Origin of the sequence: Microbispora hainanensis, from assembly GCF_036186745.1 — a bacterium.
In the GTDB taxonomy this organism is placed as follows: domain Bacteria; phylum Actinomycetota; class Actinomycetes; order Streptosporangiales; family Streptosporangiaceae; genus Microbispora.
Genome location: NZ_CP108086.1, coordinates 6364949 through 7287694, shown reverse-complemented (window position 1 = coordinate 7287694; position 922746 = coordinate 6364949). Strand labels below are relative to the sequence as shown.

785 protein-coding genes, 1 tRNA gene, 13 pseudogenes, 2 riboswitches and 1 other annotated feature (2 of these 802 only partly in view) are annotated in these 922746 nt (G+C 71.6%); of the genes and pseudogenes, 416 read left to right on the top strand and 383 right to left on the bottom strand.

What is annotated here, in order from left to right; translation table 11 throughout:
- Positions 1-858, top strand: the final stretch of a protein-coding gene (locus tag OHB01_RS33345) for a CehA/McbA family metallohydrolase (protein ID WP_328854492.1). 1110 nt of this gene lie to the left of the window's left edge; only the last 858 of its 1968 coding nucleotides appear in the window; its start codon lies beyond the left edge, outside the window; it ends in the stop codon at positions 856-858.
- A 55-nt stretch (positions 859-913) separates the two neighbouring features.
- Here the strand turns inward: OHB01_RS33345 and efeB are convergent, their stop codons facing one another.
- Genes efeB through efeU form a run of 3 tightly spaced genes read right to left on the bottom strand, consistent with a single transcriptional unit; the run spans position 914 to position 4210 of the window.
- Positions 914-2218 (bottom strand): iron uptake transporter deferrochelatase/peroxidase subunit, encoded by a 1305-nt coding sequence (gene efeB, locus OHB01_RS33340; RefSeq protein WP_142648264.1) that lies wholly within the window; start codon positions 2216-2218, stop codon positions 914-916.
- On the bottom strand, positions 2215-3351 hold the full coding sequence (efeO, locus tag OHB01_RS33335; RefSeq protein WP_142648265.1) for an iron uptake system protein EfeO: 1137 nt from the start codon (positions 3349-3351) through the stop codon (positions 2215-2217). Before efeO ends, efeB begins: the two co-directional genes overlap by 4 nt.
- A 16-nt stretch (positions 3352-3367) precedes the next feature.
- Positions 3368-4210 carry an iron uptake transporter permease EfeU gene (gene efeU, locus OHB01_RS33330; protein WP_142648266.1) on the bottom strand — a complete coding sequence of 281 codons (843 nt, stop codon included), beginning with the start codon at positions 4208-4210 and terminating at the stop codon, positions 3368-3370.
- 554 nt (positions 4211-4764) lie between these two features.
- On the opposite strand from efeU, the gene OHB01_RS33325 reads away from it, so the two are divergent.
- Both OHB01_RS33325 and OHB01_RS33320 read left to right on the top strand, forming a co-directional pair.
- Positions 4765-6348 (top strand): ABC-F family ATP-binding cassette domain-containing protein, encoded by a 1584-nt coding sequence (locus tag OHB01_RS33325; RefSeq protein ID WP_328854491.1) that lies wholly within the window; start codon positions 4765-4767, stop codon positions 6346-6348.
- 73 nt (positions 6349-6421) lie between these two features.
- Positions 6422-7378: a hypothetical protein gene (locus OHB01_RS33320; RefSeq protein ID WP_142648268.1), complete on the top strand. Its 957-nt coding sequence runs from the start codon at positions 6422-6424 to the stop codon at positions 7376-7378.
- Between the two features lie 116 nt (positions 7379-7494).
- Here the strand turns inward: OHB01_RS33320 and OHB01_RS33315 are convergent, their stop codons facing one another.
- A complete protein-coding gene (locus OHB01_RS33315; protein ID WP_142648269.1) occupies positions 7495-7755 on the bottom strand; it encodes a zf-TFIIB domain-containing protein in 261 nt (86 codons plus the stop codon).
- A gap of 18 nt (positions 7756-7773) precedes the next feature.
- Entirely contained in the window at positions 7774-8619 is an 846-nt protein-coding gene (locus OHB01_RS33310; RefSeq protein WP_328854490.1) for a phosphotransferase, read from the bottom strand.
- A gap of 23 nt (positions 8620-8642) precedes the next feature.
- Between OHB01_RS33310 and OHB01_RS33305 the strand changes: the two genes are divergently transcribed.
- Positions 8643-9536 (top strand): TIGR03619 family F420-dependent LLM class oxidoreductase, encoded by an 894-nt coding sequence (locus OHB01_RS33305; RefSeq protein ID WP_142648271.1) that lies wholly within the window; start codon positions 8643-8645, stop codon positions 9534-9536.
- On the opposite strand, the gene OHB01_RS33300 is transcribed toward OHB01_RS33305, so the two are convergent.
- Both OHB01_RS33300 and OHB01_RS33295 read right to left on the bottom strand, forming a co-directional pair.
- A complete protein-coding gene (locus OHB01_RS33300; protein WP_328854489.1) occupies positions 9442-10110 on the bottom strand; it encodes a hypothetical protein in 669 nt (222 codons plus the stop codon). The genes OHB01_RS33305 and OHB01_RS33300 overlap by 95 nt on opposite strands.
- Positions 10103-10717 (bottom strand): class I SAM-dependent methyltransferase, encoded by a 615-nt coding sequence (locus OHB01_RS33295; RefSeq protein ID WP_147942791.1) that lies wholly within the window; start codon positions 10715-10717, stop codon positions 10103-10105. Before OHB01_RS33295 ends, OHB01_RS33300 begins: the two co-directional genes overlap by 8 nt.
- A gap of 241 nt (positions 10718-10958) precedes the next feature.
- Between OHB01_RS33295 and OHB01_RS33290 the strand changes: the two genes are divergently transcribed.
- From OHB01_RS33290 to OHB01_RS33280, 3 genes are all read left to right on the top strand, one after another.
- Positions 10959-12224, top strand: a complete 1266-nt coding sequence (locus OHB01_RS33290) for a sensor histidine kinase (RefSeq protein WP_328854488.1) — start codon at positions 10959-10961, stop codon at positions 12222-12224.
- Complete coding sequence (locus tag OHB01_RS33285; RefSeq protein ID WP_142648274.1) at positions 12203-12862, top strand: response regulator transcription factor; 660 nt, start codon at positions 12203-12205, stop codon at positions 12860-12862. The genes OHB01_RS33290 and OHB01_RS33285 overlap by 22 nt, the downstream gene beginning before the upstream one ends.
- A gap of 192 nt (positions 12863-13054) precedes the next feature.
- Complete coding sequence (locus tag OHB01_RS33280; RefSeq protein WP_168065992.1) at positions 13055-14323, top strand: molybdopterin-dependent oxidoreductase; 1269 nt, start codon at positions 13055-13057, stop codon at positions 14321-14323.
- Positions 14324-14330: 7 nt separating this feature from the next.
- On the opposite strand, the gene OHB01_RS33275 is transcribed toward OHB01_RS33280, so the two are convergent.
- Positions 14331-15374 (bottom strand): LLM class flavin-dependent oxidoreductase, encoded by a 1044-nt coding sequence (locus OHB01_RS33275; protein WP_142648276.1) that lies wholly within the window; start codon positions 15372-15374, stop codon positions 14331-14333.
- An 89-nt stretch (positions 15375-15463) separates the two neighbouring features.
- On the opposite strand from OHB01_RS33275, the gene OHB01_RS33270 reads away from it, so the two are divergent.
- The gene (locus tag OHB01_RS33270) at positions 15464-16243 is read left to right on the top strand and encodes an HAD-IIA family hydrolase (protein WP_142648277.1); all 780 of its coding nucleotides are present in this window, start codon (positions 15464-15466) and stop codon (positions 16241-16243) included.
- 42 nt (positions 16244-16285) lie between these two features.
- A complete protein-coding gene (locus tag OHB01_RS33265; protein WP_261985702.1) occupies positions 16286-16921 on the top strand; it encodes a hypothetical protein in 636 nt (211 codons plus the stop codon).
- 69 nt (positions 16922-16990) lie between these two features.
- Here the strand turns inward: OHB01_RS33265 and OHB01_RS33260 are convergent, their stop codons facing one another.
- Positions 16991-17740 (bottom strand): SDR family NAD(P)-dependent oxidoreductase, encoded by a 750-nt coding sequence (locus OHB01_RS33260; protein WP_142648279.1) that lies wholly within the window; start codon positions 17738-17740, stop codon positions 16991-16993.
- A 102-nt stretch (positions 17741-17842) separates the two neighbouring features.
- Here OHB01_RS33260 and OHB01_RS33255 point away from each other — a divergent pair, with 102 nt between their 5' ends.
- Positions 17843-18469, top strand: coding sequence for a TetR/AcrR family transcriptional regulator (locus tag OHB01_RS33255; RefSeq protein ID WP_142648280.1), 627 nt, complete (start codon positions 17843-17845; stop codon positions 18467-18469).
- On the opposite strand, the gene arfB is transcribed toward OHB01_RS33255, so the two are convergent.
- The gene (gene arfB, locus OHB01_RS33250) at positions 18441-18863 is read right to left on the bottom strand and encodes an alternative ribosome rescue aminoacyl-tRNA hydrolase ArfB (protein ID WP_142648281.1); all 423 of its coding nucleotides are present in this window, start codon (positions 18861-18863) and stop codon (positions 18441-18443) included. The two genes, OHB01_RS33255 and arfB, sit on opposite strands and share 29 nt — an antisense overlap.
- A 178-nt stretch (positions 18864-19041) precedes the next feature.
- Between arfB and OHB01_RS33245 the strand changes: the two genes are divergently transcribed.
- Positions 19042-19875 carry a hypothetical protein gene (locus OHB01_RS33245; protein ID WP_142648282.1) on the top strand — a complete coding sequence of 278 codons (834 nt, stop codon included), beginning with the start codon at positions 19042-19044 and terminating at the stop codon, positions 19873-19875.
- Between the two features lie 29 nt (positions 19876-19904).
- On the top strand, positions 19905-20483 hold the full coding sequence (locus tag OHB01_RS33240; protein WP_142648283.1) for an HAD family hydrolase: 579 nt from the start codon (positions 19905-19907) through the stop codon (positions 20481-20483).
- Positions 20484-20501: 18 nt separating this feature from the next.
- Here OHB01_RS33240 and OHB01_RS33235 read toward each other — a convergent pair whose 3' ends face one another.
- Positions 20502-21938, bottom strand: a complete 1437-nt coding sequence (locus tag OHB01_RS33235) for an MFS transporter (RefSeq protein ID WP_240971506.1) — start codon at positions 21936-21938, stop codon at positions 20502-20504.
- 154 nt (positions 21939-22092) lie between these two features.
- Here OHB01_RS33235 and lon point away from each other — a divergent pair, with 154 nt between their 5' ends.
- From lon to OHB01_RS33200, 7 genes are all read left to right on the top strand, one after another.
- Entirely contained in the window at positions 22093-24453 is a 2361-nt protein-coding gene (gene lon, locus OHB01_RS33230; protein ID WP_142648285.1) for an endopeptidase La, read from the top strand.
- 276 nt (positions 24454-24729) lie between these two features.
- On the top strand, positions 24730-25674 hold the full coding sequence (locus OHB01_RS33225) for a methionine ABC transporter ATP-binding protein (protein WP_328854487.1): 945 nt from the start codon (positions 24730-24732) through the stop codon (positions 25672-25674).
- Positions 25671-26327 (top strand): methionine ABC transporter permease, encoded by a 657-nt coding sequence (locus OHB01_RS33220; RefSeq protein ID WP_142648287.1) that lies wholly within the window; start codon positions 25671-25673, stop codon positions 26325-26327. The genes OHB01_RS33225 and OHB01_RS33220 overlap by 4 nt, the downstream gene beginning before the upstream one ends.
- A 21-nt stretch (positions 26328-26348) precedes the next feature.
- Positions 26349-27194, top strand: a complete 846-nt coding sequence (locus tag OHB01_RS33215; protein WP_328854486.1) for a MetQ/NlpA family ABC transporter substrate-binding protein — start codon at positions 26349-26351, stop codon at positions 27192-27194.
- 67 nt (positions 27195-27261) lie between these two features.
- Positions 27262-28401, top strand: a complete 1140-nt coding sequence (locus OHB01_RS33210; protein ID WP_147942779.1) for a Fic family protein — start codon at positions 27262-27264, stop codon at positions 28399-28401.
- A 61-nt stretch (positions 28402-28462) separates the two neighbouring features.
- Positions 28463-29998, top strand: coding sequence for an acyl-CoA synthetase (locus OHB01_RS33205; RefSeq protein WP_328854485.1), 1536 nt, complete (start codon positions 28463-28465; stop codon positions 29996-29998).
- A gap of 134 nt (positions 29999-30132) precedes the next feature.
- Positions 30133-31431, top strand: a complete 1299-nt coding sequence (locus OHB01_RS33200; RefSeq protein ID WP_142648291.1) for a S1C family serine protease — start codon at positions 30133-30135, stop codon at positions 31429-31431.
- A 73-nt stretch (positions 31432-31504) separates the two neighbouring features.
- On the opposite strand, the gene OHB01_RS33195 is transcribed toward OHB01_RS33200, so the two are convergent.
- The 7 genes from OHB01_RS33195 to OHB01_RS33165 all read right to left on the bottom strand — a co-directional run bounded on the left by OHB01_RS33195 (position 31505) and on the right by OHB01_RS33165 (position 40167).
- Positions 31505-32335, bottom strand: a complete 831-nt coding sequence (locus OHB01_RS33195) for a carbohydrate ABC transporter permease (protein ID WP_260617303.1) — start codon at positions 32333-32335, stop codon at positions 31505-31507.
- On the bottom strand, positions 32332-33348 hold the full coding sequence (locus OHB01_RS33190; RefSeq protein ID WP_261985700.1) for a carbohydrate ABC transporter permease: 1017 nt from the start codon (positions 33346-33348) through the stop codon (positions 32332-32334). Before OHB01_RS33190 ends, OHB01_RS33195 begins: the two co-directional genes overlap by 4 nt.
- Positions 33327-34619: an extracellular solute-binding protein gene (locus tag OHB01_RS33185; RefSeq protein ID WP_328710287.1), complete on the bottom strand. Its 1293-nt coding sequence runs from the start codon at positions 34617-34619 to the stop codon at positions 33327-33329. Before OHB01_RS33185 ends, OHB01_RS33190 begins: the two co-directional genes overlap by 22 nt.
- Positions 34620-34789: 170 nt before the next feature.
- Entirely contained in the window at positions 34790-36508 is a 1719-nt protein-coding gene (gene cydC, locus OHB01_RS33180; protein ID WP_328854484.1) for a thiol reductant ABC exporter subunit CydC, read from the bottom strand.
- Complete coding sequence (gene cydD, locus OHB01_RS33175; protein ID WP_328854483.1) at positions 36505-38208, bottom strand: thiol reductant ABC exporter subunit CydD; 1704 nt, start codon at positions 38206-38208, stop codon at positions 36505-36507. The genes cydC and cydD overlap by 4 nt, the downstream gene beginning before the upstream one ends.
- A 10-nt stretch (positions 38209-38218) precedes the next feature.
- Positions 38219-38965 (bottom strand): cytochrome d ubiquinol oxidase subunit II, encoded by a 747-nt coding sequence (locus tag OHB01_RS33170; protein ID WP_328854482.1) that lies wholly within the window; start codon positions 38963-38965, stop codon positions 38219-38221.
- Positions 38944-40167 (bottom strand): cytochrome ubiquinol oxidase subunit I, encoded by a 1224-nt coding sequence (locus tag OHB01_RS33165; RefSeq protein ID WP_328854481.1) that lies wholly within the window; start codon positions 40165-40167, stop codon positions 38944-38946. Before OHB01_RS33165 ends, OHB01_RS33170 begins: the two co-directional genes overlap by 22 nt.
- A gap of 82 nt (positions 40168-40249) precedes the next feature.
- Between OHB01_RS33165 and OHB01_RS33160 the strand changes: the two genes are divergently transcribed.
- Complete coding sequence (locus tag OHB01_RS33160) at positions 40250-40573, top strand: helix-turn-helix transcriptional regulator (protein WP_142623248.1); 324 nt, start codon at positions 40250-40252, stop codon at positions 40571-40573.
- On the opposite strand, the gene OHB01_RS33155 is transcribed toward OHB01_RS33160, so the two are convergent.
- Positions 40533-41252 (bottom strand): permease prefix domain 1-containing protein, encoded by a 720-nt coding sequence (locus OHB01_RS33155; protein ID WP_205830352.1) that lies wholly within the window; start codon positions 41250-41252, stop codon positions 40533-40535. The genes OHB01_RS33160 and OHB01_RS33155 overlap by 41 nt on opposite strands.
- Before the next feature lie 398 nt (positions 41253-41650).
- Here OHB01_RS33155 and OHB01_RS33150 point away from each other — a divergent pair, with 398 nt between their 5' ends.
- The 3 genes from OHB01_RS33150 (at position 41651) to OHB01_RS33140 (ending at position 45695) form a co-directional block, all read left to right on the top strand.
- On the top strand, positions 41651-42121 hold the full coding sequence (locus OHB01_RS33150; RefSeq protein WP_142648296.1) for a universal stress protein: 471 nt from the start codon (positions 41651-41653) through the stop codon (positions 42119-42121).
- An 89-nt stretch (positions 42122-42210) separates the two neighbouring features.
- The gene (locus OHB01_RS33145; RefSeq protein WP_328854480.1) at positions 42211-43080 is read left to right on the top strand and encodes a universal stress protein; all 870 of its coding nucleotides are present in this window, start codon (positions 42211-42213) and stop codon (positions 43078-43080) included.
- A gap of 161 nt (positions 43081-43241) precedes the next feature.
- On the top strand, positions 43242-45695 hold the full coding sequence (locus tag OHB01_RS33140; RefSeq protein WP_147942775.1) for an ExeM/NucH family extracellular endonuclease: 2454 nt from the start codon (positions 43242-43244) through the stop codon (positions 45693-45695).
- A gap of 49 nt (positions 45696-45744) precedes the next feature.
- Here OHB01_RS33140 and ctaD read toward each other — a convergent pair whose 3' ends face one another.
- Positions 45745-47430, bottom strand: a complete 1686-nt coding sequence (ctaD, locus tag OHB01_RS33135) for a cytochrome c oxidase subunit I (protein WP_142648299.1) — start codon at positions 47428-47430, stop codon at positions 45745-45747.
- A gap of 122 nt (positions 47431-47552) precedes the next feature.
- Here ctaD and OHB01_RS33130 point away from each other — a divergent pair, with 122 nt between their 5' ends.
- On the top strand, positions 47553-47918 hold the full coding sequence (locus tag OHB01_RS33130) for a thioredoxin family protein (protein WP_142648300.1): 366 nt from the start codon (positions 47553-47555) through the stop codon (positions 47916-47918).
- 96 nt (positions 47919-48014) lie between these two features.
- Here the strand turns inward: OHB01_RS33130 and OHB01_RS33125 are convergent, their stop codons facing one another.
- The gene (locus OHB01_RS33125; protein WP_142648384.1) at positions 48015-49349 is read right to left on the bottom strand and encodes a class II 3-deoxy-7-phosphoheptulonate synthase; all 1335 of its coding nucleotides are present in this window, start codon (positions 49347-49349) and stop codon (positions 48015-48017) included.
- The gene (locus OHB01_RS33120) at positions 49318-50631 is read right to left on the bottom strand and encodes an FAD-dependent oxidoreductase (RefSeq protein ID WP_328854479.1); all 1314 of its coding nucleotides are present in this window, start codon (positions 50629-50631) and stop codon (positions 49318-49320) included. The genes OHB01_RS33125 and OHB01_RS33120 overlap by 32 nt, the downstream gene beginning before the upstream one ends.
- Before the next feature lie 120 nt (positions 50632-50751).
- Between OHB01_RS33120 and OHB01_RS33115 the strand changes: the two genes are divergently transcribed.
- Complete coding sequence (locus OHB01_RS33115; protein WP_168065994.1) at positions 50752-50919, top strand: hypothetical protein; 168 nt, start codon at positions 50752-50754, stop codon at positions 50917-50919.
- A gap of 2 nt (positions 50920-50921) precedes the next feature.
- Here OHB01_RS33115 and OHB01_RS33110 read toward each other — a convergent pair whose 3' ends face one another.
- The 6 genes from OHB01_RS33110 to OHB01_RS33085 form a co-directional block, all read right to left on the bottom strand.
- On the bottom strand, positions 50922-51926 hold the full coding sequence (locus OHB01_RS33110; RefSeq protein ID WP_142648302.1) for a phosphotransferase family protein: 1005 nt from the start codon (positions 51924-51926) through the stop codon (positions 50922-50924).
- On the bottom strand, positions 51927-52823 hold the full coding sequence (locus tag OHB01_RS33105; RefSeq protein ID WP_328710279.1) for an aldose 1-epimerase family protein: 897 nt from the start codon (positions 52821-52823) through the stop codon (positions 51927-51929). It lies immediately after the preceding gene.
- 701 nt (positions 52824-53524) lie between these two features.
- On the bottom strand, positions 53525-54847 hold the full coding sequence (locus OHB01_RS33100; RefSeq protein ID WP_205830355.1) for a GH1 family beta-glucosidase: 1323 nt from the start codon (positions 54845-54847) through the stop codon (positions 53525-53527).
- Positions 54848-54851: 4 nt separating this feature from the next.
- Positions 54852-56174 carry a 2-oxo acid dehydrogenase subunit E2 gene (locus OHB01_RS33095; RefSeq protein WP_147942773.1) on the bottom strand — a complete coding sequence of 441 codons (1323 nt, stop codon included), beginning with the start codon at positions 56172-56174 and terminating at the stop codon, positions 54852-54854.
- Positions 56171-57148 (bottom strand): alpha-ketoacid dehydrogenase subunit beta, encoded by a 978-nt coding sequence (locus OHB01_RS33090; protein ID WP_147942772.1) that lies wholly within the window; start codon positions 57146-57148, stop codon positions 56171-56173. The genes OHB01_RS33095 and OHB01_RS33090 overlap by 4 nt, the downstream gene beginning before the upstream one ends.
- Entirely contained in the window at positions 57145-58068 is a 924-nt protein-coding gene (locus OHB01_RS33085; RefSeq protein WP_260617307.1) for a thiamine pyrophosphate-dependent dehydrogenase E1 component subunit alpha, read from the bottom strand. Before OHB01_RS33085 ends, OHB01_RS33090 begins: the two co-directional genes overlap by 4 nt.
- 576 nt (positions 58069-58644) lie before the next feature.
- Between OHB01_RS33085 and OHB01_RS33080 the strand changes: the two genes are divergently transcribed.
- The 9 genes from OHB01_RS33080 to OHB01_RS33040 are packed head-to-tail and all read left to right on the top strand — an operon-like array spanning position 58645 to position 76522.
- Positions 58645-64266, top strand: a complete 5622-nt coding sequence (locus OHB01_RS33080; protein ID WP_328854478.1) for a non-ribosomal peptide synthetase — start codon at positions 58645-58647, stop codon at positions 64264-64266.
- Complete coding sequence (locus tag OHB01_RS33075) at positions 64263-65897, top strand: class I adenylate-forming enzyme family protein (protein WP_328854477.1); 1635 nt, start codon at positions 64263-64265, stop codon at positions 65895-65897. The genes OHB01_RS33080 and OHB01_RS33075 overlap by 4 nt, the downstream gene beginning before the upstream one ends.
- 1 nt (position 65898) lies before the next feature.
- On the top strand, positions 65899-67467 hold the full coding sequence (locus tag OHB01_RS33070; protein ID WP_328854476.1) for a condensation domain-containing protein: 1569 nt from the start codon (positions 65899-65901) through the stop codon (positions 67465-67467).
- Positions 67467-67697: a phosphopantetheine-binding protein gene (locus tag OHB01_RS33065; protein WP_142648310.1), complete on the top strand. Its 231-nt coding sequence runs from the start codon at positions 67467-67469 to the stop codon at positions 67695-67697. Before OHB01_RS33070 ends, OHB01_RS33065 begins: the two co-directional genes overlap by 1 nt.
- Positions 67694-69838: a condensation domain-containing protein gene (locus tag OHB01_RS33060; RefSeq protein ID WP_328854475.1), complete on the top strand. Its 2145-nt coding sequence runs from the start codon at positions 67694-67696 to the stop codon at positions 69836-69838. Before OHB01_RS33065 ends, OHB01_RS33060 begins: the two co-directional genes overlap by 4 nt.
- Complete coding sequence (locus OHB01_RS33055; RefSeq protein ID WP_142648312.1) at positions 69835-70065, top strand: MbtH family protein; 231 nt, start codon at positions 69835-69837, stop codon at positions 70063-70065. The genes OHB01_RS33060 and OHB01_RS33055 overlap by 4 nt, the downstream gene beginning before the upstream one ends.
- Positions 70062-71477 carry a condensation domain-containing protein gene (locus tag OHB01_RS33050; RefSeq protein ID WP_328854474.1) on the top strand — a complete coding sequence of 472 codons (1416 nt, stop codon included), beginning with the start codon at positions 70062-70064 and terminating at the stop codon, positions 71475-71477. The genes OHB01_RS33055 and OHB01_RS33050 overlap by 4 nt, the downstream gene beginning before the upstream one ends.
- Positions 71478-71489: 12 nt before the next feature.
- Entirely contained in the window at positions 71490-73412 is a 1923-nt protein-coding gene (locus tag OHB01_RS33045) for a non-ribosomal peptide synthetase (RefSeq protein ID WP_168065998.1), read from the top strand.
- Positions 73409-76522, top strand: coding sequence for a non-ribosomal peptide synthetase (locus tag OHB01_RS33040; protein WP_147942764.1), 3114 nt, complete (start codon positions 73409-73411; stop codon positions 76520-76522). The genes OHB01_RS33045 and OHB01_RS33040 overlap by 4 nt, the downstream gene beginning before the upstream one ends.
- Positions 76523-76588: 66 nt before the next feature.
- Here the strand turns inward: OHB01_RS33040 and OHB01_RS33035 are convergent, their stop codons facing one another.
- Entirely contained in the window at positions 76589-77500 is a 912-nt protein-coding gene (locus OHB01_RS33035) for an SDR family oxidoreductase (RefSeq protein WP_142648316.1), read from the bottom strand.
- 122 nt (positions 77501-77622) lie between these two features.
- Between OHB01_RS33035 and OHB01_RS33030 the strand changes: the two genes are divergently transcribed.
- Complete coding sequence (locus OHB01_RS33030; protein WP_328854473.1) at positions 77623-78243, top strand: TetR family transcriptional regulator; 621 nt, start codon at positions 77623-77625, stop codon at positions 78241-78243.
- 127 nt (positions 78244-78370) lie between these two features.
- On the opposite strand, the gene OHB01_RS33025 is transcribed toward OHB01_RS33030, so the two are convergent.
- The 7 genes from OHB01_RS33025 to OHB01_RS32995 form a co-directional block, all read right to left on the bottom strand.
- Positions 78371-79390, bottom strand: a complete 1020-nt coding sequence (locus OHB01_RS33025; protein WP_142648318.1) for a LacI family DNA-binding transcriptional regulator — start codon at positions 79388-79390, stop codon at positions 78371-78373.
- Positions 79391-79418: 28 nt separating this feature from the next.
- Positions 79419-80810 (bottom strand): GH1 family beta-glucosidase, encoded by a 1392-nt coding sequence (locus OHB01_RS33020; RefSeq protein ID WP_142648386.1) that lies wholly within the window; start codon positions 80808-80810, stop codon positions 79419-79421.
- A gap of 41 nt (positions 80811-80851) precedes the next feature.
- Entirely contained in the window at positions 80852-81745 is an 894-nt protein-coding gene (locus tag OHB01_RS33015) for a carbohydrate ABC transporter permease (RefSeq protein ID WP_142648319.1), read from the bottom strand.
- Positions 81742-82716 (bottom strand): carbohydrate ABC transporter permease, encoded by a 975-nt coding sequence (locus tag OHB01_RS33010; RefSeq protein ID WP_142648320.1) that lies wholly within the window; start codon positions 82714-82716, stop codon positions 81742-81744. The genes OHB01_RS33015 and OHB01_RS33010 overlap by 4 nt, the downstream gene beginning before the upstream one ends.
- A gap of 85 nt (positions 82717-82801) precedes the next feature.
- Positions 82802-84148, bottom strand: a complete 1347-nt coding sequence (locus OHB01_RS33005; RefSeq protein ID WP_142648321.1) for an ABC transporter substrate-binding protein — start codon at positions 84146-84148, stop codon at positions 82802-82804.
- 329 nt (positions 84149-84477) lie between these two features.
- The gene (locus tag OHB01_RS33000) at positions 84478-86007 is read right to left on the bottom strand and encodes a sulfatase (RefSeq protein ID WP_142648387.1); all 1530 of its coding nucleotides are present in this window, start codon (positions 86005-86007) and stop codon (positions 84478-84480) included.
- 105 nt (positions 86008-86112) lie between these two features.
- Positions 86113-86931, bottom strand: coding sequence for an aldo/keto reductase (locus tag OHB01_RS32995; RefSeq protein WP_328854472.1), 819 nt, complete (start codon positions 86929-86931; stop codon positions 86113-86115).
- 99 nt (positions 86932-87030) lie between these two features.
- Between OHB01_RS32995 and OHB01_RS32990 the strand changes: the two genes are divergently transcribed.
- On the top strand, positions 87031-88059 hold the full coding sequence (locus tag OHB01_RS32990; RefSeq protein ID WP_187280570.1) for a hypothetical protein: 1029 nt from the start codon (positions 87031-87033) through the stop codon (positions 88057-88059).
- The gene (locus tag OHB01_RS32985; RefSeq protein ID WP_147942761.1) at positions 88056-89282 is read left to right on the top strand and encodes a DUF6716 putative glycosyltransferase; all 1227 of its coding nucleotides are present in this window, start codon (positions 88056-88058) and stop codon (positions 89280-89282) included. The genes OHB01_RS32990 and OHB01_RS32985 overlap by 4 nt, the downstream gene beginning before the upstream one ends.
- Positions 89283-89286: 4 nt before the next feature.
- Here the strand turns inward: OHB01_RS32985 and OHB01_RS32980 are convergent, their stop codons facing one another.
- The gene (locus OHB01_RS32980) at positions 89287-90777 is read right to left on the bottom strand and encodes an aromatic amino acid ammonia-lyase (protein ID WP_142648324.1); all 1491 of its coding nucleotides are present in this window, start codon (positions 90775-90777) and stop codon (positions 89287-89289) included.
- Between the two features lie 63 nt (positions 90778-90840).
- On the opposite strand from OHB01_RS32980, the gene OHB01_RS32975 reads away from it, so the two are divergent.
- A complete protein-coding gene (locus OHB01_RS32975) occupies positions 90841-92394 on the top strand; it encodes an NAD(P)-binding domain-containing protein (protein WP_142648325.1) in 1554 nt (517 codons plus the stop codon).
- Complete coding sequence (locus tag OHB01_RS32970) at positions 92384-93874, top strand: fatty acid--CoA ligase family protein (RefSeq protein ID WP_328854471.1); 1491 nt, start codon at positions 92384-92386, stop codon at positions 93872-93874. Before OHB01_RS32975 ends, OHB01_RS32970 begins: the two co-directional genes overlap by 11 nt.
- 14 nt (positions 93875-93888) lie before the next feature.
- Here the strand turns inward: OHB01_RS32970 and OHB01_RS32965 are convergent, their stop codons facing one another.
- The gene (locus OHB01_RS32965) at positions 93889-95169 is read right to left on the bottom strand and encodes a benzoate/H(+) symporter BenE family transporter (protein WP_328854470.1); all 1281 of its coding nucleotides are present in this window, start codon (positions 95167-95169) and stop codon (positions 93889-93891) included.
- 44 nt (positions 95170-95213) lie between these two features.
- Between OHB01_RS32965 and OHB01_RS32960 the strand changes: the two genes are divergently transcribed.
- Entirely contained in the window at positions 95214-95822 is a 609-nt protein-coding gene (locus OHB01_RS32960) for a helix-turn-helix domain-containing protein (RefSeq protein WP_221889927.1), read from the top strand.
- A 136-nt stretch (positions 95823-95958) separates the two neighbouring features.
- Here the strand turns inward: OHB01_RS32960 and OHB01_RS32955 are convergent, their stop codons facing one another.
- The 5 genes from OHB01_RS32955 to pulA all read right to left on the bottom strand — a co-directional run bounded on the left by OHB01_RS32955 (position 95959) and on the right by pulA (position 107857).
- Positions 95959-97257, bottom strand: a complete 1299-nt coding sequence (locus OHB01_RS32955; RefSeq protein ID WP_328854469.1) for a polysialyltransferase family glycosyltransferase — start codon at positions 97255-97257, stop codon at positions 95959-95961.
- Positions 97250-98215 (bottom strand): glycosyltransferase family 2 protein, encoded by a 966-nt coding sequence (locus OHB01_RS32950; RefSeq protein WP_328854468.1) that lies wholly within the window; start codon positions 98213-98215, stop codon positions 97250-97252. Before OHB01_RS32950 ends, OHB01_RS32955 begins: the two co-directional genes overlap by 8 nt.
- Complete coding sequence (locus tag OHB01_RS32945) at positions 98212-100278, bottom strand: N-acetylneuraminate synthase family protein (protein ID WP_147942755.1); 2067 nt, start codon at positions 100276-100278, stop codon at positions 98212-98214. Before OHB01_RS32945 ends, OHB01_RS32950 begins: the two co-directional genes overlap by 4 nt.
- Before the next feature lie 115 nt (positions 100279-100393).
- Positions 100394-101803, bottom strand: a complete 1410-nt coding sequence (locus tag OHB01_RS32940; RefSeq protein ID WP_405396726.1) for a sensor histidine kinase — start codon at positions 101801-101803, stop codon at positions 100394-100396.
- Between the two features lie 306 nt (positions 101804-102109).
- Positions 102110-107857 carry a pullulanase-type alpha-1,6-glucosidase gene (gene pulA / locus OHB01_RS32935; RefSeq protein ID WP_328854466.1) on the bottom strand — a complete coding sequence of 1916 codons (5748 nt, stop codon included), beginning with the start codon at positions 107855-107857 and terminating at the stop codon, positions 102110-102112.
- Positions 107858-108006: 149 nt separating this feature from the next.
- On the opposite strand from pulA, the gene OHB01_RS32930 reads away from it, so the two are divergent.
- Positions 108007-108624 (top strand): amino acid-binding protein, encoded by a 618-nt coding sequence (locus OHB01_RS32930; protein ID WP_328855877.1) that lies wholly within the window; start codon positions 108007-108009, stop codon positions 108622-108624.
- A 36-nt stretch (positions 108625-108660) separates the two neighbouring features.
- Here the strand turns inward: OHB01_RS32930 and OHB01_RS32925 are convergent, their stop codons facing one another.
- Positions 108661-109932, bottom strand: coding sequence for an ABC transporter ATP-binding protein (locus OHB01_RS32925; RefSeq protein ID WP_142648331.1), 1272 nt, complete (start codon positions 109930-109932; stop codon positions 108661-108663).
- Positions 109933-110245: 313 nt separating this feature from the next.
- Here OHB01_RS32925 and OHB01_RS32920 point away from each other — a divergent pair, with 313 nt between their 5' ends.
- From OHB01_RS32920 to OHB01_RS32895, 6 genes are all read left to right on the top strand, one after another.
- On the top strand, positions 110246-111541 hold the full coding sequence (locus OHB01_RS32920; RefSeq protein WP_142648332.1) for an extracellular solute-binding protein: 1296 nt from the start codon (positions 110246-110248) through the stop codon (positions 111539-111541).
- 3 nt (positions 111542-111544) lie between these two features.
- Positions 111545-112507, top strand: coding sequence for a sugar ABC transporter permease (locus OHB01_RS32915; RefSeq protein WP_328854465.1), 963 nt, complete (start codon positions 111545-111547; stop codon positions 112505-112507).
- Positions 112501-113367: a sugar ABC transporter permease gene (locus OHB01_RS32910; RefSeq protein WP_142648334.1), complete on the top strand. Its 867-nt coding sequence runs from the start codon at positions 112501-112503 to the stop codon at positions 113365-113367. Before OHB01_RS32915 ends, OHB01_RS32910 begins: the two co-directional genes overlap by 7 nt.
- 26 nt (positions 113368-113393) lie before the next feature.
- Positions 113394-115007: a glycoside hydrolase family 13 protein gene (locus OHB01_RS32905; protein WP_328710263.1), complete on the top strand. Its 1614-nt coding sequence runs from the start codon at positions 113394-113396 to the stop codon at positions 115005-115007.
- 10 nt (positions 115008-115017) lie between these two features.
- Positions 115018-116040, top strand: coding sequence for a LacI family DNA-binding transcriptional regulator (locus OHB01_RS32900; protein ID WP_142648336.1), 1023 nt, complete (start codon positions 115018-115020; stop codon positions 116038-116040).
- 88 nt (positions 116041-116128) lie between these two features.
- Entirely contained in the window at positions 116129-117022 is an 894-nt protein-coding gene (locus tag OHB01_RS32895; protein WP_328710262.1) for a carbohydrate kinase family protein, read from the top strand.
- 332 nt (positions 117023-117354) lie between these two features.
- Here the strand turns inward: OHB01_RS32895 and eda are convergent, their stop codons facing one another.
- From eda to edd, 3 genes are read right to left on the bottom strand one after another with little or no spacing between them, the layout of a single operon-like run.
- Positions 117355-117972, bottom strand: coding sequence for a bifunctional 4-hydroxy-2-oxoglutarate aldolase/2-dehydro-3-deoxy-phosphogluconate aldolase (eda, locus tag OHB01_RS32890; RefSeq protein WP_147942750.1), 618 nt, complete (start codon positions 117970-117972; stop codon positions 117355-117357).
- Positions 117969-118928, bottom strand: a complete 960-nt coding sequence (locus OHB01_RS32885; protein ID WP_328854464.1) for a glucokinase — start codon at positions 118926-118928, stop codon at positions 117969-117971. Before OHB01_RS32885 ends, eda begins: the two co-directional genes overlap by 4 nt.
- A complete protein-coding gene (gene edd / locus OHB01_RS32880; RefSeq protein ID WP_142648340.1) occupies positions 118925-120754 on the bottom strand; it encodes a phosphogluconate dehydratase in 1830 nt (609 codons plus the stop codon). The genes OHB01_RS32885 and edd overlap by 4 nt, the downstream gene beginning before the upstream one ends.
- A gap of 241 nt (positions 120755-120995) precedes the next feature.
- Here edd and OHB01_RS32875 point away from each other — a divergent pair, with 241 nt between their 5' ends.
- Positions 120996-122147, top strand: coding sequence for an ROK family transcriptional regulator (locus tag OHB01_RS32875; RefSeq protein ID WP_142648341.1), 1152 nt, complete (start codon positions 120996-120998; stop codon positions 122145-122147).
- A gap of 506 nt (positions 122148-122653) precedes the next feature.
- On the top strand, positions 122654-123136 hold the full coding sequence (locus tag OHB01_RS32870; protein ID WP_328854463.1) for a hypothetical protein: 483 nt from the start codon (positions 122654-122656) through the stop codon (positions 123134-123136).
- Positions 123137-123258: 122 nt separating this feature from the next.
- Here OHB01_RS32870 and OHB01_RS32865 read toward each other — a convergent pair whose 3' ends face one another.
- Together OHB01_RS32865 and OHB01_RS32860 are read right to left on the bottom strand one after the other, a co-directional pair.
- A complete protein-coding gene (locus OHB01_RS32865; protein WP_328854462.1) occupies positions 123259-123609 on the bottom strand; it encodes a helix-turn-helix transcriptional regulator in 351 nt (116 codons plus the stop codon).
- A 166-nt stretch (positions 123610-123775) separates the two neighbouring features.
- Entirely contained in the window at positions 123776-124636 is an 861-nt protein-coding gene (locus tag OHB01_RS32860) for a sigma-70 family RNA polymerase sigma factor (protein WP_147942747.1), read from the bottom strand.
- Positions 124637-124710: 74 nt separating this feature from the next.
- Between OHB01_RS32860 and OHB01_RS32855 the strand changes: the two genes are divergently transcribed.
- From OHB01_RS32855 to OHB01_RS32845, 3 genes are all read left to right on the top strand, one after another.
- On the top strand, positions 124711-125127 hold the full coding sequence (locus OHB01_RS32855) for a DoxX family protein (protein ID WP_205830359.1): 417 nt from the start codon (positions 124711-124713) through the stop codon (positions 125125-125127).
- 300 nt (positions 125128-125427) lie between these two features.
- Positions 125428-126198 carry an ion transporter gene (locus OHB01_RS32850; RefSeq protein ID WP_142648344.1) on the top strand — a complete coding sequence of 257 codons (771 nt, stop codon included), beginning with the start codon at positions 125428-125430 and terminating at the stop codon, positions 126196-126198.
- 65 nt (positions 126199-126263) lie between these two features.
- A complete protein-coding gene (locus tag OHB01_RS32845; RefSeq protein WP_142648345.1) occupies positions 126264-126869 on the top strand; it encodes an HD domain-containing protein in 606 nt (201 codons plus the stop codon).
- Between the two features lie 120 nt (positions 126870-126989).
- Here the strand turns inward: OHB01_RS32845 and OHB01_RS32840 are convergent, their stop codons facing one another.
- From OHB01_RS32840 to OHB01_RS32820, 5 genes are all read right to left on the bottom strand, one after another.
- Positions 126990-127952 carry a zinc-binding dehydrogenase gene (locus OHB01_RS32840; RefSeq protein ID WP_142648346.1) on the bottom strand — a complete coding sequence of 321 codons (963 nt, stop codon included), beginning with the start codon at positions 127950-127952 and terminating at the stop codon, positions 126990-126992.
- A 353-nt stretch (positions 127953-128305) separates the two neighbouring features.
- Entirely contained in the window at positions 128306-128872 is a 567-nt protein-coding gene (locus OHB01_RS32835) for an AAA family ATPase (RefSeq protein WP_142648347.1), read from the bottom strand.
- A complete protein-coding gene (locus OHB01_RS32830) occupies positions 128869-129150 on the bottom strand; it encodes a hypothetical protein (protein ID WP_328854461.1) in 282 nt (93 codons plus the stop codon). The genes OHB01_RS32835 and OHB01_RS32830 overlap by 4 nt, the downstream gene beginning before the upstream one ends.
- 205 nt (positions 129151-129355) lie before the next feature.
- On the bottom strand, positions 129356-130717 hold the full coding sequence (locus tag OHB01_RS32825) for a S8 family serine peptidase (protein ID WP_142648348.1): 1362 nt from the start codon (positions 130715-130717) through the stop codon (positions 129356-129358).
- A 396-nt stretch (positions 130718-131113) separates the two neighbouring features.
- Positions 131114-132655 carry an LCP family protein gene (locus tag OHB01_RS32820; RefSeq protein ID WP_142648349.1) on the bottom strand — a complete coding sequence of 514 codons (1542 nt, stop codon included), beginning with the start codon at positions 132653-132655 and terminating at the stop codon, positions 131114-131116.
- A gap of 114 nt (positions 132656-132769) precedes the next feature.
- On the opposite strand from OHB01_RS32820, the gene OHB01_RS32815 reads away from it, so the two are divergent.
- Positions 132770-133180, top strand: coding sequence for a hypothetical protein (locus OHB01_RS32815; RefSeq protein ID WP_147942740.1), 411 nt, complete (start codon positions 132770-132772; stop codon positions 133178-133180).
- Here OHB01_RS32815 and OHB01_RS32810 read toward each other — a convergent pair whose 3' ends face one another.
- On the bottom strand, positions 133181-134326 hold the full coding sequence (locus OHB01_RS32810) for a neutral zinc metallopeptidase (protein WP_142648351.1): 1146 nt from the start codon (positions 134324-134326) through the stop codon (positions 133181-133183).
- 625 nt (positions 134327-134951) lie between these two features.
- On the opposite strand from OHB01_RS32810, the gene OHB01_RS32805 reads away from it, so the two are divergent.
- A complete protein-coding gene (locus OHB01_RS32805; protein ID WP_328854460.1) occupies positions 134952-136241 on the top strand; it encodes an IS256 family transposase in 1290 nt (429 codons plus the stop codon).
- Here the strand turns inward: OHB01_RS32805 and OHB01_RS32800 are convergent.
- On the bottom strand, positions 136224-137036 hold the full coding sequence (locus OHB01_RS32800; protein WP_328854459.1) for a hypothetical protein: 813 nt from the start codon (positions 137034-137036) through the stop codon (positions 136224-136226). The two genes, OHB01_RS32805 and OHB01_RS32800, sit on opposite strands and share 18 nt — an antisense overlap.
- A gap of 151 nt (positions 137037-137187) precedes the next feature.
- Here OHB01_RS32800 and OHB01_RS32795 point away from each other — a divergent pair, with 151 nt between their 5' ends.
- The 3 genes from OHB01_RS32795 to OHB01_RS32785 all read left to right on the top strand — a co-directional run bounded on the left by OHB01_RS32795 (position 137188) and on the right by OHB01_RS32785 (position 141341).
- Positions 137188-138057, top strand: a complete 870-nt coding sequence (locus OHB01_RS32795) for a LysR family transcriptional regulator (protein WP_328710255.1) — start codon at positions 137188-137190, stop codon at positions 138055-138057.
- Between the two features lie 292 nt (positions 138058-138349).
- Positions 138350-139231 carry a dihydropteroate synthase gene (gene folP / locus OHB01_RS32790; RefSeq protein WP_142648353.1) on the top strand — a complete coding sequence of 294 codons (882 nt, stop codon included), beginning with the start codon at positions 138350-138352 and terminating at the stop codon, positions 139229-139231.
- A gap of 880 nt (positions 139232-140111) precedes the next feature.
- Positions 140112-141341, top strand: coding sequence for a Cmx/CmrA family chloramphenicol efflux MFS transporter (locus OHB01_RS32785; protein WP_328710254.1), 1230 nt, complete (start codon positions 140112-140114; stop codon positions 141339-141341).
- A gap of 219 nt (positions 141342-141560) precedes the next feature.
- Here the strand turns inward: OHB01_RS32785 and OHB01_RS32780 are convergent, their stop codons facing one another.
- Positions 141561-143012: an aspartate aminotransferase family protein gene (locus tag OHB01_RS32780; RefSeq protein WP_328710253.1), complete on the bottom strand. Its 1452-nt coding sequence runs from the start codon at positions 143010-143012 to the stop codon at positions 141561-141563.
- 9 nt (positions 143013-143021) lie between these two features.
- Positions 143022-143360, bottom strand: a complete 339-nt coding sequence (locus OHB01_RS32775; RefSeq protein ID WP_328854458.1) for a sensor histidine kinase — start codon at positions 143358-143360, stop codon at positions 143022-143024.
- A gap of 20 nt (positions 143361-143380) precedes the next feature.
- On the opposite strand from OHB01_RS32775, the gene OHB01_RS32770 reads away from it, so the two are divergent.
- The 6 genes from OHB01_RS32770 to OHB01_RS32745 all read left to right on the top strand — a co-directional run bounded on the left by OHB01_RS32770 (position 143381) and on the right by OHB01_RS32745 (position 148789).
- Positions 143381-144424: an ATP-binding cassette domain-containing protein gene (locus tag OHB01_RS32770; RefSeq protein WP_328854457.1), complete on the top strand. Its 1044-nt coding sequence runs from the start codon at positions 143381-143383 to the stop codon at positions 144422-144424.
- A gap of 114 nt (positions 144425-144538) precedes the next feature.
- Positions 144539-145726 (top strand): cytochrome P450, encoded by a 1188-nt coding sequence (locus tag OHB01_RS32765; protein ID WP_142647589.1) that lies wholly within the window; start codon positions 144539-144541, stop codon positions 145724-145726.
- Positions 145723-145938: a ferredoxin gene (locus OHB01_RS32760; RefSeq protein ID WP_260617250.1), complete on the top strand. Its 216-nt coding sequence runs from the start codon at positions 145723-145725 to the stop codon at positions 145936-145938. The genes OHB01_RS32765 and OHB01_RS32760 overlap by 4 nt, the downstream gene beginning before the upstream one ends.
- A gap of 110 nt (positions 145939-146048) precedes the next feature.
- The gene (locus tag OHB01_RS32755) at positions 146049-147158 is read left to right on the top strand and encodes an acyltransferase family protein (RefSeq protein WP_240971402.1); all 1110 of its coding nucleotides are present in this window, start codon (positions 146049-146051) and stop codon (positions 147156-147158) included.
- Positions 147159-147278: 120 nt separating this feature from the next.
- Positions 147279-148517 (top strand): cytochrome P450, encoded by a 1239-nt coding sequence (locus OHB01_RS32750; protein WP_260617249.1) that lies wholly within the window; start codon positions 147279-147281, stop codon positions 148515-148517.
- 29 nt (positions 148518-148546) lie between these two features.
- Positions 148547-148789, top strand: a complete 243-nt coding sequence (locus tag OHB01_RS32745; RefSeq protein WP_142647585.1) for a ferredoxin — start codon at positions 148547-148549, stop codon at positions 148787-148789.
- 219 nt (positions 148790-149008) lie between these two features.
- Here OHB01_RS32745 and OHB01_RS32740 read toward each other — a convergent pair whose 3' ends face one another.
- From OHB01_RS32740 to OHB01_RS32725, 4 genes are all read right to left on the bottom strand, one after another.
- The gene (locus OHB01_RS32740; RefSeq protein WP_142647583.1) at positions 149009-150007 is read right to left on the bottom strand and encodes an aldo/keto reductase; all 999 of its coding nucleotides are present in this window, start codon (positions 150005-150007) and stop codon (positions 149009-149011) included.
- An 11-nt stretch (positions 150008-150018) separates the two neighbouring features.
- On the bottom strand, positions 150019-150564 hold the full coding sequence (locus OHB01_RS32735) for an allene oxide cyclase barrel-like domain-containing protein (RefSeq protein ID WP_168065913.1): 546 nt from the start codon (positions 150562-150564) through the stop codon (positions 150019-150021).
- 60 nt (positions 150565-150624) lie between these two features.
- Entirely contained in the window at positions 150625-153417 is a 2793-nt protein-coding gene (locus OHB01_RS32730; protein ID WP_142647581.1) for a helix-turn-helix transcriptional regulator, read from the bottom strand.
- A 216-nt stretch (positions 153418-153633) separates the two neighbouring features.
- Positions 153634-154218: a TetR/AcrR family transcriptional regulator gene (locus OHB01_RS32725; RefSeq protein ID WP_142647579.1), complete on the bottom strand. Its 585-nt coding sequence runs from the start codon at positions 154216-154218 to the stop codon at positions 153634-153636.
- A 142-nt stretch (positions 154219-154360) separates the two neighbouring features.
- Between OHB01_RS32725 and OHB01_RS32720 the strand changes: the two genes are divergently transcribed.
- Complete coding sequence (locus OHB01_RS32720) at positions 154361-155794, top strand: MFS transporter (protein WP_142647576.1); 1434 nt, start codon at positions 154361-154363, stop codon at positions 155792-155794.
- A 76-nt stretch (positions 155795-155870) separates the two neighbouring features.
- On the opposite strand, the gene OHB01_RS32715 is transcribed toward OHB01_RS32720, so the two are convergent.
- Positions 155871-156629 carry an AfsR/SARP family transcriptional regulator gene (locus OHB01_RS32715; protein WP_142647574.1) on the bottom strand — a complete coding sequence of 253 codons (759 nt, stop codon included), beginning with the start codon at positions 156627-156629 and terminating at the stop codon, positions 155871-155873.
- Positions 156630-156831: 202 nt separating this feature from the next.
- Positions 156832-157311: a MarR family transcriptional regulator gene (locus OHB01_RS32710; protein ID WP_328709817.1), complete on the bottom strand. Its 480-nt coding sequence runs from the start codon at positions 157309-157311 to the stop codon at positions 156832-156834.
- Positions 157312-157419: 108 nt separating this feature from the next.
- Here OHB01_RS32710 and OHB01_RS32705 point away from each other — a divergent pair, with 108 nt between their 5' ends.
- The 3 genes from OHB01_RS32705 to OHB01_RS32690 are packed head-to-tail and all read left to right on the top strand — an operon-like array spanning position 157420 to position 159928.
- On the top strand, positions 157420-158511 hold the full coding sequence (locus tag OHB01_RS32705) for an ATP-binding cassette domain-containing protein (protein ID WP_328854456.1): 1092 nt from the start codon (positions 157420-157422) through the stop codon (positions 158509-158511).
- Positions 158400-158999, top strand: coding sequence for an LLM class flavin-dependent oxidoreductase (locus OHB01_RS40015; RefSeq protein WP_419197598.1), 600 nt, complete (start codon positions 158400-158402; stop codon positions 158997-158999). The genes OHB01_RS32705 and OHB01_RS40015 overlap by 112 nt, the downstream gene beginning before the upstream one ends.
- The gene (locus tag OHB01_RS32690; RefSeq protein WP_147943174.1) at positions 158996-159928 is read left to right on the top strand and encodes an LLM class flavin-dependent oxidoreductase; all 933 of its coding nucleotides are present in this window, start codon (positions 158996-158998) and stop codon (positions 159926-159928) included. Before OHB01_RS40015 ends, OHB01_RS32690 begins: the two co-directional genes overlap by 4 nt.
- Positions 159929-160032: 104 nt before the next feature.
- On the opposite strand, the gene OHB01_RS32685 is transcribed toward OHB01_RS32690, so the two are convergent.
- Both OHB01_RS32685 and OHB01_RS32680 read right to left on the bottom strand, forming a co-directional pair.
- Entirely contained in the window at positions 160033-160386 is a 354-nt protein-coding gene (locus OHB01_RS32685; RefSeq protein ID WP_142647569.1) for a nuclear transport factor 2 family protein, read from the bottom strand.
- 21 nt (positions 160387-160407) lie between these two features.
- Entirely contained in the window at positions 160408-161265 is an 858-nt protein-coding gene (locus OHB01_RS32680) for a hypothetical protein (RefSeq protein ID WP_142647567.1), read from the bottom strand.
- A 144-nt stretch (positions 161266-161409) separates the two neighbouring features.
- On the opposite strand from OHB01_RS32680, the gene OHB01_RS32675 reads away from it, so the two are divergent.
- A complete protein-coding gene (locus OHB01_RS32675) occupies positions 161410-161757 on the top strand; it encodes a CU044_2847 family protein (protein ID WP_142647565.1) in 348 nt (115 codons plus the stop codon).
- Positions 161754-165842 carry a trypsin-like peptidase domain-containing protein gene (locus tag OHB01_RS32670; RefSeq protein ID WP_328854455.1) on the top strand — a complete coding sequence of 1363 codons (4089 nt, stop codon included), beginning with the start codon at positions 161754-161756 and terminating at the stop codon, positions 165840-165842. Before OHB01_RS32675 ends, OHB01_RS32670 begins: the two co-directional genes overlap by 4 nt.
- Positions 165843-166135: 293 nt before the next feature.
- Here the strand turns inward: OHB01_RS32670 and lysA are convergent, their stop codons facing one another.
- Positions 166136-167464: a diaminopimelate decarboxylase gene (gene lysA, locus OHB01_RS32665; protein ID WP_147943171.1), complete on the bottom strand. Its 1329-nt coding sequence runs from the start codon at positions 167462-167464 to the stop codon at positions 166136-166138.
- The gene (locus OHB01_RS32660) at positions 167461-167928 is read right to left on the bottom strand and encodes an Lrp/AsnC family transcriptional regulator (RefSeq protein WP_328854454.1); all 468 of its coding nucleotides are present in this window, start codon (positions 167926-167928) and stop codon (positions 167461-167463) included. The genes lysA and OHB01_RS32660 overlap by 4 nt, the downstream gene beginning before the upstream one ends.
- A gap of 294 nt (positions 167929-168222) precedes the next feature.
- Between OHB01_RS32660 and OHB01_RS32655 the strand changes: the two genes are divergently transcribed.
- Positions 168223-170136: an amino acid transporter gene (locus OHB01_RS32655; protein WP_396689423.1), complete on the top strand. Its 1914-nt coding sequence runs from the start codon at positions 168223-168225 to the stop codon at positions 170134-170136.
- A gap of 112 nt (positions 170137-170248) precedes the next feature.
- Here OHB01_RS32655 and OHB01_RS32650 read toward each other — a convergent pair whose 3' ends face one another.
- From OHB01_RS32650 to OHB01_RS32640, 3 genes are read right to left on the bottom strand one after another with little or no spacing between them, the layout of a single operon-like run.
- On the bottom strand, positions 170249-171277 hold the full coding sequence (locus tag OHB01_RS32650) for a DNA-processing protein DprA (RefSeq protein ID WP_328854453.1): 1029 nt from the start codon (positions 171275-171277) through the stop codon (positions 170249-170251).
- A 23-nt stretch (positions 171278-171300) separates the two neighbouring features.
- Entirely contained in the window at positions 171301-171504 is a 204-nt protein-coding gene (locus OHB01_RS32645; protein ID WP_328854452.1) for a hypothetical protein, read from the bottom strand.
- On the bottom strand, positions 171504-171764 hold the full coding sequence (locus tag OHB01_RS32640; protein ID WP_222709485.1) for an SAV_915 family protein: 261 nt from the start codon (positions 171762-171764) through the stop codon (positions 171504-171506). The genes OHB01_RS32645 and OHB01_RS32640 overlap by 1 nt, the downstream gene beginning before the upstream one ends.
- 531 nt (positions 171765-172295) lie before the next feature.
- Here OHB01_RS32640 and kdpF point away from each other — a divergent pair.
- From kdpF to OHB01_RS32610, 6 genes are all read left to right on the top strand, one after another.
- On the top strand, positions 172296-172385 hold the full coding sequence (gene kdpF, locus OHB01_RS32635; protein WP_142647549.1) for a K(+)-transporting ATPase subunit F: 90 nt from the start codon (positions 172296-172298) through the stop codon (positions 172383-172385).
- A complete protein-coding gene (gene kdpA, locus OHB01_RS32630; RefSeq protein ID WP_328709822.1) occupies positions 172385-174046 on the top strand; it encodes a potassium-transporting ATPase subunit KdpA in 1662 nt (553 codons plus the stop codon). The genes kdpF and kdpA overlap by 1 nt, the downstream gene beginning before the upstream one ends.
- Complete coding sequence (gene kdpB / locus OHB01_RS32625) at positions 174046-176187, top strand: potassium-transporting ATPase subunit KdpB (RefSeq protein ID WP_147943165.1); 2142 nt, start codon at positions 174046-174048, stop codon at positions 176185-176187. Before kdpA ends, kdpB begins: the two co-directional genes overlap by 1 nt.
- On the top strand, positions 176188-177060 hold the full coding sequence (locus tag OHB01_RS32620) for a potassium-transporting ATPase subunit C (RefSeq protein WP_142647545.1): 873 nt from the start codon (positions 176188-176190) through the stop codon (positions 177058-177060).
- Between the two features lie 290 nt (positions 177061-177350).
- Complete coding sequence (locus OHB01_RS32615) at positions 177351-178253, top strand: hypothetical protein (RefSeq protein ID WP_328854451.1); 903 nt, start codon at positions 177351-177353, stop codon at positions 178251-178253.
- Positions 178238-178558 carry a cellulose-binding domain-containing protein gene (locus OHB01_RS32610; RefSeq protein ID WP_260617247.1) on the top strand — a complete coding sequence of 107 codons (321 nt, stop codon included), beginning with the start codon at positions 178238-178240 and terminating at the stop codon, positions 178556-178558. The genes OHB01_RS32615 and OHB01_RS32610 overlap by 16 nt, the downstream gene beginning before the upstream one ends.
- A gap of 123 nt (positions 178559-178681) precedes the next feature.
- On the opposite strand, the gene OHB01_RS32605 is transcribed toward OHB01_RS32610, so the two are convergent.
- Positions 178682-179098, bottom strand: a complete 417-nt coding sequence (locus OHB01_RS32605) for a DUF6223 family protein (RefSeq protein ID WP_328854450.1) — start codon at positions 179096-179098, stop codon at positions 178682-178684.
- 248 nt (positions 179099-179346) lie between these two features.
- On the opposite strand from OHB01_RS32605, the gene OHB01_RS32600 reads away from it, so the two are divergent.
- From OHB01_RS32600 to OHB01_RS32580, 5 genes are all read left to right on the top strand, one after another.
- Positions 179347-180597: a sensor histidine kinase gene (locus OHB01_RS32600; RefSeq protein ID WP_147943163.1), complete on the top strand. Its 1251-nt coding sequence runs from the start codon at positions 179347-179349 to the stop codon at positions 180595-180597.
- Positions 180594-181277 carry a response regulator transcription factor gene (locus OHB01_RS32595; protein WP_142647539.1) on the top strand — a complete coding sequence of 228 codons (684 nt, stop codon included), beginning with the start codon at positions 180594-180596 and terminating at the stop codon, positions 181275-181277. The genes OHB01_RS32600 and OHB01_RS32595 overlap by 4 nt, the downstream gene beginning before the upstream one ends.
- 177 nt (positions 181278-181454) lie before the next feature.
- The gene (locus OHB01_RS32590; protein ID WP_142647537.1) at positions 181455-182057 is read left to right on the top strand and encodes an ArsR/SmtB family transcription factor; all 603 of its coding nucleotides are present in this window, start codon (positions 181455-181457) and stop codon (positions 182055-182057) included.
- Between the two features lie 167 nt (positions 182058-182224).
- On the top strand, positions 182225-183424 hold the full coding sequence (locus OHB01_RS32585) for an MFS transporter (protein WP_168065907.1): 1200 nt from the start codon (positions 182225-182227) through the stop codon (positions 183422-183424).
- 172 nt (positions 183425-183596) lie between these two features.
- Positions 183597-183737 carry a hypothetical protein gene (locus OHB01_RS32580; RefSeq protein ID WP_205830212.1) on the top strand — a complete coding sequence of 47 codons (141 nt, stop codon included), beginning with the start codon at positions 183597-183599 and terminating at the stop codon, positions 183735-183737.
- Positions 183738-183800: 63 nt separating this feature from the next.
- Here the strand turns inward: OHB01_RS32580 and OHB01_RS32575 are convergent, their stop codons facing one another.
- On the bottom strand, positions 183801-185531 hold the full coding sequence (locus OHB01_RS32575) for an RICIN domain-containing protein (RefSeq protein ID WP_328854449.1): 1731 nt from the start codon (positions 185529-185531) through the stop codon (positions 183801-183803).
- A gap of 867 nt (positions 185532-186398) precedes the next feature.
- Here OHB01_RS32575 and OHB01_RS32570 point away from each other — a divergent pair.
- Positions 186399-187490, top strand: a complete 1092-nt coding sequence (locus tag OHB01_RS32570; protein WP_142647532.1) for a glycoside hydrolase family 11 protein — start codon at positions 186399-186401, stop codon at positions 187488-187490.
- Between the two features lie 429 nt (positions 187491-187919).
- Here OHB01_RS32570 and OHB01_RS32565 read toward each other — a convergent pair whose 3' ends face one another.
- The 3 genes from OHB01_RS32565 to OHB01_RS32555 all read right to left on the bottom strand — a co-directional run bounded on the left by OHB01_RS32565 (position 187920) and on the right by OHB01_RS32555 (position 190319).
- Positions 187920-188636 carry an NADPH-dependent F420 reductase gene (locus tag OHB01_RS32565; protein WP_142647530.1) on the bottom strand — a complete coding sequence of 239 codons (717 nt, stop codon included), beginning with the start codon at positions 188634-188636 and terminating at the stop codon, positions 187920-187922.
- A gap of 23 nt (positions 188637-188659) precedes the next feature.
- The gene (locus OHB01_RS32560; protein WP_328854448.1) at positions 188660-189724 is read right to left on the bottom strand and encodes an LLM class flavin-dependent oxidoreductase; all 1065 of its coding nucleotides are present in this window, start codon (positions 189722-189724) and stop codon (positions 188660-188662) included.
- Positions 189725-189896: 172 nt separating this feature from the next.
- On the bottom strand, positions 189897-190319 hold the full coding sequence (locus OHB01_RS32555; RefSeq protein ID WP_142647526.1) for a winged helix-turn-helix transcriptional regulator: 423 nt from the start codon (positions 190317-190319) through the stop codon (positions 189897-189899).
- Between the two features lie 207 nt (positions 190320-190526).
- Between OHB01_RS32555 and OHB01_RS32550 the strand changes: the two genes are divergently transcribed.
- On the top strand, positions 190527-190670 hold the full coding sequence (locus OHB01_RS32550) for a hypothetical protein (protein ID WP_328854447.1): 144 nt from the start codon (positions 190527-190529) through the stop codon (positions 190668-190670).
- Positions 190667-190789: an RICIN domain-containing protein gene (locus OHB01_RS32545; RefSeq protein ID WP_205830211.1), complete on the top strand. Its 123-nt coding sequence runs from the start codon at positions 190667-190669 to the stop codon at positions 190787-190789. Before OHB01_RS32550 ends, OHB01_RS32545 begins: the two co-directional genes overlap by 4 nt.
- 12 nt (positions 190790-190801) lie before the next feature.
- Here OHB01_RS32545 and OHB01_RS32540 read toward each other — a convergent pair whose 3' ends face one another.
- Both OHB01_RS32540 and OHB01_RS32535 read right to left on the bottom strand, forming a co-directional pair.
- Positions 190802-192025, bottom strand: coding sequence for a cellulose binding domain-containing protein (locus tag OHB01_RS32540; protein WP_142647522.1), 1224 nt, complete (start codon positions 192023-192025; stop codon positions 190802-190804).
- Between the two features lie 166 nt (positions 192026-192191).
- A complete protein-coding gene (locus OHB01_RS32535) occupies positions 192192-193700 on the bottom strand; it encodes a cellulose binding domain-containing protein (RefSeq protein ID WP_205830210.1) in 1509 nt (502 codons plus the stop codon).
- A 583-nt stretch (positions 193701-194283) separates the two neighbouring features.
- On the opposite strand from OHB01_RS32535, the gene OHB01_RS32530 reads away from it, so the two are divergent.
- Positions 194284-195888, top strand: coding sequence for a glycosyl hydrolase 53 family protein (locus OHB01_RS32530; RefSeq protein ID WP_185948972.1), 1605 nt, complete (start codon positions 194284-194286; stop codon positions 195886-195888).
- A gap of 40 nt (positions 195889-195928) precedes the next feature.
- Here OHB01_RS32530 and OHB01_RS40010 read toward each other — a convergent pair.
- A pseudogene (locus OHB01_RS40010) lies at positions 195929-196042 on the bottom strand (hypothetical protein); the annotation flags it as partial.
- Positions 196043-197083: 1041 nt separating this feature from the next.
- Here OHB01_RS40010 and OHB01_RS32525 point away from each other — a divergent pair.
- Entirely contained in the window at positions 197084-199768 is a 2685-nt protein-coding gene (locus tag OHB01_RS32525; RefSeq protein WP_328854446.1) for a DUF222 domain-containing protein, read from the top strand.
- Positions 199769-199807: 39 nt separating this feature from the next.
- Here the strand turns inward: OHB01_RS32525 and OHB01_RS32520 are convergent, their stop codons facing one another.
- Positions 199808-200185: a hypothetical protein gene (locus OHB01_RS32520; RefSeq protein WP_328854445.1), complete on the bottom strand. Its 378-nt coding sequence runs from the start codon at positions 200183-200185 to the stop codon at positions 199808-199810.
- A gap of 139 nt (positions 200186-200324) precedes the next feature.
- Positions 200325-201590, bottom strand: a complete 1266-nt coding sequence (locus tag OHB01_RS32515) for an IS256 family transposase (protein ID WP_396691799.1) — start codon at positions 201588-201590, stop codon at positions 200325-200327.
- A 558-nt stretch (positions 201591-202148) separates the two neighbouring features.
- On the opposite strand from OHB01_RS32515, the pseudogene OHB01_RS40005 reads away from it, so the two are divergent.
- A pseudogene (locus tag OHB01_RS40005) lies at positions 202149-202496 on the top strand (FAD-dependent oxidoreductase); the annotation flags it as partial.
- A 298-nt stretch (positions 202497-202794) separates the two neighbouring features.
- Here OHB01_RS40005 and OHB01_RS32510 read toward each other — a convergent pair.
- From OHB01_RS32510 to OHB01_RS32480, 7 genes are all read right to left on the bottom strand, one after another.
- Positions 202795-204309, bottom strand: a complete 1515-nt coding sequence (locus tag OHB01_RS32510; protein ID WP_328854444.1) for a non-reducing end alpha-L-arabinofuranosidase family hydrolase — start codon at positions 204307-204309, stop codon at positions 202795-202797.
- 945 nt (positions 204310-205254) lie between these two features.
- Positions 205255-206640, bottom strand: coding sequence for an alpha/beta hydrolase family protein (locus OHB01_RS32505; protein WP_328854443.1), 1386 nt, complete (start codon positions 206638-206640; stop codon positions 205255-205257).
- Positions 206637-207542: a hypothetical protein gene (locus OHB01_RS32500; protein WP_142652446.1), complete on the bottom strand. Its 906-nt coding sequence runs from the start codon at positions 207540-207542 to the stop codon at positions 206637-206639. The genes OHB01_RS32505 and OHB01_RS32500 overlap by 4 nt, the downstream gene beginning before the upstream one ends.
- Before the next feature lie 334 nt (positions 207543-207876).
- The gene (locus OHB01_RS32495; protein WP_142652447.1) at positions 207877-209079 is read right to left on the bottom strand and encodes a cytochrome P450; all 1203 of its coding nucleotides are present in this window, start codon (positions 209077-209079) and stop codon (positions 207877-207879) included.
- A 38-nt stretch (positions 209080-209117) separates the two neighbouring features.
- Positions 209118-210791, bottom strand: coding sequence for a phosphonate ABC transporter, permease protein PhnE (gene phnE, locus OHB01_RS32490; protein WP_328854442.1), 1674 nt, complete (start codon positions 210789-210791; stop codon positions 209118-209120).
- A complete protein-coding gene (locus OHB01_RS32485; RefSeq protein WP_328854441.1) occupies positions 210784-211641 on the bottom strand; it encodes a phosphonate ABC transporter ATP-binding protein in 858 nt (285 codons plus the stop codon). The genes phnE and OHB01_RS32485 overlap by 8 nt, the downstream gene beginning before the upstream one ends.
- Before the next feature lie 10 nt (positions 211642-211651).
- Positions 211652-212644 carry a phosphate/phosphite/phosphonate ABC transporter substrate-binding protein gene (locus tag OHB01_RS32480; RefSeq protein ID WP_142652450.1) on the bottom strand — a complete coding sequence of 331 codons (993 nt, stop codon included), beginning with the start codon at positions 212642-212644 and terminating at the stop codon, positions 211652-211654.
- 193 nt (positions 212645-212837) lie between these two features.
- On the opposite strand from OHB01_RS32480, the gene OHB01_RS32475 reads away from it, so the two are divergent.
- The 13 genes from OHB01_RS32475 (at position 212838) to OHB01_RS32415 (ending at position 226180) form a co-directional block, all read left to right on the top strand.
- The gene (locus tag OHB01_RS32475) at positions 212838-214250 is read left to right on the top strand and encodes an alpha/beta hydrolase (RefSeq protein WP_328854440.1); all 1413 of its coding nucleotides are present in this window, start codon (positions 212838-212840) and stop codon (positions 214248-214250) included.
- A gap of 75 nt (positions 214251-214325) precedes the next feature.
- The gene (locus OHB01_RS32470) at positions 214326-215342 is read left to right on the top strand and encodes a PaaX family transcriptional regulator C-terminal domain-containing protein (protein WP_142652452.1); all 1017 of its coding nucleotides are present in this window, start codon (positions 214326-214328) and stop codon (positions 215340-215342) included.
- 94 nt (positions 215343-215436) lie between these two features.
- Positions 215437-216360 (top strand): PaaX family transcriptional regulator C-terminal domain-containing protein, encoded by a 924-nt coding sequence (locus OHB01_RS32465; RefSeq protein WP_260617555.1) that lies wholly within the window; start codon positions 215437-215439, stop codon positions 216358-216360.
- Positions 216361-216511: 151 nt separating this feature from the next.
- A complete protein-coding gene (locus OHB01_RS32460) occupies positions 216512-217405 on the top strand; it encodes a transporter substrate-binding domain-containing protein (protein WP_240972219.1) in 894 nt (297 codons plus the stop codon).
- Positions 217406-217419: 14 nt separating this feature from the next.
- On the top strand, positions 217420-218259 hold the full coding sequence (locus OHB01_RS32455; protein ID WP_205831233.1) for an amino acid ABC transporter permease: 840 nt from the start codon (positions 217420-217422) through the stop codon (positions 218257-218259).
- The gene (locus OHB01_RS32450; RefSeq protein WP_142652454.1) at positions 218256-219077 is read left to right on the top strand and encodes an amino acid ABC transporter ATP-binding protein; all 822 of its coding nucleotides are present in this window, start codon (positions 218256-218258) and stop codon (positions 219075-219077) included. The genes OHB01_RS32455 and OHB01_RS32450 overlap by 4 nt, the downstream gene beginning before the upstream one ends.
- Positions 219074-220195: a CapA family protein gene (locus OHB01_RS32445; protein WP_261986038.1), complete on the top strand. Its 1122-nt coding sequence runs from the start codon at positions 219074-219076 to the stop codon at positions 220193-220195. Before OHB01_RS32450 ends, OHB01_RS32445 begins: the two co-directional genes overlap by 4 nt.
- Positions 220188-221426 (top strand): CaiB/BaiF CoA transferase family protein, encoded by a 1239-nt coding sequence (locus tag OHB01_RS32440; RefSeq protein ID WP_147945290.1) that lies wholly within the window; start codon positions 220188-220190, stop codon positions 221424-221426. Before OHB01_RS32445 ends, OHB01_RS32440 begins: the two co-directional genes overlap by 8 nt.
- Before the next feature lies 1 nt (position 221427).
- Positions 221428-222540: a 2-hydroxyacyl-CoA dehydratase family protein gene (locus tag OHB01_RS32435; RefSeq protein ID WP_142652456.1), complete on the top strand. Its 1113-nt coding sequence runs from the start codon at positions 221428-221430 to the stop codon at positions 222538-222540.
- The gene (locus OHB01_RS32430) at positions 222528-223775 is read left to right on the top strand and encodes a 2-hydroxyacyl-CoA dehydratase family protein (RefSeq protein WP_168066603.1); all 1248 of its coding nucleotides are present in this window, start codon (positions 222528-222530) and stop codon (positions 223773-223775) included. Before OHB01_RS32435 ends, OHB01_RS32430 begins: the two co-directional genes overlap by 13 nt.
- 122 nt (positions 223776-223897) lie before the next feature.
- On the top strand, positions 223898-224824 hold the full coding sequence (locus OHB01_RS32425; RefSeq protein ID WP_328854439.1) for an SDR family oxidoreductase: 927 nt from the start codon (positions 223898-223900) through the stop codon (positions 224822-224824).
- Positions 224825-224834: 10 nt separating this feature from the next.
- Positions 224835-225725 (top strand): amidohydrolase family protein, encoded by an 891-nt coding sequence (locus tag OHB01_RS32420; protein WP_142625111.1) that lies wholly within the window; start codon positions 224835-224837, stop codon positions 225723-225725.
- Positions 225722-226180: a MaoC family dehydratase gene (locus OHB01_RS32415; protein ID WP_142652458.1), complete on the top strand. Its 459-nt coding sequence runs from the start codon at positions 225722-225724 to the stop codon at positions 226178-226180. Before OHB01_RS32420 ends, OHB01_RS32415 begins: the two co-directional genes overlap by 4 nt.
- A 147-nt stretch (positions 226181-226327) precedes the next feature.
- Here the strand turns inward: OHB01_RS32415 and OHB01_RS32410 are convergent, their stop codons facing one another.
- From OHB01_RS32410 to OHB01_RS32385, 6 genes are all read right to left on the bottom strand, one after another.
- Positions 226328-226888: a hypothetical protein gene (locus OHB01_RS32410; RefSeq protein WP_142652459.1), complete on the bottom strand. Its 561-nt coding sequence runs from the start codon at positions 226886-226888 to the stop codon at positions 226328-226330.
- On the bottom strand, positions 226885-227559 hold the full coding sequence (locus OHB01_RS32405; RefSeq protein ID WP_142652460.1) for a hypothetical protein: 675 nt from the start codon (positions 227557-227559) through the stop codon (positions 226885-226887). The genes OHB01_RS32410 and OHB01_RS32405 overlap by 4 nt, the downstream gene beginning before the upstream one ends.
- Before the next feature lie 55 nt (positions 227560-227614).
- Positions 227615-228658 carry a WxL protein peptidoglycan domain-containing protein gene (locus OHB01_RS32400; protein ID WP_328854438.1) on the bottom strand — a complete coding sequence of 348 codons (1044 nt, stop codon included), beginning with the start codon at positions 228656-228658 and terminating at the stop codon, positions 227615-227617.
- 91 nt (positions 228659-228749) lie between these two features.
- Positions 228750-229391 (bottom strand): hypothetical protein, encoded by a 642-nt coding sequence (locus tag OHB01_RS32395; protein ID WP_328854437.1) that lies wholly within the window; start codon positions 229389-229391, stop codon positions 228750-228752.
- Positions 229392-229500: 109 nt separating this feature from the next.
- Positions 229501-234447: a ThuA domain-containing protein gene (locus tag OHB01_RS32390; protein ID WP_328854436.1), complete on the bottom strand. Its 4947-nt coding sequence runs from the start codon at positions 234445-234447 to the stop codon at positions 229501-229503.
- A 212-nt stretch (positions 234448-234659) separates the two neighbouring features.
- Positions 234660-235943 carry an ROK family transcriptional regulator gene (locus tag OHB01_RS32385; RefSeq protein ID WP_142652654.1) on the bottom strand — a complete coding sequence of 428 codons (1284 nt, stop codon included), beginning with the start codon at positions 235941-235943 and terminating at the stop codon, positions 234660-234662.
- 244 nt (positions 235944-236187) lie between these two features.
- On the opposite strand from OHB01_RS32385, the gene OHB01_RS32380 reads away from it, so the two are divergent.
- The 7 genes from OHB01_RS32380 (at position 236188) to OHB01_RS32350 (ending at position 245357) form a co-directional block, all read left to right on the top strand.
- Complete coding sequence (locus OHB01_RS32380; protein ID WP_260617567.1) at positions 236188-237528, top strand: ROK family transcriptional regulator; 1341 nt, start codon at positions 236188-236190, stop codon at positions 237526-237528.
- A gap of 355 nt (positions 237529-237883) precedes the next feature.
- Positions 237884-239557 (top strand): sugar ABC transporter ATP-binding protein, encoded by a 1674-nt coding sequence (locus OHB01_RS32375; protein WP_328854435.1) that lies wholly within the window; start codon positions 237884-237886, stop codon positions 239555-239557.
- Complete coding sequence (locus tag OHB01_RS32370; protein WP_328854434.1) at positions 239505-240557, top strand: ABC transporter permease; 1053 nt, start codon at positions 239505-239507, stop codon at positions 240555-240557. The genes OHB01_RS32375 and OHB01_RS32370 overlap by 53 nt, the downstream gene beginning before the upstream one ends.
- 49 nt (positions 240558-240606) lie before the next feature.
- Positions 240607-241668 (top strand): ABC transporter substrate-binding protein, encoded by a 1062-nt coding sequence (locus OHB01_RS32365; protein ID WP_328709844.1) that lies wholly within the window; start codon positions 240607-240609, stop codon positions 241666-241668.
- Positions 241665-242837: a Gfo/Idh/MocA family protein gene (locus tag OHB01_RS32360; RefSeq protein WP_147945576.1), complete on the top strand. Its 1173-nt coding sequence runs from the start codon at positions 241665-241667 to the stop codon at positions 242835-242837. The genes OHB01_RS32365 and OHB01_RS32360 overlap by 4 nt, the downstream gene beginning before the upstream one ends.
- A complete protein-coding gene (locus OHB01_RS32355; protein ID WP_328709845.1) occupies positions 242834-243841 on the top strand; it encodes a sugar phosphate isomerase/epimerase family protein in 1008 nt (335 codons plus the stop codon). Before OHB01_RS32360 ends, OHB01_RS32355 begins: the two co-directional genes overlap by 4 nt.
- 382 nt (positions 243842-244223) lie before the next feature.
- Positions 244224-245357, top strand: coding sequence for an inositol-3-phosphate synthase (locus tag OHB01_RS32350; RefSeq protein ID WP_142652697.1), 1134 nt, complete (start codon positions 244224-244226; stop codon positions 245355-245357).
- A 69-nt stretch (positions 245358-245426) separates the two neighbouring features.
- On the opposite strand, the gene OHB01_RS32345 is transcribed toward OHB01_RS32350, so the two are convergent.
- Complete coding sequence (locus tag OHB01_RS32345) at positions 245427-247139, bottom strand: cellulose binding domain-containing protein (RefSeq protein ID WP_328709846.1); 1713 nt, start codon at positions 247137-247139, stop codon at positions 245427-245429.
- 92 nt (positions 247140-247231) lie between these two features.
- Positions 247232-248698: an endo-1,4-beta-xylanase gene (locus OHB01_RS32340; RefSeq protein WP_147945506.1), complete on the bottom strand. Its 1467-nt coding sequence runs from the start codon at positions 248696-248698 to the stop codon at positions 247232-247234.
- A 1063-nt stretch (positions 248699-249761) separates the two neighbouring features.
- On the opposite strand from OHB01_RS32340, the gene OHB01_RS32335 reads away from it, so the two are divergent.
- Entirely contained in the window at positions 249762-251915 is a 2154-nt protein-coding gene (locus OHB01_RS32335; RefSeq protein WP_328709847.1) for a family 43 glycosylhydrolase, read from the top strand.
- 151 nt (positions 251916-252066) lie between these two features.
- Here OHB01_RS32335 and OHB01_RS32330 read toward each other — a convergent pair whose 3' ends face one another.
- The 7 genes from OHB01_RS32330 to OHB01_RS32300 form a co-directional block, all read right to left on the bottom strand.
- Positions 252067-252981: an amidohydrolase family protein gene (locus tag OHB01_RS32330; protein ID WP_328854433.1), complete on the bottom strand. Its 915-nt coding sequence runs from the start codon at positions 252979-252981 to the stop codon at positions 252067-252069.
- Positions 252982-252989: 8 nt separating this feature from the next.
- Positions 252990-254105, bottom strand: coding sequence for a nickel pincer cofactor biosynthesis protein LarC (gene larC, locus OHB01_RS32325; protein WP_328854432.1), 1116 nt, complete (start codon positions 254103-254105; stop codon positions 252990-252992).
- Complete coding sequence (larB, locus tag OHB01_RS32320) at positions 254102-254770, bottom strand: nickel pincer cofactor biosynthesis protein LarB (RefSeq protein ID WP_142652720.1); 669 nt, start codon at positions 254768-254770, stop codon at positions 254102-254104. Before larB ends, larC begins: the two co-directional genes overlap by 4 nt.
- 94 nt (positions 254771-254864) lie before the next feature.
- A complete protein-coding gene (gene larA, locus OHB01_RS32315) occupies positions 254865-256121 on the bottom strand; it encodes a nickel-dependent lactate racemase (RefSeq protein ID WP_328854431.1) in 1257 nt (418 codons plus the stop codon).
- Positions 256111-257049: an aldo/keto reductase gene (locus tag OHB01_RS32310; protein WP_328854430.1), complete on the bottom strand. Its 939-nt coding sequence runs from the start codon at positions 257047-257049 to the stop codon at positions 256111-256113. The genes larA and OHB01_RS32310 overlap by 11 nt, the downstream gene beginning before the upstream one ends.
- Positions 257046-257783, bottom strand: coding sequence for an SDR family NAD(P)-dependent oxidoreductase (locus OHB01_RS32305; RefSeq protein ID WP_142652751.1), 738 nt, complete (start codon positions 257781-257783; stop codon positions 257046-257048). Before OHB01_RS32305 ends, OHB01_RS32310 begins: the two co-directional genes overlap by 4 nt.
- A 115-nt stretch (positions 257784-257898) precedes the next feature.
- Complete coding sequence (locus tag OHB01_RS32300; RefSeq protein WP_147945557.1) at positions 257899-258747, bottom strand: fumarylacetoacetate hydrolase family protein; 849 nt, start codon at positions 258745-258747, stop codon at positions 257899-257901.
- Positions 258748-258914: 167 nt separating this feature from the next.
- Between OHB01_RS32300 and OHB01_RS32295 the strand changes: the two genes are divergently transcribed.
- The 3 genes from OHB01_RS32295 to larE are packed head-to-tail and all read left to right on the top strand — an operon-like array spanning position 258915 to position 261784.
- Positions 258915-260207, top strand: a complete 1293-nt coding sequence (locus tag OHB01_RS32295; protein ID WP_328854429.1) for an L-fuconate dehydratase — start codon at positions 258915-258917, stop codon at positions 260205-260207.
- 1 nt (position 260208) lies between these two features.
- Positions 260209-260922 (top strand): FadR/GntR family transcriptional regulator, encoded by a 714-nt coding sequence (locus tag OHB01_RS32290; protein WP_142651605.1) that lies wholly within the window; start codon positions 260209-260211, stop codon positions 260920-260922.
- Positions 260915-261784: an ATP-dependent sacrificial sulfur transferase LarE gene (gene larE / locus OHB01_RS32285; protein ID WP_205831098.1), complete on the top strand. Its 870-nt coding sequence runs from the start codon at positions 260915-260917 to the stop codon at positions 261782-261784. The genes OHB01_RS32290 and larE overlap by 8 nt, the downstream gene beginning before the upstream one ends.
- 83 nt (positions 261785-261867) lie before the next feature.
- Here the strand turns inward: larE and OHB01_RS32280 are convergent, their stop codons facing one another.
- From OHB01_RS32280 to OHB01_RS32270, 3 genes are read right to left on the bottom strand one after another with little or no spacing between them, the layout of a single operon-like run.
- Positions 261868-262914, bottom strand: a complete 1047-nt coding sequence (locus OHB01_RS32280; protein WP_328709855.1) for an ABC transporter permease — start codon at positions 262912-262914, stop codon at positions 261868-261870.
- The gene (locus OHB01_RS32275) at positions 262907-264472 is read right to left on the bottom strand and encodes a sugar ABC transporter ATP-binding protein (protein WP_142651603.1); all 1566 of its coding nucleotides are present in this window, start codon (positions 264470-264472) and stop codon (positions 262907-262909) included. Before OHB01_RS32275 ends, OHB01_RS32280 begins: the two co-directional genes overlap by 8 nt.
- A 13-nt stretch (positions 264473-264485) precedes the next feature.
- A complete protein-coding gene (locus OHB01_RS32270; protein ID WP_142651602.1) occupies positions 264486-265562 on the bottom strand; it encodes a sugar ABC transporter substrate-binding protein in 1077 nt (358 codons plus the stop codon).
- Positions 265563-265903: 341 nt separating this feature from the next.
- On the opposite strand from OHB01_RS32270, the gene OHB01_RS32265 reads away from it, so the two are divergent.
- On the top strand, positions 265904-266617 hold the full coding sequence (locus OHB01_RS32265) for a FadR/GntR family transcriptional regulator (protein ID WP_147945012.1): 714 nt from the start codon (positions 265904-265906) through the stop codon (positions 266615-266617).
- A 70-nt stretch (positions 266618-266687) separates the two neighbouring features.
- Here OHB01_RS32265 and OHB01_RS32260 read toward each other — a convergent pair whose 3' ends face one another.
- Positions 266688-267392, bottom strand: a complete 705-nt coding sequence (locus tag OHB01_RS32260; protein ID WP_142651600.1) for a FadR/GntR family transcriptional regulator — start codon at positions 267390-267392, stop codon at positions 266688-266690.
- Positions 267393-267827: 435 nt separating this feature from the next.
- Between OHB01_RS32260 and OHB01_RS32255 the strand changes: the two genes are divergently transcribed.
- Complete coding sequence (locus OHB01_RS32255; RefSeq protein ID WP_240972096.1) at positions 267828-271415, top strand: glycosyl hydrolase family 95 catalytic domain-containing protein; 3588 nt, start codon at positions 267828-267830, stop codon at positions 271413-271415.
- A gap of 197 nt (positions 271416-271612) precedes the next feature.
- Here OHB01_RS32255 and OHB01_RS32250 read toward each other — a convergent pair whose 3' ends face one another.
- A complete protein-coding gene (locus OHB01_RS32250; protein ID WP_142651599.1) occupies positions 271613-271891 on the bottom strand; it encodes a hypothetical protein in 279 nt (92 codons plus the stop codon).
- Between the two features lie 670 nt (positions 271892-272561).
- Here OHB01_RS32250 and OHB01_RS32245 point away from each other — a divergent pair.
- Positions 272562-274265 (top strand): RICIN domain-containing protein, encoded by a 1704-nt coding sequence (locus OHB01_RS32245; RefSeq protein ID WP_142651598.1) that lies wholly within the window; start codon positions 272562-272564, stop codon positions 274263-274265.
- Between the two features lie 45 nt (positions 274266-274310).
- Here the strand turns inward: OHB01_RS32245 and OHB01_RS32240 are convergent, their stop codons facing one another.
- From OHB01_RS32240 to OHB01_RS32220, 5 genes are all read right to left on the bottom strand, one after another.
- Complete coding sequence (locus tag OHB01_RS32240; RefSeq protein ID WP_142651597.1) at positions 274311-276383, bottom strand: alpha-galactosidase; 2073 nt, start codon at positions 276381-276383, stop codon at positions 274311-274313.
- 186 nt (positions 276384-276569) lie between these two features.
- Positions 276570-277616: a LacI family DNA-binding transcriptional regulator gene (locus OHB01_RS32235; protein WP_205831096.1), complete on the bottom strand. Its 1047-nt coding sequence runs from the start codon at positions 277614-277616 to the stop codon at positions 276570-276572.
- 10 nt (positions 277617-277626) lie between these two features.
- Entirely contained in the window at positions 277627-278964 is a 1338-nt protein-coding gene (locus OHB01_RS32230) for an ABC transporter substrate-binding protein (protein WP_142651596.1), read from the bottom strand.
- A gap of 30 nt (positions 278965-278994) precedes the next feature.
- Positions 278995-279804: a carbohydrate ABC transporter permease gene (locus OHB01_RS32225; protein ID WP_142651595.1), complete on the bottom strand. Its 810-nt coding sequence runs from the start codon at positions 279802-279804 to the stop codon at positions 278995-278997.
- 62 nt (positions 279805-279866) lie between these two features.
- Complete coding sequence (locus tag OHB01_RS32220; RefSeq protein WP_205831095.1) at positions 279867-280808, bottom strand: carbohydrate ABC transporter permease; 942 nt, start codon at positions 280806-280808, stop codon at positions 279867-279869.
- 181 nt (positions 280809-280989) lie between these two features.
- Between OHB01_RS32220 and OHB01_RS32215 the strand changes: the two genes are divergently transcribed.
- Positions 280990-281694, top strand: coding sequence for a hypothetical protein (locus OHB01_RS32215; RefSeq protein WP_222709713.1), 705 nt, complete (start codon positions 280990-280992; stop codon positions 281692-281694).
- On the opposite strand, the gene OHB01_RS32210 is transcribed toward OHB01_RS32215, so the two are convergent.
- On the bottom strand, positions 281654-282697 hold the full coding sequence (locus tag OHB01_RS32210) for a LacI family DNA-binding transcriptional regulator (RefSeq protein WP_142651594.1): 1044 nt from the start codon (positions 282695-282697) through the stop codon (positions 281654-281656). The two genes, OHB01_RS32215 and OHB01_RS32210, sit on opposite strands and share 41 nt — an antisense overlap.
- A gap of 169 nt (positions 282698-282866) precedes the next feature.
- Between OHB01_RS32210 and OHB01_RS32205 the strand changes: the two genes are divergently transcribed.
- The 3 genes from OHB01_RS32205 to OHB01_RS32195 all read left to right on the top strand — a co-directional run bounded on the left by OHB01_RS32205 (position 282867) and on the right by OHB01_RS32195 (position 286425).
- On the top strand, positions 282867-284492 hold the full coding sequence (locus OHB01_RS32205; protein WP_142651593.1) for a GH39 family glycosyl hydrolase: 1626 nt from the start codon (positions 282867-282869) through the stop codon (positions 284490-284492).
- Between the two features lie 119 nt (positions 284493-284611).
- Positions 284612-285559: a hypothetical protein gene (locus OHB01_RS32200; protein WP_142651592.1), complete on the top strand. Its 948-nt coding sequence runs from the start codon at positions 284612-284614 to the stop codon at positions 285557-285559.
- A gap of 74 nt (positions 285560-285633) precedes the next feature.
- The gene (locus OHB01_RS32195; protein WP_205831093.1) at positions 285634-286425 is read left to right on the top strand and encodes a FadR/GntR family transcriptional regulator; all 792 of its coding nucleotides are present in this window, start codon (positions 285634-285636) and stop codon (positions 286423-286425) included.
- Positions 286426-286535: 110 nt separating this feature from the next.
- Here the strand turns inward: OHB01_RS32195 and OHB01_RS32190 are convergent, their stop codons facing one another.
- Genes OHB01_RS32190 through OHB01_RS32160 form a run of 7 tightly spaced genes read right to left on the bottom strand, consistent with a single transcriptional unit; the run spans position 286536 to position 292988 of the window.
- Positions 286536-287537: an aldo/keto reductase gene (locus OHB01_RS32190; protein ID WP_142651590.1), complete on the bottom strand. Its 1002-nt coding sequence runs from the start codon at positions 287535-287537 to the stop codon at positions 286536-286538.
- Positions 287534-288373, bottom strand: coding sequence for an amidohydrolase family protein (locus tag OHB01_RS32185; RefSeq protein WP_328854428.1), 840 nt, complete (start codon positions 288371-288373; stop codon positions 287534-287536). Before OHB01_RS32185 ends, OHB01_RS32190 begins: the two co-directional genes overlap by 4 nt.
- Positions 288370-288735, bottom strand: coding sequence for an L-rhamnose mutarotase (locus OHB01_RS32180; protein WP_328854427.1), 366 nt, complete (start codon positions 288733-288735; stop codon positions 288370-288372). Before OHB01_RS32180 ends, OHB01_RS32185 begins: the two co-directional genes overlap by 4 nt.
- Positions 288732-289916: a mandelate racemase/muconate lactonizing enzyme family protein gene (locus OHB01_RS32175; RefSeq protein ID WP_328709863.1), complete on the bottom strand. Its 1185-nt coding sequence runs from the start codon at positions 289914-289916 to the stop codon at positions 288732-288734. The genes OHB01_RS32180 and OHB01_RS32175 overlap by 4 nt, the downstream gene beginning before the upstream one ends.
- A gap of 28 nt (positions 289917-289944) precedes the next feature.
- Positions 289945-290856 (bottom strand): carbohydrate ABC transporter permease, encoded by a 912-nt coding sequence (locus OHB01_RS32170; RefSeq protein ID WP_142651586.1) that lies wholly within the window; start codon positions 290854-290856, stop codon positions 289945-289947.
- A gap of 4 nt (positions 290857-290860) precedes the next feature.
- Entirely contained in the window at positions 290861-291796 is a 936-nt protein-coding gene (locus OHB01_RS32165) for a carbohydrate ABC transporter permease (RefSeq protein WP_142651585.1), read from the bottom strand.
- Position 291797: 1 nt separating this feature from the next.
- The gene (locus OHB01_RS32160) at positions 291798-292988 is read right to left on the bottom strand and encodes an ABC transporter substrate-binding protein (protein ID WP_222709710.1); all 1191 of its coding nucleotides are present in this window, start codon (positions 292986-292988) and stop codon (positions 291798-291800) included.
- 331 nt (positions 292989-293319) lie between these two features.
- Between OHB01_RS32160 and OHB01_RS32155 the strand changes: the two genes are divergently transcribed.
- Together OHB01_RS32155 and OHB01_RS32150 are read left to right on the top strand one after the other, a co-directional pair.
- Positions 293320-294348, top strand: a complete 1029-nt coding sequence (locus OHB01_RS32155; RefSeq protein WP_142651583.1) for a zinc-dependent alcohol dehydrogenase — start codon at positions 293320-293322, stop codon at positions 294346-294348.
- Positions 294345-295130, top strand: coding sequence for an SDR family oxidoreductase (locus OHB01_RS32150; protein ID WP_142651582.1), 786 nt, complete (start codon positions 294345-294347; stop codon positions 295128-295130). The genes OHB01_RS32155 and OHB01_RS32150 overlap by 4 nt, the downstream gene beginning before the upstream one ends.
- Before the next feature lie 79 nt (positions 295131-295209).
- On the opposite strand, the gene OHB01_RS32145 is transcribed toward OHB01_RS32150, so the two are convergent.
- The gene (locus OHB01_RS32145; protein ID WP_205831090.1) at positions 295210-297186 is read right to left on the bottom strand and encodes a right-handed parallel beta-helix repeat-containing protein; all 1977 of its coding nucleotides are present in this window, start codon (positions 297184-297186) and stop codon (positions 295210-295212) included.
- Positions 297187-297294: 108 nt separating this feature from the next.
- Between OHB01_RS32145 and OHB01_RS32140 the strand changes: the two genes are divergently transcribed.
- On the top strand, positions 297295-298320 hold the full coding sequence (locus OHB01_RS32140) for a sugar kinase (protein ID WP_328854426.1): 1026 nt from the start codon (positions 297295-297297) through the stop codon (positions 298318-298320).
- 6 nt (positions 298321-298326) lie between these two features.
- Here the strand turns inward: OHB01_RS32140 and OHB01_RS32135 are convergent, their stop codons facing one another.
- The 3 genes from OHB01_RS32135 to OHB01_RS32125 all read right to left on the bottom strand — a co-directional run bounded on the left by OHB01_RS32135 (position 298327) and on the right by OHB01_RS32125 (position 305728).
- A complete protein-coding gene (locus tag OHB01_RS32135; protein WP_328854425.1) occupies positions 298327-300123 on the bottom strand; it encodes a lectin in 1797 nt (598 codons plus the stop codon).
- A gap of 115 nt (positions 300124-300238) precedes the next feature.
- On the bottom strand, positions 300239-303109 hold the full coding sequence (locus OHB01_RS32130; RefSeq protein WP_142651578.1) for a lectin: 2871 nt from the start codon (positions 303107-303109) through the stop codon (positions 300239-300241).
- A 186-nt stretch (positions 303110-303295) separates the two neighbouring features.
- Positions 303296-305728 (bottom strand): RICIN domain-containing protein, encoded by a 2433-nt coding sequence (locus tag OHB01_RS32125; protein WP_260617517.1) that lies wholly within the window; start codon positions 305726-305728, stop codon positions 303296-303298.
- Positions 305729-306160: 432 nt separating this feature from the next.
- Here OHB01_RS32125 and OHB01_RS32120 point away from each other — a divergent pair, with 432 nt between their 5' ends.
- The 4 genes from OHB01_RS32120 to OHB01_RS32105 all read left to right on the top strand — a co-directional run bounded on the left by OHB01_RS32120 (position 306161) and on the right by OHB01_RS32105 (position 313007).
- The gene (locus tag OHB01_RS32120) at positions 306161-306901 is read left to right on the top strand and encodes a FadR/GntR family transcriptional regulator (protein WP_328854424.1); all 741 of its coding nucleotides are present in this window, start codon (positions 306161-306163) and stop codon (positions 306899-306901) included.
- Between the two features lie 649 nt (positions 306902-307550).
- Positions 307551-309080: an arabinofuranosidase catalytic domain-containing protein gene (locus OHB01_RS32115; RefSeq protein WP_142651576.1), complete on the top strand. Its 1530-nt coding sequence runs from the start codon at positions 307551-307553 to the stop codon at positions 309078-309080.
- A gap of 29 nt (positions 309081-309109) precedes the next feature.
- On the top strand, positions 309110-310498 hold the full coding sequence (locus OHB01_RS32110; protein ID WP_328709865.1) for a lectin: 1389 nt from the start codon (positions 309110-309112) through the stop codon (positions 310496-310498).
- A 127-nt stretch (positions 310499-310625) separates the two neighbouring features.
- The gene (locus tag OHB01_RS32105) at positions 310626-313007 is read left to right on the top strand and encodes a ricin-type beta-trefoil lectin domain protein (protein WP_260617516.1); all 2382 of its coding nucleotides are present in this window, start codon (positions 310626-310628) and stop codon (positions 313005-313007) included.
- Positions 313008-313071: 64 nt separating this feature from the next.
- Here OHB01_RS32105 and OHB01_RS32100 read toward each other — a convergent pair whose 3' ends face one another.
- From OHB01_RS32100 to OHB01_RS32070, 7 genes are all read right to left on the bottom strand, one after another.
- Complete coding sequence (locus tag OHB01_RS32100) at positions 313072-314382, bottom strand: PHB depolymerase family esterase (RefSeq protein WP_328854423.1); 1311 nt, start codon at positions 314380-314382, stop codon at positions 313072-313074.
- A gap of 179 nt (positions 314383-314561) precedes the next feature.
- Entirely contained in the window at positions 314562-315776 is a 1215-nt protein-coding gene (locus OHB01_RS32095; RefSeq protein WP_328709867.1) for a lectin, read from the bottom strand.
- Positions 315777-316190: 414 nt separating this feature from the next.
- Positions 316191-317216, bottom strand: a complete 1026-nt coding sequence (locus OHB01_RS32090) for a LacI family DNA-binding transcriptional regulator (RefSeq protein WP_142652308.1) — start codon at positions 317214-317216, stop codon at positions 316191-316193.
- A 161-nt stretch (positions 317217-317377) separates the two neighbouring features.
- Positions 317378-319141: an RICIN domain-containing protein gene (locus tag OHB01_RS32085; protein ID WP_142652310.1), complete on the bottom strand. Its 1764-nt coding sequence runs from the start codon at positions 319139-319141 to the stop codon at positions 317378-317380.
- A 388-nt stretch (positions 319142-319529) separates the two neighbouring features.
- Positions 319530-320189, bottom strand: a complete 660-nt coding sequence (locus OHB01_RS32080; protein WP_142652312.1) for a response regulator — start codon at positions 320187-320189, stop codon at positions 319530-319532.
- Positions 320186-321340 (bottom strand): sensor histidine kinase, encoded by a 1155-nt coding sequence (locus OHB01_RS32075; RefSeq protein ID WP_147945261.1) that lies wholly within the window; start codon positions 321338-321340, stop codon positions 320186-320188. Before OHB01_RS32075 ends, OHB01_RS32080 begins: the two co-directional genes overlap by 4 nt.
- Complete coding sequence (locus OHB01_RS32070) at positions 321337-322170, bottom strand: CPBP family intramembrane glutamic endopeptidase (protein WP_328709869.1); 834 nt, start codon at positions 322168-322170, stop codon at positions 321337-321339. Before OHB01_RS32070 ends, OHB01_RS32075 begins: the two co-directional genes overlap by 4 nt.
- A 259-nt stretch (positions 322171-322429) precedes the next feature.
- Between OHB01_RS32070 and OHB01_RS32065 the strand changes: the two genes are divergently transcribed.
- Together OHB01_RS32065 and OHB01_RS32060 are read left to right on the top strand one after the other, a co-directional pair.
- Positions 322430-323023 (top strand): TetR/AcrR family transcriptional regulator, encoded by a 594-nt coding sequence (locus OHB01_RS32065; RefSeq protein ID WP_142652318.1) that lies wholly within the window; start codon positions 322430-322432, stop codon positions 323021-323023.
- Positions 323020-323886 (top strand): alpha/beta hydrolase, encoded by an 867-nt coding sequence (locus OHB01_RS32060; protein WP_328709870.1) that lies wholly within the window; start codon positions 323020-323022, stop codon positions 323884-323886. Before OHB01_RS32065 ends, OHB01_RS32060 begins: the two co-directional genes overlap by 4 nt.
- A 17-nt stretch (positions 323887-323903) precedes the next feature.
- Here the strand turns inward: OHB01_RS32060 and OHB01_RS32055 are convergent, their stop codons facing one another.
- From OHB01_RS32055 to OHB01_RS32030, 6 genes are read right to left on the bottom strand one after another with little or no spacing between them, the layout of a single operon-like run.
- A complete protein-coding gene (locus OHB01_RS32055) occupies positions 323904-325346 on the bottom strand; it encodes an aminobutyraldehyde dehydrogenase (protein ID WP_142652322.1) in 1443 nt (480 codons plus the stop codon).
- Complete coding sequence (locus OHB01_RS32050) at positions 325343-326533, bottom strand: NAD(P)/FAD-dependent oxidoreductase (protein ID WP_185949110.1); 1191 nt, start codon at positions 326531-326533, stop codon at positions 325343-325345. The genes OHB01_RS32055 and OHB01_RS32050 overlap by 4 nt, the downstream gene beginning before the upstream one ends.
- 5 nt (positions 326534-326538) lie before the next feature.
- Entirely contained in the window at positions 326539-326727 is a 189-nt protein-coding gene (locus OHB01_RS32045) for a ferredoxin (RefSeq protein ID WP_067173231.1), read from the bottom strand.
- Between the two features lie 16 nt (positions 326728-326743).
- A complete protein-coding gene (locus OHB01_RS32040; protein WP_189180335.1) occupies positions 326744-327589 on the bottom strand; it encodes a fumarylacetoacetate hydrolase family protein in 846 nt (281 codons plus the stop codon).
- A complete protein-coding gene (locus OHB01_RS32035; protein WP_142652326.1) occupies positions 327589-328530 on the bottom strand; it encodes a catechol 1,2-dioxygenase in 942 nt (313 codons plus the stop codon). Before OHB01_RS32035 ends, OHB01_RS32040 begins: the two co-directional genes overlap by 1 nt.
- Positions 328523-329977 (bottom strand): aldehyde dehydrogenase, encoded by a 1455-nt coding sequence (locus OHB01_RS32030; protein WP_142652328.1) that lies wholly within the window; start codon positions 329975-329977, stop codon positions 328523-328525. The genes OHB01_RS32035 and OHB01_RS32030 overlap by 8 nt, the downstream gene beginning before the upstream one ends.
- A 106-nt stretch (positions 329978-330083) precedes the next feature.
- Between OHB01_RS32030 and OHB01_RS32025 the strand changes: the two genes are divergently transcribed.
- The gene (locus OHB01_RS32025) at positions 330084-330779 is read left to right on the top strand and encodes a gamma-glutamyl-gamma-aminobutyrate hydrolase family protein (protein ID WP_142652330.1); all 696 of its coding nucleotides are present in this window, start codon (positions 330084-330086) and stop codon (positions 330777-330779) included.
- Positions 330780-330791: 12 nt separating this feature from the next.
- Here OHB01_RS32025 and OHB01_RS32020 read toward each other — a convergent pair whose 3' ends face one another.
- Positions 330792-331364: a MarR family winged helix-turn-helix transcriptional regulator gene (locus tag OHB01_RS32020; RefSeq protein ID WP_142652332.1), complete on the bottom strand. Its 573-nt coding sequence runs from the start codon at positions 331362-331364 to the stop codon at positions 330792-330794.
- Positions 331365-331524: 160 nt separating this feature from the next.
- Here OHB01_RS32020 and OHB01_RS32015 point away from each other — a divergent pair, with 160 nt between their 5' ends.
- Complete coding sequence (locus tag OHB01_RS32015) at positions 331525-333009, top strand: APC family permease (RefSeq protein WP_142652334.1); 1485 nt, start codon at positions 331525-331527, stop codon at positions 333007-333009.
- Positions 333010-333109: 100 nt separating this feature from the next.
- Here the strand turns inward: OHB01_RS32015 and OHB01_RS32010 are convergent, their stop codons facing one another.
- The gene (locus tag OHB01_RS32010; protein WP_142652336.1) at positions 333110-333922 is read right to left on the bottom strand and encodes an acetoacetate decarboxylase family protein; all 813 of its coding nucleotides are present in this window, start codon (positions 333920-333922) and stop codon (positions 333110-333112) included.
- 213 nt (positions 333923-334135) lie between these two features.
- On the opposite strand from OHB01_RS32010, the gene OHB01_RS32005 reads away from it, so the two are divergent.
- Positions 334136-335467: a glutamine synthetase family protein gene (locus OHB01_RS32005; protein ID WP_142652338.1), complete on the top strand. Its 1332-nt coding sequence runs from the start codon at positions 334136-334138 to the stop codon at positions 335465-335467.
- A 26-nt stretch (positions 335468-335493) separates the two neighbouring features.
- Positions 335494-336741, top strand: coding sequence for a cytochrome P450 (locus OHB01_RS32000; RefSeq protein WP_142652340.1), 1248 nt, complete (start codon positions 335494-335496; stop codon positions 336739-336741).
- 346 nt (positions 336742-337087) lie between these two features.
- Here the strand turns inward: OHB01_RS32000 and OHB01_RS31995 are convergent, their stop codons facing one another.
- Positions 337088-338110, bottom strand: coding sequence for a hypothetical protein (locus OHB01_RS31995; protein ID WP_142652342.1), 1023 nt, complete (start codon positions 338108-338110; stop codon positions 337088-337090).
- A gap of 132 nt (positions 338111-338242) precedes the next feature.
- Between OHB01_RS31995 and OHB01_RS31990 the strand changes: the two genes are divergently transcribed.
- Positions 338243-339367 carry a sensor histidine kinase gene (locus OHB01_RS31990; RefSeq protein WP_142652344.1) on the top strand — a complete coding sequence of 375 codons (1125 nt, stop codon included), beginning with the start codon at positions 338243-338245 and terminating at the stop codon, positions 339365-339367.
- On the top strand, positions 339355-340017 hold the full coding sequence (locus OHB01_RS31985) for a response regulator transcription factor (RefSeq protein ID WP_142652346.1): 663 nt from the start codon (positions 339355-339357) through the stop codon (positions 340015-340017). Before OHB01_RS31990 ends, OHB01_RS31985 begins: the two co-directional genes overlap by 13 nt.
- A 17-nt stretch (positions 340018-340034) precedes the next feature.
- Here OHB01_RS31985 and OHB01_RS31980 read toward each other — a convergent pair whose 3' ends face one another.
- On the bottom strand, positions 340035-341180 hold the full coding sequence (locus OHB01_RS31980; protein WP_142652348.1) for an FAD-dependent oxidoreductase: 1146 nt from the start codon (positions 341178-341180) through the stop codon (positions 340035-340037).
- Positions 341181-341266: 86 nt separating this feature from the next.
- Here OHB01_RS31980 and OHB01_RS31975 point away from each other — a divergent pair, with 86 nt between their 5' ends.
- A complete protein-coding gene (locus OHB01_RS31975; RefSeq protein WP_142652350.1) occupies positions 341267-341803 on the top strand; it encodes a TetR family transcriptional regulator in 537 nt (178 codons plus the stop codon).
- Positions 341804-341894: 91 nt separating this feature from the next.
- Here OHB01_RS31975 and OHB01_RS31970 read toward each other — a convergent pair whose 3' ends face one another.
- The 6 genes from OHB01_RS31970 to OHB01_RS31945 form a co-directional block, all read right to left on the bottom strand.
- Entirely contained in the window at positions 341895-343142 is a 1248-nt protein-coding gene (locus tag OHB01_RS31970; RefSeq protein WP_405393456.1) for an IS256 family transposase, read from the bottom strand.
- 990 nt (positions 343143-344132) lie between these two features.
- Positions 344133-344531, bottom strand: a complete 399-nt coding sequence (locus OHB01_RS31965; RefSeq protein ID WP_328854422.1) for an HNH endonuclease signature motif containing protein — start codon at positions 344529-344531, stop codon at positions 344133-344135.
- A 29-nt stretch (positions 344532-344560) separates the two neighbouring features.
- A protein-coding gene (locus tag OHB01_RS31960) for an IS3 family transposase (protein WP_328853951.1) occupies positions 344561-345780 on the bottom strand; the annotation gives its coding sequence in 2 pieces (ribosomal slippage) (positions 344561-345501 and positions 345501-345780; 1221 coding nt in all).
- Positions 345389-345502: a sequence feature (AL1L pseudoknot), on the bottom strand. It overlaps the preceding gene by 114 nt.
- Positions 345719-348364, bottom strand: a complete 2646-nt coding sequence (locus tag OHB01_RS31955) for a DUF222 domain-containing protein (protein WP_328854421.1) — start codon at positions 348362-348364, stop codon at positions 345719-345721. Before OHB01_RS31955 ends, OHB01_RS31960 begins: the two co-directional genes overlap by 62 nt.
- 597 nt (positions 348365-348961) lie before the next feature.
- The gene (locus OHB01_RS31950; protein WP_142652712.1) at positions 348962-349294 is read right to left on the bottom strand and encodes a YnfA family protein; all 333 of its coding nucleotides are present in this window, start codon (positions 349292-349294) and stop codon (positions 348962-348964) included.
- Between the two features lie 427 nt (positions 349295-349721).
- The gene (locus OHB01_RS31945) at positions 349722-350111 is read right to left on the bottom strand and encodes a hypothetical protein (RefSeq protein ID WP_328854420.1); all 390 of its coding nucleotides are present in this window, start codon (positions 350109-350111) and stop codon (positions 349722-349724) included.
- Positions 350112-350399: 288 nt separating this feature from the next.
- Here OHB01_RS31945 and OHB01_RS40000 point away from each other — a divergent pair.
- Positions 350400-350576: pseudogene (locus OHB01_RS40000) on the top strand (hypothetical protein); the annotation flags it as partial.
- A gap of 5 nt (positions 350577-350581) precedes the next feature.
- Here the strand turns inward: OHB01_RS40000 and OHB01_RS31935 are convergent.
- From OHB01_RS31935 to OHB01_RS31925, 3 genes are all read right to left on the bottom strand, one after another.
- Positions 350582-351367: a crotonase/enoyl-CoA hydratase family protein gene (locus OHB01_RS31935; protein WP_142652709.1), complete on the bottom strand. Its 786-nt coding sequence runs from the start codon at positions 351365-351367 to the stop codon at positions 350582-350584.
- Between the two features lie 75 nt (positions 351368-351442).
- Entirely contained in the window at positions 351443-353461 is a 2019-nt protein-coding gene (locus OHB01_RS31930) for an ISAzo13 family transposase (protein WP_419197554.1), read from the bottom strand.
- Complete coding sequence (locus OHB01_RS31925; protein WP_328854419.1) at positions 353373-354161, bottom strand: trimeric intracellular cation channel family protein; 789 nt, start codon at positions 354159-354161, stop codon at positions 353373-353375. Before OHB01_RS31925 ends, OHB01_RS31930 begins: the two co-directional genes overlap by 89 nt.
- 115 nt (positions 354162-354276) lie before the next feature.
- Here OHB01_RS31925 and OHB01_RS31920 point away from each other — a divergent pair, with 115 nt between their 5' ends.
- On the top strand, positions 354277-355533 hold the full coding sequence (locus OHB01_RS31920; RefSeq protein WP_142649730.1) for a PP2C family protein-serine/threonine phosphatase: 1257 nt from the start codon (positions 354277-354279) through the stop codon (positions 355531-355533).
- A 30-nt stretch (positions 355534-355563) separates the two neighbouring features.
- On the opposite strand, the gene gap is transcribed toward OHB01_RS31920, so the two are convergent.
- Both gap and OHB01_RS31910 read right to left on the bottom strand, forming a co-directional pair.
- Positions 355564-356562 (bottom strand): type I glyceraldehyde-3-phosphate dehydrogenase, encoded by a 999-nt coding sequence (gene gap, locus OHB01_RS31915; protein WP_328709881.1) that lies wholly within the window; start codon positions 356560-356562, stop codon positions 355564-355566.
- A gap of 137 nt (positions 356563-356699) precedes the next feature.
- On the bottom strand, positions 356700-357647 hold the full coding sequence (locus tag OHB01_RS31910; RefSeq protein ID WP_142649728.1) for a GlxA family transcriptional regulator: 948 nt from the start codon (positions 357645-357647) through the stop codon (positions 356700-356702).
- Between the two features lie 168 nt (positions 357648-357815).
- Between OHB01_RS31910 and OHB01_RS31905 the strand changes: the two genes are divergently transcribed.
- From OHB01_RS31905 to OHB01_RS31880, 6 genes are read left to right on the top strand one after another with little or no spacing between them, the layout of a single operon-like run.
- Positions 357816-358904 carry an LLM class flavin-dependent oxidoreductase gene (locus OHB01_RS31905; protein ID WP_147944205.1) on the top strand — a complete coding sequence of 363 codons (1089 nt, stop codon included), beginning with the start codon at positions 357816-357818 and terminating at the stop codon, positions 358902-358904.
- Complete coding sequence (locus OHB01_RS31900) at positions 358901-360094, top strand: LLM class flavin-dependent oxidoreductase (protein ID WP_142649726.1); 1194 nt, start codon at positions 358901-358903, stop codon at positions 360092-360094. Before OHB01_RS31905 ends, OHB01_RS31900 begins: the two co-directional genes overlap by 4 nt.
- A complete protein-coding gene (locus OHB01_RS31895) occupies positions 360091-361704 on the top strand; it encodes an ABC transporter substrate-binding protein (RefSeq protein WP_260617390.1) in 1614 nt (537 codons plus the stop codon). The genes OHB01_RS31900 and OHB01_RS31895 overlap by 4 nt, the downstream gene beginning before the upstream one ends.
- On the top strand, positions 361701-362690 hold the full coding sequence (locus tag OHB01_RS31890) for an ABC transporter permease (protein ID WP_142649724.1): 990 nt from the start codon (positions 361701-361703) through the stop codon (positions 362688-362690). The genes OHB01_RS31895 and OHB01_RS31890 overlap by 4 nt, the downstream gene beginning before the upstream one ends.
- The gene (locus OHB01_RS31885) at positions 362690-363541 is read left to right on the top strand and encodes an ABC transporter permease (protein WP_142649723.1); all 852 of its coding nucleotides are present in this window, start codon (positions 362690-362692) and stop codon (positions 363539-363541) included. Before OHB01_RS31890 ends, OHB01_RS31885 begins: the two co-directional genes overlap by 1 nt.
- A complete protein-coding gene (locus OHB01_RS31880) occupies positions 363538-365166 on the top strand; it encodes a dipeptide ABC transporter ATP-binding protein (protein WP_142649722.1) in 1629 nt (542 codons plus the stop codon). The genes OHB01_RS31885 and OHB01_RS31880 overlap by 4 nt, the downstream gene beginning before the upstream one ends.
- A 43-nt stretch (positions 365167-365209) precedes the next feature.
- Here the strand turns inward: OHB01_RS31880 and OHB01_RS31875 are convergent, their stop codons facing one another.
- Genes OHB01_RS31875 through OHB01_RS31860 form a run of 4 tightly spaced genes read right to left on the bottom strand, consistent with a single transcriptional unit; the run spans position 365210 to position 369452 of the window.
- On the bottom strand, positions 365210-366394 hold the full coding sequence (locus OHB01_RS31875; RefSeq protein ID WP_147944203.1) for an LLM class flavin-dependent oxidoreductase: 1185 nt from the start codon (positions 366392-366394) through the stop codon (positions 365210-365212).
- Complete coding sequence (locus OHB01_RS31870) at positions 366391-367743, bottom strand: NtaA/DmoA family FMN-dependent monooxygenase (protein ID WP_328854418.1); 1353 nt, start codon at positions 367741-367743, stop codon at positions 366391-366393. Before OHB01_RS31870 ends, OHB01_RS31875 begins: the two co-directional genes overlap by 4 nt.
- Positions 367744-367786: 43 nt before the next feature.
- Complete coding sequence (locus OHB01_RS31865; protein WP_328854417.1) at positions 367787-368497, bottom strand: GNAT family N-acetyltransferase; 711 nt, start codon at positions 368495-368497, stop codon at positions 367787-367789.
- Positions 368498-368534: 37 nt separating this feature from the next.
- On the bottom strand, positions 368535-369452 hold the full coding sequence (locus OHB01_RS31860; RefSeq protein WP_147944201.1) for an NADP-dependent oxidoreductase: 918 nt from the start codon (positions 369450-369452) through the stop codon (positions 368535-368537).
- 101 nt (positions 369453-369553) lie between these two features.
- On the opposite strand from OHB01_RS31860, the gene OHB01_RS31855 reads away from it, so the two are divergent.
- Genes OHB01_RS31855 through OHB01_RS31845 form a run of 3 tightly spaced genes read left to right on the top strand, consistent with a single transcriptional unit; the run spans position 369554 to position 372298 of the window.
- Positions 369554-370543 carry an amino acid ABC transporter permease gene (locus OHB01_RS31855; RefSeq protein ID WP_147944200.1) on the top strand — a complete coding sequence of 330 codons (990 nt, stop codon included), beginning with the start codon at positions 369554-369556 and terminating at the stop codon, positions 370541-370543.
- Positions 370540-371304, top strand: coding sequence for an amino acid ABC transporter ATP-binding protein (locus OHB01_RS31850; RefSeq protein WP_142649717.1), 765 nt, complete (start codon positions 370540-370542; stop codon positions 371302-371304). Before OHB01_RS31855 ends, OHB01_RS31850 begins: the two co-directional genes overlap by 4 nt.
- A gap of 16 nt (positions 371305-371320) precedes the next feature.
- A complete protein-coding gene (locus tag OHB01_RS31845) occupies positions 371321-372298 on the top strand; it encodes an ABC transporter substrate-binding protein (RefSeq protein ID WP_142649716.1) in 978 nt (325 codons plus the stop codon).
- Between the two features lie 119 nt (positions 372299-372417).
- On the opposite strand, the gene OHB01_RS31840 is transcribed toward OHB01_RS31845, so the two are convergent.
- On the bottom strand, positions 372418-373008 hold the full coding sequence (locus tag OHB01_RS31840) for a hypothetical protein (RefSeq protein ID WP_240971762.1): 591 nt from the start codon (positions 373006-373008) through the stop codon (positions 372418-372420).
- 176 nt (positions 373009-373184) lie between these two features.
- A complete protein-coding gene (locus OHB01_RS31835) occupies positions 373185-373760 on the bottom strand; it encodes a TetR/AcrR family transcriptional regulator (RefSeq protein WP_240971761.1) in 576 nt (191 codons plus the stop codon).
- 111 nt (positions 373761-373871) lie between these two features.
- On the opposite strand from OHB01_RS31835, the gene OHB01_RS31830 reads away from it, so the two are divergent.
- Together OHB01_RS31830 and OHB01_RS31825 are read left to right on the top strand one after the other, a co-directional pair.
- Complete coding sequence (locus OHB01_RS31830; protein WP_147944198.1) at positions 373872-374426, top strand: hypothetical protein; 555 nt, start codon at positions 373872-373874, stop codon at positions 374424-374426.
- A gap of 163 nt (positions 374427-374589) precedes the next feature.
- Positions 374590-375051, top strand: a complete 462-nt coding sequence (locus OHB01_RS31825) for a GNAT family N-acetyltransferase (RefSeq protein ID WP_328854416.1) — start codon at positions 374590-374592, stop codon at positions 375049-375051.
- Between the two features lie 15 nt (positions 375052-375066).
- Here OHB01_RS31825 and OHB01_RS31820 read toward each other — a convergent pair whose 3' ends face one another.
- From OHB01_RS31820 to OHB01_RS31805, 4 genes are all read right to left on the bottom strand, one after another.
- Positions 375067-375483: a hypothetical protein gene (locus OHB01_RS31820; protein ID WP_142649712.1), complete on the bottom strand. Its 417-nt coding sequence runs from the start codon at positions 375481-375483 to the stop codon at positions 375067-375069.
- The gene (locus OHB01_RS31815; RefSeq protein ID WP_328854415.1) at positions 375480-377780 is read right to left on the bottom strand and encodes a nitric-oxide reductase large subunit; all 2301 of its coding nucleotides are present in this window, start codon (positions 377778-377780) and stop codon (positions 375480-375482) included. The genes OHB01_RS31820 and OHB01_RS31815 overlap by 4 nt, the downstream gene beginning before the upstream one ends.
- 152 nt (positions 377781-377932) lie before the next feature.
- On the bottom strand, positions 377933-380653 hold the full coding sequence (locus OHB01_RS31810) for an arabinofuranosidase catalytic domain-containing protein (protein WP_142649711.1): 2721 nt from the start codon (positions 380651-380653) through the stop codon (positions 377933-377935).
- A 237-nt stretch (positions 380654-380890) separates the two neighbouring features.
- Positions 380891-381748, bottom strand: coding sequence for a haloacid dehalogenase type II (locus OHB01_RS31805; RefSeq protein WP_328854414.1), 858 nt, complete (start codon positions 381746-381748; stop codon positions 380891-380893).
- Positions 381749-382057: 309 nt separating this feature from the next.
- Here OHB01_RS31805 and OHB01_RS31800 point away from each other — a divergent pair, with 309 nt between their 5' ends.
- Positions 382058-382417 carry a hypothetical protein gene (locus OHB01_RS31800; protein WP_142649709.1) on the top strand — a complete coding sequence of 120 codons (360 nt, stop codon included), beginning with the start codon at positions 382058-382060 and terminating at the stop codon, positions 382415-382417.
- Here the strand turns inward: OHB01_RS31800 and OHB01_RS31795 are convergent.
- A complete protein-coding gene (locus OHB01_RS31795; protein ID WP_328855876.1) occupies positions 382378-383367 on the bottom strand; it encodes an aminoglycoside phosphotransferase family protein in 990 nt (329 codons plus the stop codon). The genes OHB01_RS31800 and OHB01_RS31795 overlap by 40 nt on opposite strands.
- A 355-nt stretch (positions 383368-383722) precedes the next feature.
- On the opposite strand from OHB01_RS31795, the gene OHB01_RS31790 reads away from it, so the two are divergent.
- From OHB01_RS31790 to OHB01_RS31780, 3 genes are all read left to right on the top strand, one after another.
- On the top strand, positions 383723-385075 hold the full coding sequence (locus OHB01_RS31790) for a family 43 glycosylhydrolase (protein WP_328854413.1): 1353 nt from the start codon (positions 383723-383725) through the stop codon (positions 385073-385075).
- Positions 385076-385092: 17 nt separating this feature from the next.
- Positions 385093-385326 carry a hypothetical protein gene (locus OHB01_RS31785; protein ID WP_328709890.1) on the top strand — a complete coding sequence of 78 codons (234 nt, stop codon included), beginning with the start codon at positions 385093-385095 and terminating at the stop codon, positions 385324-385326.
- 172 nt (positions 385327-385498) lie between these two features.
- Positions 385499-387157, top strand: a complete 1659-nt coding sequence (locus tag OHB01_RS31780; RefSeq protein ID WP_328854412.1) for a TIGR03767 family metallophosphoesterase — start codon at positions 385499-385501, stop codon at positions 387155-387157.
- Positions 387158-387763: 606 nt separating this feature from the next.
- On the opposite strand, the gene OHB01_RS31775 is transcribed toward OHB01_RS31780, so the two are convergent.
- The gene (locus OHB01_RS31775) at positions 387764-388501 is read right to left on the bottom strand and encodes a FadR/GntR family transcriptional regulator (RefSeq protein ID WP_261985885.1); all 738 of its coding nucleotides are present in this window, start codon (positions 388499-388501) and stop codon (positions 387764-387766) included.
- A 1106-nt stretch (positions 388502-389607) separates the two neighbouring features.
- On the opposite strand from OHB01_RS31775, the gene OHB01_RS31770 reads away from it, so the two are divergent.
- Complete coding sequence (locus tag OHB01_RS31770) at positions 389608-390336, top strand: FadR/GntR family transcriptional regulator (RefSeq protein ID WP_328854411.1); 729 nt, start codon at positions 389608-389610, stop codon at positions 390334-390336.
- A 210-nt stretch (positions 390337-390546) separates the two neighbouring features.
- Here OHB01_RS31770 and OHB01_RS31765 read toward each other — a convergent pair whose 3' ends face one another.
- On the bottom strand, positions 390547-390693 hold the full coding sequence (locus OHB01_RS31765; RefSeq protein ID WP_187280721.1) for a hypothetical protein: 147 nt from the start codon (positions 390691-390693) through the stop codon (positions 390547-390549).
- 688 nt (positions 390694-391381) lie between these two features.
- Here OHB01_RS31765 and OHB01_RS31760 point away from each other — a divergent pair.
- The gene (locus OHB01_RS31760) at positions 391382-392719 is read left to right on the top strand and encodes an FAD-dependent oxidoreductase (RefSeq protein WP_328854410.1); all 1338 of its coding nucleotides are present in this window, start codon (positions 391382-391384) and stop codon (positions 392717-392719) included.
- Positions 392720-392808: 89 nt separating this feature from the next.
- Here the strand turns inward: OHB01_RS31760 and OHB01_RS31755 are convergent, their stop codons facing one another.
- Both OHB01_RS31755 and OHB01_RS31750 read right to left on the bottom strand, forming a co-directional pair.
- A complete protein-coding gene (locus OHB01_RS31755) occupies positions 392809-394101 on the bottom strand; it encodes a CynX/NimT family MFS transporter (protein ID WP_147944189.1) in 1293 nt (430 codons plus the stop codon).
- 127 nt (positions 394102-394228) lie between these two features.
- Positions 394229-395938: an FAD-dependent oxidoreductase gene (locus OHB01_RS31750; protein ID WP_328854409.1), complete on the bottom strand. Its 1710-nt coding sequence runs from the start codon at positions 395936-395938 to the stop codon at positions 394229-394231.
- A gap of 236 nt (positions 395939-396174) precedes the next feature.
- On the opposite strand from OHB01_RS31750, the gene OHB01_RS31745 reads away from it, so the two are divergent.
- Genes OHB01_RS31745 through OHB01_RS31710 form a run of 8 tightly spaced genes read left to right on the top strand, consistent with a single transcriptional unit; the run spans position 396175 to position 402477 of the window.
- On the top strand, positions 396175-396582 hold the full coding sequence (locus OHB01_RS31745) for a nuclear transport factor 2 family protein (RefSeq protein WP_147944187.1): 408 nt from the start codon (positions 396175-396177) through the stop codon (positions 396580-396582).
- Between the two features lie 22 nt (positions 396583-396604).
- Positions 396605-398158, top strand: coding sequence for an AMP-binding protein (locus OHB01_RS31740; protein ID WP_147944186.1), 1554 nt, complete (start codon positions 396605-396607; stop codon positions 398156-398158).
- Complete coding sequence (locus tag OHB01_RS31735; protein ID WP_147944185.1) at positions 398151-398609, top strand: MaoC family dehydratase N-terminal domain-containing protein; 459 nt, start codon at positions 398151-398153, stop codon at positions 398607-398609. Before OHB01_RS31740 ends, OHB01_RS31735 begins: the two co-directional genes overlap by 8 nt.
- On the top strand, positions 398609-399037 hold the full coding sequence (locus OHB01_RS31730; protein ID WP_147944184.1) for a MaoC family dehydratase: 429 nt from the start codon (positions 398609-398611) through the stop codon (positions 399035-399037). The genes OHB01_RS31735 and OHB01_RS31730 overlap by 1 nt, the downstream gene beginning before the upstream one ends.
- Complete coding sequence (locus OHB01_RS31725) at positions 399034-399471, top strand: acyl-CoA thioesterase (protein WP_147944183.1); 438 nt, start codon at positions 399034-399036, stop codon at positions 399469-399471. Before OHB01_RS31730 ends, OHB01_RS31725 begins: the two co-directional genes overlap by 4 nt.
- Positions 399461-400084, top strand: coding sequence for a nuclear transport factor 2 family protein (locus OHB01_RS31720; RefSeq protein ID WP_147944182.1), 624 nt, complete (start codon positions 399461-399463; stop codon positions 400082-400084). The genes OHB01_RS31725 and OHB01_RS31720 overlap by 11 nt, the downstream gene beginning before the upstream one ends.
- Positions 400085-400127: 43 nt before the next feature.
- Positions 400128-401723 (top strand): AMP-binding protein, encoded by a 1596-nt coding sequence (locus tag OHB01_RS31715; protein WP_328854408.1) that lies wholly within the window; start codon positions 400128-400130, stop codon positions 401721-401723.
- Positions 401713-402477, top strand: coding sequence for an enoyl-CoA hydratase/isomerase family protein (locus OHB01_RS31710; RefSeq protein WP_328854407.1), 765 nt, complete (start codon positions 401713-401715; stop codon positions 402475-402477). The genes OHB01_RS31715 and OHB01_RS31710 overlap by 11 nt, the downstream gene beginning before the upstream one ends.
- 7 nt (positions 402478-402484) lie before the next feature.
- On the opposite strand, the gene OHB01_RS31705 is transcribed toward OHB01_RS31710, so the two are convergent.
- Positions 402485-403246, bottom strand: coding sequence for an SDR family NAD(P)-dependent oxidoreductase (locus tag OHB01_RS31705; protein WP_147944179.1), 762 nt, complete (start codon positions 403244-403246; stop codon positions 402485-402487).
- 98 nt (positions 403247-403344) lie between these two features.
- Here OHB01_RS31705 and OHB01_RS31700 point away from each other — a divergent pair, with 98 nt between their 5' ends.
- The 12 genes from OHB01_RS31700 (at position 403345) to OHB01_RS31645 (ending at position 415575) form a co-directional block, all read left to right on the top strand.
- On the top strand, positions 403345-404508 hold the full coding sequence (locus tag OHB01_RS31700) for an acyl-CoA dehydrogenase (protein WP_328854406.1): 1164 nt from the start codon (positions 403345-403347) through the stop codon (positions 404506-404508).
- Positions 404505-405302, top strand: a complete 798-nt coding sequence (locus tag OHB01_RS31695) for an amidohydrolase family protein (RefSeq protein ID WP_147944177.1) — start codon at positions 404505-404507, stop codon at positions 405300-405302. The genes OHB01_RS31700 and OHB01_RS31695 overlap by 4 nt, the downstream gene beginning before the upstream one ends.
- 1 nt (position 405303) lies before the next feature.
- Positions 405304-406488, top strand: coding sequence for an NAD(P)/FAD-dependent oxidoreductase (locus OHB01_RS31690; protein WP_147944176.1), 1185 nt, complete (start codon positions 405304-405306; stop codon positions 406486-406488).
- Between the two features lie 50 nt (positions 406489-406538).
- Entirely contained in the window at positions 406539-408380 is a 1842-nt protein-coding gene (locus tag OHB01_RS31685; protein ID WP_147944175.1) for a 2-oxoacid:acceptor oxidoreductase subunit alpha, read from the top strand.
- Positions 408373-409437, top strand: a complete 1065-nt coding sequence (locus OHB01_RS31680; protein WP_147944174.1) for a 2-oxoacid:ferredoxin oxidoreductase subunit beta — start codon at positions 408373-408375, stop codon at positions 409435-409437. The genes OHB01_RS31685 and OHB01_RS31680 overlap by 8 nt, the downstream gene beginning before the upstream one ends.
- Positions 409438-409570: 133 nt before the next feature.
- A complete protein-coding gene (locus OHB01_RS31675) occupies positions 409571-410773 on the top strand; it encodes an ABC transporter substrate-binding protein (RefSeq protein ID WP_147944173.1) in 1203 nt (400 codons plus the stop codon).
- 423 nt (positions 410774-411196) lie between these two features.
- Positions 411197-412087 (top strand): branched-chain amino acid ABC transporter permease, encoded by an 891-nt coding sequence (locus OHB01_RS31670; protein ID WP_328854405.1) that lies wholly within the window; start codon positions 411197-411199, stop codon positions 412085-412087.
- Complete coding sequence (locus OHB01_RS31665) at positions 412084-413013, top strand: branched-chain amino acid ABC transporter permease (RefSeq protein ID WP_147944171.1); 930 nt, start codon at positions 412084-412086, stop codon at positions 413011-413013. The genes OHB01_RS31670 and OHB01_RS31665 overlap by 4 nt, the downstream gene beginning before the upstream one ends.
- A gap of 11 nt (positions 413014-413024) precedes the next feature.
- Positions 413025-413771, top strand: coding sequence for an ABC transporter ATP-binding protein (locus tag OHB01_RS31660; protein WP_147944170.1), 747 nt, complete (start codon positions 413025-413027; stop codon positions 413769-413771).
- Complete coding sequence (locus OHB01_RS31655) at positions 413764-414486, top strand: ABC transporter ATP-binding protein (RefSeq protein ID WP_147944169.1); 723 nt, start codon at positions 413764-413766, stop codon at positions 414484-414486. The genes OHB01_RS31660 and OHB01_RS31655 overlap by 8 nt, the downstream gene beginning before the upstream one ends.
- 74 nt (positions 414487-414560) lie before the next feature.
- A complete protein-coding gene (locus OHB01_RS31650) occupies positions 414561-415085 on the top strand; it encodes a pyridoxamine 5'-phosphate oxidase family protein (protein ID WP_147944214.1) in 525 nt (174 codons plus the stop codon).
- 7 nt (positions 415086-415092) lie between these two features.
- On the top strand, positions 415093-415575 hold the full coding sequence (locus OHB01_RS31645) for a nuclear transport factor 2 family protein (RefSeq protein ID WP_328854404.1): 483 nt from the start codon (positions 415093-415095) through the stop codon (positions 415573-415575).
- A gap of 73 nt (positions 415576-415648) precedes the next feature.
- Here the strand turns inward: OHB01_RS31645 and OHB01_RS31640 are convergent, their stop codons facing one another.
- The 3 genes from OHB01_RS31640 to OHB01_RS31630 all read right to left on the bottom strand — a co-directional run bounded on the left by OHB01_RS31640 (position 415649) and on the right by OHB01_RS31630 (position 416374).
- Complete coding sequence (locus OHB01_RS31640) at positions 415649-415795, bottom strand: hypothetical protein (protein WP_328854403.1); 147 nt, start codon at positions 415793-415795, stop codon at positions 415649-415651.
- Positions 415792-416106 (bottom strand): FAD-binding protein, encoded by a 315-nt coding sequence (locus tag OHB01_RS31635; protein WP_222709608.1) that lies wholly within the window; start codon positions 416104-416106, stop codon positions 415792-415794. Before OHB01_RS31635 ends, OHB01_RS31640 begins: the two co-directional genes overlap by 4 nt.
- Before the next feature lie 100 nt (positions 416107-416206).
- Positions 416207-416374, bottom strand: coding sequence for an FAD-binding protein (locus tag OHB01_RS31630; protein WP_187280718.1), 168 nt, complete (start codon positions 416372-416374; stop codon positions 416207-416209).
- Between the two features lie 254 nt (positions 416375-416628).
- Between OHB01_RS31630 and OHB01_RS31625 the strand changes: the two genes are divergently transcribed.
- From OHB01_RS31625 to OHB01_RS31600, 6 genes are all read left to right on the top strand, one after another.
- Positions 416629-416784 (top strand): hypothetical protein, encoded by a 156-nt coding sequence (locus OHB01_RS31625; protein WP_222709607.1) that lies wholly within the window; start codon positions 416629-416631, stop codon positions 416782-416784.
- Between the two features lie 142 nt (positions 416785-416926).
- Complete coding sequence (locus OHB01_RS31620) at positions 416927-417802, top strand: creatininase family protein (protein ID WP_328854402.1); 876 nt, start codon at positions 416927-416929, stop codon at positions 417800-417802.
- 88 nt (positions 417803-417890) lie between these two features.
- Positions 417891-419075, top strand: coding sequence for an ABC transporter substrate-binding protein (locus OHB01_RS31615; RefSeq protein ID WP_147944166.1), 1185 nt, complete (start codon positions 417891-417893; stop codon positions 419073-419075).
- Between the two features lie 93 nt (positions 419076-419168).
- On the top strand, positions 419169-420059 hold the full coding sequence (locus OHB01_RS31610; protein ID WP_147944165.1) for a branched-chain amino acid ABC transporter permease: 891 nt from the start codon (positions 419169-419171) through the stop codon (positions 420057-420059).
- Complete coding sequence (locus OHB01_RS31605; RefSeq protein WP_147944164.1) at positions 420056-421012, top strand: branched-chain amino acid ABC transporter permease; 957 nt, start codon at positions 420056-420058, stop codon at positions 421010-421012. Before OHB01_RS31610 ends, OHB01_RS31605 begins: the two co-directional genes overlap by 4 nt.
- 1 nt (position 421013) lies before the next feature.
- The gene (locus tag OHB01_RS31600) at positions 421014-421796 is read left to right on the top strand and encodes an ABC transporter ATP-binding protein (protein WP_147944163.1); all 783 of its coding nucleotides are present in this window, start codon (positions 421014-421016) and stop codon (positions 421794-421796) included.
- Between the two features lie 56 nt (positions 421797-421852).
- Here OHB01_RS31600 and OHB01_RS31595 read toward each other — a convergent pair whose 3' ends face one another.
- Positions 421853-422617 carry an enoyl-CoA hydratase/isomerase family protein gene (locus tag OHB01_RS31595; protein ID WP_328854401.1) on the bottom strand — a complete coding sequence of 255 codons (765 nt, stop codon included), beginning with the start codon at positions 422615-422617 and terminating at the stop codon, positions 421853-421855.
- A gap of 172 nt (positions 422618-422789) precedes the next feature.
- A complete protein-coding gene (locus OHB01_RS31590; RefSeq protein ID WP_147944161.1) occupies positions 422790-422984 on the bottom strand; it encodes a ferredoxin in 195 nt (64 codons plus the stop codon).
- A 119-nt stretch (positions 422985-423103) separates the two neighbouring features.
- On the opposite strand from OHB01_RS31590, the gene OHB01_RS31585 reads away from it, so the two are divergent.
- Together OHB01_RS31585 and OHB01_RS31580 are read left to right on the top strand one after the other, a co-directional pair.
- Positions 423104-424330, top strand: coding sequence for a cytochrome P450 (locus tag OHB01_RS31585; protein ID WP_328854400.1), 1227 nt, complete (start codon positions 423104-423106; stop codon positions 424328-424330).
- 247 nt (positions 424331-424577) lie between these two features.
- Entirely contained in the window at positions 424578-425141 is a 564-nt protein-coding gene (locus tag OHB01_RS31580) for a nuclear transport factor 2 family protein (RefSeq protein ID WP_147944159.1), read from the top strand.
- A gap of 245 nt (positions 425142-425386) precedes the next feature.
- Here the strand turns inward: OHB01_RS31580 and OHB01_RS31575 are convergent, their stop codons facing one another.
- The 4 genes from OHB01_RS31575 to OHB01_RS31560 are packed head-to-tail and all read right to left on the bottom strand — an operon-like array spanning position 425387 to position 429194.
- Positions 425387-426421 carry an LLM class flavin-dependent oxidoreductase gene (locus tag OHB01_RS31575; protein WP_147944158.1) on the bottom strand — a complete coding sequence of 345 codons (1035 nt, stop codon included), beginning with the start codon at positions 426419-426421 and terminating at the stop codon, positions 425387-425389.
- Positions 426422-426461: 40 nt separating this feature from the next.
- Positions 426462-427229, bottom strand: coding sequence for a crotonase/enoyl-CoA hydratase family protein (locus OHB01_RS31570; protein ID WP_328854399.1), 768 nt, complete (start codon positions 427227-427229; stop codon positions 426462-426464).
- Positions 427226-427990, bottom strand: a complete 765-nt coding sequence (locus OHB01_RS31565; RefSeq protein ID WP_147944156.1) for an SDR family NAD(P)-dependent oxidoreductase — start codon at positions 427988-427990, stop codon at positions 427226-427228. The genes OHB01_RS31570 and OHB01_RS31565 overlap by 4 nt, the downstream gene beginning before the upstream one ends.
- Before the next feature lie 19 nt (positions 427991-428009).
- Complete coding sequence (locus OHB01_RS31560) at positions 428010-429194, bottom strand: thiolase family protein (RefSeq protein ID WP_328854398.1); 1185 nt, start codon at positions 429192-429194, stop codon at positions 428010-428012.
- 129 nt (positions 429195-429323) lie between these two features.
- On the opposite strand from OHB01_RS31560, the gene OHB01_RS31555 reads away from it, so the two are divergent.
- The 8 genes from OHB01_RS31555 to OHB01_RS31520 all read left to right on the top strand — a co-directional run bounded on the left by OHB01_RS31555 (position 429324) and on the right by OHB01_RS31520 (position 438333).
- Complete coding sequence (locus tag OHB01_RS31555) at positions 429324-430484, top strand: acyl-CoA dehydrogenase family protein (protein ID WP_147944154.1); 1161 nt, start codon at positions 429324-429326, stop codon at positions 430482-430484.
- 38 nt (positions 430485-430522) lie between these two features.
- A complete protein-coding gene (locus OHB01_RS31550) occupies positions 430523-431296 on the top strand; it encodes an SDR family NAD(P)-dependent oxidoreductase (RefSeq protein ID WP_147944153.1) in 774 nt (257 codons plus the stop codon).
- Positions 431297-431420: 124 nt separating this feature from the next.
- On the top strand, positions 431421-433064 hold the full coding sequence (locus OHB01_RS31545) for an AMP-binding protein (protein WP_328854397.1): 1644 nt from the start codon (positions 431421-431423) through the stop codon (positions 433062-433064).
- Positions 433065-433090: 26 nt separating this feature from the next.
- Positions 433091-434257 carry an acyl-CoA dehydrogenase family protein gene (locus OHB01_RS31540; RefSeq protein WP_147944151.1) on the top strand — a complete coding sequence of 389 codons (1167 nt, stop codon included), beginning with the start codon at positions 433091-433093 and terminating at the stop codon, positions 434255-434257.
- Positions 434257-435156: an HpcH/HpaI aldolase/citrate lyase family protein gene (locus OHB01_RS31535; protein ID WP_147944150.1), complete on the top strand. Its 900-nt coding sequence runs from the start codon at positions 434257-434259 to the stop codon at positions 435154-435156. Before OHB01_RS31540 ends, OHB01_RS31535 begins: the two co-directional genes overlap by 1 nt.
- A gap of 2 nt (positions 435157-435158) precedes the next feature.
- Positions 435159-435641 (top strand): MaoC family dehydratase, encoded by a 483-nt coding sequence (locus tag OHB01_RS31530; RefSeq protein WP_147944149.1) that lies wholly within the window; start codon positions 435159-435161, stop codon positions 435639-435641.
- On the top strand, positions 435638-437107 hold the full coding sequence (locus OHB01_RS31525; protein ID WP_147944148.1) for an aldehyde dehydrogenase family protein: 1470 nt from the start codon (positions 435638-435640) through the stop codon (positions 437105-437107). Before OHB01_RS31530 ends, OHB01_RS31525 begins: the two co-directional genes overlap by 4 nt.
- A gap of 23 nt (positions 437108-437130) precedes the next feature.
- On the top strand, positions 437131-438333 hold the full coding sequence (locus OHB01_RS31520) for a CaiB/BaiF CoA transferase family protein (protein ID WP_261985881.1): 1203 nt from the start codon (positions 437131-437133) through the stop codon (positions 438331-438333).
- A gap of 114 nt (positions 438334-438447) precedes the next feature.
- Here OHB01_RS31520 and OHB01_RS31515 read toward each other — a convergent pair whose 3' ends face one another.
- Positions 438448-439143: a TetR family transcriptional regulator gene (locus OHB01_RS31515; protein ID WP_147944147.1), complete on the bottom strand. Its 696-nt coding sequence runs from the start codon at positions 439141-439143 to the stop codon at positions 438448-438450.
- A gap of 93 nt (positions 439144-439236) precedes the next feature.
- Between OHB01_RS31515 and OHB01_RS31510 the strand changes: the two genes are divergently transcribed.
- From OHB01_RS31510 to OHB01_RS31475, 8 genes are all read left to right on the top strand, one after another.
- Complete coding sequence (locus OHB01_RS31510) at positions 439237-440802, top strand: acyl-CoA carboxylase subunit beta (protein WP_328854396.1); 1566 nt, start codon at positions 439237-439239, stop codon at positions 440800-440802.
- A 5-nt stretch (positions 440803-440807) separates the two neighbouring features.
- Positions 440808-441017 carry an acyl-CoA carboxylase subunit epsilon gene (locus OHB01_RS31505; RefSeq protein WP_147945614.1) on the top strand — a complete coding sequence of 70 codons (210 nt, stop codon included), beginning with the start codon at positions 440808-440810 and terminating at the stop codon, positions 441015-441017.
- A gap of 8 nt (positions 441018-441025) precedes the next feature.
- The gene (locus OHB01_RS31500) at positions 441026-442777 is read left to right on the top strand and encodes an acetyl-CoA carboxylase biotin carboxylase subunit (protein ID WP_328855875.1); all 1752 of its coding nucleotides are present in this window, start codon (positions 441026-441028) and stop codon (positions 442775-442777) included.
- The gene (locus OHB01_RS31495; RefSeq protein WP_328854395.1) at positions 442774-444528 is read left to right on the top strand and encodes a methylmalonyl-CoA mutase family protein; all 1755 of its coding nucleotides are present in this window, start codon (positions 442774-442776) and stop codon (positions 444526-444528) included. Before OHB01_RS31500 ends, OHB01_RS31495 begins: the two co-directional genes overlap by 4 nt.
- A complete protein-coding gene (gene scpA / locus OHB01_RS31490; RefSeq protein WP_328854394.1) occupies positions 444525-446681 on the top strand; it encodes a methylmalonyl-CoA mutase in 2157 nt (718 codons plus the stop codon). Before OHB01_RS31495 ends, scpA begins: the two co-directional genes overlap by 4 nt.
- Positions 446682-446745: 64 nt before the next feature.
- Complete coding sequence (locus OHB01_RS31485) at positions 446746-448884, top strand: (Fe-S)-binding protein (protein ID WP_328854393.1); 2139 nt, start codon at positions 446746-446748, stop codon at positions 448882-448884.
- Positions 448885-448988: 104 nt separating this feature from the next.
- Entirely contained in the window at positions 448989-450173 is a 1185-nt protein-coding gene (locus OHB01_RS31480) for a thiolase family protein (protein WP_328854392.1), read from the top strand.
- A gap of 111 nt (positions 450174-450284) precedes the next feature.
- Entirely contained in the window at positions 450285-450443 is a 159-nt protein-coding gene (locus OHB01_RS31475) for an RICIN domain-containing protein (protein ID WP_147944291.1), read from the top strand.
- A 54-nt stretch (positions 450444-450497) separates the two neighbouring features.
- Here OHB01_RS31475 and OHB01_RS31470 read toward each other — a convergent pair whose 3' ends face one another.
- Positions 450498-452699 carry a glycoside hydrolase family 3 protein gene (locus tag OHB01_RS31470; RefSeq protein WP_328854391.1) on the bottom strand — a complete coding sequence of 734 codons (2202 nt, stop codon included), beginning with the start codon at positions 452697-452699 and terminating at the stop codon, positions 450498-450500.
- A 110-nt stretch (positions 452700-452809) separates the two neighbouring features.
- Here OHB01_RS31470 and OHB01_RS31465 point away from each other — a divergent pair, with 110 nt between their 5' ends.
- The 8 genes from OHB01_RS31465 to OHB01_RS31430 all read left to right on the top strand — a co-directional run bounded on the left by OHB01_RS31465 (position 452810) and on the right by OHB01_RS31430 (position 460650).
- On the top strand, positions 452810-453385 hold the full coding sequence (locus OHB01_RS31465) for a TetR/AcrR family transcriptional regulator (RefSeq protein ID WP_142649704.1): 576 nt from the start codon (positions 452810-452812) through the stop codon (positions 453383-453385).
- Between the two features lie 209 nt (positions 453386-453594).
- Entirely contained in the window at positions 453595-454344 is a 750-nt protein-coding gene (locus tag OHB01_RS31460; protein WP_142620033.1) for a GntR family transcriptional regulator, read from the top strand.
- Entirely contained in the window at positions 454328-454555 is a 228-nt protein-coding gene (locus tag OHB01_RS31455) for an indolepyruvate ferredoxin oxidoreductase subunit alpha (protein WP_079312946.1), read from the top strand. The genes OHB01_RS31460 and OHB01_RS31455 overlap by 17 nt, the downstream gene beginning before the upstream one ends.
- Before the next feature lie 13 nt (positions 454556-454568).
- Positions 454569-455981, top strand: a complete 1413-nt coding sequence (locus tag OHB01_RS31450; protein WP_142649703.1) for an ABC transporter substrate-binding protein — start codon at positions 454569-454571, stop codon at positions 455979-455981.
- Positions 455978-456856 carry an ABC transporter permease gene (locus OHB01_RS31445; protein ID WP_142649702.1) on the top strand — a complete coding sequence of 293 codons (879 nt, stop codon included), beginning with the start codon at positions 455978-455980 and terminating at the stop codon, positions 456854-456856. The genes OHB01_RS31450 and OHB01_RS31445 overlap by 4 nt, the downstream gene beginning before the upstream one ends.
- On the top strand, positions 456853-457614 hold the full coding sequence (locus tag OHB01_RS31440) for an ABC transporter ATP-binding protein (RefSeq protein ID WP_142649701.1): 762 nt from the start codon (positions 456853-456855) through the stop codon (positions 457612-457614). Before OHB01_RS31445 ends, OHB01_RS31440 begins: the two co-directional genes overlap by 4 nt.
- A gap of 2 nt (positions 457615-457616) precedes the next feature.
- A complete protein-coding gene (locus OHB01_RS31435; protein ID WP_328854390.1) occupies positions 457617-460361 on the top strand; it encodes a fumarate reductase/succinate dehydrogenase flavoprotein subunit in 2745 nt (914 codons plus the stop codon).
- Positions 460362-460434: 73 nt separating this feature from the next.
- Positions 460435-460650, top strand: a complete 216-nt coding sequence (locus OHB01_RS31430) for a hypothetical protein (protein ID WP_142649699.1) — start codon at positions 460435-460437, stop codon at positions 460648-460650.
- A gap of 36 nt (positions 460651-460686) precedes the next feature.
- Here the strand turns inward: OHB01_RS31430 and OHB01_RS31425 are convergent, their stop codons facing one another.
- A complete protein-coding gene (locus OHB01_RS31425) occupies positions 460687-461793 on the bottom strand; it encodes a YeiH family protein (RefSeq protein ID WP_142649698.1) in 1107 nt (368 codons plus the stop codon).
- Positions 461793-461930: a hypothetical protein gene (locus tag OHB01_RS31420; RefSeq protein WP_167530474.1), complete on the bottom strand. Its 138-nt coding sequence runs from the start codon at positions 461928-461930 to the stop codon at positions 461793-461795. The genes OHB01_RS31425 and OHB01_RS31420 overlap by 1 nt, the downstream gene beginning before the upstream one ends.
- Positions 461931-462128: 198 nt before the next feature.
- Here OHB01_RS31420 and OHB01_RS31415 point away from each other — a divergent pair, with 198 nt between their 5' ends.
- The 5 genes from OHB01_RS31415 (at position 462129) to OHB01_RS31395 (ending at position 467183) form a co-directional block, all read left to right on the top strand.
- Positions 462129-463382 carry a lanthionine synthetase LanC family protein gene (locus OHB01_RS31415; protein ID WP_240971760.1) on the top strand — a complete coding sequence of 418 codons (1254 nt, stop codon included), beginning with the start codon at positions 462129-462131 and terminating at the stop codon, positions 463380-463382.
- A gap of 22 nt (positions 463383-463404) precedes the next feature.
- Positions 463405-464541 carry a sulfite oxidase gene (locus OHB01_RS31410; protein ID WP_142649696.1) on the top strand — a complete coding sequence of 379 codons (1137 nt, stop codon included), beginning with the start codon at positions 463405-463407 and terminating at the stop codon, positions 464539-464541.
- 399 nt (positions 464542-464940) lie between these two features.
- Complete coding sequence (locus OHB01_RS31405) at positions 464941-465474, top strand: flavin reductase family protein (RefSeq protein WP_142649695.1); 534 nt, start codon at positions 464941-464943, stop codon at positions 465472-465474.
- Positions 465475-465583: 109 nt separating this feature from the next.
- Positions 465584-466147 carry an NADPH-dependent FMN reductase gene (locus tag OHB01_RS31400; protein ID WP_142649694.1) on the top strand — a complete coding sequence of 188 codons (564 nt, stop codon included), beginning with the start codon at positions 465584-465586 and terminating at the stop codon, positions 466145-466147.
- 37 nt (positions 466148-466184) lie between these two features.
- Entirely contained in the window at positions 466185-467183 is a 999-nt protein-coding gene (locus OHB01_RS31395; RefSeq protein ID WP_142649693.1) for a glutathione S-transferase C-terminal domain-containing protein, read from the top strand.
- Positions 467184-467250: 67 nt separating this feature from the next.
- Here the strand turns inward: OHB01_RS31395 and OHB01_RS31390 are convergent, their stop codons facing one another.
- Both OHB01_RS31390 and OHB01_RS31385 read right to left on the bottom strand, forming a co-directional pair.
- The gene (locus OHB01_RS31390; RefSeq protein WP_142649692.1) at positions 467251-468015 is read right to left on the bottom strand and encodes an SDR family NAD(P)-dependent oxidoreductase; all 765 of its coding nucleotides are present in this window, start codon (positions 468013-468015) and stop codon (positions 467251-467253) included.
- A 32-nt stretch (positions 468016-468047) separates the two neighbouring features.
- Complete coding sequence (locus OHB01_RS31385; RefSeq protein WP_142649691.1) at positions 468048-468608, bottom strand: NADPH-dependent FMN reductase; 561 nt, start codon at positions 468606-468608, stop codon at positions 468048-468050.
- 85 nt (positions 468609-468693) lie between these two features.
- Here OHB01_RS31385 and OHB01_RS31380 point away from each other — a divergent pair, with 85 nt between their 5' ends.
- The 4 genes from OHB01_RS31380 (at position 468694) to OHB01_RS31365 (ending at position 470064) form a co-directional block, all read left to right on the top strand.
- Positions 468694-469161, top strand: a complete 468-nt coding sequence (locus tag OHB01_RS31380; protein WP_142649690.1) for a MarR family winged helix-turn-helix transcriptional regulator — start codon at positions 468694-468696, stop codon at positions 469159-469161.
- 164 nt (positions 469162-469325) lie between these two features.
- Positions 469326-469637, top strand: coding sequence for a DUF6247 family protein (locus tag OHB01_RS31375; protein WP_147944285.1), 312 nt, complete (start codon positions 469326-469328; stop codon positions 469635-469637).
- Complete coding sequence (locus OHB01_RS31370) at positions 469638-469880, top strand: hypothetical protein (protein ID WP_142649688.1); 243 nt, start codon at positions 469638-469640, stop codon at positions 469878-469880.
- A gap of 25 nt (positions 469881-469905) precedes the next feature.
- Positions 469906-470064 carry a hypothetical protein gene (locus OHB01_RS31365; protein WP_187280732.1) on the top strand — a complete coding sequence of 53 codons (159 nt, stop codon included), beginning with the start codon at positions 469906-469908 and terminating at the stop codon, positions 470062-470064.
- Positions 470065-470125: 61 nt separating this feature from the next.
- Here the strand turns inward: OHB01_RS31365 and OHB01_RS31360 are convergent, their stop codons facing one another.
- The 4 genes from OHB01_RS31360 to OHB01_RS31345 all read right to left on the bottom strand — a co-directional run bounded on the left by OHB01_RS31360 (position 470126) and on the right by OHB01_RS31345 (position 484329).
- The gene (locus OHB01_RS31360) at positions 470126-470650 is read right to left on the bottom strand and encodes a hypothetical protein (protein WP_142649686.1); all 525 of its coding nucleotides are present in this window, start codon (positions 470648-470650) and stop codon (positions 470126-470128) included.
- Between the two features lie 49 nt (positions 470651-470699).
- A complete protein-coding gene (locus tag OHB01_RS31355) occupies positions 470700-477206 on the bottom strand; it encodes an RHS repeat-associated core domain-containing protein (protein ID WP_328854389.1) in 6507 nt (2168 codons plus the stop codon).
- Between the two features lie 101 nt (positions 477207-477307).
- Entirely contained in the window at positions 477308-481204 is a 3897-nt protein-coding gene (locus OHB01_RS31350) for a LamG-like jellyroll fold domain-containing protein (RefSeq protein ID WP_328854388.1), read from the bottom strand.
- A gap of 479 nt (positions 481205-481683) precedes the next feature.
- Positions 481684-484329, bottom strand: a complete 2646-nt coding sequence (locus tag OHB01_RS31345; RefSeq protein WP_328854387.1) for a helix-turn-helix transcriptional regulator — start codon at positions 484327-484329, stop codon at positions 481684-481686.
- A gap of 42 nt (positions 484330-484371) precedes the next feature.
- Between OHB01_RS31345 and OHB01_RS31340 the strand changes: the two genes are divergently transcribed.
- The 4 genes and pseudogenes from OHB01_RS31340 to OHB01_RS31325 all read left to right on the top strand — a co-directional run bounded on the left by OHB01_RS31340 (position 484372) and on the right by OHB01_RS31325 (position 487373).
- A complete protein-coding gene (locus OHB01_RS31340) occupies positions 484372-484974 on the top strand; it encodes a dihydrofolate reductase family protein (protein WP_328854386.1) in 603 nt (200 codons plus the stop codon).
- Between the two features lie 197 nt (positions 484975-485171).
- Positions 485172-485369: pseudogene (locus OHB01_RS31335) on the top strand (tautomerase family protein); the annotation flags it as partial.
- Positions 485370-485702: 333 nt separating this feature from the next.
- Positions 485703-486539, top strand: coding sequence for an SDR family oxidoreductase (locus OHB01_RS31330; protein ID WP_147944281.1), 837 nt, complete (start codon positions 485703-485705; stop codon positions 486537-486539).
- 174 nt (positions 486540-486713) lie between these two features.
- Positions 486714-487373: a maltokinase N-terminal cap-like domain-containing protein gene (locus tag OHB01_RS31325; protein WP_142649681.1), complete on the top strand. Its 660-nt coding sequence runs from the start codon at positions 486714-486716 to the stop codon at positions 487371-487373.
- A gap of 111 nt (positions 487374-487484) precedes the next feature.
- Here OHB01_RS31325 and OHB01_RS31320 read toward each other — a convergent pair whose 3' ends face one another.
- The 5 genes from OHB01_RS31320 to OHB01_RS31300 all read right to left on the bottom strand — a co-directional run bounded on the left by OHB01_RS31320 (position 487485) and on the right by OHB01_RS31300 (position 493495).
- Positions 487485-489524, bottom strand: coding sequence for a beta-galactosidase (locus tag OHB01_RS31320; protein ID WP_222709619.1), 2040 nt, complete (start codon positions 489522-489524; stop codon positions 487485-487487).
- A 21-nt stretch (positions 489525-489545) separates the two neighbouring features.
- Positions 489546-489770, bottom strand: coding sequence for a hypothetical protein (locus tag OHB01_RS31315; RefSeq protein WP_328854385.1), 225 nt, complete (start codon positions 489768-489770; stop codon positions 489546-489548).
- 486 nt (positions 489771-490256) lie between these two features.
- Positions 490257-491618, bottom strand: a complete 1362-nt coding sequence (locus OHB01_RS31310) for a sugar ABC transporter substrate-binding protein (RefSeq protein ID WP_328854384.1) — start codon at positions 491616-491618, stop codon at positions 490257-490259.
- A gap of 65 nt (positions 491619-491683) precedes the next feature.
- A complete protein-coding gene (locus tag OHB01_RS31305; RefSeq protein WP_142649677.1) occupies positions 491684-492619 on the bottom strand; it encodes a carbohydrate ABC transporter permease in 936 nt (311 codons plus the stop codon).
- Positions 492620-492622: 3 nt separating this feature from the next.
- Complete coding sequence (locus tag OHB01_RS31300; RefSeq protein WP_240971772.1) at positions 492623-493495, bottom strand: carbohydrate ABC transporter permease; 873 nt, start codon at positions 493493-493495, stop codon at positions 492623-492625.
- A 314-nt stretch (positions 493496-493809) separates the two neighbouring features.
- Here OHB01_RS31300 and OHB01_RS31295 point away from each other — a divergent pair, with 314 nt between their 5' ends.
- Positions 493810-494922: a LacI family DNA-binding transcriptional regulator gene (locus OHB01_RS31295; RefSeq protein ID WP_205830648.1), complete on the top strand. Its 1113-nt coding sequence runs from the start codon at positions 493810-493812 to the stop codon at positions 494920-494922.
- A gap of 14 nt (positions 494923-494936) precedes the next feature.
- Here the strand turns inward: OHB01_RS31295 and OHB01_RS31290 are convergent, their stop codons facing one another.
- The 4 genes from OHB01_RS31290 to OHB01_RS31275 all read right to left on the bottom strand — a co-directional run bounded on the left by OHB01_RS31290 (position 494937) and on the right by OHB01_RS31275 (position 497795).
- The gene (locus tag OHB01_RS31290) at positions 494937-495356 is read right to left on the bottom strand and encodes a tRNA(His) guanylyltransferase Thg1 family protein (protein WP_142649676.1); all 420 of its coding nucleotides are present in this window, start codon (positions 495354-495356) and stop codon (positions 494937-494939) included.
- A 138-nt stretch (positions 495357-495494) separates the two neighbouring features.
- On the bottom strand, positions 495495-496151 hold the full coding sequence (locus OHB01_RS31285; protein WP_142649675.1) for a TetR/AcrR family transcriptional regulator: 657 nt from the start codon (positions 496149-496151) through the stop codon (positions 495495-495497).
- A 193-nt stretch (positions 496152-496344) separates the two neighbouring features.
- Positions 496345-496545 (bottom strand): ferredoxin, encoded by a 201-nt coding sequence (locus OHB01_RS31280; RefSeq protein ID WP_142649674.1) that lies wholly within the window; start codon positions 496543-496545, stop codon positions 496345-496347.
- Between the two features lie 38 nt (positions 496546-496583).
- On the bottom strand, positions 496584-497795 hold the full coding sequence (locus OHB01_RS31275) for a cytochrome P450 (RefSeq protein ID WP_328854383.1): 1212 nt from the start codon (positions 497793-497795) through the stop codon (positions 496584-496586).
- Positions 497796-497973: 178 nt separating this feature from the next.
- On the opposite strand from OHB01_RS31275, the gene OHB01_RS31270 reads away from it, so the two are divergent.
- Entirely contained in the window at positions 497974-498558 is a 585-nt protein-coding gene (locus OHB01_RS31270) for a pyridoxamine 5'-phosphate oxidase family protein (RefSeq protein ID WP_328854382.1), read from the top strand.
- A gap of 94 nt (positions 498559-498652) precedes the next feature.
- Complete coding sequence (locus OHB01_RS31265) at positions 498653-499117, top strand: hypothetical protein (RefSeq protein ID WP_328854381.1); 465 nt, start codon at positions 498653-498655, stop codon at positions 499115-499117.
- A 10-nt stretch (positions 499118-499127) separates the two neighbouring features.
- Here the strand turns inward: OHB01_RS31265 and OHB01_RS31260 are convergent, their stop codons facing one another.
- The 4 genes from OHB01_RS31260 to OHB01_RS31245 form a co-directional block, all read right to left on the bottom strand.
- Complete coding sequence (locus OHB01_RS31260) at positions 499128-499874, bottom strand: SDR family NAD(P)-dependent oxidoreductase (protein ID WP_142649670.1); 747 nt, start codon at positions 499872-499874, stop codon at positions 499128-499130.
- Between the two features lie 61 nt (positions 499875-499935).
- Complete coding sequence (locus tag OHB01_RS31255; protein ID WP_328854380.1) at positions 499936-500610, bottom strand: 3-oxoacid CoA-transferase subunit B; 675 nt, start codon at positions 500608-500610, stop codon at positions 499936-499938.
- Complete coding sequence (locus OHB01_RS31250) at positions 500607-501284, bottom strand: 3-oxoacid CoA-transferase subunit A (RefSeq protein ID WP_142649668.1); 678 nt, start codon at positions 501282-501284, stop codon at positions 500607-500609. The genes OHB01_RS31255 and OHB01_RS31250 overlap by 4 nt, the downstream gene beginning before the upstream one ends.
- Positions 501281-502468 carry a thiolase family protein gene (locus tag OHB01_RS31245; RefSeq protein ID WP_328854379.1) on the bottom strand — a complete coding sequence of 396 codons (1188 nt, stop codon included), beginning with the start codon at positions 502466-502468 and terminating at the stop codon, positions 501281-501283. Before OHB01_RS31245 ends, OHB01_RS31250 begins: the two co-directional genes overlap by 4 nt.
- A gap of 105 nt (positions 502469-502573) precedes the next feature.
- Between OHB01_RS31245 and OHB01_RS31240 the strand changes: the two genes are divergently transcribed.
- Positions 502574-503197 carry an O-methyltransferase gene (locus OHB01_RS31240; RefSeq protein ID WP_328854378.1) on the top strand — a complete coding sequence of 208 codons (624 nt, stop codon included), beginning with the start codon at positions 502574-502576 and terminating at the stop codon, positions 503195-503197.
- Between the two features lie 4 nt (positions 503198-503201).
- On the opposite strand, the gene OHB01_RS31235 is transcribed toward OHB01_RS31240, so the two are convergent.
- The 5 genes from OHB01_RS31235 to OHB01_RS31215 all read right to left on the bottom strand — a co-directional run bounded on the left by OHB01_RS31235 (position 503202) and on the right by OHB01_RS31215 (position 515340).
- On the bottom strand, positions 503202-504647 hold the full coding sequence (locus OHB01_RS31235) for an MFS transporter (protein ID WP_328854377.1): 1446 nt from the start codon (positions 504645-504647) through the stop codon (positions 503202-503204).
- A 171-nt stretch (positions 504648-504818) separates the two neighbouring features.
- Positions 504819-505589, bottom strand: coding sequence for a phosphotransferase (locus OHB01_RS31230; protein WP_328854376.1), 771 nt, complete (start codon positions 505587-505589; stop codon positions 504819-504821).
- A gap of 7 nt (positions 505590-505596) precedes the next feature.
- Positions 505597-510330 (bottom strand): AAA domain-containing protein, encoded by a 4734-nt coding sequence (locus OHB01_RS31225; protein ID WP_328854375.1) that lies wholly within the window; start codon positions 510328-510330, stop codon positions 505597-505599.
- Positions 510331-510799: 469 nt separating this feature from the next.
- Positions 510800-514099 carry a type ISP restriction/modification enzyme gene (locus OHB01_RS31220; RefSeq protein ID WP_328854374.1) on the bottom strand — a complete coding sequence of 1100 codons (3300 nt, stop codon included), beginning with the start codon at positions 514097-514099 and terminating at the stop codon, positions 510800-510802.
- Between the two features lie 146 nt (positions 514100-514245).
- The gene (locus OHB01_RS31215; protein WP_328854373.1) at positions 514246-515340 is read right to left on the bottom strand and encodes an ADP-ribosylglycohydrolase family protein; all 1095 of its coding nucleotides are present in this window, start codon (positions 515338-515340) and stop codon (positions 514246-514248) included.
- A gap of 127 nt (positions 515341-515467) precedes the next feature.
- Between OHB01_RS31215 and OHB01_RS31210 the strand changes: the two genes are divergently transcribed.
- The 4 genes from OHB01_RS31210 (at position 515468) to OHB01_RS31195 (ending at position 521294) form a co-directional block, all read left to right on the top strand.
- A complete protein-coding gene (locus OHB01_RS31210; RefSeq protein WP_328854372.1) occupies positions 515468-516631 on the top strand; it encodes an ROK family transcriptional regulator in 1164 nt (387 codons plus the stop codon).
- Between the two features lie 55 nt (positions 516632-516686).
- Entirely contained in the window at positions 516687-517583 is an 897-nt protein-coding gene (locus tag OHB01_RS31205; protein ID WP_142649655.1) for a polysaccharide deacetylase family protein, read from the top strand.
- A gap of 20 nt (positions 517584-517603) precedes the next feature.
- A complete protein-coding gene (locus tag OHB01_RS31200) occupies positions 517604-519007 on the top strand; it encodes an MFS transporter (protein WP_328854371.1) in 1404 nt (467 codons plus the stop codon).
- Positions 519008-519263: 256 nt separating this feature from the next.
- A complete protein-coding gene (locus OHB01_RS31195; RefSeq protein WP_328854370.1) occupies positions 519264-521294 on the top strand; it encodes a beta-galactosidase in 2031 nt (676 codons plus the stop codon).
- Here OHB01_RS31195 and OHB01_RS31190 read toward each other — a convergent pair.
- Positions 521269-522330 carry a LacI family DNA-binding transcriptional regulator gene (locus OHB01_RS31190; protein WP_328709926.1) on the bottom strand — a complete coding sequence of 354 codons (1062 nt, stop codon included), beginning with the start codon at positions 522328-522330 and terminating at the stop codon, positions 521269-521271. The genes OHB01_RS31195 and OHB01_RS31190 overlap by 26 nt on opposite strands.
- 291 nt (positions 522331-522621) lie before the next feature.
- Here OHB01_RS31190 and OHB01_RS31185 point away from each other — a divergent pair, with 291 nt between their 5' ends.
- From OHB01_RS31185 to OHB01_RS31150, 8 genes are all read left to right on the top strand, one after another.
- Entirely contained in the window at positions 522622-523614 is a 993-nt protein-coding gene (locus OHB01_RS31185) for an ABC transporter permease (protein WP_142649652.1), read from the top strand.
- Positions 523608-524483 (top strand): carbohydrate ABC transporter permease, encoded by an 876-nt coding sequence (locus OHB01_RS31180; protein ID WP_142649651.1) that lies wholly within the window; start codon positions 523608-523610, stop codon positions 524481-524483. The genes OHB01_RS31185 and OHB01_RS31180 overlap by 7 nt, the downstream gene beginning before the upstream one ends.
- Before the next feature lie 76 nt (positions 524484-524559).
- The gene (locus OHB01_RS31175) at positions 524560-526230 is read left to right on the top strand and encodes an extracellular solute-binding protein (protein WP_142649650.1); all 1671 of its coding nucleotides are present in this window, start codon (positions 524560-524562) and stop codon (positions 526228-526230) included.
- Positions 526231-526297: 67 nt separating this feature from the next.
- On the top strand, positions 526298-527863 hold the full coding sequence (locus tag OHB01_RS31170; RefSeq protein ID WP_328854369.1) for a GH39 family glycosyl hydrolase: 1566 nt from the start codon (positions 526298-526300) through the stop codon (positions 527861-527863).
- The gene (locus OHB01_RS31165) at positions 527860-528594 is read left to right on the top strand and encodes a hypothetical protein (protein ID WP_147944264.1); all 735 of its coding nucleotides are present in this window, start codon (positions 527860-527862) and stop codon (positions 528592-528594) included. The genes OHB01_RS31170 and OHB01_RS31165 overlap by 4 nt, the downstream gene beginning before the upstream one ends.
- On the top strand, positions 528581-530605 hold the full coding sequence (locus OHB01_RS31160) for an alpha-glucuronidase family glycosyl hydrolase (RefSeq protein WP_328854368.1): 2025 nt from the start codon (positions 528581-528583) through the stop codon (positions 530603-530605). The genes OHB01_RS31165 and OHB01_RS31160 overlap by 14 nt, the downstream gene beginning before the upstream one ends.
- Before the next feature lie 149 nt (positions 530606-530754).
- The gene (locus tag OHB01_RS31155; protein WP_328854367.1) at positions 530755-531957 is read left to right on the top strand and encodes an SGNH/GDSL hydrolase family protein; all 1203 of its coding nucleotides are present in this window, start codon (positions 530755-530757) and stop codon (positions 531955-531957) included.
- Positions 531958-532086: 129 nt separating this feature from the next.
- On the top strand, positions 532087-532542 hold the full coding sequence (locus tag OHB01_RS31150) for a GNAT family N-acetyltransferase (protein WP_328854366.1): 456 nt from the start codon (positions 532087-532089) through the stop codon (positions 532540-532542).
- A gap of 8 nt (positions 532543-532550) precedes the next feature.
- Here the strand turns inward: OHB01_RS31150 and OHB01_RS31145 are convergent, their stop codons facing one another.
- Positions 532551-533018, bottom strand: coding sequence for a MarR family winged helix-turn-helix transcriptional regulator (locus tag OHB01_RS31145; RefSeq protein WP_328854365.1), 468 nt, complete (start codon positions 533016-533018; stop codon positions 532551-532553).
- A gap of 257 nt (positions 533019-533275) precedes the next feature.
- Here OHB01_RS31145 and OHB01_RS31140 point away from each other — a divergent pair, with 257 nt between their 5' ends.
- Complete coding sequence (locus OHB01_RS31140) at positions 533276-534706, top strand: PHB depolymerase family esterase (protein ID WP_328854364.1); 1431 nt, start codon at positions 533276-533278, stop codon at positions 534704-534706.
- Between the two features lie 138 nt (positions 534707-534844).
- On the opposite strand, the gene OHB01_RS31135 is transcribed toward OHB01_RS31140, so the two are convergent.
- The gene (locus OHB01_RS31135) at positions 534845-535678 is read right to left on the bottom strand and encodes a PaaX family transcriptional regulator C-terminal domain-containing protein (protein WP_205830644.1); all 834 of its coding nucleotides are present in this window, start codon (positions 535676-535678) and stop codon (positions 534845-534847) included.
- 278 nt (positions 535679-535956) lie between these two features.
- Here OHB01_RS31135 and OHB01_RS31130 point away from each other — a divergent pair, with 278 nt between their 5' ends.
- Genes OHB01_RS31130 through OHB01_RS31110 form a run of 5 tightly spaced genes read left to right on the top strand, consistent with a single transcriptional unit; the run spans position 535957 to position 541182 of the window.
- The gene (locus OHB01_RS31130; RefSeq protein ID WP_142649644.1) at positions 535957-537303 is read left to right on the top strand and encodes an MFS transporter; all 1347 of its coding nucleotides are present in this window, start codon (positions 535957-535959) and stop codon (positions 537301-537303) included.
- A 16-nt stretch (positions 537304-537319) separates the two neighbouring features.
- Positions 537320-538867 (top strand): acyl-CoA synthetase, encoded by a 1548-nt coding sequence (locus tag OHB01_RS31125; RefSeq protein ID WP_142649643.1) that lies wholly within the window; start codon positions 537320-537322, stop codon positions 538865-538867.
- A gap of 3 nt (positions 538868-538870) precedes the next feature.
- On the top strand, positions 538871-539941 hold the full coding sequence (locus OHB01_RS31120) for an aromatic ring-hydroxylating dioxygenase subunit alpha (protein WP_205830643.1): 1071 nt from the start codon (positions 538871-538873) through the stop codon (positions 539939-539941).
- Entirely contained in the window at positions 539938-540159 is a 222-nt protein-coding gene (locus tag OHB01_RS31115) for a hypothetical protein (protein WP_142649642.1), read from the top strand. The genes OHB01_RS31120 and OHB01_RS31115 overlap by 4 nt, the downstream gene beginning before the upstream one ends.
- A 36-nt stretch (positions 540160-540195) precedes the next feature.
- Positions 540196-541182: a PDR/VanB family oxidoreductase gene (locus OHB01_RS31110; protein WP_142649641.1), complete on the top strand. Its 987-nt coding sequence runs from the start codon at positions 540196-540198 to the stop codon at positions 541180-541182.
- Between the two features lie 70 nt (positions 541183-541252).
- Here OHB01_RS31110 and OHB01_RS31105 read toward each other — a convergent pair whose 3' ends face one another.
- The 3 genes from OHB01_RS31105 to OHB01_RS31095 form a co-directional block, all read right to left on the bottom strand.
- Complete coding sequence (locus OHB01_RS31105) at positions 541253-541774, bottom strand: YbhB/YbcL family Raf kinase inhibitor-like protein (RefSeq protein ID WP_328854363.1); 522 nt, start codon at positions 541772-541774, stop codon at positions 541253-541255.
- Between the two features lie 121 nt (positions 541775-541895).
- Positions 541896-543236 carry a M1 family metallopeptidase gene (locus OHB01_RS31100; RefSeq protein ID WP_147945241.1) on the bottom strand — a complete coding sequence of 447 codons (1341 nt, stop codon included), beginning with the start codon at positions 543234-543236 and terminating at the stop codon, positions 541896-541898.
- A gap of 259 nt (positions 543237-543495) precedes the next feature.
- Positions 543496-544869: an IS1380 family transposase gene (locus OHB01_RS31095; RefSeq protein ID WP_147945574.1), complete on the bottom strand. Its 1374-nt coding sequence runs from the start codon at positions 544867-544869 to the stop codon at positions 543496-543498.
- Between the two features lie 490 nt (positions 544870-545359).
- On the opposite strand from OHB01_RS31095, the gene OHB01_RS31090 reads away from it, so the two are divergent.
- On the top strand, positions 545360-545845 hold the full coding sequence (locus OHB01_RS31090) for a hypothetical protein (protein WP_328854362.1): 486 nt from the start codon (positions 545360-545362) through the stop codon (positions 545843-545845).
- A 69-nt stretch (positions 545846-545914) separates the two neighbouring features.
- Here the strand turns inward: OHB01_RS31090 and OHB01_RS31085 are convergent, their stop codons facing one another.
- A complete protein-coding gene (locus tag OHB01_RS31085) occupies positions 545915-548080 on the bottom strand; it encodes a glycoside hydrolase family 44 protein (protein WP_328854361.1) in 2166 nt (721 codons plus the stop codon).
- A gap of 434 nt (positions 548081-548514) precedes the next feature.
- Here OHB01_RS31085 and OHB01_RS31080 point away from each other — a divergent pair, with 434 nt between their 5' ends.
- Positions 548515-549390 (top strand): NAD(P)-dependent oxidoreductase, encoded by an 876-nt coding sequence (locus tag OHB01_RS31080; RefSeq protein ID WP_328854360.1) that lies wholly within the window; start codon positions 548515-548517, stop codon positions 549388-549390.
- Positions 549387-550667 carry an enolase C-terminal domain-like protein gene (locus tag OHB01_RS31075; RefSeq protein WP_205831252.1) on the top strand — a complete coding sequence of 427 codons (1281 nt, stop codon included), beginning with the start codon at positions 549387-549389 and terminating at the stop codon, positions 550665-550667. The genes OHB01_RS31080 and OHB01_RS31075 overlap by 4 nt, the downstream gene beginning before the upstream one ends.
- Here the strand turns inward: OHB01_RS31075 and OHB01_RS31070 are convergent.
- From OHB01_RS31070 to OHB01_RS31060, 3 genes are all read right to left on the bottom strand, one after another.
- Positions 550600-553134 carry a glycoside hydrolase family 95 protein gene (locus tag OHB01_RS31070; protein WP_260617563.1) on the bottom strand — a complete coding sequence of 845 codons (2535 nt, stop codon included), beginning with the start codon at positions 553132-553134 and terminating at the stop codon, positions 550600-550602. The two genes, OHB01_RS31075 and OHB01_RS31070, sit on opposite strands and share 68 nt — an antisense overlap.
- A gap of 288 nt (positions 553135-553422) precedes the next feature.
- Complete coding sequence (locus tag OHB01_RS31065) at positions 553423-554094, bottom strand: FadR/GntR family transcriptional regulator (RefSeq protein ID WP_142652565.1); 672 nt, start codon at positions 554092-554094, stop codon at positions 553423-553425.
- A 133-nt stretch (positions 554095-554227) separates the two neighbouring features.
- Entirely contained in the window at positions 554228-555826 is a 1599-nt protein-coding gene (locus OHB01_RS31060) for a lectin (RefSeq protein ID WP_328709940.1), read from the bottom strand.
- 569 nt (positions 555827-556395) lie between these two features.
- Between OHB01_RS31060 and OHB01_RS31055 the strand changes: the two genes are divergently transcribed.
- Positions 556396-559140 carry a beta-L-arabinofuranosidase domain-containing protein gene (locus OHB01_RS31055; protein WP_328854359.1) on the top strand — a complete coding sequence of 915 codons (2745 nt, stop codon included), beginning with the start codon at positions 556396-556398 and terminating at the stop codon, positions 559138-559140.
- 19 nt (positions 559141-559159) lie between these two features.
- Here the strand turns inward: OHB01_RS31055 and OHB01_RS31050 are convergent.
- From OHB01_RS31050 to OHB01_RS31040, 3 genes and pseudogenes are all read right to left on the bottom strand, one after another.
- Positions 559160-560159 (bottom strand): annotated as a pseudogene (locus OHB01_RS31050) (IS5 family transposase).
- A 186-nt stretch (positions 560160-560345) separates the two neighbouring features.
- The gene (locus OHB01_RS31045) at positions 560346-560924 is read right to left on the bottom strand and encodes an NADAR family protein (protein ID WP_142652764.1); all 579 of its coding nucleotides are present in this window, start codon (positions 560922-560924) and stop codon (positions 560346-560348) included.
- Positions 560925-561118: 194 nt separating this feature from the next.
- Entirely contained in the window at positions 561119-561415 is a 297-nt protein-coding gene (locus OHB01_RS31040) for a LysR substrate-binding domain-containing protein (protein ID WP_168066696.1), read from the bottom strand.
- Here OHB01_RS31040 and OHB01_RS31035 point away from each other — a divergent pair.
- Entirely contained in the window at positions 561414-561548 is a 135-nt protein-coding gene (locus OHB01_RS31035) for a hypothetical protein (protein WP_260617574.1), read from the top strand. The two genes, OHB01_RS31040 and OHB01_RS31035, sit on opposite strands and share 2 nt — an antisense overlap.
- Before the next feature lie 70 nt (positions 561549-561618).
- Here OHB01_RS31035 and OHB01_RS31030 read toward each other — a convergent pair whose 3' ends face one another.
- From OHB01_RS31030 to OHB01_RS31020, 3 genes are all read right to left on the bottom strand, one after another.
- Entirely contained in the window at positions 561619-562659 is a 1041-nt protein-coding gene (locus OHB01_RS31030) for a WxL protein peptidoglycan domain-containing protein (RefSeq protein WP_328854358.1), read from the bottom strand.
- A 245-nt stretch (positions 562660-562904) separates the two neighbouring features.
- Positions 562905-565292, bottom strand: coding sequence for a family 43 glycosylhydrolase (locus OHB01_RS31025; RefSeq protein WP_142652577.1), 2388 nt, complete (start codon positions 565290-565292; stop codon positions 562905-562907).
- A gap of 184 nt (positions 565293-565476) precedes the next feature.
- The gene (locus tag OHB01_RS31020) at positions 565477-568410 is read right to left on the bottom strand and encodes a family 43 glycosylhydrolase (RefSeq protein WP_328854357.1); all 2934 of its coding nucleotides are present in this window, start codon (positions 568408-568410) and stop codon (positions 565477-565479) included.
- A gap of 633 nt (positions 568411-569043) precedes the next feature.
- On the opposite strand from OHB01_RS31020, the gene OHB01_RS31015 reads away from it, so the two are divergent.
- Complete coding sequence (locus OHB01_RS31015; protein ID WP_328854356.1) at positions 569044-569850, top strand: SAM-dependent methyltransferase; 807 nt, start codon at positions 569044-569046, stop codon at positions 569848-569850.
- Between the two features lie 622 nt (positions 569851-570472).
- Positions 570473-572521 carry a bifunctional aldolase/short-chain dehydrogenase gene (locus OHB01_RS31010; protein ID WP_142652573.1) on the top strand — a complete coding sequence of 683 codons (2049 nt, stop codon included), beginning with the start codon at positions 570473-570475 and terminating at the stop codon, positions 572519-572521.
- Positions 572522-572702: 181 nt separating this feature from the next.
- Here the strand turns inward: OHB01_RS31010 and OHB01_RS31005 are convergent, their stop codons facing one another.
- Complete coding sequence (locus OHB01_RS31005; RefSeq protein ID WP_328709946.1) at positions 572703-572837, bottom strand: hypothetical protein; 135 nt, start codon at positions 572835-572837, stop codon at positions 572703-572705.
- A 153-nt stretch (positions 572838-572990) separates the two neighbouring features.
- Entirely contained in the window at positions 572991-573701 is a 711-nt protein-coding gene (locus tag OHB01_RS31000; RefSeq protein WP_142652572.1) for a sulfotransferase family protein, read from the bottom strand.
- A 376-nt stretch (positions 573702-574077) separates the two neighbouring features.
- Here OHB01_RS31000 and OHB01_RS30995 point away from each other — a divergent pair, with 376 nt between their 5' ends.
- Positions 574078-576480, top strand: a complete 2403-nt coding sequence (locus OHB01_RS30995) for a PHB depolymerase family esterase (RefSeq protein ID WP_328854355.1) — start codon at positions 574078-574080, stop codon at positions 576478-576480.
- Positions 576481-576601: 121 nt separating this feature from the next.
- Here the strand turns inward: OHB01_RS30995 and OHB01_RS30990 are convergent, their stop codons facing one another.
- Positions 576602-577135 (bottom strand): XdhC family protein, encoded by a 534-nt coding sequence (locus OHB01_RS30990; RefSeq protein WP_142646762.1) that lies wholly within the window; start codon positions 577133-577135, stop codon positions 576602-576604.
- A 207-nt stretch (positions 577136-577342) separates the two neighbouring features.
- Here OHB01_RS30990 and OHB01_RS30985 point away from each other — a divergent pair, with 207 nt between their 5' ends.
- From OHB01_RS30985 to OHB01_RS30975, 3 genes are all read left to right on the top strand, one after another.
- Complete coding sequence (locus OHB01_RS30985) at positions 577343-580372, top strand: MGH1-like glycoside hydrolase domain-containing protein (protein WP_328854354.1); 3030 nt, start codon at positions 577343-577345, stop codon at positions 580370-580372.
- Between the two features lie 155 nt (positions 580373-580527).
- Positions 580528-582249, top strand: a complete 1722-nt coding sequence (locus tag OHB01_RS30980; protein ID WP_147943367.1) for a serine/threonine protein kinase — start codon at positions 580528-580530, stop codon at positions 582247-582249.
- 191 nt (positions 582250-582440) lie between these two features.
- Entirely contained in the window at positions 582441-582587 is a 147-nt protein-coding gene (locus OHB01_RS30975; protein ID WP_328854353.1) for a hypothetical protein, read from the top strand.
- A gap of 160 nt (positions 582588-582747) precedes the next feature.
- On the opposite strand, the gene OHB01_RS30970 is transcribed toward OHB01_RS30975, so the two are convergent.
- Entirely contained in the window at positions 582748-583839 is a 1092-nt protein-coding gene (locus OHB01_RS30970) for a winged helix DNA-binding domain-containing protein (RefSeq protein WP_142646867.1), read from the bottom strand.
- A gap of 64 nt (positions 583840-583903) precedes the next feature.
- Positions 583904-584746: an NAD(P)H-binding protein gene (locus tag OHB01_RS30965; RefSeq protein ID WP_328854352.1), complete on the bottom strand. Its 843-nt coding sequence runs from the start codon at positions 584744-584746 to the stop codon at positions 583904-583906.
- 182 nt (positions 584747-584928) lie between these two features.
- On the opposite strand from OHB01_RS30965, the gene OHB01_RS30960 reads away from it, so the two are divergent.
- Positions 584929-585885 carry a helix-turn-helix transcriptional regulator gene (locus OHB01_RS30960; RefSeq protein WP_328709951.1) on the top strand — a complete coding sequence of 319 codons (957 nt, stop codon included), beginning with the start codon at positions 584929-584931 and terminating at the stop codon, positions 585883-585885.
- A 167-nt stretch (positions 585886-586052) separates the two neighbouring features.
- Positions 586053-588053: an erythromycin esterase family protein gene (locus OHB01_RS30955; protein ID WP_147943364.1), complete on the top strand. Its 2001-nt coding sequence runs from the start codon at positions 586053-586055 to the stop codon at positions 588051-588053.
- Positions 588054-588130: 77 nt separating this feature from the next.
- On the opposite strand, the gene katG is transcribed toward OHB01_RS30955, so the two are convergent.
- Both katG and OHB01_RS30945 read right to left on the bottom strand, forming a co-directional pair.
- A complete protein-coding gene (gene katG / locus OHB01_RS30950) occupies positions 588131-590362 on the bottom strand; it encodes a catalase/peroxidase HPI (protein ID WP_328854351.1) in 2232 nt (743 codons plus the stop codon).
- A gap of 32 nt (positions 590363-590394) precedes the next feature.
- On the bottom strand, positions 590395-590832 hold the full coding sequence (locus tag OHB01_RS30945) for a Fur family transcriptional regulator (RefSeq protein WP_142646872.1): 438 nt from the start codon (positions 590830-590832) through the stop codon (positions 590395-590397).
- A 259-nt stretch (positions 590833-591091) separates the two neighbouring features.
- Between OHB01_RS30945 and OHB01_RS30940 the strand changes: the two genes are divergently transcribed.
- From OHB01_RS30940 to OHB01_RS30920, 5 genes are all read left to right on the top strand, one after another.
- Positions 591092-591394: a hypothetical protein gene (locus OHB01_RS30940; protein WP_328854350.1), complete on the top strand. Its 303-nt coding sequence runs from the start codon at positions 591092-591094 to the stop codon at positions 591392-591394.
- A 39-nt stretch (positions 591395-591433) separates the two neighbouring features.
- Positions 591434-592801 (top strand): cytochrome ubiquinol oxidase subunit I, encoded by a 1368-nt coding sequence (locus OHB01_RS30935; RefSeq protein WP_260617180.1) that lies wholly within the window; start codon positions 591434-591436, stop codon positions 592799-592801.
- Positions 592801-593814: a cytochrome d ubiquinol oxidase subunit II gene (locus OHB01_RS30930; protein ID WP_147943363.1), complete on the top strand. Its 1014-nt coding sequence runs from the start codon at positions 592801-592803 to the stop codon at positions 593812-593814. The genes OHB01_RS30935 and OHB01_RS30930 overlap by 1 nt, the downstream gene beginning before the upstream one ends.
- A gap of 115 nt (positions 593815-593929) precedes the next feature.
- Positions 593930-595321 (top strand): MFS transporter, encoded by a 1392-nt coding sequence (locus OHB01_RS30925; protein ID WP_328854349.1) that lies wholly within the window; start codon positions 593930-593932, stop codon positions 595319-595321.
- 291 nt (positions 595322-595612) lie between these two features.
- A complete protein-coding gene (locus tag OHB01_RS30920; RefSeq protein ID WP_147943361.1) occupies positions 595613-595978 on the top strand; it encodes an MmcQ/YjbR family DNA-binding protein in 366 nt (121 codons plus the stop codon).
- Positions 595979-596122: 144 nt separating this feature from the next.
- Here OHB01_RS30920 and OHB01_RS30915 read toward each other — a convergent pair whose 3' ends face one another.
- The 3 genes from OHB01_RS30915 to OHB01_RS30905 all read right to left on the bottom strand — a co-directional run bounded on the left by OHB01_RS30915 (position 596123) and on the right by OHB01_RS30905 (position 599864).
- Positions 596123-597448 (bottom strand): glycoside hydrolase family 6 protein, encoded by a 1326-nt coding sequence (locus OHB01_RS30915; protein WP_147943360.1) that lies wholly within the window; start codon positions 597446-597448, stop codon positions 596123-596125.
- 344 nt (positions 597449-597792) lie between these two features.
- Positions 597793-599172 (bottom strand): MFS transporter, encoded by a 1380-nt coding sequence (locus OHB01_RS30910; protein WP_328854348.1) that lies wholly within the window; start codon positions 599170-599172, stop codon positions 597793-597795.
- A 35-nt stretch (positions 599173-599207) separates the two neighbouring features.
- Entirely contained in the window at positions 599208-599864 is a 657-nt protein-coding gene (locus tag OHB01_RS30905) for a GntR family transcriptional regulator (RefSeq protein WP_147943359.1), read from the bottom strand.
- Between the two features lie 186 nt (positions 599865-600050).
- Between OHB01_RS30905 and OHB01_RS39995 the strand changes: the two genes are divergently transcribed.
- The 7 genes from OHB01_RS39995 (at position 600051) to ligA (ending at position 609717) form a co-directional block, all read left to right on the top strand.
- On the top strand, positions 600051-600134 hold the full coding sequence (locus tag OHB01_RS39995; protein WP_419197597.1) for a putative leader peptide: 84 nt from the start codon (positions 600051-600053) through the stop codon (positions 600132-600134).
- A gap of 79 nt (positions 600135-600213) precedes the next feature.
- On the top strand, positions 600214-601512 hold the full coding sequence (locus OHB01_RS30900; RefSeq protein ID WP_328854347.1) for a dicarboxylate/amino acid:cation symporter: 1299 nt from the start codon (positions 600214-600216) through the stop codon (positions 601510-601512).
- A gap of 194 nt (positions 601513-601706) precedes the next feature.
- Positions 601707-603326: a M1 family metallopeptidase gene (locus OHB01_RS30895; RefSeq protein ID WP_205830053.1), complete on the top strand. Its 1620-nt coding sequence runs from the start codon at positions 601707-601709 to the stop codon at positions 603324-603326.
- Positions 603327-603422: 96 nt separating this feature from the next.
- On the top strand, positions 603423-604310 hold the full coding sequence (locus OHB01_RS30890; RefSeq protein ID WP_277351425.1) for a response regulator transcription factor: 888 nt from the start codon (positions 603423-603425) through the stop codon (positions 604308-604310).
- A gap of 1 nt (position 604311) precedes the next feature.
- Complete coding sequence (locus OHB01_RS30885; RefSeq protein ID WP_328854346.1) at positions 604312-605955, top strand: HAMP domain-containing sensor histidine kinase; 1644 nt, start codon at positions 604312-604314, stop codon at positions 605953-605955.
- A 749-nt stretch (positions 605956-606704) separates the two neighbouring features.
- Positions 606705-607571 carry a D-alanyl-D-alanine carboxypeptidase family protein gene (locus OHB01_RS30880; RefSeq protein ID WP_221889892.1) on the top strand — a complete coding sequence of 289 codons (867 nt, stop codon included), beginning with the start codon at positions 606705-606707 and terminating at the stop codon, positions 607569-607571.
- Positions 607572-607629: 58 nt separating this feature from the next.
- Entirely contained in the window at positions 607630-609717 is a 2088-nt protein-coding gene (gene ligA, locus OHB01_RS30875) for an NAD-dependent DNA ligase LigA (RefSeq protein WP_142646880.1), read from the top strand.
- A gap of 152 nt (positions 609718-609869) precedes the next feature.
- Here ligA and OHB01_RS30870 read toward each other — a convergent pair whose 3' ends face one another.
- A complete protein-coding gene (locus OHB01_RS30870) occupies positions 609870-611099 on the bottom strand; it encodes a sensor histidine kinase (RefSeq protein WP_147943358.1) in 1230 nt (409 codons plus the stop codon).
- Between the two features lie 348 nt (positions 611100-611447).
- Here OHB01_RS30870 and OHB01_RS30865 point away from each other — a divergent pair, with 348 nt between their 5' ends.
- Positions 611448-612278 carry a helix-turn-helix transcriptional regulator gene (locus OHB01_RS30865; RefSeq protein ID WP_328854345.1) on the top strand — a complete coding sequence of 277 codons (831 nt, stop codon included), beginning with the start codon at positions 611448-611450 and terminating at the stop codon, positions 612276-612278.
- Here the strand turns inward: OHB01_RS30865 and OHB01_RS30860 are convergent.
- From OHB01_RS30860 to OHB01_RS30825, 8 genes are all read right to left on the bottom strand, one after another.
- Positions 612265-614658: a hypothetical protein gene (locus tag OHB01_RS30860; protein ID WP_328854344.1), complete on the bottom strand. Its 2394-nt coding sequence runs from the start codon at positions 614656-614658 to the stop codon at positions 612265-612267. The genes OHB01_RS30865 and OHB01_RS30860 overlap by 14 nt on opposite strands.
- Before the next feature lie 5 nt (positions 614659-614663).
- Entirely contained in the window at positions 614664-616751 is a 2088-nt protein-coding gene (locus OHB01_RS30855) for a hypothetical protein (protein WP_328854343.1), read from the bottom strand.
- A gap of 31 nt (positions 616752-616782) precedes the next feature.
- Positions 616783-618033, bottom strand: a complete 1251-nt coding sequence (locus tag OHB01_RS30850; RefSeq protein ID WP_328854342.1) for a hemopexin repeat-containing protein — start codon at positions 618031-618033, stop codon at positions 616783-616785.
- Between the two features lie 5 nt (positions 618034-618038).
- Positions 618039-618734, bottom strand: coding sequence for a hypothetical protein (locus OHB01_RS30845; protein ID WP_142646886.1), 696 nt, complete (start codon positions 618732-618734; stop codon positions 618039-618041).
- Between the two features lie 2 nt (positions 618735-618736).
- Complete coding sequence (locus tag OHB01_RS30840) at positions 618737-619513, bottom strand: hypothetical protein (protein ID WP_147943353.1); 777 nt, start codon at positions 619511-619513, stop codon at positions 618737-618739.
- A 287-nt stretch (positions 619514-619800) separates the two neighbouring features.
- Positions 619801-620301: a hypothetical protein gene (locus tag OHB01_RS30835; protein ID WP_168065786.1), complete on the bottom strand. Its 501-nt coding sequence runs from the start codon at positions 620299-620301 to the stop codon at positions 619801-619803.
- Between the two features lie 172 nt (positions 620302-620473).
- Positions 620474-621037: an RNA polymerase sigma factor gene (locus OHB01_RS30830; protein ID WP_147943351.1), complete on the bottom strand. Its 564-nt coding sequence runs from the start codon at positions 621035-621037 to the stop codon at positions 620474-620476.
- Between the two features lie 6 nt (positions 621038-621043).
- A complete protein-coding gene (locus OHB01_RS30825) occupies positions 621044-622300 on the bottom strand; it encodes a S8/S53 family peptidase (RefSeq protein WP_328854341.1) in 1257 nt (418 codons plus the stop codon).
- A 262-nt stretch (positions 622301-622562) separates the two neighbouring features.
- Here OHB01_RS30825 and OHB01_RS30820 point away from each other — a divergent pair, with 262 nt between their 5' ends.
- Positions 622563-625616, top strand: coding sequence for a CHAT domain-containing protein (locus tag OHB01_RS30820; RefSeq protein ID WP_328854340.1), 3054 nt, complete (start codon positions 622563-622565; stop codon positions 625614-625616).
- A 22-nt stretch (positions 625617-625638) separates the two neighbouring features.
- Positions 625639-626490 (top strand): siderophore-interacting protein, encoded by an 852-nt coding sequence (locus OHB01_RS30815; RefSeq protein WP_328854339.1) that lies wholly within the window; start codon positions 625639-625641, stop codon positions 626488-626490.
- Between the two features lie 109 nt (positions 626491-626599).
- Here OHB01_RS30815 and OHB01_RS30810 read toward each other — a convergent pair whose 3' ends face one another.
- Together OHB01_RS30810 and OHB01_RS30805 are read right to left on the bottom strand one after the other, a co-directional pair.
- Entirely contained in the window at positions 626600-627604 is a 1005-nt protein-coding gene (locus OHB01_RS30810) for a helix-turn-helix domain-containing protein (protein WP_328854338.1), read from the bottom strand.
- 18 nt (positions 627605-627622) lie between these two features.
- Entirely contained in the window at positions 627623-628528 is a 906-nt protein-coding gene (locus tag OHB01_RS30805; protein WP_328855874.1) for an alpha/beta hydrolase, read from the bottom strand.
- A gap of 309 nt (positions 628529-628837) precedes the next feature.
- Between OHB01_RS30805 and OHB01_RS30800 the strand changes: the two genes are divergently transcribed.
- The 3 genes from OHB01_RS30800 to OHB01_RS30790 all read left to right on the top strand — a co-directional run bounded on the left by OHB01_RS30800 (position 628838) and on the right by OHB01_RS30790 (position 630697).
- Positions 628838-629179 carry a hypothetical protein gene (locus OHB01_RS30800; protein WP_142646893.1) on the top strand — a complete coding sequence of 114 codons (342 nt, stop codon included), beginning with the start codon at positions 628838-628840 and terminating at the stop codon, positions 629177-629179.
- Positions 629180-629495: 316 nt separating this feature from the next.
- The gene (locus OHB01_RS30795; protein WP_142646894.1) at positions 629496-630104 is read left to right on the top strand and encodes a ClpP family protease; all 609 of its coding nucleotides are present in this window, start codon (positions 629496-629498) and stop codon (positions 630102-630104) included.
- Positions 630101-630697, top strand: coding sequence for a ClpP family protease (locus OHB01_RS30790; protein ID WP_142646895.1), 597 nt, complete (start codon positions 630101-630103; stop codon positions 630695-630697). The genes OHB01_RS30795 and OHB01_RS30790 overlap by 4 nt, the downstream gene beginning before the upstream one ends.
- Before the next feature lie 3 nt (positions 630698-630700).
- Here OHB01_RS30790 and OHB01_RS30785 read toward each other — a convergent pair whose 3' ends face one another.
- The 3 genes and pseudogenes from OHB01_RS30785 to OHB01_RS39990 all read right to left on the bottom strand — a co-directional run.
- Positions 630701-631078: a helix-turn-helix domain-containing protein gene (locus tag OHB01_RS30785; protein ID WP_147943349.1), complete on the bottom strand. Its 378-nt coding sequence runs from the start codon at positions 631076-631078 to the stop codon at positions 630701-630703.
- A 132-nt stretch (positions 631079-631210) separates the two neighbouring features.
- On the bottom strand, positions 631211-631945 hold the full coding sequence (locus tag OHB01_RS30780; protein WP_142646897.1) for a helix-turn-helix domain-containing protein: 735 nt from the start codon (positions 631943-631945) through the stop codon (positions 631211-631213).
- Positions 631946-631964: 19 nt separating this feature from the next.
- Positions 631965-632069, bottom strand: a pseudogene (locus tag OHB01_RS39990) (restriction endonuclease); the annotation flags it as partial.
- A 103-nt stretch (positions 632070-632172) separates the two neighbouring features.
- Between OHB01_RS39990 and OHB01_RS30775 the strand changes: the two are divergent.
- From OHB01_RS30775 to OHB01_RS30765, 3 genes are all read left to right on the top strand, one after another.
- Positions 632173-632709, top strand: a complete 537-nt coding sequence (locus tag OHB01_RS30775) for an RNA 2'-phosphotransferase (protein ID WP_142646898.1) — start codon at positions 632173-632175, stop codon at positions 632707-632709.
- Positions 632710-632838: 129 nt separating this feature from the next.
- Positions 632839-633153 carry a hypothetical protein gene (locus OHB01_RS30770; RefSeq protein ID WP_328854337.1) on the top strand — a complete coding sequence of 105 codons (315 nt, stop codon included), beginning with the start codon at positions 632839-632841 and terminating at the stop codon, positions 633151-633153.
- Positions 633150-633389, top strand: a complete 240-nt coding sequence (locus OHB01_RS30765) for a hypothetical protein (RefSeq protein ID WP_328709965.1) — start codon at positions 633150-633152, stop codon at positions 633387-633389. The genes OHB01_RS30770 and OHB01_RS30765 overlap by 4 nt, the downstream gene beginning before the upstream one ends.
- A 51-nt stretch (positions 633390-633440) precedes the next feature.
- On the opposite strand, the gene OHB01_RS30760 is transcribed toward OHB01_RS30765, so the two are convergent.
- From OHB01_RS30760 to OHB01_RS30745, 4 genes are all read right to left on the bottom strand, one after another.
- Positions 633441-634382, bottom strand: coding sequence for an HNH endonuclease (locus tag OHB01_RS30760; protein WP_328854336.1), 942 nt, complete (start codon positions 634380-634382; stop codon positions 633441-633443).
- A gap of 311 nt (positions 634383-634693) precedes the next feature.
- Positions 634694-636286: a CocE/NonD family hydrolase gene (locus tag OHB01_RS30755; protein WP_142646902.1), complete on the bottom strand. Its 1593-nt coding sequence runs from the start codon at positions 636284-636286 to the stop codon at positions 634694-634696.
- A 24-nt stretch (positions 636287-636310) separates the two neighbouring features.
- A complete protein-coding gene (locus tag OHB01_RS30750; RefSeq protein WP_142646903.1) occupies positions 636311-636760 on the bottom strand; it encodes a DUF3237 domain-containing protein in 450 nt (149 codons plus the stop codon).
- Entirely contained in the window at positions 636757-637938 is a 1182-nt protein-coding gene (locus OHB01_RS30745; RefSeq protein ID WP_147943345.1) for a flavin-dependent oxidoreductase, read from the bottom strand. The genes OHB01_RS30750 and OHB01_RS30745 overlap by 4 nt, the downstream gene beginning before the upstream one ends.
- A gap of 85 nt (positions 637939-638023) precedes the next feature.
- Between OHB01_RS30745 and OHB01_RS30740 the strand changes: the two genes are divergently transcribed.
- Together OHB01_RS30740 and OHB01_RS30735 are read left to right on the top strand one after the other, a co-directional pair.
- Positions 638024-638566: a MarR family winged helix-turn-helix transcriptional regulator gene (locus tag OHB01_RS30740; protein ID WP_205830056.1), complete on the top strand. Its 543-nt coding sequence runs from the start codon at positions 638024-638026 to the stop codon at positions 638564-638566.
- 111 nt (positions 638567-638677) lie between these two features.
- Positions 638678-638872: a hypothetical protein gene (locus OHB01_RS30735; RefSeq protein ID WP_142646905.1), complete on the top strand. Its 195-nt coding sequence runs from the start codon at positions 638678-638680 to the stop codon at positions 638870-638872.
- A 23-nt stretch (positions 638873-638895) separates the two neighbouring features.
- Here the strand turns inward: OHB01_RS30735 and OHB01_RS30730 are convergent, their stop codons facing one another.
- From OHB01_RS30730 to OHB01_RS30715, 4 genes are all read right to left on the bottom strand, one after another.
- Positions 638896-639321 carry a DoxX family membrane protein gene (locus OHB01_RS30730; protein WP_205830057.1) on the bottom strand — a complete coding sequence of 142 codons (426 nt, stop codon included), beginning with the start codon at positions 639319-639321 and terminating at the stop codon, positions 638896-638898.
- A 105-nt stretch (positions 639322-639426) separates the two neighbouring features.
- Entirely contained in the window at positions 639427-642270 is a 2844-nt protein-coding gene (locus tag OHB01_RS30725; protein ID WP_328709968.1) for an FAD-binding and (Fe-S)-binding domain-containing protein, read from the bottom strand.
- A 39-nt stretch (positions 642271-642309) separates the two neighbouring features.
- Positions 642310-643323: a zinc-dependent alcohol dehydrogenase gene (locus tag OHB01_RS30720; protein WP_222709509.1), complete on the bottom strand. Its 1014-nt coding sequence runs from the start codon at positions 643321-643323 to the stop codon at positions 642310-642312.
- Between the two features lie 82 nt (positions 643324-643405).
- Entirely contained in the window at positions 643406-644380 is a 975-nt protein-coding gene (locus tag OHB01_RS30715) for an SMP-30/gluconolactonase/LRE family protein (protein ID WP_328854335.1), read from the bottom strand.
- 288 nt (positions 644381-644668) lie between these two features.
- Between OHB01_RS30715 and OHB01_RS30710 the strand changes: the two genes are divergently transcribed.
- Entirely contained in the window at positions 644669-645112 is a 444-nt protein-coding gene (locus OHB01_RS30710) for an ester cyclase (protein WP_205830058.1), read from the top strand.
- 167 nt (positions 645113-645279) lie between these two features.
- On the top strand, positions 645280-645438 hold the full coding sequence (locus OHB01_RS30705; protein WP_222709508.1) for a hypothetical protein: 159 nt from the start codon (positions 645280-645282) through the stop codon (positions 645436-645438).
- Between the two features lie 221 nt (positions 645439-645659).
- Here OHB01_RS30705 and OHB01_RS30700 read toward each other — a convergent pair whose 3' ends face one another.
- The 3 genes from OHB01_RS30700 to OHB01_RS30690 all read right to left on the bottom strand — a co-directional run bounded on the left by OHB01_RS30700 (position 645660) and on the right by OHB01_RS30690 (position 647902).
- A complete protein-coding gene (locus OHB01_RS30700) occupies positions 645660-646307 on the bottom strand; it encodes a 4'-phosphopantetheinyl transferase family protein (RefSeq protein ID WP_142646909.1) in 648 nt (215 codons plus the stop codon).
- 151 nt (positions 646308-646458) lie between these two features.
- Positions 646459-647427, bottom strand: a complete 969-nt coding sequence (locus OHB01_RS30695; protein WP_142646910.1) for a TerC family protein — start codon at positions 647425-647427, stop codon at positions 646459-646461.
- A 166-nt stretch (positions 647428-647593) separates the two neighbouring features.
- On the bottom strand, positions 647594-647902 hold the full coding sequence (locus OHB01_RS30690) for a helix-turn-helix transcriptional regulator (RefSeq protein WP_142646911.1): 309 nt from the start codon (positions 647900-647902) through the stop codon (positions 647594-647596).
- Positions 647903-648168: 266 nt separating this feature from the next.
- Between OHB01_RS30690 and OHB01_RS30685 the strand changes: the two are divergent.
- A pseudogene (locus OHB01_RS30685) lies at positions 648169-648384 on the top strand (aminotransferase); the annotation flags it as partial.
- A 207-nt stretch (positions 648385-648591) separates the two neighbouring features.
- Here OHB01_RS30685 and OHB01_RS30680 read toward each other — a convergent pair.
- Positions 648592-649554 (bottom strand): glutathione S-transferase family protein, encoded by a 963-nt coding sequence (locus OHB01_RS30680; protein WP_328709971.1) that lies wholly within the window; start codon positions 649552-649554, stop codon positions 648592-648594.
- A 163-nt stretch (positions 649555-649717) separates the two neighbouring features.
- On the bottom strand, positions 649718-650191 hold the full coding sequence (locus tag OHB01_RS30675; protein WP_142646913.1) for an SPW repeat protein: 474 nt from the start codon (positions 650189-650191) through the stop codon (positions 649718-649720).
- A 187-nt stretch (positions 650192-650378) separates the two neighbouring features.
- Between OHB01_RS30675 and OHB01_RS30670 the strand changes: the two genes are divergently transcribed.
- Positions 650379-650573, top strand: coding sequence for a CsbD family protein (locus OHB01_RS30670; RefSeq protein ID WP_142646914.1), 195 nt, complete (start codon positions 650379-650381; stop codon positions 650571-650573).
- 551 nt (positions 650574-651124) lie between these two features.
- Here the strand turns inward: OHB01_RS30670 and OHB01_RS30665 are convergent.
- Positions 651125-651250: a hypothetical protein gene (locus OHB01_RS30665; RefSeq protein ID WP_260617182.1), complete on the bottom strand. Its 126-nt coding sequence runs from the start codon at positions 651248-651250 to the stop codon at positions 651125-651127.
- Positions 651251-651965: 715 nt separating this feature from the next.
- Positions 651966-652631, bottom strand: a complete 666-nt coding sequence (locus OHB01_RS30660) for a hypothetical protein (protein WP_142646915.1) — start codon at positions 652629-652631, stop codon at positions 651966-651968.
- A gap of 177 nt (positions 652632-652808) precedes the next feature.
- On the opposite strand from OHB01_RS30660, the gene OHB01_RS30655 reads away from it, so the two are divergent.
- Positions 652809-653393: a DJ-1/PfpI family protein gene (locus OHB01_RS30655; RefSeq protein ID WP_147943340.1), complete on the top strand. Its 585-nt coding sequence runs from the start codon at positions 652809-652811 to the stop codon at positions 653391-653393.
- 33 nt (positions 653394-653426) lie between these two features.
- Here the strand turns inward: OHB01_RS30655 and OHB01_RS30650 are convergent, their stop codons facing one another.
- Genes OHB01_RS30650 through OHB01_RS30625 form a run of 6 tightly spaced genes read right to left on the bottom strand, consistent with a single transcriptional unit; the run spans position 653427 to position 659687 of the window.
- The gene (locus tag OHB01_RS30650; protein ID WP_240971243.1) at positions 653427-654428 is read right to left on the bottom strand and encodes a M24 family metallopeptidase; all 1002 of its coding nucleotides are present in this window, start codon (positions 654426-654428) and stop codon (positions 653427-653429) included.
- Positions 654425-655360, bottom strand: a complete 936-nt coding sequence (locus OHB01_RS30645) for an ABC transporter ATP-binding protein (protein WP_142646917.1) — start codon at positions 655358-655360, stop codon at positions 654425-654427. Before OHB01_RS30645 ends, OHB01_RS30650 begins: the two co-directional genes overlap by 4 nt.
- Positions 655357-656175 carry an ABC transporter ATP-binding protein gene (locus OHB01_RS30640; RefSeq protein WP_168065791.1) on the bottom strand — a complete coding sequence of 273 codons (819 nt, stop codon included), beginning with the start codon at positions 656173-656175 and terminating at the stop codon, positions 655357-655359. The genes OHB01_RS30645 and OHB01_RS30640 overlap by 4 nt, the downstream gene beginning before the upstream one ends.
- Positions 656172-657047, bottom strand: coding sequence for an ABC transporter permease (locus OHB01_RS30635; protein WP_260617183.1), 876 nt, complete (start codon positions 657045-657047; stop codon positions 656172-656174). Before OHB01_RS30635 ends, OHB01_RS30640 begins: the two co-directional genes overlap by 4 nt.
- A complete protein-coding gene (locus OHB01_RS30630) occupies positions 657044-658069 on the bottom strand; it encodes an ABC transporter permease (RefSeq protein WP_328854334.1) in 1026 nt (341 codons plus the stop codon). The genes OHB01_RS30635 and OHB01_RS30630 overlap by 4 nt, the downstream gene beginning before the upstream one ends.
- 22 nt (positions 658070-658091) lie before the next feature.
- Positions 658092-659687, bottom strand: coding sequence for an ABC transporter substrate-binding protein (locus OHB01_RS30625; RefSeq protein ID WP_142646919.1), 1596 nt, complete (start codon positions 659685-659687; stop codon positions 658092-658094).
- A 139-nt stretch (positions 659688-659826) separates the two neighbouring features.
- Between OHB01_RS30625 and OHB01_RS30620 the strand changes: the two genes are divergently transcribed.
- Positions 659827-660504, top strand: coding sequence for an Lrp/AsnC family transcriptional regulator (locus OHB01_RS30620; protein WP_205830081.1), 678 nt, complete (start codon positions 659827-659829; stop codon positions 660502-660504).
- Positions 660505-660506: 2 nt separating this feature from the next.
- On the opposite strand, the gene OHB01_RS30615 is transcribed toward OHB01_RS30620, so the two are convergent.
- Together OHB01_RS30615 and OHB01_RS30610 are read right to left on the bottom strand one after the other, a co-directional pair.
- Positions 660507-660854, bottom strand: a complete 348-nt coding sequence (locus tag OHB01_RS30615; protein ID WP_142620331.1) for a hypothetical protein — start codon at positions 660852-660854, stop codon at positions 660507-660509.
- A gap of 127 nt (positions 660855-660981) precedes the next feature.
- Positions 660982-662010 (bottom strand): ROK family protein, encoded by a 1029-nt coding sequence (locus tag OHB01_RS30610; protein WP_142646921.1) that lies wholly within the window; start codon positions 662008-662010, stop codon positions 660982-660984.
- 469 nt (positions 662011-662479) lie between these two features.
- Between OHB01_RS30610 and OHB01_RS30605 the strand changes: the two genes are divergently transcribed.
- Together OHB01_RS30605 and OHB01_RS30600 are read left to right on the top strand one after the other, a co-directional pair.
- Positions 662480-663835, top strand: a complete 1356-nt coding sequence (locus OHB01_RS30605; RefSeq protein WP_142646922.1) for a cellulose-binding domain-containing protein — start codon at positions 662480-662482, stop codon at positions 663833-663835.
- Positions 663836-663961: 126 nt separating this feature from the next.
- Positions 663962-664543: a hemerythrin domain-containing protein gene (locus OHB01_RS30600; protein ID WP_142646923.1), complete on the top strand. Its 582-nt coding sequence runs from the start codon at positions 663962-663964 to the stop codon at positions 664541-664543.
- Positions 664544-664608: 65 nt separating this feature from the next.
- Here the strand turns inward: OHB01_RS30600 and OHB01_RS30595 are convergent, their stop codons facing one another.
- Complete coding sequence (locus OHB01_RS30595) at positions 664609-665808, bottom strand: hypothetical protein (protein ID WP_142646924.1); 1200 nt, start codon at positions 665806-665808, stop codon at positions 664609-664611.
- A 206-nt stretch (positions 665809-666014) separates the two neighbouring features.
- Between OHB01_RS30595 and OHB01_RS30590 the strand changes: the two genes are divergently transcribed.
- A complete protein-coding gene (locus OHB01_RS30590) occupies positions 666015-666215 on the top strand; it encodes a hypothetical protein (protein ID WP_328854333.1) in 201 nt (66 codons plus the stop codon).
- A 105-nt stretch (positions 666216-666320) separates the two neighbouring features.
- On the top strand, positions 666321-666677 hold the full coding sequence (locus OHB01_RS30585) for an STAS domain-containing protein (protein WP_168065793.1): 357 nt from the start codon (positions 666321-666323) through the stop codon (positions 666675-666677).
- Positions 666678-666789: 112 nt separating this feature from the next.
- On the opposite strand, the gene OHB01_RS30580 is transcribed toward OHB01_RS30585, so the two are convergent.
- Positions 666790-667908: an MBL fold metallo-hydrolase gene (locus OHB01_RS30580; RefSeq protein WP_147943336.1), complete on the bottom strand. Its 1119-nt coding sequence runs from the start codon at positions 667906-667908 to the stop codon at positions 666790-666792.
- Positions 667909-668071: 163 nt separating this feature from the next.
- Between OHB01_RS30580 and OHB01_RS30575 the strand changes: the two genes are divergently transcribed.
- The 3 genes from OHB01_RS30575 (at position 668072) to OHB01_RS30565 (ending at position 672568) form a co-directional block, all read left to right on the top strand.
- A complete protein-coding gene (locus tag OHB01_RS30575; RefSeq protein ID WP_328854332.1) occupies positions 668072-669400 on the top strand; it encodes a hypothetical protein in 1329 nt (442 codons plus the stop codon).
- A 254-nt stretch (positions 669401-669654) separates the two neighbouring features.
- Entirely contained in the window at positions 669655-671328 is a 1674-nt protein-coding gene (gene hutU, locus OHB01_RS30570; RefSeq protein ID WP_221889896.1) for a urocanate hydratase, read from the top strand.
- Positions 671321-672568, top strand: coding sequence for an allantoate amidohydrolase (locus tag OHB01_RS30565; protein WP_328854331.1), 1248 nt, complete (start codon positions 671321-671323; stop codon positions 672566-672568). The genes hutU and OHB01_RS30565 overlap by 8 nt, the downstream gene beginning before the upstream one ends.
- 381 nt (positions 672569-672949) lie before the next feature.
- On the opposite strand, the gene OHB01_RS30560 is transcribed toward OHB01_RS30565, so the two are convergent.
- The 4 genes from OHB01_RS30560 to OHB01_RS30545 all read right to left on the bottom strand — a co-directional run bounded on the left by OHB01_RS30560 (position 672950) and on the right by OHB01_RS30545 (position 679214).
- Positions 672950-673465: a hypothetical protein gene (locus OHB01_RS30560; RefSeq protein WP_328854330.1), complete on the bottom strand. Its 516-nt coding sequence runs from the start codon at positions 673463-673465 to the stop codon at positions 672950-672952.
- 470 nt (positions 673466-673935) lie between these two features.
- Positions 673936-676335 (bottom strand): Tex family protein, encoded by a 2400-nt coding sequence (locus tag OHB01_RS30555; protein ID WP_328854329.1) that lies wholly within the window; start codon positions 676333-676335, stop codon positions 673936-673938.
- Positions 676336-676957: 622 nt separating this feature from the next.
- Positions 676958-677362 (bottom strand): hypothetical protein, encoded by a 405-nt coding sequence (locus tag OHB01_RS30550; protein ID WP_142646931.1) that lies wholly within the window; start codon positions 677360-677362, stop codon positions 676958-676960.
- Positions 677363-677465: 103 nt separating this feature from the next.
- Positions 677466-679214, bottom strand: a complete 1749-nt coding sequence (locus OHB01_RS30545; RefSeq protein WP_328709980.1) for an ATP-dependent DNA helicase RecQ — start codon at positions 679212-679214, stop codon at positions 677466-677468.
- 94 nt (positions 679215-679308) lie between these two features.
- On the opposite strand from OHB01_RS30545, the gene OHB01_RS30540 reads away from it, so the two are divergent.
- The 3 genes from OHB01_RS30540 to OHB01_RS30530 all read left to right on the top strand — a co-directional run bounded on the left by OHB01_RS30540 (position 679309) and on the right by OHB01_RS30530 (position 681990).
- Positions 679309-680322 carry an NADPH:quinone reductase gene (locus OHB01_RS30540; RefSeq protein ID WP_328854328.1) on the top strand — a complete coding sequence of 338 codons (1014 nt, stop codon included), beginning with the start codon at positions 679309-679311 and terminating at the stop codon, positions 680320-680322.
- A gap of 87 nt (positions 680323-680409) precedes the next feature.
- Positions 680410-681363, top strand: a complete 954-nt coding sequence (locus tag OHB01_RS30535) for a Ppx/GppA phosphatase family protein (RefSeq protein ID WP_142646934.1) — start codon at positions 680410-680412, stop codon at positions 681361-681363.
- A gap of 126 nt (positions 681364-681489) precedes the next feature.
- Positions 681490-681990, top strand: coding sequence for a hypothetical protein (locus OHB01_RS30530; protein ID WP_328854327.1), 501 nt, complete (start codon positions 681490-681492; stop codon positions 681988-681990).
- Between the two features lie 136 nt (positions 681991-682126).
- On the opposite strand, the gene OHB01_RS30525 is transcribed toward OHB01_RS30530, so the two are convergent.
- Entirely contained in the window at positions 682127-682267 is a 141-nt protein-coding gene (locus OHB01_RS30525; RefSeq protein WP_168065798.1) for a hypothetical protein, read from the bottom strand.
- Positions 682268-682397: 130 nt separating this feature from the next.
- Between OHB01_RS30525 and OHB01_RS30520 the strand changes: the two genes are divergently transcribed.
- Together OHB01_RS30520 and OHB01_RS30515 are read left to right on the top strand one after the other, a co-directional pair.
- Positions 682398-682889 (top strand): metallophosphoesterase family protein, encoded by a 492-nt coding sequence (locus tag OHB01_RS30520; protein ID WP_142646936.1) that lies wholly within the window; start codon positions 682398-682400, stop codon positions 682887-682889.
- A 37-nt stretch (positions 682890-682926) separates the two neighbouring features.
- Complete coding sequence (locus OHB01_RS30515; RefSeq protein ID WP_142646937.1) at positions 682927-683358, top strand: DUF5709 domain-containing protein; 432 nt, start codon at positions 682927-682929, stop codon at positions 683356-683358.
- A 105-nt stretch (positions 683359-683463) separates the two neighbouring features.
- Here the strand turns inward: OHB01_RS30515 and OHB01_RS30510 are convergent, their stop codons facing one another.
- Positions 683464-684123: a dihydrofolate reductase family protein gene (locus OHB01_RS30510; protein ID WP_142646938.1), complete on the bottom strand. Its 660-nt coding sequence runs from the start codon at positions 684121-684123 to the stop codon at positions 683464-683466.
- Between the two features lie 417 nt (positions 684124-684540).
- Here OHB01_RS30510 and OHB01_RS30505 point away from each other — a divergent pair, with 417 nt between their 5' ends.
- Both OHB01_RS30505 and OHB01_RS30500 read left to right on the top strand, forming a co-directional pair.
- Positions 684541-684954 carry a PH domain-containing protein gene (locus OHB01_RS30505; protein WP_142646939.1) on the top strand — a complete coding sequence of 138 codons (414 nt, stop codon included), beginning with the start codon at positions 684541-684543 and terminating at the stop codon, positions 684952-684954.
- Between the two features lie 73 nt (positions 684955-685027).
- Positions 685028-685444: a DUF3592 domain-containing protein gene (locus OHB01_RS30500; protein WP_168065800.1), complete on the top strand. Its 417-nt coding sequence runs from the start codon at positions 685028-685030 to the stop codon at positions 685442-685444.
- Between the two features lie 111 nt (positions 685445-685555).
- Here the strand turns inward: OHB01_RS30500 and OHB01_RS30495 are convergent, their stop codons facing one another.
- Positions 685556-687877 carry a glycoside hydrolase family 3 N-terminal domain-containing protein gene (locus tag OHB01_RS30495; RefSeq protein WP_328854326.1) on the bottom strand — a complete coding sequence of 774 codons (2322 nt, stop codon included), beginning with the start codon at positions 687875-687877 and terminating at the stop codon, positions 685556-685558.
- A gap of 192 nt (positions 687878-688069) precedes the next feature.
- Here OHB01_RS30495 and OHB01_RS30490 point away from each other — a divergent pair, with 192 nt between their 5' ends.
- The 4 genes from OHB01_RS30490 (at position 688070) to OHB01_RS30475 (ending at position 696283) form a co-directional block, all read left to right on the top strand.
- A complete protein-coding gene (locus tag OHB01_RS30490; RefSeq protein WP_142646942.1) occupies positions 688070-688777 on the top strand; it encodes an MBL fold metallo-hydrolase in 708 nt (235 codons plus the stop codon).
- 123 nt (positions 688778-688900) lie between these two features.
- Positions 688901-693322: an NEW3 domain-containing protein gene (locus tag OHB01_RS30485; RefSeq protein WP_328854325.1), complete on the top strand. Its 4422-nt coding sequence runs from the start codon at positions 688901-688903 to the stop codon at positions 693320-693322.
- 59 nt (positions 693323-693381) lie between these two features.
- A complete protein-coding gene (locus OHB01_RS30480; RefSeq protein WP_328854324.1) occupies positions 693382-694347 on the top strand; it encodes a peptidylprolyl isomerase in 966 nt (321 codons plus the stop codon).
- An 88-nt stretch (positions 694348-694435) separates the two neighbouring features.
- Positions 694436-696283, top strand: a complete 1848-nt coding sequence (locus tag OHB01_RS30475; RefSeq protein ID WP_222709506.1) for a WS/DGAT/MGAT family O-acyltransferase — start codon at positions 694436-694438, stop codon at positions 696281-696283.
- 171 nt (positions 696284-696454) lie between these two features.
- Here the strand turns inward: OHB01_RS30475 and OHB01_RS30470 are convergent, their stop codons facing one another.
- Positions 696455-697963, bottom strand: coding sequence for a serine/threonine-protein kinase (locus OHB01_RS30470; RefSeq protein ID WP_328854323.1), 1509 nt, complete (start codon positions 697961-697963; stop codon positions 696455-696457).
- Positions 697964-698119: 156 nt separating this feature from the next.
- On the opposite strand from OHB01_RS30470, the gene OHB01_RS30465 reads away from it, so the two are divergent.
- Both OHB01_RS30465 and OHB01_RS30460 read left to right on the top strand, forming a co-directional pair.
- Positions 698120-698794 carry a TetR family transcriptional regulator gene (locus OHB01_RS30465; protein WP_147943325.1) on the top strand — a complete coding sequence of 225 codons (675 nt, stop codon included), beginning with the start codon at positions 698120-698122 and terminating at the stop codon, positions 698792-698794.
- Between the two features lie 211 nt (positions 698795-699005).
- The gene (locus tag OHB01_RS30460; RefSeq protein WP_328854322.1) at positions 699006-700826 is read left to right on the top strand and encodes an MFS transporter; all 1821 of its coding nucleotides are present in this window, start codon (positions 699006-699008) and stop codon (positions 700824-700826) included.
- Between the two features lie 249 nt (positions 700827-701075).
- Here OHB01_RS30460 and OHB01_RS30455 read toward each other — a convergent pair whose 3' ends face one another.
- Positions 701076-701687 carry a TetR/AcrR family transcriptional regulator gene (locus OHB01_RS30455; protein ID WP_142646946.1) on the bottom strand — a complete coding sequence of 204 codons (612 nt, stop codon included), beginning with the start codon at positions 701685-701687 and terminating at the stop codon, positions 701076-701078.
- A gap of 69 nt (positions 701688-701756) precedes the next feature.
- On the opposite strand from OHB01_RS30455, the gene OHB01_RS30450 reads away from it, so the two are divergent.
- Positions 701757-702197, top strand: coding sequence for a DoxX family protein (locus tag OHB01_RS30450; protein ID WP_142646947.1), 441 nt, complete (start codon positions 701757-701759; stop codon positions 702195-702197).
- A 155-nt stretch (positions 702198-702352) separates the two neighbouring features.
- On the opposite strand, the gene OHB01_RS30445 is transcribed toward OHB01_RS30450, so the two are convergent.
- Positions 702353-703000: a hemerythrin domain-containing protein gene (locus OHB01_RS30445; RefSeq protein WP_142646948.1), complete on the bottom strand. Its 648-nt coding sequence runs from the start codon at positions 702998-703000 to the stop codon at positions 702353-702355.
- Between the two features lie 521 nt (positions 703001-703521).
- On the opposite strand from OHB01_RS30445, the gene OHB01_RS30440 reads away from it, so the two are divergent.
- Positions 703522-707349: a CHAT domain-containing protein gene (locus OHB01_RS30440; RefSeq protein ID WP_328709988.1), complete on the top strand. Its 3828-nt coding sequence runs from the start codon at positions 703522-703524 to the stop codon at positions 707347-707349.
- Here OHB01_RS30440 and OHB01_RS30435 read toward each other — a convergent pair.
- From OHB01_RS30435 to OHB01_RS30410, 6 genes are all read right to left on the bottom strand, one after another.
- Positions 707287-707952 (bottom strand): hypothetical protein, encoded by a 666-nt coding sequence (locus OHB01_RS30435; protein ID WP_142646950.1) that lies wholly within the window; start codon positions 707950-707952, stop codon positions 707287-707289. The genes OHB01_RS30440 and OHB01_RS30435 overlap by 63 nt on opposite strands.
- On the bottom strand, positions 707949-708116 hold the full coding sequence (locus tag OHB01_RS30430; RefSeq protein WP_168065806.1) for a hypothetical protein: 168 nt from the start codon (positions 708114-708116) through the stop codon (positions 707949-707951). The genes OHB01_RS30435 and OHB01_RS30430 overlap by 4 nt, the downstream gene beginning before the upstream one ends.
- A 745-nt stretch (positions 708117-708861) precedes the next feature.
- Positions 708862-712194, bottom strand: coding sequence for a BTAD domain-containing putative transcriptional regulator (locus OHB01_RS30425; protein ID WP_328854321.1), 3333 nt, complete (start codon positions 712192-712194; stop codon positions 708862-708864).
- A gap of 274 nt (positions 712195-712468) precedes the next feature.
- Positions 712469-713788 (bottom strand): amidohydrolase family protein, encoded by a 1320-nt coding sequence (locus OHB01_RS30420; protein WP_168065817.1) that lies wholly within the window; start codon positions 713786-713788, stop codon positions 712469-712471.
- A gap of 170 nt (positions 713789-713958) precedes the next feature.
- Positions 713959-715545: a monocarboxylate uptake permease MctP gene (gene mctP / locus OHB01_RS30415; RefSeq protein WP_315985206.1), complete on the bottom strand. Its 1587-nt coding sequence runs from the start codon at positions 715543-715545 to the stop codon at positions 713959-713961.
- Positions 715542-715763 (bottom strand): DUF3311 domain-containing protein, encoded by a 222-nt coding sequence (locus OHB01_RS30410; RefSeq protein ID WP_221889894.1) that lies wholly within the window; start codon positions 715761-715763, stop codon positions 715542-715544. Before OHB01_RS30410 ends, mctP begins: the two co-directional genes overlap by 4 nt.
- Before the next feature lie 231 nt (positions 715764-715994).
- Here OHB01_RS30410 and OHB01_RS30405 point away from each other — a divergent pair, with 231 nt between their 5' ends.
- From OHB01_RS30405 to OHB01_RS30395, 3 genes are all read left to right on the top strand, one after another.
- Entirely contained in the window at positions 715995-716573 is a 579-nt protein-coding gene (locus tag OHB01_RS30405) for a hypothetical protein (RefSeq protein ID WP_142646954.1), read from the top strand.
- A 13-nt stretch (positions 716574-716586) separates the two neighbouring features.
- Positions 716587-718215 (top strand): ABC-F family ATP-binding cassette domain-containing protein, encoded by a 1629-nt coding sequence (locus OHB01_RS30400; protein WP_328854320.1) that lies wholly within the window; start codon positions 716587-716589, stop codon positions 718213-718215.
- Between the two features lie 83 nt (positions 718216-718298).
- Positions 718299-720509 carry an NACHT domain-containing protein gene (locus tag OHB01_RS30395; RefSeq protein WP_328854319.1) on the top strand — a complete coding sequence of 737 codons (2211 nt, stop codon included), beginning with the start codon at positions 718299-718301 and terminating at the stop codon, positions 720507-720509.
- On the opposite strand, the gene OHB01_RS30390 is transcribed toward OHB01_RS30395, so the two are convergent.
- Entirely contained in the window at positions 720482-720979 is a 498-nt protein-coding gene (locus OHB01_RS30390) for an NUDIX domain-containing protein (protein WP_142646957.1), read from the bottom strand. The two genes, OHB01_RS30395 and OHB01_RS30390, sit on opposite strands and share 28 nt — an antisense overlap.
- Positions 720980-721136: 157 nt before the next feature.
- Positions 721137-722768 (bottom strand): CocE/NonD family hydrolase, encoded by a 1632-nt coding sequence (locus OHB01_RS30385; RefSeq protein ID WP_168065819.1) that lies wholly within the window; start codon positions 722766-722768, stop codon positions 721137-721139.
- Between the two features lie 243 nt (positions 722769-723011).
- Here OHB01_RS30385 and OHB01_RS30380 point away from each other — a divergent pair, with 243 nt between their 5' ends.
- From OHB01_RS30380 to thyX, 5 genes are all read left to right on the top strand, one after another.
- Complete coding sequence (locus tag OHB01_RS30380; protein WP_205830063.1) at positions 723012-725186, top strand: anthranilate synthase component I; 2175 nt, start codon at positions 723012-723014, stop codon at positions 725184-725186.
- A gap of 58 nt (positions 725187-725244) precedes the next feature.
- The gene (locus OHB01_RS30375) at positions 725245-726471 is read left to right on the top strand and encodes an amidohydrolase family protein (protein WP_328709991.1); all 1227 of its coding nucleotides are present in this window, start codon (positions 725245-725247) and stop codon (positions 726469-726471) included.
- Positions 726472-726552: 81 nt separating this feature from the next.
- A complete protein-coding gene (locus OHB01_RS30370; RefSeq protein ID WP_142646959.1) occupies positions 726553-727443 on the top strand; it encodes an ABC transporter ATP-binding protein in 891 nt (296 codons plus the stop codon).
- Positions 727440-728219 carry an ABC transporter permease gene (locus tag OHB01_RS30365; RefSeq protein WP_142646960.1) on the top strand — a complete coding sequence of 260 codons (780 nt, stop codon included), beginning with the start codon at positions 727440-727442 and terminating at the stop codon, positions 728217-728219. Before OHB01_RS30370 ends, OHB01_RS30365 begins: the two co-directional genes overlap by 4 nt.
- Before the next feature lie 133 nt (positions 728220-728352).
- Complete coding sequence (thyX, locus tag OHB01_RS30360) at positions 728353-729135, top strand: FAD-dependent thymidylate synthase (RefSeq protein ID WP_328854318.1); 783 nt, start codon at positions 728353-728355, stop codon at positions 729133-729135.
- A gap of 128 nt (positions 729136-729263) precedes the next feature.
- Here the strand turns inward: thyX and OHB01_RS30355 are convergent, their stop codons facing one another.
- Both OHB01_RS30355 and OHB01_RS30350 read right to left on the bottom strand, forming a co-directional pair.
- Entirely contained in the window at positions 729264-730340 is a 1077-nt protein-coding gene (locus tag OHB01_RS30355) for an exo-alpha-sialidase (protein ID WP_328854317.1), read from the bottom strand.
- An 80-nt stretch (positions 730341-730420) separates the two neighbouring features.
- Positions 730421-731848, bottom strand: coding sequence for a globin domain-containing protein (locus OHB01_RS30350; protein WP_328854316.1), 1428 nt, complete (start codon positions 731846-731848; stop codon positions 730421-730423).
- Between the two features lie 297 nt (positions 731849-732145).
- Here OHB01_RS30350 and OHB01_RS30345 point away from each other — a divergent pair, with 297 nt between their 5' ends.
- A complete protein-coding gene (locus OHB01_RS30345; protein ID WP_142646964.1) occupies positions 732146-732844 on the top strand; it encodes a gamma-glutamyl-gamma-aminobutyrate hydrolase family protein in 699 nt (232 codons plus the stop codon).
- Positions 732845-733094: 250 nt separating this feature from the next.
- On the top strand, positions 733095-733886 hold the full coding sequence (locus OHB01_RS30340; protein WP_142646965.1) for an enoyl-CoA hydratase/isomerase family protein: 792 nt from the start codon (positions 733095-733097) through the stop codon (positions 733884-733886).
- Positions 733887-734060: 174 nt separating this feature from the next.
- Here the strand turns inward: OHB01_RS30340 and OHB01_RS30335 are convergent, their stop codons facing one another.
- From OHB01_RS30335 to OHB01_RS30325, 3 genes are all read right to left on the bottom strand, one after another.
- Positions 734061-734483, bottom strand: a complete 423-nt coding sequence (locus OHB01_RS30335; protein WP_142646966.1) for an SRPBCC family protein — start codon at positions 734481-734483, stop codon at positions 734061-734063.
- Between the two features lie 120 nt (positions 734484-734603).
- Positions 734604-735785, bottom strand: coding sequence for an acyl-CoA dehydrogenase family protein (locus OHB01_RS30330; protein WP_142646967.1), 1182 nt, complete (start codon positions 735783-735785; stop codon positions 734604-734606).
- 38 nt (positions 735786-735823) lie between these two features.
- The gene (locus OHB01_RS30325) at positions 735824-736414 is read right to left on the bottom strand and encodes a class I SAM-dependent methyltransferase (protein WP_328709994.1); all 591 of its coding nucleotides are present in this window, start codon (positions 736412-736414) and stop codon (positions 735824-735826) included.
- A 405-nt stretch (positions 736415-736819) separates the two neighbouring features.
- Between OHB01_RS30325 and OHB01_RS30320 the strand changes: the two genes are divergently transcribed.
- The 8 genes from OHB01_RS30320 (at position 736820) to OHB01_RS30285 (ending at position 744835) form a co-directional block, all read left to right on the top strand.
- On the top strand, positions 736820-738424 hold the full coding sequence (locus OHB01_RS30320; protein WP_260617187.1) for a sensor histidine kinase: 1605 nt from the start codon (positions 736820-736822) through the stop codon (positions 738422-738424).
- Positions 738421-739110, top strand: coding sequence for a response regulator (locus tag OHB01_RS30315; RefSeq protein WP_142620377.1), 690 nt, complete (start codon positions 738421-738423; stop codon positions 739108-739110). Before OHB01_RS30320 ends, OHB01_RS30315 begins: the two co-directional genes overlap by 4 nt.
- A gap of 10 nt (positions 739111-739120) precedes the next feature.
- On the top strand, positions 739121-739687 hold the full coding sequence (locus OHB01_RS30310; RefSeq protein WP_142620378.1) for a CDP-alcohol phosphatidyltransferase family protein: 567 nt from the start codon (positions 739121-739123) through the stop codon (positions 739685-739687).
- 3 nt (positions 739688-739690) lie between these two features.
- Positions 739691-742195 (top strand): mannose-1-phosphate guanyltransferase, encoded by a 2505-nt coding sequence (locus OHB01_RS30305; protein ID WP_142646969.1) that lies wholly within the window; start codon positions 739691-739693, stop codon positions 742193-742195.
- A gap of 140 nt (positions 742196-742335) precedes the next feature.
- Positions 742336-742839 carry an FHA domain-containing protein gene (locus OHB01_RS30300; protein WP_142620380.1) on the top strand — a complete coding sequence of 168 codons (504 nt, stop codon included), beginning with the start codon at positions 742336-742338 and terminating at the stop codon, positions 742837-742839.
- 19 nt (positions 742840-742858) lie between these two features.
- The gene (locus tag OHB01_RS30295) at positions 742859-743515 is read left to right on the top strand and encodes a MerR family transcriptional regulator (protein WP_142646970.1); all 657 of its coding nucleotides are present in this window, start codon (positions 742859-742861) and stop codon (positions 743513-743515) included.
- A 76-nt stretch (positions 743516-743591) separates the two neighbouring features.
- Positions 743592-744062, top strand: a complete 471-nt coding sequence (locus OHB01_RS30290; protein WP_139577972.1) for a bifunctional nuclease family protein — start codon at positions 743592-743594, stop codon at positions 744060-744062.
- A 155-nt stretch (positions 744063-744217) separates the two neighbouring features.
- Entirely contained in the window at positions 744218-744835 is a 618-nt protein-coding gene (locus OHB01_RS30285) for a MerR family transcriptional regulator (RefSeq protein WP_260617188.1), read from the top strand.
- A 15-nt stretch (positions 744836-744850) separates the two neighbouring features.
- On the opposite strand, the gene OHB01_RS30280 is transcribed toward OHB01_RS30285, so the two are convergent.
- Positions 744851-745591 (bottom strand): hypothetical protein, encoded by a 741-nt coding sequence (locus tag OHB01_RS30280; protein ID WP_142646972.1) that lies wholly within the window; start codon positions 745589-745591, stop codon positions 744851-744853.
- A gap of 164 nt (positions 745592-745755) precedes the next feature.
- On the opposite strand from OHB01_RS30280, the gene OHB01_RS30275 reads away from it, so the two are divergent.
- The 4 genes from OHB01_RS30275 to OHB01_RS30260 all read left to right on the top strand — a co-directional run bounded on the left by OHB01_RS30275 (position 745756) and on the right by OHB01_RS30260 (position 752176).
- Positions 745756-747729 (top strand): sensor histidine kinase, encoded by a 1974-nt coding sequence (locus tag OHB01_RS30275; protein WP_328709995.1) that lies wholly within the window; start codon positions 745756-745758, stop codon positions 747727-747729.
- A complete protein-coding gene (locus OHB01_RS30270; protein WP_142646974.1) occupies positions 747726-748421 on the top strand; it encodes a response regulator in 696 nt (231 codons plus the stop codon). Before OHB01_RS30275 ends, OHB01_RS30270 begins: the two co-directional genes overlap by 4 nt.
- 21 nt (positions 748422-748442) lie before the next feature.
- Positions 748443-748536, top strand: a riboswitch (glycine riboswitch).
- A gap of 180 nt (positions 748537-748716) precedes the next feature.
- Positions 748717-751542, top strand: coding sequence for an aminomethyl-transferring glycine dehydrogenase (gcvP, locus tag OHB01_RS30265; protein ID WP_328709996.1), 2826 nt, complete (start codon positions 748717-748719; stop codon positions 751540-751542).
- Positions 751543-751633: 91 nt separating this feature from the next.
- Positions 751634-752176 carry a hypothetical protein gene (locus OHB01_RS30260; protein ID WP_142646976.1) on the top strand — a complete coding sequence of 181 codons (543 nt, stop codon included), beginning with the start codon at positions 751634-751636 and terminating at the stop codon, positions 752174-752176.
- Between the two features lie 57 nt (positions 752177-752233).
- Here the strand turns inward: OHB01_RS30260 and OHB01_RS30255 are convergent, their stop codons facing one another.
- The gene (locus OHB01_RS30255; protein ID WP_147943903.1) at positions 752234-752647 is read right to left on the bottom strand and encodes a hypothetical protein; all 414 of its coding nucleotides are present in this window, start codon (positions 752645-752647) and stop codon (positions 752234-752236) included.
- A gap of 89 nt (positions 752648-752736) precedes the next feature.
- Here OHB01_RS30255 and OHB01_RS30250 point away from each other — a divergent pair, with 89 nt between their 5' ends.
- From OHB01_RS30250 to OHB01_RS30235, 4 genes are all read left to right on the top strand, one after another.
- Entirely contained in the window at positions 752737-753345 is a 609-nt protein-coding gene (locus tag OHB01_RS30250; protein WP_142646978.1) for an alpha/beta family hydrolase, read from the top strand.
- Between the two features lie 75 nt (positions 753346-753420).
- Entirely contained in the window at positions 753421-754011 is a 591-nt protein-coding gene (locus OHB01_RS30245) for a TetR/AcrR family transcriptional regulator (RefSeq protein ID WP_142646979.1), read from the top strand.
- 55 nt (positions 754012-754066) lie between these two features.
- Complete coding sequence (locus OHB01_RS30240; RefSeq protein WP_328854315.1) at positions 754067-755017, top strand: SDR family NAD(P)-dependent oxidoreductase; 951 nt, start codon at positions 754067-754069, stop codon at positions 755015-755017.
- The gene (locus OHB01_RS30235) at positions 755014-755223 is read left to right on the top strand and encodes a hypothetical protein (protein ID WP_142646981.1); all 210 of its coding nucleotides are present in this window, start codon (positions 755014-755016) and stop codon (positions 755221-755223) included. The genes OHB01_RS30240 and OHB01_RS30235 overlap by 4 nt, the downstream gene beginning before the upstream one ends.
- Here the strand turns inward: OHB01_RS30235 and OHB01_RS30230 are convergent.
- Complete coding sequence (locus tag OHB01_RS30230) at positions 755216-755365, bottom strand: hypothetical protein (protein ID WP_240971305.1); 150 nt, start codon at positions 755363-755365, stop codon at positions 755216-755218. The genes OHB01_RS30235 and OHB01_RS30230 overlap by 8 nt on opposite strands.
- A 35-nt stretch (positions 755366-755400) precedes the next feature.
- Between OHB01_RS30230 and OHB01_RS30225 the strand changes: the two genes are divergently transcribed.
- Complete coding sequence (locus tag OHB01_RS30225; RefSeq protein WP_328855893.1) at positions 755401-755535, top strand: hypothetical protein; 135 nt, start codon at positions 755401-755403, stop codon at positions 755533-755535.
- Positions 755536-755609: 74 nt separating this feature from the next.
- Here OHB01_RS30225 and OHB01_RS30220 read toward each other — a convergent pair.
- A pseudogene (locus OHB01_RS30220) lies at positions 755610-755747 on the bottom strand (sigma factor); the annotation flags it as partial.
- Between the two features lie 220 nt (positions 755748-755967).
- Here OHB01_RS30220 and OHB01_RS30215 point away from each other — a divergent pair.
- Positions 755968-756378: a hypothetical protein gene (locus tag OHB01_RS30215; protein ID WP_328854314.1), complete on the top strand. Its 411-nt coding sequence runs from the start codon at positions 755968-755970 to the stop codon at positions 756376-756378.
- 233 nt (positions 756379-756611) lie between these two features.
- Here the strand turns inward: OHB01_RS30215 and OHB01_RS30210 are convergent, their stop codons facing one another.
- Both OHB01_RS30210 and OHB01_RS30205 read right to left on the bottom strand, forming a co-directional pair.
- On the bottom strand, positions 756612-756812 hold the full coding sequence (locus OHB01_RS30210; RefSeq protein ID WP_079313908.1) for a DUF5999 family protein: 201 nt from the start codon (positions 756810-756812) through the stop codon (positions 756612-756614).
- 323 nt (positions 756813-757135) lie between these two features.
- Positions 757136-757711, bottom strand: a complete 576-nt coding sequence (locus OHB01_RS30205) for a TetR/AcrR family transcriptional regulator C-terminal domain-containing protein (RefSeq protein ID WP_142646983.1) — start codon at positions 757709-757711, stop codon at positions 757136-757138.
- A 142-nt stretch (positions 757712-757853) separates the two neighbouring features.
- On the opposite strand from OHB01_RS30205, the gene OHB01_RS30200 reads away from it, so the two are divergent.
- On the top strand, positions 757854-758306 hold the full coding sequence (locus OHB01_RS30200; RefSeq protein ID WP_205830064.1) for a hypothetical protein: 453 nt from the start codon (positions 757854-757856) through the stop codon (positions 758304-758306).
- Positions 758307-758365: 59 nt separating this feature from the next.
- On the opposite strand, the gene OHB01_RS30195 is transcribed toward OHB01_RS30200, so the two are convergent.
- From OHB01_RS30195 to OHB01_RS30185, 3 genes are all read right to left on the bottom strand, one after another.
- Complete coding sequence (locus OHB01_RS30195) at positions 758366-759709, bottom strand: RNA polymerase sigma factor (RefSeq protein ID WP_147943906.1); 1344 nt, start codon at positions 759707-759709, stop codon at positions 758366-758368.
- A 167-nt stretch (positions 759710-759876) separates the two neighbouring features.
- Positions 759877-760254: a hypothetical protein gene (locus OHB01_RS30190; protein WP_142646985.1), complete on the bottom strand. Its 378-nt coding sequence runs from the start codon at positions 760252-760254 to the stop codon at positions 759877-759879.
- Between the two features lie 40 nt (positions 760255-760294).
- On the bottom strand, positions 760295-761428 hold the full coding sequence (locus OHB01_RS30185) for an AMP-binding protein (protein ID WP_142646986.1): 1134 nt from the start codon (positions 761426-761428) through the stop codon (positions 760295-760297).
- Positions 761429-761591: 163 nt separating this feature from the next.
- Between OHB01_RS30185 and menB the strand changes: the two genes are divergently transcribed.
- The 8 genes from menB (at position 761592) to OHB01_RS30145 (ending at position 767630) form a co-directional block, all read left to right on the top strand.
- Positions 761592-762422, top strand: a complete 831-nt coding sequence (menB, locus tag OHB01_RS30180) for a 1,4-dihydroxy-2-naphthoyl-CoA synthase (protein ID WP_142646987.1) — start codon at positions 761592-761594, stop codon at positions 762420-762422.
- A 117-nt stretch (positions 762423-762539) separates the two neighbouring features.
- Complete coding sequence (gene menD, locus OHB01_RS30175; RefSeq protein ID WP_142646988.1) at positions 762540-764189, top strand: 2-succinyl-5-enolpyruvyl-6-hydroxy-3-cyclohexene-1-carboxylic-acid synthase; 1650 nt, start codon at positions 762540-762542, stop codon at positions 764187-764189.
- 127 nt (positions 764190-764316) lie between these two features.
- Complete coding sequence (locus OHB01_RS30170; protein ID WP_142646989.1) at positions 764317-764958, top strand: DedA family protein; 642 nt, start codon at positions 764317-764319, stop codon at positions 764956-764958.
- A gap of 55 nt (positions 764959-765013) precedes the next feature.
- The gene (locus tag OHB01_RS30165; protein WP_328854313.1) at positions 765014-765538 is read left to right on the top strand and encodes a DUF1203 domain-containing protein; all 525 of its coding nucleotides are present in this window, start codon (positions 765014-765016) and stop codon (positions 765536-765538) included.
- Between the two features lie 101 nt (positions 765539-765639).
- The gene (locus tag OHB01_RS30160; protein ID WP_142646991.1) at positions 765640-766101 is read left to right on the top strand and encodes an SRPBCC family protein; all 462 of its coding nucleotides are present in this window, start codon (positions 765640-765642) and stop codon (positions 766099-766101) included.
- The gene (locus tag OHB01_RS30155) at positions 766098-766448 is read left to right on the top strand and encodes an ArsR/SmtB family transcription factor (RefSeq protein ID WP_142646992.1); all 351 of its coding nucleotides are present in this window, start codon (positions 766098-766100) and stop codon (positions 766446-766448) included. Before OHB01_RS30160 ends, OHB01_RS30155 begins: the two co-directional genes overlap by 4 nt.
- A gap of 18 nt (positions 766449-766466) precedes the next feature.
- Positions 766467-766910, top strand: a complete 444-nt coding sequence (locus tag OHB01_RS30150) for an SRPBCC domain-containing protein (protein ID WP_328854312.1) — start codon at positions 766467-766469, stop codon at positions 766908-766910.
- Between the two features lie 99 nt (positions 766911-767009).
- Positions 767010-767630 (top strand): YigZ family protein, encoded by a 621-nt coding sequence (locus tag OHB01_RS30145; protein ID WP_328710001.1) that lies wholly within the window; start codon positions 767010-767012, stop codon positions 767628-767630.
- Positions 767631-767704: 74 nt separating this feature from the next.
- Here OHB01_RS30145 and OHB01_RS30140 read toward each other — a convergent pair whose 3' ends face one another.
- Both OHB01_RS30140 and OHB01_RS30135 read right to left on the bottom strand, forming a co-directional pair.
- Positions 767705-768133, bottom strand: a complete 429-nt coding sequence (locus OHB01_RS30140) for a DUF2267 domain-containing protein (protein WP_142646995.1) — start codon at positions 768131-768133, stop codon at positions 767705-767707.
- A 115-nt stretch (positions 768134-768248) separates the two neighbouring features.
- A complete protein-coding gene (locus OHB01_RS30135; protein ID WP_142646996.1) occupies positions 768249-769475 on the bottom strand; it encodes an isochorismate synthase in 1227 nt (408 codons plus the stop codon).
- Positions 769476-769646: 171 nt separating this feature from the next.
- On the opposite strand from OHB01_RS30135, the gene OHB01_RS30130 reads away from it, so the two are divergent.
- Positions 769647-770462 (top strand): GDSL-type esterase/lipase family protein, encoded by an 816-nt coding sequence (locus OHB01_RS30130; protein WP_142646997.1) that lies wholly within the window; start codon positions 769647-769649, stop codon positions 770460-770462.
- A gap of 38 nt (positions 770463-770500) precedes the next feature.
- Here the strand turns inward: OHB01_RS30130 and OHB01_RS30125 are convergent, their stop codons facing one another.
- Positions 770501-771193: a FadR/GntR family transcriptional regulator gene (locus OHB01_RS30125; protein WP_142646998.1), complete on the bottom strand. Its 693-nt coding sequence runs from the start codon at positions 771191-771193 to the stop codon at positions 770501-770503.
- 273 nt (positions 771194-771466) lie between these two features.
- On the opposite strand from OHB01_RS30125, the gene OHB01_RS30120 reads away from it, so the two are divergent.
- On the top strand, positions 771467-773128 hold the full coding sequence (locus OHB01_RS30120) for a 2-isopropylmalate synthase (RefSeq protein ID WP_405396704.1): 1662 nt from the start codon (positions 771467-771469) through the stop codon (positions 773126-773128).
- A gap of 121 nt (positions 773129-773249) precedes the next feature.
- Positions 773250-774233 carry a BtrH N-terminal domain-containing protein gene (locus OHB01_RS30115; RefSeq protein WP_328854310.1) on the top strand — a complete coding sequence of 328 codons (984 nt, stop codon included), beginning with the start codon at positions 773250-773252 and terminating at the stop codon, positions 774231-774233.
- A gap of 39 nt (positions 774234-774272) precedes the next feature.
- Here OHB01_RS30115 and OHB01_RS30110 read toward each other — a convergent pair whose 3' ends face one another.
- Positions 774273-776003, bottom strand: coding sequence for a GAF domain-containing protein (locus OHB01_RS30110; RefSeq protein WP_147943915.1), 1731 nt, complete (start codon positions 776001-776003; stop codon positions 774273-774275).
- 125 nt (positions 776004-776128) lie between these two features.
- Positions 776129-777010 carry a LysR family transcriptional regulator gene (locus tag OHB01_RS30105; protein ID WP_142647001.1) on the bottom strand — a complete coding sequence of 294 codons (882 nt, stop codon included), beginning with the start codon at positions 777008-777010 and terminating at the stop codon, positions 776129-776131.
- A gap of 72 nt (positions 777011-777082) precedes the next feature.
- Between OHB01_RS30105 and OHB01_RS30100 the strand changes: the two genes are divergently transcribed.
- Positions 777083-778324, top strand: a complete 1242-nt coding sequence (locus tag OHB01_RS30100) for a hypothetical protein (RefSeq protein WP_222709576.1) — start codon at positions 777083-777085, stop codon at positions 778322-778324.
- A 32-nt stretch (positions 778325-778356) separates the two neighbouring features.
- Here the strand turns inward: OHB01_RS30100 and OHB01_RS30095 are convergent, their stop codons facing one another.
- A complete protein-coding gene (locus OHB01_RS30095) occupies positions 778357-778929 on the bottom strand; it encodes a CGNR zinc finger domain-containing protein (RefSeq protein WP_328854309.1) in 573 nt (190 codons plus the stop codon).
- Between the two features lie 21 nt (positions 778930-778950).
- On the opposite strand from OHB01_RS30095, the gene OHB01_RS30090 reads away from it, so the two are divergent.
- Positions 778951-779394, top strand: a complete 444-nt coding sequence (locus OHB01_RS30090; protein ID WP_142647003.1) for a VOC family protein — start codon at positions 778951-778953, stop codon at positions 779392-779394.
- 4 nt (positions 779395-779398) lie between these two features.
- Here OHB01_RS30090 and OHB01_RS30085 read toward each other — a convergent pair whose 3' ends face one another.
- From OHB01_RS30085 to OHB01_RS30065, 5 genes are all read right to left on the bottom strand, one after another.
- On the bottom strand, positions 779399-780004 hold the full coding sequence (locus tag OHB01_RS30085) for a response regulator transcription factor (protein ID WP_142647004.1): 606 nt from the start codon (positions 780002-780004) through the stop codon (positions 779399-779401).
- On the bottom strand, positions 780001-781125 hold the full coding sequence (locus tag OHB01_RS30080) for a sensor histidine kinase (protein WP_142647005.1): 1125 nt from the start codon (positions 781123-781125) through the stop codon (positions 780001-780003). The genes OHB01_RS30085 and OHB01_RS30080 overlap by 4 nt, the downstream gene beginning before the upstream one ends.
- A gap of 20 nt (positions 781126-781145) precedes the next feature.
- Positions 781146-781871, bottom strand: coding sequence for an ABC transporter permease (locus OHB01_RS30075; protein ID WP_147943937.1), 726 nt, complete (start codon positions 781869-781871; stop codon positions 781146-781148).
- Complete coding sequence (locus OHB01_RS30070; protein WP_328710005.1) at positions 781871-782767, bottom strand: ABC transporter ATP-binding protein; 897 nt, start codon at positions 782765-782767, stop codon at positions 781871-781873. Before OHB01_RS30070 ends, OHB01_RS30075 begins: the two co-directional genes overlap by 1 nt.
- Positions 782768-782876: 109 nt before the next feature.
- Entirely contained in the window at positions 782877-783611 is a 735-nt protein-coding gene (locus OHB01_RS30065) for an alpha/beta hydrolase (RefSeq protein ID WP_328854308.1), read from the bottom strand.
- Between the two features lie 42 nt (positions 783612-783653).
- On the opposite strand from OHB01_RS30065, the gene OHB01_RS30060 reads away from it, so the two are divergent.
- Positions 783654-784613: a YafY family protein gene (locus tag OHB01_RS30060; RefSeq protein ID WP_328710007.1), complete on the top strand. Its 960-nt coding sequence runs from the start codon at positions 783654-783656 to the stop codon at positions 784611-784613.
- Between the two features lie 21 nt (positions 784614-784634).
- Here OHB01_RS30060 and OHB01_RS30055 read toward each other — a convergent pair whose 3' ends face one another.
- The gene (locus tag OHB01_RS30055) at positions 784635-785732 is read right to left on the bottom strand and encodes an NAD(P)/FAD-dependent oxidoreductase (protein WP_328710008.1); all 1098 of its coding nucleotides are present in this window, start codon (positions 785730-785732) and stop codon (positions 784635-784637) included.
- 145 nt (positions 785733-785877) lie between these two features.
- Between OHB01_RS30055 and OHB01_RS30050 the strand changes: the two genes are divergently transcribed.
- A complete protein-coding gene (locus tag OHB01_RS30050) occupies positions 785878-786363 on the top strand; it encodes a MarR family winged helix-turn-helix transcriptional regulator (RefSeq protein ID WP_328710009.1) in 486 nt (161 codons plus the stop codon).
- A gap of 79 nt (positions 786364-786442) precedes the next feature.
- Here the strand turns inward: OHB01_RS30050 and OHB01_RS30045 are convergent, their stop codons facing one another.
- A complete protein-coding gene (locus OHB01_RS30045; protein WP_328854307.1) occupies positions 786443-787294 on the bottom strand; it encodes a helix-turn-helix transcriptional regulator in 852 nt (283 codons plus the stop codon).
- Positions 787295-787544: 250 nt separating this feature from the next.
- On the opposite strand from OHB01_RS30045, the gene OHB01_RS30040 reads away from it, so the two are divergent.
- On the top strand, positions 787545-788306 hold the full coding sequence (locus OHB01_RS30040; RefSeq protein WP_328854306.1) for an SDR family NAD(P)-dependent oxidoreductase: 762 nt from the start codon (positions 787545-787547) through the stop codon (positions 788304-788306).
- A gap of 33 nt (positions 788307-788339) precedes the next feature.
- Here the strand turns inward: OHB01_RS30040 and OHB01_RS30035 are convergent, their stop codons facing one another.
- The 4 genes from OHB01_RS30035 to OHB01_RS30020 form a co-directional block, all read right to left on the bottom strand.
- Positions 788340-789743 (bottom strand): glycosyltransferase family 4 protein, encoded by a 1404-nt coding sequence (locus OHB01_RS30035; RefSeq protein ID WP_328854305.1) that lies wholly within the window; start codon positions 789741-789743, stop codon positions 788340-788342.
- A gap of 76 nt (positions 789744-789819) precedes the next feature.
- A complete protein-coding gene (locus OHB01_RS30030) occupies positions 789820-790527 on the bottom strand; it encodes a class I SAM-dependent methyltransferase (protein ID WP_328854304.1) in 708 nt (235 codons plus the stop codon).
- A 124-nt stretch (positions 790528-790651) separates the two neighbouring features.
- Positions 790652-791935 carry an erythromycin esterase family protein gene (locus OHB01_RS30025; RefSeq protein WP_328854303.1) on the bottom strand — a complete coding sequence of 428 codons (1284 nt, stop codon included), beginning with the start codon at positions 791933-791935 and terminating at the stop codon, positions 790652-790654.
- A gap of 44 nt (positions 791936-791979) precedes the next feature.
- Positions 791980-792630 carry a CatB-related O-acetyltransferase gene (locus OHB01_RS30020; protein ID WP_328854302.1) on the bottom strand — a complete coding sequence of 217 codons (651 nt, stop codon included), beginning with the start codon at positions 792628-792630 and terminating at the stop codon, positions 791980-791982.
- Positions 792631-792750: 120 nt separating this feature from the next.
- Here OHB01_RS30020 and OHB01_RS30015 point away from each other — a divergent pair, with 120 nt between their 5' ends.
- Complete coding sequence (locus OHB01_RS30015; RefSeq protein WP_147943928.1) at positions 792751-793401, top strand: TetR/AcrR family transcriptional regulator; 651 nt, start codon at positions 792751-792753, stop codon at positions 793399-793401.
- Positions 793402-793483: 82 nt separating this feature from the next.
- Here OHB01_RS30015 and OHB01_RS30010 read toward each other — a convergent pair whose 3' ends face one another.
- Entirely contained in the window at positions 793484-794611 is a 1128-nt protein-coding gene (locus tag OHB01_RS30010; protein WP_328854301.1) for an Rv2578c family radical SAM protein, read from the bottom strand.
- A gap of 135 nt (positions 794612-794746) precedes the next feature.
- Between OHB01_RS30010 and OHB01_RS30005 the strand changes: the two genes are divergently transcribed.
- Positions 794747-795004 (top strand): DUF3040 domain-containing protein, encoded by a 258-nt coding sequence (locus OHB01_RS30005; protein WP_142647019.1) that lies wholly within the window; start codon positions 794747-794749, stop codon positions 795002-795004.
- A 70-nt stretch (positions 795005-795074) separates the two neighbouring features.
- Here OHB01_RS30005 and OHB01_RS30000 read toward each other — a convergent pair whose 3' ends face one another.
- Together OHB01_RS30000 and OHB01_RS29995 are read right to left on the bottom strand one after the other, a co-directional pair.
- Complete coding sequence (locus OHB01_RS30000) at positions 795075-796697, bottom strand: penicillin-binding transpeptidase domain-containing protein (protein ID WP_328854300.1); 1623 nt, start codon at positions 796695-796697, stop codon at positions 795075-795077.
- A gap of 59 nt (positions 796698-796756) precedes the next feature.
- Positions 796757-797419, bottom strand: coding sequence for a lysophospholipid acyltransferase family protein (locus OHB01_RS29995; protein ID WP_260617189.1), 663 nt, complete (start codon positions 797417-797419; stop codon positions 796757-796759).
- Positions 797420-797556: 137 nt separating this feature from the next.
- On the opposite strand from OHB01_RS29995, the gene OHB01_RS29990 reads away from it, so the two are divergent.
- The 4 genes from OHB01_RS29990 to OHB01_RS29975 all read left to right on the top strand — a co-directional run bounded on the left by OHB01_RS29990 (position 797557) and on the right by OHB01_RS29975 (position 800548).
- Positions 797557-798114 carry a TetR/AcrR family transcriptional regulator gene (locus tag OHB01_RS29990; protein ID WP_328854299.1) on the top strand — a complete coding sequence of 186 codons (558 nt, stop codon included), beginning with the start codon at positions 797557-797559 and terminating at the stop codon, positions 798112-798114.
- Between the two features lie 28 nt (positions 798115-798142).
- Entirely contained in the window at positions 798143-798727 is a 585-nt protein-coding gene (locus OHB01_RS29985) for a DUF4865 family protein (protein WP_328710015.1), read from the top strand.
- Between the two features lie 280 nt (positions 798728-799007).
- Complete coding sequence (locus OHB01_RS29980) at positions 799008-799541, top strand: GNAT family N-acetyltransferase (protein WP_260617190.1); 534 nt, start codon at positions 799008-799010, stop codon at positions 799539-799541.
- Positions 799541-800548 carry an NAD-dependent epimerase/dehydratase family protein gene (locus OHB01_RS29975; RefSeq protein ID WP_240971245.1) on the top strand — a complete coding sequence of 336 codons (1008 nt, stop codon included), beginning with the start codon at positions 799541-799543 and terminating at the stop codon, positions 800546-800548. Before OHB01_RS29980 ends, OHB01_RS29975 begins: the two co-directional genes overlap by 1 nt.
- A gap of 7 nt (positions 800549-800555) precedes the next feature.
- Here OHB01_RS29975 and OHB01_RS29970 read toward each other — a convergent pair whose 3' ends face one another.
- Complete coding sequence (locus OHB01_RS29970; protein ID WP_205830071.1) at positions 800556-801461, bottom strand: alpha/beta fold hydrolase; 906 nt, start codon at positions 801459-801461, stop codon at positions 800556-800558.
- A gap of 64 nt (positions 801462-801525) precedes the next feature.
- Here OHB01_RS29970 and OHB01_RS29965 point away from each other — a divergent pair, with 64 nt between their 5' ends.
- On the top strand, positions 801526-802083 hold the full coding sequence (locus OHB01_RS29965) for a helix-turn-helix domain-containing protein (RefSeq protein ID WP_142647023.1): 558 nt from the start codon (positions 801526-801528) through the stop codon (positions 802081-802083).
- Positions 802080-802880, top strand: coding sequence for a sulfite exporter TauE/SafE family protein (locus tag OHB01_RS29960; RefSeq protein ID WP_328854298.1), 801 nt, complete (start codon positions 802080-802082; stop codon positions 802878-802880). Before OHB01_RS29965 ends, OHB01_RS29960 begins: the two co-directional genes overlap by 4 nt.
- 33 nt (positions 802881-802913) lie before the next feature.
- Here the strand turns inward: OHB01_RS29960 and OHB01_RS29955 are convergent, their stop codons facing one another.
- Genes OHB01_RS29955 through trpB form a run of 3 tightly spaced genes read right to left on the bottom strand, consistent with a single transcriptional unit; the run spans position 802914 to position 805683 of the window.
- Complete coding sequence (locus tag OHB01_RS29955) at positions 802914-803669, bottom strand: GntR family transcriptional regulator (protein ID WP_142647024.1); 756 nt, start codon at positions 803667-803669, stop codon at positions 802914-802916.
- Entirely contained in the window at positions 803666-804481 is an 816-nt protein-coding gene (gene trpA, locus OHB01_RS29950) for a tryptophan synthase subunit alpha (RefSeq protein WP_142647025.1), read from the bottom strand. The genes OHB01_RS29955 and trpA overlap by 4 nt, the downstream gene beginning before the upstream one ends.
- Entirely contained in the window at positions 804478-805683 is a 1206-nt protein-coding gene (gene trpB, locus OHB01_RS29945) for a tryptophan synthase subunit beta (protein ID WP_205830072.1), read from the bottom strand. Before trpB ends, trpA begins: the two co-directional genes overlap by 4 nt.
- Before the next feature lie 190 nt (positions 805684-805873).
- On the opposite strand from trpB, the gene OHB01_RS29940 reads away from it, so the two are divergent.
- From OHB01_RS29940 to rpoB, 8 genes are all read left to right on the top strand, one after another.
- Complete coding sequence (locus tag OHB01_RS29940) at positions 805874-806254, top strand: PLDc N-terminal domain-containing protein (protein WP_147943931.1); 381 nt, start codon at positions 805874-805876, stop codon at positions 806252-806254.
- Positions 806255-806554: 300 nt separating this feature from the next.
- Positions 806555-807211 (top strand): maleylpyruvate isomerase N-terminal domain-containing protein, encoded by a 657-nt coding sequence (locus tag OHB01_RS29935; protein WP_142647027.1) that lies wholly within the window; start codon positions 806555-806557, stop codon positions 807209-807211.
- A gap of 20 nt (positions 807212-807231) precedes the next feature.
- Positions 807232-807564 (top strand): hypothetical protein, encoded by a 333-nt coding sequence (locus tag OHB01_RS29930; protein WP_328855892.1) that lies wholly within the window; start codon positions 807232-807234, stop codon positions 807562-807564.
- Positions 807519-807884 (top strand): NAD(P)-dependent oxidoreductase, encoded by a 366-nt coding sequence (locus OHB01_RS29925; RefSeq protein WP_260617192.1) that lies wholly within the window; start codon positions 807519-807521, stop codon positions 807882-807884. The genes OHB01_RS29930 and OHB01_RS29925 overlap by 46 nt, the downstream gene beginning before the upstream one ends.
- An 808-nt stretch (positions 807885-808692) precedes the next feature.
- On the top strand, positions 808693-809178 hold the full coding sequence (locus tag OHB01_RS29920) for a hypothetical protein (protein ID WP_328854297.1): 486 nt from the start codon (positions 808693-808695) through the stop codon (positions 809176-809178).
- Positions 809157-811715: a DUF222 domain-containing protein gene (locus OHB01_RS29915; protein WP_328854296.1), complete on the top strand. Its 2559-nt coding sequence runs from the start codon at positions 809157-809159 to the stop codon at positions 811713-811715. Before OHB01_RS29920 ends, OHB01_RS29915 begins: the two co-directional genes overlap by 22 nt.
- A gap of 867 nt (positions 811716-812582) precedes the next feature.
- The gene (locus tag OHB01_RS29910) at positions 812583-816086 is read left to right on the top strand and encodes a S8 family serine peptidase (protein ID WP_328854295.1); all 3504 of its coding nucleotides are present in this window, start codon (positions 812583-812585) and stop codon (positions 816084-816086) included.
- Between the two features lie 286 nt (positions 816087-816372).
- Positions 816373-819861: a DNA-directed RNA polymerase subunit beta gene (gene rpoB / locus OHB01_RS29905; protein ID WP_328710023.1), complete on the top strand. Its 3489-nt coding sequence runs from the start codon at positions 816373-816375 to the stop codon at positions 819859-819861.
- A gap of 16 nt (positions 819862-819877) precedes the next feature.
- Here rpoB and OHB01_RS29900 read toward each other — a convergent pair whose 3' ends face one another.
- Positions 819878-820831 (bottom strand): tyrosine-type recombinase/integrase, encoded by a 954-nt coding sequence (locus OHB01_RS29900; RefSeq protein WP_328854294.1) that lies wholly within the window; start codon positions 820829-820831, stop codon positions 819878-819880.
- A gap of 98 nt (positions 820832-820929) precedes the next feature.
- On the opposite strand from OHB01_RS29900, the gene OHB01_RS29895 reads away from it, so the two are divergent.
- Entirely contained in the window at positions 820930-824139 is a 3210-nt protein-coding gene (locus tag OHB01_RS29895; protein ID WP_328854293.1) for an AfsR/SARP family transcriptional regulator, read from the top strand.
- Here the strand turns inward: OHB01_RS29895 and OHB01_RS29890 are convergent.
- Entirely contained in the window at positions 824099-824527 is a 429-nt protein-coding gene (locus tag OHB01_RS29890; protein ID WP_328854292.1) for a glutaredoxin domain-containing protein, read from the bottom strand. The two genes, OHB01_RS29895 and OHB01_RS29890, sit on opposite strands and share 41 nt — an antisense overlap.
- Before the next feature lie 83 nt (positions 824528-824610).
- Between OHB01_RS29890 and OHB01_RS29885 the strand changes: the two genes are divergently transcribed.
- The gene (locus OHB01_RS29885) at positions 824611-824802 is read left to right on the top strand and encodes a hypothetical protein (RefSeq protein WP_240972057.1); all 192 of its coding nucleotides are present in this window, start codon (positions 824611-824613) and stop codon (positions 824800-824802) included.
- A gap of 54 nt (positions 824803-824856) precedes the next feature.
- Positions 824857-825360 carry a MarR family winged helix-turn-helix transcriptional regulator gene (locus OHB01_RS29880; RefSeq protein WP_147944810.1) on the top strand — a complete coding sequence of 168 codons (504 nt, stop codon included), beginning with the start codon at positions 824857-824859 and terminating at the stop codon, positions 825358-825360.
- A 45-nt stretch (positions 825361-825405) separates the two neighbouring features.
- On the opposite strand, the gene OHB01_RS29875 is transcribed toward OHB01_RS29880, so the two are convergent.
- Together OHB01_RS29875 and OHB01_RS29870 are read right to left on the bottom strand one after the other, a co-directional pair.
- Entirely contained in the window at positions 825406-826239 is an 834-nt protein-coding gene (locus OHB01_RS29875) for an ABC transporter permease (protein ID WP_328710026.1), read from the bottom strand.
- Entirely contained in the window at positions 826236-827246 is a 1011-nt protein-coding gene (locus tag OHB01_RS29870; RefSeq protein WP_328854291.1) for an ATP-binding cassette domain-containing protein, read from the bottom strand. Before OHB01_RS29870 ends, OHB01_RS29875 begins: the two co-directional genes overlap by 4 nt.
- A 75-nt stretch (positions 827247-827321) precedes the next feature.
- Between OHB01_RS29870 and OHB01_RS29865 the strand changes: the two genes are divergently transcribed.
- From OHB01_RS29865 to OHB01_RS29855, 3 genes are all read left to right on the top strand, one after another.
- Complete coding sequence (locus OHB01_RS29865) at positions 827322-828089, top strand: TetR/AcrR family transcriptional regulator (RefSeq protein WP_142651357.1); 768 nt, start codon at positions 827322-827324, stop codon at positions 828087-828089.
- 155 nt (positions 828090-828244) lie between these two features.
- The gene (locus OHB01_RS29860; RefSeq protein WP_142651358.1) at positions 828245-828799 is read left to right on the top strand and encodes a DUF2243 domain-containing protein; all 555 of its coding nucleotides are present in this window, start codon (positions 828245-828247) and stop codon (positions 828797-828799) included.
- Positions 828796-829605, top strand: a complete 810-nt coding sequence (locus tag OHB01_RS29855; protein WP_328854290.1) for a cytochrome c oxidase assembly protein — start codon at positions 828796-828798, stop codon at positions 829603-829605. Before OHB01_RS29860 ends, OHB01_RS29855 begins: the two co-directional genes overlap by 4 nt.
- A gap of 81 nt (positions 829606-829686) precedes the next feature.
- Here OHB01_RS29855 and OHB01_RS29850 read toward each other — a convergent pair whose 3' ends face one another.
- Together OHB01_RS29850 and OHB01_RS29845 are read right to left on the bottom strand one after the other, a co-directional pair.
- The gene (locus OHB01_RS29850) at positions 829687-830847 is read right to left on the bottom strand and encodes a cation:proton antiporter (protein ID WP_142651360.1); all 1161 of its coding nucleotides are present in this window, start codon (positions 830845-830847) and stop codon (positions 829687-829689) included.
- An 8-nt stretch (positions 830848-830855) separates the two neighbouring features.
- Complete coding sequence (locus OHB01_RS29845; protein WP_142651361.1) at positions 830856-831338, bottom strand: cation:proton antiporter regulatory subunit; 483 nt, start codon at positions 831336-831338, stop codon at positions 830856-830858.
- 119 nt (positions 831339-831457) lie between these two features.
- Between OHB01_RS29845 and OHB01_RS29840 the strand changes: the two genes are divergently transcribed.
- Complete coding sequence (locus OHB01_RS29840; RefSeq protein WP_142651362.1) at positions 831458-832072, top strand: helix-turn-helix domain-containing protein; 615 nt, start codon at positions 831458-831460, stop codon at positions 832070-832072.
- Here the strand turns inward: OHB01_RS29840 and OHB01_RS29835 are convergent.
- From OHB01_RS29835 to OHB01_RS29810, 6 genes are all read right to left on the bottom strand, one after another.
- Positions 831981-832835, bottom strand: a complete 855-nt coding sequence (locus OHB01_RS29835) for a class I SAM-dependent methyltransferase (protein ID WP_328854289.1) — start codon at positions 832833-832835, stop codon at positions 831981-831983. The two genes, OHB01_RS29840 and OHB01_RS29835, sit on opposite strands and share 92 nt — an antisense overlap.
- Positions 832836-832918: 83 nt before the next feature.
- Complete coding sequence (locus tag OHB01_RS29830; RefSeq protein ID WP_142651364.1) at positions 832919-833770, bottom strand: SRPBCC family protein; 852 nt, start codon at positions 833768-833770, stop codon at positions 832919-832921.
- Positions 833763-834332 (bottom strand): winged helix-turn-helix domain-containing protein, encoded by a 570-nt coding sequence (locus tag OHB01_RS29825; protein WP_142651365.1) that lies wholly within the window; start codon positions 834330-834332, stop codon positions 833763-833765. The genes OHB01_RS29830 and OHB01_RS29825 overlap by 8 nt, the downstream gene beginning before the upstream one ends.
- A gap of 113 nt (positions 834333-834445) precedes the next feature.
- On the bottom strand, positions 834446-834652 hold the full coding sequence (locus tag OHB01_RS29820; RefSeq protein WP_205831047.1) for a hypothetical protein: 207 nt from the start codon (positions 834650-834652) through the stop codon (positions 834446-834448).
- A 141-nt stretch (positions 834653-834793) separates the two neighbouring features.
- A complete protein-coding gene (locus tag OHB01_RS29815) occupies positions 834794-836128 on the bottom strand; it encodes a HAMP domain-containing sensor histidine kinase (protein ID WP_328854288.1) in 1335 nt (444 codons plus the stop codon).
- A 73-nt stretch (positions 836129-836201) separates the two neighbouring features.
- Positions 836202-836861 (bottom strand): TetR/AcrR family transcriptional regulator, encoded by a 660-nt coding sequence (locus tag OHB01_RS29810; RefSeq protein WP_142651367.1) that lies wholly within the window; start codon positions 836859-836861, stop codon positions 836202-836204.
- Between the two features lie 256 nt (positions 836862-837117).
- Here OHB01_RS29810 and OHB01_RS29805 point away from each other — a divergent pair, with 256 nt between their 5' ends.
- The 3 genes from OHB01_RS29805 (at position 837118) to OHB01_RS29795 (ending at position 840007) form a co-directional block, all read left to right on the top strand.
- Complete coding sequence (locus OHB01_RS29805) at positions 837118-838029, top strand: LysR family transcriptional regulator (protein WP_328854287.1); 912 nt, start codon at positions 837118-837120, stop codon at positions 838027-838029.
- Positions 838030-838189: 160 nt separating this feature from the next.
- Complete coding sequence (locus OHB01_RS29800) at positions 838190-838936, top strand: SDR family oxidoreductase (RefSeq protein ID WP_328854286.1); 747 nt, start codon at positions 838190-838192, stop codon at positions 838934-838936.
- A gap of 246 nt (positions 838937-839182) precedes the next feature.
- Positions 839183-840007, top strand: a complete 825-nt coding sequence (locus OHB01_RS29795) for a pentapeptide repeat-containing protein (RefSeq protein WP_221890014.1) — start codon at positions 839183-839185, stop codon at positions 840005-840007.
- A 55-nt stretch (positions 840008-840062) separates the two neighbouring features.
- On the opposite strand, the gene OHB01_RS29790 is transcribed toward OHB01_RS29795, so the two are convergent.
- Both OHB01_RS29790 and OHB01_RS29785 read right to left on the bottom strand, forming a co-directional pair.
- Positions 840063-840401: a hypothetical protein gene (locus OHB01_RS29790; protein ID WP_328854285.1), complete on the bottom strand. Its 339-nt coding sequence runs from the start codon at positions 840399-840401 to the stop codon at positions 840063-840065.
- 220 nt (positions 840402-840621) lie between these two features.
- Entirely contained in the window at positions 840622-840915 is a 294-nt protein-coding gene (locus OHB01_RS29785; protein ID WP_260617503.1) for an AfsR/SARP family transcriptional regulator, read from the bottom strand.
- 89 nt (positions 840916-841004) lie between these two features.
- On the opposite strand from OHB01_RS29785, the pseudogene OHB01_RS29780 reads away from it, so the two are divergent.
- Positions 841005-841562, top strand: a pseudogene (locus OHB01_RS29780) (alpha/beta hydrolase); the annotation flags it as partial.
- Between the two features lies 1 nt (position 841563).
- Here the strand turns inward: OHB01_RS29780 and OHB01_RS29775 are convergent.
- Together OHB01_RS29775 and OHB01_RS29770 are read right to left on the bottom strand one after the other, a co-directional pair.
- Positions 841564-841743, bottom strand: a complete 180-nt coding sequence (locus OHB01_RS29775; RefSeq protein WP_142651370.1) for a DUF3099 domain-containing protein — start codon at positions 841741-841743, stop codon at positions 841564-841566.
- Between the two features lie 10 nt (positions 841744-841753).
- Complete coding sequence (locus OHB01_RS29770; RefSeq protein WP_185949081.1) at positions 841754-842044, bottom strand: hypothetical protein; 291 nt, start codon at positions 842042-842044, stop codon at positions 841754-841756.
- Positions 842045-842196: 152 nt separating this feature from the next.
- On the opposite strand from OHB01_RS29770, the gene OHB01_RS29765 reads away from it, so the two are divergent.
- The 7 genes and pseudogenes from OHB01_RS29765 (at position 842197) to OHB01_RS29735 (ending at position 848429) form a co-directional block, all read left to right on the top strand.
- Positions 842197-842607, top strand: a complete 411-nt coding sequence (locus tag OHB01_RS29765) for a YciI family protein (RefSeq protein WP_205831041.1) — start codon at positions 842197-842199, stop codon at positions 842605-842607.
- Complete coding sequence (locus OHB01_RS29760) at positions 842604-843851, top strand: RNA polymerase sigma factor (protein WP_328854284.1); 1248 nt, start codon at positions 842604-842606, stop codon at positions 843849-843851. Before OHB01_RS29765 ends, OHB01_RS29760 begins: the two co-directional genes overlap by 4 nt.
- A gap of 33 nt (positions 843852-843884) precedes the next feature.
- Positions 843885-843992 (top strand): annotated as a pseudogene (locus OHB01_RS29755) (GntR family transcriptional regulator); the annotation flags it as partial.
- Between the two features lie 163 nt (positions 843993-844155).
- On the top strand, positions 844156-844863 hold the full coding sequence (locus OHB01_RS29750) for an ATP-binding cassette domain-containing protein (RefSeq protein WP_147944799.1): 708 nt from the start codon (positions 844156-844158) through the stop codon (positions 844861-844863).
- Between the two features lie 147 nt (positions 844864-845010).
- Complete coding sequence (locus OHB01_RS29745) at positions 845011-846375, top strand: pyridoxal 5'-phosphate synthase (RefSeq protein WP_315985220.1); 1365 nt, start codon at positions 845011-845013, stop codon at positions 846373-846375.
- A gap of 37 nt (positions 846376-846412) precedes the next feature.
- Complete coding sequence (locus OHB01_RS29740) at positions 846413-847648, top strand: APC family permease (RefSeq protein ID WP_142651374.1); 1236 nt, start codon at positions 846413-846415, stop codon at positions 847646-847648.
- A 76-nt stretch (positions 847649-847724) separates the two neighbouring features.
- Positions 847725-848429 carry a MerR family transcriptional regulator gene (locus tag OHB01_RS29735; RefSeq protein ID WP_328854283.1) on the top strand — a complete coding sequence of 235 codons (705 nt, stop codon included), beginning with the start codon at positions 847725-847727 and terminating at the stop codon, positions 848427-848429.
- A gap of 71 nt (positions 848430-848500) precedes the next feature.
- Here OHB01_RS29735 and OHB01_RS29730 read toward each other — a convergent pair whose 3' ends face one another.
- From OHB01_RS29730 to OHB01_RS29715, 4 genes are all read right to left on the bottom strand, one after another.
- Complete coding sequence (locus OHB01_RS29730; RefSeq protein WP_142651376.1) at positions 848501-849385, bottom strand: fructosamine kinase family protein; 885 nt, start codon at positions 849383-849385, stop codon at positions 848501-848503.
- Between the two features lie 78 nt (positions 849386-849463).
- A complete protein-coding gene (locus tag OHB01_RS29725) occupies positions 849464-850282 on the bottom strand; it encodes a putative protein N(5)-glutamine methyltransferase (protein WP_328854282.1) in 819 nt (272 codons plus the stop codon).
- A 319-nt stretch (positions 850283-850601) separates the two neighbouring features.
- The gene (locus OHB01_RS29720; RefSeq protein WP_142651377.1) at positions 850602-851651 is read right to left on the bottom strand and encodes a DUF418 domain-containing protein; all 1050 of its coding nucleotides are present in this window, start codon (positions 851649-851651) and stop codon (positions 850602-850604) included.
- Positions 851652-851853: 202 nt separating this feature from the next.
- Positions 851854-852444, bottom strand: coding sequence for a DinB family protein (locus tag OHB01_RS29715; RefSeq protein WP_142651378.1), 591 nt, complete (start codon positions 852442-852444; stop codon positions 851854-851856).
- A gap of 377 nt (positions 852445-852821) precedes the next feature.
- Between OHB01_RS29715 and OHB01_RS29710 the strand changes: the two genes are divergently transcribed.
- From OHB01_RS29710 to OHB01_RS29700, 3 genes are read left to right on the top strand one after another with little or no spacing between them, the layout of a single operon-like run.
- Entirely contained in the window at positions 852822-853442 is a 621-nt protein-coding gene (locus OHB01_RS29710; protein ID WP_142651379.1) for a dihydrofolate reductase family protein, read from the top strand.
- Between the two features lie 54 nt (positions 853443-853496).
- Entirely contained in the window at positions 853497-853820 is a 324-nt protein-coding gene (locus tag OHB01_RS29705) for a YciI family protein (RefSeq protein ID WP_142651380.1), read from the top strand.
- Complete coding sequence (locus OHB01_RS29700) at positions 853817-855058, top strand: RNA polymerase sigma factor (RefSeq protein WP_142651381.1); 1242 nt, start codon at positions 853817-853819, stop codon at positions 855056-855058. The genes OHB01_RS29705 and OHB01_RS29700 overlap by 4 nt, the downstream gene beginning before the upstream one ends.
- A gap of 37 nt (positions 855059-855095) precedes the next feature.
- Here OHB01_RS29700 and OHB01_RS29695 read toward each other — a convergent pair whose 3' ends face one another.
- Positions 855096-855230 (bottom strand): hypothetical protein, encoded by a 135-nt coding sequence (locus tag OHB01_RS29695; RefSeq protein ID WP_396691344.1) that lies wholly within the window; start codon positions 855228-855230, stop codon positions 855096-855098.
- Between the two features lie 321 nt (positions 855231-855551).
- Here OHB01_RS29695 and OHB01_RS29690 point away from each other — a divergent pair, with 321 nt between their 5' ends.
- Entirely contained in the window at positions 855552-856037 is a 486-nt protein-coding gene (locus OHB01_RS29690; RefSeq protein WP_142651382.1) for an FBP domain-containing protein, read from the top strand.
- A gap of 64 nt (positions 856038-856101) precedes the next feature.
- Here the strand turns inward: OHB01_RS29690 and OHB01_RS29685 are convergent, their stop codons facing one another.
- The gene (locus OHB01_RS29685) at positions 856102-856548 is read right to left on the bottom strand and encodes a winged helix-turn-helix transcriptional regulator (RefSeq protein WP_142651383.1); all 447 of its coding nucleotides are present in this window, start codon (positions 856546-856548) and stop codon (positions 856102-856104) included.
- Between the two features lie 127 nt (positions 856549-856675).
- Here OHB01_RS29685 and OHB01_RS29680 point away from each other — a divergent pair, with 127 nt between their 5' ends.
- Positions 856676-857542, top strand: a complete 867-nt coding sequence (locus OHB01_RS29680; protein WP_142651384.1) for an aldo/keto reductase family oxidoreductase — start codon at positions 856676-856678, stop codon at positions 857540-857542.
- A gap of 25 nt (positions 857543-857567) precedes the next feature.
- Here OHB01_RS29680 and OHB01_RS29675 read toward each other — a convergent pair whose 3' ends face one another.
- Both OHB01_RS29675 and OHB01_RS29670 read right to left on the bottom strand, forming a co-directional pair.
- On the bottom strand, positions 857568-857909 hold the full coding sequence (locus tag OHB01_RS29675) for an STAS domain-containing protein (RefSeq protein WP_168066490.1): 342 nt from the start codon (positions 857907-857909) through the stop codon (positions 857568-857570).
- Positions 857910-858140: 231 nt separating this feature from the next.
- A complete protein-coding gene (locus OHB01_RS29670) occupies positions 858141-858689 on the bottom strand; it encodes an ATP-binding protein (protein ID WP_168066493.1) in 549 nt (182 codons plus the stop codon).
- A gap of 333 nt (positions 858690-859022) precedes the next feature.
- Here OHB01_RS29670 and OHB01_RS29665 point away from each other — a divergent pair, with 333 nt between their 5' ends.
- The 6 genes and pseudogenes from OHB01_RS29665 to OHB01_RS29635 all read left to right on the top strand — a co-directional run bounded on the left by OHB01_RS29665 (position 859023) and on the right by OHB01_RS29635 (position 866647).
- Positions 859023-859940, top strand: a complete 918-nt coding sequence (locus OHB01_RS29665) for an MOSC domain-containing protein (protein ID WP_315985219.1) — start codon at positions 859023-859025, stop codon at positions 859938-859940.
- A 78-nt stretch (positions 859941-860018) separates the two neighbouring features.
- A pseudogene (locus OHB01_RS29660) lies at positions 860019-860384 on the top strand (VOC family protein); the annotation flags it as partial.
- A gap of 299 nt (positions 860385-860683) precedes the next feature.
- Positions 860684-862135, top strand: coding sequence for an amidase (locus OHB01_RS29655; protein ID WP_328710041.1), 1452 nt, complete (start codon positions 860684-860686; stop codon positions 862133-862135).
- 79 nt (positions 862136-862214) lie between these two features.
- Positions 862215-864758, top strand: a complete 2544-nt coding sequence (locus OHB01_RS29650; RefSeq protein ID WP_328710042.1) for a cation-transporting P-type ATPase — start codon at positions 862215-862217, stop codon at positions 864756-864758.
- A 13-nt stretch (positions 864759-864771) separates the two neighbouring features.
- Positions 864772-865755, top strand: a pseudogene (locus tag OHB01_RS39985) (cation-transporting P-type ATPase); the annotation flags it as partial.
- A gap of 274 nt (positions 865756-866029) precedes the next feature.
- Entirely contained in the window at positions 866030-866647 is a 618-nt protein-coding gene (locus OHB01_RS29635) for a cation-translocating P-type ATPase C-terminal domain-containing protein (protein WP_328855873.1), read from the top strand.
- Between the two features lie 6 nt (positions 866648-866653).
- Here OHB01_RS29635 and OHB01_RS29630 read toward each other — a convergent pair whose 3' ends face one another.
- The 9 genes from OHB01_RS29630 to ppsA all read right to left on the bottom strand — a co-directional run bounded on the left by OHB01_RS29630 (position 866654) and on the right by ppsA (position 878101).
- Positions 866654-868927, bottom strand: coding sequence for a heavy metal translocating P-type ATPase (locus OHB01_RS29630; RefSeq protein WP_142651390.1), 2274 nt, complete (start codon positions 868925-868927; stop codon positions 866654-866656).
- Between the two features lie 102 nt (positions 868928-869029).
- Positions 869030-869491: a hydrogenase maturation protease gene (locus tag OHB01_RS29625; protein ID WP_328854280.1), complete on the bottom strand. Its 462-nt coding sequence runs from the start codon at positions 869489-869491 to the stop codon at positions 869030-869032.
- Positions 869475-870764, bottom strand: a complete 1290-nt coding sequence (locus tag OHB01_RS29620; RefSeq protein ID WP_328710046.1) for a Ni/Fe hydrogenase subunit alpha — start codon at positions 870762-870764, stop codon at positions 869475-869477. The genes OHB01_RS29625 and OHB01_RS29620 overlap by 17 nt, the downstream gene beginning before the upstream one ends.
- Positions 870761-871621 (bottom strand): oxidoreductase, encoded by an 861-nt coding sequence (locus OHB01_RS29615; RefSeq protein ID WP_328854279.1) that lies wholly within the window; start codon positions 871619-871621, stop codon positions 870761-870763. Before OHB01_RS29615 ends, OHB01_RS29620 begins: the two co-directional genes overlap by 4 nt.
- On the bottom strand, positions 871621-872451 hold the full coding sequence (locus OHB01_RS29610; RefSeq protein WP_328854278.1) for an FAD/NAD(P)-binding protein: 831 nt from the start codon (positions 872449-872451) through the stop codon (positions 871621-871623). The genes OHB01_RS29615 and OHB01_RS29610 overlap by 1 nt, the downstream gene beginning before the upstream one ends.
- Entirely contained in the window at positions 872448-873521 is a 1074-nt protein-coding gene (locus OHB01_RS29605; protein WP_142651394.1) for a 4Fe-4S dicluster domain-containing protein, read from the bottom strand. The genes OHB01_RS29610 and OHB01_RS29605 overlap by 4 nt, the downstream gene beginning before the upstream one ends.
- A 52-nt stretch (positions 873522-873573) precedes the next feature.
- On the bottom strand, positions 873574-874461 hold the full coding sequence (locus OHB01_RS29600) for a universal stress protein (RefSeq protein WP_328854277.1): 888 nt from the start codon (positions 874459-874461) through the stop codon (positions 873574-873576).
- Between the two features lie 84 nt (positions 874462-874545).
- Complete coding sequence (locus OHB01_RS29595; RefSeq protein WP_205831033.1) at positions 874546-875526, bottom strand: ferritin family protein; 981 nt, start codon at positions 875524-875526, stop codon at positions 874546-874548.
- Positions 875527-875668: 142 nt separating this feature from the next.
- Positions 875669-878101, bottom strand: coding sequence for a phosphoenolpyruvate synthase (gene ppsA / locus OHB01_RS29590; protein ID WP_328854276.1), 2433 nt, complete (start codon positions 878099-878101; stop codon positions 875669-875671).
- Positions 878102-878291: 190 nt separating this feature from the next.
- Here ppsA and OHB01_RS29585 point away from each other — a divergent pair, with 190 nt between their 5' ends.
- A complete protein-coding gene (locus OHB01_RS29585; protein WP_328854275.1) occupies positions 878292-880673 on the top strand; it encodes a glycoside hydrolase family 65 protein in 2382 nt (793 codons plus the stop codon).
- A gap of 32 nt (positions 880674-880705) precedes the next feature.
- Here OHB01_RS29585 and OHB01_RS29580 read toward each other — a convergent pair whose 3' ends face one another.
- The gene (locus tag OHB01_RS29580) at positions 880706-881272 is read right to left on the bottom strand and encodes a helix-turn-helix domain-containing protein (RefSeq protein WP_328854274.1); all 567 of its coding nucleotides are present in this window, start codon (positions 881270-881272) and stop codon (positions 880706-880708) included.
- A gap of 364 nt (positions 881273-881636) precedes the next feature.
- On the opposite strand from OHB01_RS29580, the gene OHB01_RS29575 reads away from it, so the two are divergent.
- The 3 genes from OHB01_RS29575 (at position 881637) to OHB01_RS29565 (ending at position 884587) form a co-directional block, all read left to right on the top strand.
- Positions 881637-882419: an SDR family oxidoreductase gene (locus OHB01_RS29575; protein WP_142651399.1), complete on the top strand. Its 783-nt coding sequence runs from the start codon at positions 881637-881639 to the stop codon at positions 882417-882419.
- A gap of 408 nt (positions 882420-882827) precedes the next feature.
- Positions 882828-882898, top strand: a tRNA-Ser gene (locus tag OHB01_RS29570).
- Positions 882899-883003: 105 nt separating this feature from the next.
- Positions 883004-884587, top strand: coding sequence for a TROVE domain-containing protein (locus tag OHB01_RS29565; RefSeq protein WP_328710051.1), 1584 nt, complete (start codon positions 883004-883006; stop codon positions 884585-884587).
- A gap of 132 nt (positions 884588-884719) precedes the next feature.
- Here the strand turns inward: OHB01_RS29565 and OHB01_RS29560 are convergent, their stop codons facing one another.
- The 4 genes from OHB01_RS29560 to OHB01_RS29545 form a co-directional block, all read right to left on the bottom strand.
- Complete coding sequence (locus tag OHB01_RS29560; RefSeq protein WP_147945483.1) at positions 884720-885742, bottom strand: glycosyltransferase family 2 protein; 1023 nt, start codon at positions 885740-885742, stop codon at positions 884720-884722.
- A gap of 101 nt (positions 885743-885843) precedes the next feature.
- The gene (locus tag OHB01_RS29555; RefSeq protein ID WP_328854273.1) at positions 885844-887112 is read right to left on the bottom strand and encodes a hypothetical protein; all 1269 of its coding nucleotides are present in this window, start codon (positions 887110-887112) and stop codon (positions 885844-885846) included.
- A gap of 97 nt (positions 887113-887209) precedes the next feature.
- A complete protein-coding gene (locus OHB01_RS29550) occupies positions 887210-887878 on the bottom strand; it encodes a TetR/AcrR family transcriptional regulator (protein ID WP_142651036.1) in 669 nt (222 codons plus the stop codon).
- A gap of 97 nt (positions 887879-887975) precedes the next feature.
- Positions 887976-888620 (bottom strand): TetR/AcrR family transcriptional regulator, encoded by a 645-nt coding sequence (locus OHB01_RS29545; RefSeq protein WP_147945480.1) that lies wholly within the window; start codon positions 888618-888620, stop codon positions 887976-887978.
- Positions 888621-888683: 63 nt separating this feature from the next.
- Here OHB01_RS29545 and OHB01_RS29540 point away from each other — a divergent pair, with 63 nt between their 5' ends.
- The 3 genes from OHB01_RS29540 (at position 888684) to OHB01_RS29530 (ending at position 891895) form a co-directional block, all read left to right on the top strand.
- Positions 888684-889094 carry a VOC family protein gene (locus tag OHB01_RS29540; RefSeq protein WP_147945479.1) on the top strand — a complete coding sequence of 137 codons (411 nt, stop codon included), beginning with the start codon at positions 888684-888686 and terminating at the stop codon, positions 889092-889094.
- Entirely contained in the window at positions 889091-889555 is a 465-nt protein-coding gene (locus OHB01_RS29535; protein ID WP_142651033.1) for a quercetin 2,3-dioxygenase, read from the top strand. The genes OHB01_RS29540 and OHB01_RS29535 overlap by 4 nt, the downstream gene beginning before the upstream one ends.
- A 1143-nt stretch (positions 889556-890698) precedes the next feature.
- Positions 890699-891895 carry a hypothetical protein gene (locus OHB01_RS29530; RefSeq protein ID WP_142651032.1) on the top strand — a complete coding sequence of 399 codons (1197 nt, stop codon included), beginning with the start codon at positions 890699-890701 and terminating at the stop codon, positions 891893-891895.
- Positions 891896-891920: 25 nt separating this feature from the next.
- Here OHB01_RS29530 and OHB01_RS29525 read toward each other — a convergent pair whose 3' ends face one another.
- The 4 genes from OHB01_RS29525 to OHB01_RS29510 all read right to left on the bottom strand — a co-directional run bounded on the left by OHB01_RS29525 (position 891921) and on the right by OHB01_RS29510 (position 897006).
- On the bottom strand, positions 891921-893123 hold the full coding sequence (locus OHB01_RS29525; RefSeq protein WP_147944888.1) for an NAD(P)/FAD-dependent oxidoreductase: 1203 nt from the start codon (positions 893121-893123) through the stop codon (positions 891921-891923).
- 93 nt (positions 893124-893216) lie between these two features.
- Positions 893217-894158, bottom strand: a complete 942-nt coding sequence (locus tag OHB01_RS29520; RefSeq protein ID WP_147944889.1) for an RNA polymerase sigma-70 factor — start codon at positions 894156-894158, stop codon at positions 893217-893219.
- Positions 894159-894210: 52 nt separating this feature from the next.
- Positions 894211-895416: a PAS domain-containing sensor histidine kinase gene (locus OHB01_RS29515; RefSeq protein ID WP_328854272.1), complete on the bottom strand. Its 1206-nt coding sequence runs from the start codon at positions 895414-895416 to the stop codon at positions 894211-894213.
- Between the two features lie 210 nt (positions 895417-895626).
- Positions 895627-897006: an MFS transporter gene (locus OHB01_RS29510; RefSeq protein WP_328854271.1), complete on the bottom strand. Its 1380-nt coding sequence runs from the start codon at positions 897004-897006 to the stop codon at positions 895627-895629.
- 122 nt (positions 897007-897128) lie between these two features.
- On the opposite strand from OHB01_RS29510, the gene OHB01_RS29505 reads away from it, so the two are divergent.
- Positions 897129-898058: a LysR family transcriptional regulator gene (locus tag OHB01_RS29505; protein WP_142651028.1), complete on the top strand. Its 930-nt coding sequence runs from the start codon at positions 897129-897131 to the stop codon at positions 898056-898058.
- Here OHB01_RS29505 and OHB01_RS29500 read toward each other — a convergent pair.
- Entirely contained in the window at positions 898015-898905 is an 891-nt protein-coding gene (locus tag OHB01_RS29500; RefSeq protein WP_205830947.1) for an MFS transporter, read from the bottom strand. The two genes, OHB01_RS29505 and OHB01_RS29500, sit on opposite strands and share 44 nt — an antisense overlap.
- A 155-nt stretch (positions 898906-899060) precedes the next feature.
- On the opposite strand from OHB01_RS29500, the gene OHB01_RS29495 reads away from it, so the two are divergent.
- Positions 899061-899246: a hypothetical protein gene (locus OHB01_RS29495; RefSeq protein ID WP_222709699.1), complete on the top strand. Its 186-nt coding sequence runs from the start codon at positions 899061-899063 to the stop codon at positions 899244-899246.
- A 102-nt stretch (positions 899247-899348) separates the two neighbouring features.
- Here the strand turns inward: OHB01_RS29495 and OHB01_RS29490 are convergent.
- Positions 899349-899513: pseudogene (locus tag OHB01_RS29490) on the bottom strand (NADPH-dependent FMN reductase); the annotation flags it as partial.
- Between the two features lie 67 nt (positions 899514-899580).
- Here OHB01_RS29490 and OHB01_RS29485 point away from each other — a divergent pair.
- From OHB01_RS29485 to OHB01_RS29465, 5 genes are all read left to right on the top strand, one after another.
- Positions 899581-900228, top strand: a complete 648-nt coding sequence (locus OHB01_RS29485; protein WP_328710056.1) for a TetR/AcrR family transcriptional regulator — start codon at positions 899581-899583, stop codon at positions 900226-900228.
- 10 nt (positions 900229-900238) lie between these two features.
- Positions 900239-900394, top strand: coding sequence for a hypothetical protein (locus OHB01_RS29480; protein WP_328710057.1), 156 nt, complete (start codon positions 900239-900241; stop codon positions 900392-900394).
- A gap of 150 nt (positions 900395-900544) precedes the next feature.
- Positions 900545-900994, top strand: coding sequence for a helix-turn-helix transcriptional regulator (locus OHB01_RS29475; RefSeq protein WP_328710058.1), 450 nt, complete (start codon positions 900545-900547; stop codon positions 900992-900994).
- A 5-nt stretch (positions 900995-900999) separates the two neighbouring features.
- Complete coding sequence (locus tag OHB01_RS29470; RefSeq protein ID WP_142651025.1) at positions 901000-901410, top strand: VOC family protein; 411 nt, start codon at positions 901000-901002, stop codon at positions 901408-901410.
- Positions 901411-901548: 138 nt separating this feature from the next.
- Positions 901549-903939, top strand: coding sequence for an excinuclease ABC subunit UvrA (locus OHB01_RS29465; RefSeq protein WP_328710059.1), 2391 nt, complete (start codon positions 901549-901551; stop codon positions 903937-903939).
- 300 nt (positions 903940-904239) lie between these two features.
- Here OHB01_RS29465 and OHB01_RS29460 read toward each other — a convergent pair whose 3' ends face one another.
- From OHB01_RS29460 to OHB01_RS29445, 4 genes are all read right to left on the bottom strand, one after another.
- Positions 904240-905001, bottom strand: coding sequence for an SDR family oxidoreductase (locus tag OHB01_RS29460; protein ID WP_328710881.1), 762 nt, complete (start codon positions 904999-905001; stop codon positions 904240-904242).
- A 92-nt stretch (positions 905002-905093) separates the two neighbouring features.
- On the bottom strand, positions 905094-905441 hold the full coding sequence (locus tag OHB01_RS29455; RefSeq protein WP_142651023.1) for an ArsR/SmtB family transcription factor: 348 nt from the start codon (positions 905439-905441) through the stop codon (positions 905094-905096).
- A 148-nt stretch (positions 905442-905589) separates the two neighbouring features.
- Complete coding sequence (locus OHB01_RS29450) at positions 905590-906264, bottom strand: CHAP domain-containing protein (RefSeq protein ID WP_142651022.1); 675 nt, start codon at positions 906262-906264, stop codon at positions 905590-905592.
- A 14-nt stretch (positions 906265-906278) separates the two neighbouring features.
- A riboswitch (cyclic di-AMP (ydaO/yuaA leader) is annotated at positions 906279-906412 on the bottom strand.
- A 322-nt stretch (positions 906413-906734) separates the two neighbouring features.
- Positions 906735-907634 (bottom strand): SDR family oxidoreductase, encoded by a 900-nt coding sequence (locus OHB01_RS29445; protein ID WP_328854270.1) that lies wholly within the window; start codon positions 907632-907634, stop codon positions 906735-906737.
- Positions 907635-907760: 126 nt separating this feature from the next.
- Here OHB01_RS29445 and OHB01_RS29440 point away from each other — a divergent pair, with 126 nt between their 5' ends.
- Positions 907761-908333: a TetR/AcrR family transcriptional regulator gene (locus tag OHB01_RS29440; protein WP_142651020.1), complete on the top strand. Its 573-nt coding sequence runs from the start codon at positions 907761-907763 to the stop codon at positions 908331-908333.
- A 37-nt stretch (positions 908334-908370) separates the two neighbouring features.
- On the opposite strand, the gene OHB01_RS29435 is transcribed toward OHB01_RS29440, so the two are convergent.
- Positions 908371-909546, bottom strand: a complete 1176-nt coding sequence (locus OHB01_RS29435; protein ID WP_260617482.1) for a sensor histidine kinase — start codon at positions 909544-909546, stop codon at positions 908371-908373.
- On the bottom strand, positions 909543-910196 hold the full coding sequence (locus OHB01_RS29430; RefSeq protein WP_142651045.1) for a response regulator transcription factor: 654 nt from the start codon (positions 910194-910196) through the stop codon (positions 909543-909545). The genes OHB01_RS29435 and OHB01_RS29430 overlap by 4 nt, the downstream gene beginning before the upstream one ends.
- A 156-nt stretch (positions 910197-910352) precedes the next feature.
- Between OHB01_RS29430 and OHB01_RS29425 the strand changes: the two genes are divergently transcribed.
- The 4 genes from OHB01_RS29425 to OHB01_RS29410 are packed head-to-tail and all read left to right on the top strand — an operon-like array spanning position 910353 to position 913910.
- On the top strand, positions 910353-910868 hold the full coding sequence (locus tag OHB01_RS29425; RefSeq protein WP_142651019.1) for a hypothetical protein: 516 nt from the start codon (positions 910353-910355) through the stop codon (positions 910866-910868).
- Positions 910865-911929 carry an efflux RND transporter periplasmic adaptor subunit gene (locus tag OHB01_RS29420; protein WP_260617481.1) on the top strand — a complete coding sequence of 355 codons (1065 nt, stop codon included), beginning with the start codon at positions 910865-910867 and terminating at the stop codon, positions 911927-911929. Before OHB01_RS29425 ends, OHB01_RS29420 begins: the two co-directional genes overlap by 4 nt.
- The gene (locus OHB01_RS29415) at positions 911926-912717 is read left to right on the top strand and encodes an ABC transporter ATP-binding protein (protein ID WP_142651018.1); all 792 of its coding nucleotides are present in this window, start codon (positions 911926-911928) and stop codon (positions 912715-912717) included. The genes OHB01_RS29420 and OHB01_RS29415 overlap by 4 nt, the downstream gene beginning before the upstream one ends.
- Positions 912714-913910: an ABC transporter permease gene (locus OHB01_RS29410; protein WP_328854269.1), complete on the top strand. Its 1197-nt coding sequence runs from the start codon at positions 912714-912716 to the stop codon at positions 913908-913910. The genes OHB01_RS29415 and OHB01_RS29410 overlap by 4 nt, the downstream gene beginning before the upstream one ends.
- 4 nt (positions 913911-913914) lie before the next feature.
- Here OHB01_RS29410 and OHB01_RS29405 read toward each other — a convergent pair whose 3' ends face one another.
- The 5 genes from OHB01_RS29405 to OHB01_RS29385 all read right to left on the bottom strand — a co-directional run bounded on the left by OHB01_RS29405 (position 913915) and on the right by OHB01_RS29385 (position 918993).
- Positions 913915-915267 carry a serine hydrolase domain-containing protein gene (locus tag OHB01_RS29405; protein ID WP_147944896.1) on the bottom strand — a complete coding sequence of 451 codons (1353 nt, stop codon included), beginning with the start codon at positions 915265-915267 and terminating at the stop codon, positions 913915-913917.
- 104 nt (positions 915268-915371) lie between these two features.
- Positions 915372-916319, bottom strand: coding sequence for an adenosine deaminase (gene add / locus OHB01_RS29400; protein ID WP_168066426.1), 948 nt, complete (start codon positions 916317-916319; stop codon positions 915372-915374).
- 162 nt (positions 916320-916481) lie between these two features.
- Positions 916482-917222 carry an alpha/beta fold hydrolase gene (locus OHB01_RS29395; RefSeq protein WP_168066424.1) on the bottom strand — a complete coding sequence of 247 codons (741 nt, stop codon included), beginning with the start codon at positions 917220-917222 and terminating at the stop codon, positions 916482-916484.
- Between the two features lie 101 nt (positions 917223-917323).
- On the bottom strand, positions 917324-917761 hold the full coding sequence (locus OHB01_RS29390) for a MarR family winged helix-turn-helix transcriptional regulator (protein ID WP_142651014.1): 438 nt from the start codon (positions 917759-917761) through the stop codon (positions 917324-917326).
- Between the two features lie 287 nt (positions 917762-918048).
- Complete coding sequence (locus OHB01_RS29385; protein ID WP_147944898.1) at positions 918049-918993, bottom strand: alpha/beta hydrolase family protein; 945 nt, start codon at positions 918991-918993, stop codon at positions 918049-918051.
- Positions 918994-919218: 225 nt separating this feature from the next.
- Between OHB01_RS29385 and OHB01_RS29380 the strand changes: the two genes are divergently transcribed.
- Positions 919219-919809 carry a TetR/AcrR family transcriptional regulator gene (locus tag OHB01_RS29380; RefSeq protein ID WP_142651013.1) on the top strand — a complete coding sequence of 197 codons (591 nt, stop codon included), beginning with the start codon at positions 919219-919221 and terminating at the stop codon, positions 919807-919809.
- Positions 919810-919874: 65 nt separating this feature from the next.
- Here the strand turns inward: OHB01_RS29380 and OHB01_RS29375 are convergent, their stop codons facing one another.
- Positions 919875-920705: a helix-turn-helix domain-containing protein gene (locus OHB01_RS29375; protein ID WP_240971990.1), complete on the bottom strand. Its 831-nt coding sequence runs from the start codon at positions 920703-920705 to the stop codon at positions 919875-919877.
- 89 nt (positions 920706-920794) lie between these two features.
- On the opposite strand from OHB01_RS29375, the gene OHB01_RS29370 reads away from it, so the two are divergent.
- Together OHB01_RS29370 and OHB01_RS29365 are read left to right on the top strand one after the other, a co-directional pair.
- Positions 920795-922231, top strand: a complete 1437-nt coding sequence (locus OHB01_RS29370; RefSeq protein WP_328854268.1) for a serine hydrolase — start codon at positions 920795-920797, stop codon at positions 922229-922231.
- A gap of 73 nt (positions 922232-922304) precedes the next feature.
- Positions 922305-922746, top strand: the 5' portion of a protein-coding gene (locus tag OHB01_RS29365) for an ATP-dependent RecD-like DNA helicase (protein WP_142651012.1). It continues 1805 nt past the right edge of the window; only the first 442 of its 2247 coding nucleotides appear in the window; the start codon lies at positions 922305-922307; its stop codon lies off the right edge, out of view.

Genomic DNA, 922746 nt, shown 5'->3' with positions numbered 1-922746 from the left:
TGCGGCGACCTGCGGGAGCCGCGCGCGGTCCTCGGGTACGCCCACCCGTTCCACGGCCCGGTCTCCTCCCCCGAGGACGTGGCCGGGGACGGGAGGAGGAACTGCACCGGCCGTGCCCTGGTGGTGGACGCCGCGCTCGGCATGGTCGACGGCGTCGAAGTGTTGCACTTCAGCGACAGGTCGTCCGCGCCGGGGACCGCCGAGGTCTACCGGAGGCTGGTCGGCGCGGGCAACCGGCTCGCCGCGCTCGCCGGGACCGACACCATGCTGTCGTTCACCCGCCAGGACACGGTCTCCAGCCCGCCGGGCTGGGAGCGCGTCTACGCCCGCGTCGACGGGCCGCTCAGCGCCGAGTCGTTCGCCGAGGCCGTACGGCGGGGCCGGACGTTCGCCACCACAGGCCCCTGGCTGGAGCTCACGGTGGACGGCCTGGGGCCGGGGGAGACGCTCGACCTCGCGGGCGGCGAGACGGTCGCCGTCCGGGCCAGGGCAGTCGGGCCCGAGGTGGAGCACATCGAGATCAGGACCGCGGGCGGCGTGCTCGCCGAGGGCCCGGGTCACGAGATCACCGCCTCGCTGCCGGTGACGGACGCCGGCTACGTGGTCGCCGTGGCCCACGGCGGCCCCCACCCGCGTGCTCCGCGCGGGCGCGCGTACGCCCACACCAGCCCGGTCTACCTGGACGTGCGGGGACGGCACGTGGCACGGGAGGAGGACGTGCGCTGGTGCCTGCGGTGGCTCGACCTGCTCGACGAGCTGGTGCGGGCCAGGGCCCGCCTGCGGACCCGGGCCCAGCTGCGCGATCACCTCGACCTGATCGAGAAGGCCCGCGCGGTGTACGAATCCCGCCTGTGCTGAGCCCCGTCTGTGATCCTCGGCTCGGCACGGCAGGCCGAGGGCGGGCGGGGGCGCGTCAGGCGAACAGCGCGCGGCCCCAGTAGTCGCCGCCGTCGACCACGCCGGGCGGGCAGGCGAACAGGCCGCTGGAGACGTGCTTGATGTACTCGTTCAGCGCGTCCTTCTGCGACAGCATCCGCTGGATGGGGACGAACTGCTTGCGGGGATCGCGCTGGTAGGCCATGAAGAACAGGCCCGCGTCCAGCCGCCCGAGGCCGTCGGAGCCGTCCACGAAGTTGTAGCCGCGCCGCAGCAGCCGCGCGCCGCCGTGGGCGTCGGGGTGCGCGAGCCGTACGTGCGCGTTGCCGGCGATCACGGGCGTGCCGTCCGGGCCCTTCTTGGCGAAGTCCGGCGCGTCGAACTCCTTGTGCCCGGTGAGCGGCGCGCCCTCGCCCTTGTCGCGGCCGAAGATGGCCTGCTGCTCGGCCAGCGGGGCGCGGTCCCAGGTCTCGATGTGCATCCTGATCTTGCGGGTCACCAGATAGGTGCCGCCGTCCATCCAGGCCGGGCCGTCGCCGGGCGCGGCCCAGAGGTAGTCGCGCAGCATGGCGGTGTCTTCGAGCTTGAGGTTGTTGGTGCCGTCCTTGAAGCCCATGAGGTTGCGCGGCGTCGCCTGCGACCGCGAGGTGGACGAGGTGCGGCCGAACCCGAGCTGCGAGTAGCGGACGGAGACCTTGCCGAATCCGATCCGCGCGAGGTTGCGGATGGCGTGCACCGCCACCTGCGGGTCGTGCGCGCACGCCTGCACGCAGATGTCCCCGCCGGAGATCTCGGGCTGCAGGTCCTCGCCGGGGAAGGCCGGCAGGTCGGCCAGCGCGGGCGGCCTGCGGTCCGCGAGGCCGAACCGGTCGTCGAACAGCGACGGGCCGAAGCCGACGGTCAGCGTCAGGCCGGAGGCGGGCAGACCGAGCGCCTCGCCGGTGTCGTCCGGCGGCGCCTCGGGCGGCCCGCCCACGGCGCCGAACGTGCCGGCGTCCTTGCCCTGGGTCATCCGGGCCGCGGCGGCGGTCCACTCCTGGAGCAGCTCCACGAGCTCGGCCTTGTCCTTCGTGATCACGTCGAACGCGACGAAGTGCAGCCGGTCCTGGGCGGGAGTGGTGACGCCCGCCTGGTGCGGGCCGTAGAAGGGCACGGGGTCGGAGGTCGAGGCCGCGTGGGCGACCGGCTCCTCGGCGAACGAGCGTGTGACGACGGCGCCTGCCCCGACGGCGGCCACGCCCGCGGCGCCCAGGCCGAACAGCCGCCTGCGGCTGATCCCCCTGCCCTCGGAGCGGGCCTCGGAGTGGACCTCGGGCCGGTCCTCGGAGCCGCGCGCGGTCATCCGGCCACCACCGAGGCCACCTTGCTGATCGGCTCGGCCAGGGCGTTGATCGCGTCGGACAGCGCCTTGAGGTCGCTCTTCGACAGCTCCGTGTGCAGCTTCCAGCCGTCGCCGCTGCGGTGCGCGGCGAGCGCGTTCTCGGCGTCGGCGAACTTCGCGTCGAGCGTCTTCACCAGATCGGCGTCGCGCTCCTCCAGCACCGGGCGCAGCGCCTGGACGGCGGCCTTCGAGCCCTGCAGGTTGGCGTCGAAGTCCCACAGGTCGGTGTGCGAGTAGCGGTCCTCCTCACCGGTGATCTTGCCGGTGGCCACCTCGTCGAGCAGCCCCTTGGCGCCGTTGGCGAGCTGTACGGGGGACAGGTCGACCGTCGCGGACTTCGTCACGATCGTGTTCACGTCGGTCATCAGCTTGTCGGCGATGGGGCCGTCGCCGCCGACGTCCTTCTTGACCCACAGGTCCTTCTCGATGCGGTGGAAGCCGGTCCACTCCTCGCCGTCGGCCACATCGTTCTCCCGCGCGTCGATGGCCGGGTCGAGGTCGCCGAAGACCTCGGCGACCGGCTCGATCCGCTCCCAGTAGGTGCGGGCGATCGGGTAGAGCTCCTTGGCCTTGTCCACGTCGCCGGCCTTGACGGCCTCGGTGAACTCCTTGGTCTTGTCGAGCAGCGTGTCGGACTGGCTCTTGATGTAGCGCTTGTAGCTGGCGACGGCCTCGGCGAGCTGGGCGTCCTCGGCGAGCGGCTTGTGCTCGCCGCTGACCTTGAGGGGGCCGCGGATGCCCTTGCCGGTCATCCCGGGCTTGCAGGCGGTCTCGTACACGCCCGGGGGAAGCTCCACCACGACGTCGCGGGTCAGGCCGGGCACGATGTTCTCGACCTCGCCCATGACCCGGTCGCCCGCCGCGTACACGTAGAACTCGGTCACCTTCGTGCCGTTGTTGGTGATCGAGAAGGTCGAGGTGCCGGCGGCCAGGTCGGACTTCGCCACCTTGCACTCGGTGTCGGTGGCGGCCACGGCGATCTTCCCGTCGCCGGCCGCCGTCGCCTCGGTCGCGGTGCCGGTGCCCGTGGACGAGCAGGCGGTGAGGCCGGCGAGGGCCAGCGCCGCGACGGCCAGGACGGTGGGGGTGCGCATGTCGGTGGAACTCCGGTCAGGAAGTGGGCTGAGGAGACGTGGGAGCGGGGCTCGCCGGCCTCTTGGCCGCGGGCCGCAGGAACAGGACGAGGACGGGAACCACGTAGACGACCCAGGCGACGGCCTCCAGCACGCTGGGCTGCGGGGTGATGTTGAACATCCCGCTCAGCAGCGTCGAATACCAGGCGCCGGGGTCGAGCACGCCGCTGATGTCGAAGGCGTAGGTGCTCAGGCCGGGCACCAGCCCCGACTCCTGCAGGTCGTGCACGCCGTACTTGAAGATCCCGGCGGCGACCAGGATCAGCAGCAGGCCCGTCCAGGTGAAGAACTTCGTGAGGTTGATGCGCAGGGCGCTGCGGTAGAGGCCCCAGCCCAGCGCGACCGCGGTGAGCAGCCCGAGCGTGATGCCGATCAGCGGGCTCGCGCTGCTGGTCGCGCCCTGGACGGCGGCGAACCACAGCAGCGCCGTCTCCAGTCCCTCGCGCGCGACGGACAGGAACGCGACCACGACCACGGCGGTGGCTCCGAGTTCGAGGGCCTGGCCCATCTTCTCCCGCAGCTCGCCCGACATCTTGCGAGCGGCCGTACGCATCCAGAAGACCATGAAGGTGACGAAGACGGTCGCGGCCAGGGAGGTCACGGCGTCGAACATCTCCTGCTGCTGCGTCGCGAGGTGGGCCGCGGTGAAGGTCAGCAGCGCGCCGAAGGCGACGGACAGGACGACGGCCGCGCCGACGCCGGCCCAGACGAGGGGCAGCCGCTCGCGGCGGTCGCTCTTGACGAGGAAGGCCACCAGGATGGAGACCACGAGAGTGGCCTCCAGGCCCTCGCGAAGGCCGATGAGGTAGCTCGCGAACACATCGCCTCCGGAATTGTCGGTAAGCCTTACCTAACTTAGGGCAGGTTCACCTTACCGACAAGGTCTCGAACCCATGGAGCGGGGTATGCCTTTTGTCACCTTCAGGGGCAGGTGAGACGACGCTCCCGGTGGCCGGTGGAATCGGTGGGCGGCACGGCGATCCGGGTGACACCCCGGCACGCGGCGCATTCATTCGGGCGAGGTCTCGAACGTGCGGCGGTGCGATCCGGGCGCAGCCCCGAATGGGTGGTGGATCGGCGGGTGGCAGGGCGATCCGGGTGACACCTCGGCAGGCGGCACTCCAGGGGGTCGTGGATCGGTGGGCGGCTTAATTCGGTGGCGTCCCATCTCCGCTCCTCGTTATCGTGACGGACGTCCTGCTGCCGCACCCCGGAGGGTCACTTGGAGCTCTGAGGTCTCGACACCGCGCTTACGGCCGCCATCGGTGGTCCTGGCGCAGCGACCTCAGGCAGACCCTCGCCTCGCGGCCCGTGCCCGCGGTGTCTCCACGGTTCGATCACCATTCCGCCCTTGGGGATACCCGGAGCCGCCCTATGTCTTATTCCATTGTCTGTACGGATCTGTCCTTTTCCTGGCCCGACGGGACGTCCGTCTTCGAGGAGCTCGACTTCGCGTTCGGCGCCGGCCGCACCGGGCTCATCGGCGTCAACGGCAGCGGCAAGTCCACGCTGCTCAAGCTGATCGCGGGAGAGCTCACCCCGACGCGCGGCTCGGTGTCGGTCACCGGGCGGCTGGGCTACCTGCCGCAGAACCTCCCGCTCGGCGCGAGCCGTACGGTGTCCGACCTGCTGGGGATCACGCCCGCGCGGGAGGCGCTGCACGCGATCGAACGGGGCGACCTGAGCGAGGCGAACTACGACGCGGTGGTCTGGGACGTCGAGGAGCGCGCCCGCGCCGAGCTCGACCGCCTCGGGCTGACGGGCGTGGACCTCGACCGGACGGTCGCGACGCTCTCGGGCGGCGAGACCGTCATGGTCGGGCTCGCCGCGCGCTTCCTCGCCGAGCCAGACGTGCTGCTGCTCGACGAGCCGACCAACAACCTCGACCTCGACGCGCGGCGGCGCCTGTACGACGCCGTCTCGTCGTGGACGAGGACGCTGGTCGTCGTCAGCCACGACCGCGCGCTGCTCGACCTGGTGGACCAGATCGCCGACCTGCCCGCCCGCCGCACCTTCGGTGGCACGCTCAGCGCGTACGAGGAGGTGCTCGCGGTCGAGCGGGAGGCCGCCGAGCGGATGGTCCGTGCGGCCGAGGGCGACCTGCGCCGCCAGCGGCGCGAGCTGATCGAGGCGCAGACCAAGCTGGCGCGGCGCGTGCGCTACGGCAACAAGATGTACGAGCAGAAGCGCGAGCCGAAGATCATCATGCAGGAGCGCAAGCGCCAGGCCCAGGTCTCGGCGGGCAAGCACCGCATGATGCACGAGGAGAAGGTGGCGGCCGCCCGCGAGCGGCTGGCCGAGGCGGAGGAGGCGGTGCGCGACGACGCCGAGATCCGGGTCGCGCTGCCGGCCACCGAGGTGCCGTCCGGGCGCACCGTGCTCGAACTGGACGGCCTGCGCACGGCCGCCGGGCCGATCGGCGACCTGATCATCCGTGGCCCGGAGCGGGTCGCCCTGCTGGGACCGAACGGCTCGGGCAAGACGACGCTGCTGCGCACGATCCTGGGGGAGCTCCCGCCGGATGAGGGCTCGGTCAGGCTCGACGTCCCGGTGCGCTACCTGCCGCAGCGGCTCGACGTGCTCGACGACGCGCTCAGCCTGGTCGACAACGTGCGGGCGGTGGCGCCCGCCGCGTCGGTCAACGCCGTCAGGGCCGGGCTCGCCCGGTTCCTGTTCCGGGGCGCCCGGGCCGAACGCCCGGCGGGCACGCTCTCGGGCGGCGAGCGCTTCCGTGCCGTGCTGGCCTCGCTGCTGCTCGCCGAGCCGGCGCCGCGGCTCCTGCTGCTTGACGAGCCGACCAACAACCTCGACCTGGCCAGCGTCCGCCAGCTCGCGCAGGCGCTGTCGGCCTACCGGGGAGCGCTGGTGGTGGTCTCCCACGACCTGCCGTTCCTGGAGTCGATCGGCATCACCCGGTGGGTGACCCTGGGCCCGGAGGGGGTGACGACGTCGGCGTGACCACGGGTTGACAGCATCCGCTCACCGCCTGACAGTGTTTCGGGTGATCACCCCCCGGATCTACTCGCACACCTTGTCACGTACTGTCCAGGCCGGCGCCGTGCTGGCCGCGTCCGTCACGCTCGCGGCCTGCACGGGATCGCCCGGCGGATCGGGAAAGGCCGCCTCCGGCGAGGAGGCGGCTGCGCCGGCCGCCGCCACGACGACCGCCGAGTCGGGGCCGCCCGCGCTGACGCCGGCGGCGTACCGTAAGGCGCTCGACGCCGCCGGCCGCCCCGCCCGCTCGACGCTCGCCGCCATCGCCAAGGCGCGGACCTTCAAGTCGCTCCACCAGCGCATCGGCCGGGCGGAAAGCGCCCTGGAGTCCGCACAGGAGCGGCTCGGCGGGCTGCGGCCTCCCGCGGACGTCGCCGCCGAGCACGCCGACTACGTCGCGGCGCTGCGGGGCCTGAACGGCAGGCTCGGCGCGCTGGACGAGGACGTGTCGTCGCGCGTCCTGTGCAGCGGGGCGGCCGTGCTGGCCGGTCTCGGCCGGTCGGGTGAGTTCAAGGACCTCAAGTCCGCCGCGGGCGACCTCGCGAAGGCCGGTGACTACCCGGTGGTCCAGATCAGGCCGCCGGCCCGGCGCACCCGTCGCCTCGGCAACGGCACGATCCTGCTCTCGGCGATCCGAGGCGGCCGGGGCACGCTGACCGTGAAGAACGGCGGCACGCAGGACGGCGTCGTGACCCTCGTGCGCGGAGGCCGCAAGGCGGTCAGCTTCTACGTGCGCAAGCGGTCGACCGCCAAGGTCTCGAACATCAAGGACGGCACCTACCGCGTCTACTTCACCACCGGGGCGGACTACGACCGGGGCGCCCGTGCCTTCACCAGGAACTGCGGTTTCTCGAAGTTCGACGACGCGGTGAAGTTCCAGACCGTCTACAGCGGATACAGCGTGAGATGGAGCGACTGGACGCTCACGCTCGACGCCGTTTTCGGCGGGAACGCCACAACGAGCGACGTGGACCCGGACGCCTTCCCCGCATGACCCGGACGTTCTTCCCGTACGTCCGGCCCGGAAGCCGTCCGGCATGACCCCGGGCACGCCGGAGGCCGCGGCCCAGGGCAGGGGCCGCGGCCTCCGGTGAAGCCTTCAGGATGCGCTCAGCTGGAGAACAGCATGCCGATCCAGCTGCCCCGCCGGTGGTGGCCGTAGTGGCCGCCGTGGTGACCACCCCAGGCGGGCCCTCCGTACGCAGGCGGCGGGGGAGCGTAGTGCTGCTGGGCCCACTGGGCCTCCATCCGGGTCAGCGTCTCCAGCTCGCCGTAGTCCAGGAAGATCCCGCGGCAGTTGTCGCACTGCTCGATGTGGACGCCGTTGCGGTCCAGCGTCCGCATCCGGCCACGGCACTTGGGGCACTCCACGTGACGAACTCTCCTCGATCAGGTCTCGGCCTCCACGGCCGCGACGATCCTCTTGCAGGCGGACACCAGTGCCTCGGCGGCGTCGTCAGGAGGTTCCCCCGCCCGCGCCGCCGTCGCCACCGCCGTCGCCGCCAGTTGGACGGTCAACGCCCGGGCCGGCGCGTCGAGTTCCCGCCACGGGTCGTCCACGGAGACGGCGGTCCCGCCCGCCGCCAGATAGGCGGTCAGGAAGCGCTCCCAGTCGTACGGGCCGAGCAGGCCGGCGGCGTACCACGCGGCCGGGCGCGCCAGGTCCCACGCGGGGTCGCCGGGGCCCAGGTCGTCGGGGTCGATGAGCAGCCACGCGCCGTCGTGCCGGACGATCTGGCCGAGGTGCCAGTCGCCGTGCGTCAGCGCGCCGCCCTCCCGCGCCGGCGGCAGCGTCGCGTACGCCGCGCGGATGGGCGCCGCGACCGGGCCGGGCACGCCGGCCGCCTCCAGGTCGGCCATGGCCCTGGGCAGCCGCGACGGTCCCCCGGCGGGCGGCAGCCCCGGGGGCGCCGGCCGGGAGTGCAGCAGGGCGAGCAGCCGGCCGCCCTCCTCCCACGGGGTGCTCCCGGCGTCCACGTCGGCGATGGTGAGCGGCTCGCCCGCGGGCCAGATCGTGACGAGCCTGCCGTCCAGCCGTTCGAGGCCGAGCGGGGCCAGCATGACGCCCGGCAGGTTAGCGGCGGCGTCGAGGCGGGCGCGCAGGGCGCGTTCGTCGGTGCCGGGGGGATGCGCCTTGACGACCACGTCGCCGGCCCTGACCACGAGCACGCGGGTCTGCTTGAGCACCGACACCGGCCCGTCGCGGCGCGCCAGCCGCGCCAGTTCCTCGATCACGGGGGACACCCTAGGGTGTCGCCATGAAGGTTGGTTTCGGTGTGCCGGTGTCGGGCTCGTGGGCGACCCCGGAGAACATGAGGCGGATCGCGCGCCGCGCGGACGAGCTCGGCTACCACGGGGTGTGGACGTTCCAGCGCCTGCTCTATCCGGTCGGCAACCCGATGGGCCCGGTCTACCGGAGCGTGCACGACCCCGTCGTCACGCTCGCGTACCTGGCGGGCGTCACCGAGCGGGTGCGGCTCGGGGTGGCCGTGCTCAACCTGCCGTTCGTCTCTCCGGTGCTTATGGCCAAGCAGCTCGCCACCCTCCAGGAGGTGTCGGGCGGCAGGCTCGACGTGGGCCTGGGGCTCGGCTGGCTGCCCGAGGAGTTCGCCGCCTCCGGCGTGCCGATGGAACGGCGGGGCAGACGCGGCGAGGAGTACGTCGGCCTGCTGCGGCGGCTGTGGACCGAGGACGTCGTCGAGCACAAGGGCGAGTTCTACGAGGTCCCGCGCTCCCACCAGGACCCCAAGCCGGCCACGCCGCCCACGGTGATGCTCGGCGGCACGGCCCGGGTTGCGCTGGAGCGGGCCGGGCGGATCGCCGACGGCTGGATCAGCTCCAGCCGGGCCGATCTGGACACCATCGACCAGCAGATCGCCATCGTGAAGGAGGCGGCCCGGCAGGCGGGCCGCGACCCCGGCGCCCTGCGGTTCGTCGTCCGCGGCGTCACCCGCGTCCGCCCGGCCGAGGAGGGCCCGCTGACCGGGTCGTACGACAAGATCCGGCGGGACGTCGAGGCGCTCGCGGCCAAGGGCGTCACCGAGGTCTTCCACGACCTCAACTTCGACCCCGAGATCGGCAGCCCCGAGGCCGACCCCCGCGAGTCCATGCGACGCGCCGAAGAGGCACTCGAAGCTCTCGCCCCCCGCTGAGCTCCCCGGCCGCCAGGGACACGACGAGGACGAGCCCCACGGCGAGCGGCCCGGCGACGGCCAGGTGGGTGGTCAGCGCGTCCACGACGTCGGGGACGAACCGGCTGAGGGTCACCAGGGTCGCCGCCCACGCCGCCGCCGTGGGCACGCTGACGCGGGCGAAGTCCACGTACGGCACGCCCGCCCAGCCGGTGAGCCTCGGGACGAGGGTGCGGGCGGCGCCGAGCCACTGACCGCCCGCGACGGCCCAGGCGCCTCTCCTCGCCACCATCCGGCGGGCCCGCGCCCACGCGGCGGGCGCGAACCGGCCGGCCAGGGGGTGGAGGGAGGCGGCGCCCTCGCGCCTGCGCCCTTGGGCGTACGACAGCTGCGGGCCGGCGACGGCGGCGGTCACGGCCACGGCGAGCGTCCCGGCGAACGGCAGCACGCCGAGGCGGGTGAGGCAGCCGAGGGCGACCAGCACGCTCGTCCCCGGCAGCGCCACCCCGGCGAGCGTGCCGGCCTCGGCGACGATCAGGATCGCGGCGACCGCGAGCACGAGGGGAGCGGGAAGCCGGCCGAGCAGGTCAGCCATGGCGCACCGGTCTCCGGCACACGTACGCCAGGCCGGGCGGCATGTTGCGCCAGACCGGCCCGGTCGTGAGCACCTCGTCGAAGGCGGCGCGCAGGCGCCGCCGGAACCGCCGCGCCCGTGCCAGCGGCACCGCGGGCAGATAGGTCACGGTCGTGAACGCCCCCGTCGGGCGCAGCACCCGCCCGACCTCCCCGAGAATCGCCTCCTGCGCGTCCTCGGGGAAGAGCGTCCACGGCAGCGTGCTGATCACGGCGTCGACCCGGGAGACACCCCGTTCGCCCAGCAGTGCGCCGAGGCGGGCCGCGTCGCCCTGGAGCACGTCCAGCCAGGGCCGGGCGCGGCGCAGGTGCGCCACCATCCCCGGGTCGATCTCGACGGCGAGCTGGCGGGAGCCGGGCGCGAGCCGTTCCCTGATGGCCTCGCTGATCGCGCCGGTGCCCGGCCCGAGCTCCACGACCACGGCGGGACCGGTCGTCGGGACGACGGCGGTGAGGGCACGCGCGAGCGAGCGCGAGCTCGGGGCGACGGCGCCCACGACGCCCTGCCGGCGCAGCGCCACGCCCGCGAACGCCCTCAGGTCGGAGACCTGCTGGACTGCGCTGTTCATGCGGCCATCCGGCCGGTGTCGTTCATGCGGTCCATCCGGCCGGTGTCGTTCATGCGGTCCATACGGCCGGTGTTGTTCATGCGGCCCGTCAGGCCGGTGTCGTTCATGCGCCCATCAGACCGGCGCGTGACCCGGGCCCGCCAGCCGTCCAGGCCCCCCTGCGGTGGTAGGGCCGGCCATACCACCGCAGGGATGCCTGGCCGTCTTCGACGGAGCCTGGACGGCCTCTAGGGTGGGTCGGGTGCGCCCCAACGGCCCGTGGCAGGCCCTCGCACGCAAGGACCTGCTGGCGACCTCGCTGCCCTGGCGCGCCCTCGCCTACCTGGTGACGGGCGTGGTCGTGGGCATGGTCGTGCTGGCGTCGCTGGTCGTCTCGCTGACCGCAGGGGCGGTGCTCACCGTCCTCCTGGTGGGCGTGCCGCTGCTGGCGCTCCCGGTGGTCGCCGCCGTGCCGCTGGGCGCGCTCGAACGCAGGCGGCTGCGGATCCTGGACGCCGAGCCCGCGCCGAGCCCCCACCGCCCCGCGCGTCCGGGTCCGCGCGGATGGCTCGAGACGCGGCTGCGCGAGCAGGCGACGTGGCGGGCCCTCGCCTATGCGGGCCTGCTGGCCGTCGTGCTCGGCCCGGTCGAGCTGGTCGCCGTGACGTACGGCCTGCTCGTGCCGCTCGTGATGATCTGCGCCCCGATCAGCGTGGCGGAGGCGGGGCCCATCGTGCTGCTGAAGTTCTGGCCGCTCGACTCGCCCGTCGAGGCGTTCGCCGCCGCGCTCCTCGGGGTCGTGGTGCTCGTCCTGGCGGCGTACCCGATCACCGCCCTCGCGACTGCGCACGCTCTGCTGGCCCGGCTGCTGCTCACGCCGGGGAAGGGCGAGCCGGGCGAGCGGCTCGCCGAGCTGACCCGCTCCCGGAGCCGCCTGGTCGAGGCGTTCGAGGTCGAGCGGCGGCGCATCGAACGTGACCTGCACGACGGCGCGCAGCAGCGGCTGGTGGCGCTGACCATGACGCTCGGCCTGGCCAAGGTCTCCACGGGGGAGGAGGCGGCCGGGCTCGTGGCCAGGGCGCACGAGGAGGCGAAGCTCGCCCTCGCCGAGATCCGCGACCTGATCCGCGGCATCCACCCCCGCATCCTCGCCGATCGCGGGCTGCCCGCCGCGGTCGCGGAGCTGGCCGACCGGTCGCCCGTCCCGGTCGAGGTCGACGTGGACGTCCCCCGGCTGCCGGGGCCGGTGGAGTCGGTCGCCTATTTCGTCGTCAGTGAGGGCCTGGCCAACGTGGCCAAGCACAGCGGAGCCGAGCGGGCCTCGGTGCGGGGCCGGCTCGACGGCGGGCTGCTCACCGTCGAGATCCGGGACGACGGCGTGGGCGGCGCGGACGTGACCGCCGGCACCGGGCTCGCCGGGCTCGCCGACCGCGTCTCGGCGTTCGAGGGCAGGCTGATGCTGTCGAGCCCGCCGGGCGGCCCCACCCTGCTGCGCGCGGAGATCGAATGCCTGCCGGCCCTGCCCTGACCGTCGTCATCGCCGAGGACGGCGTGCTGCTTCGCGAGGGACTGGCCACGTTGCTGGCCAGGTTCGGCCACCGGGTGGCCGCCACCGCGGGCGACGCCGAGGGGCTGGTGACGGCGGTGGAGGAGCACGCCCCCGACATCGTCGTCACCGACGTGCGGATGCCGCCCGGGTTCTCCGACGAGGGACTGCGGGCCGCCGTGGCGTTGCGCGCCGCGCACCCCGGCCTCGCCGTCCTGGTGCTGAGCCAGTACGTCGAGCAGACCTATGCGGCCGAACTGCTCGACTCCGGGGACGGCACCGGCGTGGGTTACCTCCTCAAGGACCGGATCGGGGAGGTCGAGGAGTTCGTGGACGCGCTGACCACCGTCGCCGGAGGGGGGACGGTCGTGGACCCGGAGGTCGTGCGTCAGCTCCTGCGCCGCCGCCGCGACCCGCTGCGGCGGCTCACCCCGCGGGAGAGCGAGGTCCTCGCCCTGATGGCCGAGGGCAGGTCGAACGCCGCGATCGCCCGCGCGCTGGCGGTGTCGGAGGCCGTCGTCGGCAAGCACATCGGGAACATCCTCGCCAAGCTCGACCTGCCTCCCGACGAGGACGCCCATCGCCGTGTGCTCGCCGTCGTCACGTTCCTGCGCGGCTGAGGGGTGTCAGGCCCACCTGATGGGTAGGGCGGAGGATGGCAATAACGAGCTAGATGTCCGATTTTTTGATCGGCAGTGGATGAGGCTCCCATGGCGAGGCGACGACGGGATCGCGGCGGGGGCGGGGCCGGCCGCCCACAGGAAGTGACAGCGGAGACGGGATGCTCGCGGCGAGTGTTCATCGTGGGTTCCATGACGGGCGCGGCCGTGCCGTACCTCGCCGTCGAGACGGCCGCGGCGGCGGACGCGAGAGACCTCGGCCAGGCTCCCGCGGCGCCCGCCCCCGAGAACAACTTCGTCGTGCAGGCGACGCCGTCGTGGTATTTCATCCAGCGGGAGAACGGCTCCCAGGAGATGAAGTGGGGTCCGGTCGGGTACGCGGTCCTCCACGGCGAACACGTCGGATATGGGGAGCTGGTCCCCAACGACCGGATGTACATCCACAACAGGGCCCGCCCGCCCGAGATCGACCGCCGGACATGGCGGCTGAAACTCACCGGCGACGCGCTCACCCGCCCGCGGACGTTCACGTACGAGGAACTGCTGGCCATGCCGTCCGTGACGCTGAAACGGACGATCGACTGCGGTGCGAACTGCGCCGCGTTCTTCCCCAAGCTGCCGCCCGGCGGAGCCGACGATCGCTGGCTTCCGGTCGGCTACACCCAGTGGCACTTCGGTGCGGTGGGGGCCGCCGAGTGGACGGGAGTGCGGGCCAAGGACGTGCTGGCGGCGGCCGGCGCGGAAAACCCGGTGGACGTGCAGTTCATCGGCCTCGACGTCATCCGCAACCCGAGCCTCCCCGGCGGCACGGCCCGCTACTCCCAGGTCGCCCCCGCGGGCAAGGTCCTGGAGGACGACACCCTGCTGGTCTATCGCATGAACGGGCAGGACCTGCCCATCGATCACGGCTATCCGCTGCGCCTGCTCCTGTCGGGCTGGGCCGCGGTCAGTTACGTCAAGTGGCTCGGCGAGATCGAGGTGTCGAAGCACCGCATCCCGCCGTCGGGGCTGCAGACGCGGCACCTGCTGACCGGCCCCGCCTATCCCGAGCCGGTCCCCCTGACCGTCGGTCCCGTACGCAGCGCCATCGAGCACGACCGGGAGATCACGCTCGCTCCCGGTGACATCACGCTGCGCGGGCGGGCCTGGTCGGGGGCGGGCGCGATCGAGCGGGTCGACGTCTCCGTGGAGAGGCTGGCCGCCCCCGGGCGGTGGGTCACCGAGATGCCATGGCGGGCGGCCACGCTGCTGAGCACGCCCCAGCCCTACATGTGGGTGCGGTTCGAGGTGCCCTGGCCCGGGGTGAAACCAGGGCAATACCGCGTGATGTCGCGTGCCAGGGACAAGGCGGGCAACGTCCAGCCACGCCCGGAGGACGTGGTGTGGAACCAGCACGGACTCGGCTACAACGGGCACTACCCGCTTGAGCTGATCGTGGCCCCGCCCAGCGACATGCCCTGACGGCGCTTCAGATCATCCCGTACGCCTGGGCGATCAGCTCGTAGGAGCGCAGGCGCGCCGCGCCGCCGTGGACCTGCGTGGTGATCATCAGTTCGTCGGCCCCGGTGCGCTTGCGCAGCTCCTCCAGCCCGTCGCGCACGGTCTGCGGGCCGCCGTGCACCACGTTCGACAGCCGGTCGCGGACGAACTCCCGCTCCATCGGGGTGTACGGGTAGGCCTCCGCCTCCTCGACGGTGGGCGTACGGCCGGGCCTCCCCTGCCGCAGGCGCAGCCATGACAGCGCGCCCGGCATGACCTGGCGCAGCGCCTCCTCGTCGGTGTCGGCCGCGACCGCCGCCACCCCGATCAGCGCGTACGGGCGGTCGAGCACCTCGGAGGGCCGGAACGAGGAGCGGTAGAGATCGAGCGCGGGCTCGGTGTTGGCGGCGCTGAAATGGTGAGCGAAGGCGAACGGCAGCCCGAGCAGCCCGGCCAGCCTGGCGCTGAACCCGCTGGAGCCGAGCAGCCAGATCGGCGGCCGGTCGTCACCGCGCGGCACCGCCTGGATCTTCGCGTACGGATGCCCGGCCGGGAAGGCGGCGTCGAGGAAGCCGGTCAGCTCGGCCACCTGCTGGGGGAACTCGTCCGGGTCCACGTCGGCCGAGCGACGGAGAGCGTTCGCCGTGGCCATGTCCGTTCCGGGGGCGCGGCCGAGGCCGAGGTCGATGCGGCCGGGGTGCAGCGCGTGCAGCGTGCCGAACTGCTCGGCGATCACCAGCGGGGCGTGGTTGGGCAGCATCACGCCGCCGGAGCCGATCCGGATCGACCGGGTCGCCGCCGCGAGGTGGGCGATCAGCACGGCCGGAGACGAGCTGGCGACTCCGGGCATTCCGTGGTGTTCGGCGACCCAGATGCGGTGGTAGCCCCACTCCTCGGCCCGGCGGGCCAGCTCGGTGGCGTCGCGCAGCGCCTCGGCGGGCGATGAGCCCTCGCCCACGGTCGCGAGCTCCAGGATCGACAGCGGCACCTCGGCGGTCCCGCGCGGCACCCCACGGATGTTGTCATCGCTCATGCTCGGCCTAACCTGAGGTCGCATCACGATATTTCCGGACACGGAGAGAGGTGTGCTTCGTCACTCCGTCACCTGCCATGCTTGGACACATGAGCGAGCGAAAGCCCATCGAGTCGTGGCTGTCCGACATGGACGGGGTGCTGGTCCACGAGGGGCAGCCGGTGCCGGGTGCCGACGAGTTCATCAGGCGCCTCAAGGAGTCGGGGAAGCGGTTCCTCGTCCTGACGAACAACTCGATCTACACCCCCCGCGACCTGTCCGTGCGGTTGCGCGCGGCCGGGCTCGAGGTGCCGCCGGAGGCGATCTGGACCTCCGCGCTGGCCACCGCCAAGTTCCTCGCCGACCAGCGGCCCGAGGGCTCGGCGTACGTGATCGGGGAGGCGGGGCTGACCACGGCCCTGCACGAGGCCGGATATGTGCTGACCGATCTCGACCCCGACTACGTGGTGCTGGGCGAGACCCGCACCTACAGCTTCACGTCGATAACGCGGGCGATCCGGCTGATCGACAACGGAGCCCGTTTCATCGCGACCAACCCCGACCCCATCGGCCCCTCGACCGAGGGCTCGCTTCCCGCCTGCGGCGCGGTGGCCGCGATGATCACCAAGGCGACCGGGGTGGAGCCGTACTTCGTCGGCAAGCCCAACCCGATGATGATGCGCAGCGCGCTCAACCAGATCGACGCCCACAGCGAGACCACCGCGATGATCGGCGACCGGATGGACACCGACGTCGTCTGCGGCATCGAGGCCGGCCTGCACACGATCCTGGTGCTCACCGGCGTCACCCAGAAGGACCAGATCGACCGCTACCCGTTCCGGCCCACGCAGGTGGTCAACTCCGTGGCCGACCTCATCGAGCTGGTCTGAACCTGACGCGCCCTGTCAGGTACGGGTGCCAGGCTGATCGGCATGAACCATCGCGTCTACCTGGAAATCGGTCCCAAGAAGGTCTTCGCCTGCTCGGTCGACTGGCCGGGCTGGTGCCGCATCGGCAGGACCGAGGAGGCCGCGCTCGGCACGCTCGTGGACTACACGCCGCGCTTCCGGGTGATCGCCGAGCGGGCGGGGCTGAAGTTCGCGCCGGGCGACCCGGCGGTCGTCGGGCGGGTCAAGGGCGACAGCACCACGGACTTCGGCGCGATCTCCGCCATCCCCGACTTCGACCGGGAGCCGGTGGACGCGCCGGAGGCCGCGCGTGCGGCCGCCCTCGCCCGCGCGGCGTGGGCGGCGTTCGCCGAGGTGGCCGCGACGTCCCCGGAGGAGCTGCGCAAGGGCCCCAGGGGCGGCGGCAGAGACCGCGACAAGATGGTCTCCCACGTCGTGGAGGCCGAGCGCGCGTACGCCCGGAAGATCGGCGTACGGCACAAGCCGTTCAAGGACGAGGCCGGCCTGACCGCCATGCGCGAGGACATCGTGCGGGTGCTCGAACGGCCCGCCGAGGCGTTCCCTCCCGGCGGTGAGGGCTGGCCCGTCCGCTATGCCGCCCGCCGCATCATCTGGCACGTGGTCGACCACATCTGGGAGATGGAAGACCGCCGGATCTAGGGCCCGAGCCGGTCAGGTGGATCCGCGCGGCCTCCGGCAGTCGCTCGTCCGCGCCGGGAGAGGGACCGCTCAGATCGCGGCTCGTCCGCCGTCGACGCTCAGCGTCGCCCCGTGGATGTTCGACGCGTCGTCGCCGGCGAGGAACACGACCGCCCGGGCCACCTCGTCCGGTGTGCTCGCCCGCCGGGACGGCAGCCGGGAGATCATCGGTGTCAGGTACTCCTCCATCGCGGCGACCTTCTCGGTGAACGTCGGGCCCGGAGCCACGGTGTTGACCCGCACGCCGTGGGGGCCGTACTCGTCCGCCCACGACTTGGTCAGCGAGTGGATCGCCGCCTTCGTCATGCTGTAGAGGGCCGACCCGTCCGTGCCGAACAGGCCGCTGATCGAGCCCATGTTGACGATCGCGCCGCGGCCGCGGGCGGCCATGGCCGGGGCGACGAGGCCGGTGAGCAGGAAGACGGCCCTGACGTTGACCGCCAGCGCTCCGTCGAGGAGGTCCTCGGCCACCTCGGCGGTCGGGCTCGGCGTGATCAGCATGGCGGCGTTGTTGACCAGGATGTCGAGCGGTCCACCGGCCAGGTCGTGGGCTGCCGCGGCCAGGTCGCGTACGGCCTCGGCGTGTGCGAGGTCGGCGCGGACGAAGGCGGCCCGTCCGCCTGCCTCGGCGATGGCGGCGACCACCTTCTCTCCCCTGGCCGGGTCGCGGCCGTGGACCACGACCATGGCTCCCTCCGCGGCGAGCGCGCGGGCGATGGCGGCGCCGATGCCGTCGGTGGCGCCGGTGACGAGGGCGGTGCGGTTCCGCAGGTGTTCCATGATGGGAAATCTCCTTGTGAGACGTGGTGCGTGAGACGAGGTGCGGCGCTCATGCTGCCTGCGGCAAAATGGACCGGCAAGTCCAAAATAAGGGAGGGTGCGATGGGGGCGCTGACCGCGAAGGGGGCCGCCACGCGGCAGCGGATCGTCGAGGGCGCGGCCGAGACGATCCGCGAGCGCGGGGTGATGGACACCACCCTCGACGACGTGCGCGCCCGGACCCGCACCAGCAAGAGCCAGCTGTTCCACTACTTCCCGGGCGGCAAGGAGGAGCTGCTGCTGGCGGTGGCCCGCTTCGAGGCCGACCGGGTGCTCGCCGACCAGCAGCCCTACCTCGGCGAGCTCACCTCGTGGGCGGCCTGGCAGGCCTGGCGTGACCGCCTCGTGGAGCGCTACCGCGAGCAGGGGCCGCAGTGCCCGCTCAACGTGGTGATGTCGCAGGTGGGCCAGAGCACACCGGGCGCCCAGGCGGTGGTGACCGAGCTGATGCTCCGGTGGGAGGCGGAGATCGCCGCCGGCGTGCGGCACATGCAGGCCGCGGGCGAGATCGACCCGGGCATCGATCCCGGGCGGGCGGCGGCCGCGCTGCTCGCGGGGATCCAGGGCGGGGTGCTGCTCCACCTGTCCACCGGCCGGCTCGTTCACCTGGAGGCGGCGCTGGACATGGGCATCGCGCACCTGCGCGACAGCGCCGCGCGGCTCAGTCGCCCGTACGGCGCAGGCGCTTGAGGTCGGAGCGGTGCTTCTTGGCCGCCAGACGGCGCTCGACCGCGCCCTTGGACGGCTTGGTGGGACGGCGCCGCTTGGGCGGCGGCGCGATGGCGTCGCGGAGGAGGGCGGCGAGCCGCTCCCGCGCGGCCTCCCGGTTGCGCAGTTGGGAGCGGTACTCCGAGGCCGCGATCGTGATCACGCCGTCCACCGCGCGGGCGGAGAGCCGTTCGAGCGCGCGGGCCCTGAGCACCGGGCCGAGGGCGGTGGTGCGCGCGAGGTCGAAGCTCAGCTCGACCCGGCTGTCGGTGGTGTTGACGCCCTGGCCGCCCGGCCCGGACGAGCGGGAGAAACGCCAGGCGAGCTCCGCTTCGGGCACGACGATCGAGCCGCGCACGTGCAACGGGCCTGACATGGGTTCTCTCCCTCGACGAACGGACGGGACGCCCAACTTATCGGGGTGAATATCGCCACCACTCTCCATTTATCACCGTAAACGCGGCGTGTGGTTGTCGCGGCCGATCGCGTCGTGCACAGTGGCCCCCGGAATCCGGCGGGCCCCGGGCACCGGGGCGACAGGGATGGGCGGGAGCATGACCTCGATCGTGGGCGTCCACGGCATCGGCAAATACCACTACTTCGAGGAGGCCGGCGGGTCGGCGGGCGGCGCCGCCGAGGCCGTGCGGGCCAAGTGGAACACCTATCTGCACCAGGGACTCAACGGCCGGGCGGACGGCACGGGCGAATACTTCGCCGAGATCGCCTATTACGCCCACCACCTGCACGGCGGCCCGCCGAAGCCGCCGCGGCAGATGGCGACGCCCGCCAAGCTGGTCCTCGCCGACTGGGCGGTCCAGCTCGGCGGCCCGTTCCGCGAGGCGGCGGGGGAGTCGCTCACCGGTCTCGCCCACCGGCTGGCCGAGTGGCTGCTGACGAGGATGGGCCCGCAGGCGGTGCGGTTCGCCGAGGACTTCTGCCCGGAGGTGGCCGCCTACCTGGGCGGCGGCGACCCGCGCGTGCGGGCCCGCGAGGCGGTCGCCGAGGTCGTCCGCAGGCGCCGCCCCCGCGTGGTGGTCGCCCACTCGCTCGGCAGCGTCGTGACGTACGAGGCGCTGTGGGCCCATCCCGACCTCTCCGTCGAGCTGCTGGTGACGCTGGGCAGCCCGCTAGGCATGCGCGGCGTCGTCTTCGAGCGGCTCGCGCCGGTCCCGGTGCGCGGGCGCGGGGCGCGCCCGCCGGGGGTGCGCCGCTGGATCAACATCGCCGACAAGGACGACATCGCCGCCATCCCGGCCGTGCTGGCGTCGTGCTTCGACGGCGTCGAACGGGACGTCTCCTGCGACATCGACTGGCTCGACTTCCACACCGTGCGCAACTACCTGCGCTGTGGGAGCGCCAACGAGTTCCTCAAGCCCTATGTGACCTGATTCCGCACACGGGTTATGCTCGTACGACCATGAAGACTGTGCTTTTCGACTACGGCAACGTCGTGTCGCTTCCCCAGGACCCCGAAGACGTCGCGCGCATGGCGGGAGGTGATCCGGGGTTCGAAGACCGCTACTGGGCGGCGCGGCTCGACTTCGACCGGGGCACGCTCGACCCGGCCGCGTACTGGTCCCACGTGTACGGCAGGCCGATGGGCGGGGCCGAGCTGGACGCGGTCGTCGCCCTCGACACGGCGAGCTGGTCGCGGCCCAACGAGGAGACCGTGGCGATCATCGACGAGCTGGCCGGCGTCGGGGTGCCCATGGCGCTGCTGTCCAACATGCCGGTCTGCATCGCCGAGACGATCGACACGCTGCCGTTCATGCGGCCGATCGGCCCGAGGTTCTACAGCGGCCGGATGGGCCTGGTGAAGCCGGAGCCGGAGATCTTCCACGAGACCGTGGCCTGGCTCGGGGCGGCCCCCGGCGATCTCGTCTTCGTGGACGACCGGGAGCAGAACGTCGCGGCGGCCAAGAGGGTGGGGCTGGCCGCCGTCCACTTCCGCGACGCCGCCGCCCTGCGCGAGGAGCTCAAGACGCTGCTGACCTAGGGAGCGTCCGGCGGGGCGTCAGGTGAGGGGTGGCGCCTCGACCGGGCAGCCGGGAGCGGGTGGCTCGGGCGCGGACACGAGCACGTTCCGCCTGATCGTGACGAACGTGAGGGCCGCCGCGACGGCCATCATGGCCGCGGCGGCCAGCATCGAGGTGTGGAACCCCCGGGTGAACGCCGCAGGGGAGTCGTAGGCGGCCCCCGTCAGGCCCACCAGCGGCGGGACGGCGGCGACGGCCAGCAGGCCGCCCGTCCGGGCCAGGGCGTTGTTGATCCCGCTGGCCACGCCCGCGTACCGATCCTCCGCGGTGGCGAGCACGGTCGCGGTGAGCGGGGCGACGGCGGCGGACAGGCCGAGCCCGAACACGACCGCCGCCGGCAGCACGTCGGCGAGATAGGACGCGTCCGGGGCGATACGGCTCATCAGCAGCAGCCCGGCCGCGCACAGGAGGATGCCCGCCGTCATGGGGAGGCGCGGGCCTGCCCGCTTGGCCAGGTCGCCCGCCCGGGGCGACAGCAGCAGCATGAGGATCGTCACCGGGAGCATCGCCGACCCCGCGGCGATCGGGGAGAACCCGGCCGACACCTGGAGCTGGACGACCAGCAGGAAGAACACCAGGCCCATCGCGGCGTACATGACCAGCGTGACGACGTTGACCGCGGTGAACTCCCGCGAGGCGAAGACCCCCACCGGGACGAGCGACCGGGGAGAGCGCCGGATCTCCACGACCACGAAACAGATGGACAGGACGATCCCGGCGGCCAGCGGCACCAGCCCGTCGCCCGCCAGGATCAGCCCGTACGTCAGCCCGGCCAGCGCGGGTGCGGCGAGGACGGTGCCGAGCACGTCGAAGCGGCCGTTCGACCCGGGGTCGCGGGTCTCGGGCACGTGGCGGGTGGCGACGCCGGCCACGACGGCCGCGAGTGGCAGGTTGAGCAGGAACACCCAGCGCCAGCCCGCCGTCTCCACGAGCCAGCCGCCGAACAACGGCCCGAGCGCGGCGGCCACGCCGCCCAGCCCCGACCAGGCGCCGACGGCGCGCGGCCGGTCGTCCGGCACGTAGCTCGCCTGGATGATCGCCAGGGACCCGGGGATCAGCAGGGCCCCGCCGATGCCCTGGAGCGCGCGAGCGAGCACGAGCACCGGCGTGCTGGGCGCGGCCCCGCAGAGCGCGGAGGCCAGGGCGAACCAGACCACCCCGGTGACGAAGATCTTCCGCCTGCCCAGCCGGTCGCCCAGCGACCCGCCCAGCAGGATCAGCGCGGCCATCGTGAGCGTGTACGCGTTCACGGTCCACTGGAGGCCGGACATCCCGGCGTGCAGGTCGCGCCCGAGAGCGGGCAGGGCCACGTTGACCACGGTGCCGTCGAGTGTGGCCATGCCCGACCCGAGGACCGTGGTGACCAGCACCCACCGGCCTGGCGCCGAGCGGAGCCGGATATTTCCGGATGTCATGGACGCCATCATGCGTTACCCGGAGCAGTGGCCCGACCCTCACGGCAAGCCGGATTACACAATTACGATCGCTCACAGCGAACTGACGCAGAACAGGGAACAGGATCGGACTCCTGTTAGTTGAGCCGACATAACTCAACCTAGTGGAGTGCTGATGTCCCAGATCCTTCCCGTCCTTCCGCTCGACGACGAGGTCGTCCTGCCCGGCATGGTCGTGCCTCTCGATCTGTCGGACTCCGAGGTCCGCGCCGCCATCGACGCCGCCCGCGCCAGTGGCGAGAGCACGGTCCTGCTGGTGCCCCGCATAGACGGCCGCTACGGCCCGGTTGGGGTGAGCGCCGTCGTGGAACAGGTCGGCCGGCTGCCGGGCGGCGAGCCCGCGGCCGTGGTCCGCGGCGTCGACCGCATGCGGGTCGGCACCGGCACCACCGGCCCCGGCGCGGCGCTGTGGGTCGAGGCGACCGTGCTCGAACCGGTCCCGGCCGGGCCCAGGGCCGAGGAGCTCGCCAAGGAATACAAGACCCTGACCACCACGATCCTGCAGAAGCGGGGCGCGTGGCAGGTCGTCGACGCCGTCAACCAGATCAAGGAGCCCGCGGTCCTCGCGGACAGCTCCGGTTACGCCCCCTGGCTGACCACGCAGCAGAAGCTGCTGCTGCTGGAGCTCAACGACCCGGCCGAGCGCCTCGACAAGCTGGTCGGCTGGGCCCGCGACCACCTCGCGGAGATGGACGTCGCCGAGACCATCCGCAAGGACGTCCAGGAGGGCATGGAGAAGCAGCAGCGGGAGTTCCTGCTCCGCCAGCAGCTCGCGGCCGTCCGTAAGGAGCTCGCCGAGCTCAACGGCGACCCCTCCGACGAGGAGGAGGACTACCGCGCCCGCATCGAGGCCGCCGACCTGCCGGAGAAGGTCAGGGAGGCCGCGCTGAAGGAGGTCGGCAAGCTGGAGCGGACCTCCGACCAGTCGCCCGAGAGCGGCTGGATCCGCACCTGGCTCGACACCGTGCTCGACATGCCGTGGAACGTCCGCACGACCGACTCCTACGACATCGCCGGGGCCCGCGCGGTGCTCGACGCCGACCACACGGGCCTGACCGACGTGAAGGACCGCATCGTGGAATACCTCGCGGTGCGCAAGCGCAGGGCCGACCAGGGCCTCGGCGTGGTCGGCGGCCGGCGCAGCGGCGCGGTCCTCGCGCTGGCCGGCCCTCCCGGCGTCGGCAAGACCTCGCTCGGTGAGTCGGTCGCCCGCGCCATGGGCCGCAAGTTCGTCCGCGTCGCGCTCGGCGGCGTCCGCGACGAGGCGGAGATCCGCGGCCACCGGCGCACGTACGTGGGGGCGCTGCCCGGCCGTATCGTCCGGGCGATCCGCGAGGCGGGCTCGATGAACCCGGTCGTGCTGCTCGACGAGATCGACAAGGTCGGCGCCGACTACCGGGGCGACCCGACGGCGGCGCTGCTGGAGGTGCTCGACCCGGCGCAGAACCACACGTTCCGCGACCACTACCTGGAGGTCGAGCTCGACCTGAGCGACGTGCTGTTCCTCGCCACCGCGAACGTGCTGGAGCAGGTGCCGGGGCCGCTGCTCGACCGCATGGAGATCGTCACGCTCGACGGCTACACCGAGGACGAGAAGGTCGCCATCGCCCGCGACCACCTGCTCCCGCGCAACCTGGAGAAGGCGGGCCTCACCGCCGACGACGTGACGGTGGAGGACGCGGCGCTGCGCCGCCTGGCGGGCGAGTACACCCGCGAGGCCGGCGTCCGCTCCCTCGAACGCTCGATCGCCCGGATCCTGCGCAAGGTGACGGCGCAGCTCGCCCTCGGCGAGGCCGAGCTCCCGCTGACGGTCACGGCCGACGATCTGGTCTCCTACCTGGGCCGGCCGCGCCACGTGCCCGAGTCGTCCCTGCCGGAGGCCCGGCAGCGTACGGCGGTGCCGGGCGTGGCGACCGGTCTCGCGGTGACCGGGGCGGGCGGTGACGTCCTCCACGTCGAGGCGTCGCTGGCCGATCCGGAGACCGGGGCGACCGGGGTGACGCTGACCGGTCAGCTCGGCGACGTGATGAAGGAGTCGGCGCAGATCGCGCTGTCCTTCCTGCGGTCGCGGGGCGCCGAGCTGGAGCTGCCGGTCGGGTCGCTCAAGGACAGGTCGGTGCACATCCACGTGCCCGCGGGCGCGGTGCCCAAGGACGGCCCGTCGGCGGGTGTCACGATGACCACCGCCCTGGCCTCGCTGCTGTCGGGCCGGCCGGTCCGCGCCGACGTGGCGATGACCGGCGAGGTGTCGCTCACCGGGCGGGTGCTGCCGATCGGCGGGGTCAAGCAGAAGCTGCTGGCCGCCCACCGGGCCGGGATCACCACCGTGCTCATCCCGGCGCGCAACGAGCCCGACCTCGACGACGTGCCGGCCGAGGTGCTCGCCGACCTCACCGTCCACGCGGTGAGCGACGTGCGCGAGGTGCTCGACCTGGCCCTCACCCCGGCGACGGTCGCCCGGCAGGCGGTCGCCTGACCGGTTCCGCACGGCCCGCGTCTCCGTCCCGGAGGCGCGGGCCTTCTGCTGTGACTAAGCACACATTCCCGGTATGGAATAAGGATTGGCCTCACAACCGTTTCAGCCGCCTGTGAGCGTATCGAACCCGATGAACCCGCCTGAGCAGGGGTGTTGTCCCGCGGCCTGAGTCTCCCGCCGCCCGCACCCCTCCTCCACGAAGGCATTCCCCCTGATGACGCTCTCCCCGCTGCCCGATCCGATCCTGCGCCGGATCACGCCCCAGAAGGACAGCAAGTGATCACCGTTTCCGGCCTGCGCAAGGCCTACGGCGACGTCGTCGCGCTCGACGGCGTGGACCTCCACGTCGGCAAGGGCGAGGTCTTCGGCGTGCTCGGGCGCAGCGGCGCCGGCAAGAGCACCCTGCTGCGCTGCGTCAACCTGCTCGAACGTCCCGACGAGGGCGTGGTCACGGTGGACGGACGCGAGCTGACCGCCCTCGGCGCGGCCGACCTGCGCCGGGCCCGCCAGCGCATCGGCATGATCCACCAGCACTTCGCGCTGCTGTCGTCACGCACGGTGGCGGGCAACGTGGCCTTCCCGCTGGAGGTCATGGGCGTCGGCCGGGCCGCCCGGGCCCGGCGCGTCGCGGAGATGCTCGACCTCGTGGGCCTGGCCGACCGCGCCGGGGCCTACCCGGCGCAGTTGTCCGGCGGCCAGAAGCAGCGGGTCGGCATCGCGCGGGCGCTCGCCGCCGAGCCGTCGGTGCTGCTGTCGGACGAGGCCACCTCGGCGCTCGACCCCGCCACGACCCAGTCGATCCTCGCCCTGCTCCGGCGGCTCAACCGCGAGCTGGGGCTGACCATCCTGCTCATCACCCACGAGATGGACGTCATCAAGGCCGTCTGCGACTCGGTGGCGATCATGAGCGACGGGCGGATCTCCGAGGCGGGCCCCATCCCCGAGCTGCTCGCCACCCCCGGGTCGCGCCTGGCGGCCGAGCTGTTCCCGCTGCCGCCCGCCGAGCCCGGCGCCGTGACGGTCGCCCTGGCGGCGGACCCGGCCCTGCTGTCGCGACTCGCCCGTACGCACGACGTGGACGTCGCCGTCGTCGCGGGCGCGGTCGAACAGGTCGCCGGGGTCCCGGCGGGCCGGCTGCGGCTGCGGATCACCGGAGCCGGCGCGGCCGCCGCCCTCGCGGAGCTGCGTGAGCGCGGGCTGCTGGTGGAGGAGGACGCATGACCTGGTCGGAGATGAGCCCCCTGCTGTGGGAGGCCACCGGGCAGACCGCCGTGATGGTGGGCTGGTCCACCTTGTTCACCGTACTGTTCGGGCTGCCGCTCGGCGTCTGCCTCGCCGGGACGGACCGGGGCGGGCTGTTCCCCGCGCCCGCCGTACGGCGCGTGCTCGGGCTGGTCGTCAACGTCGGGCGGTCGCTGCCCTTCATCGTCCTCATGATCGCGGTCATCCCGGTCACCCGCCTGCTCACCGGTACCACGATCGGGACCGCCGCCGCGGTGGTCCCGCTGACGATCGGCGCGGTGCCGTTCTTCGCCCGGCTGGTCGAGACGGCGCTGCGCGAGGTGGGCCGCGACGTCGTGCAGGCGGCCGAGGCGATGGGGGCGGGCCGCGTGACGATCGTGGCGCGCGTCCTGCTGCCCGAGGCGCTGCCCGGCCTGGTCGCCGGGCTGACCGTCACCGTCGTGACGCTGATCTCCTATTCGGCCATGGCCGGGGTGATCGGCGGCGGCGGCCTCGGCGACCTCGCCGTCCGCTACGGATATCAGCGCTTCGAGACCACGCTCATGGTCGTCACCGTGGTCGTCCTGGTCGTCGTGGTGCAGCTCGCACAGACCGTGGGCGACGCGGTCGCCCGCCGTCTTTCCCACCGTTGATCCCTCTGAAGGAGTCTTCTCATGCGTAGAACGCTCGGCCTCGTCATCGCCGCCGTGGTCGCGCTCGTGCTGTCCGCCTGCGGGTCCTCGTCCTCTTCCACGTCCTCGCCCTCGTCCTCGGACGGCGCGGCCGCGGCGGCGGACGCCCCGCTCAAGGTCGGGGTGAGCCCGGTGCCGCACGCGCAGATCCTGAAGTACGTGGCCGACAACCTGGCCGCCGCGAAGGGCCTGGAGCTGGAGATCGTGGAGTTCAGCGACTACGTGCAGCCCAACCTGCAGCTCCAGGACGGCCAGCTTGACGCCAACTACTTCCAGCACAAGCCCTACCTGGACGACTTCAACGCCTCCAAGGGCACGAAGCTGAGCTTCGTCGCCCCGGTGCACCTGGAGCCGCTCGGCCTGTACTCCAGGAAGGTCAAGGACCTCGCCTCGCTGCCGCAGGGCGGCACGGTCGCCGTGCCCAACGACGCCACCAACCTCGGCCGGGCGCTCAAGCTGCTCGCCGACAACGGCGTGGTCACGCTGAAGGACGGCGTGGGCACCGCCGCGACCGAGCGCGACGTGACCGGCAACCCGAAGAACCTGACCTTCCGCCCGCTGGAGGCCGCCCAGCTCCCGCGCTCGCTCGACGACGTGGACGCCGCCGTGATCAACGGCAACTACGCGCTGGAGGCGAACCTCAACCCGTCGTCCGACGCCCTGGTGCTGGAGAAGGCCGAGGGCAACCCGTACGCGAACGGCCTGGTGGTCGCACAGGGGCACGAGAACGACCCGCGGGTGAAGACGCTGGCCGGGCTGCTGACCGGCCCCGAGGTGAAGAAGTACATCGAGGACACGTTCAAGGGCTCGGTCATCCCCGCGTCCTGACGCGCACATGCATGGACGAATCATCAAGTCGTTTGACTGGATGATTCGTCCATGCTGTTCTGGTCAGATGTTGTACGCCACACCGGCACTGGAGGCCGCGGACGAGAAGGTGCTCGCCGAGATCGAGGAGATGCGGCGGGACCTGAGATACCGGCTGGCCGAGCCGCACCGCTGGGACGGCCTGCTGCGGCGGCAGTTGCAGGCGCGGGCGATCCAGGGGTCCAACTCCATCGAGGGCTACCACGCCAGCATCGAGGACATCGAGTCGATCATGTCCGGTGAGGACCCCCTGGAGGCGTCGGCGGCCGTGGCGCGCGAGATCTCCGGTTATCGGCAGGCGCTCACCTACATCGGCGCCCTCGCGCGGGCCTCGGCCTTCCGCTACGACGCCGGCCTGCTGCACGCGCTCAACTTCATGATGATCGGCCACCACGCGGACGCGGCGCCGGGCACCGTGCGGCCCGGCGGGATCTACGTCCGCGACTCCGCCACGGGCGAGGTGGTCTACGAGGGGCCGGACCACGAGCAGGTCCCCGGCCTGCTGGCGGAGCTGGTCGACTGGCTCAACGAGGGCGACCTCGGCGCGCCCAGCTACGTCCGCGCCGCCATGGCCCACCTCAACCTCGTCAAGATCCACCCGTGGCGGGACGGCAACGGTCGCATGGGGCGTGCGCTGCAGACGCTCGTGCTCGGCCGCGACCAGATCACCACGCCGGAGTTCGCCTCGATCGAGGAGTGGCTGGGCGAGGGCCGCACCGCCTACGACTACTACGACGTGCTCGGCGAGGTGGGACGCCGCCGGTGGAGCCCGCACGGGGACACCCTCTCGTGGGTGCGGTTCGTGCTGCGCTGCCACCACATGCAGGCGCAGCGGGTGGGGCGCCGGCTCACCGAGGCGGGCGAGGTCTGGATGCTGCTGGAGGATCGGACCGCGGCGCAGGGCCTCCACCCGCGCACGGTCTCCGCGCTCTACCAGGTGTTCGTCTCCCGGCGGCTGCGCCGGGGCATGTACCAGGCCGACGAGGGACTGAGCCAGGGGCAGGCCGCCCGCGACCTGCGCGAGCTCGCGGCCACCGGGTGGCTCCAGCCGTACGGCGAGACGAAGGGCCGCTTCTACGCGCCGGGGCCGAAGATGACGGAGATCAAGGCGGCGTTCGCCGAGCGGGCCGCGCCGCTGCGCGACCCCTACCGGGCGCTGGAGGGCTGATCACATCCGCATCGGGATGTGACTCCTACCACATCGACGGCAAACCGAGTAACGTTCGGTTATGCACCCTGGGGCGATCGCGGCGGTGACGCCGGACAAGCCTGCGGTGATCATGGCGGGCTCCGGCCGCGTGGTCACCTTCCGCGAGCTGGACGAGGAATCCAACCGCCTGGCCCACCTGCTGCGGGCCTCGGGGCTGAAGCCCGGCGACCACATCGCCTTCATGCTGGAGAACCATCCGCTCTTCCTGGTGATCGCGTGGGCCGCGCACCGCTCGGGCCTCTACTACACCGCGATCAGCTCCCGCCTCCAGGCCGACGAGCTGTCGTACATCGTGGACAACTGCGGCGCGCGGGTCTTCATCTCCTCGGCGAGGCTCGCGGGCGTCGCGAGCGCCGTCACCGAGGCGACGCCCGGGGTCGAGCTGCGGCTCATGGTCGACGGCGTCGCTCCCGGCTTCACGCCGTACGAGGAGGCGGTGGCGGGGCAGCCCGTCACACCGGTCGAGGACGAGTGCCAGGGCGCCGACATGCTCTACTCGTCGGGCACCACGGGACGTCCCAAGGGCGTTAAGCCACCGCTCAGCCGGGCGCCGCTGGAGGCCCCCGGGGCGTTGGTCCAGCTCATCCAGGGCCTGTTCGCGCCCTCGGCCGACAGCGTGTACCTGTCGCCCGCGCCGCTCTATCACGCCGCACCGCTGCGCTACAGCATGTCGTTCCAGCGTCTCGGCGCGACCGTCGTGGTGATGGAGAGGTTCGATCCCGAGGAGGCGCTGGCGCTCGTCGAGCGCTACGGGGTCACCCACGCGCAGTGGGTGCCGACGATGTTCGTCAAGATGCTCAAGCTGCCCGAGGAGGTGCGCGGGCGCTACGACCTGTCGTCGCTGCGCTGCGCCGTCCACGCCGCCGCGCCCTGCCCGATCGAGGTCAAGGAGCGGATGATGGCGTGGTGGGGGCCGATCATCCACGAGTACTACGCGGGCACGGAGGGCAACTGCTTCCTGTACGCGAGTCCAGAGGACTGGATGGCCCACAAGGGCACCGTGGGCCGGCCGTTGCTCGGGGTCGCCCACGTCTGCGACGAGGAGGGCGACGAGCTGCCGCCCGGTGAGCACGGCACGGTCTACTTCTCCGACGGTCCCAGGTTCGAGTATCACGGCGATCCCGCGAAGACCGCGTCGGTGCAGGACCCCAAGGGCCGCGGCTGGACCACGCTCGGGGACATCGGCTACCTGGACGAGGACGGCTTCCTCTACCTCACCGACCGGCGCTCGTACATGATCATCTCGGGCGGGGTGAACATCTACCCGCAGGAGGCCGAGAACGTGCTGGCGATGCATCCCGAGGTGGCCGACGTGGCCGTCTTCGGGGTGCCGGACCCCGAGATGGGCGAACAGGTCAAGGCCGTCGTGCAGCCGGCGGACCCGGCCGCCGCCGGTCCCGCCCTGGAGGCCGAGCTGATCGCCTACTGCCGGGAACGGCTGGCCCACTACAAGTGCCCGAAGTCGGTCGACTTCCGCGACGAGCTGCCCCGCCACCCCACCGGCAAGCTGTACAAGCGCCTGCTCAGGGACGAGTACTGGCCTCGGACGAGCTGACATAAAGTACGCGTAGGGCGCTCGGGGAACCCCGCAAGTGATCGCTTAACGAGACCTTATCGCCGATGCGTCATCGTATTACGTGTACCGGCGGAGAGCCGGGATCACCGGCGAATCCATTGAGGGGGATGGCGATGAGCTCACCTGAGCACGTTCCCGGCGACGAGAACACCCAGATAATCCCCGGTCACGGCTGGAGCCAGTTCGGAAGCACTCCGCCGCAGCACGGGCAGTACACCGGGGCGTACCAGTCGTATGGCGCGTACGGGAGCGGACCTTTCGACACGGCGCAGTTTCCGCCGCCTCCGGCGCGGAAGGGCACGCTGAGCGCGCGCCAGAAGGCGGGCGCCGGCCTCGCCCTCGTGGCGGTGGCACTGGGCGGCGGGGTTATCGGGGCCCTCGTCGCCAACAGCGTGAACGGCGGGCAGACGGTGATCGCGAGCCCGGTCGTCAAGGGAGTGGCGAACTCCTCCAGCACCTCGATCGCCGCGGTGGCCAAGGCGATCATGCCATCGGTGGTGTCGATCGAGGTGAAGACCGCCACGGCCGGCGGCGAAGGGTCCGGCGTGATCCTGTCGGCCGACGGCCTGATCCTGACCAACAACCACGTGGTGGCCATCGGCGGCGGGGGCGGCGGCACGGTCACCGTGAAGTTCAGCGACGGCAAGACCGCCAACGCCGTCATCAAGGGCACCGACCCCACCACGGACCTCGCCGTCATCCAGGCGCAGGGCGTGTCGGGCCTGACCCCCGCCTCGCTGGGCGACAGCGACAAGCTGCAGGTCGGCGACGGGGTCCTCGCGATCGGCAGCCCGCTCGGCCTGGAGGGATCGGTCACCTCCGGCATCGTGAGCGCCCTCGACCGCACGCTGACCGAGGCGCCGGAAGAGCAGCAGCAGCCGCAGTTCCCCTGGGGGATGGGGCAGCAGCAGCCGCAGAGCCAGGGCAACACGATCGGTGGCATGATCCAGACCGACGCCGCGATCAACCCCGGCAACTCCGGTGGCGCGCTGGTCAACACCAGCGGGCAGGTCGTCGGCATCAACACGGCGATCGCCACCTCGGGCTCCAGCTCCGGCAACATCGGCGTGGGCTTCGCGATCCCCATCAACACCGCGAAGCTCGTCGCCGACCAGCTCATCAAGACGGGCAAGGCGACCCACGCCTTCCTCGGGGTGAGCGTGGCCGACGCGGTCGGCGGCGCGTCCGGCGCGGTGGTCAGCTCGATCACGGCCGGCAGCCCGGCGGAGAAGGCCGGCCTCCAGGAGGGCGACCTGATCACCAAGATCAACGACAAGGTGGTGGACAGCGCCGAGGCGCTGGTCGGCACCATCCGCAGCTCCCGCCCCGGCGACAAGGTGACGATCACCTTCACCCGGGCAGGCAAGGAGAACACCATCACCGCCGCGCTCGCGGAGCAGTCCGCGGGCTGACGCCCACGATCATCGCCGGCGGGCCTCTGGGGGGACGGCCCGCCGGCGATCGGCTTTCCGGCGCGTTTCTGCCTCACTTGCTCATGCCGGCGGTCAGCCCGGCGATGATCTGCTTGGTCGCGAGGACGAACAGCACGAACAGCGGCGCCGTGGCGAGGACCAGCCCGGCGAACAGCGCCGACCAGTCGGTCGTGTACTCGCCGAAGAACTGCGACAACCCGCGCGGGATCGTGAACTTCTCGTCGGAGCGCAGCAGCACCAGCGGGTAGAGGAACTCATGCCACAGCGGCACGAACTGGAACAGCATCACCGATGCCAGCGCGGGCCGCACGAGCGGCAGCATGATCTGCCCGAAGATCCGGAACTCCCCGGCTCCGTCGATCCGGGCCGCCTCGTCCAGCTCGCCGGGCAGGGAACGGTAGAACGCCGACAGCACGAACATGCAGAACGGCACTCCCGACGCGGCGTACAGCAGCGTGAGCCCGAGCAGCGAGTCGATCAGGCCCATGGAGTCCATGAGGTAGAAGATCGGCACCAGGCCCAGCCGGATCGGCAGCATCAGCCCCGCCAGGAAGTACGCCCCGAGCAGCCGGTTGCCGGCGAAGTCGTAGCGGGCCAGCGGATAGGCCGCCAGCGCGGAGACCGCCGTGCCGAGCAGCACCGCGCCGCAGGTGACGGCCAGGGAGTTCAGCAGGTAGGTGCTGAACGACGCCTCCGTCCACACCCGGGCGTAACTGTCCAGCGTGGGGGAGGCCGGCAGCCCCAGCGGCGTCGTGAAGATCTCGGTCGTGGGCCGCAGCGAGTTGAGCAGCATGACGACCAGCGGCAGCAGCGCGACGACCGCGTAGCCCCACAGCAGCAGGTGGACGGCGACCCGCCCCGGAGCCCGGCCCCGCGCCGTCACAGCAGCCTCCGCTCGCGGCGGCGGAAGTAGGAACCGGCCAGCAGCGACACCCCGAAGATGAACACGAACATCAGCACGGCCAGCGCCGACGACCGGCCGATCGCCTCCGTGCCGCCCTCCACGAACGCGACCCGGTAGAACAGCAGGCCGAGCACGTCGGTCGAGCCCGCCGGAGACCCGGTCGACCCGGCCATCGCGTAGACCAGCCCGAAGGCGTTGAAGTTGCCGATGAACGTCAGCACGCTCACCACGCCGATCGCCGGGGTGAGCAGCGGCAGCGTCACGCGCCGGAACGCCTGCCAGGCCGACGCGCCGTCGACCCGCGCCGCCTCGTGATACTCGGCCGGGATCCCGGCGAGCGCGGCGGAGAACAGCAGCATGGGGAAGCCCACCCACTGCCAGGCGTTGACCACGATGACCACCGGCAGCGCCGTACGGGTGTCGCCCAGCCAGGGCAGCGCCCACGAGTCCAGCCCGGCCGCCTCCAGCAGCGAGTTGACCGGGCCGAACGTCGGGTTGAGCAGCAGGCTCCACAGGTAGCCGACGACCAGCGGGTCGACCAGGTAGGGCGTGGTGAACGCGGCCTGCAGGAACCGCTTGCCGCGGCGGTAACGGAACAGCAGGAGGGCGAACAGCAGCCCGACCGTGTTCTGGATCAGCATGGTCCCGGCGAAGAACAGCGCGTTGTGCCCGAACGCCCGCCACAGTTGCTGGTCGTAGGGGTAGACGCCGAACAGGTCGCGATAGTTGGCGAGCCCGGCGAACCCCGTCTGCCGGATCCCGCGCCACTCGAAGAAGCTGTATTCGAGCGCGGTGACCAGCGGATAGACGATGAAGACCGAGTAGAGCAGGAGCGCGGGCAGCAGGAAGACGGCCAGCACCCGCCACCGCGGCACGTAGCGGCGGCGTCCGCCGGTGCGTGCCGCGCGACGACGGGAGAACCGGGCGGACGACCGGGCGGGGAACCGTCCGGGCGAGCGTCGGGGCGTGCTCAGTTCCCCGGCTTGAACCACTGCTCGACGCCCTTCTGCACGCTCTCGGCGACCGCCTTGGGATCGGTCTGGCCGACCAGCATCTTCTGCACCTCGTCGCGGAAGACCGCGTCACCGTTCGGCTGGCCGTACCGGAAGTCGACGAGCAGCGTGTACGGCGCGCCGTTGGCGGCGTAGTTCTTCGCCAACTCGGCCAGCAGCGGGTCGGACGGCGTGACCCCGGGAACCGCGGACAGTTGCTTGAGCTCGCTCGCGTAGAGCTGCCCGAACTCCGGCGTCGCCATCCACTTGACCAGTTCGAGTGCCTCGGCCTGGTGGGCCGACTTGGCGTTGACGCCGAACGAGCCGTCGGCCCAGCCCGGCGTGACGGGCGTGGTCACCGGGGAGCCGGGCGGCGGCGGCACCTGGAACGCGCCGATCTCCAGGCTCGGGTCGGCCGCGAGCACGGGCGCCAGGTCGAAGCTGCCCGTGGGATACATCGCGGCCTTGCCGGTGGCGAACAACGCCTGGACGTCGGGGATCTTGACGGCCGCCACGTCCTTCGGGAAGTAGGGCTCCAGGTCCTTGAGCAGCTTGATCGAGGCCGTGAAGTCGGGGTCGGTGAACTTCTTGTCGCCGTTCAGCAGCGCGTCGCGGAACCGGGTGCTGCCATAGCGGGCGTTGCCGAAGATCTCGTGGACGATCGGCAGCGTCCAGGTCGCGTCGGGCCCGGCCGCGACCGCGAACGGCGTGATCCCGGCGGCCTTCAGCCTGTCGGCCGCCTTGATCATCTCGTCCCAGGTGGCGGGGGGCTGGATGCCGTTGTCGGCGAACAGCTTCTTGTTGTAGAAGACCTGAAGCGTCTGGTAGGCGAACGGCACACCGTAGATCTTGCCGTCCGTGTGGCCCTTGGCGCCTTCGAGCAGCTTGGCGTCGAAGCCCGACAGCGCCTCCACCTTGTCGTCGAGCGGCACGAGCTGGCCGGCCTCGACCAGCGGCTGGAGCCCGCCGTACGCCCGGAGCTGGGCGACGTCGGGACCGGCGGTGCCGGACAGGCCGGTGGCCAGGATGTTGTTGTATTCGGTGGCCTGGAACGGCTTGAACTCGACGTCGATCTTCGGGTGCGACTCCTCGAACCTGGCGAGGATCTTGTCGTACGCCTTGACGTCCTCCACGCGCCACGACCACAGGCTCAGCGTGACCTTGTCACCGCCCGCCTCGCCGCCCTGGCCGGACGCGCCGCTTCCGGGCGCGCAGGCCGCCAGCGCCACCGCGAGCACTCCGATCGCTCCCGCGATCCATCCTCTCTTCATGAGATCCCCTCCGGCTCGTAGCCAGTCCGGCGAGCGCCGTGCATGTAGATGCGTGTAGGTAAATGCCCTGCAAGGTCAGCGCATTGACTGAAAATTACTTACATCTGACATGATCCGCAATGGCTTCCTCACGGAAGGTTTCACACGAAGCGGTGGCGGGGCGGGGGCGTTCAGCCCTGGTGGCGGGTGAGGGCCTCGGACTCCCACAGATCCCGGTAGTAACCGGGCACGGCGACGAGGTCGGCGTGCGCGCCGCGCTGGGTGACCCGGCCGCCCTCCAGCACGACGATCTCGTCGACCTGTTCCAGGCCGCGCAGGCGGTGGGTGACCAGCAGCGTGGTGCGGCCCCGGGTGGCGTCGAGCAGGTCGGCCATCAGCAGGTCGGCCGTCTCCTCGTCGAGTGCCTCGGCCGGCTCGTCCAGCAGCAGCACCGGCGGGTCGTACAGCAGGGCCCGGGCCAGCGCGAGCCGCTGGAGCTGGCCGCCGGAGACGGTGCGGCCGTCCTCGCCGAGCACCGTGTCCCAGCCGGTGCGCTCGGCCCAGGCGTCCAGGCGGGCCCGCCGCACGGCCGCCACGACGTCCTCGGCGGACGCCTCCGGCCCGGCCAGGCGCAGGTTGTCGCCCACCGTGGCCTGGAAGACGTACGGGTCCTGGGTGAGGCCCGTGACGAGCGCCCGCACGTCGTCCGACGACAGGCGCCGCACGTCGGTCCCGTTGAGCCGGATCGCGCCCGACTCGATCTCCACGGTCCGCATCAGCGCCGACAGCAGGGTGCTCTTGCCCGCGCCGCTCGGGCCGACCACCGCGACCCGGCGGCCCGGCGTCAGCGTCAGGCTCACGCCGTTCAGCGCGGGCTCGCGCCCGCCATGGCGCACGACGAGGTCCTCGACTTCCACCGTCAGCGGCGATTCCGGCGCGGGCGCCGGGTCCGCGGGCTCGCGCACGGCCGGGGGAGTGGCGGCGGTCTCCCTGAGCCTGCGCAGCGCCGCGACCACGCCCGCGAACCGCTCGCCGGCCGCCGCCAGCGGCAGCGCGGGCTCGAAGGCGACCAGCGAGGTCAGGGCGGCAACGGCGGTCGCGACGCGGCCGAGACCGGAGGCCTGCGCCGCCAGGACCACGGCGACGACGGTCAGCCCCTGCGTCAGCATGCCGAGGCCGAGCGCGGCGGCGTTGATCCGGGCCTGCCCCCGCTCCAGCCGGGACAGCCGCGCGTCGGCGTCCATCGCCGCCGCAAGCGCCCGGTCGCGCGCGCCGTACGCCGCGAGGTCGGCCGCGCCGTGCACCAGGTCGGCCACCCGGGCGGCCAGGTCGGCGCGGGCCGGGGCGATCCGCGCCGACCAGCGCCGCGCGGCGGCGGCCGTGCCGGCAGGCAGCAGCACCCCGGCGACGAGCAGGCCGGCGGCGAGCGCGAACGCGGCGGCGGGCAGCAGGAAGCCCGCGATGACGACGGCGGCGACGCCGGTGATCAGCGCGGCGGCGGCCGGCAGCAGGCAGCGGACGAGCAGGTCCTGCACGGCGTCGGTGTCGTCCACCATCCGGCTGAGCAGGTCGGCCCCGCGCTGCGGCAGCGGCCCGGCCGGGATCAGCGCCCGGTAGAGGCGCTCACGGGTGCCCGCCTGGGCGCGCAGCGCGACGTCGTGCCCGGCCAGGCGCTCGCCGTAGCGGAACACGCCGCGGGTGGTCGCGAACGCCCGCACCGCCACGATCGCGACCGACAGCGCCGCCAGCGGCGGCTGCTCGGCGGCCCGCGTGATCAGCCAGGCGGCCGACGCGATGAGCGCGACCCCCGCGAGGTCGGCCGCCGCCCCGGCGAGCACGGCGAGCACGAGCCGCCTGCCCATGCCCGTGCCTGCGACCACCGACCACGGGGAGAACTCCGCGCGGCTCATCGGGCCTCCCCGCCCCGCACCGGAACCGGGTGGACGAGGACGCCGCCGTCGAGGCGGACGACCCGGTCGGCCAGGTCGATCATCGCCGGACGGTGCGCGACGATGATCGCCGTACGGCCCTCGGCCAGCCGGCGCGTGGCCGCCACGACCGCCGCCTCGCTCCTGCCGTCGAGCCGCGCCGTTGGCTCGTCCAGCAGCAGCACCTGGGCGGCGGGGCGGCAGAAGGCCCTGGCCAGGGCGACCCGCTGACGCTGGCCCGCCGACAGGTTCGCGCCGCGCTCGCCGAGCGGGGTGTCGTATCCCTGCGGCAGGGCGCTCGCGAACTCGGCCACCTGCGCCGCCTCGGCGGCGGCCCTGATCTCGTCGGGACCTGCGGCCGAGCCCAGCGCGATGTTGTCGGCCACCGAGGTCGCGAACAGATGCGGGCGCTGCGGCACGAAGGCGAGCCGCCGCCGCCACTCGTCCAGGTCGAGATCGGCCAGGTCGGTCCCGTCGGCCAGCACCCGCCCCTCGGACGGGGTCACGAACCCGAGCAGCAGGTGCAGCAGCGTGCTCTTGCCCGCGCCGCTCGGGCCGGCGATCGCCACCCGCTCACCCGGCCGGATGACCAGCGAGACGTGGGCGAGCGCGGTCTCCTCGCGGCCCGGATAGCGCACGGTGACGTCCTCCAGCCGGATCTCCGGCGGCCCGTCGTCCGGGGTCGCACGCCGCGCGCTCCGCCTCGCTCCGGCCGGTGCCGCCGCCCGCCCGGCCTCCCGCGCGGTTTCGGCGGCGGCCTCGCCCGGAGGGCCGATCACCGCGAACGCCTCGTCGGCGGCGGCGACGCCCTCCATGGCGGCGTGGAAGCGCGTGCCCATCGCGCGCAGCGGGAGGTACGCCTCGGGGGCCAGCAGCAGCACGAGCAGCGCCGTACGCAGGTCGAGCGAGCCCGACAGCAGCCGCAGCCCCACGGGCACGGCCACCAGCGCCAGCGACAGTGACGCCACGAGTTCGAGCACCAGCGACGACAGGAACGCCACCCGCAGCGTGCGCATGGTCGCCGCGCGGTGCGCCTCGGCCACCTCGCGGATCACCGACGCCTGATAGCGGGCCCGGCCGAACGCCCGCAGCGTCGGCAGGCCGCGCACGACGTCGAGGAAGTGGCCGCCGAGGCGGGCCAGCGCGCGCCACTGCCGTTCGGTGACGGTTTTGGTGGTCCACCCGACCAGCGCCCCGAAGACCGGGATCAGCGGCAGCGTGAGCACCACGATCACGGCGGTGGCCAGGTCGGCCACGAAGAGCCGGACCACGACCGCGAGCGGCACGATCCCGGCCACGGCGACCGAGGGCAGATAACCCGTCAGATAGGGGTCGAGCGCGTCGAGCCCCCGGCCCGCGAGCGTCACCAGCTCGCCCGACCGGTACGCCGGGCCGAGACCCTCCACCCGGCCGAGGAGGAGCCGCCGCAGGGCCGACTTCAGCGCGGTGGCCGCGCGGCCCGCGAGCACACCCTGCGCCCATCCGAGCAGCCCGCGGCAGGCGACGACGAGCGCCAGGGGAAGCAGGGCGGCGACGGCGAACCGGCCCGACAGCACCCCGGCCAGCAGCTCCGCCTGCACGAGCACGAGCAGCCCGGCCAGCACCGCCGCCACCAGGCAGCAGGCGAGATGGACGCGGACGCCGCGCTCGGCACGGGCCAGCCGGAGGAGGTCCTTGTGCAACGGTCCCCAATCAGAAGAACGTCGGCAGCGCGCCCCTGGAGAAGGTGCGCCACACCCATACTTGCGCGCCCACGAGGATCGGGGCGATCGGCACCACCATGACACTGAGCACACTCAGTGTCTGATCCGGGGCGGCGTTGCCGAGCATGTGGCCGGTCGCGGCCGCCATGACCAGCACCGCGGGCGCGGCGGCGGCGCAGGCCGACAGCAGCAGCGTCCGCCCGGTGCCCGGCGCGCTCTCCTGGAGCCGCCAGGCCGCGAAGGCGCGGCCGTGCCAGGCGAGCAGCGCGAGCAGCGCCAGGCCCCCCGCCACGGCGGGCACGTCGAAGGGCGAGGCGGGCAGGCCGCGCACGACGGCCATCAGGATCGCGCCCCAGGCGAGCGCCAGCCCGGCCGAGCCCGCCCACAGCGCGCCGTCCCACACCAGCCGCCAGGCGGCGCCGCCGGCCCTGCGGCGGAACCACAGCCCCGCGTCGCGCACGATCCAGGCCAGCAGCAGGGCGACGACGAGGGGATACATGCGGCTGAGCGCCCGGCCCTCCAGCACGGGGAACGCGCCGAACAGCACGCCCGCGAGCGCGACCAGCCACACCTCGTTGGCGAGCACGAACGGGGCCATCGCGCCGACGAGGCGGTCGCGGGCGGCCGGGGTGCGGCCCAGCACGGGCAGCAGCACGCCGAGCCCGATGTCGAAGCCCTCCAGGGCGAAGTAGCCGGCCAGCAGGACGGTGAACGTCAGGAACCAGAAGATGTCCATGGGAAGCGTGTCCTCTGCAGCGAGGGGGCGGGGACGGACCCCGCGGTGACGGGAGCGTCCGCGGCGCCGAGCATGACGCGTCCAGGGCCGCGCCGTACGGCACGGGCGATGAGGACGTAGTCGACGAGGGCGAGCAGTGCGAGCACGCCGGCGAATCCCGCGAAGGAGGCGGTGATGTCCGCCCGGGTCAGCCCGGGGGTGAGGGCGTCGGCCACGGAGAGCTTGCCGTAGACGAGCCAGGGCTGGCGGCCGACCTCGCGGACGAGCCAGCCGGCGATCGCCGCGACGAACGGCAGCGGGGTCATGAGCATGAGGAACGGGTGCAGCCGGCGTGAGCGGGCCAGCACGTCACGGATGAGCAGCGGCGTCAGCACGAACATCACCCCGAACTGGCCGAGCTGCCCGATCATGATCATCAGTTCGAGCGAGACGCCGGGGACCGCGCCGTGGAACTTGTCCGGCTGGAGGGAGCCGACCGGTCCGAACTGGGCGTACCCGAACCCGACCGTGAACAGCGACCCGACGAAGGCGGTCAGCACGCCGATGCGCAGCGACCGGTAGAAGAACTCGCGCTCGGGGGTGCGCCGGAACAGGTGGTAGGCGCTGGCGCCCATGACGACGAACCCGCCGGCCCACAGGCCGGCGCTCAGCACGTGGGGGAGCGAGAAGACGAGGGCCGTGTTGGTGAACAGGGCGCCGAAGTCGCGCAGCACGAGCCGTCCGCCCACCTCCTGTGATCCTGCCGGGTTCTGCAGGAAGGAGTTGGCGACCATGATGAACAGCGCCGAGGCGTACGCCGTCAGCGTCACCAGCCAGATGCAGGCCACGTGGAGCCCGCGCGGCAGCCGGTGCCAGCCGAAGATCCACAAGCCGAGGAACGTGGACTCCAGGAAGAACGCCAGCAATGTCTCCATGGCCAGCGGCGCGCCGAACACGTCGCCCGCGTAGTGGGAGAGCCCGCTCCAGCTCAGCCCGAACTGGAACTCCATCACGAGCCCGGTGACGACGCCCAGCGCGTAGTTGATCACATAAATCTGCCCCCAGAAGCGGGTCATCCGCTCGTACAGGGGGTTCCCGCCGATGGCATAGCGGGTGTGCATGATCGCCACCAGTGGGGCCAGTCCCAGCGTGAGCACGACGAACAGGAAATGGAGTGCTCCCGTGACCGCGAACTGCGCACGGGCGAGATCGACGACGTCCATGATTTCTCCATGCGTAGGCTGTCTACATATAGACAGCCTACATGTAGACTCGACGCATGACTAACCGGGATAGGCTGCGGCCGTGAACGCCGATGCGCTCCGGGGCCATATGGACGCCCTGCTGCTCTCCGTGCTGGAGCGTGAGCCGCTGCACGGCTACGCGATCATCGAGGCGCTGCGCGAGCGCAGCGGCGGTGCGCTCGACGTGCCGACGGGCACGGTCTATCCCGCGCTGCGCAGGCTGGAGCGCGCCGGGCTGCTCGCCGGCGAGTGGGCCTCCGACGGAGGCCGCAAACGGCGGACCTATCGCCTCACCGACGCCGGGCGCACGGCGCTGGCGGGGGAGCGGTCGGCCTGGCGGTCGTTCACGACCGCGATAGGGAGGGTTCTCGACCCGCTGCGCTGAGCGCGGAGATCGCCCGGGTGCAGCGCAGGCAGTGCGCGGCGTTGTACAACTGGGCGATCGCGCACGCGTAGCTGACCATGGCCACGCCAAGGCCGGGCAGGTAGTCGGTGAACCCCACCGGGCCCTGCGAGGCCACCGCCAGCGTGATGCCCATGACCCCGATCAGCGGCGTCTGGATCCAGACGAACACCCCGAGCCACCGGGTGAGCCGTTCGGGCCCGGGGACGTGCCGCGATCCGCGCCCGAGCGCGAGCAGCGCGAGGCCGCCCACCACGCCCACGCCGAGCTGGAACGCGTCCACCGTCCTGGCGAGCGGCCCGAACCACACCGGCTTGATCTGCTCGATGTGCGGGCTCTCGGGGAAGATCCGCCAGATCACCGCCCACAGGAACGCGGTCAGCGGCACGCTGAGGAACAGCAGCACCGCCGTCCGCCTGCCCTGGCTCACCGCCAGCTCCCCCTGGAAACCCGGCGCGATCTCGGCGACGGCGCCGAAGTCGGTCACCGCCAGCCGTTCCGCCTCGTCCCGGGGGAGACCCTCGGCCTCGTACGCCTCGGCCGCGTCGAGCAGGCTGTCGCGCGCCTCGGCCAGCAGGTCGCGCTTGGCCCGGCCCGGGCCCCGCAGCGTGTGACGCATCGACGCGACGTACTCGTCGATCGGACCCGCGTTCCTCATCATCCCTCCCCGGTCTGCCGCAAGCGTACGGGCGGGACGTGCCGCCCGCATCAGGGGCATCCCTGACCCGGGCCTAAGGTCCCACCCGGTCCGAGCCGTACGGCACTGCCGTCGCGGGGGCGGCGGGCGCTTTGCTTGAGCAGGCGGGACGGGCAACGAGACGGCCGGCGAAGGCCTCCGGACGGGCAAAGGGGATGAGCGGCACCGCTCCGGTTCGCAGATACGCTGTTTCGAGGTGAACCCCGCCCCCAAAACATGGCCCTGTCCCTTTTGCGGCGCGAGGGACACGGGGGTTTTCTGGGTACAGGGATGCTCATGGGCGGTGTCTTCTGACCGTTTCGCCGCGGCAACACCCTGTTAACCCTGGTCGGCGAGACTGAGAGCGGAGAGCGAGGCGGAACGTGAACCAGCCGAAGATCGTGGTGGGCATCAACGGGTCGATGGCGTCGCAGGCCGCACTGCGGTGGGCCGCCGCCGAGGGTTCGCTGCGCGGCGCGCGGGTCGAAGCGGTGTACGCCTGGGAGTGGACGGGCGGGCTGCACGCCCACTACGCGCCGATCGCGAGCCGCACCTCACGGGAGGACGAGCGCAGGACCGCCCTCGACATCGCCGCCCAGGCCGTCGCCGAGCTCGGCGAGCGTGACGTCGAGCCGGTCGTGATCGAGGGGCCGCCCGCCCAGGTCCTGCTCCGCGCGACCGAGGGCGCCGACCTGCTGGTGCTGGGCGCGCACGAGGCCGAGTCGGAGCCCTACCCCGTGCTCAACCCGGTCGTCTCCGCCTGCCTGCTGCGGGCCAGGTGCCCGGTCGTCGTCGTGCTGCCCGGAATGGAGCACGACCGCCGTCCCGGGGTGCTCGCCGGAAGCCGGTCCTGACCCCTGTCTGATGCCGGGGGCCGGACGTCCTCCCGGTATCGGGACTTTCCGCCCTGCCGGAGCGCACGGCACGGGCGGACTCTGAGCGTATGGACCCCAGCAGCCCGGTCGACGCCCCGGGCATCGTCGTCGGGTACGACGGCTCCGACTTCGCCATGCAGGCGCTCGACTGGGCGATGGACGAGGCCGAGTTCCGCGGCTCGGCGATCACCGTCTGCCATGCCTGGCAGTCGCCGTACGGCACGGACGACGAGGAGGCGCGCCGGTCGCTGCAGCACGCGGCCGAGCACGTGCTGTGGCACGGCGCGGAGTGCGCCCGGCAGTGCACGAGCGGCGTCCGCGTGCGGGAGGACCTGTTCGAGGGGCCGGCCTCCGACCGGCTCGTCGCGCTGTCGGAGACGGCCGACCTCGTCGTCGTGGGATCGCGCGGCCTGAGCGGCGTGGCCCGGCGCGTGATGGGGTCGGTCGCGGGGCACGTCGCGACGCACGCCCTGTGCCCGGTGATCGTGGTGCGCGGCCGGGGGCCGCTGCCGCATCGCAGGCACCCCTGCCCGATCGTCGTGGGCGTCGGCGGCGGCGACGACCACGTCCTCGCCTTCGCCTACCACGAGGCCGCCCTGCGCGGGCTGGAGCTGATCGCGGTGCACGCCTGGCGCTACCCGGCCGCGGCCTGGAGCGCGGGCATGGCGCCCATGGTGATGTCCGACGTCCCCGGCAGGGAGGCCGTCGAGGCGCTGGAGGCCGCCGTGAAGCCCTGGCGCGCGCGATATCCCGAGGTGCGCACGCTGCTCAGGCCGGTCGAGGGGCCCGTGCTCGACGTGCTGGCCGACGCCTCACCCGGCGCGACCATGCTGGTCGTCGGCGCGACCCGCGCCCGTGGAGTGCTCGGCAGGCTCGGGTCGGTCACCCGGCCGCTGATCGACGCGGTCACCTGCCCGGTCGCCGTCGTCCACTGCTGAAGCGCGGCGGCCGCGTGAGGACCGATCCATCCCGGATCGCGCCGCGCAAGGGCAGCAGCCCTACGGTTGCGACGTCTGCTAATCGGCAAATTCATACAAGTTTGTGATAAAGACACTTTTTGGTCCTGGTGTCGAGGTGATCTCCCCCTAAAGTCCGGGGCATGCGTGCTCTATCCCGGGCCTGCCCCGATGACCACCCCGGTGGCCGCGACTCGAGACGCGGTGTCGGCCGCGCCGCTCGCGCGGTCGCCGCGTTCGCGGCCGCAGGCCTCCTGACCGCCGGAGTCACGGTCGCGTCGACGTCGCCAGCCTCGGCCGAGCCGGGCGACGTGGTGATCAGTCAGGTGTACGGAGGCGGCGGCAACTCCGGCGCCCCCTACACCAACGACTACGTCGAGCTGTTCAACCGCGGCACCGCCGAGATCTCGCTGGACGGCTGGTCCCTCCAGTACACGAGTGCCACCGGGACCGGCCAGTTCGGCTCCCAGAAGCAGAACCTGTCGGGCTCGCTCGCCCCCGGGCAGTATCACCTGATCCAGCTCTCCGCCGGAACGACGCCGAGCGGCCCCCTGCCGTCCCCCGACACCGTCGGCACGCTGAGCCTGAGCGCCACGGCCGGCAAGGTCGCGCTGGTCCGCTCGACCACCGGCCTCGCCTGCAACGGCGGCTCCTCACCGTGCACCCCCGAGCAGACCGCGCAGATCGCCGACCTCGTCGGGTACGGCACGGCCAACTACTTCGAGGGCTCGGCGGCGGCCCCGGGCCTGAGCAACTCCACCGCCGCCGTGCGCGCCGGCGGCGGCTGCGCGGACACCGACGACAACGCCGCCGACTTCACCGCGGGCACGCCCGCGCCGCGCAACACGGCGACGCCGCCCGCTCCGTGCGGCGGCGTCTCCCCGTCGCCGTCCGCGACCCCCTCCGCCGGCCCCTCCGCCTCGCCGTCGCCGTCGCCCTCCCCGTCGCCCACGCCCACCGGCGATCCGTGCGACGTGCCGGCGAACCGGCAGATCGCCGAGGTCCAGGGCAGCGGCGACGCCTCCCCGCTCGCCGGGCAGACCGTCCGCGTCGAGGGAATCGTGACCGGCGACTTCCAGACGACCGGTCAGCAGAGCGGCTTCTACTTCCAGGACCCGACGCCGGACGCCGACCCGGCCACCTCCGACGGCCTGTTCGCGTTCGCGCGGGACACCCTGAAGGACGTGAAGGTCGGCGACCGGGTGCTCGTCACCGGCCGGGTCACCGAGTTCAACGGGCTCACCGAGCTGTCCCCGGTCACGGTGGTGGACGTCTGCGGCACCGGCACGATCACGCCGAAGGCCTACGACCTGCCGCGGGCCGGCGACGACACCTTCGAGCCGTACGAGAACGTGCTCGTGACCTTCCCCGAGGCGCTGACCGTGACCGACCACTACAACCTCGGCCGATACGGCGAGGTGACGGTCGCGGCGGGCGGCAGGCTGTTCCAGCCGACCGACCGAAAGGGCGTGGACCCCGCGCTGGACGCCCGCAGGACGCTGCTCGTCGACGACGGCTCGAACACCGAGAACCCGGCGACGATCCCCTACACGAGCCCGGAGGTCGTCCGGCTGGGCGACACCGCGAAGGGGATCACCGGCGTGCTGAGCTACGGCTTCGGGGCCTACCGGCTGGAGCCGACCAAGCCGATCACCTTCCAGCGGACCAACCCCCGCATGCCCGCGCCCGCGCCGGTCGGCGGGAACGTCCGCGTCGCGAGCCTCAACACGCTCAACTGGTTCACGACGCTCGGCTCGCGCGGCGCCAACACGGCCGAGGAGCAGCAGCGGCAGCTCAAGAAGATCGTCGCCACGCTCAAGGGCCTGAACGCCGACGTCGTCGGGCTCATGGAGGTCGAGAACAACGGTCAGACCGCCGTCGACGCGCTGGTCGCCGCACTGAACGCGGAGGTGGGCGCGGGCACGTACGCCGCGCTGACCCACCCCTACCCGGGCACCGACGCGATCCACGTCGCCGCGATCTACAAGCCGGCCAAGGTGACCCCAGTCGGGGCGACGCGGTCGTCGGCCGACCCCGTCTTCCGGCGGCCGCCGCTGATCCAGACCTTCCGCCGGGTGGGCGGCGGCCAGCCGTTCACGCTGCTCGTCAACCACTTCAAGTCCAAGGGCTGTGACGCGGAGGCCCCCAGCGGCGACACGGACCAGGGCGACGGCCAGGGCTGCTACAACGCCGAGCGCGTACGGCAGGCCAAGGCCGTGCTCGGCCTCATCGGCTCGATGGACCTGCCGAACCCGCTGGTGATCGGCGACCTCAACGCCTACGGCGAGGAGGACCCGATCCACACCCTGGAGAAGGGCGGCCTGACCAGCCTGTCCAAGCGGTTCGTGCCCGAGGACCAGCGCTACAGCTACCTGTTCGGCGGGCTGTCGGGCGAGCTCGACCACGCCATGGCCGGCAAGCAGCTGACCAAGCGGGTGACCGGGGCGACGATCTGGCACGTCAACTCCGACGAGTCGCGCATCCTCGACTACAACCTGGAGTTCAACCCGCCGAGCCTCTACCGGCCCGACGCGTTCCGCTCCTCCGATCACGACCCGTTGCTGATCGGGCTGGAGCTGCCCGGCGGCAAGCCCTGACGACCGGCACGCGAAGGGGCCCCCGTCGCCGGGGGCCCCTTTCCGTTCGTCAGGCGTCGGGATCGACGATGTCCCGCTTGGTCTGGGGCGGCTCGCCCGGCTTGCCGCCGAGACGCGGATAGCGCAGGTCGAAGGCGGGCCGCTCGGAGCGGATCGACGGCATCGACAGGAAGTTGTGGCGCGGCGGCGGGCAGGACGTCGCCCACTCCAGCGAGTTGGCATGCCCCCACGGGTCGTTCACCGTCACCTTCTCGCCGTGCCGTACGGTCCACCAGATGTTGTAGAGGAACGGCAGGGTGGACAGGCCGAGCAGGAACGCGCCGAGGCTCGACACCTGGTGCATCCAGGTGAAGCCGTCACTGGCCGCGTAGTCGCCGTACCGCCGCGGCATGCCCTGCGCGCCGAGCCAGTGCTGGATGAGGAACGTCAGATGGAACCCGATGAACAGCATCCAGAAGTGGATCTTCCCGAGCGGCTCGTTCAGCATCTTCCCGGTCAGCTTCGGCCACCAGAAGTAGAAGCCGGAGAACATGGCGAACACCACCGTGCCGAACACCACGTAGTGGAAGTGGGCGACCACGAAGTAGGTGTCGGTCACGTGGAAGTCCAGCGGCGGCGACGCCAGGATCACCCCGGTCAGCCCGCCGAGCAGGAACGTCACGAGGAAGCCCACCGACCACAGCATGGGCGTCTCGAACGTGAGATGGCCCCGCCACATCGTGCCCGTCCAGTTGAAGAACTTCACCCCGGTGGGCACGGCGATCAGGAACGTCATCAGCGAGAAGAACGGCAGCAGCACCTGGCCGGTGGCGAACATGTGGTGCGCCCACACGGTGACCGACAGCGCGGTGATCGCGATCGTCGCGCCGACCATCCCGACGTACCCGAACAGCGGCTTGCGGCTGAAGACCGGGATCACCTCGGTGACGATGCCGAAGAACGGCAGCGCGATGATGTAGACCTCCGGGTGGCCGAAGAACCAGAACAGGTGCTGCCACAGCATCGGGCCGCCGCTCGCGGGGTCGTAGATGTGCGAGCCGAGCTTGCGGTCGATCTCCAGCGCCAGCAGCGCGGCGGCGAGCACCGGGAAGGCCAGCAGCACGAGGATCGAGGTGAAGAACACGTTCCACGTGAAGATCGGCATCCGGAACATCGTCATGCCCGGGGCGCGCATGCACATGATCGTCGTGATGAAGTTGACCGAGCCGAGGATCGTCCCGAGGCCCGACAGCGCCAGCCCCATGATCCACAGGTCCCCGCCGAGCTGCGGGGTGAACGACGCGGACGACAGCGGCGTGTAGGCCGTCCAGCCGAACGTCGGCGCGCCGCCCGTGAGCGACGACGCCAGCACCATCAGGCCGCCGAACAGGAACATCCAGTAGCTGACCATGTTGAGCCGGGGGAAGGCCACGTCGGGCGCGCCGATCTGCAGGGGCATCACCGCGTTGGCGAACCCGGCGAACAACGGCGTCGCGAACAGCAGCAGCATGACGCTGCCGTGCAGCGTGAACAGCATGTTGTATTGCTGCAGCGTGACGAACTGCATGCCCGGTTCGAACAGCTCCGCGCGGATGACCATGGCTTCCAGGCCGCCGACCAGGAAGAAGAAGAACGCGGTGATCATGTAGAGATTGCCGATCACCTTGTGGTCCGTGCTCGACAGCCACGAGACGAGCAGGGCGCCGGGGCCCTTCTGTCCCGTCAGGTCGGTCGGCCGTACGGCGTGAGTCGTCATCGGCGTGCTCCTTCTACGTCAAGGAGGTCTGCTGCCCAATCACACGAGGCTCATCGCGAAATGGAATGCTGGGATCGACCGGCTGGTTATGCCCGCTGAAGACCGAGCGAAAGGAGTCGCCCGTGGCGACCATCGAGGTAACTGAGAAGAACTTCAACGACATCGCCGACAATGGCATCGTACTGCTCGATTTCTGGGCGTCCTGGTGCGGCCCCTGCCGGTCGTTCGCGCCGATCTTCGAGAAGGCGTCCGAGGAGCACACGGACATCACCTTCGGCAAGATCGACACGGAGGCGCAGCCGGGCCTGTCGGAGGGCTTCGAGATCACCGCGATTCCGACGATCATGGCGATCCGCGATGGCATCGTGGTGTTCGCCCAGCCGGGCGCCCTTCCCGCGCCCGCGCTGGAGGACCTGATCAGCCAGCTCCGCGCGCTCGACATGGACGCCATCCGTGCCCAGATCGAGGCGGAGGCCAAGAACTCCTGAGGCAGCGGGCCGCGCCCCCGGAAGCGGAAACCGCCGTCACCCCGTCCGAGCGATCGGAGGGCGACGGCGGGTTCAGCGGTCCTGTGCCGGTGCCGGTCAGCTCGACCGGTAGAGCTCCGCGACGCGGAAGGCGAGGTCGAGCGACTGGCCGCGGTTGAGGCGGGGGTCGCAGGCGGTCTCGTAGCGCAGCGCCAGGTCCTCCTCCACGATCGCGTGCCCGCCGCCCACGCACTCGGTGACGTCGTCGCCGGTGAACTCGATGTGGATGCCGCCGGGGTGGGTGCCGAGCGCGTGATGCACCTCGAAGAAGCCCGCGACCTCGTCGAGCACGTCGTCGAGGCGGCGGGTCTTGTGCCCGCTCGGCGCCTCGAAGGTGTTGCCGTGCATCGGGTCGCACACCCACGCCACGGTCGCGCCGCTCGCGTTGACCTTCTCCACCAGCGTCGGCAGCGCGTCGCGGACCTTGCCCGCCCCCATCCGGGTGATGAAGGTGAGCCGCCCGGGCTCGTTGTCGGGGTTGAGCTTGTCGATCAGCGCGATGGCCTCTTCGGGCGTGGTCGTCGGGCCGAGCTTCACGCCGATCGGGTTGCGGATGCGGCTGAAGAACTCGACATGCGCCCCGTCGAGCTGGCGGGTGCGCTCGCCGATCCACACCATGTGCGCCGACACGTCGTACGGCAGGCCGGTGCGCGAGTCGATCCGGGTGAGCGCCCGGTCGTAGTCGAGGATCAGGGCCTCGTGGGAGGAGTAGAACTCCACGGTGTGGAACTCCTCCGGGTCGGCCCCGCAGGCCCGCATGAACGAGAGCGCCTGGTCGATCTCCCGGGCGAGCTGCTCGTAGCGCCGCCCCGCCGGGGACTCCGCCACGAAGTCCTGGTTCCACGCGTGGACCTGGCGCAGGTCGGCGTAGCCGCCCTTGGTGAAGGCCCGCGCGAGGTTCAGCGTGACGGCGGAGGAGTGGTAGGCGCGCAGCAGCCGGTTGGGGTCGGGACGGCGGGCCTCGGCGGTGAAGTCGAAGCCGTTGACCATGTCGCCCCGGTAGGCCGGCAGCTCCAGGCCGTCGCGGATCTCCGTGGGCTTGGAGCGCGGCTTGGCGAACTGCCCGGCGAGCCTGCCGATCTTGACGACCGGCACGCGGCCGGCGTAGGTCAGCACGATCGCCATCTGCAGCAGGGTCTTGAGCTTGTTGCGCACGTTCTCGGCCGTCGCGCCCGCGAAGGTCTCGGCGCAGTCGCCGCCCTGCAGGACGAACGCCTCCCCGCGCGCCACGGCGGCCATGCTCTCCTTGAGCTGGTCGCACTCGCCGGCGAACACGAGCGGGGGCAGGGACGCCAGCTCCGCTACGACCTTGTCCAGCTCACCGCGGTCCGGCCAGTCCGGCTGCTGGGCCGCGGGAAGATCACGCCAGGCGTCCAGGGCAGGGCCGCTCACGGGGTCGAGGTTCGTTGCGCTCACGGGAACCAAGGTTATTGCACCCGGTCCTGTGCGGGCCCCGTCCTGTCCATTTGCTGAGATCTTTTTTTCGCAGCGGAAGACGTACGTGCTCGGGCAGGACGCCGAGACCGATGAACCGCGGCACCAGCGAGCGCACCGCCGGCACGCGGGTGAGAGCCGGGATCCGCCCCACGGGACCGGCGAGCGCCGGCCGGATGAGGCGGTCCTGCACCACGCGCTGCGCGGTCTGCACGACGATCGTGGGCACCTTCCTGCGGCGCTGGACCCTGGCGAGCACGGCGGCGGGCGCCCGGCCGCGCAGCAGGACGGGCCCGACGATGTTGGCGGCCGCGACGGCGTCCGCCACGGCGAGGTTGATCCCGACGCCGAAGACCGGCGACATCGCGTGGGCCGCGTCGCCGATCAGCAGCAGCCCGGGCAGGTGCCAGCGGGTGAGCCGGTTCACCTCGACGCTCAGCACACCGGTCTGGTCGAAGCCGTGCAGCTCGCCGGTCCTGCCGTCGAGGAAGGGCAGCAGCCGTCCCACCTCGCGGCGCAGCTCGCCGACGCCCTTCGCCTCCAGTGCGGCGAAGCCGCCCTTGGGGATGATGTAGGCGAGCTGCCAGTAGGTCTCCCTGTTGATCGCGACCATGAGCCGTCCGGCGGACGCCCGCAGGAACGGCTGCTCGGGATCGCCCTCCGCCCGCGGCAGCCGGAACCACACGACGTCCATCGGGGCGCCGAAACGCTTGGGCGCCAGCCCGGCCGCCCGGCGCACGTCGGAGTGCCGGCCGTCGGCGGCGACGGTGAGCACGGCCCTGATCTCGTGCTCCTCGCCCCGCTCGTCGCGGTAGCGGACCCCGCGGACCGCGCCGTCGTGCCGTACGAGGTCGACGACCTTGGCGTTCATCAGGAGGTGGAAGTTGGGATAGGCGGCCGCCTCGCGGGTGAGGAGGTCGAGGAAGTCCCACTGTGGGACGAAGGCGATGTACTGGTACTTCCCCGGCAGGCGCCGCAGGTCGGCGATGGGCACCTCGCCGTCGTCGGTCCGCATGGACAGCGTGTGCGCCTTGCGGTGCGGCAGCCGGTGGAACGCCTCGCCCAGGCCGATCTCGTCCAGGATCTGGAGGGTCGAGGGATGGATGGTGTCACCGCGGAAGTCGCGCAGGAAGTCCGCGTGCTTCTCCAGCAGAGTGACATCGACGCCCGCGCGTGCCAGAAGCAGTGCGAGCATGGCCCCCGCGGGCCCGCCGCCCGCGATCACACATGTCGTCTCCATAATTCATCACCCGCTGAAATTGTCTCACGCGGGGGGCCGGGCCGCCAGATGTGGGCCTACCGGAGCGCGTGCGGGACCGCTATTTTGTGATCAATGGAGTCGGCCTTTATGGAGTCCGCTGTGAGTGCTCGTGTGAGTCACCTGCCCCGCGTCGCGGCCGGGACGATGGTCCTGTCCCTCGTGGCCTCGCTGACCGTAGGGGCGCCCGCGGCCCTCGCGGCGACCGGCGACTCCGAGCCGCACACCGGCAACGGGTGCGGCTCGCAGTCCCTCACGCTGGAGGCGTGACCTCAGACGTGCGCGTGGTTCCTCGCCCCCGCGCGCAGCAGGTCGAGGCAGGCGGCCAGTGACCGCGTGGTGATGTCCCTGATGCGGGCGTAGGACTCCTCGGGATACTGCCGGGGGCCGTCCTCCACCAGCATGATCAGGTAGAGGTAGACCCGATAGAGGGCGATCCGTACGCGCGCGGCCTGGTCCAGCCGCACGGGGCCGGCCTCCTGCCGGTAACCCATGAGCATCGGGTCGTCCTCGCGCAGCTCGTCGAAGATCGTCGGAGTGACGAAGTCGGCGAGCGGGTCGCCCCAGAACGCCCTCTCGTGGTCGATGAGCGCCTGCACGCGGTTGTCGCCGTCCAGGAACACGTTGCCCGGCCACATGTCGAAGTGCACCAGCGACGGCGTGGTGACCTGGTCGAGGACGTGCGCGTTCATGTGGACGAGCCCGACGATCTCCACGATCGTGGCGGGGAGCGGGGTGTTGTAGTAGACCGCGTCGTCCAGCAGGGCACCGACCATGATGAGGAACGCCTCCCGCCAGGTCCGGCCGGTCAGCCCGGCGTACGGGTAGCCGAAGACGCCCGTGCCCGGGATGGAGTGCAGGCGGGCGAGGTGGCGGCCCAGCTCGAACCGGAGCGCGCCCTCCTCCGCGGGGCTGAGCGTCGTCCGGTTCCACGGCACCCCGTCGAGCGCGGACAGGATGAGGTAGTCGCCGCCCAGCAGCGGGTCGTCGAACGACGCCTTGAGCAGGGCGGCCATCGGCAGCCCGGCGGGCTGGGCGAGGTGGTAGACCATCGCCTCGGTGCGCAGCAGGTGGCGCTCGTAGGCCAGCAGCCGCAGGTCGGGCGGCGGCCCCACCTTGAGCACCACCTGACGTCCGTCGTCGAGGCCGAGCCGCCAGACGGCGTTCGCGAAGCCGTCGGTGAGCTCCTCCGACGAGGTCACCCCGCAGCCGAGCGCGTCGCGGGTGACCTCGTCGAGCCGGGCGGGGGACAACCGCCTCTTCGTCCTGCTGTCCATTCAGCCTTCCAATGACGCAGTGGTGACCGCGATGGCCCACGTGGCCTCGTGCTTGTCCCCCGGCTGCAAAACGATCAGGTCGGTGCCCGAGTTGAACGCGTCGGGCGGGCAGGTCATCGGCTCCACGGCCAGCCCCTGGTGGCCCAGCCCCGTGCCGGTGCAGATCTGGACCCACGGCAGCACCGCGGGGTCCCAGGTGAGCTCAACCCCGCCCTCCGGCCCCAGCACGCGTACGCGTCCCTCCGTCACGCCCGTGAAGGCGTGGTCGACGGCGGTGTCCCCGATCACGCGCGGCGTCCTGAAGTCGTAGGGCGTTCCCTCGACCTCCACCAGGTCGGTGGGGGCGAGCAGGTCGTCGGTGAGCAGCACCCGCCCGGCCGGCAGGCCGAGCTCGTAGGCGGTGACGTCGGGCCCGGCCAGCAGCCACGGGTGCGGCCCGCAGCCGTACGGCGCCGCCGTCTCGCCCACGTTCTGCGCCGTCAGCGTGGTCGACAGGCCCTCGGCGGACACCGAGTGGCGCACCTCGAGGGAGATCCTGTGCGGGTAGCCCTCGGTGGGCTCCACGACGTGCGTCAGCCGTACGTGGCCGTGGTGGTCCTCCACCGACAGCAGCTCCGCGCACTTCCAGTCGACGCCGGAGACGAGGCCGTGCAGGGCGTGGCCGCGGTCGGGCTCGTTGACCGGCAGGTGGCGGCGCTGCCCCTCGAAGACGTACGTGCCGCCGACCACCCGGTTGGGCCATGGCGCCAGGATGGTGCCGCTGTAGTAGGGGACCGGCCCGCCTTCCGGCCAGCTCGTCAACAGATCGCGGCCCTCGTGCCGCAGCACCCGGAGCGCGCCGCCCCGCTCGCTGATCGTGGCCTGGTATCCGCCGCCGGCAATCGTGTAATCGGGCACGGGGGAGTCCTCTCGCTGACGCGACGTCAAGAAGCTGGTCATCTGACGGTATGCAGGGACTTTATCCCAGCTCATCGCCCTTGATCCAAGCGGGGTGGGAGGATTGTGGGAGCGCTCCCACTTCGGGTAAAGCTAAGTCTTTTCGGCGGACGCGTCAACTTATTCGCGGGATTATCGCGTAGATCGGTATAAGTGCACCGATTTGCCGCACAGCGGCACTTGCGTGCACGTGCATGGGCGAGCGCCCACCACCGCGTGCTGAAAGTTTCAGCGGTTCCGGGCAGCCGTCATCGCACCGCCGCGCGACGGGTCCCGGAGGCCGGTGTCCCGGAAAAGCATCCCGGAGACAGGAGGGCACAGGAGGCGGTGCCGGCCGGGCCTCTGGACAGGGCCCCGGACAGGGCGTGGCAGCAAGGGGCCCGGCGGCACGGTGCCTCCCGGCACTGCGCGCTCGGCACTGCGCGCTCGGCACAGGGCCCCGGAAGCCGGGCGCTCGGCACTGCGCGCTCGGCACAGGGCCCCGGAAGCCGGGCGCGGGGCATGCCGGCCCGAGTGGGCGGGGGAAACCGCTTCGCTCATCGGGCCGGCGTGCTCGCCGAGCGTGTTATCGGGTGGTGTTCATCGGGTCGTGTTGGTCGGGTGGTGTCGCTCCATGCTGTTCGCCGGGTCGTCGCGGGGTCGTCGCGGACTCGTCGCGGGGGTCAGCGCAGCTCGCCGCTCTTCACCACGTCGCGGTACCAGAGCGCGCTGTCCTTGGGCGTACGCTGCTGCGTCGCGTAGTCCACGTATACGATGCCGAACCGCTGGCTGTACCCCTCGGCCCACTCGAAGTTGTCCAGCAGCGACCACACGTGGTAGCCCTCGACCTGCGCGCCGGCCTCCATGGCGCGGTGCATCGCGCTCAGGTGGGCGCGCAGGTAGGCGATCCGCCGGTCGTCGCGGACCCGGCCGTCGGCGTCGACCCCGTCCACCGTGGCCAGGCCGTTCTCGGTGATGACCATCGGCACGCCCGGGTAGTCCCGGTGCACCCGGACGAGGATGTCGTGCAGGCCCTCGGGGTAGATCTCCAGCCACTCGGCCTGGGCCCGCTCGTGCAGGAAGACACGTTCGCCCTTGCCGTCCACGAAGACCGGCGTGTAGTACTGCACGCCGAGGACGTCGATGGGCTCGCTGATGACGCCGAGGTCGCCGTCGAGGATGTGGTCGGCCATCGGGCCGCGCTCGGAGATCCAGCGCAGCGTGTCCTCGGGGTAGCGGCCCTTGAAGATCGGGTCGAGGTAGAGCCGGTTCTCCAGCCCGTCCTGGTGGTGCGCCGCCTCGCGCGCCTCCGGCGTGTCGTCGGCCGGGTAGGTCGGGTGCAGGTTGAGCGCCGGGCCGATGCGGCGTCCGGGGTGCCGCTCGTGCAGCACCCGCGAGGCGAGGCCGTGGGCGAGCAGCAGGTGGTGGCAGGCGACGAACGCGCGCGCGTCGTCCTTCACGCCCGGCGCGTGGGTGCCGAAGCGGTATCCGCAGTCGACCACGGTCTTGGGCTCGTTGATCGTCAGCCAGTCCCTGATCTCCAGGGCGTCGAAGCAGATCTCGGCATACTCGGCGAAGCGCTCGGCCGTGTCCCGGTTCTCCCAGCCCCCTCGGTCCTGCAGCTCCTGCGGCAGGTCCCAGTGGAAGAGCGTGGCCATCGGCCGGACGCCGCGTTCTGCCAGCCCGTCCACGAGCCGGCGGTAGAAGTCGAGGCCCTTCTGGTTGGGCTTGCCCGAGCCGGTCGGCTGGATCCGCGGCCAGGCGATGGAGAAGCGGTAGCTGCCCAGGCCCAGATCGGCGATCAGGTCGAGGTCCTCGTTGTAGCGGTGGTAGTGGTCGGCGGCGTGCTCTCCGCTGTCGCCGTCGCGTACGTTGCCGGGGACCGCGCAGAACGTGTCCCACACCGATGGCCCGCGGCCGTCCTCCGTGGTCGCGCCCTCGATCTGGTAAGCCGCGGTGGACGCGCCCCAGACGAAGTCGGCCGGAAACCGTGCGGGTGAGTTCATGGCTTCATCCATTCTCGGTGAGGAAACGCGCGGGTGATTCGAGCGCCGTGCGGAGCTCCCCGAGGAACTCCGCGGCATCGCGACCGTTGATGTAACGGTGGTCGTATGCGAGGCCAACTGTGGCGGTCTTGCGTACGGCGAAGCCCGGACCGTCCTGGACGACCTCCGGACGCGGTGCCGTCAGCGACAGCGCGCACGTCTGGCCGGGGAAGACGATCGGGACGGCGAACACGATGCCGTCGTGCGTGTGCAACGTGAGCGTGATGGCGCCTCCCTGGAGGTCGCGTTCCCGGAACGACCCGGTGAGCGCCGTCTTGCGGAAGCCGACCAGGTCACCGGCGATCTCGGACAGCGGCCGGTTGCCCGCGTCGCGGACGACCGGGATGAACAACCCCCGGCCCACGTCGACCGTCACGCCCACGTCGGCGGTGGCGGCCCTTCTCGCCCGGGGGCCGGGGCCGGGCGCCGCGAAGAACATCGGGAAGCGGTCGAGCAGCCCGCCGGTCGCCTTCACCACCATCTCGGGCAGCCCGACCAGCGTGCGCAGCCGGCGGGTGAGGTCGCGGGCGAGCGACAGGACCTCGGTCACGTCCACGTTCATCGCCGTGAAGGCCGCCGGGATCTCGCGCCGGGACCGTTCGACGACCTCGGCCGTCCGCTGCTGCGCCCGCGACAGCGTGATCCACTGCGCGTCGTCGTCATCCGCCAGGACGTCCCCTGCCTGGGCGTCCGCCGCCAGGACGTCCCTTGCCTGGGCGTCCGCCGCCAGGACGTCCCTTGCCTGGGCGTCCGCCGCCTGGGCGTCCCCTGCCTGGGCGGCGTCCGCGGCGGCGGGGGAGGGCTCCTGCGCGGCGAGCAGCTCCTCGACGTCGGTCCGCCTGATGACCTTGCGGCCGAGGGCGTACACCCGATCCATGGCGACGCCGTGCGCCTCGATGAGTTCGCGCGCGGGCGCCGTGACGATCACCCCGGAGACGTCGCCGGGCGGCGCCGCGGTCTGCGGCCCGCCCGGGTTTCCGTCCGCGGCCTGCTGAGCGGCCTTCCCCGCGGCCTGCCGGGCGGGCCCGGCCGTGGTCTCCCCGGCGTCCTCGTCCGCGCTCGCGAGCAGGCGGGCGATCACCTGCCCGGGCTCGCACTCGGCCCCCTCGGCGAGCAGCCGCCGCAGGACGCCGTCCGACGGGGCCTCGACCTCCTCGGTCGCCTTCGACGTCTCGAGCAGCACGATCGGATCGCCGTCGCGCACCGTCTGCCCGTCCTCGGCCAGCCACTCGACCAGCACGTACGACGTGTCGTTGTTGTTGAGCTTGGGCACCCGGAAGTCGGTCACGACAGCGCCTCCCTCACCGCGGCCCTGATGCTGTCGGACTGCACGAGCACCTCACGTTCCAGATGGGGGGCGGCGGGGATCACCCCGTCCGCCGAGTTGACCAGCGTGATCGGGCCCCGGAGGCGGCCCCACAGGCGCGGATAGAGCGCCGTGGCCACCTCGGACGCCCAGGAGCCGCCCTCGGTGCCGTCGTCCACGACGCAGACGTGCGGCGCGTCCTCAAGCCCCGGCAGCCGCGGCACGGGATAGAGCTGGGCGGGCACCAGCAGCTCGCAGACCAGGTCGTCCTCCAGGAGGAGCGCCCGCATGGCGTCGAGCGTCCGGTGGACGAGCCCGCCGTGGGTGACCAGCGTGCAGTCGGGCCGGCCGGCGCCGTCGACGCGCACCCGCGCCACGTCGTCCACCAGCTCGACGGTGAACAGGTCGTCCACCTGGTGCATCTGCCGCGTGTAGAGCACCTTGTCCTCGAAGAACAGGCAGGGCCGCCCGAGGCCGAACATCCGGGCGAACAGCTCGCCCGCGTCGTGGAACGGCGTCATCTCGAACAGCGACAGCCCCGGCACGCCGATGAAGTGCTTCTGCGGGTTCTGGCTGTGGGTCGGGCCGTAGCCGCGGTTGCCGCCCGTGGGGCAGCGCACCACGAGCGGGATCGGCACCGGCCTGCCGTACATGGAGGTGGACTTGGCGGCGAAGTTCGTGATCTGGTCGAACGCCAGCGCCACGAAGTCGGCGAACATGATCTCGACGATGGCCTTGTCGCCGGCCAGGGCCAGCCCGGCCCCGACCCCGGCGATCGCGCCCTCGCTCAGCGGCGTGGACCTCACCCGGGAGCCGAACCGGCCGGACAGCCCGCGGGTCACCTTGAACGCGCCGCCGTACGGGTCGCTGACGTCCTCGCCGAGCAGGTGGACCGAGGGGTCGGACTCCATGAGGTCGTGCAGCGCCTGGTTGAGGTGCTCGGAGACCCTGGTCACGCCGCTCCCCCCGGCCGGGCGTGGGGCCGGGCGGAGACCTCGGCGACCACGCGTTCGACGAGCTCCCGCTGCTCGGCGTCGATCCGGGCGAACCGCTCGGGATCGGCCTCGGCGTACCGGTCGTACCAGTCGGACTCGCGGGCCCGGCGGATCTCCTCCGGCGGGCGGGTGTCGTCGCCCTTGCTGTGCGGTCCGAGGCGGTGGGTGGCGAACTCGACCACCAGCGGGGACGGCTCGGTCCGTACGGCGTCGACCAGCGGCGCGAGCGCCTGCCTGATCTCGCCGACGTCGGTGCCGGTGATGTGGTGGTGCCGCACTCCGAAGGCCGCCGCCCGGGCGGCGATCGTGCCGGCCATCTGCGCGGACGTGGGGGTCGACTGGGCGATGCCGTTGTGCTCGACCACGACGAGCAGCGGCACCCGCCAGAGGGACGCCATGTTCAGCGCTTCGTAGACGGCGCCCTCGCCCCAGGTGCCGTCTCCGATGTACGCGCAGGCGAGCGCGCCCGTTCCGGCCAGTTTGAGCGCCACCCCGGTCGCCACGGGCAGGCTCTCGCCCTGCACTCCGGTCGAAAGGAACCGCTGGTGGTAGATGTGCTGGCTGCCGCCGACGCCCCCGCACAGCGCGCCATCCCGCCCCATGATCTCTGCGAGCAGGCCGTACGGGTCGGGGTGGCGGGCGAGGAAGTGGCCGTGCCCCCGGTGGTTGCTGAAGACGAAGTCGTCGTCGCGGAGCAGGGACGACACCGTGACCGGGATGTACTCCTGCCCGAGGCAGGTGTGGGTGGTGCCGCTCAGCACGCCCTGCTCGAACAGGCGGAGCAGGGCGCGTTCGAAGTGCCGGATGAGCAGGAGTGAGCGGAGGTCCCCGTCGTTCAGGGCATGCCCCGGGCTCCGGGACGGTGCGGCGGTGACGATCACAGGTGGTCCGCTCCTGGTGCGTCTCTGGTCGAGGGGTGCGCTCGACGCCGGGCCCCGTTGCCAGGGACAGGAGCACCACGGCATCCAGCACAGGAGCAGCGGCATCCGTTGACAGGAGCGCCAGCACCCTTTCGACAGGAGTAACGGGATCACCCTGTCTGGGAGCGCTCCCACGGAGGGTAGGTGCGGTAAGGGTCCATGTCAATCCCTGGCCGAACAGCAATTTTGGGAGATTACGACCGCATTGTCCGTGATCTGCGGCAATATCCTCACATTCACCGTCTTGGGGCTAATAACGGACAGAAACTTCCATGACACTTGACGAACGAAAGCCGTGATCCCTAGCCTCCACTGCCGTGGGAGCGTTCCCACTACCGCGTCCGAAAATGGGGGTTAAGGCGCGAGCGGCAGTGGATTCCGCGCCGCGCCAGGCACCAGTATGGAAGCTTCCGGCGGTGATTCCGCCGCCGGGTCGTTGGTCCGCGTCTTCGCAACGAATCGCCGGCGTGCCGAAGCGCAGAGCGCATAGAGGAATGCCATGTTCTTAATTAAAAATTCAACAGAGGTGCCGGCGTCGTGACCCGGACCGGTCTCTCACCGGCGAAGCAGGCGCTGCTCGCGCAGCGGCTCAGGGCCGGGAAAGCCGCGAGGGTCACCGTGCCGCCGCGCCCGGCAGGCACCCCCCCGCCGCTTTCGCACGCCCAGGAGCGCCTGTGGTTCCTGGAGCAGTACGCCCCGGGCACCACCGCCTACACCGTCCCCTTCGCCGTACGGCTGGACGGCGATGAGATCGACGGCGAGGCTCTGGAGCGCGCGCTCGCCGAGGTGGCCCGGCGCCACGAGAGCCTGCGCACCCGGTTCGTCACCACCGACGACGGGACGCCCGAGATCGTGCTGGACGACGAGCCCGTCGTGGAGCTGCGGCTGACGGAGGCGGACGACCCCGCCGCCGCGCGGGAGGAGGTCCAGGCGCAGCTGGTCCGGCCGTTCGACCTGGCGACCGGCCCGCTGGTGCGGTTGCTCCTGGTCCGGCTCGGCGCCCGCGAGCATGTGCTGCTCCTGACCATGCATCACGCCGTCACCGACGGCTGGTCGTGCGACATCGTGCTGGAGGAGCTGCTCGCCCTGCACGAGGCGTACCGGACCGGCGCCGACGCCGGCCTCGCCGACCCGCCGGTGCAGTACGGCGACTACGCGCTCTGGGAACGCGGACGGACCCACGAGGACGACATCCGCTACTGGCGGGAGCGGCTGGCCGGGCTGCCGCCGCTCGAACTGCCCACCGACCTCCCGCGCCCGCCCGAGCAGGGGTCCGCGGGGGCGGCCCACGGCATCACGCTCGACCGCGAGCTGGCGGACGCGCTCACCGTGCTGGGCGGGGCCAACGGCGCGACGCTGTACATGACGCTGCTCGCCGCCTTCCAGGTGCTCCTCGCGCGCTACTCCGGCCAGGACGACTTCGCGGTGGGATCGCCCGTGTCGGGCCGCGACCTGCCGGAGCTGGAGCGGGTCGTCGGGCTGTTCATCAACTCGCTGCCGATGCGGGCCGACCTGTCCGGCGACCCGACCTTCACCGAGCTGCTCGGCCGGGTGCGCGAGACCGCGCTGGACGCCTACACGCACCAGGAGCTGCCCTTCGACCGGCTGGTCGGCGAGCTCTGCGTCGAACGCGACGTGAGCAGGTCGCCGGTGTTCCAGGTGATGTTCGCGCTGCAGAACTACCGGTCGGCACCGCTGCGCACCCAGGGCCTGACCATGTCGGCCTACCCGTTCGAGGTGACCGCCAGCCGGTTCGACCTCGCGCTCTACCTGATGGACCAGGGCGACGGCCTCCACGGCAGCATCACCTACCGCACCGAGCTGTTCCGCCCGGCCACGATCGCGCGGATGGCGGAGTGCTTCGAGCACCTGCTCAGGTCGATCGTCGCCGATCCCCATGCCCGGGTGTCCGACCTGGAGCTGCTCCCGGCGGCCGAGTGCGACCGCGTGCTCGCGTTCGCGGGGGCGGGCCCCGAGCCCGAGACGCCCCCGGCGGACGCGTTCGGCGGGGCCTCGTCGCTGCACGAGGCGATCGCCGCGCAGGCGGCCCGCACCCCGTCCGCCACCGCCGTCGCCTGCGGCGGCGACGCCCTCACGTACGCGGAGCTGGACGCGGCGGCCGACCGGCTCGCCCGGCGGCTGCGCGGGCTCGGCGTGGGGCGCGACGACCGTGTGGCGATCTGCCTGGAGCAGTCGACCGGGCTCGCGGTCGCGGTGCTCGGCGTGCTCAAGGCGGGCGCGGCCTACCTGCCGCTCGACCCCGAGCACCCGCGCGGCCGGCTCGAGTTCGTCCTGGCCGACGCCGCGGCGTCGATCGTCGTGACCAGCCCGGACCTGCGCGACCGGCTGCCGGACGACGTCACCGCCGTTCACCTCGGCGAGGAGGCGCCGGAGCCCGTCGACCCCTGGGAGCCCGCGACGCCGGGCGACCTCGCGTACGTGATCTACACCTCCGGCACCACCGGGCGGCCCAAGGGCGTCGCGGTGCAGCACCACGAGGTCATGGTCTATCTCGCCGGGGTGCGCGAGCGGCTGGGCGTGGAGCCCGGCTCGTCCTTCGCGTTGCTCCAGTCGCTGGCCTTCGACTTCGGCGTCACTGTCTTCTACCTGTGCCTGATGACCGGCGGCACGCTGCACCTGGTGCCCTCGCGCACCGCCGGTCCCGAGCTGGCGGAGATCTTCCGGCGGACCGGGATCGACTACCTCAAGATCACGCCGTCGCATCTGGCGGCGCTGCTCGCCGACGCTGGGCCGGGCGACCTGCTGCCGAGGAAGCTGCTGCTCCTTGGCGGCGAGGCGGCCCCGCGCGGCTGGGCGGCCGAGCTCGCGGCGCTGGGCCGCTGCCGGGTCGTCAACCACTACGGGCCGACCGAGGCCACCGTGGGCGTGACCACCTACGACGTCGCCCGGCTGCCCGCTCCCGACGGCCCGGCCGAGGCGAGCGTGAGCCTGCCGATCGGCTCGCCGCTGCCCGGGGCGCGGGCGTACGTGCTGGACGAGCGGTTACGCCCGGTGCCGGCCGGAGTGCCGGGGGAGATCTACCTCGGCGGCGACCGGCTGGCCCGCGGCTACCTGAACCGGCCGGGCCTGACCGCCGACCGGTTCCTGCCCGACCCGTACGGCCCGCCCGGGTCGCGCATGTACCGCACCGGCGACCTCGGCCGCTGGACCGACGCCGGCGACCTGGAGTTCCTCGGCCGCCGCGACCTCCAGGTGAAGATCCGCGGTTACCGGGTCGAGCTCGGCGAGGTCGAGTCGGTGCTGGCCGACCACCCGGACGTCGCCCAGGCGGTGGTCGAGCCGCGCGGCGAGCAGCTCGTCGCCTACCTCGTGCCCACCGCCGGAAACGCCGCCGTCGACGGCGCGCGGCCGGAGACCGCGGACGTGCGCGCATGGCTGGCCGACCGGCTGCCCGCGTACATGGTCCCCTCGCGGTACGCCTGGCTCGACGAGCTGCCGCTCAAGTCGCACGGCAAGGTGGACCGCTCGCGGCTGCCCGAGCCGGAGGCCGACGTCGCGGCGGCCGAATACGTCGCACCGGCGCCCGGCCCCGAGGAGGACGTGGCCCGCGTCTGGGCGGAGGTGCTGGACGTCGAGCGCGTGGGGGCGCTCGACGACTTCTTCGCCCTGGGCGGCCACTCGCTGCTCGCGATGCGGGTCATCGCCCGGCTGCGCAAGGCGCATCCGGACCGGCGGATCACGGTGCTCGACGTGTTCAAGCACCGCACCGTCCGCGAGCTGGCCCGGCTGCTCACCGCCGAGGGGGACGTGCCGCGGTCGCTGCTGCACCGGCTCACCCCCGCCAGGGCCGCCGCCACGACCCTGGTGTGCGTGCCGTACGGCGGGGGCAGCGCCGTGGTCTACCAGCCGCTCGCCGACGCGCTGCCGGACGACTGGGCGCTGTATTCGGTCGCCGTGCCCGGCCACGAGCTGGGGGAGGAGGCACGGCCGTTCGACGAGGTCGTCGTCGACTGCGTGGCCGAGATCTCCGAGATCCTGGACAGGAACGGCGGCTCGCTCGTGCTGTACGGCCACTGCGGCCTCGGCGTCATGCTGTCCTCCGAGATCGCCCGGAGGCTGGAGGCGGACGGCCGCACCGTGGACGCGCTGTATCTCGGCGGCGTGTTCCCCTTCGCACGGCCGGGCCGCGGCCTGAACTGGCTCGGGGCCTTCTTCGACCGCCTCACCAGCGACCAGCAGCGGGTCAACGCCCTGACCGCGGCCGGGCTCGACGTGGAGGAGCTCGGCCGGGAACAGATCAAGCTCATCGTGCGCAACCGCCGCGAAGGCACCCGCGCCGCCGAGCGCTACTTCACGCAGATCTTCGAGGAGGGCGGCGGCCCGGCGCTGCGCGCGCCGGTGATCGCCGTGGTCGGCGAACGCGACCCGGCGGCCGAGTTCTACCAGGAACGTTACAAGGAGTGGCACTGCCTGTCAGAACAGACGGCGTGCGTCGTCCTCGACGAGGCCGGTCACTTCTTCCTGCGCTACCGCAACGAGGAGCTGGCCGAGATCGTCACCGGCATCCACCGCAAGCTCGCCTCCGGGCGTACGGAGGGGATGGAGCGGGACGACACCCGCACCTGGTGGCTGGAGGGCGTCTCGCGCAGGTCCGCCGAGGCCGGGGCCGAGACGGGAACGGCCCTGGACGGCACGGGCGGCACGGGCGGCACGGGCGTGGGGCAGGACCGAGCGGACGGCGTGAACGGCGCGGCGGAGACGCGGGTGCGCGTCGGCCCGCCGCCCAGCATGCGGCGCTTCCTCGTCGTCGCGGCCGGGCAGCTCGTCTCGATGACCGGGTCCGCGCTGACCGAGTTCGCCATCCCGCTGTGGATCTATCTCACCACCGGGTCGCTCGCCAGGTTCGCGCTGTTCTCCGTGCTCGGCCTGCTGCCCGGCATGCTCGTCGCCCCGCTGGCCGGCGCCATCGTCGACCGGTTCGACCGGCGCAAGGTCATGATGGCAGGGGACGCCGCCGCCGGCGGCACCCAGCTCATGCTGGGACTGCTGCTGTGGACCGGCAACCTCCACGTCTGGCACATCTATCCGCTGCTGGTCTGCCTGTCCGTCGCGCTCACCTTCCAACGGCTCGCGTACGGCTCGGCGATCCCGCAGCTCGTGCCGAAACGGTTCCTCGGGCACGCCAACGGCGTCGTCCAGATGGCCACCGGCACCGCACAGCTCATCGTGCCGCTGATCGCGGTCGGGCTGATGGCGGCGATCGGGCTGGAGGGGATCCTCGTCATCGACGTGGCCAGCTACGTCGCCGCCACGCTGACCGTCGCGCTGATCCGCTTCCCGGCGACCATGGCCTGGAAGCGGCGCGAGAGCGTGCTCGCCGAGATGCTGGGCGGAATCCGCCACTCCTGGGGCAACCGGGGCTTCCGCGCGATGCTGTTCTACTTCGCGGTGCTGAACATCTTCCTGTCCCCGCTGTTCATGATGATCTCGCCGCTGGTGCTGTCGTTCGGCACGCTGGCCGAGGTCGGCCGGGTGTCGTTCGCGGGCGGGCTCGGCGCGTTCCTCGGCGGCCTGGCCATGGCCGCGTGGGGCGGGCCGCGCCGCAGGCGGCTGCTCGGCGTGCTGCTGTCGACGCTAGCGCTGTCGGTGTTCTGCCTGCTGACCGGGCTGCGCCCCGACCTGTTCCTCATCGCGGTCGGCGCGTTCGGCATGTCGCTGTGCCTCACCCTGCTGAACGGCGTCTACGCCACGATCATCCAGGTCAAGGTGCCGCAGCGGTTCCACGGCCGGGTCATCGCGCTCAACACGCTGGTCGCCTGGTCCACCCTGCCGATCGGGTTCGGCCTGGTCGCGCCGTACGGCGCGCAGGTGTTCGAGCCGCTGCTCGCCCCGGACGGGCCGCTCGCGAACACGGCGGGCGTGCTGCTCGGCACCGGCGCGGGACGCGGCATCGGCTTCATGTACGCCTGCTTCGCGGTGGCTATCGCGGTCATCGCGCTGGTCGCGCTGCGGGTCCGGGTGCTGCGCCGGTTCGACGTCGAGGTGCCCGACGCCCTGCCGGACGACATCGTCGGTTACCAGGCGCTGACCGAGCGCATCGCGGCCGCCCGTACGGAGGCCAAGACGGAAGCCCGGACAGGCGACACACGGGCGGACGACACCAGGGCAGGCCGCGAGCCCGAGAAGGAGCACGCATGACGGGGACGCCGAGGACGACGAGGACGACGAGGGCGCGCGGCGTGCCCACGCTCACCGTGCCGGAGCTGCTGCGGCTGCGCGCGGAGCAGGAGCCCGACGGCGTCGCGATGATCGTCGAGGGACACGGGGCGCTCACCTTCGCCGAATGGGACCACAGGTCGGCCGCGCTCGCCGCCGGGCTGGCCGCCCGGGGCGTCGCCCCGGGAGACCGGGTGGCGCTGCACTTCGGCAGCCGCGACTGGATCGACTTCGCGGTGGCGTTCTTCGGGGTACTCAAGGCGGGCGCGGTGGCCGTGCCGATGTCGGACCGGCTGGCCCCGGCCGAGCTGCGCTACATGGCCGGCCACTGCGCGGCGTCGGCGGTGCTGCTCGGCCGCGATCTGGCGGCGCCAGAGGGAGAGCACTGGAGCGCGACCCCGGCGGAGCTGGAGGCCGGTTTCGATCCGGAGACGGCGCCGGATATGCCGCGGGTGCGGCCCGGCGACCTGGCGCAGATCCTCTACACCTCCGGCACGACCGGGCGGCCCAAGGGGGTCGGCGCCAGCCACGCCAACCTCGCCTACGGGTGCGTCACGCAGCCCAAGCACCGCAGGTTCGCCCACTCGCGCCATCTGCTGCACGCCTTCCCGATCGGCACCAACGCCGGGCAGACCATGCTGATCAACGCGCTGGACGCCCGGCCGGCCGTGCTGACCCCGGCGAGGTTCACCCCCGGCCGGTTCGCCCGGCTGATCGAGACCTACCGCCCGGGAACCGTGTTCCTGGTGCCGTCCATGGCGATCGAGCTGCTCGACGCCGGGCTGCACGAGCGGCACGACATGTCCAGCGTGGTGCTGCTCGGGTCGGCGGCGGCCGCGCTTCCCCCCGCCTTGTCGGAACGGCTGTCGGCGGCCTTCCCGAACGCGACCGTGACGAACTACTACACGTCCACCGAGGCCGCCCCCGCCCAGACGATCATGATTTACGACCGTACGCGGCCGGCCGCGCTGGGGCGGCCCGCGTTCGGCGGCTCGCTGCGCATCACCGACGAGGAGGGCAACCCGCTCCCGCCCGGGGAGACCGGCGAGGTGTGGATGCGGTCGCCCACCGCCACCCGCTCCTACTACGGCGACGCCGAGGCCAGCGCCCGGTCGTTCCGCGACGGCTGGGTGCGCATGGGCGACGTCGGATACGTGGACGCCGACGGCTACCTCTACCTCGTCGACCGGGAGAGCGACGTGGTGAAGACCGGCGCGTTCAAGGTGTCCACGCTCCAGGTGGAGGCCGCGCTTCACGAGCACCCGGGCATCGCCGAGGCGGCCGTGTTCGGGCTCCCGCATCCGGTGCTGGGCTCCGTGCTGGGCGCCGCGATCGTGCCCAGGACGAAGCCGAGCACGGAAAGCCCCGGGTCGTCCGAGAGCCCCGGGTTGTCCGAGAGCCCCGGGTTGTCGGAGAGCCCCGGGTTGTCGGAGAGCCCCGGGTTGTCGGAGAGCGAGGTGCGCGCCTTCCTGATGGACCGGCTGGCCTGGCACGAGCTGCCCGAACGGGTCCTCGTGGTCGACAGCCTGCCCAGGAACCAGTCAGGCAAGGTCATCAAGAAGGAGCTGCCCGCGCTGCTGGGCGGCCTGAGCAGCACGACGGAAGGCGAGTGAGATGTCACCGACACTCATCGGCGAGGGGGAGCAGGCCTCCCTCGCACAGCACGGCATGTGGATAACGGAACGGATGGGCTGCGGGGGCCGGGTGTACCACATGCCGCTGGCCGTCCGTTTCGACGGCCCCCTCGACGTCGACCGGCTGCAGGCCGCCTGCCACGACGTCGTACGCGCGCATCCCCAGCTGGCCGCGGCCCTGGCGGAGCGGGACGGCGAGGTGCGCCTGGTGCCCGCCGCCGTGCCGCCGCCGATCGGCTTCGAGGACGCCTCCGGGTTCGAGGACGCGGGATACGAGGCGGGCGAGCTGGTCGACCGCGAGACGTCGCTTCCCCTGGACCTGGGCGCCGGACCGGCCGCCCGGTTCACCGTGTTCCGGCTCGCGCCGGAACGGCACCTGCTCGTCTTCGTCGCCCACCACGCCGTCTTCGACGGCATGTCGAAGGACATCCTGGTGCGCGACCTGGCCGCCGCGTACGCCGGGCGGCCGGTGCCCGCCCTTCCCTTGACGCACGGCGAGATCACCGAGCGGGAGAACGCCCGGGTGGCCGAGCTGCTCGGCGAGGCCGCCGAGTTCTGGCGCGACCGCTGGAACGACCGGCAGGATCTGCGGCTCCCCGGGTTGTCCGGGGTCTCTATCCGCGCCGCTGCCGGTGAAGCCGTCGACTTCGCGCTGCCCGCCGATCTCGCCGTCGCCGCGGACAAGCTGGGCGTCACCCGGTTCGAGCTGGTGCTCGCCGCCGTGCACACCCTGCTCGCGGCGTACGGCAACGAGGACGCGGCGGTGGCCGTCGACCTGTCCACCCGGACCGAGGAGACGCGGGACCACATCGGCCTGTTCGTCAACGAGCTGCCGGTGCCCGCCCCCGCCCCGGCCGGGAGGTTCGCCGACTTCGCCCGCGCCGTACGCGACGAGCTGCGGGCCACGTACCGGTTCCGGCAGGTGCCGCTCGCGCGTGCCGTCGGCGGCGTGAGCCCGCGCACCGCGCTGACGCCGGTGTCGGTCAGCTACCGCAGGCGCGACGCGAGCGCGCCGGAGTTCCCCGGCGTCGCGGCGTCGGTGGAGTGGATGGCGTTCAACCAGGCGGTGCGCGGCACGCTGCACCTGCAGGTGGTGGACGCGCCGGACGGCGTCGCGGCCCGGCTGCAGTTCAACCCGCTCGTGCTGAGCCGATCCGGCTGCGAGAGCGTCGCCGAGCACCTGCTCGCGCTGCTGCGCGCGGTGGCCGCCGCCCCGGACGCCGACGTGGCCGACCTGCCCCTCCCTGCTGTGGTCGAGCCGTCCTTCGGCCGGGTCGAGGAGCCGTCCGCCTCGGCGCGGGGCGGAGCGGCGGACGCCGTGCCGTACGCCGCCGAAGTGGGCGAGATCTGGCGCGAGGTGCTCGGCATGCCGGAGATCGGCCCGGACGAGGACCTGTTCGACCTCGGCGGGCACTCGCTGTCGATCACCCAGATCATCGCGAAGGTGCGCGAGCGGATGGACGTGGAGCTGTCCTTCGACGTGTTCTTCGACGACCCGACGATCAACGGCATCGCGGCGGAGGTCGCCCGGCTGCGGGAGGAGGCGTGATGCGGGAGCGCGTGGCCGAACTTGTGGCGAAGGCGAGCGGCGGCGACCTGGCCGTCGCCGACATCCTGGCGGCGGAGTGCAGCCTGCCCGCGCTCGGCCTCACCTCGATCGCCTACCTGCGGCTGATCGACATGCTGGAGACCGAGTTCGACTGTGACGTCGACCTGGACGGCGGCCACCTCGACACGCTCGACGGCCTGGTCGAGCACATCGCGGGGCAGCGGAAGTGACCGCGAGCCCGCCGGCGCAGGTCACCGGCCTCACGCCGCTGCCGCCGCGCACCGTGGAGTTCCGCGGCGCGCGGGGCGGGCAGGCCGCGCTGACCTGGGGCCAGCAGGGGATCTGGCGCTCCACGCAGTGGCTGGACGACGGCGACCCCTACTTCAACCTGGCCTGGACCCTGCCGGTGACCGGCGCGGCCGGTCTGGACGCCGTGCTGCGCGCCGTGGGCCGTCTCGTCGAGCGGCACGAGACGCTGCGCACGGCGTTCGTCCGCGTCCGGGACGACGCCGGGGAGAACGGCGCCGGGGAGAACGGCGCCGGAGAGAACGACGCGGGAGAGAACGACGCCGGAGAGAACGAGGCCCGGGAAGACGACGGGACGGACGGCGAGAACACGGTTCGCGAGAGCACGGTTCGTGAGGACACGGTTCGTGAGGACACGGTTCGTGAGGACACGATCCAGAGGGTGAGCCGCGAGGGCCGGCTCACCGTCGGCGTGTACGAGGCGGCGGCCAAGCCGATGAGCGCGGCCAAGGCGCTGGCCGCCGAGCTGGCCGCCACCGGGTTCGACTACGCGGCCGAGCTGCCGATCCGGTGCGCGGTCGTCTGCCAGCGGGGCCGGCCGCGTGCGCTGGCGCTCGCGCTGTCGCATCTCGCGCTCGACGGCTGGTCGCTGAACATGGTGGCCGCGGAGTGGCCGCGGCTCGTCGCCGGGGAGGACCTGCCCGCCCCGAGCCGGCAGCCGCTCGACCAGGCGGCCTTCGAACGGTCGGACCCGCCGCCCGGCGGCCAGGCGCTGCGGCACTGGCGGACCGGTCTGGCGTCCGCTCCGCGTTCGATGTTCGACTTCCCGATGCGGGAGCCCGAGGAGCCGCGTTTCGTCCGGCACGGGATGGACTCCCCGGCGGCGGCCGTCGCCGCCGAGGCGCTCGCCGCCCGCCACGGTGTGACGACCTCCAGCGTGCTCACGGTCGCGAGCGCAGCGCTGCTGGCCGCCGTCACCGGGCACAGTACGGCGGCGCTGCAGCTCATCGTGTCGAACCGGCACCACCCGGGCATGGAGGCGATGGCCGGGCCCGCCGCCCAGGACGGGCTGTGCGTCATCGAGCTGGGGACCGGCACGTTCGCCGACGCGCTGCGGCACGGACACCGCAGGACCATGGCGACCTACCGGAACGGGCACTACGACCCCGCGCTCGTGCACGCCGCGTGGGACGCGGAGGCGTGGAGCCGCGGCGCCGACATCGACCTGGACGCGTTCTTCAACGACGTCAGGCAGGGGGGCCGCTGGCAGGGCCTGCCGGCGGCCGATCCCGGGGACGCCGCGGCGCTCGCCGCGCTGCGGAAGCGGACCCGCACGTTCTTCGTCGGCGCCTACTCGAAGGTCAAGGCGCGGATCTTCTTCGCCACCGGCCCGTCCCCGTCCACCTGCGAGTTCTACGTGCTGGTGGACACGGCGTTCCTGCCCGGCGACGTCGCCCTGCGGATGCTCACCGGCCTGGAGGAGCTGCTGGTCCGGGCGGTCTCCGAGGACGTGCCGCTGGACCAGGTGGCGAAGATCGCGGGCCTGGACCCGGTGGCGCGCCCCGCCGGATGGACGGCGATCGGCCACGACTGGGTGGACGTGCCGGAGACCGAGGCGCTGCTGCGTCGCGCGTGCGGCACCGACCTCGCCGCGGTCGTGATCGAGCACACCGCGGCGGACGCCGGAAACAGCGCCGCAGATGCCCCCGGAGACAGTGCCGCAGGCAGCGCCGGAGATGCGGACGGCGACAGTGCCGGAGGCGGCGCTGCAGACAAGGCCGGAGATGCGGCCGGAGACGGTGCCGGCGACAGCGCCGCGGACGGCACCGGAGATGCGGCTGGCGACGGTGCCGCAGGCAGCGCTGACGACAGGGACGGCGAGGGGGGCACGGCCCGGCTGACGGGGTATCTCGTCGCGCGTCCCGGGCTGGACACGCCCGAGGCCGTCCACGCCGCCGTGATGCGCGCCGCGGCAGGCCGGACCGACGTGCTCGCTCCCCACCACTACGTCCTGTGCGCCGCGCCGCCGGCCGGACCCGACGGCTGGCCCGCCTGTCCCCGCCGTGCCGAGGGCGGCGGCCGGGGCCCCGACATCAGCAATGACCGTCTTGGGAAGGTGACATGACCGACTCCCCGATGCTCGTGGTCGTCAACGACGAGGAGCAGTACTCCATATGGTGGAGCGACCGCGAACCGCCCGCCGGGTGGCGGGCCACGGGCTTCACGGGCACCCGGCAGGAATGCCTGGACCACATCGAGACCGTGTGGACCGACATGCGGCCCCTAAGCGCGCGCGACCCGGAGACGCGGAGCGTACGCGACCCGGCGACGTCGGGCTCCCGGGACAGATGACCAGCGCGGAGCGCCGCGCCGCGCTGATCGAGAAGCTGGCCGGGCTGCCCCCCGAGTGGCGGGCGGCGCTGCTGCGCTCCCTCGGAGCCGCTCAGCGGGAGCCCGGCGGACAGGAGTGGCCGCTGTCGCCGGGCCAGGAGCGCCTGTGGTTCCTCAGCCGCTTCGACCCCGGCGACACCAGTTACAACACGCCCTGGTGCATGCGGCTGCGCGGGCCGCTCGACGTGGCCGCGCTGACCGCGGCGTTCACCCGGATCGTGGCGCGGCACGAGGTGCTGCGGACCCGCTTCCGGCTGCGCGGGGACGCGCCCGTGCAGGTCGTGCTGCCGCCGGGGCCGGTGCCGGTGGAGCGGCTCGCGGTGTCCGGCGAGGCGGACCTCGACGGGGTGCTGAAGGAGTTCGTCGAGCGCCCGTTCGATCTGGAGAACGCGCCTCCCCTGCGGGTCGGCCTTGCCGAGGCGGGTGAGGACGACGCGGTCGTGTGCATCGTCCTGCATCACATCGTGATGGACGGCTGGTCGCTCGACGTGCTCCTGCGCGAGCTCACGGAGTGTTACGCCGCCGGGCGTGAGGGACGTGAGCCCGAGCTGCCGGAGCTGCCCACGCAGTATCCCCGCTTCGCCGTACAGGAGAGGCAGCGGGACCACACGGCGGGCCTGGCCCACTGGACGAGCCGCCTGGCCGGTGCGCCCGCGCTGGACCTTCCTGCCGACCGTCCCCGCCCGGCCCGCTGGTCGGGGCGCGGCGGACGCGAGGAGCTGCTGCTGCCGCCGGACGAGATCACGCCGCTGGAGAAGGTGGCCAGGAAGCGGCGCTGCACGTCCTTCATGGCCCTGGTCGCCGCCTATCAGGCGACCCTCGCCCTGGCGTCGGGCCAGACCGACTTCTGCGTCGGCGTGCCGGTGGCCGGCCGGTCGCGCAGCGAGCTGGCTCCGCTGATCGGCTACTTCGGCAACACGATGGTGCTGCGTGCCGACCTGTCCGGCGACCCGTCGTTCCACGAGCTGCTCGACCGGGTGCGGGAGGCGACCCTGGCCGGGATGCGGCACGCGGAGGTGCCGTTCGAGCACGTGCTGGCCGCGCTGCGGGTGCCCCGCGACATCAGCAGGCCGCCGCTGTGCCAGGCCATGTTCAACCTGCACAACCTGCCCAAGGACGATCTGCTGGGGACCCGGATGGCCGACCTCGAACGCGAGGTCTACGTGGTCCCGCCCAGCCACACCAAGTCGGAGGTCTCGATGGACCTGTGGCGGGGCCCGGAGGGGCTGGGCGGCGTCTTCGACTACAGCAGCGATCTGTTCACGCCCGAGACCGCGCGCCGCCTCCTCGGCGGCTTCGCCGAGGTCGTACGGCGTGCCGGGGCCGACCCGGACCTCCCGCTGTCCGCGCTGGGCGGCCCGTTCCCGAAGTGAAAGGTGTGGAAAGTGAGTGACGCGGTGAGCGGCGTGACCTTCCCTGATACGGCGCTCGCGCTGATCCGCCGGTGGCGTGACGCGAGCCCCGACGCGGTCGCGGTGAGCGGCGCCGACGGCGTGCTGACCTATCGGGAGCTGCACGACAGGGTCGACCGGCTGGCCGCGCTGCTGCGCGCCCGCGGCGTCGGCCCCGAGGTTCCGGTGGGCCTGTGCCTGGAGCGCTGCCCCGGCATGGTCGTCGCCCTGCTCGCCGTGTGGCGGGCCGGCGGCGCGTACGTGCCGCTCGACCCGGGCTTCCCCGAAGAGCGGCTCCGGTTCATGCGGGAGGACGCGGGCATCCGGCTCGTGCTGGCCGGCCGGGGCGTCGAGTCGCGGCTGCTCGACGGCGTCCCCGACGTCGTCGAGCTCTCGCAGGACGGCGTTCCCCTGGCAGGCGGGGCGTCGGCTGACGGCGACGCGCCGGCCGACGGCCCGACGGGCGACCTGGCCTATCTCATGTACACCTCCGGTTCCACCGGCAGGCCCAAGGGCGTCGCCGTGCCGCACGGCGCGGTGGTCAACCTGCTGGAGTCCTTCGCCACCCTGCTGGAGCTCACGCCCCGGGACGCCTGGCTGGCGGTCACCACATTGTCGTTCGACATCTCGGTGCTGGAGCTCCTCCTGCCGCTGACCTGCGGCGCACGAGTCGTGGTCGCGTCCGGGCACGAGACGGCGGACGGCCGGGCCCTGCGGGCGCGTGCCGTGACCGAGGCCGTCACGATCATGCAGGCGACCCCGGCGAGCTGGCGCATCCTGCTCGAATCCGGCGGGGTTCCCGAGAACATCACGACCCGGCTGTGCGGCGGCGAGGCGCTGCCCCGCGACCTCGCCGACGCCCTCCTCGACGGCGGCGCCCGGCTCTGGAACGTGTACGGCCCGACCGAGACGACGGTCTGGTCGACGGCCGGGCGCGTCAGCCCGTCACCCGCCCCCATCGACCTCGGCGAGCCCATCGGCAACACGACCGTGCACATCCTCGGCCCCGGCGGGCGTCCCGTGCCGCCCGGCGAGGCCGGCGAGCTGCACATCGGCGGCGCCGGTCTGGCCAGGGGATATCGCGGCATGCCGGGCCAGACGGCCGCCAGGTTCCTGCCCGACCCGTTCTCCGGAGTGCCGGGGGCCCGCCTGTACGCCACGGGCGACCTCGCCAGGATCGAGAACGGCAGGCTCTGCTATCTCGGCCGGGCCGACCAGCAGGTGAAGGTGCGCGGGTTCCGGATCGAGCTCGGCGAGATCGAGAGCGTGCTGCGGGCCGCGCCCGAGGTCGCCGACGCCGCCGTCGGCGTCTGCGACGGCCCCGACGGGCTCCCGCGCCTGGTCGCCTACGTCGTACGCGCGACCGGGGAGGCCGGAGAGCAGGCGGAGCCCGGGGAGGCGGGGGAGGCCGGCCTGTGGCCGTCGCTGCGTGACCGGCTGCGCCGCGACGTGCCCGAATACATGGTGCCCGCGCACCTCGTGGTGCTGGACGCCCTGCCGCTCACCCCCAACGGCAAGCTCGACCGCAAATCCCTGCCCGTGCCCGAGTGGACCCGGGCGCGGAGCCGGCCGTACCGGCAGCCGTCCACCGCGCTGGAGGAGGACCTCGCGACGATGTGGGGGGAGGTGCTCGGCATCGCCGAGCCGGTCGGCGTCGACGACGACTTCTTCGAGCTCGGCGGGCACTCGCTGACCGCCACCCAGATCATCGCCAGGATCCAGGCGCGCTTCGCGACCAACGTGCCGATCGTGGTGCTGTTCGAGAACCCCACGGTGGCCGAGCTGGCGGCGGCGATGGACCGGCTCGACGACGACGACCTGGACCTCGCCGACATCGCCGCGCTCCGCGACGAGCTCGACGGCCTCAGTGCCGAGGACCTGGCGGCCGTGCTCGACGAGATGGCGTCGGACAAATGAGGGCGCCCCTGTCTCCGAGCCAGGAACGGCTCTGGCTGCTGCAGAGGCTCGACCCCGCCGACGCCTCCTACACCATGTACAACGTCCGCCGGCTGCGCGGACCCCTCGACGAGGCCGCCCTCGAAGGGGCCCTCGCCGACGTCGTGGCCCGCCACGAGGGCCTGCGCACCCGGTTCGAGGAGGAGGACGGCGTCCCCTGGGCGGTCGCCGAGCCGCCGGGGGCGGCGGGCACCGTCCCGCCGGTCCAGCGGATCCGGGCCGACGACGAGGAGCACGCCCGGCGGATCGTCGCCGAGCGGGTGAACGCGCCGTTCGACCTTGCCGAGGGCGTGCCGCTGCGCGTCGCGCTCATCACGATCGGCGCGCTCGACCATGTGCTGTGCGTCACGATGCACCACATCATCGGCGACGGCTGGTCGCTGGGGATCCTCTTCGACGACCTGGCGGAGTGCTACACCGCGCGCCTGCACGGGCGTGCGCCGAGCCTGGCGCCGCTGCCGGTCCAGCCGTCCGACTACGCCCGCTGGCAGCGCCGCCGCGCCGAGCGCGCGGTGCCGTACTGGCAGGAGCGGCTGGCCGACCCGCCGCCGCCCGACCTGCCCTGCGGCATGGGCAACGGGGGCAAGGGCCAGGGGGACTTCCAGGTCGTCCGGCTGGGCCGGGAGATCGCGGCCGAGCTCGACCGGCTCGCCCGCGAGAACAGGACCACGCTGTTCACCGTGCTCATGGCGGCCTACCAGGTGCTGCTCCACCGCCACACCGGCCACACCGACGTCCTCGTCGGCACGGCCGTGGCGGGCCGCGACCGGGTCGAGCTGGAGCCGATGATCGGCTATCTCTCGCAGACCGTCGTGCTGCGCGGAGACCTCGACGGCGACCCGTCGTTCACCGAGCTGCTGGCGCGCACCCGGCAGGAGGCGCTGACGGCGCTGAGCCGGCCCTCGGTGCCGTTCGAACGGATCGGGCATCCCGCCGAGGCGCTGATGCCGACCATGTTCATCCTGCACACCCAGGACCTGGGACTCAGCCGGGCGTTCGGCGACCTGTCCGTCGGCTACTTCCCGGACGGATATCGGCAGGTCAAGCTCGGCCTGTACGCCGAGGCGTGGTTCGAGGACGGCGAGATCGTCGTGTCGTTCGGCCACGACGGGTCCAGCGGGTCCCCGCACGAGGCGGAGGCCGTCCGCAGGCTCGCCGACCGTTTCCTGCTCCTGGTCGAATCGGCGGTGGCCGAGCCGCGCCGCCGGATCTCCGAGCTGCGCGTCTGGACCGGGGACGACGAGGCCGACATCCGGGCCATGGCCGGCGACGGCGCCGACACCGCCGGGGCCGCGGGTTCCGAGACGGTGCCCGAGATGATCGCGGAGGTCGTCCGGCGCACGCCGCACGCCGTCGCGGTGGTCTGCGGGGAGACCGAGGTCACCTACGGCGAACTGGACCGGCGGGCGGCACGGCTCGCCGCCGCGCTGCGGGCCCGGGGCGTGCGCCCCGGCGAGGTGGTCGGCGTCTGCCTGCCCCGCTCGGTCGAGGCGATCACCGCGTTGCTCGCCGTCTGGCGGGCCGGTGCGGCCTACCTGCCGTTCGAGCCGGAGGAGCCGGAGGAGCGGCTGGCCTTCTCGCTCGCGGACGCCGGGGCGACGCACGTGATCACGACCCGGGCGCTGCCCGCCGGGCTCACCGCCGTCGGCCCGCTGGCAGGCGAGGACGAGGCGGCCCTCGGCGACCGGGGCGAACCACAGGAGACGCGCCCGGGCGACCTGGCCTACGTGATCTCCACCTCCGGCTCCACGGGCAGGCCCAAGGGCGTCGCCGTCGAGCACCGCGCCATCGCGGCCCGGATCCGGTGGATGCGGGAGGAGTACGGCCTGGCCCCCGGAGACCGCGTCGTCCAGTTCGCGTCGCTGAGTTTCGACACCCATCTCGAAGAGGTCTTCCCCACGCTCGCCGCCGGAGCGGCCCTGGTGCTGCTGCCCGGCGGGGCGGCGACGCTGCCCGACCTGCTGGCCGCCCCGGGCGGCGAGCGGGTCACGATGCTCGACCTGCCCACCGCCTACTGGCACCACCTGGTCGAGGAGATCGACCAGATCGCCTGGCCGCCCGCGCTCCGCCTGGTCGTCATCGGCGGCGAGCAGGCGTCCGGCGGCGCGGTGGCGCGGTGGCACGGCCGGTTCGGCGACCGTGTCCGCCTGGTGAACACCTACGGCCCGACCGAGGCGGCGGTCATCGCGACCGCCACCGACCTCGGCCCGACGCCGTACGGCAGGCCCCCGATCGGCCGGCCGGTCGGCGCGACGACGGTCCACGTGCTCGACGCGGCCGGGGCGCCGGTGCCGAAGGGCGTGATCGGCGAGCTGGTCATCGGCGGCGCCGGGGTGGCGCGCGGTTACCTGCGCCGCCCGGCGCTCACGGCCGCCGCCTTCGTCCCCGACCCGCTCGGGCCGCCCGGATCGCGGAGATACCGCACCGGCGACCGGGCGCGCTGGAACCAGGACGGCACGCTGGAGTTCCTCGGACGGCTCGACGGGCAGCTCAAGGTCCGCGGCTTCCGCATCGAGCCGGGCGAGGTCGAGGCGCGGCTGCTCGACCATCCGGGCGTCGGCCAGGCGTTCGTCACGGTCCACGCCGAGGAACTGGTCGCGTACGTCACCGGGACCGCGACCGGGGAGGAGCTGGCCGCGCACCTCGCGCGGACCCTGCCGCGCCACCTCGTGCCGACCGCCTGGGTCGTGCTCGACGCGCTGCCGCTCACCAGCCGCGGCAAGGTGGACCGCGCGGCCCTGCCCGCGCCGGTGCGGGCCTCGTCGGCCGGGCACGTCGCGCCCAGCACGGACGCGGAGCTGCTGGTGGCCGAGATCTGGTCGGAGCTGCTCGGCGTGGACACCATCGGCGTGAACGACGACTTCTTCACGCTGGGCGGGCACTCGCTGCTGGCCACGAGGATCGCGGCCCGGCTGCGCCGGGCGACCGGGGTGGAGGTCCCGGTCCGGACGATCTTCGAGCGGCGCACCGTGGCCGAGCTGGCGGTCGCGCTGGAGGACCTCCTGGTGGCCGAGCTGGAGGAGATCTCGGACGAGGAGGCCGAGCGGCTGCTCTCGTCCGCCGACCTCTGACCGCGCGGCGGGCGTCCACGTCGTCCGGGCGCCCGCCGCACGTCCTGCGGGCGCCGGGTCGTCCGGTCAGGAGGCCGGCGCGTCCAGGTAGTCGCCGTGCTCCAGGTCGTCGAGCAGGCCCGGGTGGGCGGGCGACCAGCCGAGCAGCTCCCGCGTGTACGCGCTGGAGACGGGCCCGTCGAAGCCGTAGACGGTGGCCATGAACGGGCTGACGTAGTGCGTGGCGGCCTCCTGCGGGGTCAGCGAGACCGTGGGCACCCCCAGACCGCGGGCGATCGTCTCCGCGATGCTCCTCATCGTGACGCCGCTTTCCGCCACGCCGTGCAGCACGCTGCCCGCGGGCGCCTTCTCCAGCGCGAGCCGGAACAGGACGGCCGCGTCGAGCCGGTGCACCGCGGGCCACCGGTTGGCGCCGTCCCCGACGTACGCCGAGACGCCGGTCTTCCGCGCGGTGGCGATGAGCATGGGGATGAACCCGTGGTCGCGGGGACCGTGGACGGTGGGGGCCAGGCGGACCACGCTCGCGAGCACTCCCCGGGCGGCGAAGTCCAGGCAGGCCCGCTCACCCGCGATGCGGAAGCCCGCGATCCCGGCCGTGTCGGGCTCGTCCTTCTCGGTGGCCTCCCGGCCGGCGGGCATGACCAGGGTGCCGGAGGTGACGACGAACGGCTTGCCCGAGTGTTCCAGCGGCCGGCCGAGCGTCTCGATCGCGGTCCGGTCGCGTCTCATCATGTCGTCGAGGTCGGAGAAGTCGCCGCCGTAGGCCATGTGCAGGACTCCGTCGGCGGCCTCGGCCCCCCGGCGCAGACTGTCGAGATCGTCCAGAGAGCCGCGGTGGGGTGCGGCGCCCAGCGACTCCAGCCGGGCGGCGGCGGCGTCCGAGCGCGCGAGACCGGTGACGGTGTGACCGGCCGCGATGAGTTCGGCGACGACCGCGGGGCCGGTCTGGCCGGAACCGCCGGTGACGAAGACATGCATGTGACACTCTCCCACATAACGTCAGTGACTGGCACTAAGTAGCGCCAGTCGCTGACCTTACGTAGTGCCAGTGACTGGCGTCAAGTAGCGCCAGTGACTGACATATGCGGTATTCTCGGAGGGTGCCACGAAGCGGAGCAGAAGCGCGCCGCCGTCTTCAGCAGGCGGCCCTGGAGCTATATCGGGAACGCGGGTTCGACCAGACCACCACCGCCGAGATCGCCGCCAGGGCCGGCGTGAACGAGCGCACGTTCTTCCGGCACTTCCCGGACAAGCGCGAGGTGCTCTTCGACGGCGAAGCCGACCTGCGCGCCGCGCTGACACAGTCGGTGGCCGAGGCGCCTGATGACCTGCAGCCGCTCGAAATCCTGCTCCGCGCCTTCCGGAAGGCCGAAGGGATTCTCGAGGGCAACCGCCCGTTCGCCGAACCACGCCTGCGGGTCATCGCGGAGACGCCGGCACTGCGGGAACGCGATCTGGCCAAGGCCGCGTCGATGAGCGAGGCCCTGGCGGAGGCGCTGCGGCGGCGCGGCGTCCCCGACCGGCTGGCCGGCCTGGCCGCGCAGACCGGCTGGGCCGCCTTTCACCATGCCATGCGGGACTGGATCGACGACCCCTCGCGGAGCCTGGACGCACATCTTCTCCAGGCCTTCGACGACCTGCGCGCCCTCTCCCTGACCGTCCCACCGGCACAGGCATCAACGCAGGCATCGGCGCTGGCGCAGGCGCGGCCCGGAGACTGACGTCACTGCCCCCCATGACCGCCGATCGCCCTGGCTCACGGCAGGGACCGCGCGAAGCTGTCCCGCGAAAACAGAACCGCCGCGCACCCCGGAGGGTGCGCGGCGGTCTCGTGGTCGCCGTCGCGCGTCAGGCGGAGGCGCGGATCACCAGGTGCGTGTCGAGGATGACGACCGGCTGCTCCAGCGGCTCGCCGTTGATCCGGGCGATCAGGAGCTGGACCATCTGCCGGCCCATCGCCTCGGTGGGCTGGTGCACGCTCGTGAGCTGCGGATCGGTGTGCAGCGCCACCTTGGAGTCCTCGAAGCCGATCACCGCGACGTCGTCGGGCACGCTCAGGCCCTGCTCCTTCAGCACCCGCAGGGCGCCGACCGCCATCGGGTCGGAGGCCGTGAACACGGCGTCCAGATCGGGGTGACGGGCGAGCAGATCGCGCATGCCCGCCTCCCCGCTCTCCTCGGAGAAGTCGCCGTACGCGACCCGCTCGGTCATCCCGGTGGCCAGCAGCGCGTCGCGGTATCCGGCGAGACGGTCGACACCCACGCCCATGTCCTGCGGACCGGCGATGGTGGCGATCTTGGTACGGCCCTTGGAGAGCAGATACTTGACCGCCTGCCGGGCGCCGGCCCGGTTGTCCATGTCGACGAAGCTGTACGGGTTGAGCCCGACCGGGCGGCCACCGAGCACGGTCGGCACGCCCAGCTCCTCCAGCCGTCCCGGCAGGGGGTCGGCACCGTGCACCGAGGTGAGCAGCACGCCGTCGACGTGCTGGCCGGTCAGGTAGTGCTCCAGCCGGTCGTGCTCGGCACGGTTCTGCGCCATCGTGAGGATGAGCTGGAGGCCGGTCTCCGCCAGGGCGGAGCCGATGCCGCGGATCAGCCCGGCGAAGTACGGCTCGTCGAAGACACGCTGCTCCGACTCCGACACCACCAGAGCGATGGTGTCGGTCCGGTTGGTCACGAGGGTGCGCGCCGCCCGGTTGGGCACGTAGCCGAGCTCCTGAATCGCCAGTAACACCGCGTCGCGGGCACGGTCGCTCACCTTGGGCGAGCCGTTGATGACCCGCGACACGGTGCCGCGACCGACCCCGGCGCGCGCGGCGACCGCTTCCAGAGTCGGCCGGCCTCCGGAACGGCGGTCCCCGTTCATCTATACTGCCCCCTTATCGAGTCTGCGCTTATTGTGCCCGACCCAGCAGGCCGCCGTGTCTGATGGTGTCGGCATACCACAAAGCGCTTGATTTCATGGTCCTCGCCTGGGTCTCGTAGTCGACGTACACGAGACCGAAGCGCTTGCCGTAGCCCCAGGCCCACTCGAAGTTGTCCATCAGGGACCAGGCGAAGTAGCCCTGGAGCGGGATGCCCGACTCGATGGCCGTGTGGCAGGTCCTCAGGTGGGCCTCGATGTAGGCCACCCGCTCGGGGTCGTGGACGGTGCCGTCCTCGCCGATCACGTCGTCGTAGGCCGCGCCGTTCTCGGAGATGTAGAGCGGGATCCGGGGGTACTCGTCGGAGATCCGCCGCAGCATCTCCAGCAGGCCGCTGTCGTCGACCTCCCAGCCCATCGAGGTGACCGGGCGGCCGCCGTTGACGAAGCCCACGTGCTCGCTGCCGATCCACGGAGACCCGGAGTCCGTCGGCGCGGCGGCCGCGGAGGCGGCGCCGCCGGGCGCGCCCGAGACGGTGAAGCGGCTGTAGTAGTTGATCAGCAGCATGTCGATCGGGGCCGCGATCGTGGCGAGGTCGCCGTCGTGGATGAACTCCATGTCGGACAGGCTGCTCAGGTCGGCCAGCACGTCCTCCGGGTAGGAGCCCTTGAGCAGCGCGTCCAGGAAGAAGCGGTTCTGCAGCCCGTCGATGCGGCGGGCGGCGTCCTGGTCGGCCTCGCTGTTCGTGGCGGGCGTGACCGGATAGACGTTGACGCAGCCGCCGATCAGCGAGTCGGGGTTCTGCGCCCGCATCGCCTGGACGGCCAGGCCGTGCGCGAGGTTGAGGTGGTGCGCGGCGCGCAGCGCGGCGGCCGGCTCGCGCCGTCCGGGGGCGTGCTCGCCCGAGGCGTAGCCGAGGAACGCGGCGCACCAGGGCTCGTTGACCGTGCTCCAGTTCTTGACCCGGTCGCCGAGCTCGGCGTGCACGGTCGCGGCGAAGTCGGCGAAGCGCTTCGACGTGTCGCGCGACGGCCACCCGCCCGCGTCTTCGAGTGCCTGGGGGAGATCCCAGTGATAGAGCGTCAGCCACGGGTCGATGCCGTAGCTGAGCAGCTCGTCGACGAGCCTCTTGTAGAAGTCGAGGCCCTTGCTGTTGTACGCGCCGGAGCCGTCGGGCTGGATCCGCGGCCAGGAGACGGAGAACCGGTAGGCCGTGAGGCCGAGGTCCGCCATCAGCTTGACGTCCTCGCGATACCGGTTGAAGTGGTCGATGGCGATCTCGGCGGTGTCGCCGCCGACGATACGCCCGTCCTGACTACAGAAGGTGTCCCAGATGGAGCGTCCCCGCCCGTCGGCGGTGAGAGCGCCTTCGATTTGGTAAGCGGAGGTGGCGGCGCCCCAGACGAACCCGGTGGGGAACATCACGCTGGGGGCCTCTGCCTCGGGACGTGTGCCTTGCGTTGTCACGCCTTGACCGCACCTTCCATGAGTCCGCCGATGATCTGTCGGCCGAACGCGATGAAAACGACGATGAGCGGGAGGATCGACATGAGCGTGCCGCTGAAGATCAGCACGTAGTCCGTCCCGTACTTCGCGTTGAGCGAGTTGATGGCGACCTGGACCGTCGGGTTGTCCGGCGTCAGCACGATCAACGGCCACATGAAGTCGTTCCAGATCAGCATGAACGTGTTGATGCCCAGCACCGCCATGCCCGGCCGTACGGCCGGCAGGACGACGTTCCACCAGATCCGCAGGGTGGAGGCGCCGTCGACGCGGGCGGCCTCGACCAGCTCGTTGGGCACGGCCTGCTGGGTGTACTGCGTCATGAGGAAGACGCCGAAACCGTTGAGCAGGTACGGCAGGATCACAGCCTTGATCGAGCCGACCCATTCGAGGCTGACCATGAGCCGATAGAGGGGGACGATGCCCATCTGCTGCAGCGGGACCATCATGGTCAGCAGCACCAGCAGCAGCAGGACCTTGCCGCCCTTGAAGTTCAGCCGGGCGAACGCGAAGCCGGCGAACGTCGAGATCACCACCACCGAGACCGTCACCGTGCAGGCGATGATCAGGGAGTTGGTGAGACCGGTCAGGTAGTGCGCGTCGGGGTTGGACAGCACGCGCTGGATGTTCTCCCCGAGCTTGCCGCCGGGCAGGAACGGCGGCGGCATGTCGGTCGCCTCGGTGTTGGTGCGCGAGGCGATGACGATCATGTAGTACAGCGGGAACGCCGAGATGATGATCGTGACCGCGAGGATGAGCCTCGTCATCGGCGTGGCGTTCCAGAGGCCGGCGGTACCTCCCGGCGCCTTGGCGCGGCGCCGCCGCGTGGTGGCGGGCGCGGAGAGCGTGGTCACTTGTTGCCCCCGATCCGGCGGATGAGCAGGAAGTTGATGGCCGATCCGATGAGGATGAGCAGGAACAGCAGCCAGGCGGCCGCGGAGGCGTAGCCGTAGTCGAACTCGCGGAAGCCCTGCTCGAAGATGAACATCGACACGGTCTGGAACTGGCTGTTGGTGCCGCCGTGGACGTTGCCGTTGTAGAACGTGGTCGGCTCGGAGAACAGCGTGAGGCCGCCGATGGTGGAGTTCAGGACCACGAAGATCATCGTGGGCCGGAGCATCGGGATCGTGATCTGCCAGAACTGGCGCCGCCGCGACGCGCCGTCGATCGACGCCGCCTCGTAGAGGTCCTTCGGGATCGTCTGCATGCCGGCCAGGAAGATGATCGCGTTGTAGCCGGTCCAGCGCCAGTCGATCATGGTCGCGATGGCGAGCCAGGAGGGGAGACGCTCGGCCTTCCAGTCGATGGGATCGACCCCGAACCAGCCCAGAACCCAGTTGATCACGCCCCAGTCGCGCCCGTAGAGCTGGGTGAAGACGACCGCCACCGCGACGACAGAGGTGACCAGGGGGAGCAGGACGCCCAGCCGGACGAACAGCTGCGCCTTGATCCGCTTGTTCAGCGCGTTGGCCAGCATCAGGGCCAGCAGCATCTGCGGAACCGTCGCGATGATGAACATCGCGAGGGTGTTGACGACCGCCCTCCAGAAGGCGGCGTCGTCGAGCATGGCGGCGTAGTTGCCGAGACCCGTCCACTCGACCGTGCCGGTGAGGTCGTAGTCGAAGAACGAGTAGTAAAGGGTGAAGCCCAGCGGGAAGAGCCCGAAGATCAGGAAGAGCAGGTAGTAGGGAGAGACCAGGAGGTACGGCGCGGCCTTGAGGTCCAGCCAGGTCATGAAGGACCGGCCCGGTCTCGACCGGACATGCTTCCGATTGGGCGGCATCGGTGCCCGGGTGGGTTGCCCGGCGTCGACGTGCAGGCTCATAAGTTACCTTTCGGGTGAAAGCAGGCGACCGGCCCGCCGGCGGGGGTGCCGCTGCGGCGGACCGGTGCTCACCTGGCGGGCGTGATCAGCCCGCGGCCTTCACGGCGTCGTCGACGAGCTTCTTCCAGCCGTCGGCGTACGGCACGGAGCCGTCGTCGATGGCGGAGACGACCGACTCGATGGCGTTCTTGACCTGGGCGTGCTTCACACCGAGGAAGACCGGCTGGAGCGCGGAGGCCGACTTGGCGAAGATCTCACCGACGGGGGCGTCGTTGAAGTACTCGTTCTTCGCGCCCTGGACGGCCGGGTCCTGCTGCGCCTGGATGTTGGACGGCATGTTGCCGGCGTAGGTGAAGACGCTGACCTCGGCCTCCTTGCCGGTCAGGTAGTCGAGGACCTGCGCCGCCTCCTTGGGGTGCTTCGACTGCTTCGGCACGGCGAGCCAGGAGCCGCCCCAGTTGCCACCGTCGCCGGGCACCGCCGCGACGTCCCACTTGCCCTTGAAGTCCGGTCCGGCGCCGCCGTCGCCGCTGACCGCGCCGAGCATCCACGACGGGCAGCCGAGGGTGGCGAACTGCGACTTCTTCATGCCGGTGTTCCACTCCGGCGTGAAGTTGCGCAGCTTGGCCGTGAGGCCCTCCTGGCTGATCCTCTGGGCGAAGTCGTATGCCGTCTTGACCGCCGGGTTCTTGTCGACGATCAGGTTGTTGTCCTTGTCGAAGTAGGAGACGTTGCCGTTCTTGGCGGCCTCCTGCACCAGGACCACGTTGTAGAGCGTGTTGGTGCCGTCGACGAACTTCGTGTCCTTGATCTTGTCCTGGAACTTGTGGGCGACCTTGATGAAGTCGTCCCACGTCGGCCAGAGCTTGCTGACCTCGTCACGGTCGGAGGGCAGGCCCGCCTTCTCGAACAGGTCACGGCGGTAGCACAGGCTCATGCCGCCGACGTCGGTGCCGAGGCCGAACAGCTTGCCGTCGGCGGTGACGCCGTTCTCCCACTTCCAGGCGGCGAAGTCGCCCTTGCGGTTCTGCAGGCCGAACTCGCCCAGGTCGGCCCACCACTCGGGGTGCGCCTTGGCGAGACCCATGCCGCCCTCGTCGATGCCGACGACGTCACCGGCGCCCGCGCCGGACTGCAGCCACTGGATCATCTGCGGCCAGTAGACCTGCTCGAACTGGTCGGTCAGGTTGTCGTACTTGATCTGGATGTCCTTGTGCTCGGCGTTCCACTTGTCGACGGCTTCCTTGTAGCCGAAGTTCTTGCCGCCGCCGAACGTCTGGAGCGTGATGGTGACGGGACCGGCCGCCGCCGAGGACCCGCCGCCCGACGCCGTGCCGGTGCTGTCGTCCGACCCGCAGGCGGCGGCGCCGAGAGCCAGCGCCGCCACCGCGGCGACCGCGAGCAGCCTGCCGCGGCGCGAGTGTGCAATCATTCCGGACCCCTCTCAGGTGGTATCCCGAATCGTCTGTGGGAGTGCATCCCAGGCCGGTCCCCGATCTCACGGCCCGCGATCGATGGTTGTGCTCGGTGCTCCCGCCCTGTGCCGAGCACGTTGGGAGCGCTCCCACGAAGGGTCCTCTATGAGCAACCGAGGCGTCAATATGCCGAAACCTAACTGTTACTCCCAGGGTGGTTAGAGCTGGTCAATGGGACATACTAGGACATACCACGCTTGGGAGCGCTCCCATATCCATATGGGCAGAAATGAATAGCGGACGCCCCCAACGTGCCGGGGCGTCCGCCCTTATCCGTTCCGCCGCCTCACCCGCCGGGGGCGCCCGCCGTGCCCACGGACACTCCGCCGCTCACCGAGACACCTGTGCCCGAAATCACAGGACCCGCGGCGTCCGCCAGCCGGCAGACCGGTCCCGAGCAGGCCCGCAGCAGCGTGAGCCGGGCCGACAGCGCCGTGATCAGGCCCGGGTCGGCCGTCGCCGCGAGGTTGTGCAGCTCCGCCGGGTCGGCGCGCAGGTCGTAGAGCTGCCGCTCCCCGGTCTCGTACTCCACGTACGCGTATCGGTCGTTCCGCAGCATCGCGTACGTGGGAGGCGAATGCGGCGAGTAGGAGGGATGGTAGAACTCGGTGAGCACGGCGTCGCGCCAGGGGACGGCCTGCCCGCGCAGGAGCGGGACGAGCGAGCGGCCCTCGGCCGTGGGCGGGACCACGGCCCCGCCCAGCTCGGCGAACGTGGGCGCGAGGTCCACCGTCGAGGTGAGCCGGTCGATCACGCCCCCGGCCGGCACGCCCGGGCCGCGCACCACCATCGGCACCCGGATGTCCTCCTCGAAGGGCGTGGTCTTGCCCGGCCGCAACCGGTGCTGGCCCAGGTGGAAGCCGTTGTCGGAGGTGAAGAAGATGTAGGTGTCGTCGAGGCGGCCCGCCCGGCTCAGCGCCTCGACCAGCGCGCCCACCATGTCGTCCACGCCGAGCATGGCGCGCAGCCGGTCGCGGTGGACGCGGTCGATCCTGCGGATGTCGGCGGCCGACAGCGGCGTGCGCTCACGCAGCCAGCCGGGCTCGGCGGACACGTCGGCCTGGTCGAACGACGCGGTCCGGGGCGCCTGCTCCCCGGCGAAGGCGGCGGCGTGACGCGGCGCGTGGTGCGCGGGCAGGTGCGGCGCCACCGGGGCGAGGTAGAGGAAGAACGGGGCGTCCCCCCGCGTGGTGTCGGTCGCGAACGCCGTGGCCTTGGCGCTCAGCACGTCCTCCAGGTAGTCCTCGGGGGCGTGGCCGTAGCGCCGGATCACACCGTTCTCGTTGAGCGCGTAGCCGTACTCCTGGTAGAGCCGGGTGACCGGAACGTGCCACTCGTCCCAGCCGGGCGGGATGTAGGTGCGCGGCGCGCCCTCGGGATAGTTGTTGAGATATTTGCCCATGAGCGCGGTGCGGTAGCCCGCGTCGTGCATCCACGTCCCGAGGGTGGACGCCTCCAGTGGCCGGAACTTCGGGAATCCGCCGGTCGGCGACCGGTTGCTGTCCACGTGGTGGCTGTGCATGTACTGCGAGCGCAGGATGGACGAGCGGGAGGGGCAGCACCAGGGATTGGTGACGAAGAAGCGGGACAGCGTGGTGCCCTGGCGCACCAGCAGGTTGGTGATGTTGGGGAACCGGCTCAGGTCGGCCGCGTCCAGGTCGTCGGCGAGGATGAGCACGATGTTGGGCCGTTGGGCCGCGAGCGCGAGCGCGAGTGCGGGGGCGGGCGCGCGGGACGCGCCGGTGAGCCCGAGGCACAGCAGGAGCGCCGCGGCGAGCCCGGCCCACAGCTTTCTCGATGGTCGTGGTTGGGGCACGGCAGCAATCATTGCCACGCGTTCGCCTGGGGAAACGTACGCAACGTGATCGCGTGACCGCGGCGCGTCCCGGTTCATGGAAAAATCTGGTCGATCCTCCCTGCCTCAGCCGACCACGGCGGGGTCGGGGCCGAGACGGCGGCCCTCGTCGAGGCCGTTGATGGTGGCCATGTCCTCCGGGCTCAGCGCGAAGTCGAAGACGTCGATGTTCTCCCTGATGCGCGACGGCGTCACCGACTTCGGGATCACCACGTTGCCGAGCTGGATGTGCCAGCGCAGCACCACCTGCGCCGGCGTCTTGCCATACTTCGCGCCGATCTCGGCGAGGACGGGCAGATCGAGCAGGCCCTTCCCCTGGCCGAGCGGGCTCCACGCCTCGGTGACGATGCCGCGTTCGGCGTGGAAGCCGCGCAGCGCCCGCTGGGCGAACAGCGGGTGCAGCTCGACCTGGTTCACGGCGGGGGTCACCGTGGCCTCGGCGAGCAGGCGCTCCAGCGTGTCCACCCCGAAGTTGGACACCCCGATCGCCCGCACCCGTCCGTCGGCGTACAGCTTCTCCAGGGCCTTCCACGTCTCGACGTACTTGCCGCGCCGGGGCGCGGGCCAGTGGATCAGGTAGAGATCGAGGGTCTCCAGGCCGAGCCGCCGCATGCTCTCGTCGAAGGCGCGCAGCGCCTCGTCGTAGCCCTGCTGGTCGTTCCACAGCTTGGTGGTGACGAACAGCTCCTCGCGAGGGACGCCCGAGGCGCGCAGGGCGCGGCCGACACCCTCCTCGTTGCCGTACAGCGTGGCGGTGTCGATGCTGCGGTAGCCGGATTCGATGGCGGTCGTCACGGCCTTCTCGGCCTCGTCGTCGGTCATCCGCCACACCCCCAGGCCGAGCTGAGGCATCCGCACGCCGTTGTTGAGAGTGATCGCGTTCATGCGTCCCATGCTGCCGTAACGCGCCGAGGCGATCCCTTCGGGGTCTGTTCACCGTGCGTTCCCGTCCCCGTCGTGTCGGGCGGCTAGGTTGAGCGCGTCGTGAACGTTTCTTTACGGGGCGTGGAGAACGAGGGACGGCGCCACGCCGCCGAGCAGGGGCAGGCCGTCGCGTGGGTGGAGTCCCCCCTGCAGTTGCTGTGCGCCGTCGAGGCGCACCACGCGGGGCTCCTCGGGCCCGTCACCACCGTGGTGCCGCGGGCCGGGCTGCCGGCCCTGCGGCTGACCCTCCGCGAACTCGACCGGCTCGGGTTGCCCGAGGGGCTGAGGGTCGCCGAGCCGGCCGCGCGGGCTCCCCGGCCCGGCCGCGTCTGGGCGGTGGGCGACGCCTTCTCCGGGCGCGTCCAGCTCGCCCTCGTCACCGCGCTCCCCGGCCGCACGGTGCTGGTGGACGACGGGCTGGCCACGATCCGCCTGCTCGAACTGCTGGTCGCGCGCGGCCCGCTGCTGCGCGCCCGCGGAACCCCCGGCCTCGGCCGCAAGGTGCTCGCCACGGCCGCCGGGTTGCGCCTGCGCACCCGCAGGCCCACGGTGTTCACCGCGCTCCCGGTGCCCGCCGGCCTCGCGGCCGCGGTGGAGGGCACGGGCGCCCGGCTCGTACGGCACGACTTCGCCTGGCTGCGCGCCCAGCCCGCCCACCGGCCGCCGCCGGAGCGCACCGTCGTGCTCGGCACCTCGCTCGTACGCAACGGGCTCATCCACCGCGACCGCTACCTGCGCTGGCTGGAGCGGATCGACGAGCCCGTCGCGTACTTCCCCCACCGGCGCGAGGACCCCAGGGACCTCGACCGGGTGCGCGGGATCGCCGGACTGACCGTGTACGACACCGGGGCGCCCGCCGAGATGACGCTGCGCGACCTGCGGCCGGACCAGCGGGTGCTGAGCCTGCCGTCCACCGCGGTGACCTCGCTGCGCGTCCTGCTGTCGGCCCGGGGCGTACGGGTGGAGACCGTCGACGTGCCGGACGACTGGTGGACGGCGTCGGCCGTCCCGTCGCTGCGCTCCCACCTCCAGCTCTTCGCGCACGAACCTCAGCCCCACCTGCACGATCCCGGAAAGGTCGTTCCTTGACCCGTCTGCTCGCCGTGGCCGACTCCGACTCGTATCTCAAGTGGGCCGCGGGCCTGCTGGACGCGACTCCGGAGGACTGGGTCACTGACATGGCCGTCGTCCGCACGCCCATCACCCCCTCCGCGGCGCAGATCGCCGCCGCGGTGAGCGGCACCCGCGCGCAGGGCGAGGGGCTTCCCCAGGTGCTGGCGGCGCGGCAGCTGCGCCGGGCCGCCGAACGGTTCCGGCCCGACGCCGTGCTGCTGGCCTGCACCGGGCCGGTGGTGGACGCGCTGGCGGCCGAGACGCTGGCCGGGCTGCGGCCCCGGCCGGTGCTGGTGTCGGGGCTGCCCGGCATCTCGGTGCCCGCGACGGAGAAGGCCTGGCTCTTCCGCAGCGGCTGCGATCTGTTCGTCGTGCACAGCGGCCGGGAGGTCGCCGAGTTCTCCGAGATCGGCGCGCGGCTCGGCGGGGGAGGGGCGGTGGCGCTGGCCCGCCTGCCCTACCTCGATCTCCTGGCTCGCGGCCCGGCCGCGCGGACCCCCGACGGCGTACGCGACCGCGTCGTTTTCGCGACCCAGGCCAAGGTGCCCAGGCGGCGCGAGGAGCGGGAGCGGATCCTGCTCGCCCTGGCCGAGCTCGGCAAGGCCAGGCCCGACCTCGACGTGGTGGTCAAGCTGCGGGCCCGCGACGACGAACGGCAGACGCACAACGAACGGCACCACTACGAGCGGCTGTGGACCGTGATGGAGGCCGAGGGCCGGGTGCCCGCGGGCGCCGTGCGCTTCGCCGCCGGGCCGATGCACGAGCATCTGAGCCGCGCCGCCGGGTTCGTCACGGTCAGCTCGACGGCCGCGCTGGAGGCGATCGCCGGTCACGTGCCGCTGCTCGTGCTGTCGGACTTCGGGGTCAGCGCGGAGATGATCAACCTGGTGTTCGATGGCAGCGGCTGCCTGGGCACGCTCGACGACCTGGTCAAGGCGGACTTCCGGGTCCCTGCCGGGGAGTGGTGCCGGGCCAACTACTTCCACGACCCCTCGGCCGGCGACTGGACCGGCCGCGTCGCCGCGCTGGTCGCCGCGGCCCGCGCGGGGACGCTGGAGCCGGCCCGCTCGCTCCTCGACGGTCCCGGGCACGCCGCCGCCCGCCGCCGCGCCCGGCTGCGCCTGGAGGTGCCGCCCAAGGTCCTGCGGTACGGCTACCGCGCCAGGCGCCGCATGCGCCGCGTCCTCAAGGCGCTGTAGACGATCACAGCGGGAGCGTCGCGGTGAGCAGCCCGGCGGCCTTGCGGACGTCGGCGTCCAGCGGCCGGTCGGGATCGGCCGCGGGGATCGCCTCGGCCAGGGTGTCGAGGAGCGCGGCGCAGCCCGAAGCCGTGGGGCGGCGGGCGCCGACATGCGCCGCCTGCCGCAACCCCACCGCCAGCGACCCGCAGAGCAGGCGCAGCAGTCCGGCCATGTCGTAGGCGCGCAGGGCGGCCTGAGTGCCGAACGGCACCACGTCCTGGTTGTGCAGGTTGGTCGGCAGGCTCTGCATACTGGCGGGCACGGCGGCGCGGCGGAGCTCGGCGACGAACGCGGTCGTGGCGAGCTGCACCCCCTGCATCCCGTGCTGACGGCCGGGCCCGGCGGCGAGCATGGGGGGCAGACCGCCGTTGCGGGCCGGGTCGACGAGGAGGTCGAGCTGCCGCTCGGCGAGGTTGCCGAGCTGAGCGGTGACCATCGCCAGGACGTCGGCGGCGAACGCGGCCGGCTGCCCGAAGAAGTTGCCGCCGTGCACGACCAGGTCGTCGTCGGGGAAGAACAGCGGGTTGTCGCTGACACTGGACAGGTCGGCCGCGACGACACCGTCCACGTAGCGCAGTGCGTCCTCGGCGGCGCCGAGCAGTTGCGGGGAGCAGCGGATGCTGTACGGCTCCTGCAGCGGACGCGTGCCGGAGGGGACGGTCCCGGCGAGGATCTTGCGCATGCCGTCGGCGACGTCGATCGCGCCGGGATGGCCGTAGGCGCCGAGCAGGCGCGGGTGGAGGAAGCCCGGGTCGCAGCCGAGCAGATCGGCCAGCAGGCAGGTGAGCGCCTGCAGCGCGCGGTGCGAGGACCGGACGCTGTCCAGGGCCAGGGCGGTCGCGGCGGTGGTGAGGGAGGTGCCGTTGACGAGCGCGAGCGCGTCCCGGCCGTCGAGCGTCAACGGGGTCAGCCCGGCATGGCGCAGCGCCTCGGCCGCGGGCATCCGCGAACCGTCGAGATACGCCTGTCCCCGGCCGCGCAGCGCCTGGGCGGCGTAGGCGAGCGGGATCAGGTCCCCGCTCGCGCCGACCGACCCGTAGCGTGGGATCGCCGGGACGAACGTCGTCGCGAACATCGCGGCGAGCCCGTCGACCACGTGTGCGGACACGCCGGACGCCCCCTGGGCGAGCGACCACGTGCGCACGAGGATCGCGGCCCGGCTCACCTCGTGGGGCAGATCCGGCCCCTGCCCGGCGCCGAGGTGGGCCAGGGTGTTGTCACACTGGTCCGCTTCATCCTCCCGGCCGGCGAACCCGACGAGGGCGCCGAATCCGGTGGTCGCGCCGTAGACCGGACGTTCCTCCTCCCGTACGTCGCGGAGGAAGCCACGGCCGCGCTCGACGCGGTCACGGACGGACGCGTCGACCACGACGGACACCGGTGCCGCGGCGCGGCGCAGGTCGGCTGAGCGCAGCGGAGCGCTGAGGTCGATGATGCCTTCGACGACGGGCATGTCCGGACTGTAGGCAGCCGATTCTCAGAAACCTATGAGAATCGGCTGCCTACAGTCCGGCTCATGGCGCATGACTACCTGATCATCGGGGCCGGGCCGGCCGGGCTGCAGCTCGCCGCGGAGCTCGAACGCGGCGGTCACGACTATGTCGTCCTGGAGCGCGGAGCCGGCCCGGGCACCTTCTTCACCCGGTTCCCGCGGCACCGCAAGCTGATCTCCATCAACAAGGTGCACACGGGGTACGACGACCCGGAGCTGCGGCTGCGGATGGACTGGAACTCGCTGCTGAGCGACGATCCCGGCCTGCTGTTCACCCGCTACAGCGACAGGTACTTCCCGCAGGCCGACGACCTCGTGCGTTACCTGTCCGACTACGCGGCGGCGACCGGCGTCCGGGCGCACTACGGCGTCGACGTCTTCCGGATCGGCCGGGACGACAACGGGTTCACCGCCACCGACCGCGACGGGCGCGCGTGGCGGGGGCGGCGGCTGGTCGTGGCCACCGGAGTCTCCCAGCTCTACGTCCCGCCGATCCCGGGCATCGAACTCGCCGAACGCTACGACACGTTCGAGACCGACCCGCGGTCCTTCGCCGACCAGCGGGTCCTGGTGATCGGCAAGGGCAACTCGGGGTTCGAGACCGCCGACGCGCTCATGGAGCACGCCGCGGTCATCCACGTCGCCGGGCCCCACTCCATCAGGATGGCCTGGCAGTCGCACTACGTCGGGCACCTGCGGGCGGTGAACAACAACTTCCTCGACAGCTACCAGCTGAAGTCCCAGAACTCGGTGCTCGACGGCACGGTGGAGAGCATCGAACGCCGTGCCGACGGCCGCTATCGGGTGATGTTCCGCTATGCCCGCACCGTGGAGGCGCTGCGCGAGCTGTTCTACGACCGGGTGATCGTGTGCACCGGCTTCCGGTTCGACGCCTCGATCTTCGACGACGGGTGCCGGCCCGCGCTGGTCATCGACGACCGTTTCCCCGAGCAGACCCCCGCGTACGAGTCCGTCAACGTGCCTGATCTGTACTTCGCCGGCACGCTCACGCAGCAACGCGATTTCAAGAAGGCCACCAGCGGGTTCATCCACGGTTTCCGGTACGGGGTGCGCGCGCTCTACCGGATCCTGACCACCCGTTATCACGGCGGGACCTGGCCGGCCGAGCGGGTCGAGCCCACGCCCGACGCGATCGCCGACGCGATCATCGCCAGGGTCAACCGCTCGTCGGCGCTGTGGCAGCAGTTCGGGGTGCTCGGCGACGTCGTCAGCGTGTCCGGAGCCACCGCGCTGTACCAGGAGGAGGTCCCGGTGGCGTACGTCGCGGACGGCGGCCTCGGACGCGCCCCGCACACGTTCGTCGTCACCCTGGAGTACGGCCCGCACCACGACGCCGTCGACCCCTTCGACGTCTCGATCCCCAGGGTCGCCGAGAACGACGCGGTCCACGCCTATGACGCGAGCTACCTGCACCCGGTGGTGCGGCACTACCGGGACGGCGCGCCGGCCGGCGTCCACCACCTCGCGGAGAACCTGGAGAACCAGTGGAACCTGCCGCACGTGCACCAGCAGCCCCTGGCCGTCTTCGTCAAGGAGTGCCTGGCCGATGCCGGCTGAGCCGTACCCGCGCGCCGTTCTGGACCTCCTGGCCGCGGCCGGGGACCGGCCCGTCTTCGAGCACGGCGCCCGTGTCGTCACCGGTGCGCGGATGCTCGGCCTCGTCCGGCGGATCGCGGCCGGGCTGCGCGCCGCGGCCGTGGGGCCCGGGGACGGCCTCGCCCTGGTGCTCGGCGTCACCCCGGAGGCGTTCGCCGCGACGATCGCCGCCTACGTCGTGGGAGCCCGGGCCGTCGGCGTGCGGCCCGGGCTGCCCGGCGGCCAGGTGCGCCACATGCTCCACCAGGACATCGCCGCGGTCGTGACCGACGCGGCCACCGGTCCGGAACACGCGCGGCGCACGCTGACCGTCTCCGAGCTGCTGGCCACGCCGGACGAGGACGGTCCGCTGCGCCTGTCCGGACGGCCGGAGGACGTCGCCCGGCTCGTCTACACCAGCGGCAGCACCGGCACCCCCAAGGCCTGCGCACAGACCTACGCCGCCATGAACGCCGCGTGGACGGCCCGCCCGGCGGCGTGGCCGCCCGCCATCCGCGAACTGGCCTCCCGGCTGCGCCGCTACCTGGTGTTCGGGTCGCTGAGCAGCCAGGTGATGATGGAGTACGGCGTGCTCACGCTCGCCGCGGGCGGGACCATGGTCGTCGCCGACCCGCCCGCGTTCCCCGAAGCGATCACCAGGTATCGGGCGACCGCGAGCGTCATCACCGTGCCCCGCCTGAACAGACTCGTCGCCGCCCAGCGCACCGCCCCGGCCGACCTGAGCAGCCTCCGGGCGCTCATGGTGTCCGGGTCGCCGCTGGAGGCGTCCCGGCTGCGCGAAGCGTCCGACGTGCTCGGCCCGGTCGTGTTCCACGGTTATGGGCAGACCGAGACCGGCACGATCTCCATGGCCACGCCGCGGGACGTCCCCCCGTCGGTCGGGTTCCCGCCCGACGCCGTCGACGTCGAGATCCGGGACGCGGACGGGCGGCCCGTCCCGCCCGGCGTCGACGGCGAGCTGTACGTCCGTACGCCCGCTCAGGCCGTCGGATACTGGGCCGACCCGGCGGAGACCGCCGAGGTGTTCGTCGACGGGTGGGTACGCACCCGCGACCTGGGCCACTTCGACGAAGACGGACGGCTGTACCTGACGGGGCGGGCACGGGACGTCGTCATCGTCAACGCCAACCTCTACTACACCGGCCCGATCGAGCGGGTCCTCGCCGCGTCCCCCGGCGTCGCGGAGGCGTACGTGGTCGGCGCCCCGGACGAGGACACCGGCGAGGCGGTGCACGCGTTCGTGGTGCCGGCGGCGGGCCGGACCCCCGACCTCGACGCGCTGCGCAGGCTGGTCGGCGAGCGGCTCGGCGCCGAGTGCGTTCCCGCGGCCATCACCGTCCTCGACGAGGTGCCGCTGACGCCGAACGGCAAACCGGACAAGCGCCTTCTGGCGACCGCGATCTCCCGCGCCGGGCACGCCCCGCCGGACGAACCCGTCTGACGCCGAACCGCCGCCTACAGCGAGCGGGCCGGCTCGCCCGCGTGCGGCGCGGTGGGCCCGGAGGTGGGCTCGGCGGTGGGCCCGGAGGTGGGCTCGGCGGTGGGCTCGTGTGGCCGCGATGCCGTACGGCGCCGGGTGAGCAGCAGCGCGAGCGACCCGGCGGCCAGCCCCCAGAAGGCCGATCCGATGCCGGCGATGGAGGTCGCCGAGGCGGTGACGACGAAGGTGACCGCCGCCGCCTCCCGCAGGCCGGGCCCGGTGAAGGCGGCGGCCAGCGAGGAGGCGAGGGCCGGGAGCAGCGCGAGCCCGGCCACGGCGGTGACCAGCGCCGGCGGTGAGGCCACGACGAGCGCGGTGGCGAAGGCGGCGCCCAGCCCCAGCGCGAGCTGCCCGGCGCCGAGGGCCAGGGTGGCGATCCAGCGGCGCGCCGGGTCGGGGTGGGCGTCGGGCCCGGCGGTCAGGGCCGCCGTGATGGCGGCGAGGTTGACGGCGTGCCCGCCGAACGGCGCGGTGGCCGTGCTGACGAGCCCCGTCGTCACCAGTGCGCCGCGCAGCGGCACGGAGTAGCCGTACGTCGAGAGGACGGCCGCCCCGGGCACGTTCTGTCCCGCCATGGTCACCAGGAACAGCGGCAGCGCGATGCCGACGAGGGCAGGCAGGGTCACGGCGGGCATCGTGAACACCGGGTCGGGGCGCAGGGACGCGGCCGGAAACGCGGTGCCGCTGACCGCGAGGCCGGCCACGGCCGCGACCAGCGCCCCGGGGATCGCCCACTGCCGGGCGTACCGCATCAGCACGGCCCAGGTCAGCGTGACCGGCCCGGCCAGCAGCGGAACCTCGGCCATCGCGCGGAGCGGGGCGGTGCACAGCGGGACCAGGACGCCGGCGAGCATGGCCGCCGCGATGGGGCCGGGGATCGCGGCGACGCCGCGGGCCAGCCACGGGACGATCCCGGCGAGCACGGTCAGCACCCCGCACACGGCGAAGGCCCCGATCGCCGCCGGGTAGCCGCCCTCCACGTGGCCGGTCGCGACGAGCAGCGCCGCGCCCGGCGTGGACCACGCGACCGCGACGGGCATCCGATAGCGGACGGACAGGACGGCGGCGGCGATCGCGATGCCGACGCACAGCGCGAGCAGGCCGGAGGCCGCCTGCCGGGAGTCGGCCCCGACCGCCCGCAGGCCCGCGAGGACGATCGAGAACGCGCTGGCGTATCCGACGACCGCGCTGACCAGACCGGTGAGCACCGGCTGCAGTGTCCGCACCATCATCGGCACCGCCTCTCTCACGAACACGACCGTTCCGTATACGGAACGATTTCCGGTGACACCATAGCCACGTGGGTACAGATGGGACAAGCCGGATAGACCCGGCCATCGGGCGGCGGCTGCGCGGGCTCCGGGAGGAACGCGGGCTGTCGCTGTCGGAGCTCGCCCGCAGGGCCGGCGTCGGCAAGGCCACCGTGTCAGGGCTCGAACACGGAACGCGCAACCCAACGCTGGAGACCATGTACGCGATCGCGGCGGCACTGTCGGTCCCGATGAGCGCACTGACGCTGGACCCCGGCGCCCCGGCCGGCGCCGCCTCGGCGGTGCGGGGCACGGCCGTCGTCTCCACCCTGCTGGAGGTGTTCAGGGAGCCGGGCGCGACCTACGAGATGTTCCGGCTGCGGATCGTCGCCGGGGTCGAGCAGACCTCGCCCGCGCATCCGCCCGGTGTGACCGAGCACCTGTCGGTCGTCGGGGGGACGATCAGGACCGGCCCCGCCGCCGCGCCGCTGACCGCGGGCCCGGGGGAGCACGTCTCGTGGGCCGCGGACGTCCCCCACGTCTACGCGGCCCTCGGCGGCGAGGACGCGCACGCGATCCTCCTCATCCGCACCCCTCACGACACCCCCCACGACCCTCCGGCCGGGCCGGTCGGCGGGGCAGGGAGCGTGAGCGGGTGAGCGCGGTGCCGACGGGTGGGCCCGGACAGGTGGGCGCGGGCGGGTGGGCGCGGGCGGGTGAGCATGGTGCGGACAGGTGGGCCGCGGTGCGGGCGCCCGGGCGTCAGCGGGTGAGCACAGTGCGGGCGCGTGGGCGTCAGCGGGTGAGCAGGCGGCGCAGGCGTGAGGCCGGCGGCGCGGGCGGCTGTGCGGGTGGCCGTACAGGTGACTGGGCGGGCGGGGGAAGCGGTGGCTCGATCAGGCCGAGCGACTCCAGCCTGCGCTTCTTGAAGTAGCGCGCGGGGCCGTGGGCGTCCACGTAGGCCGCCGCGGTCTCGCGCAGGCCGGGGTGGGCCGCGCTCTGCATGCAGTAGCCCACGGCTCCCACGAGGGCGGTGAGGTCGGCGGCGGGCGGCTCGGTGAGCGTGCCGTCGGCCTCCAGCCGGGGCAGCGTGGCGTCCACGATCGCCGCCGGGATCCGGTTGCTGTTCTCGTACGGCGTGAGCCGTTCGAGCACGAGATCGGTGCCGGTGGCCGCGACCGGCAGGCCGAAAAGCCGCCGCGCGGTCACCAGCGCGGTGGAGAAGCACCCGGCGACCAGCTCGGGGCGGTGCGCGGCGAAGCACGCCTCGGCGGGCGTCGCCTCGGGGGCCACGAGGAGATCGACCCCGAGCTCCGCGGCGACCGGCCGCAGCTCGCGGGCGTGCCGCCGCCCGGCGGCGGGGTGCGGTTTGAACAGCACGGTCCGGTGGCCGCGCGCCGCGACGCCGCGCAGCACGCGCTCGTGCAGCGCGGCCTCCTCGGCGGGCGTGATCAGGCCGAGCGCGGACAGGTACTGACCCAGGATGACCGCCGCGGCGCGGGGGGCCTCCTCGGCCGCCGCCGCGACCCGGCCGGTCACGCCCGTGAACGACGCGTCGGCCAGGGCCTCGGCCGGCACGCCGTGCTCGGCCAGGAGCAGGGGCGCGAGGCCGGGGACCAGGTCGAGGTGGAGCAGCCGGGTGATCCGCCCGGCGATCTCCCGCGGCAGCGGGTCGCGGGTCGGCCCATAGCTCATGAGGCCGTCGGAGTAGACGGTGATCGGGCAGTCCTTGACCAGGCCCGCGAGCGTGCGCGACGGGGGCACCGCGATCGACTCCAGGACCAGCTCGCCCGGCTCGCCGACCAGGTCGCGCAGCAGGCGGCCGAGCATGGGCGTCTCGATCGAGCGGGGTTTCCAGTCCGACGGGTGCAGCGGCGCGATGATCTCGTTCCAGGACAGGACGCGGTCGAACCGGTCGCGCAGCGCGGCGAACCCCGGCGCCTCGTCCAGCGCCGGGGTGACCTCCGGGATCGCCGCGTTGTTCGACACGAGGAGCACCCGGCCGCCGTCGCGGAACCGCCCCTCGTCGATCGCCGCCGCGAGCGTCATCGCGCCGAACAGCGTGGAGGCGTAGAACAGCGTGGTGTCAGGCACGCGGCCCTCCTGTCGGGTCGGGGTCCGGCAGGTAGGAGCCGAGCAGCGCGGCACGCTCGGGTTCCAGCCCGCCGAGCGCCTCGGTCAGCGTCTCGTGGGGCAGCCGGGCGAGCACCGCCCGCGCCCGCTCGTCGAACCGGGCGCGTACGGCCGGGGTGAACCGGCCGGCCAGCTCCACGTGATGGGCGAGCAGCGCGCACAGGTTGCGGGCCGCCTTCGGCAGATAGCGCGGCCCGGCCTCGTCCAGCACCATCTCGTAGGCGTCGAAGAAGTGGAGCTGCCGCTCGTCGCCGATCTGCGTGAGCGAGGCCGCCAGCCCCCGCCGGTAGAACACCCCGGCGAGGGAGACCACGGCGTACGACCGGGCCAGGCGGTGCAGCCGCCAGATCCACGGGCGGTCCTCGGCGGTGTGCAGCCCGGCGGGGAAGGTCAGCAGGTCGTCCAGCTCCCGCCGGTAGATCCCCGCCCAGGCGTAGGGGTAGTCGACCATGGTCTTGTGATCGACCGGGAGGATGCCGTCGCGGGAGTCCAGCACGACGCCGCGCCGGGGCTGCGGCGCCCGGTGCGTCTCCCGCCTGCGGCCCTCGACCTGGACGTGGTCCACGCGCACGAAGTCGCACCCGAGCCCGTCGATGGCGACGACGAGGCGGGGCAGGTAGCCGGGCGCGAGCCAGTCGTCGGCGTCGAGGAAGGTGACGTAGCGGCCCGCGGCCAGCTTCAGCCCGGTGTTGCGGGCGGCGGCCAGCCCCAGCGGCACCGGGTTGCGGACGACGGTGAGCCCCGGCAGATCGCGCCGGAAGTCCTCGGCGACCTCCAGCGTCGCGTCCGCCGAGCCGTCGTCCACGACGACGACCTCGGTCTCGAACTCGGGCGTCCGGTTGCGCACCAGCGACGTGAGGGCGTCCGCGAGGTACGCCTCGCCGTCCCGGACCGGCACCACCACCGAGAGAGTGATCATGCGGTGACGCGGCGCAGCCGGGCCCGCGGGGCCTGCTCGCCCGGGTAGACGCGCTTCACGCCGTCGCCGAGCGCGGTCTCGATGATGCGGATGTCGCGGACCAGGTGCTCCAGGCCGGTGGGCTCCAGCGAGGCGGCGTGGTCGGAGCCCCACATCGCCCGGTCGAGCGTGATGTGCCGCTCGACGGTCACCGCGCCCAGCGTCACGGCGGCGAGCGAGATCTGCAGCCCGCGCTCGTGCCCCGAGTAGCCGACCGGCACGCCGTACCGCTGCCCGAGCGTGGTGATCATGCGGAGGTTGGCCTCCTCCGGCGGCAGTGGGTAGGTGGAGGTGGCGTGCATCATCACCAGGCGCTCGGTGCCGAGGATCTCCACCGCCGCGTCGATCTCCTCGATCGTGGACATGCCGGTGGACAGGATGACCGGCTTGCGGGTGGCGGCCAGCGCGCGCAGCAGCTCGTGGTCGGTCACCGAGGCCGAGGCCACCTTGTGCGCGACGACGTCCATCTCCTCCAGGAAGTCCACCGACGGGACGTCCCAGGGCGAGGCGAACCAGTCGATGCCGCGCTCCTCGCAGTATTTGGCGATGTAGCGGTATTCGTCGGCGCCGAACTCGGTCCGGATCTTGTACTCCATGTAGGTCATCTCGCCCCACGGCGTCTGCCGGATCTGGTCGCGCTGTTCGAGCGGCACGCAGATCTCCGGGGTCCGCTTCTGGAACTTGACGGCCTGGCAGCCGGCGTCGGCGGCCACGTCGATCAGCTTGCGGGCGATCTCGACGTCGCCGTTGTGGTTGATGCCGATCTCGCCGATCACGTATACGGGCTGCCCGGGGCCGACCAGCGACCGGCCGATCCGCACCGGCCGCGGCTGCCCGAGATGACCGGGCGCGCGGACGGGCGCGGGGGTGGTGACGGTCTCCAGCGCGGTGGACGGCCGGGCCGCGAGCACGCGGTCGGACAGCTCGCGTACGGCCCCGGCGCCCCCGGGGGCCGACAGCACGACGCGGGCGGCGGCGCGCACCCGGGGGTGGGCGTCGGGCACCGCGACCGGCCAGCCGACGATCGCCATGCAGGACAGGTCGTTGACGTCGTTGCCGACGTACGCCACCCGCTCGGGGGCCAGGCCCTCGGCGGCCAGCCACTCGCGCAGCGCGACGTCCTTGGCGCCGAGGCCCTGCACCACCGGCACGCCGAGCTTGGCGGCGCGGGCGGCGACGACCGGGTTGCGCTCTGTGGACAGCACGAGCACCTTAACGCCGGCCCGGCGCAGCAGCGCGATCCCCATCCCGTCGGAACGGCTGACCGCGACCATCTCCCTGCCGTCGGAGTCGACGAACGCACGGTCGTCGGTGTGCACGCCGTCGAAGTCGGTGACGACGGCGTCCACGTCGATCGGCAGCGGCTCGTCCACGAACGGCGCGAGCGCGCGGGCGATCTCCAGGTCCTCCGGAGTGTCGATCTCGACGGCGTGCCCGGCGGGCACCGGCTGGACCGCGACCCTGCCGAAGAAGCGGTGGCCCCGCTCCCGCAGCCCCTCCGTACGCATGACGTAGAACGCGCCGGTCTCGCGGAAGTGGGGCTCGCGGTCCTGGCGGCGCGGGCGCACGGCCGGGTCGTGGTTCACGCCGTGGCCGGCGCCGGTCCAGACGAACTCGTAGGTCTCGGTGCCGGAGAAGACCGAGTCGGCCTCGCCGTCCAGCACCTTCGCGACGGCGGCGTCGAGGTCACGGGGGTCGAGGAACGCGCTCGTGCACTGGACGAGCACGACGATCTCGGGCGTCTCGCCGCCGAGCTCGGACAGGGCGTGCAGCACGGCGGACTCGCTGGAGGCGGTCGGGCCGCTGAGCTCGGCGGGCCGGCGCACGATCCGGGCGCCCGCGCTCCGCGCCACCTCGGCGATGCGGTCGTGGTCGGTGCTGACGACCACGTCGTCGACGAGTTCGGCGCGCAGACAGGCGTCCACCGCCCGGGCGACGAGCGGGACGCCGCCCACCTTCTCGAGGTTCTTCAGCGGGACGCCCACCGACCCTCCACGGGCGGGGACGACGGCCAGCACTCGCACGAGTGACTCCTCTACCTGCGACAACGGGGACCCCAGGGGGCCGGGGTGTCCCGAAAACTAGCCAGCAGGTTCTCCCGTACGGGGTTACTGGGCTGAACGACCAGGGGCGCTGTCCTTAACTTTGGGTGTCACCGCCCGGGGAACTTCGGGTGTCACCGCCCGGGGCGCCGCAGTCGCGGGTGGGAAGGTCGGAGACACGGTAGTCCGCGGCGAGATCGCCGGCGTCCGGCTCGTCGGCGTCCGGAAAGCAGTCGAGGGGGTCCACGGCGCCGGCGCCGGGATCGTCCGCGGCCTCCGGGGACAGCGGCAGCGTGATCACGAAACGCACGCCGGGTTCGCCGTCCGTGACGTCCTCCACCCGGATGGAGCCGCCGTGGGCCTCTATCACCTCACGGGCGATGGCCAGGCCGAGGCCCGTGCCGCCCCGGTCGCGGCTGCGTGCCGCGTCGGTGCGGTAGAACCGCTCGAAGATCCGCTCACGGTCGGCCTCGGAGATCGGCAGGCCGTCGTTGCGCACGTACAGGACGGCCGCGTCCTCGGTGGATGTGACCCGCACGCAGACCACCGTCAGCGCGTGCCGCTCGGCGTTGTCGAGCAGGTTCGCCACCACCCGGGCGAGGTGACGGCGCACGCCCCTGACCATCACCCCCGGGGTGTCGTGGAGGTGGACCGGCAGCCGTTCCGGCCGCCGCTCGATTTCGGCGACCACCAGATGGGACAGGTCGACCTCCTCCCGGGCGGTCTCGGGGACCGTCGGGATCCGTGCGAGCAGGAGCAGGTCGGCGACGATCGCCTCAAGGCGGTCGGTGTCGCGGAGCGCGGCGCAGAGCGCCTCGGCGGTGTCCTCGGGGTGCAGCCGCGCGCTCTCCAGTTGGGCGCGTATGCCGGCGATGGGGGTGAGCAGTTCGTGGGAGGCGTCGGCGGCGAACTGCCGCTGCCGCTGGATCGAGGTGTCCAGCCGCGACAGCGCGTCGTTGGCGGCCTGCGCCAGCCGGGAGAACTCGTCGTCGCCGGGCGGCTCGGGCACCCGGCCGCCGGGATTGCGGTCGGTGATCTCGGCGAGCTCCGACCGGATCGCCTCCACCGGCCGCAGCGCGCGGCCCGTGACGTTGTAGGCCGTCCAGCCCGCGAGCGCGGTGAGCAGCAGGGCCGCCAGCAGCAGCGCCGGCAGCGTGACGGAGGTGTCGAGGATCCCCGGAGCCGCCCGGCCCGCGTAGACGAGGTCGGAGCCGGAACCCGGGGAGACCCGCAGCACCGTGATGTAGAGGCAGTCGCGCCCGGCGGGGGAGCAGGCCGTCGTCTGGGTGACCTCGCGGTCGGGGGCCGGGCGTAACGGGCTCAGGCGGGGCAGGTGCTCGGCCGCCGGGCTCTCGGCGACGACCCGGCCGTCCGGCCCCGTCACCTCGATCAGGTTGATGTCGTTCCCGCCGGTCGGTATGGGATTGGGCAGGTGACCACCGCGGATCTGCGCGGCGACGGACGTGGCGGTGTCGAGGCTCCGATCCCAGATGCGGTCCGCGACCATGTCTCGGACGAGCACGTGCACCACGATCGCGAGCGGGATCAGCAGGATCGCCGCTGTCCCGGTGGCGAGGAGGGCCAGCCGGGCTCGCAGCGACGGGGAGCGCCTGGGGAGGAGCATTACCCGAGGTTACTGATGGTCATCTTTAGGGAAACTCGCGACATCGGAAAGCTCGCCCCAAAGTTGCCCAAAGTCTCTCAAGGGGTGCAACCGGGTGCGGGTTTCCGCACCTGGTCGTACCCCGTGGGCGTCCCTGCGACTCCTCGGGAAACACCCCGGCCGTACGGGCGGCACGGCCGGGGTGCCGCTTCACGCCGCCTCGACGAACACCCCGGCCGTACGGGCGGGCACGGTCAGCGTGCCGGTCGCCGGATCGGCCGACGCCTGCCGCACCATCGGGTCGGCCGACGCCGCCTGCACCGGGTGCGGCGCGACCCGGGCGCCCTTCAGCGCGGGCACGACGGGGGCGGCGGTCTTCCCGGTGGCGTTGAACACCACGTAGATCGTCTTGTTCGCGGGATCGACCCCGGCGGCGTCGATGCGCATGACGATCACGCCGGGGATGCCCGACGGCGGGAAGGAGACCCGCCTGGCGATCTCCGCGGCCGAGCCGAGCGAGAAGGCCGGGGAGGAGTAGCGGATCCGCAGCAGCTCGCCGAACCGCGCCCGGGCCGCGCCGATCGCCGCGCAGTCCGGCTTCAGCGCGGGGTCGGCCAGCAGGGGCCGCGCGTACGGCCAGCGCGCCTCGTTGTCCCGCGCGGGCGGCAGGCCGCCCCCGAAGCCGTTGCCCTGACGGCAGTCCCACAGCAGGCGGTTGAACCAGTCGCCCGAGTCGTAGGAGTTGCGGTCGAGCGACTTCGACCGCAGCCGCTCGCTGCCTGCGTGGACGAACGCGGTGCCCTGGCCGAGCAGGACCGTCGCCAGCGAAAGCGACTGCATCCTGACCCGGTCGGCCATCGGGGTGTCCTTCGGCAGCTTGTAGGCGAGCGCGTCGAACAGCGTCTCGTTGTCGTGGGCGTCCACGTAGGTCACCGTGTCGGCGGGCTCGGCGGCATACCCGGCGGGCCCGCCGTTGTAGTCGACCTGCGAGCCCTTGACGGGCGTGCCGGACGACCCGGTGAACGCGAAGTCGCGCAGGTTGCCCGCCAGGCCCAGCTTCACCAGGTCTTCGGCGTGCGCGAGCCGGCCGTCCTGCGCCGAGTCGGCCAGGCCCGAGCCGAAACCCTGGACGCCGGGGTCGGCGTCGAACGGCGAGCCGCCGCGCACCGCGTCGCGCAGCCGGTCGCTGAACGTGCCGATCCCGGTGCCCGCCATGTTGGCCTGGGTGGCCTGCTCGAACCTGGCGTCGTCGGCCACCTCGCCGAAGTTCCAGCCCTCGCCGTACAGGATGATCGACTTGCCGTCCACGCCGTCCTTGGCGGGCGTGAGCGCGTCGAGGGCCTTGCGCACGGCCAGGATGTTCGCCTTCGGGTGGTGGCCCATCAGGTCGAACCGGAAGCCGTCCACCTTGTACTGCTTCGCCCAGGTGACGATCGAGTCGACGACGAGCCGGCCCATCATCGCGTGCTCGGGCGCGGTGTTCGCGCAGCAGGTGGAGGCGGCCACCGTGCCGTCGTCCATGAGCCGGTGGTAGTAGCCGGGGACGACGCGGTCGAGCACGCTGCCCGGGTCCTGCCCGGCGGCGTGGGTGTGGTTGTAGACCACGTCCATGACCACCCGCAGGCCCGCCCCGTTGAGCCCGGCGACCATCTCGCGGAACTCCTTGATCCGCTTGTCCGGGCCGGTCGCGTACGACCCCTCGGGCACGGTGTAGTGCAGCGGGTCGTAGCCCCAGTTGAACGAGTCGTTCGCGGCGGTCTCCGCCACGCACGCCTGCTGCCGGTCGGAGTCGGGCGGCAGCGCGGCGAGGTCGCAGGCGGGCTCGGTGCGGTCGGCCTTCCGGTCGGGCACGGTGGCGAAGTCGAAGGCCGGCAGCAGGTGGACGTGGGTGAGGCCGTCCTTCGCCAGGCTCCGCAGCTCGGTCATCCCCGCGCTGCCGGTCTCGGTGAACGCCTTGTAGGTGCCGCGCTCGGCCTCGGGGACCGTGGTGTCGGAGGCCGAGAAGTCGCGCACGTGCAGCTCGTAGATCGACGCCCGGTCCTGGCGCACCGCGGGCGGCTTCTTCAGGCTGGTCCACCCGTCGGGCCGCAGCGACCGGTCGTCGAGATCGACGATCTGGCTGCGCCCCGAGCCCGCCGAGACCGACAGGCTGTAGGGGTCGGTCACCTCGTTGGTCACGATCTTCCCGGCGGCGGGGGCGTAGACGGTGACGAGATAGGTGTAGTACCTGCCCTTCCATGACGCCGGGCCGTCGATCGACCACACGCCGGTCGCGTCGTCCCTGCGCATCCCGTGCACCGTCCTGCGTCCGCCCTCGGGACCGTCATAGAGGGCCAGCTCGACCTTCCGGGCGGTCGGCGCCCACACCGCGAGCCCGCCGCGGCCCGTCGGGCCCAGCGGGACCTTCGCGGCCCCGGCGTACAGGTCGTCGAGCACGCCGGGGATCTGCACGCCGGTGGCGGTCAGCAGCGCGCCCGAGGGCCCGCGCTCGATCGCCACGACCTGGCCGCGCAGCGCGTCGCGCACGAGGCCGGCGTCGCGCGGGTCCACCTTCAGCGCGCCGTACGCCGCCAGATGCGGCCAGGCGGCCTTCCGGGCGTCGCCGAGCGTGCCCGGCGTCAGCCGGATGAGGTGGACGTCCCCGGACAGGTCGCCCTTGGCGTACGCGATGTCGCCCGTGGGGGAATAGGCCAGCGCGTAGTGGTTCGCCTCGGCGACCGTGCCCTTCCACGCGACCGTGTCCCTGTCGATCCACTGGGCCGTGGCCTTGGACAGGTCGGCGTCCGCACCGGAGGCCGCGGGCTGCGGCAGCAGATATCCGTCCACACCTGACAGTTTCCACACCTCGTGGCCGGTCACGCCCAGGTCGAGCGACTGGTCGGCCTGCTGGTCCTTCTCGTCGCCCTTGTGGATGATCCAGCCCAGCGTCTTCGCGTCGTCCTTGAGCGGCACCTCGAACCACACGCCGAAGGCGTCGGCGCCGGCCGGCTTCAGCGGGTCGCTCCACTCGACCGAGCCGGACGCGTCGCCCCAGAAATGCAGCCCCCAGCCGTCGTAGTCGCCGTCGTCGCGGTGGTAGTGCAGCACCGCGACGTTCCGCGCCGCCGCCGCGCCGGCGTGGATCTGCGTCCCGCCCGAGTTCACGTACGCCTCGGGCTGCCGGGCCGGGACGAACGACTGATCGGGACCGGGGTCCTTGGTGTCGCCCTTGTGGACGATGTAGTTCAGCGCCGCGTCGGCGTTCTTCAGCGGCACCCGCCAGAAGGCACCGAAGGAGTCCGTCCCGTCCGGCGGGCGCGGTGCGCCCCAGTCGGTGCCCGCGCCGTCGGCGATCGCGTCGCCCCACAGGTGCAGGCCCCAGCCGTCGTACGCGCCGTCGGGGCGGCGGTAGTGGATCGTGGCGAAGCCCTCGGCGGCGGCCCGGGAGGCGTACACCTCGGGCCTGCCCTCGACGAGCCACACCTCGCCCGTGCGCACCGGGTCGACCATGCGGTCGCCCTGGTCCTTGGTGTCGCCCTTGTGGGTGATCAGGCCGACCTCGGTGGCGCCGGGCTTCAGCTTGAGCCAGGCGAAGCGGCCGAAGGCGTCCTCGCCCTCGAAGGCGACCGGCGAGCCCCACTCGACCGTCTGGTCGATGTCGCCCCAGGCGTGCAGGCCCCAGCCGTCGTAGTCGCCGCCCTCGCGCTTGTAGTGGACCACCAGGTGGTCGCGTGTGACCGCGCCCGGCTCCTCCTCCGCGGGCACCGGCCCGGCCGTCGCGGTCGCCGTGGCGGAGGCGTACCGGCCCGCCGAGTCCTTCACGACCGCCTTGTACGTGAGCGGGGCGCCCTCGGGCACGCCGGTGAGGTCGTGGAAGACGCGATAGGTGCGGCCGTTGGGCGCGTCGTCGGTGCCGAGCACCCGCCACGGCGCGTCCCCCGCCTTGACGGCGAAGGTGACCTGGGCGAACCCGTCGCCGGGCACCTCGGCGGAGATCGGCACCCGCCCGTCGGCGGCCGTGCCGCGCAGGGTCTCGCCGGGCAGCGTGAGGGTGACCCGCGGGGCCGCGCCGGGGGCGGCCAGAGGCTTGTCCGCGCGGTAGACGACGGCCGACAGCGGCGGCACGGTCACGGCCAGCGTGCCGCCGGAGCCGCTCGTGAGCCGCTGCGTCCCGCCGTACACCTGGGTGAAGGAGGCGCCGGGGGAGTAGTAGGTCGGGATGCGGACGTCCGCGGCCGTCGCGCCGTTGTTGAGCGCCACCACGAACTCGACCCGCTCCCCGGCGGCGATCCGGGAGAACGCGAACACGTTCCCGCTCGCCAGCCGCACGATCTGCGCGCCGTCCGCCAGCGCGGGGTAGCGGTCGCGCAGCCGGGCCAGCTCGGCGATCGAGATGTAGAGGGGATGGGTGGTGACGTAGTTGGCGGTCGCGTGGGTGGCGGTGGTGCCGATGAGGTCGTCGTCGAGATAGCCGGCCGTCTTCGAGGCGAACATCGGCTGCCGGGCGTCCTTGTCGCCTCCGCCGCCGGTGAAGCCCTGCTCGTCGCCGTAGTACACGACCGGCTGGCCGCGGGTCAGGTACATGAGCTGGTGGGCCAGGCGATCGCGGGCGAGCAGTGTCGCGTCGTCCGCCGAGGGGGCGTCCTGCTTGAGGAAGTAGCCGATCCGGCCCATGTCGTGGTTGCCGAGGAACGTCGGCAGCGACGAGGCGTTGGAGTCGGCGTCGGTGAAGTAGTCGTCGGCGGCGTACAGCCTGCCGAGGCTCGCGGCGTCGCCGCCGCTCGCGAACGAGCGGGCCGCCTCCTGGAAGCCGAAGTCGAGCGTGGCGTCGAGCGTGCCGGTGGTCGTGTAGCGGCTCTCGAACGCGGGGTCGGAGCTGTAGACCTCGCCGAACATGAAGAACCTGTCGTTGCCGAGCTTGGCGGCGTAGCCGTGCAGGGCGGGCGCGAAGCGCTGCCAGAACTCCATGTTGACGTGCTTGGCGGTGTCGATGCGGAAGCCGTCGACTCCGGTCTCCTTGACCCACGTCCGGTAGATGTCGGTCATGCCCTTCACGACCTCGGGCCGCTCGGTCCACAGGTCGTCGAGGCCGGAGAAGTCGCCATACTCGGAGCTCTCGCCGGAGAAGGTCGAGTCGCCCCGGTTGTGATACATCGTCGGGTCGTTCAGCCACGACGGCACCTTCGACTTCGCCGTCACCACCGGCGTGTACGGGAACGACTCGGCGGTGACCTTCGGGAAGTCGTCGCGCAGGGCGTGGTCGCGGTCGTCGAAGACCCGGCCGGAGGCGTCCACGTAGGGATAGGCGGCCTTGCCGCGATAGCCGTACGTCTTCTCCTTGTAGTCGATGACGTCGGCGGTGTGGTTGGTGATGATGTCGAAGAACACCTTCATGCCGCGCCTGTGCGCCTCCTTGACGAGGCTCTTCATCTGCGCGTTGGTGCCGAGGTGCGGGTCGATCCTGGTGAAGTCGGTGATCCAGTAGCCGTGGTAGCCGGCGCTCGCGTCCGCGCCCGTGCCCTGCACGGGCCGGTTCTTGAACGACGGGGTGAGCCAGACGGCCGTGGCGCCGAGGTCCTTGATGTAGTCGAGCTTGCCGATCAGGCCGGCGAGGTCGCCGCCCTGGTAGAAGCCCTTGTCCGTGGGGTCGTAGCCGGTCGTGAGCCGGTCGCCGGACAGCCCGCCCCGGTCGTTGGACGGGTCGCCGTTCGCGAACCGGTCGGTCATCGCGAAGTAGAGCCGTTCGCGGGACAGGTCCGTACGGAGGGCGTCGCGGGCGAGCTCGGCGTCCGGCGGCGCGCCTGCCGCGCCCGTGACCGCGGAAACCGGGGCGGACGCCGCGGGGGGAGCGGCCAGGGGGACGGCGATGAGCGCGACGGTGAGCGCGACGGTGAGCGCGACGGTGAGCGTGGCGCTGAGGGCCGCGGCCGTGGAGAGTGCCACGGGCACGCGCGTACGCCGGTGCTGGGGGGTCACCATGGCCCGGAAGCTACTGGCGGCCCCAGGTCTGTGCAAGACTTTGCTGCAACTTCCAGAAACATTGCAGCCATTCCGTGACCCACCGGCGTAACAGGCGCGAAACGTGTGTCCGACACTGTTGGTGTCGCAATGAGAAGGAGGTGGTGGCGATGCTGCTGCGGCTGCGGGTCTCGCTCCCCGACCGGCCAGGGGTGCTCGGCCAGGTGGCGCGCGCGTTCGGGGTGATGGGCGCGGACATCCTCCAGGTGACCGTGCTGGAGCGGCAGTCGGGCCGCGCGGTCGACGACTTCACCGTCTCCTGGTCGGGCGTGTTCGAGCCCGGTGTGCTGCGCGAACGGATCGGTGTGGTCCCCGGCACGCGGGTGGAGGCCGTGTGGCCGACCCGCGAGGTGCCCGGATCGACCCCCGACTACGACCTGCTCGGCCACGTCGCCGCGGACCCCGACCGCGCGTACGTCACCCTCGTCGACGCGGTGCCCGACCTGGTCAGCGCCGAGTGGGCGGTGGCGGTCGACTCGGCCGACGGCACGATCGTCCACGGAAGCTGGCAGGCGCCGGAGACCGTCCCCGCGGCCGACCTCACCCCGCTGCGCGCCTCGGCCTTCGAGGAGGGCGGGCTGTATCTGGCGAGCGTGCCGATGGACGGGGTCCACCTGGTGGTGGCGCGGTCTCAGGGGCCCGCGTTCCACCGGGCGGAGCTGGACAAGATCGTGCGCCTGGTGGGGATCGTCTCCGTGCTGGCCGGCGGCGTCAGCCGCACCGTCTGACCGGGGTTATCGTGACCGGGGTTATCGTGACCGGGGTTATCGGCGCGGAGGGTCGATGCGGTTGCCGTCCATCGTGAACAGCATGAGCCGGGAGACGTCGACGGCGACCCGGCCGGCGTCGCCCGCGCGCCACACGGGCCGGTTGCCGAGCCGGACGATCAGGTCCGCGCGGCGGTGCGTGCCCGACTGCGAGAGCGGCGGCGGCTCCTCTTCCTCCACCGCGGCCGAGCCGTTCAGCAGGCGGCGCATCATCGACCGGGCCTTGCCGCCGCCCGCCGCGCCGTTGAGCTGGCGGCGGTCCGGCGGCTCCGGCACGTTGACGGCCGGGATCCCGGCCTCCAGGTAGGCGAGCCACTCGTGACCGTGATACTCCAGCGTCCTGACCCGGCCGAAGAAGGTCGGGCCCTCCGTACGCTCCGGCACCGGCACCAGCCCGTCCGGCCGGATCCCCACGATGATCTGCATGCCCGTGTGCTGCGACACCGCGTACGCCCGTGGATCGGTCCAGGGCATCGTGATCTGGTGAGGGCCGAAGTCGAGCATGATGAACTGGTTCTGCGGGGTGCGCACGGTCGCCGCGAGCAGGTTGAGCTGCTGGGAGTTGAGGAACGCGGCGGTGAACGCGGTCGCGGGGTCGTTGTAGACCTGCGCCGGCGTGCCGATGTCCTGCAGCACGCCGCGGTTCATGATGGCGATGCGGTCGGCCAGGGTGAGGGCCTCGACCTGGTCGTGCGTGACGTAGATGGTGGTGACGCCGAGCGAGCGCACCAGCGACGAGATCTCCATGCGCAGCTCGGTGCGCATGCCGGCGTCCAGGTTGGACAACGGCTCGTCCATCAGGAACAGCGAGGGCTGGCGCACGATGGCGCGGCCCATCGCCACGCGCTGGCGCTGGCCACCGGACAGCGTGCCCGGCCGCCGGTCGAGCGTCTCGTCGATGTGCAGCGCCCGCGACAGCTCGACGACCCGCTGCTTGACCATCGTGGGGTCCGCCTTGGCGATCTCCAGCGGGAACGACAGGTTGCCCCGCACCGTCCGGTGGGGATACAGCGCGCCGTTCTGGAAGACCATCGCGACGTCCCGGTCCCGGGGCGCGAGGTTGTTGGCGAGCTGTCCGCCCAGCCACAGGTCACCGGAGGTGATCTCCTCCAGCCCCGCGATCATGCGGAGCAGCGTGGACTTACCGCAACCTGACGGTCCCAGCAGGACGAGGAGCTCGCCCTCGTCCGCGCGCAGGTTCATGCGGTCGACCGCGAGGTACCCCCCCGGGTAGATCTTCGTCACGTTGTCGAGGACGACGGTGCTCATGCGCGCTCGTTCCTCCCGGGCAGGCACGCCCGGATCCCCAGCCTTCGGTGTGAATGATGAGGTAGTACATCGCGTCACGGGCACTCGTGTCCATACGTGTCGTGAAAGATCCGGCATCTACATGCAACTTCTCGTTACATGTGACTTTCTCATTGCTAAAGATGGCTGTCAGGGTCGCGTTGTGACCTCCTTGCGGCCCTCTTCGGCGCGTCAAATGTAACGAAATTGCTGAAAGTTTCTGCAACGTCTTTCATCCTGCTCGCACCCCTGTTACGTTCCGCTCAAATCCCCCTGAGCAAGGAGTGCGACTCACATGAGGCGAGTCCTCACGTCCGCGGCGGTGGCCGCGGCGCTCGCTTTGGCGGTCACCGCCTGTGGCGACGGTTCCGGCGACACCGGAACGGCCCCGGCCAAGAGCGCCGCCCCCGCCGAGGTGTCCGGAACGGTCACCTGGTGGGACACCTCGGACGCCACGACCGAGGCCCCGGTCTTCCAGGAGATCATCAAGGACTTCGAGGCGAAATACCCGAAGATCAAGGTCAACTACGTCAACGTGCCGTTCGCGAACGCGCGGGACAAGTTCAAGACCGCCGCGCAGTCCGGGGCGGGCGCGCCGGACGTGCTGCGCACCGACGTGGGCTGGGTCGCGGAGTTCGCGTCGCTGGGCTACCTCGCGCCGCTCGACGGCACCCCGGCAGTCGACAAGCCCGAGGAGTTCCTGCCGGTCCCGGCGGCGAGCGGCAGGTTCGACGGCAAGACGTACGGCGTGCCGCAGGTGACGGACACCCTCGGCCTCCTGTACAACAAGGAACTACTGAAGAAGGCGGGCTACGACCAGCCTCCGGCGACGATGGCCGACCTCAAGAAGGTGGCGCTCGACGTCAAGTCGAAGACCGGAGCGGGCGGCCTCGCCCTCAACGTGGACGCCTACTTCCTGCTTCCGTTCATCTATGGCGAGGGCGGCGACTTCGTCGACGTCCAGAACAAGAAGATCACGATCTCGTCTCCGCAGAGCGTGGCGGGGGTGAAGATCGTCGAAGACCTGATCACGTCCGGCGCCGCCGTCAAGCCCGCGCTGCAGGACAGCTACACGAACGCAGAGACCGCGTTCAAGGACGGCAAGGTCGCGATGATCTTCAACGGCCCGTGGTCCAACGCGGACAACCTCGGTGGCAAGGTGTTCAAGGACAATCCGGACAACTTCGGCGTCGCCCCGGTTCCGGCCGGCTCGGTGAAGGCGGGCTCGCCGCTGGGCGGCCACGACTACACCGTGTACGCGGGCTCGAAGAACCTGGACGCGTCCTACCTGTTCGTCCAGTTCATGGCCAGCGCGGAGAGCCAGGCCAAGGTCGCCGGCAAGCTCGGCCTGCTGCCGACCCGCCAGCCCGCCTACAGCGCGCCCGAGGCGACGGCCAACCCCAAGATCGCCCAGTGGCAGAAGCCGATGGAGACGGCCGTCGAGCGTCCCTGGATCCCGGAGGCCGCCTCGCTGTTCCAGCCGCTGGTCGAGGGCTACCAGAAGCTCGCGGGCGGGCAGACGACGACCGAGCCCATGCTCACGGACGTCGCCACCGCCTACCAGGGCATCCTCAAGGGCTGGAGCCTGTAGGCGATGACGGCTGACGTCGTCGCGACGAGAAGGGCCGCGCCCCGTCCGGGGGCGCGGCGCCTTCTGTCGCGCCACTGGTACGCCTGGGCGATGACCGCGCCGGTCGTCATAGTGACGCTGGTGCTCGTCGGCTACCCCCTCGTGCGAGGCGTGTACCTGTCGCTCACCGACGCGACCGAGGGCAACATGGGCCGCACGATCGGGATGAACGTCATCCCGTCCACCTACGAGTTCGTGGGCCTGAAGAACTACACCGACATCCTCACGTCCGCGGAGTTCCTCGGCCGGCTCACCTGGACGATCGTGTGGACCGTCGTCTGCGTCGCCCTGCACGTGAGCATCGGCCTGGGCCTGGCGCTGCTGATGAACCGGCCCATGCGGCTGCGGTCGCTCTACCGGATCCTGCTCGTGCTGCCCTGGGCCGTGCCGGCCTTCGTGTCCGCGTTCATCTGGCGCTACCTGCTGAACGGCGAGTTCGGCGTGGTCAACGCCATGCTGCGGGCCGCGGGGTTCGCCGGCGTCAGCTGGCTCGACGACCCGTTCTGGGCCAAGGTCTCGGTGATCGCCTGCAACGTGTGGCTGGGCGTGCCGTTCATGATGCTCGCGCTGCTGGGCGGCCTGCAGGCCATCCCGCGCGAGCTGTACGAGGCCGCCGAGGTGGACGGCGCCACGCCGTGGCAGCGCTTCCGCCACATCACGCTGCCGGGCCTGCGCCCGGTGTCGAGCACGGTCGTGCTGCTCGGCACGATCTGGACCTTCAACCAGTTCCCGGTCATCTTCCTGCTGACCAGGGGAGGACCGGGCGGAGCCACGGAGATCCTCGTGACGTACGCCTACCGCCAGGCCTTCGAGGGCATCAGGAACTACTCGGGCTCCGCGGCCTGGGGCATGGTGATCCTCGCGCTGCTCGTCGTCATGGCCACGGTCTACCGGCGCGCGCTCAGGCAGCAGGGGGAGGCATGGTGAGCCGGGCCGCTCCCGCCGCCGCGTGGAGCCGCGACAGGCGCAGCCCCGGCAGGTCGATCGCCCTGCATCTCACGCTGATCGCGGCGAGCATCGTGTCGGTGTTCCCGGTCGCGTGGCTGGTGCTGACCTCGCTCAAGCCGCGGACGGTCATCGAGACCGCCTCGGTCGCGCCGATCGACCACCCCACGCTCGCCAACTACACGCAGGTCCTCGGGGAGACCCGGTTCCTCACCTGGGCCGCCAACTCCGTGATCGTGTCGCTGACCACGGCGGTGCTCGGCGTGCTGCTGTCGGCCACGACCGGCTACGCGGTCAGCCGTTTCCGCTTCCCCGGCTTCCGCTCGGTGATGTGGATGCTCCTGATCACGCAGATGTTCCCCGTGGCCATCCTGATCGTGCCGATCTACAACCTGATGGCCGGGCTCGGGCTGATCAACCAGTTCCCGTCGCTCGTCATCGCCTACCTCACCTCCACCGTGCCGTTCTGCGCGTGGATGATGAAGGGCTACTTCGACACCGTCCCCGTGACGATCGACGAGGCCGGCCGGGTCGACGGCCTGACCCCCTTCGGCACGTTCTGGCGGCTCATCCTGCCGCTGGCCAAGCCCGGCCTCGCCGTGGCCGCGTTCTACTCGTTCATCACCGCCTGGGCGGAGGTCGCGTACGCGACCGCGTTCATGACGGGTGACGACAAGTACACGCTCGCGGTCGGCCTGAGCCAGTTCGTCGGCCAGCACAAGGCGGAGTGGGGCCTGCTGACGGCCTCGTCGGTGCTGATCGCGATCCCGGCGGCCGTCGTCTTCCTGCTCGTCCAGCGCCACCTCGTGACCGGCCTGACGGCCGGCGCGACGAAGGCGTGACCCTATATGAGAATCGGGGGATCCCAATGACCGAACTCGCCGTCCAGCCGTCCGCGGTCTCGACGCGGTGGTGGCGCGACGCGGTGATCTACCAGGTGTACGTCCGCAGCTTCGCGGACGGCAACGGTGACGGGATCGGCGACCTGCTCGGCGTGCGCAGCCGCCTGGGCTACCTGTCCGACCTCGGCGTGGACGCGATCTGGCTGACGCCGTTCTATCCCTCGCCGATGGCCGACTTCGGATACGACGTGGCCGACTATCGCGACGTCGATCCGCTCTTCGGCGCGCTTGCGGACGCCCAGGCGCTGATCGCCGACGCCCACCGGCTGGGCCTGCGGATCATCGTGGACGTGGTGCCCAACCACACCTCCGACCGCCACCCCTGGTTCGAGGCCGCGCTGAAGGCCGGGCCGGGCAGCCCGGAGCGGGAGCGCTACATCTTCCGGGAGGGCAAGGGCGCGTCCGGCGAGCTGCCGCCCAACGACTGGGAGTCGATCTTCGGCGGGCCCGCCTGGACCCGCGTCGAGGACGGCCAGTGGTATCTGCACCTGTTCGCGCCCGAGCAGCCGGACCTCAACTGGGAGCACCCGGAGGTGCACGAGGAGTTCGCCGACGTGCTGCGGTTCTGGCTCGACCTCGGCGTGGACGGCTTCCGCATCGACGTGGCGCACGGCATGGTCAAGGCGCCGGGCCTGCCCGACGTGGGCGCCCGGGGCCAGGCCGAGATGATCGGCGCGCAGGTCGTGCCGTTCTTCGACCAGGACGGCGTGCACGAGATCCACCGGGCCTGGCGCCGCATCCTCGACTCCTACGAGGGCGAGCGGATCGGGGTGGCCGAGGCGTGGGCGCCCACCCCCGAGCGGCTGGCCAACTATGTCCGCCCCGACGAGCTGCACCAGGCGTTCAACTTCCACTTCCTCAAGACGCCCTGGGACGCGGCGCTCTTCAAGGAGGTCATCGACGAGTCCGTGCGCACGGCGGCACTGGTGGGCGCGCCCTCGACCTGGGTCCTGTCCAACCACGACGTCAAGCGGCACGTCACCCGCTACGGCGGCGGCGAGCGCGGCCTGCGCAGGGCGCGGGCGGCGGCGCTGCTCATGCTGGCGCTGCCCGGCTCCGCATACATCTACCAGGGCGAGGAGCTGGGGCTGCCCGAGGTGCTCGACCTGCCCGAGCAGTACCTCCAGGATCCGCAGCGGCTGCGCGACCCCGACAGCGGGCGCGACGGCTGCCGGGTGCCGCTCCCGTGGACCGCCGCGGGCGAGCCGCCGTACGGCTTCACCCCGCCGGGCGTCTACGAGAGCTGGCTGCCGATGCCGGCCGACTGGCGCGACCTGTCGGTGGAGGCGCAGCTGCGCGACGGCGCGTCGATGCTCAGCCTCTATCGGGCCGCCCTCGCCCTCCGGCGGGAGCACCCGGAGCTGGGCGACGGCACGCTGACGTGGCTCGACAGCCCGCCCGGCACGCTCGCGTTCCGGCGCGGCGACTCGTTCGCCTGCGTGATCAACATGACGCGGGAGTGGGTGGAGACGGAGGCGCCCGGCGACCTGCTGCTGGCCAGCGGAGGGCCCGAGACGTCCGGCGAAAACGTGCGGCTCGCTCCCGACTCGGCCACCTGGTGGACCGCGAGGAATGTCTAAAGTAATGCTCATGAACAACACACGGCTCGCCGACATCGCCGCCCAGGCCGGAGTCAGCGAGGCGACGGTGAGCCGTGTGCTCAACGGCAAGGCGGGGGTCTCCCCGGCCACCCGCCAGGCCGTGCTCACCGCCCTCGACCTGATGGGCTACGAGCGGCCCCAGCGGTTGCGCCAGCGCAGCAACGGCCTGATCGGCCTGGTGATCCCGGAGCTCGGCAACCCGATCTTCCCGGCGTTCGCCCAGGCGATGGAGAAGTCGCTGATCCAGCACGGCTTCACGCCGATCCTGTGCACCCAGGAGCCCGGCGGAGCCCCCGAGGACGAGTTCACCGAGATGCTCCTCGACCGGGGCGTGTCCGGCATCGTCTTCGTCTCCGGCCTGCACGCCGACACCACCGCCAGGATGGACCGCTACAACCGGCTCACCGACCGCGGGCTGCCGATCGTGCTCGTGGACGGCTACAACGAGGCCATCCCCGCGCCGTTCATCTCGCCCGACGACCGGCTCGCGGCGCGCCTGGCCGTACAGCACCTGGTGGACCTCGGGCACGAGCGCATCGGCCTCGCGCTGGGACAGCGGCGCTTCGTCCCGGTCATCCGCAAGATCGAGGGCTTCCGCCAGGCGATGGCGCAGCTGCTCGGCCTGGCCGACGTCGACGACCTCATCCAGCACTCGCTGTTCTCCGTGGAGGGCGGGCAGGCCGCCGCCTCGGCGCTGCTCGACCGGGGCTGCACCGGCATCTTCTGCGCGAGCGACCTCATGGCGCTCGGCGCGATCCGCGCCGCCCGCGAGCGCGGGCTGTCGGTGCCCGGCGACGTGTCGGTCGTCGGGTTCGACGACTCGCCGCTGATGGCGTTCACCGACCCGCCGCTCACGACCGTGCGCAAGCCGATCGTCGCGATGGCGGCCGCCGCCGTCGAGACCCTGCTCGAGGAGATCGGCGGCACTCCCGCCAAGCACGTCGAGCTGGTCTACCAGCCCGAGCTCGTGGTGCGCGGCTCCACCAGCTCGGGCCCGCTGGTCAACCGCTGAGCCCCTGCCGGGGTCTCGCCTTCCCCGGCCCGGCGGCCACGCGAGGTCGCCACGCCGGGCTCTCCCGACCTTCCGCGGAGCGTTGCCAATGACCGATCATCCCATCGACGTCCTGGTCGTGGGCGGCGCCGGCGTCGACACGACCGTCTACGTGCCCGAGCTGCCCCTGCCGTACGCCGACACCTACGCCGTGCCGCCCGTGGTGGACCGGATCGGCAACACCGGCGCGGGGGTCGCGCTCGGCTGCCACGCCCTCGGCCTGCGCGTGAAGTTCGTCGACCTCATCGGCGACGACCCGCAGGGCGCGCTGATCCGCGGCCACCTCGCCGCCCGTGGCGTGGACTTCGCCCACGCCCCGTCGGAGGCGGGCACCCGCCGCAGCGTCCTGCTCGTGGACCCCGGCGGCAGGCGCCTGTCGCTGTTCGACCCCAGGGCCGTACCCGGCCAGCGGATGCCGCGCGACCTCTACCTGCCCGCGCTCCGGTCGGCCCGGCACGTCCACGTCTCGATCGTGGACTTCGCCCGGCACGTCTACGCCGACATCCCCGACGGCACGACGGTCTCGACCGACCTGCACGACTGGGACGGGAAGAACCCACATCACGAGGATTTCGCCTACTCCTCCGACGTGGTCTTCCTGTCGGCGGCCAGGCTCGGCGGGCGGCGCGAGGAGATCATGCGGGCGATCGCCGGGCGGGGCCGCGCGTCGGTGGTCGTGTGCACGGACGGGGCCGCGGGCTGCCACGTGCTGGCCGGAGGGCGGATCCGCGCCTTCCCGGCCGCGCCGCCTCCCGGTCCCGTGGCCGACAGCAACGGCGCCGGCGACGCGTTCGTGTCCGGCTTCCTGTACGGACGCCTGACCGGCCGGCCCCTGGAGGAGTGCGTACGGCTGGGCGCGGTGGCCGGGGCGCACGCGTGCACCTCGGAAGGCACGCACGAGGACCCGATCGGCCCCGACGCCCTGCTGCGCGCGCTGTCCTAAGGCTGCCCGTCAGGCTGCCCGTGAGGCTGTGCGCGGGGGTTGGTTATGGGGTGACGCCGGGCTCGCCACCGCAGGTGAGCGGTCGCGGGCCCGGCACCCATGGACGTGTCCGGGTCGCGGTCACGAGCATGGCCGCCGGCTCCGCCGAGGGAGGAAGGACGGACCGGCGAGCTTGAGGAGCCCCGGAAAGCGCCCGGGGGCGGGGCACTCGGGACCCGGCATGGCTGGGAGCGAACCCAGAGACCGGGGAGTGCTCGGGGCCCCGGCGCGGGTGGGAGCGCTCTGGAACCCGGAAGCGCTCAGGGACCCGGATCCGCTCAGGGGCGTAGCGCTCAAGGACGCAGCGCGGCGGCCTCGGACGCGAGCTTCTCGATCCTGGCGAAGTCGCCCGCCGCGACCAGGCTGCGCGGGGTGAGCCAGCTCCCGCCGACGCAGCCGACGTTCGGCAGGGCGAGGTAGGCCGGCGCGTTCGACGGGGTGATCCCACCCGTGGGACAGAACCGCACGTCGGGCAGCGGGCCGCCCAGCGACTTGAGATACGCGACGCCGCCGGCCGGCTCGGCCGGGAAGAACTTGAGCTCGCGCACACCGCGCTCGGCCAGCGTCATCGCCTCGGTGGCCGTGGCGACGCCCGGCAGGAACGGCACGCCCGAGGCGAGCATGGCCGCGAGCAGGCCGGGCGTGGTGCCGGGGGAGACGAGGAAGCGGGACCCGGCCTCGACCGCGGCCTCCACGTCCTCGGGCGAGCGCACGGTGCCCGCGCCGACCACGGCCTCCGGCACCTCGGCGGCGATCCGCCGGATGGCGTCGAGTGCGGCCGGGGTGCGCAGCGTGACCTCGATGACCGGCAGCCCGCCCGTGACCAGGGCCCGGGCGAGGGGGACGGCGCTGTCCGCGTCGTCCAGGACGACCACCGGGACGACCGGTGCGAGGTCGAGAAGGTTGCTCATACCAGCTCCACATCGGGATTTCGTTGGGCGAGCCAGGCGGCCGCACCCGTCAGCGCGGGCTGCTCGGCGGTGATCAGGACGGTGGCGATCGCGGCGGCGTACTCCGTCAGCGCCGGCGCGGTCGTCTCGAACCGGGCCCGGAACGCGCTGCCCGGGATCCGCGAGAGCAGGCGGGGCAGCACGCCGCCGCCCAGGTATACCCCGCCCCGCGCGGCGAAGGTGAGCGCCACGCCGCCGGCGAAGCTGCCGAGCATGGCGAGGAAGACCTCCACGGTCTCGGCGCACAGCGGGTCGTCCGAGGAGGTGATCTGCGCGGCCGTGCGGTCCTCGGGCGTGACGCCGCGCACGAGCGCGAGCCCGCGGTGCAGGCGCGGCAGCCCGGTGCCCGACAGCAGGTGCTCGGCGTCCACGTACGGCAGGCCGTCCGCGCGCACCGCCCGGACGATCTCCATCTCCAGGTCGGTGACGGCGGGAGCCGCGATGTGCCCGCCCTCGCCGGGCACCGGCTGCCACCCCTCCCGTACGGGCACGAGACCGGCCACCCCGAGCCCGGTGCCGGGCCCGAGCACGACCTTCGTCAGGCCGGCCGTCGGCGGCGGGCCGCCGAGCGGCACGAGGTCGTCCCCCGCCAGGTGCGGCAGCGAGATCGCCAGCGCCTCGAAGTCGTTGAGCAGCACCGTACGCGGGATGCCGAGCTCCTTGACGGACCCGGTCCATCCCGCGTTCGTCAGCCGGTATCGGTCGTCCTCGACCGGACCGGCGATCGCCAGGCACGCGGCCCCCGGCCGAACTCCGCCCGCATGGTCTGCGAGATAGGCGGCTACGGCATCGGCAAGGCCGAGATGCTGGGAAACGTCGAGTACGGCTACCGCCTCCGGCTGCCCTCCGGGCCGGGTCACCAAACCGAACCTGGCGTTGGTTCCGCCGACGTCCGCGACCAGCCAGGGAAGGCTCACGCGGCACCTCCGAAGACGCTCGCGCCGCGCTCGGCCGGGCCGACCGTGCGGCGGAACGAGGCGAACAGCTCGCGGCCGGTGCCGGCCCACTGCTCGTCGGTCAGCGGGGCGCCCTCCGGCGTACGACCGGTGAGGTCGGCGAGCACGGTGAGGGTGCCGGCGGCCGAGTCGAGGCGGATCACGTCGCCGTCGCGCAGCAGCGCGATCGGCCCGCCGTCGGCGGCCTCGGGAGACAGGTGGATCGCCGCGGGGACCTTCCCCGAGGCGCCGGACATGCGGCCGTCGGTGACGATGGCCACCTTCTGGCCGCGGTCGAGCAGGACGGCCAGCGGTGGGGTGAGCTTGTGCAGCTCGGGCATGCCGTTGGCCCGGGGGCCCTGATAGCGGACGACCGCGACGAAGTCCTGCCCGTCGAGCTCGCCCCGCTCGAACGCGGCGAGCAGGTCGAGCTGGTCGTCGAACACCTTGGCGGGGGCCTCGATCACCAGGTGCTCGGGCTTGACGGCGGAGACCTTGCTCACCGCCCGGCCCAGGTTGCCCGTCAGCATGTGGATGCCCCCGTCGGGGGAGAACGGCTCGGCGACCGGCCGGAGCACGTCGGTGTCGGTGCTGGGCTCGGTCCGCTCGTCCCACACCAGCGCGCCGTCCTTGAGCGTGGGAGCCGAGCGGTAGAGGCCGAGTCCGCGCCCGGCGACCGTGAGCACGTCCTCGTGGAGCAGCCCGGCGTCGAGCAGGTCGCCGATGAACACCGCCATGCCGCCCGCGGCCTGGAAGTGGTTCACGTCCGCCTGGCCGTTGGGGTACATGCGGGTGATCAGCGGCACGACCTTCGACAGGGCCGCCATGTCGTCCCAGGTCAGCTCGATGCCGGCGGCCGCGGCCATGGCGACCAGGTGCATCGTGTGGTTGGTGGAGCCGCCGGAGGCCAGCAGCGCGACGACCGCGTTGACGATCGCCTTCTCGTCCACGACCTCGGCGACGGGCGTGTACTCCGCGCCGTGCGGGGTGATCGCGACCGCCCGCCGGGCCGCCGCCGCGGTCAGCGCGCGCCGCAGCTCGGTGTGCGGGTTGACGAACGTCGCTCCCGGCAGGTGGAGGCCCATGACCTCCATGAGGAGCTGGTTGGAGTTGGCGGTGCCGTAGAACGTGCAGGTGCCGGGGGAGTGGTAGGACGAGGCCTCGGCGTCGAGCATCTCCAGTCGGCCGATCTTGCCTTCCGCGAAGGCCTGCCGCGCCCTGGCCTTGACCTTGTTGGGCAGGCCCGAGGTCATGGGCCCGGCGGGGACGAATATCGCCGGCAGGTGCCCGAAGCGTAAGGCGCCGATGAGCAGTCCCGGGACGATCTTGTCGCAGACCCCGAGCAGCAGGGACGCGTCGAACATGTCGTGCGACAGCGCGATCGCGGTCGCCATCGCGATCACGTCGCGGCTGTAGAGCGACAGCTCCATGCCGGCCCGGCCCTGGGTGACGCCGTCGCACATCGCGGGCACGCCGCCCGCGACCTGTGCCACGCCGCCCGCCTCGCGGACCGCCCGCTTCAGCTCTGGCGGGTAGGTCTCGTACGGCTGGTGCGCCGACAGCATGTCGTTGTACGAGGTCACGATGGCCACGCCCGGCTTCGCCGTACCACGCAGGCCGATCTTGTCCTCGGCAGGTGCGGCGGCGAAGCCGTGGGCCAGGTTGGCGCAGCCGAGCCGCCCCCGGGCCGGCCCCCGCTCACGCAGTTCGGCCCCGGCGCGGCGCACCCGCTCCAGGTAGGCCTCGCGGCTCTCGCGGCTGCGCGCGACCACGCGTTCGGTGACCTCGGTGATAACGGGGTGCGTCACGGAAGGTTCTCCTCCTGCCGGGGCCGCCGCGAGGCGGGGTCCAACTCGCCCCGGATCCTTCGTCCCGGGACGTGTGCCCGGCCTGACGTCCGGTCTTCGACCCGTTGATCGGGCACCAGGTGTCGATCGGGCACGGAAGGGACAGTATCGGGAAGTTATGCGACTTTTCAAGCCGACTTTTGTAACTTCGAATGAATAAGTCATTGAACTTAGGTGAGCTTCTGTGCTTCACTTACGCTCGATGTCACGTCTAGCCACGACCGGCGAGGTCCTCCAGCTCATCCGGAGCGGGGAGGCGGTGACGCGCGCCGACATCGGCCGTGTGACGGGCCTGTCCCGACCGGCCGTCGCGCACCGCGTCAGCGACCTGCTGCAGCGCGGGTTGATCGTGGAGGACGCCGAGGGGCCGTCCACCGGCGGCCGCCCGCCCATGCGACTGCGCTTCGCCACCTCCGGGGGAGTCGTCCCGGTGGCCTCGCTCGGCGCCCGCCGTACGCAGATCGCGCTGTGCGACCTCGCGGGCGAGGTGCTGCACCGCACCGACCTGGACATCGACGTCGAGGAGGGGCCGGGCGTCGTCCTGCCCCTGCTCATGGACACCTGGGAAAAGCTGCTCGACGGGCGCGACGACGTCGTCGGCATCGGCCTGGGCGTGCCTGCGACCGTGGAGTTCGCCGCCGGCCGGGTCGAGAGCGCCCGCGTGATGGCGAGCTGGACCGGCGTGGTGATCCCGCCGATCATCGCCGAGCGGTTCGACGTGCCGGTGCTCGTGGACAACGACGTGAACGTCATCGCGATGGGCGAGCACCGGGTCGTCTACGCCTCGGAGCTCGACGACCTGCTGTTCGTGAAGGTCTCCACCCGCATCGGCGCCGGAGTCATCTCCGGCGGCGGCATCCTGCGCGGCGCGCTCGGCGCGGCCGGGGAGATCGGGCACATCCCCGTGCGGGACGGCGGCGGAGTGCTGTGCCGCTGCGGCAACCTCGACTGCGTCGACTCGGTCGCCAGCGGCACCGCCATCCTGCGCGACCTGCGGGCGAAGGGCCGCGACGTGATGTCGCTCGCCGACGTGACCGCCCTGGTCCGGGCAGGCGACGCGGAGACCATGGCCGTGGTGCGGCAGGCCGGCCGCTGGCTGGGCGAGGTCATCTCCGGTGCGGTCAACCTGCTCAACCCCGCCGTCGTGGTCCTCGGCGGCGACGTCGCCGAGATGTTCCAGCCGCTCGTGTCGGGCGTGCGCGAGGTCGTCTACCGGCGCTCGACCCAGCTCGCCACCCGCAGCCTGCGCATCGAGCGCAGCCGCCTCGGGCCCGGCGCCGGCATCACCGGCTGTGCCCTCATGGTGCTCGACCACGTCCTGTCGGCCCAGGCCGTCGACGCCGCCGCCCGCTGAAGTCCGCCGTCTGGCAGAGCGGCGTTGTCGGGCGGAGTGACGCTGTTGGGCGGAGTGCGCCGGCGAACACACGGCCTTCGTCGCGGCGCCCGTGAGCGGCTCGCCTGACAGGAGGCCGGACGGAACCCTGCCGCGAAGCCGCACATCACAGGATCACGCGGTTCGCGGGGTGCGCAAGGAGTGCCACGTGTTGGCCGGGCGGGCGTGATGCTCAGGGCGGGATGCTCAGGGCGGGATGCTCAGGGCATGGTGCCCGGGGAATGCCCGGCGAATGGCCGGTGGACGCCCTGGTTCGCCACGCGAGCAGCCAGGAGAGTGGAGCCATGACCGGTGCATGCACGCCGACGCGCGGCGGGGAGCGCCGCTGTTTCCCCACTCCGGCGTCGCCGACGTGAAGGTCCGCACGAGGCGGTCCTCCGGAGACGGTACGGCGCTCCGCGGACCGCTGACAGCCGCGACGACCGGCGCCGGTCACGCCTGACGGATGCGATCGGAAGGACGACATCATGACCGTGCGCTCCTTGACGAAGACGACCATCGGACTGGGCGCGGCGTTCGCGCTGATGGCGGGGGCCATCGCGAGCGCAACCCCAGCCAATGCGCAGGTGCGGGGGGAGGTGCGGCGGGCAGTGGGGGTGCAGGGGGATGCGGGGGTGCACGCGGAGGTGGGGGTGCAGGGGGAGGTGGGGGTGCAGGGGGAGGTGCAGACGCAGGCGAGGGCGGAGCCTGCCACGGCCGGGTTCGCGCCCGCCGTGAGCTGCTCGATCTCGCTGCCTCCGTCGGGCTCCTTCCTGGAGGCCACCTACTCCCAGCCCAACGCGTGCGGGAAGTGCGTGGCCGCGGGCAGCGCATATGAGGCGACCGGGAACTACCGCGCCTACTGCCGGAACCTCCGTGACGGCGGCACCGTCGTCGCGGTCCAGCTCTGGCTCTTCTGCGTGGTCTGCAGAAGCGGTGAGCCGCTTGTCAGCCGTGCCGTGATGGCCTGAGACCGCCACCCGCGGCGCGCTTCCCCGGTGACGTTCGGGAAGCGCGCCGCGGGTCGTCACGTCGGCACCGGCCGCAGGTGTCCGGGTGACCGGAACTGGGGTGACCGGCATGGGCTCGGTGATCAGTGCCAGGCGTCCAGACGCGACCGCCACCGGTGCGACCGGCAGCGGCACGCGGATCCGACCCGCACGGAGGTGGCCTCACTGTCTTGCCGGACCGGTTCGCGGCACGCGGCCGCGGCGAGCAGGGCCCGCTCCCGCCCGTCCAGGCCCAGCGCCTCGGCCAGCCGCCGAAGCGACGCGCTGCGGGGCCGCCCCACGGCGTCGCCCTCGATCCTGCCGATGGTGCGGACGTTGACGCCCGCCCGGTCGGCGAGCTGCTCCTGGGTCAGCAGCGCGCGCTCCCGCCAGGCCCGGATGAGCGCCCCTAGGCTTCGAGGCTCCTTTTCACGTATGGGTGTCGTCCGTTTCATGGCTCGACTCTCCCGGCGGCCCGAGCATGCGCCAAGGACGGCTGCGGCGGCAGGTCCGGAATCTTGGACTGTCCGTCCGTCACCCCGCCCCCGCCACGGCGAGGCGGGCACGCGACGCGGTCAGAGGCGGGGACGCGATGTGGTCAGAGGCGGGGACGCGACGCGGTCACGGGCGGAGAGCCGCCAGGTCGACGTGCCGCAGGCGGCCCGGATCGTCGATCATCTCGATCGCGGTGATCTTGTCGTGATCGAAGGTGAAGGCCAGCGCCCCGATGAGGCGTCCTTGCGGGACGATCGCGAGGCCAACGGCGCCGTCCACCAATGCGGGCCGTACGAACCGGGCGGCACGCGAGAAGGTGAGCGCATGGGCGCCCACGGCTCGCGCACCCCGCACCGGCTCCGCGTCGCCGTCCCTGAGCAGGACATCGGGATCGAGCACGGCGAGCAGCCCGTCGAAATCACCATGCCGCAGCGCGGTGAGGAAGGCGTCCACGACCCGCCGCTGCCGGGCGATGTCCACCTGCCGGGGCGGGGTCGCGCCCACGACCCGTCTGCGGGCCCGGCTGGCGAGCTGACGGGCGGCGGCGGGGGACCTTCCCACGATGTCGGCGATCTCGCCGAAGGGCACGGCGAAGACGTCGTGCAGGACGAAAGCGAGCCGTTCGGCGGGGGCGAGACCGTCGAGCACGACCATCAGCGCGGGACCGATCGAGTCGGCCAGCAGGGCCTCGGCTTCGGGATCTCCCGCGTCGTGGGCTTCGGCGGCGGGCTCGGCGGTGACGTCGGGAAGGGGTTCCTCACGGCGGTTGCGGCGCGCGCGGAGCATGTTCAGGCACTCCCGGGCGACGACGGTGGTCAGCCAGCCCGCGAGGTTGGCCACGCCGGCGGTGTCGGCGCCGCTGAGCCGCAGCCACGCGTTCTGCACCGCGTCGTCCGCCTCCGCGTGCGAGCCCAGCATCCGGTAGGCGACCGCCCGCAGGTGGGGCCGCTGCTCCTCGAAGCGTACGGCCAGCCCGTCTTCGTCCATCGGTCACATCCTTCCGCCGCCGGGGTTCATGGCGATGAACCCGGACCCTGCTCGGATGTGACAAGGAGCATCTCATGGCAACGATTTCGAGCAGCACCAGGAACTGGGCACGCGTGCGCGCGGCCGGCTACTGGACGTCCACCGTGGCGGTGACGGCCGAACTGGCGATCGGCGGCGTCTGGGACATCGCGCGGATTCCGTACGTCAGCGACCTGGTGACGCACCTGGGCTATCCGTCCTACTTCCTGGTGCTGCTGGGCACCTGGAAGGTGCTGGGGGCGATCGCCCTGCTCGTCCCGCGTTGCGCGCTGGTCAAGGAGTGGGCCTACGCGGGCGTCTTCTTCACCTACACCGGGGCCGTGGTCTCCCACCTGACCACCGGGTACGCCGTGGGCGAGGTGTGGGTGCTCTCCATGCTGACCGCGCTCACCGCGGTGTCCTGGGCGCTGAGGCCCTTCGGCCGCCGCACCGGCGGTCTCGCTGAGCGGTGACGGTGTGCCGCGTCGGCCGTCTTGCCGTGCGGCGAGAGCGTGCCGCGCCGGCCGTCTTGCCGTGCGGTGACAGGGTGCCGCGTCGGCCGTCTTGCCGTGCGGTGACAGGGTGCCGCGTCGGCCGTCTCGCCGTGCGATGAGAGCCTGCCGCGTCGGCCGTCTTGCCCCGTGGTGAGACGGTCGGCGGCGGCGTGGCCGGTTCGAACGCCGTCAATAGGAGCGCCAAGGCCGGGTAACGGAAATGTCCCCGGGGGGCACTAGGCTCTGTGCCGATCTTTCAGTGCCTCCCAGGAGTTCTTCGTGCGTGAACGTGTCCGCCGTCTGATCGAGTCGCCGCGGTTCCAGCAGGTGATCACGGTGGTGATCCTCTTCAACGCGGCCACGCTGGGCGTCGAGACCTCGGCCGAGGCGACCGCCCAATACGGCACGGAACTGCATGTCGCCGACCACGTCGCCCTGTACATCTTCGTGGCGGAGATCCTCGCCAAGATCTACGTCTACCGGTGGCGGTTCCTCCGCGACGCCTGGAACGTCTTCGACCTGCTGATCATCGGCTTCTCGTTCCTCCCCACGGCCGGGGGCCTGTCGGTGCTGCGGGCGCTGCGCGTCCTGCGGGCACTGCGGCTCATCTCGGTCGTGCCGTCGCTGCGGCGGGTGGTCTCCGCGCTGCTCACCGCCATCCCCGGCATGAGCTCGATCGTCGTGCTGCTCGGCCTCATCCTGTACGTCGCCGGCGTCATGGGCACCAAGCTGTACGGCGCCGCCGCGCCCGAGTATTTCGGCGACCTGCCCACGTCGCTGTACACGCTGTTCCAGGTCATGACGGGCGACGGCTGGTCGGAGATCAACCGCCAGCTGATGGAGAGCCATCCCTCGTCGTGGATCTACTTCGTCATCTTCGTGCTGGTCTGCACCTTCGTCGTGCTGAACCTCTTCATCGCGGTCGTGGTGAGCGCGATGGAAGAGGAGGCCAGGGACACGGACGACCGCTCGACGCTGGCCGAGCTGTCGGCCCTGCGCGAGGAGATCAGGAGCCTGCGTGAGAGCCTCGGCGAACGGGTGCCCTCCTGATATCCCCGTGCCCTCCTGACATCCAGGGCCGCCAGCCGATGATCATCGCTTGCTAGACTCCGCCCATGCGGCTTCCGACGGACGCTGAGCTCCGCGCACTGCACGCGAGACACGCGCCGACGGAGGAGGCGTTCGACCTCGTCTACACGCACTGCGAGATCGTCTGCGCTATCGCCTTGCAACTGGCCGACCGCGCCGACCGCGCCGGGCTCGACGTCGACGCCGACGTGGTGCGGGCCGGAAGCCTCCTGCACGACGTCGGCGTCTACCTGCTCTACGACGAGGACGGGCGGCTCGACCACGCCGGTTACGTACGCCACGGAGTCCTCGGCCACGAGCTGCTCCGCAAGGAGGGCTTCCCCGAGAGGCTGTGCCGGTTCTGCTCCCACCACACGGGCGTGGGGATCAGCCGGGACGACGTGCTGCGACAGGGCCTGCCGCTGCCTTCCCGCGACTACCTCGCGGAGTCGGCCGAGGAACGGCTTGTGATGTTCGCGGACAAGTTCCACAGCAAGACCGACCCGCCGAGGTTCGTCACCGCGGACACCTACGCGGCCCATGTGCGCCGCTATGGCGACGACAAGGCCGAGGCGTTCGCGTCGATGTGCGCCGCCTTCGGTGTCCCCGACCTGCGGCCGCTCGCGGCCGCGTACGGGCACGAGATCGTGTGACCGCGACCGGCAGGGGCCGTGGGGCCACCGGATTCGTCCGCAGTGCTCCGGCCTTCAGTCCGGTAGAGGTGCCGCGCACGCGGCACGGGCTGGAGCCCGGCCTTCAGGCCGGCGAGCGCGTCACGGGGTCAGGACGATCCTGCCGAACACCTCTCCGGCGTCCATCTTCCGGTGCGCCAGCACGGCCTGCTCCAGCGGCAGCACCTCGTGCACCACGGCGTGCAGCGCGTCGCGCCCCGCGGCGGCGAACTGCTCGATCCGTACGGCACGCCGGTCGGAGGCGGCAACGGTGTCGGCGCTGAAGGTGGCGAAGGACAGCGACTTCCGGAACGCGGCCATCATCGTCGTGCCGAAGTCCGCCGGAGGCTGCCCTCCGACCACGCCGACGACCACCAGCCGGCCGTTCGGGTTGAGCCTGTCGAGGAAGGAGGGCAGGTCCGGACCGGCTACGACGTCGATGACGATGTCGTAGCCCGTAGGAGCGTCCTCGCCGCCCTCACCGGAGCGGTCCAGCACGTGGGTCGCGCCGAGCTTGCGCAGCCGCTCGCCGCGCTCGGCCGACGAGGTGGTGACCGCCACCGCACCGGCGCCGCCGCGAGCCGCGAGCTGTACGGCCAGGATCCCTATGCTGCCCGCCGCGCCGCGCACCAGCACCGACTCTCCGGGGGCGAAGTGGGCGTGGGCGAGGGCGAAGTGGGCCACCACACCGGAGCTGCCGAGCGTCACCGCGTCGACGGCGGACAGGTCCGCGGGAAGGGGGACGATCTCCTCGACCGGGGCGACCGCCTGCTCGACGTAGCCGCCGCCCACGCCGGTGGACGCCCACACCCGCTGGCCGATCCATGAGGTGTCGACGTCGTCGCCGACGGCGATCACGGTGCCCGCCACCTCGCCGCCGGGGATGTGGCCTTCCGTGAAACCGTAGGCGGCCAGAGCGCCGCTTCGGATCACGGCGTCCACGCCGCCGACGCCGATCGCCTCCGTGGCGATCAGCACCTGCCCGGCGCCCGGAACCGGGGCGGGGAGGTCGATGACGGCCAGACCTTCGGGAACTCCGAACGCCTTGATCGCGACTGCCTTCACTGTTGTCTCCGTGTTTGGGGATCGATCGGTCCGGGGCGGCTCAGTGCGCTTGCGGGCCGTCCCGGGGAAGCGCGGAGCTTCCACGCCTCGGACGCTAACGAACTCCGCCGTCCCGGCGGCCGAAGTGAGAACGGTGCGCGACCACTTGACTCGGATCCCGCGTCGCGACGCTCCAACGGTCCGCGAACGCATGCGCGAGCACCCGGCGAGCAGCATGCAAGAACGGTTGAGGGTGCGGCCCACGCTCTCGCCACCAGGCGGTGCTCGGATCCCGCGTTCCGACGCTCCGGATGGTCGTGAACGCATGCTCAAGCACGTGGCGAGCAGCACGCGGGAACGGTTGAGGGTGCGGCCTACGCTCTCGCCACCAGCCGGTCGATCTGGACGTCGAGCGGAGGCGCGCCGAGGCGGTTGTCGACCTCCTCGTACGGCACGGCGGGCGGCTCGTCGACGCGGATGGCGCGCAGATATTCGGCGAAGTTCTCCAGCTTCTGCCCGTCCCTGGCGAGGCCTCGGCGGAGAAGCCGCTCACGCAGCGTCGGGCCGTCGGAGCGGATCCAGATCAGGTGTACGTCCGGCCCGCCCAGCGCCTCCACCCACGCGTGCCAGAGCGCCGCGTCGTGCACCTGGGAGGTGAAGGGCCCGCCGAGCATCACCGGGCACCCGTGGGAGCGGATCTCCCTGGCCGTCGCCGTCATGCCGGCGTACTCATGCCGTTTGACGTGCTCGTCATACCACGGCCCCTCACGCTCGCCCGTGGGCCTGCCGTACGCCGCGAGTGTGGCCTCGACGAAGCCGCCGTACATCGTGTCCTTGTCGAGCAGGGCGGGCACGGGGTCGAGACGGGCCAGCAGCAGCTCGCAGACGGTCGACTTGCCCGCGCCCGGCGGACCGGACACCACCCAGACGGGAGCGGTCATCGCGGCGGCCCGTAGGGCTCGATGGGCGGATCGGAGTAGGGCCCGCCGTCCGCCGCCCCGCCGTCCGCCGCCCCGCCGTCCACAGCCCCGGCGTCCGAGTCGCCGACCCGCCGGCCGGCCTCCTCCGTCACCCGCAGGACGTACAGGTCCTTGCGGGGATCGACCGGCACCAGGCCGTAGCCGGTGTCGACCTCGTCCTCGGCGAGGCCGAGTCGCCGCATCGCGGTCTCCAGCGTCGCGGGCGCGGTGAGCCGGACGGTGATGAGCACCTCGGCCACCGGCCCCGCCTCCCTCTGCTGGACGTCTCGTCACCGGACGGCGCGGCGGCCCCAGGCCGCTTTCGTCGCACACCGCTTCCGCGGCCCGCATGACTCAGGCCGTTTTCGCGGCGCCGCGTTGTTCAGCCCGCTTCCACGGCGCTGTGTCTGCAGACCGCCTTGGCGGCGCTGCGTTGTTCAGGCCGCCTTCGCGGCGCTGCGTTGTTCAGGCCGCCTTCGCGGCTCGGCGGCGCAGCGCGGCGATGATGCCGGCGGCGTCCACCACGCCGTACCCGTAGTCGTGGTCATACCCTACGGCACTGCGATCATCGGCCGTCCGGCGGAGCAGCGTACGGAGCTGGGCGGGCGACAGCACCGTGGCAGGCCAGCGGGAGCGTACGGCGGCGACCAGCCCGGCCGCGACAGGGCAGGCGGCCGAGGTGCCCGAGTCGGGCTCGTCGTCGCCGAGCGCACCAGACCCGGCGAAGTGCGTGTAGGCGCAGAAGTCCGGCTTGCGCTTGGTCAGCCGGCCGGGGCCCTGCGAGGAGTAGCCGACCCGCATCCCCGCCGTGTCGACCCCGCCGATCGAGAGCACGCTGGGGTGGGAGTTGGCCCCGACGATGGGCCGGTCGGGGAAGGCGCACCTGCTGTCGCGGCACTGCGTCCCGCAGTTGCCCGCGGCGAACAGGATGTCCGCCCCCGCTTCGGCCAGGCTGCCGACGATGAGGTTGAACGGATGGGCCGCGTTGTCCGAGTAGTTGCCGGGGTGTCCGGGCGGGAAGTCCCAGCGCGGAGAGAACGACCCCCAGCTGTTGGTCACCACGAGCGCCCGCGACTCGGCGGGCTGGGCGTCGAGTACCTCGCGCAGGTGCGCGTACGCGGCGATGGCGTCGGACAGCAGGCCGTCGAGCGTCGAGCCGCCCTGCCGCCGCGACAGCAGCACGGGCACGTCCACCAGCGACGCCTTGGGCGCGGCGATGAGCGCGTCGAAGGCGCACATCGAGCCGTGGTCGACCGCGAAGTCCCCCGGGGTCCCGGAGACGCCCTCGGGGCTCCAGCTCCGTTCGTGATCCACCGTCACGTCCTGCCCGCGGGCGGCCTTGACGTACGCCGCGTTGATGCCGGTGTCGACGACCGCGAGGCTGACGCCGGAGCCGTCCAGCCCCTCGGCCGTCAGGTCGGGCACGCGCAACAGCCGTTCGACGTCGTGCCAGTCACCCACGGCCGGGTCGCCCCCGCAGGTGAGCGAGGTCTCGATCACCGGGTCGGCGTACACCGCGACCACGTCGCGGCGGGTCGCGGGCAGGAGGGCGACCCTGCTGGTGACCTCGTCGTCGGCGATCTCCCCGCGGACCACGACCGAGGCGTCCTGAGGCGCCATGGAGAAGACCAGCGGCTGGTTGAGCGACAGCGGGTCGCCGCCGGGGGATGCGGGCATCGGGCGAGGCACGGCCACCGGGGCGTACGAGTGGTCGAGGACCACCCCGGGCAGGCCGTCGGCCACGTCCGACGCCGCCGCGGGGACCGACGGGTCGGCGACGGCGGCGACCAGGTCGGGGGACGGACGCAACTGGATGAGTACGCGCACGACGAGTCCACTCCGTTACTGTGCGGATCGTGACTGGGTGGATGCGTTACGTGACAACCATGCTGCATCGGGAAGGCGGCGTCCACGCCTTCCCGTAAAAACGGCCTGGTGTCGCCCGGTGGGGACTCCTGGCCGGAAGCCCCGGTCTGAAAGCCCCGCTCAGCAGCACTCCGTCCGGCAGCACTCCGTCCGGCAGCACTCCGTCCGGCAGCGCTCCGTCCGGCAGCGCTCCGTCCGGCAGCTTCGGCCGAAAGCGCCGGCCCGGCAGCCCGCGCCCGAAGGCCTCCGGCCGGGCAGCCTCGGCTCGGCGGCCCTCGGCCGGAAGCCTCCGTCCGATGCCTCCGCTAGGCGGTTCTCGCGGCGGTAGGTTCGCGGTTCTGGCTCAGCCGCGCCGTCTCAGAAGCCGCAGAGCTCCGAGAGGTTCTTGGCCGCCTTGTCGTTCGTGGTGGGCGTCGCGCGGGGGCTCGCCCCGGCGACCACCGGCGTACGGGAAGGGGACGGGCTCGGCGACGCGGACGGGGAGTGCGAGCCGGAGGGAGTGGCGGACGCCGCCGATCCGGCGGACGTCATCGGCGAGGCGGTGGCCGCGACGGTGCCCCGCTCGGCCATCGACTCCCGGATCGCCTCCCGGGTCAGCTTCCTGATCTTGACCCAGTCCGGGTTGCCGGTATAGATGAGCGGCGGCACGAACTGAAGGCTGGTGATCTTGGCGTTGCGCACCTTCATGCCGAGCGGGACGAGGTGCTCCAGCAGGTCGCGGGGGATGTCGGTGCGGAACAGATGCCGAGCAGCCGAGGCGATCTTGTTGAAGTTCGCGAGCACCGTGGCCGGGGTGACCTGCTGGGCGAGCGCACCGATGACGCAGCGCTGGCGGGCCATGCGGGAGAAGTCGTCGCTGTCCACCCGCGAGCGGCCATACCAGAGCACCTCCTCGCCGTTGAGCGTCCGGTAGCCGGCCTTGATGGTGCCGGCGGTGCCGAACTTGCCGCCCCACTTGATGTCCTGCTGGACCCGGATCTTGAGCCCTCCGACCGCGTCGATCAGGGCCGCGAAGCCGTACATGTCGACCATCGCGTAGTAGTCGATGTGCAGACCGAGGGTGTAGCCGATCGCGTCCTTCAGCGCCTGCGCGCCCCTGTTCTTGCCGCCCATGATCTGGGGGTTGTTGTCGGCGTAGTACCAGACGGAGTTGAGCAGGCCCTGCCCTTCGGCGTTGAAGCCGTTCGGGAACACCTTGTGAAGGGGGCTGCTCGCGGGGAAGCGGACGTACTGGAGGTTGCGCGGCAGGCTGAACAGGACGGTGTTGCCGGTGGCGATGTTCACGCTGGCCACGGTCATCGAGTCGGTGCGCACCCCGATCCGGTTGCCCGCCGCGTCGCCGCCGATCAGCAGGAAGTTCACGCGCGTGCGGCCGTTCCACGGGTCCTCGGCACGTACGGGGACGGGGGTCGAGCCCTCCGCCGGAGCCGTGACGTCGTCGAGTAACTGGCTGGCCGTTCTGATCGTGTTCGCGGTGAAGGCGAACGGGGCCATCACGGCCACGCACAGGACGCCCGCGACGACGCCCGACACCACCTGGCCGGTCTGCGTCAGGCGCTGTGGCCGCAGGGCGACGAACGACAGGAGCACGAGAGCGAACCAGGCGAGCGCGCACACGGCGGCTCCGGCCATGACGGCGGTCATCGTGCTGCCGCGCAGCGCGACCCCCGCGTTGTCCTTCAGGCGCAGGACCAGGATCACCAGGGCGACCAGCACGACGCCGAACGTCGCCAGCAGCGCGATCCCGGTGCGGCGGTTGCCCGCCCGCAGATGGGCCGCTCCGGGCAGGACTGCCGACAGCGCCGTCCAGCCGATCAGGGAGGCGGTCGTCAGCGGAGGGCCGAAACGCGGCTGTCCGCCGCGCGGGGCCGTCGTGGGCGGCGCGCCCAGGGGCGGCATGCCGTCCTCGCTCCGGCCATGCCGGCCCGTGTCTCCACCGGCCCGACCTGCGTCCCCTGGCCGGCTCGCGTCTCCTGGTCGGCTCGCGCCAGGCTGCCCGGGACTCGCGCCGGGGTGACCACTGGGCGGCCCGGCGTCTGCGCCCGGCTGGCCCGGGTCGCCACTGTGCTGACCGGGGTACCCACCAGACTGGCCGACATCTGCGCCGAGCGGACCGGCGTGCCCACCGGGTGGGCCTGCATGGCCGCCGGGCTGGCCGGGCTTCCCGTACGGGCCTGGGTTCTCGCCGGGCGGACCTGCGTGCCCGCTGTGCTGGCCGGGGCTCGCGCCAGGCTGGCCGGGGTGCCCACCACCGGGCTGACCTGGGTCTCCGCCGTACTGACCTGGCCGCTGACCTTCCCTGGGCCCTCCGGCCTCGTCAGCGGGACCCCCGCCTCGCATGGTTCACCGCTCTCTCTTCCGAAGCTGTGGCTAGGGATTCTAACCCCCATATCCGGACAAGGTAGACGCAAACTGTGGCGTTGATCACGACACCGAGCTGGAGCCGACTACCCAGGTGTTGCACTGGTATGCCTTCGGGCGGGTGTAGCCCTGACGGAACCAGGCCGCGTTGCTGCGCGTGTTCCCGTGGTCGCGAGGCCCTCCCGGCGGGTCGCCCAGGTGGCTGTAGGCCCACAGGAGCGTGTTGCGCTTGGTGGTGTCGATCGGATACGAGGCGGCGACCGACTGCATGAACATGCCGCCGAAACACGTCGCCTGCAGTTCGTGCCGGCGGCTCAGGGCCATCTTGCCGCTCTGGGAGCTGGAGTCGAGCGTCTGCTGCCACCAGGAGTCGGAGATGCCCGTGAGGTTCTGGATGTGGTGCCCGTACTCGTGGGCCATCATGCTGATGATGATCCCGTTCCACGAGCCGAGCGGGCCGTACTCCCTCGCCATTGCCGAGGTGGAGGCGTAGATCGTGCTGTTGCTCGGGCAGTAGTACGGCACGTTGCTGCCGGGGGAGGGATAGTCGCCGCACGCGCCCCTGCCCTTGCGCGCCGCGATCATGTAGTGCGGCGGGCTCCAGTCGAACCCCACCCGCTCCAGTGCCGGCCCCCACGCCTTGCCCATGCACGTGCCGGTCTTGAGGATCAGCGCCTTGAACTGGGCGTGGTTGTAGATGCTCGCGTTCCCCGCCCGGCAGTTCGTCGTCGCCAGCGACCCGGCCCGATAGAGGCTGTTGTTCTTCGTCGTGCGGTTGAGCACGGGCTTCGGCCGCGTCGTGGGCTGAGAGGTCGGCTTCGACGTCGGCTTCGAGGTGGGCTGCTCGGACGGTTCCGTGCTCGTGGTGGCGTCGTCCGTGGGGAACGGCGAGAAGGTGAAGCTCGGGATCGCGACCGGCGAGACCGTCTCGGTGTGGTGCGTGAGGCCGGTCAGCGCGCCCACGACCACGATGAGCACGAAGACCAGCGCCAGCACGCCCATGAGCGCGCCGATGACCGCCCCTCCGCCGGACTTGCGGCGGGGTGGCCGCCAGGCGGGCGGCGGATAGGGGGCGCCGGGCCCGCGCGGGGGAGGCGGAGGCTGCGGAGCCCACCCCGGCCCCTGGGGCGGCGCCGGCTGCTGCGCCGGTGGCGGTGGCACCTGGAACGGCGTGCCCTGTGGTGCTGCCAGGGGTGCCGGCTGGGGCATCGGCTGCGGAGGTGCCTGGGGCGGCGCTTGGGGCGGTGCGGCCTGGAACGGCGCCGCTTGGAACTGCATGCCCTGCGCAGGGCCGGGGGACGCCGTGCTCCCCATCGATCCCGGGAAGTCCTGCGGATATCCGGGCCCGCCCGGCGCGTACGCCTGGCCTCCCTGGTGGCCCGCCGCCCCGTTCGGCGCGTACGGTGCGCCGGGTTGCGGGGCCGCCGGGGCAGTGGGGGACGGCGAGGGTGCGTAGGGCTGCCCGTAGGGCCCGGCGTACGACTGGGCCGGCGGTTGCGCAGAGGGGTGCGCGGGGGCTTGCACAGAGGGCTGCACAGAGGGCTGCGCAGAAGGTTGCACAGGCGGCTGCGCGAAGGACTGCGCGGGAGGCTGCGCGTGCGCTCCGGCACCCGCCGCATCCGGCCACCCCGAAGCCTGTGGCTGAGGCTGTGCGCCGCCCTGGAACTGCGCCCCACCCGGAGAGTGTGCGCCGCCCTGGAACTGCGCCTCACCTGAGAACTGTGCGAGCAATGCTTAGAACCTGTGGATCTTCAGGGAAGGGGTGTACCTTCCCGATGATCATGTAGGTCTCATGCATGACCGACGCGCCAACGTCGGTCGGGAAGGCACACCCGTGCTCACCGTAGTCCCTGACCCCGCTGACGGCGACCGCCGTACCGCAGACGCCCCGGTCTCCTCCTCCCTGATCGACGAGATCGTCCGGGAAGGCGCCCGCAGGATGCTCGCCGAAGCGCTCAAAGCCGAAGTCGACGCCTATATCGCCCAGTTCTCCGATCAGCGTGACGACGATGGGCGCCGTCTGGTCGTGCGTAACGGCTACCACCAGGCGCGCGAGGTGCTCACCGCGGCCGGCGCGATCGAGGTCAAGGCGCCCAGGGTCAACGACAGGCGCGTCGATGAGGTCACCGGCGAGCGCAAGCGCTTCTCCTCGGCGATCCTGCCGCCCTGGGCGCGCAAGACACCGAAGATCACCGAAGTGCTGCCACTTCTCTACCTGCACGGCCTGTCCTCCGGTGACTTCGTCCCAGCGCTGGGGCAGTTCCTCGGCTCGGCCGCCGGCCTGTCGGCGCCGGTCATCACGAAGCTGACCGAGCAGTGGAAGGCCGAACAGCGCGCCTTCGCCGACCGTGACCTGTCGGGCGTGGACTACGTCTACCTGTGGGCCGACGGCGTGCACGTCAACGTCCGCCTGGAGGAACACCGTTTGTGCCTGCTGGTGATGATCGGCGTGCGCGCCGACGGCCGCAAGGAACTCATCGCGCTGTCCGACGGCTACCGCGAGTCGACCGAGTCGTGGGCCGACCTGCTGCGCGATTGCAAACGGCGGGGGATGCGCGCGCCGGTGCTGGCCGTCGGGGACGGCGCACTGGGGTTCTGGGCCGCCCTCGGTGAGGTGTTCCCGCAGGCCAGGGCTCAAAAGTGCTGGTTTCACAAAATCGCCAACGTGCTGGGAGCCATGCCGAAGTCCGCACAGAGCGGCGCGAAGAAGGCGTTGGCGGAGATCTGGAACGCCGAGGACAAAGACCACGCCCTGGCGGCGGTGAAGGCGTTCCAGGCCGCTTACGGGGCCAAGTACGGCAAGGCCGTGGCCAAGGTCGTCGACGACGTGGACGAACTGCTGGCCTTCTACGACTTCCCAGCCGAGCATTGGGTGCATCTGCGCACGACCAACCCCATCGAGTCGACGTTCGCCACCGTCCGGCACCGCACCAAGGTCACCAAAGGCCCCGGATCCCGGGCGGCCGGGCTGGCCATGGCCTTCAAGCTGATCGAGTCGGCCCAGGCCCGATGGCGCGCGGTCAACGCACCCCACCTCGTCGCCCTGGTCCGCGCCGGGGCCACCTTCGTCAACGGCAAGCTCGTCGAACGCCCCGACGATCAGCCCTCACCAGCAGCTGCTTAGGAACTCGTGATCCACAGGTCTTGACGATTGCTCGAACTGTGCCCCGCCCTGGAACTGCGCCCCACCTGAAAACTGCGCCCCGCTGTGGAACGGTGCCTCACCCTGGAACGGCGTCCCTCCCTGGGGGCCGGACTGGTAGGGCGTCGCGCCGGGATAAGGGGTGCCCTGCCCGTAGGCGCCGCCTTGCGCGTCCGCCCCGGCCTGAGCTCCCGGGCCGTAGGGCGGTGTGCCCTGCCTGTAGGCGCCGCCCTGCGCGTCCGCCCCCGCCTGAGCTGCTGGGCCGTACGGTGGCGCGGCCTGCGAATAAGGGCTGCCGCCGTTCGGTCCGGGATACGGAACCCCGCCCTGCGGCTGAGACCCGGGGTACGCCCCGGAGCCCTGCGGCTGGGGCCCGGGATAGAGACCATCGCCCTGCTGCATGCCGGGGACGGCGGGAGCGCCCTGGGAGGCGGCGTTAGCCGGATAGGCCGGGCCGGGAGACGGGGCCGGGTACGCGGGCGGGCCCTGGGGGTGCGCCCCGGGCGGGTAGGGCGTGCCGTACGGCTGACCTCCCGGCGGCTGGGAGCCGTTCTGCGGCTGCGCCGGCGGCGGGTAAGGAGTGGTGCCGGGCGCCTGCTGCCATGCGCCGCCCTCGAGTCCGCTCCACCCCTGCGGGCCGTACGGCCCCGGCGTCGCGCCGGGTGATCCCGATGCGTCCGGTGCGCCGGGCACGGCCTCCTGCTGCGGCGAGTACGGCGGCCCCGAATAGGGATAACTCTCCCCCGGCGGCTCCTGGGGAGGGTGCTGCTGCGCCACGACTTTGCCCCCTTTGTGGATTTGGGGCAAAAGAATACTGAAATCTCATCCATCACGGATGTAGCAGATGTCGGGCACGATGTGTAATCGACCAGCGTGATCTCTGCGATGTTCCGGAATCGCCGGGCTCGTCTGCCCTAGCGTTTTTCGCATGAATCTGCAGCAGCTCCGTTATGTGGTCGCCACTGCGGAGCACCGCACCATGACCGATGCCGCCAGATCGCTCTATATCGCGCAGCCTGCTCTGTCCCGCGCGATACGCGACCTGGAACGTGAACTCGGAATGACGCTTTTCGCCCGCTCGGGCCGGGGGGTCGTCGTGACGGCCCAGGGACGCCGGGTGGTGAAGCTGGCCCGCGAGGCCCTCGACGCGGTGGCCGAGATCGAGGCCCTCGCGACGCAGACCAACTCCTCCGGCGCCGAACTGCGGATCGCGTCCACCCCGAGCCTGGAGCCCGGCCTCGCCGGGCGTCTGCTGCCCGCCTACGCCGCCGAGCATCCGGGGATACGGGTGCAGATCGTGCGGTGCGAGGGCCGGGAGGCGGTGGTCAGCGCGGTCCGCGAGCAACGGGCCGATCTCGGGCTGACCGACCTCCCGGTGCCCACCGACCTGGTGAGCCACCCGCTCGAACGCCAGGAGATCGTGCTGATCTCCCCGCCCGGCCTCGACCTGCCCGACCCCGTCCCCGTGGCCAGGCTCGACGGCATGCGGCTGGTGCTGCCCTCCCCCGGCAGCCCCCGCCGCAGGGAGTTCGACCAGATCTTCGCCACGCACGGCGTCCGTCCGGTCCCGGCCGTCGAGTCCGACGAGCGCCGTGGCTGGCTGCTGACCGTACGGGAGGGCCGGGCCTCGCTGCTGTGGTACCGGGGCATGGCCGAGCAGGCGGCCAGGGCGGGCCTGGTGATCCGCTCGCTCGATCCCTCGCTCCGCAAGATCATCGCGGTTGTGCACGCCCGGCGGCGGCTGCCCGCGATGGCGCAGCACTTCGTGGCTCTGGCCGAGGGCGGCTCGGCGGCGTGACCACATGCCGTCTTTTTGGACCGTTCCACGACCGCGTCTCCGGCGGGCAAGCGAGAGGACGCCGTACCGCTAGGGAGTGTCTGACGAATGCTGCCCGCCGCGAGCGCGTAGGTGGATGCGTCGCAAGGCGGAGGAGGAGCTCGCGCAGGCTGCGGGCGGCGAATCCGCGCCCCGCGGAGATTGCGAGCCTGCGAGCAATCTTCGTGGGTGGGGTGAGAACCCAGCGAGGCGCCGCCTGGGCCACGCGCAGCGGGGCCATGATTTGTCAGCACGACCTAGTACGCTGGCCGCGATGTCCACTTCGCCGATGCCCGCCGAGGCGCCCGGCCTGTCGGCCGTCCTGCGCCTGCGCGGCCGTGCCTTCGGTCCCGGCGACTTCGCGGTCATGGCCGTGGTCAACCGGACCCCCGACTCCTTCTACGACAGGGGATCGACCTACGCCTTCTCGGCCGCGGTCGACGCCGCCTCCCGCCTCATCGAGGAGGGTGCGGACATCGTGGACATCGGCGGCGTGAAGGCCGGTCCCGGCACGGAGGTCGATCCGGCCGAGGAGATACGCCGTGTCGCGGAGGTCGTCGCCGCGGTGCGCGACCGGCACCCCGACGTGATCATCAGCGTCGACACGTGGCGGTCGGAGGTCGCCAAGGTCGTCGCCGAGGCCGGGGCCGACCTGCTCAACGACACCTGGGGCGGGGTGGACCCCCAGCTCGCCGAAGTAGCCGCGGCGTACGGCATCGGCCTGGTCTGTGCGCACGCCGGGCGGGTCGAGCCGCGCACCCGCCCCCACCGCATCGCGTACGAGGACGTGGTGGCCGACGTGGTCGCGTACACGACGGACCTCGCCGAGCGCGCGGTCGCCGCGGGAGTCCGCCGCGACGCGATCCTGATCGACCCGGCCCACGACTTCGGCAAGAACACGTGGCACTCGCTGGAGGTCAGCAGGCGGCTCGACGAGCTGACCGCCACAGGGTGGCCGGTGCTGGTGGCCGTGTCCAACAAGGACTTCGTCGGCGAGACACTGGGCGGCCTGCCCGTCGAGGAGCGCCACGCCGGCACGCTGGCCACGCTCGCCGTGTCGGCGCTGCAGGGCGCCCGGGTGTTCCGCGTCCACGACGCGGCGAGCGCCCGTACGGCTCTCGCTGTCGTCACCCGCCTCTCCGGCGCGCCCTCCTAGCCCCTCGATCCGGCGAGGCCGGGCGGAGGGACCGGAGCTTTGTTCCGGCGCGGTGACCGCAGCGAAGGCCTGAGACCGGGCCCCGCGGCAATTCCGAGCTTGCGAGGATTCGTGGGTGAAGCCGAGCGGGCTTCGCGAAGACCAGAGCTCCTGTTTCCCGTGGGGTGACCGGCCCTGCCGCCTGCAACCGCTCACGACCTGCCGCGTGTGTCCGGCGGGCCCCCGAGGCGGGCGCAACCGGACCGGCCGCGACGAGACCGGGCCGCGATCAAAGCGGTGGACAGGGCGTTCGGGCTGTGGCTAACGTGTCGGCCATGTCGAGCCCCGAGGCGTCGAGACGCTAGCCACCGGTCATTCGGTGGCTGAGCCGTCGCACCCCTGAACTGTCGCGCCGCTGAGCCCTCGTATCACTGAGCTGGTCGCACCACTGAGCGGTCGCAGTACTGCGTGGGCGCGTCGTCCGTCGGGCGCCGAGCCGCGGCGTGGGTGGCATGTCCTGCCGCGTGCGTCTCGCGATATGCCGGGCCGCACGTGGCTCTGCACATCGCCCTGTCGCTCGGCACTTCACGCGGATCGCCGCCTCCGTCGCCGCCCGGCATCGCCGTAGGGGGAGCGCTTTCGCGCCCGTCGCAGCGCCGCTGCGGGGTGTCTGCCACCGAATCACCGTCGTACGGGCCGTTTCTCCTGGGGCTCCGCGCACGATCGTCTTCGACTGCTCCTGCCGCCGGACCCCGGGTTCGTTCGCGCGTTGATCCCGCGTGCCCGGCCGGGTGCTCCTCTCGTCGTCCGGCTGTGGTCCGCAGCGGCTCACCGCGTGCTCATCGACGTTCGCGATCCCCTTCGTGGGCCTTCGCGACCTTTACGACGCGGTGGAGTTGTCATGCCAATCGCCATCTACATGCTCGGACTGGCGGTCTTCGCCCAGGGAACCTCCGAGTTCATGCTGTCGGGCCTGGTGCCCGGCATAGCCCGCGACCTTCACGTGTCCGTCCCCGCCACGGGGGCGCTGACATCGGCCTTCGCCGTGGGGATGATCGTGGGCGCGCCCCTGACGGCCGTCCTCGGCTTCCGGTGGCCGAGACGGCGGGCGCTGCTGGTCTTCCTGACCGTCTTCGTGGTCGTTCACGTGGTGGGCGCGGTCACCACGAGCTTCGGCGTTCTGCTGGCCGCCCGCGTCGCCGGAGCGCTGGCCAACGCCGGATTCCTGGCCGTGGGTCTCGCGACGGCGACCGCCATGGCGGGGCCCGGCGCCAAGGGCCGGGCCGCCTCCGTACTGCTCGGCGGGATCACGCTCGCCTGCGTCGCCGGGGTGCCGGCCGGTGCCGTGCTCGGCCAGGTATGGGGCTGGCGCTCGGCGTTCTGGGCGGTGGCGATCGTCTCGGTGCCGGCCGTCATCGCGATCGCGGTCGCCATTCCGACCACGCCAACGGTGACGCCCCTGCCATCGGAGACGGCTACGCGCCCAGAGGCGGCCACGAACCCGGGGACGGCCATGCCGTCCGAGGCGGCCATGCCCGGTGCGCGGCGCGAGCTGAGAGCGTTGCGCCGTCCCCGGCTGCTCGTGACCCTCGTGCTCGGCGCGCTGGTGAACGGCGCCACGTTCTGCACCTTCACCTTCCTGGCTCCGGTGGTCACCGAGGTCGCCGGCTACGGCCCGCGGTGGGTGCCGGTGCTGCTGGCGATCTTCGGCCTGGGATCATTCGCCGGTGTGACGATCGGCGGCAGGATGGCGGACCGGCGGCCGATGCGGCTGCTGGTGCCCGGCGGCCTGGCCCTGACGGCAGGCTGGGTCGCATTCGGCATGGTCGCGGGCGACCCGGCCGCCGTCCTCGTGCTCGTCTTCGTGCAGGGCACGCTGTCCTTCGCCGTCGGCTCCACGCTGATCACGCGGGCGCTCTACGAGGCGTACGACGCGCCGTCTCTGGGCGGCTCGTTCGCGACCGCCGCCCTCAACGTGGGCGCGACCGCCGGGCCCCTGCTGGGCGGGGCCGCCATCGGCGCCGGGCTGGGCTACCGGTCTCCCCTGTGGGTGAGCGCGCTGCTGGTCGCGCTGGCGCTCGCTGTGGCGGGAGCGGAGTGGAAGGGAACGAGGACCACAGCGAAGGCCTGAGACCGGGCCTCGCGGAAGTTCCGAGCTTGTGAGGAGCTTCGCGGGTGAGGCCGGGCAGGCTCCGCAAGGACCGGAGGTCCCTTCCGGCGCAGTGACCGACCCCGGCGCAGTGACCGACCCCGGCGCAGTGACCGACCCCGGCGCGGTGACCGACCCCGGCGCGGTGACCGACCCCGGTGTCGGTCAGACCGCCCCCGCCAGGCCCTTTGGGCCGGTGAGTCAGGAGTACAGCACCGAAAGGAAGCGGACGAGGATCGCCTCGCGGGTGGCGGCAGGCAGGGCGTCGAGCACGGCGTTCACCACCGCCATCCCGGGCTGTGCCGGCGTTCCCGGCTCCGCTGTTCCCGGCTCCGCCGTCGCGGTGAGGTCGATCCCCACCGACGCGGCGAGCTCGGCGAACGTGGCGTCGTCCAGCGCGTCGAGGTCGAGTGACGCGATGAGCTCGGGCAGGCCCTCGGGCACGTCGGCCGGCCCGCGTCGCCGGGCGGCGTCGGCGGCCTCCGCGATCACCTCCAGCATCGCGTCCACCCCCGCCAGCGTCACACCGGTCACCGTGATGTGGATGTTGGCGGGGATCCCGGCGTACGACAGCTGGGGCTGGAGGAACCAGCCGAGCCGGCGCGCCTCGTCGGCGAGGACGAAGACGTCCACCTCGGGGGAGCCGGCGATGGCGACCAGCGCGGTCTCGGGCTCCCCGAGCACCCGCAGCCCGGGGATCTTCGCCACGCCCTCGGCCAGCCGCCGGGTCGCCTCCAGCGTCCTGCGGCCGAGCTCCAGGTAGCCCTCCCGGCCGAGGGCCTGCAGGGTGGCCCAGGCGCCGCCGAGCGGTCCGGCCGACCGCGAGCTCTGCACGGTCGCGTTGATGATCGTGTAGCCGGGCCAGGCCGCCGAGGCGAAGTAGGCCCGGCGGCGCAGCTCCGCGTCGCGGAACAGCAGCACCGACGCCCCCTTCGGCGCGTACCCGAACTTGTGCAGGTCGCACGAGATCGAGGTGACGCCGGGCACGCTCAGGTCGAACGGCGGGATCGCGGCGCCCGCCTCGCGCAGCCACGGCAGCAGCCAGCCGCCGACGCAGGCGTCCACGTGGCACGGCACGCCGCGCGCGGCGGCGAGCGCGGCGACCTCCTCGACCGGGTCGACCACGCCCTGCGGGTAGGAGGGGGCCGACACCACCGCCAACGCCGTACGGTCGTCGAGCGCGGCCTCGAACGCCGGGACCGAGGCCCGATAGGTGACCGGGTCGACCGGCACCGGCACGACCTCCATGCCGAGGTAGTGCGCGGCCTTGTGGAACGCCGGGTGCGCGGTGACCGGCAGCACGACCCGGGTCGCGCCGGGCCTGGCGTCGCGGGCGGCCTTCACCGCCAGCATGATCGACTCGGTGCCGCCGCTGGTGAAGATCCCCGGCGCGCCGGGACGGCCGAGCAGCTCGGCGACCGCCCCGACCACCTGCCGCTCCAGCGCGACCATGCTGGGGAAGGCCGTCGGGTCGAGCATGTTGACTTCGAGCATCTCCGCGTACGCCCGCTGCGCGGCCTCGTGCACCTCCGGCAGGCCGGTGTCGTAGACGTAGGCCGTGACCTTGCCGCCGCGCACCGGCAGGTCGGCCTCCTTGAGGGCGGTCAGCTCGGCGAGCAGTTCGGTGACGGGCCTGCCGTGATCGGGAAGCAATGGATCTCCTCAACGTGCCAGGGGGAGCCGGACGACGGCGCGCAGTCCGGGGGAGGCGTCCTCCAGGTGGACCGTACCGCCGTGGGCCTCGACCGTGGTGCGCACGATCGCGAGTCCGAGCCCGGCGCCGCCGTCGTCGCGGCTGCGCGCGTCGTCGAGCCGGGTGAACCGGTCGAAGACCCGCTCCCGGTCCTCGGGCGGGATGCCCGGCCCGTCGTCGGTGACGGTCAGCTCGGCGGTGTCCCCCTCGGCGTGTACGCCGATCCGGACCGCCGACGCCGCGTGCCGCAGGGCGTTGTCGACCAGGTTGGCGAGCACCCGCCGCAGGTCGACCGCGTCGCCGAGCACGACGGGAGGCGCGCCGGGCGGTGATCGACGGCACCGCGGTGCTGCTCATCAGCCACGACCTCGGCGTGGTCGCCGAAATCGCCGACCACGTGTACGTGATGAAGGACGGACGGTTCGTCGAGGACGGCCCGGCGGCGGTGGTGCTGGAGTCGCCGTCGCACCCGTACACGAAGACGCTCGTGGGCGCGGTCGCCGGGCACGCGCGCAGGGCGCGCCCGGCGAGCCCCGCCGAGCCCGGGGGCACGGGGACGACCCGCGAGGTGCTCAGGGCCGAGGGCCTGGTCAAGCGCTACACCCTGCCGGGGCGGGGCGAGTTCACCGCCGTGGAGGACGTGTCGGTCACCGTAGGAGCAGGGGAGACCCTCGGCGTCGTCGGCGAGTCCGGCTCGGGCAAGACCACCCTCGGCCGGCTGCTCATGGGCCTGCTGCGACCGGACGCCGGGCGCGTGCTGCTCGACGGGCGGCCCTGGGACGGCCTGCGCGGCACGGAACGGCGCGCGGCCCGGCGCCGGGTGCAGATGATCTATCAGCATCCGCTGTCGTCCTTCGACCCCCGCTACACGGCCCGGCAGATTCTGGAGGAGCCGCTGCGGGCGGACCGCACGCCGCGCGAGGAGCGCGACCGGCGGGTGGCGCTGCTGCTGGAGCACGTCGGCCTCGCCCCAGACGTGCTCGACCGGCGCGCCCGGGAGCTGTCCGGGGGACAGCGGCAGCGCCTCGCCATCGCCCGCGCGCTCGCCCCCGGACCGCAGGTCATCGTCTGCGACGAGCCGGTCTCCGCGCTCGACGCGTCCATCCAGGCCCAGGTCCTCGACGTGCTCACCGACGTCCAGGAGCGGCTCGGCGTCGCGTACGTGTTCATCTCCCACGACCTCGGCGTCATCCGGCGGCTCAGCCACCGGGTGGTGGTCATGAAAGACGGCAGGGTGGTGGAGAGCGGCGACATGGAAAAGGTGTTCGACCACCCCGAGCATCCGTACACGAAAACGCTCATCGACGCGGTTCCCCGTTTCTCGTCGCGTTCCGGTGGAGTTCCAAGGGGGGCGGATGTGACCAGCGCATAAGCCGATCCGGAGCCCGCCGAACACGCGTTGTCCCGCGACCGCCCGGCCGCTCGACATCACCGCGTCGCTCGGAAACGAAACGACGTCCGGCCCTCTCGCCGAAGGGAAAGGGAAATGACGGAAGCTCCGCCGTACCCGCAGAAGCGCACCTGCCCCTACGAGCCGCCCGCCGGTTATCGCGAGATCGCCGAGCGGGGACCGGTGCTCAAGGTGACCCTCTTCGACGGGCGCGAGGCGTGGATGGTGACGGGCTACCGGGAGTCCCGGGAGATCCTCACCCACCCGAACCTGTCCTCGCAGCGCACCCATCCCGGGTTCCCCATCGTGGCGCCCCGGTTCCGCTCGCAGATCGCCCGCACGCTGGCGCTCATCGCGATGGACCCGCCCGTCCACGACGTGTACCGCCGATATCTCAACCCCCACTTCAGCCTCAAGTCGGTCCGCCGGATGCGGCCGGAGATCGAGCGGATCGTCGCGGGATTCGTCGACCGGATCGTCGAGCACGGGCCGCCCGCCGACCTGGTGCCGCTGCTCGCGGTGCCGCTGCCGTCCCTGGTCATCTGCCGCCATCTCGGCGTGCCGTACGAGGACCACGACTTCTTCCAGGACGCCAGCGGCAAGGTGATGCTCGGCACCGAGGAGGAGTCGGCGACTGCGGCGCAGGACCTGTTCGACTACATCGACCGGCTGGTGGCCGAGCAGATCAAGGACCCGTCCGGCGGGCTGCTCGGCACGCTGGTCCGCGAGCGCGTCGTCACCGGCGACATCGGCCACGACGAGCTGGTGTCGATCGCGCTGGTGCTGCTGATCGCCGCGCACGAGACCACCTCGTCCTCGCTGGCGCTGGGCGTCATCACGCTGCTCGAGCACCCCGAGCAGCTCGCGCTGCTGCGCGAGGACCCCGACCGGCTCCCGGGCGCGGTCGAGGAGCTGCTGCGTTACATCGCCACCACCGACCTCGTCGCCACGCGGGTCGCCAAGGGCGACATCGAGATCGCCGGCCACCTCATCCGGGAGGGGGAGGGGGTGCTCGTCTCCGGGACGCTGGCCAACCGCGACGCGGCCGTGCACCGGCGCGCCGACGAGCTCGACGTCCTGCGCGAGGACAGCCACCACCTCACGTTCGGCTTCGGCATCCACCAGTGCCTCGGCCAGAACCTCGCCCGGATGGAGCTGGAGGTCGCGTTCAAGGAGCTGTTCACCCGGATCCCCGGCATCCGGCTGGCGGCACCGGTCGGCGAGCTGCCCATCCTCGGCGCGGGCACCGTGCAGCGGGTGCTCCGGCTCCCGGTCGCGTGGTGACGGCCGTGTGGGTGTCGGCCGACCAGGAGCGCTGCATCAGCGGCGGCCGCTGCATGGCCGCCACCTCCGAGGTCTTCGACCAGGACGAGGACGGCCTGGTCGTGGTCCTCACCCCGCAGGTCGCGCCGGAGCTGGAGGACCGGGTTCGCAAGGCGGCCTACCTCTGCCCGTCGCGGGCGATCCGGATCGGCGACGGCCCCTTGGAGGGCTGATCCCCATCCGCCGGGCCCCGCCGGGGCCCATGGCTCACGCACAACGGAACAGGCGGACGGAAATGACACAAGCGGCACAGGAATCCTCTCCCCTCCCCTCGTTGACCGGAATGAGATTCGTCGCGGCGTTCCTCGTGTTCGTCTGCCACGCCTGCGTGCTGGGGTACTTCCACCAGGAGGTCGCGGCCTCGCTCCAGACCTACGCCTTCACGTCCGGCTGGCTCGGCGTGGAGTTCTTCTTCGTGCTGAGCGGGTTCGTGCTGACCTGGTCGGTCCGGGAGGGCGAGCCGCGCACCCGCCTGTGGCGGCGGCGGCTCGTCAAGGTCTACCCCAGCCACGTCGTCACCTGGTTCGCCGCCCTCGGGCTCGCCGTCTGGGCGGGCCAGTCCGTCGACCTGCTCACGGCCCTGCCGAGCCTGCTGCTCGTGCACACCTGGCTGCCCCGGGCCGACTTCATCCTCTCGATCAACGTGGTCACCTGGTCGCTCGCCTGCGACGTGCTGTTCTATCTGGCGTTCCCGTTCCTGTACCGGCTGGTCCGGCGGATCCCGGCCGCGCGGCTGTGGCCGGCGGCCGTGGCGGTCGTCGTGGTGATCGCCGTGCTGCCCGCGGTCGCACTCGCCGTCCTGCCCGGGACGCCGAGGCTGGCCGGCCAGGAGATGTCGCTCACCCAGAACTGGTTCCTCGTGTCGTTCCCGCCGACCCGGGCGCTGGACTTCGTCCTCGGGATCCTGATGGCCAGGATCGTGGTCACCGGCCGCTGGATCCGGCTGGGCTGGGCGCCCGCGCTGGCGATCGTCGCCGCCGCCTTCGGCCTGCAGATGTTCCTGTGGCCGACCGTCTACGGGCTCACCGCGCCCGTCGCCCTGCCGATCGCCCTGCTGATCGCCGCGGTCGCCGTCGCCGACCACCGGGGCCGCTTCAGCCCGTTCCGCTCCCGCCCCCTGGTGTGGCTCGGCGGCATCTCGTACGCCTCCTATCTGGTCCACTACCTGGTCCTGACGTACTCCCACGTCGCTCTCGGGGCCGGCCGGACGTGGGACGCGCCGTCCGCCCTGTTCCTCGTCACGGCCCTGTTCGGGGTCACCACGGTGCTGGCCTGGGGGCTGACACGGTTCGTCGAGGAACCGGCGATGCGGGCCTGGGCGGGCGCGCGGCCCGCCGGCGGGCACGGAGCCGCGCCGCTGCCGGGGGCCCGCTCACCCGAACCCACCGCCTGATCCCTGCGCACACCCCTTCGAACCAGACCGGCTTCGAACCAGACCGGCCACAGATCGGCTTCGAGACAGATCGGCTTCGAGACAGATCGGCTTCGAGACGGAAGGAACCGAGGTACCCACGTGAACGCTCCCACGACCACCGCGAACGACGACCTGTTCGCCTATCCGCAGGATCGGACCTGCCCCTGGCAACCGTCTCCGGGCTACCAGGACCTGGGGCGGCAGGGGCCGCTCCACCGGGTCAGGCTCTGGGACGGCAGGTGGATCTGGATGGTCACCGGCCACAGCCAGGCCCGCCGCCTGCTCGCCGACCCGCGCATGTCGGCCGACCGGTCCCGCGACGACTTCCCCGCCGTCCTGCCCCGGCTGGACGCGCCCATCTTCAAGCCCATCGCGATCATCGGTTTCGATCCGCCCGTCCACGACGTGCACCGTCGGCTGCTCGCCCCGGACTTCAGCCTCAAGCAGGTGCGCGCCATGCGCCCGCACGTGGAGGAGCTCGCCCGGCGGCTGGTGGCGGACATGCTCCGGGCGGGGCCGCCGGTGGACCTCGTCGAGGCGTACGCGCTGCCCATCCCCTCGATGGTGATCTCCGAACTGCTCGGCGTGCCGTACGACGACCACGAGTTCTTCGAGGCGAAGACGGTGGGGCTGCTTCAGGCCAAGTCGGCCGAGGACGCCGAGAGGGCGGGCCGGGAGCTGTGGGACTACCTCGACGGACTCATCACACGCAAGGAGCGCGAGCCCGGCGGCCCCGGCGTGCTGAGCCGCCTCGCGAGCGAGGTCGACGAGGACGGCGACCTCACCCGCGAGGACCTGCTGCGCATCGCGCTCGCGTTGCTCATCGGGGGGCACGACACGACCTCCCAGATGATCGCGCTGGGCGTCGTCACGCTGCTGGAGCACCCCGGCCAGCTCGCCGCGCTCCGCGCGGACCCGGGCGTCCTGACCGCCGCCGTCGACGAACTGCTGCGCATGGTCTCCATCACCGACGTCTCCGGCGTCCGGGTGGCGACCGAGGACATCGAGATCGACGGAGAGGTGATCAGGGCCGGGGATGGTGTCCTGGTGTCGTCGTCGATGACCAATCGCGACCCCGAGGTCTTCCCCCGGCCGTACGAGTTCGACGTCCACCGCACCCGCGGCGGAAACGCGGCGTCGGGGCGCCAGCATCTGACGTTCGGGTTCGGCATCCACCAGTGCCTGGGACAGAACCTCGCCCGCATGGAGCTGGAGGTCGCCTTCTCCGTCCTGTTCGAGGGGATCCCGGACCTGCGGCTCGGGGTCCCGCTGGAGGCGCTGCCCACGCGCAGCGGCGGCACGATGCAGGGCGTCCACACCCTGCCGATCGAGTGGTGAGCCCCGGCAGGGGCGAGAGAGGAGAAGCGATGAAGGTGACCGCCGACCGGAGCCGCTGCATGGCCGCCGGGCACTGCGCGATCAGCGCGCCGGACGTCTTCGACCACGGCGAGGACGGGCTGGTGGTGGTGCTGGACGCGGAGCCGGGGGAGCAGCGGCGCCGGGAGGTGGAGGTGGCGGAGGACCTGTGCCCGTCCCGCGCCATCGCCATCCTCCGCACCGCCGCGGTGACGGCGCCGCAGGAGGCGGGCGCGCCGGACTCCGCCGGCTGACCGGCACGGACGAGGCGCGGCGCCGCGGGACGGTCTCCCGCGGCGCCGCCCTGCGGCTTACGGCCCTTTCGGTTACGGCCCTTTCGGTTACGGCCTTTCCGGTTCGCGGCCTTTCCGGCTTACGGCCTTTCCGGCTCGCCGGGCGTGGTGGGCCTGCGGTGCGCGGCGAGCGCGCGGTGATGCCCGCGGCGTGCGCGCTTCCGCTTCCGGCGGAACGCGTCAGAGATCGACGAAGCGCATGCTCTGCTCGTTCCAGCGGGTGCCGTGCACCTCGTCCGCCGGCACGGCGGCCTCGACCGCGGCCAGCTCGGCCCGGGTCAGGCTGAGGAACACCGCGTCGACGTTCTCCTCCAGATGGGCTCGCCGTTTCGCGCCGGGGATCGGGACGACGTCCGTGCCCTGGTGGTGCAGCCAGGCGAGCGCGAGCTGGGCCGGGGTGATCCGCAACTCCTCGGCGAGCTTGCCGAGCCGGTCCGCGAGGGGCAGGTTGCGGGCGAGGTTCTCCGCCGAGAACCGGGGCAGGCCGAAGCTCCGGAAGTCGCCGTCGTCCAGCTGGTCGCGGGAGCGGACGGCGCCGGCGAGGAAGCCCCGGCCGAGCGGCGCGTACGGCACCACGGCGATCCCGAGCTCCCGGCACACCGGGAGGACGCGCCGCTCGATGTCCCTCGACCACAGCGACCACTCCGTCTGCAGCGCGGCGATCGGGGCCACGGCGTGGGCGCGCCTGATCGTCTCCGGGGCCGCCTCGCACAGCCCGATCTCGCGCACCTTCCCGGCGGCCACGAGCTCCGCCATCGCACCGACCGTCTCCTCGACGCCTACCTCGGTGTCGACCCGGGTCAGGTAGAACAGGTCGACGTGATCGAGGCCGAGCCGCCGCAGGGAGTCGTCGCACGCCCGCCGCACGTACGCCGCGTCGCCCCGCACACCCGAACCGACGCCGGGGCCGGGGCGCACGACGCCGAACTTGGTCGCCACCACCGCCGACTCCCGGCGGCCGGCGACGGCGCGGCCGACCAGCTCCTCGTTGGCGCCGTGGCCGTACACGTCGGCGGTGTCGAGCAGGGTGGCGCCGATGTCGAGGGCGCGCCGGATGGTCGCGATCGCCTCGGATTCCGAGACCGGGCCGTAGAACTCGGACATGCCGAGACAGCCGAGTCCCTGGGCGCCGACCGTGAGGGAGCCGATCCTGCGGGCGGGCAGCCGGGTCAGAGTCATGGCGTCCCCCGCTACCGGTAGACCACGATCGCGGACTCGTACGTGTCGTGGGCCTCCTTGACCAGCGGGCGGAACCAGCGGACGCCGACGGCCCCGCGCAGCGGCCCCGCGACGACGACGGCGGGGAAGTGCGCGGCCTCGCCCGCCGTGAGCCGCGCGTCGTCCACCAGGCCGCCGGAGCGGATGACGTTGCCGTCCCGCAGCCGGATCTCCTCGCCGAAGTACGCGATGAAGTGGCCGTCGTGCTCCTGCTTGTAGAGCATGCGGCCGGCGCCGGTCGTCTCGCCGAGCGGTTCGCCGTCCGGGCCGAAGATCTCCAGCCTGACCGTGGCGAAGTCCTTCTCGGTCGGGGTCGTCCCGGTGGGGTCGGCGTTGTTGGAGCGATACTCCACGACCTTCTCGGTGAGGTCGCGCAGGATGAGCGACCGTCCGGGCCGGGCGAGGGCGCCCACCCGGTCCGAGGTGGTCTCCGGCGGTGCGGCCAGGAACGGCACCAGGAAGGAGCTCACCGCGTCGTGCACCGGCGCGATCCGGCCGGACAGCGCGCGCAGATCCATATTCGCCTCCCGAGGCGGAAACAAGGTGGTCCGACATTAGAAGGAGGCGCTCAAGCGGCCCTAAAAGCGGGTCGCGTACTCCTGCCCGGCCGTCTTTCGCTGAATCGCCAGCGCGAGCTCCATGCGCGAGCTGACCCCCGCCTTGCGGTAGATGCGGGTCAGATGGACGTCGACCGTCCGCATGCTTATCGTGAGCCGGTCGGCGATGTCCCGCCGTTTCATCCCCGAGCAGATGAGCAACGCGATCTCGCGTTCCCGGTGGGTCAGGCGGCCGAACACCTCCAGACGCCCGAGCATCTCCTGCCGCGCCCCGGGCTGGGGGGCGGGGGCCGCGGGCGGTCCGCCGGTCTGCCGGCCCAGCCAGTCGAGCAGGGTCACCGCCTCCGACCGTCGCGCGATCTCCGCGGCGAGCCGCACCGTGTGGGCCGCCTGCTCGGCGCGGCCCTGCTCGCCGAGCGCCCGCGCCGCCTGCCCCAGGGCGTAGCTCTGCTCCACCGGCATGCCCACCGAGGCGAACAGGTCGGCCGCCTCGCGGTAGCACCGCACCGCCTCGCCCGGCGACCCCTGCACGCGCAGCAGGTGGCCGCGGGTCATGGCGGCGTACGCCAGGTTGGGGGGCACGGGCACGGCGCGGGCGTGCTCCTGGGCCCGGCGCGCCCAGTCGTCCAGAGGCATGCCCGCGTCCATCCCGGCGGCGCAGAGCGTCTCCCAGATCGTGAGGCGGCTGCCCGACGGAATCACCCGCATGTCGGCGCCCCGGCCCTCGTTGAGCAGGAGCGTGACGCAGTGCGCCGGGTCGCCGTCCAGCCACGCGCACCTGGCGAGCGTCAGCGCCGCGATCGAGGCGCTGCCGTTCACGTGCGCGCCGGTCAGCGCCTGTTGCGCCAGCGCCTGCTGGGCCAGCGACTTGGCCCGCCCGCTGCCCGGGGGCTGCATCCACACCTCGGCGGCGGACTTCAGCGCGACCGCCTGGGCGTGCCGCAGCGGGTTGCCCGCATCCGACTCGACGATGGCCGCGTCCGCCGCGTCCCTGGCCTGCCGGAGCCGGCCGAGGTGTCGCTCGGCCTCGCTGAGCAGCACCAGGAGCGTCGGCAGCAGGAACGGCCGCCGGCGTCGCCGGGCGATCTCCACGCCGCGGCCGACCTGCCGCTGGGCGTCGGCGCTCCGGCCGAGGTAGATGTAGGCGAGCCCGGCCAGCAGCAGGCACTCGATGTGGCGCGCCATCAGGTGTTCGGGAGTGCGGTCCAGCGCCTCGGCGGCGGCGTCGGCCTCTGCCAGGGCTCGATCCACGTTCCCGGCGGCGATCGACGCCAGCGCGGCGAGCCCGAGCAGCCCCGCGGCGACCGGGTCGTCGCCCGCGGCCCGCGCCGCGCGCAGCGCGGACTCCGTCTCGGCCCGCCCGGCCGTACGGCCCAGCATCGACACGCGGAAGCCGCGTGCCAGGACCAGGCGCGGCCAGACGGGGGAGTCGCGCAGGTCGGGCCGCCTGAGGAGGTCGCCGAGCAGGTCGAGCGTCTGCACGTCCTGGCTGAGCACGCCCTCGACCACCGAGACGAACGCGACCTGCTCCGCCAGCGCCGCCGGATCCACGGCGGCGCCCGACTCGTGCACCACGAACAGCAGGTCGCGGCTCTCGGCCATCCGTCCCAGGCGGCCGAAGGCCGTGCTGAGCGCCAGCCGGGCGCGCGCTCCGATCTCGGTCGAGGCGGGCGCCTCGGCGAGCACCGGCGTGAGCCAGGAGACGCATTCGCTGACGTCCGTCTCCATGATCTCCTGGGACGCGTCCACGATCCGCGCCAGTTCGCTCGACCGAGACAGGGAGCTGACCAGATGGAAGCCGATCTGGGTGCCGGCCTGCCCGCGGGCGGACAACCGGTGCAGCGCCCGCTGGTGGGCCAGTGCGGCCCAGCAGGGGTCGATCATCTGGCGCAGCAGCATGCCGAAGACCTCGTCCCTGATGGCGAAGAGCGTCCCGACGGGCTCGACCCGCACCAGGTCCCGGCGGACGAGGCGGCGCAGCGCGGCGGAGGCCACCAGCGGGTCGAGTTCCGCGACCTCGGCGAGCAGGTCCGTGTCGAACCGCGAGCGCAGGATCGCGGCCGCGTGCAGCGCGTAGCGCTCGGCGGGCGCCAGGTCGCGCACCTCGCTCATCACGGCGAACTCGTACGGCGCGAGCGCACCGTCGCCGCCCGAGCGGGCGCCGTGCTCCATCGCCTGCAGCGCCCGGAGGTTGAACGGGTTGCCGCCGCTGCGGTGGCGGAGCTCGTACGGCGCGGGGACGGGCGACATGGCGAGCATCTGCTCGTCGTCGAGCGGTCCCAGCTCGATCCGCACGGTGCGCCCGAAGGCCGTGGTGACGGACACCGCCTCGGCCAGGCGGTCGGGGGTCTGGCGGGGGCGCAGTGAGACGATCACGTCGACCAGCGGCGCGGGGTCACCCGCGGCGATGCCCACCAGTTCGCCGATCGTCTGGTCGTCGGCGAGGTGGGCGTCCTCGATGACCACGAGCTCGCGGTCGGGCCGGTGGCGCCGGCGCGCGAGGCCGATCACGGGGCGGTCGCCCCCCTCGCGTTCGCCGGCCCGGCGCGCCCGCCACAGCAGCTTCCTCACGGCGTTCATCGCCCGCTCCCGATCGCCGGAGGAGCATCGATAGACGGTCGCGGGAAGGGCGGTCCACTGGCGCTCCCGGACGAGCGCCGACAACAGGTGGGTTTTCCCGGACCCGGGCTCGCCGAGGACGGCGATGAGACGCCCTTCGGAGCCGGGCTCCTGGGTCAGGGACAGCAGCAGGTCGAGCTCGGCCGTGCGCACCACCCTGGTCGACGCGGTGTCGGTCAGTCTGTCTTCGTACACGCTCATCTTTGTGACGACCCCAGGCATTGAGTGACCGAAAAGAGCTTTTCGACCCTGATCGCGCTCCTTTCTCGCATCCGGGCCGAGACTTCCACTGGTAGCGGAGGGCGGAGGTTCGGGCGACGTGTGCTGGACGGGATGCCCGCTTATTCTATATTACCTAGCTGCTTTGTTGGTTTTATGACGTGCGTCACGGAGATGGGGTGGTGCGGAGAGTCAGTCCCGTGTGGTGATGCCCTCCAGCACCAGTTCGAGGAAGCGGGAGCTGCCGTCCCGGTCGGGGGTCGCCTGCTCGCGCACCCAGGCGGCGCCGCTGAGGAGGTCGAACAGCTCGTCGGGGGTCAGGTCGTGCCGCACCCTGCCGGCCGCCTGGGCGGCGCGCAGCAGGTCGGCGCCGCTGTGGTGCATCGCGCTGCACATCGTGTGGGAGGGCGTGCCCTCGTCGTACATGCTCTGCGCGAGGATGCCCACCAGCCCGCGGAAGGTGCTGAAGTGGACCACCGCCTCGCGCATCCAGGCGACCAGCGCGTCGAGCGGGTCCGGCCCGGAGGCCAGCCGCTCCGCGTGGGCGACGAGGTTCTCCAGGCCGTCGCGGGTCGCGGCCTCCACCAGCGAGGCCCGCGTGGGGAAGTGCCGGTATAGCGTGCCGATCGCCACTCCTGCCTGGCTCGCGATGTCCTCCAGGGAGGCGTCGGCCCCGGCGCTCTCGAACGCCTTGCGGGCCGCGGCCAGGATCGCGTCGTAGTTGCGCCGGCCGTCGGCCCGCTTGGGGCGCTGGGCGATGTAGGGCTTGCCGTCCACTCCGATACCTCCCGCTTGACATCCTGAGGATGCCTCAGCTTGAATCCTCTCACTTAACCTGAGACGACCTCAGTATAGATACGCCCGCTAACCTGAGGTTGCCTCAGTCTGATGCCCCCAGTCAGCAGACCGTGGAGGTTCCATGACCACCGAAAGCGCCCCCGGCGACGTCTCGGCCGGCGCGCCGCCGCGAGCCGGCCGCGCCTGGGCCCTCGTGCTCGCGGCGATCGTCGGGGCGGAGTTCATGCTCCAGCTCGACGGCACGATCGTGAACGTCGCGCTCCCGACCCTCCAGTCCGACCTCCATCTGTCGGTGGCCGGGGGATCGTGGGTGCCGAACGGCTTCTTCCTCGCCTTCGGCGGCCTCCTGCTGTTCGCCGGCCGTCTCGGCGACGTGCTCGGGCATCGCAGGGTCTTCCTCTCCGGGGTCGGGCTGGTCGTGGTGGCGTCGCTGGTCGCCGGGCTCGCGCCGAACGTGGAGGTGCTGCTCGCGGGCCGGATCCTGCAGGGCGCCGGCGCGGCGATCGCCGGTCCCACCGGGCTGGCGCTTCTGGCGATCGTCTTCGAGGGGGAGCGGCAGCAGCGGGCCTTCGGCCTCTACTCCACGGTGACCGGGCTCGGCGCCTCCGCCGGCATGGTGCTCGGCGGCGTGCTCACGTGGGCGGGGGACTGGCGATGGAGCCTGCTGGTGAACGTGCCCATCGGCCTGGTCATCATCGCGGTCGCCGTCCGTGCCCTCGGCCTGCGGGACGAGGCGACCCGGCGCCGCCCGCTCGGCCTGCCGAGCGCGCTGCTCAGCACCGCCACCCTCGCCGCCGCCGTGTACGGCCTCGTCCACGCCGCCGAGAACGGGTGGGGCGACCGCTGGACGCTGACCGCCCTCGGCGCCGCGGTCGTGCTGGCCGTCGTTCTCCTGCTGGTGGACCGGCGGGCCGACGAGCCGCTGCTGCCCCTGGCCCTCTTCTCCGGCCGCGATCGGGCCGGCGCCTTCCTCGCCCTGCTGCTGCTCGCGGCGGTGCTCACGAGCTTCCTCATCTACCTGGTGCAGTATCTCCAGGGCGTGCTGCACCTCAACGCGCTGCAGAGCGGCCTGGCGATCCTGCCGTTCGGCCTGGCGCTGCTCGTCAGCACCCAGATCCTCACCAAGCACATCGCCGCGATCGGTCTCAAGACGCGTGCCGTCGCCGGTCTGGTCGTGGTGCTGGCCGGAGTGGCCTGGCTGACCCGCCTCGACGGCGGCAGCACCTACGCCGGCGGCGTGCTCCCCGCCCTCGTCGTCATGGGGCTCGGCGTCGGCGTGGCGATCATCCCGTTCAACATGATCGTCCTGACCACCGCGCCGCAGGAGTACGCCGGGGTCGCCGCGGGGGTGCTGCAGACGGCGCTCACGATCGGCGGCTCGCTCGGCCTGGCCGCGATGCTGATCCCGCTCACGCAGGGCACGGGTGGTCTCGCCGGGAGCATCTCGTCGGTGTTCGTCTGGGCCTGCGGCGCCCTGGTGATCGCCCTGCTCGTCGCGCTCGTCTTCTGGTACCGCCCCGGCGCGCGGGGGGCCGCACCCGCCGCCCGGGGTTGACGGGGCCGTTCCCCGCGCCCCGAAACGAGGGGCGAGCCGTCCGCAGCCGGCTCGCCCCTCGTGTCGTCTCCGGGGCTCACCCCGCGATGGCGAGGTCGGCGTCGGCGGAGAGGATCGCGAACTGAAGCCGGCGCATGGTCACGCGGGGGTCGAGCCCGAGCTCCTCCCGCAGCACCTGCCGGGCCGACTGGAAGACCTCCAGCGCCTCGGCCCGCCGCCCGGAACGGTAGAGGGCCAGCATGAGCTGCTCGCGCAGGTTCTCGTTGAGCGGATACTCCTCGACCCACCGGGACAGGTCGCCGATCACCTCGCGGTGCCGCCCGAGCCGCAGCGAGCACATCGCGATCGCCTCAAGACACTCCAGCCGGACCTCCTCGGCCCAGCGGGCGAACGTGCCGACGATGAGCCCGTTGTCGATCCCGGCGAGCACGGGCCCGCGGAACAGGGCCGCCGCGGCGGCGAACGACTCCAGCGCCCGCTCCGGGTCACGGTCCGCCCCGTCCCGGCCCGCGGCGTGCAGGCTCTGCAGACGGAACACGTCCACGGACGCGCGGTCCGCCTCCAGCAGGTAGCCCTGGGCGTGCGTCCGGATGGCCGCCCCGTCCACCGCGGGCTGAACGTAGGTCTTGCGCAGATGCGAGATGTAGACGTGCAGGGCGGCGCGAGCGCGCTTCGGAGGATCGTTCCCCCACAGCTCGTCGAGCAGTTCGTCGGTCGACACCGGCTGGTTCGCCCGGATCAGCAGCGCGGCCAGCAGCGTCTCGACCTTGGGCGCGCTGATCGTGTGCGTCTCCTCGTCCACCAGGCGTAATGGCCCGAGCAATTCGTATCTCATTGGTCTCCCCGCGCACGCTGCCTGAGGTGCTCCTGGAATCGGCGCATATCACCGCGATCACGACGATTCTTGCGAGAGCCCACGCCCCTGACATCAGCGGAAGTGCGTACGGCGGGCATTTCGGTGTGCGTAATTACCTGCCTGCTCCGCCTTCTTCGGGCAGTCGCGGCCGGGTGGCTGGTCCGGCTCAGGTCAGTGCGTCTCAGGTGGTGTAGCGCGCGACCACGCCCATGAGGGCCGTGGCGATCCGGAGCCTGTCGGCCTCCGGCATCTCCTCGCCCAGGACGTCCAGACGCGCGCAGATCTCCGCGTGCACCTGCTCGCCGAGCCCCGCGCCCTCGGGCGTGAGCGAGATCCGGCAGGCGCGGCGGTCGCGCGGATGGCTGACCCGGGTCACGAGCCCGCGCCGTTCCACCCGGTCCACGAGCCCGGTGAGGCTGGACTTCTCCAGATGCAGGAGGCGGCTGAGCTCGGTCATGCCGATGGGGCCGTCGTTCAGCATGCACAGCAACTGCGCCTGCTGCGGAGTGACGCCGTGCTCCCGGCTCACGTCGGCGAAGACGTACTGCACGACGTGGGACATGCGCACCAGCGCGGTGGCGAACGCCGCGTCCGTGCCGGTCCCCGTGGCCGTCCCCGTGGCCGTCCCCGTGGCCGTCCCCGTGGCCGTCGTCGTGGTCATCTGCATCCTCCTGGTCCGAGCGTAATTGACATCGGTTCGTACAGCCAACTAATTTGTGCGTACTACGAACTGTTCGTACTACGAACTAATGAGGCTTCGTGAACGCGGATGACACGACGAGCCCCGCCGCGAGAGGCGCCGGTGTGCTGGCCGCCCTCGGCCTCGCGGTCTTCGGCTACGCCCTCATGCAGACGGTGGTGGTCCCCGCCCTGGGCCTGCTGGGAGACGTCCGCGCTGCTCAGCGTCCGCGGCCTCGCCAAGACCTTCCCGGTGCGCACCGGCCCGCTGCGGCGCAGAGGCACCAGGAACGCGGTGGACGGCGTGGACTTCGACATCCCCGCGGGGACCACGCTGGGCCTGGTCGGCGAATCCGGGTCGGGCAAGACGACGACGGCCAGGATGATCCTCGGTCTGGAACGGCCGACGGCGGGCAGCGTGCGCTTCGCGGGCGAGGACGTCACCTCCGCCCGGGGCGAGGCCCTGCGGCGGCTGCGGCGCCGGGTCCAGCTCGTCTACCAGAACCCCTACACCTCGCTGCACCCCCGCTCCACGGTCGAGGACCTGCTGACCGAGCCGATGCGCAACCACGGCGTGGACGACGCGGCAGGCAGGGCGGCGGCCGTACGCGCGCTGCTGGACGACGTCGCCCTGCCCACCTCGCTCGCCCGCCGCCGCGCGGGGGAGCTGTCCGGCGGCCAGCGGCAGCGCGTCGCCATCGCCCGCGCCCTGGCGCTGAACCCCGACCTGCTGGTGTGCGACGAGCCGGTCTCCGCCCTCGACGTGACCGTGCAGGCCCAGATCCTGGAGCTGCTGGCCAGGCTGCAGCGCGAACGCGGCCTGACCTATCTGTTCATCTCCCACGACCTGGCCGTCGTACGCCAGGTCAGCCACACGATCGCGGTCATGCGCGGCGGCCGGATCGTCGAGCAGGGCGACGCGGAAGACGTCTTCACCAGCCCGAGGCACCCCTGCACGCGGGAGCTGCTCGCCGCGATCCCCGGTTTCCGGACACAGACGGAGGAACCCCAATGGAGTCAGGTCTCATCACCTTCGGCAGCCTGCTGCCGGACCCGCACACGGGCGAACGGCTGTCCCAGCGGGAACGGCTGCGCGACGTCGTCCGTGCCGCGGTCACCGCCGAGGAGCTCGGCTTCGCCTGGTACACGGTGGGGGAGCACCACTTCGGCGAGCGGGACGTGATCCCGTCGCCCGTCGTCATCCTGGCGGCGATCGCCGAACGCACCTCCTCCATCCGGCTCGCGACCGGGACCACCCTGGTGGCCAACCGGGACCCGGTGCTCGTCGCCGAGGACTACGCCCTCCTCTCCGACGGCCGGCTAGAGCTCATCGCCGGTGGCTCGTTCTTCCCCGAGCCGTACGCGGTCTTCGGCCAGGAGCCGGACAGCGCTCCCTGGGCGGGCAACCTGACCGAGGACGGCTTCTTCCTGCCGCCGGAGCGCCTCCGGCTGCGCTACCGGGAGCTCGGCGTGGACGACGGCACCGAGGTGGCCGTTTACTGCGGCAGCGGCGTGACCGCCTGCCATGACCTGCTGGCGCTCGAACTCGCCGGCGTCGGCTCGGCGGCGCTCTACCCGGGTTCCTGGTCCGCCTGGTCGGCGGACCCGCGGCGGCCGGCCGTACGAGGGGAGCGGCCGTGGCCGCACGACCAGGAGGAGGCACGGGCATGAGCGCGCGCGACCGGCTGCGCTTCGGCGCGGGAGGGGCCGTCGGCGGCCTGTCGGCCGGCGAGACGCTCGACCTCGCGCAGAGCGCGGACGAGCTGGGCTACGACCTGTTCACCTTGAGCGACCATCTGCACGGCGGCCGTCCCAGCCTGGAGCCGCTGACCGCGCTGTCCTGGATCGCCGCCCGCACCAGGACCATCGAGGTCGGCACCAACGTGCTCGGGCTGCCCTACCGCGAGCCCCCCGTCGTGGCCAAGACCGCCGAGACGGTCGACCGGCTGTCGGGCGGGCGGCTCGTCCTCGGCCTCGGAGGCGGCGGTTTCGACCACGAGTTCGCCGCGTTCGGGCTCGCCGGGCGCAGCCCGGGCCAGAAGGTCGCGGCGCTGCGGGAGGCGATCGGGATCATCCGCGGGCTGTGGGCGGGGGAGCCGGTCTCGTTCCGCGGCGACCACTACACGGTCCGCGACGCGGTCATCACCCCGGCCGCCCGGCGGCCCATCCCGATCTGGCTCGGCTCCTACGGCCCGCGCTCGCTGGCGCTCACCGGGGAACTGGCCGACGGATGGCTGCCCTCGCTCGGGCGCATCTCCCTGGCGCAGGCCGCCGCGATGCGCCGTGCCGTACGGCGGGCGGCGCGGGACGCCGGGCGCGACCCCGGCTCGATCACGTGCGCCTGCAACGTCCGGGTCCTCGTCGATCCCTCCAGGTCGCCGACCCCGGAGCTCGTCACCGGTGGCGTCGACGCGGTGGTGGACCAGCTCACCGGCATCGTCGCGGCGGGCTTCACCTCTCTGCTGCTCGCCCTGCCGACCATGCGCGAGCAGGAGTTCTTCGCCCGGGAGATCATCCCGCAGGTGCGCGAGCGGGCCGCGAACCTCGACCCCGGCCTCGCCGACGCCGACACGGCGTCCGGGCAGGGCCGCACGGCATAGGAGGCAGCGCCCGCGTGAGCGAAAGCGGCCGGCGTGCCCGTACGGAGGCGCGCCGGCCGCTGGCACGGCGCGCCCGCCGTGCGCCCCCGGTCACCCGGGCCTGCTCAGATGGCAGGCCGGTAGAAGAAGGTCCGGCGGCGGTGGATCCGGCCGTCATGGAACTCGAACCAGTCGGCGAAGAGTTCGTTCAGCGGCGCGCCCTCCCTGGACACACCGTTGAAGTGACCCCAGCAGAAGCCCTGGAGCGCGCCGCTCACCACGGAGCGCAACTCGTGGACTCCCGCGCCGATCGGACGCTTCGCCTGGTAGAAGTCGCAGAGATCGTCCACGCCGTTGATCTCGGGGAAGCCCGGACGGTCGTAGGTGACGTCGCTCGTGACCAGCGTTCTGAGCGTGGCCCAGTCACTCGCGTCGATCGTCGAGAAGAGTGTTCTGATGAGCTTTTCGTGGGGGTCCATCGCGCCTCCTTCCGAGGCACCTCAATCGGACGCGGGGACACCGTCGGGGGGTTGCAGGTCCGTTTCCGTCAGCGTTCTCAGCTGCCGGTGGTCCATGTCGCGGAACCACGACATGAAGTGCCGGACGAAAAGCCCCTCCGGGTCGGTGATGATGAAGATCCCCATGATCTGTACGGCGTCCTGATCACGCAGGTTCGGGGCGTGTTTGTGAATCTGCCAGATGATCGAGCCGCCGTCCTCGTGTTTGACCAGGACGAAAGACGTGGGGAGAGTTGCTCGGACCTCGGCGACGCGCAGACGCTGCGCTCCCCATTTGGCGCTGTGCCTGGCGATGCTCCGGTAGTGGTGCAGGTAAGCGGGCGTGAGTTGTTCGGCGAGGTGCCCGGGGCTGCGATCGCCGTTGCCGTCGGACTGGATGATCCGGTGATAGGTGACCTCGCCGAACCGCCTTTCGAACTCGCTGAGATAGGCACGTTGGATATGCGTCCACCGCGGATCGTTGGACGCCTTGAATACCTCCACGTAGGAATTGACCGCATAGATCTGGGCGCCGCGCGGGGCTCTGCGGATGACTTCGCCCGCATCACGGTGCAGCCTTTCGATGTCCTCGGCGCGGTCGGCCTTGTAATAGGTCGCCTTCAGCCGGGACTCGCCGTTGGTGAGGGAGTGCACGGCATCCTGCAGGTGCGTCACGCTCACGGGCAGTTGCCGGACGATGTGCAGAAGCGCGAACACGAGTGTCAGGCCCGACACCGCGAGCAGCCCGACCGCCGTCCACCCGGCCACCCCGAGGGGGGAACCGGCAAGGATGACCACCGAGCTTCCGAGGGAGGCGGCGTGGACCACCAGCAACGTGACGGCGAACGCCGGAGAACGCATGGGGGCCTCCGAGGACGGCCGGTGCGGGGTCAGATCACCCATATCGCGTGGACCACATTGTACGTATTACCGCAACCCCACTCTCGTCCGAAGCGTTTACCGATTACCGTTGATATCGGGAGCTGTGGGACAGTCGGAGGCAACGTGAGCTCGACCCAAGTTCGCATTCCGATCGGAGACGGACAATCCGGCACTAGTAACTATCTCATAGCCGAAATAGATGCAAATGACGCGCTGGAGCTGGCCTCTTCGGGTATCGACGGAAGGCTGGAAGAGGCTTCGCGGTCGCTGTCGGCGGCACTGGACGACATCAGACCCGTCATCGAGACGATAATGACGAAACTCCAGACGGCCGCTCGCCCGCCCAAGGAGATCCAGGTGGAGTTCGGCCTGAAGTTCGGCGGCGAGTTGGGGTTGATCTTCACGAAGGGAACCGCCGAAGCGTCGTTCAACGTCACCATGACCTGGGCTCCGGAGAATCCGCCGTCATGACCGGAAGCGGATCCCGGCCGGAACGCGCGACGGTCCGCATCCTCGCAAACGGCAATCGGCCTGTGGGCCTCGGCTTCCTGGTCGGTCAGCAACAGATCGTGACATGCGCGCATGTCGTCAACTCGGCGCTCGGCCGGGAACAGCGTGAACCAGCCGGACCCCCGGATGACACTCTGATCTTCGTCGACTTTCCGCTCGGGGGCGACGGCCGCCACAGCCACGTCCGTCCGGCCAAGATCGTCAGGTGGCGACCGGGCGGCGTCCACCCCTTCGAGTGGAGCGACATCGCCGGCCTGGAACTGCTGGAGCCGCCGCCTCAGTCGACCGCCCCGGCCAGGCTCCGCGTGACCGGCAGCCCGGCCGGGACCTACGTCCAGGTATGGGGATTCCTGCATAACCGGCGAGTGATGGGGCACGTCACCGGCGAGCTTCTCGGGGCGGCAGACCCGGTCCGCAGCCAGGTCGATCGGCGAATCACATCACGCATGACGGCCGCGCCCGGCTTCAGCGGCGGGCCGGTCTGGCACCGGGACAGCGGTGAGGTCGTGGGCATGCTCCAGGCGATCGCCGGTGACGAGCAGATCTACATGATCGGGCTGCACGCGCTCGCCGCGGCCTGGCCCGCGGTCCTTCACCGGCCGCCCCGCAATCCCTACCGTGGGCTGTTGCCCTTCGAAGAGTCGGACGCCGAGCTGTTCTTCGGCCGCGCCGGCTTCGTCGAGCAACTCGTCGATGACGCCAGGTCCCGCAGGCTGCTCGCCGTGACGGGCCCTTCGGGCTGCGGGAAGTCGTCCGTGGTGAATGCAGGGCTCATCCCACGGCTCCGCCGTGAATCGCTCCGGAGTGGATCGTCGATGCACGCTGTGCGCCTCCGGCCGGGGGAGCTGCCGATGTTCGCGCTGGCCCGTGAGTTCGCCGCCGCCGAAGGCCGTGACGCCCAGGTCCAGCAGTCCCAGATCGAGCGGTGGCGTTCTCGCCTGCTGGAGCTGGGCCTGCGGGACGCGGGGCGCCGGCTGGCGATCGGGCTGAATGTGGATCGGCTGGTCGTGGTGGTCGACCAGGCCGAGGAGATCCTCACGCGCTGCACCGATGCCGGGGAACGTTCCACCTTCCTCGACCTGCTGGCGGAGACCGCCACAGAGCTGAGGCCGTCGGAACAGGCCGACATCACCGTCGTCCTGACCATCCGGGAGGAGCACTTCGGCGGTCTGCTCCAGCACCAACGCCTTGGCGAATATCTTCAGATGCGTTCCCGGGTGCTGCGCGCGCTGTCGGACGTGGACCTCCGAACCGCCATCACCGAACCCGCGCGCCTGGCCGATCCCGAACACCCGGTCGTGTGCGACGAGGACCTGATCGAAGCGCTCTGCGCGGATTTCGGCCGGCAGCCGGGACGGCTGCCGCTCCTCCAGTTCGTGCTGCACAGCATGTGGCCCCTCCAGGACCCGCCGTGGCGGCTGACGCGGAAGACGTACGAGGACATGGGCGGGGCCAGCGCCCTTTCGAAGTACGCCGACAAGGTCATCGAGGGCCTTCCGCAACGACAGCGAGACGCGGCAGAGCGGATCTTCACCATGCTGGTCACTCCGGGCACGAGCGACTATGCGCAACCGGTGCGCCGGGACCGGCTCTCCCCGGACGACCTGGAGGTGGCCGGGATCCTGCACGACAAGCGGCTGGTGACCTTCAACGGCGAGACGGTCGAAGTCGTCCACGAGGCGTTGCTCCGCGGCTGGGATCGCCTGCGGGACCTGCTGGCACGGGACAGCGAGGTCCTCGCCATGGTGGGGGTGATCCAGGGCTACAAGTCCCAATGGGAGAACCACGACCAGGATCCCAAATTCGTGTTGCCCGCGCCGCTGCTCGAGCGCGCCTTCAAGGTGGTGGAGGAGCATCCGCACCATGCGATGGGCGTCATGCCCTACGTCGTCCACAGCATGGAGGTGCACCGTGAGGAACAGCGCAACCAGGAGCGCCTTCTCGCGTACAACGAGGCGACGCGCCTGGCCGAGCAATCCGAGTTCGCCCGGCTCTCCCCGGCGGAGACCCCGACCACGGCGCTGGACCTCGCCATCCGTTCCCTGGAGCGCATGCCCCTGTTCAAGGGGGATCGGGCACTGCGCGAGGCGCTCGCCAGCACGACCAAGCCCGAACTTCGCCTTGAGCACGACGACGCCGTGCGCTGTGTGGCGTACAGCCCCGACGGATTCCATCTCGCGACGGCGGGCTTCGACGGCACCGTATGCGTGTGGGAGGCGGCCACCGGGCGGGCGCGAGTGACCATCCGGAACGCGATGGCCGTCTGGTCGATCGCCTTCAGCCCGGACGGGGGGCTCCTCGCCACAGGCGGTCACGAGGATCAGGCGAAGATCTACGACGTCCGGACGGGAACGCCGGTCGGCTCGCTGCCGCACGGCGACACCGTATGGGCCGTGGACTTCAGCCCGGACGGCCGGTTCCTCGCCACCGCGTGCGGCGACGGGAGAGCACGCCTGTGGGACCCGCGTGGCGGGCATCTGCTCGCGACGATGGCGCACGACGACGTCGTGCGCAATCTGGCGTTCCACCCCGGGGGCAGCGTGCTCGCGACCGCGAGCGCCGACGCGACCGTGGGCCTCTGGGCCGTCCCCACCGGCGTGGAGATCGCGCGGCTGCCCCATGACGGATGGGTCCGTGCCGTGGTCTTCAGCGCCGACGGCGCGCTCGCTTCGGCCAGCCGCGACGAGCGGGCGCGGATCTGGACGGCGGAAAGGATCAACAACATCGTCGCGACCGGAGGGCGGACCCGCATCCAGGAAGAGAACCGGCTCAAGCACAGCGGCTGGGTCCGCACCGTGGCCTTCAGCCCGGACGGCAGCCTTCTCGCCACCGCCGGCCGTGACGGAAGCGCACGCATCTGGGACGCGCAGAGCGGAACACCGATCCAGCACCTGCACCATGAAGGCTCAGTGGAGAGCATCGCCTTCAGCCCGGACGGCACCCGGCTCGCCGTCGCGGGGGACAGCAAGACCGCGCACGTCTGGGACGCGCGTACGGGAAACGAAGCCGCACGGGTCGCGCATGACGGACCGGTCAACTGGGTGGTCTTCAGCCCGGACGGGGCCAAGCTGGCCACCGCCGGCGCCGATGCGACGGCCTGTGTGTGGAATGTCCATGCCTCGGATGAGATCGCACGCCTGACGCATGACTCCTGGGTCGAGGCGGTCGCCTTCGACCACCAGGGCACTCGGGTGGCTACGGCATGCTACTGCGGCGAAGTGCAGGTCTGGGACGTCGCGTCGGGAACCAGTATGTCCGGCTACTCGCACACCGGACCCGCGCAGTCCGTGGCGTTCTCCGTTGACGGAAGGCTGCTCGCCAGCGCGGGTGCCGACGGCCACGCCCGCGTGCGGGAAATCGGCACGGGCCGTGAGATCGCGGAGTTGCCGCATCCCGACTGGATAAGAAGCATCGCGCTGAGCCTCGACTCGCGCCTGCTCGCGACAGGTGGGGCCGATCGGATCGCCCGCATCTGGGAGATGGAGACCGGGAACCTCATCGCGCAGTTCCCCCACGACGAAACGGTGTGGGGTGTCGAGTTCAGCCCGGACGGGAAGCTGCTGGCCACGGCCTGCGCGGACAGATGCGCACGCCTCTGGTCGATCGCCGACGGCGAGGTCCGCAGAGTGCTGCGGCACACCGACATCGTCTGGGGTGTCAGCTTCGCGCGAGGGGGGAGGAGGCTCGCCACGGCCAGCGCCGAATACGCGCGCATCTGGCCGGTTCACGGGGAGGACGCACCACTGGACATCCGGCACGACGCCGCCGTGGAGTCGGTGGCCTTCAGCCCTGACGGCAGCCACCTCGCGGCAGGGTGCCAGGACGGTGACGTACGAATATGGTCCGTGCGTGGCGCCCAGGAGCCGTCCGAGGTGGCACGAGTGAGGCACGAAGAAGCCGTATGGGGCCTGTCCTTCAGCCCGGACGGCCGATATCTCGCCACGGCCGGCCGGGACAGCACGGCGCGCATCTGGCCGGCGACCTCGGCCGCCCTGATCGAACTCGCGACCCGGCATCTCGCTCGCCCGATCCCCGAGGACGACTGACCACGCCGCACACGGACTCGCGCCGAGGCGGGCCCCCGGACCCTGCCGGCGGCCACGTGCGTCCGGCCGGGTGTGCCGGGAGAGGGCGTGCTCGGCGACCTCCGGCGGCGACGGGGGTCCGCAGCACCCGTACGACGTGGGCGGTCATCCGCCGGTGGCCGTCGGCGTAGGTGTCCGTGTTGCGGGTCAGTAGCGCGCCGACGCTTGCGCTGGTCGCGCAGGCGACCATCAGGAGCGCGGCGGCGAGGACGCGTCCGGCCGAGGAGGTGCGCACGACGTCTCCCACGCTCGTGTCAGAGGCCGACATCGCGGCGCATCAGGTCGTCGAGGCCCTCGCGGCGGACGACGAGGCGGGCCTTGCCCCGGCTCACGGCGACGACCGGCGGGCGCCCGGTCATGTTGTACGTCGAGGCCATCGAGTGGTTGTAGGCGCCGGTGGCGGCGACGGCGAGCACGTCGCCGGGGCGGATGTCGGCGGGGAGCGCGGCGGCCTCGGCCAGCGTGTCCCCGCTCTCGCAGTGGTGGCCGACCACGGTGAAGTCGCGTGTGCCCTCGTGCGTCGCGCGGCCGATCATGCGCATCTCGTATCGCGAGCCGTACATCGCGGGCCGGGGATTGTCGCTCATGCCTCCGTCGACGGCGACGTACGTGCGGCGCAGCCCCTTCTTGACCGTGATCACACGGTAGAGCGTCACGCCGGCGGGCCCGGCGACGGCCCGTCCGGGTTCGACGGTCAGCCGCGGCGCCGGCAGGCCGATGCCCGCGCAGTGCCTCTCGACGGTCGCGGCCAGCGCGCCGAGCCGGGAGGGAGCCAGGCCGGCCTGCCCGTTCGTGTACGCGATGGCGTGACCGCCGCCGAGGTCGAGCTGGGGCAGCGTCACCCCGTGCGCGTCGCGGATCCGCGCGAGCTGGTCCACCAGGACACGCGCGCACTGCTCGTACGGCCCGATCGCGGTGATCTGGGATCCCAGATGGCAGTGCAGGCCGACCAGCTCAAGGCGTGCCTGGTGGAGGATCCGGTTCACCGCCTCCCGCGCCCCACCGGCCGCGATCGACAGCCCGAACTTGTGGTCCTCGCCGCCGGTGCGGATGGCGGCGTGCGCCCCGGCTTCGATGTCGGGAATCACCCGCACCAGCACCTTCTGCCGCATCCCCACGGGGACGAGCGCGGTGAGACGGTTGATCTCGGTGAGATCGTCGATGACGATGCGGCCGACCCGCTGCTCCACGGCCGCGCGCAGGTCCGCGGGGGTCTTGGCGTTGCCGTGGAAGATGATCCGGTCCGGGGGGAAGCCTGCGGCCCGCGCCACGGCCAGCTCACCGGCCGAGCACACGTCGAGTGCGAGCCCCTCGTATCGGATCCAAGAGGCCATGGCGCGGCACCAGAAGGCCTTCGCGGCGTACGCGACTTCGGCCCGGGGCAGCGCGGCGCGGTAGGCGCGGCAGCGCAGGCGCACGTCCGCCTCGTCCATGACGTACGCCGGGGTGCCGAAGCGCCCGGCCACCTCCAGCAGGTCGACGCCGCCGACCTCGGCGTGCCCGCCGGGGCCGAAGCGCGCGGTGGCCGGCCAGGGGCCGTGGGCCGTCTCCGTCGTACGCGGAGGTGTGATCAGCAGGCTCATTTCGTTCTCTTCTCCGCCAGGAGCGCCTGGCCGAGTCCGGTGACCGTACGGGTCACGATCTGGGTGCTGGTGGTGGCGGCGCCCGCCTCGCGGAGCGTCGCCACCGCCAGTTCGAGGTCGTCCATGTTCCGGCAGGCCACCCGCACCTCGATGTCGGCGTCGCCGAGCAGGACCAGCGCGCTCAGCACCGCGGGCATCTCGCGCAGCCGCCGCTCGTAGGTTCCGCAGGTCACGCCGTGGCGCAGCCGGACGCGTACGAGGGCCTGGATCGGCCGTCCCAGCGCCGCCGGGTCCACCTCGACGCGGATGGCGGTCAGCGCGCCGCTCTCGCGCAGCCTGCGCAACCGGACGGACACCGTGCTGTCGCCGAGCGCGAGGTCGCGGGCGAGGGCCCGCACCGGAGCGCGGCCGTCCCGGGCGAGTGCCTGGAGCAACGACCGGTCTACGTCGTCGAGCGATTTCACCGCACACCGCCTCCTGAACGGTCCTGCCATGCTGAACGGGCAAACGCCCCGAAAGTTGGACACACGACACGCTAAGTACGGGACATGCCATGGGTGGGCGATCCTGACGCGATTCCTACGGCGGGCACGTCGAATCCGACGCCCGATTGACGTTCGACGCGGGTCGTCCCGTCGTCGCGCAGCGTGATCGGACGACTTCCGCTCTTGACGCGTTCTTGACGCCCATACCCCGTCGTTTGCGGTGATTGCGCCAGTAGTGTGCATGCGTTCATTGACGCGATGTTGATGCCGGAGGTGGCCAGGTTGGGGCGTTCTGTCGCCACGCCCGCGGGTCCGATGCGCACCTGGCTGCTCGAAGGTCTCCAGACCGATCGCAAGGAGATCGAGCACGGGCCGCACGCGAAGCACCCGTGGTGGCGCGTGATGTGCCTGACGGGCGTGGACTATTTCTCCACGCTCGGCTACCAGCCGGGCATCGCGGTGCTCGCGGCCGGGTTCCTGTCGCCGCTCGCCACGGTCTTCCTGGTCGCGCTCACGCTGCTGGGCGCGCTGCCCGTCTATCGCCGGGTGGCCGCCGAGAGCCCGTACGGCCAGGGCTCGATCGCGATGCTGGAGAAGCTGGCGCCACAGTGGTGGGGCAAGCTGTTCGTCCTGGCCCTGCTCGGGTTCGCGGCCACCGATTTCGTCATCACCATGACGCTGTCGGCCGCCGACGCGACCGCGCACATCCTGGAGAACCCGTTCGCGCCGCACTGGATCCAAGGACAGCGCGTGCCCGTCACCCTGTTCCTGCTGGCCATGCTCGGCGGGGTGTTCCTGATGGGCTTCACCGAGGCGATCGGCGTCGCGGTGATCCTCGTCCTCGTCTACCTCGGGCTCAACGCCGTCGTCGTGGTCACCTCGCTCGTCCACGTGCTCCAGGCGCCCCAGGTGGTCGTCGACTGGACCCACGCGCTGAACGCCGGCTACAGCGGCCCGCTGGCCATGATCGGCCTGTCGTTGCTGGTCATGCCGAAACTCGCGCTGGGCATGTCGGGCTTCGAGACCGGCGTCGCCGTGATGCCCGTCGTCAGGGGCGACGTACGGCAGCGCATCAAGGGCGCCAAGCGGCTGCTCACCGTGGCCGCGCTCGTCATGAGCGTTTTCCTGATCTTCTCCAGCTTCGTCACGACCACGCTGATCCCGCACGAGGAGTTCGAGGAGGGCGGCAAGGCGAGCGGCCGTGCATTGGCCTACCTGGCGCACACGTTCCTCGGCGAGTGGTTCGGCAGCGTGTACGACGTCTCCACGATCGCGATCCTGTGGTTCGCGGGCGCCTCGGCCATGGCGGGCCTGATCAACCTGGTGCCGCGCTATCTCCCCCGATATGGCATGGCGCCGGAATGGACCGGCGCGGTGCGGCCCCTGGTTCTCGTCTTCGCGGCGATCGCGTTCGCCATCACGATCATCTTCGACGCCGACGTGGACGCCCAGGGCGGCGCATACGCCACGGGTGTGCTGGTGCTGATGCTGTCGGCGGCGGTCGCGGTGACGCTGTCGGCGTTCAGGAAGGGCCAGACGGCCGCCGCGATCGGCTTCGGGCTGATCGCGGCGGTCCTCGCCTACACGCTGGTCGACAACGTGGTCGAACGGCCCGACGGCGTGAAGATCGCATCCTTCTTCATCGCCGCGATCATCATCACCTCGGTGATCTCCCGGGCCACCCGTTCCACGGAGCTACGGGTGACCGAGGTCGGCCTGGACCCGCTGGCCCAGCAGTGGGTCAACGAGGCCGGCGGCCTGATCCACCTGATCGCGAACGAGCCCAATCAACGTGACCAGCACGAATACCACGACAAGCTGCGCGAGCAGTGGATCAACCACCGGCTGCGTAGCGACGAGCCCGTGATGTTCGTCGAGGTCACCGTGCCGGACGCGTCGGAGTTCGAGACCGAGCTGCACGTCCGGGGCGAGGAGCGCTACGGGCACAGGATCCTGCGGATCGAGAGCTCGGCCGTGCCGAACTCGCTGGCCGCCCTCCTGCTCCACGTCCGCGACCGCACCGGTGCGGTGCCGCACATCTACTTCCACTGGGCCGAGGGCAATCCCGTGCTCGCCATGCTGCGCTACCTGGTGTTCGGCGGCGGCGACGTGCCCCCACTCACCCGCGAGGTGCTGCGCAAGGCGGAGCCGGACCTCGAACGCCGGCCCCACGTCCACGTCGGCTAATCAGCATGCACCGCACAGACCTCCTGACGGTAGGGCCGGTTCTTGATCTTCCCAAGGATCGGCTCCCAGGGGCCGAACTCCGGGTTGGCGTGCCGCCCGAGCACGATCGCAGCTACGCGTTCCGCTCCTGCCTGCTTGAGAGCGTGCGAGGCGGGCTGGACGCGGGCTCCCGTCGTCCAGGTGTCGTCGACGAGCAGCACACGGCACCCGGAAAGCCGTCAGGCGGATCGGGTACCGAGAAGCGCTCTCTGTGAAAAGATCGCAGGTCAGGGGGGAGCGCCGAATTCGCGGTCAGCCGCACCCAGGGGAGCCGGAGCCTGTTCCCGATCAGCAGGCGCAGCGGATGTTCGCCGGACCGTCCTCTCGTGCTCGGCACCACCGCCACGTGGCTCCACCGGTCGACGTGGGCCGCTTTCGCGGCGCAAGGGTGGTGATCCGTGGGGATCTCCGGAAGAGAATCGGGGCCGGTGCTCAGTTCCGAGATCAATCCTTCCACGACATCGAGAAGCTCACCCAGGCTTGCGACAACATGGACGCCGGGCTTTTTCGCGTAGTCGCGGGCCCAGTCGTGTTCAAGCAGTTGGTCCGGCATGATCACGGGCCGCCCGTGCTCCAATGCGAGCCTGGCCTGGATGCGTGCACCGCTCTTCCACGGAGCCTCGACCACGACGGTAGCCGCCGCGTAGCCGCTCATCACGGCGTTTCTCATCGGGAAGTTGCGCTGGTGCGGCGGAGTGTCCGGCCAGAACTGGCTGATGACCAGGCCATCGCAGGAGATTCGTTCCTGCAGTGCGCGGTTCTGGGCGGGATAGAACTGGTTGATTCCCGTTCCGATAACGGCGACCGTCCGTCCGTCCGCGTCCAGCGCGGCTCGATGGGCGGCGGTGTCGATCCCCTTCGCGAGACCACTCACCACTGTCACGCCATTTCGAGCCAGGTCAGTGGCCACCGCAGAGGCTATGCCGAGTCCTCGCTCGCTGGCCTGCCGGGTGCCGGCCACTGCGATCGCACGGTGGTCCGCCCGGAGCGTGCCGCGTGAGAAAAGCACCGGCGGCGTCTGGTGGATGCTGCGCAGTCGGCTCGGGTAGTCGGGGTCGAAGAAGGCGTGCACCCCGATTCCGGCGGAGTCCCAGGCGTTCAACGCCTGCTACGCCGGGGAGCGCCTCAGGGAGTGGCGACGACCGGGTCGCGGCGTGGCGGCGTCGTTTCGCCGTCCTCGACGTCCATCCCGCCCTCGCCGTACGGCGGGTCCTGCCGGTCGAGGTCGCGCGGGAGACCGATGCGGTTCTCCTCCCGGCGCGACAGCGGGCTCCCGGCCGTCGGCGGCTCTGTGAACTGGTCATCGAGGGTCTGGTGGAGGATGCACATCACGCGGTCCTGGAGTTCGGCCGGCTCATCAGGCCGGCGGGGTCGATCACGATGCCGATCACGCCGAGATCCTTGAGCATGCTCCGCAGCGCGGGCTCGCTCAGACGGACCCAGCCATGGTCGCTGCCCAGCACCTTCGTCAGCCGCAGCGGCGAGGTGAAGGCCACGGCCGTCCGTGTGCCCGCGGCCGTCCGGAACAGGCGTAGCGCCAGGGAGAACGAGCTGCGGCGGACCGGCACATATAAGGGATCTTCGAGCATTGTCATGCCTTCCGGAGGGAGCAACGAAGGCGACGTTAGGCGCCACGCGACCAGCGGGAACGCCGTCACTACGGAATCCCGACGCCCTGCCGCCGAAAGCTGACGCGACGTTGATGCGTCGCCGCGTCCCTGGCCGCGGCGACGAGCACGTCTTCACCGGCCCGGGTCGCGGCGTCGAGCACGTCTCACCGTGCTGGTCGCCGCCCGTCGCCCGTCGCCCGCCGCCCGTCGATCGGCAACGGCGGCGTCCGCCGCCTTCGAACGCGCGACTACGAGGGCATGCCCGGCCGCGTGGAAGCGGCGTGGAAGCGGTGTAGGAGTGGCGTAGATGTTCCGGCGCTCGGCGTAGCGAACGCGTCAAGAACCTCAAGACCCCTCAGAGCAGGCGCTTTGCTGGTTAAAGGGCCGCCGGTCCGGCGGCCGGGCAAGCATCCGGATTTGAGGAAGTGAGATGGCCGACGTCATCTTCGTCGCCCTGACGGTCGCGATATTCGCGATCTGCGGGCTCGTGGTGAAGGCGGTGGAGCGCCTGTGAGCGCTGTCAACGCCGTGGGTCTGGTCGTGGCCGCCGGCCTGGTGGTCTTCATGGTCGCGGCCCTGCTGTTCCCGGAGCGTTTCTGATGTCGCCCACCACGGCCGGGATCCTGTTCATCGGATCCCTCGTCGTCGCCCTGGTGCTGACGCACCGGCCGCTCGGCGACTACATGCACCGCGTCTACAGCGGCACGCGGCACCTGGCCGTCGAACGAGTGATGTACCGGCTCATCGGGGTACGGCCGGACGCCGAGCAGCGGTGGAGCGTCTACGCCCGCAGCGTGCTCGCCTTCTCCGCCGTCTCGATCCTGTTCCTCTACGCCTTCCAGCGCCTGCAGGACAAGCTGCTGCTGAGCCTCGGCTTTCCCGGGGTGGCGGACCACGTGGCGTGGAACACCGCGGTCAGCTTCGTCACCAACACCAACTGGCAGGCGTACTCGGGTGAGTCCACGATGGGCCACCTGGTGCAGATGGCCGGCCTGGCGGTGCAGAACTTCGTGTCGGCCGCCGTCGGCATGGCCGTGGCGATCGCCCTGGTGCGCGGCTTCGCCCGCAAGCGGACGGACGAGCTCGGCAACTTCTGGGTTGACCTGGTGCGCGGCACGGTCCGCGTCCTGCTGCCGATCGCGTTCGCCGGGGCGCTCCTCCTGGTGGCCGGCGGCGTGATCCAGAACTTCGCGGGCGTCCACGAGGTCGCCACGCTGACCGGGGGCACGCAGGGCATCACCGGCGGGCCGGTGGCCGGCCAGGAGGTCATCAAGGAGCTCGGCAACAACGGCGGCGGCTTCTACAACGCCAACTCCGCCCACCCCTTCGAGAACGCGACCTCCTGGACGAACTGGCTGGAGATCTTCCTGATCCTCGTGCTGCCGTTCGCGCTGCCGCGCACGTTCGGGCGCATGGTGGGCGACCGGCGGCAGGGCTACGCGATCGTCGCGATCATGGGCGTGCTGGCCTTCGCGAGCGTCGCGCTGCTCACGGGGCTGGAGATCGCGCATCACGGCACCGTTCCGCAGGCGGTCGGCGCCGCGATGGAAGGCAAGGAGGTCAGGTTCGGCGTGCCCGACTCGGGCACCTTCGCCGCGGCCACGACGCTGACCTCGACCGGCGCGGTCGACTCCTTCCACGACTCCTACACCGCGCTCGGCGGCATGATGACGATGGTCGACATGATGCTGGGCGAGGTGGCGCCCGGCGGGGTGGGCGCGGGCCTGTACGGCATGCTCGTGCTCGCGGTGATCACCGTGTTCGTCGCCGGTCTCATGGTGGGCCGTACGCCGGAGTATCTGGGCAAGAAGATCGGCTCGCGCGAGATCAAGCTGGCCTCGCTCTACTTCCTGACCACGCCGGTGCTCGTGCTCGTGGGCACCGCCCTGGCCATGGCCTCGCCCGGGCAGCGGGCGAGCATGCTCAACTCCGGGCCGCACGGCCTGTCCGAAGTGCTCTACGCGTTCACCAGCGCCTCCAACAACAACGGGTCGGCGTTCGGCGGCATCACCGTGAACACCCCGTGGTACGACACCGCGCTCGGGCTGTGCATGGCCTTCGGCCGGTTCCTGCCGATCGTCTTCGTGCTCGGCCTCGCCGGTTCGCTGGCCAGGCAGGCCCCCGCACCGGCCTCGGCGGGCACGCTCCCCACCCACCGCCCGCAGTTCGTCGGCATGGTCGTCGGCGTGACGATCATCGTCGTGGCGCTGACCTTCCTCCCCGCTCTGGCGCTCGGCCCGCTCGCAGAAGGAATCCAGTGATGACAATGCTCCAGGCGCCGGAAACCTCGGCTCCCGCACCCGCTCCGGAGAAGGGCGGCAAGGTGGGCGGTGGTCTGCTCGACCCCAGGCAGCTCGTGCGGTCGCTGCCCGAGGCCCTGCGCAAGTTGAACCCCGCCACGCTGTGGCGCAACCCGGTGATGCTCATCGTCGAGGTCGGCGCGGCGTTCACCACCGTGCTCGCGCTCACCGATCCCTCGTTCTTCGCCTGGGCGATCGCGGTCTGGCTGTGGCTGACCGTCGTGTTCGCCAACCTGGCCGAGGCCGTGGCCGAGGGCCGGGGCAAGGCCCAGGCCGCCACGTTGCGGGCGGCCAAGCGCGACACGATGGCCCGGCGGCTGCCGGACCCGGCCGACCCCGGGCGCCGGGAGACGGTGGGCGCCCCCGAACTCCGGCAGGGCGACCATGTCATCGTCGAGGCCGGCGAGATCATCCCGGGCGACGGCGACGTGGTCGAGGGCATCGCCAGCGTGGACGAGTCGGCCATCACCGGGGAGTCCGCACCGGTGATCCGCGAGTCCGGCGGCGACCGCTCGGCCGTCACGGGCGGCACCAAGGTTCTGTCGGACCGGATCATCGTACGGATCACCCAGAAGCCGGGGGAGAGCTTCATCGACCGGATGATCGCCCTGGTCGAGGGCGCGAACCGGCAGAAGACCCCAAACGAGATCGCCCTCAACATCCTGCTGGCCGCACTCACGATCATCTTCTTGATCGCCACGGTGACCATGCAGCCGCTGGCGATCTACTCCAAGGCGCAGAACCCCGGTATCCCCGACTCCCTGGCACTGAACGGGAACGGCGTCACCGGCATCGTGCTGATCTCGCTGCTGGTCTGCCTCATCCCGACCACGATCGGGGCGCTGCTGTCGGCCATCGGCATCGCCGGCATGGACCGCCTGGTGCAGCGCAACGTGCTGGCCATGTCCGGCCGCGCGGTCGAGGCAGCCGGTGACGTCAGCACGCTGCTGCTCGACAAGACCGGCACGATCACCCTGGGCAACCGGCAGGCGGCCGAGTTCCTTCCGGTGCCCGGTGTGCCCGTCATGGAGCTCGCGCGGGCGGCGCAGCTGTCCAGCCTGGCGGACGAGACCCCCGAGGGCCGTTCGATCGTGGTCTACGCCAAGAACACCTTCGGCCTGCGCGAACGGCGGCCGGGCGAGCTGGCCCACGCCGGCTGGATTCCGTTCACCGCGCAGACCCGCATGTCCGGCGTCGACGTCGACGGGCGCCGGGTCCGCAAGGGCGCCGCGGCCGCCGTGATCAGGTGGGTGCGCGACAACGGCGGCCGGCCCTCCGCGTACGTCGGGCAGCTGGTCGACGGGATCTCCGCCTCCGGCGGCACGCCGCTCGTGGTGGGCGAGATCGATGGCTGCACGGCCCGGGTGCTCGGCGTCATCCACCTCAAGGACGTCGTCAAGACGGGCATGCGCGAGCGGTTCGACGAGATGCGCCGGATGGGCATCCGCACCGTCATGATCACCGGGGACAACCCGCTCACCGCCAAGGCCATCGCCGACGAGGCGGGCGTGGACGACTTCCTGGCCGAGGCGACCCCGGAGGACAAGCTCGCCCTGATCCGCAAGGAGCAGGAGGGCGGGCGGCTGGTCGCGATGACCGGCGACGGCACCAACGACGCCCCGGCGCTGGCCCAGGCCGACGTGGGGGTGGCGATGAACACCGGCACCTCGGCCGCCAAGGAGGCCGGGAACATGGTCGATCTCGACTCCAACCCGACCAAGCTCATCGAGATCGTCGAGATCGGCAAGCAACTGCTGATCACCCGGGGTGCGCTGACCACCTTCTCCATCGCCAACGACATCGCGAAGTATTTCGCGATCATCCCGGCCATGTTCGCCGCCGTCTATCCGGGCCTGGACACGCTGAACGTCATGCGGCTGCACAGCCCGCAGTCGGCCATCCTGTCCGCGGTCATCTTCAACGCCCTGGTCATCGTCGCGCTGATCCCGCTCGCCCTGCGCGGCGTGCGCTACCGCCCCTCCAGCGCGTCGAAACTGCTCAGCCGCAACCTCTACATCTACGGCCTCGGCGGGATCGTCGTCCCGTTCATCGGCATCAAGCTCATCGACCTGCTCATCATGTTCCTTCCGGGGATGTCATAAATGGAACGCCTGCCAAGCTGGATCCGCCGGCACATCGCGGCGCTGCGCGCGCTTCTCGTGCTCACCCTGGTGACCGGCGCGATATACCCGCTGCTGGTCACGGGCGTCGCGCAGGCCGTGTTCAACGGCAACGCCGACGGCTCCCTCCTCAAGGAGGGCGGCAAGGATGTGGGCAGCGCCCTCATCGGCCAGAGCTTCACCGACGCGGACGGCAACCCGATCAAAACGTACTTCCAGAGCCGCCCATCCGCGAGCGGTTACGATCCGTCGGCCTCGGGCGCGAGCAACCTCGGCCCGGAGGACGTCCTCGACACCCTCCCCGTGCCGGGCGCCAAGGACGACGAGGGGAACCCCGACACCGGCAGGCAGAGCCTGCTCACCCAGGTATGCGCCCGGTCCAAGGCGATCGGCGAGCTGGAGGGCGTCAGCGGGGCCAGGCCGTACTGCACGGCGGACGGCGTCGGCGCGGTGCTCAAGGTCTTCCCCGCCGCCGGCACACCCACGAAGGTCGTCAGCGTCAACCAGGCCTGTCCCGCCACGCCGTTCGTCCCGGTCTACGAAGGGGTGAAGGTCGAGTGCGGCAGGCCGGGCGAGGACTACTCGGCCGGGCGCACGGTGCCGGTGCGCGGCGACGCCCGCGCGGTCGTCCCGCCGGACGCCGTCACCGCGAGCGGCAGCGGCCTCGACCCGGACATCTCCATCGCGTACGCCGAACTGCAGGCCCCACGGGTGGCCAGGGAGCGCGGCGTCGGCCTGGACACCGTACGAGCCCTCATCAGGCGGCACACGACCGGCCGGGCGCTCGGGTTCATGGGAGAGCCCGGCGTGAACGTGCTGGAGCTCAACCTGGATCTCGACAGGCTGAAGAGATGAGCTGAAGGGCGCTCGGGCGGCCGCGCGTCCACCGCGGCGCGGCACCCGGGGCCGGCAGGACCCACGACCGCCCGGTGGCGAACGTCCGGCGTCTGGAGCCGGTGGACGGGGCGCCCGCTTAACCGGTGCAGGCAGGTGTAACTTTCATCGGCCGGGTCCTGGCACTAACCGGTTCACCACAGGTGAGAAGGCATGTGGGAAGATCGGGCCGGGCGGCGTGATTGCGGAGAGGGCCTCCGGGCGTATTCGGTGCGAACGCTCCCGTACGTACGCCCGATGAGGAAGTCCCCATGAGACGAGGGTTACGCCCACTCCACCTGCTCGTGTCGCCGGCTCTCGCCCTGACGGCGGGCATGGCGGCGGGCATGGCGGCGGGCATGGTGGCGTTCTCCCACACGGCCGCCGGCGCGGCGAGCTCCGGCTTCGTGCAGCGGTGTGGCATCCATTTCTGCCTGGACGGCAAGATGTACTACTTCGCGGGCGCGAACACCTACGACGTGTTCACCTACGGCGGCAGCTACGGCGACACCGAGACGCAGTACATGGACAAGGCGCGCATCGACGCGCACATGGCCGAGCTGCAGGCCGACAAGGTGAGCGTGCTGCGGCTGTGGATGTTCAGCCATGAGAGCCGGCACGGGTTCGAGCCCGGCAAGGGCGTGTACAACGACCAGCAGTTCGCGCTGTTCGACTACGTCATCGAGTCCGCCAAGGCGCACGACATCCGGCTCATCCCGGTGTTCGAGAACTACTGGGAGGCGTACGGCGGCATCGACACCCGGCTGAGGTGGGAGGGCCTGAGCGGCGGGCACCCCGGGCGCGCCGTCTTCTTCGACAAGACCAAGTGCCCGGGCTGCTTCACCCAGTACAAGAACTACGTCGACTACGCACTCAACCGCACGAACCACTACAGCGGGATCACCCGGCGCTCGCCGTGTTCCGGGCGCACTCGGCCCGGATGGCGGCCAAGAGCGGAGGCGCCGCCTCGCCCTCCCCGTCACCCACCGCCTCGCCCTCTCCGTCTCCCAGCGTGTCTCCCAGCGCGTCTCCGTCCGCCTCGCCCAGCCGGTCCCCGTCGCCACCGTCGCCGTCACCGTCTCCTTCCGCCGGCCCGTCCGTCTCCCCGTCTCCCTCTCCTTCGGCCCCGTCTCCCTCTCCTTCGGTTACGCCGACGTCGGTGCCCTGCACGGTGACGTACAAGACCAACGACTGGGGGAGCGGCTTCACCGCTGACGTCACGATCGCCAACGGCACGAGCAGCGCGCTCAACGGCTGGACCCTGGTGTTCGACTTCGCCGGAAACCAGAAGATCACCAACGCCTGGAACGGCACCGCCACCCAGTCCGGCACCCGGGTGACGGTGCAGAACGCGAGCTGGAACGGCGCGATCCCGGCCAACGGCGGCACGGCGAGCTTCGGTTTCCAGGCGAGCTACAGCGGATCCAACGCCGCCCCGGGCACGTTCACGCTCAACGGCGCCCCCTGCGTACGGAGGTGACCCCGCGACCGGCCCCGGCCGACGCGCGCGCTCGCGCCGCCCGGAACCGACGATGACTCACGGGTGGTCGTCTCCGCCGAGGCGGCGCCTGGAGAACACTATGCGCGCCGGCACGGGACCAGGTCAGGTGGTGCGGCGGGAGCGGGCCAGAGCGAGCCCGCCGAGAAGCATGGCGATCGGCCCGGCCACCAGGTCCACCCAGCCCCCGACGATGCCGTAGCCGGTGCCGGGACCACCCTTGGCGGCGGCCACGACCAGCACGCCGATGATCGTGCAGGTCAGCCCAGCCGCCAGGGCCACGACGGCCCCCCTTCTCCCGGTGCCTGCACCGATTCGGCCCGCGGCGCGGGCCAGGGCCAGCCCGCCGACGACGACGCCGGCCAGCCCCAGCAGCGCCGCCGCCAGGGCCCAGAGACGCCCGGTGGTCAGGGTGTAGGCACCGACCGGCTGGACCAGAACGCGCGCGGCCGCCGGTGTGGTGCGCCCCGCGATCGTGAGCAGGGCGGCGGTGGCGGCGGCCGGCAGGCGGCGGAGGGACATGGGGATCCTTTCGGTCGGCTGAACGGGCCCGCGGCATGCGCGTGCCGAGGCGCCGGTGCGGAGCGCCCGGGAGGGGCCTCACGGAAACCGATCGTCGCGCCGCCGGGGCGGCCGGGGCTTCCGGCAGCGGTCGGCACCGGCTACGCGGTTCCGCGTAGCCGGGCCGGACCCAGGTACGCCCCTGGCGGTAGGGCGGCCGCGCGTCCGGGCGGAGTGGCCCCGCACACGCGGAACCGTAGGATCGCGGCATGGAACACCGCGTGGCGTCGTTGCGCCTGCCGGCACCGGCGCAGGACGTGTTGCTCGCGCTGTTCGTCACGGTGGCGCAGGTGCAGGGCACGATCGTCCGCAACGCCGGCGAGGTGGTGCAGCGTCCCCTCACCGACCTGGGAAACCTCGGATATGTCCTGCTGGTCGTGAGCGGCGTCGTCGTCGCCGTACGCCGCCGGTGGCCGGTGCCGGTGTTCGTCACCGCCGCGCTCGCCAGCCTGGTGTACTACGGCCTCGGCTTCCCGGACGGGCCGGGCTGGCTCGGGCTCTTCGCCGCCCTCTACACGCTTGCCGCGTACGGGGACGGGCGCCGGTCGCTGGTGATCGCCGGGGCGGGTATCGCGGTGCTCACCGCCGTCTGGCTGGTCGCCGCGTCCGGCATCGAGCCACGCGCCGCCATCGGCTGGGTGTACTTCCGCATCGGCGCGTCGGTCATGAGCGCGGCCCTCGGCGAGTCCGTCCGGTCCCGGCAGGTCATCGCGGCCGAGGCCCGGGAGCGCGCCGAGCTGGCCGAGCGGACCCGCGAGGAGGAGGCGCGGGCGCGCGTGAACGCCGAACGGCTCCGGATCGCGCGCGAGGTCCACGACACCGTCGCGCACGCGATCGCGGTCATCAACGTCCAGTCCGGTGTCACCGCGCACGTGCTCGACAAGCGGCCGGAAGTGGCGCGCGAGGCGCTGCGCGCCATCGAGGAGCACAGTTCCCGGGCGCTGCGGGAGATGCGGGCCATCCTGGGAGTGCTCCGCGACGACGACGGCGACGACAACGAGGGGCGGGAGCCGTACCCCGGGCTGGGACAGATCGGCGAGCTGGCCGCCAAGGCGCGCGAGGCCGGACTCGACATCACGGTCGAGGAGGCTCCGCCCGCGACGTCGTTGCCGAGCGCGGTGGGCAGCGCCGCCTACCGGATCGTCCAGGAATCGATCACCAACGTGGTCCGTCACGTCGGCCCGACCCAGGTGACGGTGGAGCTGAACCCCGGGATCGAGGCCTTGGAGATCCGCGTCACCGATGAGGGCCGCCGCGCCGCCGCAGGTCATGCTGATCCGCGCCTGCCCGCCCGGCATCCGAGCGGCGTCGCAGGCTCGGCCGGGCCCGGCCGCGGCATCGCCGGCATGCGCGAGCGCTGCCGGCTGCTGGGCGGAGAGCTCGACGCCGGGCCGCTTCCGGGCGGCGGGTTCGAGGTCAGGGCACGCCTGCCCCTCGCGCCGACCGGGCCGCGCGCATGAACGCGGCGGAGGCCGCACCGATCAAGGTGCTGATCGCCGATGACGAGCGTCTGGTGCGTTCCGGGTTCAAGGTCCTGCTCGACATCGAGGACGACATCACGGTGGTGGGGGAGGCCACCGACGGCGCCGAAGCCGTCGAACGGGCCCGTGCCACCCGCCCCGACGTCGTCCTCATGGACATCCGCATGCCCAGGCTGGACGGGATCCAGGCGACCGCCCGGATTTCCGAGACGCGCGGGCTGGAGCAGGTGCGGGTGCTCATCCTCACCACCTACGACACCGACGAGTACGTGTTCGACGCACTGCAGGCCGGGGCGAGCGGCTTCCTGCTGAAAGACGCCGGGCCTGCCGAGCTCCTGCACGCCATCCGGGTGATCGCCGCCGGGGACGCGCTGCTCGCGCCGCGGATCACCCGGCGCCTCATCGGCCGGTTCGCCGCGCTGCGAACGGCCGCCCGGGCGGGGGAGGACCGCCTCGCGGTGCTGACCGAGCGCGAGCGCGAGGTGCTGGCCCTGGTGGGACGGGGGCTGAGCAACCACGAGATCGGCGCCGAGTTGTTCCTCAGCCCGGCCACCGCGCGCACCCACGTCAGCCGCGCGATGGCGAAGCTGGGCGCGCGCGACCGCGCGCAACTGGTCGTCATCGCCTATCAGACAGGACTGGTCGGCCCCGCGATGTGAGGCACGGCCGGGTCGCGCTCGTGCGGCGGCTGGGGGCCGTGCCGCCACCGCCCGCACCGCACCGGCGTTCCAGGTGGGCGCCGCAGGTGCGGCAACCGCACCTCTTGACGACTGCGGGCGGCGGAAGCACAAATTTATTTGCGCAAATTATCTCGTGGATTTGCTACGCTGTCGGGCGTGAGCAAGAAGACGGGCCGCATCACCGACCCAACGGTCCTCAAGGTCATCGCCCACCCCGCACGGCTACGGCTGTACGAGGTCCTGGTGGCGGACGGGCCGGCGACCGCCGCCCAACTGGCCAGACATGTCCCCGGGGCGCCCGGCTCGCTGAGCTACCACCTGCGCAGGCTCGCCGCCCACGGCTTCATCGAGGAGGCGCCCGACCTGTGCGAGGACGGGCGGGAGCGCTGGTGGCGGGCGATACCGGGCGGCGTCCGCTGGTCCCCGGAGGACTTCGCGGACAGCCCGGGGGCGCAGGAGGTGGCGGCGACCGCGCAGCGGGTGCTCATCGGGCGCCACATCGATCGGCTGCAGGAATGGCTGGCCGACGGTCCGCAGCGCTGGGGAACCGCCTGGGCGTCGGCGGCGAAGAGCACCGACAGCGTGCTCCGCCTCACACCCGACGAGCTGCGCGAGCTCGGCAGGGAACTCGACGCCGTCATCGAACGATGGGCCGGACGCCCCGACGGCCCGGGTCGAGACCACGTGTTCCTGTTCCTGCACGCCTTTCCCATCGCAGGGTCCGCACCCGCGAGCGACACGGGCACCGAGCCCCGGTAGGCCCAGACCTCATCCCCCTTCTCCCCAGGAACACCGCCATGCCGCACGACAGCAGGTCGCAACGACGATTGCCACGGCCCCTGAGCCCTACCGGACGGCAGCGGACTGAGCGGCCGGCGGGAGTACTGCGCGCGCCGGGCTTCGGCCGTTATCTCACCGGGTTCGGCATGTCGTTGGTGGGCGACCAGATCTGGTTCATCGCCTTGGGCTGGGCGGCGGCCCGCACGGGAGACCCCCGGCAGGCGGCACTCGTCATGACGGCCGCGTCCGTTCCCCGGGCGGTGCTGATCCTGCTCGGAGGGACGGTCGCCGACCGCTACGGTCCCTTGCGGGTGACCCTGGCGAGCCAGACGCTGCGCGCCGCCCTCATGCTCGCCTTCGCCGTCGCGGTGGTGACGGCATCCGCGCCGCACCTCTGGTTGCTGATCGGGGTGGCGCTGCTGTTCGGCGCACTGGACGCCGCCCACATGCCCGCCGCAGCGGCGCTGCCGCCCGCGTTGCTGCAGCCGCGGCAGCTGCCCGCAGGTCAGGGACTCGTCCAGACCCTGGAACGAACGGCCACGGTGCTCGGGGCTCCGCTCGGGGGGATTCTCGTCGCCGCCGGCGGCCCCGGTCTGGCCGCCGCCGCCAACGCCGCGCTGTTCACCGCCGCGCTGCTGCTGTTGCGCTCCCTGCGGCTCCGCGTACGACCGCAGCCGGACGAGCCGGAGAACCCTCGTGAAAAGGAGAACCTGTTCGCGTCCCTGTGGACCGGACTGCGCTACGCCGCCACCACACCCGTCCTCGGCCCCGTGTTGCTGGTCGTCACCACCTTGAATCTCGCGCTCTCCGCCCCCCTCAACGTCGGCGTGGCGCTGCTGGCCGAAAACCGTGGGTGGAACGCGACCGGCTTCAGCCTCGTCATCAGCGGATTCGGCATCGGAGCCGTCGCCGGTGCGCTGCTTCTCGTGGCTCTCCCGCCCGCGCGCAAACCGGCCGTCACGGGATTGCGCTGGGTCGCCGCGGGCGCCGCCTTCGTCGCGCTGCTGCCGTTCGTGCCCGGCCTCCCGCTCGCGGCCGTCGCGGCCGCCGGGCTCGGGTTCACCTCGGGACCCGCGGGCGCACTGCTCCTCGGAGTCGTCCAGGCCAACACCGGCCATGCCTACCTGGGGCGCGTCATGGCACTGGTCAGCTTCTCCGCCCTCGGGCTGGTGCCCGTCTCCTACACCGTCTTCGCCGTCATGGTCGAGCGCTTCAGCCTCCACGCGGCGTTCGGCGCCTGCGCGATCGCCGAAATCGCCGCCACCGGCGTAGCCCTCGGCACCCGATCGATCCGCGCGGCCACCACACCCCGCGAAGACCCGGCGGATCGTCACCACCCTGCATGAGGTCCGGTGCTGCGGGAGCCATCACGAGACCGAGCGGCCGCTTTTCCTTCGTGTTCGGCCCGGAGACGCAGGCGACGGCCACTAGGGTGGGCGGGTCGACGCGACGGGAACGGCGCATGACGCGTTCCCTGCTCGTGTCCGTACGCCACGCCCACCCGGGAGACGCGACACGATGTCCAGCCACAGGGCCACCGTCGACGTGGTGGTGCTCACCATGAACGACCGGCCCGAGGGCGGGCACGGGCAGCGCCGCCCCATGTCGTGGGCCACCGTGGTGCGGCTCACCCTGGCGGGCCGCCCCCCGATCATCTGACCCCGCGGGCCGAACGCGCACGATCCCCGCCGGCCGGGTCCGGCCGGCGGGGACGAGCCGCCGCTAGCGGGCCGTGAGGGTCCAGAGGTGGTCGGCGGTGCCGTTGTCCTCCCACTGGAGGACCTGGGCGCCGGGCGACTTGCTCATGCCGTTGACGCCGAGCAGCAGACCGCTGTTGTAGTTGCGGATCTTGTAGCGGCCGTTCCCGTCCGGTAGGAACGACCACAGATGGTCGGCGGTGCCGTTGTCACCCCAGATCAGGGCCGTACCGCCGTTGCCGGTGCTCATGTTGGTGATGCCGAGGAGCAGCCCGCTCGCCCTGTTGACGATCTTGTAGAGGCCGGAGCCGCTGTCGACGAGGGTCCACGTCTGGGTGGCGCTGGACGAGGGAGTGGCCTGGTCGACCAGGGTGCCCTGGCCGGTGCCGGAGTTCTGCGTGTCCAGGGCGAGGCCGCTGTTCACGTTCCTGATCTGGTACGACCCGGCCAGCGAGGTGCCGGGGTTGCCGCCGCCGCTGCCCGGAGTGACGACCAGGTGATAGCCGTAGGTGGCGTTCATCGCCGGGATGGGCACGGTGATCGAGCCGTTGTTCACGGTGTAGTTCGACTCGGCCAGCGTGCTGGGCCCGGAGACGGCCACCGTACGGCCGGGGGAGGGGGTGTACTCGACCTTCACATGGGCGGTCCCGCCGAAGGAGCCGAGCCCGTTGATCGCCACGGCGCTGTCACCGGAGCCGCCTCCGACGATGACGCTGAGCTGGTCGCCCGCGCTGTTCATCGCCGCGGCGCCGTCGATGCCGGTCTGCGCGGGCGGCGTGGTCGTCACCATGTTGCCGCTCATGTCGGCGTACCACTTGTAGAGCCAGTAGGCGCCGTTGGGCGAGCCGCCGCGGCCGGTGAGCAGGTCGCCGAGCGTGCCGGACTGGTTCCAGAACGCCAGCTCGGCGTCGTGGACGCCCAGCCGCTCGAACTTGGCGATGTACCCGACGAGGGCGCCGGGGATGCCGACCTCCGATGGGGCGGCGTACTCCTCGATGGCGATCGGACGCGGGCTGATGCCGTACTTCTTCTCGAGGTTGACGACCGTGGCGATGTCGCCGGCGATCTTCGAGGACCTGATCAGCTCATGCCATGCGATGATGTCCGGCACGGTGTTGGTCGCGACCGCGTTCCTCAGGAAGTTGTCCATGTCGCTGATGTTGTCCGAGAAGCTCGGCCCCTGGATCGGGGTCGTCGGGTCCTTGGCCCGCACCTCACGGTAGGTCCTGGTCCAGAAGTCCTCGAAGGTGCCGTTCGCCGAGTTCCAGGTGTTGTCCGACTCGTTCCACAGCTCGTACGCGGCGAGGTTGGTGATGCCGGACGCCTTGGTCTGCGCGATCTGCTGGTCGACCAGGCTGAACCAGTTGCTCCAGCTGAACTGGTATGGCCAGCCCGCGTACACGTCGGACAGCCGGTTCACGACCTTCGCGCCGGCCCTGGCCGCCTTCGGGGCGACGGTCAGGATGTCGCCCGTCGGCTGCTGCCTGCCGCCCTGCGGCTTCTGCACGAAGGTGTTCGGCTTGATGGCCTGGGCGAGGTTGTCCGCCGGCGTCGACGCGTCCGCCAGGCCGTACAGCGAGCCGCTCGCCACGTGCGTCACCGGACGGAAGGGCTGGTCGGCGTTGACCACCAGCGTGGTCGAGGGACTCGCGGCGGCGCCGGCGGGGGCGGCGGCGAGGGTCGCGCCGGCCGCGCTGAGGGCGAGCGAGGTGAGCAGGGCGGCGGCCTGCCCGGCTCTGGATCTGGTCGTCTTCATGCGTCTCTCCTGGGGAGTGTGGGGGTGTCCGCGGAGTGGACCGCGGGGGCGTCGGCGGGCGACGAGGATGACGCGGGGCGCACAACCCGGGCTGAGCAACTGTGCGCAAAGGTTTTCCGAGCCGGAAACGTACGATGAACTTGTCCGGCCGTCAAGACTGTCCGCCATGCGGCTTTCTTTCTGCACACGATTTCCCGACGCGGACAGCGGGGGTATCGGGACCACCGCAAAGGTGGAGGCAAAGGATTGCGTACGCCGGAATCGAGCCGTACGATCACGTCGGCGAGCCTCCGCGAAAACCGGCCTGGCCAGGGGATTTCCCCGGCCGCCCGCCGCCGGAGGCTCCTCGTCGGCCGAGCGGGCGCATGCCGGGAGGCTTCACCGGCGACGCTCGGGATGAGTGAGCGTGAAAATTTCGCTCATATCGCGATAGCTTTCTGGGCATCCTGCCGTAAGATCTCGGAGCTCAGGACGTGAGATCGCCGCCGTCCCGCCTGGGGTGACCCTGATTCGCCCGGAGGATTTCACGTAACTTTCATCGCCTTCGCCAGCGTCCGTTCCGTCGTATGTCGCCGGTAACCAGGGCCGATCTGTCGAGACGACCTGCGGGGTGAAAGCGGCTTTACCCGCGTCGTTGACAGCCCCGCAGGTTCGAGCCGACACTTTCGCCGTCTGTCCGATAATTTCGCCCGCTACGAAGGGTCTCGACCGCTGTCGATCCGGATCGCGGACCGCGACAGGGTCCTCAGATCGGCGGCCGTGTGACGACCGGCCAACCTCCGCCGCGGCGCTGCGGGGGCCGCCACCCCGGCCGTCGGCACCACGTCGCTCCGGCCGCCGTCGGCCCGTTGAGGAGGAGGCGCGTACATGAATCACCTTCCCGTCCGGATGAGAAGCCGCGGGTCCGGCGGCGTACGGCTGTTCATCGGCCGTGTCTGCGCCGTGGCGCTGGCCGCTGCCGTGGCGTTGCTGCCCGGTGTCGCCAACGCGGCCGTGACGACGAACCAGACCGGCACCAACAACGGATACTTCTATTCGTTCTGGACCGACAGCCAGGGCACGGTCTCCATGGAGCTGGGCTCCGGCGGAAACTACAGCACCTCCTGGCGCAACACCGGCAACTTCGTCGCCGGCAAGGGCTGGAACCCCGGCGGGCGCCGTACGGTGACCTACTCGGGCAGCTTCAACCCGTCGGGCAACGCCTACCTGGCGCTGTACGGGTGGACGAGGAACCCGCTGGTGGAGTACTACATCGTCGACAACTGGGGCACCTACCGGCCCACTGGGACGTACAAGGGCACCGTCACCTCCGACGGCGGCACGTACGACATCTACCAGACGACGCGTTACAACGCGCCGTCCATCGAGGGCACCCGGACGTTCAACCAGTACTGGAGCGTCCGGCAGCAGAAGCGGACCGGCGGCACCATCACCATCGGCAACCACTTCGACGCCTGGGCCCGCGCCGGCATGTCGCTCGGCAGCCACGACTACCAGATCCTCGCCACCGAGGGCTACCAGAGCAGCGGCAACTCCAACATCACCATCGGCGGCACGACCGATCCGTCGCCCTCGCCCTCGCCCTCGCCCTCGCCCCGCCCCTCGCCCACGGTCTCGCCGTCCTCGCCGGGAGGCAACACCGGCCCGTGCCGTGTGTCCTACACCAAGAACGAGTGGAACAACGGCTTCACCGCCGAAGTGAACATCACCAACACCGGCAGCGGCACGATCAACGGCTGGACGCTGGCCTGGTCGTTCTCCGGCGGCCAGCAGATCACCAACTCCTGGAACGCCACCGTGAGCCAGAGCGGCTCGTCGGTGACCGCGCGCAACATGTCCTACAACGGCTCGCTGGCCCCCGGCGCCAGCACGTCGTTCGGGTTCCAGGGCACCCACTCGGGCAACAACCCGAACCCCTCGGCCTTCAGCCTCAACGGCTCGGCCTGCACCACCGGCTGACCAGCACCACACAGCGTGGCGGGAGCGGGCGCCCTCGGGCCCCGCTCCCGTCCGCACGTCCGGCCTCTGGCGGAAACCACCCCGGCGGACGGAACCGCCCGTGCCGTACGGAACCGCGTCTGCCGGCGGGGGTGACCCGGCCGGCGATCCCCGGCCTGATGGTCGAGCTTGAGGGGACCGCCGTCGCCTGACGCGGCCATGCCGCCTCCGCCCGTGCCGCCTCCGCCCGTGCCGCCTCCGCCCGTGCCGCCTCCGCCCGTGCCGCCTCCGGAAGGGCTGCCGGAGGCGGCACTTACAGGCGCGGTCGGCCGGGCCCGGCTCGTGCGGATGCTCGCTACCTGTCGAGCAGATCAAGCCTGCGCTCGAGGTCGTTCCCGTTTCCTGTACGGCCGGCGTCGTGGACGCGGGATCACGCTGGTCAGCGACCGATCAGCGTGAGGGGCGGGGCGACGACATCAGCCCGCCGCGTGCGCGTAGCACCTCGCGGCCGCGTTGCGAATCGGGGAAACGGCCGAGCATCGCGCGCAGCTCGGCCGCGCCCACGTTCGCGCCGAACGGCTCCGTTCCCGGCTCCATCCGTACGCCCTCGGCGAGCGGGCCGGCGGCCACCGGGTCGAAACCGAGCGCGTCCACGATCGAGGCGGCCACCTCGACGTCGTCCGGGTCGTCGCCCGCGATGGCGATCGCGCGGCGGCCGGGAGCGCCGGTGGGACGGGCGCCTTCCTCCAGGTCGTGGTAGCCCATGTGGTTGAAGGCCTTGACGACCCGGGAACGCGACAGGAACGCCTGAACGATCTCGCTGGAGGACGTGCGGGGGTCGGTGAGGTCGTCCCGCACCCCGTCCACCTCCGGCCAGTGGTTCATCGCGTCGAGCACGAGCCTGCCCCGCAGCGCCTCGGCGGGGACGTCGCGGTGCTTGCCGAGCGGCAGGGCCAGCACCACGACGTCCGCCTCTGACGCCGCCTCCGCCGCGGTCACCGCGACCGCCCCGGGCGTGACGACCTCGACGACGAGGGAGATCCGTGCGGCCTCCCCGGAGCCCGCGATCAGGACGCGGTAGCCTGCCGCGACGGCGAGGCGGGCCAGCACGGTGCCGACCTTGCCGGCGCCGAGGATGCCGATGGTGCGGACGTCGCCGGGTTTCATGGTCGCTCCGGATCGCCGGCGGCTCACGCGTGCACCGCGTCCGCGGCGAGCAGTTCGCGTACGCGCGGGGCGACCTCGCGGCCGAGCAGCTCGATCGTGCGGGCGCGGGCGTCGCGAGGAAGGTGCATGATGTCGTATTTGAGGTCGAAACGGCTCAGGCGCAGGTCGCGGGCCATCCTGACGATCTTGCGGGCGACCGTCTCGGGCGATCCGACGAAGAGCGCGCCGTGCTCGATCTCGGCCTCGTACCGCTCCCGGTCGGGCGCGTAGAAGCCGCGCTCGGCCGCGAAGTCCTCGACCACCGGCCGCCAGTAGCGCCACCAGGTCTCGACGGCCTCCTCGTCGGTGTCCGCGACGAGGCCGAGCGAGTGCTGGCCGATCGGCAGCTCGGGGTGTCCGAAGCGGCCGAGCGCCGTGAGGTAGAGCTCGACGTTCCTCGCGAACCGCTGCGGCCGTCCGCCGATGATGGCCATCATGAGCGGCAGGCCGTGCCGGGCGGCGCGCACCACGGAGTCGGGGCTGCCCCCCACGCCGATCCAGGTGGGGATGCCTCCCGGCCGCATCCGGGGATGCAGGAGCTGCCCGGTGAGCGGCGCCCGCACCGTGCCCGACCAGGTCACCCGCTCCTCGCGTTCGAGCCGCAGGAAGAGATCGAGCTTCTCCTCGAAGAGCCGCTCGTAGTCGGCCAGGTCGTAGCCGAACAGCGAGAACGACTCGGTCACGGAGGCGCGGCCCAGCACGATCCGGGCCCGGCCGTCCGACACCGCGTCGAGGGTGGAGAACTCCTGGTAGAGCCGCACCGGGTCGTTCGTGCTCAGCACCGTCACGGACGTGCCGAGCCCGATGTGCCGGGTGGCGGTGGCCATCGCGGCGAGGAGCACCGGGGTCGCGGAGTCGTTGTGCCCGTCCCGGTAGTGTTCCCCGACGCTGAAGACGTCGAGCCCCACCGACTCGGCGAGCCGGGCCTCCTCCACGAGCAGGCGTACGGTCTCGGCGTCGTCGAGCACGCGCCCGCCGTCCGTCGCCACCTCCCCGAACGAGTTGAGTCCCAGCTCGAAGCGTGGGTGGCCGATTTCGCCGGCGGTCATGGTGTCTCCCCGTCCCGGCATGCCAGACATACCGATCATCTCCCCGTACGTGTGCCGGCGGCATGGAGCAGCGCTCCCCGCCGGCCTCGATGACGTGCGGATACCTGGTTACACGCCGATGATCGGTAACTTCAATCGAACCCTGGTCACATGAAGGGAACCGGCCGGGGGCTCAGCCGAGATCGTCGGGGTCGGCGCCGGCCGCCGTGTCGAAGGCGTGGCGGTTGGCGCGGATCGTGTCCTGGTTGTCGGCCGCCCACCGGGTGAGCGCCAGGACGGGCTCGGACAGGGTGCGTCCGAACGGGGTGACCTCATACTCGACCCGGGGCGGGACCTCCGCGTAGATCACGCGCTTGACCAGGCCGTCACGCTCCAGGCCGCGCAACGTCAGCGTCAGCATGCGGCGGGAGATGCCGGGGGCCGTACGCAGCAGCTCGGTGAAGCGCATCGGCCCGTTGCCGAGCAGCCCGATGAGGATCAGGCTCCACTTGTCGCCGATCCGGTCCAGCACGGATCGCAGGACGTCCGGGTCGTGCTCCAGGCAGGATCTGCCCAGCGAGCGCAGCACCCTGTCCGCCTCGGCCTGGTGGGACATAGGGCTCCCGCCTCCTCCGTCACCCGAGGTGATCACATTCTGTCGCCCTGAGAGGTCGTCAAAGCGTACATCGGTGACGAAATGTGACCACCCTGGCTCGGTCACGTAACGGCATGCCTCACATAGCGGCCCTGACGTAGCGACGCAGCGTGGCGGCCTCACCGGCCGGCATACCGGGGGTCGTCGCCGGGGACGAACCCGAGTGCCGTGCCGATCCTCCTGCCGGTCGATGCCAGCGTGCCCATGACCGCCCGCCACACGGTGGTCGAGATGGCGATCCGCGGCCGTGGGTCACCGGCTGAAGACGTCTGCGGCGGCCGGCACCCGCCGCCACTGCTGCTCGGCTGGTGAGCCAGAACAGCGGCGAGCGCCTCGACGTCGCCAGTGGCTCCACCGCCGACGGGGCGACCGTCATCCAGTACACCTGCGGCAGCGGCACCGACCAGCAGTGGACCCGCACCGAGTCGTGACCCGCGGGCGGCCTACTGGAGGTAGGCCGCCAGGCCGAGCCCCTGGTCCCGTACGGCACCGGCGACGAGGCCGGCGATCTGACGGGCGCCCGCGGCCTCGAAGTGGGTGTGGTCGTTGGCGAAGAAGGCGCCGACCGGGCCCGAGGTGTAGTCGCCGTTGAACGGGCAGAAGTGGAGGCTGTTGTAGAGCGTGTAGCTCAACTTATGGAGGTCGATCACCGGGGCGCCGGTGGCGGAGCCGACGGTGAAGGTGTCGGTGACGAAGCCGCGGTTGGGAGTGGCGGTGCTCCCGCTGCAGGTCAGGGCGGCCACCGGGGTCACGAGCACCGGGTTCGCGCCGCGCTGCTGTGCGGCGCGGACCATGGTGGTGAGCAGCTCGCGATAGCGGGCGGCGCCGACGTGGCGGGGACAGGACGGGTCGCCGTCGTTGATGCCGAACTGGATGAACAGATAGTCGCCCGCCTTCATCCCGGTCGAGGCGTCGAGCATCGACTGCCACCGGGAGGCGTAGGCGGTCGAGCTGAGCGCGCACTCGCCGCTGGAGTTCATGCTGTTGGTGACGGCCGACTCGTACAGCCAGGTCTGGACGCTGCGGCCGCCGACGGCGTTGTTGACGACGGTGGCGTTCGTGGTCAGGTACTGACCGAGCTCCCGGCCCCAGCCGACGATGGGGGCGCCGGAGCTGTTGGCGACGGTGGAGTCGCCGGCCAGCCATACGGTGATCCGCCCCTGGGCCGGAGTGGGGCTCGGTGTCGGGCTGGGGCTGGGGGAGCGGGTCGGCGAGGCGCTGGGGCTGGGGCTGGGGGAGCCGGTGACGCCGCCCGTGCAGGTGACCCCGTTGAGCGTGAAGCTCGCCGGTGCGGGGTTGGCGGAGCTCCACGAGCCGTTGAACCCGAAGCTCACCGACGCGTTGCTCGCGATGGTGGGGTTGTAGTCCACGTTCACGGCGGTGACGGCGGACCCGGTCTGGGTGACCGCCGCGTTCCACGCCTGGGTGATCCGCTGGCCCGCGGTGAACGACCAGCCGAGGGTCCAGCCGTTGATCGTGTCGCCAAGGTTGGTCACCGTGACGTCCGCGCCGAATCCGCCGGGCCACTGGTTGGTGATCCGGTAGGTGACGGCGCATCCGGTGGCGGCGTCGGCGGGCGCCGCGCCCGCCACCCATGTGAGCGCTCCCGTCAGCACGGCCGCGGCCGAGGTGACCAGGGCGGCGGCTCGTCGCCTCAACGTGCTCATCGGCATTCTCGCTTTCTCCGGGTCGGGGTCTGCCGGACCGTGTGACGGCGGTCCGTCCGGTCGCACCGGCCGCCGCGCCCCCGGGCGGGTGCGGCGGCCGGCGTCGCCGGGCTCATATGGCCCGGCATCCGGCGCTGCCGGGCTTGTACGGCCCGGCGTCCCGGGCTTATACGGCCCGGCATCCGGCGTCGTTGAGGGTGAAGGAGCCCGGCGCGTGGTTGGCGCCGTTCCAGGTCGCGGTGAAGCCCACGGTCGCGGACGCACCGGGGGCGAGCGCCGGGCTCCACGACGGCCCGGTGACGGTGACGGTCGGCCCGGTCTGGGTGAACGTGCCGTTCCATCCCTGGCCGATCTGCTGGCCGTCGGGGAAGGTCCAGCGCAGCGCCCACGGGCTCACCGTGCCGGACCCGGTGTTGGTGACCTGTACGTCGGCCTGGAATCCGCCGGGCCACTGGTTGGTCACGGTGTAGCGCACCTCGCACGCCGCGGCCGGGCCGCCCGGTGTGGTGCTGGGGGACGGGGAGGCGGTCGGTGTCCGCGTCGGGCTCGGGCTTGGCGTGGGGGTGGGCGTGGGGATGGGTGTGGAAGTCGGGGTGGGGGTGAGGGTCGGAGTAGGGGTCGTGCGCGGCGGGAGGTGGTCGGCCACGATCGGCGCCAGCCTGGCCGCGATGGCGCGGTGCCCGGCGTCGTTGGGGTGGACGTTGTCGGACAGGCCGTCGGGCGGCACCCACCCGTCCGTGGGAACGAAGAAGACGTTGCGGTCACCGGCGTCGTTGACGGTCCGCACCGCGGCCTGGGTCTGCGGGACGAACCGCCCGCGGAAGGTCTGCAGGGCCAGGATCGCGGCCCTCGGGTACTTGCCGCGGATCGTGCGCAGCAGGCCGGTGTAGGAGTCCTGGAACTGGGCCGTGGACACGCCGTGCCCCACGTCGTTGGTGCCGAGGTTGATCACGACGACGTCCGCCTGGTAGCGCGAGAAGTCGTGGTCGGGGGCCCCGTCGACGGCGCTGACCTTCACGAAGCGCCGGTCCAGGCCGACGCATCCGTCGGCGGTGGTGACCAGGCAGGCGCCGCCCTCCGCGACCTGCATGTGGTCGAGCCCGAGCTGCTCGCCGACCAGCCAGCCGTACGCGGTGAGGGCGTTCTTCGAGGTGGTGGTGCCGACGGTGATGGAGTCGCCGACGAACTCGACCATGCCGCCGGCCGGACGCGCGGGCAGGGTGCGCGCGCCCGGGTCGAGGACCAGGCCCTGGAACACCGCGTCGCCGTGGTAGGAGCCCGCCACCACGCGGTAGGACACGCGCAGGGTGTGGTCGCCGGCCGGGAGCGGGGTGGGGGTGAGGTCGACCGTGCCCCGCACGTTCTGCAGGTAGACGTCGGGGCGGCCGTCGATGCTGTAGTAGAGGTCGATGGCGTTGCGCTGCTTCAGCTTGACGGTGGTGCCGGTGAAACCGGTGGTCAGGTAGGCACCGGCCCACCCCGGGACGTAGGCGGAGCCGTCGCGGACGTCCCAGCGGCCGACGAAGCGGATGTTCGGGTCGGCAGGCGTCCCGTCACCTGCGGCGGCCTGGGCTCCGGGCGGCGCCGCGACCATGATCGCGAGCGCGGCGGTCAGTACGGTGACGAGCGCGGTCGCGAGAGCGGCGGCCACGACGGCGAGGCGCATGGGTTTCATGGCGCTCCGTTTCTCCTGGGGTGGGTTCGCCGAGGGGGTCGAACGCGTCAGTACCCCTGGGCGGGCGTACGCGTGGGCGAGGGAGGCCGGTCTGCCGGGGCGATGGTCGTTCATCGGCTCGTTCGCCGGACCGCCGGGGCGCGGGACGTGAAACATTCATGTGGACGAGGCGATTCGCTTCCGGGCCGGCGCCGCGCGCGGCGTACTTCCGGTCGCTCCGGAGGCGGGTCCCACCGGCCCGGAACGCGGGTCGCGCCGCAGGTTATGCTCGCCCGCGAACGGTCGTGACGCTGGGGTCTTCCCACGTGGGCCTCCGGACGGACGGACGCGAGGACGGGGGACATCAGGTCTGGGAACGTTCACAGGATGAGAGTTGTCCCGTGCGACGTCAACGACCGTTAAACGGTCGCCTCTGGGGCCCCTTTTTGTGCTTATGCGCCGACGCTTCTCGGCAGGCCGCTGGTGGGCTACTGTGCACGTTCACAGAACCTCGTGAGGCGGAGACGTGTCCCGATGTCCCGCCCTACCGGAGTGCCCCGCGTACGGCGGGGACGATCCGTGTCCTGTGGAGGCTGGGAGAGACATGAAGAGACGTGGTCTCGCTGTGCCGCTGTGCGCGGCGGCGATGATGGCGGGGGCCGGTGTCGTCGCGGCGTCACCGGCCTCGGCGGCGAGCGGGTGCAGTGTCACCTACGCGGTCAGCAGCGAGTGGCCGGGTGGTTTCGGGACGAACATCACGATCAGCAACCTGGGCGACCCGATCTCCTCGTGGACGCTCGTGTGGTCCTATCCGGCGGGGCAGCAGGTGACGCAGGCGTGGAACGCGACCGTCACCCAGAGCGGATCGCAGGTCACCGCGACCAACGCCGCCTACAACGGGTCGGTGGGCACCGGCGGCAGCGTCTCCTTCGGCTTCAACGGCTCGTGGTCCGGGAGCAACCCGGCGCCGACGGGCTTCACCCTCAACGGCACGCCGTGCACGGGCGGCGTGACCGGTTCACCCAGCCCAACCGCGAGCCCGTCTCCGAGCCCGTCTCCGAGCCCGCCTCCGAGCGCGTCGCCAAGCCCGTCCCCGAGCCCGTCACCGAGCGCGTCGCCAAGCCCGTCACCGAGCCCGTCCCCGAGCCCGTCCCCGAGCCCGTCCCCGAGCCCGTCTCCGGGCGGGAAGAGGCTGACCATGCTGGGGGCGGACGTGTCCACCCTGCAGCGTGCCGGCGACCTGGGCGCGAGGTACTACGACGCGTCCGGCGCGCAGCGGGACCCGCTCGACATCCTCAAGGACATCGGGGTGAACTACGTCCGGCTGCGGATCTGGAACAACCCGGCCAGCGGCTACAACAACAAGGCCAAGGTGCTGCAGTACGCCAAGACCGTGAAGGCCAAGGGCCTGAAGCTGCTGGTCGACTTCCACTACTCCGACACCTGGGCGGATCCCGGCAAGCAGTACAAGCCGGCGGCGTGGGCGAGCCACGGGATCGGCCAGTTGCAGACCGACGTCTACAACTACACCTACGACGTGTGCTCCAGCCTCAAGGCGCAGGGCACCACCCCTGACAGCGTGCAGATCGGCAACGAAATCAACGTGGGCATGCTGTGGAATGACGGCAAGGTCGTCAACAACGACTTCACCAACCTGAGCCTGCTGCTCAAGGCCGGCTATAACGCGACGAAGGCGTGCAACTCCGGCACCCAGGTGATCATCCACACCGCCGACGCGGACAGCGACGCGAACGCCCGCTGGTTCTACGACGGCATCAGGGCCAAGGGCGTGTCGTGGGACATCACCGGCCTGTCGTACTACTGCTACTGGCACGGCACGATGCCCAACATGGCGGGCGTGGTCGCCGACATGAAGTCCCGCTACGGCAAGGACGTGATCCTCGCCGAGACGGCCTATCCCTACACCACGGCCAACGGCGACGGCACCCCCAACGTGATCTCCTCCTCCGAGCCGTGCTCCGGATATCAGGCGACGCCCGCGGGGCAGGCGGCCAACTTCACGGCGGTGCAGACAACCGCCCGCGACGCGGGCGCGATCGGCGTCTTCTACTGGGAGCCGACCTGGTACGCCGTGCCCGGCAACGGCTGGGACCCGGCCGACATCAACGGCTCCGGCGACGGCTGGGACAACCAGGCGATCTTCGACAGGAACGGCCGCCTCAACCCCAACGTTCGCTGGACGCCGTAAAGCCCCCGTGACCCGGGTGGTCCGCCTGGGACCACCCGGGTCACGGATCGGGGATCAGGCCGCCGATCAGGGCGAGGTTCTTGACGGCGGCCAGGCCGTACTGGGCGGTGGCGTTGGTGGACACCCACGGGGCCTGCTCCGTCGGGTTGAAGCGTGGAGGCGACCTTCTCTGCCCGCCACGGCAGGTCCGGCCCGTAGCCGTCGCCCGTGTAGAACTCCTGCCACACCCGGGCGGCCAGGTCGTCCCGCTTGAGCCGGGCTGCGGCGTACGCGGTGAGCCGGGTGGTGGCCCTTATACCGGGGAGCGGCCTCTCTAGCCTTCACGGAGCCTGCGTTGCCGGCGAGCCCTTCCGGCCTGCACCTCCGGATCGCGCACCTGGACCGTACGCCCCTGGCGACAGCCCGGAAGCCTCTGCGAATCATCTCCGGGCACAACGCTTCTGGCCGTCGCGGTGCCCTCGTGCCGGGCGTGACCTTTCCAGCCTTCACGGAGCCCGCGTTGCCGGCGACCCTTCTGGCCTGCACACCCGGCCCGTACACCTGGACTGCACGCCGCGACGACAGCCGGAAGGTTTTGCGAGCCGTCTTTGGACGGGACGTCGTATCGAGGACTGCCTCGCATCGCCGGGCTGGGGCTCCATATTTGCCCAGGTCAGGGTTTGATTCGATGGTGTGTTCGAGGTAGGCTTGGGGCAGCCGTTACAGGTGAGCCTAGCTGGCGGGCCGTTGGCCATACGCCGTGTGTTGAGCCGAGTCTGTTGAAGGAAGTCCCGGTCCGGGCGGTCGGGAAACCGTTGTTTGCCTTCGTCTGTGCTCTTGGGGGTTCACCGCCGTGTCCGCGCCGCTCTCGCCGTCCGCTGCCGCCGGGCAGTGCCCGGCACCGCCGGTGCCCTCGGCACGTCCAGGACGCCCGGCAGACCCGACAAGTCCAGCACGCGCGCCGCGCCCGCCTCGCCCGGCGCGCTCTGCGGACCCGGCACGTCCGATGGATCCGGCACGTCCGGTGGATCCGGCGCCTTCAGCACGCCTGGTGGGCTCGACACCTCCGGTGGACTCGGCGCCTTCAGCGCGCCCGGCACCCCTGGTGGGCCTGGCGGGCCCGGCCTACCCTTCGCGTGTGGTGGGCGGGGTGTCCTCCGCTGGCCAGGGTGGGGGCGAGGCCGGGGGCGAAGGTACCGGCGGTGGTGGGGTTCCGGTGGCGATTCCTGAGGGGCTGGCGGTGGTCCCGCCGGGGGCCGAGCTTGCGGGGGTGCTGGCGGGTATCGCTGTGGAGCGGGTGTCGGGGTTCGACACTGTGGAGGTGCTCAAGGCGGCCTACCGGCAGTCGTGTCATGACCGGGCGTGGTTTTTGCGGGTGCTGCTGGAGGTCGGGTTGCGTGAGGCGTGGTCCGGCGACAGCGTGGTCCGCCTGCAAACACCGGAGGAGTTCGCCCCGGATGAGGCGCGGGCGGCGCTGGTGTGGTCGCGCCGCCGCGCGGATTCGGCGTTCGAGCTGGCGTGGAATCTGCATCGCCGCCTGCCGGTGCTCGGTGAGGCGATGCTGGAGGGGGTGTTGGATGAGCCGCGGGCGGTGGCTTTCATCCGCTGGACGAGCGGGTTGACCGACGCCCAGGCCGGCTGGGTTTGCGAGCGCCTGGTGCCTCGGGCGGCGGGGTGGACGGTGGGCGAGCTGGTCGAGCACGTTCAGCGCATGGTGCTCGCGATCGATCCGGATTGGGCGGAAAAGCGTTATACCGAGGCGGTCCGCAGGCGGCGGGTGGCCGGCACGCGCAATGATGACGGCACCGCGACCGTGTCCGGGCTGGACCTGCCGGTGGAGCGGGCGGTGGCCGGGTGCGAGCGGATCGATGAGCTGGCCCGCGCCTGCAAACGCGCCGGGGACCGCCGCCCGATCGATCACATCCGCGCGGACTTGTTCTTGGGCAGCCTGGATGGCACCTTCGAAGGCCTGACCGACGAGCAGATCGTCACCCATGTCCTGGCCCACCCTCTCGTGGAACCCGGCGATCCCACCCCCGGCGACACCTCTGACGACACCCCCAGCTCCACCGGCTCGGCCGACGACCCCGCCGGCTCATCTGACGCCGCCACCGGCAAACCTGACGCCCCCGCAGGCACTACCGCCAGCCCCGCCAGCTCTGCCGGTACCCCCACAGGCGAGCCGAAGCACGAGCGCGAGCGGATCACCGCACCCGAGCCGAAGCAGAAGCGCGAGCGCGAATACGAGCGGAGGTCGGGTAACGGACCCGAGCCGGAAGATGGGCACGGGCACGGGCGGAGGGTCGCTCCGGAGCCGGAGCGTAGACACGGCCAAAGCACCGCACCACAACCGGAGACCGGGCAGAGGCCGAGCACCGAACCCACGCCTGCGTACGAGCGCGACCGGAGCACCGCACCAGAACCAGAGCACGGGCGCGGGCACGACCGGAGCGCCGCACCCGAACCAGAGCCGGAGGGTGAGCCCGGGTGCCGGGAGCTTCAGCGGTCGCAGGGCCGCCTTGGTGGGGGGCCCGGCGCGACATCGTGGTCGGTGCCGGAGATACGGGTGGAGCTGACGACGTTGCTCGGGCACGATGAGCACCCGGCGCACCTGCCCGGCTGGGGCATGGTCCACGCCGCCCAGGCACGCCGCATCGTCACCGGCATGCTGCATGGGCAATGGCGCTATGCCATCTGCACCGACGACGGGCACCTGCTCCTGGCCGGCATCACCCGGCAGCGCCCCTGCCCGCCTGCACAACGGCCACCCCGCGACATGCGACGCGGCGGCATCGTCGAGCTGCAGATCACCCTCACCCAGCTCCACCGGCTGGCCGCCGCACCGGCCACCACCGGCGCCTGGGCACCCCTCATCGCCGACCTCGCCCGTCAAGCCCACGCCCAGCTCGGCACCACCCCCGCAACCGGATCACCTCACCCAGCCGGATCACCCCACCCGGCAGCAGCACCTCACCCGGGCCGATCCTGTGACCCGGCTGCAGCGCACGCCCCAAAGGGATCGGGTGACCCGGCCATGCTGGGCGAACAGACCGACCCAGCCCACACGGCCGACATGATCAACGCGGCGGGCGCGGCCGACACTGCGGACGCCGCAGGCGCGGCTGAGACGGTTATCGCGGACTCGGCGAACACGACGGGCGCGGCGAACACGGCAGGCGCAGTCAGCACCACAGGCGCCGTAGGCGCGGCCAACGTGGCTGACGTGGTCAACGCGGCGGGCGTGGCGAACACTGCTGACGTGGTCAACGTGGCGGGCGCGGCTGGTGCGGCCGGTACCGCTGGGGTGGCGAATACGGCGAACGGGGCTGATCGGCGTCATGCGGATGCGGTCTTACGCCGATACGTCCAGATTCGGGGCCGGGTCTGCTCCTGGCCGGGCTGCCGCATGCCCGCCACCCGCACCGACCAAGACCACATCCAGGCCTGGGCCGACAACGGCGCCACCACCGCCGCCAACCTGCACCTGGCCTGCCGCCACGACCACCGCGCCAAGCACCTCGGCGGCTGGCGCGTCACCACCGCAGGCCCCCACCTGATCATCTGGACCAGCCCACTCGGACACCCCTACCGCAGCCCACTCCCGAAGATCATCCAGCCCGTCCCCGACCCCCAGCCCCGCACCTGGCCCGACGCCCCACCCGGACGCCTGCCCGGCGACCTCCCCGGAGCACCAGACACGATCATGGCCCCACCATGCCCTCCCACCACCCCACCAGCACAAACCCCCGCAGAAGCCCCGGCACAACCAACCTGTAGGCACGCGACGCACGCAGCAGGCGCGGGCAGCCCCGGCGCAAAGGAACACGACGACAGCAGATCAAAGGACGACGAATCGGGAGGAACACTCATCCAACGCGACCTCGAGACACCACCCTTTTGACGACCCCTCGCCACCGGCACCGTTCAAGGGAGAAACCGTTCAAGGAAGACCGTTCAAGGAAGAAGCGTGTGCAGGGGAGCGGCCAGTTGCTGACGGTCGCTTCACAGCGTGCCGTTGTTCCATCGGCTGTTCCATCGGCGCGCCACTTCGGCCGCCGGATGGCGGATCAGCCCGCTCGCCGACGCGGCGGATCAACCCGCGGAGCTTCTCGAGCGCCAGGGGCAGCCTGCCCTTGCCCTGCAGCGCCTCCGTCTGCAGGGCCTCCGTCTGCAGCGCCTTCGTCTGCAGGGCCTCCGTCTGCAGGGCATCCTCGGCCGCACCGAGCTCCGCCCGAGCCGCGATGTAGGTGTCCTCGGCGAGACGACCGTCCTCCCACGCGCGCCTGAGCTGTGAGCCGAACCCGGCGAGCGCCTCCACCAGGTCGGCCGGCCGATCAGGTTCGAAATACCAAGGGGTCGGTCACAACCCCTTGTCTGACGTAATCCGCACCTCTCTTTGTGCGGGGGGGGGCGGACGGGCCTGTCCAGCGAACGGTGTAACTCGGCTTCGGTTTGTTCTAGCGGCGGGTTGCTGACAGTCGGCCTTCGAAGGTGATCTCGAAGGCGTTCAGGGCGGCCTTCCACCGGTTCATCCAGCGTTTGCGGCCCTTGCCCGTCGGGTCCAGGCTCATGATGGCCATGTAGACGCACTTGAGCGCGGCCTGCTCGTTGGGGAAGTGGCCGCGGGCCTTGACCGCCCGACGGATCCGGGCGTTGACCGACTCGATCGCGTTCGTCGAGCAGATCACCCGGCGGATCTCCACATCAAAGGACAGGAACGGCACGAACTCCGCCCAGGCGTCCTGCCACAACTTCACGATCGCCGGGTACTTGCCGCCCCAGACCTCGGCGAACTCGGCGAACCGCTCGAGCGCGGCGGCCTCGGTCGGGGCGGTGTAGACCGGCCGCAGCGCCTTGGCGATGGCGTCCCAGTGCTGGCGTGCGGCGTAGCGGAAGGAAGCGCGCAGCAGGTGCACCACGCAGGTCTGCACCACGGTCTGCGGCCAGACCTGCTCGATGGCCTGCGGCAGCCCTTTGAGGCCGTCGCAGACCATCATGAGCACATCGGCGACGCCCCGGTTCTTGATCTCGGTCAGCACGTGCAGCCAGAACTTGGCGCCCTCGCCGCCGTCGCCGGCCCACAACCCGAGAATGTCGCGCTCACCGTCGGCGGTGACCGCCAACGCCACGTAGATCGGCCGGTTGGCGACCTGCCCTTCACGGATCTTGACGTGGATGGCGTCGATGAACACCACCGGGTAGACGGGGTCCAGAGGGCGGTTCTGCCACTCGGTCATGCCCTCGATCACCGCGTCGGTGATCGTGGAGATGGTCTGCTTGGACACCTCCGCCCCGTAGACCTCGGCCAGGTGCGCCGAGATCTCCCCGGTGGTCAGGCCCTTGGCGGCCAGCGAGATGACCATCTCATCCACACCCGGCAGCCGCCGCTGCCGCTTGCGCACGATCTTCGGTTCGAAGCTGGCGTCCCGGTCACGGGGCACGTCGATCTCGACCGGCCCGACGTCGGTGATGACCGTCTTGGTCCGGGTGCCGTTACGGGAGTTGCCGCTGCCGCGACCGGCCGGATCGTGCTTGTCGTAGCCGAGGTGGTCGGTCAGCTCGCCTTCCAGGGCCGACTCCAAAACCAGCTTGGTCAGCCGGCCCAGCAGCCCGTTCTCCCCGACCAGCTCCAGCCCCTCGGCGCGGGCCTGGCCGACCAGGCGGGCCACCAGCTCACGATCCGACGCCTCATGCTCTTTCCGCGCCACCGCGGTGTCCTCCAGGTCCAGCGCCTCAGACTGCTGGATCACCGTACTCGTCACAGGTGTCTCCTTGATCAGGAGTTACACCGTTGTTTGTACAGTCCCCGGCGGACGGAACGGTGGTGTACGTACGGGGAGGAAAGGGAACTGCGGCCGGGGCGTGTGGGGAAGCGGCCGATAACGACGGCGTTCATCCTGGGGGGAGGCGGCAGCCTTGGGGCCGCGCAGGTCGGCATGCTCTGCGCGCTCACCGACCGGAACGGGGCCATATGAATCGTTTCATATATCGGGTGCGCCGCGAACTGCTCCAGCACGCGCGGATCAAGGACCTCGGCACCCGGTGCGTCTACGGGAGGACACCGCTGACCGAGGAGGTGGCCGAGCTGCTGCCGTCCCGGCTGGCGGGGGGATCCATGTCCGTACGGGCGGGCCGGCTGGGCCTGGCGCTCGGGCTCATGCGCCTGCGAGAGGATCCGGCACGGGCGGCGGCCCGGCTGTGGCCGGGTCTGGATCCGCGCTGGCGGGGCGACTACGTGATGTGGCCGCTCGCCGTGCCCGCCGCCCTGCTGCCCGGCTCCGATGCCGAGTTGTCGTCCCGCGGCGCCGGACACCTGCACCGCTTCGTGGCCGAGCGCGTCGTGGGCTGGCACCCGGCCTTGGTGCGGCTGGATCGAGGCCGCCGACGTGGACCAGACCTCCTGCGTCCCGATCAGGAGCTCGGTGCCCGTCGCGCCGTGGGAGGCGTCCGCCGTCACGGTGCTCGGAGACGCCGTCCACGCGATGAGCCCGGCCCAGGGCTCGGGGGCGAACTGCGCGCTGCTGGACGCGGCGCTGCCCTGCCGCACGCTCCGCGCGGCCGTGTCCTCGGGCGCGTCCCTGACGGCCGCGATCGGGGAGTACGAGCGGCGGATGACCGAGTACGGCTTCGCCGCGGTGCGCGCGTCCGAGCGGGCGGCGTCGTCGCTCGGCGGAGGCCCGCTCGGACGCGTTCTCCGACGGATCGGTCGTCTGTCACGCTGGCCATGTCCGGGCACGCACCCGGCCGTGTCGCGATCCCCGATGCGGACCGCCCGCTCGTACATCGAGGGTTTTCGGGATGAGAAGGGCGGGCTCGGTCGTGTGCCGAGCCCGCCGGTCGGGTTCCGCCCGGTCCCGGTCGCCGATGGCGCTCACCCGGTGGGTTTGCGCGTACGCCGGGAGGCCGGGCGGGTTCGGTGTCAGGGCGTCAGCGCTGCAGGGTCAGCAGGCCGGGCCGGTAGGGCAGCAGGCCGTAGTCGCCGCCGGAGCTGGGGCTGCGGCCCTGGTAGAGCAGCTGCAGGTTGCAGGGGTCGACGGTCTTGGTCTGGTCGGGGTTGGTGCGGACCAGGTCGCCGTGGCTGATGTCGTTGGTCCAGGTGGCGCCGCTGTTGGCCTTGCCGGCGAAGGGGTTGCTCTCGCTGGTGGCCTGCGGGGTCCAGTTGCCGCCCAGGCTGGTGGCGGTGTAGGAGCGGAAGTAGCGGCCCTGCGAGCCGATCGACTCCACCAGCATCAGGTACTTGTTCTGGCCCTGGAGCTTGTAGACCTCGACACCCTCGAAGAGGTTGTTCGTCGAGTCGCTCATGATGGTGGTGTAGTTGGAGCCGAAGTTGCCCGGGAAGTTCCCGATGGGCATGCTCGACCGGTAGATCTTGCCGTTGTCCCCGGCGAAGAACAGGTACATGTTCTGGTCGTCACCGATGAGCGTCTGGTCGATCGGGCCGGTGCCGGAGCCGGAGATGCTCGCCGTCGACAGCGTCTGCTGCGCCGACCAGCCGTTCGGGTTGCTGGGGTCGGTCGAGGTCCGGTAGGAGAACGCGGTGCCGCCCCACTGGTACGCGAGCACCCAGATGTTCTTGGGAGCGAAGTAGAACAGCGTCGGCGCGACGGTGGAGAAGTTCATCTTGGTCTGTGTGGCCGAGGCCATGTCGGACCAGTTCGTGAAGGGGCTGAACGCCATCGAGCCCCAGCTCGATCCGTTGTCGTGCGTCGTCGCGTAGACGAGGTGCTTGCCGTTGTAGACGACGTTGGTGAAGTCCTTCAGCGAGACCCACCCGGACTTCGGCGTCGCCAGCGCACCGGTCGAGGTCCAGCGGTACGACGACGGAAGGTCACATGTCGGCGTCACCGACGGGGACGGGGACGGGGAACGCGTTGGCGACGCACTGGGCGACGCGCTGGGCGACGCGCTGGGCGACGCGCTGGGCGACGCGCTGGGAGACTGTGTGGGGGAGGGGCTGGGCGAGCCCGGGCTACCGGTGCAGGCCACACCGTTCAGGGAGAACGACGTGGGCACCTGGGGGGAGCCGTTCGTGGAACCGTTGAATCCGAAGTTCGTGCTGCCGCCGCTGGGGATGCTGCCGTTGTAGGAGACGTTGGTAGCGGTCACCGAGGAGCCCGACTGGGTGTGGGTGGCGTTCCAGATCTGGGTGATCTGCTCGCCGGCGCCGAACGACCAGGTCAGCTGCCAGCCGTTGACCGCGTCGCCGAGGTTGTTGATGGTGACGTTGGCGTTGAAGCCGCCCGGCCAGCTCGAACTGATGGTGTAGTCGACCCGGCAGGCGACGGCCGCCTGGGCGGGCTGTGTGATCAGCAGGCCGCCGGTTCCGGCCAGCAGGACCGAGATGGAGCCGATCACGAGGGCGCGGCGCGAGGCCCGCCGGGGCGCCGCCGCCGTCGTGGCGGCGGAGGGGCGCGGTGACCGCGCTCTCCAGGGCAGACGCATCTGTGTTCTCCTCATCATCATGTCCGGCCGCCGTCAGGCGCTGATGCGAGCAGCGGCCGGGGGCCGCGGTGCCGTTCGCGGCGGACCCGAAGGTCGTGGAGCCGCCGCCGGCCACGGAGCCGGTGCAGGAAAAGCGGACACGCGGGCGTTGCTCCGCGTGATCGACGCCGCGTCCTGTGATCAGGAAACGCACACCACCAGGGCGTCGCGAACGGCGGTCCTCACCGCGCACCACCACATGGCAGGAGAAAACCGCCTCGGAGAAACAGTCTGGAAAACAACGCGAAATTGTGTCAAGTATCGCGAGAAAGTTTCAGAGCGGAGCTGCCGCCGCACGGGCGGTGGCCCTCGATAACACCTGATGAACCCGCATGTGCGTGCTCTGCTCATCGGCGGGGAAGAGGTGCCGTCCTTGACATCGCCTCTTCTCCTCGTATTGGCTCCGGGCTGCCACCACGGCCATCGGATAGAGAAGGAAACGCAGACACGGGAGAATTGTTAGCGCTAACATTTCGCCCGGGACCGCTCTCGGGTGGTCAGGTCGCGGGGCGGCTCCGGCGGACAGACACCACGTCCGCCAGGGCCGCCCTGCCGGAGAGTCGCGTACGCGGAGGTGCACGACGGCCAAGACGAACGACCCGGATAGCGACGTTCACGGCGGCGTGTCATCGCGTGCGCGGATGCGTCCTCGACCGGGACACGGCCATGCCGAACGGGTGGCCTGCCGGCTGAAGCGCTTCGGCCCGTGGTCGCCCGCAGTGGCACGTGCGCGCACGCCCCACGACGGTACGGTGACCTGCAATGGCACCCTCAACAGGTATTGCGGGTGCGGATGCACCGGCTCCGTCGTGACCGGGAGCACGCCCCGGAACAGGCCCAAATCCGGCTCCGAATGGCGTCCGGGAGCTGCCCGGACCGGGTGGTCCGGGCAGCGGCATCCCCGGGTCAGCCGGGATAGGGACGGTTGAACCGGGGCGGGTTGAACGGGACATACCGTGGGGCGGGGTCGGCCCCCAGCGCCGCGGCGCGGGCGTTCATCGCCGGGGCGGACGTCGCGGGCCAGTGACCGGTCCGCAGCCGGTCGAGCATCGTCGTCAGCGCCGCCTCCTGCTCCGCGGGCGAGAAGTCGCAGTGGCCGACGGTCTCCGTGTACGTCTGGCGCAGCAGGGAGCTCGCTCCCGCGCGGCGCACGTTCTCCTCGTACGACTGCTGCTGGGCGACGGTGGAGATCTGGTCACCGGTGCCGGACAGGGTGAGCACGGGGATCCGCAGGTCGCCGTTCAGGACGATGCCGCGCGAGAACCGCTTGGCGGCGTCCGGGTCCGCCGCGATGCGGGGCGCGGCGGCCAGGCTCCTCAGGTCGGCGGCGAGGTCCAGACCCGCCGCCTTGTAGAGGTCGCGGACGGCATGCCGCAGGGCGGGATCGGCGAGGCTCAACTGCTTGTCGTAGTCCACGCCCGTGTTCCAGGACGGGTTTCCGCCGACCACGTCCATGATCTGGCGCCGGCTGCTCATGGCCTGCCCGATGTAGGGCAGCGGCCCACCGGCGAGCGCGAGGTAGGCGCCCTGCTCCAGCGCGGCGGCGTCCCGGCTGTCCGGAGGCGGCGGCGCGGACCCGTCGGGGTTGCGTCCCCAGGCCGGCAACTGGCCGATCGCGGCGGCCAGTGCGATCCGGGCCCGCCCCTGCGGGGTCTGCTGCGCCGCGGCCAGCGCGTCGATCCACGCCTTCCTGGCCGATTCGATGTCGGCGGGGATGTCGATGACCGGCAGTCCCGGCGCGACCAGGCGTTCGAGCACGAAGACCGTGTCGAGCTTCTGGTTCCACTGGCCGACCGACCCGCCGAGGCCGCCGCACATCGGGACGGCGGCGTCGAAGGCGTGGGGGTGGACCTGGGCGACGCCGGCGGCGACGAAACCGCCCATCGAGGTCCCGGAGGCGATCGCCTTCCGGGCCGGGCCGTACGCCTGCTCGAAACGGGCCAGCGCCTCGGCCTGGTTGTCGATGGCGGAGCGGATGTCCCAGCCGCTGATCGCCCGGCTCGTGCCGCCGCGGGCCACGCCGTCGGCCAGCAGCCGCGCGGTCAGCGGCTCGCTGCGGCCCGTGCCGGCGAAGTCGAGGGCGACCACCACGGTGCCGTTCCAGTGGGCCGGGACGACGAACTCGTACGGCGTGCCGTCCTTGAGGGTGCCGCTGACGCAGGTCGGGTGGGCGGGGGAGTCCGGCAGGCACGGCGTGCCGCCGGGAGGTCTGGTGGAGGCGGCGGCGGTTCCGCTTCCGGCGACGGCCGTCAGCGCGGCGGCCAGGCACGCGGTCACTCTGCGGCGGATCACAGCGGGAGCCCCTTCGTCTCGACCGTCCATCCGTTCTCGCCGCACAGCCCGCAGCCGGGGCCGATGAAGCGTGCCCCGGCTGCCCGGTCTCCGCGCAGGACGTAGTCGAACCAGTCCGCGGCCACCTGCCAGCCCTTGGTGGCCTCGAGACCCGCGATCAGGCCGGTGTGGCCGGCCGCGGTGTCGCCGACCAGGGCGGCCGGGACGTTCAGCAGGGCGTAGTTGTCGATGCTGTTCTGGTAGGCGACGTCGTCGGGACCACCGTTCACCAGCAGCGTCGGCGTGTGCAGACCGGCGAGACGGTCGCGCCCGTAGCCGCCGAAGGCCGGGTCCGGGAGATAGCCGGTGTTGAATCCGGCGACCGCGTCGATGATGGGGTCGGTCCCGGCGGCGAGGGCCTCGACGCCGCCGCAGCTGTGGCCGAGCACGCCCACCCGCGTCGTGTCCGCTCGCCCGTCGAACTGCTTGCGGGCCTGCTTCGACTCGGTGGCCCAGTGGGCGGCGGCGAGGAGCGCCTCGGGGTGCGCGATCGTGTCCTCGGGGGTGCTGGGGACGGGGAACTCGTCCAGCCCGCCGTTGGCCACGACGATGTAGCCCTGCGAAGCCAGGCCGGTGAGGAACGTGATCCCCTCCAGGTTGCTCGTCGCGCAGGCGCCGTTGCCGTAGACGATCACGGGCAGGCTGTCCTTCCGCAGCGCCTTGAGATCGGCCGGGCGGTAGACGGTGTGCCCGGGCAGCCCCTGGGCGGCCTCGCGGACCGTGGCCAGGATGGTGCGCGCGGGGGTGCCGGTCGCGGGGGGCTTCGGCGGCGGCGGCTTCTGGGGGGACGACGCCGCGGCGGCGCCGGAACCGGCGAGGACGACCGCTCCCACGGTCGCCGCCAGCAGGGTTCGCGCGGTCATGGATCGGGCTAACACGAGTGCGTTTCCTCCACGGTTGATGAACGGGGTGTCGGCTCGGGCCCCGCAGGGTCAGGAATCACGGCGGGGCGTCTGGCAGTGGTGGTGGGGCACATGCCGGGCGGGCGCCGGTGGCCGGTGCTCGCCCGGGCAGCCCCGATGGCGGGCCCGATGGCGGGCCCGGTGGTGGTTCGGTCGTGCTGCTCGATGGCGGGTTCGGTCGCGCTGCTCGGTTCTCGGTGGTGCCGACTCGGTGGTGGGCCCGGTGGCGGGTTCGGTGGTGCCGCTCGGTGGTGGGCCCGGTGGCGGGTTCGGTGGTGCCGACTCGGTGGTGGGATCAGCGGGGGACGAGGCGCAGCGGCGCCGACCTGGGCCCGAACTCCAGCCAGTTGAACATCTCCACCTCGCCGTCCGGTTCGACGCGGCTGGTGCCGGCGAGCAGCTCGCCCAGCGCGGCCGTCATCTCCAGCCGGGCCATCGCCGCGCCCGGGCAGCGGTGCGCACCCCGCCCGAACGCGAGGTGCCGGTTGGGCCGCCGCTCCAGGTCGAGCCGGTCCGCTTCGTCGAACACCGCCTCGTCCCTGTTCGCCGAGGGGAAGATCATCGCGATCGCCTCGCCGGCCCGCACCGTGCGGCCGCCGAGCTCGACGTCGCGGGTGGCGGTCCTGGCGAACACCCGATAGGGGGCGTACAGCCGCAGCAGCTCCTCGACCGCCGCGGGCAGCAGGCCCGGGTCGGCGCGCAGCCGGTCCTGGAGGCCGGGGTCGCGGGACAGATGCACGGCGGCGCTGCCGAGCGCGGCGTGCGGCGCCCCTATTCCGGCCACGATGGTCTGCCGGACGGTGGCCACGACCATGTCGTACGGGATCGGCCGCTCCTGGTCGGCGGACGCCCGCAGCAGGCTGGACACCAGGTCCTCGTCCGGGTCGCGGGGGTCGGCCCGGCGGTCCTCCACGATGGCGCGGGCGATGGCGTAGAGCTCCTCGCTCGCCGCCATGACCCCGGCCCGGTCCATCTCCTGGATGGCGAAGCTGTACGCGACGCCGATCCGGCGGATCTCCAGCACCCGCTCGACCGGCAGGCCGAGGAAGATGGCGAAGCACTGCGCCGCGTACGGCAGCGCGAACTCCCGGGAGTAGTCGCCGCCGCCCCTGGCCAGGAGCGGCCCCAGCAGCTCGCGCGCCGCCTCCGCGAAGGCCGGTTCGAGACGGCGTACGACGCTGCGGCGCAGCACCCGGTCCATCGGAGCGCGGTAGATCCCGTGCTCGGGCGGGTCGAAGTGCAGCGGCGGGCGGCGCTGGGTGCGCGGCACGTGCGGGACGACGTTCTGCACCGCGGTGCTGAACGTCTCGCTGTCGCGGGCCACCCGCACCACGTCCTCGTAACGGGTGGCGGCCCAGAAGCCGCCGAACGCGTCGCTCCACGGCACCGGGCAGCGTCGCCGCAACCCGGCGTAGACCTCGTGCGAGCTGTCGAAGGTCTCCGGCGCGGTGGGGTCCCAGTCGGAGGCGCGCCCGAGGCCGCCGGCGGTGGTGGTCATGGTGAGATCCCTTCCCTTCCCGTCCTGCGCCCGCCCGCTCACAGCAGGTGCCCGCGTGCGATCCGGGCGAGTGTCTCGATGGCGTACACGACGACGGCGATCGCGATGACGATCGCGGCGGTGGTGTCGTAACGCAGGGTGGCGATCGACTCCTGCATCAGGTAGCCGACGCCGCCCGCGCCGGCGATGCCGAGCACGACCGACTCGCGCAGCGCCAGGTCGGCCACGAACAGGCCGTTGCCGGTGAACGACGGCACGAATTGCGGCCAGATCCCGGCGGCGAACGCCTGCCACCGGCGGGCTCCGACCGAGGTCAGCGCCTCGTGCGGCAGCGGGTCGAGCTGCTCCAGGGAGTCGGCGAAGAACTTGGCCGCGAGCGCGGTGGAGGAGATCCACAGCGCCAGGAAGCCGGCGTACGGGCCGAGTCCCAGCGCGGCGACGAACAGCAGCGCGTACACAAGGTCGGGAACGCCCCGGACCACGACGAGCAGCACCCGGACCACCGCGGACAGCGGCCGCCACGGGGTGGTGTTGACGGCGGTGAGCAGGGCCAGAACCAGCCCGCACGCGGCGCCCGCCGCGGCTGCGCCCAGTGCCATGAGCAGGCTCTCCAGCACCGCCATGAGCAGCTCGCCGGAGAACGCGGGCGGCCACATGCCGCTCAGCACGGCACGCAGGTTCGGCCAGGCCCCCGCCAGCCGGCCCGGGTCGGGGTCCAGGGACCACAGCGACACCAGGAACACCACTCCGGCCGCCACCGCGCCGGTCACCCGCAGCACCCGGCCGCGGTCCCAGCCGACCTCGTACGGGGCACGCCCGGCGGGCAGCGCGTCCGTGCGCCGGCGAGCCGTGCGGCCGCGAACCGTGCGGCGGCGAGCCGTGGGACGGAGGATCGTACGGCGGACCACCACCGACAGCAGCTCCAGCAGCAGAACCAGGACGACGATCACGCAGATGATCCCGGCCGCCCGGTGGTAGTTGAGGCTGCCCAGCGCGGTCTGCAGCGCCACGCCGATGCCGCCGGCCCCGACGACGCCGAGCACGGCCGACGCCCGGATGTTGATGTCGAGGCGGTACAGCACGATGCCGGTCAGCGCGGGGAACACGCGGGGCAGCACGGTGGAGACGGCCACCTGCGCCTCGCCTGCCCCGCACGCGCGGACCGCCTCGGCGGGGGCGGGATCGGTCTCCTCGACGGCGTCGGTCAGCAGCTTGGCGATCATGCCGACCGAGTGCACGGCGACGGCGAGCGAGCCGGCCAGCGGGCCCAGGCCGAAGATCCGCACGAACAGGATCGCGAAGGCGAGCGTGGGCACGGCCCGGGTCAGCACGACGACCACGCGGGCGGGCGGCCGGAGCCAGCGGGGGCCGTTGTGGGTGCGCGCGGCGACGAAGGCCAGCGGCACCGAGGCGAGCGCCGCCAGGCCGGTGCCCGCCACCGCGATGAGCAGCGTCTCCGCGATCATCGAGGCGATGTCTCCCGCGCCGGGCAGGTCCGGCGGCCACATCCGGCGCAGCAGCCGTACGGTGTCGTCCAGCCCGGCGGCCAGCGAAGCGGGGGACAGGCCGATCCACCAGAACGTCAGCCAGGTGACGGCCACGGCCGCGACGAGCAGGCCCGCCCCGATGAGGGCGCGGGCGCTCCACGGCGGACGAAGCGGGCCCGGGTCCGATGCGGCCGGGGTGCGCGTGGCGGGGGTGGTGCTAACCATCGCGGGCTCCCGCGCGGCCGTCGTGGGCCCCTGCGCGGCCGTCGTGGGCCCTTGCGGGGCCGTCGTGGGCCCCCGCCCGGCGATCATGGGCCTCGGCCGTGTCGTGGGTGCCGTAGATCTCCCGCAGCCGCTCCGCGGTGAGGCCGGCGGCGGGCTCGTCCAGCGCCAGCCGGCCGCCGCGCAGCGCCACGACCCGGTCGGCGGTGGCGAGCGCGAGCTCGACCTGGTGCAGGCTGCACACCACGGAGATGCCGTCCTCGGCGCTGATCCGCTTGAGGATTTCGAGCACCAGCGTGCTCGCCGCCGGGTCCAGCGAGGCGACCGGCTCGTCGGCGAGGATCAGCTCGGGGCTCTGCAGCAGGGTCCTGGCCACCGCGACCCGCTGCTGCTGGCCGCCGGAGAGCGTGTCGCAGCGCTGGAACCGCCGGTCGGCCAGCCCGACCCGATCCAGGTGCTCCACGGCGCGGATCCGCAGCGCGCGCGGGTAGCTCATCACCCCGTACCTCGGCAGGCGCAGGGTGGCCAGCGACCCCATCAGCACGTTCTCCAGCGCGGACAGCCGCCCGACGAGACCGAACTGCTGGAAGACGAAGCCGACCCTGGCGCGCAGGGCCCGCAGCCGGCTGCGGGAGCAGGCGGCGGGGTCCTCGCCCAGAGTGCGCACGGTGCCGCTGTCCGGCAGGTGCATGCCGTTGACGAGGCGCAGCAGTGTGGACTTGCCGGCTCCGGAGGGACCGACCAGGGCGACGAACTGCCCCTGCGGGACGTCCAGCGAGACGCCGTCGAGCACGGTGGTGCCGTGGAAGCCCTTGCCGACCTCCGACAGCCGCAGCACGGGGGCGCCGATCACGGCGGGTTCCTCAGCCACCGGACGTGCAGACCTCGGCCTTGGTGATCTCGCAGATGCGCGCGATCGGCTGATAGGTGGCGTCGGTGGCCGGGACGAACGTCCAGGCGGTGGAGGCGCCGAGGGTGCAGGCCGGGGCGTCGGCGTACTGGCCCCAGTTCTTCGGGCCCTTGATCTCGCTGCCCTTGCACAGCCCGGCGGAGGCGGCGCCGGCGGCGGTCAGGCCGGTCACCGTCTTGGTGATCTTGTCGCGGGTGGCTTGCGGCAGCCACCTGCCGACCACGACCGGCGGCCCGGGGATGAGCGGCGAGGTCCAGACCTTGGTGACCTGCCCCGGCTTGAGCTGACCTCGGGCGGGCAGCAGCTGGTCGATGAAGACGTCGCCGACGAAGGCGATGTCGCAGTCTCCGGCCAGCAGCGAGGCGACCGCCGTGTCGTGCCCGTGGGTGAACACCGTCTTGACGTCCTTGTCCACGTCGACGCCGGCTTCCCGCAGCGAGGCGAGGGGCTGCAGGTAGCCGGTGGTGGAGCCGGGGTCGGTGAAGCAGACGTCCTTGCCGGCGACGTCCTTGAGCGAGGTGATCGACGTGTCGTCGCCGCGGGTCACCCCGTAGGCGTACGCGCCGGGCTCTCCGCCCGGGGCGGCCAGCGGGACGGCGACGGGCTCGACGTCGGCGCGGCTGCGTGCGAGGTAGTAGCTGAAGGCCCCGTAGACGGCGATGTCCACCCGCTTGGCGACCTGCGCCTCCACGACGGCGGCGTTGCTGGTCACGGCCTGGAACCGCACCGGAACGCCGAGGTCCTTCTCCAGCGCGGAGACGATCGGGGCGAACGACTTCTCGAGATCGTCGCTCTGCTCCGACGGGATGGCGGCGAAGACCAGCTCGTCGGACCCGCCACCGTCGGCGGATGCGCTGCGGGTGCTACCGGGGCCGGCACCGCAGGCGGACAGGAGTGCGATCGCGGCACCCGCCGCGACGACGCCCAGAGCTGACTTTCGGAACATCGAGGCTCCTCACATGCAGGTGGTCGGGCCAAAGTAAGCAGGCCCGAGAGCATTGTCAACAGTTCTATGACGACCGTAAGATTTCTGCCGAACGTAATTGGCGGCGAAAAATAGACGACCGTTCGATGAACTGTTGCGTATCTCGCGTCGCAGCAGCTTCCCACTCATGGAGGCGGACATCAATCCTCGTTCAGTGATCAATCGGGCGACCCGCGCCGTGACGGTGCTCACGGCCACAGCGACGGCCACAGTGACGGTCACGGCCCTCGCGCTCGCCGTCCCGCCGGCGCAGGCCTCGGCGGAATCCCGCCGGGCCGGCTCCATCAGCGTCACGGGCGTCCACCCGGGCGGCGCCACGTACGCGATCGAGGTGCCGCGCAACTGGAACGGCACCGTGCTGACGTTCAGCCCCGGCTACGGCCAGGGCGCCGGGCCGCAGCATCTGCCGGCCGACCTCGGCGGCAACGCCGCCGCGCAGAGCTGGCTGCTCGCCCACGGGTACGCGCTGGCCGGCACCCGGCCCTACGGAAGCGGCTGGGCCGTCGAGGAGACCCTGCGGGCCTCCGCCGACACGCTCGCCGAATTCGCCAAGGTCGCGGGGAAGCCCACGATCACCCTGGCCTGGGGCGGCTCGATGGGCGGCGCAATCGCGGCAGGTCTGGCCGAACGCCGGCCCGACCTCATCGACGGGGCGCTGCCCTACTGCGCCTCGGTGGCCGGGCCGGTGGCGATGCTCAACCAGTCGTTGGACGCGGCGTTCGCGTTCAAGACGCTGCTCGCTCCCGGCGACGACACGGTGAAGCTCGTACGGCTCGCCTCCGACGACGAGGAGGCGCGGAGCGTCGCGGCCGCCCGCGCCGTCCTGGACGCCGCCCAGCAGACTCCGGCCGGCCGGGCCCGCATCGCCCTTGCGGCCTCCTTCGCCCAGGTCTCCACCTGGTCGGTGCCCGGCACCGCCGAGCCGGCGCCGCACGACTGGGCGGGGCAGCAGGCCCAGGAGTACGCGGCGTTCATGGCGACCGTCTTCTCTCCCCGCTATCCGCTGGAACAGCGGGCGGGCGGGAACTTCTCCTGGAACACCGGCGTGGACTACCGCAGGGAACTGCGGGAGTCCGGGCGGATGCCGCAGGTGCGCGCCCTCTACAAGAGCGCGGGGCTGAACCTCGACGCCGACCTCGCGGCCCTGTCGGCGGCGCCGCGCGTCTCGGCCGACCCGGGCGCCGTCGCCTACATGGAGAACTACTTCACCCCGCGCGGAGCGCTCGGCGTGCCCGTCCTCACGATGCACGAGCGCGGCGACAACTACCCCACCGTCACCCAGGCACGCGCCTACTCCGATGTGGTCCGGCGCGCCGGCAACCAGGCGCTGCTGCGCCAGGCGTTCGTCGACCGGCCCGGCCACTGCCGCTACACCGGGGCCGAGTTCGTCGCCGCGGTGCGGACCCTGGAGAAACGGGTCATCACCGGCCGCTGGACGGACGCCGACGCCCACCGGCTCCAAACGCTGGCCGCACGCCTGGCCGCCGGGAACCCGGACCTGGGCGCCGCGGAGTTCGTTCACTACACGCCAGGCCGATTCCTGCGCCCCCATGTCCCCAAAGGGTGAAGAATGAGGATGTTCGTGAGGGTGGCCCGCCGGGGAGCCTGCACCGGCCGAGGAGTCTGACCGAGGAGTCTGACGATGGAGGGACGCCCGGTGCGCGCGTCGCAAGAGCCCGGCTCCCTGCCCCGGGCCCGGCAGGGGCCAGAACCACAGCGGCTGCTGACCACGCTGCTGGGCGACTACTGGTTCTGGCGGGAGGAGCACATCCCGTCGGCGGCGCTGGTGCGGCTGCTGGAGGAGTTCGGCATCACCGCCACCAGCGCCCGCGCCGCCCTGCGGCGGGTCGCCTCACGAGGGCTGCTGACCAGCTCCCGCAGCGGCCGCACCACCGCGTACGGCCTGCCGCCCCGGGCGGCCGACGTGATCGTGACCCACATCCGCCGGCTGCTGATGTTCGGCGCCGCCACTCCGCGCTGGGACGGGCAGTGGACGGTGGTCACGTTCTCGGTGCCCGAGGACCAGCGGGACACCCGGCGCCTCCTGCGCGACGGGCTGCGCCTGCTGCACTTCGGCATGCTCTTCGACGCGGTGTGGGTGTCCCCGCATGACAAGACGGACGACGTCGCCGAGCTCGTGCGAAGGCTGGGCGTGCCCGATGCGATGGTCTTCCGGGCGCGCAAGGTCGCCGACGACGATGTGCGCCCGGTGCTCGACCGTGCCTTCGACATCGCCGCGCTGCGCGCACGCTACCTGCGCTTCATCGATGCCCACCTGCCGGTGGCCGAGCGGCTGGCGACGTCCAGTCCCTGCCCCGCCGAAGCGTTGCGGCTGCGTACGGCGATCATGACCGACTGGCGGGTGTTCCCCACGCTCGACCCCGACCTGCCGGCGGAGCTGCTGCCCGAGGGCTGGCCGCGCGACGAGGCCAGGCGGCTGTGCGTGCAGATCTACGACTCGCTCGGGGAGCCGGCGGAGCGGCGGTTCCGCGAGATCCTCGCCGAGTTCGACCCGGAGCTGGCCGTGCTGGTCACGCACCACACCTTCGCGCAGGTGTCGGCCATGGAGCCGCCGGCGAAACGCCGTCACACGAGCTTCGACGAGACGACCGACCGCGACCGCCTGGACCTCCTCTCCCGCGGAGACCTGACCGGCTGATCCGGTGGTCCCGGACATCGTGCGGCTTCCGCCCGTGAAAGCATGACATTCCAGTGACGATCGCGCGCTCAAGCGTTGTCAATATACTCCTGCTGTGAACGATGGTGAGAGCTCTGAGGCAGAAGATCTCGATTTCCCGCGCTTCCAGGTGGGCGCGCCCCCGCAGCACCTGATCACGACGCTTCTCGGGGACTACTGGATCAGCAGGCCAGAGCAGCTGCCGTCCGCGGCGCTGGTGCGGCTGGCCGAGGAGTTCGGCGTCTCCGCGGTGGCGGCCAGGGCCGCGCTCAGCCGCCTGACCAAGCGGGAGCTGCTGGAGTCGTCCAGGATCGGGCGGCGCACCTACTATCGACTGACGGATCGGGCCGCCGCGGTGTTGCTGGAGGGGCGGCAGCGGATCATGTCCTTCGGCCTGGCGCAGGGCGCGTGGGACGGGACGTGGGCGATGGCGGCGTTCTCCATCTCCGAGGATCAGCGCGACCTGCGCCACGCGCTGCGCGCCAGGTTGCGCTGGCTCGGCTTCGCCCCGCTCTACGACGGGCTGTGGGTCTCGCCGACCGCGAGCGCCGACAGCGCGGCGGCGGTGCTCGCCGAGCTGGGCATCCCCATGTCGACGGTCTTCCGTGCCGAGGCCCTCCGCGTGGCGGGCATGCGCGCCCCCCAGGAGGCGTGGGACTTCGACCAGCTCCGGCGTACCTACGAGGGCTTCGTCGCCGGCTATTCGCCTCTCCTGGAACGCGTACGCAGGGGCGTGGTCGGCGCGTCCGAGGCGCTGGTCGCGCGTACGGGGATCATGGACACCTGGCGGACGTTCCCCAACCACGACCCCGACCTGCCGGCGGAGCTGCTGCCCGCCGACTGGCCGCGCGCCGCGGCCAGAGACCTCTTCGTGGAGGTCTACGACACGCTCGGGCCGCTCGCCGAGTTCCGCGTCAAGCAGATCGTCGCGGAGTTCGAACCCGGGCTGGCCGAGCTGGTCGCCCATCACCGCACCAGCTCCATCCTGGCGCTCAGCTGACCGCCGCACGGTGACGGGGCGGCGCCGCGGCCGCCCCGCAGATCTCTCCGCCGCACAATCGCCTCTTGACAGCCGTGCATCTCCAGATGTGACACTTATTCCCACGACCGCAAAGTTAAGTGCAGAATTATCTGGTCGCGGAAGGACCACCATGAGAATGCCCAGGACCATCCTCGCGGGTGCGGTGACTTTGGCCCTCGCCGGCGCCGCAGCCTGCGGCGGAGGCGACGGCGAGGCGCAGCGGCCGGCCGGTGCGACGGCTCTGTACGACGCCCTGCCCGATGGCATCAAGGAAGCGGGCGTCATCAGGTTCGCCGGGGATTCCCACCCGCCCTATCGGATCGTCGCCGACGACGGCAAGACCGTCACGGGCATCGACAAGGAGCTGCAGGACGCCCTCGGCAAGGTGCTGGGGGTCCGCACCGAGATCTCGATCGTCAGCGGTCTGCCGGCGGCGCTGTCCGGAATGCTCGCCTCCCGGTACGACGCCTTCAACGGTCCGGTCAAGGACAGTGCCGACCGGGAGAAGCAGTTCGACGCGATCGTGTGGATGGTCACCCGGACCTCCTATCTGATCCCCACGGCGGGGGCGTCGGCCATCAAGAGCTCGGGTGACCTGTGCGGCAAGCGCGTCGCCGGCACCGCGGGCAGCATCGTGGAGGACCAGGCCAAGCGCCTGACCGAGTGGTGCGCCAAGCAGGGCAAGCCGGGGCTCGAGTTCATCGGCTTCGCCGACACCAACGGCACCATCCTCGCCGCGAAGTCCGGCCGGGCCGACGCGGCGGGCATGACCGAGAGCGCCGCGCTCGACGTGCTCTCCAAGGAGAAGGACGCCTTCACGTACGTCACCCAGACCGAGGAGCAGGGCGCCGGCGTCGACCAGCTCGCGATGCTCGTGCCCAAGTCGAGCGGTCTCGGCCCGGTCATGCTCGACGCGTTCAAGGAGATCTTCAAGAACGGCGACTACAAGAAGATCATGGACAAGTACGGGCTCCAGAACGTGGCGGTGCCGGCGCCCAAGATGAACACCGCGGCGACGCAATGAGCGTGGCACCACCCATGGCACCACAGGTCGTGGACGTCGCCTCGGCCCGTCCGCGCATCCGCCCCCTGCGGTGGGCGGCCGGGGCCGTGCTGCTCGTGCTCGTCGCGCAGTTCGCCTGGTTCCTCGTCAGCAACCCCCGGTTCGAGTGGCCGGTGGCCGGCAGGTATCTGTTCGACCCGAACGTCCTGCGCGGCCTGGGCATGACGCTGCTGCTCACCGTCATCGTGATGCTGCTGGGCAGCGTGCTCGGGGTGCTTCTCGCGGCGGGCAGGCTGAGCGGATTCCGGCCGGTGGCCTGGGCCTGCGGCGTCTACGTCACGGTCTTCCGCAGCATCCCGCCCCTGGTCCAGCTGATCTTCTGGTTCAACCTCGGTTATCTGCTGCCGCGGATCCCGCTGGGCATCCCGTTCGGCCCGACGTTCGTCTCGTGGCCGACCAACTCCGTGATCAGTTCGCTGACCGCGGCCGTCATCGGGCTCACCCTGCACGAGACCGCCTACATGGCCGAGATCGTCCGGGCCGGCATCCTTGCCGTGGACGGCGGCCAGCGCGACGCGGCCCGCGCGATGGGGTTCACGGCCAGGCAGAGCTTCATGAAGGTCGTGCTCCCGCAGGCGATGCGGGTGATCGTCCCGCCCGCCGGCAGCGAGTTCATCAGCCTGCTCAAGGGCACCTCCCTGGTCAGCGTGATCGCGATGGCCGACCTGCTCTACTCGGTGCAGGTGATCTACAACAGGACCTACGAGATCGTGCCGCTGCTGATCGTGGCCTGCGCCTGGTACCTGGTGGTGGTCATCAGCCTGTCCATGGGCCAGCGGCGCCTGGAGCGGCACTTCGGAAAGGGGCAGCGGTGAGCGACACGCCCGTCCTGCGCGTCCGCGACGTGCGCAAGCGGTTCGGGGACCACGTGGCGCTCGACGGGGTGAGCCTCGACGTGCACGAGGGCGAGGTGGTCACCGTGATCGGCCCGTCCGGCTCGGGCAAGTCCACCCTGGCCCGGTGCGTCCACCAGCTGGAGAGCATCGACGGCGGGGCCATGTACCTCGACGGGGAACTGCTCGGCTACGAGTTCCACCGGGGCCACCTGCGCCCCCTGCCGGACCGGCGGGTGGCCGCCCAGCGCGGACGCATGGGCATGGTCTTCCAGCAGTTCAACCTGTTCGCGCACTGGAGCGTGCTGCGCAACGTCATCGAGGCGCAGGTGCTGGTCCACGGCCGGAGGCCGGAGGACGCGCGGCGGGAGGCGCTGCGGCTGCTGGAGCGGGTGGGGCTCGCGGACAAGGCGGACGCCCATCCCCGGATGCTGTCCGGAGGACAGCAGCAGCGCGTCGCCATCGCGAGGGCCCTGGCGACCAACCCGCGGATCATGCTGTTCGACGAGCCCACCAGTGCCCTGGACCCCGAGCTGGTGGACGAGGTGCTGAGCGTCGTGCTCGACCTCGCGCGCGGCGGCATGACGATGATCATCGTGACGCACGAGATGAGCTTCGCCCGTGAGGTGGCCGATCGGTGCGTCTTCATGGAGAAGGGCCAGATCGTCGAGACGGGCACTCCCGAGGAGATCTTCGACAACCCCGCCTCGCCCCGCCTGCGCGCCTTCCTGTCGCGTTACTCCGGCCGTCCGGCGGAGATTCCCGGCGAACGCCTCCTGAAAGAGGAGATCACCCCTTGAGTTTCACGGTAATGGCCGTCGGCGACCTCGTCGTCGACGAGCCCGACCCGGCGTCCTTCTTCGCCCCGGCGCGGGAGACGCTGGGCCGGGGCGATGTGGTGATCGGCCACATCGAGGTGCCCCACAGCACGTCCACCGCCCAGGTCAGCACCGACGTCCCCGCCCCGCCCGCCGATCCCGCCGCGCTGTCGGCGGTCGCCGAGGCGGGTTTCCACGTGGTGACGCTCGCGGGCAACCACGTCTACGACGCCGGCGACCAGGGGGTGGCCGACACGATCAAGTATGCGACCGAGGCGGGACTGACCACCACGGGCGCCGGTCTGACCCTTGAAGAGGCCCGCCGCCCCGCCGTGGTGGAGCACGACGGCCTGCGGATCGGGGTGCTCGGCTACAACTGCGTCGGTCCCCGCGAGTCCTGGGCGACCAGCCGCAAGCCCGGCTGCGCATACATAAAGGTGCTGACCCACTACGAGCTCGACCACGCGAGTCCCGGCGGGCCGCCCGCCGTCTACACCTTCGCCGACCCCGCCTCGCTGGAGCGGATGGCCGAGGACGTGGCGGCCCTGGCCGCCGAGACCGACATCGTGACGGTGTCGCTGCACAAGGGTGTCGGGCACACGCCCGCCGTGCTGGCGATGTACGAGCGGCCCGTGGCGCACGCCGCGATCGACGCCGGCGCGCACGCCGTGTTCGCCCACCACGCCCACATCATGCGCGGCGTCGAGATGTACCGCGGCAGGCCGATCTATCACGGCCTGGGCAACTTCGTGACCGTCACTCACGCGCTGACGCCCGCCACGGGCGACGCGGGCGAACGTGCCGCGTGGGCGCGCCGCAGAGTCGAGCTGTACGGCTTCGCGCCCGATCCGGACATGCCGCACTACCCCTTCCATCCCGAGAGCCGGAACACCGCGATCGCGGTCTGCCGGTTCGACCGGGACGGCCTGGTGTCGGCAGGCCTCGTGCCCTGCTGGATCGACGACGCGGGGCGGCCGGTGCCGCTCGGTGACGACGAGGAGGGGCGGCGGGTCGTCGCGTACATCGAGCGCATCACGCGGCAGGCGGGCCTGACGACGGAGTTTCATTGGGAGGGAGACGAGGTGGTGCTGCGTGGCTGACCGCCCGCTCGCCGGCCGCACGGTGATCGATCTGACCACCGCGCTGTCCGGACCGTACGCGACGCTGCTGCTGGCCGGGCTCGGCGCCCGGGTCATCAAGGTGGAGAACCCGCTGACCGGCGGCGACACCTCCCGCAACAACGCCCCCTATCTCGGCGCGGACGGGCTGACGCTGGGCCGCCACGGCGACGACGACATGTCCGTGTCGATGCTCCTGCGCGGCCGCAACAAGCAGAGCGTCACGCTCAACCTGAAGCACCCCAAGGCCCGCGACATCCTGGCCGGTCTGGTCAGGCAGGCGGACATCATGATCGACAACTACAGCGCCGGCGTGATGACGCGGCTCGGCATCGGCCACGACTGGGCCAGCGCGATCAACCCGCGCATCGTGTGCACGTCGATCAGCGGCTTCGGCGCGCAGGGCGGTCCCGGCTCCGGCAAGGCGATGGACACCATCATCCAGGCGCTCAGCGGCGTGATGATGACCGCGGGCGCGCCCGGCGAGCCGCCGGTCCGCTTCGGGCTGCCGGTGGGCGACCTCGTCGCGCCGCTGTACGCGGTGATCGGCACGCTCGCCGCGGTCCTGCGCGCCGACGCGACCGGCCAGGGCCAGCACGTGGACGTCTCCATGCTGGGGGCGCTGACCTCGCTGGTCGCGTGCGAGCCGTTCGACGCCTACGAGAAGCTGGGCCTGCCCATGCGCACCGGGACGACCGTGCCCAGGCTGGCGCCGTTCGGAACGTTCCCCGCCGCGGACGGCTGGTTCGCGCTGTGCGGCCCCACCGACGCGTTCGCCCGCGGCCTGTTCGCGGCGATGGGACGCGACGACCTGGCCGCCGACCCGCGGTTCGCGTCCCGCGACGCGCGCGTCGCCAACGCCGGCGAGCTGCACGAGCTGGTGGCCGCGTGGGCGGCGGACCGCCCGCTCGCCGCGATCCTCGACGCGCTCACCCTGCACGGCGTCCCCGCCGCCGAGGTGCGCGAGCCCGGCGACGCCGTACGCGACCCGCTCGTGCTGGAGCGCGAGGAGGTCGTGCCGCTGGAGCATCCGCGTCACGGCCGCCAGGGGGACCTGTACGGGACCGGCGTGCCGATCCGCTTCTCCGCCTCCGAGGCGGCGCTCGACCGGCCCGCGCCCGCGCTCGGCGAGCACAACGCCGAGATCTACGGCGGCCTGCTCGGCTACTCCGACGACGAGCTCAAGGCCCTGGCCGAAGAGGGGGTGATCTGACATGCCCACGGCGCTCGCCGCGCTGGAGGAGGCGTACGCGCGGCGCGCCGCACCCCGCCCCCCGGCCTCCCCGGCCTCGTCGGAGGGCCTGGCAGGCACCCGGACGCCGGTCGTCGGGTACGTCGGGGCGGACATGCCGGTCGAACTGCTGACGGCCGCGGGGGTCAGCGCGTTCCGTCTCACCGGCGACCCGGAGTCCGGCTCCGCGCTCGGTGACCGCTACCTGGGCCGCGGGGTGGATCCGATGGCCCGCTCGGTGCTCACCCGGCTGCTCGACGGGGCCTTCGGCGACCTGGACCACGTCGTGGTCTCGCATGACTGCGAGGCGTCGCTGCGGCTGTTCTACGCGCTGCGCGAGCTGCGCCGCGTGGAGCCGGGCACGCGGCTGCCCGAGGTGTATCTCGTCGACATCCTGCACCTGCCGCACCGCACCACCGCCCGATACAACCGGCGCAGGATCGGCGAGTTCGCGGCCAGGCTGGAGGCATGGACCGGCCGTCCCCTCGACCTGGCCGGGGCGGTGGCGGCGCACGACGAGCGCCGGCGGCTGCTGGCCGCCGTCGCCGAGCTGCGCAGGGCCGTGCCCGCCCGCCTGACCGGGCGGCAGTTCCTCGCGGTGGCCGACCCGGGCCTGCCCGTGGACGAGCACATCGCGTTGCTGGAACGGCTGCTGGCCGAGGCGGGACGGCTGGAAGAACACACCGGGCGGCGCGTCTTCCTGAGCGGCAGCGACCACGACACGCCGCACGTGTACGAGGCCGTCGAGTCCGAGGGCTACGTGATCGTCGGCGAGGACCACTCCTTCGGCGGGCCGCAGCCGGACAGGCCGGTGGGCGCGGGCGGCCTCGACGCGCTGGCCGAGCACTACCACCACAGCGGCCCGACCGCCCACCGGGCCACGGCGGGCGAACGCGCCGCGCACGCGGCCCGGGCCGTACGGCAGTGCCGGGCCGAGGTGTTCGTCGCCTATTCCAGGATCGCCGACGAGGCCCCGGCCTGGGACTTCCCGGCGCAGCGCGCGGCGCTCGACGTCCCCGCCGTGCTGCTGGAGCGCCAGGAGTACGGGCGCGCCGACCTGACCGCCCTGCGGAAGGAACATCCATGCGCAGTGTGAAATCCCTCGCCACCGCGGCCGAGGCGGGCAGGCACCAGCGCGAATGGTTCGCCGACCTGCGGCGGCGGGTCGCCGACGGCGAGCCGTTCGCCCTGCTGAACGCGGACGTCCCGCATGAGATCTTCCGCACGATGGACATCCCGTACGCGGTCAGCCAGTGGTGGGCGTCCCTGGTGGCGGCCAAACAGCGCTCGGGGCACTACCTGGAGCTGGTGCGGCAGCGCGGCTACCCCGACTACTCCGAGCAGTACAACGCCGTCACCCTCGGCTCGGCCTTCGACCCCGAACCGGAGGCCGGCCCGTGGGGCGGTCTGCCCAAGCCGGACATCATCGTCGGCGACGCCACCGGCGATGTCACCCGCAAGGTCTTCGACATCTGGGGTCACGAGCCCGGCGTCACCTTCTATCCGCTGGAGAGCGCCGCCGAGAACGAGGTCCCCGTCAACTGGTGGGAGCTCATGCCGCACCGCTGGGAGCAGGCCGTCGGCCCGGCCAGGCTGGACCTGCTCACCGCTGAGCTGGAGAACCTCGTCAGGTTCCTGGAGACCACCACCGGCAGGCGCTTCAGCGAGTCCCGCTTCCGCGAGGTGATGGCCCTGGTCAACGAGCAGGAGGAGTGGAACAGGAAGACACGCGACCTCATCGCCCGCACCCGGCCCGCGCCGCTCGGCGTCGTGGACAGCATCCCCAGCGTCATGCTCCCGCAGTGGCACCGCGGCACCGAGTGGGCCAGGGACATCGCGAAGCGCTTCTACGAGGAGGTGCGCGAGCGGGTCGACACGGGCCAGGCCGCGTGCCCGGACGAACGGGCCCGGCTGATGTGGATCGGCCGCGGCCTCTGGTATGACATGGGCTTCTACCAGCGCTTCCAGGACGAGTACGGCGCGGTGTTCGTCTGGTCGATGTACCTGGCCATCGCCGCCGACGGGTACATCCGCTACGGCGACGACCCGATGAGAGCGCTGGCGGCGCGCTTCGCCGCCTTCACCGACCAGCTCTACACCCCGCCGTGGTCGAGCGAGTGGTACGTGAAGGAGGCGCGCCTGCACGGCATCGACGGCGTGGTCCATCTGGTCTCCGACGACCCGCGCGGCAGCTACTTCACGGCCAGGGCACTGGAGGCGGCCGGGTTCCCGGTGATCGAGATCCACGCCGACAACGTCGACGCCCGCACCTTCGGCGACGAGGTGGTCGAGCGCGTCGGCCGGTGGCTGGAGAACGTCGTCCTGGCCTGACGCCGAGCGTCCCCGGCTCCGTCACACGGGCCGAGCTCGCCGATATGTTGGGCATATCTTTGACGATCATCATAAATCTGTCGTATATTTCGCTGTATTCGCGTACATTTCAGGGGGAACCCATGGAGCTTTCCGGCAAGGTCGCCGTCGTCACAGGTGCGGGCCGCGGGCTCGGCCGCGCGTACGCAGAAGCGCTCGCCGCGGCCGGGGCGGCCGTGGTCGTCAACGACGTGGACGGCGACGCGGCCGCGCAGGTGGTCGAGGCCATCACCGCCGGCGGCGGCCAGGCGCGGAGCGTCGTCGCCGCGGTCGGCTCCGCCGAGGTGGCCGACCTGCTGGTGGCCACGGCGGTCAAGGAGTTCGGCCGGCTGGACGTGATGGTCACCAACGCGGGCATCCTGCGCGACCGGGTCCTGTGGAAGATGTCCGACGACGACTTCGACGCGGTCATCGGCGTGCACCTGCGCGGCACGTTCACGTGCGCGCGGGCCGCGGCGATCCGGATGCGGGAGCAGGGGAGCGGCGGCAGGCTGATCCTGATCTCCTCGCCGGCGGGACAGCGCGGGAACTTCGGGCAGACCAACTACGCGGCGGCCAAGGCGGGCATCGTGGCGATGGCCAGGACCTGGGCGCTGGAGCTGGCCAGGGCGAACATCACGGTGAACGCGGTCGTCCCGGTGGCGGCGACGGAGATGACCAAGACGATCCCCGTCTTCGCCCCGATCATCGAGGAGTCCGAGCGGACCGGGAAGCCGTTCCCCGAGTGGCTGCGCAAGGACGAGGGGCTGGGCACGGTCGAGGACGTCGCGGGGCTCGTGGTGTTCCTCGCCTCGGACGCCTCAGCGGGCGTGACCGGCCAGGCGATCGGGATCGGCGGCGACCGCCTCGCGCTGTGGTCGCACCCGGCGGAGAAGGCCGTCGCCTTCGCCGACGGAGGATGGACGGCCGAGGCCATCGCCGCCTCCTGGCAGTCGGGTGTCGGCGCCGAGCCGGAGACGTACGGCATCCCCGCGCCGAAGGTCCCCGCCGCGGACGCCCCGGGAGCCTGACATGGCCGTCATGAACGTCGCCGACCTGGTCGCGATCGACGTCCACACGCACGCGGAGATCTCCAAGGACGGCCACGGCTCGCTGAGCCCGGAGCTGTTCGGCGCCTCGGAGGACTACTTCAAGGCCCACGGGCACCGGCAGCCGACCATCGCGGAGATCGCCGCGTACTACCGGGAGCGGAAGATGGCCGCGGTGGTGTTCACCGTGGACGCCGAGCACGCCACCGGGCATCCGCGCATCTCGAACGAGGAGGTCGCGGAGAGCTGCGCGGAGCACGCCGACGTGCTGATCCCGTTCGCCAGCGTCGATCCCTGGAAGGGCCGGGCGGGCGTGCGCGAGGCGCGGCGGCTGGTCGAGGAGCACGGCGTGCGCGGGTTCAAGTTCCACCCGAGCATCCAGGGCATCGCCCCCAACGACCCCGTGGCCTACCCGCTGTACGAGGCGATCGAGGAGCTGGGCGTTCCGGCGTTGTTCCACACCGGGCAGACCGGCATCGGCGCGGGCGTTCCCGGCGGGGGCGGCATCCGGCTCAAGTACGGCAATCCCATGCTGGTGGACGACGTGGCCGTGGACTTCCCCGAGCTGCGGATCATCCTGGCCCATCCGTCGTTCCCCTGGCAGGACGAGGCGCTGGCCGTCGCCACGCACAAGCCGTACGTCTACATCGACCTGTCGGGGTGGTCGCCGAAGTACTTCCCGCCGCAGCTCGTGCGCTACGCCAACACGCTGCTCAAGGACAAGGTGCTCTTCGGCTCCGACTATCCGGTGATCACCCCGGACCGCTGGCTGGCCGACTTCGACAAGCTTGAGATCAAGCCCGAGGTCCGCCCGAAAATCTTGAAGGACAACGCCGTACGCCTGCTCGGGCTCGGCACGCAGGAGAGGACGACAGGCGCATGACCACCACCGTGCACGGGCTCGACGAGATCAAGGCGCTGGCCGGCAAGGACCTCGGCCACAGCGGCTGGCTGGAGATCACCCAGGAACGGGTGAACACCTTCGCCGACGCCACCGACGACCATCAGTGGATCCACGTCGATCCCGTCCGGGCCGCGGCCGGGCCGTTCGGCGGCCCGATCGCCCACGGCTACCTCACCCTGTCGCTGGTCATCCCGCTGTTCGGCGAGCTGCTCGACATCCAGGGCGTGAAGATGAGCGTCAACTACGGGCTGGAGAAGGTCCGCTTCCCCAGCCCGGTCAAGGTCGGAGGCAGGATCCGCCTCGCCGCCGTCGTCGTCTCCGTCGAGGACGTCCCCGGCGACGGCGTCCAGATGCTGCTCGACTTCACCGTCGAGATCGACGGCGCGGCCAAGCCGGCCTGCGTCGCCCGGGTGATCTACCGGCACTACGCCTGAATCACTACGCCTGAATCGCTACGCCCGGACCAATACAAACCAATACAACAGGTGGCCGTCCTGGACGAGGACGGCCACCTGTTGTGTTGCACCTGGTGTATTTCCACCCGGGGTTGTTCAGCGTCCGATTTGTATTCCCGGGATTTTTCAGCGCCCGATGCTCGCCCGGTTGCGCCGGGCGAGGGCGATGAAGGCCACGACGGCGAGAAGCGCCACGAGAACGATGATGCCGATCTTGAAAGGCATCCCCGTCGCACTCTCCTCGTCCGCCGCCGCGGCAGCGGCCGCCTTGCTCTGCGCGGGCGCCGGCCCGACCGCCGCCACGGGCGAGGCGGCGATCTCGCCCGCCTTCACCTTCGCCTTCACCTTCGCCTTGGAGGGCTCGGTCGCGGTCACGGTGACCTCCCACTCGCCGCTCGGCAGCGGCTCGGCGGAGTGGTAGAGGTTCTGGCCCTCGGGCGCCGACCTGAGCGGCACCGGCCCGAAGGAACGGCCGTCGGTCGAGGTCGCGGTCAGCGTCGCCTCGACGACCTCCGTGACCGGATGGTTGTCCTTCTTGTACGTCGCCAGCACGTTGACGTTGTCGGCGCCGTCCCCGGTCACCTCCAGCTTGATCGCTCCGCCGTGGGCGGAGGCCGCCGGTGCGCCGAGCATCAGCACGAGCCCGGCCAGCAGGCCGGTGAGGACGTAGGTCAGTGCCTTTTTCACGAGTCGTGGTTCCCTTCGGGTTCGGCGTCGGGGGTGAGATCCCCTTCGCCGGGTGATGTCGGCAGGAAGACGTGCTGGTGGCCGTAGCCCGCGTCGACGTTCACGGCGTCGAGGGCGGTGGCTCCGACCGACCAGGTGAACAGCGCGTCGGCGCGTTGCCGTACGACCAGGTCCATCGCGGCGGTGCGGGCCGGTCCGGTGAGGTCCCGCGCGGCGGCGTAGGTGTCGACGATCGTGGCGAGCTGCCGCACGGCGGAGGTGAGACTCGACCGCGCCACATTGGTGGCGGTCTCACCGGATGGCGGGTCGGCGAAGCCTTCCACGGCCGCGGTGGCGGCCTTCCGCCAGTTCTCGACGTCGGCTGCGGTGATCACGGCAGGTCCTGCCGTGCCGTCCACGGGCAGGGCCCGGTCCAGTCCGTCGAGCACGGGGACGAGCCGGTCCCGCGTGGTGCGGGCCAGCTCCGTCAGGGTCTTGATCTGCGCCTTGTCCCGGAGGGCGGACTCGGCGCGGATCTGGTCGGCCATCTGCTCGATCGAACTCGGCCGGGTCATCCCGAACACCACGCCGCCGGAGACCATCGCGCCGAGCGCGAACGCGGCCGTGAGGGCGAGCACGCGGCCCCGGACCGGAGGCCGCTGGACGGGCATCGGTTGCCTGGGTCGGTTCATGTCGCCACCTCCTGAGGGGCGGATGCGGTGATCGGAAGGAACGGGGGACGCCGGCTCATGTGCCGAGGGGGGTGCCGTGGCTGTTGAGGAGGATCAGCTTTTCGATGCGGCGGCGGCGTCGGGTGCTGGTGACGCGGAGGGCGATGACGGCGAGGGCGAGCAGGACGAGGAGGGTGAGCTGGGGCCAGGGGATGGCCCAGACGGTGGTGTCGATGGCGACGCGTTCGGCGGTGACGCCGGGCAGGGGTTTGCCGGCGGGGGAGGGGATGGCGGTGATGGTGGTGCCGATGGGTCCCAGGGGCCAGGTGCCGGTGATGCGGGCGGTGAAGGTGCGGCTGCCGCCGGGCATGATTTCGCGGGCTCTGGCTTCGGAGGTGTCGTCCCAGGCGTTGTCGCCGGCGAGGGTGGAGGTCTGGATGCGGCTGTCGGGGGCCAGGCGGACGTTGCCGGTGTTGGCGAGGGTGTAGGTGACTTCGACGGTGCCGGGGGTGAAGGGGTTCCACGACCAGGTGTAGGCGGTCTTCACGTTGCTGACGGCGATTTTGGCGGCGAAGGTGCCGGTGACGCGGATGTTGACGCGGACGCCGACGCGGTTGTGGACGCGGACCTGGCCGGAGACGGCGTCGACGGAGGCGGTGACGCCGGCGGGGTGGTCGCCGGGGGTGGCGTTTTGGGGGATGGCGACGGTGATGGGGACGACGGTGGTGGCTCCGGCGGCGATGGTGACTTTTTCGGGGACGGTGATCCAGGAGCCGCCGTCGACGGGGGTGGCCTCGGGGGGCCGCATGTCGAAGTAGCCCTTGGTGGTGAGGTAGCCGTCGTTGGCGTCGATGGCGAAGTCGACGGGTTGGGTGGAGCGGTTGATGACGGCGATGTGTTCGGTGATCTGTTGTCCGGCGGGGAGTTCGATGTCGATGACGGTGCGGCCGTCGGGGCCGTCGGCGTTGGCCGGGACGACCGACCAGGTGGTGTCGGCACCGGCCGGGACGGCGAACGCCGCCACGGCGACCATGGCGACCAAGAGGGTGCCGACAGCCCGCAGAACGGCCAGGGCGGCGAGCAGGGCGGGGGCGCCCTGCGAGCGGTTCTCGGTCGGCAATGGTCTCTCCTGTCTCCGGGTGGGCGTCCGGGGCGCGCGTCAGGTCGCGCGAGTCCCGGACGCCCACGGTGGGGGGTGTCGTACCTGTAGATCAGGACTGGTTGAACAGCGACAGCGTGATGGTGGAGTGGTATTCGCCGGCGGCGACGTCGACCGGGGTGCGCAGGGCGAGGTCGGCGTTGACCCGGGAGGTGCCGATCTCGTCGGCGGAGTTGGCGGTGGAGACCAGCAGCTCCTGGCCCTCCAGACCCACCGTGGGAGCTCCGGAGCCGTCGGAGATGACGCTGGAGACCGGCTCACCGGCCGCCACCGCACCGGTGGTGGAGTCGCTCAGCAGGCGCGGCCTCCAGCCCAGGTATTCGGGGCCGATGGTCTTGCTCGGGTCGTCGGCCGCGACGAACTCGCTGGCCTGGCCCACGACCGCCCAGTACTCGCCCGCGGGGATCTCCTCGGGGGTGCGGGTGTCGGTCACGGTGACCGTCGGCAGGGTGCCGGTGAACTGGCGAGCGGTGGCGTCCGACCCGTTCTCCTGCAGCGACACCCCGGTGTTGTCGGCCACCGTCATCGAGAGCTGGCCGGGGGTGCTGGTGGACTGGATGTTCACCGACACGTCGATGCCGCCGGTGCCGGCGGGGTCGTCGTCGGCCGCCGCGGGACCGGCCAGGCCGGCACCGGCGAGGGTGAGGCCGAGCACGGACGCGGCGAGTATCTGGCTGGACCTGGTGATTTTCATGAATCGCTCCATTTATGGGGGGCGGGGCCGGCCGGCTGGGCGGCCGGCCCCGGGTTGAGCTACGGCGGTGACCTCGTCGTGGTGACCGAGGTCACCGCCGGTGATGCGGTCAGCGGCAGCTCGCCGCCGCGTAGTCGGCGTCGTAGGACGAGGTGACCTGCTTGCCGTTGATCGTCGCGGTGCCGGTGACGGTCACCGAACCCGCGTCGATCTGCCCGGCCCGGGTGTTGAAGGACTGGTAGGCCTGCTTACCCGGGGCCACGTCGGCCACCGTCTTCTTGCCGAACGGGGTGTTCAGCTCGATCGTCGCCGGCACGTCACCGTCGTTGACGGCCGTGACCGCCACGTACGCCGAGGTGCCGATGCAGCGGGAGGACGCGGTGACGGTCAGCTTGACCTCCGGGTCGCTCTGCGGCTTGATCAGCTTGAAGTAGTCGAACGTGACCGTCTTGGACGCGCTCTGGTTGGTGCCGATGGTGTAGACACCGATCTTCGACGCGTTCGCCACGGCGCTGTTCTTCACCACCGCGACCGTGCCGTTGGTGGCGAGGTCGGTCCAGGTGGTGCCGTTGGAGGAGTAGGAGCCGGTGAAGCTGTCCCCCTCCTTCTTCAGGCGCAGCCACCACACACCGGTGGTGAGGTTGTTCACCTGCGGCTGCGGGTTCTGCACGGTGCCGCCGACCTCGCTGCGCAGCTCGATCGTCCGCGCCACCGTCGACCCTGCGGCGTTGGTGGCGAGGAAGTCGAACTTCACGTAGTTGTCGTCGTCGCCGTACACCATCAGGCCGCCCTGCTGGTACTGCTCGTTGAGGGCCGAGGCGTCAACCTTGGTCTCCAGCGTCCAGTCGCCGTTCGGAGCGGTCTGCAGGATGAAGTTCTTCGGAGCGCCGTTGGTCGCCCCGTAGATGTCACCCGTGGTGGTGTCGAGCTGCAGCTTGCCGTCGCTCACGCGCATCGCCGTGGCGTCGGGACGGACGATCGCGTTCCAGCGGCAGACGTCGAGCGTGGTGCCGTCGAACTCGTCGTCCGGGCTCGGCGCGGTCGCCTTGTCATCCGGCGTGATGTGGAACCAGTCGAAGGCCGCGTCCACCACCGGGTGGTTGGCCCCCGCCAGCGAGATCAGGCCGATCTTCGGGTTGTTGATCCCGGCGAGCGACTTGGTCTCCGGCATCGCGGTGAACGTGGTGCCGTCCGACGAGTAGTGCGCGGTGATGTTGGTGCCGTCGCTGATGAACCGCACGTACACCGTGTCGGGGTAGGCGTCCCCGAGGGTGGCCGTGTTGCTCTGCGACACCTCGTTCGGCGCGCCGTTCTCCTCGCGGATGAACTGGAAGATGCGGTTGGCGTGGTCCGAACCGGAGGTCGACCGCGCCTCGAGCACCATCTTGGCGTAGTTGTCGTCGTCGCCGTAGATCACCAGGCCCGCCTGCTGGTACGCGTCGGTCGCCCTCAGCGTGAGCTTGGCGGTGGCGGTCCAGGCGCCCGACGGCGCCGGCTGCACGACGATGTTCGGCGTGTTGTTGGTCGTCTGGTAGATGTCGGTGGCAGAGGTCGGGATGATCAGGCTGCCGTCGGCGACCCTCAGGTCCTGGTTCTCCCGGATGACCGACCAGCGGTCACGGTCGAGCTGGTTGCCCAGGAAGTCGTCGGAGCGGCCGGTGAAGCACACCGTGGCCGGCGGGTCCACCTTGATCGGGATCTGGGCGGTGCTGGACGCGCCCTTGTCGTCGGTCACGGTCACCACGGCGGTGTAGTTGCCCGGCGCGGTGTACGTGTAGCTCGCTTCGGCGGTGGTGGGCTGCGGCGCGTCGCTCACGCCGAAGTTCCACTTGTAGGTGATCGGGTCACCCTCGGGGTCGGCCGCCGTCGCCTTGAAGTTGACCTGCAGCGGGGCGACGCCCGACGTCGGGTTCGCTTCCGCGGTCACGTTCGGGCGCTGGTTCTCCGTGGCGCCCTTGCCCACGAAGTCGACCCAGTTGAAGTTGGCCAGGTAGGCGTCGTTCGCCGCGCTCGCCGGCTTGCGCACGACGAAGTACAGCGGTCCGCTTTCGGACGGCGGGTTGGTCAGCTCGAGCGTGACGTCGGTGAACGTCTGCCAGCCGCCGGTGGGCGTCACCTCGACCGAACCGACCAGCGTGCCGGTCTCGGGGTTGCCCGTGCGGATCTCCACGGTGCCGCCTGCGCCGCCCGAAGAGGCCCGCAGCCGGATCGCGGAGACGTTCGTCAGGTTGACCGGGTCGAACGACCACCAGTCACCATCCTGGATGTACCCGATGTGCTGGTTGCCGCCCTGGGTGTCGCTCGTGGTCTCGGACTGGACGCCTGCGGCGTCGGTGCCCTTGCCGTCGGCCACCCGGCCGGTCTGGCTGAAGTGCTCGGCCTGCTTGCGCTTGGGCTCCAGGATGACCTGGCCCCGCCCGATCAGCGGCTTGGCACCACCGTCGGCGCCCTCGTCGGTGTAGCTGGCCTCGATCACGTAGAACAGGTTGTCGTACTCGCCGTGGCCGGCCAGCTGCGTCTGCAGCGTGCCCTCACAGCCCTTGAGCTGGTCGAGCGGGTGGCCGTGGCTGTCGTGGCCGAGGATCGCCTGGATCTGGACCTTGTCGCAGTCGATCGTGCCGTCCTCGGGGTCGGTGACGGTGACCTTGAACTTCACCTGGTCGCCGAAGTCGAAGAAGGCGCCGTTCGGCGGCAGGTCCACCGTGACGGTGGGACGGGTGTTGCCCGCGTTGATCACCACGCTGGCGGTGGCGGTCTTGCCGTCGGTGTTCGTGACGGTCAGGACCACGTTGTACTCGCCCGCCTCCTCATAGGTGAAGGTGGGGTTGGGGTCGGTGGAGTCGGTCTCGCCGTCACCGTCGAGGTCCCAGGCGTAGGTGAGCGCCTTGTCGTCCGGGTCCCGGCTGCCCTCGCTGGAGAACTGGACGGTGAGAGGCAGGGGCCCGTCCGTCTTGTCCGCGGTGACGCGGGCGACCGGCGGGCGCTGGCCCTTGGTGTACTCGATGCGGTAGACGCCGGAGTCGGCGTTGTCGCCGCCGAAGCCGGAGCCCCACTCGATCAGGTACAGAGCGCCGTCGGGGCCGAACTTCATGTCCATGGGCTTCTTGAAGCTCATCTTCTGAAGGATTCGGTTCATCTCGACGAGCTTGTTGCCGTCCTCGTTGAGCTGGAACGACCAGATGGCGTTGTTGTTCCACTCACCGAAGATGGCCTTGCCGTCCCAGTACGCCGGCCACTTCACGTCCGACTGCAGGTTCTCGTCGTACCGGTAGACCGGGCCGCCCATCGGGGCGCCGCCGGACAACTCGGGGAAGTTCTGCGGGTCGGCCGCGTAGTGGTACCAGACCGTCGCGGGAGTCACCGGCGGCAGGTTGGTCAGACCGGTGTTGTTCGGCGAGTCGTTGACCGGCGCCGCGCAGTTGAACGCCGACCCCGACTTCTTGGTGGCGAAGTCGTAGTCGATGTACGGCGTGTTGTTGCCGATGCAGTACGGCCAGCCGAAGTTGCCCGGCTGGGAGATGAGGTTCCACTCGACCGTGTTCTGCGGACCCCGGGTGGAGCTCGCCGCGTTGGCGTCGGGGCCGTACTCGCCGAGCATGATGTAACCCGTCTTGGGGTCGAGACCCATGCGGAACGGGTTGCGGAAGCCCATGCCGTAGATCTCCGGCTTGGTCTTCTCCGTGCCCGGAGCGAACAGGTTGCCCGACGGGATCGTGTAGGTGCCGTCAGCCTCGGGGTGGATGCGCAGCAGCTTGCCGCTCAGGCTGTTGGTGTTGGCCGAGGTGCGCTGGGCGTCCCAGTTGGCCCGGCCGGACTGCTCGTCGATCGGCGCGTAGCCGTCCGAGGCGAACGGGTTGGTGTTGTCGCCCGCGGCCAGCCACAGGTTGCCGGTCTTGGGGTCCATCACCATGCCGCCGCCGTGGTGGCAGCACTCGGCCCGCTGCACCGGGACGTCGAGGAGCTTCTTCTCGCTCGACAGGTCCAGGGTGTCACCGGTGACCGTGAACCGGCTCAGCCGGTCGACGTTCTCCCCGTTGGGCGAGTAGTACAGGTACACCCAGTGGTTCGTGTCGAAGCCGGGGTCGAGCGCCAGCCCGAGCAGGCCGCTCTCGTTGGCGGTGAAGACGTTCAGCTTCGCCGCCGTCACCGTGCCGCCGCTGGGCTTGATGACCTTGACCTCGCCGAGCCGGTCGATGTAGAAGACCCGGCCGTCCTTGGCGACGTCCAGCATCATCGGGTTCGACGTGTTGTCGTCGAGCGTGACCTTCTCGAAGCTCTCGCTCTGGGAGGCCGAGCAGTCGGCCCTGACCGCGCCGGCGGCGGTCTTGATGCCGCCCAGCAGCAGCTTCAGGAAGTTGGCCTCGCTGTAGTTCTCCTTCTGGTGGCCGAGCCCGGTGTACCACGAACGGCCGCCGTCGTAGTCCTGACACCAGGTGTTCGGGTGGTCGGCGCCCATCGTGCCGCCGGAGTAGGACTTCTCGTCCAGCGACGTCAGGACATGGACCGTGCCACGCGGGTTGGTCTGGTAGTCGTACCACTCGTCGGTACGGGTCCAGGTCGTCGGCAGGTCCTTGGTGGACGGGTGCGCCGGGTCCTCGACCTTGACGGTGGCCTGCTGGATCGCCGGGTGCTGCTTGAAGTAAGCCCCGACCAGCTTGCCGTACCAGGCCCAGTTGTATCCGCTGTCGGCGGCGGCGTGGACGCCCACGAAGCCGCCGCCCTTCTCGATGTAGCGCTGGAAGGCGTCCTTCTGGTCCTGCGTGCCCAGCGGGTCACCGGTCGTGGACATGAAGACCACGGCCTGGTACTGCGCCAGGTTTTCGTCCGTGAACTTGGTGCTGTCCTCGGTGGTGTCGACGGCGAAGTTGTTCTGCTGGCCGAGCTGCTGCACGGCCGCGATGCCCTCGGGGATCGAGTCGTGCCGGAAGCCGGTCGTCTTGGAGAAGACCAGCACCTTGAAGTCGGGCGCCGCCGCCGCGGCCGTAGTCGTGGCGGCCTCGGCGCTCACCGGCGCCGAGAAGAGAGTGATGACGGGAGCGACGAGGGCCATGGCCATCGTCGCCGCGGTCCGACGTCTGATGCGTCGTCCCTTTTCTGGCACGGCCGTACTGAACGGCCTGGCCCACGTTCGTTGACGTGGAGACATTGAAAACCCTTCCTGACCGGGGGGACGTCAGGCAAGGCGCGCGCCGCCGCGCTTGTTGCCACTTGGTCGTAGCGGATATTGCGGTTGCTGGAGGGTGCCCTCTCCAGGTCTGTGGGGGGCCGTCAGTAAACTGCCGGCCCGGGTAATGGATCCATGATCGTCGCAGGGTCGTCGATGATGTGGTTGACCACCATGCTCGCGGCGCCGCGGGAGGCGGCACCGAAGCCGAGCGTGGAGGCGACGAACCGGCACTGGGCGGCGGGGGCGGCCACCACGAGCCGTTGCAGCTGGTCCTGCGCGTGCGGGAGCAGCCACTGGGCCAGTGAGGCGAAGTAGCCTCCGATGACGATCACTCGCGGGTTGAACAGGTTGGCAAGGATCGAGCCGCCGAGCCCGAGCCACTCGCCCACCTGCGCCACCGCCATCATCATCCGACGGTCGCCCGAGGCCAGGCCTCTGGCGATGTCGGCCATCCGTTCACCGGGGTCGGGCACCGGCATGCCGGGCAGGCCGTACGCCTGCTCCGGCATGGCGGCACGGACGAGTGCGGCCAGTCCGACCTTGGTCTCCCAGCAGCCGACGCGGCCGCAGCCGCACTGGTCGCCGTTCGGATCGACCCGCAGATGTCCGACCTCGCCGGAGAATCCGTCCGCTCCGCGCAGCAGCCTGCCACCCGAGATGATGCCGCCGCCGACGCCGACCTCACCGGTGAGGTAGACCAGGTCGGGTGTGCCGGCGGCGATGCCCGAGGTGAATTCGGCCACCGCGGCGAGGTTGGCGTCGTTGTCCACCCGCACCGGAACCTGCAGCGGGCCGAGTATGGCGCTCAGCTGGTCGGCGAGGGGGAGATCGCGCCAGTAGAGGTTCGGCGCGAGTGTCACGACTCCACGGGCCACGTCCACGAGCCCGGGGACGGCCACGACGATGCCGGCAGGGGCCGCCCCGGCCCGGCGCATCGCCTCCACGGCCTCCTTGGCCACGAGACCGAGCCGGCGCACGGAGTTGTCCGGGCCGCTGCCCATCGTGTCGTAGACCACCCTGCGCTCGACCAGGACCCGGCCGCTGAGGTCGGTGCCGTGAACCGCGATGTAGTCGACGTTGATCTCCATGCCGAGGGCGCCGACGTGCGCGCCGTGCAGCGCGACCGCCCGTCTCGGACGCCCGATCGCACCCACGTGCTCGACGCCGACCTCCCGTACGAGCCGCCGTTCCAGGAGCTCGGCCATGAGGTTGGAGACGGTGGCCCGGTGCAGCCCGGTCGCCTCCGCGATGTCGGCGCGGGACAAGGAGATGTGGTCGCGCAGCTCGCGCAGCACCAGCGAGAGGTTCGCCCTGCGGAGGGCGGCGGGACCCGCCGGCGGCGCGGCGCCGCTCGGGGCGCGGGTGAGGTGCGGTTCCTTCGACACCCGCGTCCACCTGCCTTTTGTTTGTCTCCGAGATCAATTAATGAGGGTTGTAACACGGCGATGTCCGATCGTGCACCCCCGGAATGCGTAACGAGTTGGCATCGCTCGTATTTCCGCACGTCGCGATCTATCCCGTTTCCGGTTATCGGAACGTTACAAAACCTGCAACCGGTTTCACACTTGTCTCCCCGGGATGTGGCTGCCTTTAATTCGGCGAGCCATGCGAACTAATTGAAGGAGCGGCGTGGACCACAGCAAGGCCGACGGCCACACGACCGACTCGATGAGTCGCGGCGGGTCCGCGGGGCTTCCCGCGGACCAGGCCACCGTGCGCCGTTCGAACCTCGCTCTGGTGCTGCGCCACGTGAGCACGTACGGCCCGTGCTCCCGGTCGGCCGTCGCCGTCGCGACCGGGTTGAACAAGACCACCGTCACCAGCCTGGTGAGCGAGCTGCAGGCACGCGGACTGGTCAAGGAGACGGGCCCGCAGTACGCGGGCTCCGTCGGCCGTCCGAGTGTCGCGCTCGCCCTGGACGGCTCGCGAGTCGGCGCCCTGGGCGTCGAAGTCAACGTCGACTACATCGCCGCGATCGCCACCGACCTCGCCGGCCGGGTGCTCATCGACCGGCGCATCGGCTTCGACGCGATGGGATCGGGCCCGGAACGGTCACTGGACGAGCTCGTCCGCGTGATCGAGAAAACCGTCGCCGATCTCGACCGGCTCGGGGTCGCGCTGGCGGGGATCACCGTGGCGGTCCCCGGCCTGATCGACACCACGACCGGCACCGTCGTCGTCGCCCCGAACCTCGGCTGGCACGGCGTGGCGGTGGCGGAGCGGCTGTCCCACGCGGACATCCACGGAGACATCCCCATCACGGTGGACAACGACGCCAACCTCGCCGCGCTCGCCGAGTACACCTCGGGTGTCGCGGCGGGCACCTCCGATCTGGTCTACCTCACCGGCGAGGTGGGCGTCGGCGGCGGCGTCATCTCCGGCGGCCGGTTGCTGGGCGGAGCGGACGGATTCGCCGGGGAGGTCGGCCACGTAATGGTCGATCCCTCCGGCGAGCGGTGCCGCTGCGGCCGTCTCGGCTGCTGGGAGACGAAGGTCGGACTGGCCGCGTTGGTCCGCATGGCCACACCCGACCGCGCGTACGGCACGGACCACCAGGTCGTCCGCGACCCGGAGGAACGGCTGGCCGACATCGAGCAGCGGCGTGCGGAGGGAGACCCCCGTGTCGACGCCGCCGCAGTGGAGGTGGGCAGGTGGCTCGGAATCGGAGCGGCCATGCTGGTCAACCTCTTCAACCCGCGAGTGATCGTGCTGGGCGGCTACTTCGCCAGGCTCGCCGACCGGATAATCCCGGCGGCTGAGCAGGAGCTGGCGCGTGTGGGCATGAACGGCGCCGTCGAGCGCTGCCGGTTCGTCGCCTCCACACTCGGCTTCGGCGCCGCCTCACGCGGCGCGGCCGGAGTCGTCGTCGAGCGAGCGTTGTCCGACCCCACGAGCATCGCGATCCGATCATCCCCCGCCATCGGAGTGATCGAGGGCACCCCGATGGCCCGACTGCCCCACTCACCCTGATCCGCGTGCCCGCCACGCGGCCCGACCCCTCGCCCGCCGGATCCAGACGCCCGTCCGCTTGACCGTCCGTCCCGTATGCCTCGGCGCCTCCCGCCCATCCCCGGCGCCGTGGCAATGGCGCATGCGGTCAAGCGGACGGGAACCAACCATCTCCTTTCCCCCCAGAACGTCCCGCCCGCCTGATCGTCGTCCGGAGCCGCGCCGGCATCGTTGACGCCGACCTCGATGCCGTCGCGGCGGTGCCAACCGGCGCCGTCAGGCGGGCGGGGCCACGGCCGCACTGTTTTCCGGCCGCACCGTTTTTCAGGAGGCTCCTGTGCCGCGGTCATCATCCGACCCGTCATCGCTGCTCGTGATGCGAGGAATCGTCAAGCAGTTTCCCGGCGTACGTGCGCTGGATGGTGTGGACCTGGAGGTCAGGGCTGGTGAGGTGCACTGCCTGCTCGGGCAGAACGGGGCCGGGAAGTCCACGCTGATCAAGATCTTGTCGGGTGCGCATGCGCCGGATGAGGGGGAGGTGCTGCTGGACGGCTCGCCCGTGCGGCTGGCGCCGCCGACCGCGGCGATGGGGCATGGCATCGCGACGATCTATCAGGAGCTCGACCTGGTGGACGGGTTGAGCGTGTCGGAGAACATCTTCTTGGGTCATGAGCCGGCGCGGCTGGGGTTTTCGCGGCGGGGTGAGGCCGATCGGGCGGCGGCGCAGTTGCTGGGCCGGTTGGGGCATGGGGAGATCCGGCCGCGGACCGAGGTGGGCCGGTTGTCGCCGGCGCACAAGCAGATCGTGAGCATGGCGCGGGCGTTGTCGCATTCGGCCCGGTTGATCATCATGGACGAGCCGTCGGCGGCGTTGGCCCATGACGAGGTGGCCAATCTGTTCCGGGTGATCCGTGATCTCACCTCGCAGGGGGTGGCGGTGATCTACATCTCCCATCGTTTGGAGGAGATCCGGGAGATCGGGGATCGGGTCACGGTGTTGAAGGACGGGCGGACGGTCGCGGTGGGGTTGTCGGCCAAGGACACTCCGACCGGGCAGATCGTGGCGTTGATGACGGGCCGGAATGTGGAGTATGTGTTCCCGCCGCGGCCGGGCCGGGATGTCCATGAGGGGCGGCCGGAGGTGCTGCGGGTGGAGGGGCTGACGCTGCCGGGCCGGTTCGCGGATGTGTCGTTCAGTGTGCGGGCGGGGGAGATCGTCGGGCTGGCGGGGCTGGTCGGGTCGGGTCGTAGTGAGATCGTCGAGGCGATCTACGGGGCGCGGCGGGCGAGCGGCCGGGTGGTGCTGGATGGCCGGGTGGTGCGTGGGGGCAGCACGACGCGGGCGGTGCGGATGGGGATGGGCCTGGCGCCGGAGGAGCGTAAGGCGCAGGCGTTGCTGCTGGATCATCCGGTGGCGCAGAACATCACGCTGGCGAGTTTGAGCCGGTACACCAGGCCGCGGTGGCTGGGGTGGCTGGATCGGCGGGCGGAGCTGGCCGAGGCGACGCGGTTGGCGCAGGCGCTGGATATTCGTCCGCCGGATCCGCGGCGTCCGGTGCGGACGTTGTCGGGGGGCAACCAGCAGAAGGCGGTGCTGGGGCGGTGGCTGGCCGAGGACCGCAAGTTGTTGTTGCTGGACGAGCCGACGCGTGGGGTGGATGTCGGGGCGCGGGCGGAGTTGTACGCGTTGGTGCGCCGGCTGGCCGATGACGGCATCGGGGTGGTGCTGGTGTCCAGTGAGGTGCCCGAGGTGCTGGGGCTGGCCGATCGGGTGCTGGTGGTGCGTGAGGGCCGGATCGTGCACGAGGCCCCGGCCGAGGACCTGGACGAACACCGCGTGCTCGACCTCGTGATGGTCTCCACCGAACAAACCACCGGGCGGGCCGCCGGGCGAAGCGCCGGACAGGCCGCCGAGCAAAGCGCTGGGCAGACGGCCGGGCAGGCCGCCGGCTCCGATGGCGAGGCCACCCTCGCCACTGATTCCGACTCCGGCTCCGATGCCGGGTCTGGTGTTGCAATTCCCCCCTCTGAAGGAGCGTTCGATGATTGAGGTCGATCAGGCCGCGCAGGCCGGCCCGCGCGTAGCGGCGGGTCCGGGCGGGCGGTTCGGCCGGCTGGGCGAGGTCCGGCACCTGGGGCTGGTCGCGGCGTTGGTGCTGCTGGCGATCGTGGGTCTGGTGACCAGGCCGGAGAACTTCGCCACCTCGTCCAACCTGGTGAGCATTCTGGCGCTGGCCTCGACGATCGGTGTGATCACGGTCGGGATGACGTTCGTGATCATCGGGGGTGGCATCGACCTGTCGGTCGGGGCGTTGATGGCGCTGGCCTCGGTGTGGGCGACGACGCTGGCCACGCAGTCCTACGGGCCGATCGTGATGATCGTGTGCGCGGTGCTGGTCGGCACCGGCGCGGGACTGTTGAACGGCATTTTGATCGCCTATGGGCGGATGGTGCCGTTCATCGCGACGCTGGCGATGATGGTGGCCGGGCGTGGCCTGGCGCAGCGGATGTCGAACCAGCGCACGCAGCTGGTGCAGCCGGACAACTCGCTGATCGTGGACCTGTCGACCACGCGGCTGCTCGGGCTGCCGTTGCTGGTGTATGTGTTCGCGCTGGTGGTGCTGATCGGCTGGGTGGTGCTGAACCGTACGACGTTCGGCCGGCGCACCTATGCGGTGGGCGGCAACCCCGAGGCGGCGCGGCTGGCCGGTATCGACGTGCGCAAGCACACGCTGATGTTGTACGCGCTGTCGGGTCTGTGCTGCGGGATCGCCGCGGTGCTGATCATGGCGCGGACCACGACGGGGTCGTCCACGCATGGTGATCTGTACGAGCTGGACGCGATCGCGGCGGTGATCATCGGTGGGACGCTGCTGAGCGGCGGCCGGGGCACGATCATCGGGTCGATCCTGGGTCTGCTGATCTTCACGGTGATCACCAACCTGTTCATCCTCAACGGTCTGAACACCGCCGACCAGCTCGTCGCCAAGGGCGCGATCATCGTCATCGCCGTGCTCCTGCAGCGGCGCAGCCTCAGAACACACACCTGACACCCTGGGCCGGATCGGATCCCGACCGGCTTCGACAAGGAGAGAACATATGGACAAGAACGTCGGCCGGCGCGGCTTCCTGTGGAGTGGAGCCGTCCTCGGCGCTGGCGCACTCGTCACGGCCTGCACGAGCAACGAGCCCGCCGCGCAGGCGAGCGCACCGGCCGCGGCCCCCGCGGCCGCGGCCACGGGCGGCAACGACGCCCCTGGTGAGAAGGTCGTCATCGGTTTCTCGGCTCCGGCCGCCGACCACGGCTGGATCGCCGCCATCAGCAAGAACGCGACGGACGCGGCCGCGCAGTTCTCCGATGTGGAGTTCAAGGCGGTCGAGCCGACCAACGACATCAACCAGCAGATCTCGGCGGTGGAGTCGCTGATCCAGGCCAAGGTCGACGCGCTGGTGATCCTGCCCAACGACGGTGAGCAGCTCAACCAGGTCGCCCGGCAGGCGATGGACGCGGGCATCCCGGTGATCAACCTGGACCGGGTCTTCCCCGACAAGCTGTCGTACCGGACCTGGCTGGGCGGCGACAACTACGGCATGGGCGTGGCGGCGGGCCACTTCATCGGCAAGACGCTCAAGGACAAGGGCGTGTCCGACCCGGTGATCCTGGAGATCCAGGGCATCGCGACGCTGCCGCTGACCCAGGAGCGCAGCAAGGGCTTCGCCGACGCGCTGAAGACCTACGGGTTCTCGGTGACCGCGCAGCAGGACGCGAAGTTCACGGTGGAGTCGGGCACGCAGGTGGCCAGCAACCTGCTGCAGGCGCACAAGAAGATCGACGCGATCTGGAACCACGACGACGACCAGGGCATCGGTGTGCTCGCCGCGATCAAGGAGGCCGGTCGCGACGAGTTCTTCATGGTCGGCGGCGCCGGCTCGGCCAACGCGATGCGCGACATCCAGGCCGACAACGGCGTGCTGAAGGCCACGGTCACCTACAGCCCCACGATGGCCGGTTCGGCGATCAAGCTGGCGCGGCTGATCGCGCAGGGCAAGGGCATGAGCGACCTGCTGGAGCAGGAGGTGCCCCAGTCGCTCACGCTGTCCTCGGCGACCGTCACCAAGGACAACGCCGCCCAGTATCTGCCGCTCGGGTTCGAGTCATGAGGCCTGTCGCCGGGATCGGCATGATCGGCTACGCGTTCATGGGCCGTACGCACTCGCAGGCGTGGCGCAGCGTGGACGCGTTCTTCGACCTGCCGATCAAGCCCGCGATGGTGGCGGTCGCCGGCCGGTCCGCCGAGGCGACCGCGCAGGCGGCCGAGAAGCTGGGGTGGGCCCACGCGGAGACCGACTGGAAGCGGCTCCTCGAACGCGATGACGTGCAGATCGTGGACATCTGCACGCCGGGTGACAGCCATGCCGAGATCGCGATCGCGGCGCTGGCGGCGGGCAAGCACGTGCTGTGCGAGAAGCCGCTGGCCAACACCGTGGCCGAGGCCGAGGCGATGGCCGCGGCGGCGCGGGAGGCGGCGGCGCGCGGCGTGCGCAGCATGGTCGCCTTCAACTACCGCCGCGTGCCCGCGGTCGCGCTGGCCCGGCGGTTCGTGGAGGAGGGCAGGCTCGGCGAGATCCGGCACGTGCGGGCGCAGTATCTGCAGGACTGGATCGTCGACCCCGAGTTCCCCCTGGTCTGGCGGCTGCAGAAGGACAAGGCGGGATCGGGCGCCCTCGGCGACATCGGCGCCCACATCATCGACACCGCCGAATTCATCACCGGTCAGCTGCTGACCGGGGTGTCGGCGATGACCGAGACCTTCGTCAAGGAGCGTCCCCTGGCGGCCAGCTCGGCCGGGCTCTCGGCCGGCGGCGGAGCCGGGAGGGGCCCGGTCACCGTGGACGACGCCGCGCTGTTCATCGGCCGGTTCAGTGGTGGCGCGCTGGGCTCTTTCGAGGCCACCCGCTTCGCCACCGGGCGTAAGAACGCGCTGCGCATCGAGGTCAACGGCTCGGCGGGCAGCCTGGCCTTCGACTTCGAGTCGATGAACGAGCTGTGGTTCCACGACCACGCCATCGGCAGCGCCGAGCACGGTTTCCGGCGGGTGCTGGTCACCGAGCCGGACCACCCGTACGCCGGGGCATGGTGGCCGCCGGGCCACGGCCTCGGTTACGAGCACACCTTCGTCCACGAGGCGAAGGACTTCCTGGAGGCGATCGCCGCCGGCACCGACCCCACGCCGTCCTTCGAGGACGGGCTGCGGGTGCAGCGGGTGCTGGCGGCCGTCGAGCAGAGCGCGGCTGAGGGCAGCCGCTTCACAAGTGTGGAGGATTCATGACCAGGCCGGTGACGTTGTTCACGGGGCAGTGGGCGGACCTGCCGTTCGAGGAGGTCTGCCGGCTGGCCTCGGAATGGGGCTACGACGGCCTGGAGATCGCCTGCTGGGGCGACCACTTCGAGGTCGACAAGGCCCTCGCCGACGACTCCTACGTCGAACGCAAGAAGGAGACCCTGGCCAAGTACAACCTCGGGGTGTGGACGATCTCCAACCACCTCCTCAGCCAGGCCGTCTGCGACCACCCCATCGACGAACGCCACAAGGGCATCCTGCCCGCCCGCATCTGGGGCGATGGCGAACCCGAAGGCGTACGGCAGCGCGCCGCCGAGGAACTCAAGGACACCGCCCGCGCGGCGGCCAAGCTCGGCGTCAAGACCGTCGTCGGCTTCACCGGCTCCTCCATCTGGCACACCCTGGCGATGTTCCCCCCGGTGCCGCCGTCCATGATCGAGGCCGGCTACCAGGACTTCGCCGACCGCTTCAACCCGATCCTGGACGTCTTCGACGAGGTGGGGGTGCGGTTCGCGCACGAGGTGCACCCCAGCGAGATCGCCTACGACTACCACACCACGGTGCGGACGCTGGAGGCCATCGGGCACCGGCCGGCCTTCGGGCTGAACTGGGACCCCTCGCACATGGTGTGGCAGGGCCTGGACCCGGCGAACTTCATCCTCGACTTCGCCGACAAGATCTACCACGTCGACTGCAAGGACGCCCGGGTGGCCACCCGCGACGGCCGGCGCGGCCGTCTGGCCTCCCACCTGGCCTGGGCCGATCCCCGCCGCGGCTGGGACTTCGTGTCCACCGGCCGGGGCGACGTGCCGTGGGAGGAGTGCTTCCGCGCGCTCAACCACATCGGCTACGACGGCCCGATCTCCATCGAGTGGGAGGACGCGGGCATGGACCGGCTGCACGGCGCACCCGAGGCCCTCGCCTACATCCGCTCCCTCAACGCCATCACCCCGCCCGACGCCGCCTTCGACGCCGCCTTCTCCTCCGAGTGACCCGGCACGCCGGGCGGCGGCCGCACAGTGCCACATAGTGCTCCGCACGCTGGGCACACAGTGCTCCGCACGCTGGGCAACACGGTGCTCCGCGTGCTGGCCGCGAAGTGCTTCGCACGTTGGGCACACAGTGGCCGCCGCCCGGTGGAGCGGACCCATCCCGAAGTAGATCCGCGCTGAGCGATTCACCCCCCATGCCGATCCGCGCTGAGCCGATTCACCCCCCACGCCGATCCACCCCCCACGCTGATTCACCCCCGATCAGGCACACTCTGCGCCGCTTCACCCTGATGCGTTTCACCCTGCGCCGATTCACCCTGCGCCGATTCACATTGAGCAGCACCCGCACCATCCCGGCCGACCGGCCGGGGAGAGGAGACAGATGAAAACCGGAGTATGGCTGATAGGAGCACGCGGGTCGGTCGCGGTCACCAGCATGCTCGGGGCGTCTGCGGTGCGGGCGGGCCTGGCCGAGCCGACCGGATGCGTCCTCGAGTCGCCCGAGCTGCACAGCGACGCCCTCCCCGCCATAGGCGACCTGGTCTTCGGCGGCCACGACATCTCCTCGATCCCCCTGGTCAAGAAGGCCGCCGCGCTGGCCGAGGCGGGAATCGTCCCGGCCCGGCTCGCCGGTGCCGTGCAGGACGCGCTGCTCGAAATCGAGCAGGATGTGCGGCCCCTGCCGCTCCACGAGAACCAGGCCGGGGTCGCGGACGCCATCGGCGCCGACCTGGACCGGTTCCGCCGCCGGCACGGGCTGGACCACGTCGTCGTGATCAACGTCTCGACCACGGAACCCGCGCCGCCGCCCCATCCCGCCCACGCCGATCTCGACGCGCTGCGGGCCGCGCTCGACGGCCCGGAGCCCGTCCTGCCGCCCAGCGCCCTGGCCGCCTACGCCGCCCTGCGCGCCGGCTGCCCGTACGTCGACTTCACGCCGTCCACCGGCGCCCGGCTGCCCGCCCTCGACGCCCTGGCCCGAGTGCAGGGGCTGCCGTACGCCGGTCACGACGGCAAGACAGGTGAGACCCTGGTCAAGTCGGTGCTCGCCCCGATGTTCCGGCTGCGCAACCTGAAAGTGCGCGCCTGGTCGGGCACCAACCTGCTGGGCGGCGGCGACGGCGCGAACCTCGCCGAGCCGGCGGCCAACGCGGCCAAGTCGGCCAGCAAGCAGCGCGTGCTGCGCGAGACGCTCGGTTACACCCCGCAGGGCGACACCCGGATCGACTTCGTCGAGGACCTCGACGACTTCAAGACGGCGTGGGACCTGATCTCCTTCGAGGGCTTCCTCGGCACGCGCATGCGCATGGAGTTCACCTGGCACGGCTGCGACTCGGCGCTGGCCGCGCCGCTGGTCCTGGACCTGGCCCGGCTGACGGCGGCCGCCCAGCAGGCCGGGTGTACGGGCCCGCTCACCGAGCTGGCCTTCTTCTTCAAGGACCCCCTCGGGGAGGTGCCCCACGCGCTTGCCGAGCAGTGGCGGGTGCTGCGCGCCTTCGTGTCCGCGCTCGGATGATCCTCCGCCGCTGCCCCGGACCGGTGAGTCCGGGGCAGCGGCGGGGTCAGGTCGACGTCGCGGCCTCGGTCAGGCCACGACGCAGGGCACGCCGTTGAGGGTGAAGGCGGTCGGTTTGGCCGTGTTGCCGGTGTGGGTGGCCTGGAAACCGATGTCGACGGTGGCTCCGGGGGCGATCGTGCCGTTGTAGCTGACATTGCTGGCGCTCACCTGGCCGCTTGAGGGCGAATAGGTGGCGTTCCAGCCCGAGGTGATCGACTGCCCGGAGGGCAGGGTGAAGCTCAGCGTCCAGCCGCTGATCGTGGAGGTCCCGGTGTTGGTGATGCTGATCGCGGCCGTGAAGCCGGTGTCCCAGGCGTTCATCGTGTAGGTGACCCGGGGCCCGGTGCCGGTGCCGCCACTGGGCGACGGGCTCGGCGAGGGGCTCCGCGCCGGGCTCGGCGACACGACGGGCGACGGGGAGGGCGAGGGGCCTCCGCCGCTCAGGCTGGTCACGAACGTCGTCATGCTGCGGGCCGGGAGCGTGACGGTCAGTGAGCCGTTCGACATCGTGGTCTGCGCCTGGGGAGCGACGTTCCTGCTCGCGTCGGTCAGCCAGGACGAGACGGCGGCCGAGCCGGCGTTGGCCACGGTGAACTGCTGGCTCACCGCGGAGGTCCCCTTGTTGATGGCGACGATGACGACGGTGTCGTCGTTCCGGTACGCCGAGACGTAGACGTTGGACGCGGGGTTGGCCGTCGCGTCGATCCGTACGTATCCGGGGCGGACGAACCTGGCGAACTGCGCCATGATGGCGCCGCGCTTGCTGAGCTGGCCGTCCTCGCGCATGGGGCCGTAGCTGCGCCGGATGTACCACCAGACGTACGCCTGGAACTCGGCCTCCACCATGGCGCGGTGCATGTGTTCACCCACGTCGAGCGCCTGGGGCCAGGTGTCCGCCGAGTCGGAGCTGTTGGGGTAGTAGACCTCGGTCATCCAGAGGTCCTTGCCGGCGCCCTTCTGCTTGAAGAGCGGATAGGGGAAGTTCGAATACGGCGTGCCGTAGAGGTGCGCCCCGATGATGTCCACGTTGGCGAGCGCCGTGGAGTCGTTGAGGATCGGGTCCGACATGCTCTTGACGTACTGGAACGACTCGGGCGCGATGACCCGGGTGTTGATAGAGCCGGCGTTCTCACGCAGGAACCGGACGATTTCAGTGGACGTCCACCACGTCCAGTCGTGCGCGTAATCGGGCTCGTTCTGCACGGATATGGCGTACAGATTCACCCCGTTGTTCCGCATGTACGTGCTGAAGGAGTTCAGATGCTGGGCGTACGCCGCGTACTGGTCATACCTGAGACGCTTCGCGTTGGTCTGGCCGTTGCGGTTGAAAGTCTCGACCATGGACGCCGGGGGATTCCACGGCGAGGCGAAGACGATCGCCCCGAGCTCGGCCGCGCGTTTCGCCGTCGCAAGGTCACGGCTCCAGTCCGACTGGTTCTCGCCGACGGGGATCCGCAGGATGGAGAACCCGAGCTTGCCCTCGCCGTTGCCGAACGCGGTGTCCCGCTGGGCGGCGGTCAGGTCGCCGATCCAGGCGGCGTGGGCCATGCCGCCGAAGCCCCGGATGGTCTGCCGCTGCGCCGACGGATTCACGGTCGCGGTGGCCGCCGAGGCCGCCGAGGCCCCCAGGACCGACGTCGCGGCCGTGATGACCGGCAGGGCCCCCACCGTCGCCAGGACGGACCTGCGGCTCAGCAACCGCCGCTCGCCGCTCACGGGCCCATGCTGATCCTGCGTCATGCCTTCTCCTCTTGACTTGTCGGTGCTGATCCGCGCCGACGGGTCCGCGATCCGCCCGGGGCGGCCACGGGGCCGCCCCGGGCGGAGTGGTGTCACACTCGGGTCCACTGCTGGTTGGTGCCGCCCCAGCAGGAGTAGATCTGGAGTTTCGTGCCGTTGGCGGTGCCAGCGCCGATGACGTCGAGGCACTTGTTCGCGCCGACCGCGGTGATGGTGCCGTCGGAGTTGAACTGCCACTTCTGGTTGCTCTGGCCGTTGCAGTCCCAGATGATCACGCTGGTGCCGTCGGCGGTGCCTGCGCCGTTCACGTCCAGGCACTTGTTGCCGTAGACCCGCAGCTCACCGGAGCTCGTCTGCGTCCACGTCTGGTTGCTCTGGCCGTTGCAGTCCCAGATCTGCACCTGGGTGCCGTTCGTCTGGGAGGCGTTGGGAACGTCGAGGCAGCGGCCCGATCCCACGCCCTTGATGGCGTTCCCGTTTCCGGTGGGCGGGGGAGAACTGGACGTCCCGCCGTTGAGGGCGTCGAGGACGGCGGTGTAGGCCTGCTTCTTGTTGAAGTTGCCGTCGAACAGCAGTGGGGTGTCCCCGCTGCGCCAGGACCACTTGTCGGTGATGCCCCACACCGTGATGCCGGTGCAGCGGGACACGGCCATGCAGGCCTGGACGACGCGGCGGTAGGCGTCGGCCTGCGTGGAGCCGGAGCCGCCGACGTCGAGCTCGGTGATCTGGACGTCGACGCCGAGGGCGGCGAACTGGGCGATGTTCTGCTGGTAGTTGGACGGCGGGTTGCCGAAGTGGGACTGCAGCCCGACGCAGTCGATGGGCACGCCGCGGGCCTTGAAGTCCTTGACCATGTTGTAGACACCGCGGGTCTTGTTCGCGTTGGCGTCGTCGATGTTGTAGTCGTTGTAGCACAGCTTGACGTTGGGGTCGGCGGCCCGCGCGGCGCGGAAGGCCTCCTCGATGAAGCCGTTGCCGAGTTTCTGCGTGAAGATCGAGCTCCGCAGGCTGCCGACCGAGCCGCCGTCGGCGAAGGCCTCGTTGACCACGTCCCAGGCGTAGACCTTGCCCTTGTAGTGGTTCATGACCTGGGTGATGTGGTTGGTCATCGCCGAGCGCAGGTCGCTGGCCGACATGTTGTTGTTGATCCAGCTGGGCAGCTGGGCGTGCCAGACCAGGGTGTGGCCGCGGACCTTCATGCCCTTGCTCACGGCGTGGTTGACGATCTGGTCGGCCGAACCCCAGTTGAAGGAGTTGCGGGAGGGCTCGATCGGGCCCCATTTCATCTCGTTTTCCGCGGTGACCGAGTTGAACTCCCGGTCCCAGGTGGCCACGTAGGTCGAGTCGTTCAGGTGCCCGGCCGCGATCGCGGTGCCGAAGTAGCGGCCGCTCTGGGCGGCGGCCGCGCCCAGGGTGCCGGCTGCCGCGTCAGCGGGGACGGATGCCGAGAGTGCGGTGACCGTGCCGAGTGCGCCGAGGGCGCCGGCGATCAGCAGCCGGCGGGTGCCGGCGAGCCTATGCCGTCTTCCGTCGGCGGGTCGTGGGGCTGTTTCGCCCATGCTTGAGCCTCCAACTGCGAAATCGATGAGGGAACGCGGAAAAGACGTCCGCGGGAACACCACGCCGTCGGCCGTCATTTGAAGCCGAAACGGTGGCCCCTGCCGCGCACCACCGATCCGGCAGGAGGAGCCGCCTCCGGGGAGTCAGTCTGGAAATCATCCCGAAACGTGTCAAGAGTGTTGCCTGTAAGTTTCGAAGCAGCTTTCGCGCGCATGCGTCATCTGCGCAGGTGTACGGCGCGAAATGTCGTTCGTAAAGGGCGCGACTTCCTTCGCGCCGCCCACGGATCACGTGGGTCGCGATGAAAGTTTCCCGCGCGCCGGACTCCGGAGGGAGTTCCCGCGTCCACGGAAGAGCAGGTCGGCCGCGCCCGGTCGGCGCGACGACCCGGACGCGGAGGGGCAAGGGTTGACGCGGCGTGCCGCGTCGGGTTTGATCCGCGCTACACCACCACGCACGGGCCGTTCGATGAGAGAGGAGTATTGGTCGCAGAATTGTTAGCGCTAACATCGGCCTCGTAGACCCACATGACTTTCCGGCCGGCACGCGCCCGTCCGCAGCACTTGTGAGCGGCAGACGGCTGTCAAAGGGTTCACGAGCCGGTCGCTGTTTCCACCGTCACGCCTTTCGGCGCGTCGGTTCCGGCGCCGCGAGTTCCGGTACGCCGGCTTTCGGCGCTGAAAGTATGGCGCCGAAAGTATGGCGCTGAGAGTTCGGCACCGAGAGCGTGGCGCTGGTAGTCCGGCGCTGGGCGTATGGCGCCGTCTCTTTGGCGCCGTGACTTCCGGCACGTGAATTCCGGGAGTTCCGGCGCCGCGTTCGACACAAGCGGCGTCCGCCGGCGGGCCGCCTCCGCCGCGTGCCGGGCGACGACCGCCGTCCGCCGATCCGGCCGGGTGCCCTCGGGGGCGACCACGTCGAACCCGCCCCGGCGGCCGATCCGCAGCCCTGCCGTTCCCTTCACCTTCCGGCGAGGCGCGCCCTCGTGCCCTGGCGCGGGCCACGCACCACCGACCGCGCATTGTCCCCATCCCCAGCCGTGTCTCCGCTGAAGGAGAGAAGATGCACCAACCCCCCGTCCGTACGACGAGTGGCCGGCGACGCGCGCCGGCCACCGTCTTCGCCTGCCTGCTGGCGGCGCTCGCGACCGTTCTGGCGTCCGCCGTCACCTGGGTGGCGCCGGCCTCCGCGGCGACCGTCGACACCAACACCTGGTATGTCCTGGTCAACCGCAACAGCGGTAAGGCGCTCGACGTCTACAACTTCTCCACCGCCGACGGCGGGGCGCTCGTGCAGTGGAGCCGCAGCAACGGGAACAACCAGCAGTGGCGGTTCCTCGACTCCGGCGGCGGCTACTACCGCCTGCAGTCGCGCCACTCGGGCAAGGTGATCGACGTGGCCAACCTCTCCACGGCCGACGCCGCCGACGTCGTGCAGTGGAGCGACCACAACGGCACCAACCAGCAGTTCCGGCTCGCGGACTCGTCCGGCGGCTACGTACGGCTGGTCAACCGCAACAGCGGCAAGGTCGTCGAGGTCCAGAACGCCTCCACCGCGGACGGCGGCAGGATCGTGCAGTACTCCGACTGGGGCGGCAACAACCAGCAGTGGCAGCTCGTCCCCGTCGGGAGCGTCTCCGATCCCTCGCCGTCACCGTCGGCCTCGCCGTCGGCGTCGCCGTCAGCGAGTCCGACGAGCGGGTCGTGGCCGCCGTCGTCGACCTATTCCAACCCGGTGTTGTGGGAGGACCTGGCCGACATCGACGTCTTCCGGGTGGACGACACCTATTACTACTCGGCCTCCACGATGCACTACTCGCCCGGTGCGCCGATCCTGCGCTCCTACGACCTGGTCAACTGGGAGTACGCCGGACACTCGGTGCCCACGCTCGACTTCGGGTCCAAATACGACCTGAACGGCGGGCGGGCCTACGTCAACGGGATCTGGGCGTCGTTCCTGAACTACCGCCCGAGCAACAAGACCTTCTACTGGGGCGGCTGCATCGACTTCAGCAAGACCTACATCTACACCGCGACCTCGGTCGAAGGCCCCTGGAACCGGCACACCACGATCAACAAGTGCTACTACGACGCCGGGCTGCTCGTCGACGACAACGACACCATGTACGTCGCCTACGGCAACACCCAGATCAGCGTCGCCCAGCTGTCGGCCGACGGCAAGAGCGAGGTCCGCAGCCAGCAGGTGTTCTCCACCCCCTCCAGCGTGGGCACCCTGGAAGGGTCGCGGATGTACAAGCGCAACGGCGCCTACTACATCTTCCTGACCCGCCCGGCCAACGGGCAGTACGTGCTGAAGTCCACCAACGGTCCCTTCGGCCCGTACGAGATGCGCCAGGTGCTGCTCAACATGGGCGGCCCGGTCTCCGGCGGCGGCGTGCCGCACCAGGGCGGGCTGGTCCAGACCCAAAACGGCGCCTGGTACTACATGGCCTTCCAGGACGCCTACCCCGGCGGCCGCATCCCCGTGCTGGCCCCCATCACCTGGACCTCCGACGGCTGGCCCACCGTCCAGACCGTGAACGGCGCCTGGGGCGGCTCCTACCCCTACCCCAACGTGCCGCGCCCGCCCCGGCAGGTCAAGCCCCCGACCGGGACCGACACCTTCACCGGCAGCCGGCTCGGCCCCGAGTGGGAGTGGAACCACAACCCCGACACCAGCAGATACAGCGTCGGCAACGGGCTGCGCCTGCAGACCGCCACCGTCACCAACGACCTCTACTCGGCCCGCAACACCCTGACCCACCGCATCCTGGGCCCGTCCTCGACCGCGACGATCGAGCTCGACTACGCGTCCATGCGCGACGGCGACCGGGCCGGGCTGGCGATGCTGCGCGACTCCTCGGCCTGGATCGGCGTCAGGCGTGACAACGGCCAGACCCGCCTGGTGGCGACCAACAACCTGACCATGAACAGTAGCTGGCAGACCACCAGCACCGGCACCGAAGTGGCCTCCACGCCCGTGTCCGGCGGCAGGATCTGGCTACGGGTCAACGCCGACATCCGCCCCGGCAGCGGCCGCCAGGCCCGCTTCTCCTACAGCACCGACGGAGTGAACTTCACCTCGTTCGGGCCCGCCTTCACCATGGGCAACGCCTGGCAGTTCTTCATGGGCTACCGCTTCGCCATCTTCAACTACGCCACCCAATCCCTCGGCGGCGCGGTCACCGTCAACCGCTTCGACCTCACCACACCCTGACACCGAAGCCCCCTGACCCCCGAAGCACCCTGACCCCCGAAGCACCCTGACCCATGAAGCACCCTGACACCGAAGCACGCTGACCCGCGGAATCCGGAGTCGGCCGACGCCGGCCGGACGCCTTCGGGCGGTCCGGCCGGCGTCCCGGCGCTCACTCCTCCAGGCGGTAGACCCGGGTCGCCGTCTCGCGGAAGACGGCCTCCTGCTCGGCGGCCGTCAGCCCGGCATCGGTGAGCAGCGCCGAGACGGTCTCGGTCCAGAGGGGCAGGGAGCCGGCGAGAAGACAGACGGGCCAGTCCGAGCCGAACATGAGACGAGACGGGCCGAACGCGTCGAGAGCCACGTCGACGTACGGGCGAAGCGCGGCGGCGTTCCAGTCGTCCCACGCCGCCTCGGTGATCAGGCCGGAGAGCTTGGCCGTGACGTTCGGCTCCGCGGCGAGCTCACGGATGAGGCCCGCCCAGGGGTCGATGCCCCCGGCCGCGATCGGCGGTTTCGCGAGGTGGTCGAGCACGAAGGTCAGCTCGGGCAGGGCACGCACGGTCTCGATCGCGGCCGGCAATTGGTGCGGCAGGACCAGCAGGTCGTAGGCGAGCCCGGCCTCCGCGACCTGCCGAAGCCCCCGGCGTACGTCGTCGCGGGCCAGCCAGCGCGGGTCGGGCTCGCCCTGCACCAGGTGGCGGATCGCGCGCAGCAGGGCGCCGCCGGGAGAGGCGGCCAGGGCGGCCAGCTCGTCGGCGAGATCGGGCCGGGTGAGGTCGGCCCAGCCCACCACCGCCGCGACGGTGTGCGACCGCTCCGCCAGGGCCAGGAACTCGCGCGTCTCCGTCGCGTCGCCCAGCACCTGTACGAGCACGGAGCGGCCGATGCCCGTTCCGGCCGTCGCGGAGGCGTAGTCGGACAGGGCGAAGTCGCGGCGGATCGGCGCCATCTCCGGGGGATCGAGCCACGTCTGCGGGCGCAGGGAGAGATCCCACAGGTGGTGATGCGCGTCGACGCGGGTCGCGACCGAAGGAACGGCCGGAGCCGCCGGGGGAGTCGTCGAGGGAGTCGCAGGGGGAGTCACGTCGGAAGTCACAGCGCGTCGAATGCCTCTCGTGTCAGTTCCCGCAAAGGCCGGCCGGTCGCCCGGGCCAGCGCGGCCAGGTCGTCGTATTCGGGTTTGACCCCCCACGGCCCGTGCTTCATGCGGACGTCCCGGCCGTGCAGGCGTACGGTCTCGACGTGCCGGGGCAGGGCGACCTTCTCCACCACGCCGCGCCGCAGGCCCAGGCTTCCCGTCTCGGCGAAGACCAGGGTCTGCAGGTCGTCGGCCAGCTCAAGGGACGTGAGGACGTGCAGCACGTGCGCGGGGCGTCCCTTCTTCATGACGGCGGGCGTGACCCAGGCGTCCGCCGCGCCCGCCGCGAGGGCACGCTCGATGACGTGCCCGAGGACCTCCCCGGTGACGTCATCGAGGTTCGTGGAGAGCACGATCTGCGTGCTCTCCCCGGCCACGGGCTCTCCGAGCATGGCCACGGTCACGTTGGGCCGGTCGGGCAGCTCGCGGCCGCCCGCGCCGTAGCCGGTGGCGCGCAGGGTCATCTCCGGAGCCGGGCCGTACACCGTGCGCATGGCGTGCAGCAGGGCCGCCCCGGTCGGCGTGACCGCCTCTCCCGCCTCCCCGCCCCGCACCCGTGCCCCCTTCAGCAGCGCGAGCGTGGCGGGAGCCGGAACGGGCAGCACGCCGTGGCGGGTGTGCACGGTGCCGCCGCCGAGCGGCAGCGGCGCGGAGTGCACGCGCGTCACCCGGAGATCGCGCAGCGCCGCCGCGCATCCGACGATGTCGATCAGGGTGTCGTGCCCGCCGAGCTCGTGCAGGTGGACCTCGGCGGGCGGGACGCCGTGCAGCGCGCCCTCCACCTCGGCGATCGCGGTCAGCGCCGACTCCGCCACGGTCAGCCCGGTCCGGGCCGCCATCGTGATCAGTCGCGCGGCCGGGCGCTCGGTGGCGTCGTCGGCGACCTCGATCCGCACGCGGGTGGCGGTCAGCGCTCCGGTGCGCACCCGCTCGGCGTCGAGCCGCCAGCCGGTGAGCCCGGTCTCGGCGACCGCCTGCCGTACGGCGTCGAGCGAGGCCCCGGCGTCGAGCAGCGCGCCGAGCAGCATGTCGCCCGCGAGCCCGGTGAAGGGGTTGAGATAGACGATCACCGGGGCGTCCTCCTCGTGAGGCGGTAGGCCGCGAGCGCGGCGCCGAAGCCGGAGTCGATGTTCACCACGGTCAGCCCGGCGGCGCAGGAGGTCAGCATGGCCAGCAGGGCCGTCACGCCCTCCAGCGCGGCGCCATATCCGGTGGAGGTCGGCACCGCGATCACCGGGGTCTCCACGAGCCCGCCGACGACGCTGGCCAGCGCGCCCTCCATGCCGGCGACGACGATCACGCTGTCGGCCGCGCGCAGGTCGCCGGCCGCGGCGAGCACGCGATGCAGCCCGGCCACGCCGACGTCCCTGACCATGACGGTCCGCAGGCCGAGCGCGGTGGCGACGGCCGCCGCCTCCACCGCGACGGGGCCGTCCGAGGTTCCCGCCGTGACCACGGCCACCGTGTGCTCGACCGGCGGCGCCGGCCGCCAGACCAGCAGCCGGGCGTCCGGGTCGTACGCGCCGCCGGGGACGAGCGCGCGCACCTCGGCGGCCGTGCCGGGTTCGACCCGTGTCACCAGGACCGGTCCGGTGTTCCGGCCGAGCAGAGCGGTGACGATCCCGGCGATCTCGCTCACGCGCTTGCCCGGGCCGTACACGATCTCGGGCAGTCCCTGGCGCGCCTCGCGGCCGAGATCCACGCGGGCGTAGCCGAGGTCGAGCGCCTCGCTCATGCCGGTGTGACGGATCCGGCGGCCGGCGGCACGGCGGTGTGGGGCACGGCTGTGTGGGGCACAGCTGTGTGGGGCACGGCGGTTTGGGGCACGGTCACTCTCCGGCGAGGTAGGGGATCGTCATGGGGCCTTCCGGCAGGACGCAGACCCGCCCGGGCAGGGCGCGGACCGTGGCGGCGATGTCGCCGGTCTGCTCCAGGTGGGCGGCGGCCAGGTCGGCGTCGGTCAGATGCGACGTGTGCATGATCACGCGGGCGTGCCGCTGGATGCGGGCCTGGATCTGGACCTGCCACTGGTCGGGCACGGTCTCGGTGCGGCGGGAGATCTCCTCGAACAGCGCCTCCGGAGAGGCGGCGGAGGTGAGCACGTCCCGATAGGAGCCGTGGCCGGGGAAGCCGTCCCGGCACTCGGCGGCGCAGACGATGGTGCCGCCGGGCTTGACGACCTGGGCGGCGGCGCTCATCCCCTTCACCGACTGGTAGAGGTTCTGGTCGAGCGGGAAGCCCGCGTTCGTCGTCACCACCACGTCGAAGGGCTCGCGGACCAGCCGCATCGCGGCGGCGCGGGCGGCGGCCGTGGCGGCGGCGTGCATCGGCAGCAGGTCGCCGCCGAACGCCCGCACGATCCGCTGCTCCCGGTTGAGCACGACGTCGAGGGCGAAGGTCACGCCGGTCGCGGCGGCGATGGCGCGCACGTCGTCGTGAACCGGGTTGCCCTGGATGACGCCCCAGGTGGCCCGGGGGTCGCCGATGCGGGCCGCGTCGTGCAGCGTGAGCACGGTCTCCAGGGCGGCGAGCCCGGGCGCGACCAGTTTCGGGCCGCCGGAGAACCCGGCGAAGAAGTGCGGCTCGACGAAACCGGTCGTGATCCGCACGTCGGCGTCGGTCCACTCGCGGTTGAGCCAGACCGGCACGTCCTTGCCGTGGCGGCCCATCCACCTCAGCGACGACGCGTCGCGCGCGTCGTGGTTGACGATCCGCACGGCGTCCACGACCTGGTCGCCGAACATCGCGCGCAGCTCGGCGTCGCTGTTGCCGCGGTGGGTGCCGGTGGCCACGAGGATCACGACGTCGTCCAGGTCGATGATCCCGTCCAGCTCGGCCAGGATCGCCGGGATCATCAGGTGCCGCGGCTGGGGCCTCGTGCCGTCGCAGGCGGAGATCGCCACCGTCTGGCCGGGACGCACCCGCTCACGCAGCGGGGGGCCCGCGACGGGTTCGCGCAGGGCCCGGCGCAGCTCGGCGGCCTCGTCCGGCACGGCGGGCCGGGCGACCGGCGCGATGACCGTGGTCCGGTCGTCCGGCAGGTCCACGACCAGGCCGCCGGTGCCGTAGGCGAGATCAACCCGCATGGTCCAGGTCCTCCCAGAGCGCGTCCGGGATGTCCGCCGCCGCCAGCGCCAGGTCCTCGGCGATCTCGTCCGCGCTGCGTGCGCCGATCAGGATGGTGGTGACGGCGGGGTGGCGGTGGGGGAAGCGCAGGGCGGCGGCGGGGAGCGGCACGCCGTGGGAGGCGCAGATGCGTCCCAGCTCTCGTGCGCGTTCGACGACGGCGGGTGGGGCGGCGTCGTAGTCGTAGGTGGCGCCTCCGGCGAGGATGCCGCTGTTGAACACCCCACCGGCGATCACCGCCACCCCGCGCCGCTGGCATTCGGGCAGCAGTTCCTCGGCGGCGGAGCGGTCGAGCAACGTGTAGCGTCCCGCGACCAGCACGGCGTCCAGGTCGGTCTCCCGCACGAACCGGGTCAGCATCGGCGCCTGGTTCATCCCGGCGCCGATCGCGCCGATCACCCCCTGGTCGCGCAGCTCGGCCAGCGCGGGGTAGGCCTGACCGGCGGCCTGTTCCCAGTAGTCGTCGGGGTCATGGATGAACACCAGATCGAAACGATCGAGCCCGGTCCGTTTCAGGCTGTCGTCCAGCGAGCGCAGCACCCCCTCGCGGCTGTAGTCCCGCACCCGCACGAACCCGGTCCGGCCGACGAAGCCCTCCTCCTCGCCCCGGCCCGGCACCAGCACCCGGCCGATCTTCGTCGACACCACCGCCTGCCCGGCCGCGTCAGCGGGCAGGCCACGCAGGAAACACCCCAGACGCTCCTCGGCCAGCCCGCTGCCGTAATGCGGCGCGGTGTCGAAGTAACGGATCCCCGCCTGCCAGGCGGCATCCAGCGCGTGCTCGGCCTGCTCGTCGCTCACCGGCGCGAACAACCCGCCCAAGGGGGCCGTGCCCAGCCCGTACCGCCCCAGCCTGCCCGCCAGAACACCGGCCGCTGCGGCGGTCATGATGTCACCGGCCGCAGGCGCAGACCGGACATCCCGCCGTCCACCGGCAACTCGATCCCGGTGGTCGACCCCGCCCGCGGGCTGGCCAGATACGCCACCGCATGCGCGACCTCCTCCGGCGCCACCAGACGCCCGTGCGGCTGCCGGGCCGCCAACGCCACCCGCTCGGCCTGCGGATCCGGCGCGGCATCCACCAACCGCCCGACCCACGGAGTGTCCACCGTGCCCGGCGTCACACAGTTGACCCGGATGCCCTCACCAAGGTGATCGGCCGCCATCGCCCGCGTCAACGCCAGCACCGCCCCCTTGGACGCCGAATACAACGCCCGCTGCGGCAACCCCGCCGTCGCCGCGATCGAACACGTATTGACGACCGCCGCATACGGCGACTCACGCAGATACGGCAGCGCCGCCCGGGTCACCCGCGCGACCCCCACCACGTTCACATCCAGCACCCGCAGCCACTCGGCATCATCGTTGCCGGCCACCGAGCCCTGCGCCCCGATACCCGCGTTGTTCACCAGCACATCGATCCGCCCGAACCGCCCGGCCACCGCCGCGACCGCCCCCCGCACCGCCCCGTCGTCGGTCACATCACAGACGAACTCGGTGCCCTTCACATCCAGCACCGCGACCCGGGCGCCGCGCGCGGACAGCTCCTCGGCCACCGCCCGGCCGATGCCCGACGCCCCACCGGTGACCACCGCCACCAACCCGTCGAACTCCCCGCTCATGCCACCCCCACGCCTCGCAGCCGGGGGCCGCATGAACCGAACACGCCGCGCCCGCCGCTCCGCCCGCCGCTCCGCCCGCCGCTCCGCCCACCGGTTCGCCCACCGGTTCGCTCGTTCATGCCTGGCCCACCCGCTGGCGCTGACGGCCCAGACCGTCGATCTCCAGCTCCACCACATCACCCTTGCGCAGATAGGCCTGCGGGCCACGCCCCAGCGCCACCCCCGCCGGAGTCCCGGTGTTCACCACATCACCCGCCTCCAGCACCATGAACTGGCTCAAATACCAGATCACGTGATACACCCCGAAGATCTGGTTCTTGGTGTTGCCGTTCTGCCGCAACCGGCCGTTGACCCACAACCGCAACCCCAGCGCCTGCGGATCACCCACCTCATCCGCCGTCACCAGCCACGGCCCCAGCGGATTGAACGTCTCACACGACTTGCCCTTGTCCCACTGACCCCCACGCTCGTTCTGGAACTCCCGCTCCGACACATCATTGGCGATCGCATACCCCGCGATCACCCCCGCCGCGTCCTTCGGAGAATCCAGATAACGAGCGGTGCGACCCACAACCACCGCCAGCTCGACCTCGTAATCGGTCTTCACACTCCGGCGCGGCACCAGCACCTCGTCATCCGGGCCGACCACCGTGTTGGACGCCTTCATGAACACCACCGGCTCACCCGGGATCGGCGCCCCCGTCTCCTCCGCATGATCGGAATAGTTCAACCCGATACACACCACCTTGCCCGGCCGGGCCACCGGCGCCCCCACCCGCTCGAACGGCCCCGCCTCCGGCAACCGGCCCTCCGCCAGCGCCACCCGCACCCGCTCGATACCGCCCCCCGCAAGGAACACACCGTCGATATCACCCGTCACCGACGACACATCCAGCACCCGCCCGTCCGGCGCGAGCACACACGGCCGCTCCTCACCCACCGGACCCACCCGCAACAGCTTCACGATCTTGACCTCTCCGCTGGTTCTCAGGGGCGTACGCGTGGAGAGCCTGTCAGATTCATCGGGTTTAAGTAAAGCCTTCGGCCGGATATCAGGGGGCTTGCCTTGACCTATGGTCGGTGTGATCCTACTGTTCCATTCATATTCATCGGATCAATTGGAGTTCGCCCATGCCGACGATCACCTCGGTGAACGTGATCGACATCAGGTTTCCGACCTCCGCGACGCTCGATGGCTCGGATGCCATGAATCCGGACGGCGACTACTCCGCGGCGTACGTGGTGCTGGAAACCGACGACGGCGACCTGGCCGGGCACGGTCTCACGTTCACGATCGGGCGGGGCAACGACCTGTGTGTGGCCGCCGCCCGGCAGATCGGGGCGCGGCTGGCCGGGCGTGATGTGGACGAGCTGGCCGGCGACCTCGGCGGCCTCTATCGGGAGATCATGGCCGACAGCCAGATGCGCTGGCTCGGGCCGGAGAAGGGTGTGGTCCACATCTCGGCCGCCGGCGTGCTCAACGCGGCCTGGGACCTTGCGGCCCGCCGGGCCGGCAAGCCGCTGTGGCGCTTCGTGGCCGACATGACCCCCGAGGAGCTGGTCGCGGCCTGCGACTTCCGTTATCTGTCCGACGCGCTGACCCCGGCCGAGGCCGTCGAGATGCTGGCCCGGCTCGCGCCCACGCGTGAGGAGCGGATCGCCGAGCTGGCCGAGCACGGCTATCCGGCGTACACCACCACCCCGGGGTGGCTCGGCTACGACGACGACAAGCTGCGCCGGCTGTGCCGCGAGGCCGTCGCCGACGGCTGGACCCACGTCAAGCTCAAGGTCGGAGCCAACGTGGAGGACGACGTCCGCCGGTTGTCGATCGCCCGCGAGGAGCTCGGCGACCGCACGCTCATGATCGACGCCAACCAGGTGTGGGACGTGCCCCAGGCGATCGAGTGGGTCAACCGGCTCGCGGCGTACGAGCCGCTGTGGATCGAGGAGCCGACCAGCCCCGACGACGTCCTCGGCCACGCGGCCATCCGGAAGGCGATCGCCCCCGTCGGCGTCGCCACCGGCGAGCACTGCCACAACAGGGTGATGTTCAAGCAGCTCCTGCAGGCCGGGGCGATCGACTTCTGCCAGATCGACTCCTGCCGGCTCGCGTCGGTCAACGAGATCGTGCCGGTGCTGCTCATGGCCGCCAAGTTCGGCGTGCCGGTCTGCCCCCACGCGGGCGGGGTCGGGCTGTGCGAGCTGGTCCAGCACATGGCCGTGGTCGACTACGTGTGCGTGAGCGGCAGCCTGGAGGGCCGGGTGCTGGAGTACGTCGACCACCTGCACGAGCACTTCACCGACCCCGTCCGCATCGGGCGAGGCCGCTACCTGCTGCCCGAAAAGCCTGGTTACAGCGCTCGTATGCACCCTGAGTCGATCGACGCGTACCGCTACCCTGATGGTCACCAATGGGGAGGCTGACGTGGGCGTCATCGAGACGGCGATCGACACGATCAAGCAGATGATCATCGATGGGGAGCTGCGCCCGGGGCAGAAGCTCCCCGTCGAGAAGATTCTGGCCGAACAGCTCGGTGTCGCCCGCAACACGCTGCGCGAGGCCGTGCGCGCGCTGGTCGCCATGAGGGTGCTGCAGACGCGGCAGGGCGACGGCACCTACGTCACCAGCCTGTCTCCCGATCTGCTGCTCGACGGGATGAGCTTCGTCGCCGACATCCACGTCGACGCCGGCGCGGGGGAGTTCCTGCACGTGCGCAGGATCCTGGAGGCGGAGGCGACGGCGCTGGCGGCCACGCGCATCCCGGACGCCGACCTCGTCCACCTGGGCGACCTGCTCGACGAGGCCGAGACGGTGGCCGCCTGTGATCCTGTCGACCACGAGAAACTGGTCGCCCTCGACCAGGACTTCCACGCGCTCATCGCCTCCCATTGCGGCAACGCCGTCCTCGCCGCCGTCATCCAGAACATGTCGGGCCGCACCGTACGAGCCCGGATCTGGCGCGGCATGAGCGACCCCGAGGCCGTTCACCGCACCCTCCGGGAGCACCGGGCCGTCCATCGGGCTCTGCTCGCGCGGGACTCCGAGCGGGCCAGGCTCCACGCCGCCCTGCACGTCCTCGGCGTCGAGGAGAGCCTCGCCGGCTCGCGTCCCTTCACAGGAGAGACCACCCATGACTGATCGTCCCGGTTCCGGGGGAGACACGCCGTCGTCCGCCGGCCGGGTGGACGTGGCGGGCGACGCCATGGACCGGCTGACGGCCCGGCTACGCGATGAGGACGCCGTCGTCGTCGCCTATTCCGGCGGCGCCGACTCCGCGCTGCTCGCCTTCGCCGCCGCGAAGGTGCTCGGAAGGCGCGCACTGGCCGTCACCGCCGTCTCCCCGAGCCTGGCCGCCTCCGAGCGGGCCGCCGCCCGCGACTTCGCGCGCGCCCACGGCCTGGCCCATCTGGAGGTGTGCACGGACGAGGGCGACAGGCCCGAATACGCCGCCAACGGCGCCGACCGCTGCTACCACTGCAAGTCGGCGCTGTTCGACGCGCTCACTCCACTCGCCGCCGCCATGGGCGCCCGGATCGCGCTCGGCACCAACCTCGACGACCTCGGCGACCACCGGCCCGGGCAGCGGGCCGCGGCCGAGCGCGGGGCCATCGCGCCGCTGGTGGACGCCGGGCTCACCAAGGCCGACGTCCGCGCGGTCAGCCGGAGACTCGGCCTGGTCACCGCGGACAAGCCCGCCGCGCCCTGCCTGGCCTCCCGGGTGAGCTACGGCGACCCGGTCACGCCGGAGATCCTGCACAGGATCGAGACCGCCGAGGCCGCGCTGCGCGATCTCGGCTTCCCGGTGTGCCGGGTGCGTGCCCACGCAGGCGGCACACTCGCCCGGGTCGAGGTTCCGGGCGCCGACATCCCGCGCGCGTGCGAGCTGCGCGAGCGCGTCGACGCCGCGGTCCGCGGCGCCGGGTTCACCTTCTGCTCGCTGGACCTGTCCGGTTTCGCGTCCGGGCGCCTCAACGCGCTGCTGCCGCTGCTCCCTTCGTGACGCGCACGTCCGCCTGACCGGAGCCGTACGCGGCGAGGAGAGGAGAGGGGGAGACCGGCGCCGCGATCGGCCTCCCCCTCTCGTCATTCCTGCGACTTTCCGCCGGTGAGGCGGGAGATCGCAAGCGCGGTGAGGATGATCGCCCCGTTGAGCGCCTGGATCCACTGCGCGGGGACGCCCGCGAGGGTGAGGACGTTCTGGATCATGTAGAGCAGCAGGATGCCGGTGAACGCGCCGAACACGGTGCCCTTGCCGCCGTTCAGGCTGACTCCGCCGATGACGGCCGCGGCGAACACCGTGAAGATCGCGCCGTCGCCCTGGGCCGCGGCCACGGAGGCGAGCCGGCCCGTCAGCAGGAGACCGCCGATCGCGGCCAGCAGGCTCGCGGAGATCAGCACGATCCACAGCACCCGGTCGGTGCGGATTCCGGCCGCCTTGGCGGCGTCGACGTTCCCGCCGATCGCGTAGAGCGCCCGGCCGAACCGGGTGAATCCCATGACCACGATGCCGACGGCGAACAGCAGCAGGCAGATCCAGATGGACGCGGGCACGCCGAGCCACATGGCCGAGCCGAAGTAGGTCATCGACTCCGGCAGGTTGAAGAAGGTCTGCCCGCCGGAGATGCCCGTGAGGAGGCCGCGCAGCACGATCAGCATGCCCAGGGTGACGATGAAGCCGTTGAGCCCGAAGCGGACGATGAACAGCGCGTTCACCGCACCGATCAGCACGCCCACCGCGAGCGTGACGGGGATTCCCCAGGCGCCGGGCAGCAGCCCGAGCCCCGGCCCCGTCCCGGCGGCGACCGTGAGCCACGCGGCCACGCCGGGGGCCAGCCCGAAGGTCGACTCGAGCGACAGGTCCATCCTGCCGGCGACCAGCACGAGCGTCTGCGCCAGGACGAGGAGCGAGATCTCCGACATGGTCTGCAGGATGTTGATCAGGTTGTCGCTCTGCAGGAAGATCGGGTTGACGATCTGCCCGACGATCGCGATCACGATGATCGCGGGAACGAGCGCGAAGTCGCGCAGCCGCGCCAGGCGGATGGCCGGGCGGCGTCTCCCCGCCTCCTCGGGAGCCGGCGGGCTCGGAGGGTGTCCCGTCGTGGCGGGAGCGGTGGTGCTGTCAGGCATCGAGGTCGACTCCTTCCATGGCGGCCACCATCTCGTGGTCGTGCCAGCCGGCGGCCAGTTCCGCGACGACGCGGCCGTGGAACATCACGAGCACCCGGTTGCACAGCCGCAGGTCGTCAAGTTCATCGGAGGCGATCACGACGCCGGTCCCGTTGTCGGCGATCTCCTCGACCTTGCCGAGCAGGAACTCCTTCGACCGGACGTCGACTCCGGCCGTCGGAGTGATCAGCACGAGCAGGCGGGGGTCGCTGGCCAGGGCGCGGGCCATCACGACCTTCTGCTGGTTGCCGCCGGACAGCCCGGAGACGGGGAGCTCCGGGCCGGGTGTCTTGATCGCGAGATTCGTGATCATCTCGCGGGCCAGCGCGTCCTTGCGCCGGCCGCTGACGAACCCCGCCTGGCCGAGCCGTTCGGGCACGGTCAGCGTGGTGTTGTCGGCGATGGACATCAGGGGAACGAGGCCCTGATGGTGACGGTCGCGGGGCACCAGGCCCACCCCGGCGGCCAGCGAATCCGGCACACTGCCGGGGCGCGGGCGGTTCCCGGCCACCTCCAGGGTGCCGTCCCGGGGAGCGCGCAGCCCGGCGATGGCCTCGGCGAGCTCGTTCTTCCCGCTGCCGCCCAGGCCCGCCAGCCCCACGATCTCCCCGGCCCGCACCCGGAGGTCGACGTCCTGGTAGACGTCGCCGTCGGACAGGCCCCGTACGTCGAGGACCACCGGGGCGTCCGCCGGAACCGCCGGGCGTACGGCGTGCTCCCGCAGCCCCGCGGCCTCACCGGTCATCGCCGCCACCAGCTCGCCCTGCGGCAGATCGGCCACCGGCGCGGTGAGGATGTGCCGGGCGTCCCGGAACACCGTGACCGTGTCGCAGATCTCGTAGATCTCCTGCAGGTGATGACTGATGAACAGGAAGGTGACCCCCTGCTCGCGCATCGCCCGCATCCGGTCGAAGAGCCGGGAGATCGCCGCGCCGTCGAGCTGGGCGGTGGGCTCGTCGAGGATGATGAACCGCGCGCCGAACGACAGCGCCCGGGCGATCTCCACGAACTGCCGCTGCTCGACCCCGAGCTCCCCGGCCGGCCTGCGGACGTCGACGTCCACCGACCATGCCTCCAGCAGGTCGGCCGCCTTCCGCCACAGGCTCTTCCAGCCGACCAGCCCCAGCCGGTTGCGGTCGTGCCTGTTCAGGTAGAGGTTCTCCGCCACGGTCAGCTCAGGGATGATCGTGGACTTCTGGTAGACGCAGGCGACCCGTTCCCGCCAGGCGTCCCGGTCGGACAGCCGCGGCGCGGGCGACCCGGCGAAGCGGACCTCGCCCTCGTCCGGCGCCTGCAGCCCGGTCAGGATGGAGACCAGCGTCGACTTGCCCGCACCGTTGCGCCCGACCAGCGCGTGCGCCTCCCCGGGCCCGATCGTGATGCGGGCGCCGTCGAGCGCCGTCGTCTCGCCGTACCTCTTGGTGATGTTCTCCGCCGCGGCGACGGGCGGGTCCGTACGGCCCGGCCCGCCGTCGCGGGCGGGTGGAGGGCTCGCGGGCCCTCCCGCGAACGCTTCCATCGGTCACGCCCTCTCAGCTCAGGTTGTTGCCCCACAGCGACTTGTCGTCGTGCTTCACGCTGGAGATCCCGCCATAGGTGCCGCCGTCGGCCGTGACGAGCGGCGCGGACAGCTGGTCCTCCAGCAGGCCCGGCCGCACCTGGATGATGGTGCTGTCGTGATCGGTCGGCCCCGGCTGGAAGGTCTTGCCCTCGATCGCGGCCTGCGCGTACGACAGCGCCCACTTGGCGTACAGGTCCGCGGGCTGGGAGACGGTCGCGTCGATGTTCCCGGCGGCGATGTCCTTGAGCTCCTGCGGGATGCCGTCGTTGGAGACGACGAAGACGTGCTTGGGGTCGTCCGGCGGCACCAGCAGGTCGCGCTGCTTGAGCACCTGCAGCGTGCCGGCGAGGGCGAAGCTCGACTGCATGTAGACGCCCTTGACGTCGGGGTTCGCGGTCAGCACCGTCGAGAGCTTCTGCGAGGCCACGGCGCCGTCCCAGTTCGTCGCCTCGCCGAACACCTTGATGCCGGGATAGTTCTGCTTCATGCAGTCGTTGAACGCCTCGGTGCGGTCCCGGCCGTTGATGGAGGCCAGGTCGCCCTCCAGCATGACCACCTTGCCGTTGCCGCCGAGCTTCTCGCCCAGGAACCTGCAGGCCTTCTCCCCGTACGCGCGGTTGTCGGCGCGCACGACCATGAAGGCGTTCCCGGTGTCGGGCCGGGTGTCCACCAGCACGGCGGGGATCTTCTTGTTCTCGAGCTGCTGCAGCGTGGGCGCCACCGCCGCGGTGTCCTGCGGCGCCATGACCACGCCCTTCACACCCTGGCTCATCAGGGTCTGCACGTTGGCGGTGAGCTTCGCGATGTCGTTCTGGGAGTTGGTGGTCTTGATCTCCGCGCCCAGCTCGCCGGCGAACTTCGGCACGTAACTGATGTAGGAGTTCCAGAAGTCCGTGTCGGAACGCGGATAGTCGACGCCGATGACCGGCTTCGCCGCCGCGTCGTTCCCGGAGCCGCCGTCTCCCGTGCCGCCGCTGCCGCCACAGGCGGCGGCGAGGCATCCGGACAGGGCTAAGGCCGCGGCGAGTGCGAACCGTTTGCGTTCCATCGTCTCTCCTTCTGAAGCACCACGGCTGCCATGCCGTCGCCGACGCTCAGGTGACGTCCGCGTCGTCGTACGGGGCATGGGTGAGGTTGGTCGTGAGGGGGCCAATCACGACAGGACATGGGATGTCTTTCTATGCTCAAAACCGCTCTAGTGTCCAGACCTTGGGTAAGGATGGTGATATTCCGTTACGCACGCGGCTCTCATCACCAAGGGATCCGACGTCTCGGCCATCACCGTACGGGTGGGAAGACCGGACACATCGCATGTCTGCGGGCCGGAAGACGCAGCACGCTACGTGGACCATGTGGAGGTCTGGTGTCCTGACACACCAAAATGCAGGTATGTCGTTGACCGAGCAGGCGATCGAGCGCATCAGGCAGCGCATCAAGGACGGGACGCTTCCTCCGGGCGCCCGGCTGCCTCCAGAACAGGACCTGGCCGCCGAGCTGGGCCTGTCCCGCAACCTGCTCAGGGAGGCCGTCCGCTCCCTCGTCACCACACGCGTGCTGGAGGTGCGCAGGGGCGACGGCACGTACGTCACGAGCCTTTCGCCGGAGCTGCTGCTCGAAGGGGTCGGCCTCGCCGTCGAGATGATGCGGGGCGACGACCTGCTCGAGATCACCGAGGTGCGGCGGCTGTTCGAGCCGGTCGCGACGGGTCTGGCCGCCGCCCGGATCACCGCCGGGCAGCTCGCGGACGTCGAGCGGCATCTCAACGCGATGATCGCGGCACAGAACGACACCGAAGCGCTCAACCACCACGACGACGCCTTCCACCGGGCCGTTTTCGACGCCACGGGCAACAAGTCCCTGGCCGCCCTCCTCGGCGGCATCGCCAGCCGCACTCTCCGGGCGCGGGTCTGGCGCGGGCTGGTGGAGGAGAACGCGGCCGGCCGTACGATCGCCGAGCACGCCGCCATCTATCGCGCGCTCGCGGCCGGCGACGCCGCGCTCGCCCAGGCGGTCGCGCTCGTGCACGTCAGCACCACGGAGACCTGGCTGCGGGAGAACCTCGGCCGGTCGCGTCCCGGCACGGACCCCGACTCGGCGCGGTGATCAGGGCACGGTGATCAGGGCACGGTGATCAGGGCGCGGTGATCCCTGTGTGGTGATCCCTGTGCTGTGATCAGGGCGCGTCGCCGTCGTCGGGCAGCCGGGGGAGGGACTCCTCGACCCCGACGAGATGGTTGGCCATCCGGATGCGCGCCCGTTCGGGATCGCGTGCCGCGAGCGCCGCCCAGATCGCCACGTGCTCGTCGTGGGTACGCCGGTCGGCGCCCTCCTCGTGGAGGCTCCGCCACAGCCGGCCGCGGACGGTGCGCCGGGCGAACGCCTCGATCAGGCCGACCAGGACCGGGTTGTCGGTGTGGGCGGCGATGATGCGGTGGAAGGCGATGTCGATCTCGATGAGGCGCTCGTGGTCGTGGGGCGCCTGATCGATGATCCGGGCCGACTCGCCGAGCAGGTCCCTGGCCTGGCAGAGCGCCTCGTCGGTGATGCTGGTGGCGGCGAGCCGGGCCGCCTCCGATTCGAGCAGACGCCGGACGGTGTAGACGTGCCGCGGGTCGCCCTGGCCGTGCAGGTCCACGACGAAGCCCATCGGAGCCAGCAACTGCGTCGCGTCGAGGTTCGTGATGTACGTCCCGTCGCCCTGCCGGGTGCTGACGATGCCGAGGATCGACAGCGCCGAGATCCCTTCGCGCAGCGCCCCGCGTGAGACGCCCAGCGACTCGGCGAGGTCCTTCTCGACGGGCAGACGGTCGCCGGGCCGCAGGACGCCGTCGAGGATCATCCGCTTGATGCTGTCCACTACATCGTCTGTGCGTGACATGGCAGGTAGGTTCCCAGGGTCGGCGGGAGCGGGGGATTCCCCGTTACCACGGCGTGCGGGGAGCGGATGCGGCCTGCCCGCACGTCGTTCGCGCATGGTCGTCGGGAATCACTGCTGCTCTACGGATACAGGACGCGGCCGCGTGCCGCTACCCGGCGCCGCATGGCCTTTCCCGCCAAAGGTTAGATGTATTCCGGCCTGATAGCGGTCAGATGACCGGCTTGCGGGGGTTTTGCATCACATCGTTGACCGATACATCAAATCTTTGTAGCTTTGCCATCACCCCCTACACAGCCTCGTCACGCAGCCGGTCCCGCCGAACCCCGCCCGTCTCCTCGATGCGGGGCTCTCGCAGCCCAAGGGCGCGGCGCCGGCCGCCGGCAAGGCAGCCATGCGCTTGGAGAGCGAATGCCAGATCTGACGCGAAGGCAATTAATGAAGATCGGCACGGTCGGAGCCGGGGCTCTGATGCTGCCGATGCAGTGGACGGCGGTCGCCCGAGCAGGATCGGTGGCACCCTCGGAGGTGCGCGCCGCCAGCGACATGGCGCTCTGGTACGACAAGGGCGCGGGCACGGACTGGCTCCGCGCCCTCCCCATCGGCAACGGACGCCTCGGCGCGATGGTGTTCGGCAACGTCGACGCCGAGCGCCTGCAGCTCAACGAGGACACGGTCTGGGGCGGCGGGCCGTACGACCAGAGCAACCCGAAGGGCCTGGCGGCGCTGCCGGAGATCCGGCGCCTGGTCTTCGAGGACCAGTGGACCCAGGCACAGACGCTGATCGACCAGAACATGCTGGGCTCACCCGCGGGCCAGCTCGCCTACCAGACGGTCGGCAACATCAGGCTGACCTTCCCCGGCAGCAGCGGGTTCACCGAATACAACCGCCAGCTCGACCTCACCACCGCCGTCGCGTCCGTCACCTACCTGCTGAACGGCGTGCGCTACAAGCGCGAGGTGTTCGCCAGCGCGCCCGACCAGGTCATCGTCGTCCGCCTCACCGCCGACAAGCCCGGCTCGATCACCTTCAGCGCGACGTTCGACAGCCCCCAGCGCACGACGCTGACCAGCCCGGACAGCTCCACGGTCGCGCTCGACGGCGTCTCGGGCAACTTCGAGGGCATCACCGGCCAGGTCAAGTTCCTGGCGCTGGCCAAGGCCGTCGCCGAGGGCGGCAGCGTCACGAGCTCCGGCGGAACGCTCCAGGTGTCCGCCGCCGACAGCGTGACGCTGCTGATCTCCATCGGCTCCAGCTACGTGAACTACAAGGATGTCAGCGGCGACTACCAGGGCATCGCGCGACAGCACCTCGAGGCCGCCCAGGGCACGGCGTACGACACGCTGCGCAGCCGGCACGTGGCCGACTATCAGGAGCTGTTCAACCGGACGACGCTCGAACTCGACCGCACCGACGCGGCCGACCAGCCGACCGACGTCCGGATCACCCAGCACGGGGCCGTCGACGACCCCCAGTTCTCCGCGCTGCTCTTCCAGTTCGGCCGCTACCTGCTGATCTCCTGCTCGCGGCCGGGGACCCAGCCGGCCAACCTCCAGGGCATCTGGAACGACTCGATGAGCCCGCAGTGGGACTCGAAGTACACCATCAACGCGAACCTGCCGATGAACTACTGGCCCGCCGACACCACGAACCTGTCGGAGTGCTTCGAGCCGGTGTTCAGCATGATCAACGACCTCACGGTGACCGGCGCGCGCACGGCCGAGGTGCAGTACGGCGCCGGCGGTTGGGTCACCCACCACAACACCGACGCGTGGCGGGCGACCTCGGTCGTCGACGGCGCGTTCTGGGGCATGTGGCAGACCGGCGGCGCGTGGCTGGCCACCATGATCTGGGACCACTACCTGTTCACCGGCGACGTCGAGTTCCTGCGTAAGAACTACCCGGCGATGAAGGGCGCGGCGCAGTTCTTCCTCGACACCCTCGTCGAGGAGCCGAAGCTCGGATATCTCGTCACCAACCCGTCGAACTCGCCCGAGCTCAGCCACCACGCGAACGCCAGCGTCGCCGCCGGCCCGACGATGGACAACCAGATCCTGCGCGACCTGTTCGACGGCTGCGCGGAGGCCAGTGAGGTCCTCGGCGTGGACGCGAGCTTCCGGGCACAGGTCCTGGCCGCCAGGGACCGGCTCGCCCCGATGAAGATCGGTTCGCGCGGCAACATCCAGGAGTGGCTGTACGACTGGGTGGAGACCGAGCAGAACCACCGGCACATCTCCCACCTGTACGGCCTGCACCCCAGCCACCAGATCACCAAGCGCGGCACCCCGGAGCTGTACGACGCGGCGCGGCGGACTCTCGAACTGCGCGGCGACGACGGCACCGGCTGGTCGCTGGCCTGGAAGATCAACTACTGGGCGCGGATGGAGGAGGGCAACCGGGCGCACGACCTGGTCCGCCTCCTGGTCACCCCGGCCAGGCTCGCGCCGAACATGTTCGACCTGCACCCGCCGTTCCAGATCGACGGCAACTTCGGCGCGACCTCCGGCATCACGGAGATGCTGCTGCAGAGCCACACCGGCGAGCTGCACGTGCTGCCGGCGCTTCCGGACGCCTGGCGGAACGGAAAGGTGCGCGGCCTGCGGGGCCGCGGCGGCCATACCGTCGGCGCGGCGTGGAGCGAGGGGCAGGCCGACGAATACCTCATCACGCCCGACCGCGACGGTGTCGTCAAGGTGCGCGGCGGCATCTTCGCCGGGCGTCACAAGGTCCGCGACGTCACCGGCGGCGGCTCGGCCACGGTGGAGAAGACCGAGGCCGACGCCGTCCGGATCACCGCGCAGGCCGGTCACACCTACCGGGCGTACGCGCTGCAGAAGGTCACGGTGACCGCACCGGTCGAGGTCACCCCGGGTGAGGCGGCGAAGGCCGAGGTCACCGTCAGAGCGGTCGAGGAGCCGCTGGCGTCGGCGAGCGTGGCCCTCACGGTGCCGGAGGGGTGGACCGTCACCCCCGAGCACGCCGAAGTGGGGCCGCTGGCGGCGGACGCGAAGGCCACGGTGGAGTTCACCTTCACTCCCGCCACCGGCGCGGCGAGCGGCGCCGCGACCGTCACCGCCGTCCTCAGCGGCACCGAGGGGGGCGACGACTGGGCCGTCTCCACGACGGCCACGGTGCAGGTGTGGGGCGGCGGCGAGAAGCCGCTTGAGGAGCTCTTCAGCAACGTCGCGGTCACCGACGACACCAACACCGCTCCCGGGAACTTCGACGGCAACGGCGCCAGCATCTCCGCCCAGGCGCTGGCGTCGGTCGGCGTCACCCCGGGGGCCACCATCACCAAGAACGGGCTCACCTTCACCTGGCCCGACGTCGCGGTGGGCACCCCCGACAACGCCATCGCCTCCGGGCAGTCCCTCAAGGTGACCGGCACCGGCAAGACGCTCGGCTTCCTGCTGGCCGGGACCTACGGCGCGGTGTCCGGACCGGCCACCGTCGTCTACAAGGACGGCACGAGGCAGACCTTCACCCTCAGCTCGCCCGACTGGTACGGCGCGCCGGCTTCGGGGAGCGACGCCGCCGTCGTGGCCCCCTACCAGAACCGGCCGAACAACCAGCGGCAGAACACCCCCGCCACCATCTACTACTCCGGCGTCACTCTGCAGAACAAGGAGATCTCCCGCGTCGACCTGCCCAACATCAGCCCGAAGGCGGCGAACGGCGTCGCCACGATGCACATCTTCGCCGTCGCCCTCGACTCCGCCACGCCGCCCGAGCCGGAGGTCAAGCTGACCGTCACCGCGTCCTCCCGCTGCATCGGCAGTTCGGCGTACGTCGCGGTCACGGCCGTCAACGACTCCGACGTTCCGGCGACCATCACACTGACCACCCCGTACGGGTCCAAGACGGTGGCCGATGTGGCTCCGGGCAAGCAGGCCTACCAGTCCTTCAACACCCGGACCGCCCAGATCGAGGCGGGCACGGTCACCGTGAAGGCGACCGCCACGATCGACGGCAAGCAGGTCACCTCGTCCTACGACGTCGCGTACAGCGCGGCGAGCTGCGGCTGAGCCGCCGAGATCGCCAAGCCGCTCACACACGTGGCCGGCCGGCAGCCGATCGCCGGCCGTCCGCACCACGGCGGTGTCCTCGTCGCGAGACCTCGGTCCTCACGACGAGGACACCGCCGTGGCACAACCCGGGCCGGCCGCCCAGCCGGCCCTGGCGACTGGGTGCGATTCGCGCCGAAGCCGTCGGCACGGATGAGTCAGAGCTGTTTCAATGTCGCGCCGACTTGAACCACGAGCCAATGTTCATCTCCGAGTAGTCGCCTGGCGTCACTATGAAGCGCCTCGAAAAGCCGGAGGCCGGTCCCTTCATCGCCGGATTCCATGGTCCATCCGGCGAGGGCGCTCCTCGCTGCCAAGGTGACCAGATGTTCGGGGCCGAGCACCCGGTTGCTGTCTTCAACCAGCCGAGCGGCCAGGACGGTCGCACGCTGTGGTTCTCCGGCCTTCCCCACCGCTTCAGGGTAGGTGAGCCGCACCTGCAGCGTGCGTGGGTGTTGTGGTTCGTAGGCCTGCTCGCTCTGAGCCAGAGTCTCCTGGAGTATCGCGAGCGCGCTCTCGGCGTCATCGGCCTGGCTCTGAACCGCACCGGTTTCGTGGAGGCCGGTGGATCAACTCGGTTTCGTGCCGCCCACGGACCTGCACCCCCGAAGGGGACACGGCGTGGACGTGGCCGAACCTCCGACGTCATGGGCCGGGCCGTGCCTGACAGATACAACGCGACCGTGCGGTTTTGCGCTCAGGCGGATAGACCTTCATGACCAGGAACTCCTCATCGGGGTGGCGCTAGTGTTACCGCTATCACTGATGACCGTCAAGGAGAGCACCGCTCGACGGTGAATCTTCCACGTCCTCCCGGTGTCTTTCCAAACCGGCTGCGACCTCGTTCAGCTGCTGTTTCACCTGTTACTCCGGTCTGGCGGAACGGCCGGGCCGGTGACCGGGGCTTGACACCGTCAACGTCACGCTCTACACCGTGATGTTACCGATAACTCATAACAGCGTCGCCGATCCCGTGACGCCGAGCCGACGGGAGCGCGGCTTCCGCGCGCCTCCGCCGTTCCCGCCCTCATGCCCCCGACGACCTGCACGCCCCGACGACCTGCACGTCACCAACGAGCTTCACGCCCCCGATGAAGGAGAAGAACCATGCACCACTTACCCGTTCGCCCGGCGGCCGGGCGGCGACGGTCACCGGGCGCCGTCGCCCTGGGCCTGCTCACGGTGCTCGTCACCCTGGCGGCCACCGCGCTCACCTGGGCGGCGCCGGCCTCGGCGGCCCCCGCGCCGCTGGTGAGCGCGGCCTCCGGCCGGTGCCTCGACGTGAAGGGCAACGTCGACACCCTCGGCACCACGCTGGACATCTGGGACTGCAACGGCCAGGCCAACCAGGGCTTCGAGTTCACCTCGGCCGGCGAACTGCGCACGATGAACGGCACCCGGTGCGTGGACGCCTACAACAACCAGACCTCGCCCGGCACCCAGGTGATCATCTGGTCGTGCAACGGTCAGAACAACCAGAAGTGGCGGCAGAACTCCGACGGGTCGATCACGGGGGTGCAGTCGGGGCTGTGCCTCGACGTGGACCACGCCGGCACCGCCAACGGCACCGCCGTCATCCTGTGGACCTGCAACGGGCAGAGCAACCAGAAGTGGAGCACCACGACCGGCGGCGGGGGCAGTGCCCTCGTGGTCGACGCGAGCAGCGTCGTGCGCCCGGTCACCCGCGTGGCGTCGGGCACCCTCTATGGCCTGTCCGACGCGAACACCCCGCCGGTGTCGATCATGCAGCCGCTGAAGCTGCACCAGCTCCGCCAGCCGCCGCCGCTGCACGAGCACCGGCCGAACGGCTCCCCGGTCCCGATCGGTGACACGCTCAACGTCTGGCGCAACGCCGCCGCCATCGGCGCGGTGATCACGGTCGACATGGCCGACAGCTTCGACGGCTTCCCGTACAACTGGACGAACTGGAACGACTGGTACAGCCGGATCGACAAGATGATCGCGGCGGCGAAGTCGGCGGGCGTCACCAACATCGACGCCTGGGAGCCGTGGAACGAGCCGGACTGGACCTGGCCGTCGGCGGCGGGCGTCTCCTTCAACGAGGGATGGGTGCGCACCTACCAGCGGATCCGGCAGAGTGAGCCGAACAAGCCCATCATGGGCCCGAGCTACTCCTACCTGGACATCAACCGGATGCGGTCCTTCCTCAACAACGCCAAGGCCACGAACACCCTGCCCGAGGTGGTGTCGTGGCACGAGCTGGGCGGATGGCGGAACGTCACCGCGAACGTCCGCGCCTACCGCGCCCTGGAGCGCGAGCTGGGCATCTCGCCGCGGCCCATCTCCATCAACGAGTACGCCACGACAGGCGAGATCGACGTGCCGAGCAGCGTCAACCACTACGTCGCCCAGTTCGAGCGCGAGGGCGTGCGCGACGCCGAGCGGGCGTTCTGGTACGAGGCCGGCACGCTCAACGGCCTGCTGTACAACGGCCAGCCGACGGCGTCGTACTGGATGTACAAGTGGTACGCCGACCAGACCGGCAACATCGTCAAGGTGACCCCGACCACGAACAACGACGGCGTGGCCGCCTATGACGGCAGGACGTTCAGCGTGGTCTTCGGCGGCCAGTCCGGCAACAGCTCGATCCGCGTGGACGGGATCGGCGGGCTGGGCTCCTCGGTCACCGCGACCCTCGAGTACGTCCCCGGCTCGGGCCGCAAGACGAACGTGTCGGCGGCGACCCAGGTGTGGTCGAACGCCTACACCGTCACCAACGGCAGCGTCACGATCCCGATCGCCGGCCAGGACGCCAACGGCGCCTACCGCCTGGTTCTGACCCCCAGGTGACAGGCGAAGGAGGCCCACCGGGCGCCCGGTGGGCCTCCTGTACTCCTATTCCCTCACCAGGTGGATCATGGCGCTGGCGTAGTCGCCGGGAGCCAGTTCGGGGAACAGACCGTGGGTGAGCAGCACGGCCCCGTGGTGGACCTCTCCCGTGACCGCGTCGCGGTAGCGCGCCTGCGGATCGAGGGCGCGCAGGGGGATCCCCGGATCGGCGTGCCCGAACCGGCGGGCGCGCCGGTAGACGAGCACGGCGGCCTCGGCGCCGTCGGGGGCGAGATACTGCACGGCCGACAGCTCGCCGCCCGGCGGCAGCAGGCGGTGCTGCCGGCCGTGCTGGACCAGGTGCCGGATCCGCTTGTAGTCGGCGACGAGCTCGGCCGCCCGGTCCAGATCGGCCTGGCTCCACTCGTCCAGGGCCCCGCCGATCGAGAGCAGCCCGGCCATGGCCACGTGGAAACGGAAGTCGAGGGGGATCTCCCGTCCCGTGTAGGGGTTGGGGCTGTCGGTGACCCACGCGCCCATCACCCGGGCCGGGTAGAACTGCGAGAAGCCGTGCTGGATGTCCAGCCGGTCGAGGGCGTCGGTGTTGTCGGAGGTCCACACCTGGTCGGTGCGGCGCAGGATGCCGAGGTCCACCCGGCCGCCGCCGCTGCTGCACGATTCGATCCGCACGTGCGGGTGGGCGGCGCGGAGCCGGTCGAGCACGTCATACAGGGTGTGCACGTGGCCCAGCCACAGCCGCTCGTCCGGGCCTGCCTCGGTGAAGGGGCGGTTCATGTCCCACTTGAGGAAGTCGATGGCGTTCTTGGCCAGCAACTCGTCCAGCGTCCGGAAGAGCCAGTCCCCGACCTCCGGCCGGGACAGGTCGAGCACGAGCTGGTTGCGGTGCTCGGTGCGCCGCCGGTGCGGCCGGTGGATCACCCAGTCGGGGTGGGCGCGGTAGAGGTCGCTGTCGGGGTTGACCATCTCCGGCTCCACCCACAGCCCGAACAGCATGCCCAGCTCGTGCACCCGGTCGATCAGCGGCCCGAGCCCGTCGGGAAACCGGCGCGGGTTGGGATACCAGTCGCCGAGCCCGGCGGCGTCGTGGGTGCGGGCGCCGAACCAGCCGTCGTCCACCACGAACAGCTCCACGCCCATCCGGGCGGCCGCCTCCGCCAGCCGGATCTGCCCGTCCAGCGAGACGTCGAAGCCCGTCGCCTCCCAGGAGTTGTAGAGCACCGGCCGCAGCTCGCCGGCATGCGGCAGGACATGCCGGAGCTGGTGGTCGTGCCAGGCGCGGCTGGCGGCGCCGAAGCCGCCCTCGGTGTAGAGCCCGGCGCACACCGGCGTGATCAGCTCCTCTCCGGTGCCCAGCTCCCAGGTCACCGGGTCGTGCCCGAAACCCGCGGACAGCGTCACCCGCTCGGTGGGCAGGCGCTGGGCGACGAGCCGCCAGCTCCCGCTCCAGGCCAGCGCGCAGGAGTAGACCGCACCGTGCTCCTCGCCCGCCGTGCCGTCGTCGACCATCGCCCAGGGGTTGGCCTGGTGGCTGGTCACACCTCTGCGGCTGGTCATGACGGTCTCGCCGTACGGCAGCTCGGTGCGGTGCAGCCGGGTCTCCGCGCCCCACTGGCCGCGTACGGAGCTGAGCCGATAGCCGTTCAGCCGGGGGAGCACCCAGGTGGCGGAGTCCGCCCGTACGACGGTGACGGGCTCGCCCTCGTTGCGCAGGACCAGGTGGCGCTCGATCACGTCGCCGAACAGGCGGTAGTGGCACTCGACGGCCAGCGGGTATTGACGGTCGGCGTACGCCAGCACCAGCTCCCGATCGGTGCGGCGTTGCCCGGCGAAGACGAGCTCCAGGTCGCGGGTGCCGTCGGCGAAGCGCACCTGCAACCCGGCGTCTCCGTAGCGCAGGCCTCCGGTCGCGACCAGGTCGAAGGAGCCCTCGAGCGGGTCCTCCACCGGCCGGAAGCCCGGCTGCGGCAGCCGTAGCAGGAGCGAGGCCGCCTGCTCGGGGGTGAACCGGGGACCCCAGTGCAGGACGCGCGGCCGGTCGGCCTCGTCGAGGTGCAGCACATAGGAGGAGGACGGCCCGGACAGCACCCACAGGCGGTGTTCGGAGTCGTGATGGATCATCTCGGCCTTTCGACGGCGAAGGGAAGGACGGCATGACACACGGAACGCTCCACCCGCATGGCGCGGCGGAGGACCGTGGCGTTGGCAGGGGACCGTGGTGGGCGAAGGGCTCTGGGATGCGGCGGAGGGGCTGGGATGCGGCGAAGGGGCTGGGGTGCGGCGGAGGGGCTGGGGAGGCGCGGGAGGTCAGGTGGGCGCGGGGCCGCTGCTCTCCCGCACGATGAGCTCGGGCTCGCTCCAGGCCGGTACGGCCGCGGCGTTCTGCGGGTCCAGCCTGCGGTGCAGCAGGCCGAAGCAGGCCCGGCCGAGCCCTTCGAAGTCGAGCCGCACCGTGGTGAGCGAGGGGTTGAGGTAGGCCGACGGCGGGGAGTCGTCGAAACCGACCACGCTGAGGTCGCCGGGGATGTCCCGCCCGGCCTCGCGGGCGGCCCGCATGACACCCAGGGCCAGGTCGTCGTTGCCGCACAGAATCGCGGTGACCGAACGGTCCGCGAGCAGGGAGCGTACGGCGAGGTAGCCGGATCGGGGGCTCCAGCCGCCGGGCAGCGGCTCGGGCAGCGGACGGCCGGCGGCGCGCAGCGCGTCCTGCCAGCCCTGGGTGCGCTGCGGCAGTGTGCTTGTGGAGGAGGGGATGGCCACGTAGTGGACGGTCTGGTGCCCCAGGCCCAGCAGGTAACGGGTCGCGTGCGCGGCCGCCGCCCGGTCGTCCAGCCAGATCTGCCAGGGGTCGTCGGGACCGTCGTCGGGCCGCCGCTCGACGGCCGCAGTGACCGGGACGTCCGCGGGCAGCGCCCGCAGCGCGCGCACGCCCGCGTCGTCGAAGGCGATCACCATGACCGCCTCCCCGGGCCGGTTCAGCCGCAGGGCGATGTCCGCCGGGCCGGAGTCGCGCTCCAGCACACTGATGCCCACGGAGAACCCGGCGGTCCTCGCCGCCTCCTCCATGCCGCGCAGGGTGGCGGCGGCGCCGTACAGGGCGGTGTCGGAGGTGAGGACGGTGACCGAGCGGACCGGCCCTCCGGCCAGCGCCTGGGCCAGCCGGTTGGGCCGGTAGCCGAGCTCGGCGATGACCTGGAGGACCCTGGCCCGGGTCGCCTCGCTGACCCGGGCCTTGCCGTTGATGACGCGGCTCACGGTCTGCTGGGAGACACCGGCCACCCGGGCGACGTCCCAGATGCTCGCCGAGCGCGTCCGGGGAGCGTCCTGGGGAGGCATGTGACCGGTAACTTCCATGAGTCAGACCTTACTTGATGGCGGCGTTGGCCTCGGTGGTGATCTTCTGGGCGGCGTCCTGCGGCGACAGCTGGCCCAGCCAGACCTGGTTGAAGATGTCGAGCGCCTTGACGTTGTAGACGTCGGCCGCCTCGGTCAGCGGGTAGCCCATCGTGGTGCCCTCGGCGGCCTTCTTGAAGCCGGTGACGTCGACGCCCTTGGCCTTCCAGGCGTCGGCGAAGACGTCGTTGAGCGAGGTGATGCCCGGCCAGACGGCGCCCGCCTCGGCGACGGCCTTCTGATGGCGTTCGGACGTCAGCCACTTGAGCAGCTCCCAGGCTTCCTTCGGGTGCTTGGTGCCGGCGTAGACGGCCTCGGTCAGGCCGTTGTAGACGCTGCCCTTGCCTGCCGGGCCCGCGGGGAGGTCGGCGACGCCGAAGCCGCCGTTGGGCAGTGCGGTGTCGAACGCGCGCAGCATCCAGCTTCCGTCCATCGCGGTGGCCGCCTCGCCGCGCCCGACCACCTGGTCGAGGGACGGCCCGTTGGGCGGGTTGGTGACCGTGGCGGGCACCGCGACGTGATACTTCAGCCGCAGATCCTGGACGAACTGGATGGCCTGCACGCAGGCCGGCTGGTCGATGGTCCACCGGCCCCACGGCTTGTCCTGGAGCGTGCAGCCGTTCTGCAGCGCGAAGTTCCACCAGTCCTGCTGACCGGTCGGGGCCTGCATGGCGAGGCCGTGCTGCTTGACCTTCTTGGGGTCGAAGCCGGCCTCGTCAGGGTGCTTGCCGTTCTCGTCGACCGTGAGCTTCTGCAGCGTCTTGACGAAGGTGCCGCCGTCGTCGGGGTTCCAGGTGAGGCCGTCGAGGTCGGCGGGGGTGAGCCCGGCGTCCTTGAGCGCCTTGGTGCTGTAGAAGAGGCCGATGGTGTCCCAGTCCTTGGGCAGGCCGTAGACCTTGCCGTCGACCTTCCAGCCCTCGGCGAGCTTGGGATCATAGATCGAGGTGTCCACCTTGTCCTGAGCGATGAGCGGCGCCAGGTCGGTGAGCACGCCCTCCTTGCTGAACTTGGGGAAGTAGGAGACGTGGTCCCAGAACACGTCGGGGGCCGAGCGCCCGGCGAGCTGGGTCTGCAGCTTGCTCCAGTAGTCGTTCCAGTTGTTCAGCTCGATCTGCACCTTGATGGACGGGTGGGCCTTCTCGAACTCGCGGATCGACTGCTCGATCGGCGGCTTCTGCACCTCGTCCCACATGGCGTACCTGAGGGTGACGGCGCCGCCGGTGGAACCGGAGTCGTCCGCGCCGCCGCACGCGGCGAGGGACAGCAGGGCCGCCGTCACGACAGCAGATAAGGCGATTTTTCTGGACATATGGATATGCCCTTCTCTCTTGGGGGGTGGTTACTTCAGCCCGGTCAGGGCGATCGAACGGACGATGTGCCGCTGGAACAGCAGGAAGATCACGACGAGCGGCAGCAGTGCGAGGGCGGCGGCCGCCAGGATCAGGTGATATTGGGAGGAATACTGACCCTTCAGGGCCGAGATGCCGAGCGTGACCACCCGGGTGGCGTCGCCGTTCGTGACGATCAGCGGCCACAGCAGCGTGTTCCAGGTCGTGATGAACGTGATGGTCGCGAGGGTGGCCAGGATCGGCCGGCTCAGCGGAAGCAGCACCCGGACGAGCACGGTCAGCGTGCCCGCGCCGTCGATGCGCGCGGCCGACTCCAGGTCCCTCGGAATCGTGCGGAAGTACTGCCGCACCAGGAAGATCCCGTACGGCGTGCCGAAGGCGGTGGGCAGGATCAGCCCGAGATAGGTGTCGATCAGCCCGAACTCCCGCATGATCAGGAAGAGCGGGACCAGGGTGACGATCTGCGGCACCATCATCGTCGCGAGGTAGCCCCAGAACAGCGCGTCGCGCCCGGGGAACGACATCCGGCCGAAGGCGTAGGCGGCCATCGTGCTGAAGACGACCTGGCCGACTGTCACGGCCCCGGCGTAGACCAGCGAGTGCAGCAGGAACCCGGCCATGTCGTACTCCGACCAGACCTGCGCGAAGTTGTCGAACGTGAGGGGGAAGGCGGGCTCCCAGGCGGGGGTGGTGAGCACCTGCGCGGGTTCCTTGAACGCCGAGTTCAGCGTCATCAGGTAGGGCGCGACCGAGATCACGGCGCCCGCGAGGAGCGCCGAATACAGAGCGACCCTCTTCATCTCTTCATCCGGTCCTCTTCATGGGGGGTCCTCTTCATGGAGGTCGGCTTCATCGGGGATCGTCAGGAGAAGTCGTAGACGGTGCGCTTGCGGAAGTAGAGGAACTGCGCCGCGGTGACCAGCAGGATCAGCGCGAACAGCACCATCGCCAGCGCCGAGGCGTAGCCGGACCGGAAGAGCTGGAACCCCTGCTGGTAGATGTGGAAGTTCAGCACGTCGGTGGCGCCGCCGGGGCCGCCCTGGGTCATCACGAAGACCGTGTCGAAGATCTGGAACGACCCGATCGTGTTCGTCACCAGCACGAAGAACATCGACGGCCGCAGCAGCGGCAGGGTGATCGTGAAGAACCGCTGCACCGGCGTGGTGCCGTCGATCGCCGCGGCCTCGTACAGCGTGTGCGGAATCGCCTGCAGCCCGGCCAGCAGGATGAGCATCGTGTAGCCCGTGTACTGCCAGACGTTCACCGAGGCGATCACCGGCATGGCCCACGCGGGATCGGTGAGCCAGTTGGGGCCGTCGATCCCCACCATGCCGAGCACCTGGTTGACCACGCCGTATCTGGGGTCGAACACCCAGGACCAGATGATGCCGAGCGCCACCGGCATGGCCATCCAGGGCAGCACGAAGACCACCCGGAGCACCTTGCCGCCGCGCATCCGCCGGTTCAGCGCGAGTGCCAGCAGCAGCGCCAGCACGGTCTGCGCCGGGATGTTGAGCACCACGTAGTAGATCGTGTTGAGCACGGCCCGCCACACCTCGGAATCGGCGGCGAGCTCGCGATAGTTGTCCAGCCCGACGAACGACGGCGCGCCCATCAGGTTCCAGTCGAACAGGCTCAGCGCCGCCACGCCGAAGATGGGCGCCACCAGGAAGAGCAGGAAACCGGCGAGGCTCGGTGCGAGCAGGGCGTACGCCTCGGCGACGGTGCGGACCCGCATCGCGAGCCGGCGCTCCGCCCTGCGGTGGCCCGGCACGGGCCGGTCGTAAGGTATGTTATCGATCACATTCTTTCTCCATATGCCACCAGGGAACCGGAGGCTTCCGGTGATGCAGAGAAGAGTTACCGATAACATCTGGAACGTCAAGTGCCCGGCGATCGGGAAAACCGGGCGATCGAGGGAGACTCGACGGCCGAAGGTAATCGCCGTCGCCGAGCGCCTGCTTGAGGAGGCCAGGAGCCTCGGCGTGCTGCCGGCGAGCATGGTGATGCGCGACGCCCTCGACGGTGGCGAGCTGACCCGCCTCGACCTGGCCGACCTGGAGCGCACGTACAGTTACCCGTACATGGTCATCCACCGCAGCGACCTGCACGGCATCTTCCTGCGTGCCTGCCGGCGCGCGGGAGTCGGCCTGGTGACCGACGCCCGCGTCACCGGCTACGAGAACACCGCATCGGGCGCCCGGGTGCGGCTGGCGGACGGCCGGACCGACGAGGCGCGGATCGTCATCGCCGCCGACGGCCTGCACTCGGTGGCGCGCCGCCTTCTGGTCGAGGACGAGCCGGTCAGCTCTTCCTATGTCGCCTACCGCGCCGCGGTGCCCATCGAGGAGGCCGGCCGCGATGTGGACCTTCGCGAGGTCTCGGTCCACGTCGGCCCGCGCTGCCACTTCGTCCAGTACGGCCTGCGCGGCGGCGAGATGCTCAACCAGGTCGCGGTCTTCGAATCCCCGAAGGCCCGCGCGGGCGTGGAGGAGTGGGGCACGCCCGACGATGTTCACCCCGATCCCCCTGGACTCGGTCGACGTCTTCGAGACGGCCGGCACCGTGGACGCGGGCGGGTTCGCGTAGGCCGTCCGGAATCCGAGCTCGCGCGGGTGCGGGCGCCCGCGCCGCCCGCACCCGCGCGGATCAGGACGACGGGACGGGGCCCGTCGAGTCGCGGACGTTGAGGGTCGTCGCGAGCTGGAGGTGCCGGGAGGCGGGCTGGACGCCGTCCGCCATGCCGAGGACGGTCTCGACGGCCATCCGGCCCATGCCGACGAGAGGCTGCCGTACGGACGTCAGCCGGGGCGTGGTCCACTCGGTCTGCGGCGTGTCGTCGAACCCGGTGACCGACAGCTCGCCGGGGACGGCGATGTCCAGCTCCTTGGCCGCGGCGAGGACGCCGACGGCGATCTCGTCGTTGCCCGCGACGAGGGCGGTCGGCCGGTCGCCGTGCGAGAGGACCTCGCGGCCGTGCCGGAGCCCCGCCTCGACCGAGAACGCCTCGTGGCGGATCAGCGCGCGGTCCGGCGTGATCCCGGCCGAGTCGAGCGCCGCCTGATATCCGTGGAAGCGCTCCGCCGAGGGCGCGGAGCCCGCCGGGCCGCCGATCCAGGCGATCCTGCGATGGCCGAGCCTGATGACGTGCTCGGTCGCCGAGCGGCCGCCCGCCCAGTTGGTGGAGCCGATGCTGACGACCCGTGATTCGGTCGTGTCGATCGGGTCGATGGTGACGACGGGCACGTCGAGGTCCTCCGCGGCTACGAGCACCGCGTCGGGCACCGCGACGGCGAGCGCGACGATGCCGGCGACGCCGGACGCCTTCTGCTCCTCCATCCAGGCGCGGGCCGCCGCGCGGTTCGTGCTGACCGGCGCCTCGGGCGGCAGGCGCAGCAGGAGCTCGGCCCGCGCCGAGGTCGCGGCCACGAGTATCCCCTGGAGCACCGTCCCGGCATAACGGGACTCCACGAAGTCGAGCATGGTGATGAGGGTCCGGCCGCGCGGCTGCTCGTGCCGCGCCGTCGTCGGCTTGTAGCCGATGTCGGCCATGACCCCGAGGACGAGCTCGCGCGTTTTCGCCCCCACGTCGCTGCGCCCGTTGAGCACCTTCGACGCGGTCGTCGGTGAGACACCGGCCAGACGGGCGACGTCCGCCAGAGTGGCTCGCTCGGAACGGCCTCGCCGTGCCATCGGGGGCTCCCTTCGGGCTGCGAAACTTTTTCGAAAACTATCACGTCCTTCGTTCGTCCGATGCTGCGGTCATTTCCCTTATATGACCGTTGACACCGGCCGGACACGCCACCTACTGTCCGGGCAGCAACGAACACGTTGCGAAATATTTTCGGAAGAGAAGTGAGCCATGACAAGCGAGTCCCGGTTGGTGATCGACGGCACGCCGTGCGACGACGGTGCGTTCCCGCACGTGTGGAGCCGGTGCATCGGCGCCGGGCGGGCGAACGAGGCGCTGCGCGCGGACTGGCAGCGGCAGTTCGCCGAGGTCGTTGACGCCTGCGGAGTGCGGTACGTCCGTTTCCACGGCGTCTTCCACGACGACATGTTCGTCTACCGGGAGAGCTACGGCGGTGGTTTCGGCCCGGACTCGCCCCTTGATTCGCCCGTGTACACGTTCGGCTACGTGGACAAGGTGTTCGACTTCATCCTGGAGTGCGGCGCCCGTCCGTTCGTCGAGCTGGGCTTCATGCCGCGCGAGCTGGCGACGGAGACGGAGACGGTGTTCTGGTGGGGCGCCCACTGCAGCCCGCCCAAGGACATGACGCGCTGGGTCGAGCTGGTGACGCGGACGGTCGAGCACTGGATCGACCGCTACGGCCTCGACGAGGTGCGGGAGTGGCGGTTCGAGGTATGGAACGAGCCGAACCTGGTGCCGCACTTCTGGACCGGGACGAAGACCGAGTATTTCGAGCTGTACGAGCAGACCGCGACGGCCATCAAGAGAATCGACCCGTTGCTGAAGGTGGGTGGGCCCGCCACGAGCGTCTTCGTGCCCGACGACCGCTACAGGGGCGAGGTCGAGAACCGCGCCGCGACGCACGAGACGGCCGCGGCGGCCGACGTGGACGCGCTCGACTGGCGCCCGGTGTGGATCGAGGACTTCATCGCCTGGTGCGCGGAGCGCGGACTGCCGATCGACTTCATCTCGACGCACACCTATCCCACCGACTTCGCCTTCGCCTCCGACGGCGAGGCCGTGCACATCACCCGGTATGCCGACGCGACGTTCGACGACCTGACCCTGCTGCGCACGCTCGTGAGCGAGAGCGCCTACCCCGACGCGGAGATCCACGTCACGGAGTGGTCGACGTCGCCGTCGTCGCGGGACTTCATCCACGACACGCTGTTCGCGGCGACGTACATCACGCGGGCCTACCTGCGGTGCGCCACCCTCGCCGACTCGATCTCCTACTGGACCTTCACCGACGTGTTCGAGGAGGGCGGCGCCGGGATCGGGCCGTTCCACGGCGGATTCGGCCTGGTGAACGAGGCCGGCATCCACAAGCCCACGTTCCACGCGTTCGTGATGCTGGGACGGCTCGGCGACCGGCTGCTGCGCGCGACGTCCGAGGGGGTCGTGACGCGGGACAGCCGGACGTCGGCGGTGTCGGCGGTGTTCTTCAACTACCCGGAGGACATGGCCATGAGCGGCCTGCGGGCGCAGAACACGTACGCCGCGACGCGCGCGCTGGCCGAGATCGGGCCGAGCCGCAGGATCCGGCACTCCATCGAAGGGCTGGAGCCGGGCGCCACGTTCCTCGTTGAGATCCTGGACTGGGAGCACGGGAACGTCGCCGAGGCCTGGTATCGGCTCGGGTCTCCCCTCAACCCGTCCCGGGCCGAGAGCGAGCACCTGAGCCGGGTCGCCGACGCGCTCCGCAGGTTCACGCTGACCGTGCCGGAAACCGGTGTGCTCGACCTCGACGTCGAGCTCGCGCCGTGGGCGGTGATGTCACTGCGGCAGTCGGCATGACCGCACGAGGACCCGCACGAGGACCCGCACGAGGACCCGCACGAGGACCCGCACGAGGGCCTTCGCCCGGGCTTGACAGTCTCGGCGCGCCCACGTGAGCTTGGGGTGGGAGGCGGCTTGTGACGAGGCGGACAGCGGCTGAGCACGGCGACGAGGTCACGGCGCCCGAGGGCGGGCGTTTCCTCTACTCGATATGCCGGTGGACCACCGCGGTGATCCTGCTGCAGTACGGCTTCGCCAAGCTCTTCGGCGCCCAGTTCACCGTGCTCGACTCCGAGCTCGACAAGCCCATGGGCGCGGTGAGCGGATTCTGGCTGACCTGGTACTACTTCGGTTACTCGCCGATCTTCGGCAATCTGATCGCACTCTTGCAGATCGGCTTGGGCATGGCGCTGGCGTTCCGTCGCACCACGCTGCTCGGTGCCGCGGGCGCCGCGCCGCTGCTCGCCGGGATCACCGTGCTCGACATCGCCTACGGGATCGCCTTCGACGCCCTGCTCGTCGCCCTGATCGGGGCCGGCTGCGCGAGCTGTCTGTTGTGGAAGCACCGTCGTGAACTGGTTGCGGTGTTCTGGAACGACCAGAACCGGATCGCGCCCCGTTCACGACGCGTACGCCCTCGGTGGGCGCACACTGTGCTCGTGACGCTCCTGCTCGCGGTGCCGGCTTCGTGCTCGTACTACGTCGCCAACTACAACAACCGGGCGCCCACGCCGCTCGACGGCACATGGAACGTGACGGCGGGCACCTTCCGGCCCCCTGGCCTTCCCGGTCCGGCCGAGCGCGTCTACTTCGAGCACAACCGCGCCTACCAGGTCGTCCTGCGGAGCGGACAGACGTGGCAGACCCACCACTTCGAGGTCGATCCGGCCACCGCCACGATCAGGATCTGGCGAACGTGGCTCAGCAAGGACGAAGAGCTGCTGTCCGGACGGTACGACCTCATCGATGACCGGCTGGTGGTCACCGCCTCGGATCTGACCTCCGGACGATCGTTGCTCTGGGAACTGCGCCGTGCGCCTCCCGAGCAGCTTCGTGGCGGCCTTCGCCCAGGTGGCGAAGAGTGATACCGCTTACATCATATGAATTACATATGCGCAGGGACGTATACTGGGCTGGTGATGATCCTCCTGGAGGCCCTGTGACTGCCACGTCCCCTCAATCCGGTCTGACCGGGAGCGCCTCCCGTGCCTTGGAGCCGCCCAGCTACAAGCGACCCCGGCGCCTTGGTGACACCGTTGTCACCTACCTGATCGACCGCATCGTGTCGGGGGCCTATCCCGTCGACACCGTACTTCCGACCGAGCCCGAGCTGTGCCAGGAGTTCGGCGTCTCCCGCACCGTGGTGCGCGAGTCGATCAAGCTTCTGGAGGCGAAGGGCCTGGTCAAGGCCACACCGGGCCGGGGGACACGGGTCCTCGAACCCATCGGCTGGAACCTGCTGGACCCCCTCGTCCTGGAGGCGCAGATCCGGCACGACAGCACCCTGTCCATCCTCGACGACCTCATCAACGTCCGGGCGGCGCTCGAGTGCGACATGGCGGCGCAGTGCGCCCGCGTGATCACACCGGCCCAGGCCGAGGAGCTGAAGAAGCAGGCGAACGTCCTCGCGGAAAGCGTGCACGACCCGGACCGCTACGGCAGGGAGGACGTCGCCTTCCATGAGCTGATCATGGTCTTCTCCGGCAACCGTCTCGGTCACGCGATCATCCACGGCATCCACGCCAAGGCGCGGCTGTCGAGCCGGTACAACGGCGAGCCCAGCAGGGCGGAGCACCTCCAGTCGCTCGCCGAGCACCGGCAGATCGAGGCCATGATCCTCCAGGGTGACGCGCAGGGGGCCGCGGCCGCGATGCGCGTACACATAGTGGGGTCGTGGGCCAGGCGCCGGCCCGGCGTGCGCGGAGCGATGGGCCAGGAAGCCGGCTCCTGACAGGGCCGCCCCCGTGACGCCTGCGCAGCCGGCGTCACGGGGGCGGCTCACACCCCGTCCACGCCCGGACATGACCGGACAGAAGGGGCACGGGTTTCAGGGCGCGAGCATCACCGTTCGTGTGCCCGCACGGCCCCGGCCGGGATCAGGCCTTCGGCGATCAGGTCGTCCCAGAGCCCGGCGGGGATGTCGGTCTCGAACCGCCGGAGGTTCTCGTCCACCTCGTGCGGTGAGCGCATGCCGACGGCGATCGCGGAGACCGCGGGGTGCAGCAGGGGGAAGGCCAGCGCGGCGGCGGGAAGTTCGACGCCGTGACCCTCGCAGACCGTCGCGATGCGCTCGGCGCGCCCGATCACGTCCGCGCCGGGGGCACGGTACTCGTACGTCGAGCCGGGCGCGGGGCGGGCGGTGGACAGCAGGCCGGTGGCGAAGACGCCGACGGCCACCACGGCGACACCGAAGCGATGGGCCGGTGCGAGCACCGAGTCGAGCGCGGTGTGGTCGAGCAGCGAGTAGCGGTTCGCCAGCATGATCACATCGACGAGCCCGTCCTCGATGACCCTGGCGAGCCCAGCGGTGGAGTTCGTCCCGATGCCGATGGCCTTCACGACGCCGTCGGCCTTCAGCCGCGCCAGCGCCGCGAGTCCCTCCTCGGCCGCGCCTTCCCACGCCTGGTCGGGATCGTGCAGGTAGAGGATGTCCACCGACTCGAGCCCGAGGCGCTCCAGGCTTTCCCGGAGCGAGCGTTCGACGCCCGCCGCCGAGAAGTCCCACTGCCGGGTGAGGTCACCGGGGACGGCGAACCCGTCGTCGTCCCACTCGCGGGGCCGCGGGTTGGGCACGATCAGGCGGCCGACCTTGGTGGACAGGACGAACTCGTCGCGAGGACGGCGGCGCAGCTCGGCGCCCATGCGGCGCTCGGAGAGCCCGAGGCCGTAGTGCGGCGCGGTGTCGAAATAGCGGATGCCGCGATCCCACGCCCGGCGCATCGTCTCGGCGGCCTCGTCGTCGGTCACGGGACGGGCCAGGTTGCCGAGCGGCGATCCGCCGAGGCCGAGGACGCCGTTCCTCGACCCCGCCCGCTTCAGCAGCTCCACGACCTGCGCCGTCATGTGCCGAGCCGATAGAAGGCCGACGCGGTGCCGGACGTCACGGCCTGGCGCTCCTCGGGGCTGAGCTCGCCGATCAGCTCGTCCACCGCTTCCCGCCACGCGACCGGGCCGCACCCCAGCTCGGCGAGCGGCCAGTCGGAGCCGTACATGAGCCGCTCCGGGCCGAACGCCTCCAGCGCCACGCCGACCGCCCGCCGCAGGCGGGCTCCGTCGCCGTGGCTCACCAGCCCGGCCAGCCCGGAGATCTTCGCCCAGGTGTTCGGCCGGGCGGCGAGCTCACGCAGGCCCGCCTCCCAGCCGTCGTCGTCGTCCGCTTCGGCGAGCCCGCCGAGGTGGTCGATGACGAAGCGCACGCCGGGATGCGCGGCCGCGACGGTCGCGGCCAGCGGCAGCTGCCACGACCGCACCACCAGGTCGAAGCCGAGGCCGGCGGCGGCCAGCCGGTCGAGCGCCGCTCCCACGTCGGGCCGCCCGAGCCAGCCGGGATCGGGGTCGACGTGGACCAGGTGACGGATGCCGACCAGCCTCCAGCGCGCCGCGGCGTCGAGCGCGCCCAGCTCGTCGAGCTGGGCCGCGACGTCGCCTGTGAGGTCGGCCCAGCCGACCACGCCCGCGACGCGCGGGCCCGGCTGCGTGAGCAGCCGCCTCGTCTCGGCGGCGCTGTTGATCGACTGTACGACGACGGCGACGTCCACGCCGGTCGAGTCGAGCATCCGCTCGAGGTCGCCGTGCGCGAAGTCTCTGTCGATCGCCGCCATCGTCACCGGGTCGATCCACGGCTGTGGATCGATGGCCCGGTTCCAGAGGTGCACGTGCGCGTCGACGGAACGGATCACGACAGGTGCCATACTTCGTCGATGGGCTGCCACAGGGCGCCGGGATCGCGTTCCTCGGCGATGCGCACCTGGCAGGGGTCGGTGTGCGTCCACCACTCGCGCGACACCGGGTCCTCGGCGATGCGGGCCATGTCGGCGGCGTGGTCGTCGCCGACGTACTCGTAGTAGGCGAACAGCGTGTCGCCGAAAATGAAGATCGAGTAGTTCGTGACGTTCGCGTCGCGCAGGGTCTGCTCGACCTGCGGCCAGACGTTGCGGTGCAGCTCGAGGTACTCCTCACGGCGCTCCGGCCGGACGCCGACGACGAAGGCGTGACGCTCGACGCGGGGCCGTGCGCCGTGCTCGCCGGTCCGCTCGCTCACGATCCCACCCGCTCTCCGGCGCGCACGCCGTGGTCGTCCTGATGGGAGTCCGGGACGAGGCGCAGGCCGGCCCGCCTGGGGCGCACGTGGGGCCCGTCGATCGCGGCAGGCGGATCGGCGGCCCGCACGGCGATGATGTGCTCCTCGTCCACCCGGATGCCGATGCCCGGCTCGTCGCCGAGGACGATCCCGCCGTCCTCGTACTCCTGGTCGACGTGGAGTCCGATGGGGGCCGACAGGTCCTGGACCTCGAAGGCCAGGTGGTTCGGCACGGCCACGGCGGCGTGCGCGACCGGGTTGGCGTGGTAGGCCACCGGGCTCACCGGCAGGTCACGGCTGTGCGCGACCGCGGCCACCCGCAGGAAGTGCGTGATGCCCCACACGTTGCCCACCTGGACGATGTCGACGGCGTCGGCGTCCAGGAGCGGCCGATACTGCTCGAGACCGGTGAGGTTCTCGCCGGTCGCCACGCCGGCGCGGATGCCACGCCGGACCGAGGCGAGCCCGGCCGCGTCCCATCGCCGCACCGGCTCCTCCACCCAGGCGAGGTCCACGGACCGCTCCAGCGAGGCGATGTAGCGCACGGCCTGCGAGCGGTTCCACGACTCGTTGGCGTCGAGCATGAGCGCGGGGTCGGCCGAGTTGCGCGAGAGGACGTCCCGCAGCGCCAGCAGCCGGCGCCGGTCGTGTTCGAGATTCCGGCCGCCCTTGAGCTTGGCGGCGCTGAAGCCCCGCTCCGCGAAGCGCTCGTAGAGGCGCACGAGGGCGTCGTCGTCCAGTGCGATGTCCAGCCCGGACGCGTAGCCCGGGACGAACCGGTCACGTCCGCCGAGAGTGCGCCACAGCGGCTCGCCGGCGGCCTTCGCCTTGAGGTCCCACAGCGCCATGTCGATCGCGCCGATCGCGCCGAAGGTGGCGCCGGAGTGGCCGGTCTTGAAGACCCGGTCGACCATCCGGTCGTAGAGCGAGGAGACGGCCCGCGGGTCCTCGCCCTCGACGGCGCCGAAGACGCGGTCGATATCGCCGTGTGCTCCGAGCCCGACACCCTCGATACCGCTGTCGGTCTCGAGGATCAGCACATGCACGTCGGTGCGCGGCTCGGGCATGACGCCGTTGGCGTCGCCGATCAGCCGGCCCCAGTCGTGCGCAGTGGTCAGGCTGCGATAGCCGGTGACCTTCACGGGTTCTCCTTTGTGACGGTAATGCGACTCACTCCTTGGTGCCCCCGGCCGTCATGCCGGCCACCAGGAAGCGTTGTGCGAAAAGAAAGACGATCAGCACCGGCAACACCGAGATGACGGTGGCGAGCGCGAGTGTGGGCAGCTGCACCGACTGGGCGCCGGCGGAGCTCGGGTTGAACGCCGGCGTCGAGGCGAGCAGGGAGGTCAGGCCGACCTGGATCGGATAGCCCTCGCTCGACGGCAGCATCACGAAGGGCAGGAAGAAGTTGTTCCAGTTCTGGACGAAGCTGAAGAACGCGACCAGGGCCACGATCGGCGCGGCCAGCGGCAGCGCGACCCTCGTGAACACCTGGAACTCACTGCATCCGTCCAGGCGCGCCGCCGCGAGCAGGTCACGGGGGATGCTGGTGGAGAAGTAGATGTAGGTGAGGTAGACGCCGAACGGGAAGAACGACATCGGCAGGATCACCGACAGCGGGCTGCCGATCAGCCCCACCACGTTGAGTTCGAGGAAGATCGGCAGCACCAGCGCGGTGTTCGGGATCAGCATGACGATCAGCGTCAGCACCAGGAGCAGCCGCCGGAACCGGAACTCCGTCAGCGCCATCGCATAACCCGCCGGGATGCTCGCGATGAGCGTGATGACGAGCGCACCTACCGCGTACAGCGCCGAGTTGCCCACCCACGAGGTCACCGCGCCGTCCTGGAAGGCGAACAGCTGCTTCCAGTTGGCGGCCAGGTCGCCGAGGCCGCCGGGCTGGAACGGGTTGTCGACGATGAGCGCGTGTGCCGACTTCGTCGTCGCCAGCAGCAGCCAGACGATAGGTATCACGAAGAACAGCACGAAGATCGCGACAACGACCGCGATGATCGTCCGTACGCTCCAGCCGCTGACACTGTTCCGTCGCCCCGCCGGGCGACCGATGTCGACTGTCGTCATGACCTCAGTCCTTCTCGAACAGGCCGCCGCGCGTCACGAAGACGGCCGACAGCGCGAGGGCGATGACGAGCAGCAGCAGGGAGATGGCCGCCGCTCCGTTGAAGTCGTTCTGCTGGAACGCGTACTGGTAGGCGAGCTGGTTGAGCGAGTAGTCGTTCGGCACGATCGCGTTGCTCGCCTGCGAGAGCAGCTGTGGCTCGACGAACAGCTGCGTGCCGGCGGCGAGCGACATGATGCCCATGTACGAGATCCACTTGCGCAGCATCGGCAGCTGGATGCGCCGGGCGATCTGCACGGCGGTCGCTCCGTCGATGCGGGCGGCCTCGATCACGTCGGGGCTGATGTTGTTCAGCGCGCCGTACATGATGACGATCCAGCCGCCCGCGCCGGTCCAGAACGCGATGATGGCGAACACCGGAGGGAGGTTCGCCGGCACGATCACCTGCACGAAGCTGGAGAATCCCAGCAGACGCAGCAGGCCGCTGACCGGGCTGGCGGTCGGGTCGAGCACGAACAGCCACAGCATCACGCTCGACGCGCCCGCCAGAGCGCCCGGCAGGTAGAAGACGAACCTGAGCGTCCGGCTCAGCCACCGCACCCGGACCGCGTGCACGACGACAGCCAGGAACGAGACCAGCACCACCAGGGCCACCAGCCAGATCACCAGGTAGAGCGCGACATGCGCGACGGCGGGCAGGAAGCGGAAGTCGCTCACGACCTTGGTGAAGTTGGCGATTCCCGCGAAGCCGCCCTCGCTGTCGGTGAACGCGAGGAAGACCGCGTAGAGGGCGGGCAGGACCCCGAACGCGATCACCAGCGCTGTGTAGGGAGCGACGAAGCCGTAGCTCATCGCGCTCCGCCCGCCGGCGTCGCTCCTTTCGCCCTGCCCTCCGCGCGGTGCCGTCGTGGCCGACGGGCCGGTCTCGTTCATGACTGTCATGTCACTTGACCGTATAGCCGTTGACCTGCGCCTGGTTCTTGATCGCGGTCTCCCATTCGGGGAGCATGTCGACCAGGTTCTTGCCGCTCGCGATCGCAGGAGTCATCGTCTTCGCCCAGATGGCCTCCTGGCTGAAGACGCCGGAGCCCCACCCGTTCCAGATCTGCGACCCGGCCGTGAGCAGAGCCTGCAGGTCGGTCGCGTAGTAGCCGCTCGACTCCTGCTTCTTGAGCCACTTCTCGGCGGCCGGCGCGTAGGCCGGGTAACCGGGGGCGACGTTCACCTGGTAGTCGTCGGCCGTCGTGACGAACTCGACGAACTTCTCGGCCGCCTTGAGGTTCTTGGAATGGCTGCTGATGAACCAGGTGCCGCCGCCGACGTTGCCGGTCGCGGGGGTGTCGCCCTGCCACGTCAACGGCGCCGCGACGCCGAGCTGACCCGCGGGGACGTTGAGCGACTGCGGATTGTTGAAGATGGCTCCCGCGTACCAGGCCGGCCCGGGCATCAGGAGCACCTTACCGGTGTACTTCTTTACGAACTCGGGCGTGAACACGCTCAGGTTGGGCGTGGTGCCGTTCTTGATCAGAACGTCGAGCATCGACGCGACGCGCTTGCACTCCGGGGTGCCGGTGCTGACCGACACGGACTTGGGGCCGGTGATGTCGTTCGCCTGGCACTTGCCGCTCCAGAAGTAGATCTCCGAGGCGAACGAGTCTCCGACGGCGCCGACGATGTAGCCGGGGTGCTCCTTGGCCACCTTCTCGCCGAGCGCCTGGTACTCCTCCCAGGTCGTGGGGAGGGTGTAGCCGAACTTGTCGAGCAGGTCCTTGTTGTACCAGAGCACGACCTGGGCGAGGTCGTTGCGCAGGCAGTAGACCTTGCCCTCGACCGTGCACGGGTCGAGCGAACCCGGGGTGAAGGAGTCGAGAGTGGTCTTCGGGACGAGCCCGCCGTTGAGCACGGCCGCGAACGCCTGCTTGCCGTTGCTCTTCTGGCTCGCCCACGCCGCGTCGTTGTTCTGCGTCGAGAACACGACGTCGGGCCAGCCGCTGCCGGCCCGGTCGAAGAGCTGCACCTTCGTACGGAACGAGTTGGAGCCGTTCGCCGAGCCGTCATAGGTGACGACGTCGATCTTGACGTCCGGGTTGGCCTTCTTGAAGGCGTCGGCCGCGCTCACCCTGTCGGAGTCCACCCATACAGTGATGGGGGCCTTGTCGTCCTGGGTGACCTGCGGAAAGCCGTAGGAACCGACCGAGGTGCCGCCATTGCCGCCACAACCGGCCAAGGTGAGAGCGATAGCCGATGCTCCGGCAACGCTGATCGCGCGCATCCATGGGCCCGTGCGTCCGGCTCGTGTGAAACGGAACATGTGCGAGTCCTTTTTGTCCTGTCTCCCACATCGGGGGGTGAGAGATGGTGATAAAAGTAACGGCATACGTATGATGTGCGCAAGGGTCGCCGCGGCCGGCGCCGGATCGGCGCCGGATCAGTGCGGTGCGGTGCGAAGGAGAGTGAGAACTCCCATGAAGGGTGCAGCTTATGTGGGCGGAGGCCGTCTGGAGACCGTCTCCGTGGACGTCGGGCCGCCGGGTCCCGGAGAACTTCAGATCGCCGTCGCCTACTGCGGACTGTGCGGGACCGATCTCCACATCGTGCACGGCGCCATGGACGCTCGCGTGCGCACGCCCCTCGTGTTCGGCCACGAGACGTCGGGCACCGTGGCGGCGGTCGGCGAGGGCGTGGAGGGCTGGAAGGTCGGCGACCCGCTGACCGTCATGCCGCTGGTCTGGGACGGCACCTGCGCGGCCTGCCTCGCAGGTCATCAGCACATCTGCCAGAACCTCGTGTTCGTCGGCATCGACTCCCCCGGAGGGCTGCAACAGCGGTGGAATGTGCCGGCGTCGATCGCCGTGCCGCTTCCCGCCGGCCTCGACCTGCGTACGGCGGCGCTCGTCGAGCCCGTCGCCGTCGCGGTGCACGACGTGCGGCGCTCCGGCCTCCAGGTCGGCGACCACGCGGTCGTGCTCGGCGGCGGTCCCATCGGCGTGCTCATCGCCACCGTCGCGCGCGACGCCGGCGCCCATGTCATGGTCGCCGAGGTGGACGCCTCCCGCCGGAGCCGCGTCGCCGAGCTCGGGTTCGAGGTGATCGACCCGACCTCGGCCGACCTGGCCGCCGAGGTCGGGCGCTGGACGAACGACGTCGGCGCCGATGTGGTGTTCGAGGTGTCGGGGGCGGCCGCCGCGGCCCGCTCCGCCACCGCGCTGGCGAAGGTGCGCGGGACGATCGTCGTGGTGGCCATCCACTCCGCCCCTCGCGAGCTGGACCTGCAGCGTGTGTTCTGGCGCGAGCTGCGGCTGCTGGGCGCCCGGGTGTACCAGCGGTCCGACTTCGAGCGCGCCGTCGACCTGCTCGGCAGGGGCGTGATCCCCACGGAGGCCCTCATCTCCGGCGTCGTCCCGATCGAGGAGGTCGCCTCCGCGATCGACGACCTCTCGGCGGGCCGGGCGATGAAGATCCTCGTGGACGTCGCGGGGGAGGCCCGGGCATGAGCGAGCGGAGCGAGCGAACGGGTGGACACGCCGGACTGTTCGACCTGCACGGCCGTCTCGCCGTCGTGACCGGCGCCCGGCGGGGCATCGGCCGCGCCATGGCGGAGGCACTCGCCGCCGCCGGCGCGGACATCATCGGCGTGAGCGCGCAGTCGCGGCCCGACGACGAGGTCGCCGAGTCGATCCGCGCGCTCGGCCGGTCGTTCGAGAGCCGGGCGGTCGACTTCGCGGATCGTGACGCCGTCCTGGCGCTCGGCGCCGAACTCGCGGAACGGGCTCCCGACATCCTCGTCAACAACGCGGGCACGATCGAACGCGCGCCCGCCGCGGAGCATCCGCTCTCGTGGTGGGATCGGGTCATCGAGATCGACCTGTCGAGCCAGTTCGCCCTCACGCAGCTCGTCGCGCGCCCGATGCTGGAGCGCGGCTACGGAAAGATCGTGTTCACGGCGAGCATGCTGAGCTTCCAGGGCGGCATCAACGTGCCCGGATACACCGCCGCGAAGTCGGGGCTCGCGGGCCTCACCAAGGCTCTCGCCAACGAGTGGGCCGGGCGGGGCGTGAACGTCAACGCCATCGCGCCGGGCTACATCGCGACCGACAACACGGCGGCGCTCCGCGACGACCCCGAGCGGTCGCGGTCGATCCTGGAGCGGATCCCGGCCGGACGCTGGGGCCGCGGCGACGACCTCGCGGGAGCGGTGGTCTTCCTGAGCTCGGCGGCGTCCGACTATGTCTCCGGCGCCATCATCCCCGTGGACGGCGGATGGCTGGCGCGATGACGCGCTCGCCCGCGTAGGGCCCGCCCCAATAGAGAGGCGGGGAAGCCGTACGGCTTCCCCGCCTTCTGCCGTCCGGGAACTACTTGGTGACCCCCGGGAAGGTCCGCAGGGCGGGCTCGAGGCCGGCCTGCTCGATCACCCGCCGGGCCTCGGCGGGCCAGTCGGTGCCCGAGACCTGGACGTTGTCGATCAGCCGGTTGTTGTGCACGTCGGTGTCCGGCGTCTGCGTGATGCCCGAGTTGTACCAGTTGTTCTGCAGCACGTTGTCACTGGTGTTGTTGATCGTCCCGTAGGAGTTCGTGAACACCCAGACGCCGCAGTCCTGGATCACGTTGTTCTTCATCGTCACGTAGCGGGAGCCCTCGTCCAGGTAGAGGCCCACCGTCCGGTTGGTGTCGTAGACGTAGTTGCCGCTGAACACGGCGCCGGGGTTGGCCGACAGGTTGTACAGGCTGCCGCCGTCGTGGAAGACCTTCTTCACCCCGTGGATCAGGTTGCCGGTCACCTCGGTGTTCCTGAGGGTCGTCGGCGTGGTGTAGATCGGCTGGTACGCGTACAGGCCCCGGTTCTTGTAGTCCTGGCTGCCGCCCGCGTCGTTCGCGCCCCAGCCCCAGCCGGTGTCGATCCCGTCGTACGCGAGGTTGGAGACCTCGTTGTGCGCGATCACGGCGTGGTCCACGTAGGTGGTGAGGATGCCCGACATCTCCTTGTAGTCCTTCGCGACGTCGGTCACGAAGTTGTTGTCGATCGTGATGTCGCGCAGGGTCATCGCCGGGTCGCTCGGGTGGTGGGCGTCCGGCTGCACGCCGCCCGCGACGACCCCCGCGCCACCGAGATCGGTGAACAGGTTGTGGTGCACGGTCGCCTCGGTGACCCCGAGCCCGATCCCGGCTCCGTTCGCGTTGGCGTCCAGGCCGAGGCCCAGGCCCACCTGCCCGAGGTGGGCGAAGGTGTTGTCGGTGAACTTCACCCGGGTGGCCGCGGCCACCTGGACCGCCGCCGGCATCTGGTTCCAGCCGTTGCGCGCGCCCTCGAACAACGGGCAGCCCGACTGGCAGCTGCTCAGGTAGTCCGCGGGCTGCGGGTAGGCCTTCGGGATGAAGGCGCCGTTCTGCTGGTCGGCGTAGCCGATCGGCGAGCCGGGCGACAGCCAGGTCGAGTGCGAGAACTGGATGCCCGAGAAGGTCAGGTCGTGCACCGGCTTCGCGTAGCCGCCCGCGATCTGCACGAGCGACTCGAGGTAGGGGAGCACGAACGACGCGCCGTTCGGGTCCTCACCGGCGGCGGCGCGGTAGTAGAGCTTGCCGGCGGCCGGGTCCAGATACCACTGGCCCTCCTGCAGGAACGCGTAGGAGTTCTCGAGCAGCAACTGGCCCCCCGCGAACGGGCGCGCCAGCGTGTCGTATCCCCAGTTGTTGTTCTGCCATGCGGGCTGCTGCATGGTGACGGTCGTCCCGCTGATGCTCTGCACGGGGGCGTACCGGTCGGTGAAGGAGCCCTGGCTCTCCACCTCGATGCGGCTCTGGTCCGGCAGCGTCGCGAGGTAGTTCAGCGCGGGATTCTTGATCTCCATGCCGGATTCGGTGATCGTCACGTCGCTGCGGTTGATCTTGATGGCCGCGCGCGGCACCGCGGCGTCGTTCTTGTAGAGCTGCCGGCTGTCCTGTCCCTTGGGCACCGAGGCGACGAAGATGTTCTTGCCCGCGTCGTACGGCGTCCAGCCGGTCACGGCCCGGCCGCCCGAGATGATCGGGTGCGCGCCCTTCGCGGCGGTCCAGGTCACCGGCTTGGCGCTGGTTCCCGAGTCGTCCGCGGTGAAACGCAGCGGCTCGTCGAGCCGGTAGGTCCCGTCCCTCAGCTCGACCGTCACGGCGCTTCCGGCCCGCGCCGACGCGCGTGCCATGGCCTGCGCCGCGGTCAGGGTGCGCAGCGGCTTGCCCGGCGTGCCCTGGTTGTGATCATCCCCGTCCGGGGAGACGACGATGGTGGTGCGGCCGGGGTGGGGCGGCACGGCGAGCGCCGGCGCGGCGCCCCAGACGACGATGCCGGCGGTCACGACGGAGACGCTTCCGATGAGGGAGGCCAAATGGCGGTGTTTCACTTGTCTCGGGCTCCCTTGGTGCATGTGATGTAACACATAATAGGTATGATGAAACCCGCGATCATGGACGTTCGTCAAGAGGGGTGGTTCTCGGGCATGCGCGAACAACGGAGCGAAGGCCCCGTTAGCGGCGAACGCGTCCAGGTATCCACGCTGGGTGAGGCCATGGTGCGGCTGTCGCCCCCGGCAGGCGAGCGGCTGCGCGACTCCGGCTGGTTGCGGGTGCACGTCGGCGGCGCCGAGGTGAACGTCGCCGTCGCCCTGGCGTCGGTCGGCGTGTCCGCGCGCTGGACGGGGGCGCTGCCCGACTCGGTGCTCGGGCACCGGGTCGCGGACTCGCTGTCGAGCGCCGGGGTCGTCCTCGACACCGTGCGGTGGACGGCGGGCGAGCGCCTCGGACTCTACTTCGCCGAGATCGGCTCCCCGCCCCGCCCGACGAGCGTCCTCTATGACAGGGCCGGCACCGTGTTCGGCGCGCTCCGCGCCGATGATCTCGACTGGGCCACCGTGTGCGAGGCCCGGATCATTCACCTCACCGGCATCACCGCCGCTCTCGCGCCGGGATCGGACGAGCTCGTGCTGCGCGCGGCGCGCGAGGGACACGAGCGCGGCGCCCTGGTCGTCTACGACGTCAACTATCGATCGGCGCTGTCCTCGCCGGAGGTGGCCGCCGCGTTCGCCGCCGAAGTGGCACCCCACGTCGGCCTGCTGCTCTGCCGGGCCGAGGACGCGCGCGATCTCTTCGGCCTGACCGGCGAGCCCGCGACGCTGGCGAACGAGCTGGCGAACAGGCTCGCGGTCGGCCGCGTCGTGGTGACGGCCGGGGCCGACGGCGCCGTCGCCCACTGGGACGGCGAGTCCTTCGCGGCCCCCGCACTGCCCACCGTCGCGGTCGACCGGATCGGCGCCGGGGACGCCTTCGCGGCCGGCGTGCTGTGGGGCGTGCTCGATGATTCCCCCGAGGACGCGCTCCGCAGGGGTACGGCGATGGCCTCCCTGGCCATGAGCGTCCAGGGAGACCAGTGCCGCTTCAGCGCGGAGGAGGTGCTTGAGCTCGCCCGGGGCACCGGGCGGGAGGTCCGCCGGTGATCCCGGTCAGACCCGGTTCCACTTCTGGTTGTTCTGTCCGTTGCACGTCCAGATCTGCACCTTGGTGCCGTTCGCCGTGCCGGCGCCGGACACATCCAGGCACTTGTTGGCGCCGACGGCCGTGATGGAGCCGTCGGAGTTGAGCCGCCACTTCTGGTTGTTCTGGCCGTTGCAGTCCCAGATGATCACGCTGGTGCCGTTCGCCGTGGCCGCGCCGTTGACGTCGAGGCACTTGTTGCCGTAGACGCGCAGCTCACCGGCGCTGGTGGAGGTCCACTTCTGGTTGTTCTGGCCGTTGCAGTCCCAGATCTGCACCGCGGCGCCGTTCGCCTGCGAGGCGCCGTTGACGTCCAGGCACCGCCCCGACGCCACACCTCTCAGCGCGCTCGTGCCCGCCGAAGGCGAAGGAGAAGGCGACGGGGAGGGGGAGGGGGATGGGGATGCGCCGGCGAGTTCCTTGATCCGGATGTTGCGGAACGACACCGTGTTGCCCGCCCCGTGGTTCTGGATGCCGATGTAGCCCTGCTGGAGCGAGCGGGCCGGATCGGTGTTGGTGAAATCGTTGATCTTGGTGCCGTTGAGGAACACCTGCAGCCGCTCACCCTCCACCAGCAGCTCGAACGTGTTCCACTGACCGGGCGGGTTCAGCGCCGCGTCGCGCGCGGTGATGTCCGCCGACTGGACCCCGTAGATCGCTCCCGTGGTCTTGTCCGCGGTGTCGGTCGCGTCGATCTGCACCTCATATCCGGTTTCGAGCGCCGTGTTCGGGTCGTTCGTGGGCGGGAACCCGACGATCACCCCCGAGTTGGAGTCGCCGGTCATCCTCCAGTCGAGCTTGAGGGAGTAGGAGTGGAACTCCTTGGCGCCGTAGTACAGCATCCCCATGCCGCCCTGGGAGGTCAGCGTGGCGTCGCTGTTGGTGAACGACCCCGGCCCGACCTGCGACCAGCCCGTCGTGGACCCGTTGTACAGCGCCGTGTACCCGGTCTCCGGGCGGCAGTCGGCGTTGACGGCCTTGGCCGCGTACCGGATCCCGCCCAGCAGCAGGGTGCGGAAGTTCGAGTCGGCGTACGACTCCTGGGTGTGTCCCAGCCCGGTGTAGAAGGCCCGGCCGGAGGACTGTGGGTGGCACCAGGTGATCGGGTGATCACCCATGCCGCCGCCGCTGTAGCTGCTCTCGTCCAGGCTCTGCAGCACCCGGACGTTCGGGCGGGGGTTGGAGCGGAAGCTGTACCACTCGTCCGTGCGCGACCAGGTCGTGCCCAGGTGAGAGGTAGCGGCGTGCGCCCGGTCCTCGTTCCGCACGGTGGCCTGCTGGATCGCCGGGTGGTTGTTGAACCAGGCCCCCATCAGCTGCCCGTAGTATGGCCAGCCGTACTCGGTGTCGGCGGCCGCGTGGACCCCCACGTAACCGCCTCCGCCGTCCACGTACGCCTGGAAGGCGGCCTGCTGACTGTCGTTCAGCACGTCACCGGTGGTGCTGAGGAACACCACCGCCTTGTACTGGGCGAGGTTGGACGTGGTGAAGGCGTTCGCGTCCTCGGTGGCGTCGACGGCGAAGTCGTTGGCGGCCCCCAGATCGCGGATGGTCTGGATGCCCTGGGGGATCGAGTCGTGCCGGAACGCCGCCGTCTTGGAGAACACCAGCACCTTGAAGGCGGCGGCGTGGGCGGGGATGGCGGGGGTCATCGCCGCGGCGGCGGCGAGCGCCACCGCGGTCACCGACAGGCGTCGCAGCACGGATGTCTTCCGGTCGCTCCCCGCGATGCGCCCGAGCGCGGCGGGGGTCAGATGTCGCAGCATGGCTGTCCTTCCGTCGCCGCCCGGCGCTGCCCCTTTCGACGATGAAAGAGGCATCGCGCCGGGCGGTCGCATCAATGGGTGACCGGCCTGGGGCCGGGGGTGGTGCCGGGTGGACTCAGACGCGGGTCCATTTCTGGTTGTTCTGGCCGTTGCAGGTCCAGATGATGACCTTGCTGCCGTTGGCGGTGGCGCCGCCGTTGACGTCGAGGCACTTGTTGGCGCCGACGGCGGTGATGGAGCCGTCGGAGTTGAGCCGCCACTTCTGGTTGTTCTGGCCGTTGCAGTCCCAGATGATCACGCTGGTGCCGTCGGCCGTGGCCGCGCCGTTGACGTCGAGGCACTTGTTGCCGTAGACGCGCAGCTCACCGGCACTGGTGGAGGTCCACTGCTGGTTGGACTGCCCGTTGCAGTCCCAGACCTGTGCCAGCGCGCCGTTCGCCTGTGAGGCGCCGTTGACGTCCAGGCACCGCCCCGACGCCACGCCCTTGAGCGCGCTCGTGCTCCCCGACGGCGACGACGGAGAGGGGGAGGGAGACGGGGACGGAGACGGGGAGGACGACGTGCCGGTGCCGAAGGTGAAGGCGTCCAGATCGAACAGGTAACCCTGTCCTGTCGGGCCGCGGAAAACCAGGTAGAGCGTCGTCGTGCCGGACGGCACGTTGCCGAGGTTCGCCGAGACGTCGGTGAAGGTCTCCCAGCTGCCGGTGCTCGCGACGTTCGCCGTGCCCAGCAGCGTGCCCGTGACCGAGCCCGCCCGCACCTCGATCCGGCCGCCCGCACCGGCCGAGGAGACCCGGGCGGTGATCCTCGTCGCGCCGGCCAGGTTGTAGGGCTGGAAGGAGATCCAGTCGCCGTCGTCGGTGAAGCCGACCGTCTTGCCGCCCTCGGCGGCGGTGTGATCGGCTGTCTGGACACCCTGCTGCGCGGCGAAGTGCTCGGCCTGCCGGTGGCGCGGCTGGAGCGTACGGAGACTGGTGGAGGTCAGGCCGTCCTCGTCGGTGTAGGAGGCCTCGAAGACGCCGAAGATGTTGGCCGCCGAGTCGTGCTCGCCGTCCACCGGCACATTCAGCGAGCCGCTGCAGCCGCTCTTGGAGGTGATCTGGTGTGCGTGGCTGTCGTGACCGAGGAAGTAGGTGACGGTCACCTTCGAGCAGTCGATCGTGCCGTCCTCCGGGTCGCTCACGGTGACCTGGAAGGGCACGGTGTCTCCGAAGGAGAACAACTGCCCGTCGGCCGGGGTGGTCAGCGTCACCGTCGGGGCGGTGTTGCCGACGGTCACGATCACACTCGCGCTTCCGGTCAGCCCCTGCGGATCGCGGACGGTGAGGGTGGCGGTGTAGGTGCCGTTCGTCGTGTAGGTCTTGCTCGGGTTGGCGGCCGTGGAGGTCGTGCCGTCGCCGAAGCTCCACGAGTACGACAGCGTGCCGCCCTCGGGGTCGGAGCTGCCCGCGGAGGAGAAGTTCACGGTCAGCGGAGCCTGTCCCGAGGTCTTGTCGGCGGCGGCCTTGGCGATCGGGTTGCGGTTGGCCTTGCCGATGTACTCGATCCGGTACAGCGCCTGGTTGTTGTTTCCGGTGCCGTAGTCGAGCACGTACAGGGCGCCGTCGGGCCCGAACGCCATGTCCATCACCTGGGTGCCGCTCCACGGGAACGCGGAGATCTCCCCGTAGTTCCCGTCGCTCTTGACCTCGATGGCCTTGATCCAGCGGCGGCCGTACTCACCGGCGAAGAAGCGCCCGTCCAGCACCTGGGGGAACTTGACGGCCGAGTTCAGGTTCGGGTCGTAACGGTAGACCGGACCGCCCATCGGCGACTCGGAGCCGCTGCCGAACTCCGGTGGCGAGCCCGAGTCACCGGCGTACTTGATCCACGCCGGCTTGGCCGCCGGCAGCGTGGTCAGCCCGGTGTTGCGGAAGGAGTTGTTGGTCGGGCCACCCGCGCAGTTGTACTTCGGCCCGCTGCTGTTGGAGGCGAAGTCCCACTCGTTGTACGTCTCGCTCGTGGTGTTCGTGCCGGTGCAGTACGGCCAGCCGTAGAAGCCCGGGGCGGTGACGCGGTCGAACTCCACCTGGCCGCTCGGCCCTCGGCTGCTGTTGGTCACTCCCGCGTCGGGACCGTAGTCGCCCAGGTAGACGATGCCGGTCGCCTTGTCCACGCTCATCCGGAACGGGTTGCGGAAGCCCATCGCGTAGATCTCCGGGCGGGTGTTCGCCGTGCCCGGCGGGAACATGTTGCCGCTGGGGATCGTGTAGCTGCCGTCCGGCTGCGGCTTGATCCGCAGGAGCTTGCCGCGCAGGTCGTTGGAGTTGGCCGCCGTGCGCTGGGCGTCGTACTGCGGGTTGCGGTTGGTCCGCTCGTCGAGCGGGGAGTAGCCGCTCGACTCGAACGGGTTGCTGTCGTCGCCGGTCGTCAGATAAAGGTTGCCGGCGGCGTCGAAGTCGATGTCGCCGCCCACGTGACAGCACATCCCGCGGTCGTTCGGCACCTCCAGCACGACCTTCTCGCTGCTCATGTCGAGCGTGTCGTCGGACTTCAGGGTGAAGCGGGACAGGTTCAGGTGTCCCTTCCACTGGTCGAACTGCGACTGCGAACCGGTGCTGGGCGCGTCACCGCTCGGCGTGTTCAGCCGCGGCGAGTAGTAGAGCCAGACATAGCGGTTCGACGCGAAGTTCGGGTCGACCGCGACACCTTGAAGGCCCTCCTCGTCATGGGTGTAGACGCTGAGCCTGCCGGCCACCTTGGTGTTGCCGTTGACATCGGTGACGCGCACCGTGCCGTCACGGGCCGTGTGGATGACCGACCGGTTCGGCATCACGGCCAGCGACATCGCCTCACCCAGCTCGGAGCCGCCCGAGGCGAGCGACACCTGCTGGTAGTCGGAGGCGGGGATGGTCAGAGCGTCCGCCGGGGAGGCCGTGATCGCGAGGGCTCCTGGGGTGATCAGCGCCATCGTGGTCAGCATCGTGAGCCACGGACGTCGGGACATCGGTTTCCTTTCTCACAGGTCGATCGGTCAGGGCAGCAGCGCGCGCCGCCGCGCTGCTGCCGGGTCTTCGCGGGGTTTCTGCCGGGTTTCCGCGGGGTTTTTCGCCGAGGCGTCACGTGCGGCCGTCGCGGGACGAGGGATCACCCCGGCGACGGCACGTGCCCGGACGGTGTCAGGCTGGGGGTGTCAGACGCGGGTCCATTTCTGGTTGTTCTGGCCGTTGCAGGTCCAGATGATGACCTTGCTGCCGTTGGCGGTGCCGTTGTTGTAGACGTCGAGGCACTTGTTCGCGCCGACGGCGGTGATGGAGCCGTCGGAGTTGAACCGCCACTTCTGGTTGTTCTGGCCGTTGCAGTCCCAGATGATCACGCTGGTGCCGTCGGCCGTTCCCGCGCCGTTGACGTCCAGGCACTTGTTGCCGTAGACGCGCAGCTCACCGGCGCTGGTGGAGGTCCACTGCTGGTTGGACTGCCCGTTGCAGTCCCAGACCTGCACCGCCGCGCCGTTGGCCTGCGACACCCCGGTGACGTCCAGGCACCGCCCCGACCCCACACCTCTGAGCGCGCTCGTGCTCCCCGACGGCGACGACGGAGACGGAGAGGGCGTCGACGTGCCGTTCCCGGGTCCGGCGGAGGCGATCACGGACTGAGCACCCGACGGCCACTGACCGTTGGCGACGGTCACGTTGTTGCCGACGACGTTGCCGCGGTCACCGTTGGTGATGTTGGTGCTGCCGTTCGTCGACCAGTTGCCCGTGACGGTGAAGTTGCCCATGTTCTCGCCACCCCAGTAGTTGGCGGTGGCCCAGGTGCCGGTGTTCGAGAAGACGTTGTTCCTGACGGTGTAGTACTTGGAGCCTTCGTCGAAGTAGAGCCCGAACCAGCCGTTGGTCCGCAGGCAGTAGTTGTCGCTGATCAGCGCGTTCGGGTTCCACGACAGTGTGTAGATGCATCCGCCGTCGGTCATCTGCTGCATGACGTCGTGCACGTAGTTGCCGACGAGCCGGTTGCCCGACGCGGTCGTGGCGGTGGTGTAGCGCGGCTGGTAGTCGTACAGACCCCGGTTGGCGTACTGTGTGCTGCCGCCCGGCTCGTTGGCGCCCCACCCGTAGCCGATCGACATGCCGGTGTAGGGCATGTTGTAGACCTCGTTGTGGGACACGTCGGTGGTGGTGACGTACGTGGTCAGGACCGAGACGACGCCCCGGTAGTCCAGCCCGAGGTCGTGGATGCGGTTGTCGGTGATGGTGATGTCGCGGTTGACCATCCGCTGGTCACTGGGATGGTGGGCGTCGGCGCGCACGCCCCCGACCACGATGCCGCCGGCCGAGCTGCGGGCGATCTCGGACCGGGTGACCGTGATGTCACGGGCGCCCAGGCCGACGCCGCTGGCGTGCGCGTTGGCGTCGTTGCCGATGCCCACCGCCGTCTGGCCCAGGTTGAGGAACCGCGAGTCGGTGAAGGTGATGTGGTCGGCCGCCGACACCTGCACCGCCGCGGGCATCTGATACCAGTTCGGCCTGGTGGCCTCGAACTGCCGGCAGCCCTCCTGGCAGGAGTTCGGCAGGTCGCCCGGCCAGTTCCAGTTGCCCGCGATGTAGGCGCCGGTCTGCTGGTCGGCGAAGCCCTGGTTGCCGCTGGGGCCCAGCCAGCTGGTGCCGCTGAAGGTGATGCCGCTGAACGTGATGTGGTGCGCCGGCGCGTCGTAGGTGCCGCCGACGTTCACCAGCGACTGCAGCACCGGCAGCTCCACGCTGGTGCTGCTCATGTTCTGCCCGGAGAGCGGGATGTAGGAGAGCACGCCGGTCGTGGGGTCGATGTACCACTCACCCGGCGAGTCGAGGAACTCGTAGGCGTTCTCGATGTAGAGCGGGCCCGCCCGGTGCGGGCTGGTGAACACGTCGTAGCCGAAGATGTTGTTGTTCCAGCCGGGCTGCTGCATCGTGATGAAGTTGCCGCCGATGCTCTGCACCCGCACGTATCGGTCGGTGAACGAACCGATGCTCTCCAGCTCGACCCGGTTCTGCCTGGCCAGGTTGTTCAGGTAGCTCAGCGTGCCGTTGCCGAACCTCAGCCCCGAGCCGGTGGCGGTGAAGTCCGACCGGTTCACCTGGGTGCGGGCACGCGTGGCGAGGGCGCCGTCGACGTACAGCTGCCGGGTGTCGATCCCGGTGCCGACGTTGGCCTGCCAGATGTTCTTCGCCTGGTCGGCGAGCGTCCAGCCGGTGACCGCCCGGGCGCCGCTGATGACGGGATGCGCCGACGGGGCCGCCTGCCATATGACCTGATATCCGTTGGTGCCGGAGTCGGCGGCGGTCAGCCGCAGTGGCGCGGAGAGCCGGTAGACCCCGTCGGCGAGCTGAACGACGATGTCTCCCGACATGGAGCCGTTGCGCGACCGCACCGCCGTCTGCGCGCCCGGCAGCGAGCACGGCTGTGCGGACGAACAGGTGCTGCCGGTGCCCGAGGGCGAGACGTAGAGGGTCGTGGTGGCGGCGCGGGCCGCGGTGGCCGGCGCGACCATGGTCATCGCCATGGTCAGCGCCGCGATGACGAGGACGGCCAGAAGCGGTCTCGACACCGCGACCGGTGGGGACGGATGCTCGATCCGATCGGTCACGTGCTTCTCCATGGGGGCGGCCTCACCCGGCACCACGAGGGATCGGGGTGGAGCGAGGCGATGGAAGCCGACGTGGCCGACCACGGTGCGGAGGCATGCGGCGCGCCTCCACACACCCGCCGTGTGGTACAGCCGCAGGGCCCGGAAGAAGGGTTCCTCCGGGTGCTCAGCTTCCAATTACGGTTGCGGCACCGAGACCCGTCAAGACCTTGAGCACACTTATTTTCCTGGCCGGCATGCACGCGTCATCTCGCCGTAATGCCGATAACCGTGCTGACCAGTGCGAACGCATATCGCCATGGCCGCACGAACTAAACGTTTCAGGTGAAACGCCAGAATGTTTCGTACTCATCGGCACGCCATCCCCGGCGGCCGGCGGGCGTCGGCACGTGCGGAGTCATACTTTTGCTGAGATCGCGAGGAAGGAGCACCGTGACCGACACCCCGCGTGAGGGCGGCTATCGGCCCGGCTACGAGGTTGCGGCCGAGCAGGTGCTGGAGCTCATCGCCCGGCTGGGCCTGCGTCCGGGCGACCGCATGCCGACCGAGAACGACCTGGCCAGGCAGCTGGGAACCAGCCGCACCGTCGTCCGCGAGGCGGTGAAGATCCTCTCCGCGCTGGGCCGGGTGCGCGCGCAGAAGGGCCGCGGCCTCTACGTGGCCGACGACGAGGGGATGCTCGGCGCCGGTCGGTTCGCGTCGTTCTTCCTCCCCACCGACCTGGACCACGTCTACATGCTGTTCGAGTTCCGGCGGGCGCAGGAGATGGAGACCAGCCGGCTGGCCGCCCGCCGCGCCGCCCCCGCGGAGCTGCGGGCCATCGAGGACGCGGCCGCCGTCTGCCGCCGAGGGTTCGAGACCGGACGCGAGGACCTGTTCAACGAGGGCGACGACGCCTTCCACTCCGCCATCGCCACGGCCTCGCACAACATGTTCCTGCAGATCGCGGTGCGGGAGGCCCGCCGGCTACAGGCCCAGTCGGCGATCATCGGGCTGCGCGGTTCGGTGGGCGGGCACGCGGCGAAGGCCGTCGAGGAACACGAGGCCATCCACCAGGCCATCCGCGCCGGTGATCCCGAGGCGGCGGCCCACGCCGCCGCCGCGCACATCGACGCCACGCTGGACGACTATCGCAAGGAGATCCAGCAGCGCCTGTTCTCCCCGGCCAGCTGAGACCATCCTGTGTGAACTGCTGAGGCGAATCGTTTCGACGCAGACGGCCCACCCGGGGCGCGGGGCGGGCGGCGGATGACGGCCGGTGAATCTTTCATGCGCGCGGGCCGGCGGGAGATCGCGAGCGTGCCCTGCTGTGAGCACGGGGAAGGGGCCGCAGGTGCTCACCCTGGCCTGAATCGCGGGAAACGGGGCTCTTGACAGGCATCGGACGGTCGTATTTGCTTCGCAGCATCCCGCCACCCCCCAATCCGCCGGCAGGAAGGATCGACGCTCTGGCGATTTGTTAGCGCTAACACGGCGCGTGCCCAGTGCCAGGAGGCAGCAGGGGCCGAGTTTCCGGAGAGCTCCGGAAAGTTCCGGCACCCCGGCCGAGGCGAATCGGTTCGTGGACCCCTGACCCCTCCTCGCGTACATGCGCCTTCGCGCGGATCGGGTCCGCGACCAGGACCCGGGATCGTCTCGGTCTCCCACGCCACGGGCATGGCCGTTCTCACAGTCGCCCGTCGGCGACCCATCGCATGGGACACGACCGCCTTTCGCCGGCTCCGGCGAGTCCGCCCGGATTCAGCACGTGGCTGTCTTCGCCATGCCTTCTCGCCGGTCTTTCCCCAAGGCCGCTGTGCCTTCCCCCCAAGGAGTGAAAGCAATGCGTTCTTCGTCCGTTGACCCATCGGGCCGTACGGCTCGCGGGCGTCGCTCACCGGCGGCCGTCGCGGCCTGCCTCGTCGCAGCGCTCGCGGCCCTCCTCGCCACCGCCCTGGCCTGGTCGGCGCCGGCGTCGGCAGCGACGGCGCCGCTGGTCGGCGCACAGTCGGGGCGCTGCCTCGACGTGGCGGGCAACACCGACGCGCTGGGCACGAGCCTGCAGATCTGGGACTGCAACGGCCAGGCCAACCAGGCGTTCGAGTTCACCTCGGCGGGTGAGCTGCGGACGTTCGGCGGCACGCGGTGCGTGGACGCGTACGGCCAGGGAACGTCGCCGGGCACGAAGGTGATCATCTGGTCGTGCAACGGCCAGAACAACCAGAAGTGGCGGCAGAACTCCGACGGGTCGATCAGCGGCGTGCAGTCGGGGCTGTGCCTCGACGTGGACCACGCCGGCACCGCCAACGGCACCGCCGTCATCCTGTGGACCTGCAACGGGCAGAGCAACCAGAAGTGGTCGGCCGCCGGAGGCGGGCCCACCACCTCGCCGAGCCCGCCGCCGCCCGGCTCGCGCCCGTGCGACATCTACGCCTCCGGGGGCACGCCGTGCGTGGCCGCGCACAGCACGACCCGCGCCCTGTACGCGAACTACAGCGGCAACCTCTACCAGGTGCGGCGCTCCTCCGACAACGCGACCAGGAACATCGGCGTGCTGACCACGGGCGGCACCGCCGACGCCGCGGCGCAGGACTCCTTCTGCGCCGGCACTACCTGCGTCATCACTGTCGTGTACGACCAGTCCGGGCGCGGCAACGACCTGTGGTATCAGGGGTCGAGCGTGGTGCCCGGCTCGCCGCAGAGCAAGCCCGCGATCGCCACCACCGAGTCGCTGTCGGTGGGCGGCAACAAGGCCTACTCCCTCTACATCAACCCCGGTAACAGCTATTGGCGTGACGGTCACCTGACCGGCGTGCCGACCGGGACCGCGCCCGAGGGCATGTACATGGTGACCAGCGGCACCCACGTCAACAGCGGCTGCTGCTTCGACTACGGCAACAGCGAGACGACCAGGAAGGCCGACGCCGCCGGGGCGATGGACGCCATCTACTTCGGCACGAGCTGCTGGTTCGGCGGCTGCTCCGGCTCCGGTCCCTGGGTGCAGGCCGACCTCGAATGGGGGCTCTACCCCGGTGGCAGCCAGTCGTGGAACCCCAACCAGCGGGCGTTCACCAGCAAGTTCGTCACCGCGACGCTGAAGAACAACGGAACGTCGCGCTTCGCCATCAAGGGCAGCAACGCGCAGTCCGGCAGCCTCTACACCCTCTATGACGGCGCGCTTCCCCCGGGCTACAGCCCCATGAAGAAGCAGGGCGCGATCGTCCTGGGCAGCGGCGGCGACTGCTGCAAGCCCGACGGCGGCGCCAACCTCAGCGCCGGGACCTTCTACGAGGGCGCGATGGTCTCCGGCTATCCCTCCGACGCGACCGAGAACGCCGTGCAGGCCGACATCGTCGCCGCCGGCTACCGCTGACCCCGCCCGCGAAAAGGGAGTTGAGCACGTTGAACCGAAAATCCTTCTTCGCCGCCATCGCGGCGGCGGCGCTCGTCGCCCTGGGAACGGCGGGTGCGGCGCTCGCCGGAACCACGCCGCCCACGCACAGCAGCGCGGTCGCCGCGGCCGCCGCCGGGACCGCCGGATGCGGCAAGGCCCCGGCACTGGCGAGCGGCACGCACTCGATCGCGAGCGGCGGCCAGAATCGCAGCTACATCCTGCGGGTGCCCTCCGGTTACGACAGCAACCATCCCTACCGTCTGGTCTTCGGGTTCCACTGGAACGGCGGCACCGCCAACGACGTCGACTCGGGCGGGACCGACGGGTACAACTGGTCGTACTACGGGCTCAGGCGCCTCGCGGACGCCGAGAACAACAGCACGATCTTCGTCGCGCCGCAGGGCAACAACAACGGCTGGGCCAACCCCAACGGCCAGGACCTGACCTTCGTCGACGACATGCTCCGGCAGATCGAAGCCGGCCTGTGCGTCGACACCGACCAGATCTTCTCCACGGGCTTCAGCTACGGCGGCGGCATGAGCTACGCGCTCGCCTGCGCCCGGGCGACGGTCTTCCGCGCGGTCGTGGTCTACTCCGGCGCCCAGCTCAGCGGGTGCGACGGCGGCACCCAGCCCATCGCGTACATGGGAGTGCACGGCATCGGCGACCCGGTGCTCAACATCTCGCAGGGGCGAGGGCTGCGCGACAGGTTCGTCAGGAACAACGGCTGCACCGCACAGAATCCGCCCGAGCCGGGGTCGGGCAGCCGGAGCCACATCGTCACCGCCTATTCGGGGTGCCGGTCCGGCTATCCGGTCGTCTGGGCGGCGTTCGACGGGGGCCACACCCCGGGTCCGATAGACGGGTGCTCCTGTGAGGGCTGGCGGACCTGGACCTCGGCCGAGGCATGGAAGTTCCTGACGCAGTTCCAGACGACCCCGCCGACGTCACCTTCTCCGTCTCCGCCGACGTCACCTTCTCCGTCTCCGTCTCCGTCGTCGCCGTCGGGGAGCACGAGCGCGCTCAGGGGCGTGGGGTCGGGGCGGTGCCTGGACGTCACCGGGGTGTCACAGGCCAACGGCGCGGCGGTGCAGGTCTGGGACTGCAACGGGCAGTCCAACCAGCAGTGGACCTCCACCAGCGCCGGTGAGCTGCGCGTCTATGGCAACAAGTGCCTGGACGTCAACGGCGCGGGCACGGCCGACGGCACCAGCGTGATCATCTGGGACTGCAACGGCCAGAACAACCAGAAGTGGCGGTTCAACTCCGACGGCTCCATCACCGCCGTCGGCGCCGACAAGTGCCTCGACGTCTACAACAACGGCACCGCCAACGGCAGCAAGGTCATCATCTGGACCTGCAACGGCCAGAACAACCAGAAATGGACCCGTGTCTGAGCGGGAGGACCAGCAGAACGACGCGTGACGGGGTGACCGGTCCGCCTGCTCCCGGGCGGCCGGTCGCCCTGTTCGATCTCGCCCTACCCCCTTCGAAAGGACCCCGATGAGTCGGCGAAGAGCAAGCGTGGCGCGCGTCGCCATGAGTGTGGCGGTCGCGCTCCTGTCCGTCGCGATGTCCCTGGTGGCCGTGACGCCGGCGCACGCGGCGGTCGGAATCACGATCAACGGTGGTTCCGGCGGCCGCACCTTCGACGGTGTCGGCGCGATCAGCGGCGGCGGAGGCAACAGCCGCCTGCTGATCGACTACCCCGAGCCGCAGCGGTCGCAGATCCTGGACTACCTGTTCAAGCCCGGGTACGGCGCGTCGATGCAGATCCTGAAGGTCGAGATCGGCGGCGACACCAACTCCACCGACGGCGCCGAGCCGAGCCACCGGCACACCTCCGGCGACCTGAACTGCGACCGCGGCTACGAATGGTGGCTGATGGAGCAGGCCAAGGCCCGCAACCCCGGCATCAAGCTGGCGGGTCTCGCCTGGGGCGCCCCGGGCTGGCTCGGCAACGGCAACTTCTGGTCCCAGGACACCATCAACTACCTGGTCGACTGGCTGGGCTGTGCGAAGAACAGCCACGGGCTGACCATCGACTACCTGGGCGGCTGGAACGAGAAGGGCCGCGATCTGAACTGGTACGTCAACCTCAACGCGGCCCTGGACTCCCGCGGCTTCGGCAACGTGAAGATCGTCGCATCCGACGACTGGGGGTTCGGCGTCGCCGACGACGCGGCGAACAACGCCGCCTTCCGCAACGCGGTGGACGTGTTCGGGTCGCACTACGTCTGCGGTTACCGCGGACCACAGTCGAGCTGTCCCAGCTCCACCACCGCGATCAACTCCGGGAAGGTGCTGTGGGCCAGTGAGAACGGCTCCGACGACTACAACGACGGGGCCAAGGCGATGGCCAGGGGCATCAACCGGGACTACATCGACGGGAAGATGACCGCATACATCAACTGGCCGGTCATGGCCGCCATCACTCCGAACCTGCCCTTCGCCACGATGGGCGTGGCGGTGGCGCCGCAGCCGTGGTCCGGTTACTACGCCATCGGCAAGAGCACCTGGGTGATGGCCCACACCACGCAGTTCACCGCTCCCGGCTGGAAGTATCTGGACTCTTCCAGCGGCTACATCGGCGGCAACCGCAACAACGGCAGCTACGTGTCGCTGAGGTCGCCCAGCGGGTCCGACTACAGCACGATCATCGAGACGATGGACGCCACCAGCGCCCAGACGCTGAACTTCACCGTGACCGGCGGGCTGTCCACCGGGCAGGTGCACGTGTGGGCGACCAACCTCAACTCGGGCAACTCCGCCGACCACTTCGTCCACGCCGCCGACGTCAACCCGTCCAACGGCGCCTTCTCGCTGACGGTCCAGCCGGGGTACGTCTACTCGATCACCACCACGACGGGTCAGGGCAAGGGCACCGCCACCAGTCCCTCCCGGGGCTCGATGGCCCTGCCGTACGCCGACGACTTCGACTCCTACGCGGTGGGGCGTGAGGCGAAGTACCTGATGGACATGCAGGGCTCGTTCGAGATCGTGGGCTGCGGCGGCGGCCGCTCCGGCCGATGCGTGCGCCAGATGGCCCCGCGCCAGCCGATCCTCTGGACCGGCGGTTCCCACCCGTACGCCCTGCTGGGCGATCTGGGCTGGAGCAACTACACGGTCACGGCGGACGTGCTGCTGGAGCAGAGCGGCTACGTGGAGCTGATCGGCCGGGCGGGCGCCCAGCACGCCTTCGGCCCCGAGGGACTGAACGCCTACTACCTAAGGGTGACCGACGGCGGCGCCTGGCAGATCATCCGCAACAACGTCGACAACGCGATGACGACGATCCGCAGCGGAAGCGTCGCCGCCCTCGGCACCGGCCGCTGGCACACCCTGGCCCTGGGCTTGTCCGGCGGCACGATCACCGCGAGCATCGACGGGACGCAGGTGGCCACGGTCACCGACGGCACCTGGGGCGCCGGCCAGATCGGCGTGGGCACCAGCACCACCGAGACCGCCCAGTTCGACAACCTGTCCATCACCCCGGGCCCGGGCGGCGGCACGCCGGGCAACGGCACCGCGCTGCGCGGTCTGGCCAGCGGCCGGTGCGTGGACGTGCCCAACCAGTCGCACACCAACGGCACCCAGGTGGCGCTGTGGGACTGCAACGGCGGGGCGAACCAGCAGTGGATCCACACCTCCGGCAAGCAGCTCCAGGTGTACGGCGACAAGTGCCTGGACGCCTCCGGCCAGGGGACGAGCAACGGCACCCAGGTCGTCATCTGGGACTGCAACGGCGGGGCCAACCAGCAGTGGAACATCAACGCCGACGGCACCGTCACCGGTGTGCAGTCCGGGCTGTGCCTGGACGCCTACAGCGCCGGAACGGCCAACGGCACGAAGATCGTCCTGTGGGCCTGCAACGGCGGAAGCAACCAGCAGTGGAGCCGCAACTGAGTTGACGGCCGCCCTGGCGGTGCACGGGAGATGCGCGGCCCGGAAGTCCGGGCCGCGCATCGACCTAGGCGACCGTGCAGGGGTTTCCGTTGAGAGTGAACGCGGTGGGCTTGCCGGCGTTGCCGGTGTGGGTGGCCTGGAAGCCGATCTCGGTGGTGGAGCCGGGCGCGATCGTGCCGTTGTAGCTCATGTTCCGCGCCGTGACCTGTCCGCTGGAGGGCGAGTAGGTGGCGTTCCATCCGTTGGTGATGGTCTGCCCGCTGGGCAGGGTGAAGGTCAGCGACCAGCCGTTGACGGTGGAGGAGCCGGTGTTGGTGACGGCGATCTGCTCGGTCAGGCCCTCGTTCCAGGCGTTGACGGTCGCGCTGACCCGGCACGCCCCCGAGCCTCCGCTGGGCGACGGTGATGGTGACGGCGACGGCGACGGCGTGCTGCTCGGCGACGGGCTGGGGGAGGGGCTGGGCGAAGGGCTCGCCGAGGGGCTGGGTGAGGGTGAGGGTGTGGTGGTGCTGTCGAGGCCGAGGAAGGAGATGGCGTAGGCGAGCTGCCCGTTCATGGGGAGTTGGTGGCCGACGCCGGAGATGCTGATGCCTTCGATGGTGGCCTGGGTGCTTGTGTCGCCGTAGCGGGTGCGGGTCCACGACGACTGCGGGTGGTCGGTGAAGGACGGGGTCTGGCTCAGCCCGTGCAGGTTGGTCCACTGCTTGATCTCTTCGCCGTAGTTGGGGTAGGCGAGAGTGGTGTCGGTGGTGCCGTGCCACAGCTGCATGCGGGGGTAGCGGCCGGTGTAGCCGGGGTACATGGCGCGGGCCTGGTCGCCCCATTGCTGGGCGGACTTGATGAGGTTGCCGCCGGAGCACTGGCTGTTCCACAGGGAGCCGTCGGTGGTCGCGAAGCATCCGGCCGGTACGCCGGAGAAGGCCGCCCCGGCCGAGAACACGTCGGGATATTCGGCGGCCAGGACGTTGGTCATCATCGCGCCGGAGGAAAAGCCGCTCACGACGATCCGGTTCGGGTCGACGTTGTAGCGCTGCCGCGCCCAGGAGACCATCGACATGATGCCGGTGGAGTCGCTCCCGCCGTCGCGCCTGAGCGCGGCGGGGGTGGACACGTCGAAGCACTGCCCACTGCGGGTGGCCTCGGGGACCACGATGATGTACCCGTACCGGTCCGCGGCGGTGACGTAGTCGTGCCCGTTGCCGTTGAAAATCGCGCCGGCGGATCCGGTGCAGTAATGCACCAGCACCAGCAGCGCCGGCCGTGCCGCGACCCGGTCGGGCACGTAGAGGTACATGTTCAGGTTCGTGGGGTTGGCGCCGAAGCCGGTCACCCGGGTCAGCGAGGCCGCCGCGGCGGGCCGTACCCCCAGGAGCATGCCCGCCACCACCAAAGGCAAGGCGGCGGCCGCCAGTAAGACTCTGAGCCTTCGTATCACCATGGTTCCTCGTCGTCAGTCGGGTCGGGGAGTCAGCCGTCCGGCGGACTCCGTGACGGGTGCGGCCGGGGCCGTCCCGCCTTCGCCGCGGTCACCACGGCGAAGGCGGGACACCACCGTCAGACGCGGGTCCAGCGCTGGTTGGCCTGTCCGTTGCAGGACCAGATCTGGAGCTTGACGCCGTTGGCGGTCGAGTAGTTGGGGACGTCGAGGCACTTGTTCGCGCCGACGGCGGTGATGGAGCCGTCGGAGTTGAACCGCCACTTCTGGTTGTTCTGGCCGTTGCAGTCCCAGATGATCACGCTGGTGCCGTCGGCCGTTCCCGCGCCGTACGCGTCGAGGCACTTGTTGCCGTAGACGCGCAGCTCACCGGCGCTGGTGGAGGTCCACTGCTGGTTGGACTGCCCGTTGCAGTCCCAGATCTGCACCTGTGCGCCGTTGGCCTGCGAGACGCCGGTGACGTCGAGGCAGCGCCCCGACCCCACGCCACGGATGGCGCTCGTGGAGGCGGTCGGCGTCGGGCTGGGAGTGCCGCCGGGCTGGCCGATGCTGCCGTCGACCGACTGAAGCGCGGCGTACCAGGCGGCGGCCATCTTGTCGTAGCCGTTCGCGGTGGGATGGATGCCGTCGATGAGGTCGCCGGTGGTCAGCCTGCTGTGCATGTCGACCAGGTGGACGTGCTTTCCGCTGTTGGCCTTGGACTGGACGATGCCGGGGATCGCCGCGTTGAAGTTGCGGGCGGCGGCCTCCTGCCCGGAGTTCGACAGCGGGATGATGGTCGCGACGAACACGTCGGCGTCCGGCGCCGCCGCGGTGATGTGGTCGATCAGCGTGGACAGCCGCTGCGGCGCACCGGACACGTTGTAGTTCTGCAGCACGTCGTTGGTGCCGATGTGCAGCAGCACCGTGCGCGGCGTGTAGGTGCGCAGCCAGCCGTTGATGTTCGCGTCGATCTGGTCGATCCGCCACCCCGGGTGTCCCTCGTGGTCGTGGTCGCCCAGGTTGCCCGGTCCGTTGTACTGCGACCCGACGAAGTCGATCGTGTAGCGACCCGAGGCCAGGCGCTGCCACAACCCGATCCGGTAGCCGCCGGGCACCTGCGTGCCCTCGGTGATCGAGTCGCCCAGCGGCATCACCCGCACCCCGCCGTTCGACTCCGCGACGGCGACCCCCGGGCTCGTCAGCGTGCCCGCCACCGCCAAGCTCACGGCCAGCAGCGCCGCGGCCGACAGGCGTCTCCACGTACGGGCGGTCGCCGCCGCCGCGTGTCCGCCGAGCATGTTGCGAGAGATGAACGCGGCGCCGACCAGGCGCAGAAGGGATGCGATCTTCATGAATGCTCCTGGGATAGTGCGGGAAGGACGACGATCAAGCGGGTTGTTAGCGCTAACATTTTGCTTTACGGGACTGTCCTCTCTCGGTGTTGATGTAGGTGGTGGTGCGGCGGAGCAAATACGACGGCCGACCCCGCGTCAAGGCTCCCGGTCGGCCCGGGCCGGTCTCCCCGGGCTGTCGATGCGCCTCATCTGCCGCGACGAGGGCGGGCCCGATCACCACGAGCGGCCAGATGTGAAAATTTCACGACATCGACGGGTGGTTGTGCGCCGGCAGCGCCGATCTGCCGGGGGTGAGGAAACGTCATCCGAGAATGCCCAGCTGGCAGGCCGGAGTCTCGTGAAGGGTCAGGAAAGGATCCGCGTCCGGCCGGGGCATGTTTCGTGTGGCGGGCGCGGGCCGGCGTCCGGCCGTCAGGAACGGCGGCCGCGCGCGCGGGCGGGTCCGGTCGTGCCTCGCAGGGAGATGGGCGGCGCGACCAGGAGATGGCCGTGGGGGGTGGCGGGGTCGGCGATCAGCCGGATGAGCATGTCGACGGCGCGGGCGCCGAGCTCGTCCGCGGGGACGTCGGCGGCCGTGAGCGGAGGGTGCAGGTTCTCCGCCCAGTCCCGCGCCGCGACGCCGGCGATGGAGAAGTCGCGAGGCACGACCAGGCCCGCCTGGGCAAGCGCGTGATACATCCCGGGAGTGGCGGCCTCGTTGATGGTGGCGATCGCGGTCAGATCGGGATGCTCGCCGAGGAGCCGCTCGGCGCAGGACACCCCCGACTGGGCGTCGTCGGCGCAGCAGGTCTGCACGCCGTCGAGACCGCGCTCGGCCATCGCGCGGGCGAAACCGGCCTGCGCGCGGTGGCCGGGGCCGTATCCGGCCGCCACCAGCTCCTCGGAGCGGTTGACCAGGGCGATGCGGCGATGACCCAGGTCGGCAAGGTGGTGGACGCAGTTGGCGATCAGCTTCTCGTAGTCGATGTCCACCCAGGACATCTCCTCGGGCCGGCTGGTGCGGCCGATGCCGACGAAGGGCAGCCCGGCCTGCCGCAGGCGGGTCACCCGGTCGTCCTCCAGCCGTATCTCCATGACGATGACCCCGTCCACGCGTCTGCCGCCGACCACGCGCTCGAACGACCGGTCGTGCTCGCCCCCGGAGGGTGACAGCAGGACGTCCAGGTCGGCGTGGGCGGCGGCGTCGACGACGCTGGCCACGAACCCGAGCTGCATGTCGGTCAGGCGGCGGCTGGCGGGCGGGATGACCAGGCCGATGGTGTGGGTCCTGCCCTCCTTGAGCGCCTTTGCCGCGGCGTTGGGCCGGTAGCCCAGCTCATCGATGACCGCCTGGATGCGCCGGCGCGTCTCCTCCGACACCGGGCGCTTGCCGCTGAGGGCGTACGAGACGGTGCTGCGCGCCACACCCGACCGCTTGGCGATCTCCCCGATGTTCACCGGCGCTCCTCACCTCGTCCGACCGACATGCACATCGTAAGTCGAATCGAGCGCACGGATCGACGACCATGGCTCAGATCACGGTCCGCGCGACCTCGGTGACGTGCGCGATCCGTTCATTCGCGGTCCTCCGAATCGGTTCGATCCCATGGGGAAGACGATCAGTTCCGGGTCCACTTCTGACTGGTCGTGCCGGTGCAGGACCACAGTTGCACCTTGGTGCCGTTCGCGGTGCCGAAGTTGCTCGCCTCCAGGCACAGGCCGGACTGCACGCCGGTGATGGTGCCGTCGGCGTTGACGTTCCACTGCTGGTTGGCCTGACCGTTGCAGTCCCAGATGATCGCCCTGGTGCCGTTCGCGGTTCCGGCGCCCTCGGCGTCCAGGCACCTGGTGCCGTACACCTGCAGTTGCCGGGAGGAGGTGTACGTCCACTGCTGGTTGGTCTGGCCGTTGCAGTCCCACAGGTTGAGCTGGGTGCCGCTCGTCTGCGACAGGTTCGGCACGTCGAGGCAGCGGCCGGCGTTGACGTTGCGGAACGCCGACGTCGATCCCCCGCCGGTTGAGGGCGGCAGGAGTGTGATGGTGAAGGTGTCGTCGATGGCGGTGTGCGGAAGGTTGACGGTGGTGCCGTTGCCGGACAGGGTCACCACGGTGTCCTGGACGGTGACCGGTCCCTGGACCGCGCCGCCGCCGTTGTAGGGGATGCGCTCGACGAGAACGCGGGCCTGGTTGTTCTGCACGATGCCGCCGGTGGTGTCCAGGCGCCGCAGGTTGACGGTGATGGTGCCGGTGGTGCGTCCGCCGCCGACGAGGACCTTGGCGTTCCCGCTCGCCTTGGTGGCGAAGGCGTCGTAGTTGGAGCTCGGGGTGACGGCGGCGATCTGCCCGGTCTGGGAGCCGTAGAAGCGGTAGACCCACCACTCGCCCTTGGGCTGGTATTGGCCGGAGGAGTTGTGGACGAGGAGGTTGCCCAGGTCGTTGTGCAGGTTGTTCCCGCCCGCCCAGTTGGCGCGCAGTCCGTCGGCCCCGGCGCGCTCCAGCCGGGCGATGTACCAGGCGCCGTCGGCCGGGTTCTGCTCGTTGGAGGCGCCGTACTCGTTGATCTGGTACGGGCGAGGATGGGCGATGCCGCGGGAGTTCAGCGTGGTGTCGGCCGTCGCGACGTTGGTGACCGGGTCCCCGGGCAGGGAGTGCCAGCTGACGATGTCGGGAACGACGTTGTTGGCCTTGACGTAGTCGAGGTACTGCGTCCACCAGCCGCTGGTGGACGGCACGCCCGCGAGGCTGGGGCCCACGATCAGGTGGGAGGGGAACGCGGCACGGATGCGCTGGTAGGCGCGTTTCCACATCTCGAAATACTGCGACTGCGGACGGTTCCAGAACAGGGTGATGTTGGGCTCGTTCCACAGGTCCCACTGGACCGGGGCGCCGGTCGCCCGTACGTCGTCGATCAGGCGGGTCAGGAAGTTGTCGTAGTCGGTCCAGTCGCCGTTGTCGCCGGGGAAGCGGGAGATCGGGTAGCCGTCGGCTCCCCATAGGTCGTGCACGAGCAGGACGAACTCCCCGCCGAGCGACCGCGTGCGCAGCAACTGGGCGCGGGTGGCGTTCCACCTGCGGTCGTACTTGCCCGACACCCAGCCGCCGGGGCTGTCGAGCTGGGCGCCTCCGGCGCGCATGTACCGGAACTTCACATCGGTGAAGTAGTTGTCCGGAGGGTTGGCCGCGTTCTCGCTCATGCCGTAGATCCACCCCGACGCCCGGTACGTCGGGGATCCGCCCGCGACCGAGAAATCGACGGTGATGGACTCGTCGGCGGCCTGAGCCGGTGCGGCGGTCGCGAGGACGGATGCGGCGACGAGTGCCGCGGCGGAGAACAGGGCGGCCAGGCCGCGGCGGCCGCGCCGCCGACGTGAGGTGCTGTTCACTCGTGACTCCTTCGACGGGGGGTGGGGAACACGCCGTCCGGCGGTCGGGGTGAAGCGAAGGGTGGTCTCAACGCAGGCGACGATGTCGAATCGATTCGCAATGAGCGTAAATTCACGTGGGAAGGCATGTCAATTGCGTGTATCGCAGACATGAACGGGATATGTCCTGCGACCGGTCCTGGCGAGGTTCCTGTCGCCGAGGCGCGAAACCCCCAGTTCAGCGGCGTGTTTCGAATCGGTTCGCCGGTTGGGTTCCCGTTCAGGACAGGAGATCAGAGTCCTGGAGTGTGGGCCGGGGGCGGTTCGAGGTGCTCACCGGATCAGTGCAGACATATCCACTCCAGACGGGCAAAAGATCGCGCTATCGGACGGATCGCAATAACGCGTCTCAGGTGACCAGGCCCCGGCGGTAGGCGTAGACCACGGCCTGCACGCGGTCGCGCAGGCCGAGCTTGGTGAGGATGCGCGACACGTACGTCTTGACGGTCTCCTGGCTGATGACCAGCGTCGCGGCGATCTCGCTGTTGGACAGGCCGTCGGCGATGAGGCGCAGCACCTCCAGCTCGCGCGGGGTCAGCGCGACGTCGTCCGATGTGCCCTCGGCCGGACGGATCCGCGCCGCGTATCTGCCGACGAGCTGCCGCGTCACCTCCGGTGCCAGCAGCGCGGCGCCCGTTGCGACGGTGCGGATGCCGTGCAGGAGCTGCGCCGGCGGGGCGTCCTTGAGCAGGAACCCGCTCGCTCCCGCCCGCAGCGCCTCGTACACGTACTCGTCCAGGTTGAACGTCGTCACCACGAGCACCTTGATGGGATTCTCCACGCCCGCGCCGGCCAGCAGGCGGGTCGCCTCGATGCCGTCGAGCACCGGCATGCGCACGTCCATCACCACGATGTCGGGGTTCAGCCGCCGGGCGAGGTCGACCGCGGTGCGGCCGTCCCCGCACTCGCCCACCACTTCGAGGTCGGGCTGCGCGTCGATGATCGTCGCGAACCCGGTGCGGATCAGCGCCTGGTCGTCGCAGACCAGGACCCGGACCGGCGCGGTCATGACGGGCTCCCCGCGGGGATGCGGGCCCGTACGACGAAGCCGCCGCCCGCCTGCCGGTCGGCGCTGAACTCGCCGCCCAGAGCGTCGACCCGCTCGCGGAGCCCGGCGAGACCGCGCCCGCTCCCACCGGGGGCGCCGGTCCGCGAGCCGGAGCCGTCGGTGCCGACCTCCACGTAAATCTCCTTCTCGCCGTAGCGCACCCGGACCTCGGTGCGGCTGCCATGGGCGTATTTGAGGGCGTTGGTCAGGGATTCCTGCACGACCCTATAGGCGACGAACTCGGCGCTGCCGGTGGATTCGGCCGGTTCGCCCTCCTCGGTGAACTCCACTGGCTGCCCGGCCCGGCGGGTCTGCTCCACCAGCGTGCGGAGCTCGCCGACGGACGGCAACCTGACGTCGCTGTCGTGGTCGGGGTTGAGCAGGTCGAGCAGGCGCCGCAGGTCGGAGATGGCTCGCCGGCCGGTGTCGGTGACGGCGGTGAGGGCCGCGTCGAGACGCTCGGGCGCGGCGGTCAGATAGCGTGCCGCCTCGGCCTGTACGACCATCGCCGTCACGTGATGGGTCACGACGTCGTGGAGCTCGCGGGCGATGCGGGTGCGTTCGGCGGCGCGGGTGGCCTCGGCGACGCGGAGGCGGGCCTCGGCCTCGGCGGCCCGGGCGGAGCGCAGCCAGGCCCCGGCCCCCCATGCGAGGACCAGCGCCAGGAAGAACGTCACATAGCCGTCCAGTTGCTCGGGCGAGCCGCTCCGGTCGAGCGCGACCGCCAGCGGCACGTACGCCGCGGAGAGCAGGGCCATGATGACGCGCCGGTGACGTTCCAGATGGAGGCCCGAGCTGATGAGCGCGATGGGCAGCGCGGTGCCCCCCGCCGTGTGGTACGCGAGGAGCTGGTCGAGGGCGAAGCCCAGCGACACCAGGAGGAGACAGACGGCCGGCCACCGCCGGCGGACGGCCAGCGGCAGGCACTCCAGGGCGATCACCAGGGCGGCCGCCGCGTCCAGGGGGCGGGTCGGCAGGTCGCCGAGCTGCGTCCCGTAGTTGCGCACCGCCGGCAGAAGTGACGTGGCGGCCAGGAACAGCGCCAACGAGGAATCCCGGACCGTGACGTCGAACCGCATCCACAGATCCGGGACCCGCCGGAAATCGATCACTGGGAGAGCGTAGCGGCCGCGGCGGCCCGGGCGTGCCGCCGGAGGGGGACCAGGTTGCCGCGACGACGGGCCAGCCACAGGAAGACGATCGTCAGCAGCGCGCCGAACACGACCGCGTATGGGCTCGCCTCCGGCCCGAAGTCGCCGCCGGTGAGCAGTGCCGGGCCCGACGTCACGCTGTTCAGCAGCCCGTGCGTCGCACCGTTGCCGGAGACCTCGGCGCTGAAGATGCCGGCCTCGGCGAAGTTCCAGCCGAAGTGCACGCCGATCGGCAGCCACAGGGTGCGGGTGGCGGCGTAGGCGGCGGCGAGCATGCCGCCGGACTCGACGGCGATGGCGATCGCGCCCCACAGACTGGCGTGTTCGTTGCCCAGGTGCATCAGGCCGAACACCAGCCCGGACAGCCCGAGCGCGATCCACGTGCCGGTCCGTTCCTCGACGATCCGGAACAGGACGCCGCGGAAGAGCAGCTCCTCCGTCACGGCGGCGGCGGCCATGAAGCCGAGCAGCCCGATCGCGCCCGTCACCGAGCCGAGGCCGTCGATCCGGAAGTACCCCAGGAAGGCGAGGTTCACGATCACGGCCGCGAACATTCCGGCCCCGATCAGCAGCCCCCGGCCGACCGCGGGGACGGCGCCTTTCCCGGCCACCTCAACGGGCGTGCGGCGCTCGGACCACCGCACGACCCGGGCGTACACGACCACCGCGAGGACGGCTGTCGCGAGACCGAGGACCAGGGTGACGAACGCGTTTCCCTGCACCGCGCCCACGAGCGCGCCGCCGGCGAAGGCGACCACCGCGACGGCCACGAGCTGCTTCAACAGTCGCATGACGACTCCTTCGGAGATTCCGCGGCCGGGGCGCCGCGGCTACGACGAGAACGCTAAAGATCCGGCGGCCGGGAGTCGTCACCGCGCGGTGGACATTCGCCGGTAGCTCGCACGGGGGACAACCAGGCCCGAGATCGCCCCCGGAGCCTGCGAGCCGTCAGCGCGATAACCGCTTGCGCTCCGCGCCGGCGTACGGAAACCTTGGGGTCCAAGGAAAAATCTAGGGATCCTAGGAACATTTCGGAAGGGCGGCATACGCATGGTGCGGGCCGGGTTGACGGCGGATCGGGTGACGCTCGCCGGTGCCGAGCTGGCGGACGAGGTCGGGCTCGACCACGTGACCATGTCGGCGGTGGCGCGGCGACTCGGGGTGAAGGACGCCAGCCTCTACGCGCACGTCCGCAGCCTTGAGGACCTGCGCGGGCGGATCGCGCTGCTGGCGGCGGACGAGAAGACCATCCGCATCGCGGAGGCGACCGCCGGGCGGGCCGGGAAGGACGCGCTGGTGGCGTACGCCAACGCCTGGCGGCAGTACGCGCACGACCACCCGGGCCGATACACGGCGACGCAGATCCCGATACAGATCGACCCCGAGCTCGCCGCGAAGGCGGCCGGCCCGCGGCGCGCCGTCGAGCTGACCTACAGCATGCTGCGCGGCTACGCGCTGGAGGAGCCCGACCTGACCGACGCGGTCCGGCTGATGCGCAGCACGCTGCACGGCTTCACCAGCCTGGAGGCCGCGGGCGGGTTCGCGCACGCGCGCCCGGCGGAGGACACCTGGGTCCGCTGCCTCGATGCCCTGCACACCCTCCTGGAGCGCTGGCCCACGCGCGACGAAGGAGATCCGGCATGACCGGCCCCGCCATCGGCCACCTGCGCGTGGACGGCGCCACCCTGCACTACGAGGTGCGCGGAGCGGGGCCGCTCCTGCTGCTGATCCCTGGAGGCACGGGCGGAGCGGCCTCCTTCGACGGCGTCGCCGACGCCCTGGCCGCCGATTACACGGTCGCGTCCTACGACCCGCGCGGTCTGTCCCGCAGCCCGCTGGACGACCCGGAGGCCGAGCAGCGGGTCGAGCGGCACGCCGACGACGCGCTTCGGCTGCTGGAGCTGCTGTCTCCGGACGCGCCCGCCCGCGTGGCCGCCTGCAGCTCGGGCGCCATCGTCGCGCTGCACCTGCTCACCACCCATCCCGAGCGGATCGAACGCGTCGTGGCCCACGAGCCGCCGGTGGTGGAGGTGCTGCCGGACGCCGCCGACCACCGCGCGCTGCTCGCCCGCGTCCAGGACACGTTCCGCCGGGAAGGGCTGATGCCCGCGGCGGCCGTCTTCGCGGCCGGTCTGAGACGGCCCGGCGCCGAGCCCGTACAGGCAGGGGCGGCCACCGAGCCCGCCGACGCCGGGGCGGCGACCGAGCTTCCCCCGCAGGCGGCGGCACGGGCGCAGCGGACGATGGCCGACATGCCCTACTTCCTCGGACGCATCGTGCCGAGCTTCATGGCGTACCGGCCGGACGTGGACCGCCTGGAGGCCCTGTCGGACCGGCTCGTGCTCGCCGCGGGGGCGGACTCGCGGGGCGAACTGCCCTACCGCCCCGCCGCCTTCCTCGCCGAGCGGTTCGGCCTGGACCTCGTCCACTTCCCCGGCGGGCACACCGGGCTCAGCACGCACCCCGCCGAGTTCGGCGAGCTGCTCCGCACGGTGCTGACCACCTGATCCGGCTCGCGGAGACGTCAGGCGTGGCTGATCATCACGTGCTTGACGCGTGTGTAGGCGTCGAGGCCGTATCGGGACAGATCCTTGCCGGTGCCCGAATGCTTGAAGCCGCCGTGCGGCATCTCGGGGATGATCACCTGGTGGCAGTTGACCCAGACCGCGCCGAAGTCCAGCGCGGCGGAAAGGCGCATGGCCCGCCCGGTGTCCCTGGTCCACACGCTGGAGGCGAGCGCGTACTCGACCCCGTTCGCCAGGGCGACGGCCTCGTCCTCGTCCTCGAACGGCTGCACGGTCACGACCGGGCCGAAGATCTCCTGCTGCACGATCTCGTCGTCCTGCCGTACGTCGGCGACGACGGTCGGCGGGAAGAAGTAGCCGGGACGGCCGAGCCGGGCGCCGCCGGCGACCACCCGGGCGTGCGCGGGCAGCCGGTCGAGGAACCCGGCGACCCGCTCGGCCTGGGCGGCGTTGTTGGACGGGCCGAGAAACGCGCCCTCGTCGGGGGCACCGACGGCGAGGGCCCGCGCCGCCTCGGCGAGCGCCTCGACGAACCCGTCATACGCGCGCCGCTCGACGAGCACGCGGGTGACGGCCGTGCAGTCCTGACCCGTGTTGAAGAACGCCGCCTCGGCGACGCCGCGTGCGGTCGCCTCGAGATCGGTGTCGGCGAAGACCAGCGCGGGGGCCTTGCCGCCCAGCTCCAGGTGGACGTCCTTGAGGTCGCTCGCCGCGGCCGCCATCACCTCGGCGCCGGCCCGGGTCGAGCCGGTGATCGCCACCATCTCCACGCCGGGGTGCGCGACCATGGTGCGGCCGGTGTCCCGGTCGCCGCACACGACGTTGACCACGCCGGGCGGCAGCACCCGGGCGCACAGCTCGCCCAGCAGCACGGTCGAGCCGGGCGTCGTGTCGGACGGCTTCAGCACCAGCGTGTTGCCCGCCGCCAGCGCCGGGCCGATCTTCCAGGCCGCCATCATCAGCGGGTAGTTCCACGGCGTCACCTGGGCGACGACGCCGATCGGCTCACGGCGTACGAACGAGGTGTGCCCCTCGGCGTACTCGGCGGCGCCGAGGCCCTCCAGCACCCGCGCCGCGCCGGCGAAATAGCGGACGGTGTCGATCGCCCCGCCCACGTCGACCCGCAGCGCGGTGCCGCGCGGCTTGCCGGTCGCCCGCACCTCGGCCTCGGCCAGCGCCTCCCTGTTGTCCGCCATCAGATCGGCCAGCTCAAGAAGCAGCCGCTGACGCTCGGCCGGGGTGGTCCGCCGCCAGGTGCGCGCGGCCTCGGCGGCGGCCGTGACCGCGTGGTCCACGTCCGCGCCGCCCGAGCGGGCCGCCCGGGCGTACACCTTCTCGGTGGAGGGGTCGACCAGCTCCATCCACTCGCCGGAGGCCGGGTCGCGGGCCTCCCCGGCGATCACATTGCGATACGTGTCCACGACGGTCTCCTCCCAGGTCATACGGTCACGGAGGCGCGGGTGAGCGCGGTGCGATAACGGGCGGCGGCGGAGGCCATGCCCACCAGCACGACCCCGACCAGCTCGCCGTCGCGGTGGTAGCCGACGACGACCTCGCCGTCGAGGTCGCCCTCCAGCACCCGGATGTCGTCCTCCCCCAAAACGGGCGCTCCGAACGACTGGAGGCGCAGGTCGTACTGGTCGCTCCAGAACGTCGGCAGCGGGGCGAACGGCCCGGCGGGCGGGTCGCCGAGGCCGAGATCGGCCAGCAGCGTGACCGCCGCGTGCTTTGCCGTGTCGGTGGGGATGCTCCAGTGCTCGACCCGGCGCGGCACGCCGTCATAGCGGGGGTTGGGGAAGCGGGCCACGTCGCCCACCGCCACCACCCCCGGCCGTGCCTCGACGCGCAGCGCCTCGTCGCACAGCACGCCGTCGGACAGGTCGAGCCCGTTGCCCTCCAGCCACCCGGTGTTGGCGGCCGAGCCCACCGCCTCGACGACGACGTCGGCGTCGAGGCTGGTGCCGTCGGACAGCTCGGCTCCGGTCACCCGGCCGGAGCCCAGGAAGGCCCTGACCGTACGGCCGAGCAGGAACGCGACGCCGCGCGCCTCGTGGCGGCGGCGCAGGGCCGCGCCCAGCTCGGCCCCGAGCGGGCGGCGCATCGGCGCGTCCTCCGGCGCGACGACGGTGACCGACGCGCCGAGCGTGCGGGCGGTGGCCGCGACCTCGCACCCGATGAACCCGGCGCCGATCACCAGCACCCGCACGCCGGGGCCGAGCTCGGCGCGCAGCGCGCGGGCGTCCTCCAGCGTGCGCACGACATGGCGGCCCGCCGCCGGTCCGGGGACGGGAAGCCGCCGGGGCCGCATGCCGGTGGCGACCACCAGCCCGTCGTAGGCCAGCTCGGTGCCGTCGGCCAGCCGTACGGCACGGGCGGCGAGGTCGGCGGAGACGACCGGCACGCCGAGCCGCCAGGTCACGTCGGCGACCGCCGGGCGGAGCCGGAACGCCAGCGCCTCGTGGGTCACCTCCGAGGCCAGCGCCTCCTTCGACAGCGGGGGCCGGTTGTACGGCAGGTGCGGCTCGTCGCCGACCGCCACGATCTCGCCCGCGAACCCGGCGGCCCGCAGCCGCTCGGCCGCCCGCAGGCCGCCCATCGAGGCGCCCGCGATCACGATGCGCTGCCCCACGGTGGTCAGCCCTCGATCGTGATGGCCTGCAGCGGGCACACGTCGGCGGCCTCCTCGACGGCGTCGCGCAGCGACTCGTCGGGCTCGGCCTCGTAGACCAGCCGGCCGTTCTCGTTGATCTGGAAGACCTCGGGGGCGGAGAAGACGCACTGCCCGTGGTCCTTGCAGACGTCCATGTCGACGATGACCTTCATCGGGGGAAACTCCTTGTCAACGCTTGGGGGGACGGATGCCGCGGAACTCCCAGTCGCCGCCGAAGGCGGTCGAGATGACCTCCTCCGACTCGGTCGGCTGGGCGCCGCAGTCGTCGCGGATCGGGACGGGCCCGTGGACGATGTGGTTGGTCAGCCTGCCGAGGCCCTCGACCTCCACCTCGACCACGTCGCCCGGCCGCACCGGACGGGAGTTGGCCGGGGTGCCGGACAGCAGCACGTCGCCGGGGTAGAGGGTGATCGTGCGGGCGATGTCGGCGACGAGGTAGTGCATGTCCCACTCCATCTCGTCGGTGGAGCCGTCCTGCACGACCTCGCCGTTCACGTACGTGCGCAGCCGCTTGCCGTGGAAGTCCCAGCCGGTGACCAGGCCGGGGCCGAGCGGGCAGAGCGTGTCGGAGCCCTTGACCCGCAGCATCGAGCCCGCGTCGGTGTCGCGGAAGTCGTGCAGGCCGTAGTCGTTGCCGATCGTGTAGCCGGCGATGTAGTCGCCCGCCTCGTCCGGGGAGATGTTGCGGGCCGTACGGCCGATGACGATGGCCACCTCGCCCTCGTAGTTGAGGTATTTGCACCGCTCGGGCCGTACGATCGCGCCCTTGTGCGCGTTGAGCGCGGAGGTCGGCTTGTGGAAGTACGTCGGGGCTGGCGGCAGCGAGGTCATGAACTCCTCGACCCTGCTGCGGTGGTTCAGATGGACCGCGATGATCTTCGACGGCACGCACGGCGGCAGGTGGACGGCGTCGTCGACGCCCACCGTGCGGCCGTCCGCGCCGACCAGCTCGTCACCCTCCCTGCGCACCTGTACGGCCGCGCCGTCGAGCAGAATCCTGCGATATTCGGCCATCAGCGGGCGCTTTCGAGGCGGAACGGATAGGGGTAGGGGTCGTTGGAGGCGTCCGTGGCCCGCGGCCGGGGGAAGCCGCCCTCGGGCCGGTCGAACCAGATGTGCACCTGGCCGGTGCCGGTGGCGTTCTCATACTCGCTGTAGAGCCGGCCGGGGGCGGTCAGGTCGTGCTCGCCGAGCGCGCCCGCCATCATCAGGTAGTGGCCGAACCGCGCCTCGGGCTTGAAGCGGTAGAACTCGTCCATCGTGTCGAGCACGCGCCCGTGGTCGCCGGCGAGCATCCACGCGATGCGCTCCTCGTCGGCCGCCCGCGCCTCCGGCCTGCGGATGTGCACCGGGTCGCTCGCCTCGTGGGCGCGCAGCTGGCGCAGCGGCCAGAACTCGTGCGACAGGGCCCCCGACGCGATCAGCAGCACCTTGCGGTCGCTCGCCGCGATCGCGTCGCCGACCGCACGGCCGAGCCGCAGGTTGTCCTCGGTCTCCGCGGTCTGGCACATGCCGATGGAGATCCACCGCTTGCCCTCGACCCCGAGGTATTTCCACAGGTTGACGGTCGCGTAGAAGATCGGCAGGTGATGGTCGTCGATCGCGGTGATCCAGGTCGCGTGCTTTTCCTGGTACGACGCGATCAGCCGGGCCAGCTCCGGGTCGCCGGGGAAGTCGTACGGAATGCGGCACATGCCGCGCGGCAGTTCCTCGGAGGTGAACAGCCCCGAGCGGCGGTCCTGCGCGGTGACCACGAACTCGACCGTCGTCGCCCAGTGGGAGTCGAAGACGATCACGGTGTCGTAGTCGAGGGTCTCGAAGACCTCCTCCCGCAGGCGGCGCAGCCCGGGGACGATGCTGATCTCCTTGCCCTCGTTGAGCTCCTTGCGGACCTCGAGCGGCAGCATGATCGTGGGGGCGTGCGCGAGCATGCCCGCGCCGACGACCTCACCCATTCCAGCCTCCCGGTGCGAAGACGGTGTTCTTGACGTCGCAGTAGAAGTCGAAGCTCCAGTCGCCGCCCTCCCGGCCGACGCCCGACTGGCGGGAGCCGCCGAAGGGCGCGCGGAGGTCGCGGACGAAGAAGCAGTTGACCCAGACGGTGCCGGCGACCAGGCGCCCGGTCACCCGCTCGGCCCGCTCGGGCGAGCCGGTGGCGAGCGTGGCGGCCAGCCCGAACCTGGTGGAGTTGGCCATCTCGACGGCCTCGTCCTCGGTGCGGAACGTCTGGAGCGTGAGGACCGGCCCGAAGACCTCCTCGTTGACGATCTCGCTGTCGGGGGCTACGTCCGTGAAGAGCGTGGGCCGGTAGTACAGGCCGCCGAGGTCGGTGTTGGGCCCGCCGCCGATCACCGGGACGGCCCCGGCCTCGATCGCCCGCCGTACGAACCCGTCGACGCGCGCGAAGTGCTCGGCGTGGATCTGCGGGCCGATGTCGGTGGCCAGGTCGCGCGGGTCGCCCTGGCGCAGCGCGCTCGCCTTGGCGACGAACCGCTCGGTGAACTCGGCCGCGATCTCCTCCTGGACCAGCAGCCGTGTGCCGGCCAGGCAGACCTGGCCCGCGTTGTCGTACTGCTCGACGGCGAGGTCGACGGCGAGGTCGAGGTCGGCGTCGGCGAACACGATCAGCGGCGACTTGCCGCCGAGCTCCAGCGACAGCGGCGTGAGGTTGGCCGCCGCGGCGGCGGCGATGTGCCGGGCGGTCGGCACCGAGCCGGTGAAGCTGATGCGCCGCACCCGGGGGTCGGCGACCAGCGGCGCGCCGGCCTCCTCGCCGTAGCCCTGCACGACGTTGAACACGCCGTCGGGCAGTCCGGCCTCGGCGGTGATGTCGGCCAGCAGCGACGCGGTCAGCGGCGACCACTCGGCCGGCTTCAGCACGACCGTGTTCCCGGCGGCGAGCGCGGGCGCGATCTTCCAGGTGGCCAGCATGAGCGGCGCGTTCCACGGGGTGATCAGCGCGCAGACCCCGGCCGGGTCCCAGGAGACGTGGTTGCGGTGTCCCCGGGTGTCGAAGTCGTCGTGGCCGAGCTTCAGCAGCCAGTCGGCGAAGAATCGGAAGTTGTGCGCCACCCGGGGCATCACGCCGCGCAGGTGCGAGCGCAGCAGCGCGCCGTTGTCCGTCGTCTCGACGATCGCGAGCCGCTCCAGGCGCTTTTCGACGCCGTCGGCGATCGCGTGCAGCAGCGCCGCCCGCTCCTCGCGGCTCGTGCGCGCCCAGGCGGGAAACGCCTTCTCCGCGGCGGTCACGGCGGCCTCGGCCTCGGCCGCGCCACCCCGCGCCACCCGCGCGATCACCTGGCCGTCGATGGGCGACACGTCGTCGAACACGGCGGCGGAGCCGACCCGTTCACCGCCGATCCAGTGGCCCTCGTGGACAGTGACATCCCCGACAGTCGCCATCCGCTCCTCCAAGTCGTTTGGTACCAAACAACTTAGAGTCGTGGCTGCTCAGGAGTCAATACAAACGCTATCGTTTGGAGGCAAACAAGTCTCGAGGAGAGATGGCATGGCCAGGCCGATCATCGCGATCCCGTCCCGATTCGCCGCCACCACATCGGCGCTGCGCTACGCGGCCGTGGTCACGGCCAGGGCGCTCGCCGACGCCGTCTACCGCGCCGGAGGAGAGCCGTTCCTCATGCACCCGGTGGACGCGGGCGAGGCCGCCGCCCGGCTGGCCGTGGCCGACGGCCTGCTGCTGCCCGGCGGCGGCGACATCGCGCCCTCGGCGTACGGCGAGGGCCTGGCGCACGACGCGGTCTACGACGTGGACGCCGAGCAGGACGACTTCGACTTCGCGGCGGCCCGGCACGCGCTGGCCACCGGCCTGCCCACGCTCGCGATCTGCCGGGGGCTCCAGGTGGTCAACGTCGCGCTCGGCGGCCGGTTGCACCAGCACATGGAGCCCGACCACCGGCACGTCGTGCACCCGGTGCGGGTGCGGCCCGGCTCGCTGCTCGCCGAGGTGACCGGCGCGGAGAAGGTCGAGGCGTCCTGCTACCACCACCAGTGCGCGTCGTCCCTGGGGGACGGCCTGACGGCCGCCGCGTACGCCGAGGACGGCACGGTCGAGGCCGCCGAGCTGACCGAGCCGCGGGGATGGTTCCTCGGCGTGCAGTGGCACCCGGAGGACACCGCCGCGACCGACCCCGTCAACCAGCGCGTCTTCGGCGCACTGGTCGAGGCCGCCGCGGTTCGCCGCTGAGGGGCCGGGTCCTCAGGTCGCGCGGCGGCGGCCGCCGCGGCGGGGCGGCATGGGGGTGTCCCTGTGCAGGCTCTCCCGCCGCTCCTCGCCCTTCTCCTCGAGGTGGGTGACGATGCGGCGGAGCGTGTTCGCCAGGGTCAGCGCCTCCTCACGGCTCAGGTCCTCGACGACGAACGCCTCCTCGGCGTTGAACGCCGGGAAGAGCTTCTCCATCAAGGCGATCCCGTCGGGCCTGAGCCGCAGCAGGGCGAGGCGGCCGTCGTCGGGATGCTGCCGGCGTTCGATCAGGCCGCGCCCCTCAAGGGTCTTGATGATGCCGGTCAGCGTCCCCTTGGAGATCCCCGCCTCGGCCGCGGTGTGCCGGGTCTCGATCTCCTCCCAGATCCACACCACCCACAGCACCACGAAGGCGCTCCAGGTGAGGTCGGCCGCGCGCAGCGCGGAGTTCTCCAGGTGCTGCCGGACGGCGGTGGCCGCCCGGTAGAGGTTGGAGACCGCGGCGAGCGCCTCGCGATTGACCGGGATCGATCCGAGCCGGCGGTTGACCGCCTCTTCGGTGGCGGACAGCGAGTAGTGCGCGGGCACGTCCCGGCTCCCTTCCAGGGTCCAACTCTTGCGTCAGCTTCATTTGTACACGTACGATCCCGCGAAAACCCGCAGGTCGTTCGGGTTCAAACGATCTTTGCGGAGTGAGTGACCGGGTCGCGGGTCACCTCACCCGTCCTCTCACCGAGAGAAGGTTTCCATGGCAGATGAGGCCATCGCCACCGGAAGAATCACCGCTTGGAGCGGAACCGGCACGCACGAACTCTCCCGCCGCCGCATCGGCGTGCCGGACATCGTCTTCTTCGTGGTCGCCGCGTCGTCCCCGCTGACCGTCGCGGCCGGCGGGCTCCCGATGAGCTACGCGACGTCGGGCGTGCTCGGCGTCCCCGTCATCTACCTCGTCCTCTCCGCCGTCCTCGCCACGTTCTCCGCGGGGTACGCGGCGATGAGCCGGCACATCTCCAACGCCGGCGCGTTCTACTCCTACATCGCGCGGGGCCTCGGGCGGGTGCCGGGGGTCGGCGCGTCGTTCGTGGCCCTCGTGGCGTACAACGCGATGCAGGTCGGACTGTACGGCCTGTTCGGCTTCGCGGCCTCCGGCCTGATCTCCTCCGAGCTGGGGGTGGACATCCCCTGGTGGGTGACCTCGCTCGTGGCGCTCGCCCTCATCGCCTTCCTCGGTTATCGCCGCATCGACCTGAACGCCAAGGTCCTCGCCGTCCTGCTGGTCTGCGAGAGCCTCACCGTGCTCACCTTCGACATCTCCCAGGTGTCCTCGGCCCCGGCCGGGCTGTCCGCCGAGCCGTTCACCTGGGGGGCGCTGACCACGGGCGCCGTCGGGGCCGGGTTCTGCTGGGTGATGGCGTCGTTCATGGGCTTCGAGTCCGGCGCGATCTACAGCGAGGAGTGCCGCGACCCCCGCCGCACGGTCAGCCGCGCCACCTACATCGCGGTCGCCGTGATCGGCGTCTTCTACGCGTTCACCGCCTGGGCGATGGCGATGGGCACCGGGGCCGGCAACATCATCGACGCCGCCGGAAAGCACGGCCCCGACCTCGTCTTCGTCCTCGGCGGCGACACGCTGGGGCCGGCCTTCGCCACGCTGACCCTGACGTTCATGGTCACCGCCCTGTTCGCCGCCCTGCTGTCGTTCCACAACGCGGTCGCCCGCTACTTCTTCGCGCTCGGCCGCGAGGGCGTGCTGCCCAAGGCGCTCGGCCTGGCCCACCCCCGGCACGGCTCGCCGCACCTGGGATCGCTGACCCAGACGGTCATCGCCGCGCTGGTCGTGATCGGGTTCGGCTTGTCCGGCGGCGACCCGACCAACACGCTGTTCAACTGGTTCACCAACCTCGGCGCGCTCGGCGTCATCCTGCTCCTGGTGGTCACCTCGGTCGCCGTCCTCGGCTTCTTCCGGCGCGAGCGGCGCGGCGAGAGCGCCTGGAGCCGGGTCGTGGCGCCCGCGCTGTCCGGGGCCGCGCTGGCGGTCGTGCTCGTGCTCGCCGTGGTCAACTTCGACGCGCTGCTCGGCACCCCGCCCGACTCGGTGCTGAACTGGCTGATCCCCGGCCTCGTGCTGATCGCCGGGCTCGTCGGCCTCGCGTACGGCGTCTATCTGAAGGCCGGCCGCCCGCGCACCTACGCCCGGATCGGCCACGGCGCGGACGCCGTACGGGAAGGCTGACGGCGGCCAAGCCGCACCCGGACGGACGAGGACCGCCCGCACCGATCGCGGTGCGGGCGGTCCTGCCGTATGGGGCCTGCTGCGGGAATCTTCGGACGTCTCAGAGCAGGGCGCCGGAGGTGCCGGTCTCCAGCACGGTGCCGCCGTTCCAGCTCACCCCGACCTGGCGGTAGTAGCCGCCGACGACCTCATCGACCGTGAGATCGGCCAACTCTTCGGTGGGGGCGTCGAACAGGTCGATCTCGGCGTCGCCGGCCCACGCCTGGCCGCCCTCGAACGACGCGCCCGAGGTGGCGATCAGCTCGTCCAGGGCCAGGCCCTTGCCCGGCTCGATCGACGGCAGCCAGCGGTGATGGGCCATGGGGTGGCCGTTGACGAACCCGTTGGTCTCGCTCGGCTCGCGCAGCCGTACGACCGCCTGGGCGATCCTGCGGTCCGCGGCGGCCAGCGTGGCCCCGAAGACCCCGCCTGCGCCGATCCTCGGCGCGGCCAGGCCGTACGGATGCGGGCGGGTCATGTGGATCGAGCCGAGCTTCTTGGGGTAGCCCTGGTGGATGCCGCGGGCGACGGCGAAGTCCTTGTCCACCCAGATGTAGACGCAGCGGGAGTAGGTCGTGCCGCGGTAGGAGCAGCGGACGACGACGAAGCACTCCTTGTACTGCGCCCGCACGGGGTCGAGCAGCTCCTCGCGGCTCTGCGAGCACGACTGCCAGTCGGCCCAGATCACCGCCACCGCGCCGGGGTCCTCCTCGGCGAGGCCGAGCGGCTCGGGCAGCAGCGCGGCCACCTTCGCGGGGTCCGTGCGGTATTCCACCGTGAGCAGGTCGCCGGAGTAGTACCAGGGCGGCCCGGGGATCAGCGAGGACCGCCCGGTCGCCGTCTTGGGCGTGTAGAAACCGCGCACCGTCGCCACTGCGCCTCCTTGTCGTCAATCATTTGGACCCATACGATAGGCGCTGAGCTGGGCATTGTCACCATCTTCTGGCGCATATGTTTCGTGGGCGAGGGTCTTGTGGCCGCGAGGCCCGGGGCGTATTGTTTGCCCCCAAACGATCTGAGGTAAGCCCTCGCGAAGGATTGAGGAGGCCCAGTGGCAGGAGGCGCAGTGGCAGGAGGCGGGGCGCATATGGAACCGGTGGCGGAGACCGTCCGGCGCCTCACCGACCAGGGCATAGACGTCGTCAGGATCGGCTATCCCGACTTCATCGGCACCGAGCGCGGCAAGGACGTGCTGGTCGAGCGGCTTCCCGACGTCGTGGAGCACGGCATCGCCTTCTGCCGCGCGGTCTACTACACCTCTCCGCAGGGCGACGTGGTGCCCGTGCCCGGCGGTCTCGACCAGGGCCTGCCGGACGTCTCCATCCGTCCTGACCTGTCCACGCTCGTCCCGCTGCCGTGGGAGCCGGGAGTCGCGGCCTGTCTCGGCGACACCGTCGACCCGGCCACCGACGCCCCCTTCCCCGAGGCGCCGCGCGAGGTGGTCCGCGCCGCCGCGGCCCGGCTCGGTGAGCTGGGCCTCACCGGAGTGGTCGGTCCCGAGCTGGAGTATTTCCTGCTCGAACCCGACGGAGCCGGCTGGAAGCGCTACGACGACGCCCCGGGCAACGTGTACGTCGCCGGCACCAAGGGCGACCGGAGCTCGCACATCCTGCGTACGCTGCGGACGCTGCGCCCGATGGACCTCGGCGTCACGATGGGCAACCACGAGTTCGCCAGCGGGCAGTTCGAGATCAACCTGCACCACAGCGAGGCCGTCGGCGCGGCCGACCGGGCCTTCCGCTTCAAGACGGCCATCAAGGAGCTGGCCCGCCGCGACGGACTGCTGGCCACGTTCATGGCCAAGCCCTTCAACGACGAGGGCGGCTCCGGATTCCACGTCCACCTGTCGTGCGCCGACGCCGAGGGCCACAACGTCTTCGCCGACCCGGCGGGGCCGTACGGGCTGTCGGAGACGGCCAGGCACGCGATCGGCGGAGTGCTCGCACACGCGCCCGCGCTGGCGGCCCTGCTCAACCCGACCGTGAACTCCTACAAGCGCTTCGGCCCCGACACGCTCGCCCCCTGGCTGATCGACTGGGGGCTGGACAACCGCAGCGCGATGGTCCGCGTGCCGCCGGAGCGCGGCGCGGCCAGCCGGTTCGAGGTACGGCTCGGCGACTCGTCGGCCAACCCCTACCTCGGCATCGCGGGACTGCTCGCCGCGGCCTACCTCGGCATCCGCGACCGGGTCGAGCCGCCCGCGCCGCTGGAGGGCTACGGCTACGACACGAGCAAGGCCCCGCTGCTGCCCTCCTCGCTGTCCGAGGCGCTCGACGCGCTCGCCGCCGACGACGCGTTCGCCGAGGTGCTCGGCAAGGAGTTCTCCACCGCCTACCTCACGTACAAGCGCAACGAGGTCGAACGGTTCACCCAGTTCATCACCGACTGGGAGTTCCGTGAGTACGCCTACCACCTGTAACCCCGTTTTCCCCTGAAGGAGAGCCGATGCGCCCGGACGACGTCGACCTGGCGAACCTTGACAACTTCCTCGACGGTGAGACGCCCTGGCGCATGTTCGATGTGCTGCGTGCCGAGGCGCCGATCCACTGGCAGGACGAGGGCGAGCACGGGAGCGGCTTCTGGTCCCTGACCCGGCACGAGGACATCGTGCGGGCCGACCGCGACGCCGAGACGTTCACCTCCACCAAGTTCGTGAACCTGGAGGAGGTGGACGACCGGCAGGCCGACATCCGCCGCTCCATCCTGGAGACCGACGGCCCCCGGCACCTGTCCCTGCGCCGCCTGCTCCAGCGCGACTTCACCCCCCGGGCCGTGGCCGGATACGAGGTGTTCCTGCGCGGGCTGACCGCCAAGACGCTGGACGCCGCCCTGGCCAAGGGCACGTTCGACTTCGTGAAGGAGGTCTCCGCCGACTTCCCGATCAACGTGCTGGCCCGGATGCTCGACGTGCCCGAGGGGGACACCCAGCAGCTCATCGACTGGGGCAACCGGATCATCGGCAACACCGACCCCGACTACGCCGACGTCCTGCTGCACAGCGAGGAGAGCGAGAAGTATCGCGACCTGCCGTTCCGCAGCCCGGCGTCCCTGGAGGTCTTCGAGTACGGCCGCGAGCTGGCCCGGCAGCGCCGCGGCGGCGACGGCACCGACCTGGTCAGCCGGCTGGTCAACCAGACCCCCTCGGACGGCGAGCCGCTGACCGCCCGCGACTTCGACAACTACTTCCTGCTGCTCGTCGTGGCCGGCAACGAGACCACGCGCCACGCCATCACGCACACCATGAAGGCCCTCATCGAGAACCCCGCGCAGCTCGCCAAGCTGCGCGACAACCCCGGCCTCATGCCGGCGGCGGTCGAGGAGTTCCTGCGCTGGGCCTCCCCGGTCTACCACTTCCGCCGTACGGCGACGAAGGACGTGGAGATCCACGGCCAGAAGATCGCGGCGGGGGACAAGGTCGTCATGTGGTTCGCCTCGGGCAACCGCGACGAGCGGGTCTTCGCCGACCCCTATGCGTTCGACGTGACGCGCGAGAACAACGACCACATCACCTTCGGCAAGGGCAGCCCGCACTTCTGCCTGGGCAACTCCCTCGCCCGGCTGGAGATCCGGATCATGTTCGAGGAGCTGCTGCCGCGCCTGGCCGACATCAGGCTCGCGGGCGACGTTCGCCGTGTCCGGTCCAACTTCGTCAACGGCATCAAGGAACTCCCGGTCACGGTCACCCTGGCCTGACCCACGCCGGACGGCCCACAGCGGGGCCGGCGGGCTCTCACCGCCCCGCCGGCCCCGCTGTGCTCCTCTGCGCCGTACGGTTACCGGATCTCGTGATCGGCATCGAGGACCATCGGGATCTCCGCCGTGTCTTCCAGAGACGTGTCGTTCACGTCCCGGGGATCGCCGTCGGCCCGGGCGTCACCTCGATGGCCCGGGCGGTCCGGGGTCTGCGCCCGTTCGTCCCGCGGGCGCCGGGACCGGCCTGCCTGTTGGTCCTTCCGCATGAAGACACCTCCAGGGTGATGGGAGTGAGGGCCTGCGTGCCCTCGCATGGTTGCGTACCCGCTGTCCGGTATCGCCCTGGTCACCGATCGGCATGAGCAGCCCGAGACGTGCGGAATCCCAGCAGGGCAAGCAGTCCCGTCATGACCACGCCGACGGCCGCCAGGCCCACGCGGTCGGCCGCCGTGTCGGTGTTGGAGATCAGGCCGAACGCGGTGTGCGCGATCAGGGCGCCGGAGGCCAGGGCGAGGCTGTGCCGGTCCGTCCACCGGCCGCCGGCCGTCCAGCGGCGCAGGAGCCACGCGACGACGACCGCCAGCACGGCCGCCGCCGACATAGGAACGATCACCCATCCGCCGTGGGTGAAGGCGGGCCGGGTCGCGCCGCCGAACGGGAACAGCGAGGCCAGAAATGCGAAGACGGCCACGGCGCCGAACACCCCGGCCGCCGCGGGCGAGGGCGGGCCGATCGGGGACATGGCCTGGCGGAGCCTCGGCCGCAGCCCCACCACCGTCAGCAGGACCACGGCGGCCGCGCAGCCCGCGAGGATCGCCGGCGGCGCCTCGTAGCCGGGGTCGATGGCCGTCACCACCGTCACCCGCAGCAGCAGCGCGCCGAGGACGAAGACCGCCCCGGCCACCCAGGTGCCGAGCCTGCCCAGGTAGGGCCGGTCACGCAGCGACGGGACGATCAGATCGGTCAGCAGGATCGGGATCGCGGCGCTGAACACCGCGTGATAGGGGATCTGCAGCTCGGCGTAGGCGCTGTTCAGGCCCAGGATCCGGGGGGCCCACCCGGCGGCGCCGTAGATCGTGGGGCTGCTCAGCGCCTGCAGCGCCAGGCCCTCCTCGACGATGCCGTACGCGGCCCCGAGCAGCAGCACCCCCGTCCAGCCCGTCCCGGCCCGCCGTACGAGCTCGCGCACCAGGACGACGCCCGCGCCGTAAATCGGGATCCACAGCAGCAGGAGCCAGGCCATGCGCAGCGGCGGGTTGCCGAGGGTGAACTCGGCCACGAGCGGTGTGATCACCGCGAGGAGCAGTGCGGCCAGCCGGCCGCGCGTCCTGTTCACCTTGTTCGCTTTGTTCGCTTTGTTCGCCGTCATGCGCCCAGCGTGTTGCGCACCCACCGCGCACGTCTGCCGCCCCGGGGCCTGGCCGTGGCAACCCAGGTGACAACCCGGAGTCGACTTTGGTTGCTGCCGCCGGCGGGCCCGCCGTCATTACGCTGGGCGTTCGTGACGGCAGACGTACGGCCGGGTCCGGCCACGACGCGGCGGGACCGGGCCATCCGGGTGGGGGGCGTCGCCTGCGCGCTGGCCGCGGCGGCGGTCGTCGTGCACGGCGACCTCGGCGCCGCCTCCGGCTGGTGGCTCGCCGTGGACGTGGCAGGCGGTGCGGTGGCGTGCGGGGCGTTGTGGCTGGCGCGCCGGTGGCCGGCCACCATGGCGCTCGTGGCCGTGGCACTGGCCGTGCCCGCGGCCTCGGCGTCGGTCGCGGCCGGCATCGCCACGCTCATGACCGCTCTGTATCGCCGCTCGGCCGTCGCGATCGCGGTGGGTGCGGCGTGGGTGGCCGCGACGCTGGCCCGGTTCTGGCTGCGGCCGCCCGGGCTGGCGCCCTACCCGGTGTGGGCGCTGGTCGCGGTGTTGTTCGGGGTGGCGCTGACCGGATGGGGGATGCTGGCGCGTGCCCGCCGTCAACTGGTGCTGTCGCTGGAGGAGCGGGTCCGCAGGGCCGAGGAGGAGCAGCGGCGACGCGTCGAGCAGGCCCGCCACGCCGAACGCCTGGCCATCGCCCGCGAGATGCACGACGTGCTGGCGCACCGGCTGTCGCTGCTGGCCCTGCACGCCGGGGCGCTGCAGTTCAACGCGCGGGCCGACCCCGAGGAGGTCGTCGAGGCGGCCGCGGTGGTGCGCTCCAGCGCACATCAGGCGTTGCAGGAGCTGCGCCAGGTCATCTCGGTGCTCCGCGAGGCGCCCGTCCTGGCCGAGCTGGACCTGCACGCACTGGTCGAGGAGGTACGGCAGGCGGGCATGGAGGTGGAGATGCGCGACGGCGGCGTACGCCTGCCCGGCCTGCCGGGCCAGACGGCGCGGGCGGCCTACCGGATCGTCCAGGAAGGGCTCACCAACGCCAGGAAGCACGCGCCGGGCAGGCCCGTCACCGTCCGCCTCGACGGCGGGCCGGAGCAGGGGCTCGCCATCGAGGTGCGCAACCCCGTGGTGCACGCTCCCCGGGGTGAGGGCGCCGGCCTGGCGGGGATGCGGGAGCGGGCCGAGCTGGCGGGCGGCCGGGTGGAGCAGGCCGGGATGGACAACGGCGAGTTCCGCCTGGCGGTCTGGCTACCATGGCCGGTGTGAGCGCCGTACGCGTGCTGGTCGTGGACGACGACCCGCTCGTCAGGGCGGGTCTGACACTGATGCTGAAGGGCGCCGACGAGCTCGTCGTGGTGGGCGGAGTGGCCGACGGCGCCGAGGTCGCGGCCGCGGTCGACGCGTACGCGCCCGACGTGGTGCTCATGGACATCCGCATGCCGGGCCTGAACGGGATCGACGCCACCCGGCTGCTGCGGCGGCGGTCCGACCCGCCCCACGTCATCATGCTGACCACGTTCGACGCCGACGAGCACGTCTTCGGCGCGCTGCGCGCCGGGGCCAGCGGGTTCCTGCTCAAGGACACCCCGCCGGAGGGCATCGTGGACGCGGTGCTCCGCGTCGCGGCGGGGGAGCCGATCCTGTCGCCCGGCGTGACCCGGCGCCTGATCGCCCACCTGGCGCCCGAGGCGGAGGACCGCCGCCGCGACGACGCGCGCAGGCTGCTGTCCCGGCTCAGCGACCGCGAGCGTGAGGTCGCCGCCGCGGTCGGCCGGGGCGCGTCGAACGCGGACATCGCGGCCGAGCTTCACATGAGCGTCGGCACGGTCAAGAGCTACATCTCCCGCATCCTCACGAAGACCGGCCTGGACAACCGCGTCCAGCTCGCCCTCATCGCCCACGACAACCCCCTCTAGGTCCATGCGGCGTGTGTTCACGCGGCGGGCCGCCGGTTCAGGCCGGACAGCTGCCAGGCCAGCCGCGTACGGACGGTGGGGATGCGGCCGGCCACGGCGAGGACGAGGTTGCGCAGCACGCGGCGGCCCGCGGCGGCGGTGGCGAGCTTGGTGAGCCGCCCGGCGAGGGCGACCACCTGCTCGGCGTGGGGGAGCCGGGTGGCGGCATAGGAGTCGAGGAGGCCGTCCGGACCGCCGTCGAGCACCCGGGCCAGCGTCTCGCCCAGGTGTACGGCATCGTCGATGCCCAGGTTCATGCCCTGGCCGCCGGCGGGCGAGTGCACGTGGGCGGCGTCGCCGGCCAGCAGGATGCGGCCCCGGCGGTAGGTGTCGGCGATGCGGTGGTGGACCCTGAAGCGCGAGCTCCAGATCAGCTCCTGCACCCGCGCGGGCTCGGCCTCGGGTCCGCGGGTGTCGAGCAGGTGCTGGACGAGGGGGATGCCGGGCTCCCTGGGCGCCTCGTCCACGGTGGCGACGATGCGGTGCAGGCCGCCGGGCAGCGGGGCGGCCACGACCAGACCGGCGGGCGAGAAGTACAGGACGACCTCGTCGTCGGGCACCCCGCCGGACAGCCGGACGTCGGCCAGCACGAACGACTCGGCGTACGTGCCGCCGCTGAAGCCGATCCCCGCGCTCTGGCGGACGGTGCTGTTCATGCCGTCGGCGCCGATCAGATAGGCGGCGTGGATGACCTGCCCGTCGTCCAGGGTGGCGGTGACGCCGTCGGCGTCCTGCTCGATGCCGCTCACCCGGGCGGGCCTGATCACCTTGCCGCCGAGCTCGTGCAGACGGGCCAGCAGGTGGGCCTCGGTGTCGGCCTGGGAGATCATCAGGGTGTAGGGGTAGGCGGTCGGCAGGCCGTCGAAGGGCACCGGCAGCAGCACCCGGTCGCGGTCGCGGATGGTGAAGACCGGCGCGTGGATGCCGTGCGCGGCCAGCCGGTCCGCCACGCCGTACGGCTCCAGGACTTCCAGCGTGCGGGAGTGCACGACGGCGGCGCGGGAGGTGTTGGCGCCGCCCTCCTGCGCGTCCACGATCACGACGTTCCGGCCATGCTGGGTCAGGACGATCGCGGCGGTCAGCCCGACGGGTCCGGCTCCGACGATGAGCACCTCGGCGTTCATGGCGTCTCCTTGGTCAACGGTTGTTGGCATGACCGTAAGCCCGCTGCGCGTAGGAAGTCAACACATGTTGGCCTACAATCGTTGACATGAGACGATCCTCCGCCGAGACCAAGGCCGTGATCCTGGCCGCGGCCCGCGAACGCTTCGCCGCCGACGGCTACGACAAGGCCACCATCAGGGCCATCGCCGCCGACGCGCGGATCGACCCGGCCATGGTGATGCGTTATTTCGGCACCAAGGAGAAGCTGTTCGCGGCCGCGGCCGAATTCGACCTTGAGCTGCCGGAGTTGCCCGCGGACCAGGCCGGTGTCGGCCTGGTGCGCCACTTCCTGCGTAAGTGGGAGGCCGACGAAGGCCTGCAGGTTCTCCTGCGTACCGGCGTGACGAACGAGGCCGCCGCCGAGCGCATGCGGACGATTCTCGGTGGCCAGGTCATGCCGCTCGTGGTCAGCCTGACCGGCGATCCGGAACGCGCCCCCCTGCGGGCCTCCCTGGTCGCCTCACAACTGCTGGGCTTGGCCCTGTCCCGCTACATCCTGAAATTTCCGCCGATGGTGGCGGCCGCAGAGGAGGAGCTCGTCGCCTGGCTGAGTCCCACCATCCAGCGTTATCTCACCGAGTGAGGCCGTGCTCTCACCGAGTGAGGCTGTGCTGCGGAGGGGCCGCGTCCATGATCGTGGTGTATGAGAAGACCACTCGTAATCCGGCGAACTTCTAAGCCGTAATCGCCTCGATATTCACTTTAGCATCATTTGTCTCATTTTGAGAGTGGGTGTGCTTACGGCATTCGGCCAGGATCTCCAGGCCCATGTAGCGGCGCTGCTCGGTCCACTCGTCGTTCTGCTCGGCCAGCACCGCGCCGACCAGGCGGACGATGGCCTCCCGGTCGGGGAAGATGCCGACCACGTCGGTGCGGCGGCGGATCTCCTTGTTCAGCCGCTCTTGGGGGTTGTTGGACCAGATCTGCCGCCAGACGGCCGTGGGGAAGGCGGTGAAGGCCAGGATGTCATCACGGGCCTCGTCCAGCCGGTCGGCGGCCTTGGGGTACTTGGCCTCCAGCACCTCGACCACGTGCCGGTGCTGGGCGTGCACGGACTCGGTGTCGGGCTGTTCGAAGATGGTGCGCAGCATCGTGTGCACCCACGGCTGCGCCGTCTTCGGGACACAGGTGCCCAGGTTTCTCGCGAAGTGGGTGCGGCAGCGCTGCCAGGAGGCGCCGGGCAGCGTGGCGGCGATCGCGTCACGTAGCCCGGCGTGGCAGTCGCTGGTGACCAGCAGGACGCCGGACAGGCCGCGGGCGACCAGGCCACGCAGGAACGCCAGCCAGCCCGCCCCGTCTTCGCAGGAGACGACGTCCAGGCCGAGGATCTCCCGCTGCCCGTCGGCATTGACACCGGTGGCGATCAGGCAGTGCACGTTCACCGTCCGCCCGCCCTCACGCACCTTCTGAGTGAGCGCGTCGATCCAGACGAAGGTGTACGGCCCGCCGTCCAAAGGCCGGGACCGGAACGAGGCGACCAGCTCATCCAGCTCGGCGGCCATCTTCGACACCTGCGATTTGGACAGCTTGGTGATGCCCATCGACTCGGCGAGTTTTTCCATCCGCCGTGTGGACACACCCAGCAGGTAGGAGGTGGCCACCACGCTGGTCAGCGCCCGTTCGGCCCGGCGGCGCTTGTCCAGCAGGAAGTCCGGGAAGTACGACCCCGACCGCAGGCGGGGGATGGCCAGCTCGATGGTCCCGGCCCGGGTGTCCCACTCCCGGCTGCGGTAGCCGTTGCGGGAGTTGACCCGCTCGCTGCTGACCTCGCCGTAGCCGGCCCCGCACAGCTGCTCGACCTCGGCGTCCATCATCCGCTGCGCGAACTCGCGGATCATCGTGCGCAGCAGGTCCGGGCTCGCCGCGGCGAGAGTCTCGTCGAAGTAGTCCCCGGCAGCGGGCACAATGTCATTGACGGCCACTTCATCCCCTTCGTGTCTGAATGTGCGAATCGAAGGATTACGAAGTGGCCGTCTCTTGTCACATGGATCTCTCCCGTCGCACCAAGGGAAAGATCACCCGTACACCACTCCCATGGACGCTAACTGCGGAGGTCGCCCGCGTCTGGTTCACAGCGTCGGCGCTCATAGTTTCGGTGCCTTTTTTCAGTGGAGTCAGCGTGGCCGGGGGATCGTCCTCAATGGCGGCCGCGTAGGCGCTAGCGCAGTTACGTACGGGACGGACCTTGGCCCCGGTCACTGCGCCGGAAGGAACCTCCGGTCCTCGCGAAGCCCGCTCCGCTGGGCCTTCGCTGCGGTCCTCGCTCCCTTCCGCTCCGCTCCCTGATCCCGCCGGAGCAATCCCGACGGAGCACGGGGCCATGCGGCACTACGGCGCAGGTGAAGCCCCGGGAAGCAGTGTGACCTTGGGGAGCAGGTGGCCCTAGGGAGCACCGTGAAGCCCGGTCGAGCACTGCGAAGTCCTGCAGTGCACTGTGAAGCCCAGCGGACAGCGCCCGCGGCCATCGCCTCGTGCCTGGTGTCGGCTCTCGGCCACGGGGTCATGCACGCAGCCGTCGGGCCTGTCCGTGCGTCGCCCGGCTTGCCCTGCGCGTCCGCCCGGGCCTGCCCGCGCGTCACCCACCCCCCCCGTGGCTCCCGCCTCACTCGCGCAGCCGTGCGGGCTCCCGCGCGTCGCCCGGGCCTGCCTGCGCGGCACCCTGGCCTGCCTGCCGCGCCCGGTTCCTCTGTGCCTGCCGTCTCCTTCCCGCAGCCGCGCGGCCCTGCACTTGTGCGTCGTCCGCTGTGCCTCTCGCCTCACGCCCGCAGCCTCCGGTGCCTGTCCGTGCGTCGCCCGGGCCGGCCTGTGCGTCGCCCACCCTCCTGCCTCCCGCCTCACTCCGGCAGCCGTGCGGGCCTGTCCGCGCGTTGCCCGGGCTTGCCCTGCGCATCGCTCACCCCGTGCCTCTCGCCTTACTCGTGTGGTCGTCGGGTTCTTCCGAGGCGGTGGTAGGTGAAGGCCCAGCGGTCTTCGCCTTCTTTGCGGCGGGTGTAGCGGTCGGGGTGCTGGTAGCGGTCGCGGTTGTGGAACTGGCAGGCCGGGCCGAGGAGTTTCAGGTCGGTGAGGCCGCCGGTGCTCCAGTTGTCGGCGTGGTCGATCTGGCACATGGTCGCTGGGAGCGGGCAGCCGTCGACCCAGCACGTGGCATACCGGGCGAAGATGGCCCGCCGCTGGGCAGGAGTCGCCAGACGGACCTTGCGCCCCATGTCGAGGACTTGCCCGTCGGCGTTCATGACGATCCGCACCAACGTACTGGTGCGGGCGAGCCGGTGCACGCTGGAGACGGGCAGCACCTGCCCCGTCGCCAGCATGAACCGCGCCGAGTTTCGTGGAGGCCGGGTTAGCTGGCTGGGGTGAGGATAGCCGGGGCGGTTTGGGTTCGGTAGTGGGTCTCGAATTCGGCTGGTGGAAGGTCGTTGCAGGCGCTGTGGAGGCGCCGGTTGTTGTACCAGTCGACCCATTCCATGGTGGCGATCTCGACGTCGTCCAGGCCGTTCCACGGGCCGCGCCGGTGGATCAGCTCGGTCTTGTACAGCCCGATGGTGCTTTCGGCCAAGGCGTTGTCATAGCTGTCCCCTCGAGATCCGACCGAGCAGACCGCCCCGGCACCCGACAGGCGCTCGGTGTAGCGAATCGACAGATACTGGCAGCCGCGGTCGGAGTGGTGCACCAGGCCCTCCAGCCGCCGTCCGTCTCCGCGACGCCAGATGGCCATCTCCAGCGCGTCCAGCGCCAGGTCGGTGCGCAGATGATCGGCCAGACGCCACCCGACGATCATCCGCGAGAACGCGTCGATCACCAGCGCCGCGTACACGAACCCCGACGCGGTGGGGATGTAGGTCAGGTCGGCGACCCACAACCGGTTGGGGGAGGGGGCGGTGAAGTCGCGTTTGACCAGGTCGGCGGGCCGGTCAATGAGAGCATCGGGGATCGTGGTCGGTCGCTTGTGGTCCCCGCGAACCGCCCCGGCCAGCCCCAGGCGCTTCATCAGCCGGGCCACGGTACAGCGGGCCACGCGGGTGCCGCGCCGGTTGAGCTCCTTCCACATCTTGCGCACGCCATACACCTCGAAGTTCTCGTTCCACACCGTGGTGATCTCGGCCATGAGCTGGGCGTCCCGCACCTGCCGGGCTGAGGGCGGACGGGACTTGGCCGCGTAGTACGTCGACGTCGCCACCTGCAACACCTGGCAGATCGGCTCGACGCCGAAAGCGCCGCGGTGAGCGTCGATGAAGGCGACTACCTGGGCGGCCGGGGGTCGAGTTCGGCCGCGAAAAAAGCGGCCGCGGCCTTGAGGATCTCGTTGGCGCGGCGCAGCTCGCGCACCTCGCGCTCCAACTCGGCGATCCGCTGGGCGTCGGTGGTCGAGGTGCCCGGCCGCTGCCCCTCGTCGATCTCGGCCTGGCGCACCCACCCGCGCAGCGCCTCGCGGTGAACGCCGAGCTGGTCGGCCACCCGGGCGATCGCGCCGGGGGCGCCGCCGGTCTGCCGGCGGACCTCAAAGACCATGCGGACCGCGCGCTCGCGAAGCTCTTGGGGGTATTTCCTCGGGGCTGGCATCGTGACGTGATTCTCCCTTCCGCCAGCAGATGATGCTGGCTTCAGGGCCTCCACGAAAGTCGGAGTGGTTCAGCAACAACCCCGGCGGCACCATCCCCAGCGGCCCTCCCAGCGGGGCACCCAGTGCCGTCCCCAGCAGCGACCCGGGCAGCGTGCCTGCCGACGCTCCCAGAGCCGCACCCAGCGACGCCCCGGGCATCGTGCCCGCCGACGCACCCGGAGCTGCTCCGGGTGACACCCCGGAAGCTGCTCCCGGTGACGCACCCTGCGACGCTGCTTGCGCCGTCCCCGGCGTCCCACGCCCGGCTCCAGGTGTCCCCAACATTTCCGCTGCCCCGGTCGCGCAGCAGCAGCGCGCCTCACCGTCGCACCAGCACGTGTCCTGGCCATGCCGGCAGTCCCCCGCAGGCCGAGGCCCGGCGTGGGTGTGACATGCGGAGACGTCCTCGGGCGGAGGATCCGGCCGCGCCGCCTCCGAAGACGCCGCCACCGAGGGTGCTGCCTGCGATGGTTGTGCGTCCGGAGCCGTCGCGCCCGAAGGTGCTGTGTCCGAAGGTGCTGTGTCCGAAGGTGCTGTGTCCGAAGGTGCTGTGGGCCAATGCTCGCCACCGTCGGCTGGCCATGCTGACGCGTGCCGTGTGGCGTGCGGTGCTCCTGACTGAGTCGTGGCACGGTCGCCGTCTGCGCCCTTGACGATCGCGGTCTCGTCGCGCTCGGCAGAACTGGTGCTGATGATCTCGTCGCCCTTGGGGGAGGCGGCGTTCGCGGTGTGGTCGCCCTCGGTAGAGGCGGTGTTCACGGTGTCGCGCGGCTCGCACTCGCCGAGTCGCCGCTCACCGGCCCCGCGCTCACCGGCCCCGCGCTCACCGGCCCCGCGCTCACCGGCTCCACAGCCGCGAGACTCCCCGTCGCGAAGTCCGCTCGAGGCTTGGGGAGAGTTGGTGGCGGGGTCGGTGCTTTCGGCGTCGCCCTCGCAGTCGCCGGTGGCAACGGTCTCGTTCGGGGCCTCGGGGTTTCCGGTCGCGCGGTGAGCGTGGCCGCTGGGGGTGCTGTTGCCGAGGTCTGCGAAGTGGTCGCTGATGTCGTCGGCCTCGCCGGGCGCAGGGGCGGAGGCGTCGGTGCTGTCCGCACCGGCATCCGCCTCGGCCTCAGCTTCGGCAGTGTCGAACTCCTCCGGGATGTCGAGTCCGTCGGCCTCGCCGGGTGCAGGGTCGTCCGTGTGGTCCTGGCCTTCCTCGAAGTCCTTGGCGTCCCGCGTGTCTTCGGAGTGGTCGGTGGTGTCGTCGGCCTGGCTCGGCTCGTCAGTGCTTGCGGCGGGGTCGGGGACGTAGTCGCTGGGGGCGCTGTCGCCGAGGTCTGCGAAGTGGTCGCTGATGTCGTCGTCGGCGGGGTTTTCGGCGGTGGGGTCGGTGGTTTCGGGGTCGGTGGGGAGGGATTCGGCGCTGACCACGACGAGGAGCTCGGTGACGATCTTCTGCTCCAGCAGGGCGATCAGCGCGTCGGCCTGGCGTACCGTCAGCGGGCGGTCGTCCCCCTGTGCCCTCAGCTTGGCGTACGCCTGCAACAACGCCATCAACCGGGCGCCGGCCTCACGCGGCAGGTAGAACTCCCCTTCCACGCCGCCGCCCTTGCCCGGGCGGACCCGCAGGAACCGCCGCCCGTAATCGGCCCGCTCATCCCGCTCATCCCCATCGGGGTCCAGCACCGCCCGCAGATGGCGGCCGGCCTTGGCGACCTCCGCCGCCCCGGCCTTGCCCGCCAGGTCCACCAAGATCGGCTCCGCCAAGGTGGCCTGCTCATCCGATAGCCCGGCCACAGCGGCGCAGATGGCCTCCACCACCCCCGCCGCCAACTCACCCGCAGCGAACTTCTCCCGCACGACGGGGAGGCGCGGCAGTTCCGCCCCCAACGTGAGCAGGCGGCCAGCACCGCCCACCGTCATCCCCCCACTCGTGCGCAACCAACACCGGGTGGAGGCATGCCCATGCTGCCTGGCCTGCCCCGCCCGATGCACCCGCCCCACCCGATCGGCCAGCGCGCTGGTGATCCGATCCCGGGCGAACAGCAACTCCTCCGCCTCGGCCAGGCACACATCCACATCGTCGGGAAGCGGCGTCAGCGCCAGCTCTTGGGCCACCTCACGAACCGACCCCACCACCACCCACGACGACCGCACACGACCACGGCCACCCGCATCGGAGGCATCCCCATGGGTGGCACCCGCGTCGGATTCCGCGCTATCGGCAGGCCCACGTGTGGCATTCGCGCCAGCGGCGTTCGCACCGTCAGCATTGCCATGGGTGGCATCCGCGCCAGCGCCGTCCATTCCAACGGCATTCGCGCCGGCGGCATCCCTACGCATGGCGTCTGCGCCGTCGGTATGCGTGCCTGGGCCGTTCGTGGTCTCGGCGCCGGACGCGTCAGCGCGCTGCCGGGGCTCGAAGTTGATGATCGGGAAGGGCTCACGGGCGGATGAACCGTCGGACGACCACAAGGGCGAATTGGCGATCAGACGGTCCCACCAGCCGTCGTCGGGACCATTCGAATGACGAAGGCGCTCAGGATCGATGTCGAACAGATCCATCACACCTCCATCGAGAGATTCGAAAACGTGTATTAATTCTCTCGCGGCCTTGGGGCTATTTCAAGATCAACTAGGAATCTCCTGGAATCACAGCTGGGGACCGCAGTGGCCCTGACCACGTGGGCCTTGGCGGTCAGCGGGCTGACGAACAAGCGCTCGGCGATCTCACGCGTACGGGAGGTGCCGGACGTGGTGAAGTAGGCCGCCGCTACGGGCTTTCCAGGAGGAGTTGATCACCGATGCCAGGAGCGACGTCTGTTGATCGGGCCCTTTGGGCTGAGGGCCGCGACACCGGCGCCCTCGGATGTAGCGGGCGACACCGGCACCCTCGGATGTAGCGGGCGCCACCGTCGTTCTCGCCGAGATCGCTGCGACCAACCGCAGGCACGGCTTGGGGTAAGCGGGTGGATGGAACGGGATTCCTGCGGCGAGCGCCAACCTGAACCGTCCCGGCCATCCTCGTCCCAGTCAGCCAACCCGAGGCACATCACGGCCTCCACGAAACTCGGCGCGGTTCAACCCTCTCTCGGGTGACGCGTCGATGCCGTAGGAATTCGATGCGGTATGAAACGGCACGGCCAGGTCGGTGGTGCTCGATCAGCCGCGCGGCGCGTACATGATCACCAGTACGCCGACGAGGCAGACGAGCGCGCCGATGACGTCCCAGCGGTCGGGCCGGAATCCGTCGACGAGCATGCCCCAGGCCAGGGAACCGGCGACGAAGACGCCGCCGTAGGCCGCCAGGATCCGGCCGAAGTTCGCGTCCGGCTGGAAGGTGGCGACCAGACCGTACAGGCCCAGCGCGATCACGCCACCGCCGATCCAGAGCAGGCCACGCTGCTCGCGTACGCCTTGCCAGACCAGCCATGCTCCGCCGATCTCGGCGAGGGCGGCCAGGACGAAGAGCAGCAGGGAGCGGACGACCGTCATGGCCGGTAGTACAGCGCATGGCGGCGCACGACGGGCCACCGGGGCACCCTGCGCGCCGTGGATCGGGCCACAGACCGAGTCGCAGGTCGGGTCGTAGGTCGGGACGGACCGGGGCGGCAGTCCGGGCTGCGGATCGGGGGCTCGGCATCCGCATCCGCTCCCGCCGTATCAGCTCCCGCCACTTCCGCAGGGGGAGGTCGCGTGGGAGGCGCGTCGGCGGTGCGGCCACCACATGCCCGCCGCGGCGGCGATCAGCACCCCGGCCACGGTCAGCAGCGCCTGCTCGGCGAGCGCGGCACCGGCGCCGGTGAGCGGTCCGGCGCCGATCAGGATCGGTGGCGCAGCAGGTGGTGCACGCGAGCGCCGCCAGGGCGGCGGCGACCTGCCACCTGTCCGCTGCGCAGGTAGGGGCCGTCGAGATCCTGCCTCACGCCGGCCTCCGCGAAGCGGCAGACCCCTGTACGGCAGGCGCCGGTGCGGCGGACGCGGTGGCGCGTGCCTGGAGGGCGTCCAGCACCTCGGTGTGGGCGGGCGGCACGGCCACCTCCAGCGCGAGGCCGCCGTCGGCGATGGTCAGGGTGAAGGTGAAGAAGGAGCAGCAGCCGGTCTCCCGTGCGGTCAGCTCGGCCGCCCGGGCCGCGTGCTCCGGGCTGAAGGCGAGCTCCAGCCGCAGCAGCTCACGCCCGGGGCGCCGCACCGCTTGGACGGCCTCGGCGAACAGGGCGTCGAACTCGGCCAGCCGCAGTGGCCGCCCGACGGTCGGCAGGGTGCACGCTGAGGGAGCCCATCCCCATTCAGAGGCGATGTCCCGGGTCATGCCTCTGACGGTAAGCCTGTACCTGGGTATCGGTTGCAACCCCTTCCCGCGTGGTCCCACCGTGCGGGCGCGTACGCGGATGCAGGAGCAGCACGGGCCGCCGCACCGGCCGGACCAGGATGACCGCAGGTGTCCTCCCGCCAGGGCTTCGCGACCTTCCTCGACCCCTACGGCGGCGACGACCAGGGCGGCGATCGGGTCGGCGCAGGACCGGCCGAAGGCGCTGTCGAGGGCGAGCCCGGCGAGCGGCACCGCCGACAGGTAGGTGCACGGCAGGGGCTGCTCGGAGTCGGCGACCGCAGCTCCGGGATCTTCGTCCCGATCGTCATCGCCCTGTCGGTCGCCACCCTGGGGGACTGGCCCGGCATCGGCGAAGGCGTGGCGCCGGCGTTCACCGCCGCGGTCGCGGTGCTGATCATCGCCTGCCCGTGCGCGCTGGAACCGGCCACTTCGCCGGAGGCCCTTCCGCGTCAGGGCGCGCCGGGTTCGGCGACGCCGTGACGGCCTGCGCCGGCGGCGAAGCGGGCCGCGCCGGCCACGCCCTCGCGCTCCACGATCGGTACGCCCGCCGCCCCCTCGGCGCGCAACGCCTCGGCCAGGGGCAGGTCGAGGGCGGCGTACGTGGAGGCCCGGTCGGCCAGGACGCATGCGAAGGGGAACGCCGCGATCTGCCCGGCCAGCTCACGGGCCGCCTCGACCGCCCGGCCCGGCCCGACGACCCGGTTGGCCAGCCCGATCGCGAGGGCTTCCCCGGCGTGCACCGGGCGGCCGGTGAGGATCATGTCGAGGGCGCGTCCGAGACCGACGATCCGCGGCAGCCGGACCGTGCCGCCGTCGATGAGCGGCACCCCCCAGCGGCGGCAGAACACCCCCAGCACCGCGTCGGACTCGACAACGCGCAGGTCGGCCAGCAGCGCCAGCTCCAGACCCCCCGCGACGGCGTATCCGCTGATCGCGGCGATCAGCGGTTTGCTCAGGTGCATCCGGGTCGGCCCCATCGGGCCGCCACCGCCTCCCTCGGGGTCGAGCTCGTTGCGCCGCGCGGGGTCGCCGACCGCGGTCAGATCGGCGCCCGCGCAGAAGGTGCCGCCGCTGCCGGCCAGGATCGCCACCCGCTGGTCCGGGTCGGCCTCGAACTCCTCGAAGGCCGCCCGCAACTCCCCGGCCATGCCCCGGTCGACGGCGTTGCGCCGGTCGGGCCGGTCCATCCAGATCGTGGTGATCGGTCCCTCGACCCCCACCCGTACGTCGCCCATCGCTACTCCCTCCCGCCGAGACCCCAGGCCAGGGGCGCACGCCAGCGATACCGCATGGCGAGAAGCCGTAAAAGATCAACTTGTCGGTGTGTCGCGGTCGTTTGGCACTGCGGCGAGCAGATTTGCTGCAGTGCGGTATCGGATTGGCGCGTCGGGGGGAATGTGGCCTGCTTGCTGGAGCAGGGGACGGGTTTCGCGGATGACGTTGCCGATGGACGATCTGCTGACATCGCCTAGAACGTCGGCCAGGACATCCATCGTGCAGAGTTTCCGCTGGTAGAGAATCGTGAGCACGACCCGTTCGCTGTTGCTGATCTTCTGGGGGAAGACGCCGGATCGGGTCCCGGGCTGGCGGTGCCCGCCCCGCCGCTGGTAGCCGAGGCGCTCGCCTTGAGCGACCTGTGCTGCGGCGAGGCGCTGGATGAGGAGACGGAGTTCGTCGCGGCTGATCCCGGTCAGAACCGGATGGGACAGTTGATCGATGATCACGGCTCGTGCGGGGCGCTGGCCGGTGTCCAAGAAGCCGAGGAGAGCGGCGGGTTTGGCGAAGCGGACCTGAGCGGCTCCGGCGTGGTGGCCGTGGTCTTCCAAGACTCTGCGGGTCTCCTTCACCAGGTCGGCGATGCAGACGTCGGTGACCTCCAGAAGGTCGGCCAGGACCTTCATGGAACAGACCTGCCGCTGGTAGAGGAGCGTGAGCAGGAGGCGGGCGGCGGCGTCGAACAAGGGCTTGGCGCGGAGGTTGCCGGTGGCGCGCCGAGCTCGGCCGCCGCGTTGCCGGCTGTGCCGTTCCTGGGTGCGGGCGGCCTGTGCAGGCGCGAGCGCGGTGGCCAGCTGGCGTAGTTGAGGGGTGCTCATGCCGGTCAGCCGCGGATCGGCCAGACGCAGCAGCATGGCCTGGCGCCGCTGCGCGGGTCCGTCGCCCTCGCTCACCGGCTGGGACGTGGCCGGGTCGTCGGCCATTACTGGGCGCAGGGTGTAGTTCCAGGTGCCGTGGGTGGCGTGTCGTTCCAGGGGCAGGGCGGCGAAGCGCTCCTTGCTGATCGCGACACCGGTCGGGTAGTCGCCGGTGTCCAAAACCGCCTCCACCCGCAGTCCGGTACTGGTCTGGGTGGAAGCGATGGTGTTGACCACTACGTCATGACTGGTCAGGGGCCTGCCGCGCCAGTTGAGGGTGATGTGGGAGAACAGCCGGTGCTCGATCTTGTTCCATTTGGAGGTGCCGGGCGGGAAGTGACAGACCGTGATCACCAGCCCGGTCTCGGCGGCCAACGCGGCCAGTTCGCTCTTCCAGACCCGATAACGGTAACCGTTGGAGCCGCCCGCGTCCGCAGTGATCAGTAGCCGTGAGGCGGACGGGTAGTCGTGGCGGCCGCGCGCTTTCCACCAGCGGCGGATGGACTCCACCGCGAACACCGAGGTGTCATGGTCGACACCGACGTTCACCCAGCCGGTGTTGGCCGTGATGTCGTAGATCCCGTACGGGATCGCCTGCTCGACGTCCGGACCGGAGAAGAAGAAGTGGTGGTCTTCGACCTCGATCGGCTCGCCCCTGGGGCGCCACTCGCGTCCGGTCATCGGGAGCCGGCCCAGCTGTTCCCGCTTCTTGGTGTCCACGCTGATCACCGGCTCGCCGTCAGCCTGATGGGCTTTGACCTGCTCGTTGATATAGCGGAACTGGGCGTCACGGTCGGGGTGCTGGGCGCCTTCGAGGGTCTTGACGTTGGCTTGCAGGCTGAACCCGGCCGTCTTCAGCAATCGTCCTACCGTGGGCGCCGATACACCGTGTCCTTGCCGGGTCAGCTCGGCGGCCAGGTGGCGTAGCGACTTGGTCGTCCACCGCAGCGGGGATTGCGGGTCGCCGCGCTCATCCGGCTCCACCAGCCCCAGCAGCGCCGTCAGGACGGCCGGATCGTCGTCTTCAACACGCTTGCGACCACCCCCGGATCGTCGGACACGACCTGCCGGAAGCGGCTTCCGGCCTTCTTCCAGCTCGAAGATGCCGTTACGGACGGTCGTCTCGCTGACCCCAGCGGCCTGAGCGACAGCCCGCACCCCACCGTGTCCCAGCAGCCGCGCCTCGGTCGCCAGCACCAGCCGATGCTGTCGTTCGTTCAGATGCGGGCGTAATGCCTCGAATTTCCGCGCGAGTTGGCCGCGGACCTCGCTGGAGATCGCCATACCATCTCAACGAGCCGAAGATCACGAAGCAACGCCTTATTTCTTGACGGCTTCCGAGGATGCGGAACGCGAAGGCGACCACCGCCGAGGACAGGGTGGCGGTGAACCCCCGGACGTCCAGCGCGTACAGCACGGCCATCATCGTGGAGCCGAGCATGGCAGGCACGGCGTAGAGCTCCCGGTCGTAGAGCAGGGTCGGCTTCTCGCCGGACAGGACGTCCCTGAGGACGCCGCCGCCGACCGCCGTGCAGACTCCGAGGAACACGGCGTGCATCGGCGCGAGGCCGTAATACAGCGCCTTGGACGTCCCGACCGCGCAGAACAGGCCGAGGCCCGCCGCGTCGAAGACCAGCACCCCGGGCATGGCCCGTTCGACCTGGCGATGCCAGAAGAACGCGATGACGGCGGCGGCGATCGGCACGAGGAGATAGGCCGTGTCGCGCAGCGCGGCGGGCTGCACGCCGATGAACAGGTCGCGCACGATGCCGCCGCCGACGGCCGTGAAGAACGCGAGCACCGCGATGCCGACCGCATCGAACCGCTTGCGTACGCCCTCCAGCGCGCCGGACAGGGCGAATACGAAAATTCCGGCGAGGTCGAGCACGGGGGTCACAGCCGCTCAGTCTTCCATAAACAGGGTAAAACCCCTGGCCTGCGCCTTGGTTCGGTGTGAAGCGGGGCGGGGTAGCGTCGGGAATATGCCGCAGGACGGGCAGCGGGGGAGGTAGGTGAACGGGTGCCCTGACACCGGGCGCATCTGGGGCGGTCTGGTGCGTGATCACCATCTGACGCCCCTGGAAGACCTGGCGTCATTCGTCATCGAGCACGTCAGGCCGCTCGGCTTCAGCGAGGTCATGATCTACGTCGCCAGCCTGCGGGCGCTGTATCTCGTGCCGCTGCCGGGGCAGAGCGACGCGTACGGCGAGCCCCTGAACCGCCTCGCCATCGACACGACCCTGGCGGGCCGTGCCTTCCGCGACCTGGAGATCGTCCAGGCGCGTCCCGCGGTCGACCCGTACGCCGCCGAGACCGCGGAACCCCTCGGCAGCGAGGCGCCGCGGCGGCTGTGGGTGCCGATGCTGAACGGCACGGAACGGGTCGGGGTGCTCGGCGTGACCGTGCCCGTGGTCGACGCGGCCACCGAGCGGATCCTGACCGAGCTGGGCGGCCTGGTCGCGCTGCTCGTGGTGAGCAAGCGGGCCTACAGCGACGCGTTCGCCCGGCTGGTGCGCACCGAGGAGATGCACCTGTCGGCCGAGATGCTGTGGACGCTGCTGCCCGTCAAGAGCTTCGCGACCGAGACGATGACGGTGAGCGCGGCGCTGGAGCCGGCCTACCGCGTCGGCGGGGACGCCTTCGACTACGCCCTCGACGGCACCACCCTCCACCTGGGGATCTTCGACGCCATGGGGCACGACACCTCCGCCGGGCTGACCGCGGCCATCGCCCTGAGCGCCTACCGCAACAACCGCCGCAGGCGCCGGGCCGGGCTGCTCGACGTCAGCGACGCGATCGACGAGGCGATCGCCGGGGAGTTCGGCGCTTCACGTTTCGCCACCGCGGTGCTGGCCGACCTGGATCTGCGCACCGGATGGCTGACCTGGGTGAACCGGGGGCATCCGCCACCGCTCGTGCTGCGGCGGGGGCGGTTGGCCTGCGTGCTGGACACCCCGCCGGACACCCCGATGGGCCTGCGCCTGGGCCCGGCCTCCGTGCTCGCGCGCCGCCAGCTGGAGCCCGGCGACCGGCTGCTGTTCTACACGGACGGCATCATCGAGGCGCAGACCCCGGACGGGGAGCGGTTCGGGCTGGAGCGCTTCGCCGACTTCGTCATCCGGCGCGAGTTCGACGGCGTCGCCGCCCCGGAGTCGCTACGCCGCCTGATCCACTCGATCCTCGTCTACCAGCGCGGCCGGCTGCAGGACGACGCCACGGTGCTGCTGGCCGAGTGGCGCACCGGGCGGGAGCGCCGGCACACGATGTGAGCCGCATGCACGGCAGGCCGGCGTGCGGGCTCAGGCGCGGGCGAGCAGCTCCAGCGTGTCGACGACCCGGTTGGAGAAGCCCCACTCGTTGTCGTACCAGGCCACGACCTTGACGTGCCTGCCCTCGACGCGGGTCAGGGCGGCATCGAAGATCGCCGACGCGGGCTGCCCGGTGATGTCGCTGGAGACCAGCGGCTCGTCCGCGTAGTCGAGGATGCCCTTCAGCCTGCCGTCGGCGGCGGCGCGGTAGGCCGCGAGCACCTCGTCGCGGGTGACCTCCCGTGAGACGGCGGTGTTCAGCTCCACGATCGAGCCCACCGGCACCGGCACCCGGATCGAGTCGCCCGAGAGCTTGCCGTCGAGGTTCGGCAGCACCAGGCCGATGGCCTTGGCGGCCCCCGTGGTGGTGGGCACGATGTTCACACCTGCCGCGCGGGCACGGCGCAGGTCGCGGTGCGGGCCGTCCTGGAGGTTCTGCTCCTGGGTGTAGGCGTGCACCGTGGTCATGAAGCCGTGCTCGATGCCGGCCAGGTCGTCCAGCACCGACGCCAGCGGAGCCAGCGCGTTCGTGGTGCACGAGGCGTTCGAGACGACCACGTGCCGGGCGGGGTCGTACGCCTCGGTGTTCACGCCGTAGGCGAGGGTGACGTCGGCGCCGTCGGAGGGGGCGCTCACCAGCACGCGCCTGGCGCCGGCGTCGATGTGCGCGCGGGCGGCCTCCGCCTTGGTGAAGCGGCCGGTGGACTCCAGCACGATGTCCACGCCGAACTCCGACCAGGGCAGCTTGGCGGGTTCGCGTTCGGCGAGCACCGCGATGCGGCGGCCGCCGACCACGAGCGCGGCGCCGTCCACCTCGACGGAGCGGCCGAGACGGCCGAGGGCGCTGTCGTACTTCAGCAGGTGCGCGAGGGTCTCGGGGGCGGTGAGGTCGTTGACGGCGACCACTTCGAGGTCGCTGTCACGTTCGATCAGGGCGCGGAGGGTGTTGCGTCCGATGCGGCCGAATCCGTTGACGGCGATGCGAGTCATGGGCGTTCCTTTCGTTCCGCGCTCCATGATCGGCACCCGGACGCCGCGCCGACAGTGGCTCGAAAGACATCGTACGCAAGGATCAAGCCAGAAGTTTCGCCACCGTCCGCAAGGATCTCGCCACCGCCGTCCGGGCGTCAGGCGGAGAAGGTGTGGCGATACTCGGTGGGGGAGGTGCCGAGGATGCGCTGGAAGTGCAGGCGCAGGTTGGCGCCGGTGCCGAGCCCGACCCGGTCGGCGATCTGCTCCACACCCAAATCGGTGCGTTCGAGCAGCTCGCGTGCCAGATCCACCCGTGCCCGCAGCACCCACTGCATCGGCGTGTAGCCGGTGTCCTCCACGAACCGCCGGGAGAAGGTGCGCGGCGACACCCGCGCGTGCCGGGCGAGGGTCTCCAGGGTCAGCCGTTCCGACAGGTGTGCCAGGGCCCACTCGCGCGTGTTCGCGAAAAGGTCGCCGAGCGGCTCGGGGACGCTGCGGGGCACGTACTGCGCCTGGCCTCCGCTGCGGTAGGGCGCCGCCACCAGCCGTCTCGCCACGTGGTTGGACAGCCCGACGCCGTGGTCGCGCCGCACCAGGTGGAGGCACAGGTCGATGCCGGACGCCGCGCCCGCCGACGTCAGCACGTCGCCCTCGTCCACGAACAGCACGTTCTCGTCCACCCGTACGAGCGGATGCCGGGCGGCGAGGGCCTTGGTGTAGTGCCAGTGGGTCGTCGCCCGCTTGCCGTCGAGCAGGCCCGTCGCCGCCAGCGCGAACGCCCCCGTCGAGATGGCCGCGAGCCGGGTGCCGCGCTCGTGGGCGGCCATGAGCGCGCCGACGACCGCGGCCGGCGGTTCCGTGGTCGCGGGCTCCCGGTAGCCGGGGATGAAGATCGTGTCGGCCTCCTCGAAGGCGCCGAGGCCCTCGGCCACGTGATAGGAGAGGCCGTCGCCGCCGGTCACCAGCCCGGGCGCGGGGCCGCACACCCGCACCTCGTACGGCATGCTCGGCCGGTTGGAGAACACCTGCGCCGGGATGCCGACGTCGAGCGGTTTCGCGCCCTCCAGCACGAGCACGGCGATGCGATGGTTTCTCGGGCTCATCGGCCTCCTCCGGCTCCCCCCGCGATCCGGCGGGCGCCGCCTCCGCACCGTGACCGCAATGACCACTATCGCAATCATCCTGCCACCGGCCCATCCCAGCCGTTGACAAAGCATGCTTTTCCTACATAGTTAGTAGGTAAAGCCGCCCCCCGGGAGGTATGCGACCCCGTGAAATTCCTCGCCATCACCCTCATCGCGCACGGGCCAGACCCGCTGACCGGCGAGACCAAATCCACCACCGAACGGTTCCGCGACGTCGTGGACGGCGCCGTGCTCGCCGAGGAGCTGGGCTTCGACGGCTTCGGGGTGGGAGAGCGGCACGAGCGGCCCTTCATCTCCTCGTCGCCGCCGGTCGTGCTCAGCCACATCGCCGCCCTGACCTCTCGCATCCGGCTGTTCACCGCGGTCACCACGCTCAGCCTGCTCGACCCCGTGCGGGCGTACGAGGACTACGCGACGCTCGATCACCTGTCGGGCGGCCGGCTGGAGCTGATGATCGGCAAGGGGAACGGGTCGGCCCAGGCGCGGCTCTTCCACGTCACCCCCGAAGACCAGTGGGACCGCAACCGGGAGGCGTACGAACTGTTCCGCAGGCTCTGGCGGGAGGACAAGGTCACCTGGGAGGGCCGGTTCCGGCCGTCCCTCACGGACGCGGAGACGTGGCCGCGCCCCCTGCAGCGGCCGATCCGGGTCTGGCACGGCAGCGCCACCAGCAAGGACTCGGTCGAGCTGGCCGCCCGCTATGGCGACCCGCTGTTCTCGGCGAACGTCACCAACCCCATCGAGCCGTACGCCGAGCTGGTCGACCACTACCGCGAACGATGGGCGCACTACGGGCACGACCCGGCCGACGCGCTGGTGGGCGCGGGCAGCGCCGGCTTCTACACGGCACGCACCTCCCAGGAGGCGATCGCCACCTATCGCCCGATCTACGACGCCCGGGTCGCGCTGTTCCGCAAAGCGGGCGTGGAACCGGTCTTCCACTCGCTGGAGGACGCCATCGAGCGCGGCTCGATCCTCGTGGGCAGCCCCCAGCAGATCATCGACAAGGTCCTGCGCTATCACGCGCGGCTCGGCCACGAGGTCATGCACATCAGCGCGGACGGCGACGGCCTGACCCGGGCGCAGCACCGGGAGGCCCTTGAGCTGTTCCAGAGCGACATCGCCCCCGTGCTGCGCAAGGAGATCCCGAGCCGGCCGTTCCCCGAGAACACCCCCCTCACGAGCACCCTCACGAGCACCGGAGCGCCGGCATGACCGTCCCCAAGCAGACAGCACAGTCGAACACGGTGCGGCCGGTTCCCCTGTCGATCCTCGACCTGGCCCCGATCCCGTCCGGCAGCGGCGCGGGAGACGCGTTGCGCAACAGCATCGACCTCGCCCGCCACGCCGAGCGGCTCGGGTATCTCCGCTACTGGGTGGCCGAGCACCACTTCGCGGCCGGTGTCGCGAGCTCGGCCCCGGCGGTGCTCATCGGCCTCATCGCGGCCGCGACGAACCACATCAGGGTGGGTTCGGGCGCGGTGCAGCTCGGCCACCAGACGCCCATCGCGGTGGTCGAGCAGTTCGGCCTCATCGACGCGCTCCATCCCGGCCGGATCGACCTCGGGCTCGGCCGTTCCGGGCAGCGCAGGGCCGAGGTCGTGGCCGCCCAGGCCCGTCAGGCACCCGCCCCGGCCGCGGCGCCGCGTGAGTCGCGGGTGGTGGACGGGCTGCTGATCCCGCCCGCGTTCTCCTTCGCCGAGCTGGCCCGCCTGCCGCAGCTCGCCGTCCAGGCCGCGCTGCTGCAACAGCCGGGCGCGCGGACCCCCGACTTCGCCGAGCAGGTCGAAGAGATCGTCGCCTTCCTCGAGGGCACCTACCGGTCGCCCGACGGGATCGCGGTGCACGCGGTGCCGGGCGAGGGCGCCGAAGTGGAGCTGTGGATCCTCGGCAGCAGCGGCGGGCAGAGCGCGAAGGTGGCGGGGGAGCGCGGGCTTCCGTTCGCCGCCAACTATCACGTCAGCCCAGCGTCGGTGCTGGAGGCCGTGGAGGCCTACCGGGAGGCGTTCACGCCGTCCAAGGTGCTGTCCGAGCCGTACGTCGTCGTCTCCGCGGACGTGGTCGTGGCCGAGGACGACGCGACGGCCAGGGAACTGGCCAAGCCGTACGGCCTGTGGGTGCGCGCCATCCGCACAGGCCAGGGGGCGATCCCCTACCCGACGCCCGAGGAGGCGGACGCGCACGTCTGGAGCGAGGCCGACCGGGAGCTCGTGGCCGACCGGGTGGACACCCAGTTCGCGGGCTCGCCGGAGACGGTCGTCGAACGGCTGCGCGTGCTCCAGCGGGTCACGGGCGCGGACGAGCTGCTGGTCACCACGATCACGCACGAACACGCCGACCGGGTGCGCTCCTACGAGCTGCTCGCGGAGGCATGGCAGACCGGCACGGCAGGAGGAGCACTGTGAAGGCCATCAGGGGCGCGCTGCCCTTCATCCTCGCCGCGGCCCTGGCCGCGTGCGGTTCCCAGACGCCGTCCGAGCAGACCGGCGGCGGCACCTCTCTCACGTGGGCCGTCGAGACCGAGCCCATCACGTTCAACCCCCACCTGTGGGCGCAGAACAAGGCCAGGCTGCTGGTGTTCAACCAGTTCGACGCGCTCCTCGCGCGCGGCGAGGACGGGTCGTTCGTCCCCTGGCTCGCCACGTCGTGGAGGGTCTCGGACGACGGCCGCACCTACACGCTGGAGCTGCGCGACGACGTCACCTTCCAGGACGGCACGAAGTTCGACGCGGCGGCGGTGAAGGCCAACCTCGACAAGCTGCGCGAGCCCGGCTACAACCCGGCGGTCGCCGCCATCCAGCTGCACGCCTTCGACAAGGCCGAGGTGGTCTCGCCCACCACCCTGAAGATCACGCTGAAGGAGCGGGACGGGCTGTTCCTCGACTTCCTCGCCTCGCCGTACGCGGGGCAGGTGTCCCCGAAGTCCCTCAAGGAGGCCAAGGACCTGAAGGCCGGCGGGCCGGACGTGGTCGGGACCGGCCCGTTCGTCCTCGACCGCTATGTGCGGGGCCAGGAGGTCCACTACACGCGCAACCCCCGCTACAACTGGCCGCCGCAGGGCAGCGCCCACCAGGGACCGGCGTACCTGCCGGAGGTCACCTACCGCTTCCTGCCACAGGCGGCCGTCCGCATCGGCGCGCTCACCTCCGGGCAGGTTCAGGTCATCGAGGGCGTCCCGGCCACCGACATCCAGACGGTCAAGAGCGATCCCTCGCTGTCCTTCCAGTCGGCGCTCAACTCCGGCACGGCGTTCTCCTACTACTTCAACACCTCCCACCCGCCCTTCGACGACAAGCGCGTGCGGCAGGCGTTCCGGGAGGCCGTCGACCTCGACACCGTGCTGGCGTCCGTCTACCAGGGCACCGCCAAGCGGGCCTGGAGCGTCGTCGCCGACACCAGCCCGTTCTACGACCCGTCGCTGGAGAAGACGTACGGCGGGGACGCCGCCAAGGCGAACGCGCTGCTCGACGCGGCGGGCTGGACCCAGCGCGACGCCGAGGGCTACCGGACCAAGGACGGCAAGCGGCTGACGGTCCGCTCGGTGGCCGCGGCGCCGTACGTCCGCGACCGCAGGGACATCCTGGCCCAGGCCATCCAGGCGCAGGTCAAGCAGACGGCGGGCATCGACTTCCAGGTGAAGATCGTGGACCAGGGCACGGCGCAGAAGGCGTACGACGACGACGCGTACGAGATCTTCGAGAACTCGCGCGGCGACTCCGACGCCGGGGCCGCGCTCAACCTCATCCTGCCGAGGGGCGGGGCCATCAACCGCACCCACTACGAGGACGCCACCCTCGACAAGTGGCTCGCCGGCGCGTCGGCGAGCTCCGACCCCGCCGAGCGGAAGGCCCTGTACGCGAAGGTCCAGCGCAAGGTGGTGGCCGACGAGGCGGTCGTCTTCCCCATCTACGTCCCCTCCGACCAGATCGCGGCGAGCAAGAACGTGCAGGGCCTCGGCTTCGACCCCGTCTCGGGCACGCCGCGCGGCGTCTACGACGTGCGGATCGCCGCATGACTGCGACGCTGCCGGCCCGGCGGCCCCCGGCGCGGCCGCGGCTTCCGGACCTGCGGGTGCCCGCCTGGCTGGGCACGCCGGTGCGCAGGCTCGTCTCGGCCGTGGCCGTGCTGTGGGCGGCGGCCACGACCGCGTACGTCGCCCTGCTGCTGGCGCCCGGCGACACCGTCGACATCCTCGTGGGCGACGGCGCCGACACGCCGGAGATCCGGGCGCAGATCATCGCCGAGTGGGGGCTGGACCGGCCCGAGGCAGTGCGCTACCTGAGCTATCTCGGCCGGCTGCTGCACGGCGACCTCGGCCGCTCCTACCAGTTGCAGCGCGACGTCAGCGAAATCCTGGCCGGGCAGGTGGGCCCGACCGTGCGGCTGACCCTGGCGGCCGCCGTGGTCGGCGTCGTGCTGGCGCTCGTCGTGGCGGTCGCGACGGCGGGCAGGTCGGTCTGGCCGCGCCGGATCGTCTCCGCCGCCGAGCTGGTGGCGGTGTCGGTGCCGCAGTTCGTGATCGGTATCGTGCTGCTTTTCGTGTTCTCGTTCTCGCTCGGCTGGTTTCCCGTCTCGGGCGCGGCCGACCCGCAGGCGCTCGTCCTGCCCGCGCTGGCGCTCGGCCTGCCCGTCGCCGGCGTGCTCGGGCAGGTGCTCAGGGAGGGCCTGGAACGCGCCCTGGAGCAGCCGTTCGCGGTGACGGCGCGCTCGCGCGGCCTCAGCGAGCGTGCCGTGGTGGCCCGGCACGCGCTGCGGCACGCGTTGCTGCCCGCCGTCACCCTCACCGGCTGGTTCACCGGTGTCCTGCTCGGCGGGGCCGTCATCACCGAGGCGCTCTTCGGCCGCCCGGGGCTCGGCCGGGTGACCATGCAGGCCGTCACCGGCAAGGACATGCCGGTCGTGATGGCCGTCGTCATCCTGTCGGCGGCGGTCTACGTGACGATCAGCGCCCTGCTCGACCTCGCCTACCGGCTCATCGACCCCCGGCTCAGGAGCGCGTGATGGCCGTCGCCGCCCCCGTCGTCCGATCCGCCGCCCGGCCCGGCGCCCGCGTGCGTCCCGGCCTCGTCGTCGCGTTGCTCGTCCTGGCCGCCCTGGTCGTGGCCGTGGCGGCCCCGGGCCTGGTCACCCGGGTCGACCCGCTGGCGGCCGACCCGCTGCGGGCGCTGGCCCCGCCCGGCGCGGGCCATCCGCTCGGCACCGACCACCTCGGGCGGGACGTGTTCGCCCGAGTCGTCTACGGCGCCCGCCACTCGCTCGGCATCGGGGCCCTCGCGACCGCGCTCGCGGTGGGCGCGGGCTCGCTGCTCGGCCTGGCCGCCGGGCTGGCGGCCCGCCTCGCCGGCGAGGCGCTGGCCCGCCTGTTCGACGTGCTGTCGACCTTCCCCGAGCTGCTGCTCGCGCTCCTCGTGATCGCCATCACGGGCCCCGGCACCTGGAACGTCGTCGCCGCCATCGGGATCGCCCAGATCCCCACGTACGCGCGTGTCGTGCGGGCGCAGACGTTCGTCGTGCGCCGCTCCGGCTACGTCGAGCAGGCGGTGACGTTCGGCCACTCGCGGCTCCGCGTGATCGTGCGGCACGTGCTGCCCAACGTCGTCGGGCCCGTCCCCGTGCTGGCCACGATCGGGCTCGGTCAGGCCGTCATCGCCACATCCGGCCTCAGCTTCCTCGGCATGGGACCCCAGCCGCCCGCCCCGGAGTGGGGCACCATGCTGGCCGAGTCGCGGGACTACCTGCGGGTCGCCTCGTGGGTGGCCTTCTCCCCGGGGGTGGCCCTCACCCTGTCGGTCGTGTGCCTGACCGTGGCCGGGCGGCATCTTCAGCGGCGTTTCGAGGGAAGGACACCATGACAGAGCTCGCGGTCACCCGCGCCCATCCCGCCGCCGGCGCCGCGCCGCTGGTCGCGGTGGAGGACCTGCGGGTCTCGTTCCCCGCCTCCGGCGTCGAGGCCGTACGCGGGGTGTCGCTGTCGATCGCGCCGGGGGAGTGCGTCGCCCTGGTCGGCGAGTCGGGGTCGGGCAAGAGCGTGACCGCCCGCTCGCTCATCGGCCTGGCGGGCCCGGGCGCGACGGTGCGGGCGTCGGCGTTCCGCGTCGGCGGCGGGGACGCCCTGACCTTCGGCCCGCGCGAGTGGCGCCGCCTGCGCGGCAGGTTCGCCGGGCTGGTCCTGCAGGACGCCCTCGTCTCGCTCGACCCGCTGCGCACCGTGGGGGCCGAGATCACCGAGGTGCTGGCCGAGCACGACGTGGTGCCCCGCCGGGCCCGGCCGGAGCGCGTACGGGAGCTGCTGGCGGCCGTGGGCATACCGGACCCGGAGACCCGCGTGGGGCAGCACCCCCACCAGCTGTCCGGCGGGCTGCGGCAACGGGCGCTGATCGCCTCCGCCATCGCCGCCGAGCCCGAGCTGATCATCGCGGACGAGCCCACGACCGCCCTCGACGTGACCGTGCAGGCCCAGATCCTGCGGCTGCTCGCGGATCGGAAGGCGGCCGGGACGGCGCTGCTGATGATCAGCCACGACCTCGCCGTGGTGGCCACCATGGCCGACCGCGTCCTGGTCATGAAGGACGGCCTGGTGGTCGAGGACGGCCCGGCGCGGGAGGTGCTGACGACTCCGCGGCACGACTACACGCGGGCACTGCTCGCCGCCGTGCCCTCCGCGTCTACCGCGCCGCGCCGGCCGTCCCGCTCCCCGGCCTCCACCCCGTCCCTCACCCCGGCCCCGCGCGATCCCGTGCTCGCCGCCACGGGGCTGTCGGTCGCGTACGGCTCGCGCAAGGCCGTGGACGGCGTCTCCTTCCGCCTGCACGCGGGGGAGACGCTCGGCGTCGTCGGCGAGTCGGGGTCGGGCAAGACGACCCTCGCGCGGCTGGCCCTCGGCCTGCTCGCGCCCGACGCGGGCGAGGTGAGCCTGCGGGGAGGCCCGTGGAGCGCCCTGCCCGAGCGGCGGCGGCGCCCTCTCCGTCCCGCGATCCAGGTGATCGCGCAGAACCCGCTCGACTCCTTCGACCCGCGCCACACGGTGGGCCGCCTGGTCACCGACCCGCTGTCGGCGCTGCCGCGCGGCCGGCGCAGGGAACGCGCGGTCGAGCTGCTGGGCCGGGTGGGGCTGCCGCCCGAACTGCTCGGCCGGCGTCCGCGCGAGCTGTCCGGCGGCCAGCGGCAGCGGGTGGCCATCGCCCGCGCGCTCGCGTCCCGGCCCGAGGTGCTGATCTGCGACGAGCCCGTCTCCGCGCTCGACGTGTCCGTGCAGGCCCAGGTGCTCGACCTGCTGGCCGAGATCCAGGCCGAGGACGGGACGGCGCTGCTGTTCATCTCCCACGACCTGGGCGTCGTCCGCCACCTGAGCGACCGGGTCCTGGTGATGAAGGACGGCCGTGTCGTGGAGGAGGGCGACGCCGGCGAGGTCTTCCGTCATCCCCGGCATCCGTACACCCGGGAGCTGCTGGCGGCCGTGCCCCGGCTCCCCGGATGAAGCTGTGCGGGGCGAGCCCGGCCGCCTCGCCCCGCACACGACTTCAGGCCGCGTAGCGGCTGGCGGGGCGGTCCAGGCCGAGCCGCCCGCGCAGGTCCGCCGTGTCGTACGCCGACCGGAACGCGCCCGCGTTCTGCAGGGCGGGCACCAGACCACGGGTGATCGCCGTCAGGTCGTGCGGCAGCACGCCCGGCCTGAGCCGGAAGCCCTCCAGCCCCGCCTCCCGCCACTCCAGCAGCAGCCCGGCGAGCTCCTCGGGGGTGCCGGTGAAGACGTGGGCGTCCGACTCGAACGCCGCGCCGTCGAGGTCGTCCAACCGGGCCTTGCGCCCGGCCGCGTCGTGGGCGTCGAGGAACACCACGAGATCCGCGAAGATCCGCAACGGCGGCTCGGTGCGTCCCACCGCCGCCTCCGCGGCCCGTACGCTCCCGACGATCGCCGCCGCGTCCTCCCGGTCGCGCGGCGTGACGTACACGACGTCGGAGGACCGGGCCGCGAACTCGTACGGCAGCCTGTCGTGGGCCAGGGAGGTGACCAGCGGCTGGCCCTGCGGGGAGCGCGGCGTGATCGAGGGGCCCTTCACGCTGAAGAACTCGCCGCGGAAGTCGATGTAGTGGAGCTTGTCGCGGTCGATGAAGCGGCCGGTCGCGACGTCGCGGATCTCGGCGTCGTCCTCCCAGCTGTCCCACAGGCGGCGGACCACCTCGACCGCGTCGGCGGCCTCGGCGAACAGGGCCCGCACGTGCTCGGCGAAGGCGGGATCCCGGTCGAGGGAGTAGTCCTGCGGCGGGAACGGAGGGCGGCGGCCGAAGTGCGCGACGTAGTCGGGACGGCCGGAGATCTGGGGCCGCCAGCCGGCCCTGCCGCGGCTGATGTGGTCGAGCGAGGCGATGCCGATCGCGACGTGGAACGGCTCGGTGTGCGTCGTGCTCGTGGTCGGCACGAGGCCGATCCGCGAGGACAGCGGGGCCACCCGCGAGGCGATCAGCACCGCGTCGAGCCGCCCGCGCACCTGGTCGAGGCGGCCGTCCGGCTCGTTGAGCCGGGAGGACTGCAGGCCGAGCGCGTCTTCGAACGTGACGAAGTCGAGCAGGCCGCGCTCCGCCTCGGCGACGAGCTCGGCCCAGTATCCGGGGGTGAACAGCCGGTCGGGCCGCGCGCCCTCGGCCCGCCACGCGGCCGGGTGCCAGCCCGCCCCGTCCAGCGCGACGGCGAGATGCAGGGTCATGAGGTCTCCTCGATGCGGTTCGGAGTGCGGGGGGCGAGGCCGAGGTGGTCGCGGAGGGTGGGCCCGGTGTAGTCGGCCCGGAACACGCCCTTCTCCTGCAACAGGGGGACGACCTTGTCGACCAGGTCGTCCAGCCCGCCCGGGGTCAGGTGGGGGACGAAGATGAAGCCGTCGGCCGCGTCGGACTGCACGAAGTGGTCGATCTCGTCGGCGACCGTCCGCGGCGTGCCGATGAAGGTCTGCGGCGTGGAGACCTCGATGGCGAGCTCGCGGATCGACAGGTTCTTCTCCTCGGCGAGGGCGCGCCACTTGGCCACCAGCTCGCCGCGGTCGCGGCGGAACGCCGCGTGGCCCTTGGTCACGCCCTCGTCCAGGTTCGGCTCGACGTCGGGCAGCGGGCCGTCGGGGTCGTATCCCGACAGGTCACGGCCCCACACGGCCTCCAGGAAGTAGAGCGCCGTCTGCGGGCTCACCTGCGCGCGGCGGATCTCGACGGCACGCTCGGCGGCCTCGGCCTCGGTGTCGCCCAGCACGTACGTCACCGCGGGCAGGATCTTGAGGTCCTCGGGCCGCCTGCCGTACGCCGCGAGCCTGCGCTTGACGTCACGGTAGAAGGCGCGGCCCTCCTCCAGCTTGCTGTGCCTGCTGAAGATCACGTCGGCCGACGACGCGGCGAACTCGCGGCCCTCGTCGGAGTCGCCGGCCTGGATGATCACCGGGTGGCCCTGCGGGCCGCGCGGCACGTTGAACAGCCCCGAGATGTCGAAGTGCCGGCCCTGGTGGCGGAACGGCGTGACGCCGCCGGGCCGCAGGAACCGCCCCGACCGCGCGTCGGCGGCCACCGCGTCCGCCGCCCACGAGTCCCACAGCTCCCTGGCGGTCTGCAGGAACTCGTTCGCCCGGGTGTACCGGTCGGCCTCGGCGAGGAAGCCGCCCCGGCGGAAGTTCTCCCCGGTGAAGGCGTCGAAGCTGGTCACCACGTTCCACGCGGCCCGGCCGCCGCTCAGGTGGTCGAGCGTGGCGAGCCGCCGCGCCACCTCGTACGGCTCGTTGAAGGTGGAGTTGACGGTCGCGGCGAGCCCCAGGTGGGTGGTGACGGCGGCCAGGGCGGAAAGGACGGTGAGCGACTCCGGGCGTCCCACGACGTCCAGGTCGTGGATGCGTCCCTTCGCCTCGCGCAGCCGCAGCCCTTCGGCCAGGAAGAAGAAGTCGAACTTCCCGCGTTCGGCCGTCTGGGCCAGGTGACGGAACGAGTCGAAGTCGATCTGGCTGCCCGACGCGGGATCGGACCAGACCGTGGTGTTGTTCACGCCGGGGAAGTGCGCGGCGAGATGGATCTGCTTGGTCACGAGGACTCCTGGTGTCGTGAAACGGTCGCCCGATCTGCCGGTCTCACGCGACCGGCACGTCGGCGGGCACGCGTACGGTGGCGAACGTCGTCCGCCGGCGCAGGCGGAAGCCGAGCGCCTCGTAGACCCGGATGGCGGAGACGTTGCTCGCGGCGGCGTGCAGGAACGGCGTCTCGCCGCGGGCGCGGATGCCGGCGGCGACGGCCAGGACCAGCCGCGACGCCAGGCCCTGGCGGCGGAAGGCCGGATCGGTGCAGACCGCGCTGATCTCCGTCCAGCCGGGCGGGTGCAGCCGCTCCCCGGCCATCGCGACCAGCGCGCCGCCGCGGCGGATGCCCAGGTAGGTGCCCATCTCGATGGTGCGCGGCCGGAACGGGCCCGGCTGCGTGCGCGCGACGAGATCCAGCATCTCGGGCACGTCCGCCGCCCGCAGGCGGACCGCCTCGTCGTCGGGGGCGGGGACCACGTCGTCGCCGACGAGTTGCACGCCCTCGCCGTGCGCGACCACCTCCCACCCGTCCGGCAACCCGTCCGGCGCCGCGATGGCGTCGCCGGTGACCGCGACCGTCGCACCCGGCCCCGCGAGCTTGGCCAGGTCGTTCCAGTCCGCGGGGCCGGGCGCGTCGGGCAGCGCGAAGAACGGGGACACATCGTCCGGGTAGCGCAGCGCGCCGCCGCACCGTTCGGCGAAGCGCGCGTGCGGGCCGGTCAGCGACGCCCACGCGGGGTTGTCCAGGAGGTGCCGGTCGCTCACTTCGGCTCCCCTCGGGGCGCCTCGCCGCGGCCGGCGCTCACGCGTCCACCTCGATCACGATCTTGCCGCGGGCGTGGCCGTCCTCCACCGCGCGCAGGGCCTCGGGAGCCTGCGCGAGGGGGAAGGTCCGCGTGACGTACGGCCGGAGGGCGCCGCTCGCGGCGAGGTCGGCCACCGCTTCGAGCGTCGCCCTGTCACGCGCTCGCAGGACGAGGGAACCGCCGAGCCGCGTGACCGTCTCCCCGTCGGCCGCGCTGATCAGCTTCGACCGGTCCTTCAGCACCTCGGCCGCCTCCTCCAGCGCGGCGCCGCCGACCAGGTCGTAAACCGCGTCGACGCCGTCCGGCGCGGCCGCGCGGATCCGGTCGGCCACGCCGGGCCCCGGCTCGACGTGGACGACGCCGAGCGACTCCACGAAGTCCTTCTTGCCGGAGCCGGCCGTGCCGATCACGGTGACGCCGGTGTGCCTGGCGATCTGCGCCGCCGCCACTCCGACCCCGCCGCCGACGCCGGTGATCAGCAGGGTGGCGCCGGCCGGCAGTCCGAGCTGGCGCACGCCGTCGTAGGCGGTGGCGGCCGCCACGGGCAGGGTCGCCGCGTCGGCGAACGACAGGCCGTCGGGCTTGCGCGCGGTCAGCTCGCGGGGGAGCAGCGCGTACCTGGCGAATCCGCCGGCGACCGTGTTGCCGAACACCGCGTCACCGGCCGCGAACTCGGTGACGCCGTCCCCCGTCTGCTCGACCACTCCGGACACCTCGCGGCCGAACACGGCCGGGAACTCGACCGGGACGATCTGCGCGAGGTGACCCTCGCGCTGTTTCCAGTCCACGGGGTTGACTCCGGCGGCGCGCACCGCCACGAGCACCTGCCCGGGACCGGGCACCGGCCGTTCGACGTCCGCGAACGCCTCGACCTCCGGGCCTCCGTATCGGGTGAACACATATGCCTTCGGCATCGGACCTCCTGTCGTTCGTCCGCCTGCCACGTATCCTAGATAAAAACCTACTAAACAAGTAGGTGTTGACGGTATTGCGTCTATGTGCTGAAGATGAAGACATGTCAGACGTCCGGGGCGCGGTGACCGCGCCCGCCGTGCTGGAGGAGACGGCGGCCGAGTCCGCCGGCTCCCTGACCGTCGTCAAGGCACGCCACCCAGGGCGCTGGATCGCCGGCGCGGTGGTCGCGGTGCTGCTGGCGATGGCGGTCAACGCACTGATCACCAACCCGGCCTGGGACTGGCCGGTCGTCGGCGCGTACCTGTTCCACCCCTCGGTGCTGCACGCGGTGCTGTTCACGGTGGAGCTGACCGCGCTCGGCATCGTGCTCGGCTTCCTGCTGGGCACCGTGCTCGCGCTGATGCGGCTGTCGCGCGTCCCGCTGCTCGCGTCGGCGGCCTGGGGCTACGTGTGGCTGTTCCGGTCGGTGCCGCTCATCCTGCAACTGCTGTTCTGGTACAACCTCGCCGCGCTGTACAAGCAGATCTCGTTCGGGGTGCCGTTCGGGCCCGCGTTCTTCTCCGTCGACTCGATGGACCTGATCGGGCCGGTGACGGCCGCCGCGCTCGGCCTGGCGCTGCACCAGGCGGCGTACGCCGCGGAGATCGTGCGGGGCGGTTTCCTCTCGGTCGACCCTGGCCAGATGGAGGCGGCCGCCGCGCTCGGCATCCCGAGGGCCAGGCAGATCTTCCGGATCCAGCTTCCGCAGGCCATGCGGTCGATCGTCCCGGCGGCCGGAAACGAGATCATCGGCCTGGTCAAGGGCACCTCGGTCGTCTACATCATGGCGCTGCCCGAGCTCTTCTACCAGGTCCAGGTGATCTACAACCGCAACGGCCGGGTGATCGCGATGCTGCTCGTGGCCGCGATCTGGTATCTCGTCCTCACCACGGTGCTGTCGGTCGTGCAGCACCACGTGGAACGCAGGTTCGGCCGTGGCCTCGCGCGGGCACTGCCGCCCACGCCGCTGGAGCGGGCGCGCCGGATCCTCGCCGTACGGCGGGCCGCCCGGCGGCAGGGCCCGGCCTGGGACGGAGGCGGGCGGCGATGAGCACCCCCATGGTCGACGTGCGCGGCGTGCACAAGAGCTACGGCCCCCTGGAGGTCCTGCGCGGGGTGGACCTGACGGTCCGGCCCGGCGAGGTGACGGTGATCATCGGTCCGTCCGGATCGGGCAAGTCGACGCTGCTGCGCAGCATCAACCACCTGGAGAAGATCGATCGCGGCTACGTCGCCATCGACGGCGAGCTCGTCGGCTACCGGCGGTCCGGAGACCGGCTGTACGAGCTGCGGGAACGCGACATCCTGCGCAGGCGCACCCAGATCGGCTTCGTCTTCCAGAACTTCCACCTGTTCCCCCATCTCACCGTCAGGGAGAACGTGACCGAGGCCCCCATCTCGGCCCAGGGCCGCCCTCGCGAGGAGGCCGAGGCGCTGGCGGCCGAGCTGCTGGAGCAGGTGGGCCTGTCGGACAAGGCCGACGCATATCCGCGGCAGCTGTCCGGGGGACAGCAACAACGGGTCGCGATCGCCCGGGCCCTGGCGCTGCGGCCCAAGGTCGTGCTGTTCGACGAGCCCACCTCGGCACTCGACCCCGAGCTGGTGGGCGAGGTGCTGGAAGTGATGAAGGCGCTCGCCCGCAGCGGCACCACCATGATCGTCGTCACCCACGAGATCGGTTTCGCCCGCGAGGTCGCCGACACCGTGGTCTTCATGGACGCCGGTCAGATCATCGAGCACGGCCCGCCCGGGCAGGTGCTCGACCGGCCGGCGCACGACCGCACACGCGCCTTCCTCAGCAAGGTGCTCTGACCCCCCAAGGAATCGCATGCCATCCCTATCCCGGTTGTCCGTGCTGGGCGCGTCCGCGCTGCTGCTGCTGCTCGCCGCCTGCGGCACGGTTCCCGACGACGGCACCGTCGCTGTGGAGGCCGAGGCCGTCCCGCCCGGCGTCTTGAAGATCAACACGAGTCCGGAGCAGAACCGGATCCGGGCCGCGAAGGTGGAGGCGATCGCCGCCGAGGTGCCCGCCGCGATCCGGGACAAGGGGGAGTTCCTGATCGGCACCTCCACGTTCGAGCCGCCGCTGTCGTTCGTCGCCGACGACAACGTCACCCCGATCGGGGTGGAGGAGGACATCGCCTCCCTCGTCGCCGACGTGCTCGGCCTCAAGCTGCGCATCGAGGCCACGTCGTGGGAGAACCTGTTCCTCGCGGTGCGGTCCGGCAAGTACGCCGCCGGCTTCTCCAACATCACCGTCACCGAGGAACGCAAGGACATCTACGACTTCGCCACCTACCGGCTGGACCAGCTCGCCTGGGAGGTGCCGAAGGACAGCACGATCACCTCGATCGCCAAGCCCGCCGACGTCGCCGGGCTCAGCGTGGCCGTGGGCTCCGGCACCAACCAGGAGAAGATCCTGCTGGGCTGGGACAAGCAGAACCAGGCCGCCGGGCTGAAGCCCGTCCGGATCCAGTACTACAAGCAGGCGGCCGACACCTACCTGGCGCTCAAGTCGGGCCGGATCCAGGCGTACTTCGGGCCCAACCCGACCTCCGCGTATCACGCCGCGGTGAGCGGAGACACGAAGATCGTCGGCACCTTCTCCGGCGCCGGTCCCACGCTCCAGGGCCTCATCGCCGCGATGACGCAGAAGGGCAACGGCCTTGCCAAGCCGATCGCCGACGCACTCAACGCGCTCATCAAGGACGGCACCTACGGCAAGGTGCTCGCCCGCTGGGGCCTGTCCAACGAGGCCGTCCCCGAATCCCTGATCAACCCGCCCGGCCTGCCCCGCGAGCAGTAGGCCGTCAGTAGGCCGTCTCCGCGAAGAGGCACCCGCCAGTTCGGCGGCGGGTCGGCCCGGTAAAGCAGGCGCCCACCCCTGGGGGCGGGGGTGGGCGCCGGAGCCGACGGGCCGCGGGTCTACTTGAGGATCGGGAAGCGGCGGACGAGCGGGATGGCGGCCCACCGGGTGCCGAGCCCGAGGGTGGTGCCGGCGCCCGCGAGGGCGAGGCCCGCCAGGACGATGGCGTAGACGATGTGCTCGTCCATGAAGGGGTTGGTGGTCAGCGGCAGTTCGGCGGCCCACATCATCAGCAGGAGCAGCCCTCCCGCCCCGGCGGCGATGCGCATGCCGATGCCGAGGACGAGTGCGGTGCCGATGCCGGCGAGGCCGGTCATGAACAGCCAGTCGACCCAGGCCTGACCCGCGAGGGCGCCGAACAGGCCGCCGAACGTGTGCTCGGCGGTGCCCTTGAGGAAGCCGGTGGTCGGGCTGCCGCCGTTGATCCACGCCTTGGCGGCGGGGGTGGCGAAGCCCCAGCCGAACAGCTTGTCCAGGAAGGCCCACAGGAACACCCAGCCGATGGCGATGCGGGCGGCGGCCCACACGTACCGGACCGGACCGGTTCCCGTGGTGGCGGGCGTCTCGCCGGGCGTGCGGGGGGCGGGGACGGTGGGAGCGGCGGCGTGGAGGTGGTGATTCCTCTGCTCGCGCCTTTCGACGGTGGCCATGACCGGCCCCTTTCGACGTCTTATCTCTTTTCTCGACATCTCAAGGAAACCGCGATCACCAGCCGCGCCACAGGTGCCGTACGGCACGCTCAGACCGGCGTGAAGTCCCCTGATCGTGGGACCTTCGGTCCGAGCCGGTCAGACGGGAGGATCGGCTCGGCCGGGGGGTGGCCCGATCAGCTCCGGGGCGAGTCGCCGATGCCGATGACGGCCCGGCTGCTGCGGAGGAACGAGGCGGCGACGGTGGCCGGCTGGTCGAGATATCCGGCGACCATGGCGCCGTCGCGGATCAGCATCAGGTCGTCGGCGACCTCGGCGGCGTTCGTGACCCCGAGCGGGGCGACGAGCTGCTCGAACGCCGTCCTGTTCCAGCGGCGATGCGCCTCGACGGCCTTGCGGATCGGGCTGTCCGCGTCGGGGTATTCGGCGGCGGCGTTGATGAAGGGACAGCCGCGGAAGCCGGGCGTGCAGGCGATCGTCCCGATCGCCTCCGCGATCGCCCGCAGGGTGGCGTCGACATCGCCGTCGCCCTGCTTGACGGCCGCGCAGATGCCGTCCCGCTCCAGGGCGGCGCGGCGTTCGAGGTAGGCGACGACGAGGTCGTCCTTGCTCTTGAAGTGCCGGTAGAACGTGACCTTCGTCGTGCCGGCGAGGTCGATGACCTTGTCGACGCTCACCGCGCGGAGCCCATGCGCGTAGAACAGCTCGGTCGCCGCGTCGACGAGGCGCTCACGCATGGGGCTGCTGCTCATGCTCGAGATCATACGCATTCCTCCCTTGCGCCGGACTCGCAGGCGGGCTACCGTCTGCCAAGTAGAGTTACTAGTCATTCTACCTAGCTTGCCTGCCGAAAAGGGGAGACCATGACCACCGTCGCCGACAGAAGCGCCGGCCGCACCGCCATGGCGTTGCGGAACCTCTACGTCGTGCGCTTCGCGTTCGCCCTCGTCTGGGCGATCCTGCTGTTCCTGACGCAACCGGCCACCAGCCCGCTGGGCACGGCCCTGCTCGTGATCTATCCGCTGTTCGACGTCGCCGCGGCGCTCGTCGATCTGCGCTCCACGACCGCGCGCCCCACCGCGGCCCTGTACGTCAACCTGGTCCTCAGCCTGCTGACCGCCGTCGGCCTGGCCGTCACGGCGTCCTCGGGCGTGCCCGCGGCGCTGCGGGTCTGGGGCGCGTGGGCGATCACCGCCGGAATCGTGCAGCTCATCGTGGGCGTCAGCCGGCGCAGCCTCGGCGGCCAGTGGGCGATGATCCTCAGCGGAGGGATCTCCGCGGTCGCCGGCACCGCGTTCATCGTCCAGGCCGGCACCCCGGCCGCGTCGCTGACCAACCTCGCCGGCTATGCGCTCTTCGGCGGCATCTTCTTCCTCGTCTCCGCCCTGCGTCTGAACCGCACCGTCAAGAGCGCGTGAACCCCGCCCCGGAGCCTTCCGGCCGCCGACCACGCCGTCCCCTGAGCAGAGGCACCGCGCTGCTCGGGGGACGGCGCGCTGTTCGCACGCGGGCCCCGAACCGCCGAACCTCGCCTCGCTCCTGGAAGACGCCGGCCTTCGGCCCTCCGAGACCGAGACGGGCATGTGGAAGGACCTGCACGCGGCGCCGTCCGTGCCCCGGGCCGGGGAACTCGACATCCGCCGCGTCACCACTCCCGGGCAACTGGCCGACTACGCGAGCGTCCTGGCGGCGAACTGGAACCCGCCCGCCGTCACGGTGCGCCGGTTCTTCGGGGATGCCGCCACACGGGCGCTCGCCCCCGGCGGCCCGGCCCGCTATCTGGTGGGCTACGTGGGAGGCCGCCCCGTCTGCTCCGCCGAGGTCTTCCGCCACGCGGGAGTCGCCGGAATCTACAACATCGCCACCGTGGCGCCGGACCGCCGGCGCGGACACGGCGGTGCCGTCACCTCGGCGGCCCTGCGCGTCGCGTACGACGAGGGGCACCGCACCGTGGTCCTCCAGGCGTCGTCGGCCGGGGAACCCGTCTATCGCCGTCTTGGTTTCATCCCCTGCGGCGGCTTCAGCGAGTACGCCGTCAGTTGACGCCCCGGAAAGGCACTACCGGTCGTGATTCGCGGCTTTCTGCCCGGGTTCGGGGAAGTCCGCGGGGGTGGCGCGCAGGTGGCCGGTCAGCCATCGTCCCGTGACGGCGATGGCCGCGAGCGCGGCGGCGGCCAGGGCGAGGTCGGGCCAGGCGGGGTGACGCACCGCCTCGACGAGCGTCAGCGAGGCGGCCAGGACGACCAGCACGAGGGCGAGCCCACGGTGGAAGCGCCCCGCCTCGGAGTGCGGCCAGGGCCGCGGCCCCCGGACGATCTCGTGTCCGTCGTGCGAGGGAGCGTGGCCGGGCTCGCGATGGCGTTCGGAACGCCCGGCGACGCGGCGGGCCAGGAGGTCCAGCCCGGCGGCGGTGACGAGCAGCCCGGCCGCGTAGCCGTACGCGAGGACGGACTCCGTGACGAAGGGACCGATCATGCGCTGTCCACCGGCTCCCGGACGTCCGACAGCCGGGGCGCGGGGGTGAGCCCGGTGGCCGGGTCGGCCGCGGCCTGGCGGCCCCTGTGGCGTACGCCGAGCCAGGCGATCCAGCAGAAGGGCAGCACGCCGCCGACGATGAACAGCGCGTCGCCGGGCAGCCGCAGCCACTCCAGAAGCGTGGTGGTGCTGCCGGTGAGGTAGCCGAGCGAGCGCGCCTCGAAATAGCCGGAGGCCACCGACTCGTGCAGTTGCAGGAACCCGAGCGGCAGCAGGGTGGCGAAGCACATCCAGGCCAGGCCGATGTTGAGGGACCAGAAGGAGACCCTGGCCCACTTCTCCGGCCACCGGCCGGCGGGGATCAGGTAGCGCAGCACGAACAGTCCCAGGGCGACGGCGAGCATGCCGTAGACGCCCATCATCGAGCCGTGCGCGTGGTTGGCCGTCAGGCCGGTGCCGATCTCGTAGTAGGACACGATCGGGAGGTTGATCAGGAAGCCGAAGACGCCCGCGCCGAGGAAGTTCCAGAAGCCGACGGCGACCAGGAACATCACGGCCCAGCGATGCGGGAACGGCGTGCGCGACTCCATGTGCTGACGCGCTCCGAGCTGCACGAACGACCACGCCTCCACGGTCAGGAAGGTCAGGGGGACGACCTCCATCGCGGAGAAGAACGCGCCCAGCGCGAGATGCTCCACGGGCTCGCCGCTGAAGTACAGGTGGTGCATGGTGCCGATCACGCCGCCCGCCGAATAGAGGATGACGTCCAGATAGATCACCACGAGGGCGACCCGCTCCCGCACCACGCCGAGCTGGACGAACATGTAGGCGACCATGACGGTGGTGAACAGTTCGAGGAAGTCCTCCACCCACAGGTGCACCACCCAGAACCGCCAGAAGTCGGTGACGGTGAAGGTGTCGCCCGGTCGGGCCAGCAGCCCGACCGCGTAGACGCCGGGGATCGCCAGGCCGGCCAGGAAGAACAACCAGGGCAGGTTGCCGCGGCTGTCCCTCGCCAGGGTCCCGCGCAGCACCCGCCACATCATCACCGCCCACAGCGCCATGCCGGCGGCCAGCAGGATCTGCCAGACGCGGGGGAGATCGAGCCATTCGAACTGCTGGCTGCCCCAGAAGCTGCCCGGCGGGACGAGTCCGTGGATGCTCAGCCCCTCCGCGACGAGGGAGCCGGACGCCACGACCACCAGGGCGATCAGGAGCGTCCAGGCGAGCCGCCCCTGCCCGCGTGGCTCGCCCCCGGCCATGAGCGGAGCCAGGAAGATGCCGGCCGCGAGGAAGGCGGCCACCACCCAGAACAGCGACAGTTGCAGGTGCCAGGTGCGGGCCAGGTTGAACGGCAGCAACCCGGCCAGGTCGAAGCCGAAGAAGCTCGTGAGGTCGGCCCGGTAGTGCTCCGTCGCACCGCCGAGCAGCACCTGGGCGAGGAAGAGCAGCGCGACGACGAGGAAGAAGAACGCGGTGACCCGCTGCGCGGGCGTGAGCGCCACCTGGTCGGGGGAGCGGAAGTCGACGGCCTCCGCCTGACGGCCGCGCCAGCCCAGATGGGCGCCCCACCGGCCGACGGCCCCGAACAGCGCCCCGATGCCGGCCAGCAGGGCGATCAGCGACACCACGCTCCACAGCACGGTGTCGGCGGTGGGCGCGTTGCCCACCAGCGGCTCGCCGGGCCAGTTGTTGGTGTAGGAGTAGCCCGCGCCGGGGCGTTCTGCCGCGGCGATCCAGGCCGTCCAGGACAGGAACGCGGTGAGCTGGTGGATCTGCCGCGGGTCGGTGATCGCGTACGGACGCAGTCCCTTGCCGGTGCGGGGGTCGGCGAAGTAGCCGCGATAGTGGCCGACGAGGGCGGTGAAGGCGTCCGCCTGCGCCGGCGTGTAGGTCAGCACCCCTGAGCGGGGGTCGTAACGGTTGGCGCGGAACTCCTGCCTGACCTGCTCACGGGCACGGTCGCCGCCGCCGTGGGCCCGCAGGGCGATGGTGGCGGCCCGGCGCAGGTAGTCGGCCGTGTAGTCCGGCCCGAGATAGCCCCCGTGCCCGAGCACCGACCCGTACTGCATGAGCCCGTTGGCGAGGAAGACCTGCTGCCCGTCGGCGACGTCGCGGCCGGTGAACACCTCCTGCCCGGACTCGCTCGCCACCAGCCGCGGCACGGGCGGCTTCGCGGCGTACGTACGGAGGGCGAGCACGCCCATGACGAAGAACCCGAACACCGACACCAGCGCCGCCGCCTGGATCCAGCGCCTGGAGACCAGAAGCCCTCTGCGCGTCCCCGCCCCTGGCACAATCGATCACCGATCTCGATCAGGAAGGGGGAGAGATCCCTACTCCTATCGGGCACGGGCCGCACCGGTCGAGAAGACACGCCCGCCGCGCCGGACTCCTGTGGTGCCCGCGGGAAACCGCGGGCACCACAGGAGGCGAGGGACCGATCGGGCTACCTGGAGTTGGGCCCGCCCGGTGTGGGCGCGTTGGACGTGACGAAGTCGTGGCAGAGGCTGTCGGCGTCGGTGCCGTCGGGCCAGCGGGCGTTGCTCCGGCCCGCGCCGGCGGCCGCGCCGGGCACAACGGCGATGCAGCCGCCCTGGCCCTGGTCGGCCTCCATGACGGCGAGTTCGGGGGTGGCGATGGTTCCGTTGCCGCTCGAACTGCTCTGCTGAGAGCCGTAGACGACGGCGTCGACGACCACGCCGCCTCGTTCGTCGAGGAGCGCGATGGAACCGGCGCTGGTGGACAGGGCGCTCCCGAACCACTGGTCAGGTGCCGGGGTTCCCTGGTAGCCCGCCGTCGTGACCAGGGGGTTGACCACGGCCGCGCCGATCGGGTGGGCCTTGAGCGGCTTGTCGAGCGTGAGACCGCCGCCCAGCGCCTGCACCGGCTCGCCGCTCGTGTGCGGGTGACGGGTCGGCGGCGAGAAGCTGATCCCGGTGCCGGGGTCGGACACGTCGACGCCCGACGCGTGGGCAAGCCGCAACGGCGCGGCCAGGTCGACGCCCGTGCCGTTCGCGCCGGTGGTGCCGACGTTCGCGACCGTGACGGTCTCCTTGCTCTCGCCGGTGTCCACCGTCAGGGTGTCGCCGACGGTCATGTTGGCGTCGGCCGCGACCTTGATGTTGGTCGCGCCCTCGGCGGCGTCGGCCGACAGGGTCGTCTGTGTGGCCGCCTTGCCGACCGCGGTGACCGTGGCAGGCTCGTAGTCGTCGCCCGAACCGATGCCGATCCTGTCCCCGACGGTGAAACCGGTCGCGTTCGTGACGGGCACGTTGGTCGAGTGGGCGGGGACCGTGATCCACGGCCCGGTGGAGACGGGAACGAACAGAGTCGTCGCCGGGCTGGCGGCCGTCCCGACCGACTGGATCGTGCGGGTCTCCCGCTCGCGCCCGGTGTCGATGTCGATCTGCTGGCCGGCCGCGAAGCCGGTCGTGCTCCTCAGGTTGATCGTGGTGTCCTTGTGGTCCGCGGGGGCCGCCAGCCCGGAGCCGGCGAGGCCGAGCAGGTAGTAGGCGCCGCTCGCGAGCCGCGTCCCGGCAGGGATCTTGGCCAGCGTGGTGCCGGGCGAGCCGCTCGGGGTGGTGGTCAGGGTCCAGCCGGAGATGTCGACGTCGTTCGCGGAGGGGTTGTAGAGCTCCACGAACTGGTCGGTCGCGTTGCTGCTCGTACGGAACCGGACCTCATTGATCTTGATGGGGAGGGCGTTGCGTACGGCTTGCGCGCTTTCCGTGGACTGGCGGCCCTTCACCGGGCCTGCGGGGTTCGTCCACTCGGCCCTGCCGGTCAGGTAGCCGGCGCCGGTCCTGTCCGCGGAGGTGACCGTGAAGGTCGCGCTCACGGTCTCACCCGGTGCGACCGACGGGAACGTCGCCGACTTGTCGCGGGTGTCCTTGACCGAGGCGGTCCATCCCCCGGGGGCGGACAGGCTCAGCTTGACGCCCACCGCGGCGGAGCCCGTGGTGTTCGTGAACGTCTCGGTGACGTCCTGCGCGGAGCGCGGGGTGAACGTGGTGGCCCGCGACAGCGCCAGACGTGTCACGTCATACTTGGCGGCCACGATGTTGGCCTGCACCGCGTCGGTGGTGGCCTCCGACGGGTAGCCCTTCGTCATCACTCCCTCGTAGAAGGTGCCCGACGAACCGTTGCCGTTGTCGCCGCCGGTGCCGAGGAGGACGGCGCCCTTCTTGTGCATGGGGTAGTAGTTGCTGTTGGTCAGCGAGCCGGGACGGATCCCGCTGTAGAAGGTCGTCAGAGGGCCGTCCTGGGCGTTGCCGCCGCGCAGATCCCACTGGTTCCCGCCGCCGCCGTCGACGACCGCGGTGACGAATCGCCAGGAGTCGATGGTCGGATCCGCCGGGTTCTGCTTCGCGTTGTACCCGGAGAACAGGCCCGCCTCCATGTCGGCCATGATCCACGGGCCGGGGCCGCTGCCGCTGCCCCAGGCGGTGGCGGTGCCGAAGTACGTGGTCTCCATGGTGCCGGTGCCCACGGCGCGGCTGTTCGTCGAGGAGTTGCCGTAGTCGAAGCAGCAGCCGCTGTCATAGTGGGTGCCGTCGATGACGTAGTAGATGCCCTCCGGCTCGTCGCCCTTCGCGAGGCCGGTGGCGTTGTTGTTGCGGTACCCCATGCCCGGCATGATGTACACGCCGTAGGCCTTGTGGCCGCCGATCGTGATCGGCGCCATGTCCGCGATCGCGAGGGTGTCGTAGCCGCCGGCGGCCGGGCCCCGGAACGTGCCGGGCGGAGCCTGGTAGAGGTCGTTGCCGGTGCCGGACTGGTCGTAGATCTTGGTGATCACGCAGACCACGTCATGGCAGAACGCGTCCTGGGCGGCCGCGTCGGCGTATCCGCCGGAGTCCGGGGAGGGGTGGGCGGCGGGGCGGACGACGCCGATATCCCTGGTCGCGTTGTCCGAGGTGCGCATGACCTGGTAGAGCGGGCCATTGTAGGACGAGTACAGCGCGCGCGTGGTGCTGTGGGCGGCGACGCAGGGCGTGCCGCCGGCGGCGTAGATGTCACAGGGGCCCTGCGGCCGGCCCGGGGCGGCGGGCGGCGCCGCATGCGCCTGCGGCGTCACCGCGAGCGCGCCGCCGATCAGCGCCAGTGCGGTCGCCGTACGACCGGCCAGGGTTCTGAGGCGTCCGCGTTCGATGGGGGGTCTGAACATGTCGGATCAACTCCTCCATGCGTCTCGCTCGACTGAGCCGACGTGCGGGGGCGTGGCCTGCCGATGTCCGGTTACGCGACCGCGGACACCGTCGCGCGGGCATGGACGATCCCGCGCCGGACGTCTCGGTCGGCACTCGGCAGGTCTCCGCTGACCGCGCTCTGTTAGCGCTAACAAAAGCGATCGCGTCAACGGGTTCGTCAATGGAGAGGGAGTCGGAAGCGGGGTCGACCTTGATCAACTGCCCACACTATGGCATCGGCCACAGGTAACGTCAAGGTTACGTACGCAATAACGGGCCGGTCCTTTCCGGGCGGCCCGGGTCTCGACCTGCGATGTCCGGGGGCCGCCATGCGTGCCGCGGTGATCCCGCAGTGATCCCGGCGCGATCCCGGCATCATCCCGGCGTGCCCGCCGGCGGAACTCGCCGTCAGCGCCGGAACCGGATGAGCTGATCGGCCAGGCCGGGCAGGTCCGGCGCGACCAGGTTCGGCCTCGGCAGCGACTCGACGGGCAGCGGGCGTGCCCCGGCCGGGTGATCAGTCCGGCGGTGTAGCCGCAGCTCTGCGCGCCCATCGTGTCCCACAGATGCGCGGCGACCAGGAAGCACGAGGCCGGGGGAACCCGCAGAGACTGCGTGACCAGGTGATAGGCCCGGGGTGCCGGTTTGAAGGCGCGAACCGTGTCGACGCTGAACTGCCGCTCGAAGTGGTGCGCGAGACCGGCGTGCTCCAGCGGGCTCCGGCCGTCGGCGTCGAAGGGCGAGTTCGTGAGCGTCACCAGGCGAAAACCGGCGTCCGCGAGCCGGGTCAGGCCGGCTTCCACGTCGGGATGGGGTGGCATGGCCAGCATGGCCCGCCTGATCTGCTCGATGTCGGCGTCGGTGACCATCACCCCGTGGATGTCGCCGAGCATTCTGAGCAACCCCTGCCCCAGCGTGAAGAACTGCTCGTAGAGGCCGGCCGCGGTGATGGCCATCGAATACAGGAAAAGGTGGCCGAGCCATTCGCGCATCACCCGGGCGTCGCCGAATACGCGTTGGAAAAGCGGGTTCATCGACTCGAAGTCGATCAGCGTCTCGTTGACGTCGAACACCAGGATCGACGGCTCGCCGGCGGGGATCGCGGGCACAGCGTCGTCGTTCATCGGTGCGGCCCCCTTCCGCGTGAGCCCAACCATTATCGCGCCTGGACACGGCGTCACCGCAGGTCGGCCCCACTCTCCGCGCGCACTGGTCCGCCGCGTATCTGGTCCGCCGCACACCTGGTCCGCCGCACACCTGGTCCGCCGTGGAGCCGGCCATCCCGGCCGACGACGGCCGAGCCGCGGATATGACGGGTGTCATGGTCAGGACACGACGTGCGGCACTGATCGCCGCACCGGCCGATCCGTACCGTAAAGGTCATGACGAACACGACATCATCGCAGCGTACGGACTGGCACGTCTCCCTCATCGGCGGCCTGAAGCGAAGGGGCGCGGAGCGGATGCCCGCGGACACGGTCGTCATCACTCCCGTCGGGGGAGCCGACCTCGACCTGCGCGACGCACGGATCGAGGAGGTCACCTCGGTGACGAAGATCTCGCTTCTGGGCGGCGTGCGCCTGCGGGTGCCCGCCGACGTCACGGTGGAGGTCGAGGGCTTCAGCCTGATCGGCGGCCGCTCGGTGGAGCCGGGACCCCCGGACACGCCGGACGCCTCCGGCCGTGTCGTCCGCGTCCGCAACTACAGCGTCATCGGCGGTGTCGACATCACCCGCGGCTGAGCCTCGTCCGAGTCAGCGGGGCCGCCGTCCGCCCTGATGCGGTCCCCATGATGCGGTCCCCCTGATGCGGTCCCCATGATGCGATCCAGGGTGCGGCGGCCCATCCGGCTCATGGCCGGGTTGGTCTCCAGGTAGTACCAGACGAGTCCCATCGCCTGTGCGAAGGCCCACGCCTTGCCCCGCTCCCACTCGACGTCGTCGCACCCCAGGTCGAGACGGAGCACTTCGCGCGGCCCGGCCTCCAGCAGATGCCAGGCGCTCACGAGATCGAGGGCGGGATCGGCCGGCCCGAACCCGCCGCCGTCGAGAATCCCGGCAAGCCGGCCGGCGGACACGAGCACGTTGCCGGGGATGAGATCACCGTGGTTCATCACGTCGGCCGCTTCGCGCGGCAGGCTGCGGAACGCGTCCCACATGCGGCGCAGCCGGGGAACGTCCAGCAGTCCCTCGCTTCGCCCGAAGCAGGTCTCCATCCACGCGTCGTGGGCCTTGAGGTCGCCTCCCCGGCCGTTGCCGGAGAACGTACGGCCCCGCGTGCCGACCGCGCGCAGGTCGGTGATGAGATCGGCGAGGTCGTGGGCGAACGCGACCGACTCGCCCGGGTCCTCGTCGGTCGCCACGGTGCCGGGCAGCCATGTCTGCACCGACCACGGAAGCGGATATCCCGCACCCGGCTCGCCGAGCGCGACCGGCTCGGGGGTGGGGAAGCGGGTGGCGCCCGCCAGTTCACGGGCCGCCTCCGCTTCGGACTCCAGCCAACGGCGCGTCTCGTCGACCGGCCCCGGCTGCAGGGGGAAGCGGGCGGCGAGGTGGTCGCCGATCCGGAAGATGGCGTTGACCGTTCCGTGGGAGGCGACGCCCGTGACAGGCAGGCCCCGCCACTGCGGGAACTGCTCGGCTATCAAGGCGCGCACGGTCTCCGGTGTCACCGTCAGCTGGCCGGCATGCATCTTCACGCCGGTGAGGGTTCCGCGTTCGGGTCGTCTCCCGCAACCGGTTTTCGGCCCCCGCGAGACGGCGTCGCGAAATCACGGAGAACGATTCTCCGATTGCCGGCTTTCCGTTTTTCCGGCTGCTTCTTTTTCCGCGCTTCGCCGTGCGGAAAAGCGAATTCGATTGCGGTGGTCGCGGCCTCGGCGCCGTCTCGGTCCTCGTTCACGGCGGCTGGAGGTTCTCGGCGCGACGCCAGGCCGACCGGTGCGCCGAGAACCTTTTTGTCGTCTGTTCACTGTCGAAATGAGTCTTACTACCGTGTCCTCCCGGCAGGGCGCCCGCGCCCTTCGTGGAAAAGGAGGACCCTTACCGATGACTGGTGCCGAGAACGGGTTTCATGTGGGCCGGCGGTCCGTGCTGGCCGGTGTCGCGGGCCTGCTGGGAGCGGCGGCGCTGCCCGCGGCCGCCGCGCACGCGGACCCGAAGGAACTGCCGCACGGGGGCGGGCCGAAGGGGCGTTACCCGTCGAACTGGCCCGAGCCCACGCCGTACGGCCTGGCGGACACGCGAGTGGACCTGTGGCCGCGCGACGACAACTCCTTCATCCTCCCGCTGGAGCTGCGCCCCCGCGACGAGGAGCTCGGCCGGGTCTGGATGCGGGACACCTACGTCAACTGCTTCGACGTCGGCGGTCGTCCGGTCTACGTCGCCACCGGCACCACCCGGGTGCCCGGGCTGGCGGCGGCGGGCCCGTGGAACGACGGCATCTTCGTGTGGACGGCCACGTCGCTGCACGGGCCGTGGAAGCTGGCCGACACCACCGGCATCCGGCCGGACGCCGAGAAGGGCAAGGTATGGTCGCCCGAGTTCGTCGGCGAGAACCGGCCCGGGCGCACGGTCGTCGCTCCCTGGCAGGAATATTGGTATGACGACCAGTTCGGCAAGCGCGGCAACGCGTGGGCGCCCGAGGTGCACTACTTCCGCGGGAAGTGGTACATCGTCGCGTGCATGGGCGACCACTCCCAGAAGGTCGGCTCGTTCATGCTCGTGAGCGAAGGCGGGGTGGAGGGTCCTTACCGGCTCGTCCAGGGCAACTACGACAAGCCCTTCGGGGACTCCTTCATCGGCGGGCCTGCCTTCATCAAGCCCGGCGCCTACCACCACATTGACGGCGGCATGTTCAGCGAGGGCGACGAGGCGTGGCTCGTGCTGCACAACAACCTGTACGCGAAGTTCCGGGATGACATGGAGGACATCATCCCGACGACGAACCTGCCGCAGTTCCAGCAGACGCCCTACGCGCCCGAGCCCTATCTCGAAGGCGCGTACGTGTTCAAGTACGGCGGCAAGTACTACCTCGTCCACGCCGCGTGGGACCGGTCGTCGGCCGGCCCCGACGGCGGCACGCGCTACGCCTACGACACGGCGGCCGCCGGCCGCGTGCAGTACCAGTACGACGCGATCGTCGCCGTCGCCGACAGGTTCGAGGGGCCCTACTCCAAGCGGTGGACCCTGGGCGTCGGCGCCGGCCACAACAACATCTTCGCGGACCGCAGCGGCCAGTTGTGGGCGACGTTCTTCCGCAACCCCAACGCCGGCTACTGGGCCGACCCGTCGCGCATCGACGAGGCCGCCGTGCCGGGCGTCGTACGGCTGGAGTGGACCGGCCCCGAGGGCGACCGTCTGTACGTCGCCCGCCGCAACCCCGGGCACAGCAAGGACTGATCACCCCCCGCGCCGTCGTGGCCGGCCTGCTCACCGTGACCGGAGACGGCGGCGTGACAGGAGCCCGGCACAGGCGGCGCACCTCGCACTCGATGATCGGCGCGGTGGGGGAGGGCCCGATGTTGACGGCGGCCGGCCGCACCTGCGCCGTGCCCGCCCTGGACGAGGTGGTCTTCAACGTGATCCCGCTCTGCGGCAGCGGAACGACCTGCCCGGCGGCGACGGTCATGGCCTCGCTCACACACTTCTGAACGGCGGGAAAGCGGCGGGCTTCCGGTCCGCTGCCGTCAGGCGTCCGGCTCGCGTACGGCTATTTCTCGGCCGCATATGGCTGGACGGCGTTTCGGTCGTGTTAGCGCGGCAGTCATTCCGGCTGTCGACCATTCCCGGTGGACGTTCGCCTCGCCGCCCCCGGGGAGCATCATGGATCCCGCCCTCAGCCGCCGTGCCTTCCTCCTCACCTCCGGAATGACCGCCTCCGGGGTCGCGCTGGACATCGCGCTTTCCTCCGTCCCGGCCGCCTCCTCGGCCGTGACACCGTCGACGGCCGCGCTCATGACGACGGTCCACACCGTCGCGCGACCGCGCGGCGCCAGTGGGTATCGCCGGCTGTCCGACGGCCCCGGCTGGCGGCGGGTGACCCGCACCGAACTGGCCGCGGCCAAGAAGGACAGGGCCGATCGCCGCACGGTGCTCGCCTGCTTCGTCCAGTTCACCGACCTGCACATCACCGACGTGCAGAGCCCGCAGCGCTACGAGTTCCTGCGCGCCGCCGACATGGGCTCCTGGCGCCCGCAGGAGACGCTGACCGCCGTCGGAGCCGTCGCGCTGATCGAACAGGTCAACGCCCTGCGGTACGGCCCGGCCACCCGGGCGCCGATCGGCTTCGTCATGACCACCGGCGACAACACCGACAACAACTCCCGGATCGAGCTGGAGTGGTTCCTCACCGCCATGAGCGGCGGGCGCTTCACCCCCGGCACCGGCGACCCGGGCGCGTACGAGGGCGTGCAGGGCTCCGGCCTGGGCCTCTACTGGCAGCCCGAGTCAGGCGTACGCGACATCGACAAGCGGGCGGGGTTCCCGCACCTGGAGGGCTTCCTGGAGGCGGCCGTCCGCGAGGTGAGCAGCCCCGGCCTGGCCGTGCCGTGGTATTCCACCATCGGCAACCACGACCAGCTCTTCGGCGGCGCCTACTCCGCGGCCGGCGGCTTCTTCGCCGACCTGGCCACCGGCTCGCGCAAGCTGTTCGACCTGCCCGCCTCCGAGGCCGGCGCCGTCTATCGGGCACTGCGCCATGGCGACCCCACGGGCGCCCGCTTCCGCGCCGTGTGGCGGCACTACCGGCGCAGGGCCCGCACGGTCACCGCCGACGAGCGCCGCGCCCCCGTGAGCCCGCACGCGTACATAGCCGCTCACCTCGATCCGGCGTACGCCGGGCCGGGACCGGTCGGCCACGGCTACACCCGCGACAATCTCGACAGCGGTCGCCTGGACTACGCCTTCCGGATCGCCGACGGGGTCGTCGGCATCAGCCTGGACACGACCGACCGCGGCGGCGACTACCGCGGATCGGTCGGCACCCGGCAGCTCGCCTGGCTGGAGCGGACGCTGAAGACCCACGCCGCCGACGTCGCGCTGATCTTCAGTCACCACCCGAGCTGGGCCATGACCAACCTCGTCCCCAATCCCGCCCGCCCGCACGAGAAGCGCCACGGCGGCCGGGAGCTGCTGGCGGTGCTGCGGAAGCACCGCAACGTGGCCGCGTGGATCAACGGTCACTCCCATCTGAACAGGATCGTCCCGCATGACGGCTTCTGGGAGATCTCCACCGCCTCCCACGTCGACTATCCGCAGCTGGCGCGGGTGATCGAGCTGGCCGACAACCACGACGGGACGCTGTCGCTGTTCACCACGCTGGTGGAGTCGGCCGCGCCGCACCGTACGGATTTCACCGACCTGTCCCAGAGCGGCCTGGCCGCGCTCTATCGGGAGCTCTCGTTCAACTCACCGGGCCTCCGGAGCGGGCTGGCGGGTATGCCGGGTGACCGCAACACCGAGCTTCTGGTGAAGAAGCGCTGACGGCGCGTCCGCGTCGAAAAGCGCCGACGGCGGTGGTGGAAAGCGCGGCGGTCACCCGGCATCACCGTCACAGCGTGACGGTCGAGACGACGGCGTCGGGGTCGATCGCAGCGTGAGGTCGACACAGGGGGTGTCATCGTCTGCGGACCTCCGGCCGCCACGCCCATCCCGCGCGCCGAGCGCGACGCCGTGTTCGCAGGCACGGTCGCGCGGGTGTATCGCCTGTGACGTGCGATCACCCGGGCAGGGACGAGCATTTCCGGCCGCCCGGGAATCCGCTCTGTCTGCTCCGTACGACAAGCCCACCACAGTGACGGCGGCCGGGGATCGTCGCGGAAGCTCTTCCCCGAGGTGGACGTGGTGGTCACGCCGCCTTTGCCTCACCCTTGCGCCCACATCGGCGGCCCGAGCTTCGACCGTCCACATCGCCGGCCCCAATGATCACCGTGGGACGGCGGTGTCGGCCATGGGGCGGGCCGAGCCCGGCACGTCGGCCGGTCGGTTGGGACCGGTGCCGCGGACCGGGGGGCCGCCGGCCGGGGTCACGGACTGGGGCGCGGCGTCTTCTCTCCGCTCCGAACCGCATTAGGCGGCCCTATGGCGGGCTCAGCTCAGCAGATGGTTCCAGGTGATGGCCTGGTTAAGGACGTGGGGGAACTTCTTCATCCCGTATCGCGTGTAGGCCTCGACATGTTCGCGCATACGCTCCTCGGAGCTGGCGGCGTCGCGCTTCGCCAGCGCCTGGTAGATCTCCTCGTGCGCCTTGAGGATGGCGGAGCGGCGGTGGCTCGGATAGTCGATTCCGATCGCGGTGCCGTCCAGGATGCCCAGAAGCGACTCGACGAGGTACGCGAACAGCACGTTGCCCGACGACCACGCGATGATGTCGTGGAACTTCTTGTTCTCCTCGAGGAACAGCTCGCGGTCGTCCAGGCTGCACCGCATGGACTCGATCGTGCCGGCCAGTTGGTCGAGCTGGGCGTCGGTGATGTGCTGCGCGGCCAGCCTGCCGATCATCGGCTCGACCGCGTTGCGTACCTCGACGATGGTGCGATACTGCGCGTGGTTGAGCTGCATGAGCAGCATCAGGGTGTTGGCCAGGTTGGACGCGGTCGGGGCGGTGAGCACCGGGCCGCCACCGGGCCCGGGCTTCAACGTGATGACGCCCTGAAACTCCAGCAGACGCAGGGCTTCGCGCAGGGTGCCGCGCCCCGTCTCGTATTGTTCGAGCATGCCGCGTTCGGACGGCAGCAGGTCACCGGGGGAGAGGCCGGCTCGCATCGCGTCGCGGAGGATGCGCTGGGCCACGAGCATCGCCGCTTTCGGTGCGCGGGTGGTGGTCACGGCGGCTACCTTTCGAAGATTACCATAGTCACCATTATAAGGAACGATCGGCTAATTCGTAGCCCCGGTGAGGGACGGCGGGGAACTCCTTCCCGCGACAGGCCGCGCCGGGGAGCCCGGCCCTCGGTGGTCCGGCTTGTGGCCGGTCACGCAACCTACGCCTCGTGATCCCTTCCGAGGGCGGCGTGGTGCGGAGATCGTGCGGCGGTACGGCGGCAACTGTCCATGTTCCATTATCCATGTTAATGATAGTCATTCTAACTGGTGTGTGAGGGTGAGTGACCAGCGTCTCGCGGATGTGCCGGCGCGGGAACGGTCCAGATCACCTGGCCCAGTCGATGAACGCACGCATCGAGTGCCTATGCGGTCGCAGGGCTCGGTCGGTGTTGCAGGGCCGTCCGCGGGCGGCCGTCACCGTCCGCCCTGTCGGAAGCGAGAAAAATCACAAAGGGCCGTCAACGCCGGGTGAAGGAATTCGGGCGGCGATTTCGGTGGGATCTTCCGTCCCGAATACCCACCACTGTCCTGCGCTTGCTCTTCCTCCGGTGCCGGGCGTCGTCGTGGCGCACTCACTCTGTCCGTGCGAGCCGTCGTGCCGCACCGGCTTCCTCCGTGAGGAGATGCTGGCCGCGCCTGAGAAGAAGCCCGTTGCGGTCGTGCCCGTCCCGACCGGTCCTGGTCCCGCATGTCCGCTGGCGAGCAGTGTTCCAGCCGCAGGCCAAACAGCACGATCGTGCCGCCGGCGGGAAGGCAAGTCGGCCGCAGCGCCGGAAGGAAGCCTGCGGTACTCGCGATCCCGTGGAATAGTTGGCGTCTTGTCCGGTCGAATGGCGTACCGCGGACGGGAGGGGCGCTTCCTCCGGTCATCGCTTCATGAACGTTTCCGTCTGCGTTGACCGGTCACTTAAGCTGTGATCGAATTTATGGTCAACGACTCGCAGCGCGCCGAGCGAGTGGGCGGATCGTTCTCCCTCGTTCGGCGCATGGGGTGCCCGCCTCGCCGTGAGGCTCTCGTATGACGAGGCGTGGCATGTATCCGCGGACCGTGCGAAAATATATGTATCATTGTATTGGTAATGATCGACGGGTTGGCTTAGAGGGGTGAAATGTCTCAGCCGCACATCAAACGGGGGCTCAAGGTGGCCGAGGCGGTTGCTCAGGACATCGTGCGCAAAATCGGCGCGGAGCGGATGCCCCCGGGCACGCCCCTGCCTCCCGAGTCGCAGATGCTCGAGGAGTACGGCGTCGGCCGCGGCTCGCTGCGCGAGGCGCTGCGGATTCTCGAGGTGCACGGGCTGATCATGCTCAAGCCGGGCCCGCGCGGCGGCCCGATCGTGACCGGGGTGAGCCCCGTCGCCTTCGGCCAGATGGCCACGCTGTACTTCCAGGCGCAGCAGATGACCTTCCGCGAGCTGGTGGAGGCCCGGCTGGTGATGGAGCCGGTGATGGCGCGCCTGGCCGCGGAGCGGCGCGACCCGGCGAAGCTGGCCGAGCTGCGCCGGATAGCCGAGGGCACACCGGTCGACGACGAGCCGCGCTACTTCGACTCGACTAGGGACTTCCACCAGTTCGTGGCGTCCATGTCGGGCAACGGCATGCTCAACCTGTTCGGTGGCGCGCTGAGCGAGATGTTCCGGGCCAAGGTCAGCGGGGTGCTGTTCCCCAAATCGCGGCGCTCCGAGGTGCGCGACGTCCACGCTCAGATCGCCCTCGCGATCGAGGAGGGCGACGCCGACTCGGCCGAGCGGTTGATGCGCGAGCACATGGAGGAGTACGCGAACTACGTGAAGCGTCGCCACCCCGTCCTCATGAACGAGGTGGTGGGCTGGCACTGAGAGCCGCGGCGACCGCCCGGGTCATCTCGCACCGGCCGGTTCGCGGTCTCATTCCAGGCACGAGAAGCGCCCTCGCTGAGCCTTCCCCCGCCGTACGCGGGACCTCTCCTGGTCACGGTCAGGGAGGGCCGCGACTCGTGCGCTGACGAGGTCGCCGAGGGCGCCGCGAGCAGTCGGCCCCGGTGCGGGCCTTGTCCGCGTCGTCATCGATCAGCGGCTCGCGTCGGGTGACCACGTCGCGGTCTCGCGTGCGGCCGAGCCGCTCGATTTCCTCTCGCTGAATTCGCCGTACGGCGCGCCGGATCGGCGGGGCCCCGCCATCAGCGGCAGCAGGAACATGTCGGCGCCGAAGTCCATGTCGCCATCGAGCGGCGCGCGCCGGCAGCGGCTGCGGGGCCGGCCTGCTGCCCGGGCAGTCCTGAAAACTCAGACCGATGAGTAGCCGGCATCGCGTGCCGCCCTCACCTGCTCCCGCGTCCGCTCGTCGCCTTCCACATATGCCCGATGCCGCGCGCGTCTGCCCGTGTCCCCCGCGCGACGCGGTGAGCCGGGCGGGCCGGGCGGGACGGGCGGGACGTCGTTCATGACAGCCAGGCCGAAGCGCGGCGGTCACAGGCAAGAGCTATCTATGCGAACCATTACGCCATACATACGGCTTGCCGAGAGTGCGCTCCGCAACCCTGCCCGGTCGCCGCCGTTCCGGCTCCTCCCGCTTGAACCATACTATTATAATAGTTAGTAGTGTTTGGCATGGTGATCCCGTGCGGCGACTCCAGGAGGAACACGACCATGGCTGAGGCACGGGACGGCACGTCGGCAGCGGGCGGATCCGCAACCTTCTCATCCCCGGGTTCGAGCCGCACGGCTACAGCGCCGAGACGCTCGGCTTCTACCGGCTGCCCTTCTTCGTCGAGCGGGTCCAGCAGCTCGCCGAGGTCGTCCATCGCGGCGGCGCGGTGCTGACGTCCCAGCTCAGGATTATCGGCGCCAGCGCGACGACGAGTACGGCGGCTCGCTGGAGAACCGGGCCAGGTTCGCGGTCGAGGTGCTGACGGCCGTACGCGAGGAGATCGGCGACGGCATGATGCTCGGCGTGCGCTTCAACGCGTACGAGGAGGCGCCGGGCGGTTATAACGCCGCGGACGGCGTCGAGATCGCGCAGTATCTGGAGTCCACCGGGCTCGTCGACTTCCTGCACGTCGTCGTCGGCTCGACCTGGGGCGACCCCAGCTACATCCAGCCGCAGTACTACGCCCCGGCTCAGTGGTCCGCGCTCGCGGGCGACATCCGCAGGAGCGTGCGCATCCCCGTCGTCTACACCAGCCGGGTCACCTCGGTCGACGTCGCCGAGCGGGTGCTCGCGGACGGCCACGCGGACGTCGTCGGCATGGCCCGTGCCCTCATCGCGGAGGGCGAGATGCTGACCAAGGCGCGGGAGAACCGCCTCGACGAGATCAGGCCGTGCATCGGCGGCAACGACTGCATCAGCCGCCGCTACGTCGAGGGGCTGCCGTTCGGCTGCGCGGTCAACCCGCACGCGGGCCAGGAGGTCGACGGGCCGTGGGCCCGCGCGGCGCGCCCGCGCCGCGTTCTCGTCGTGGGCGGCGGACCGGCGGGCATGGAGCTCGCCGCGCTCGCCGCCGAGAGCGGGCACACGGTCAGCCTGTGGGAGGCGGACGGCGAGCTCGGCGGGCAGTTGCGCATCGCGGCCGAGGCTCCCAGCTACGACCAGTACCGCCGCTACCTCGACTGGCAGGCGCGCCGGCTGGAGCGGGCGGGCGTCGAGATCCGGTTCGGCATACGGGCCGACGCCGACGCGGTCCTGGCGGCCGGCGCGGACGTGGTGGCGGTAGCGACGGGCGTGACCCCGCACCGGCCGCCGATCGACGGGGTCGACGGCGCGAACGTCCACGACATCCGTGCGGTGCTGCGCGGCGCGGCCGTCGGGCGGCGCGTCGTCGTCGTGGCCCAGGACGACCATCTGCCGCCGCTGAGCGTGGCCGACTACCTCAGCGAGCGCGGGCACGAGGTGATGCTCGTGTACGCGACGCCGGGGCCCGCCCAGTTGCTCGGCCGCTACATCGTGGGCGGCATCCTCGCCCGGCTGTACTCTCGGGACGTGCGGCTCCGCTTCCTGGAGGAGGTGACCGGGATCTCGGACGGAGCCGTCCGGGTGGCCAACGTCTACTCCAGGCGGACCGAGGAGATCGCCGGCGTCGACTCGGTTGTCCTGGCGTGCGGAGGCGACGCGGACGACGCGCTCTACCAGGCGCTCCGGTCGCGGCATCCGGAGGTGCACGCGCTCGGCGACGCGTTCGCCCCGCGCCGGCTGGTCGCCGCCACCCGCCAGGCGTACGCGCTGGCGAAGGAGCTGCAGAAGTAGGGGAAGGCGCCCGCGCCGGAGACGCCACCGGTGACGGATGCCGGCTCCTGGCACACCTCGCCGCCCGGGTGCTCCGGTGCGGCCGGGGCTCACCCCTCGCCCGGCGAGCTTTCCGCCGTCCGGCCCGGCGACGCGGCGGGGCGTGCGGGGAGCGGGGAGCCGAGCCCGCGGCCCGGCCGGAAGACGGGCACGATGCACAGGATGACCAGGCTGATGACCAGCAGCGTGGCGTAGCCGGCGTCGAAGCCGCCGGTGAGGTCGTGCAGCAGGCCCAGCATCAGCGGGCCCGAGGCCCCGCCGATGTAGCCGACGAGGGTGACCATGGCGCTGAGCTGGGTGGCCTCGTCCCGGTCCGCGGCGGCGTCGATGATCAGGACCAGCCCGAGGGAGAAGCTGCCGCCGATGCCGAGGCCGAACAGGCCGACGGCGGGGATCGCGAGCGCCGCCGGCGCGGCCACCATCCCCGCCAGCCCGAGGGCGACACACGCCAGGGAGACGGCCAGGAGGGGCCGCCGGTCCCGGGTGTGGTCGGTTATCGGGGGCAGGGTGAGCATCGCGACCAACTGGACGAGCTGGAAGAGGCTGAACAGCGCCGCCCCGTCCTGCGCCGGCAGCCCGCGTTCCACGTACGAGGGGGCGATCCATGCCAGGCCGCTGAACCCGACGATCGTCTGCAGCACCGTGTAGAGGGTGATCCAGCGGGCCGTCGCGCTCTTCCACGGGGACCGTCGCGGCTTCTCCCGCGCCGCCTCGGCGGCGGGCGTACGGGACAGGCGGGGGAGCAGGGCGAGCCACGCGAGCGCGGTCAGCGCGGCGGCGACGCCCCAGGCCCCGAGGGCGGGCCGCCAGCCGCCGAGCCGTTCGGCGAGCGGCCCGGCGGTCCAGGCCGCGAGGGCGACCCCGCCCGCCATCGCCGTCGAATACAGGCCGGTCGCCAGGCCGGGCAGGCGGGGCAGGTGATGGGTGATGAGGCCGGGTATCAGCACGGACACTCCGCCCATGCCGAGGCCGGCCAAGGCCGCCGACACCAGCAGCACGGCGATCGAGGTGGCCTGGAACCGCATGAGGCAGCTCAGGGAGAGCGCCCCGAGCAGCACGGCCGTCGCGCTCTCCGCGCCCGTGCGCGCGGCCAGGCGGCGTACGACCAGGGCGGACAGCCCGATGAAGACGACCTGGGCGGAGGTGAGCAGCGCCTGCGCGGTGGCGGGCAGGCGCAGGTCGTCGCTGATCCGCCCGAGCAGCGGGGGGATGCTACCCATGCCGGCTCGCAGGTTCAGCCCGATGACGGTCACGGTCAGCAGGAGCAGCCAGGCGGGCAACGGGCGGACACCCGCGGCGTTCCGGCCGGCCTTCGTCGCCACGGACGTCCGGTCTGCCTTCACAGTTCTCCGTTTCTTGTACGGCTGTCGCGGTCCGGCCCGCACCGGGCGGCGAACGGACCGTACGGCCGGGCTGGTCGTGGTCGCGGCCGTACGGTCGGGGGAGAAGGGAGAAGGGAGAAGGACGCGTTCAGGGAGTGGACGCGCCGCCCAGCTCGCCCGAGACGAGGTAGGCCAGGGTGATGCCCCGGCCGAGGGCGAAGCCGCTGTTGTAGCCGCTGCCCATCGTGGTGAGCGCCGCGACGGACCCCACGGCGTACAGGCCGGGGATCGCGGCGCCGGCGTCGTCGAGCACGTGGCCGTCGCCGTCGATGCGGACCCCGCTCGACCCGATCCCGGTGCCGACGAACTTCAGCCGCAGGCCGTGGAACGGCGGCCGGCTGATCTCCCCGAGCACCGGGTTCGGCTGGTTCTGCGGGTCCCCGGCGAACCGATTGACGTAGGTGACGGTGCCGCGCCCGAAGTCCGGGTCCTCGCCGCGGGCGGCGTGCTCGCTGAACCTGGCCGCGGTCAGCTCCAGCTGCTCGCCGTCGATGCCGAGCGCCTCGCCCAGCTCGCGCAGCGTCGGCTTGGAGACGACCCAGCCCTCGGGATACTCGCCGCCCGGGGGCGTGGCCGCGAGCCCGTACTTCTGGCGGTGCCGGTCGTCCCAGATCAGGAAGAAGGGCAGGTGCCTGTCGTCCCGGTCGAGGGTCTTCGCCACGATGTCGACCCAGTAGGAGTCGTTGCAGTAGCGCCGCCCCGTACGGTCGACGATCATGCTGTGCGGCATCGCGAACTCGGGACCGTAGCCGTAGCCGGTGCCCACCTGCGACTTCCAGCCGGGCAGGATCGGGACGCTGGTCGCCGGGATCTTCGCGATCGCGCCGCCGACCGAGGCGGCGAGCCTGATGCCGTCGCCGCGCAGTGACTCGGGGGCCACGCTGCCGAAGTCCTCGGGGTCGAGCCCCAGGAACTCGCGGACCAGCTCGGGGTCCCAGTCATAGGTGCTGGTGGCGAGCACGACCGGGCCGCGCAGCTCGACGGGCCCCTGCGGCCCCTCGGCGCGGGCGCCGACGACCCGTCCGCCGTCGTCGCGCAGCAGCTCCATGACCCGGTGGGAGAGCCTGATCTCGACCAGGTCCTCCTTGAGCAGCCGGGCCAGGAAGCACGCGACGACGCCGGTCCCGAAGGTCAGCGGGTCGCCGCCCGCCGCCTGCCGGTGGTGGTGCTCGCGCCCGCCGGCCTGGCCGAAGGCGGGCACCCCCGCGTGGTCGGCGATCGTGGTGTCTTCCTCGGAGTCTTCGACGTACGAGGCCCGGCGGCCCTTCAGCAGCATGTCCCGGTAGGTGGTGCCGATGGGGAAGTAGGGGCTGACCCGCAGCCGCTCCCGCCACTCGCCGAGCACGCTGCCGTCGATCACCTCGTTGGTCAGGTAACGCCCGGCATCGAGCGCGCCGTCCGCCTCGTTGTGGTAGTCCGCGAGCCCGGGGATGACGGTCCACCGGATGGCCCCGACGTCCTCCCAGTGTTTGACCGCCAGTGGTGAGGTGTTCAGCCAGCGCAGCAACGCCTGCTCGTCGAGGACCTCGGGGTGTTCGTGGGCGATGGCCCTGACGTAGCGCTCCGTGGTGCTCAGGTCGTCGTTGATCCCCTCCCTGGCGGCGACGTGGTTCGCGCCGCACCACACCTGGCCGCCCGAGTACGCCGCCGCGCCCCCAACGAGCTCGCTGGCTTCGAGGACGATCGCAGGCCGCCCGTGCAGGGCTACTCCGAGCGCCGTGGCCAGACCGGAGAGCCCGGCGCCGACGACGATGACCGGCTCCGTGCGGGCCTCTTCCTGCTTCGTGTCGACCGTCATCCGTTCTCCTTCAAGGGATGTGAAGCAGCTAACAAGGAATATGATGAGCATGGTTTCTGTCAAGGCTCACCGCTCGGACCTGCGCTTCCAGTCGATCAACGACGCTTTCGCATCTGTTTCTCAGAGTCCTCCGCAAGGTATGGACATGGCTGAATATTGATGCTTATGATCCGCAGCTAGTGCACAGCAAAGGCGGTGTGTGCGTGGGCTCCGCCGCCCTCAGGAAGCGAGCATGCATGTGTGACCATGGCGCCATCGAGAACGTTCTCAATCGCTACAGCCTGGCCTACGACGAGAACGACATGGAGGAGATGGCCGACTGCTTCACCGAGGACGCTGTCCTCACGATGCGCATCCAGGACGGCGACCTCATCGGCCCCTTCGAGGGGCGCGAGGCGATCGTCCAGCTGATGAAGGACTCCCTCGCCTCGCAGAACGACCAGCGCCGGCACCTGACCACCAACCTGATCATCCGCCAGACCGGCGACGACACCGCGACCGCGGTCTCCTATCTCACTCTCATCGCCATCCAGGACCAGAAGCTCAACGTCTTGTCGACCGCCAAGTACGACGACGAGCTGGTCCGCGGGGACGGCGTGTGGCGCCTGAGCAAGCGGCACATCGCCCTCGACCTTCCGTACTGAGCGTTCCGAGGCAGGTGTTCACATGAACCAAGGGCTCATCCCCGCCAAGTGGGCCGCGCTGACCCCCAACGGGCAGGCCGTCTACGACGTGCCGAACGACCGCCGCGTGTCCTGGCGCGACTTCGACGCGATGGTGCGCAGGCTGGCCAACGGGCTGCGCGGCCTCGGCCTGCAGCCGGGCGACCGGGTCGCGATGCTGTCGCGCAACTGCGTGGAATACCAGGCGCTGTACTTCGCGGCCGGCCGCGCCGGGCTGGTGACCCAGCCGCTCAACTGGCGCCTGGCCGTCCCCGAGCTCGCCTCCATCGTGCTGGACGCCTCGCCAAAGGCCGTGATCAGCGCGTCCGAGTGGTCGGGCGTCATCGAGCAGCTCCAGCGTGAGGTCGACGTGCCGAACTGGCTGCAGTTCGGCGACGACAGCGACGGAAGCCTCGACCGCCTGATCGCCTCGTCCTCCGACGACGAGCCGGAGGGGTCGTCCAAGGTCGCCGACGACGACCCGTTCTTCATTCTCTACACGGGCGGGACCACCGGGCAGTCGAAGGGGGCGCTGCACACACATCGCAGCGCCGCCGCGGGCATGCTGAACCAGACCGTCGCCGAGCGCATCGTGCCCAGCGACGTCTACATGCTCACCGGGCAGATGTACCACATCCCGATCGTGCTCGCGATGAACTACATGAAGCACGGCTGCCCGCTGGTGCTGGTGAACTTCGAGGCCAAGCAGGCCCTGGAGATCATCGAGGCGGAACGGGTCTCCGCGTTCCTCGGCATCACCACGATGCTCAACTGGATGATGGCCGTGCCCGGCTTCGAGAACTACGACATCTCCAGCCTGCGCAACATCCAGTACGGCGGCGGCCCCATGCCGTCGAGCATCGTCCGCCAGGCCCTGGAGATGTTCCCGTGCACCCTCATCCAGGGGTACGGACAGACCGAGGGCACCACCATGTGCTTCCTGTCCCAGGAAGACCACGCCAGCGCCATCGCCGGCATCCGCCCGGAACGGCTGCGCTCCTGCGGCCGCGAGGGCTTCATCACCACCGTGCGGGTGGTGGACCCCTCCGGCAACGAGGTGCCGCGGGACGGCAAGACGCCCGGCGAGATCGTCGTCCGCTCCGAGGCGAACATGATCGGCTACTGGAACCGCGCGGACCTGACCGCGCAGACCCTGCGCGACGGGTGGATGTGGACCGGCGACGTCGCCACCTGGGACGAGGACCGGTACGTCTTCATCGTCGACCGGGCCAAGGACATGATCATCTCCGGCGGCGAGAACATCTACAGCGTCCAGGTGGAGGAGGCCATCGCCCGTCACCCCGCCGTGCTGGAGTGCGCGGTGATCGGTGTGCCGGACGAGGAGTGGGGCGAGTCGGTCAAGGCGGTGGTGGTCCTCAAGCCCGGTATGCAGGCCACCGAGCAGGAGATCATCGACCAGGCCCGCAAGCACCTGGCGAGCTACCAGAAGCCCCGCTCGGTGGACTTCGTCGCCGAGCTGCCGAAGGCGCCCACCGGCAAGATCCTCAAGCGTGAGCTGCGCGCGCCGTACTGGGCCGAGCGGGAGCGCAATGTCTGAGCGGACCGCACCGGGACCGTCGCCCGCCGACCCGCGCGAGCACGTCGGGCGGCGGTTCCCCGGGGGAGTCTTCACCGTGGAGCCGTGGCGCGCCTGGCTCGTCGCGGACACGGTCCTCGGCGAGCCGGGCGGCGAGGTGGCGCACCCGCTGTTCGTCTGGCTCGCCGCCACCGGCGCGATGGGCGTCACCTGGGACGAGCTGTTCGCGTGGTTCGGCGCCACCGCGGACGACGGCCCGATGTTCGGCGAACACGAGACCACCGTGCACCGCCCGCTGCGCGTCGGGGCGACCTACCGGGTCAGCGGCGAGATCACCAGCGTGGACCGCAAGAGCGGCCGGTCTACCGGCCCGTTCGACGTGGTCGGCTACCGGCTCCGGCTCCACGACGCCGCCGACGGCGTCCACGTCGCGGACTGCTGGAACTCGATCATCTTCCCGAGGAGGGGCTGATGGACGTCGAGGTGGGCGCCGTGCTGCCCGAATGGCGGGTGCCCTCGGTCAGTGCGGAGAAGATGAAGACGATGGCGGCCCTGCTCGCCGACCCCAACCCCATCCACTTCGACGTCGCCGCCGTGCGGGCCCTCGGCCTGGGCGACCGGCCCGTCAACCAGGGGCCGCTCAACATGGGCTATGTGATGAACATGCTCGCCGCCTGGAGCGGCGGCCACGACCGGCTGCGCCGCTTCCGGGTCCGCTTCCTGCGCAATGTCTTCGCGGGCGACGAGCTGTGCGCGAGCGGCGTCGTGACGGCCGTGCGGACCGAGAACAGGGTACGGCTGGCCGACTGTGACGTCGTCCTCACCGGGGCCGGCGGCGAGCCGGTGCTGAAGGGGACCGCGACCGTCGCCCTGGAACCCGTGACTGAGGAGAAACCGTGACACAGCGCCCCGACCAGCTCACCTTCCGGCTCGCCTACGGCGACTGCGACGTCGTCGGCATCGCGTACTTCGCCATCTACTACCGGTGGATGGAGCGCGCGTACACCTCCTGGCTGTACGCCAACGGCATCCGCAGCGGGGAGATGCAGGAGCAGCTCGGCATCGTCACCGTGGGCGTCAACTCGGGGTGCGACTATCTGCAGACGGTCAAGGTCTTCGACGAGCTGACCTGCCAGCTCGTGCTCGACCGCATCGGCGGCAGCTCTTACACCGTCGGCTACGAGTTCACCCGCGACGGCGAGCTGGTCACCCGCGGGACCATGACGTACGCCTGCCGGGACCTGGAGTGGAACAAGACGCCGGTGCCCGAGAAGCTGGAGGCGCTGCTGCGCACCCTGCCCGGCCCCCGGTTCGGGGCGCGCGATGGGCGTTGACCCGGCGGCGGACCTCGCCGGGCTGGTGGCGGCCCGGACGACGGTCCGCCACCTCCGGGAGGGAGACCTCGCCGGCCTGCTCGCCGAGCTGCGCGGCCTGCGGGACCGGGAGGCGATCCGCGACCTGGCCCTGCTGTACACCCGCGCCGTGGACGACCACGACATCGACACCGTGGTCGGCATGTACACCAAGGACGGCGTGTTCGACCGGCACGGCGACGTCGCCGCCGGTCACGCGGCCCTGCGCGCCGCGTACGCCGGGGCGATGGACATCTACCGGACGACCCTGCACACGCTCGACGCGCACGTCGTCGAGCTCACCGGCGACGACACGGCGGTGGGCTGGGCGGCCGGCCACGCCGAGCTGGTGACGCGGCGGACGACGGTCCTGGCCGCCTACCGGTACGACGACGAGTACCGCCGAGTGGGGGACCGCTGGCTGTTCGCCCGCAGGACGATCGCCTTCATGTACGCCGTGCCGGCGGACGAGCTGGCCGGCGGCCTGTCCGGGACCCACCGGATGCGCTGGCCCGGCACCGCGCCGGAGCCCGCCGACTACCCGGAGTCGCTGCCCACGTGGACGACCTACCGCCGCCGAGACGCGGCCCAGTGAAAAGCAGGCCCAGTGAAAAGCAGGCCCAGTGGAAAGGAGCGGTGTGACGAACTCCCGCGCGACCGCGCCCGCGGTGACGATCGGCGACTGGCTCTCGGGCGCGGCCGGACGCGCCAGTGACGACGCGTTCCTCCTGATCGCGGGGGAGCGCACCGGCTACCGCGAGCTCGACGCGACCGCCTCCCGCCTCGCGGCGGGCTTCCTGTCGCTCGGCCTGCGCCCTGGCGACCGCGTCTGCCTGCTGATGCGCAGCAGCGTCGCCGCGGTGCAGGTGTGGTTCGCCCTGGCCAGGGCCGGGCTGGTCGAGGTGCCGCTGAACGTCGCGAGCGGGTCCTACCTGCTGCGGTACTACCTGGAGAACTCCGGCGCGACCGTGCTGGTCTGCGACGCCGACCTCGAGCCCTTGGCGCGCGAGCACGCCGCCGCCGTGCCGGCGATCACCCATCTGGTGGTGAACGGGGAGGCCGAGCCGGAGATCCCCGAGACCGGCGGCGTAGCCCGCCACCTCCTGGCCGACCTGGCGGCCCATCCGGCCGGCGACCTGCCCGCCGTCAAGCCGGACGACACCGCTGTGATCCTCTACACGTCCGGCACCACCGGGCCGCCGAAGGGGGTGCTGCTCAGCCACCAGGCGAACGTCAACCTCGCCAGGCACACGGTCGACCTGCTCGGATACACGCGGGACGACCGCCTCTACAGCGTCTTCCCGCTCTTCCACAGCAACGCCCGCTACTGCAGCGTGATGGCGGCGATGGAGGCCGGGGCCGACCTGGTGCTGGACCGCAAGTTCTCGGCGAGCCGGTTCTGGGACATCTGCCGGGCGCACGGCATCACCGCGTTCAACTACCAGGGCGCGATGATGAGCATCCTGTTCAAGCAGCCGCCGCGGCCCGACGACGCCGACAACCCCGTACGGCTGGCCTTCGGCGCGCCCTGCCCGCCGGAGATCTTCGACGCGTTCGAGCGCCGCTTCGACCTGCGGCTGACGGAGATCTACGGCAGCACCGAGGTGTCGATCGTCACGGACATGCCGCCCTGGGACCGCAAAATCGGCACGGCCGGCAACGAGTCCGTCAACTACGAGGTCGCCGTCGTCGACGAGCTCGACCGGCCGCTCCCGCCGAACGTCCCCGGGGAGATCGTCGTACGGCCGAAGAAGCCGGGCTGGATGTTCTCCGGATATCACGGCATGCCGGACGCCACCGCGGCGAGCTGGCGCAACCTGTGGTTCCACACCGGCGACCGCGGGCGGCTGGACGAGGACGGCTTCCTGGTGTTCCTCGACCGTGTGAAGGACACCATCCGGCGGCGCGGGGAGAACATCTCCTCCTGGGAGGTCGAGCGGGTCGTCGCCGAGCACCCCGCGGTGGCGCACGTGGCGGCCTACGGGGTGCCCTCGGAGCTGTCGGAGGAGGACGTCATGATCGCCGTCGTGCCGGCGGCGGGCGCCCGGATCGACCCGGCCGAGCTGATCGGCCACTGCGCGGGCAGGCTGACCGCCTTCGCCGTGCCCCGCTACGTGCGGGTGATGGAGGAGCTGCCGATGACGCCGAGCCAGCGGGTGGAGAAGTACAAGCTCCGCGCCGACGGCGTGACGCCCGGCACCTGGGACAGGGAGGCGGCCGCCGATGCCCGGTGACTTCGTGCGCTTCGAGGTGACCCGGCCGAAGGACGGCGTGGCCCTGATCACCATGGCCCGGCCGGAGAAGCTGAACGCGATGGACCAGACCTGGTTCCGCGAGCTGCGCGAGCTCATGGACGGGCTCGGACACGGCGACGGCGTGCGGGCGGCGGTGCTGACCGGCTCGGGCCGGGCGTTCTCCACGGGCGGGGACATCGACATGTTCCACGACCTCGCCGGGGACGTCGCCAAGGTTCGGCCGCATCTGCGCCTGGTCTACGACGCCTTCCACGCCGTCGAGAGGTGCGCCGTCCCCGTCGTCGCCGCGGTGGGCGGCCTCGCCTTCGGCGGCGGCACCGAGCTGGCACTCGCCTGCGACATCGTGCTGGCGGGGGCGTCGGCCCGGTTCGCCTTCAAGGAGCCCACTGTCGGGCTCACCCCGGGGTACGGCGTCGTCCGCGGCCCCGACGTGATGGGCAGACACTGGACGCGCTACCTCGCGCTGACCGGCCGGGTGGTGGACGCGGAGCGGGCCGAGCGGGCGGGGCTCGTGCAGGAGGTGCATCCCGACGAGTCGCTCCTCGACGCGGCCCTGGACCTGGCCGCCGAGATCGCCGCCAACCCGCCGCTGGCGGTGCGGGTCGGCAAGGCGTTCGTCAACCGCGACACCGGCGGCGGCTTCAACGAGTCGGTCGAGGCGGTGGCGCTGCTGTTCGGCACCGCCGAGCACCGGGAGGCCGTGCGCGCCTTCCGCGCCGCCCGCGGCAGGTGAAACGGCCTCAGGGCTGGCCGCCGTCCACCGACAGGATCGCGCCGGTCGTGTAGCTCGACGCGTCGGAGGCCAGATAGAGGGCCGTGCCGACGATCTCGTCGGGGTGCCCGCCGCGCTTGAGGGCGAAGCGCTGTGCCCGCGCCTCGAAGGCGGCCATGTCCCAGTGCTTGCTGACCTCGGTGAAGAACGTGCCCGCCATGATCGCGTTGCAGCGCACCTTGGGGCCGAAGGCGTGCGCGAAACCCACGGTCAGCGCGTTGAGGCCGGCCTTCGCCGCGGCGTAGGGCAGCACATCCGGGCGGGGGCGGCCGGCCGCCGCGCTGCTGATGTTGATGATCGAGCCGCCCTCGCCGCCTGCCATCCGGCTGCCCACCAGCGCCGTCAGCCGGAACGCGCCCTTCAGGTTCACGTCGATCACCTTGTCGAACAGCGCCTCGGTGACGTCGGTGACGTCGTCGTAGACCGGCGACATCCCGGCGTTATTGACCAGCACGTCCACGTGGCCGAACTCCCGGTACACCGCGTCGACCAGCCCGTCGAGCTCGTCCCAGTGGCCCACGTGCACCGCGTACGGCAGGGCGCGCCTGCCGGTGCTCCTGGCGATCTCCTCGGCGTACTCGGCGCAGCTCGCGCCGTCCCGGCTGGCGATCACCACGTCGGCGCCCGCGGCGGCGAAGCCGCCGGCCATCGCACGGCCCAGCCCTCTGCTGCCGCCCGTGACGAGGGCGACCTTGCCGGACAGGTCGAAAGAAGGACTCTGGGGTGCCATGCGCGGCTCCTTCTACACGGGAGGGTCGGTGTTTCAGCCTAACCTAATCATTGCTATGGTTCGCATAGATAAGCAAGACGAGCCGAGCGGGTGATCCGATGAACGCGCAAGACGCCGGTCCCTTCGAACTCCCGTCCCGCTACCGGGACCTGCAGGAAGAGGCCCGGCGGCTCGCGGCCGGGCTGGCCCACCGGGCCGCGGTCGCGGACGAGGCCGACCACATCGACCCCGTGATGCGGGAGGCGCTCGCGGCCAGCGGGCTGGCCGGCACCGTGGTGGCCAAGGAGTTCGGCGGCCGGTTCGACAAGGTCGACTCGCTCGCGGTGACCGTGGTCCGCGAGGCCCTCGCCGGGGTGAGCGCCCACCTCGACTCGCTCTACGCCATGCAGGGCATCGGCAGCTACGCGTTGTGGGCCGGCGGCGGCGACGCGGTGCGCCGCCGCTGGCTGCCCGCGGTCGCGGCGTGCGAGGCGATCGGCGCCCTGGCCCTGACCGAGCCCCAGGTCGGCTCCGACCTCAAGGCGATCACCACCACGATCACCGCGACCGGCGACGAGATCGTGGTCGACGGGCACAAGTCCTTCATCACCAACGCCGGCGACGCGACCTTCTACCTCGTGCTCGGCCGCGAGGGCGACGGCTACTCGATGGTGCTCGTCCCGGCCGGCGCCCCGGGCGTCTCCGTCGCCCATCCGCACCAGATCATCGCCCCGCACGTGCTCGGCGACGTGATCTTCGACCACGTACGGGTCCCGGTCGGCCACCGGATCGGCGAGCCGGGCAAAGCGTTCACGCTTGCGCTCGCGACACTGGCCACATTTCGCGTCTCGGTCGCCGGCGCCGCGATCGGCCTCGCCCAGGCGGCGCTCGACGAGGCGGTGCGGCACACCACGGGACGCGACCAGTTCGGGGTGCCGCTCGCCCGGCTCGGCCCGGTGCCGAACCTGCTCGCCATGTCCTGGGTCGAGATCGAGATGGCGCGGTCGTTGACCTACCGCGCCGCCGCGGCCGCCGCCCGCGACCCGCTGGCCAACCTGCACCTGTCGTCCATGGCGAAGGTGGGCGCGACGGAGGTCGCCGGCCGGGTGGTCGACCGCGCCGTGCAGGTCATGGGCCGGTTCGGCCTGGTCCGCGGCAGCCTGATCGAGCGGCTCTACCGCGAGGCCAGGCCGATGCGGATCTACGAGGGCGCGACCGAGGTCGTCCTCGACTCGCTCGCCAAGCAGCTGGTCAAGCCCCACCTGCGGAAGGACACGCAATGATCATCGATGCCCACTGCCACGTGTGGCCGGACCACATCGCGGCGAAGGTGCTCGCCGGGCGGCCGGCCGGGCTGGATCCGGTGCACGACGGGACCCTCGACGGCCTGCGGCGCACCATGGACGCCGCCGGCATCGACATGGCGATGTGCCTCGGCGTGGCCAACCTGGCGCGTACCGTCGACCGTACGAACGAGTTCATCGGGTCGGTCGACCGGTCGCGGTTCATTCCATTCGGCACAGTGCACCCGGGCCTGAGCATCGAGGAGAACCTGGCGTCGCTCAAGCGCCACGGCATCCGCGGCGTCAAACTGCACCCGCTGTTCCAGGAGCTCTCGCTGGGCGACCCGGCCGTCGTGGAGCTGCTGCACGCGCTGGCCGAGGAGGGGATCGTCGTCATCACCCACGCGGGCGCGGGCGGCGACGAGGCGTCCAACGAGCGCGGCCACCCCCGTCACCTGCGCGCGCTTACGGACGGCGTCCCGAACCTGACGCTCATCGCCTGCCACTACGGCGGCTACCACCGGCTCGACACGGCCGAGGAGCTGGTCGTCGGCTCCCGCGTCGTCCTGGAGACCTCCTGGCCGCCGCGGCTGGCCGACCTCGACCCGGACCGGCTGCGGCGCATCGTCGCCGCGCACGGCGCGGACCGCATGGTGTTCGGCTCCGACTGGCCGATGGCCGACCCGGCGGCCGAGATCGCGGCGGTCCGCGCGCTCGGGCTCACCCGGCAGGAGGAGGACGCGATCCTCGGCGGCACGCTCGCCAGGCTGCTCGGCATCGTGGAAGCGGACTGAGATGGACCTGGTCATCGTCGGCGCGTCCCTCGCCGGTGTGCGGACCGCCCAGGCGCTGCGCCGCAAGGGCTTCGACGGGCGGATCACGCTGGTCGGCGCCGAGCCGCACCTGCCGTACGACCGGCCCCCGCTGTCGAAGGACTTCCTGCTCGGCAAGACCGACAGCGCGGCGCTCACCCTGCTCACCGCCGAGCAGGCGGAGGATCTCGGCCTCGAGCTGCGCCTCGGCGAGCCCGCGACCGCGCTCGACCGCGCCGCCAGGCGCGTGCGGCTGAGGAGCGGCGACGCGGTGCCGTACGACATCCTCGTCGCCGCGACCGGCTCGACGCCGCGCACGCCGCCGGTCGAGCTGCCCGGCGTCCACGTGCTGCGCACGATCGACGACGCGGTGGCCGTACGCGACGCGCTGGCGGGCGGGCCGCGGGTCGCGGTCGTCGGCGGCGGCTTCATCGGTGCGGAGGTGGCGTGCGCCGCCCGCGCCCTCGGACTGGAGACGACCCTCGTCGACTCCGCGCCCACCCTGATGACGCGCGGCCTGGGCCCGGTGCTGGGCGAGGCGATGGCGGCCAGGCACCGCGCGCTCGGCGTGGCGCTGCGGATGGGCCGCACCGTGCGCGAGGCGCGCGGGTCGTCTCGGGTGGAGGAGCTCGTCCTCGACGACGGCTCGGTCGTGGCGGCGGACCTGGTCGTCGCGGGCATCGGCGCCGAGCCCGCGGTCGGCTGGCTGGACGGCGCCGGGCTCGACCTGACCGACGGCGTCGGCTGTGACGCCCTGCTGCGCGCGACCGGGGCGGAGGACGTCTACGCCGTCGGCGACGTGGCGAGCTGGCGGTCCACGCGGTACGGCGGTCCCGTGCGCGTCGAGCACTGGACCGCCGCGGGCGAGCAGGCGATGGCGGTGGCCGCCACCATCACGGGCACGCCGACTGCCTTCGACTCGCTGCCGTACGTCTGGTCCGACCAGGCGGGCGCCCGGCTGCAGATCTTCGGCCGCGTCATGCCGGGCGACGAGGTCGTCTTCGTTCTCGGCGGTCCGGAGGAGGAACGCTTCGCGGCGATCACCGGTGGCGCGGGGCGGCTGCACGCGGTGGTGGCGTTCGGCGCGCTCGCCGAGGCGATGCGCTACCGCACGCTTCTCCTGCGGGGGGCCGAATGGGTGCCCGGCCTGGGCGTTCCCCGGGCGTAGCCCGTCGTTTCCCGTCGTTTCCCGAGCTTCTCACCGACAGGGATCAGCACATGTCTGTCCACCTCGAACAACTCGAACGTGTCGTCATCCGGATCGCGGGCGACTCCGGCGACGGCATGCAGCTGACGGGCGACCGTTTCACGCACGAGACCGCGCGTTTCGGCAACGACCTGTCCACCCTGCCCAACTTCCCCGCCGAGATCCGCGCGCCCGCCGGGACGCTGCACGGCGTCAGCTCCTTCCAGCTCCACTTCGCCGACCACGACATCCTGACGCCGGGCGACCGCCCCGACGTGCTGGTCGCGATGAACCCCGCCGCGCTGAAGGCGAACCTCGGCGACCTGCCGAGGGGTGCCACGGTCATCGTGGACACCCACGACTTCACCTCGCGCGCCCTGGCCCGGGTGGGCTGGACCTCCGACCCGCTCACGGACGGCACGCTCGACGCCTTCACCGTGCACGCCGTCGACCTGACGCAGCTCACCCTCGACGCACTGGCCGGCACCGACCTCACCCGCAAGGACGCGGCGCGCGCGAAGAACATGTACGCCCTGGGCCTGCTGAGCTGGATGTACTCCCGGCCTGTCGAGGGCACGATCCGCTTCCTGCGCCAGAAGTTCGCCAAAACGCCGCGGATCGCCGAGGCCAACGTGCGCGCCTTCAAAGCCGGCTGGAACTACGGGGAGACCACGGAGGCGTTGGTCGCCCACCAGGTCAAGCCGGCGCCGCTCCCGCCGGGGGAGTACCGCAACATCACCGGCAACCTCGCCCTGGCGTACGGGCTCGTCGCCGGGGCGCGGCGGGCGGGGCTGCCGCTGTTCCTCGGCTCCTATCCGATCACCCCCGCCTCCGACATCCTGCACGAGCTGAGCAAGCACAAGCGGTTCGGCGTCACGACCTTCCAGGCCGAGGACGAGATCGCCGGAGTGGGGGCGGCGCTGGGGGCCTCCTTCGGAGGCGCGCTCGGCGTCACCACGACCTCCGGGCCGGGCGTCGCGCTCAAGTCGGAGACCATCGGCCTGGCGGTCAGCCTCGAACTGCCGCTGGTGGTCGTGGACGTGCAGCGCGGCGGCCCCTCGACGGGCCTGCCGACCAAGACCGAGCAGGCCGACCTGCTGCAGGCCATGTTCGGCCGTAACGGCGAGGCGCCGGTGCCGGTGGTGGCAGCGTGCTCACCCGCCGACTGCTTCGACGCGGCCGTGGAGGCGATCCGTATCGCGACCGCGTACCGGACCCCGGTCTTCCTGCTGTCGGACGGCTACCTCGCCAATGGCTCGGAGCCGTGGCGGTTCCCGGCCCTGGAGCAGCTTCCCGACCTCACCGTGGAGTTCCCGACCGCGCCCAACGGGCCGGACGGAACGTTCCTGCCCTACCTGCGCGACGAGACGACGCTGGCCCGGCCGTGGGCGGTCCCCGGCACGCCAGGGCTGGAGCATCGGGTGGGCGGCATCGAGAAGGCCGACGGCACCGGCCACATCTCCTACGACCCGGACAACCACGAGCGCATGGTGCGCCTCCGCGACGCGAAGGTGCGCGGGGTCGCCGTCCCCGATGTGGAGGTCGACGACCCCGGCGCGGACGCCAGAGTGCTGGTCCTGGGCTGGGGGAGCACCTTCGGATCGATCGGCGCGGCGGTCCGGCGGGTCCGGCGGGCGGGTCACGCCGTCGCCCGGGCGCACCTGCGGCACATCAACCCCTTCCCGGCCAACCTCGGGCAGATCCTCGCCCGATACGACAAGGTCGTCGTTCCCGAGATGAACCTCGGCCAGCTCGCTCTGTTGCTGCGGGCCAGGTTCGTGGTCGACGTCGTCTCCGTGACCCAGGTCAGGGGAATGCCCTTCCGCGCCGCGGACCTGGCCCAGACCCTGCAAGGAGTGATCGAGGATGACTGACACCGTCGCGGAGCGGGCGGCCGGATCCGTCCCGGCCCTTCCGTACGTGCCGCTGAAGGCCAAGGACTTCAAGACCGACCAGGAGGTGCGCTGGTGCCCCGGCTGCGGTGACTACGCCATCCTCGCGGCCGTCCAGGGCTTCCTGCCCGAGCTCGGCGTCCCCCGGGAGAACATCGTGTTCATCTCGGGCATCGGGTGCTCCTCCCGGTTTCCGTACTACATGAACACCTACGGCATGCACTCCATCCACGGGCGGGCGCCGGCGATCGCCACCGGCCTGTCCACCTCGCGCCCGGATCTGGCGGTATTCGTGGTCACCGGGGACGGCGACGCCCTGTCCATCGGCGGCAACCACCTCATCCACGCCCTGCGCCGGAACGTCAACCTCACGATCCTGCTGTTCAACAACCGCATCTACGGGCTCACCAAGGGGCAGTACAGCCCGACGAGCGAGCGGGGGAAGATCACCAAGTCCTCGCCGTACGGCTCGCTGGACAACCCGTTCAACCCGGTCTCGCTGGCCCTGGGAGCGGAGGCGACCTTCGTCGCGCGGACCCTCGACTCCGACCGCAAGCACCTGACGTCGGTGCTGCGCGCGGCGGCCGAGCACGAGGGCGCGTCGCTGGTCGAGATCTACCAGAACTGCAACATCTTCAACGACGGCGCCTTCGACCTGCTCAAGTCGCCCGAGAGCGCCCGGGAGTGGATCGTCCCCCTCGTGCACGGCGAGGAGATCCGCTTCGGCGCCGGCGGTGACAAGGCCGTCGTACGCGACCCCGGCACCGGCACGCTCATGGTGGCGGAGGGGGTGGAGCCCGGCGACCCCCGGGTAGTCGTGCACGACGCGCACGCCGCGGACTCCAGCTACGCCTACGCGCTGTCGCGGCTGCCGGAACGGGACCCGCGGCTGACCCCGATGGGCGTCTTCCGCTCCGTGGAGCGGCCGAGCTATGACCGCCTGCTGCGGGAGCAGATGGAGGCGGCGAGGAACGAGGCCCCCGGCGACGACGCCGCGCTCAACGCGCTCATCCGCGGCGGGGACAGCTGGACGCTGTGAGCCGGCTCCGCTTTTCCTGCGCATCAACTCGCTGTTGACAGACTGTGAACTCTGGACAACGTCCGTGAGATCCCTCTAACGTTCCTGATGGTAATCATAAGCATGATTACCATCATGAGCTTCAGGAGGAAAGATGGGCGGACCCAGGCGCGCCTCGTTGCGGCGGGGCGTTCCGGCGGCACTGGCGGTCGCCGGCGTGCTCATCCTGGCGGCGTGCGGCGGTGGCGGCACGGCGGACGACGGCGCCGCGGCGAACGGCGGCGCGGCGGCGAACGGCGGGCTGCCGTCCGAGATAACGGTCATGGCGATCAAGGACGAGACCGGGGCGGTCGCCTTCACCGGCCTGTCCACGCTGAAGGGCATCGACCTCGCCGTCGAGCAGATCAACAACGAGAGGTTCCTGGGCGACACGAAGCTGGTCGTGGAGAACCGCGACCCGGCGGGCAAGGCGCAGACCGCCGCCAGCATGGTCACGGCGGCGATCCAGGACCAGAAGTACGCCGCGATCCTCGGGCCGGTGGCGAGCGACCAGGCCGCGGCCGCCTCGCCGATCGCCGAGCGCGGAAAGATGCCGATCATCTACACGCAATCGGGCAGCGAAGGCGTCGTCATCGGTGAGTACACCTTCCGGGCCACTCCGCCGATGACGAGCTACTACCCGGTGATCGGCGACTACATCAAGTCCAAGAACATCAGGTCTCTCGGCGTCGTCTACAACACGTCGCTGCCCACGCTCAAGGAGGTCGCCGAGAAGGTGCTGCCTTCGATCGGTGAGCAGGTCGGATACAAGGTCACCGCGAGCGTGGCCGTGCAGATGACGACCCAGGACTTCTCCGCGCCCATCTCCCAGGTGCTGAAGACCAAGCCGGACGCGGTCGCGTTGCTGCTGGTCGGCGGGCAGAACCCGACGGGGATGCGGCAGCTGCGGCAGGCCGGGTTCGAGGGGCCGGTCCTCGGCAACACGGCCGCCGGTGCGGGGAACCTCAAGCCGGCCGGCGAGGACGGCGCCGGGATGGCCTGGCCGACGGACTTCCACCCGGACCAGCCGGGCGAGTCGTCGCGGAAGTTCGTCGAGCTCTACAAGGCGAAGTACGGCGAGGAGCCGCTGAACTACGCGGCCGAGGGCTACGACTCGGTCTGGTGGCTGGCCAGGGCCGTCAAGGAGGCGGGCGGCGCGTCGCGCGACGCCATCAAGAAGGGTCTCGACGCGGTGGCCGCCCAGGGCTTCGACGGAGCTATGGGCAAGATCGCGTTCGAGGGCCGGGACATGCGCCTCACCGGAACGGTGGTCGAGTGGAACGGCACGGAGGAGGTGCTCGCCGGCTCGGCCTCCTGACCGGGAGCGGGCGGCGGACTCCGCCCGGCTCGCCGCCCGCCCCCTCCGGCACCGCGCGGGTGACCCATCTGGAATCCGGTCTTCCGCGAACCCTGGACACGACCTGCCAGAACACATACCCTACCGCCTAATAATCATAATCATAAACATAGAACGGCCCTGGAGGTCCGGGTGAATCGAGAAGGGATCGCGTTGACACGCAGGAGAGGGCTCGCTCTTCTGGGGGACACCACGCTCGCCGGCCTGGACGCCGTGGCCGTCGAGGGCTTCGAGGGCGCTCGGCACGCTGACCTTCGAGAACCGCGGCCTGCGGCCTCCCGGCGTGCCGGTCCAGTGGGACGGCGCCGGGGAAATCCTGCTCCCCTCCAAGGCCTGAGAGGCGCACGTGCGACGCTGCGACAGCGCGAAACGGGGTGAATCCCCGTGCTCCAAGATCTGATCAACGCCCTGTCGCTCGGGTCGATCTATCTGCTCTTCGCACTCGGGATGAGCCTCGTCTGGGGCACCATCGGCATCCTCAACTTCGCCCACGGCGCGATCTTCATGTTCGCCGCCTTCGCGTCCTACGTCATCGTCGAGCAGGTGCGGCTCCCCATGCTCGCGTTGATCGTGATCGGCGCCCTGGTGGGCGCGGCGCTCTCGGTGGCGGTCCAGGTGCTGGCCTTCCAGCCGATCCTGCAGCGCGCCAAGGACCTGCGCAGCGGGGAGATGCAGATCCTCATCGGCGGCATCGGCGTCGCCGCGATCCCGCTGGCCGTCGCCGAGGAGGAGACCGGCAGCAACCCCTTCGGCTTCTCCGCGTCCAGCTACGCGACGAAGACCTACGTCCTGCTGGGCTTCCGGATCACCAACACCCAGATCCTGGTGGTCGCCGCGGCCTTGCTCATCGCGGTCGCCGTGATCGCCTGGCTGCGCATGTCGCGGTCCGGCCTGGCGCTGCGGTCGCTCGGCGTCGACCCGGAGACGGCCTCGCTGATGGGCGTCAACCGGCGGGTGCTCGGACTGGGCAGCATGGCCGTCGCCGGAGCCCTGGCCGGGTTCGCCGGGGTGATGCTCACCTACCATCTCGGCGCGATCACGCCGGACAGCGGCGACACCTTGCTGATCAAGGCGTTCGCCGCGGTGATCCTCGGCGGCGTCGGCAGCATGGCGGGGGTCGTCGTCGGGTCCTACGTGCTGGCCCTCGCCGAGACGATCGTGCTGACCCAGACCTCCGGCCTGTGGGTGGACGCGGTCTCGTTCGGCGTGATCCTCGCCGTCCTCCTGTTCAAGAGCGAGGGGCTCTTCGGCCGCAAAGAGGTGCGCCGGACATGACGGCCTGGTACGACAGCAACATCATCCTGATCCAGTCCACGTTCGTCGGACTGCTCACCGCCCTGAGCCTGCAGGTGCCCATCCGCTTCGGCGTCTTCTCCTTCGCGGGGGTCGGCTGTTACGGCGTCGGCGCGTACACCACGGCGATCATCGTCATCCGCCTCGGCTGGCCGGCACCGCTCGCCATGGGCGCGGGCATGCTGCTGGCCGCGGTGACGGGCTATCTGCTCGCGCTGGTCCTCAGCCGGCTCGGCGGCCTCTACCTCGGCATGGCCACCATCGCGTTCGACCTGATCGTCACGGTGGTCGTGGCCAACGGAGGCGAGCTGACCGGCGGCCCCAGCGGCCTGTTCGGCGCGATCTCGGACGTGGGCACCGTGCACGTGGCGCTGACCTCGCTGGTCGTCGTCGTGCTGCTCGCGCTCAGCGAGCGCGGCCGGTTCGGCCGCCGGGTGGAGGCGGTGCGCGAGGACCCCGAGCTCGCCGCCGCGATGGGCGTGGAGGTCCGCTACTACCGGCAGCTCGCCTTCGTGATCAGTGCGCTGCTCGGCGCCTGCGCCGGCGGGTTCAACGTGCTGCTGCGCACCACCATCGCCCCCACCGACATCGGCTTCTCCTTGGTGACCCTCGCCCTCACGATGATCATCGTGGGCGGGTCGCGCTCCTGGGCCGGGGCGTTCATCGGTGCGGTGATCTTCACCTGGCTGCCCAGCGTGCTGGAGTTCTCCGGCCAGTTCCAGAAGGTGATCTACGGCGTGATCGTGGCGCTCGCGGCCATCTGGGTGCCGGGCGGTCTGATCGGTGTCGTCACCGACGCCTACCGTTCCTGGCAGCGTTCCCGCAGGGCGGCCGGACCGGGGGACGCCGGACCGGATGACGGGGACCGCAGGACGGCGTCCCCGCGAGCGGAGGGGACGCCCGCATGACAGGCGAGCCGATGACGGGGAATCGGGCGAGTGGCGCCCCGCTGCTCCAGGTGAGGGACGCCGCCGTCCACTTCGGGGGAGTGAAGGCCGTGGACGGCCTGTCCATCGAGCTCACCGAGGGCAAGATCTTCGGGATTCTGGGCCCCAACGGCTCCGGCAAGAGCACCCTGCTGGCGGCGATCACCCGGTTCGTGGAGCTGACGGCCGGCGCGCTCCTCCTGGACGGGGAGGAATACCACACCCTCCCGGCCGCACGGGTCGCGCGGCGCGGCGTCGCCCGAACGTTCCAGACCGTACGGCTGCTGCCCGGCCTGACCGTCGAGGAGAACATCCGGCTCGGCGCCGACCGGGCCGGCGGGCGGGGCGGCGCGGACGGCGTGCGCGAGGCCATCGAGCGCACGGGGCTGAACGGCCTGGAGCGGCACCGGCCCGGCGAGCTCTCGTACGGCGTGCAGCGGCGGGTGGAGATCGCCCGCGCGATCGTCGCCCGGCCGAGGCTGCTGCTGCTCGACGAGCCCACGGCCGGCATGAACCAGTCGGAGCGGCAGGAGGTCTCGGCCCTGATGCGCGAGCTGCAGAAGGAGGGCCTGACACAGCTGATCGTCGAGCACGACGTCCAGATGATGGTCGACACCTGCGACCACCTGTTCGCGATGAACTTCGGCAAGCTGATCGCGCAGGGTGATCCGGCGGGCGTCGTACGGGAGCCGGCGGTGCGCGAGGCGTACCTGGGAAAGCGGTGGAGCCAGCATGTTTGAGATCCGGGACCTGCACGTCAGCTACGGCAAGGTCACCGCGGTGCGCGGCATGACGCTGTCGGCGGAGCCGGGCAAGGTCACCTTGGTCCTCGGCGCCAACGGAGCGGGCAAGACGACCACGCTGCGGTCGGCCGCCGGCCTGCACAAGCCCGACTCGGGCTCCGTCGTCCTGGACGGGGAGACGATCACGGGCCTGCCGGCACACAAGATCGTCAAGCGCGGGCTGGTCCTGGTGCCCGAGGGCCGCCGCGTCTTCGCCCCGTTGACCGTCATGGAGAACCTCCGGATGGGCGGCTACACCACGGCCCGCGGGGAGACCGGCGCCATCCTGGACCGCGTCTTCGAGATGTTCCCGGTGCTCAAGGAGCGCCAGGACGGGGCCGCCGGGCTCCTGTCCGGCGGCGAGCAGCAGATGCTCGCCTTCGGCCGGGCCCTCATGGCCAAGCCGAAGATCATGATGCTGGACGAGCCGTCGATGGGCCTGGCCCCGACCATGGTCGACACGGTGCTCGGCAGCATCCGCGCCATGGCCGACTCGGGCATCGGGGTGCTGATGGTCGAGCAGAACGCCGAAGCCGGCCTGGAGGTCGCCGATGACGTCGCCGTCGTCGCCCGCGGCGAGGTCGTCTTCAGCGGCACGGCCAAGGACGCCCGCTCCAATTCATCGGTCCTGCGCGCCTTCCTCGGCGAGGCGGCGCTGGTCTCGGAGAGCTGATCCGGTACGGCGAGGGCGAGGGCATGCCCCGGCCTCGCCGTACCGTGACCGAACTGGAAGGAGCGCACACGCGTATGGGCCGGGTGGGCATCGACGACATAGAAGACCTGCGGTCACTGCGGCTCGACGCCGACGGCCGGCATGAGCTGCTGACCGCGCAGAGCGAGTGCACCTTCGTCTTCACCGCCGCGGAGGGCTGGCCCGCCGGGGTCGTCATGAGCTTCCTGTACGAGGAGGGCCGTTTCTGGCTGACCGCGGTGCGGGGACGCGCGCACGCCGAGGCGATCGGCAGAGACCCGCGGGTGACGCTCGTCGTCTCCAACTCGGGGACCACGCTCCCCGGCCGCCGCATGCTGGCCGTACGCGGCATCGCCCTGCGGCGGGACGACGAGGAGACCAAGCGGCGGATGCTGCCGCGCCTGGCGGCGAAGCTGGCGCCCGGCGATCCCGCCGCGATGGTCCGGCTGCTGGACAGTCCCAACCGGGTGATCTTCGAGGTGCATCCGGTGAAGATCGCCGTCAGCCATGACTCGCGCAAGATGCCGGGCGACGGCCGCGGCGGTTCGGGCTCCGCCGGACGGGCCGATTCCAAGGAGTGATCGGACAGTGGAGAACCAGACCGTGACGACGGACGGCGGCGGATTCCGCGCCGTGGCGGACCCCGACCTGTCGGCCCGTGTGGCGCAGTTGCTGTACGCCTACGCTCGGGCGGTGGACGAGGGCGACGTGGACGCGCTCGGCGAGCTGATCGCCGACGATGTGGCGATCACGCGCGTCGACGGCACGCACACCGGCAGGGAGCCCTTTCTCGACGTCTACCGGGCCTTCCGCGACTCGCCGACGCTGGGCAGCAAGCACATGATCACCAACGTGCGGGCCTATCCGGAGGACGGCGGCCTGGTCCGTGCCGAGGCGTACTTCCAGGCGGTGATGTTCGACCCGGACGGCACCCGCTTCGTGATCGGCCGATACTCCGACTCGCTGCGCGAGGTGGGCGGTGAGCTGCGGTTCGCGCACAAGCGGATCATGGTCGAGCGGGTGGCCGCCGTCGGCGGGACCCGGGAGTGGACCGGGGCCGCCCCCGCCTGAGCCACGGGACGTATGCCCCGCCGGCGGACGCGGAAGCCGCTCCACCGGCGGTGGCGGTCAGGGGGGCGCGCTGTCAGGCGCCGCGTGAGGCGCGGGCGGCGGCGCGGCCCGCGCGGTAGCCGAAGACCAGGGCGGGCCCGAGGGTGCCGCCCGCGCCGCCGTAGACCATGCCGGTGACGCCCGCCATCGCGTTGCCCGCGGCGAACAGGCCGGGGATCACGGCGCCGTCGACGCCGAGCCGCCGAGCGCGTTGTAGTTGGCGGCCTCGTTGGCGAAGCGGCGGCCGGTGCGGTTGACCATGATGGACCGCGGCAGCGTCCGCTCGCGCAGCACGAGGCTGACCGCCTGCTCGCCGTAGTTCCGCTGGCCCGGAAGCTCGACGACGGGCACCCACCACGCCTCGCGCATGTTGCCGAGCATCGCGCCGGCCTTCATCGCCATCCGCAGCCCGTCGCCGGTGTTGGCGGGCACGCCTGCGGGTGTGTCGATCGGGCCGCGCAGGAAGTCGCGGACCAGGTCACGCGGTCCCATTCGAAGCCGCCGGTGGCGAGGATGACCGCCCGGTCCGCGCCGACCTCGAACTCGCCGTCCCCGCCCTCGAACCGTACGCCGGTCACCGCGCCGTCGCTGATCACCAGCTCGCGGCCGCGGCGTACGGGTTCACGGGGATCCAGGCGACGCCGCTCGACAGGCAGGTGGTGCCGCCGATCAACCGGCTCTTTTCGTACAAACCGACCGAGGCGCCGGACTCGGCGGCGGCGAGCGCGGCGATGAGCCTCGCCGCGCCGGTGCCGAGCACGATCACATCGAAAACGCGTGTTCAGCCGCGCGCCCCCTCCACCGCCGGCGATCGGAGGGAGGCGACGCCGGGGTCCGGTGAGCCGGAGCGTCCGTGTGGGAGGTGTGGAGGGCGGCGGGAGGCCGCGCGCCGATGGCTGCTTCCACGTGCATCTCTTCTCTCGGGAGGACCCCTAACTATGGTAATGATTACTTTGGTTATGGGAAGAGGAGAGAGGCCGGCGCGATGGAGAGCAGCCGGAGCCGTGAGTCGTCGTGACCGGTGCGGCGCGGGGCATCGGCCGGGCGATCGCCGCGCGATTCGCCGAGGAGGGGCATCCCGTGGTCGGGGTCGACCTCGACGGCGTCACGCTGCCCTTGGACGGCGGCTGGCCGGCCAGGGGGCTGCCCGCCCCCGCGGAGTACGCCTGAAAGCTCGGTGGGTGCCGTTACGCGCTGCCGGGCTCCCGCCCGGCGCGCACTGCTCTCCTTCGCTCTATCCTTCGAGCGGCGTGTTCGCAAACTATAATAATGATTATATAAGATGGGAGTGGGGGTAAGGAGGCGGGAAACGATGGGAAGTGGCAATGGCGCCTCGCCGCACGCCGGGGCTGTCGAGGAGAACGCCGGGGGCGGGATCGCGCCCGCTTGTGATCTGGCCGCCCATGCGGGCGGGGTGGACGAACAATGCCTCGCGGCCGTGGCGTGGCCCGCGTCGCCGCACGCGCCGACCGTCCTGGTCCCGCTCGGATCGACGGGGCGGTCCGGCACGTGCCTGCCGCCGCAGACCGACACGGTGATCTCGACGGCGGTGGCACGGGCCACGGCCGCCCGCCTGCGCCGGGTGTGCCCGGAGGAATCCGTGGTCGTGGCGCCCGCCATCGCGTACGGTGCGGGGGACGACCACCTCGGCGCGCGTCCCGGCTCCGACGGGGACGCTCGCGCGAACTTCCCGGGCGTCATGTCCATCGGGACCGACACGCTCCAGCTTCTGCTGGTGGAGCTGATCCGGTCGCTGTCACGCTGGGCCGGGCGAACCGTGATCATCAATGGCTGCGACGGCAACCTGGACGCGGTCGCAGCCGCGGTCGTGCAGTCGCGGCACGAAGGGCGCGACGCGGCCTGGGTGCCCTGTACGGCCGAGAACGGCGACCTGCCCGCCGGTCACGTCACGACCTCGCTCATGCTGCACCTCGCCCCCGGCCTGGTGAGCCCGGTCGAGGCCCGGCCGATGTCCCGGCGCTCGTCCGGAGACGTCGCCGTCCTCGGTAACCACGCGACGGCCACCGCCGAGGACGGCCGCCGGTTGCTCGGTCGGATCGCCGGCGACCTGGCGGCCCGCATCCGGAGCGGGCGCGTGTGCCACACCGGACGTCTGCTGGAGGCGGACGGCGACGCGGCCCCCGTGCCTCACCGGCCGGGCGTCCGCCCGCATGTCACGCGGAAGTAACACCCGCGCAAGCCTGGACATCGGCCCGGCGCAAACCTATCTTGGGAAAACCAATTCATGCTTATCATTTGCATACTTGGAGCGACCGATGTCACTTCGGCTCAGATGGGCTCGCGGCGCGGGCATCACGATGATCGCCGGACTGTCGCTGGTGGCGGCCGCCTGCGGAAGCGGCGGCGAGAACACGGCGGCTGAGTCGGCGGGGGAGGGAAAGCTGCCGGCCGAGATCAAGCTCGTCGGCGTCCGCGACACCACCGGGCCGGTCGCCTACGCCGGTCTGGGCGCGGTGAAGGGCACGCAGCTCGCGGTGGAGGAGATCAACAACAGCAACTTCCTCGGCGAAGGCGTGAAGATCACGGTCACCGAGAAGGACAGCGCCAACAGCATCGAGACGGCGTCCAGCGAGGTCACCAGCGCGATCGCCGACAGCGGCGTCGCGGCCATTCTCGGGCCCGCCGCGGGCCAGCAGGCGGCGGCGGTGGCCCCGGTCGCCGAGCGCAGCAGGACGCCGATCGTGTTCACCCAGGCCGGCTCCGACGGCGTCGTGATCGGCAAGTACACCTTCCGTGCCACGTCCCCGATGGACACCTACTACCACCTCGCCACCGAATATCTGGCGGCCAAGGGCCTGAAGAATGTCACCGTCCTCTACAACGCCACGTTCCCGACCTTCGCCCAGCTCGCGGAGAAGACGATGCCGGACCTCGCGGGCAAGAGCGGCCTCACCGTCGTCTCCAGCACCGCCGTACAGGCCACGACGCAGGACTTCACCTCGCCGACGCGGCTGATCGCGGAGAAGAAGCCGGATGCGGCGCTGTTCTTCCTCACCGCCCCGCAGTCGGTGACCGCGCTGAAGCAGCTGCGGCAGGCAGGATACGACGGCCTGGTCCTCGGCACCTCGGTGCAGGGCGGCGGCAACCTCAAGAGCGCGGGGGAGTACGGCAAGGGGGTCGTCTACCCGACCGACTTCTCGCCCGCGCAGAGCCAGGGCAAGGCGGCGGAGTTCATCAAGAACTTCCAGGCCAAGTTCAACGCGCTCCCCGACCAGTACGCGGCCGAGGGATACGACGCGGCGTGGTGGCTCGCCCGGGCCATCAAGGCGTCCGGATCGGCCACCCGTGACGGGATCCAGCAGGGCTTGGCCAAGGTCGCCGCGGAGGGCTTCGAGGGCGCCATGGGACGGCTCGGCTTCGACGGCAACGACATGCGCGTCCCCGGCGTACTCGTCGAATGGGATGGCGAGGCCGAGAAGGTCGTGACCACCACTCCGTGATCGGCGAGTTCGGCCACCGATGCTCCTGGCCGGCAGCCCATGCGCGCCGGCCATGAGCACAGTGGACCGGCGTCCGGAAGAAAGGAAGGTGCCGTGCTGCAGGACGTGTTCAACGCGGTCGTGCTCGGCTCCATCTACTTGCTGTTCGCGCTGGGAATGGCGCTCGCCTGGGGCACCATCGGCGTCCTCAACTTCGCGCACGGCGCGACGTTCATGTTCTCGGCCTTCGCCGCGCATCTCGTGGCGGACCGCGTCGCCCTGCCGGCGCCGCTGATCGTCGTGCTCGCCGCGGCCGTCGGCGCGCTCATCTCCTGCCTGGTGCAGGCGCTGGTCTTCCAGTCGATCCTCGGGCGAGCGCGCAATCCCCGGGCCGCGGAGATGCAGATCCTGATCGCGGGCATCGGCGTGGCGGTCATCCCCCTGGCGATCGCCCAGCGCCTCACCAACGGCGCGCCGTTCGGATTCGGCTCGGCGGCCGAGCAGGCGCAGGTCTACCAGGTCGGCGGGCTGCGCCTGACCACGATGGCGCTGGTCGTCATCGTCGTCGGGCTCGGGCTGGGCATCGGGCTGGCCTGGTGGCTCAAGGCGTCCAAGCGCGGGCTCGCCCTGCGCTCCATCGGCGTGGACCCCGAGACGGCCTCCCTCATGGGCGCGAACCGCACCTCTCTCGCCCTGGGCACGATGGCCGTGGCGGGGGCGCTGGCCGGTCTGGCCGGGGCGCTGCTGACCTACCAGCTCGGTGCGATCTCCGCGGAGACCGGCGACGTTCTGCTGATCAAGGCGTTCGCCGCCATCGTGCTCGGCGGGCTCGGCAGCCAGGCCGGTGTCATCGCGGGCGCGTACTTCATCGCCATCGCGGAGACGTTCGTGATCGTCAACAACTGGGGCACCTGGGCGGACGCGGTCTCCTTCGGACTGATCTTCCTCATGCTGCTGGTCCGGCCGCAGGGGCTGTTCGGCCGCCGGGAGGTGCGGCGCACATGAGCGACTGGTACATGGCCAACATTGTGCTCGTCCAGAGCACGATGACCACCTTCCTGCTGGCTCTGAGCATCCAGCTTCCGCTGCGGGTCGGGGTCTTCTCCTTCGCCGGTGTCGGCTGCTACGGCATCGGCGGCTACGCGGCCGCCATCTGCATGACCCGGCTGGAGATGCCGACCTGGCCGTCGATCGCGGTGGGAACGCTCCTCGCCGGCGTGGCCGGCTGCCTGCTCGGGCTGCTGATCCAGCGACTGAACGGGCTGTATCTGGGCATGGCGACCATCGCCTTCACCCTCATCATCGCCATCCTGGCGGTGAACGGCGGGAGCCTCACCGGCGGGGCGGCCGGCCTGTTCGGCGCGCTCGGCGATCTCACCACGGGGAGCATCCTCGCCGTCACCCTGGTGGTCGTCGTGGTCTTCGCCCTCTCGGAGACGGGCGGCCTGGGGCGGCGGATCGACGCGGTGCGCGAGGACCCCGAGCTCGCCGCGGCGATGGGCGTCGACGTGTCCCGCTACCGCCGGATGTCCTTCCTGGTGAGCGGGCTGGTGGGCGGCCTGTCCGGCGCGCTCACGATCCTGCTGCGCTCCAGCATCACCCCGGCGGAGGTCAACTTCCAGCTCGTCGTCCTCGCGCTGACCGTGATCGTCGTCGGCGGGTTCCGATCCTGGGCCGGTGCCCTCATCGGCGCGGTGATCTTCGTGTGGCTGCCGAAGGCGCTGGACTTCGTGGGGGAGTGGGAGACCGTCGTCTACGGCGTCGTCGTGGTCCTGGCCGCCCTCTATCTGCCGGGCGGCGTGCTCGGCCTCGCCACCGGCCTCTTTCGCAGGCTGCGCAGCGGGCGCCGCGGCGGTGCGGCCGACGGTGAGCAGGGCGCGGGCGGGCCGGGCGCGGGCCCCGGCGCCGTAACAGGTCGTGAGTTCGACGAACTCGCCGTACCCGGGGAGGGCCGCTGACATGACCGCCGTCCACGCGACGACGAAACCGGAGGTCCCGGTCCTCGAGGTCCGCGACCTGGCCGTGCACTTCGGAGGGGTCAAGGCGGTCGACGGGCTGTCGTTCTCGCTCACCGCCGGCAAAATCTTCGGGGTGCTCGGCCCGAACGGATCGGGCAAGAGCACGATGCTCGCCGCCGTCACGCGGCTGGTCCGGCTGACCCGCGGCGAGCTGCTGTTCGGCGGCGAGCCGTACCATCACGAGCCGCCCAGGGCGATGGCCGGGCGCGGCATCGCGCGCACCTTCCAGACCGTACGGCTCCTGGAGGACCGCACCGTGCGGGAGAACGTGCTGCTCGCCACGGACGACCACCTCATCAGGGGCCGCGCCGCCCGCCGGGCCGTCGCGGAACGGGTCGACCAGGCCATCGAGCGCATCGGGCTCACGAAGGTGCAGAGCCTGCGCCCCACCGAGCTCTCGTACGGCATGCAGCGGCGGGTGGAGATCGCCCGGGCGATCGCGATGAACCCCCGCCTGCTGCTCCTCGACGAGCCCACGGCGGGCATGAACCGGCAGGAGCGCGAGGACATCTCGGCATTGATGCGCGGGCTCCAGGCCGAGGGGCTGACCCAGCTCATCATCGAGCACGACGTTCAGATGATGGTGGACACCTGCGATCATCTTTTCGCGATGACCACGGGCAAGCTGATCGCGGAAGGCGAGCCGCGGGCCGTGGTCCGCCACCCGGCGGTGCAGGAGGCGTACCTCGGCAGCCGGCACGGCCGCGGGCACGCGCAGGCGTGAGAAGACGTGCGGGCCCCCGGCGGAGCGTTCGCCGGGGGCCCGCACGTGACCGGACGCTACTCGGGGGCGGCGAACGTCGGCTTGCGCTTTTCGAGGAAGGCCGTGGCGCCCTCGATCATGTCCTCACTGCCGATGGCCTGGATGAGCATGCCCACGCCGTTGCTGAAGGAGTCGCGCGCGGCGTTCCACCAGATGTTCGAGCTGATCTTCGCGATCTCGAGGTAGCGGGGGCTGAGCGCGGCGAGCTCCTCACACCACGCGCGGGCGGTCGCCTCGACCTGGTCGTCGTCCACGACCGCGTTGACCAGGCCCATGTCGAGCGCCTGCTCGGCGGAGTAGCGGCGGCACAGCAGCGACAGCTCCTTGGCGCGCTTCTCGCCGATCTGGACGCCCATGACGTTCGTCGCCCCGGTCACCGGTGCGCTGCCGACGCGCGGGCCGGTCTGGCCGAACGTGGCCGAGCGCCCGGCCACGGCCAGGTCGCACGCGACGATAAGCTCGTTGCCGCCGCCGGCCGCGGGGCCGTTGACCGCCGCGATCACCGGACGCGGGCAACCACGCACCGCGTCGAACAGCTTCAGTGAGGCGCTGTACAGTCGACGCATCTCGCTCTTCGTCGGCCGGCTGAGGTTGCTCAGCGCGCCGCCGGCGCAGAAGCTCCCGCCTTCGCCGGTCACCACCACCGCCCGGTAGGCGGCGGCATCGTCCAGGATCTCGGCGATCTCGCGGGCCATCGCCTCGTCGTACGCGTTCCGCCGCTCGGGCCTGTTCAACCGGATCCACAAGGCGGAGCCGACGACCTCTGTCTTGACGCTTGTCACAGCAACTGCCTCACAGGAACAAGGAGGGATGGGAGCGGCCCCGCGTGCCCGCGCCCACCGTCGTCGGCGCGGCCGGCCACGGTGGCGGCCACGGTGGCGGCCACGGTGCCGGCCACGGACGGCGTGCCGGGTGCCTGTCCGTACGTCGGCTGGGCGGCTTCGGGGCGATGGCTCATTCCGTGACGCTGATGGCGCGCTCGGGGCAGCTCTGCTGAGCGAGGACCGCGGCGTCCTGAAGGTCGGCGGGGATCTCATCGATGACGACAAGCGCCTGACCGTCCTCCTCCCGTGGCTGGAAGATCTCCGGGTTGGTCATGTAGCAGACCCCGTGCCCCTGGCAGACGTTCAGGTCGACGGACACCCGCATGGCTCCTCCTCGTGGCCGCAATCGGCGCTGGGTTATTGACATCCGAATTCAGTATAACCATGATTACCATATGCCGGAAGCCTTCGAAAGGAAGAGTGCATCTGATGAGCCGATGCCCGGTGGTTCATTTCGACCACAACTCCCCTGAGCACGCGGCCGACCCCGTCGGCGCCTACCGAGCGCTGCGCGCCACGCACCCTGTCGCCTGGACGGAGGCACACGGCGGCTACTGGGTGCTGTCCGACTATGAGAGCGTGTTCGAGGCGGCCCGCGACGACTACACCTTCTCGTCGGCGCGTTCGCCCCACGGCGGGGAGGGGCTGAGCGTGGTCATCCCGAAGACGCCGATGGTCCTGCACATCCCGATCGAGATCGACCCTCCGGACTTCCGCAAGTATCGCAAGCTCGTCAACATGCTCACGGCTCCCGCCGCGGTAGGCCGGATGCTCGACATGATCGAGCACTACACGAGGTGGTTCATCGACCGTGTCATAGAGACCGGCGAGTGCGACTTCGCCGAGATCATCGGTGTTCCCTCCATCGTGACGATCGACTGGCTGGGGCTTCCGGTCGACGAGTGGGAGCGCTATTCCTCGGCGCACCGCGCCACCCTCGCGGCCTTCACCGACAGCCCGGAGTATCGGCGGGCGGTCGAGGTGGACCTTCCCTATCTCCACAAGCAGATGGCCGACGTCATCACCGAGCGGCGGCAAAACCCCGCCGACGACGCGATCAGTTTCCTGGTGCGGCAGGAGGTCGACGGCAGGCCGCTCACCGACGACGAGGTCTTCTCGATCGTCGACCTGCTGATCTCGGGGGGCGTCGGCACCACCGCCTCTCTCGTGGGGCAGACCCTCGTGTGGCTCTACCAGCACCAGGACGTCCGCCAGCGCCTCATCGACGACCCGAGCCTGCTCGACCGCGCGATCGAGGAGTTCCTGCGCTACTTCTCGCCCACGCAGGCGCTGGCCCGTACGGTCACCAAGGACGTCGAGTTCAAGGGCTGCCCGATGAAGGCGGGCGACCGGGTGCTGCTCTCGTGGGCCTCGGCCAACCGGGACGAGAAGGCCGGCTTCGACGACCCCGACGAGCTGAACATCGACCGCTGGCCCAATCGGCACACCGCCTTCGGCATCGGGCAGCACCGCTGCGCCGGCTCTCACCTGGGGCGGGCCATGGCCAAGAGCCTCATCGGCCAGATCCTGGAGCGGATGCCCGACTACACGATCGATCTCGACGGGCTGGTCCGTTACGCCCGCCAGGGTGTCAACATCGGCTTCCACAAGATCCCGGCGCGCTTCACCCCCGGCCCGCGCCGGCTGCCCCGGGACGACCAGGCCAAGTGACACGGGGGCGCTCCTCGACAGCGGCTGACCAGCGAATTCGGACACCGAGGCGACGCTATCGCACCCGGGCGTCACCCTGCGCCGGAGGCGGCGCCCGGGGCCGTTTCGGCGCACGGTCCGGCGGTCGTCCCCGCGTCGCCCCGCCGCCCGCCACCCGCCGGGACGCCCCGCCCGCGCCGCCCCGTGGCCCGCGATCCAGCATGACCCGGCGACCCGTCCAGGACCCCATCTCGTGAAGGAGTGAGTGATGTCGGCAGTGAGTTCCCTGGAGGACCGCGTCAGGCGGCTCGAGGACCGCAAGGCGATCGAGGAGCTGGCCGTGCTGTACGGCTTCATCATGGACGAGCGCGACGAGGAGGGCATCCGGCAGATCTTCTGCGAGGACGCGACGCTCCGCTCACAGGACGGCGTCTTCGCCGCGGAGGGCATCGAGGAAATCGTGAAGACCTACCTCGGCCGCTTCGCCGCGCTCGGGCCCACGAACCACTTCTCGCACGGTCACGTGATCCGCTTCGACGCGAACGACCCCGACATGGCGACCGGGCTCCTCGCCTCGCACGCGGAGGTGACCCGGGACGGCGTCGCCATGCAGGTCGCGCTCAGATACAAGGACGTCTATCGCCGCGTGGACGGCAAGTGGCGCTTCGCGGATCGCCTGATGTCGTACATGTACTACATGCCCATCGCCGAACTCCCTGGGGGGCTGGGTGACCGCGACAGCATGCGGGCGTACGGCGACCGCCGCCCGGCCGACTGGCCGGAGGTCCTGTACTCCGAGTCGGGCAACTCGTTCCTCAGGGACTACGTGTAGGAACTACGCGTCAGCGTCCGCCTGTAGAACGTTCCAGCGGCCGAATCCGCCCCGTACGACCTCGCCCCGGCACGTCGCACGGGGCGGCGGCGTTTTACGCAGGTTTTTCGCGCAGGGTTGCGGAAAACGACGGGCGAGGGCGTCCACGACGATCGGACGCCCTCGCCCGCATGCCCGGCGCGGCGGCCCAGAGCAACCCGCTGCCGCCCCTGAGGACGGCCAAGCAGCCGCCCGGGCACGTCTGGTCAAGGGTTGAGGAAGTCGGCGAACTTCACCGGCTGCACCTCGCGCAGCGGCTCGACGATCTCCCGGCCGACCTCGTCGAGCCAGGCCACGGCCTCGTCGGCCGACATGCCGGGCCAGTGCGGGCGCACCAGCAGCGGCCCGATCGGCAGCCGCTGGGCCACCTCGCGGATCTGCTGCCGGCACTCCTCCGCGTCACCCAGGATCACGTGGTCCTGGACGGTGGCGTTGAACCGCGCCCGCACCTGCTCCTGCGACAGGGCCTGCATGCCCCGGTCGGCGTACGCCTCGTACTTGCCGCGGGCGACGGCGGCGAAGCGGTTCAGCGCGTCGTCGCGGTCCGCGCCGATCATCAGCTCGCGGCGCAGCGGAAGCTGGTTGAGCGGCAGCCCGAGGGCGTTGCGCTCGGCGGCGAACACCCGGGCGAGCGCGTCGGTCTGCTCAACCGTCTGCTGCGGCGTCACCGTCCACGTCTCGCCCAGCCTCGCGGCGCGGCGCACGCCGAACTCCTTCTGCGCGCCCAGCCAGATCGGCGGAGCCGGCTGCTGCAGCGGCTTGATGTGCACCGGCGCGTCCTCGATCTGCCAGAACTTGCCGGAGAACGTCACCCGGTCCTGCGACCAGAGCTGCCGCAGGAGGTTGAGCGACTCCTCCAGGCGCTGGTAGCGCTCCTTGAAGGGCACGCCCATCCGCTCGTACTCGTGCGGCAGGTAGCCGGTGCCGACCGCGACCACGAGCCTGCCGCCGGTCAGGATGTCGAGTGTGGCCAGCTCCTCGGCCAGCATGATCGGGTGGTAAAGCGGGCCGATGATGATGCTCGTCCCGAGCCGCACGCCCTCGTCGAGCTCGGCCGACAGCCGGGACAGCAGGGGCACCGGCTGCATCCACCGGTAGCCGTCGTACAGGAAGTGCTGCCCGATCGTCAGATAGGTGAAGCCGTTGCGCTGCGCGGCCTCGGCCACGCGCAGCAGCAGGTCGAGGTGCTCGCGCGGAGGCACCTCGACCCGCTCGTCGCCCATGAGGATGCCGAACTCCATGTCACACGCCTCTCAGATGTCCGATGCAAGGAGGAGTTGGTCAACGTCCGCGCCACCGCGGCGCTCGCTTCTCGGTGAAGGCCCGGGCACCCTCACGGGCGTCCTCCGAGGAGCGCACCGGCTCGGAGAGCTTACGCTGCTCGTCGAAGGCGACGGACGAGTCCCAGTCGCGGGCCTTCATGATGATCTGCTTGCTGGCGCGTACGGCCAGCGGCCCGTTGGCCGCGATGCGGCCGGCCAGTTCGAGCGCGGCCTCCAGCGCCTGCCCGGCGGGGACGAGCCGGTTGATCAGACCGGCCTCGTCGGCGCGGGCCGCGTCGACGAGGTCACCGGTGAGGGCCCATTCCATCGCCTTGTAGTAGGGGATGCGCTCCGACAGCCGCATGAGACCGCCGCCGCCCGCGACCAGGCTGCGCTTCACCTCCGGCAGCCCGAATTTGGCGTTCTCCGCGGCGACGATGAGGTCGCACGCGAGGGCGATCTCGAAGCCGCCCGCCAGCGCGTACCCTTCGACGGCGGCGATGATCGGCTTGTCCGGCGGCGACTCCACGATGCCGGCGAACCCGCGCACCGGGACGGAGGGGCGCTCGCCGGCGAGGAACGCCTTGAGGTCCATGCCGGCGCAGAACGTGCCGCCCGCCCCGGTGATCACGCTAGCGAACAGGGTGGGCTCTTCGTCGAGGCGCGCCATGGCCGCGGCGATCGCCTCGGCGGCGGCGGTGTTGATCGCGTTGCGCGCGGCGGGGCGGTTGATCGTGACGACGAGGACGTTGCCGCGCCGCTCGGTGAGGACCGGCTGCTCGCTCATCGCGCCTGCATCCTGATCGCGCCGTCGAGCCGGATGGTCTCGCCGTTCAGCATCGGGTTCTCCAGGATGTGCAGGGCGAGGGCCGCGAACTCGTCCGGCTGGCCGAGCCGGGCGGGGTGCGGCGTCGAGGCGGCGAGCCGGTCCTTCACCTCCTGCGGGTGCCTGCTCATGATCGGGGTGTCGAAGACGCCGGGGGCGATGGTGTTCACCCGGACGAGCTTGCGGGCGAGGTCGCGGGCGGCCACCAGGGTCATGCCGACCACCCCGGCCTTGGCGGAGGCGTACGGGATCTGCCCGATCTGGCCTTCCCACGCCGCGACCGACGCGGTGAGCACGCAGACCCCTCGCTCGCCGTCGACCGGCTCGTTCGCGACCATCCGCGCCGCCGCGAGCCGCAGCGCGTTGAAGGTCCCGACGAGGTTGATCCGGACGATGTTCTCATAGACCTCCAGCGAGCCGGGGTTGCCGTCGCGTTCGACCACCCGCACCGTGGCGCCGCGGCCGGCGCAGTGCACCAGCGTACGCAGCGGGCCGTGCTCCTCGGCCTTGTCGAAGGCGGCCGACAGCGCCTCGGGGTCGGTCACGTCGGCGGGGACGAAGGCCGCCTGCCCGTCGAACCCGGCGGCGACCTCGGTGCCCGCCGAGGTCGGCAGGTCGGCGATGACGACGAAGACACCGGCCTTCGTCAGCCGCCGCACCGTGGCCAGGCCGAGACCGGAGGCGCCTCCGGTCACGACGGCCGAACTGTTGGCGAGATTCATGGGGATCCTTTCTCGACGATCAGTGGGGCAGGATCTCGACGATCGAGGCGTTGGCCATGCCGCCCGCCTCGCACATCGCCTGCAGCCCGAGCCGCCCGCCGCTCTGCTCGAGGTGGTTGATCATGGTCGTCATCAGGCGGCAGCCGGAGGCGCCCAGCGGGTGTCCCAGGGCGATCGCGCCGCCGCGCGGGTTGAGCTTGGCCTCGTCGATCGGGTGCTCGGCCCGCCAGGCGAGGGGCACGCTCGCGAACGCCTCGTTGACCTCGGCGGCGTCGATGTCGTGAATCGACAGCCCGGCGCGGGCGAGCACCTTGGCGGTGGCGGCGATCGGCCCGGTCAGCATCAGCAACGGGTCGTCACCGCAGACGGCGGACGCCACGATGCGGGCCCGGGGTCGCAGGCCGAGCTGCCTGGCGCGCTCCTCGCTGGTGATCAACAGCGCGCTCGCGCCGTCGGTGATCTGGGACGAGTTGCCCGCCGTGATCTTGAACTCCAGGTCGGGGAAGTGGGCCGCATCGGGGCTCTTCGCGAAGGCCGGAGCCAGGGCGGCCAGCCGTTCCGGGGTCGTGTCCGGCCGGATCGTCTCGTCGCGGTCCACGACGCCGCCATCCGGCAGCGTGATCGGGACGATCTCGTCGCCGAAGCCGCCGGTGCGCGCGGCCCGCGCGGCCAGCGCGTGCGATCGGGCGGCGTACTCGTCGAGCCGTGCCCGCGACAGGGACCACTTGTCGGCCACGAGCTCCGCGGACAGGCCCTGCGGCACGAGCAGGGGATAGCGGGCCCGCACTCCCACGCCGAGGGGGTCCTGGCCCATGCGGGCCGAACCCATGGGGACCCTGCTCATCGATTCGACCCCGGCCGCGATCACCATGTCGTACGCCCCCGCGACGACGCCCTGGACGGCGAAGTCGATCGCCTGCTGGCCGGAGCCGCACTTGCGCTCGATGGTCACGGACGGCACGTGCTCAGGGAACCCGGCGGCGAGCAGGGCCTGGCGTCCGGGGGTGGCCGACTGCTCGCCCGCCTGGCCCACGCACCCCACCAGGACGTCGTCGATCAGGCCGGGGTCGACGCCCTGGCGCTCCACGAGGGCCGACAGCACCTGTGCGAGGAGGTCGACGGGGTGAATCCCGGCCAGGGCCCCGGACTGCTTGCCGCGGCCCATGGGGGACCGGACGGCGTCGATGATCACGGCAGTTGGCACAGCGCCTCCTATCTATGTATATGATTACCATATACAGTGTCACTGTGGCCAGGTCGAGGCTTGACGAATAATCCATGTGAACCAATATCATAGATAAGACGTGAGAAGGGGGTCTTGATGATCGCTCGAATGCCCGATGGGGAAAGCGAGGAGCAGCGAGCGCTACGCGAGTCGGCCGCTCAGGTGGCCAAAGAGCGCTACGCGCCGCGGGCGGAGGAATGGGATCTGAATCGCACCCCGTTTCCGCACGACGAGCGACGCTATCTGGGGAGCCTGGGATATCTCGGCATCGCCCTGCCGGAGCGCTTCGGCGGCGCGGGGGCTTCGCTGAAGGAGGCCCTGATCGTCGTGGAGGAGCTGGCCAAGGAGTGCAGGCCGGCCGCGTTCCAGGTCTTCGAAGCCAACACCGGCCCCGCTCAGGTGATCAACCTCCTCGGCGCGGAGGAGCAGCGGCAGCGCTACCTTCCCGGGATCATCAGCGGCGACGCCACCATGGCGGTGGCGATCTCCGAGCCCGACGCCGGCTCGGCCGCGACCGACATGACGACCCGGGCCACCAAATCGGGCGGAACGCTCACGATCAACGGCCTCAAGCGATGGATCTCCAACGGCAGCGAGGCCGACCACTACCTGGTGTACGCCCGCATGAGCGACGAGTCGGGCGCCAAGGGCATCGGAGCCGTCATCGTGGACGCGGACACCCCCGGGGTCAGCTTCGGCAAGCGCGAGCGGCTGATGGGGTTCCGCGGCATTCCGTCCGCCGATGTGATCTTCGACGACGTGCAGGTGCCGGTGGAGAACCTGCTGATCGGCCCGGGCGGCTTCCGCAAGCTGTTCACCGCCTTCTCCATCGAGCGTCTCGGCAACGCGACGATGAGCCTCGCCCTCGGCCAGGCCGCCCTCGACCGCAGCATCGCCTACGTGCAGGAGCGGGAGCAGTTCGGCAAGCCTCTGATCGAGTTTCAGAGCATCCAGATGGCGCTGGCCGACATGCTGCTGCAGGTGGAGGCGGCCAGGCAGCTCATCCGGCGGGCCGTCGAGAACGCCGGCGACGGCCTGCCGAACCCCCTTGAGGTCTCGCTCGCCAAGTGCACGGCCAACGAGATGGCCAAGCGCGTCACCGATCTCGCCATGCAACTCCATGGGGGGAACGGCTACACCGAGGAGTACGGCATCGAGCGGATGCACCGGGACGCGCACGGATGGGCGCTCGCCGGCGGCACGCCCACCATGCAGCGCATCCGGATCGTCTCCGAGCTGCTGGGCCGCGGTTTCAACCAGCGGAGCTGACTTCAGCCCGACAATCCCAACCCTTTTTAGGAGTGCGAATGTCCTCACGACTTGACGGCCGGATCGGCGTGGTGATCGGCGGCGGATCCGGCATGGGCCGGGCCATCGGCCACCGGCTCGCCGAGGAGGGCGTGAAGGTCTACGTCGCCGACCTCAGCGGCGAGGCAGCGGAGGCGGTGGCCAAGGAGATCGAGCAGCGGGGCGGCAGGGCCGTGCCCGCCCAGGTCGACGCGACCAGCGTCGCGGAGCTTCGCGCGCTCTACGCGCGGATCGAGGCGGAGGAAGGCGTCCTGCACATCGTGCACAACCAGGTCGGCATGCCCGGCGCCGGGGGCCTGGACGTCTCGGAGGAGGAGTTCCAGCGCAACATCGACGTCAACGTCAAGAGCGTCTTCTACAGCGCCACGCTGGCGTTCGACCTGCTGAAGCGGGCGGACAAGAAGGCCTCCATCACGATGACGGCCTCGACGTCGGCGCTGGTCGGCTCGCCCTTCAGCCCCATCTACTCGCTGACGAAGTCGGCCCTCGTCGGGTTCACCCGCGCGCTGGCGCTGGTGGGCGCCCCCGACGGCATCCGGGTCAACTGCATCGCCCCCGGCACCGTGCACACGCCGATGCTCGCCTCCTTCTTCGGCCGGGAGCGCGGTGCGGACGTGTCGGCGCTCACCAAGGAGTTCGTGGCGGGCATACCGCTCGGCCGCGGCGCCCAGCCGGAGGAGATCGCCTCGGTCGTCGCCTTCCTGGCCAGCGACGACGCCAGCTTCGTCACCGGGATCACGGTCCCGATCGACGGCGGCCTGACGGCCAAGTGACACCAGCGCCGACCGTCCGTCCCGGACCGCCCGTCCGCCGTCGCCCGGCCGGCCGGCCCCCGATTCGTACCTTCCCGTGCCGGGGTCACCCGGCCCCCGCACCGTCGTTGGAGGCTCTGCCGCGATGACCCGCACGTACACCGATCTCAAGCCGACCTTCGCGGACACCGGTTCGTGGACCTCGCCCAAGGTCCTGCGGCATCAGGCGTCGTGTCGCCCGGACGCCACGTTCCTGATCGCGCCCGAGGAGGGGCGGCAGTGGACCTACGCCGAGATGCTCGAGGCCGCCGAGCGCGTCTCGGGCGGGTTCCTCGCGGCCGGCGCGTCCACGGGAGACCGTGTGCTGATCATGGCGGCCAACTCCTCCCAGTTCATCCGCACCTGGCTGGGCAGCGCGGTGGCCGGCCTGGTGGAGGTGCCGATCAACACGGCGTACGAGGGTGAGTTTCTGCGGCACCAGAGCATGACGGTGGGGCCGCGGTGGGCCGTCATCGACGACGTCTTCGCCGAGCGGTTCGCCGCCATCCGAGAGCACGTCGCGTCGATCGAGAAGTTCTGGGTGGTCGACACGGGCCGGGCCGACGCGGCGCTGGAGATCCTCCGCGGCAACGGCTGGGCCGCCGAGTCGTGGAACGCGTTCGAGGAGGCGACGCCGAAGGCGGGGGAGGAGCCGGCCCCCAGCGACCTGGCGTCGATCTTCTTCACGTCGGGCACGACCGGGCCCTCCAAGGGCGTGGCGATGCCGCACGCGCAGATGTACTTCTTCGGCGACGAGGTGGTCTCCCTCACCCGGCTGACCGCTGAGGACACCTACTTCACCTGCACCCCGCTGTTCCACGGCAACGCCCAGTTCATGGCGGCCTACCCCGCGATGATCGCCGGCGCCCGCCTCGTGGTCCGGCCCAAGTTCAGCGCGAGCCGCTGGATCGACCACCTGCGGGAACACGACGTCACGGTGACCAACCTGCTCGGCGTGATGATGGACTTCGTCTGGAAGCAGCCGCCGAGGGACGAGGACCGGGACAACAGGCTCCGCGCCGTCTTCGCCGCGCCGACCGCCTCGTCCATCCTGCGGGAGTTCAAGGACCGCTTCGGCATCGAGGCGTTCGTCGAGGTCTTCGGCCTCACCGAGACCTCGGCCCCGATCCTGTCGCCGTACGGCGAGGAGCGTCCGCCCGGCGCCGCCGGTCTGCAGGCGGCCGATTGGTTCGACATCCGGCTGGTCGACCCGGAGACCGACGAGGAGGTCCCGGTGGGCGAGGTCGGCGAGCTGGTGGTCCGCCCGAAGCACCCCTGGACGTGCAGCATGGGCTACTACGGGATGCCCGACAAGACCGTCGAGGCGTGGCGGAACCTGTGGTTCCACACCGGCGACGCGCTGCGCAAGGACGCCGACGGGTGGTTCTACTTCGTCGACCGCTACAAGGACGCGCTGCGCCGGCGCGGCGAGAACATCAGCTCCTACGAGGTCGAGCAGGCGATCCTCCAGCACGACGCGGTGCTCGAGTGCGCGGTGATCGGTGTCGCGGCCGGCATCGAGGCGGGGGAGGACGAGGTGATGGCCGTCATCGTCACCTCCCGCCCGGTCGATGCCGCGGAGATCTGGAGCTTCTGCGAGGGCAAGATCCCCGCCTTCGCGGTGCCCCGGTTCATCCGGTTCGTCGACGCCCTGCCCAAGACGCCGTCGGAGAAGGTGCGCAAGGCCGCGCTCCGCGACGAGGGCGTCACCTCCGCGACCCATGACCGCACCGCGCTCGGCCGCCACTGACCCACTCGGAAGGATTGGACCACCTGATGGACTTCGAGCCCGATTCCCTGCATGAGGAGATCCGGCAGGCGGTGCGCAAGCTCTGCTCCGACTTCCCGGACGAATACTGGATGGAGCACGACGAGACCAAGGAATTCCCCTGGGAGTTCTACGACGCCGTCGCCAAGGCCGGCTGGCTCGGTCTGACGATCCCCGCGGAGTACGGCGGCGGCGGCCTCGGCGTGACCGAGGCGGCGATCGTGGAGCAGGAGATCTCCGCCTCCGGCGCCGGGATGGGCGGATGCACCTCGGTGCACATCGGGATCTTCGGCTTCGAACCGCTGATCAAGTACGGCAGCGATGACCTCAAGCGGCGTTTCCTGCCCCGGGCCGTGTCGGGCGACCTGCACGTGTGCTTCGCGGTGACCGAGCCCGACGCCGGGACCGACACCACCAACATCTCCACCTTCGCCCGGAAGGTGGACGGCGGCTGGCTCGTGTCGGGCAAGAAGGTGTTCATCAGCAAGGCGCTGGAGGCGGAGCGGATGTTCCTGCTGTGCCGTACGGCACGGCGGGAGGAGTCGGCGAAGAAGACCGACGGCATCACGCTGTTCTTCGCCCCGCTGGACCGCGAGCGAGTCACGATCCGCAGGATCCCCAAGATGGGGCGCAACGCGGTCGACACCAACGAGTTGTTCATCGACGACCTGTTCGTCCCTGACGAGGACGTCATCGGCGAGGTGGGCAAGGGCTTCAAGGCGATCCTCGCGGGGCTCAACGCCGAGCGGGTGATTTCGGCGAACGCCTCGCTCGGCCTGGGCAAGGCGGCGCTGCGGCGTGCCACGGAGTACGCGAAGACGCGCAAGGTCTTCGGCCGTCCGATCGGGCAGAACCAGGGCATCGCCTTCCAGCTCGCCGAGGCCAAGATGCGGCTCGACGCGGCCGAGCTGATGTGCCAGAAGGCGGCCTGGCTCATCGACAACGGCCACTCGCCGGGCGAGCAGGCGAACGAGGCGAAGTATCTGGCCGCAGAGGCGGGCTTCCACGCCGCGGACGTCGCGATCTCCGTGCACGGCGGCTACGGCTACAGCAAGGAGTATCACGTGGAGCGGTACTTCCGTGAGGCCCGGCTGATGCGCATCGCCCCGATCAGCCAGGAGATGGTGCTCAGCTACCTGGCCGAGCACGTGCTCGGCCTGCCGAGGAGCTACTGATGCGGCCGTACCGTTCCATCCTCTTCGTCCCCGGGCACAAGCCCGCCTGGGCGGAGAAGGCGCTCAAGGCCGGCGCCGACGCGATCATCCTCGACCTGGAGGACTCGGTCCCGGCCGAGGAGAAGGCCGCGGCCCGGGAAACCGTGGCCACGTCGATCCGGTATCTGCGGTCGCTCGACGAGTCGGTGGGCATCGGGGTACGGGTCAACGGCCTGCCCACCGGGCTCACCGGGGCCGACCTCGAGGCGGTCGTCGTCCCCGGACTGGACGTTGTCTTCGCACCGAAGATCGAGGAGGCGACGGACGTGCTCAGGTACGACGCGCTCCTCGATCACTTCGAGCACCGCAACGGCGTGAGCGGGCTCGAATACATCGTGCCCGTCGAGACCGTCAAGGCGATCCAGAACTGCGCGGAGATCGCGTCGGCCTCGCCGCGCGTCGGCGCGATGATCGGGCCTACCGCCGAGCACGCGGACATCGCCCGCGAGGTGGGCTTCGAGTGGACGCCCGAGGGCCTGGAGACGCTGTACCTGCGCAGCCGTGTCCTGCTCGCCTGCCGGGGCGCGGGGCTGCACGCGCTGACCGGGCTGTGGGAGCGGATCGACGATCTCGAGGGCCTGGAGAAGTTCGCCCGCGAGGGCCGCAGGCTCGGCTTCCGCGGCATGATCGCGATCCACCCGAGCCACGTGCCGGTGCTCAACACCGTCTTCTCGGCCTCGGACGAGGAGATCGCGTTCTACGAGGGCATGGTGGCCGCGTACGAGCAGGCGGCGCGCGAGGGGAGCGGCGCGCTGCGCTACCGGGGGCTGCACATCGACAAGGCCCACTACGACAAGGCGCTCCTCTGGCTGGAAGGCGCCCGCGTGCACCGCGAGCCGGCGGACCGAGAGGAAGGATGACGATGCGCGGCCTTTATTTCGAAGAGTTCGAGGTGGGGCGGACGTACAGACACCCGTTCACCCGGACCGTCACCGAGATGGACAACGTGCTGTTCACCTCGCTCACCATGAACCTGCAGCCGCTGCATCTGGACGAGGAGTTCGCCAAGACGACGATCCACGGGCGGCGGGTGATGAACAGCCTGTTCACCGTGGCGCTGATCGGGGCGTTCCATGTGCCGGAGCTGACGATGGGCACGACGCTCGGCAACCTCGGCTATGACGAGATCAAGTTCCCGCACCCGGTGTTCCACGGCGACACCCTCCGCGCCGAGACCACGATTTTGGACAAGCGGCTGTCGAAGAGCCGGAACGACTCCGGCGTCGTGTGGTTCGAGCACCGGGGTTACAACCAGGACGACGTGCTGGTCTGCCTGTGCAAACGGGTTGGTTTGATGATGACGAAGCCGGTCGAGGCGGACAAGAACGAGGAAGGCGTGCGATGACCGAGCAGTTCCCCATGCGTGACTGGATCCCCTCGGTGCGGCAGCTCACTATCGACAACGAGCTCGTGGAGCCGGAGGGCGAGCGCTGGGACGTGTACAACCCGGCCACCGAGGAGGTCATCGCCACCGTCGGCGGCGCCTCGCCTGCTCAGGTGGACGCGGCCGTCGCCGCCGCCCGCGCGGCCTTCGGCCCGTGGTCGCGGCTGTCGGGCGAGGAGCGGTCGCGACACATCCACCGCCTCGCCGATGTGCTGGAGGCAGCCGCCGACCGGCTGCTGCCCTCGATCGTCAACGAGGTGGGCACGCCGGTCTCCCTGGCCTCCTACCTCCAGGTCAAGATGGCGGTGGAGCAGCACCTGCGGTGGGCCGCGGAGGCCGCGAAGATCGACCGCACGCAGCACCTGGGCCGGTGGGACGACCCGGTGCCGACGATGAGCGACGTGGTCTACGAGCCCGTCGGCGTGGTGGCCGCCATCACCGGCTACAACTACCCGCTGAACCTGGCCGTCTTCAAGTTCGGCGCGGCGCTCGCGGCCGGCTGCACCGTGGTGATCCTGCCCTCCCCCCGCACGCCGCTGACCACGCTCTTCCTCGGCGAGCTCATCCGCGAGGCGGACCTGCCGCCGGGCGTCATGAACGTCATCATCGGCCAGGCCGACGTCGGCAAGCGGCTCTCGTCGCACCCCGGCGTGGACAAGGTCTCCTTCACCGGTTCCGACACGGTCGGCGCCCAGATCATGGCCCAGGCCGCCGACACCCTCAAGGACGTGACGCTCGAGCTCGGCGGCAAGTCGCCGAACATCGTGCTGCCCGGGGTGGACGTGAAGAAGATCGCCGTCGAGATGCACCTGCGGTGGTCGCGCAACGCCGGCCAGGGCTGCGCCGCGCTGGCCAGGCTGCTGGTCCACGAGAGCCTGTACGACGAGTTCCTGGAGGCGGGCGCGGCGGCCTTCGACCAGATGATGGTCGGCGACCCGTGGGACCCCGCGACCAACATCGGCCCGATGATCCGCCCGGACCACCGGGCCCGGGTGCAGGGCTTCATCGACGGTTCGGTGGCCGAGGGCGGCAAGAAGCTGCTGGAGGTGACCCGCCCGCTGCCGGAGAAGGGCTGGTTCGTCAACCCGGTGCTGCTCGGCAACCTGCCGCCGGACGCCCGCGCGGTGCAGCAGGAGATCTTCGGCCCGGTGGCGGTGATCCTGCCGTTCAAGGACACCGAGGAGGCCGTCCGCCTCGCCAACGACACGCCGTACGGCCTGGCGGCGAACGTCTGGTGCGACGACCCGGTGGAGGCACGGCGGGTCGCCGAGCAGATCCGGGCCGGCACCGTGTGGATCAACGGCGGCGGTAGCATGCGGCCGGACGCGCCGTTCGGCGGGTACGGCCGGTCCGGCGTGGGCCGGGAGCTGGGCGAGTGGGGGGTGCGCGAGTACCTCGAGGTCAAGCACATCCAGTGGCGCATCTGAGCGACGGCCTTGAGGAGATGCAGGTGAAGGGGCAGACGAGGACGGGCCCGCTCGACGGCGTCCGCGTGCTCGAACTGGGCACGATGTACGCCGCGCCCACGGCCGGGCGGATGCTGCGCGACTTCGGCGCCGAGGTCGTCAAGGTCGAAGACCCCGCGACCGGCGACTTCGCGCGGCACTGGACGCCGCAGAAGGACGGTCTGTCGCTGGGTTTCGCCCGGTTGAACGCCGGCAAGCGGTCGGTGGCGCTCGACCTGCGGACCGGCGAGGGCCGTGACGTGGTGCGCCGCCTGGCGGCGAAGGTCGACGTCGTCATCGAGTCGTTCCGTCCCGGACGGCTGGAGGCGTGGGGGCTGGGCTACGAGGTGCTCTCGGAGAGCAATCCCGGGCTCGTGCTGACCCGGGTGTCCGGATTCGGGCAGACCGGCCCCTACCGGGAGCGGCCGGGCTTCGGCACGGTCGCCGAGACGGCGAGCGGGTTCGCCTTCATCAACGGCTGGCCCGACACCCCGCCCACCTCTCCGCCCTTCGGGTTCGCCGACTCCATCGCCGGGATCTCCGCGGCGATGGGCACGGCGATGGCGCTGTACCGGAGGGAGCGGACCGGTGAGGGCGAGGTCGTCGACGTCGCGCTCTACGAGCCGCTGCTGTTCATCCTCGGCGACATGGTGCTCAAGTATCAGGCCAAGGGGGAGATCCAGGGCCGCGAGGGGAACGGCACCGGCTCGGCGTCGCCGCGCGGCGTCTACAGGGCCGCCGACGGAAACTGGCTGAGCATCGCCGCGTCCAACCAGGGCATCGCCAAGCGGCTGTTCGAGGCGATGGGGCGGCCGGAGCTGATCGAGGACCCGCGGTTCGCCACCAACGCCGCCCGGATGGCCAACAACGACGCCATCCAGGCGGAGGTCGTCGCCTGGGTCGCCTCCCGCCCGCGGAAGGAGATCCTGGAGATCCTCGAGAAGTACGAGGTGGTGTCGGCCCCCGTCAACGACGCCAGCGACATCGTCGCCGACCACCACTTCCGGGAGCGGACGCTGGTGGAGCTGACGGGCAACGAGATCCTGGGGTCCGTGCTGATGCCGGGGCCGGTTCTGCACCTCGGCGGATACGCCGGACCCCGCTATCACGGAGTCCCGGCCATCGGGGAGCACACCCGCGACGTGCTGGGGGACTGGCTCCAGATGTCGGATGCGGAGCTCGACGCCCTCACGGGGGCGGCGGGATGACCTCCGCCGCTCCGACCTGGCCGCTCGGACCCGGGACGGCCGTCCGCCGCGCGCACGTCGCGGCGCGGGCTCGTCCGGGTCCGCGGTCCGGGCCGGCGTGACCACGGGTGGTCGTCAGCGAGGCTTTCGCGTGACGGCGGGGCCCAGATGCGCACGGATGGCGTCCATCACCGCCTCGGGAGTCGCCGAGCTGCTGAAGGTCGCCACCAGCACCTGGCCGTCGCCGCCGTCTTCCGGCCGTTCCAGATGGCGGAAGGCGGCGATCACGTAGCCGAGGGCGCGGTCCAGCGGGCCGAGAGGATCGTAGGTGCCTCCGGCCCGCAGCCATCCGCGCAGGACCTGATTGTGCGCGGCGACGACCGAGGCGGCCATCAGCTCGGCCCGCAGGTCGGCTTCGGGGGTTCCGGCCAGCCACTTGCCGATGAACTCGCGAAACAGCCGCTGGTAGCGGGCGACGCTGGCGATCTCCCGGTCGCGCAGCGCGGGCACCCGGCGGACGAGGCTGTAGCGGCGCAGCGACACCTCGGCGTTCTCGACGTAGTGCGCGAGCACGATGCGCACCGCGTCGGACACGGCGACGAGCGCGGTGTCCGAGGTGGAGGCGCGCAGACGGGCGTCGACCATGGTGAGCAGCGCGTCGTGGTCGGGGAAGATCGCGTCTTCCTTCGACCGGTAGTAGCGGAAGAAGGTGCTGCGGCTCACCCCCGCGCGGGCCGCGATGTCGTCGACGGTGGTCTCTTCGTAACCGTTCTCGTCGAACAGGGTCACCGCCGCCTCGGCGAGGCGGCGGCTGATGGACGGTGTGGCCATACGGCCATTGTCGCGGACCCCGCTTGTCCCGGCTCGGCGAGACTAAGTATCGTCCGAAAGAAACTCAGTCCTATATCCCTGAAGTGGTGATCGATGGAACCGCGTGGCACGGCGGGTAGTCTTAGCCGGCTCGAAGAGCGCCTGGACGAGGCGATCCGCGCCGGCGAGAAACGGGCGGCCGCAAAACAGCACGCCAGGGGCAAGCTGACCGCCCGGGAGCGGATCGAGCGGCTGCTCGACCCCGGCTCGTTCGTCGAGCTCGACGCCCTGGCCGTGCACCGCAGCACGTCCTTCGGCATGGAGCGCACCCGTGTGCCCGGTGACGGAGTGACCACCGGGTACGGGACGGTGGACGGCCGGACGGTCTGCGTGTTCTCCCAGGACTTCAGCGTCTTCGGCGGCAGCCTGGGTGAGGTGTACGGCGAGAAGATCCGCAAGGTCATGGACCTGGCGGTGAAGATCGGAGCGCCTATCGTCGGCATCAACGAGGGCGCCGGCGCACGCATCCAGGAAGGCGTGGTCTCCCTGGGGCTCTACGGCGAGATCTTCAAGCGCAACGTGCGCGCCTCGGGGGTGATCCCGCAGATCTCCCTGGTCATGGGTGCCTGCGCGGGCGGGCACGTCTACTCCCCGGCGCTCACCGACTTCACGATCATGGTGGACGAGGCGTCCCACATGTTCGTCACCGGCCCCGACGTCATCAAGACGGTGACCGGCGAGGAGGTGACCTTCGAGGAGCTGGGCGGCGCCCGCGTGCACAACAGCCGCACCGGCGTCGCCCACTACCTCGCCGAGGACGAGGACGACGCGCTCGGCTACGCCAGGGCCCTGCTGTCGTACCTGCCGCAGAACAACCTCGACGAGCCGCCGTTCACCGGGTTCGAGGCCGACCTGGAGATCAACGAGAGCGACCGGGCCCTCGACACGCTGATCCCCGACTCGGCCAACCAGCCGTACGACATGCACGAGGTCGTCGCCGCGCTGCTGGACGACGGCGAGTTCCTGGAGGTGCAGGCGCAGTTCGCGCCGAACATCGTCGTCGGCTTCGGCCGGGTCGAGGGGCGGTCGGTGGGCGTCGTCGCCAACCAGCCGATGAGCTTCGCCGGCACGCTCGACATCGCCGCCTCCGAGAAGGCCGCCCGGTTCGTGCGCGCCTGCGACGCCTTCAACATCCCCGTGCTGACCTTCGTCGACGTGCCGGGCTTCCTGCCCGGCACCGACCAGGAGTGGAACGGCATCATCCGGCGTGGCGCCAAGCTGCTCTACGCCTACGCCGAGGCGACCGTCCCGCTGGTCACCGTCATCACCCGCAAGGCGTACGGCGGGGCGTACGACGTCATGGGGTCCAAGCACCTCGGCGCGGACGTCAACCTGGCCTGGCCCACCGCCCAGATCGCCGTGATGGGAGCCCAGGGCGCGGTCAACATCCTGCACCGCAAGACGCTTGCCACATCGGACGATCCGGACGCACTGCGGGCCGAGCTGGTGCGTGAGTACGAGGACACCCTCGCCACGCCATACCTGGCGGCCGAACGCGGGTACGTCGACGCCGTGATCGCGCCACGCGAGACCCGGCGCGAGGTCGTCCGCGCGCTGCGGATGCTGCGCGGCAAGCGGGCCGCCCTGCCGCCCAAGAAGCACGGAAACATCCCGCTGTGACCGAGATGATCCGGATCATGAAGGGCGCCCCGCCACCCGAGGAAGTGGCCGCCCTGACGGTGGCGCTGCTCACCGCACGACAGACCGGCCCCGCCGCGCCGCCGGTGTCGTCCGGCTGGCGCGACCTGGCGCGGCGGCACGCGATGCGCCGGCCGCTCGCGACAGGCACGCAGGGATGGCGGGAGTCGAGATGGAGCCTTGGAGGTCGTCTGTGAGCACAACAATCCGGAAGGTCTTGATCGCCAATCGCGGTGAGATCGCCGTACGGATCGCCCGGGCCTGCGCAGACGCCGGGCTGTCCAGCGTCGCGGTCTACGCGGACCAGGATCTGGACGCGTTGCACGTGCGGGTGGCCGACGAGGCGCACGCACTCGGCGGGCAGAGCCCGGCCGAGACCTACCTCGACATCGACAAACTCCTTTCCGTCGCCCGGAAGACCGGCGCGGACGCCGTCCATCCCGGATATGGCTTCCTCGCCGAGAACGCCGGCTTCGCCCAGGCCGTGCTCGACGCCGGCCTGATCTGGATCGGCCCGCCGCCTGCGGCGATCACCGCGCTGGGCGACAAGGTCCAGGCCCGGCACATCGCGCAGCGCGTGGGCGCCCCGCTCGTGGCCGGAACCCCCGATCCCGTCTCCGGGGTGGACGAGGTCGTCGCCTTCGCGCGGCAGCACGGCCTGCCGATCGCCATCAAGGCGGCGTTCGGCGGCGGCGGGCGCGGGCTCAAGGTGGCCCGCACCATGGAGGAGATCCCCGGCCTGTACGAGTCGGCCGTGCGCGAGGCCGTCACCGCCTTCGGGCGCGGCGAGTGCTTCGTCGAGCGCTACCTCGACAGGCCCCGGCACGTCGAGACCCAGTGCCTGGCCGACTCCCACGGCAACGTCGTCGTGGTCTCCACCCGCGACTGCTCCCTCCAGCGCCGCCATCAGAAGCTCGTGGAGGAGGCCCCGGCCCCGTTCCTGACCGGCGAGCAGCTCGAACTCCTCTACTCCTCTTCCAAGGCGATCCTGCGCGAGGCGGGCTACGTCGGCGCGGGCACGTGCGAGTTCCTCGTCGGCCAGGACGGCGCGATCTCCTTCCTCGAGGTCAACACCCGGCTGCAGGTCGAGCACCCGGTCAGCGAGGAGGTCGCGGGCATCGATCTGGTGCGCGAGATGTTCCGCATCGCCGACGGCGAGGCCCTGGGCTACGACGACCCGGAGCTGCGCGGCCACTCCATCGAGTTCCGGATCAACGCCGAAGACGCGGGCCGGGGCTTCCTGCCCGCGCCGGGAACGATCACCTCGATGCGCGTCCCGTCCGGCCCCGGCGTACGGCTGGACGCGGGCTATGAGGCCGGGATGAGCGTGCCGCAGGCGTTCGACTCGCTCGTGGCCAAGCTGATCGTCACCGGCGCGACCCGTTCGCAGGCGCTGGAGAGGTCGCGCCGGGCCCTGGCCGAGTTCGAGATCGGCGGAATGCCGACCGTGGTGCCGTTCCACCGGGCCGTGGTGAACGACCCCGCCTTCACCGGCGAGCCGTTCACGGTGCACACCCGGTGGATCGAGACCGAGTTCGACAACACGATCGCGCCGTACGAGGGGGCCGTGGAGGCGGCCGAGCACTCCGAGCGCGAGCGGATCACGGTCGAGGTCGGTGGCAAGCGCCTGGAGGTCGTCCTGCCCGCAGGGCTTGGGGCGGCCGGCCGACCCGAGCCGAAGAAGGCGGCGCCTCGCCGGGCGGGTTCGGGCGGGGCGAAGAAGGCGGCGGCGAGCGGGGACGCGGTCGTCAGCCCGATGCAGGGCACGATCGTGAAGGTCGTCGTCACCGACGGCGACACCGTCGAGCCCGGCGACACGATCGTCGTACTGGAAGCCATGAAGATGGAGCAGCCGCTCACCGCCCACAAGGCCGGCACCGTGGTCGGGATGTCCGCGCAGGTGGGAGCCACGGTCGCCGCCGGCGCGGTCGTCTGCGAGATCAAGGACCCGGCATGAGCGCCGCGTTCCCCCCGGCCACCCGGGAGCAGTGGCGCGAGCTGGCGCGGGAGGTCCTGCGCCGCTCTGGCACGGACACCGACTCCCCGGAGCAGGTGCTGGCGAGCACGACCTACGACGGGATCACCATCGCCTCACTGCACGACAACACCGACCTGCCGGAGACGTCCGGCCTGCCCGGGCTCCCGCCGTACGCGTCGGGGGGCCGCGAACTCGGCGGCCCGTGGGAGGTCCGGCAGCGGCACGAGGTGGCCGACCCCGAGGCGGTGATCGCCGACCTGGAGAACGGCGTCGGCTCGCTCTGGGTGGCCGTCGCCCCGGAGGAGCTGCCTCTGGTCCTCGACGGGGTGCGCCTCGACTGGATCTCGATCACGCTGGACGCGGGCACCCGGACCGAGGCGGCGGCGGACGCGCTGCTGTCGCTGGCCGCCCGGCGCGGCGTCCCGGCCACGGCGCTGCGGGGCTGCCTCGGGTCCGACCCGCTGAGCCGCCCGGGCTCGGTGGCGCCCGGCCTCGCCGAGACGGCCGCGCTCGCGCGGCGCTGCGCCGAGGAACTGCCCGGCGTGCGCGCCGTGGTCGCCGACGCCACGCCGTACCACGAGGCGGGGGGCAGTGACGCGGAGGAGCTCGGCTGCTCGATCGCGACCGGCCTGGCCTACCTGCGGACGCTCACCGCACACGGGCTCGGCCTGCGGGAGGCCTTCGGCCAGCTCGAGTTCCGGTACGCCGCGACCGCCGACCAGTTCGCCACCCTCGCGAAGCTGCGGGCGGCCCGGGTGCTGTGGGCGCGGATCGCGGAGGTCTGCGGCGCCCCGACCGGCCAGTTCCAGCACGCGGTGACCTCGGCGGCGATGATGACCCGGCGCGACCCGTGGACGAACATGCTGCGCACCACGCTGGCGTGCTTCGCCGCCGGCGTGGGCGGGGCGGACGCGGTGACCGTGCGGCCGTTCGACGACGCGCTCGGCCTGCCCGACGGCTTCTCCCGCCGGATCGCCCGCAACACCTCCGCCCTGCTGGTCGAGGAGGGCCAGGTGGCCAGGGTGACCGACCCGGCGGCCGGGTCCTGGTACGTCGAGCGCCTCACCGCCGACCTCGCGGAGAAGGCCTGGCAGTGGTTCCAGGAGATCGAGGAGGCGGGCGGGATGGCCGAGGCGCTCGCGTCGGGACTCGTGCGTCGGAGGATCGCCCAGACCAGGGAGAGCAGGTCGCGTGACATCGCGCGCAGGAAGACACCGATCGTCGGCGTCAGCCAGTTCCCGGACCTGTCGGAGGCCCCGCCCGCACTGGCCCACGCGCCCCTGCCGCCGGAGGGGGCCCTGCCGAGAGTCCGCCACGCCCAGGAGTTCGAGGACCTGCGCGACCGGGCCGAGGCGCTGCCCGTACGGCCGAAGGTGTTCCTCGCCGCCGTCGGGCCGGCGGGGGAGCACGCGGCGCGGGTGTCGTTCGCGGCGGGACTGTTCCAGGCCGGAGGCGTCGAGACGGTCACGTCGAGCCCGGCCGCCGACCCGGAGGCGATCGCGAAGGAGTTCGCCGTCAGCGGCGCGGCCGTGGCCTGCGTGTGCTCCAGCGACACCTTGTACGCCGAGCACGCCTCCGCCGTCGCGCGGGCGCTGCGTGCGGCCGGCGCGGTCCGGGTCTGGCTGGCGGGCAGGGGCCGCTACGACGGCGTGGACGCGAATCTGTACGCGGGATGCGACGTGCTCGAGGTGCTGCGCACGACCCTCGCAGATGTGGAGGTGGACGAATGATCCCGGACTTCCGAGGGGTGCCGCTGACCGGGGCCGCGCGCCCGGACACGCCGCCCGAGATCGGGGACGGCGGGTGGGAGAGCCCGGAGGGCATCCCCATCGCGCCGCGCTACACCTCCGCCGACCTGGAGGCGCTGGCGGCGGCCGGCGAGTACGACCCGCGCACCTATCCCGGCATCGCGCCGTACGTGCGCGGGCCATACCCGACGATGTACGTGACGCGGCCGTGGACGATCCGGCAGTACGCCGGGTTCTCCACGGCCGAGGAGTCCAACGCGTTCTACCGGCGCAATCTGGCGGCCGGGCAGAAGGGCCTGTCGGTCGCGTTCGACCTCGCGACCCATCGCGGCTACGACTCCGATCACCCCCGCGTCGCCGGAGACGTCGGCATGGCCGGCGTGGCGATCGACTCGATCCTCGACATGCGCGTCCTGTTCGACGGCATCCCGCTCGACCGCATGTCGGTGTCGATGACGATGAACGGCGCGGTGCTGCCGATCCTGGCGCTCTACATCGTCGCGGCGGAGGAGCAGGGGGTGAAGCCGGAGCAGCTCAGCGGGACCATTCAGAACGACATCCTCAAGGAGTTCATGGTCCGCAACACCTATATCTATCCGCCGGGCCCGTCGATGCGGATCATCTCCGACATCTTCGCCTACACCTCGGCGCACATGCCGCGCTTCAACTCCATCTCCATCTCCGGCTACCACCTGCAGGAGGCCGGGGCGACCTGCGATCTGGAGCTGGCGTACACGCTGGCCGACGGGGTGGAGTATCTGCGGGCCGGGACCGCCGCCGGGCTCGACATCGACGCGTTCGCGCCCCGGCTGTCGTTCTTCTGGTGCATCGGCATGAACTTCTTCATGGAGGTGGCCAAGCTCCGCGCCGCCCGGCTGCTGTGGGCGGGCCTGGTGAAGGAGTTCGGTGCCCAAGACCCAAGGTCGCTGGCGCTGCGCACCCACAGCCAGACCTCCGGATGGTCGCTGACCGCGCAGGACGTGTTCAACAACGTGGTGCGCACCTGCCTGGAGGCGATGGCGGCCACACAGGGGCACACCCAGTCGCTGCACACCAACGCCCTGGACGAGGCGCTGGCCCTGCCGACCGACTTCTCGGCGCGGATCGCCCGCAACACCCAGCTCGTGCTCCAGCACGAGTCGGGCACCACGAGGGTCATCGACCCCTGGGGCGGCTCCTACTACATCGAGACCCTCACCCGGCAGCTCGTCCGCAAGGCGCGGCAGCACATCGCCGAGGTGGAACAGGCCGGCGGCATGGCCAAAGCCATCGAGGCCGGGCTGCCCAAGATGCGCATCGAGGAGGCCGCCGCCCGCACACAGGCCCGCATCGACTCCGGCGTCCAGCCGGTGATCGGCGTGAACAAGTACCGCACCGATGCCGAGCCGGAGGTGGAGGTGCTCAAGGTCGACAACACCGCCGTACGCGCCCGGCAGATCGAGCGGCTGCGCAGACTGCGGGCCGAACGCGACCCCGAGGCCGTAAGCGCCGCGCTGGACGCGCTCACCCGGGGGGCGGCCTCGGACGGCAACCTGCTCGCCCTCGCGGTGGACGCGGCCCGGGCGCACGCCACCGTAGGGGAGATCTCCGACGCGCTGGAGAAGGTGTTCGGGCGGCACCAGGCGTACGTGCGGACCATCTCCGGGGTGTACCGGCAGGAGATGGGCGGCGGCGCCGACGCGGTCCGGGCGGCCTGCGACCGCTTCGCCGAGGCCGAGGGACGGCGTCCCCGGATTCTCGTGGCGAAGATGGGCCAGGACGGCCACGACCGCGGGCAGAAGGTGATCGCGAGCGGCTTCGCCGACCTCGGCTTCGACGTGGACGTCGGCCCGCTGTTCCAGACCCCCGCCGAGGTGGCCCGGCAGGCCGTCGAGGCCGACGTGCACATCGTCGGGGTCTCCTCGCAGGCCGCCGGGCACCTCACGCTGGTGCCCGCCCTGCGCGAGGAACTGGCCGCCGCAGGCGGCGACGACATCATGATCGTGGTGGGTGGCGTCATCCCGCCCGGCGACGTTCCAACGCTGCTGGACGCCGGAGTCGCCGCCGTCTTCCTCCCCGGCACCGTCGTCACCGACGCCGCCCTCGATCTGCTGCGCGAGCTGTCGGCCGGGCTGGGCCACGACCTCGGGGTCTGACACCCCGGATGGCCGGACGCGGTGCGGAAGTCACGTCTCAACGCCTGATGAAGTGGAGAAAGTCGTGCTCTGGGTAGCGATTGCAGGCCTCATCGCGACCGCCGTGGCGGTCGGGCTGGCGGGCCGTCGCGTGCTGTTCCTCTATCGGCTTGCCACCAGCGGCCAGCCGGCCCCGGAGCGGATCGAGTACGCCAAACAGCACGCCGGCGCCGAGATCAAGGCCCAGCTCGTCGAGGTCTTCGGCCAGCGCAAGCTGCTGAAGTGGACGCCGTCCGGCACCGCCCACTTCTTCGTCATGTGGGCGTTCTTCATCCTGCTGACCGTCTACATCGAGGCGTACGGCGCGATCATCCAGGGCGCGATCACCGGGCACTCGGACTTCCACATCCCGCTCATCGGGACCTGGCCGGTGCTGGGCTTCCTGCAGGACTTCATCGCGGTCGCCTGTCTGCTCGGGCTGGCCGCGTTCACGGCCATCCGGATCAAGAACTCGCCGAAGAAGCTCGGACGCGGCTCCCGGTTCTCCGGCTCGCACCTGGGCGGGGCCTGGCTGGTCCTGTTCATGATCTTCAACATCATCTGGACGCTGTTCCTCGCCCGGGGCGCGGCGGCGGCCAACGGCAACTTCCCCTATGAGTCCGGCGCGTTCGTCAGCCTGGCCATCGGGAAGGTGCTGCCGCACAGCGAGCTGCTGGAGCAGATCGCCCTGCTGCTGCACATCGGCTTCATGCTGGTGTTCCTGGTCATCGTGGTGAACAGCAAGCACCTGCACATCTTCACCGCGCCGCTGAACGTGCTGTTCTCCCGCCGTCCCGACGGGCTGGGCCCGGCCCAGCCGATGCGCAGCAACGGGAAGGTGCTCGACTTCGAGGAGGCCGACCCCGAGGTCGACGTGTTCGGCCGCGGCAAGATCACCGACACGACGTGGAAGGGCTTCCTCGACTTCTACACCTGCACCGAGTGCGGCCGCTGCCAGTCGCAGTGCCCGGCCTGGAACACCGACAAGCCGCTGTCGCCCAAGATGCTCATCCTCGACCAGCGCGACCACGCCTTCGCGATCGCGCCCTACCTGCTGGCCGGGGAGAAGGAGAAGGAGAGCTTCTCCGAGGACGTGCTGGCCCTGCTCGACAAGCCGCTGGTGGGCGAGGACGGGGTCATCCACCCCGACGTGCTGTGGTCGTGCACCAACTGCGGCGCGTGCGTCGAGCAGTGCCCGGTCGACATCGAGCACATCGACCACATCCTCGACATGCGCCGCTACCAGGTGATGATCGAGTCGTCGTTCCCGTCCGAGGCGGGCGTGATGCTCAAGAACCTGGAGAACAAGGGCAACCCGTGGGGCATGTCCGAGATGAAGCGGGCCGAGTGGATCGAGGAGTTGGCCACCTCCGTGGACGGACAACGCATCGAGGTCCCGATCATCGACGAGAAGATGCCCGACGACGTCGAGTATCTCTTCTGGGTCGGCTGCGCCGGCGCGCTGGAGGACCGGGCCAAGAAGACCACCAAGGCGGTCGCGGAGCTGCTGCACATCGCCGGGGTCAAGTTCGGCGTGCTCGGCCCGATGGAGGCGTGCACCGGTGACCCGGCCCGCCGCCTGGGCATGGAGTTCCTGTTCAACATGCTCGCCCAGCAGAACATCGAGACGCTCAACGAGGCCGGGGTCAAGAAGATCGTGGCCACCTGCCCCCACTGCTTCAACACCCTCGCCAACGAATACCCGCAGCTCGGCGGCACGTACGAGGTCGTGCACCACACCCAGCTGCTGGCGCATCTGGTGGAGGAGGGCCGCCTCACCCCGATCACCCCGATCGAGGAGAAGATCACTTACCACGACCCGTGCTTCCTGGGCCGGCACAACAAGGTGTACGCCCAGCCGCGCGACATCATGGCCAAGGTGCCGGGCGTCCAGACCCAGGAGATGCACCGCTGCAAGGATCGCGGATTCTGCTGTGGCGCCGGCGGCGCGCGCATGTGGATGGAGGAGCGAATCGGAAAGCGCATCAACACCGAGCGTGTCGACGAGGCGCTGACCACCGATCCCGACACCGTCTCCACCGCCTGCCCGTTCTGCCTCGTGATGCTCGGCGACGCGATCAACGAGAAGAAGAACGCCGGTCAGGCCAAGGAGTCGCTGGAGGTCGTGGACGTCGCCCAGCTCCTCATCAAGTCCGTAAGGGGCGAGCAGGCGGACACCCCATGACCGTTTCACCGCGACTCGGCGGGCGTCCCCGCGTGCGGACGGCCGCGTATTCGACGACGTACGAGCCGCCTCGGCGCACCGCCGGCGGGAAGGAGAAGAGGTCTGTGGTGGAGGTTCGGGAGAAGACCCTGGTGGTCGACGGGGCCAGGACCCCGGTCGGCAGCTTCGGGGGCGTGTTGAAGGACGTGCCCGCGCATGAGCTGGGCGCTGTGGCCGCGCGGGAGGCGCTGCGGCGTGCCGGCGTGGACGGCGCGGACGTGGACGAGGTGGTGATGGGCTGCATCGGCCAGGTGGGCCCGGACGCCTACAACGCCCGCCGGGTTGCGCTCGCCGCGGGCCTGCCGGAGCGCGTTCCGGCGTACACCGTCAACCGGTTGTGCGGCAGCGGCCTGCAGGCGGTCTGGTCGGCGGCGATGCAGATGCGCTGGGGCGGGGTGGACATCGCCGTCGCAGGTGGTGACGAGTCGATGAGCCGGATGCCGTTCTACGACTTCGGCGCCCGGTCGGGTTACAGGCTGGGCGACCGCACACTGGTCGACGGCACCGTCATGATGCTCACCGACCCGTTCCACAACATCCACATGGGCCGCACTGCCGAGGCCGTGGCCCGCAAGTACGACGTATCGCGGCAGGCGCAGGACGAGTTCGCGCTGGAGTCGCAGCGCCGGGCCGCGACCGAGCAGGCCAGGGCCGCGTTCGCCGAGGAGATCACCCCTGTGGAGGTCGGCGGGCGCAAGCCGCAATTGGTTGAGACCGACGAGCACCCGCGTCCGGACACCACCCTGGAGGGCTTGGCCCGGATGCGCCCGGCGTTCGAGGCGGGCGGCACGGTCACCGCCGGGAACGCCTCGGGCATCAACGACGGTGCGGCGGCGCTGGTGCTCGCGCGTGAGTCGGTCGCCGCCAAGCGGGGCCTGCGCGGGCTGGTCAGTCTGGAGGCGGTGGCGACCGCGGCGATGGAACCCGAGCTGATGGGGTACTCGCCCGTCCTGGCGCTGCGTAGGTTGTTCGAGCAGACCGGCACCACGCCGGGCGACATCGACGTGGTGGAACTGAACGAGGCGTTCGCCGCGCAGGCCGTGGCGGTGATCCGGGATGCCGGGCTGGACCCAGAGAAGACCAATCCGTACGGCGGGGCGATCGCGCTCGGGCACCCGGTCGGAGCCACCGGTGCGATCCTCACCCTGCGGGTAGCCAAGCACCTGGTGCGCCACGACCTGGAGCTGGGCGTGGTGACCATGTGCATCGGTGGCGGCCAGGCCCTGGCCGCGCTCTTCCGCCGGGTCTGACGAGTCCTCGCCCGTCGTTTCGCGGGTGCCACGAGAGCGTGAACGCCCGATCCGGGGGGCGACCGCTGGGCCGGCGCCTGGGGCGGGCGGGTCGACACCGCGAGCGGCGTCATATCGGGCGACGGCGCCTCTCGGTACTACCGGATCACGGCCCGGCACAGCGGAAAGGTCGTGGACGTGGTCAACGTGTCGACCGCGAACAACGCCGACATCACCTCGGACACCTGCGGCGGCGGCACCAACCAGCAGTGGACCCGCGCCCATGTATGAGTCCCGTACGGCGGGATGGACGGGGCCGGGGGACGGCCGGCCCCGCCCGTTTCGTCAGGCGAGTGTGAGCTCGGCGGTGACGGCGCCGGGGTCGCCCGCGTAGGAGGCCGCCTCGATCACGGCCGTCGGGGCGGCCGGGACGAAGCCGCTGGGCGTCCACCTCAGCAGCGGCCGGGTCGATGCGGGCACGGTGACCCGGGCCGACGCGCCGGCCGGGAGCTCGACGGTGGCGAAACCGAGCAGCACCCGGGTGGGGAAGTCGTCGGCGGTCGCGTCGATCCCGGTGGGCCGCCCGTAGAGCTGCACGACGTGGCGGCCCGCGCGCGAGCCGGTGTTGGTCACGGTCACGGTGCCCGTGAGGGAGTCGCCGCCGGACGCGCTGACGGCGAGGTCGGTGAGGGCGAAGCTGGTGTAGGACAGCCCGAACCCGAGCGGGAAGGCCGGCGCGTGGCCGTCCCGGTCCAGCAGCCGCTGGCCGAACCACTTGTCGTACGTGATGGCGGTGGCGTCGCGGTCGAAGTGCGGCAGGTGCTCCTCGGTGACCGGGATCGAGTACGGCAGCCGCCCGGCGGCGTCGACGTCGCCGAGCAGCACGTCGGCCAGGGCCCGGCCGCCCTCGCAGCCGGAATACCAGGAGACCAGCACGGCCGGCACGGCGTCGCGCCACTCCTCGGTGATGACGGCCCCGGCGGTGACGATCACCACGACGGTGCGCGGGTTGGCCGCCGCCACGGCCCGGATGATCTCGGCGTCGACGGGCCGGAGCCGCAGGCTCGCGCGGTCGCCGCCCGCGCTTCCCCCGCTGATGGAGTCGACCGCGCCGGGTTCGGCCATGAAGGCAGCGAACGACTGTCCCGCCGGGTCGTCGCCGGGGGGCGGGAACAACGCCAGCAGCTCGGGATCGGTCAGCACGTCGCCGCCTACCCACTCGCCCTCGTCGGCGGCCGTGTATCCGGCGACGACGACGGCGACGTCGGCCTGCCCGGCAGCGGCGGCGGCAGCGGCCGGGTCGTCGTCGGCGACATGGGTGATCCGCACCCCGGGGAGCGCCTCGGTCAGCCCCCGCAGCGCGGTGATCACCTCCGGGGCGCGTACGTCGGAGGAGCCGTTGTCGCCGGTGTTGGGCATGTCCGCCAGGCGCCCGACGACCGCCAGGGAGGCGAGGGCGTCCCGCCGCAGGGGGAGCACGGGCGCATCGCCGACCGGGTCGTTCTTGAGCAGCACCATGCCGCGGGCGGCGACCTCGCGTGCCAGCGCGCGGTGCTCGGGGCTGAACACCACGTCGAGCGAGGGCTCGGGCTCGGCGAGGGAGGCGTAGTGGCGCACCTGGGTGCGCAGGACGCGGCGGGCCGCCCGGTCGACGTCGTCCCAGCGCGCCCGGCCCGCCTCCAGGTCGGCGGGCAGGTGCTCGCCGCGCTGCTGGCGGAAGGGCTCCTCCACGTCCAGACCGGCGCGCAGCGAGGCGGCGGCGTCGCGCAGGCCCCAGATGAAGTCGGAGACGGTGACGCCCTCGAAGCCCCACATGCCGCGGAGCACGCCCTCCATCAGGTGCTCGTTCTGCCCGGCCCACTCGCCGTTGACCGAGTTGTAGGCGGTCATGACGCCCGACACGCCCTCTTCCACGATCCTGCGGAAGTGCGCCAGGTAGACCTCGTGCAGGGCCGCCTCGTCGGCGGTGACGTCCACCTTGAAGCGGGCGTTCTCCATGCTGTTGAGCGCGTAGTGCTTGACGACGGCCATGGCGTTGCGCTGCACCCCCCGGGTCAGCGCCGCGCCGAACTCGCCCAGCAGGACGGGGTCCTCGCCGTACGTCTCCTGGGCCCGGCCCCAGGCGGGGTGGCGGGGCAGGTTGACGCACACGCCGCCGAAGAAGTTGGCGCCCTGGGCGCGCAGCTCACGCCCGATGACGGTGCCGACGCGCTCCTCCAGCGCCACGTCCCAGGTCGCGCCGCGGGCCATGGAGACCGGGAACGCGGTCGACTTGCCCATCACGACGCCGCGCGGGCCGTCGGAGAACAGCAGGCCGGGGATGCCCAGCCGCTCGATCCGGCCCATCGGGATGGGGGTGAGGTTGTATCCGTTGGTCAGCATGTCGGCCATGCCCGGCCAGAACGGCAGGTCTCCGTCCAGCAGCCACAGGCGTTCTTCCCGGGTCAGCTGCGACAGCAGCTCGTCGACCGCCTCGTCCAAGGGGCGGCCGTCGCGCACTGCGGCGACGGCGGCGGAGAAGGGGGTCGGAGAAGAGGGCGTCGACATGCGCACACAACTCTCTGAACAGGCGCGACAGCGCTATCTACCAAACGGTAGATAACCTAGGCTGGTATCGTGATCGAAATCAACCCCCGCCTCCGAGGAGCCTGGACGGCATGACCCCCTCGCCGGGACGGCGCCGGCTGCCGCTCGCCGAACGCCGAGAGGAGATCCTCAAGGCGGCCACCGAGCTGATCGCGGCCTCCGGGTTCAAGGGCGTGACCCTTGAGGCGTTCGCCGCGGCCTGCGGCATGACCAAGGCGGGGCTGCTGCACCACTTCCGCTCCCGCGAGGAACTGCTCATCGCGGTGCTCGAACGCCGGGACACGCTCGACCTCACCACCGTGGCCGGGGCACTGGAACCGGCGCCCGACGCGGCCACCGCCCGTGCCGTCATGTCGGGATTCGTCCGGCGCAACCTCGCCCAGCGCTCGCTCGTGCAGCTCTACACCGTGCTGTCGGCCGAGGCGCTGGACCCCGCGCACCCCGCGCACGCCTATTTCCGTACGCGGCTCCGCGAGGGCCGGGCCATGCTGGAGCGCTACCTGCTGGCCTGGCATCCCCATCCGGAGGCGGCCGCCGTGGACCTGCTCGCCTTCCTCGACGGGCTGCAGCTCAACTGGCTGCGTGACGACGGCATCGACTTCCTCGCCCAGTGGGAGGCGTTCGCCGACCGCTTCTTCGCCGTCTGAGGTCGCCGTCCGAGGTCGCCGTCCGAGGTCGCCGTCCGAGGTCGCCGTCCGAGGGCGCTGCCCGGGCCGCCGTCCGAGGTCGCCTGCGGGTGGCGGTTGTCGGCCCCATCGCCGGAAAATCGCAGATCAGCGACGTTTGCCGACCCTCCTGAGTGGCGTAATCCCGCCGTTATCCAGATATTCCTACCTGGAGAGTAGCCTTTGGCTCCATGGAGTTGGCGGACGCGAGACGGCGCCGGGCGGACAGGGCCCGCCAGGTCGCCGACCTGCTGCGGCGGGAGGTCGTGCACGGCGGTTTCGGCGGTGGTCACCTGCCGCTGGAGTCGGCCCTCGCACGGGAGTTCGGGACCTCGCGCAACACGATCAGGGACGCCCTCGACCTGCTGCGTGACGAGGGCCTCATCGAGCGGTGCCCGGGAGTCGGCACCACGGTGGCCGCGGAGAAGTACCCCCACGGCCTGCACCGGCTGCTCGGCCTCGCCGAGACCCTCAGGGAGCACGGCGAGGTCACCAACGAGGTCCGCGCGATGGGGCTGATCCCGCCCCCCGCCGCCGTACGCGGGCGGCTCGGCCTGCCGCCCGGCGAGTCCGTCGTCTATGTGGAGCGGCTGCGCAGGCTCAACGGGCTGCCGCTCTCGCTCGACCTGACCTACCTCGTCCGCGAGGTGGGGGAGCCGCTCTTCGACGCCGATCTCGTGCACAACGACGTGTTCGTGCTGCTGGAACGCATCGCGGGTCAGCCGCTCGGCGTGGCGGAGCTGACGATCGAGGCCGTGAACGCCGACCCCCACACCGCGGCCGTGCTCGACGCGCCGCGCGGCGCGGCGCTGCTGATGGTCGAGCGCCTCACCCACCTGTCCGACGGCCGCCCGGTCGACCTGGAGTTCGTCAGGTTCCGCGGCGACCGCCTCACCATGCGTGGCCATCTCTGGAGGAACACCGATGACCCTGGTCAATAGCCGCGTCGACGTGCCCGTCACGATCGACGAGTCGCTGTGCATCGAGGGCTGCACGTTGTGCGTGGACGTGTGCCCGCTCGACTCGCTGGCCATCCACGAGGTCAGCGGCAAGGCGTACATGCACGTGGACGAGTGCTGGTATTGCGGCCCCTGCGCCGACCGGTGCCCCGCGGACGCGGTCACGGTGAACATCCCCTACCTGCTTCGATAGAAGGACACCCCCTATGCGTAAGATCTTCGCCGCCGTGGCGCTGCTGGCCGCGGCCGGGTGCTCCGTGTCCGCCGGCGCCGACGACGGCCGGCAGACGGTGGTCGTCGGATATCAGTCGAAGACCATCAACACGGTGACGGCAGGAACGCTGCTGCGCGACCTCGGCTACCTCGAAAAGCGCCTCGGCGACAAATATCGCGTCGAGTGGCAGGACTACGACACCGGCGCCCCGATCACCGCCAAGATGGTGGCCGGGAAGATCGACATCGGGTCGATGGGCGACTACCCGCTCCTCATCAACGCCTCGCGCACCCAGGGCGTGGACGGCGCGCGCACCGAGCTCGTCTCGGTGACCGGCTACAACCTGCGGGGCGGGCTGAACGCGGTCGTCGTGCCCCCCTCGTCCGGCGTGGAGACGCTGGCCGACCTCAAGGGGAAGAAGGTCTCGGCCAGCTCCGGGTCGGCCGGGCACGGCACGCTCGTCCAGGCGCTGGAGCAGGCCGGGCTCGACCCCGCGACGGACGTCGAGGTCGTCAACCAGCAGCCGCCGGTCGGCGCGTCCGCGCTGCAGTCGGGCAACGTGCAGGGATACGCCCAGTTCGTGGCCTGGCCGGGCCTGCTCGTCTTCCAGGACCAGGCCCGGCTCGTCTACGACGGCTCGGCGCTCGGCGTGCCGACGTTCCACGGCGTCGTCGTACGGCAGGCCTACGCGAAGGAGCACCCCGACGTGCTCCAGGCCTTCCTCCAGGCCCAGATCGACGCGACGAACTACCTCCACGAGCACCCGGTGGAGGCGGCCGAGGCGGTCGCCAAGGCCACCGGGCTGCCGCCCGAGGTGGTCTATCTCTACAACGGCCGCGACGGCATCGCGTCGTTCGACGTGACCGTGAAGCCGCAGCTGCTTTCCGCCCTGCAGCACGACGAGAAGTACCTGAAGATCATCGGTACCGACTTCACCGACGTCGACGTGACGAAGTTCGCCAACGACTCCTACATCAGGAAGGCGTACGGCGCGTCCTACGACGCCGACACGGCGAGCACCGCCAACCCGGCGAAGATCACCGGGACCGACGAGGCCTGCGGGACCGCCGTGAGCGACCCGGCGAAGGCGGGCGAGCTCTGGCTCGCCGGGGAGGACCGGCTCCACCCCGCGGCCACCCCCACCTGCCTGCTGCGCCAGATCGCCGCCGCCGTCTCCGCGGGCAAGACCGTGCGGGCCGCGTACGTGCCCGACGCGGCCACCGGAACGCACTGGTTCGCGGACAAGTCGGTCTGGGTGCGCGACCCCTCGGCGGGCGACGACGAGCGGTTCACGCCGTTCACCACCCACGACGGCGCGCAGGCGTACGTGAAGGAGCACCCCAAGGCCGAGATCGTCGGCTACGACGAGGCGCTGAAGGCGGCAGAGGGAGGCGCGTCGCGATGAGCACTCCGGCGTTGGACGCGACGCTCGGCCCCGGCGCCCCCGCCGTCGAAAGCGCGGACGCCGCACCGCCGGGAACGGGCCGCACGAGAACGGCGGCCGGCCTGCGCGGGTGGGCGGTCAGGCTGGCCTCCCTGGCGGCCGTCGTCGCGGTGTGGCAGTGGCTGACGGCCACGGACGCCCGGGTCGGGCTGCGGTTCGACCGGCTGCCCTCGCCCACCGAGGTCGCGGCGGAGTTCGGCCGGCAGCTCGGCACCGGGATCTACTACCTCGACCTGGCCCAGAGCCTGATCCGCATCCTCACCGGGTTCGCGCTGGCGGCCGTCGTGGGCATCGCCCTGGGCGTGCTGGTCGCGCGGTCCCGGTGGGCCGGCGACCTGCTGCTGCCGCCGATCGAGGTCGTCCGGCCGATCCCGGCGATCGCGCTCGTCCCGATCGCGATCCTGGTGTTCCCGACCGACGAGCAGGGCATCGTGTTCATCACGTTCGCCGCCGCGTTCTTCCCGATCATGGTGAGCACGCGGCACGCCGTACGGGCACTGCCGACGCTGTGGGAGGACGCGGTCCGCACGATGGGCGGCGGGCGCGTGCACGTGCTGTGGAACGTCGTGCTCCCGGGCACGCTGCCGGGCGTCTTCGGCGGGCTGTCCGTCGGCATGGGCGTCGCCTGGATCTGCGTGATCTCCGCCGAGATGATCTCCGGGGAGTTCGGCGTCGGCTACCGCACCTGGCACGCCTACACGGTGGTCGACTATCCGGCGGTGCTCGTCGGCATGGCCTCGATCGGCGTGCTCGGCTGGGTCGCCTCCGCCTCGATCGAACTGCTCGGCCGGCGCCTCACCCGCTGGCTGCCGCGCGGGGAAGGGGGTGCCCGATGAGCGCTCCCACCGTGGAGGCCGCCCGCGTGGACGCCGGGCTCGCCATCCGGCTGGAGGGCGTGTCGCTCGGCTACGGGCGGCACGCCGTGCTGGAGGACCTGCGCCTCGACATCGCCCCCGGCGAGGTCCTGGTGATCGTCGGCCCGTCCGGTTCGGGCAAGTCCACCGTGCTCCGCGCGATCGCCGGCCTGCTGGCGCCGCGCGCGGGGCGGGTCCTGGCCGAGGGCGTGGAGGTCACCGGGCCCTCGTCCGACCGCGCCATGGTCTTCCAGGACGACGCGCTGCTGCCCTGGCGCACGGTCCTGCGCAACGTCGAGCTGCCGCTGCGCATCCGCGGCGTGCCGAGGCGGGAGCGCAGGGCGGCCGCCGAGAGCTGGATCGCCCGCGTCGGCCTCGCCGGCTGCGAGGACCGGCTGCCCCGGGAACTGTCCGGCGGCATGCGGCAGCGGGTGCAGCTCGCCCGGTCGCTGGCGGGCGCGCCGCGCGCGGTGCTCATGGACGAGCCCTTCGGCGCGCTCGACGCGCAGACCCGGGCCGGGATGCAGCGCCTGCTGCTCGACGTGCTCCGCGACACGCTCGCCACGGTCGTCTTCGTCACCCACGACGTGGACGAGGCGCTGCTGCTCGCCGACCGGGTCGTCGTGCTCGGGCGTCGAGAAGGACACGGCGACATCGCGACCGTCCTGAGCGTGCCGCACCCGCGCACCCCCGACATCGACCGCGCCGGGCTGCGTGCCCGCATCATCGAGGAGCTGTGAAAGTGGACATCCCTGCCCCGGCCGACCGTACGCATCTGGAATGCCAGGTCCTGGTGGTCGGCGGCGGCACCGCCGGGACCATGGCCGCGATCACCGCCGCCGAGCGCGGCGCCGACGTCATCCTGCTGGAGAAGGCGCACGTGCGGCACAGCGGCGCGCTGGCGATGGGCATGGACGGCGTGAACAACGCGGTCATCCCCGGCAAGGCCACCCCCGAGGACTACGTCGCCGAGATCACCAGGGCCAACGACGGCGTGGTCAACCAGCGCACCATCTATCAGACGGCCACGCGCGGCTACGACATGGTCCGCCGGCTGGAGCGCTACGGCGTGAAGTTCGAGAAGAACGAGCACGGCGACTACGCGGTGCGCCGGGTCCACCGCTCGGGCAGCTACGTCCTGCCCATGCCGGAGGGCAAGGACGTCAAGAAGGTGCTCTACCGCGTGCTGCGCCGCCGCGACATCCGCGAGAAGGTGCGCATCGAGAACCGCGTGATGCCGGTCCGGGTGCTGACAAGCGAGGGCAGGGCCGTCGGCGTCGCCGGGTTCGACACCCGCTCGGGCGGGTTCGTCACGGTCGCCGCCGGGGCGGTGATCCTCGCCACCGGCGCCTGCGGGCGGCTCGGCCTGCCCGCCAGCGGCTACCTCTACGGCACCTACGAGAACCCGACCAACGCCGGGGACGGCTACGCGATGGCCTACCACGCGGGCGCCGAGCTGTCCGGCATCGAGTGTTTCCAGATCAACCCGCTGATCAAGGACTACAACGGCCCGGCCTGCGCGTACGTCGCCAACCCGTTCGGCGGCTACCAGGTGAACGCCGAGGGGGAGCGGTTCGTCGACTGCGACTACTGGTCGGGCCAGATGATGGCCGAGGTGGCCAGGGAGATCGCCTCGGCCCGCGGCCCGATCTACCTCAAGACCAGCCATCTGCCCGACGAGACGCTCACCGCGCTGGAGAACATCCTCCACACGACCGAGCGCCCCACCCGGGGCACCTTCCACGCGGGACGCGGGCACGACTACCGCACCCACGACGTCGAGATGCACATCTCCGAGATCGGCCTGTGCGGCGGCCACTCCGCCTCGGGCGTGTGGGTGGACGAGAACGGCGCCACCACGGTGCCCGGCCTGTACGCCGCGGGCGACCTGGCCTGCGTGCCGCACAACTACATGATCGGGGCGTTCGTGTTCGGCGACCTCGCCGGCGCCCACGCCGCCGAGCACCACCGCACGCCGGACGGCCTGCCGGAGGACCAGATCGCCGACGCGCACGAGCTGATCTACCGGCCGCTCCGCAACCCCGACGGCCCGCCGCAGCAGCAGGTCGAATACAAGCTGCGCCGGTTCGTCAACGACTACGTCGCCCCGCCGAAGACCGCGCGGAAGCTCGACATCGCGCTGGAGACGTTCGAGCGGATGCGCGACGAGATCGCGTCCATGGGCGCGAGGACCCCGCACGAGCTGATGCGCTGCGCCGAGGTGACGTTCATCAGGGACTGCGCCGAGATGGCCGCCAGGTCGTCGCTGCTGCGCACCGAGAGCAGGTGGGGCCTCTATCACGACCGCGCCGACCTGCCGGAGCGGGACGACGACGAGTGGCTCTACCACCTCAACCTGCGCAAGAACGCCGCCGGGGCGATGGAGTTCGTCAAGCGCCCGGTCGAGCCCTACCTCGTGCCCGTCGAGGGCTTCACGCCCCGCCCGGCCGAGCCCGTCCTGCTCGGCGCGTACGGCACGGCGGGCCCCGCGCGGCGCAGGGCGGGCGGCCGGCTCGCGGTGGAGGCGATCGGGCGTTCGCCCCGCATCCTCGAACTGCTGCGCCTGACCGACGGCGAGCCTGCGCTCGACCAGATCACCCCTTATCTGGCGGACGCCGATCCCAAGGTCCGCAGGGCGGCCGTCGCGACGCTGACCGAGACCGCGCCGCGTGGCGTGGAGACCGCGCTCACCCGGGCCCTCGCCGACCCGCACGGCACCGTGCGGCGCGCCGCCGCCACCGGCCTGCGCGAGCTCGTCGAGGTGCTGCCCGCGACCGGCGAGTTCGGCGCGTCGCTCCGCGCGCTCTCCGGTGACACCCAAGCGGGCCAGGACGGAGCGGCGGACCCGGTCGTCCGGGCGGCGGTGCTCGACGTCCTGCGGGCGCTGCGCCTCGGTGACGCCGCGTTGTTCGAGGCGGCGCTCGCCGACGCCGACACGCGGGTGCGGATCGAGGCGGTCAGGGGGCTGGTCGCGCTCGACGACGCGGAGCGGGTGGCGCTCGCCGCCGGCGACCGTGACCGGGAGGTACGCGTCTGGGCGGCCAGGGGGCTGGGCGTGGTCGGCCTGCCGGCCGGCGTCCCCGCCGTGGCGCGGCTCGCCGCCGACCCGGACCCGCTCGTCCGGGCGGCGGCCCTGGAGGCGTTCGCCGGGCTCGGCCAGGCTCTTCGCGAGGAGCCGGGCCTCGCGGAGGCGGCCGTACGGGCCCTGGCGGATCCGGCCTGGCAGGTGCGGGTCGGGGCGGCGCGGGGACTGGCCGCCGCCGATCCGGAGCGGGCAGGGGGACCGCTGGTGGCGGCGCTGGCCGACCCGCACCTCGACGTGCGCAAGGCCGCGGTCCTCTCGCTGTCCGGGTGGGCGGCGCGGCCGGAGGTCGCCGCGGCTCTGCACACCGCTCTCGGCGACTCCGACGCCGACGTCCGGGCGTACGCCCGCAGGGCGCTGGACGCCGCCCGGGCCGAGGCCGCCGGGGTGCCGGCGGGGGTCTGACCGCGGAGGGATGCGCGGGCAATCCCTCTATTGCATATCGAAAGTGTGGAGAATCTGTGTCAGGATGAAGCCCGTGACCGATTCCGACCGTGGTGCGCCATCCGTGGACCTGGCCGGGGCCGCCGTCCCCGCCCCCAGGGGCGCCGCGGAGGCGCCCGGCGCGTGGCACGACGCCTATCCCGGGGACACGCACTGGTACGACCTGCCGGACGACGACGCCGCGCCGGAGGAGGGCGAGACCGAGAACGAGGCCCGGTGGCGGCCGTGGCGCCGCATGCGGCGCCGCTGAAGACCGCCACCGGGCAGCGCGGCCCGGCCGGGCCGTTCAGGCGACCGTGAAGCCGCTGAACAGCACCGAGGCGAGGCCCAGGGCCAGCACCACGTTGGCCACGGTGGCGGCGGCGAAGACGGCGACCGGCCGCCAGCCCGCCTCCTTGAGCGAGGCCACCCGGAACTCCAGGCCGATGCTCACGAAGGCGAGGATGAGGAACCAGGTGCGCAGGTCGTTGGCGACGCCGATGACGGCCTTGCCCTCGGCCGCGCCGACCGTGGTGAGATACCACGTGGCCACCACGGAGGACGCCACGAAGCCGATCACGAACTTCGGGAACCGCCGCCACAGCTCTCCCAGGGCCGGGCGCTCGGCGCCGGGGCGGCGCTCGATCCGGAACGCGAACCAGGCGGTCAGCAAGACGACCACGATGCCGATCAGGGCGTTCTGGGTGACCTTGACGATGGTCGCGACGGCAAGCGCGTTGTCGCCCACGATGGTGCCCGCGGCGGTGACCGCCGCCGTCGTGTCGATGTTGCCGCCGATCCACGCGCCGGCGACCTCCGGGCTCAGGCCCAGGGCCGAGGCGAGCGCGGGGAGGATGAAGATGGACGGCAGGGCGAACACGACCACCAGGCTCGCGCTGTAGGCGAGCTGCTCACGCTTGGCCTGCACGGCTCCCGCGGCGGCGATCGCGGCGCTGACGCCGCAGATGGACACCGCGGTGGACAGCAGCGCCCGCAGCCTGTCGTCGAGCCCGAAGCGTCCGCCGAGCCACCAGGTGAACAGGAACACCGCGCTGATCAGCACGATGGCCTGGACGATCGCCGGCCCGGCCGCCGTGACGATCACCTTCAGGTTGATCGACGCCCCGAGCAGCACGAGGCCGGTCTTGATGAAGAACTCGGTGCGGAAGCCGCCGGCCAGGCGGTCGCGCAGCCCGGTCACGGTGAGCACCACGTTGCCCAGCAGGCCGAGGGCGATCGCGTAGACGGGGAATTCGATGGCCTTGGCCAGGTCGGAGCCCGCGAACCACTGGGGCACGCCCTTGTCCAGAGCTCTGGTGCCGGCGGCGAGGACGAGGACGGTGAGGACGCCCAGGGCGGGCCACTGCCAGCCCGTGGCCCTCGTCGTGGTGGGGACGGCCGCTTCGCTGCTCATCACGGCACCAGTCCCGTCGGGATCACGCCGATGAGGACCAGCGCGAGGAGGACGAGGCCGACGATGGTGGCGGCCCAGTCCTCGTTGAAAGCGGTGCGGGTGTGCTCGGCGACGGTCGGGGGGTGTTCGTTGCTCACACCGGACGCCTTTCTCGGGAGTGCGAGGTGTTCGGCTCGACTGTGAAGCGCTCATCCCCAGCAAGTCAATAGGAAATACGGGAAAGCACATCGGATAGTTGCTATTACCTACCAGGTTTGTGGGATAGTAGGCGCATGGGCCCGGACCCGATCCGCTCATCCGGTGAGCGTGCAGAGACTCCGCTGACGGCCGCCATCATGGCAGGACGGTGGATCCGTACGGCCGCCGTCGACGACGAGGACGGCAGGCGATGGCGGGCCAACCCCGACCCGTACGGCCGGCACGCGACGCCCGGCGAGCCCGCGTCCCTCCACTCCGGCGCGGCCGGGATCGTGCTGTTCTTCCTGGAACTCGCCGCGGGGACCGGGCACGACGCCTACCTGGAGGACGCCCGCGCCGGGGCCCGCTACCTCGCGTCGGCCTGGCGGCGGCAGTCCGACGTGTCGCTCCACCACGGCCTCGCCGGTAGCGTCCTCGCGCTGACCGAGGCCGGATGGGCGCTCGGCGAGGAGCGTTTCGAGAGCATGGCGGTCGCGGCGGCCGACAGGATCGTCAGGAGCGCCCGCGCGTTCGACGACGGCGGCATCGGCTGGTCGGGAGACGTCACGCTGCGCGGTGACGGCGGCGTCGTGCTGGGGCTGCTGCGCGCCGCGGCGGCGCTCGGCGTGCCGGCCTACGAGGAGATGGCCGTCGAGGCCGGACGGCGGATCGCGCGGCTGACCCTGCCCCGGGAGCGGCCCGCCGCGTGCCCGGCCCTGTCCGCGGAGGCGGCCCCGCCCGGCTTCCTGGCCGGAACGGCCGGCACCGCCTTCCTCCTCGCCCGCCTGTACGGCGCGACGGGCGAGGAGGCGTTCCTCGACGCGGCCCGCCGCGGAGCGCACCTCGTCAGGAGGGCCGCCGTGCTGACCGGGGAGAGCGCGGCCGTCACCGACCACCTGGGCTACTGCTCCGGCTCCGCCGGGATCGCGCGCATGTTCTACGAGCTGTATCGGGTGAGCGGCGACACTGCCGACCTGGAGTGGGTGCGGCGGCTGGCCAAGGGAGTGCGGGAGTCCGGCGCGCCCTTCCGGCAGACGGCGGGGCTGTGGAACATCGCCTGCCAGTGCTGCGGCACCGCCGGGCTGATCGAGCTGTACGTGGGGTTATGGGCGGCGACGGGGGAGCAGGAGCATCTGGAGTTCGCCCGCAGGCTCGCCGACCACCTGATCGGCCGGGCGACCGGCTACGACGACAGGGGATACCGCTGGTATCAGGCGTACCGGCGGCAGCGCCCCGGCGAGGTGTCGGCCGACACCGGCTACCTGACCGGGGCGGCGGGGATAGGGGCGGCTCTGCTGCACCTGGACGCGGCGGGACAGGCGGACCGGCCGCGCCGCGTGATCCTGCTGCCCGACAACCCTTTCCCGCCCATTCCCGTGCCGGCCGTCGCCCTGCGGAGGCCGGCCGGCTGACCAGCGGCAGGTGAGGAGGCGCATGACTTCCATGAAGGACGGCCTTGAGACCCGGCGTACGGCGCCGGAGGCGGCACCCCCGCCCGGCATCCGCAAGCCCCTGCCGCCCCGCCTGTTCGCCGTACGCGGCACCAACGCGGAGACCCGCTGGGAGGCGCTGCGCGGCGACGACTACCTGACGCCGGACGACCTCTTCTTCGTCCGCAACCACACCGCGACGCCGCTGATCGACGCGGCCACCTGGCGGCTCACGCTGTGGGGCGACGCCCTGCGCGGCGGGCCCGTCGCGTTCACCTACCGGGACCTCCTCGGCATGCCTGCCGAGACCGTGACCGCGTTCATCGAGTGCGCGGGCAACGGCCGCCGCCTGTACGGCGAGCAGCAGAACCAGGAGGTGTCGGGCACCGCCTGGCGGCTGGGCGCGGTCGGGGTGGCGCGCTGGCGGGGCGTGCGGCTCGCGACGCTCCTGGAGAGGGCGGGGATGAGCGACAGGGCCGTCGCGCTGATGCCCCGCGGGCTCGACGCCGACTACGTCGAGGCGGGGGAGAACCTGGGCAGGGTGCGCCGCCCGCTTCCCGTGGCCAAGGCGCTGGACGACGTGCTCGTGGCCTACGAGATGAACGGGAAGCCGCTGCCGCCCGACCACGGCCATCCGGCCCGGCTGGTGGTGCCGGGCTGGGTGGGCATCGCCTCGATCAAGTGGCTGGGTGACATCGAGGTGTCGGCGGCGCCGCTGGAGTCGCCGTGGAGCACGCGGCTCTACCGCATGCACGGCCCCGGTCACCCGCCCGGCGGCGGCCCGCCGCTGACCGGGGTGGGGGTGAAGAGCGCCTTCGAACTGCCCTGGCCGGCCCGCCTGGAGGCGGGGCGCGAGCATCTGCTGCGCGGCCGTTCGTGGTCGGGTGGCGGGCGCGTCGTCCGGGTCGAGGTCAGCGACGACGAGGGCGTGTCGTGGCGGCCGGCCCGCCTGCGCGACGACCGCCACCCGCGCGGCTGGGTCCGCTGGACCTTCCCCTGGACCCCGCGGGAGACGGGAAACCTCCGGCTGCTCGTCCGGGCCGCCGACGAGAGCGGCGCGGTGCAGCCCGACCACGCGGCGTACAACCTCCTCGGCTACGGCTTCGACGCCGTGGTGCGCCACCCCGTCGTCGTGAGCTGACCCCCGCCGGCCGGTTCGGCATGCCATGAGCAGAATGCTCCCGGCTTGGCCGGATGGGGCCCTGGTCGAGGATTTTCCGGTAAAGCGAGTAGGAAATATTGACTTTTCGGTCCGATGATCGTACGTTCGGTGGTATGAGCCAGGGCGTTCGTCTGACCCGGCGTTCGAGCGTGGACTTCGGCCACGTCGCCAGCGCGCAGTGTCGTTGATCGTGAATCTTCCGTCGTCTTCGAGTCGATGAGGGGCCGGCCGAGAGCGTCGGCCGCCCCCTTCGCGAGCCGTACGCGACCACGTCACGTACGGTCCCGCCTCCATCCGAATCCCTGATCCCGCGCGCCGCGGTGCCCGCGGCGGGCGGGATCGACCTTGTGAGCAGCCGCGACTTTCCGGAGGTTTGCCATGACGGAGACTCTGCTCGGCCCCGGCCTCGACGCCGACGACTACAAGCGTGCGCTGGACGCCGACGGCTACAGACGTGCCCTCGCGGTGCACGCGGCGGGAGTCGTCGTGATCACCGCGCAGAGTGGGGGAGTGCCGGTGGGGTTGACCGCGACCTCGTTCTCCTCGGTCAGCCTTGACCCGCCCCTCGTCTCCTTTTATGTCGACCAGTCGTCCACCACCTGGCCGTCGTTGCGCGAGGCGGACCACTTCGCCGTCAACGTCCTGGCCAGCGACCAGGCCGATCTCGCCGCCCGGTTCGCCCGCAAGGGAATCGACCGGTTCGCCGAGCCCACCCGATGGCGGCCCGGCCCGCTCGGGGCGCCGCTGCTCGAAGACGTGTCCGCGCATCTGATCTGCCTGCCGTACGAGCGGGTCGGCGTGGGCGACCACGTCCTCGTCGTGGGGCTGGTCACCGAGGCCGAGGTGCGCGGGCCGGGGCGTCCCTTGCTCTACCACCAGGGCCGCTTCGGCCGGTTCATCGCCCACGCGTGACCCCGCTTCGCACGAACACCCGTCCCGATCTGGAGGACCGTCTGTTGACCATTCGTACGCATTCCGACGCGGACTCAGGACACGCCGAACGGCACGAGGGGATGGTCTCGTGAGCTCTCTCGTGGTGCTGGTCGGCAATCCGCGCGGTGGTTCCCGGACCCACCTCGCGGCCGTGGCGGCGGCCGAGGCGGTGGGACGCCGGATCGGGCACGAGACGGCCCCCGAGGTCGTGGACCTGTCCGCGATCGGGCCGCACCTGTTCGCCCCCGGGCCCTCGCCGACCGTCGAGGTGGCGCTGGAACTGGTCGCCGGAGCGCAGGTGCTCCTGGTGGCGAGCCCCACCTACAAGGCCACCTACACCGGCCTGCTCAAGGCGTTCCTCGACCGCCTGCCCGGCGGCGCGCTGACCGGGACGGTGGCCCTGCCGCTGCTGGTCATGGGATCCCCCCGGCACGCCCTGGCCGTCGAGCTGCACCTGCGTCCCGTGCTGGTCGAGCTGGGCGCGCTCGTGCCCACTCCCGGCCTGGCCCTGCTGGAGGCCGAGATCCCCGACCTCGACCGGGTCCTCGCCGACTGGACGGAGCGCGTCGTCCCGCAGGTGACCGCGGCACTGGGGTCGGCATTGGGGTCGGCACTGGGGCAGCCGCACGGTCGTCTCGTCGAGCCGACCTGACCCTTCGACAACCATCGGCCCACCGCAAGGAGACTTCATGACCACCCAGGCGCCCGCGTACGCCAGTCCCGCGGACGTCGCCGCCTACGGCCCGTACGGGCCGGGCAGGACCGACCGTCCGGGACCTCTGTATCCCTTCCAGGGCAGGATCACCGCCGACGGCTCCAGCGGCCACCCCGCCGAGCCCGGCCGCTATCACCTCTACGCCTCCTTCACCTGTCCGTGGGCGCAGCGCGCCGTCATCGTGCGCGACCTCGCCGGGCTGCGTGACGTCGTGTCGGTGTCCTACGTGGACGACGACCGGGACGGCCGCGGCTGGGCCTTCCGCGAACGTCGCGGGCCCGACCCGGTCAACGGCTTCACGCTCCTCAGCGAGGCGTACGACGCCACCGAGCCCGGATATCCCGGCCACATCTCGGTGCCGGTGCTGTGGGACCGGCGGACGAGCCGGATCGTCAGCAACGACTTCGCGCGGATCCCCTTCGACCTCGGCACCGCGTTCGCCGAATGGGCCACCACGGACCTCTACCCCCCGGACCTGCGCGACGAGATCGAGTCCCTGGACGAGGAGATCGCGCGCGACCTCGCCCAGGGCGTACGGCAGGTCGCCGGAGCGGCCACCCAGGAGGAGTACGAGCGGCGGCGCGCCGCGGTGGCCGCGGCGCTGGACCGCTACGACGCCCGCCTGGCCGGACGGCGATACCTGTTCGGGGAGCGCCTCACCGAGTCCGACGTGCAGCTGTGGGTGTTCCTGGTCAGATACGACCTGCTGCACAATCCGCTCGCCCGGATCACCAGGCGTCCGCTGACCTCCTACCCCCACCTCTGGGCGTACGCCCGCGACCTCTACCGGATCCCCGCGTTCCGCGAGACCACCGACTTCGCCGCGTTGCGGCTCACCGCCGGGCCCGCTCACCCGGGCGACGGGCCGGTGCGGATCGCGGTCGAGCCGCACCAGGCCGACTGGGACGAGGCGCACGGACGCGAGGCGCTCGCCGGGCGTTCCACCGGCGCGCTCAGCGCGCCTGGAAAGTGAGTGGACCTTCATGCGCGGCTGATCCCCCTGACGCCCGGCGCGCGGACGTCAGGGGGATCGAGTGGCGTTACCAGGCGGTCGCGCCGCCGTCGACCGCGTAGTTGGCGCCCGTGATGTACGCCGCCCGGTCGGAGGCGAGGAAGGCCGCCAGCTCGACGATCTCCTCAGGCCGGCCGAAACGCTTGAGGAGCGTCTTGCGCGTGATCGCGTCCCTGGCCGCCTTGTTGTTGCCGAGATCGCGGTCGCTGGCCGGGGTGAGGATCGGCCCCGGGCTGATCGCCACCGCGCGGATCCCGTGGCGCGCGCCTTCGAGCGCGAACTGCCGGGTCATGCCGATGACTCCGGCGTTCGCCGCGCTGTGCGCGACCATCGGGGGGACCTCACCGGCGATCATGCCGGCCATGGAGGCGACGTTGATGATGACGCCGCCGCCCCGCCGCACCAGATGCGGCCACGCGAACTTCGACACGAAGAAGGGATTGTCGAGTTCGCTGGCGATGGTCGCCCGCCAGTCCTCCACCGAGAAGTCCGGCACCGGCCCGAAGCGGGGCCTGGCCGCGTTGTTGTAGACGATGTCGAGCCCGCCGTACGCAGCCACGGCGTCCTGCACCAGCCGCCGCGCCTGTTCCGGGTCGGTGAGGTCGACGGGCGCGATGCCCGTCATGTCACCTCCGGCACGGCGGACGAGTTCCACCGTCTCGTCGTTGGCCTCGACCTGGATGTCGCACCCGACGATCTTCGCGCCCTCTCGTGCGAAGACCAGCGACGCGGTCCGGCCCTGACCTCCGGCGGTGCCGGTGATCAGCACCACCTTGCCGTCAAGCGTTCCCATGAGTTCCTCCTGATCCCCGAGTCAGTGCGAACTCAGCTGGCGCGCAGCGGCGCGAGCGCCCTGCTCCACGCCACGACCTGGTCCAACATCGCGGTGAGCGAGTCACGCTGGAAATCGTTGGGCGTGAACACGCTGAAGTCCTTGAAGTCGGTGAAGAGCGACAGCGCCACCTGAGCCCGCACGTCGGCCATCTGGAGCTCCGCGGCGATCAGGCGGAGGTGCTCCACCGCACGGGTGCCGCCGACCGAGCCGTAGCTGACGAAACCGACGGCCTTGTTGTTCCACTCGCTGTACAGGAAGTCGATGGCGTTCTTCAGCGCGCCCGATGTCGAGTGGTTGTATTCGGGCGTCACCATGACGAACCCGTCGAACGAGGCGACCTTGTCGGCCCACGCCATGGTGTGCGGCTGAGTGTACTGGCCCAGCGACGGCGGCAGGGTCTCGTCGAGGTGGGGGAGCTTGTAATCGAGCAGGTCGACGAGCTCGAACTCCGCGTCGGCCCGCTGTCCCGCGACCTGGTGCACCCAGCGGGCGACGGCCTCGCCGTTCCGTCCGGGGCGGGTGCTGCCGAGGATGATCCCGATCCTGGTCATGACGATCTCCACTTCTGCGAGAGATGATTGCTTCGCGAAGAAAACATATGGGGTACTTCGTTCGTGAAGCAAGTAGAATGTGGCCATGACCACATCGCAGCCAGTGCCGCCGGTGCAGTCGCTGACCTCCGAGGAGGAGGCGTTGATCCGGGCGTTGCCTCGCCTGATCTACGCGCTGCCCCGCGCGATCGACGCCGACATGGTGCGGGAACACCGGATGCCGCTCATCGAGTGGATCGCCCTGATGCGGTTGTCGGAGGCGCCGCGGCGGCGGATGCGGATGGGGGAGCTCGCCGTCGCCTGCGAGCTCTCCCTGAGCGGCATGACACGCATCGTCACCGTCCTGGAACGGCAGGGCCTGGTCGAACGGGTCAGGTGCGACGACGACGCCCGCGGGTTCAACGCCGTCCTCACCGACGCCGGCCTCGCCCGCCTGGAAGAGGTGTGGCCGAGCAACCTGGCCAGCGTGCGCCGGCACTTCCTCGACCATCTCGAAGGCGTCGATCTCGCCCGCCTCGCCCGTGCGATCCAGAACGTGGCGAGCAACGCCTGACCCGGCCCCCGCCTTCCCCCCACCGGCCGGGCCGCCCCGCGTTCGACCGGTGGTGTGGTCAGCCGGCCTGGCCGGATCGACGCTGCACGCGGGCCACGCCAGGGCCCGCCCGCTCGTCTAAGCTGGGGTGCACCCGGTGGATCGGCAGGAGGTGAGGCGTCGTCATGACCGTTCAGCGAGACGACGCATTCGGTCAGGAGATCGAGCGGACCTTCACCGCCGTGCGGGCGGCCCTGCCTGCCGTCAACGTCGCCGCGTTCGACGCCGAGCTCGAAGCGATCACCCACGCACCCGTCGTCGACCTGGCCGCGCTGGATGACTTCCTGAGCGGGTGGTGGCGCATCGCCACGCGCGCCGCTCGCAATCCCCAGGACTGGCAGCGGATGAACGACGAAGCCGACCAGATCCGATCCGGAAGACGATCGTCGGGCCCCACCCTGGCCGAGGTCTTGGCCCGACGCGGAGTCCAACTGTAGGTGTACGCCGTCCACGTGGGCAGCGAGGTCGCTGAAGCCCAGATCGATGACCTCTCCGATCCCGAAGTCGATGTCCTGCTGGAGATCTACGAGGTTCTACGGCTGACTCCCGGCAACGGCCGCATGCTCAGCCCCAGAGGCAACATGTACGTGTGGGACTACAAGGGGATCTCGGTGACCTACATCCTGCTCGCCGAGCAGGGTGAGGTGGCCGTACTGCGAGTGGATCGCTTTCCTGTCTGACCGCCCTTGCCGGTGCCACGTATCCGTGGGGGCCATCGCGTCGTACGCGACCGCGCGCGACGTGCCGCGCACCCGGGTCGTGTTCTGCGACGCCGTCGCCTACGACGCGGGATATCTGCCGGTGGAGGACGTCGCCCCGGCGCGTTCCTGCCGTTCGCCACACGCTGCCCGGTCTTCCGCATGAGCTGACGGAAGCCGCCCGCGCCCGGTCTCGCCGGGCGCGGGCGGCAGTCACGAGGGCATGGTCACGGACGGCAGCGGTCGGGGTCGGTGCGCAGGAAGGCGTCCCGGCCCGTCCGCACGGTTTCGTCGCCGCCCGCCCAGGCCAGCACCTGCCCGTCGCCGAGACCGGACAGGTCGGCCGTGGTGAACGGCACCCTGCCCCGCAGGTTCACGCCGTCCGCGTAGCCGTTGACGGTCGCGACATAGGGCACGCCCTCCCGCAGCGCGGTGAGGCTGTCGTCGGTACGCCGCCAGCCCTCGGGCGGTGCCTGGAACGCCCGGATGTCCCGCACCGCCGCGCCGGTGCCGCCGTTGTGCACGCTCCAGGCGAGCGTCCGGCCGCCCTGGGTGTCCTCCAGGACCGTGAAGTCCTGGGCAGCGTAGCCGGGGCAGTCGGCGAGCAGCAGCCTGACGCCGCCGTCCTCGGCGCGTTCGACGGCGAGGACGCCCTTGGGCTGGGGGGTGCCGTCGCAGGCCGCGGCGAAGAAGGCCAGGGCGGTCAGGGCGGCGGCCGCGTACCCCGGCCCCGGCCTTCTTCTGCGTGTCATCGTCGTCCTTCCCTCCTGTCGTCCCGGAGTCACCGGGCTCGGGTGGTCTCTAGTTCACCGGACCCCATTGCAGCGGTTGCCATCTGACGTAGCCGCCCCACCACAGGTTGGCCTCGACTTCGAAGCTGTTGGTGGCGTACGGGGTGCCGGTGGTGTGTCGCGAATACAGGGTGGCAGCCCCGTAGGCCGCGATGAACTCGGTGGCGTTCTTGTAACGCGCCCACTGCGCGGAGTGCACGGCCTCGTGTCTTTCGATGTCGGGCCCGTACTTCTTCGCCGCCTCCCGCCCGGCGACCTTCGCGATGTCCTCCCGCGCCTGCTTCTCGTCCCGCAGCCGGCTCTCGAACTCCTTCTTCGAATATGGGAAGAAGTGCACGTCGCCGACCGTCATCGGCTGGTCGCCGCCCGGGGAGCCGCCGTAGCAGACGTACTGCCGGGCCCGCCGTTCGCATCCCTCGCTGGCGAACGTCTCGTACGTCACCGCCAGCGCGTTCGCGCCGTTGAAGTTGTTGTTCCAGTGGAACGGGTGGGTGAGCAGCGCCTTCAGCAGGTTGACGCCGTTGTCGTGCTTGACCGGCTTGCAGTGGCAGCCCCCGGCCGGCGGCTTGGGCGACGGGCCCGGGGACGGGCTCGGCGTCGGGTAGCTCTTCTTCCCGGACTGCTTCTTCTTGCGGTACGCGGCGCCCTTGGCGGGGTCGACCTTGCCCGTCTTCGGGTTGTACCCGACGCTCTTCTGCGTCTCCTTGTCGCAGTACTTGAGGTCGTACTGGCACGAGTTGGGCCGCGAGCCGATCTCCTCGCCCGTCGGGTCGCTGAACGTGGCGGGGTTGTTGTTGCCGTACGAGTAGCCGTTGAGCGACTGGGCCTGGTCGGTGGACAGCACCGGGTCGACGCTCAGGAACCTGCCGACGACCGGGTCGTACATGCGGGCCCCGACGTAGGTGAGCCCGGTGGCGGCGTCGGCGGGCTTGCCGAGGAACCCCTTGTCGTCGGGCCACGCGCCGCCGACCGTGTCCCCGCGCGGCGCGCCGAACGGCGTCGTGAACCGCTTGCTGATCGCCTGCCCGGCCGCGTCGACCGCCAGCGAGGACGTGCCGTGCTGGTCGCCGGCGAGGAAGGAGACCGCGTTCTTCCCGTCCTCCGTCGTCCGCACCGCGATCACCTGCGTGTCGGCGGCGTAGAAGCGGCTGGCCCAGGTCGTGACGGTGCCGCCGGTCTTCTTCGAGTGGATCTCGGTGGCGCCCAGGTAGAGCACGCTCTCCCCGTCGCCCACCGCGCGGCGGATCAGCAGCGCCCCGTCGGCGTCGTACAGGTAGGCCGTCTTCTGCGTGCCCTGGGTCAGGGTCGCGATGCGGCCCTGTGCGTCCCAGGTCAGCACCTGGCCGTTGCGGCCGGTGGTGTTGCCGGACTTGTCGTAGGAGTAGGTGGTGGTCGCACCCGTGCAGGAGCCGGTCACGACCGCGGTCAGGGCGTGCCGCTTGGTGGTGTCGCCGTAGCAGTACGCCGATGTGGTCGCGGTGGAGCCGTTGTAGCGCGTCTCCGTCGCCCGCAGGCCCGAGGTGTTGTAGGTGTAGGCGGTCCGGTACGGCGCGGCGCCGCCCAGCGTCTTGCTGGTGCAGTCGTCGGTGGCCGGCGTCCACGCCTCGGTCAGCCGCCGCTGCCCGTCGTAGGCGAAGCACTGGATGTCGCTCTGCCCGGCGCCGTCCTGCGTGGGGGTGTCGGCGATCTCGGTGACGTTGCCCGCGTCGTCGTAGTGGTAGGTCAGGTCCTGCGGCTTGACCGGTGTGGACTGGGTGGTGACGAAGGACCGCGTCAGCCGGTCGGTGCCCTCCTCGTAGGTGTTGTTGAGGAACGTCTTCTTGGCCTGCGAGGCCCCGGACAGGCCGAGGGTGAACTGCAGGGGCTGGCCGAGCGCGTTGTAGTCGGCCTTCTGCAGATAGTCGGTGGTGCCGGTCAGCCCGTTGACCTGTCCGGTCGGGGTGTAGCTCAGGCTGATCCGCTCCTCGGCCAGGCCGCCCGCCGCGGGCTCGGTGGAGCTCTTCAGCGTGCCGTCGAGGTTGTAGTCGCTGCCGAAGACGTAGCGGGTCTTCGCCGCTCCGGACAGCACCATCGGGTCGTTCGGGTCGATGTCGATCTCGGTGCTTGTGGCCCGATACTGGCCGTCGTACGCGAGGATCTTCTTCGTGTACGCCTTGCCGGAGACGCCGCCGTCGTAGCTGGTGGACGAGGCGAGCTGGCCCTTGGCCACGGTGTCGTAGGTCCAGGCGGCCAGCTTGTTCGCGTCGGTCCGCGACCCCGACCACAGCCCGGTCTTACGGCCGAGCTCGTCGTAGCCGTACAGCAGGACCGTGCCGTTCGCACCGGTCACCGTGTCGATCTGGTCGAGCGGGGTGTAGCGGAGGGTGCTCGTGCCCTTGTCGGGGTCGCTGATGCCGGTCTGCCGCCCGAACAGGTCGTAGGTGTAGGACCACTTCGCGCCGTCGGGGGCGGTGACGGTCAGCTCCTTGCCGTCGGGCCGGTAGGTGAAGGACGTGGAGGTGTACCCGCTGGATGCCATCCCGCCGAACTGGGTGTCGGCGGGGGAGGGCGAGTTGTACTCGCGCCGTTCCACCGTGCGGCCGAGGGCGTCGGCGATGGTGCGGACCGCCGAGCCGCCGGTCACCGTGCTCGCGGCGGTGGAGTCGCCGGTGTAGGTCGTGGTGGTCGTCCACTTCTCCACGCCGTACGACAGGAACGTGCTGCGGATCTGCCGTTCTGCGCCGTCGAAGACGAGGTTCGTCTGCTTGGGCGCCTCGCCGTACTCCTCCCGGGTGTAGGTGGCGTTCGGCGTCTGCTTCGAGTCGAAGATGTCGGCGTAGGTCTCGTAGGCGAGGCCACGCGAGTCATAACGGGTGTCGGTCAGCAGCCGTCCGCCGTTCGGCGTCGGCCTCTGCGTCTGCATCGGCCGCAACAGCGAGTCGAAGATCTCGTACGACCAGCTCGCCGTGGTGGACGACTTGACGACCGAGGTGCCGATGGCGGGCGCCTTGCCCCGCTGGTAGACGTAGGAGAAGGCGTAGGTGGGGGTCTGCCCGCCGTCCTTGCTGCGGTCGGGCAGCCACACGCCGGTCAGCCGCCCGAGGGCGTCGTAGGTCTGCTCGGTCTTGCCGTTGTTGGGGTCGTAGGTGCGCACCGGAAGGCCGCGCGTGCCGTCGAGGAACGTCGTCACCTTCTGCTGCTTGGCGTTGGTCTCCACCGTCTTGGTGAGGACCCCGGCGCCGGCCGGCGTGTACGCCGTGGTGGTGGCGTTGCCGCCCGCGTCGGTCACGGCCAGCGGCCTGCCCAGCGTGTCGTAGGTCGTCGACTCGGTGCGCTGCCAGCCGGTCGGCGGGCGGTCGTCGCCGGTGACGGCCGACGGATAGCCGGTGGCCCGGCCCGTCCAGGTGGCGTCGCCCTTCACCGGCTTCTGGCTCGCCGACCACCCGGTCGCGGCGGTGTCGTCATACACGGTGGCCGTGTCGGACAGCACGTCGCCGCTGGTGGCGGAGTCGGCGGGCAGCGACAGGTCGGCCTCCTTCACCGAGCAGGCGCGGCCGACCACCCGGGTGCGGGAGACGAGCGAGTTCAGGCCCTTGGCGTCGTCGCGGGCATACCAGGTGCGGGTGCAGGTCTCGTCGCCGCTCTTGGCGATGTCGCCCGTGCTGTCCTGCGTGACCGCCATGCCGTACGAGTCGTACGTCGTGGAGGTGGTGACGGTGCGCCAGGTCTTGGGGATGGTCAGGTAGGTGTGCTCGGAGGTCTTGCCCGTGCGCACGTAGTAGGCCTCGGTGTCGGCGTACGACTTGTGCTGGGTGGCGGTCTTCGCCGACCAGGGGTCGTTGACCGTCACGTCGACCGGAGTGGACCCGTCGTAGCTGATCTCCTCACGGGTGAATCCGGCGTACTGCTCGGAGTCGGTGATGTCGGGCACGTCGAGTCCGGCGACGTCGAGGCCCGGCACGGTGGCGGAGCGCCGCTTGTCGGGGTCGACCGTCCGCGGGCTGGCCGACTTCAGCAGCCGGTCGCCGTTCATGCCCTGCAGGTAGACCGACACCGTCTTGGTGCGGGTGCCGTCGGCGTCGCCGACGTACGTCGTGACCTTCTGGTAGCCGCGCCACAGCGACCAGGTGCGCTCGTCGCTCGGGGTGAACGGGCTGTCGTTGTAGCGCCAGCCGGGGGTGGAGTATTCGTAGGCGTACTCGACGAGCGGGTTGTGCCCGGCCGGGTCGGCGATGTTCACCGCGAGCACGCGGTATTTGTTGAACCAGTCGATGGAGGCCTCGGTGGCGCCGTTGATGTGCCAGAACTGCGGATAGCACGACAGGGAGTTGTCGTCCTCGGCCTTCGGCATCTTCGAGCCGCGCACGCACTCGGGCTCGTTGTAGCTGACCGTGGTGATCGCGCCGGTCTCCGAGGTGATCGTCTCGATGCGCGGCCTGGTCAGCGGCAGGATGTTGCCGCCGCCCGGCTGGGTGCCGCCGTCGACCCGGTTGGGCCGCATGGTGTAGGTGAACGAGACGGGGTCCAGCGTCAGCGGCGTGTCGGCGGTGGAGCCGGTCCGGACGATCGACATCAGCGACAGCGTCTGGTCGACGGAGCTGCCGATGTCGCCGCCGTCCAGGTACTTCTGGGTGAACGCCCACGAGTCGACCGGCTTGTACGCGGTGCCGGACAGGACGCTCGTCTCGATCTTCACCAGGCGCTTGCGGCTGAAGAAGGCCGGGCTCTCGGCGTGGCAGTCGTCCTTGTCGGCGTCCTTCTTGCAGATGGCGTCGAAGGGGACGTCCGGCCAGTTCTCGGCGGTGTCCTTGGTGAGGCTGCCGCAGTCGGACGCCGTGCAGCGCTCGGCGTAGGAGAAGGCCACCTTGTAGGGCGCGTCCACCGTGAACAGCGTGTCGGACCGCTGCCCGTAGAGGATCTTGTCGAGGTAGCCGCCGCGGACGTAGGAGGTGGTCGCGGTGTTCGACTTGTTCTTCCGGTAGTAGTTGGTCTCCGCCGTGTACCAGTACGTCATGGCGTTGCCGTGGGTGTCCTCGACGTAGTCGAGGTTCCACCGCCATGCCTGGGTGACCCAGCGGTCGGCGAAGGAGCCGCCCTTGCTGTAGCCGGGCTCGCCGGAGTCGTCGCCGTACACCGGGACGGTGAAGACCGAGTTGGTCCGCTGGCTGCCCGCGCCGCTCAGCTTGTTGAGGCCGAAGACGTACCTGGTGCCGTCGCCGGTGATGACGGTCCAGTATTCGCCGTCGTCGTCGCCGTTGTCGGCGCCCGTGGAGTGGATGACCGTGGAGGCGTCGTCGTTCTTCAGCCGCCACTTGCCGCTGGTGTCGTCCTTGACCAGCTCGGTGGACTTGCCGTTGAGCACGAGCGAGGCGTTGTCGTACTTCCAGCACAGGTCGTACTGCTTGTCGTGGCCGTCCTCGTCGCAGGTGCCGAACTGACGGTCGATGTAGGAGGTCGCCGCGGTCTCGAAGCCCTCCCCGAGCGAGGTGCCCTGGTTGTTGCTGGTCGAGGTGCGCCCGTCCACGCTGCCCGAGTCGTACGACAGGTCGAGCGCGGGCGCCGGACCCGCCGCAGGCTCCACCGGGGCGATCGGATAGGACCAGGAGAAGGAGCCGGAGTTGCCGCCCGCCTGCCAGGTGGACGACGCGGAGAGCGGGGTGGCGGCGTAGTTGCCGCTGCCGTCGGCCGCCTCGCCGCCCTCACCGGGGGCGTCGGCGGTCACGGCCAGCACGGCCGGGGCCGCGTCGAACGCGACCTGCGCCGAGAGGGTCTGCGCCGTGGCCGAGTTGCCGGTGTCGAGCGGGGTCCGGGTGCGGCACTCCTCCCGCTCCGGGGTGGTGGCGGCGCAGGCGGGCAGCCGCACCAGGCGCAGCCGGCCGCTCCACCCGCCGCCGTACGCGGAGGCGAAGGCGGCGTAGCCGACGCGCAGCGTCGCGGTGCCCGGGGCCTGCGCCTCCGCGGTCAGCAGCACGCCGTCCACACCGGCGGCCTCGGCGGCGGCGCGGTCGAGCACCCGCACCCGGGCCGTCCGCGCACCCGCGGCCTGCGCGTCCGGAGCGGGGGCGGCGCTGCCGGTGGTGGCGCTTTCGGGGGCGGCGCTGCCGGGGGCAGCACTGTCAGTGGCGGCGCTGTCAGTGGGGGCGCTGCCGGGGGCGGCGCTGTCAGTGGGGGCGCTGTCAGTGGGGGCGCTGTCCAGGCTCACCGGGAGCCCGCCCACGCTGACGGTCTGCCCGCCGCCGATCGGCACGTCGGCCTCGCCCGCGCCCGGCCACCGGGCGGCCTCGCGCTCCTTGGCGGCCCGGTCGGCGGCGGCGTCGTTGCGCGCCCGGGACGCGGCGACCAGCTCCCTGGCCTCCTTCGCCCCGCTCGCGTCCATGGCCCTGACCTTGCTGGACCGTTGCTTCTGCACGGGAGGGGCGCCGGGCGGGCCGTGTTCCGCGGAGACGACGGCCGCCGAGGCCGTCGTCACCCCGACGGGTAACGAGATCACCACCGTCAACGCGGCCACCAGGGCAGCACGAATTGAGGGCCGTCGCATGACCCAACCTCCTCAAGAGGAAACGAGAGAACCCGCGGACCAACCGGGGGAAGATGCGGGAGCCGCGGGGACCGGCGGCCGGCCGGTCCCCGCGGCTTTCGTCAGTCGCCGATGACGGCGTCCAACTGGTCGGAATCGGCCATGGCGCCCGCCCACAGCCGCAGATCGGTGATCCTCGCGGGGAGGAAGTGACCCCAGGAGGTCGCGCTGAAGCCCTTGCCTGCGGCGAAGTCGCCCGACCCGGGCACGGCGGTGTAGGCCATGTCGAGGTCGTTCTGCTCGTGGCCCACGTAGAGCCGCACCACGCGCCCGTTCGCCGCCAGGGCGTCGTACACGCCGGTCAGGCGCACCGGGCTGTCCAGGCTGGCCGTGGTGTCGGAGCTCACCCAGGTCTTCGTGCCGTCCTTGTTGACCCGGCCGAAGCGCCAGTAGCCGACCGGCACGCTGACCTCGTTGCCGTCGTCGTCGAGCTGCGTCTCCTTGCCGGTCAGCTCGAACCACAGGCCCCACGACGATCCGTCGGCGGTGCGCTGCCCGGCCACCTGGCCGATGGTCCCGATCGGCTTCGACACGATCTTGTCTCGGTCGAGCTCGACCTTCACGGTGACCGTGAACGACCCGGTGTCGTCCACGACCGGGCCCGCGGTGGTGGCGGCGTCGTCCACGCCGTCGAGCACCAGGCCCTCGCCGTCCAGCGACGCCCCGCCGGCCAGCGCCAGCGCCCGGCCGTACCCCGACAGCGAGTCGGGCAGCTGCGTCCCGGCGGCGCCCGCCGGGTCCCAGTCGGCCACCAGCTCCACGTCGTTGCGGCCGGACGCCGGCGACTCCGACCGCGCCTCCGCCGCCACCTCCTCCGGGGTCAGGACGCGCTGCCAGGCGGCGACCTCGTCGATCGAACCGGGGAAGTAGTGCTGGAAGATGTTGGCCCACTTGTAGCGGCCGATCTCGAACGGTCCGGGGGCCGACCACAGGGCCGGCGCGGTCTTGCTGCCCTGCGGCACGCCGTTGATGTAGAAGCTCAGCTGCTGCGTCGCCGGGTCGTAGGTGCCGGCGAGGTGGGTCCAGACGTTCACCCGGGAGGTGCCGTTCTTGCCACAGACCGAGGGGTAGGCCCCACCCGTCGCCTCGTCCTTCTCCTTCACGCCGAAGCAGAAGGCGCCGTAGTCCTTCTCGTGGAAGAGCAGGAAGGGGCTGTAGCCCGAGCCGTCCTGCGACAGGACGATGCCGTCGTCGCTCACCTTGTCGAGCCGCACCCAGGCGGCGACCGTGTAGGCCGACCTGGTCTCCAGCACGGGCCCGGACGTCGCGGCGTACGCCGACGTGCCGTTCAGGCCCAGCCCCTTGTCGACCTTGGGGGTGGCCAGTGCGTTGCCGGCGTCGTCATACCAGACCTCGCCGCGGCGTCCCCGGGCGTCCCGTACGGCGCCGCCGTAGAGCGTGGCGTCGTGGTGCCCGCTGCCCTTGTCGACGGCGACGCCGGAGTCCTCGTCGAAGTGCCACCTGCCGACCGGGCCCGCGCCCGCGGCGACCAGGAAGTCGACGACCGTGGTCGCGCCGTATCTGCCGACGTTGTCCTTGGCCCGCACGTACAGGCTGTACGTCCCGGCGGCCGGTGGGGTGATCACCACCTTGGCGGTGGCCCCGGTGATGTCGGACGACCAGGCCGAGCTGGTGGACGCGCGGTATTGGTAGGCGACGTTGTTGGTGTCGCCGGACGCCGGGCCGAAGGTGACGGTGGTGCTCTGCCCGGGTCCGCCGGCCGGCGTGCAGCTCGTGGTCGTGCACGGCGTATAGGGCGCGCCGAGCGCGACCACGGGCGCCTTGGGCGCGGTCGGGTCGACCTTGAAGTAGCACCATCCGGTGGTCGAGCCGTTGGACGGCCCCGGCAGCTGCTTGGTGTAGTTGCTGTAGTAGGAGCGTGTCCACGAGCGGTAGCGGTACAGCACCCCTTCCGACAGCGTCGGTGTGGTGGCGGTGACCTTCACGTTATCGCCGACGTGCCCGGTCGTGGGCCGCTCCATCGTGGCGAAGGCGTCGGTCCAGGTGCCGTCGGAGTTCTTCTTGTCGACGTCCATCGCCGCCCGGAGCATCGCGCCCGACTCGCCGCCCGGCTCGGTCTGCGGCGTGGACGCGAGAGTGGGCGTGGGGCTGGAGACGATCGCGGGCGCCGACTCCTTCGTCTCGCACACGGTGCCCGATCCGGTGACGATGCCGATGCCGGTCGGCAGCGCCGGCAATCCGACGTAGTCGACGACGAGCACGGCGTCGTTCCTGAACCGCTTCCAGGCGGAGGTGTCGCCCTCGTCGTGCGCCCGCAGCTCCAGCGTGAGCTTGGAGAACTTGCCCGCCGCGAAGTCCTTCACGGTCGGGGTCAGGTTCTCGTTGGTCTCGTCCGGGTTGTCCTTGAACTGGATCACCGCGGCCGGCTGGCTGGGGCTGCAGGCCGAGCCGCGGCCCGCCGACACGTTCCGGTCGACCATCAGGTCGAGCTCCTTGGGCCGGCTCGACCAGGTGGTTGACGAGGTGAAGTTGTTGGTCCGCTCCAGGTCGACCCATCGGGGGCTGCACTGGAACGACCACGACTCGGTGACGCGGAACGCGGCGCTCAGCACCTGCTTGCCCTTGAGGCTCGCGGGGGAGAACTGGAAGTACAGCCGCTGGGTGTATCCGGGCCCGCAGTAGTAGCCGCTCCAGGTGCCGCAGTGGCCGACGCCCTTACCCTCGTTGTCGTCGCCGTTGCCCCAGTTGTACGACTTGTAGCCGTCCGAGCGCAGCAGCGTCCTGTCGGTCTCTCCCCAGGTCACGGTCGGGTCGATGTAGACGGGGTAGGCCGACTCGTCCTTCTGCCGCAGCAGGTCGGCGTCGGGCACGAGGGTGATCGAGTCCTCGCCGACCTCGATCGGCAGCTCGGCGTGCCCCGCCCCGGGAGCGGGGCCGTCGGCGGCCGGCCCCTCGTCCGGAGCGCCTTCCGCGGGCTGCGGCGTCGCCGGTGATGTCGCCGGTGATGTCGCCGGTGATGTGGCCGGTGAGGCCGGCTCGGGCGAGCCGTCCGCGGGCGCGCCCTGGGGAGCGCTCTGGGGCGCGGTCTGGGGCGCGGTCTGGGGCGTGGCGCCCTTTGCGGAGGGTGCGGAGCCGGAGGGTGCGGCGTCGGAGGGTGGGGAGCCGGAGGGTGCGGCGTCGGAGGGGCCTGCGTCGGAGGGGTTGGCGTCGGCCGGGGCGGCCTCGCCCGCCCCGGCCTTCCCGGCGGTGGGGTCCCCGGTGGAGTCCCACATCGCGGCGGGAGGCGAGGTGAAGACCTCGGTGGCGTTGCCGTCGGTCGCGGACATGCCGCCGTCCGCGGTCTCCTCCACCTTGAGCCCGGACGACTTCACGGCATACCGGATCTTCGCGAGCGCGGGGTTGGCCGCGGCCTGCGGAGTCTTCACGATCAGGACCTGGCGGAAGCCCTCTGTCGTCGCGGTCATCCTGAGGTCGACGTCGGGCAGCACGTTCGGATAGGTGGCGTTCGGGCCGTCCAGCACCGGTTCGGGCAGGGTTCCCGGCCAGCCCAGCGTGAGGGTGCGGCCGTCCCGGTGCATCGTGACGAGGTTCCCGCCGTCGCCGCCTCCGGAGAAGGAGATGCCCACGGCGGCGGCGACCGGCCCCACGCTTCCGTCGGCGCGCCGGGCGAGCGTCGCGTCGGGGGACACCCACGCGCCGTCCGGCCCCTTGACCCGGACGGGGGTGGTCGACTGCTCCAGCCGGAACGACTCGCCGTCCGGATTGGCATACGTGGTGGTGAACTCGGTCCTGGCCTCGGTCACCTCGACCGGCTCCCGGATCTCGGCCGCGCGTTTCAGCGCCTGCTGCCAGCCGTCGAGCGGGGCCGCGTCGGATCCCGTCCGACCTTCCTCCTGTGCCGCCATCGCGGCCGGGGGCGCCCCGGTTCCCACCAGTACACCCGCCACCACCACGGCGGTGAGCGCACGCCACCTCCGCAGTCCGGGAAGCCTAAACATGAGTTATCTCCCGTACGAAATCCGCAAGATCGCCAACATTAAACGTTTACAGTCCACCCCTGTCAACGAAATCTTTTCGCCCAATAAGGAGGTCTAGTCATCTTCTCGACATAAAGCGCACATAAGTAATATGCGAGCAGCAGATCAGACAAATTGACACTTTGGTGCACACAATGTGCGTCGGCGTACCAGACCTCCGCCGCGGAGTTCCTGTCACGGCAAGCGGGCACTCACGTTGGGTCACCGGGGAGCGGCCCCGCCGGGACCGCTGTGGTCGCGCCTCCGCGCTTCACGCCCCGCGGCCCCCGGCACCCCCGCGCTCTGCGGCCCCCGCACCCTTGCGCCTCCGCGCCTCTGTACCCCGGCATCCCGCGCCCCCGCGTCGCCGGATCGCTGTGCCGCCGTTTCCCGGGCCCGCGCCGGCCGGTGTCTCGGTGGTCCGGTGTCTCGGTGGTCCGGTGTCTCGGTGGTCCGGTGTCTCAGCGGTCGTGCTCGCGGTGCAGCGCGGCCAGCTCGGTGCGGTTGGCCACGCCGAGCTTCGCGTAAACGTGCGCCAGGTGGGTCTTGACCGTGCTGCGGCTCATGAACAACCGGCCGCCGATCTCGGGGTTGGACAGGCCCGCCGCGGCCAGCCGTACGACCTCCTGCTCCGCGGGGGTGAGGGCGGCCCAGCCGGTGGCCGGACGGCGGCGTCCGCCGTGCGCGCGGCGGGTGAAGGCGACGGCCTCCTCCAGCTCCATCCGGCGGCCCTCCGGATCGGACACGACGCCCGGCCGGTGCGGCCGGGGGTAGCCGAGCTCCTCCCTGGCCCGGTCGCACGCGCCCATGATCCGGGCCCCGGTGGTGGCGTCGGCCAGCGCCGCCAGGGCCTCCAGGCTGTCGATGCAGGCCGGCCGGAGGTCGTTGGCGGCGCGCAGGCGCAGGGCCTCCAGATGCAGCGCGACGGCGCGCGCCTCATTGAGGAACGCCTGCTGCTCCAGGGCGTCGGCGATCAGGCGCGGCATCCCCAGGGCCTCGGCGGCGTCGAGGCCGGCCGCGCAGGCACGGGCTGCGCCCTCCGGGTCGCCGGCCTGACGCAGCGCCGCCGCCAGGGCGATGCGGGTCTCCGGGGTCAGCAGCTCGTCGGGCTGCTCGGCGCCGCGCCAGGCCGTCTCGCTCCTGAACCACTCGGCCGCCCGCACCGGTTCGCCCCTGCTCAGGCAGAGCCGCCCGATCGTCAACGCGAGCCCCGGCACGAAGGGCGCCGAGGGCGCCTGGTCCACCAGCCGGATGACCGGGTCGAGGGCGAGCCCGGCTGCCTTGTCGTCCCCCTGCAGGTGGCACACGCGGGCGAGGATCGCGCGAGCCGTACCGGCGCGGTGGTAGTCGGCGAGCGGGGCGGCGACCTCGACCGCCCGCTCCGCCAGCGCCCTGGCCCGGTGCAGCTCGCCGAGAAAGGCGCTGCCGAGGGCCATCAGGCCGAGCGCCAGCGCCGCCACGCCGCGGTCGCCGCGCCGCAGCAGGCCGCGGACCGGCGTTTCCATCGCCGCCAGCGCCTGGCGATGCTCCTCCCTCATGTGGTGGACCAGCCCGGCGAGGACCTGCGCGGCGTCGGCCACGAAGGCGTCGCCGGCCGCGACGGCCTCCTCGCGTACGGCGGCGGCCCGCACCCGCGCCTCGTCCGGAGAGGTGAACAGCATGCCGATGGCGCCGAGGGACCCCGCCAGGCAGGCGGTCCGCAGGTCGCCGTGGTCGAGCGCCATGGCCCGGGCGGCGTCGGCCGCGTCGAACTCCAGCCCGGCCGGGTGCGTGGTGTCGGCGACGAGCGCCAGGCCGGTGAGCACGCGGGCCTGCAGTGCGCTGTGCTCGCCGGCGCTCCGCTCGGCCGCCAGCCGGAGCAGCCCCAGGCCCTCCACGAGCCGCCCTTCCAGGTGCCACAGCCAGGCCAGCCCGGCCGCCAGATGACGAGCCTGCTCGGGACGGTCGCCGGACAGGCCCCATTCGATCGCCGCGCGCAGGTTGGGATAGTCCTCGCGCATCCTGGCCCGCCAGGTGTCCTTGTCGCCGTCCAGCAGCGGGGCGGCCTCCCGCACCAGGGCCAGGCAGACGGTCACGTGCCGGTCGCGTACGGCGTCGAGCTCGCCCGCCTCGGCGAGCCGCTCCCACGCGTACCGTCTGACCGAGGACAGCATCCGATAGCGGGTGACGCCCATGCGGGTCTCGGCCAGCAGCAGCGACTTGTCGATCAGCCGGCGCAGTCCGGTGAGCACCTCCACTCGGCCATGGCCGTCCAGCACGCCCTCGGCGGCGGCGAGGGTGAAGCCCGGCTCGAACACGCCCAGCCGCCGGAACAGCACCTGGTCGCGCTCCTCAAGCAGGTCGTGGCTCCAGGCCATGGACGCCGCCAGCGTACGGTGCCGCGGCGGCGCCCCCTGGTGAGCGGCGACCAGGATCGAGAACCGGTCGTCCAGCTCGGCGTGAATCTCCTGGGGCGTCAGCGTGCCGGTCCAGGCGGCGGCCAGCTCCAGCGCGAGAGGGATGCCGTCCAAGCGGGCGCAGATGTCGCGCACCGCGGCAAGGGCCTCCTCGGTGCGCGGAACGTCGTGGCCGCGGTCGAGGAAGAGGGCGACCGCGTCGTGGGCGTCCAGGGGCGGGACCCGCCAGACCAGCTCGCCGGGCAGGCCGAGCGGCTCCCGGCTGGTCGCCAGGACGGTGACGTGCGGGCAGTGGTGCAGCAGGCCCGCCACCACCCCGGCGACGCCGTCCAGCAGGTGCTCGCAGTTGTCGAGCACCAGGAGCAGCTCGCGCTCGCGCAGCTGCCTGGACAGGGCGGCGGTCTCGTCGGAGTCGCCGGCCAGGAGCACCCGCAGGACCGTCGCGACGAGGCGCGGCACCGCCGCCGGGTCGGTCTCCTGCGCGAGGTCCGCCCACCACACGCCGTCGCGCGGCGGGCGCGCCGGCCGCGCGGCGAGCCGGGCCGCCAGCCGGGTCTTGCCGCAGCCGCCCGCGCCGGTCAGGGTGACCAGCCGCGACTCGCCCAGGGCCTTCCCGATCATGTGCAGCTCGGCCCGGCGGCCGACGAACGAGGTCAGCTCCGGCGGCGGAGCGCCGTCGTCGGCCAGGTTCGCGTCGGGCATATCGGCCATCTGGCCGATGTTAGCCACTGCCCCCCCGGCGAGACTCGCCTCATGACAGCGAACCGCACCGTAATCGGCAACATCACCCTCTCGCTCGACGGCCGGATCCACGGCCCCGGCGGCGAGTACGACATGGGCTGGATCGTCCCCCACGCCGTCAGCGACGCGGCCCGCGACCACATGGTGAAGGTGACCTCCGGGGCCACCACCGCGCTGCTGGGCCGCAGGAACTACCAGGGCTTCGGCGGCTTCTGGCCCGCCGTGGCCGACGACGAGTCGGCCGACCCCCGCGACCGGGCCTTCTCCCGGTGGCTGAACACCGTCGAGAAGATCGTCTTCTCCACCACGCTCACCGAGGCGCCATGGCAGAACTCCCGCATCGCCGCCGCCGGCCCCGCCGAGGTCGTGAAGGAGCTGCGGCAGCAGGACGGCGGCGACATCGTCGTGCCGGCCAGCACCAGCGTCATGCAGGCCCTGCTGCGGGCCGGAGAGCTCGACCGGCTGAGCATCACGCTCGCGCCCGAGCTGGTCGGCAACGGGCCCCGCCTGTTCGCCGACGGCCTTCCCGCCACCGGCTGGCGGCTCGTCTCCGCCACGCAGGCCGCGAGCGGGGCGCTGTGCCTGCTGTACGACAAGGTCCGCGACGGCGACTGAGCCGCGTCGCCGGCTGGTTTCCCCAGATCTGCCCTCTGGCCGGCTCGTACGCGGCCCGGAGCACGGTCTGGGCGGGCAGCGGCACGCCGGAGGCCGCCTTGGCCCCGGCGGGCTGCTGGACGCCGTCCGGCTGACGCCCGGCACCCGCGTCCGAGCCGCCTTCACTACCCTCGGCACCGTCTGCCTCACGACGGAGCCCTGACATGCCGCTGATCGAGATATCCCTGGTCGAGGGCCGCTCGCCCGAGACCATCCGGGCCCTCATCCACGAACTCCACGAGGCCGCCGTCCGCGCCCTCGACGTTCCACCGGCCTCCGTACGCGTCATCGTCCGCGAGGTCCCGGCCACCCACTGGGCCGCCGGAGACGTCACCATCAGCGAACGCGCGGACTGATCATGCGGCGATTCGTGCTAATTTCCTGATCGTAAGGTGCAGCGCTCGTTCGCGAGCGTGTCGGGACATCCGGCCGGCACGACAGCCTCAGCACGGGCTGTCTGGATCTCTCAGCGGAGAGTGTGCCCTGCCATGCCCGCGTCCTTGTCCTCACGCGCATCGGACCTCGTGACCGTCGGCGGCCGTCTGGAGATCGGTCCGGTCGAGGCTCGCGGCGAGGCCGAGCGGCATCCCGCCCTCGGCGACGACCGGCATGACCGCAGGCCCACCGCGCCTTCCACGCTTCCGGAAGGCGGCCGCAGTCGAATCCGTACCGATCACCGGAGTATTTCCATGATTCTCGTCACCGGAGGCCGCGGCGCGGTCGCCACCCACCTGCTGACCCTGCTGGTCGAGGCCGGCCGCCCCGTGCGGGTGGCCTCCCGCGACCCCGAGCGGCTGCGGGTCCCCGACGGCGTCACGGCCGTCACCTGCGACCTCCGCGATCCCGCGACCTTCCCGGCCGCTCTCGACGGCGTCACCGAGGTCTTCCTGTACGCCGAGCCCTCGCACATCGCGGAGTTCGCCGACATCGCCGTCACGGCGGGGGTCGAGCATGTCGTGCTGCTGTCGTCCTCCGGCGTGCTGGAGCCCGGCGCGGCCGGCGACCCGCTGGCCACGTCGCATCTCGACGTCGAGACCGCGCTGCTCGCGGCACCGCTCACCACCACGATCCTGCGCCCCGGCTCCTTCGCCGGGAACGCGGGCGCCTGGGCCTGGCCCATCAGGGCCGGACGCCCGGTGAGCCTGCCCTACCCGGGCGCCCACACCGACCCCATCCACGAACGGGATCTCGCCGAAGTGGCCTTCACCGTGCTCGCCGACCCACGCCACCGGGGCCGGCATCTCCACCTGACCGGCCCGGAGAGCCTCACGTTCACCGAACAGATCGAGCGGCTCGCCGAGATCACCGGCCGGCCGATCGCCGTCCGCCACGTCACCCGGGAGGACTGGAAGCGGGAGATGGCCGACTACATCCCCGCTCCCTACGCGGACGCCCTGCTGGACTACTGGCAGGCCAAAGACGGCAGGCCCGTACACCTGACCGGCACCGTCGAACAGGTCACCGGCCGCGCTCCCCGCACCTTCGCCACCTGGGTCCGCGACCACGTCGCGGACTTCGCCGGATAGCACCATGCAAGGCCGCCTGGGGGCGTGGGTCACCCGACCCCGCCCCCGCGCGGGTCCGTACTGGTCGGGGAAGCACACGGAGAGCCGCCGAGGGGGCGTGTGAGACGATGATCCGCCCCGGCCGTGACGCCGGGGAGCACGAGACACAGGACGTCGACGAAGGGGCTTCACGCTATGGCAGTCATCCATCGCACCACCTTGACGCCCACCAAGCTGGAGCTGCTCACGTCCTGGCTTCCCACCCGGCCCTGGTACGAAGGCGAGGGGCGGCCGGAGCTGCTGAAGGGCGGCGGCTTCCGGCTCGACGACCCGAAGGGCGAGGTCGGCATCGACTTCATGGTGGTCACCGACGTGTCCGGCGACCGGCCGGTCTCCTATCACGTGCCGCTCACCTATCGAGGGGCGCCGCTGGAGGACACCGCCCACGCCCTCATCGGTACGGCGGAGCACGGCGTGCTGGGACCGCGGTGGGTCTACGACGGCACCCACGACCCGGTCCTCGTCGCGCAGCTCCACGCCCTGCTCCACGGCGACGCCGAGCCGCAGCACCAGAGCGTGAGCGACACCCCCGACCCCTCGGTCGTCGCGAGCCTCACGGGAGCCCCGGTGCCGGGCCCTGTCCGGCTGACCGGCGTGGCCGACGGGCCGCACGCCACCGACATCGTCGTGGACGGCGACGGCGGCGGACGGCTGACCCTGCGCTTCACCCGCGTCATGCGGCCCGGCGAAGCGGACGCCGGGAGAACCCGGGGTCACGTCACGGCCGGCTGGCGGCTGCACGACGAGACCGAGGCCCGCGGCGTGTACGTCGTCGTCCTCGACGCGCCCCGCTGATCCCGTCCCGCTGATCGCCCCCTGCTGATCGCCCCCCACTGATCGTGCCCTGCTGATCGCGCCCCGCTGATCGCGCCCCCGGCGAGCCGCCTCGCCGGGGGAGGCCGGTGGCTACGCGCGGGGCCGCCGCAGGATGCGGACCTGCCGGGGAGCCAGGGTCGCGTCCTGAGCCAGGGCCGGGCCGCGGAGGGGGTCGCCGGGGATCGCGGACACGTCGACGTGCCGGTCGGTGCGGTTGATCACGAACCAGTAGTCGTCCGTCCCGTCGGTGCGGACGGCGACGTCCACGAGCCCGCGGGCCTCGGGCGGCAGCTCCGAGGAGACCCCCGCGACGTCCAGCAGGTGAGGAAGGACGACCCCCAGGCCCTCCGGGCCCAGGCGGGTGGAGACGTACGACGCCGAGCCCGCTCCCGTACGGCGCGTCGTGACGGCGGGGCGGCCCGCGTGGTCGCCGGTCTTGTACGTCGCCACGACCTCGGCGTCCGGGTCGGTGATGTCGATCCGGTCGGTCCACAGCGTGCCGGACACGCCGAGGTCGAGCTCGACGGACTCGCCGTCCAGCAGGGGGCCGAACTCCTCGATCCTGATGCCGAGCAGGTCGCGCAGGGCGCCGGGGTAGCCGCCGAGCCACACGTGGTCGTTCTCGTCGACGATGCCGGAGAAGTACGTGGTGACGAGGTGGCCGCCGGAGGCGACGTAGCCCTCCAGCCGCCGGGCCAGGGCGGCGGGCACGACGTGCAGGATCGGGGCCACGAGCAGCCGATAGCCGCTGAGGTCGTCGTCCACGCCGACCACGTCCGCGCGGACGCCCGCGTCGAGGAACGCGGTGTACCAGTCGAGGGCCTCCTGGCGGTAGCGCAGCAGCGAGGTGGGGTGGGAGTCCAGCTCGCTGGCCCACCACGAGTCCCAGTCGAACGCGATCGCCACGGGGGCGCGCCGCCGCCGGGTGCCCGCGACCGGCGCGAGGGCGGCCAGCGTGGCGCCCAGGTCGGCGACCGAACGGAACACCTCGCTGTCGGTGCCGGCGTGGGGCACCATCGCCGAGTGGTACTTCTCGGCCCCGCCCGCCGACTGCCGCCACTGGAAGAAGCAGACCGCGTCGGCGCCGTAGCCGACGTGGGTGAGCGAGTCGCGGGCCATGCCGCCGGGCCGCTTCGCCAGGTTGACCGGCTGCCAGTTGACCGCGCTGGTGGAGTGCTCCATCAGGAACCACGGCCGGCCGCCGGCGAGCGAGCCGGTGAGGTTGGCCGAGAAGGACAGCTCGTCCTGAGCCTGGGGGCCGGTCAGCACGTAGTGGTCGTTGGAGACGAAGTCGACCTCCCGGGCCCAGTCGGCGTAGTCCATGCCCTTGGTCTCGCCCATGACCATGAAGTTCGTGGTCACGGGGACGTCCGGGGTCAGCTCGCGCAGGATGTCCCGCTCCGCGCGCAGGTGGTCTTTCAGCGCGTCGGAGGAGAACCGCGCGAAGTCGAGCTGCTGGGTGGGGTTGGGGTAGGAGGCGGCCAGGCGCGGCGGCAGGATCTGCGACCAGTCGCTGTAGCGCTGGGACCAGAACGAGGTCGCCCAGGCGCGGTTCAGCTCGTCGAGCGTGCCGTACCGGGCCCGCAGCCACGCGCGGAAGGCGGCCGCGGCGTCGTCGGAGAAGTCGTAGACGTTGTGGCAGCCGAGCTCGTTGGAGACGTGCCAGGCGGCGAGGGTGGGGTGACCGGCGTAGCGCTCCGCGAGGGCCCGGGTCAGCCGCAGCGCGTGCTCCCGGAAGACGGGGGAGGTCGGCCGCCAGTGCTGCCGCGCACCCGGCCACAGCGTGCGGCCGTGCCGGTCCACGGGGAGGATCTCCGGATGCTTGGCCGTCAGCCACGGCGGCGGCGAGGCCGTCGCGGTGGCCAGGTCGACGGCGATGCCGTGGGCGTGCAGCAGGTCCATCGCGTCGTCGAGCCAGTCGAAGTCCCAGACGTCCTCGCTCGGCTGGATCCGCGCCCACGAGAAGATCGCCAAGGAGACGATGTTCACCCCGGCCGCCCGCATCGCGCGCATGTCCTCGTCCCAGACCTCCCGGGGCCACTGCTCGGGGTTGTAGTCGGCCCCGAACCCCAGGCGGGCCCGTCCGGGGTCGGACGGCCAGCGCACCCAACGGTGCCGGTCAGCGTTCACAGCGACTCCTTCGAATGATGGTTACGTGGTCTTCCATTGCCGGTCGGCGCCGCCGTCGCGGGCCCACAGGACGGCCGGGGTGCCGTCGGAGGTGCGGGCCTGGCCGGCGTCCAGGCGCATGCCGGACCGGGCCGGCGTCGCATCGGCGAGTACGCCCGCGGAGACGACGGCCAGTGCTGTGAGCGCGCAGGGGAGTGGACGGCGATGGGAGCGCGTTCCGAGGTTGTTGCGGGGGTGGGCGTGCATGGTGCTTCCTTTCGCGGGGGGAGGACCGGCGGCCCGGGGATCGGCTGCCGGTGGCCGGGACGGTGCCGCCGGTCGGCGGCGCCGCGGAAGTACATATGCGGTGATGCGGTCGTGTGGTGGTGGCGTGCGACTGCGCCCTTGCGGTTGTGGCCTTGCGGTCGCGGCCTTGCGGTCGCGGCCTTGCGGTTGCGACGCTTCGGTCGCGATGGCGCGTTGTGAGGTTGCGAGGGTGGGCGCGGGCGGTGGGCGCGGGCGGTGGGCGGTGCGAGGGACGCGTCGGCCGGGAGCGGCCTCGGGCCATGACTCCGGGCTCATGACTCCGGGCCCATGGCTGCGGGGCCATGGCTGCGGGGGCCATGCCTCCGGGACCATGACGTTGGGGGCACCGCCGTGAGGGCACCGCCTTGAAGCTCGCCCCGGCCCGTCGCTGTCGCTGTGCTCCCCCGCGGAACGGCGGCGGCGACGGGCCGGTGACCTCGGCGACCGCTACTTGATGGTGAAGCCCTGCTCCTCGCCGTACTTCAGCGAGGCGTCCTGCCAGGCCTTCAGGCCGTCCTGCAGCGGGGTGGAGGAGGTGTACGCCTTGCCGACCGTGTCGTTGAAGATGCTGTTGGCGTAGACCTGGAACGGCAGGTAGGACCAGCCGCTCACGACCTGGGAGGCCGACTCGGCGAGCACCTGGTTGACCTTCTGGCCGCCGAAGTAGGGGAACTCCTTGTCCTGGAACTTCTGGTCCTGGAGCTGGGCGGTGGTGGCGGGGAAGGCGCCGCCGTCCACCCGGGTCTGCACCCCTTCGTCGACGTTCGCGTACTTGAGGAAGGCGTAGGCGAGGTTCTTGTTGGCGCTGGCCTCGGGGATCGCGAGCGAGCTGCCGCCGTTCTCGGAGGTGGCCCTGCCACCGGCCTCCCACTGCGGCATGGGCGCGACCCGCCACTTGCCTGCCCCGGCCTTGACGCCGGACTCGAGGTTGGCGGGCATCCAGGCGCCGATGACCAGGGTGGCGATGGTGCCGTCGCCCAGGCCCTGATACCAGGCGTCGCTCCAGCTGCTGGTCGGCGCGACCAGCTTGCCGTCGATCAGCTTCTGCCAGAGGCCGGTGAACTTCTGCGTGCCCGGCTCGGCGAAGTCGATCCCGACCGTGGTGCCGTCGACCGTGTACGGCTTGCCGCCCGCCTGCCAGATCATGCTGGTGGCGAAGCCCGCGTCACCGGTGTCGTTGGTGATGTACGCCTTCGGGTTGGCCTGGTGCAGCTTCTCGGCGTCCGCCAGGTACTCGTCCCAGGTGGTGGGCACCTTGAGGTCGTACTTGTCGAAGACGTCCTTGTTGTAGAACAGCGCCATCGGGCCGGAGTCCATGGGCAGGCCGTAGATGCCGTTGCCGACGTGGACGGAGCTCCACGGGCCGGGGGTGAAGGTGCCGTCGAGCTTGCCCGCGCCCAGGGTGGCGAGGTCGGTGACCGACTTGGCGAGGGCGAACTGCGGCAGGGCGTAGTACTCCACCTGGGCGACGTCCGGGACTCCCGAGCCGGCCTTGATCGCGTTCTGGAGGGCGGTGTACTGATCGTTGCCGGTGCCCGCGTTGACGAGGTTGACCTTGACCTTCGGATACTTGGCCTGGAAGTCCGCGACGACCTGCTTGAGCGTCGGCTCCCACGCCCAGACGGTGATGGAGCCGCCGGTGTCGAGGGCCTTCTGGATGTCGGCGTCGGAGACGGCCGCGGACGCCGCGGGGGCGGCCGCGCCGGCGCCCGAGGAGGAGCCGTCGTCGCCGGAGCCGCAGGCGGCGGCGGTGAGCGACACGGTCAGGGCCGCGCCCAGCAGCAGGGCGTGACGGCGGTTCATCGCCATGGGATGTGCCTTTCTGGGTTATCCGAGGAGACAGACGTCGAAGGGGCGGTGCCGTGCGCCGCCCGTCATTCCTTGACGCTTCCGGCGGCCAGGCCCGACTGCCAGTAGCGCTGCAGCAGCAGGAACGCCGCGATCAGCGGGATGATGGTGATCAGCGAACCGGTGATCACGAGGTTGAAGACGGCCTCGCCGCCCGCCGTGAGGGCCTGCTGGTTCCATTCCTTCAGGCCGACCGTGAGCGGATACCAGTCGGGGTTCTTCAGCATGATCAGTGGCAGGAAGTAGTTGTTCCAGGTCGCGACCACGTTGAACAGCAGGACCGTGACCAGGCCGGGCGCCAGCAGCGGCAGGCTGATGCGGAAGAAGGTGCGGAACTCGCCCGAGCCGTCCACCCGCGCCGACTCCAGGATCTCCTTGGGTACGGCGTCGTTGGCGAAGGTCCACATCAGATAGAGGCCGAACGGCGAGACCAGCGACGGGATGATGATCGACCACGGGGTGTCGGTCAGGCCCATCTTCGCGAACATCAGGAACGTGGGCACGGCGAGCGCGGTGCCGGGCACCGCCACCGCCCCGATGACCACGGCGAACACCGCCTTCTTGCCGGGGAAGTCGAACTTTGCCAGCCCGTAGCCCGCAAGCGTCGCCAGCAGGGTCGCGCCGCCCGCCCCGGCGACCACGTACAGCAGGGTGTTGAGCAGCCAGCGGACGAAGATCCCGTCGTTGTACGTGAAGGTCGTGCGGATGTTGTCGAACAGGGCGAAGTCGCCGCTGAACCACAGGCCGAAGGAGCCCAGCAGCTTTTCCTGGGTCTTGGTGGCGTTGATCACCAGCCACGCCAGGGGGAGCAGCGTGTAGACGAGCATGAGCGCGGTCAGCACGGTCAGCGTCGCGCTGCGGCGGCCCTGCGAGGATCGGCGCCGCCGGATGACCAGAGGGCCGCGGCCCGTGGCCGCCGCCGGCCGGGACGCCCGGCCTGCCCTGGGAGTGGAGGTCGCCATGGCTCAGACCGCCTTCCGCATGCCGCGCAGCTGGACGATGTAGGCGACGATCATCGTGATGATCCCCATGACGATGGCGACCGTCGCCGAGTAGTTGAACTGCTGGCCCGCGAAGGACAGCGAGTAGGCGTAGAAGTTCGGCGTGAAGTAGGTGGTGACCGAGTTCGGCGCGATCGTCTTGAGGATGCTCGGCTCGTTGAACAGCTGGAAGCTGCCGATGATCGAGAAGATCGTGGCGATCACCAGCGCGCCGCGCAGCGCGGGCAGCTTGATCGCCCAGATGATCCGGAGCTGGCCCGCCCCGTCGAGCGCGGCGGCCTCGTACAGCGAGGGGTTCACCACCTTGAGCGCCGAATAGAGGATCAGCATGTTGTAACCCACGAACTCCCAGGTCACGATGTTGCCGATGGACGCCAGGACCAGGTCGGGCGACAGCGGGTCGGGCAGTGAGAGCCCGAACGCCTCGTTGATGTTGCCGATCAGGCCGAACCTGGCGCCGTACATGAAGCCCCACATCAGCGTGGCGACGACCGCGGGCACCGCGTACGGCAGGAACACCGAGATCCGGAAGAACGCCGTGCCGTACAGCCTGCCGCTGTCGATCGCGAGCGCGACCAGCAGCGCGAGGAACAGCATGATCGGCACCTGGACGACCAGGAAGAGCGCGACGCGCCCGAACGCCGACCAGAACTGCGGGTCCTGCAGGACGTCGAGGTAGTTGTCGGCCCCGACGAAGGACGTCCCGCCGATCAGCCGGGTGCGGAACAGGCTCAGGTAGATCGAGTAGGCGATCGGAGCCAGGAACACCAGCGCGAAGACCGCCATGAACGGCCCGACGAACTGCCAGCCGATCCATGATCGGCCTCTGCCGGCCAACCCTCCCCGGACGTTCGAATACCCTTCCGAGACCACCGGCTCGCTCCTCTCCGCGGCGTGGTTACCGGCCGTGACTCTCCTGTTTACGTGAACATCGCGAGCATGTTTACGTAAACATCATGATCGAACGAGTCCCGCCCAGTTGTGACAGAGGGTGATTTCCTGAGTCGCCGAGGTTATGTTTACGTAAACTTCTGCTGCGGTATGGTGGCACTCGTCCCACGAGAGGTCAAGAGGCTCCCCAGGTCACACCCCGGTGGATCACGGCGTACGATCTCCGGCGACGAGGGCGAGCAGGCGGGAGCGACACAGGAATGAATCCGGACGGCCCGGCCCGGCAGGCGCCGGCGGCGGTCGGCGGCGCACAGCGGGGCGGCTCGGGCATCCCGGGCGGGCGCCGCAAGCAGCGGGTCTCCATGGCCGACGTGGCCAAGCTCGCGGGCGTCTCGTCCCAGACGGTCTCGCGGGTCGCCAACGGCCACCCCGGCGTCGTCGGCGCGACCCGCGAACAGGTGCTCGCGGCGATGCGGGAGCTGGGATACCGCCCCAACAGCGCCGCCCGGGCGCTGCGCTACGGCCAGTTCAACACGATCGGCGTGATCCTTTTCGGGCTGGCCTCGACCGGCAACAGCCGCACCGTGGAGGCCATCGCCACCCACGCCGCGGCCGAGGGCTACGCGATCACGCTGATCCCCATCGGCATCCCCACCCAGGACAACGTGCTGGGCGCGTTCACCAGGATGGGCGAGCTGGCGGTCGACGCCGTCATCGTCATCATCGAGATCCACCTGCTCGACGCCGGCACGGTGACGCTTCCTCCCGGAGTCCACGTCGTCGTCGTGGACTCCGACGCCGGAGACCGCTACAGCGTCGTCGACACCGACCAGGCGGAAGGCGCCCGGCTCGCCGTACGCCACCTCCTCGACCTGGGGCATGAGACGGTCTGGCACGTCACCGGCCCCCAGACGTCCTTCGCCAGCCAGCGCCGCGAGCAGGCCTGGCGCGTGGCCCTGCGGGAGGCCGGGCGGCCCGTGCCCCCGCCGCTGCACGGCGACTGGTCGGCGGAGTCGGGCTACGAGGCCGGGCTGGAGCTGGCCGCCGAGCCGAGCTGCACGGCGGTGTTCGCCTCCAACGACCAGATGGCCCTCGGCCTGCTGCGCGCCTTCCACGAGCGGGGGCTGGCGGTGCCCGCCGACGTCAGCGTGGTCGGCTTCGACGACATCCCCGACGCCTCCTGCTTCGTGCCTCCGCTGACGACCGTCCACCAGGACTTCGCCGAGGTGGGGCGGCGGTGCGTCCAGGGGGTCCTGCGGCAGATCCGCGAGGGCGGCACGTCCCGGCCCGGCACCGAGCTGGTCCCCACCCGGCTGGTCGTCCGCGAGAGCACGGCGCCGCCGCGCGCCGGCGGACGAGACGCCGCGTCATGAGGTCCTTCCGGCGCTCATGAGCGCCTCCCCGCGGTCATGAGGTCCTTCCCGCGGTCGGCGACGGCATGACGGGGATGACGGCGGCGAGCCATCCGGCGGGGTCCGCGGTGAAGTGGGGCGCCGCCCGCGCCTCCCACCACGACCGCTCGGCGAGGACGGTCTCCGCCTTTCCCGTCCGGGGTCGCGAGGACGCTGCACTCGTCGGACTGCACGTAGGCGAACACACTGCCGGTGATCTCCTCGCACAGCGCCCTGCCCACCTCGTTCATGGCGTCCATGACCGCGGGGTCGAACGGCCGCCGGGCGTCCCGGAGGAAGGTGTGGAACGCCCGCCCGTCCACCCGCAGGATCGTGTACGCCCGGCGCGGCAGCACACTCCTGGTGGCCCGCTCGTACGCCTTCATGCGGTCGCCGAGCGCGGTCCTGTCGCTCATGCCGGTCTCTCCTCAGACTCCCGCCGCGTGGTCGTCCGCGTGGTCGTCCGCGTGGTCGTCCGGGGGGTGCGGTGGGTGATGCAGGATCTCACGCCACGGGGGAGTGGCCGCCACCGTTTATCCCGAGGCCGGCCCTTTTCAGATGTGCTCGTCGGGGGCTTGGAGGCGGCCCAGGAGCATGAGCAGGAGCTCGTCCACGATCTGGTCGCGGGTGGCGTCGACCCAGCCGACGGCCCAGTCGTGCATGAGCCCGTTGACCGCCCCGACGAACGCGGCGGCAGTGACGCGGAAGTCGCGCGGGGGAATCTCGCCGCGGGCGGCGGCGTCGTCGAGCTGCTCGCACATGAAGTCGATCCAGCGGGCGCGGCGGTCCAGGCGCTGGCGGTCGAGCCGGGGGCTGACCCCGATGACCTCCACGAAGGCGATGCGGGTGTGGCGGGGGTCGGCGGTGGCCCCCGTGGCGTACGCGCGGAACAGCCGGGTGCAGCGGTCGATGGGCTCCAGGTGGCGCACCTGGGGGAGGGCGTCGAGGACGGCCCGCTGCGCGACGTCGTTGATGTACAGGTGCAGCTCGGCCAGCAGGTCCTCCAGGCTGCGGAACTCCTCGTAGAACTGGCGGCTGGACAGGCCCGCGGCGCGGCACACGTCGGCGATCCTCGTGGCGCGGTAGCCGGGGCCGGCGCCGAACAGGTCCAGGCCCGCTTTCAAGAAACGCCCGCGGCGTTCGGCCTGCCGTTCGGCCGCCGACCTTCCGCCATACCGGCCCGCCGCCGGGGTGATCCTGCCCGCCACCATGTCCTCCGCATCCGTGATGCATGCATTTTGGCCTCATGGCGGACGCCGTACGTGCCTACTACGAAGTAACAAGTCTGAATATCGAAATGTTCGGATATATGCGGTTCTTGCGCCGACGGCGTGCGGACTTCCCGGCCGGCCACCACAGGGGAGCGTGCCCGTCTCCCGGCGGGCACGCCCCGTGACGTACGGCTCAGGCATCCTCGTCCACGTGAACGGCCCCGGCGGGGCAGACGGCGGCGGCCTCGCGGACCGCGGTGTGCCGGTCCTCGGCGGGCTCGGGCTCCAGCAGGACGACGATGCCGTCCTCGTCGCGCTGGTCGAACACCTCCGGGGCGATCAGCGCGCACTGCCCGGCGCCGCAGCACTTCGCCTCGTCGACGATGACCTTCATGTCCATTCCTCCATGGCGATCGAGTGCCGTGACCGGGGTCACCAGCGGACCGGGACCTCGCGCAGGCCGCCGACGGCCAGCCCCTCCACGCGTTCCAGCTCCTCCACCCGTACGGCCAGCTCCAGCGTCGGCAGCCTGCGCAGCAGCACCTCCAGGGCGACCTGCAGCTCGGTGCGGGCCAGCGCCTGCCCCAGGCAGGAGTGCGCGCCGGAGCCGAAGGCCAGGTGGGGGTTCGGGCTGCGGGTCAGGTCCATCTCGCCGGCGTTCTCGAACGCGGTCTCGTCGCGGTTGGCGGCGGCCATGCTGCACACCACGGTCGTGCCGCGCGGCAGGATCGTGCCGCCGACCTCGGTCTCCGCGTTGAGATAGCGGGGCAGGCCGACCCCGGCGTTGGCGTCGAAGCGCAGCGACTCCTCCACCGCGGTGCGGACCAGCGACGGATCGGCCAGCAGCCGCTCCCACCGGGAGCGGTCGGTCAGCAGCATGGCGATCATCTTGCCGATCATGTTGGCGGTGGTCTCGTGCCCTGCGACCAGCAGCGCCATTCCGGTGACCAGGATCTGGATGTCGGACAGCCCGCCGTCCTCGGGGCCGCCGGCCGTGATGAGCTCGCTCAGCATGTCGTCGCCGAGGGCGGCGCGCTTGGCGGCGACGAGGCCGGACATGTACTGGAAGAACTCGCCCTGGGCGGCATCGGTCTCGGCCTTGCCATACCGGGTCAGGTTGAGCAGCGTGTCGGACCAGTAGGAGAACCGGTCGCGGTCGGCGGCCGGCACGCCGAGCATGTCGCAGATCACGTAGACCGGCAGCGGGAAGCCGAGGCCCGCCCTGAGGTCGCCCGGCGAGCCGCGCTTGACCATGTCGTCGATGAGATCCTCGGCGATCTGGACCATGGCGGGCCGCATGGCGTTCATGCGCTTGGCGGTGAACCACCTGCCGACCAGGCGCCGCCAGCGCTGGTGCTCCTCGCCGCTGTCGGGGATGATCGCCGCCATCTCGCTGCTGAACACCCCGCCGCCGTCCGCCGATAGCCGGGCCGCGTCGGGCGCGTTGAGCTGACGGGTGAAGCGCGGGTCGGCCAGCACCCGCTTGACGTCCTCGTAGCGGGTCAGCAGCGTCGCCCGGTCGCCGCTGGGCAGCGTGACATGGGCCACCGGGCACTTGCCGCGCAGCTCGGCCCACTCCGCGGGCGGATCCAGCGCCGCGTCGCTGGGGATCGGGTAGCTCAGGACCTGCTCGTTCACACTCATCCGGCATCTCCTCTTAGCGATGGTCGCCGTCGTGCACTCTCCGGAACGGAAGGACGGCGTTCATCACGTATGCCCCGGCAAGTGTGAAGGCCGGTCGCGCCGAAGCCCGTTTGTACGCAAACTCCCCTGGCGGTTTTGTCGGTGCCGCCTGGCAGGCTGATCGCTGATCCGCGATCGCATGGAGGTGCCGCACCACATGGCCAGATGGCGTGAAGTCGCCGAATCCGCGCCGGAGTTCGCCGCCCGGGTCCGGGAGTCGTTCGAGTCGCACAAGCACAAGACCATCGCGACACTGCGCAAGGACGGCTCGCCACGGGTCAGCGGCATCGAGGCGTACATCGTCGGCGACGAGCTGTGGTTCGGGTCGATGCCCGGTGCGCTGAAGGCGCGCGACCTGCGGCGTGATCCGCGCTTCGCACTGCACGGCCCTCCGGTGCTCCTCGACGGCGCCGATGCCACCGATGCCACCGATGCCGCCGATGCCGCCGATGCCGCCGATGCCACCGGTTCCGCCGGTTCCGCCGGTTCCGCCGGTTCGCCGGGCGGGGACACGAAGCTGTCCGGCTATGCGGTCGAGGTCGCCGATCGAGACCGGATCGCGCCCATGCTGGCCGCGCGCGGCCTCGGTCCCGACGCCTTCAGCGAGTCGCATTTCTTCATCGCCGACATCCGGGAGGTCGTGCTGACGCGGATAGAGGGGTCCGTCATGGTCATGGACCTCTGGCGCCCCGGCCAGGGAGTCCGCCGCCTCCAGCGCGTGTAGTGCGCTGTCCACCATTCCGTCCGCCCGGCATCGGCCGCGCTGCACGCCGGCGTGTTCGGTGAGCCGGAGGGCGCCGTGATCCGTCATAGAGGGCATGAGGATGTCGCGTACCGTGCTGCTGCCGCTGGCGGCCCTGTCCGTGCTGGCCGTCACCGCTCCCGCCGAGGCGGCCACGGCGCACAGAGACACGGCGCACAGAGACACGGCGCACACAGACACGGCGCACAGGAAGCTGCTCGTGGAGTTGCGGGAGGAGGGCGGATTCGCCGGGCTGCGCAACCGGGTCGCCGTCTACACGGACGGTTGCGCGGTGCTGAGCCGCCGCACCGGCCCCACGGTCCGCAAGTGCCTGACCGCGGCGGAATGGCGCGGCCTGCGCGGCTCGCTGAAGCACCTGCGGCTCGGGCGCTCGCAGGCCCGGCCGCCGGGGGCCGACTTCATCGCCTACCGGCTGGCCTACAAGGGTCACCGGGCGACCCGCTACAGCCTGCCTCAGACCTGGCGACCGGTCGTGAGCAGGCTGGAGAAGGTCCTGGTCAAGCACGGGACGCCCAACTGAGCATCGCGGCTCAGCTGCGCAGGTAGGAGGCGCCGTTCAGGTCGACGATCGCGCCGCTGGCCCACTCGGCGTCCGGCGACGCCAGATAGAGGACGGCGGCCGCGATCTCCTCGGTCCGCGCCACTCTCCCGAACGGGCTCTGGGCGCGGATCTCGTCGCCTCGCGGCGGCTTGAGATGCTCGTTGGTCATGTCGGTCTCGACGAAGCCGGGCGCCACCGTCGCCACGGCGATGCCGAGCGGCGCGAGGGCGATGGCGAGCGACTGGCCCAGGGCGTTCAGGCCCGCCTTGCTGGCGCCGTAGGCGGGGCTGTTCGGCTCCCCGCGGAAGGCGCCGCGCGACGAGACGTTGACGATCCTGCCGCCCTGACCCATGTGCCGTACGGCGTTCCAGATGACGTTGGCCGGTCCGACGAGGTTGACGGCCAGCGTCTCGCGCCATGCCGCCTGCCACTCCTCGTAGGAGGTCTCCGTGACCGGGTGGTGCAGGAAGACCCCCGCGTTGTTGACCAGCACGTCGATGGTCCCGAGGGAGTCGGCGGCCTCCTCGACCATGCGCCGCGCCTCGGCGGGATCGGAGACGTCGGCCTGGACGACGGCGTGACCCTCTCCCGGCAGCTCGGCCCGGAGCCGTTCTGCCAGGTCGGGAGAGCCGCGGTGGTGGATCGCGACGCGGTCGCCGGCGGCGGCGAAGGCCATCGCGATCGCCCGTCCGATCCCGCGCGAGGCGCCGGTGACAAGGACTGCTCGCTTACTCACGGGGTGAGACTATCGTCCCTTTCGTCCCATCATGGCTCCCGGCCCAGGAGCGTACGTCCCATCATGGCTCCCGGCCCAGGGGGCGTACGGCGACCTCCAGGCGGGAGGCGAGGTCGGCCACGCTGGTGCCGTACGTCTCGGCCACGGTGACGCCTCCGGGGCCGATGTGGAAGACGGCGAGGTCGGTGTAGACGCGGCTCACACAGGCCAGCCCGGTGAGGGGGTAGGTGCATTCGGGGACGAGCTTGGGCGTGCCGTCCTTGGTGAACAGCGTCATCATGACGAACACCTGCTTGGCGCCGGTGGCCAGGTCCATCGCGCCGCCGACGGCGGGGATGGCGTCGGGGGCGCCGGTGTGCCAGTTGGCCAGGTCGCCGCGTTCGGAGACCTGGAAGGCGCCGAGCACGCACACGTCGAGGTGACCGCCGCGCATCATCGCGAAGGAGTCGGCGTGGTGGAAGTAGGAGGCGCCCGGCAGCTCGGTGACGGGGATCTTGCCGGCGTTGATCAGGTCGGGGTCGATCTCGTCGCCGTGCGCGGCGGGCCCCATGCCGAGCATGCCGTTCTCGGTGTGCAGGACGACCCCGGAGCCGGCCGGGAGATGGTCGGCGACCGTCGTCGGCTGGCCGATGCCGAGGTTGACGAAGGACCCGGGCGGGATGTCTCGGGCGACGAGGGCGGCGAGTTCGTCGCGGCCGAGCGGGCCCCGGTCGAGATGCTCCACGGTGCTGGTCACAGGCTTCCCTCCGCCGCGCTCAGGTCCAGGATGCGGTCGACGTAGATGCAGGGGGTGACCACGGTCTCGGGGTCCAGCTCGCCGGTCTCGACGACATGGTGCACCTGCGCGATCGTCAGCTTCGCGGCGGTCGCCATGACGGGCCCGAAGTTGCGCGCGGTCTTGCGGTAGACGAGGTTGCCCATCCGGTCGCCGACGTGTGCGCCGATGAGGGCGACATCACCCTTGATCGGATATTCCAGCACGTGGTCGCGGCCGTCGATGGTGCGGGTCTCCTTGCCCTCGGCCAGCGGCGTGCCGACCCCGGTGGGGCAGTAGAACGCGCCGATGCCGGCCCCGGCCGCGCGCATCCGCTCGGCGAGGGTGCCCTGCGGGACGACCTCCAGCTCGATCTTCCCCGCACGGTAGAGGCCGTCGAAGACCCACGAGTCGCTCTGGCGCGGGAACGAGCAGATCATCTTGCGTACCCGCCCGGCGGCGAGCAGCGCCGCCAGGCCGGTGTCGCCGTTGCCCGCGTTGTTGCTGACCACGGTCAGATCGGTCGCGCCCTGCCGGATCAGCGCGTCGATGAGCTGTACGGGCATGCCGGCCATCCCGAAGCCGCCGATCAGGACGGTGGAGCCGTCCGCGATGCCGGCGACCGCCTCTTCGGGGTCGGTGAAGACGGCGGTCATGCCGCGCTCACGTTCTCGAGCACGACGGCCAGGCCCTGGCCGACGCCGATGCAGATCGCGGCCACACCCCACCGCTGCCGCCGTTCGCGCAGCACGTGGGCGAGCGTGCCGAGGACGCGCCCGCCCGAGGCGCCCAGCGGGTGGCCGATGGCGATGGCGCCGCCCCTGGTGTTGACGATCGCGGGATCGACCTTCCACGCGTCGAGGCAGACGAGCGACTGCACGGCGAACGCCTCGTTCAGCTCGATGGCGCCGACGTCGTCCCAGCCTATGCCGGCCCGGCGCAGCGCCTGATTGGCCGCCTCGACCGGCGCGTACCCGAACATCTGGGGTTCGAGCGCGCAGGCTCCGCGACCGGCGACGCGGGCGATCGGGTCGGCGCCGATCCGGTCGGCGGCGGCCTGCGAGCCGAGCACGACCGCGGACGCGCCGTCGTTCAGCGGCGAGGCGTTGCCGGCCGTGATGGCGCCGCCGGGGCGGAAGGCCGGCTTCAGCCCGGCGAGGATCTCCGGCGTCGTGCCGGGCCGGATGCCCTCGTCGCGGGTGAGGTCCGCGCCCTCGACCGGGACGACCAGGTCGTCGTAGAAGCCGTCGTTCCAGGCCGCGTCGGCCAGCGCGTGGGATCGCGCGGCGAAGGCGTCCTGCCGCTCGCGGGAGACGCCGAACCTCTCGCCGAGCTGCTCATTGGCCTCGCCGAGGGAGACCGTCCACTCCTTGGGCATGCGCGGGTTCACCAGCCGCCAGCCGAGCGTGGTGGAGACCGCGGTCACGTCCCCGGCGGGGAAGGCCCGGGAGGGCTTGGGGAGCACCCACGGCGCCCGGGTCATCGACTCCACGCCGCCGATGACGACGACGTCGGCGTCGCCGCTCTCGACGGTCCGCGAGCCGATCATGGCGGCGTCCAGGCTCGATCCGCACAGCCGGTTCACCGTGGTGGCCGGGACGGTCACCGGCAGCCCGGCCAGCAACACGGCCATCCGGCCCACGTTGCGGTTGTCCTCACCCGCGCCGTTGGCGTTGCCCCACACCACGTCACCGATCTCCGCCGGATCCAGCCGGGGGAGCTTCGCCAGGACGCCGCGCAACGCGGTGGCCGCCAGGTCGTCCGGGCGGACGTCCGCGAGCGCGCCGTTGAACCTGCCGAACGGCGTGCGCGCCGCGGCATAGAGGAAGGCCGAACCCATGACGTTCCCTTCTTGTTCGCTATGCGAACATCGGTTCATTTTGCGAACACGATGAGCATAGTCGATGCCGCCGAGACCTGGCAGGCGCGTCACTAGGCTTGGGAGATGTCGATCGACGGTACGGCGGCGTACGCCGGCCTCACGGGGTTGCCTCCGCTGGTGGAGCGCGCGGTCCGGGTGGCCCGGCAGGCGGGCTTCGCGCCTTCCTGCCGCCCGGAGCAGGGGCGGCTGCTGTACGCCCTGGCGGGCGGTGCCGAGACGATCGGGGAGACCGGCACCGGATGCGGAGTGGGCCTGGCATGGCTGGCCTCGGGCGCCGGGCCCGGGGCCCGGCTGGTCAGCGTCGAACGGGACGAACGCCTGGCGTCCCTGGCCGCCCAGGTCTTCGCCGATCACCCGCAGGTCTCGGTGATCCACGGTGACTGGCGGGAGATCTGTCGCGACGGGCCGTACGACCTGCTCGTGCTCGACGGCGGCGGCCAGGGCAAGAGCGGCGAGCGGCCGGCCGACCCGCACCGGCTGCTGACGCCGGGAGGCACACTGGTCATCGACGACCTGACCCCGGCCCGGCACTGGCCGCCGCGGTTCGGCGGCGCCGTCGACCAGACGCGGATGCACTGGCTCGGCCACCCGGGGCTGGACGCGGCCGAGCTCCGCCTCGCGCCGGACCTGGCCGCGCTCGTGGCGACGCGCCGTTTCGGCGAAACGCCCGGCACGGCCGATCGGTGACGGGTCAGGGCTTCGTGACGGTGACGGGCTCGGCGGGGACGTCCTGCCCGGCCGTACGGCCCGCCGCTCGTGCGGGGAGCGCCATGGTCACGGCGGCGGCGACGAGGGCGGCGGCGCAGCCGATCAGCATTCCGGCGCGGAAACCGCCCTCCGACGGCAGGAGGTGCCCGCCCAGCCGGATGGTCATCTGCGACAGGACCACGCCGACCACCGCGGCGCAGACCGTGGTGCCGATGGAGCGCATCAGCGTGTTGAAGCTGTTGGCGGCGGCGGTCTCGGAACGGGGGACCGCGCCCATGATCAGGGCGGGCATCGCCCCGTAGGCCAGGCCGACGCCCATGCTGCACACGCAGGTGACGACCAGCAGGCCCCAGGTGGAGCCCAGCAGGACCGTCGACGAGCCGTACCCGAGCGCCATGACCAGGCTGCCGGCGATCAGGGTGACCTTGGGGCCGCGGGCGGCCGACAGGCGCGCGCCCAGCGGCGAGACGGCCATCATCACCAGTCCGGACGGGGCGCTCCACAGGCCGGCCGCCAGCATCGACTGGCCCAGGCCGTAGCCGGTGGCCGCGGGGAGCTGCAGGATCTGCATGACGATCAGCGCCTGGGCGTACATCGAGAACCCGACCACGATCGAGGCCAGGTTGGTCAGCAGCACCTGCCGCCGCGCGGTGACGCGCAGATCGACCAGCGGGGCGCTGACGCGCAGCTCCCACCAGCCCCACAGCAGCAACACGACCAGCGCGGCGGCGAGCAGGCCGAGCGTGGTGCCGCTCGCCCAGCCCCAGTCGGCGCCCTTGGAGACGCCCAGCAGCAGGCACGTCAGCCCGGTGCCCAGACCGAGCACGCCGGCGACGTCGATCCTGCCGGACGTCCGCGTGGCCGCGGCCGGCACCAGGAGCCAGATCAGCACCGCGACCAGCACGCTCAGCACCGCCGAGCCCCAGAACAGCATCCGCCAGCTCGCATACTCGGCGACCGCCGCCGCGACCGGCAGGCCGAGCGCGCCGCCGATCCCCATCGACGAGCTCAGCAGCGCGATGGAGGGTCCGAGCCGCTCGGGCGGCAGCAGGTCGCGCAGGGCGCTGATGCCCAGCGGGATCATGCCCATGCCCATGCCCTGCAGGCCCCTCCCGATGATCATCGGGGTCAGGGAGCCGGCCATCGCGCAGACGGCAGAGCCCGCGATCAACGGCGCCGCGCAGACCAGCATCATGCGGCGCTTGCCGTACAGGTCGCCGAGCCGCCCGGTGACCGGGGTCGTGACCGCTCCCGCGAGCAGCGTGACGGTGATCACCCACGAGGCGTTCGACGCGCTGGTGTGCAGCAGGTTCGGCAGCTCGCCGATCAGCGGCACCACCAGGGTCTGCATCAGTGAGGCGACGATGCCGGCCACCGCCATCACGCTGACGATGCCGCCGGAGCGGGCGGTGGGCGCGGAGCCTCCCACGTGGGTCTCCCTAAGGTCAACGGGACAAAACGCTGTGCACCTTACACATCGGGCATCGCCCGGCAATCACCGCCTGGCCGGGAGGGCGGGCGACGCTTCACCACCGACGTCGAACGCCTCGCCGGCCGGCCCTGGCCCCGTCCCTGACCAGCCGCCCCGCAGGCGGCGGCCTCACCCCGCGGCGAAGCCGGCCAGCTCCTCGACCGCCGTGTCCAATGACCTGTCGGCCCCCTGGTCGACCAGCTTCCGGTACGCCGGGTCGCCGGCCGCCGCGAGCCGCCGGATGCCGTCGGCCGAGGCGCCGATCCGCTGCCGGACGGTCTCGACGAAACGGCCGGCCGGGCCGTCCCAGCCGTACTCATCGAGGAACAGCCGCAGCCGCCGGGGCCGGTCGGCGAACGCGGTGAACCCATCCGCGGCGGCGACGTGGCGGGCGTGGAGCGGCACCCAGGAGAACGCGGCGAAGGCGAGGTCCCACTCGCGGGTGACCGGACCGGCGAAGTCCCAGTCGAAGAACCCGGTGAGGCGCCCGCCGGCCCACGCCGCGTTGTACGGCGCCGCGTCGTTGTGGCCGACGACCAGGCCGGGCCGCCAGGTCCCGCCCCCGCGCCAGACCGCGTCCGGCGGGGGGACGAAGTCCGCGACCGCGGCGTGGAAGTCACGCAGCCAGCCGGCCACCTGACGGAGCGCGTCGTCACTGTGCACCCACGCGGGCCACGGCCGCGCCGTCCCCACCACCTCTCCCGGCAGGTACGAGAGGACCTCCCGGCCCTGGTCGTCGAACCCCCGGGCACGCGGGGCACTGTCGAAGCCGGCCTCCTCCAGATGCCGGAGCAGCGCGTGCACGGCAGGCGTCCACGGACCGGGAGCACGGCGCACCGTGTCACCGGCCCGGACCGCGCCGTTCGTGTTCCCGCCGGGAAGACGCCGCTCCTCGCTCATGTGGTCCTTACTCGGGCTGGTGCGCCCGGTGGTACGCCTCCTGCACGTCCTCCGGAAGGCGCCCGCGATCGCCGACCGCGTAGCCATGCTGACGAGCCCAGGCGCGGATATGGGAACTTGACGGGGTAGTGGCCGTCATGCGTGCAGTCATCGGTCCGGGGTTCATGATGCCAGGATGAGTCTTGGGCGGCACGGCGAGGGTGATCTCTTCAAGGTCAGGTGAGTCGCCGTCGTCGAGGCCGTCCCAGCCGTCCTGCGCCGAAAGGGTCACGGCACTCCAGCTCTCGTCCTGCTGTGCCTCGTCGTCGGCATCGACCTCACCCGGCCGAATGCCGCGCCGGTCAAGTTCGGCCCAGAGGGGCGCGAGCGCCGCCTCCTGGTCGAAGTAAAACTCGCTCTCGCGCACCCGCCAGAACTGCCAGCCCGCTCGCTTCAGTTCCCGTTCCCGGTCGAGGTCGTTCTCGAGCTGCTCGGGCGTGCCGTGCCAGCGGTCGCCGTCGCACTCGACTGCCAGGCGTCCTTGGGCTCCGCTGACGACCAGGTCGATTCGCCGTCCGTTGACCTCGTACTGCGGGACCACGTGATAGCCGCGTTCCCGTATGCGCAGGAACACCCGCTGCTCAAAGAGCGAGTCGAAATCGCGGTGAGGCTCGTCGGGGGTCACGTCGGAGAGCGGCTCCCGTCCGAGGGCCGGCGGCGGGTTCAGCATGTAGGCGAGCAGGGACCGCCGCAAACAGACAGGGGACAGCAGGTCAGGGCTGACGGAGTGGAACAGCCACATCTGGTCCTTCGCGCGGGAGGCCGCCACGTTGAACCGCCGCTGCCACTCGGTGCTGGTCACCGCCGACCGCCGTTCCGCGATCACCATCGAGAGGAAGACGACGTCGCGCTCATCGCCCTGGAAGTCGGGCGGCGTGCCGACCCGCAGCCGCCGCTTCTCCCACTCCTTGGGATCGAGTTGATCGAGCAGCAGGTTGTGGATCAGATGGACCTGGCCGTTGCCCTGCAGGACGACGACACCGAAGGTCCTGTCTTCGTACGCCGGGTCCTCGGCGCACTGAATGATCCGCTCAACGATCGCCTCGGCCTCCACTACGTTGCGGAGCCGTGTCGTTGTCCCCTCTGTGCGCGCGCCGGTGACGCGCTGGACCCGAAGCGGCGGCAGCCGGTCGGCGCCGAACTGCCGGAGCGGAACCAGCGGCTCATCCGAGTAGAACTGGCGGGACGAGAACTGGATGATTTCGGGCATGCACCGGAAGTGCTCCTTGAGACGCACGAGCCCGCCAAAACGCGTCCGCAGCAAGTCGAACAGGCTCGACTTCGGAGTGAAGGCGTCCCGCAGATAGGCGGGCATGTCCGGCAGGTAGGTGGCCAGCTTGGCGAAGATCGGCTCCAGCTCTCCGTGGCTCACCGTGGAGGGAGCGCACTGCTTGTCGTCACCGACCACGATGACGCGGGGAGCCAGCCACAGGAGGAACAACGCCTCGATGCTCGCCTGGCTGGCCTCGTCCACGATGACGACGTCAAAAGAGTCGCGCGCCGGCGGAATCGTCTCCAGCACCTGCTGAATCGGCATGATCCAGGCCGGTACGGCGTCACGAGCGTGCGCCATGGCCTCCCGGGCGAGCATCTGGTATCTCGCGGCGTACCTGCCGGTCCCCTTGCCGAGCTTGGAAATGTGGTCCTGGTAGGCGCGCAGCGCGGTCGTCTGCCGTGAGTTCATCCGTCCCAGGGCCGCGTCCCACGCTTGCTCGGCGGCCAGCTCGCCGGTGAGACGCATCTCGCGGACGGTCGCGGCTTCGAGCTCGGCGTCCAGCCGCTGTTCGAGACCCGGCTGCCGCTGCTCGGTGAAGAAGGTCTGGGCCTTAGCCCAGGCCCAGGCGCGCTCCCAGTTCGAGAAGCGGGACCGCCACGTCTTCGCCTCCGCCAGCATGGCCAGGAGAGCGGGGTGGGCGGCCCGCACCCGTGCCGTCAGCTCGTCGCAGCGTCGCTGGTCGGCCAGCTCCCGGTGAGCAGTGCCGAGGGCGGCCAGGCACAGCTGATAGGTGACGCCATCGCGGGCGGCGACCGCTCGGACGGCTTCAGTCAGCTCCGGGGCGGGGGTGCCGAGCCGCACCTGGTGGTCCAGAGTGCTGTGCAGCTCCTCCAGCTTCGCGGTAGCCCGCTCCGCGTCCAGCCGCAGCCGCACGGCGTGCAGGGCGGAGGCGTAGGAGAGCCACTCGGCGGGGGTACGCAGACCGAGGTGCACGCCTGCCCCGGCAAGAAGGCGGATCGTCTCCGAGACGGCTTCCGCGATCCGGCGCACGACGGAAAGCCTGCTGAAGGCGTCGCGGAGCTGCGACTGTATGGCTTGCAGCGCCAGGTCCGACGAAAACTCCACGCCCACGAGGCGCCAGCCGCGCCGCAACTGATCGGCGATCTGCCGCCCTTCCAGGTCGTCGAGGACGATCGACAGCAGTTCGGCGTTCGTCGGCGAGACGCCGTCGACGGATACGGAGGCGAGGAAGGGCTCCGCGACCTTCTGTACGGCGGGCCGGAACAGGCCCTGCTTGAGCCGGTTCCCCGCGGCGAGGTGGTCGCGCAACCCGCGCATCGCCTGCAGGTACGCCGCGGCGTTGGTGGGGCCGTCGAGTGGCGGGTGGACGACCTCACGCAACGCGATGCGCCGGGTCGTCTCCTCCAGCGCGGCGAGCCGTTCGGCGTAGGTCGCGAGCTGCTCCCACAGCATGGCATCGCGGCCCGCGAGCATGTCGGACAGGGCCCGGATCGTCCAGTCGCCGGGGTTCCACGTGGCAGCATCCTCGGGCAGGCCGAGTTGGTGTAAGTCTGCGGCGACGTCGGCCGCGATCTTCTGTAGCTGCGTGACCAGCTCCGGGTCGAGGTAATCGAGCCGGGCGGAGACCTGTGTCTGCGCCTGCCGGGCCAGGGACTGTGCGGCGGCCTCGTCAGCGATCAGGGCTTTCACCTGTTCGGCGGTAGGCAGCATGCCGACGCCGGGGATGCGCTGGGTCGGTCTGGCCCTGCGCTGCGATGTCTCACCTGCCAGCAGCTCGACGAGCTCCGCCGCCTCGCCCACGTTGATCGGCGGCGTGAACGGGGCCGTGGCCGGCATTGGCACCGGCATCCATGAGCAGCCCGGCTCCTCGTTCCTGAGACGGCGGGCGATCGCGGCGAGGGAACCCCGATACCCGGAAGCGATCTCGGGATGGGAGTAGGTCTCTGATTCGCGAAGTGCACGAACCCGCTCGGCCAATTCGGCGGTGGTACGGCGCGCTGCGTCGAGTTCCTGGCGCTTGGCGGCGATGCGTTTGGCCTGCCGCCCTGGGTCGTAAGAGGAGAACCTGGCCGACAGCGCTTTCACGCCGCCCTCCAGTTCGGCGGAACCACCACGGCCGAGGTCGGTCATGGACACGCAGAGGCCGGCGATCTCTTCGGGCAGCTTGTCGCGCAGCACCCGCAGTGCCTGTGCCTTCTGACTCGTCACCAGGACGCGCTGCCCCTGCGCGAGAAGCGCCGCCAGCAGGTTCGCGATGCTGTGGGTCTTGCCGGTCCCCGGCGGGCCCTGCACGACGACGCCGTTGTCGTTGCCCAGCCGGGTCATGATGAGACGCTGTTCGGGGTTGGCGGGCAGCGGGAAGAGCGGGTCGCGCCCGAGGGCGTCTCCACGGTCACCGTCCCGTTCCGTGAGGAACGCCATGCGCTCGTCCTGCTCGAGTGGCTGCACGAGCTGGGCGAGCCCAAGGGGCGCCTGAGCGTCCGGGGCGGTCAACGTGGCGATCATCCGGTCGTAGTAGGCGATCAGCGCGCCCTGGTCCCGCTTGCGGAGGACCAGGGCGGGGGCGAGCCGTACCTCTGGGACATCGCCGGGCTTTGCCGTCACGGGAACCCAGCCGGGCCGGTAATGAGCCTGCGTATCCAGTCCCCGGTCGCACCAGGCCTGCAGAAGTTCCTCGACGGAGTCCTGCAGGGCGACGCCTTCGCCCTCCCGGGTCCGCTCCCGCAGCCGGTCGACGCGCTGTGGGGTGAACCCGGGCAGGTCGGCTAGAAACTCACGGTCCTGAAGCGTCGGCGAGGTCTCGCCGAGCACGACATCTACGCGTTCGGTGTCCGGGTCGACCCGCAGATGAGCACGGGTGGCGAGGAGGTGGTTGCGCACCCCCGTCCCATCCGGCGCCCTCCAGCACAGCAGGCCGGTGGCCAGCACCAGCTCCCATTCGTCGTCGAGTTGGGAGAGCTGGTTGGCAATCGAGTAGAGGTCACGGTGCCAGCGTTGCCGCCGGGCCCGCTCACGCTCCTCCTCCGCCCAAGCCTGCCAGCGGGGCAGCCACCCGTCGTACGCCTCACAGACGTCGGGTCGGTCGTCCGTAGTCTCCAGCCGCCAGTACGTCGATCCGTCCTCGCGAGTCTCTAGGACGGGCTTCGGTCCGGTTTCGGCGAGTTCAGGGGCGTCCAGCTCGGGATCCGCCACATCCCGGGGCTTCAGCCACCCCTCCAGCACGTCGGGAGCCTGGGGCGGCGGGGTGCCCCGCACGTAGTCGAAGGAGAGGACTACTTCCCCGAGTCCTGCCCCGACCTGGGGCGTGATCTCCTCGGGCAGATCCGCCAGCCAGAGGACCCGCACGTGCTTGTCGACCTCGCGTATCGGGGTGCGACGTGCGGAGGCCAGGTTGTGGAGGAACTCCACAAGACGGGTCGTGGAGCCGATCAGGTGGGGATCGCGGGCTCGCGACGCCACGCTCATGTAAGGTCGTCCTCCTTCGACGGCGGGGAGGAGCGGGAGATTCGCTCGGAGCTCTGGCTTATGGCACGGTCCAGAGTTATTAACCCGCGAGATCATTCCGGTTTGCTGCTGTAAATGTCAATCGTTCGTATGAGGTCAAACAGTGGCGGCGCGACTACCCCGGTGCCCCGATCGATGACAGGCCTTCCGAATGAGCAGGCACAGCCTCAAGCACGGCCGATCTACCACCACAAACGCGAGTCCATTGACACACACTTGGCGATCGTGCTCATGCTCGCATGGTCGTCGTCGGGCGATCGGCCGGACGGCGTATTGTCAGTGTTTGAGACACTGTTCACGTTTGTGCGAGCCGACTCCAGTTGCCCGGCCTCGTCGACGCGGACCTGTCCGCCGACCGTCGAACATGTACGCCAGAAGCCTCGCGAGTATCGGAGCCTCGGCAGGTAACAGCGCCGTCTGTCTCCGCTGATCAGAAGAGGGTGTCGTCGCGGCCGGAGCGCAGGGGCGCCTTCGTCGCCTGTGACGGTACGGGCAGGAGGCGGGCGGCGGTGAGATCCGCCGTCGTGATCAGAGGACCGTCGAGGATCCGATCGAGGAGGGCCTCCTGTAACGGATGAAGGTCGGCAAGGAGCGTCAGGACCTGAATGAGGTCGAGAAGCTCCTCGGTGAACTGCGTGGTCCAACGCTCATTCCGTATGTCGTCCAGTGGCGATGAGGCGGTGCGCGTACGTGGGCGCGTTCGCTGCCGATAGGAGAACCACGATTTGATGACGGGTCTGCCCCCGACGTCGTAGGCGTACGCGCGGGGGTCGACCGGCGCGATGACGCCGTTCCCAAGACGCAGCATTCGCGTAGCCGGGTCGTAAGAGATTTCATCGGGCATATCGTCCACGCCATCCGGTATCCAGGAGACTCGTCGTGGCCTGCGGTCCGCAGACAGCCGAGGTCGTCCGGGCGAATCGCCGTCCTGGAAACGCGTTCCTGAGGTGTGGAGCCATATCACCTCTCGTCCCAGCTCTGCTGCCGCATCCCAGAGGCGGGCGTCAGCCGTGAGGGGAACGCGGATTCCATGAAGAGCGGCGAGCTGGTCACGGAAGCGCGCGGTGTATGCGGGATGCGCAACGGTGCCGGCGATGTAGGCGAGCAGGTCCTCGGCGGTGAGCCGGCGATCAAGTCTCTCGCCGAGGTACTGCAGGAGCCCCGGAGCCACATTCGGCTTCACGCCCGGCTGGTCCCGATACAGCGGGACGACCCGGCCGCCCCGGCCGTTGAAATGGTGCTGATCGGGGACGTTCTCGGTGAAGGTCAGGCCGGGTCCGGAGGACAAGGGCTGTCCGTGCTGGGTGCTGACGTAGATCTGCCGGGCTCCCCTGACGTCCCACAATGGCTGACGCGGATAGTCGATCACCCTGGGATCCTCGAAAAGGAACTGACGGTCGAAGCTGCGAAAGGCATACGGGGTGATCCTGGGCAGGGCGGTCGCGTCGGCCAGGGGCGGCAGTCCCGCGACGAGGGAGGTCGGCGCCAGATCTCGAGTGCGCTTGAAGAGATCGTCGGGGAATCCTTCGGCCACCAGACGGCGCCAGCGCCGCTCGAGAACCTCGGGTGAGGGGGCGCACACCCATGTGCGGTTGGCCTTGACGCCGGGCTCATGCCAGGGCATCAGTTCGAGCAGCGGTGGAAGGGAGAGCCAGTTTTCGGCGACTGGCATGAAAGGCGCGGTCAGATATGCGGGACACTCCTGCCATTGTTCGGCCGCGTCGAGGGGGATGCCCGCGGCCATTGCCTCGAACTTCTCCTCACGCTTGCCGTGTAGGGCCGTGTAATGGACCGTTGCCGGTCGCTTCCGGTCGGGGCTGCCGTATCGTGCGAAGATGCCGATGCAAATGGGCTGTTGTACGCCGCGGAACACACGGGTCGATTGCGGCGGCTGATGATGTTCGGGTGAGAGATCGATGATCCACCCTTCGTCCGTTGTCTCCCGCAGGTACTTGCGCATCCCGGCGAAGGCTTCTGTGCTCAGATACGCCGAGGTGGTGATGAAGGCTACGATGCCCGCGGGGTGCTCGGGGTTGGCGTCGAAGACCTTCCACGTCGCCCAACGCCAGAAATACGTCGCGGTGTTGGCCAGCTTGTAGGCGAGCCTGCTGTGCTCGGGCAAGCGGAACTCGTCGAGCGACGGGCGGAACCGGAGGTCGGTGAGGTAGCCGGGATCGCGGCGCCTTTCGATCCAAGGGGCGGGGTCCTGCTGCCGGGCCCGCTCGAGATAAGGCGGGTTCCCGATGACTACCACGATCGGCGTCTCGCGTTTGATTTTGTTGGCCCGGTCCCGCGCTCGCTGGAGCTCGTTGTAAGCCAGGCCGCGGTCGATGAAGCGGCCGTTCGGGTCGTCCAGAGTGTCGATGAGGAACCGAAGGCCATCTTCGGGAATATCAGTGCGGTACGTCTCCCGTAGGGTCTGATGCAGGCGCAGTTCCGCCACGGCGAAAGGGCCAGCTGAGCGCTCGAAGCCGATGAGCCTGTAACGGCAAAGGTCGCCGAGATGATCCCGCACGGCGAGGGCATTGTCCTCGGCGGCGATCGTGTCCGCGACGGATCGGATGATCTCCATGAGGAACGTGCCCGTCCCCATCGCAGGGTCCAGAGCGACGACGTTCTTGTCCGCGAAACCGTTCGTGCGCATCCGGGTCTTCAGAATATGGTCGACGAAGTCGACCATAAAGCGGGCGACCGGCTCCGGCGTGTAATAGGCGCCGCTCTTCTTCCGCAGCTCCGGGTCGTACTCCTGCAGAAAGAGCTCGTACAGATCCCAGTACGATGTGCGATCTGTCTTCGGCAAGCGATTCCAGTCGGCGGCGCCGATTACGACACGGAGCGTGTCCAGGATCGTCAGCTGCTGTGCGATGAGTGGCTCGGCGAGGTGACTGAGCGCACTCCCCAGCAATGGGTGCTGCTTGCCGAGTTGCTTCGCGATCTGCACGAGATCGTGGTCAGTGAAGTCGATCCCCGCCTCGCGCGCCAGAAGCAGACTGAAAGTGACTGTCTGGGCGTATGCGTCGGCGAATTCGTTGTTGGAGAGCGCGGGAAACAGCAGAGCGCGCCAGTCCTGCGCGAGGTGGGTGAACGGCCCGATCTCCGGGCCAGTCCTCTCCGCTTCGAGCAGCTCCGCGACGGTGTCCCGCAGAAGGCGGCAGAGTCCTGAGGTGACGCGAATGAGGTCGCGAACCGATCGCGGAGGGTCGGGAGCCCAGAGTAGAAATTCTCTGATCAACGCGTCGAACGCGGTCAAGCTCGCATCGGATCCGTTCAGCCGGACGACCTTGCCGGGGACGCCGTTCTGATACCGAATCCAGTCAGTGCCGTCGCTGTAAATCAGATTGGGGAGCTCGCGCAGTCGCTCGCATTGCCGGCGCTCCCGCTCGCTCGCGCGCCAAGTAGGAGATTCGGGAACGCTGCGTCCGGGAGCTTTCAGCTCTATGTAGCCAACTCTGGAGCGCTCCACATCAACGGCATAATCAGGGCGTGACCCGATATCGTGCAGTGGCACCTCGCCGTAAGGGGTGACCCGCAGGCCCATCCGTGTACCGAGCCGCTGAAGGATTACCTCGAGCGGTGCTCGAAGCTGGTCCTCGGGATTGCCGCCTCGTCCGAGTTTGCGCGCGACCTGACGGCGGAAGTCCGCCACGATATGTGGCAACGTGTCGCGCTCAGAAGACCTGGCCGTGCTCTCGGGAGATTCTCCCGTCCGCAACGGATTGCGCATCGTCATGTGCTCCCGGGGGGTCAGGGCTCTCTATTCACCATGAACGCCCCTGTTCATCTGTCAACACTCCCGTAAGGGACTTATGTCTTCATGACACGCGGCTCGTAACGGAACGGAACGACTCGGGAGACCGACGGTGAGTGGTCACGGGGTCAGCAGCCGGGGTACTTGCCGTGGTCGAGACGGCCGCCGGTGAACTGGGTGGTGAAGTCGTCGGCGAGTTCGACGATGGTGTCCCTGCCCTCCAGCCGCGACACCCAGCGCTCGGGAAGGGCGGTGTCGCCGTACACGGTGCCGAGGAGGTTGCCGCAGAGGGAGCCGGTGGAGTCGCTGTCGCCGGAGTGGTTGACCGCCCGCAGCAGGGCCCGCTCGATGTCGTCGCCGCTCACCAGTGCGCAGTAGACCGCGATGGCGAGCGCCTCCTCGGCCACCCACCCACCGCCGAGCGTCTCCACCGCCTCGGGCGTCGGCTCCGCCGCACCGGCCAGGGCGACCGCCGCCTCGATCGCGGCGGTGGTCTCCTCGTGCGCGGGCTGCTCGGCGAGCAGGCCGAGCGTGTCCCGTACGGCCGCAGGCAGCGGCGCGCCCTGGGCCAGGAGGCGGATCAGCGCGGCGAAGGCGCCGGCCGCGAGATAACCGGTGGGGTGCCCGTGCGTGATCTGGGCGCAGCCGGCCGCGAGCGTGAAGGCGGCCCGGGGATCGCGTACGGCCAGCCCGAAGGGGGCGGAGCGCATGACGGTGCCGCAGCCCTTCGAGCCGGGGTTGACCGGACCGGGCATGCCGGGGGCGGCGAGTGAACCGAGGCCGGCGCGCAGCCCGGACACGCAGGCGTTGCCGGGGGCGCGGCGGGAGTAGAGCCAGGTCTGCTCGCGGAGCCGGCCGGTGCGGACGAGGCCGTCGGCGGGCGGCGGCTGGCGGTGCTCCTGGGTGTCGAGCCAGCGCAGGTAGGCGTGGCGCACCACGTGCACCTCACCGCCGCCGATGCCCTTCTCCCTGACGCGTACGTCGGCGCGGATCAGCCCTTCGACCGTGAACAGCGTCATCTGCGTGTCGTCGGTGACCAGGCCGGTCCTGCCGCTCCAGTCGGGCGCGAGGTCGGTCAGCCCCGCCTCGCCGTGGTCGCGGCGGATGGCGGCGATCGAGTCGAACTCCACGGGCGCGCCGAGGGCGTCGCCGACGGCCCCGCCGAGCAGGCAGCCGCGCACCCGTGCCCCGAACGGGACGTCACCCGTTTCGGCATTGCTCACGATGATCCCCTTTCCTGCTTCCAATGAACCGTAGCGGTCTTGTGGCGGGGCCCGCCGATCGGATAGAAACGGCTCACCTCGAGTAGGAAAGTTTCCGACCTACTCGGGCCGGGACGCGAGGTGAAGCGTGAGCGGCGACTATCTGGCCGGGCCGCAGGGCCTGCTCTGGTCGATCAACGCCCGCGCGGTGCTCGACGTCATCGACCGTGAGGGGCCGCTGGGCCGGCCGGAGATCACCAGGGCCACCGGCCTGTCCAAGACCACCGTCGCCCAGGCGCTGCGCGAGCTCATCGCCCGCGGGGCCGTGGAGGAGGCGGGCGCCGACACCACGCGTCGCGGGCCCGCCGCGACCCTCTATCGGATCGCGCCCCGCTGCGCGCTCGCGCTCGGCGTCGACATCGGTCACCTGCGCATCCGCGCCGTCCTCGTGGACGCGATGGGGGAGACGCTCGCCCAGGCGGAGACCCGGGCGCCACGCCGCAGGGTGGCCGACACGGCGGCGGCGGTGGCCGCGCTCGCCGCCGAGTGCGCCGGACATGCCGGGACCGAGCCGGGCGCCATCGGCCAGGCCGTCGTCGGCGTCCCCGCGATCGTGGCGGGCGACGGCCACACCGTCAGGCGGGCGTACGGGCTGCCGCAGGGGGGCCGCGGCCTGGCCGAGGCGATCGAGAGCCACCTGCCCGTGCCCCTGCTGCTGGAGAACGACGTCAACCTCGCCGCCGTCGCCGAGCAGCGGTTCGGCGCGTGCGCCGACGTCGCCGACTTCGTCCTGCTCGGCGTCGGTGTCGGCATCGGCGCGGGGATCGTGCTGGGCGGCCGGCTGCACCGGGGCTTCGCCGGGGGAGCGGGCGAGGTCGCGTTCCTGCCCCACCCCGCGACCGAGCCCGGCACCGAGGTGCTCGGCGCGCGCCGCATCGCCGAACAGGCCAGGCAGGCCGGCATCGAGGGCAGCCCGTCCCCGCGCGAGATCTTCGAGAGCGCCAGGGGCGGCGACGAGAGGGCGCTCGCCGTGGTCGATGCGACCGCCCGCAGGATCGCCCACGTCGCGGCGTCCGTCGCCCTCGTGATCGAGCCGGAGCTGTTCGTGCTCGGCGGCGCGTTCGGCGCCAGCGCCGACCTGCTGCTCGGCCGCATCCGCCGCCATCTGGCGAGGGACGCCGCGCCGCTCCCGATCAGGATCATCGCGAGCGGCGTCCAAGGGGACGCGGTGCTGCGCGGCGCGTCCTGGCTCGCCCGCCATCGCGCGCGCGAACGCGCCTTCGCCGCCGTCGTGGGCGGCCGCACGACATGACCACCGGAGGGCCGTACGGCACGGACCCCGCCGGGTCAGGGAAAGGGAACATCACGTGAACCTCGCGAGACGGCTCGGCGCCGGGCCGGACGACCGGCTGCTGATCGTGAACGCCGACGACTACGGCATGTGCCGGGCGGCCAACACCGGAATCACCTCACTGCTCGCGGCGGGCGCGATCAGCTCGGCGACCGTCATGACGCCGTGCCCGTGGGCCCCCGACGCGGTCCGTACGGCCGTCGCGGGCGGCTACGACGTGGGCGTCCATCTGACGTTCACCAGCGAGTGGGAGGGATACCGCTGGGGGCCGGTGACCCGCGACCGCGCGGTGTCCTCGCTCGTGGACGAGGCCGGTTATTTCCCCGCCGACTCGCGCACGGTGGAGGAGCGGGCCGACCCCGAGGAGGTCGGCGCGGAGATCGACGCGCAGATCCGCAGGGCCGTCGCCCTCGGTCTCGACCCGTCGCACGCCGACAACCACATGGGCAGCCTGTACGGCCTGGAGACCGGCCGTGACTTCCTCGACGTCGTCTTCAAGGCGTGCGCGGAGCACGGCCTGCCGTTCCGGCTGCCCAGGACGCTCGACGGCATGGGCCTGCCGGCGGAGCTGGAGCCGTTCGCGCAGGCGAGGGCGGAGGCCGCGGACGCGGCGGGCGTGGTGATCCTCGACCGGCTGTGGACGCTGCCCTTCGAGCTGGCCGAAGGGGAGACGTACGAGAGCGTCAGAAGCGACATGATCGGGCTGATCCGGGCGCTGCGGCCCGGCGTGACCGAGATCTACATCCATCCGTTCGTTGACGACGGCGAGCTCCGGCAGATCATGCCGCAGCACGCCAAACGCGGCATGGAGCTGCGGCTGTTCACCGATCCGGAGGTCCGCCGCGCCATCGCGGAAGAGGGCGTCCGCCTCATCGGCTGGTCGGACCTGCGCACGGCCCAGAGGGCCCGATGAAGCGCCGCCCGGAGGGCCGGATGAAGCGCCGTCAGGAGGGCCCCGGCTCCGCGGGCCCGGTGGAGCCCGGCCCGGAAAGCGCGGTGACGCACGGTCCGGGGGAGCCCGGCTCGGTGAGCCCGGTGCGGCGCGGGCAGATGCTGGCCTATGGTTCGGGAAACCTGTCGGTCAACCTGCTCAGCCAGGCGTTCGCGACCTTCGCCACCTTCTACTACGTCGACCACCTGGGCGTCGATCCGTCGCTCATCGGCGTCGCCATGGTGATCCACGGCATCGTCAACGCGGTGCTCAACCCGCTCGTGGGGCACCTGTCCGACCGGACCCGCACGCGCTGGGGCAGGCGGGTGCCGTACATCGCTATCGGCATGGTGCCGCTGGCCGCGGCCTTCACCATGATCTGGATCCCGCTCGTGGACGGCGGGACCGCGCGGTTCTGGTACTTCCTGGTCGTCGTCCTCGTCTACGACGTGCTGTTCGTCGTCGTGGTGCTGAACTACGTGTCGCTGTTCCCCGAGATGTTCACGACCATCGCCGAGCGTGCCGCCGCCGCGTCGTGGCGGCAGATGTTCGCCATCGTCGGCATGATCGTCGGCGTCGCCGCCGCGCCCCTGCTGTACGGCGCGATCGGGTGGGCGGCCATGGGCGTGTCCTTCGGCGTCGTGGCGCTGGCCTTCTTCGCGGTGTCGCTGCGCGGATCGGCCGAGCGGGTGCACGCGGAGCGCGAGCGCTTCGGGTTCCTCGCCGCGCTCCGCTACACGCTCGCCAACCGCGCGTTCGTCACGTACGTCACGGGCAGCTTCCTGCTGCAGCTCACCTTCGCCCTGCTGCAGGCGGGGATCCCGTTCTTCACCAAGTACGCCCTCGGCGAGGCCGACTCCGCCAACAGCGTCATCCTGGGCGCGGTGTTCGTCGTCGCGATCCCGATGGTCTACGTGTGGAGCCGCGTCACCACGCGGATCGGGCCGCGCCGCGCCGTCCTCGTCGCGATCGTCGTGTACGGCGCGGCACAGGTGCCGTTCCTGCTCGTCGGGAACCTCGCCCTGACGGCGGTGACCGGGGCCGCGATCGGCGTCGGGATCGCGGGCATGCTGGTGCTCCTTGAGATCCTGCTCGCCGAGGTGATCGACGACGACGAGCGCAGGACGGGCACCCGTCGCGAGGGGATGTACTTCGGCATGAACGGGTTCATCGTCCGCTGGGCGGTGTCCCTCCAGGCCGTGGTCATCACCGTCGTGCTGGCACGGTCGAACTACCACAACGGGGCCGCGGTGCAGCCGCCCTCCGTCGAGACCGGCGTCCGGCTGATGATGGGCGCGGTGCCCCTGGTGGTGCTGGCGCTGGCCTTCGGCTGCTTCCTCCTCTATCCGCTGCGCTCGGGTGTCCGCCCGCGCGACGAGAGCGCCCCCGCCCCGGTGGCGCACTGACCGGCACCGGCGGCGCCGTCAGCGTCCGCAACGCCCTCTGCGACGGCAACGCCCCCTGCGACGGCACCGTCGCGGCCGGCGGCACGACGACGTCCGGGTGCGTCGCCAACGGGGACGGCGCGGCCACACCCGGCGGCGTAAGCTGATCCAACCCCTGATCCAGCCTCCTGATCCCGCCGGCGAGACCCGCGCACTCCGCCACACCCTCCGCCACACCCTCCGCCACACCCTCCGCCACACCCCCGGGAGCTCCTCGATGACAGACCCTCGCATGCGCGCCTTCCGAGACCGTGTCGGCGGACTGGCGTACGGCGGGGACTACAACCCCGAGCAGTGGGACCCGAGTGTGTGGCGGGAGGACGTCCGGCTCATGCGCGAGGCGGGGGTCAACATCGTCTCGCTCGGCGTCTTCGCGTGGGCCTCGCTCGAACCCGAGCCGGGCAAGTACGAATTCGGCTGGCTCGACGAGGTCATGGACCTGCTGCACGACAACGGCATCGCGGTCAACCTGGCCACCCCCACCGCCGCGCCGCCGGCCTGGCTGTCGCAGCGGCATCCCGAGGTGCTCCCGGTCATGGCCGACGGCGAGCGGTTCGGCTTCGGCAACCGTCTGCACTACGACCCCTCGTCGCCGGTCTACCGGGAGTACGCGGCGAACATCACCACTCGTCTGGCCGAGCGCTACTCCTTCCACCCGGCCTTGGCGATGTGGCACATCAGCAACGAGTACGGCCCCACGGCGTACAACGAGGCCGCCTCGGCCGGGTTCCGCCGCTGGCTCCAGCGCAGGTACGGCGACCTGGCGACCCTCAACGAGGCGTGGACCACCCGCTTCTGGGGGCAGGTCTACACCGACTGGGAGCAGGTCGATGCGCCGGGCGTCCCGCACACCTGGATGAACCCCAGCCGCATCCTGGACTTCAAGCGCTTCACCTCCGACGCCCTGCTCGAATGCTTCGTCGCCGAGCGCGACATCGTCCGCTCCTTCCGCGACGACATCCCGGTCGTCACCAACTTCATGCGCTTCTACCGGCACGCCGACTACTGGCGCTGGGCCCCGGAGGAGGACGCGGCGGCCCTGGACATCTACCCCGACCCCGCCGACCCGGATGCGCACGTGTCGGCGGCCTTCCAGTTCGACCTGTTCCGGTCGCTCAAGGGCGGGCGGCCGTGGCTGCTGATGGAGCAGGCGGCGAGCGCGGTCAGCCAGTGGAGGCTCAACGTGGTCAAGGAGCCCGGCCGGATGCGGCTCGGCTCGCTCCAGGCGGTCTCGCGCGGGGCCGACTCGGTCATGTTCTTCCAGTGGCGCGCCAGTCGCGGCGGGCACGAGCGCTTCCACTCCGCGATGCTGCCGCACTCCGGACCGGACTCGCGCACGTTCCGCGAGGTCACCGCGCTCGGCCGGGAGGTCGGGCGGCTCGCGCCCGTGGCGGGGACGACCACGCGGGCCGAGGTCGCCGTGCTGTTCGACTGGAACGGCTGGTGGGGGCTGGAGGAGGTGTGGGGCCTGCCCCGCAACGACTTCAGCTACGTGGACACCGTCATGCGGCACTACCGGCCGCTGTGGGAGCACCACTACGCGGTCGACGTCGTGTCCACCCGGAGCGACCTGTCGTCATACAAGGTGCTGGTCGTGCCCAACGCGTACCTGATGGACGACGAGGGCGTCGCGGCCGTCACCGAGTTCGCCCGGAGCGGCGGCACCGTCGTCATGTCGTTCTTCTCGGGCGTGGTGGACGCGTGCAACCGCGTCCGCCCGGACGGCTACCCGGGCGCGTTCCGCCGCCTCATCGGCGCGAAGATCGACGAATACTGGCCCGCGCGCCCCGGCGAACGGTTCACCGTCGACTTCGCCGACGGACGTACGGCGACGGCCGACTGGTGGCGCGAGGACATCCACCTGGAGGGCGGCACGGCGCTGGCGACGTACGCCGACGGGCTGCTCAGGGGACGCGCCGCGGTCGTCGCCAACGACTTCGGCGCCGGCCGGGTCGTCTACTTCGCCACCCTCCTGGAGCAGGACGCCTTCGACCGGGTGCTGCTCGGCGAGCTGAGGGCGGCGGGCGTGGAGAACCGCTTCGACGGCCTGCCCGCCCACCTGGAGTGCGCGGTCCGCGAGGACGACCGGCACGAATACCTCTTCCTGCTCAACCACGACGCGCAGGCGTCCGTCGCCGTCCCGGTGGACGGCGACGGCACCGACCTGCTCACCGGCCTCCCGGCGTCGGGGGAGGTCACCGTGCCTCCCCTCGGAGCGGTGGTCATGCGCCGGGCGCGGCGGCCCTGACCCCGGCCCGGCTCCCCGGCGGCGCGGTGCTCTCGCGGACCACGAGCTCGTTCGCGAGGTCGATCCGGCTCGTGGCCGGCTCCACGCCGCGGGCCAGGTCGAGCAGCATCTGGGTGGCGACCGTCGCCATGTCGCGCAGCGGCTGGCCCACGGTGGTCAGGGCGGGCTCGACCCAGCCGGCGACGGGCACGTTGTCGTAGCCGACCACCGACAGGTCCCCGGGGACGTCGAGGCCGAGCCGCCGGGCCGCGCGCAGGACGCCGAGCGCCTGCAGGTCCGACCCGGCGAAGATCGCGGTCGGCCGGTCGGGGCGCGACAGCAGGTCCATCGCGTGCTCATATCCGGCGTCGACGTAGAAGTTGCCATACCTGACGAGGTCGGGGTCGATGGTGAGCCCCGCCTCGTCGTGGGCGACCCGGAAGCCGGCGACCCGGGCCCTGCTGCACATCACGTCCTTCGGGCCGGAGACGACCGCGATGCGGCGGTGGCCCAGCTCCAGCAGATGACGGGTGGCGAGCAGGCCGCCGTCCCAGTTGTTCGAGCCGACCACGGGCACGGACTCGGCGATCTCACCGTCGGTGTCGACGACGACGAACGGGACCTGCGCCCGCCGCAGCTTCCGCTGCTGCGACTGGGACGGCCGGGACATGACGAACAGCACGCCGAGAGGCCGATGGTCGAGCACGCCGTCCAGCCACTCATCCGGTGGCAGGTGCGCCCCGTTGAGCTGGGACAGGACGACCTCGATCCGCGTGGCGGCGGCGACGGCGTCGACGCCTTGGATGATCTCCATCGACCACATGGAGTTCAACTCGTGGAAGACGAGGTCGATCTGCCCCTTGAGCGTGCGCCGCTTCGAACGGCGGCGGTACTGGTGCCGCGCGAGGCCGGCCTCGACGCGTTCCCGGGTGTCGGGCGCGACGTCGGGCCGGCCGTTGAGGACCTTGGAGACCGTGGTCACCGAGACGCCGAGCTCTTCGGCGATGGACGCGATCGTGGCAGGGCGTGGATCGCGGGCGGGGGAGGCGCTGGTCATCTGTCCGCTCGTCGTTTATCCGAAAGTTTCGCGAAACTCTACCACCGGAAGGCGCTGGGATACACCGAGATCCAGGCGGCATTGGGGGTGGTATGGGCAGAATCCCGAGGATTGACTGCCCTCTTGACGCACCCATGCCCGGGTCCTATATTTCCGCAATATTAATGGCAACTTTCGAAACTTTCGGTTCGCGCTGCCATGCCGCTTTTCGGGGCGGGGTGCGCGAAGCCGCCCCAATCGGCGGCCGCACGCGCCGCCGTGGATCCGTTCCGATGGCATCGGAGGCACGGGATGAGTACCACCAGGGCGATCGACGCGTCGCCGGACACCGGGGATCGCCGGCGGGCGAGGCCCGATCCCGCCCGTGCGCGGCGCCCGCCGCGCCGCACCTGGCGCCAGGCGTTACGCCGTGATTGGCAGCTCTACTCGCTGGCGATCCTTCCGCTGCTGTTCTTCGTGATCTTCCGGTATCTGCCGATGATCGGGAACGTCATCGCCTTCCGGAAGTTCCAGCCCGGCGGCAGCGTGCTCGGCGAGGAATGGGTCGGCCTTCGCTACGTGAAGATGTTCCTGAACGACCCGTCGTTCTGGCAGGTGTTCACCAACACCGTGGTCATCGGCGCGCTGACCCTGCTGTTCTGCTTCCCCACGCCGATCGTGCTCGCCCTGCTGATCAACGAGCTGCGCGGCCGCAAGATCAAGCGCTTCGTCCAGTCGGTGTCCTACCTGCCGCACTTCCTGTCGATGGTGATCGTGGCCGGGCTGGTCATGGAGATGCTGTCGGTGGACGGCCCGGTCAACCAGCTCCTGCGCGCGGCCGGCAGCGAGCCCATCGCTTTCCTGCAGGAGGCGGGGTGGTTCCGGACGATCTACGTCTCCTCCGAGATGTGGCAGACGGTCGGCTGGGGGACGATCATCTACCTCGCCGCGCTCACGACCATCGACGAGCAGTTGTACGAGGCCGCCAGGATCGACGGCGCGAGCCGCTGGCGGCAGGTCTGGCACGTGACCCTCCCCGGCATCCGGCCGACCGCGATGACCCTGCTGATCCTCAACATCGGCACGTTCATGGCCGTGGGCTTCGAGAAGATCCTGCTGCTCTACAACCCGCTGACGTATCCCACCGCCGATGTGATCTCCACGTACCTCTACCGGATGGGCATCGTCTCCAACAGCTTCAGCTACGCCGCGGCGATCGGCCTGTTCGAGGCCGTGATCGGGCTGGCCCTGGTCATGTCGGCGAACCTGATCTCCCGGCGCACGGTGGGGACGAGCCTGTGGTAACCGTCGACAGGACCCGGGGCTACCGGGTGTTCCGGGTCGTGAACACGATCATCCTGACCGTGGTCGTGCTCGTCACCCTGTATCCGTTCGTCAACATCGTCGCCCGGTCGTTCAGCGACGAGTTCGCCATCCGGGCCGGCAAGGTCAACCTCGTTCCCGTCGGGTTCACCTTCCGTACGTACGAGTTCGTGGCCTCCGACCCCACGTTCTGGACCAACTACCGCAACACGGTGGTCTACACGGTCGTCGCCACGGCCATCGCGATGGTGATGACCACGTGCTACGCGTACGTGCTGTCGAAGAAGCACCTGAAGGGCCGCACGGTCCTCATCGGGATCGCGGTCTTCACGATGTTCTTCACCGGCGGGCTCATCCCCAACTACATCCTCATCTCCAGCCTCGGGCTGAAGGACAGCATCTGGGCCATCGTCCTGCCGAACGCGATCAGCGTCTTCAACCTCCTGGTGATGAAGGCGTTCTTCGAGGGCCTGCCGGTCGAGCTGGAGGAGGCCGCCGCGATCGACGGCATGAGCACCTACGGCATCCTGTTCCGGATCGTGCTGCCGCTGTCGAAGGCGGTCCTCGCGACGATGGTGCTGTTCTACGCCGTGTCGTTCTGGAACTCGTGGTTCGCGGCCTTCCTCTACATGAGCCAGAACGACCTGTTCCCGGTGACCGTCTACCTGCGCAACCTCATCGCCGGCGCCACCACGGGCACGTCCGTCGGCGCCGACGCCACCGACATGACCGTGGCCACCAACATCAAGTCCGTGACGATGGTGCTCACGGTCATCCCGATCCTGGTGGTCTACCCGTTCGTCCAGCGCTACTTCGTCAAGGGCGTCATGCTCGGCGCGGTGAAGGGATAACACGCCGGACCTCTCATTCCGCATTCACTCAGCCCGTTTCCCCAGCTCATTTCACCAGGGAGAGGACCCCCCTTTCATGTACGAGATCAACCGGCGTCAGGCGATGGTCGCCGTGGGAGCCTTCCTCGCTCTCGCCGCCTGCAGCACCGACGGCGACGGCGGCGACTCCGGCGGCGCCAAGCAGAGCGGTGACGACTTCGCGGCGAACCGGGACGGCGCGATGGCCGACTACGGCGTCGGCAAGACGTTCAAGGCCGCTGCCCCGCTCACGTTCAGCATCCTCTACAACAATCACCCGTTCTATCCGATCAAGAACGACTGGCTGTTCTGGTCGGAGCTGACCAAGCGCACCAACGTGACGCTGGAGCCGAACGTGGTGCCGCTGAGCGACTACGAGAACAAGCGCAGCCTGATGATCGGCGCGGGCGACGCTCCCCTGATCATCCCGAAGACCTACCCGGGCCAGGAGACCCCCTTCGTCGCCTCGGGCAGCGTCCTGCCGGTCAGCGACTATCTCGACCTGATGCCGAACTTCAAGGAGAAGGTCGCCAAGTGGAACCTGCAGGCCGACCTTGACACGCTCCGGCAGGCGGACGGCCGTTTCTACCTGCTCCCCGGTCTCCACGAGGACTACTGGACGGACTACACGCTCGTGGTGCGCAGCGACATCCTCGACAAGCTCGGGCTGGAGATCCCGCAGACCTGGGACGACGTGCACAACATGCTGAAGGCGATGAAGGCGGAGTATCCCGACTCCTATCCCTACTCGGACCGTTGGGGCATCCCCACGCCGGGCGGCGCCATGCTGAACCAGGTCTTCGGTCTGGGCAGCGGCGCACGCGGCGGCTGGGGCTTCACGACCGGCATCACGTGGGACCCCAACGCGCAGAAGTTCGCCTTCACCGGCGCCATGGAGCAGTACAAGCAGATGCTGCAGTTCCTCCACACGCTGGTGGAGGAGAAGCTGCTCGACCCGGAGAGCTTCACGCAGCAGGACGACCAGGCGATCCAGAAGCTGGCGTCCGGCAAGTCCTTCGTGATCAGCGGCAACGCCCAGACGCTGGTGAACGAGTATCGCCCGCCCCTGAAGAAGGCCAACCCGAAGGCGAAGCTCATCAAGATCCCGGTGCCCATCGGGCCGCAGGGGCCGGTCAAGGCCGACGCCAACGACAGCCGGCTGGAGAACGGCATCATGATCTCCAAGAAGGCCCGCGACAGCAAGAACTTCGTCGCGATGATGCAGTTCATCGACTGGCTCTGGTACTCCGACGAGGGCCAGGTGTTCGCCAAGTGGGGCATCGAGGGGACCACCTACACCAAGGACGCCTCCGGCAAGTACCAGCTGGCGAAGGACGTCGACTTCGTCGGCCTCAACCCCGGCGCGCCCAAGCACCTGCAGAAGGACTTCGGCTTCTCCAACGGCGTGTTCGCCTACGGCGGCAGCACCGAACTGCTCCAGTCGACCTTCTCCGAGGAGGAGATCGAATGGCAGAAGACGATGAACGCCAGGCAGGCGCTGCCGCCGAAGCCGCCGAGCCCGCTCAACGACGAGGAGCGCGAGCAGGCCGCGCTGTGGCAGACCCCGCTGAAGGACCACGCCACCCAGAACACGCTCGAGTTCATCCTCGGCAAGCGGAGCTTCGACGAGTGGGACGCCTACGTCAAGGAACTCGAGGCGAAGAACATGACGTCCTACGTCAACCTCGTCAACAGCGCGTACGAGCGCTACAAGAAGGAGCACGGCTGACCGGCCCGTGCCGGCCGTGCCTGACCCACGGCCGGCACGTGTTTTCCGGAACGGCGAGCGAAGGACGATGATGCGCGACCCTGCCCCCGATGTCCCTGATGTCCACGAGATCCCGAGCAGGCTGCCGGACGCCTGGCGGTTCTGCGTCGGCACCGGACGCTTCGACCTGGCCCTGCGCCGGGACTACCAGGAATCTCTGGCGCTGGTGCAGCGGGAGATCGGCTTCCGGCACATCCGGGGGCACGGGTTGCTGAGCGACGGGGTGGGCGTCCATCGGCCGTACGAGCACGGCGGCCGGCGGCACGTGCGGCACGTGTTCACCTACGTCGACCAGGTGATCGACGCCTACCTCGGCCTCGGGATCGCGCCCTTCCTCGAACTGGGCTTCATGCCCTCCGGGCTCGCGTCCGGAGAGCAGACCGTGTTCTGGTGGCACGGCAACATCACCCCGCCCCGCGACTGGCACGAGTGGGCCGCGCTGGTGCGGGCCACGGTGACGCACCTCATCGACCGGTACGGGCTCGACCAGGTGCGCACCTGGCCGATCGAGGTGTGGAACGAGCCCAACCTCAAGGAGTTCTGGCTCGACGCCGACGAGGCGGCCTACCAGCGGCTCTACGAGGTGACCGTCAACACGATCAAGGACGTCGACGCCTCGCTCCAGGTGGGCGGGCCGGCCATCTCGCCCGGCTCCGACGACTGGCTGGTGCGCTTCGCCGACTTCGTCGTGGAACGGTCGCTGCCGATCGACTTCGTCAGCAGGCACGCCTACACTTCCGGCCCGGCGCGGCATGTGCCGTTCGGCGTGCACCAGACGCTGGGCCCGCCGTCGCGGCTGCTGGAGCAGTTCGCCCTGCCCCGGCAGCAGCTCAAGGGTGGCCCGCTGGCGGACCTGCCCGTGCACATCACCGAGTTCAACTCCTCCTACCGGCCCGACAACCCGATCCACGACACGGCCTTCAACGCCGCGTACCTCGCGCCGGTGCTGGCCACCGGGGGAGACCTGGCCGACTCCTTCTCCTACTGGACCTTCAGCGACGTGTTCGAGGAGGTGGGCGTGCCGACGTCGCTGTTCCACGGCGGCTTCGGCCTGCTGACCCACCGCCAGATCAAGAAGCCGACCTATCACCTGTACGCCTTCATGGCCCGCATGGGCGAGGAGATCCTGGCGCGCGGGCCGGACCACCTGGTCACCCGCGACGACACCGGCCGGGTCGCCGTGCTGGCCTGGGCGCCGGTGGACGTCACCGGGGGCCCGCCCGTGGACGGCCACAGGGTGCGGCTGTCGGTCCCGATCGGCTCCCCGTCCGGCTCCCCGGCGGGCTCGGCCTTCCTGCTGCGCTCGTCGGTGAGCGAGGAGAAGGGCAACGCCTGGCGGGCGTGGTGCGAGATGGGCCGCCCGGCCTCGCCCCGGCCCCGGCAGCTCGACGCGCTCAGGGAGGCGGCCGAGCCGGTCCGCACTCACCGCGGGCTGCCCATCGAGGACGGGCACGTCCACCTGGACGTCATCCTCGACCGCCACGAGGTCACCCTGCTGGAGATCACCCCGGTGATCGACGAGACCCCGCCCTGGGCGGCAGGGCAGGACCACCGCCGCCTGCTGGGCCTGGACGACCAGGGAGACCCCCGATGACCGAGACGACGATCCGGCGGTTCGGCCAGGGACCGCTCTCCCGTGTCTCCGCGCTGGTCTACACGCTGCTCACGGTCGAGTTCCTGATCGTGGCCACCACCCTGCCCGGCCTGGCCGGGCTCGTCCTGCTCGACCGCGACGCCGCCAACGTCCCGCTGGCCGTGGCGTGCGCGCTTCCGGCCGGTCCGGCGCTGTCCGCCGCACTGTACGCGCTGCACCGGCGGAGGCTGGACCTGGCCGACCTCCACCCGGCGTCCGCGTTCTGGCGCGGCTACCGGATGAACATCGGCGGCGTGCTGAAGCTGTACGTTCCGTGGCTGGCGGGGCTGACCGTCCTCGGGACGACGTTCGCCAACTTCGGCGCGGCGGGCGTGCCGGGCTGGTGGGCGGTCCTGCTCGCCGTCGTGGCGCTCGCGACGGCCCTGTGGGGCGCGAACGCGCTCGTGATCACGTCGCTGTTCGCGTTCCGCGCGAGGGACGTCGCCCGCCTGGCCGTCTACTTCCTGTTCTCCACGCCCCGCGTCGCGCTCGGCAACGCCTGCCTCGCCGTCGTCGCGGCCGGGGTCACGCTGGTCGCCACCGAGGCCGCGCTGACGCTGCTCGGCTCGGTGTTCGCGGCGGCGCTGCTGCTGAACAGCAGGCCGCTGATCGCCGAGGTCACGGAGAAGTTCACCGTTCAAGGCGCGACCGCTCAGGGCGATTCCCCGGAGGGGCCACGTGACGACTCCTGATCGCGTCCATCCCGCCTGGCTGCCGCCGGAGGCGTTCCGGGCGATCGGCTCGCGCCGCACGCTCGTGCTCGGCGACGGGCTCCTCGCCGAGACCGTGCACGACGAGGTGGCCCAGGCGTCCGCCCGGTACGGCGGAAGCGTCCGCCGGGCCGGTGACGGGCCGTACGACCTCGTGCTCGCGCTCACGACCGCCGAGGCCCTGCCGGGCGTCGCGGGCGAGGTCCGCCCCGATTCCGCGATCGGCGACGAGGGCTATGTGCTCGCCCGCAGGGACGGCGTCACCGTGGTGCTCGCCGACGAGCCCGCCGGGCTGCTCTACGGCCTGTTCCACGTCGTACGGCTCGGGGAGCGGGCGTTCGCGGGGGAGCGGCCGGCCGAGCATCACCGGCCGGCGGTGCGGCGGCGCATGCTCGACCACTGGGACAACGTCGACGTGCATCCCGTGATGGGCCAGGTCGAACGCGGCTACGCGGGCGGGTCCGTCTTCTGGCGCGACGGCGCCCCGCGCGGCGACCTGGCGCGGGTGCGCGCCTACGCCCGGCTGCTGGCCGCGTGCGGCATCAACGCGATCTCCGTGAACAACGTGAACGTGCACGCCACCGAGGCCCACCTGCTGACGGACCGGCTCGGCGACGTCGCCGCGCTCGCGGACGTGTTCCGGCCGTACGGGATCAGGGTGCACCTGTCGGTGAGCTTCGCCTCGCCGGTCGTCGTCGGAGGGTTGCCGACCTCCGACCCGCTGGACGAGGACGTGCGCAAGTGGTGGGCGGACGTCACCGGCCGGGTCTACGACACGATCCCCGACTTCGGCGGATATGTCGTGAAAGCAGATTCGGAGGGGCAGCCCGGCCCGTTCGCGTACGGGCGCGACCACGCCGACGGCGCGAACCTGCTGGCCGAGGCGCTGGCGCCGTACGGCGGGGTCGTGCACTGGCGGGCCTTCGTCTACAACCACCGGCAGGACTGGCGCGACCGCTCCACCGACCGGGCCCGCGCCGCCTACGACCACTTCGCGCCGCTCGACGGGCGGTTCCGCGACAACGTGATCCTCCAGGTGAAGCACGGCCCGATCGACTTCCAGCCGCGCGAACCGGTGTCGCCGGTCATCGCGGCCATGCCCGCCACCCGCGTGGCGGTGGAGCTCCAGGTGACGCAGGAGTACACCGGTCAGCAGCGGCACGTCTGCTATCTCGCGCCGATGTGGCGCGAGGTGCTCGGCTTCCGCCCCTGGGGCGCCGACCGCGCCGACGTGGCCGATCTCGTCGGCGGCGGCGACCTGGTGGCGGTCTCCAACGTCGGCGACGACCCCTACTGGACCGGCCACCCGCTCGCCCAGGCCAACCTGTACGCCTTCGGACGCCTGGCCTGGGAGCCGCGCCTGGACCCGGTGGCGATCCTCGACGAGTGGATCGACCTCACCTTCGTCCCGGCGGCGACGGGGGACACCGAGCGGCTGCGGCGCACGCTGCACGAGATCATGGACGACTCCTGGCGCACCTACGAGCGCTACACCGCCCCGCTGGGCGTCGGGTTCATGGTCCGTCCTGGCCACCACTACGGGCCCGACGTGGACGGATACGAGTACACGCCGTGGGGCACCTACCACTTCGCCGACCGCGACGGCGTCGGCGTCGACCGCACCCGCGCCACCGGCACCGGCTTCACCGGCCAGTATCCGCCGCCGTGGTCGGAGGTCTACGAGTCGCTCGCCGACTGTCCCGACGAGCTGCTGCTGTTCTTCCACCACGTCCCGTACGGGCACGTGCTGCGCAGCGGGTCGACGGTCATCCAGCACATCTACGACACCCATTTCGCGGGCGCCGAGCAGGCGGCCGAGGCCGGACGGCGATGGGAGGAGGCCGTGGGGTTGTTCGACCCGGCCCTGCACACCCGGGTGAAGGACCTCCTGGACGAGCAGATCCGCTGCGCGGAGGAGTGGCGCGACCAGATCAACGCCTACTTCTTCCGCAAGTCGGGCGTCCCCGACGCGCACGGGCGGCGCATCCCATGACGGCGCCTGCCGCGGACGGGCACTCTGTTCCGGGCGGACATCGGGCTGTTCCTGACGGACACTGTGCTGTTCCGGGCGGACATCGGGCTGTTCCGGGCGGACACTGTGCTGTTCCGGGCGGACACCGGGCTGTTCCGGGCGGACACTGGGTGCCCACCTGGACGGCGATGCCGCAGCTGACCGAGCCCGACAACATGCCGCCTCCGCCGTTCACCCGCAACGACTGTGTCCTCGCCGATGCCACGCTCCGGCAGACCGTACGGGTCTCGGTGGGCGGGCGGCGGATCCGCCTGCGGGTGTCGAACGCCTTCGGCGGCTCGGCGCTGCCTCTCACGAAGGTCACCGTGGCGCTGCCGGCCGGGGGACGGGCCGGGGTGAGCGCGGTCGAGCCGGGGACGGTGCGGCCGGTGACCTTCCGCGGGCGCGCGCCGGTGACGATCCCCGCAGGGGCGCAGGCGGTCTCCGACCCGCTGGAGATCGAGGTGGCACCCCGGTCGAACCTCGCCGTGACCGTCTATCTGGCCGAGGGCCAGCGCTCGGCGCACATCACCTCGCATCCGGGCTCGCGGACCACCTCCCACCTGCTGGCCGGAGACCACGCCGACGCCGCCGACCTGCCCGGCGCGACCCCGGTGGACCACTGGTACTTCCTCGGCGGCGTGGAGGTGTGGGCCGAGCCCTCGGTCGCCGCGGTGGCGGTGGTGGGCGACTCCCTGTCCGACGGCCGGGGCTCGACCACCAACGGCAACGACCGCTGGCCCGACCGGCTGCTCGACCGCCTGCTGACCCGGCACGGCATGGACGGCGTCGCGGTGCTCAACCAGGCGGCCGGCGGCAACCGGGTGCTCAACGACGGCCTCGGCCCCAACGCGCTGGCCCGGCTGGACCGTGACGTGCTCGCCCAGAGCGGCGTGGCGTGGCTGGTCCTGTTCGAGGGGGTCAACGACATCGGCACCGCCGAGGCGAGCCCGGCCGCGCAGAAGCAGGTGGCCGACGACCTCGTCTTCGCCTACGACCAGATCGTCACGCGGGCGCACGCACGGGGCATCCGCGTGTACGGCGCGACGCTGACGCCGTTCGGCGGCCACGACGGCTACGACGACGCGCAGGGCCGGCGTGAGCGGGCCCGGCGGGTGGTCAACGAGTGGATCCGCACCGGCCGCCGGTTCGACGCGGTGATCGACTTCGACCACGCCGTCCGCGACCCGGCCGATCCCCGCCGCCTGCTCGCGGCGTACGACGTGGGCGACCACCTGCACCTGAACCCGGCTGGATACCAGGCCCTCGCCGACTCCGTGCCCGCCGGCCTGTTCCGGTGGGAGCCGCCGCCACCCGGCTTCGGGTTCGCCTAATGGGAGCTACCGGGTCGGTCCGATCGGGCGGACCTGCCGTGCTGGTGCCCCGTGAAGTCACTAGAGTGGCGTCCGGCCGTGGTTTCCCGACCACCGGCGTCACCGACCGTCCCGGGACGAACGAGCGCGATGAGGATCATCGAGGACGACCTGTCAGGCCCGCAGATCGCCGAGTTCCTGTGGGAACACGTGCGGGAGATGCGGTCCATCACGCCGCCGGAGAGCAAGCACGCTCTCGATCTCGACGGCCTGCGCGCGCCCGAGGTCACGTTCTGGTCGGTGATGGACGGCGACGTCGTCGTGGGCTGCGGCGCCATCAAGAGGCTCGACCCGGCGCACGCCGAGCTGAAGTCGATGCGCACGTCGGCGGCGCGCAAGCGCAGCGGGATCGCGTCCCTGCTGCTGGAGCACATCATCGGCGAGGCCCGGCGGATGGGCTTCACCCGGCTGAGCCTGGAGACCGGCTCGGCCGACTTCTTCCTGCCCGCACGACGGCTGTACGAGAAGTTCGGGTTCCGCTACTGCGAACCCTTCGCCGACTATCGGCCCGACCCGCTCAGCGTGTTCATGACCAGGCTGCTGTGACGACGTCGTCAGTACGCGTCGGGGCGCAGGGCCCGGGCGCACACGGTGAGGCCGTCTCGCAGGATCTCCCGCGTGGTGTCGTCGACCTTTTCGAGCATCACCGTTTCGATGGCGTCGAGTGAGCTGTCGCAGCTCCGCAGCACGGCCGTCCCCTCGGGAGTGAGGCGGGCGCACAGGGTGCGGCCGCCGTTCGGGTGCGGATCGCGGCGGATCAGGCCGCGCCGTTCCAGGTCGCGGATGACGAGGTTCATCGCCTGCGGCGTGACGAAGGCGATGCGGGCCAGCTCCGCAGACGACACCCCATCGCGTGTGCGCAGCTCACTGAGCGCCATGTATTCGGTCGTGGTGACGCCGTGCCTGGCGAGCGTGTCGTCCAGGCGGGCGCGGATGCGGCGCTCCAGGCGGAACACCAGGTAGCTCAGGCGGGCCGCGGGGGCGGCGGGCCGAGCGGCGGGGCGGGTGCGGCGGGCGGTCACCGGACGACCATACCGCGCGATCTTCTAGATGTAAGTTTCGCGGCTGGGTATCAAGTTACTTGATAGCAAGTGCCTTGATATGCAGTGGAAACGCCTATTCGACCGCGAGGCGCTCGCGGACGTCCCTTGACCTCGGACCGACATTGCTTCTATACCGGCTGACGTCACGACTTCCGAGCGAACGGCGATTCCGGAACGTGCGCGGAATAGCGCATGGGAAAAGAGGGAACCGCCGCTGATCCGAGAAGGAGGAGCGGATGAAACGATTAATCGCGGCGGTCGCCGGCGCCGTCGCCGCGGTGCTGTGCGCCGCCGGGGCCCTGGTGTCGGTGGTGGTGTCCGCGCACCCTGCCGCCGCGGCCACGCTGACCGAGGTGACCGGCTTCGGCGCCAACCCCGGCAACCTGCGCATGCACCTGTACGTCCCGAACAACGTCCAGCAGAACCCGCCGATCGTGCTGGCCATGCACACATGTGGGGGCTCGGGGCCGGGCTTCTACTCGTCCACCGAGTTCGCCTCGCTGGCCGACCGCTATGGCTTCATCGTCATCTACCCGTCGGCCTCGAAGAAGATGAACTGCTTCGACAACTGGTCCGAGGCGTCCAAGGTGCGCGGCGGCCAGACCGACCCCGTGTCCCTCATGTCGATGATCACCTATGTCGAGCAGCAGTATCACGGTGACCCGAACCGGGTGTTCGCGACCGGCGCCTCCTCGGGCGCGATGATGACCAACGCGATGCTCGCCCTGTATCCCGAGGTGTTCAAGGCGGGCGCGGCGTTCATGGGCGTGCCGTTCACCTGCTTCCCCAACGAGGCGGCCTACAGCCCGGGCGGCAACTCCGCTCCGTGCGTGGGCAAGACCGCGCAGCAGTGGGGCGACGTGGTCCGCAACGCGAACCCGAGCTATCGGGGGCCGTGGCCGCGCATGCAGCTGTGGCACGGCACCAGCGACAACGTCGTGGCCTACGCCGAGCTGGACGAGGAGATCAAGCAGTGGACGAACGTCCACGGCCTGAGCCAGACGCCGACGACCACGGACACGCCGCAGTCCGGGTGGAGCCGCCGCCGCTACGCCGACTCCTCGGGGACCGTGCAGGTCGAGGCGTACACCATCCAGGGCGCGGGCCACAGCCTCCCCATGGGCGGCATGGCGGCCATCGCCATCCAGTTCTTCGGTCTCACCGGTAGCCCGAGCCCGAGCCCCAGCCCGAGCCCGAGCCCCAGCCCGAGCCCGAGCCCCAGCCCGTCCGCGAGTCCGTCCGCCAGTCCGTCCGCGAGCCCGAGCGCCAGTCCGTCTGCGAGCCCGAGCGCCAGTCCGTCTGCGAGCCCGTCCGCCAGTCCGTCCCCGAGCCCGTCGATTCCGCAGGGCGCCTCCTGCCGGATCACGTACCGGCCCAACTCCTGGAACGACGGCTTCACGGCGGACGTCACGATCACGAACACCGGCACCGCTCCCGTCAACGGCTGGACCGTCACCTGGACGTGGCCGGGCAACCAGCGGATCACCAACGCGTGGAACACCACCGTGACCCAGTCCGGCGCCCAGGTCACCGCGCGCAACGTCTCCTACAACCCCGCCATCCCCGCCGGAGGCAGCACGAACTTCGGCTTCCAGGGCACCTACAGCGGCACCAACACCGCACCGGCCGCCTTCGCCCTCAACGGCGCGGCCTGCACCATCGCCTGACCGGCCCCGGCCGCGCCGCGACGAGCCATCAGGGGGCGGCGCGGCCGGGCCTCAGACGGTCATAGGTCAGACCCGTCAGACGGTCATAGGTCAGATCCGTCAGACGGCCATAGGCCGGACACGTCAGACGGCCCGGTGTCAGACGGGCAGCGTGTCCAGGACGGTGGCGGCGATTCCGGCGGCGGGCGGCTCGTACCGCTGCGCGAGCGTCTGGAAGGTCCGCTCGGCCTGGATCGCCGGCCAGTCGCGGGGCAGGTGCTCGGCGGGCAGGTGCGGATCCTGGCGGACGAGATGCAGCCAGTCGGTGTGCAGCAGCAACTGCCGCGCCAGGTCGTCGGGCGCGCCGGGGAACGGCCGGGGGACGTCCCACTGGGCGAGGAACGCCCGGTAGCGCGCGGCGATCTGCTCGATGTCGAACGCCTTCCCGACGAGATCGGCCGCCTCGGTCGGCTTGAACGCCTTGGCGGTCAGCACGGTCACGTGGTCGCCCAGGTCGAGGGAGGCGAGCACGTCGGTGACGTCCTTGACGCCCGGCGCGATCCACAGCCCGCTCTGCAGCAGGCCGAAGCCGTCCCAGATGAGCCGCGACCGCAGGTCGTGCCGCGTGCTGCGGCGGCTGTCGGGGATCGAGAAGCCGACGACCGTCCACGTGCCGTCCCAGTCGCGGTTCACCGCGCCGGTCTCCCACACCCGTCTGCGCCCGTCCTCCAGGACCTCCACGGCATGCGGGGTCAGGCCGAAATACACCTTCCGTCCTTGCCGGTGCCGGGTCAGCAGGTTGCGCTTCACCATCCGCGCGAGCGTCGACCGTACGGCCTCCTCGGAGACGCCGAGGCGCGCGAAGACGTCGATGACGCTCCCCGAGTAGACGGCGATGTCGCGATGCAGCACGTAGATGCCGAGGAAGCTGAACATCAGGGACTGCGGGCGCAGGGATGGCGCCGCCTGGTCGTCTTCGCCGCCGAGGGTCACGAGCACAGGGTAGACCGAACCCGAACGTCATGCACATCTGTGACGACCGTCACATCACTGCCCGACATCTGAAGGTGTGCGACCCGGCGGCCACTCCGTCCGTGGGTGCGGCCGCCGGACGGGGTAGGCCGGAGAACGGGCGGCTCCGGGCGGGGTGCAGGTGCCCGGAACGGGCCGCCGTTACATATTGGGCAAACTATTGACGTCCGTTAGAAATATGCCTAACCTCCGGACGAGAAGGCGAGAGTCCAGCTCGCTCCCGGACGAGGAGCTCGGTCATGCCGAACCTGTCAGTCTCATCCCCCAACCCCGTTCAGCTTCGCCGCGCGGTGGCCTCCAGCTTCCTGGGCAGCGTCATCGAGTATTACGACTTCCTGCTCTACGCCACGGCCTCGGCGGTGGTCTTCAACAAGGTCTTCTTCTCCTCCCTCGACTCCCTCACCGCGACGGTCGCCAGTTTCGGCACCTTCGCGACCGGCTACCTGGCCAGGCCGCTCGGCGGCGTGATCTTCGGTCACTACGGCGACCGGCTGGGACGCAAGCGCATGCTCGTGCTGACCATGACCCTGATGGGCGTCGCGAGCTTCCTCATCGGCCTGCTGCCCACCTACGCGCAGATCGGCAGCCTCGCGCCGATCGCGCTCATCGTGCTCCGGGTCCTGCAGGGCGTCGCCGTCGGCGGCGAGTGGGGCGGCGCGGTGCTGATGTCCGCCGAGCACGCCACCGGCAGGCGCGGCCTGTGGGCGAGCTTCACCAACGCCGGAGCCCCCTTCGGCATGGTGCTGTCCACGGCGGTGCTCACCGGCACGGGCGCCGTCATGGACGAGCAGGCGTTCCTGAGCTGGGGCTGGCGGGTGCCGTTCCTGCTCAGCATCGCGCTGCTGGCGGTGGGCCTGTTCGTCCGGCTGCGGGTCGAGGAGACCCCGCTGTTCGAGGCCGTCAAGGAGCGGGCGTCCCGGCTGCCGCTGCTGGACGTGTTCCGCGACCACCCGAAGACCCTGCTGCTCGGGATCGGCGTCGGGCTGTCCGCCTTCGTGGCCCAGGGCACCCTCACCACTTATCTCATCGCGTACGGCGTGCGCGCCGGCTTCGCCCGGCAGGTGGTGCTGAACGCGCTCACGCTCTCGTCCGCGCTGGCCGTCCTGGGCATCGTCGGCTGGTCGGCGCTGTCCGACCGGGTCGGGCGCCGGCCGGTCGTGCTCGCGGGCGCGGTGCTCATGGCGGTGTTCGGCTTCGCGCTCTTCCCGATGGTCGACTCCGGCAACCAGGCTGTGCTCGCCATCGCGCTCGTGCTCGGCCAGTCGGTCGTCCACCCGTTGATGTACGGCCCGCTCGCGGCGTTGTACACCGAGCTGTTCGCCACCGGGAGCCGTTACACGGGAGCCTCGCTCGGCTACCAGATCGCCGGGCTCGGGGCGGGCCTCGCACCGCTGCTGTTCGCCCAGCTCGACGCCTCGACCGGAGGCGGCACGACGACGATCTCGGTGATCATCGCGGCCTGCTGCCTGCTCACCGTGGTCTGTGTCCTGGCGCTGCGCGAGACCAGCCGACACGACCTGGCCGCGGTCGCCGCCGGGCCCGCGTCCGGTCTCGCCGCCGACACGGCGAAACCATCCTCCGCCTGACCAAGGGGTGCCACATATGCGCAATGCCGGACTGGGTGGCTGGCCGGCCCGCCGGGCCCAGATGAGCCCGGACCGCACCGCGTTCGTCTACGCGGACCGGCCGTACAGCTACACGGAGGTCCACGAACGGACGACGAGACTCGCGTCGCGGTTACGCGACGCGGGGGTGCGGGCGGGTGACCGGGTCGCCTACCTCGGTCCGAACCACATCGCCTTCGCCGAGACGATGTTCGCCACCCACATGCTCGGCGGGATCTTCGTCCCGCTGAACTTCCGGCTGGCCGCGCCCGAGATCGCGTACATGCTGGAGCACTCGGGCTCGTCGGTCCTCGTCTACGGGCCCGAGTGCGCGGCACAGGTGGCGGCGGTGGTCCGCGATCTGCCCGGCTTGCCGAACCTGCGCACGGTGGTGGCGCTCGAGTCACCGGCGGAAAGGGAGCTGCACTACGAGACGTGGCTGTCGCAGGGCGACCCCACGCCGATCGACACCCCGGTGGCGCTCGACGACATCGCGCTCATCCTCTACACCTCCGGCACCACCGGACGGCCCAAGGGCGCCATGCTGAGCCACGCCAACCTGGTGTGGAACACCTACCACATCCTGATCGGCGTGGACGTGACGAGCACCGAGGTCACATTGATCAGCGCGCCGCTGTTCCATGTGGCGGCGCTGAACCAGACGTTGCTGCCGACCTTCCTCAAAGGTGGCATGTCGGTCATCATGCCGTCATGGGACGTCGACCGGTGTTACGACCTCATCGAGCGGCACCGGGTCACCTGGATGTTCGGGGTCACCGCGATGTTCGCCGCGCTCGTGCAGTCGCCGCGGTGGGCAGGTGCCGACCTGTCCTCGCTGCGCACGCTGATGTCCGGGGGCGCGTCCATCCCGGTCGCGCTGATCCGCGCCTACCAGGAACGCGGCCTGGTCTTCTGTCAGGGCTACGGGATGACCGAGACCTCGCCGGGCGCGACCTTCCTGGAGGCGGGCGAGAGCGTGCGCAAGGTGGGCTCGGCCGGGGTGCCGGTGTTCTTCGCCAACGTGCGCGTGGTCCGGCCCGACCTCACCCCGGTCGCGCCCGGGGAGCCGGGCGAGGTGCTCGTGCAGGGACCGAACGTGACGCCGGGCTACTGGCGGGATCCGGAGGCGACCGCCGCCGCGCTGACCGAGGGCGGCTGGTTCCACTCGGGCGACGTCGCCACCCTGGACGACGAGGGCCACCTCTACATCGTCGACCGGGTGAAGGACATGTACATCTCCGGCGGGGAGAACGTCTACCCCGCGGAGGTGGAGGGAGTGCTCTTCGAACATCCGGCCGTGGCGGAGGCCGCCGTCGTCGGAGTGCCCGACGACAAGTGGGGCGAAGTGGGCCGCGCCTTCGTCGTGCCGCGCCCCGGCACGAATGTCACTCCCGACGAAATTCGCGACTTTCTCCGCCCTCGGCTCGCGAAGTATAAGATCCCGATCTACGTGGATATCGTCGACACGTTGCCAAAGACCGGTTCCGGCAAGATTCGCAAACCTGACCTGCGCCGGCGGCCCCTCCCCGCCGACTCCGAGGAGTGACTCGTGATCGTCACCGAATTCGCGCGCAACCAGTGGTACGTGGCCGCCTACGGCCACGAGGTGGGCCGAAAGCAGCTCGGCCGCACCATTCTCAACGAGCCGATCCTGCTCTACCGCACCGAGGACGGGCGCGCGGTGGCCATGGCCGACCGCTGCGTGCACCGCCGCTTCCCCCTGTCCGAATCGCCCAGCCACCTGGTCGGCGACCGTGTCGTGTGCGGCTACCACGGCTTCACCTACGGGCCGGACGGCGTCTGCGTGGCCGTTCCCGCCCAGCAGCGCATCCCGCGCACCGCGCGGCTGCGCACCTATCCCGTGGTCGAGCAGGACTCGTTCGTCTGGGTGTGGATCGGCGACCGCGAGCCGGGCGACACGCTGCCCCCGCGCGCGCCCTGGCTGACCTCGCCCGACTACGCCACGGTGTGCGGCATGGAGCCGCTGAACGCGCGCTACGGCCTGCTCGTGGACAACCTCCTCGACCTGTCCCACGAGACGTACCTGCACGGCGGATACATCGGCACCCCCGAGGTGGCCGAGACCCCGATCACGACCGAGGTCGACGAGGACGCGGGCATCGTCTACGTCAGCCGCCACATGGACGACGCGGCCTGCCCGCCGTTCTACGCCGAGTCGACCGGCATCAAGGGCCGGATCACCCGCTGGCAGGACATCGAGTATCACCCGCCGTGCCTCTATCTGCTGCACAGCCGCGTCGCCCCGGTCGGGTCGCCCCCGCCCGCCGCCGACGGCACGGACGAGCACGCGTTCCACGTCGAGGTCGTGTACGCGATCACCCCGTCGACGGAGAACAGCACGTACGACTTCTGGGCCGTGGCGCGTGACTTCGCGCTCGACGACGAGAAGGTCTCCGACTTCCTGCGGGACAGCAACCGCACCGTCGTGCTGCAGGACGTGGCCGCGCTCAACACGCTGGAGGAGGTCATCGCCGCGGAGCCGGACCGCTACCAGGAGCTGTCGGTGAACATCGACACCGGTGGCCTGGCCGCCCGCCGCCTTCTCGCCCGGATGGCCGCCCAGGGCGACTCCGTGCCCTCGCAGGCCGCCGCTCGATGAGCGCGCGGGACTCCGGCGCGCCGGCCGGTCGCACCGTCTACCGCATCCGCTGGCTGCCGGGGACGGACCGGCTGCACGCCTCCTGCTTCTGCGGGGCGGAGCGCGAGTTCGAGGACCCGGTGGTCCTGTGGGACTGGCTGCTCGGCCACCCGGAGGGCCACCTGCCCCGCACCCCGGAAGCGCACGACTCCCCGGCACCGGCGGCCGCGCTCGTCTGAGACGCGGCATCCCCCAGAAAGGAAGCCTCGGCGACCATGCCCGTCACCGAAGCGGAGCTCGACGTGAAGGTGGCGGGCAAGGAGCCCGTCGCCGACGGCGTCGTCCTCCTGAGCCTCGTTCGTCCCGACGGCGGCCCGCTGCCCGCCTGGACGCCGGGCGCCCACCTCGACCTGCTGCTCGCCCCGGGACTGGTCAGGCAGTATTCGCTGTGCGGCGACCCCGGCGACTCCTCGGTCTTCCAAGTGGCGGTGCTCCGGGAGCGGGACGGGCGGGGCGGCTCCGCGTACGTGCACGATCGGCTGGCGGAGGGCGACACGGTCCGGATGCGTGGTCCCCGCAACCGTTTCGGTCTCGACGAGTCGCCACGCTACCTGTTCGTCGCCGGAGGCATCGGCATCACCCCGCTCCTCCCGATGATCGAGGAGGCGGCGCGGCGCGGGAGCGACTGGCGGCTTGTGTACGGCGGGCGCACCCGGGCGTCGATGGCGTTCGCCGACCGGCTCACGCGGGACCACCCGGGCCGGGTGGAGCTGTGCCCGCAGGACGAGACCGGCCTGCTCGACCTCGACGCGCTGCTCGGCGATCCGCGTACGGACACCCTCGTCTACTGCTGCGGACCCGAGCCGCTGCTGGCGGCTGCGCAGGAACGGTGCGCCTCCTGGCCCAAGGGAGCGCTGCGGTTCGAACGCTTCGTACCCTCCGCCCGGAACGACGCCGCCCGGAACGACGCCGCTACGGCGGAGGGTGCTGCGGAGGGCGCCTTCGAGGTGGAGCTGGCCCTGACCGGCACGACGCTGACCGTGCCGCCGGGCCGCTCGATCCTGGAGGTGGTCGAGGAGGCGGGGGTCGCGGTGCTGTCGTCCTGCCGCGAGGGCACCTGCGGCACCTGTGAGACGGCGGTGCTCGCCGGCGTCCCCGACCACCGCGACGACCTGCTCACCGAGGAGGAGCGCGAGGCCGGGGACATCATGTTCATCTGCGTGTCGCGGGCCCGCTCCGAGCGCCTCGTCCTCGAACTCTGACCGGAGGTCACCGCCGCTTCCCGCGACCGGTGCCGGATTGCCCGCCACCCCGGCGAGGCCGGGGCACCGGTCAGTTGCTCCAGGTGCCGACGGTCTCGCCCGAGCCGATCGCGGCCTCCTTGATCTGCTTGTGGATCGCCACAGCGTCGCCGCTGGGCGTGATCGGGCCGGGCAGCGCGTAAACGACGAAGTGATAGTGATGCACCCCGCTCGGCGGGCAGGGCCCGGCATAGCCGGCGGTGCCGCCGCTGCCCGGCAGGACCCTCCCCGGGGCTCGGCCCTCGGGCACGCTCGTCTCGGTGACGGGGATGCCGGTCACGATCCAGTGGACGTACGTCCCGCCGGGCGCGTCCGGGTCGTCCACCACGATCGCCAGCTCGCGAGCGTCCTCGGGAACGCCGCTCCAGGCCAGCGGGGGCGAGACGTCCTCGCCTCCCTGCCGGGCGCACGCGTATTTCCCGGGGATCGCGGCGCCGTCGGCGAAGGCCGGGCTGCTCACCTTCAGCGCGCCCGAGGGCGGGACGCTCCCGGACGAGCACCCCGCGAGGACGACCGCCAAGAGGACTCCGCCGGACAGCCTGCCGATCTTCATTCGCCCAGGATAGGCGGCGGCATCGGCTTTCGGCATATGCATCGCTCAGCCGCCGGGGGAGGGGAGGTGTGGGTCTCCCACCCCCGCTCCCGGCCGGGCTGGGAGCAGGGCCCCGATGGGGTCAGCCGTCGATGCGGTGGGTCGTCCAGAACGACGACAGGTCGACGGAGGCGGCCGCCTGCGCGGCGGCCTTGAAGTCCGCGGTGGTCGAGACCCCGTGCCAGTGGGCGGCGGCGTAGTTCTTCAGCAGATTCTGCATCGCCGTCGTGCCGATCGTGCGCCGCAGGTCGTGCAGCGCGCACTTGCCGTAGGTGTAGACGACGGTGCCGTATCTGCTCGGATGGGCGTCCCAGTAGGCCATCGAGTTGCTGATCTTCTCGGCGGACGACTGCCAGGAGACCATGTTCCAGCAGTTGGTGCCCGAGACGCCGTTGTAGAGATCGGTGGCGTAGTCGGCGAACGACTCGTCCAGCCACGGGCTGGTGTATTCGTCGTCGCCGACGATGCCGTACCACCACTGGTGGGCCAGTTCGTGGGCCAGCGCGGTGGAGCTGATCACGTCGAGCACGAAGCCCGGATATTCCATGCCGCCGAACCAGAAGTTGTTGTCGAGCACGACGTCCACCTCGCCGTACGGGTAGGCGCCGAACCGGCCCGCGTGGGCGACGAGCGCGTTCTTCGCGGTGGTCATCATCGAGCTCGCGCTGCCGGAGCTGATCGAGCTCACCCGATAGACGTTCACGACGACGCCCGTCGTGGTGGTGCTCGTGGTCTTCACGAACGGCCCGGCCGCCCAGGCGAACTCGCGGACGTTCTTCGCCGTCGCCTTCGTGATCGTACGGCCGGAGGTCCCCGGCGTGTCGACCGAGGTGCCGGTCGCCGGCACCAGCAGCGACGACGGGTGGTCGAGCGTCACCGAATAGTCGCTGGTCAGCGCGTAGAAGGACTCGCCGTTGTTGCTGTAGGGATCGAGGTGCCAGCCGTTCGCGTCACGGACCGCCAGGACCGGCAGCGCGTTGCCGATGAAGTTGTAGGAGCCGTCGCGCCCGAAGCGGTCGGCGCCGCTCGGCACGACGATGGCGAGGTCGAACCCGATCGTGGCGCTCTGGCCGTGGGCGAGCGGAGCGGGCAGCGTGATCTTCATCGCCGTGCAGGAGACCGACAGCGGGGACGGCGTGCCCCCGGTCACGTTGGTGACGGTGATCGGCGTGGACGGGCACGCCCCGTGATAGTTGTCCCACAGGCGCAGGTAGACCTCGGGCAGGGGATCGGCCGACAGGTTGGTGAAGGTGACGCTCTCGTGTCCCGTCCACGTGCTGCCGGAGGCGTTGCTCGTCAAGGTGACCGTGTAGGAGAGCGATCCCGGCGTCCTGATCCCGTCCGCCGCGTGAGCGGCCGGCGGAACGCCTCCGACCAGGACAAGCACGGCCGTCGCCGCGGTGATCAGGAATCGCCGCACCATCAGGAGGGTCTCCTTTCGAGCGCCCGGCCCCCGATCTGCCGACGTAATGTAACTTTTTGTCAAATAGCAGTCAATGACTGCTTTTTAGCTGTTCTAACCTCGATCTTTCACGTTCATCAGGTCGCTGGCTGAGCGGTTCGGCTGGAGTGTGAAATCGCGGTCGTGGTCAGCCTGGTGGCCCGGCTGTCGCGCCGGGTGGACGGGGTTCCACGGGCCCGCGGGGTGTCCTTCCTGGTCGTCGGGGCGGTTTGGTGCCGGATCAGGTCGGTGCCGGGAGTGCTTGGAGCCGGGTGATGGCGGTGACCAGTTGGCCGGCCCAGGGCCAGGACGCGGCGATGCGCAGGCGTAGGCGGCGTCCGCCGCGGACCAGGCGGGCGGCGACGGCGAACAGGCGAAGCCGCAGCCGTTTGGGCTCATAACGGCGGGCCGGCCCATCCAGGGCGAGCATCTGCATCCAAGCCAGGAGTTCGCAGGCCAGGGCGACGACCTCACACCAGATCTGATTCTGGTCGAAGTCGTGCAGCGGCAGGTTGCGCAGCCCGGTGTCCTTGGCGGCGCGGATGCGGTCTTCGCAGCGGGCGCGGCGGCGGTGGCGTAGCTCCAGGTCGGCGAGCTGACCGCGGCGGGTGTCGGTGACAAAACAGGTGAAGCGGTGCCCGTCGATGTCGGTGAAGCGCAACTGCGCGCCCGGGTGCGGGCGCTCTTTGCGCACAATCAGGCGCATGCCCTTCGGCCAGCCGTCCAGCTTCACCAGGCCGGTCAGCTCGGCCACCCACGCACCCGGCCGTACCTGCCCGCCTGAGTCGTAGGCGGGCGTCCACGCCTGCGCGGGCAGAGCCAGAATCGCGGCCTGGATTTCTTCGGTGAGGGCGAACCCGATGGAGTACGACAGCCGCCGCCCGGGCCGGGACAGCCAGGTGAGGAACTCGCGGGTGCCGCCGCCGGAATCGGCGCGGATCAGTACCTGACGGCGGCGGTGCTTGGGAAGCTGGGCCAGCGCCAGCCGGGTGGCGGTGATGTGGTCGGCGGCGGTGTTGGATCCGGCGTTGCCGGGCCGCAGCATGATCGCCAAGGGTTCCCCGCCCCCGGTCGCTCCGTGGTCGGCGAAGACCGTCATCGGGTGGAACCCGAAGGTCTTCTTCCAGGTCGGCGCGGCCTGTTGCTTGTCAGAGTGGGCGATGACGATGGTCGCGTCGATGTCGAGGGGAATCAGCTGGCCGTCGGTGCCGGGGGCGTGGGGGCCGGCCAGGGCCCAGGCCCGCTGCCGGGCGGTGGCACGGGCGGCGCGGATCGCCTTAAGCGCGCGGACGGGGTCGGCGGCCAGGCGGTCGATCACCCGGGACACGGTCGGGTCGGAGGCGATCGGGCCGAACAGCTCGGGCTGAGCGCGGAGCATCGCGATGTCGGCCAGGCAGTCCCCGCCTAACGCCAGCGTGAGGGCCAGATCGGCGATGACTTTGCCCGGGTCGTGTACCGCCCGGGACGGACGCCACCGTTCCAGCTGCGCCGATAGTTCCCTGCCCAGGCCGGTGACCCGCAACGTCTCCAGCAACAGCAGCCCACCGGCCTGCGAGACGAGTCCCGAGCCGTCGGCGGACACCACGATCTTGCGCTGCAACGCGATAGTCTTCACTTGGAAAGTGCCTTCTGAACTGGTGCGGACAGGACTCTCGACAAGCCCAATCCTCCCAGCTCAAAGGCACTTTTCTCATGTAAACGATCAAGCCCGCTCAAATTCGTCGCGAAAGCCCGAGGCTAAGGCTTGCGCGGACCAAGAATTCGCCCTGCCCCCGCCCATCGCCCTTGGCATGGGTGGCGGTTTCGCGGACCGGTCCGGGGTGGAGCGTCTCGGTGGCGAGTCGCGTTGCGGGCGGGCCTCGGCGGCGCGGAGTTCCCGGGCGGGCGCGATCGCGGCCGAAGGCGGGCCGGCGGTGGCCGTCGCGGTTCGCTGGTATCTCGGGACTCCCGTCGAATACGTCATTGACCAGCACGTACGGCCAGGCGAGCCGATTCCGAGCACGCCAAGAGCTAGCCGGGTCTCCGGCATGCTGCCCAAGGCGGCGTGCTATCGCGATCACGGTGTGCGATTGAACCTTGACATTGAGTGGTCGATACTCGTGCGGGTGGATCGAAGCAGGTGGGGCAGGACCGCCACGGTGATCGCCGCGAGCGTGCTCCTGGGCTTTCCTCCGTCGTCCGGCGCGGCCTCCGCCGGTCCCGGGGGTGATCGGCCGATCGACTGCGGCGCCTGGCCGCCGCCGGACCCTCTGACGGTGCGGAACGTCAAGCGCGTGTACTCGGCGACGAGCGAGAAATGGGCGGGCGAGGCGCACGTCACGCTCTGGCGCGGGGACGCGGGCCCAGATGGGGAGTGGCACTACTGGGTCACCCTCACCGGCCGTACGCGACCGGGGGACGCGGTCTGGCTGGACGTCTGGCCGCCTGGTGGCGGCCCCTGGCATCGGTGCGGGCCCTTCCCGGTGGCACGCGACGGCCAGACGGTCTCCTCCCCGATGGCCGTCTGGCGTGATTTCACCCTCGTCAAGGCGTGCGGGCGGCACGGCGACGTCAGCACGTGCGGGCGGGACAAGGGCGCGATGGTGGACTGACCCGGTGCCGGCGGGGAAGGGCCGGCACCGGAGTCAGGTGTCTGGGGTCAGGGGTCGGGGGTCAGTGCGTCAGCTCGTCGCGCAGGGCGAGCCGTTGAGTGTGAATTGCTTGGGTGCGGGGTTGGCGTTGTCCCAGCGGCCGAGGAAGCCGAAGGACACGCTGCCGCCGTTCGCCGCGATCGTGGGGTTGTAGCTGGCGTTGGTCACCGTCACCTTCGACCCGCTCTGGGTGTAGGTGCCGTCCCACAACTGGGTCACGGCCTGCCCGTTGCCGTACGTCCAGGTGAGCTTCCAGCCCTGCACGGGCGTGGTTCCACGGTTGACGATCCGTACGGCGGCCTGGAAGCCGCCGGGCCACTGGTTGGAGACCGTGTACGTCACCGTGCAGGTGGCGGCCGGCGTCGGCGAGGAACTGGGGGACGGGCTGGGGCTCGGCGAGGGCGACGGGCTGGGGGAGGGGCTGGGCGACGGGCTCGGCGAGGGAGACGGAGAGGGCGAGGGCGACGGGCTCGGCGACGGGGAGGGTGACGGCGAGGCCGAGGGGGACGGAGAGGGGGACGGCGAGGGCGACGGGCCGGAGCCGGCGGGGATCACGATGGTGCTGATCGAGTTGGCCGGGAACGTGCCGGTGAAGCCGCCGGCCCCGACCTGAACGTCGGCGTCGCGCTTGATGGCCGACGTGTCGGCCGCGCTGTAGCGGTAGACCTGCGCGGTCGCGCCGCCGTCGCGTCCCGCGACGGAGACCTGGCTGGTCAGGTCGTCGCCGGTCTTGTTCACCACGACGAGCGTGAGCGCGTCGTCGGAGGCCCGCTCGGCGGCGTACACCGCGAGCTTGCCCTGGTCGGCGCTGGTCGCGCGGACGGCCGTCTCGCCGAACCTGCCGCCCTTGCCGTCGTAGTTCAGGTACATCCGGAAGGCGTACGCGCCGGGCTGGGAGGCAGTGGGCGGTCCCCAGAGGGTGGCGAGGTCGAGGCCCTCACGGCCGAAGATGCCGAGGATGTCGGCCTGCGCGAGGGCGCCGTTGATGTGGTCGAGTGCGCCCCAGTTGTACTCGGTGATGGCGGTCTTGGTGCCGGGATACTCGGCGGCCACCAGTTCCTTCATCCGCGGGATGAGCCGCACCTGCGTGTTGATCCAGCTCTCGTCCGTGTACGTCGGGTCCCACAACGCCCGGGTGGAGCGCAGCCGCAGGGCGTCGGTGGTGGGGTTGCCGCCGGCGCCGAAGGCGATGCCGGACGCCTGGGGGTAGAAGTGCTCGTCGAAGTAGTCGAGGACGCGCAGGCCGTGCTCGTCCTCGTAGTTCTTCATCTGCCGCAGATACCACGTGGTGAAGGGAAGGCCGCCGCGGACCTCCTTGTCCGGGGGGTTCGACCAGCAGTTGGTCCGGCCGCAGGTCTCCTGGTCGAGGCCGGAGTAGTCCCAGGAGGACCAGCCCCAGCCGACCGGGCCGAGCGTCTTCGCGCCGGGGTCGGCGGCCTTCACGGCGGCGCCGATGAGGTAGGCCTTGTCGCGCAGCTCGATGGAGCTCGCACCCTCCGGGTGGACGTCCCGGTGGGTGCTGTGCCAGATGTCGGGCTCGTTGTCGAGGTTGTAGAACTTAACACCGCCGCCCGAGGCGGTGCCGTACCTGCCGGTGAGGTGGCCGATCCAGTCCTGCACGTACTCCGCGCCGGCCTCGACGCTCGTGTCGTGGGGGTCGTTGCCGGTGATCTTCGTGCCGTCGGGCTTCACGCCGTTGCCGCAGTCGGGACGCCACTGGTCGGTCTGTTGCTGCGCGCCGTACTTGGCGACGGAGAACCCGCAGGAGCCGTCGCGGCCCTTGGGGACCCAGCCGATCAGCGGGACCGTGAGGATGGTGTCGGTGCCGGTGCGCCGGTCCTGCTCGACGAACTGGTCGGCGGTGGAGCCGTCCGGCAGTTTCGACGGGTCGGAGCTGTCCTCGGCGATGTTCTCGAAGAACCAGTCGGAGGCGCGGTTGCTGGTGTCGTACAGGTAGTTGTAACGGGTCGTCGCGTTGCCGCCCCACCGGCGCACCGGGAGGCGCAGTTCCTTGGCCAGCGCCTCGTCGGCGAAGTTCATGCCGTAGATGTACGGGCTGATGGGGTGCCGCCCGGTGGTGGTGTTCACCGACAGCGCCGGTCCGTCGGCCGCCGCGAGGGCGGGCATGTGCCCGGCCGCGCCGATCGACAGGGCGAGCGCCGCGGCGAGGACGATCGGGAGCGTTCGCGTTCGCACGGGTCTCCTCTCGGGTCCCTGGGGGTTCGTGGAAGTCCTGAGGCCGCCGGGTGCGAGGGAGCACCGGTCGAGCGGCCAGGGCCACGCTGGCCAAGACCTGGGGCGGGGAACAAGAACGCCGTTCCCCGGAGCACCGTGGGCACGCGCTGAGCAGCGGCACCCTCGCACCCGCGGATGGAAGTTTCACGAGGACGCGGGTTCCACGGGCCGAGAACGAGCGGTGCTCGGCCCGTCCGCGCCGTCATGCGGTGCCGCCTCTGGCACGAGGCCGCCGCCTCTGGTACGAGGCCGCCGCCTCTGGCACGAGGCGGCCACGACCGGGTCCGCTGCCGTCTCGGCCGGTGGATATGACCTTGACTCCGTCGCGGGGCGCACGCATGCTGCTCTGGCCGTACGAAAATCGTTTTGCGGACCGACCATAACTGGGGGGACACATGGCGGAGCCACCGCGCCGGGTCCTGGTGACGGGCGCCGCCGGACGGGTGGGCCGGGCGACGCTCGGCCTGCTCGCGCGGGAAGGCGTGCCGGCCAGTGCACTGGACCTGCGCGATCCCGGCGACCTGAGGGCGGATCGCGTGGTCACCGGGCGCGCGGACGACCCGGAGGCGGTGCGCGAGGCGCTCGACGGCGTCGACGCCGTGATCCACCTCGCGGCGATCCCCGCGCCCACCCTCGGCACTCCCAAGGAGGTGTTCCTGGGCAACGTGGGGGCGACGTTCGTCGTGCTGGAGGAGGCGGGCGCGGCCGGTGTCCGCAGGGCCGTCGTCGCGAGCAGCTTCAGCGCGCTCGGCCTGCCGTGGGCGGCGCGGCCGCTCCACCCGGCGTACGTGCCCGTGGACGAGGCCCTGCCGCCGCAGGTGGAGGATCCGTACGGGCTGTCGAAACAGGTGGACGAGACGACGGCCGCGATGATGGCCCGCCGCCACGGCATGACGGTCGTGGCGCTGCGCTACCCGTTGCTCGGCGGCCCCGGGGACAGGCTGGACGAGAGGGCGGCCGGATACGCCGAGGACCCGGGGCGCGGCGCGAGCGAGCTGTGGACCTACCTGGACACCCGCGACGCGGCACGGGCCGCCTGGCTGTCGCTGGTCCGGCCGATCGAGGGCTTCACGGTGGTCTTCGTGACCGCACCCGTGACGCTCGCCCCGCAGCCGACGGAGGACCTGCTCGCCCGCTTCCACCCGGGCGTGGAACGGCGCGCCCCGCTGCCCGGCAGGACCGCGCCGGTGGACCTGACGGCGGCCGAGACCCTGCTCGGCTTCACCGCCGATCATCTGTACGAGCCCGTCGCAGCCGAGGAGGCATCGTGATCCACCCCATCGACGGCATGGCGGTCATGCCGGAGACGCAGGCCCCCTGGCCGGCCCGCGACAACCTGCGGATCACCGCGGTCCGGTCGATCGTGACGGCCCCCGAAGAGGTGCCGCTGGTCGTCGTCCGCGTCGACACCAGCGAACCCGGCCTGTACGGCCTGGGCTGCGCCACCTTCACCCAGCGCTTCCACGCCGTGGCGGCGGCGGTGGACCAGCACGTCGGGCCGATGCTGATCGGCAGGCACCCCGCCGACATCGAGGACATCACCCGGATGATCCACCTGTCCTCCTACTGGCGCGGCGGGCCGGTGCTCAACAGCGCGCTGTCGGGCGTGGACCAGGCGCTGTGGGACATCGCCGGCAAGCGGGCCGGCATGCCGGTCTACGAGCTGCTCGGCGGCAGGGTGCGCGCGGCGGCCGACACCTACCTGCACGCGGGCGGCGCCACCGTGGAGGAGACGATCGAGAACGCCGCCGCGATCCTCGCGGACGGTTACCGCAACGTCCGGCTGCAGACGGGAGCGCCCGGGCTCGGGAACTACGGCGCGCCCGGATCTCCCGGTGGCTACCCCGCCTCGCCGTACCCGGACGGCTGGGACGTGCAGCGCTACCTGCGGGAGACCCCCAAGCTGTTCGAACGGGCCCGGGCCGAGCTGGGGGAGGAGCCCGGCCTGATGCACGACGTGCACTCCCGGCTCACCGTCAAGCAGGCCGTGGCGCTGGCGCGGGCGCTGGAGCCGTACCGCCTGTTCTTCCTGGAGGACCCGATCCCGCCGGAGCTGTACGACCGGCTGCCCGAGGTGCGCGAGGCCGCGCCGATGCCGATCGCGGCGGGGGAGCAGGTCGCGTCGGTCGCGGACGCGGCCCGCCTGGTCAGGGACGGCGGGGTCGACCTGCTGCGCCTGCACGTCTCCGCGGTCGGCGGCCTCACCCCGGCGCGCAAGCTGGTGGCGCTGTGCGAGCTGACCGGCGTTGGCACGGCCTGGCACGCGCCCGCGGACGTGTCGCCGATCGGCGCCGCCGCCAACGTGGCCCTCGACGTCACCTCCCCGGCGTTCCAGATCCAGGAGGGGCACGTCTACCCCGAGGCGGTGCACGAGGTCTTCCCCGGGACCATCAACCCGGTGAACGGCTACCTCTACCCCAACGACCGGCCCGGATGGGGCATCGACATCGACGAGGCCGCGGCCGACCGGCATCCCCCCGTCACCCACCTGCACGAGCGCTGGGCGGCGCGGGTGCGGCGGCCGGACGGCGGCATCGAGGCCCCGTGACCTCCGCGTGCGCCTCGGCGGCCTGTACGCGCTGGAGCGGCTCGCCCAGGCCGACCGAGGTGGGCGCGGTGAGGGTGGCCGCGGCCTCGTTCCGGATGGTGTACGCCTTGCCGGCCCTGGCGTTCCACGTCAGCGTGTCGCCGTCGCGGTGCGGGCCGACCTCGTGGCCCTGCTCGTCGTAGACGCGGTAGCGGTCGGCGATGAAGCCGGACTTCACCATGATCGGCCCGGTCTTCCCGGGGTGCACGATGATCGTGTCGGCGGCGCCGTCCTTCCAGGTCGCGTCCACGGTCACGTCGCCGCGGGCGCGCAGGCCGGAGAACGAGCCGCTCTTCCACGCCGACGGGAGCGCCGGCAGCACGTGCACGTAGTCGTGCTGGCTCTGCACCAGCATCTCCGCGACCCCGGAGGTGGCGCCGAAGTTGCCGTCGATCTGGAACGGCGGGTGGGTGTCCCAGAGGTTGTCGAGCGTGGAGGTCTTGATCTGCTCGCTGAGCATCTTCAGCGCGTGGTCGCCGTCGAGCAGCCGCGCCCAGAAGTTGATCTTCCAGGCCTTGCTCCAGCCGGTGCCGCCGTCGCCGCGGGCCGTGAGCGAGACCTTCGCGGCCTCCGCCTCGGGCGTCCCCGCCGTGATCTGGTTGCCGGGATGCAGCGCGTAGAGGTGCGAGACGTGCCGGTGGTCGTCCGTCTTGGAATCCCAGTCGCTCTTCCACTCCTGGAGCTGACCCCAGGAGCCGACGCGGATGCCGGGGTCGAGTCTGGCGAGCGTCGCCGTCACCTCCGCCTGGAAGCCCTCGTCCACACCGAGCTTCTTCGCGGCGGCGAGCGCGTTGGTGAGGACCCCGCGCACGATCTGCTGGGACATCGACGCGCCCGCGGAGAAGTCGCCGTGCTCGGGGGAGTAGCCGGGCGACACGACCAGCGTGCCGTCGCGCGGATCGGTGTGCAGGAAGTCGAGCCAGAACTCGGCGGCGCCCTTGATCACCGGATAGGCGGTGTCGCGCAGGTAGGTCACGTCACTGGTGAACCGATACCGGTCGTAGAGCTGCTGGGTGGTCCAGGCCGCGGCCTCGGGGAACCAGAACGACGTGGCCCAGTCGTGCAGGCCGGTGAAGCCGAACGGGTTGGTCTCGTTGCCGACCACCCAGCCCCGGGCGCCGTAGATCTCCTGGGCGGTCTTCGTGCCGGGCGCGACCATCGCCGCGATGTACCTGGCGTACGGACCGGTGGTCTCGTCGAGGTTCGTCTGCTCGGCGAGCCAGTAGTTCATCTGCAGGTTGATGTTGACGTGGTAGTCGGCCGACCATGGCGGGCTGGTCGAGTTGTTCCACACGCCCTGCAGGTTGGCGGGCAGCAGGTCGTTCTCCCGCGAGGAGGAGATCAGCAGGTAGCGGCCGTAGGCGAACATCAGCGCCTCGAGCGCCCGGTCGTCGGCCGAGTCGCCGCCCGTGTACGCGCGGCGCAACCGGTCGGTCGGGACGGCCGGGGTGCTCTGGCCGATGTCCAGTTTCACCCGGTCGAACAGGTTGCGGTAGTCGGCCAGGTGCGCCTGCTTGAGCTGGTCGTAGCTCTTGCCGGCCGCGGCGTCCACGGCCGCGGTCACCTTCGCGTGCGGGTCCGGGCCGCGATAGGCGGGATAGTCGCCGGCGTAGTCGGTGCCGGCCGACAGCACGAACATCGCGCTGTCGGCGCCCGTGACGGTGACCCTGTCTCCGTCGTCGGTGCGGGTGCCGCCCTGGTTGAGCACCTGCACCTGCGCCTCGAACCTCATCTTGTTGTCCGGCAGCGCGCCGCGGATGATGAGCCTGCCGTTCGCGGCGGTGACGGTCTTGTCGGCGTGCGGCGAGGTGTGGCGCAGGGTGAAGGAGACCTTGCCGCCCCGGTCGGCGGAGAGCCGGCCGACGATCACGTTGCCGGGATGGCCGGCGAAGTATTCACGCGAGTACGTGACGCCGTCGGCGGCGTAGGTCACCCGGGCCACCGCGTCACGCAGGCTGAGCTCACGCCGGTAGGAGGCGGGGTTCTGCGGCGTGCCGGCGAAGTCGAGATAGAGGTCGCCGAAGGTCTGGTAGGCGCCGAAGCCCGTCTTGGGCTGGCCGAGCTTGGCGGCCACGGCCTCCGGCGTCATCCTGCCGTCGCGGTCGATCTGGCGCTGGACCTCGACGATGGCGTCCGGCCGCGGGGTCTTCCAGTTGCCGAAGTCGTAGCCCGGGGAGCCGGGGCCGCCCGTCCACAGCGTCTTCTCGTTGAACTGGAGCTGCTCGGTGGCCACGCCGCCGAAGATCTTCGCGCCCAGCGGGCCGTTGCCGATCGGCAACGCCTGGGTCTCCCAGTCGGTGGCGGGCCGGTCGTACCAGAGGGTCAGGTTGTCGGGAGCGCCCTGCGGGGCGGGTTCCGCGGTCGCCTGCGCGGGCGGGGCGAGGACGGCCGCGAGGTCGGTGGGGAGTCGTAACGGGGGGTGAGTCACACATTCCTCCGATCACACGGCGACCTCGGAACAAGGACATAGCACTGAAACTCTTGCGTAACACGCCACCGATCCGATGTATCTGCTGGCTATTTGGGATCTTGGCAGCGAACTAGCCTGCACTTTCCGACAATCCAGGACATCGGCCGGATAATAGATCGGATGTATCCGTGATGATGCTATCGACTTCACCCGTACGGCAGGGCCATCGTCCGAGGACGACACATCGGGTGTATCACCTCGGCCCGGAGAGGCCGCGCGTGAGGCCGCGCGTGAGGCCGCGCGCTTTCAGAGCGTGCGGCGGAGCCACTCCTCGACGCCCGCGACGTGGACCGTGGCCCACGCCCTGGCGACCTCCGGCCTGCGGGCCGCGATCGCCTCACAGATCATCACGTGCTGCTCGCGGGTGTCGTCGAGCGCGCCCTCCTGGGTGAGGCCGCGCCACACCCGGGCCCGCGTCGTCGGCCCGGAGAGGCTGTCGATCAGCGAGCACAGCACCGGGTTGCCCGACCCCGCCGCGATGTGCTGGTGGAACCGCAGGTCGTTGGCGACCAGCTCCTCCACGCTGGGCTCGGCGGGCAGCGCGTCGAGGATGGCGCGCAGCTCCTTGATGTCCTCGTCGGACATGTTCATCGCGGCCATCGCGGTGGCGGCGGGCTCCAGCACCCGCCGCACCTCCAGGAACTGCAGCACGGTGTCGTCGCGGTGGAAGTCCACGACGAACGACATCGCCTCCAGGAGCAGGTGGGGCTGCAGGCTGGTGACGTACGTGCCGTCGCCCTGCCGTACGTCGAGCACGTTGATCAGGGCGAGGGCGCGGACGGCCTCCCGCAGGGAGTTGCGGGACAGGCCGAGCCGTTCGGCCAGATCGGCCTCCTTCGGCAGCCGATCGCCCGGAGCGAGCTCGCCCGACGTGATCATCTGCTTGATCTTGTCGATCGCCGCGTCCGTGACCGCCACGGAAGCCTCCTCCACTGTTTCCTCGCGAACGAGGCCGCATACATCGGATGTCTAACAGTGTAAAGGAGTAAAGGTCCGGAGGAGCGCGCCCGATGGGGCGCCCTCGCGGCGAGGGCGCCCCCGGAACATGTGGTCAGACGCGGGTCCAGCGCTGGTTGGACTGGCCGTTGCAGGACCAGATGATGATCTTTGTGCCGTTGGCGGTGCCGGCGTTGTAGGCGTCCAGGCACTTGTTCGCGCCGACCGCGGTGATGCTGCCGTCGGCGTTGAGCCGCCACTTCTGGTTGCTCTGCCCGTTGCAGTCCCAGATGATCACATTGGTGCCGTCGGCGGTGCCGGCGTTGTACACGTCCAGGCACTTGTTGCCGTAGACCCGCAGCTCACCCGAGGCGGTCGGCGTCCACCGCTGGTTGGACTGCCCGTTGCAGTCCCAGAGCTGCACCTGGGCGCCGTTGGCCTGGGAAACCCCGGCGACGTCGAGGCAGCGGCCCGACCCCACGCCCTTGATCGCGCTCGTCCCGGTGGGAGTGGGCGTGGGAGATGGCGTGACCAGGCCTCCTCCGCTCACGACGTACATCGCGGCTCCGTGCGCGGGCACCGACGCGCTGATCGTCCCGGACGAGGAGCCGGTCGTGTGCGCCCACAGGTCGCGTACGGAGTAGGAGGCGGCGGCGCCGAGGCCGAGGGCGGACGCGGTGGTGGACACGGTCGCCGTGCCGCTTCCCCGGTTGAGCAGCACGACGGCGACCGAGCCGTTCGCCATCGGCTTGCGCCACACCTCCAGGTTGCCGTTGTCACTGATCTTGTGGCCCTGCCGGCCGCCCCAGTCCTGGTTGACGGCGATGACCTCGGTGTTGGTGAGGATCGAGCGGGTCTCGGCGCTCATCGAGCGGATGTCGTTGCCCGCGATGAGCGGCGCGTTCAGCAGGGACCAGAGGCTGAAGTGCGCCCGAGCCTCGGTCGCCGTCAGCGAGCCGTTGCCGACCTCCAGCATGTCGGGGTCGTTCCAGCCGCCCGGCCCCGAGTAGGCCTCCAGCCCGACCTGCTGGTCCAGGATGCCCATGACGGAGTTCCAGTTCGCCTGGATGTCGCCCGTGGTGCGCCAGGAGTTGCCGGTCTGCATGCCCCAGGTCCAGACGCTCTCCTGGCCCCAGTTGCACAGGCTGAACAGGATCGGACGGCCGGTGGCGGCGAGCGCGTCACGCATCGCCGTGTAGCGCTGCTGCCCGTTCTTGCCCTGGTGGTCGCCGCAGTTGTCGTACTTCAGGTAGTCGATGCCCCAGGAGGCCCACAGGGCGGCGTCCCGCTGCTCGTAGCCCAGGCTGGCCGGATAGCCCGCGCAGGTCGTGGTGCCCGCCGACGAGTAGATGCCGAGCTTCAGCCCCTTGGAGTGGACGTAGTCGGCCAGGGCCTTGATCCCGTTGGGGAACTTCTGCGGGTCGGCCACCAGGTCGCCGTTGGCGTTGCGGCTCTTGGTCGACCAGCAGTCGTCGATGTTGACGTACGTGTAGCCCGCCGCCGCCATGCCGCTGGAGACCATGGCGTCCGCGGTCTGCCGCACGAGGTTCTCGTTGACGTTGCAGCCGAAACTGTTCCAGTCGTTCCACCCCATCTGGGGCGTACGGGCGAGCCCGTTGTCCAACGCGGCGGCCGGCGACGTCATGCCGCCGGTCGCGACCAGGGACCCGGCGGCCAGCACCGCCGCCAGCGCCCATCCAACGATCCTGCGCATCTGACTCCTTGTCCGTGGCCGGCCCGTCGCCCTCGGCTCGGGCCGATCGCTGTTATCGATAACATCGCGCTCCGGGCCGGTCCTCCTGCCGGTTGCCGATGGGTGTGCGGCGGAGCAAATACGACCTCGCCGGTTCCGTCAAGGGGCTGCGGCGCGTGCGGTTCGCCTGACGCCGCGCCGCCTGCCCTTACCGGGCGCGGTCACCGGGCCGCGACGCGCGCGCCGGTGAAAGTTTCAGCCGAATCCACCATGACAGCGCATTTTTCGGAACGTTGCCGCAGCGGATTTCACATCGGCGCAGGCAGGAGAGTCATCGTGTCGAGTGATCAGGCGAAAGTTTCCGACACGGTCTTGACAGTTTTCGGGGCGGTTTCCCAGACTGAGCCCGGGTGGTCTCCTGTCGGAGCGGGGGTGGGCGGCGGTCTCGCCGCCCACCGTTCGCTCCTGCGGCAGGGAGAGCGCCCCTCGGTTCCGCGGATGTCCCGCGCCTCGTTCCACGTCATCCCACGAGGGATGGCGAACGCGCGATTTTGGTAGCGCTAACACTGCGCAGACGTTCAGGAGGACACGTGCCGCCCTCATCCTTCAGCAGGCGCAGGCTGTTCCACGCCGCAGGCGCGGCCGTCGTGGCCTCCGCCGTCGGAGAGGTCGCCGGCTCGCGGGCCGCCCAAGCCTCGGTCGCGCCGGCCCGGGCCGACATCGGCGTGTCGGCGTACGCCTTCGAGCTGGGCCAGGTGCGGCTGACCGGGGGCCGCTGGCTGGACAACCAGAACCGCACGCTGTCATACCTGCGGTTCGTCGACGTCGATCGGCTGCTCTACAACTTCCGGGCCAACCACCGCCTGTCCACTGGCGGCGCCGCCACGAACGGCGGATGGGACGCCCCGAACTTCCCGTTCCGCACCCACATTCAGGGACACTTCCTCACCGCGTGGGCGCAGGCGTGGGCGGTGCTCGGCGACACGACCTGCCGGGACAAGGCGACCTACATGGTGGCCGAGCTGGCCAAGTGCCAGGCCAACAACGGCGCCGCCGGCTTCAACGCCGGATATCTGTCCGGCTTCCCCGAGTCCGACTTCACCGCGCTCGAGGCCCGCACGCTGAGCAACGGCAACGTGCCGTACTACTGCGTCCACAAGACCATGGCCGGCCTGCTCGACGTGTGGCGTCACATCGGCAGCACCCAGGCGCGCGACGTGCTCCTGGCGCTGGCCGGATGGGTGGACCAGCGGACCGGCAGGCTGAACGGCAGCCAGATGCAGGCCATGCTCGGCACCGAGTTCGGCGGCATGAACGCGGTGCTCACCGACCTCTACCAGCAGACCGGCGACGCCCGCTGGCTGACCGTGGCGCAGCGGTTCGACCACGCGGCCGTCTTCACCCCTCTCGCGGCCGGCCAGGACCAGCTCAACGGCCTGCACGCCAACACCCAGGTGCCCAAGTGGATCGGCGCGGCCCGCGAATACAAGGCGACCGGCACCACCCGCTATCGGGACATCGCCACCAACGCCTGGAACATCACCGTCGGCGCGCACACGTACGCGATCGGCGGCAACAGCCAGGCGGAGCACTTCCGGGCCCCGAACGCCATCGCCGGGTATCTCACCAACGACACCTGCGAGCACTGCAACAGCTACAACATGCTCAAGCTGACCCGCGAGCTGTGGCTGCTCGACCCGGACCGCGCGGCGTACTTCGACTTCTACGAGCAGGCGCTGTTCAACCACATCATCGGCGCGCAGAACCCGTCCGACGGCCACGGGCACGTCACCTACTTCACGCCGCTCAAGCCGGGCGGCCGCCGAGGCGTCGGCCCGGCGTGGGGCGGCGGCACCTACAGCACCGACTACAACTCCTTCTGGTGCTGCCAGGGCACGGGGGTGGAGGTCAACACGGCGCTGACGGACTCCGTGTACTTCCACAACGGCACCACCCTGATCGTGAACCTGTTCACGCCGTCGGTCCTGAACTGGACCCAGCGGGGGATCACGGTCACCCAGACGACGTCCTATCCGGCGAGCGACACCGTCACGCTGCGGGTCGACGGCACCGCCGGCGGGTCATGGTCGATGCGCGTGCGCATCCCCGGCTGGGCCAGCGGTGCGACGATCAGCGTCAACGGCGAGCAGCAGAACGTCGACACCACTCCCGGCTCCTACGCGACCCTCACCCGCGTCTGGGCCTCCGGCGACACCGTCACGGTGCGCCTGCCGATGCGCGTGGTCATGAAGGCCGCCAACGACAACCCCAACGTCGCGGCGATCACGTACGGCCCGGTCGTCCTGGCCGGGAACTACGGCAACACGGCGCTGTCGGCGCTGCCCGCCCTCGACACCTCCTCGATCACCCGCACCGGCACCTCGGCGTTGACGTTCACGGCCACCGCCAACGGGTCGCCGGTCACCCTCGGCCCGTTCCACGACGCCCACGGGCACAACTACACCGTCTACTGGAACACCGGTGGCGGTGGCGGCGGAGGCGGGAGCGCGAGCTTCCGGCTGGTCAACGCGGCCAGCGGGCTCGTCCTCGGCATCCAGAACATGTCCACCGCCGACGGCGGTCTCGCCCTCCAGTGGACCGACAACGGCACCGCCGACCACGACTGGGAGATGGTCGTCGACGGCACCGCCGTACGGCTGCGCAACGTCAACAGCGGCAAGGTGCTGGGGGTGGAGAACATGTCCACCGGCGACAACGCCCGCGTGCTGCAGTGGAGCGACAACGGCACCGCCGACCACCGCTGGACGATCATCGACGTGGGCGACGGTTCGCACAAGATCCGCAACGTCAACAGCGGCAAACTGCTGGCCATTCAGGGCGGCTCGACCGCCAACGGGACCCAGGCGGTGCAGGACTCCGACAACGGCAGCGCGGACAACCAGTGGCGGTTCGTGCCGAACGGCGCCCGGCGCATCCAGAACCTGGCCAGCGGGCTGGTGCTGGGCGTGCAGAACATGTCCACCGCCAACGGCGGCCTGGTGATCCAGTGGGGCGACAGCGGCACCGCCGACCATCTGTGGACCGCTGTGGTCGATTCCGGCGGCTACCTGCGCCTGCGCAACTCCAACAGCGGCAAGGTGCTCGGCGTGGAGAACATGTCCACCGCAGCGGGCGCGCGGGCGCTCCAGTGGGACGACAACGGCACCGCCGACCACCGGTGGCGGCTGCGGTACGGATCCAACGGATACTTCCGCATCCAGTGCGCCAACGGCGGCCGGGTCCTCGGCGTCAGCGGCGGCTCCACCGCGCAGGGCGCCCAGATCGTGCTCGCCGACGACAACGGCGCAGGCGACCACCTGTGGCGGTTCGTCTAGGGCGTGTATTTGGTTGTGATCAAGGGGTGGCCTGGGTGAGGTCTTTAATCCAGATCATCGCGGCGCGGAGGTGGAGGCCGGCGAGGTAGCTCGCAGGGGTTTTGTCGTAGCGGGTGGCGATGCCTCGCCAGGCCTTCAGCTTGTTGATCAGGCGCTCGACGGTGTTGCGTTCCTTGTACAGGCCGGCGTCGTGGCGGACGGGCCGGCCGCCTTTGCTGCCCTTCTTCTTCCGGTTGGCGGCCTGGTCCCTCTTTTCCGGGATGACCGCCTTGATGCGGCGTCCGCGAAGGTAGGCGCGGTTGCCGCGGGAGGAGTAGGCCTTGTCGCCGGCGACCGCGCCGGGCCGGGTGCGGGGACGGCCGACGGGTACCCGGACGCGTACTTTCTTCAGCACGGGGATGAACTGCGGGCTGTCGGCGGCCTGCCCTGCGGTCACGACGAACGCCAAGGGGCGGCACCTGCGGTCGGCGGCGAGGTGAATCTTGCTGGTCTGCCCACCCCTGGAGCGTCCGAGCAGGGCAGCTTTCAACCGGAGCCTGCGCCGCCGCCGGATGTGCCGCCGTTGTTCTGCTTCGGCGTCGTTTCGGGCGTCCTGCTCCTGTTGTCCTTCCCGGTCGCCCCCTTTGCCGGGCCCGCTCCTGTTCGGCAGCCTTCTCCAGGGCGGCCAGCACGTCCGGGTCAAGGTGCATCCCGGCGGCGTCGTGGTGCGCCCGAGCGGTGGTGGAGTCCACGCTGACCAGGGATAAGTCCACCTCGCCGCGTTTGGCGGCTTCCGCGATCGCCCCTTCAAGCAGGGCTTCGAAGACGCCGGCATCCCTCCACTGCCGGAAGCGGTTGTGAACGGTCTGCCAGGCTCCGAACTCCTGCGGGATCTCCCGCCACTGCCCACCCGTCCGGAACCGCCAGATCACCCCCTCGAACTGCTGCCGCAGCCGCTCAGGGTACGGGCCGAACCTGCCGATCGGGAGATATGGCTTGATGAACTCCCATTCCTCATCCGTCAGCTGCGCACGCGTCACACACGCCGATCTACCGGATCAGGCCACGACGGACAGGCGAATCCCACAAATTGATCACAACCCGATACGCGCCCTAGTCAGGAGACGAGCGGGCGGCGGCGTCGTACGCGGGACGGCGCCGCCGGTGGCCTCTCACGTGTGATGTGGCGGGGCGGCGTCCGCGCTCACGAGCCGGGCTTCAGCGCGTCACAGGCCGGGCTTCAGCGCGTCACGGGCCGCCATCAGGGCGAAGCCGAGCAGGTTGAGGCCCTGCCAGGTCGAGGCGGAGGCGGCGCGTTCGTCGTCGGAGGCCAGGCCGATGCCCCAGATCCGGTCGAGCGGGCTCGCCTCCACCAGGACCTGGTCTCCGGTCCCGAGCAGGAAGCGCGTCAGCTCCGGGTTCTGGCCGAACTTGGCGATGCTGCCGCGGACCACGATGTCGAACCGGTTGGCCGCCCATACCTGGTCGTCGAAGCCGTGTACGACGCGGCCGAGCTGCTTGACCTCACGCGGGTGGTCCGCCGCGAGGATCCGCTCGGCGGTCCGCTCGTCGCCGAACAGCCAGGCCTTGTGGGCCATCATGTAGTGCTCGGCGGAGGCGAAGGTGCGGCCGTCCTCGGTGAAGGCGGCGGGCCACCACTGCGACAGGCAGCCGCGACCGATGCCGCCGTCGCGGGCCGGCCGGTGGCCCCAGAAGTACAGGTAACGCGGGGCGCGGCCCGCCTGCTCGGCGGCGATCGCCTCGTCCACGCTGCGAGGCGGCGGAATCTGCTCGGACACGCCCATACCGTGCCACAGGCGGCCTCGTTCCGGCCATCGAGTTACGGCAACGCTCCTCGCGCCAATGAGGGCCCGAGACACCAGCGGCGCAACAGGCAGCCGACCACCCTCGGACCGCGCCGCACCGCCCCGGGTCATGCCGCCCCGGCCGACCTCCATCGTGTCCGGGTCGTTGAACGCCCCGGTCTCGGTGCACGGGGTCATGCGGACTCGGCCGCGGCTCGGAGGGCCGCGACGACGGCGCGCTGTCCTGGAGACGGATCTGACCTGGTCACGGCCAGGGCGGTACGCCCGGAATAGGCGGGGGCGTCCACCTCGACGATGGCGATCCCGGTGGGCAGGCCGGAGACGGCGATCCGGGGGACGGTCGTGATGCCGAGCCCGGCGGCGACGAAGCCGAGCCTGGCGTTCCAGTCGCGGATGCGGTGGGCGATGCGGGGCTCAGGCAGCGCCGGCCTGGCACCGAACTGCGGGTCGCCGCGCGGGCCCATACTCATGCTCGCCGACGCCGAGAAGCCGCCCCGGCGGCTCGTCCTCGGCAACACGCTCCCCGAGATCGAGGCCATCTACGCCGAGCGGCTGCGCGAGTGGCGGGAGTGGGCGCCGGTCACCGAGGCCGCGTTCGGCTGAGGTGCGCACGGCCGCCGTCGCTCGGCGTCCACTCCCCGCCCTTCCATCCGTACGTGGCGGGCCCGGGGGCTCATGTGCCGAGGGGGGTGCCGCGGCTGTTGAGGAGGATCAGTTTTTCGATGCGGCGGCGGCGCCGGGTGCTGGTGAGGCGGAGGGCGAGGACGGCGAGGGCGAGCAGGGCGAGGAGGGTGAGCTGGGGCCAGGGGATGGCCCAGATGGTGGTGTCGATGGCGACGCGTTCGGCGGTGACGCCGGGCAGGGGTTTGCCTGCGGGGGAGGGGATGGCCCAGATGGTGGTGCCGATGGGTCCCAGGGGCCAGGTGCCGGTGATGCGGGCGGTGAAGGTGCGGCTGCCGCCGGGCATGATTTCGCGGGCTCTGGCTTCGGAGGTGTCGTCCCAGGTGTTGTCGCCGGCGAGGGTGGAGGTCTGGATGCGGCTGTCGGGGGCCAGGCGGACGTTGCCGGTGTTGGCGAGGGTGTAGGTGACTTCGACGGTGCCGGGGGTGAAGGGGTTCCAGGACCAGGTGTAGGCGGTCTGTATGTTGCTGACGGCGATTTTGGCGGCGAAGGTGCCGGTGACGCGGATGTTGACGCGGACGCCGACGCGGTTGTGGACGCGGACCTGGCCGGAGACGGCGTCGACGGAGGCGGTGACGCCGGCGGGGTGGTCGCCGGGGGTGGCGTTTTGGGGGATGGCCACGGTGATGGGGACGACGGTGGTGGCTCCGGCGGCGATGGTGACTTTTTCGGGGACGGTGATCCAGGCGCCGCCGTCGACGGGGGTGGCCTCGGGGGGCCGCATGTCGAAGTAGCCCTTGGTGGTGAGGTAGCCGTCGTTTGCGTCGATGGCGAAGTCGACGGGTTGGGTGGAGCGGTTGATGACGGCGATGTGTTCGGTGACCTGTTGCCCGGCGGGCAGTTCGATGTCGATGGCGGTGCGGCCGTCGGGGCCGTCGGCGTTGGCGGGGACGACCGACCAGGTGGTGTCGGCACCGGCCGGGACGGCGAACGCCGCCACGGCGACCATGGCGACCAAGAGGGTGCCGACAGCCCGCAGAACGGCCAGTGCGGCGAGCAGGGCGGGGGCGCCCTGCGGACGGCTCTTCGGCAACGGGGTCTCTCCTGTCTGGTCGTGAGCGCCCGTTCGCATGGCGGCCGTGCGGTTTCCGGGCGGCATCCGGTCCCATTATGGGCGTATGGCCCCCATTGCGGGCGTCCGGAACACACGCCCAGGTATTCCGGGCCGATAGGGCCGGCCGGGCGGCCGGCCGGCCCCGGGTGGTGCGGTGGCGGCGTCCTCATCGTGAGTTCGCCACCGCTGGCCGGCCGGCGATCGGCTGCCGGCCGGCCACGTCGTCAGCGGCAGCTCGCCGCCGCGTAGCCGGCGTCGTAGGACGAGGTGACCTGCTTGCCGTCGATCGTGGCGGTCGCCTTGACGGTGACCGTGCCGGCGTCGATGCTCCCGGTCCGGGTGTTGAAGGACTGGTAGGCCTGCTTGCCCGGAGCCACGTCGGCCACCGTCTTGGACCCGTACGGGGTGGTCAGTGTGATGGTCGCCGGAACGCCGGAGTCGTTGACGGCCGTGACCGCGACGTACGCCGAGCTGCCGATGCAGCGGGAGGACGCGGTGACGGTCAGGGCGACCTCCGGCGAGGAGGCGGCCTCGAACGACCAGGAGTCGACCTCGAAGAGGTCCGCGCCGTCGGGCCCGGCGTACGTGAAGTAGACGTCGTGCACGCCGGTGACGCCGTCGAGCCTGGCGGTCGGCTTCGTCCACTCGCCGAGCGGCGCGTCGACGGGAATGGTCGCGACCACGGGCGAGGTGCGGCCGTCGAGGCGAACCTCGATCTTCCCGCCGGTGGCGAGCGGGCGCACCTTGGCCGTGACCCCGGTGGCGCCCTCCGCGCCGAAGTCGACCTTCGCGAGCGACGTCCAGTCCCCGTTGTCGATGTCGTGCACCACGAGGTTCGGGGCCTGCGCGCCGAACTCCTCCGACCCGCCGTCGATCTTCTTCGTCGCGATGCCCTGCTGCCAGGCGATCGTCTCGGCCTCGATCACCCGGTAGGGGTCGAGGTCGCGGATCTGCTCGACGCCCTTGTAGTCGCCCCGCACTTCCTTGATCGTACCGTCGGCGTTGAAGTCGAGCTTGGCGAGGTGCGGGCTGCGGAAGCCCTGGGTGGCGCCGCCCGTGATGCGGCTGTTGAGCGTCTGGGCGTGATAGGTGAAGTAGTACTGGTCGCCGAGCTTGAACACCGACTGGTGGTTGTTGCCGCCGGCGCCGAAGTAGGTGCCCGGGTTGCGGAAGATGATGCCCTTGTACGTCTCGGGGGTCCACGGGCCCATCGGGCTGTCGGCCATGAGGTAGGCGATGGCACCGGTCGGCGGGCCGTTGGGGTCGATCGGGCCGCCGAAGCCGAAGTTCGACGAGTACGAGTAGTAGTACTTGCCGTCGCGCTTGAACAGGTGGCCGGCCTCGAACACGAGCGGCGCGTCGATGACCTCAGCCGAGCCCTGCGTGCTGATCATGTCGTCGCCGAGCCTGATCACGCGCGTGGACTTCGGGTGGTTGGTGTTCTCGGCGCTGCGCGTCCCGTCGTCGCCACCACCGCCGAAGACGAGGTAGCCCTGGCCGTCGTCGTCGATGAACACGCCGGGGTCGAACAGCCAGTTGATGCCGTTGGACGCGCCCGGCGTCGCGCTCGTGATGAGCAGGTTGCCGCGCTCGTCGTGCCACGGGCCGATCGGCGAGTCGCCGACGATGACACCGGAGCCGCCGCCGTTGTTGGCGAAGTAGAGAAAAAACTTTTCCTTGCCGTCGACGACCTTGCTCTCCATGGCCGGGGCCCACGAGTTGTTCGCGTAACGGGCGACCCCGTTCGGGCCGGCGACGGGGATCTCGCCGTGGTCGACCCAGTTCATGAGGTCGTCGGACGAGATGACCGTGATCGTGTTGATGCTCGCGTACGTGTTGGTCGAGGAGACCCCGGTGGGGCCGGGCTTGTACTCCTGCGTGTCGTTGGTCATGTAGATGTACACGCGGCCGTCGTGGACGAACGCGTTGCCGTCCGCGCCGAACTTGTGCGAGATGAGCGGGTTGCCCTCGCCGGGGTTCTTGCCGAGCGCCTCGATGGTCGTGGACGGCACGAACTCCGTGACGGACACGTCGTCGACCTTGAAGTCCATCAGGTGCGTGTCCGGGGCGGACCCGGGATCCGATGTCCAGGGCGTCTCGATGAACAGCCGCGCGGTCGCGACGCTCTGGCTCGCGGGGATCGTGAACGTGCCCTGGATGAGCCCCCACTGCCCGCGCGCGACCGTCACCGTGCCGACGTTCGTGTAGGTCGCGCCGCCGTAGTGCATGGTGGCGAAGAACTGCTTGGTCGCCGGGCTGTTGGGGTTCTCGTATTTCACCCGCGCCGTGACCGCGTACGTCTTGCCGGCCTGGACCTTGCCGGACAGGTCCTGCATCGGGCCGGATCCGGTCGTCTTGCGGTCGGTGACGAGCACGGCGCCCGAACCGGCGTACGCGTCCGTCGTGGGCGACAGCGTCGCGCCGTCGGTCGAGTTCCCGTTGTTGACGAACCAGCCGGACAGGCCGTCCTCGAACCCGCCGTTCACGATGATGTTCGGGGCGGCGGCCTGCACCGGTCCCGCCGTCGCGGTGACGGCGGCGCCCAGCAGGGCACCGGCCATCGCTATCGCGGCGACCCGTCGCCGGGTCGTCTTTCCAACGCGCTTCGACACGAATGATCTCCTTGACCTGGGACTTCTCCGTGAACACGACGCCCCGAGGAACCGCGCGGACGCGCGCGACGTGTTGTGTGGGGGGGGTGGGGCCGGCCGGCCGGGCGGCCGACCGGCCCGGGGTGGTGCGGGTGGTGCGGTGGTGCGGGGCCGGCCGGCGATCGGCTGCCGGCCGGCCACGTCGTCAGCGGCAGCTCGCCGCCGCGTAGCCGGCGTCGTAGGACGAGGTGGCCTGCTTGCCGTCGATCGTGGCGGTCGCCTTGACGGTGACCGTGCCGGCGTCGATGTTCCCGGCCCGGGTGTTGAAGGACTGGTATGCCTGCTTGCCCGGAGCCACGTCGGCCACCGTCTTGGACCCGTACGGCGTCGTCAGCGTGATCGTCGCCGGAACGCCGGAGTCGTTGACGGCCGTGACCGCCACGTATGCCGAGCTGCCGACGCAGCGGGAGGCGGCGGTGACGGTCAGCCTGACCTCCGGAGAGGCGGTCTTGAGCGTGCCGAGCCGGGCGAGCTGGTAGCTGAGCGCCCGCTCCGGCGCGTCGATCTGGTTCTGGGTGCCGAACTCACCGGCCCGCGCCGCCGTCGCGGTGTCGAGCGCGGCCCGCATGTCGGCCCAGGCGTCCGCCGGATAGTCGCGCTCGTCGAGCGTTCCCGCGTGTGCGATCGCCGCGTCGAGGCCGCTCGTGTCGAGGGCCTTGTTCTGCGCGGTCAGCGTGTCGCTGAGCTTGTAGTAGTCGAAGTCGACGTGCCCGCCCTTCTCCTTCGTCGCGTAATCGAACAGGCCGACCCGGTGTCCCATGAAGTGCGAGAGGCTGCCGTCCAGCGTCTGCGGGCCGACGCGGCTGCCCAGCTGGGTCCAGTTCAGGCCGTCGAGGCTGTAGTAGAACGTCGTCCACAGCTGCCCGACCGGAGAGCTGAAGTCGAGGTCCGCCTTCACGTACACCTGCGTCGCGTCTCCGAGCGGCACCGTCGTGCCGGGCACGAAGCTCTCGACCGCCGACTGGTCGATGTCGACCGCGAACGGCTGCACGCGGTTGACGACGCCCAGCGTGTTCTGGCCGTCGACGCGCTTGACCGCGACATAGGAGAACCCGCGGTTGTAGGCGGCCAGACCGGCGACGTCGCCGTTCTTCATGCCGGAGATGTCCATCTTGGTCTCGACCGACTGCCGGGGCCCGAACGTACGCTGCGACAGCGTGTTGCGCGCCTCTTCGAACCAGGTCAGCTCGTCGCGGCCGGACAGCTTGGTGTAGACGTACTTGCCGGTGACCACCTTGCCGGTCGTCAGCCGCAGCCAGCCGTCCCGGTCGGTGAGCGACCAGTAGCGGTTGTCGGGGGCGTGGTTCCACTCCCACACCGGGTCGAGCCGCGACCCGTTGGGGGCGATCTCCTCCTCGGACGGGCTCTCGGTCGTCACCGGCTGCCCGACGATCGAGACGTCGTCGACCAGGTAGTCCACGCTCGACGACGCCGGCTGCGGGTTGGCCCACGGGGTCTCGATCGCGAACTTGAAGTTGTCCACGTTGGCCGTCGAGGGGATGGTGTACTGGCCCGTGACGGTCGTCCACTGCCCGGCGGGAACGTTCCCGGACGCCATCGTCTGGACGCCCGTGCCCCAGTCGGCCACGAGGTTGAACCGGATGCTGCTCGGGCCCGAGGTGTACTTGATCTTCGCCGACACGGTGTAGGTCACACCGCGCTGCACCTTGCCGTTGAGGAACTGGTTGGGCCCGGAGCCGTTGAGCGTGCGGTCGCTCACCTTCAGCGCCGCCGATCCCGCGGCCGGGTCGGTGGTGTCGCGGGTGATCGTCGCGCCGTACTGCGTGCCCCACGGGGAGACCGCGTCGGCCTCGAACCCGGGGTTCTGCAGGAGCTCGACGCCGATGAGCGAGTCGTCGTACGAGGGCGGGTCGGGGATCGTCCACTGCTCGTCCATGTACGGCCGGTGCGGCGCGTCGTTTGCGAAGTCGTCGGAGGCGACGAGGCTCTTCTGCCGCTCGAACGTCTCCTCCGCCGGGCTCAGCGTGATCGGCTTGGCGAACGCGCCGCCCACCGGCACGACCCCGTCGGTGCCGAACGTCGGCCAGCCGTCCTGCCAGGTGGCGGGGATGAGCGCCGGGGTGCGCCCGATCGGGAAGTTGTCGCGGAAGAACATGCCATACCAGTCGGTGCCGCCGTCGCGGGAGATCGGCACGAGGCTGCCCTGGGCGAAGCCGTTGGAGTCGAGCACTCCGCGCGCCTCGTAGGTGTTCGAGCCGTCCGCCGACGTGTAGCGGCCGAGCAGGTCCTTCGAGCGGAACATGACGACCTGGCGTCCCTGCCCGGACGGCCAGGTGATGATGACCACGTAGTAATAGCCGTTGATGTGGAAGACCTGGGCGCCCTCGAACAGCCCGCCGATGAACGGCTTTCCGGCGTAGTCGTTCGCCGTGAAGATGTTCGGATAGTCCCTGTCGATGCCCGACATATCCGGCTTGAGGCGTACGGCGCTCGTCCCGCCGGAGCCGTAGAAGATGTACGGCGTGCCGTCGTCGTCGAAGAACAGCGACGGGTCGTGCAGGCCGCGGCCGAGCGGCGTGCGCGTCCACTTGCCGTTCTCGACGTCGTCGGTGCTGTAGAGGTACGCGCCGCCGAGGTTGTTGGTGTTGAAGACGACGTAGAACCTGCCGTCGTGGTAGCGCAGCGACGACGCCCACTGGCCCTGGCCGTAGGAGTTCTGCCCGTTGCGCAGGGAGAACGCGTCGCCGATGTCCGCCCGGCCGAACACGTAGTTGACGATCTCCCAGTTCACCAGGTCGTACGACTTCATGATCGGCGCGCCCGGGCTCAGGTGCATGGTCGTGCTGATCATGTAGTAGACGTCGCGGTGCTCCTTGTTCTCCGCGGCAGGGACGCGCTCCACGCTGATGTCGGGCACGTCGGCATTGGTGATCGGCACGGTGTAGGTGCCGTCGCCCTTGTCGGTCGAGGTGTACGACGGCGCCGGCGACCACCCGGCGGAGGCGTTCGCCACGCCGCCGTGGGCCGCGAGACCGCCGCACACGAGCGCGGCGGCCGTCGCGAGCGAGATCCTCCGCAACCGCCGGGGGACCGCCGGGGATCGGCGATTTTCGGGCACGCGAAACTCCTCTGCTGAGCGATGTCAGGCGATGCCTGACGCGAGGGGGTGTGGGATCGGAGTGAGCGGTCGGCTGAGATGCGGCCGGACAGCCGGCCTGCGGAGGGGGGCGTCCGCGGGCCGGCCGGCTGGAGTCCCGGCGGGAGGGGCGCGTGTCCTACCGGTTGTGCCGGGCGGAGAGTGTGGTGTTCACCTCGGGCGCGGGTGGGCGGCCGTGAGGTGATCGCTCGTGGGCGGAGCCGAATATGCGTGGGCGGCCCGGTGCGAAACGTTCCCGTGGAGGGGCGGGGTGAGCCGCGGCGGGGGGACCGCTTCTCATCAAGGAGGCTCCTCGGTTGTTAGCGCTAACATTTCCTGTTGCGGATAGATTGCGGCGATGTTTCGTGACCGTAAGTGGGACGGCGCGCACTGTCAAGAGTGTGAGACGTGCGTCGAGGCCGTTAACGTGCTGTCCCGAAAGCCGGAAAGTTACCGTCTCGGCACGTCAGCGAGCGGTCCCGGACCGCCGGTAACGGATTCGTCGAGCCTCATCCGCTTCGTGCCGGTTCCTGGCCTTGGATGACAAATCGGTGACGTGTCTTCCCTGTCGCGATCAAGGCCGTACGATCATTTATGTACGACGAGGGGAGTGTTGTGGACGAGCGTAAGGCGCCCGCGGGCGTCGACCCGTTTACTCCGAGCGTCGCCCGGATGTACGACTACTACCTGGGTGGCAAGGACAATTTCGCGGCGGACCGCGAGGCCGCGGAGAAGATCATCGAGATCCTGCCCAACCTCCCCGACATCGCCCGGGAGAACCGCGAGTTCCTGATCCGGGCGGTCACGTACCTCGCGCAGCAGGGTATCCGCCAGTTCCTCGACATCGGCGCCGGACTTCCGACGCAGCGCAACGTCCACCAGGTCGCCCAGGAGGTGGCCCCGGAGTCGCGGGTCGTCTACGTGGACAACGACCCCATCGTCCTCGTCCACGCGCGGGCCATCCTGGCCGAGAACGATCGGGTGCGCGCGGTCGAGGCGGACATGCGCGACACCGAGGCGCTGCTGCGGCACCCGGAGATCCGGGAGCACATCGACTTCTCCCAGCCGCTCGCCGTCCTGCTGCTCGGCGTGCTGCACTTCATCCCGGACGACGACGAGGCGATGAAGATCGTCGCGACGCTCCGGGAGCCGCTCGTGCCGGGCGGCTACCTGGTCGTGTCGCACGGCTCCCTCGGCGAGCTGAGCGACGACCAGGAGGAGGAGGGCCGGAAGGTCTTCAGCCGGACCTCCGTCCCCGGCACCACCTCCCGGTCGTACGACCAGGTCCTCACGTTCTTCGACGGGCTCGACCTGGTCGAGCCGGGAGTGGTGCCGCTGCACGAGTGGCGGCCCGACACCGACTACCCCTTCGTGCGGGAGGGCAAGGCCGGCGCGCTCGGCGGCGTGGGCCGCGTCCGCTGATGCCGGCCCACGAGGGAGTGGGCAGGCGGGACTCGGCGTGGTCCCAGGCGCTTCCCCCGCCCCGGGGCCGGTAGGCCCGAAGCGGTTCGCTGCGGCGGACGAGGCCGCGGATGTGATCTCGGGCCGGAGCGTACCGGCGGGTGTCCCGGGCTCGCGCAGCGGCGGCAGATGCCGGGCGGCAGGCCGGCCGGTATGCCAGGTCGTGCGACCAGGCGCGGGCGCGGACGTCGTACAGGCCGGTGGTGGAGGCCGGGCAGCCGTTTGTCGCCGTCGAGCAGGCCGTAGTCGACCGCCCAGGAGTCCACGCCGACCGAGCGCACCGGCCCGGCCGCCCGCAGCCCGTCGAGTACGCCCTGACGTTTCGCCGGCTCCGCCGCCCCTTGCAGGCCGTCCGGTGTTGGCCGGGGGCGGGAGCCGGGGTTGGGGTGCGGGCTCGGGGCCGGGTCGGAGGCCGGGTCGTGATCGGGGGGTCGTGATCGGGGGGACGTGAGCGGGGGGACGTGAGCGGGGGCCGGTCTCCGGACGCCCGGCCCGCCGCTGTAGCCTGCCGCGTGCTGTCCGTTTTGTAGCAAATAGTCCTAAAGGTCCAAGTATCGTCCGTGCATGCCTAGGGAGAGATCGCATGACCACGCCGGTTGAGCAGCTGCTCGAACGCGCGCACCTGCTGGGAGCCGACCCCCGGAACACGAACTTCGCCGGGGGCAACGCTTCGGCCAAGGGCACTGCTCTCGACCCGGTCACCGGCACCGGCGTGGAACTGATGTGGGTGAAGGGATCGGGCGGCGACCTCGGCACGCTCACCGAATCGGGCCTGGCCGTGCTCCGGCTCGACCGGCTGCGCGCGCTCACCGGCGTCTACCCGGGTGTCGAACGCGAGGACGAGATGGTCGCCGCCTTCGACCACTGCGCGTTCGGCAAGGGCGGGGCGGCGCCGTCGATCGACACCGCGATGCACGGCCTGATCGACGCGGCGCACGTCGACCACCTCCACCCCGACGCCGGGATCGCCATCGCGGCCGCCGCAGATGGCGAGGAGCTGACCCGGCGCATCTTCGGCGACCGGGTCGTCTGGGTGCCCTGGCGGCGTCCCGGCTTTCAGCTCGGCCTGGACATCGCCGCCGTCAAGGACGCCAACCCCCGGGCCGTCGGCTGCATCCTGGGCGGCCACGGCATCACCGCCTGGGGCGACACCTCCGCGGAATGCGCCGGCAACTCGCTGTGGATCATCCGCACCGCCGAGGCGTACATCGCCCAGCGCGGCAGGCCCGAGCCGTTCGGGCCGGTGATGCCGGGCTGGGAGCCGCTGCCGGAGCGGGCCAGGCGCGAGCGGGCGGCGGAGCTGTTCCCGGTGCTGCGCGGCCTGTGCTCGACCGACGTCCGCCAGGTCGGCCACTACACCGGCACCCCCGAGGTGCTCGACTTCCTGTCCCGCGAGCGGCACGCGGAGCTGGCCGCCCTCGGCACCTCGTGCCCCGACCACTTCCTGCGCACCAAGGTCGCGCCGCTCGTGCTCGACCTGCCCGCCGGCGCGCCGCTGGAGGAGGTGATCTCGCGCCTCGGCGAGCTGCACGCGGCCTACCGCGAGGACTACCGCGCGTACTACGAACGGCACGCCACCCCCGCCTCGCCCCCGATGCGCGGCGCCGACCCGGCCATCGTGCTCGTGCCGGGCGTCGGCATGTTCTCCTTCGGCAAGGACAAGCAGACCGCCCGCGTCGCCGGTGAGTTCTTCCTCAACGCGATCAACGTGATGCGCGGCGCCGAGGCGCTGTCGGTCTACGCCCCGATCGAGGAGTCGGAGAAGTTCCGCATCGAATACTGGGAGCTGGAGGAGGCCAAGCTGCGGCGGATGCCGGCGCCCAAGCCGCTGTCCACCCGGATCGCGCTGGTCACCGGCGGCGGCTCGGGCATCGGCGCGGCCACCGCCCGCCGCCTGGCCGCCGAGGGCGCCTGCGTGGTGGTCGCCGACCGCGACCTCGCCGCCGCCGAGAAGGTGGCCGCCGAGATCGGGGCCCACGCGCATCGTCCCGCCGACGCGGCCGTGGCCGTCCAGGCCGACGTCACCGACGAGGCCCAGGTCGTCGAGGCCGTACGGCAGGCCGTGCTGGCCTTCGGCGGGGTCGATCTGGTGGTCAACAACGCCGGGCTGTCGCTGTCGCGCTCGCTGCTGGAGACCACCGTGGACGACTGGGACCTCCAGCACGACGTGATGGCCCGCGGCTCGTTCCTCGTCTCCCGGGAGACGGCCCGCGTCATGATCGAGCAGGGCATGGGCGGCGACATCGTCTACATCGCGTCCAATAACTCCGTCTTCGCCGGGCGCGACAACGTGGCGTACGGCGCGGCCAAGGCCGACCAGGCCCACCAGGTGCGCCTGCTCGCGGCCGAGCTCGGCGAGCACGGCATCCGCGTCAACGGGATCAACCCCGACGGGGTGGTCCGCGGCTCCGCCATCTTCGCCTCCGGCTGGGGCACCAACCGGGCGGCCGTCTACGGCGTGCCGGAGGCCGAGCTCGGCGAGTTCTACGCCCGGCGCACTCTGCTCAAGCGCGAGGTGCTGCCCGAGCACGTCGCCGCCGCCGTCTTCGCCCTCACCGGCGGCGACCTGTCCCTCACCACCGGCCTGCACATCCCCGTCGACGCCGGGGAGGCCGCGGCATTCCTGCGCTGACGACGCCGCGCTCCCGCGTGATGAAGTAGCGGTCCGCGCGGTGAGCCGGCAGGTCACCGCGAACCCGCCGAGCGCCACCCTGTCGGTCACCGCCGCCCAGCCGACGGCCACGCGGACCCTGACCTGCACCAACGACTCCGCGACCGCGGTCACGCTCGACCTGGCAGCACGAGGGCGCAGATCAGGCGGACGGGCCGGGGCTCCGCCAGAACGGGTCCCTGCCGATGAAACCCACGAGCTTGGTCTGGACGTCCGCATCACCGGGCACCTCGACCCGGGCGCCGAACTGGCCGGAGGCGCGGATGACCTGCTCCATCTGCTCCATCCCGGCGAGCAGCTCGGCGCAGAAGCCGGCGTCGAGCCGGTCGTCCTGGCCGGTGGCCCGGGCGGCCCAGCCCGCGACGGGGGAGGGCGCGTCCCAGGCCCGGGTGCCGCGGACCCGTTCGGTGAGGTGCGCGGCCGTCCGCCGTCAGCCTCCGGGCGCGAAGGGGACGTGGACGCGGCCCTCGGTGTGCATGAGCTCGAACGTCCTGCGGATCGACGCGGCGTCGTTGAGGTGCGGGAACGGGACGTCCGGGGGAGCGGCGACCCCGAGGAAGGCGCACAGCGGTCCCCATCCCTCGCGTACGTCGAAGACCAGGAGCCGTTCGGCGGGAACGGCGGCCAGCACCTCGGCGACATGCCGGTGGTAGGCCGCGACGGCCCGCTCCTCGTCCGGGCTGTGACCGGGCTGCCGGTTTTCCCCGAACAACGACCCGCTGATCCGCTCGAAGAGCGGCCGGAGACTCGTGATCGCGGCGACCACCGGACGGATGGACTCGGGCGCCTCGTCCTCCCGCAGCGGCTCGCGCGGGCCCAGCGAGCCCAGCAGGCGGAAGCTGGCATACCAGCTCTGCGGGTCGCGGACCGTGAGGACGACCTTGGCCTCCGGATACGCCCGTGCCAGCTCCCGCCAGAAGAAGCTGGCGGGCCAGTCCACACAGGAGCGGAAGCCCTCGAAGACCCGGTCCCAGTCGGGTGCCGCCCCGTCCGCGCAGACGGGCAGCCATCGTGCGGCGAGCTCCGGGCGGAGCAGGACCTCGTAGAAGTGATAGCAGGGCCCGAACCCGAGCCGCTCCAGGGCCACCTTCACCGACGTCGTTCCGGTGCGCGGAAGTCCCGCGCCGATGACCTCCAGCATGTCCAGGCTCCTGTCGTCGCCTCCCCCGGCTGTAGACCATGCCCGCGCGCCGGGCGCCGCTCACGCGTCACGCTCACGCGCGGCCGCATGCCGCCCCGGCGATCTGACAACATTTCGGCGTCTTCATGAAACTTTCCAAAGCTCCTCGGCCTCCCAGCGGCAGGGGATGCCTCTGACGTCCTGCTCTTCGCCGCCGCAGAAGTCCAGGTGATCTGCGGGTTGAGTGCCCAGAAAGTTTTAGGCACGCTTCGGAAACATTCACATCGCCGATTCGGTGCGGGTGGGGCATCCACGGCCTGCGAGAAGTACGGGAGCCCGATCCCGGACGCCATGGCCACACCTCCCGGTCGGCGCTACCGGAGGAAGGACAGCGCACGTGAGACGACGCATCGTGGCCCTATTGGCCGCCGTGCTGATGCCCGTGGTCGCGGCGACCACGTTGCTGGTCACCCAACCAGCCGCCGCGGCCTCCCTGACTCGGGTGACCAACTTCGGCAACAACCCGAGCAACCTGAACATGTACATCTACGTGCCGGACCGGGTGGCGGCCCGGCCGGCGCTCCTGGTCGCCGTCCACTACTGCACGGGCACCGCGTCGGCGCTGTACAGCGGATACTTCCGCGACTACGTGAACGCGGCCGACCAATACGGGTTCATCATCGTGTTCCCCGAGGCCACGCGCAGCGGGCAGTGCTTCGACGTGTACTCGCCCCAGGCGCTGCGGCGGGGCGGCGGCAGCGACCCGGTCGGCATCATCTCGATGGTCGACTACGCCAAGTCGCGCTACAACGTGGACCCCGGCCGCGTCTACGTCAGCGGCGTCTCCTCCGGCGCGATGATGACCAACGTGCTGGCGGCCGAGTATCCGGACGTCTTCACGGCGGGTTCGGCCTTCATGGGCGTCCCGGCGGGCTGCTTCGCCACGAACGACGGCTCCACCTGGAACAGCCAGTGCTCCAGCGGGCAGAGCATCAAGAGCGCCCAGCAGTGGGGTGACCTGGCCCGGTCGATGTACTCCGGCTACAGCGGCTCCTATCCTCGGATGCAGCTGTGGCACGGCACCAACGACACGACGCTGGCCTACCCGAACTTCGGCGAAGAGATCAAGCAGTGGACCAACCTCCACGGTGTCAGCCAGACGCCCGTGTCCACCGACAGCCCCTCGTCGGGCTGGACCCGCACCCGGTATGGCAACAACGGCACCCAGCCTCCGGTCGAGGGCATCAGCGTCTCCGGTCAGGGCCACTCGCTGCCCCTCAACGGCATGATCAGCTACGCGATCAACTTCCTCGGTCTCAACAGCACCACGCCGAGCTCCCCGTCGCCGTCCCCGTCTCCGTCTCCGTCTCCGTCGCCCACGCCGCCGAACAGCCCGTCGCCGAGCCCGTCGGCCACCCCTGGCGGGTCGCCGGCCACCACGCTGGGCGCCGCCGCGGCCCGCACCGGTCGTTATTTCGGCACCGCGATCAGTGCGAACAAGCTGGGCGACTCGCAGTACACCACGATCGCCAATCGTGAGTTCAACATGATCACGGCCGAGAACGAGATGAAGATCGACGCGACTGAGCCGAACCAGGGTCAGTTCAACTTCACCAACGCCGACCGGATCTACAACTGGGCCGTGCAGAACGGCAAGCAGGTGCGCGGGCACACGCTGGCGTGGTACTCCCAGCAGCCCGGCTGGATGCAGTCCCTCAGCGGCAGCGCGCTGCGCCAGGCGATGATCAACCACATCAACGGCGTGATGGCCCACTACAAGGGCAAGATCCCCTACTGGGACGTGGTCAACGAGGCCTTCGACGACAACACCGGCGGCCGCCGCGACTCCAACCTGCAGCGCACCGGCAACGACTGGATCGAGGTCGCCTTCCGCACCGCGCGGGCCGCCGACCCTGACGCCAAGCTCTGCTACAACGACTACAACATCGACAACTGGACCTGGGCCAAGACGCAGGGCGTCTACAACATGGTCCGCGACTTCAAGTCGCGCGGTGTCCCGATCGACTGCGTCGGCCTGCAGGGCCACTTCAACAGCGGCAGCGCCTACAACAGCAACTTCCGCACCACCATCTCCAGCTTCGCCGCCCTCGGGGTGGACGTGGCCATCACCGAGCTGGACGTCGAGGGCGCCTCGGCCACCACCTACGCCAACATCGTCAACGACTGCCTCGCGGTCGCCCGCTGCGTCGGCATCACGGTGTGGGGCGTGCGTGACAGCGACTCCTGGCGCTCCTACCAGAACCCGCTGCTGTTCGACGGCAACGGCAACAAGAAGGCCGCCTACACCGCGGTCCTCAACGCCCTCAACAACGCCGCACCCAACACCTCGCCCAGCCCCACCCCGCCCGTCAGCCCGAGCCCGAGCCCGACGCCCCCGGTCAGCCCGAGCCCGAGCCCGACCCCGCCGGTCAGCCCGAGCCCGAGCCCCACTCCGCCGGTCAGCCCGAGCCCGAGCCCGAGTCCGAGTCCGAGCCCGCAGCCGGGCAACGGGTGCAGCGCGACGATCCGTACGGTCAACAGCTGGCCCGGTGGCTTCCAGTCCGAGGTCACGGTCCGCGCCGGCAACGCGGCGATCAGCGGCTGGACGGTGAACTGGAGCTGGTCCGGCTCCCCGTCCATCACCCAGCTGTGGGGCGGCCTCACGTCCGGCTCCGGCTCCTCGGTCTCCGTCCGCAACGAGTCGTGGAACGGCACCGTGCCCGCCAACGGCAGCACCACCTTCGGGTTCACCGCCAACGGCAGCCCGGAGACACCGACGCTGACGTGCAGCGCCTCCTGACCGGTGACCCTGACCGGTGACACCATGACGCGCTCCTGACCAGGAGGAGCGCCTGGGGCACCCCCGCCACCAGCGGGGGTGCCCCTCCGCATGCCGGGCGGCTCGTCTGGCGGGCGGGACGTCAGTGCGCGAAGCCGCCGGGCCTGCCGTTCCTGTCGGCGATCAGGCCGGCGAGCGTGGCCACCGCGATCTCCGCGGGCGTACGCGAGCCGATGTTGAGCCCTATCGGGCGGTGCACGCGGGCGATCTCCTCGGGCGGGACGCCCAGCTCGGTCAGCGCCCGCACGTGCGGACCCTCGTGACGGGGGCTGCCCATGATGCCGATCCAGCGCGCGGGGCCGCGGAGGACGTCACGCAGTATCGGCCCGATCTCCGCGCGGTGATGGTCGGTGACGACCACGTCGGCTGTGCCGTCCAGATGGCCGCCTGCCTCTCTCACCACCTCGACCGAGCCCGCCGGAAGGCCGCCGAGCCCGCGATCCGGGTCGGGCTCCAGCAGGATCGGCCGGAAGCCCAGCTCCACGCCGAACCGCAGCAGGTGATCGGCCACCGGAGACGCGAACACCGCGACCAGCGTCCGCCGCTCCGTCTCCTCCGGCGGCGCGTCGCCGTGGGCCGCCGCGCATGCGGGGTCCTCGTCATGGCTGTGACTCATGCCCGCAGTTTCTCAGCCCGCGGGCGTTTTCGGTCCCCCGGACGGGGGTGGCGCTCCCGCGAAGAGCTATTGCGTTTCGTCCATAACTGGTCAAGACTGAGCGCTATCGATCAGATTCGGTCGCGTACCATCGTGCAACGCGACCGAACCTGAGCGATTTCGCCTGCCGTCACCCTCCTGAGATTGCCGAGAACGCCCGAGGTGACCATGAGACACGCCGTCGCGATGCTCGCGACGCTCGCGGCGCTGGCCGCGCCGACCGCCCTGATCCCCGCCCCGGCCGAGGCCGCCCACGCCCCCGCGCCGCCCGCGGCGTACCCGGAGGTCGGCAGGGGCACCGCCTTCCTGGACCACGACGCGCTCGTGTCGGGGTACGCCGAGCCGGAGTGGTACAAGGCCAACATCCCGTTCCTGGAGGTGCCCGACCGGGAGATCCAGGACGTCTACTACTACCGCTGGAGCACCTACAAGCGGCACATCCGCTACACCGACTCCGCGACCGGTGACGTGATCACCGAGTTCCACAACCCGCCCGGATACTCCGCCCCGCTCGGCGGCATCGTCGCCGCCGCCGGTCACCACGTGTACGAGGGGCGCTGGCTGCGCGACACCCGCCCGATCGACGACTACCTCACCTACTGGCTGCAGGGACCGGGCGCCGGCCCCAAGCCGAAGGAGGAGTACCTCAACAAGGACACCGACGACTGGGCGCACCAGTACGCCTGGTGGGCGGCCGACGCCGCCTACCAGCGCTATCTGGTCACCGGCGACGCGTCCTTCGTCAAGGGGCTGCTGCCCGACCTGGTGCGGCAGTACGACAAGTGGGGCGGCCAGTACGACAAGAAGCTGGGCCTCTACTGGTCGGTGCCGGTGTGGGACGCGATGGAGTTCACCGCCTCGTCCTACGAGACCGACCCGGCCGATCCCTACCACGGCGGCGCGGGCTACCGGCCGACGCTGAACGCCTACCAGTACGGCGACGCCAAGGCGATCGCCGCCATCGCCACCTTGAGCGGCGACAAGGCGCTGGCCAAGACGTTCGAACAGCGGGCGGCGTCGCTGCAGGACGCGCTGCACCGCTATCTGTGGGACCCGAAGCGGTCATTCTTCTACCACAAGGCCCGCGCCGACCTGGACCCCCAGGAGCGGCTGGTGTCCACCCGCGAGGAGATCGGTTTCGTCCCGTGGGCGTTCGACATGGCCAGGCCCGGTACGGAGAAGGCGTGGGCGCAGCTGCTCGACCCGCAGGGGTTCGCCGCGCCGTACGGGCCGACCACCGCCGAACGGCGCAGCCCGCTGTTCATGCGCGACGCGCTGAACGGCTGCTGCCGCTGGGACGGGCCGAGCTGGCCCTACTCCACCTCGACCACGCTCACCGCGATGGCCAACCTGCTCGACGACTACGACCAGCACGTGGTCACCGCCGCCGACTACTACACGGTGCTGCGCGGCTACGCGCTCACCCAGTTCAAGGACGGGCACCCGTACGTCGCCGAGGCGCACCACCCCGACGAGCCGCGCTGGATCTACGACGCCGCGGGCCACAGTGAGCACTACAACCACTCGACCTTCGACGACCTGGTGATCAGCGGCCTGATCGGGCTGCGCCCGCAGCCGGACGGCACGGTCGTGCTGAAGCCGCTCGCGCCGGCCGGGTGGGACTACTTCGCGCTGGAGAACGTGCCCTACCACGGCCACAACGTGACCGTGCTGTGGGACCGCGACGGCAGCAGGTATGGCCAGGGCGCGGGCATGCGCGTCTACGTGGACGGCAGGCAGGCCGCCAAGCGGGCCACGGTCGGCGAGCTGACCGCCCGGGTGCCGGCCGCCGTGACGCCCGACCGCTCCTCGCGGCCGTCCGACGACGCCGCCAACCCGTACGGCACCGGCTATCCCAAGCCGTTCGCGTCGTACACCAACGGCATCGACAACGTTTGGGACGCCGTGGACGGGCGGATCTACTACGACGACGTCCCGCACAACCGGTGGACCAACTACCGCTCGCCGAACGCCGAAGACCACCTCGGCGTGGACTTCGGCGTGCCGACCCGGGTGAGCGACGTGCGGTTCTACGCCTACGACGACGGAGGCGGCGTGAAGGCCCCCGCGTCGTACCGGCTGGAGTTCTGGGACGGCGCGGCGTGGCGCGAGGTGCCGGGCCAGACCCGCACGCCGGAGCGGCCCGCGGGCGCCGCGCTGAACCGCGTCACGTTCCCGGCCCTGACAACGACGAAGATCCGGCTGGTGTTCGGCAACCCGCCGGGCGCGTACGTCGGCGTCACCGAGCTGCAGGCGTGGTCGCCCGCCGCGGGCGACGCCACGGTGGACGTGACCGTCTCCGGGCAGGCGCGTTCCGGCGACCCCGCCGAGGTGACCACCACCTTCGTCAACCGGGGACGCACGCCCGCCACCCGGGTCACGGCGTCGCTGGCCGTGCCCCCGGGCTGGTCGGCCGAGCCGGTCGGCAGCCCGAAGGCCCACGTGGTGCGGCCGGGCGGCGAGTTCGCCGTACGCTGGCGGGTCGCGCCGCCCGCCGGGACCGCGCCGAGCCCCGGCGCCCACCCGGTGCGCGCGGCCGTCGAGTTCGACGGATCGGCGCGGGCCGTGAGCCCGTACGCCCAGGTGACCGTGGGGCTCGACCCGGACGCCTACGGGAAGGTGGAGGCCGACGACGACTTCGCCGCCGACACCTCGGCGGGCTACACGCTCTACAAGCCCGAGGGCGGCGAGGCCCTTCCGGCGGTCACCGTCGGCGGCGGCCGGTTCGCGGGCGGCGGCGCCCAGCCGTTCTTCGGCCTGGCGGCCGGTCCGGCGGCGCTCTCGTCGGCCGACGCGATCAGCGTGGTGACGGCGGGGGAGTTCGCCGGCACCGGCAGCCCGGAGGACAGCGTGTTCGTCGGCTGGGTGAAGGACGCCGGCACCTACGTGACCGCCTGGTACAACAACACCCGCAAGCAGTCGGGCATCAACGTGCGGGTCGGCGGCCGGTTCCTCGACACGCCCGGCGACGCCCCGCTGACCCTCAAGCCCGGCGACCGGTTCGCGCTGGCGCTGTCCGGTGACACCATCACCTCCTTCGCCTACACCGGCGGCCAGTGGCGTCCGCTGCGTACGGCGGACATCGGCGGCACGCTCGCCACCCCGCAGGCCCGCGAGGGCTTCCGCTACGGCTTCGGCCTGCGCGGCACCTCCGGCACGATCGCGGTCGCCGGCCTGGAGGGCCGTAGTTCCTCGTAGCGTGCCCCGTGGAGGGCGTGGTTCCGGCGCCGCGCCCTCCACGGATTCCGGGAACGACGCGCCGGGCACCGGCCGCGGTCGGGCCAAGGCGGTCATGTGGTCGATCTCCGGCGGGATACTGGAGGCGCGTACGTGCCCCCGACCCCCGGAGAGTCATGCCGCAGCCGCTGGAGCCGAGCGATCCCGCACGCCTGGGTTCCTTCCGCATCACCGGCAGGATCGGCGAAGGAGGGCAGGGCGTCGTCTATCTCGGCGAGGCGGAGTCCGGCGACCTCGTCGCGGTCAAGCTCTTCCACGCACGGCTCGGCCAGGACGCCGCCCGCACCGACTTCACCCGCGAGGCGGAGCTCGCCCGCCGGGTCGCCCGGTTCTGCACGGCCCAGGTGCTGGAGTCCGGCATGGACGGCAGCCGGCCGTACATCGTGAGCGAGTACGTCGACGGGCCGCCGCTGAGCCAGGTGGTGGCCGCGCGGGGGCCCCTGTCGGGCGGCGCGCTCGAACGGCTCGCCATCGGCACCGCCACCGCCCTGGTCGCCCTGCACGACGCCGGGGTGGTCCACCGGGACTTCAAGCCGCAGAACGTCTTGATCGGGCCGGACGGGCCGCGCGTCATCGACTTCGGGATCGCCCGCGCGCTGGCCAACACCAGCACGATGACCAGCCAGATCGTGGGAACGCCCGCCTACATGGCGCCCGAGCAGCTCGCGGCGGGCGAGCTCGGCTTCGCCCTCGACGTGTTCGCCTGGGCGTCCACGATCGCGTTCGCCGCCATGGGCCGTCCGCCGTTCGGCGCCGACGCCATCCCCGCCATCATCAACCGGATCCTCAACCAGGAGCCCGACCTGGAGGGGATCGAGTCGCCGCTGCGCGACCTGCTCACGGCCTGTCTCGCCAAGGACCCGGCACGGCGGCCGACGGCGCGGGAGATCGTCGACCGCCTCGTCCGCCCACGCCACGACGCCCCGGCCGTGCCGGTGGCGCCCGGGGTTCCGGGGGCACCCGCCGCGCCGGCCGGATCGGGCACGCCGGTCTCGCCCGCCGGGGGCGGTGCGCCGTACGCGCCGGGTACGCCGGGCGCGCCAGGTGTCCCGCCCGCGCCCGGCGCGCACGCCGGGCCGGGCACGCCGATGCCGCCTGCCACGGGCGACGCGCAGTCCGGGCCGATCACGGGACCTGCCACGGGACCTGCCACGGGACCTGCCACGGTGCCGGGAAGCAACAGTCGTGGGCGGGTGCGGGCCGTCGTCGCCGCCGTGGCCGTGGCGGTGGCGGCCACGGTGGCCGCCACCGTCGCGCTGCTGCCGTCCCTGCATCTGCCGTTCACCGGGACTGGCGTCTCCGCGACGGAGCGAGCGGCGGCGGTCGGCACGCCCCCGCCCGCGTCGGCGGACACCGGCGGCGGCCCGTCCCCGTCCGCGCTCGCGGTTCCGTCGCCCGTCGCCGTCTCGCGATCCGCGTCGCCCGCCGCCTCACACCCGCCGCGGGTGAGCCGGTCCACGGCCAGGCCGGCCACCACCCGGCCGGTCCCGACGCGTACGGTCACCGCACGGCCGACAGTACGCCGGTCGAAGACGACCGCGCCGGTCCCCGCGGAGTCCCCGGTGGAGAAGAAGCAGGCGAAGCCCTCGCCCACGCCCGCCCAGCGGGTAGTGGAGCTGGGACCCGGCCGGTTCACCGACTACTGCGTGAGCCTCGGCTGGGAGTGGGTCGAGTATCGGGAGACGCCCACGCCCGGCGCGTACTGCGTCAAGCGCAAGGGCGACACCATGTATCTCTCCCAGAGCCAGCGCGACGCGGGCTGCCGCTGGCGCTACCACGACCCGAAGGCGTTCCACCGGTTCAAGGGCAAGTCGAACTACTGCTACACCTACCGCTGAGAGGGGGCGGCGGGCGCCTGGCAGGTCGTGCTCTCCCAGGACCTGGCCGGCGTGGGCCCGGCCCACGTCAACGCCACCACGAGGCCGCCTGCACACCGCCTGGACCCCGGTCTTCGGCGCCACCCCCGGACACCCGGGGGAGCCGGGCCCCGCCGCGGAGGCCAAGCCGTTCGTGCTCGGCGCGCCCGCCGGTGCGCGCCGTGCTGCCGGACGGCTGGACCAGCGGGCGGCTGCACATCGCCCTGGTCGGCGACGGGGGCGTGATCGCCCGCACCGCCCTCGACGTGGACACCCATACCGCCCACGTCATCGGCGACGACCCGCGGGCCCGCGCCTGAGGCGGCACGAGGCGGGCCGCCGGCCTCGTCTCACCGGTCCGCGCCGGGTGCTCCGTTCGCGGCGCCCAGCGGGATGCGCGGGGAGACGGTGCCGCGCAGGCCGTGTCCGGGCTGCGGACCAGTCGCAGCACGACCTCCTCGCAGCCCGCGCTGCGGGCCATCAGGTGGTCGGACGTAGATCGTGTGCGGCTCCGGGCGCGGCGAACTCCAGAAGCCGGGCGCCTTCCGCCTCGACCTCGGCGCGTTCGGCGGCGGACAGCGGCAGGAAAGAGTCGATTTCCAGAGTCGCCGACGTCCTGTCCGCGTCGAGCTTCCACGCACCTCTCACTTGGCCGTCCACGAGGAAGGTCGCGCGCATGCCGTTGCGGGTCGTCACGCGCCGGCGGGCTTCGTCCGAGATCACGCGGGTGCGGTCGGCATGGGAGGCCAGCAGGTTGTCATACTCGGGCAGGAAGCGAACCGGCGCGAGGGCGTCGGCGCCGGGGCGCGGCGCGTCCGGCAGGTCGAACAGCTCCACCCCATGCTCGTCGCGGAAGACCGCCAGCCGTGGCCGCAGCCGCTCCATGACGGCGTGCAGCCGGGTCAGACCCGCCCATGTCTGCACGTCCTTGACCGACGCCGGGCCGAACGCGGCGAGGTAACGCAGCACGATCCGTTCGGGGTCCGGCACCGGTGCGGGCGCGGCTCCCGTCCAGGTCGCCGCCGTGGCGTACCGTGCGGCACCGCCTACGCCCCAGACAGCGCGCGGCGGCACCTGAACCAGGGGCACCAGGTTTCGCACCACTGTGGCGAGCGCGCGGGGCTCGCGGCCGGGCCACCGCTCGCTCAGCGCCTGCCCGAGTTCTCCGGGAGTGAGGGGCCGCTCGCCGAGCAGGACGCGCCCCGCCTCCGCCACGGCCGCGCGGTCCAGACCGGCCAGGGCCTTCTTGAACGCGGTGTCCAGCTCCCGGTCGAGCGCAGGCTGGACCCATGTCCGCAACGAGCGGTAGTCCGCCGCCGTGACCAGATGGACGGTGCTGCGCATCAGCGCGACCCGCACCAGCCGGCGCCCTGTCAGCGCGTCCGCCAGGTCATCGGTGCCGAACCTCTTCAACCTGGTCCAGAGCCCGAAGTAAGGCGCGTACGGAGCCTGGGCCTGCATTCCGGCCAGCCGCGCGATCGCCTCCTCGGCCGTCGCGTCGGCCCGTTCCAGCAGCATCTGGCGGGCCAGCAGCGCTCGTCCCAGTTCGCGTCGCTCCAGCACCGGCGGCATCGTGGCCCCTTTCGGTTCTCGGGGGCAGGGAGGCGGCGGTTCTCCGTCCCCCTGCCCTGGTCGGTCAGCCGCCGAAGTCGGCCTTGTGATCTGTGGTCCACTCGGCGTAGGTGCGCGCGGGGTGCCCGGTGATCTGCTCGATGACTTCGTTGACCGGCGCCGGCTTCCCGACAGCCCGTGCCATGAGACCGAACAGCGCCGCCAGGAAGTCGGCGTCCATGAACTGACTCATCTGCGCTCGCACGGGCTCGGGATCGAGGTCCTCGACGGTCAGCGGGCGTCCCAGCGTTTCGCCCAGGATGCGTACCTGCTGTGCCTGGGTCAGCGACTCGGGGCCGGTCAGGTCGTAGATCCGGCCCGCGTGCCCGCCGCCGGTCAGGATCCGTACGGCCACCTCGGCGACGTCCCGCTCGTGCACGGCGCTGAAGGCGGCCTCGGTGTACGGCGCGCGGATGATATCGCCGCCCTGCAGTTGCATCCCGAACGTCAGCGAGTTGATGGCGGGGAACAGCAGCCGGAGGAACGTCCACTCGATTCCGGAGGTCTCGATGGCCTGCTCGACGTCACGGTGATATCGGGCGATCACATCGGGCTGCCGCTCGGCCCCGTCGTCGACGGCCCCCGACGACAGGAACACCACCCGCCGCACTCCTGCCTCGCGCGCTGCCTCCAGAAGCGGAGCGATGTCCGCTCCATACTGCAGGACCAGGAAGGCGGCCTCGACACCCCGCACGACGGCCGGCAACGTCTCGGGCTTGGTCAGATCACCCTGGACGACCTCGACGCCCTCCGGCAGCCCGGCCTTCTCCGGGGTCCGGGTCAGCGCACGCACCGGAGCCCCAGTGGAGACGAGCTCCTCGACCGCCTGACGTCCGAAGTGAGCCGTGGCACCAACGACCAGATACATGGGGTTTCCCTTCATTCGATGACAGTCCTGACATAACGACCTGGAATGCTCTGCTTGCCGCAGGGCCTCGCCGTCATGGGGGCGGCGTCCTCCGTGATGCCGCCCCCGCTGTTCGTCATGGCCGTCACGCTAGATGCCAATTAGGTAAGATTCGTTCCTAATTGGCTGGCAGACTTCCGGGAATGTTGGAAACCTCGGCGCGGCTGCTGCGCCTGCTCTCCCTGCTGCAGACACCCCGCGAGTGGACCGGCGCCGAGCTGGCCGAGCGGCTGTCGGTCAGCACCCGGACCGTCCGCAACGACGTGGATCGCCTGCGGAACCTCGGCTATCCGGTGCACGCCGGCCGGGGCGCCGCGGGCGGCTACCGGCTCGGCGCCGGCGCCACCCTGCCGCCGCTGCTGCTCGACGACGAGGAGGCGGTCGCCGTCGCGATCGGGCTTCGGACCGCCGCGGGCACCATCACGGGGGTCGAGGAGACCTCCCTGCGCGCGCTCGCCAAGCTGGAGCAGGTGTTGCCGTCCCGGCTCCGGCGCCGGGTCGGCACCCTCCAGCAGTACGCCGTCGCGGTGCCCAGGGACGAGCCCGGCCCGCGGGTCGACGCGGACACGCTGACCGCCATCGCCACCGCCTGCCGGGACCATGAGCGGCTGCGGTTCGACTACCGCAGTCACGACGGCTCGGCCGGCCGCCGAGACGTCGAGCCCTACCGGCTGGTCAACTGGGGGCGGCGGTGGTACCTCATCGGCTTCGACGTCGCGCGGGCCGACTGGCGGACGTACCGGGTCGACCGCATGAGCCCACGCACCCCGGCAGGTCCCCGGTTCGCCCCGCGCGAGCTGCCGGAGGACCCCGTCGACCAGGTGCGGCGGGGAGTGTCGTCGGCAGCCTGGCGGTATCGGGCCCAGGTCACCCTGCACGCCCCGGCCGAGCTGGTCGCCGAACGGATCAACGCTGCCATCGGCACTGTCACGCCGGTCGACGACACGCGGTGCCTGCTGGACACCGGTGCCGACAGTGTCGAGGCACTCGCCGTCAACCTCGGCCTGCTGGGCATGGACTTCACCGTGACAGAGCCGCCGGAACTGGTCGAACTCGTACGTGCCCTCGCCGGCCGCTACCACCGCGCCGTCATGTGCTGATCGCCCGCAGGACGCGAACGAGGCCCTCGTACGAGGCCCCCGGCAGGCGGAGTGGCAGGCCCGGCCGTCCGGGCCGTCGGGCAACCGGTCCGGCAGGCGCTGCCGGGAACCGTGTTTGCGCTGCTCATAGTGGGGTATTCGGTTGCGCGACCCGGGAGGCGAGGCTCATGAATGATCGCCTGTTTTCGGATCGCCGGGAGGCGGGCCGGGTGCTCGCGGGACTCCTCGGCCACTACCGCGGGCTGCCCGACGTCGTCGTCCTCGGCCTGGCGCGCGGCGGCGTCCCGGTGGCGTACGAGGTGGCGACCGCCCTGGGCCACCCGCTCGACCTGCTCCTGGTGCGCAAGCTCGGCACGCCCGGCTGCGAGGAGCTGGCCATGGGGGCGATCGCCGTGGGCGGGGTGATCGTGCTCGACGAGGACGTCGTCCGCGGGCTCGGCCTCCGGCCCGACACCATCCGGCAGGTCGCCGAGCGGGAGTCCCGCGAGCTGGCGCGGCGGGAGCGGGCCTACCGGAGCGATACGCCCGCCGCGGAGCTGCGCGGCAAGACCGTCATCCTGGTCGACGACGGGCTCGCGGCCGGGGTGGGCATGCGCGCGGCCGTCCGCGCGGTGCGGCAGCGGGGGCCGGCCGGGATCGTGGTCGCCATGCCCGCCGCGGCCGAGTCCACCTGCGAGGAGCTGGCCGCCCTGGTGGACGACGTCGTCTGCGCGACCACGCCCATGCCTTTCCTCTCCGTGGGGGAGTCGTACTGGAACTTCACCCAGACCGGCGACGACGAGGCCCGCAGGCTGCTGCGCGCGGCGGCCTCGGCGCGGGCCGGGGCCACGCTCGTCCGCACCGACCTCGCGACGCTGCGCTCGGAGCTCGTGCCGGTGCGGGACGGGGTCCCCTCGGACGAGGTGCTGTTCGACATCGTCGGCGACGCGCGGTTCGTGCTGATCGGCGAGGCGTCGCACGGCACCCACGAGTTCTACGCCGCGCGCGCCCAGATGACACGGCGGCTGATCGAGGAGAAGGGCTTCATCGCCGTGGCGGTGGAGGCCGACTGGCCCGACGCGTACCGGGTGAACCGGTATGTCCGGGGGCGCGGTGACGACGCGACCGCCGAGGAGGCGCTGCGCGGCTTCGAGCGCTTCCCGGCGTGGATGTGGCGGAACGCGGACGTGCTGGAGTTCGTCGGCTGGCTGCGCGAGCACAACGACCGGCTCGGCAAGCGGGAGCGGGCCGGGTTCTACGGGCTCGACCTCTACAGCATGCACCGGTCCGCCGACGAGGTCGTCGCCTACCTGGAGAAGGTGGACCCGGCCGCGGCGGCGCGGGCCCGCGAACGCTACTCCTGCTTCGACCACAACGACGGCGACGACGGTCAGGCGTACGGCTTCGCCGCCGCCTTCGGCGCGGGGGAGTCGTGCGAGCGGCAGGTGATCGAGCAGCTCGTGGACCTCCAGCGCAACGCGCTGCGCTACCAGCGGGCGCAGGGGCTGCTCGGCGAGGACGAGTTCTTCCACGCCGAGCGCAATGCCGTGGTGGTGGCAGCGGCGGAGCGGTACTACCGCACGATGTTCGGCGGCCGGGTGTCCTCGTGGAACCTGCGTGACCGGCACATGGCCGACACCCTGTTCGCGCTGGCCGAGCACCTCGGCTGGCAGCGCGGCGAGCCGGCGAAGATCGTGGTGTGGGCGCACAACTCCCACCTCGGCGACGCGCGGGCCACGGAGATGGGCGCGCGCGGCGAGCTCAACCTCGGACAGCTGGTGCGCGAGCACAGCCTCACGGACTGCCGGCTGATCGGCTTCACCACCTACACCGGCACGGTCACGGCGGCCGACGACTGGGGTGGCCCGGCCGAGCGGAAGAACGTGCGCCCGGCGCTGCCCGGCTCGGTCGAGGAGCTGTTCCACGAGGTCGGGCACAAGGAGTTCCTGGTCGGCTTCGGGCGTTCGGCCGGCGCGGCGGACCTGCTGCGCAGGGCGCTGCTCGAACGCGCCATCGGCGTGGTCTATCGCCCGCGCACCGAACGGCAGAGCCACTACTTCCAGGCCCGCCTGTCCGACCAGTTCGACGCGGTGATCCACATCGACGAGACCGGCGCGCTGGAGCCCCTGGAGCGTACGGCCGCCTGGGAGCGCGGAGAGCCTCCGGAGACCTACCCGGTGGCGGTCTGAGCCCTGGGCGATCGCCCGGACAAAGCGGAACGTCCGGGCCGGCGCCCGTGTGGGCCGGCCCGGACGTCAGGTCAGGCTCAGACCAGGTCGAACCGGTCGAGGTTCATGACCTTGTCCCACGCCCGGACGAAGTCCGTGACGAACTTCTCCTTGGCGTCGTCGCTCGCGTAGACCTCCGCGACCGCGCGCAGCTCGGAGTTGGCCCCGAAGACGAGGTCGGCCCGGGTGCCGGTCCACTTGACCTCGCCGGTGGCGGTGTCGCGAGCCTCGAACGTGGTCTGGTCCTCCGAGATCGACTTCCACTCCGTGCCCAGGTCGAGCAGGTTGACGAAGAAGTCGTTGGTCAGGACCCCCGGCGTCTCGGTGAAGACGCCGTGCTTGGACTGCTGGTGGTTGGCGCCCAGGACGCGCAGGCCGCCGACGAGGACGGTCATCTCGGGGGCGCTGAGGTTCAGCAGGTTGGCCCGGTCGATCAGCAGGTATTCGGCCGGCAGGCGGTTGCCCTTGCCGTAGTAGTTGCGGAACCCGTCGGCGGTCGGCTCGAGCGCGGCGAACGACTCGACGTCCGTCTGCTCCTGCGACGCGTCCACGCGGCCCGGCGTGAAGGGAACCTCGACGTCGAAACCGGCGTCCTTGGCGGCCTTCTCGACGGCGGCGCACCCGGCGAGCACGATCACGTCGGCGAGGGAGACCTGCTTGCCGCCGGTCTGCGCGGCGTTGAACGACTGCTGGACGCCCTCCAGGGCGCGCAGCACGGTCGCGAGCTGGTCGGGGTCGTTGACCTCCCAGCCGATCTGCGGCTGCAGGCGGACGCGCGCGCCGTTGGCGCCGCCGCGCTTGTCGCTGCCGCGGAAGGACGCGGCCGACGCCCACGCGGTGGACACGAGCTGGGAGACCGACAGGCCCGTGGCGAGGATCTGTTCCTTGAGGGCCGCGATGTCGGCGGCGTCGACGAGCTCGTACGTCCGCTCCGGCAGCGGGTCCTGCCACAGCAGCACCTCGCTCGGGACCTCCGGGCCGAGGTAGCGGGTGACCGGGCCCAGGTCGCGGTGGGTCAGCTTGAACCACGCGCGGGCGAAGGCGTCCGCGAACTCGTCGGGGTTCTCGTAGAAGCGCCGCGAGATCTGCTCGTAGATCGGGTCGAACCGGAGCGCGAGGTCGGTCGTCAGCATGCCCGGGGCGTGCCGCTTCGACGGGTCGTGGGCGTCGGGAACCGAGCCCTCACCGGCGCCGTTCTTCGGCTTCCACTGCCACGCGCCGGCCGGGCTCTTGGTCAGCTCCCACTCGTAGCCGAACAGGTTCCAGAAGAAGTTGTTGGACCACCGGGTCGGGGTCGAGGTCCAGGTGACCTCGAGACCGCTGGTGATCGTGTCGCCGCCCTTGCCGGTGCCGTAGCTGTTCTTCCAGCCGAGGCCCTGCTGCTCGATCGGGGCGGCCTCGGGGTCGGGGCCGACGTTGTCGGCCGGGCCCGCGCCGTGGGTCTTGCCGAAGGTGTGACCACCGGCGATGAGGGCGACCGTCTCCTCGTCGTTCATCGCCATCCGGCGGAACGTCTCACGGATGTCGCGGGCCGCGGCGATCGGGTCGGGCCTGCCGTTCGGGCCCTCCGGGTTGACGTAGATGAGGCCCATCTGGACCGCGGCGAGCGGGTTCTCCAGCTCACGGTCGCCGCTGTAGCGCTCGTCGCCGAGCCAGGTGGTCTCGGGGCCCCAGTAGACGTCGTCGTCGGGCTCCCAGGCGTCCACGCGGCCGCCGGCGTAGCCGAAGGTCTTGAAGCCCATCGACTCGAGGGCGACGTTGCCGGCGAGGATCAGCAGGTCGGCCCAGGAGATCTTCTTGCCGTACTTCTTCTTGACCGGCCACAGCAGGCGGCGCGCCTTGTCGAGGTTGCCGTTGTCCGGCCAGCTGTTCAGCGGGGCGAAGCGCTGCTGGCCCGAGCCGGCGCCGCCGCGGCCGTCGCTGATGCGGTAGGTGCCCGCGCTGTGCCACGCCATACGGATCATGAGCGGGCCGTAGTGGCCGAAGTCGGCCGGCCACCAGTCCTGCGAGGTCGTCAGCACCTCGGCGATGTCCCGCTTGACCTCCGCGAGGTCGAGGGACTTGAACGCCTCGGCGTAGTCGAAGTCCTCGCCGAGCGGGTTGGCCACGGCCGGGTTCTTGGCAAGGATCTTCAGGTTGAGGCGCTCCGGCCACCACTGGTGGTTGGCGTTGCCCTGCGTCGGGTGCGGGGCGCGCGTGTGCGCGACCGGGCAGCCGCCTTCACCCTCCGCTTTCGGATCGGTGGCGATTGCGTCGTGGTTCTCGGTCAAGGGAATCCTCTGGAACTAGTCGATCATGGGGCTCAGGAAGCGCGAGCGCTGGAACAGCCGGGGCACAGGCCCCAGTAGATGACGTCGGCCTCGTCGATGGTGAAGCCGTGGTCGTCGGACGCGTTCAGGCACGGCGCCTCGCCGGTAGCGCAGTCGACGTCGGCGACGACGCCGCACGACCGGCACACGACGTGGTGATGGTTGTCGCCGACGCGACCCTCGTACCGGGCCGGGCTGCCGGCCGGTTCGATGCGACGGACGAGTCCCGCTGCGGTCAGGGCATGAAGGGCCTCGTACACGGCCTGAAGGGAGACGTGGCCCACGCGATCGCGGACCCCGGAGGCGATCGCCTCGACGTCGAGGTGGTCACCGCTGCGGACGGTCTCCAGCAGCGCGACACGAGCGGCCGTCACCCGCAGGCCGGCCCCCCGCAGGTCCTCGGCGGTGGTCGGAGTCCCAGGCGCGATCATGTCACTAACTTATCGCACTAAACACGAAGAGTTCAAGAGAGCGAATCGTCCAAGGATATGTGGCTCTAAGGTGATTTCTGTCTCAGGTCGCACCCAGGGAAGTCCCCGGGCAGGCCGTCGCGGAGACGGCACGTGGCCCAAACGGGAGTAGAGGCTCGCATCGGCTTGCGCAAAAGCCGGTCGGGGCGCTGCCTCCCGCGGACGTGCGGGGGTACCTACGCAACCAGTCCGCGGGTTCACGGAGAGGGGGAATCCCCCCATGAGCACAATGACCGATCATCGGCAGCACGCGGCACACGAGCACCGGCACGGCGCCGGGTGCGGCCACGTCGCGGTGCCGCACGGCGACCACGTGGACTACGTCCACGACGGCCACCTGCACCGGGTGCACGAGAACCACGTCGACGAGTGCGAGGCGAGCGGGCACGCCGTGCACGACGCGCACGACCACGAGCACGGGCCGGAATGCGGGCACGTGGCCGTGCCGCACGGCGACCACGTCGACTACATCCACGACGGGCACCGCCACGTCCGCCACGACGGTCACTGGGATGACCACTGACCTCGGCCCCGGCCGGGGCTTCCCGGCGGGGAGCGGGCGGTGCGGCCGGCCCTCGCGGCGACGCTGATCGCCGCTGCGGGCCCGGCGGGCGGGGCCGACCTGGCCGCTGCGCGGACGCAGATGGCGCTGTCCCTCGGGTGGCACATCATCGTCGCGTGCCTGGGAGTGGGCATGCCCGCCTTGCTCCTGTTCACCGAATGGCGGGGGCTGCGCAGGGGCGACGACGACTACCTGCGCCTCGCCCGGCGCTGGGCCAGGACGGTGGCCGTCCTGTTCGCCGTCGGGGCCGTGTCGGGCACGATCCTCAGCTTCGAGATGGGCCTGCTGTGGCCGGGCCTCATGGGCGCGTACGGCCAGGTGATCGGGCTTCCGTTCGCGCTGGAGGGCATCGCGTTCTTCCTTGAGGCGATCTTCATCGGGATCTACCTCTACGCGTGGGACCGGCTCTCGCCCCGAGCCCACCTGCTGGCCGGGGTGCCGGTGATGATCGCCGGTGTGGCCTCGGCGTTCTTCGTCGTCTCGGCCAACGCGTGGATGAACCAGCCGCGCGGCTTCCGCCTGGAGGGCGGCCGGGTCACGGACGTGTCGCCCTGGGCGGCCATGTTCAACCCCGCCACCCCGCCGCAGACGATCCACATGATCGTCGCCGCGTTCATGGTGTCGGGCTTCGCCACCGCGTCCGTCTATGCCGTGGCCCTGCTGCGCGGGCGGTGGGACCGCTACCACCGCCTCGGCTTCCTGGTGCCCTTCACCCTCGCGGGAGCGCTGACGCCCGTCCAGATCGTGGTGGGCGACTACGCGGCGCGGTTCCTCGCCGATTATCAGCCCACCAAGCTCGCCGCCATGGAAGGGCTGACCAGCACCGGGCCCAACGCGCCGCTGAGCCTCGGCGGGATCTTCGTGGACGACCGCATGCGCTACGCGCTGGAGATCCCCAGCGGACTGTCGCTGCTGGTCGGCTACAGCCCGGACACCGTCGTCCAGGGGCTCGACCGCACGCCGCCCGCCGACCGGCCGCCGGTCACGCCGGTCCACCTGTGCTTCGACGCCATGGTCGGCATCGGCGTCCTGCTCCTGCTGCTGTCGGCCTGGCTCGCCTTCAGCTGGTGGCGGCGGCGCGAGATCCCGCGCTCCCGGCTGTTCCTGTGGCCGGCGGCCGCTTCCGGCGTGCTCGCCGTCGTCGCCGTCGAGGCGGGCTGGGTGGTGACCGAGCTCGGCCGTCAGCCCTGGGTCGTGTACGGCAGGCTGCGCACCGCCGACGCGGTCAACCCCGCGCCCAACCTGTGGGCGGGGCTCCTGCTGCTGGTCGTCGTCTACACGGTTCTCACGGTCTCGACCGTGTATGTGCTGCGGCTCATGCTCCGCGCCCGGCCGGTGGCCGCGCCGCAGGAACGGGAGACGCTCTGATGGAGCCGGCACAGGTCCTGCTCGGCGTCATGTGGCTCGGCCTGATCCTGTACGCGCTGCTCGGCGGCGCCGACTTCGGCGGCGGCCTGTGGGACCTGCTGGCCGGGGGCAGCCGGGCCGGCATGCCCCAGCGGCGGCTCATCGAGCACTCGCTCGGCCCGGTCTGGGAGGCCAACCACGTCTGGCTGATCTTCGTGCTCGTGATGCTGTGGACCGGTTTCCCGGCGGTCTTCGCCGCGGTGATGTCCACGCTCTACATCCCCCTTACGCTGGCCGCCTTCGGGATCATCGGCAGGGGAGCCGCGTTCGCGTTCCGCAAGAGCAGCACCGAGCTGTGGCAGCAGCGCCTGTTCGGCGCGGCCTTCGCACTGTCGTCGGTGCTCACGCCGTTCTTCCTCGGCACGGTGGCCGGGGCCGTCGCGTCCGGCCGGGTGCCGCCCGGCCTGGCCAGGGGCGACCTGGTGGGCGCGTGGGTCAACCCGACCTCGATGCTGGGGGGCGTCCTCGCGGTGGCCGTCTGCGCCTATCTCGCCGCGGTCTACCTGTGCGACGACGCCGTGCGGTCCCGCCTGCCCGGCATGGCCGAGGTCTTCCGGCGCAGGGCGCTGGCCGCGGCCGCCGTCACCGGCGTGGTCGCCCTCGGCGGCATCGGGGTGCTGCGCGCCGACGCCCCCCGGCTCTCCACCGGCCTCACCCACGGCGCGCTGCCGTTCGTGCTGGCCAGCGCCGTGCTCGGCGTCGCCTCCATCGCGCTGCTGTGGCTGCGGCGCTACCTGCTCGTACGCGGCGCCGCGGCACTGGCCGTGACCGCCGTGCTGTGCGGATGGGCGGTGGCGCAGTATCCGCTCATGCTGCCGCCGGCCGTGTCCTTCCGGCAGGCGGCGGCCGAACCGGCGGTGATCTCGGCGGTTCTCGTCGTCGCAGGAGCGGGCGCGCTGCTGGTGCTGCCGTCGATCGCGTGGCTGCTCGCCGTCCAGCACCGCCTGCCGTTCGAGCACGGCGGCCCCGGGTGAGCGGCCCGGCCCGTACGCCGTCCGGGCGGGGTGGTCCCGGCTGAGCCGTCGGGCCCGCCTGGCGGGACGGAGCCGTCCGACCTGCGGGGATAGGCTGGAAGGCAGGGGTCGGAGCATGCGTGATCTGCTGAGGGAGTCGCGCCGCCCCCACCGCGTGCGCGAGCACCCGTACGCCCCCTGGTTCGCCGTGGGAGCCGTGTGCATCGGCGCGTTCATGGGACAACTGGACGCGAGCATCGTCACCCTGGCCTTCCCGGCGATGCAGCGGGAGTTCGGCGCCTCGCTGGCGGCCGTGCAATGGGTGTCCCTGGGCTACCTGCTGGTGCTGGTCGCGTTGCTGGCCGGGGCGGGACGCCTCGCCGACGTCGCGGGCCGCAAGCTGGTCTATCTCTACGGCTTCGTCGTGTTCACCGCCGCCTCGGCCGCCTGCGGGCTGGCGCCGTCCCTGGCGGTGCTGGTGGCCTGCCGGCTGGTACAGGCGGCGGGCGCGGCGATGCTCCAGGCCAACAGCGTGGCCCTGGTCGTGTCGAGCGTCCCCCGGGAACGGATGCGGACCGGGCTGGGCATGCAGGCGGCGGCCCAGGCGCTCGGCCTGGCCCTCGGGCCGGTCGCCGGCGGTGTGCTGGTCGCCACGGCGGGATGGCGGTGGGTGTTCTGGATCAACGTGCCGGTCGGCTGCGTGGCCGTGATCGCCGGGCGCTACCTGCTGCCGCGCACGCGGCATCGGGGGAGGGGCGGCCGCTTCGACTGGCCGGGGCTGGTCCTGCTGGGGGCCTCCACCAGCGCCCTGCTGCTCGCCGCCTCCGTGGTCTCGGGCCTGGACCTGCCGTCGTGGTCGGTGCCCGTCCTGCTCGCCGTCGCCGCCGGGGCCGCGATCGGCTTCTGGCGATGGGAGGCGCGGGTGCCGTCCGCGCTGATCGACACCGCCCTGCTCCGCAGCCGGGTCGTCACGGCCGGGCTCGCGGGAGCGCTGGGCGGCTACCTGGTGCTGTTCGGTCCGCTGGTGTCGATCCCGCAGGTCCTCGTGGCGGGCAGCGGCGAACTGTTCGCAGGGCTGGTCCTGACCGCGCTGCCCGGTGGTTTCGCGGTGAGCGCCCTCGTGGGCGACCATCTGCTGCCCCGCGCCTGGGGCGACCGGCGCAGGTGCGTCGCCGGTGCCGTGGCGGCGGCCGCCGGCTGTGCGCTGGCGGCGGCGGATCCCGCCGCCGAGGGCTGGGCCGGGGCCTGCCTGGCGCTGACCGGCGCCGGGCTCGGCCTGTTCGTGCCCGCCAACAACGCCGTCGTCATGGCCGCCGTCCCCGAACGGACGGCCGCCACGGCCGGTGGCATGGTCGGCATGGCGCGCGGCATCGGCACGGCGCTCGGCATCGCCGTGGTGACCCTGGCCCTGCATCTCGGTGGGCATCCCCACGAGGCGGGCGCCCGCGCCGCCTCGGCCGTCCTGGCGGCCGTGGCGCTGCTGGCGGCCCTCACCGCCGCGGGCCGGGTGCGCGACCCGGTGTCGTGAGCGGGTGTCGTGACCGCGTGCCGTGAGCGGGTGTCGTGACCGCGTGCCGTGAGCGGGGTGGTGCGGCCCGGGGCGTGACGGGGCGATGCGGTCGGGTGGCGCGGCCGGGTGGCGCGGTCGGGTGGTGCGGTCGGGTGGTGCGGTCGGGTGGTGCGGTCGGGTGGTGCGGTCGGGTGGTGCGGTCGGGTGGTGCGGTCGGGTGGTGCGGTCGGGTGGTGCGGTCGGGTGGTGCGGCCTGAGGCCCGCCCCTACCCTGGTCGGTCATGACGACCGTGCGAGGGGGCGAGCCGCGTGAGCGATGAGGATGTGGCGTCCCGGCTCAGGGAGATCTGCCTGGCCCTGCCGGAGGCCGTGGAGAAGCCGTTCGGGGGTCACACCGCTCCCACCTATCGGGTCGGCGACAAGATGTTCGCGATGACCAGTGAGGACGGGCGGTCGCTGACGTTCAAGGGCGGGCCGGGGGTGCAGGACGCCCTCGTGGGCTCGGACCCGGAGCGCTTCTTCGTCCCGCCGTACGTCGGGCGCAACGGCTGGGTGGGCGCGCGCCTCGACGTCGAGCAGGACTGGGACGAGATCGCCGGGCTGATCGAGGACAGCTATCGGCTGATCGCGCCGAAACGCCTGGTCCGGCTTCTCGACGAACGGCCGATCGTCTAATCCGGGGGCCTGATGTGGCTGCTCGGCCCGGCCGCCTGGTCCGGTGTATCAGCCCGGCGGCTCAGTCCGGCCGCCTGGTCCTGCGGCTCAGCCCGGCCGCCTGGTCCGGTGGCTCAGTCCGGCCGCTTGGCCGGGCCGGGTGCCTCACAGCGGCGGGTAGGCGTTGGCGAGGAGCTCCTGGAACTGCTGCCCGAACCACTGCCCCGCCGCCGGGGCGTACGGCAGCGCCCCGCTGGGCACGGTCCCCTGAACGTAGGTCGGATCGCACATCGGGTCGGGCTGGAGGCCGTCGGGGCCCGGGACGTTCATGCTCGTTCCGTCGGAGACGCCCGGCGGCTTGATCCACGCGTACGCGTCGATGCCGGAGGCGGGGGTGGCCGTGGGCCGCGCGCCGAGCCCGGCCCCGGCCTGGTTGCACCAGTTGCCGACGCTGTGGCGGCGATCCGTCCGCGACTCGTCGACGAACCGGTTCACGTCAGTGGAGGTGCTGGTGCGGACCGGGCGATAGGGGCCGCCCCAGCCGCTGCGCGAGGTGTCGATCACCATGCCGATGCCGGGCCCGAAGCCGGCCGCGATGAGCCGCTGACGGAACGCCTGGGCGAACGACAGCTCGTCCACGTAGTCGTTCCCGGCCACCCACCGCGAGTTCTTCACCGGCAGGCCCATGTGGGTGTTGAAGTAGGGCTCGACCAGGGCGCCGTAGCCCGCGACGTTCACCGTGAAGCCGTGCACGGGCGAAGGCTGCCCACCGGTCGCGCCCGCGATGCTCGCGAGCAGATCGGCGGCCCGGCCGAAGTTGTCCGGATGACCGACGACGCCGTGATGGGAGGCGTCGAGGTAGACGTACACGTTGGGGATGGCGTGCAGCCGGGTGATCGCGTACCGCAGCGCCGTGGGATAGGCCCCGCTCGCCTGTACGGCGGCGCAGCGGGAGGTGGCGGCGGGCAGGAGCAGCCCGGGCAGGAAGTCGGGCTCGACGATCGCCACGATGCGCAACCGCTGGTAGGCCGGGTCGGCCAGGATCTCGGCGATCGGATCGACATACTCGGTCCGATAGCGGTTCAGGCCGTCGGCGGTCACGCTGAAGTCCCCGTTGGAGACCGCGTGGGTGCAGTTGCGATCGGGCAGGTCGTTCAGCACGATCTGGATCGTGAGCGGGGCCGAGCCGTAGGAGTCCTGCACGACGGCCTCGTCCAGATGCGCGCGCAGCCCGGGGAAGGAGGAGGTGCCCTCGATGTGGGCGACGCTGTCGAGCCAGATGCCGGTCGGCTCGATGGCCACCGCCGCGCCGCCGGGCTCGGACACGGCCGACGCGTACCACCAGGGATCGACGTAGCGCTCCGAGGCGATGTACGGGTTGTCGACACGGGTGTCCGCGGCGGCGGGGGTGCCCATGAGGACCGTCGCCACGGGGAGGAGGATCGTCGCCGCGATCGCCGCCATGAGACGCGCTCCCAGCCGCACCGCCATGCCGTGCCTCCTCATCGCGCGAGACCGTCGTCACCATGCACGATTCATCGGCTGGTCGGGCGCGTACAGGGCTCGATCGCACCCGCCGCCGTACGCGCGTGGGGTCCGGGGGAGATCACCCGCCCTCAGCTCGGCGAACGCCGCGTCGCGCGAGGTCGCCCGGTGCCGCCGCGCGCCGGATGGCCTGAAAGCTTCAGCCGGCCCGGACGGCAGCAGAGCGGACGGCAGCAGAGCGGACGGCAGCAGAGCGGAGGCGGAGGGCGGAGGGCGCGGCGGCCTGGACCCCAGCGGCGCGGAGGATGGCGATGCGGAGGCTTCTGGCGGGACGTCCCGGAAGCCCGCCGTCAGCGCGCCGGGGTGGTCGGCTCCGTGACGCGGGCGCCGGTCACGACGAGGCCCAGGCAGACCAGGGCCGCTGCCGCCACCGCCGCCAGCATGACGGGGTAGGAGAGCCACGACGACAAACCGGCCAGCACGGTCGGGAGGAGGAAGCCCGCGTAGGCGAGCATGTAGTAGACGCCGGTCAGTCCGGCTAGATCATCAGGGCCGGCCATGCGCTGGATCTCCAGCAGCCCGGAGACCACCGCGATGCCATAACCGGCGCCCAGGGCGGCCGCGGTGACGGCCGCGAGCCACGGCGAGAGCAGCACCGCGTTCGCCGCGCACAGCGCCGCGCCGAGGAGCATCACCGCCATGGCCGCAATCGGAGCCCGTCCGGTCCGGCTTCCCGCAGCGCGGTCGCCCGCCGCGCCGTTTCTCTTCCCGCTGTGCAGCCACCTGGCCACGGGCTGCACCGCCACGCCCGTGCCCAGGGTCAGCACGGTCAGCCCGGTCGCGTACGCCAGCCCCCAGTCGCCGACGCGGAAGCCGACAAGCTGGGGCGTGACCGCGTACGCCAGCCCGGCCGCGCCGAACACCCACGGCGCCATCGGCAGCACCACGAGCCGGAACCGCCTGCGGGCCGGCGCGGGGACGCGCAGATCGTCCGCCAGCGCCCCGAGGAGCTCGCGCACCGAGCCTCCCGCCCGAGCGGGCCGCGTCTCGGGCACCCGCAGGAGCAGCACGGGTATCGCCGCGGTGAGGAGGATGTGGACGGCGTACGGGCTCACCATGGGCCATGGTCCCCACTGGGCGAGCACGCCCGCGATCCCGGCGCCGAGGCCGAATCCCGCCGTCTGGCACAGCGCTGCCCGGCGTGCGGCGAGCCCGCCGTCCGTCCCGCTCGACAGCTCCTTCACCCAGCTGCTGCCCACCGACATGGCGATGCCGACGGCGAAGCCGGTGATCAGCCGTCCCGCGTAGATGGGCCAGGCGCTGTGGCCGCCGAAGCAGAGCACCAGGCTCGCGACGGCCGAGGCGACGGTGCCGGCCACCAGCACGGGACGCCGCCCGCGCCGGTCGGACACGGGCCCGGCGAGCAGCAGCCCCGGCACGAGCCCGACGACGTACGCGCCGAGGAAGGCGTCGACGCTGAGCGCGGAGTAGCCGCCCAGCCGGCGATACATCAGCAGCAACGGGGTGAACTGGTTGCCGCCCCAGCCGGCGGCGAACATCGCCGCGGCGACGGCCCGCCAGGCGCCGGGGCTGAGCGTGACGGGACTGAGCGTGACGGGACTGAGCGTGACGGGACTGAGCGCGCCGGGGCTGTGTGCGGCAGGGCTGAGGGTGACGGCAGGTTTGGGGGCGGCCTGCCGGGGTTCCGGCATCCGCTGGGTTTCCGGCATGGGGACGTCGAACCTTCGAGACAAGTGGAGGCGGATCAGCGGTCGGCGGGGTAGGGCGAGCCGTGCGTCGCGGTGAGGTGATCGAGCAGGGCCGAGGCGAAGGCCGCGCTGTCCCCGGCGAGGAGGTGGCCGAGGAGGGCCTCGTGCTCGCCGGCCAGCACGGACAGCCGCTCCGGCCGCGGGCGCAGGGCGGTGATGCTCATCCGCCGCTGCCGGTCGCCGAGCGTGGCGTAAAACCGGCCGGCCAGCCGGTTGCCCGACGCTTCGACGATGCACCGATGGAACGCCTCGTCCGCCTCGGCGAACCGGCCGACGTCCGCGGCCTCGGCGAGGGCGCGCTGCTGGCGCAGCAGGTCGCGCATCCTCTCATGATGATCGTCGCGCAGTCCGGTCCTGGCGATGCGCTCGGCCGCGGACCGTTCGAGGGCCAGCCGCAGCTCCAGGACGTCCGCGGCCTCTCCCGGCGGCACCGGCACCACCACCGCGCCGCGCTTGGGGTGCAGCGCCAGCAGTTCCTCCGACTCCAGCCGCAGGAACGCCTCCCGGACGGGCGTCCTGCTCACGCGTACGCGTTCGGCGATCTCACCCTCGCTGATGAGGCTTCCTCCCGGCAGCTCGCCGGAGAGGATCAGCTCCTTGGTCACGGCGTACGCGGTGTGGGCGGCGGACGGGCGCTTCGCGGGATCGGCCATGCGAAGGAGCGTAGCAGGCATAGATACAAGTTGTATCTATGGGCGCATCCCGTGATCGGACATCACGGTCAGGAAGCTCATATGGGACTTCTGGGGCGATTGAGGCTTCACTGGCTTAGGAGAACGTGATACGGATCACATTGAAACACCGGAATTTACTGCCGGTTGAGGAGGTTTTCTCGCGCTATGAGATCAATCCCGGTGTCCGTGCTGCTCGTCAAGCGGCTGCACGTCGACCTGTGCCGGTCGAGCAGTCGTCTCTGTCACTGAACGCAGTCACCACTCCTTCCCCCCTCTCCACTCGCATGCCGCCTCGGCGTGAGCATGCCTTCCTGCCGGAGTCTCGTTCGTGAAGAAACTCTCTTTTTCCCTGCAGTTGCTGCTCGGCCTGGTGATCGGCGCGGCCCTCGGGTTCGTCGCCCGCGCCGGTGACGTCGCCTGGCTCACCGCAACCCTCACCGAAGTCGGCAAGATCTTCGTCCAGCTCCTCAAGCTCGCGGTCGCGCCGCTGGTGTTCACCGCGGTCGTCGTCAGCGTGGGCAACCTGCGCAACGTCAGCGGCGCCGCCAGGCTCGCGGGCAAGACGCTGCTGTGGTTCCTGATCACCTCGCTGATCGCGGTGGTCTTCGGCATCGGCCTCGGTCTGATCCTCAACCCCGGCCTGGGCGTCACCATCTCCACTTCCGGGGCGAAGGCCGTCGACCTGGACGGCGCAGGCACCTGGCTGGACTTCCTGACCGGCATCATCCCGACGAACATCGTCACCGCGTTCACCGAGCTCAACGTCCTCCAGATCGTCTTCCTGGGTGTCGTCCTCGGCGCCGCCGCCCTGGCGGTCGGCGAGAAGGCGGAGCCGTTCCTCGGCTTCAGCCGGTCGGTCCTCGACCTGGTCCAGAAGGCTCTGTGGTGGGTCATCAGGCTGGCCCCGATCGGCACCGCCGGTCTGATCGGCAAGTCGGTGGCCAGCTACGGCTGGGACCTGCTCGCCCCGCTCGCGAAGCTCAGCGCGGGCGTCTACATCGGCTGCCTGCTGGTGCTCCTGGTGAGCTACCCGCTGCTGCTCGCCTTCGTGGGCAAGGTCAGCCCGCTCACCTTCTATCGCAACGCCTGGCCCGCGATCGAGCTGGCCTTCGTCTCCCGTTCCTCGGTCGGGACCATGCCGCTCACCCAGCGGGTCACCACCGAGCGCCTGGGCGTGGACCGCGACTACGCCTCCTTCGCGGTGCCGTTCGGGGCCACTACCAAGATGGACGGCTGCGCCGCCATCTATCCCGCGCTCGCGGCGATCTTCGTGGCCCAGGTCTTCGGCGTCCACCTGCACGTGGGCCACTACCTGCTGATCGCGTTCGTCTCCGTGGTCGGCTCGGCCGCGACCGCCGGTCTGACCGGCGCGATCGTGATGCTCACCCTGACCCTGAGCACGCTGGGCCTGCCCCTGGAGGGCGTCGGGCTGCTGCTGGCGATCGACCCGATCCTCGACATGATCCGCACCGCGACCAACGTCACGGGACAGATGGTGGTGCCCGTCCTGGTCGCACGTTCCGAGGGCCGTCTCGACGAGGAGGTGTTCAGCGCCCCGCCGCAGCCTCTGGACGAGGCCCCCGCCGCGGTTCGTCCCGCGTCGGGTCCCGAGCCTGCGCTCGCCTGATCCTCCCTCCCTCCCGTCCGGCCCCGCCCACGACGTCGCGTCGTGGGCGGGGCCGTTCCCGGCGGGCGGCCGTGCACGGTGATACATGCCTGAGCGGTCGCTGATACACGGTCCAGGCGGTGCCGACACATGCCCCACCCACGATGGGCGGAGTGCGCGCACCCAGCGCGTCTTCTTCCCGAAGGTGGTCATCGATGTCCTCTGCCCGCATGTCCGGCCCGCGACCGCGGCCCAGCACCACAGGCAGCCCCCAGTCGCCCGCGCCCCAGCCGCCCCGGCGCCGTACGCGGGGATCGCTCGCCGCGCTGGCGACGACGGGCGCGCTGACGCTGGCGGTCTCCGCGTGCGGCGCGGCGGCCCAGGCCGGGGACGCCGCCACGGCCGTCAAGGGTGACGTCCGCGCCGGCGCGTCCTCGCCGGACGTACGGACGCCCCGGCCCGGCGCTCACAGCGCCGGTGACCCGCTCTTCACCTACCTCGGCAACGGCGGGTACGACGTCGCCTCCTACGACATCCGGTACGACTACCGTCCCGGCACGACGAAGATGAACTCCTCCGTGCGCATCACGGCCACGGCGAAGCAGGCTCTGTCCAGCTTCAGCCTGGACTCGAAGGTGGACCGCATCACCTCGGTCTCCGTGCAGGGCGAGCCGGCCGCGTTCACGGCGTCCGGCGAGAAGCTCGTGATCACGCCGCGGCGTCCCCTGCGCGAAGGCGAGTCGTTCCGCGTCGACGTCTCCTATCGCGTCGACCGCGCGGACGACACGCCGTCGCCCTCCTACCCGGCTGGAGCGCATCACCTGATGGCCTGGGTCGAGAAGGACGACGGCTTCGCTCTCATGGGCCAGCCGGACCGCGCCCACATGTTCTTCCCCGGCAACGACCACCCCAGCGACAGGGCCCGCTTCACCTTCCGCGTCACCACGCCGAAGAACCTCCAGGCGGTGGCGAGCGGGACGCTGCGGTCGCGCAGGACGACCGGGGGCCGCACCACGTACACCTACACCACCCGCGACGCCATCCCGACCGACGTCGCCCAGGTGGCAGTCGGCCGCTTCACGAAGGTGACGGCGCGCGGGCCGCACGGCCTGCCGATCCGCAGCTACGTCGCGACCGGCCGCTACAAGGCGGTGAAGCCCCGGGTGGACGACATCCCCGAGCAGGTCGCCTGGGTGGAGAAGGAGCTGGGCCGTAAATATCCCTTCGAGACCTACGGGGTGCTGGGCGTGCAGGGCGGCTACGACGGCGTCGCCCTGGAGTCGGCGACGCTCTCCACGTTCAGCGCCGACGGGCTGGCGCTCCCGGCCGCGGAGATCGCGCCCACCATGATCCACGAGTTGGTCCACCAGTATTTCGGCGACGCCGTCTCCGTACGCACCTGGAACGACATGTGGATCAGCGAGGGCCACGCCGAGTACTACCAGCTGCTCTATTCCGTGGCGAAGGGGTATCGGAAGCTCGACGACGTCCTGAAGCAGCGCTACGAGTTCGAGTTCGACAAGCGGGTCGAATCCGGGCCTCCCGCGCGGCTCAAGACGGCGCAGGACGTGCTGACCGGCGGGAACAACGGCGGACTGCTGATGCTCGCGGGCCTGCGCCGGCAGGTCGGCGACTCCGTCTTCAAGAAGATCGAGCAGACGTTCTACGACCGATACCTGGGCAGGTCCGCGACCACGAAGGACTACATCGACGTGGCCAACCGCGTCAGCGGGCGCGACCTCACCTCCTACATCGAAGGCTGGCTCTACGGGGCCAAGGTCCCCCCGATGCCGGGCCACCCGGACTGGAAGCCGCCGGCGGCCCCGGCCTCCTGACGCTTCCCGCCGTACGCCACTGAGAGGGGAGCACCGGATGCGTCCTTATAAGCTCGCAAGCGCGCAATCAGCCGCCTTCGGGGAGATATTTCGGGTTTGGACATCAAGGGCGGGCCGCAGGCCCCTGTCACCGTGCTGCTCGTCGAGGACGACGAGGTGATCCGCAAGACGGTCGGGATGGCTCTGGAACGCTACGGCTACGCGGTGTCCACGGCCGGCGACGGCCTCACCGGCCTGGAGCTCGCCCGGGAGGGGCGGCACGACCTGCTGTTGCTGGACGTGATGCTGCCGGGCCTGGACGGCATCGGCCTGTGCCGCGCGGTCAGGGAGACCAGCCTGGTCCCGATCCTGATGATGTCCGCGCGCGGTGACTCGCTCGACGTGGTGTCGGGCCTGGAGGCGGGGGCGGACGACTACGTCGTCAAGCCGGTCGACACCGGCGTGCTGGTGGCCCGGATCCGCTCGTTGCTGCGCCGGGCCACGTTCACCCCCGATCGTGCCCTCGATCACGGGCCCGGTCGAGCGTTCGATCATGGGCCCGATCGCGCTCCCGATCGTGCTGGTGATCGAGGGGCCGGTCGCGGTCTCGGTCGCGGCTTTGGCGGCGAGCCCGAGCGCGGGCCCTCTTCCGGGCCCTCCGCCGAGCCTTCTGCCGGGCATGGGCCGGATGATCCCCCGCGGTCCGCGTCCGGCGGGGCAGGCGACCTCGTCTTCGGCGACCTGACCATCGATACCGACGGCCTCGAAGTGCGCCTGGCCGGCGAGCCGGTCGCGCTCGCCCCCACCGAGCTGCGGCTGCTGCTGGAGTTCGCGGCGCATCCGGGGATCGTGCTGGACCGCCAGACGCTGCTGCGCAACGTCTGGGACTACGGCTGGGACGGCGACAGCCGCGTCGTGGACCTGTGCGTGCAGCGGCTGCGCAAGAAGATCGGCGCCGACAGGATCGAGACCGTTCGCGGTTTCGGCTACAAGCTGCGGCGCTGATGTGAGCACCGATCCCATCAAACCCACCAAGATCTCCCGACCGACCGGGTCCGCCGGGCGCACCGAGGCCGCCGCCGAATCCGCCGAGTCCGCGGAGCCCTCCGCGCCCGCCGCCCCTGTCACGCACGCCGAGGCCACTCGCTCCGCGGAGCCCGCCGCGCCGGCCGAGCCCACCGAGTCCGTCGCGCCCGCCGAGCCCACTCGCTCCGCGGAGCCCGCCGACATCCCTGCGCCCGCCAGGTCCACCCGGTTCGGAGGGCCGGCCGATTCCGCCGTGCTCGCGGGAGCACGCCGTACGGCGCGGAAGGGGTGGCGGATGTCGCCGGACACCCAGCACACCCCGTCGGAGCCCAGACGCACGCCGCGCATCCGGGCGTCACTGCACCTCCTGTCGCTCCTGGACCCCCGGTCGCTCCGCTGGAAGATCGCCGCGCTGGCGGCCGTGGCCTCCTGCGCGGTCGCCGTGGCGGTCGGGGTTCTGGTGCACACCACGACGTACGAATGGTCGCTGAACACGGGCAGGTCCGAGGCGTTCCAGGCTGTCATCCGCACGGCGAGCGGCACCCCTGGCGAGGACCCGCCGGACAGCGCGATCGAGGACCCGGCCGAGCTTCCGCCGGAACTGCTGCGGCAGGTGACACCCCGGAAACCCGCCACCTGGCATGACGACTCGGAAGTCGCCACCTGGTATGACGACACGAAACCCGACGAGCCATGGATGTGGGCGGCCGTCCGCAAAGGCGGCCGCGTGCTGGCCGTCAAGGTGGACATGGGCGCCGAGCGGCGCAGCCTCCAGGCCCTCGACCGGCACATCGTCATGGCCACGCTGGCAGTGCTCGCGATCGTGGTGCCCCTCACGGCGCTGATCGCCGAGCTGCCGAACCGGCGTCTGCGGCGCGTGGCGGGAACGGCCCGGCGCATCGCGGGCGGAGACCTCGACGCCAGGATCGGGGCGGAGGGCCGGACCCGCGACGAGATCGGCGAGATCTCGGCGGCGGTCGACTCGATGGCGAGCGCGCTGCAGGAGCGGTTGCTCGCCGAGCAGCGCTTCACCGCGGATGTGGCCCACGAGCTGCGCACCCCGCTGATGGGTCTGATCACCTCGGCGGAGCTGCTCCCGGAGGGGGAGATCACCGAGCTGGTACGCGACCGGGTCGGGGTGCTGCGCGGGCTCGTCGAGGACCTGCTGGAGATCTCGCGCCTGGACGCGGGCGCGGAGCGGGCCGACCACGTGCCGGTGCCGCTGGGCGGGGTCGTCGAGGAGTCCGTACGCCGGACCGGGCTCCCGGCCCAGGTGGAGGTGATCGGCGATCCCGTGGCCGACACCGACCCGCGCCGTCTCGACAGGATCATCGCCAACCTGGTCGTCAACGCGCACCGCCACGGGCGGGCTCCGGTCGAGGTCACCGTGCGCGGCACGACGATCGTCGTACGCGACCACGGGCCGGGGTTCCCCGGCACGCTGCTGGCGGAAGGGCCGCGGCGCTTCCGTACGGGCGCGGCGGAACGCGGCAGGGGCCACGGCCTCGGTCTGACCATCGCCCTCGGCCAGGCCCAGGTGATCGGCGCGGCCCTCGACTTCGCCAACGCCCCGGACGGCGGCGCGGTCGCCACCATTCGCCTCGACGCCGGCACCCACGACTGACACGCGGGCCGCTGAGGCGTTCCGGGGACGCACAGCCCATCGGAGCCGGAAGGTCACCAACCACCTCGACGCATGCATCCGTAGCTGGGACGTGCGCGGCTGGCGCATGTGCGGTTGAGGTCTTCGGGGGCGTGCAGCTCGTGGGCAGGAAGGCCGCTGTCCGTCTCGACGTCGGCATGCGCGGCTGAGACGCGGGCGGCTGGGGCATCCGGGCGCGCGCGGCCCGGCGGTGCGGTCGACACCGTCCGTCTCGATGCCGGCATGCGCGGCTGAGACGCGGGCGGCTGGCGCATGTGCGGCTGAGGTATTCGGTGGCGCGCATCCGGCGGGAGCCGGAAGGCCACCAGCAGGTGCCGGTGCGGGGACGAGGAGCAGCCGATACACGGCGGATACACAGCCGCGGGAGATTCGAGCGGTCGCTGACTTCTCGCTGCGGCGGCGTGGAAATTCGCCCGGCACAAGGTGGGTGACGTGCGCAAACGCGTACCGACCGCCCGGAGGTGCCCTTCATGCTCCCAACCCGCCCGCCTGCCGTGTCCACGATTCCCACCGCTCCCGCCGTGGTTCCCGCCGCTCCTGCCGTACCCACCGCTCGGGCCGTACCCGCCGCTCGGGCCGTTCGCGGCGGGGAGCGGCCGGGCGACCACCCGGTCCTGCCGGTCCGCCGCCGTCGCTCCCTCCGCCTCGCGGCCATGATGTGGGCCGTCGTCCTCATCGCGTCTGCCGTCGGTGGTTGCTTCGGATCTCCCATGGGCGAAGCGAACACGACGGACGGGGGCCTCGCGGCCGGGATCGACCTGCCGTGGCCCGAGGACGGCCAGACGAGCGTCATGGTCGAGGGCCTCGGTGATCTCGGCGGCAAGGGGGAGCGGGAGCCGGTGCCGATCGCGAGCGTCACCAAGGTGATGACGGCGTACGTGATCCTCAAGGAGCATCCGCTGAAGGGCGCCGCCACCGGGCCGGTCATCGAGGTCGACAGGCAGGCCGCGGACGAGTCGTCGTCCCGGGAGGAGTCGAGCGCGCCGGTCAGGGAAGGCCAGAGGTTCAGCGAACGTCAGATGCTCGAACTGATGCTGATCCCTTCGGGCAACAACATCGCCCGCCTGCTCGCCCGATGGGACGCCGGGAGTCAGGAGGCGTTCGTGGTGAAGATGAACCGGGCCGCCGCCCGGCTCGGCATGACCCACACCACCTACACCGGCGCCAGCGGCATCGAGCCGACGACCGTGAGCACCGCCGCGGACCAGCTCAGGCTGGCCCGGCAGGTGATGAAGAACCCGGTGCTCCGCTCGATCGTCGCCAAGCGCGAGGTCACGATCCCCGGGGTGCCCGGCACGATCGTCAACACCAACACGCTGCTGGGCAGGTCGGGCGTGATCGGCCTCAAGACCGGTTCCACCACGCCGGCCGGGGGTGCGCTGATGTGGGCGGCCGAGGCCGAGGCCGCCGGCCGTACGTGGCTGGTCCTCGGCGTCGTCCTGCACCAGAGCGCCGGCTCGCCTCCCGCGACCGGCCTGCAGGCCGCACTCGACCGCAGCCGGACACTGATCGACGGGGTCCGCGCGTCGCTCGATTCGCTGATCGCGGCGCGGGCCGCGAACGAGCAGGACAGATGACATCGGACGCGCGGCGGAGGCGGGCGTTTTTGTCGGAGCCGCTTGGCACGATGACCGCATGACTGAAGCGCCCCCGATCGACGCGATCCCCGACGAGGTCGCCTACGCCGAGGCGGTACGGCTGGCGGCCGACGCGGCAGCGGCCTACTACGGCGACGGAACCTCCTCGTTGGACGACGACGCCTACGACAGGCTCGTCCGCGGCATCGCCGCCTACGAGAGGGCCCACCCCGATCAGGTGCTGGAGGAGTCGCCGACGGGCAAGGTCGCCGGAGTCGTGGGCGATGTCCCGCACATCGTGCCCATGCTCAGCCTCGACAACGTGTTCGGGCCGGAGGAGCTCGCGAGCTGGGCGGCCTCGCTGGAGCGCCGGCTGGGCCGTCCGGTGACCGCGTGGTCGGTGGAGCCGAAGCTGGACGGGCTGGCGATCGCCGCCCGTTATCGTGACGGCCGCCTCGTCCAGCTGGTCACCCGCGGCGACGGGAGCGCGGGCGAGGACGTCTCCCACGCGATCGGCACGATCGTCGGCCTGCCCGGGCGGCTGGCCGACCCGGTCACGGTGGAGCTGCGCGGCGAGGTGATGATGACCGCGCGGCAGTTCGAGGAGGCGTGCGCGAAACGGCAGGCGCACGACGGGACGACGTTCGCGAACCCGCGCAGCGCCGCCGCGGGCACGCTGCGGGCGCAGGACCGGCCGTACGTATGCGAGCTGACGTTCTTCGGGTATGGGGCGCTGCCGCTGCCCGACGACACCTCCGGCCTCGCGACGCGGCTGCGGGAGTCGCCGCACAGCCAGGTGATGGACTGGGTCGCCGGTCAGGGGGTGCAGACCACGGCCGAGACCGCGGTCGCCGGGATCGTCGCGACGAGTGTGGAGCAGGTGCAGCGGCGGGTCGAGGAGATCGCGGCCGCGCGGCCGGAGCTGCCGTTCGGGATCGACGGCATCGTGATCAAGGCGGATGACGCGGCCGACCAGGCGCAGGCCGGGTCCGGCTCGCGGGCGCCGCGGTGGGCGATCGCCTACAAGCTGCCCGCCGTGCAGAAGATCACGAAGCTGCTCGGCGTGGAGTGGAACACCGGGCGCACCGGTGTGATCGCCCCGCGCGCGGTTCTGGAGCCGGTGGAGCTGGACGGCTCCGTCGTGACGTACGCGACGCTGCACAACCCCGCGGACATCGGGCGGCGTGGGCTGATGCTGGGGGACAGCGTGGTCGTCTACAAGGCGGGCGACGTGATCCCGAGAGTGGAGTCCCCGGTGGTGCACCTGCGCACCGGCGACGAGCAGCCCATCGTGTTCCCCGAGGTGTGCCCGGCCTGCGAAGGCGAGATCGACACCTCCCAGGAGCGGTGGAGATGCGTGCGAGGCCGCGACTGCCGTGCGATCGCCTCGATCCGATACGCGGTCGGCCGCGACCAGCTCGACGTGGAGGGGCTGGCCGACAACCGCATCCAGCAGATGCTGGACGCCGCCTTGATCGCCGACTTCGGCGACCTGTTCTTCCTCACCCGCGAGCAGCTGCTTGACCTGGAGCGGATGGGGGAGGTGTCCACCGACAACCTCCTGGCCGCCATCGACAGGGCCAGGACGAGGCCGCTGAGCCGGGTGTTCTGCGCGCTCGGGGTCAGGGGGACGGGGCGCTCGATGAGCCGCCGCATCGCCCGGCACTTCGGCACGATGGAGGCCATCCGCGCGGCCGACGCCGAGGCGCTCCAGCAGGTGGACGGCATCGGCCCGGAGAAGGCGCCCGTGATCGTCGCCGAGCTGGCCGAGCTGGGCGACCTCATCGACAAGCTCGTCCGTGCCGGGGTGAACATGGTCGAGCCCGGTGTGGCGGCGGTGGCCGGTGACGTGGGCGGCACGACCATCCCGGCTCCGGATGATCAGGAGCAGGGTGCGCTGCCGCTGACCGGGATGACGGTCGTGGTCACCGGCGCGATGAGCGGGCGCCTGGCGGCGTTGTCCCGCAACGAGATGAACGAGCTCGTCGAACGGGCCGGAGGCCGGGCCTCGTCCAGCGTTTCCGCGAAGACCTCGTTGGTCGTCGCGGGAGACAACGCGGGATCCAAGCGGGCCAAGGCCGAGTCCCTGGGCGTGCGGATCGTCGCCCCCGAGGAGTTCGCCGAGATGGTCGCGCACCTGTTGTAGGCGACCTTGTCCGCTCGCGCGAGCCCACGTGCGACGGACGAGACGAGCGGCTCAGGCGGCGTCCGGCAATCGCTGCCGGCGGTGGCCCGTGCGGGATCCATCGTGGGCGGGCGAGAACGCGGTGAGGCGCCGCCGCGTGGGCCGCGCACGGCTCACGCGCTCTCGCCGTCCGCAGCCTCGTCGGCGTCGGCAGGGTCGTAGGCAAGGTCGTCGGCCGCCTGAGCGCCGGCGGGGTGGAAGGGGATGCGCGCCACCAGCATGAAGCCGCCGTCAGGCGTCCCCTTTCTCTCCAACCGGCCGTCCAGAATGGCGATGCGCTCTTCGAGCCCGGCCAGGCCGAACCCCGATGGGGGAAGCAGGCGCTGGAGGGACATCCTCGCCCGGCCTTCATCCCTGCCGTTCACGACCGAGACGGTCACGACGCCGTCGCGGGCCTCGCAGGTGACGCGCACCAGGGACCCGGGAGCGTGCTTCCTGACATTGCTCAGCCCTTCCTGCACGACCCGGTAGCAGGCGAGCCCGATCTGGGCGGGCAGGCCGATATCCGGCAGGTGGTAGTCGAGACTGACCCGCGTGCCCGTGGCGGCCGCCTCTTCCACGAGGGAAGGGATCGCCTTGGCCCCCGCCGTCATCCGGGACCCGTCCTCGCGCCGGAGCACCGCGAGCAGCTCGCGCAGCTCGGCGAGGGCCTGCACGCCCTTGTCCTCGATGGTCGTGGCGATCCTGCCGGTCTCGGGGTCCGCGTCGTCGCGGATGATCCCCGCGTTGAGGACCATCACGGTGACCGCGTGCGTCACGGTGTCGTGCAGTTCTCGTGCGATCTTGCGGCGCTCCCGGACTGCCGCCTGCTCTTCGCGGTCCCGCACCTCGGCCCGCAACTCCGAGATCATGCCGCGGTAGCCGCGCACCCACGTGCCGACCAGTGCGGGCATGAAGATGAACACCAGCGCGCGCACCACGCAGAGGTAGAGGACGTCGTCCGTCTTGGGGTCCACGTAGTCGACGGCTGCGGCGGTCATGATCAGAGGCAGGGTCACCAGCTGCCACTTGCGGATCTTGCTGTCGGCCGTCATCGAGTATGCGGCGAAGGCCATGGGCACGATCTGCCCGGTGGTCACTGCGCAGAGAGCCGAAGTGACGATCATGGGCAGTCCGGTGCGCCGGCGTATCAGCAAGGCGCCCGCGGTGATGACCTCGATGACGATCTCGATCCATTGCGGGACCGGGCCCCACAGGGAGAAGGACAGACCCAGGAGCGTCGGCGGGATGGTGAAACAGAGGATCGATATGGCCAGCAGCGCGTCGACGATCCGCCGGCGGTGCGCTTCGGTGAATTCGGCCAGCGCCAAGGGGACGCAGACAGGATTCAGGGTGTTTCGCACGAGAGGGCTCTTTCCGGGAGGCAGCCCGGCTCCCCGCTCTCGGAACGCACCCTGATTGATCCTTCGGAGGTCGGAGGAGATCCCATGTTGCAGCGGGGAGCCGTAGTTCCATGCACGTGGCCATCGTCTGCCAGGGTGGTCCACATCACATGGATAAGGCTGTGGTCTTCCTAAATGTGTTCATCCTGGGTGTGGCACAACCACCCAAAGTCGATCGCCCTGGTGGGCCGGGGCGAGCGCTCCGTTTATCCGAACGTGATCTGTCGGACGATCGGTGACAGGCTCAACACTACCCCAATTGGGGACAAATTTCCTAAAAACTCATCATAAGTGACGTACGGTGAAAAAGTGGACCGTAAGCGACTTCTGGGAGACTTCCTCCGGGCTCGCCGCGAGGCCGTCAGCCTGGAGGACGCCGGGCTGGTGCGAATGGGCCGCCGCCGTACCCCCGGACTACGCAGGGAAGAGGTGGCCATGCTCGCCGGCGTCAGCAACGACTACTACGCGCGGCTGGAGCAGGGCAGGGAACGCCGTCCGTCCGAGCAGGTCCTCAACGCGCTCGCCCGGGCGCTGCGCCTCGACGACGCCGCCACCGAGCACCTCTACGAGCTCGCCTACCCGAGGCCCCGGCCCCGGCCGCCCTGCCGGGAGGAGCAGGTCAGCCGCCGCCTGCTGCACCTGCTCCGGATGTGCGACGCCGCCCCGGCGTTCATCCTCGGCCGCTGGATGGACGTGCTCGCGACCAACCGGCTGGCCGACACCCTCTGCCAGGGTCTCGACCACAACGACAACTTCCTGCGCATGTGTCTCCTCAGCCCGCAGGCACGCGCCTTCTTCGTGGAATGGGAGGCGGCGGCGACGACGAAGGTGGCGCAACTGCGCGTCATCGCCGGCGCCGACCCCGAGGACCCGTTCCTGCCCCTGCTGGTGGACGAGCTGTCCGACCAGAGCAGGGATTTCGTACGGATGTGGGCTCGCCACGACGTCCTGCCCCGGGACGTGGACCGTAAGCACTACTATCACCCGCTGGTCGGCGAGTTGACGTTCTCCTACGAGATGTTCACGGCCAACAGCGCCCCGGGCCAGCAGCTCGTCGTCTGCCAGGCCGAACCGGGAAGCGCGTCGGAGGACGCGCTCGGCATCCTCGCGCGCCTCCGGCCCGCCGTCACCCCTCCATGAGCCGGGACAGCCGGACGATCACGCCGGCCGCGAGGTCGATGATCACCGGGCCGTTCGGCGACGGCCGTACGGTGCCGTCGTCCCGCGTGAGCGTGACGGACACGGCGACCTTCCGGTCGAACGTCGCACGGTCGGCGACCAGCGGCTGCACCAGGGTGACCTCGAGCGTGGGCGCGTCCGCGGGCAGGACGGCCCGCGCCACCTCGATGCCGGACACCGCGAAGACCAGCCCCACGCCGGAGATGCCCGCGGCCCGCAGGTCCACGTCCCGGCGGATCAGCACGGCCGTGTGCAGGTTCTCCAGGTAGACGTTGCGGACGACCAGATGGGCGGGGTCCGCGGGGTCGAGCAGCGCCTGCGGCGCGACCGCCCCGTCCCGGACGGCGGCGGGCAGCACGACGTCCCCGTGCGCGGGGACCTGCACCGGTGGGTCGAGCGGGACCCGCTCCCAGCCCCCGACTACCCGCCGCACCCAGAGGGCCGTGACCGTGGCCGCCGTGTCGGCGTCGTTGCGCAGTCCGGTCGCGGTGACCCGTACGGGCCCGGCCGGGTATGGGCCGGCCAGCTCGTCCACGTCCAGGTGCACGGTGGTCGCGATCGAGGTGGAGGAGTCGCCGGTGTCGAAGACGATCTGCGAGACCGCTTCGCCGCCGCGCAACTGGGTGACCACCACGACCGCGTCGTCGTAGTCCACCTGCAGCGCCAGCCGGATCGCGTCGTCGTCCAGGACGGCGCGCAGGCCGCCCTCCAGCGTGCTCGACCGCACCGACACCCCGGTGGACCCCATCGAGGGGGACGTCGGAAGCAGCATGCGGACGTCGCGCCCGCCGGCGTCCGCACGCAGCAGCGACTCCAGCTCGGCGAGCTCGGCCGCCGACAGATCGGGCACGCACCGGGCCTGCAGCCGGCACGGCAGGCCCGCGTCCACGGTGGCGTCGAACACCTGCAGCCATTCCAGCTGGGGACGGCCGACCACGTCGCGGGCCACCCGATAGTGGGAGGGCACGACGAGGTAGGTGGCCGGCTGCTGGAGCGACTCCCACACCGAGTATCGGTGGTCGCGGTCCAGGCGCGGAGCCGGCGCGAACCGCCGGGCCGGGGCGCGGCCGAGCTGGAAGGCGTCCTGGCAGCCGACGATCACGGGCTCGCCGCTTCCGACGTCCTGCCGGTAGAGGCCGGGGTCGTCCCGGCACGGCACCAGCAGCGGCAGGCGGTGCGAGCGGGTCACGGTCACGCCCATGTCCATGGTGAACGACGGGGGGTACGTTGGGATCACGCCCGTTCCCACGGGGCCGGTGGAGATTCCGCCGAGGAGCCGTCCGCCCGGCCACCCGCGGAGGAGGCGTCCGTCGAGTCGTCCCTTGAGGTCGTCGCGGAGCACCAGGCGCCGGCCGGTGGGCGGCAGGGGGAGCGGCATCCGGGCGAGGGCCGACAGGGCCGGCAGATCCTCCGCCGTCGCCTCCGCCGGGGCCTCCGCCGTCGCCTCGACCGGGGCCTCCGCCAGGGACTCCACGGGGATCTCCGCCAAGGGCTCCAGCGACGCCTCCTCGGCCGGCGAGGCCGCCAGGAAGGCCCGCCCCGCCACCGCCGTGTCCGCGAGCGCGGAATCAGTGATCGCCGAATCCCTGAGCACCGACTCCCTGAGCACCGACTCCGTGAGCAGCGGCGACACCTCGGCCGGCCGGATGGCGCCCCGCCCGGCGATCATGACCTCGCCGGGGACGCGAACCTCGGTGATCACCACGTCCGACCAGTTCGGATGCTCCTCGGGGATCGGGTGCTCCTCGCGGGGCGGATCCTCGATCGGCCATCCCTGGACCGGCACGATCTCCAGACGCTCCGGCTCGGCGTGGACCATCGTGGAGACGGCCCACGCCGCGAGCGTCTCCTGCACGCCGACGAAGCTCGTGCTGACGATCAGCCCCGCCCCGTCGCCCGGCTGGAAGCCCGGCGTGCTCAGCGCGCCGTACGCGGCCCTGGCCACGGCTCCGCTGATCTCGGCCCGGCAGTGGACGACGTCGTCGCGCACGTCAACGTCGATCGGGAGCTCGGTGGAGGCAGGCCGGCCGGTGTCGGCGTCAACGAACGGGATGCGCAGCCGTACGCTCACGTCCGTCCACGGGACGGTCCGGGCACCGGCGGGCGGCGGGGGGAAGCGCAGCACGGTGGTGACCGTCGCGCTGAGGACGGGCGATCCCTCGTCGTCGTGACCGGTGACGCGGAACAGGAACCGGAACGTGCCCGCGGAGGCGGGCACGAGCTCCGGAGCGGGCGCCCACCAGGGCGGGCCCAGTTGCGAGTCGGGCAGCAGGGGCTCACCCCCGTCGGCCGCCCTGATGCGGGGACCCGGCTCGTCGGCCGGGAATCCTGGTGTGTTCATCGCGGTCAGACCTGGCTCACGACGGTGACGCCCGGAGCGGTCTTCTTCGGCACCCGTACGGGCAGGTCGCCGCTGCCCTCGCCGTCTGTCCAGGGCCCGATCCACTCCTCCCCGTCCTCGAACAGCGTGCCCTTGATGATCACGCGCGCCCGGTAGCGGTATCCCGGCGGCCGTCCCGGCTGCCCCGTGTAGAGCGCGAACCGGCGCTCCTTGTAGTGCTCCCCGGTGTCGGCCATGGTGAAGGTGAACGTCACGATCGGGCGTTCGCCGCCGTCGGGGCTCTCGCCCTTGGCCTGCACCTGCACCTCGACGATCTGGTTGCTCGCCGTCAGATCGATGTTGATCGTGATCGGGGTGAGCACGAGCACGCCGGCGTTGTCGGCTCGCACGGCCACGTTCAGGCTGTCGGTGAGGGTGCCGAACGGGCCCGGGTCGAGATTCACCTCGTTGGCCTCGACCATGATCCGGGTGAACCGGTCGTCGAGGGCGGACGGCGCCTCGTCGAACTGGATGGTGCGCCGGACGAACACCTTGTCCGGACGCCACCCCTCCGGCGCGCCGGTGACCTCCTCCGCCTTCTTCTGGGTCTGCCGGGCGAAGAACACCTCGCTGGTCGAGCCGCTTGCGTAGACGAGGGTCGGCGAGGAGGCGGGCGCGAGCGGGGTGGTCTCCCCGACGGGGGCGCCCTCGCCGTGCACGCTGGTCGTCGCGTCGACCTCCTGCGGGCGCCGCGGCGGCAGGAAGTCGTGGGCCGACCACGCGATCTCGCCGTTCACACTGGGGTAGCCGATCTGGACGCTCGCGAACTTCACCGGGTCGCCGCTCACGCCGTGGTCCGGGTCGGGCCACTTGATCACGGGCCGGCAGACCGTGGTGATCTTGCGGTCCCAGTTGTCCAGGTAGAGCGTGCGCAGGTAGCGGCTCTTGAGCTCCGGGTGGGCGGCCAGCAGGTCGGCCACGCCGTCCACATTGCCGCCCATCGTGCTCGGCTGCGCGTACATCTCGTCGACCTCGAACGTGAAGGAGTTGGCGATCTCCACCCGGTCACGGCGGAAGTTGAGGCTGAACCCCGCGCCGAAGCCCCAGCCGAAGAGGTTGAGCAGCCCGCCGGGCTTGGGCGGGCCCGGGTCCTGGACCTCCGGCATCGGCTGGAAGATGACCTGTTTCGCCTGGTCCAGCCACATCGCCACGAGCATGTCGATGTACTTGGTGACCATCGCCTCCTTGTTGTCCGCGCCGGGGATGGTCCGGTCCATCTCCAGCTCGACCTTGATGTCGCCGTTCATCCGCAGCGTGTTCCAGGTGGCCTTGAGGTCGGCCGAGCTCCACCACCAGCTCGCGCCGGCCTGGGCCGTGAAGTGGCTGAACACCCGCTCCCAGTTGGCGGTCATGTGCAGCCGCGTGATCGGCGCCCACAGCGGCAGGGTGAGGTCGGCCGTCACCGCGATGGGCACCTCGGTGCCCAGCAGCCCCTGCTCCACCTGCGCCGCCGCGAACGTGCCGAGGCTGACGACGAACGGGTGCTCGGCGGTGGGGATCAGGCTGCCGGGCCCGGCGCCCTGGGCGGTGACGAAGAACGGGTCGCCCGCGTTGCCGCCCTGCGTGCCGTCCTGGTCGGTGATCATCAGTCGCAGCGTGGAGCTCCTGATCGGGATCGGCCGGATGTCGGCGATCGTGGACCGGTCGGCCACGCCCGGTTTGACCTGCCAGAACCGGTCCCGGCTGCCCTGCTGCATCCGTTCCAGGATCTGCTTGTGCGCGTCCCGCAGGACGCCCTCGGGCGGCGCGCCGGTCATCGCGAAGCTGAGCACCCCGCCCGAGGTCTCCCGGGTCTGCCCGGGGGCCACGCCGATGTTGGTCTGGCCGTCCTGCACGCCGACGAAATGCAGGAAACTGAGTCTGAGGTCGCCGTTCGACTTGCGCGCCAGGCGCATCCGCTCCGGCAGCCAGTAGAAGACGGGGTTGGACCCCTGGGCCTGGAGCTCGTCGTTGTGCTTGTCGGGGAGGAAGACGAGGGAGTATTCGACGCCGGCCTCGTTGAGGGTGACGGTCTCGAATCCGCCGGCCATGATCGGTCCTGCTGGGTTCACCATCGCTGGCTCCTGAACAGTGTGGGGACGCCGCTCACAGAGCGGCGGGGTAGTAGATGCGGGATCGGTCGAGCCCGCGGGCGACCACGGCGGCCGCGTTGCGGAACAACCGGAGATTCGCCCGGTTTCGCGGGGCGATGCCGGGGTTGCCGTCCTCCCGCAGGTGGGACTGGGCCGCAGCCTCCTCCCACCGGCCCGCGTTCGCGGCGGCGGTGAAGCCCGGCCAGCGGGTGGGGAAGAACGAGCCGGTCCAGGCGATGCTGTGCGCCCCGAGCCGGGCGTCGGCGGGCCAGTCCGCCCACCCGGGGAAGAAGGCCGACATCCGGGCCTCGTTGACGTCGAACCGCTTGCGGACGAGCTCGTCGATCGCCGCGTCGGGCAGCTCCAGGGTGTGGATGGCCTTGGCCGCCAGGTGGCCCTTCTTCGCGAGGCCGGGCTCGTTCTTGATCCGGTGCCACTCGGCCTCGATCTCCGCGCGGGTGGCGGGCCGCCCGGTGGCCGCGTGCACGAACGGCAGGGCGGCCGCCTCCTCCGGAGAGTCGACGAGGTTGCCGACGCCCGTGGTGACCAGGCCCTTGACGTCCTGGTAGAGGTAGGGCACCCGGCCCTCCAGCGGGGCGCTGAACTCGGGGAAGAAGTCCCTGACCGAGCGCGCCGAGCCGGCCGGCCCGGCAGGCTCGGGAACGTCCCCCGCCACCGGCCCGATGGGCAGCCCCCGCCAGTCCTCCTCGACGGGCCGGGGGAAGCCCTCGGCCACCGAGCCGTCCTCGGGGTCGAGCCTCGCGTACTCGCTCCCCGAGAAGACGTACGGGTTGCCGCTGGGCCACCACAGCGCCGTGTCGATCCGTGGGAACGCTCCAGGCCAGTCGCCGGCGATCGGCCTGGCCTCCGGGTCGATCTTGCCGCTCGCGCCGTCGAAGACCTGGTATTCCTCCCCGGAGAAGAAGTAGGCGTTGCCGCTGCCCCACAGGATCGCGGCGTCGATGCCGAGATCGAACAGTCCCGGCCACATCTCGGCGATCGGCCGCGGCCCGTCCAGCACGACCCCGTTCTCGATGTCGTACGCCAGGCACTGGTCGCCGCGGAAGAAGAAGACCGAGCCGTCGCTCCACGGCAGGGCGGCGTCGATGTCCGCCTCGAACAGGCCGGGCCATTGGTCGGCGATCGCCAGCGGGTAGCCCTCGTCGGCGCCGTCGGCCTCGACGTCGTAGCGGATATAGCGATCGCCGGTGAAGAAGTACGCCTTCATCCCGGACGGGGCGACGAACCCGCAGAGCTTCTCCATGGCCGTCACCCCCCGGCCGGAGGCGCGGGGTCGCCCGCCACCCCGCCGACGACCGCGTCGGCGAACACCGTGCCGACGTGACGGAACCCGCGCGACTCGACCAGCCTGCCGCCTGCCGCCTCGATCCGCTCGACCGTGCGGGGCCGCAGCCGCAGCTCGGCGAAGTCGCCCGTCGCGGCGACGAGATACTCGACCCGGCCGTGGACGGCTTCGTCGTCGCGCGTCCAGATCGCCCCGGACACCGCGCTGACCCGGGACGGCTCGGTGACCTCCTCTTCGAGCGCGGCCACCAGCTCCTTCTCGAACGCCTCCTGGATCATCCGCAGGGGGAGATGGACGGCGGCCATCACCAGCGAGTGGCCGTCGCGGGCCCGCAGCACGCCCAGCGCCGTCTCGTCGTCCGGCACCGCGCCCGCGACGGGCCGCAGGCGCGGCTCCTTGGTGTCGGCGCCGAGCCGGGCGATCCGGGGGCGCATGCCGAAGAACCCGGTGTCGCTCACCAGGGCCGTGTGCACGACGCACCGGTACGCCGGCGGGAACCCGTAGCCGGCCTCGCGATAGAGGCTGCGTACGAACAGCGTGCCGGGTGGGTGCGGCAGGACGCCCGCGCCCGGCATGACGTCGCCGGTCATGGCCTCCTCGAAGGCGGACTCCACCGTCGAGGGGTGCAGCCGGATGTCGCAGAAGGTGAGGTTGCGCATGCTCAGACCGCCGTTCCTGTGACGCCGATCTGCATGTGGATGTGGTTCTTGTGGGCCTCCCGGCCGTGCGCCGTCCCCGGGGCGGTGGCCGGGTGGTCGGGGTGCATGACGAAGCTGCGCTCGCCGATCGACGTGGGCGTGTCCAGCCCGTCGGGGCCGTCGGTGCGGTCCTGCCACTCCGAGGCGATGAACTCGTACACGGCGCGCCAGAAGTCGCGCGTGAACGGGTCGGCGTCCTCGTCGTCGAGCCGGTAGAACGTGCCGGACCCGGTGCCCGGCGGCCAGTTCCCGCCGGGGGTCGCGGCGGTCGAGACGGTCCCCCAGTCGTCGTTGACGGTGAGCGTCCACTCCTCGCCGTCCTCGGCGACGGCCTTGACGCCGACGAAGTCGACCGCGCGGCCCTGGCCGTGGCAGTCGGTGCGCGGGCGGCCCTGGCTGTCGACGCCGCCCCCGGAGATGCCGAGGTGGTAGAACTCGACGACGTTGTAGGTGTCCTTCAGCCACTGGCACAGCCGCACCAGGGCGAGCGCGTTGCGGGGGTCGAGCCGGTCGGGCGCCGCCGGGTGGCTGGGCTGCCCGAACGTCACCGTGCCCGACGACAGGTAGCGGACGACGACTCCGGCGACGTTGCCGTCCTGGGGCTGCTCGCCGTCCCAGCCGTCCAGGCTCACCCTCTCGGGGCCGCCCGCCCCCTCCAGCCTGATCACGTCGCCCGACTGCAGGTCGAGCAGCTCGGCGTAGGCGTCTTCCTTGCTCATCGCGCGTGCGGGATCGCTCACGATCCTGGTCCTTCCGGTGCGTACGTCACCGCTGACGCGGTGGTCTGTCGCACGACGGATGGAGTCAGGAGCCCGGTGATACAGCGAATCCCCGCGAATTTCCCGGCGTTCTCCGGCAGTCCGCGGTGGGGCCGCGGTGGGGCCTCTGTGGGGACGCGGTGGGATCGCGGTGGGATCGCGGTGGCGCCGCGAGCGGCGCGGCCGGGCCGGGGTGGGCCGCGGCCGGCTACGGCCGGGGCGCGATCCGGCCGGTGGGCGGGGCGTCCGGCCGGGGCCTGCGGGGCCGGCTATGGCCGGGGGTCGATCCAGCCGGTGATGACGGCCGCTCCGGCGGACGTTCGCACGTGCAGCCGGAAGCGCCGCGCCGGGACCGGCTCGATCACGAACCAGCCGACCTCGTCGACCGGGACCTCCCGTACGGGGCCGTCGTCGTCCCGCACGAGGACCGCGCCGGGCTGCGCGGGGACGAGCTGCCCGCGCACCGCGTCGGGGTGGATCTCGGCCTCGATGGACAACTCCCCGGCGGCGAACGTCAGCACGCGCGGCCCCGAGCCGTCCGGCCGCGTCTCGTCGCGCAGGCCCGCAGGTTCCCGCGCCGAAAGCAGGGAGTCGAACCACAGCTCGGCCAGTTCGGCGTCGGCGGTCCGCCATGCGAAGGCCGCCTTCCCGGCGCGTACGAAGGACTCGGGCACCCGGGCCTCGCGCATCGCGTGCCCCAGCTCCTCGATCAGCCGGTCGTCGTCTTCCCACCAGCTCGGTGTGTCCGTCACGCCGTCGTCCCCGTCCACGTCGATGCATCTTGGTCGTGTCTGACAGATCATGGCCCTACCGCGCGTGGCCCAGGCGGCGCCTCGCTGCGTTGCCGTCGTCGCCGATAACGCTGTTATCGGCTCCTCCTCCGCCTTGCGATGCATCCACCTGGATCCCCGCTCGCGACAAGCAGCATTTGTCGGACACTCCTCAGGCCAGTTCGAGGGCGGCCAGCGCACGGCTCCTGCGCAGCCTGTCGAGGCAACGCCCGCGGTTGGGGCCGATCGCCCCCACCGGCACGCCGAGCGTGGCGCTGATCTCGGCGTACGAGGCCGGCGGTTCGGCGAACAGCATGCTCAGCAGCTCCCGGCACCGGTCCGGCAGCTCGGCGAAGGCCATGCGCAGGGCGTGCCGCCGCTCGGCCACCAGTATCTCGCCGTCCACGCCGTCGTCCTCCTTCCGGTGGGCGCCAGGCTCGGGGGCGTCCACCGGAACCTGCCGCTTCCGGGCGCGCAGCAGTTGCAGGCACTGCCGCTGGGTGGTGCGGACGAGCCAGCCGGGCAGAGCGGCCGGCTCGTGCAGGGTGTCGAGGCGCTCCACCAGCCGCAGCCAGACGCCGCCCGCGACGTCGTCCGCGTCGCTGCCGGTCACGCCATAACGAGCGCACACCCCCCAGAGCAGCGGCGCGTACCGCTCGACGATGGCGTCCCACGCCGCGGCGTCGCCCTCGCGCGCCCGTAGCACGAGGGCGACGACGACCGGATCGTCACGCATGCCCGGTCAGCCCTCCAGCGGATAGGGCCGGACCTCGCCGGCCTCGGCCAGGAGCTTGTCCAGCGCCTGCCGGGGCGTCACCGAGCCCGGGATCGTGCGAGCGGCGACCGCGCCGCTGACGAGGGCGGCCGAGAAGGAGGTGCCGCTCCACCGGGCGTGGCCCTGAAAGGTCTGGTGGACGCCGTCGATGTCGACCTCCCCGGTGAGGTACGCGCCCACGACCCCCACCCCGGGCGCCAGGCACGTCACCCACGGGAGGTCCGGGCTCCAGCCGGGCATGACCGGGCGCCCGTCCGCCGTGCCGTACGCGCCGACCGCGACGACGGGTGGGACGGCGGCGGGCCAGCAGGCCGAGCGCCGGCTGCGCCCGGAGCTGAGATGGGGGAGCGCGCCGTGGTTGCCCGCGGCGGCCACGACCAGCACCCGCGGGGCGAGCCGCTCGATCGCGCGGGCGATGACCAGCGGCGGCCCCCCGGACAGCGTGAAGCAGCCGAGGGAGAGGTTGAGGATGTCGGGCTGGAAGGCGTCCGTCAGCCGCAGCATGGCCCGGGCAGTGTCCCAGGAGTCGGCCCGTCCCGTGCGGGCGTCGAGGACCCCCTCGACGGACAGCTCCGCGGCCGGCGCCTCCCGCTGGATGAGGCTGCGCACGAACGCCGAGTGCCCCGAGCGGTACGGCAGCGGGTGCTCCGCCGTACCCGGCCGCGCGGGCGCGAGCGGCGTGTCGACCACGCCGACCCGCACGCCGCGCCCGGCGTCCTCGTGCCCGGCGACCGGCTGCGGCAGGTCGGCGGGGCCGGCGGGTTCCGGCTGCCCGCCGTCCATCGGCTTGTGCCCCAGCACGCCGAGCGCGCCGGGGGACATGGGCTTGTGCCCGAGAGCGGAGAACCCGCCGCTCACCAGGTGCATGGGCTTGTGGCCGCTCTCCTGGACCGCGCCGTCCGGCAGCGACATGGGTTTGTGGCCGTCTCCGATCACCGCGTCCACGACCCGGTTCTTGCCGATCGTCGGCACCCAGCCGCCACGGTCGGCGGCCGCCTTCTCCCGCAGCAGTGCGAGGAGCTCGCCGACCTCGACGGGATCGTCGTCGGCGTCCCTGAGATCGCGCAGCCGGGCCAGCCCGAGGAGCTCGTCCCGGTCGTCGGGCGCGAGGGCGGCGTGGACGATGCCGAAGTCGTCCAGCATGCGCTCGACGGCCTCCAGATGCAGGAGGTCGACGATGAGTTGGTCCGGTTGGTGCGATGTGGTGCCCGCGTCGACTGGCATCTGGATAGTGTCCTTCCCGGGGTCATGACTTTTCCGGAACGCGAACTGCCTCAGACGGAACCACGAGGGCCTGGCCGTGATACATCCAACGCAGGAAACGCCGCCGGGCGCAAGGGTTCTCGGGAACGCTCCAGGTCGCGCCTCCGCCGGCCCCGGCGACGGCGACAGCGGCGGTTTACCGGATAGATCGGCAGCCGGATCAGCGGCCAGAGCCGAGGCACAGGCCGGGGAGCGGGTTGGAGCAGAGGCGGGGACGGAGGCCGTGGGCACGCGCGTGGACGCGTCGCCGGAGTCACCGGGCTCGCTGGAGCCGGCCGACGCAGTGCCGATCGACACGGTGCCGATCGACACGGTGCCGGCCGACGCGGTGCCGGCCGACACGATGCCGGCCGACGCGATGCCGACTGACGTGGTGCCGACTGACGTGGTGTCGGCCGACGCGGTGCCGGCAGAGGCGGAGGCGGCAGAGGCGGAGGCGGCGCTGGCCGCCGTCGACCGCGACCCCGTCTCGGGCCTTCCGGCGGCCGAGAGGGCCGCCCGGCGCGCGGCCCGCGCGGGTCACGCCGTGGCGGCGTCCACGGCAGAACGCGCCTGGGGGCACGCGCTCCTGCACGTGGGAGAGCTCGACAACGCCATCAGGCACCTGAGCCGCGCCGCCGCATGGGGCGCACGGGCCGGTCGAGCCGACCTGACCGCCGAGGCGCGATACAAGCTCGCCTTCGCGATCCTGCAACGGGGCAGGCCGCAGGCCGCGCTCCGCGAGATCGACGCCGCCCTGCCCGATCTGACCGGCATTGCGGCCGCACGTGCCCGCGCGCAGCGCGCGATCGTGCTGCACGTGATGGGCCGCCTCGACGAGTCGTTCGCCGAGTTCGAGGTGGCGCTGCAGGTGCTGCGCCACCACGCCGACCTGCTCGGCGTGCAGCGGATGCTGATCAACCGGGCCCTCGTCCACTCCGATCGGCACGCCTTCGCCGCGGCCGAGCGCGACCTGCTGGAGGCGGAGACGCTGGCACGCACGCTCGGCCGCCCGCTGACGATCGGCCTGATCGCCAACAACCTCGGTCTCATGGAGACGCTGCGGGGCGACGTGCCGGCCGCGCTGCGCCACCTCGACCGGGCCGAGCGCATCATCGGCGCGCACGGCGCCCAGCTGGGCACGCTGCACCAGGACCGGGCCGAGCTGCTGCTGTCGGTGGGACTCACGGCAGAGGCGAAGGCGGCCGCCGCCCGCGCGGTGGACGCCTACCGCCGCGAGCGCCGTTCGCTCAAGGTGCCCGAGGTGCAGGTGCTGCTCGCGCAGGCCGAGATCCTGTCCGGCGATCCGGCCGCCGCGCTGGGCCACGCCCGCGCCGCGTTGCGCCGCTTCCGCGCCCAAGGACGGCGGGAATGGACGGAACTGGCCCGGTTATCCGTTCTGTCCGCGCAGCGTGCCGCCGGTCTCCGGCCGCGCGTCCCGACGGCGGTCATCGACGTCATGGTCGCGACCCTGGACGCGGCGGGATGGCCCGCGGCGGCGCTGGACGCCGCGATCGTGGCCGCCCAGGTGACCGCCGGGCGCCGCGTCCGGCACGACGTACGGAGGGACAGGGACGACGGAGCGCCCGAGCGCTCCGGAGACGCGCGGGCGGGAGCGGAGCCTGCCGCCGAGCGGCGCTCCCGGACGGCGGACGTGGCCGCCGATTACCTGAGCCGGGCCGCGGCGGCGTCCCGATCCCGGGGACCGGCGCTCGTCCGGGCGCGCGGCTGGTACGCACGGGCGCTGCAACGACGGGCCGAGGGGGACGCGCGCGGCGTGCTCGCCGCCGTACGGACGGGCCTGCGGGTCCTGGACGAGCACGCCTCGGCGATGGGGGCCACCGACCTGCGGGTGCACGCGGCGGCGCACCGGGCCGACCTGGTGGCGCTGGGACTGGAGGTGGCCTTCGAGGCCGGTCGCCCCGACGGCCTCCTGGAGTGGTCGGAGCGCGCCCGGGCCAGCCGCCTGCCGTCCGCGCCGGTCCGTCCGCCGGACGACCCGGTGCTGACCGCGCTGCTGGCCCGGCTGCGCTCGGTCACGAGGGACCTGGCCGGTCAGGCGGCGGCGCCCGCTCCGCTGCTGGCCCGGCAGGCCGACCTGGAACGGCGCATCCGCGACCACAGCCGCCGGCTCGGCGGCACTCCCGGCAACACGCCCGCGACGCCGGTCACGCCCCGGGACCTCGCCGCCTCGCTCGGCGCGTGGGCGCTGGTCGAGTACGTCCGCCGGGGCGCCGACCTGCACGTGCTCACCGTGGTCGACGGCCGCGTGAGCGTCCGCCGCCTCGGGACGACGGCCGGGGCGGCCGACCTGATCGAGCGGCTGACATTCGCGGTGCGGCGCGACGCGCGCCCGGACGCCCGGCCCGAGGCGCTGGCCGCGTCCGCCGCGCTGTCGGACGCCGCGGCCGCCCGGCTCGACGCCCTGCTGCTCGGGCCGCTGACCGAGATCGGCGACCGCCCGCTCGTCGTGGTGCCCACCGGACCGCTGCACAGCCTGCCGTGGTCCCTCCTGCCGTCGTGCGCGGGACGGCCCGTGACCGTAGCGCCGTCCGCGACGCTGTGGCACCTCGCGCGGACCCGCCTCGCGGCGGCGACCGGAGCGGACGGCGACGGCCATGGTGATGGCGCCGTGGCCGGGGGAGGAGTGGTCGCGGTGGCGGGCCCGCGGCTGCCGGCCGCGGGGCCCGAGGCGGCGGCGGTCGGCGCGATCCACGGCGGCACCGTGCTCGCCGGAGCCGCGGCGTCGGTCGAGGCGGTCTCGGCCGCCCTGGCGCGGGCCGGGCTCGCGCATCTCGCGGCGCACGGCCACCTGTCGGCGGACAACCCGCTGTTCTCCGGCATCGCCCTCGCGGACGGGCCGCTGATGGCCTACGACGTGGAACGGCTGCCGCGGGTGCCGCACACGCTCGTGCTCGCCGCCTGCGACAGCGGCCGTTCCGTGGTGCGCACCGGCGACGAACTGATGGGCCTCGCCGTGGCGTTCCTCGCCCGTGGCGCGTCGCAGCTCGTCGCCTCGGTGCTGCCGATCCCCGACGCGGCGACGATGCCCGTCATGGTGGCCTTCCACGAACGGCTGGCCGCCGGGCGCCCGCCCGCCGCCGCCCTCGCCGAGGCCCAGCAGGCCGTACGGGGCGGCGACCCGCGGACCGCCGCGGCGGCGGCCGGTTTCGTGTGCATCGGCGCCGGGGCCGTACCGGTCCGCGGCCGTGGTCAGGGCCCTGACGAGGTCGCCGCCGGCGTCGGACGCGGGCCCGGCACGGTGACGATGTCACAGGATGAGGTTAGGCTTACCTAATAATCTGACGAAGGGAACGTCCATGGCGACGACCGAACCGGCGCGGCGCGCACCCCGGGCGACCACCGGCGTGGTGGAGCGCACCGAGCGGCTGACCCCGCACATGATCCGGGTGGTGCTCGGCGGTGAGGGGCTCGCCGGTTTCGAGGCGGGCGAGTTCGCCGACCACTACGTGAAACTGCTGTTCCCGCTGCCGGGAGTGGCCTACCCGGAGCCGTTCGACATGGCGGTGATCCGCGCCGAGCTGCCGCGCGACCAGTGGCCGAAGACCCGGACGTACACGGTGCGGGCCTGGGATTCGCAGGCGCGGGAGCTGACCATCGACTTCGTCTACCACGGGGACGAGGGACTGGCCGGGCCCTGGGCATTGCGAGCCCGGCCGGGCGACGAGATCCGCTTCCTGTGCCCCGGCGGGGCGTACGCGCCGAGCGCGCAGGCCGACTGGCACCTGCTGGCCGGGGACGAGAGCGCGCTCCCGGCGATCGGCGCCGCACTGGAGCGCCTCCCGGCGGGGGCGCCGGCCCGGGTGTTCGTGGAGGTCGAGGGCCCGGAAGAGGAGCAGAAGCTGCACACGGAGGGCGACGCGGAGATCGTGTGGCTGCACCGCCACGGCGCGCAGGTGGGCGAGGCGCTGGTGCGGGCGGTGCGGGAGCTGGAGTTCCCCGAGGGCGTCGTGCACGCCTTCGTCCACGGCGAGGCGAACTTCGTCAAGGAACTGCGCCGATATCTGCGCGTGGAGCGCGGCCTGCCGCTGGAGCGGTTGTCGATCTCCGGCTACTGGCGGCGGGGCCGTGACGAGGACGGCTGGCAGTCCTCCAAGCGGGAGTGGAACCGCAGCATCGAGGAAGAGGAGTCCGCCGCCCTCGGCGGCTGACGACGGCCACGCCGCCCGGCCGCCGCGAAGCCCGGAAGGGTGACGGAGCACCGACGCCGGCCGCGACGCCGCTCCCGGCCACGCCCGGTCGCACCGGAAGATCGGCCTCTCATGGCGAGCCCGCGTCGCGGTGCAGACGGCGCAGCGCGAAGGCGAGCTGAAGACGCAGCCGCCCCTGGGGATCGCGCACCGTCCACCCGAGGAGCGGCTCGGCGTGCGCGAGCCGGTCCTGCAGCGTCGAGTAATGCACCGTCAGCTCCGCCGCGGCGGCGCGCAGGCTGGGTGCGTAGGCGGCGGCGTACAGGGTCGCGAGCATCCACGGCGCCTCGGACCCGGCGCGTTCGAGCGCGCGGACGTCGGGGTGGGGCGCGGCGCCGGGCGGGACGGCCGCCGCGAGGACCGCCAGCCCGCCCAGGTCGTCGGAGTGGACCACTCGCGGCCCAGGATCCTGCGGGGTCCCCTCGGCCGCCAGCCGCAGCGCCGTACGGGCGAGCGCCCACGAGCGCGGCAGGTCGGGCAGGGTCACCGCCGGGCCGACACCCGCCCTGACCCCCTCGGGCAGCGGGTGATGGGCCGGCCCGACGCGGGCCACGCCGCCCTCCAGGGCGACCGCTCGTACGGGGACGTCACCGGGCAGGCCCAGCGCGCGGGCGGCGAGCGATCGCGCGGCCGGGGGAGCGGCGGGGTCGAGCAGCACCTCGACGAGGGCCGGGTCGTCCCTGTCCTGGTGGGCCGGGGCACGGCCCCGGGTCCGGTCGAGCACGACCCGCGCCGCCGCCGCGGCCCGTTCGAGCACCATCGCCCCGACCGGCCCCGGCGGCGCCGGGCGCTCCAGCCACAGGACGGCCGCCCCGCCGGGCACGGCGATGCGGGGCCAGGCGGGATCCGGCGGCGGACCGGCGTCCGTGCGGGCTCCGTCGGAGAGCACACGCACGTGGACGCCGCGCTCGGAGTCGGTCAGGCAGGCCGGGCAGCCCGCCAGGACGGCGGCGCCGCGGACGATCGCCTCCAGCCCCGCCCGTGTCTCCACCAGCCGGTCGAAGTAGGCGATGACCTGCACCGCCGCCCCGGCGTCCGGGTCGAGCGCCGACAGCCGTCCGACGAGGTCGCGCATCCCGTGCCCCCGGACAGGTCAGCTGCCGAGTACGCGGCGCAGCCAGCGCAGGCGGGCGGCCCGGGCGTCCTGCGAGACGGCCGCCTGCGGCGCCATCATGTCGAAGCCGTGGAACCCGCCCGGCCACACGTGCAGCTCGGCGCTGCCGCCCGCCCGCCAGATGGCGCCGGCGTACGCGACGTCCTCGTCGCGGAAGGTCTCGGCCGAGCCGACGTCGATGAAGGCGGGCGGCAGCCCGGACAGGTCGGTGGCGCGGGCCGGGGCCGCGTACGGCGAGACGCCGGGGCCGCCACGGGCCGCGCCGAGCAGGGCGGTCCAGCCGGTCTCGTTCGCGGTGCGGTCCCAGACGCCGAGCCCGGCCATCTGGTGCGACGACGGGGTGTCGTTGCGGTCGTCGAGCATGGGGCACATGAGCATCTGGCCCGCCAGGGCGGGACCGCCGCGATCACGGGCCATGAGCGCCAGCGCCGCGGCCAGCCCGCCACCGGCGCTCGCCCCGGCGACGATGATCCGCTCCGGGTCGATGCCCAGCTCGGCGGCGTGGGCGGCGGTCCACGCCAGGCCCGCGTAGCAGTCCTCGATCGGCGCGGGATGGGGGTGCTCCGGCGCCAGCCGGTATTCCACCGACACGACGACGAGCTGGAGCTCCTGAGCCCAGTCGAGCACGCCGTCGACGCCCACGCGGTTGTCGCCGATGATCATCCCGCCGCCGTGCGTGTGGTAGATCGCGGCGAGCGGGGTGGTGGCGCCCGCCGGACGGCAGACGAGCAGCGAAACGTCGGGTGCGCCGGGCGGGCCCGGCACCGCCCGCTCCTCCACCTCGAAGGCGCCGTCACGGGTGAGCGCCTCGTCGGGGAGGCTGGGGCCGTCCGCCATCGCCGCCCGCATGAGCGGGATCATGTCCGGGGTCAGCGACGACGGCATGGACTCGCCCAGCACGGCGAGGGCCGCGGCCAGCTCCGGGTCGAAGGGCGGTGGGGTGGCGGCCGAGGGCAGGGTGTTGCTCAATGGGGCTCCCGTGTCGTGGAGGTTGCCTGCGACCAACTGGTCCGTGCTCACCATCGTGGAAAACACGGGTGCGACGATCCAGCGCCACGCGGCGGAGACTACCCGCCGTACGGCGGGTGCCGCGACAGGGGGCCGAACGGCGCGAGCGGGTTTTAGATCCGCGTTACGCGCCCGCGGCTATGGTGACCCGCGACGACGTCTCGGGGAGCGGTCTCGGGAGTGCCCATGTCACAGCGAAAGGTGAAGCGCATGCGCGCCGCGATGCGGCGCGAGGAAGCCAGGCGGCGCGAGCAGCGCAGGCGGCTCAGGCGCAAGATCATGTATGCGGCCGCCGGAGTGGTGGCGGTGGTGGCCGTCGCGACGGGAGTGCTGGTCTTCGTCTCCTCCGGAACGCCGGACACGGTGACGCCGGTCGCGAACGCCTCGCCGCAACCGTCCTCTTCGGTCATAGGACCGGCCAAGCCGGAGGCCACGAGTTCGGCCACGCCATCGGGGTCCGCGTCCCCCGAGGCGCCCGCGTCGCCGTCCGCCGGCGCCTCGCCCAAGGCGACCGCGTCCGGCCGATGACCCGGCCCGGAGCGCCGGGCCAGGCCCGCTGACCGGCCGCCGGGGTTTCCCGGGCCATGACCGGGAGCCCGGTGGGGGGATCCATCGGGACAGAGGCGGGTCGCACGTGCCCGCCTCCTCCCGTACGCGGCCGGGCGCGGGGGTGATCGGCGGTGGCCGCGGTCGGCGGCCTGGTCGTCAGGCCGCCCGCCCGCCGTACGCCGGGATGCGCCGAAGGCGTTCAGGTCACCAGCCCGCCGCCCGCTCGCGCACCATCCGGTCTGCCCTCAGCAGACATATCGACAGGTAGCGGGGTCGCGGCGGATACAACTGCGCCATGAGTGTTTCACCGAGCACGAGTTACCGGGATCGGCTGAACGAAAGGCTGTTCCAGCAACGGACCCTGCTGCTGACCGGAGAGGTCGACGACGAGATGGCCGAGCGGGCGTGCGCCGAGATGGTGCTGCTCGCCTCGGCGGACCCCGAAAGCGACATCATCCTCTACATCAATTCGCCGGGAGGGTCGGTGCTGGCCGGGCTGGCGATCTACGACACGATGAAGCTGGTGCCGAACGACGTCGTCACCGTCGCGCTGGGGATGGCGGCGAGCATGGGCCAGGTGCTGCTGGCGTCCGGCACGCACGGCAAGCGGATCAGCCTCGCGCACAGCCGGATCATGATGCACCAGCCGTCGGCCGGCATCGGCGGCACGGCGATCGACATCTCCATCCAGGCAGAGAACCTCAAGTACATGAAACGGCAGTCCGAGGAGATCCTCGCCGCGGAGACGGGCCGCACGATCGAGGAGATCGCCGCCGACAGCGACCGGGACCGCTGGTTCACCCCCGAGCAGGCCCGCGACTACGGGATCATCGACTCGATCGTCGACTCCTTCCAGGCCATCGCGCCGTACGCCGTTTCCAACCGGATGGGGTTCACGTCATGAGCCAGTACACGATTCCGTACGTGGTCGAGAAGACCCCGGTGGGGGAGCGGTCGTTCGACATCTTCAGCCGGCTGCTCAACGAGCGGATCATCTTCCTCGGCACGGAGATCGACGACGGCGTCGCCAACGTCGTGATGGCACAGTTGCTGCACCTGGAGGCGGAGAGCCCGGACCAGGAGATCAACCTGTACATCAACTCCCCGGGCGGCTCGTCGACCGCGATGCTCGCGATCTACGACACCATGCAGTTCATCCGCGCGAAGGTCGCGACGTACTGCATGGGCCAGGCGGCCTCCGCCGCCGCGGTGCTGTTCGCCGCCGGCGCCCCCGGGCGGCGTTTCATGCTCGGCCACTCCCGCGTGCTGCTCCACCAGCCGTCCACGCAGGGGCAGGGCACCATCTCCGACCTGACCCTGCAGGCGGCCGAGGTGCTGCGCGTGCGCGCGCAGACCGAGGAGATCCTCAGCCGCCACACCGGGGTGGAGGTCGCGCGGCTGCGCGAGGACACCGACCGCGACCGCATCTTCACCGCCCGAGAGGCCGTCGAGTACGGCCTGGCCGACGAGGTGATCAGCGCTCGCGAGCCGTCGTAGCGCTCACGCCGCCAGCAGCTCCACCCGTGGCGTGCCGGACGGCCTGCCGGTCGCGATCCGCCGCGACGCCGTGATCCGCCGGACGGCACGGGTGAGCAGGTGCTCGATCGGCAACCCGAGCGCGTCGCACACCGAGTGCAGCATCTCCGACGACGGCTCCTTGCGGCCGCGCTCGACCTCCGACAGATACTGCTTCGACATGCCCACCGCACGCGCCACGTCGTCGAGTGTGCGGTCCTGGTCCAGCCGCTCGTCGCGGAGGATCTCCCCGTACACCGTGCGCAGCAACGGGTCAGAGCCGTCGGGAGTCGCTTTGCCGCGCTCCTCGGCGGCCCGGCGCGTCCGGATGTCGATGACCACTGGTCGGCCCGATGCTGCCATGCCTCGCAGTCTGGCACGCCGGGACGTACGGCGGACCGCCTGTTCGCGCACAGATGAGCGAGTGCCACCTCCCCGGGCCGCCAGGGCGACCGGCGGCCCGGGAGCGCGGGCGGCTCCTCGTGTCCTCCGGCGTCAGGCGAGCCGGTGACCGCCCAGGGAGATCTGCGACTCGGGCATCGGGGCGAAGAAGTCGAAGTTGGGCGGCGGGCCGACCCGCCGCTCCAGCGTCTTCACCACGTGCCTGACGTCGTCGTCCGGGCCCGCGAGATAGAGGGGCTTGCCGTCCTTGCCGAACGTGATGGCCGACTTCTCGTCCCAGGTGCCGAGGTGGCCGGCCGTCGCGGCGAAGTCCGCCGTCGGCTCGAAGCCGAGATCGCGGGCGTAGTCGACCGCGCCGAAGACGAGGTGCCGCACCAAATCGAGCGGCGCCTCCCGCCGGCCCCGCGGGTAGATCCGGAAATACCTGGTGAGGAAGCGGTGCAGCTCCACTTCGTTCATCACGTCGGGGCCCAGGGCGTGCTTGACGCCGAGGCAGTAGACGTCGACGAGGTAGGCGCAGACCGACAGCTTGTCCCAGCCGTGCTTGCGCGCCACGATGACGCTCACCGTGCCCGCCGTCTCCTGGCCGTCCGGGGCGTCGTCCGCCCAGCCGGTCGTGTCCGGGATGGTCAGCCCCTCGCTCCAGCCCGCGTTGATCCAGCACCCCGCGACTTCGGGTTCGGCGGCCTGCCCGCCCGTCTGCTCGGCCACCGCCCTGATGTACGGCGCGACCGCCGCAGGCGCCATGCCCAGGGCCCGGGCGATCTGCTTGGGGGAGTTGCCCTGTCCGCGCAGTTCGCGGACCTTCTCCAGGATCGAGCTGTCCATAGGGCCTGAAGCCTATCGGCTATCCCTGCCGTGCCGGGGTCCGGAAGACCTGGCGGCCGTGCCACTCGATGTGGCTCGTGTCGACAGAGTCGAGACCGGCGTGGGGAACCCGTGCAGGCCTGCCCGTTCGCCCCGCAGCGTGCAGCGGCGGAGGTTCGCGAAACGCTCGACCCAGTCCATGACCGACACCATAGGGTGATCTAGACGCCGGGGACTGGAGGTAAGGTGTGGACGAACAGCGGCTGGTGCGGGTCTCGAAGTACCTCGCCAAGCACCTGCGCCACCAGCCCGAGCGCATCGGCATCGAACTCGACGCGCACGGCTGGGTGGACATCGACGTGCTGCTGACGGCGGCGGCCTCGAACGGGTTCCCGATCTCGCGTGCCGAGCTGGAGCAGGTGGTCGCCGGCAACGACAAACGGCGATACGTGATCGGGGGTGATCGCATCCGCGCCAGCCAGGGGCACTCGGTGCCCGTCGACCTCGACCTGCCGGTGGCCGAGCCGCCTCCGGTCCTCTACCACGGCACGGTCGCCCGGAACGTCGAGCCGATCCGCGTGGAGGGGCTGCGGCCGATGGCCCGCCATCACGTCCACCTGTCGCCGGACCGGGAGACCGCCACCCGGGTCGGCGCACGCAGGGGGAAGCCGGTCGTGCTCGTGGTCGACGCGGGCGCTATGTACGCGGCGGGGCATCACTTCCGGGTGAGTGCCAACGGCGTCTGGCTGGTGGACCACGTCCCGCCGGACTTCATCCGCTGGTGAACGAGCAACCGATGAAGGCGGGCATGCCGTCATATTCAGCGTCCGAGCCCTTCTCGCCCGCCCGGGCGGCCAACGATCCTCTGCTGCTGCGGTAGCAGCCGCCTCGAATGCCCGGTCATCCTGCTGGCGGTGTGCCCCGAGGCGTCGGTCGCCCGCTGGTGCGCCCGCCCGATCGAACTCGGCCACCCCGGTCTGGTCCTCAAGCCGCTGGTCGCGGGCCCCAACGAGGTGCCGGTCATCACCGATCCCGGTCAGGCGGCCGAGGACATCGAGCTCGCGGTGCTCTCGGCGATCCACCACGCCGCCACGCCGGAGGGCCCCGAGATCCTCAACGCCCTGTTCGCCGCGCTGCACAATCTCGACCGGGACCTGGGGGTATGTACGCTGACATGGTTCGTGCGGCGCTGCCTCGAGAGGTCTGGGATCACTTGGAGGAGCACTTGAAGAGCGAGACTTACGAATACTGGGCCCGCGAGAACATCGCCAAGGGCAAGGCCGAAGGCATAGCTGAAGGTAAGGCGGAGGCGATCCTGACGGTCCTGTCGGCCCGGGGTATCGAGGTGTCCGACGACTTTTCCGAGCGGATCCGGAAATGCCACGATTTCGATCGTCTGAATTCCCGGCTCCGGGCAGCTGCCACGGTTGACTCCTCCGACGAGCTGCTCGGCGACATCTCCTGACCCGGCCCGGCTGGGTTGACGTGACCCCGCCGAGCCGGGTGTCGGGCGGGCCTACGTACGGAGGAAGACTTCGTCGAGATGCCACTCGATGGATTCCCGGTTCGGCCGGTCGCGGGGCCGGCCGGGGACCGCGATTTCCTGCCCGGCCCGCCGGTAGAACTCCTCGCCGTTGCCGAACTCCTCGCGCAGGCGCGGGCTGACCAGTAACCGATGCTCGGGGTCGACCGCCAGATAACCGCGGTCGAAGAGCGTGTGCACGTCCGAGCGGAGCAGGAGCCCGTTGTCCAACCGGTGCTCGCCGCCCTTCGTGACCGGACGGATGTGTGCGGCCTGCAGGACCGGCCTGATCCGGTCACCGGTGATCGCGCAACGCCGTTCGTATGCATGGAGGACGACGGCCTGGAACGCCTGCTGACCGAGCCTTCGTGGAGCCATCCTGGGGTCGCCGAAGATGGGCCCGTCGCGATGCCACGGCTCGGACAGGTCGACGTCCCCGCCGATCCCGGCCCGGTTCAGCAAATCGTAGAAGTAACCAGCGGCAGGGTGAACGGCAAGGTCGTAGCTCTTGCCCTGCACGATGTTCGAAGCGAAGCCGGGCGGTGGTCCGGCGACACGATCCTCGGGATAGAAGAAGACGTCGCGGATGATGACGCAGCCGATGACCGGGTCCTCGCCGAGCATCATCGGTCGGCTACGGTATTTGCCCACCTGCTGACGCAGTTCTCCCAGGCTCACGGCGCCGTTTCCCTGCCCGAAGAACTCCCATGCCTCGGACACTCGGAGAGGCGCGAAGCCGCTGAAGAACCCACCGCCGACCACGCGGTTGTGCGGATGGTGCGTTTTGAAGAAGAACGGCTCGCCGTGGTCGATCGCGCGGAACTCCCGTCCGCTGGAGGGCCGCCAGAAATTGACCTCGCTCAGGTCGGGACGTCCCGCCAGAAAGCGGTACCACCTGTCGTCGGTCACCCCGACGTACACCTTCACGGAGGTCATTGTGCACGTTCGTGATCAACTGTGCCAGGGCGTCGCAACGTAGCGGAATCAGCCGCGAGCAGAAGCCGGGCTCGATGAGGTGGTGGGCATAGGAGGAGGCCAGATGGTGATCGTAAGTTCTCGCTCGTGCCGGAATGATGCTTGTAGAGTGCCGGGCTGGCCGGGAGAACGGCGCAGGCCGTGAAGGCGAAGGCCGAAGGCTGATCCGGGTTGCCACGGCTTCCGGGCGGACGGATGGGGCGGAGGCGTGGATCTCCTCGAAGGGATCGCCACCGGATCGACGGCAGGGAGGCCGGCCCAGGGAAGTGGGGTCAGCGGGGGACGATCGGCAGCGTGATGTACGAGTCGGGGAAGACCTTCTGGTGCTGGACGACCATGTCCGCCTCGGTCGCCGCGCTCCGGCCGGTGCCGGGGTTGCGGTCGAAACGGGGGAAGTTGGAGCTGGAGATCTCCACCCGGATCCGGTGACCGGCCTTGAAGACCTGGCTGGTGGCCACCAGATCGATGACGAACGTCCCGGACGGCTCGGCGACGCGGACGATGCCGTCGATCACGCTCATCGCCCGGCCGTCGGGATGGACGTCCACGAGCTTGGCCGTCCAGTCGGTCGAGGCGGCGGAGGTCTCCGCGTGCAGGGTCACCGACACCGGGCCCGTCACCTCGACGTCGGAGGCGAGCACCTCGGTCGAGTAGCAGAGCACGTCGGGCCGCCGCTCCACGTCGCGCTGGTCCTGCGGGCCGACGTTGGTGGGATCGGCCAGCAGGGTCGGGCCGCCGACGGTCGGGACCGGGTCGCGCGGGTCGAAGGTGAAGGTCGCCGGCTCGTACGCCGAGGGAGGCTCGGGGGAGAGGAGCCCGCCGGTGTGCAGGTAGTAGGGGGTCTCGACGGCGCGCTCCAGCGGCCAGGTCTCCTCGTCCCGCCAGACGTCGTCGCCCATCACGAAGATCTTCACGGCGGGGCCGGTGTCCTCGCCCTTCAGGAACGCGAGCTCCCGCTGCTCCAGCCCGATCGCCTGCCCCGAGGCGGCGGCCCCGAAGAACAGCCGCCCGGTGCCCGCGGCGCCCGGCGCGAGGTGGGACCAGGGGCCGATGACCAGAGGACCACCGAGACGGCGGTGGTTTTCCAGCGTCCCGCCGAGGAACAGGTCGAACCAGCCCGCCACGTGCATGACCGGCACCTCGATGCGGTCGTGGCGCAGGGTATCGGCCAGGTCCTCCCAGTAGGCGTCGCGTTCCACGTGCGAGGTCCAGTCGCGCCACCAGGGGATGCCGGGGATGTCGCCGACCGGCAGGGTGCGTGCCGCGGCGTCCTGGTCGTGCAGCACGGGAAGGACCACGGCCAGACCCGGGCCGGCGTCCTCGCCCGCCTCGGCGGCGTGCAGCAGGCTGAGCATCGCCTGCAGCGCACCCCAGTTGAGTGCCGAGCCCAGGGCGAAGGCCCCGCCGTGATACTTGAGGCCGTCGTGGAAGTCGTGTGGCGTCATGGAGGCGACCACGGCCTTCAGCCCCGGCGGGCGGGTCGCCGCCGCCTGGAGGGCACACCCGGCGAGGTAGGACATGCCGCTCATGACGACCTCGCCGTTCGACCAGGGCTGCGCGGTGATCCAGGTGATCGTGTCGTGGCCGTCGGCGCCCTCGTCCGCCCACGGCCGGAACTCGCCGTCGCTGCTCCCGCGCCCCCGGCAGTGCTGCAGCACCACCGCGAACCCGGCCCGCAGCGCGGGCGTCACCGGCGCCGTCCGCAGCGAGTCCTCGCCGTACGGCGTGCGCATGAGCAGCGCCGGGAACGGGCCGCCGTGGGCCGGCCGGTGGACGGAGCCGCGCAGGACGGTGCCGTCCCGCATCGGCATCGGGACGTCGTGCTCGACGGTGACCGGAAACGGGGAGCGGTCGAGCTTCGGCATGGGGCTCCTCAGGACGAGGTCAGGTCAGGTCAGGGCGTAGGCGTCGTAGCGTACGGCGGTGGCCACGCGGGCGGCCGAGGCCACGGCGAGGGTGCGGTTGAGCCACAGATATCGATCGTCGCCCGTCTCGAAGCGGCAGAACAGCCGGAAGTAGTACTCCGACGGGTCCACGTCTTCGCCGCGCCCGAGGCGGTCGAGCACCTCGGGGGAGCCGTGCCTGACTCCGCTGGTGGTGATGTAGATGTGCGCGCCGTCGTGGGTGCGCAGCGTGTAGCGCGTGTCGATGCTGATCATGCCGTCGGCGTGGACGACCTGCCAGTCGGCCCCGCCGGGCAGCACGGTTCCCGACAGGCGGGGACCGTCGAACGTGCCGCCCACGATGTTGACCACACGGCGGTGGCCCCAGTGCGAGTCGCCGAGGTCGAGCACGGGATCGAGATCCACGTGGAAGGTGGCGAGCGGTTCGAGGTTCACGAGGTGGCACTCCGATCTACGCTCCACGAGGGGCGTTCGCTGAGCGAGGCGGGGTCGAATCCGGCGGTCCGCTTGTAGGAGGCGGCGATCTCCGCCCGCTCCTCGTGGGGGATGACCTGCTCGATGTCGTCGAACCCTTCGGGCGCCCGCTCGTGGGCGAGCTTCATGACGACCTCCGGGCCCATCTCGCGGTTGGACAGCTGAAGCGCCGTGGTGGCCGGCCGGCGCAGCTCCTCGTACGCCGCCAGGTCGCCCTGGGCGAGGGCGTACGCCAGCACGCGGGCGTCGATGATCGCCTGGGAGGCGCCGTTGGAGCCGATCGGATACATGGCGTGCGCCGCGTCGCCGAGGAGCGTGATGCCGTCGAAGGTCCAGCGGGGCAGGGGGTCGCGGTCGACCATCGGGTACTCGTACGCGGTCTCGGCCCCGGCGATGATCCCGGGCACGTCGAGCCAGTCGAAGCGCCAGTCGGCGAAGTGCCTGCCGATCTCGGTCAGGTCGGCCGGGCGGTTCCAGTTCCCCCGGTCGGGGGCCTCGCCGTCCAGCGGCCGCTCCGCGATCCAGTTGATCAGTGTGCGTTCGCCGGTCTCGATGGGGTAGGCGACGAACTTCTGCGTGCCGTCACCGGCCATGATCATGGACCGGCCGGTGAGGAACGGCTCGCCGTAGGTGACGCCCCGCCACAGGACCAGGCCGTTCCACGGCGGCGGACCCTCATCGGGGTAGAGATGGGCGCGCACGGCCGAGTGGATTCCGTCCGCGCCGATCAGCAGGTCCTCGTCGCCGGGACCGGTGATCCTGCTGCCACTCCGCACGGAGTCCGGGCCGAGCCGCTCGACGACCGCCTCCAGCAGGAGCATCTGGAGCGTCCCGCGATGGACGGAGTATTGCGGCCAGGCGTAGCCCGCGGCCAGTCCCCGGGGCTCGGACCAGATCGGCGTGCCGTAGCGGTTGAAGTAGGCCAGTTCGGCCGTGGCCACGCCGATCTCCGCCAGCCGGTCGGCCAGCCCCAGCTCGGTCAGCTCCCGTACGGCGTGGGGGAGGAGGTTGATCCCGACGCCCAGCGGCCGGATCTCGGGGGCGGCCTCGTGCACGGTCACGTCTTCGAACCCGGCCGCGTGCAGGCTGAGCGCGGCGGTCAGCCCGCCGATGCCTGCTCCGGCGATGACGATGCGCACGTGGGCCTCCGGGGAGAAATGAGGAGAAGTCGTTATGGCCGAAACAATATTCACGGCACTCCTGCGGCTGCGCAAGACTTGACCGATGGACAGCGAGCCCGGCATCCGGCCGGATTCCGGCGCGGCCACGCCACCCGACCTGCGGTACGCCGCCTACGCGCGCGAGCGCCTGGCGGAGATGTCGCCTCCGGCCGACGCGGAGGCGTTCGCGCTGGCCTATCACCTGCTCCAGCTCGCCTACGTGCTGGTCACCGACCTGGAGACCCGTATCCACCGGCCGCGCGGTCTGACGCTGCCCGGTTTCCGGCTGATGTTCAAGCTCTGGCTGCTCGGCCCCACCCAGCCCGTACGGCTCGCCGAGATCTCCGCCATGTCGAGGTCCGCGGTGACCAACGCCGTCAACACCCTCGAACGCGGCGGCCTGGTCGAACGGCGACCGGTGCCCGACGACGGCCGCGCGGTGGTCGTCGCGCTGACCGAGGCGGGCGAGGCGGCCGTGCGTGAGGCATTCGCCGAGCAGACCCGCAGGGAGCGGGAGTGGTTCGCCTGCCTCGGCCCCGCGGAGCGCGAGCAGATGACCGCCCTGCTGGCCCGCATCCTCCATACCCGCCCGGCGGATCTTCTGTAGCCAGGGACGAACATCGGAGGGGACGAACCGGGGCAGTTGTCCAGAAGCTACGCGTACAGTTCTCGCAGGCGTCCCCCGGGACGTGCCCGCTTCATCGTGAGGACCGTACCAGTGGCCGTTTCCGAGCAGTTCCCGCCGTTCGAGGCACCGGACGACGCTGCCGCCGGGGACGAGCCCGGTGCGGAGCCGGACCCGTTCCCGGGCGACACGCACTGGTACGACCTGCCGGACGACGACGCCGCGCCGGAGGAGGACGAGCCCCTCACGCTGGTGAGTCGTCTGCGGCGCGCGCTGCGAGCGCTCTGACGCGCTTCCCCGAGGGCGGCGGGTCAGCCGTCGCGCCGCCGGGTCGCGGCGTCGGCGAGCAGCCCGAGCCCGACGCCCAGCATCCACACGTCCTTGCTGATGCCGATGCCCGCCGGGGTCGGCCAGATGCTGCCGGGCTTGTGCAGCGCGGGCGTACGCAGGTAGAGCGCGACCAGGCTGCCGGAGAATCCGGTGAGCGCGGCTCCGGCGAGCGCGGCGGGCACGAACGGCGTCAGGAGAGCCACGCCCGTCGCGATCTCGGCCGCGGACAGCAGTTTGAGGAACCGGCGCGGCGGGATGTTCTTCAGGAACGGAAAGGCGTTGGCGGCCGTGCCGTGGAGCCCGGCGGCCTGTTCGTCGCCGCCCTTCCACTTCTCCAGGCCGGAGTGCAGGATGTACGCACCCGTGGCCACCCGCCCCGGCACCTCCCGGGCCTTCATGAACTTCATCGACACTCCCGTCCGATCTGGTGTGTTATGTCCGGCCGCGACGATACTCGCCCGGCGGGCGACCCCGGTGTCCGGGGCCCTCGGCAGGAGACGGCCTCAGCGCCCTCAAGCGGTGATCGTGTCGAGCAGTTCGAGCAGGTGGTGATACGTCTTCCCGGTGGCGCGGGTCATGCCGATCTCGCACGTACGGTTGACCGACGCGTGCGCGGCGAAGCCGCCCTCGGCCACCGAGGCGGCCTCGGCGCGGGTGGCGGAGGCGGTCAGCTCGGGATGCAGCAGCCCACGGTCGCCGGCGAAGGCGCAGCACTGCCAGCCGTCCGGGACGACGACCCGCTTCGCGACCACGCCGGCGATCTTGGCGATGGCCGCGTCGAGACCGAGCCGGGTGGACGAGCAGGTCGGGTGGAGGGCCAGCGAGGCCAGCCGGCGGTCCTCCGGCGGCTGCGGCAGCCGCGGCAGCACGTGGTCGGCCACGAAGGTCACCGCGTCGAGCACCCGGACGGCGGGCGAGGCCGCGCCGGTGGCCGGTCCGGACCCCGCGGCGGTCAGCCGTTCGAACCCCTCCGTGCACGAGGCGGCGTCGCTGACGACCGGAAGCCTGCCGCCGTCGGTCGCGGTCAGGAGCGCATCGCGCACCCGGCGGCGCATGACCTCATAGCCGTCGCCGAAGCCCTTCGAGGACCACGGGGTGCCGCAGCACAGGCTGCCGACGCCCTCCGGCACGTGCAGCCGCAGGCCGGCCCGCTCGGCCAGCCGCAGCAGCGCGGCCATGACGCCGGGCCCGCCGTCGGCGGGGGCGAACATGGTGTTCAGGCACGACGGCACGTAGACGGCGTCGGCCTCGCGATGCGGCGCCGCGCGCCGGGGCGTGCCGCCGCGCGGCAGGTCGCGGCTCCACTGGGGAACGGCGTCCGGGCTCACGACGGCGCGGGCGGCCCGGCCGGCGCCCTCGGCGAGCCGGGCCGGGGACGCGGCGGCGATGTCCATCGCGAGGTCCATGGCCCGGGTCACCGCGTCCCAGTGCTTCGCTGCGGACTTCCAGCCCGCCCGCGCGGTGCGGCCGTGCCGCTCGGCGCGCAGGCGTTTGGTGAGGTCGCCGGTGTTGATCAGGACGGGGCAGGCGGTGGCGCACATGCCGTCCACGGCGCAGGTGTCGATGGCGTCGTAGCCGTACTCCTCCTCAAGCTGCCGGGCGAGGGCGTGGTCGCCGGCCGCTTCGGCCGCGGCCAGCTCGCGGCGCAGCACGATGCGCTGGCGCGGTGTGGTGGTCAGGTCGCGGCTGGGGCAGACCGGTTCGCAGTAGCCGCACTCCACGCACCGGTCGACCTCGGGCTCGACGGTGGCGACGGGCTTTAGGTCACGCAGGTGCGCCTCGGGGTCGTCGGTGAGCACGACGCCGGGGTTGAGCGTGCCGCCGGGGTCGCACAGCCGTTTGACCTCCCGCATCACCTCGAACAGCTCCTCGCCGTACTGGCGGCGTACGAAGGGGGCCATGACCCGGCCGGTGCCGTGCTCGGCCTTGAGCGTGCCGCCACGCGACAGCACGGCGTCCACCAGGTCTTCGGTGAAGTCGGCGTAGCGCCCCAGATCGGTGCCGAAGCGCTCGTTGAGCATGAAGTGCAGGTTGCCGTCCTTGGCGTGTCCGAAGATCACGCTGCGCTCGTAGCGGTAGCGGTCGAACAGCTCGGACAGCTCGTCGCAGAGATCGGCCAGCGTGGGCACCGGGACGGCGACGTCCTCCAGCAGCGCGGTGGTGCCGGACGGCCGGGCCCCGGCGACCGAGGCGTACAGGTTCTTGCGGATGCGCCACAGGGCCGCGCGGCCGGCGCTGTCGCCGCTGAGCCGGGCCGGAGCGGCGAGATCCATCCCGGCGAAGACCTGCCCGGCCTCCCGCTCGCGCCGGGCGAGCAGCTCGGGGTCGGACTCCTGCCACTCCACCAGCAGCGCCGCGTGATCGCGCACCTCCAGCGTGCGCAGGACGTCGTCGGCGCCCGGGTCGGTCGCGGCCACCCGCAGCGATTCGGCGTCGAGCAGTTCGATGGCGGCGGGCCCGGCCGTGACGATCTCCGGCACGGCGGCCATCGCCTCCCGCAGCGTCGGGAAGACGATCAGGCCGGTCGTGGCGAGGCGGTGCAGCGGCACCGTCCGCAGCACGGCCTCCGCGACGAACGCCAGCGTGCCCTCACTGCCGATGACCAGGTGGGCGAGGATCTGCGCCGGGCTGTCGTGATCGAGGAAGCTGTTCAGGCCGTAGCCCATGGTGTTCTTGATGGAGAACTGCGCCTTGACCCGGCGTACGGAGTCCGGATTGCCGCGGATCCGGTCGCGCAGCCGTTCCAGCCCCTGGGCCAGGTCGGGTTCGAGGGCGTGCAGGCGCGCGTCGGCGTCGGGCGCGCCGGTGTCGATCACGGTGCCGCTGGGCAGCACCAGCGTCATCGACTCCAGCGTCCGATAGGTGTTGGCGTGGGTGCCGCAGGTCATGCCGCTGGAGTTGTTGGCGACGACCCCGCCGATCGTGCACGCCGACTCGCTGGCCGGGTCGGGGCCCAGCCTGCGGCCGTACGCGGCCAGACGGGCGTTGACCTGCCGCAGCACGGCGCCGGGCTGCACCCGCACCCGCTCACCGCCGTCGAGCACCTCGACACCCCTGAAGTGGCGGCGGGTGTCGACGAGCAGATGACTCGTGACGCCCTGCCCGGACAGGCTGGTGCCGCCGGAGCGGAAGGTCAGCGGCAACCCGGCCCGCATCAGCGCCGCCACCTGCGCGGCGCTTTCCGGCACCACGACCGCCTGCGGCGTCAGCAGGTAGTGCGAGGCGTCGTGGGCCATGCCCAGCCGGTCGCTCACCCGGGACCGGGTGATCGCCGGCACGGCGGCCTCCACCGCCGCCAGCACGGCGGGGTCCGCCGGGGCGATGCGGTGGGGGGGATCCACGTGGATGAGGCTCATGATGTGAACGCTTCCGTCCGGGGCGGCGCTGCGCCCCCTCTATCGCCGAGGGTCGATGTGGATCTTCGGGCCCGGGCCCGCGCCGGCCGGGCGGCGCCCCGCCAGCACACCGGCGGCGTCGTCCAGGCCGACGGTGGCGGCCACGAGCGGGCGGGCGTCGACCGACCCGTCCGCGTACGCCTCGATGGTCCCGGCCAGACCGGCCGATCCGCTGAGCACGCCGACGGCGGTGACGTCCCTGAGCGCGAGGTCGCGGGTGTCGATGCGGCTGGGAGACCCCGCGAGACCGACATAGACTACCCGGCCCGCGGGCCTGACCAGGTCGAGCGCGAGCGCCGGCAGGTCCGCCGCGTTGGACGCGTCGACCACGGCGTCCCACCGTAGTGACGGCAGTGACGCGCGGGTCCACGCGCCCGCGAAGCCGAGGTCGCGGGCCGGCCGGAGCGTGGGCTCGTCGCGGCCCATCAGGTGCACGTCGGCGCCCCTGGCCCGCGCGAGCAGCGCGACCAGCAGGCCGATCGTGCCCGTGCCCAGCACCAGCAGCCGGTCGCCGGGGTGCACGGCGGCCCCACGTACGGCGCGCAGGGCGCTGCCGCCGGGTTCGACCAGCGCGCCCAGCGTCGCGTCGATCGTCTCGGGCAGCGCGTGCAGCGCCCCCGCCGGTACGGCGAGCCGCTCGGCCAGCGCCCCCGGGAAGCCCCGGCGGATGCCGATCTCCGCCCGGTCGGGACAGACGTGCTGCAGCCCGTCACCGCAGAAGCGGCAGCGCCCGCAGCCCAGCATGGTGTCGCCCGTGACCCGGCGGCCCAGCCAGCCGGGGTCGACGCCGTCCCCGAGTGCCGTGACGACGCCGCACCACTCGTGGCCCGGACGCAGCGGATACCAGGCGTGGCCGGAGTGCAGATAGCTCATCTCGCCGGTGAACAGCTCCACGTCGGTGCCGCAGACGCCGACCCGCTCGACGTCGACGACCACCTGCCCGGGCGCGGCGACCGGTGGTTCGACGTCCACGACCTCGGCCCTGCCGGGGCCGGTGATGACCAGTGCCCGCACTACCGGACGCCGGGGACGGGCGCGACGGCGCCGATGCCGGGGTGAGGCAAGGTCGTGTCTCCTCGGGAAGGATGAGGATTCGTCATCGCGGCGGAGCCCAGTAGGGCGTCGCCAGGCCGCGTACGCCCACCCGGGCGGTGAACAGGTGCCCGGACCCGGGGTGTTCGGCCACATCGACGTCGTTGGTGGACGTGGTGATGACGAGGACGTCGAGGTCCGGCCCGGCGAAGGCGGGGCAGGTGACGTTGGGCGCGCCGACCTCGACCACGGCGAGCAGGCGGCCGCCCGGATCGCGGCACTCCACCCGGCCGCCGCCGAAGAACGCGATCCACAGGTTGCCCTCGGCGTCGGCGCACATTCCGTCGGGCATGCCACCGGTGAGCCGGAACAGTTCCCGCCGCGGCCCGGTCCGCCCGGTGGCCGGGTCGTAGTCACGCTCCCACACCACGTGCGGCGTGCTGTCGATGCTGTAGAGGCGGTCGCCCTCGGGGCTCCAGGCCAGGCCGTTCGACAGGGTCAGGTCCTCATCGAGGAGGACGCAGTCCGTGCCGTCGAGGCGGGCCAGCACCTCCTGGCCCTCCCGGTCGTCCAGCGCCATGCTGCCGATCAGGAAGCGCCCGGCCGGGTCCACGGCGCCGTCGTTGAGCCGGCTCGGCGCGCCGGGCGGCAGCACCCGGGCCAGCTCGGTGCGGCGGCCCGCGGCGTCGACCCGGGTGAGGACCTCGCGCTCGGCGACGACGAGCTGCCCGTCGGCGGATACGGCGACCGCGCCCACCGTGTTGCCCACCGTGTTGCCCGCCGCGGTGCCCACCGTGTTGCCCGCCGTGTTGCCCGCCGTGTTGCCCGCCGTGTTGCCCGCCGCGGTGCCCGCCGCGCCGAAGGTGTGCGCGGCGGTGGCGGTGATCGTGCCGGTCTCGGGGTCGAGCCGTCCCTCGTGTACGGCTCCCGCGTTGATGTCCACCCACAGCAGGCGCTGCCTGACGGGGTCCCACACGGGGCCCTCCCCGAGGGCGTACACCTCGCCGGAGGCCCGGGTGGCGGCGAACTGCCTGGTCATAAGGCCTCCCGGTCGGCGGGGATCGCGTGGACGGACGGCGGGCCGCCGGGAACCGCCCGCGGCGGAGCGAGCGGAAGCAAGGTCATGTTCCGGATACTAGAGCCGATTTCGGGCGGGAGAAAAGGTCCTCCGGGATCTTTCGGGCGGAAGAAACGGCGGGTCGGCCTCACGCGGGCTCGCGAGCCTGCCGTTCGTCTTGCAGGCGACGGCGGTATGGGCCCGCCAGAAGGCGCCACGTTACCGTGGTGTCGTAGGAGCCGGTGATGGTCGCATTCAAGGGGAGCGAAGATGATCGCCACCGCTCGAGAGGTCAAAGATCGGGTGATCGCGGCTCTGAACGATCACGATATTGAAGTGGTAATGCAGTATTTCGCCCGAGACGCCGTCTATGTCGGGCCGGTGGGCCCGGCCGAGGGACGCGAACAGATCGCCTGGTACTTCGAGCACCTGCTGCAGGCCTTCCCGGATCTGCAGATCACACCGTGGTGCAAGGTCCCCGCGTGTGATCCGGCCGTCTCGGCCGTCTCCGAGTACGTCATGACCGGTACGCATCTCGGGCCGCTCCTGCTACCCGGTGGATCGATGCTGGAGGCGACCGGCCAGCGCATCGCGGTCCGCGGCGCGGGGTTGTGCACCATCGAGAACGGGCTGATCGTCAGCGACCGCGACTATTACGACCAGTTGGAGCTCTTCAGCCAGCTCGGCCTCTGCCTGCCGGAGGCCGTCGCCTGACGCCCTCGGCCCTGGTCTGCCGTCCCCCATAGCGACCGGGTCGTGTCGGCGCGCGCCGTCTGCCCGCCGTTCCGGCTCATGGTTCACGGGCCCATCGACCCATGCCTCGGCTCCTAGGCTGATGACAGTGACTGACATCGGTGCTACGTTGATGGCAGTCACTGACATTGCTGGAGGCGGGCGAGCACTTCTCCTGGCTGGGCGGCATGATCGGGCTCGACTCCCCGGCGACGAGCGCACTGACCCGTGAACTGCTGGGGTGGCAGCCGGTGCAGCCGGGGCTGATCGACGACCTCGACAAGGGCCACTACTTCCGCGCGAAGTGACCATCGTGAAGTGACCATCGTGAAGTGACCCCGTGAAGTGACCCCGTGAAGCGACCGCCGAGCGATGAGCGGTGGCAGGAGACCACGCGGGCGCGCCAGGTGCGGATCCACAAAGCGGGGTCGTCAGAGCGGGGTCGTCAGAGCGGGGTCGTCAGAGCGGGGTGGTCAAAACAGGGTCGTCAGAGCGAGGTCGTCACAGCCGTATCTTCATAGCGGGATCGTCAGGGCCGGGGGAGGGTGATGGAGGTCGCGATGTGCCCGCCGCGCACCGTCCACCGGCCCGGCAGGACGTCCGTCCCGACGGCCGGGTCCGCGGCCAGGAGCCGGGCGCGGAACGTGCCCGAGGGCTCGATGTCCACGACCGCCTCGGAGAAGTCGAGCCAGCGGCGGGTCAGCGGGAACCACACCTTGTAGACCGACTCCTTGGCGCTGAACAGGATCCGGTCCCAGCAGACCTCGCCGTCCGCGTCGCTCATCACCCGGAGGGCGGCGATCTCCCCGGGGGAGGCGATCGTGGGAAGGACCCCGTCCGGGAGGGGTTCGTGCGGTTCCGCGTCGATGCCGACGGCGCGCGCGACGTCGGCGGAGGCGACGGCCGCCGCGCGATAGCCCGAGCAGTGCGTGATGCTGCCGACCGTGCCTGCGGGCCAGATCGGGGCGCCTCGCTCGCCGCGCGGGATCGGCACCGGCGCAAAGCCGATTCGGGCGAGCGCGAGCCGGGCGCAGTGGCGTCCGGTGACGAACTCCCGCCGCCGCCGGTCGACGGCACGTGCGATGAGCGGTCTCTCCTCCGGGAACAGCGTGTCCTCCGGCACGTCGCCGAACTTCTCGGCCGACGCCACCCACGAGGGCAGGATCTCGTCGATCATGCGGCCGTCCCCGGCGCCGTCGACATCTCCTCCACCGCCGCGGCCATGTGTGGAGAGTACAGATCCCCGCGCCGCAGCGGAAGATCGATTCAGGCGCCGTACGGCCTGCCGTCCGGGCAGCATGAGGCCGGTGACGGAAGGGGGACGTCCGCTAACGGCGATCCGGGACGGCCGGATCCGTCCCCGCGCGCTCCTCGCGGCGGTTCCGGTACGCGCTCGCGCCCACGGCGGCCACGAGGCAGGCGCAGATGACCACGAGCGACAGCCACACGGGGATCTTGTACACGTCCGCCAGGAGCATCTTCGCGCCGACGAACACGAGGATCGCCGCGAGGCCGAACCGCAGATAGCCGAACCGGTGCATGGCCCCGGCCAGCAGGAAGTACATCGCCCGCAGCCCCAGGATCGCGAACGCGTTGGAGGTGAAGACGAGGAACGGCTCCGACGTCACGGCGAAGATCGCCGGAATCGAATCGACGGCGAAGACGATGTCGCTGGTCTCCACCGCGACCAGGACGGCCAGCAGCGGCGTCGCGGCCCACCGGCCGCCCGTCCGCCCGTCCGCGTCCTGCCGTACGAGGAACCGCTGGCCCTGGTAGGAGCCGGTGACGGGGACGATCCGGCGCATCGCGCGCAGCACCAGGTTGCGGTCGGGGTGCACCTCGATCGCCGAGTGCCTGGCCATCTTCACGCCGGTGTAGAGCAGGAACGCCCCGAAGGCGTACAGGATCCAGTGGAAGTGTTCGAGCAGGACGGCGCCCGCGCCGATGAACCCCGCGCGGAAGACCAGCGCGCCGAGCACGCCGAAGAACAGCACGCGATGCTGCAGCTCGCGGGGGACCGCGAAGTACGAGAACAGCAGCGCGATCACGAAGACGTTGTCGACGGCCAGGGATTTCTCGATGAGATAACCGGCCAGGTATTCCCCGCCCGCCTCGGGCCCCCAGACGAGCCAGACCACGGCCCCGAAGCCGAGTCCCAGCGTGATCCACACGCCCGACCAGCCCAGCGCCTCACGGACGCCCACCACGTGGGCCCGGCGATGGGCGAACAGGTCCACGGCGAGCATGGCGAGGATGACCGCCAGGACCGCGGCCCAGACCCACAGGGGTACGGACATCGTCAACCTCCTCACCGCCGCGTGGGCGGGCTAGGCAGGTCGACGGTCTCCCCGTGCCACCGCCAGCGATGACCCTCCGCGCCGGGACGCCCTGTGCGGCGGCCGTGATGACGACGCTGAGGAAGCCGGGTACTCCCCCTCGAACTATGTTGAAGTATTCAGGAAATCAGCTTCGTATGTCAACCGTGGACCCGAACAGCTCGAGGAACTCGCCGATGTGGCGGTGCCGCTCGACCGGGTGACGGAACGGGGCCTCCGGGTTGATCGTGTAATGGTTGCGCCGTCCCACGCGCTCCCGGCGCAGGTAGCCCGCCGCCTCCAGGTCCGAGACGATCGCCTGCGCCGCCCGTTCGGTGATGCCGACCGACTCGGCGACGTCCCGCAACCGCGCGTCGGGATCGCGGGACACCGCGAGCAGGACGTGCGCGTGGTTGGTGAGGAACGTCCAGCCGCCCGCAGGGGAGGAGGTGCTCATACCTCATTATGCGATGGACGATTCACGAAACCGAGGTCGGGTCCCGTCCCGACGTCCGCACCCGCCCGGGTCGCGCAGCGCCACGGGCCGTCGGCCGAAGATCATCACTCCCTGTGGAGTGGCCAACATCTCCGACAGAATAGGGCTTCCGCTGTCTTTTGGGGGCTGCACATGGCCATCGACGTCGGACAGGTGCGGGCGGACACGCCGGGATGCGAGCATGTCGTCCACCTCAACAGCGCCGGATCGTCCCTGCCGCCGCGCAGGTGACCGACGCCGTGGTGGATCACCTGCGCCTGGAGGAGCGCATCGGCTGCTACGAGGCGGCCGCCGCCGCCCTCGACCGGTCGGAGCGGACCTACGATGCGGTGGCCGGGCTCGTCGGCGCGGACCGCGACGAGATCGCCCTCGTCGAGAACGCCACCCGCGCCTGGGACATGGCCTTCTACTCCCTGCCGTGGAAGCCGGGCGACCGCATCCTCACCTCGCAGGCCGAGTACGCCGGCAACGCGATCGCCTTCCTGCGGACCGTCCGGCGGGCCGGCAAGATCGGCCTCGGCGTGGCGGCCGAATACGCGCTGAGCCTCGGGCTCGACGTCATCTGCCCCCGCTCGTGCGGTCCTCGGTGCACTACTACGACACCGAGGACGAGCTCGACCGGCTGTGCGAGGCGCTGCCCTCCGCGTGAGCTACAGGCTCCAGTCGATGACCGGACCCGCGGGCACGATCCGAAATGGATTGATCTTCGGGTGGGTGTCGTAGTAGTGCCGCTTGATGTGGTCGAAGTTCGTCGTGCCGCCGAAGGCCGGGTTCGCGTAGAGGTCCCGGGCGTAGCGCCAGAGGTTGGGATAGTCGGCCAGGCGGCGGATGTTCGCCTTGAAGTGGGTCACGTAGACCGTGTCGAACCGGGCCAGCGTGACCCACAGGCGGACGTCGGCCTCGGTGAGCCGGTCGCCGAACAGGTAACGGCCGCCGGCGAGGCGCTCGTCGAGCTCGTCGAGCGTCGCGAACAACGTCGTCACGGCCGTGTCGTACGCCTCCTGGCTCTCGGCGAAGCCGCACTTGTACACGCCGTTGTTGACGTCGGCGTACACGCGCTCGTTGAGCGCGTCGATGTCACCCCGGAGGTCCTCCGGGTAGAGGTCGATGCCCGGCCTGGCCCACCGCGCGAACGCCTGGCCGAGGTCGAGGCTGATGTCGGGGAAGTTGTTGCTGACGATCCGGCCGGTGCGCCGGTCCCACAGCACGGGCACCGACACGTGGCCGTCGTAGCCGGGCTCGGTCGCCTCGTACGCCTCACGCAGCAGCGTGAAGCCGTTGAGCTCGTCGGGGCCGTGGCCCGGGCCCTCGCGGAACGCCCACCCGCGTCCGTCGCGGACGGGATCGACCACGGACATCGACACGACGTCCTCTAGGCCGAGGAGCGCCCGGACGATGACCGAGCGGTGGGCCCACGGGCAGGCCAGCGACACGTACAGGTGATATCGCCCGGGCTCGGCGGGATATCCGCTGCTTCCGTCGGCCGTCACGCGGTCGCGGAACCGATAGACGGGCCGCTCGAACGACCCGTCCGGCCGCGTCGCCGCCTTGATCCCGTAGTCGCCGTAGGTCGCGAAGTCCACCGGACTCGCGACGGGGGCCGTTGTCGTCACGCCGTCACCGTCCTCTCCGTCTCCGACGAGACGAGAGTAACGGGAGCCGGTGACAGGACGGCCATCGTGCCGGCCGCGGCGGCACCGCCGTCCCGGGGACGGCGGTGCCGCGCCTGTGCGCCGGGTGCCCGGTGCGGGCAGGCCGCCGGGGTTCGGGATCCGGTCAGTGGGCCGGTCCCATATGTGCCGATCCCGTACGGAAGCCGCCGGGCCGCCCGCGATCCATCATGCCGAACCGCATGGTCACCAGGCCGAAGAGCAGGATGAGCGCGCCGACGATCACGTTGCTGACGATCGTCGACGTGGTCGCCATGCCTCCGCGGATCACCCAGGGGGCGATGATGGTCCAGATACCGAGCAGCGGGGCGACCCAGGAGATTCCGTAGGTGCGCCCGAACGCCGAGCTGTACCCCATCGCCAGGAGCGCCACGGCCAGGCCGGTGATCAGGTTGTTCACGGCAAGCGGAGTCCGCGTGCCGCTGAATCCGACGATCCACGGTGAGAGCGCTAGATACATACCGCTCAGAAGCGTGAGACCATCGGCGAGCTGCGCGGCGGGATTCGCCGCGGCGGCCTCGTAACGAGCGCGCATCTGCATGATGTCGGGATGCGTCCCGATGTCGGCACCGTGTGTCATACGTCACACCACCCTTCAGAGGTGTGTGCTGTAGTCCTTATTTCTAGCGTACGCCCGATTCGTCACTTTTTCCCGTTTGGGTGGGATTGTGTTTGCGGGGTGGGCGGCGGCGCGCCGTGCGGCGTTTAGCCCCTTCACCTGGGGAAAGGGGGGTTGGTCAGCTTCTGGAACCGAGAGGAGTGTCCGGATGAGCACGGAGGACAAGTTCCGCAACAAGTCGGAAGAGGTCGTCGGCAAGGCCAAGGAGGGGCTCGGCAAGGTCACCGACAACGAGAGCCTTGAGGCCGAGGGCCGGGCCGACCAGTCCGAGAGCCACATGAAGCAGGCCGGCGAGAAGATCAAGGACGCCGCCGGCAAGGTGAAGGACTCCATCAAGGACTGACCCGCGCCGGGGCGACGATCCCGCTGGAGGCGACAGGCCGCCACGGGGCCCGTACGAAGGGGTGGGCAACCGTCGCCGGGGGCGAGGGGCCGCCGAGCCGGGGATGATCTCCCGGCGCTCCCGTCCCCGCCGGATGGTGTGCGTGATGGTGTGGAGAACGGCCGGCTCCCCAAGGGGGGCCGGCTTCCGCGTTCACCGGGTGTTCACCTGGCGCGACGATCGCAGCCCGGCAACAGACGACCGGGGCGAAGCAGTCGGCAGGGCTCGGCCGATGGCAGGACGCAGCGGCAGGTGGCGGAGCGTAGCGATCCGCGAGCGCAGGGGTGGCGGGCGGCGGGATGCGACGGCTTGGGGCGAGTCAAGCGGCTGTTCGCCGGTCTGATCGTCGTCTGATCGTCGTCTGATCGTCGGCTGGTCGCCGGCTGGTCGCCGGCTGTCCGCCCCGGGTTGGTCACCGGGCTGTTCGCCTGGCTCGACGGGCGTCGTCCCGGGGAAGGCCCGTGTTTTCGGGCCGGTCGGCGCCGGCCCGCGACGATGGCGGACGCCTCCGGTCAGGCCGCCTGCGGCATCGGCATGCGGAAGGTCGACGTCAGAAGAGCCTGGAAGAGACGCACGAGCAGCGCCTCCAGGACCATGATGGCCGCCCGGGAGAGTACGGCGGCGAGGAACTCAGACACTTCACACCTCGGTAGGACAAATCGGCTTCTAGGGAAGAGTGACGCACCAACCTCCCAAAACGGCGTAGTTCAGGTTACCGTTCGGTGAACGGTCGATGACCGTTGCGGATACACGTCCCGATCACGCGCATCCGCCGTTGTCCCCGATCATGAAGCCGACCATGAAGTCCCGGGCGTGATACGGCCCCCGCGCGGGCCGCGACAGGGCCCGGAGCGTGCCCCATCATGCACGCGCTCGGGTCGCTCATCGCGTGCATCGCTCAGGCGCCGGTGCCTCTGAGCGCGGGTCCGTCGCGGTGCGGACCGCTCATGCGCGGCATGACTCACGCGAGGATCAGTCAGGCGCGGGTCGGTCAGGCGCGGGTCGGTCACCCGTGGTCGGCCATGCGCCGATCAATCGCGCATGCGGATCAGCCGGGCGCGTGGGTCCCTCGCGTTCGCGGGTAAGGCACGCGCGTGGATCGTTCACCGGCCGACCCGTGTCGGCCGTGCCGGTCGCCGCGCAGCGGCCGGCACCGCTCGCCTGTTGCTCGCCCGCCGGCCGTCCGGCCGGATGCCGCCGCATATCTACGGATGTCGCCGAATGCCGCCTCATGTCCCTCGGGCGCGCGCCGCAGCGTCCGATCGTGCGGTGACAACGTGCCGATGATCGCGCGCGCCGAGCACACGCCGATCGCGCGGTGCCGCGGGCGCGGACCGCGCGAGGCGCCCCGCGTTACTTGGCGCCGGCCCTGGTGCGCCGGGCGGTGGTGGTGGCGGGAGTCTTCGCCTCGCCCTTGGCCGTGGTGCTTCTCCGCCCGGCCGTCCGGGCTGCCGGCGTCGCCGGCTCCGGCATGGCTCCGGCCCCGGTTGCAGCCGTTCTCGGCGTGGTCCGCCCGCGGGTCTCCTTCTGTGCGGTGCCGAACGGTGACCAGCGCTGCTCCCGTCCCCTGGCGCGCTGGGCGATCATCGTGCCCGCGCCGATCGCCGCCGCCACCGGCCACTCCAGGATGCCGAGCGCGGCCAGCGCGCCGAGCCCGCCGTAGTACATGATCCGCTCCGGCGGCGGCAGGAACGTGCGGGCGACGTCCATGGCGTGCCCGACGTCGCGGCCGCTGATGTGCGGCATGCCCACGTGCGGCAGGTGCATCTCGGGCGCCCGGAACTGAACGCGCATGAACGGCAGGTTCAGGTTCAGCTGGGGCCGGTGCTCCTCTTTCATCTCCATGCTCTTGCCGGCGCGCGGAGCCGGAGTGGGCGTGGTTCGCGTGGTCGTGGGCCGCGTGGTCGTCGTCCGGGCGCGGGTCGTCCGGCCCCGGGCGGTCGTCGTGCCGGTCGTGGTCGTGCCGGTCGTGGTCGTGCCCGCCCTGCTCGTGCCCGGCGTCGCCTCGGTCGTGGTCATGGATCCTCCCCGATGACGTGTCCCGACGCGGATCGCTGCCCGACCCGCGAGAGCTTCGGGAAAATGACCTTTCTATCCTCTATCGAGCCTCCTGGGGTTGCTGGTGCTGATAGCGACTATTTGCCCAGTCTTGCCGGTGCTTTCGTCTCCGTACGCCCCCTGCGCGAGGATGGCGGCATGACACGGATTGGGATCTTGCTGTTCGACCAGGTGGAGGAACTCGACGCGGTGGGCCCCTGGGAGGTCTTCGGCGTTTGGGCGAAACTGCGCCCCGACGAGGCGGAGGTCGTCGCCTTCGCGCCCGAGGCGGGAGCCGTACGGGCGTCGAAGGGGCTGACGCTGCACGCCGACAGGTCGGCGGCCGACGTCGGTCACCTGGACGTCTTCCTGCACCCGGGCGGCGCGGGGACCCGTCCCCAGCTGAAGGACCCCGACCACCTCGCCTGGGTGCGGGACCTGCGCGGACGCGTGCCGCTGATGACCAGCGTCTGCACGGGGTCGCTCGTCTTCGCCGCGGCCGGGCTGCTGGCGGGCCGCCCGGCGACCACGCACTGGGGCGCCCTCGACCTGCTCGCCGAGCTCGACCCGACCATCGACATCCGTCGCGAGGACCGCTTCGTCGACGACGGCGACGTCGTCACCTCGTCCGGGGTGTCGGCGGGCATCGACATGGCGCTCCACCTGGTGGCACGGCTCGCGGGGGCCGACCGGGCCCGCGAGGTGCGCCGGCACATGCAGTACGACCCCGAGCCCCCCGTCTGACGGCCCGCCCGGCGATCCCCCGGGTGAGCCGGTCTACCGGTCGAGGACGTGGAGCGCGCGGGAGCCGGTGCTGAGCAGCTCCGGGCCGTCCTCGCCGCACACGACCACGTCGGCCACGCGGGCGCCGAAGAGCTCGGGCAGATAGATGGCGGGCTCCAGGCAGACGGTCATCCCGGGCTCGAACCTCTCCCCGGCCGCCAGCCAGGGCCCCTCGGCCGGGCTCAGTCCGATGCCCCGGCCGGCGCGGGCGGCGGCGTAGTCGCCGTAGCCGCTGCCGTCGATGACCTCGCGGGCGACGGCCGCGGCCTCGGCGCACGCCACCCCGGGGCGTACGAGGTCGACGGCGGCCCGCTGCGCGGCGAGGACGACCGAATACATGGCGTCGAAGTCCTCCGGCGGCTCGGCGACCGCGAAGACCCGGGCGACCTCGGCGCAGTAGCCGTTCCAGCGTCCGCCGATCGAGACGAGCAGCGCGTCGCCGGGGTTGATCACCCGTTCGCACGGCCGGTGGCGCGGGTCGGCGGAGTGCTCGCCCGCCGCGACGAGCACGGAGGGCGTTCCCTCGCAGCCGGTCTCGGCGAGCATCGCCCGCAGCCTGCGTGCCATCCCCAGCTCGGTGGCGCCGAACCAGGCCGGCTCGCGGGCGGCGAGCAGCACGGCGTCGGCCGCCGCGGCGGCGTGCCGCATCGCGGCCACCTCGTCGGCCCGCTTGCGCAGGCGGAGCGGCGCGAGCACGGCAGAGGCCAGCACGAGCTCCGCGTCGAGGCGCAGCGCGAACAGCTCGGCGGCGGGCATCTGCGGGTCCACCGCCACACGGCGGGCCGACGGCGGCACGAGGGCCGCCGCCTGCGCGGGGTCGCCGGCCTGGGCGGGCGGCCCGTCGAGCGCCACCACGAGGTAACTCTCGCCGTCCGCGCCCGCCGGCGGGCCCGCCCGCAGGTAGCGGAAGTCCGGGGAGGGCCGCAGCACGAGGGCGTCGACCCCCGCCCCGGTCATCCCCGCGCGTACGTCCTCCAGCATGAGCGGGTCGATCATGACGCGGGGGACGGCTCCGGCGCGTGCAGCCAGCAGGCCACCGGCCCGAAGTCCGGTTCCTTCTCCCGGCACACGTCCATGGCCAGCGGGCAGCGGGGATGGAACCGGCAGCCCGCCGGGGGATCGGCGGGGTCGGGCACGTCCCCCGGCAGCTCGGCGGGCAGCACGCCCGCGCCGTCGGGGGAGGGGATCGCGGCGAGCAGCGCCCGCGTGTACGGGTGCCGGGGGTCGGCCCACACCTCGGCGGTCGGCCCGGTCTCCACCACCTTGCCGAGGTACATGACCGCGATCCGGTCGGCGATCAGCCGTACGACGGACAGGTCGTGGCTGATGAACAGCAGGCCCGCGCCGGACTCCACGGCGAGGTCGCGCATCAGCCGGGCCACCTGCGCCTGGGCGGAGGCGTCCAGTGCCGAGATCGGCTCGTCCCCGATCAGCAGCGACGGCCGGGCGGCGAGCGCCCGCGCGATCGCGACGCGCTGCCGCTGCCCGCCGGAGAACTCGTGCGGATATCGGCCGGCGAAGTCGCGCGGCAGCCCGACCCGTTCGAGCAGGTCGGCGGGGCTGGCCGCGGTGTCGCCCGCGGTCCGCAGCCCGTCGGCGATCTGCGCGCCGACGCGGCGGCGCGGGTTCAGCGAGGAGTACGGATCCTGGAACACCATCTGCACGCCGGTGAGCGCGGGGTCCCTGCGGCGCAGCCCGAGGGGCGTCACCGGCCGCCCGCCGACGCGGATCCGTCCGGAGGCCGCGCCGTGCAGCCCGCACACAGCCCTGGCCAGGGTGGACTTGCCGCATCCGGACTCGCCGACCAGGCCGACGACCTCGCCGGCGGCGACGTGCAGGCTGGCCCCGGCCACCGCTCGCACGACCGGGCGGCCCGGCGTGCGGTGCTCCACGACCAGGTCCTCCACGGACAACAGGGGGGTGGTCATCGTGACTCCTCCGCGGGCGGCACGGGCAGGGCGTCGAGCAGCGAACGGGTGTAGGGGTGGCTCGGCTCGCGGAGCACCCGGCCGCGCGGGCCGGTCTCCACGACCAGCCCGTCCTTCATCACGCTCACCTCGTCGGCCACCGCCGACATCACGCCGAGGTCATGGGTGACGAGCAGGACGGCGAGGCCGAGGTCGTCGCACAGGCCGCGCAGCAGGCGCAGGATCCCGGCCTGCACGGTGACGTCGAGCGCGGTCGTCGGCTCGTCGGCGATGAGCACCTCGGGCTCGCAGGCCAGCGCGACGGCGATGGCGATGCGCTGCCGCATGCCGCCGGAGAACTGGTGCGGGTAGCGCTTCAGCGCCTCCTCGGGGCCCGGGATGCGCACCTTGGCGAGCAGACCGGCGGCCCGCTCCCGCGCATCCTTCCTGCCGACGCCCAGGTGATGGCGCATGTGCTCGGTGAGCTGCCGCTCCACCGTCAGCATCGGGTGCAGGCTGGTCGCCGGGTCCTGGAAGACCATGGCGATCTTCGCGCCGCGCACCTCGTTGAGCTCGCGGGCGGGCATCTCCAGCAGGTCACGGCCGCCGAAGGCGATCCGTCCCGACGCGCGGGAGCCGTGGGGGAGCAGGCCGAGCACGGCGAGCCCGGTCATGGTCTTGCCCGAGCCGCTCTCGCCGGCGAGGCCGTGCACGCGGCCTGCCTCCAGGGTCAGGTCGACGCCGTGCAGGACGTCGTGGCCGCCGATCGAGACCCGCAGCCCTTCGATCGTCAGCGCCGCCTTCTTCGGTGCCGCCGTCTTCGATGCGGCAGTCACAGTGCACGCTCCTTGATCGCCCGGGCGGTACGCGGGTCGAGCGCGTCGCGCAGCGTGTCGCCGAGGAAGTTGAACGCGAGGACGACCGTGAGGATCGCGAGCCCGGGGAACGTCGCGACCCACCAGCTGTCGAAGACCTCCACCCCTCCGGCGACCATCGCGCCCCACTCGGGCGACGGCGGCTTGGCGCCGAGCCCGAGGAACGACAGGCCCGACAGCAGCAGCAGCGCGGTGCCGATGTCGAGGGTGGCGAGCACCAGCACGGGCCCGGTGACGTTGGGCAGCACGTCCACCCGCAGCGACCGCCAGGCGGAAAAGCCCAGCAGCCTGCCGCTCAGCACGAACTCCCGCTCCCGTACGCCGAGCACGAGGCCGCGGGTGACCCGCGCGTACGCCGGCCAGGCGACGACGAGCACGGCGAGCACCGCGTTGCCGAGGCTCGCGCCCAGGGCGGCGGCGACGACCATCGCGAGGATGACGGTGGGGAAGGCGAACACGAGGTCGGCCAGGCGCATGATCGTCTCGTCCACCCACCGGCCGAAATAGCCCGCGCAGGCGCCGAGCAGGCCCCCGATCACCACCGACAGCGCCACCAGCAGCAGCGTCAGCGGGATGGACACCCGTGCTCCGTACATGATCCGGCTGAGGATGTCGCGGCCGAGCTGGTCGGTGCCGAGCCAGTGGCCGGGGCCGGGCGGTGCGAGCCGGGGCAGCTCCTGCGCCAGCGGGTCGTGCGGCGCGAGCACCGGCGCGGCCAGCGCGACCACGATCCAGACCACCGCGACGACGGTGCCGACGACCGCCAGCGGACGCCGCCACGCCTGCGGGAGCCGGCTCGCGCGGGTGCGCGCGAACAGGCCGGCGCGCTTCACGAGACCCTCACTCTCGGGTCGATGACGCCGTACAGCACGTCGACGACCAGGTTGATGACGAGGTAGACCACGCCCACCACGAGGCCGACGCCCATGACGGCGGGCAGGTCGAGGGTGGTGGCGCTCTTGTAGGCGTACTGGCCGACGCCCGGCCAGGCGAAGACGGCCTCCACCAGCACGGTGCCGGACAGCAGGCTGCCGAACGCCAGGCCGGCCACGGTGATGACCGGCACCAGCGCGGGGCGCAGCACATAGCGGAACAGCACCACCCGGCCGGGCAGGCCCTTGGCGCGGGCGGCGCGCACGTAGTCCTGCCCGAGCACCTCCAGCACGGCCGAGCGGGTGAACCGCGTGAGCAGGCCGATCGTGTAGAGGGCCAGCACGAGCGCCGGCGCGGCCAGGTGGCCGACCGCCGAGGAGAACACGTCCCACTGGCCGGACAGCAGGGCGTCGACCGTGTAGAGGCCGGTGACCTGCGGCGGCGGGGTCATCCCGGAATCGATGCGGCCGCTGCCCGGGGTGATCTGGAGCCGGAAGAAGAACACGTAGAACGCCACGAGCGCCAGCCAGAACGTCGGCACCGAGATGCCGATGAGGCTGAGCACCCGCAGCACGTGGTCGGAGATCCGGTCGCGACGCAGCGCCGCGATCACGCCGAATCCCACGCCGAGGATCAGCGAGACGAGGATCGCGGCCCCGGCCAGCTCCAGCGTGGCCGGCACCGCCTCGGAGAGGTCGTCGAGCACCGGACGGTGGCTCTGCTGGCTCGTCCCGAGGTCGCCGTGCAGCAGCCCTTCGAGGTGCAGCAGGTATTGCTGCGGCAGCGGCCGGTCGAGGCCGTGATCGGCGCGCCACTGGGCCACGATCGCCGGGTCGCCGAGCGCCCGCTGGCCGAGGTTGGCCGCGACCGGGTCGCCGGGCACCAGGTTGGTCAGCACGAAGGTGACCAGCGTGATGCCCAGCGCCAGCAGCACCGCCGTGAGGACGCGCCGCACCAGGAACCGGGCGAGCGGACTGCGCACCGCCCGGTTCCCCGTACGGCGTCTACTTGGCGCCGAGGTCGGCGACATTGATCGTCCACACGGGGTGGTACGCCACACCGGTGACGGACGCCGCCGTCACGATGTTCTGGCCGGGCTGGATCAGCGGCATGAACGGGCCGGTCGCGTTGAGCTTCTGCTGGAAGTCGGTGTACGCCTGCTTGCGGTCGTCGTCGCTCACCGCGGCGGCGGCCTTGTCGGCGGCGGCCTCGACGTCCTTGTCCGCGCCCGCCTTCCATCCGGCCCGCAGGCCGACCAGCTTGCCCGGGGCGAACGACAGGTAGTTGCTGGGGTCGGGGAAGTCGGGGCCCCAGTACCACAGGCCCAGCTCCTCCTTGCCGTTGCGGTAGTTGTCCAGGGCGGTGGTGACCGGGGCGGGGGTCAGCTCGACGTTGATGCCGACCTCCTTGAGGTTGGCCTGGATACGCTCGGCCAGCGGCTGGAAGGACAGGCCGTTCACGGTCAGCTCGCTGGGATACTCCAGCTTGACCGTGGGGTCGGTCACGCCGCTCGCGGCGAGCGCCGCCTTGGCGCCCTCGACGTCGCGCGTGGCCGCCTGGTCGGCGGGCAGCGCGCCGAGGAACATCGACGGGATGATGCCCGATGCCTGCGTCGAGCCCTCGCCGGCCAGCTCGAGCAGCCCCTGATAGTCGATGCCCTTGCGCACCGCCTCGACGAACTTGGGGTTGGAGGTGACCTTGCTGACGCCCGAGTCCTGGTTGGCGAGCAGGAAGAACACGTACGCCGAGGTGGTCCGGTCGACCTGCAGGCCGCCGGAGATGCCGGCCACCTGGTCGCCGGACAGGTTCAGCGCCACCTGGCTGTCGCCGCGCTGCACGTTGAGCTTCTGCGTGGCCGACTCGACGTTGCGGATGACCACCTTGTCGTAATAGGGCTTCTTCGTGCCCCAGTAGTTCGCGTTCGCCTTCAGCACGACCTGGCTGCTCACGTTGAACGACTCGATCGTGTACGGCCCCGAGCCCGCCGAGGTGGAGTTGAGGTACTGCTCTGCCTTGTCGCCCGGGTCGTCGGTCGCCCCGTGCTCCTTGGCCGCCTTCGAGTTGAGGATGCCGAGGGCGGGGTTGGGCAGGATGTACGGCAGCGCCGGGTTGGAGGTCTTCGACGTCAGCGTGATGGTCGAGTCGTCGGTCTTGGCGATCTCCACGCCGTCGAGCAGGAACGACGGCGTGCCCTTCATGTCGCGCACGCGGGTGAGCGAGAACACCACGTCGTCGGCGGTCACCGGGGAGCCGTCGGCGAACTTCGCGCCCTGCCGCAGCTTGAGCGTGAGCGTCTTGCCGTCGGGCGACAGTTCGTACGACTCGGCGAGCGACGGCACCGGCTTGGTGACGTCGGAGCCGTCGAACGTGAGAAGCGTGTCGTAGGTCGCCTTGTCGACGATCAGGCCGGTCGGCTCGTAGGTCCGTCCCGGGTCCGCCGTCTTGAGGTCGAACGAGGTGTCTATCACGAGCGTCTTGCCCGCGGCGCCGCTGGGGGTGCTGCTGGACGAGCCGCCGCCGGAGCAGGCCGCGAGGGCGAGGGCGCCGGTGAGCACAACCGGGAGCAGGCCGGCCCTCACCTGCCACGAACGGGTCGTCATTATGTGTCCTCCGAAAACAGGCCAACTCTTGGCCGTATGGACGTTTGGTCGCCGATCGTCCAGGATTGTCCGGCAGAAAGTCCAGCTCGTGCGGCCAAGCCGAGACGAATCTCCCACGGAGGATGAAGCGGTGACCGAAATGTCAAGCAACTCGGGGTCCGGGGGCGGCGCCACTGGACGGATCGGCATCGGCCTGGAGCTGGACGCCACCCATCTGAAGATCCTCGAGGTGCTCAGGGAGAACGGGCGGGTCTCGGTCTCCGCGCTCGCCGAGCGCGTGGGGATCTCCCGGGCCAACGCCTACACACGCTTCGAGGCGCTGCGCGCCGACGGTGTGATCAAGCGCTTCACGGCCGAGATCGACCACCAGCGGGCCGGTCTCGGCATCGTCGCGCTGATCTTCGTGACCGTGCGCCAGCAGATGTGGCGGCAGTTCCGCGCCCAGCTCGCGCAGATGCCGGAGGTGGAGTACTGCGCCATCACCACCGGCCAGCACGACGCCATGATCCAGGTGCGGATGGCCGACGTGGCCGAGGTGCACGCGATGGTCACCGAACGCCTGGCCAACATCCCCGCCGTCAAGGCCACCGAGACCGTGTTCATCCTCGACGAGGTGCTCAGGCGGCCGTACGTGCTGCCGAGCGACCGGGAGCGCGACCGGGGCAGGGGCGCCGCGCGGCGGCCCACGCCCTCGGCCTCCCCGGAGCCCGAGCAGGGGCCGGGGCCAGGCCAGGGGCAGGGGCAGGGGCTGCCGCTCGGCAAGATGCGCTTCGTCGGCGCGGCCGAGGGCCGCGCCGCGCTGCGCGACGAAACGTAGGGTCAGGCCACCTCGGCGCAGACGCTGACGTGGGTGGCGTCGTCGCCCTCGAACTGGAACTCCTCCACCAGGCGCAGCCGGCCGTCCTCGGCCGTTTCGATGCGGCTGACGCTGCGGCCGCTCGCGCGCTCGCCGGTCTTCAGCAGGTGGACGTAGGACAGCTCGATGCGGTCGCTGTCCCGCGTGCCGACGAACCGGCCGTGGACCACGGTGTCGCCCGTGTAATGCCCCCAGATGACGCCGCCCGACTCCTCGTAGGCGAACTCGGTCGGCGCGTCGGCGTCCACCACGCTGGCCGTGGAGCTGACCATGACGAAGCGGCGGCCGTTGAGCAGGTCTGTGTCGTTCACGAGTCCGCATCGTGCCGAACCGAACGAGATTCGCAACCCGCTCTGGACGTTCCGTCCGCCGGACCCCGTCCTGGCGGGTGATCCGTCCAGATCACCCGCCGTGACCGGGCCGGGCCGCGGACAGGTGTCAGCGGCCGACGATCTCGGCGAGGGCGGCGAGCGCCGCGCCCCGGGCGCCGGCCATGTCGAGGTCCTCGACGAGCGTCACCGAGGCCACCCGCCGCTGCTCCTCGCGCAGCAGGGTGTGCTCGCGGACCTTCTCCAGGAACCACTCGCGGAAGTGCGGGGCCGCCTCGACCACCCCGCCGCCCAGGAAGTACGCGTCCGGGTCGGTGAAGTTGGCCGCGATCGTGAACAGCCTGCCGATGGCCATGGCCTGCTGCTCGAAGACCTTGAGCGCGAGCGGGTCGCCGTTCTCGGCGTAGCCGCGCAGCAGCTTGGCGGCCTTCCCGACGGGCTCGACCTTGTGCAGCTCGTGGTCGGGGAAGCGGGTCAGCCAGTAGGGCAGCAGGTTCTTCTCGATGCCGGTCAGCGAGGCGACGCTCTCGGCGTCCCCGACGAAGCCGCAGTTGCACTCGGGGAGCGGCTGGCCGTCCTCCAGCAGGCCCTGCAGCGGGATGTGGACGTGGCCGAGCTCGCCGGCCATCCCGGCGGCGCCCTTCACCACGTGTCCCGACTGGATGACGCCGCCCCCGAGCCCGGTGCCGACGATCGCCGACACCGACGAGTGCTGCCAGGCGTCCGGCCCGAAGCGTACGTGGTGGGAGTAGAGCGCCGCGGCGTTGCCGTCGTTGTTGTAGACGACCGGCAGCCCCAGCCGCGACTCCAGGGCTCCCCGGAAGTCGAAGCCGAACCAGCCCGGATCGACGAAGTTGGTCGCGCCCTTCGAGGAGATCACCCCGTCGGCGCTGGCCGGGCCCGGGGTGTCCAGGCCCACAGCGCGTACGGCGGAGCGCGGCGTGCCGGTCAGCTCCAGCACGTTGTCGAGGGCGAGCAGGAGCTGCTCGACCGCGACCTCGGGACCCTCCCGCACGAGGCTGGGGGTCTCGACCAGCCGGTCCACCAGGAACCGCCCTGAGGCGTCCAGAACGGTCGCGTTGTTGCTTGTGCCGCCGTTGTCGAGCCCGACGACGACCCAGGACCCTGTATCTGCCATTGGGGGTTGTCCTTTGCGTTCGCGCGTTTCAGTGCGAAGACTACGAGAGTCGGGCGCGCGGGGCACCGGTCCCCTCGTAACAACCCGGGCGGCCCGGGCACGCGGGTGCCCAGGGTGAAAGATTCAGTTCGCGCCGTCACCCGGGCGCGGCCGTCCGCGGCCCGTGTCGTGCCCCTGAGCTGCGCGGGCGTCGCCGCCGCCGGGGCGGGCCCGGTCCGGGAGCGGCGGGGTCCGTTGACCGGTTCCGCGACCCGGAGAAAACATCTGCGTCCGGGGGCCGCAGCGTCGCGACCCATCTGTCCCAGTGGCCGCGGCCCCGAGCGGGAGCGCGCCTACCCTCGCCTGTCCGTGCGTGCCCGCGCCTGCCCGTGTTCGCCGGTGCTCGCCCGGCGCCCGTCTCGGTGAGGAGGCGCGGCGCGCGAGCGGGGTGGCGTGCCGAACGAGCAGATGCGCAGAAATCGAGGTACGCATGAAGCAGTTCCGTCCCGTCCGAGGGCATCGCCTCGCGGCCCGCGGCCTGCCGGGCTCTCCGGTGGCGCGCGTGGTCGCGGCCCTGGCCGCGCTGGTCGCCGGCCTGGTGGTCGTGCTGGTGCCCGGCACCGCCACCGCGGCTCCCGTCTGCAGTGTGGACTACACGACCAACCAGTGGCCCGGCGGCTTCACCGCCTCGGTGCGGCTCACCAACCTCGGCCCGGCGGTCAGCGGATGGACGCTGCGCTGGACGGCGGGCACCGGCGAGCAGATCACCAACGCCTGGAGCGCCCAGGTCAGCCAGTCGGGCACGACCGTGACCGCGACCAATGCCGCGTGGAACGGCTCGCTGGCGACGGGCGGCGTCGCCGACTTCGGGTTCCAGGGCACCTGGTCGAGCAGCCTCACGACGCCTTCCGACTGGTCGCTGAACGGCGTGCCGTGCGGCGGCGTCGCCTCCCCGTCCCCCTCGCCGTCGGTGATCGTGGACCACTCGCCGTCCCCGTCTCCGTCTCCGTCTCTTTCCCCCTCGCCGTCCCCGTCTCCTTCCCCCTCTCCTTCCCCCTCGCCGTCGCCGTCGCCGTCGCCCACGGTGGACCACTCGCCGTCGCCGTCCCCTTCGCCGTCTCCCTCGCCCAGCCCGTCGGTGACGCCCACGCCGTCCGGCTGCTCGGGGACCGGGCTGGTCGTCTGCACCGGCTTCGAGGACCAGTCGGGCACGCCGTCGGGTGAGTGGCAGGTGACCACCCCGAACTGCTCGGGCACCGGCACCGCCACGATCGACACCGCCACCGTGCACAGCGGCGGCAAGTCGCTGCGGATCAACGGCGGCGGCAACTACTGCAACCACATCTTCGCCGCGACCACCAAGGACGTCTCCGGCATCGCGCCCGTGGTGTACGGCCGCATGTGGGTGCGCCACACGACCGCGCTCCCCACGGGCCACGTCTCGATGATCACGATGTCGGACTCCAGGGACGGCGGCAGGGACCTGCGCATCGGCGGCCAGAACGGCGCGCTCCAGTGGAACCGGGAGTCCGACGACGCCACGCTGCCCGAGCAGAGCCCCTCCGGCGTCGCGCTGAGCTCCCCGCTGCCCGTCAACCGCTGGGTCTGCCTGCGCTTCCAGATCGACACCACGCAGCAGTCCATGCGTACGTACCTGGACGACCAGGAGATCGCGGGCCTGCGGGTGGACGGCACGCCGACCACCGACATCGACGCCCAGTGGCTCCGCCGCTCCACCGCGCCCCGGCCCACGACGTTCCGCCTGGGCTGGGAGAGCTACGGCAGCGACTCCGACACCATCTGGTACGACGACGTGGCGCTGGGGTCGAGCCCGGTCGGCTGCTGATCAGCGCTCGTCAGGGGTAGATAGCCGGGTGTCCGCCCTGTGCGGTCACGCTCGACCGTGGTCCCGTTTCGTCCGGCGCCCGGCCTCCATGGGAGGCCGGGCTGCCATATCAGAGGGGAGAGGGACATGACCGAGATGCAGCACCCGGTGCCGGAACTGATGAAGGAAGGCGACGTCGTCGACCTGCTCATCCACCAGCACGCGCTGATCAGGGAGATGTTCGACGAGGTGGAGCACGCCCCGTCCGACCAGCGCGCCGAGCCGTTCCGGCGGCTGGTGCGCATGCTGGCCGTCCACGAGACGGCGGAGGAGGAGATCGTCCACCCCTACACCCGGCTGCGCGTGGACGGGGGAACGGGCGTGGTGGCCGACCGGCTCAAGGAGGAGCGCGAGGCCAAGGAGATGCTCCTCAAGCTGAACGAGATGGGCCCGGACCATCCCGGCTTCATGTCCGAGCTCGACCGGCTCCGGATGGCCGTGCTCACGCACGCGCGGGCCGAGGAGCGTTACGAGTTCACCAGGCTCCGGGCCGAGACGACGGCGGCCGAACGGCGGGCGATGGCGCTCGGGGTCCGTGCCGCCGAGGCGATGGCCCCGACCCGCCCGCGCCCGGGGGTGGAGTCGATGACGCGCAACCTGCTGCTGGGCCCGCCGGCGGCGATCATGGATCGGGCACGCGACCTGATCCGGCAGGCGATGCGCAAGTAAGGGCGGCACGACCGGCCCCGGCCCGGGTCTGTACGACGCGTACGGACCCGGGCCGGGGCGCGTCCTCAGTGGGTGCGCAGGCTGTAGAGGGGGTGGGAGCCCTCGGTCTCCAGGCGATACTCGTCACCCGACCTGGCGCGGTTGTCGTCGATGACGCGCTCGCTGGGCGGTTCCTCCCCGCCCATGAGCTGGTCCTGCCAGCGCTGGAACCGCTCGTGGGCCTCCTGGACGTACCCGGTGCCCAGGGTCGTGTAGTCGATCTGCGTGGAGATCAGCTCGCGCAGATACTCCTTGTTCGGCTCGAACGTCACCGGCTTCGGCAGCTCCCGGGCCACCACCTGCTCCGGTTCGCGCCCGTCGTGCCGGCGGAACATGTCCGCGGCGATCCGCAGGTGCTCCAGCTCCATGTTCAGGTGCAGCTCCCAGATCGCCTTGATCCTGGGGTCGGACTCGGTCTCCATGAACGAGTGGTACAGGTAGCACTCGTTGTACTCGTGGTTGAGCCACTGCTCCCACCACGTCTCGCCCGGATCGAGCAGCGACTCGTAGTGGGTGACGTGCTCCTCCTCGATGAGCCCGATCTCCTGGTAGAGCTGCCGCGCGATCGGCTCCATGTACGTCGGGCCGACGTTCATGTAGAAGTTCATCGTCTGCTGCTCGGCGGACATGATGGTCAGCGCGTGCAGCTTGGAGATGGGCTTCGCCTTGTTGCGGTCGTAGTGCTCGCGGACGTTGTCGACCGGGTGACGGTGGTGCATCTTCGTCGGCCGGCCCGGCATCACCTCGGTCAGCTGGTCGACGATCTTCTCGGCCTTGCGGTGCTCGATCATCTCGTACAGGTTGGCGTACCGATAGAGGTGGTCGAAGTCCTCCAGCACGCCGAACTGGTAGGCCTGCTTGAGATAGGGGTCGGGCTCCATGCGGGCCACCCAGGCGGTCAGGTCCACCGCCACCTGCTCGTAGCCGAGGGTCGTCTCCAGCACCGAGGACTGCCCCGGCAGCAGCCAGTTGACCGCCTTCTGCTGCTGGGCCTCGATGTAGCGCACCTCCGCCAGGCGCTGCCGCACCTCCAGGTCCTGGCACCGCCGGGCGAAATGATGGCTGAACATGACCGCTTCCATCTCGATGCCGTTCATCGTGATGATCCGGCACCGGGTGTAGGGATCGGCGCGGTCGGGGTCGATCGGCGTGACATTCAGCTCGCGCCAGTTGCGCAGCTGCCGATCCAGCGGGACTCCCCGCTCCTGCAGCGGATTGAACGTCATCTCGGTGCTCCTCCCCACGATTGGCGCTGGGCGTACCCAAACCGTGGAATGCGACAAACGTGGACATTCGGAGCCTTTGACCGAGATTGTCATCCAGTGGGCTGGGGCCGTGGGCGGGGGCCGTCAGCCGCTGGACGCCGTCCCGGCGTGCGGGGTCGCCGGTCTTCTTCGACTCCGGTGAACCACTACTGGATGAGCCTCCCGTGGTGAGCAGTTCCGTCACCAGTGCCGTCACCAGTGCCGTCACCAGTGCCGTCACCAGTGCCGTCACCAGTGCCGCGACCAGTCCGGTGACCGGCGGCGTGACCGGCGGCGTGACCGGCGTGGTGACCGGCCTGAGGCAGACGACCGCCGTTGCTCGTATGCCGATGGACCGGGACTACCTGAGAGGCGGAAGTGAAACCTGAACAGACTTTCGTCGGCAATCTGCGATTAATCGCCCGATTACGCGTAGTATGGCCAAGTCCGGAAGCTGTTCCGGTGGGGTCATCTCACCAACGGAGGTGGGAGCCATGCACGACTTCCAGGTGTCGGTGGCGCAGTCACCTCCTTTCACCCTCGTCACCCTCAGCGGCGAACTCGATGTGATCACGGTCCCCCGGCTGCGTGAGCGTGTAGAGCCCCTCCTGGCCCGTCCCGCGACGCGCATCCTCTTCGACGTGGAGAAACTGCGGTTCATCGACAGCGCCGGCATGCGGGTGCTCATCGACGCCTGCGTCCGCACCCCGCCGAAGGACGGCGACGGCGCGCTCTGCGGGATGAGCCCGCAGATGCGTCACCTGTTCTCGCTGCTCGGCCTGACCTCACGGCTCACCGTGTATCCGACCCGCGCCGACGCGTTGAGCCGTCCGGCGGCCACCGCCCCCTGACTCGGCCCGGATCAACCGACCGGCCTGTCGCGGCCCTGCTCCAGCGTCTCGGCGATGGCCCAGACACCGTATCGGCCCCGAGGGCCCGCACCTCGCGGCGCGGACCGGCTCTTCACAGGATCGTCTGCCACCAGCCGTCCACCGGCGGCGGGTCGTCCACCGTGACGCGCTCGCCCGGCCGCGGCACCACGAGGCGCACGTCGCGTGCCTTGGCCTCCCGCCACAGCTGGTCGATCGGGTCGTTCCAGGCGTGCGGGGCGAGCGAGAACGTGCCCCAGTGCACCGGCAGCAGCACCCCGGCGCGTACGTCGAGGTGGGCGAGGATCGCCTCCTCCGGCGTCATGTGGATGTCCGGCCAGCCCTTGCTGTAGGCGCCGATCTGGATCACCGACAGGTCGAACGGCCCGTACGTCTCGCCGATCGCGGCATACCCGTCGAAGTAGCCGGAGTCGCCGGTGTAGAAGACCCGGCGCCGCTCGCCCGCGATCACCCAGGAGGCCCAGAGGGTCTGGTCCCGGCGGAGCCCGCGGCCGGAGAAGTGACGGCCGGGGGTCGCCACGAACCGGAGACCGGACACCGTGGTCTCCTCGTTCCAGTCGAGCTCGACGATCCGCGACGCGGGCACCCGCCACCGTTCGAGATGGGCGCCGACCCCGAGCGGCACCAGGAACGGCGCGGACTGCGTGCGGGCCAGCAGGCGCACCGTGTCCATGTCGAGGTGGTCGTAGTGGTCGTGCGAGATGACGATCGCGTCGAGCTCGGGCAGCTGATACAGCGGCACCGGCGGAGGATGCAGGCGCCGCGGCCCGGTGAACGACGCCGGGGAGCAACGCTCGCTCCAGACCGGATCGAGCAGCACCCGCCGCCCCTCGATCTCGATCAGGGCCGAGGAGTGGCCGTACCAGACGGCGTCGAGGTCGCCGCCCCGGGACGGGCCGGGAGTCATCAGGGGAACGGGCAGCCGGGGCTTGCGCTGCGTCCGGCGGAGGAACTCGCGGACGACCTGCTGCCTGGTCCCCGGCGGGAGGACGGGGCTGGGGCTCGTGTTGCGGAACGCGCCGTTGCGGAACTGTTTCGAGCGCCGCACCCGGAGCGCCCGCTCACCCGAGGGCCGCGCCCCCAGCGCGGCGGGGACGTCGCGCACCGCCCACACCGCCGCCGCCAGGGCGGCCGCTCCCGCGACGAACCCCAGGCGCCGGCCCAGGCCACCACTTCTCAAACCACCGGTCATCAACGGCAATCTCCTTGCTGAGTTCTGCCGATCAGACTAGGCAATCTCCGCGCGGGCCGCGCTGATGGCGTCTTGCCTGTGGACAACCCCTCCCCGGAGACTGCGTGTTGAATAAAAGCATGCAGACCGAACGGCCCGGCGCGGGCAGGCGAGGCGGAGGACGATGAACACCGGCCACCACACGGACGACGGCCCGTCCACCCCCCGCGACCCCCGTGACGCCGCCGCTCAGGGTGACGGCCGCGACGATCATGACCTTGGCGATGAGGGCGACGTCCGCGATCACAGTGACGATCGGGGCGACGGCAGTGCCCGGGACGGTGATCGCCAGGTTCCCGGGGACCTCGGGGACCTCGGCGGTCTTGACGACGACGCCGCGTCCCGTCTGTTGCGGCTGTTCGAGGGGCACCGGCTGACGCCCGTGCAGCGCAGGATCGCCCACTGCCTCGCGCAGCACGCCGCCGAGGCGCCGTTCCTGTCGAGCATCGAGGTCGCCGAGCTGGCCGGGGTCAGCCAGCCGTCGGTGACCCGCTTCGCGACGGCGCTGGGCTACAGCGGATATCCCGGCCTCCGGCGCAGGTTCCGCGAGCTGGGCGTACGGCAGGGCCGGGAACGGGACGGCTCCGGCCGGAACGGGGAGGACGCCGGGCCGGATGCCCGCATCTCCACGGCGACGCCCCGGCTCTCCGACGGCGGCGCGGATGGACGGACCGGAGGCCGGGGGGAGCGGCCCGCGCCGGTGCCTCCCGCCCCGCCGGAGGGCTCGCATCGTCCGTCGCCGGACCCCGGCGCGCCCGCCCGCTCCGTGCCGCAGAAACCCGGGTCTCGGCAGCTTGCGCCCGCGGACGCCGAGTCGTGGTCCGAGCCGTTGCCCGAGTCGTGGCCCGATCTGGGGGCGGACCGGGCGGCGGGCGCGGGCGGCGGCTATCGGCGGGCCGTGCTGGCGGAGATCGAGAACCTGCGCGCCCTCGCCCGCTCGCTGGACGATCCCGGGCCCGTCGCCGAAGCCGCCCGCCTGCTCGCCGCCTCGCGGCCGCTGCCGGTGCTGGGCCTGCGGGCCGCCGCCGCCCAGGCCGCCGGATTCGCGTACTTCGCGGCGAAGGTGCACCCCGACGTACGGCCCCTGCACGAGGCGGGGTCGCTCCTCGCCGACCGGGTCGAGCAGGCGGCGGCGGCCGGGGCCACGGCGTTGCTGTGCTTCGCCCTGCCCCGCTATCCCGCCGAACTGCTGGACGCGCTCCGGGCCGCCCGCGCGGCCGGGCTGGCCGTCGTCACGGTCGCGGACCGGCGCGTGCCGTCCCTCGCCGGCCTGTCGGACGTTCTGCTCACCGCCGCGGTGGGCACGCACCTGGTGTTCGACACGGCGTGCGCGCCGATGATGCTCGGCCGGGTGCTGCTTGAGGCGATGTGCGATGAACTGCCCGGGGCCCAGGCCCGCCTGGAGGCGTTCGAGGCGTCGGCCGCCGCCCGTGGGGTGTTCCTCATTGACTGAATCTATTCATTCACCCACGATGGGTGGGACTCACTGAATAGAACCATGCGCCGCGGGCGCGGGTGGGAGGAGAACTCGTGGCTGACGACGGCGGTGGCGCCCTCAACGGCAGGGCCGCGCACGACCAGGGTTCCGGCGACCACGGTTCGGGCGGCGGGGGTTCCGACGAGCGGATTTTCGGCGGCAGGGGTTCCGGCGAGCGGGATTCCGGCGAGCGGGATTCCGGCGAGCGGGATTCCGGCGGCCGGGCTCCGATCCGGGCTCCGCGCGGCGGCACGCTGAACACCCGCGGCTGGCAGCAGGAGGCCGCCCTGCGCATGCTCATGAACAACCTCGACCCCGAGGTCGCCGAGCATCCGGAGCGGCTCGTCGTCTATGGCGGCAGCGGCAAGGCGGCCCGCGACTGGCCGTCGTACGACGCGATCGTGCGTGAGCTCACCACCCTGCGGGCCGACGAGACCCTGCTGGTGCAGTCGGGCCGCCCGGTCGGCGTGATGACCACCCACGAGTGGGCTCCCCGCGTGCTCATCGCCAACTCCAACCTCGTCGGCGACTGGGCGACATGGCCGGAGTTCCGGCGGCTGGAGCGGCTCGGGCTCACGATGTACGGCCAGATGACGGCCGGTTCGTGGATCTACATCGGCACCCAGGGCATCCTGCAGGGCACGTACGAGACGTTCGCGGCGGTCGCGGCCAAGCGGTTCGGCGGCAGTCTCGCCGGGACGATCACGCTCACCGCCGGGCTCGGCGGCATGGGCGGCGCGCAGCCGCTCGCGGTCACGATGAACGGCGGCGTGGCGATCTGCGTCGACTGCGACCCGCGCAGCGTCGAGCGCCGCATCGCCCACCGCTACCTCGACGTCCGGGCCGAGAGCCTGGAGGAGGCTCTGCGCCTGGCGTACGAGGCCAGGGACGCCCGCCGCCCGCTGTCCATCGGCGTCGTGGCCAACGCGGCCGAGGCCGTGCCCGCACTGCTGGCCGGGGGCGCGGAGATCGACATCGTGACCGACCAGACGAGCGCGCACGACCCGCTGGCCTACCTGCCGCTGGGCGTCGCGTTCGAGGACATGGCCGAGCTGGCGCGCAAGGACCCCGAAGGCTTCACCCGCCGGGCCCGCGAGTCGATGGCCCGGCACGTCGAGGCGATGGTCGGCTTCCAGGACGCGGGTGCGGAGGTGTTCGACTACGGCAACTCGATCAGGGGCGAGGCGAGCCTCGCCGGCTATGCGCGGGCGTTCGACTTCCCGGGGTTCGTGCCCGCCTACATCCGGCCGCTGTTCTGCGAGGGGAAGGGCCCGTTCCGGTGGGCGGCGCTGTCGGGCGACCCGGCCGACATCGCGACGACCGATCGCGCGATCCTCGATCTGTTCCCCGACAACGAGCCGCTGGCCCGGTGGATCAGGATGGCGGGGGAGCGGGTGCGGTTCCAGGGCCTGCCCGCGCGGATCTGCTGGCTCGGGTACGGCGAGCGCGACCGGGCCGGCGAGCGGTTCAACGACCTCGTCGCCTCGGGGGAGATCTCCGCGCCCATCGTGATCGGCCGCGACCACCTCGACTGCGGCTCAGTGGCCTCGCCCTACCGCGAGACGGAGGGCATGCTGGACGGCTCCGACGCGATCGCCGACTGGCCGCTGCTCAACGCCATGGTCAACGTCGCCTCCGGCGCGTCCTGGGTGTCCATCCACCACGGCGGCGGGGTCGGCATCGGCCGCTCCATCCACGCGGGACAGGTCACCGTCGCCGACGGCACGCCGCTGGCGGGGGAGAAGATCCGCCGGGTGCTGACCAACGACCCCGGGATGGGTGTGATCCGCCACGTGGACGCCGGATACGACCGGGCCGTCGAGGTGGCCGGGGAGCGCGGCGTACGCGTCCCGATGGCCGAGGCGGGGGCGGGGGCGGGGGCGGGGGCGGACCACGATGCGTGAGGGCGCGGCCCTGGTCCTGCCGGAGGAGGTCGAGTACGGCTTCCGCCGGCTGTGGCGCGACCTGCTCCCCGTGGGCCGGTGCGACGCGACGGGCGGATATCGGCGGCACGCCTGGACGGCGGCCGACGCGGAGTGCCGGGCCTGGTTCGAGGAGCAGGCACTCAGCCGAGGCCTCGCGTACGAGACAGACCGCAACGGCAACCAGTGGGCCTGGCTGGGCGATTCCACGGCGGGCGACGCCGTGGTGACCGGTTCCCACCTTGACTCCGTGCCCGATGGCGGGGCGTACGACGGCCCGCTGGGGGTCGTGGGGGCGTTCGCCGCGCTCGACGCCCTGCGGGCGCGCGGGTTCCGGCCGGAGCGGCCGCTGGCGGTGGTGAACTTCACCGAGGAGGAGGGCGCAAGATTCGGCCTGGCCTGCCTGGGATCGCGGCTGATGACCGGCGCCGTCCGTCCCGAGACGGCAGGGGCGCTGCGCGACGCGGACGGCGTCACGCTGGCAGCGGCGATGGAGCGGGCGGGACGCGACCCGGCGGCCGCCGGCCGTGACGACGCGCGCCTGACCCGCATCGGGGCCTTCGTGGAGCTGCACGTCGAGCAGGGCCGCCACCTTGCCGCCACACCGCATCCGGTCGGCGTCGCCTCCGCGATCTGGCCGCACGGCCGCTGGCGTTTCGACTTCCGGGGGGAGGCCAACCACGCCGGGACCACCCGCCTGGAGGACCGGCGCGATCCCATGCCGGCGTACGCGGCGGCGGTGCTGGCCGCCCGGGCGAACGCCGAACGCCTGGGGGCCCTGGCCACCTTCGGCAGGATCAAAGTCGAGCCCAACGGCACCAACGCCATCGCGTCGCTGGTCAGCGCCTGGCTCGACTGCCGGGCGCCGGACGCCGCCCTGCTCGACAGGCTCGTCGAGGAGACGACCCGAGCTGCCGAGGGGGCCGAGGTGACCCGGGAGTCCTACACACCGGTCGTGAACTTCGACGTGCCGCTGCGCGACCGTGTCGCGGGCGTCCTCGGCGGCGCGCCGGTGCTGCCCACGGGGGCAGGGCACGACGCCGGCATCCTCGCCGGTGAGGTCCCGGCGGCCATGCTGTTCGTGCGCAATCCCACGGGCGTCTCGCACTCGCCGTACGAGCACGCCGACGAGGCCGACTGCCTCGCCGGGGTCGCCGCACTCGCCGCCGTTCTGGAGGATCTGCTCACACCGGCCGCCGCCAGCCCCGGCGGGGCTCTCTGAGGGCGCGGATGGGCCGCGGCGGCGCGGCCTGTTCAGTGCCCGGACGGGCTGTGACGGCGGGGTTCTGACGGCGGGGTGTGCTGCTGAGCGCGCGGATGGGCCGCGGCGGCGCGGCCTGCTCAGTGCCCGGACGGGCTGTGACGGCGGGGCTTTGACGGCGGGGCTTTGACGACGGGGCTCGCTGCGCACGTGAGCGGCCCCGCCGCCGGGGAGGCCGGGGAGGGGCGTGAAGACGTCCATTACCCAGGAAGCGGCAAGTGAAATTCCACATCAAGGGGAATCGGCTCCAGGTCTTCGCAAAGTAGTGATCGCCGACCTGTTCGAATCAGGGCCGGATAGCCCCGTATTTCCAGGCTGCATGCGTTTTGTTGCTAAAAATGCTTATTTGCCCCACGATGGGTGACTGCGGCGTTTGCTGCCTTTAGCGTGAGAATCAGGGTCCGGATCCAGGTTCGATGGATCGATTCGAGCTCCGTGAATTCGGATGTTCATCCGCCTTCTCGTCACGGAGCCGACGGAGGGATACCCATGTTCAAAGAAGCACTGGCTGCTGCCGTCATGACGGCTTCGGCTCTCGTGGTCCCTGTCGCGATTCAGACGCAGTCGGCCAACGCCGCCGGCACGACCGAGCAGGTCGTCCGGCCGTCGGTCACGGGGGACTGCCCGGGAGGCAGATGCCGTGACAGGCACCGCTATCGCCACCACTTCCGCCACCATCACGACCGTTGGGACCGTTGGGACGGTCGCGATCGCCCCCGCCGCCACCATCGCGAGCGACTGCAGCAGCAGCAGCAACAGCAGCAGCAACAGCAGGGGGCGGGCGGTCAGCAACAGCAGCAGCAACAGCAACAGCAGCGCGGCCGCGCTCAGCAACAGCAACAGCAGCAGCAACAGCAACAGCAGTGACCGGATGACCGTTCATCGCACCTGATCGACCCTGTGGTCATCAGGTCCGATCGACTTCACGCTCGTCGGGCCTGATCGACACCGTGCCCCGCGTCCACCGTTCGCGGGGCATTCTCCTGTGGCCGCTGACAGCGGTCCCGGCGCTCGGAAGGCGAGCGCCGGGTGCGCGCGCGCGAGAACCGATGGGTCGGGCGAATGCGTCAGCGTGAACAGCGGTGCCGCCGCACCGAAGCCGGGCGTGAGTGGTCGTCTGGTGGGGGCCTTGGCCAACCCGGGGTGCCTTCAGCGGTGGCGGCGGTCCCGTCACCCCGGAGGCAGGGTGCCGGGTGCGGGCGGCTGTCGGGCCGGACCTTGGCCGGCCCCCGGGGTGCCGTCGGCGGGAACGGTGGTCCCGGCGCTCAGAAGGCGAGCGCCGGGCACGACAGCCGTCGAATCGGGGGCGTGGCCGGACCGGGGGTGCGTCAGCGGGAACGGCGGTCGCTGGAGCCGGGGTCGGTCAGACCGGCCCGGCGCAGCGCCTCGGCCATGGCTCCGCCGAGCGGCGCGCCGCCCGAGCCCCGGCCGTTGCCGCGGCCGGACCCGCCCCTGCCGTTCTGGCCCTGGCGGGCGGGGTTCTGGCGGGACTGGTTCTGCCGCGGCTGGCCGCGCCGGCCGTCCTGCCGGTCGTCGCGGGCCTCGCCGTTCGGCCCGCCCCGGCGGCCACCGCCGGCCGTCTCGTCGTCCAGGCGCAGCGTGAGCGAGATGCGCTTGCGCTGGAGGTCCACGTCGAGCACCTTGACCCGCACGATGTCGCCGGGCTTGACCACGTCGCGGGGGTCCTTCACGAAGGAGTTGGACATCGCGGACACGTGGACCAGGCCGTCCTGGTGCACGCCGATGTCGACGAACGCCCCGAACGCGGCGACGTTGGTGACGACGCCCTCCAGGATCATGCCGGGCGACAGGTCGGACGGCTTCTCGACGCCGTCCTTGAACGTGGCGGTCTTGAACGCCGGACGGGGGTCGCGGCCCGGCTTCTCCAGTTCCTTGAGGATGTCGGTCACGGTCGGCAGGCCGAAGGTGTCGTCGACGAACTGCGACGGCTTGAGCGAGCGAAGCGCCGAGGTGTTGCCGATCAGCGTGCGCAGGTCGCTCTTGGTGAAGTCGAGGATGCGGCGCACCACCGGGTAGGCCTCCGGGTGCACGCTGGAGGCGTCGAGGGGGTCGTCGCCGCCCGGGATGCGCAGGAAGCCCGCGCACTGCTCGAACGCCTTCGGGCCGAGCCGCGGCACCTCCTTCAGCCCGGTCCGGGAGCGGAACGGCCCGTTGGCGTCGCGGTGCGCGACGATGTTCTCCGCCAGCCCGGCGCTGATGCCGGAGACGCGGGTCAGCAGCGGGGCGGACGCGGTGTTGACGTCCACGCCCACCGCGTTCACGCAGTCTTCCACCACCGCGTCGAGCGAGCGCGACAGCTTCACCTCGGACACGTCGTGCTGGTATTGGCCGACGCCGATGGACTTGGGGTCGATCTTGACCAGCTCGGCCAGGGGGTCCTGCAGCCGCCTGGCGATCGAGACCGCGCCGCGCAGCGAGACGTCGAGACCGGGCAGCTCCTGGGAGGCGTACGCCGACGCGGAGTAGACGGAGGCTCCGGCCTCCGACACCACGATCTTGGTGAGGTGCGGCATGTGCTTGACCAGCTCACCGGCGAGCTTGTCGGTCTCCCGCGACGCGGTGCCGTTGCCGATGGCGATCAGCTCCACCTTGTGCTCTGTCGCGAGCCGGGCCAGCACCGCGAGCGACTGGTCCCACTGCCGCTTGGGCTCGTGCGGATAGATCGTCTCGGTGGCGACGACCTTGCCGGTGCCGTCCACGACCGCGACCTTCACGCCGGTGCGCAGGCCCGGGTCGAGGCCCATGGTCGGCCGTGCCCCCGCGGGAGCGGCGAGCAGCAGGTCGCGCAGGTTGGCCGCGAACACGCGCACGGCCTCCTCCTCGGCCGCCTGCCACAACCGGGTCCGCAGGTCGATGCCCAGGTGCACGAGGACGCGGGTCCGCCAGGCCCAGCGCACGGTGTCGAGCAGCCACTTGTCGGCCGTGCGGCCGAGGTCGGCGATGCCGAAGTGCCGGGCGATCCGCGCCTCGTAGTCGTTCGGCTCCTCGGCCTCCGGGTCGAGGGTGAGCGTGAGCACTTCTTCCTTCTCACCCCGGAACATCGCGAGGATGCGGTGCGAGGGCAGGCGGGTGAAGGGCTCGGAGAAGTCGAAGTAGTCGGAGAACTTGGCCCCGGACTCCTGCTTGTCCTCCCGCACCTGGGAGATCAGACGCCCGCGGGACCACATGCGCTCCCGCAGGTCGCCGATGAGGTCGGCGTCTTCGGCGAAGCGCTCGACCAGGATGGCCCGGGCGCCCTCCAGCGCGGCGGCGGCGTCGGCCACGCCCTCGCGCACGTACGCCTCCGCGGTCGCCTGGGGGTCCAGCGACGGGTCGCCGAGCAGCGCGTCCGCCAGCGGCTCCAGCCCCAGCTCCCTGGCGATCTGCGCCTTGGTGCGGCGCTTGGGCTTGTAGGGCAGGTAGATGTCCTCCAGGCGGGCCTTCGAGTCGGCCTCCATGATGCGCGCTTCGAGGGCCTCGTCGAGCTTGCCCTGCGACCGGATCGAGTCGAGGATGGCGGCCCGCCGCTCCTCCAGCTCGCGCAGGTAGCGCAGCCGCTCCTCCAGCGTGCGCAACTGGGCGTCGTCGAGCGCGCCCGTGGCCTCCTTGCGATAGCGGGCGATGAACGGCACCGTCGCCCCGCCGTCGAGCAGGTCGACGGCCGCGCTGACCTGACTCTCGCGCACGCCGAGCTCTTCGGCGATCCGCTGCTGAATGGACGTCGTCACGATCCTGATCCGCCTTCTTCCGGGTCCGCCCTCTCCGAGGGGCTCTCATTCTGCCGGATTCGCCGGGCCCCCTCAGTCAACCTGTGGACAACCCGAGCACCCCGATGCAGGCCGGGCACACGCGACCCGAGACGTCAGGTGATCGGCTCTGCCGGTGTCTCCTGCTTCTCCGCGCTCGTTCATCGGCCGGGCGTCCCCCGCAAAATCAATTTCCGCGCGGGAAATCCTCCGTCCGGCCGATCAGTGAGAAAGGACGCCGGGCTTGTCGTCGTACATACAGGTCTCGGTACGCCGCCCGGCGTGGACGTGCGGCGATCACGGCCCACGACGCGGCGGGAACCGCGCGACGTCGACCCGGTGGGCGGCTCGACGCATTTCCCGGTCCCACGCATTTTCACGGTGAGATCCTGCGGCGGTCGAGCCGTGCTGCTATATCTGCTAATATCCGGCCATATTTGGGAGCGGAGCGCCGGGCCATAGGGAATTCGCGCCGGAGGCCCCCGTGGCTTCGAAGCGTGCCCGGTGAACGCGTACGGACCGGCGCGTGCTCAGCCGGTGTTGAGCCGCTCGTATGGACCGGCGTGCTCAGCGGACGTGGAGCCGCCCGTACGGACCGGCGTGCTCAGCCCGCGTTGAGCCGCTCGTACAGACCGGCACCCGCCAGCAGCAGGAGCGCGAGGGTGAGCAGCGCCTGCGACGCCAGCGGCACGCCCCTGGCGGGCGTCCCGCCGGCCGGGGCCTGCGCCGCGGGCTCGCGGCCCGGTGCGCTCTCCGGATGGTGAGCCAGGTAGCCCGTGGGGAACGAGGTCACGATCTCACGGCCGCATCCGGGGCAGGTCGTCCCGGACCAGGGTGGCGGGACGACGACCTCGTCCCGGGTCCATATCACGACGTCGACGCCCTGCTCGTCGCGCGTGCGGTGGACGACGTACTCCTCCTCCCAGACACGCAGGCAGCGCAGGCACTCGAACGGCCACGTCTCCCTGGCGCTGATCGCCTCGCGCACCGGTACCACCCCCGATCTCACGACCTCCGCCTTTGAGTCTCAACACAGGGTGAAACCACCGCAAGTGGTGATATGGACACGATGGGTAATGATTGCCCAGGCCGTTCGTGGCTTCTCCGCTTCGTCAGACCACTTCGAGCAGCTCGCCGACCAGGCCGAGGGCCAGCGTCTTGTAGCCCACGGAGTCGAACAGCACCGTGATCCGGTCCTGCTCGCGGCTCATCACGATCCCGTGCCCCCACTCGGCGTGCCGGACGTCCGCGTGCATGGGGAACCGCCCGTCGCCGGTCTCCGGCGGGGTCGCCGTACCGGAGCGGCAGGTGTCGCAGTCGCCGCAGGACCGTTCGTACGGCTCGCCGAAATACTCCAGCAGGAAGCGGCGCCGGCAGCCGGTCGTCTCCGCGTAGCCGCGCATCATCTCCAGCCGGGAGTCCCCCATCCGGTGCCGGAGATCGTCGATCTCCACCGCGTGGGCGGCGGCCTCGTCCGGAGGCGGGCCGTCCGGGGTGTAGCGCAGGGCGCCACCATGGGTCACCTCGACCGCGCCCGCCCGTTCGAGCAGGTTGACGTGCGAGGCCAGCCTGGCCGCCCCGACGCCGAGGAGCTCGCGCAGGTCGGCGGCGGCGACCTCCCCGCCGTGCTCGTGGACCAGCGTCGCGACGCGCCGCATCATGGCCTCGTCCGCGTGGCCCCCGGCGAAGAACCTGCGCAGCCCCAGGTCCTCGGGCCGGTAGAACAGCACGGCATCGGCCGGGTTGCCGTCCCGGCCCGCCCGGCCGATCTCCTGGTAGTACGCGTCGAGCGACTCCGGAGGCGCGGCGTGCAGCACGTAGCGCACGTCGGGCTTGTCGATGCCCATCCCGAAGGCCGAGGTCGCCACGACGGTGTCGAGGTCGTCGTCCTGGAACCGCTCGTGGATGCGGCGGCGTTCCTTCGCCTTCATCCCCGCGTGGTACGCCTCGGCCCGGCGGCCGCGCTCCCTCAGCAGGCCGGCGTACTCCTCGGCCTGGCGCCGCGTCGCCACATAGAGCAGTCCCACGCCGTCGAGCCCGGCGGTGTGGTCGGCGAGGGCCCTGCGCTTGTCGTCGTCGCTCGTGAACCGGTGGACGTCGAGACGGAGGTTGGGCCGGTCGAACCCCCGCACGATCTGCTGCGCGCCGGTCAGGCCGAGCGACTCGACGATCTCCTCGCGCACGGTCGGCGCGGCCGTGGCGGTCATCGCGATCACCGGGGGATGGCCCAGACGCTCGATCACCTTGCCGAGCCGCAGATACTCGGGCCGGAAGTCGTGGCCCCAGGCGGACACGCAGTGCGCCTCGTCCACCGCGATCAGGGAGGGCCGGGCCTCGGCCAGCCGCTCGACCACCTCGGGCTTGGCGAGCTGCTCCGGGGACAGGAACACATATTCGGCGTCGCCCGCCGTGACCTGGTCGAGGCCCGCCTCGACCGAGCCGGCCGAGTTGACCGCCACCGCGCCCGCTGCCCCCGCCTTGAGCAGGCCCATGACCTGGTCGCGCTGCAGAGCGATGAGCGGCGAGACGATGACCGTCGGGCCGTCCAGGAGCAGGCCGGGCACCTGATAGACGGCCGACTTGCCGCCGCCGGTCGGCATCACCAGCAGCACGTCGCGCCCCGCGAGCAGGTGCTCCATCGCCTCCTGCTGGCCGGGGCGCAGCTGCTGCCAGCCGAACGCGTCCCTCGCGGTGGCCCGCAGCCGCCTGCCCCTGCGTCCGAAACGCCGGCCGAAGCGGCCTCCCGCCCAGCCGCCGGCCCAGCTTCCCGACCAGTCCCTCGACCAGCCGCCCGCCGTGCCGCCGAGCCGGTCACCGGCCCTTCCGCCGGACAGGCCGCCGTACCTCTGCCTGACGCTCATGCCGCCGCACCCCCTCGCCCGATCGGGCTGCAACTACCCGAGCGGAAAGGGCCGAACCGGAATAGCCGTACGGACCCGGCCGCTGAGAGCGGTTATGAGAGCGATCGTGTATTCCGAGACCGGGGACAGCGACGTCCTGCGCCTGACCGAACGGCCGGTGCCCGAGCCGGGGCCCGGAGAGGTACGCGTACGGGTGGTGCGTTCGGGGGTCAACCCGACCGACTGGAAGTCGCGGCGCGGCACGCTGAGCCATCCGGAGGCCGTGCCCAACCAGGACGGCGCCGGGATCGTGGACGTCACCGGGCCGGGCGTCACGGGGGTGGCCCCGGGTGATCGCGTGTGGGTGTGGGAGGCCGCCTGGGGGCGTCCGGACGGCACCGCACAGGAGTATGTCGTGCTGCCCGAGCGGCAGGTCGTGCCGCTGCCGGACGGAGCCTCCCTCGACCTCGGTGCGAGCCTCGGCATCCCAGCGCTGACCGCGCATCGCTGCCTGACCGTGGCGGACGGCGGACCGGACCGCCTCGCCCCCGGAGCGCTCGACGGCAGGACCATCCTCGTCGCGGGCGGGGCCGGGGCCGTGGGCAACGCCGTGATCCAGCTCGCCCGCTGGGCCGGGGCGACCGTGGTGACCACCGTCAGCGGGCCGGAGAAGGCGGCGCTGGCCCGGGCCGCGGGGGCGCATCACGTGGTCGACTACCGCGTCGGCGATCCGGCGGCGGAGATCCGCCGCGTCGCCCCGGGCGGCGCCGACATCGTGGTGGAGGTCGCGCCCGCGGCCAACGCCGTCCTCGACGCGGCGGTCACCGCTCCCGGTGGGGTCGTCGCGGTGTACGCGAACAACGGCGGAGACGCGGTCACGTTGTCGGTGCGCGACCTGTTCACCCGCAACATCCGCTATCAGTTCGTGCTGGTCTACACGGTCCCCGAGGCGGTCAAGGACGCGGCCGTTGCCGACGTGCGCGCGGCGGTCGAGGCGGGCGCGCTGCGGGTGGGCGAGGAGGCCGGGCTGCCCCTGCACCACTTCCCGCTGGAGCGTACGGCCGACGCCCACGACGCGGTCGAGTCGGGCGCGGTCGGCAAGGTGCTGGTCGACGTCGCCCCGGAGTGAGCCTCGTGGTGAAACCCGGGCGAGCTCGGCGAATCCGGATGCCGGGAGGGGCGATGGATCTTCCCGTACGGGCGGTAGCGTCGGGGCATGCGACTAGGAGTGCTGGACGTGGGTTCCAACACGGTGCACCTGCTGGTGATGGACGCGCATCAGGGGGCCCGTCCGCTGCCCGCGTTCTCCCACAAGGACGAGCTGCGGCTCGCCGAGCATCTCGTCGGCGGCGACCGGCTCAGCGACGAGGGCGCGGCGCGGCTCGGGGCCTTCGTACGCGAAGCGGTCCGCATCGCCGAGGACAAGGGAGTGGAGGACCTGGTCGCCTTCGCCACCTCGGCGGTCCGCGACGCGGTCAACGGCGAGGACGTGCTGGCCCAGATCAAGGCGGACACCCGGGTGGACATCCAGGTCCTGTCGGGGGACGACGAGGCCAGGCTCACGTTCCTGGCCGTCCGCCGCTGGTTCGGGTGGTCCTCCGGGCGGCTGCTGGTGACCGACATCGGGGGCGGGTCGCTGGAGATCGCGTCCGGCATCGACGAGGAGCCCGACGTCGCGGTTTCCCTTCCGCTCGGCGCGGGGCGGCTCACCCGCGACTGGTTCACCGCCGACCCGCCCGATCCGGAGGAGCTCCGCGCGCTGCGGCGGCACGTACGCGCCGAGATCGCGCGGACGGTCGGGGCGGTCGCCAAGTACGGCAGGCCCGACCACGCGGTCGCCACGTCCAAGACCTTCCGCCAGCTCGCGCGTATCGCGGGGGCCGCGTCGTCCGGCGAGGGCACGTACGTCAAGCGGACGCTGACGCACGACGACCTGGTCGAGTGGACGGGCAGGCTGGCCACGATGCCGGCCGCCCGCCGGGCGGAGCTTCCCGGGGTGTCCGCCGGGCGGGCCGCGCAGCTTCTCGCCGGCGCGGTCGTCGCGGACGCCGCGATGGACCTGTTCGAACTGCCGGTGCTGGAGATCTGCCCGTGGGCGCTGCGGGAGGGTGTGATCCTGCGCAGGCTCGACGGCCTTCCCATGGGTCGGCCCTCGGTGGCCGATCAGTAAGGTATGAGGGTCATCCAAACAGGGCAAGGCACCAACAACCGGCAATTTTCGTTCCTCTACGTGGCGGGTGATCTTCCGCCGGCCACCGGAGTGCCGTAATCGGGGTCGACCTCTGGAGGAATCTCAATGGTGGAGCTGCTGGGAGCCGTGGTCTCCCTGGCGGCGGTGGCGGTGCTGGTGCTCGGAGCCGTGCTGGTGATCGCGATCGCGACCCTCATATGGCTGGGTGCGATGGCGATGACCACCGGGCGCGAGTCCTACGGGCGGGCGATCCCCGGCCTGGAGGGCACGGGCCCGGGCGAGCGCGCGTGGAACCCCCGGCCCGAGGCCGGGGCGACCGGCGCGTCCGCCGACGGATCCGGCAAAGCACCCGCGCTCGGATCCGGCAGAGCGCCTGTGCTCGGGTCGGGCGGAGCGCCTGCGGTCGGGTCGGGCGGAGCGCCTGTGCTCGAGTCCGGCCAGGCATCCGCGGCCGGGCCCGGCCAAGGAGCTGTGGCCGGATCCGGTCAAGCGCCTGCGGCCGGATCCGGAAAGGCGCCCGTCGGCGCGTCCGGCAACGGACACGTGAACGGGCGGGCCACGGGCCGGAAGGTCCATACCGTCGCCGCCTCCGTACGTCGCGCATAGCGAGGCCCACGCCGGCGTCCGCGTCCCCGTCAGGTCCTCCCTGGCGGGGACGCCGTCGTGTCCAAGGCTTCTCCGCGGGACTCTCCGGCGGGGACGCCGTCGTCCGGGGTGCCTCGCGGCCGGGCCGGGGCGGCCGTCAGCGGCCCTCCCTGCCCTGCCCGGACAGCGTCTTGACCAGCTCGGTGAGGTGGGCGACCTGAGCCTCCAGCCCGCGTACGCGCGCCTCGAGCTCGAACAGGGTGGGGGCCTGGTAGCCGTCGGCGATCTGCCTGCTCATCGTTCCTCCCGAGCGGGACCGGCCGGGGAGACCGGTGTAGGGGTGCAGGGCATGGGGGTCGTGCTGATCCTGAATCCCTATTCCCCGAATATGCGATTTGGCACCTCTTCTTCACGGGCAAGATGGAACGGTGAAGGTCGTCGTGCTCGCGGACACCCACGCTCCCCGGCGCTGGAAGTCCTGCCCGCCCGCGGTCGCCGCGCACCTGCGGGGAGCCGACCTGATCCTGCACGCCGGTGACGTCTGCACCGCGGACGTCCTGGTGGAGCTGTCCGCGTACGCTCCGGTCCACGCGGTGCTCGGCAACAACGACGGCCCGGACGTCGCGGCCTGGGGCGCCCCCGAGACGCTCGGCCTCGACCTCGGCGGGCTCCGGGTGGCGATGATCCACGACAGCGGGCAGGCCGCCGGGCGGACCGCGCGGATGCGGCGCCGCTTCCCCGAGGCCGACCTGGTCGTCTTCGGCCACTCGCACATCCCCATGGACCTCACCGGCGACGGGGTGCGGGTGTTCAACCCCGGCTCGCCCACCGACCGCCGCCGCCAGCCGTACGGCACCATCGGAATCCTCGACGTCGATGGCGGCGTGCTGCGGCGGGCCGAGATCGTGCCCGTCACCTGACCTGCCTAAGGGCCGTACGGCGGGGCAGGGGACCGGTATGAGAGAGAACAGACCACAGCCCGACCCGCGTTCGCGGTTCGAGGACGAAGGCATTCCGGACCTGCAGGAGGGCACGCCCGGGCAGCAGTGGGCCGAGGACCCGCAGGAGATGCCGCTGCCCGGCGACAGGCCCCTGGGCCTCGACGAGTACGGCACCACGCCCAGCGAGATGCGCGAGGGCGAGCCCCTGGACTTGCGCCTGTCCCGCGAGGTGCCCGATGTGGACGTCCCGTCCGGCACGGAGCCGGGCACGGGCGATCCGGACGGCTACGCGACCGCCGACCCCGCCCAGCCCGTCCGCCTCGTCGATCCGGACGGCGGCATGGGCGTGGACACGGAGAAGGACATGATCGCCGAGGACGTGGGGCCGGACCTCGGCGGCTACTCGCCGGAGGAGCAGGCGGTGCGCGTGGAGGACGAGACCCCCTAGGACGACCCTCTTTGATCACACCTGACCCGCCGGGGCCCCGCTATACGGCGGAGCCCCTTCGCTCCGGCCGGCCGTCAACGTCCCGAAGGCGGTCGGACGCCGGTGTCAGCCGAGGACCGTCGCCGAGCGGCCCTCGTCCACGGTGTACGCACCCGCGGAGATCGCGCCGAGACTCGCAGGGGTGAGCGTCAGCGAGACGACGCCGCCGGGCAGTACGCGAGAGTTCTCGTCCACGGTCGTGAACGTCGCGGGCGTCGATCCGTCCGGGAACAGGCGCTTCCCCGCCCCGACGACGACTGGGTACTGGAGCAGCCGGTAGAGGTCGACGAGTCCCGCCTGATGCAGCGTCTGCACCAGCTTCCAGCTTCCGTGAACCTGGAGTTCCCTTCCGGGAAGCTCCTTGAGCCGGCGTACCTCGTCGACCAGTTCACCGCGCAGGACGGTCGCCGGGCTCCAGTCGGCTTCCTCGTCGGTCAGCGTCGAGCTGACGACATACTTCGGCAGCGTGTTGAGCTTGATGGCGATCAGATTGTTCGGTTCGGTGACCTTCGGCCAATACCCACCGAGCAGATTGAAGCTCGTGCGGCCGAAGAGGAAGGCGTCGGCCTCACGGAACCAGCTCTCGACAACCTCGTTGGTGTGCGCCGAGGCGTGCGGAACGAGCCACCCGCCGCGGTCGAAGCCGTCGGAGCGGTCCTCGTCCGGGGCTCCCGGCCCTTGCATGACGCCGTCGAGGCTGATGAAGGTGTTGACGCTGAGCAGCACGATTCTTCCCCCGGAAATCGGGTGGCGGACAGCCGGCCAGGGCTGACCGGCACGCAGACGCTAGCTTCCCGGCCCGGGGCGGGTCTTGTACGGAAACGACATCGAGGCTTGGCCGCCCTCCCGCAGTTCGCGCGCGGTGCGCCCTATGCAGCGACGTAGCGAACGTGCGAGGTGGGCCTGGCGAAACAGCCGAGCCCCCCCGAAGAACGCGCCGATCGTGGCCGTCGCGCAGCATCGTGGCCGCGGCGTTCGCGCGGTCGATCCGCATCACGGCGGTCTGCGAGAGTCCGGTGGATCGAGGGCCTTTCGGGGATCGACCGGGCCCACGGCGCGTGCGGCCGGCGGCCGGGCCGCCGCACGGCGCAGGCGGCCGGGAAAGGAGCCGCGAGAGGTCCTCGCATTCGTTACGCTGCCCCGATGGCGGGAGTTGAGGAGCCGCGGCACGAATGGCGGGTGCCGCGCGGGATCGTTGCGCTGAAGGGCACCGGCATGGTGCTGTGCGGTGTGCTGGCGCTCGTCGGCGACGGCGCGCAGCTCTTCCTCGCGGGCGTCGCGACCCTGGGTTTCGGCCTGCTGACCGGCCGGGACCTGGTCGCGCCGGTACGGCTCGCGGCGGGGGAGGACGGGCTGGTCGTCACCGGGCTGTCCGGGCGGGAACGCATCTCCTGGAACGACGTGGACCGCATCCGGGTGGACTCCCACCGCCGTTACGGCCTGACGTTCGAGCTGCTGGAGATCGACGCCGGCGAGCAGATCCACCTGTTCAGCCGGTTCGACCTCGGCGAGCCGGTCGTCGACGTGGCCGAGACGCTCATGCGGATGCGCCCCTGACCCGTCCCGTACGATCGTCGCGGTTCGGGAACGATGCAAGCGGATCGCAAGCGCCGGGCCCTAAGGTCCGATCGTGTCACAAACCGCTCTCACCACATTGATCCTCGCGGGCCTCGGGCTCGTCTTCGGCCTCATCGGCGGCGCCATCACCAGGAACGCGCGGGAGTTCCGCCGCCGGGCGCAGCGCGCCAGCGGCCTGGTCGTCGGGCTGCGGGCGAGCAGGGCCACCGACGGCACCGTCTACTACCCGGCCATCCGGTTCACGACGATCTACGGCCAGCAGGTCGAGGCCGAGACCTCCTTCGGGAGCAACCCGCCGCCCGCGCGGCCGGGCCAGGAGGTCACGGTGCTGTACGACCCGGCCAGGCCGACGCGGATCCGCATCGACAGCGCGGCGGGGAACGGCATGCTCCTCGGCGGCATCTTCCTCGCGGTGGGCATCGTGTTGTTCACCGCGGGGGCGGGGGTTGCGCTGACCCAGACGATCTGAGCCAGACGATCTGAGTCAGCGCTTCGAGCACGGACGCTTTCGAGCACGGACGCTCTGAACCGGCGCGCTACGAGCCCGCAGGCTCGGTCCCCGCCCCCCGCGGCGCGTGGATCATCCGGTCGCGCAGGCCGTCCCGTTCAGGGTGAAGGCGGCGGGGGCGGGGTTGGAGCCGCTGTAGGTCCCCTGGAAGCCGAAGTTCGCCGTGCCGCCGTTCGCGCCGATGGTTCCGTTCCAGTCGGCGTTCGTCGCGGTGACCTGCTGGCCCGACTGCGTGATCGTCGAGTTCCAGGAGTTGGTGATCCTCTGGTTGCCGGCGTACGTCCACTGGAGCCGCCAGCCGTTGACCGGGCTCGACGACCTGTTGGTGATCGTCACGTCCGCGGTGAACCCGCTGCCCCAGTCGTTCGGCTTGTACGTCACCACGCAGCCGCCCGCCGATGCCGACGGGCTGGCGCTGGGCGACGGGCTGGGCGACCGTGACGGGGACGGGGACGGGGACTGGGACGGGGACGGGGACGGCGACGGAGACGGCGACGGAGACGGCGAAGGTGAGGGGGAAGGCGACGGGGAGGGAGACGGCGACGGGCTGGCGCCCGTGTAGGTCAGCCCGAAGCCATACTCGAACAGCCCCTGCTTGCCGTCACCGACGTTGATCGGCTCCTGGTCGGCGCTGCGCGGCCACGTCATCGGCAGCTTCCCGGTCGGGGCGTAGTCGCCGAACAGCACGTCGGCCACGCCACGTCCCTCGGTGCCCGGCAGCCAGGCCGCGACCAGGGCGTTCCACTGGTCGAGCTGGCCGGCGATGTCCATCGGCCGCCCGGACACGAGCACCACGACCAGCGGCACGCCGGACGCCTTGAGCCGCTGCAGCGTGGCCAGATCGGTCGAGTCCAGGCCCATCGAGCCCGTGCGGTCGCCCTGGCCCTCGGCGTACGGCGTCTCGCCGACGACGGCGATCGCCGCGCGGTAGGAGGAGTCGATGCCGCTGCCGTCGCGGTTGTAGGTGATCTGGGTGCCGGAGCCGACGGCGTCGCGGATGCCCTGCAGGATCGTGGTGCCGGTGGTGATGTTGCCTGACGAGCCCTGCCAGCTGATCGTCCAGCCGCCGCTCTGGTTGCCGATGTCGTCGGCGCTCTTGCCCGCCACGAAGATCTTGCCGCCGCTCTTGCTCAGCGGCAGCACGTTGCCCGCGTTCTTGAGCAGCACCAGCGACTCGCGTACGGCCTCGCGGGCCAGGGCGCGGTGCGCCGAGCTGCCGATCGTGGAGGTGTAGGAGCGGTCGGTCAGCGGCTTCTCGAACAGCCCGAGCTCGAACTTCTTGGTCAGGATGCGGCGGTTGGCGTCGTCGATCCGCGACATCGGGATCCGGCCCGCCTGCACCTCCTGCCTCAGCAGGGAGATGAACCTCTTGTAGTCGGTCGGCACCATCACCATGTCGATGCCCGCGTTGACCGCCGTGGTGATCTCGTTCGCGGTGAAGCCGGACTGCCCGTCGAGCTGGTCGATGCCCGCCCAGTCGGAGACCACGAAGCCCGTGAAGCCCAGCTCGCCCTTCAGCACGTCGGTGATCAGGTATCTGTTGCCGTGCATCCGCACGCCGTTCCAGGAGCTGTAGGACACCATCACCGAGCCCACCCCGCGCTCCACGGCGGCCTTGAACGGCGGCAGGTGGATGGCCCGCAGGTCGGCCTCGCTCAGCTCGGTGTTGCCCTGGTCCCGGCCGCCCGTGGTGCCGCCGTCGCCCACGTAGTGCTTGGCGGTGGCGAGGATGGAGGCGTTCCCGGCGTTCTGGAAGCCGTCCACGATCGTCGTCATCTGCGTGACGAGCTGCGGGTCCTCGCTGAAGGACTCGTACGTACGGCCCCAGCGGTCGTTGCGGGCCACGCACAGGCAGGGCGCGAAGGTCCAGTCGATGCCGGTGCCGGACACCTCCTCGGCCGTCGCCCGCCCGATCCGCTCCACCAGGCCGGGGTCGCGGGTCGCGCCGAGCCCGATGTTGTGCGGGAAGATCGTCGCGCCGGCCACGTTGTTGTGCCCGTGCACGGCGTCGATGCCGTAGATCATCGGAATGCCGAGCGGGGTCGACAGCGCCTGCCGCTGGAAGTTGTCGTACATGTCGGCCCACGACGACGGGGTGTTCGAGGAGGGAGCCGAGCCGCCGCCGGACAGGATCGAGCCCAGCCGGTACGCCGCCACGTCGGAGATCGTCGTCAGGGCCGACCGGTCGGCCTGGGTCATCTGCCCGACCTTGTCGTCGAGCGACATCCGCGACAGCAGGTCGTCCACCCGCGTCGCCACCGGAAGGCTCGGATCCTGGTAGGGGGCGTTCGCCGCCCGCGCGGCCTCGCGACCGCCGACGAAGACGGCGCCGAGCGCCACGGCGAGCAGCGCCACGAGCGCGGGAATCCAGACGGGTGTCAGCCGGGATGTCATCACGTCCTCCTTGTGGTCCCGCTGACGGTAGGAATCGCCGGGAATTCGGGTCAATCGACGTGACTTCCGGACACTCGCCACCAGCCGCGGGCGAGGAAAGTTTCACGTTCCACGCCGGGCTTGCGCCTTCAGCGGATCCGCTGCCGGCGAAGATCGCGCCGGTGGTCCGCGGGGCGGCCGTAGCGTCGTCCCATGGATCTGGTCGAACTGCTCCCCAGCCTGTACTTCCTGCGGTTTCCCGTGGGGCACGTCTACCTGTGGCGCGACCCCGACGGGCTGACCCTGATCGACTCCGGGGTTCCCGGCTCCGCGCCGCTCATCGCGGACGCCGTCCGTACGCTCGGGCACGCGCCGTCCGACGTACGGCGCCTGGTGCTGACGCACTTCCACGAGGACCACACCGGCTCGGCGGCCGACATCGCCGCCTGGGGCGACGTCACCGTGTGCGCCCACCGCGACGACGCGCCGTTCGTCCGGGGCGAGGCGGCCGGACCCGCGCCGATCCTGTCCGGCTGGGAGCAGGAGTTGTGGGACCACGTGCACGCGGACATGCCGCACGTGCCCGCGCCGCCCGTGCGCGTCGACCGCGAACTGGACGACGGCGACACGCTCGGCTTCGGCGGTGGCGCGCGCGTGCTCGCCGTGCCCGGTCACACTCCGGGCAGCCTCGCGCTGCACCTGCCGGAGCAGGGAGTGCTGTTCACCGGCGACACCATCGCCCGCGCCCCCGACGGCCAGGTCATCCTCGGTGTGTTCAACGCCGACCCGCCCGCCGCCGTCGCCTCGCTCGTACGGCAGGCGGCCCTCGACGTCGAGATCGCCTGCTTCGGCCACGGCGAGCCCGTCACCAAGGGCGCGTCCCGGCTCATCGCGGACACCGCGGCCCGCCTCACCGGCTGACGCCGTACGGCCGCCCCTCCGCGCGGAAGATCACAGGCGTGAGGGCGGCGCGGGCGGGGGATGTCTCGACCGTCACCTGTCCCCCCACGCGGCCGCCGCGGTCGGCCGCAGTTAGGGGTGCGCATGCGCGTCACCGCCGTCGAGTCCACCGAACTGTTCGTCCACCCGGCCACCGGAGATGACGTCCCGTGCCAGGTGGTCCGGGTCGTCCTCGGCGAGGTGCCGGACGGCGTGCCCCTGGTGGTGGAGGTCACCGGCCCCGGGGTGCGCGGCGAGCGCACAGTCGACGGACGCGCCCCGGACGGACGCGCCCCGGACGGACGCGCCCCGGACGGACGCGCCCCGGACGGACGCGCCCCGGACGGGCGTCCCCCGGACACGGTCGTGGAGGTGCCGGTGCGGGTCACCGCGCCCGCAGCGGTTCCGGGCGCGCGCGTCCCGATCACCGTACGGGCCGGCGCGGGGCGGGAAAGGTGCACGGCCGAGGGGGAGCTGCTCGTCGCCGAGCCCGGGTGGACGGTCTGGATGATCCCCCACTTCCACTACGACCCGGTCTGGTGGAACACCCAGGCCGCCTACACCGCCACCTGGGACCACGCGGGCGGCGCGGCGCAGGCGAACCGGCAGGAGTTCCAGCACGCGGGGTTCGATCTCGTACGGCTCCACCTGGACACCGCCAGGAGGGAGCCCGGCTACACGTTCGTGCTCGCGGAGGTCGACTACCTCAAGCCCTACTGGAACGCCCACCCCGAAGACCGGGCCTATCTGCGCCGCCTGCTCGCGGAGGGCCGGGTGGAGATCATGGGCGGCACGTACAACGAGCCGAACACCAACCTGACCGGGCCCGAGGCGACGATCCGCAACCTCGTCCATGGCATCGGCTTCCAGCGCGACGTGCTCGGCGGCGACCCGGCGACGGCCTGGCAGCTCGACGCGTTCGGGCACGACCCGCAGTTTCCCGGGCTGGCCGCCGAGGCGGGCCTGACCTCCAGCTCGTGGGCGCGCGGGCCCTACCACCAGTGGGGCCCGATGCTCGTCGGCGGCGGCTGGGGCGACCCCTCGGTGATGCAGTTCCCCTCGGAGTTCGAGTGGGTGTCGCCGTCGGGACGCGGGGTCACCACGCACTACATGCCGGCCCACTACAGCGCCGGATGGTGGATGGACTCCGCGCCGGCCCTGGAGCAGGCCGAGGCCGCGGTCTACGAGCTGTTCACGCTGCTCAAGAAGGTCGCCGCCACCCGCAACGTGCTGCTGCCCGTCGGCACCGACTACACCCCGCCCAACAAATGGGTCATGGAGATCCAGCGTGACTGGAACCGGCGCTACGTCTCGCCCCGGTTCGTCTGCGGCCTGCCCAGGGAGTTCTTCGCCGCCGTACGGGCCGAGGGCGTCCGCCTGACGCCGCAGACGCGGGACATGAACCCGATCTACACCGGCAAGGACGTGTCGTACATCGACACCAAGCAGGCGCAGCGGCACGCCGAGACGCGGCTCGCCGACGCCGAGAAGTTCGCCGCGATCGCCACCGCGACCCTCGGCGCGCCCTACCCGCATGCCGCGCTCGACAAGGCCTGGCGGCAGATCGCGTACGGCGCGCACCACGACGGCATCACCGGCTCGGAGTCCGACCAGGTCTATCTGCATCTGATGACGGGCTGGCGGGAGGCGTACGACCTGGGCGGGAAGGTGCTCGACGCGTCGCTGCGCCGCCTCGGCGAGGGGCTGACCGGCGTCGCCGTCTGGAACCCCTCCTCCTGGCCCAGGACCGACCTCGTCCGCGTGCGGCTGACGCTGCCCGAGCCCGGCTCGTACGGCGTCGCGCTCGACCCGCCCACGCGGGGAGTGCTGCTGGAGCACCCCGAGCGGCACCTCGACGGCAGCCTCGCGGCCGTGGACGCGGTCTTCGTCGCCGACGACGTGCCCGCGCTCGGATATCGCACGTTCCGGCTGGTGCCCACCCGCGAGCCCGCGCGGATCGGCTGGGCCGTACGCGAGGGGACCCGGATCGCGAACGCCACCCACGCGGTGGAGGCCGACCCCGAGCGCGGCGGGACGGTGACGAGCCTGATGGTCGAGGGCCGCGAGCTGCTGCAGCAGGACCGGGTGGGCAACGAACTGCTCGTCTACGACGAGCACCCGGCGCACCCCCGCTTCGGCGAGGGCCCCTGGCACCTGGTGCCGAGCGGCGGGGTGACGGGCTCGGCCGCCGCCCCTGCGGAGGTCCACGTCGCCGAGTGCCCGGCGGGCCGTCGGATCGTCGTCACCGGCAAGGTCGGCCCGGTGGCCTACACGCAGGAGATCACGCTCTGGGACGGGCTGCCGCGGGTGGACCTCACCACCCACGTGGACGAGTTCCACGGCTCCGACGTGCTGCTGCGGCTGCGCTGGCCGGTGCGGGCGCCGGGGGCGCTGCCGGTCAGCGAGGTTGCGGGCGCCGTCGTCGGCCGCGGCTTCGGCCTCATCGACGTGGACTCCGCGGAGCACCCGTGGACGCTGGACAACCCCGCGCACAACTGGTTCGCGCTGTCGTCCACCGCCCGCGTCGTGCTGCGCTCGCCCGCCGGGCGGCCCCTCGGCGCGCGGGCCGTCGGCGTCGCCGAGATCATCGCGCCGCGCGACGCCGACGCCGCCGACCTGAGAGACCTCGCCGTCGCCCTCGTACGGCAGGGCGTGACCTCGACGTGCTCCACCGGGCCCGGCACCCGGTACGGCAACCTGGCCGTGGACTCCAACCTGCCCGACGTACGCATCGCGGTCGGCACGCCCGACGAGAACCCGTTCGTCGCGGCGCTGCTGGACGACACGGAGGCGGCGGAGCTGCGCGCCCGTCTCGCCGCCGAGGGACGGGCCCGCCTGTGGGTGCCCGCCGACGAGCCGCTGGAGAAGGTCTGGGTGCCGGGCGCGGACCTCACCGGCCTCCGTGACCTTCCGGTGCTCGTGGTCTGCGGCGAGGGCGCGGTGGGGGAGCTGATCGAGGACCTCGCCGACGCGGCCGTGGAGGTGGTGACGGACGCCGAGCCGGCCGACGCCTCACTCGACGACTTCACGATCGGGCTGATCAACCGGGGCCTCCCGGGTTTCGCCATCGATCCCTCGGGGGCGATGCACGTGTCACTTATGCGGTCGTGCACCGGCTGGCCGTCCGGCGTGTGGATCGACCCGCCGCGCCGCACCGCTCCCGACGGCTCCGGCTTCCAGCTCCAGCACTGGCCCCACGCGTTCGAGTGCTCCCTGGTGGCCGGGCCGGGCGACTGGCGCGCGGCCGATCTCGTACGGCTCGGCCACGACGTCAACCACCCGCTGGCGGCGACCGTGGGCCGGGACGGGCCGGCGGGCGAGTCGCGGTCGTTCCTGGAGACCGGGCCCGGCCTGGTCCTCACCGCGCTCAAGGCGGCGGGCAACCCGATCGCGTCCGGCCGTACGCCCGGCCCGGTGACCGCGCTGACCGCCCGCGTGTGCGAGGCCGGTGGCCGCACCGTCCCGCTGTCGATCGCCACGACGCTGCCCCTGGACACGGGTTCCGGGGGAACGGCGCCGTGGCGGCGGGCAGATCTCCTGGAGAACGTCACCGGTGACGCCCCCGGCACGCTCGACGGCATGGAGATCGTCACGCTCGTCGCTCCGCTCCGTCCCGTGCCGTCCGGGGACGTGGCAGGGGATCGGGCGACCGGTCCCAGGGTGAACGGTCCTAAGGCGGGCGTCGCGACGGCGGATGTGGCGGGGCTGCGGGCCGGTGGCTCTGAGGCGAGCGGTCCTGGCAGGAGTGCCGGTGGCCGGTTGGCGGCCTGGGGGAACGCGCCCGTGGTGCCGGAGATCGAGCCGCACCAGCCGGTCCACACGCGTTACTGGCTGAACAACACCGGGCCCGCGCCGATGGGCGACCTGCCGGTCGCCGTGCATCTGTCCCCGTCCGACCTGGACGTCTCGGGGTCGGTGGACCTGACCCTGACCATCGCCTCCGGCCTCACGGAGGACCGGGCGGAGGGCGTGGTCACGCTCACCGCCCCCGACGGCTGGTCGGTGACGCCCGCCGTCCGGCCGTACGTGCTGCCTCCCGGAGGGCACGCCACCGTGCCGGTCCGGCTCACGCCGCCCGCCGACGCCGAGATCGGTCTCCACGTGCTCGCCGCGCGCATCGAGTTCGGAGGCCAGGCGTACGAGGACGTGACCCGGCTGCACGTGGTCAGGCCGGGGGAGGGCGGGCGGCGGTCACCGGGGCTGGAGGTGTCCCTGGAGGGCCTCGGCCACCCGCCGCATCTGCGGCTGCGGCCCGGAGACCGGGCCGAGGTCGTGGTGCGGCTGCGGTCGGAAGCACGCTCGCCGGTGGCCGCACAGGCACAGCTCGTCAGCCCGTGGCAGACGTTCGAGATGTTCCCCGAGTGGAACGGCGGGGCCGTCGTGCCGCCCGAGGGCGAGGCGGAGGTGTGCTTCCCGGTACGCGTGCCGCCCGGCGCTCGCCCGGGCCGCTGGTGGGCGCTGGTGAAGGTCGCCTGCGCCGGGTGGCTGCACTACACCGACACCATCGAGGTCGAGGTCGAGCCGTGACTGGCCCGGACGCTCCTTTGACCGGCGGCGCGGCGATCGGTTCCACCCGACGTTCGCCGGTGAACAACCTGGACGCTTCCCTGGCCGGCGGCGTGGTGGCCGGTTCCGCCCGGGGCCGGCCGGTGGACGGCCACGTCGCGGAGACGCCGGGAGCGGCGCGCGTGACCGTGGGCGTCCTCTCACCGGACGGCGTTCTCGCGATGGACGGCGCGGTCGCGGCGACGGCGGGGGACCGGGTGATCACGGTCGCCGAGGTGGACCGGCGGCTGCGCCTGGTGCGCGGCGGCCCGCTCGCGTCCCGGCTGCCGCGCCCGGAGACCGCCGAGGGCCGCAACCTGCGCCGCTGGTTGGTGCAGGTCATGGTGGCCGAGGCGCTGTGCGAGCAGGAGGCGGCCCGCCTTGGCCTGGTGCCAGACCACGTCGGCCCGGAGAACCCCCTCCCAACGCCGAGGCCTCTCCCGGCGCCGGGGCTCTGCCCACCGGGCCCGTCGTCGGGCGGGACCGCCGTCGCGCCCGAGGCCGTGCTGACGCTCGCGGGCGCGCTGCGCACCGGAGGAGTCGCGGCGGCGGTGCTGGCCGTGTCACCGGCGGCGCGCGCGGTGTGCCGGGTGCTCGCCGAGGGCCACGAACCGGCCGAGGACGAGGTGCGCGACTACTACCGGCGCAACCTCGACCGTTTCACGACTCCCGAGACGCGCTGGGTCCGTCCGTTCGGGCCGGTCCGGCGCGGGGAGATCACCGGGCCGATCGAGGACGCGGTCTTCGCCGCCCGCCACGGTGAGACGGTCGGGCCCGTGGAGGGCCCCGGCGGCCCCTGGACTCTGGTGGTCGAGCGGATCGAGGCGGCGCGGCGGGAGCCGTACGCGGCCGTGCGGGAGCGGATCCGCGCGGAGCTGGCGCAGGAGAGCGGGGAGCGGGCCTTCGCCCGGTGGCTCGACGCACGCCACGCTGACTCGGTCGTGCTCACACCGGGGCACGAGCATCCGGCCGACCCCGCCCAGCCCGACGCCGACCACCGGCACTGACCACCGGAACTGACCACCGGAACTGACCATGGGAGACACCCGCTTTCCCGGCGGTCCGACCCCGGCGTTTCGGGGCAGGTGAGTAGGCATGGCACAGCAAGTCAGCGCCTTCGACGCGCAGTTCCTCAACTTCGAGACGGGCACCAACCTCGCGCACATCGCGGCGCTCACGATTCTCGACCCCTCAGGCAGGCCCGGCGGCGCGCTGACCCGCGAGGACCTGGTGGGGCTGCTCAAGCGCCGGCTCCATCTCGCGCCGCCGCTGCGCAGACGGCTGGTCGAGGTGCCCTTCGGGCTCGACCACCCCTACTGGGCGGAGGACAGCGAGGTCGACTTCGACTACCACGTGCGGGAGCTCGCCCTGCCTCCTCCGGGCGACGACCACAAGCTCGCCGAGCAGGTCGCCCGGCTGCACGGGTCGCGGCTCGACCGGGGACGGCCGTTGTGGGAGATCTACCTGATCCACGGCCTGGCCGGGGGCCGGGTGGCGATCTACACGAAGGTCCACCACGCCGCCGTCGACGGGGTCACCGGGGCCGAGGTGCTGGCCGCCGTGATGGACTTCGAGCCCGAGCCGTCCGCCGTACCCGGCCCGGAGACCGTGGCCGAGCCGGAGCCTGCCCCCGACGCGATGGAAATGGTGATCAGGGGCATCGGGCGGGTGATCGACAACCCGTTCGCCCTGCTGCGTTTCGTCGCCGAGGCGATGCCGAGGCTTGACGAGGTGCCGTTCGTGGCGCAGCTTCCGGGGGTGGGGCTGCTCTCGCGGTTCGTCCGGCGCATCGGCGGCGGGGACGCCGAGCCCCTGCCCGAGCTGCCCCGCATGGTGGTGCCGCGCACGCCGTTCTCCGGGCCGATCTCGCGGCATCGCCGGTTCGCCTTCGGGCAGTTGCCCCTCGACGAGGTCAAGCGGATCAAGAACGCCTTCGGCGTCACGGTGAACGACGTCGTCATGGCGATGTGCGCCACGGCGATGCGGCGCTGGCTGGCCAAGCGCGACGAGCTGCCCCGTCAGCCGCTCGTCGCCGGGATCCCGGTCTCCACCCGGGGACAGGCAGGCAACGGCACGATCGCCAACGAGGTCATGCTGACCATGACCACCCTGCCGACCGACGTGGCCGATCCGGGCGAACGCCTGCTGTCGGTGAACCGGTCGATGCGTCTGCTGAAGGAACGTCTCGCTGCGGCTCCGGCGGCCTGGCTCCTGGAGTTCAGCCAGGCGATGCCGGCCGCGCTCAACGCGCTGGCGGCCAGGTCCGCCTTCCGGATCGCCTCGCGTACGGCTCCCGCCATGAACCTGCTGATCTCCAACGTGCCTGGGCCCCAGACGCCGCTCTACGTGTGCGGGGCGCGGGTCACCGCGCTCTACCCGATGTCGGTGATCACGGACGTCAGCGGGGGGATCAACATCACGGTCTTCTCCTACGACGGCAAGCTCGGCTTCGGGATCGTCACCGACCGCGACATGGTGCCCGACGTGTGGGACCTCATCGACTACCTGCGCGACTCGCTCGCCGAGTACGGCACGCTGGCGGCCCAGCGCGAGCCGGGTACGGCGGAGCCGAGCAAGCCCGCGAAGCAGGTAAGGCCCGCGAAGCCGGCCAAGCCTGCCAAGGCCGGCAAGCCCGCCGAGCAGGGAAAGACCGCAGCACCGAGCAAGCCGGCGGAGCAGGGAAAACCCGCGAAGCGGAGCAAGCTCATGGAGCCGAGCAAGGCCGTGAAGCCGGGGAAGGCCGCCGAGCAGGCGAAGGCCGCTGAGCAGGTGAAGGCCGCGATGCCGCGAAGGACGGCGAAAGCGGGCGCGGAAGCGAAGGGCGCGGCGACGAGTGGCGCGGGAGCGCGCGGTGCGGAGGTGACCGGCGGGCCGCGCCAGGAGCAGGGCGCCGCGCCGAGGCCGAGGCGGACGCGCAAGCCTCCGGAGCCGCCGTCAGCCTGACACGCCACCATCCGCCTGATGCGGCGGCCTTTGTCTGATGGGGTCGTGCACTTGGTGCCGTCGCGCGCTGCCCGCCGCTTGAGGACGGTTTCGGCCTGACGCTGCCGCCCGCCTGCCGCCGGGTCGGCCTGATGCCCTCTCACACATGGCCGGGCTTCTGGAGGGTGGCGGTCAGGAGAGGGCGCCCGTACGGCCTGGTCCCGTGTGGGCGGCGCCGAGGCCGGACGTGTAACCGGGGAAGGACGGGGTCTGCACCTCCGGGCCGCCGTCTCCCAGCGTCAGCGCCGCGATCCCCGCCGTGAGCAGCAGGGCGAAGACGGCGGCGATCACGGCGAACACGATCGACTGCCGGGACATGCCGGTGCGCGGCGGAGGCGGGGGAGCGGACCCTTGCCGGGGCCCCGGCGGCCGGTGGCCGGGTGGCCGTTGCTCAAGAGGCCGGTGCTCGGGCGGCCTCTGACCGAGTGGACCGTGACCGACCGGGCTGTGACCGACCGGGCTGTGACCGACCGGACCGTGGCCGACCGGACTTTGACCGAGCGGCGGGTGATGCGGCGGGTGGTCGAGCGGCCTCAGCTCGGACGGCCGGTGCCCTCCCGTCCGCGGGCCCGGGGCCGCGTTCGGCGAGGTCGCCGCGCGGCGCAGGTCCTGACCGGGCGCGGGAACGCCTCCGGCAGGGCCGGTGATCGAGCGCCCCGGCGCGGAGGGGGCATGGGTATCGCCGGGTCGCCGCTCCCCGGGGTGTGGTCCGGGAGACGAGGCGGACCCGGTCGGAGCGCTCCAGCCCGGGCCGCCGCCCGGGTTCCCGGACGCGGCGAGATGCGGGTGATCCCCCGAGGCGGAGCCGTCCGGAGCCAGGGCGGCGAGCGCGTCCCGCAGCGCGGCGGCCGTCGGGATGCGCCGGGCCGGATCGGTCTCCATGCCGTGGCGCAGGACGGCGGTGAGCGCGGCGGGCACGCCGGGAATGTCGGGAACGGGCAACCGGTGCAGCGCGATGATGGCCGCGATGTTCACCACGCCGCTGTCCGGGAAGCGGGGCGGCCTGCCCTGGAGCAGGGCGTACAGCGTGGCCGAGAGCGCGTACACGTCCCCGGAGGCCGTGGGCTCGGTGAGGTCGAACGCCTCCGGCGGGGCGTAGGCGGGCGTGAGCGACTCGCGGGTGACCGACACCTCGCCGCCCTCCGCGCCGCCCTGCCCCGGCATCGTGGCCAGCCCGAAGTCCGACAGGGCGACCATGCCGTACGAGTTGACCAGGATGTTGGCGGGCTTGACGTCGCGGTGGAGAACGCCCACGGCGTGGGCCGCGGCCAGCGCGTCGGCGATCTTGATGCCGATGTCGCGCACCTCGCGGGGGCCGAGCGGGCCCGCGTCGCGCAGCCGGTCGGCAAGCGACCCGTTCGGGCACAGCTCCAGCACCATGTACGGCCGTCCGTCCGGCAGCACGCCCGCGTCGTAGACGTCGGCGACGTGCGGATGACCCGACAGGGCGCCGGCGGACGTCACTTCGCGCATGAACCTGCGCCGGTCGCGGTCGGAGACGAGCACGCGGTTGTCGACCTTGAGGGCGACCTCGCGGCCCACCGCGAGCTGCCTGGCCCGGTAGACGACCCCGAAGCCGCCCTGGCCCAGGATTCCGAGCATCTCGTAGCCCGGCACCAGCGGCCCGCCCGCCTCGCCCACCCCGCACCTCCAGAGGACCCGGCGGAACCGTTCAGCGGCGGATCCCGGACCGGAGAATCCGGCTCCTAAACCCGCGTCCGGCACATTACCGGAGTGATCGCCTATAGGGCCCTGACTTGATCCAGGCGACGCGGAATCGGCACCTATGCTGTGCTCATGACGGGGCTCACGACGGGAGGCACCACACCGGGAGGCGCCACACCGGGAGGCGCCACGACGGGAGGGACCACGCCGAGCGGCACCGCGACAGGCAGCACCGCGACAGGCGGCCGGAGCCCGGAGCGGCGCAGGGACCTGCTCGACGCGGCCGACCGGGTGATCCGCAGAGAGGGCCCGCAGGCGTCGATGGCCGCGATCGCGGCCGAGGCGGGGATCACCAAGCCGATTCTCTACCGTCACTTCGGCGACAAGAGCGGCCTCTACCAGGCGCTCGCGGAACGCCACACCCGCGTCGTGATCGACCTGCTGCGCCCGGAGTTCGCCAGGGCGATGTCCGACCCCCGGGCCCGTGCCCGGAGCGCCATCGAGGCATACCTGGAGACGATCTCGGCCAACCCCAACCTCTACCGCTTCCTGTTCCACCGTGCCAGCGCCGAGGACTGCCGCACCCGCACGCAGATGGCCGCCATCGTGCGCAGCGTCGGCGAGGAGCTGGGCGCGGCGCTGGCGGAGGAGGGCGTCGCCGACCCGGTACGCGCACGGGTGCTCGGCCACGCGTTCGTCGGCATGGTGCAGGCGATCGGCGACTGGTGGCTGGAGAACCCCGGGCTCGACCGCGAGACGGTGGTGGACAGCCTCGCAGACGTGATCGCCGGGGCGCTCCGGTCCTGACGACGCCTCTTCCCGAAGGCCCGTAACCAGGTCATATAAGGGTCAAATCCGATTAAAGGCCCCCTCTGAGCCTTCGTTACGCATGCCCGCGAAACATCGATGTCACCCGGTCGGGGTAATTTAGTTGCGCTAACTAACTGTCTGTCCCGTACGGCGCGCTGCGCGGAAACCGGCCGCGTGCCGTGCGGGCCAAGAGGAGGGGAACCACTCCGTGGCCGTAGCGAACCAGTCCCGGGCGGGGGCATCGCCGCAGTCGGCGCCGTCCTCGCGGTACAAATGGATCGCGCTGTCCAACACCACTCTCGGCGTCCTGATGGTGACGATCAACCAGTCCATCGTGCTGATCGCCCTTCCCGACGTCTTCCGCGGCATCCACCTGAACCCGCTCGACCCCGGCAACACGGGCTACCTGCTGTGGATGATGATGGGCTTCATGGTCGTCACGGCCGTGCTCGTGGTGATGTTCGGCCGCCTGGGCGACATGTTCGGCCGGGTCCGCATGTACAACCTCGGGTTCGCGGTCTTCAGCCTGTGCTCGATCATGCTGTCGCTGACCTGGGTGGACGGCGACGCCGGGGCGATGTGGCTGATCGGCTGGCGGATCGTGCAGGGCATCGGCGGCGCACTGCTGTTCGCCAACTCCACCGCGATCCTGACCGACGCCTTCCCCGTACGCCAGCGCGGCACCGCGCTCGGCATCAACTCCATCGCCGGCATCGCGGGCTCCTTCCTCGGCCTGGTCATCGGCGGCGTCCTCGCCCCGGTCGACTGGAAGGCGATCTTCCTGGTGTCCGTGCCGTTCGGCGTCTTCGGCACGATCTGGGCGTACGTCAAGCTCAAGGACAACGGCGTACGGCGCCGGGCGCGGATGGACTGGTGGGGCAACGCGACCTTCGCCGTCGGCCTCATCGCCATCCTGGTCGGCATCACCTACGGCATCCAGCCGTACGGGACCGGCGTGATGGGCTGGGGCAACCCCTGGGTGATCGCCGCGCTCGGCGGAGGCGTCCTGCTGCTCGCGCTGTTCGCCTGGATCGAGACCAGGGTGGACGATCCGCTGTTCCGCCTCTCGCTGTTCCGCAGCCGCGCCTTCCTGGCGGGCAACGTCGCGAGCCTGCTGACCGCCCTCGGCCGAGGCGGCCTGCAGTTCATGCTGATCATCTGGCTGCAGGGCATCTGGCTGCCGCTGCACGGCTACAGCTTCGAGGAGACGCCCCTGTGGGCGGGCATCTACATGATCCCGCTGACCGTGGGCTTCCTGCTGTCGGCGCCGGTCTCCGGCTGGCTGTCGGACCGGTTCGGCCCGCGCAAGTTCACGGTCGGGGGCACCCTGATCACCGCGGCGAGCTTCGTGGCCCTGATGCTCCTGCCGACGGACTTCGGCTACGGCGTCTTCGCGCTGCTCATCCTGATCAACGGTCTGGGGTCCGGCCTGTTCTCCTCGCCCAACCGGGCGGAGATCATGAACTCCGTCCCGGCGGAGTCCCGCGGCGTCGGCGCCGGCATGACCGCGACCTTCCAGAACTCCTCGATGGTGCTGTCCATCGGTGTCTTCTTCAGCCTGATGATCGCGGGCCTGTCGCAGTCGCTGCCGCACACCATGCACGACGAGCTGGTGGCCCAGGGCGTGCCCGCCGAGCAGGCCGCGGGCATCGCGCAGCTGCCGCCGATCGCCGTGCTGTTCGCGGCGTTCCTCGGATACAACCCCCTCCGGCAGCTCCTCGGCGGCATCCTGGACCGGCTGCCCGACGGCGGCGCCCACCTGACGAGCAAGGAGTTCTTCCCGCACCTCATCGCCGGCCCCTTCCACCAGGGCCTGGTCATCGCCTTCTGGTTCGCCGTGGCCGCGTGCCTGGTGGCCGCCCTGTCGTCGCTGCTGACCGCCCGGGTCGGGCGCAAGCACAGCGCCGCCGCCCACGAATCGCTCGGCTCCGAGCTCGCCGCGGTCTCCGGCGAGGCCGGCCTGGCCGGCAACGAGCTCGTCGTCCCGGACGAGGATTTCGACGCCCGGCGCTCCGCCCGGGAAAGATGACCGCACCTCACCGAGCGGTAAAAGCCGAGCGCACGTCGCCGAGCGGCCCGCCATCGCGCGCCCGTCACGAGCGCCGGGGAGACGAAACGCCCCGGGCGGCGGACGCGGGGCCGTACGCGTTCGGATGCGGTCCGCGGACGCCCGGCCGCATCCCTGTGAACGAGATGGACCCGGCCCGCAGGGGATCTCTGTGAGTACGCACGCGGCCGGGGCGGGGGACCGGACACAGCCCCGCCCCGGCCGTCTCGCCTACTGCGAGGTGCTCGTCGCCAGGGGGCCGAAGACGAACTCGAGGAGCGCGCGGGCGATGGTCTCCGGGTCGCCCTGGGCGCTTTCCGGCAGGGAGCCGTTGAGCCACAAGCCGGCGAAACCGTGGGCGAGGGACCACGCGGCGATCGTGGTCAGCCGGTTCTGCTCCGGGCTCGGTGACAGCTTGCCGGCCGTGGTGTGGAGCACATGGGCGGCACGCTCCCGCGCCGAGCGCATCGCCGGGTCGTCCGCACGGTACAGATCGGGGCGGAACATCACCTCGAAGTAGGGCCTGTGGTCGATGGCGAAGCGTACGTAGGCCACTCCCACCGCGTAGACGTCCCCGGACGCGCGTTCCAGCGCGTCGGCGAACAACTCGAAGCCCTCGGCGGCCACGGCCGTCAACAGCCCCGCCTTGTCGCCGAAGTGGTGCGCGGGCGCGGCGTGCGAGACGCCCGCACGCCGGGCCAGCTCGCGCAGGCTCCATCCGGCCGGACCCGACTCGCCGATGGCCTGGAGAGCGGCGTCCATGACGGCCCGCCGCAGATTGCCGTGGTGGTAGGCCGGCTGGTCGATCTCCCTCACCTCCGTGCTGACCGCCTTTTCCGGCATCACCCTATCTTGACATTGACAAGACCGGGCCTCTCCTTCAATCTAGCCACTGACAAGATTGGAGGGGAGATGGCTCCGTTCACCGCCCTGATCGGGGGCTTCGTCGTCTTACGGCTGCTGGGCTGGGCCGGCGTCGGCATGCCGGACGACTGGCAGCCCGCGCTGCGGGGCGCCCTGGCGTTGATGTTCGTCGTCACCGGCGTGCCGCATTTCCTGCCCTCATGGCGGCGCGACCTCGCCGCCATGATCCCCGCGGTGTTCCCCCGGCCCGCCCTGCTGGTCACCGTCACCGGGGTGCTGGAGCTGGCCGGTGCCGCCGGGTTGCTGCTGCCGCCGCTCGCGCCGTACGCCGCGATCGGGCTCGCGCTGCTCATGATCGCCATGTTTCCGGCCAACGTCTCCGCGGCGCGCCGCGGCCTCACCCTGGCGGGAAAGCCGGTGACCCCGCTGCCCGCCCGCACCGCGCTGCAGGTGCTCTTCGTCGCCGCCGCCGTCGCCGCGGCCGTGTGAACCGCCCGGCGCCTGACGCCAACCGCACCCCCTCGGGCACGCCACGCGGTATCTCACGGACCTGACGCTGCCCCTGCCCGGCACCGTCTGCCTCCCCGGCGACTGAACCGGGGTCTCCGGGCGCGGCCCCCGCCGCCGCGGGGGCCGCCACCCTCTCATCCGTAGACCTGCGACACCCGGCGCTCGTACGCCCGGCGCCAGGAGAGCCGGTAGAGGACCCGCATGATGGCCGGAGCGGAGCCGTAGATGTGGTCGCGGTCGGCCGGGGTGGCCACGTCGAGCAGCCAGGCGGCGAGCATGGGCAGGTCGCGGCCCTGGCTCTTGGAGACCTTCTTGCCCGACTCCTCCCACCAGGCCGCGCTGACGTGCTCCCTGATGAGCGGGACGACCTCCGACTCCTCCAGGTCGAGGTGGGTGTTCAGCAGCCGGTCGAGCGAGCGCAGGTCGGACGCGACCTCGCGGGCGGGCCGGCCCCCGCCGGACAGCCTGCCGATCACGGCGTCCATCTCCTGGTGGTCGGCCTCCAGCCGGTCCAGCACGGCGCGGGCCTCGGGGACGAGGCCGCGCAGCAGCGGCCAGATCGCCTCGTCCTCCTCGGTGTGGTGGTGATGCAGCGCGCGCAGCAGCAGCGCGAGGTGCTCGTCGACGACCGCGCGCCGCCGCTCGTCGCGAGGGTCGCATCGGTCGAGGACGTCGGCCAGTCTGCCGAACTCGCGCCGCAGGCCGGCATGGAAGACCAGGAACGTGACGAGGTCGGGAGCGGGTTCACCCGGTCGGCGCCGGGTCTGCGTCGGTGTTGTCATGGCCCCACGATGGCCCCGCCCCCTTCACCGCCACTCAACGCCGACTTGCGGCCCGCTCCCCGCCCGGGCCGCCGGGGCGTCCTCGGCCATCGGCGAGCGCCGCGTTCCCGCGCAGATGAGGATTCCGGCGACGTCCAGAACCAGACAGGACCACTTGCCCCAGCTGAGCAGGCGGTCAATCTTCGGCTGCAGACCCGGCGGCACCTGCGGCGGCGGATTGTTCAATAGGTCGTACGGCAGGGCCGTACCGACCGCTCAGTACATGCGACCACATCGCGCCTTTCCTCAAATCCTCCGGCTCACTTGGATCGTCACCCAGGAAGCCCTGCCGGCGTTGCACGCACCGGGACGCGTTTACAAATGCCATACCGCGGAGCGGAGCACAGAGACCCAGATATCGCATGCCCGAGAGCTGGAGGAAGACCGAGGCGACAGCAGCATGCCCCCGGCCAAAGAATCGGCCCATTACGGGTTTATAGCTTATGCGTGCTTGGTCCTTCGTATGGAGACATACTGCGGTTGTGAACCGAGTGGCGGGGTTGTTTCGGCTAGAGGTCCGGGACTTCGAGAGCCCGATGCGTTGGCGCTGGGTGCTCATTGACGAATCCGACGGTGCTGATCAGGCCGTCGGGACAGAAGTAGTCAGTCACTACGTCCGGTTGGACGCCGCCAACTGGCAGTTCGAGGCGTTTGCGGATCTGCTGGAGTATCTGTCGTGGCATGTCGCGCCGGACCGGCGGCCAAAGGACGAGGCACGGATTGTCAGGGAACTCGGCGCATGGATCGAGGGGGAAGTTTTTGGCCCGGTCGCCGCCGTGCTGGCTGAGGCAGCCCCGGCCACGGTTCGCGTCGTCGTTCCCCCTGAGGCCCGAGCACTGGCGTTCCGACCTTTCGCGCTCGCGTACGCAGGAAACAAACCGCTCGCCGCACAGGACGTCACCCTGGTCGTGGAGCTGGGTACCAGCGCGGCGCAGAAGACCTCCGTGGGCGCCCGCCTCCGCGTCCTTGGTTTGTTCAGCCTTCCTGAAGGCGGCCAGCCTCTCAATCTGCGCCGCGAACGGCACAATTTGGTCGGCCTTATCGAGCGAATCGCCGCCAACGGCAAGGATGTAGATGTACGTGTGCTCCAGTACGGAGTGACCCGTAGTCGACTGCGTGGCGTTCTGAAGGAGGCCGAGGGATGGGACATCATCCACATCTCCGGCCATGGTGCCCCCGGCGAGCTCCTCCTGGAGACCGCTGCGGGCCAGCCGGATCGTGTCACGGCTGACGAACTCGCCGAGCTGCTGGACCTGGCCAGGGAACGCGTCAGGCTCGTAACGGTTTCAGCCTGCTGGTCGGCCGCACTCACTACCGCCGAGCAGCGTCGCATGCTCGGTCTCCCCGTGCCCGATCAAAATGCAAGGGCCGAACGACTCCGAGAGTCTCGTCCCGTCGGAGCGGACTCCAGCGGTGCGTTGGCCACTGCCCTCGCCGACCGCCTGGACTGCGCCGTCCTCGCGATGCGCTACCCGGTGAACGATGACTTCGCCACCACACTGTCCAGTACGCTCTATGAGCTCCTGGTTGAGAAGGGCCAGTCGCTGCCCCGCGCCGTCGGCATCGCGCTTGGGCAACTGAGTACCTCCGGCGCGTCGGACCTGTCTGTCGCGACCCCGGCGCTGTTCGGTGCCCAGGCCGTCGGCCTCAGGCTCGCGGCACCGGATCGCACAGGGCGGCCCAGCCTTGCCAGGCCGAAGATGGCCGGCTTCCCGCCCCTGCCGGACCGCTTCGTCGGCCGTACCCGCGTTATGGCCCGAGCAAGTACGGCTCTGGCCGCCGAGAGCGGCATTCCCGGCGTCCTGCTGTATGGCATGCCCGGCGGCGGCAAAACCGCCTGCGCGCTAGAGCTGGCCTACGGTCACGAACACGCATTCGAGACACTGATCTGGTACAAGGCACCGGACGAGGGCATGGCCGTCGACGGCGCGCTGACCGACTTCGCGCTGACACTGGAGCGCTACATGGGCGGCTTCCAGATGGCGCATCTGCTTGCGACCGATAACGGTCTGGCCGAGTTTCTGCCCCGGCTTACTGAAATGATGAAGCAATCCCGTTTGCTCGTCGTCATCGACAACGCCGAGTCGCTGATGTCGGGAGACGGGGGCTGGCAGGATGTTCGCTGGGGCCAGTTGATCGCTGCCCTCACCACTCACACCGGACTCGGTCGGGTCATCATCACGAGCCGCCGCGTGCTGCCACGCCTGATCCCGTCGGAAGCGAAGGGCATCCGGACCGTGTCGGCCCCCGAGCCATCGTCGGATGCGATCCGGCTCCAGATCGAGGCGGTCGACGCGCTCTCGGCCGACGAGGCATTGCTGCTCGCCCGGGAACTCCCGCGTGTGAAGGCACTCCTCGGCGGCAAGCTGCCCGGGATCGGCCGTTCGAGGTCACAGCGGCTGGCCCGCGGTGTGTTGAGCGCCGCAGGTGGTCACCCGAAGCTACTGGAGCTCGCCGACGGTCAGGCCGCGGACCCGGACCGACTCGCCGCACTGCTAGCGGATGGTGACCGTGCGTGGCGTGAGCGGCGCGGTCTTCCGCACGGGTTCTTCGCCACGGGCGAGGTAGCCCTCTCCGAGGGCAGGGCGGCAGCGGCCGCGGACTACTGGCATGTCCTCGCCGCGTGGACCAGGTCGATCACTAACACGCTGGCGCCGGGTGAGCAGGACTTGTTCTGGTTCCTGTGCTGCTTGGAGGACCGCGACCGCCAGCGATGGGTCCTCGGCGATACCTGGGCCGACTTGTGGCAGCGGCTAGGCCGGGAGGGTGAGCCGCCCGACCTGGACGAGGCACTGGCCGTCATATCGGCCACCAGCCTCATCACGACACAGTCCGCAAACGAGACCTACGCGGTGCATCCGGGGGTCGCCGAGGCTGGCCGCGCCCATGCCGGCCAGATGTTCAGGGACGCAGTGGACGCCCTGGCCGGAGGATTCTGGGACTCGGTTCACCAGCGCGCGTCCGGGAAGGTGGGCGGCGAGAGCGTGGATACCGAGCTGTTGGTCCGGGCCGGGCTAGCCGCGGTTCCCTACTTGCTCCGCCAGCACCGTTGGGACGACGCCGCCAGCCTGCTGGAGGCTGCCTTCGTCAGGGACCCCACGCGGGCCAACGCGGCGGCGGTTCTGCCCGCAATTAAGCAGATTACCGGCCAGAAGCCACAGTGGTCGGGCGTGTTGGCCAAGGTGCTTGCTGTGACCGACCCGCCAATCGCCGTCGCGCTCTTACGCACTGCCATGGCCGAGGCCGCAGCCCGCGGCGACTACCGAACCGCGTCGGCGAACGCCGGGCGGCTGCTGGAGCTGTGCCGGTCCACCGGGCAGCTACCCGAGGCCCTTGAGGCGGCGGAGCAGAAGGCCGTCTACACCCGCCAGGCCGGCCTGGGCCCCTGGAACCAACTGGCCGACGAGGTCTGGCGACTGCAGGTGCTGGCCGCGATGGGACACTCCGATCAGGTCCTGGACGAGGTCACCCGGCTCCGCGCCCGCATGGCCACACTGCCCTCCGCCCCCGACCCCGAAGGTGGGGAAGCGCCCTGGCACGTCCGCGAGGCGCTGCTAGACACCGGCCGCTATGCGGCCATGCTGCTCGGCCGACATGCCGATGCTCTCACCCTGATCGACGAGGTGACCGCCAGCCAGCGCGACCGTCACGCCCCTGCCAGTTTCATCGCCCGCAGCCGGTACAACAACTACTTCCCGCTTCTGCGCCTCGGCCGTATCGAGGAGGCGCTGGCCGTGCTGCGGGAGTGCCGGCAGGTCTTTCAAGACTCCCGCGACACTCTCATGCTCGGCAGAACCCTCGGCGCCCTCGCCGACGTTGAGGACGCGCGCGGGCACGGCGACGCCGCCATACGCCTGGAACGCGACTCCCTCCGCTATAAGTACATGGTCGAGGACGTGGAAGGCATCCTGATCAGCTACCACAACCTCGGTGACCGCCTGGCCAGTCATACCCGCCAGCCCGTTTTGGCCTTCGCTGCCCATCTCGCTTCCGCCTTTGTCTGCATTCTGATTGGCAATGACGACATCGCGGAATCGGTCGAGGCCGCCGCCAACGACCTGGGTAGGTTCGGCGCCGACGACATCATGCCCGCCGATGTGGCCGAGCTGTGCGGTCTGGTCGGCGATATCCCTGGAACAGACCTGCCCGGTCTCATCGAACGCTTCTGCCCCGATCCGGAGATCGCCGAGCAGGCTCTCCGGGACCTTATTGCTCAGGTTCGCGAACTCGCGAGCGAGCGCCCCTCCTTATTCAGCGACCGCAGGGGTAGCGGTGGCGACGAAGAACAGTACCGCCCCGGCGACCACTAGCAGGCCGCCCACCAGGGCGGACCACCGCGACCGGCGTAGGTCCGCCTCAATCTGCCAGACATGGGCCAACGACAACAGCCACCGGACGTACGGGGCCGCCCGCTCCGCGTTCGCCTCCGCCCGGCGCAACTGGCGATGGATCAGCCGCCGTCGTGCGGGGTCTTTCTCCGTCGCTGCCTTTCGTGCCAGGTCGACGGCGACCTCCTGGTGCAACAGCAGGTCGTCCACCTTTGTCGCCACCGCGCCGAGGAACTGTGCGGGCTCGGCCTCGATCCTTCGCCGCAGCCCAGCCAGGCCGGGGGACCTCAGCGTTTGGGGAGTCGTCAGCCGTGGTGAGAGCACCTTGCCGGTGAACCATATCGCCAGCCCCACCCCACTCAGCGCCACAGTCAAGCCCGCTCCAGCGAGGAGTGCGTGCGAGGTGCCGTGCACCTGGCCGACCGCGACCAGCGGCCCGCCGCTGATGAGCGCCGCACCCACCGCCCCTTCCGTCGCCAGCGTCCACTTCGCCGCAGACCGGAGGTCATCGACGGCGTCCAGAGGCGAGGGCAGCCCCTCGAATGCTTTCGCCTTCCCGGCAGCGCTGCCTGCGTGAGTTGTCATCCGGCGTCCCTGTACAGTGCCTTCGAGTCTGGGTCATCACCATCCGGCCAGTCCGGCAGGTCCTCATACCGCAGCCAGCGGCTCCCGTCGGAAACGAACAACTCGCCGGCGTCGTCGACCCAGGTCTTCTCCACTCGGGGATCGGGCGGCTGGGAATCCGTCATGCCCGAAGTATGACATCGCCGCAAGATCGGACAACCCGGCTCTTGCTCCGACTACAGTCGTAGTCGCTGCGCGCTTCGGGACTGTGCAAAAACCGCCTGGACAGGCCCGCGCTTCGCTTGCCGAGTGCGGTGAGCTCCGCTGTGGGCGGCGCTGGCGATCAGGTCGGTGAAGGTCTCCTCCTACCGTTTACCGCAGTGCTCCGCCGTTCGGAGAAGAGGCATATTCTGCCTTTTGCTCGGGCGCCCTCGGCAGACATTCCGTGAAACAAGAGCCGGGTTCGCTGGAGTGCTACCAGCACTGTATCGATCGGCTCACCGGCCGGCTGGCAGCGCTGGTCACAGAGCTTGCCAGCAGGCGCTCGTCTGTCACAGGCACCGGGACGTTGTGATCTCGAGGTCCACGGCCCTGCGGCTGCTTATACGCGTGCCGCTGCCGCCATCATGTACGGCCTGCTGATCACGAGTGCAGCGGTGTGGCTCTCTGAACCGCCCCGAGCGCTGACCACATGGTCGGCTCGCCTGCAGCACGCGGATAAGGCGCAGGCGCAGACCGAGTCTAGGAGCTCGCAGCTCTGATCAGCGATCGTCCAGGCAAGTTCTCCAGGCTGGGGGACGGCACTGGCCTTCGTCTTCGTCGGTTTGAGCGGCCCGTGCGTGCGGGCCTCTTCGACGCCGCCGCTGGGTGCTGGGCCGGCGGTGAGCGCGTGCACGCCGAAAACGCGCTCAGGCCACCGGCTTCCGGTGGTCAGCCGCGTACGGCTTCGCGTTCGGCGGTGATTCGGGCGGCCCACCAGGACAGCCCGGCCGCCGCGCAGCGCTTGGCGGCCGTGTCCAGGTGCGCCCGCGCCGCCTCCGGCCCGGCCGCCCCACCCAGATGGGCCATCCGCCCCAGGTAGTAGCCGACCGGCCCGGCGCAGAACGTCCCCGCCCCGAAGGCGATCCTGTCCTCGTACGGCAGGAGCCTGCGATAGGTCACGGCGCACGCCTCCCGGTCGCCCGCGACGATCTGGGCCTCGCCCAGCAGGCACAACCCCGGCAGCTCGCCGAAGTCGCGCGGCAGCGCGTGCCAGCCCTGCTCGCGCGCCGTCTCGGCCGCCGTGCGGTCGCCCCGCGAATCGGCGATGAGCAGGCCCATCACCTGCTGATGGGCGGGGAAGGGCGAGTAGTGCGTCATCAGCTCGTCGGCGCCCTCGAAGTCGCGCATGGTGAAGTGGCGGGCGAGCAGCGCCGAGGAGAGCGTCGCGCTCGTGTGCCACAGGTTGAGCCGCTCACCGGCCTCGGCCGCCGCGGCGTACGCGTTGCCCGCGCCGTCGAAGTCCCCGTCGAGGAGGCGCCGGGTGCCGGTCCAGATGAGGTGCTGGAACCGGGGCCAGGGCAGGTCGAGCCGCTCGACCAGCACCCCCGCCCGCTCGGCGGCGCGGTCGGCGGCCGCCACGTCGAACAGATCGATCCGGGTCCGCTCTCTGATCATGTGGCCGAGCAGTTCGAACCCGGGCAGCCCGAGCCGGGTGAGCTCCTCGCCGATGGCGTCGAGCTCCGTCATGTGCTCGGGAAGCTGCACGCCCAGATAGCGCGCGTTCAGGGTGATCGCCAGCAGCTCCGGGCCGGCCTCCCCGGAGGCCACGAGACGGCGGGCCATCGCCAGGGCCTCGGCCGTGGCGGTGTCACAGCGGGGGTCGGCCGAGCCGTCGTAACGTTCCATCCCGAGGCAGCCGAGCAGCCGGCAGCGCAGCTCGGAGTCCCCCTCGGGCAGCGCGGCGAGGGCGTCCTCGATCCGCCGCACGGTGTGCAGCTCGACGTCGCCGTAGGTGTAGAACTTCCACAGTCCCGGGGCGTCCAGGCTGGTCAGCGCCCGTGCGGCGAGCAGCGGGTCACCCGACCTGTCGGCGGCGAGCACCGCCTCCGCGCGGGTCTGCCGGGCCTCGAAGCCGTGACCGGCGGCGAGCTGCGCGCGGACCAGCCGGAGCAGGAGCTCGACGTGCTCGCGGGGGTCCGCGCCGGGCAGCGTCCCGTGCGCCTCCACCGCCCGGCGCCACCACTGCGCGGCGTCCTCGTACGCGTGCCGTCCCGCCGCCTGCCCCGCCGTGGCCGACGCCCAGCGCACCGCGTCGGCCACGGCGGCGGGTCCGGCGGCCATCGCGTGCCTGGCGAGGAGCGCGAGGTCGGCCCCCGGCCGCAGTTCGAGCGCCCGGAGCGCGGCCAGGTGCAGCCCGGCCCGGCGGCGCGGCGGGATGTCGGCGTAGACGGTCTCCCGGACCAGGTCGTGGGTGAAGCGCAGGTCCTCGCCGAGAACGCGGAGGGCGGTCGCGGCGTCGAGCGCCTCGTCCACATCCATGTCCGCGTCCGGGGTGTCCGAGGCGTGCGCGACGACCTCGGCCAGCAGCCACCGGTCCGCGCCGGTGCCGAGCACGGCCGCCGCGTCGATGGCGGGGCGGTGCCGGGCGGGCAGGTCGAGCAGACGGCGGCGCAGCACGTCGGCCAGGCCCTCGGGCACCCCGGTGAGCGCCTTGTCGATGCCCTGGTCTTGGGCCAGCCGGAGGGTCTCGCGGATGAACAGCGGATTGCCCCGGGTGCGCTCGGCGAGCGCCGCCACGCTCGCCGCGTCGCGCAGCCCCGACAGCTCGGCCACCGCCGCGGGGTCGAGCCCGGCGAGCGGCAGGCGGAGGGCGTCGTGCCGCCCGAGCAGGCCAAGGGTGTCGTGCACCGCAGCAGGACCGTCGCCGGACCGTACGGTGATCACGACGGCGACCGCGCCGCGCAGCAGCAGCGCGAGGTCGGACAGCAGGCCGAGGGAAGCCGTGTCGGCCCACTGGAGGTCATCGATCACCACGAGCAGCGGCCGGTCGGCCGCGACCGCCCGCAGGTAGTTCGCGGTCGCCTGGTGCAGCCGGAACCTGGCCTCGCTCGCCTCGGCGGGCCGTCCGGCGCCCGTGGCGGGGTCGTCTTCGGAGGCGGCGTCGCCGAGCAGCACGCGCAGGGCGGCGGCCTGCGCGCCGGAAGGGGGGACCCGGCCGGCGAGATCCCGCACCACCTGCTGCCACGGCCACAGCGCGGGCGCACCGGAGGTCTCATGACACCGGCCCCAGGCGACCAGCCAGCCCTCGGCGGCCCGCCGTTCCGCGAACGCCTCCGCCAGCCACGTCTTGCCGATGCCCGGCTCGCCGGAGATCACCGCGATCCCCGGACCGCGCTGTGCCACGCCCCGGGCCGCCTGGACCACGTCGCGCGCCAGCTCGTCGAGCCGGTCGACCTGCGTCCCCCGGCCGACGGCGCGCCGTTCCGGCCGCGCTGTTCCTCCGCTCCCTGGCCGTGCCGCCTCGACATCGGCCGGTGCCGCATGGACCGGCGCCGCCTGCCGTACGGGGGCGTCGAGGGCGGGGTCCTGGGCGAGGATCGCCTCCTCCAGGCGGCGCAGCGCCGGTCCAGGGTCGAGCCCGAGCTCCTCCGCCAGGTGGCCCCGGGCCGTACGCAGCGCCTCCAGCGCGTCCGCCTGCCGCCCGAGGGCGTAGAGCGTGCGGGCGAGCAGCTCCCACAGCCCCTCGCGCAGGGGATGCGCGGCCACCAGGGCCTCCAGCTCGCCCACCACGTGGGGGTCGCCCACCCGCCCGGCGAGGAGACGTTCCCGCGTCACCAGATGCGCCTCGGCGAGCCGCTCGATCTCCGGCCGGAGCCAGGGCACGTCGCCGAACTCCTCGTACGGCGTGCCGCGCCACAGGGCCAGGGCGCGTTCCGGCTCGCCGGCCTGGGACAGGCGGACGAACTCGTCGGCGTCCACCTCGTGCGGCCCGAGCGCGTACCCCGGTGGGCGGCTCAGCAGCACGGACGAGGGCGTGCGCGGAGCGCGGCCGGGTTCGAGCACCCGGCGCAGGTTGGAGATGTAGCTGTGCAGCGTGCTCTGGGCGCGCGGCGGCGGCGCGCCGTCGTACAGGTCGTCGAGGATCGCGTCCACCGACACGGTCGCGCCCCTGGAGATCAGCAGGCGGGCCACCAGCAGCCGGGGCCGCGGCCCGCCGAGGTCGACGGGAACGCCGTCGACGTACGCCTCGACCGGGCCGAGCACCCGGAACATGACCGCCATGCCGGGATTGTGCCACGATCATCGGCCGACGCTGAGCCCGCGGACGATGCGCGCCGCTGCGCCTGAACGCATGGCAGGCGTCTCACAGGCGCCCGGCGGCCAGCACCCGGCGGTCAGGCGCCCGCTTACAGCACCCGGCGGCGAGGCGCCGGCACTCTGCCTTGAGCACAGAGCACCGCGCTTTCAAGCACCCAGCACCCCGCTTTCCGGGCGCAAAGCACCCCGCTTTCCGGGCACACGGCGCCCCGCATATGGGGTGCAAAGCACCACGTGTTCAGGCGCCCAGCACCCCGGGCACGGCCTCGCGGAGGTGGGCGAGGCTCGCGGCGGCGGCCTCCATGGCCCGCCCGACCGGACCGGTGAGGACGCCGTCCCGCTTCACGACCACGCCGTCGCAGACGACCGTACGGACCAGCCCCGGGTGGCCGGCGAGGACGACGGCGGCGTACGGGTCGAGCATCGGGGCCATGGCGGGAGTGCCGGCCTCGACCACGATGAGGTCGGCGCGCTTGCCGGGCGTGAGGCTGCCGGTGACGGCCGACAGCCCGGCCACCGCGGCGCCGTCGGCGGTGACCATCCGCAGCAGGCCGGCGGCCGTCAGCGGCGCCGGGTCCTGCGTGAACCTGTGGTGCGCCAGGACCGCGCGCATCTGCGTGAACATGTCTCCCGAGGTGGCGACCTCGGTGTCGGTGCTGAGACCGGTGACGAGGCCCGCCCGCAGGAGACGGCCGGTCGCGGGCGTGCCGAGCCCGGGCATGGTCATCTCGATGAACGGCGACACGCTCGCGGTCGCGCCCGCGTCCGCGGCGGCCTTCAGCTCGTCGTCGCCGGTGGCGCTCGCGTGCACCAGCGTGATCGTCTCGTCGAGCAGGCCCTCGTCGTGCAGCCACCCGACGCTGCCGGCCTTCTCGGAGGAGCCGACGTGCATGGTGGCCCGCAGGCCGAGCTCCCGCGCGAGCAGCAGGTCGCGCCGGGCGGCGGAGGGGGCCGACATCTCGGGGCCGCGCGCCGCCAGGGCCATCGTCACGCGGGCGGTGTCGTCGCCGAGCACGTCCCTGATCCGGCGGACGTCCGCAGGAAGCTCCGCGTCGCTATGGTCGCCCACCCACGTGAGCGGGTCGATCTGCGGCCAGCCGTAGGCGAAGACGCCCCGGATGCCGCTGTCGCGCAGCGCGGCCACGGCGGCGTCGCCGTGCTCGGGGGTGTTCTGGATGTGGGACCAGTCGACGAGCGTGGTGATCCCGGCCTCCAGCGCGCCGAGCGCGCCGAGCAGGGTGCCCGCGTAGACGTCCTCGGGCCGGAAGTTCGGCCCGAACTGCAGGAACGCGGCCCCCAGGTAGTCCATCAGGCTCCAGTCCAGCCCGATGTGGCGCAGCGAGGACTGCCAGGTGTGGCGGTGGGTGTCGACCAGGCCCGGCATCACCACGCAGCCGGAGGCGTCCACGACCTCCGCCTCGGGGGACGCTTCGGCGGCGGGGCCGACCGACACGATCACGCCGTCGCGGACGACGACGTCGGCGGGGCCGTCCGGCACCGCCGGGTCCATGCCGATCACGTGACCGCCGGTGACGATGAGGTCGTTGCTGAGAGGCATCCTTGGCTCCTTGGTCGTTCGAGGTGATGCCTCTTTGTCCCACCGCATGCTTGTGGCCGGCTCCACGCGGCGCGCGCCGCCGCGTCAAGCCGGCCACAAGTCCGTACGGAGCCCGATCAGGCGGGGCCCCGATCAGGCGCCGGATCAGGAGGTCACGGTCATGCGGGACCTCAGGATGCGGGCGCCGTCGTCTCCAGTTCGTGGACGCGCGGGTCGCCCTGGTCGGCGAAGTAGTCCTCCGGCTTGGTGCCGTCCGGGCCGTCGGCGCTCTTGAGCGCGCGGGCCACGAAGGTCCCGAGCACGGCGACGACCAGGTTGACGATCAGCGCGAGGAACCCGGCGAACACGGTGATCTTGGTGTCGAACCCGAGCTGTGACAGGGGGAAGGCCGAGCTGCCGAAGTGCTCGTGCCCGGTGGCGGGGTTGGAGATGTTGTACAGCATCAGCATCCCGGCCGCCATGCCGGCCGCCCAGCCCGCGATCAGCCCGCCCCGGTGGAACCACCGGGTGTAGAGCCCGAGGGCCACCGACGGCAGCGTCTGCAGGATGATCACGCCGCCGATGAGCTGGAGGTCGATCGAGAACTGCGGTTCGAGGAGCAGGATGCACAGCACCGCGCCGATCTTCACGACCAGCGACGCGATCTTGCTGACCCTGGCCTCCTGGGCCGCGTCGGCGTTCCGGTTGATGTACTCCTTGTAGACGTTACGCGCGAACAGGTTGGCCGCGGCGATCGACATGATCGCGGCGGGCACGAGCGCGCCGATGCCGACGGCGGCGAAGGCGACCCCCGCGAACCAGTCGGGGAAGACCTTGTCGAACAGCTGCGGGACGATCGTGTTGTTGTCCTTGCCGATGGGCGTGACCCCGGCCGCGATCGCCATGTAGCCGAGCAGCGCGATCAGGCCGAGCAGCAGGCTGTAGGCCGGCAGCGCCGACATGTTCCGCTTGATGACGTTGCGGTTCCGCGACGCGAGGATGCCGGTGACGCTATGCGGATAAAGGAACAGCGCCAGCGCCGAGCCGAACGCGAGCGTGATGTACTGGAGCTGGTTGTTGGCGTTCAGCAGGATGCCGCCGGTGCCGGTGGAGTCGAACTTGGCCTTCGCGGCGTCGAAGACCGACCCCCAGCCGCCGAGCTTGGCCGGGATGTAGATGATCGCGACCAGGATGACCAGGTAGATCAGCGAGTCCTTGACGAACGCGATCAGCGCGGGGGCGCGCAGCCCCGACTGATAGGTGTAGGCCGCCAGGACCGCGAACGCGATGATCAGCGGCCAGTCGCCGCTCAGCCCCATCGTCTTCAGCACGGCCTCGATGCCGACGAGCTGCAGCGCGATGTACGGCATGGTCGCGACGATGCCGGTGATCGCCACGAGCAGCGCCAGCGTGGGGGAGCCGAAGCGCACGCGGACGAAGTCGGCCGGGGTGACGAGGTTGTGCACGTGCGACACCGACCACAGCCGGACCAGCACGAGCATCACCATGGGATAGACGACCACCGTGTACGGCACGGCGTAGAAGCCCATGGCGCCCGCGCCGAAGACCAGGGCGGGGACGGCCACGAACGTATAGGCGGTGTAGAGGTCACCGCCCACCAGGAACCAGGTGATCCAGGAGCCGAAGCTGCGGCCGCCGAGGCCCCATTCGTCCAGCGTGGCGAGGTCGTCGGGACGGCGCCACCGGGCGGCGACGAATCCCATGCCGCTGACGATGAGGAACAGGAGCGTGAAGATGACGATCTCGGTGGTCTTCACCGGCTCCTCCTCGTGACGCGGTAGACGAGGGTGGTGGAGGCCACGCCGAGGATGATGAAGGCGAGCTGCAGCCAGTAGAACAGCGGGATGCCGAACAGCCGCGGTTCGTCGGAGTTGAACAGGGCCGGGATGAGCGGGATCACGATCGGCAACAGGAGCAGCCAGTTCAGCGGGCTCTTGTCGGGGTTTCGGCCGTGGTCGGCACGGGGGGTCGTCACACGTACTCCAATCGGACACGGACCAGGCGTGACCGGCAGATCCGCGTGACTGGCCGTCGCGCGGATCAGCGGGACGGTTTTCGGCGGAAGCGTAAGGACGCACAGGTAACAGGGACATCACCGATCGCCGAACGGTCGTGTTGGCGCGCCCAGCGACGACAGAAGCTCCTGACAATCCGATGTCCGACGCTGTCCGACAGGAACGCGCGGCTTCGCGCCAACCTCGACGCGATGGGCGTCAGCCCGCACGCGCCGGCCCGCCGCAGGCGGCCGGTCGTGTTCGCCGACCTCGTCCATCGCGGGTACACCTTCACCCACCTGTACGGGTTCCTGCGCGACTGGATCGACGACGAGCACGAGGCGTGGGACGTGATCCGGCTGAAGCTGTGCTTTCTCGGCATCACCGAACGCGGGAAGACCAGCCCGAAGACATGGCGCTGGTGGCAGGGCTGCGCCTGGACGGCGGACCTGCCGCGCAGCGCGGTCACCAACGTCTCCGCCGACCGCTTCTTCTGGTTCTATCCGGGTGACCACCAGAAGAAGCTGACGCCGTCCTTCCGCCCCACCCGCTGGGCCGACGAGACGGTCGCCCGGCCGCGGCACGACGAGAAGACCCTGAACGCCCTGGCCGAGGCCGTCGCCGTCGCCGGACGCGGGGGGACCCCGGAGGTCCGTGCCGCGCTCGCCCGCGTCATGGCGCGGAAGCCGTCCTTCGCGGAACCGTGGCTGCGCTCGCTCATCCTCGAACTCCGGCACGGCTCCCGGTCGCGACGCCACGCCGTACGGCGGGGCTCACGCGGGACCCAGTAAGGTCGGTGTCCTGATGAGCGCCACTCTTGTCGCGAAGGAGCTCGCCGCCGGGCACGGCGACCGCGTCCTGTTCGCGGATCTCGATCTGGTCGTCGCACCCGGGGACGTCGTGGGGCTGGTGGGGGTGAACGGCGCGGGCAAGTCGACGCTGCTGCGCCTGCTGGCCGGCCTCGCCGCCCCCGAGCACGGCAGCGTACGGCTCAGCCCGCCCACCGCCAACGTCGGGCATCTCCCGCAGGAGCCCGAACGGCGGCCCGGTGAGACCGTCGCCGCCTTCCTCGCCCGCCGCACCGGGGTCGCCGCCGCGCAGCGGGATCTCGACGCGGCCACCGAGGCGCTCGTGAGCGGCGACCCCGGCGACGCGTACGCCGAGGCCCTCGACCGCTGGCTCGCCCTCGGCGGCGCCGACCTGGAGGAGCGGGCCGCGGAGGTGGCCGCCGACCTCGGTCTCGCGGTCGGCCTGGATCAGGAGATGACGTCGCTGTCCGGCGGCCAGGCCGCCCGGGTCGGGCTGGCCTCGCTGCTGCTCAGCCGTTATGACGTGTTCCTGCTCGACGAGCCGACCAACGACCTCGACCTCGACGGCCTGGACCGGCTCGAACGCTTCGTGACGGGGCTGCGCGCCGGCACCGTGGTCGTCAGCCACGACCGCGAGTTCCTCGCCCGTACGGTCAACAGGGTGGTCGAGCTCGACCTGGTCCAGCAGCAGGTCCGCGCGTACGGCGGCGGTTACGACGCCTATCTGGAGGAGCGCGAGGTCGCCCGCAGGCACGCCCGCGAGCAGTACGAGGAGTACGCCGAGACGCGGGCGTCCCTGGAGGCCCGCGCCCGGGCCCAGCGCGCCTGGATGGAGAAGGGCGTCAAGAACGCGCGCCGCAAGGCCACCGACGGCGACAAGCTCGGCCGGAAGTTCCGCACCGAGGCGACCGAGAAGCAGGCGGCCAAGGCCCGGCAGACCGAGCGGCTCATCGAGCGGATGGAGGTCGTCGAGGAGCCGCGCAAGGAGTGGGAGCTGCGGATGGAGATCGCCACCGCGCCCCGCTCGGGAGCGGTGGTCGCGACGCTGCGCGGCGCGGTCGCGCGACGTGGCGGCTTCACGCTCGGGCCCGTCGACCTGCAGATCGACTGGGCGGACCGGGTCGCGATCACCGGTGCGAACGGCTCGGGCAAGAGCACCCTGCTGGGCGTCCTGCTCGGCCGGATCCGCCTCGACGAGGGGACGGCGGCGCTCGGCCCCAGCGTGGTCGTCGGCGAGGTCGACCAGGCGCGCGCCCTCTTCGAAGGCGGGGAGCCGCTGCTCGACGCGTTCGGGGCGCTCGTCGACCTGCCGCCCGCCGAGGTCCGCACGCTGCTGGCCAAGTTCGGCCTGCGCGCCGGCCACGTGCTCCGTCCGGCGGCCACGTTGTCGCCTGGTGAGCGGACGAGGGCGGCCCTGGCGCTTCTGCAGGCCCGCGGGGTGAACCTGCTCGTCCTGGACGAGCCCACCAACCACCTCGACCTTCCGGCGATCGAACAGCTGGAGTCGGCGCTCGCCTCCTACACCGGCACCCTGCTGCTCGTCACCCACGACCGGCGCATGCTCAAGGCGGTCCACACGACACGGCGCATCGTCGTCGAGGCCGGCCGGATCCACGAAGGCTGAGCGCCCGTCCGGCACGGGTCACGGCTGGACCGGCCGGGCATATTGCTCTCGCCGGATAGATCGCGCGATGTCACCATGTGGGGATGAGGAGCTGGCGCCGCGTCGTGCTGCCCGCCGCAGGGGTGGTCGTGGTCGCCGGGATCGGCTACGGGCTCACCGCGCTCTCCGAGTCGGACGCGGCGGTCAACTGGGCACAACTCGCCAGCGTGGCCCTCGGTGTTTTCACGCTGATCCCTCCCCTGGTCAGCACCTGGCGACGGCGGCAGCCAGGCGGCACGAGCACGATCGAGCAGATCGAGCGTGCCGAGCGGACGCTGCGGGTGCTCGTGCACGAGCAATGGCACGAGGAGATCGCGATGCGCGAACTCGACGAGCCGGCCCGGCTGCCGGTCCGCTGGAGGATCTCCGGTCTCGACGTGATGGACCAGGACGAGCGCGTCGACGGGCTGCGCCTGCTGCGCTCGTGGTTCGGCTTCGGACGGGTGCGCTTCGAGGGGCGCACCGACCGGATGCCGGAGATCGCCGTTCGGTTCCGCAAGCTCGCCCGGCGCCGGCTGGTGATCCTCGGCGAGGCCGGCATGGGGAAGACGACGCTGGCCGTGCTCCTGCTCAGGGAACTGCTGATGGACCCCAAGCCCGGTGATCCGGTTCCCGTGCTGCTGTCGATGTCCGGGTGGGATCCGGCGGCCGAGCCCGTGCACCGGTGGCTGGGCAGGCGGCTGCGGGAGAACTACCCCGCCCTGCGCGCCCCCGAGTTCGGCCCGGACGTTGCTCGCGGACTGGTCTCTCATCGGCGGATCCTCCCGGTCCTGGACGGCCTGGACGAGTTGCCCGACGCGGTGCGCCCGAAGGTGGTCAACGCGCTGAACGCCGCCTCGGCCGTCGAGTCGCTCATCCTCACCTGCCGCACGGGCGAGTACGTGACGGCCGTGAACCTCCGCGACGGCGCCGTGCTCGCCGGCGCTGCCGTCATCGAGCCGAGGCCCGTGAAGAGCTCGGACGTGATTTCGTACCTCCGCGACCGGCTCGCTCCGGGACAACGGGCCGACTGGACCGGGCTGCTGTCGGCGTTGAAGGCCGACCCGGACGGCCCGCTGTCCGAGGCACTCTCCACGCCGCTCGTCGTGTGGCTGCTGCACAAGGTGTACGTCGAGACCCGCGCGGACCCCGCCCCGCTGTACGACACCGAACGCTTCCCGACGGCGGCCGCCGTCACCGACCACCTGCTCGACACCCTCGTCCAGGCGAGCTTCGCGGCCGCGCCGCCCGACGACGATCCCGGTGAACGGCACGAGCACGACCACCCGTTCCGCCCCCGGCGGACGTGGGAGCCGGGCGAGGCCCGCCGGTGGCTGTCGTTCGTCGCCCATCACATGTCGGCGATCGGCACCCGGGACTTCCGCTGGTGGCACCTCCACCGGGCGATCTCACGACGCTGGAGCGTTCTCGTGGGAGGCGTCACCGTCGGACTGTCCGTCGGCGTCACAGTGGGCCTGACCAGCGACGCAGTGGTGGCGCTGCGCAGCCCGCACGAAGGCAGCCTCCGCGACGCGCTCCTGTTCGGTCTCGCGGGGGGACCGGTGGGCGGGCTCGTCGGCGGCCTCACCGGCGGGCTCATCCTGGAGCGCCTGAAGGGCTACACGCTGGAGCCGGCGTACGCCAACCTGCGCTGGCGCGGCAACGCCGGCAGGCTCGCCGGGCAGCTCGCGCTCGGCCTGGTCACGGTGCTCCCGGTCGGCCTGATCGCGGCGCTGGCGCTGTGGCGGGTCGCGGGGATGTCCGCGCGGGTCGACGGACTGATTCCCTATGCGCTCGTCATCGGCGCCATCGGCGGGCTCACTCTCGGTCTCAACAACTGGGTGACGACCCCCCTCACGAACGACCGGCCGCAGGGCCCGCTGATCACGCTGCGGCGGGACCTCCAGCTCGTGTACGGGCGTTCCCTCACCTTCGGGCTGGCGCTCGGCCTCGCGTTCGGCTTCGCCGGGACGCTCGTGAACGGTTTCTCCGGGCTGCTGCGCGGCGCCGAGGCGGGCGTCGCCTTCGGGCTCGCGGGCGGTGTCGTGTTCACGCTCACGTTCGGGTTCACGGGAGCCAGCTCCACCTACCTCGTCGCCGTCACCATGCTCCGAATCCGCGGACGGATCCCGCTACGGCTGATGAGCCTCCTGGAGGACGCCCGTCGCATCGGGTTGCTCCGCCAGGTGGGGCCCGTCTACCGGTTCCGGCACGAGAAGCTGCAGGACCGGCTCGCCCACCTTCACGTTCACAGCGATCGGCCGGAGCCGAAGTAGCGGGCCACGACCTGCGTGTGCAGCGGGAACGCCAGCTCCTGCGGGCCGTCGATCACCAGCCACTCGCTGGTCTCCGCGGTGGGAACGACCGGCGGCAGGGCGCCGGCGGTCGTGCGCGGCCCGAGGCCGAAGACCAGCAGGGTGCCGTCGGGCGCGCTGACCGTGTCGAACAGCCGCACTCCGGCCGCGTCGACGGCGACGCCCGTCTCCTCGCGGAGCTCCCGGGCGGCGGCCTGCTGCCAGGACTCGCCGACGTCGATGAAGCCGCCGGGGAGGGCGAGCAGGCCGCGGTGCGGCTCGACGTCCCGGCGCACCACGAGCAGGCCGTCGTCCACCGGAAGCACCATGACCGCGACCGGCAGGGGATTGAGATATGCGGTGTCGCCGCACTCCCGGCAGGTCCGCGGCCAGGGCAGGCCGGGCGCGTAGGCCGCTCCGCAGAAGGAGCAGTGGGAGTTCCTGATCGCCATGATCGCGAGGGTAGCAACGGCGGTGGCGGGCCGGCGCCGCGACTTCCCGCCGCGACTTCCCGCCGTGACCTCCCGCCGTGACCTCCCGCCGTGACCTCCCGCCGTGACCTCCCGCAGTGCCGCCCTGCCGCGACGACCGGACGAGACAAGCCGGAGGTCAGGACAGTGCGGGGAGGATCACGGCCGAGGGGTGGCGGGAATCGTGGAGGATCTCCTGGTCGGAGGCGACCATCGGGGTGCCCGCCGTCAGCGGCGCGCCGGTGCCCGGGTTGCGTGCGATGCGCGGATAGGCCCCGCTGGCCACATGCACCCGGATCCGGTGGCCGCGGCGGAACCGGTGGCCCATCGGCCACAGGTCGATCTCCACCCGGCGCACACCGTCCTCGTCGCAGCGGTCGGCCGGGGTCAGGCGGCGCACGCCCTCGCAGACGTTCATCGACGTGCCGTCGGGATGCACGTCGCACACCCGTACGACGAAGTCGGTGTGCTCCCTGCTCGTACGCGCGAACAGTTCGGCGCTCACCGGGCCGATCATGTCGGTGTCGCGGTCGAGCACCTCGGAGGTGTAGACGAGCACGTCGCGCCGGGCCTCAAGCCGCCGGTTGTCCCTCGGCTCGGAGTTGCCGATCAGCACCGGGCCGCCGATCACGGGCGTGGGGTGCGCGGGGTCGTAGCGGTAGCGGTCCGGCTCGCCGCCCGCCGGGTTGTCCCGCGACAGGGCGAAGCCCGGCTGAAGGTGCCAGCGCTCGCGCCGCATGCCGGGCGGCGGCCAGTCGGACTCGTCCCGCCACTCGCCCGCGCCGGTCACGTACAGCCGGACGGGAGAGGGGCGCAGCCCCGACGGGTCGCCGAGCAGGTGGGCGCGGAACCAGGCCAGGGCGTCGGCGTTGGCGGCCCACCCGTGGCGGATGTCGGCGTGATACCAGGGCCCGATGGTCAGGTACGGCTGCCGCCCGGCCCTCCGCAGCGCCGCGTAGTCCTTGAGCTGCCAGGGCAGGAACACGTCATACCAGCCGCCGGTCATCGTGATCTCCGCGCCGACCTGCCCCACCGACGCGGAGAAGTCCACCCTGTCCCAGTAAGAGCAGTAGGTCTCGCCGTGGTGGGCCAGCAGCTCGCGGAAGAACGGCAGTGGCCTGCCGGCCGACAGCAGGTCGAGCTCGTGCAGCGGACGGCCCGACAGCACGGCCCGCCGCGTGCGCCGGGGCGCGATGAAGGCGGCCACGCCGCCCAGCCGGCCTTCCAGGTGGGCGGTGAGCGTCGTCCAGATCAGCGTCGACTCCAGCGCGAACGACCCCCCGACGTACGCCGCGTCGCGGAAACAGGAGGCGGTCACCTGGACGGCCATCGCCCGCAGGTCGGGGGTCTCGGCCGCGATGGCCCACTGGGTGTAGCCGAGGTAGGAGGGCCCGTGCATGGCGAAGCCGCCGCCGTACCACGGCTGGGCTCGCATCCACTCGACCGTGGCCAGGCCGTCCTCCTGCTCGTGGACGAGGGGATCGAGCCGCCCGCCGGAGCCGAAGCCGCCCCGGCAGCTCTGCAGCAGCACCTGGAACCCGTGCCGCGCGAAGGTCCAGCCGTACATCCAGCCGACCACCCCGCCCCTGCCGTACGGCGTGCGGATCAGGATCGTCGGCGGTCGTTCGGCGCCCACCGGCATGTAGTGATCGGCCAGGAGCGTCACGCCGTCCGGCATCGGCACGGGCATGTCGCGGCGGACCCGGACGCGGTGGCCCTGGAGGCCGACCGGCCCGGCTGGACCGCGGCGGTGCACCGGCACGCGGACCATGCCCCCTCCTTCCCCGGCGTCGGGCCGATCGACCCACGCCGAGAGTGAGGTTTCCCCACCAGTAACAGAATATCTATCCGCCATTCGCCGTTCCAGTCGCGCCGCGTTGCATGATCGCGCTTCCCGCCGCTACCCTTGGCCCATGCGAACTCAAGCACCCTCGCAGTGGTGGCGCCGCTGACAGGCGGCGTTTTCGCATTCGCGTCGAATTGACCGGCCGCCCCGTGAGTGGCGGCCTTCTGTATGTCCGCCCCGGGGCATACGAAAAAAGGGGCGTGGACAGTGGAGATCAGCGGATATACCACGGCCGGCGGCATCGCGGTCGAGCGCCGGGTGCGCGATGTGCCCGAGGAGGCGCTGGAGGAGATCGTCACGTCGCTGGGGGAGCGGCGCGGCGGGGCCTTCTCGTCCGGCATGGACTACCCGGGCCGCTATAGCAGGTGGGCGTTCGGCTACGTCGATCCCTGCCTTGAGATCGTGGCGCGGGGGCGGCGCATCTCCGCCCGAGCGCTCAACGAGCGCGGGCAGGTCGTGCTGCCGGTGGTCGCCTCCTGCCTGCTGGCGGCGGGCAAGCCGGTGTCCGAGCCGGCCCACGGCTTCATCGAGGTGCACGTCCCCGAGTCGGAGGACCTGCTGCCCGAGGAGATGCGCAGCCGCAGGCCCACCGTGTTCACCGCCATCCGCGAGATCATCGCGGCCTTCCGGTCCGACGACCCCCACCTCGGCCTGTACGGCGCCTTCGGCTACGACCTGGCCTTCCAGTTCGAGCCCATCCGCTATCGGCTGACCCGCCCCGGCGACCAGCGCGACCTGGTGCTGCACCTGCCCGACCGGCTCGTCGTGATCGACCGCGTCCGCGAGACCAGCGTGGAGCACTGCTACGAGTTCACCGTCGACGGCGTCTCCACCAGCGGCCTGGAGCGCACCGGTGAGGCCGTCCCGCTGGTCGCGCCCCGCGAGATCCCGCCGAACCCGGTGCGGGGGACCTACGCCGAGGTCGTCGCCAAGGCCAAGGAGAAGTTCCAGCGCGGCGACCTGTTCGAGGTCGTCCCCGGCCAGGTCTTCCACGGCGCCTGCGCCGACCCGTCCGCGTTCTACCGCTCGCTGCGCACCGAGAACCCCGCGCCGTACGAGTTCCTGCTCAACCTCGGCGACGGCGAGCACCTGGTCGGCGCCTCGCCCGAGATGTACGTGCGGGTGACCGGCGACCGCGTCGAGACCTGCCCGATCTCCGGCACCATCGCCCGCGGGGCCAACCCCGTGGAGGACGCCGAGGCGATCCGCACCCTCCTGTCCAGCGTGAAGGAGGAGTCGGAGCTGACCATGTGCACCGACGTGGACCGCAACGACAAGTCGCGGATCTGCGTGCCGGGCAGCGTCCGGGTGATCGGCCGCCGCCAGATCGAGATGTACTCCCGGCTGATCCACACCGTCGACCACATCGAGGGCCGCCTGCGTCCCGAGTTCGACGCCCTCGACGCGTTCCTCACCCACATGTGGGCCGTCACCGTCACCGGCGCCCCCAAGACGTGGGCCATGCAGTTCATCGAGGACCACGAGGAGACCACCCGGCGCTGGTATGGCGGCGCGGTCGGCTTCATCGGCTTCGACGGCTCGATGAACACCGGCCTGACCCTGCGCACCGCGCAGATCCGCGACGGCGTCGCCACCGTGCGCGCCGGGGCCACGCTGCTGTACGACTCCGACCCCGAGGCCGAGGAGCGGGAGACCGAGCTCAAGGCCAGCGCCCTGCTCGGCGCGCTCGCCGCGGCCGCCCGGCCCAAGGAGGCGGCGAAGGCGGAGCCCCGGGCCGACCTGCCGGGCGAGGGCCACCGCGTGCTGCTGGTGGACCACGAGGACTCCTTCGTCAACACGCTCGCCGACTACTTCCGCCAGCAGGGCGCGTCGGTGGTCACCCTGCGGCACGGGTTCCCGCTGGACAAGCTCGACGAGATCGCGCCCACGCTCGTCGTGCTGTCGCCCGGCCCGGGCTGGCCGTCCGACTTCGGCTGCTCGGCGCTCATCGAGGCGCTGTACGCCCGGAACCTGCCGGTGTTCGGGGTGTGCCTGGGCCTGCAGGCCATGGTCGAGCAGGCGGGCGGCACACTCGAACTGCTGCCCTACCCGGAGCACGGCAAGCGCGGCCGGGTCCGCCGCGAGGGCGACAGCGCGCTGCTCGACGGGCTGCCCGACGAGTTCGTCGCGGCCCGCTACCACTCCGTGCACGCCAAGGAGCCGGGGGTCAAGGGCTTCCGGGTCACCGCGTTCACGCCGGACGGCGCGGCCATGGCGATCGAGGACACCGACAACCTGCGCTTCGGCGTGCAGTTCCACCCCGAGTCGATCCTGACCACGCAGGGCGGCGCCGGGGCGCGGATCATCGCCAACGTCCTGCGGCTTTGCGCGCGTCATGGCTGAGTAAAGGGGCCGTTTAGGGCGGCGCCGGCGCGGCGGGGGAGCCGTAGAGTCCACTGCCGTGCCGGAGCCGAGATCACACGACATGCTGCCCATGCCCCTTCCCGACGCGGTGCGCGCCGCCCTGCTCGCGCCCATGGTCGACCAGCACTGCTGCGGCGTGCGCCGCGACGACACCACCAGGTCGGGATTCGAGCAGCTCATCGGCGAGGGCGGCACGCCCGCACCCCCGGGCACCACCCACTTCGACACCCCGGCAGGCGCCGCCATCCGCCGCTGGTGCGCGCCGGTCCTCGGCCTGGAACCGCACGCATCGGCCACCGTCTACCTGTCGCGCCGCGCCGAGCTCGGCGCGGCCGAGGTCAACCGGCGGCTGCTGCGCGGTGCCGGGGTGTCGGCCTTCCTGGTCGACACCGGGCTCGACGTCCCCGGGCTGCTCTCACCCGCCGAGATGGGGCGTCTCGGCTCGGCCGCCGCCGACGAGATCGTGCGGCTCGAACAGGTCGAGCAGGACGTCGCCGAGGCCGGGCTTCCGGCGGCCGACTACGCCGGGCTGCTGCGGGACGAGCTCGCCGCCCGCGCGGCCCGCGCCACCGCGCTCAAGTCGGTCGCGGCGCACCACTGCGGCCTCGGCTTCGATCCCTCCCGGCCCTCGCGCGGCAGCGTGATCGCGGCGGCCGGCCGCAGGCTCGCCGACCCCAAGTCGCGGCTGGACGACCCCGTCCTCGTACGGCACCTGCTCTGGGCGGCGGTCGACGTGGCAAGGGAGCGGGGCCTGCCGGTGCAGTTCCACTGCGGCCTGTCCGGCTGGGGCCTGTCGGGCCTGAGCATGTCGGGCTGGGGGCTGTCCGGCGGCGGCCCGTCCGGCGTCGGGATCGGCCACCGGGCCGACCCCGCGCTGCTGACCGGCTTCGTCCGCGCCCTCGCCCCGCTCGGGGTGCCCGTCGTCCTGCTGCACTGCTACCCCTATCACCGCCAGGCGGCGTACCTGGCGGGCGCCTTCCCGCACGTGTACGTGGACGCCGGGCCCGCCGTCGCCCACACCGCCGCCGGCTCCGCCCAGGTGCTGCGCGAGCTGCTCGAACTCGCGCCGTTCCACAAGCAGATGTACGGCTCCGGCTGCCACGGCGCCGCCGAGCTGTGTTTCCTGGCCGCGCTCTGCCATCGCCGCGGCCTGGCCCGCGTGCTCGCCGACCGCATCGCCGAGGGCGAGTGGAGCGTGGCCGACGCCGCCCGGATCGCCCACATGATCGGCTCTGGAAACGCGCGCCGGGTTTATCGCCTCTGAAATTGATGATTTCATCCCAGCCGAAACGATCCTCCTTTGTGAGGATGATTTCCGATCTGTTGCGCGGAATAATCGCGCCCGATGGCTGCCATTGAGATCAGAAATCTGGTGAAGTCGTTCGGGCCGGTCAAGGCCGTGGACGGCGTTTCGTTCAGCGTGGAGGCCGGATCCGTTACCGGATATCTCGGCCCGAACGGAGCCGGCAAGACGACCACGCTCCGTTGCCTGCTCGGCCTCGTCACGCCCGATTCCGGCGAGGCGCTCGTGAACGGCGAGCGTTATGTCACGCTCGCCAATCCGGTGGCCGAAATCGGCGCCGTACTGGAGGCCACGAGCTTCCATCCCGGCCGCACCGCCCGTAACCACCTGCGCGTCCTGTGCACGGCCGCCGGGCTGCCCGACGCCCGTGCGGACGAGGCGCTGGAACAGGTCGGTCTCGCGGACGCCGCCGGAAAGCGCGTGAGCGGCTTCTCGCTGGGCATGCGGCAGCGGCTCGCGCTCGCCTCCGCCCTGCTCGGCCGGCCCCGGGTGTACATCCTCGACGAACCCGCCAACGGCCTCGACCCGGCGGGCATCGAGTGGCTGCGCGGGTTCCTGCGCCACCTCGCCCACGACCAGGGAGCGGCGGTGCTCCTCTCCAGCCACGTCCTGGCCGAGGTCGAGCAGACGGTCGACAACGTGGTGATCATCGCCAGGGGCCGCCTGGTGCGCCAGGGCAGCCTGGCCGAGCTCACCAGCGACGGCGCGGACGCCGTACGGGTGCGTGCCGCCCAGGCCGCCGAGCTCGCCCCCGCGCTCGAAGCGGCGGGCGGCGTGGTCGAACACGTCGAGGACGGCCTGCTGCGCGTGCGCGGGCTGGACCCGGAGGCCGTCGGCCGGGTCGCTCTGGATCGGCGCGTCGTGCTCACCGAGGTGGCACAGGAGCGGTCCGGTCTGCACAAGGTCTTCCTCGATCTGACGGAGGGGCGATGAGCGGGCTCGTCAAGGCGGAGCTGCGCAAGCTGTTCACCACGAGACTGTGGTGGATCATGCTGCTCGTCATGCTGGTGCTGGTCGGGGTGGGCATCGCCTTCCTCATCGCGTTCGCGGGGGTGGACCAGAACGGCAGCGCGCTGCCCGCGCGGGACACCGCGGAGTGGGCCGAGATCGCCTGGTCGAGCGCGTCCAGCGGCGGGATTTTCGTGATGATCCTGGGCGTCGTCATGATGACCTCCGAATATCGCTACCAGACGATCACCGGCACCTTTCTCACCACCCCGCGGCGGGGCCTGGTGATCGCCGCCAAGGTGGTGGCCGGGCTGGTCGTGGGCGCGTTGTTCGCGGTGGCCGTGCTGGTCTTCCAGGCGGTCACGGTGATCCCGGCCGTGACGCTGTCCGGGGGCGAGTTCTCCCTGTCCGCCTCGCGCATCCCGCAGATCAGTCTCGGCGTCCTCGTGACGCTCGCGCTGTACGCGGTGTTCGGCATCGGGCTGGGGGCGCTCGTCCGCAACCAGATCGCCGGCATCGTCGCCGCGGTCGTCTGGGCGTATGTGATCGAAGGCATTTTCACCGGCATCCCGGCCCTGCACTCGGTGGGCAAGTGGCTGCCGGGCGGGGCCGCGCAGGCGCTGATGAGCATCGACGTGGACACCGGCCTGGGCAGGCCGGAATGGCTGCCCGCCTGGGCGGGCGCCATCGTCCTGGTCGGTTATGGCCTGCTGTTCGCCGCCGTCGCCACAGCCACCACGGTCCGCCGCGACATCACCTGAGGCGCTGACACCCGGGGGCCGACCCCCGGACCTCTGCCGGGGGTCCGGGGGGAGGGGGCCGGGTCGCGATCGTGGGCCCGAGCTGGTTTGCTTGGACGGTCATCCATCGGCAACCACTTCACGGGGAATGTGAATGCGCAGCGTCGAGCCCGAGGTCTTCCTCGTCGCCAAACCGTCTATCGACTACGACGAGCTGGCCCGCTATCTGCACGAGATCGGCGGGGAGAGCTGGCTTGATCGGCTGGAGCGGGGCGAGTTCGACGCCCAGAACCTGGCGGAGTTCGCCGGGCGGCTGTGCTATCGCTCGTTCGAGCCGGGCCTGAACCCCAATGTGACCCGGATCCGGCAGGACCAGGACGCGTACCTGCGCAACATCCTGGCCAGCGCGCACGGCAGCGTGCTCGAACACCTCAGCTTCAGCTTCGTGCTGCACAACGTCTCGCGGGTGCTCACGCACGAGCTCGTACGGCACCGGCCCGGGGTGGCGATCTCGCAGGAGTCGCTGCGCTACGTCCGGCTGAGCGACATCCCGTTCTGGATCCCCGAGTGGGCGCGCGAGGACGCCGAGCTGATGAAGCGGGCGACCGAGATGCTCGACCGCATGGAGGAGTTCCAGAAGTGGATGGCGGCCCACTTCGGGCTGGACGAGGACGGCGTGCCCTTCCCCGAGAAGAAGCACCGCACCTCGTTCATGCGCCGCTTCGCCCCCGAGGGCGTCGCGACCGGCCTGGTCTGGACGGCCAACGTGCGCACCCTGCGGCACACGATCGAGGCCCGTACGGCCGCCGGGGCCGAGGAGGAGATCCGCCTCGTCTTCAACCGCATCGGGGAGATCATGCGGGAGGAGGCCCCGGCCCTGTTCGGCGACTACGTCGTCGAGGACGGCGCCTGGGTGCCCGGCTACCGGAAGGTCTGAACCGCCGAAGTCCGGCCCGCCGGGGAGCCGCCGGAGCGTGAGCCGCCGGAAGGCGCCGAGGCCGCGGGCGGCCGCGCGCGTGTTCGCCCCGCGGCCGCCCCGAAGGGCGCCGCGGGGCGATGGTGCGGTCAGAGGACGGCCGCCCGTACGCACAGGACGTCGGGCAGGTGACGGGCGATCAGCGACCAGGTCTCGCCCGCGTCGGCCGAGCCGTACACCTCGCCGTCCCGGGTGCCGAAGAACACCCCGGCAGGCCCGGCGGACATCGCGTCCCTGAGCACCGAGGAGTGCACCGGGCCCTCGGGCAGCCCCGCCGAGAAGCCCTGCCAGGTGGCCCCCGCGTCGTCGCTGCGGAACACCTGGTAGCGGTGATCGAGCGGCGTCCGGTCGACGTCGCCGTGCAGCGGGAAGACGTAGAGCCGGTCCGGGTCGTCCGGGTCGACCGCGATCGGGAACCCGAAGTCGGAGGGCAGGCCCGACCCGATCTCGGTCCAGGAGTCGCCGAAGTCGTCGGACCGGTAGACCCCGAAGTGGTGCTGCAGGTAGAGCCGGTCGGGCACCGAGGGATGCTGGGCGACCTTGTGCACGCACTGCCCGAACTCGGGATACTGCGCGCCCTCAGGCAGGAAGGGCGCGCGGATGTTCTTGTTGGACGGCCGCCAGGTGGCCCCCGCGTCGTCGCTGCGGAAGAACCCCACGGCGGAGGCGGCGACCGCGATGCGCCGCGGGTCGGAGGGGTGGGGGATCACCGTGTGGAGGCACAGGCCACCGCCGCCGGGCTGCCACTGGGACCGGGTGGGGTGGTCCCACAGGCCGTCGACCATGGTGTAGGTGGCCCCGCGGTCCTCCGACCGGAACAGCGCGGCGGGCTCGGCGCCCGCCCAGACCACGTCCGGCTCGGACGGCGACGGCTGGAGCTGCCACACCCGCGCCAGCGCGGCACCAGTGCGCTCGGGGAAGGCGACCGGCGGGGAGGTCGCCTCCTCCCAGGTCTCGCCGAGATCGTCGGACCACATCACCGACGGGCCGAAGTGGCCGTACTCGATCCCGGCGAGGAGCCGAGGGGTGCCGCCGCGGGTGTCGATCGCGACCGAGTGGACCCCGATGGTGGAGAACCGCACGGGCTCGACCTCGAACGAGCCGCCGTCGGAGGAGCGGGCGAGGAACAATCCTTTGCGAGTCCCGATGGCGAGTAGTGCGGACATATGTCCTCCCTGTGCCGATTTCGATCACGCTTTCGATTCGAATCCTGCCAGGAAACCCTCCACCTCGCCCGCTGTTCCGGTCAAGCCTCGCTGCGGACCGTGCCGCCGCGCACCGGATCACCATGCGCAGGAACGCCATGCACCGGATCACCATGCGCCGGGACGCCGTGCACGGGATCACCATGCACGGGGTCACCATGCACGGGGTCACCATGCACGGGGTCGCCATGCACGGGGTCGCCATGTACCGGGTCGCCGGGCGCCAACGTGTCGTGGACCGCGCCGCCGTGTGCCAACGTGTCGTTGTTAACCGCGCCGCCATGGACTGTGCCGCCGTGCACCGTGCCGCCGTGCACCGTGCCGCCGTGCACCATGCGGCCCGGTGATGGGTCGCCGGGCACGGCGTCGCTGTGTATCGGGTCGCGGTGGATCCGCGCGAGCGGCACGCCCGACATCTGCAGGCGCCGTACGGTCTCGTTCACCATCGCCGCAGGCCCGCAGACGTACGCCTCGTGGTCGGCCCAGGAGTGGAACCTCTCGACCACGTCGGGAAGCCGGCCGCGCATCCCGTCGTAGGCCGGGTCGTCGGAGACCGCCGGCACGACCCGCAGCCAGGGGAAGGCGGCCTCCATCCTCGCCAGGTCCGGCATGTCGTACAGGTCGCACGCGCGGCGGGCGCCGAACAGCAGGTGGATGTTCGGGCGCTCGCCGGAGGCGATGACGTGCTCGATGACGGCCTTGAGCGGCGCGAGGCCGGTGCCGCCCGCGACGCAGAGCACGTCGCGGCCCGGCTCGGGCGGCGTCATCGTGCCGACCGGCGGGCCGAGCAGGAGCTGGTCGCCGATACGGGTGTGGCGGACCAGCGCCGTGCTCACCCAGCCGCCCGGCACGGCCCGCACGTGCAGGCGGAGCGTGCCGTCCGCGCGGGGCGCGTTGGCGATGGAGAACCGCCGCCACACGCGTGGCCATCTGGCCGTCTGCACCGTGACGTACTGCCCGGGGACGAAGTCCATGGGCTGCGAGGGCCGCAGCGTGAGCACCGCGATGTCCCTGGTGCGTGGTTCGTGGTCGATCACCTCCGCCAGCCACCAGGCGGGCGTGGTCTCGGCGTCGGCAGCGTCGATCATGATCTTCGCCGCCATGGCGTACGCCTCGGTCCAGGCGGCCTCGATCTCGTCGGTCCAGATCTCGGCGGCGAAGTGCCTGATCGTGGCGAGGAGGGCGTTTCCCACGACTTTGTAGTGCTCGGGGGACACGCCGTACTTGCGATGGTCCCGCCCCAGCTGGGCGAGATAGGACGCCAGCCCCTCGGGGCTGTCGAGCATCCAGACGATCCTCGTGAGCGCGTTGAAGAGCCGGTCGCGCTGCACCTCCATGCCCGGCGGGAACATGCCCCGCATCTGCGGGCAGTGCGTGAACAGTCGTCCGTAGAAATATCCCGCGGCCTTCCCGGCGACGGGCTCGACGACCGAGAAGCTCTCCTTGACGAGGCGCGGATTCAGCGGCATCAGTTGTGTCCCACCCTAGGGACCGGAAGCGTGCTCCGGTCTGTCGATCCACCTCCCTGACGGCTCCGGGTGACGAGCGGCGGCGGCCCCGGCTCAACCGATCGCTCAACGGTGAGTGTTTCACTCGCTCTCGGGCGTCACAACCGATTCCCCGCAAGGCAACCGACTGTGAACACTTCGTTATTTTTCGTGACGCCCTCCGTGTGACTCGTGTGACTGATGTGAAAAGTGACAAAAGGGAAAACGATCTGCGACATGATGGGGCCTGCCTGCACGCACACCTTCAGGAGATTGGCCATGGCGCGTCCCATCGTCGGCATCACCACCTATCTAGAGGCCGCGCGCTGGGGCACGTGGGTCCGTGAGGCGGCGATCTCGCCCCAGGCGTACGCGCGCGCGGTGGAGAAGTCCGGCGGCGCGCCCGTCCTGCTGCCGCCGTTGAGCCCCGTGTCCGCCGGTGACTACATTCGCCGCCTGGACGCGGTCATCCTCGCCGGGGGCGTCGAGGTCGATCCGGCCCTGTACGGCGAGGTCGCGGCGGGGGAGCCGGACGACGACGGGTTCGGCGGGCCGCAGCCCCAGCGCGACCGGTTCGAGACGGCGCTGGCGCAGGCGGCGGTGGAGGCGGACGTGCCGCTGCTGGCGATATCGCGCGGCATGCACGTGCTCAACGTCGCCCAGGGCGGCACGCTGATCACGTCGCTGCGGGAGTCCGTCGGCCACAACCGTCACGCGACGGCCGCGCACGTGGTCACGGTGAGCGTGTCGAGCAAGGTCGGCAAGGCCGTGGGCGACCGCGCGGAGGTGACCGGCGCGCACCACCAGGCCGTCCGGCGGCTCGGCACCGGCCTGATCGCGGTGGCGTGGGCGGACGACCAGATCGTCGAGGCCGTCGAGCTGCAGGGGCACCGGTTCGCCGTCGGCGTCCAGTGGCACCCCGAGCGCGGCGCGGACAACCGCCTGGTCGAGGCCCTGGTGGACGCGGCCCGCCCCTGACCTCGTACGGACCGTGTCCCGGGCCGGCGCGGCCACCGCGGACGGCGTGAGGCGGCGTCAGGGGCCGGAGGCGGCGCGGGCGGCCGGGGAAGCGCGCCGCGGCCGCTTCGGTGGTCCTGTCGGCGGGCGCTGTTACTGTGCGGGGCATGGCGATGCGTCCCCGGGCGGGAGGACCCTAGCCACATGCTGTTCCCCCGGGCGGCGGTGGTCCGCGACCCCCGGCCGCAGGGATCAGGCGAGGAGTGGCGTCGTGAGGGAGTACGAGAAGCTGAAGGTCGGCTGGGCCGCCGACGGCGTGCTGCGCGTCGTGATCAGCGAGCCGTCGCGGCGCAACGCCGTGGACCGCACCGGCCACCGGGAGCTGGCCGAGATCTGGCGCGACGTCGACCGCGACGACGAGGTCAGGGCGGTGATCATACGCGGGGAGGGCGAGGCGTTCTCGGCCGGCGGCGATCTGTCGATGATCGAGGAGATGATCCGCGACCACGCCACGCGCCTGGAGGTCTTCGCCGAGGCCCGCGACATCGTCTACAACGTGCTCAACTGCTCCAAACCGGTTGTCTCGGCGATCCAGGGCCCGGCGGTGGGGGCGGGGCTGGCCGTCGCGCTCCTGGCCGACATCTCGGTGGCCGGGCGGACGGCCCGCATCATCGACGGCCACACCCGGCTGGGCGTCGCGGCGGGCGACCACGCGGCGATCATCTGGCCCCTCCTGTGCGGGATGGCGAAGGCGAAATATCACCTGCTGCTGTGCGAGCCGGTCACCGGCGAGCAGGCGGAGGCGATGGGGCTGGTGAGCCTGTGCGTCGACGACGACCAGGTCCACGACAGGGCGCTGGAGATCGCGACACGGCTGGCCGCCGGGTCGGCCGAGGCGATCCGGCTGACCAAATACGCGCTGAACAACTGGTTGCGCATGGCCGGGCCGTCGTTCGACGCCTCGCTGGCCATGGAGTTCCTCGGCTTCACCGGCCCCGATGCCGCCGAGGGCGTGCGGGCCCTGCGCGAGAAGCGCCCGCCCCGCTTCCGGCCGGAGCCGTGAGCGCCGACCGGCAGGCCGTGCCCTGACCGAGTGGCCTGGGTCTTGATCGCCGTTGAAACCGGCCGGGCATCGGCCCCGGAAGCAGGTGGTGAGACGACTCGGGGAGCATCCGGCACACGCTGCCCGTGGCGGGCCCGGGTCACGCGCAGCAGGGCCGGGATTCGTCCGGCACGCTCAGCCGAAGCGTTTGCGGAGCGATTCCAGGCCGGGGACGAAGACGCCCCGCGTGAGGATCTTGGCGATCTTCTCGGGGTCGTCGGCCTCGAAGGTCGCGTGCCACTCCACGAACGCCTGCCCGGAGTCCGTCACCGGGGCGACCCGGCAGGTCGCGTGGTAGTCGCGCATCGGCAGCGGCGACTCGATGATCGCGTAGGTGAACGTACGGGCCTCGTCGTCGAGGGTCAGCAGCCGCTCACGGAACACCCCGCCCGCCCCCTCGACCCGCCGCACCGCTCCCGGGGCGAGCGGTGCGCCCTCCTCGATCTCGCAGGTGGCCACGCCCGGCAGCCATTCGTGGAGGTTGCCGAACTCGCGCAGGAACGCCCAGACGTCCCCGGCGTCCGCGTTGATCACCGTGCTGGCGTACGGACCGCGCATGTGTGACTCCTTCCGCTGCCTCAAGTAGGTGCCCCGCGACAGCGGCGCGCAAGCGGCCGGAGGCGGTCGGGAGGCGGTCGGGAGGCGATCCGGAGGCGGTCGAAGGCCGATCAGATGCGGTCAGAAGCTCCTGGGCAGGCCGAGCACCTGGGTGGCCAGATAGTTGAGCAGCAGCTCCTCGGTCACCGGCGCGATCCGGCCGATCCTGGCGTCGGCCAGCAGCCGGGCGACGGGATACTCCAGCGAGTACGCCATGCCCCCGTGGGTCTGGAACGCCGCGTCGGCGGCCTCCCACGCGGCCTGCGAGGCCGTCAGCTTGGCGATGTTGGCCTCCGTGCCGCAGGGCAGGTGGTTGTCGAACGACCATGCCGCCTTGTACAGCATCAGCCTGGCCAGCTCGATCTTGGCCTTGACCTGGGCGAGCGGGAACGCGACGGCCTGGTTGGCCCCGATGGGCCGGCCGAAGACCTCCCGCTGCTTCGCGTAGTCGACGCCCACCCGCAGCGCCACCTCGGCCCCGCCGAGGGCGCTGGCCGCCAGGAGGATCCGCTCGGGGTTTAGCACGTCCCACAGCACGGCCACCCCCCGGTCGACCTCGCCGACCACGCTGGAGGCGGGCAGCCGCAGGTCGTCGATGAAGACCATGTTGGACGGCGTGGTGTTCGCGCCCATCTTGGGGATCGGCCGGTAGGACAGCTGTCCCGCCGCCACCGCCTCCGGCACGTTCACCAGGAACACCGTCAGCCCGTCGCTGCGCGGCCTGGCCTCCGCCGCCGGGATCGTCCGGGTGACGAGCAGCATCCAGGAGGCCCGCTGGACCCCGGTGATCCAGATCTTCTGGCCGTTGACGACGAAGTCGTCGCCGTCCCTGCGGGCGAAGGTCGAGATCGCCAGCGAGTTGGACCCGGCGTCGGGCTCGGTCAGCGCGAAGCAGGTCTCGACCTCGCCCGTCGCCAACTTCGGCAGCAGCGCGGCCTTCTGCTCGGCCGAGCCGTGCCTGGCCAGCGTCAGCGCCCCGAACCCCGGCGTCAGCACGTACATGAACGCGGAACCGCCCGCGGAGCCGGAGGCCGACAGCGTCTCGGTGGCCACGGCCAGCTCCAGCAGGCCCTGCCCGGCTCCGCCGTACTCCTCGGGTACGGCCAGGCCGAGCCAGCCGCCCTTGGCGAGCTCGGCCCACACCTCTTCCGGCCAGCGCTTTTCGGCTTCGCAGCGCTGCCAGTAGTCCATGTCGTATCGCGAGCAGATGTCCGCGATGCCCCGGCGCACCGCCTGCGCGCTCTCCGGCAGCGTGAAGTCCATGCCCGTCACTTTAGAACGTCATTCGGCGGGCCGCGAGATCATCGGCGGGGGCGGCGCGCGTGGTAGACGAAGGCGGGCGGCAGGTTCCGCCACACCGTGCGCCCGGCCACGACCTCCTCGAACGCCTCGCCCAGCCTGCGGCGGAACCGCAGGGCCGCGGGCAGCAGGCGGGCGTGCACGTAGGAGAACGTCGTGAACGCGCCCCCCGGCGCGAGCGAGGCGACCACGGCCCGCAGCAGGTCCGCCTGGTGGGCGGGGGGAAACGCCGCCCAGGGCAGCCCGCTCACGATCACGTCGGCGGCGGCCACGCCCCGGCCGGCGAGCAGCTCGGGCAGCCGCGCGGCGCTGTCGACCACGAGCTCGACCCCCGGATAGCGGGCGCCGAGATGACCGGCCAGCCGCGGATTGATCTCGACCGCAAGATGCCGCCCCCGCCCGCCGATGCGGCGCTGGATCTCGGCGGTGAAGGGACCCGTGCCCGGCCCCAGCTCGACCACGACGGGGTCGCCGCGCTCCGGAACCGGCACGCACACCGCCTCCGACAGCCGCCGTGAGCTGGGCGCGACCGCCCCGGTCACGGCGGGGGAGCGCAGGAACTGCCCGAAGAAGACCGCTGTTTCGTTCGCCATGCCGCGACGCTATGGCCGCGGACGGCCTGGTTCGCCCGCCGTACGGACCGACCTGGCGGCCAGGCGGATCACCGCGTACGGCCCATCGGCGGGCGGAAGCGGCCAGAAGGAGGAGAGGCCTCCTCCGGCCGGAGGACGGGTTTCCACCCGGACGGGCGGTAGCGTTCCCTCATGCGGTGGCACTCGGCGCGCCGGTTCGTCGCCCGGCGCCCCCTCACAGACCGTCCTCCAACAGACACTCCCGTCACGGACTCTCCTGGCACAGACCGTCCCCAAACAGACTCTCCCATCGCGGACTCTCCCCTCACAGACCGTCCCCCCACCGACCGTCCCCCCACCGATCGGTCCCTCGCCGGCCGGCCCCTCGCGCTCTCACGCGGCACGGCCCTCGACATCGGCCTCGCGGTGGCCGGGACCGCGTTCGACGTGCTCGTCAGCGCCGGCTCCTGGGGCTTCTCTGGCGACGGGAGCTCCCCGGTCCCGGTGTGGGTGGGGATGGGCTTCGCCCTGCTCGCCGGGCTGCCGATGGGCCTGCTGCGCCGATGGCCCGGCCCTGTGGCCGTCTATCTGTCCGTGCTGCTGGTGATCTGCGACCAGCTCGGCGCGTTCACCGTCAACACCCTCCAGGTCCTGCTGCCGATCTCGGTGGGCGTGCTGGCCCGGTCGCGCGGCTGGGGCTGGACGGCGCCGGCCGCCGTGCTCGCCGCCGCCGCGACCGGTGTGAACCTCGCCGATCCCGGCGTCGCGCTGACGAGCAACACCTGGTTCTACTCCGTCGGGCTGATCGCGGCCCCGGTGCTGATCGGCCGCTACCTGCGCGGCCAGGAGGGGCGCCGCAGGGAGGACCCCGCGCCGCTGCTCGACCTGCTGCTCGCGGGCGGCGGGGTGGCGCTGTCGGTGCTGACCACCTGGCCCTACTGGCACAGCGGCGAGCCGCCCGTGTGGGCGGTCGCGCTCGGGGTGATGCTCTCGGGGCTCGCCCTGGGCGTCGTGCGGCACCTGCCCGGCGCGGTCCTGCTGCTGGAGAGCGTCGCGCTCGTGGTGGCCGACCAGTACGTCCCGAGGACCGGCAACAGCCTCCAGCTGCTCGCCCTGGTGGCCCTCGGCGTGTTCGCGACCCGCGCCACCTGGCCGTGGGTCGCCGCGGCGTACGCCCTGACCTGCTCGGTCGCCGCGATCGTGATCGTGGACGACCCGGGCGACATCACCCCGTTCCGTACGGTGGCGCTGATGACCATGGTGACCGCGCCCGTGGCGATCGGCCGCTACGTCGGCGTACGGCAGGCCCAGGCCAGGCACGCCACCGAACTGTCCGCGGAGCGGGCCAGGGCCGCCCGGCTCGCCGAGCGGGAGCGGATCGCCCGCGAGGTGCACGACATCGTGGCCCACCACGTGGGGGCGATGGTGCTGCGCGCGAGCGCCGCGCAGTACGCGGGGGCCGACGGCCCGGCCGCCGAGGCGCTGGCCGACATCAGGGACACCGGCCACCGCGTGCTCGAGGACCTGCGCGGCCTGCTGTCCGTGCTGCGCGACCCCGGCGAGGCGCTCGGGTCCGATCTCATGCTCGCGAACATGCTGGCCGATCCCGGCGACGTGCTGCGCGACGCCGTGTCCCGGATGACGACGGCCGGCCTGCGGGTGGATCTGCGTCTCGCGCCCGAGGCGGAGCGGGCCCCGCTGGTGGTGCTGGCCTCGGCGGCGCGGATCGTCCAGGAGGGGCTGACGAACGTGCTGAAACACGCCGGGCCGGGAGCCCGGGCGGAGGTCGACGTGGCGATGCGCCCGGACGCGCTCACGGTCGAGGTGCGCAACGGTCCCGGCACGTCCGGCGCCCCGGACGTGCTGCCGTCCCACGGCCAGGGCATCGCGGGCATGCGGGAGCGGGCCCGCGCCTTCGGCGGGCACGTCACCGCCGGCCCGGCCGAGGGCGGCGGCTGGCGGCTGACCGCCTCGCTGCCGGTGCCGGGCGAGAACCGGCCGGCGTGCCGCGTCTCCGGGAGGCTCGCGTGATCCGGGTCGTGGTCGCCGACGACCAGGCCCTGGTGCGGGCGGGCGTCCGGATGATGCTGGAGGCGGCCGGCGACATGGAGGTGTGCGGGGAGGCCGCCGACGGGGCGGAAGCCGTACGGCTGGCCGAGCGGCACCGCCCCGATGTGGTGCTGATGGACCTGCGGATGCCGCGCGTCGACGGCCTGGAGGCCACCCGCAGGATCCTCGCCGCCCAGCCGTCCGCCCGGATCGTCGTGCTCACGACGTTCTCCGAGGACGAGAACCTTTATGCCGCGCTTGGCGCGGGCGCGCTCGGGTTCCTTGTGAAGGACGACCCGCCCGCCCGGATGGTCGAGTCCGTACGGCGGGCCGCGACGGGGGAGCCCCCGCTCGCGCCGTCGGTGCTGCGGCGCGTCGTCGAACGGGCCCTGGCGGCCGAGCGGCAGGCGGTGCCGCTCCCGCCGGGCCTCACCGAGCGTGAGGCGCAGGTGCTCACCCTGGTCGGGGTCGGCCTGTCCAACGCCGAGATCGCCGACCGGCTGCACGTGGGGGTCACGACGGTCAAGAGTCACGTCGCCGCGCTCATCGACAAGCTGGGGCTGCGCAACCGCACCCAGGCGGCGGTGATGGCGCACCGGTTCGGCTTGGTCGACACCGGGTTCAACCCCGTGGCTCCTGCCCGGAACGACCGGGAGAGCGGCATGTAGGGTCTGGGGCGTGAACGCTGCCGAGGACCGGATCTGGACGGTGCCCAACCTGCTGAGCGCCCTGCGGCTGCTCGGCGTCCCCGTCTTCCTCTGGCTCGTGCTGGGTCCCCACGCCGACGGGTGGGCGATCGCGCTGCTGGCGCTCGCCGGCGTGAGCGACTGGCTCGACGGCAAGCTCGCCCGCGCCTGGAACCAGATCAGCCGGCTCGGCCGGCTCATCGACCCGCTGGCCGACCGGCTCTACATCCTGGCGACCCTGCTCGGCCTGGTGCTGCGCGGCGCCGTCCCCTGGTGGCTGGCGCTCGCGGTGCCGCTGCGCGACGTGCTGATGCTGTGGATCCCGCCCGTGCTGCGGCGGCACGGATACGGCCCCGCGCTGCCCGTCCACTTCCTGGGCAAGGCGGGCACCGCCGCCCTGATGTACGCGTTCCCGCTGCTGTTCCTCGCCTCGCACGAGGGATGGTACGCCGAGATTGCCGCGATCTTCGGATGGGCCTTCGCCATCTGGGGAACTGGTCTGTATTGGTGGGCGGGGGTGTTGTATGTCGTACAGGTGCGCCAGCTAACGAAGGGGTGACCCGTGAAGGCCGTCGTCATGGCGGGCGGGGAGGGGACACGGCTACGGCCGATGACCGCGAACCAGCCCAAGCCCCTGCTCCCCATCATCAACCGGCCGATCATGGAACACGTGCTCCGGCTGCTCAAGCGGCACGGGTTCACCGAGACCGTGGTGACGGTGCAGTTCCTGGCCGCGCTGATCCGCAACTACTTCGGCGACGGCGACGAGCTGGGGATGACCCTCCACTACGCCACCGAGGAGGTCCCCCTCGGGACGGCGGGCAGCGTGAAGAACGCCGCCGACAAGCTCCGCGACGACCGCTTCCTGGTCATCTCCGGCGACGCGCTCACCGACATCGACCTGACCGACATGCTCCGTTTCCACCGCGAGAACCGGGCGCTGGTCACCATCGGGCTCAAGCGCGTGCCCAACCCGCTGGAGTTCGGGATCATCATCGTGGACGACAGCGGCCGCATCCAGCGCTTCCTGGAGAAGCCCACCTGGGGCCAGGTGTTCTCCGACACGGTCAACACCGGCATCTACATCATGGAGCCGTCGGTCCTCGACGAGATCGCCCCCGGCCAGTCGGTCGACTGGTCGTCCGACGTCTTCCCCCGGATGCTCGAACGCGGCTGCCGGCTGTTCGGCTACGTGGCCGACGGCTACTGGGAGGACGTCGGCACGCACGAGAGCTACCTCAAGGCGCAGGCCGACGTGCTGGAGGGCAAGGTCAAGGTCGACTTCGACGCGTTCGAGCTGGCGCCCGGCGTGTGGGCCGCCGAGGGCGCCTCGGTGGACCCCGAGGCCGTGCTGAAGGGCCCCCTCTACATCGGCGACTACGCCAAGGTCGAGGCGGGCGCCGAGCTGCGGGAGTACACCGTGCTCGGCAGCAACGCCGTCGTCAAGGAGGGCGCTTTCCTGCACCGCGCCGTGGTCAGCGACAACGTGTACGTCGGCCCGGCCGCCCACCTGCGCGGCTGCGTGATCGGCAAGAACACCGACGTGATGACCGGCGCCAGGATCGAGGAGAACGCCGTCGTAGGCGACGAGTGCGTCATCGAGTCCGAGGCGTACGTCTCCTCCGGGGTGAAGATCTACCCGTTCAAGACGATCGAGGCGGGCTCGGTCGTCAACACCAGCGTCATCTGGGAGTCGCGCGGCCAGCGCAGCCTGTTCGGCCCCCGGGGCGTCTCCGGGCTGGTCAACGTCGAGATCACCCCGGAGCTGTGCGTACGGCTGGCCAGCGCGTACGCCACGACGCTGCGCAAGGGCGACACGGTCGTCACCTCCCGCGACGCCTCGCGCGCGGCGCGGGCGCTCAAGCGGGCGGTGATCAGCGCGCTGAACTCCAGCGCGATCAACGTGGTCGACCTGGAGGCCGCCGCCCTGCCCGTCGCCAGGTTCAACACCTCGCGGGAGAACGTCCGGGGCGGCATCGCCGTGCGCACCACGGCGGGCGACCCCCAGAGCGTCGACATCGTGTTCATGGACGAGACGGGAGCCGACCTGTCCCAGGCGGCCCAGCGCAAGCTGGAGCGGGTCTTCTCCCGGCAGGAATACCGGCGCGCCTTTCCCGGTGAGATCGCCGAGCTGACCTTCCCGGCCCGCGCCGTCGACACGTACGCCAGGGAGCTGCTGGCCTGCATCGACATGTCCGGGGTGAAGGACGCCGAGATGAAGGTCGTGGTCGACTGCGCGGGCGGCACCTCCTCGCTGGTGCTGCCGAGCCTGCTGGGCCGGGCCGGGGTCGACGTGCTGACCGTGAACAACCGCCTCGACGACGCGTCGCCCACCGAGACGATCGCCGAGCGCCGCCGCGACCTGCAGCGCCTGGCCGACCTGGTGGCGTCGGCGCGGGCCGCCTTCGGCGTACGGTTCGACCCGGTGGGCGAGCGGGTCTCGCTCGTCGATGAGATGGGCCAGCTGATCAGCGAGGAGCGGGCGCTGCTCGTGGTGCTCGACCTGGTGGCGGCCGAGCGCCGGGGCGGCAGGGTGGCCCTGCCGGTCACCACGACCCGGGTGGCGGAGATGGTGTGCCGTTTCCACGGCGTGCAGGTCGACTGGACGGCCACGAGCCTCGACACCCTGACCCGGGCGGCCCGGCACCCCGACATGATCTTCGCGGGCGACGGGAAGGGCGGCTTCATCGTCCCGGAGTTCGCGCCCACCGTGGACGGCCTGGCGGTGTTCCTGCGCCTGCTCGGCCTGGTCGCGCGCACCCGGCTGTCGCTCAGCCAGATCGACGCCCGCATCCCCGAGGCCAAGCTGCTCAAACGGACCGTTCCCACGCCCTGGGCGCACAAGGGGGCCGTGATGCGCTCGGTCGTCGAGGCCGCGGAGGGCCACCGCCTGGACACCACCGACGGCGTCCGGGTCGTGGAGGACGACGGGAGCTGGGCACTCGTCCTGCCCGACCCCGCCGAGGCCGTCACCCACCTGTGGGCCGAGGGCCACGACATGGACACCGCTCAGGCCCTCCTGGAGCGCTGGGCTCATGTCGTCGAACAAGCGGCCGGAGCTAGATGACATTGAACGTCCGCTGGCTGTAGCGTTGGTCAGTCCACGCCCAGCCGCGGTCTTGACCTTTGTGCCTGATCAGCGTAAGTTGCGGCATTCGCAGTTTGAGCCAGTCCTAGAGCAAGTCGTGAGAGAGGCCGAGCCGTTCGATGCCCAGCGTCTACTGCACGCAGTGCGGTCATGCCAACCCCGAGGATGCCCGTTTCTGTTCACGATGCGGTTCGCCGCTGAGCGCTCCGGCGCCCGTCGCAGCCGACACGACCTCGACGATCTCTCTCGAGGCGCTTGAGGCGGAGACGGGCCAGACGCTTCTGCCGGACAGGGCCTCGGTCGAGCAGCTGCCGCCGGGCACCGCTCTTCTGGTGGTCATGCGGGGCCCGAACGCGGGGAGCCGATTTCTGCTCGACAGCGACCTCACTACGGCGGGTCGCCACCCGGAAAGCGACATTTTCCTGGACGATGTGACGGTGTCCAGGAGACACGTGGAGTTCTACCGGCGCGGCGGCCAGTTCACCGTGCGTGACGTGGGCAGCCTCAACGGCACCTACGTCAACCGGGAGCGCATCGAGGAGTGCCCCTTGCAGGGCGGCGACGAGGTGCAGATCGGCAAGTTCCGGCTGGTGTTCCTCACACGTGGTCCCGGAGGGCTGTGATCGGTGAGGAGGAGGAGTCATGAGCGCGCAGGCCGTACGGGCGTTCATGAGCATCGGGGAGGTGCTCGCCCTGCTGCAGGGCGAGTTCCCGGACGTGACCGTCTCCAAGATCCGGTTTCTGGAGGGTGAGGGGCTGATCGAGCCCCAGCGGAGCCCGTCGGGCTACCGCAAGTTCACCTACAAGGACGTCGAGCGCCTGCGGTTCATCCTGCGTGCGCAGCGTGACCAGTACCTGCCGCTCCGGGTGATCAAGGATCAGCTGGACGAGCAGGCGGCACGCCCGCACGACGTGTCCGCCGGCACCCCGCCGGTGCGTCTCAGCCGGGAGGAGCTCATCGAGGCCGCGGGCATCGACGAGGAGACCCTGGCCGAGATGGAGAGCTACGGCCTGGTCGCCGCCGTGGCGCGCCGCTACGACGGGGAGGCGCTGGAGATCGCGCGCAGCGTGGGGGCGCTGGCGCGGTTCGGCCTGCAGGCGCGTCACCTGAGGGCGGTGCGCGCCGTGGTGGAGCGGGAGGCCGGTCTCATCGAGCAGGCGGTGGCCCCGCTGCTGCGGCGCAAGGCGCCGGGGGCGATCGCCGAGGCGGACGAGACCGCCCGGGAGATCTCCGGACTTCTCCAGGAACTTCACAATGCGTTACTGCGTGGGAGTGTTCGCGGCGTTCTGGGGCGGTGACCGGCACATCCGCACCTCCGTGGGTGTTACGTTGAATGCCTGGTGATATGCCGCGACGCTTGAGACGGAGCCGCCCGTGTTGCAGATGGAGGTCGTGGGGGTTCGCGTTGAGATGCCCACCAACCAGCCGATCGTTCTCCTGAAGGAGACGAGCGGTGATCGGTATCTGCCGATCTGGATAGGCATGACCGAGGCGACCGCTATCGCGTTGGCCCAAGCGGAGGAGCCGCCGCCCCGGCCGCTGACCCACGACTTGTTCCGTGACGTTCTTGAGGCCTTGGGGGTGCGGTTGCGCACCGTCAACATCGTCGCGCTCCGCGATGGAATCTTCTTCGCCGATCTGGTTTTCTCCAACGGCGTGGAGGTCAGCGCGCGTCCATCGGACTCGATCGCGCTGGCGTTGCGTACGGGTGCGACGATCTACGCGAGTGAGGACGTGATCCAGGAGGCGGGCGTCAGCATGCCCGACGACCAGGAGGACGAAGTGGAGAAGTTCCGCGAGTTCCTGGACAAAATCACACCGGAAGACTTCGGCCGGGCGGGCTGACGTGCCGGACGATTTCGGGAGATTACGCTTCACGACGCGCCGGACGGGGTCGTTGACTGACGATGGCCCCGGTCCTACGGTGCAAGGGAAACCACGGTTGTAATTCACGAACCCCCAGATCAGACCGTGGGATGAGAGAAAGCCGGAGGTCCGCAGTGGCGGTCAGCAGCGGCGAGGGTAAGTCGGCCGGCCAGCACGACCCGGTTCGGCAGGCGGCGCGCGAGCGCGCCGGCGAACAGGGTCTGCTGTTCGACGAGCAGCCGACGGCGCTGCCCCAGGGCATCGGATACCGCGGCCCCACGGCGTGCGCGGCGGCCGGGATCACCTACCGGCAGCTCGACTACTGGGCCCGGACCGAACTGGTGCTCCCGACGATAAGGGCCGCCCAGGGATCCGGGTCCCAGCGACTGTACAGCTTCCGCGACATCCTCGTCCTGAAGGTCGTCAAACGTCTTCTGGACACGGGCGTCTCCCTCCAGCAGATACGCGCCGCCGTACGGCACCTGCGCGACCGCGGCGTCAACGACCTGGCCCAGATCACCTTGATGAGCGACGGCGTGAGCGTCTACGAGTGCACGAGCGCCGACGAGGTGATCGACCTGTTGCAGGGCGGCCAGGGCGTGTTCGGCATCGCGCTCGGGAGGGTCTGGCGGGAGGTCGAGGGATCGCTGGCCGAGCTTCCGGGCGAGCGGGCGGAGGCCGCTCCGGATGCGGAGGGGGACCATCCCGCGGACGAGCTGGCCCGCCGGAGAAAGGCCCGCAGGACCGGCTGAGCGGATGCCCGGCGATCACAGGTTCGACGGTCGGGCGCGCGTGCCGGGCCTGACCGGGGGCAGGTCGAACTCGTCGTCACGCATGCGCAGCAGGGCGACGGACGCGCCGGCGAAGCCCACGGCCGTGACCAGCAGGCCGATGCCCGACGCGGTGTGGCCGGGCATGAACGGATGGGTGAACCCGCCGGCCGCGAGCAGGACCCCCATCCAGGCCGGCGCCGCGCCGCTGCGCCACAGCGCCAGGCCGAGCAGCAGCAGGCCGACGACGATGCCCACGATGAACAGCAGGCTCGCCACCAGCTGTACGGGGTCGTCCTCGAGCGCGTTCTGAATCCTCGCCATGGTCGCCACGTCGAAGTGCCTCGTCACCGTCAGGTACGCGAGGTCGTCGCCGCCACGGATCAGGGGGAAGCCGGCCAGGTCGCCGAGCAACGCGAGGAGGGCACCCGCCGTGGTGAGCCTGGGAGCGCCGCGACGGGCCACCCACGCCACGGCGAAGGTGGCCGGGATCAGCCCGACCAGGAACGGCAGGGCGAACCATCGGAGCACGCCCGCGGCCTGCTCGTGGGCCGCGTACGCCGCGACCGTGGCCTCGAACGACTCGCCGCCGTCCACGGAGCTGAACAGATAGTTGAGGCCCATGCCGAGCATGGGGAGCGGGGCGACGACGGCGAGCAGCACCCGCCAGAAGCCGCGCACGTCCCGCGGCGGTTTCCGCGGGGTGGCGGCGGCGCGGGCGTCGGTGTCCGGCTGCATGATGATCCTCCGAGAGTCCGGGAGTTGTCCGATCGAGTCCGAGGATGGGCGCGGACGGCTCCCTTCGTCGTGGGGGCGTGGTCCCGATTCCAGTCCCGTGCACCCCGTGATCCGGGAGCACGCTCCTATGGCCGATGGGAGCGCCGGGATCGGATGATGAGCGCATGGCAGTCAGACGGGCCGGCCCGGTCGCGGTGCTCACCCTCACGGCCGTCGTGGTGGTGGCGGCGTGGGTGTCGTGGTTCCTCGGCGGGCTCACCTTCGCCGACGCGGCCGACGACTCCTACCTGCTGACCAACAGCGCGCAGGCGCTGACCTTCACCACGTTCGGCGCGCTGGTGCTCGCCCACCGTCCCGGGCACCGCATCGGGCTGCTGTTCGTGGCGTACGGCGCCTGCTACACGCTGAGCGTGGCCTGCCTCGGGCTGCTCACCGACGCGGTCGGGCTGCCGGAGGCGTGGGCGCGGGCGGTCGAGCTGTTCGGCATCACCGCGTGGATCCCGGCGCCGGTCGTCTGCCTTCCGCTGATCGTGCAGTTGTTCCCCGACGGCAGGCCGCTGTCGCGGCGCTGGCGGCCGCTGGCCGTCGCGACCCTCGCCGTCCTGCCGTTCACGCCCATCCCGACCCTGTCCGTGGCGGCCGGGCCGGCGGGGGACGGGCCGGCCGCGGAGGAGCCGATGCTGCCCGTCATCGTGGGCGAGGTCGCCCAGCGGCTGATTCCGGTGTTCGCCGCCGTCGCCGCGCTGGTGCTGCTGGCCTCCCTCGGCGCGCTCGTCCTGCGCGTCCGCCGGTCCCGCGGGGTGCCGCGGCAGCAGCTGATGTGGCTGCTGTGGGCCGTGGGGCTGTTCGCCGCGCTCAACGCGCAGCGGATCGTGACGACCGACGGGCCGGTGTTGTTCCTGCTGACCCTGCCGCTGATCCCGGCCGCGGCCACGGTGGCGATCCTGCGCCACGGGTTGTACGACATCGAGCTGATCGTCAACCGCTCGCTGGTGTACGGGGTGCTCACGCTCGGCGTCGTGCTGGCCTACCTGGGCATCGTCGCGGGGCTGTCCGCGCTGGCGCGGGACCGGCTGTCGGCCGCCCCGCTGATCGCGACCGCGGTTGTCGCTCTCGCCTTCGCGCCCGCCCGTTCGGCCGTGCAGTCCTTGGTGGACCGGGTCATGTACGGCCAGCGCCGCGATCCTGTGGCGGCCGCCGCCCGGGTCGGCCTGCGGCTCGGCGCCGGCCTGGACGGGGTGTTGCGAGCCGTGTGCGAGGCGCTGCGGCTGCCGTACGCCGCGGTCGCCTCCGACGGGCGGCTGGTCGCGACGTACGGCCGGTCACCGCGGCGGCGGCACACGGTGTCGCTGGAGGTGGCCGACGGGCCGCCCGCGGACCTGCTCGTCGGGCTGAGGGCGGGGGAGAGCCGGCTGTCCGGCGCCGACCGGCGCGCCCTGGAACTGCTGGCCGCCCCGGTCGGCCTGGCCCTGCAGGCGGTGCGCCTGTCCGAGCAACTGGGCGAGTCCCGCACGCGCATCGTGGCCGCGCGGGAGGAGGAACGCCGGCGGCTGCGCCGCGATCTGCACGACGGCCTCGGCACCGTGCTCACCGCGGTGACCCTCAAGGCCGACGCGGCCCACAACCTGCGTCACACCGATCCCGAGCGGAGCGCACGGCTCCTGCTCGACCTGCGCGCCGACCTGACCGCCGCGATCGCCGATATCCGCCGGCTCGTCTACAACCTGCGGCCGCCCGCCCTCGACGAGCTCGGACTGCTGGGCGCGCTCCGCCAGCGCGCCCAGGACTCGTGGCGGCACGAGCACGCCGGGTACGTGGTCACGATCGACGCCCCGGACGGCCTGCCGCCGCTGCCCGCCGGGGTGGAGGTGGCCGCCTATCGCATCGCCACCGAGGCGGTCACCAACGCGCTGCGCCACGGCGGGGCGACGGCGTGCCGGGTCTCCCTGCGCGCCGACCACGCCGCCCTGCATGTGGAGGTGAGCGACAACGGCTCCGGGGGCGCCGGAGCGTGGCCGCACGGCGTCGGTCTGCGCTCCATGCACGAGCGGGCCGGCGAACTGGGCGGTACGCTCACCGCCGGCCCCACCGACTGCGGCGGCCGCGTCCACGCCCGCCTTCCACTGGAGCAGACATGAGCGCCGGGGAACCGATCAGGATCGTCGTCGTCGACGATCACCCGCTGATGCGGGAAGGCCTGCGTGCCCTCGTGACGTCGCTGCCGGACATCGAGGTGGTGGGCGAGGCCGGCGACGGCGACGCCGCCCGTCGTGAGGTGCAGCTCACGCGCCCCGACGTCGTGGTCATGGACCTGCACATGCCGGGCGTCAACGGGGTGGAGGCCACCAGGGCCATCGTGCGCGCGGTGCCCGCCACCCGGGTGCTCGTGCTCACGATGTTCGAGGACGACGAGTCGGTGTTCGCCGCGATGCGCGCCGGAGCCTTCGGATACCTGGTCAAGGGCGCGAAGCAGGAGGAGATCGTCCGGGCGGTCCGCTCTGTCGCGGCCGGACATGCCGTCTTCGGCCCGAGCGTGGCCCGCCGGATCATCGACTTCTTCGCCGCCGGGGCCTCTCGCGCGCCGGCCCCGGAGCCCTTTCCCGAGCTCACCGCCCGCGAACGGGAGGTCCTCGACATCATCGCGGCCGGCCGGTCCAACGCGGCGATCGCCCGGCATCTGGCCATCAGCGGCAAGACCGTCAGCAACCACATCACCGCCATCTTCGCCAAGCTGGCGGTCGCCGACCGGGCCGAGGCCATCGTCCGCGCCCGCCAGGCCGGTCTCGGCGCCGATCTCGAGCAGGGTGCGAGTCGGGCCGATCCGGGGTAGCCGGTAGAGTGGAACGGCCGACGACCTCGTGCGGGAGAGACCCCTGATCTTCGAAGGGGCGCCGAAGGAGCAAACCTCCCCGGAATCTCTCAGGCATCCGTACCGCACGGACGAGGCGACTCTGAAAAGCAGGCCCGCCGGCCAGGCGGCGCCTCACCGAAGGGGAAAGCCGGGCCCGACGGCCCGGTGAAGCTCTCAGGTCCGATGACAGAGGGGGAGACCGCTACACGACCGCCGCGCCACACCGGGCGCGGGACGGTCGCCGCAGGTCTCGACCCGCCAGGAGGCCCCTGTCATGACCGATCGGTCCACGCTTCGCGATCTTTCCGCTCCGCCCTTCTCCACCCGCCACATCGGCCCCTCCGAGGCCGACCGCGACCGGATGCTGGAGGTCGTCGGCTACGAGTCGGTGGCCGACCTGGTCGCCGTGGCCGTGCCGGAGGCCATCCGCACGCGCGGCCCGCTGAACCTGCCCGAGGCGGTGGGGGAGGCCGAGGCCCTGGCCGAGCTGCGCGCCCTCGCCGGGCGCAACCGGGTGCTGACCCCGATGATCGGCCTCGGCTACTACGACACGATCACGCCGGGCGTCGTCCTGCGCAACGTGCTGGAGAACCCCGGCTGGTACACCGCGTACACGCCCTACCAGCCGGAGATCTCGCAGGGCCGCCTGGAGGCGCTGCTGAACTTCCAGACCGTGATCTCCGACCTCACCGGCCTCGCCGTCGCCGGCGCGTCCCTGCTCGACGAGGCGACGGCCGCGGCCGAGGCGATGACGCTGGCCCGCCGGGCGAGCAAGGTGAAGACCGACGTGTTCGTGGTGGACGCCGACGCGCTGCCGCAGACCAAGGCCGTGCTGGCGACCCGCGCCGAGCCGCTCGGCATCACGCTGGTCGAGTCGGACCTCGCCGGCGAGCTGCCCGAGTGCTTCGGGGTCCTCGTCCAGTATCCCGGCGCGAGCGGCCGGGTGGCGTCCTTCCGCGCGGTCGCCGAGCGGGCGCACGCCCAGGGGGCGCTGCTGGTGGCCGCGGCCGACCTGCTGGCGCTGACCCTGCTGGAGTCCCCGGGCGAGCAGGGCGCCGACATCGCCGTCGGCTCCTCCCAGCGCTTCGGCGTCCCGCTGGGCTACGGCGGCCCCCACGCGGCGTACATGGCCGTACGCGAGGGCCTGCAGCGGCAGATGCCGGGCCGCCTGGTCGGCGTCTCGCTGGACGCCGACGGCCGCACGGCCTACCGCCTGGCCCTGCAGACCCGCGAGCAGCACATCCGGCGCGAGAAGGCCACCAGCAACATCTGCACCGCGCAGGTGCTGCTGGCCGTCATGGCCTCGATGTACGCCGTCTACCACGGCCCGGAGGGCCTGAAGCGGATCGCCCAGCGGGTGCACCGCCACGCGGCCGTCCTCGCCGCCGGGCTGCGCGAGAGCGGCGTGGAGGTCGTGCACGACGAGTTCTTCGACACCGTGCTCGCCCGCGTGCCCGGGCGGGCCGCCGAGGTCGTGGCCGCCGCCGCCGAGCGGGGCGTCAACCTGCGCCTGGCCGACGCCGACCACGTCGGCGTCGCCTGCGACGAGAAGACCACCACGGGCCACCTGCGGGCGGTCTGGGCGGCGTTCGGCGCGTCCGGGCTCGTGGTCGAGGACCTCGACCGGGCCACCTCCGACGCGCTCCCCGCCGGCCTGCAGCGGACCTCCGGCTTCCTCACCCACCCGGTGTTCCACACCCACCGATCCGAGACGGCCATGCTGCGCTACCTGCGGCGGCTGCAGGACAAGGACATCGCGCTCGACCGCTCGATGATCCCGCTGGGCTCCTGCACGATGAAGCTCAACGCGACCACCGAGATGGAGCCGGTCACCTGGCCGGAGTTCGCCTCGATCCACCCGTTCGCGCCCGCGGACCAGGCCGAGGGCTACGCCGAGCTGATCGCGACGCTGGAGGGCTGGCTGGCCGAGGTCACCGGCTACGACCGGGTGTCGATCCAGCCGAACGCGGGCTCCCAGGGCGAGTTCGCCGGGCTGCTGGCGATCAGGTCCTACCACCGCTCCCGGGGCGAGGAGGGCCGCGACGTCTGCCTCATCCCGTCCTCCGCGCACGGCACGAACGCCGCCAGCGCCGTCATGGCGGGCATGCGGGTGGTCGTGGTGGCCTGCGACGCGAACGGCAACGTCGACCTGGCCGACCTCGCCGCCAAGATCGACAAGCACCGTGACGCGCTCGCCGCGATCATGGTGACCTACCCGTCCACCCACGGGGTGTACGAGGAGACGATCGTCGAGATCTGCGAGCGGGTCCACGAGGCCGGCGGGCAGGTCTACGTCGACGGGGCCAACCTCAACGCGCTGGTGGGCCTGGCCAAGCTGGGCGAGTTCGGCGCGGACGTCTCCCACCTCAACCTGCACAAGACCTTCTGCATCCCGCACGGCGGCGGTGGTCCCGGCGTCGGCCCGGTGGCGGTCAAGGCCCACCTCGCCGAGCACCTCCCGGCCCACGTGTCGGCCGCGCCGTACGGCTCGGCGGGCATCCTGCCGATCTCCTGGGCGTACGTCAGGATGATGGGCGGCGACGGGCTGCGCCAGGCCACCGAGCAGGCGATCCTGTCGGCCAACTACCTGGCCCGGCGGCTCGCGCCGCACTACCCGGTGCTCTACACCGGCAGGGACGGCCTGGTCGCCCACGAGTGCATCGTCGACCTGCGCCAGATCACCAAGGAGACCGGCGTCACCGTGGACGACGTGGCCAAGCGGCTGATCGACTACGGCTTCCACGCGCCCACGATGTCGTTCCCCGTCGCCGGGACGCTCATGATCGAGCCGACCGAGAGCGAGGACCTGGCCGAGCTCGACCGCTTCGCCGACGCGATGATCGCCATCCGGGGCGAGATCGCGAAGGTGGCGTCGGGCGAGTTCGACAAGACCGACAACCCGCTGCGCAACGCCCCGCACACGGCCGAGTGCCTCACCGCCGACGAGTGGGCCCACCCCTACTCGCGGGCGGTGGCCGCCTACCCGGTGCCCGGCCTGCGGGACGACAAGTACTGGTCGCCGGTGCGCCGCATCGACCAGGCGTACGGCGACCGCAACCTGGTCTGCTCCTGCCCGCCCCTTGAGGCGTACGAGGACTGATCAGTTGAGCATGTCGGCCCCGCCCGGCGGCCGGTCTCGTTAAGATCGCGGTGATCGTTTCTATCCCCTGCGACCATGCGAGGCCCCCTGTATGACGGCCATCGATTCCGGGCGGCGGTCCGACCGGCTCGACCACGCGCGCCGGCTCGCCGAAAGCGGCGACCTCGACGGCGCGGCCGAGATCTTCGCGGAACTCGCCGCGGACGAGAACGCGCCGGAGCGCGGCGAGGCGGGCGAGGGCCTGTCGGTCGTGGCCGAGCGGATGGCCGAGCGGCTGCTGGAGGACGGCGAGCCCGAGCGGGCCGCCGACGTCCTGCTGGAGGCGCTGTCGATCAGCGCGGTGGCCGACCCCGCGCGCCTGCGGGTGCTGCTCGGCATGGCGCACCTGGAGATGGCGTGCGCGCAGTTCGCCGGGGCCGTGGAGGACAGCCGCCAGGAGGGGGCCGACGCCGGCACCGGCGCGCTCGCGATCGAACTGCTGGCCCGCACGCTGCCGCTGCGGGGCCGTGACGCCGACGCCGAGACCGTCTGGCGCTACGGCCTCGACCATCCCGATCCCGCGCTCGCCGAGCAGGTGCTGCTGCGCCTGGGCCGCGACGTGCGCCCCGCGATGGAGGCCGGCGCGGCCGGGTGACCCCCGTGATCCCCCTGTGCCCCCCCCGTGGTCGTCCGCTGGTCGTCCTGCCGCGTGTCAGCGCTGGTGGCGGCGGCCGAGGGCGTGAGCGAGGTTGACCGCGATGATCCCGCCCCAGGCCAGGAGCAGGCCCGTCGCGCCGGAGGTCTGCGCCGCGATGGCGGTCAGCGGGATGCCCAGGGCCAGCGAGCCGATGGCCATGCCCACGGCGCCGTCCCTGTGCTTGGACTGGCCGCGAGGCGGCTGGTGGGCGAGCTGGGCCGCCACCTCGTTGCGCACCCGCGCGGCGATCTCCACGTCGAGCTTGTCGAGGAACGAGTCGACCAGGGCGTCCTCGTAGTCCGGCCCGAGGTCGCGGCGGGCCGCCATGACGGCGCGCAGGTCCTCGCGGTTCGAGGGGGCCGCCTGCGGCGGAGGGACGGGGTGCCCGGTTCCGGGCGGCGGTTGGTGCGATGCGATGTCCGGCACCATGACATTCTTGCCTCTTTATCGGATGACTGCCATCCTCCGATCGGAGGGTCGCCTCCTCCTGCTCCTGCCGGACCCGTTACCTTCACCGCATGGAGATCGAGACCCCGCACGGCCGCGCGCTGGCCGAGGTGGACGAGGCCGCCGATCCCCGGCTGCTGCTGGTCCTGACCCACGGGTCCGGGGGAGGCGTGGAGGCCCCCGACCTGCTCGCCGTACGGGACGCGGTGCTGGCGATCGGAGGAAGCGTCGCACGGGTGACCCAGCCGTTCCGGCTGCGCGGCGCGCGGGCGCCGGGGTCGGCGGTCAAGCAGGACGAGGCGTGGCTGTCGATCGTCGCCGCGCTCCGCGAGCGTCACCCTGGCCTGCCGCTCGTGCAGGGCGGGCGGAGCAACGGCGCGCGGGTCGCCTGCCGCACGGCGAGAGCCGCAGGGGCGGAGGCGGTGGTGGCGCTCGCGTTCCCGCTCCACCCTCCGGGCAAGCCGGAACGCTCACGGGCGGACGAGCTGCGGCAGGCGGGGACCCCGGTGCTCGTGGTCAACGGTGACCGGGATCCGTTCGGCGTGCCGGACGAGAAGGACGCCGAATGTCTCGTGGTCCTTCCGGGGGAGGGACACGAGTTCAAGAAGGATCCCGCCCGCGTGGGCGAGGTCGTGGCCCGGTGGCTGCTCTCGCGCCGCTCCGCCGCTCCGCTCAGGTGAGCATGGTCTCGCCCGCCTCATGGCCGATCATGGCCAATTTTTGACTGACTAGACACTCTCTTATATTGTCGGATCATGCCTAGACCACGCAGTGAGGACCGGCGTAACGCGATCCTGCGGGCGGCCACCCGCGTCATCGCGTCCCAGGGGCTCGGGGCGGCCACCGCGACGATCGCGAAGGAGGCAGGCGTCTCCAACGGATCGTTGTTCACCTACTTCGACACGAAGGCGAAGCTGCTCAACGAGCTCTTCCTCGCGCTGAAGACGGAGATGAGCGCCGCGGCGACCGCCGATCTCCGGGCCGGGGACGCACCCCGTGAGCAGGTCCGCCACATGTGGACGCAGTGGTGGCGCTGGGCGACGGCCAACCCGGACAAGCGGCGGGCGCTCGCGCAGCTTCAAGTGGCGGACGACATCACCGCCGACACCCATCGGGCGGCGAGCCTGGCCTTCAGCGGCATCGCCGGCCTGCTGGAACGGAGCCGGGCCAACGGGCCGATGCAGGACGTGCCGCTCGGTTTCGTCCTGACCCTGGTGAACGCGATCGCCGAGGCGACGATCGACGAGATGATCCGCGAGCCTGCCGAGGCCGAGGCACGCGGCAGTGTCGCGTTCGAGGCCATCTGGCGGGTGCTGGCCGGCTCCTCCACCGCGCCCACCGCCTGATCCGCGCCCAGTGCCTGATCTCCATCTCCATGATCTCCACAGTGAGGGAGCCGACGTGCCCGACGTCAGCCGCAGCACATCGCCCGCAAGGGCGTGGATCATCACCGGGCCGACGTCCGGAATCGGCAGGCGCACCGCGATCGAGCTCGCCGAGCACGGCTCCGTCGTGCTGGTGGGCCGTGACCCGGGCAAGCTCGCGGAGGTCGAAGCCGAGATCAACGCGCGGCCCGAGGGGCACGCGGTCTCGGTGGTCTGCGACTTCTCCGATATCCCGAGCGTGCGGCGCGCGGCCGCACGGGTCGTCGCGCTCGGTCTTCCGATCGCCGGCCTGCTCAACAACGCGGGCATCATGCCGGCCCGCGCCGACCGGGCCGCACAGGGGTGGGACCTCGCCTTCACGACCAACCACCTCGGACCGTTCGCGCTGACGGAGGCGCTCATTCCGCACCTTCCCGACGGCGCGAACGTCGTGTTCGTCTGCTCGGGCGTCGAGGATCCACAGCGCAAGCCCGCGGTCGCCGCCGGCTTCCGCGGCGGGCGCTACATCTCGGCGCAAGCCAGTGTGCGCGGCCAATGGCGGCCCGGGGGCTCGTCCAAGACCGGCTTCGACGCCTACGCCACCTCCAAGCAGTGCAATCTCGCCACCGTGCTCGCGTTCGCACGTGAGACGCCGCGGCTGCGCTTCAACGCGGTCGAACCGGGCTTCAATCCGGGCACCGGCCTCGGCCGCGACGCCAGCGCCGTGGTCCGGTTGCTGGCGAGGTACGTCGCCGCGCCGCTCGCGCCCCTCATCAAATACTGGAGCACACCGAAGCGTGCCGCTCGGATGATCACCGGGGTGCTGACCGACGGGTCGGATCGGACAGGGGTCTACTACGACGAGAACGGCAAGCCGATGGTGGGCTCCGCGCAGGTCCGTGACCCCGCTTTCGCCGACCGCGTCGTCGCCGAGACCCGCGCGCTGCTCGCCACCATTCCCCTGGACGAGGCACCCACGAATCGGTGATCGCTGACCGCGACCCGGTCGCGGACCACGATTCCGTACCCCATCGGCAGATGCCGCTGCCGGGGGCACGGTCCGCCGGGAAGTCACCCGTCGCACTCGTGGTCCTGCCGGGGGAGGGGCACGAGTTCAAGAAGGATCCCGCCCGCGTGGGCGAGGTCGTGGCCCGGTGGCTGCTCTCGCGCCGCTCCGCCGCTCCGCTCAGGTGAGGGTGGTCTCCGCCCCCGCAGGGGAGACACCCGTCCAGGGCCAGAGCTTCTCCGGGTTGCGTACCGCCCAGATCCGCGTGATCCGGTCGCCCGGCGCGTCGAACGCCGCCACCGTCACTGTGACGCCGTCGAGCCGGGCCACCAGGCCGGGCTGACCGTTGACCGTACGCTCCAGGCATGCCGACCGACTCGTCGAGCGTGATCCGGTCGGCCGGGTCGGCCGGGTCGGCCGGGTCGGCCGTGCCGCCGCCCCGCCCGCCGATCCACTCCGTCCGATCCGGCAGCGGCTCCGGGACCCACTCGCCCACGTAGCTCTCCCGCCGCGCACGCGCCGAGCCGAGCAGGTCGAGGCAGACGCGGCCGGCCACCCTCGTCAGCCACGCGCCGGGCGACGCGATGGCCTCCTGCTCCTGCCGCGACATGGCATACCAGCGGGCGTACGTCTCCTGCACGACGTCTTCGGCGTCGGCCAGGGAACCGAGGAGCCGGTAGGCGAGATTGATGAGCCGACGCCGCTCGCTCATGATCGCGCTCAGGCCCGGCTCGGATGTGGTGGTCATGGCGCCCCGGCTTCTTCGGTCGTGTCTTCCCTCACCAGACCGATGAGACAGCGCGCCCGAATGTGAGACCGGCGCTACGTGAGGCCGATGCGTCACCTCACATTCCCGGCGGCCACGTCGTCTGACTGTCGGGACACCGAGTCCCGGGCCTCACACCCGGTGAGATCGAGAAGGGAAACACGCCATGCCCACGCACGCGACGACGAAGCCAGGCAACCTCATGCTCCTGCGTGCCGCGACCACCGTGCAGACCGTGGTCGTCTTCGTCCAGGCGATCACCGCGGGACTGCTGCTGTCCGCGCGCGGCCATGGGGCACCGCACAGCGCCGGGGCGTACACGCTGTTCGGCGTGACGGTGCTGCATCTGATCGTCGCGATCGTGACGTGGCGGCGGGGCGGCGGCGGCTCGCCCGGGCCCGCCCTGTACGCCGCCGGGTTCCTGGTGCTCACGCTCGCGCAGGTGGCGCTGGGCATCGCACACGTGAAGATCGTGCACATCCCGCTGGGCGTCCTGATGTTCGGCCTGAGCGTCCTGCAGCTCGTCTGGATCTGGTCCGGGCGCCGCGCTACAGGCGCCGGTGCCGTTCGAGCGTGAGCAATGGCGCGGGATCGGGCGGCGCCGGGCCGGTGCGGCGCCCCCGTGACGATCACGGGGTGACCATGTGGTGGGTACGAATGACTACTCCACCGGTCGCCCGCGTCGTCCTCGCGGGTGGGAGCGAGGGCATCGGCCGCTCCCACTCCGCGTCGGCCGCGTCTCCCCGGTCTCCCACGCCGATCACGGTGCGGGTGGAACGCCGATCACCTCGGCGTCCGGGAACGCGACCTTCAGGCCGCGCTGATGGCCATGTCGGTGGGGCGGTGCGGGGCGATGACGCCGCCGTCGGGCAGCAGCTCGCCGGTGTCCTCGAACAGCACGACGCCGTTGCAGAGCAGGCTCCAGCCTTGCTCGGGGTGACAGGCTATCGTGCGGGCGGCTTCTCGGTCCTTCGCGTCCGCGCTGGGACAGGCCGGTTCATGAGGGCACATCGCCGGGGCTCCGTGTCTTTATCGTTCGCTCGGTTTTGTCTTCCTGGCGTCCGTGGGGTATGACGCACACCACACTGGACTACACCAGTTTGCGGCTCGGCCGCATCCGTACGACATAGCCCGTTCGGAGCATTTCCGCCGGTCGGGCAGGGGACCCGGCCACCCCCCGAGCAGGCTCGCGCGCACTGATGTGACCTACTACACAAGAATGCCCCAATGCAGGCAACGGTCCGGCCTCGACACGCCGACGGCCGGATAACCGAGGTATCACAAATTCCGGACATCTCGCGCGGCTGATGCGGACAGTCCGAAAGCGACAGGTCTCAGCCGCCGAGGCCGGCGATCAGCGCGTCGAGGCCGTGCTCGAAATCGCGCTCGCCCTCGGCGGTGCGCGCGTCGCGCACCTCGGCGTCCGGGTCGGCCCATCCCGACTGCTGGACCTCCACCGCCACGCTGCCGAAGACGTACGCCCGCAGCGCGCGGACCGCCCCGGCAGGGTCGCCCGCCCCCGCCTCGCGCAGCTGCTCGGTCTGCTCCGTGATCGCGATGAGGGCCGACCCCTTCGGCGGCTTGGTCAGCGCCAGCGACAGCACGCCCGGGTGTTCCAGCAGTGCGGCACGGCTCGCGCGGGCCCAGGCTCGCGCCCTGTCCTGCCAGGTGGCGGCGGTGGCCGGATCGACCTCCACGGTCGTCACGTGCTCGGCGAGGGCGTCCATCAGCGCCTCCTTGCCCCGCGGCAGGTGGTGGTAGATCGCCATGGCCTCCACCTGGAGGGCGTCGCCGAGCCGGCGCATGGTAAGCCGGCGCAGGCCCTGGCCGTCGGCGATGTGCAGCGCGGCGTCGATGATCCGCTCGCGGGACAGGGGGACGGGTGGTCGCTTGGCAGGCACGGCGATCATGCTGCCACATGCGTCCTTACTTCGTAAAGGGCGGCACACCCTGCGGTGCGGGTCCCGGCGGGGAGCGCGTACGCTACCGATTGCGACGCGAGTTCGATTGCGCACATCCGATTGCGCGAGTCCGATACCGAAGGGGCTGACGATGGCGTTTTTCCGTCCGCGGGTGAGCCGGGAGGCGGAGGTCCGCTACCACGCGGATCTGGAGATCCGGAAGGACTTCGACCAGGTGCTGGAGAAGGTCCGGGTGGCGCAGCGGCGGTTCCAGGAGGCGAAGGCGGCGGGCGTGCCGCTCCCCGAGCTCCGTGAGGCGGCTCTGGGTCTCGACGCCGCGCTGACCGAGGCGCTGCGCGCCGCGGAGGCGGGCCAGCGGGCCACCTTCGGCGTGAAGGCCTACGACAGCAGGATCGCCCGGCGCAAGGCGAAGGCCACTCCCGAGGGCGCGCTGTGGACCGACGAGGTGAACCGCCTGCGCACGCTGCGTGAGGCGCACCGCCTCAGCGGCATCCCGCGGCTGCCCCGCGCCTCCAAGACGGGCGACCCCGCCCGCCTGACCCCGCGCGACGTGCGCAAGGGCCTGGCCGCCGCCGGTCGCTGAGCCCGGACAGCCGTACGGCCCGCACCCCGGAAGGGATGCGGGCCGTACTTGTGATGGGATCAGCTCGCCCAGTCGAGCAGCGGGCGGGTGTTGCTCGGGTGCCGCAGCTTGGACAGCGACTCCTTCTCCAGCTGGCGGATCCGCTCCCGGGTCAGGCCCAGGTGCTTGCCGATCTCGTCCAGCGTGTGCGGCTTGCCGTCGGCCAGGCCGAAGCGCAGGCTCATTATCTTGGCCTCGCGCGGCGACAGGTTGCTGAGCACGCCCTTGAGCTGCTCGGCCAGCAGCTGCCGGTCGACGACCTCGGACGCCTCGGGGGAGTCGACGTCCTCGATGAGGTCGCCGATGCGGGTCTCGCCGTCCTCGCCGATGGTTGAGTCGAGGCTGATCGGCTGCCGGCTGGTGCGCAGCAGCTCCTCGATCTGGTCCGGGGTCTTGTCCAGCTCGACGGCCAGCTCCTCCGGCGTGGGCTCCCGGCCGAGCCGCTGGTGCATGTCACGCTCGACGCGCGACAGCTTCGACAGCATCTCCAGCACGTGGACGGGCAGCCGGATCGTCCGCGCGGAGTCGGCGAAGCCGCGCTGGATGGCCTGCCGGATCCACCACATGGCGTACGTCGAGAACTTGTAGCCCTTGGTGTAGTCGAACTTCTCGACGGCGCGGATCAGGCCGAGGTTGCCCTCCTGCACGACGTCGAGCAGGGCCATGCCGCGGTCGGTGTACTTCTTGGCCACCGAGACGACCAGGCGGAGGTTGGCCTCCAGCATGTGGTCCTTGGCCCGCCTGCCGTCCTCGATGACCCACTCCAGGTCCTCGCGTACGTGCGGGGGCAGGGGCTCGCCGCTCTCGATCGCGGTCTCCAGCTTGTACTCGGCGTACAGCCCGGCCTCGATGCGCTTGGCCAGCTCCACCTCCTGGGCGGCGGTGAGCAGCGTGCGGCGGCCGATGGACTTCAGGTAGGTGTGGACCGAGTCGCCCATGACCGAGGAGGTGTCGTCGAGGTCGAGCGTGCCGCTGTCCTCCACCTCGGCCTCGTCGGCCTGGAGCTCCTCGTCGTACGGCTCCTCGTCGGCGGTCTTGGCCGTCTTCTTCGCGGAGCTCTTGGCCTGCGCCGCGGCCTGGGCGGCCCGGCGGGACTTCCTGGCCGGCGCCTTGGCGGGGGCGACCTCGGTCTTCTCGCCCGGCTCGCTCTCCGCGGCGTTGTCGGAGGCCAGGTTCACGCCCGCCTCGGTGAGCTCGCGCAGGATCGAGCGGCCCTCGGCGGGGCTGACGCCGGCCTTCGCGAAGGCCTCGCGCAGCTCCGACAGGGAAAGGCGGCCCTGCGTACGGCCTCGCTCCAGGAGCAGGTCGAGCGTCGTCGGGGTCACCTCGCGCTCGGGCGAGTCCGCCACGGCGGTCCGGGGCATGAGGACACCTCCTCCTTGCGGAGTTCGTGGATGATCGAGGTTCTGATGCTTGCGAATCGGGGCCGCGGCGTCCGGCCGCGCAGCGCACCAGTATCAATAACGCTCTCGCGCCTGGTTTGTTCCCTCGCCGGGCGGGGGAGACTGGCACACCCGCCTGAGCGGGCCGGTCAGTCGGGGATGATGCTGACGCTGACCTGGGGCATCGGCATGGGGTTCGCGCCCCGGATGCGCTCCTGGGTCCAGTAGTCGGCGACCCCGTCCGGGTCGTCGGTGAGCTCCTTCAGCACCACGTCGGGGTCGACCTCGGGAGTGGCCTGTGCCCTGGTGACGTCACCCTGGGCGGGATCGTCGGGGGAGACCTCGACCGTTCCCCCGCGACCACCCGGCCCGAGCTTGGCGGCCGGGGCGTCGCCCGCCTTCGCGGCGTCGTCAAGGCGGCCGGCGAACGCGGCGGCCGTGACCGACGCTCCGCCCACGATGACGACGGCGACGAGCACGGCGGAGGCCATCATCTTCTGGGCCGGCGTGAGGCGGATCGGTTGCATGCGGCGTCCCCTTCCCCCTGCTCTTACAGACGCACGAAGGTCATCCGCGGTTCCGGTTCTTGATTGCGACCATATCGGGTTTGCCGTTGGGCAGGAGCGGGATCTGGGGCACCAACTCGACGGCGCGGGGCGCGGCGTAGGCGGGCAGCCGCTCCTTGGCGAAGTCTCTCAGCCCGCCGAGCGTGACCTCGCCGGCATCCCGGGGGACCACGACGGCGACCACGATCTCGCCCCACTCGGGATCGGGCCTGCCCACCACAACGACGTCGCGTACGGCCGGGTGACCGGCCAGGACCTCGGCGACCGCGCCGGCCACGACCTTGCGGCCCCCGGTGTTGATCACGTCGTCGGCCCGGCCCAGCACGGTGAGCCGCCCGTCCTCGATCGAGCCCAGGTCGGAGGTGACGAACCAGCCGCCTTCGAACGGCCGCTCCTCGCGCAGCCGGTAGCCCGAGAACAGCACGGGACCCGCGATCCGCACCCGCCCGTCGCCGCCGATCTTGACCTCGACGCCGTCGAGCGGCACGCCGTCGTACACGCACCCGCCGCTCGTCTCGCTGGAGCCGTACGTGGTGACGATCCTGGCCCCGGCCGCGCGGGCCTCGGCGAGCAGGCCCGCGGGAGCGGCGGCCCCGCCGAGCAGGATCGTGCCGAAGGCCGCGACGCCGGCCCCCGCGTCGAGCATGCGCCGCAGCTGGGTGGGGACCAGCGAGACGTGGTCGGCCCCGCTCGCGGCGACGCCGGCGGGGGAGAAGCGCGCGTGGATGATCGGCTCGGTGCCGCACAGCAGCGACCGGATCAGCACCTGCGCGCCCGAGATGTGCGACGGCGGCAGGCAGCACAGCCAGCGGTCGCCTTCGCGTGCGCCGAGCCTGGCCAGCGAGGCGCGGGCCGAGGCGAGCAGCGCCTCGGCCGTCAGCTCCACCCCCTTAGGCGTGCCGGTGGAGCCGGAGGTCGCGATGATCAGCGCGGCGTCGGACGGCTCGCCGTCCGGCTCGCGCCGCACGCCGTCGGCGGTGACGACGTGCGTGGGGCGCAGCGCGGCGAGCGTCGCCTCCAGCGCGGCCCGCGGCAGGTCGGGCGACAGCGGCAGCACGGCCGGCCCGTCGCCCGTCAGGGCCTGCCGTACGGCCTCGGACAGCGCGGGCCCCGGAGGCAGGACGAGAGCGTGCACGGGACGCTGTCCTGAGCGCTGTCCTGGGCGCTGTCCCGGGCGATGTCCGTGAGGGCTGAGCACGGTCGTAAGGTTAGTCCCGGCGCGGTGGCCGGAGGCGACCGCCTGGTCGGCGGCGCGCGGTCGGCGACGGCGCCTGGTTGATGACGACGAAGGAGCGGGTGTGACGAGCGGGGTCGACTGGAAGCGGTCGGGCGAGTATGAGGACATCATCTACGAGACCGCGGAGGGGATGGCGAAGATCACCATCAACCGCCCCGAGCGGCACAACGCCTTCCGGCCCACGACCTTGTTCGAGCTCCGCGAGGCCTTCAACCGCGCCCAGGAGGACACCGAGGTCGGTGTGATCATCTTCACCGGCGCGGGGGACAAGGCGTTCTGCTCCGGCGGCGACCAGAAGATCCGCGGCGACGACGGCTACGTGGACGACAAGACCCACGGCATCGGCAGGCTCAACGTCCTGGACCTGCAGGTGCAGATCCGCCGCTGCCCCAAGCCGGTCATCGCCATGGTGGCGGGCTACGCCATCGGCGGCGGCCATGTGCTGCACGTCTGCTGCGACCTGACGATCGCCGCCGACAACGCGAAGTTCGGCCAGACCGGCCCCAAGGTCGGCTCGTTCGACGGCGGGTACGGCTCCTGGCTGCTCGCCGAGACGGTGGGCCTCAAGCGGGCCCGCGAGATCTGGTATCTGTGCCGGCAGTACGACGCCCAGACCGCGCTCCAGTGGGGCCTGGTCAACGCGGTGGTGCCGCTGGAGCGCCTGGAGGAGGAGACCGTCCAGTGGGCTCGCGAGCTGCTGGAGAAGTCGCCTCTGGCGCTTCGCATGCTGAAGGGCGCGCTCAACGCGGTGACCGACGGCGCGGCCGGCATGCAGCAGTTCGCCGGCGACGCGACGCTCATCTACTACATGAGCGAGGAGGCCCAGGAGGGCCGCGACGCGTTCAAAGAGAAGCGCAAGCCGGACTTCTCGAAGTTCCCCCGCCGCCCGTAGAGGCCGCGCGATGACGGCGGCCACTCCTTTTTGCCGTACGCTTGCGCCTGCGGAAACGGGAGGAGACGCGCGGGTGGACAGAAACCGGGCCGACCGGGGCGTTGTGGAGGCGCGGCGGTGAACCCGGCGACCGCCCTCTCGACCGTCCTGATCGACGAACTGGTGCGCTGCGGGGTCACCGATGTGGTGCTCGCCCCGGGATCCCGGTCCGCGCCGCTGGCGCTCGCCGCGCACGCGGAGTCGCGGGTGCGGCTGCACGTCCGCGTGGACGAACGGTCGGCCTCGTACCTCGCGATCGGCCTGGCCAAGCGGTCCGAGCGGCCGGTGGCCCTGATCTGCACCTCGGGCACGGCGGCGGCCAACTTCCACCCCGCCGTGATCGAGGCGTCCGAGTCGGGTGTGCCGCTGATCCTGCTGACCGCCGACCGGCCGCCCGAGCTGCGCGGCACCGGCGCCAACCAGACGATCGACCAGATCAAGCTGTACGGCTCGGCCGTGCGCTGGTTCGCCGAGGTCGGCGTGCCGGAGGACCGGCCGGGCCAGGTGGCCTACTGGCGGTCGCTGGTGTGCCGGGCCTGCCAGCGCGCCGCCGGGCCGCCGGACCCCGGGCCCGTGCACCTCAACGTGGCCTTCCGCGAGCCGCTGATCCCCGACGGCGACACGACCTGGAGCGAGCCGCTGGACGGCGACGCCTCCGGCGCGTGGTTCCGGGCGCGGGTCGCGCCGCCCTCCGCCGCCCTGCACATCCCGCCGACCCGGCGCGGAGTGCTGGTCGTCGGCGACGGCGCCGCCAACGTGCGGCGATACGTCGCCGCCGCGGGAATGGCGGGCTGGCCCGTGCTGTCGGAGCCCAACGGCGGCGGCCGATACGGCGACCACGCCGTCTCGACCTACCACTTCCTGCTGGGCGACCAGGAGTGGGCCGACGCCCACCGGCCCGACGTCGTGGTGACGCTGGGCCGCCCCGGGCTGTCGCGCCCGCTGCTGTCGTGGCTGCGCCGGGCCGAGGAGCACATCGTGGTCTCGCCCGACCTGACCCGGTGGCCCGACCCGACCCGCTCGGCGACGCAGGTGGCCCAGGCCGTGGAGATCCCGATCGCGGCCGGCGGCGACGCCTGGCTGCGGGCCTGGCGGCACGCCGACCACGTGGCCCGCCAGGCGATCGACGAGGTGCTCGACTCCTCGGGCCTGACCGAGCCGCGGATTGCCAGGGACCTCGCCGAGGTGGTGCCCAACGGCTCGCTGCTGTTCTGCGGGTCGTCCATGCCGATCCGCGACCTCGACCAGGCCATGCGCCCCCGGCGGGGGCTGCGGCTGATGGCCAACCGGGGCGCGTCGGGCATCGACGGCCTGGTCTCCTCCGCCGTCGGGGCGGCGCTCGCCCACAACGGCCCGGCGTACGCGCTGATCGGCGACCTCACGCTGCTGCACGACCAGAACGGCCTGATCCTCGGGCCGCGCGAGCCCCGGCCCGACCTGTGCTTCGTGGTGGTGAACAACAACGGCGGCGGGATCTTCTCGCTGCTGCCGCAGGCCGCCTTGGAGGACCCGTTCGAGCGGGTGTTCGGCACGCCCCACGGGGTGGACTTCGGCTACGTCGCCGCCGCGCACGGCCTGCCGTACGCGCTGGTCGAGGAGCCGGAGGAGCTGTCGAAGGCGCTCAAGGGGGACGGCCTGCGCATCGTGGAGGCGCGCACCGACCGGATGAGCAACGCGGCCGTCCACGCCGCGATGCGCGACGCCGTGCGCGCCGCGATGCGTGACTGATCCTCTCCAGGACGGAGGCGGCGGACGCCCATCCTCCTTTCCGGTTACCCGCCATGGTCCTCGCGGCGGATGCCGCACTCGTGGAGCGACGGCACAATGGGGGCTGTTGGCGCGTTGAGGGAGTGAGATGCACGTAGACGAGTGGCTGCAGACCATCCCGTCCGTCTGGGTCTACGTGCTCGTGGGCTTCGTCATCGGGCTGGAAAGTCTCGGCATTCCGCTCCCGGGCGAGATCGTGCTGGTGAGCGCCGCGCTGCTGTCGTCCAAAGGGGTCGTGGCCCCCGGGATCGTCGGGCTCTGCGCGAGCGTCGGCGCGATCGTGGGCGACTCCATCGGCTACCTGATCGGCCGCAAGGGCGGACGGCCGCTGTTCGACCGGCTGGGACGGCGCTTCCCCAAGCATTTCGGCCCCGCGCACATCGCCAAGGCGGAGCAGATGTTCAACCGCCACGGGATGTGGGCGGTGTTCTTCGGCCGTTTCGTCGCCCTGCTGCGGATCCTCGCCGGGCCGCTGGCCGGGGCCCTGCACATGCCCTACTGGCGTTTCCTCATCGCCAACGTCCTCGGCGGCGTCGCGTGGGCCGGTGGGACCACGGTCGCGGTCTACTACCTGGGCATCGTGGCCGACAAGTGGCTGAAGGGCTTCTCCTGGGTGGGGCTGGCGGCCGCCGTCCTGGTCGGCCTCGGCACCACGGTGTGGCTCAAGCGCAAGGCCGCCAAGGCCGCGCACGAGGAGGAGACCGCGCCGGAGACCGTCAGCGCCTCGTAACGCGCCGTCCGTTTTCCGCCAGCCCTCGGCACGGGCACACGGCCACGATGAGGGCGTGACGTTCGAAATCAGGGCCATCGCGCCCGACGTGCTCGACCAGCTCAGGAAGACCGACGACGCCGGGCGCACGCCGCGCCGGATCGTCGAGGAGGAGGGCGGCAGCCCGCTGCGCTGCTGCCTGCGCCGCTCCCGGCCGGGGGAGGCGATCCTGCTCGTGGCCTACGCGCCGCTGCGCCGCTGGGCGCTGGACACCGGCGCCGACCCCGGGGCGTACGAGGAGGTCGGGCCGGTGTTCATCCACGAGGAGCCGTGTGAGGGGCCCCAGCCGGAAACGGGGCCCGGCTATCCGGCGGCCATGGGCGGGCGGGTCTTCCGCACCTACCGCGCCGACGGCTCCATCCTGGACGGGCACCTCGTCGGCGCGCATCGGTCGGCCGATCCCGTGGCGGCGTCGGCCTTGCTGGACACCCTGCTGGAGGACCCGGAGGCGGCGCTGGTCCACGTGCGGGCCGTGGAGTTCGGCTGCTTCCTGTTCGAGGTGCGGCGCGGCGGGCCGGGGAATCCCGCGCCGGTCCGCTGAAACGAACCTCGCGTGTGCGGCGGCTTTCGCGCAACCGATGGTTGCGCGTCGGCCGCCGTACGGATAGCCTCATGTGCAACCAAAGGTTGCAGGAGGCTGGCATGGAGTTCGGCACCATCGAGCGTGAGATCCACATCGAGGCGTCACCGGAGATCGTCTTCGAGGTGGTGAGCAGTCCCGGCCACCTGAAGGAGTGGTGGCCGGACGACGCCAGGTTCGAGGAGATCCCCGGGGCGGCGGGGGAGCTCGTCTTCGGCGACCCCGGCGCCGGCGGGGCGGTGGTGTCGTTCACCGTCCTCGACGTGCGGCCCCCGCGCACGTTCTCGTTCCGCTGGACGCACCCGGCCGGCGAGACGGCGGCCGAGGGCAACTCGCTGCTGGTCACCTTCGACCTGACCCCCTCGGGGGCCGGGACGCTGCTGAAGATGACCGAGTCCGGCTTCCGCGAGATGGGCTGGGAGGCCGCTGTCCTCGAACAGCAGTACCGGGATCACGTCGCCGGGTGGGACTTCCACCTGTCCCGGCTGGCGCCGTACATCGCGACGCTGCGGGTGCGGCCGTGAGCGCGCCGGCGGCCGAGGACGTCGACGACGACCTCTGGTCGGCGATCGGAGACCCGACCCGGCGGCGGATGCTCGACCTGCTGCTCGCCGAGGGCGACGGCACCGCGACCTCGCTGGCCCAGCGGCTTCCGGTCACCCGCCAGGCGGTGGCAAAGCACCTCGGCGTCCTCGACCGGGCGGGCCTGGTGCGGGGGACGCCGGCGGGCCGGGAGAAGCGCTATCGGGTGGACGACGCCCAGCTCGCCCGCGCGGTCGCCCAGCTGTCGTCCGTAGGGGCGGCGTGGGACGCCAGGCTGCGGCGGATCAAGCGGATCGCCGAGGCGATCCAGCGCACCCGGCAGGACTGACGAGACGAGGAGCCGAAGATGGCGGACATCCTGCACAGGATCGGGGTCAAGGTCCCGGCGCCGGAGAAGGTGTACGACGCGCTGACGACCGTCGACGGCCTCGCCGGCTGGTGGACCGACGACACGAAGGGGAGCGGCGAGGTCGGCGGCGTGCTGGAGTTCCGGTTCCCGCCCGGCGGCTTCGACATGGAGGTGGTCGACCTGCGTCCGTCCGAGCGGGTGGCGTGGCGGGTGGTCGACGGGCCCGAGGAATGGCCCGGGACGACGATCGACTGGGACCTCCGCCAGGACGGCGACTGCACGATCGTGCTGTTCAAGCACCAGGGCCGGCGGGAGCCCGTGGAGTTCATGCACCACTGCAGCACGAAGTGGGCCACCTACCTGATGAGCCTGAAGTCCCTGGTGGAGACCGGCGAGGGCGCGCCGTCGCCGCGGGACGTGCAGATCAGCGACTGGCACTGAACAGGACGGCATTGAACGGATCGGCGCTGGGGGGTTCGTCCGGCGCCACAAAGGCCCTACATTACTTTGTAAAGGCGGCCCGCTGAATAAGCTGACCTTGTGGCAGCGCCGTACCAGACGATCAAGCACCCCGTCGAACACGAGATCGAAGTCCGCCGTTCGCGTTTCATCTGCGCGCTCGCGCCCGCCGCAACGGAGGAGGCCGCGCGGGCGTTCGTCGCCGAGCGCAGGCGGCGATACGCCGACGCGACCCACAACTGCACGGCGTACGTCGTCGGCGAGCGTGTGCGCAGGGCGGACGACGACGGGGAGCCCGGCGGCACGGCCGGCACGCCGATGCTGGAGATGCTCACCCGGCGCGGCTTCGCCGACGTGGTCGCCGTCGTGACCCGCTACTTCGGCGGGGTGCTGCTGGGCGCGGGCGGCCTCGCACGGGCGTACGGCGGCGCGGTGGGGGAGACCCTCGACCGGGCTGAGGTGGTCGAGATGGTCCCCGCGGCGGTCGTGACCGTGTCGGTCGGCCACGCCCAGGCCGGGAGGCTGGAAAGCGACCTGCGCGCCTCGCCGTACGCGCTGCGGGGCGTGGACTACGGGTCGAAGGTCGCCTTCGATGTGGCGGTGGCCGAAGACCGGCTGCCCGCCTTCGAGGAGTGGATCGCGTCGCTCACCGCCGGGCGGGCCGACACCGTCCGCGGCGGCACCGTCCATCTCGCCCGTTGACGCGATCGCGGTGACCGTCCCCTCCGTGCATGCCGTCCGCGCACAGGCCGCGGTGTGTCACGGAAAGCGGTGTGTCACGGAAACTCGTCGGCCAGATCGCCGGGGATGCTCGACTTGACGTCCTCCCACTCTCCCTCGGCGATGTAGAGCCGCAGGGCATTGAGCACCGTCCTGATCAGTGATTCGACCCCGCCCTCGATCTCGAAGGGGAACTCCCGGCGCACCCGCGCGTGGAACTCCTCCTTGTGCATCTTCACGGGAACCCTGCTGGGATCCCATCCCGTGTAGTACATGCCGCGGACCAGCATCGGCAGTTGAGCGCCGAGCTGGGCGGCCTCCTCGACGGGCAGCCGGTCGCGCAACGCGTGCAGGACCGCGCGCAAGGCGGCCCAGGACTGGTGCCGCCTCTCCTGCGACCACCCGTAGGCCTGCTCGATCTCCTTCAGCAGGCGATTGGTCTTGTCGACCGTGGCGTTGATAGTCGAGTAACCCGTTTCCACCATCGGGGCCGCCTCCTCGAACGGTGCATCAGTGCGAGGCCCTACCCGCACCCCAAACCGTACAAACGGGCATATATCCCACCGATATGGGCGATCAGCGGGAGCCCGCCGTCGGCGCTCACCCCTCCAGGGCGTACCGCATCACGCGGAGCTTGGCCTGCGCCTCGGCGAGCTCGGCGGCGGGGTCGGACCCGGCCATGATGCCGCAGCCGGCGAACAGCCGGGCCCGCCTGCCCGAGACGTACGCGCAGCGCAGCGCGATGCCCCACTCGCCGTCGCCACGGGAGTCGATCCAGCCGACCGGCCCGGCATAGCCCGCGCGGTCCATGCCCTCCAGTTCGCGGATGACGCCGAGCGCGGCGCCGGTGGGCGTCCCGCCGACGGCGGCCGTGGGGTGCATGGCCGCCACCACGTCGAGCACCGACGCGCCGTCGGACAGCCGGCCGGTGACCCGGCTGGCCAGATGCTGCACGTTGGGCAGCACCAGGAGCTCGGGCTCGTCGGGGACGTCGAGGGCAGAGCACAGGGGGGCGAGCGCCTCCCTCACCGAGGCGACCGCGCAGGCGTGCTCGTGGCGGTCCTTCTGCGAGGCGAACAGCGCGGCGCCGCGGGCGGCGTCCTCGGCGGGGCCGCCGCCCCGCGCCGTGGTGCCCGCGAGCACCAGCGACTCCACCTCCTGGCCGGTGTGGCGCACCAGCAGCTCCGGCGTCGCGCCGACCAGCCCGTCCACCGAGAACGTGTAGCACTCGGGGTAGCGCTCGGCCAGCCGGCTCAGCAGCACGCGGGGGTCGATGTCCCGCTCGGCGACGGCCGTCAGGTCGCGGGCGAGCACGACCTTGTCGAGCATGCCGTCCGCCTTGATCCGCCGTACGGCCTGCGCGACCCGGTGCTCCCACTCGGGCGCCGTCAGCGACCCGTCGGAGTAGCGGATGCGGCCGGGCTCCTGCGGCGGGGTGGCCAGGTCGAAGGCGCTGCCGCCGATCGTGGTGAGCCAGGCCTGGCCGCCGCGGCGGGCGAGCACCACGCGGGGGACGACCAGCACGGTCCCCGGGGCGTCGCCGTCGAAGGTGAAGGAGCCGAAGGCGACCGGTCCCGAGCCCGGCACGCCGACCTCATCCTCGATGAGCGCCCCGGCGAACAGCGAGGAGAGCCAGCCGCGGGCCCAGTCGAACCGGCCAGGGCCGGGCGGAACCGCGGCCCGCGCCGCCTCTCCCCAGCCCACGAGCCCCTCGCCGTGTCTGATCCAGGCGTACGGCGCGGCGTCTGGCAGACGCGCCAGCAGATCGTCAGGGTCGCTCACCGCGACCGTGCGAACCACGAGGGGCCGGATAAGAGCGACACTCACCCGACTCACTCTACGCACGATCTGAACGTGTTCGACAAGAGCCCCCCCTTGCGATGCCGGGTCCGCTGTGTCAAGCCGCGATAGGAACTTGGTCATGGAAGGCTCGACTTCCCTGGTGGCGATAGAGCGCACCTCCACGCGATCCCTACCTTTGATCTCCCGGAGGTGCCCATGATCAAGAAGATCACGCCGGTCCTGGCCACGGCCGTCCTGCTCGTGCCGACCGCCGCCAACGCCCGTACGACGCCCGCCGTGATGGCGGCGCTGGGCGACTCGATCAGCGCGGGGTTCAACGCCTGCGGCTGGTACGTCGCCTGCACGTCCCGCTCGTGGTCCGCGGGCGACTCACCATCGGTGAACAGCCACTATCTGCGCCTGCTCGCCATGAGCAGCGCGATCAAGGGGCACAACCGGAACTTCGCCTCCCCTGGGGCGACCAGCGCCGACCTGGCCGGGCAGGCGCGGAAGGCCGTCGACGCCGGGGCGGGCTACGTCACCGTGCTGATCGGCGCGCAGGACGCCTGCGTGGGCTCCGAGAAGGAGATGACCCCCGTGGCCGCCTTCCGGCGCAACATCGACGCCGCCTTCGACGTGCTGCGGCCCACGGGAGCGCGGGTCTACGTCGCGAGCATCCCGGACGTCAAACGCCTGTGGCGGGTCGGCAAGGACAACGCGTGGGCGCGCCTGTTCTGGGGGATCGGCCGCATCTGCCAGTCGATGCTGGCCGACCCGAAGTCCACGGCCAAGAAGGACGAGGCCAGGCGCGACCGGGTGCGCGAGCGGGTGATGGACTACAACGAGCAGCTCAGGCAGGCGTGCGAGAGCTACGGCCCGGCCTGCCGCCACGACGGGGGCGCGGTCTTCGCCTACCCCTTCACGCTGAAGCAGGTGAGCGCGTGGGACTACTTCCACCCCAACGCCGACGGGCAGAAGGCGCTCGCCAAGATCACCTTTGACGCCAGGTTCTTCGCCGACGTCGAGCCCTGATCCGGCACCCTGCCCTGGTGGCGCGCCGGGCCGGTTCCTCAGCCCGCGCGGCGGAGGCGGCCGAGGGTCCGCTCCAGCTCCTCCTGCAGCGCCCGGCCCGCGGCGTCGGCGTCGCCGCGCTCGACCGCGCCGACGAACGCCGCATGGGAGTCGTCTCCAGGGTTCGGGTCGCCCGCCCGCAGGTCGAGCAGGTCCACCAGGGCGACCAGGCCCTCGCGCAGCCGCGGGACGAACTCGGCGAACAGGTCGGTCAGCACCGGGTTGTGCGCGGCGGCGACGACGGCCGCGTGCAGGGCGATGTCGGCGTCGACGAAGGCGGCGTCGGTGTCCCGGGCGGCGGCCCGCCGGGCCTCCAGCGCCGCGTGCATCGCCGTCACGTCGTCCGGCGTACGGCGCCGCGCCGCCAGCCGGGCGGCCTGCACCTCGACCAGCATGCGCACCTCGTAGACGTCGGCCACGGCGGCACGGCGCAGGCGGGCCGTCCAGTCCTCGGCGGGGCTGGTGGCGATGACGAAGACTCCGGCGCCCTGCCGCGCCTGGACCAGTCCGGCGCCGGCCAGCGCGCGCAGGGCCTCGCGGACCGTGGAACGGCCCACGCCCAGGGTCTTGGCCAGGGTCGTCTCGCCGGGAAGCCGGGTGCCGACCGGCCAGATGCCCTGCGCGATCTGGTCGCGCAGGCTCTCGACGGCCTGGTCGACGAGGGGGCTGCGCTGGAGCGCGCCGAGCGCCATCGCGTTTCACCTCTCAGGTTGTCTGAGGAGTTGTCGTGTGGTTACTCTACCGCCCATGACGCCGTTCGGCCTCCTTCTCGGTCGCCGCGGCGGGGTTTGATCCGATGACCGGCGCCCCGCCGCGGGGTGCCGTGCCGCCGGTCGCCCTCCGACCGAAGGATCATCATCGTGACCGCCGTCTTCACCGTCTCCACCGCTTTTCCCACGATTCGCACCCCGGCCGGCCCGGTGCCCGCCGACGCTCCCGCCTGGAATCCCCAGCGGGGCGGCGCGATGCCCCACCACCGCTACCGGCCCGCGCACGAGCGGGTCGAGATACCCGAGATCCGCCGCACCTGGCCGGGGCGCAGGATCGAGCGGGCCCCGCTGTGGGTGCCCGTCGACCTGCGCGACGGCAACCAGGCGCTGGCCGAGCCGATGGACACCCTGCGCAAGCGCCGCATGTTCGACCTCCTCGTCGCGATGGGGTTCAAGGAGATCGAGGTCGGCTATCCGTCGTCGAGCCGGACCGACTTCGACTTCGTCCGTCACCTGGCCACGAGCGGCGTGGTGCCGGACGACGTGACCCCTGTGGTGTTCACGGCGGCCCGCCGCGACCTCATCGAGCAGACCTTCGCCTCCATCCAGGGCATGCCCCGGGCGGTGGTGCACCTCTACACCGCGACCGCGCCGGTCTGGCGCGACGTCGTGCTGGGACAGGACCGGGCCGGGCTGCACGCGCTGATCCGGGAGGCCGCCGAGCACGTCGCGCGGCTCGCCGACGCAATGCCGGGGACGGCGGTGCGGTTCGAGTTCTCCCCGGAGGTCTTCAACTGCACCGAGCCCGACTTCGTGCTGGAGGTCTGCAACGGCCTCACCCGGTTGTGGGACGCCTCGCCCGACCGGCCGGTGATCCACAACCTGCCCGCCACCGTCGAGATCGCCACGCCGAACCTGTACGCCGACCAGATCGAGTACATGCACCGGCACCTCGAACGGCGTGACGCGGTCATCCTCTCGGTCCACCCGCACAACGACCGGGGCACCGGGGTGGCCTGTGCGGAGCTCGCCATGCTGGCCGGGGCGCAGCGCGTCGAGGGCTGCCTGTTCGGCAACGGCGAGCGCACCGGGAACGTCGACCTCGTCACGCTCGCGCTCAACCTGTACGCGCAGGGCGTCGACCCGATGGTGGACTTCTCCGACATCGACGTCATCCGGCGGACCGTTGAGGAGTGCAACCGCCTGCCGGTCCACGTGCGGCATCCGTACGGGGGAGACCTGGTCTACACGGCCTTCTCCGGCACCCACCAGGACGCCATCAGCAAGGGCCTCGCCCACCACGAGCGCGCGGCGGCCGAGCGGGGCGTGCCGGCGGGAGAGGCGCCCTGGTCGGTGCCCTACCTGCCGATCGATCCGGCCGACGTCGGCCGCACGTACGAGGCGGTCATCCGGGTCAACAGCCAGTCGGGCAAGGGCGGCATCGCCCACCTCCTCCAGGTCCACCACGGGCTCGACCTGCCGAAGGCGCTGCGCGCCGAGTTCTCCCGCGTCGTCCAGGACGCGACGGACCGCAGCGGGCGGGAGGCCACGCCGAAGGAACTGCTCCGGTTGTTCCGGGAGGCGTACATGGCGGAGGACGGGCCGGTCACGCCGGCGTCGCTGACCGCCGGTGGCGACGGCTTCCACTGCCTGGTGCGGCACGACGGGCGCGAGAGCCGGGGGACCGGCGCCGATCCGGCGGCGGCCCTCGCCGCCGCGCTGACGGCGGCCGGGGTCGCGGTGGAGGTGCTCTGGCAGGGCGGGCATCCGGCGGAGGGCGGCGCCGTCGCCTACGCCCGGTGCCGTGTCGGCGGCACTCCCGTCTGGGGAGCGGGCGAGGACGCCGACGCCGCGACGGCGTACACCCGCGCCGTGCTCGCCGCCGTCAACCGCGCCCTGGCCGGGCAGCGGAGGTAAGCGAGGTCGCGTGGCCGGAGGGCCTCCCGAGTGGACTCTCCCACTGTGGGAGGCCCGATGCTGCCGGTCAGGGACCGGGCCGGGGCGAGCGTGCGCCGCCGTCAGGACGAGGAGAGCGAGCATGGCCATAGTGGAGGGCGTGGAGGCCCGTGGGACGCACCACTGCGAGACGACGGCGCTGGGGGTGCTTCTGCGGCACGAGGGGCTCGACCTGTCCGAGCCCATGCTGTTCGGGCTGGGCTCGGGCCTGTCGTTCGTCTACTGGGACGCCAAGGGCATGCCGTTCCCCTTCCTCGGAGGCCGCGTCAGGCCGTTCGAGCTCACCAGGAACCTGGCCGACCGGCTGGGGCTGACGCTGACGACCGAGGAGACCACCTCGCCGCGCAAGGCGTGGCAGAACGTGGCCGCCCCGATCGACGCCGGCCGGCCGGTCGGGCTCCAGCTCGACTCCTACCACCTGGACTATTTCCGCTCCACAGTGCACTTCGGCGGTCATGTCGTCGCGATGTACGGCTACGACGAGCACGACGTCCACCTCGTGGACACCGAGCAGCAGGGAGGAGCGGTGCGCACCAGCCGGGCCTCCCTCGCCCGGGCCCGTGCCGAACGCGGCCCGATGACCGCGAGGAACCGTTCCTTCACCATCACGGTGCCGCCCCGTCCGCTCGCGTGGCAGGACCGGATCGTCCCCGCCGTCAGAGCGTGCGCCGACGCCTTCCTCGCCGCTCCCATCGCGAACCTCGGCTGGCGCGGCATCGAGAAGGCAGGCGCTAAGGCGCCCGGCTGGCTGGAGCGTGCCGGGGACCCCGGGCGGGACCTGCCGCAGGCCGCCCTCCTCATGGAGAAGGGCGGCACCGGCGGCGCGCTGTTCCGCGCCCTCTATCGCGACTTCCTCGGCGAGTGCACCGAACTGATCGGCCACCACGGTCTCCGCGCCGGTCACCGGATGTACGGTGAGGCCGCCGTCCTCTGGACGCAGGTGTCCGAACTGATCGCGAAGGCGGGGGAGAGCGGCGACGCGGGCTGCCTCCGGCAGGCCGGGGCCATCCTCCGCGACCTGTCGCGGCTGGAGAAGGACGCCATGCAGGTGCTGAGCCGGCTATAGGAGTGCTCGCGGGGCCGGTCCCGCTGGACATGACGGTGCTCAGCCCAGCGGGACGCTCCACTCCAGGCGGGCGCCGCCGCCGTCCGGGGAGGCGAGGGCGAGGGCGCCGCCGAGGCGTTCGGCCCGGTCGGCGAGGTTGCGCAGGCCGCTGCGGCGGCCCTCGGCCGGGATGCCGACGCCGTTGTCCTCCACCACCAGGGTCAGCCGCCCGTCCGCCGCGTGGACGGCGACGTCGGCGCGGGTGGCCCTGGCATGGCGGACGACGTTCGAGAGCGCCTCGCGCAGGACGGCGAGCAGGTGCTCGGCGACCTCGGCGGGCACGTCGTTGTCGAGCCGGCCCTCCAGGGTCAGGCCGGGCATGAAGCCCAGATGCCCCCGGGCGCCCTCGACCAGGTCGACGACCTGGGCGCGCAGGCTGGGCGAGGCGTCCTCGTGCGGGGTCTGCAGGGCGAAGATCGTCGAGCGGATCTGCCGGATCGTGGTGTCCAGCTCGTCGATCGCGCTCTGCAGCCGGGAGGAGGCCTCCGGCCGTTCGACCAGGCGCACCGCGCTCATCAGCGTCATGGCGACGGCGAACAGGCGCTGGATGACCACGTCGTGCAGGTCCTTGGCGATGCGGTCGCGGTCTTCCAGCAGGCCGAGCCGCTCGGCGTCGCGGCGGGTCTCGGCCAGCTCCAGCGCGACGGCCGCCTGCCCGGCGAAGGCGTGCAGGGTGCGCAGCTCCGACTGGCTGAACGGCATCCGTCCCGATCGTTTGACCAGGGCCAGCACCCCGCGTACGGCCCCGGGCGCGCCCAGCGGCACGGCGGCCACCGGCCCGGGCTCCAGATCGCCGGCCCAGATCAGGTGCAGCCGACCGTGGTCGAAATCGTCCAGCGCCAGCGGCTCACCGCTCAGGAACACCCGGCCCGACAGCGAGCCCTCGACCGCGACCTCGTCCTCGACGAGCCGGACCGCCGGTCCGTCCCCGATCGGCCCGTCCTCGGCCGGCGCCACATCCTGCAACGCGACGCGCAGCACCTCGCGGTCGCGGTCGGGCAGCAGGATCGCCACGGCGTCGGCGTCGGCCATCTCGCGGGCGCGCCGGGCGATCAGGGTGAGGACCTCCCGCGGCTCGGCCCCCGACAGCAGCCGCGTGGTGATGTCGGAGGACGCCCGCAACCAGGTCTCCCGGCGGCGGCTCTCCTCGTACAGTCGGGCGTTCTCGATCGCCACGCCGGCGGCGGTGGCCAGGGCGACCACGATCGCCTCGTCGTCCTCGTCGAAGTTCCCGCCGCCGCGCTTCTCCGTGAGGTAGAGGTTGCCGAACACCTCGTCGCGCACCCGCACCGGCACGCCCAGGAAGCTGCCCATGGGCGGGTGACCGGGCGGGAATCCGTACGACTCGGGATGGCGGGAGATGTCGGCCAGCCTCAGCGTCTGCGGCTCCTTGATCAGCAGGCCGAGCAGGCCCAGCCCGTGCGGCCAGTGCTCGATCCTGGCGATCTCCTCCTCGCTCAGCCCTACGGGCACGAACTGGACGAGCGTGTTCTCCTCCCCGATCACGCCCATCGCGCCGTACGTCGCGTCGACCAGCGTCGTGGCGGTCTCCACGATGCGCCGCAGCACGACCTCCAGATCGAGGTCGCTGCCGATCGAGACGACCGCCTCCAGCAGCGCGTGCACCCGGTCACGGGTGGCCAGCACGGCCTCCAGACGTGACTGCAACTCCGCCAGCAGATCGTCCAGCCGCATGCTGGGAATCAGCGACCGAGGCTCGTTCTCCGTCATAGTGCGAAGTTTCGCACCGCCGACGTCCGGGTGCCCACCCCAGGTGGTCGTCCGCACCGTCGAAGCAGACGCGGAGCGAGGCCGTCAACGGTCTTCGGTGCGCGCGGACCGGGGTGCGTGGCCGTTCAGCCGGGCCGTCTCGCCGCCGGGCGCCGCAGGCCGAGGCGCCCGGGAAGCGGCCCGGCCATCGCCGTCAGCTCGTGCGGAGCCGGGCGGCGGGTCACCATGAAGAGCGTGAGGCGGCCGGGCAGGGGCGCGGCCGATATGCGATCTCCCTCCTGGGCATAGGCGAGCCCGAGCCCGCGGGGCAGGACGGCCGGGCATCTCAGCAGCCGCGCGAGCCGTACGGCGGTCTCCGCGGTGGCCGCCGCCCGGGGCCTCGCGCCGAGGCCGGACAGCCGCTGGTGCAGCGTGTCGGCGGACATGTCGTAGGTGTAGGCGACGACGTCGAGACCGGCGAACGGCCGCCGGCCGTCTCTCGCGGGCGCGCCCTCCGGCGTCAGGACGGCCAGCCGATCGGTGGCGACGGGTGTGGCGCTGACGGTGGCGGGCAGGCGCATCTGGTCGGCTACGGCGACGAACGCGGCGTCCAGCGACCCCTCGCCCACCCACTCCACGAGCCGGTCGCCGTGGTCGGTCACCTGGTCGACCGTCGCGCCGTCCATCAGCTCGTCGAGCGCGGGGAAGAGCAACGGGGCGAGGCTGCCGAAGGTGCCGACGCGGAAGGTTTTCGCCCGCGCCGCCGCCCGCGCCCGGTCGAAGATCCGGCCCAGATGATCGAGCACGTGAGCCGCCTCTGCGCACAGCGCACGACCGGCCGGCGTCGGCCGCGCCCCCGTCGTGTCCCGGTCGAAGAGCCGCTCGCCGACCCGCCGTTCGAGCGCGGCGAGGCGCTTGCTCGCGGCCGGCTGGCTGATCAGCAGCTCTCTTCCGGCGGCCCCGACCGAGCCGTGCCGGGCGATGGCCTCGACGAGCCGGAGGTCCTCGACCGAGGGGAATGAGCTCATATCCGGATGTTATGAGTTCTGATGGCGATTCGTCGCCTACCGGGGGATTCCGCTCGCCCGGAGGATGACGGCGTGAACACCGGACGCGACATCGTCGCCATGCTGACAACCACGTTCGTGACCTGGATGGGGCAGCGCACGACGGCCGTGGCGCTTCCGCTCGTCGCGCTCGCCGAAACCGGATCCACCTGGTCCACCGGGCTGGTCGGCGGAGCGGTCGGGCTGCCCATGCTCACCTCGCCCTGGTGGGCCAGAGGAATCCGGCAGCGGCTGACCACGGGCAGAGCCCTCGCCTGCGTGCTCGTCGTGCAGGTGGCCGGGCTCCTCGTCGTTCCGGTGGGCGCGGCAGCCGGCACGGTCGGCGCGGTCCACCTCGCCGCCGCCGGTGTCATCACCGGGTGCGCCACCGCGCTGAGCGGGCCGGGGCAACGTGCCCTGCTCTCGGACATCTGCGATCCCCTCGGTGCCACCATCACGACGAAGATGCTGGCCTGGCAGGATTTCATGCACCGCGTCACGATGATCCTGGCGCCACCGGCGGCGGGGTGGGCCGTGACCGTCGGCGGGCCGTCGCCCCTGCTGTGGGCCGAGGCCGCCGGCGTCGGCGTGGGAGCCGCCCTCCTGTGCACCGTGCGCGGCACCGCGACGCCTGCCGTGCATGTCGGCCCTGCCGCATCCGGCGGCCCGGCCGATGGGTCCGGCGCCCCGGCCCTGCGTCAGGTGCTGGCGCGGCACGGGGACATCCGGCGTGCGGTGACCATGTCGGGAGTCGGCGGGCTCGTGTGGTTCGCCTTCACGCTCGGCCTCGCGATCCTCGGAGCCGAGACCGGGCGGCCCGGACTGCTCATTTCGGCCGGCATGACCGGATATGGCCTGGGCTCGCTCGCCGGTGCCCTCCTGGCGCCGGCGCTCGTCCCGCGGATGCCGGCACTGGCGACCATGGCAGTGGGCTGGGCCGTTCTCGGCGTGACGTTCGCCGTCATGCCGGCGGCGGCGTCGTCCCTCGTCGTCCTCGGATGCGTGGCCGCGATCGGGGGCTTTTCCATGCCGCTCGGCATCGGCGCGCTGAACCGGCTCATCAGCACCCGCACCGACGGGGCGGAGCGGCGAGCGGCCTTCGCGGCGGAGAGCCTCGTGCACGACGGGGCGGTCTCGGTCGGCCTGCTCGCCGGTGGCGCGGTCATCGGCGTGGCCGGCGCGGGCCCGACTCTCGTCGCCGCCGGAGCCGCCCAGGTGCTCGTGGCGCTCCTCGCCGGTCCGTGGTCGGGTGCGGCACGACGCCTGGTCTCGTACTTCTCACCGGTCGCCGCCTGAGGCCCGGTCGGATCCCCGTGCGCCGCGGGGTTCTACCTTTCGCGGGAGCGGTGCGCGCGGACCTTGTGGCGGTTGCCGCACCGCTCCATGGAGCACCAGCGCCTGCTGCCCGGGCGTGAGGTGTCGACGAAGACGAGGGCGCAGTTGTCGCCCGCGCACTCCCGTACGCGGTCGGCCAGAGGGCCGGTGAACAGCTCGATCGCGTCCCTCGCGACGGTCGCGACCACCTGGCCGCCGGTCGCGGGGGTGGCCCAGGACCGCCGCCCGTCCGCCGTCATCACGGGCGTCAGCGGTGGCGCGGACGCCGCGAGGTTGACCGCGTCCACGTCCGCCTGCCGCGGCGTACGCCCGTGGACGTGGTCGCCGGCCAGTCCCCACAGGGCGGCGCGCAGGGTCTTCGCGCGGGTGAGCTCGCCGGCCGTCGTGTCCACCTCCGCCAGGCCGAGCCGGGACACGGCGGCCCACCGTGCCAGGTCGGCCGGCTCGTGCAGCGTCTCGTAGTGGGCGTAGACCCCCACGCCGCCGCTCACCAGGAACTCCAGGCAGAGGGCGCCCGGATCGAACCGGAAGGAGCCCCCGCTGCGCGGATGTAGCGTCAGAGTCATGTAACCACTATAAAGGGTTACATGACTCTCGAATGGAAGCTCGTCGTCGACTGCGCCGACCCGCACGCACAGGCCGCGTTCTGGGCGCAGGCCCTGGGCTACGAGGTGGAGGACAACAGCGCCATCGTCGGCCGGCTTCTGGCCGGCGGCGTCGTGGGGGAGGAGGCGGTGACCCCCGACCACACGGCCTTCCGCACGCTGCGGGCCGTACGGCACCCGGACGACCCGGTCGATCAGGACACCGGCACCGGCCTCGGCCGCCGGATCCTCTTCCAGGCGGTCCCCGAGCCGAAGGCAGGCAAGAACCGCCTGCACATCGACCTGCACGCGGGCCCCGAGCGCAGGGACGCCGAGGTCGACCGGCTCAAGGCGCTCGGCGCGACCGTGCTGCGCGTCGTCCAGGAGCCCGGCAGCCACCACGTGACCATGGCCGACCCCGAGGGCAACGAGTTCGACGTGCAGTGAGCCGCTACAGCCAGCCGTTGTGGCGGGCCAGGCGGGCGGCCTCGATCCGGTTCCTGGTGCCGGTCTTGCCGATGGCCGACGACAGGTAGTTGCGCACCGTGCTCTCCGACAGGTGCAGGCGGGCCGCGATGTCGGAGATCGTCGAGCCGTCGGCCGCCGCGGCCAGCACGTCCCGCTCCCGGTCGGTCAGCGGGCTCGGGCCGGTGCTCAGCGCCGCCGCCGCGAGCGCGGGGTCGATGACCCGCTCGCCGCGCAGCACGCGGCGGACGGCGTCGGCGAGATCCTCCACCGGGCCGTCCTTGACCAGGAACCCGCGCGCCCCGGCTTCCATCGCCCGGCGCAGGTAGCCGGGCCGCCCGAACGTCGTGAGGATGAGCACGGCGCAGCCGGGCAGGCGCTCGTGCAGGTCGGCGGCGTTCTCCAGCCCGCCGCGGCCCGGCATCTCGATGTCGAGCAGGGCCACGTCGGGCCGGGTCCGCAGGGCGGTGTCCACCACCTCGTCGCCGTGGCCGACCTGGGCGACGACCTCGATGTCCTGCTCCAGGTTGAGGAGCAGGGCCAGCGCGCCGCGCATCATGCCCTGGTCCTCGGCCAGCAGCACCCGGATCACTGACCGTCCTCCCTCGCGTACGGCACGGCCACCCGGAGCAGGAAGCCTCCGTCCGGCGGCGCCGTGGTCTCCACGGTGCCGGAGGCGGCCCTCACGCGCTCACGCAGGCCGATCAGCCCGTTGCCGTGCCCGTGGGCCTGCTGCGGCGGGCCGTCGTCGCGGATCTCCAGCACCAGGAGCCCGTCGTCGTCGCGCAGGCCGATCTCGCAGGCCGACGCGTGGCTGTGCCGGACGACGTTGGTCACGCCCTCGCGCACGGCCCAGCCGAGCAGGGCGTCGGCCTCGGGGCCGGGCCGTACGGAGGAGGTGCGGACGGTCACCTTGATTCCGGCGTCCGCGAGGGCGGCGCGGGCGGAGTCGAGCTCGGCGGTCAGTCCCCTGCCCCGATAGCCGGTGACGGCGGCCCGCACCTCGGTCAGCGCCTGCCGCCCGATCTGTTCGATGTCGGACGCCTGCTCGGCCGCCGCATCGGCGTCCACCCGGGTCAGCCGGCGTACGGCCTCGGCCTTGACGACCATGATCGAGAGGGTGTGCCCGAGCAGGTCGTGCAGGTCGCGGGAGAAGCGCAGCCGCTCCTCGGTCACCGCGGTCCGGGCCAGCTCCTCGCGGGTGGCCTTGAGCTCGTGGATGGCCTCCCACAGCCGGATGATGATCGCCGGGATCAGGCCCGCGGTGAACGTGCCCCAGATCATGGAGAGCACGCCGGTGAGGCTCGCGTCGGCCCGCACGGCCACGACCAGGGCGGCGACGCACTCGGCGATCAGTATCACCGGCAGGATCCTGCCGCGAACGGCGGTTCCGGTGGCGACGGCCAGCATCATGACCAGGTAGAGCCAGTTGCCCGCGAACCCGATCATAGACGCGAGGACCACCACCGCGAGCAGCCCGAGCGCCGGCAGGGCGCGCCGCCGGTCCGTGAACGCGAAGTGCGTGGTGGCCACGTACAGCCCGGCGGCGGCCAGCGCGGCCGGCCAGGCCAGCCAGAGGGGATGGGATCGGCCGTGCGCGATGTCCCACACGGGCGCCGCCGTCACGGCCACCCACATGTACATGCCTTTGGCGTCGGGGCCGCGCTCGCCCTCGCGCAGCGGATCGAGCCAGGTGCCGCGTTCTGTCGTCATCGGAATCGTCACACTAGCGGTCAGGCCCGGCGACCGGCACGACGGTAGCCGTACACCGCGTAGACGCCGAAGACCAGCAGCCAGGCCGACAGGAGCACGACCTGACGGAGGGTGGGGACGTCGCCGAACGCGATCCGCCACGACAGGCCCGCGTAGCTGTTCGACGGGGTCCACTCGGCGATCGCCGCCAGCCAGGACGGGAACTTCTCGACCGGCACCCACAGGCCGCCGAGGATCGACAGCGTCAGCATGGTCGCGATGTTGGCCATCGCCGCGGACTGGCCCGACAGGCGATAGCCGTTGCCGAGACCGAGCAGGGAGAACGGCACGGTGCCCGCCCACAGGAGCGCGATGATCACCAGCCACCGCTGCGGTGGGAGCGAGACGTGGTTGACCAGCACGCCGGCCAGCAGCACGGCTGCGATGCTGGGCACGACGGCGACCGCGCCGGTGACGACCTTCCCCGCCACGACTTCGGCCGGGGTCAGCGGGGTGAGCCGCAACTGGCGCAGCCACCCCGCCGCGCGGTCCTCGGCGATGCCGCTGCCGTTGTTGAACGCGCCGCCGAGCGCGCCGTACGCCGCCATGCTGACCATCGTGTAGATCGCGGCGTCGTGCTTGTCGCCGGGGGCCAGGCCGAGGTTGGTGAAGACGAGGTACATGACGACCGGCATCACGATCCCGAAGATCACATAGCCGCCGTCGCGGAGGGCCCTGGTCAGTTCGAGCCGTACGTATCCCCACATCACACGTTCTCCTTGGTCGTGAGGGCCACGAAAGCGTCCTCCAGGTCGGCCGGGGCGACTTCCAGATCGCGGATGGCGTCCGCGCGGGCGAGGGCCATGACGGTGGCGTCGGAGTCGCCGGTGCGCAGGTGGACCCGGCCGCCCCTGATCTCCATGTGGCGCACGCCCGGCAGGGTCGCGAGCCAGGCGGACTCGCCGTCGGCGGCCACGCTCACGGTGGTCAGCGCCGCCGCCCGCTTGATCTCCGCGCTGGTGCCGTCGGCGATCACCCGGCCGTGGCCGAGCACGACGACGCGGTCGGCATGCTCGTCGGCCTCATCGAGATAGTGGGTGCTGAACAGGATGGTCTTGCCCTGGCTGGCCAGCCCGCGCATGCCGTCCCAGAACTCGCGCCGGGCCTCCACGTCGAGCGCGGCGGTGGGCTCGTCGAGGACGATCAGGTCGGGGTCGCCGCACACCGCCATCGCGAACCGCACGCGCTGCGCCTGCCCGCCCGACAACCGGTCCACCCGGCGGTCGCGCAGGTCGTCGATCCGGGCGAGCGTGAGCACCCGGTCGAGGGGGAGGGGAGCGGGATAGGTCCCGGACACGAAGGTCAGCAGCTCGCGGACCGTGACCCGGGGGACCAGGCCGCCCTCCTGCGGCATCGCGCCCGCCAGGCCCTGCCTCACGGCCTGCTCGGGGTCGAGGCCGAACAGCGCGGCCCGCCCGGAGTCGGGCGGCAGCAGCCCGAGCAGCAGCGCGATGGTGGTCGACTTGCCCGCGCCGTTGGGGCCGAGGAGTGCCACCGTCTGGCCGCGGGGGATGGCGAGCGTGAGCTCGTCCACGGCCCGTACGGGGCCGAAGCGCTTGGTCGCCGAGGTCAGTGACACGGCGTCGGCGGTGTTCGTGGTCATGGAAACGACGGTAGGCAGGCGCCGTCGGCCCAGGTAGAGAGATCGATACGACCCTGGGCAGGACAAATGTCCTGCCCAGGAAATCTACAATGTAAAGGCGCCGGGTCGGTTACGCCGGTTTGGCGAGAAGTGCAGCCAGGTCGCCGGGGCGGGAGAGCATCGGCCAGTGACCGGTGGGCAGCTCATGCAGCTCCCACTCGGGCCCGCCCAGCGGCGCGAACGCCGGATGTCCGGCCGCGATCAGCCCTCTGACCTGGGCGAGCGGGAACGAGCAGCTCACCAGCGTCTTCGGCAGTGCGGCGAACGCCGCGGCGTCGTCACCCAGCGTGAGGGGCTGCGTGATCGTGCCGAGCGGCTGTGCGGTGGCCCGGGCGGCCATCAACGAGCGCTCGTGCTCGCCCAGCCCCTCCAGGCTCGCGCCCGACTCCTGCAGTTCATCCCAGGAAGGCATGGGGTAGCGCCAGTCGTCCTCGACGCGCTTCTCGACGAACTCCCGCCCGGTCAGGTCGATCTGGGCCATGCCGTCCGGCACCGGGCCGCTCTCGACGTACACGACCCGGCTCACGCGGCCGGCGGCGCGGGCGGCGGCCCCGGTGACTGCGGCGGCGCTGCCGCTGTGGCCGATCAGGACCACATCGCGCAGGTCCTCGGCCTCGGCGAGGCCGAGGATGTCGCGGATGTGGGTCTCCAGATCCAGGGCGGGGGAGGCGAGATGGGCGCGGTCGGCGAGGCCGGTGAGGGTCAGCGGGTGGGCCTCGTGCCCCATGCCGCGAAGCGCGGCGGTCACGTCCCGCCACGCCCACGCGCCGAGCCAGAAACCGGGAACGAGTACGTATGTCGTCATGCGTCGACGCTAGGGCCGAATCAGGGCAGAATCGGTCCTGATATGTCCACCAATCGCATCCTCGCCTTCCTGGAGCTGCTGCAGGCCAGGCCGGGGCTCACCGGTCCCGAGCTGGCCGAGCGCCTGGAGGTGGACGTGCGGAGCGTGCGCCGCTACGTGCGCAGGCTTGAGGACCTCGGCATTCCGGTGGAGGCCGAGCGGGGACGCTACGGCGGCTACCGGCTCAGGCCGGGATATCGGCTGCCGCCGCTCATGCTGACCGGCGACGAGGCCGCCGCCGTGGTGCTCGGGCTGCTCGCCGGCCGCCGCGCGGGCCTCACCGTGGGCGAGGGGGCGGCCGAGAGCGCGCTCGCGAAGATCCAGCGGGTGCTGCCCGACGCCCTGCGCGACCGGGTCGGCGCCGTCGAGGAGATGGTCGGCCTGACCACCCGCACCGCCGCGACATCCCGGCCGAGCGGCGCCACCCTGCTGACGCTGGCCGACGCCGCCCGGCGTCGTCTGCGCGTACGGCTGGCCTACCGGTCCTTCCGGGGACAGGACAGCGAGCGGGCGGTCGATCCGTACGGGCTGGTGTTCCACTCGGGCCGCTGGTATCTGACCGGCCACGACCACCGCAGGGGCGAGGTGCGGACGTTCCGGCTCGACCGGATCGGCCGGGCGGAGACGACGGGGGAAGAGTTTCCCGCACCGGGGGAGTTCGACGCGGTCGCCCACGTCATGGAGTCGCTGGCCGCCGTGCCCTACCGGTACGAGGTCGAGGTGGTGCTGGCCACGACGATGGAGGAGGCCCGGCGGCGGATCCCGCCGGCGGTGGCCGCCCTGGCTCCGGTCGATGGCGGCGTACGGATGACCGGCCGGGCCGAGCGGCTGGACGGCATGGCCCAGGTGCTGGCCGGCCTCGGCGTGCCGTTCACCGTGGTCGGCCCGCCCGAGCTGCGTGAGGAGGTCCGGGCGCTTGCCCGTCGTCTGGAGCAGTGGGCCGACCGGCCTCCGAGGGACTGACGCGGCGACCGGCGGATCCGTTCAGGCGCGGCCGAACCGGGCGGCGAACCGCGCGGTGAACAGGTCGGCGCCCTTGCGTTCGAAGACCGTCTCGGCCGTGGCCGCGGCGACACCGTCCGGTGTGGGGAGCTGGCCGACGCCCGTACGCGTTCCGAGCGGAAGCAGGATCCTCCGCTCGGACGTCGGGGTGTGCACCGCGTCCGGCCGGTCGCCGGCGAGCTGCGCCTTGAGGTTCCGCACCACGACCCCGGCATGGGTCATCGCATAGGAGGCCATCTTGGGGTCGGGGAGGGCGACGATGTCGCCGATCGCGTAGACGTGGTCGTAACCCTGGACGTTCAGCCGCTCGGTGACCGGGATCGTCTTCTGCTCGGTCAGCGGCGAGAGGCATCCGTCGGCGAGATAGCCGGTGTTGACCTCGACCCCGAAGGCGCGAAACCAGATGTCCGCCACGATCCGTTCGCCCTTGTCGGTCGTGACCGCGATACGGCCGGCCCGACCGGCCTCGACCGTCGGCAACGCGGTGAGACCGGTGTTCAGCCGCACGTCGATGCCGAGCTCGTCGAGCCGGCGGCGTAGCTCATCGCGCACCTCGGGAAGGAAGCCGGGGAGCAGCTGATCGGCCCTGTCGAGGACGAGCACGTGCTTGTCCGGCCAGACGTCCTTGATCTCCCCGGCGAGCTCCAGGCCGACCGGGCCGGCGCCGAGGATCAGCACGCGCCCGGCGCCGGCCAGCTCCCTGTGGGTCTCGCGCAGATCGTCCAGCTGCTCGGCGATGCTCGTCGACGCGTGGCGTGGTTTGGCCGGATATGTGTAGCCGGAGCCGGTGGCCAGAACCAGATAATCGGCCTCGACCCGCTCGCCCGAAGCGAGCGTAACGCCCTTCGGGTCGACCGAGACGGCCCGGTCGCGGATCACTCGTCCCCGCTGGAGCAGCGTCGCGAACGGGAAGAACGCGTTGTGCGCCCAGTCAGGGCGGGTCAGCGCCCGCAGCGACGCGGCCGCGTTGACGAAGGCCTCCCGTGGGTCGATGAGTGTGACGTCGGCCTCGGAGTCCAGCTCCTTGGCGACCATCGACCCGCCGTACCCTCCCCCGACGACCACCACGGTGTGATTCATCCTCGCTCCTCATCGCATTGCCGTTGTCGGGCGGCACGCGCGGCGCTCAGGACGAGGGGCCGTACGGGACACGCCCAGAGTTGACGTGACAACTTTAAGCCCGGAGTGAGTTGTCGCGTCAACTCCGGGTCGTTATGGTGGGCTCATGGAGAAGCCCCGGACGCTGGAACCCGAGCAGTGGGAGCTCTGGGACAGCTGGATGCAGGCGCAGCGTCTCCTGGCCCGTGAGCTGGACCGTGGCCTGCAGCGCGACCACGGCATCTCCAAGGCCGAGTTCAGCGTGCTCGTGACGCTTCACCGGACGGCCGGGGGCCGGATGCGCGTGACCGAGCTCGCCGAGTCGCTCGCCTGGGAGAAAAGCCGGGTGGCGCATCAGCTGACGCGGATGGAGAACCGTGAACTGGTCGACAGGACCGAGGACCGGTCCGGCCGCCGGATCGGGGTCGGGCTGACCGCCAAGGGCCGCAGCGCCGTGGAGAACGCCATCCTGGGGCACGCGGACAACATCCGCCGCTACTTCTTCGAGACGCTCACGCCCGAGCAGGCCGCCGCCATCCACGCGTGGAGCAGGCAGGTGGCCGCCCGCATCGAAGCGCGTTCCGGCGCGGACGCCGATCAGCCGGCTGTGTGACGGTCCCGATCGGGCGCGGCGGGCGTGAGCGGCAGGGTGCCATGAGCGGCAGGGTGCGAGGGGCCGGGGCTGGTCGCGACTATCGCCAGTCACCGTTGCCCAGCGTCTGACTGCCGATGACGGCGAGCAGGCGCAGCTTGTCGTAGCTTTCGGTGCCCGGCGTGGCCGTGTAGACGAGTAGCGCCTGCGACTGGTCGGGATCGAGCAGCGTCTGGCACTGCAGTTCCAGCACGCCGAGCTCGGAGTGCACGAGGCGCTTGGTGTCCGGGTGCCCGAGACCGACCTCGTGCCTGTCCCAGAGCGCGGCGAACTCGGTGCTGCGGCCGAGGAGATCGCGGGCGAGGGCGGCGGCCCGGGAGCGGGGTCCCTCACGCGTGGCGGCCTCCCGCAGCAGGGAGGTGAACACCCGTCCGTACATGGGGTGGTCGTCCTCCAGGTAGAGGCGCCGTTCGTCGGGGTCGGTGAACCACCGGTAGAACAGGCTGCGCGCCATGCCGCTGAAGACGGTCTGGTCGCCGAACAGGGCGACGGCGGCCGGGGTCTGCCGGAGCGTCTCGCCGAGTGCGGTCGTCACCATGGCGGGTGTGTCGCAGAGCCGGTCGAGGACGCGCATGATCCCCGGGTTCACGTGGTCGCCCCGCAGCGCCCGTTGGGGGGCGCTGTGCCCGGCGAGCCGGAAGAGGTGGTCGCGCTCGTCGAGGGTCAGGCGCAGCCCGCGGGCGATCGCGGCGAGCATCTGCTCCGACGGCTGCGGTCCCTTCAGGCGTTCCAGACGGCTGTAGTAGTCGCTGGACATGCCGCAGAGGGCGGCCACCTCCTCGCGGCGGAGGCCGCTGGTGCGCCGGCGCGGCCCGCGGACCATCCCGACGTCCTCGGGTTGCAGGGCCTCCCTGCGCTTGCGCAGGAAGTCCGCCAGTCCCTCGCGGTCCACCCTCTGCCTCCTCGCCTTCTCCCGTCCCCGCTCATCCTCACGCGCCGGTCACCCCTTATCCACGGCCTGCCGATCCCCGGATAAGGAGGCCACGGCTGTACGGGCCGTGGTTGCGCGGGCCGTGGCTGCGTGAGTCCCGGCTGCGTGAGCCATGGACATGTGGGCCGTGGCAGCCCGGCGCGCCACCCGGTGAACTGGGCGTGGCGGCCCCGCCAGGAGGCCGTCTACCCGATGACCAGGAGCTTTCATCATGACCTCTCAGCGAATCGCCCTCATCACCGGCGGCAGCCGGGGTCTCGGGCGGGCCACGGCGCTCGCCCTCGCCGAGCGCGGCGTCGACGTCGTCGTCACCTATCGGGCCGGCAAGGACCAGGCCGAGGAGGTGGTCGAGTCCGTGACCCGGCTCGGGCGCACCGTGGCGGCATTGCCGCTGGACACCGCGGTGGTGGCGGGGTTCGACGACTTCACGGCCGAGTTGCGCCGCATCCTGCGTGAGCGGTGGCACCGGGACGATTTCGACCATCTCGTCAACAACGCCGGCATCGCGGTCACCGCGGCGTTCGCCGACACGACAGAAAGCGACTTCGACTCCCTGGTCGACGTGCACTTCAAGGGCGTGTTCTTCCTCACGCAGAGGCTGCTGCCCCTCATCGCGGACGGCGGCCGGATCGTCAACCTCTCGACCGGGCTGACCAGGTTCGCGAGCGTGGGGCAGGCGGCGTACGGGTCGGTGAAGGGCGCGGTGGAGGTGCTGACGCGATACCTCGCCAAGGAGCTCGGGCCGCGCGGCATCGCGGTCAACACCGTCGCCCCCGGCCCGGTCGCCACCGACTTCGCGGGCGGGATCATGCGCGATGACGAGGGGTTCCGCGCCATGCTCGCGTCGCAGACCGCGCTGGGACGGGTGGGGGAGCCCACCGACGTCGGGGGCGCGATCAGCGCCCTGCTCACCGACGGGAGCGGCTGGATCACCGGTCAGCGCGTCGAGGTCTCCGGCGGCATTTTCCTGTGACCGTAGTCGCCGACGCGGCCGCCCGCCCGTGGTTCACGCCCGCCGGCTGAGGCGTGCCGCCGGTGCCTCCGGCGTACGGGCGACGTGGCGCGCGGCGGCGTCGGGAGAGCCGGGCCGTTCCCCGATGTCGTGGTCGCCCGCCCCGGCCGGCTCGTACGCGAGCGGGCCACCGGGCGGGAGACCACGCCGCCGGGCCACCAGGCCGGCCAGCAGGTCCTCCCAGCGGGCGCCGATGACGTCGATGTCGTTGCGGGCGGCCGTCTTCAGCGCGTTGGCGCCCATCCGGCGGCGCAGGTCCTCGTCCTCGATCAGGGTGCAGATGGCGTCGGCCATCGCGTGGATCTTCCCGGCCTTCACGAGAAGGCCGTCGTGGCCGTGGGCGACCATCTCCCCGGGGCCGGTCGGGCAGTCGTAGCTGACGACGGGGACGCCCTTGCTCATCGCTTCGAGGATGACCATCGGCATGCCCTCGTGGCGGGAGCTCAGGACGAACATCGAGGCGTCCGCGAGCACGGCGCCGACGTCCTCGGCCGGGCCTTCGAGGAACACCCGCTCGGACAGCCCGCGCTTGTCGATCGACGCCTGGAGCTTCTCCTGCCGGGGGCCGCCGCCGTAGATCCGCAGCGTCCAGTCCGGGTGCCGGGCCGTCACGTGCGCCCACGCGCGGATGAGCAGGTCGTAGCCCTTTCCCCAGGTCAGGCGGCCGACCGTGACGACGGTCTTCGTGGTGAGCGGGGAGACGCCGCCGCCGAGGCGGGGCGTCGCGTTGGGCACCCGCGCCAGCACGGCGGGCCGGTCCCCGCGTGCCTTCTCGAAGGCCCGCTCATAGGCGCGCAGGTCGGCCCGCGTGAGGGTGACGACCGCGTCGTGCCTGCCATAGCTACGGGTGATCCGCTTGCGCACCTGCGGCTGGTGCGAGGACAGGTTCCCGTGCTCCTGGGCGACCGTGATGATCTCCGGGGGCGCGAAGCGCGCGGCGATCAGGTTCAGGCCGGGCCGCGTGCCGATGAGGATGCCGCGGCGGCGGGAGCGGATGTAGCGGACCAGCTTGAGGTCGGTCCGCAGGGTGAACCAGTGGTAGGCCGCCTCGTCCTTCGGCACCAGCCTGCTCGGGAACCGAGACAGCAGGCCCTTGCGGCGGGGCAGCCGGTCGTCGAGATAGCGGATGCGCACTCCGGGAGGAACGGGGAAGAAAGGCTCCTCGCGTTCCCGTACGACGCTCACGATCTCGACGTCGTGGGTCTGCGCCAGATGCCCGGCGAGGTTGAAGACCGTACGGATGGTGCCGCCCATGCCGTTGGCGTGCAGCAGCAGGATGCGGATCTCGTGACCGTCGGGCGGCGGCGCCGTCCGGGCGCGCCGCCGGTCGCGGGCCTCCAGCGCCCGCACGATCGCTCTCGCCGCTTTCCTGGCCACCCTGCGCTGAAGAGATGACACTGTTACGCCCCGATTCGTGTCAGATGAAGATCCCCTTTCCCTGTGACGTAACCGGCAGTTGTCGCGTTGTTGTGAGCTAGGTCACAGCGTGTGTGGAAAGCCGATATACGGTTGTCCGTTTGCTGGGGGTGTCCTCCAGGAAGGCCGGCACCTGATGCACGCCGACCTGCTCGAACACGCCCTCGGGGAGATAGGAGCAGGCGCGGTCGGGCGCTCCGATGAGGACCTCCCCGCCGGCCCTCGACAGGAACGGGGTGACCCGCCGGGCCAGCGGCTCCTCGTAGTAGACGTCCCCCGCCAGCACGACCTGCTGGGACGGCGTCCCGTCGAGCAGGTCGCCCGCGGCGACCCGCACCGTGACGCCGTTGGCGCGGGCGTTCACGCCGACGGCCGCCAGCGCGTACGGGTCGACGTCGTTGGCGACGACCAGGGCGGCTCCGGCCAGCGCCGCGGCGATCGCGACCAGCCCCGAGCCGGTGGCGAGGTCGAGGACGGTGCGGCCCCGCACGATCTCCGGGTGGTCGAGCACGTGGCGGGCCAGCGCCTGCCCTCCGGCCCAGGGGCAGGCCCAGAAGGGCAGCCGCCCGGCGCGCTCCCACAACTCGTACACGTGGTCGTCGCCGCCCGCGTCCGGCCCTACGCCCGGCGCCCCGCCGGTGGGCACGCCGCTGGGCGCATTGCTGGGCGTGACCAGGTGCAGCCGTATCTCCGGCACGTACGGCACGGCCGCGAGCCGGGTATGCGCGCAGACGAAGTCCTCAGCGTCCTCGGCGACGTCCTCCACGGCCGCCGATCGTATCCGCACGGACACCCCCGCGGCGGGGCTATCCGCCCACGAGGAGGACAGAAGCGGCCGGTGACGGCGGTCCCGACGAACCTGTCTTATCGCCCCGGATCTCTCTGGGGCGTCAGTTCTCGATGTCGCCGGCAACGGTGGAGACCGGCGTGTTGACGATGCCGTCGAACGCGTCGAGGACGGGGGTGTGCAGGTAGGCGCTCTGGATCCGGATGCGGTCGGGGCCCGCGCCGCCGGAGGCCTCCGCACGCGCCCGGCGGAGATCGGCCATGCTCAGCCCGAGCCCGGCATCCGCGAAGGCGGCCTCGATGCTGCCCTGCTCGGGCGGCTCCAGCTTGGTGTTGTCGATGGCGAATCCGAAGCGGGCGTCCTCATCGGGACGCATATCAGCGGTGTGCCCGGTGATGCTGGTCAGGGCGAGGGCGACGTAGTCATCGGCCAGGCAGCGGTGGAGGTGCTGTCCCATGGGGAGCCCGGTGAGGTGGCCGTCGAAGGAGACCGGCGTCTTCTGAATGTGGGCGTTGTGGGCCGCCAGCACGATGCGGGTGCCGGGGCCGAAGCGCTCCAGGTGCCACAGGACCGACCCGGCCATGTAGACGTCGCGGGCCGAGGTGTCGGCGGTCAGGCCGGTGCCGGCGTACAGCCCGGCCATGGCACGAAAGCCGTAGTCGGCGTGGCAGGCGGCCTCGATCCGGCGCAGAGCGATCTCGTAACTTCGCCGGTCGCCGCGGGAGACGTACAGCACCTCGACGGCACGGAACCGGATGAGCAGGCGCATCAGGATCGCACTGAGAGCGTCCTGCTCGGCGGCGGCCAAGCGGGTCCAGGCCGGCGCGGCCGAGGCGGCGGACGCTCCGGCGAACGACTCGGCGATCCGGATGGCCTGCTGGACCAGCGGGAGGGTCTCGGGGTCGATCCGCCGCAGGTAGTCGGCGACGGGGGTCAGGGCGGGCAGCAGCGAGCCGCCGGCCGCGGGGACGTCGATCCCGGCGAAGCGCACCGGCACCTCGGCGGTGGCGTTGTGCCGGCGTATCCAGCGCAGCGGCTCCGCGACTCCCACAGGAATGGCCGCGGCGAGCCGGGCGTCCAGGTCGTCGTCCGTCCCCTGGCCCTGGGCCCAGGCGTCGAGGGGGAAGCCTTCGCTGAAGCCGTACTCGAAGGCCAGGACGGTGAAGCCGCAGCGTTCGGCCAGGAAGCGCAGGATCCGCCGGCGCAGCAGCGAGAACTCGGTGATGAAGTGCGAGTTCTCGCCGAGCGCGACGACGCGCGCATAGCCGATGATGTCGCGCAGCGGCTCCAGGTCGTCGAGCGGCGCCGCCGGGTCGAGGTGGGTGAGCGGGACGGCATGGGCGCGAAGCAGGTCGGCGAACGGGTTGCGGGGTGTGGAGGCAGGCATGCCGATGACTCGATTCGGAAGTGCTGGAACTCTGAAGCGCCGGATCATCCGTGGGGGAGCGGCGCCGCGTTCTCCAGGTCGTCGATGCTTCCGGACATGATCGTGCGGATGTGGTCGGTGATGTGCTGGAGCGGCCAGTCCCACCAGGCCAGCGCGAGGAGGCGCTCGATGTCCGTGTCGCCGTAGCGGCGGCGGATGAGCCTGGCGGGGTTGCCGGCGGCGATGCCGTAGTCGGGGACGTCGTCCGCGACGACCGAGCCGGAGGCGATGATCGCTCCGTGGCCGACGCGTACACCGGGCATCACCATCGACCGGTATCCGAGCCAGACGTCGTTGCCCACCACCGTGTCGCCCCGTCCGGGCAGGCCCGTGATGAGGTCGAAGTGCTCCGCCCAGGACCCGCCCATGATCGGGAACGGGAACGTCGAAGGTCCGTCCATGCGATGGTTGGCACCGTTCATGATGAACCGCACGCCCTCACCCAGAGCGCAGAACTTCCCGATGACCAGTTTCTCCGGCCCGTAGTGGTACAGCACGTTGCGGGTCTCGAACGCGGTCGGATCGTCCGGGTCGTCATAGTACGAGAACTCGCCGACCTCGATCAGCGGCGAGGTGATCAGCGGCTTCAGCAACACCACCCGCGGTTGCCCGGGCATCGGATGCAGCACGGTCGGGTCGGGGGGCACAGCCGGCATCGCGCGTCGTTTCCTTCCTGGCCAACGCTTCGAAGAGGGTCGATGGCATCACTACTGCGACAGTTGGTGCGTTAAGATACTTGCATGCCGCCGTTCCATTGAGCAACCGGACCACCAGCGATGACTTCTTCCACACCAGAGCCGGAGGGCGCCAGGCCCGTGCCGCCGCCCCGGCGCCGCCCCGGCGGCCGTACCGCCCGTATCCGCAGGCAGGTGCTCGACGCGGTGCTCGCCGAGCTCGGAGAGCACGGTTATGACGGGCTCACCGTCGACTCCGTCGCCGCCCGCTCGGGTGTGCACCGCGCGACGGTGTACCGGCGCTGGGGAGACGTCGGCGGCCTGCTCGCCGACGTCCTGGACGCGGCGGGCGACGACGCCTGGCAGCCCCCGGACACTGGTTCTCTGGAGGGCGACCTGGCGGCACTGAACCGCGAGATCCAGGACGCGCTCACCGCACAGCCGCCGATCGTGGCGGCCCTGATCGCCGCTTCGTTCCGCTCCGAGCAGGCCGATCACGCCCAACGGCGGCTCTGGGAGGACCGGTACGCCCGGTGCGAGGTCATCGTCCGCCGAGCAGTCGAGCGCGCCGAACTCCCGCCGGGCACGGACGCCCGGCGACTGCTCATCGCCGCCACGGCCCCCGTGTATCACCAGTTGGTGCTTCTCCGCACGCCGCCCGGCCCGGACCTGCCCGGCCAGGCGGCCAGAACCGCCGCTCTCGCCGCATCCGCCGGTGCCTTCGCCGTGCCGCCATCGGCCGGTGACACCTGACCGGCCCGTCCGCTCCGGGGCCGAGCAGGAGCGGCCGCACCGCCGCCTATCCCCCCGACGGCCGCTTACCGCCAGCGGTTGCCTAAAGGAGCGTGAGCTGTTCGGGCGGCGCGGGTGGTGCGGGCGAGGGAGCCGGCCGCTCGCCGGGCCGTCGCCAGGAACGGGCGCCACCCGGGTCGGCCGCGGCGTTGCCACCCGCCTCGGCGGCGCGATCGCCGCCGCCCGTTCCTGGTGCCTGATCGCCGCGCGGGGCCGACCGGCCGATGCCGTACTTGCTGGCGAGCGCGCGCACGGCGTGGCCGATCCGTTCCTGGTATGCCTTGGGGGCGTAGGCGCCCCGGCCGTACAGCTCCAGGTAACGGGGGACGAGCCGGGGGTGCTCGCGCGCCAGCCAGGCCATGAACCACTCGCGTGCGCCCGGCCGCAGGTGGAGCACGATCGGCGTGACGTGCGTCGCGCCGGTCTCGGCGATGCGGCGCACGGTGGCCTCCAGCGCCTGCGGGGAGTCGCCCAGATAGGGGAGGATCGGCGCCATGAGCACGCCGCAGGGGATGCCGTGCTCGTTCAGCGTGGCGCACACCTCCAGCCGCTTGCGCGGGGAAGGGGTGCCCGGCTCGACGGCCCGCCACAGCGACTCGTCGGTGAACCCGATCGAGACGGCCGTGCTGACGTCGGTCACCTGCGCGGCCTCGGCGAGCAGATCGAGGTCGCGCAGGATCAGTGAGCCCTTGGTGAGGATCGAGAACGGGTTGCGGGCGTCCCGCAGCGCCGCGAGGATGCCCGGCATCAGCCGGTATCGGCCCTCGGCCCGCTGGTAGCAGTCGACGTTGGTCCCCATGGCGATGGGGTGCCCGCCCCACCGGGGCGCCGCCAGTTCCCTCCGTACGAGGTCGGGGGCGTTGACCTTCACGACGATCTTCGAGTCGAAGTCCCGCCCGGAGTCCAGGTCGAGATATTCGTGCGTCCTGCGGGCGAAGCAGTACGTGCACGCGTGGGTGCAGCCCCGGTAGGGATTGATCGTCCACTCGAACGGGACCCGGCTGGCCGAGGGGACCCGGTTGATGATCGACCGTGCGTGGATCTCGTAGAAGGTGACGCCCCGGAACTCCGGGGTGTCGAAGGTCCGGGTCACCGCCGACCGCGCGAACAGGGGAGTCGTCTCTCCCTGTGCGCCTTCCCCCGTTTCGAGCCGCAGCCCTTCCCACCGCACCCTCAGATTAGAACAGAGGTTCGATGGAGATCGCAACATGCAACGCGTCGTAAATCGCGGCCCTGGAAACGGCTAACGATCTTCATGGTTGGGCAGAACGTCGGCACATACCTTGCGTTCTGGGAGAGTTGCGCGATGGCCTGGTCGCAGGACGAAGAGCGGATGCTGGCGATGATCGAGCGGCACCTCACGGATGAGGACCCGAAGCTTGCGGCCAGGCTCGAGTCGTTCAACCACCGTGCGGAGCGCGGACGGCAGGGGCGAGGCACGGGCCGCCGCCTGCCGGGCCGCTCCACCGTGATCATCGCGGTGAGCTGGTTGCTCATCGCCACGTTGATCGCGACCCTGCTGGTCATGGCCCTGCGGCACGACGCCGCCGCTCTGCCGGTTTAGCGGAGCCCACGAGGCGCCGTGAAGCGGCGACCTCGATGCGGCCGTCACGTGACGTGCGCCCTCGGCCTCATCAGGACAGGGACTTGAGGAAGTGCGCGGCGACCGGGGCGGCCACCGAGCCGCCCATGCCGCCGGCCTCCACGACGACGGCGAAGGCCAGGTCGCCGCGGAAGCCCATGAACCAGGCGTGCGAGTCGAGCTTGGGCCCGGTGCCGAACTCGGCGGTCCCGGTCTTGCCCGCGGTCCCCGCAGGCAGCCCGGCGCCGTGGGCGGTGCCCTTGGTGACCACGGCCCGCATCATCGACCGCAGGGGCTCGACGACCTCGTCCGGCAGCTTCTCGGGAGCGGTCTTCTGCTCCAGTGAGGGCACCAGCGTGGGCGGCCGCCAGGAGCCGTCGGCCACCGCCGCGGCCACGGTCGCGATCACCAGCGGGCTCGCGGTGATCCTCGCCTGCCCGAACGCCTCCGCGGCGAGCTCGGCGTCGCTGGTGGCCTTCGGCATGCTGCCGGGGGTCGCCGGGACGCCGATGCGCAGCGGCCGGTTGAAGCCCAGGTTCGTCGCCATGTCGTACAGCTTGCGCGCGCCCAGCTTCTGCGCGGCGAGCGGCGCGAACGTCGTGTTGCACGAGTGGGCGTAGGAGTCGAGGAACGACAGCGACCCGAACGCCTCGTGGTCGGAGTTGCGGATCTTCAGCCCGCCGACGACCGCCTCCTTGGGGCAGGTCACCCGGCTCGACGGCGTCAGTCCCTCGGCCAGCAGCCCGGCGGCAGTGACCGTCTTGAACGTGGATCCCGGGGGGTACTTGCCGTCCAGGGCGCGGTTGAAGCCGCCCCTGTTGTTCACGACGGCGAGGATCTCGCCCGTCGAGGGCCTGACGGCGACGAGCGAGGCGGGTTTGTCCAGATCGCGTACGGCGTCCGCTGCGGCCTGCTGCACCTTCAGGTCGAGGCTGGTCCGCAGGTCCTTGCCGGGGGAGCCCTTGACGGTGTGCAGGGTCTTACGGCTGTCGCCGACCACCTGGATCTCGGTGGTCGGAGTGCCGGCGAGCTGCTTCTGGAACGTCTCCTGCAGGCCGCCGCGGCCCACGGCGTCGCCCTTCTTGTAGGCGGTGCCCAGCTTCTCGACGTCCTTGTCCGTCGCCTTGTCGAGGAAGCCCACGAGCTGCTGCACCGAGCCGCCCACGTCGCCGCCGTCGATGCGGTCGCCGTTGGCGTCGGTGATGGCGGCCCGCTGCGGCCACGACGTCTTCAGCGCCAGGTGGTTGGTCCCGTCGAGCGCGGGGTGGACCGCGGACGGCGACCAGTCGACCTTCCAGTAGTGGTCCTTGACCACGAGCTTGAGCGAGCCCTGGTAGGTCCAGTCGCCGACGTTCTTCACCGTGGCGGTGGCGGTGTAGGAGGCGGTCGCCCGGTCGTCCTTCGCCGCGCCGGCCCGCACGTCGCGCACGGTGACCTTCGCCACGCCGAGGTTCTTCGTGAGCTCGGCGTACGCCGCGTCGAAGCCCGCGGCGGGCGTGGCGAGCTCGGCCTTCATGGCCGCGAGGTCGCCCTTCGACCAGGCCGCGGTGAACCGCGCGGCCGTCTCCTGCGGAGTGCCGCGCGTGTGGAACACGTAGTAGGCGCCCCCGGCGGCCGCCCCGGCCACCACGACGGCCACGGCTGCGGAGATCGCGATGGTACGTCCTCGCGGCACGCGCACTCCCAACGACGGCCCTGCGGTCGGGTTCAGAGCCTAGCGGGGTCCGCCGTCGTTCACACTCCGGCTTCGCCGGAGCCCTTGACGCTGGCGCCGTACCGGGGGACGTACTCCTGGCCGGACAGGCGCTGGATCGCGGCCATGACCTCGTCGGTCACCCTCCGCCGGTCGCGGGCGTTGCCCGCGTCGCCGGTGAAGGTCATCGGCTCGCCGAACCGCACGCCGATGCTGTGCAGGCGCGGCACCGAGGTGCCGGGCGGCAGCACCTTCTCGGTGCCGATCATGGCGACGGGCACGACCGGGGCGCCGGTGGTCAGCGACAGCCAGGCCACGCCGACCTTCCCCCGATAGAGCCGGCCGTCGGGGGAGCGGGTGCCCTCGGGGTAGATGCCGAACAGCTCGCCCGCCTTCAGCACCTCCACCGCGGCGTCGAGCATGTCCTGGGCGGCGGAGACGTTCTCCCGGTCGATCTCCATCGCCCCCATCGCGCGCATCCACGCCGCCACGACGGGGTTGCCGGTGAAGTACTCCTTCTTCGCCACGAACCGCACCATGCGCGGCACGACGGCCGGCATGAAGAACGAGTCGAGCACGGACAGGTGGTTGGAGGCGAGGATCGCGGGCCCGTGCGCGGGGACGTGCTCGCGTCCTTCCGTTCGCGGCCGCCACAGTGCGTGCATGACGGGAACGCTGACGAACTTCAGGGCGGGGTAGAGCACGGCCTCTCCTTCTCCGGTCCGACGGGAATACCCTAGGCCGCCCCGACCCCTGCTCAGGTGTATGACCCCTGCAACACACCGCCTCATGTTTTGTACGGCTTCACCAACAGTTCTCTGTACCTACTAGTATGTACGGCGTGAGCACACCGGACCGCCTGATCGAGAGCACCCGCGAACTGCTCTGGGAACGCGGCTACGTCGGCACCAGCCCGCGGGCCATCCAGCAGCGGGCGGGAGCCGGTCAGGGCAGCATGTATCACCACTTTTCCGGGAAGCCCGACCTTGCGCTGGCCGCGATCACCCGTACGGCGGAGGAGATGCGCGCCGGGGTGGAGGAGATCCTGGGCGGCCCGGGCACGGCCGTCGAGCGCGTGTCGGCCTACCTGCGGCGCGAGCGGGAGGTGCTGCGGGGCTGCCCGATCGGCCGGCTCACCCAGGACCCCGACGTCATGGCCGATCCGGCGCTGCGGCGGCCGGTGGAGGAGACGTTCGCGTGGCTGCGCGACCGGCTCGCGGAGGTGCTGGCCGAGGGACGCGACCTGGGCGAGCTCGACGCCGGTCTCGATCCGGGCGCGACCGCCGCGACGATCGTGGCGGTGCTGCAGGGCGGATATGTCCTGGCCCGCGCGGCCGGCACGCCCGAGCCGTTCCACCAGGCCATCGAGGGCGTGCTCGCCCTGCTGTCCCACCCCTGAGCCACCGGAGAGACCCGCCGTGTATGCGATGCAGTACGAGATCACCCTGCCCGCCGGCTACGACATGACGATCATCCGCGAGCGGGTGGCCACGCGCGGCCACGCCCTCGACGACCGGGCCGGGCTCGGCCTGAAGGCCTACCTGGTCCGCGAGCGGGGCGTCGCCGGGTCGCCGGTCAACCAGTACGCGCCGTTCTACCTGTGGAACGACCCCGGGAGGATGGGCGAGTTCCTCGTCGGCGGGGGCGGTTTCCAGGGCATCGTCGCCGACTTCGGCAGGCCGGTCGTGCGGCACTGGACGGGCCTGGCCGCCGAGGCCGGTCAGGCCCGGGAGACGCGGCCCCGCGCGGCGTCGCGACGGCTGACCGAGCTGCCCGCCACGGCCGGCCTTGAGGATCAGGTGACCGCCGCCCTCGCCGAACTGCGTGATCTGGGCCGCGCCGGGGGCCTGCACACCGCCGCGCTCGCCGTGGATCCGCACCACTGGCGGCTGCTGACGTTCGCGCTGTGGGAGCGGGAGGTGCCCGGCGCGTACGCGGACGCGGAACGCTACGAGGTGCTGCACCTGTCCGCGCCCGGCCTGGCGCACCTGCCCATGGGCCGGGCCTGGTGAGAAGACGCAGTTGAACGACCGGGAAAGAGAGCGGCGCCCCGCGAGAACGAGTCTCGCGGGGCGCCCACGTCGAGGGCCGATGTGGCGGTCGCCTCCTCGGCGAGATGCACAACACGGCTCCAGCCGGACGGTATTCCGTGAAGGCGGTGATTGCGGCCCGGGGGACACAAACCACATCGGCCACGAACGACTCTAGCCGACTTCCGCCTCTGCTTTCTCCCGCCCCCCGCATCGGGGACCGTCATCGGGGGCCAAAGCCTGCGTGCACTATCGTCGGCGGGTGGCCGATTCGATCAGGACAGAACGGCTCGTGCTGCGGCGCTGGCGCGAGGACGACAAGGAGCCCTTCGCCGCGCTGAACGCCGATCCCGTCGTCATGGAGCACTTCCCGGCCACGCTCTCCCGGGAGGACAGCGACGCGCTGGCCGAGCGCATCGAGGCCGGGTTCGACGAGCACGGGTTCGGTCTGTGGGCCGTCGAGGCCGACGGCGAGTTCATCGGCTTCACCGGGCTGTCGGTCCCGAGGTTCACCGCCCCCTTCACGCCGTGCGTGGAGATCGGCTGGCGGCTCGCCCGCTCCGCCTGGGGCCGGGGGTACGCCACGGAGGCGGCGCGGGCGTCGCTGGAGGACGGGTTCGGCCGGGCCGGGCTGACCGAGGTCGTCTCGTTCACCGCGGTGCAGAACGTCCGCTCGCAGGCGGTCATGCGGCGGCTCGGGATGACACACGACCCGGCCGATGACTTCGACCACCCGGCGCTCCCCGCGGGTCACCCGCTGCGCCGCCACGTTCTCTACCGGATCAGGAGACAGTGATGAACGGCATGCGGTTGCTGGTGCTGGGCGGCACGACGTTCGTCGGCCGGTGGGTGGTCACGGCCGCCGTGGAACGCGGCTGGCACGTCACCACCTTCACGCGCGGGCGCGCCGGATGGGCCCACCCCGAAGCCCGGGCGGTGACCGGCGACCGGCTCCGCCCGGCCGGCCTGGCCCCGCTCGCCGAGGGCCGGTGGGACGTCGTGGTGGACACCTGGGCCGGCGCGCCCCGGGTCGTACGCGACAGCGCCCGCGCCCTGGCCGGGTGCGCGGACAGGTACGTGTACGTCTCCAGCCGGGCGGTGTACGCGCCCCCGACGCCGGCCGGCCTGAACGAGGACTGGCCCACGGTCGAGGCGTCGGCGGACGCCGAGGACGTCGACTACGCCCCCAACAAGCGGGGCGGCGAGCTCGCCGTGGAGGAGGCGTTCGGCGACCGCGCCGTGCTGGCCCGCGCCGGGCTGATCCTCGGGCCGCACGAGCTTCCCGGGCAGCTGCCGCACTGGCTGCTGCGCGCGGCGCGGGGCGGGGAGATGCTCGCCCCCGGCCCGGCCGGCCAGCCGTTCCGCTACGTGGACGTACGCGACCTCGTCGCCTGGCTGCTCGACGCGGCCGAGCGCGGGGTGCGGGGCCCGGTCAACCTGGTCAACCCGGAGGGGCACTGCACGACCCGCGACCTGCTGGAGTCCGCGGTCGCGGTCACCGGCGGGCTCGCCGAGCCGGTCTGGGTCGAGCCCGAGGCGATCGAGGCGGCCGGGATCGACCGGTGGGCGGCGCTGCCGGGCTGGATCCCGCCCGGTCCCGCGCTGGCCGGGTTCATCCGCACCGACGTCGGCCGGGCCATGGCGACCGGCCTGCGGTGCCGTCCGGTGGTGGAGACGGTCGCCGACACCTGGGCGTGGCTGACCGGGTCGGGCGAGATCCCGGCGTTCCCGCCCGGGCTCGACCCCGACGAGGAACGCGCGGTGATCGACGCCTGGCGGCGGTCGGCGGGCGCCGCCTTGTGACGCGGGCTCAGATGGCCGTCATGAGGTCGCGGATCGCCCGCAGCACCTCGTCGGCCCGCTCGACGTGCAGGTATTGGTGGGAGGCGCCGTCGACCACGCGCTGCCGTCCCCTGGGCACCGAGCGGGCCATCGCCGCGTGCAGGGCGCGCACCCCGTCGTGCGCCTCGCGCATCACCTCCTCGGGCAGGAACTTCGCCCAGTAGGGGTTCACGCCGCCCGCGGTCAGCACGATGAGCGGGACGTCGGGCAGCGGCCCGCCGGCCCGCAGCTCGTCGTAGACCTCGGTCTCGAAGTTCTCCGTCTCGCGCAGGCTCGTCCGCCACGACGCCAGGTGGTGGCCGATCAGCGCCTCGCGCAACGGCGCGGGCCACTCGGCGTACAGGCGGGCGTACGCCTCGCGGGCGGCCCGGCGCTGCTCGCCGGTCAGCTCCGGCATCCGCGCCGGGTCGGGCCGCATCCGCTCGGCCAGGTCGGCGGCCTGTGCCGGCATGTGGTCGAGGATGTCCTCATGGCCGGGGTCGAGCAGGAGGAGCCCGGCGACCTCGTCCGGGAAGAGCTGCGCGTAGCGGCGCGCGTAGAACGCGCCGAGGGAGTGTCCCACGAGGAGGAACGGCCCGGGAACCGCCGTGGCCCGCAGAAGGCCGCGCAGTTCGGCGGCGACCTCGGTCGCGCGGCGGGGGAGAGGCGCCGGCTCGCTCCAGCCCGTGCCGCCGCGGTCGTAGAGCACGCTCGTGGCGAAGGCCGCGGCGCCCTCCTGGACGTTCAGGAAGTCGAGGCCCACCAGGCCCGCGCCGGGCAGGAACACCACGCTCGGCCCGCCCGAGCCCGAGCGGTGCAGCATCAACCGCCGCTCTCCGACGTCGTACAGGCGCCCCAGGGGCGGGGCCGTCGTCTCCGATGCCGGTCGTCCCATGCCGCCCTCTCCTCTGATTGTTCGCATTTCTGCGAACGGTAGCACACGTGCGATCATTCGGACCATGGACGTGATGGAGGTGCTCGCGCATCCGGTGCGGCTGCGCGTCGTGCAGGCGCTCGCCGGTGGGCGGGTCCTCACGACCGCGCAGTTGTGCGAGCGCATATCGGAGGTGCACAAGGCGACCGTCTATCGCCACGTCGCCGCGCTCGCCGACGCCGGCGTGCTGGAGGTGGACGGCGAGCACCGGGTGCGCGGCGCGGTGGAACGGCGCTACCGGCTGCGCGAGCGGGTGGTGATCGACGCCGGCACCGTGGCGGCGATGACGCCGGAGGACCACCGGCGCACGTTCGCCACGGCGATGGCCGCGCTGATCTCCGAGTTCGACGCCTACCTCGGCCTGGACGGCGCCGATCCCGCGGCCGACGAGGTGGGTTATCGGCAGCACGTGCTGTGGCTGAGCCCGGAGGAACGCGCCGAGATGATCGCGGAGCTGCGCGCGGTCATCGTCGCGCGGATGACGAACGAGCCCGCGCCGCGGCGCAGGCGGCATCTGCTCAGCCCGATCCTGTTCCCGGTCGAGACGCCCCCGCCGGACGCCGGGGCGCGCCCGGCCTCGTGACGGGCACTGTGACCGGGCTCGTGACGGGGCTCGTGACGGGGTTCGTGACGGGGTTCGGGGACGCCGTGCTGCTGGCCGCCGCAGGGGTGCTCGCCGGGCTGGTCGGCACCGCGGGCGGCATCACCTCGCTCATCTCCTATCCGGCCCTGCTCGCGGCGGGCCTTCCCGCCCTCGCGGCGAACGTGGCCAACATCGTCGCGCTCGTCGCCTGCTGGCCGGGCTCGGCCCTGGCCTCCCAGCCCGAGCTGCGCGGGAGGGCGCCGTGGCTGCGGCGGTGGGTGCCGCTGGCGGCGCTCGGCGGGGCGGCGGGGTCGGCGTTGCTGCTGTCCACCCCGCCCGGTGTCTTCGCCCGCGTCGTGCCGTTCCTCGTGGCCGGGGGTTCGCTGGCGCTGCTCGCGCAACCCCGCCTCGCGCTGCGCCACGAACGGCGTGGTTCACCCGACGCCGTCCTCCCGCTCGGGCTGACCGTCCTGTCGGTCTACAACGGATATTTCGGCGCGGGGTCGGGGGTGATGATCCTCGCCCTCCTCTTGGTGACCGCCGAGCCGCGGCTGCCCGCCGCCAACGCCCTGAAGAACATGCTCCTCGGTGCCGGCGCCCTGGTCTCCGCCGCCGGATTCGTCCTCTTCGGGCCCGTCGAGTGGGCCGCCGTCGTCCCGCTCGCCGTGGGGCTGTTCGCCGGATCGACGCTCGGTCCGCTGGTCACCCGGCGGCTGCCGTCCGGGCTGCTGCGCTGGCTGGTCGCGCTGATCGGCCTCGGCCTTGCGGTCCGCCTGTGGGTCGCGCCGGGTGTCTGACCGCCTTACCGGCCGGACGAGGTCGGGCGCGATTCAGCTGGTGGCGCCCCAGGTGAGGGACAGGCCGGTGGCGGCGCGTTCGGTGCGGATCTCCATCATGCTGCCGAGGATGGTGGCGTGGTCGGACACCACGGGCGTGGCATCGAGGGTGTAGGTGATGCGGGTGCTGACGAGCACCGGGCTGCCCGGCGGCTCGTGGAGGTGGCGGGCGGCGGCGGCGTCGAGCAGGCCGGGCCGCACCACCTCGGACGCGCGTGCGACCGTCACCCCCGCGTCGGCGAGGGCCGTGTAGAGGGAGACGACGGTGAAGTCGCGGTCGCGGATCCGGTCGGCCACCGGCCGGCGGACCCACGACACCTGATGTACGGCGGGGCGTCCCTCGAACTCCCGGACCCGCTCCAGCCGCAGCGCGCTCTCGCCGGGACGCAGCCGCAGCTCGGCGGCGATCCGGGCGGGGGCCCGGCGCACCGCCCGCCCGGCCACCGAGGTGCGTACGTCGTGGCCCTGTTTGCGCAGGTCGTCGACGAGGCTGCGGAGCGAGTCCAGCTGGTATGCCAGGTGGGGCGGGGCGACGAACGTGCCCTTGCCGGGTTGCTGCACGATCAGCCGTTCGTCGCTGAGCTGCCGCAACGCCTGGCGCAGCGTCATGAGGGTCACCCCGTAGGAGGCGCTCAGCTCGCGCTGCGGCGGCAGGGCCTCCCCCGGGGCGTAGTGTCCCGACCGGATCTTCGCGGCGAGGTCGGCGGCGATGGCGCGGTATCTCGCCTCGTGCCCGGCGTCGGGGGTCATCGTGGTGGGTCACACTCCTGGTCGAGGGCCTGCCGCAGGGTCGTGAGGAAGACCCGCAGGTCGTCCGGTCCGGCCCCGTCGAGCACCCGCCGCATGACCGCGGCACCGACCACCACGCCGTCGGCGTGCCGGCGGGCTTCGCGTGCCTGGTCCGGGGTGGAGATGCCGAATCCTAGCAAGACCGGCAGGTCGGTGACGCGCCTGATCCGCCCGGTGAGCTCCGCCGCCGAGGCGGCCAGGACGGCCCGCTCACCGGTGGTGCCCATCAGGGACACCGCGTAGACGAACCCGCGGCTGTGGCGCGCGATCTCCGCCAGCCGCGGTTGCAGGGTCGCGGGCGAGGCCAGCAGGGCCGGCTCGATCCCGGCGCCGGCGGCGGCGCCGGTCAGCTCGTCCGCCTCGTTCACCGGCAGGTCGGGCACGATCAGGCCGGTGACGCCGGCCCGGCGCAGCGCGGCGCAGAACGCCTCGGGGCCGTCGTGCAGCACCAGGTTGTAGTAGGTGCTGGCGACCAGCGGCACACCCAGGTCCGGCAGTGCGGACAGGTCGTCGAGGATCCGGCGGGTGCTCGCCCCCCGGGCCAGCGCGAGGTCGCTCGCCTGCTGGATGGTGACGCCGTCCAGCGTGGGGTCGGAGAAGGGCAGGCCGACCTCGATCGCGTCCGCCCCGGCGTCGGCGAACGCCCGCAGATGGTCCGTCCAGCCGGGCGCGATCCCCCCGGTGACGTACGGCATGAGCAGCCCGCGGCCGGTGTCGCGGCGGGCGCGCAGGTGGCGTTCGACCGCTCCCGCGGCCAGGGTGGGGTTGGTCACAGCAGCTCCTTCAGGGTGGAGACGTCCTTGTCGCCTCGGCCGGACAACGTCATGAGCACCGTCGATCCCGCGGGGAGCTCGCCGTCGCCCGCTGCGCGGATCACCCAGGCGAGGGCGTGCGCCGACTCGAGCGCGGGGAGGATGCCTTCGGTGCGTGCGAGCCGTACGGCCGCGGCGACCGCCTCGTCGTCGGTCACCGTGACGTAGCGGGCCCGGCCCAGGTCGCGCAGGTGGGCGTGCTCCGGGCCGACACCCGGATAGTCGAGCCCGGGGGCGATGGAGTGCGCCTGGGTGATCTGCCCGTCGCCGTCCTGCAGGAACAGCGAGCGGCAGCCGTGCAGGACGCCGAGCCGGCCGCGGGCCGCCCCGGCGCCGCCCTCCGCCTCGACGCCGACCAGGCGTGCCGCGGTGTCGGCGAATCCGGCGAACGTGCCGGCCGCGTTGGAACCGCCGCCGACGCACGCGACCACGTGGTCCGGCACGCCGGTGCGCAGCTCGGCGGCGCACTGCGCGCGGGCCTCGTCGCCGATGACCCGCTGAAACTCCCTGACCATCCAGGGGTACGGATCCGGCCCGACGACCGAGCCGATGCAGTAGTGGGAGTCGCCGGTCGCGCCCACCCACGCCCGCATGGCCTCGCTGGTCGCGTCCTTGAGCGTACGGCTGCCCGAGGTCACCGGGATGACCTCGGCGCCCAGCATGCGCATCCGGAAGACGTTCAGCGCCTGCCGCTCGATGTCGCGCTCGCCCATGAACACCGTGGCCTCCAGCCCGAGCAGCGCGGCGGCGGTCGCGGTGGCCACCCCGTGCTGGCCGGCTCCGGTCTCGGCGATCAGCCTGCGCCGTCCCATGCGGACGGCCAGCAGGGCCTGGCCCAGCACGTTGTTGATCTTGTGGGATCCGGTGTGGGTGAGGTCCTCGCGCTTGAGGCAGAGCCGTACGCCCAGCTCGTCCGACAGGCGGAGGGCGGGGGTGAGCGGGGTCGGCCGCCCGGCGTGGACGGCGAGCAGCCGTGCCAGGGCGCCCCGGAACCCCGGATCGGCCCAGGCCTCCCGGAACGCCTCGCCCACCTCGCGGCACGCCTCCACCAGGGACTCCGGCGCGTACCGCCCGCCGTACGCGCCGAACCGGCCCCGCGCTCCGGGCACGCCCATCGTCCCGTCGGGCGGGGCCGCCTCACCCCACGTCAGCACATCTCGCATGTCATGCTCCTATCGTTCTATAACTCATCGAAGAGTTCTATAACAGTGAGTGTTACACGGGCACGTGCGGGCGCGCCACCGCGGGGTCCCGGGATTCACCGCATCGGGAAAGATCACGTGTCGGGGAAAGGCCCGTCAGCCGAAGATCGGAGCCGCTACGCTCTGCGCGTCTGAAACTGGAGGATTCGGGATGCCCCTCTTATATGGCGGGTTCGGTCTGGTTCTGCTCGCCTTGTGGATCTTCTGTCTGCTCGACGTGATCGTCACGGCGGAGGAGGACTGCCGGAACCTGCCCAAGGGGGCGTGGATCCTGATCGTCCTGTTACTTCCCGAGGTCGGGTCGATCCTGTGGCTGCTCGCGGGCCGGCCGCAGACCGTGACGCGGCCCGGCGGGCTGCCGTACAGGGGCAACACCGGGAGCTTCCCCGAGTACGACCGGCCGGGCCGGTTCGTCCCCTCCAACCCGGACGACGACGAGGACTTCCTCCGCCGCTGCCGGGAGCGGGCCGAGGAACAGCGTCGCGCCTACCGCGAGCAGCAGCGTCAGGCCGAGGGGAACCAGGACCAGTAGAGGCGGACGGTCTCACGGTGCCGGCGGGTCTGCGGGCCTGTCCTGACGTCCGCCGGTTTTCGCGGCACCGGCAGTTCCCCAGGCCCGGCCCCGACGGTCGCCGGTTTCATGGCGGCGGCATCGTTCGGGACTTCGGTGCCGGGCGAGCCCCGGGGCGCCCTCGACGGCCGCCGGTCTCATGGCGACACGGTTGGAACCGGCGGGAACCGCGGCCGGGTGCCGGCTGTCGCGTGCCGTGCACGCGAACAGGCCGCCCGAATGCGGTTGTCCGCCGTCGGGGCACCGCACTACCGTGCCGGTGTGGATCTCTTCGCCCACTCGTGGACGGCGCTGCGCAGGGCGGTCGCCGAACTGCCGGACGAGGACTTCGCGCGGCCGTCCGGATGTGCCGGCTGGCTCGTGCGGGACCTGGTGTGCCATCTGGTGATCGATGCTCAGGACGTCCTGATCACCCTGGCGACCCCGGAGGAGAAGGAACCGACCCGTGACGCGGTGACCTACTGGGAGGTCTCGGCGACGCCGCCGACCGGCGACGATCCGCTCGACGCGCTGATCGTCCGGCTGGCCGCCGCCTACGAGGAACCTCGGCTGCTGAAGTTCCACCTCGACGACGTCGGCTCCGCCGCGGGCCGTGCCGCGGGGCTCGCCGACCCGCGACTCCGGGTCGGCACCCGGGGCGAGGTTCTCACCGCCGGCGACTACCTTTCGGCGTACGTCCTGGAGTGGACGCTGCACCACCTCGACCTGATCGCGCACCTCCCTGGTGTGGCCGGGCCGCCCGCCGAGGGGCTCGCCCGGTCGCGCGAGATGCTGGAGAAGATCGTCGGCGCCGCCTTCCCCGCGTCGTTCTCCGACACGGACGCGTTGCTGGTCGGCACCGGACGGCGTGCCCCGGCCGAGGCCGAGAAGGCGGCACTCGGCGACCTGGCCGCAAGGCTTCCCTTCGTACTCGGCTGATCGACTCGAGGGGAGAAGCTGTGCATGCGCCCAAAACCAGCATCATGGTGCTGGCCGGATTTTTCGTGCTCTCATGTACGACCGCTGAGCCCCGGCCGTCCGGGCCCTTGTATTCTCTGGACAGGCGGCAGGCATGCATCGAAGCGCCCAATCCGAGTGATGAAAAAGCCGTCCAGTGCTACCCGTTGAACCTCCGGCGGGTAGCCGATCACGCCGCGACACGGGCTGCCTGGGCCGACCGGGTGGACTTCACCGACTTCGACGCCTTCGACGAGTCCGCGCTGATCGCCGAGACCGCACCAGTGACGTGGTCTCCCTGCATCTGCCACTCACTCCCCAGACCCGAGGGCTGATCGGGCGGGCGGAGCTGGCGCTGATGCGTCCGCGGTCGATCCTGCTGAACACCGCCCGGGGCGGGATCGTCGACGAGCAGGCCCTGGCCGACGCGCCGCGCGACCCCGCATATCCGCTCGCGGCAGCCGCTGTCGACACCTTCGAGCACGAGCACGCCGCCTTCACCTCGCCACTCTTCGGCCTCCCCAACGTCCTGCTGACCCCGCATGTCGCCGGGATGATCAGGAACGCCATGGCCACGGCAGCTCTCCGCTGCGCGGACCACATCGCGGCCCTGCTCGCCGACCGCCCGGACGGCGTACCCGTGGTGACCGTGTAACAGTCGCCCTCAATGCGACAGTCCCGCCGCCCACATGTCGGACGACTGACTGCCCGTCTGCGTGGCACCTCGGAGATTGGCGATTGCGGCCGGGAACAGCGCATCCCCGATCTGCGCCCACGCTGCGTGAGGCACGACCTCGAATCCTGTCCGCGGCCATGGAGAAGTGGGCCAGGCCCACACGCGCCTGGCCGTTGGCGGATCCTGTCTGGCTCGCGTCGGGCGCAAGGTCGTCGCTGCGTACGGCTTCGTCCCGGGCGGCAGCATGCCGTTCAGCTCCTCGGGATGGGGTCCGCCCCTCAGATGACATCGATCTGTTCAGCTCTCGTCGCGGCCTCCCGCTGAAGCCCAAGCCGGCCCGGCGCCAGGCACACCCCGGCACGCCCGTGTTTTTTCGGGGCTACCTGAGGCTCCAGCCATTCGCTTCGCACAGTTGCCACTCGCTCACGGACTGTAAGAGAATCCATACATCAGTTCGAATCGAGCGAGGGAGGTGTGATGGATCCGTTCGGTATCGATCCTGAGCGCCTTCGTCATTCGAACACTCCTGATGACGGCTGGTGGGACCGTCTGGTCGCCAATTCGCCGCTGTGGTCCTCTGATGGCTCGTCCGCCCGCGAGCCCTTCCCGATCATCAACTTCGAGCCCCGGCAGCGCACAGGTGCGCCCAGCAGCGGTAGCACCACCAGCCCAGGCACCGAGACCACGGACGGCCCAGGCACCCATACTGACGGCGCGGATGCCACGCGTTGGGCTGTCGCCGGTGCGGCTGCCGCTGGTGTGAACGACACTGGCGCGGATGCCACCCATGGGAATGCTGACGGTGCGGACGCCGCTGGCGCGGATGCCGCGCGTGGGACTGCCGACAGCGTGGATGCCACGCGTGGAGCTGCCGCCGAGGCGAATGCCGCCGGCACGAACGGCGCTGGCGCGAATGCCGCGCGTGGAGCTGCCGATCGTGCGGCTGCTGCTGGCGTGGACGGCGCTGGAGCGGATGCCGCTGGCACGAATGCCGCGCGTTGCGCCGCCGACAGCGCGGGATCTGACGCGGGTGCCGCCCGTGGAGGGGATGCTGATGGTGCGGCTGCCGCTGGCGCGGGCGCTGCTGGCACGAACGGCACCGGCGCGGATGGTCCTGGCGCGGCCGGCCCGAGTGCGGGTGCGGGTGCTTCCGAGGGTGTGGGTGGGCGTGATCGTGGCCGGGGTCGTGGTCGTGGTCGGGGTCGGGGTGGTGTGCGGTCGTCGTGGGTGGTGGTGGGGTCGGTTCGTGAGGTGGCCCAAGAGCTGGCGCTGACGCCGCTTCCCGCCGATGTGGATGTGTGCCTGGCCGAGGCGGAGGAGTTGCTGTTCGCCCGGGATCGGATCACCAGCGCGCTGGCCGATCGGGTGGGGCGGGTGCATCGGGCGGGGCAGGCCAGGCAGCATGGGCATGCCTCCACCCGGTGTTGGTTGCGCACGAGTGGGGGGATGACGGTGGGGGGTGCGGGCCGCCTGCTCACGTTGGGGGCGGAACTGCCGCGCCTCCCCGTCGTGCGGGAGAAGTTCGCTGCGGGTGAGTTGGCGGCGGGGGTGGTGGAGGCCATCTGCGCCGCTGTGGCCGGGCTATCGGATGAGCAGGCCACCTTGGCGGAGCCGATCTTGGTGGACCTGGCGGGCAAGGCCGGGGCGGCGGAGGTCGCCAAGGCCGGCCGCCATCTGCGGGCGGTGCTGGACCCCGATGGGGATGAGCGGGATGAGCGGGCCGATTACGGGCGGCGGTTCCTGCGGGTCCGCCCGGGCAAGGGCGGCGGCGTGGAAGGGGAGTTCTACCTGCCGCGTGAGGCCGGCGCCCGGTTGATGGCGTTGTTGCAGGCGTACGCCAAGCTGAGGGCGCAGGGGGATGACCGCCCGCTGACGGTACGTCAGGCGGACGCGCTGATCGCCCTGCTGGAGCAGAAGATCGTCACCGAGCTCCTCGTCGTGGTCAGCGCTGAATCCCTCCCCACCGACCCCGAAACCACCGACCCCACCGCCGACGACCCATACCCCGCCGACCCGGCCACCGACGACGACGTCAGCGACCACTTCGCAGACCTCGGCGACAGCGCCCCCAGCGACTACGTCCCCGACCCTGCCGGATGCACTGACGAGCCAAGCCAGGCCGACCCGGCCACCGAAGACCCTGCTGACCCTGCCGCCGATGACGACGTCAGCGACCACTTCGCAGACCTCGGCGACAGCGCCCCCAGCGACTACGCCCTCGACATCGCCGGGACCACTGACGAGCCGGGCCAGGCCGACGACACCACCGACCATGTCGAAGACGCGCGGGATGCCGGGGGCTTCGGGGAAGGCCGGGACGACACGGGCGACCCTGCACCCGGCCAGGCCGACGACTTCGACAATGCCGAGGCTGAGGCAGATGCCGGTGCGGAGAGCGCCGACGACACCAACGCCTACGCCCCCGACGCCACCGGAAGCGCCGACGACCTGAGGCGGGCCGATGACACCGTTTCCGGCGCGTTGGGCGACCCCGGCGCTGCGGGCGGCGCTGACGACCCCGACATCCCGGAGGAGTTCGACACCGGCGAGGCTGAGGCGGATGCCGGTGCGGGGAGTGATGCAGGTGAGTGCGAGCTGCGCGACACCGCAAGCACCGCCTCTGCTGAGGGCGGCCACACCGTGAACGCCGCCGCCGCCGAGGGCGGCGAGACCGTGCCTGCCAAGGTCGGAGACGGCGACCGCGTTGCGGCCAAGTCTGGAACACCGCACACCGCGCGGCGCGCGTCAGCATGCCCTGCCGACGGTGACGGGCATGCGCACACAGCCCCTTCGGACACAGCCCCTTCGGGCGCGACGGCTTCGGACGCGCCGCTATCACAGGCAGCGTGCTCGGAGGCTGCTCCATCGCACACAACGCCTTCGGAGGCAGCGCCTTCGGAGGGGGTGTGGACGGATCCTCCTCCCGAGGATGTCTCCGTACGTCACACCCACGTCGGGCATCGGCCTGCGGGGGACTGCCGGCGTGGCCAGAGCACGTGCCGGTGCGGCAGCCAGGGCGCGTGGCGGTGCAGTGGTGAGGCGCGGTGCTCGCGTGCGACGCAGGCACCGGGGGCATCGGGACCGTCGGGAGCGACGCCCGGCGGGCCCGGACCGGAGCGGGAGACACCACCCGGATGGGCATCGGGAACGGCACCGGGAGCCGGGCGTGGGACGCCGGGGACGGCGCAAGCAGCATCGCAAGGAGCGGCACAGGGGGCATCGCGGGGTGCGTCACCGGGAGCAACTCCCGGGGCGTCACCCGGAGCAGCGCCAGGTGCGTCGGCGGGCACGATGCCCGGGGCGTTCTTGGGGTCGGCGCTGGGAGCGTCGGCAGGCACGCTGCCCGGGTCGCTGCTGGGGACGGCACTGGGCGCCTCGCTGGGAGGGCCGCTGGGGATGGTGCCGCCGGGGTTGCTGCTGGCGACCGGGCAGGTGCTGCCCGTCTCCAGCGTGCATCGGCTCGCCCGGACCTCGACTCTGGTGCGGATCGTCATGAACGCCGACGGGCAGGTGCTGGACATGGGCCGCAAGGTCCGTCTGGCGACTCCTGCCCAGCGGCGGGCCATCTTCGCCCGGTATGCCACGTGCTGGGTCGACGGCTGCCCGCTCCCGGCGACCATGTGCCAGATCGACCACGCCGACAACTGGAGCACCGGCGGCCTCACGGACCTGAAGCTCCTCGGCCCGGCCTGCCAGTTCCACAACCGCGACCGCTACCAGCACCCCGAGCGCTACACCCGCCGCAAGATCGGCACCGACCGCTGGGCCTTCACCTACCACCGGATCGGGAGCAGACGGCCGCGCGAGTGAGGCGGGAGGCGCAGTGGGCTACGCGCGGACAGACCGGGGCGAAGCGCGGACAGGCCGGGCTTCGTTTGGGCGATTGTTCGCCGAGTCGCTGTCCTACCTAGGGGACGTACTCGACCGCGACTCCACTGCCTATGGCGCCGACTCCTCCAGTTCTCTGCCATGCGTGAGCGTTTCGCCGACTGGAAGCGGAACTGCTCTCGGGCACGTGATTCCGTCGGCGGCCGTACATCCGCACCGCGTCCTCTCACCCTCATGTCTCACGACGATCACCCTCATGTCTCACGACGATCCACGCGCCGCTGCGTAAGCACGACACCCGGCAATGCCGGGACGCCGTCAGCCGACCCGCGGCCTGGCCTGGTCCGCGCGGCGCGTGCGTGTCCGTCTCCGGATCGCTCCGTTCGCCGTCGACCCGAACTCGGACCGAGCGGCTCGTGCTCCGCGAGCCCGAGGCGCGGGACCGTACGACGTTCGTCGGGTGCACACCCACCTCGGTGGGATCGGGAGCAGGGGGCGTCAGGCCAGATCCATGGGGGCAGGGGCCATGGGGGTGAGGCCGAGGGCGGCGGGCCCGGGGCCGAGGCGCGGCCGTCCTTGGGCCTCTCCTCCGGCACGAAGGGCGTAGGTAGGGCGGTGGGGACGTCCGCCTCGGCGGCCAGGGCGTGGTCGCGGGGCACATTTTTCGGCTGTCCCGATCGGGCAGTAAGGGGCGATTGTTAAATCCAGTTGAACTCTTTGCCCTGATCTTGCCCATCTTGGCAAGATCCACAACGATACGTCCCCGGAGTTCATCCGAACCCCACTAGTCCCTTTTCCCCCTGTGGGTGCCTGTTTGCCCACATAGGAGAGCTTGTGTTACTCCCGCACGTGCGGCGTGCGGTCCTGATCGGGACCGCCGCCCTCGCCCTGCTGCTCCCGCAGAACGCCGCGGTCGGCGCAGCATCGGCCACACCCGGACCGGACAAGGTCGATCGGGTGGTCCAGAACGACCTGTCCGCCCACGGAAAGGCCACCTTCTGGGTACGGCTCAAGGACCGCGCCGACCTCGGCGCCGCCCGAATGGCGAAGAACAAGAACGACAAGGCGCGGCAGGTCTACCGGCTGAAGTCGGAGACCGCCACTTCCTCTCAGGCCGGCCTGCGCAAACTCCTCACGAAAGCGCACGCGGAGTTCACCCCCTTCTGGATCGTCAACACCGTCAAGGTGACCGGTGACGCGAAGCTGGCCGCCGAGATCGCCCAGTTGCCCGAGGTGACGGCGATCGAACCGTCCCGTACGGTGCCCCTGCCCGACCCGCAGCCGGCCAAGGTGCAGGCCGCGACCGCCTCCGTCGAGTGGAACATCGACCGCATCAACGCCCCGAAGGTGTGGGACGAGCTCGGCGACCACGGCGAGGGCATCGTCATCGCCAGCATCGACACCGGTGTCCAGTGGGACCACCCCGCCCTGGTCTCCCAATACCGGGGCACCCAGCCGGGCGGCGCCGTCGACCACAACTACAACTGGTTCGACCCGGCGCACGTCTGCCCCGGCCAGGCGCCGTGCGACGACCGCGGCCACGGCACCCACACCGTGGGCACCATGGTCGGCGGGGACGGCGGGGCCAACGCGATCGGCGTCGCCCCCGGGGCCAAGTGGATCGCGGCCAAGGCCTGTCTCCTCACGGGATGCCCCGACTACGCGCTGCTCGCCGCCGGGCAGTGGATCCTCGCGCCCACCGACCTGAACGGCCAGAACCCCCGTCCCGACCTCGCGCCCGACATCGTGAACAACTCCTGGGGCGGCGAGGGCATCAACCTCTGGTACAAGGACATGGTCGAGGCGTGGGTCGCCGCCGGCATCTTCCCCGCCTTCTCCAACGGCAACGCGGGGCCGGCCTGTGACACCACCGGCACGCCCGGGGGATACGTCGCCAGCTACAGCGCCGGGGCCTTCGACGCCGACGGCAGAATCGCGTACTTCTCCTCCAGAGGCCCGGGCGAGAACGGCGAGATCAAGCCGAACATCTCGGCCCCCGGCGTCGACATCCGCTCGGCGTTGCCCGGCAACGGATACGGGCTGAAGTCGGGCACCTCGATGGCCAGCCCGCACGTCGCCGCGACCGTGGCGCTGATGTGGTCGGCCTCCCCCTTCCTGCGGGGCGACATCGAGGGCACCCGGGCGCTGCTCGACCACACGGCGACCGACGTCGACGACGAGGGCTGCGGCGGCACCGCCGCGGACAACTTCGTCTGGGGCGAGGGCATGCTCGACGCGTACGCGGCCGTCAAGGCGACCCCGGCCGGTGAGCTGGGCACGCTGACCGGCATGGTCACCTCCGACGGCTCCCCGCTCGCCGGCGCGATCGTCGAGGTCTCCGGCCCGTTGAACCGCACCGTCTCCACCGCGCAGGACGGCACCTACAGCCTGCCCCGCCTGCTGAGCGGCGACTACACGCTCACCGTGCGGAAGTTCGGCTACGACGACGTCACCCGGACCGTCACCGTCGGCACCGACGAGACGGTCACCGAGGACGTCGCGCTCACGGCGCAGACCCTGAGCAGGGTGTCGGGAACGGTCACCAGTGTGGGCCTGCCCGAGGCGGGCGCCACGGTGACCGCCGCGGGCACGCCGGCCACCGCCGTCACCGACGCTCAGGGCCACTACGAGCTGCTGCTGCCGCACAAGACCTACGACCTGAAGGTCACGGCGGACTCCCTGTGCGCCGAGGAGACCACCGTGCCTGTCACGGTGACCGGCGAGATGACCAGGGACATCGCGCTGGCCAGCCACATCGACGGGTTCGGCCACACCTGCAGGAGCGGCGCCGAGCCGTACGTCGAGGGCACCCACCTGGAGCCCCTCACCTACGACGACGAGACCCAGCGGATCACGCTGCCGTTCGCCTTCCCGTTCTACGGCAAGACTTACACCAGCGGTCTGGTCAGCACGAACGGGTTCCTGAGCTTCGGCGGCAACACCTACTCCTTCCCGAGCCACGGACCACTGCCCTCCGGCGCCGAGCCGAACGCCGCCATCTATCCGTACTGGACCGACCTCGGGCTGTTCGAGGGCGAGGGCGCGCTCTACACGGCCACGATCGGCAGCGCGCCGAACCGCACCTTCGTGGTGGAGTGGCGCAACGCCCGGTTCTACGGCGTGGACGCGCTCATCTCGTTCGAGGCGCTGCTCGGCGAGGACGGCTCGATCGGGTTCCGCTACCGCGGGATCGACACCGATTACTCGGCCGGGGAGAAGGCCACGATCGGCATCGAGAACGGAGACGGCACCGACGCGTTCCAGTACTCGTCCGACAGGCCGGTCCTGCGTGACGGTCAGAGCCTGACCATCGCGGCGCGCGGACACGGACTGGTCGCCGGCACCGTCACCGACGCCAACGACGGCGGCCCGCTGGCCGGCGCGACCGTGAAGGTCGGCGACGTCGCCTTCACCACGGGCCCCGACGGCGCCTTCCTCGGGCAGGTGCCCGCGGGCGACCACCACGTGGAGATCTCGGCGGCCGACTACGGCACCCTCACCAAGGAGGTCAGCGTCGCCGCCGGCGGCCGGACACGGGTGGACGCCGCACTGGCCACCGGCCGGGTCACCGTGTCCACGGGCCAGGTCACCCTGGTGATGCCGGCCTCGGCGAACAGGAACGCGACGTTCGAGCTGTCCAACCCGGGCTCCGACGCGACGTACACGATCGAGAACGACCCGGCGCAGACCTGGCTCGGCGTGACGCCGGCGAGCGGAAGCATCAAGGCGGGCGCATCCGTGACGCTCCGGGTCACCGCCTCAAGCGCGGGACTGTCCCCGGGGGACGTCCGCACCGGCGTGCTGCTCGTGCGCTCGTCGAGCGGCCGGGCGCCGGTCGTCCCGGTCAGCGTGGTCGTCGTGGTGCCGAAGGTCCAGATCGCCGTCGAGACGGGCGGCGGCAAGAACGTGGTCGACGCGGCGGGCGACACGTGGACGGCCGACCGGGAGTACACCCCTGGCGGGTACGGCTACGTGGGCGGCGGCAAGGCGAAGACGTCGCCCAAGGACGTCAAGGGCACGTCCGAGCAGGGACTGTTCCGCAGTTCCCGCGAGGGCATGCAGGCCTACCGGTTCGACCGTCTTCCGGACGGCGTCTACACCGTGGAGCTGGGCTTCGCCGAGACCCGGCACAAGAAGGCGGGCAAGCGCGTCTTCGACGTCGCCGTCGCGGGCGTCCCGGTCATCGAGGGCCTCGACCTGGCCAAGGAGGCCGGTGAGAACACGGCGGTGACCCGCCAGTACACGGTGAAGGTCACCGGCGGCCGGCTCGACGTGGTCTTCCGGCCCCACAAGGGCGACCCCATCGTGAACGCGATCCGGGTCACCGAGCGTCCGGACAAGGCGGGCGCGTAACCGCCCCCGGCTGAGACCGGCCCGCCCCTTCCGGCGGGCCGGTCTTTTCGGTGTGCGGCGGGGCGCGAGAGGTGGTTTTCTTGAGGGCGGCTTGACGATTTCCGGGCGGGCATGCGATTCTGGCTACGGGACAGAGGTTGACAATGCGGATAAGTGTGGACATTTGTTTGTAGTTTGCTTTATGCTGCCCTCTCACGCTCGCCCTCGGCATCCCACTTCCTCCTATCGAGTGAGCTGTCCTCCGGCGCGCGTGTAGTCAGTCCGCGAGTCCTCGGAAGGACACCTGTTGGCAGCCTCGCCTCACGCCTCGTCCCGCGCTTTCGCCGTACCGCCCGGTCCTCGCCGCGTCTCCTTCGCGCGGATCGAGGAGCCGCTCGAAGTGCCCGACCTTCTCGCCCTGCAGACCGAGTCGTTCGACTGGCTGGTGGGCAACGAGCGATGGAAGGGCCGGGTCGAGGCGGCTCGCCAGGCCGGGCGAAGGGACATTCCACTTCAGTCGGGTCTGGAAGAGATCTTCGAGGAGATCAGTCCCATCGAGGACTTCTCCGGAACCATGTCCCTGTCGTTCCGGGAGCACAGGTTCGAGCCGCCCAAGTACTCGGTCGACGAGTGCAAGGACAGGGACATGACCTACTCCGCCCCGATGTTCGTCACGGCGGAGTTCATCAACAACACCACGGGTGAGATCAAGAGCCAGACGGTGTTCATGGGCGACTTCCCGCTCATGACGTCGAAGGGCACCTTCATCGTCAATGGCACCGAGCGTGTCGTGGTGTCCCAGCTCGTCCGTTCACCGGGTGTCTATTTCGAGCGCAGCGTCGACAAGACCTCGGACAAGGAGCTGTTCGGCGGCAAGGTCATCCCCTCCAGGGGAGCCTGGCTGGAGTTCGAGATCGACAAGCGCGACAGCGTCGGCGTGCGCATCGACCGCAAGCGTAAGCAGCCGGTCACGGTGCTGCTGAAGGCGCTCGGCTGGACCGGCGACCAGATTCTGGAGCGTTTCGGTCAGTACGAGTCGATGCGGGCGACCCTGGAGAAGGACCACACCTCCGGCCAGGACGACGCGCTGCTCGACATCTACCGCAAGCTGCGTCCGGGCGAGCCCCCGACCAGGGAGTCGGCGCAGGCGCTGCTGGAGAACCTGTACTTCAACCCGAAGCGCTACGACCTCGCCAAGGTCGGCCGTTACAAGATCAACAAGAAGCTGGGCGTCCAGGCCGACATCACCCAGGGCACGCTGACCGACGAGGACATCGTCGCCACCATCGAATACCTCGTCCGGCTGCACGCCGGCGAGGAGTCGATGCCGGTCGCCGGCGGCGAGGTCTCCGTGGAGACCGACGACATCGACCACTTCGGCAACCGTCGTCTGCGCACGGTGGGCGAGCTCATCCAGAACCAGGTCCGCCTGGGCCTGGCCCGCATGGAGCGCGTCGTCCGCGAGCGCATGACCACGCAGGACGTCGAGGCGATCACGCCGCAGACCCTGATCAACATCCGCCCGGTCGTGGCGTCGATCAAGGAGTTCTTCGGCACCTCGCAGCTGTCGCAGTTCATGGACCACATCAACCCGCTCGCCGCCCTCACCCAGAAGCGGCGCCTGAACGCGCTGGGCCCGGGTGGTCTGTCGCGTGAGCGGGCCGGGTTCGAGGTCCGCGACGTGCACCCCTCGCACTACGGCCGCATGTGCCCGATCGAGTCGCCCGAGGGCCCGAACATCGGCCTGATCGGCTCGCTTGCGTCCTTCGGGCGGGTCAACGCCTTCGGTTTCGTCGAGACGCCCTATCGGAGGGTCGTCGACGGCAAGGTGACCGACGAGATCGACTACCTGACCGCCGACGAGGAGGACAAGTACGTCAAGGCGCAGGCCAACACGGCGCTCAATCCCGACGGATCGTTCGCCGAGCCTCGCGTCCTGGTGCGTACGAAGGGTGGCGAGACCGAGCTCGCCCGCGCCGACGAGGTCGACTACATCGACGTTTCCCCGCGCCAGATGGTGTCGGTGGCGACGGCGATGATCCCGTTCCTGGAGCACGACGACGCCAACCGCGCGCTCATGGGGTCGAACATGCAGCGTCAGTCGGTGCCGTTGCTCAAGAGCGAGGCGCCGCTGGTCGGCACCGGCATGGAGTATCGCGCGGCGACGGACGCCGGTGACGTCATCACGGCCGAGAAGGCCGGTGTGGTGGAGGAGGTCTCGGCCGACTACATCACGGTGATGAACGACGACGGCACCCGGACGACGTATCGGGTGGCGAAGTTCAAGCGGTCGAACCAGGGCACCTGCTTCAACCAGAAGCCGATCGTGTCCGAGGGCGACCGGGTCGAGCGGGGTCAGGTCGTCGCCGACGGTCCGTGCACCGACAACGGTGAGATGGCGCTGGGCAAGAACCTGCTGGTGGCGTTCATGCCCTGGGAGGGGCACAACTACGAGGACGCGATCATCCTGTCCCAGCGTCTGGTGCAGGACGACGTGCTGTCGTCGATCCACATCGAAGAGCACGAGGTCGACGCCCGCGACACCAAGCTGGGTCCGGAGGAGATCACCCGCGACATCCCCAACGCCTCCGAGGACGCGCTGGCCGACCTCGACGAGCGCGGCATCATCCGCATCGGCGCCGACGTGGAGACGGGAGACATCCTGGTCGGCAAGGTCACGCCGAAGGGTGAGACCGAGCTGACGCCGGAGGAGCGGCTGCTGCGGGCGATCTTCGGTGAGAAGGCGCGTGAGGTGCGCGACACCTCGCTGAAGGTGCGACACGGTGAGTCGGGCAAGGTCATCGGGGTGCGGGTGTTCAGCCGTGAGGAGGGCGACGAGCTTCCTCCGGGCGTCAACGAGCTGGTGCGCGTGTACGTGGCGCAGAAGCGCAAGATCACCGATGGTGACAAGCTCGCCGGCCGTCACGGCAACAAGGGCGTCATCTCCAAGATCCTGCCGGTGGAGGACATGCCGTTCCTCGAGGACGGCACGCCGGTCGACATCATCCTCAACCCGCTGGGCGTGCCGGGCCGGATGAACGTCGGCCAGGTGCTGGAGACCCACCTCGGGTGGATCGCCGCCCAGGGCTGGGACATCAGCGGGGTGGAGGAGGAGTGGGCCGAGCGCCTGCGCGACAAGGACGCGGACAGGGTCGAGCCCTGGACCAACGTCGCCACCCCGGTGTTCGACGGCGCCGGCGAGGAGGAGATCATCGGTCTTCTGGGCAACACGCTGGTCAACCGCGACGGCGACCGTCTGGTGATGCCCAGTGGAAAGGCGCGGCTGTTCGACGGCCGCTCCGGCGAGCCGTTCCCGCACCCGATCTCGGTGGGTTACATCTACATCCTGAAGCTGCTGCACCTGGTCGACGACAAGATCCACGCCCGGTCGACCGGTCCGTACTCGATGATCACCCAGCAGCCGCTGGGTGGTAAGGCGCAGTTCGGCGGCCAGCGCTTCGGTGAGATGGAGGTGTGGGCCCTGGAGGCGTACGGCGCCGCCTACGCGCTGCAGGAGCTGCTGACGATCAAGTCCGACGACGTGCAGGGCCGGGTGAAGGTCTACGAGGCCATCGTCAAGGGCGAGAACATCCCCGAGGCGGGCATTCCCGAGTCCTTCAAGGTCCTCATCAAGGAGATGCAGTCGCTCTGCCTGAACGTCGAGGTTCTCTCCAGCGACGGCATGTCGATCGAGATGAGGGACACCGACGAGGACGTCTTCCGCGCGGCGGAGGAGCTCGGCATCGACCTGTCCCGGCGTCCCCACGAGGGCGCGATGACCGTCGACGACATCTGAGGAACGGCAGGCCCGGTCAGCGGGCGGCGCCGGGGACGCGGAGCCGGTCGACGGCTTCGCGGCGGCGCCGCTCGGGCCGCCGGTCGTAGCGCGCGGTGGTGGCGGGGGAGGCGTGGCCCACCAGCGCCTGGGCGGTGGCGAGGTCGACCCCGGCGTCGAGCAGCTCGCCGATGAACGTGCGCCGGAAGTCGTGCGGCGTACGCGGGGAGGCCCCGGCGGCGGCCAGGCGGCGGGAGACGATGTCGGCGATGGCCTGGCCGGTCATGTGGGCCAGGCGCAGCCGCCCGCCCTTGTTGATGGGGCAGAACAGCGGGCCCGTCGCCCGCCCGCGTACGGCGAGCCAGAGATCGAGGCGCTCGACGGCCTCCGCGGTCAGGTAGACCAGCCGTTCCTTGTCGCCCTTGCCGCGCACCCGCAGGGAACGCGCGTGGGGATCGAAGTCGGCCAGGGTGAGCCCGGCGATCTCGGCGCGGCGGCAGCCGGTGGAGTAGAGCGCCGCCAGCATCGCGCCGTCGCGGCGGCCGGCGGGGGAGGGGTCGCCGTCGCACACCTCCAGCACGGCAGCCAGCGCCTCGTTCTCGACGTGCCGTCCCGCCGGGACGCGGGTGTGCTTGTAGGCGGGCAGGTCGGCGGCCCGCTGGTAGTCCTCGCCGCTCATCAGGCCGAGCCGCCACGCCTCCTTCAGCACCCGGCGCAGCGCGACCAGATGCTTGTTGACGTGGGAGGGCGACCAGCCCTGCTCCCGCATCAGCGTCCGCAGCCGGGTGGTGTGCTCGTAGCGGAGCAGTTCCCAGGGCTGGCCGGCGCCGGTCGCCTCCGGGTCGCCGGTGATGAGGCGGGCGATGCGGTCGAGGCAGCCCTTCATCGTGCGCTTGGACTCGGGGCTCTGCAGCGCGTCGAGATACACCTGGTAGGGATCGCGCTCCGGCCGCGCGGGGGTGTTCCGCTCGGGGACGGCGGGGGTGTTCATCACGCCGATCCTACTATGAATCTACATTGTAAAGGCGCTGGGCGGCTACAAGATCATTTACGCCACGAACCAAAACCCTCAACGACAATGAGAGAGCCATGCGAATCGGGATTCTCGGGCCGTTGCGGGTGACCGGCGGCGATATCAAAGGTGCGCGGCTGCGCGTGCTGCTGATCCGGCTCGCTCTGGAACCCGGCAGGGTGGTCACCGCCGAGAGTCTGGCCGAGGACCTGTGGGAGGAGCCGCCCGCGAACCCGGTGGCGGCGCTGCATTCCCTGGTGTCGCGGCTACGACGTGAGCTGCGACACCAGGGAGTGCACGAGGGCTCGCACGGCACAGTGGTGTCGCATCCGGCCGGTTATCTGCTCGACGTCCCGCCGGAGGAGGTAGACGCCGTCGAGTTCGAACGCCTGGTGCGTGCGGGCCGGGCCGAGCGCGATCCCCGGCGTGCCGCGGCCGTGCTGCGGTCGGCCCTGGCGCTCTGGCGGGGTGCGGCGCTCGCCGACGCGGCCGGCCTGCCGTTCGCGCAGGTGGCGGCGGCGCGCCTGGAGGAGCTGCGGCTTTGCGCGCTGGAGGCCCGGGTGGCGGCCGACCTCGCCGTGGCCGACACGGCGGTGGACACGGCGGTGGACACGGCGGTGGACACGGCGGTGGACACGGCGGTGGACACGGCGGTGGACACGGCGGTGGACACGGCGGCCGCCGGGGCGCTGGTGGCGGAGCTGGAGGAGGTCGTCGCCGCGCATCCGCTGCGCGAGCCGTTCCATGCCCTGCTGATGCGGGCACTGTGCGCGGCGGGGCGGCGCGGGGACGCGCTGGAGGCGTTCGAACGCGTCAGGCGGCGGCTGGCTGACGAGCTGGGCGTCGATCCCGGGCCGGAGCTGCGCGCGGCCCACCTGGAGGCGCTGCGCTACGCGCCTCCGGAAAAGCCCGTACGGGCTGCCGTACGGGGGAACGTGCCGGCGCCGGTGACGAGCCTGGTGGGGCGGCGGGAGGACGTGGCGCGGGTGCGGGGCCTGCTGTCGGCCGCGCGGCTGGTCACGCTGACCGGGCCGGGCGGCGCGGGCAAGACCAGGCTGGCGGTGGAGGTCGCCGGCGGGCTCGCCGCCGCCTCGGGTGTCTGGCTGGTCGAGCTGGCCGCCGCCGGCGACGCGGCGGACGTGGTGGCCGCCGTGCGGGCGACCGTACCCGCGGCCACGCCCGAGCGGGACGGGGACGTCGCCGCGCGGCCGGCCCTGTCGCCGCTCGACGCGCTGGTGGAGGCGCTGGCGGGCCGGGAGCTCGTGCTCGTGCTGGACAACTGCGAGCACGTGGTGGACGGCGCGGCGGCGCTGGCGGAGCGGCTGCTCGCGGGGGTGCCGGGGCTGCGGATCCTGGCGACCAGCCGAGAGCCGCTGGACGTTCCCGGCGAGCATCTCCATCCGGTGCGGCCGCTGGCGTTGCCCGGCGACGACGTGGACGCGGCGCGGGCGCTGGAGTTCCCCGCGGTGGCGTTGTTCGCGGCGCGGGCGTCGGCCGCGCGGCCGGGGTTCGTGGTGGACGACTCGGTGGTGACCGATGTGGTCGCGGTGTGCCGGCAGCTCGACGGCCTGCCGCTCGCGATCGAGCTGGCTGCGGCCCGGCTGCGGTCGTTCACGATGCGGCAGCTCGCCGAGGCGGTGGGCGAGCGGCTGGCGCTGCGCGGCGGCCGTACGGCGGGGCCGCGGCATCGGTCGCTGCGGGCGGTGATCGAGTGGAGCTGGGATCTGCTGTCGCCGCAGGAGCGCGTGGCGCTGCGCCGGTTGTCGGTGTTCGCGGGCGGGGCGACGGCGGAGGCGGCGCTGCGGGTGTGCGGGGCGGGGCTGGAGACGGTGACCTGCCTGGTGGACAGGTCGCTGGTCGTCGTGGCCGAGCCCGAGGGGACCGCGGACCGGGCGGCGCAGGTGCGTTATCGGCTGCTGGAGACGGTGCGCGCGTACGCGGCCGAGCGGCTGGAGGAGGCGGGCGAGGCGCGGGCCGTACGTGACCGGCATCTGGGCTATTTCGTCGAGGTGGCGGAGGCGGCCGAGCCCGGGTTGCGCACGGCCGAGCAGCTTCGCCTGCTGGCGATGCTGGACGCCGAGCGGGGCAACCTCGACGCGGCGCTGGGCCACGCCGTACGGACCGGGCAGAAGGGGCAGTCGCTGCGGCTGTTCATGGCCAGGCTGTGGGAGTGGACGGTGCGGGGGCGGGGCGACGAGGCGGCGAGGTGGGCGCGGGCCATCCGGGCGGTGCTGGGCGAGGCCGCGCCGCATGGGCTGGAGCTGCCGCACGCGTTGTGCGTGCTGCTGGCGTCCGATGAGCCGTACGCGTCGCCGGAGGCGATGCGCGTGGTCGAGGAGTCGGGCCATCCCGTGGCGTTGTGGGCCTGGATCGTGGGGGTCAGGCCCTCGGGCGGGGCGGTGGATCACTGGCGCAGGGCGCTGGCGGCGATGCGGGCGTTCGGCGATCACGAGGATCCGTGGGCGCGGGCGACCGGGCTGCTGATGGGCGGCATCGGGGAGTTCGAGTACGGCAGGGCGGGGGCGCGGGCGGCCGAGCCGTGGTTGCGTGCGGCGCTGGCGGGCTACCGCGCGCTGGGGGAGCGGTGGGGGTTGTCCCTGGCGCTCTACTGGCTGTCGCTGGTGGCGGAGAATCGGGGGGACGCGGCGGAGGCGCTGACGCTGCTGGAGGAGGCGGCGGAGCTGGCGGGGCTGCTCGGCGGGATGGAGGTGGTGCCCCTCCCGATGATGCTGCGGGTGCGGCTGGCCCAGTTGCGTGCCCGTACGGGTGATGTGGTGGGGGCGGAGCGGGAGCTGGTGTTGGCCGGCGAGGCGGCCGACCGTACGCTGGATCGGCTGGCGGCGGCGCGGGTGCGGCAGGCCGCCGGGGAGGTGGCGCGGCGGCGGGGTGAGCTCGGCGAGGCGGAGCGCCTGCTGGTGGAGGCGCTGGAGCTGGTGGACGGGCAGGCGGACGTGCCGGGGCAGTTCCTGTCGACGGTTCATGTCGAGCTGGCGCGGGTGCGGGCGGAGCTCGGGGATCGCGAGGCGGCGTGGCGGTCGCTGCGTTCGGCGCTGGTGTCGTCGGGGCGGGCGGGTGACGAGACGGTGCGCGCGATGGTGCTGGAGGCGGTGGCGGAGTGGTGTGCCGCCGGTGGGGACCTGCCGCGTGCCGTGCTGGTCGCGGGTGCGGCGCGGACGCTGCGCGGGTTGGACGGCGGGTCGGACGGGGTGCACAGGTTGGAACGTGGCCGTCCGAAGCTGAGGTTGGTCAAGGCAGTTGCGCGCGCACCCATCGAGGGTCGGGGTTGACGTGCGGCGTGCCCGCCACGACCACGGTGGGCACCGTCTCGTCGCCGCCGGTGGCGGCCCGGACCGCCGCGGCGCCGTCCGGGTCGCGCCAGATGTCGACCCAGTGCATCTGGTAGGCGTGGCGGCCGAGCCGGGTGCGCAGCCGCATGCAGTAGCGGCAGCCGGGGCGCCAGTAGACGATGGGCCGGCCGTCGGCCGCGGCGCGGCGCAGCGCCTCGGCGGCGCTGACGGACCTGGGGAAGATCAGCGGGGACAGCAGGACGGCGCCGACCAGGAAGATCAGGAGCAGTGTGACGGCGGCGACCGGGGCTCCCCGGGCGATCTGCCGTGCCGCGGCGGCGAGCCCGAGGGCCAGGAAGAGGATCGGGAGCGTCCATCGGCGCAGCATGGCGATCAGGCTAGCGCAGCGTGCTTCGGTGGACAGCGCGCGGGTTTGACTCCGACGTCGGGTCAGGTTCTGGCCTCGCGGCCATGTCGATCACTGTTCCTGACACCTGCTCGGCCATACGGCGGATCCTGCCGGCCCCGGCCGTAGGCGCCGGGTATGCCGTGGGCAACCGGCCTGCCGACACCTATCTGGCGGCGACCGGGCAGACGGCGGCGCAGGCCCTGCATGCGGACAGTTCGGACGTCATCGCCGCCACGCTCCGCCCCGGCGGCTGAGGGCGGCGGCCCGTATCGTTAGCCGGACTAACACAAGGGCGCTAGGATCGCGGCATGACCAGCAGGGCCGAAGCCGCGGACATGCCGCACGACGGTGAGACGAAGACGCCGGAGCGGCTGCGCGGACGTGCCAGCCGCCTGCTCGCGATGGTGGCGGCGCGGGCGGACCGGCTGATGGGCGAGGGGCTGGCCCGGGTCGACGCCCGCAAGTGGCACTACGCGGTGCTCGCCTCGCTGGAGGAGTTCGGCCCGGGCAGCCAGGCGACGCTGAGCCGCCGCACCGGTATCTATCGCAGCGACATGGTGGGCGTCCTCAACGAACTGGCCGAGCGCGGTCTCGTCGAACGGATGCCGGATCCCGACGACCGCCGCCGCAACGTCATCACCATCACCGCGCAGGGGCGGCAGAGCCTGCGCCGCCTCGACAAGGTGCTGGACGACCTCCACGAGGAGCTGCTCGCCCCGCTGACCCCTGCCGAGCGCGACCAGTTCGTGCATCTGCTCACCCGGCTGCGGGACCACCACACCCGGCGGGCCGCGCACCCCCCGGCCTCATAGTCCCGCACTCCGGCGCCGTCAGCGCCGTCAGCGCCGTCAGCGCCGTCAGTGGTCGAGGCGGCGGTAGCGGCGGACCGACAGCGGGAGGAAGACCGAGATGAGCAGCAGCGGCCAGACCAGCGCCATGACCCCGGCGTGCTCGGAGATCCAGGTGGTGCCGCCCGCTCCGGGGTTGCCGAACAGGCCACGGGTGGCGGCCATGGTGGCCGACAGGGGGTTCCATTCGGCGACGGCGGCGAGCCAGCCGGGCATCGTGCCGGTCCAGGCGAAGGCGCTGGACACGAAGCCGACGGGCCAGACGAGGACCTGGACGGCCATGACGGCTTCCGGGCCGCCGAGGGTCAGCCCGAGGTAGATGCCGACCCACAGGAACGCGAAGCGCAGCAGCAACAGCAGCCCGATGGCGAGGGCGGCGCGGGCGGGCCCTTCGTGCCAGCGCCAGCCGACGGCCAGGCCGCAGGCGATCATGACGGCGAGGCCGAGGACGGTGTTGAGCATGTCCGCGGCGCTGCGGCCGAGGACGACGGCGGACGAGCCGATGGGCAGGGAGCGGAAGCGGTCGGTGACGCCCTGGGCGGCGTCGCGGGCGACGGCGGTGAAGGTGGCCTCGATGCCGAAGAGCATTGTCATGGCGTACATGCCGGGCATGAGGTATTCGCGGTAGTCGCCGCCGCCCGGTACGGCCATGCCGCCGCCGAACAGGTAGCCGAACATCAGCACGATCATGACGGGGAACAGCAGGCCGGCCACGACCTGGCCGGGTTTGCGGGCCCAGTGGCCGAGATCGCGCAGGGTGACGGTCCAGCCGTCGGCCAGAGTCCAGCGCAGTCGCGCGGCCGGGGTGCGGGGGATCTCGGGTGCGGTGACGGTCGTGCTCATGCGGCGGATTCCTTCCTCGCGTCCTTCCTGGTGCCGGTCAGGTGGAGGAAGACCTCGTCCAGGGAGGGCCGGCGTACGGCGATGTCGGCGACGGCGACGCCCGCGGCGTCGAGGGCGCGCAGGACCTCGGGGAGCGCGGCGGACCGGTCGCGTACGGGTGCGCTGACCCGGCGGGTGTCGGCGTCCACGTCGACGGACACACCATCCGAGACCGCACCCGAGACCGCACCCGAGACCGCACCCGAGACGCCCTCCGCTCGGCCGACGATCGCGGCGGCGGCGGGCAGGTCGGCGGTGTGGCGCACGACGACGTCGAGGCGGTCGCCGCCGAGCGCGGACTTCAGCTCGTCGGGAGAGCCCTCGGCGACGACGCGGCCGGCGTCGACGACCGAGACGCGGGAGGCCAGCTGGTCGGCCTCCTCCAGGTATTGGGTGGTGAGAAGCACGGTGGTGCCCTCGGCGACGAGGGCGCGGACGGCCTCCCATACCTCGGTGCGGCCGCGCGGGTCCAGGCCGGTGGTGGGCTCGTCGAGGAACAGCACCGGAGGGGAGCAGATCATGCCGACCGCCAGGTCGAGGCGGCGGCGCATGCCGCCGGAGTAGTTCCCGACCGGTTTGGTCCCGGTGTCGGCGAGGCCGAACCGGTCGAGCAGTTCGTCGGCCCGGACGCGGGCCGCGGTCGGGCGCAGGTGGTGAAGGCGGCCGAACATGACGAGGTTCTGCCTGCCGCTGAGGACCTCGTCGAGCGCGGCGTGCTGGCCGACGAGGCCGATGCTGCGGCGCACGTCGGCGGGCTGCCGTACGACGTCGAAGCCGGCGACGCGGGCCGTGCCGCCGTCCGGGCGCAGCAGCGTGGTGAGTATGCGGACGGCGGTGGTCTTGCCTGCGCCGTTCGGCCCGAGCAGGCCGTGCACCGTGCCCGCGCCGACCGTCAGGTCGAGGCCGTCGAGGGCGGGGGTGTTCCCGTATCGCTTGCGCAGCCCGTCGGCCGCGATCGCGTGCGTCATCGCGCTTCCTCCCAATATTCCGTACGGCGTACCGTACAGCATACGGAGTCGCGCTGCGCATAGAATTCGCGGGCGATGACGGAGTACAGCTCGCAGGGAGACCCGGCGCGGAGTCTGGCCCTGCTGTGGCGCACCGGGGAGCGGACCGGGCGCAAGGGCAAGCCGGAGATCGGGGTCGACCGGATCGTGCGCGCGGCGATCGAGGTCGCCGACGCCGAGGGCCTGGCCGCGCTGTCCATGCGCAAGGTCGCCGAGCAGCTCGGGGTGGGGACGATGTCCCTGTACACCTACGTCCCCGGCAAGGCGGAGCTGATCGACGTCATGCTCGACACCGCGTACGGCGAGCTGCCCGCGCCCGAGGAGGTGCCGGGCGGCTGGCGGGGCAGGCTGGAGCTGATCGCGCGGGAGAACCTGGCGCTTTATCGGCGGCACCCGTGGATGCTGCAGGTGTCGTCGCTCACCCGGCCGCCGTTGGGCCCCAACCTCATCGCGAAGTACGACTACGAGCTGCGGGCCGTCGACGGCATCGGCCTGGACGACCTCGAGATGGACTCGGTCGTCACGCTGCTGAACGGCTATGTGAGCGGAGCGGCGCGGGGCGCGGTGGAGGCGGCGCAGGCGCCGGGCGAGACCGGCGTCACCGACGAGCAGTGGTGGCACGCGCACGCGCCCTATCTGGCCAGGGTGTTCGACCCCCGGCGTTACCCGGTGGCCGCCCGGGTCGGCGCGGCAGCGGGCGAGGCGTACAACGCGGCCTACGATCCCGACCAGGCATTCGAGTTCGGCCTGCAGCGCGTGCTCGACGGCATCGAGGCGTTCGTCGCCGCCCGCACCGCCGGGTGAGGCGCTGGTCAAAGAGTCGGTAGGCCCGGCGGCCGGCCCGCGCGTGCCTGCGTGACTACACCCTCGCGTCCGGGGAACCTGCCCTCGCGGAGATCCGCACAGGAGAACCGGCGCAGGAGAACCAGCGCAGTGGCGTGGGGGACGGAGGCACGGTGATGGCGACCACCGCGGGCGAGGCCCGGGCCGGTGCGACGCCGGTCGGGCTGCGGCTGCCGGGCATCGTGCTCGGGGTGGGGCTCGGCGGGTTCGCCGACGGCATCCTGCTGCACCAGCTCCTGCAGTGGCATCACATGCTGAGCAGCACCGACAGCGACAACATCGGGGTGAGGTTCTACAACCCGCGCACCGTCTCCGGCCTGGAGATGAACACCGTGTGGGACGGCGTCTTCCACACCGTGTGCTGGCTGGCGGTGCTCGCCGGCCTCGCCATCCTCTACTCCAGGGTCACCCGTCACCGGCGCCGGGTGTGGACCTCGCGGGTGCTGTGGGGGTGGATCCTGGCCGGGTGGGGGATCTTCAACCTGGTCGAAGGCGTCCTGGACCACCACATCCTTGGCATCCATCATGTCCGGGGCGGGCCCCACCAGCTCTGGTGGGACATCGGGTTCCTCGTCCTGGGCGCGCTGCTGCTCGCCGGGGGCTACCTGCTCGCGCGCAGCGGCCGCTCCTTCGACCCGGCCGATCCTCCCGCCAGGGCCGTCGCGCGATGAACCACCATGACGCGGCGGACCACGCCGCGCTTCTCGCCCTGCTCCTCGCCCTGCTCCTCGCCCTGTTTCTCGCCCTGGTCGTCTACCTGCGCCTGGCGCGGCGGGCGCGCCGCCGCAACCCGGTCGCGGGCTGGAGCCGGCGGCGTACGGCCTGCTTCGCCACCGGGCTCGCGCTGTCGGCGGCGGCGCTGCTGCCGCCCGTCGCGTCGTTCGCGCATGCCGACTTCCGCGGCCACATGGTGCAGCATCTGCTCCTCGGCATGTACGCCCCGCTCGCCCTGGTGCTGGGCGCGCCGGTCACCCTGCTGCTGCGGGCCATGCCCGTCGCGGGCGCGCGGCGGCTGTCCGCCGTCGTGCACAGCGGTGCCGGCCGGTTGCCGACCCATCCGGTGACCGCACTGCTGCTGTCCACCGGCAGCCTCGTGGTGCTGTATTTCACCCCGCTCTACAACGCCGTGACGGCCCGGCCCGCGGGGCACTGGCTGCTGCACGCGCACTTCCTGCTGTCGGGCTGCCTGTTCGCGCACGTCATCGCAGGTCCCGACCCCGCGCCGGCCCGGCCGGGCGTACGGGCCCGTCTGGTCTGTCTGGGCTGTGCCATCGCCGTGCACGCGGTCGTCGCGCAGCTGATGTACGGAGGCTTCTGGGTGGACGTGCACGCGCCCGTCGCCGAGGTCCGGGGCGGCGCGGAGATCATGTACTACGGCGGGGACATCGCCGAGCTTCTCCTCGCGGCCGCCCTCGTGTCGACCTGGCGGCCGGAACGCCGCTCCAGGTCCGTCGCCCGCCGCGCCGTGCGGGCCTGAGACCCGTACGGGGCCGGAAACGCGCCGGCCTGCCGCCGCATGGTGCGGGGGCAGGCCGGTGGGGGGAGTGTGGGGGTGGTGTCAGGCGCGGCTCGCCACGCGCACGAGGAGCGGCTGCACGAGCCGGGCCGCCAGGGGACCGAAGGCCGCCAGGATCAGGACGTACGCCGCCGCCAGAGCGCCCAGGTCGGGATGGGCTCCGGCGGCGACCGCCAGACCGGCGATGACGATGTTGAACTCACCGCGGGGGATGAGCGCGATGCCCGCGCGGACCCGGCCGGCGCGGGCGATGCCGGCGCGGCGGGCCGCGTAGATGCCGGTCATCAGCTTCGTGATCATCGTCACCAGGGCCAGGCCCGCGGCCAGGGCGGCGGCGGGCAGGATCTTGGTGGGGTCGGTCTGCAGGCCGAAGAACACGAAGAAGACCGCGGCGAACAGATCGCGCAGCGGCGCGAGCAGCGCCTGGGCGTCCTCGGCCAGCTCGCCCGACAGCGCGATGCCGACGAGGAACGCCCCGACCGCGGCCGACACCTGCAGCTGCTGGGCCAGCCCGGCGACCAGCAGCGCCAGCCCGACCACCTTGAGCACGAGGACCTCGGAGTTGGGGCTGGCGACGAACGCCTCGATGTAGCGGCCGAAGCGCAGCGCGACCAGCAGGACCACGCTCACCGCGGCGAGCGCGATGGCCACGGTGACCGCGCCGGCGAACAGGCTCAGCCCCGCCAGCATGGCGGTCAGGACAGGCAGGTAGATCGCCATCGTGAGGTCTTCGAAGACCAGCAGTGACAGCACCACCGGGGTCTCGCGGTTACCGATCCAGCCCAGATCGGACAGAACCTTGGCGGTGATGCCCGAGGAGGTGGCGTAGGTGACGCCCGCCATGGCCACGGCGGCGACCGGTCCCCAGCCGAGGATCAGCGCGCAGGCGGCGCCCGGCGCCGCGTTGAGCACGAGGTCGACCAGACCGGCGCGGGCGTTGCCCTTGAGGCTGGTCATGAGCTCGTCGGCGTTGTATTCCAGGCCGAGGGTGAGCAGCAGCAGGATGACGCCTAATTCCGCCCCGGTGGCGATGAACTCCTCGCTGGTGGCCAGCGGGAGGATGCCACCGGTGCCGAAGGCCAGGCCCGCGATGAGGTAGAGCGGGATGGGGGAGATGCCGACGCGCAGCGCCAGCGCTCCGAGGATGCCGAGTCCGAGGACGACGGCGCCGAATTCCAGAAACAGTATCGCCGTATTGTGCACGCGTTGCCTCAGCCGCTGGCGAAGATGTCGGCGACGGCGGCGGTGCTGTCCTCGCTGCCCACCACGACCACGATGTCGTCCCCGGAGAGGACGAAGTCGGGGGCGGGGCTGGCGAACACGTGCCCGGCGCGGACGACGGCCACGATGGAGGCTCCGGTGCGGGTGCGCACCTGGGCCTCGCCCATGGGCCGGCCGGCGTACGGGGAGCCCGGCGCGATCGGGAGCTGGACGCTGACCAGGCCCTCGACCTCGCGGTGCAGGGCGTTGAGCCGCTGGACGATGCGGGGGGCGCCGAGGAGCTCGACGAGCGCGTCCGCCTCCTCGTCGTTGAGTTTCACCGTCTCGCAGGCCCTGTCGGGATCATCGGGATCGTAGATCACCAGGTCGCGCCGGCCTGTGCGGTGGGAGACGACACCTATACGCCGTCCCGAGCGCGTGGTGAACTCGTGCCGAAGCCCGATTCCCGGCAACACCGTCTGCTCGACATCCACGGCGCTGCTCCTCCGTTCAGATAAGTCAATGGGTACCCAGGAACCTACCAACAATGGACGGAGGTCTCATTTCGGGTCCTCTTGGCATGTGTCGTTGCCGTTATGGCAATCTGGCGTGCGTGGACGACGACCTCGAACACGCGCTCGTCTCGGTCGGGCCCCGGCTGCGTGCGCTGCGCAAACAGCGCGAGACGACGCTCGCCGACCTGTCGGCGGCGACCGGCATCTCGGTGAGCACGCTGTCGAGGCTGGAGTCGGGCGCGCGGCGGCCGACCCTCGAACTGCTGCTGCCCCTGGCCAAGGCCCATGGGGTCACGCTCGACGAGCTCGTGGACGCCCCGCCGACGGGGGATCCGCGCATCCATCTGCGGCCGGTCGTCCGCTTCGGGATGACGATGCTGCCGCTGACCCGCCGGGCCGGGGGCATCCAGGCGTACAAGCTGGTGATCCCGGCGGGCAGCGCCAGGAGGTCGCCGGAGCCGAAGACCCACGAGGGTTACGAGTGGCTCTACGTGCTGAACGGGCGGCTGCGGCTCGTCCTCGGCGAGCGGGATCTGGTGCTGTCTCCAGGGGAGGCGGCCGAGTTCGACACCCGGCTGCCGCACTGGTTCGGCGCCGCCGACGAGGGCGCGGTCGAGTTCCTCAGCCTGTTCGGCAGCCAGGGCGAGCGCGCCCACCTGCGTGCCCGCCCGAAGGCGAAGCAGGAGCCTGCGCCGGACGGCGGGCGAGAGTGAGCAGGTGCCCGCTGACCCCGAGAAGCGACGGCACGCGTTCGAGCGTGCGCTGGGCGTCGAGCATGAGCCTGCGGCGCTCGGGGTCGTCGAGCCAGTCGTCCACGTCGCCGTCCAGCCAGAAGGCGCCCTCCAGGCCGTAGCGCTCGGCGCCGGGGAGCCCGGCGTCGGCGAACTCCCCCGGCACCTCGTCGGGCTCGTGCAGGTAGGCGGGGAAGCCCTGCGCAGGACCCAGCAGGCGGCCGTTCTCCATGGCCTCCCGGGCGGCCCGGCGGTGCGGCTCGTGTTCGTAGACCCCCAGGTAGACCATGTCGTGCACGGCCGCGTAGCGGCTGATCGTGGCGGCGGCCACCAGCCCGCCGGGGCGCACCACGCGGCGCGCCTCGGCCAGGGCGGTGACCCGGTCGGCGCGGTCGGGCAGGTGATAGAGCGGGCCCAGCAGCAGGACCGCGTCGGCGCTCGTGTCCGGCAGGGGCAGGTCGCGTGCGTCGCCCAGCCGCGCGGTCACGCCCGGCAGGGCCCCGGCCCGCTCGACGTGGAGCGGGACCGGGTCGAGCAGTTCGACCTCGTAGCCGTCGGCGACCAGCCACTCGGCGTGCACCCCGGTGCCGCCGCCGATGTCGAGCACCCGGGCGGGTGGTGACGGCAGGGCCCGGCGCAGCACGTCCTGCGTCCGCCACAGCTCCAGCCGGCCCCGGCCCGTACGGAGCCTGCCGTCCTCCTTGCCCTGCTCGTAGTAGGTGAGGACGTCCGGGGTCACCGTCATGACCGATCACACTCCGGTTCATGTGTGAGGGCGGGGCCGTGCTGGTGGGGCGGGGCTGGTGGGGGCGGGGTCGTCGGGGCCGGTCAGGCCGCGGGCTCGGCGGGGAGCCAGAACCGGTGGCTGCCGGGGTTCTCATGGTAACGGCGCAGCGCGGCGATGCCGCTGAGCCAGCCGGTCCAGGCGGCGTACGGCGGCTTGCCGGTGTCGAAGCCGCTCTGGACGAACGTCAGGCGGGTCTTGCCGCCGCTGTCCTCCAGCTCCCAGGTGACGACGCCCGCCGGTCCCCAGTCGGTCGCCATGGTCTTGCCGGGAACCAGATCGATGATCTTCGCGGGGCTCGGGTCGGCGTCCAGGCCGCCCATGGCGAAGCGCCCGCCGACGTGCGGCTCGATGCCGACGGGGAAGCCGAACCAGTCGCTCGCCTTGTCCGAGTCGACCAGGGAGTCGAAGACCTGCTCGACCGGCGCGTCGATGACGGTCTCGCCGCGGAAGTCGGCCGAGGTGAAGTCGGGCTGGGGCCCGATCTCGCGCCCCTCGAGGTAGTCGGCCAGGTTGGACAGCGCCATCGACCAGAAGGTCTGCAGCACGCCCCGGATGCTCGCCCCGGTGATGACGTCCTGGAAGTCGAAGTGGGTCTGCGACAGAGCCAGGACGGTCGTGTCCGGGGTCTCCTCCGTCAGCGTGATCTCGGTGGTCGTCTCCACGCCGTCCAGCAGCCAGGCGAAGCGCAGCGTGTGGTCGTCGGCGTGCAGGACGCGCTGGTGAGGGGCGTCGCCCTCGGGCGTACGGCGGCCCCAGAACGCGTACCGGCCGGGCAGGTCGGACTCGGCGTGCTCGGCCAGCCACACCCGCATCGCCGCGGCGTCGGTCAGCGCGTGGCGGACCTCCTTCACCGGGGCGGCGAGGCGGACGCGGATGATCATCGGCTCAGTCATGGTCGTCTCCTCGGAAATGATGGGGATAGCAGGCAACGACGAGCTTGAAGGCGTCGCCTTCTGCGCCGCCGTAGCGGGTGAACAGGTCCTGCAGCATGGTGCGCAGGTCGGCCAGGAACTCCTGGCGTCGTTCCGGTGACACGTGCACCTCGCCGGACACGCCGATGGACGGCAGCTCCGGCGCGGTGCGGTCGAGGGCGGCGATGTCCGCCTGCACCTCTTCCATGAGGTCGAGCAGGTAGCCCAGGCTGAGCTCGTCCTGGCGCCGGCGCAGCCCGCCGATGCGGCCCACCAGGCCCGGCGACAGCCAGTAGGAGCGGGCGCTCGCCTGGTAGATGCCTTCGGTGATGCCGCGCACCCGCCGTTCGGAGACCTGCTCGACCAGGCCCGCCTCCACGAGGCGTTTGACGTGGTAATAGACGCGCTGCGGCGTCTGGTCGAGCACCGCCGCCACCTCGGTGCACGTGCGCGGCTCGGCCAGTTGCCGCAGCACTTCGATGCGCTGCGGTTTGAGCAGTGCCTCGGCCTGCTCGATCTGCTCCAGGTACAGGACGTCTCTCATTGCAAAAACAGTCTTGTACGTAAAAATTCTCTTTGTCAATGGAGTTCGCGGAAGAAGCGGGGGTGCCGACCTCGGGGGTCTGTCTGGGATGTGGGCCTTGGGCGCCGGCCGGGCTACGCGCAGGCGGCGGCGCGGGCGGGGTCCCCGGCCATCGCGACCGCGACGGCGCGGTTGAGCTCGACCACGGGGGAGGGCGAGACGTGGGCGAGCACCCGGTAGAGCGCGGCGACGCGCTCCCAGGGGGCCGGTCCCTCCCGGCCCTTCACCCACTCCTCGAACGGGACGCCCCCGGATCGACACGCCTCCCGGATTTTTTTCAAGATTTTTCCCGGAGGTGTCTCCGGGGAGCGCCACGTCCGGCCACGGGCACGTACGGCCAGGTGGGCGGCCAGGTGGGCGGTCCGGTGGGTGGAGTGGCGGGTGGAGTGGAGTGGTCGCGCCCGCCGCCGGTCACCGGGTCGTCAGCGGTCCGGCCCCGGTTCCGGTTCTGGCCCCGGTTCCGGTTCTGGCCCCGGCTCCGGTTCTGGCCCCGGCTCCGGTCCGGACTCCCGGCCGTGGTCCGTCCACCCGGGACGGGGGGAACGCCGCCCGCCGGTCGCTTTCCGGTCGAGGAGCGGCAGCCGGAGGACGAACCGTGCTCCGCGTGGGGAGTCCTCGATCCGCAGCGTTCCGCCGTGGGCGTGGGCGATGTCGCGGGAGATCGCGAGCCCCAGCCCGGTGCCGCCGGAGTCCCGGCACCGCCCCTCGTCCAGGCGGGTGAACCGCTCGAAGATCCGCTCGCGGTCGGCGCGCGCGATGCCGTTCCCGTCGTCGGTCACGGTGACGACCGCCCGGCCGTCGGCGGATGCGACGCCGATCGTGACGCCGGTCTCCGCGTGCCGCCGCGCGTTGCTCAGCAGGTTGCCCACCAGCCGGATCAGCTGGATCCGCGAGCCGTGCACCCACACGTCCCCGGACGTGCAGACCTTCACCGGCGTGCCGCCGTAGTGAGTGTCCGCCTCTGCGGTGACCAGTGCCGCGAGGTCGATCGGCTCGTGCGGCTCCGCCCGGCCGTCGCGTAGCCGGGCCATCACCAGCAGGTCCTGCACGATCGCCTCCAGGCGGCCGGCGGCCGACAGCGCCCCCCGGATGGTGTCGCGGGGGTTGACCTGGTCAGGGTGGATCAGCGCCTCCTCCAGTTGCAGCCGCAGCCCGGTGATCGGTGTCCTGAGCTCGTGGGAGGTGACGGCGGCGAACTGGGCCTGGCGCTCGGCGGGGCGCAGCGCCCGGCCGATGATCCACCACATCAGGCGGGCGCCCGACAGGACGATGAGGAGCCCGGCCCCTCCGATGAGGTATTCGAGGCGGTGCGTCCCGCACAGGGGCGGCTCGACCGTCCCGGCGTAGACGACGGGGGCATCGGGGGCCGGCGACACCCGGTTGGCCATGAGCAGGAGGCACGGCCTGCCCGGGGCGCATTCGACGCGCCGTTGGAGCCGGTCGTCGGCCGGGGGCCGGAGCATGCTCAGCCGCGGCCGCCCCGCCGCGTCCGGGCTGGCGACCAGGATCCTGCCCCGGGCGTCCACCAGCTGGACCAGGTGGATGGCGCCGGAGACGGAGGCGGGGTGCGGCAGTGTGCCGCTGCGCACCTGCGCGCTCCACCGGGCGGCGACCTGCTCGGCGTCGAAGAACACCCGGTCCTCGATCCTGTATCGGACGGCCAGGTCCAGGCTAACGCCGCCCAAGGCCGTGATCAGGAATAACAGCGTCGTCGCCGCTGTCGTGTAGCGCGCCTGCAGCGAGTGCAGGAACCGCATCGGCCTCACCATTTCCTGCCGCCCCCGGTGGGCCACCACCAAGGCAGAGTGGACGATTGCGTCCACTTTGCGGTCAGTTATCCGATTGTGTCAAATCGGTGACAGGGGTCTTGACGTGCGCTTTCACGTGGTCGAGTGCCATGTCGAGGGCGACCATGAAGGGCTGCTCGTCCTGCATCGTCTCGGCGAGCAGGTAGCCCCCCTGCAGGGCGGCGATGACCCCGACGGCGAGTTCTCCCGGGTCCACCCCGGGATCGAGTTCGCCGTTCTCCCGCATCCGGGCGAGGCTGTCCGCGATCAGCCCCTGCCATGCGCCGAAGATCTCTGCCAGCGACTGGCGGGCGTCGTCGCTGCGGCCGGACAGCTCGTTGGCCAGCGAGCCGATCGGGCACTTGTACGGCATGCCGCGCTCCCGAAGATTCGCCAGCAGCGAATCGCGCCACTGTTCGAGATCTCGCATCGAGCGCACCTGGTCGAGCTGCGGTTTCTGTGCGGAGACCACGAGGTGCTCCCGCATCGCGATCACCTCGGCGACCAGCGCGTCCTTGTCCGGGAAGTAGTGATAGAGCTGCGACTTGCTGATGCCGCAGGCGTCCACCACCTGATCGAGGGGCGTCGCCGCCACCCCCTGCCGGAACATGAGGTCCGCGGCGGTCTCGACGATGCGCCGGCGAGTGGCCGCGCCGCGTGCGGTGAGCCTCGCAGAACCCTTTTCCGGCCCTCGAACGGCCATGTGCAACCCCACCTTCGGCCACAGCGGCCCTGCCGGGGCATGCCGGAGGAGCAACCTTGACAATTACGACATACCACCACATACTGGACCAAATCGTCCAGTGCCGGGTTTATGCGCCGCTCGCACGACACGGATGCGGCACCGCTTCGCGTGGGAGAGGGCACAGAACCGACGACCGCCGACGACCCCGGCCGGCCGCGAGGGGATCGGGGGCAGGCGCCGGTCACTCGCGCCGCGCCGCTCCCGGGAGGGTGAAATGGCGGGCATGGAACTGCGGGAACTGCGGGCGTTCGTCGTGGTGGCCGAAGAGGGCGGCATGTCGGCCGCGGCGCGGCGGCTGCACCTGAGCCAGCCCGCGCTGTCCCAGACCGTCGGCATGCTGGAGCGCCGGCTGGGGGTGAAGCTGCTGGTCCGCGGCAGCGCCGGAGTCCGGCCCACCGAGGCGGGGATGACGCTGCTCGCCGAGGCGCGCGCCGTGCTCGCCCGGCACGATCGGGCACTGCGGACCATGGCCGCGTACGCGAGCGGGGACGGCGGGGTGCTGCGCGTGGGGATTCCCCTTGAGGTGCCGTCCGACCTGCTCGGCCCGCCGCTGGAGCAGCTCGCCGTGGCCCACCCCGGCACCCGCGTGCAGGCGCGTCATCTGTCCACGGCGGCGCAACTGGCCGCGCTGCAGGCCGGTGAGCTCGACGTGGGCCTGCTCAGGGAGCGTCCGCCGGGGCAGGAGTTCGACGCGATGCTCGTCTCCAGGGAGCGGCTCGGCGTGCTCCTCGCGGCCGACCGGGCCGCCGAGCTGCGTGGCCCCGACGGCATCCGGCTGGAGGAGCTCACCGGGCTGGAATGGGTGGGTTTCCCGCGTTCCGGCAGCCCCGCCTGGTTCGGCGAGCTGACCGCGATCCTGCGCAGCCACGGCCTTGACCTCGGCCCTGCCGCACCCGAGGGGCAGGAGCTGATCGCGGAGGTCAAGCTCGCCGCCGTGAGCACGGGCAGGGGGTTCGCACTGGCGCCGCCGCAGTGGCCGCAGCCGCTGCCTCCGGCCGTCGCGTGGTCGCCCCTGGCCGGTCACCCGCTGGTCCGGCGCACCTGGGCGGTCTGGCCGGCGACCTCGCGCCGCCGCGACCTGGCCGACTTCATCGCGGGCTTCCCCGACCCGGACGGCGCGCGGTGATCATCCCAGCCGGCCAGAGGAACACCTGATGGCCGTCATCGGCCACCACTATGACCGTTCCGGAAGTTCCCGTACCCGGCCGGAGCTTGCACCCTGCGCACCCGGTCGCCTCACTCGGCGACCGGTCGGAAGGATCAGTGAATCAGCAGAGGTGGAAGCGATGACCGCAGAACTGTCGGGAACCGGCGCGCTGATAACCGGGGGCACCAGCGGCATCGGGCGGGCGACCGCCCGGGCGCTGGCCCGGCTCGGCGCCCGGGTCGTGCTGTCCGGCCGAGACGAGACGCGGGGCAAGGAAGTGGTCGAGGAGATCCGCGCTCTCGGCGGCGAGGCCCACTTCGTGCGGGCCGACCTGCGCGACGAGGCGTCGGCGCGTTCTCTGGCGAGGAGCGCGACCGCGCTGCTCGGGCACGTGGACGTGCTCGTGAACAACGCCGGGATCTATCCGTTCGGGCCCACGGCCCAGACCAGTGAACGGGACTTCGACGCGGTCTTCGACCTGAACGTCAAAGTTCCCTACTTCCTGGTCGCCGAACTCGCCCCGGCCATGGCCGGCCGCGGCAACGGCGCGATCGTCAACGTGACCACGATGGTCGCGGAGTTCGGCCTCGCCGGCATGGGCCTGTACGGGTCGAGCAAGGCCGCGATGGTGCTCCTGACGAAGTCCTGGGCGGCGGAGTTCGGCCCCCGGGGCGTACGGGTCAACGCGGTGAGCCCCGGCCCGACGCGCACCGAGGGCACCGCCCCCATGGGCGGGGACCTCGACGACCTCGCTCAGGCCGGGCCCGCCGGACGCCCCGCGAGCCCGGAGGAGATCGCCGAGGCCATCGTGTTCCTGGCCTCGCCACGGGCGAGCTTCGTCCACGGCACGACCCTGCACGTGGACGGCGGCCGCGTGGCCGTGTGACCCGTGTGCCTCGCGCCCGGCGGCCGGCCGCCTCACGGGGCTGGCCGCCGGGCGCACCGCGTGCGTTCGGTGGGATACGTTCTAGCGGGACGGCGAGCGGCCGCGCGCCCACGGAACACGAGGAGATCAGGCACGGTGCCCGACACGCACGACCACGGGGACGCCCGCGCCACGGCATCGGCCGGCCCCGGCGGGGGACGGGCCGGCCTGCGGGCCGACTGCGCGAACTGCTTCGGGCTGTGCTGCGTGGCGCTGCCCTTCGCCGCCTCGGCCGACTTCGCGATCAGCAAGGACGCCGGGCGGCCGTGCCCCAACCTGAGCGACGACTTCCGCTGCGGCATCCACGCGCGGCTGCGCGACAGCGGCTTTCCCGGCTGCACCGTCTACGACTGCTTCGGGGCGGGGCAGAAGGTCTCGCAGGTCACCTTCGGCCGTAGCTGGCGCGACGATCCGGGGATCGCGGCGCAGATGTTCGAGGTCTTCCCGGTCGTACGGCACCTGCACGAGCTGCTGTGGTATCTGGACGAGGCGATGTCCCTGCCGGTGACCCGCCCGATCCACGCCGAGCTGCGCGCCGCGTTCGAGGAGACCGAACGCCTGACCACGGGCACCCCCGCCGACCTGCTGGGCGTGGACGTCGCCGCCCACCGCGACAAGGTCAACGCGCTGCTGCTGCGGACGAGCGACCTGGTGCGGGCGTCGGCCGGGGGCCGTGCCGCCGCCGACCGCAGGGGAGCCGACCTCATCGGCGCCCGGCTGCGGGGAGCCGACCTGCGCGGCGCCAACCTGAGGGGCGCCTACCTCATCGGGGCCGATCTGCGCGGAGCGGACCTGAGGGGCGCGGACCTCATCGGCGCGGACCTGCGCGGGGCCGACCTCGGCGGCGCCGACCTCACCGGGAGCGTCTTCCTCACCCAGGTCCAGGTGAACGCGGCCAGGGGAGACGCCGCCACGAAGCTGCCCCCGGCCCTCACCCGCCCGGCGCACTGGCCGGCCACGCAGGCCGGCCCGTCCGCCGCGCCGGAACGGGCCTCCACCCGCCGTCCGCGCCCCCGCCGCCGGCGCGGGTAGCCACCGGCCCGCCGCACGCGCCGGCGACCGGGCGGTATCGCAGAGGAACGCAGGCTCACGACCGGCTCGGCGCGGCTCCTGCCGGGCGGCGTAGCGGGGCGCGCAGGTCGTCCAGGTGCGCGGCCACCGGGCCGAGTGTCAGCATGCCGCTGCCCGCCCCGGCCAGTTCGCCCGCCGCGGGCAGCAGCGCGGCGTGGGCGCGTTCCATCGTCGTGCGGTCGCCCAGCGCGAGTGCCGCCCGTGCGGCGAGGCACCACAGGGCCTCCGTCAGCAGGTCGTGCGGAGGCTCGGGCACGGCACGCAGCGCCGCCGCCGCCTCGGCGCGGCGGTCGCGCGCCAGCAGCACCAGGGGCCTGGCCCACGGCGCGTACGGCCCCCCAGTCGACGTGCTCACCGGCGGGATCGGCGCCGGGCGGGGGCTGCCCGTGCCGCAGGCGCAGGCACAGCAGCGCGAGCGGCAGCAGGCCGTGCTCCACGCCCGGCATGCCGGCGCACGAGCGGCCCCTGGCGGGCGTGTTCACCGCGTGGTATCGGGCGCTGCGCCTGGACCTGCGCGGGGTCGTCGGACCGGGTCCAGATGGCCGGGACGTCGAAGGCGCCGATCACCCGTGCGGTCAGCTCCGCGTCGCCGAGTTCCTCGGCCGCCTCGACGGCGGCCACGCGGTGCTCGCGCGCCGCCCGCAGGCCGCCCGCCCCAGGTCCAGCCGGGCCTGCGCATGCCGTTCGACCGCGTGCAGCCGCAGTTCGCCCAGGCGGGAGCGTTCGGCACGGGCCCAGTCCTGGTCGGCGAACTCCGCGTAGGCGGGGCCGCGCCACCACCCCAGCGCCTCCTCCAGCCGGGCGAGCGCGTCGTCGGGGGGCAGGTCCGCGGCGGCGGCCACCGCCTGTTCGAAGCGCCAGGCGTCCACCCCGTCCGGGGTGGCCCGCAGCGCGTACCCCGGTCCCTCGGTGACCAGCAGCCGCGCGGGGGTGCGGGGCGGCCGGTCGGGCTCCAGCGCGCGGCGCGCTCGTCGCCTTCCGCGCCGGGCTCGACCACCCGGCCGCGATCAGCCACCTGGCCTGCCTCGACGTGCTGCCGACGCTGGACATGTGGGAGGTGATGCACGGCGCGGGCGCCGCCGTCGGCTTCCACCTCTACCTGATGGCCCAGCCGCCCGGCCTGCCCGAGCGGATGATCGGCGCGAGCGCCGACGCCTTCTTCGGCCACTTCCTCGACGTCTGGACCCTCGACCGTGCGGCGATCCCCGATGGCGTACGCGCCGCCTATCTGGACGCCTGCCGTACGGCGGTGCCCTCGATAGTGGCGGACTACCGCGCGTCGGCGGGGATCGACGTGGAGCACGACCGGGCGGACCGGGAGGCGGGCAACCGGCTGCGGATGCCGGTGACCGTGCTCCAGCAGGACTGGGGGACCGCCCTCGGCTACGACGCCGGGGCGCCGTGGGGCGCCTGGGCCCCCGACCTGGTGCACACGACGGTCGCGAGCGGGCACTTCATGGCGGAGGAGGACCCGGCGGGCGTCGCCGGGGCCCTGCGCGCCCTGCTCACCCGCTGATTCACTCGCGCCGGTTGTTGCGGTTGGCGATGATGACGGCGAACGGCGGGATCACCAGCGCCACCGCGGACATCACCAGGGCGGCCACGGGCGAGATCTCCCGCACGACCGTTCCGGCCAGGACGAACAGCGTGAGACACGTGGCCATCATGATCAGGTACGTCCGCTTGCGGCGCTGCACGGTGTTCAGCCTATTTCCCGAGAGCGGCCGGGGCCGGTGGGGTCAGCAGGCGACGTCGGCGGGCGGGAGCGTGCCGGTGATGCGGCACGCCCGGCCCCCCGGGACCGCCTCCGGTGGTGAGCAGCACGCCGCGCCGCCGGGCGGGGTCGGTCGCGGGCAGCCGCGAGATGGTGATCGTGATCGTCCGGCCGTGGGGACGGCGGTGGTCGAGCGGCACGGTGACCTCCGCGCACGAATCAGCGGGGACGTACGCGCTGATCCGGGGCACATCCCGGGCACCCGCGTGTGAAACTTTCCCCATGCTCCCTGCCTTGACAGGGCCCGCGGACGCTCCGGCACAGCGGCCGGACATCTTTCTTCCCGGGGGTGTGTCCGGATCCGGGGGCCGGCTTCGACGTCCCTGACGAAGCGGTGCGCAGGACGCCCGCCGGAGAGGAGCGAACGGTGAAATACATGATCATGCTGTACGGCTCGCAGCAGGACTACGACGCCCTGGCGGGACGGCCGGGCGACGGGCCCGCCTGGTCGGCCGAGGAGGCCGCGGCCATGCACGCGTTCATGGGCGAGTGGAACGAGGAGCTGGTGAAGTCGGGGGAGTTCGTCGATGCCCAGGGCCTGACCGCCCCCGTCCACGCCCGCAGGATCCGGCTGCGTGAGGGCGTCCCCGTCGTCACCGACGGCCCGTACGCCGAGACCGAGGAGGTCCTGGCCGGCTACACGATCGTCGAGTGCGACAGCTTCGACCGGGCCACGCAGATCGCCGCGCGCCTGGCGAACACTCCCCATCCCGAGAGCGCGGTGGCCCGCGACTGGTATGTGGACATCCGCCCGATCGACGAGTGGCAGGCCGAGCCGGAGCTGTGACGACGCCTGACGGCGAGACCGAGGACCTGCTGCGCCGCCTGGCGCCGCGGGTCCTCGGCGCGGTCGTGCGCCGCTACGGTCACTTCGACGCCGCCGAGGACGCCGTGCAGGAGGCGCTGCTGGCCGCCGCCGTCCGCTGGCCGCAGGACGGCCTGCCGGACAACCCGATGGGCTGGCTCGTCACCGTCGCCGCCCGCAGGCTCACCGACCTGCTGCGCGCCGAGCAGGCCCGGCGCGAGCGGGAGGACACCGCGGGCAGGCGGGCGCTTCCGGAGTGGCGGCTCGCTCCCGCCGCGGACGCTCCGTCGGCGGCCGGGGCCGACGACACGCTGATCCTGCTGTTCCTGTGCTGCCATCCCGCGCTGTCGCCCGCGTCGCAGATCGCCCTGACCCTCCGCGCGGTCGGCGGCCTGACCACCGCGCAGATCGCCCGGGCGTTCCTGGTGCCGGAGGCGACGATGACGCGGCGCATCACCCGGGCGAAGCAGCGCATCAGGGACAGCGGCCTGCCGTTCGGCATGCCCGCCGAGCCCGACCGCGACGCGCGGCTGCGCGCCGTGCTCCACGTGCTCTACCTGATCTTCACCGAGGGGTACGCCGGGGAGACCGGGCTCGGCCGGGAGGACCTGACGGCCGAGGCGATCCGGCTGGCCCGCCTGGTCCACCGGCTGCTGCCGGACGACGGCGAGACGGCCGGGCTGCTCGCGCTGATGCTGCTCACCGACGCCCGCCGCGCCGCGCGTACCGCCCCCGACGGCACGCCGATCCCGATGGCCGAGCAGGACCGCGCCCTGTGGGACGCCGCCGGCATCGCCGAGGGCGCGAAGCTGGTCGAGGCGGCGCTGTCGCGGGGTGCGCCCGGGCCCTACCAGGTGCAGGCGGCGATCGCCGCCCTGCACGACGAGGCGCCGAGCGCGGAGGCGACCGACTGGCCGCAGATCGCGGCGCTGTACGAGGTGCTGGCGGGGATGTCGGACAACCCGGTGACGCTGCTGAACCACGCGGTGGCGGTGGCGATGAGCCGGGGCCCGCGCGCGGGGCTCGACCTGCTCGACGGGCTGGAGGACGACGAACGGCTCGCCCGCGACCACCGCCTGCCCGCGGTGCGCGCGCACCTGCTGGAGATGGCCGGGCAGCGGGCGACGGCCCGCGAGGCCTACCTGGCGGCGGCCCGGCGGGCGGCCACGCTGCCGCGCCGCCGCTACCTGTACGCCCGCGCCGCCCGCCTGGGTGACGCCACCTGACGAGCGCCACCTGACGAGCGACTCGTCCACCAGGTGAAACAGGCGCTGCGGCTGGGTGTGCTGCGGCCCGGCGACCAGCTGCCGACCGCTCGCGAGGTGGTCGAGAGCCTGGCCATCAACCCCAACACGGTGCTCAAGGCCTACCGGGAGCTGGAGCGCGAAGGTCTTGTCGAGGGACGGCCGGGGATGGGGACGTTCGTCCGGCAGGGCATCGCGGGCCCGACCCTCGCCGACCACACCCGGCTGCGACGCGGCCTGGAGGCGTGGGTGCGCGAGGCCCGCGCGGCCGGGCTGGACCACCCTCATGCACGCGGCCGTCGGCCTGCTGCGGCCCGCGCTGGGCGGCGTCCGCGTCGCCGGCGAGGTGGCGTTCGTGGCACAGGACAAGCCGCTGTACGACGGCTTCACCGTCGCCGACATGCTCGCCTTCGGCCGCCGCATGAACCGGCGCTGGGACGGAGAGGCCGCCGCCGCGCGGCTCGCGGGGCCGGGCATCCCGCTGCGGCGGAAGGTGGGCAGGCTGTCGGGCGGCCAGCGGGCGCAGGTGGCGGTGACCCTTGCACTGGCGGGCCTGCCCGACCTGGTCGTGCTGGACGAGCCGCTGGCGAACCTCGACCCCCTGGCCCGCCACGACGTGATGCGTTCGATCATGGCGGAGGTGGCCGAGCGGGGGCTGACCGTACTGCTGTCCTCCCACGTCGTCTCCGACCTGGAGGAGACGTGCGACTGGCTGATCGTGCTCAACGCGGGCCGGCTGCAGGTCAGCGGCGACATCGAGGAGCTGCTCGACGGGCATCTCGTGGTCACCGGGCCGGACGACGCGCCGATCCCGGGAGCGCAGGTGGTGAGCGCGAGCCGCACCGGCAGGCAGGTCAGCATGCTGGTCAGGGGCACACCCCCGCTCGATCCCCGCCACCAGGCGCGCAGGCCGGGGCTGGAGGAGCTCGTCATGGGCTACCTGCGCAGCCCCGAGTCGGCGGCACTGCCCAAGCTGACGGGGGTGGGCGCGTGATCTGGGTGACCTGGCGTCAGCACCGGGCGCAGATCCTCGTGACGGCGGCCCTCCTGGCGCTGCTGGGGATGCTGCTGCTGGGGTCGGCCGTGGAGGCGATCCGGGTACATATCCGAGCACGCCCCGCCCGGCTGCCCCGGGCCCGCCGTGGCCTGCGGAGACCTGGCGGCGGCACTGGAGCGCCGCTACGACGCGGTCTACTCGGTGTTCGGCTGGATGCCGCTGGTGGCCCCCGCGCTGATCGGGGCGTTCTGGGGCGCACCGCTGCTCGGCCGGGAGTACGAGCGCGGCACCCACCGCCTGGCCTGGACCCAGGCGGTGCCCGTAGGGCGGTGGCTGGCGGTCAAGCTGCCGATCCTGGGGGCGGCGGTCGTGGCGGGCGGGCTGCTGCTGTCGCTCATGGTCAGCCTGTGGCGGCCGGTGTTCAGATCGGGGGCCGACTCGACGTTCGGCAACATCGGCGTGTTCAACATGGTCGGGGTGGATCCGGCGGCGTGGTGGCTGTACGCGTTCGCGCTGGGCACCGCGGCAGGCGCCCTGTTCCGGCGTACGCTGCCCGCGATGGCGCTGGTCGTGGCCGGGGTGACGGTGACGATGTTCACCCTGTTCCAGCTGACGACTACTACGCCGAGCCCGCGCGCATCGAGCTGTCCGGCACCGTGGTGCTGGACGATCACGACGCCCGGCTGGTGCGCGCCGCCTGGGTGGAGCCGTCGGGCAGGGAGGTCGGCGACCCGGCTGACGAGCGACCGGGCCGGGGATGATCCAATGGAACGTCGCCGAGGCGCCGCCTCGTCAGCGGACGCTCGTCAGCGGACGCGGAGTGGAGGAGTGATCATGACGGAGAGTCTTGTGGTGGGTTCGATTCGTGATCTGCTGCGGGGGCTTGCGGTCTTCGACACCGAACTGCCGGAGTTCGACGTCGACGCCGCGCCGTCCGACCCGGTCGCCCTGTTCGTGGAGTGGCTGACCTCGGCCGTCGAGGCCGGGGTGCGTGAACCGCACGCGATGTCGCTGGCCACCGCCGACGCCGAGGGACGGCCGTCCTCCCGCGTGTTGATCTGCAAGGACCTCGCGCCGGACGGCACCTGGTATTTCGCGACCGGCGCGGGCAGCCGCAAGGGCCGGGAGCTGGCCGCCACGCCGTACGCCGCGTTGTGCTTCCACTGGCCCGAGCAGGGCCGGCAGATCCGGGTGCGGGGCGCGGCCGGGCCTGCGGACGCCGAGCGCGGCGCGGCCGACTTCCTCGCGCGTTCGCCCGGTGCGCGGGCCGACGCGCTGACCGGCCGTCAGTCGCAGGTGCTCGACGACCCCGCCGACCTCGACGCGGCCCTCCGCGCGGCGCACGCCGCGATCGAGGCCGATCCCGGGGTGGTCGCGCCGGGATGGACCGTGTACGGCGTGCGCGCGGACGAGGTCGAGTTCTGGCAGGCCGACCGCGACCGCCGGCACACCCGCCTGCGCTACACCCGGCAGGACGACGCCTGGGCCCGGCACCGCCTGTGGCCCTGAGACGCGACGCCCGCCTCCACCGGGACCTGTGGTGAGCATGGAGGGACCGCTGAAGCGCCGCCTGGGCCTGGCCGACGCCGTGATGATCGGGCTGGGGTCGATGATCGGCGCGGGGGTCTTCGCCGCCCTGGCTCCGGCGGCGCGGGCGGCCGGGTCCGGGCTGCTGCTCGGGCTGGCCGCCGCCGCGGTGGTCGCCTACTGCAACGCGACCTCCTCGGCCCGGCTGGCCGCGCGTTATCCCGCCTCCGGCGGCACGTACGTGTACGGGCGGGAGCGGCTGGGGGACTTCTGGGGCTACCTGGCGGGGTGGGCGTTCGTCGTCGGCAAGATCGCCTCGTGCGCGGCGATGGCGCTGACCGTCGGCTCCTACGTGTGGCCGGAGCAGGCCCACGCGGTGGCGGTGGCGGCCGTGGTGGCGCTGACCGCGGTGAACTACGCGGGGATCCACAAGAGCGCCTGGCTCACCCGCGTCATCGTCGGGGTCGTCCTCGCGGTGCTGGCCGCCGTGGTGGTCGCAGGTCTCACCTCCGCCGCCGCGGACCCGGGGCGGCTGGACGTCGGCGCCGACGCCACCACCGGCGGGGTGCTGCAGGCGGCGGGCCTGCTGTTCTTCGCCTTCGCCGGGTATGCCCGCATCGCCACCCTCGGCGAGGAGGTGCGCGACCCGGCGCGGATCATCCCCCGCGCGATCCCGCTCGCGCTCGGGCTCACCCTGGTCGTCTACGCGGCGGTCGCGGTGGCCGCGCTCAGCGTGCTGGGCGGCGCCCGGCTGGGCGAGGCGGTCGCGCCCCTGGCCGCCGTCGTGCGGGAGGCCGGGCTTCCCGGCCTGGCCCCGGTCGTACAGGCGGGCGCCGCGGTCGCCGCGACCGGCTCGCTGCTCGCGCTGATCCTCGGGGTGTCGCGCACCACGCTGGCCATGGCCCGCGACCGGCACCTGCCGCACGCCCTCGCCGCCGTGCATCCGCGATTCGGGGTGCCGCACCGCGCCGAGCTGGCCGTCGGCGCGGTCGTGGCGATCCTGGCCGCGACCGCGGACCTGCGCGGCGCGATCGGGTTCTCCTCCTTCGGCGTGCTGGTCTACTACGCCATCGCCAACGCCAGTGCCTGGACCCTCGGCCCGGATGAGGGACGGCCGCCGCGGGCGGTGCCCGTCATCGGCCTGGCCGGGTGCCTGGTCCTGGCCTTCGCCCTGCCGCTGTCGTCGGTGGTCTCCGGGGCCGCCGTGCTGGCGGCAGGCGTCGCCGTCTACGCCCTGCGCCGGGCCCTCACCTGACGCGAACGGCTTGAGACTCGCAGCCGATTACGATGAGCGGATGCGACCCGAAGCCTCAAGCCCGGTGAGTCCACAGGTGAGTCACAGGGCGCTGCGCCCCGTCGACCTGGCCCGGGAGGCGGGGGTCTCCACCCAGCAGATCCGCAACTACGCCGACGCGGGAATCCTCCCGCCCGCCGAGCGGACGGCCGCCGGCTACCGCAGGTTCGACACGCGGCACCGCGACGCCCTGCTCGCCTACCGGGCGCTGGCCAAGGGGTACGGCTGGGAGGCCGCCCGTTCGATCATGCTGGCGGTGCACGACGGCGACCTGACGGGCGCGCTCGCCCTCGTGGACGCCTGCCACGCCGCGCTGCACCAGCAGCGGCTCGCCCTGCGGGCGACGGGGGAGGCGCTCGAAGCGGTGGCCGGGCAGGATCCCGGCGGCCCGGCCGCGCCGCAGTCCGCTCTGCGCATCGGTGAGGTGGCCGCCCTCCTCGGCGTACGCACCTCGGCGCTGCGGGTGTGGGAGTCCGCCGGGCTGCTGACGCCGCAGCGCGAGCCCGGCACCGGCTATCGGTGGTACGGCCCGGCCGAGGTCCGCGACGCCCGCATGATCCACATGCTGCGGCAGGGGCGTTATCCGCTGGCGCGGATCGGGGACGTGCTCGACGGCCTGCGCCGCACCGGCAGCACCGAGGCGCTGCGCGCCGCCCTCGCCGAGCGTGAAGCGGCCCTGGCCGCCACGGCCGTCGCCATGCTCGAAGGGTCGGCCCGCCTGCACGACTACGTCACCGGCTGAGCACGCCTGATTCGCTGATCCTTACGGCCTCCTAACACCTAGACTCCGCGTCACAGGCTCTGGCAGACGGCTCAGAGCCGGCGCCGGAACGGGGCGAGCGTGGCCCGCACCAGGTCGGCGGCGCCCCAGTCGGGGTCGAACTGGGCGATCACCGCCAGGTGCTGGCGCAACTGGATGATCGGCATGCGGTCGCGCCAGTCGCGGTCGAGCCCGGTCAGCTCGGCGTACAGCTCGAAGAACACCTGTGCCTCGGGCGGTGGCGCCGTCGTCCAGATGTGGGCCAGGTCGACCTCGGCCCACGTGTACGACACGGCCGGGTCGATCAGCGCGGGCCGCCCGTCGGGAGTGGCCATGACGTTCTGGGCCCACAGGTCGCCGTGCGTCAGGCAAGCGGGCCTGACCGGCAGCAGCTCGGGCAGCCGGGCGCACAGCCGCTCCAGCGCCGCCCGGTCCGCGCCGTCGAGCGCCTGCCGTACGCGCGGCTCGCCGAGCCAGCGCAGCAGGCGGTGCCGGGCGAAGAACTCGAACCCGTCGTCGTCCCAGGTGTTGACCTGGCGGCGACGGCCCAGCCAGTTGTCCCGGTGCCACCCGAACCGCGGGTGCCGTGTGGTTGTGTGCAGGCGGGCGAGCGTGTGCGCGAACCGCTCCCAGAAGGCCCTGGTGCCCGGCCGGGGCCGCAGCACGGACAGCACGAGCAGGTCGCGGCCCGCGAGGACGACCTCGGGCGTGGCGACGCCACCCGCCTCGCGCAGCACGGTGAGCCCTTCGGCCTCCGCGGCGAAGACGTCGTCCGACGGCGGCTCGCCGAACGCCTTCACGAACACCGGCGTGCCGTCGCCGCGGCGCGCGAGCCCCGCCGTCGCGGCGAGGCCACCGGTGGCGGGCTCGACGGCGGCGACGTCGGTCAGCCCGGCCGCGTGCAGGCGTTCCAGCAGCAGGGACGTCGTGTCGGTCACGGATGAGCTCCTTCTCCTCCCCTGGGGCCCGGACGAGGGCCCCGGAGCCGATCAACCGGTTTCCGCCGCCGTGGCCACTCAGCCGGCGGGGCCGGTGGGGCTGATGGGGCCGGGCCTGGTGCCGATCACGGTGGTCGCGTCCAGTTCCTCGTCGTACGTCAGGCGGGCGGCGAGCCCCGCGCGGGCGACGGCGTCCGCGGTCTTGCGGGCCTGGGCCTCGCTGGTCTCCACCAGCAGGTGGCCACCCGGCGCGAGCCAGCCGTCCGCCCCTTCGACGACCCGCCGCACGATGTCGAGCCCGTCCGCGCCGCCGTCGAGCGCGACCTGCGGCTCGTGCACGCGCGCCTCCGGCGGCAGCAGCCCGATCGCGCCGGTGGGCACGTACGGCGGGCTGGCGAGCAGCACGTCCACCCGGCCCCGCAGGGCGGCGGGCAGGGCCGCGTACAGGTCGCCCTCGTACACTCCACCTCCGGTCAGCGCGGCGAGGTTGCGGCGGGCGCAGCGTACGGCGGCGGGATCGACGTCCACGGCATGCAGCTCGACCGGCCCGACGGCGGCGGCCAGCGCCGCGCCGAGCGCGCCCGAGCCACAGCACAGGTCGACGACGACCGCGCCAGGCCGGGCCAGTGCGGCGGCCTGGCGCACCAGGAACTCGCTGCGCGGCCGGGGCACGAAGACCCCCCGATCGACGGCCACCCGAAGACCGCAGAACTCGGCCCACCCGACGACGTGCTCCAGAGGCAGGCCGCGGGCGCGCTGGTCCACCATGTCATCGAGCTCGGCGGGCGTACGCGCGGCGGAGACCAGCAGACGGGCCTCGTCCTCGGCGAACACGCATCCGGCGGCCCGCAGCCGGGCCACGATCGGGGGAAGAGCGGGGGAGAAGGACAGGGACAAGGGAGAGCCTTTCGATGTGCCGAGGGCGCTCCCGCGGTCGCCTGCCTCTACGCGACCGAACGCATGGGGAGAAGGGAGCACCCGACCTGTTCAGCGGAAATGGGGCTCACCTCCTCGCGTCGTCGCCGCCGTGACCGGCACCCTACACCAGCCCGTACGCGCACCCTCACACCCCGGGCTCGGACGGCAGGGGCAGGAAGGCACGGCCGGGAAAGACGGGGGCTGGAAGGGCCGGGCCCCGAAGTGCCGGGCCCCGAAGGCAGGGGCTGGAAAGGCGGGGCCGGGAAAGGCGGGGGCCGGTCTCCCCGTGACGCGCCGCCTACCCGCGGCGCAGGGGCGGGCGGCGGGCCCAGGTGGCCCAGCGCCACAGCCACTCCAGCGGGCCCTGCCGATAGCGGCGCAGCCACAGGGTGGACCACACCCACTGGACGGCGAGGATGACGCCGGCGATCAGGAGCACGGTCGAGCCCGGCCAGGTGTGCGGCGGACCCTCGAAAGCGAGGCTCGCCACCAGCACCAGGACCGTCGCGGACAGGTAGTTCGTCAGCGCCATCCGCCCGAGCGGCGCGAACACCGTTTGCAGAACCGGCCGCAGCGGGGTCCTGAGCGCGACCAGCAGGACGCAGACGTACACCCCGGCGATCAGCAGCCCGGCCCCGGCCAGCGAGATGCTGAAGGCGCGGCTCACCGAGTCGGACCGGGTCTGGAGCCACAGCACGGGCGCCGCGGCGGCGGCCAGGACCAAGGCGAGCACGGCCGGCACCCGCGCCGACCGCTCCAGCCGGTCGATCATGCCATAGCGGACCAGTGCCGAGCCCAGCAGGAACAGCCCCGCGATCAGGACGAGCCGGTCGCCTCCGATGAGCAGCGACACGGCGACGAACACGGGGGCCAGGGCGGCGACGGCCAGGCGGGGCAGCCAGGTCGAGGGCAGCAGCACCAGCAGGCCGATGGCGGCGTAGGTGCTCAGGATGTCGCCGTGCCACAGCAGCACGAAGTGCGCCACGCCGAGCGCGAGCAGCACCAGGAGCCGGCGCAGCAGGACCACGCGCGGGCGGGCGGTGCGGGCGGCCGCGGAGTCCAGCAGCAGCGAGAACCCGACGCCGAAGAGCAGGGAGAAGATCGGGAAGAAGCGCTGCTCGACGAGCAGGCCCAGCCAGGCGGCCTCAGCGCCCCCGGGATCGGACGTCGCGGTGAACGCGCCGGTCGCGGCGATCGGCTGGACGTTGGCGAGCAGGATGCCGCACAGGGCGAACCCGCGCACGACGTCGAGCGCGGCGATCCGCGGGCGGCCCGCCGAGGTGGTGGCGTGGCCGCCCTCGCCGGGCCGGAGGCGTACGGCGGGGGAGGAGGTGTTCTCACGGTGCATGAGCCCTCATCCTGCGGACGGCGGCCCTTCGCCGTTATCGGCCGGAAGCATGGTTCCGGCCGCCCGCGACCGTACTTCCGGCCGGTTTCTCCGACGGCCCCGACATCGCCGCTCGAACAACGAGGCCCGACCGGCGCGATCCGAAGGGCATTGTTCGAACCGCGTGTGCGTTGAACGGCGCGTTTGAGCGGCCCGGAAGCGATCAGGCCTGGGCGGCTCGCCGTGCCGTCTCCTCCAGCCGGTTCCGGTAGTCCTCCCACCACTTCTGATCGCCGGAGGGCAGGTTGAGACCGCCGTCCCGCAGCCCGGCGGCTCCGTCGATGAGCTCCCTGACGATGTCGGCGTGGCCGACGTGCCGGTTGAGCTCGGCGATCACGTGCACCAGGACCTGGTGCAGCGTCGCCTCGCTCCGCTCGTCCGGCCACCACGGCACACGGCCGGTCGCGTCGATCGCCAGCGCGGCGATCGTGGCGTCCGCGTGCTGCCACACCCGGCGGTACAGGCCGATGATGTCGTCACGCGACTCGTCCTCTGTGGCCCACATGTCCGCGTTGTCCTCGGAGTCGTCCTCCATCCACGGCATCGGTTCGCCGAACGGCCGCCCGAAGACCTCGCCGAAGTAGCCCGCCTCCACCCCCGCGAGGTGTTTGACGAGCCCAAGGAGATTGGTTCCGGTGGGCGTCAGCGGGCGGCGGATCTCATATTCGGAGAGCCCGTCGAGCTTCCACAGCAGAGCGTCGCGGGCGGTTTGCAGATAGCGGTGCAGGTCGTTCTTCGGATCCCATGTGGTCATCCGCGCAGTCTGCCAGCCGGCGCCGACGGCCCGCACCGGAGTTTCCGGGGTCCTGGCGTCACGCGAAACGTCCCGCCCCTGGACGGTGCCGGGGGCGGGACGGGGCGGAGCCGGGGTCACCAGACGATGAAGATGCTCTTCCAGCCGGGCCGGAGCCCTCTTCGCGACGCTCCTTGGCGGGGCTTACTTCAACGCTCGGTCATCGAATGGTAACGCTTCGCACTCGAACCGTCACCCCCTGCGCCCGTCCCCTGCATCCGGCGTTTTCGCGAGAAAGTCCGCGAGGCGGTGTCGGATCGAGGCGGAGGCGTTCGTAGCAGGGGTGAGGCCGCCCACAAGGGCGGCGCCCAGCGGCGCCCAGAGAAGGAAACGCGACCATGAAGCTGACGACCATGACCCAGGTGACCCTCGACGGAGTGATGCAGGGGAACGGCGGCGCGTCGGACGAGGACCTCAGGAACGGATTCGAGCGCGGCGGATGGGCCCTGGGCAAGGGCGACGAGGAGACCCACGCGTACATCAAGGAGACCTACCAGCGCGCCGACGCGTTCCTGTTCGGGCGGCGGACCTACGAGTTGTTCGCCGGGTCGTGGGGGACCATGACGGTCGAGGACGCCCCCGGCTGGGAGCCCGTCGTGCGGGCGTTGAACACCCGGCCGAAGTACGTCGCGTCGGCCACGCTCACCGAACCGGCGTGGCCGGGCACCACCGTCCTGCCCGGCGACCTCGCGACCGCCGTCGCCGGCCTGAAGGCCAGGCCGGGAGGTGAACTGCAGGTGCACGGCAGCGGCATCCTGACCCGGTGGCTGCTGGAGCACGACCTGGTCGACGAGATGACGCTGATCGTCGTTCCCGTCATCGTCGGCCAGGGCGTGCGGCTGTTCCCGGACGCCGGCCCGGACCTCGCGCTCGACCTGATCGAGTCGCGCGCCGACGCCAAGGGTGTGACGATCCAGGTCTACCGCCCGGCGGGGCGCCCGCAGTACGCGACACCGTGACGTCCCCGACCCGTACGCCCTCCCAGCCCCGATGCCACAGGAGATGATCTTCAGATGCGGTACCTGTTCTCCGTGATCCACGACCGCCCCGGCCTCGCCACCCCGGAGGAGGACGCCGCGATCGACGTGTTCAACGACCGGCTCCAGACCGAGGGCCACTGGGTTTTCGCCGGCGGCCTCGCCTCGCCCGGCACGGCCACCGTGGTCGACAACCGGGACGGGGCGGCGATGGTCACCGACGGGCCCTTCCTGGAGTCGAAGGAGTTCCTCGCCGGTTTCTGGATCGTCGAGGCCGCCGACCTCGACGTGGCGCTCAGGCTGGCGGCCGAGGGGTCGAAAGCCTGCAACCGGAAAGTCGAGGTGCGGCCGTTCCTGTGAACAGGATCGACGTACGCGAGGCGATCACCCAGGCCCACCGTACGGAATGGGCACGGGTGGTCGCCGCCCTGACCAGGCGCTTCAGCGACCTCGACATCGCCGAGGAGGCGGCCGCCGAGGCGTTCGCGACCGCCGTCGAGCGGTGGCCGGCCGACGGCGTGCCGCCCAACCCCGGCGCCTGGCTGACCACCACCGCCGCCCGCAAGGCCATCGACCGGATCCGCCGCGAGAGCAAACGCGACGACAAGCACAGGGAGGCGCGGATGGTCCACGACGACGACCCGCCCGAGCCGGTCGGCGTCATCGACGACGACCGGCTCCGGCTGATCTTCACCTGCTGTCACCCCGCACTGGCCATGGAGGCCCGCGTGGCGCTGACGCTGCGCATGGTCGCCGGGCTGACCATGCCCGAGATCGCCCGTGCGTTCCTGGTGGCCGAGAGCGCCATGGGGCAGCGGATCACCCGGGCGAAGGCCAAGATCAAGGCGGCGCGCATCCCCTATCGAATGCCGTCGGCGGAGGACCTCCCGGCGCGCGTCTCCGGCGTCCTCGCCGTCCTCTATCTCGTGTTCAACGAGGGCTACCTGTCCACCGGCCCCGGCGCCGATCCCGTACGGCAGGAGCTGACCGCCGAGGCGATCCGGCTCACCCGCCTGATCCGGGTGCTGCTGCCCGATGACGGTGAGGTGGCCGGGCTGCTGGCGCTGATGCTCCTGACCGAGGCCCGCCGTCCCGCCCGGGTCTCGGCCGGCGGTGACCTGGTCGCCCTCGACGAGCAGGACCGCGGGGCCTGGGATACGGCGCTGATCGCCGAGGGGCACCGGCTGGTGCGCGAGCGCCTCGCCGCTGCCGCCGCCGGGGTGGCCCCGGGCCGCTACCAGATCCTCGCGGCGATCAACGCCGTGCACACCTCCGCCCGTGACATGCGCGACACCGACTGGTCGCAGGTCCTCGCCCTCTATGACCAGCTCGTCCGCATCGATCCCTCGCCGGTCGTCGCGCTCAACCGGGCCGTCGCGGTCGCCGAGCTCGACGGCCCGGAGGTGGCGCTGGCGGCCGTCGACCGGCTTGAGGCCCGGTTGGCCGGTTATCACGCATACCACGCCACCCGTGCCGATCTGCTGCGCCGGCTGGGCCGTGGTCGTGAGGCGCGCGCGGCCTACGACACGGCCATCGGCCTGGCGGGGAACAGCGCCGAGATCGCGTCGCTGACCCGCCGCCGCGACCGGCTCCCGTGACGCATCCCGACCCATCGTGCCCGGGGTCCCGTGACGATCACGCGTCCGGGACCCGGCTCTCGGGCTTGTCGAGCAGGCGCTTGTCGAGCAGGCGCTTGTCGAGCAGGGTCTTGTCGAGCAGGGTGAGGAAGAAGTCCCGCACGTCCCCGGCGAGCAGCTCGGGCACCTCCATCGCGGCGAAGTGGCCGCCGCGCTCGAACTCCGACCAGTGCCGGATGTCGTACCGCCGCTCGGCCGGCGGGTGCGGGCGAGCCGGTCGGTCAGGTCGTCGAGGTCGGCCTGGGGGATGGCGATGCGGAACGGCTTGATCATGGTTTTCGACTCCAGGGGGGTTCGTTCGCCCAGCAAACGTTAGTGTTTTGAACGTTTCACTTTCGAACGATAACACATTCGTTAGTGGGTCGAACGATTCGCCTGGCGTGGGCTTCCTAGGGTTCCTAGGAAAAAACTTAATGGTTTGCCCCGAAATTCGGCTGCCGATAGGTTTTTGCCTATGAGGCCGATCGCCGAGCGCGAGATCCGCGCATCGTTCGTCAACTGCACAAAGGGCGAGGTCAAGCGCCTTGCCGTCCCCAGGGATCTGGACGCGCGGCCCTGGGACGACCTGGACTTCCTGGGCTGGCAGGACCCCTCCTCACCAGGTCGCGCGTACCTGGTCGCCGAGCAGGGCGACCGGCTGGTGGGGGTGGCGCTGCGCCGGGCCGCCCCGAACGCCGGACATGTACGGCGCAGCATGTGCTCGCTCTGCCTGACCACGCACACCGGTGACGGCGTGTCGCTGATGACCGCGCGCCGCGCCGGGGGCGGCGGCAACTCGGTGGGCGCCTACATCTGCACCGACCTGGCCTGCTCCCTCTATCTGCGGGGCAAGAAGGACGTCGGGCCCGGCGGGCGGATGCCGGAATCGCTCACGCTCGAAGAGAAGATCGGCAGGACCGCGGTCAACGTGAGCGAGTTCCTGCGGAAGGTGAGCGGGTGATCGCAGAAGGCGCCCGGGTGGCCGCCGCGTCCCGCGTGCGCGGCGCGACGGCCGTCGCCGGGCGTCAGTGGGTGCGGGCGTCGTACGCCGCGCGGCTGGCGAGCACGTCGTCCATGTGCGTCTCGGCCCAGGTCTTCAGGCCGCGCACCATCTCGTACAGGGAGAGACCGAGGTCGGTCAGCTCGTAGCAGACCGTGACGGGCACGGTCGGCGTCGCGGTGCGGGTGACCAGGCCGTCACGCTCCAGGGAACGCAGCGTCTGGGTGAGCATCTTCTGGCTGACGCCGGCCAGCCGGCGCGCCAGCTCCGAGTAGCGCATCGACCGGGGCTCGCCGGCGCAGCCGGCGTCCGGCTGAGGCGAGCCGCCGCCGCTGCCCAGCGCGGCCAGGATCAGCGCGACCCACTTGTCGGAGATCCGGTCGAGCAGTCTGCGGCTGGGGCACGCCGCGAGGAAGGCGTCGTATTCCGCCTTGGCCTGGGCCCTCTTCTGTGCCGCCGTCATCGTCGCCATCGGCCGCTCCTTCGATCCGGGGTGCCTTACGCACTCTGAAGTGCCTACTTCCTCTCGGTAAGTTGCACCCTAATACTGATGCAGCGAACCGACAGGCACCACCTAGCACGATACGAAGGACAGAGGCATGAGCACGCTCCCGATCCCCGGCGGCACCTGGACCCTGGGCGACCTGACCGTCACCCGGTTCGGCTACGGCGCCATGCAGCTCGCCGGCCCCGGGGTCATGGGCCCGCCCGCCGACCGCGACGGCGCCCTCGCCGTCCTCCGCGAGGCCGTCGAGCTCGGGATCACCCACATCGACACCGCCGCCGCCTACGGACCGCGCGTCACCAACCAGCTGATCCGCGAGGCGCTGCACCCCTATCCGGAATCGCTGCACATCGCGACCAAGGTCGGCGCGACCCGCGACGAGCACGGCGGCTGGCCCCCGGCCCGGCGGCCCGACGACCTGCGCCGCGCCGTACACGAGAACCTCGAAACCCTCGGCCTCGATGTGCTCGACCTGGTCAACCTCCGGCTCGGCGACGCCCGGGGACCCCGGCCCGGCTCGCTCGCCGAGCCCTTCGAGACGCTCGCCGAGCTCCAGAGGCAGGGCCTGATCCGCCACCTCGGAGTCAGCAACGCGACGGCCGAGCAGGTCGCCGAGGCGCGGACGATCGCGCCGATCGTCTGCGTGCAGAACATGTACAACCTCGCCCACCGGCACGACGACGAGCTGATCGACGAGCTCGCCGGCGAGGGCATCGCCTACGTGCCCTTCTTCCCGCTCGGCGGCTTCAGCCCCCTGCAGTCCTCGGCGCTGTCGGCGGTGGCCGGCGGACTGGGCGCGACGCCGATGTCGGTCGCCCTGGCCTGGCTGCTCCAGCGGTCGCCGAACATCCTGCTGATCGCCGGCACCTCGTCGGTGACGCACCTGCGCGAGAACGTCGCGGGCGCCGGGCTCTCGCTCTCCGACGAGGACGTCGCCGAGCTGGACAAGATCGGCCGTTAGCGGCGCAGCCGCTCGGGAGCGGGGATCAGCACTCGGCCGTGGCCCGCTCCACGGTGTCGAACTGGACGAGCGCGCGTTCGAGACCGGTCAGGTTCAGCACCCGCGCCAGCATCCCGCGCGACTGGGCCAGCACCAGGCGGCCGCCGTCCGCGGCGCACCGGTCCTGCAGGCGCAGCATCGTCCGCAGGCCGTACGAGTCGCAGAAGGTGAGACTCCCCACGTCGAGGATCACCTTCCGGTGGCCCGCCTCGTATTCCCGCGTGAACACGTCGTCCAGGTATGGGGCGGTGGCCATGTCGAGCTCCCCGTTGAGAGCGAACACCGCGTGGGGCGGCTTGTAACCGACGTCGATATGTAGCCTTCCCATCTCGTCCTTCCCGATCATGTCAACATGACCGCTCCAGTCGGGGGGTGGCCCTGTGCCCGGATCCAGTCCTGTGCTCGCACCCGGCCCTGCTCGGCCGGTCGCGCCGTTCCTCTTTCGGGACAGGTGCGGACGGCCCGCTCAGGCCCCGGCGGTAGGGCTGAGGCCGGCACATCGCGCTCTCCGCCGTCACGGCGGCTCGCACCTGTCCTCCTGCCGGGAGCGCACCGGCCGTCAGCGGCCGGCATAGGACGGCAGCTCGAACCACATGATCTTGCCGCTGCGGGTGCGGTCGGTGCCCCAGCAGCAGGCAAGCGAGTCCAATATGTACAGTCCTCTGCCGCTCTCGTCGTCCGGGGCGGGCCAGCGCATCCTGGGGATCCCCTCGTTGCAGTCCTCGACCTCGCAGCGCAACAGCCCGTTCACCGTCGAGATCCTCAGGGTGAGATCGTCGCAGCACGTGTGACGCAGCACGTTCGCGACCAGCTCGCTCACCAGGAGCTCCGCCTCGTCGGACACATGTTCCATGCCCCAGGCGCTCAGCTGCTTGCGGATCAGGCGGCGGGCCCGGCCGCACGATGCCGGCCGTGCGGGCAACCGCCACGACGCCTCCTCGAGGTCGGCGCCGTCCACGAGCTGTATCGCCAGGTCGCCGACCCGGCGCCACAGCGTCTCCCAGCGGTCACGCATGGAAGAGTGACGGCGCCCCAGGCCGCCGCCCGGTTCGCGGCCGTACGACGCCGGCATCGGCCCGCTGCCGAGAGGAGAGTAGATCACGCTCACGCTGCACACCCCGCTGCCTTGTGGGTGGGGATGCTCTGTCCGTTGGCCCAGGGCCCGCCGCCGTCGTTCGGCGTGTCCCATCCCTGCCGGAGGCCGGGCACGATCACGCGGGCCTCGTCGCGGTCGGGAACGGCCGCCGGCAGGCACGGCGTGTGGTGCCGGCACATGATGGATTCCCCCTCGCTGTCACGCGGTCTTCAAGAGACTCCCAGACTGCCTGCGCAGGTCGTGGGGTTGGCAGGGGGAAAACACCCATACGGATACGTCTTCCCGACATGTTCGCAAAACGGGCGCCCGGTCGGGGTAGAGCGGGGGTAAAACCGCACCCCCGTCGTGCCGGGTGGCCTTCGGCCCATCGGCAGGGGAAGCGGCCGAATTTCGTGGCTATCGAGAAGTGATCCTCGGAAGTACGCTGACGGTGTGGAGCTGGCCGAGATCCGTAGATATCCGGTTAAGTCGGTTTCTGGGTGGATTGTTGATTCGGCGATCGTGGAGCCGTGGGGGCTGGCGGGGGACCGCCGGTGGGCCGTGGTGGACGAATCGGGCAACCTGCACTGGGTCGGGGAGAACCCGCGGATGCTCTCCGTCGTGGCGACCCCCACCGCCGAGGGCGGCCTCCTTCTCGAGGCTCCCGGCATGCCGGAGCTGAAGGTCCCTCCGGCCACCGGTGAACGCGTCCCCGTCCACTTCGTGGAGGTGGACACGGTGGTCCTCGCCCATCAGGAGGCCCATGACTGGTTCACCCGCCTGCTGGGCAAGCCCGCGCGCCTCGTCTGGCTCGACGATCCCCGCCGCTGCGCCGTACCGGCCTCCCACGGCGGCCTGCCGGGCGACGTCGTCAGCTTCGCCGGGGACGCCCCCTTCCTGCTGACCTCCCGTTCCTCCCTCCGTCAGCTCGACGACTGGATCGCCGAGGGCGCCCTGGAACGTCAGGAGGAGGCGCCCGCCCCTCTCGACATGGCCCGCTTCCGCCCCAGCCTCGTCGTGGACGGCTTTCCGCCCTATGTCGAGGACACCTGGCGCGAGATCCGCATCGGCGCCCTCCGCTTCCGCATGTCCGAGCTCTGCGACCGCTGCGCCGTGCCCACCTACGACCCCACCACCTTGGAGAAGGGCAAGGAACCTATCCGTACGCTGGCCCGTCATCGCCGCTGGGACGGCAAGACCTGGTTCGGTGTCCGCTTCATCCCTCGCGACTATGGCGAGATCAAGGTCGGCGACCCGGTGACCGTCCTCGCCACCCAGCCCTGACCCGGCCTCCGCTGTCACCCGTTGAGCCGAATACGTACGGATCATTCCGGCATATCGGCCTGCCCTAGGGTGGGCGGCATGCCGCTACGACTCGTACAGGTGAACTTCAAGGCCCGGGACGACGCGGCGCTCGGCCGGTTCTGGGCGGACGCGCTCGGCTGGGGTGTCTCCAGTGAGGGGCCCGGGGTGACCAACGTCGAACCCCTGAACTTCACCTGGCCGGACCCTGCCGCCGTGTGCGTCGACGTCGTCGCCGTACCGGACCCCGAGACGGTGAGATATCGCGTGCACCTGGATCTCGCCACCAGCTCCGCGGCCCATCAGGCGGAGCTGGTCGCGCGGTTGCAGGATCTCGGGGCGACGCCCGCCGACGTGGGGCAGGGCGACGTGCCGTGGACGGTGCTGGCCGACCCCGAGGGCAACGAGTTCTGCGTCCTCCGCCCGGCCGCCCTCGGCGGCAATTGAGCGTTTGACAATTCTCGCTCGCCATGGCCATCGGCCGAATGAATAGCCGGCAGCCTGATCCGCACGACGAGAAGTGAGATGTCCATCTCGTTGCGCCGAAGCGGAATTCATGCCCTTGCCATGCCCTTGCCAATGGAGCCGATCTGCCGATAGCCCCGCCGACCTGGGGCGAAGCGTCTTCGGCGGCATAACGAGCGCATGGCCGTTTCGTTTTCTCCGGTGAATGCGGGCGACCATGCGGAGGCGAGCGTTTACGGCAGGCGATTAGAGTCGCGTTCATGGAATGGAGTTATCAATCGGCCGAAGACCTCGCGGCCGCATTGCGTGCCGGTGACGTGAGCTCGGTGGAACTGACCGACGAGGCGATCGCCCGCATCGAGCGGGACGACAAGGCGATCAACGCCGTCTGCGTGCCGGACTTCGACCGTGCGCGGGCCGCCGCGCGCGACGCCGACCGGGCCCGCGCACGTGGGGAGGACCGGCCGCTGCTCGGCATCCCGGTGACGGTCAAAGAATCGTTCGACATCGCCGGGCTGCCCACGACCTGGGGCATGCCGCAGCACCGGGACTTCGTGCCGGCCGAGGACGCGGTGCAGGTATCGCGGCTCAAGGCCGCGGGCGCGGTGGTGCTCGGCAAGACCAACGTGCCGCTGGGGCTGCAGGACATCCAGACCTTCAACGAGATCTACGGCACCACTGCCAACCCCTGGGATCCCGGTCGCACGCCGGGCGGATCCTCCGGCGGGTCGGCGGCGGCCCTGGCGTGCGGGTTCGGGGCGCTGTCCATCGGCTCCGACCTCGCCGGCTCGCTGCGCACCCCCGCGCACTTCTGCGGCGTCTACGCGCACAAGCCGACGCTCGGGCTGGCGGCCATCCGCGGCATGGTCCCGCCGGGCGAGCCGGCCTGGCCGGTCGATCTCGACCTGGCCGTCGTCGGTCCGATGGCGCGCACGGCCCGCGACCTGACGCTCCTGCTCGACGTCATGGCGGGGCCCGACCCGCTGACGTACGGCGTGGCGCACCGTCTGGCGCTGCCGCCCGCCCGCCACGAGCGGCTCGGGGATTTCCGGGTCCTGGTCATCGACGAGCATCCGCTGCTTCCGACCGGGGCCGCCGTGCGGTCGGGCGTGGAGCGGGTGGCCGCCGCGCTGGCCGACGGCGGCGCCCGCGTCGAACGGCACAGCCCGGTGCTGCCCGATCTGGCCGAAGCCGCGACGCTCTACATGCAGCTGCTGGTCTCGGGCACCGTCGCGCGTTTTCCCCTCGAATCGCTCGACCAGCTGCGGGCCCGCGCCGACGAGCTGAGCCCGGACGACGGGAGTCTCAGCGCCGTACGGTTGCGCGCCATGCTGTTCAGCCACCGCGAATGGCTGGAGACGAACCACCGCCGCGAGGTCCACCGCCACGGCTGGCGGCGGCTGTTCGCCGAGTTCGACGTCGTGGTGTGCCCGATCACGCCGACGCCCGCGTTCCCGCACGACCACCACCCCAATCCGCTGGAACGGCTCATCGACATCGACGGCGTCGAACACCCGTACTTCGACCAGCTCGTCTGGGCCGGCCTGGCCACCATGCCCGGCCTGCCCGCCACCGCCGTACCGGCCGGCCGGTCGCCCGAGGGCCTGCCGGTGGGAGTGCAGCTCATCGGCCCGATGTTCGAAGACCGCACCCCGCTGCGGCTGGCCGAACTGCTCGAACAGCGGATCGGCGGCTTCCAGCCACCGGCATGAAAGGCCGGGGCCGAAGGTCCTCCGGGCCGGTGGCTTTCGCCCGGAGCCGCCGCCGCGGCCCGGATGATCTGCTGGGGGCATGGAACCCGCTGTGCGGACCCTGTCCGGGCTGACCGAGGAAGAGGCCGCGCGCCGCCTGGCCGAGCACGGACCCAACGAGATCCCCCAGCCGAAGCCGCCCAACCTGCTCGTGCGGGCCGCCCGCCAGCTCGCGGACCCCATGTCCGTCCTGCTGCTCGTCGCCGGGCTGGTCACGCTCCTCGTGCTCGGCGAGGTGCCCGAGGGCGCGGCGATCCTGGCCATCCTCCTGGTGAACGTCGTGATCGGGGTCGCCCAGGAGACCAAGGCCGACAAGGCCGTGCGGGCCCTGCACACCCTCACCGCGCCGATGGCGACCGTCGTACGCGGCGACGTCGCACGCCGGATCCCGGCGGCCGAGGTCGTGCCGGGCGACATCGTCACCGTCGCGGCCGGGGACAGGGTCCCCGCCGACGCCCGGCTGGTCGAAACCAGCGCGCTCGCGGTGGACGAGGCGCTGCTGACGGGGGAGTCGCTGTCGGCCGACAAGCGCGCGGGCGGCGCGGCGGGCCCGCACGTGCCGCTGGGCGACCGCACCGGCGAGATCTTCTCCGGCACGCTCGTCGTGCGCGGCTCGGGCACGGCCGAGGTGCTGCGTACGGGATCCGGCACCGAGGTGGGGCGCATCGCCACCGCCCTCGGCGGCGGGGGCAAGGGGCCGCTGGAGATCGAGCTCGGCCAGGTGTCGCGGCGCATCGGCCTGCTGGCGGTCGCGGCGGGAACGCTCATGGTCCTCATCGGGCTGACCCGGGTGAGCCGTGGCGAGGCCACCCTGATCGACATCATCCTGGCCGGGGTGGCGCTGGCCATCGCCGCGGTGCCCGAGAGCATGGCCGCCGCCGTCACCACCGCGCTCGCCATGGCCGCGCAGCGGATGGCCCGCCTCGGAGTGATCGTACGCAGGCTGCCGGCGATGGAGGCCCTGGGCGCCACCACCGTCATCGCCACCGACAAGACCGGCACGCTCACCACCGGCCACCTGACCGTCGCCGACCACATCGCCGTTCCGGGCGCCGATCTGTGGCGGGCCGCGCTGCGCTGCAACGACGCCCGCGACGGGGTGGGCGACGCGGTCGACGTGGCGCTGGCCGAGGCCGCCGCCCGGCACGGCGTACGGCTCCCGCCCGCGGAGACCCGGCTCGACGCGCGGCCCTTCGACGCCGAGACCCGGTCGATGGCCGTGGTCACCGCGCTGGACGGCGGGCCGCCGCTGCTGACGGTCAAGGGGGCGCCGGAGGTGGTGCTGGCCCGCTGCGCGCCCGGGGGGCAGACCGATCGGCTGGCGGAGGCCGTGCCGGAGCTGGCCCGGCGGGGGCTGCGGGTGCTCGCGCTGGCGGAGGGACGCACGGGCGACCTCGACGCCACCGGGCTGCGCCCGGTCGGCCTGGTCGCGCTCCAGGACGAGATCCGGGCCTCGGCCCGCCAGGCCGTGGCCGACTGCCGGGGCGCCGGCATCCGGGTCGTGATGGTGACCGGCGACCACGCGGAGACCGCCCGCGCCGTCGCCAGGGAGGTCGGGATCGACCCCGAGCCGCTCGTCACCGGCGCGGCGATCGAGGGGGACGGCGGCCGGGCGCGGCTGCCCGAGGCCGCCGTCGTGGCGCGGGTGGACCCGGAGGTCAAGCTCGACCTCGTGCGGGCCCTGAAGGAACGCGGCGAAGTGGTGGCGATGACCGGCGACGGCGTGAACGACGCCCCGGCGCTGCGCCACGCGGACGTCGGCGTGGCCATGGCCGGAGAGGAGGGCACGGACGTCGCCCGCGAGGCCGCCGCCGTCGTGGTGACCAACGGCGAGCTCGGCACGATCGTGACCGGCGTGCGGGAGGGCCGCCGCCTGCGCCACAACGTCGCCTCGATGATCGGCTACCTGCTCGCCGGCAACCTCGCGGAGATCCTCATCGTCCTGACCGGCCTGCTCGTCTGGCCCGACCTGGTCGTGCCGCTGCTGCCGGTGCACCTGCTGTGGATCAACCTGGTCCTGGACGGCATCCCGGCGATCGCGCTGGGTGTGGACCGGCCTGCGGGCGACCCGCTCGCCCTGCGCCCGCGCGGCGACGGGCTGCTGTCGTGGCGGGTGCTGCGCCGCATCCTCGTGCGCTCGGTGGTCGTCGCGGTGCTGGTGTTCGCCATCGTGGAGACGGCCAGGCGGCTCGGCTGGAGCGACGAGCAGGTGCGCACCCAGGCCGTGCTCGCCCTGGTCTTCGCCCGCCTGACCCTCGCGTACGTGGTCAGGGCGCGGCGGCGGACGTTCGAGCGGGGCTGGTGGCACGGCCGGGCGGTGGCGGCGGCCGTGTCGGCCACGCTGCTCCTGCAGGTCCTTGTGACGGCGGTGCCGGTGCTCGGGGCTCCGCTGGCCCTGGTGCCGCTGCCGCCGCTCGGCTGGGCGATGGCCGTGGCCGCGGCCGTGCTCACCGTGCTGCTGTGCGACGCCCTGCGCACGGACGGGATGCGCCGCGGCGAAGCACGAGATCGCGGTCGCCGCCGAAGGGTCACCGCGGAGCCCGGCGGGAGCGGGGACGGGCAGCACGAACCAGGGCGAATCTGAGGGTGGTTTGCCGATGTCGGACACCGAAGGCCGACCGTCGGACCCGCGGGAACCCGTCGTCCGGCTGTTCCGTGACCTGCGGACGCGCCCCAGTGGGCTGTCCTCCAGAGAAGCGGCACGTCGCCTTATGGTGTACGGGCCGAACCAGCTGGTCAGGAAGGCGCGGGGGAACCGGGCGAAAGAGCTCGGCCGCCAGTTCACCCATCCGCTGGCGTTGCTGCTGTGGGCGGCCGCGGGTCTGGCGATGGTGGCGCACACGGCTCCGCTAGCCATCGCGATCATCTCGGTGATCGTCCTGAACGCGCTCCTGGCCTTCGCGCAGGAGCAGCAGGCCGAGCACGCCGTTGAGACACTGGCCCGCTACCTGCCGGCCAAGGCCAAGGTCGTCAGGGACGGCCGGCTTCAGGTGATCGACGCCATCGGGCTCGTGCCGGGTGATGTGCTGGTCGTCGAGGAGGGTGACCGGGTGTCGGCCGACGCCCGGATGCTCGACGGCGCGGTGGAGATCGACCTGTCGACGCTGACCGGCGAATCGTTGACCGCGTACAGGTCCGCCGACTTCGACGATCGCACCGGACCGCTGCTCCAGGCGCGAGACCTGCTGTTCAGCGGCACGACATGCACGGGAGGGCAGGCCCGGGCGCTGGTATATGCCACCGGCATGCACACGGAGCTGGGCAGGATAGCCGCGCTCTCCCAGCGCGTCGGCAGGGACGAGTCGCCGCTGGAACTTCAGGTCAAACGGGTCGCCTGGTTGATCGCGATCGTCGCGGTCACGGCCGGCGCGGTCGTCATGCCCGTCGCCGCCCTGGTGGCACGCCTCCCGCTGGCCGACGCGTTCAACTTCGCCGTCGGCCTGCTGGTCGCGAACGTCCCCGAGGGACTGCTGCCCACCATCACCCTCGCCCTGGCCGTCGGGGTCAGGGCGCTGGCCCGCGGTGGTGCGGTGGTCAAGCGGCTGAGCGCCGTGGAGACTCTCGGCTCCACCACCGTGATCTGCACGGACAAGACCGGTACCCTCACGCTCAACCGGATGAGCGTGACCGACGTCTGGACCAGCGCCGGCCCGATCCGGAACACCGGCGGAAAGTGGGCCGGTGTGTCGTCTTCGCCGCCGCTGAGAGCGCTGGCAGAGGCGGCCGCCCGCTGCAACAACGCCGCTCTCGAACCGGCCGAGACGGGGGACCCGACCGAGATCGCCCTGCTCCGGATGAGCGTCTCACTCGGGGGGAGCGACCACGACGGCGAGCGGCGGCGGCAGTTCCACTTCGATCCCGCTGCCGCTCACCGTGCTCCAGCTCCTCGCGATCGACCTGGGCACCGAAACCCTGCCCGCGATCGCCCTGGGCCGCGAACCCGCCGAACCCGGCCTGATGAACCGCCCGCCCCGGCGCCGATCCGAGGGGGTGATCCAGGGCGCCATGCTGGCCCGTGCCTGGGGCGTGCTCGGCGGAGTGTCGGCGGCTCTGGTGCTCGGAGCCTTCTTCGGCACGCTCCTGCTGGGCCGCTGGCATCCGGGCGCGGCCACGGGACCCGGCTCGGCGCTGCACCACACCTGGCAGCAGGCCACCACCATGACCTTCCTGGGCATCGTGGTCTGCCAGATCGGCACCGCCTTCGCCGCACGCACCCACACGGCGTCCCTGCGGGCCATCGGCGTGACCAGCAACCGGCTGCTGCTGTGGGGGATCGCGTTCGAGATCGTCTTCGCCGCCGTGATCGTCCTCGTGCCGCCGTTCCGCGCCGTTTTCGGCACGGCGCCGCCCGAGCCGGCTCAGCTCGTGCTCCTCGTGCCCTTCCCCTTCGTCGTGTGGGGTGTCGACGAGATGTGGCGATGGAGACGCCGTCGCGCACGCACCCGGTCACGCACCACCCTGCCTGGCGGTTAGGCGCCATCACGGAGAGCTGGAGGCGAGGGAGAAATAGGCCTCCTCCTCCTGAGCGAAGTGAAGGGTCAGCACGGCGTACAGGCCGTACAGGCAGGCCCGCAGGTCGTCGAGTTGTTCCGGGCGCGGACCGTCGTCGGCGGCGAGGCCGAGGTGACGGCCCAACCGGCGGACGAGCTTGTCGATCTCGGCGTGGGCCCTGCTCATGGTGACCGTTGCCTCCGGGTCGCGCAGGAGCCGCGTCATGGCCGGATACAGCCGCGCCTCCTCGTCGTGCTCGTGCGGCAGGAGATCGCAAGTCAGGAACGCGTGGACGTCACGGAGGTCCGCCAGCGCTTCGCGGGGGTCGCGCCGGCCCAGGCGGTCGGCCACGTCACGGATGCGTTCGAGCGACCGGCGCAGATCGGCGTGTTCTCGCTCGAAACGGCGCAGCAACTCGGATGTCGGCCGGTCAAGGGGCAGCCGGGTCCCCCGGATCGGGCGCAGCGCGCGAAGGGCGTTGAGGATCACCGTGACGTCGATGGCCTCCTGAAGCACGGCGCCGGCGCTGGGCGGCAGCGCGCCCGCCGCGGCGACGGCCATGGCGAGCAGGGACAGCGCCATTCCGGCCCCCGCGCTCTGGACGGCGATCCGCCGCGTGCGGCGTGCCACGTCCATCGCGTCCGCGAGCCGGTCGAGCCGGTCGGCGGTCAGCACCACGTCGGCCACCTGAGCGGAGGCGGCCGCGCCGCGGGCTCCCATCGCCACACCGATGTCGGCCGCGGCCAGCGCCGGCGCGTCGTTGATCCCGTCGCCCACCATCATGGTCGTCGCCCGCCGCGCCTCTTCCCGCACCCGCTCGACCTTGGCCGCCGGGGTCTGCTCGGCCAGCACGCGGTCGATTCCCAGCACGCCGGCGACGGTCTCGGCCACTTCCGCCCGGTCGCCGGTGAGCATCACGATCCGCTCGATGCCGGCGGCCCGCAGCCGCCGCAGCGTGCGGCCCGCATCCCCGCGGACCGCGTCACGCAGCAGGATCACGCCGCTCACCTGACCGTCCACCGTGATCCAGACGGTCATGGCGCCGTCGAGGGCGGCGCGTGCGCGCTGGGCGTCCTCCCAGGGAGAGGACCTCGCGCCCGTGGCCTTGCCCACGCTGACGCGGCGCCCCTCGACCAGCGCCGACGTGCCCGTGCCCGGCACCTCGGACACGTCCTCGGGGGCGGGCAGGGCCAGCCGCCGCCCGCGCGCCGCGCGCACGATCGCGGCGGCCAGCACGTGAGAGGACATCTGGTCGACCGCGGCGGCCAGCCGCAGGACCTCGTCCGGGTTTCCGCCGGGGGCGGCCACCACGTCCATCACCTGCGGGCGGCCCTCGGTGAGCGTGCCGGTCTTGTCGAGGACGAGTGTCCGCGCCCTGCCCAGGGTCTCCAGCGCGCCACCGCCCTTCACCAGGACCCCTCGCCGGGCGGTGCGAGACAGGCCGGAGGCGATGGCCGCGGGAGCGGCCAGCAGCAACGGGCAGGGGGTCGCCACGACGAGCACGGCCACCGCCCGCACCGGCTCGCCCGACATCAGCCACGCGCCTCCGGCCGGCAGGAGCGTGGCCGGCAGGAACCAGGCGGCGAACCGGTCCGCGAGCCGGACGACCGGGGCGGAGCCCGCCTCCGTCTCCTGGGCCAGCCGCACCACACCCGCGTAGGCGCTGTCGCCGGCCGTCGCCGTGGCACGCATGTCGAACGGCTGCCCGGCGTTGACCACTCCGCCGGCGACGCTTTCGCCCACCCGGTGCTCGACCGGCAGCGACTCGCCGGTGAGCGCGGACTCGTCCAGCAGCGCGGTGCCGGACTCGACGACGCCGTCGACCGGCACCAGCTCGCCGCCGGGCACCAGCAGCCGATCCCCCCGGCGCACCTCCTCCGCTGCGATCAGGCGGGGGACGCCCTCCTCGTAGCGCCGAGCGGACCGCGGCGCCCGCTCGTACAGGGCGGTCAGATCGCGGCGTGCCCGGCGCAGGGCGTAGTCCTCCAGGACCCTGCCGCCCGTCAGCATCACGGCGATCAGCACTCCCGCGAGGAACTCGCGTACGGCGAGCGCACCGGCGAGGGCGAGCACCGCGATCGCGTCGACGCCGAGGCGGCCGGCGCGCAGGGAGGAGGCCACCCACCAGACGGCGGGGCCGAGCGCCAGGACGGTGCCGGCCGCCCAGAGCGCGTCACCGGCGGGGCCGGCTCCGAGAAGGTGGAGCACACCTCCGGCGATCAGGGCGCCGAGCGTGCCTGCCAGCAGGGCGATCCGCTTCATCTGGTCAGACTCGCCCGAAACGGATGCCCGGAGGTAGGGTCGCTGTTCCCTGGGACAGGGCCGAAAGACCGTGCCCGGCCGTCCGGGTCCAGGACCGGCGCGTCACGCGGATTCCTGCCGGAGTCTCTGTTCCAGCTCCCGCGCCAGGGCGTCGATCGCGGACAGCACCGGCGGCGTGATCGGCGCGCCGATCGTGAAGTCCGCACCTTCGATGCCGATGACGACGAGCCGGGCGGGCAGGCGGCCGAGCGCACGGCCGAGCTCTACGGCGTCGGCCAGGCCGAAGGAGTGGGAGCTGCCGTGCCAGGACGGCCCGCCCTCGACGCCGGCCGGTCGATGCACCGCACCCGGCGGCGCACCCGAGGAGACGGCGTCGATCACGACGGTCAGGCGGGCGCCGGTCCAGGCCTCGACAAGCTGCGCGGGGTCCGCGGCGCTCTCCACGAGCACGACGGACGGCGGGACCGAGCCGCGCAGCCGCCGTACGACCTCCAGACCGGCGGCGTCGTCGCCCCGGCCGTCGCCGCCGAGGCCGATCACCACGATGTCACCGGGCGTCGACATGGAGATCGAGGAAGTGCGCCGAACAGGAGATGCAGGGATCATGGTTGCGGATGGCCCGTTCGCACAGCGCGGCCAGCTCCTCTTCGGGCAGGTCGAGCCGGGGCTCGATCAGGTGCCGCAGATCCGCCTCGATGCGCGCCTGGTTCTGCGAGGTCGGGGGCACGATGTCGGCCTCGCGGATCACCCCGTCGGCGTCGATGCGATAGCGGTGATAGAGCGTGCCGCGCGGCGCTTCCGAGGCGCCGTGGCCGGTGGCCGCGCGGGGCTCCACCGGAACGTACGGCGCGCCGGGCTCGGCCAGGTCGTCGATGAGCCGCAGGGCCTCGTCGTAGGCGTGCACGATCTCCACCGCCCGCACGACGATGCTGCGGAACGGATTGCGGCAGACCGGCCCGAGGCCCGCCGCCGCGGCCGCCTCCCGCGCGAGCGGCGACAACTGGGCGGAGTTGAGGCTGTAGCGGGCCATCGGCCCGACGAGATAACCGGGGGAGCCGTCGAGCCGGGCGTGCAGCGCCGTCGAGTGCGGCACCTGCTCCTCGGTCACGTGCTCGGGCCAATCCCGTACGGCGAAGCTCCCGCCGTCGCTGGTCACCACATCCCCCGAGAGGATCGCGTACTCGCCGGGGTGACGCAGCGCCAGGAAGCGGTAGTCGTGTTCGACCTCGGGGAAGTCGAAGCCGGCGACCCAGGAGACGGTTTCGAGGGCGATCTCGCGGGCGCGGCGCAGCCGTTCGGCGACGGGGGCCAGTTCGCGGCGGGTGGGCACCCGATAGAAGCCGCCGACGCGGACGTTCACCGGGTGGATGGGCCTGCCGCCGACGGCCGCCACCAGGTCGTTGCCGGCCTTCTTCAGCGCCAGCCCCCGCTGGACCAGGTCGCGGTGGTCGGCCGCCATCGCGATGCCGCTGTCGTAGCCGAGGAAGTCGGGCGCGTGCAGCAGATACACGTGCAGCGTGTGCGACTCGATCCATTCGCCGTAGTACAGCAACAGCCGCAGGTCGCGCAGCGGGCCGGTGACCTCGACCCCGCAGGCGGCCTCGATGGCCTGGCATGCGCTCATCTGGTAGGCCACCGGGCAGATGCCGCAGATCCGGGCGGTGATGTCGGGCGGCTCGGTGTGGGACCGGCCGCGCAGCAGCGCCTCGAAGAACCTCGGCGGCTCGTAGATCCGCAGCTCCAGGTCCTCGATGCGCCCGTCGCGGGCGCGTACGAGCAGAGCGCCTTCCCCCTCCACCCGGGTCAGGCCCCCGACCTTGACCGTCTTGTGGGTCACCGGTCTTCTCCCGGTGTCTTCTCGTGGTCGCGCAGCTCCGGGTCGGCCTCCTCGGCCGCCTGCCGGAAGGGCTCCTCGGCGGCGTTGAAGGTCCGGTAGACCCGCACCAGCTCGGGCGTGCTCATGCCCAGCTCCCGCAACTGCCGGTTGAGGGCGCGCACGTTGGGGCTCTCCATGGGGCCGAAGCAGCCGTAGCACCCCCGGTTGAACGCCGGGCACAGCGCCCCGCACCCGGCCTGGGTGACCGGGCCGAGGCAGGGCGTGCCGTGGGCGACCATGACGCAGGCGTTGCCGCGGGCCTTGCACTCCACGCAGACGCTGTTGGGCGGCACGACCGGGCGCCGCCCGGCGAGGAACGCCGAGACGACCTCCAGCAGTTGCCGCCTGTCGATGGGGCAGCCGCGCAGCTCGAAGTCCACCGGCACATGGGCCGAGATCGGCGTCGAACGGTCCAGCGTCGCGATGTAGTCCGGCCGGGCGTACACGACCGACAGGAACTCCCGCACGTCGGCGAAGTCGCGCAGCGCCTGGATCCCCCCGGCCGTGGCGCAGGCCCCGATGGTGACCAGGCGCTTCGACACCCGGCGCACGTGCCTGATCCGCTCCAGGTCGTCGGGCGTGGTGATCGACCCCTCCACCAGCGACAGGTCGTACGGGCCCGGGCCGGGAGCGCTGGACGCCTCCAGGAAGTAGGCGATCTCCACCCGGGCGGCCACCGACAGCAGCTCCTCCTCGCAGCCGAGCAGGGTGAGCTGGCACCCGTCGCACGAGGCGAACTTCCACACCGCCAGCCGCGGCCTCGCGCCGCCCGGCCCGTCCGCCGATGACCGCCGGGATGCTCGTCTGGGCGCGCCCATCACAGCTCCTCCACGGCCAGCAGGCGCGCCGCCCGCTCGTAGCTCAGCACCGGGCCGTCCAGGCAGACGAACAGCGGGCCGAGCTGGCAGTGCCCGCACCAGCCGAGACCGCATTTCATGTTCCGCTCCAGCGACAGCTCCACCCGGCGAGCCGCCACCCCGCGCGCCACCAGGTCGCCGGCCGTGGCCCGCATCATCGTCTCCGGGCCGCACGCGAAGGCGTACGTGCGCCGCGGCTCGAAGACGATGCGGTCGAGGAGCCGGGTGACCAGGCCGACCGGCCCCTTCCAGGCGTGATCGGGGTGATCCACGGTCACCTGGACGTCGACGCCCTGGCCGTGCCAGCGCGCCAGCTCCCGCCCGTAGACGAGGGTCGAGGGCGTACGGGTCCCCGCGATCACGCTGACGCGTCCGTAGCGCGAGCGGTGGCGGATCAGCTCCCGCACCAGGGGGCGCAGCGGCGCCAGGCCCAGCCCGCCCGCGACGACGACCACGTCCATCCCGGCGGCGGCCGGGATGTCCCACCAGGTGCCGTACGGCCCGCGCACCCCGACCACGTCCCCGGGCCGCTTGCCGCACAACGCGCCGCTGACCGCGCCGACCGCGCGGATCGTGTGGACATATCCCCCCGAACGGGCCCGGCCGCTGATCGACATCGGGACCTCGCCGACCCCCGGGGCGTACAGCATGGTGAACTGCCCGGGCCGGCACGGCGGGCATTCGCCGTGCACGGGCACGAGCTGGAGCGTGACCGTGTCCACCCGGTCGGCCCGCCGCGAGCGCACCCGGTAGAGCTCCGGCGTCATCGGACGGCGCGTCTCGGCGGTCATGGCAGGTTGGCCAGTTCCTCGGTGACGTCGATCCCCACGGGACACCAGGTGATGCACCGGCCGCAGCCCACGCAGCCCGAGGTGCCGAACTGGTCGAACCAGGTGGAGAACTTGTGCGTCAGCCACTGCCGATAACGCGCGGCCCCCGACCCCCGCACCGGCGCGCCGCCGACCTCGGTGAACCCCAGCGTGAAGCAGGAGTCCCAGCGTTCGATCCGCTCGGCCGCCCCTTCGGAAAGATCGGTGCTGTCTTCCACCGTGGTGCAGAAGCAGGTGGGGCAGACCATGGTGCAGTTGGCGCAGGTGAGGCAGCGGGAGGCGACCTGCTGCCAGCGCGGCGAGTCGTGGGCGCCGGCCACCCGCTCCTTGATCCCCTCGGTGTCGACCCGCCGTCCCATGCGCTCGGCGGCCGTACGGGAGACCTCCTCGGCCGCGTCGAGATCGGCGTCCGCGGCCGGGACGCGGGGGAGCGCCCCGAGGATCTCCGCGCCGTACGCGCTGCCGGGCTCGGCCACGAACCGGTGCGGTCCGGCGAGCTCGGTCAGCGCCAGGTCATAGCCGGCGGTCGCCTTCGGGCCGGTGCCCATGGAGACGCAGAAGCACGTCCCTCCGGGCACGGCACAGTTCACCGCGACGACGAACAGCGCCTCCCGCCGCCTCCGATAGCCGGGGTCGGGATGCCTGCCCCCGAGGAACACCCGGTCCTGCACGGCCAGCGCGGCCAGGTCGCAGGCGCGTACGCCCAGCAGGGCGACGCGGGGCACCTCCGCCTCGGGCTCCTCGATGCTCTCGCCCCGCATGCGGAACAGGGTGCGGCTGGGCGGCTGCGTGTAGCGCTTGGCGGAGTCGGGACTCGCGGCGAAGCCGAACAGCATCTCGTCGTCGCCCTCGCGCAGCCGATAGCGGCCGGGCTCCTGCTCGTCTCCGCACCCCCTGGGCAGCTCGCTCTGGGAGGCGATCTCGCCCATCCGGATGACCTTGTCGCGAGCGGTCGGCGCCACCACGGCGAACCCCCGCGCCCGCAACTCGGCGATCAGCGGTTCCAGCGATCGAATGACGACGGTTTCCATGGGCGACCCTCCTTTGCCCCCAATGGGTGCCCTCGGACGCGTCTCCTCCACGCTACGCCGTCGGCGAGACATCTACGGAGCGTGGCCGGACCACGACCACGGGCGCGTACGCGTGGTGGATCACGGCGTGAGCGGTGGAGCCCAGGCCCAGCCAGGCGGACAATCCCGTACGGGCGCCGATGACGACCAGGTCGGTCTCCCTGGAGACGTCGATCAGGGCTTTGGCGGGGTGCTCCCGCACGACGTGTTCGGTGAGCGTCACGTCGGGGAAACGCTCCCGCCGTCCGGCGATGCTCTCCGCGAGCAGGCGCGCCTCCTCCGCCCCGATCGCGTCCACGTCGTAGACCGGCGGCAGCATGTCGCCCGGCTCCGTCGCGACCGGTTGCGTCCAGGCGTGTACGACACGCAGGCGGGCATGCCGCAGCGCGGCCTCGTGGTAGGCGAAGTCCAGGACGGGTTCCTGGTCGGGACGCCCGGTGACGCCGACCGCGATCTCCCCGCGGTCAGTGCCTTTCGGCTGCCTGACGACGGCCACGGGACAGGGGGCCTGGGCGGTGACGCAGCGGCTCACCGACCCCAGGAGCAGCTCGGCGAACCCGCCACGGCCGCGGCATCCCACGACGAGCAGCTGAGCCCCCTCCGCCGCCGCGATGAGCGCCTGCTCGGCTCCGCCGTCGACGATCTCGGCCGACACGGCCAGACGCGACCTGCCCGCCCGGGCGTGGATCATCGCCTGGTCGAGCACGGCTCGCGCGGCCGCCTCGGCGTCGGCTCTCCAGCGCGCCGGCTGCGGCACGAGCGGCACGTAGGAGGGCCAGCGCAGTGTCGCGTACACGAGGCGCAGCGGCGCGCCGCGCAGCTCGGCTTCCCGAGCGGCCCAGACGGCGGCCTGAAGCGAGGGCGTCGATCCGTCGACGCCGACGACGATCGGCTCTGCCATGGCGCCACCCCGTCCGACGATCGGCAGGTAGGGCTCTCACAGCGGTTGTGCCCGTCTTGCCCCTGAGTGGGGCACCGTGATCGGTCAGCTCGGTGTGGGGCACTGCTTGCCGAGCCTGGACACCGCGCGGGAGAAGGCCTGCGCGTGCTTCAGCTCGTCTTTGGCGGTGTCGCTGAGCACCTTCGCCGCTTCGGTGTCGCCGGCCGCCGAGGCGCGGCGGGCGTAGTCGGGGTACATCTGCGTCCCCTCGTGTGCCTCTCCCTTGATCGTCTCGCACAGGTTTGTTCCGGTGTCGCGGACCGCGCCGGCGAGGTTCGCCTGCTCGGCGAAGTGCTCGGTGCGCTCGACGGCGGCCGTCCGGTGGAACAGCGTGGCGAGCCGAGCTTGTCCGGTCTTCTGTGCCTTGTCGCCGTACAGGGTGTATTTGGCGTAGGCGAAGGCCTCGCCCTTCATCGCCGTACGCAGGTTGTCCAGCGTCCGGGATGAGGAGACCTTGGGCGGGCCGGCCTGGATCTTCACCGGCTTGGCCTGCACGTCGGTAGGGATCGTCGCCTCGGACGACCGGTCGGTCACGGCCCTTTCCGCCTGGAGGAACTTCTCGCGGTGATCGGCCTCGTCCTGGCCGATCTCGGAGAAGCGCTTGGCGGCCTCCTGATCGCCGTCCGCGGTGGCCTGCGCGGCGAACGCCTTGTACATCGTCGTCGCCTCATAGGCCTCGCCGCCTGCGCTGTCGCGGAGATTGGCCGCGTTGTCGCCGACCATGCCGATCAGCTTCGCCTGCTCGGTGAAGTGTTCCCGCAGTTCCGTGTCGGCGGTGCGCCGGTAGAGTGCCGCGACGCCGGGCAGGTTCTCCCGGTCCGCCTGCTTGGCATAGGCGCGGTAGGTCACGTGCGCCAGCGCCTCGCCCTGCATCGCGTTCGTGACGTTGGTACGCGTCGACGGGTCCAGATCGTCCCCGTGGGGAGCGACGGCCGCCGTCGCGCTCCCGGCCCCCGCCGTGAGAAAGGCGACGACTCCGGCAGTCGTGAGACAGGCTCTCCAGCAGACCAGACCTCGGGTTCTCATGCGCCCCCCTCGGTGTGCCTTCGCCCAGCCGCCGCCGTCGCGACGGCGTGCGGGACCCTCCTGACGGTGCTACCCCCGTGCACGAGCGGAACCTCGCAAAGCGCCCAGGGTTGGTCCGGATCCTGCAAAGGGCGACCGTGACTCAGGCCGGCGGCCACGGCCGCGTTCCGCGGCCCGCCGAGGCGGGTTCCCGGCGCTCCTGTGCGTGTTCGGCCGGGGCGACGTTCTCCTTCACCGACAAGAAGCTGTCGGGTGCGACGGAGATCGAATCGATGCCCGCCTCGACCAGGAACCGGGCGAAGTCCGGGTCGTCGCTGGGACGTTGCCCGCAGAGCCCGACCTTGCGTCCTTTCGCGTGTGCCGCCGAGATCAGGTGCTCGATGCTGCGGGTGATGGCGGGATCGCGTTCGTCGAACAGATGCGCCAGCTCGGCGGAGTCCCGGTCGACCCCGAGGGTGAGCTGGGTGAGGTCGTTGCTGCCGATGGAGAACCCGTCGAAGCGGTCGGCGAACTCCTCCGCCAGGATGACGTTCGCCGGGATCTCGGCCATGACGTAGACCTCCAGGCCGTCTCGGCCCCGCCGCAGCTTCTCTTCGGCCATGACCCCCAGGACCCGGTCGGCCTCCTCGACCGTACGGCAGAACGGGATCATCACGATGACGTTGGTGAGCCCGATCCGCTCGCGCACCCTGCGGATGGCTTGGCATTCGAGGGCGAAGCCCTCCCGGTATCCCTCCGTGTAGTAGCGGCTGGCCCCGCGCCACCCGAGCATCGGGTTCTCCTCGTGGGGCTCGAACCGCCGCCCGCCGACGAGCCGGGCGTACTCGTTGGTCTTGAAGTCGCTCATCCGTACGATCACCGGGTCAGGCCAGCGGGAGGCGGCGATACGGGCGATGCCGTGGGCCAGCCTTTCGACGAAGTAGCCGGTCAGGTCGTCGTAGCCCCGGGTGAGCTCGGCGATCCTGCGGCGGTCGTCCTCGTCGGCACGCTCAGGGTGCACCAGGGCCATCGGGTGGATCTTGACGTGGTTGTTGACGATGAACTCCATCCGGGCCAGGCCGACGCCGTCGGCGGGCAGCCGCCACCAGCGGAAGGCCGCGGCGGGGTCGGCCAGGTTGAGCATGACCCTGGTCCTGGTCGCCGGGATGTCGTCCAGGCTGATCTCCTCGTCCTCGTAGTCGCGCAGGCCCGCGTAGACGAAGCCCTCGTCGCCCTGCGCGCAGGAGACGGTCACCGTCATGCCGTCGCGCAGACGAGCGGTCGCGTCGCCGGTGCCGATGATCGCGGGGACGCCGAGCTCCCGGCTGACGATGGCGGCGTGAGAGGTGCGGCCGCCGTGGTCGGTGACGATCGCCGCGGCCCGTTTCATGATCGGCTCCCAGTCGGGGTCGGTGATCTTCGTGACGAGCACCGATCCGTCCACGAAGCGGTCGATCTCCGCCGGGCTGCTCAGGTTGCACACCGGCCCCGCCGCTATCGCGTCTCCGACGGCCAGCCCCTTCACCAGCGGCTCGGCCGGTGGTCCACCGGCGTCGCGGATGCGGTACGTGCGCAGCAGCGACGCCTCCCGGCGCCGATGTACGGTCTCCGGGCGGGCCTGGACCAGGAAGATCTCGCCGGTCCTGCCGTCCTTGGCCCATTCCATGTCCATCGGGGTGCCGTAGTGGTCCTCCACCGCGACGGCCCACCGGGCCAGCAGCAGGATCTCCTCCTCGTCCAGCGCGTACCGGACCGCCTCGTCCTCGGACGTCTCGAGCTGGCGGGTTCCTCCCATCGCGTCGTAGACGACCTTGCGTTCCTTGCGGCCGCGGACCTTCGACACGATCGGGCACAGGCCGGGGTCGCCGAGCAGCGGCTTGAAGACCACATACTCGTCGGGATCCACCCTGCCGCCGACCACCGTCTCGCCGAGCCCCCAGGAGGCGTCGATCAGCACCGACCGGGGGAACCCGGTCTCGGTGTCGATCGAGAACATCACCCCGGCCGCGCCCAGGTCGGAGCGGACCATGCGCTGCACCCCGACCGACAGGGCGACGCCCAGGTGACCGAACCCGTGGTCCTCCCGGTAGCTGATCGCCCGGTCGGTGAACAGGGACGCGTAGCAGCGAAGACAGGCGCCGAGCAGCGCCGGCGCACCGCTGATGTTGAGAAAGCTCTCCAGTTGCCCGGCGAAACTGGCCTCCGGCAGGTCTTCCGCGGTCGCGCTGCTGCGGACCGCGACGTCCGGGTCGATGGTCGCCAGTCGATCGGCCAGCTCACCGTACGCCTGCTCGACGGCCTCGATGACCTCCGCAGGAAGCTCGGCCGCCAGGATCGCCTCCCGTATCGCACGGCCGACGTCCGGCAGGGCGGCCCCTCGGTGCAGGCGGCCGATCTCCTCCGCGATCACCTCGTCGAGCCCGTTCACCTCGATGAACCGGCGGTACGCCTCCGCGGTGAGGGCGAAGCCCTCCGGCACGCGAACCCCCGACCGGGCCAGGTTGCGCGTCAGTTCCCCCAGGCCCGCGTTCTTGCCGCCCACCAGGCCGACGTCCGTACGGCCCAGCTCGGCGAACCATCTGACCAACCGCGACATGGCTCACCTCGCCGAATGTCGACTACGACAGTCCTTCCCACCCTTCGCCTCGCGCGGCCGGGTGAGGTAGGGGACTTCGTCTCCCGCCTGCGGACGAACGTCCCGGCGCGCCCCCGCGTGGAATCACCACGCTCCGTGGGTACGGAGCCAGGAATCGGATCGACCGGGGCAGGTCCGAGGGGGAGCTGCGTTGAATCCGTGGTCGCTGACGTACGAGGGGTTCGATCCGGCTCACGAGGGGCTGCGCGAGGCGCTGTGCACGCTGGGCAACGGCCGATTCGCCACGCGAGGCGCGGCGCCCGAAGCCAAGGCCGACGCCGTCCACTACCCGGGGACGTACGTCGCCGGATGCTACGACCGGCTCACCTCGATCATCGCCGGCCACGAACTGACCCACGAGGACATGGTCAATCTGCCGAACTGGCTGCCGCTGACCTTCGCGACACCCGGCTCCGCGTGGTTCTCGCCCGGCACGGCCGACCTGCTCCGATATCGGCAGGAGCTGGACATGCGCCACGCCGTCCTGCACCGGCTGATTCGTTGGCGCGACCCCGAGGGCCGGATCACGTCGCTGCGGCAGCGTCGGCTGGTCTCCATGGCCGACCCCTGCCTGGCCGGCCTGGAGACGACCTTCACGGCCGAGAACTGGTCGGGTCCTCTCCGCGTACGCTCCGGCCTGGACGGGCGCGTGGCCAACAGGGGAGTGGCCCGCTACCGCGAACTCCGCGGCGACCATCTGACGCGGCACGCGACGGGGACCCGTGAGCCCCTGACATGGCTGCGCGCGCGGACCCGATCCTCCGGCATCGAGGTCGCCCTGGCCGCACGGGTCGGCACTTCTCCCGGCAGCGCGGATGAGCCCGAGATCGAGCGGCACGACGACCACATCGCGGAGACACGCGTGCTGCGGCTGGAACGCGGCCACCCGGTCACGGTCGTCAAGACGGTGGCGCTCACCACGTCGCGCGATCTCGCCGTCGCCGATGCCACCTCGGCCGCGCTGCGGCGGGCCGAACTCGCGCCGGGGTTCGGCGACCTGCTCGAACAGCACGAGATCGCCTGGCGTGACCTGTGGGAACGGGCCCGGCTGGACGTGCCGGGCCCACGCATCCAGCGGGACATCCGCCTGAACACCTTCCATCTGCTGCAGACCTTGTCACCGCACACCGCCGACCTCGACGTCGGCGTGCCCGCACGTGGCCTGCACGGCGAGGCGTACCGGGGACATGTGTTCTGGGACGAGCTGTTCGTGCTGCCCTGGCTGAGCCTGCGGTTCCCCGAGATCGCCCACGGGGTGCTTCGCTATCGCCTGCGGCGGCTCCCGGAGGCGCGGGCGGCCGCCCGCGCCGCGGGCCTGCGCGGAGCGATGTTCCCCTGGCAGAGCGGCAGCGACGGCCGCGACGAGACCCCGCGGCTCCATCTCAACCCCCGCTCCGGCCGATGGACACCCGACAACTCGCACCTGCAGCGGCACGTCGGGCTGGCCATCGCCTACAACGCCTGGCAGCACTACGCGATCACCGGCGACATGGAGTTCCTCGCCGGCACGGGCGTCCGCCTGCTGGTCGAGATCGCCCGCCTTTTCGCCTCGCTGGCGCGGCTCAACCCCGCGTCGGGCCGCTACGAGATCCAGGGCGTGATGGGGCCGGACGAATACCACGACGGCTACCCCGGCGCGGCGTCCCCAGGCCTGGACAACAACGCCTACACCAACATCATGACGGTGTGGCTGCTGCTGCGCGCTCGTCAGGCGCTCGCCCTGATCCCGCGGCGCGTACGGGAGGACCTGCGCCGCCGTCTCGGCCTGACGGACGCGGAGACCGAGCGCTGGGAGGAGATCACCCGGCGGATGCGCGTGGACTTCCACGACGGCGTCATCAGCCAGTTCACCGGCTACGAGCGCCTGGCGGAGCTGGACTGGGACCGCTACCGCGGCGTACGGCGGCTGGACCGGGCGCTGGAGGCCGAAAACGACAGTCCCAACCGCTATCGGGCGTCGAAGCAGGCCGACGTGCTCATGCTGTTCTACCTGCTCACGTCCCGTGAGGTGAGGCGGATCCTCGACCGGCTGGGCTACCCGGCGCCACCGGACCTGACCCTGCGCACCATCCGCTACTACCTCTCCCGCACCAGCCACGGCTCGACGCTGAGCGCGGTGGCGCACGCCCGGGTGCTGGCGCGATCGGACCGCATCGGCTCCTGGCGGTTCTTCACCGAGACGCTGACCGGCGACATCATCGACGTGCAGGGAGGGACCACCGCCGAGGGCGTCCACCTGGGCGCCATGGCCGGCACGCTGGACCTGGTCCAGCGCTGCTACCTCGACCTCGAAGCACAGGCCGACGGCCTGCACCTGAATCCGGCGCTCCCCGAACAGTTGACCACGCTGTCGTTGTGCCTGCGCTATCGAGGCGCGGAACTCACCATCGAGGCCGACCCCACCTGCGTACGGATCACCCGGGCCGATGACGGCCCCACCACCCTGGATTTCGTGGTGCTCGGCCACCACGCCCGCCTCCGGCGCGGCGACAGCCGCATCTTCCCGCTCGCGGAGCCGCGGCACGACGGCTGACCGGCCCGGCACGCGGACCCGGCCTCGTGATGTCAGGCCGAGGCAATGCGAGCCTCCGGCCAAGGACGAAGCGCCGCCAGTGTCATTTCCCCATATCGGCGCCAGACGCCGGGTTCGCGGTTCCCCAAACGATTCAGTTGAAGAACCGCGCCGCACACCAGGACCCGCACGTCCATGGCCGAAGTGTCGGGTCGCAATTTCCCCGACGGCTTGGCGGCGTCGATCAACTGACTTATGAGCTCGATCACCGGTGCCGGACCCACGACCGTCGCCTCGGACAATGCGTCGGCAAGAAGGCGATCGCCGGCCATCCACTCGAAGAGGTCGATGATATAGGCGGCGAACGCTTCGTACGCATCAGGCTCGGACAGCGCTGCCTGTGTCCGGCTTTCCAGCAAGTGGAACTGATGCCGGGCTACCGCATTGATCAGCGCTTCTTTTGTTGGGTAATTCCGATATATCGTTGCTTTCGTCACTCCGGCGCGCTCGGCCACCTGCGTCATACTCGCGTGCAGTCCATTCTCCGAGAACACCTCATGAGCGGCCGCAACAACCTTGTCATGATTACGGCGGGCGTCTGCGCGTTGCCTTGGTCGCATCGGCGAAGAACTCCGCGACTCAGGAGGGCTCGCTGGATCATGCATACGCCCACTCTCCCACGGGACTGACACCCCACCGCCAGGAGCCGGCGCGACGCCCCGGGCTGGACGAGTCGTCCCACGAGGAGCTGATCGCGCACCCGGCCGGCTCGGGTCACCGGAGCCCGACGAGGAGGTGCGGCACTGTCGTGTTCTGCCGGTGGCCGCACCAGGAGCTAAACGAACCCTGCGGTACGGTTAGCGGGCCGACCGGCGGCGACCTGCGTTCCGACCATGGTCGCGAGAGGTAATCCACCAGCGCACGACCGGGAGCGTTCAGTTCCATGAGCGCACGCGGTCCAGCCGAAAAGCAGAGGAGCCCACGTTGGATCTGCATCTGACCGGACGCACGGCCGTTGTCACCGGCGCGTCCCGGGGTATCGGTGCGGCGATCGCCGAGGTCCTGGCGGAGGAGCGATGCGACCTGCATCTCGCTGCCCGCAGCGGGCCGGTCCTCGAAGAGACGGCCGAACGCCTTCGCTCGGCTCACCACATCAAGGTGAACACCCATGTCGTGGATCTCAGAGATCCCAAAGATCTGGTCGCACTGGCGGCGAGCACCGCGGACGCGGACATCCTGGTCAACAATGCCGGGGACATCCGGGGCGGCACGATCGACACCATCGACGAGGAGACATGGCGCCAGGGGTGGGACCTCAAGGTCTACGGCTACGTCAATTTGACGCGTCTTCTGTATGCGCAGATGAAGCGGCGTGGCAAGGGCGTCGTCGTCAATATCATCGGCAACGCGGGAGAACGGGTCGACAGCCGATATCTGGCCGGTAGCACGGGGAACGCCGCACTGATGGCATTCTCCCGGGCTCTCGGAGGAAACAGCCTGGCCGACGGCATCCGAGTGGTAGGAGTGAATCCAGGCCCGGTGGCCACGGAAAGAATGGTCACACATTTGAAGAACGCCGCTCTGTCCAGCCTGGCGGACGAGAGCCGATATGCCGAACTCACGGCCCATTATCCCCTCGGCAGGCCGGCGGAACCACGCGAGATCGCCGACCTGGTCGCGTTTCTCGCCTCGGACCGATCCGGCTACACGAGCGGGGCCGTCTTCACGGTGGACGGAGGCGCCTCGTCTTCCACGTCGCTCTATTGAGGTCATAGCCCCGGCACACGCCCGCCCGGCATCACCGTAGACGGCACGACCCATCAGGACATACCGCCGATAACGGGAATTTTCCGGTCAAAGGGGGCGAGAAATCCGGACAGTGCTTCCCGGATGCGCGGGTTCACATGGAAAAAAATCAGAAGCGGCGCGGCGCGGGAGAAGGCTAGGCTTCCTGGTGTTCCAGGTTCGAAGGCCCCGGCTACTTCTTCGGGTGAAACCATGCCGGAGCCGTCCCCGGACCTCTGGAACGCACAACTTGATATGCACCTCCCGGTGCGCCGACAGCGGTTACTTCGAGGTTCGACTCCTTGCAGCCCCACCCATGGGGCTGTCGCCCATCCGGTGGGCGTCTCCGCCGTCACCCTTGATCTCGGGAGGACCCCGGCTCCAGACCATGCCCGGTGCGCAGGCGAGGCCTACTTCCACTGTTGATGGGGCGGTCGCTGGTTCGAGTCCAGCCGGAGGCTTCGATCTCCGTAGCTCAGATGGCAGAGCACCACATGGCTTCGCCGACGTGATCTCGGGCATGGTCTGGCGCGGGCTCCTCCCCATCGCGGAAGGGGCCCGCTTTCATGTCCAAGTTCAACCGCGGCACCACCCACGTCGCGACCACCAGCCCGGTCACCACCGAGGCGAGGCCGACCGGCCGTACGCACGAGGGCGCCCCCGGCTACATCCGCGACCCCAGGTCGGAGCTGTTCCTGCTCGCGGTCTCCAACATGGTCGGCGAGGACACCTTCTATGAGAAGGCCGGCGACCGCGACGAGCGCTTCCGCGCCCTCGTCCACCAGGTGGCCGTCGAGGACGGGGACTGGCTGGCCCGCTTCCTGCCGTGGCTGCGCGGCGAGGCGAACATGCGGTCCGCGCCGATCGTGGCCGCACTGGAGGCCGTACGGGCCCGCCTGTCGGCCGGCCTGCACGGAGGCAACCGCGAGCTGGTCGCCTCCGTGCTGCAACGTGCCGACGAGCCGGGCGAGGCACTCGCGTACTGGACATCGCGGTACGGCCGGGCCATCCCCAAGCCGGTGAAGCGCGGCGTCGCCGACGCCGTCCAGCGGCTCTACACGGAGCGGTCCCTGGCGAAGTACGACAGCGACGCCCGCGCGTTCCGCTTCGGCGACGTCATCGAGCTCGTCCACCCCACCCCGGCCGCCGACAAGCTGCTGTGGCAGGGCGACCTGTTCGCCCACGCGCTCGACCGGCGTCACGGCCGGGACAAACCGATCCCGCAGTCGCTGCGCATGCTGCGCGACCGAGCCGAGCTGCTCGCCATCCCGGCCGGGGAGCGGCGCTCCGCGCTGGCCGACCCGAGCCGCCTGGCCGCCGCGGGCATCACCTGGGAGGCGCTCGCCGGCTGGCTGCAGAGCCCGATGGACGCCCAGGCGTGGGAGTCGGTCATTCCCTCCATGGGATACATGGCGCTGCTCCGGAACCTGCGCAACTTCGACGAGGCAGGTGTGGGTGACGAGCTCGCGGACCGGATCATCGCCAAGCTGACCGACCCGGAGGAGGTCGCGCGGTCGCGGCAGCTGCCGTTCCGCTTCTACGCGGCGTACCGGTCGGCGCCCTCCTCGCGGTGGACCCGGGCGCTGGACACGGCGCTGACCCTGGCGACCCGGAACGTCCCCTCGTTCCGGGGGCGGACGCTCGTGCTCGTCGACACCTCGTCGTCGATGACGTCCGGCGCGGTCTCCGCGCGGTCGGCGGTCACGCCGGTCCAGGCCGCCGCGCTGTTCGGCGTCACCCTGGCGACGCGCGGCGACCAGGTCGACCTGGTGGGCTTCGCCGACGGCACGTTCCGGCACAAGATCCGGCCGGGAGCGTCGGTGCTGCGCGAGGTCGAGCGCTTCTGCGGGCGGATCGGCGAGGTCGGCCACGGCACGCAGATCGCCGACGCCGTGCACAGGTCCTGGAAGGGGCACGACCGGGTGGTGATCCTGTCGGACATGCAGACCATGACGGGCTACTACGCGAAGGGGGTCACGACCGCGGTCCCGGCGAGCGTGCCGGTGTACGGGTTCAACCTCGTCGGATACAGGACGGCCGCGATGCCGACCGGCTCGGCCGACCGCCATGAGTTCGGCGGGTTCTCCGACGCGTGCTTCCGGCTGATCCCGCTGCTGGAGGCGGGCCGCGACGCCGGCTGGCCGTTCTAGCGACGGGACCGCCTCGCCTGGTCGTACGGCCAGGCGAGGCGGCAGCTCTTACGGCCGGTGTGGCACCCGGGCCACCACCCGGACCAGCGGCAGCGTGACCACCGCGACCGTTCCATCGCTTCATCACCTCCGTCACCGGAAGCCGGTGAACAGCAGCCCGGGCCGGTGTAACCGCACCGCCGCGACCGCCGCGCCCAGATCGAACGCGCACTCCAGGGCCGCGCAGGCGACGGCGTCGGCGACCGCGCGCGGGCCACCGCCGGGGGCGAGCCGTGCACGCGCCCGCAGCCCGAGCGCGAGCGCCGCCGTCGCCGGTATCAGCACCATGCCCCGGCCCCGCGTCGCCGGTGCGGCGGCCAGCGCCACGACAGCCGCCGCGCCCACCGCGACGACCGGGTTGCAGCGCGGCACGCCCCGGTCCGGGTGGGTCATGGCGAGCCACCGCTCCGACCGGCCACGCCTGTAGAGCGTGCGCCACACGCTGCTCACCGACTCCGGGCCGGGCCGGTCCTGCACGACCTCGGCGTCGGGCTCGGCCCGCAGCGTGAAGCCCCGCCTGGTCAGGCGGATGCCCAGGTCCACGTCCTCGCCCGCGGCCACGGTCGGCGACCTCTCCGCGAAGCCGCCGACCGCTTCGAACGCCGTCCTGCGCAGCAGCAGGTTGGATGCGGCCGCCCACTCCAGTTCGTCACCGGCGGCCGGCCTCTTCGGGTCACCGTGGAGCAGGGGAGACCGGCGCATGATCCGGGACACCGCTGTCGGGCTCGCCACGACGACCGTCGGGCCGGCCAGCCCCGCGGTCCCCGTCGCCATGCGGATGGTCTTGACGTACCGCCGCAGCAGGCCGGGTGAGACGCGGCAGTCCGAGTCGAGGAACAGCAGAAGATCGTGGGAGGCGTGACGAGCGCCGAGGTTACGCTTCGCCCCGACATGCCGGGGACCACGCAGATAGCGGGCGCCGTGCCGTTCGCACTGCTCGCGGTGGCGTGCGGCCTCCTCCGGGCCCGAGTCGTCCACCAGGAGAACCTCGACGGGCTCGGGACAGCGCGCCGCCGCCGCCCGCACACTGGCCAGCATCAGCTCGGTCACCGCCACCCTGCCTCGGACGGGGACCACCACCGACACGCCCGGAGAGGGTGCGGATTCCCCGGTCATGCCGGCCCTCCCATCACCGATGTCCAGCGTGACTTTCCCAGGACCGACCACGGCGCTCGTATCGGGAATTATCCCGGCCCGGGCGTCGATGCGGGATGTGGTCAGCGGGCCAGGGGGATGATCCTGCGGAACTTGCCGCTGGCCGACTGCTCGGGCGGCTCCTCGGCGCGTTCCAGCGCGACGCGCTCGGCCTTGTGCTCGGCCAGGAGGCGCGAGATCTCCTCGTGTACGCTCCGCCACACGTGATCGGGGTCGGCGCCGTCCGCCTGCGTCAGCCGTACCCGCAGCGTGGCGGGCGCGCTCTGCACGACCTGGAACTGCGCGATGCCGGGGACGCGGTCCAGCAGCGTGCCGAACGCCATGGGGGAGATGCGGACGTGCCGGTCGCCGCCGGCGGGGAACTCGAGCAACTCCGCCGCGCGGCCCTGCACCTGGACAGCGGGCAGCGGGCTGCCGCACGGGCAGGCGTCGGGCCGCATCAGGACGTTGTCGCCCATGTCGTAGCGGAGGATCGGCTGGACCCGGTTGGCGAGATTGCTCAACAGGACGGTGTGTGATGGCCGCCCCGGCGGGACGGGCCGATAGTCGGCGTCGACCGGCTCCAGCACCACCCAGTCGGTGTTGACGTGCAGCCAGTTGTGCGCGCAGCCGTAGGCGAGGAAGCTGCACTCGGTGGCGGCGTAGGCGGAGCGGACCTGGGCGTGGAACGCGGAGGCGATCCGGGCGCGGTTCTCGGCGGTCAGTGCCTCGCCGCCGGCGATGACCATCCCCGGGTGGATGTGCAGGCGGCCGGCCTCCTGCTCCCTGGCCAGCAGCCCGAGCATGCTGGAGAAACCGGCCAGCGAGCTGGGCTTGTACCGGTTCAGCTCGGCCACCAGTTGCGGCAGCGGCTTGTCGATGGAGAACTCCCGCAGCAACCAGCCGAGCCGCGGATGGTCGCGCCGGAACCGCGCGGCCGAGGCGACGGTGGAGAAGTGGCCGGGCGGCGCGGAGACGATGGCGGTGCGTCCGGCGCCGCGCATGAGGCGCACGAGATCGCCGGCCCCCAGCCCGGCTCGCGCGCGCTGCCCGATCGCGTTGCCCACGGCCAGGCTCCGTTCGTCCTGCAGGAAGATGCCGCGCAGCCCACTGGTGCCGGACGTGGTGGCGACGAGGTATCGACCCTGGAAGCGCTCGCCCACGAGGGCGGGGTCGGCGACGAACTGCCCGGCCTTGGCCAGTGTCACGTCCGGGTCGGTGACCCATTCGTCGAAGCGCGCCATGAGCGCCTGCTTGCCGGTGACCGGGAGCCGCGCCAGGTCGCCGATGTCGTCGGGCAGCGCCCGATACAGCTCGCGGTAGTAGGGCGAGTGGGTGCGGGCGTAGGTCACGGCTTCGGCCAGGCGGGCCCGTTGCCGCCGCGCGATGCCCTCGGGCCCTCGCGCAGCGCCCGCCGCGCGTCGCGGGCGAGGCTCCGCTCGTTGTCCGTCATGACGACTCGTTCCCTTCTGCGGACTGCGCCGGTTCGTCGTCTGCCGCGGCGTCCGCGCGGACCGAGAGCAGGCCGTGCGCGGCGATGTCGAGGCCGTGGCGTGCGGCTGCCCACAGCTCGTCCTGTGACCGGCCGAGCTCGACGCTCGCCAGGCTCGCCTGCTGGACGGCGCCGATCAGCGAGCCGGTCATGGCGGCGGCGGTGATCGGATCCAGCCGGCCCGGGAACGCCTTGAGCAGTTCGCCGGCCATCCTGCGCTGCAGCTCCAGCAGCAGGTAGAGCCCCTTGGCCTGCAGCGCCGGCGTCGTCATCATCAGGCGGACCCCCGCCGACAGCGCCTCGGGCTCCTTGCGGGGCACCTCGGGGCGGCGCCGGGCGGCGTACTCCTGCACCGCCCTGACCAGCAGCTCGCCCGGGCTCTCCTGCGGCCGTGGCGCCGCCAGCGCGCCGAGCAGCATGCCGAAGATGTGCTCGGTGTCGGCGAACACGACCTCGTCCTTGGCGCGGAAGTAGTTGAAGAACGTCTTGGGGTCGACGTCCGCCGCCACGGCGATCTGCGCCACCGTGGTCTGCTCATATCCCTGCTCTGCGAACAGCCTCATCGCCGCGGCCATGATCCGCTGCCTGGTCAGCCGCTTCTTGCGCTCGCGGCGTGATTCCTCCACACGCAAAACATACAGCACATGGAAACTTCCAGACACTGGAAGATTGGTAGGACATGGGGAGCACTGGGGCAGGCCCGTTCGCCCGCTCGCGTCGGCTTCAGCGCAGGATCGTGGCGGAGAGGATCTTGTTGATCCAGCGTTCCCATTCCTCGGGCGTCCACCCGCGTACGCCGGTGAGCAAGAGGTAGACCTCGACGCTGACCAGGGTGAAGATGACGTCGGCCGCCTCATCGATGGACAGGTCCGGGCGCAGGGCCTGCTTGTCGGCGAGGTGCCGCGCGAGGGTGTCGTGGGCGAGGAAGCGCTGGTTCTGGTTGGTCTCCCACTGCGCGGCCATCTCGGCGTCGGCACCGGCAGCGTCGCGGACGATCTTCATGATGGGCGCCACGCGGCCGAAGATGACGCGGCTGTTGGCCAGCCAGATCGCCAGCGCCCGCCGGCCGTCGGGTTCGTCGCGCACCTGCTCCACCCAGGGCCGGTCCAGCATCGGTATCGGCTCGTCGTCGCCGACCGCCAGCACATCCACGATCTCTTTGACAACCGTGGCCTTGTTCCCGAAGTGGAAGTACACCGTCTGCACCGCGACCCCGGCCGCCGCGGCGATCTGATCCAGGGTGGTCGAGGCGTACCCCTGCCGCAGGAACAGTTCCCGCGCGGCGTCGATGATCCGTCTCCGGGTGGCGCGCGCTTGAGCGGCTCGGCGGGAGCCCTGTCCGGTCGCACTCTTGACAGGGTCGCTCATTCGCTAGAGCCTACTACAGAGAAAGTCACTAGAGACAACTCTAGTGACCCCCCGGAGGCGCCCATGGCTGCGACGCTCAACGGCTTCCACCACGTCAAACTCCCCGTCACGGACGTGGAACGCAGCCGAGACTGGTACGAGCGGGTATTGGGCCTGCGCGTCCTCATCGAGTTCGTCGAAGACGGCACGCTCATGGGCGTCGCCCTCCGCGACGCGAACAACGCCGTCGACGTGGCCCTGCGTCAGGATCCGGTACGAGCTGCCGCGATGGCCGGATTCGACCCGATGGCCCTGTGGGTACCCACCCTGCGCGACCTGAAGGACTGGCAGCAGCGCCTGGACGACCTGGCCGAACCGCACGGCGGCATCGTCACAGGTCACGTCGGCCACGTGCTGGTAGGCCTGCACGACCCCGACGGCATCGAGATCCGCTTCTACAACCCGGCCCAGGACGACCCCGAGGACGCCCGATGAGCTTCGACCCCACCGGCTATCTGCTCACGCCCGCCGACGGCCCCCACCTGTGGTTCCTGGACACCCGCATGACCGTGAAGGCCGGCGCGGACCAGACCGGCGGCGCCTTCACCCTCATCGAGTGGTCCGCACCCGCCGGCTTCGGGCCACCCCGGCACATCCACGACCGCGAGGACGAGGCCTTCTACATCCTCGAGGGAAAGCTCACCATCGACTGCGGCGACCACCGCTGGACCGCCGGCTCCGGCGACTTCGCCTTCCTGCCCCGCCGCATACCCCACTCCTTCATCGTCACCGAAGGGCCCGTACGCGGCCTGCAGATCACCACACCGTCAGGATTCGAGCAGTTCATCGCCGAACTCGGCCGCCCGGCCGAGCACCCCGGCCTCCCCGCACCCACCCCGCCCGACGTCCCCCGCCTGATCGAAACCGGCCGACGCTATGGCCAGCAGATCCTCTGACCTGCTAGAACGCTTTGCTCGGCAAGCCGGCCATCTCGACGACCAGGCATCAGACCGGCGGACGAGGACGCGATCAGGTCGCGGAGCGAGCTCGCCCACCTTCTACGCATAACTGACACGCAGGCGGTCGTACGGAAAGCAGCCGTCGACGGTGAGCTCGCGGGGGCGGCTGAGGCGCTCAGGTTGCTGAGCGCCCAGTTCTCCGAATTCACGTTCATGGGCGAGGCGCTGCCTCCGTCCGGCTACGACCGCGGGGAGATCATTTCCCGAGGCCCATCCGCTTCCCCAGGCTGCCCGCCCGTGACCGCGGCAGGTATGGGACCTCGGGACGAGGCAGGAGGTCGCGCGCCTGGTGCACGGCGACGAGTCCTGGGTCCGCGACGACGACGGCACGCCCGAGACCACCGTGACCTCGCTCGCCTTCGACGGTCCCGGCGCCGGCCTCGCCACGGCCACCCGCCACAATGTGATGCGCGTGTGGCAGGTGCCCCAAGGCCGGGAGATCCGCCGGTTCACCCATCCCGTGGTGTACGGGACATCGCGTTCCATCCCGGGGGCGGCTCGCTGGCCACCGCCTGCAAGGACGGCGTCGTCCCCGTCCGGGACCTGGAGACGGGAACCGAGGCGTACAGGCTGGTCGTGGGTGTCGACCCGTACGCACCGCCTCAGCTCATTGCGTTAGCAGCTCTAAGCACCTCCAGGCACCAGGGCGGCGTCCGTTGAGCGCACAGTTATTGACACTACTAGCGCCAAGTTCTGTCACTGGGAGGCTCCGCCTCTCCCTCTAAGGGTGCGTTGACCTGCTTAGATCGCCTTCAAGCTGATGATCTTAGTTGGGACTCCGGAGCTTTCCTGTTGGGGAGAGCTCGTGGGGCTGGTGACAGAACCTGGCGCTCAACAGCGTCGCCAGCCCGCCCCCCACACGGGTCGCCGGCCCCGCACGCCCTGCCAGTGACAAAACCTGGTGTTTGCGGTCACAGAAACCTGGCGTTCACCGCCGACGCGCGGGGCGGTGGAGCGGGTTCGGATAGCTTGCGAGAATTACCCATCTCCCAAGCTATCCGGCCGGGCTCGGCACGCAACAGATCCTCGTTTTCTATTTTCTATTTCCAGAAATTCAGAAAATCGGTAGGCTGGGCCGCCGTGACGACGTCCGTGACCATCACCGCGTGCAAGCACTGCGGCGCGCCCATCGAGCAGCCCGTCCGACGGGGGAGGCCGCGCGAATACTGCCCGGACGGCGACTGCCAGGCGGCGGCCAAGCGGGAGCGGGAGCTGCGCCGCGCCACACCGGGCCTGGAGGGCGCGCTGGCGCGGGTGGAAGACCTGTACGAACGCATGGAAAAGGGCCTGGCGGCGGCGATCGAGCCGCTGGCGCAGGTGCTCGCCCAGGAGCTGAGCCCGGCGGGAGTCGAGGCGAAGCTGAGCGCGATCCAGGCCGAGGCGCACACGAGCGTCGCGATCGCCCGCGCCGAGCGCGAGCAGGCGCTGGAACAGGTACGGCTGGCCCGCGAGGCCGCCGAAGAGGCCCGGCGGGAGGCCGAGGAGGCCCGCCGCCGTACGGAGGAGGCCTACGCCGAGAGGGACACCGCCTTCGCCGACGCGGAGACCGCCCGCGAGCAGGCCCTGGCCGCGCTGCGGGAGGCCGCGAGCACCGAACGGCGGGCCAGGCAGGAAGCAGACCAGGCCGTACGCCGGGCCGAGGCGGCCGAGACCGCCCGTGAGCAGGCCGTACGCGAACTGGCCGACCGGGTGGACCGGGCCGTGGCCGAGGTCCGCCTGGCCCGGGAGCAGGCCGGGCAGGCCGTCCAGGAACGCGACGAGGCGCAGGCCGACGCGCGGGCGGCGCGGGCGGAGGCCGAGCTGGCCCGCCGCGCGCATCGCGAGGCCGAGCAGTCCAGCGCCGCCGCGCTGGCCCGCGCCCAGGCGGCCGAGGCCGAACGCGACCGCGCGGTCGCGCGTGCGGAGGCCGAGCGCGACCGGGCCGTGGCGCAGGCCCACGACGAGCGTGACCGGATGCTGGCCAGGGCCGAGGCGGCGGAGGCGGCCCGGGAGCAGGCCGTGACGGAGGCCGCCCGGCTGCGCGCGGAGGCGGCGCAGGCCGAGGCGCGCGCGGGTGCGGCCGTCGCGGCCGCGGCCCGGTCGGAGCAGGACGCCCGGGACGCCGCGACCGAGCGGGAGCGGCTCCAGGCGGAGCTGTCGCTGGAACGGGCCCGGCTGGCCGACCTGCGCGCGCAGCTCGACGTGGCCCGGGCCGAGGCGGCCCAGCTGCGCGAACGCGCGGTCGCCGCCGAGCTGCGGCTGCGCCAGGAGCCTCCGGAACAACCACCTGGGCCGTGACGGCGACCCGGCCGCCCGCTGCGCGCTATGCCGCCGCCTCGACGGCCGAGCCCGCCGCGGCCGGCTTGCCGGTGACGCGACGGCGCCGGACCGGTAGCCCGAACGTCGGGTTGGCGACGTTCCAGGCCGCGCTCTTGCAGATCAGCTCCTTGTAGACGGCGGCCAGCCGTCCGGTCAGCACCGCCCCCACGGAGCGGTCGTCGGCGGTGACGTACTGGATCAGGCCGTACTTGCGGCCCAGCGAGATGCACTGGTTGAAGTAGCGGATCGGCACGTTCGGGAGCTTCCCGCCGGTCAGGCGCGCGGCGATCGCCTCGGCGGCCTGCCAGGCCGTCAGAGTGCCGGAGGCGCACGACATGCGCAGCGGCTTGTCGCCCGGGCCCATCGCGTGGGCCGCGTCGCCGATGGCGTACACGTCCGGGTGCGAGACCGAGCGCATGGTCGCGTCGACCACGATCTGCCCGGTGCCGGTGACCTCCAGGGTGGTCGCCTCGGCGATCGGGTTGACCGCGAAGCCGGTGGCCCACACGGTGACCGCGGCGGGGATGGCCGTGCCGCCGGCGGTGGTGACGCGGCCGGCTTCGACGCCGGTGACGGCGGTGTTCTCGTGCACCGTGATCCCGAGCGTGCGGCAGACCTTCCGCAGGTACGCGCGGCCCTTGGGCGACAGCCAGCCGCCGAGAACGCCGTCGGCGGCGAGCGCGACGTCGAGGTCGGGGCGGGCCTCGGCGATCTCGGTGGCGGCCTCCAGGCCGGTGAGTCCGGCGCCGACGACGACCACGGTCTGCCCGGCGCCGAGGCGGGCCAGGCGCTCGCGCAGCCGAAGCGCTCCGGACCGGCCGGCGATCTCGTAGGCGTGCTCGGCGACCCCGGGGACCCCCTGGGAGTTCCACCCGCTGCCGAGGGCGTATACGAGCGTGTCGTAGGACAGTTCCTCGGTCCGTCCGCCGTTCACGCCGGAGACGGTGACGGTATTGCGGTCGGCGTCGAGGCCGGTGACCTTGGCGAGCTTCAGCTCGACGCCGGTGCCGGCGAACATCTCGCTGTACGGCCGGGGCTTGAGGTCCTGGCCGGCCGCCAGCTGGTGCATCCGGACGCGCTCGACGAAGTCGGGCTCGGCGTTGACGAGGGTGATGGCGACGTCATCGCGGTGGAGCCGCCTGGCCAGGCGGCCCGCTGCGGTCGCTCCGGTGTATCCGCCTCCGAGGACGACGATGTGGTGTTGCATTGCCTTGCTCCTGTCTAACGCGATCTGCCACCTGAACCGGGCAGCACGCGGTTTCCTGACAGGGAGGCGATGTGACGTGCGTCACATATGAGCTCACACCGTGAACAAGGGCTCCCCGTGGTCGGCCGCGGCCCACTGCGCGGTCGCGCGTTCGAGCTTGTCCGGGTTGACCTGGGTGCGCACCCCGGCGATCCCCTCGGCGGTGACCTCCAGGCACATGATGCCGACGACCCGGCCGTCCACGACGGCCACGATGGCGGGCTCGTCATTGGCGGTCCAGAGGTAGATCTGGGACTCGCCGCCGACCAGGGCCTGCTTGGCCTCGCCGGGTTTGAACAGGCCCCGCAGGAACTTCGCGACCGCGACGGCGCCCGTGAACGCCTTGGCGCGGGCCGGGATCTTCCCGCCGCCGTCGCCGATCGCGACGGCGTCTTCGGTGAGCAGGCCCACGAGCGGCTCGATCCGGCCCGTGGTGGCGGCGGCCAGGAACTCCTCGACGACGCGCCGGGCGGCGGCCCTGTCGGCCGAGGTGCGGGCCTTGCCGTCGGCGACGTGCTTCTTGGCGCGGTGGAAGATCTGCTGGCTGGCGGCCTCGGTGATGTCGAGGATCTGGGAGATCTCCCGGTGCGGGTAGTCGAAGGCCTCCCGCAGCACGTACACCGCCCGCTCGCTGGGGGACAGGCGCTCCATGATGGTGAGCACCGCGTAGGAGACCGATTCGCGCTGCTCGGCGGTGTCGGACGGGCCGAGCATCGGGTCACCGGCGAGCAGCGGCTCGGGAAGCCACTGGCCCACATAGGTCTCGCGGCGCGCCCGCGCGGAGGTGAGCTGGTTGAGGCACAGGTTGGTGAGGACCTTGGTCAGCCAGGCCTCGGGCACCTCGACGTGGTCGACGTCGGCGGCCTGCCAGCGCAGGAACGTCTCCTGCACGGCGTCCTCGGCCTCACCGGCGGACCCCAGGAGCCGGTAGGCGATGGCCTCCAGGCGCGACCTGGAGGCCTCGAACCGGTCGACGTCGTTCATGGTCAAGGGCATGACCCGATCCTAGAGCGGGCCATGTCCAACCGCCGCCGCAGGCGGGACGCGCTCAGGGGCAGCGCCCGGAGACGAGGGGGAGACGCAGGACGATCCGGGCTCCGCCGTGGTGTTCGGCGGCGTACAGGCGGCCGCCGTGCTCCTGGGCGATCTCCCGCGCGATGGGCAGGCCGAGCCCGCACCCGCCGGGATCCCGTTCGCGGGCCTCCTCCGAGCGGTAGCCGCGCTCGAAGACGCGTTCGCGGTCCTCCGGCGGGATGCCGGGACCGTCGTCGATGAGTTCGAGGACGGCGTCGGGAGGGTCGGCGGTGACCACGATCTCGATCGTGGACCGCGCGTGCCGCTCGGCGTTGGCCAGCAGATCGTTCAGCAGGCGGGCCAGGCGGATCGTCGAGGCGCGTACGTACACGTGGGGGTCGAGGCGGGTGCGGACGGCGGTGCCCGGGGGGTGGCGGCGGTCCAGCTCCTCGCTGACGAACCCGACGAGGTCGATGAGGCGCTCGTCGTCGTGGGTCTCGCTGTCGACGCGGGCGAGGTCGAGCAGGTCGGCCACGATGTCGTTGAGCCGCTCCGCGTCGCGCAGCAGTGTGCGCAGGATCCGCTGCAGGTCGGTGCCGGGGTCGGACAGCGCGACCTCCAGCTCGGTGAGCAGGCCCGTGATGGGGTTGCGCAGGTCGTGGGAGGCCTCGTAGACCAGCCGCCGCTGCCGCTCGACGGCCTCGCGCAGGGCCGAGGTGGTCTCGCACTGCTCCAGGTGCGCCCGCCTGAGCTGGTCGTTGAGGATCTGCAGGTGCTGGGCCAGGGAGTGCTCGCCGCCTCCGCCGGGGCGCCGCATCGCGCGGACGAAGTCGGTGACCTCCTCGCTGGTGAGGGCGATCATCCGGACCTCGCCGTGTTCCCCGAGCACGGGCGTGTTGACCGTGCTCCAGTAGCGCTCCTCGAACACCCCTGGCCTGTCCACCAACTCGATGTCGTACCGCTGCAGGGGCATGAAGTCGCGGCGGCGGGTCTTCATCACCCGCTCCAGCGAGGTCTGCAGCACCCGCGCCCCCTGATCGCCGGCGTCCGGCGGCGCGGCGGGATTGGCCGGGAAGACGTCGAACAGGCTGCGGCCGACCACGTCGCACGCGCGGCGCCTGGCCAGGCTGAGACAGGAGTCGTTCATGTCGAGGACGGTGAAGTCGGTGGCCAGCAGAATCGCCAGGGCCGGGCTCACCCGGAACACCGCCTCGTAGTCGACCTCTGGCCTCGTGACCACGGCGCCCATCCCACACCCCGCCTTCCGGACCCCGCCGTCGGCATGACAGGCCGCCCGTCCGACACCGGTCACTGTGTCCCATCCCCGCAGGAACGCGGGTCAAGGGCGTACGGCCCCGAACAGGCGACGGAAAATGCGATGAACGCGCCCGCGGCCATCACGGCGGCCGTCCATCAGGAGCGCCTCGCCCTGCCGTGTCACCCTGCCGTGTCACCCTGCCGGACGCCGGGCGACGGCGACGGCCGCCGCGGCGCAGACCACGGCCGGCACGACCAGCGCGTACGCCGCGCCGTGGTGATCGGGAACGCCGACGGTGATGAACGCGCCCGTGATGGCGACGCCGATCGTCGCGCCGCACTGCCGGACCGCGTTGAGCAGCCCACCGGCCACACCGGCGGTGCCCTCGGGAGCCGCGGTGACGATCAACGTGGCCAGGGCGGGCAGCGCGAACGACACGCCGAACCCGGTGGCGACCAGCCCGGCCAGCAGCGACGGGTAGGAGGCGCCCGCCCAGACGGCCGCGCCGAACGCGACGCCGCCGGCCGCGAGCAGGCCGAGCCCGGCCAACACCGGCGGCCGCGGCCCCGACCGGGCGACGATCCTGCCGGTCAGCAGCGGATTGACGGCGAAGGGCAGCGTCATGGGCAGCAGCGCCGCCCCGATCTTCCCCGGCGTCAGGCCCAGCTCCTGCTGGAAGAGCAGCGGCAGCACGAACAGCACCCCGCTCATCGCGAAGTTGACCGCCGCCCCCGCCAGCAGCGCGCCGGGGACGCCGGGCGCCCGCAGCACGGCGGGCGCCAGGACCGGCGCATGCCCGCGCCGCTCCCGTACGGCGAAGGCGCACACCGCCACGGCCGTCGCGCAGGCCGACCAGGCGGCGTGGACGAAGGAGCGGGCGCCGAGCGCGATCAGCATGTCGGTCAGCAGCGCCACCGCCGCGCAGGCCAGGATCTGGGCCGCCCAGTCGATGCGGCGGTCGCCGCGCGGGCAGCGTACGGCCGCTCCGGCCGTGAGGGCGAGGGTGACGGCGGCGAGCGGGCCGTTGATCACGAAGATCGCCCGCCAGCCCGCCAGGTCGGTCAGCGCCCCTCCGGACACCGGGCCCGCCACGAGCGCGGCGCCGCTGGTCGCCGCCCAGACGGCCACCGCCTTGGCCCGCTCGGCGGGCACCGGGTACAACCGGGCGATCATCGCCATGGACGCGGGGACACAGCCCGCCGCCGCCAGGCCCAGCAGCGCCCGTAGCCCGACGAGCGCCCACAGCGACGGCGCGAGTGCGCTCAGCAGGCTGCCGAGGCCGAAGGCGGCGACGGCCACCCGGAACACGCGGTGCGCGCCGTACCTGTCGGCCACCGATCCGGCCGTCAGCAGCGCGGCTCCGAACACGAGGGTGTAGCCGGTCACGGTCCACTGCAGCCCGGTGACGCCCGCGCCGCCGAAGGACCGGGCGAGGTCGGGTTCGGCGACCGACAAGACGGTGGTGTCGAGCAGCACCATGAAATAGCCGAGGGCGATCCCGGCCAGCGCGCGGGTCCGGCCGGGCGGCGCAGGGGAAGCGGCGGGGCGAGCGGCGGAAACAGTCGACGTCACGAACAACTCCAGGAGATGGACAACCTGGGGGTCACTGTGGCGTCGGCGGCCGGACGGCTCCACCGGCCGGGCCGCAGGCCGCGTTCGGAATAACCGAACGCTCCGGGTCCGTTCGGTGCGGCATGGAACTGCGGCAGTTGCGCACCTTCGAGGCGGTCGTGGCCCATCGGACGGTCACCGACGCCGCCGTCGCCCTGGATCTCGCGCCGTCGTCGGTGTCGGAGCAGATCAGGGCCCTGGAACGGGACCTCGGGGTCGCGCTCTTCGAACGGGGACCCCGGGGGATGCGCCCGACCGCGGCGGGGGAGCGCCTGCGCGGCTGGGCACGCCGTCTGCTCGACCAGGCCGACCAGGCCAGGCGCGACGTCGCGCAGGCCCGCCCGGTGATGAGGCTCGGCGCCCTGGAGACGATCGCCGCCGTGCACGTGCCCGCCCTCCTGGCCCGGCTGGCCGAGCGGCGTCCCGACCTCGTGGTGGAGGTGCGCTCGGACGGGGTCCGCGACCGTCTCCTCGACGCGGTCGCCGCCGCCGACCTCGACGCGGCGCTGCTCCTGGACGCGGGAGACGATCTTGGCGGGCTCGGCTTCGGCGCGCCGGCCGCGCCGCTGGCCTTCCTCGACCTCGATCCCGTGCCGCTGGCGCTGGTCGCCGCGCCGGACCACCCGCTGGCCGCCGCGTCCCGGCTGCGCAGGGAGGACCTGTACGGCCAGAGGCTGCTGGTCAACGTGCCCGCCTGCTCGTTCTGGCTGGCGGGCGAGCGCCTGCTGGGCGACCGGGTGGAGCGGGTGCGGGCGGGCGGCGTGCCCGTCATGCGGGCGTGGGCCGAGCGCGGCCTCGGGATCGCGCTGCTGCCGTGGTTCGCGGTCGCCGACCGGGTCGCGGCCGGCGCCCTTGCGCGGCTCGCGTTCGACGTCCCCGGCCTGAACCTGCGCCTGGTGTGGCGGGCCGACCGCGAGGCGCTGCCGGGCATGCGCGAGATCCTCTACGCCAGTGCCGCCTCCGACGGGGTCAGCCTCCCTCCGCCCGCCGGCGACGGCGCTGCGCCACGGTGAGCCAGGCCGCCCCGGCCAGGCCGAGCACGGATGCGGCGGTGAGCCATCGGAAAGCGGCGTGGAAGGCGCCCTCCACGCCGAGGGGCAGCCGGGTGGTGAGCACCACGGCGAACACGGTGCCGCCGAGCGCGCCGCCCAGCCGTTGCAGGATGTTGACCTGCGTGGTGGCGTCGGCGAGCTGCTCGGGCGTGACCGCCTGGTAGGCCGCGATGCCGACCGGCGTCACGGCGAGCGCGAGGGCCATGCCGCGCAGCAGCAGGAGGCCCTCCACCGCGGCCGTGTTCATGTCCGTGCCGAGCACCGCGAACGGCACGGTGGTGGCCACGGCGGCGAGGCCGCCGTACGCGCTGACGACGCCGCCGCCGAAACGGTCGGTGAGCCGGCCGCTGACCGGCAGGAGCAGGGCGGTGCCGAGGCCTAGCGGGATCAGCGCCAGCCCGGTCGCGGTCACCCCGGTGTCCCTGCCGACCTGGAAGTAGAGCGGGAACAGCAGCGTGGAGCCGAACATCGCGGCCCCGGTGAGGGCGGCGGTCACCGTGGCGGCGGCGTACGCCGGGTTGGCGAACAGCCGCAGGTCGAGCACCGGGTGTGCGGTGCGGCGCGCGTGCCAGGCGAACGCGGCGAGCGCGAGGGCGCCGGCGGCGACCGGCCCGAGCGTGCCGCCCAGTCCGCCGCCCAGTCCGCCGCCCAGTCCGCCGCCCAGTCCGCCGCCGGATCGGCCTGAGGCGCCGCCGCGCTCGCCCCACGCGCTCAGGCCGTAGATCAGGAGCGGGACGCCGGCGGCGACGAGAAGCAGCCCCGGCCAGTCGAGACTCCCCGGGTGTACGGAGGGCCGCTCGCGCGGCACGTGACGCAGGCCGAGCCACAGGGCGAGCGCGCCGAGGGGGAGGTTGACGCCGCACGAGCCAGCCGCACGCGGGCAGCGACAGGCCCAGGGCGATCAGGTACGCGTTGGCCACCCACTGGGCCGCGCCGAGGCCGGCACGCAGATCGGTGGCGATCGTGTCGAGGCCGACGTTGACGACCGAGGTGTCGAGCTGGCTCATGAACGCGCCGAACGCCATCACCAGCGCGAGCCGCCAGACGGGCCAGGTGATGGGCGCGCCGGCGGCCCTCGCGGTGGGCGGAGCGGCCATCACGCCGCCGCCGGTCGCCGGACGCCTCGCAGCGCGGTGCCCCAGACGGTGAGCTGGTCGAGCAGGACGTCCAGCTCCCGGTCACGTCCGGGGCCGGGAGCGAAGTCCTCGCCGTCGAAGGCGGCTTGTCGTAGCGGCCGTAGGCGGCGGGCCAGGGCTCGTCGAGCACCGGCAGGTCGTATTCGGCGATGTCGACGAGCTCGGCCGCGAGGCGCTCGCGGCGCGCGGCCCGCCCCTGCACCCAGCGTGCGACGGCCTCGCCCCGGCGGCCCGGCCGGACGCTTCCCACGATGACGGCGACGGTGAGTTCGGGCTGCATGACGTCCCCCTCCAAGGTAAAGTAAACCGTGTAAAGCAAAAATTAGCGTAACCCTGATGGAGGACATGTGGAGGGGTCAGGCCGGACGGACGGGCCGAGGCGGGGCAGGCCGGCCAAGGACGCGGCCATCATCCGGGCCGCCCGTGCCGTCTTCGGACGCGACGGATACGCCCGTACGACCACCGACGCCATCGCCCGTGAGGCGGGTGTCTCGACCCGCACGCTCTACAAGCATTTCGGCAGCAAGGAGCGGCTGTTCTCGGTCGTGCTCGCCGAGAGCGCGACCCGGGTCGCCGACGCCTTCGCCGAGTACGTCGAGCGCGGGCTGCGCGAGGCGAGCGGGCCGGAGGAGCGGCTCGTCGCCGTCGGCCGCGCACTGGTCGCCCATCGCGTCGACTTCCCCGACCACTTCGCGCTCGTGCAGATGATCGACGTGGAGGGTCCGCACTTCCCCCGCGAACTGCTGCGGGAGTGGCAGGAGGCCGGGCCTCTGCGCGTACGGGGCGAGGTCGTCCGCCGCCTGGAGGAGCTGGCCTCCGAGGGCCTGCTCCGCATCGCCGACCCCGAGCGCGCGGCGCTGCACTTCACCGCTCTGGCGACGTTCGAGGTCTCCATCCGGTCGGCTGGGGGACCGCTCACCGGCGAGCAGATCACGGACATGGTGACCGCGGGCGTACGGGCCTTCCTGGACGGCTACCGCAGGACGGACGGCTGAGCGCCGGCCCGTGACGCGTGGCCGCGCCGCACGACGGGTTGTCCCGCGGGCGCTGGTGTGGGCCTGTCTCCGCACCGCGCTCTACCCCGGCGACTCCGCCTGGGCCGGCGCGACCGCCGCCCTGCACGGCACGCCCGGCCCGACGGGCAGGGCCGAATCGCAGTGAGCCGATCGGGGTGAGCCGATCGAGGTGAGCCGATCGAGGTGAGCCGATCGGGGTGAGCAGGGCGCGGCGACCCGGACCCGCCGCAGGTCAGGCAGGGGCCCGGGGTGCCCGGCAGGCCGGAATGTCGGTGGCACGGCGTACTCTTGCCGGGTGAGCAGCAAACCCGCCTCCGAACAGCACCTGCGCGACCTCGCGTTGCTGCGCCGCGTCCGTGACCGGATCGACCGGGAGTACGCCCGGCCGCTGGACGTCGAGGCGCTCGCCCGCGGGGTGAACATGTCCGCCGGGCACCTCAGCCGCCAGTTCCGGCTCGCCTACGGCGAGTCGCCGTACAGCTATCTGATGACACGGCGGATCGAACGCGCGATGGCGCTGCTGCGCCGGGGCGACATGAGCGTCACCGAGGTCTGTTTCGCGGTCGGCTGTTCGGCGCTGGGCAGCTTCAGCACCCGCTTCACCGAGCTGGTGGGCATGCCGCCCAGCGCCTACCGGCGGCAGGCGGCGAGCGCGACGGCCGGGATGCCGCCGTGTGTGGCGAAGCAGGTGACCAGGCCCGTCAGGAATCGAGAAGCACGCGCGGCCCAGCCGCAGCTAGCGTGACTGTCATGGACGTCACCATTCACTCGGCCTTCCTCCCGCACGACGACCCCGACGTGGCGCTGGCCTTCTATCGCGACGTCCTCGGTTTCGAGGTCCGGGGCGACGCCGGTTACGGAGGGATGCGCTGGATCACCGTCGGCCCCGCCGGTCAGCCGGGCACGTCCATCGTCCTGTACCCGCCGGGCGGCAATCCCGGCGTCACCGACGACGAGCGCCGCACCATCGCCGAGATGATGGCCAAGGGCACCTTCGCCATGATCACCCTGTCCACCGGGGACCTCGACGGCCTCTTCCGGCGGTTGCAGGACCAGGGCGCCGAGATCGTGCAGGAGCCGGTCGAGCAGCCGTACGGGGTGCGCGACTGCGCCATCCGCGATCCCGCCGGCAACATGATCCGGATCAACGAGCTGCGCTGAGCCGGCGGCGCCGCAGTCCCCCTGCGTCCCCTGCGTCGCCGAAAGAGCCGGGCGCACCGCTCGAAGCCGGTTGGATCGAGCCCTGCCACGCCGACGGAGACCCCCTAGGCGACCCCGCCTGACGTTTTGGAGAGCACGATGAGCATGGCCACGAGGACGGACACGCAAACCCCTGCGCCGCACGTTGCCGACACCCACGATCTGATCCGCGTCTACGGCGCGCGCGAGAACAACCTCAAGGACGTCAGCATCGAGATCCCGAAGCGCCGGCTCACGGTGTTCACCGGAGTCTCCGGCTCGGGCAAGAGCTCGCTGGTTTTCAGCACGATCGCCGCCGAGTCGCAGCGGCTGATCAACGAGACCTACTCGGCGTTCGTGCAGGGGTTCATGCCGACGCTGTCGCGTCCCGAGGTCGACGTGCTCGACGGGCTGACGACCGCGATCGTCGTCGACCAGGAGCGGATGGGCCCCAACCCCCGCTCCACGGTCGGCACGGTCACCGACGCCAATGCGATGCTGCGCATCCTGTTCAGCCGGCTCGGCCGGCCGCACATCGGCTCGCCCCAGGCGTTCTCCTTCAACGTCGCCTCGGTCAGCGGAGCGGGCGCGGTCAAGTTCGAGCGCGGCGGCAAGACCGTGAAGGAACGGCGCGAGTTCTCCATCACCGGCGGCATGTGCCCGCGCTGCGAGGGCCTGGGCCGCACCTCCGACATCGACCTGTCCCAGCTCTACGACGACTCCAAGTCGCTCAACGAGGGCGCGCTCACGATCCCCGGCTACAGCGTCGACGGCTGGTACGGCCGCATCTTCAGCGGCTCCGGCTTCTTCGACCCGGACAAGCCGATCCGCGACTTCACCAGGACCGAGCTCGACGACCTGCTCTACAAGGAGCCGACCAAGATCAAGGTCGACAACATCAACCTCACCTACGAGGGCCTCATCCCGCGCATCCAGAAGTCGATGCTGTCCAAGGACAAGGAGGCGCTGCAGCCGCACGTCCGGGCGTTCGTGGAGCGGGCGGTGAAGTTCACCACCTGCCCCGAGTGCGGCGGCACCCGGCTCAGCGAGGCCGCGCGGTCGTCCAAGATCAAAGGCATCAGCATCGCCGACGCCTGCGCGATGCAGATCAGCGACCTGGCCGCCTGGATCCGCGACCTCGACGAGCCGTCGGTCGCGCCGCTGCTCGCCACGTTGCGGCAGCTTCTCGACTCGTTCGTGGAGATCGGGCTGGGCTACCTGTCCCTCGACCGGGCGTCGGGCACGCTGTCGGGCGGCGAGGCGCAGCGCGTCAAGATGATCCGCCACCTCGGCTCCTCGCTCACCGACGTCACCTACGTCTTCGACGAGCCCACGACTGGCCTGCACCCTCACGACATCCAGCGGATGAACGACCTGCTGCTGCGGCTGCGGGACAAGGGCAACACGGTGCTGGTCGTGGAGCACAAGCCGGAGATGATCGCGATCGCCGACCACGTCGTCGACCTCGGCCCCGGCGCCGGCACGGCGGGCGGCACGGTGTGCTTCGAGGGCACCGTCGAGGGGCTGCGGGCCAGCGGCACCGTCACCGGCCGCCATTTCGACGACCGGGCGGCCCTCAAGGACACGGTGCGCACGCCCACCGGCACCCTGGAGATCCGCGGCGCGACGGCGAACAACCTGCGCGACGTCGACGTCGACATCCCGCTCGGGGTGCTCGTCGTCGTCACCGGAGTCGCCGGGTCGGGCAAGAGCTCGCTCATCCACGGGTCGGTCCCGGCCGGCGCGGGCGTGGTGTCGGTCGACCAGGGCGGCATCCGCGGCTCGCGGCGGAGCAACCCGGCGACCTACACCGGGCTGCTCGACCCGATCCGCAAGGCGTTCGCGAAGGCCAACGGCGTGAAGCCGGCGCTGTTCAGCGCCAACTCCGAGGGCGCCTGCCCCACCTGCAACGGCGCCGGCGTGATCTACACCGACCTGGCGATGATGGCCGGAGTGTCCACCACCTGTGAGGAGTGCGAGGGGAAGCGGTTCCAGGCGGCGGTGCTGGAGCACAAGCTCGGCGGGCACGACATCAGCGAGGTGCTCGCGATGCCCGTGTCGGAGGCACAGGAGTTCTTCGGCTCCGGCGAGGCCCGCACGCCCGCCGCGCGCGCCATCCTCGACCGGCTCGCCGACGTCGGCCTCGGCTACCTCACCCTCGGCCAGCCGCTCACCACGCTGTCCGGCGGCGAACGGCAGCGGCTCAAGCTCGCCACCCACATGGCCGACAAGGGCGGCGTCTACGTCCTCGACGAGCCGACCGCCGGTCTCCACCTCGCCGACGTCGAGCAACTGCTCGGGCTGCTCGACCGGCTGGTCGACTCCGGCAAGTCGGTCATCGTGATCGAGCACCACCAGGCGGTCATGGCGCACGCCGACTGGATCATCGACCTGGGCCCCGGCGCCGGTCACGACGGCGGCCGGATCGTCTTCGAAGGCACCCCGGCCGACCTCGTCGCCGCCCGCTCCACCCTCACCGGCGAGCACCTCGCGGCCTACGTCGGCGCCTGACCTCGGCCTGTCGCGAATGCCGGTCCGGGCCCGAGGCCCGCCCAAGCTGAGCACGCGACAGCAGGCCGAACCAGTGCGCGTGCCACCCGCGATCACCGTCGCCGACCTGATGGGTTCGCCATCGGAATGGCGACGGTGTACCGCAACTCTCTAAGCGCGCAGGCCCGCCGACAACCGCAGGCCCGTCGGCCGGTGGAGCTCGGACATGAGCGCGACCGCCTCATCAGCGTATTCCCCCGGGCTGTGACCTGGGTCGACGTCATCAACCTGGGGTTTGAGCCGCACTCCCTGTTCTGAGGGTCACGAAGCCGTGGAGAACTGGGCCGGTAGGCCGTCCAGCAACTGACTCAGCAGCCCGTATCCGCCATCGACCCGGATCACCTGGCCGGTGACCGTGGCGAACGCGCCGTCCACGAGCGCGGCGATCGGGCGAGCCAAATCCTGCGGCCGCAGCATCGTGCCGGTCACCGACCGGTCACCGAAGTGGCGCCGGATGCCATCGGTGAACACCTCAGCGGTGGCATCGGTACGAACCGCGCCAGGGGCGACGGCATTGACGGTGATGCCGTCCCGTATGGTCTCGCCGGCGATCTGCTGGGCGAAGGCGTTCACCGCGGCTTTGGCAGTGGACTGGGCGGCACTGCCGATGATCAGCTCGGCCGCGGTAGCGGAGACGTAGACGATCCGGCCGGACCGCCGCCGGCGCATGACCGGCAGCACCCGCCGGGTCAGGTGGTATATGCCGGCCAGCTCATCGCTGATCTTGGCTGCGAACGCCTCCCACGGCACATGCTCCAGCGGGCCGAAAGGCGGCGCCGCGGTGTGGGCGTTGCCCACAAGCACGTCGATCCGCCCGTGCTCGGCGACCACCCGGTCCACCAGCATGGTCACCTGGGCTTCGTCGGTCACGTCGGCCTGTACCGCCTGCGCGGCGCCGATCTGCTTGACCACCAGCTCCGCGGAGTCGGCGTCTCTCAGATAGTTGACTATCACGTGATAGCCGAGCCGGCCCAACTCGAGCGCGGTCGCGGCTCCGATTCCCCGGCCGGCTCCGCTAACCAGCGCCCAGCAGCGCTATGACCACGGCGTGACTCCTGCCGGCCAGGTGATTCTGAGCCAATAATGCAGATTGCGGCGATCTGCACGCGCACGGCTTACGGACGGGCGTCGTCCCGGAGTCGGCGCTCGCGCCTGCCGCGGGCGAGTTCGGTGCCCAGGGCGTCGAGGCGCTGGTTCCAGAAGCGGCGGAAGTGGTCGAGCCAGGTGTCGACCTCGCGGAGCGGCGCCGGGTCGACGGCGTAAAGGCGCCGGGTGCCCTCGGCCCGGACCGTCGCGAAACCGCTCTCCCGCAGCACGCGCAGGTGCTGGGACACCCCGGGCTGGGAGATCCCGAACTCCTCCTGCACGATCGCGCCGATCTCCCCGGCGGGGCGCTCGCCCTCCGCGAGCAGTTCCAGGATCCGGCGGCGCACCGGATCGCCGAGGACGTCGAACGCGTGCATGCCGTCAGGCTCGCAGCTCGCGCTCGCGTAGGTCAATTCGGCAGGAGCCGTACGCTCCCGGCCGGGACGGCGAAGCGCGCCGGGATCACCGGCGCGCTTGTGGGCCGTCGTCGGAACGACGATGGATCGTCCGCCAGAAGGCCGTCCGTCAGGAGGAGGCGGACAGGTCCCCGGGGTACATCGGGTAGCCGTATCCCGCCACCTGCCAGGTGGGACGGGTGCGGGCCTCGACGGCGCCGCCGTCGCCCGTGTTGCCCTCGATGGTCTGGATCGTTCCGTCGCCGTTGTCCTTGACGACGAACCCGACGTGGTTGATGTCGTCGATGTGCTTGCTGCCGCTCCAGGCGAAGAACACCACCGCGCCCGGCTTGGGCGTGTGACCCCAGCGGCCGTGGTCGGCGAACCACTGCGCGTGCTTCACGGTGTACGCGTCGGCGCCCATCACCGGGCCGATGCCGAGCTGCTGGCCCACCCAGGACACGAACATGTCGCACCAGGGGGCGTTGAGGTAGTCGGCGAGCTTGCCGCCGTCGCGGGCGAGGGTCTCGCGGGCGCGCGGCGTGGACATGTACCACTCCTGGAACTTGGTGCCGCCGCCCTTGGCGTTCTCGCTGATCCCGATCTGGCTCCTGGCCAGCTTCAGCACGTCGGCCGAGGTGATCTTGGGCAGCCTGGCGGCGATCTCCGGCATGGACTGCGCGGTCGCCGGACCCTTCCCGGTCGCCGGGTTGTCCGCGTGCGCCGCGGGCGCCGCGATCAGCACGGCCGAGGCGAGGGCTCCGCCCGCGAGGGCAGCGCGGACCCAAGTGGTGAAGACGTGCATGGTGGGGCGTTCTCCCTTACTTCCATGCCACCTACCGGGTTAGCTGACGGGTTCGGGCTGGAAGTCGCCCTACGGCACGCATGCCGATTCACCCCAGGAGAGGTGGGTCCCCGGCTCCGCGCGGACGCGGACTCGGCGGCCGGGCGGCAGGCCGGGATGGCCGGCCGCGTCGGTCTGAGGAGGGCTTCTTGACCATTGAGATGAGCAAGTGCGCCCTGAGCTGCCTAAAAGCTAATAGACCAGGTCAGACCGGTCAAGTAACTACAAGAGGGATTTTACCCGTCAAGTCCGGTACAAAGCGGACGGCAAGGGTACGGTGAGGCGGCCCCCGATCAGCGGGACCCCGCCCCTGACGGCGATCCCGCCCTGCCCCGCCCTCCGCCGCGGGCCCGGCGCGGGGGCGCTACCCCCGCGCCGGGACCCGGAAAAATCTCCCGGCCTCGCTTGACGCGCCCTTGGTCGCGGCGTCGTCAACGGGAGATCGCGTACGCGCCCGCGTCGAGGTCGTCGACGAGGGCCGGGCCGGTGGGCGTCCACCCGAGGAGGGTGCGCGTCGCGGTGCTGGTCGCCGCGAGGTCCATGCCGAAGAAGTTGCCGATCCACCCGAAGTGGTCCGGCACGTCTCCGGGGGCGATCGAGGCGACGGGAAGGCCGAACGCGCGGCCGAACGCCTCCGCGATCACGCGGGTCGGGACGCCTTCCTCGGCGACGGCGTGCAGCCGCGCGCCCGCGGGCGCCTTCTCCAGGCCGAGTGCGACCATGCGGGCGGCGTCGCGCACGTGCACGGCGGACCAGCGGTTGGCGCCGTCGCCCGGGTAACCCGAAACGCCCTTCTCGCGGGCGATCGCGGCGAGGATCGCGATGAAGCCGTGGTCGCCGGTGCCGTGCACGGTCGGCGCGAAGCGCAGGCTCACGGTGTGCACGCCACGCTCGACGAACTCCAGCGCCAGGTTCTCGCTCCCGCCGCGGGGCGAATCGGGGCCGTGGAACGGCGACGGGTCGTCCTCGGTGGCGGGCCGGCCCGGGGCGAAACCGGCGAGTCCCGAGGCGAGCAGGAACGGACGACCGGTTCCCTCCAGCGCCTCGCCGATGGTCTGCACGGCGGCTCGTTCGGTCGCCGCCGTGCCGGCCGGGTCGGACCAGTCGTGCTTGTTCGCGAGATGGATGACGGCGTCGGCGTCCCGGGCGCCCAGGCGGATGCCCTCGAGATCGTCGAGGTCGCCGCGGCGGACCCGGGCCCCCTTGCCCTCCAGGGCGGCGGCGGACGCGTCCGACCTCGCCAGTCCGATGACCTCGTGACCGGCGGCGAGCAGCTCATCGGTCACCGCGGAGCCGATCCATCCGGAGGCTCCGGTGACGAAAACACGCATGAGGAATCTCCTTCGGCGCACCGCCGGCAGGGCGGAGCGACTTCCCGAAAAACTGATGTCTGTGACTGACGTCAGTCACAGACATCACGGTACTCCTTCGTGGCCGTCATCACTACACTTGATCGCATGACGCGTTGGGCGCCCGGGGCCGCCGAGCGGCTGCAGGAGGCCGCGCTCGAACTGTTCGCGACCCACGGGTTCGAGCAGACGACCGCCACGGACATCGCACAGTCCGTCGGCCTGACCGAGCGCACCTTCTACCGCCACTTCAGCGACAAGCGCGAGGTCCTCTTCCACAACCAGCACCTGTTCACCCAGGCGTTCCTCGCCGGTGTGGAGGCCGCGCCGCCGGACGCGTCGCCGATTGAGATCGTCGCCTGCGCCCTGCGGTCCGCGACGTCCTTCTTCCCGGACGAGCGCCGGCATCATTCGCGAACCCGGCAGTCCGTGATCGACCAGAACCCCGCGCTGCAGGAACGCGAGCGGCACAAGCTCGCCACCCTCGCCGAGGCGGTCGCGGGCGCCCTGCGCGCGCGAGGCGTGGACGAGCCCGCGGCCACCCTGGCGGCGGAGTCGGGCGTCACCGTGTTCAAGATCGCTTTCGTTCAGTGGCTCCGCGAGGACGAGCAGCGCTCCCTCGCCGCCCTCGCGGAGGACATGCTGCGCGAACTGCTGGCCCTGACCCGCGACCAGGCCTGAGCGACCCGCGGGGTCACGGCGCGCACGGCCGCACGGCTTACTTCGGCAGGCGTACGGTCACCACCAGGCCGCCCTCGGGCCGGGCCAGCGCCTCCACCCCGCCGCCGTGTGCCACCGCGATGGCCCGGACGATCGACAGGCCCAGGCCCGCCCCGCGGGCGGAGCGGACCCGGTCGCCCCCGAGCCGGCGGAACGGCTCGAACAGGTCGTCCACCTCGTACGGCGGAACCGGCGGCCCGGTGTTCTCCACCGTCACGCTCACCCCCGCCTCGTCCTCCCGCAAGCGGACCCAGACCTCCCCGTCCCGCACGTTGTACTTGATCGCGTTCTCCAGCAGGTTGAACACACAGCGTTCGAGGAACAGCGGATCGCCGTGCGCGACCACCGGGCACAGGTCCTCGTGCACGATGACCTTCCTGCGGCGCGGCTGCAGGTCGATCTGCTCCATCGCCGTACGGACGACCTGCCGCAGGTCGACCGGCTTGCGCGCGGTCACCTCCTGCTCCGACTGCGCCAGCATGAGCAGGCCCTCGATCAGCCGCTCATACCTCGCGTTGGTGCCGAGCAGCGCGCGGGCCAGCGCCTTGAGGTCCTCCGAGGCCGCCGGCTCCTCCAGCGACACCTCCAGCACCGTACGGTTGATCGCCAGCGGGGTGCGCAGCTCGTGGGAGGCGTTGGCGATGAACCGGCGCTGGGCGTCGAACACCCGGTGCAGCCGGTCGAGCATCGCGTCGAAGGTGTCGGCGAGCCGCTTGACCTCGTCCTGGGGGCCGCGCAGCGCGATCCGCTCGTGCAGCGTGCTCTCCGACAGCCGCTGCGCGGTCTCGGTCACCCGGTCGAGCGGGCGCAGCGCGCGGTCGGCCACCAGGTAGCCCACCACCACCGCGACGGCGCCGACGAGGACCATGACGACCACCGAGGAGCGGAGCACGTCGCTCAGCACGTCGGCCGCCCCCTGCTCGACGTTGGTGCGCACCCGCTGCGCGAGCGTGTCGCTGTCGGGCAGCGTGGTCCCCATGACGGCCCCGGGGGCGCCGACGCCGGTCACCTTCGACGCCACCGCCACCACGAACCGCTGGTTGAGCGCCCGCGCGGTCAGCAGGTGGGTGAACCACAGCAGCACCGACCCCGCCAGGAAGAACAGCCCGCCGTACAGCAGGGTGAGCCGCATCCGCAGGCCGAGCCTGCTCCACAGGGACAGCACACGCCTCACAGCCGATACCCCCGGCCCGGCACGTTCTCGATCACCGGCGGCTCGCCCAGCTTGCGGCGCAGCGAGGTGATGGTGACGCGCAGCACGCCCGTGCCCGCGTCGGCGTGCTCGTCCCACACGCTCGCGCGCAGCCGGGCCGAGCTGACCAGCCCTCCGCCGGCGCGCATGAGCTCGTGCAGCACGTCGAACTCCCTGCGGCCCAGCGCCACCTGCCGCCCGTCGCGCACCACCGTACGGCGGGCGGGGTCGAGCCGGATCCCGGCCCGCTCCAGCACGGGCCGCACCGCCCGGGGCGAGCGCCGGGCCAGGGCCCGGATGCGGGCCACCAGCTCGGCGAACGCGAACGGCTTGACCAGGTAGTCGTCGGCGCCCAGGGACAGGCCCCCGACCCGGTCACGCACCCGCCCGGCCGCCGTCAGCATGAGGATGCGGCTCGCCCCGGCGGCCGTGACCAGCTCCCGGCACACGTCGTCGCCGTGCACCTCGGGCAGGTCGCGGTCGAGCACGACCACGTCGTAGTCGACGTAGGAGGCCAGCTTCAGCGCCTCCTGACCGTCGTAGGCCACGTCCACCGCGATGGCGTGCAGCCGCAGCCCCCGGGCGACGGCCTCGGCCAGCTGTTCCTCGTCCTCGACCACGAGCACCCGCATCCGAACCTCCCGCTCGGGTTCGAGGGTGGCGCAGCCGGTGTTAGCCATGGATAAGCCGATCTCGCTTATCCGCGTTTAGCACCGCCTCCGCTGGAGTTGGGCCCCGTCCCGGGCGAACGCCCCGGACGAGGAGAAGCGACGGAGGAGGAAGGACCTATGCGCTCACGACCACTGCGCGCCCTGGGCCCGGCATTAGGGCTCGCACTGGCGCTGGCCGGCTGCGGCGCGGCCCCCGCGGACGACGGGATCGCCAGCGCGGGCGGCGCCACGGCCGGACCGGCGGCATCGGCGTCGGCCCCGGTGGACCGGCAGGACGCCCAGCTCAAGTTCGCCCAGTGCATGCGCGAGCACGGCGTGGACATGCCCGACCCCGGCCCGGACGGCCGCATCCGCATCACGAGCAAGAAGGGCGACCAGGCCGCGACGGAAAAGGCCATGCAGGACTGCCGGCACTTCATGAAGGACGCGATCGGCGACAAGGCCGGCGGCGGCGATCCCGAGGCGCGTGACCGGATGGTCAAGTTCGCCCAGTGCATGCGCGAGCACGGCATCGACATGCCCGACCCGGCCCCCGGCCAGGGCATCCAGATCAAGATCAAGCCGGGTCAGCGGAAGACGCTGGAAGAGGCCCAGAAGGCCTGCGAGGAGTTCGCGCCGGGGAGGAAGCCGTGAGGAAGGGCCTGGTGATCGCGGGCGCCGGCGTCCTCGCCCTGGCCGCCGCCGGAACGGCCGTCGCCATGGCGGGCGGCGACGGCGCGGGAGCGGCCGAGCCGTCCCCGCCCCCGGTGCCCGCCACCGCGTCGATCACGCGTCAGGACCTGATCGACACCAAGACCGTGGAGGGGGCGCTGACCTACTCCGGCGAGCGGCAGGTGACCGCCGACGCCGCCGGCACCGTGACCTGGACGCCCGCCGAGGGCGCGGTCGTCCGGCGCGGCCGCCCGCTGCTCAAGATCGACCGCAGGCCGGTGGTCCTCATGTACGGATCGCTGCCCATGTATCGCCCGCTGCGGCAGGGCGTCGACGACGGCCCGGACGTCGAGCAGCTCGAACGCAACCTCAAGGTCCTCGGCTACGGCGACGACCTGACCGTGGACGACCACTTCAGCTACGCCACCTATCTGGCCGTCAAGGAGTGGCAGGAAGCCGCCGGGCTCCCCGAGACCGGGCAGGTGGACGCCTCCCAGGTGGTCTTCCTGCCGGCCGCCGCCCGGGTGACCGACGCCAGGGTCGAGGTCGGCGACAGGAGCACTCCCGGACGTCCGGTCCTGACCGTCACGGGCGTACGGCGGCTGGTGCACGTGGACCTGTCCACCGACGACCAGTCGCTGGCCAGGAAGGGCGCCAAGGTCACCGTCGAACTGCCGGGCGGCGAGCGGGTCACCGGGAAGATCACCTCGGTCGGCACGGTGGCCAAGGCCGTCTCGTCCGGGCAGGGCCAGGACCAGGGCAGCACCATCGACGTCGACATCACCTTGAGCAAGCCGCCCAAGACACGGCTCGACAAGGCCCCGGTCGAGGTCGAGCTGGTCAGCGAGCGGCGCGAGAACGTGCTGGCCGTGCCGGTGGAGGCGCTGCTGGCCCTGCGCGAGGGCGGCTTCGGCGTCGAGGTGGTCGAGGGCGCCTCCACCCGCGTGGTCCCGGTCGAGCTCGGCGCCTTCGGCGGCGGCATGGTCGAGATCACCGGCGCCGGCCTCGCCGAGGGCATGAAGGTCGGGGTGCCCGCCACATGAGCATCCCGCAGCCCGAGCAGCCCGCCGTGGTGGAGCTGCGCGAGGTGACCAAGGTGTACGGCGCCGGCGTGCGGGCCCTGCGCGGCGTGGACCTGCTGGTCGGACGCGGCGAGCTGGTCGCCGTCGCCGGCCCGTCCGGATCCGGCAAGTCGACCCTGCTGCACCTCATCGGGACCCTCGACCGGCCCACCACGGGCACCGTACGGATCGCCGGGCACGACGTGGCCGGGCTGTCCGACCGGGAGCTTTCCGCGCTGCGCGCCCGCCACCTGGGCTTCGTCTTCCAGCAGTTCCACCTCGCACCGGGGGTGAGCGCGCTGGACAACGTCGCCGACGGCCTGCTCTACACCGGCACGCCGCTGCGGGCGCGGCGCGAACGCGCCGCCGCCGCGCTGGAACGGGTGGGCCTCGGCCACCGGCTCGGCCACCGGCCCGATCAGCTGTCGGGCGGGGAGCAGCAGCGGGTCGCGGTGGCCCGCGCCGTGGCGGGCGACCCGCCGCTGCTGCTGGCCGACGAGCCGACCGGCAACCTCGACTCGGCGGCGGGCGCCGAGGTGCTGAACGTCCTGCGCGACCTGCACGCCGCAGGCACCACGATCGTGGTCATCACCCACGACCCCGAGATCGCCGCGTGGTGCCCCCGACAGGTGCGCGTACGCGACGGCCGGGTCGTCGCCGACGCCGGGGCGGGCGCCGGACGCCGGCCACCCGGGCCCAACCCCAAAGCCGGCCCGAAAGCCCCCGCCGGCCCCGAAACGGCGTGGGCGGCGAAGGGAGCACCACGATGACCCGTCAGCGGCTGACCCCCGCCCGGCTCGGGCCGTCCGACATCCTGCGGACCGGCGCGGCCGGGCTGCGCACCCGCCCCGCGCGGGTGATCCTGTCCGCGCTCGGCATCGCCATCGGCATCGCCACCATGATCGCGGTGCTGGGCATCTCGTCGTCCTCCCGCGAGCAACTGCTGCGCCAGCTCGACCGGCTCGGCACCAACCTGCTCACCGTCGCGCCGGGGCAGACGATGTTCGGCGAGCAGGCCAAGCTGCCCGAGGAGGCGCTCGGCATGGTCCGGCGCATCGGGCCGGTGCGCACCGCCTCGGCCACCGGCACGGTCGACACCACGATCCGGCGCACCGACCGCATCCCCAAGGCCGTGACCGGCGGCATCGCCGTCCAGGCCGCGACCGCCGACCTGCTCACCACACTGGAGGGCCGGGTCGTCACCGGCGCCTGGCTGAACGCCGCCACCGAGACGCGGCCCGCCGTCGTGCTGGGCGCCAAGGCCGCGGAGCGGCTCGGCATCACCAGGACGGGCGTACAGGTCTGGATGGGCGAACGGTGGTTCACCGTCGTCGGCGTCCTCGGCGCGATGCCGCTCGCCCCGGAGATCGAGCGCTCGGCGCTCGTCGGGTTCCCCGCCGCCGAGAAATACCTCGGCTTCGACGGCCACCCGACGACCATCTACGAGCGGTCCGCCGAGGAATCGGTGGAGGCCGTACGCGCCGTGCTGCCGCGCACGGTCAACCCGGAGAACCCGGAGGAGGTCACGGTCAGCAGGCCCTCCGACGCGCTGGCGGCCCGGGCGGCGGCCGCGAGCGCGTTCACCAACCTGCTGCTCGGGCTCGGCGCGGTCGCGCTGCTGGTCGGCGGCGTCGGCGTGGCCAACACCATGGTGATCTCGGTGCTGGAGCGGCGCAAGGAGATCGGCCTGCGCCGCTCGCTGGGCGCCACCCGCGGCCAGGTGCGCCTGCAGTTCCTCGCCGAGTCGCTGCTGCTGTCGGCGCTCGGCGGGGTGGCGGGCGCGGTGCTGGGCGGCCTGGCCACCGCCGGCTACGCGCTGTCGCGCGGCTGGCCGGCGGTGGTCCCGCCCTGGGCGTTCGCGGGCGCCGTCGGCGCCACGCTCGTCATCGGCACCCTCGCCGGTCTCTACCCGGCGATGCGCGCGGCCCGTCTGTCGCCGCCGGTGGCGCTGGCCACCACCTGACGGGTCACCTCCAGCCGTCCGGGTCGACGCCGCCCGGCACCGGCGCCGCCGGGTCGTACGGCTCACGCGTGAAGATGAACGTGTTGAGGTCGAGGTGGGTCACCCCGCCGGGGGAGCGGACCACCCGCAGGGTCTCCCCGGCGTAGTAGCCGTCGAGCCCCAGCCAGGTGCCGTCGGGCCGGGCGGTGAACCGGGAGGCCCGCCCCTGGCCGCTCACCGGGGTCAGCGACAGGCCCCGCTGCGGCAGGACCCGCAGCACGTACGGCGTCGGCCCCCAATACCAGGGCCCGGTCAGCGCCAGCAGGTCCTCGTCCACGGGGGAGGGCGACCACTCGGCCGGCAGCGGCGGCTCGTGCTCGGCCAGGATGTCCAGCAGGGAGGTGTCGAGGTTGCGCACGCCCGAGGTGGTGTTGGCCATCCACAGCACGGCCGTGCCGTCGGCGGGGTCGGCCCACACGGTGGCCAGGAAACCGGGCATCGACCCGGTGTGACCGGCCAGCCGGCGCGGGCCGCCGGGCCCGGTGTGCCGGGCGAGCTGGAGGCCCAGCCCGTAGCCGCGGGTCCAGGTGTCGCCGTCGTCCACGACGGCCGGCTCGCGCATCTCGGCCACGGTGGCCGGGCGCAGCACCTCGCCGGTGTCGCCGCCGATGAATGCCGCCCACCGGGCCAGGTCGGCGGCCGTGGACCACATCTGCCCGGCCGGGGCCATCGCGCCGTGGTCGTTCTCCGGCTCCGGCAGCAGCGTGTCGGCCCACGGGTGCACGGCATACCCGGTGGCGTGCGGCGCGCGCGGGCGCGGGGTGGTGTCGCGCATGCCGAGCGGCTCCAGGATCTCCTCGCGTACGACCTCGTCCCACGGCGCCGACCGCTTGCGCGCGACCAGCTCGCCGAGCAGGGCGAACCCGAGGTTGGAGTAGTGGTAGCGGCGGCCGGGCCGGTGCCGGGACGACTCGGGGCCGAGCGCGGCGATCAGGTCGGCCACCGGCACGCCCGGGGTGCGCTCCCACCACTGGCCGGGAGACTCGGCGGTCAGCCCGCCGCTGTGCGACAGCAACTGGGCGACCGTGACGTCGCCCAGCGGCGTGCCGGGAACGTGCTTGTCCAGGGGATCCAGCAGGTCGAGCCTGCCCTCGTCGCGCAGCCGCATGACGACGACCGCCACGAAGGTCTTGGTGATGGACCCGATGCGGTACTGGGTGTCCCGCGTGGGCGGCTCCCCGCCGACCCGGCCGCGCGCCCCGAACCAGGCGATCTCGCCGTCCCGCACGATCGCCGCCACCACCGACGGCAGCCGCGCCTCGGCCTGCTCGGCCGCCAGCCGGCGCAGCAGTGCGCGGGCCGTCCCCTCCAGCACCATTTTTGGTCGTCCCCTTTCCGTGATCCGCACCAGGCTAGCGTTCCTGTGCCCGCGCGGCCCGGGACTCGGCCCAGGCCGCGCATCGCCCCAAAGAAGCCGGGTTCTCAGCCGTCGAGCCACCGGCCGATCTCGGCACAGACCTGCGCCTTCACCTCCGCAGGGGCGAAGCCGCACTCGACCGAGGCGCGGGCCAGGTCCGCCAGCTCGGCGTCGCTGCACCCGAAGACCTCCCGGGCGCGCTGGTATTCCGCGGCCAGCGATGTCTCCCCGTCCGTGTTCAGGGTGACCGTCAGACCGGCTTCGACCAGGCGCGGCAGCGGGTGCTCGGCCAGCGACGGGACCAGCCCGAGCAGGACGTTCGAGAAGGGGCAGACCTCCAGCGGCACGCGGCGGCTCCGCAGCTCGGCCACCAGCTCCGGGTCCTCCAGCACGCGGATGCCGTGGCCGATCCGCTCCGCGTGCCCCACCGTCAACGCCTCCCGCACGCTGGCCGGTCCTGCCGTCTCCCCGGCGTGGTGCACCAGGTGCACCCCCGCCTCGCGGGCGGCCTGCAACACCTCGGCGAACGGCGCCGCCGGGTGGGACTCGTCCCCGGCCAGGCCGATGGCCACCACCTGCGGGTGCCGTACGGCCAGCTTGAGGCTGTGCCACAGCCGTTCGGCGGGACGGCGGCGGGAGTGGTCCAGGATCACCCGCGTCCGGATGCCGTACCGCTCCGCACCGGCGGCGAGGCCCTCCAGCACGGCCTCCAGCGGCATGTCCGGATCGCCGACCCGCTCGCCGTGGGCCGCCGCGGTGAAGGTGACCTCCGCGTAGCGGACGCCCTGGGCCGCCTCGTCCTGGCAGAACTCCTCGGCGATGCGGCGGAAGTGCCCGGGCTCGCGCAGCAGCGCGCGCACCTGGGCACGCTGGTCGGCGAACTCCCGGAAGTCCCGGAACGGCCGGTCCTGCACCGGTGGGTCGCCGCCCAGCTCGCGGATCGTCGCGGGACGGACGGTGCTTTCCAGGTGAGTGTGCAGGTGAGCCTTGGGCAGCAGGCGGAGGTCTCTCACCGGCAGCACCCTAGGCAATCGGCGCCCGCGGCACCCACACATTTTCCAGCGCGGCGACGGCGACCCCGCTCGGGGCGGCGGTCGCTGTGGGCAACGTGCTGGGCAGCGGAGCCTGCTCGTTGATTCCGAGCGTGATCCGGCGACCGAGCGTCCGCCTCATCGTCACAGGAGGAACGGCAGTGCCCGCGCGACCACGACGGGGCCCGATTTCGGTTCCGTCGGTGACAGGTGGCCGAGGCCGTCGACGGTTTCGAGACTGGCGTCGGGAAGGGCGTCGCGGAGCATGGTGAACTCCGCTCGGTGCTCGGGCCTGGAGCGGCCGCCGACGAGGAGCAGCACCGGGGCGGTGACATCGGCGAACTCGGGGAGCCGGCCATACTGGGCGGCGAGCTGCTCGTGCTCGGCCAGGCATGCCGTCAGCAGGGATCGCATGCGCTCCCATCTCGGCCCGCGCAACACGACGCGCATCACGGTGCGCAGATACCAGTGCGGCAGCTTGGCCATGAAGGCCGGCGCTCCGCCAGAGCCTTGGATGAAGTGGACGAACGCGCCGTAGTGGTCGCCTGCGGCCAGCCGTTCCCGGAACGGCGCCATCCACGCGGTGGGGACGGGGGCGCAGGGCACTCCCGGCTCGTAGACCGCGATGCGGTCGAACAGCGGCAAGGAGCGTGCGGCCTCCAGGACGACGAGCCCGCCATAACTGTGCCCGAAGGCCAGGCGGGCCCCGGTCGCGGCCTGGACGGCGTGCAGGTCCTCGACTTCCTTGGCCAGCGAATACTCCGATCCCTGGGGGCCGCTGGCGCCGCGTCCGCGCCGGTCGACGACGTGCACGGTGAAGGAGCGGGCCAGCAGGCGGGCCAGCGGCAGGTAGTCGTCGGAGGTGCTCAGGTTGCCGCCGACCACGATCAGGTCCGGTCCTGCGCCCAGGGTTCGGTAAGCGATCGCCGTGCCATCGGCCGAAACTGCCGTGTGCTCGTGTAAGGGCGGAGTATCGGTGTTCCGGCTCACTTGCCCGCCTCCCGCTCGAGCCGGTCGAACGTGGTCAGCAGCCGCGCGGTGTGCTCGGCGTACTCGGCGTACGGCACGCCGCTCTCGGCGACGACGGCGGCGAGCCGATCTTCGAACTCCTGCCGGATCGAGGCCACAAGCCGCTTTCCCTCGTCGGTGAGGCTCAGTCGCCGCCGGTTGCCCCCGGCGGGGTCGGGCTGGACGTCGAGGAGACCGTCGGCGGCCAGGACGCCGGTCATGCGGCTCACCGACGGCTCGGTGACGCCGAGGTATTCGGCGAGGGTCCGCTGTGTCGAGGCCCCCAGTTCCCCCACCAGGGTCAGGGCCAGGAACCGGCTGTAGGAGATGTCGTGCTCCGCCCGGAGTATGCGGTCGGCGGCCCGGTCCAGCCGAGCGGTGAGCACATGCAGGTTGAGGCTGAGGTTCCGCTCCATGCCCGCTAACTTAACAAGCTAACTTAGCTAAGGCAAGATGCGGCTACGCGAGCGAGCGTCTGGAGACCTCTCACGGCGCGGTACCGGTCGGTGCGCCGTCCGATGCGGCCGGGGGTGAGTGGCGATCACCTGGCCACGCAGTTCACTGATCGACGGGATCGCGCCGCCTCCGGCGGGCTCCGACGCCGAGAAGCGCTGGGCCGAGAACAACGTGGCGTCCCCCTATTGGGGCGTCCCTTCTGCCGGGCGGGCGGCCGGAGCGGCGGTCCGGCCGCCCGCCCGGGGAATCACCTGGACTCGATCCGGCCCAGCGGATCGCCGGCCGCGGCCAGAGCGGCACGCGCCGCCGGCCAGGCGGAGCCGTCGACGCCGAGCGCGGTGCGGAGGTAGGCCCAGGTGAGCCGCTGGATCAGGGCGACCCGCTCGGGGTTCTCGTCCGTGGTCTCCGTGACGTTGTAGCCGGAGATCCCGCCAAGCGAGTGTTCCGCACCGAACACAGTGAGCAGGCTCTTGCCGTGTGGGCTCTGGACGTACGCGTCGGTGAACCAGTCCGGCCCCCGGACCGACAGCAGGGACTGGTCGTGATCTCCCGCGACCACGAGGGCCGGTGTGGTCATCTCCGCGAAGCCCGGGTTCATGAACGGGAAGTGCTCGGCGGCGAACGGAGTCAGGTCGGCTCCGCCCGTGCCGGGGACGGCGAGCAGCACACCCGCCGTGATCCGCGGGTCGGACAGGTCCTCTCCCGGCTCGCCTTCCGGGCCGAGGACACGCGCCCCGAGGAGCATGCTCGCCGTCTGGGCGCCCCAGGAGTGCCCGGCCACGGCGATGCGGCTCCGGTCGAGCCGCCCGGCGAGGCCGGGAGCGGCGGCTTCGACGAAATCCAGCCCGTCGAGGACGCGCGTGAGGTCCTCGACGCGGAGCCGCCAGATCAGAGACGTACGAGGGTCGTCGGGAGGGAGGTTCAGCGTCCTCGAGTCGAGATGGGTGGGCTGGATCACCGCGAAGCCGTGGGCAGTCCAGAAGTCGACCAGCGGGGCGTAGCCGTCCATCGACTCCCCGAAACCGTGCGAGAAGACGATGACCGGCAGTTCGTTTCCGGTCGCCGGCGCGGACACGCGTACGCGCAGGTCCTCGCCGCGGCCGGGGGCCGGCAGCACGACCGGCCGCACCGCGATGACCGGGGACGGGGTGCCGACGGCCAGGCCGGGAACCGCCACAGTTGTCTCACTCATGGGATGGTCTTCCTCTCAGATGCCACATCTCAACGGGGTCGCCGGCGCCACCGGCGGCGCGGGATGAGTGCGCCGACGGCGGCCGGGCGGAAAGGGAAGTGCGGGGAGGACGCATGGATTGGTCGCAGGCCCGCTGCTCTGGCATCATGAGCAAACGGGACCGTGTCCCGTTTTGACGATACGGAACCATGTCCCGTTTAGCAAGTCGATGGAGGGAGCCGCGCGATGAACGACAGCGACCGGGGCGCGGGACGGGCGGCCCGGCCCAGACGGGCGGACGCACGGCGCAACGAGAAGACCCTGCTCGACGCGGCCGCCGAGGTCTTCGTCGCATCGGGCGTGGACGCGCCCGTACGCGACATCGCGGCCAAGGCCGGCGTCGGGACGGCCACCATCTATCGCCACTTCCCGACGCGGGCGGATCTCATCATCGCCGTCTACCGGCACCAGGTGGAGGCCTGCGCCGAGGCCGGACCGGCCCTGCTGGAGTCCAGCGCGACGCCCTACGAAGCACTGCGACGCTGGATCGGCCTGTTCGTCGACTTCCTGGTCACCAAGCACGGGCTGGCCGCCGTGCTGCGCTCCGACGAGCCCGGGTTCGAGGCGCTGCACGCCTACTTCCTCGACCGGCTCGTGCCCGTGTGCACCCGGCTGCTGGACGCCGCGGCCGCCGCCGGTGAGATCCGCTCCGACGTCCCGGCCCTCCAGCTCATGCACGGCGTCGGGAACCTCTGCATCGGCGCCGAGCACGATCCCCACTACGACGCCCGACGGCTGGCCGGGCTGCTCATCGCCGGGCTGCGCCTGCCGGGCTAGGTCATGTCCGTGCCGCGACGTCCCCAGTGCGACGTGCCCGGTGCGATGTGCCCGGTGCGATGTGCTCAGTGCGACGGCCAGGCGACGTCGTCGATCGCGAGCCACGGCGCCTCGGCCACGGCCGCGGGCGTGAGCCCGGCGAACGCCTTGACCTCGCGGGTGAGGTGGGACTGGTCGACGTAGCCGCTTTCCGCGGCGACACCGGCCGCACCGTGCCCCGCCGCGAGCAGGTGGGCGGCGTGGTCGAACCGCACCAGCTGGGCGGCGCGTTTGGGAGTGATGCCGAGCTGGGACCGGAAGCGCGACCACAGGCGCTTGCGGCTCCAGCCCACCTCGTCCGCAAGGCCGTCGACCCGCACCCGCCCCCGGCGGGCGAGGGTTCGCCGCCAGACGTGCGCGACCTCCGGATCGACCTGCGGACGGGCCTCCAGCCGCCGGCCGATGATGTCCCTCGCGATCGTGAACCGTTCGTCCCACGACGTGGTGGCGCGCAGCCTGTCTTCGGCGCGGGCGGCGTCGCGTCCCCAGAGGTCTTCCAGAGCGAGCACCGCCCCGCTGAGCTCGGCCGATACCCCGAACACGGCGGCCGCCACGATCGGCTCCAGCCGGATCTGGAGGCACTCGACCCGGCGACCGGCCGCCCGGAAGTCGCCGGGAAGGAGCCCGGCGACGACGCTGCCGCGCCGGGTCCGGCCACGGGCGTCGTAGACGACGGTCTCGGTGTCGCTCAGGTCGACGAACAGGGTGACGAACGGATAGGCGACCATGCGGATGTCCCACAGTGCGGGGGAGCGCTGGCGGAACCCGGCCATGCTCACCCCCGGCAGCCGGCCCGGCATGCGCGGGACCGCGACGTCCACCCACGCCCAGTCGTATGACGTCCCCGCCGACGGCATACGACCAGCCTAATCACCCCCGGGCCGCATGATCGGCGGGCCTCGCCCGGTCCCGGAATCCGCTTGCGCGGCCTTGTTACGGTGTCCGCATGCCCTCCCCCTCTCAGCGCGCCCTGCTGCCGCGCTCGGCACCGGCGGCCTCGGGGATGTCGTCCCGCTCGATCGCCGCGCTGCTGGACCGGCTCGACGGACGATCCGTCGAGTGCCACTCCCTCATGGTCGTACGCCACGGTCACGTCATCGCCGAAGGGTGGTGGGCGCCGTACTCGGCCGGACGCCCGCACCTTCTCTACTCGCTGACCAAGTCGTTCACCTCGGTCGCCGTGGGGCTCGCCATCGCCGACGGGCTGCTCGCGCTGGACGACCGGGTGGTCGACGTGCTGCCCGACCACGTTCCGGCCGGCGTCTGCGAGCAGGGACGCCGCATCACCGTTCACCACCTGCTGTCCATGACGGCCGGGCACCGCGACGACAGCCTCGCCGAGGCGTGGGAGCTCGAACCGGGCGACCTGGTGAAGGGCTTCCTGCGCGTGCCGTTCCCCGAGCCCGAGGGCACCCGGCACGCCTACGACAATCCGACCACCTTCGTCCTGGCCCGGATGGTGGAACGGGTCACGGGCCGCGGCCTCCCCGAGTTGCTCGACGAGCGTCTCTTCGGGCCGATGGGCGTCGACCACGCCGAATGGGACCGGGTGGCGAGCGGCGCCGCCTTCGGGTTCCACGGGCTGCACCTCACGACCGAGGCCGTGGCCGCCTTCGGCGAACTGCTGCTGCGCGGAGGACTGTGGGGCGACCGGCGGCTCGTCCCGCGCGAGTGGGTGGAGCTCGCGACCCGGCGGCACATCGCCACCCAGCAGGTCGAGGGCTGGTCGGAGAGCCTCGACACGCTGTGCGGATACGGCTACCAGTTCTGGATGTCGCAGCACGGTTATCGAGGCGACGGCGCGTTCGGCCAGCTGTGCGTGGTCGTCCCGTCGCACGATCTCGTGGTCGCCGTCACCGCCGCCGCGACGGAGGGGGCGCAGATACTCGACCCGATCTGGGAGTGCCTGATCTCCGGCGTGGACCGGGCGGACAGCGCCCGGGACGACGAGATCCTCGCCGAGCGGCTGCGGCGGCTGTCGTTCGCGCCGGTGCCGGGATCGGCCGCCCCGCAGCGCCGCGTCACGGCGAAGGTCGACGCATCCGCCGGGGATTCGCCGCTGCCCGGCGGCACCACGGTGACCGTCGATCCCGTGGACGGTGGCTGGCTCCTGCGGCTGGGGCCGGCGCTCGACGTCGAGGCCGGTCACGGCGCATGGCGGGAGAGCTCGCCGCTCGGCCGCCCTGTCGTGGCGGCCGGCGCCTGGCAGGGCGACACGTTCGTCGCCGACCTTTTCGTCATCACCACTCCTCACCGGGTGCGGCTGGTGGTCGACGCCGGCGCGGGGACGGCGGTGGCGACGTGGAACGTCGTGCCCCTGACCGGCCCCGATCTGGCGGTCCACGTGCGGTCGCCGCTGATGACCCGGCCCGACGTCGCGTAGGAGGCCCGCGCTTCGTCCCCCGCGGCTGCGGTCGCGTCCGGCGGGGGCCGCCGGGTGGGAGACAATGCGACCCATGACGAATCCTCCCGGGGGCGCCGCGGGCAGGCCGCCCGGCGTCCAGCTCGACGCCGTGCTGGAGCGGATCACCTATGCCAACGAGGAGACCGGTTACACGATCGCCAGGGTCGCCACCGAACGGTCCGGCACCGAGCTGCTGACCGTCGTCGGCCCGCTGCTCGGGGCGCAGGTGGGCGAGTCGCTGCGGCTCACCGGCCGCTGGGGCTCCCACCCCAAGTACGGCAGGCAGTTCGAGGTGTGGTCCTACACCACCGTCCTGCCGGCGACGATCCAGGGCATCCAGCGCTACCTGGGCTCCGGGCTGATCAAGGGCATCGGCCCGAAGATGGCCGAGCGGATCGTGGACCACTTCGGCACCGACACGCTGCGGGTCATCGAGGAGGAGCCCAAGCGCCTGGTCGAGGTGCCCGGCCTCGGGCCCAAGCGGACCAAGATGA

Bases quoted from the DNA above. Each gene is read 5' to 3' on its own strand.
- OHB01_RS30370 (WP_142646959.1), top strand. From the start codon at position 726,553: ATGGCTGCCATTGAGATCAGAAATCTGGTGAAGTCGTTCGGGCCGGTC.
- kdpB (WP_147943165.1), top strand. From the start codon at position 174,046: ATGACAATGCTCCAGGCGCCGGAAACCTCGGCTCCCGCACCCGCTCCG.
- OHB01_RS32230 (WP_142651596.1), bottom strand. From the start codon at position 278,964: ATGTCCAGAAAAATCGCCTTATCTGCTGTCGTGACGGCGGCCCTGCTG.
- OHB01_RS30115 (WP_328854310.1), top strand. From the start codon at position 773,250: ATGGCCATAGTGGAGGGCGTGGAGGCCCGTGGGACGCACCACTGCGAG.
- OHB01_RS32640 (WP_222709485.1), bottom strand. From the start codon at position 171,764: ATGCTCGAAGATCCCTTATATGTGCCGGTCCGCCGCAGCTCGTTCTCC.
- OHB01_RS32435 (WP_142652456.1), top strand. From the start codon at position 221,428: ATGCCCACGGCGCTCGCCGCGCTGGAGGAGGCGTACGCGCGGCGCGCC.
- OHB01_RS30915 (WP_147943360.1), bottom strand. From the start codon at position 597,448: ATGGCGGTGCGGCTGGGAGCGCGTCTCATGGCGGCGATCGCGGCGACG.
- OHB01_RS31705 (WP_147944179.1), bottom strand. From the start codon at position 403,246: ATGGCACCCCAGAGTCCTTCTTTCGACCTGTCCGGCAAGGTCGCCCTC.
- OHB01_RS32135 (WP_328854425.1), bottom strand. From the start codon at position 300,123: ATGCTGCGACATCTGACCCCCGCCGCGCTCGGGCGCATCGCGGGGAGC.
- OHB01_RS33110 (WP_142648302.1), bottom strand. From the start codon at position 51,926: ATGGACAGCAGGACGAAGAGGCGGTTGTCCCCCGCCCGGCTCGACGAG.
- OHB01_RS30760 (WP_328854336.1), bottom strand. From the start codon at position 634,382: ATGACCTCCGTGAAGGTGTACGTCGGGGTGACCGACGACAGGTGGTAC.
- OHB01_RS32375 (WP_328854435.1), top strand. From the start codon at position 237,884: ATGCGAGGAATCGTCAAGCAGTTTCCCGGCGTACGTGCGCTGGATGGT.
- OHB01_RS31635 (WP_222709608.1), bottom strand. From the start codon at position 416,106: ATGGGACCGCGTGACCTGGTCCGCGACTTCCTGCGCGGCCCGATCGAC.
- OHB01_RS32235 (WP_205831096.1), bottom strand. From the start codon at position 277,616: ATGGAAGTTACCGGTCACATGCCTCCCCAGGACGCTCCCCGGACGCGC.
- OHB01_RS33155 (WP_205830352.1), bottom strand. From the start codon at position 41,252: ATGATGAGGAACGCGGGTCCGATCGACGAGTACGTCGCGTCGATGCGT.
- OHB01_RS30435 (WP_142646950.1), bottom strand. From the start codon at position 707,952: ATGACAACTCACGCAGGCAGCGCTGCCGGGAAGGCGAAAGCATTCGAG.
- OHB01_RS32060 (WP_328709870.1), top strand. From the start codon at position 323,020: ATGACCGGCCCCGCCATCGGCCACCTGCGCGTGGACGGCGCCACCCTG.
- OHB01_RS30475 (WP_222709506.1), top strand. From the start codon at position 694,436: ATGGCACAGCAAGTCAGCGCCTTCGACGCGCAGTTCCTCAACTTCGAG.
- OHB01_RS32860 (WP_147942747.1), bottom strand. From the start codon at position 124,636: ATGGACGAAGACGGGCTGGCCGTACGCTTCGAGGAGCAGCGGCCCCAC.
- OHB01_RS30300 (WP_142620380.1), top strand. From the start codon at position 742,336: ATGCCCAGCGTCTACTGCACGCAGTGCGGTCATGCCAACCCCGAGGAT.
- OHB01_RS29975 (WP_240971245.1), top strand. From the start codon at position 799,541: ATGAACGGCATGCGGTTGCTGGTGCTGGGCGGCACGACGTTCGTCGGC.
- OHB01_RS30430 (WP_168065806.1), bottom strand. From the start codon at position 708,116: ATGACGGATTCCCAGCCGCCCGATCCCCGAGTGGAGAAGACCTGGGTC.
- OHB01_RS33025 (WP_142648318.1), bottom strand. From the start codon at position 79,390: ATGAACGGGGACCGCCGTTCCGGAGGCCGGCCGACTCTGGAAGCGGTC.
- OHB01_RS33075 (WP_328854477.1), top strand. From the start codon at position 64,263: ATGACGGGGACGCCGAGGACGACGAGGACGACGAGGGCGCGCGGCGTG.
- OHB01_RS31820 (WP_142649712.1), bottom strand. From the start codon at position 375,483: ATGATCGGTCCCTTCGTCACGGAGTCCGTCCTCGCGTACGGCTACGCG.
- OHB01_RS29580 (WP_328854274.1), bottom strand. From the start codon at position 881,272: ATGCGACCAAGGCAACGCGCAGACGCCCGCCGTAATCATGACAAGGTT.
- OHB01_RS30060 (WP_328710007.1), top strand. From the start codon at position 783,654: ATGTCCACCAATCGCATCCTCGCCTTCCTGGAGCTGCTGCAGGCCAGG.
- OHB01_RS31995 (WP_142652342.1), bottom strand. From the start codon at position 338,110: ATGACGGCGAACAAAGCGAACAAAGCGAACAAGGTGAACAGGACGCGC.
- OHB01_RS29425 (WP_142651019.1), top strand. From the start codon at position 910,353: ATGCGCTCACGACCACTGCGCGCCCTGGGCCCGGCATTAGGGCTCGCA.
- OHB01_RS31605 (WP_147944164.1), top strand. From the start codon at position 420,056: ATGAGCGACTGGTACATGGCCAACATTGTGCTCGTCCAGAGCACGATG.
- OHB01_RS32340 (WP_147945506.1), bottom strand. From the start codon at position 248,698: ATGGGCGAAACAGCCCCACGACCCGCCGACGGAAGACGGCATAGGCTC.
- ligA (WP_142646880.1), top strand. From the start codon at position 607,630: ATGACTGAAGCGCCCCCGATCGACGCGATCCCCGACGAGGTCGCCTAC.
- OHB01_RS32745 (WP_142647585.1), top strand. From the start codon at position 148,547: ATGAAGGTGACCGCCGACCGGAGCCGCTGCATGGCCGCCGGGCACTGC.
- cydC (WP_328854484.1), bottom strand. From the start codon at position 36,508: ATGAGCCGCGCGGAGTTCTCCCCGTGGTCGGTGGTCGCAGGCACGGGC.
- OHB01_RS31740 (WP_147944186.1), top strand. From the start codon at position 396,605: ATGAACCAAGGGCTCATCCCCGCCAAGTGGGCCGCGCTGACCCCCAAC.
- OHB01_RS29595 (WP_205831033.1), bottom strand. From the start codon at position 875,526: ATGAGAACCCGAGGTCTGGTCTGCTGGAGAGCCTGTCTCACGACTGCC.
- OHB01_RS29750 (WP_147944799.1), top strand. From the start codon at position 844,156: ATGCACGCGGCCGTCGGCCTGCTGCGGCCCGCGCTGGGCGGCGTCCGC.
- OHB01_RS30070 (WP_328710005.1), bottom strand. From the start codon at position 782,767: ATGACCACGAACACCGCCGACGCCGTGTCACTGACCTCGGCGACCAAG.
- OHB01_RS29505 (WP_142651028.1), top strand. From the start codon at position 897,129: ATGGAACTGCGGCAGTTGCGCACCTTCGAGGCGGTCGTGGCCCATCGG.
- OHB01_RS31505 (WP_147945614.1), top strand. From the start codon at position 440,808: ATGATCCGGATCATGAAGGGCGCCCCGCCACCCGAGGAAGTGGCCGCC.
- OHB01_RS33145 (WP_328854480.1), top strand. From the start codon at position 42,211: ATGGACCCCAGCAGCCCGGTCGACGCCCCGGGCATCGTCGTCGGGTAC.
- OHB01_RS29545 (WP_147945480.1), bottom strand. From the start codon at position 888,620: ATGAGCGACCCTGTCAAGAGTGCGACCGGACAGGGCTCCCGCCGAGCC.
- OHB01_RS30545 (WP_328709980.1), bottom strand. From the start codon at position 679,214: ATGAGCGTCAGGCAGAGGTACGGCGGCCTGTCCGGCGGAAGGGCCGGT.
- OHB01_RS30970 (WP_142646867.1), bottom strand. From the start codon at position 583,839: ATGCCGCCGGTGCTGGAGCGACGCGAACTGGGACGAGCGCTGCTGGCC.
- OHB01_RS32810 (WP_142648351.1), bottom strand. From the start codon at position 134,326: ATGCCCCAGCCGGCACCCCTGGCAGCACCACAGGGCACGCCGTTCCAG.
- OHB01_RS31405 (WP_142649695.1), top strand. From the start codon at position 464,941: ATGACGGAGACTCTGCTCGGCCCCGGCCTCGACGCCGACGACTACAAG.
- OHB01_RS32055 (WP_142652322.1), bottom strand. From the start codon at position 325,346: ATGACCTGGGAGGAGACCGTCGTGGACACGTATCGCAATGTGATCGCC.
- OHB01_RS30365 (WP_142646960.1), top strand. From the start codon at position 727,440: ATGAGCGGGCTCGTCAAGGCGGAGCTGCGCAAGCTGTTCACCACGAGA.
- OHB01_RS30905 (WP_147943359.1), bottom strand. From the start codon at position 599,864: ATGGCCGATCCCGCGAAGCGCCCGTCCGCCGCCCACACCGCGTACGCC.
- efeB (WP_142648264.1), bottom strand. From the start codon at position 2,218: ATGACCGCGCGCGGCTCCGAGGACCGGCCCGAGGTCCACTCCGAGGCC.
- OHB01_RS30080 (WP_142647005.1), bottom strand. From the start codon at position 781,125: ATGACGACAGAACGCGGCACCTGGCTCGATCCGCTGCGCGAGGGCGAG.
- OHB01_RS29655 (WP_328710041.1), top strand. From the start codon at position 860,684: ATGGAATGGAGTTATCAATCGGCCGAAGACCTCGCGGCCGCATTGCGT.
- OHB01_RS31800 (WP_142649709.1), top strand. From the start codon at position 382,058: ATGACGAACACGACATCATCGCAGCGTACGGACTGGCACGTCTCCCTC.
- OHB01_RS30845 (WP_142646886.1), bottom strand. From the start codon at position 618,734: ATGCGCAACCTCACCTTCTGCGACATCCGGCTGCACCCCTCGACGGTG.
- OHB01_RS30645 (WP_142646917.1), bottom strand. From the start codon at position 655,360: ATGACCACCCCCCTGTTGTCCGTGGAGGACCTGGTCGTGGAGCACCGC.
- larA (WP_328854431.1), bottom strand. From the start codon at position 256,121: ATGCGGGTTGATCTCGCCTACGGCACCGGCGGCCTGGTCGTGGACCTG.
- OHB01_RS31290 (WP_142649676.1), bottom strand. From the start codon at position 495,356: ATGAGCGACAGGACCGCGCTCGGCGACCGCATGAAGGCGTACGAGCGG.
- OHB01_RS31045 (WP_142652764.1), bottom strand. From the start codon at position 560,924: ATGGGCGTGTCCGAGCAGATTCCGCCGCCTCGCAGCGTGGACGAGGCG.
- OHB01_RS31395 (WP_142649693.1), top strand. From the start codon at position 466,185: ATGACCACCCAGGCGCCCGCGTACGCCAGTCCCGCGGACGTCGCCGCC.
- OHB01_RS31035 (WP_260617574.1), top strand. From the start codon at position 561,414: ATGCTCGCCGACGCCGAGAAGCCGCCCCGGCGGCTCGTCCTCGGCAAC.
- OHB01_RS29800 (WP_328854286.1), top strand. From the start codon at position 838,190: ATGACCGCAGAACTGTCGGGAACCGGCGCGCTGATAACCGGGGGCACC.
- OHB01_RS30535 (WP_142646934.1), top strand. From the start codon at position 680,410: ATGCGACTAGGAGTGCTGGACGTGGGTTCCAACACGGTGCACCTGCTG.
- OHB01_RS32720 (WP_142647576.1), top strand. From the start codon at position 154,361: ATGACCACCGAAAGCGCCCCCGGCGACGTCTCGGCCGGCGCGCCGCCG.
- OHB01_RS29440 (WP_142651020.1), top strand. From the start codon at position 907,761: ATGACGCGTTGGGCGCCCGGGGCCGCCGAGCGGCTGCAGGAGGCCGCG.
- OHB01_RS32455 (WP_205831233.1), top strand. From the start codon at position 217,420: ATGGCACCACAGGTCGTGGACGTCGCCTCGGCCCGTCCGCGCATCCGC.
- OHB01_RS30330 (WP_142646967.1), bottom strand. From the start codon at position 735,785: ATGGACTTCACGCTGCCGGAGAGCGCGCAGGCGGTGCGCCGGGGCATC.
- OHB01_RS29765 (WP_205831041.1), top strand. From the start codon at position 842,197: ATGATCATGCTGTACGGCTCGCAGCAGGACTACGACGCCCTGGCGGGA.
- OHB01_RS31330 (WP_147944281.1), top strand. From the start codon at position 485,703: ATGATTCTCGTCACCGGAGGCCGCGGCGCGGTCGCCACCCACCTGCTG.
- OHB01_RS32615 (WP_328854451.1), top strand. From the start codon at position 177,351: ATGAGACGAGGGTTACGCCCACTCCACCTGCTCGTGTCGCCGGCTCTC.
- OHB01_RS31555 (WP_147944154.1), top strand. From the start codon at position 429,324: ATGCCCGATGGGGAAAGCGAGGAGCAGCGAGCGCTACGCGAGTCGGCC.
- OHB01_RS30160 (WP_142646991.1), top strand. From the start codon at position 765,640: ATGGAGTTCGGCACCATCGAGCGTGAGATCCACATCGAGGCGTCACCG.
- kdpA (WP_328709822.1), top strand. From the start codon at position 172,385: ATGTCGCCCACCACGGCCGGGATCCTGTTCATCGGATCCCTCGTCGTC.
- OHB01_RS30455 (WP_142646946.1), bottom strand. From the start codon at position 701,687: ATGCCGGAAAAGGCGGTCAGCACGGAGGTGAGGGAGATCGACCAGCCG.
- OHB01_RS32095 (WP_328709867.1), bottom strand. From the start codon at position 315,776: ATGAAGATCGCATCCCTTCTGCGCCTGGTCGGCGCCGCGTTCATCTCT.
- OHB01_RS29865 (WP_142651357.1), top strand. From the start codon at position 827,322: ATGACGGAGTACAGCTCGCAGGGAGACCCGGCGCGGAGTCTGGCCCTG.
- OHB01_RS29815 (WP_328854288.1), bottom strand. From the start codon at position 836,128: ATGCGGTTCCTGCACTCGCTGCAGGCGCGCTACACGACAGCGGCGACG.
- OHB01_RS30400 (WP_328854320.1), top strand. From the start codon at position 716,587: ATGAGCGCCACTCTTGTCGCGAAGGAGCTCGCCGCCGGGCACGGCGAC.
- OHB01_RS32335 (WP_328709847.1), top strand. From the start codon at position 249,762: ATGCACCAACCCCCCGTCCGTACGACGAGTGGCCGGCGACGCGCGCCG.
- OHB01_RS31955 (WP_328854421.1), bottom strand. From the start codon at position 348,364: ATGGATCTGTTCGACATCGATCCTGAGCGCCTTCGTCATTCGAATGGT.
- OHB01_RS32620 (WP_142647545.1), top strand. From the start codon at position 176,188: ATGGAACGCCTGCCAAGCTGGATCCGCCGGCACATCGCGGCGCTGCGC.
- OHB01_RS31890 (WP_142649724.1), top strand. From the start codon at position 361,701: ATGACTGCGACGCTGCCGGCCCGGCGGCCCCCGGCGCGGCCGCGGCTT.
- gcvP (WP_328709996.1), top strand. From the start codon at position 748,717: ATGACCGATCGGTCCACGCTTCGCGATCTTTCCGCTCCGCCCTTCTCC.
- OHB01_RS29405 (WP_147944896.1), bottom strand. From the start codon at position 915,267: ATGGTGCTGGAGGGGACGGCCCGCGCACTGCTGCGCCGGCTGGCGGCC.
- OHB01_RS31750 (WP_328854409.1), bottom strand. From the start codon at position 395,938: ATGACGGTCGACACGAAGCAGGAAGAGGCCCGCACGGAGCCGGTCATC.
- OHB01_RS31945 (WP_328854420.1), bottom strand. From the start codon at position 350,111: ATGACCCGGGACATCGCCTCTGAATGGGGATGGGCTCCCTCAGCGTGC.
- OHB01_RS31570 (WP_328854399.1), bottom strand. From the start codon at position 427,229: ATGAGCGAGCAGCCGGTCCTCACCGAGCGGCGCGGCAACGTCCTCGTC.
- OHB01_RS32260 (WP_142651600.1), bottom strand. From the start codon at position 267,392: ATGTCACGCACAGACGATGTAGTGGACAGCATCAAGCGGATGATCCTC.
- OHB01_RS30985 (WP_328854354.1), top strand. From the start codon at position 577,343: ATGAGACACGCCGTCGCGATGCTCGCGACGCTCGCGGCGCTGGCCGCG.
- eda (WP_147942750.1), bottom strand. From the start codon at position 117,972: ATGAGCAACCTTCTCGACCTCGCACCGGTCGTCCCGGTGGTCGTCCTG.
- OHB01_RS32705 (WP_328854456.1), top strand. From the start codon at position 157,420: ATGACACGACGAGCCCCGCCGCGAGAGGCGCCGGTGTGCTGGCCGCCC.
- OHB01_RS31790 (WP_328854413.1), top strand. From the start codon at position 383,723: ATGACTGGTGCCGAGAACGGGTTTCATGTGGGCCGGCGGTCCGTGCTG.
- OHB01_RS31470 (WP_328854391.1), bottom strand. From the start codon at position 452,699: ATGTCGACGCCCTCTTCTCCGACCCCCTTCTCCGCCGCCGTCGCCGCA.
- OHB01_RS32530 (WP_185948972.1), top strand. From the start codon at position 194,284: ATGAAGAGACGTGGTCTCGCTGTGCCGCTGTGCGCGGCGGCGATGATG.
- OHB01_RS30725 (WP_328709968.1), bottom strand. From the start codon at position 642,270: ATGAGCCTCATCCACGTGGATCCCCCCCACCGCATCGCCCCGGCGGAC.
- OHB01_RS30990 (WP_142646762.1), bottom strand. From the start codon at position 577,135: ATGAGTCACAGCCATGACGAGGACCCCGCATGCGCGGCGGCCCACGGC.
- OHB01_RS32685 (WP_142647569.1), bottom strand. From the start codon at position 160,386: ATGGACCCCCACGAAAAGCTCATCAGAACACTCTTCTCGACGATCGAC.
- OHB01_RS31860 (WP_147944201.1), bottom strand. From the start codon at position 369,452: ATGCCGAAGGCATATGTGTTCACCCGATACGGAGGCCCGGAGGTCGAG.
- OHB01_RS30395 (WP_328854319.1), top strand. From the start codon at position 718,299: ATGAGGAGCTGGCGCCGCGTCGTGCTGCCCGCCGCAGGGGTGGTCGTG.
- OHB01_RS30965 (WP_328854352.1), bottom strand. From the start codon at position 584,746: ATGTATCTGGTCGTTGGTGCCACGGCTCACTTCGGACGTCAGGCGGTC.
- OHB01_RS30825 (WP_328854341.1), bottom strand. From the start codon at position 622,300: ATGCCAGTCGACGCGGGCACCACATCGCACCAACCGGACCAACTCATC.
- OHB01_RS31340 (WP_328854386.1), top strand. From the start codon at position 484,372: ATGACAGCGAACCGCACCGTAATCGGCAACATCACCCTCTCGCTCGAC.
- OHB01_RS30780 (WP_142646897.1), bottom strand. From the start codon at position 631,945: ATGGACAGCTCGATCCTGGAGAAGGTCCGCGAACTGCGCGGACAGGGC.
- OHB01_RS29565 (WP_328710051.1), top strand. From the start codon at position 883,004: ATGTCCAAGTTCAACCGCGGCACCACCCACGTCGCGACCACCAGCCCG.
- OHB01_RS29920 (WP_328854297.1), top strand. From the start codon at position 808,693: ATGGGAATGCTGACGGTGCGGACGCCGCTGGCGCGGATGCCGCGCGTG.
- OHB01_RS30695 (WP_142646910.1), bottom strand. From the start codon at position 647,427: ATGTCCGTACCCCTGTGGGTCTGGGCCGCGGTCCTGGCGGTCATCCTC.
- OHB01_RS31325 (WP_142649681.1), top strand. From the start codon at position 486,714: ATGGCAGTCATCCATCGCACCACCTTGACGCCCACCAAGCTGGAGCTG.
- OHB01_RS31455 (WP_079312946.1), top strand. From the start codon at position 454,328: ATGACCCTGGTCAATAGCCGCGTCGACGTGCCCGTCACGATCGACGAG.
- OHB01_RS29385 (WP_147944898.1), bottom strand. From the start codon at position 918,993: ATGAGTGAGACAACTGTGGCGGTTCCCGGCCTGGCCGTCGGCACCCCG.
- OHB01_RS31250 (WP_142649668.1), bottom strand. From the start codon at position 501,284: ATGACCGCCGTCTTCACCGACCCCGAAGAGGCGGTCGCCGGCATCGCG.
- OHB01_RS29535 (WP_142651033.1), top strand. From the start codon at position 889,091: ATGAGCTTCGACCCCACCGGCTATCTGCTCACGCCCGCCGACGGCCCC.
- OHB01_RS31880 (WP_142649722.1), top strand. From the start codon at position 363,538: ATGACAGAGCTCGCGGTCACCCGCGCCCATCCCGCCGCCGGCGCCGCG.
- OHB01_RS30585 (WP_168065793.1), top strand. From the start codon at position 666,321: ATGCACGACTTCCAGGTGTCGGTGGCGCAGTCACCTCCTTTCACCCTC.
- OHB01_RS32645 (WP_328854452.1), bottom strand. From the start codon at position 171,504: ATGTGCATCCTCCACCAGACCCTCGATGACCAGTTCACAGAGCCGCCG.
- OHB01_RS31385 (WP_142649691.1), bottom strand. From the start codon at position 468,608: ATGACCAGGATCGGGATCATCCTCGGCAGCACCCGCCCCGGACGGAAC.
- OHB01_RS32940 (WP_405396726.1), bottom strand. From the start codon at position 101,803: ATGGTCGCGGACCGCATCTGGGATCGGAGCCTCGACACCGCCACGTCC.
- OHB01_RS33140 (WP_147942775.1), top strand. From the start codon at position 43,242: ATGCGTGCTCTATCCCGGGCCTGCCCCGATGACCACCCCGGTGGCCGC.
- OHB01_RS32865 (WP_328854462.1), bottom strand. From the start codon at position 123,609: ATGAAACGGACGACACCCATACGTGAAAAGGAGCCTCGAAGCCTAGGG.
- OHB01_RS30850 (WP_328854342.1), bottom strand. From the start codon at position 618,033: ATGGAGAAGCTCTGCGGGTTCGTCGCCCCGTCCGGGATGAAGGCGTAC.
- OHB01_RS31130 (WP_142649644.1), top strand. From the start codon at position 535,957: ATGCCGAACCTGTCAGTCTCATCCCCCAACCCCGTTCAGCTTCGCCGC.
- OHB01_RS30485 (WP_328854325.1), top strand. From the start codon at position 688,901: ATGCGCGTCACCGCCGTCGAGTCCACCGAACTGTTCGTCCACCCGGCC.
- OHB01_RS32900 (WP_142648336.1), top strand. From the start codon at position 115,018: ATGAACAACACACGGCTCGCCGACATCGCCGCCCAGGCCGGAGTCAGC.
- trpB (WP_205830072.1), bottom strand. From the start codon at position 805,683: ATGCGAGATGTGCTGACGTGGGGTGAGGCGGCCCCGCCCGACGGGACG.
- OHB01_RS30940 (WP_328854350.1), top strand. From the start codon at position 591,092: ATGAGCACAATGACCGATCATCGGCAGCACGCGGCACACGAGCACCGG.
- OHB01_RS30295 (WP_142646970.1), top strand. From the start codon at position 742,859: ATGAGCGCGCAGGCCGTACGGGCGTTCATGAGCATCGGGGAGGTGCTC.
- OHB01_RS29470 (WP_142651025.1), top strand. From the start codon at position 901,000: ATGGACGTCACCATTCACTCGGCCTTCCTCCCGCACGACGACCCCGAC.
- OHB01_RS32405 (WP_142652460.1), bottom strand. From the start codon at position 227,559: ATGAACCGACCCAGGCAACCGATGCCCGTCCAGCGGCCTCCGGTCCGG.
- OHB01_RS33295 (WP_147942791.1), bottom strand. From the start codon at position 10,717: ATGAACAGCGCAGTCCAGCAGGTCTCCGACCTGAGGGCGTTCGCGGGC.
- OHB01_RS31935 (WP_142652709.1), bottom strand. From the start codon at position 351,367: ATGGGCGACGTACGGGTGGGGGTCGAGGGACCGATCACCACGATCTGG.
- OHB01_RS32975 (WP_142648325.1), top strand. From the start codon at position 90,841: ATGGCGCATGACTACCTGATCATCGGGGCCGGGCCGGCCGGGCTGCAG.
- OHB01_RS31245 (WP_328854379.1), bottom strand. From the start codon at position 502,468: ATGGGTTCGGCCTTCCTCTATGCCGCGGCGCGCACGCCGTTCGGCAGG.
- OHB01_RS31005 (WP_328709946.1), bottom strand. From the start codon at position 572,837: ATGGAGCAGGTCATCCGCGCCTCCGGCCAGTTCGGCGCCCGGGTCGAG.
- OHB01_RS29885 (WP_240972057.1), top strand. From the start codon at position 824,611: ATGTCGATCACTGTTCCTGACACCTGCTCGGCCATACGGCGGATCCTG.
- OHB01_RS31195 (WP_328854370.1), top strand. From the start codon at position 519,264: ATGACAGACCCTCGCATGCGCGCCTTCCGAGACCGTGTCGGCGGACTG.
- OHB01_RS29720 (WP_142651377.1), bottom strand. From the start codon at position 851,651: ATGCACCGTGAGAACACCTCCTCCCCCGCCGTACGCCTCCGGCCCGGC.
- OHB01_RS31620 (WP_328854402.1), top strand. From the start codon at position 416,927: ATGGGAAGTGGCAATGGCGCCTCGCCGCACGCCGGGGCTGTCGAGGAG.
- OHB01_RS30170 (WP_142646989.1), top strand. From the start codon at position 764,317: ATGCACGTAGACGAGTGGCTGCAGACCATCCCGTCCGTCTGGGTCTAC.
- OHB01_RS32045 (WP_067173231.1), bottom strand. From the start codon at position 326,727: ATGAAGGTCATCGTCGACATGGACGTCTGCAAGGACCACGGGCAGTGC.
- OHB01_RS30860 (WP_328854344.1), bottom strand. From the start codon at position 614,658: ATGAACACACCAGGATTCCCGGCCGACGAGCCGGGTCCCCGCATCAGG.
- OHB01_RS29445 (WP_328854270.1), bottom strand. From the start codon at position 907,634: ATGCGTGTTTTCGTCACCGGAGCCTCCGGATGGATCGGCTCCGCGGTG.
- OHB01_RS30465 (WP_147943325.1), top strand. From the start codon at position 698,120: ATGACGGGGCTCACGACGGGAGGCACCACACCGGGAGGCGCCACACCG.
- OHB01_RS30945 (WP_142646872.1), bottom strand. From the start codon at position 590,832: ATGATCGCGCCTGGGACTCCGACCACCGCCGAGGACCTGCGGGGGGCC.
- OHB01_RS30525 (WP_168065798.1), bottom strand. From the start codon at position 682,267: ATGAGCAGGCAGATCGCCGACGGCTACCAGGCCCCCACCCTGTTCGAG.
- OHB01_RS32680 (WP_142647567.1), bottom strand. From the start codon at position 161,265: ATGCGTTCTCCGGCGTTCGCCGTCACGTTGCTGGTGGTCCACGCCGCC.
- OHB01_RS29415 (WP_142651018.1), top strand. From the start codon at position 911,926: ATGAGCATCCCGCAGCCCGAGCAGCCCGCCGTGGTGGAGCTGCGCGAG.
- OHB01_RS29455 (WP_142651023.1), bottom strand. From the start codon at position 905,441: ATGCACGCGTTCGACGTCCTCGGCGATCCGGTGCGCCGCCGGATCCTG.
- OHB01_RS31010 (WP_142652573.1), top strand. From the start codon at position 570,473: ATGACCACGCCGGTTGAGCAGCTGCTCGAACGCGCGCACCTGCTGGGA.
- ctaD (WP_142648299.1), bottom strand. From the start codon at position 47,430: ATGACGACTCACGCCGTACGGCCGACCGACCTGACGGGACAGAAGGGC.
- OHB01_RS32420 (WP_142625111.1), top strand. From the start codon at position 224,835: ATGAACGTCGCCGACCTGGTCGCGATCGACGTCCACACGCACGCGGAG.
- OHB01_RS30205 (WP_142646983.1), bottom strand. From the start codon at position 757,711: ATGATCGCCGTGCCTGCCAAGCGACCACCCGTCCCCCTGTCCCGCGAG.
- OHB01_RS32915 (WP_328854465.1), top strand. From the start codon at position 111,545: ATGACGGCTGACGTCGTCGCGACGAGAAGGGCCGCGCCCCGTCCGGGG.
- OHB01_RS31150 (WP_328854366.1), top strand. From the start codon at position 532,087: ATGAGGATCATCGAGGACGACCTGTCAGGCCCGCAGATCGCCGAGTTC.
- OHB01_RS30335 (WP_142646966.1), bottom strand. From the start codon at position 734,483: ATGCGCGGTCCGTACGCCAGCACGGTGATCAACGCGGACGCCGGGGAC.
- OHB01_RS29695 (WP_396691344.1), bottom strand. From the start codon at position 855,230: ATGGAGGTGCCCGAGCTGCTCGCCGGGGACGTGCGGGACTTCTTCCTC.
- OHB01_RS30955 (WP_147943364.1), top strand. From the start codon at position 586,053: ATGAATGATCGCCTGTTTTCGGATCGCCGGGAGGCGGGCCGGGTGCTC.
- OHB01_RS32600 (WP_147943163.1), top strand. From the start codon at position 179,347: ATGGAACACCGCGTGGCGTCGTTGCGCCTGCCGGCACCGGCGCAGGAC.
- OHB01_RS32765 (WP_142647589.1), top strand. From the start codon at position 144,539: ATGACGGAAGCTCCGCCGTACCCGCAGAAGCGCACCTGCCCCTACGAG.
- OHB01_RS31535 (WP_147944150.1), top strand. From the start codon at position 434,257: ATGCGGCCGTACCGTTCCATCCTCTTCGTCCCCGGGCACAAGCCCGCC.
- OHB01_RS32895 (WP_328710262.1), top strand. From the start codon at position 116,129: ATGACCGATCATCCCATCGACGTCCTGGTCGTGGGCGGCGCCGGCGTC.
- OHB01_RS30960 (WP_328709951.1), top strand. From the start codon at position 584,929: ATGTTGGAAACCTCGGCGCGGCTGCTGCGCCTGCTCTCCCTGCTGCAG.
- OHB01_RS31200 (WP_328854371.1), top strand. From the start codon at position 517,604: ATGAAGCGCCGTCAGGAGGGCCCCGGCTCCGCGGGCCCGGTGGAGCCC.
- OHB01_RS30910 (WP_328854348.1), bottom strand. From the start codon at position 599,172: ATGCCGGAAACCCAGCGGATGCCGGAACCCCGGCAGGCCGCCCCCAAA.
- OHB01_RS31185 (WP_142649652.1), top strand. From the start codon at position 522,622: ATGAGTACCACCAGGGCGATCGACGCGTCGCCGGACACCGGGGATCGC.
- OHB01_RS32245 (WP_142651598.1), top strand. From the start codon at position 272,562: ATGCACCACTTACCCGTTCGCCCGGCGGCCGGGCGGCGACGGTCACCG.
- OHB01_RS32130 (WP_142651578.1), bottom strand. From the start codon at position 303,109: ATGTCCCGACGTCCGTGGCTCACGATGCTGACCACGATGGCGCTGATC.
- OHB01_RS30245 (WP_142646979.1), top strand. From the start codon at position 753,421: ATGCCTAGACCACGCAGTGAGGACCGGCGTAACGCGATCCTGCGGGCG.
- OHB01_RS32140 (WP_328854426.1), top strand. From the start codon at position 297,295: ATGGACGTTCGTCAAGAGGGGTGGTTCTCGGGCATGCGCGAACAACGG.
- OHB01_RS30040 (WP_328854306.1), top strand. From the start codon at position 787,545: ATGACCTCTCAGCGAATCGCCCTCATCACCGGCGGCAGCCGGGGTCTC.
- OHB01_RS30925 (WP_328854349.1), top strand. From the start codon at position 593,930: ATGCGTGATCTGCTGAGGGAGTCGCGCCGCCCCCACCGCGTGCGCGAG.
- OHB01_RS30800 (WP_142646893.1), top strand. From the start codon at position 628,838: ATGTCACAGCGAAAGGTGAAGCGCATGCGCGCCGCGATGCGGCGCGAG.
- OHB01_RS30490 (WP_142646942.1), top strand. From the start codon at position 688,070: ATGGATCTGGTCGAACTGCTCCCCAGCCTGTACTTCCTGCGGTTTCCC.
- OHB01_RS32360 (WP_147945576.1), top strand. From the start codon at position 241,665: ATGAGGCCTGTCGCCGGGATCGGCATGATCGGCTACGCGTTCATGGGC.
- OHB01_RS31590 (WP_147944161.1), bottom strand. From the start codon at position 422,984: ATGCGGGTGTCCGTCGACCTGAACGTCTGCCAGGGGCACGGGGTCTGC.
- OHB01_RS31975 (WP_142652350.1), top strand. From the start codon at position 341,267: ATGAGACGATCCTCCGCCGAGACCAAGGCCGTGATCCTGGCCGCGGCC.
- OHB01_RS30425 (WP_328854321.1), bottom strand. From the start codon at position 712,194: ATGGCGGTCATGTTCCGGGTGCTCGGCCCGGTCGAGGCGTACGTCGAC.
- OHB01_RS32070 (WP_328709869.1), bottom strand. From the start codon at position 322,170: ATGCGACTGTTGAAGCAGCTCGTGGCCGTCGCGGTGGTCGCCTTCGCC.
- OHB01_RS33050 (WP_328854474.1), top strand. From the start codon at position 70,062: ATGACCAGCGCGGAGCGCCGCGCCGCGCTGATCGAGAAGCTGGCCGGG.
- OHB01_RS32365 (WP_328709844.1), top strand. From the start codon at position 240,607: ATGGACAAGAACGTCGGCCGGCGCGGCTTCCTGTGGAGTGGAGCCGTC.
- OHB01_RS33020 (WP_142648386.1), bottom strand. From the start codon at position 80,810: ATGTTCCCCACCGGGTTCGTCTGGGGCGCCGCCACCTCCGCTTACCAA.
- lon (WP_142648285.1), top strand. From the start codon at position 22,093: ATGTCCCAGATCCTTCCCGTCCTTCCGCTCGACGACGAGGTCGTCCTG.
- OHB01_RS32370 (WP_328854434.1), top strand. From the start codon at position 239,505: ATGCCGGGTCTGGTGTTGCAATTCCCCCCTCTGAAGGAGCGTTCGATG.
- OHB01_RS31190 (WP_328709926.1), bottom strand. From the start codon at position 522,330: ATGACCAGCGCCTCCCCCGCCCGCGATCCACGCCCTGCCACGATCGCG.
- OHB01_RS31295 (WP_205830648.1), top strand. From the start codon at position 493,810: ATGAATCCGGACGGCCCGGCCCGGCAGGCGCCGGCGGCGGTCGGCGGC.
- OHB01_RS30895 (WP_205830053.1), top strand. From the start codon at position 601,707: ATGTCCTCTGCCCGCATGTCCGGCCCGCGACCGCGGCCCAGCACCACA.
- OHB01_RS32920 (WP_142648332.1), top strand. From the start codon at position 110,246: ATGAGGCGAGTCCTCACGTCCGCGGCGGTGGCCGCGGCGCTCGCTTTG.
- OHB01_RS29610 (WP_328854278.1), bottom strand. From the start codon at position 872,451: ATGACCGCCGAGACGCGCCGTCCGATGACGCCGGAGCTCTACCGGGTG.
- OHB01_RS29825 (WP_142651365.1), bottom strand. From the start codon at position 834,332: ATGAGAGACGTCCTGTACCTGGAGCAGATCGAGCAGGCCGAGGCACTG.
- OHB01_RS30670 (WP_142646914.1), top strand. From the start codon at position 650,379: ATGAGCACGGAGGACAAGTTCCGCAACAAGTCGGAAGAGGTCGTCGGC.
- OHB01_RS30595 (WP_142646924.1), bottom strand. From the start codon at position 665,808: ATGACGTTCAATCCGCTGCAGGAGCGGGGAGTCCCGCTGGATCGGCAG.
- OHB01_RS29900 (WP_328854294.1), bottom strand. From the start codon at position 820,831: ATGAACACCCCCGCCGTCCCCGAGCGGAACACCCCCGCGCGGCCGGAG.
- OHB01_RS29685 (WP_142651383.1), bottom strand. From the start codon at position 856,548: ATGGCGACGATGACGGCGGCACAGAAGAGGGCCCAGGCCAAGGCGGAA.
- OHB01_RS32845 (WP_142648345.1), top strand. From the start codon at position 126,264: ATGCGGCTTCCGACGGACGCTGAGCTCCGCGCACTGCACGCGAGACAC.
- OHB01_RS31825 (WP_328854416.1), top strand. From the start codon at position 374,590: ATGTGGAAGGACCTGCACGCGGCGCCGTCCGTGCCCCGGGCCGGGGAA.
- OHB01_RS32470 (WP_142652452.1), top strand. From the start codon at position 214,326: ATGGAGGGACGCCCGGTGCGCGCGTCGCAAGAGCCCGGCTCCCTGCCC.
- OHB01_RS30565 (WP_328854331.1), top strand. From the start codon at position 671,321: ATGCGTGAGGGCGCGGCCCTGGTCCTGCCGGAGGAGGTCGAGTACGGC.
- OHB01_RS29970 (WP_205830071.1), bottom strand. From the start codon at position 801,461: ATGGGACGACCGGCATCGGAGACGACGGCCCCGCCCCTGGGGCGCCTG.
- OHB01_RS30795 (WP_142646894.1), top strand. From the start codon at position 629,496: ATGAGTGTTTCACCGAGCACGAGTTACCGGGATCGGCTGAACGAAAGG.
- OHB01_RS29450 (WP_142651022.1), bottom strand. From the start codon at position 906,264: ATGCACGTCTTCACCACTTGGGTCCGCGCTGCCCTCGCGGGCGGAGCC.
- OHB01_RS33100 (WP_205830355.1), bottom strand. From the start codon at position 54,847: ATGAACTCACCCGCACGGTTTCCGGCCGACTTCGTCTGGGGCGCGTCC.
- OHB01_RS29875 (WP_328710026.1), bottom strand. From the start codon at position 826,239: ATGAGCACGACCGTCACCGCACCCGAGATCCCCCGCACCCCGGCCGCG.
- OHB01_RS32270 (WP_142651602.1), bottom strand. From the start codon at position 265,562: ATGGAACGCAAACGGTTCGCACTCGCCGCGGCCTTAGCCCTGTCCGGA.
- OHB01_RS32925 (WP_142648331.1), bottom strand. From the start codon at position 109,932: ATGAGCACCGTCGTCCTCGACAACGTGACGAAGATCTACCCGGGGGGG.
- OHB01_RS30200 (WP_205830064.1), top strand. From the start codon at position 757,854: ATGGCGTTTTTCCGTCCGCGGGTGAGCCGGGAGGCGGAGGTCCGCTAC.
- OHB01_RS29965 (WP_142647023.1), top strand. From the start codon at position 801,526: ATGGACGTGATGGAGGTGCTCGCGCATCCGGTGCGGCTGCGCGTCGTG.
- OHB01_RS30250 (WP_142646978.1), top strand. From the start codon at position 752,737: ATGGAGATCGAGACCCCGCACGGCCGCGCGCTGGCCGAGGTGGACGAG.
- OHB01_RS29895 (WP_328854293.1), top strand. From the start codon at position 820,930: ATGCGAATCGGGATTCTCGGGCCGTTGCGGGTGACCGGCGGCGATATC.
- OHB01_RS31735 (WP_147944185.1), top strand. From the start codon at position 398,151: ATGTCTGAGCGGACCGCACCGGGACCGTCGCCCGCCGACCCGCGCGAG.
- OHB01_RS30790 (WP_142646895.1), top strand. From the start codon at position 630,101: ATGAGCCAGTACACGATTCCGTACGTGGTCGAGAAGACCCCGGTGGGG.
- OHB01_RS32690 (WP_147943174.1), top strand. From the start codon at position 158,996: ATGAGCGCGCGCGACCGGCTGCGCTTCGGCGCGGGAGGGGCCGTCGGC.
- OHB01_RS32030 (WP_142652328.1), bottom strand. From the start codon at position 329,977: ATGGCGACTGTCGGGGATGTCACTGTCCACGAGGGCCACTGGATCGGC.
- OHB01_RS31270 (WP_328854382.1), top strand. From the start codon at position 497,974: ATGGAGGTGCCGCACCACATGGCCAGATGGCGTGAAGTCGCCGAATCC.
- OHB01_RS32255 (WP_240972096.1), top strand. From the start codon at position 267,828: ATGAAGATCGGCACGGTCGGAGCCGGGGCTCTGATGCTGCCGATGCAG.
- OHB01_RS32065 (WP_142652318.1), top strand. From the start codon at position 322,430: ATGGTGCGGGCCGGGTTGACGGCGGATCGGGTGACGCTCGCCGGTGCC.
- OHB01_RS31175 (WP_142649650.1), top strand. From the start codon at position 524,560: ATGTACGAGATCAACCGGCGTCAGGCGATGGTCGCCGTGGGAGCCTTC.
- OHB01_RS30620 (WP_205830081.1), top strand. From the start codon at position 659,827: ATGTCAAGCAACTCGGGGTCCGGGGGCGGCGCCACTGGACGGATCGGC.
- OHB01_RS33325 (WP_328854491.1), top strand. From the start codon at position 4,765: ATGTCTTATTCCATTGTCTGTACGGATCTGTCCTTTTCCTGGCCCGAC.
- OHB01_RS30350 (WP_328854316.1), bottom strand. From the start codon at position 731,848: ATGCCGCTGAATCCGCGCCTCGTCAAGGAGAGCTTCTCGGTCGTCGAG.
- OHB01_RS32495 (WP_142652447.1), bottom strand. From the start codon at position 209,079: ATGACCACCACCGCCGGCGGCCTCGGGCGCGCCTCCGACTGGGACCCC.
- OHB01_RS32755 (WP_240971402.1), top strand. From the start codon at position 146,049: ATGAGATTCGTCGCGGCGTTCCTCGTGTTCGTCTGCCACGCCTGCGTG.
- OHB01_RS33055 (WP_142648312.1), top strand. From the start codon at position 69,835: ATGACCGACTCCCCGATGCTCGTGGTCGTCAACGACGAGGAGCAGTAC.
- OHB01_RS32155 (WP_142651583.1), top strand. From the start codon at position 293,320: ATGAAGGGTGCAGCTTATGTGGGCGGAGGCCGTCTGGAGACCGTCTCC.
- OHB01_RS32855 (WP_205830359.1), top strand. From the start codon at position 124,711: ATGGCAACGATTTCGAGCAGCACCAGGAACTGGGCACGCGTGCGCGCG.
- OHB01_RS31695 (WP_147944177.1), top strand. From the start codon at position 404,505: ATGATCATCGATGCCCACTGCCACGTGTGGCCGGACCACATCGCGGCG.
- OHB01_RS32580 (WP_205830212.1), top strand. From the start codon at position 183,597: ATGTCCAGCCACAGGGCCACCGTCGACGTGGTGGTGCTCACCATGAAC.
- OHB01_RS32875 (WP_142648341.1), top strand. From the start codon at position 120,996: ATGTCACGTCTAGCCACGACCGGCGAGGTCCTCCAGCTCATCCGGAGC.
- gap (WP_328709881.1), bottom strand. From the start codon at position 356,562: ATGACTCGCATCGCCGTCAACGGATTCGGCCGCATCGGACGCAACACC.
- OHB01_RS31040 (WP_168066696.1), bottom strand. From the start codon at position 561,415: ATGAGTATGGGCCCGCGCGGCGACCCGCAGTTCGGTGCCAGGCCGGCG.
- OHB01_RS31345 (WP_328854387.1), bottom strand. From the start codon at position 484,329: ATGGCCGATATGCCCGACGCGAACCTGGCCGACGACGGCGCTCCGCCG.
- OHB01_RS31615 (WP_147944166.1), top strand. From the start codon at position 417,891: ATGTCACTTCGGCTCAGATGGGCTCGCGGCGCGGGCATCACGATGATC.
- OHB01_RS30015 (WP_147943928.1), top strand. From the start codon at position 792,751: ATGACTTCTTCCACACCAGAGCCGGAGGGCGCCAGGCCCGTGCCGCCG.
- OHB01_RS31510 (WP_328854396.1), top strand. From the start codon at position 439,237: ATGGAACCGCGTGGCACGGCGGGTAGTCTTAGCCGGCTCGAAGAGCGC.
- OHB01_RS29810 (WP_142651367.1), bottom strand. From the start codon at position 836,861: ATGGCCGTTCGAGGGCCGGAAAAGGGTTCTGCGAGGCTCACCGCACGC.
- phnE (WP_328854442.1), bottom strand. From the start codon at position 210,791: ATGGTTAGCACCACCCCCGCCACGCGCACCCCGGCCGCATCGGACCCG.
- ppsA (WP_328854276.1), bottom strand. From the start codon at position 878,101: ATGTCGCGGTTGGTCAGATGGTTCGCCGAGCTGGGCCGTACGGACGTC.
- OHB01_RS32305 (WP_142652751.1), bottom strand. From the start codon at position 257,783: ATGAGCGGGGAGTTCGACGGGTTGGTGGCGGTGGTCACCGGTGGGGCG.
- OHB01_RS32225 (WP_142651595.1), bottom strand. From the start codon at position 279,804: ATGAAGAGGGTCGCTCTGTATTCGGCGCTCCTCGCGGGCGCCGTGATC.
- OHB01_RS32240 (WP_142651597.1), bottom strand. From the start codon at position 276,383: ATGATCCATCACGACTCCGAACACCGCCTGTGGGTGCTGTCCGGGCCG.
- OHB01_RS33270 (WP_142648277.1), top strand. From the start codon at position 15,464: ATGAGCGAGCGAAAGCCCATCGAGTCGTGGCTGTCCGACATGGACGGG.
- OHB01_RS31690 (WP_147944176.1), top strand. From the start codon at position 405,304: ATGGACCTGGTCATCGTCGGCGCGTCCCTCGCCGGTGTGCGGACCGCC.
- OHB01_RS29375 (WP_240971990.1), bottom strand. From the start codon at position 920,705: ATGCCGTCGGCGGGGACGTCATACGACTGGGCGTGGGTGGACGTCGCG.
- OHB01_RS31350 (WP_328854388.1), bottom strand. From the start codon at position 481,204: ATGTTTAGGCTTCCCGGACTGCGGAGGTGGCGTGCGCTCACCGCCGTG.
- OHB01_RS32670 (WP_328854455.1), top strand. From the start codon at position 161,754: ATGACCGGAAGCGGATCCCGGCCGGAACGCGCGACGGTCCGCATCCTC.
- OHB01_RS30715 (WP_328854335.1), bottom strand. From the start codon at position 644,380: ATGACCAGGCAGTTCGCCGCCACCCGGGCCTCCGGCGAGGTGTACGCC.
- OHB01_RS33265 (WP_261985702.1), top strand. From the start codon at position 16,286: ATGAACCATCGCGTCTACCTGGAAATCGGTCCCAAGAAGGTCTTCGCC.
- OHB01_RS31495 (WP_328854395.1), top strand. From the start codon at position 442,774: ATGAGCGCCGCGTTCCCCCCGGCCACCCGGGAGCAGTGGCGCGAGCTG.
- OHB01_RS32560 (WP_328854448.1), bottom strand. From the start codon at position 189,724: ATGACCGCCGGCGAAATCGGCCACCCACGCTTCGAGCTGGGACTCAAC.
- OHB01_RS32595 (WP_142647539.1), top strand. From the start codon at position 180,594: ATGAACGCGGCGGAGGCCGCACCGATCAAGGTGCTGATCGCCGATGAC.
- lysA (WP_147943171.1), bottom strand. From the start codon at position 167,464: ATGAGCCTGCTGATCACACCTCCGCGTACGACGGAGACGGCCCACGGC.
- OHB01_RS30690 (WP_142646911.1), bottom strand. From the start codon at position 647,902: ATGAGCACCTCCTCCCCTGCGGGCGGCTGGACGTTCCTCACCAACCAC.
- OHB01_RS31655 (WP_147944169.1), top strand. From the start codon at position 413,764: ATGTTTGAGATCCGGGACCTGCACGTCAGCTACGGCAAGGTCACCGCG.
- OHB01_RS31575 (WP_147944158.1), bottom strand. From the start codon at position 426,421: ATGGAGTTCGGCATCCTCATGGGCGACGAGCGGGTCGAGGTGCCTCCG.
- OHB01_RS31650 (WP_147944214.1), top strand. From the start codon at position 414,561: ATGGGCCGGGTGGGCATCGACGACATAGAAGACCTGCGGTCACTGCGG.
- OHB01_RS30575 (WP_328854332.1), top strand. From the start codon at position 668,072: ATGAACACCGGCCACCACACGGACGACGGCCCGTCCACCCCCCGCGAC.
- OHB01_RS32460 (WP_240972219.1), top strand. From the start codon at position 216,512: ATGAGAATGCCCAGGACCATCCTCGCGGGTGCGGTGACTTTGGCCCTC.
- OHB01_RS31545 (WP_328854397.1), top strand. From the start codon at position 431,421: ATGACCCGCACGTACACCGATCTCAAGCCGACCTTCGCGGACACCGGT.
- OHB01_RS30805 (WP_328855874.1), bottom strand. From the start codon at position 628,528: ATGCCGTCGTCGCTGACCCCGGACATGATCCCGCTCATGCGGGCGGCG.
- OHB01_RS31125 (WP_142649643.1), top strand. From the start codon at position 537,320: ATGCGCAATGCCGGACTGGGTGGCTGGCCGGCCCGCCGGGCCCAGATG.
- OHB01_RS31100 (WP_147945241.1), bottom strand. From the start codon at position 543,236: ATGGTGCGGCGATTCCTGATCACCGCGGCGACGGCCGTGCTTGTCCTG.
- OHB01_RS32265 (WP_147945012.1), top strand. From the start codon at position 265,904: ATGTCGTTGACCGAGCAGGCGATCGAGCGCATCAGGCAGCGCATCAAG.
- OHB01_RS31875 (WP_147944203.1), bottom strand. From the start codon at position 366,394: ATGACCCTGCATCTCGCCGTCGCGCTGGACGGGGCGGGCTGGCACCCG.
- OHB01_RS31530 (WP_147944149.1), top strand. From the start codon at position 435,159: ATGCGCGGCCTTTATTTCGAAGAGTTCGAGGTGGGGCGGACGTACAGA.
- OHB01_RS32190 (WP_142651590.1), bottom strand. From the start codon at position 287,537: ATGACGGCGCAGGTCGTGGAGCTGCTGAAGCGGGCGGGGTCGAGGAAC.
- OHB01_RS30855 (WP_328854343.1), bottom strand. From the start codon at position 616,751: ATGGTGAACCCAGCAGGACCGATCATGGCCGGCGGATTCGAGACCGTC.
- OHB01_RS31525 (WP_147944148.1), top strand. From the start codon at position 435,638: ATGACCGAGCAGTTCCCCATGCGTGACTGGATCCCCTCGGTGCGGCAG.
- OHB01_RS33005 (WP_142648321.1), bottom strand. From the start codon at position 84,148: ATGATTGCACACTCGCGCCGCGGCAGGCTGCTCGCGGTCGCCGCGGTG.
- OHB01_RS29715 (WP_142651378.1), bottom strand. From the start codon at position 852,444: ATGACCACATGGGATCCGAAGAACGACCTGCACCGCTATCTGCAAACC.
- OHB01_RS31855 (WP_147944200.1), top strand. From the start codon at position 369,554: ATGTCAGACGTCCGGGGCGCGGTGACCGCGCCCGCCGTGCTGGAGGAG.
- OHB01_RS31515 (WP_147944147.1), bottom strand. From the start codon at position 439,143: ATGGCCACACCGTCCATCAGCCGCCGCCTCGCCGAGGCGGCGGTGACC.
- OHB01_RS30730 (WP_205830057.1), bottom strand. From the start codon at position 639,321: ATGAAGTTCATGAAGGCCCGGGAGGTGCCGGGGCGGGTGGCCACGGGT.
- OHB01_RS33245 (WP_142648282.1), top strand. From the start codon at position 19,042: ATGACCTCGATCGTGGGCGTCCACGGCATCGGCAAATACCACTACTTC.
- folP (WP_142648353.1), top strand. From the start codon at position 138,350: ATGTCCACTTCGCCGATGCCCGCCGAGGCGCCCGGCCTGTCGGCCGTC.
- OHB01_RS32100 (WP_328854423.1), bottom strand. From the start codon at position 314,382: ATGCTCCTGGGGGTACGGCCCGCCGCGGCGGCCTCGCTGACCCGGGTG.
- OHB01_RS29650 (WP_328710042.1), top strand. From the start codon at position 862,215: ATGGAACCCGCTGTGCGGACCCTGTCCGGGCTGACCGAGGAAGAGGCC.
- OHB01_RS31845 (WP_142649716.1), top strand. From the start codon at position 371,321: ATGCCATCCCTATCCCGGTTGTCCGTGCTGGGCGCGTCCGCGCTGCTG.
- OHB01_RS32950 (WP_328854468.1), bottom strand. From the start codon at position 98,215: ATGATCACTCTCTCGGTGGTGGTGCCGGTCCGGGACGGCGAGGCGTAC.
- OHB01_RS31410 (WP_142649696.1), top strand. From the start codon at position 463,405: ATGACTTCCATGAAGGACGGCCTTGAGACCCGGCGTACGGCGCCGGAG.
- OHB01_RS33185 (WP_328710287.1), bottom strand. From the start codon at position 34,619: ATGAAGAGAGGATGGATCGCGGGAGCGATCGGAGTGCTCGCGGTGGCG.
- OHB01_RS31305 (WP_142649677.1), bottom strand. From the start codon at position 492,619: ATGGCGACCTCCACTCCCAGGGCAGGCCGGGCGTCCCGGCCGGCGGCG.
- OHB01_RS39995 (WP_419197597.1), top strand. From the start codon at position 600,051: ATGAGATCAATCCCGGTGTCCGTGCTGCTCGTCAAGCGGCTGCACGTC.
- OHB01_RS32570 (WP_142647532.1), top strand. From the start codon at position 186,399: ATGAATCACCTTCCCGTCCGGATGAGAAGCCGCGGGTCCGGCGGCGTA.
- OHB01_RS29675 (WP_168066490.1), bottom strand. From the start codon at position 857,909: ATGGGAAGGCTACATATCGACGTCGGTTACAAGCCGCCCCACGCGGTG.
- OHB01_RS31115 (WP_142649642.1), top strand. From the start codon at position 539,938: ATGAGCGCGCGGGACTCCGGCGCGCCGGCCGGTCGCACCGTCTACCGC.
- OHB01_RS30980 (WP_147943367.1), top strand. From the start codon at position 580,528: ATGCCGCAGCCGCTGGAGCCGAGCGATCCCGCACGCCTGGGTTCCTTC.
- OHB01_RS31980 (WP_142652348.1), bottom strand. From the start codon at position 341,180: ATGAACGCCGAGGTGCTCATCGTCGGAGCCGGACCCGTCGGGCTGACC.
- OHB01_RS32035 (WP_142652326.1), bottom strand. From the start codon at position 328,530: ATGGGTGAGGTCGTCGGCGCGGGCATGCTCGCGCACGCCCCCACGATC.
- OHB01_RS31080 (WP_328854360.1), top strand. From the start codon at position 548,515: ATGGCGGAGCCACCGCGCCGGGTCCTGGTGACGGGCGCCGCCGGACGG.
- pulA (WP_328854466.1), bottom strand. From the start codon at position 107,857: ATGGTGACCCCCCAGCACCGGCGTACGCGCGTGCCCGTGGCACTCTCC.
- OHB01_RS31170 (WP_328854369.1), top strand. From the start codon at position 526,298: ATGATGCGCGACCCTGCCCCCGATGTCCCTGATGTCCACGAGATCCCG.
- OHB01_RS30255 (WP_147943903.1), bottom strand. From the start codon at position 752,647: ATGGTGCCGGACATCGCATCGCACCAACCGCCGCCCGGAACCGGGCAC.
- OHB01_RS32205 (WP_142651593.1), top strand. From the start codon at position 282,867: ATGACAAGCGAGTCCCGGTTGGTGATCGACGGCACGCCGTGCGACGAC.
- OHB01_RS33285 (WP_142648274.1), top strand. From the start codon at position 12,203: ATGCCTGCCGGCCCTGCCCTGACCGTCGTCATCGCCGAGGACGGCGTG.
- OHB01_RS30600 (WP_142646923.1), top strand. From the start codon at position 663,962: ATGACCGAGATGCAGCACCCGGTGCCGGAACTGATGAAGGAAGGCGAC.
- OHB01_RS33200 (WP_142648291.1), top strand. From the start codon at position 30,133: ATGAGCTCACCTGAGCACGTTCCCGGCGACGAGAACACCCAGATAATC.
- OHB01_RS29380 (WP_142651013.1), top strand. From the start codon at position 919,219: ATGAACGACAGCGACCGGGGCGCGGGACGGGCGGCCCGGCCCAGACGG.
- OHB01_RS31885 (WP_142649723.1), top strand. From the start codon at position 362,690: ATGGCCGTCGCCGCCCCCGTCGTCCGATCCGCCGCCCGGCCCGGCGCC.
- OHB01_RS31450 (WP_142649703.1), top strand. From the start codon at position 454,569: ATGCGTAAGATCTTCGCCGCCGTGGCGCTGCTGGCCGCGGCCGGGTGC.
- OHB01_RS32210 (WP_142651594.1), bottom strand. From the start codon at position 282,697: ATGGCACGGCGAGGCCGTTCCGAGCGAGCCACTCTGGCGGACGTCGCC.
- OHB01_RS30215 (WP_328854314.1), top strand. From the start codon at position 755,968: ATGCCCACGCACGCGACGACGAAGCCAGGCAACCTCATGCTCCTGCGT.
- OHB01_RS30580 (WP_147943336.1), bottom strand. From the start codon at position 667,908: ATGACCGGTGGTTTGAGAAGTGGTGGCCTGGGCCGGCGCCTGGGGTTC.
- OHB01_RS29830 (WP_142651364.1), bottom strand. From the start codon at position 833,770: ATGACTGAGCCGATGATCATCCGCGTCCGCCTCGCCGCCCCGGTGAAG.
- OHB01_RS30660 (WP_142646915.1), bottom strand. From the start codon at position 652,631: ATGACCACGACCGAGGCGACGCCGGGCACGAGCAGGGCGGGCACGACC.
- OHB01_RS30700 (WP_142646909.1), bottom strand. From the start codon at position 646,307: ATGATCGACGAGATCCTGCCCTCGTGGGTGGCGTCGGCCGAGAAGTTC.
- OHB01_RS30495 (WP_328854326.1), bottom strand. From the start codon at position 687,877: ATGACATCCCGGCTGACACCCGTCTGGATTCCCGCGCTCGTGGCGCTG.
- OHB01_RS30020 (WP_328854302.1), bottom strand. From the start codon at position 792,630: ATGCCGGCTGTGCCCCCCGACCCGACCGTGCTGCATCCGATGCCCGGG.
- OHB01_RS29520 (WP_147944889.1), bottom strand. From the start codon at position 894,158: ATGCCCTTGACCATGAACGACGTCGACCGGTTCGAGGCCTCCAGGTCG.
- OHB01_RS31225 (WP_328854375.1), bottom strand. From the start codon at position 510,330: ATGAGCGTGGCGTCGCGAGCCCGCGATCCCCACCTGATCGGCTCCACG.
- OHB01_RS31355 (WP_328854389.1), bottom strand. From the start codon at position 477,206: ATGCGACGGCCCTCAATTCGTGCTGCCCTGGTGGCCGCGTTGACGGTG.
- efeO (WP_142648265.1), bottom strand. From the start codon at position 3,351: ATGCGCACCCCCACCGTCCTGGCCGTCGCGGCGCTGGCCCTCGCCGGC.
- OHB01_RS30325 (WP_328709994.1), bottom strand. From the start codon at position 736,414: ATGGCGAACGAAACAGCGGTCTTCTTCGGGCAGTTCCTGCGCTCCCCC.
- OHB01_RS32555 (WP_142647526.1), bottom strand. From the start codon at position 190,319: ATGTCCCACCAGGCCGAGGCGGACAGGGTGCTGCGCTCGCTGGGCAGA.
- OHB01_RS29710 (WP_142651379.1), top strand. From the start codon at position 852,822: ATGAAGCTGACGACCATGACCCAGGTGACCCTCGACGGAGTGATGCAG.
- OHB01_RS31460 (WP_142620033.1), top strand. From the start codon at position 453,595: ATGGAGTTGGCGGACGCGAGACGGCGCCGGGCGGACAGGGCCCGCCAG.
- OHB01_RS31730 (WP_147944184.1), top strand. From the start codon at position 398,609: ATGGACGTCGAGGTGGGCGCCGTGCTGCCCGAATGGCGGGTGCCCTCG.
- OHB01_RS29705 (WP_142651380.1), top strand. From the start codon at position 853,497: ATGCGGTACCTGTTCTCCGTGATCCACGACCGCCCCGGCCTCGCCACC.
- OHB01_RS31105 (WP_328854363.1), bottom strand. From the start codon at position 541,774: ATGAAGATCGGCAGGCTGTCCGGCGGAGTCCTCTTGGCGGTCGTCCTC.
- OHB01_RS33255 (WP_142648280.1), top strand. From the start codon at position 17,843: ATGGGGGCGCTGACCGCGAAGGGGGCCGCCACGCGGCAGCGGATCGTC.
- OHB01_RS31265 (WP_328854381.1), top strand. From the start codon at position 498,653: ATGAGGATGTCGCGTACCGTGCTGCTGCCGCTGGCGGCCCTGTCCGTG.
- OHB01_RS29835 (WP_328854289.1), bottom strand. From the start codon at position 832,835: ATGACGGTGACCCCGGACGTCCTCACCTACTACGAGCAGGGCAAGGAG.
- OHB01_RS31765 (WP_187280721.1), bottom strand. From the start codon at position 390,693: ATGGACTTCGGCGCCGACATGTTCCTGCTGCCGCTGATGGCGGGGCCC.
- OHB01_RS30450 (WP_142646947.1), top strand. From the start codon at position 701,757: ATGGCTCCGTTCACCGCCCTGATCGGGGGCTTCGTCGTCTTACGGCTG.
- OHB01_RS32795 (WP_328710255.1), top strand. From the start codon at position 137,188: ATGAATCTGCAGCAGCTCCGTTATGTGGTCGCCACTGCGGAGCACCGC.
- OHB01_RS32510 (WP_328854444.1), bottom strand. From the start codon at position 204,309: ATGCGTCTGCCCTGGAGAGCGCGGTCACCGCGCCCCTCCGCCGCCACG.
- OHB01_RS30740 (WP_205830056.1), top strand. From the start codon at position 638,024: ATGGACAGCGAGCCCGGCATCCGGCCGGATTCCGGCGCGGCCACGCCA.
- OHB01_RS31140 (WP_328854364.1), top strand. From the start codon at position 533,276: ATGAAACGATTAATCGCGGCGGTCGCCGGCGCCGTCGCCGCGGTGCTG.
- OHB01_RS29770 (WP_185949081.1), bottom strand. From the start codon at position 842,044: ATGGGGAAAGTTTCACACGCGGGTGCCCGGGATGTGCCCCGGATCAGC.
- OHB01_RS32575 (WP_328854449.1), bottom strand. From the start codon at position 185,531: ATGAAGACGACCAGATCCAGAGCCGGGCAGGCCGCCGCCCTGCTCACC.
- OHB01_RS31900 (WP_142649726.1), top strand. From the start codon at position 358,901: ATGACCGTCCCCAAGCAGACAGCACAGTCGAACACGGTGCGGCCGGTT.
- OHB01_RS33065 (WP_142648310.1), top strand. From the start codon at position 67,467: ATGCGGGAGCGCGTGGCCGAACTTGTGGCGAAGGCGAGCGGCGGCGAC.
- OHB01_RS31660 (WP_147944170.1), top strand. From the start codon at position 413,025: ATGACGGGGAATCGGGCGAGTGGCGCCCCGCTGCTCCAGGTGAGGGAC.
- OHB01_RS31280 (WP_142649674.1), bottom strand. From the start codon at position 496,545: ATGAAGGTCATCGTCGACGAGGCGAAGTGCTGCGGCGCCGGGCAGTGC.
- OHB01_RS33120 (WP_328854479.1), bottom strand. From the start codon at position 50,631: ATGGAGACGACATGTGTGATCGCGGGCGGCGGGCCCGCGGGGGCCATG.
- OHB01_RS31315 (WP_328854385.1), bottom strand. From the start codon at position 489,770: ATGCACGCCCACCCCCGCAACAACCTCGGAACGCGCTCCCATCGCCGT.
- OHB01_RS29985 (WP_328710015.1), top strand. From the start codon at position 798,143: ATGCAGTACGAGATCACCCTGCCCGCCGGCTACGACATGACGATCATC.
- OHB01_RS32280 (WP_328709855.1), bottom strand. From the start codon at position 262,914: ATGCCTGACAGCACCACCGCTCCCGCCACGACGGGACACCCTCCGAGC.
- OHB01_RS29880 (WP_147944810.1), top strand. From the start codon at position 824,857: ATGACCAGCAGGGCCGAAGCCGCGGACATGCCGCACGACGGTGAGACG.
- OHB01_RS31165 (WP_147944264.1), top strand. From the start codon at position 527,860: ATGACCGAGACGACGATCCGGCGGTTCGGCCAGGGACCGCTCTCCCGT.
- OHB01_RS33275 (WP_142648276.1), bottom strand. From the start codon at position 15,374: ATGAGCGATGACAACATCCGTGGGGTGCCGCGCGGGACCGCCGAGGTG.
- OHB01_RS33235 (WP_240971506.1), bottom strand. From the start codon at position 21,938: ATGACATCCGGAAATATCCGGCTCCGCTCGGCGCCAGGCCGGTGGGTG.
- OHB01_RS31675 (WP_147944173.1), top strand. From the start codon at position 409,571: ATGGGCGGACCCAGGCGCGCCTCGTTGCGGCGGGGCGTTCCGGCGGCA.
- OHB01_RS32275 (WP_142651603.1), bottom strand. From the start codon at position 264,472: ATGGAAGCGTTCGCGGGAGGGCCCGCGAGCCCTCCACCCGCCCGCGAC.
- OHB01_RS31950 (WP_142652712.1), bottom strand. From the start codon at position 349,294: ATGACGGTCGTCCGCTCCCTGCTGCTCTTCGTCCTGGCCGCCCTCGCC.
- OHB01_RS32430 (WP_168066603.1), top strand. From the start codon at position 222,528: ATGCGCAGTGTGAAATCCCTCGCCACCGCGGCCGAGGCGGGCAGGCAC.
- OHB01_RS32820 (WP_142648349.1), bottom strand. From the start codon at position 132,655: ATGCCGCCCCTGGGCGCGCCGCCCACGACGGCCCCGCGCGGCGGACAG.
- OHB01_RS30025 (WP_328854303.1), bottom strand. From the start codon at position 791,935: ATGCCTGCCTCCACACCCCGCAACCCGTTCGCCGACCTGCTTCGCGCC.
- OHB01_RS30515 (WP_142646937.1), top strand. From the start codon at position 682,927: ATGAGAGAGAACAGACCACAGCCCGACCCGCGTTCGCGGTTCGAGGAC.
- OHB01_RS32000 (WP_142652340.1), top strand. From the start codon at position 335,494: ATGCGCCCGGACGACGTCGACCTGGCGAACCTTGACAACTTCCTCGAC.
- OHB01_RS30755 (WP_142646902.1), bottom strand. From the start codon at position 636,286: ATGCCGAAGCTCGACCGCTCCCCGTTTCCGGTCACCGTCGAGCACGAC.
- OHB01_RS29955 (WP_142647024.1), bottom strand. From the start codon at position 803,669: ATGACCCCCGACGCCGGGCACGAGGCGAGATACCGCGCCATCGCCGCC.
- OHB01_RS30675 (WP_142646913.1), bottom strand. From the start codon at position 650,191: ATGACACACGGTGCCGACATCGGGACGCATCCCGACATCATGCAGATG.
- OHB01_RS30345 (WP_142646964.1), top strand. From the start codon at position 732,146: ATGGCGCGTCCCATCGTCGGCATCACCACCTATCTAGAGGCCGCGCGC.
- OHB01_RS31390 (WP_142649692.1), bottom strand. From the start codon at position 468,015: ATGGGAACGCTTGACGGCAAGGTGGTGCTGATCACCGGCACCGCCGGA.
- OHB01_RS32565 (WP_142647530.1), bottom strand. From the start codon at position 188,636: ATGAAACCCGGCGACGTCCGCACCATCGGCATCCTCGGCGCCGGCAAG.
- OHB01_RS30405 (WP_142646954.1), top strand. From the start codon at position 715,995: ATGGGCGTCAGCCCGCACGCGCCGGCCCGCCGCAGGCGGCCGGTCGTG.
- OHB01_RS30110 (WP_147943915.1), bottom strand. From the start codon at position 776,003: ATGACGGAGAACGAGCCTCGGTCGCTGATTCCCAGCATGCGGCTGGAC.
- OHB01_RS32015 (WP_142652334.1), top strand. From the start codon at position 331,525: ATGGCAGATGAGGCCATCGCCACCGGAAGAATCACCGCTTGGAGCGGA.
- OHB01_RS32980 (WP_142648324.1), bottom strand. From the start codon at position 90,777: ATGCCCGTCGTCGAAGGCATCATCGACCTCAGCGCTCCGCTGCGCTCA.
- OHB01_RS31440 (WP_142649701.1), top strand. From the start codon at position 456,853: ATGAGCGCTCCCACCGTGGAGGCCGCCCGCGTGGACGCCGGGCTCGCC.
- OHB01_RS30210 (WP_079313908.1), bottom strand. From the start codon at position 756,812: ATGTGCCCTCATGAACCGGCCTGTCCCAGCGCGGACGCGAAGGACCGA.
- OHB01_RS32540 (WP_142647522.1), bottom strand. From the start codon at position 192,025: ATGAGCACGTTGAGGCGACGAGCCGCCGCCCTGGTCACCTCGGCCGCG.
- OHB01_RS30815 (WP_328854339.1), top strand. From the start codon at position 625,639: ATGGCGACGACCGAACCGGCGCGGCGCGCACCCCGGGCGACCACCGGC.
- OHB01_RS33040 (WP_147942764.1), top strand. From the start codon at position 73,409: ATGAGGGCGCCCCTGTCTCCGAGCCAGGAACGGCTCTGGCTGCTGCAG.
- OHB01_RS30880 (WP_221889892.1), top strand. From the start codon at position 606,705: ATGGGCGAAGCGAACACGACGGACGGGGGCCTCGCGGCCGGGATCGAC.
- OHB01_RS32165 (WP_142651585.1), bottom strand. From the start codon at position 291,796: ATGACAGTCATGAACGAGACCGGCCCGTCGGCCACGACGGCACCGCGC.
- OHB01_RS31720 (WP_147944182.1), top strand. From the start codon at position 399,461: ATGGGCGTTGACCCGGCGGCGGACCTCGCCGGGCTGGTGGCGGCCCGG.
- OHB01_RS30355 (WP_328854317.1), bottom strand. From the start codon at position 730,340: ATGTCCGCACTACTCGCCATCGGGACTCGCAAAGGATTGTTCCTCGCC.
- OHB01_RS32715 (WP_142647574.1), bottom strand. From the start codon at position 156,629: ATGAGATACGAATTGCTCGGGCCATTACGCCTGGTGGACGAGGAGACG.
- OHB01_RS30810 (WP_328854338.1), bottom strand. From the start codon at position 627,604: ATGCGCGACCTCGTCGGACGGCTGTCGGCGCTCGACCCGGACGCCGGG.
- OHB01_RS32355 (WP_328709845.1), top strand. From the start codon at position 242,834: ATGACCAGGCCGGTGACGTTGTTCACGGGGCAGTGGGCGGACCTGCCG.
- OHB01_RS33240 (WP_142648283.1), top strand. From the start codon at position 19,905: ATGAAGACTGTGCTTTTCGACTACGGCAACGTCGTGTCGCTTCCCCAG.
- OHB01_RS32115 (WP_142651576.1), top strand. From the start codon at position 307,551: ATGCGTTCTTCGTCCGTTGACCCATCGGGCCGTACGGCTCGCGGGCGT.
- OHB01_RS32170 (WP_142651586.1), bottom strand. From the start codon at position 290,856: ATGACGACAGTCGACATCGGTCGCCCGGCGGGGCGACGGAACAGTGTC.
- OHB01_RS32295 (WP_328854429.1), top strand. From the start codon at position 258,915: ATGCCGACGATCACCTCGGTGAACGTGATCGACATCAGGTTTCCGACC.
- OHB01_RS32425 (WP_328854439.1), top strand. From the start codon at position 223,898: ATGGAGCTTTCCGGCAAGGTCGCCGTCGTCACAGGTGCGGGCCGCGGG.
- OHB01_RS33215 (WP_328854486.1), top strand. From the start codon at position 26,349: ATGCGTAGAACGCTCGGCCTCGTCATCGCCGCCGTGGTCGCGCTCGTG.
- OHB01_RS30385 (WP_168065819.1), bottom strand. From the start codon at position 722,768: ATGGTCCGCGTGCCGGTGCACCGCCGCGGTCCAGCCGGGCCGGTCGGC.
- OHB01_RS29870 (WP_328854291.1), bottom strand. From the start codon at position 827,246: ATGACGCACGCGATCGCGGCCGACGGGCTGCGCAAGCGATACGGGAAC.
- OHB01_RS29465 (WP_328710059.1), top strand. From the start codon at position 901,549: ATGAGCATGGCCACGAGGACGGACACGCAAACCCCTGCGCCGCACGTT.
- OHB01_RS29605 (WP_142651394.1), bottom strand. From the start codon at position 873,521: ATGGAAACCGTCGTCATTCGATCGCTGGAACCGCTGATCGCCGAGTTG.
- OHB01_RS29525 (WP_147944888.1), bottom strand. From the start codon at position 893,123: ATGCAACACCACATCGTCGTCCTCGGAGGCGGATACACCGGAGCGACC.
- scpA (WP_328854394.1), top strand. From the start codon at position 444,525: ATGATCCCGGACTTCCGAGGGGTGCCGCTGACCGGGGCCGCGCGCCCG.
- OHB01_RS31375 (WP_147944285.1), top strand. From the start codon at position 469,326: ATGACCGTTCAGCGAGACGACGCATTCGGTCAGGAGATCGAGCGGACC.
- thyX (WP_328854318.1), top strand. From the start codon at position 728,353: ATGCGCAGCGTCGAGCCCGAGGTCTTCCTCGTCGCCAAACCGTCTATC.
- OHB01_RS29805 (WP_328854287.1), top strand. From the start codon at position 837,118: ATGGCGGGCATGGAACTGCGGGAACTGCGGGCGTTCGTCGTGGTGGCC.
- OHB01_RS31600 (WP_147944163.1), top strand. From the start codon at position 421,014: ATGACCGCCGTCCACGCGACGACGAAACCGGAGGTCCCGGTCCTCGAG.
- OHB01_RS32740 (WP_142647583.1), bottom strand. From the start codon at position 150,007: ATGACTCTGACCCGGCTGCCCGCCCGCAGGATCGGCTCCCTCACGGTC.
- OHB01_RS30380 (WP_205830063.1), top strand. From the start codon at position 723,012: ATGTCCGCCCCGGGGCATACGAAAAAAGGGGCGTGGACAGTGGAGATC.
- OHB01_RS30605 (WP_142646922.1), top strand. From the start codon at position 662,480: ATGAAGCAGTTCCGTCCCGTCCGAGGGCATCGCCTCGCGGCCCGCGGC.
- OHB01_RS31780 (WP_328854412.1), top strand. From the start codon at position 385,499: ATGGATCCCGCCCTCAGCCGCCGTGCCTTCCTCCTCACCTCCGGAATG.
- OHB01_RS31380 (WP_142649690.1), top strand. From the start codon at position 468,694: ATGACCACATCGCAGCCAGTGCCGCCGGTGCAGTCGCTGACCTCCGAG.
- OHB01_RS31360 (WP_142649686.1), bottom strand. From the start codon at position 470,650: ATGACACGCAGAAGAAGGCCGGGGCCGGGGTACGCGGCCGCCGCCCTG.
- OHB01_RS30095 (WP_328854309.1), bottom strand. From the start codon at position 778,929: ATGACTCTGACGCTACATCCGCGCAGCGGGGGCTCCTTCCGGTTCGAT.
- OHB01_RS33165 (WP_328854481.1), bottom strand. From the start codon at position 40,167: ATGGACGTCGTCGATCTCGCCCGTGCGCAGTTCGCGGTCACGGGAGCA.
- OHB01_RS31240 (WP_328854378.1), top strand. From the start codon at position 502,574: ATGTCGATCGACGGTACGGCGGCGTACGCCGGCCTCACGGGGTTGCCT.
- OHB01_RS32350 (WP_142652697.1), top strand. From the start codon at position 244,224: ATGAAAACCGGAGTATGGCTGATAGGAGCACGCGGGTCGGTCGCGGTC.
- OHB01_RS29860 (WP_142651358.1), top strand. From the start codon at position 828,245: ATGGCGACCACCGCGGGCGAGGCCCGGGCCGGTGCGACGCCGGTCGGG.
- OHB01_RS31550 (WP_147944153.1), top strand. From the start codon at position 430,523: ATGTCCTCACGACTTGACGGCCGGATCGGCGTGGTGATCGGCGGCGGA.
- OHB01_RS30830 (WP_147943351.1), bottom strand. From the start codon at position 621,037: ATGCGTGACGATCCGGTCGTCGTCGCCCTCGTGCTACGGGCGCGCGAG.
- OHB01_RS32970 (WP_328854471.1), top strand. From the start codon at position 92,384: ATGCCGGCTGAGCCGTACCCGCGCGCCGTTCTGGACCTCCTGGCCGCG.
- OHB01_RS31840 (WP_240971762.1), bottom strand. From the start codon at position 373,008: ATGGCCACCGTCGAAAGGCGCGAGCAGAGGAATCACCACCTCCACGCC.
- OHB01_RS29940 (WP_147943931.1), top strand. From the start codon at position 805,874: ATGCCCCTCTTATATGGCGGGTTCGGTCTGGTTCTGCTCGCCTTGTGG.
- OHB01_RS31835 (WP_240971761.1), bottom strand. From the start codon at position 373,760: ATGAGCAGCAGCCCCATGCGTGAGCGCCTCGTCGACGCGGCGACCGAG.
- OHB01_RS30445 (WP_142646948.1), bottom strand. From the start codon at position 703,000: ATGACAACACCGACGCAGACCCGGCGCCGACCGGGTGAACCCGCTCCC.
- OHB01_RS31060 (WP_328709940.1), bottom strand. From the start codon at position 555,826: ATGCGCAGGATCGTTGGATGGGCGCTGGCGGCGGTGCTGGCCGCCGGG.
- OHB01_RS30650 (WP_240971243.1), bottom strand. From the start codon at position 654,428: ATGATCGACCCGCTCATGCTGGAGGACGTACGCGCGGGGATGACCGGG.
- OHB01_RS32785 (WP_328710254.1), top strand. From the start codon at position 140,112: ATGCCAATCGCCATCTACATGCTCGGACTGGCGGTCTTCGCCCAGGGA.
- OHB01_RS30120 (WP_405396704.1), top strand. From the start codon at position 771,467: ATGCCCCACCACCGCTACCGGCCCGCGCACGAGCGGGTCGAGATACCC.
- larB (WP_142652720.1), bottom strand. From the start codon at position 254,770: ATGAGCGAGGCGCTCGACCTCGGCTACGCCCGCGTGGATCTCGGCCGC.
- OHB01_RS32500 (WP_142652446.1), bottom strand. From the start codon at position 207,542: ATGACCGCGCGAACCCTGCTGGCGGCGACCGTGGGAGCGGTCGTCCTC.
- OHB01_RS32905 (WP_328710263.1), top strand. From the start codon at position 113,394: ATGACCGAACTCGCCGTCCAGCCGTCCGCGGTCTCGACGCGGTGGTGG.
- OHB01_RS29890 (WP_328854292.1), bottom strand. From the start codon at position 824,527: ATGCTGCGCCGATGGACGCTCCCGATCCTCTTCCTGGCCCTCGGGCTC.
- OHB01_RS30540 (WP_328854328.1), top strand. From the start codon at position 679,309: ATGAGAGCGATCGTGTATTCCGAGACCGGGGACAGCGACGTCCTGCGC.
- OHB01_RS29410 (WP_328854269.1), top strand. From the start codon at position 912,714: ATGACCCGTCAGCGGCTGACCCCCGCCCGGCTCGGGCCGTCCGACATC.
- OHB01_RS33035 (WP_142648316.1), bottom strand. From the start codon at position 77,500: ATGCATGTCTTCGTCACCGGCGGTTCCGGCCAGACCGGCCCCGCGGTC.
- OHB01_RS33010 (WP_142648320.1), bottom strand. From the start codon at position 82,716: ATGAGCCTGCACGTCGACGCCGGGCAACCCACCCGGGCACCGATGCCG.
- OHB01_RS29560 (WP_147945483.1), bottom strand. From the start codon at position 885,742: ATGACCGGGGAATCCGCACCCTCTCCGGGCGTGTCGGTGGTGGTCCCC.
- OHB01_RS31445 (WP_142649702.1), top strand. From the start codon at position 455,978: ATGAGCACTCCGGCGTTGGACGCGACGCTCGGCCCCGGCGCCCCCGCC.
- OHB01_RS32395 (WP_328854437.1), bottom strand. From the start codon at position 229,391: ATGAAAATCACCAGGTCCAGCCAGATACTCGCCGCGTCCGTGCTCGGC.
- OHB01_RS30075 (WP_147943937.1), bottom strand. From the start codon at position 781,871: ATGTGGGGATACGTACGGCTCGAACTGACCAGGGCCCTCCGCGACGGC.
- OHB01_RS33070 (WP_328854476.1), top strand. From the start codon at position 65,899: ATGTCACCGACACTCATCGGCGAGGGGGAGCAGGCCTCCCTCGCACAG.
- OHB01_RS31580 (WP_147944159.1), top strand. From the start codon at position 424,578: ATGTCGGCAGTGAGTTCCCTGGAGGACCGCGTCAGGCGGCTCGAGGAC.
- OHB01_RS30275 (WP_328709995.1), top strand. From the start codon at position 745,756: ATGGCAGTCAGACGGGCCGGCCCGGTCGCGGTGCTCACCCTCACGGCC.
- OHB01_RS30390 (WP_142646957.1), bottom strand. From the start codon at position 720,979: ATGGCGATCAGGAACTCCCACTGCTCCTTCTGCGGAGCGGCCTACGCG.
- OHB01_RS33220 (WP_142648287.1), top strand. From the start codon at position 25,671: ATGACCTGGTCGGAGATGAGCCCCCTGCTGTGGGAGGCCACCGGGCAG.
- OHB01_RS29615 (WP_328854279.1), bottom strand. From the start codon at position 871,621: ATGGGCGCGCCCAGACGAGCATCCCGGCGGTCATCGGCGGACGGGCCG.
- OHB01_RS32910 (WP_142648334.1), top strand. From the start codon at position 112,501: ATGGTGAGCCGGGCCGCTCCCGCCGCCGCGTGGAGCCGCGACAGGCGC.
- OHB01_RS32735 (WP_168065913.1), bottom strand. From the start codon at position 150,564: ATGGATCTGCGCGCGCTGTCCGGCCGGATCGCGCCGGTGCACGACGCG.
- OHB01_RS30530 (WP_328854327.1), top strand. From the start codon at position 681,490: ATGGTGGAGCTGCTGGGAGCCGTGGTCTCCCTGGCGGCGGTGGCGGTG.
- OHB01_RS31680 (WP_147944174.1), top strand. From the start codon at position 408,373: ATGACTGACACCGTCGCGGAGCGGGCGGCCGGATCCGTCCCGGCCCTT.
- OHB01_RS30710 (WP_205830058.1), top strand. From the start codon at position 644,669: ATGATCGCCACCGCTCGAGAGGTCAAAGATCGGGTGATCGCGGCTCTG.
- OHB01_RS30125 (WP_142646998.1), bottom strand. From the start codon at position 771,193: ATGGCGCTCGGCGCGCTCCAGCGCAGCCCCCTCGTCGACCAGGCCGTC.
- OHB01_RS31665 (WP_147944171.1), top strand. From the start codon at position 412,084: ATGACGGCCTGGTACGACAGCAACATCATCCTGATCCAGTCCACGTTC.
- OHB01_RS29370 (WP_328854268.1), top strand. From the start codon at position 920,795: ATGCCCTCCCCCTCTCAGCGCGCCCTGCTGCCGCGCTCGGCACCGGCG.
- OHB01_RS30065 (WP_328854308.1), bottom strand. From the start codon at position 783,611: ATGACGACATACGTACTCGTTCCCGGTTTCTGGCTCGGCGCGTGGGCG.
- larE (WP_205831098.1), top strand. From the start codon at position 260,915: ATGACTGATCGTCCCGGTTCCGGGGGAGACACGCCGTCGTCCGCCGGC.
- OHB01_RS30190 (WP_142646985.1), bottom strand. From the start codon at position 760,254: ATGCAACCGATCCGCCTCACGCCGGCCCAGAAGATGATGGCCTCCGCC.
- OHB01_RS30785 (WP_147943349.1), bottom strand. From the start codon at position 631,078: ATGGCAGCATCGGGCCGACCAGTGGTCATCGACATCCGGACGCGCCGG.
- OHB01_RS30195 (WP_147943906.1), bottom strand. From the start codon at position 759,709: ATGCCCCGGACCGCCGTGGCGGACTCGCCCGAGCGCGAGGTGACCCCG.
- OHB01_RS31285 (WP_142649675.1), bottom strand. From the start codon at position 496,151: ATGGTGGCGGGCAGGATCACCCCGGCGGCGGGCCGGTATGGCGGAAGG.
- OHB01_RS29740 (WP_142651374.1), top strand. From the start codon at position 846,413: ATGGAGGGACCGCTGAAGCGCCGCCTGGGCCTGGCCGACGCCGTGATG.
- OHB01_RS32040 (WP_189180335.1), bottom strand. From the start codon at position 327,589: ATGGCCGAATATCGCAGGATTCTGCTCGACGGCGCGGCCGTACAGGTG.
- OHB01_RS32535 (WP_205830210.1), bottom strand. From the start codon at position 193,700: ATGAAACCCATGCGCCTCGCCGTCGTGGCCGCCGCTCTCGCGACCGCG.
- OHB01_RS29680 (WP_142651384.1), top strand. From the start codon at position 856,676: ATGAGCACGCTCCCGATCCCCGGCGGCACCTGGACCCTGGGCGACCTG.
- OHB01_RS30140 (WP_142646995.1), bottom strand. From the start codon at position 768,133: ATGGTGGAAACGGGTTACTCGACTATCAACGCCACGGTCGACAAGACC.
- OHB01_RS31465 (WP_142649704.1), top strand. From the start codon at position 452,810: ATGACCCCCTCGCCGGGACGGCGCCGGCTGCCGCTCGCCGAACGCCGA.
- OHB01_RS31220 (WP_328854374.1), bottom strand. From the start codon at position 514,099: ATGACGATGCGCAATCCGTTGCGGACGGGAGAATCTCCCGAGAGCACG.
- OHB01_RS31710 (WP_328854407.1), top strand. From the start codon at position 401,713: ATGCCCGGTGACTTCGTGCGCTTCGAGGTGACCCGGCCGAAGGACGGC.
- OHB01_RS33305 (WP_142648271.1), top strand. From the start codon at position 8,643: ATGAAGGTTGGTTTCGGTGTGCCGGTGTCGGGCTCGTGGGCGACCCCG.
- OHB01_RS30625 (WP_142646919.1), bottom strand. From the start codon at position 659,687: ATGACGACCCGTTCGTGGCAGGTGAGGGCCGGCCTGCTCCCGGTTGTG.
- OHB01_RS33210 (WP_147942779.1), top strand. From the start codon at position 27,262: ATGTTGTACGCCACACCGGCACTGGAGGCCGCGGACGAGAAGGTGCTC.
- OHB01_RS32710 (WP_328709817.1), bottom strand. From the start codon at position 157,311: ATGACCACGACGACGGCCACGGGGACGGCCACGGGGACGGCCACGGGG.
- OHB01_RS30055 (WP_328710008.1), bottom strand. From the start codon at position 785,732: ATGAATCACACCGTGGTGGTCGTCGGGGGAGGGTACGGCGGGTCGATG.
- OHB01_RS32005 (WP_142652338.1), top strand. From the start codon at position 334,136: ATGGAACCGGTGGCGGAGACCGTCCGGCGCCTCACCGACCAGGGCATA.
- OHB01_RS32310 (WP_328854430.1), bottom strand. From the start codon at position 257,049: ATGACCGCCGCAGCGGCCGGTGTTCTGGCGGGCAGGCTGGGGCGGTAC.
- OHB01_RS31565 (WP_147944156.1), bottom strand. From the start codon at position 427,990: ATGAATCTCGCCAACAGTTCGGCCGTCGTGACCGGAGGCGCCTCCGGT.
- OHB01_RS32150 (WP_142651582.1), top strand. From the start codon at position 294,345: ATGAGCGAGCGGAGCGAGCGAACGGGTGGACACGCCGGACTGTTCGAC.
- OHB01_RS33300 (WP_328854489.1), bottom strand. From the start codon at position 10,110: ATGGCTGACCTGCTCGGCCGGCTTCCCGCTCCCCTCGTGCTCGCGGTC.
- OHB01_RS29855 (WP_328854290.1), top strand. From the start codon at position 828,796: ATGAACCACCATGACGCGGCGGACCACGCCGCGCTTCTCGCCCTGCTC.
- OHB01_RS33260 (WP_142648279.1), bottom strand. From the start codon at position 17,740: ATGGAACACCTGCGGAACCGCACCGCCCTCGTCACCGGCGCCACCGAC.
- OHB01_RS29625 (WP_328854280.1), bottom strand. From the start codon at position 869,491: ATGTCGACGCCCGGTGACATCGTGGTGATCGGCCTCGGCGGCGACGGC.
- arfB (WP_142648281.1), bottom strand. From the start codon at position 18,863: ATGTCAGGCCCGTTGCACGTGCGCGGCTCGATCGTCGTGCCCGAAGCG.
- OHB01_RS30610 (WP_142646921.1), bottom strand. From the start codon at position 662,010: ATGGCAGATACAGGGTCCTGGGTCGTCGTCGGGCTCGACAACGGCGGC.
- OHB01_RS32025 (WP_142652330.1), top strand. From the start codon at position 330,084: ATGGCCAGGCCGATCATCGCGATCCCGTCCCGATTCGCCGCCACCACA.
- OHB01_RS30005 (WP_142647019.1), top strand. From the start codon at position 794,747: ATGGCCTGGTCGCAGGACGAAGAGCGGATGCTGGCGATGATCGAGCGG.
- OHB01_RS31795 (WP_328855876.1), bottom strand. From the start codon at position 383,367: ATGCATGCCGGCCAGCTGACGGTGACACCGGAGACCGTGCGCGCCTTG.
- OHB01_RS29430 (WP_142651045.1), bottom strand. From the start codon at position 910,196: ATGCGGGTGCTCGTGGTCGAGGACGAGGAACAGCTGGCCGAGGCCGTC.
- OHB01_RS31310 (WP_328854384.1), bottom strand. From the start codon at position 491,618: ATGGCGATGAACCGCCGTCACGCCCTGCTGCTGGGCGCGGCCCTGACC.
- OHB01_RS30105 (WP_142647001.1), bottom strand. From the start codon at position 777,010: ATGAGCTCATTCCCCTCGGTCGAGGACCTCCGGCTCGTCGAGGCCATC.
- OHB01_RS33170 (WP_328854482.1), bottom strand. From the start codon at position 38,965: ATGGACATCTTCTGGTTCCTGACGTTCACCGTCCTGCTGGCCGGCTAC.
- OHB01_RS30130 (WP_142646997.1), top strand. From the start codon at position 769,647: ATGATCAAGAAGATCACGCCGGTCCTGGCCACGGCCGTCCTGCTCGTG.
- OHB01_RS31275 (WP_328854383.1), bottom strand. From the start codon at position 497,795: ATGAGTGTGAACGAGCAGGTCCTGAGCTACCCGATCCCCAGCGACGCG.
- OHB01_RS32480 (WP_142652450.1), bottom strand. From the start codon at position 212,644: ATGTTCCGAAAGTCAGCTCTGGGCGTCGTCGCGGCGGGTGCCGCGATC.
- OHB01_RS31830 (WP_147944198.1), top strand. From the start codon at position 373,872: ATGACCACCGTCGCCGACAGAAGCGCCGGCCGCACCGCCATGGCGTTG.
- OHB01_RS33280 (WP_168065992.1), top strand. From the start codon at position 13,055: ATGACGGGCGCGGCCGTGCCGTACCTCGCCGTCGAGACGGCCGCGGCG.
- OHB01_RS32345 (WP_328709846.1), bottom strand. From the start codon at position 247,139: ATGACGCAGGATCAGCATGGGCCCGTGAGCGGCGAGCGGCGGTTGCTG.
- OHB01_RS29630 (WP_142651390.1), bottom strand. From the start codon at position 868,927: ATGAAGCGGATCGCCCTGCTGGCAGGCACGCTCGGCGCCCTGATCGCC.
- OHB01_RS29390 (WP_142651014.1), bottom strand. From the start codon at position 917,761: ATGGAGCGGAACCTCAGCCTCAACCTGCATGTGCTCACCGCTCGGCTG.
- OHB01_RS33205 (WP_328854485.1), top strand. From the start codon at position 28,463: ATGCACCCTGGGGCGATCGCGGCGGTGACGCCGGACAAGCCTGCGGTG.
- OHB01_RS31810 (WP_142649711.1), bottom strand. From the start codon at position 380,653: ATGTTCAGACCCCCCATCGAACGCGGACGCCTCAGAACCCTGGCCGGT.
- OHB01_RS30150 (WP_328854312.1), top strand. From the start codon at position 766,467: ATGGCGGACATCCTGCACAGGATCGGGGTCAAGGTCCCGGCGCCGGAG.
- OHB01_RS31700 (WP_328854406.1), top strand. From the start codon at position 403,345: ATGAACGCGCAAGACGCCGGTCCCTTCGAACTCCCGTCCCGCTACCGG.
- OHB01_RS30270 (WP_142646974.1), top strand. From the start codon at position 747,726: ATGAGCGCCGGGGAACCGATCAGGATCGTCGTCGTCGACGATCACCCG.
- OHB01_RS30280 (WP_142646972.1), bottom strand. From the start codon at position 745,591: ATGCAGCCGGACACCGACGCCCGCGCCGCCGCCACCCCGCGGAAACCG.
- OHB01_RS30050 (WP_328710009.1), top strand. From the start codon at position 785,878: ATGGAGAAGCCCCGGACGCTGGAACCCGAGCAGTGGGAGCTCTGGGAC.
- OHB01_RS32835 (WP_142648347.1), bottom strand. From the start codon at position 128,872: ATGACCGCTCCCGTCTGGGTGGTGTCCGGTCCGCCGGGCGCGGGCAAG.
- OHB01_RS32415 (WP_142652458.1), top strand. From the start codon at position 225,722: ATGACCACCACCGTGCACGGGCTCGACGAGATCAAGGCGCTGGCCGGC.
- OHB01_RS32585 (WP_168065907.1), top strand. From the start codon at position 182,225: ATGTCGTTGGTGGGCGACCAGATCTGGTTCATCGCCTTGGGCTGGGCG.
- OHB01_RS30655 (WP_147943340.1), top strand. From the start codon at position 652,809: ATGACACGGATTGGGATCTTGCTGTTCGACCAGGTGGAGGAACTCGAC.
- OHB01_RS32930 (WP_328855877.1), top strand. From the start codon at position 108,007: ATGCTGCTGCGGCTGCGGGTCTCGCTCCCCGACCGGCCAGGGGTGCTC.
- OHB01_RS31745 (WP_147944187.1), top strand. From the start codon at position 396,175: ATGTGTGACCATGGCGCCATCGAGAACGTTCTCAATCGCTACAGCCTG.
- OHB01_RS31985 (WP_142652346.1), top strand. From the start codon at position 339,355: ATGGCCGGTGTGAGCGCCGTACGCGTGCTGGTCGTGGACGACGACCCG.
- OHB01_RS31685 (WP_147944175.1), top strand. From the start codon at position 406,539: ATGTCTGTCCACCTCGAACAACTCGAACGTGTCGTCATCCGGATCGCG.
- OHB01_RS31110 (WP_142649641.1), top strand. From the start codon at position 540,196: ATGCCCGTCACCGAAGCGGAGCTCGACGTGAAGGTGGCGGGCAAGGAG.
- OHB01_RS29540 (WP_147945479.1), top strand. From the start codon at position 888,684: ATGGCTGCGACGCTCAACGGCTTCCACCACGTCAAACTCCCCGTCACG.
- OHB01_RS30930 (WP_147943363.1), top strand. From the start codon at position 592,801: ATGGAGCCGGCACAGGTCCTGCTCGGCGTCATGTGGCTCGGCCTGATC.
- OHB01_RS31425 (WP_142649698.1), bottom strand. From the start codon at position 461,793: ATGAGCAGCGAAGCGGCCGTCCCCACCACGACGAGGGCCACGGGCTGG.
- OHB01_RS29600 (WP_328854277.1), bottom strand. From the start codon at position 874,461: ATGGCAGAGCCGATCGTCGTCGGCGTCGACGGATCGACGCCCTCGCTT.
- OHB01_RS31850 (WP_142649717.1), top strand. From the start codon at position 370,540: ATGAGCACCCCCATGGTCGACGTGCGCGGCGTGCACAAGAGCTACGGC.
- OHB01_RS30225 (WP_328855893.1), top strand. From the start codon at position 755,401: ATGCCGACCGACTCGTCGAGCGTGATCCGGTCGGCCGGGTCGGCCGGG.
- OHB01_RS32870 (WP_328854463.1), top strand. From the start codon at position 122,654: ATGACCGTGCGCTCCTTGACGAAGACGACCATCGGACTGGGCGCGGCG.
- OHB01_RS31910 (WP_142649728.1), bottom strand. From the start codon at position 357,647: ATGAGCCCGAGAAACCATCGCATCGCCGTGCTCGTGCTGGAGGGCGCG.
- OHB01_RS31770 (WP_328854411.1), top strand. From the start codon at position 389,608: ATGTCTCAGCCGCACATCAAACGGGGGCTCAAGGTGGCCGAGGCGGTT.
- OHB01_RS32390 (WP_328854436.1), bottom strand. From the start codon at position 234,447: ATGGCCATGGCCCTCGTCGCTCCCGTCATCACTCTCTTCTCGGCGCCG.
- OHB01_RS29690 (WP_142651382.1), top strand. From the start codon at position 855,552: ATGAGGCCGATCGCCGAGCGCGAGATCCGCGCATCGTTCGTCAACTGC.
- OHB01_RS30420 (WP_168065817.1), bottom strand. From the start codon at position 713,788: ATGCCTCTCAGCAACGACCTCATCGTCACCGGCGGTCACGTGATCGGC.
- OHB01_RS31965 (WP_328854422.1), bottom strand. From the start codon at position 344,531: ATGCTGGCGACGGGGCAGGTGCTGCCCGTCTCCAGCGTGCACCGGCTC.
- OHB01_RS31540 (WP_147944151.1), top strand. From the start codon at position 433,091: ATGGACTTCGAGCCCGATTCCCTGCATGAGGAGATCCGGCAGGCGGTG.
- OHB01_RS30090 (WP_142647003.1), top strand. From the start codon at position 778,951: ATGACTCTCGAATGGAAGCTCGTCGTCGACTGCGCCGACCCGCACGCA.
- OHB01_RS32605 (WP_328854450.1), bottom strand. From the start codon at position 179,098: ATGTCCCTCCGCCGCCTGCCGGCCGCCGCCACCGCCGCCCTGCTCACG.
- OHB01_RS30260 (WP_142646976.1), top strand. From the start codon at position 751,634: ATGACGGCCATCGATTCCGGGCGGCGGTCCGACCGGCTCGACCACGCG.
- OHB01_RS30505 (WP_142646939.1), top strand. From the start codon at position 684,541: ATGGCGGGAGTTGAGGAGCCGCGGCACGAATGGCGGGTGCCGCGCGGG.
- OHB01_RS31000 (WP_142652572.1), bottom strand. From the start codon at position 573,701: ATGCTGGAGGTCATCGGCGCGGGACTTCCGCGCACCGGAACGACGTCG.
- OHB01_RS32995 (WP_328854472.1), bottom strand. From the start codon at position 86,931: ATGAACGCGATCACTCTCAACAACGGCGTGCGGATGCCTCAGCTCGGC.
- OHB01_RS32080 (WP_142652312.1), bottom strand. From the start codon at position 320,189: ATGACCGCGCCGGTCCGGGTCCTGGTCTGCGACGACCAGGCGCTGATC.
- OHB01_RS31230 (WP_328854376.1), bottom strand. From the start codon at position 505,589: ATGAGCGAGGAGCGGCGTCTTCCCGGCGGGAACACGAACGGCGCGGTC.
- OHB01_RS31415 (WP_240971760.1), top strand. From the start codon at position 462,129: ATGGCAGGACGGTGGATCCGTACGGCCGCCGTCGACGACGAGGACGGC.